893 protein-coding genes, 9 tRNA genes, 3 rRNA genes, 1 other RNA gene, 2 pseudogenes, 1 riboswitch and 1 other annotated feature (2 of these 910 running past the window's edge) are annotated in these 884,598 nt (G+C 60.9%); of the genes and pseudogenes, 450 read left to right on the top strand and 458 right to left on the bottom strand.

What is annotated here, in order from left to right; translation table 11 throughout:
• The 11 genes from ACPF9B_RS13145 to dxs form a co-directional block, all read left to right on the top strand.
• Window positions 1-453: the end of a chlorophyllide a reductase iron protein subunit X gene (locus ACPF9B_RS13145; protein ID WP_007206408.1), read on the top strand. It extends 552 nt beyond the left edge of the window; only the last 453 of its 1,005 coding nucleotides appear in the window; its start codon lies beyond the left edge, outside the window; the stop codon is at window positions 451-453.
• On the top strand, window positions 443-580 hold the full coding sequence (locus tag ACPF9B_RS13140; RefSeq protein ID WP_424177923.1) for a hypothetical protein: 138 nt from the start codon (window positions 443-445) through the stop codon (window positions 578-580). The genes ACPF9B_RS13145 and ACPF9B_RS13140 overlap by 11 nt, the downstream gene beginning before the upstream one ends.
• Window positions 570-2,156 (top strand): chlorophyllide a reductase subunit Y, encoded by a 1,587-nt coding sequence (gene bchY / locus ACPF9B_RS13135; protein ID WP_424177921.1) that lies wholly within the window; start codon window positions 570-572, stop codon window positions 2,154-2,156. Before ACPF9B_RS13140 ends, bchY begins: the two co-directional genes overlap by 11 nt.
• A gap of 136 nt (window positions 2,157-2,292) precedes the next feature.
• Complete coding sequence (gene bchZ, locus ACPF9B_RS13130) at window positions 2,293-3,753, top strand: chlorophyllide a reductase subunit Z (protein WP_424177919.1); 1,461 nt, start codon at window positions 2,293-2,295, stop codon at window positions 3,751-3,753.
• Window positions 3,750-3,974, top strand: a complete 225-nt coding sequence (gene pufQ / locus ACPF9B_RS13125) for a cytochrome PufQ (protein WP_007206412.1) — start codon at window positions 3,750-3,752, stop codon at window positions 3,972-3,974. The genes bchZ and pufQ overlap by 4 nt, the downstream gene beginning before the upstream one ends.
• 147 nt (window positions 3,975-4,121) lie before the next feature.
• Window positions 4,122-4,277 carry a light-harvesting antenna LH1, beta subunit gene (pufB, locus tag ACPF9B_RS13120; RefSeq protein WP_007206413.1) on the top strand — a complete coding sequence of 52 codons (156 nt, stop codon included), beginning with the start codon at window positions 4,122-4,124 and terminating at the stop codon, window positions 4,275-4,277.
• 16 nt (window positions 4,278-4,293) lie between these two features.
• On the top strand, window positions 4,294-4,446 hold the full coding sequence (pufA, locus tag ACPF9B_RS13115) for a light-harvesting antenna LH1, alpha subunit (RefSeq protein WP_007206414.1): 153 nt from the start codon (window positions 4,294-4,296) through the stop codon (window positions 4,444-4,446).
• Window positions 4,447-4,569: 123 nt separating this feature from the next.
• Window positions 4,570-5,400, top strand: a complete 831-nt coding sequence (pufL, locus tag ACPF9B_RS13110) for a photosynthetic reaction center subunit L (protein ID WP_007206415.1) — start codon at window positions 4,570-4,572, stop codon at window positions 5,398-5,400.
• 12 nt (window positions 5,401-5,412) lie between these two features.
• Complete coding sequence (gene pufM, locus ACPF9B_RS13105; RefSeq protein ID WP_040483288.1) at window positions 5,413-6,339, top strand: photosynthetic reaction center subunit M; 927 nt, start codon at window positions 5,413-5,415, stop codon at window positions 6,337-6,339.
• Window positions 6,340-6,350: 11 nt separating this feature from the next.
• Window positions 6,351-6,575, top strand: coding sequence for an RC-LH1 core complex protein PufX (gene pufX, locus ACPF9B_RS13100; protein WP_007206417.1), 225 nt, complete (start codon window positions 6,351-6,353; stop codon window positions 6,573-6,575).
• A gap of 179 nt (window positions 6,576-6,754) precedes the next feature.
• Complete coding sequence (gene dxs / locus ACPF9B_RS13095; protein ID WP_424177915.1) at window positions 6,755-8,689, top strand: 1-deoxy-D-xylulose-5-phosphate synthase; 1,935 nt, start codon at window positions 6,755-6,757, stop codon at window positions 8,687-8,689.
• A 17-nt stretch (window positions 8,690-8,706) separates the two neighbouring features.
• Here the strand turns inward: dxs and ACPF9B_RS13090 are convergent, their stop codons facing one another.
• A complete protein-coding gene (locus ACPF9B_RS13090) occupies window positions 8,707-10,488 on the bottom strand; it encodes an ABC transporter ATP-binding protein (protein ID WP_424177913.1) in 1,782 nt (593 codons plus the stop codon).
• 81 nt (window positions 10,489-10,569) lie between these two features.
• A tRNA-Arg gene (locus ACPF9B_RS13085) sits at window positions 10,570-10,646 on the bottom strand.
• A gap of 84 nt (window positions 10,647-10,730) precedes the next feature.
• Between ACPF9B_RS13085 and ACPF9B_RS13080 the strand changes: the two genes are divergently transcribed.
• On the top strand, window positions 10,731-11,762 hold the full coding sequence (locus ACPF9B_RS13080) for a LacI family DNA-binding transcriptional regulator (protein WP_007206420.1): 1,032 nt from the start codon (window positions 10,731-10,733) through the stop codon (window positions 11,760-11,762).
• Here ACPF9B_RS13080 and ACPF9B_RS13075 read toward each other — a convergent pair.
• Complete coding sequence (locus tag ACPF9B_RS13075; protein ID WP_007206421.1) at window positions 11,759-12,409, bottom strand: winged helix-turn-helix domain-containing protein; 651 nt, start codon at window positions 12,407-12,409, stop codon at window positions 11,759-11,761. The two genes, ACPF9B_RS13080 and ACPF9B_RS13075, sit on opposite strands and share 4 nt — an antisense overlap.
• 25 nt (window positions 12,410-12,434) lie before the next feature.
• The gene (locus ACPF9B_RS13070; protein ID WP_007206422.1) at window positions 12,435-12,716 is read right to left on the bottom strand and encodes a hypothetical protein; all 282 of its coding nucleotides are present in this window, start codon (window positions 12,714-12,716) and stop codon (window positions 12,435-12,437) included.
• A gap of 234 nt (window positions 12,717-12,950) precedes the next feature.
• Between ACPF9B_RS13070 and ACPF9B_RS13065 the strand changes: the two genes are divergently transcribed.
• Window positions 12,951-13,583: a ribonuclease HII gene (locus tag ACPF9B_RS13065; RefSeq protein WP_424177911.1), complete on the top strand. Its 633-nt coding sequence runs from the start codon at window positions 12,951-12,953 to the stop codon at window positions 13,581-13,583.
• Window positions 13,584-13,671: 88 nt separating this feature from the next.
• Window positions 13,672-14,781 (top strand): site-specific DNA-methyltransferase, encoded by a 1,110-nt coding sequence (locus ACPF9B_RS13060; RefSeq protein WP_040482967.1) that lies wholly within the window; start codon window positions 13,672-13,674, stop codon window positions 14,779-14,781.
• Window positions 14,782-14,885: 104 nt separating this feature from the next.
• Here the strand turns inward: ACPF9B_RS13060 and ACPF9B_RS13055 are convergent, their stop codons facing one another.
• Entirely contained in the window at window positions 14,886-16,031 is a 1,146-nt protein-coding gene (locus ACPF9B_RS13055) for an alkane 1-monooxygenase (protein ID WP_424177909.1), read from the bottom strand.
• Window positions 16,032-16,083: 52 nt separating this feature from the next.
• Entirely contained in the window at window positions 16,084-17,151 is a 1,068-nt protein-coding gene (gene mutY, locus ACPF9B_RS13050) for an A/G-specific adenine glycosylase (protein ID WP_424177907.1), read from the bottom strand.
• Between the two features lie 51 nt (window positions 17,152-17,202).
• Between mutY and ACPF9B_RS13045 the strand changes: the two genes are divergently transcribed.
• Both ACPF9B_RS13045 and ACPF9B_RS13040 read left to right on the top strand, forming a co-directional pair.
• Window positions 17,203-17,712 (top strand): DUF721 domain-containing protein, encoded by a 510-nt coding sequence (locus ACPF9B_RS13045; RefSeq protein WP_424177905.1) that lies wholly within the window; start codon window positions 17,203-17,205, stop codon window positions 17,710-17,712.
• Between the two features lie 12 nt (window positions 17,713-17,724).
• On the top strand, window positions 17,725-18,390 hold the full coding sequence (locus ACPF9B_RS13040) for a DsbA family protein (RefSeq protein ID WP_007206428.1): 666 nt from the start codon (window positions 17,725-17,727) through the stop codon (window positions 18,388-18,390).
• Here the strand turns inward: ACPF9B_RS13040 and lpxK are convergent.
• The 6 genes from lpxK to ACPF9B_RS13010 form a co-directional block, all read right to left on the bottom strand.
• Complete coding sequence (gene lpxK, locus ACPF9B_RS13035; protein ID WP_007206429.1) at window positions 18,387-19,373, bottom strand: tetraacyldisaccharide 4'-kinase; 987 nt, start codon at window positions 19,371-19,373, stop codon at window positions 18,387-18,389. The two genes, ACPF9B_RS13040 and lpxK, sit on opposite strands and share 4 nt — an antisense overlap.
• The gene (locus ACPF9B_RS13030) at window positions 19,373-20,569 is read right to left on the bottom strand and encodes a 3-deoxy-D-manno-octulosonic acid transferase (RefSeq protein WP_424177902.1); all 1,197 of its coding nucleotides are present in this window, start codon (window positions 20,567-20,569) and stop codon (window positions 19,373-19,375) included. The genes lpxK and ACPF9B_RS13030 overlap by 1 nt, the downstream gene beginning before the upstream one ends.
• Before the next feature lie 21 nt (window positions 20,570-20,590).
• Window positions 20,591-20,836 (bottom strand): DUF4170 domain-containing protein, encoded by a 246-nt coding sequence (locus ACPF9B_RS13025; RefSeq protein WP_007206431.1) that lies wholly within the window; start codon window positions 20,834-20,836, stop codon window positions 20,591-20,593.
• A 35-nt stretch (window positions 20,837-20,871) separates the two neighbouring features.
• Window positions 20,872-21,663: a 3'(2'),5'-bisphosphate nucleotidase CysQ gene (locus tag ACPF9B_RS13020; protein ID WP_424177899.1), complete on the bottom strand. Its 792-nt coding sequence runs from the start codon at window positions 21,661-21,663 to the stop codon at window positions 20,872-20,874.
• Entirely contained in the window at window positions 21,650-22,996 is a 1,347-nt protein-coding gene (locus tag ACPF9B_RS13015; RefSeq protein WP_424177897.1) for a TldD/PmbA family protein, read from the bottom strand. The genes ACPF9B_RS13020 and ACPF9B_RS13015 overlap by 14 nt, the downstream gene beginning before the upstream one ends.
• A gap of 117 nt (window positions 22,997-23,113) precedes the next feature.
• On the bottom strand, window positions 23,114-24,616 hold the full coding sequence (locus ACPF9B_RS13010; RefSeq protein ID WP_424177895.1) for a DUF2125 domain-containing protein: 1,503 nt from the start codon (window positions 24,614-24,616) through the stop codon (window positions 23,114-23,116).
• Between the two features lie 117 nt (window positions 24,617-24,733).
• Between ACPF9B_RS13010 and ACPF9B_RS13005 the strand changes: the two genes are divergently transcribed.
• From ACPF9B_RS13005 to ACPF9B_RS12995, 3 genes are read left to right on the top strand one after another with little or no spacing between them, the layout of a single operon-like run.
• Entirely contained in the window at window positions 24,734-25,492 is a 759-nt protein-coding gene (locus ACPF9B_RS13005) for an SDR family oxidoreductase (RefSeq protein ID WP_424177893.1), read from the top strand.
• Window positions 25,489-26,103, top strand: a complete 615-nt coding sequence (locus tag ACPF9B_RS13000) for an enoyl-CoA hydratase/isomerase family protein (protein ID WP_007206436.1) — start codon at window positions 25,489-25,491, stop codon at window positions 26,101-26,103. The genes ACPF9B_RS13005 and ACPF9B_RS13000 overlap by 4 nt, the downstream gene beginning before the upstream one ends.
• The gene (locus tag ACPF9B_RS12995; protein ID WP_424177891.1) at window positions 26,100-27,263 is read left to right on the top strand and encodes a TIGR03862 family flavoprotein; all 1,164 of its coding nucleotides are present in this window, start codon (window positions 26,100-26,102) and stop codon (window positions 27,261-27,263) included. The genes ACPF9B_RS13000 and ACPF9B_RS12995 overlap by 4 nt, the downstream gene beginning before the upstream one ends.
• Here ACPF9B_RS12995 and ACPF9B_RS12990 read toward each other — a convergent pair.
• Window positions 27,245-27,826, bottom strand: coding sequence for a glutathione S-transferase family protein (locus ACPF9B_RS12990; RefSeq protein WP_424177889.1), 582 nt, complete (start codon window positions 27,824-27,826; stop codon window positions 27,245-27,247). The genes ACPF9B_RS12995 and ACPF9B_RS12990 overlap by 19 nt on opposite strands.
• Before the next feature lie 424 nt (window positions 27,827-28,250).
• Between ACPF9B_RS12990 and ACPF9B_RS12985 the strand changes: the two genes are divergently transcribed.
• Window positions 28,251-28,454 (top strand): hypothetical protein, encoded by a 204-nt coding sequence (locus ACPF9B_RS12985; RefSeq protein ID WP_131494598.1) that lies wholly within the window; start codon window positions 28,251-28,253, stop codon window positions 28,452-28,454.
• A 61-nt stretch (window positions 28,455-28,515) separates the two neighbouring features.
• On the opposite strand, the gene holA is transcribed toward ACPF9B_RS12985, so the two are convergent.
• From holA to ACPF9B_RS12965, 4 genes are all read right to left on the bottom strand, one after another.
• Window positions 28,516-29,538, bottom strand: coding sequence for a DNA polymerase III subunit delta (holA, locus tag ACPF9B_RS12980; RefSeq protein ID WP_424177887.1), 1,023 nt, complete (start codon window positions 29,536-29,538; stop codon window positions 28,516-28,518).
• Window positions 29,535-30,020: an LPS assembly lipoprotein LptE gene (gene lptE / locus ACPF9B_RS12975; RefSeq protein ID WP_424177885.1), complete on the bottom strand. Its 486-nt coding sequence runs from the start codon at window positions 30,018-30,020 to the stop codon at window positions 29,535-29,537. The genes holA and lptE overlap by 4 nt, the downstream gene beginning before the upstream one ends.
• Window positions 30,010-32,541: a leucine--tRNA ligase gene (leuS, locus tag ACPF9B_RS12970; protein WP_424177883.1), complete on the bottom strand. Its 2,532-nt coding sequence runs from the start codon at window positions 32,539-32,541 to the stop codon at window positions 30,010-30,012. The genes lptE and leuS overlap by 11 nt, the downstream gene beginning before the upstream one ends.
• A 143-nt stretch (window positions 32,542-32,684) precedes the next feature.
• Window positions 32,685-33,806 (bottom strand): porin, encoded by a 1,122-nt coding sequence (locus tag ACPF9B_RS12965; protein ID WP_424177881.1) that lies wholly within the window; start codon window positions 33,804-33,806, stop codon window positions 32,685-32,687.
• 226 nt (window positions 33,807-34,032) lie between these two features.
• On the opposite strand from ACPF9B_RS12965, the gene ACPF9B_RS12960 reads away from it, so the two are divergent.
• Window positions 34,033-34,686: a YggS family pyridoxal phosphate-dependent enzyme gene (locus ACPF9B_RS12960; RefSeq protein ID WP_007206446.1), complete on the top strand. Its 654-nt coding sequence runs from the start codon at window positions 34,033-34,035 to the stop codon at window positions 34,684-34,686.
• The gene (locus ACPF9B_RS12955; RefSeq protein WP_007206447.1) at window positions 34,683-35,327 is read left to right on the top strand and encodes a pseudouridine synthase; all 645 of its coding nucleotides are present in this window, start codon (window positions 34,683-34,685) and stop codon (window positions 35,325-35,327) included. The genes ACPF9B_RS12960 and ACPF9B_RS12955 overlap by 4 nt, the downstream gene beginning before the upstream one ends.
• Here the strand turns inward: ACPF9B_RS12955 and ACPF9B_RS12950 are convergent.
• From ACPF9B_RS12950 to ACPF9B_RS12940, 3 genes are all read right to left on the bottom strand, one after another.
• Window positions 35,324-35,920 carry an alpha/beta hydrolase gene (locus tag ACPF9B_RS12950; protein WP_424177878.1) on the bottom strand — a complete coding sequence of 199 codons (597 nt, stop codon included), beginning with the start codon at window positions 35,918-35,920 and terminating at the stop codon, window positions 35,324-35,326. The genes ACPF9B_RS12955 and ACPF9B_RS12950 overlap by 4 nt on opposite strands.
• Before the next feature lies 1 nt (window position 35,921).
• Window positions 35,922-36,851, bottom strand: coding sequence for a VOC family protein (locus tag ACPF9B_RS12945; RefSeq protein ID WP_007206449.1), 930 nt, complete (start codon window positions 36,849-36,851; stop codon window positions 35,922-35,924).
• Between the two features lie 95 nt (window positions 36,852-36,946).
• A complete protein-coding gene (locus ACPF9B_RS12940; protein ID WP_424177876.1) occupies window positions 36,947-38,386 on the bottom strand; it encodes an aldehyde dehydrogenase family protein in 1,440 nt (479 codons plus the stop codon).
• A gap of 124 nt (window positions 38,387-38,510) precedes the next feature.
• Here ACPF9B_RS12940 and ACPF9B_RS12935 point away from each other — a divergent pair, with 124 nt between their 5' ends.
• Window positions 38,511-39,158: a peroxiredoxin gene (locus tag ACPF9B_RS12935; protein WP_007206451.1), complete on the top strand. Its 648-nt coding sequence runs from the start codon at window positions 38,511-38,513 to the stop codon at window positions 39,156-39,158.
• A gap of 47 nt (window positions 39,159-39,205) precedes the next feature.
• Here ACPF9B_RS12935 and ACPF9B_RS12930 read toward each other — a convergent pair whose 3' ends face one another.
• The 7 genes from ACPF9B_RS12930 to truB form a co-directional block, all read right to left on the bottom strand.
• Entirely contained in the window at window positions 39,206-39,796 is a 591-nt protein-coding gene (locus tag ACPF9B_RS12930) for a hypothetical protein (RefSeq protein ID WP_424177873.1), read from the bottom strand.
• A gap of 181 nt (window positions 39,797-39,977) precedes the next feature.
• Window positions 39,978-42,113, bottom strand: coding sequence for a polyribonucleotide nucleotidyltransferase (gene pnp / locus ACPF9B_RS12925; RefSeq protein WP_424177871.1), 2,136 nt, complete (start codon window positions 42,111-42,113; stop codon window positions 39,978-39,980).
• A 265-nt stretch (window positions 42,114-42,378) separates the two neighbouring features.
• Window positions 42,379-42,648, bottom strand: a complete 270-nt coding sequence (gene rpsO / locus ACPF9B_RS12920) for a 30S ribosomal protein S15 (RefSeq protein WP_007206454.1) — start codon at window positions 42,646-42,648, stop codon at window positions 42,379-42,381.
• A gap of 132 nt (window positions 42,649-42,780) precedes the next feature.
• On the bottom strand, window positions 42,781-43,638 hold the full coding sequence (locus tag ACPF9B_RS12915) for a calcium-binding protein (protein ID WP_424177869.1): 858 nt from the start codon (window positions 43,636-43,638) through the stop codon (window positions 42,781-42,783).
• A 76-nt stretch (window positions 43,639-43,714) separates the two neighbouring features.
• Window positions 43,715-44,602 carry an alpha/beta fold hydrolase gene (locus tag ACPF9B_RS12910; RefSeq protein ID WP_424177867.1) on the bottom strand — a complete coding sequence of 296 codons (888 nt, stop codon included), beginning with the start codon at window positions 44,600-44,602 and terminating at the stop codon, window positions 43,715-43,717.
• Entirely contained in the window at window positions 44,599-45,111 is a 513-nt protein-coding gene (locus ACPF9B_RS12905) for a DUF1643 domain-containing protein (protein ID WP_424177865.1), read from the bottom strand. Before ACPF9B_RS12905 ends, ACPF9B_RS12910 begins: the two co-directional genes overlap by 4 nt.
• Window positions 45,112-45,144: 33 nt before the next feature.
• Window positions 45,145-46,050 (bottom strand): tRNA pseudouridine(55) synthase TruB, encoded by a 906-nt coding sequence (gene truB / locus ACPF9B_RS12900; RefSeq protein WP_007206458.1) that lies wholly within the window; start codon window positions 46,048-46,050, stop codon window positions 45,145-45,147.
• 106 nt (window positions 46,051-46,156) lie between these two features.
• Between truB and ACPF9B_RS12895 the strand changes: the two genes are divergently transcribed.
• The 3 genes from ACPF9B_RS12895 to ACPF9B_RS12885 are packed head-to-tail and all read left to right on the top strand — an operon-like array spanning window position 46,157 to window position 48,569.
• Window positions 46,157-46,627 (top strand): ATP-dependent zinc protease, encoded by a 471-nt coding sequence (locus ACPF9B_RS12895; protein ID WP_040483295.1) that lies wholly within the window; start codon window positions 46,157-46,159, stop codon window positions 46,625-46,627.
• Window positions 46,624-47,529, top strand: a complete 906-nt coding sequence (gene rimK / locus ACPF9B_RS12890; protein WP_007206460.1) for a 30S ribosomal protein S6--L-glutamate ligase — start codon at window positions 46,624-46,626, stop codon at window positions 47,527-47,529. Before ACPF9B_RS12895 ends, rimK begins: the two co-directional genes overlap by 4 nt.
• Window positions 47,526-48,569, top strand: a complete 1,044-nt coding sequence (locus ACPF9B_RS12885; protein WP_007206461.1) for a succinylglutamate desuccinylase/aspartoacylase family protein — start codon at window positions 47,526-47,528, stop codon at window positions 48,567-48,569. The genes rimK and ACPF9B_RS12885 overlap by 4 nt, the downstream gene beginning before the upstream one ends.
• A gap of 79 nt (window positions 48,570-48,648) precedes the next feature.
• Here ACPF9B_RS12885 and recQ read toward each other — a convergent pair whose 3' ends face one another.
• Window positions 48,649-50,688 carry a DNA helicase RecQ gene (gene recQ / locus ACPF9B_RS12880; protein WP_424177862.1) on the bottom strand — a complete coding sequence of 680 codons (2,040 nt, stop codon included), beginning with the start codon at window positions 50,686-50,688 and terminating at the stop codon, window positions 48,649-48,651.
• 290 nt (window positions 50,689-50,978) lie between these two features.
• Between recQ and ACPF9B_RS12875 the strand changes: the two genes are divergently transcribed.
• Window positions 50,979-51,623: a histidine phosphatase family protein gene (locus ACPF9B_RS12875; RefSeq protein ID WP_424177860.1), complete on the top strand. Its 645-nt coding sequence runs from the start codon at window positions 50,979-50,981 to the stop codon at window positions 51,621-51,623.
• A gap of 12 nt (window positions 51,624-51,635) precedes the next feature.
• Complete coding sequence (locus ACPF9B_RS12870) at window positions 51,636-52,700, top strand: saccharopine dehydrogenase (RefSeq protein ID WP_424177858.1); 1,065 nt, start codon at window positions 51,636-51,638, stop codon at window positions 52,698-52,700.
• Here ACPF9B_RS12870 and ACPF9B_RS12865 read toward each other — a convergent pair.
• The 6 genes from ACPF9B_RS12865 to ACPF9B_RS12840 form a co-directional block, all read right to left on the bottom strand.
• Window positions 52,685-53,011, bottom strand: a complete 327-nt coding sequence (locus ACPF9B_RS12865; protein ID WP_424177856.1) for a DUF3775 domain-containing protein — start codon at window positions 53,009-53,011, stop codon at window positions 52,685-52,687. The genes ACPF9B_RS12870 and ACPF9B_RS12865 overlap by 16 nt on opposite strands.
• 75 nt (window positions 53,012-53,086) lie before the next feature.
• Window positions 53,087-53,824, bottom strand: coding sequence for an SDR family NAD(P)-dependent oxidoreductase (locus ACPF9B_RS12860; protein ID WP_007206466.1), 738 nt, complete (start codon window positions 53,822-53,824; stop codon window positions 53,087-53,089).
• A 1-nt stretch (window position 53,825) separates the two neighbouring features.
• Window positions 53,826-54,398: a DUF3833 family protein gene (locus tag ACPF9B_RS12855; RefSeq protein WP_424177853.1), complete on the bottom strand. Its 573-nt coding sequence runs from the start codon at window positions 54,396-54,398 to the stop codon at window positions 53,826-53,828.
• 3 nt (window positions 54,399-54,401) lie between these two features.
• Complete coding sequence (locus tag ACPF9B_RS12850) at window positions 54,402-55,628, bottom strand: MFS transporter (protein ID WP_424177851.1); 1,227 nt, start codon at window positions 55,626-55,628, stop codon at window positions 54,402-54,404.
• Complete coding sequence (locus ACPF9B_RS12845) at window positions 55,625-56,380, bottom strand: DUF1365 domain-containing protein (RefSeq protein WP_424177849.1); 756 nt, start codon at window positions 56,378-56,380, stop codon at window positions 55,625-55,627. The genes ACPF9B_RS12850 and ACPF9B_RS12845 overlap by 4 nt, the downstream gene beginning before the upstream one ends.
• Complete coding sequence (locus ACPF9B_RS12840) at window positions 56,377-57,675, bottom strand: NAD(P)/FAD-dependent oxidoreductase (protein WP_424177847.1); 1,299 nt, start codon at window positions 57,673-57,675, stop codon at window positions 56,377-56,379. The genes ACPF9B_RS12845 and ACPF9B_RS12840 overlap by 4 nt, the downstream gene beginning before the upstream one ends.
• 120 nt (window positions 57,676-57,795) lie before the next feature.
• On the opposite strand from ACPF9B_RS12840, the gene ACPF9B_RS12835 reads away from it, so the two are divergent.
• Entirely contained in the window at window positions 57,796-58,452 is a 657-nt protein-coding gene (locus ACPF9B_RS12835; protein WP_007206471.1) for a sigma-70 family RNA polymerase sigma factor, read from the top strand.
• Between the two features lie 7 nt (window positions 58,453-58,459).
• A complete protein-coding gene (locus ACPF9B_RS12830) occupies window positions 58,460-59,107 on the top strand; it encodes a ChrR family anti-sigma-E factor (RefSeq protein WP_424177845.1) in 648 nt (215 codons plus the stop codon).
• A gap of 24 nt (window positions 59,108-59,131) precedes the next feature.
• Here ACPF9B_RS12830 and rmuC read toward each other — a convergent pair whose 3' ends face one another.
• From rmuC to ACPF9B_RS12785, 9 genes are all read right to left on the bottom strand, one after another.
• The gene (rmuC, locus tag ACPF9B_RS12825; protein ID WP_424177843.1) at window positions 59,132-60,364 is read right to left on the bottom strand and encodes a DNA recombination protein RmuC; all 1,233 of its coding nucleotides are present in this window, start codon (window positions 60,362-60,364) and stop codon (window positions 59,132-59,134) included.
• On the bottom strand, window positions 60,361-62,172 hold the full coding sequence (mutL, locus tag ACPF9B_RS12820; protein WP_242601265.1) for a DNA mismatch repair endonuclease MutL: 1,812 nt from the start codon (window positions 62,170-62,172) through the stop codon (window positions 60,361-60,363). Before mutL ends, rmuC begins: the two co-directional genes overlap by 4 nt.
• A 47-nt stretch (window positions 62,173-62,219) precedes the next feature.
• Complete coding sequence (locus ACPF9B_RS12815) at window positions 62,220-63,530, bottom strand: M16 family metallopeptidase (RefSeq protein WP_424177840.1); 1,311 nt, start codon at window positions 63,528-63,530, stop codon at window positions 62,220-62,222.
• The gene (locus tag ACPF9B_RS12810) at window positions 63,530-64,861 is read right to left on the bottom strand and encodes a M16 family metallopeptidase (RefSeq protein ID WP_424177838.1); all 1,332 of its coding nucleotides are present in this window, start codon (window positions 64,859-64,861) and stop codon (window positions 63,530-63,532) included. The genes ACPF9B_RS12815 and ACPF9B_RS12810 overlap by 1 nt, the downstream gene beginning before the upstream one ends.
• Window positions 64,862-64,947: 86 nt before the next feature.
• Window positions 64,948-65,166, bottom strand: coding sequence for a DUF3035 domain-containing protein (locus tag ACPF9B_RS12805; protein WP_007206477.1), 219 nt, complete (start codon window positions 65,164-65,166; stop codon window positions 64,948-64,950).
• A 52-nt stretch (window positions 65,167-65,218) separates the two neighbouring features.
• Window positions 65,219-65,692 carry a signal peptidase II gene (gene lspA, locus ACPF9B_RS12800; RefSeq protein WP_040483298.1) on the bottom strand — a complete coding sequence of 158 codons (474 nt, stop codon included), beginning with the start codon at window positions 65,690-65,692 and terminating at the stop codon, window positions 65,219-65,221.
• Between the two features lie 11 nt (window positions 65,693-65,703).
• Window positions 65,704-67,293 carry a bifunctional phosphoribosylaminoimidazolecarboxamide formyltransferase/IMP cyclohydrolase gene (purH, locus tag ACPF9B_RS12795; protein ID WP_040483299.1) on the bottom strand — a complete coding sequence of 530 codons (1,590 nt, stop codon included), beginning with the start codon at window positions 67,291-67,293 and terminating at the stop codon, window positions 65,704-65,706.
• Window positions 67,294-67,306: 13 nt separating this feature from the next.
• Window positions 67,307-69,031 carry a heparinase II/III family protein gene (locus ACPF9B_RS12790; RefSeq protein ID WP_424177836.1) on the bottom strand — a complete coding sequence of 575 codons (1,725 nt, stop codon included), beginning with the start codon at window positions 69,029-69,031 and terminating at the stop codon, window positions 67,307-67,309.
• 71 nt (window positions 69,032-69,102) lie between these two features.
• Complete coding sequence (locus tag ACPF9B_RS12785) at window positions 69,103-70,371, bottom strand: RsmB/NOP family class I SAM-dependent RNA methyltransferase (RefSeq protein WP_424177834.1); 1,269 nt, start codon at window positions 70,369-70,371, stop codon at window positions 69,103-69,105.
• A gap of 67 nt (window positions 70,372-70,438) precedes the next feature.
• Here ACPF9B_RS12785 and ACPF9B_RS12780 point away from each other — a divergent pair, with 67 nt between their 5' ends.
• Complete coding sequence (locus tag ACPF9B_RS12780; protein WP_040483301.1) at window positions 70,439-70,615, top strand: DUF1674 domain-containing protein; 177 nt, start codon at window positions 70,439-70,441, stop codon at window positions 70,613-70,615.
• Between the two features lie 124 nt (window positions 70,616-70,739).
• Entirely contained in the window at window positions 70,740-71,852 is a 1,113-nt protein-coding gene (locus ACPF9B_RS12775) for a polysaccharide biosynthesis/export family protein (protein WP_242601266.1), read from the top strand.
• A gap of 2 nt (window positions 71,853-71,854) precedes the next feature.
• On the opposite strand, the gene ACPF9B_RS12770 is transcribed toward ACPF9B_RS12775, so the two are convergent.
• Window positions 71,855-73,990, bottom strand: coding sequence for a calcium-binding protein (locus ACPF9B_RS12770; RefSeq protein WP_424177831.1), 2,136 nt, complete (start codon window positions 73,988-73,990; stop codon window positions 71,855-71,857).
• Between the two features lie 283 nt (window positions 73,991-74,273).
• Here ACPF9B_RS12770 and ACPF9B_RS12765 point away from each other — a divergent pair, with 283 nt between their 5' ends.
• Together ACPF9B_RS12765 and ACPF9B_RS12760 are read left to right on the top strand one after the other, a co-directional pair.
• The gene (locus ACPF9B_RS12765; RefSeq protein WP_424177828.1) at window positions 74,274-74,912 is read left to right on the top strand and encodes a LysE family translocator; all 639 of its coding nucleotides are present in this window, start codon (window positions 74,274-74,276) and stop codon (window positions 74,910-74,912) included.
• Between the two features lie 123 nt (window positions 74,913-75,035).
• Window positions 75,036-76,415, top strand: a complete 1,380-nt coding sequence (locus ACPF9B_RS12760; RefSeq protein ID WP_424177826.1) for a phosphomannomutase — start codon at window positions 75,036-75,038, stop codon at window positions 76,413-76,415.
• Here the strand turns inward: ACPF9B_RS12760 and ACPF9B_RS12755 are convergent.
• Window positions 76,408-77,061 carry a TetR/AcrR family transcriptional regulator gene (locus ACPF9B_RS12755; protein ID WP_040482971.1) on the bottom strand — a complete coding sequence of 218 codons (654 nt, stop codon included), beginning with the start codon at window positions 77,059-77,061 and terminating at the stop codon, window positions 76,408-76,410. The genes ACPF9B_RS12760 and ACPF9B_RS12755 overlap by 8 nt on opposite strands.
• A 186-nt stretch (window positions 77,062-77,247) precedes the next feature.
• On the opposite strand from ACPF9B_RS12755, the gene ACPF9B_RS12750 reads away from it, so the two are divergent.
• Both ACPF9B_RS12750 and ACPF9B_RS12745 read left to right on the top strand, forming a co-directional pair.
• Complete coding sequence (locus ACPF9B_RS12750) at window positions 77,248-78,390, top strand: efflux RND transporter periplasmic adaptor subunit (RefSeq protein WP_424177824.1); 1,143 nt, start codon at window positions 77,248-77,250, stop codon at window positions 78,388-78,390.
• A 5-nt stretch (window positions 78,391-78,395) separates the two neighbouring features.
• Window positions 78,396-81,503, top strand: a complete 3,108-nt coding sequence (locus ACPF9B_RS12745) for an efflux RND transporter permease subunit (protein WP_424177822.1) — start codon at window positions 78,396-78,398, stop codon at window positions 81,501-81,503.
• A gap of 151 nt (window positions 81,504-81,654) precedes the next feature.
• Here ACPF9B_RS12745 and ACPF9B_RS12740 read toward each other — a convergent pair whose 3' ends face one another.
• The 5 genes from ACPF9B_RS12740 to ACPF9B_RS12720 form a co-directional block, all read right to left on the bottom strand.
• On the bottom strand, window positions 81,655-82,047 hold the full coding sequence (locus ACPF9B_RS12740) for a hypothetical protein (RefSeq protein WP_007206489.1): 393 nt from the start codon (window positions 82,045-82,047) through the stop codon (window positions 81,655-81,657).
• Window positions 82,048-82,112: 65 nt separating this feature from the next.
• Complete coding sequence (locus ACPF9B_RS12735) at window positions 82,113-82,850, bottom strand: amino acid ABC transporter ATP-binding protein (RefSeq protein WP_424177819.1); 738 nt, start codon at window positions 82,848-82,850, stop codon at window positions 82,113-82,115.
• 16 nt (window positions 82,851-82,866) lie between these two features.
• Window positions 82,867-83,652: an amino acid ABC transporter permease gene (locus tag ACPF9B_RS12730; RefSeq protein ID WP_424177817.1), complete on the bottom strand. Its 786-nt coding sequence runs from the start codon at window positions 83,650-83,652 to the stop codon at window positions 82,867-82,869.
• Window positions 83,653-83,753: 101 nt separating this feature from the next.
• A complete protein-coding gene (locus tag ACPF9B_RS12725) occupies window positions 83,754-84,599 on the bottom strand; it encodes an ABC transporter substrate-binding protein (protein WP_424177815.1) in 846 nt (281 codons plus the stop codon).
• Window positions 84,600-84,774: 175 nt separating this feature from the next.
• Window positions 84,775-85,914: a PQQ-dependent sugar dehydrogenase gene (locus ACPF9B_RS12720; protein WP_424177813.1), complete on the bottom strand. Its 1,140-nt coding sequence runs from the start codon at window positions 85,912-85,914 to the stop codon at window positions 84,775-84,777.
• A 141-nt stretch (window positions 85,915-86,055) separates the two neighbouring features.
• Between ACPF9B_RS12720 and ACPF9B_RS12715 the strand changes: the two genes are divergently transcribed.
• The 6 genes from ACPF9B_RS12715 to ACPF9B_RS12690 all read left to right on the top strand — a co-directional run bounded on the left by ACPF9B_RS12715 (window position 86,056) and on the right by ACPF9B_RS12690 (window position 93,656).
• A complete protein-coding gene (locus ACPF9B_RS12715; protein WP_424177811.1) occupies window positions 86,056-86,736 on the top strand; it encodes a response regulator transcription factor in 681 nt (226 codons plus the stop codon).
• Complete coding sequence (locus tag ACPF9B_RS12710) at window positions 86,723-89,203, top strand: extracellular solute-binding protein (RefSeq protein WP_424177809.1); 2,481 nt, start codon at window positions 86,723-86,725, stop codon at window positions 89,201-89,203. The genes ACPF9B_RS12715 and ACPF9B_RS12710 overlap by 14 nt, the downstream gene beginning before the upstream one ends.
• A gap of 185 nt (window positions 89,204-89,388) precedes the next feature.
• Window positions 89,389-90,342: a Bug family tripartite tricarboxylate transporter substrate binding protein gene (locus ACPF9B_RS12705; RefSeq protein WP_007206496.1), complete on the top strand. Its 954-nt coding sequence runs from the start codon at window positions 89,389-89,391 to the stop codon at window positions 90,340-90,342.
• A complete protein-coding gene (locus ACPF9B_RS12700; RefSeq protein ID WP_424177807.1) occupies window positions 90,342-90,893 on the top strand; it encodes a tripartite tricarboxylate transporter TctB family protein in 552 nt (183 codons plus the stop codon). Before ACPF9B_RS12705 ends, ACPF9B_RS12700 begins: the two co-directional genes overlap by 1 nt.
• 4 nt (window positions 90,894-90,897) lie before the next feature.
• Window positions 90,898-92,418 carry a tripartite tricarboxylate transporter permease gene (locus ACPF9B_RS12695; RefSeq protein WP_007206498.1) on the top strand — a complete coding sequence of 507 codons (1,521 nt, stop codon included), beginning with the start codon at window positions 90,898-90,900 and terminating at the stop codon, window positions 92,416-92,418.
• A gap of 119 nt (window positions 92,419-92,537) precedes the next feature.
• Window positions 92,538-93,656, top strand: coding sequence for a DUF418 domain-containing protein (locus ACPF9B_RS12690; RefSeq protein WP_424177804.1), 1,119 nt, complete (start codon window positions 92,538-92,540; stop codon window positions 93,654-93,656).
• A gap of 7 nt (window positions 93,657-93,663) precedes the next feature.
• Here ACPF9B_RS12690 and galE read toward each other — a convergent pair whose 3' ends face one another.
• The 4 genes from galE to gmd are packed head-to-tail and all read right to left on the bottom strand — an operon-like array spanning window position 93,664 to window position 98,223.
• Entirely contained in the window at window positions 93,664-94,680 is a 1,017-nt protein-coding gene (gene galE, locus ACPF9B_RS12685) for a UDP-glucose 4-epimerase GalE (RefSeq protein WP_424177802.1), read from the bottom strand.
• 21 nt (window positions 94,681-94,701) lie between these two features.
• Entirely contained in the window at window positions 94,702-96,120 is a 1,419-nt protein-coding gene (locus ACPF9B_RS12680; RefSeq protein WP_424177800.1) for a mannose-1-phosphate guanylyltransferase/mannose-6-phosphate isomerase, read from the bottom strand.
• A gap of 8 nt (window positions 96,121-96,128) precedes the next feature.
• On the bottom strand, window positions 96,129-97,097 hold the full coding sequence (locus ACPF9B_RS12675) for a GDP-L-fucose synthase family protein (protein ID WP_424177798.1): 969 nt from the start codon (window positions 97,095-97,097) through the stop codon (window positions 96,129-96,131).
• 4 nt (window positions 97,098-97,101) lie between these two features.
• Window positions 97,102-98,223: a GDP-mannose 4,6-dehydratase gene (gene gmd / locus ACPF9B_RS12670; RefSeq protein WP_424177796.1), complete on the bottom strand. Its 1,122-nt coding sequence runs from the start codon at window positions 98,221-98,223 to the stop codon at window positions 97,102-97,104.
• 143 nt (window positions 98,224-98,366) lie between these two features.
• Here gmd and ACPF9B_RS12665 point away from each other — a divergent pair, with 143 nt between their 5' ends.
• From ACPF9B_RS12665 to ACPF9B_RS12640, 6 genes are all read left to right on the top strand, one after another.
• On the top strand, window positions 98,367-99,122 hold the full coding sequence (locus ACPF9B_RS12665; protein ID WP_424177794.1) for a DUF2793 domain-containing protein: 756 nt from the start codon (window positions 98,367-98,369) through the stop codon (window positions 99,120-99,122).
• A 304-nt stretch (window positions 99,123-99,426) separates the two neighbouring features.
• Window positions 99,427-99,987, top strand: a complete 561-nt coding sequence (locus tag ACPF9B_RS12660; RefSeq protein ID WP_207327944.1) for a F0F1 ATP synthase subunit delta — start codon at window positions 99,427-99,429, stop codon at window positions 99,985-99,987.
• Entirely contained in the window at window positions 99,987-101,522 is a 1,536-nt protein-coding gene (gene atpA, locus ACPF9B_RS12655) for a F0F1 ATP synthase subunit alpha (RefSeq protein WP_007206507.1), read from the top strand. Before ACPF9B_RS12660 ends, atpA begins: the two co-directional genes overlap by 1 nt.
• A gap of 24 nt (window positions 101,523-101,546) precedes the next feature.
• A complete protein-coding gene (locus tag ACPF9B_RS12650) occupies window positions 101,547-102,419 on the top strand; it encodes a F0F1 ATP synthase subunit gamma (protein ID WP_007206508.1) in 873 nt (290 codons plus the stop codon).
• Between the two features lie 18 nt (window positions 102,420-102,437).
• The gene (atpD, locus tag ACPF9B_RS12645; protein WP_007206509.1) at window positions 102,438-103,862 is read left to right on the top strand and encodes a F0F1 ATP synthase subunit beta; all 1,425 of its coding nucleotides are present in this window, start codon (window positions 102,438-102,440) and stop codon (window positions 103,860-103,862) included.
• A 12-nt stretch (window positions 103,863-103,874) separates the two neighbouring features.
• On the top strand, window positions 103,875-104,300 hold the full coding sequence (locus ACPF9B_RS12640; protein ID WP_007206510.1) for a F0F1 ATP synthase subunit epsilon: 426 nt from the start codon (window positions 103,875-103,877) through the stop codon (window positions 104,298-104,300).
• Window positions 104,301-104,369: 69 nt separating this feature from the next.
• Here the strand turns inward: ACPF9B_RS12640 and ACPF9B_RS12635 are convergent, their stop codons facing one another.
• Window positions 104,370-104,990 (bottom strand): TetR/AcrR family transcriptional regulator, encoded by a 621-nt coding sequence (locus ACPF9B_RS12635; RefSeq protein WP_424177790.1) that lies wholly within the window; start codon window positions 104,988-104,990, stop codon window positions 104,370-104,372.
• A gap of 72 nt (window positions 104,991-105,062) precedes the next feature.
• Here ACPF9B_RS12635 and ACPF9B_RS12630 point away from each other — a divergent pair, with 72 nt between their 5' ends.
• Together ACPF9B_RS12630 and ACPF9B_RS12625 are read left to right on the top strand one after the other, a co-directional pair.
• A complete protein-coding gene (locus tag ACPF9B_RS12630) occupies window positions 105,063-105,890 on the top strand; it encodes an SDR family NAD(P)-dependent oxidoreductase (RefSeq protein ID WP_424177788.1) in 828 nt (275 codons plus the stop codon).
• On the top strand, window positions 105,883-106,296 hold the full coding sequence (locus tag ACPF9B_RS12625) for a hypothetical protein (protein ID WP_424177786.1): 414 nt from the start codon (window positions 105,883-105,885) through the stop codon (window positions 106,294-106,296). Before ACPF9B_RS12630 ends, ACPF9B_RS12625 begins: the two co-directional genes overlap by 8 nt.
• A 34-nt stretch (window positions 106,297-106,330) precedes the next feature.
• On the opposite strand, the gene ACPF9B_RS12620 is transcribed toward ACPF9B_RS12625, so the two are convergent.
• The gene (locus tag ACPF9B_RS12620) at window positions 106,331-107,350 is read right to left on the bottom strand and encodes a ribose-phosphate pyrophosphokinase (RefSeq protein ID WP_040482973.1); all 1,020 of its coding nucleotides are present in this window, start codon (window positions 107,348-107,350) and stop codon (window positions 106,331-106,333) included.
• Window positions 107,351-107,464: 114 nt separating this feature from the next.
• Between ACPF9B_RS12620 and ACPF9B_RS12615 the strand changes: the two genes are divergently transcribed.
• Window positions 107,465-108,061 carry a 2-hydroxychromene-2-carboxylate isomerase gene (locus tag ACPF9B_RS12615; RefSeq protein WP_424177784.1) on the top strand — a complete coding sequence of 199 codons (597 nt, stop codon included), beginning with the start codon at window positions 107,465-107,467 and terminating at the stop codon, window positions 108,059-108,061.
• Window positions 108,061-108,822 carry an alpha/beta fold hydrolase gene (locus ACPF9B_RS12610; protein ID WP_424177782.1) on the top strand — a complete coding sequence of 254 codons (762 nt, stop codon included), beginning with the start codon at window positions 108,061-108,063 and terminating at the stop codon, window positions 108,820-108,822. The genes ACPF9B_RS12615 and ACPF9B_RS12610 overlap by 1 nt, the downstream gene beginning before the upstream one ends.
• On the opposite strand, the gene ACPF9B_RS12605 is transcribed toward ACPF9B_RS12610, so the two are convergent.
• From ACPF9B_RS12605 to ACPF9B_RS12580, 6 genes are all read right to left on the bottom strand, one after another.
• Window positions 108,791-109,837, bottom strand: a complete 1,047-nt coding sequence (locus ACPF9B_RS12605) for a threonine aldolase family protein (protein ID WP_424177780.1) — start codon at window positions 109,835-109,837, stop codon at window positions 108,791-108,793. The two genes, ACPF9B_RS12610 and ACPF9B_RS12605, sit on opposite strands and share 32 nt — an antisense overlap.
• Window positions 109,838-110,308 carry a YcgN family cysteine cluster protein gene (locus tag ACPF9B_RS12600; RefSeq protein ID WP_007206518.1) on the bottom strand — a complete coding sequence of 157 codons (471 nt, stop codon included), beginning with the start codon at window positions 110,306-110,308 and terminating at the stop codon, window positions 109,838-109,840.
• Window positions 110,298-111,239 (bottom strand): bifunctional riboflavin kinase/FAD synthetase, encoded by a 942-nt coding sequence (locus ACPF9B_RS12595; RefSeq protein WP_424177777.1) that lies wholly within the window; start codon window positions 111,237-111,239, stop codon window positions 110,298-110,300. Before ACPF9B_RS12595 ends, ACPF9B_RS12600 begins: the two co-directional genes overlap by 11 nt.
• 36 nt (window positions 111,240-111,275) lie before the next feature.
• Entirely contained in the window at window positions 111,276-111,719 is a 444-nt protein-coding gene (locus ACPF9B_RS12590) for a MaoC family dehydratase (RefSeq protein ID WP_040483304.1), read from the bottom strand.
• Between the two features lie 84 nt (window positions 111,720-111,803).
• Complete coding sequence (locus ACPF9B_RS12585) at window positions 111,804-112,679, bottom strand: TIGR01459 family HAD-type hydrolase (RefSeq protein WP_424177775.1); 876 nt, start codon at window positions 112,677-112,679, stop codon at window positions 111,804-111,806.
• Window positions 112,680-112,688: 9 nt separating this feature from the next.
• Window positions 112,689-113,606, bottom strand: a complete 918-nt coding sequence (locus tag ACPF9B_RS12580; RefSeq protein WP_040483305.1) for a manganese-dependent inorganic pyrophosphatase — start codon at window positions 113,604-113,606, stop codon at window positions 112,689-112,691.
• A 93-nt stretch (window positions 113,607-113,699) separates the two neighbouring features.
• On the opposite strand from ACPF9B_RS12580, the gene ACPF9B_RS12575 reads away from it, so the two are divergent.
• Window positions 113,700-114,410 carry a DUF2161 domain-containing phosphodiesterase gene (locus ACPF9B_RS12575; protein WP_424177773.1) on the top strand — a complete coding sequence of 237 codons (711 nt, stop codon included), beginning with the start codon at window positions 113,700-113,702 and terminating at the stop codon, window positions 114,408-114,410.
• Here ACPF9B_RS12575 and ACPF9B_RS12570 read toward each other — a convergent pair.
• Window positions 114,397-115,389, bottom strand: coding sequence for a TraB/GumN family protein (locus ACPF9B_RS12570; protein WP_424177771.1), 993 nt, complete (start codon window positions 115,387-115,389; stop codon window positions 114,397-114,399). The genes ACPF9B_RS12575 and ACPF9B_RS12570 overlap by 14 nt on opposite strands.
• A gap of 205 nt (window positions 115,390-115,594) precedes the next feature.
• Here ACPF9B_RS12570 and ACPF9B_RS12565 point away from each other — a divergent pair, with 205 nt between their 5' ends.
• The 3 genes from ACPF9B_RS12565 (at window position 115,595) to ACPF9B_RS12555 (ending at window position 118,639) form a co-directional block, all read left to right on the top strand.
• Window positions 115,595-116,257 (top strand): response regulator, encoded by a 663-nt coding sequence (locus ACPF9B_RS12565; RefSeq protein WP_424177769.1) that lies wholly within the window; start codon window positions 115,595-115,597, stop codon window positions 116,255-116,257.
• Window positions 116,254-117,600, top strand: a complete 1,347-nt coding sequence (locus tag ACPF9B_RS12560; RefSeq protein WP_424177767.1) for a sensor histidine kinase — start codon at window positions 116,254-116,256, stop codon at window positions 117,598-117,600. The genes ACPF9B_RS12565 and ACPF9B_RS12560 overlap by 4 nt, the downstream gene beginning before the upstream one ends.
• 61 nt (window positions 117,601-117,661) lie before the next feature.
• Window positions 117,662-118,639, top strand: a complete 978-nt coding sequence (locus ACPF9B_RS12555) for a DUF2125 domain-containing protein (RefSeq protein ID WP_424177765.1) — start codon at window positions 117,662-117,664, stop codon at window positions 118,637-118,639.
• Here the strand turns inward: ACPF9B_RS12555 and ACPF9B_RS12550 are convergent.
• Window positions 118,636-119,616 (bottom strand): YcjF family protein, encoded by a 981-nt coding sequence (locus ACPF9B_RS12550; protein WP_424177763.1) that lies wholly within the window; start codon window positions 119,614-119,616, stop codon window positions 118,636-118,638. The two genes, ACPF9B_RS12555 and ACPF9B_RS12550, sit on opposite strands and share 4 nt — an antisense overlap.
• On the bottom strand, window positions 119,613-121,025 hold the full coding sequence (locus ACPF9B_RS12545) for a YcjX family protein (RefSeq protein ID WP_424177761.1): 1,413 nt from the start codon (window positions 121,023-121,025) through the stop codon (window positions 119,613-119,615). The genes ACPF9B_RS12550 and ACPF9B_RS12545 overlap by 4 nt, the downstream gene beginning before the upstream one ends.
• Before the next feature lie 94 nt (window positions 121,026-121,119).
• On the opposite strand from ACPF9B_RS12545, the gene truA reads away from it, so the two are divergent.
• The 4 genes from truA (at window position 121,120) to ACPF9B_RS12525 (ending at window position 128,711) form a co-directional block, all read left to right on the top strand.
• Window positions 121,120-121,893, top strand: coding sequence for a tRNA pseudouridine(38-40) synthase TruA (truA, locus tag ACPF9B_RS12540; protein ID WP_424177759.1), 774 nt, complete (start codon window positions 121,120-121,122; stop codon window positions 121,891-121,893).
• Window positions 121,894-122,003: 110 nt separating this feature from the next.
• Window positions 122,004-123,779 (top strand): autotransporter assembly complex protein TamA, encoded by a 1,776-nt coding sequence (locus ACPF9B_RS12535; RefSeq protein WP_424177757.1) that lies wholly within the window; start codon window positions 122,004-122,006, stop codon window positions 123,777-123,779.
• Entirely contained in the window at window positions 123,776-128,032 is a 4,257-nt protein-coding gene (locus tag ACPF9B_RS12530) for a translocation/assembly module TamB domain-containing protein (RefSeq protein WP_424177755.1), read from the top strand. The genes ACPF9B_RS12535 and ACPF9B_RS12530 overlap by 4 nt, the downstream gene beginning before the upstream one ends.
• A 106-nt stretch (window positions 128,033-128,138) precedes the next feature.
• Window positions 128,139-128,711: a hemerythrin domain-containing protein gene (locus tag ACPF9B_RS12525; RefSeq protein ID WP_424177753.1), complete on the top strand. Its 573-nt coding sequence runs from the start codon at window positions 128,139-128,141 to the stop codon at window positions 128,709-128,711.
• On the opposite strand, the gene ACPF9B_RS12520 is transcribed toward ACPF9B_RS12525, so the two are convergent.
• Together ACPF9B_RS12520 and dapB are read right to left on the bottom strand one after the other, a co-directional pair.
• A complete protein-coding gene (locus ACPF9B_RS12520; RefSeq protein WP_007206534.1) occupies window positions 128,712-129,068 on the bottom strand; it encodes a hypothetical protein in 357 nt (118 codons plus the stop codon).
• 96 nt (window positions 129,069-129,164) lie between these two features.
• Window positions 129,165-129,974 carry a 4-hydroxy-tetrahydrodipicolinate reductase gene (gene dapB, locus ACPF9B_RS12515; protein ID WP_040482976.1) on the bottom strand — a complete coding sequence of 270 codons (810 nt, stop codon included), beginning with the start codon at window positions 129,972-129,974 and terminating at the stop codon, window positions 129,165-129,167.
• A gap of 97 nt (window positions 129,975-130,071) precedes the next feature.
• Here dapB and rbfA point away from each other — a divergent pair, with 97 nt between their 5' ends.
• Both rbfA and ACPF9B_RS12505 read left to right on the top strand, forming a co-directional pair.
• Window positions 130,072-130,467 carry a 30S ribosome-binding factor RbfA gene (gene rbfA / locus ACPF9B_RS12510; RefSeq protein WP_040483309.1) on the top strand — a complete coding sequence of 132 codons (396 nt, stop codon included), beginning with the start codon at window positions 130,072-130,074 and terminating at the stop codon, window positions 130,465-130,467.
• Window positions 130,464-131,180, top strand: a complete 717-nt coding sequence (locus ACPF9B_RS12505) for a phosphodiester glycosidase family protein (protein WP_007206537.1) — start codon at window positions 130,464-130,466, stop codon at window positions 131,178-131,180. Before rbfA ends, ACPF9B_RS12505 begins: the two co-directional genes overlap by 4 nt.
• Here ACPF9B_RS12505 and ACPF9B_RS12500 read toward each other — a convergent pair.
• A complete protein-coding gene (locus ACPF9B_RS12500) occupies window positions 131,147-131,593 on the bottom strand; it encodes an NUDIX hydrolase (RefSeq protein WP_424177749.1) in 447 nt (148 codons plus the stop codon). The genes ACPF9B_RS12505 and ACPF9B_RS12500 overlap by 34 nt on opposite strands.
• 104 nt (window positions 131,594-131,697) lie before the next feature.
• Between ACPF9B_RS12500 and ACPF9B_RS12495 the strand changes: the two genes are divergently transcribed.
• The 4 genes from ACPF9B_RS12495 (at window position 131,698) to ACPF9B_RS12480 (ending at window position 134,334) form a co-directional block, all read left to right on the top strand.
• Window positions 131,698-132,606: a tetratricopeptide repeat protein gene (locus ACPF9B_RS12495; protein ID WP_424177747.1), complete on the top strand. Its 909-nt coding sequence runs from the start codon at window positions 131,698-131,700 to the stop codon at window positions 132,604-132,606.
• 26 nt (window positions 132,607-132,632) lie between these two features.
• A complete protein-coding gene (locus ACPF9B_RS12490; protein ID WP_424180426.1) occupies window positions 132,633-133,274 on the top strand; it encodes an LON peptidase substrate-binding domain-containing protein in 642 nt (213 codons plus the stop codon).
• Window positions 133,271-133,450 (top strand): Trm112 family protein, encoded by a 180-nt coding sequence (locus tag ACPF9B_RS12485; protein WP_424177745.1) that lies wholly within the window; start codon window positions 133,271-133,273, stop codon window positions 133,448-133,450. Before ACPF9B_RS12490 ends, ACPF9B_RS12485 begins: the two co-directional genes overlap by 4 nt.
• A gap of 83 nt (window positions 133,451-133,533) precedes the next feature.
• On the top strand, window positions 133,534-134,334 hold the full coding sequence (locus ACPF9B_RS12480) for a hypothetical protein (protein ID WP_424177743.1): 801 nt from the start codon (window positions 133,534-133,536) through the stop codon (window positions 134,332-134,334).
• Here ACPF9B_RS12480 and ACPF9B_RS12475 read toward each other — a convergent pair.
• Window positions 134,331-135,578, bottom strand: a complete 1,248-nt coding sequence (locus ACPF9B_RS12475) for a UbiH/UbiF/VisC/COQ6 family ubiquinone biosynthesis hydroxylase (RefSeq protein ID WP_424177741.1) — start codon at window positions 135,576-135,578, stop codon at window positions 134,331-134,333. The genes ACPF9B_RS12480 and ACPF9B_RS12475 overlap by 4 nt on opposite strands.
• Before the next feature lie 44 nt (window positions 135,579-135,622).
• Here ACPF9B_RS12475 and ACPF9B_RS12470 point away from each other — a divergent pair, with 44 nt between their 5' ends.
• The 3 genes from ACPF9B_RS12470 (at window position 135,623) to ACPF9B_RS12460 (ending at window position 141,236) form a co-directional block, all read left to right on the top strand.
• Window positions 135,623-136,951 carry an amidase gene (locus tag ACPF9B_RS12470; RefSeq protein WP_424177739.1) on the top strand — a complete coding sequence of 443 codons (1,329 nt, stop codon included), beginning with the start codon at window positions 135,623-135,625 and terminating at the stop codon, window positions 136,949-136,951.
• A gap of 180 nt (window positions 136,952-137,131) precedes the next feature.
• Complete coding sequence (locus tag ACPF9B_RS12465) at window positions 137,132-138,310, top strand: aminotransferase class I/II-fold pyridoxal phosphate-dependent enzyme (protein WP_424177737.1); 1,179 nt, start codon at window positions 137,132-137,134, stop codon at window positions 138,308-138,310.
• Between the two features lie 10 nt (window positions 138,311-138,320).
• On the top strand, window positions 138,321-141,236 hold the full coding sequence (locus ACPF9B_RS12460; RefSeq protein WP_424177735.1) for a DNA translocase FtsK: 2,916 nt from the start codon (window positions 138,321-138,323) through the stop codon (window positions 141,234-141,236).
• A gap of 331 nt (window positions 141,237-141,567) precedes the next feature.
• Here the strand turns inward: ACPF9B_RS12460 and rpsU are convergent, their stop codons facing one another.
• Complete coding sequence (rpsU, locus tag ACPF9B_RS12455) at window positions 141,568-141,774, bottom strand: 30S ribosomal protein S21 (RefSeq protein WP_007206547.1); 207 nt, start codon at window positions 141,772-141,774, stop codon at window positions 141,568-141,570.
• Window positions 141,775-141,880: 106 nt separating this feature from the next.
• Here rpsU and ACPF9B_RS12450 point away from each other — a divergent pair, with 106 nt between their 5' ends.
• Together ACPF9B_RS12450 and ACPF9B_RS12445 are read left to right on the top strand one after the other, a co-directional pair.
• Window positions 141,881-142,579 (top strand): COQ9 family protein, encoded by a 699-nt coding sequence (locus tag ACPF9B_RS12450; protein ID WP_424177732.1) that lies wholly within the window; start codon window positions 141,881-141,883, stop codon window positions 142,577-142,579.
• Entirely contained in the window at window positions 142,576-143,559 is a 984-nt protein-coding gene (locus tag ACPF9B_RS12445) for an NAD(P)H-quinone oxidoreductase (RefSeq protein ID WP_424177730.1), read from the top strand. Before ACPF9B_RS12450 ends, ACPF9B_RS12445 begins: the two co-directional genes overlap by 4 nt.
• A gap of 137 nt (window positions 143,560-143,696) precedes the next feature.
• Here the strand turns inward: ACPF9B_RS12445 and rnhA are convergent, their stop codons facing one another.
• From rnhA to ACPF9B_RS12420, 5 genes are all read right to left on the bottom strand, one after another.
• Complete coding sequence (rnhA, locus tag ACPF9B_RS12440) at window positions 143,697-144,149, bottom strand: ribonuclease HI (RefSeq protein ID WP_007206550.1); 453 nt, start codon at window positions 144,147-144,149, stop codon at window positions 143,697-143,699.
• A complete protein-coding gene (locus ACPF9B_RS12435; RefSeq protein WP_007206551.1) occupies window positions 144,149-144,598 on the bottom strand; it encodes a DUF3429 domain-containing protein in 450 nt (149 codons plus the stop codon). The genes rnhA and ACPF9B_RS12435 overlap by 1 nt, the downstream gene beginning before the upstream one ends.
• Before the next feature lie 4 nt (window positions 144,599-144,602).
• Entirely contained in the window at window positions 144,603-145,553 is a 951-nt protein-coding gene (ispH, locus tag ACPF9B_RS12430) for a 4-hydroxy-3-methylbut-2-enyl diphosphate reductase (RefSeq protein ID WP_424177728.1), read from the bottom strand.
• Between the two features lie 67 nt (window positions 145,554-145,620).
• Complete coding sequence (locus ACPF9B_RS12425; RefSeq protein ID WP_424177726.1) at window positions 145,621-146,949, bottom strand: MATE family efflux transporter; 1,329 nt, start codon at window positions 146,947-146,949, stop codon at window positions 145,621-145,623.
• 173 nt (window positions 146,950-147,122) lie between these two features.
• Window positions 147,123-147,686: an NYN domain-containing protein gene (locus ACPF9B_RS12420; protein ID WP_424177724.1), complete on the bottom strand. Its 564-nt coding sequence runs from the start codon at window positions 147,684-147,686 to the stop codon at window positions 147,123-147,125.
• Between the two features lie 112 nt (window positions 147,687-147,798).
• Here ACPF9B_RS12420 and folK point away from each other — a divergent pair, with 112 nt between their 5' ends.
• The 11 genes from folK to recO all read left to right on the top strand — a co-directional run bounded on the left by folK (window position 147,799) and on the right by recO (window position 156,423).
• Entirely contained in the window at window positions 147,799-148,383 is a 585-nt protein-coding gene (folK, locus tag ACPF9B_RS12415; protein WP_007206555.1) for a 2-amino-4-hydroxy-6-hydroxymethyldihydropteridine diphosphokinase, read from the top strand.
• A 93-nt stretch (window positions 148,384-148,476) separates the two neighbouring features.
• Complete coding sequence (gene rpoZ / locus ACPF9B_RS12410) at window positions 148,477-148,830, top strand: DNA-directed RNA polymerase subunit omega (protein WP_007206556.1); 354 nt, start codon at window positions 148,477-148,479, stop codon at window positions 148,828-148,830.
• A 40-nt stretch (window positions 148,831-148,870) separates the two neighbouring features.
• Window positions 148,871-151,003, top strand: a complete 2,133-nt coding sequence (locus ACPF9B_RS12405; protein ID WP_007206557.1) for a RelA/SpoT family protein — start codon at window positions 148,871-148,873, stop codon at window positions 151,001-151,003.
• Window positions 151,004-151,026: 23 nt separating this feature from the next.
• Window positions 151,027-151,674 carry a DUF2062 domain-containing protein gene (locus ACPF9B_RS12400; RefSeq protein WP_040482977.1) on the top strand — a complete coding sequence of 216 codons (648 nt, stop codon included), beginning with the start codon at window positions 151,027-151,029 and terminating at the stop codon, window positions 151,672-151,674.
• A gap of 25 nt (window positions 151,675-151,699) precedes the next feature.
• Entirely contained in the window at window positions 151,700-152,440 is a 741-nt protein-coding gene (locus tag ACPF9B_RS12395) for a pyridoxine 5'-phosphate synthase (RefSeq protein ID WP_007206559.1), read from the top strand.
• The gene (acpS, locus tag ACPF9B_RS12390) at window positions 152,437-152,838 is read left to right on the top strand and encodes a holo-ACP synthase (protein WP_424177720.1); all 402 of its coding nucleotides are present in this window, start codon (window positions 152,437-152,439) and stop codon (window positions 152,836-152,838) included. The genes ACPF9B_RS12395 and acpS overlap by 4 nt, the downstream gene beginning before the upstream one ends.
• A gap of 51 nt (window positions 152,839-152,889) precedes the next feature.
• Complete coding sequence (gene lepB / locus ACPF9B_RS12385) at window positions 152,890-153,726, top strand: signal peptidase I (protein ID WP_007206561.1); 837 nt, start codon at window positions 152,890-152,892, stop codon at window positions 153,724-153,726.
• Entirely contained in the window at window positions 153,723-154,403 is a 681-nt protein-coding gene (rnc, locus tag ACPF9B_RS12380; RefSeq protein ID WP_424177717.1) for a ribonuclease III, read from the top strand. The genes lepB and rnc overlap by 4 nt, the downstream gene beginning before the upstream one ends.
• Window positions 154,400-155,317: a GTPase Era gene (gene era, locus ACPF9B_RS12375; protein WP_007206563.1), complete on the top strand. Its 918-nt coding sequence runs from the start codon at window positions 154,400-154,402 to the stop codon at window positions 155,315-155,317. Before rnc ends, era begins: the two co-directional genes overlap by 4 nt.
• Complete coding sequence (locus ACPF9B_RS12370; protein WP_424177715.1) at window positions 155,314-155,640, top strand: DUF1491 family protein; 327 nt, start codon at window positions 155,314-155,316, stop codon at window positions 155,638-155,640. The genes era and ACPF9B_RS12370 overlap by 4 nt, the downstream gene beginning before the upstream one ends.
• 51 nt (window positions 155,641-155,691) lie before the next feature.
• Window positions 155,692-156,423 carry a DNA repair protein RecO gene (recO, locus tag ACPF9B_RS12365; protein WP_007206565.1) on the top strand — a complete coding sequence of 244 codons (732 nt, stop codon included), beginning with the start codon at window positions 155,692-155,694 and terminating at the stop codon, window positions 156,421-156,423.
• Window positions 156,424-156,446: 23 nt separating this feature from the next.
• Here recO and ACPF9B_RS12360 read toward each other — a convergent pair whose 3' ends face one another.
• A complete protein-coding gene (locus ACPF9B_RS12360; protein WP_424177713.1) occupies window positions 156,447-158,132 on the bottom strand; it encodes an acyl-CoA dehydrogenase family protein in 1,686 nt (561 codons plus the stop codon).
• A 147-nt stretch (window positions 158,133-158,279) separates the two neighbouring features.
• Between ACPF9B_RS12360 and ACPF9B_RS12355 the strand changes: the two genes are divergently transcribed.
• Window positions 158,280-159,050 (top strand): sulfite exporter TauE/SafE family protein, encoded by a 771-nt coding sequence (locus ACPF9B_RS12355; protein WP_424177711.1) that lies wholly within the window; start codon window positions 158,280-158,282, stop codon window positions 159,048-159,050.
• Here ACPF9B_RS12355 and ACPF9B_RS12350 read toward each other — a convergent pair.
• Together ACPF9B_RS12350 and ACPF9B_RS12345 are read right to left on the bottom strand one after the other, a co-directional pair.
• Entirely contained in the window at window positions 159,047-159,568 is a 522-nt protein-coding gene (locus tag ACPF9B_RS12350; RefSeq protein WP_424177709.1) for a DUF3859 domain-containing protein, read from the bottom strand. The two genes, ACPF9B_RS12355 and ACPF9B_RS12350, sit on opposite strands and share 4 nt — an antisense overlap.
• A 72-nt stretch (window positions 159,569-159,640) precedes the next feature.
• Entirely contained in the window at window positions 159,641-161,239 is a 1,599-nt protein-coding gene (locus ACPF9B_RS12345) for a phosphoenolpyruvate carboxykinase (protein ID WP_424177707.1), read from the bottom strand.
• Window positions 161,240-161,519: 280 nt separating this feature from the next.
• On the opposite strand from ACPF9B_RS12345, the gene ACPF9B_RS12340 reads away from it, so the two are divergent.
• Genes ACPF9B_RS12340 through ACPF9B_RS12315 form a run of 6 tightly spaced genes read left to right on the top strand, consistent with a single transcriptional unit; the run spans window position 161,520 to window position 165,950 of the window.
• Window positions 161,520-162,221, top strand: a complete 702-nt coding sequence (locus ACPF9B_RS12340) for a response regulator transcription factor (RefSeq protein WP_040482978.1) — start codon at window positions 161,520-161,522, stop codon at window positions 162,219-162,221.
• Between the two features lie 3 nt (window positions 162,222-162,224).
• Window positions 162,225-163,958 carry a sensor histidine kinase gene (locus ACPF9B_RS12335; RefSeq protein WP_007206571.1) on the top strand — a complete coding sequence of 578 codons (1,734 nt, stop codon included), beginning with the start codon at window positions 162,225-162,227 and terminating at the stop codon, window positions 163,956-163,958.
• Window positions 163,959-163,967: 9 nt separating this feature from the next.
• Complete coding sequence (locus tag ACPF9B_RS12330) at window positions 163,968-164,393, top strand: HPr kinase/phosphorylase (protein WP_007206572.1); 426 nt, start codon at window positions 163,968-163,970, stop codon at window positions 164,391-164,393.
• A complete protein-coding gene (rapZ, locus tag ACPF9B_RS12325) occupies window positions 164,390-165,292 on the top strand; it encodes an RNase adapter RapZ (protein ID WP_424177704.1) in 903 nt (300 codons plus the stop codon). Before ACPF9B_RS12330 ends, rapZ begins: the two co-directional genes overlap by 4 nt.
• Window positions 165,289-165,684: a PTS sugar transporter subunit IIA gene (locus tag ACPF9B_RS12320; protein ID WP_424177702.1), complete on the top strand. Its 396-nt coding sequence runs from the start codon at window positions 165,289-165,291 to the stop codon at window positions 165,682-165,684. Before rapZ ends, ACPF9B_RS12320 begins: the two co-directional genes overlap by 4 nt.
• The gene (locus ACPF9B_RS12315; RefSeq protein WP_424177700.1) at window positions 165,681-165,950 is read left to right on the top strand and encodes an HPr family phosphocarrier protein; all 270 of its coding nucleotides are present in this window, start codon (window positions 165,681-165,683) and stop codon (window positions 165,948-165,950) included. Before ACPF9B_RS12320 ends, ACPF9B_RS12315 begins: the two co-directional genes overlap by 4 nt.
• A gap of 75 nt (window positions 165,951-166,025) precedes the next feature.
• Here ACPF9B_RS12315 and ACPF9B_RS12310 read toward each other — a convergent pair whose 3' ends face one another.
• Window positions 166,026-166,901 carry a 3-hydroxybutyryl-CoA dehydrogenase gene (locus tag ACPF9B_RS12310; RefSeq protein WP_424177698.1) on the bottom strand — a complete coding sequence of 292 codons (876 nt, stop codon included), beginning with the start codon at window positions 166,899-166,901 and terminating at the stop codon, window positions 166,026-166,028.
• Window positions 166,902-167,053: 152 nt separating this feature from the next.
• Here ACPF9B_RS12310 and ACPF9B_RS12305 point away from each other — a divergent pair, with 152 nt between their 5' ends.
• Window positions 167,054-167,899 (top strand): DUF6473 family protein, encoded by an 846-nt coding sequence (locus tag ACPF9B_RS12305; RefSeq protein ID WP_424177696.1) that lies wholly within the window; start codon window positions 167,054-167,056, stop codon window positions 167,897-167,899.
• Between the two features lie 55 nt (window positions 167,900-167,954).
• Here ACPF9B_RS12305 and ACPF9B_RS12300 read toward each other — a convergent pair whose 3' ends face one another.
• The 5 genes from ACPF9B_RS12300 to ACPF9B_RS12280 form a co-directional block, all read right to left on the bottom strand.
• Window positions 167,955-168,881 carry an electron transfer flavoprotein subunit alpha/FixB family protein gene (locus ACPF9B_RS12300; RefSeq protein ID WP_424177694.1) on the bottom strand — a complete coding sequence of 309 codons (927 nt, stop codon included), beginning with the start codon at window positions 168,879-168,881 and terminating at the stop codon, window positions 167,955-167,957.
• Window positions 168,881-169,639 carry an electron transfer flavoprotein subunit beta/FixA family protein gene (locus tag ACPF9B_RS12295; protein ID WP_007206579.1) on the bottom strand — a complete coding sequence of 253 codons (759 nt, stop codon included), beginning with the start codon at window positions 169,637-169,639 and terminating at the stop codon, window positions 168,881-168,883. Before ACPF9B_RS12295 ends, ACPF9B_RS12300 begins: the two co-directional genes overlap by 1 nt.
• A 153-nt stretch (window positions 169,640-169,792) precedes the next feature.
• Window positions 169,793-170,365, bottom strand: coding sequence for a cob(I)yrinic acid a,c-diamide adenosyltransferase (locus tag ACPF9B_RS12290; protein ID WP_007206580.1), 573 nt, complete (start codon window positions 170,363-170,365; stop codon window positions 169,793-169,795).
• 4 nt (window positions 170,366-170,369) lie between these two features.
• Window positions 170,370-170,576, bottom strand: a complete 207-nt coding sequence (locus ACPF9B_RS12285; protein ID WP_213395682.1) for a twin transmembrane helix small protein — start codon at window positions 170,574-170,576, stop codon at window positions 170,370-170,372.
• Window positions 170,577-170,636: 60 nt separating this feature from the next.
• Complete coding sequence (locus ACPF9B_RS12280; RefSeq protein WP_424177691.1) at window positions 170,637-171,464, bottom strand: SDR family NAD(P)-dependent oxidoreductase; 828 nt, start codon at window positions 171,462-171,464, stop codon at window positions 170,637-170,639.
• Window positions 171,465-171,561: 97 nt separating this feature from the next.
• Here ACPF9B_RS12280 and ACPF9B_RS12275 point away from each other — a divergent pair, with 97 nt between their 5' ends.
• From ACPF9B_RS12275 to tuf (ACPF9B_RS12265), 3 genes are all read left to right on the top strand, one after another.
• A complete protein-coding gene (locus ACPF9B_RS12275; RefSeq protein WP_424177689.1) occupies window positions 171,562-173,865 on the top strand; it encodes a DNA topoisomerase IV subunit A in 2,304 nt (767 codons plus the stop codon).
• Between the two features lie 83 nt (window positions 173,866-173,948).
• Window positions 173,949-175,838 carry a PhoX family protein gene (locus ACPF9B_RS12270; protein WP_424177687.1) on the top strand — a complete coding sequence of 630 codons (1,890 nt, stop codon included), beginning with the start codon at window positions 173,949-173,951 and terminating at the stop codon, window positions 175,836-175,838.
• Between the two features lie 185 nt (window positions 175,839-176,023).
• Window positions 176,024-177,199 carry an elongation factor Tu gene (gene tuf / locus ACPF9B_RS12265; protein ID WP_007206586.1) on the top strand — a complete coding sequence of 392 codons (1,176 nt, stop codon included), beginning with the start codon at window positions 176,024-176,026 and terminating at the stop codon, window positions 177,197-177,199.
• Between the two features lie 100 nt (window positions 177,200-177,299).
• On the opposite strand, the gene ACPF9B_RS12260 is transcribed toward tuf (ACPF9B_RS12265), so the two are convergent.
• Window positions 177,300-177,977, bottom strand: coding sequence for a lysophospholipid acyltransferase family protein (locus ACPF9B_RS12260; RefSeq protein ID WP_424177685.1), 678 nt, complete (start codon window positions 177,975-177,977; stop codon window positions 177,300-177,302).
• Between the two features lie 119 nt (window positions 177,978-178,096).
• Here ACPF9B_RS12260 and ACPF9B_RS12255 point away from each other — a divergent pair.
• From ACPF9B_RS12255 to rplA, 6 genes are all read left to right on the top strand, one after another.
• Window positions 178,097-178,172 (top strand) — tRNA-Trp (locus ACPF9B_RS12255).
• Window positions 178,173-178,214: 42 nt separating this feature from the next.
• Window positions 178,215-179,108 carry a hypothetical protein gene (locus ACPF9B_RS12250; RefSeq protein ID WP_424177683.1) on the top strand — a complete coding sequence of 298 codons (894 nt, stop codon included), beginning with the start codon at window positions 178,215-178,217 and terminating at the stop codon, window positions 179,106-179,108.
• A 54-nt stretch (window positions 179,109-179,162) separates the two neighbouring features.
• A complete protein-coding gene (gene secE, locus ACPF9B_RS12245) occupies window positions 179,163-179,363 on the top strand; it encodes a preprotein translocase subunit SecE (protein WP_007206589.1) in 201 nt (66 codons plus the stop codon).
• Window positions 179,364-179,553: 190 nt separating this feature from the next.
• A complete protein-coding gene (gene nusG, locus ACPF9B_RS12240; protein WP_007206590.1) occupies window positions 179,554-180,084 on the top strand; it encodes a transcription termination/antitermination protein NusG in 531 nt (176 codons plus the stop codon).
• A gap of 119 nt (window positions 180,085-180,203) precedes the next feature.
• Window positions 180,204-180,629, top strand: coding sequence for a 50S ribosomal protein L11 (gene rplK, locus ACPF9B_RS12235; RefSeq protein WP_007206591.1), 426 nt, complete (start codon window positions 180,204-180,206; stop codon window positions 180,627-180,629).
• Window positions 180,629-181,330, top strand: coding sequence for a 50S ribosomal protein L1 (gene rplA, locus ACPF9B_RS12230; protein WP_007206592.1), 702 nt, complete (start codon window positions 180,629-180,631; stop codon window positions 181,328-181,330). Before rplK ends, rplA begins: the two co-directional genes overlap by 1 nt.
• A gap of 13 nt (window positions 181,331-181,343) precedes the next feature.
• On the opposite strand, the gene ACPF9B_RS12225 is transcribed toward rplA, so the two are convergent.
• On the bottom strand, window positions 181,344-183,137 hold the full coding sequence (locus ACPF9B_RS12225) for a putative bifunctional diguanylate cyclase/phosphodiesterase (RefSeq protein WP_424177679.1): 1,794 nt from the start codon (window positions 183,135-183,137) through the stop codon (window positions 181,344-181,346).
• A 344-nt stretch (window positions 183,138-183,481) separates the two neighbouring features.
• On the opposite strand from ACPF9B_RS12225, the gene rplJ reads away from it, so the two are divergent.
• The 9 genes from rplJ to tuf (ACPF9B_RS12180) all read left to right on the top strand — a co-directional run bounded on the left by rplJ (window position 183,482) and on the right by tuf (ACPF9B_RS12180) (window position 198,811).
• Complete coding sequence (gene rplJ / locus ACPF9B_RS12220) at window positions 183,482-183,994, top strand: 50S ribosomal protein L10 (RefSeq protein WP_040482979.1); 513 nt, start codon at window positions 183,482-183,484, stop codon at window positions 183,992-183,994.
• A gap of 68 nt (window positions 183,995-184,062) precedes the next feature.
• Entirely contained in the window at window positions 184,063-184,434 is a 372-nt protein-coding gene (gene rplL / locus ACPF9B_RS12215; protein WP_007206595.1) for a 50S ribosomal protein L7/L12, read from the top strand.
• Between the two features lie 258 nt (window positions 184,435-184,692).
• On the top strand, window positions 184,693-188,832 hold the full coding sequence (rpoB, locus tag ACPF9B_RS12210; protein WP_424177676.1) for a DNA-directed RNA polymerase subunit beta: 4,140 nt from the start codon (window positions 184,693-184,695) through the stop codon (window positions 188,830-188,832).
• Window positions 188,833-188,932: 100 nt separating this feature from the next.
• A complete protein-coding gene (rpoC, locus tag ACPF9B_RS12205; RefSeq protein WP_007206597.1) occupies window positions 188,933-193,171 on the top strand; it encodes a DNA-directed RNA polymerase subunit beta' in 4,239 nt (1,412 codons plus the stop codon).
• Between the two features lie 132 nt (window positions 193,172-193,303).
• Window positions 193,304-194,197, top strand: a complete 894-nt coding sequence (locus ACPF9B_RS12200) for a DMT family transporter (RefSeq protein ID WP_424177674.1) — start codon at window positions 193,304-193,306, stop codon at window positions 194,195-194,197.
• A 355-nt stretch (window positions 194,198-194,552) separates the two neighbouring features.
• Complete coding sequence (gene rpsL / locus ACPF9B_RS12195; RefSeq protein WP_007206600.1) at window positions 194,553-194,924, top strand: 30S ribosomal protein S12; 372 nt, start codon at window positions 194,553-194,555, stop codon at window positions 194,922-194,924.
• Window positions 194,925-194,936: 12 nt separating this feature from the next.
• A complete protein-coding gene (rpsG, locus tag ACPF9B_RS12190; RefSeq protein WP_007206601.1) occupies window positions 194,937-195,407 on the top strand; it encodes a 30S ribosomal protein S7 in 471 nt (156 codons plus the stop codon).
• Window positions 195,408-195,422: 15 nt separating this feature from the next.
• A complete protein-coding gene (gene fusA, locus ACPF9B_RS12185) occupies window positions 195,423-197,546 on the top strand; it encodes an elongation factor G (RefSeq protein ID WP_007206602.1) in 2,124 nt (707 codons plus the stop codon).
• Window positions 197,547-197,635: 89 nt separating this feature from the next.
• Window positions 197,636-198,811: an elongation factor Tu gene (gene tuf / locus ACPF9B_RS12180; protein WP_007206586.1), complete on the top strand. Its 1,176-nt coding sequence runs from the start codon at window positions 197,636-197,638 to the stop codon at window positions 198,809-198,811.
• A gap of 81 nt (window positions 198,812-198,892) precedes the next feature.
• On the opposite strand, the gene ACPF9B_RS12175 is transcribed toward tuf (ACPF9B_RS12180), so the two are convergent.
• Window positions 198,893-199,633 (bottom strand): YoaK family protein, encoded by a 741-nt coding sequence (locus ACPF9B_RS12175; protein ID WP_424177670.1) that lies wholly within the window; start codon window positions 199,631-199,633, stop codon window positions 198,893-198,895.
• Between the two features lie 272 nt (window positions 199,634-199,905).
• Here ACPF9B_RS12175 and rpsJ point away from each other — a divergent pair, with 272 nt between their 5' ends.
• The 9 genes from rpsJ to rplP all read left to right on the top strand — a co-directional run bounded on the left by rpsJ (window position 199,906) and on the right by rplP (window position 204,962).
• Window positions 199,906-200,217, top strand: coding sequence for a 30S ribosomal protein S10 (gene rpsJ / locus ACPF9B_RS12170; RefSeq protein ID WP_007206605.1), 312 nt, complete (start codon window positions 199,906-199,908; stop codon window positions 200,215-200,217).
• A gap of 12 nt (window positions 200,218-200,229) precedes the next feature.
• Window positions 200,230-201,084, top strand: a complete 855-nt coding sequence (rplC, locus tag ACPF9B_RS12165) for a 50S ribosomal protein L3 (RefSeq protein WP_040482980.1) — start codon at window positions 200,230-200,232, stop codon at window positions 201,082-201,084.
• Window positions 201,074-201,694 carry a 50S ribosomal protein L4 gene (gene rplD / locus ACPF9B_RS12160; RefSeq protein ID WP_213395670.1) on the top strand — a complete coding sequence of 207 codons (621 nt, stop codon included), beginning with the start codon at window positions 201,074-201,076 and terminating at the stop codon, window positions 201,692-201,694. Before rplC ends, rplD begins: the two co-directional genes overlap by 11 nt.
• On the top strand, window positions 201,691-201,987 hold the full coding sequence (locus ACPF9B_RS12155) for a 50S ribosomal protein L23 (RefSeq protein WP_087205945.1): 297 nt from the start codon (window positions 201,691-201,693) through the stop codon (window positions 201,985-201,987). The genes rplD and ACPF9B_RS12155 overlap by 4 nt, the downstream gene beginning before the upstream one ends.
• 325 nt (window positions 201,988-202,312) lie before the next feature.
• Window positions 202,313-203,155 carry a 50S ribosomal protein L2 gene (gene rplB, locus ACPF9B_RS12150; protein ID WP_007206608.1) on the top strand — a complete coding sequence of 281 codons (843 nt, stop codon included), beginning with the start codon at window positions 202,313-202,315 and terminating at the stop codon, window positions 203,153-203,155.
• 2 nt (window positions 203,156-203,157) lie between these two features.
• Window positions 203,158-203,436, top strand: a complete 279-nt coding sequence (gene rpsS / locus ACPF9B_RS12145; protein WP_007206609.1) for a 30S ribosomal protein S19 — start codon at window positions 203,158-203,160, stop codon at window positions 203,434-203,436.
• 3 nt (window positions 203,437-203,439) lie between these two features.
• A complete protein-coding gene (gene rplV / locus ACPF9B_RS12140) occupies window positions 203,440-203,820 on the top strand; it encodes a 50S ribosomal protein L22 (RefSeq protein ID WP_007206610.1) in 381 nt (126 codons plus the stop codon).
• Window positions 203,820-204,536, top strand: a complete 717-nt coding sequence (rpsC, locus tag ACPF9B_RS12135) for a 30S ribosomal protein S3 (RefSeq protein ID WP_007206611.1) — start codon at window positions 203,820-203,822, stop codon at window positions 204,534-204,536. Before rplV ends, rpsC begins: the two co-directional genes overlap by 1 nt.
• A 12-nt stretch (window positions 204,537-204,548) precedes the next feature.
• Window positions 204,549-204,962: a 50S ribosomal protein L16 gene (rplP, locus tag ACPF9B_RS12130; RefSeq protein ID WP_007206612.1), complete on the top strand. Its 414-nt coding sequence runs from the start codon at window positions 204,549-204,551 to the stop codon at window positions 204,960-204,962.
• A 103-nt stretch (window positions 204,963-205,065) separates the two neighbouring features.
• Here the strand turns inward: rplP and ACPF9B_RS12125 are convergent, their stop codons facing one another.
• Window positions 205,066-205,245 (bottom strand): hypothetical protein, encoded by a 180-nt coding sequence (locus ACPF9B_RS12125; RefSeq protein ID WP_007206613.1) that lies wholly within the window; start codon window positions 205,243-205,245, stop codon window positions 205,066-205,068.
• A 113-nt stretch (window positions 205,246-205,358) separates the two neighbouring features.
• Window positions 205,359-205,979, bottom strand: coding sequence for a 2OG-Fe(II) oxygenase family protein (locus ACPF9B_RS12120; RefSeq protein WP_424177664.1), 621 nt, complete (start codon window positions 205,977-205,979; stop codon window positions 205,359-205,361).
• Window positions 205,980-206,186: 207 nt separating this feature from the next.
• Here ACPF9B_RS12120 and rpmC point away from each other — a divergent pair, with 207 nt between their 5' ends.
• The 27 genes from rpmC (at window position 206,187) to ACPF9B_RS11985 (ending at window position 225,103) form a co-directional block, all read left to right on the top strand.
• The gene (gene rpmC, locus ACPF9B_RS12115) at window positions 206,187-206,393 is read left to right on the top strand and encodes a 50S ribosomal protein L29 (protein WP_007206615.1); all 207 of its coding nucleotides are present in this window, start codon (window positions 206,187-206,189) and stop codon (window positions 206,391-206,393) included.
• A 4-nt stretch (window positions 206,394-206,397) separates the two neighbouring features.
• Window positions 206,398-206,628 (top strand): 30S ribosomal protein S17, encoded by a 231-nt coding sequence (gene rpsQ, locus ACPF9B_RS12110; RefSeq protein WP_007206616.1) that lies wholly within the window; start codon window positions 206,398-206,400, stop codon window positions 206,626-206,628.
• 79 nt (window positions 206,629-206,707) lie between these two features.
• Complete coding sequence (gene rplN, locus ACPF9B_RS12105) at window positions 206,708-207,076, top strand: 50S ribosomal protein L14 (RefSeq protein ID WP_007206617.1); 369 nt, start codon at window positions 206,708-206,710, stop codon at window positions 207,074-207,076.
• Between the two features lie 2 nt (window positions 207,077-207,078).
• Complete coding sequence (rplX, locus tag ACPF9B_RS12100; RefSeq protein ID WP_007206618.1) at window positions 207,079-207,384, top strand: 50S ribosomal protein L24; 306 nt, start codon at window positions 207,079-207,081, stop codon at window positions 207,382-207,384.
• On the top strand, window positions 207,384-207,947 hold the full coding sequence (gene rplE, locus ACPF9B_RS12095) for a 50S ribosomal protein L5 (RefSeq protein ID WP_007206619.1): 564 nt from the start codon (window positions 207,384-207,386) through the stop codon (window positions 207,945-207,947). Before rplX ends, rplE begins: the two co-directional genes overlap by 1 nt.
• Before the next feature lie 20 nt (window positions 207,948-207,967).
• Window positions 207,968-208,273, top strand: coding sequence for a 30S ribosomal protein S14 (gene rpsN, locus ACPF9B_RS12090; protein ID WP_040482981.1), 306 nt, complete (start codon window positions 207,968-207,970; stop codon window positions 208,271-208,273).
• A gap of 12 nt (window positions 208,274-208,285) precedes the next feature.
• Window positions 208,286-208,678, top strand: coding sequence for a 30S ribosomal protein S8 (gene rpsH / locus ACPF9B_RS12085; protein WP_007206621.1), 393 nt, complete (start codon window positions 208,286-208,288; stop codon window positions 208,676-208,678).
• Between the two features lie 9 nt (window positions 208,679-208,687).
• On the top strand, window positions 208,688-209,221 hold the full coding sequence (rplF, locus tag ACPF9B_RS12080) for a 50S ribosomal protein L6 (protein ID WP_007206622.1): 534 nt from the start codon (window positions 208,688-208,690) through the stop codon (window positions 209,219-209,221).
• A gap of 11 nt (window positions 209,222-209,232) precedes the next feature.
• Window positions 209,233-209,598: a 50S ribosomal protein L18 gene (gene rplR, locus ACPF9B_RS12075; RefSeq protein ID WP_007206623.1), complete on the top strand. Its 366-nt coding sequence runs from the start codon at window positions 209,233-209,235 to the stop codon at window positions 209,596-209,598.
• A gap of 126 nt (window positions 209,599-209,724) precedes the next feature.
• Window positions 209,725-210,309, top strand: a complete 585-nt coding sequence (gene rpsE, locus ACPF9B_RS12070) for a 30S ribosomal protein S5 (RefSeq protein ID WP_007206624.1) — start codon at window positions 209,725-209,727, stop codon at window positions 210,307-210,309.
• 3 nt (window positions 210,310-210,312) lie between these two features.
• Window positions 210,313-210,501, top strand: coding sequence for a 50S ribosomal protein L30 (rpmD, locus tag ACPF9B_RS12065; RefSeq protein ID WP_007206625.1), 189 nt, complete (start codon window positions 210,313-210,315; stop codon window positions 210,499-210,501).
• 267 nt (window positions 210,502-210,768) lie between these two features.
• Window positions 210,769-211,257, top strand: a complete 489-nt coding sequence (rplO, locus tag ACPF9B_RS12060) for a 50S ribosomal protein L15 (protein ID WP_007206626.1) — start codon at window positions 210,769-210,771, stop codon at window positions 211,255-211,257.
• Window positions 211,258-211,362: 105 nt separating this feature from the next.
• Window positions 211,363-212,724 (top strand): preprotein translocase subunit SecY, encoded by a 1,362-nt coding sequence (gene secY / locus ACPF9B_RS12055; protein ID WP_040482982.1) that lies wholly within the window; start codon window positions 211,363-211,365, stop codon window positions 212,722-212,724.
• A complete protein-coding gene (locus ACPF9B_RS12050) occupies window positions 212,721-213,299 on the top strand; it encodes an adenylate kinase (RefSeq protein WP_007206628.1) in 579 nt (192 codons plus the stop codon). The genes secY and ACPF9B_RS12050 overlap by 4 nt, the downstream gene beginning before the upstream one ends.
• A 200-nt stretch (window positions 213,300-213,499) precedes the next feature.
• Window positions 213,500-213,868: a 30S ribosomal protein S13 gene (gene rpsM, locus ACPF9B_RS12045; RefSeq protein ID WP_040482983.1), complete on the top strand. Its 369-nt coding sequence runs from the start codon at window positions 213,500-213,502 to the stop codon at window positions 213,866-213,868.
• A 13-nt stretch (window positions 213,869-213,881) separates the two neighbouring features.
• Window positions 213,882-214,271: a 30S ribosomal protein S11 gene (rpsK, locus tag ACPF9B_RS12040; RefSeq protein WP_007206630.1), complete on the top strand. Its 390-nt coding sequence runs from the start codon at window positions 213,882-213,884 to the stop codon at window positions 214,269-214,271.
• Window positions 214,272-214,385: 114 nt separating this feature from the next.
• A complete protein-coding gene (locus ACPF9B_RS12035) occupies window positions 214,386-215,402 on the top strand; it encodes a DNA-directed RNA polymerase subunit alpha (protein WP_007206631.1) in 1,017 nt (338 codons plus the stop codon).
• Between the two features lie 183 nt (window positions 215,403-215,585).
• Window positions 215,586-216,005, top strand: a complete 420-nt coding sequence (gene rplQ / locus ACPF9B_RS12030; protein WP_007206632.1) for a 50S ribosomal protein L17 — start codon at window positions 215,586-215,588, stop codon at window positions 216,003-216,005.
• Window positions 216,006-216,090: 85 nt separating this feature from the next.
• On the top strand, window positions 216,091-217,401 hold the full coding sequence (locus ACPF9B_RS12025; protein ID WP_424177656.1) for a replication-associated recombination protein A: 1,311 nt from the start codon (window positions 216,091-216,093) through the stop codon (window positions 217,399-217,401).
• Between the two features lie 31 nt (window positions 217,402-217,432).
• Window positions 217,433-217,792 (top strand): fluoride efflux transporter CrcB, encoded by a 360-nt coding sequence (crcB, locus tag ACPF9B_RS12020; protein WP_007206634.1) that lies wholly within the window; start codon window positions 217,433-217,435, stop codon window positions 217,790-217,792.
• Window positions 217,789-218,844, top strand: coding sequence for an RluA family pseudouridine synthase (locus tag ACPF9B_RS12015; protein ID WP_424177653.1), 1,056 nt, complete (start codon window positions 217,789-217,791; stop codon window positions 218,842-218,844). The genes crcB and ACPF9B_RS12015 overlap by 4 nt, the downstream gene beginning before the upstream one ends.
• Window positions 218,837-219,514 (top strand): HAD-IA family hydrolase, encoded by a 678-nt coding sequence (locus ACPF9B_RS12010; RefSeq protein WP_424177651.1) that lies wholly within the window; start codon window positions 218,837-218,839, stop codon window positions 219,512-219,514. Before ACPF9B_RS12015 ends, ACPF9B_RS12010 begins: the two co-directional genes overlap by 8 nt.
• Window positions 219,511-220,236, top strand: a complete 726-nt coding sequence (locus ACPF9B_RS12005; protein WP_424177649.1) for an ATP12 family chaperone protein — start codon at window positions 219,511-219,513, stop codon at window positions 220,234-220,236. The genes ACPF9B_RS12010 and ACPF9B_RS12005 overlap by 4 nt, the downstream gene beginning before the upstream one ends.
• Before the next feature lie 204 nt (window positions 220,237-220,440).
• Window positions 220,441-221,460 carry an amino acid ABC transporter substrate-binding protein gene (locus ACPF9B_RS12000; RefSeq protein ID WP_007206638.1) on the top strand — a complete coding sequence of 340 codons (1,020 nt, stop codon included), beginning with the start codon at window positions 220,441-220,443 and terminating at the stop codon, window positions 221,458-221,460.
• 126 nt (window positions 221,461-221,586) lie between these two features.
• On the top strand, window positions 221,587-222,801 hold the full coding sequence (locus tag ACPF9B_RS11995; RefSeq protein ID WP_424177647.1) for an amino acid ABC transporter permease: 1,215 nt from the start codon (window positions 221,587-221,589) through the stop codon (window positions 222,799-222,801).
• A gap of 1 nt (window position 222,802) precedes the next feature.
• Window positions 222,803-224,296 (top strand): amino acid ABC transporter permease, encoded by a 1,494-nt coding sequence (locus ACPF9B_RS11990; RefSeq protein ID WP_007206640.1) that lies wholly within the window; start codon window positions 222,803-222,805, stop codon window positions 224,294-224,296.
• Between the two features lie 12 nt (window positions 224,297-224,308).
• Window positions 224,309-225,103, top strand: coding sequence for an amino acid ABC transporter ATP-binding protein (locus ACPF9B_RS11985; protein ID WP_300975943.1), 795 nt, complete (start codon window positions 224,309-224,311; stop codon window positions 225,101-225,103).
• A 40-nt stretch (window positions 225,104-225,143) separates the two neighbouring features.
• On the opposite strand, the gene ACPF9B_RS11980 is transcribed toward ACPF9B_RS11985, so the two are convergent.
• The 11 genes from ACPF9B_RS11980 to ACPF9B_RS11930 all read right to left on the bottom strand — a co-directional run bounded on the left by ACPF9B_RS11980 (window position 225,144) and on the right by ACPF9B_RS11930 (window position 235,754).
• Window positions 225,144-225,659 (bottom strand): SixA phosphatase family protein, encoded by a 516-nt coding sequence (locus ACPF9B_RS11980; RefSeq protein WP_424177644.1) that lies wholly within the window; start codon window positions 225,657-225,659, stop codon window positions 225,144-225,146.
• Entirely contained in the window at window positions 225,656-226,294 is a 639-nt protein-coding gene (locus tag ACPF9B_RS11975; RefSeq protein ID WP_424177642.1) for a ferredoxin, read from the bottom strand. Before ACPF9B_RS11975 ends, ACPF9B_RS11980 begins: the two co-directional genes overlap by 4 nt.
• Before the next feature lie 2 nt (window positions 226,295-226,296).
• On the bottom strand, window positions 226,297-227,151 hold the full coding sequence (argB, locus tag ACPF9B_RS11970; protein WP_424177640.1) for an acetylglutamate kinase: 855 nt from the start codon (window positions 227,149-227,151) through the stop codon (window positions 226,297-226,299).
• Between the two features lie 17 nt (window positions 227,152-227,168).
• Window positions 227,169-227,816 carry a ribosome biogenesis GTP-binding protein YihA/YsxC gene (gene yihA, locus ACPF9B_RS11965; RefSeq protein WP_424177637.1) on the bottom strand — a complete coding sequence of 216 codons (648 nt, stop codon included), beginning with the start codon at window positions 227,814-227,816 and terminating at the stop codon, window positions 227,169-227,171.
• Between the two features lie 15 nt (window positions 227,817-227,831).
• Complete coding sequence (yidC, locus tag ACPF9B_RS11960; protein WP_424177635.1) at window positions 227,832-229,649, bottom strand: membrane protein insertase YidC; 1,818 nt, start codon at window positions 229,647-229,649, stop codon at window positions 227,832-227,834.
• Between the two features lie 155 nt (window positions 229,650-229,804).
• Window positions 229,805-229,960 (bottom strand): hypothetical protein, encoded by a 156-nt coding sequence (locus ACPF9B_RS11955; protein ID WP_007206647.1) that lies wholly within the window; start codon window positions 229,958-229,960, stop codon window positions 229,805-229,807.
• Complete coding sequence (locus ACPF9B_RS11950; RefSeq protein WP_424177633.1) at window positions 229,953-231,341, bottom strand: amidase; 1,389 nt, start codon at window positions 231,339-231,341, stop codon at window positions 229,953-229,955. The genes ACPF9B_RS11955 and ACPF9B_RS11950 overlap by 8 nt, the downstream gene beginning before the upstream one ends.
• Window positions 231,328-232,749 carry a TRAP transporter large permease gene (locus tag ACPF9B_RS11945; protein WP_040482984.1) on the bottom strand — a complete coding sequence of 474 codons (1,422 nt, stop codon included), beginning with the start codon at window positions 232,747-232,749 and terminating at the stop codon, window positions 231,328-231,330. The genes ACPF9B_RS11950 and ACPF9B_RS11945 overlap by 14 nt, the downstream gene beginning before the upstream one ends.
• Before the next feature lie 43 nt (window positions 232,750-232,792).
• Complete coding sequence (locus ACPF9B_RS11940) at window positions 232,793-233,374, bottom strand: TRAP transporter small permease subunit (protein ID WP_007206650.1); 582 nt, start codon at window positions 233,372-233,374, stop codon at window positions 232,793-232,795.
• 76 nt (window positions 233,375-233,450) lie between these two features.
• Complete coding sequence (locus ACPF9B_RS11935) at window positions 233,451-234,599, bottom strand: TRAP transporter substrate-binding protein (protein WP_007206651.1); 1,149 nt, start codon at window positions 234,597-234,599, stop codon at window positions 233,451-233,453.
• A 189-nt stretch (window positions 234,600-234,788) separates the two neighbouring features.
• Entirely contained in the window at window positions 234,789-235,754 is a 966-nt protein-coding gene (locus tag ACPF9B_RS11930) for a 2-hydroxyacid dehydrogenase (RefSeq protein ID WP_424177630.1), read from the bottom strand.
• 152 nt (window positions 235,755-235,906) lie between these two features.
• Window positions 235,907-235,963: a sequence feature (sul1 is cis-regulatory element that is thought to sense ions involved in sulfur or methionine metabolism; They are found in Alphaproteobacteria), on the top strand.
• A gap of 51 nt (window positions 235,964-236,014) precedes the next feature.
• Between ACPF9B_RS11930 and ACPF9B_RS11925 the strand changes: the two genes are divergently transcribed.
• From ACPF9B_RS11925 to ACPF9B_RS11915, 3 genes are all read left to right on the top strand, one after another.
• Window positions 236,015-237,505 carry a SulP family inorganic anion transporter gene (locus ACPF9B_RS11925; RefSeq protein ID WP_424177628.1) on the top strand — a complete coding sequence of 497 codons (1,491 nt, stop codon included), beginning with the start codon at window positions 236,015-236,017 and terminating at the stop codon, window positions 237,503-237,505.
• A gap of 10 nt (window positions 237,506-237,515) precedes the next feature.
• On the top strand, window positions 237,516-238,376 hold the full coding sequence (locus tag ACPF9B_RS11920; protein ID WP_007206654.1) for a universal stress protein: 861 nt from the start codon (window positions 237,516-237,518) through the stop codon (window positions 238,374-238,376).
• A gap of 270 nt (window positions 238,377-238,646) precedes the next feature.
• Window positions 238,647-240,458, top strand: coding sequence for an SLC13 family permease (locus tag ACPF9B_RS11915; RefSeq protein WP_424177626.1), 1,812 nt, complete (start codon window positions 238,647-238,649; stop codon window positions 240,456-240,458).
• Here the strand turns inward: ACPF9B_RS11915 and ACPF9B_RS11910 are convergent.
• From ACPF9B_RS11910 to ACPF9B_RS11865, 10 genes are all read right to left on the bottom strand, one after another.
• Entirely contained in the window at window positions 240,421-242,955 is a 2,535-nt protein-coding gene (locus tag ACPF9B_RS11910) for a cation:proton antiporter (protein ID WP_007206657.1), read from the bottom strand. The genes ACPF9B_RS11915 and ACPF9B_RS11910 overlap by 38 nt on opposite strands.
• Before the next feature lie 90 nt (window positions 242,956-243,045).
• A complete protein-coding gene (locus ACPF9B_RS11905; RefSeq protein WP_424177623.1) occupies window positions 243,046-243,264 on the bottom strand; it encodes a DUF2805 domain-containing protein in 219 nt (72 codons plus the stop codon).
• The gene (locus tag ACPF9B_RS11900) at window positions 243,261-243,653 is read right to left on the bottom strand and encodes a DUF4149 domain-containing protein (protein WP_007206660.1); all 393 of its coding nucleotides are present in this window, start codon (window positions 243,651-243,653) and stop codon (window positions 243,261-243,263) included. The genes ACPF9B_RS11905 and ACPF9B_RS11900 overlap by 4 nt, the downstream gene beginning before the upstream one ends.
• The gene (ubiG, locus tag ACPF9B_RS11895; RefSeq protein ID WP_007206661.1) at window positions 243,650-244,354 is read right to left on the bottom strand and encodes a bifunctional 2-polyprenyl-6-hydroxyphenol methylase/3-demethylubiquinol 3-O-methyltransferase UbiG; all 705 of its coding nucleotides are present in this window, start codon (window positions 244,352-244,354) and stop codon (window positions 243,650-243,652) included. Before ubiG ends, ACPF9B_RS11900 begins: the two co-directional genes overlap by 4 nt.
• Window positions 244,344-245,159 (bottom strand): methyltransferase family protein, encoded by an 816-nt coding sequence (locus ACPF9B_RS11890; protein ID WP_424177620.1) that lies wholly within the window; start codon window positions 245,157-245,159, stop codon window positions 244,344-244,346. The genes ubiG and ACPF9B_RS11890 overlap by 11 nt, the downstream gene beginning before the upstream one ends.
• Window positions 245,149-246,087: an NAD(P)/FAD-dependent oxidoreductase gene (locus ACPF9B_RS11885; protein WP_424177618.1), complete on the bottom strand. Its 939-nt coding sequence runs from the start codon at window positions 246,085-246,087 to the stop codon at window positions 245,149-245,151. Before ACPF9B_RS11885 ends, ACPF9B_RS11890 begins: the two co-directional genes overlap by 11 nt.
• Window positions 246,077-247,423: an ABC1 kinase family protein gene (locus ACPF9B_RS11880; RefSeq protein ID WP_424177616.1), complete on the bottom strand. Its 1,347-nt coding sequence runs from the start codon at window positions 247,421-247,423 to the stop codon at window positions 246,077-246,079. Before ACPF9B_RS11880 ends, ACPF9B_RS11885 begins: the two co-directional genes overlap by 11 nt.
• A gap of 26 nt (window positions 247,424-247,449) precedes the next feature.
• Complete coding sequence (locus ACPF9B_RS11875) at window positions 247,450-248,877, bottom strand: UdgX family uracil-DNA binding protein (RefSeq protein WP_424177614.1); 1,428 nt, start codon at window positions 248,875-248,877, stop codon at window positions 247,450-247,452.
• Entirely contained in the window at window positions 248,874-250,106 is a 1,233-nt protein-coding gene (locus ACPF9B_RS11870; RefSeq protein ID WP_424177612.1) for a putative DNA modification/repair radical SAM protein, read from the bottom strand. Before ACPF9B_RS11870 ends, ACPF9B_RS11875 begins: the two co-directional genes overlap by 4 nt.
• Before the next feature lie 67 nt (window positions 250,107-250,173).
• The gene (locus tag ACPF9B_RS11865; RefSeq protein WP_007206667.1) at window positions 250,174-251,076 is read right to left on the bottom strand and encodes a LysR family transcriptional regulator; all 903 of its coding nucleotides are present in this window, start codon (window positions 251,074-251,076) and stop codon (window positions 250,174-250,176) included.
• A gap of 111 nt (window positions 251,077-251,187) precedes the next feature.
• On the opposite strand from ACPF9B_RS11865, the gene ACPF9B_RS11860 reads away from it, so the two are divergent.
• Entirely contained in the window at window positions 251,188-252,726 is a 1,539-nt protein-coding gene (locus ACPF9B_RS11860; protein WP_424177609.1) for a trimethylamine methyltransferase family protein, read from the top strand.
• 10 nt (window positions 252,727-252,736) lie between these two features.
• Window positions 252,737-253,633 carry an NAD(P)-dependent oxidoreductase gene (locus ACPF9B_RS11855; protein ID WP_424177607.1) on the top strand — a complete coding sequence of 299 codons (897 nt, stop codon included), beginning with the start codon at window positions 252,737-252,739 and terminating at the stop codon, window positions 253,631-253,633.
• A gap of 1 nt (window position 253,634) precedes the next feature.
• On the opposite strand, the gene ACPF9B_RS11850 is transcribed toward ACPF9B_RS11855, so the two are convergent.
• The 9 genes from ACPF9B_RS11850 to ACPF9B_RS11810 form a co-directional block, all read right to left on the bottom strand.
• On the bottom strand, window positions 253,635-254,414 hold the full coding sequence (locus ACPF9B_RS11850; protein WP_424177605.1) for a hypothetical protein: 780 nt from the start codon (window positions 254,412-254,414) through the stop codon (window positions 253,635-253,637).
• Between the two features lie 26 nt (window positions 254,415-254,440).
• A complete protein-coding gene (locus ACPF9B_RS11845) occupies window positions 254,441-254,803 on the bottom strand; it encodes a hypothetical protein (RefSeq protein ID WP_007206671.1) in 363 nt (120 codons plus the stop codon).
• 76 nt (window positions 254,804-254,879) lie between these two features.
• Window positions 254,880-255,719, bottom strand: a complete 840-nt coding sequence (locus ACPF9B_RS11840) for a dynamin family protein (RefSeq protein WP_007206672.1) — start codon at window positions 255,717-255,719, stop codon at window positions 254,880-254,882.
• The gene (locus ACPF9B_RS11835) at window positions 255,716-257,803 is read right to left on the bottom strand and encodes a dynamin family protein (RefSeq protein ID WP_424177603.1); all 2,088 of its coding nucleotides are present in this window, start codon (window positions 257,801-257,803) and stop codon (window positions 255,716-255,718) included. The genes ACPF9B_RS11840 and ACPF9B_RS11835 overlap by 4 nt, the downstream gene beginning before the upstream one ends.
• Window positions 257,804-257,962: 159 nt before the next feature.
• A complete protein-coding gene (locus tag ACPF9B_RS11830) occupies window positions 257,963-259,228 on the bottom strand; it encodes a hypothetical protein (protein ID WP_424177601.1) in 1,266 nt (421 codons plus the stop codon).
• Window positions 259,228-260,178, bottom strand: coding sequence for a PP2C family protein-serine/threonine phosphatase (locus ACPF9B_RS11825; RefSeq protein ID WP_424177599.1), 951 nt, complete (start codon window positions 260,176-260,178; stop codon window positions 259,228-259,230). Before ACPF9B_RS11825 ends, ACPF9B_RS11830 begins: the two co-directional genes overlap by 1 nt.
• Complete coding sequence (locus tag ACPF9B_RS11820) at window positions 260,162-260,998, bottom strand: FHA domain-containing protein (RefSeq protein WP_424177597.1); 837 nt, start codon at window positions 260,996-260,998, stop codon at window positions 260,162-260,164. Before ACPF9B_RS11820 ends, ACPF9B_RS11825 begins: the two co-directional genes overlap by 17 nt.
• A 55-nt stretch (window positions 260,999-261,053) precedes the next feature.
• Window positions 261,054-263,105 carry a protein kinase domain-containing protein gene (locus ACPF9B_RS11815; protein WP_424177595.1) on the bottom strand — a complete coding sequence of 684 codons (2,052 nt, stop codon included), beginning with the start codon at window positions 263,103-263,105 and terminating at the stop codon, window positions 261,054-261,056.
• Entirely contained in the window at window positions 263,090-263,395 is a 306-nt protein-coding gene (locus ACPF9B_RS11810) for a hypothetical protein (protein ID WP_424177593.1), read from the bottom strand. The genes ACPF9B_RS11815 and ACPF9B_RS11810 overlap by 16 nt, the downstream gene beginning before the upstream one ends.
• 155 nt (window positions 263,396-263,550) lie before the next feature.
• Between ACPF9B_RS11810 and ACPF9B_RS11805 the strand changes: the two genes are divergently transcribed.
• Window positions 263,551-264,522, top strand: coding sequence for a type I glyceraldehyde-3-phosphate dehydrogenase (locus tag ACPF9B_RS11805; protein ID WP_040482988.1), 972 nt, complete (start codon window positions 263,551-263,553; stop codon window positions 264,520-264,522).
• Window position 264,523: 1 nt separating this feature from the next.
• On the opposite strand, the gene ACPF9B_RS11800 is transcribed toward ACPF9B_RS11805, so the two are convergent.
• The gene (locus ACPF9B_RS11800; RefSeq protein WP_424177590.1) at window positions 264,524-265,096 is read right to left on the bottom strand and encodes a thermonuclease family protein; all 573 of its coding nucleotides are present in this window, start codon (window positions 265,094-265,096) and stop codon (window positions 264,524-264,526) included.
• A gap of 189 nt (window positions 265,097-265,285) precedes the next feature.
• Between ACPF9B_RS11800 and ACPF9B_RS11795 the strand changes: the two genes are divergently transcribed.
• The 8 genes from ACPF9B_RS11795 (at window position 265,286) to ACPF9B_RS11760 (ending at window position 272,262) form a co-directional block, all read left to right on the top strand.
• The gene (locus tag ACPF9B_RS11795) at window positions 265,286-266,209 is read left to right on the top strand and encodes an ABC transporter ATP-binding protein (RefSeq protein WP_424177588.1); all 924 of its coding nucleotides are present in this window, start codon (window positions 265,286-265,288) and stop codon (window positions 266,207-266,209) included.
• Window positions 266,209-266,970 carry an ABC transporter permease gene (locus tag ACPF9B_RS11790; protein WP_424177586.1) on the top strand — a complete coding sequence of 254 codons (762 nt, stop codon included), beginning with the start codon at window positions 266,209-266,211 and terminating at the stop codon, window positions 266,968-266,970. The genes ACPF9B_RS11795 and ACPF9B_RS11790 overlap by 1 nt, the downstream gene beginning before the upstream one ends.
• 48 nt (window positions 266,971-267,018) lie before the next feature.
• Entirely contained in the window at window positions 267,019-267,810 is a 792-nt protein-coding gene (locus ACPF9B_RS11785) for a S49 family peptidase (RefSeq protein ID WP_007206681.1), read from the top strand.
• A 205-nt stretch (window positions 267,811-268,015) separates the two neighbouring features.
• Window positions 268,016-268,747: an SDR family oxidoreductase gene (locus tag ACPF9B_RS11780; protein ID WP_424180423.1), complete on the top strand. Its 732-nt coding sequence runs from the start codon at window positions 268,016-268,018 to the stop codon at window positions 268,745-268,747.
• A 285-nt stretch (window positions 268,748-269,032) separates the two neighbouring features.
• Complete coding sequence (gene uvrC, locus ACPF9B_RS11775) at window positions 269,033-270,901, top strand: excinuclease ABC subunit UvrC (RefSeq protein ID WP_424177583.1); 1,869 nt, start codon at window positions 269,033-269,035, stop codon at window positions 270,899-270,901.
• Window positions 270,902-270,989: 88 nt separating this feature from the next.
• The gene (gene pgsA / locus ACPF9B_RS11770) at window positions 270,990-271,580 is read left to right on the top strand and encodes a CDP-diacylglycerol--glycerol-3-phosphate 3-phosphatidyltransferase (RefSeq protein WP_213395615.1); all 591 of its coding nucleotides are present in this window, start codon (window positions 270,990-270,992) and stop codon (window positions 271,578-271,580) included.
• A complete protein-coding gene (gene moaD / locus ACPF9B_RS11765) occupies window positions 271,577-271,822 on the top strand; it encodes a molybdopterin converting factor subunit 1 (RefSeq protein WP_213395614.1) in 246 nt (81 codons plus the stop codon). The genes pgsA and moaD overlap by 4 nt, the downstream gene beginning before the upstream one ends.
• A complete protein-coding gene (locus ACPF9B_RS11760; RefSeq protein WP_424177580.1) occupies window positions 271,822-272,262 on the top strand; it encodes a molybdenum cofactor biosynthesis protein MoaE in 441 nt (146 codons plus the stop codon). The genes moaD and ACPF9B_RS11760 overlap by 1 nt, the downstream gene beginning before the upstream one ends.
• Here the strand turns inward: ACPF9B_RS11760 and ACPF9B_RS11755 are convergent.
• On the bottom strand, window positions 272,248-272,829 hold the full coding sequence (locus ACPF9B_RS11755) for a DNA-3-methyladenine glycosylase I (protein ID WP_424177578.1): 582 nt from the start codon (window positions 272,827-272,829) through the stop codon (window positions 272,248-272,250). The two genes, ACPF9B_RS11760 and ACPF9B_RS11755, sit on opposite strands and share 15 nt — an antisense overlap.
• Before the next feature lie 68 nt (window positions 272,830-272,897).
• Between ACPF9B_RS11755 and ACPF9B_RS11750 the strand changes: the two genes are divergently transcribed.
• The 3 genes from ACPF9B_RS11750 (at window position 272,898) to phbB (ending at window position 275,808) form a co-directional block, all read left to right on the top strand.
• Window positions 272,898-273,704 (top strand): EAL domain-containing protein, encoded by an 807-nt coding sequence (locus ACPF9B_RS11750; RefSeq protein WP_007206689.1) that lies wholly within the window; start codon window positions 272,898-272,900, stop codon window positions 273,702-273,704.
• Window positions 273,705-273,847: 143 nt separating this feature from the next.
• A complete protein-coding gene (locus ACPF9B_RS11745; RefSeq protein WP_424177576.1) occupies window positions 273,848-275,023 on the top strand; it encodes an acetyl-CoA C-acetyltransferase in 1,176 nt (391 codons plus the stop codon).
• 59 nt (window positions 275,024-275,082) lie between these two features.
• Window positions 275,083-275,808 (top strand): acetoacetyl-CoA reductase, encoded by a 726-nt coding sequence (phbB, locus tag ACPF9B_RS11740; RefSeq protein WP_007206691.1) that lies wholly within the window; start codon window positions 275,083-275,085, stop codon window positions 275,806-275,808.
• A gap of 92 nt (window positions 275,809-275,900) precedes the next feature.
• Here the strand turns inward: phbB and ACPF9B_RS11735 are convergent, their stop codons facing one another.
• From ACPF9B_RS11735 to ACPF9B_RS11725, 3 genes are all read right to left on the bottom strand, one after another.
• On the bottom strand, window positions 275,901-276,068 hold the full coding sequence (locus ACPF9B_RS11735) for a DUF465 domain-containing protein (protein ID WP_007206692.1): 168 nt from the start codon (window positions 276,066-276,068) through the stop codon (window positions 275,901-275,903).
• Between the two features lie 117 nt (window positions 276,069-276,185).
• Window positions 276,186-276,962 (bottom strand): tRNA1(Val) (adenine(37)-N6)-methyltransferase, encoded by a 777-nt coding sequence (locus ACPF9B_RS11730; RefSeq protein ID WP_424177573.1) that lies wholly within the window; start codon window positions 276,960-276,962, stop codon window positions 276,186-276,188.
• The gene (locus ACPF9B_RS11725) at window positions 276,934-277,152 is read right to left on the bottom strand and encodes a DUF2007 domain-containing protein (protein WP_007206694.1); all 219 of its coding nucleotides are present in this window, start codon (window positions 277,150-277,152) and stop codon (window positions 276,934-276,936) included. The genes ACPF9B_RS11730 and ACPF9B_RS11725 overlap by 29 nt, the downstream gene beginning before the upstream one ends.
• Before the next feature lie 55 nt (window positions 277,153-277,207).
• Between ACPF9B_RS11725 and ACPF9B_RS11720 the strand changes: the two genes are divergently transcribed.
• On the top strand, window positions 277,208-278,206 hold the full coding sequence (locus ACPF9B_RS11720; RefSeq protein WP_007206695.1) for a polyprenyl synthetase family protein: 999 nt from the start codon (window positions 277,208-277,210) through the stop codon (window positions 278,204-278,206).
• Between the two features lie 79 nt (window positions 278,207-278,285).
• On the opposite strand, the gene ACPF9B_RS11715 is transcribed toward ACPF9B_RS11720, so the two are convergent.
• From ACPF9B_RS11715 to map, 3 genes are all read right to left on the bottom strand, one after another.
• Window positions 278,286-279,320 (bottom strand): TRAP transporter substrate-binding protein, encoded by a 1,035-nt coding sequence (locus tag ACPF9B_RS11715; protein ID WP_424177570.1) that lies wholly within the window; start codon window positions 279,318-279,320, stop codon window positions 278,286-278,288.
• Between the two features lie 78 nt (window positions 279,321-279,398).
• Entirely contained in the window at window positions 279,399-280,898 is a 1,500-nt protein-coding gene (locus ACPF9B_RS11710; protein WP_424177568.1) for an alpha/beta hydrolase, read from the bottom strand.
• A 3-nt stretch (window positions 280,899-280,901) separates the two neighbouring features.
• A complete protein-coding gene (map, locus tag ACPF9B_RS11705) occupies window positions 280,902-281,693 on the bottom strand; it encodes a type I methionyl aminopeptidase (protein ID WP_424180421.1) in 792 nt (263 codons plus the stop codon).
• Between the two features lie 137 nt (window positions 281,694-281,830).
• Here map and ACPF9B_RS11700 point away from each other — a divergent pair, with 137 nt between their 5' ends.
• From ACPF9B_RS11700 to ACPF9B_RS11685, 4 genes are read left to right on the top strand one after another with little or no spacing between them, the layout of a single operon-like run.
• Window positions 281,831-282,553 (top strand): competence/damage-inducible protein A, encoded by a 723-nt coding sequence (locus tag ACPF9B_RS11700; RefSeq protein WP_040482991.1) that lies wholly within the window; start codon window positions 281,831-281,833, stop codon window positions 282,551-282,553.
• Window positions 282,550-283,305: a GNAT family N-acetyltransferase gene (locus ACPF9B_RS11695; protein WP_424177566.1), complete on the top strand. Its 756-nt coding sequence runs from the start codon at window positions 282,550-282,552 to the stop codon at window positions 283,303-283,305. The genes ACPF9B_RS11700 and ACPF9B_RS11695 overlap by 4 nt, the downstream gene beginning before the upstream one ends.
• Window positions 283,280-283,846, top strand: coding sequence for a peroxidase-related enzyme (locus ACPF9B_RS11690; protein WP_040482992.1), 567 nt, complete (start codon window positions 283,280-283,282; stop codon window positions 283,844-283,846). The genes ACPF9B_RS11695 and ACPF9B_RS11690 overlap by 26 nt, the downstream gene beginning before the upstream one ends.
• Complete coding sequence (locus ACPF9B_RS11685; RefSeq protein ID WP_424177564.1) at window positions 283,843-284,766, top strand: OmpA family protein; 924 nt, start codon at window positions 283,843-283,845, stop codon at window positions 284,764-284,766. Before ACPF9B_RS11690 ends, ACPF9B_RS11685 begins: the two co-directional genes overlap by 4 nt.
• 5 nt (window positions 284,767-284,771) lie before the next feature.
• Here ACPF9B_RS11685 and ACPF9B_RS11680 read toward each other — a convergent pair whose 3' ends face one another.
• The 7 genes from ACPF9B_RS11680 to ilvD form a co-directional block, all read right to left on the bottom strand.
• Window positions 284,772-285,437: a GGDEF domain-containing protein gene (locus tag ACPF9B_RS11680; protein WP_424177562.1), complete on the bottom strand. Its 666-nt coding sequence runs from the start codon at window positions 285,435-285,437 to the stop codon at window positions 284,772-284,774.
• Window positions 285,438-285,597: 160 nt separating this feature from the next.
• On the bottom strand, window positions 285,598-286,503 hold the full coding sequence (locus tag ACPF9B_RS11675) for a LysR family transcriptional regulator (protein WP_424177560.1): 906 nt from the start codon (window positions 286,501-286,503) through the stop codon (window positions 285,598-285,600).
• A gap of 185 nt (window positions 286,504-286,688) precedes the next feature.
• The gene (locus ACPF9B_RS11670) at window positions 286,689-288,713 is read right to left on the bottom strand and encodes an FAD-dependent oxidoreductase (protein ID WP_424177558.1); all 2,025 of its coding nucleotides are present in this window, start codon (window positions 288,711-288,713) and stop codon (window positions 286,689-286,691) included.
• 107 nt (window positions 288,714-288,820) lie between these two features.
• Entirely contained in the window at window positions 288,821-289,186 is a 366-nt protein-coding gene (locus ACPF9B_RS11665; protein ID WP_007206706.1) for a hypothetical protein, read from the bottom strand.
• A gap of 10 nt (window positions 289,187-289,196) precedes the next feature.
• Window positions 289,197-289,970: a DUF6478 family protein gene (locus ACPF9B_RS11660; RefSeq protein WP_424177555.1), complete on the bottom strand. Its 774-nt coding sequence runs from the start codon at window positions 289,968-289,970 to the stop codon at window positions 289,197-289,199.
• A 28-nt stretch (window positions 289,971-289,998) separates the two neighbouring features.
• On the bottom strand, window positions 289,999-290,583 hold the full coding sequence (locus tag ACPF9B_RS11655) for a hypothetical protein (protein WP_007206708.1): 585 nt from the start codon (window positions 290,581-290,583) through the stop codon (window positions 289,999-290,001).
• Window positions 290,584-290,587: 4 nt separating this feature from the next.
• Window positions 290,588-292,321: a dihydroxy-acid dehydratase gene (ilvD, locus tag ACPF9B_RS11650; protein WP_424177553.1), complete on the bottom strand. Its 1,734-nt coding sequence runs from the start codon at window positions 292,319-292,321 to the stop codon at window positions 290,588-290,590.
• 108 nt (window positions 292,322-292,429) lie between these two features.
• Here ilvD and ACPF9B_RS11645 point away from each other — a divergent pair, with 108 nt between their 5' ends.
• The 6 genes from ACPF9B_RS11645 (at window position 292,430) to ACPF9B_RS11620 (ending at window position 298,876) form a co-directional block, all read left to right on the top strand.
• On the top strand, window positions 292,430-293,335 hold the full coding sequence (locus ACPF9B_RS11645) for a lysostaphin resistance A-like protein (protein ID WP_424177551.1): 906 nt from the start codon (window positions 292,430-292,432) through the stop codon (window positions 293,333-293,335).
• Between the two features lie 55 nt (window positions 293,336-293,390).
• A complete protein-coding gene (gene accD / locus ACPF9B_RS11640) occupies window positions 293,391-294,311 on the top strand; it encodes an acetyl-CoA carboxylase, carboxyltransferase subunit beta (RefSeq protein ID WP_007206711.1) in 921 nt (306 codons plus the stop codon).
• Between the two features lie 29 nt (window positions 294,312-294,340).
• Window positions 294,341-295,582, top strand: a complete 1,242-nt coding sequence (locus tag ACPF9B_RS11635; protein WP_424180419.1) for a bifunctional folylpolyglutamate synthase/dihydrofolate synthase — start codon at window positions 294,341-294,343, stop codon at window positions 295,580-295,582.
• Entirely contained in the window at window positions 295,579-296,085 is a 507-nt protein-coding gene (locus tag ACPF9B_RS11630; RefSeq protein WP_424177549.1) for a hypothetical protein, read from the top strand. The genes ACPF9B_RS11635 and ACPF9B_RS11630 overlap by 4 nt, the downstream gene beginning before the upstream one ends.
• Window positions 296,086-296,325: 240 nt before the next feature.
• Window positions 296,326-298,023, top strand: coding sequence for a tetratricopeptide repeat protein (locus tag ACPF9B_RS11625; RefSeq protein WP_424177547.1), 1,698 nt, complete (start codon window positions 296,326-296,328; stop codon window positions 298,021-298,023).
• Complete coding sequence (locus ACPF9B_RS11620; RefSeq protein ID WP_424177545.1) at window positions 298,010-298,876, top strand: 4-(cytidine 5'-diphospho)-2-C-methyl-D-erythritol kinase; 867 nt, start codon at window positions 298,010-298,012, stop codon at window positions 298,874-298,876. Before ACPF9B_RS11625 ends, ACPF9B_RS11620 begins: the two co-directional genes overlap by 14 nt.
• On the opposite strand, the gene rsmD is transcribed toward ACPF9B_RS11620, so the two are convergent.
• Window positions 298,864-299,427, bottom strand: coding sequence for a 16S rRNA (guanine(966)-N(2))-methyltransferase RsmD (gene rsmD, locus ACPF9B_RS11615; protein ID WP_007206716.1), 564 nt, complete (start codon window positions 299,425-299,427; stop codon window positions 298,864-298,866). The genes ACPF9B_RS11620 and rsmD overlap by 13 nt on opposite strands.
• Entirely contained in the window at window positions 299,424-300,638 is a 1,215-nt protein-coding gene (locus ACPF9B_RS11610) for an NAD(P)/FAD-dependent oxidoreductase (RefSeq protein WP_424177542.1), read from the bottom strand. The genes rsmD and ACPF9B_RS11610 overlap by 4 nt, the downstream gene beginning before the upstream one ends.
• A gap of 88 nt (window positions 300,639-300,726) precedes the next feature.
• Here ACPF9B_RS11610 and ACPF9B_RS11605 point away from each other — a divergent pair, with 88 nt between their 5' ends.
• Window positions 300,727-301,218: a peroxiredoxin gene (locus tag ACPF9B_RS11605; RefSeq protein ID WP_040482994.1), complete on the top strand. Its 492-nt coding sequence runs from the start codon at window positions 300,727-300,729 to the stop codon at window positions 301,216-301,218.
• 30 nt (window positions 301,219-301,248) lie between these two features.
• Here the strand turns inward: ACPF9B_RS11605 and ACPF9B_RS11600 are convergent, their stop codons facing one another.
• Genes ACPF9B_RS11600 through ACPF9B_RS11570 form a run of 7 tightly spaced genes read right to left on the bottom strand, consistent with a single transcriptional unit; the run spans window position 301,249 to window position 307,901 of the window.
• Window positions 301,249-302,115 (bottom strand): mechanosensitive ion channel family protein, encoded by an 867-nt coding sequence (locus ACPF9B_RS11600; RefSeq protein ID WP_424177540.1) that lies wholly within the window; start codon window positions 302,113-302,115, stop codon window positions 301,249-301,251.
• Window positions 302,096-302,395 (bottom strand): 4a-hydroxytetrahydrobiopterin dehydratase, encoded by a 300-nt coding sequence (locus tag ACPF9B_RS11595; RefSeq protein WP_007206720.1) that lies wholly within the window; start codon window positions 302,393-302,395, stop codon window positions 302,096-302,098. Before ACPF9B_RS11595 ends, ACPF9B_RS11600 begins: the two co-directional genes overlap by 20 nt.
• Window positions 302,392-303,576, bottom strand: a complete 1,185-nt coding sequence (locus ACPF9B_RS11590; RefSeq protein ID WP_424177538.1) for a GNAT family N-acetyltransferase — start codon at window positions 303,574-303,576, stop codon at window positions 302,392-302,394. The genes ACPF9B_RS11595 and ACPF9B_RS11590 overlap by 4 nt, the downstream gene beginning before the upstream one ends.
• 30 nt (window positions 303,577-303,606) lie before the next feature.
• Window positions 303,607-304,359, bottom strand: coding sequence for a glycerophosphodiester phosphodiesterase family protein (locus ACPF9B_RS11585; protein WP_424177536.1), 753 nt, complete (start codon window positions 304,357-304,359; stop codon window positions 303,607-303,609).
• A complete protein-coding gene (locus ACPF9B_RS11580) occupies window positions 304,356-304,817 on the bottom strand; it encodes a RidA family protein (RefSeq protein ID WP_424177534.1) in 462 nt (153 codons plus the stop codon). The genes ACPF9B_RS11585 and ACPF9B_RS11580 overlap by 4 nt, the downstream gene beginning before the upstream one ends.
• A 55-nt stretch (window positions 304,818-304,872) precedes the next feature.
• On the bottom strand, window positions 304,873-306,165 hold the full coding sequence (locus tag ACPF9B_RS11575) for an HlyD family type I secretion periplasmic adaptor subunit (protein ID WP_424177532.1): 1,293 nt from the start codon (window positions 306,163-306,165) through the stop codon (window positions 304,873-304,875).
• On the bottom strand, window positions 306,162-307,901 hold the full coding sequence (locus tag ACPF9B_RS11570; RefSeq protein ID WP_424180417.1) for a type I secretion system permease/ATPase: 1,740 nt from the start codon (window positions 307,899-307,901) through the stop codon (window positions 306,162-306,164). Before ACPF9B_RS11570 ends, ACPF9B_RS11575 begins: the two co-directional genes overlap by 4 nt.
• Window positions 307,902-308,067: 166 nt before the next feature.
• Here ACPF9B_RS11570 and ACPF9B_RS11565 point away from each other — a divergent pair, with 166 nt between their 5' ends.
• Complete coding sequence (locus ACPF9B_RS11565; protein ID WP_424177530.1) at window positions 308,068-308,433, top strand: hypothetical protein; 366 nt, start codon at window positions 308,068-308,070, stop codon at window positions 308,431-308,433.
• A gap of 9 nt (window positions 308,434-308,442) precedes the next feature.
• On the opposite strand, the gene ACPF9B_RS11560 is transcribed toward ACPF9B_RS11565, so the two are convergent.
• Together ACPF9B_RS11560 and ACPF9B_RS11555 are read right to left on the bottom strand one after the other, a co-directional pair.
• A protein-coding gene (locus ACPF9B_RS11560; RefSeq protein WP_424177528.1) for an IS5 family transposase occupies window positions 308,443-309,200 on the bottom strand; the annotation gives its coding sequence in 2 pieces (ribosomal slippage) (window positions 308,443-308,876 and window positions 308,876-309,200; 759 coding nt in all).
• An 87-nt stretch (window positions 309,201-309,287) separates the two neighbouring features.
• The gene (locus ACPF9B_RS11555) at window positions 309,288-311,447 is read right to left on the bottom strand and encodes a transglycosylase domain-containing protein (protein WP_424177526.1); all 2,160 of its coding nucleotides are present in this window, start codon (window positions 311,445-311,447) and stop codon (window positions 309,288-309,290) included.
• Window positions 311,448-311,717: 270 nt separating this feature from the next.
• On the opposite strand from ACPF9B_RS11555, the gene ACPF9B_RS11550 reads away from it, so the two are divergent.
• From ACPF9B_RS11550 to ACPF9B_RS11530, 5 genes are all read left to right on the top strand, one after another.
• Complete coding sequence (locus ACPF9B_RS11550; protein ID WP_007206728.1) at window positions 311,718-312,056, top strand: P-II family nitrogen regulator; 339 nt, start codon at window positions 311,718-311,720, stop codon at window positions 312,054-312,056.
• A gap of 25 nt (window positions 312,057-312,081) precedes the next feature.
• The gene (locus ACPF9B_RS11545; RefSeq protein WP_040482995.1) at window positions 312,082-313,425 is read left to right on the top strand and encodes an ammonium transporter; all 1,344 of its coding nucleotides are present in this window, start codon (window positions 312,082-312,084) and stop codon (window positions 313,423-313,425) included.
• Window positions 313,426-313,651: 226 nt separating this feature from the next.
• Window positions 313,652-314,653, top strand: coding sequence for an N-acetyltransferase DgcN (gene dgcN / locus ACPF9B_RS11540; RefSeq protein WP_424177523.1), 1,002 nt, complete (start codon window positions 313,652-313,654; stop codon window positions 314,651-314,653).
• Between the two features lie 58 nt (window positions 314,654-314,711).
• Window positions 314,712-315,671: an N-acetyl-D-Glu racemase DgcA gene (gene dgcA, locus ACPF9B_RS11535; protein ID WP_424180415.1), complete on the top strand. Its 960-nt coding sequence runs from the start codon at window positions 314,712-314,714 to the stop codon at window positions 315,669-315,671.
• Window positions 315,668-316,534, top strand: a complete 867-nt coding sequence (locus ACPF9B_RS11530; RefSeq protein WP_424177521.1) for a D-amino-acid transaminase — start codon at window positions 315,668-315,670, stop codon at window positions 316,532-316,534. Before dgcA ends, ACPF9B_RS11530 begins: the two co-directional genes overlap by 4 nt.
• On the opposite strand, the gene ACPF9B_RS11525 is transcribed toward ACPF9B_RS11530, so the two are convergent.
• Genes ACPF9B_RS11525 through dapD form a run of 3 tightly spaced genes read right to left on the bottom strand, consistent with a single transcriptional unit; the run spans window position 316,531 to window position 317,970 of the window.
• Window positions 316,531-316,863, bottom strand: a complete 333-nt coding sequence (locus ACPF9B_RS11525) for a hypothetical protein (RefSeq protein ID WP_007206733.1) — start codon at window positions 316,861-316,863, stop codon at window positions 316,531-316,533. The genes ACPF9B_RS11530 and ACPF9B_RS11525 overlap by 4 nt on opposite strands.
• On the bottom strand, window positions 316,860-317,141 hold the full coding sequence (locus ACPF9B_RS11520) for a hypothetical protein (RefSeq protein WP_040482996.1): 282 nt from the start codon (window positions 317,139-317,141) through the stop codon (window positions 316,860-316,862). Before ACPF9B_RS11520 ends, ACPF9B_RS11525 begins: the two co-directional genes overlap by 4 nt.
• A 1-nt stretch (window position 317,142) precedes the next feature.
• A complete protein-coding gene (gene dapD, locus ACPF9B_RS11515; protein WP_424177519.1) occupies window positions 317,143-317,970 on the bottom strand; it encodes a 2,3,4,5-tetrahydropyridine-2,6-dicarboxylate N-succinyltransferase in 828 nt (275 codons plus the stop codon).
• A gap of 83 nt (window positions 317,971-318,053) precedes the next feature.
• On the opposite strand from dapD, the gene ACPF9B_RS11510 reads away from it, so the two are divergent.
• Complete coding sequence (locus tag ACPF9B_RS11510; protein ID WP_424177517.1) at window positions 318,054-318,899, top strand: TIGR00730 family Rossman fold protein; 846 nt, start codon at window positions 318,054-318,056, stop codon at window positions 318,897-318,899.
• Window position 318,900: 1 nt separating this feature from the next.
• The gene (locus ACPF9B_RS11505; protein WP_424177515.1) at window positions 318,901-319,386 is read left to right on the top strand and encodes a gluconokinase; all 486 of its coding nucleotides are present in this window, start codon (window positions 318,901-318,903) and stop codon (window positions 319,384-319,386) included.
• Window positions 319,387-319,480: 94 nt separating this feature from the next.
• Here the strand turns inward: ACPF9B_RS11505 and ACPF9B_RS11500 are convergent, their stop codons facing one another.
• The 3 genes from ACPF9B_RS11500 to ACPF9B_RS11490 form a co-directional block, all read right to left on the bottom strand.
• A complete protein-coding gene (locus ACPF9B_RS11500; protein WP_424177513.1) occupies window positions 319,481-319,651 on the bottom strand; it encodes a hypothetical protein in 171 nt (56 codons plus the stop codon).
• Between the two features lie 51 nt (window positions 319,652-319,702).
• The gene (gene rlmN / locus ACPF9B_RS11495; protein ID WP_040483319.1) at window positions 319,703-320,878 is read right to left on the bottom strand and encodes a 23S rRNA (adenine(2503)-C(2))-methyltransferase RlmN; all 1,176 of its coding nucleotides are present in this window, start codon (window positions 320,876-320,878) and stop codon (window positions 319,703-319,705) included.
• A 126-nt stretch (window positions 320,879-321,004) separates the two neighbouring features.
• Window positions 321,005-321,535, bottom strand: coding sequence for an invasion associated locus B family protein (locus ACPF9B_RS11490; protein ID WP_007206740.1), 531 nt, complete (start codon window positions 321,533-321,535; stop codon window positions 321,005-321,007).
• Between the two features lie 196 nt (window positions 321,536-321,731).
• Between ACPF9B_RS11490 and ACPF9B_RS11485 the strand changes: the two genes are divergently transcribed.
• The 8 genes from ACPF9B_RS11485 (at window position 321,732) to ACPF9B_RS11450 (ending at window position 329,610) form a co-directional block, all read left to right on the top strand.
• A complete protein-coding gene (locus ACPF9B_RS11485) occupies window positions 321,732-322,721 on the top strand; it encodes an asparaginase (RefSeq protein ID WP_424177510.1) in 990 nt (329 codons plus the stop codon).
• Window positions 322,722-322,742: 21 nt separating this feature from the next.
• The gene (locus ACPF9B_RS11480) at window positions 322,743-323,531 is read left to right on the top strand and encodes an exodeoxyribonuclease III (protein WP_424177508.1); all 789 of its coding nucleotides are present in this window, start codon (window positions 322,743-322,745) and stop codon (window positions 323,529-323,531) included.
• Window positions 323,528-324,553 (top strand): zinc-binding dehydrogenase, encoded by a 1,026-nt coding sequence (locus ACPF9B_RS11475; protein WP_424177506.1) that lies wholly within the window; start codon window positions 323,528-323,530, stop codon window positions 324,551-324,553. Before ACPF9B_RS11480 ends, ACPF9B_RS11475 begins: the two co-directional genes overlap by 4 nt.
• A gap of 94 nt (window positions 324,554-324,647) precedes the next feature.
• Window positions 324,648-325,103 carry a ribosome silencing factor gene (rsfS, locus tag ACPF9B_RS11470; RefSeq protein ID WP_007206744.1) on the top strand — a complete coding sequence of 152 codons (456 nt, stop codon included), beginning with the start codon at window positions 324,648-324,650 and terminating at the stop codon, window positions 325,101-325,103.
• The gene (gene rlmH, locus ACPF9B_RS11465; protein ID WP_424177504.1) at window positions 325,103-325,573 is read left to right on the top strand and encodes a 23S rRNA (pseudouridine(1915)-N(3))-methyltransferase RlmH; all 471 of its coding nucleotides are present in this window, start codon (window positions 325,103-325,105) and stop codon (window positions 325,571-325,573) included. Before rsfS ends, rlmH begins: the two co-directional genes overlap by 1 nt.
• Window positions 325,574-325,677: 104 nt before the next feature.
• Window positions 325,678-327,192, top strand: coding sequence for a 2,3-bisphosphoglycerate-independent phosphoglycerate mutase (gene gpmI, locus ACPF9B_RS11460; protein WP_424177502.1), 1,515 nt, complete (start codon window positions 325,678-325,680; stop codon window positions 327,190-327,192).
• Window positions 327,189-328,256 (top strand): murein hydrolase activator EnvC family protein, encoded by a 1,068-nt coding sequence (locus ACPF9B_RS11455; RefSeq protein WP_424177500.1) that lies wholly within the window; start codon window positions 327,189-327,191, stop codon window positions 328,254-328,256. Before gpmI ends, ACPF9B_RS11455 begins: the two co-directional genes overlap by 4 nt.
• A 13-nt stretch (window positions 328,257-328,269) precedes the next feature.
• On the top strand, window positions 328,270-329,610 hold the full coding sequence (locus ACPF9B_RS11450; RefSeq protein WP_007206748.1) for a S41 family peptidase: 1,341 nt from the start codon (window positions 328,270-328,272) through the stop codon (window positions 329,608-329,610).
• Between the two features lie 63 nt (window positions 329,611-329,673).
• On the opposite strand, the gene ACPF9B_RS11445 is transcribed toward ACPF9B_RS11450, so the two are convergent.
• A complete protein-coding gene (locus ACPF9B_RS11445; RefSeq protein ID WP_424177498.1) occupies window positions 329,674-331,317 on the bottom strand; it encodes an electron transfer flavoprotein-ubiquinone oxidoreductase in 1,644 nt (547 codons plus the stop codon).
• Window positions 331,318-331,531: 214 nt separating this feature from the next.
• Here ACPF9B_RS11445 and greA point away from each other — a divergent pair, with 214 nt between their 5' ends.
• Genes greA through zapE form a run of 9 tightly spaced genes read left to right on the top strand, consistent with a single transcriptional unit; the run spans window position 331,532 to window position 338,761 of the window.
• Window positions 331,532-332,002: a transcription elongation factor GreA gene (gene greA, locus ACPF9B_RS11440; protein ID WP_007206750.1), complete on the top strand. Its 471-nt coding sequence runs from the start codon at window positions 331,532-331,534 to the stop codon at window positions 332,000-332,002.
• Between the two features lie 14 nt (window positions 332,003-332,016).
• A complete protein-coding gene (locus ACPF9B_RS11435; protein WP_007206751.1) occupies window positions 332,017-332,940 on the top strand; it encodes a hypothetical protein in 924 nt (307 codons plus the stop codon).
• A gap of 3 nt (window positions 332,941-332,943) precedes the next feature.
• On the top strand, window positions 332,944-333,879 hold the full coding sequence (locus ACPF9B_RS11430; RefSeq protein WP_040482999.1) for an AEC family transporter: 936 nt from the start codon (window positions 332,944-332,946) through the stop codon (window positions 333,877-333,879).
• A 9-nt stretch (window positions 333,880-333,888) separates the two neighbouring features.
• A complete protein-coding gene (fghA, locus tag ACPF9B_RS11425) occupies window positions 333,889-334,719 on the top strand; it encodes an S-formylglutathione hydrolase (RefSeq protein WP_007206753.1) in 831 nt (276 codons plus the stop codon).
• Window positions 334,716-335,162 (top strand): YaiI/YqxD family protein, encoded by a 447-nt coding sequence (locus ACPF9B_RS11420; protein ID WP_007206754.1) that lies wholly within the window; start codon window positions 334,716-334,718, stop codon window positions 335,160-335,162. Before fghA ends, ACPF9B_RS11420 begins: the two co-directional genes overlap by 4 nt.
• A 14-nt stretch (window positions 335,163-335,176) precedes the next feature.
• Window positions 335,177-335,800 carry an HAD family hydrolase gene (locus ACPF9B_RS11415; protein ID WP_424177494.1) on the top strand — a complete coding sequence of 208 codons (624 nt, stop codon included), beginning with the start codon at window positions 335,177-335,179 and terminating at the stop codon, window positions 335,798-335,800.
• Window positions 335,797-336,711, top strand: coding sequence for an ornithine cyclodeaminase family protein (locus ACPF9B_RS11410; protein ID WP_424177492.1), 915 nt, complete (start codon window positions 335,797-335,799; stop codon window positions 336,709-336,711). The genes ACPF9B_RS11415 and ACPF9B_RS11410 overlap by 4 nt, the downstream gene beginning before the upstream one ends.
• Before the next feature lie 14 nt (window positions 336,712-336,725).
• Complete coding sequence (locus tag ACPF9B_RS11405) at window positions 336,726-337,649, top strand: alpha/beta fold hydrolase (RefSeq protein ID WP_424177490.1); 924 nt, start codon at window positions 336,726-336,728, stop codon at window positions 337,647-337,649.
• 50 nt (window positions 337,650-337,699) lie between these two features.
• Complete coding sequence (gene zapE / locus ACPF9B_RS11400; protein ID WP_424177488.1) at window positions 337,700-338,761, top strand: cell division protein ZapE; 1,062 nt, start codon at window positions 337,700-337,702, stop codon at window positions 338,759-338,761.
• Between the two features lie 121 nt (window positions 338,762-338,882).
• On the opposite strand, the gene ACPF9B_RS11395 is transcribed toward zapE, so the two are convergent.
• From ACPF9B_RS11395 to ACPF9B_RS11385, 3 genes are read right to left on the bottom strand one after another with little or no spacing between them, the layout of a single operon-like run.
• Complete coding sequence (locus ACPF9B_RS11395) at window positions 338,883-339,191, bottom strand: P-II family nitrogen regulator (protein ID WP_007206759.1); 309 nt, start codon at window positions 339,189-339,191, stop codon at window positions 338,883-338,885.
• 1 nt (window position 339,192) lies between these two features.
• On the bottom strand, window positions 339,193-340,170 hold the full coding sequence (locus ACPF9B_RS11390; RefSeq protein WP_007206760.1) for a sodium-dependent bicarbonate transport family permease: 978 nt from the start codon (window positions 340,168-340,170) through the stop codon (window positions 339,193-339,195).
• A 9-nt stretch (window positions 340,171-340,179) separates the two neighbouring features.
• Window positions 340,180-340,827 carry a carbonic anhydrase gene (locus tag ACPF9B_RS11385; protein ID WP_424177485.1) on the bottom strand — a complete coding sequence of 216 codons (648 nt, stop codon included), beginning with the start codon at window positions 340,825-340,827 and terminating at the stop codon, window positions 340,180-340,182.
• A gap of 112 nt (window positions 340,828-340,939) precedes the next feature.
• On the opposite strand from ACPF9B_RS11385, the gene ACPF9B_RS11380 reads away from it, so the two are divergent.
• The 3 genes from ACPF9B_RS11380 (at window position 340,940) to ACPF9B_RS11370 (ending at window position 343,615) form a co-directional block, all read left to right on the top strand.
• Window positions 340,940-341,356: a hypothetical protein gene (locus tag ACPF9B_RS11380; protein ID WP_131494601.1), complete on the top strand. Its 417-nt coding sequence runs from the start codon at window positions 340,940-340,942 to the stop codon at window positions 341,354-341,356.
• A gap of 70 nt (window positions 341,357-341,426) precedes the next feature.
• Window positions 341,427-342,803, top strand: a complete 1,377-nt coding sequence (locus tag ACPF9B_RS11375; RefSeq protein WP_424177482.1) for a leucyl aminopeptidase family protein — start codon at window positions 341,427-341,429, stop codon at window positions 342,801-342,803.
• Window positions 342,800-343,615, top strand: coding sequence for a C40 family peptidase (locus tag ACPF9B_RS11370; RefSeq protein ID WP_424177480.1), 816 nt, complete (start codon window positions 342,800-342,802; stop codon window positions 343,613-343,615). The genes ACPF9B_RS11375 and ACPF9B_RS11370 overlap by 4 nt, the downstream gene beginning before the upstream one ends.
• On the opposite strand, the gene ACPF9B_RS11365 is transcribed toward ACPF9B_RS11370, so the two are convergent.
• From ACPF9B_RS11365 to ACPF9B_RS11350, 4 genes are all read right to left on the bottom strand, one after another.
• Window positions 343,612-344,070, bottom strand: coding sequence for a hypothetical protein (locus tag ACPF9B_RS11365; RefSeq protein ID WP_424177478.1), 459 nt, complete (start codon window positions 344,068-344,070; stop codon window positions 343,612-343,614). The genes ACPF9B_RS11370 and ACPF9B_RS11365 overlap by 4 nt on opposite strands.
• Window positions 344,067-344,234, bottom strand: a complete 168-nt coding sequence (hemP, locus tag ACPF9B_RS11360; protein WP_081440159.1) for a hemin uptake protein HemP — start codon at window positions 344,232-344,234, stop codon at window positions 344,067-344,069. The genes ACPF9B_RS11365 and hemP overlap by 4 nt, the downstream gene beginning before the upstream one ends.
• A 124-nt stretch (window positions 344,235-344,358) precedes the next feature.
• Complete coding sequence (locus tag ACPF9B_RS11355) at window positions 344,359-344,697, bottom strand: DUF2794 domain-containing protein (protein ID WP_007206766.1); 339 nt, start codon at window positions 344,695-344,697, stop codon at window positions 344,359-344,361.
• A 223-nt stretch (window positions 344,698-344,920) separates the two neighbouring features.
• Window positions 344,921-345,187 (bottom strand): I78 family peptidase inhibitor, encoded by a 267-nt coding sequence (locus ACPF9B_RS11350; RefSeq protein WP_424177475.1) that lies wholly within the window; start codon window positions 345,185-345,187, stop codon window positions 344,921-344,923.
• Between the two features lie 100 nt (window positions 345,188-345,287).
• Here ACPF9B_RS11350 and ACPF9B_RS11345 point away from each other — a divergent pair, with 100 nt between their 5' ends.
• Window positions 345,288-346,400: an S-(hydroxymethyl)glutathione dehydrogenase/class III alcohol dehydrogenase gene (locus tag ACPF9B_RS11345; RefSeq protein WP_040483003.1), complete on the top strand. Its 1,113-nt coding sequence runs from the start codon at window positions 345,288-345,290 to the stop codon at window positions 346,398-346,400.
• 29 nt (window positions 346,401-346,429) lie between these two features.
• Window positions 346,430-347,170 carry an NYN domain-containing protein gene (locus tag ACPF9B_RS11340; protein ID WP_007206769.1) on the top strand — a complete coding sequence of 247 codons (741 nt, stop codon included), beginning with the start codon at window positions 346,430-346,432 and terminating at the stop codon, window positions 347,168-347,170.
• On the opposite strand, the gene ACPF9B_RS11335 is transcribed toward ACPF9B_RS11340, so the two are convergent.
• Window positions 347,167-347,790, bottom strand: a complete 624-nt coding sequence (locus ACPF9B_RS11335) for a TetR/AcrR family transcriptional regulator (RefSeq protein WP_040483321.1) — start codon at window positions 347,788-347,790, stop codon at window positions 347,167-347,169. The genes ACPF9B_RS11340 and ACPF9B_RS11335 overlap by 4 nt on opposite strands.
• 413 nt (window positions 347,791-348,203) lie before the next feature.
• On the opposite strand from ACPF9B_RS11335, the gene mbfA reads away from it, so the two are divergent.
• A complete protein-coding gene (gene mbfA, locus ACPF9B_RS11330; protein WP_007206772.1) occupies window positions 348,204-349,181 on the top strand; it encodes an iron exporter MbfA in 978 nt (325 codons plus the stop codon).
• On the opposite strand, the gene ACPF9B_RS11325 is transcribed toward mbfA, so the two are convergent.
• The 5 genes from ACPF9B_RS11325 to ACPF9B_RS11305 all read right to left on the bottom strand — a co-directional run bounded on the left by ACPF9B_RS11325 (window position 349,121) and on the right by ACPF9B_RS11305 (window position 353,861).
• Window positions 349,121-349,756, bottom strand: a complete 636-nt coding sequence (locus tag ACPF9B_RS11325) for a GNAT family N-acetyltransferase (RefSeq protein WP_424177471.1) — start codon at window positions 349,754-349,756, stop codon at window positions 349,121-349,123. The genes mbfA and ACPF9B_RS11325 overlap by 61 nt on opposite strands.
• Window positions 349,753-351,837, bottom strand: coding sequence for a gephyrin-like molybdotransferase Glp (glp, locus tag ACPF9B_RS11320; RefSeq protein ID WP_424177469.1), 2,085 nt, complete (start codon window positions 351,835-351,837; stop codon window positions 349,753-349,755). Before glp ends, ACPF9B_RS11325 begins: the two co-directional genes overlap by 4 nt.
• Window positions 351,837-352,328 carry a molybdopterin-guanine dinucleotide biosynthesis protein B gene (gene mobB, locus ACPF9B_RS11315; RefSeq protein ID WP_424177467.1) on the bottom strand — a complete coding sequence of 164 codons (492 nt, stop codon included), beginning with the start codon at window positions 352,326-352,328 and terminating at the stop codon, window positions 351,837-351,839. The genes glp and mobB overlap by 1 nt, the downstream gene beginning before the upstream one ends.
• On the bottom strand, window positions 352,325-352,906 hold the full coding sequence (gene mobA / locus ACPF9B_RS11310) for a molybdenum cofactor guanylyltransferase MobA (RefSeq protein ID WP_040483006.1): 582 nt from the start codon (window positions 352,904-352,906) through the stop codon (window positions 352,325-352,327). Before mobA ends, mobB begins: the two co-directional genes overlap by 4 nt.
• A gap of 73 nt (window positions 352,907-352,979) precedes the next feature.
• Complete coding sequence (locus ACPF9B_RS11305) at window positions 352,980-353,861, bottom strand: formate dehydrogenase accessory sulfurtransferase FdhD (RefSeq protein WP_007206777.1); 882 nt, start codon at window positions 353,859-353,861, stop codon at window positions 352,980-352,982.
• A 60-nt stretch (window positions 353,862-353,921) separates the two neighbouring features.
• Here ACPF9B_RS11305 and ACPF9B_RS11300 point away from each other — a divergent pair, with 60 nt between their 5' ends.
• Window positions 353,922-354,644 (top strand): AzlC family ABC transporter permease, encoded by a 723-nt coding sequence (locus ACPF9B_RS11300; RefSeq protein ID WP_424177464.1) that lies wholly within the window; start codon window positions 353,922-353,924, stop codon window positions 354,642-354,644.
• The gene (locus ACPF9B_RS11295; RefSeq protein ID WP_424177462.1) at window positions 354,641-354,976 is read left to right on the top strand and encodes an AzlD domain-containing protein; all 336 of its coding nucleotides are present in this window, start codon (window positions 354,641-354,643) and stop codon (window positions 354,974-354,976) included. Before ACPF9B_RS11300 ends, ACPF9B_RS11295 begins: the two co-directional genes overlap by 4 nt.
• On the opposite strand, the gene ACPF9B_RS11290 is transcribed toward ACPF9B_RS11295, so the two are convergent.
• The 3 genes from ACPF9B_RS11290 to ACPF9B_RS11280 form a co-directional block, all read right to left on the bottom strand.
• Window positions 354,966-355,574, bottom strand: a complete 609-nt coding sequence (locus tag ACPF9B_RS11290; protein ID WP_424177460.1) for a hypothetical protein — start codon at window positions 355,572-355,574, stop codon at window positions 354,966-354,968. The two genes, ACPF9B_RS11295 and ACPF9B_RS11290, sit on opposite strands and share 11 nt — an antisense overlap.
• Before the next feature lie 6 nt (window positions 355,575-355,580).
• Window positions 355,581-355,721 (bottom strand): aa3-type cytochrome c oxidase subunit IV, encoded by a 141-nt coding sequence (locus ACPF9B_RS11285; protein WP_007206781.1) that lies wholly within the window; start codon window positions 355,719-355,721, stop codon window positions 355,581-355,583.
• An 82-nt stretch (window positions 355,722-355,803) separates the two neighbouring features.
• Window positions 355,804-356,271, bottom strand: a complete 468-nt coding sequence (locus ACPF9B_RS11280; RefSeq protein WP_424177457.1) for an Lrp/AsnC family transcriptional regulator — start codon at window positions 356,269-356,271, stop codon at window positions 355,804-355,806.
• Window positions 356,272-356,376: 105 nt separating this feature from the next.
• Between ACPF9B_RS11280 and ACPF9B_RS11275 the strand changes: the two genes are divergently transcribed.
• Window positions 356,377-356,616, top strand: a complete 240-nt coding sequence (locus ACPF9B_RS11275) for a DUF6356 family protein (RefSeq protein ID WP_007206783.1) — start codon at window positions 356,377-356,379, stop codon at window positions 356,614-356,616.
• On the opposite strand, the gene ACPF9B_RS11270 is transcribed toward ACPF9B_RS11275, so the two are convergent.
• Window positions 356,600-357,640: an MBL fold metallo-hydrolase gene (locus ACPF9B_RS11270; RefSeq protein WP_424177455.1), complete on the bottom strand. Its 1,041-nt coding sequence runs from the start codon at window positions 357,638-357,640 to the stop codon at window positions 356,600-356,602. The genes ACPF9B_RS11275 and ACPF9B_RS11270 overlap by 17 nt on opposite strands.
• Window positions 357,640-359,346, bottom strand: a complete 1,707-nt coding sequence (locus ACPF9B_RS11265; protein ID WP_007206785.1) for an acyl-CoA dehydrogenase — start codon at window positions 359,344-359,346, stop codon at window positions 357,640-357,642. The genes ACPF9B_RS11270 and ACPF9B_RS11265 overlap by 1 nt, the downstream gene beginning before the upstream one ends.
• A 114-nt stretch (window positions 359,347-359,460) precedes the next feature.
• Between ACPF9B_RS11265 and ACPF9B_RS11260 the strand changes: the two genes are divergently transcribed.
• Entirely contained in the window at window positions 359,461-360,408 is a 948-nt protein-coding gene (locus tag ACPF9B_RS11260; protein WP_424177452.1) for an L-threonylcarbamoyladenylate synthase, read from the top strand.
• Between the two features lie 18 nt (window positions 360,409-360,426).
• Here ACPF9B_RS11260 and ACPF9B_RS11255 read toward each other — a convergent pair whose 3' ends face one another.
• From ACPF9B_RS11255 to ubiA, 4 genes are read right to left on the bottom strand one after another with little or no spacing between them, the layout of a single operon-like run.
• On the bottom strand, window positions 360,427-361,185 hold the full coding sequence (locus tag ACPF9B_RS11255; protein ID WP_424177450.1) for an NAD(P)H-dependent oxidoreductase: 759 nt from the start codon (window positions 361,183-361,185) through the stop codon (window positions 360,427-360,429).
• Between the two features lie 5 nt (window positions 361,186-361,190).
• Complete coding sequence (locus ACPF9B_RS11250) at window positions 361,191-361,517, bottom strand: hypothetical protein (RefSeq protein WP_007206788.1); 327 nt, start codon at window positions 361,515-361,517, stop codon at window positions 361,191-361,193.
• Entirely contained in the window at window positions 361,514-363,427 is a 1,914-nt protein-coding gene (locus ACPF9B_RS11245) for an OmpA family protein (protein WP_424177447.1), read from the bottom strand. Before ACPF9B_RS11245 ends, ACPF9B_RS11250 begins: the two co-directional genes overlap by 4 nt.
• Window positions 363,428-363,483: 56 nt before the next feature.
• On the bottom strand, window positions 363,484-364,449 hold the full coding sequence (gene ubiA, locus ACPF9B_RS11240; RefSeq protein WP_424177445.1) for a 4-hydroxybenzoate octaprenyltransferase: 966 nt from the start codon (window positions 364,447-364,449) through the stop codon (window positions 363,484-363,486).
• A 12-nt stretch (window positions 364,450-364,461) separates the two neighbouring features.
• Here ubiA and ACPF9B_RS11235 point away from each other — a divergent pair, with 12 nt between their 5' ends.
• The 4 genes from ACPF9B_RS11235 to ACPF9B_RS11220 are packed head-to-tail and all read left to right on the top strand — an operon-like array spanning window position 364,462 to window position 367,960.
• Window positions 364,462-365,184, top strand: a complete 723-nt coding sequence (locus tag ACPF9B_RS11235; protein ID WP_040483323.1) for a 16S rRNA (uracil(1498)-N(3))-methyltransferase — start codon at window positions 364,462-364,464, stop codon at window positions 365,182-365,184.
• Complete coding sequence (locus tag ACPF9B_RS11230; RefSeq protein WP_424177443.1) at window positions 365,181-366,020, top strand: GNAT family N-acetyltransferase; 840 nt, start codon at window positions 365,181-365,183, stop codon at window positions 366,018-366,020. The genes ACPF9B_RS11235 and ACPF9B_RS11230 overlap by 4 nt, the downstream gene beginning before the upstream one ends.
• Complete coding sequence (locus ACPF9B_RS11225) at window positions 366,013-366,531, top strand: hypothetical protein (protein ID WP_007206793.1); 519 nt, start codon at window positions 366,013-366,015, stop codon at window positions 366,529-366,531. The genes ACPF9B_RS11230 and ACPF9B_RS11225 overlap by 8 nt, the downstream gene beginning before the upstream one ends.
• A 58-nt stretch (window positions 366,532-366,589) precedes the next feature.
• Window positions 366,590-367,960 (top strand): glutamate--cysteine ligase, encoded by a 1,371-nt coding sequence (locus ACPF9B_RS11220; RefSeq protein WP_007206794.1) that lies wholly within the window; start codon window positions 366,590-366,592, stop codon window positions 367,958-367,960.
• A 58-nt stretch (window positions 367,961-368,018) separates the two neighbouring features.
• On the opposite strand, the gene plsY is transcribed toward ACPF9B_RS11220, so the two are convergent.
• From plsY to ACPF9B_RS11200, 4 genes are read right to left on the bottom strand one after another with little or no spacing between them, the layout of a single operon-like run.
• Window positions 368,019-368,624, bottom strand: coding sequence for a glycerol-3-phosphate 1-O-acyltransferase PlsY (gene plsY / locus ACPF9B_RS11215; RefSeq protein WP_424177440.1), 606 nt, complete (start codon window positions 368,622-368,624; stop codon window positions 368,019-368,021).
• Window positions 368,624-369,907 (bottom strand): dihydroorotase, encoded by a 1,284-nt coding sequence (gene pyrC, locus ACPF9B_RS11210; protein ID WP_007206796.1) that lies wholly within the window; start codon window positions 369,905-369,907, stop codon window positions 368,624-368,626. The genes plsY and pyrC overlap by 1 nt, the downstream gene beginning before the upstream one ends.
• A 22-nt stretch (window positions 369,908-369,929) precedes the next feature.
• Entirely contained in the window at window positions 369,930-370,433 is a 504-nt protein-coding gene (locus ACPF9B_RS11205) for a hypothetical protein (protein ID WP_424177437.1), read from the bottom strand.
• A gap of 3 nt (window positions 370,434-370,436) precedes the next feature.
• A complete protein-coding gene (locus tag ACPF9B_RS11200; protein ID WP_040483007.1) occupies window positions 370,437-371,393 on the bottom strand; it encodes an aspartate carbamoyltransferase catalytic subunit in 957 nt (318 codons plus the stop codon).
• A gap of 104 nt (window positions 371,394-371,497) precedes the next feature.
• Between ACPF9B_RS11200 and ACPF9B_RS11195 the strand changes: the two genes are divergently transcribed.
• The 4 genes from ACPF9B_RS11195 to ACPF9B_RS11180 all read left to right on the top strand — a co-directional run bounded on the left by ACPF9B_RS11195 (window position 371,498) and on the right by ACPF9B_RS11180 (window position 377,731).
• On the top strand, window positions 371,498-372,271 hold the full coding sequence (locus ACPF9B_RS11195) for a uracil-DNA glycosylase (protein WP_424177435.1): 774 nt from the start codon (window positions 371,498-371,500) through the stop codon (window positions 372,269-372,271).
• Complete coding sequence (gene moaB, locus ACPF9B_RS11190; RefSeq protein WP_007206800.1) at window positions 372,268-372,810, top strand: molybdenum cofactor biosynthesis protein B; 543 nt, start codon at window positions 372,268-372,270, stop codon at window positions 372,808-372,810. Before ACPF9B_RS11195 ends, moaB begins: the two co-directional genes overlap by 4 nt.
• A 71-nt stretch (window positions 372,811-372,881) precedes the next feature.
• Window positions 372,882-374,336 (top strand): efflux RND transporter periplasmic adaptor subunit, encoded by a 1,455-nt coding sequence (locus ACPF9B_RS11185; RefSeq protein WP_424177432.1) that lies wholly within the window; start codon window positions 372,882-372,884, stop codon window positions 374,334-374,336.
• Window positions 374,336-377,731 carry an efflux RND transporter permease subunit gene (locus ACPF9B_RS11180; RefSeq protein ID WP_424177430.1) on the top strand — a complete coding sequence of 1,132 codons (3,396 nt, stop codon included), beginning with the start codon at window positions 374,336-374,338 and terminating at the stop codon, window positions 377,729-377,731. Before ACPF9B_RS11185 ends, ACPF9B_RS11180 begins: the two co-directional genes overlap by 1 nt.
• Here ACPF9B_RS11180 and ACPF9B_RS11175 read toward each other — a convergent pair.
• The gene (locus tag ACPF9B_RS11175) at window positions 377,728-378,555 is read right to left on the bottom strand and encodes a protein-disulfide reductase DsbD domain-containing protein (protein ID WP_424177428.1); all 828 of its coding nucleotides are present in this window, start codon (window positions 378,553-378,555) and stop codon (window positions 377,728-377,730) included. The genes ACPF9B_RS11180 and ACPF9B_RS11175 overlap by 4 nt on opposite strands.
• Window positions 378,556-378,629: 74 nt before the next feature.
• Here ACPF9B_RS11175 and ACPF9B_RS11170 point away from each other — a divergent pair, with 74 nt between their 5' ends.
• Complete coding sequence (locus tag ACPF9B_RS11170) at window positions 378,630-379,199, top strand: YqgE/AlgH family protein (RefSeq protein ID WP_007206804.1); 570 nt, start codon at window positions 378,630-378,632, stop codon at window positions 379,197-379,199.
• Here ACPF9B_RS11170 and ACPF9B_RS11165 read toward each other — a convergent pair.
• Entirely contained in the window at window positions 379,196-379,756 is a 561-nt protein-coding gene (locus ACPF9B_RS11165) for a TlpA family protein disulfide reductase (RefSeq protein WP_424177425.1), read from the bottom strand. The two genes, ACPF9B_RS11170 and ACPF9B_RS11165, sit on opposite strands and share 4 nt — an antisense overlap.
• A 14-nt stretch (window positions 379,757-379,770) precedes the next feature.
• Between ACPF9B_RS11165 and argH the strand changes: the two genes are divergently transcribed.
• The 5 genes from argH (at window position 379,771) to ACPF9B_RS11140 (ending at window position 385,586) form a co-directional block, all read left to right on the top strand.
• Window positions 379,771-381,159, top strand: a complete 1,389-nt coding sequence (gene argH / locus ACPF9B_RS11160) for an argininosuccinate lyase (RefSeq protein WP_424177423.1) — start codon at window positions 379,771-379,773, stop codon at window positions 381,157-381,159.
• Complete coding sequence (locus tag ACPF9B_RS11155) at window positions 381,156-381,329, top strand: hypothetical protein (RefSeq protein WP_424177421.1); 174 nt, start codon at window positions 381,156-381,158, stop codon at window positions 381,327-381,329. The genes argH and ACPF9B_RS11155 overlap by 4 nt, the downstream gene beginning before the upstream one ends.
• Before the next feature lies 1 nt (window position 381,330).
• The gene (locus ACPF9B_RS11150) at window positions 381,331-381,669 is read left to right on the top strand and encodes a DUF2834 domain-containing protein (protein WP_007206808.1); all 339 of its coding nucleotides are present in this window, start codon (window positions 381,331-381,333) and stop codon (window positions 381,667-381,669) included.
• A gap of 73 nt (window positions 381,670-381,742) precedes the next feature.
• The gene (gene lysA / locus ACPF9B_RS11145) at window positions 381,743-383,011 is read left to right on the top strand and encodes a diaminopimelate decarboxylase (protein ID WP_007206809.1); all 1,269 of its coding nucleotides are present in this window, start codon (window positions 381,743-381,745) and stop codon (window positions 383,009-383,011) included.
• A 43-nt stretch (window positions 383,012-383,054) separates the two neighbouring features.
• Window positions 383,055-385,586: a TIGR02302 family protein gene (locus tag ACPF9B_RS11140; protein ID WP_424177419.1), complete on the top strand. Its 2,532-nt coding sequence runs from the start codon at window positions 383,055-383,057 to the stop codon at window positions 385,584-385,586.
• Here the strand turns inward: ACPF9B_RS11140 and ACPF9B_RS11135 are convergent.
• Window positions 385,577-386,383 carry a zinc-ribbon domain-containing protein gene (locus ACPF9B_RS11135; protein WP_424177417.1) on the bottom strand — a complete coding sequence of 269 codons (807 nt, stop codon included), beginning with the start codon at window positions 386,381-386,383 and terminating at the stop codon, window positions 385,577-385,579. The genes ACPF9B_RS11140 and ACPF9B_RS11135 overlap by 10 nt on opposite strands.
• Before the next feature lie 164 nt (window positions 386,384-386,547).
• Here ACPF9B_RS11135 and ACPF9B_RS11130 point away from each other — a divergent pair, with 164 nt between their 5' ends.
• From ACPF9B_RS11130 to ACPF9B_RS11120, 3 genes are read left to right on the top strand one after another with little or no spacing between them, the layout of a single operon-like run.
• A complete protein-coding gene (locus ACPF9B_RS11130) occupies window positions 386,548-387,222 on the top strand; it encodes a cell division ATP-binding protein FtsE (protein ID WP_040483325.1) in 675 nt (224 codons plus the stop codon).
• Window positions 387,219-388,112, top strand: coding sequence for a cell division protein FtsX (locus tag ACPF9B_RS11125; protein ID WP_007206813.1), 894 nt, complete (start codon window positions 387,219-387,221; stop codon window positions 388,110-388,112). Before ACPF9B_RS11130 ends, ACPF9B_RS11125 begins: the two co-directional genes overlap by 4 nt.
• A complete protein-coding gene (locus ACPF9B_RS11120; protein ID WP_007206814.1) occupies window positions 388,109-388,846 on the top strand; it encodes a lysophospholipid acyltransferase family protein in 738 nt (245 codons plus the stop codon). Before ACPF9B_RS11125 ends, ACPF9B_RS11120 begins: the two co-directional genes overlap by 4 nt.
• Here the strand turns inward: ACPF9B_RS11120 and ACPF9B_RS11115 are convergent.
• The 6 genes from ACPF9B_RS11115 to dapA form a co-directional block, all read right to left on the bottom strand.
• The gene (locus tag ACPF9B_RS11115; protein ID WP_007206815.1) at window positions 388,843-389,805 is read right to left on the bottom strand and encodes an acetyl-CoA carboxylase carboxyltransferase subunit alpha; all 963 of its coding nucleotides are present in this window, start codon (window positions 389,803-389,805) and stop codon (window positions 388,843-388,845) included. The genes ACPF9B_RS11120 and ACPF9B_RS11115 overlap by 4 nt on opposite strands.
• A gap of 75 nt (window positions 389,806-389,880) precedes the next feature.
• Window positions 389,881-390,840, bottom strand: coding sequence for an L-malyl-CoA/beta-methylmalyl-CoA lyase (locus ACPF9B_RS11110; RefSeq protein WP_424177413.1), 960 nt, complete (start codon window positions 390,838-390,840; stop codon window positions 389,881-389,883).
• Between the two features lie 123 nt (window positions 390,841-390,963).
• Entirely contained in the window at window positions 390,964-392,148 is a 1,185-nt protein-coding gene (locus ACPF9B_RS11105; RefSeq protein WP_424177411.1) for an aromatic amino acid transaminase, read from the bottom strand.
• Complete coding sequence (sseA, locus tag ACPF9B_RS11100; RefSeq protein ID WP_007206818.1) at window positions 392,148-393,014, bottom strand: 3-mercaptopyruvate sulfurtransferase; 867 nt, start codon at window positions 393,012-393,014, stop codon at window positions 392,148-392,150. Before sseA ends, ACPF9B_RS11105 begins: the two co-directional genes overlap by 1 nt.
• 145 nt (window positions 393,015-393,159) lie before the next feature.
• Complete coding sequence (gene smpB / locus ACPF9B_RS11095) at window positions 393,160-393,633, bottom strand: SsrA-binding protein SmpB (protein WP_007206819.1); 474 nt, start codon at window positions 393,631-393,633, stop codon at window positions 393,160-393,162.
• Window positions 393,634-393,656: 23 nt separating this feature from the next.
• Window positions 393,657-394,529 carry a 4-hydroxy-tetrahydrodipicolinate synthase gene (gene dapA, locus ACPF9B_RS11090; RefSeq protein WP_007206820.1) on the bottom strand — a complete coding sequence of 291 codons (873 nt, stop codon included), beginning with the start codon at window positions 394,527-394,529 and terminating at the stop codon, window positions 393,657-393,659.
• A gap of 147 nt (window positions 394,530-394,676) precedes the next feature.
• On the opposite strand from dapA, the gene ACPF9B_RS11085 reads away from it, so the two are divergent.
• Window positions 394,677-396,638 carry a transglycosylase SLT domain-containing protein gene (locus tag ACPF9B_RS11085; protein ID WP_424177407.1) on the top strand — a complete coding sequence of 654 codons (1,962 nt, stop codon included), beginning with the start codon at window positions 394,677-394,679 and terminating at the stop codon, window positions 396,636-396,638.
• A 29-nt stretch (window positions 396,639-396,667) separates the two neighbouring features.
• Here the strand turns inward: ACPF9B_RS11085 and ACPF9B_RS11080 are convergent, their stop codons facing one another.
• Window positions 396,668-397,543 (bottom strand): DMT family transporter, encoded by an 876-nt coding sequence (locus tag ACPF9B_RS11080; protein ID WP_424177405.1) that lies wholly within the window; start codon window positions 397,541-397,543, stop codon window positions 396,668-396,670.
• Window positions 397,527-398,213 carry a tRNA (5-methylaminomethyl-2-thiouridine)(34)-methyltransferase MnmD gene (mnmD, locus tag ACPF9B_RS11075; RefSeq protein WP_424177403.1) on the bottom strand — a complete coding sequence of 229 codons (687 nt, stop codon included), beginning with the start codon at window positions 398,211-398,213 and terminating at the stop codon, window positions 397,527-397,529. The genes ACPF9B_RS11080 and mnmD overlap by 17 nt, the downstream gene beginning before the upstream one ends.
• A 47-nt stretch (window positions 398,214-398,260) precedes the next feature.
• Here mnmD and ACPF9B_RS11070 point away from each other — a divergent pair, with 47 nt between their 5' ends.
• Window positions 398,261-399,289, top strand: a complete 1,029-nt coding sequence (locus ACPF9B_RS11070) for an NAD(P)/FAD-dependent oxidoreductase (protein ID WP_424177401.1) — start codon at window positions 398,261-398,263, stop codon at window positions 399,287-399,289.
• 46 nt (window positions 399,290-399,335) lie between these two features.
• Here the strand turns inward: ACPF9B_RS11070 and ACPF9B_RS11065 are convergent, their stop codons facing one another.
• From ACPF9B_RS11065 to ACPF9B_RS11050, 4 genes are read right to left on the bottom strand one after another with little or no spacing between them, the layout of a single operon-like run.
• Window positions 399,336-400,148: a bifunctional allantoicase/(S)-ureidoglycine aminohydrolase gene (locus ACPF9B_RS11065; protein ID WP_424177399.1), complete on the bottom strand. Its 813-nt coding sequence runs from the start codon at window positions 400,146-400,148 to the stop codon at window positions 399,336-399,338.
• A gap of 13 nt (window positions 400,149-400,161) precedes the next feature.
• Window positions 400,162-400,920, bottom strand: a complete 759-nt coding sequence (locus tag ACPF9B_RS11060; RefSeq protein WP_424177397.1) for a LamB/YcsF family protein — start codon at window positions 400,918-400,920, stop codon at window positions 400,162-400,164.
• Window positions 400,904-401,941 carry a biotin-dependent carboxyltransferase family protein gene (locus tag ACPF9B_RS11055; protein WP_424177395.1) on the bottom strand — a complete coding sequence of 346 codons (1,038 nt, stop codon included), beginning with the start codon at window positions 401,939-401,941 and terminating at the stop codon, window positions 400,904-400,906. Before ACPF9B_RS11055 ends, ACPF9B_RS11060 begins: the two co-directional genes overlap by 17 nt.
• Window positions 401,941-402,690 carry a 5-oxoprolinase subunit B family protein gene (locus tag ACPF9B_RS11050; protein ID WP_424177393.1) on the bottom strand — a complete coding sequence of 250 codons (750 nt, stop codon included), beginning with the start codon at window positions 402,688-402,690 and terminating at the stop codon, window positions 401,941-401,943. The genes ACPF9B_RS11055 and ACPF9B_RS11050 overlap by 1 nt, the downstream gene beginning before the upstream one ends.
• A 205-nt stretch (window positions 402,691-402,895) precedes the next feature.
• Between ACPF9B_RS11050 and ACPF9B_RS11045 the strand changes: the two genes are divergently transcribed.
• Complete coding sequence (locus tag ACPF9B_RS11045) at window positions 402,896-404,041, top strand: efflux RND transporter periplasmic adaptor subunit (RefSeq protein ID WP_424177391.1); 1,146 nt, start codon at window positions 402,896-402,898, stop codon at window positions 404,039-404,041.
• Entirely contained in the window at window positions 404,038-407,157 is a 3,120-nt protein-coding gene (locus tag ACPF9B_RS11040; protein WP_424177389.1) for an efflux RND transporter permease subunit, read from the top strand. Before ACPF9B_RS11045 ends, ACPF9B_RS11040 begins: the two co-directional genes overlap by 4 nt.
• On the opposite strand, the gene ACPF9B_RS11035 is transcribed toward ACPF9B_RS11040, so the two are convergent.
• Both ACPF9B_RS11035 and katG read right to left on the bottom strand, forming a co-directional pair.
• The gene (locus ACPF9B_RS11035) at window positions 407,158-408,198 is read right to left on the bottom strand and encodes a flavin monoamine oxidase family protein (protein WP_424177387.1); all 1,041 of its coding nucleotides are present in this window, start codon (window positions 408,196-408,198) and stop codon (window positions 407,158-407,160) included.
• Between the two features lie 72 nt (window positions 408,199-408,270).
• Window positions 408,271-410,472, bottom strand: a complete 2,202-nt coding sequence (gene katG, locus ACPF9B_RS11030; protein ID WP_424177385.1) for a catalase/peroxidase HPI — start codon at window positions 410,470-410,472, stop codon at window positions 408,271-408,273.
• Between the two features lie 139 nt (window positions 410,473-410,611).
• Here katG and ACPF9B_RS11025 point away from each other — a divergent pair, with 139 nt between their 5' ends.
• The 3 genes from ACPF9B_RS11025 (at window position 410,612) to ACPF9B_RS11015 (ending at window position 414,231) form a co-directional block, all read left to right on the top strand.
• Window positions 410,612-411,529 carry a LysR substrate-binding domain-containing protein gene (locus tag ACPF9B_RS11025; protein WP_007206833.1) on the top strand — a complete coding sequence of 306 codons (918 nt, stop codon included), beginning with the start codon at window positions 410,612-410,614 and terminating at the stop codon, window positions 411,527-411,529.
• A 140-nt stretch (window positions 411,530-411,669) separates the two neighbouring features.
• Window positions 411,670-413,319 carry an AMP-binding protein gene (locus tag ACPF9B_RS11020; protein WP_424180413.1) on the top strand — a complete coding sequence of 550 codons (1,650 nt, stop codon included), beginning with the start codon at window positions 411,670-411,672 and terminating at the stop codon, window positions 413,317-413,319.
• 30 nt (window positions 413,320-413,349) lie between these two features.
• Window positions 413,350-414,231, top strand: coding sequence for a bile acid:sodium symporter family protein (locus ACPF9B_RS11015; RefSeq protein ID WP_424177383.1), 882 nt, complete (start codon window positions 413,350-413,352; stop codon window positions 414,229-414,231).
• 112 nt (window positions 414,232-414,343) lie between these two features.
• Here ACPF9B_RS11015 and ACPF9B_RS11010 read toward each other — a convergent pair.
• Window positions 414,344-414,419: transfer RNA gene (locus ACPF9B_RS11010), tRNA-Ala, on the bottom strand.
• A gap of 81 nt (window positions 414,420-414,500) precedes the next feature.
• Window positions 414,501-414,827 (bottom strand): TIGR02300 family protein, encoded by a 327-nt coding sequence (locus ACPF9B_RS11005; RefSeq protein WP_007206836.1) that lies wholly within the window; start codon window positions 414,825-414,827, stop codon window positions 414,501-414,503.
• A gap of 110 nt (window positions 414,828-414,937) precedes the next feature.
• Here ACPF9B_RS11005 and ACPF9B_RS11000 point away from each other — a divergent pair, with 110 nt between their 5' ends.
• The gene (locus tag ACPF9B_RS11000; protein ID WP_424177380.1) at window positions 414,938-415,621 is read left to right on the top strand and encodes a M48 family metallopeptidase; all 684 of its coding nucleotides are present in this window, start codon (window positions 414,938-414,940) and stop codon (window positions 415,619-415,621) included.
• A 31-nt stretch (window positions 415,622-415,652) separates the two neighbouring features.
• Window positions 415,653-416,303, top strand: coding sequence for a GntR family transcriptional regulator (locus ACPF9B_RS10995; RefSeq protein ID WP_040483328.1), 651 nt, complete (start codon window positions 415,653-415,655; stop codon window positions 416,301-416,303).
• On the opposite strand, the gene ACPF9B_RS10990 is transcribed toward ACPF9B_RS10995, so the two are convergent.
• The 8 genes from ACPF9B_RS10990 to mdh form a co-directional block, all read right to left on the bottom strand.
• Entirely contained in the window at window positions 416,300-416,743 is a 444-nt protein-coding gene (locus ACPF9B_RS10990) for a TerB family tellurite resistance protein (RefSeq protein ID WP_424177378.1), read from the bottom strand. The two genes, ACPF9B_RS10995 and ACPF9B_RS10990, sit on opposite strands and share 4 nt — an antisense overlap.
• 283 nt (window positions 416,744-417,026) lie before the next feature.
• Window positions 417,027-418,415 (bottom strand): dihydrolipoyl dehydrogenase, encoded by a 1,389-nt coding sequence (gene lpdA / locus ACPF9B_RS10985; protein WP_424177376.1) that lies wholly within the window; start codon window positions 418,413-418,415, stop codon window positions 417,027-417,029.
• 16 nt (window positions 418,416-418,431) lie between these two features.
• Window positions 418,432-418,842 (bottom strand): MAPEG family protein, encoded by a 411-nt coding sequence (locus ACPF9B_RS10980; RefSeq protein WP_424177374.1) that lies wholly within the window; start codon window positions 418,840-418,842, stop codon window positions 418,432-418,434.
• 56 nt (window positions 418,843-418,898) lie between these two features.
• Window positions 418,899-420,110 (bottom strand): 2-oxoglutarate dehydrogenase complex dihydrolipoyllysine-residue succinyltransferase, encoded by a 1,212-nt coding sequence (gene odhB / locus ACPF9B_RS10975; protein WP_424177372.1) that lies wholly within the window; start codon window positions 420,108-420,110, stop codon window positions 418,899-418,901.
• Window positions 420,107-423,070, bottom strand: a complete 2,964-nt coding sequence (locus ACPF9B_RS10970; RefSeq protein ID WP_424177370.1) for a 2-oxoglutarate dehydrogenase E1 component — start codon at window positions 423,068-423,070, stop codon at window positions 420,107-420,109. Before ACPF9B_RS10970 ends, odhB begins: the two co-directional genes overlap by 4 nt.
• Window positions 423,071-423,146: 76 nt before the next feature.
• Window positions 423,147-424,028, bottom strand: a complete 882-nt coding sequence (gene sucD, locus ACPF9B_RS10965; RefSeq protein ID WP_007206844.1) for a succinate--CoA ligase subunit alpha — start codon at window positions 424,026-424,028, stop codon at window positions 423,147-423,149.
• A gap of 56 nt (window positions 424,029-424,084) precedes the next feature.
• Window positions 424,085-425,278 carry an ADP-forming succinate--CoA ligase subunit beta gene (sucC, locus tag ACPF9B_RS10960; RefSeq protein WP_424177367.1) on the bottom strand — a complete coding sequence of 398 codons (1,194 nt, stop codon included), beginning with the start codon at window positions 425,276-425,278 and terminating at the stop codon, window positions 424,085-424,087.
• A 247-nt stretch (window positions 425,279-425,525) separates the two neighbouring features.
• Window positions 425,526-426,488: a malate dehydrogenase gene (gene mdh, locus ACPF9B_RS10955; protein ID WP_007206847.1), complete on the bottom strand. Its 963-nt coding sequence runs from the start codon at window positions 426,486-426,488 to the stop codon at window positions 425,526-425,528.
• 157 nt (window positions 426,489-426,645) lie between these two features.
• Between mdh and ACPF9B_RS10950 the strand changes: the two genes are divergently transcribed.
• Window positions 426,646-427,401 carry a sulfite exporter TauE/SafE family protein gene (locus ACPF9B_RS10950; RefSeq protein ID WP_007206848.1) on the top strand — a complete coding sequence of 252 codons (756 nt, stop codon included), beginning with the start codon at window positions 426,646-426,648 and terminating at the stop codon, window positions 427,399-427,401.
• Here ACPF9B_RS10950 and ACPF9B_RS10945 read toward each other — a convergent pair whose 3' ends face one another.
• Complete coding sequence (locus ACPF9B_RS10945) at window positions 427,402-427,704, bottom strand: hypothetical protein (RefSeq protein WP_242601276.1); 303 nt, start codon at window positions 427,702-427,704, stop codon at window positions 427,402-427,404.
• A gap of 169 nt (window positions 427,705-427,873) precedes the next feature.
• Between ACPF9B_RS10945 and ACPF9B_RS10940 the strand changes: the two genes are divergently transcribed.
• From ACPF9B_RS10940 to ACPF9B_RS10905, 8 genes are all read left to right on the top strand, one after another.
• Complete coding sequence (locus ACPF9B_RS10940) at window positions 427,874-428,716, top strand: HpcH/HpaI aldolase/citrate lyase family protein (RefSeq protein ID WP_424177364.1); 843 nt, start codon at window positions 427,874-427,876, stop codon at window positions 428,714-428,716.
• Window positions 428,713-429,258 carry an NnrU family protein gene (locus ACPF9B_RS10935; protein WP_007206851.1) on the top strand — a complete coding sequence of 182 codons (546 nt, stop codon included), beginning with the start codon at window positions 428,713-428,715 and terminating at the stop codon, window positions 429,256-429,258. The genes ACPF9B_RS10940 and ACPF9B_RS10935 overlap by 4 nt, the downstream gene beginning before the upstream one ends.
• 4 nt (window positions 429,259-429,262) lie before the next feature.
• Window positions 429,263-429,466, top strand: a complete 204-nt coding sequence (locus tag ACPF9B_RS10930; RefSeq protein WP_007206852.1) for a DUF1737 domain-containing protein — start codon at window positions 429,263-429,265, stop codon at window positions 429,464-429,466.
• Window positions 429,463-430,488, top strand: a complete 1,026-nt coding sequence (locus ACPF9B_RS10925) for a MaoC family dehydratase (protein WP_424177361.1) — start codon at window positions 429,463-429,465, stop codon at window positions 430,486-430,488. The genes ACPF9B_RS10930 and ACPF9B_RS10925 overlap by 4 nt, the downstream gene beginning before the upstream one ends.
• A 230-nt stretch (window positions 430,489-430,718) precedes the next feature.
• Window positions 430,719-431,102, top strand: coding sequence for a succinate dehydrogenase, cytochrome b556 subunit (gene sdhC / locus ACPF9B_RS10920; protein ID WP_007206854.1), 384 nt, complete (start codon window positions 430,719-430,721; stop codon window positions 431,100-431,102).
• A gap of 12 nt (window positions 431,103-431,114) precedes the next feature.
• Window positions 431,115-431,486, top strand: a complete 372-nt coding sequence (gene sdhD, locus ACPF9B_RS10915; protein WP_007206855.1) for a succinate dehydrogenase, hydrophobic membrane anchor protein — start codon at window positions 431,115-431,117, stop codon at window positions 431,484-431,486.
• 18 nt (window positions 431,487-431,504) lie between these two features.
• Window positions 431,505-433,310, top strand: coding sequence for a succinate dehydrogenase flavoprotein subunit (gene sdhA / locus ACPF9B_RS10910; RefSeq protein WP_424177358.1), 1,806 nt, complete (start codon window positions 431,505-431,507; stop codon window positions 433,308-433,310).
• Window positions 433,310-433,585, top strand: a complete 276-nt coding sequence (locus ACPF9B_RS10905; RefSeq protein WP_424177356.1) for a hypothetical protein — start codon at window positions 433,310-433,312, stop codon at window positions 433,583-433,585. The genes sdhA and ACPF9B_RS10905 overlap by 1 nt, the downstream gene beginning before the upstream one ends.
• 53 nt (window positions 433,586-433,638) lie before the next feature.
• Here the strand turns inward: ACPF9B_RS10905 and ACPF9B_RS10900 are convergent, their stop codons facing one another.
• The gene (locus ACPF9B_RS10900; RefSeq protein WP_424177354.1) at window positions 433,639-434,685 is read right to left on the bottom strand and encodes a glycosyltransferase family 4 protein; all 1,047 of its coding nucleotides are present in this window, start codon (window positions 434,683-434,685) and stop codon (window positions 433,639-433,641) included.
• Between the two features lie 201 nt (window positions 434,686-434,886).
• Here ACPF9B_RS10900 and ACPF9B_RS10895 point away from each other — a divergent pair, with 201 nt between their 5' ends.
• Window positions 434,887-435,666, top strand: a complete 780-nt coding sequence (locus tag ACPF9B_RS10895; RefSeq protein WP_007206859.1) for a succinate dehydrogenase iron-sulfur subunit — start codon at window positions 434,887-434,889, stop codon at window positions 435,664-435,666.
• Window positions 435,667-435,708: 42 nt separating this feature from the next.
• Window positions 435,709-436,554, top strand: coding sequence for an urea carboxylase-associated family protein (locus ACPF9B_RS10890; RefSeq protein ID WP_424177351.1), 846 nt, complete (start codon window positions 435,709-435,711; stop codon window positions 436,552-436,554).
• Here ACPF9B_RS10890 and deoD read toward each other — a convergent pair.
• The 3 genes from deoD to ACPF9B_RS10875 all read right to left on the bottom strand — a co-directional run bounded on the left by deoD (window position 436,551) and on the right by ACPF9B_RS10875 (window position 439,728).
• Window positions 436,551-437,255, bottom strand: a complete 705-nt coding sequence (deoD, locus tag ACPF9B_RS10885) for a purine-nucleoside phosphorylase (RefSeq protein WP_424177349.1) — start codon at window positions 437,253-437,255, stop codon at window positions 436,551-436,553. The two genes, ACPF9B_RS10890 and deoD, sit on opposite strands and share 4 nt — an antisense overlap.
• An 82-nt stretch (window positions 437,256-437,337) precedes the next feature.
• Entirely contained in the window at window positions 437,338-437,664 is a 327-nt protein-coding gene (locus ACPF9B_RS10880; protein WP_040483011.1) for an H-NS family nucleoid-associated regulatory protein, read from the bottom strand.
• A gap of 96 nt (window positions 437,665-437,760) precedes the next feature.
• Window positions 437,761-439,728, bottom strand: a complete 1,968-nt coding sequence (locus ACPF9B_RS10875) for a protein meaA (RefSeq protein WP_007206863.1) — start codon at window positions 439,726-439,728, stop codon at window positions 437,761-437,763.
• A 138-nt stretch (window positions 439,729-439,866) separates the two neighbouring features.
• Between ACPF9B_RS10875 and ACPF9B_RS10870 the strand changes: the two genes are divergently transcribed.
• From ACPF9B_RS10870 to ACPF9B_RS10855, 4 genes are all read left to right on the top strand, one after another.
• Window positions 439,867-441,264 (top strand): 1-acyl-sn-glycerol-3-phosphate acyltransferase, encoded by a 1,398-nt coding sequence (locus tag ACPF9B_RS10870; protein ID WP_424177346.1) that lies wholly within the window; start codon window positions 439,867-439,869, stop codon window positions 441,262-441,264.
• 115 nt (window positions 441,265-441,379) lie between these two features.
• Window positions 441,380-442,675 carry a crotonyl-CoA carboxylase/reductase gene (gene ccrA / locus ACPF9B_RS10865; RefSeq protein WP_040483012.1) on the top strand — a complete coding sequence of 432 codons (1,296 nt, stop codon included), beginning with the start codon at window positions 441,380-441,382 and terminating at the stop codon, window positions 442,673-442,675.
• Between the two features lie 171 nt (window positions 442,676-442,846).
• Window positions 442,847-444,373: an ATP-dependent DNA helicase gene (locus ACPF9B_RS10860; RefSeq protein WP_007206867.1), complete on the top strand. Its 1,527-nt coding sequence runs from the start codon at window positions 442,847-442,849 to the stop codon at window positions 444,371-444,373.
• Window positions 444,370-445,080: an SDR family oxidoreductase gene (locus ACPF9B_RS10855; protein WP_007206868.1), complete on the top strand. Its 711-nt coding sequence runs from the start codon at window positions 444,370-444,372 to the stop codon at window positions 445,078-445,080. Before ACPF9B_RS10860 ends, ACPF9B_RS10855 begins: the two co-directional genes overlap by 4 nt.
• Here the strand turns inward: ACPF9B_RS10855 and ACPF9B_RS10850 are convergent.
• The 14 genes from ACPF9B_RS10850 to trpS all read right to left on the bottom strand — a co-directional run bounded on the left by ACPF9B_RS10850 (window position 445,077) and on the right by trpS (window position 456,933).
• Window positions 445,077-445,826 (bottom strand): TIGR02186 family protein, encoded by a 750-nt coding sequence (locus tag ACPF9B_RS10850; protein WP_007206869.1) that lies wholly within the window; start codon window positions 445,824-445,826, stop codon window positions 445,077-445,079. The two genes, ACPF9B_RS10855 and ACPF9B_RS10850, sit on opposite strands and share 4 nt — an antisense overlap.
• Window positions 445,823-446,740, bottom strand: coding sequence for a sulfite exporter TauE/SafE family protein (locus ACPF9B_RS10845; protein WP_007206870.1), 918 nt, complete (start codon window positions 446,738-446,740; stop codon window positions 445,823-445,825). The genes ACPF9B_RS10850 and ACPF9B_RS10845 overlap by 4 nt, the downstream gene beginning before the upstream one ends.
• Window positions 446,741-446,873: 133 nt before the next feature.
• Entirely contained in the window at window positions 446,874-447,680 is an 807-nt protein-coding gene (locus ACPF9B_RS10840; RefSeq protein WP_424177342.1) for a purine-nucleoside phosphorylase, read from the bottom strand.
• A complete protein-coding gene (locus tag ACPF9B_RS10835) occupies window positions 447,664-448,632 on the bottom strand; it encodes an ABC transporter permease (RefSeq protein ID WP_424177340.1) in 969 nt (322 codons plus the stop codon). Before ACPF9B_RS10835 ends, ACPF9B_RS10840 begins: the two co-directional genes overlap by 17 nt.
• Entirely contained in the window at window positions 448,633-449,055 is a 423-nt protein-coding gene (locus tag ACPF9B_RS10830) for a hypothetical protein (protein ID WP_424177338.1), read from the bottom strand.
• On the bottom strand, window positions 449,052-450,146 hold the full coding sequence (locus ACPF9B_RS10825) for an ABC transporter permease (protein ID WP_007206874.1): 1,095 nt from the start codon (window positions 450,144-450,146) through the stop codon (window positions 449,052-449,054). Before ACPF9B_RS10825 ends, ACPF9B_RS10830 begins: the two co-directional genes overlap by 4 nt.
• A 2-nt stretch (window positions 450,147-450,148) precedes the next feature.
• Window positions 450,149-451,753: an ABC transporter ATP-binding protein gene (locus tag ACPF9B_RS10820; RefSeq protein ID WP_424177336.1), complete on the bottom strand. Its 1,605-nt coding sequence runs from the start codon at window positions 451,751-451,753 to the stop codon at window positions 450,149-450,151.
• Window positions 451,754-451,829: 76 nt separating this feature from the next.
• Window positions 451,830-452,825, bottom strand: coding sequence for a BMP family lipoprotein (locus tag ACPF9B_RS10815; RefSeq protein WP_040483013.1), 996 nt, complete (start codon window positions 452,823-452,825; stop codon window positions 451,830-451,832).
• A 188-nt stretch (window positions 452,826-453,013) separates the two neighbouring features.
• A complete protein-coding gene (locus ACPF9B_RS10810) occupies window positions 453,014-453,433 on the bottom strand; it encodes a GNAT family N-acetyltransferase (RefSeq protein WP_007206877.1) in 420 nt (139 codons plus the stop codon).
• The gene (gene tsaB / locus ACPF9B_RS10805; RefSeq protein ID WP_007206878.1) at window positions 453,430-454,014 is read right to left on the bottom strand and encodes a tRNA (adenosine(37)-N6)-threonylcarbamoyltransferase complex dimerization subunit type 1 TsaB; all 585 of its coding nucleotides are present in this window, start codon (window positions 454,012-454,014) and stop codon (window positions 453,430-453,432) included. The genes ACPF9B_RS10810 and tsaB overlap by 4 nt, the downstream gene beginning before the upstream one ends.
• 17 nt (window positions 454,015-454,031) lie before the next feature.
• Window positions 454,032-454,595, bottom strand: a complete 564-nt coding sequence (locus ACPF9B_RS10800; protein WP_007206879.1) for a NifU family protein — start codon at window positions 454,593-454,595, stop codon at window positions 454,032-454,034.
• An 87-nt stretch (window positions 454,596-454,682) separates the two neighbouring features.
• The gene (locus ACPF9B_RS10795) at window positions 454,683-455,138 is read right to left on the bottom strand and encodes a universal stress protein (RefSeq protein WP_424177332.1); all 456 of its coding nucleotides are present in this window, start codon (window positions 455,136-455,138) and stop codon (window positions 454,683-454,685) included.
• 190 nt (window positions 455,139-455,328) lie between these two features.
• Window positions 455,329-455,823: a VOC family protein gene (locus ACPF9B_RS10790; RefSeq protein WP_040483331.1), complete on the bottom strand. Its 495-nt coding sequence runs from the start codon at window positions 455,821-455,823 to the stop codon at window positions 455,329-455,331.
• Window positions 455,824-455,916: 93 nt separating this feature from the next.
• Window positions 455,917-456,933, bottom strand: a complete 1,017-nt coding sequence (gene trpS / locus ACPF9B_RS10785; RefSeq protein WP_007206882.1) for a tryptophan--tRNA ligase — start codon at window positions 456,931-456,933, stop codon at window positions 455,917-455,919.
• Window positions 456,934-457,020: 87 nt separating this feature from the next.
• Between trpS and ACPF9B_RS10780 the strand changes: the two genes are divergently transcribed.
• Window positions 457,021-457,710 carry a rhomboid family intramembrane serine protease gene (locus ACPF9B_RS10780; RefSeq protein WP_424177329.1) on the top strand — a complete coding sequence of 230 codons (690 nt, stop codon included), beginning with the start codon at window positions 457,021-457,023 and terminating at the stop codon, window positions 457,708-457,710.
• 52 nt (window positions 457,711-457,762) lie between these two features.
• Here the strand turns inward: ACPF9B_RS10780 and murJ are convergent, their stop codons facing one another.
• Genes murJ through ACPF9B_RS10765 form a run of 3 tightly spaced genes read right to left on the bottom strand, consistent with a single transcriptional unit; the run spans window position 457,763 to window position 463,299 of the window.
• Window positions 457,763-459,325 carry a murein biosynthesis integral membrane protein MurJ gene (gene murJ / locus ACPF9B_RS10775; RefSeq protein WP_007206884.1) on the bottom strand — a complete coding sequence of 521 codons (1,563 nt, stop codon included), beginning with the start codon at window positions 459,323-459,325 and terminating at the stop codon, window positions 457,763-457,765.
• Between the two features lie 22 nt (window positions 459,326-459,347).
• Window positions 459,348-462,140: a [protein-PII] uridylyltransferase gene (locus tag ACPF9B_RS10770; protein ID WP_424180411.1), complete on the bottom strand. Its 2,793-nt coding sequence runs from the start codon at window positions 462,138-462,140 to the stop codon at window positions 459,348-459,350.
• Window positions 462,121-463,299, bottom strand: coding sequence for a penicillin-binding protein activator (locus tag ACPF9B_RS10765; RefSeq protein WP_424177326.1), 1,179 nt, complete (start codon window positions 463,297-463,299; stop codon window positions 462,121-462,123). Before ACPF9B_RS10765 ends, ACPF9B_RS10770 begins: the two co-directional genes overlap by 20 nt.
• A 105-nt stretch (window positions 463,300-463,404) precedes the next feature.
• On the opposite strand from ACPF9B_RS10765, the gene rsmI reads away from it, so the two are divergent.
• The 3 genes from rsmI (at window position 463,405) to gshB (ending at window position 465,639) form a co-directional block, all read left to right on the top strand.
• Entirely contained in the window at window positions 463,405-464,265 is an 861-nt protein-coding gene (gene rsmI, locus ACPF9B_RS10760; RefSeq protein ID WP_424177324.1) for a 16S rRNA (cytidine(1402)-2'-O)-methyltransferase, read from the top strand.
• The gene (locus tag ACPF9B_RS10755; protein ID WP_007206888.1) at window positions 464,262-464,618 is read left to right on the top strand and encodes a YraN family protein; all 357 of its coding nucleotides are present in this window, start codon (window positions 464,262-464,264) and stop codon (window positions 464,616-464,618) included. The genes rsmI and ACPF9B_RS10755 overlap by 4 nt, the downstream gene beginning before the upstream one ends.
• A gap of 67 nt (window positions 464,619-464,685) precedes the next feature.
• Entirely contained in the window at window positions 464,686-465,639 is a 954-nt protein-coding gene (gshB, locus tag ACPF9B_RS10750; RefSeq protein WP_424177322.1) for a glutathione synthase, read from the top strand.
• 38 nt (window positions 465,640-465,677) lie between these two features.
• Here gshB and ACPF9B_RS10745 read toward each other — a convergent pair whose 3' ends face one another.
• The 4 genes from ACPF9B_RS10745 to cobU are packed head-to-tail and all read right to left on the bottom strand — an operon-like array spanning window position 465,678 to window position 469,072.
• Window positions 465,678-467,192: a YifB family Mg chelatase-like AAA ATPase gene (locus ACPF9B_RS10745; protein ID WP_424177320.1), complete on the bottom strand. Its 1,515-nt coding sequence runs from the start codon at window positions 467,190-467,192 to the stop codon at window positions 465,678-465,680.
• 41 nt (window positions 467,193-467,233) lie between these two features.
• Entirely contained in the window at window positions 467,234-467,923 is a 690-nt protein-coding gene (locus ACPF9B_RS10740) for a glutathione S-transferase (RefSeq protein WP_424177318.1), read from the bottom strand.
• 58 nt (window positions 467,924-467,981) lie between these two features.
• On the bottom strand, window positions 467,982-468,560 hold the full coding sequence (locus ACPF9B_RS10735) for a histidine phosphatase family protein (protein WP_424177316.1): 579 nt from the start codon (window positions 468,558-468,560) through the stop codon (window positions 467,982-467,984).
• A complete protein-coding gene (gene cobU, locus ACPF9B_RS10730; RefSeq protein ID WP_007206893.1) occupies window positions 468,557-469,072 on the bottom strand; it encodes a bifunctional adenosylcobinamide kinase/adenosylcobinamide-phosphate guanylyltransferase in 516 nt (171 codons plus the stop codon). Before cobU ends, ACPF9B_RS10735 begins: the two co-directional genes overlap by 4 nt.
• Window positions 469,073-469,162: 90 nt before the next feature.
• Between cobU and ACPF9B_RS10725 the strand changes: the two genes are divergently transcribed.
• From ACPF9B_RS10725 to ACPF9B_RS10705, 5 genes are all read left to right on the top strand, one after another.
• Window positions 469,163-470,041 (top strand): RNA polymerase factor sigma-32, encoded by an 879-nt coding sequence (locus tag ACPF9B_RS10725; protein ID WP_424177313.1) that lies wholly within the window; start codon window positions 469,163-469,165, stop codon window positions 470,039-470,041.
• Window positions 470,042-470,107: 66 nt separating this feature from the next.
• Entirely contained in the window at window positions 470,108-471,301 is a 1,194-nt protein-coding gene (gene coaBC, locus ACPF9B_RS10720) for a bifunctional phosphopantothenoylcysteine decarboxylase/phosphopantothenate--cysteine ligase CoaBC (protein ID WP_424177311.1), read from the top strand.
• A complete protein-coding gene (gene dut, locus ACPF9B_RS10715) occupies window positions 471,298-471,744 on the top strand; it encodes a dUTP diphosphatase (protein ID WP_424177309.1) in 447 nt (148 codons plus the stop codon). Before coaBC ends, dut begins: the two co-directional genes overlap by 4 nt.
• Window positions 471,741-472,808, top strand: coding sequence for a HesA/MoeB/ThiF family protein (locus ACPF9B_RS10710; protein WP_424177307.1), 1,068 nt, complete (start codon window positions 471,741-471,743; stop codon window positions 472,806-472,808). Before dut ends, ACPF9B_RS10710 begins: the two co-directional genes overlap by 4 nt.
• Window positions 472,805-474,826, top strand: coding sequence for a M3 family metallopeptidase (locus ACPF9B_RS10705; protein ID WP_424177305.1), 2,022 nt, complete (start codon window positions 472,805-472,807; stop codon window positions 474,824-474,826). Before ACPF9B_RS10710 ends, ACPF9B_RS10705 begins: the two co-directional genes overlap by 4 nt.
• Before the next feature lie 72 nt (window positions 474,827-474,898).
• Here ACPF9B_RS10705 and ACPF9B_RS10700 read toward each other — a convergent pair whose 3' ends face one another.
• Both ACPF9B_RS10700 and ACPF9B_RS10695 read right to left on the bottom strand, forming a co-directional pair.
• Window positions 474,899-475,807, bottom strand: a complete 909-nt coding sequence (locus ACPF9B_RS10700) for a cation diffusion facilitator family transporter (RefSeq protein WP_424177303.1) — start codon at window positions 475,805-475,807, stop codon at window positions 474,899-474,901.
• 45 nt (window positions 475,808-475,852) lie between these two features.
• On the bottom strand, window positions 475,853-476,383 hold the full coding sequence (locus tag ACPF9B_RS10695) for an SH3 domain-containing protein (protein WP_424177301.1): 531 nt from the start codon (window positions 476,381-476,383) through the stop codon (window positions 475,853-475,855).
• A 106-nt stretch (window positions 476,384-476,489) separates the two neighbouring features.
• On the opposite strand from ACPF9B_RS10695, the gene ACPF9B_RS10690 reads away from it, so the two are divergent.
• Together ACPF9B_RS10690 and ACPF9B_RS10685 are read left to right on the top strand one after the other, a co-directional pair.
• Window positions 476,490-477,476 carry a 2-hydroxyacid dehydrogenase gene (locus ACPF9B_RS10690; RefSeq protein WP_424177299.1) on the top strand — a complete coding sequence of 329 codons (987 nt, stop codon included), beginning with the start codon at window positions 476,490-476,492 and terminating at the stop codon, window positions 477,474-477,476.
• 99 nt (window positions 477,477-477,575) lie between these two features.
• Window positions 477,576-480,068, top strand: coding sequence for a GcvT family protein (locus ACPF9B_RS10685; RefSeq protein WP_424177297.1), 2,493 nt, complete (start codon window positions 477,576-477,578; stop codon window positions 480,066-480,068).
• On the opposite strand, the gene ACPF9B_RS10680 is transcribed toward ACPF9B_RS10685, so the two are convergent.
• The 3 genes from ACPF9B_RS10680 to ACPF9B_RS10670 form a co-directional block, all read right to left on the bottom strand.
• Window positions 480,065-480,358 (bottom strand): hypothetical protein, encoded by a 294-nt coding sequence (locus ACPF9B_RS10680; RefSeq protein WP_007206903.1) that lies wholly within the window; start codon window positions 480,356-480,358, stop codon window positions 480,065-480,067. The genes ACPF9B_RS10685 and ACPF9B_RS10680 overlap by 4 nt on opposite strands.
• Window positions 480,359-480,422: 64 nt before the next feature.
• Window positions 480,423-481,493 (bottom strand): NAD(P)/FAD-dependent oxidoreductase, encoded by a 1,071-nt coding sequence (locus ACPF9B_RS10675; RefSeq protein ID WP_424177295.1) that lies wholly within the window; start codon window positions 481,491-481,493, stop codon window positions 480,423-480,425.
• Window positions 481,490-482,422 (bottom strand): aldo/keto reductase, encoded by a 933-nt coding sequence (locus tag ACPF9B_RS10670; protein ID WP_424177293.1) that lies wholly within the window; start codon window positions 482,420-482,422, stop codon window positions 481,490-481,492. Before ACPF9B_RS10670 ends, ACPF9B_RS10675 begins: the two co-directional genes overlap by 4 nt.
• A gap of 180 nt (window positions 482,423-482,602) precedes the next feature.
• Here ACPF9B_RS10670 and ACPF9B_RS10665 point away from each other — a divergent pair, with 180 nt between their 5' ends.
• Together ACPF9B_RS10665 and dacB are read left to right on the top strand one after the other, a co-directional pair.
• Complete coding sequence (locus tag ACPF9B_RS10665) at window positions 482,603-483,220, top strand: nicotinate-nucleotide adenylyltransferase (protein ID WP_007206906.1); 618 nt, start codon at window positions 482,603-482,605, stop codon at window positions 483,218-483,220.
• Window positions 483,214-484,686: a D-alanyl-D-alanine carboxypeptidase/D-alanyl-D-alanine endopeptidase gene (gene dacB / locus ACPF9B_RS10660; RefSeq protein ID WP_424180409.1), complete on the top strand. Its 1,473-nt coding sequence runs from the start codon at window positions 483,214-483,216 to the stop codon at window positions 484,684-484,686. The genes ACPF9B_RS10665 and dacB overlap by 7 nt, the downstream gene beginning before the upstream one ends.
• Before the next feature lie 70 nt (window positions 484,687-484,756).
• Here the strand turns inward: dacB and ACPF9B_RS10655 are convergent, their stop codons facing one another.
• Window positions 484,757-485,176 (bottom strand): tellurite resistance TerB family protein, encoded by a 420-nt coding sequence (locus tag ACPF9B_RS10655; protein ID WP_007206908.1) that lies wholly within the window; start codon window positions 485,174-485,176, stop codon window positions 484,757-484,759.
• Between the two features lie 111 nt (window positions 485,177-485,287).
• Between ACPF9B_RS10655 and ACPF9B_RS10650 the strand changes: the two genes are divergently transcribed.
• From ACPF9B_RS10650 to ureG, 11 genes are all read left to right on the top strand, one after another.
• On the top strand, window positions 485,288-486,862 hold the full coding sequence (locus ACPF9B_RS10650) for a lysine--tRNA ligase (RefSeq protein WP_424177290.1): 1,575 nt from the start codon (window positions 485,288-485,290) through the stop codon (window positions 486,860-486,862).
• A 109-nt stretch (window positions 486,863-486,971) separates the two neighbouring features.
• Window positions 486,972-487,376, top strand: a complete 405-nt coding sequence (locus tag ACPF9B_RS10645) for a DUF4864 domain-containing protein (protein WP_007206910.1) — start codon at window positions 486,972-486,974, stop codon at window positions 487,374-487,376.
• A gap of 102 nt (window positions 487,377-487,478) precedes the next feature.
• Window positions 487,479-489,767, top strand: coding sequence for a glycosyl hydrolase family 28-related protein (locus tag ACPF9B_RS10640; protein WP_424177288.1), 2,289 nt, complete (start codon window positions 487,479-487,481; stop codon window positions 489,765-489,767).
• Between the two features lie 128 nt (window positions 489,768-489,895).
• Entirely contained in the window at window positions 489,896-490,729 is an 834-nt protein-coding gene (locus ACPF9B_RS10635) for an urease accessory protein UreD (RefSeq protein ID WP_424177286.1), read from the top strand.
• Window positions 490,730-490,732: 3 nt separating this feature from the next.
• Entirely contained in the window at window positions 490,733-491,035 is a 303-nt protein-coding gene (locus ACPF9B_RS10630; protein WP_424177284.1) for an urease subunit gamma, read from the top strand.
• A 45-nt stretch (window positions 491,036-491,080) separates the two neighbouring features.
• Complete coding sequence (locus ACPF9B_RS10625) at window positions 491,081-491,386, top strand: urease subunit beta (RefSeq protein ID WP_424177282.1); 306 nt, start codon at window positions 491,081-491,083, stop codon at window positions 491,384-491,386.
• 1 nt (window position 491,387) lies between these two features.
• Window positions 491,388-493,148: an urease subunit alpha gene (gene ureC / locus ACPF9B_RS10620; protein ID WP_007206915.1), complete on the top strand. Its 1,761-nt coding sequence runs from the start codon at window positions 491,388-491,390 to the stop codon at window positions 493,146-493,148.
• A 120-nt stretch (window positions 493,149-493,268) separates the two neighbouring features.
• Complete coding sequence (locus tag ACPF9B_RS10615; protein ID WP_007206916.1) at window positions 493,269-493,493, top strand: hypothetical protein; 225 nt, start codon at window positions 493,269-493,271, stop codon at window positions 493,491-493,493.
• Between the two features lie 22 nt (window positions 493,494-493,515).
• On the top strand, window positions 493,516-493,971 hold the full coding sequence (locus ACPF9B_RS10610; protein WP_424177279.1) for an urease accessory protein UreE: 456 nt from the start codon (window positions 493,516-493,518) through the stop codon (window positions 493,969-493,971).
• Window positions 493,964-494,599: an urease accessory protein UreF gene (locus tag ACPF9B_RS10605; RefSeq protein WP_424180407.1), complete on the top strand. Its 636-nt coding sequence runs from the start codon at window positions 493,964-493,966 to the stop codon at window positions 494,597-494,599. Before ACPF9B_RS10610 ends, ACPF9B_RS10605 begins: the two co-directional genes overlap by 8 nt.
• A gap of 14 nt (window positions 494,600-494,613) precedes the next feature.
• On the top strand, window positions 494,614-495,222 hold the full coding sequence (ureG, locus tag ACPF9B_RS10600; protein ID WP_040483015.1) for an urease accessory protein UreG: 609 nt from the start codon (window positions 494,614-494,616) through the stop codon (window positions 495,220-495,222).
• 69 nt (window positions 495,223-495,291) lie between these two features.
• On the opposite strand, the gene ACPF9B_RS10595 is transcribed toward ureG, so the two are convergent.
• The gene (locus tag ACPF9B_RS10595; RefSeq protein ID WP_007206920.1) at window positions 495,292-495,606 is read right to left on the bottom strand and encodes a hypothetical protein; all 315 of its coding nucleotides are present in this window, start codon (window positions 495,604-495,606) and stop codon (window positions 495,292-495,294) included.
• Window positions 495,607-495,878: 272 nt separating this feature from the next.
• On the opposite strand from ACPF9B_RS10595, the gene leuC reads away from it, so the two are divergent.
• The 6 genes from leuC (at window position 495,879) to ACPF9B_RS10565 (ending at window position 502,115) form a co-directional block, all read left to right on the top strand.
• A complete protein-coding gene (leuC, locus tag ACPF9B_RS10590; protein WP_007206921.1) occupies window positions 495,879-497,282 on the top strand; it encodes a 3-isopropylmalate dehydratase large subunit in 1,404 nt (467 codons plus the stop codon).
• Window positions 497,282-497,887 (top strand): 3-isopropylmalate dehydratase small subunit, encoded by a 606-nt coding sequence (gene leuD / locus ACPF9B_RS10585; protein ID WP_424177276.1) that lies wholly within the window; start codon window positions 497,282-497,284, stop codon window positions 497,885-497,887. Before leuC ends, leuD begins: the two co-directional genes overlap by 1 nt.
• 254 nt (window positions 497,888-498,141) lie before the next feature.
• Window positions 498,142-498,981, top strand: coding sequence for a hypothetical protein (locus ACPF9B_RS10580; RefSeq protein WP_424177274.1), 840 nt, complete (start codon window positions 498,142-498,144; stop codon window positions 498,979-498,981).
• A gap of 17 nt (window positions 498,982-498,998) precedes the next feature.
• A complete protein-coding gene (locus tag ACPF9B_RS10575; protein WP_424180405.1) occupies window positions 498,999-499,961 on the top strand; it encodes an endonuclease/exonuclease/phosphatase family protein in 963 nt (320 codons plus the stop codon).
• A gap of 73 nt (window positions 499,962-500,034) precedes the next feature.
• A complete protein-coding gene (leuB, locus tag ACPF9B_RS10570; RefSeq protein WP_007206926.1) occupies window positions 500,035-501,138 on the top strand; it encodes a 3-isopropylmalate dehydrogenase in 1,104 nt (367 codons plus the stop codon).
• Window positions 501,138-502,115 (top strand): DMT family transporter, encoded by a 978-nt coding sequence (locus tag ACPF9B_RS10565; RefSeq protein WP_424177271.1) that lies wholly within the window; start codon window positions 501,138-501,140, stop codon window positions 502,113-502,115. The genes leuB and ACPF9B_RS10565 overlap by 1 nt, the downstream gene beginning before the upstream one ends.
• 3 nt (window positions 502,116-502,118) lie before the next feature.
• On the opposite strand, the gene ACPF9B_RS10560 is transcribed toward ACPF9B_RS10565, so the two are convergent.
• Window positions 502,119-502,928 (bottom strand): division plane positioning ATPase MipZ, encoded by an 810-nt coding sequence (locus ACPF9B_RS10560; protein WP_424177269.1) that lies wholly within the window; start codon window positions 502,926-502,928, stop codon window positions 502,119-502,121.
• A gap of 398 nt (window positions 502,929-503,326) precedes the next feature.
• Between ACPF9B_RS10560 and ACPF9B_RS10555 the strand changes: the two genes are divergently transcribed.
• Window positions 503,327-504,667 (top strand): DEAD/DEAH box helicase, encoded by a 1,341-nt coding sequence (locus tag ACPF9B_RS10555; RefSeq protein WP_040483334.1) that lies wholly within the window; start codon window positions 503,327-503,329, stop codon window positions 504,665-504,667.
• Between the two features lie 287 nt (window positions 504,668-504,954).
• Here the strand turns inward: ACPF9B_RS10555 and ACPF9B_RS10550 are convergent, their stop codons facing one another.
• The 11 genes from ACPF9B_RS10550 to ACPF9B_RS10500 form a co-directional block, all read right to left on the bottom strand.
• On the bottom strand, window positions 504,955-506,757 hold the full coding sequence (locus ACPF9B_RS10550) for a methyl-accepting chemotaxis protein (RefSeq protein WP_424177267.1): 1,803 nt from the start codon (window positions 506,755-506,757) through the stop codon (window positions 504,955-504,957).
• A 135-nt stretch (window positions 506,758-506,892) separates the two neighbouring features.
• Window positions 506,893-507,114 carry a 50S ribosomal protein L31 gene (gene rpmE / locus ACPF9B_RS10545; protein WP_007206932.1) on the bottom strand — a complete coding sequence of 74 codons (222 nt, stop codon included), beginning with the start codon at window positions 507,112-507,114 and terminating at the stop codon, window positions 506,893-506,895.
• Between the two features lie 10 nt (window positions 507,115-507,124).
• On the bottom strand, window positions 507,125-507,508 hold the full coding sequence (rplS, locus tag ACPF9B_RS10540) for a 50S ribosomal protein L19 (RefSeq protein WP_007206933.1): 384 nt from the start codon (window positions 507,506-507,508) through the stop codon (window positions 507,125-507,127).
• Between the two features lie 251 nt (window positions 507,509-507,759).
• Window positions 507,760-508,560 carry a tRNA (guanosine(37)-N1)-methyltransferase TrmD gene (gene trmD / locus ACPF9B_RS10535; protein WP_424177264.1) on the bottom strand — a complete coding sequence of 267 codons (801 nt, stop codon included), beginning with the start codon at window positions 508,558-508,560 and terminating at the stop codon, window positions 507,760-507,762.
• Window positions 508,553-509,068: a ribosome maturation factor RimM gene (rimM, locus tag ACPF9B_RS10530; RefSeq protein ID WP_007206935.1), complete on the bottom strand. Its 516-nt coding sequence runs from the start codon at window positions 509,066-509,068 to the stop codon at window positions 508,553-508,555. The genes trmD and rimM overlap by 8 nt, the downstream gene beginning before the upstream one ends.
• Entirely contained in the window at window positions 509,061-509,213 is a 153-nt protein-coding gene (locus ACPF9B_RS10525; RefSeq protein ID WP_424177262.1) for a hypothetical protein, read from the bottom strand. The genes rimM and ACPF9B_RS10525 overlap by 8 nt, the downstream gene beginning before the upstream one ends.
• 49 nt (window positions 509,214-509,262) lie before the next feature.
• Window positions 509,263-509,649 (bottom strand): 30S ribosomal protein S16, encoded by a 387-nt coding sequence (gene rpsP, locus ACPF9B_RS10520; protein WP_424177260.1) that lies wholly within the window; start codon window positions 509,647-509,649, stop codon window positions 509,263-509,265.
• A gap of 49 nt (window positions 509,650-509,698) precedes the next feature.
• Window positions 509,699-509,995: a chorismate mutase gene (locus ACPF9B_RS10515; protein ID WP_007206938.1), complete on the bottom strand. Its 297-nt coding sequence runs from the start codon at window positions 509,993-509,995 to the stop codon at window positions 509,699-509,701.
• Window positions 509,988-510,548, bottom strand: coding sequence for a GNAT family N-acetyltransferase (locus ACPF9B_RS10510; RefSeq protein WP_007206939.1), 561 nt, complete (start codon window positions 510,546-510,548; stop codon window positions 509,988-509,990). Before ACPF9B_RS10510 ends, ACPF9B_RS10515 begins: the two co-directional genes overlap by 8 nt.
• Window positions 510,545-512,035, bottom strand: a complete 1,491-nt coding sequence (ffh, locus tag ACPF9B_RS10505; protein ID WP_424177257.1) for a signal recognition particle protein — start codon at window positions 512,033-512,035, stop codon at window positions 510,545-510,547. Before ffh ends, ACPF9B_RS10510 begins: the two co-directional genes overlap by 4 nt.
• A 172-nt stretch (window positions 512,036-512,207) precedes the next feature.
• Window positions 512,208-512,606, bottom strand: coding sequence for a hypothetical protein (locus tag ACPF9B_RS10500; RefSeq protein ID WP_007206941.1), 399 nt, complete (start codon window positions 512,604-512,606; stop codon window positions 512,208-512,210).
• Window positions 512,607-512,691: 85 nt separating this feature from the next.
• On the opposite strand from ACPF9B_RS10500, the gene ACPF9B_RS10495 reads away from it, so the two are divergent.
• The gene (locus ACPF9B_RS10495) at window positions 512,692-513,564 is read left to right on the top strand and encodes a LysR family transcriptional regulator (protein ID WP_424177255.1); all 873 of its coding nucleotides are present in this window, start codon (window positions 512,692-512,694) and stop codon (window positions 513,562-513,564) included.
• Window positions 513,561-514,439 carry a DMT family transporter gene (locus ACPF9B_RS10490; RefSeq protein WP_007206943.1) on the top strand — a complete coding sequence of 293 codons (879 nt, stop codon included), beginning with the start codon at window positions 513,561-513,563 and terminating at the stop codon, window positions 514,437-514,439. The genes ACPF9B_RS10495 and ACPF9B_RS10490 overlap by 4 nt, the downstream gene beginning before the upstream one ends.
• On the opposite strand, the gene ACPF9B_RS10485 is transcribed toward ACPF9B_RS10490, so the two are convergent.
• Window positions 514,399-514,755, bottom strand: a complete 357-nt coding sequence (locus ACPF9B_RS10485; protein ID WP_040483017.1) for an ArsR/SmtB family transcription factor — start codon at window positions 514,753-514,755, stop codon at window positions 514,399-514,401. The genes ACPF9B_RS10490 and ACPF9B_RS10485 overlap by 41 nt on opposite strands.
• Before the next feature lie 206 nt (window positions 514,756-514,961).
• Between ACPF9B_RS10485 and ACPF9B_RS10480 the strand changes: the two genes are divergently transcribed.
• The 5 genes from ACPF9B_RS10480 to ACPF9B_RS10460 all read left to right on the top strand — a co-directional run bounded on the left by ACPF9B_RS10480 (window position 514,962) and on the right by ACPF9B_RS10460 (window position 517,512).
• Window positions 514,962-515,297, top strand: coding sequence for an AtpZ/AtpI family protein (locus ACPF9B_RS10480; protein WP_007206945.1), 336 nt, complete (start codon window positions 514,962-514,964; stop codon window positions 515,295-515,297).
• Window positions 515,287-516,039 carry a F0F1 ATP synthase subunit A gene (locus ACPF9B_RS10475; RefSeq protein ID WP_424177251.1) on the top strand — a complete coding sequence of 251 codons (753 nt, stop codon included), beginning with the start codon at window positions 515,287-515,289 and terminating at the stop codon, window positions 516,037-516,039. Before ACPF9B_RS10480 ends, ACPF9B_RS10475 begins: the two co-directional genes overlap by 11 nt.
• A gap of 60 nt (window positions 516,040-516,099) precedes the next feature.
• On the top strand, window positions 516,100-516,324 hold the full coding sequence (locus tag ACPF9B_RS10470) for a F0F1 ATP synthase subunit C (protein ID WP_007206947.1): 225 nt from the start codon (window positions 516,100-516,102) through the stop codon (window positions 516,322-516,324).
• An 81-nt stretch (window positions 516,325-516,405) separates the two neighbouring features.
• On the top strand, window positions 516,406-516,951 hold the full coding sequence (locus ACPF9B_RS10465; RefSeq protein ID WP_007206948.1) for a F0F1 ATP synthase subunit B': 546 nt from the start codon (window positions 516,406-516,408) through the stop codon (window positions 516,949-516,951).
• A gap of 3 nt (window positions 516,952-516,954) precedes the next feature.
• A complete protein-coding gene (locus ACPF9B_RS10460) occupies window positions 516,955-517,512 on the top strand; it encodes a F0F1 ATP synthase subunit B (protein ID WP_424177248.1) in 558 nt (185 codons plus the stop codon).
• Window positions 517,513-517,596: 84 nt separating this feature from the next.
• Here ACPF9B_RS10460 and ACPF9B_RS10455 read toward each other — a convergent pair whose 3' ends face one another.
• The 3 genes from ACPF9B_RS10455 to ACPF9B_RS10445 all read right to left on the bottom strand — a co-directional run bounded on the left by ACPF9B_RS10455 (window position 517,597) and on the right by ACPF9B_RS10445 (window position 520,096).
• Complete coding sequence (locus ACPF9B_RS10455; RefSeq protein WP_007206950.1) at window positions 517,597-518,364, bottom strand: FadR/GntR family transcriptional regulator; 768 nt, start codon at window positions 518,362-518,364, stop codon at window positions 517,597-517,599.
• A 109-nt stretch (window positions 518,365-518,473) separates the two neighbouring features.
• Window positions 518,474-519,130 carry an OmpA family protein gene (locus tag ACPF9B_RS10450; RefSeq protein ID WP_424177246.1) on the bottom strand — a complete coding sequence of 219 codons (657 nt, stop codon included), beginning with the start codon at window positions 519,128-519,130 and terminating at the stop codon, window positions 518,474-518,476.
• Window positions 519,131-519,220: 90 nt separating this feature from the next.
• A complete protein-coding gene (locus ACPF9B_RS10445; RefSeq protein ID WP_424177244.1) occupies window positions 519,221-520,096 on the bottom strand; it encodes a methylated-DNA--[protein]-cysteine S-methyltransferase in 876 nt (291 codons plus the stop codon).
• Between the two features lie 94 nt (window positions 520,097-520,190).
• On the opposite strand from ACPF9B_RS10445, the gene nth reads away from it, so the two are divergent.
• Window positions 520,191-520,835 carry an endonuclease III gene (gene nth / locus ACPF9B_RS10440; protein WP_424180402.1) on the top strand — a complete coding sequence of 215 codons (645 nt, stop codon included), beginning with the start codon at window positions 520,191-520,193 and terminating at the stop codon, window positions 520,833-520,835.
• On the top strand, window positions 520,832-521,824 hold the full coding sequence (locus tag ACPF9B_RS10435; protein WP_424177242.1) for an adenosine kinase: 993 nt from the start codon (window positions 520,832-520,834) through the stop codon (window positions 521,822-521,824). The genes nth and ACPF9B_RS10435 overlap by 4 nt, the downstream gene beginning before the upstream one ends.
• On the opposite strand, the gene ACPF9B_RS10430 is transcribed toward ACPF9B_RS10435, so the two are convergent.
• The 3 genes from ACPF9B_RS10430 to ACPF9B_RS10420 form a co-directional block, all read right to left on the bottom strand.
• Entirely contained in the window at window positions 521,790-522,515 is a 726-nt protein-coding gene (locus tag ACPF9B_RS10430; protein ID WP_424177240.1) for a hypothetical protein, read from the bottom strand. The two genes, ACPF9B_RS10435 and ACPF9B_RS10430, sit on opposite strands and share 35 nt — an antisense overlap.
• Window positions 522,516-522,554: 39 nt before the next feature.
• Entirely contained in the window at window positions 522,555-522,689 is a 135-nt protein-coding gene (locus tag ACPF9B_RS10425) for a hypothetical protein (protein WP_424177238.1), read from the bottom strand.
• A 128-nt stretch (window positions 522,690-522,817) separates the two neighbouring features.
• Window positions 522,818-523,681: a sulfotransferase family protein gene (locus ACPF9B_RS10420; RefSeq protein ID WP_424180400.1), complete on the bottom strand. Its 864-nt coding sequence runs from the start codon at window positions 523,679-523,681 to the stop codon at window positions 522,818-522,820.
• 78 nt (window positions 523,682-523,759) lie between these two features.
• Here ACPF9B_RS10420 and ACPF9B_RS10415 point away from each other — a divergent pair, with 78 nt between their 5' ends.
• Both ACPF9B_RS10415 and ACPF9B_RS10410 read left to right on the top strand, forming a co-directional pair.
• Complete coding sequence (locus ACPF9B_RS10415; RefSeq protein ID WP_424177236.1) at window positions 523,760-525,337, top strand: DUF5928 domain-containing protein; 1,578 nt, start codon at window positions 523,760-523,762, stop codon at window positions 525,335-525,337.
• A 9-nt stretch (window positions 525,338-525,346) separates the two neighbouring features.
• Window positions 525,347-525,709: an HIT domain-containing protein gene (locus ACPF9B_RS10410; RefSeq protein WP_007206959.1), complete on the top strand. Its 363-nt coding sequence runs from the start codon at window positions 525,347-525,349 to the stop codon at window positions 525,707-525,709.
• A 6-nt stretch (window positions 525,710-525,715) separates the two neighbouring features.
• Here the strand turns inward: ACPF9B_RS10410 and ACPF9B_RS10405 are convergent, their stop codons facing one another.
• The gene (locus tag ACPF9B_RS10405; RefSeq protein ID WP_007206960.1) at window positions 525,716-526,639 is read right to left on the bottom strand and encodes an ABC transporter ATP-binding protein; all 924 of its coding nucleotides are present in this window, start codon (window positions 526,637-526,639) and stop codon (window positions 525,716-525,718) included.
• 86 nt (window positions 526,640-526,725) lie between these two features.
• On the opposite strand from ACPF9B_RS10405, the gene ACPF9B_RS10400 reads away from it, so the two are divergent.
• Window positions 526,726-526,905 carry a zinc-finger domain-containing protein gene (locus tag ACPF9B_RS10400; RefSeq protein WP_007206961.1) on the top strand — a complete coding sequence of 60 codons (180 nt, stop codon included), beginning with the start codon at window positions 526,726-526,728 and terminating at the stop codon, window positions 526,903-526,905.
• A 40-nt stretch (window positions 526,906-526,945) separates the two neighbouring features.
• Window positions 526,946-529,756 (top strand): DNA polymerase I, encoded by a 2,811-nt coding sequence (polA, locus tag ACPF9B_RS10395; RefSeq protein WP_007206962.1) that lies wholly within the window; start codon window positions 526,946-526,948, stop codon window positions 529,754-529,756.
• A gap of 89 nt (window positions 529,757-529,845) precedes the next feature.
• On the opposite strand, the gene ACPF9B_RS10390 is transcribed toward polA, so the two are convergent.
• The 5 genes from ACPF9B_RS10390 to ACPF9B_RS10370 all read right to left on the bottom strand — a co-directional run bounded on the left by ACPF9B_RS10390 (window position 529,846) and on the right by ACPF9B_RS10370 (window position 535,221).
• Window positions 529,846-530,313: an Hsp20 family protein gene (locus ACPF9B_RS10390; RefSeq protein WP_040483339.1), complete on the bottom strand. Its 468-nt coding sequence runs from the start codon at window positions 530,311-530,313 to the stop codon at window positions 529,846-529,848.
• A 129-nt stretch (window positions 530,314-530,442) separates the two neighbouring features.
• A complete protein-coding gene (locus ACPF9B_RS10385) occupies window positions 530,443-531,249 on the bottom strand; it encodes a trypsin-like serine peptidase (RefSeq protein WP_040483018.1) in 807 nt (268 codons plus the stop codon).
• A gap of 57 nt (window positions 531,250-531,306) precedes the next feature.
• Window positions 531,307-532,626 carry a glycolate oxidase subunit GlcF gene (gene glcF / locus ACPF9B_RS10380; RefSeq protein WP_424177232.1) on the bottom strand — a complete coding sequence of 440 codons (1,320 nt, stop codon included), beginning with the start codon at window positions 532,624-532,626 and terminating at the stop codon, window positions 531,307-531,309.
• Window positions 532,626-533,720, bottom strand: coding sequence for an FAD-binding protein (locus tag ACPF9B_RS10375; RefSeq protein ID WP_424177230.1), 1,095 nt, complete (start codon window positions 533,718-533,720; stop codon window positions 532,626-532,628). The genes glcF and ACPF9B_RS10375 overlap by 1 nt, the downstream gene beginning before the upstream one ends.
• 67 nt (window positions 533,721-533,787) lie before the next feature.
• On the bottom strand, window positions 533,788-535,221 hold the full coding sequence (locus ACPF9B_RS10370; RefSeq protein WP_007206967.1) for an FAD-linked oxidase C-terminal domain-containing protein: 1,434 nt from the start codon (window positions 535,219-535,221) through the stop codon (window positions 533,788-533,790).
• Between the two features lie 89 nt (window positions 535,222-535,310).
• Here ACPF9B_RS10370 and ACPF9B_RS10365 point away from each other — a divergent pair, with 89 nt between their 5' ends.
• Window positions 535,311-536,024, top strand: coding sequence for a DUF599 domain-containing protein (locus ACPF9B_RS10365; protein ID WP_007206968.1), 714 nt, complete (start codon window positions 535,311-535,313; stop codon window positions 536,022-536,024).
• Between the two features lie 28 nt (window positions 536,025-536,052).
• Here ACPF9B_RS10365 and ACPF9B_RS10360 read toward each other — a convergent pair whose 3' ends face one another.
• The 4 genes from ACPF9B_RS10360 to ACPF9B_RS10345 form a co-directional block, all read right to left on the bottom strand.
• The gene (locus ACPF9B_RS10360) at window positions 536,053-538,122 is read right to left on the bottom strand and encodes a hypothetical protein (RefSeq protein WP_424177227.1); all 2,070 of its coding nucleotides are present in this window, start codon (window positions 538,120-538,122) and stop codon (window positions 536,053-536,055) included.
• A gap of 115 nt (window positions 538,123-538,237) precedes the next feature.
• Window positions 538,238-540,991, bottom strand: a complete 2,754-nt coding sequence (locus ACPF9B_RS10355; protein ID WP_424177225.1) for a DUF4159 domain-containing protein — start codon at window positions 540,989-540,991, stop codon at window positions 538,238-538,240.
• A complete protein-coding gene (locus tag ACPF9B_RS10350; protein ID WP_424177223.1) occupies window positions 540,991-541,860 on the bottom strand; it encodes a DUF58 domain-containing protein in 870 nt (289 codons plus the stop codon). The genes ACPF9B_RS10355 and ACPF9B_RS10350 overlap by 1 nt, the downstream gene beginning before the upstream one ends.
• Window positions 541,857-542,864, bottom strand: coding sequence for an AAA family ATPase (locus tag ACPF9B_RS10345; protein ID WP_007206972.1), 1,008 nt, complete (start codon window positions 542,862-542,864; stop codon window positions 541,857-541,859). Before ACPF9B_RS10345 ends, ACPF9B_RS10350 begins: the two co-directional genes overlap by 4 nt.
• Window positions 542,865-542,933: 69 nt before the next feature.
• On the opposite strand from ACPF9B_RS10345, the gene ACPF9B_RS10340 reads away from it, so the two are divergent.
• A complete protein-coding gene (locus ACPF9B_RS10340; protein ID WP_007206974.1) occupies window positions 542,934-543,521 on the top strand; it encodes a DUF1285 domain-containing protein in 588 nt (195 codons plus the stop codon).
• Window positions 543,522-543,593: 72 nt separating this feature from the next.
• Window positions 543,594-544,604, top strand: a complete 1,011-nt coding sequence (locus ACPF9B_RS10335) for a serine hydrolase domain-containing protein (protein WP_424177220.1) — start codon at window positions 543,594-543,596, stop codon at window positions 544,602-544,604.
• 23 nt (window positions 544,605-544,627) lie between these two features.
• On the opposite strand, the gene ACPF9B_RS10330 is transcribed toward ACPF9B_RS10335, so the two are convergent.
• Window positions 544,628-546,106: an NAD-dependent succinate-semialdehyde dehydrogenase gene (locus ACPF9B_RS10330; RefSeq protein ID WP_424177218.1), complete on the bottom strand. Its 1,479-nt coding sequence runs from the start codon at window positions 546,104-546,106 to the stop codon at window positions 544,628-544,630.
• A 68-nt stretch (window positions 546,107-546,174) separates the two neighbouring features.
• On the opposite strand from ACPF9B_RS10330, the gene ACPF9B_RS10325 reads away from it, so the two are divergent.
• Together ACPF9B_RS10325 and ACPF9B_RS10320 are read left to right on the top strand one after the other, a co-directional pair.
• Window positions 546,175-546,948 carry an alpha/beta hydrolase gene (locus ACPF9B_RS10325; protein WP_424177216.1) on the top strand — a complete coding sequence of 258 codons (774 nt, stop codon included), beginning with the start codon at window positions 546,175-546,177 and terminating at the stop codon, window positions 546,946-546,948.
• 269 nt (window positions 546,949-547,217) lie between these two features.
• Window positions 547,218-547,982: a DUF1013 domain-containing protein gene (locus tag ACPF9B_RS10320; RefSeq protein WP_007206979.1), complete on the top strand. Its 765-nt coding sequence runs from the start codon at window positions 547,218-547,220 to the stop codon at window positions 547,980-547,982.
• A gap of 88 nt (window positions 547,983-548,070) precedes the next feature.
• Here the strand turns inward: ACPF9B_RS10320 and recR are convergent, their stop codons facing one another.
• From recR to ACPF9B_RS10305, 3 genes are all read right to left on the bottom strand, one after another.
• Complete coding sequence (gene recR / locus ACPF9B_RS10315; protein ID WP_007206980.1) at window positions 548,071-548,664, bottom strand: recombination mediator RecR; 594 nt, start codon at window positions 548,662-548,664, stop codon at window positions 548,071-548,073.
• Window positions 548,665-548,734: 70 nt separating this feature from the next.
• Window positions 548,735-549,079, bottom strand: coding sequence for a YbaB/EbfC family nucleoid-associated protein (locus ACPF9B_RS10310; RefSeq protein ID WP_040483019.1), 345 nt, complete (start codon window positions 549,077-549,079; stop codon window positions 548,735-548,737).
• Window positions 549,080-549,139: 60 nt separating this feature from the next.
• A complete protein-coding gene (locus tag ACPF9B_RS10305; protein WP_424177213.1) occupies window positions 549,140-550,858 on the bottom strand; it encodes a DNA polymerase III subunit gamma/tau in 1,719 nt (572 codons plus the stop codon).
• A 120-nt stretch (window positions 550,859-550,978) separates the two neighbouring features.
• Here ACPF9B_RS10305 and ACPF9B_RS10300 point away from each other — a divergent pair, with 120 nt between their 5' ends.
• Window positions 550,979-551,434 carry a protein-tyrosine phosphatase family protein gene (locus tag ACPF9B_RS10300; RefSeq protein ID WP_424177211.1) on the top strand — a complete coding sequence of 152 codons (456 nt, stop codon included), beginning with the start codon at window positions 550,979-550,981 and terminating at the stop codon, window positions 551,432-551,434.
• A gap of 70 nt (window positions 551,435-551,504) precedes the next feature.
• On the opposite strand, the gene rsgA is transcribed toward ACPF9B_RS10300, so the two are convergent.
• Window positions 551,505-552,542 (bottom strand): ribosome small subunit-dependent GTPase A, encoded by a 1,038-nt coding sequence (rsgA, locus tag ACPF9B_RS10295; RefSeq protein WP_424177208.1) that lies wholly within the window; start codon window positions 552,540-552,542, stop codon window positions 551,505-551,507.
• A gap of 363 nt (window positions 552,543-552,905) precedes the next feature.
• Between rsgA and ACPF9B_RS10290 the strand changes: the two genes are divergently transcribed.
• From ACPF9B_RS10290 to ACPF9B_RS10275, 4 genes are read left to right on the top strand one after another with little or no spacing between them, the layout of a single operon-like run.
• A complete protein-coding gene (locus ACPF9B_RS10290; RefSeq protein ID WP_424177206.1) occupies window positions 552,906-554,486 on the top strand; it encodes a glucan biosynthesis protein in 1,581 nt (526 codons plus the stop codon).
• Complete coding sequence (locus tag ACPF9B_RS10285) at window positions 554,479-554,658, top strand: hypothetical protein (protein ID WP_007206986.1); 180 nt, start codon at window positions 554,479-554,481, stop codon at window positions 554,656-554,658. The genes ACPF9B_RS10290 and ACPF9B_RS10285 overlap by 8 nt, the downstream gene beginning before the upstream one ends.
• A 3-nt stretch (window positions 554,659-554,661) precedes the next feature.
• Window positions 554,662-556,452, top strand: a complete 1,791-nt coding sequence (gene mdoH / locus ACPF9B_RS10280) for a glucans biosynthesis glucosyltransferase MdoH (protein WP_424177204.1) — start codon at window positions 554,662-554,664, stop codon at window positions 556,450-556,452.
• Window positions 556,445-557,587: an OpgC family protein gene (locus tag ACPF9B_RS10275; RefSeq protein ID WP_424177202.1), complete on the top strand. Its 1,143-nt coding sequence runs from the start codon at window positions 556,445-556,447 to the stop codon at window positions 557,585-557,587. The genes mdoH and ACPF9B_RS10275 overlap by 8 nt, the downstream gene beginning before the upstream one ends.
• Here the strand turns inward: ACPF9B_RS10275 and purU are convergent.
• The gene (gene purU, locus ACPF9B_RS10270; protein ID WP_007206989.1) at window positions 557,584-558,468 is read right to left on the bottom strand and encodes a formyltetrahydrofolate deformylase; all 885 of its coding nucleotides are present in this window, start codon (window positions 558,466-558,468) and stop codon (window positions 557,584-557,586) included. The two genes, ACPF9B_RS10275 and purU, sit on opposite strands and share 4 nt — an antisense overlap.
• A gap of 300 nt (window positions 558,469-558,768) precedes the next feature.
• On the opposite strand from purU, the gene ACPF9B_RS10265 reads away from it, so the two are divergent.
• The 3 genes from ACPF9B_RS10265 to ACPF9B_RS10255 all read left to right on the top strand — a co-directional run bounded on the left by ACPF9B_RS10265 (window position 558,769) and on the right by ACPF9B_RS10255 (window position 561,514).
• On the top strand, window positions 558,769-559,395 hold the full coding sequence (locus ACPF9B_RS10265; protein ID WP_007206990.1) for a protein-L-isoaspartate O-methyltransferase family protein: 627 nt from the start codon (window positions 558,769-558,771) through the stop codon (window positions 559,393-559,395).
• A gap of 54 nt (window positions 559,396-559,449) precedes the next feature.
• On the top strand, window positions 559,450-560,823 hold the full coding sequence (locus tag ACPF9B_RS10260) for a TolC family outer membrane protein (RefSeq protein WP_424177199.1): 1,374 nt from the start codon (window positions 559,450-559,452) through the stop codon (window positions 560,821-560,823).
• Window positions 560,824-560,890: 67 nt separating this feature from the next.
• Window positions 560,891-561,514 carry a hypothetical protein gene (locus tag ACPF9B_RS10255; protein WP_007206992.1) on the top strand — a complete coding sequence of 208 codons (624 nt, stop codon included), beginning with the start codon at window positions 560,891-560,893 and terminating at the stop codon, window positions 561,512-561,514.
• On the opposite strand, the gene ACPF9B_RS10250 is transcribed toward ACPF9B_RS10255, so the two are convergent.
• Both ACPF9B_RS10250 and ACPF9B_RS10245 read right to left on the bottom strand, forming a co-directional pair.
• The gene (locus tag ACPF9B_RS10250) at window positions 561,480-562,964 is read right to left on the bottom strand and encodes a cobyric acid synthase (RefSeq protein WP_424177197.1); all 1,485 of its coding nucleotides are present in this window, start codon (window positions 562,962-562,964) and stop codon (window positions 561,480-561,482) included. The two genes, ACPF9B_RS10255 and ACPF9B_RS10250, sit on opposite strands and share 35 nt — an antisense overlap.
• Window positions 562,965-563,072: 108 nt before the next feature.
• A complete protein-coding gene (locus tag ACPF9B_RS10245; RefSeq protein WP_007206995.1) occupies window positions 563,073-563,396 on the bottom strand; it encodes a DUF6280 family protein in 324 nt (107 codons plus the stop codon).
• A gap of 220 nt (window positions 563,397-563,616) precedes the next feature.
• Here ACPF9B_RS10245 and efp point away from each other — a divergent pair, with 220 nt between their 5' ends.
• Window positions 563,617-564,180, top strand: coding sequence for an elongation factor P (efp, locus tag ACPF9B_RS10240; protein ID WP_007206996.1), 564 nt, complete (start codon window positions 563,617-563,619; stop codon window positions 564,178-564,180).
• 71 nt (window positions 564,181-564,251) lie between these two features.
• Here the strand turns inward: efp and ACPF9B_RS10235 are convergent, their stop codons facing one another.
• Window positions 564,252-564,983, bottom strand: a complete 732-nt coding sequence (locus ACPF9B_RS10235) for a YgfZ/GcvT domain-containing protein (protein ID WP_424177193.1) — start codon at window positions 564,981-564,983, stop codon at window positions 564,252-564,254.
• A 170-nt stretch (window positions 564,984-565,153) separates the two neighbouring features.
• On the opposite strand from ACPF9B_RS10235, the gene ACPF9B_RS10230 reads away from it, so the two are divergent.
• Window positions 565,154-566,329 carry a pyridoxal-phosphate-dependent aminotransferase family protein gene (locus tag ACPF9B_RS10230; RefSeq protein ID WP_424177191.1) on the top strand — a complete coding sequence of 392 codons (1,176 nt, stop codon included), beginning with the start codon at window positions 565,154-565,156 and terminating at the stop codon, window positions 566,327-566,329.
• Window positions 566,330-566,390: 61 nt separating this feature from the next.
• Here the strand turns inward: ACPF9B_RS10230 and ACPF9B_RS10225 are convergent, their stop codons facing one another.
• Window positions 566,391-567,500 (bottom strand): pyridoxal phosphate-dependent aminotransferase, encoded by a 1,110-nt coding sequence (locus ACPF9B_RS10225; RefSeq protein WP_424177189.1) that lies wholly within the window; start codon window positions 567,498-567,500, stop codon window positions 566,391-566,393.
• Window positions 567,501-567,582: 82 nt separating this feature from the next.
• Window positions 567,583-570,504 carry a valine--tRNA ligase gene (locus tag ACPF9B_RS10220; RefSeq protein ID WP_424177187.1) on the bottom strand — a complete coding sequence of 974 codons (2,922 nt, stop codon included), beginning with the start codon at window positions 570,502-570,504 and terminating at the stop codon, window positions 567,583-567,585.
• 125 nt (window positions 570,505-570,629) lie between these two features.
• On the opposite strand from ACPF9B_RS10220, the gene ACPF9B_RS10215 reads away from it, so the two are divergent.
• A complete protein-coding gene (locus ACPF9B_RS10215) occupies window positions 570,630-572,930 on the top strand; it encodes a xanthine dehydrogenase family protein molybdopterin-binding subunit (protein ID WP_424177185.1) in 2,301 nt (766 codons plus the stop codon).
• Window positions 572,917-573,984 (top strand): DUF2235 domain-containing protein, encoded by a 1,068-nt coding sequence (locus ACPF9B_RS10210; RefSeq protein WP_424177183.1) that lies wholly within the window; start codon window positions 572,917-572,919, stop codon window positions 573,982-573,984. The genes ACPF9B_RS10215 and ACPF9B_RS10210 overlap by 14 nt, the downstream gene beginning before the upstream one ends.
• Here the strand turns inward: ACPF9B_RS10210 and ACPF9B_RS10205 are convergent.
• A complete protein-coding gene (locus tag ACPF9B_RS10205) occupies window positions 573,946-574,431 on the bottom strand; it encodes a PaaI family thioesterase (RefSeq protein WP_424177181.1) in 486 nt (161 codons plus the stop codon). The two genes, ACPF9B_RS10210 and ACPF9B_RS10205, sit on opposite strands and share 39 nt — an antisense overlap.
• Before the next feature lie 37 nt (window positions 574,432-574,468).
• Window positions 574,469-575,335 carry a methylenetetrahydrofolate reductase [NAD(P)H] gene (metF, locus tag ACPF9B_RS10200; protein ID WP_007207004.1) on the bottom strand — a complete coding sequence of 289 codons (867 nt, stop codon included), beginning with the start codon at window positions 575,333-575,335 and terminating at the stop codon, window positions 574,469-574,471.
• 91 nt (window positions 575,336-575,426) lie between these two features.
• On the opposite strand from metF, the gene ACPF9B_RS10195 reads away from it, so the two are divergent.
• On the top strand, window positions 575,427-576,332 hold the full coding sequence (locus tag ACPF9B_RS10195) for a LysR family transcriptional regulator (RefSeq protein WP_040483344.1): 906 nt from the start codon (window positions 575,427-575,429) through the stop codon (window positions 576,330-576,332).
• A gap of 65 nt (window positions 576,333-576,397) precedes the next feature.
• A complete protein-coding gene (locus ACPF9B_RS10190) occupies window positions 576,398-577,186 on the top strand; it encodes an inositol monophosphatase family protein (RefSeq protein ID WP_007207006.1) in 789 nt (262 codons plus the stop codon).
• A 128-nt stretch (window positions 577,187-577,314) separates the two neighbouring features.
• Here the strand turns inward: ACPF9B_RS10190 and ACPF9B_RS10185 are convergent, their stop codons facing one another.
• A complete protein-coding gene (locus ACPF9B_RS10185; RefSeq protein ID WP_040483345.1) occupies window positions 577,315-578,049 on the bottom strand; it encodes a rhomboid family intramembrane serine protease in 735 nt (244 codons plus the stop codon).
• Window positions 578,050-578,083: 34 nt separating this feature from the next.
• Window positions 578,084-581,557, bottom strand: a complete 3,474-nt coding sequence (gene putA / locus ACPF9B_RS10180) for a bifunctional proline dehydrogenase/L-glutamate gamma-semialdehyde dehydrogenase PutA (RefSeq protein ID WP_424177178.1) — start codon at window positions 581,555-581,557, stop codon at window positions 578,084-578,086.
• Window positions 581,558-581,661: 104 nt separating this feature from the next.
• Between putA and ACPF9B_RS10175 the strand changes: the two genes are divergently transcribed.
• Together ACPF9B_RS10175 and ACPF9B_RS10170 are read left to right on the top strand one after the other, a co-directional pair.
• Window positions 581,662-582,153 carry an Lrp/AsnC family transcriptional regulator gene (locus ACPF9B_RS10175; RefSeq protein ID WP_007207009.1) on the top strand — a complete coding sequence of 164 codons (492 nt, stop codon included), beginning with the start codon at window positions 581,662-581,664 and terminating at the stop codon, window positions 582,151-582,153.
• 144 nt (window positions 582,154-582,297) lie between these two features.
• Window positions 582,298-582,383 (top strand) — tRNA-Leu (locus ACPF9B_RS10170).
• Window positions 582,384-582,535: 152 nt separating this feature from the next.
• Here the strand turns inward: ACPF9B_RS10170 and ACPF9B_RS10165 are convergent.
• Window positions 582,536-583,444 carry an AEC family transporter gene (locus tag ACPF9B_RS10165; protein ID WP_424177175.1) on the bottom strand — a complete coding sequence of 303 codons (909 nt, stop codon included), beginning with the start codon at window positions 583,442-583,444 and terminating at the stop codon, window positions 582,536-582,538.
• A 246-nt stretch (window positions 583,445-583,690) separates the two neighbouring features.
• Between ACPF9B_RS10165 and ACPF9B_RS10160 the strand changes: the two genes are divergently transcribed.
• A complete protein-coding gene (locus ACPF9B_RS10160; RefSeq protein WP_424177173.1) occupies window positions 583,691-585,217 on the top strand; it encodes a hypothetical protein in 1,527 nt (508 codons plus the stop codon).
• Here the strand turns inward: ACPF9B_RS10160 and ACPF9B_RS10155 are convergent.
• The 7 genes from ACPF9B_RS10155 to ACPF9B_RS10125 all read right to left on the bottom strand — a co-directional run bounded on the left by ACPF9B_RS10155 (window position 585,164) and on the right by ACPF9B_RS10125 (window position 589,267).
• On the bottom strand, window positions 585,164-585,925 hold the full coding sequence (locus tag ACPF9B_RS10155) for an energy-coupling factor ABC transporter ATP-binding protein (RefSeq protein WP_424177171.1): 762 nt from the start codon (window positions 585,923-585,925) through the stop codon (window positions 585,164-585,166). The two genes, ACPF9B_RS10160 and ACPF9B_RS10155, sit on opposite strands and share 54 nt — an antisense overlap.
• Window positions 585,922-586,644: a cobalt ECF transporter T component CbiQ gene (gene cbiQ / locus ACPF9B_RS10150; protein WP_424177169.1), complete on the bottom strand. Its 723-nt coding sequence runs from the start codon at window positions 586,642-586,644 to the stop codon at window positions 585,922-585,924. The genes ACPF9B_RS10155 and cbiQ overlap by 4 nt, the downstream gene beginning before the upstream one ends.
• On the bottom strand, window positions 586,634-587,269 hold the full coding sequence (gene cbiM, locus ACPF9B_RS10145) for a cobalt transporter CbiM (protein ID WP_424177167.1): 636 nt from the start codon (window positions 587,267-587,269) through the stop codon (window positions 586,634-586,636). Before cbiM ends, cbiQ begins: the two co-directional genes overlap by 11 nt.
• Window positions 587,269-587,721: a carboxypeptidase regulatory-like domain-containing protein gene (locus tag ACPF9B_RS10140; RefSeq protein ID WP_424177165.1), complete on the bottom strand. Its 453-nt coding sequence runs from the start codon at window positions 587,719-587,721 to the stop codon at window positions 587,269-587,271. The genes cbiM and ACPF9B_RS10140 overlap by 1 nt, the downstream gene beginning before the upstream one ends.
• Window positions 587,702-588,445 (bottom strand): hypothetical protein, encoded by a 744-nt coding sequence (locus ACPF9B_RS10135; protein WP_424177163.1) that lies wholly within the window; start codon window positions 588,443-588,445, stop codon window positions 587,702-587,704. Before ACPF9B_RS10135 ends, ACPF9B_RS10140 begins: the two co-directional genes overlap by 20 nt.
• Window positions 588,446-588,585: 140 nt before the next feature.
• Window positions 588,586-589,122 (bottom strand): hypothetical protein, encoded by a 537-nt coding sequence (locus ACPF9B_RS10130; protein WP_424177161.1) that lies wholly within the window; start codon window positions 589,120-589,122, stop codon window positions 588,586-588,588.
• Window positions 589,109-589,267, bottom strand: a complete 159-nt coding sequence (locus ACPF9B_RS10125; RefSeq protein WP_424177159.1) for a hypothetical protein — start codon at window positions 589,265-589,267, stop codon at window positions 589,109-589,111. The genes ACPF9B_RS10130 and ACPF9B_RS10125 overlap by 14 nt, the downstream gene beginning before the upstream one ends.
• 250 nt (window positions 589,268-589,517) lie before the next feature.
• Here ACPF9B_RS10125 and metH point away from each other — a divergent pair, with 250 nt between their 5' ends.
• Window positions 589,518-593,282: a methionine synthase gene (gene metH / locus ACPF9B_RS10120; protein WP_424177157.1), complete on the top strand. Its 3,765-nt coding sequence runs from the start codon at window positions 589,518-589,520 to the stop codon at window positions 593,280-593,282.
• 131 nt (window positions 593,283-593,413) lie between these two features.
• Here the strand turns inward: metH and ACPF9B_RS10115 are convergent, their stop codons facing one another.
• Both ACPF9B_RS10115 and ACPF9B_RS10110 read right to left on the bottom strand, forming a co-directional pair.
• Window positions 593,414-594,490, bottom strand: a complete 1,077-nt coding sequence (locus ACPF9B_RS10115; protein WP_424177155.1) for a 2Fe-2S iron-sulfur cluster-binding protein — start codon at window positions 594,488-594,490, stop codon at window positions 593,414-593,416.
• Complete coding sequence (locus ACPF9B_RS10110; RefSeq protein ID WP_424177153.1) at window positions 594,491-595,729, bottom strand: aromatic ring-hydroxylating oxygenase subunit alpha; 1,239 nt, start codon at window positions 595,727-595,729, stop codon at window positions 594,491-594,493. It abuts the gene before it with no gap.
• 833 nt (window positions 595,730-596,562) lie between these two features.
• Here ACPF9B_RS10110 and ACPF9B_RS10105 point away from each other — a divergent pair.
• The 8 genes from ACPF9B_RS10105 to ACPF9B_RS10070 all read left to right on the top strand — a co-directional run bounded on the left by ACPF9B_RS10105 (window position 596,563) and on the right by ACPF9B_RS10070 (window position 603,016).
• Window positions 596,563-598,025: ribosomal RNA gene (locus tag ACPF9B_RS10105) — 16S ribosomal RNA — on the top strand.
• A 176-nt stretch (window positions 598,026-598,201) separates the two neighbouring features.
• Window positions 598,202-598,277 (top strand) — tRNA-Ala (locus ACPF9B_RS10100).
• An 84-nt stretch (window positions 598,278-598,361) separates the two neighbouring features.
• A tRNA-Ile gene (locus tag ACPF9B_RS10095) sits at window positions 598,362-598,438 on the top strand.
• Window positions 598,439-598,795: 357 nt separating this feature from the next.
• Window positions 598,796-601,629, top strand: a 23S ribosomal RNA gene (locus tag ACPF9B_RS10090).
• Between the two features lie 118 nt (window positions 601,630-601,747).
• Window positions 601,748-601,862: ribosomal RNA gene (rrf, locus tag ACPF9B_RS10085) — 5S ribosomal RNA — on the top strand.
• Together the 16S, 23S and 5S rRNA genes with 3 tRNA genes alongside form the textbook arrangement of a ribosomal RNA operon.
• Window positions 601,863-601,944: 82 nt before the next feature.
• A tRNA-Met gene (locus ACPF9B_RS10080) sits at window positions 601,945-602,021 on the top strand.
• A gap of 192 nt (window positions 602,022-602,213) precedes the next feature.
• Window positions 602,214-602,405, top strand: a complete 192-nt coding sequence (locus ACPF9B_RS10075; protein ID WP_424177151.1) for a hypothetical protein — start codon at window positions 602,214-602,216, stop codon at window positions 602,403-602,405.
• Between the two features lie 209 nt (window positions 602,406-602,614).
• Window positions 602,615-603,016 (top strand): hypothetical protein, encoded by a 402-nt coding sequence (locus ACPF9B_RS10070; RefSeq protein WP_424177149.1) that lies wholly within the window; start codon window positions 602,615-602,617, stop codon window positions 603,014-603,016.
• Window positions 603,017-603,039: 23 nt separating this feature from the next.
• On the opposite strand, the gene ACPF9B_RS10065 is transcribed toward ACPF9B_RS10070, so the two are convergent.
• From ACPF9B_RS10065 to ACPF9B_RS10045, 5 genes are all read right to left on the bottom strand, one after another.
• The gene (locus ACPF9B_RS10065) at window positions 603,040-604,710 is read right to left on the bottom strand and encodes a hypothetical protein (RefSeq protein ID WP_424177147.1); all 1,671 of its coding nucleotides are present in this window, start codon (window positions 604,708-604,710) and stop codon (window positions 603,040-603,042) included.
• Window positions 604,711-604,943: 233 nt separating this feature from the next.
• Window positions 604,944-606,092 carry a hypothetical protein gene (locus tag ACPF9B_RS10060; RefSeq protein ID WP_424177145.1) on the bottom strand — a complete coding sequence of 383 codons (1,149 nt, stop codon included), beginning with the start codon at window positions 606,090-606,092 and terminating at the stop codon, window positions 604,944-604,946.
• Between the two features lie 178 nt (window positions 606,093-606,270).
• Window positions 606,271-606,492: a hypothetical protein gene (locus ACPF9B_RS10055; protein ID WP_424177143.1), complete on the bottom strand. Its 222-nt coding sequence runs from the start codon at window positions 606,490-606,492 to the stop codon at window positions 606,271-606,273.
• 130 nt (window positions 606,493-606,622) lie between these two features.
• Window positions 606,623-606,862, bottom strand: coding sequence for a helix-turn-helix transcriptional regulator (locus ACPF9B_RS10050; RefSeq protein WP_424177141.1), 240 nt, complete (start codon window positions 606,860-606,862; stop codon window positions 606,623-606,625).
• Between the two features lie 82 nt (window positions 606,863-606,944).
• Window positions 606,945-607,679 carry a hypothetical protein gene (locus ACPF9B_RS10045; RefSeq protein ID WP_424177139.1) on the bottom strand — a complete coding sequence of 245 codons (735 nt, stop codon included), beginning with the start codon at window positions 607,677-607,679 and terminating at the stop codon, window positions 606,945-606,947.
• Between the two features lie 184 nt (window positions 607,680-607,863).
• On the opposite strand from ACPF9B_RS10045, the gene ACPF9B_RS10040 reads away from it, so the two are divergent.
• Window positions 607,864-608,736: a hypothetical protein gene (locus ACPF9B_RS10040; protein ID WP_424177137.1), complete on the top strand. Its 873-nt coding sequence runs from the start codon at window positions 607,864-607,866 to the stop codon at window positions 608,734-608,736.
• Between the two features lie 86 nt (window positions 608,737-608,822).
• Here the strand turns inward: ACPF9B_RS10040 and ACPF9B_RS10035 are convergent, their stop codons facing one another.
• Window positions 608,823-610,010, bottom strand: a complete 1,188-nt coding sequence (locus tag ACPF9B_RS10035) for a tyrosine-type recombinase/integrase (RefSeq protein WP_424177135.1) — start codon at window positions 610,008-610,010, stop codon at window positions 608,823-608,825.
• 341 nt (window positions 610,011-610,351) lie between these two features.
• On the opposite strand from ACPF9B_RS10035, the gene ACPF9B_RS10030 reads away from it, so the two are divergent.
• Both ACPF9B_RS10030 and ACPF9B_RS10025 read left to right on the top strand, forming a co-directional pair.
• Window positions 610,352-610,522 carry a hypothetical protein gene (locus tag ACPF9B_RS10030; RefSeq protein ID WP_424177133.1) on the top strand — a complete coding sequence of 57 codons (171 nt, stop codon included), beginning with the start codon at window positions 610,352-610,354 and terminating at the stop codon, window positions 610,520-610,522.
• 176 nt (window positions 610,523-610,698) lie between these two features.
• Window positions 610,699-611,148: a DUF411 domain-containing protein gene (locus ACPF9B_RS10025; protein ID WP_424177131.1), complete on the top strand. Its 450-nt coding sequence runs from the start codon at window positions 610,699-610,701 to the stop codon at window positions 611,146-611,148.
• Window positions 611,149-611,193: 45 nt separating this feature from the next.
• On the opposite strand, the gene ACPF9B_RS10020 is transcribed toward ACPF9B_RS10025, so the two are convergent.
• The 25 genes and pseudogenes from ACPF9B_RS10020 to ACPF9B_RS09900 form a co-directional block, all read right to left on the bottom strand.
• On the bottom strand, window positions 611,194-611,391 hold the full coding sequence (locus ACPF9B_RS10020) for a heavy-metal-associated domain-containing protein (protein ID WP_424177129.1): 198 nt from the start codon (window positions 611,389-611,391) through the stop codon (window positions 611,194-611,196).
• Window positions 611,392-611,412: 21 nt separating this feature from the next.
• On the bottom strand, window positions 611,413-613,746 hold the full coding sequence (locus ACPF9B_RS10015) for a heavy metal translocating P-type ATPase (RefSeq protein ID WP_424177127.1): 2,334 nt from the start codon (window positions 613,744-613,746) through the stop codon (window positions 611,413-611,415).
• Between the two features lie 104 nt (window positions 613,747-613,850).
• Window positions 613,851-614,365: pseudogene (locus ACPF9B_RS10010) on the bottom strand (IS3 family transposase); the annotation flags it as partial.
• A gap of 35 nt (window positions 614,366-614,400) precedes the next feature.
• On the bottom strand, window positions 614,401-615,015 hold the full coding sequence (locus ACPF9B_RS10005) for a hydratase (RefSeq protein ID WP_424177125.1): 615 nt from the start codon (window positions 615,013-615,015) through the stop codon (window positions 614,401-614,403).
• A 116-nt stretch (window positions 615,016-615,131) separates the two neighbouring features.
• Window positions 615,132-615,752: an aspartate/glutamate racemase family protein gene (locus ACPF9B_RS10000; protein WP_424177123.1), complete on the bottom strand. Its 621-nt coding sequence runs from the start codon at window positions 615,750-615,752 to the stop codon at window positions 615,132-615,134.
• A 29-nt stretch (window positions 615,753-615,781) separates the two neighbouring features.
• Window positions 615,782-616,246, bottom strand: a complete 465-nt coding sequence (locus ACPF9B_RS09995; protein WP_007203968.1) for a RidA family protein — start codon at window positions 616,244-616,246, stop codon at window positions 615,782-615,784.
• Complete coding sequence (locus tag ACPF9B_RS09990; RefSeq protein ID WP_424177120.1) at window positions 616,243-617,421, bottom strand: amidase; 1,179 nt, start codon at window positions 617,419-617,421, stop codon at window positions 616,243-616,245. Before ACPF9B_RS09990 ends, ACPF9B_RS09995 begins: the two co-directional genes overlap by 4 nt.
• Window positions 617,422-617,424: 3 nt before the next feature.
• Complete coding sequence (locus ACPF9B_RS09985; protein ID WP_424177118.1) at window positions 617,425-618,405, bottom strand: ABC transporter ATP-binding protein; 981 nt, start codon at window positions 618,403-618,405, stop codon at window positions 617,425-617,427.
• Complete coding sequence (locus ACPF9B_RS09980; RefSeq protein WP_424177116.1) at window positions 618,402-619,454, bottom strand: ABC transporter ATP-binding protein; 1,053 nt, start codon at window positions 619,452-619,454, stop codon at window positions 618,402-618,404. The genes ACPF9B_RS09985 and ACPF9B_RS09980 overlap by 4 nt, the downstream gene beginning before the upstream one ends.
• Complete coding sequence (locus ACPF9B_RS09975) at window positions 619,441-620,328, bottom strand: ABC transporter permease (RefSeq protein WP_007203972.1); 888 nt, start codon at window positions 620,326-620,328, stop codon at window positions 619,441-619,443. The genes ACPF9B_RS09980 and ACPF9B_RS09975 overlap by 14 nt, the downstream gene beginning before the upstream one ends.
• 4 nt (window positions 620,329-620,332) lie before the next feature.
• Window positions 620,333-621,322, bottom strand: a complete 990-nt coding sequence (locus ACPF9B_RS09970) for an ABC transporter permease (protein WP_207327899.1) — start codon at window positions 621,320-621,322, stop codon at window positions 620,333-620,335.
• A gap of 27 nt (window positions 621,323-621,349) precedes the next feature.
• Window positions 621,350-622,948: an ABC transporter substrate-binding protein gene (locus ACPF9B_RS09965; RefSeq protein ID WP_424177113.1), complete on the bottom strand. Its 1,599-nt coding sequence runs from the start codon at window positions 622,946-622,948 to the stop codon at window positions 621,350-621,352.
• A 278-nt stretch (window positions 622,949-623,226) separates the two neighbouring features.
• Window positions 623,227-624,159 carry an N-carbamoyl-D-amino-acid hydrolase gene (locus ACPF9B_RS09960; protein ID WP_424177111.1) on the bottom strand — a complete coding sequence of 311 codons (933 nt, stop codon included), beginning with the start codon at window positions 624,157-624,159 and terminating at the stop codon, window positions 623,227-623,229.
• 92 nt (window positions 624,160-624,251) lie between these two features.
• Window positions 624,252-625,607 (bottom strand): amidase, encoded by a 1,356-nt coding sequence (locus ACPF9B_RS09955; protein ID WP_424177109.1) that lies wholly within the window; start codon window positions 625,605-625,607, stop codon window positions 624,252-624,254.
• Entirely contained in the window at window positions 625,604-626,905 is a 1,302-nt protein-coding gene (locus tag ACPF9B_RS09950; RefSeq protein ID WP_424177107.1) for a TRAP transporter large permease, read from the bottom strand. Before ACPF9B_RS09950 ends, ACPF9B_RS09955 begins: the two co-directional genes overlap by 4 nt.
• Window positions 626,902-627,471 (bottom strand): TRAP transporter small permease subunit, encoded by a 570-nt coding sequence (locus ACPF9B_RS09945; protein WP_007203978.1) that lies wholly within the window; start codon window positions 627,469-627,471, stop codon window positions 626,902-626,904. Before ACPF9B_RS09945 ends, ACPF9B_RS09950 begins: the two co-directional genes overlap by 4 nt.
• A gap of 58 nt (window positions 627,472-627,529) precedes the next feature.
• A complete protein-coding gene (locus ACPF9B_RS09940) occupies window positions 627,530-628,561 on the bottom strand; it encodes a TRAP transporter substrate-binding protein (protein WP_424177105.1) in 1,032 nt (343 codons plus the stop codon).
• Window positions 628,558-629,340, bottom strand: a complete 783-nt coding sequence (locus ACPF9B_RS09935) for a maleate cis-trans isomerase family protein (protein WP_007203980.1) — start codon at window positions 629,338-629,340, stop codon at window positions 628,558-628,560. Before ACPF9B_RS09935 ends, ACPF9B_RS09940 begins: the two co-directional genes overlap by 4 nt.
• Window positions 629,337-630,737, bottom strand: coding sequence for a dihydropyrimidinase (gene hydA, locus ACPF9B_RS09930; protein WP_424177102.1), 1,401 nt, complete (start codon window positions 630,735-630,737; stop codon window positions 629,337-629,339). Before hydA ends, ACPF9B_RS09935 begins: the two co-directional genes overlap by 4 nt.
• A complete protein-coding gene (locus tag ACPF9B_RS09925; RefSeq protein WP_007203982.1) occupies window positions 630,734-631,450 on the bottom strand; it encodes an aspartate/glutamate racemase family protein in 717 nt (238 codons plus the stop codon). The genes hydA and ACPF9B_RS09925 overlap by 4 nt, the downstream gene beginning before the upstream one ends.
• Before the next feature lie 115 nt (window positions 631,451-631,565).
• Window positions 631,566-632,447 carry a polysaccharide deacetylase family protein gene (locus ACPF9B_RS09920; protein ID WP_424177100.1) on the bottom strand — a complete coding sequence of 294 codons (882 nt, stop codon included), beginning with the start codon at window positions 632,445-632,447 and terminating at the stop codon, window positions 631,566-631,568.
• Window positions 632,444-633,244 (bottom strand): ABC transporter permease, encoded by an 801-nt coding sequence (locus tag ACPF9B_RS09915; protein ID WP_007203984.1) that lies wholly within the window; start codon window positions 633,242-633,244, stop codon window positions 632,444-632,446. The genes ACPF9B_RS09920 and ACPF9B_RS09915 overlap by 4 nt, the downstream gene beginning before the upstream one ends.
• Window positions 633,241-634,071, bottom strand: coding sequence for an ABC transporter permease (locus tag ACPF9B_RS09910; RefSeq protein WP_424177098.1), 831 nt, complete (start codon window positions 634,069-634,071; stop codon window positions 633,241-633,243). Before ACPF9B_RS09910 ends, ACPF9B_RS09915 begins: the two co-directional genes overlap by 4 nt.
• The gene (locus ACPF9B_RS09905; RefSeq protein ID WP_424177096.1) at window positions 634,068-635,162 is read right to left on the bottom strand and encodes an ABC transporter ATP-binding protein; all 1,095 of its coding nucleotides are present in this window, start codon (window positions 635,160-635,162) and stop codon (window positions 634,068-634,070) included. The genes ACPF9B_RS09910 and ACPF9B_RS09905 overlap by 4 nt, the downstream gene beginning before the upstream one ends.
• A 4-nt stretch (window positions 635,163-635,166) precedes the next feature.
• Entirely contained in the window at window positions 635,167-636,219 is a 1,053-nt protein-coding gene (locus ACPF9B_RS09900; RefSeq protein WP_040482705.1) for an extracellular solute-binding protein, read from the bottom strand.
• Window positions 636,220-636,400: 181 nt separating this feature from the next.
• On the opposite strand from ACPF9B_RS09900, the gene ACPF9B_RS09895 reads away from it, so the two are divergent.
• Window positions 636,401-637,720, top strand: coding sequence for an amidohydrolase family protein (locus ACPF9B_RS09895; RefSeq protein WP_242601223.1), 1,320 nt, complete (start codon window positions 636,401-636,403; stop codon window positions 637,718-637,720).
• On the opposite strand, the gene ACPF9B_RS09890 is transcribed toward ACPF9B_RS09895, so the two are convergent.
• The 3 genes from ACPF9B_RS09890 to ACPF9B_RS09880 form a co-directional block, all read right to left on the bottom strand.
• On the bottom strand, window positions 637,712-638,398 hold the full coding sequence (locus ACPF9B_RS09890; protein WP_007203989.1) for a GntR family transcriptional regulator: 687 nt from the start codon (window positions 638,396-638,398) through the stop codon (window positions 637,712-637,714). The genes ACPF9B_RS09895 and ACPF9B_RS09890 overlap by 9 nt on opposite strands.
• Window positions 638,399-638,822: 424 nt before the next feature.
• Complete coding sequence (locus ACPF9B_RS09885; RefSeq protein WP_424177092.1) at window positions 638,823-639,833, bottom strand: extracellular solute-binding protein; 1,011 nt, start codon at window positions 639,831-639,833, stop codon at window positions 638,823-638,825.
• A complete protein-coding gene (locus ACPF9B_RS09880) occupies window positions 639,820-641,580 on the bottom strand; it encodes a chloride channel protein (RefSeq protein ID WP_424177090.1) in 1,761 nt (586 codons plus the stop codon). The genes ACPF9B_RS09885 and ACPF9B_RS09880 overlap by 14 nt, the downstream gene beginning before the upstream one ends.
• Before the next feature lie 380 nt (window positions 641,581-641,960).
• Here ACPF9B_RS09880 and ACPF9B_RS09875 point away from each other — a divergent pair, with 380 nt between their 5' ends.
• The 11 genes from ACPF9B_RS09875 to ACPF9B_RS09825 all read left to right on the top strand — a co-directional run bounded on the left by ACPF9B_RS09875 (window position 641,961) and on the right by ACPF9B_RS09825 (window position 653,465).
• Window positions 641,961-642,152 carry a hypothetical protein gene (locus tag ACPF9B_RS09875; protein ID WP_007203993.1) on the top strand — a complete coding sequence of 64 codons (192 nt, stop codon included), beginning with the start codon at window positions 641,961-641,963 and terminating at the stop codon, window positions 642,150-642,152.
• A gap of 396 nt (window positions 642,153-642,548) precedes the next feature.
• Complete coding sequence (locus tag ACPF9B_RS09870; RefSeq protein WP_007203994.1) at window positions 642,549-643,025, top strand: hypothetical protein; 477 nt, start codon at window positions 642,549-642,551, stop codon at window positions 643,023-643,025.
• 9 nt (window positions 643,026-643,034) lie between these two features.
• Complete coding sequence (locus ACPF9B_RS09865) at window positions 643,035-643,400, top strand: hypothetical protein (protein WP_007203995.1); 366 nt, start codon at window positions 643,035-643,037, stop codon at window positions 643,398-643,400.
• Window positions 643,397-644,833, top strand: a complete 1,437-nt coding sequence (locus ACPF9B_RS09860; protein ID WP_424177087.1) for a TolC family protein — start codon at window positions 643,397-643,399, stop codon at window positions 644,831-644,833. Before ACPF9B_RS09865 ends, ACPF9B_RS09860 begins: the two co-directional genes overlap by 4 nt.
• A 79-nt stretch (window positions 644,834-644,912) precedes the next feature.
• Window positions 644,913-647,117 carry a type I secretion system permease/ATPase gene (locus ACPF9B_RS09855; protein WP_424177085.1) on the top strand — a complete coding sequence of 735 codons (2,205 nt, stop codon included), beginning with the start codon at window positions 644,913-644,915 and terminating at the stop codon, window positions 647,115-647,117.
• Window positions 647,118-647,136: 19 nt separating this feature from the next.
• Entirely contained in the window at window positions 647,137-648,447 is a 1,311-nt protein-coding gene (locus tag ACPF9B_RS09850; protein WP_007203998.1) for an HlyD family type I secretion periplasmic adaptor subunit, read from the top strand.
• A 250-nt stretch (window positions 648,448-648,697) separates the two neighbouring features.
• Complete coding sequence (locus ACPF9B_RS09845) at window positions 648,698-651,502, top strand: beta strand repeat-containing protein (RefSeq protein WP_424177083.1); 2,805 nt, start codon at window positions 648,698-648,700, stop codon at window positions 651,500-651,502.
• Between the two features lie 287 nt (window positions 651,503-651,789).
• Window positions 651,790-652,671: a SapC family protein gene (locus ACPF9B_RS09840; protein WP_424177081.1), complete on the top strand. Its 882-nt coding sequence runs from the start codon at window positions 651,790-651,792 to the stop codon at window positions 652,669-652,671.
• A 71-nt stretch (window positions 652,672-652,742) separates the two neighbouring features.
• Window positions 652,743-652,946, top strand: coding sequence for a DUF6447 family protein (locus ACPF9B_RS09835; protein WP_007204015.1), 204 nt, complete (start codon window positions 652,743-652,745; stop codon window positions 652,944-652,946).
• Between the two features lie 53 nt (window positions 652,947-652,999).
• The gene (locus tag ACPF9B_RS09830) at window positions 653,000-653,197 is read left to right on the top strand and encodes a DUF6447 family protein (RefSeq protein ID WP_007204016.1); all 198 of its coding nucleotides are present in this window, start codon (window positions 653,000-653,002) and stop codon (window positions 653,195-653,197) included.
• Between the two features lie 4 nt (window positions 653,198-653,201).
• Window positions 653,202-653,465 (top strand): hypothetical protein, encoded by a 264-nt coding sequence (locus ACPF9B_RS09825; protein ID WP_424177078.1) that lies wholly within the window; start codon window positions 653,202-653,204, stop codon window positions 653,463-653,465.
• Between the two features lie 232 nt (window positions 653,466-653,697).
• On the opposite strand, the gene ACPF9B_RS09820 is transcribed toward ACPF9B_RS09825, so the two are convergent.
• The 8 genes from ACPF9B_RS09820 to ACPF9B_RS09785 form a co-directional block, all read right to left on the bottom strand.
• Entirely contained in the window at window positions 653,698-655,035 is a 1,338-nt protein-coding gene (locus ACPF9B_RS09820) for a tyrosine-type recombinase/integrase (protein ID WP_424177076.1), read from the bottom strand.
• A gap of 366 nt (window positions 655,036-655,401) precedes the next feature.
• Window positions 655,402-655,599 (bottom strand): DUF6447 family protein, encoded by a 198-nt coding sequence (locus ACPF9B_RS09815; protein WP_424177074.1) that lies wholly within the window; start codon window positions 655,597-655,599, stop codon window positions 655,402-655,404.
• A 47-nt stretch (window positions 655,600-655,646) separates the two neighbouring features.
• Entirely contained in the window at window positions 655,647-655,850 is a 204-nt protein-coding gene (locus ACPF9B_RS09810; protein WP_424177072.1) for a DUF6447 family protein, read from the bottom strand.
• Window positions 655,851-655,918: 68 nt separating this feature from the next.
• On the bottom strand, window positions 655,919-656,800 hold the full coding sequence (locus tag ACPF9B_RS09805; protein ID WP_424177070.1) for a SapC family protein: 882 nt from the start codon (window positions 656,798-656,800) through the stop codon (window positions 655,919-655,921).
• A gap of 259 nt (window positions 656,801-657,059) precedes the next feature.
• Window positions 657,060-659,516, bottom strand: coding sequence for a beta strand repeat-containing protein (locus ACPF9B_RS09800; protein ID WP_424177068.1), 2,457 nt, complete (start codon window positions 659,514-659,516; stop codon window positions 657,060-657,062).
• Window positions 659,517-659,982: 466 nt separating this feature from the next.
• Window positions 659,983-660,059, bottom strand: a tRNA-Arg gene (locus tag ACPF9B_RS09795).
• Between the two features lie 60 nt (window positions 660,060-660,119).
• On the bottom strand, window positions 660,120-661,520 hold the full coding sequence (locus ACPF9B_RS09790; RefSeq protein WP_424177066.1) for a sensor histidine kinase: 1,401 nt from the start codon (window positions 661,518-661,520) through the stop codon (window positions 660,120-660,122).
• A 15-nt stretch (window positions 661,521-661,535) separates the two neighbouring features.
• On the bottom strand, window positions 661,536-662,954 hold the full coding sequence (locus ACPF9B_RS09785) for a dihydrolipoyl dehydrogenase family protein (protein WP_007204040.1): 1,419 nt from the start codon (window positions 662,952-662,954) through the stop codon (window positions 661,536-661,538).
• Window positions 662,955-663,262: 308 nt separating this feature from the next.
• Between ACPF9B_RS09785 and rpmH the strand changes: the two genes are divergently transcribed.
• From rpmH to yidD, 3 genes are read left to right on the top strand one after another with little or no spacing between them, the layout of a single operon-like run.
• Window positions 663,263-663,397 (top strand): 50S ribosomal protein L34, encoded by a 135-nt coding sequence (rpmH, locus tag ACPF9B_RS09780; RefSeq protein WP_007204042.1) that lies wholly within the window; start codon window positions 663,263-663,265, stop codon window positions 663,395-663,397.
• A gap of 25 nt (window positions 663,398-663,422) precedes the next feature.
• The gene (gene rnpA / locus ACPF9B_RS09775; RefSeq protein ID WP_040483032.1) at window positions 663,423-663,806 is read left to right on the top strand and encodes a ribonuclease P protein component; all 384 of its coding nucleotides are present in this window, start codon (window positions 663,423-663,425) and stop codon (window positions 663,804-663,806) included.
• A complete protein-coding gene (gene yidD / locus ACPF9B_RS09770; RefSeq protein ID WP_007204044.1) occupies window positions 663,803-664,024 on the top strand; it encodes a membrane protein insertion efficiency factor YidD in 222 nt (73 codons plus the stop codon). Before rnpA ends, yidD begins: the two co-directional genes overlap by 4 nt.
• Here yidD and ACPF9B_RS09765 read toward each other — a convergent pair.
• Window positions 664,021-664,560, bottom strand: coding sequence for a DUF3833 domain-containing protein (locus ACPF9B_RS09765; RefSeq protein ID WP_424177063.1), 540 nt, complete (start codon window positions 664,558-664,560; stop codon window positions 664,021-664,023). The two genes, yidD and ACPF9B_RS09765, sit on opposite strands and share 4 nt — an antisense overlap.
• Before the next feature lie 87 nt (window positions 664,561-664,647).
• On the opposite strand from ACPF9B_RS09765, the gene ttcA reads away from it, so the two are divergent.
• From ttcA to ACPF9B_RS09745, 4 genes are all read left to right on the top strand, one after another.
• Complete coding sequence (ttcA, locus tag ACPF9B_RS09760; protein WP_007204046.1) at window positions 664,648-665,499, top strand: tRNA 2-thiocytidine(32) synthetase TtcA; 852 nt, start codon at window positions 664,648-664,650, stop codon at window positions 665,497-665,499.
• A 161-nt stretch (window positions 665,500-665,660) separates the two neighbouring features.
• Complete coding sequence (locus ACPF9B_RS09755; protein WP_424177060.1) at window positions 665,661-666,569, top strand: ROK family protein; 909 nt, start codon at window positions 665,661-665,663, stop codon at window positions 666,567-666,569.
• Window positions 666,562-667,698 carry an N-acetylglucosamine-6-phosphate deacetylase gene (locus tag ACPF9B_RS09750; RefSeq protein ID WP_424177058.1) on the top strand — a complete coding sequence of 379 codons (1,137 nt, stop codon included), beginning with the start codon at window positions 666,562-666,564 and terminating at the stop codon, window positions 667,696-667,698. Before ACPF9B_RS09755 ends, ACPF9B_RS09750 begins: the two co-directional genes overlap by 8 nt.
• 72 nt (window positions 667,699-667,770) lie before the next feature.
• Window positions 667,771-668,379 carry a LolA family protein gene (locus tag ACPF9B_RS09745; RefSeq protein ID WP_424177056.1) on the top strand — a complete coding sequence of 203 codons (609 nt, stop codon included), beginning with the start codon at window positions 667,771-667,773 and terminating at the stop codon, window positions 668,377-668,379.
• Between the two features lie 61 nt (window positions 668,380-668,440).
• Here the strand turns inward: ACPF9B_RS09745 and ACPF9B_RS09740 are convergent, their stop codons facing one another.
• The gene (locus tag ACPF9B_RS09740; RefSeq protein ID WP_040482714.1) at window positions 668,441-669,028 is read right to left on the bottom strand and encodes a transglycosylase SLT domain-containing protein; all 588 of its coding nucleotides are present in this window, start codon (window positions 669,026-669,028) and stop codon (window positions 668,441-668,443) included.
• Window positions 669,029-669,226: 198 nt separating this feature from the next.
• Here ACPF9B_RS09740 and hspQ point away from each other — a divergent pair, with 198 nt between their 5' ends.
• Together hspQ and yaaA are read left to right on the top strand one after the other, a co-directional pair.
• Window positions 669,227-669,553, top strand: coding sequence for a heat shock protein HspQ (gene hspQ, locus ACPF9B_RS09735; protein WP_007204051.1), 327 nt, complete (start codon window positions 669,227-669,229; stop codon window positions 669,551-669,553).
• 71 nt (window positions 669,554-669,624) lie between these two features.
• Window positions 669,625-670,395, top strand: coding sequence for a peroxide stress protein YaaA (gene yaaA, locus ACPF9B_RS09730; protein WP_424177053.1), 771 nt, complete (start codon window positions 669,625-669,627; stop codon window positions 670,393-670,395).
• On the opposite strand, the gene ACPF9B_RS09725 is transcribed toward yaaA, so the two are convergent.
• Window positions 670,392-671,567, bottom strand: a complete 1,176-nt coding sequence (locus ACPF9B_RS09725; protein WP_424177051.1) for an acetyl-CoA C-acyltransferase family protein — start codon at window positions 671,565-671,567, stop codon at window positions 670,392-670,394. The genes yaaA and ACPF9B_RS09725 overlap by 4 nt on opposite strands.
• A 129-nt stretch (window positions 671,568-671,696) precedes the next feature.
• On the opposite strand from ACPF9B_RS09725, the gene ACPF9B_RS09720 reads away from it, so the two are divergent.
• Genes ACPF9B_RS09720 through selD form a run of 5 tightly spaced genes read left to right on the top strand, consistent with a single transcriptional unit; the run spans window position 671,697 to window position 678,420 of the window.
• Window positions 671,697-672,356 (top strand): ABC transporter ATP-binding protein, encoded by a 660-nt coding sequence (locus ACPF9B_RS09720; RefSeq protein ID WP_424177049.1) that lies wholly within the window; start codon window positions 671,697-671,699, stop codon window positions 672,354-672,356.
• Window positions 672,353-674,734: an FtsX-like permease family protein gene (locus ACPF9B_RS09715; RefSeq protein ID WP_424177047.1), complete on the top strand. Its 2,382-nt coding sequence runs from the start codon at window positions 672,353-672,355 to the stop codon at window positions 674,732-674,734. The genes ACPF9B_RS09720 and ACPF9B_RS09715 overlap by 4 nt, the downstream gene beginning before the upstream one ends.
• Window positions 674,724-675,749: a lipocalin-like domain-containing protein gene (locus ACPF9B_RS09710; RefSeq protein ID WP_424177045.1), complete on the top strand. Its 1,026-nt coding sequence runs from the start codon at window positions 674,724-674,726 to the stop codon at window positions 675,747-675,749. Before ACPF9B_RS09715 ends, ACPF9B_RS09710 begins: the two co-directional genes overlap by 11 nt.
• Entirely contained in the window at window positions 675,742-676,299 is a 558-nt protein-coding gene (locus tag ACPF9B_RS09705) for a pyridoxamine 5'-phosphate oxidase family protein (RefSeq protein ID WP_424177043.1), read from the top strand. Before ACPF9B_RS09710 ends, ACPF9B_RS09705 begins: the two co-directional genes overlap by 8 nt.
• Before the next feature lie 24 nt (window positions 676,300-676,323).
• Window positions 676,324-678,420, top strand: a complete 2,097-nt coding sequence (gene selD, locus ACPF9B_RS09700) for a selenide, water dikinase SelD (protein WP_424177041.1) — start codon at window positions 676,324-676,326, stop codon at window positions 678,418-678,420.
• Here the strand turns inward: selD and mnmH are convergent.
• The 11 genes from mnmH to ACPF9B_RS09645 all read right to left on the bottom strand — a co-directional run bounded on the left by mnmH (window position 678,407) and on the right by ACPF9B_RS09645 (window position 690,835).
• Complete coding sequence (gene mnmH, locus ACPF9B_RS09695) at window positions 678,407-679,459, bottom strand: tRNA 2-selenouridine(34) synthase MnmH (protein ID WP_424177039.1); 1,053 nt, start codon at window positions 679,457-679,459, stop codon at window positions 678,407-678,409. The two genes, selD and mnmH, sit on opposite strands and share 14 nt — an antisense overlap.
• A gap of 56 nt (window positions 679,460-679,515) precedes the next feature.
• Entirely contained in the window at window positions 679,516-680,457 is a 942-nt protein-coding gene (locus tag ACPF9B_RS09690) for an aldose epimerase family protein (RefSeq protein ID WP_424177037.1), read from the bottom strand.
• A complete protein-coding gene (locus ACPF9B_RS09685) occupies window positions 680,457-682,358 on the bottom strand; it encodes a beta-galactosidase (protein ID WP_424177035.1) in 1,902 nt (633 codons plus the stop codon). The genes ACPF9B_RS09690 and ACPF9B_RS09685 overlap by 1 nt, the downstream gene beginning before the upstream one ends.
• A gap of 40 nt (window positions 682,359-682,398) precedes the next feature.
• Entirely contained in the window at window positions 682,399-683,220 is an 822-nt protein-coding gene (locus ACPF9B_RS09680) for an SMP-30/gluconolactonase/LRE family protein (protein WP_424177033.1), read from the bottom strand.
• On the bottom strand, window positions 683,217-683,822 hold the full coding sequence (locus tag ACPF9B_RS09675) for a 2-dehydro-3-deoxy-6-phosphogalactonate aldolase (protein ID WP_424177031.1): 606 nt from the start codon (window positions 683,820-683,822) through the stop codon (window positions 683,217-683,219). The genes ACPF9B_RS09680 and ACPF9B_RS09675 overlap by 4 nt, the downstream gene beginning before the upstream one ends.
• A 2-nt stretch (window positions 683,823-683,824) precedes the next feature.
• Window positions 683,825-684,727, bottom strand: a complete 903-nt coding sequence (locus ACPF9B_RS09670) for a 2-dehydro-3-deoxygalactonokinase (protein ID WP_424177029.1) — start codon at window positions 684,725-684,727, stop codon at window positions 683,825-683,827.
• Window positions 684,724-685,482, bottom strand: coding sequence for an SDR family NAD(P)-dependent oxidoreductase (locus tag ACPF9B_RS09665; RefSeq protein WP_424177026.1), 759 nt, complete (start codon window positions 685,480-685,482; stop codon window positions 684,724-684,726). The genes ACPF9B_RS09670 and ACPF9B_RS09665 overlap by 4 nt, the downstream gene beginning before the upstream one ends.
• Window positions 685,479-687,563 (bottom strand): alpha-galactosidase, encoded by a 2,085-nt coding sequence (locus ACPF9B_RS09660; RefSeq protein ID WP_424177024.1) that lies wholly within the window; start codon window positions 687,561-687,563, stop codon window positions 685,479-685,481. Before ACPF9B_RS09660 ends, ACPF9B_RS09665 begins: the two co-directional genes overlap by 4 nt.
• A 7-nt stretch (window positions 687,564-687,570) precedes the next feature.
• Window positions 687,571-688,419, bottom strand: a complete 849-nt coding sequence (locus tag ACPF9B_RS09655) for a carbohydrate ABC transporter permease (protein WP_007204067.1) — start codon at window positions 688,417-688,419, stop codon at window positions 687,571-687,573.
• Window positions 688,420-688,518: 99 nt separating this feature from the next.
• Window positions 688,519-689,475, bottom strand: a complete 957-nt coding sequence (locus tag ACPF9B_RS09650; protein ID WP_424177022.1) for a carbohydrate ABC transporter permease — start codon at window positions 689,473-689,475, stop codon at window positions 688,519-688,521.
• A gap of 100 nt (window positions 689,476-689,575) precedes the next feature.
• Window positions 689,576-690,835, bottom strand: a complete 1,260-nt coding sequence (locus ACPF9B_RS09645; protein WP_424177020.1) for an ABC transporter substrate-binding protein — start codon at window positions 690,833-690,835, stop codon at window positions 689,576-689,578.
• Window positions 690,836-690,992: 157 nt separating this feature from the next.
• On the opposite strand from ACPF9B_RS09645, the gene ACPF9B_RS09640 reads away from it, so the two are divergent.
• Genes ACPF9B_RS09640 through ACPF9B_RS09630 form a run of 3 tightly spaced genes read left to right on the top strand, consistent with a single transcriptional unit; the run spans window position 690,993 to window position 694,094 of the window.
• Window positions 690,993-691,787, top strand: coding sequence for an IclR family transcriptional regulator (locus tag ACPF9B_RS09640; protein WP_007204072.1), 795 nt, complete (start codon window positions 690,993-690,995; stop codon window positions 691,785-691,787).
• A 3-nt stretch (window positions 691,788-691,790) separates the two neighbouring features.
• On the top strand, window positions 691,791-692,852 hold the full coding sequence (locus ACPF9B_RS09635) for an ABC transporter ATP-binding protein (RefSeq protein ID WP_007204073.1): 1,062 nt from the start codon (window positions 691,791-691,793) through the stop codon (window positions 692,850-692,852).
• Between the two features lie 30 nt (window positions 692,853-692,882).
• Window positions 692,883-694,094 carry a threonine ammonia-lyase gene (locus ACPF9B_RS09630; protein WP_007204074.1) on the top strand — a complete coding sequence of 404 codons (1,212 nt, stop codon included), beginning with the start codon at window positions 692,883-692,885 and terminating at the stop codon, window positions 694,092-694,094.
• A gap of 68 nt (window positions 694,095-694,162) precedes the next feature.
• On the opposite strand, the gene ACPF9B_RS09625 is transcribed toward ACPF9B_RS09630, so the two are convergent.
• The 8 genes from ACPF9B_RS09625 to ACPF9B_RS09590 all read right to left on the bottom strand — a co-directional run bounded on the left by ACPF9B_RS09625 (window position 694,163) and on the right by ACPF9B_RS09590 (window position 702,689).
• The gene (locus tag ACPF9B_RS09625; RefSeq protein WP_424177016.1) at window positions 694,163-695,035 is read right to left on the bottom strand and encodes a dimethyl sulfoxide reductase anchor subunit family protein; all 873 of its coding nucleotides are present in this window, start codon (window positions 695,033-695,035) and stop codon (window positions 694,163-694,165) included.
• Window positions 695,035-695,796 carry a 4Fe-4S dicluster domain-containing protein gene (locus tag ACPF9B_RS09620; protein ID WP_424177014.1) on the bottom strand — a complete coding sequence of 254 codons (762 nt, stop codon included), beginning with the start codon at window positions 695,794-695,796 and terminating at the stop codon, window positions 695,035-695,037. The genes ACPF9B_RS09625 and ACPF9B_RS09620 overlap by 1 nt, the downstream gene beginning before the upstream one ends.
• A 99-nt stretch (window positions 695,797-695,895) precedes the next feature.
• Entirely contained in the window at window positions 695,896-696,021 is a 126-nt protein-coding gene (locus ACPF9B_RS09615) for a hypothetical protein (protein WP_007204077.1), read from the bottom strand.
• Entirely contained in the window at window positions 696,003-698,828 is a 2,826-nt protein-coding gene (locus ACPF9B_RS09610) for a molybdopterin oxidoreductase family protein (RefSeq protein ID WP_424177012.1), read from the bottom strand. Before ACPF9B_RS09610 ends, ACPF9B_RS09615 begins: the two co-directional genes overlap by 19 nt.
• A 20-nt stretch (window positions 698,829-698,848) precedes the next feature.
• Window positions 698,849-699,037 (bottom strand): hypothetical protein, encoded by a 189-nt coding sequence (locus ACPF9B_RS09605; protein ID WP_424177010.1) that lies wholly within the window; start codon window positions 699,035-699,037, stop codon window positions 698,849-698,851.
• On the bottom strand, window positions 699,034-699,783 hold the full coding sequence (locus ACPF9B_RS09600; protein WP_424177008.1) for a TSUP family transporter: 750 nt from the start codon (window positions 699,781-699,783) through the stop codon (window positions 699,034-699,036). Before ACPF9B_RS09600 ends, ACPF9B_RS09605 begins: the two co-directional genes overlap by 4 nt.
• The gene (locus ACPF9B_RS09595) at window positions 699,780-701,246 is read right to left on the bottom strand and encodes a PLP-dependent aminotransferase family protein (RefSeq protein WP_424177006.1); all 1,467 of its coding nucleotides are present in this window, start codon (window positions 701,244-701,246) and stop codon (window positions 699,780-699,782) included. Before ACPF9B_RS09595 ends, ACPF9B_RS09600 begins: the two co-directional genes overlap by 4 nt.
• 60 nt (window positions 701,247-701,306) lie before the next feature.
• Window positions 701,307-702,689, bottom strand: coding sequence for an aspartate aminotransferase family protein (locus tag ACPF9B_RS09590; RefSeq protein ID WP_040483034.1), 1,383 nt, complete (start codon window positions 702,687-702,689; stop codon window positions 701,307-701,309).
• A 215-nt stretch (window positions 702,690-702,904) separates the two neighbouring features.
• Here ACPF9B_RS09590 and ACPF9B_RS09585 point away from each other — a divergent pair, with 215 nt between their 5' ends.
• The gene (locus ACPF9B_RS09585) at window positions 702,905-703,420 is read left to right on the top strand and encodes an NYN domain-containing protein (protein ID WP_424177004.1); all 516 of its coding nucleotides are present in this window, start codon (window positions 702,905-702,907) and stop codon (window positions 703,418-703,420) included.
• On the opposite strand, the gene ACPF9B_RS09580 is transcribed toward ACPF9B_RS09585, so the two are convergent.
• From ACPF9B_RS09580 to uvrB, 3 genes are read right to left on the bottom strand one after another with little or no spacing between them, the layout of a single operon-like run.
• On the bottom strand, window positions 703,400-703,861 hold the full coding sequence (locus ACPF9B_RS09580) for a pyridoxamine 5'-phosphate oxidase family protein (RefSeq protein ID WP_424177002.1): 462 nt from the start codon (window positions 703,859-703,861) through the stop codon (window positions 703,400-703,402). The two genes, ACPF9B_RS09585 and ACPF9B_RS09580, sit on opposite strands and share 21 nt — an antisense overlap.
• Entirely contained in the window at window positions 703,858-704,283 is a 426-nt protein-coding gene (locus ACPF9B_RS09575; protein ID WP_007204085.1) for a hypothetical protein, read from the bottom strand. The genes ACPF9B_RS09580 and ACPF9B_RS09575 overlap by 4 nt, the downstream gene beginning before the upstream one ends.
• A gap of 45 nt (window positions 704,284-704,328) precedes the next feature.
• Window positions 704,329-706,530 carry an excinuclease ABC subunit UvrB gene (gene uvrB, locus ACPF9B_RS09570; RefSeq protein ID WP_040482716.1) on the bottom strand — a complete coding sequence of 734 codons (2,202 nt, stop codon included), beginning with the start codon at window positions 706,528-706,530 and terminating at the stop codon, window positions 704,329-704,331.
• 93 nt (window positions 706,531-706,623) lie between these two features.
• Here uvrB and ACPF9B_RS09565 point away from each other — a divergent pair, with 93 nt between their 5' ends.
• From ACPF9B_RS09565 to ACPF9B_RS09555, 3 genes are all read left to right on the top strand, one after another.
• Window positions 706,624-707,856, top strand: coding sequence for an aminopeptidase (locus ACPF9B_RS09565; protein ID WP_424176999.1), 1,233 nt, complete (start codon window positions 706,624-706,626; stop codon window positions 707,854-707,856).
• Between the two features lie 71 nt (window positions 707,857-707,927).
• The gene (locus tag ACPF9B_RS09560) at window positions 707,928-708,239 is read left to right on the top strand and encodes an ETC complex I subunit (RefSeq protein WP_040482717.1); all 312 of its coding nucleotides are present in this window, start codon (window positions 707,928-707,930) and stop codon (window positions 708,237-708,239) included.
• A 53-nt stretch (window positions 708,240-708,292) separates the two neighbouring features.
• Window positions 708,293-708,369, top strand: a tRNA-Arg gene (locus ACPF9B_RS09555).
• Window positions 708,370-708,483: 114 nt separating this feature from the next.
• Here the strand turns inward: ACPF9B_RS09555 and ACPF9B_RS09550 are convergent.
• Window positions 708,484-708,786 (bottom strand): annotated as a pseudogene (locus ACPF9B_RS09550) (IS3 family transposase); the annotation flags it as partial.
• A gap of 176 nt (window positions 708,787-708,962) precedes the next feature.
• The gene (locus ACPF9B_RS09545) at window positions 708,963-709,670 is read right to left on the bottom strand and encodes a VIT1/CCC1 transporter family protein (RefSeq protein WP_007204098.1); all 708 of its coding nucleotides are present in this window, start codon (window positions 709,668-709,670) and stop codon (window positions 708,963-708,965) included.
• Window positions 709,671-710,008: 338 nt separating this feature from the next.
• Between ACPF9B_RS09545 and ACPF9B_RS09540 the strand changes: the two genes are divergently transcribed.
• Entirely contained in the window at window positions 710,009-712,237 is a 2,229-nt protein-coding gene (locus ACPF9B_RS09540) for an NADP-dependent isocitrate dehydrogenase (protein ID WP_424176996.1), read from the top strand.
• Between the two features lie 66 nt (window positions 712,238-712,303).
• On the opposite strand, the gene ACPF9B_RS09535 is transcribed toward ACPF9B_RS09540, so the two are convergent.
• The 4 genes from ACPF9B_RS09535 to ACPF9B_RS09520 are packed head-to-tail and all read right to left on the bottom strand — an operon-like array spanning window position 712,304 to window position 715,961.
• Window positions 712,304-713,155, bottom strand: coding sequence for an ABC transporter permease (locus ACPF9B_RS09535; protein WP_424176994.1), 852 nt, complete (start codon window positions 713,153-713,155; stop codon window positions 712,304-712,306).
• Window positions 713,152-713,964, bottom strand: a complete 813-nt coding sequence (locus ACPF9B_RS09530; protein WP_424176992.1) for an ABC transporter ATP-binding protein — start codon at window positions 713,962-713,964, stop codon at window positions 713,152-713,154. The genes ACPF9B_RS09535 and ACPF9B_RS09530 overlap by 4 nt, the downstream gene beginning before the upstream one ends.
• Entirely contained in the window at window positions 713,964-714,986 is a 1,023-nt protein-coding gene (locus tag ACPF9B_RS09525) for an ABC transporter substrate-binding protein (RefSeq protein ID WP_424176990.1), read from the bottom strand. The genes ACPF9B_RS09530 and ACPF9B_RS09525 overlap by 1 nt, the downstream gene beginning before the upstream one ends.
• A gap of 60 nt (window positions 714,987-715,046) precedes the next feature.
• Window positions 715,047-715,961, bottom strand: coding sequence for a fumarylacetoacetate hydrolase family protein (locus tag ACPF9B_RS09520; protein ID WP_007204103.1), 915 nt, complete (start codon window positions 715,959-715,961; stop codon window positions 715,047-715,049).
• Between the two features lie 169 nt (window positions 715,962-716,130).
• Between ACPF9B_RS09520 and ACPF9B_RS09515 the strand changes: the two genes are divergently transcribed.
• Window positions 716,131-716,823: a FadR/GntR family transcriptional regulator gene (locus tag ACPF9B_RS09515; protein ID WP_424176988.1), complete on the top strand. Its 693-nt coding sequence runs from the start codon at window positions 716,131-716,133 to the stop codon at window positions 716,821-716,823.
• A 64-nt stretch (window positions 716,824-716,887) separates the two neighbouring features.
• Here the strand turns inward: ACPF9B_RS09515 and ACPF9B_RS09510 are convergent, their stop codons facing one another.
• Window positions 716,888-717,571, bottom strand: a complete 684-nt coding sequence (locus ACPF9B_RS09510; protein WP_007204105.1) for a fumarylacetoacetate hydrolase family protein — start codon at window positions 717,569-717,571, stop codon at window positions 716,888-716,890.
• A gap of 315 nt (window positions 717,572-717,886) precedes the next feature.
• Window positions 717,887-718,801 (bottom strand): substrate-binding domain-containing protein, encoded by a 915-nt coding sequence (locus ACPF9B_RS09505; RefSeq protein WP_424176986.1) that lies wholly within the window; start codon window positions 718,799-718,801, stop codon window positions 717,887-717,889.
• 90 nt (window positions 718,802-718,891) lie between these two features.
• Here ACPF9B_RS09505 and ACPF9B_RS09500 point away from each other — a divergent pair, with 90 nt between their 5' ends.
• Genes ACPF9B_RS09500 through ACPF9B_RS09490 form a run of 3 tightly spaced genes read left to right on the top strand, consistent with a single transcriptional unit; the run spans window position 718,892 to window position 721,168 of the window.
• Window positions 718,892-719,587, top strand: a complete 696-nt coding sequence (locus tag ACPF9B_RS09500) for an ABC transporter permease (RefSeq protein WP_424176984.1) — start codon at window positions 718,892-718,894, stop codon at window positions 719,585-719,587.
• Window positions 719,584-720,321 (top strand): ATP-binding cassette domain-containing protein, encoded by a 738-nt coding sequence (locus tag ACPF9B_RS09495; protein ID WP_424176982.1) that lies wholly within the window; start codon window positions 719,584-719,586, stop codon window positions 720,319-720,321. The genes ACPF9B_RS09500 and ACPF9B_RS09495 overlap by 4 nt, the downstream gene beginning before the upstream one ends.
• A gap of 7 nt (window positions 720,322-720,328) precedes the next feature.
• Complete coding sequence (locus ACPF9B_RS09490; protein ID WP_424176980.1) at window positions 720,329-721,168, top strand: substrate-binding domain-containing protein; 840 nt, start codon at window positions 720,329-720,331, stop codon at window positions 721,166-721,168.
• Window positions 721,169-721,322: 154 nt separating this feature from the next.
• On the opposite strand, the gene ACPF9B_RS09485 is transcribed toward ACPF9B_RS09490, so the two are convergent.
• The 9 genes from ACPF9B_RS09485 to ACPF9B_RS09445 are packed head-to-tail and all read right to left on the bottom strand — an operon-like array spanning window position 721,323 to window position 731,542.
• Window positions 721,323-722,891, bottom strand: a complete 1,569-nt coding sequence (locus ACPF9B_RS09485; RefSeq protein WP_007204110.1) for a flotillin family protein — start codon at window positions 722,889-722,891, stop codon at window positions 721,323-721,325.
• 13 nt (window positions 722,892-722,904) lie between these two features.
• Window positions 722,905-723,711, bottom strand: coding sequence for a coniferyl-alcohol dehydrogenase (locus ACPF9B_RS09480; RefSeq protein WP_424176977.1), 807 nt, complete (start codon window positions 723,709-723,711; stop codon window positions 722,905-722,907).
• A gap of 1 nt (window position 723,712) precedes the next feature.
• Window positions 723,713-725,179 carry an aldehyde dehydrogenase family protein gene (locus ACPF9B_RS09475; protein ID WP_040482723.1) on the bottom strand — a complete coding sequence of 489 codons (1,467 nt, stop codon included), beginning with the start codon at window positions 725,177-725,179 and terminating at the stop codon, window positions 723,713-723,715.
• Window position 725,180: 1 nt separating this feature from the next.
• Window positions 725,181-726,326 carry an ABC transporter ATP-binding protein gene (locus ACPF9B_RS09470; RefSeq protein WP_424176975.1) on the bottom strand — a complete coding sequence of 382 codons (1,146 nt, stop codon included), beginning with the start codon at window positions 726,324-726,326 and terminating at the stop codon, window positions 725,181-725,183.
• The gene (locus ACPF9B_RS09465; protein WP_007204114.1) at window positions 726,319-727,050 is read right to left on the bottom strand and encodes an ABC transporter ATP-binding protein; all 732 of its coding nucleotides are present in this window, start codon (window positions 727,048-727,050) and stop codon (window positions 726,319-726,321) included. The genes ACPF9B_RS09470 and ACPF9B_RS09465 overlap by 8 nt, the downstream gene beginning before the upstream one ends.
• 1 nt (window position 727,051) lies before the next feature.
• Window positions 727,052-727,987, bottom strand: coding sequence for a branched-chain amino acid ABC transporter permease (locus ACPF9B_RS09460; RefSeq protein WP_007204115.1), 936 nt, complete (start codon window positions 727,985-727,987; stop codon window positions 727,052-727,054).
• Window positions 727,984-728,850 carry a branched-chain amino acid ABC transporter permease gene (locus tag ACPF9B_RS09455; RefSeq protein ID WP_007204116.1) on the bottom strand — a complete coding sequence of 289 codons (867 nt, stop codon included), beginning with the start codon at window positions 728,848-728,850 and terminating at the stop codon, window positions 727,984-727,986. Before ACPF9B_RS09455 ends, ACPF9B_RS09460 begins: the two co-directional genes overlap by 4 nt.
• A 56-nt stretch (window positions 728,851-728,906) precedes the next feature.
• A complete protein-coding gene (locus ACPF9B_RS09450; RefSeq protein ID WP_007204117.1) occupies window positions 728,907-730,106 on the bottom strand; it encodes an amino acid ABC transporter substrate-binding protein in 1,200 nt (399 codons plus the stop codon).
• A gap of 50 nt (window positions 730,107-730,156) precedes the next feature.
• Window positions 730,157-731,542 carry an aldehyde dehydrogenase gene (locus tag ACPF9B_RS09445; protein WP_007204118.1) on the bottom strand — a complete coding sequence of 462 codons (1,386 nt, stop codon included), beginning with the start codon at window positions 731,540-731,542 and terminating at the stop codon, window positions 730,157-730,159.
• Between the two features lie 141 nt (window positions 731,543-731,683).
• On the opposite strand from ACPF9B_RS09445, the gene ACPF9B_RS09440 reads away from it, so the two are divergent.
• Window positions 731,684-732,595, top strand: coding sequence for a helix-turn-helix domain-containing protein (locus ACPF9B_RS09440; protein WP_007204119.1), 912 nt, complete (start codon window positions 731,684-731,686; stop codon window positions 732,593-732,595).
• A 10-nt stretch (window positions 732,596-732,605) separates the two neighbouring features.
• Here ACPF9B_RS09440 and ACPF9B_RS09435 read toward each other — a convergent pair whose 3' ends face one another.
• Genes ACPF9B_RS09435 through pobA form a run of 7 tightly spaced genes read right to left on the bottom strand, consistent with a single transcriptional unit; the run spans window position 732,606 to window position 738,213 of the window.
• Window positions 732,606-733,655 carry a 3-carboxy-cis,cis-muconate cycloisomerase gene (locus ACPF9B_RS09435; protein WP_424176971.1) on the bottom strand — a complete coding sequence of 350 codons (1,050 nt, stop codon included), beginning with the start codon at window positions 733,653-733,655 and terminating at the stop codon, window positions 732,606-732,608.
• Window positions 733,652-734,431 (bottom strand): 3-oxoadipate enol-lactonase, encoded by a 780-nt coding sequence (gene pcaD / locus ACPF9B_RS09430; protein ID WP_007204121.1) that lies wholly within the window; start codon window positions 734,429-734,431, stop codon window positions 733,652-733,654. Before pcaD (ACPF9B_RS09430) ends, ACPF9B_RS09435 begins: the two co-directional genes overlap by 4 nt.
• Before the next feature lie 25 nt (window positions 734,432-734,456).
• A complete protein-coding gene (locus ACPF9B_RS09425; protein WP_424176968.1) occupies window positions 734,457-735,293 on the bottom strand; it encodes a 3-keto-5-aminohexanoate cleavage protein in 837 nt (278 codons plus the stop codon).
• 6 nt (window positions 735,294-735,299) lie between these two features.
• Entirely contained in the window at window positions 735,300-735,899 is a 600-nt protein-coding gene (gene pcaG / locus ACPF9B_RS09420) for a protocatechuate 3,4-dioxygenase subunit alpha (protein ID WP_040482724.1), read from the bottom strand.
• 2 nt (window positions 735,900-735,901) lie between these two features.
• Window positions 735,902-736,621: a protocatechuate 3,4-dioxygenase subunit beta gene (pcaH, locus tag ACPF9B_RS09415; protein WP_424176966.1), complete on the bottom strand. Its 720-nt coding sequence runs from the start codon at window positions 736,619-736,621 to the stop codon at window positions 735,902-735,904.
• Window positions 736,618-737,001: a 4-carboxymuconolactone decarboxylase gene (gene pcaC, locus ACPF9B_RS09410; protein WP_424176964.1), complete on the bottom strand. Its 384-nt coding sequence runs from the start codon at window positions 736,999-737,001 to the stop codon at window positions 736,618-736,620. Before pcaC ends, pcaH begins: the two co-directional genes overlap by 4 nt.
• 42 nt (window positions 737,002-737,043) lie before the next feature.
• On the bottom strand, window positions 737,044-738,213 hold the full coding sequence (gene pobA, locus ACPF9B_RS09405; RefSeq protein WP_424176962.1) for a 4-hydroxybenzoate 3-monooxygenase: 1,170 nt from the start codon (window positions 738,211-738,213) through the stop codon (window positions 737,044-737,046).
• A 95-nt stretch (window positions 738,214-738,308) separates the two neighbouring features.
• Here pobA and pcaQ point away from each other — a divergent pair, with 95 nt between their 5' ends.
• On the top strand, window positions 738,309-739,220 hold the full coding sequence (gene pcaQ / locus ACPF9B_RS09400; protein ID WP_424176960.1) for a pca operon transcription factor PcaQ: 912 nt from the start codon (window positions 738,309-738,311) through the stop codon (window positions 739,218-739,220).
• Window positions 739,221-739,222: 2 nt separating this feature from the next.
• On the opposite strand, the gene ACPF9B_RS09395 is transcribed toward pcaQ, so the two are convergent.
• Genes ACPF9B_RS09395 through ACPF9B_RS09380 form a run of 4 tightly spaced genes read right to left on the bottom strand, consistent with a single transcriptional unit; the run spans window position 739,223 to window position 744,149 of the window.
• Complete coding sequence (locus tag ACPF9B_RS09395; RefSeq protein ID WP_424176958.1) at window positions 739,223-740,500, bottom strand: flavin-dependent oxidoreductase; 1,278 nt, start codon at window positions 740,498-740,500, stop codon at window positions 739,223-739,225.
• A 23-nt stretch (window positions 740,501-740,523) separates the two neighbouring features.
• The gene (locus ACPF9B_RS09390; RefSeq protein WP_007204129.1) at window positions 740,524-742,044 is read right to left on the bottom strand and encodes an acyl-CoA dehydrogenase family protein; all 1,521 of its coding nucleotides are present in this window, start codon (window positions 742,042-742,044) and stop codon (window positions 740,524-740,526) included.
• An 8-nt stretch (window positions 742,045-742,052) separates the two neighbouring features.
• The gene (locus ACPF9B_RS09385) at window positions 742,053-743,231 is read right to left on the bottom strand and encodes a cytochrome P450 (RefSeq protein WP_424176955.1); all 1,179 of its coding nucleotides are present in this window, start codon (window positions 743,229-743,231) and stop codon (window positions 742,053-742,055) included.
• A 27-nt stretch (window positions 743,232-743,258) separates the two neighbouring features.
• A complete protein-coding gene (locus tag ACPF9B_RS09380) occupies window positions 743,259-744,149 on the bottom strand; it encodes a 4-hydroxyphenyl-beta-ketoacyl-CoA hydrolase (protein ID WP_007204131.1) in 891 nt (296 codons plus the stop codon).
• A 97-nt stretch (window positions 744,150-744,246) separates the two neighbouring features.
• Here ACPF9B_RS09380 and ACPF9B_RS09375 point away from each other — a divergent pair, with 97 nt between their 5' ends.
• From ACPF9B_RS09375 to ACPF9B_RS09360, 4 genes are all read left to right on the top strand, one after another.
• Window positions 744,247-745,032: a crotonase/enoyl-CoA hydratase family protein gene (locus ACPF9B_RS09375; RefSeq protein WP_424176953.1), complete on the top strand. Its 786-nt coding sequence runs from the start codon at window positions 744,247-744,249 to the stop codon at window positions 745,030-745,032.
• A gap of 72 nt (window positions 745,033-745,104) precedes the next feature.
• The gene (locus ACPF9B_RS09370; protein ID WP_040482726.1) at window positions 745,105-746,154 is read left to right on the top strand and encodes a TRAP transporter substrate-binding protein; all 1,050 of its coding nucleotides are present in this window, start codon (window positions 745,105-745,107) and stop codon (window positions 746,152-746,154) included.
• Window positions 746,155-746,275: 121 nt separating this feature from the next.
• Window positions 746,276-746,752: a TRAP transporter small permease gene (locus ACPF9B_RS09365; RefSeq protein WP_007204134.1), complete on the top strand. Its 477-nt coding sequence runs from the start codon at window positions 746,276-746,278 to the stop codon at window positions 746,750-746,752.
• Between the two features lie 5 nt (window positions 746,753-746,757).
• The gene (locus tag ACPF9B_RS09360) at window positions 746,758-748,089 is read left to right on the top strand and encodes a TRAP transporter large permease (protein WP_007204135.1); all 1,332 of its coding nucleotides are present in this window, start codon (window positions 746,758-746,760) and stop codon (window positions 748,087-748,089) included.
• A gap of 6 nt (window positions 748,090-748,095) precedes the next feature.
• On the opposite strand, the gene ACPF9B_RS09355 is transcribed toward ACPF9B_RS09360, so the two are convergent.
• From ACPF9B_RS09355 to ACPF9B_RS09345, 3 genes are read right to left on the bottom strand one after another with little or no spacing between them, the layout of a single operon-like run.
• On the bottom strand, window positions 748,096-749,883 hold the full coding sequence (locus ACPF9B_RS09355) for a feruloyl-CoA synthase (RefSeq protein ID WP_424176950.1): 1,788 nt from the start codon (window positions 749,881-749,883) through the stop codon (window positions 748,096-748,098).
• 16 nt (window positions 749,884-749,899) lie between these two features.
• On the bottom strand, window positions 749,900-750,667 hold the full coding sequence (locus ACPF9B_RS09350) for an SDR family NAD(P)-dependent oxidoreductase (RefSeq protein ID WP_007204137.1): 768 nt from the start codon (window positions 750,665-750,667) through the stop codon (window positions 749,900-749,902).
• Entirely contained in the window at window positions 750,667-751,149 is a 483-nt protein-coding gene (locus tag ACPF9B_RS09345; RefSeq protein ID WP_007204138.1) for a MarR family winged helix-turn-helix transcriptional regulator, read from the bottom strand. Before ACPF9B_RS09345 ends, ACPF9B_RS09350 begins: the two co-directional genes overlap by 1 nt.
• Window positions 751,150-751,239: 90 nt before the next feature.
• On the opposite strand from ACPF9B_RS09345, the gene ACPF9B_RS09340 reads away from it, so the two are divergent.
• Window positions 751,240-751,704 (top strand): DUF3237 domain-containing protein, encoded by a 465-nt coding sequence (locus ACPF9B_RS09340; protein ID WP_424176947.1) that lies wholly within the window; start codon window positions 751,240-751,242, stop codon window positions 751,702-751,704.
• Between the two features lie 202 nt (window positions 751,705-751,906).
• Here ACPF9B_RS09340 and ACPF9B_RS09335 read toward each other — a convergent pair whose 3' ends face one another.
• The 5 genes from ACPF9B_RS09335 to ACPF9B_RS09315 form a co-directional block, all read right to left on the bottom strand.
• Window positions 751,907-752,704, bottom strand: coding sequence for a carnitinyl-CoA dehydratase (locus ACPF9B_RS09335; protein WP_424176945.1), 798 nt, complete (start codon window positions 752,702-752,704; stop codon window positions 751,907-751,909).
• Entirely contained in the window at window positions 752,701-754,701 is a 2,001-nt protein-coding gene (locus tag ACPF9B_RS09330; protein ID WP_424176943.1) for an acetate--CoA ligase family protein, read from the bottom strand. The genes ACPF9B_RS09335 and ACPF9B_RS09330 overlap by 4 nt, the downstream gene beginning before the upstream one ends.
• Window positions 754,702-754,957: 256 nt before the next feature.
• Complete coding sequence (locus tag ACPF9B_RS09325) at window positions 754,958-756,121, bottom strand: acyl-CoA dehydrogenase family protein (RefSeq protein WP_424176941.1); 1,164 nt, start codon at window positions 756,119-756,121, stop codon at window positions 754,958-754,960.
• Complete coding sequence (locus ACPF9B_RS09320; protein WP_424176939.1) at window positions 756,121-757,563, bottom strand: carnitine 3-dehydrogenase; 1,443 nt, start codon at window positions 757,561-757,563, stop codon at window positions 756,121-756,123. The genes ACPF9B_RS09325 and ACPF9B_RS09320 overlap by 1 nt, the downstream gene beginning before the upstream one ends.
• Window positions 757,560-758,468, bottom strand: coding sequence for a 3-keto-5-aminohexanoate cleavage protein (locus ACPF9B_RS09315; protein WP_424176937.1), 909 nt, complete (start codon window positions 758,466-758,468; stop codon window positions 757,560-757,562). The genes ACPF9B_RS09320 and ACPF9B_RS09315 overlap by 4 nt, the downstream gene beginning before the upstream one ends.
• Window positions 758,469-758,538: 70 nt before the next feature.
• Between ACPF9B_RS09315 and ACPF9B_RS09310 the strand changes: the two genes are divergently transcribed.
• Window positions 758,539-759,507 carry a GlxA family transcriptional regulator gene (locus ACPF9B_RS09310; protein ID WP_424176935.1) on the top strand — a complete coding sequence of 323 codons (969 nt, stop codon included), beginning with the start codon at window positions 758,539-758,541 and terminating at the stop codon, window positions 759,505-759,507.
• Here ACPF9B_RS09310 and ACPF9B_RS09305 read toward each other — a convergent pair.
• The 4 genes from ACPF9B_RS09305 to ACPF9B_RS09290 are packed head-to-tail and all read right to left on the bottom strand — an operon-like array spanning window position 759,494 to window position 763,715.
• Window positions 759,494-761,041 (bottom strand): 5-guanidino-2-oxopentanoate decarboxylase, encoded by a 1,548-nt coding sequence (locus tag ACPF9B_RS09305; RefSeq protein ID WP_424180398.1) that lies wholly within the window; start codon window positions 761,039-761,041, stop codon window positions 759,494-759,496. The two genes, ACPF9B_RS09310 and ACPF9B_RS09305, sit on opposite strands and share 14 nt — an antisense overlap.
• Window positions 761,038-762,216, bottom strand: coding sequence for a pyridoxal phosphate-dependent aminotransferase (locus tag ACPF9B_RS09300; protein WP_424180396.1), 1,179 nt, complete (start codon window positions 762,214-762,216; stop codon window positions 761,038-761,040). The genes ACPF9B_RS09305 and ACPF9B_RS09300 overlap by 4 nt, the downstream gene beginning before the upstream one ends.
• 3 nt (window positions 762,217-762,219) lie before the next feature.
• Window positions 762,220-762,849, bottom strand: coding sequence for a TetR/AcrR family transcriptional regulator (locus ACPF9B_RS09295; RefSeq protein ID WP_424176933.1), 630 nt, complete (start codon window positions 762,847-762,849; stop codon window positions 762,220-762,222).
• Window positions 762,846-763,715, bottom strand: a complete 870-nt coding sequence (locus tag ACPF9B_RS09290; RefSeq protein WP_424176931.1) for a dimethylarginine dimethylaminohydrolase family protein — start codon at window positions 763,713-763,715, stop codon at window positions 762,846-762,848. The genes ACPF9B_RS09295 and ACPF9B_RS09290 overlap by 4 nt, the downstream gene beginning before the upstream one ends.
• 189 nt (window positions 763,716-763,904) lie before the next feature.
• On the opposite strand from ACPF9B_RS09290, the gene ACPF9B_RS09285 reads away from it, so the two are divergent.
• Genes ACPF9B_RS09285 through ACPF9B_RS09275 form a run of 3 tightly spaced genes read left to right on the top strand, consistent with a single transcriptional unit; the run spans window position 763,905 to window position 766,221 of the window.
• Complete coding sequence (locus tag ACPF9B_RS09285) at window positions 763,905-764,675, top strand: transporter substrate-binding domain-containing protein (RefSeq protein ID WP_040483041.1); 771 nt, start codon at window positions 763,905-763,907, stop codon at window positions 764,673-764,675.
• Between the two features lie 14 nt (window positions 764,676-764,689).
• Window positions 764,690-765,433 carry an ABC transporter permease gene (locus ACPF9B_RS09280; protein ID WP_424176928.1) on the top strand — a complete coding sequence of 248 codons (744 nt, stop codon included), beginning with the start codon at window positions 764,690-764,692 and terminating at the stop codon, window positions 765,431-765,433.
• Window positions 765,430-766,221, top strand: a complete 792-nt coding sequence (locus ACPF9B_RS09275; RefSeq protein ID WP_424176926.1) for an ABC transporter permease — start codon at window positions 765,430-765,432, stop codon at window positions 766,219-766,221. Before ACPF9B_RS09280 ends, ACPF9B_RS09275 begins: the two co-directional genes overlap by 4 nt.
• Here ACPF9B_RS09275 and modC read toward each other — a convergent pair.
• From modC to modA, 3 genes are read right to left on the bottom strand one after another with little or no spacing between them, the layout of a single operon-like run.
• The gene (gene modC / locus ACPF9B_RS09270; protein ID WP_424176924.1) at window positions 766,199-767,305 is read right to left on the bottom strand and encodes a molybdenum ABC transporter ATP-binding protein; all 1,107 of its coding nucleotides are present in this window, start codon (window positions 767,303-767,305) and stop codon (window positions 766,199-766,201) included. The two genes, ACPF9B_RS09275 and modC, sit on opposite strands and share 23 nt — an antisense overlap.
• On the bottom strand, window positions 767,302-768,012 hold the full coding sequence (modB, locus tag ACPF9B_RS09265) for a molybdate ABC transporter permease subunit (protein ID WP_424176922.1): 711 nt from the start codon (window positions 768,010-768,012) through the stop codon (window positions 767,302-767,304). Before modB ends, modC begins: the two co-directional genes overlap by 4 nt.
• Window positions 768,012-768,791, bottom strand: a complete 780-nt coding sequence (gene modA, locus ACPF9B_RS09260) for a molybdate ABC transporter substrate-binding protein (protein WP_424176920.1) — start codon at window positions 768,789-768,791, stop codon at window positions 768,012-768,014. The genes modB and modA overlap by 1 nt, the downstream gene beginning before the upstream one ends.
• A 122-nt stretch (window positions 768,792-768,913) precedes the next feature.
• Here modA and ACPF9B_RS09255 point away from each other — a divergent pair, with 122 nt between their 5' ends.
• Entirely contained in the window at window positions 768,914-769,645 is a 732-nt protein-coding gene (locus ACPF9B_RS09255; protein WP_424176918.1) for a sugar transferase, read from the top strand.
• Here ACPF9B_RS09255 and ACPF9B_RS09250 read toward each other — a convergent pair.
• Window positions 769,642-770,367, bottom strand: coding sequence for a metallophosphoesterase (locus tag ACPF9B_RS09250; protein ID WP_424176916.1), 726 nt, complete (start codon window positions 770,365-770,367; stop codon window positions 769,642-769,644). The two genes, ACPF9B_RS09255 and ACPF9B_RS09250, sit on opposite strands and share 4 nt — an antisense overlap.
• 139 nt (window positions 770,368-770,506) lie before the next feature.
• Here ACPF9B_RS09250 and ACPF9B_RS09245 point away from each other — a divergent pair, with 139 nt between their 5' ends.
• Window positions 770,507-770,764 carry a spike base protein, RCAP_Rcc01079 family gene (locus tag ACPF9B_RS09245; protein ID WP_007204158.1) on the top strand — a complete coding sequence of 86 codons (258 nt, stop codon included), beginning with the start codon at window positions 770,507-770,509 and terminating at the stop codon, window positions 770,762-770,764.
• Between the two features lie 3 nt (window positions 770,765-770,767).
• Window positions 770,768-772,372 carry a hypothetical protein gene (locus ACPF9B_RS09240; protein WP_424176914.1) on the top strand — a complete coding sequence of 535 codons (1,605 nt, stop codon included), beginning with the start codon at window positions 770,768-770,770 and terminating at the stop codon, window positions 772,370-772,372.
• Here the strand turns inward: ACPF9B_RS09240 and ACPF9B_RS09235 are convergent.
• On the bottom strand, window positions 772,363-774,318 hold the full coding sequence (locus ACPF9B_RS09235) for a polysaccharide biosynthesis tyrosine autokinase (RefSeq protein WP_424176912.1): 1,956 nt from the start codon (window positions 774,316-774,318) through the stop codon (window positions 772,363-772,365). The two genes, ACPF9B_RS09240 and ACPF9B_RS09235, sit on opposite strands and share 10 nt — an antisense overlap.
• 108 nt (window positions 774,319-774,426) lie before the next feature.
• Here ACPF9B_RS09235 and ACPF9B_RS09230 point away from each other — a divergent pair, with 108 nt between their 5' ends.
• The 7 genes from ACPF9B_RS09230 to ACPF9B_RS09200 are packed head-to-tail and all read left to right on the top strand — an operon-like array spanning window position 774,427 to window position 780,853.
• On the top strand, window positions 774,427-775,659 hold the full coding sequence (locus tag ACPF9B_RS09230) for a lipopolysaccharide biosynthesis protein (protein WP_424176910.1): 1,233 nt from the start codon (window positions 774,427-774,429) through the stop codon (window positions 775,657-775,659).
• Window positions 775,644-776,984: an oligosaccharide repeat unit polymerase gene (locus ACPF9B_RS09225; protein WP_424176908.1), complete on the top strand. Its 1,341-nt coding sequence runs from the start codon at window positions 775,644-775,646 to the stop codon at window positions 776,982-776,984. The genes ACPF9B_RS09230 and ACPF9B_RS09225 overlap by 16 nt, the downstream gene beginning before the upstream one ends.
• Window positions 776,977-777,540 (top strand): acyltransferase, encoded by a 564-nt coding sequence (locus ACPF9B_RS09220; protein ID WP_424176906.1) that lies wholly within the window; start codon window positions 776,977-776,979, stop codon window positions 777,538-777,540. Before ACPF9B_RS09225 ends, ACPF9B_RS09220 begins: the two co-directional genes overlap by 8 nt.
• Window positions 777,537-778,670, top strand: a complete 1,134-nt coding sequence (locus ACPF9B_RS09215) for a glycosyltransferase (protein WP_424176904.1) — start codon at window positions 777,537-777,539, stop codon at window positions 778,668-778,670. The genes ACPF9B_RS09220 and ACPF9B_RS09215 overlap by 4 nt, the downstream gene beginning before the upstream one ends.
• The gene (locus ACPF9B_RS09210; protein ID WP_424176902.1) at window positions 778,667-779,212 is read left to right on the top strand and encodes an acetyltransferase; all 546 of its coding nucleotides are present in this window, start codon (window positions 778,667-778,669) and stop codon (window positions 779,210-779,212) included. The genes ACPF9B_RS09215 and ACPF9B_RS09210 overlap by 4 nt, the downstream gene beginning before the upstream one ends.
• Window positions 779,205-780,107, top strand: coding sequence for a glycosyltransferase family 2 protein (locus ACPF9B_RS09205; RefSeq protein WP_424176900.1), 903 nt, complete (start codon window positions 779,205-779,207; stop codon window positions 780,105-780,107). The genes ACPF9B_RS09210 and ACPF9B_RS09205 overlap by 8 nt, the downstream gene beginning before the upstream one ends.
• Window positions 780,104-780,853: a glycosyltransferase family 2 protein gene (locus ACPF9B_RS09200; RefSeq protein WP_424176898.1), complete on the top strand. Its 750-nt coding sequence runs from the start codon at window positions 780,104-780,106 to the stop codon at window positions 780,851-780,853. Before ACPF9B_RS09205 ends, ACPF9B_RS09200 begins: the two co-directional genes overlap by 4 nt.
• 24 nt (window positions 780,854-780,877) lie before the next feature.
• On the opposite strand, the gene ACPF9B_RS09195 is transcribed toward ACPF9B_RS09200, so the two are convergent.
• The 9 genes from ACPF9B_RS09195 to ACPF9B_RS09155 all read right to left on the bottom strand — a co-directional run bounded on the left by ACPF9B_RS09195 (window position 780,878) and on the right by ACPF9B_RS09155 (window position 789,052).
• Window positions 780,878-781,402, bottom strand: a complete 525-nt coding sequence (locus ACPF9B_RS09195) for a cell wall hydrolase (RefSeq protein WP_424180394.1) — start codon at window positions 781,400-781,402, stop codon at window positions 780,878-780,880.
• On the bottom strand, window positions 781,402-782,631 hold the full coding sequence (locus ACPF9B_RS09190; protein ID WP_424176896.1) for a mandelate racemase/muconate lactonizing enzyme family protein: 1,230 nt from the start codon (window positions 782,629-782,631) through the stop codon (window positions 781,402-781,404). The genes ACPF9B_RS09195 and ACPF9B_RS09190 overlap by 1 nt, the downstream gene beginning before the upstream one ends.
• A gap of 62 nt (window positions 782,632-782,693) precedes the next feature.
• Window positions 782,694-783,773 (bottom strand): zinc-binding dehydrogenase, encoded by a 1,080-nt coding sequence (locus tag ACPF9B_RS09185; protein ID WP_424176894.1) that lies wholly within the window; start codon window positions 783,771-783,773, stop codon window positions 782,694-782,696.
• A gap of 72 nt (window positions 783,774-783,845) precedes the next feature.
• Window positions 783,846-785,063 (bottom strand): TCR/Tet family MFS transporter, encoded by a 1,218-nt coding sequence (locus ACPF9B_RS09180; protein WP_424176892.1) that lies wholly within the window; start codon window positions 785,061-785,063, stop codon window positions 783,846-783,848.
• A gap of 42 nt (window positions 785,064-785,105) precedes the next feature.
• Window positions 785,106-785,810 carry an alpha/beta fold hydrolase gene (locus tag ACPF9B_RS09175; RefSeq protein ID WP_424176890.1) on the bottom strand — a complete coding sequence of 235 codons (705 nt, stop codon included), beginning with the start codon at window positions 785,808-785,810 and terminating at the stop codon, window positions 785,106-785,108.
• 2 nt (window positions 785,811-785,812) lie between these two features.
• Window positions 785,813-786,598: a 3-oxoadipate enol-lactonase gene (gene pcaD, locus ACPF9B_RS09170; RefSeq protein ID WP_424176888.1), complete on the bottom strand. Its 786-nt coding sequence runs from the start codon at window positions 786,596-786,598 to the stop codon at window positions 785,813-785,815.
• Complete coding sequence (locus tag ACPF9B_RS09165) at window positions 786,598-787,560, bottom strand: threonine ammonia-lyase (RefSeq protein WP_424176886.1); 963 nt, start codon at window positions 787,558-787,560, stop codon at window positions 786,598-786,600. The genes pcaD (ACPF9B_RS09170) and ACPF9B_RS09165 overlap by 1 nt, the downstream gene beginning before the upstream one ends.
• Window positions 787,557-788,375, bottom strand: coding sequence for an alpha/beta fold hydrolase (locus tag ACPF9B_RS09160; RefSeq protein ID WP_424176884.1), 819 nt, complete (start codon window positions 788,373-788,375; stop codon window positions 787,557-787,559). Before ACPF9B_RS09160 ends, ACPF9B_RS09165 begins: the two co-directional genes overlap by 4 nt.
• Complete coding sequence (locus ACPF9B_RS09155) at window positions 788,375-789,052, bottom strand: haloacid dehalogenase type II (RefSeq protein WP_424176882.1); 678 nt, start codon at window positions 789,050-789,052, stop codon at window positions 788,375-788,377. Before ACPF9B_RS09155 ends, ACPF9B_RS09160 begins: the two co-directional genes overlap by 1 nt.
• A gap of 129 nt (window positions 789,053-789,181) precedes the next feature.
• On the opposite strand from ACPF9B_RS09155, the gene ACPF9B_RS09150 reads away from it, so the two are divergent.
• The gene (locus ACPF9B_RS09150; RefSeq protein ID WP_007204178.1) at window positions 789,182-789,616 is read left to right on the top strand and encodes an FKBP-type peptidyl-prolyl cis-trans isomerase; all 435 of its coding nucleotides are present in this window, start codon (window positions 789,182-789,184) and stop codon (window positions 789,614-789,616) included.
• Window positions 789,617-789,712: 96 nt separating this feature from the next.
• On the opposite strand, the gene ACPF9B_RS09145 is transcribed toward ACPF9B_RS09150, so the two are convergent.
• Window positions 789,713-790,504, bottom strand: a complete 792-nt coding sequence (locus tag ACPF9B_RS09145; protein WP_007204180.1) for an enoyl-ACP reductase FabI — start codon at window positions 790,502-790,504, stop codon at window positions 789,713-789,715.
• 4 nt (window positions 790,505-790,508) lie between these two features.
• Window positions 790,509-791,738 (bottom strand): beta-ketoacyl synthase N-terminal-like domain-containing protein, encoded by a 1,230-nt coding sequence (locus tag ACPF9B_RS09140; RefSeq protein WP_424176879.1) that lies wholly within the window; start codon window positions 791,736-791,738, stop codon window positions 790,509-790,511.
• 144 nt (window positions 791,739-791,882) lie between these two features.
• Here ACPF9B_RS09140 and ACPF9B_RS09135 point away from each other — a divergent pair, with 144 nt between their 5' ends.
• Entirely contained in the window at window positions 791,883-793,556 is a 1,674-nt protein-coding gene (locus ACPF9B_RS09135; RefSeq protein WP_424176877.1) for an ATP-dependent nuclease, read from the top strand.
• 66 nt (window positions 793,557-793,622) lie between these two features.
• Here ACPF9B_RS09135 and fabA read toward each other — a convergent pair whose 3' ends face one another.
• Complete coding sequence (gene fabA / locus ACPF9B_RS09130) at window positions 793,623-794,132, bottom strand: bifunctional 3-hydroxydecanoyl-ACP dehydratase/trans-2-decenoyl-ACP isomerase (RefSeq protein ID WP_007204184.1); 510 nt, start codon at window positions 794,130-794,132, stop codon at window positions 793,623-793,625.
• Window positions 794,133-794,279: 147 nt separating this feature from the next.
• On the opposite strand from fabA, the gene irrA reads away from it, so the two are divergent.
• Both irrA and ACPF9B_RS09120 read left to right on the top strand, forming a co-directional pair.
• Window positions 794,280-794,696: an iron response transcriptional regulator IrrA gene (gene irrA / locus ACPF9B_RS09125; RefSeq protein ID WP_007204185.1), complete on the top strand. Its 417-nt coding sequence runs from the start codon at window positions 794,280-794,282 to the stop codon at window positions 794,694-794,696.
• Between the two features lie 113 nt (window positions 794,697-794,809).
• Window positions 794,810-794,968: a hypothetical protein gene (locus ACPF9B_RS09120; RefSeq protein ID WP_424176874.1), complete on the top strand. Its 159-nt coding sequence runs from the start codon at window positions 794,810-794,812 to the stop codon at window positions 794,966-794,968.
• 197 nt (window positions 794,969-795,165) lie between these two features.
• Here ACPF9B_RS09120 and ACPF9B_RS09115 read toward each other — a convergent pair whose 3' ends face one another.
• On the bottom strand, window positions 795,166-796,023 hold the full coding sequence (locus ACPF9B_RS09115) for a glycosyltransferase family 2 protein (RefSeq protein ID WP_424176872.1): 858 nt from the start codon (window positions 796,021-796,023) through the stop codon (window positions 795,166-795,168).
• Between the two features lie 111 nt (window positions 796,024-796,134).
• Here ACPF9B_RS09115 and miaB point away from each other — a divergent pair, with 111 nt between their 5' ends.
• The 17 genes from miaB to ACPF9B_RS09030 all read left to right on the top strand — a co-directional run bounded on the left by miaB (window position 796,135) and on the right by ACPF9B_RS09030 (window position 811,972).
• Entirely contained in the window at window positions 796,135-797,445 is a 1,311-nt protein-coding gene (gene miaB, locus ACPF9B_RS09110) for a tRNA (N6-isopentenyl adenosine(37)-C2)-methylthiotransferase MiaB (protein WP_424176870.1), read from the top strand.
• 123 nt (window positions 797,446-797,568) lie between these two features.
• Entirely contained in the window at window positions 797,569-798,573 is a 1,005-nt protein-coding gene (locus ACPF9B_RS09105) for a PhoH family protein (protein WP_007204190.1), read from the top strand.
• The gene (gene ybeY, locus ACPF9B_RS09100; RefSeq protein ID WP_424176867.1) at window positions 798,570-799,064 is read left to right on the top strand and encodes an rRNA maturation RNase YbeY; all 495 of its coding nucleotides are present in this window, start codon (window positions 798,570-798,572) and stop codon (window positions 799,062-799,064) included. Before ACPF9B_RS09105 ends, ybeY begins: the two co-directional genes overlap by 4 nt.
• Before the next feature lie 32 nt (window positions 799,065-799,096).
• On the top strand, window positions 799,097-799,984 hold the full coding sequence (locus tag ACPF9B_RS09095; RefSeq protein ID WP_424176865.1) for a hemolysin family protein: 888 nt from the start codon (window positions 799,097-799,099) through the stop codon (window positions 799,982-799,984).
• A complete protein-coding gene (lnt, locus tag ACPF9B_RS09090) occupies window positions 799,977-801,458 on the top strand; it encodes an apolipoprotein N-acyltransferase (protein ID WP_424176863.1) in 1,482 nt (493 codons plus the stop codon). The genes ACPF9B_RS09095 and lnt overlap by 8 nt, the downstream gene beginning before the upstream one ends.
• 33 nt (window positions 801,459-801,491) lie before the next feature.
• Window positions 801,492-801,540, top strand: a riboswitch (SAM-SAH riboswitch).
• Window positions 801,541-801,547: 7 nt separating this feature from the next.
• Entirely contained in the window at window positions 801,548-802,729 is a 1,182-nt protein-coding gene (metK, locus tag ACPF9B_RS09085) for a methionine adenosyltransferase (RefSeq protein ID WP_007204194.1), read from the top strand.
• Window positions 802,730-802,798: 69 nt separating this feature from the next.
• The gene (gene trmB, locus ACPF9B_RS09080) at window positions 802,799-803,512 is read left to right on the top strand and encodes a tRNA (guanosine(46)-N7)-methyltransferase TrmB (protein WP_424176860.1); all 714 of its coding nucleotides are present in this window, start codon (window positions 802,799-802,801) and stop codon (window positions 803,510-803,512) included.
• Window positions 803,513-803,621: 109 nt separating this feature from the next.
• The gene (gene aroA, locus ACPF9B_RS09075; RefSeq protein WP_040482736.1) at window positions 803,622-804,974 is read left to right on the top strand and encodes a 3-phosphoshikimate 1-carboxyvinyltransferase; all 1,353 of its coding nucleotides are present in this window, start codon (window positions 803,622-803,624) and stop codon (window positions 804,972-804,974) included.
• Window positions 804,971-805,591, top strand: a complete 621-nt coding sequence (locus ACPF9B_RS09070) for a (d)CMP kinase (RefSeq protein WP_424176858.1) — start codon at window positions 804,971-804,973, stop codon at window positions 805,589-805,591. The genes aroA and ACPF9B_RS09070 overlap by 4 nt, the downstream gene beginning before the upstream one ends.
• Before the next feature lie 202 nt (window positions 805,592-805,793).
• Window positions 805,794-807,452 carry a 30S ribosomal protein S1 gene (gene rpsA / locus ACPF9B_RS09065; protein WP_007204198.1) on the top strand — a complete coding sequence of 553 codons (1,659 nt, stop codon included), beginning with the start codon at window positions 805,794-805,796 and terminating at the stop codon, window positions 807,450-807,452.
• 273 nt (window positions 807,453-807,725) lie between these two features.
• Window positions 807,726-808,007: an integration host factor subunit beta gene (ihfB, locus tag ACPF9B_RS09060; RefSeq protein WP_007204199.1), complete on the top strand. Its 282-nt coding sequence runs from the start codon at window positions 807,726-807,728 to the stop codon at window positions 808,005-808,007.
• Window positions 808,008-808,016: 9 nt separating this feature from the next.
• Window positions 808,017-808,373, top strand: a complete 357-nt coding sequence (locus ACPF9B_RS09055; protein ID WP_007204200.1) for a lipopolysaccharide assembly protein LapA domain-containing protein — start codon at window positions 808,017-808,019, stop codon at window positions 808,371-808,373.
• Entirely contained in the window at window positions 808,373-809,014 is a 642-nt protein-coding gene (locus ACPF9B_RS09050; protein ID WP_007204201.1) for a phosphoribosylanthranilate isomerase, read from the top strand. The genes ACPF9B_RS09055 and ACPF9B_RS09050 overlap by 1 nt, the downstream gene beginning before the upstream one ends.
• A 60-nt stretch (window positions 809,015-809,074) precedes the next feature.
• Window positions 809,075-810,301 carry a tryptophan synthase subunit beta gene (gene trpB, locus ACPF9B_RS09045; protein ID WP_007204202.1) on the top strand — a complete coding sequence of 409 codons (1,227 nt, stop codon included), beginning with the start codon at window positions 809,075-809,077 and terminating at the stop codon, window positions 810,299-810,301.
• A gap of 161 nt (window positions 810,302-810,462) precedes the next feature.
• Window positions 810,463-810,915 carry a PepSY domain-containing protein gene (locus tag ACPF9B_RS09040; protein WP_424176854.1) on the top strand — a complete coding sequence of 151 codons (453 nt, stop codon included), beginning with the start codon at window positions 810,463-810,465 and terminating at the stop codon, window positions 810,913-810,915.
• Between the two features lie 47 nt (window positions 810,916-810,962).
• The gene (locus tag ACPF9B_RS09035) at window positions 810,963-811,448 is read left to right on the top strand and encodes a hypothetical protein (RefSeq protein WP_424176852.1); all 486 of its coding nucleotides are present in this window, start codon (window positions 810,963-810,965) and stop codon (window positions 811,446-811,448) included.
• Between the two features lie 41 nt (window positions 811,449-811,489).
• The gene (locus ACPF9B_RS09030; protein WP_040482738.1) at window positions 811,490-811,972 is read left to right on the top strand and encodes a LuxR C-terminal-related transcriptional regulator; all 483 of its coding nucleotides are present in this window, start codon (window positions 811,490-811,492) and stop codon (window positions 811,970-811,972) included.
• Window positions 811,973-811,984: 12 nt separating this feature from the next.
• Here ACPF9B_RS09030 and ACPF9B_RS09025 read toward each other — a convergent pair whose 3' ends face one another.
• The 4 genes from ACPF9B_RS09025 to ACPF9B_RS09010 all read right to left on the bottom strand — a co-directional run bounded on the left by ACPF9B_RS09025 (window position 811,985) and on the right by ACPF9B_RS09010 (window position 814,794).
• On the bottom strand, window positions 811,985-812,368 hold the full coding sequence (locus ACPF9B_RS09025) for a DUF2237 family protein (RefSeq protein WP_007204206.1): 384 nt from the start codon (window positions 812,366-812,368) through the stop codon (window positions 811,985-811,987).
• A gap of 4 nt (window positions 812,369-812,372) precedes the next feature.
• A complete protein-coding gene (locus tag ACPF9B_RS09020; protein WP_424180391.1) occupies window positions 812,373-813,416 on the bottom strand; it encodes a DUF2332 domain-containing protein in 1,044 nt (347 codons plus the stop codon).
• Between the two features lie 2 nt (window positions 813,417-813,418).
• The gene (gene pth, locus ACPF9B_RS09015; protein ID WP_007204208.1) at window positions 813,419-814,084 is read right to left on the bottom strand and encodes an aminoacyl-tRNA hydrolase; all 666 of its coding nucleotides are present in this window, start codon (window positions 814,082-814,084) and stop codon (window positions 813,419-813,421) included.
• 95 nt (window positions 814,085-814,179) lie between these two features.
• The gene (locus tag ACPF9B_RS09010) at window positions 814,180-814,794 is read right to left on the bottom strand and encodes a 50S ribosomal protein L25/general stress protein Ctc (protein ID WP_007204209.1); all 615 of its coding nucleotides are present in this window, start codon (window positions 814,792-814,794) and stop codon (window positions 814,180-814,182) included.
• Window positions 814,795-815,005: 211 nt separating this feature from the next.
• Between ACPF9B_RS09010 and ACPF9B_RS09005 the strand changes: the two genes are divergently transcribed.
• Window positions 815,006-816,178, top strand: coding sequence for an MFS transporter (locus tag ACPF9B_RS09005; protein WP_007204210.1), 1,173 nt, complete (start codon window positions 815,006-815,008; stop codon window positions 816,176-816,178).
• A 138-nt stretch (window positions 816,179-816,316) separates the two neighbouring features.
• On the opposite strand, the gene ACPF9B_RS09000 is transcribed toward ACPF9B_RS09005, so the two are convergent.
• The 3 genes from ACPF9B_RS09000 to trpA form a co-directional block, all read right to left on the bottom strand.
• On the bottom strand, window positions 816,317-816,517 hold the full coding sequence (locus tag ACPF9B_RS09000; protein ID WP_007204211.1) for a hypothetical protein: 201 nt from the start codon (window positions 816,515-816,517) through the stop codon (window positions 816,317-816,319).
• 168 nt (window positions 816,518-816,685) lie between these two features.
• Window positions 816,686-817,849 (bottom strand): alpha-hydroxy acid oxidase, encoded by a 1,164-nt coding sequence (locus ACPF9B_RS08995; RefSeq protein WP_007204212.1) that lies wholly within the window; start codon window positions 817,847-817,849, stop codon window positions 816,686-816,688.
• A gap of 57 nt (window positions 817,850-817,906) precedes the next feature.
• Complete coding sequence (gene trpA / locus ACPF9B_RS08990; protein ID WP_007204213.1) at window positions 817,907-818,698, bottom strand: tryptophan synthase subunit alpha; 792 nt, start codon at window positions 818,696-818,698, stop codon at window positions 817,907-817,909.
• 128 nt (window positions 818,699-818,826) lie between these two features.
• On the opposite strand from trpA, the gene ychF reads away from it, so the two are divergent.
• Entirely contained in the window at window positions 818,827-819,924 is a 1,098-nt protein-coding gene (gene ychF / locus ACPF9B_RS08985) for a redox-regulated ATPase YchF (protein WP_007204214.1), read from the top strand.
• Window positions 819,925-819,928: 4 nt separating this feature from the next.
• On the opposite strand, the gene ACPF9B_RS08980 is transcribed toward ychF, so the two are convergent.
• Entirely contained in the window at window positions 819,929-821,056 is a 1,128-nt protein-coding gene (locus tag ACPF9B_RS08980; RefSeq protein ID WP_424176847.1) for a rhamnan synthesis F family protein, read from the bottom strand.
• A 160-nt stretch (window positions 821,057-821,216) separates the two neighbouring features.
• Here ACPF9B_RS08980 and ACPF9B_RS08975 point away from each other — a divergent pair, with 160 nt between their 5' ends.
• The 3 genes from ACPF9B_RS08975 (at window position 821,217) to ACPF9B_RS08965 (ending at window position 823,029) form a co-directional block, all read left to right on the top strand.
• A complete protein-coding gene (locus ACPF9B_RS08975) occupies window positions 821,217-821,705 on the top strand; it encodes a glycosyltransferase (RefSeq protein ID WP_424176845.1) in 489 nt (162 codons plus the stop codon).
• Window positions 821,706-821,778: 73 nt separating this feature from the next.
• Window positions 821,779-822,536 (top strand): IS5 family transposase gene (locus ACPF9B_RS08970; RefSeq protein ID WP_424176587.1). Its coding sequence is split into 2 segments (ribosomal slippage): window positions 821,779-822,103 and window positions 822,103-822,536, totalling 759 coding nucleotides; the frame shifts between segments, so codons are not numbered across the junction.
• Window positions 822,537-822,570: 34 nt separating this feature from the next.
• Entirely contained in the window at window positions 822,571-823,029 is a 459-nt protein-coding gene (locus ACPF9B_RS08965) for a glycosyltransferase (protein WP_424176843.1), read from the top strand.
• Between the two features lie 7 nt (window positions 823,030-823,036).
• Here ACPF9B_RS08965 and ACPF9B_RS08960 read toward each other — a convergent pair whose 3' ends face one another.
• Both ACPF9B_RS08960 and ACPF9B_RS08955 read right to left on the bottom strand, forming a co-directional pair.
• Entirely contained in the window at window positions 823,037-823,804 is a 768-nt protein-coding gene (locus ACPF9B_RS08960) for a glycosyltransferase family 25 protein (protein ID WP_424176841.1), read from the bottom strand.
• Window positions 823,797-824,828: an N-acetylneuraminate synthase family protein gene (locus ACPF9B_RS08955; RefSeq protein ID WP_424176839.1), complete on the bottom strand. Its 1,032-nt coding sequence runs from the start codon at window positions 824,826-824,828 to the stop codon at window positions 823,797-823,799. The genes ACPF9B_RS08960 and ACPF9B_RS08955 overlap by 8 nt, the downstream gene beginning before the upstream one ends.
• A 127-nt stretch (window positions 824,829-824,955) precedes the next feature.
• On the opposite strand from ACPF9B_RS08955, the gene ACPF9B_RS08950 reads away from it, so the two are divergent.
• Window positions 824,956-825,663 carry a tyrosine-protein phosphatase gene (locus ACPF9B_RS08950; RefSeq protein WP_424176837.1) on the top strand — a complete coding sequence of 236 codons (708 nt, stop codon included), beginning with the start codon at window positions 824,956-824,958 and terminating at the stop codon, window positions 825,661-825,663.
• 121 nt (window positions 825,664-825,784) lie between these two features.
• Here the strand turns inward: ACPF9B_RS08950 and ACPF9B_RS08945 are convergent, their stop codons facing one another.
• Entirely contained in the window at window positions 825,785-826,492 is a 708-nt protein-coding gene (locus ACPF9B_RS08945; RefSeq protein WP_424176835.1) for an acylneuraminate cytidylyltransferase family protein, read from the bottom strand.
• Between ACPF9B_RS08945 and ACPF9B_RS08940 the strand changes: the two genes are divergently transcribed.
• From ACPF9B_RS08940 to ACPF9B_RS08925, 4 genes are all read left to right on the top strand, one after another.
• Window positions 826,491-826,682: a hypothetical protein gene (locus ACPF9B_RS08940; RefSeq protein ID WP_007204221.1), complete on the top strand. Its 192-nt coding sequence runs from the start codon at window positions 826,491-826,493 to the stop codon at window positions 826,680-826,682. The two genes, ACPF9B_RS08945 and ACPF9B_RS08940, sit on opposite strands and share 2 nt — an antisense overlap.
• A gap of 84 nt (window positions 826,683-826,766) precedes the next feature.
• Window positions 826,767-828,323 carry a phosphate ABC transporter substrate-binding/OmpA family protein gene (locus tag ACPF9B_RS08935; RefSeq protein ID WP_424176832.1) on the top strand — a complete coding sequence of 519 codons (1,557 nt, stop codon included), beginning with the start codon at window positions 826,767-826,769 and terminating at the stop codon, window positions 828,321-828,323.
• A gap of 90 nt (window positions 828,324-828,413) precedes the next feature.
• Window positions 828,414-829,448 carry a hypothetical protein gene (locus ACPF9B_RS08930; protein ID WP_424176830.1) on the top strand — a complete coding sequence of 345 codons (1,035 nt, stop codon included), beginning with the start codon at window positions 828,414-828,416 and terminating at the stop codon, window positions 829,446-829,448.
• Window positions 829,445-830,599 carry a TRAP transporter substrate-binding protein gene (locus tag ACPF9B_RS08925; protein ID WP_424176828.1) on the top strand — a complete coding sequence of 385 codons (1,155 nt, stop codon included), beginning with the start codon at window positions 829,445-829,447 and terminating at the stop codon, window positions 830,597-830,599. The genes ACPF9B_RS08930 and ACPF9B_RS08925 overlap by 4 nt, the downstream gene beginning before the upstream one ends.
• A gap of 52 nt (window positions 830,600-830,651) precedes the next feature.
• Here the strand turns inward: ACPF9B_RS08925 and metG are convergent, their stop codons facing one another.
• A complete protein-coding gene (gene metG / locus ACPF9B_RS08920) occupies window positions 830,652-832,364 on the bottom strand; it encodes a methionine--tRNA ligase (RefSeq protein WP_424176826.1) in 1,713 nt (570 codons plus the stop codon).
• Window positions 832,365-832,500: 136 nt separating this feature from the next.
• On the opposite strand from metG, the gene ACPF9B_RS08915 reads away from it, so the two are divergent.
• From ACPF9B_RS08915 to ACPF9B_RS08905, 3 genes are all read left to right on the top strand, one after another.
• Complete coding sequence (locus ACPF9B_RS08915; RefSeq protein WP_110549052.1) at window positions 832,501-832,965, top strand: outer membrane protein; 465 nt, start codon at window positions 832,501-832,503, stop codon at window positions 832,963-832,965.
• A gap of 14 nt (window positions 832,966-832,979) precedes the next feature.
• Window positions 832,980-834,020, top strand: coding sequence for an aldo/keto reductase (locus tag ACPF9B_RS08910; RefSeq protein ID WP_424176823.1), 1,041 nt, complete (start codon window positions 832,980-832,982; stop codon window positions 834,018-834,020).
• Window positions 834,021-834,099: 79 nt separating this feature from the next.
• Window positions 834,100-834,645: a lipocalin family protein gene (locus tag ACPF9B_RS08905; RefSeq protein WP_242601228.1), complete on the top strand. Its 546-nt coding sequence runs from the start codon at window positions 834,100-834,102 to the stop codon at window positions 834,643-834,645.
• On the opposite strand, the gene ACPF9B_RS08900 is transcribed toward ACPF9B_RS08905, so the two are convergent.
• On the bottom strand, window positions 834,602-835,501 hold the full coding sequence (locus ACPF9B_RS08900) for a helix-turn-helix domain-containing protein (RefSeq protein WP_424176821.1): 900 nt from the start codon (window positions 835,499-835,501) through the stop codon (window positions 834,602-834,604). The genes ACPF9B_RS08905 and ACPF9B_RS08900 overlap by 44 nt on opposite strands.
• Before the next feature lie 82 nt (window positions 835,502-835,583).
• Here ACPF9B_RS08900 and ACPF9B_RS08895 point away from each other — a divergent pair, with 82 nt between their 5' ends.
• Window positions 835,584-836,462 (top strand): fatty acid desaturase, encoded by an 879-nt coding sequence (locus ACPF9B_RS08895; protein WP_424176819.1) that lies wholly within the window; start codon window positions 835,584-835,586, stop codon window positions 836,460-836,462.
• Here ACPF9B_RS08895 and ACPF9B_RS08890 read toward each other — a convergent pair.
• Window positions 836,459-837,130 (bottom strand): NUDIX hydrolase, encoded by a 672-nt coding sequence (locus tag ACPF9B_RS08890; protein WP_424176816.1) that lies wholly within the window; start codon window positions 837,128-837,130, stop codon window positions 836,459-836,461. The genes ACPF9B_RS08895 and ACPF9B_RS08890 overlap by 4 nt on opposite strands.
• Window positions 837,127-837,522 (bottom strand): DUF983 domain-containing protein, encoded by a 396-nt coding sequence (locus ACPF9B_RS08885; protein ID WP_424176814.1) that lies wholly within the window; start codon window positions 837,520-837,522, stop codon window positions 837,127-837,129. Before ACPF9B_RS08885 ends, ACPF9B_RS08890 begins: the two co-directional genes overlap by 4 nt.
• Window positions 837,523-837,706: 184 nt before the next feature.
• Here ACPF9B_RS08885 and ACPF9B_RS08880 point away from each other — a divergent pair, with 184 nt between their 5' ends.
• From ACPF9B_RS08880 to ACPF9B_RS08865, 4 genes are all read left to right on the top strand, one after another.
• Window positions 837,707-838,000, top strand: a complete 294-nt coding sequence (locus ACPF9B_RS08880; RefSeq protein WP_007204234.1) for an EF-hand domain-containing protein — start codon at window positions 837,707-837,709, stop codon at window positions 837,998-838,000.
• 74 nt (window positions 838,001-838,074) lie between these two features.
• A complete protein-coding gene (locus tag ACPF9B_RS08875) occupies window positions 838,075-838,668 on the top strand; it encodes an RNA polymerase sigma factor (RefSeq protein WP_424176812.1) in 594 nt (197 codons plus the stop codon).
• Window positions 838,652-838,993, top strand: coding sequence for a hypothetical protein (locus tag ACPF9B_RS08870; RefSeq protein ID WP_424176810.1), 342 nt, complete (start codon window positions 838,652-838,654; stop codon window positions 838,991-838,993). Before ACPF9B_RS08875 ends, ACPF9B_RS08870 begins: the two co-directional genes overlap by 17 nt.
• Complete coding sequence (locus tag ACPF9B_RS08865; RefSeq protein WP_424176808.1) at window positions 838,986-839,429, top strand: periplasmic heavy metal sensor; 444 nt, start codon at window positions 838,986-838,988, stop codon at window positions 839,427-839,429. Before ACPF9B_RS08870 ends, ACPF9B_RS08865 begins: the two co-directional genes overlap by 8 nt.
• A gap of 4 nt (window positions 839,430-839,433) precedes the next feature.
• Here the strand turns inward: ACPF9B_RS08865 and ACPF9B_RS08860 are convergent, their stop codons facing one another.
• The gene (locus ACPF9B_RS08860; protein WP_424176806.1) at window positions 839,434-840,825 is read right to left on the bottom strand and encodes a diguanylate cyclase; all 1,392 of its coding nucleotides are present in this window, start codon (window positions 840,823-840,825) and stop codon (window positions 839,434-839,436) included.
• Between the two features lie 94 nt (window positions 840,826-840,919).
• Here ACPF9B_RS08860 and ACPF9B_RS08855 point away from each other — a divergent pair, with 94 nt between their 5' ends.
• The 3 genes from ACPF9B_RS08855 to ACPF9B_RS08845 all read left to right on the top strand — a co-directional run bounded on the left by ACPF9B_RS08855 (window position 840,920) and on the right by ACPF9B_RS08845 (window position 843,606).
• The gene (locus ACPF9B_RS08855; RefSeq protein WP_007204239.1) at window positions 840,920-841,198 is read left to right on the top strand and encodes a DUF3572 domain-containing protein; all 279 of its coding nucleotides are present in this window, start codon (window positions 840,920-840,922) and stop codon (window positions 841,196-841,198) included.
• Window positions 841,189-841,965, top strand: a complete 777-nt coding sequence (locus ACPF9B_RS08850; protein WP_424176804.1) for an HAD family hydrolase — start codon at window positions 841,189-841,191, stop codon at window positions 841,963-841,965. Before ACPF9B_RS08855 ends, ACPF9B_RS08850 begins: the two co-directional genes overlap by 10 nt.
• A gap of 81 nt (window positions 841,966-842,046) precedes the next feature.
• Window positions 842,047-843,606, top strand: coding sequence for a trimethylamine methyltransferase family protein (locus ACPF9B_RS08845; RefSeq protein ID WP_424176802.1), 1,560 nt, complete (start codon window positions 842,047-842,049; stop codon window positions 843,604-843,606).
• A 6-nt stretch (window positions 843,607-843,612) separates the two neighbouring features.
• Here ACPF9B_RS08845 and ACPF9B_RS08840 read toward each other — a convergent pair whose 3' ends face one another.
• Window positions 843,613-844,575 carry a zinc ABC transporter substrate-binding protein gene (locus ACPF9B_RS08840; RefSeq protein ID WP_424176800.1) on the bottom strand — a complete coding sequence of 321 codons (963 nt, stop codon included), beginning with the start codon at window positions 844,573-844,575 and terminating at the stop codon, window positions 843,613-843,615.
• 69 nt (window positions 844,576-844,644) lie between these two features.
• Between ACPF9B_RS08840 and ACPF9B_RS08835 the strand changes: the two genes are divergently transcribed.
• Genes ACPF9B_RS08835 through ACPF9B_RS08825 form a run of 3 tightly spaced genes read left to right on the top strand, consistent with a single transcriptional unit; the run spans window position 844,645 to window position 846,655 of the window.
• Window positions 844,645-845,133, top strand: a complete 489-nt coding sequence (locus ACPF9B_RS08835; protein WP_424176798.1) for a transcriptional repressor — start codon at window positions 844,645-844,647, stop codon at window positions 845,131-845,133.
• A complete protein-coding gene (locus tag ACPF9B_RS08830) occupies window positions 845,124-845,858 on the top strand; it encodes an ATP-binding cassette domain-containing protein (protein ID WP_424176796.1) in 735 nt (244 codons plus the stop codon). Before ACPF9B_RS08835 ends, ACPF9B_RS08830 begins: the two co-directional genes overlap by 10 nt.
• Entirely contained in the window at window positions 845,858-846,655 is a 798-nt protein-coding gene (locus ACPF9B_RS08825) for an iron chelate uptake ABC transporter family permease subunit (protein WP_424176794.1), read from the top strand. Before ACPF9B_RS08830 ends, ACPF9B_RS08825 begins: the two co-directional genes overlap by 1 nt.
• 67 nt (window positions 846,656-846,722) lie before the next feature.
• Here ACPF9B_RS08825 and dtd read toward each other — a convergent pair whose 3' ends face one another.
• The 10 genes from dtd to ACPF9B_RS08775 form a co-directional block, all read right to left on the bottom strand.
• Complete coding sequence (gene dtd, locus ACPF9B_RS08820) at window positions 846,723-847,160, bottom strand: D-aminoacyl-tRNA deacylase (RefSeq protein ID WP_424176792.1); 438 nt, start codon at window positions 847,158-847,160, stop codon at window positions 846,723-846,725.
• Window positions 847,157-848,059, bottom strand: coding sequence for a carbohydrate kinase family protein (locus tag ACPF9B_RS08815; RefSeq protein WP_424176790.1), 903 nt, complete (start codon window positions 848,057-848,059; stop codon window positions 847,157-847,159). The genes dtd and ACPF9B_RS08815 overlap by 4 nt, the downstream gene beginning before the upstream one ends.
• 15 nt (window positions 848,060-848,074) lie before the next feature.
• Window positions 848,075-849,184, bottom strand: coding sequence for a primosomal protein N' (replication factor Y) - superfamily II helicase (locus tag ACPF9B_RS08810; protein WP_424176788.1), 1,110 nt, complete (start codon window positions 849,182-849,184; stop codon window positions 848,075-848,077).
• Entirely contained in the window at window positions 849,181-849,603 is a 423-nt protein-coding gene (locus ACPF9B_RS08805; protein ID WP_007204249.1) for a hypothetical protein, read from the bottom strand. Before ACPF9B_RS08805 ends, ACPF9B_RS08810 begins: the two co-directional genes overlap by 4 nt.
• 7 nt (window positions 849,604-849,610) lie before the next feature.
• The gene (locus ACPF9B_RS08800) at window positions 849,611-850,702 is read right to left on the bottom strand and encodes an SPFH domain-containing protein (RefSeq protein ID WP_424176786.1); all 1,092 of its coding nucleotides are present in this window, start codon (window positions 850,700-850,702) and stop codon (window positions 849,611-849,613) included.
• 24 nt (window positions 850,703-850,726) lie between these two features.
• Window positions 850,727-851,680, bottom strand: coding sequence for a DUF2927 domain-containing protein (locus ACPF9B_RS08795; protein WP_424176784.1), 954 nt, complete (start codon window positions 851,678-851,680; stop codon window positions 850,727-850,729).
• A 3-nt stretch (window positions 851,681-851,683) separates the two neighbouring features.
• Window positions 851,684-852,877 carry a toxic anion resistance protein gene (locus tag ACPF9B_RS08790; protein WP_007204252.1) on the bottom strand — a complete coding sequence of 398 codons (1,194 nt, stop codon included), beginning with the start codon at window positions 852,875-852,877 and terminating at the stop codon, window positions 851,684-851,686.
• Complete coding sequence (locus ACPF9B_RS08785) at window positions 852,877-853,770, bottom strand: 5-bromo-4-chloroindolyl phosphate hydrolysis family protein (RefSeq protein ID WP_424176781.1); 894 nt, start codon at window positions 853,768-853,770, stop codon at window positions 852,877-852,879. The genes ACPF9B_RS08790 and ACPF9B_RS08785 overlap by 1 nt, the downstream gene beginning before the upstream one ends.
• A complete protein-coding gene (locus tag ACPF9B_RS08780; RefSeq protein WP_007204254.1) occupies window positions 853,770-853,973 on the bottom strand; it encodes a hypothetical protein in 204 nt (67 codons plus the stop codon). Before ACPF9B_RS08780 ends, ACPF9B_RS08785 begins: the two co-directional genes overlap by 1 nt.
• Before the next feature lie 90 nt (window positions 853,974-854,063).
• On the bottom strand, window positions 854,064-854,882 hold the full coding sequence (locus ACPF9B_RS08775) for a pseudouridine synthase (RefSeq protein ID WP_007204255.1): 819 nt from the start codon (window positions 854,880-854,882) through the stop codon (window positions 854,064-854,066).
• 64 nt (window positions 854,883-854,946) lie between these two features.
• On the opposite strand from ACPF9B_RS08775, the gene ACPF9B_RS08770 reads away from it, so the two are divergent.
• The 7 genes from ACPF9B_RS08770 to rnpB all read left to right on the top strand — a co-directional run bounded on the left by ACPF9B_RS08770 (window position 854,947) and on the right by rnpB (window position 859,761).
• A complete protein-coding gene (locus ACPF9B_RS08770; RefSeq protein ID WP_424176779.1) occupies window positions 854,947-855,393 on the top strand; it encodes a nucleoside deaminase in 447 nt (148 codons plus the stop codon).
• A 75-nt stretch (window positions 855,394-855,468) separates the two neighbouring features.
• Window positions 855,469-856,122 (top strand): hypothetical protein, encoded by a 654-nt coding sequence (locus tag ACPF9B_RS08765; protein WP_424176777.1) that lies wholly within the window; start codon window positions 855,469-855,471, stop codon window positions 856,120-856,122.
• Window positions 856,123-856,156: 34 nt separating this feature from the next.
• Window positions 856,157-856,444: an Asp-tRNA(Asn)/Glu-tRNA(Gln) amidotransferase subunit GatC gene (gene gatC, locus ACPF9B_RS08760; protein ID WP_007204258.1), complete on the top strand. Its 288-nt coding sequence runs from the start codon at window positions 856,157-856,159 to the stop codon at window positions 856,442-856,444.
• Window positions 856,444-857,925, top strand: a complete 1,482-nt coding sequence (gatA, locus tag ACPF9B_RS08755) for an Asp-tRNA(Asn)/Glu-tRNA(Gln) amidotransferase subunit GatA (RefSeq protein ID WP_007204259.1) — start codon at window positions 856,444-856,446, stop codon at window positions 857,923-857,925. Before gatC ends, gatA begins: the two co-directional genes overlap by 1 nt.
• A 40-nt stretch (window positions 857,926-857,965) precedes the next feature.
• Entirely contained in the window at window positions 857,966-858,679 is a 714-nt protein-coding gene (locus ACPF9B_RS08750) for a hypothetical protein (protein WP_424176774.1), read from the top strand.
• 59 nt (window positions 858,680-858,738) lie between these two features.
• Window positions 858,739-859,356 (top strand): N-acetylmuramoyl-L-alanine amidase, encoded by a 618-nt coding sequence (locus ACPF9B_RS08745; RefSeq protein ID WP_424176772.1) that lies wholly within the window; start codon window positions 858,739-858,741, stop codon window positions 859,354-859,356.
• A gap of 10 nt (window positions 859,357-859,366) precedes the next feature.
• An RNA gene (gene rnpB, locus ACPF9B_RS08740) (RNase P RNA component class A) lies at window positions 859,367-859,761 on the top strand.
• A 171-nt stretch (window positions 859,762-859,932) separates the two neighbouring features.
• On the opposite strand, the gene ACPF9B_RS08735 is transcribed toward rnpB, so the two are convergent.
• Entirely contained in the window at window positions 859,933-860,343 is a 411-nt protein-coding gene (locus ACPF9B_RS08735) for a BLUF domain-containing protein (protein WP_213396377.1), read from the bottom strand.
• A gap of 249 nt (window positions 860,344-860,592) precedes the next feature.
• On the opposite strand from ACPF9B_RS08735, the gene rpmG reads away from it, so the two are divergent.
• Complete coding sequence (gene rpmG / locus ACPF9B_RS08730) at window positions 860,593-860,760, top strand: 50S ribosomal protein L33 (protein WP_007204264.1); 168 nt, start codon at window positions 860,593-860,595, stop codon at window positions 860,758-860,760.
• 146 nt (window positions 860,761-860,906) lie between these two features.
• Here the strand turns inward: rpmG and ACPF9B_RS08725 are convergent, their stop codons facing one another.
• Both ACPF9B_RS08725 and ACPF9B_RS08720 read right to left on the bottom strand, forming a co-directional pair.
• On the bottom strand, window positions 860,907-861,644 hold the full coding sequence (locus ACPF9B_RS08725; protein WP_040483055.1) for a Bax inhibitor-1/YccA family protein: 738 nt from the start codon (window positions 861,642-861,644) through the stop codon (window positions 860,907-860,909).
• Window positions 861,645-861,795: 151 nt separating this feature from the next.
• On the bottom strand, window positions 861,796-862,011 hold the full coding sequence (locus tag ACPF9B_RS08720; RefSeq protein ID WP_165474480.1) for a DUF1127 domain-containing protein: 216 nt from the start codon (window positions 862,009-862,011) through the stop codon (window positions 861,796-861,798).
• Window positions 862,012-862,125: 114 nt separating this feature from the next.
• Here ACPF9B_RS08720 and ACPF9B_RS08715 point away from each other — a divergent pair, with 114 nt between their 5' ends.
• Entirely contained in the window at window positions 862,126-862,995 is an 870-nt protein-coding gene (locus ACPF9B_RS08715) for a LysR family transcriptional regulator (RefSeq protein ID WP_424176769.1), read from the top strand.
• Here the strand turns inward: ACPF9B_RS08715 and ACPF9B_RS08710 are convergent.
• Window positions 862,985-863,944, bottom strand: a complete 960-nt coding sequence (locus tag ACPF9B_RS08710; protein ID WP_007204269.1) for an NADPH:quinone oxidoreductase family protein — start codon at window positions 863,942-863,944, stop codon at window positions 862,985-862,987. The two genes, ACPF9B_RS08715 and ACPF9B_RS08710, sit on opposite strands and share 11 nt — an antisense overlap.
• A 266-nt stretch (window positions 863,945-864,210) precedes the next feature.
• Between ACPF9B_RS08710 and ACPF9B_RS08705 the strand changes: the two genes are divergently transcribed.
• Together ACPF9B_RS08705 and ACPF9B_RS08700 are read left to right on the top strand one after the other, a co-directional pair.
• A complete protein-coding gene (locus ACPF9B_RS08705; protein ID WP_007204270.1) occupies window positions 864,211-864,582 on the top strand; it encodes a helix-turn-helix domain-containing protein in 372 nt (123 codons plus the stop codon).
• A 69-nt stretch (window positions 864,583-864,651) separates the two neighbouring features.
• Window positions 864,652-865,449: an inositol monophosphatase family protein gene (locus ACPF9B_RS08700; protein WP_424176766.1), complete on the top strand. Its 798-nt coding sequence runs from the start codon at window positions 864,652-864,654 to the stop codon at window positions 865,447-865,449.
• Between the two features lie 32 nt (window positions 865,450-865,481).
• On the opposite strand, the gene guaD is transcribed toward ACPF9B_RS08700, so the two are convergent.
• Window positions 865,482-866,777, bottom strand: a complete 1,296-nt coding sequence (gene guaD, locus ACPF9B_RS08695) for a guanine deaminase (RefSeq protein ID WP_424176764.1) — start codon at window positions 866,775-866,777, stop codon at window positions 865,482-865,484.
• 99 nt (window positions 866,778-866,876) lie between these two features.
• Between guaD and mgtE the strand changes: the two genes are divergently transcribed.
• Both mgtE and ACPF9B_RS08685 read left to right on the top strand, forming a co-directional pair.
• Window positions 866,877-868,250, top strand: a complete 1,374-nt coding sequence (gene mgtE, locus ACPF9B_RS08690; protein WP_007204273.1) for a magnesium transporter — start codon at window positions 866,877-866,879, stop codon at window positions 868,248-868,250.
• On the top strand, window positions 868,247-868,789 hold the full coding sequence (locus tag ACPF9B_RS08685; protein ID WP_424176762.1) for a 5-formyltetrahydrofolate cyclo-ligase: 543 nt from the start codon (window positions 868,247-868,249) through the stop codon (window positions 868,787-868,789). Before mgtE ends, ACPF9B_RS08685 begins: the two co-directional genes overlap by 4 nt.
• 53 nt (window positions 868,790-868,842) lie before the next feature.
• Here ACPF9B_RS08685 and ACPF9B_RS08680 read toward each other — a convergent pair whose 3' ends face one another.
• The 4 genes from ACPF9B_RS08680 to ACPF9B_RS08665 all read right to left on the bottom strand — a co-directional run bounded on the left by ACPF9B_RS08680 (window position 868,843) and on the right by ACPF9B_RS08665 (window position 873,160).
• Window positions 868,843-869,592, bottom strand: a complete 750-nt coding sequence (locus ACPF9B_RS08680; protein ID WP_007204275.1) for a YebC/PmpR family DNA-binding transcriptional regulator — start codon at window positions 869,590-869,592, stop codon at window positions 868,843-868,845.
• Between the two features lie 61 nt (window positions 869,593-869,653).
• Window positions 869,654-871,435 carry an SLC13 family permease gene (locus ACPF9B_RS08675; protein WP_007204276.1) on the bottom strand — a complete coding sequence of 594 codons (1,782 nt, stop codon included), beginning with the start codon at window positions 871,433-871,435 and terminating at the stop codon, window positions 869,654-869,656.
• The gene (locus ACPF9B_RS08670) at window positions 871,428-872,348 is read right to left on the bottom strand and encodes a DMT family transporter (protein ID WP_424176759.1); all 921 of its coding nucleotides are present in this window, start codon (window positions 872,346-872,348) and stop codon (window positions 871,428-871,430) included. Before ACPF9B_RS08670 ends, ACPF9B_RS08675 begins: the two co-directional genes overlap by 8 nt.
• The gene (locus ACPF9B_RS08665) at window positions 872,345-873,160 is read right to left on the bottom strand and encodes a TIGR00282 family metallophosphoesterase (protein ID WP_424176757.1); all 816 of its coding nucleotides are present in this window, start codon (window positions 873,158-873,160) and stop codon (window positions 872,345-872,347) included. The genes ACPF9B_RS08670 and ACPF9B_RS08665 overlap by 4 nt, the downstream gene beginning before the upstream one ends.
• Window positions 873,161-873,244: 84 nt before the next feature.
• Here ACPF9B_RS08665 and ACPF9B_RS08660 point away from each other — a divergent pair, with 84 nt between their 5' ends.
• A complete protein-coding gene (locus tag ACPF9B_RS08660; RefSeq protein ID WP_424176755.1) occupies window positions 873,245-874,159 on the top strand; it encodes a DMT family transporter in 915 nt (304 codons plus the stop codon).
• Window positions 874,160-874,235: 76 nt separating this feature from the next.
• Here ACPF9B_RS08660 and choV read toward each other — a convergent pair whose 3' ends face one another.
• The 3 genes from choV to choX form a co-directional block, all read right to left on the bottom strand.
• The gene (gene choV / locus ACPF9B_RS08655; protein WP_424176753.1) at window positions 874,236-875,243 is read right to left on the bottom strand and encodes a choline ABC transporter ATP-binding protein; all 1,008 of its coding nucleotides are present in this window, start codon (window positions 875,241-875,243) and stop codon (window positions 874,236-874,238) included.
• The gene (choW, locus tag ACPF9B_RS08650; RefSeq protein ID WP_424176751.1) at window positions 875,240-876,073 is read right to left on the bottom strand and encodes a choline ABC transporter permease subunit; all 834 of its coding nucleotides are present in this window, start codon (window positions 876,071-876,073) and stop codon (window positions 875,240-875,242) included. The genes choV and choW overlap by 4 nt, the downstream gene beginning before the upstream one ends.
• A 72-nt stretch (window positions 876,074-876,145) precedes the next feature.
• Window positions 876,146-877,069, bottom strand: coding sequence for a choline ABC transporter substrate-binding protein (gene choX, locus ACPF9B_RS08645; protein WP_007204282.1), 924 nt, complete (start codon window positions 877,067-877,069; stop codon window positions 876,146-876,148).
• A gap of 83 nt (window positions 877,070-877,152) precedes the next feature.
• Here choX and betI point away from each other — a divergent pair, with 83 nt between their 5' ends.
• From betI to ACPF9B_RS08620, 5 genes are all read left to right on the top strand, one after another.
• Complete coding sequence (betI, locus tag ACPF9B_RS08640) at window positions 877,153-877,737, top strand: choline-binding transcriptional repressor BetI (RefSeq protein ID WP_207327905.1); 585 nt, start codon at window positions 877,153-877,155, stop codon at window positions 877,735-877,737.
• Window positions 877,734-879,242: a choline-sulfatase gene (gene betC / locus ACPF9B_RS08635; RefSeq protein ID WP_424176748.1), complete on the top strand. Its 1,509-nt coding sequence runs from the start codon at window positions 877,734-877,736 to the stop codon at window positions 879,240-879,242. Before betI ends, betC begins: the two co-directional genes overlap by 4 nt.
• 43 nt (window positions 879,243-879,285) lie before the next feature.
• Window positions 879,286-880,737, top strand: a complete 1,452-nt coding sequence (betB, locus tag ACPF9B_RS08630; protein WP_424176746.1) for a betaine-aldehyde dehydrogenase — start codon at window positions 879,286-879,288, stop codon at window positions 880,735-880,737.
• A complete protein-coding gene (gene betA, locus ACPF9B_RS08625; RefSeq protein WP_007204286.1) occupies window positions 880,737-882,395 on the top strand; it encodes a choline dehydrogenase in 1,659 nt (552 codons plus the stop codon). The genes betB and betA overlap by 1 nt, the downstream gene beginning before the upstream one ends.
• A 72-nt stretch (window positions 882,396-882,467) precedes the next feature.
• Window positions 882,468-883,112 carry a thermonuclease family protein gene (locus tag ACPF9B_RS08620; protein WP_424176743.1) on the top strand — a complete coding sequence of 215 codons (645 nt, stop codon included), beginning with the start codon at window positions 882,468-882,470 and terminating at the stop codon, window positions 883,110-883,112.
• Here the strand turns inward: ACPF9B_RS08620 and ACPF9B_RS08615 are convergent.
• Entirely contained in the window at window positions 883,109-883,558 is a 450-nt protein-coding gene (locus ACPF9B_RS08615) for a CoxG family protein (protein ID WP_007204288.1), read from the bottom strand. The two genes, ACPF9B_RS08620 and ACPF9B_RS08615, sit on opposite strands and share 4 nt — an antisense overlap.
• 167 nt (window positions 883,559-883,725) lie before the next feature.
• Window positions 883,726-884,598, bottom strand: partial view of a helix-turn-helix domain-containing protein gene (locus tag ACPF9B_RS08610; protein ID WP_424176740.1) — the 3' portion only. The gene runs 528 nt beyond the window's last position; only the last 873 of its 1,401 coding nucleotides appear in the window; its start codon lies beyond the right edge, outside the window; the stop codon is at window positions 883,726-883,728.

Below are 884,598 nucleotides of genomic sequence, written 5' to 3'. Positions count from 1 at the left end.
GCGTCCAACGATCTGCAATCGCTTTACGTCGCCAACAACGTCTGTTCGGCGGTGGAATATTTCCGCAAGATGGGCGGCAATGTCGGTGTGGCCGGTCTGGTCATCAACAAGGACGATGGCACCGGAGAGGCGCAGGCCTTTGCCGAAGCCGTGAAAATCCCCGTGCTTTGCGCGATCCCGCAGAACGACGATCTGCGCAAGAAATCCGCGAATTACCAGATCGTGGGCAGCTATGACAGCGAATGGGGCCCGATGTTTGCGGGTCTTGCCGATGCGGTTGGTATTGCGCCACCTGTGCGCCCGACCCCGCTGGACCAAGACGGTCTGCTGGGGCTGTTCGATGCCAAGGATACCGGCGGCGATTACAAACTGGTCCCTGCCACCGACATGGACATGCGCGGCAAGAACGCTGTGGCCAAAGAAAGCCTGGAGGTCATTTACGATGACGCCTGAGCCATCCCGCCAAACCCGCGAGGAAGTGCGCCAGATGCTGGCGAACGCCCGCCCCGACCAGTTGCAACGGCTGCTTGGCGCGATCGCCCGCGTTCCCGTGAAGGAGGCGCAACATTATGACGCTTGATCACCAGACTCAAGGTTACGAAGTCGGCTATGACGAGGCGGGCAATGTCCGCATCATCGAAGGCGAGGCTGTCGTGGCGACACCCGAGGTCGCGCAGACAGCATTGGCTGGCGGCTGTTCTTCGGGCGGCACGATGAAGGACGCAGCACGCGCTGCGGGCAAATCCGACATTCTGGACCAATATGCCAAGGACTATCCGCAAGGACCACATGACCAGCCACAATCCATGTGTCCGGCGTTCGGGTCTTTGCGTGTGGGCCTGCGTATGAAACGCGTGGCGACAATCCTGTCGGGGTCTGCCTGCTGCGTTTACGGGCTGACCTTTGTGTCGCATTTCTATGGTGCGCGCCGGTCTGTCGGCTATGTGCCGTTCAATTCCGAAACGCTGGTCACCGGCAAGCTGTTCGAGGATATCCGCGAAAGCGTGCATGATATGGCCGATCCCGACCGTTATGATGCGATCGTGGTCACCAATCTGTGTGTGCCGACGGCGTCCGGTGTGCCTTTGCGCCTGCTACCGCGCGAGATCAACGGCGTGCGGATCGTTGGCATCGACGTGCCGGGGTTTGGCATCCCCACCCATGCCGAGGCCAAGGATGTTCTGGCCGGTGCGATGCTGGCCTATGCCCGTGAAGAGATCAAGGCAGGCCCCGTTGCCCGCCCTGTCGGCGGCAAATCTGACCGCCCGTCTGTTGCCCTGCTGGGCGAGATGTTCCCCGCCGATCCGATGATGATCGGCGCGATGCTGGCGCCCATGGGTCTGGCCGCTGGCCCAGTTGTGCCCACCCGCGAATGGCGCGAGCTTTATGCCGCCCTTGATTGCGGTGTCGTGGCAGCGATCCATCCGTTCTATACGGCATCGGTGCGCGAATTTCAGGCGGCTGGGCGTAAGGTCGTAGGCTCAGCGCCTGTCGGATACCACGGTACCGCCGCATGGCTGGCCGCGATTGGCGAGGCGTATAATGTGCCTGCCGCGCAGATTGCTGCGGCACAGAACGCATTTTTGCCTGCGATTACCGCCGCCCTTGGTGGCGCGCAGATCAAGGGCACCGTGACGCTGTCGGGCTATGAAGGCTCTGAGCTGCTGGTCGCGCGTCTGCTGATCGAAAGTGGCGCGGATGTGCCTTATGTTGGCACCGCCTGTCCGAAAACCCCTTGGTCCGCCGAGGATGCTGCATGGCTGGAAAGCCGCGGTGTGAAGGTGAAATACCGTGCCTCGCTCGAGGATGATCTGGCGGCTGTGGATGCGATCAACCCTGATCTGGCGATTGGCACCACGCCCGTGGTGCAACATGCCAAGGAACGCGGGACGCCCGCGCTGTATTTCACCAACCTGATTTCCGCGCGTCCCCTGATGGGGCCAGCCGGTGCCGGGTCATTGGCGCAGGTCGTCAATGCGGCGATTGCGGGCAAGGAAAAGATGGACACGATGCGCGCCTTTTTCGAAGGCGTGGGTCACGGCGATACCGCCGGTGTCTGGGAAGGGTCACCCAACCTGCGCCCTGATTTCCGCGCGATGCATCAGAAAAAGCTCGACAAGCAGGCGCGTGCGGCTGCGGCGGAGCAGATGATATGATGGCGTATTTTGGAACAAAATCGTCATGGTGCGGGAAAGAGATTGGCAAAGCCAATCGCGGCCGCACAGCGACCGCAGGGGGCGCTGCCCCTGCTGCGCTCCCCCGGAGTTTTTTGAACAAAGCGAGGGGCGGATCATGCTGATCATGGATCACGACCGCGCGGGCGGCTATTGGGGTGCGGTTTACGCGTTTTGTGCCGTCAAGGGATTGCAGGTTGTCATCGACGGGCCTGTGGGCTGCGAAAACCTGCCGGTGACGTCGGTCTTGCATTACACCGACGGCTTGCCACCGCATGAATTGCCGATTGTCGTGACCGGCCTGGGCGAGACCGAGATGGGCGAAGGCACCGAGGCGGCGATGAAACGCGCTTGGGAAGTGCTTGATCCCGCACTGCCTGCCGTGGTTGTCACAGGGTCGATTGCCGAGATGATCGGGGGCGGTGTGACGCCGCAAGGTACCAATATCCAGCGGTTCCTGCCGCGCACGATTGACGAGGATCAATGGGAAGCCGCCGACCGCGCGATGACCTGGATTTTCACCGAATTCGGCATGACCAAAGGCCGGATGCCGCCTGAAAAGAAGCGGACCCCAGGCGAGGCGCCGCGCGTCAATATTTTGGGTCCGATGTATGGTGCGTTCAACATGCCATCCGATCTGGCCGAGATCCGGCGCCTGATCGAAGGCATCGGCGCCGAGGTCAATATGGTGATGCCTTTGGGTGCCCATGTGGCCGAGATGCGCAACCTGGTGAATGCGGATGTGAATATCTGCATGTACCGCGAATTCGGGCGTGGCCTGTGCGAGGTGCTGAACAAGCCCTACCTGCAAGCGCCGTTCGGGATAGATTCCACCACGAAATTCCTGCGCAAGTTGGGCGAATTGACAGGGCTGGACCCCGAACCGTTTATCGAGCGCGAGAAGCATTCGACCATCAAACCGGTCTGGGATCTGTGGCGGTCTGTCACGCAGGATTTCTTTGCTACGGCGGAATTCGCCATTGTCGCGAATGAAACCTATGCCCGTGGCATCCGCCATTATCTTGAGGGTGATCTGGGTTTCCCATGTGCCTTTGCCGTTGCGCGCTGTCGTGGCAAAAAGACCAACAATGACGAAGTGCGCGCGATGCTGCATGCCAAGCGCCCGCTGATCGTCATGGGGTCGATCAACGAGAAAATGTATCTGGCCGAAATGAAGGCCGGACATGGGCCAAGCCCCGTGTTTATCCCCGCCTCTTTCCCCGGTGCTGCGATCCGGCGCGCCACGGGCACCCCGTTCATGGGCTATGCCGGTGCGACCTATGTGCTGCAAGAGGTCTGCAACGGGCTGTTCGATGCCTTGTTCCACATCCTGCCCTTGGGCACGGACATGGACAGGACCGATGCCACGCTGACGCCTTTGCGCCGCGATTTCCCTTGGGATGCGGATGCACAGGCCAAGCTGGACGAGATCGTGGCGACGCACCCGATCCTCACACGAATTTCCGCCGCCAAGTCTCTGCGCGATGCCGCAGAGCGGGCTGCGCTCGACGCCGGCAACGACAGGGTCGTGCTGGAGACCGTCGAAACCCTGCAACCATCCTTGGGAGGACGCAAATGACTGATTTCACCACAGACGCACCGATGACACGGGCGCGGCACACGGCCCCGAAACGGGAATATTATGCGTATTTCGCGCTGATCTTTCTGGCGACCCTGCCGCTGGCGATCCTGACATGGGTCCTGTTTGCGGCGCGCCGGATGGAGCTGCCCGAACACGGGCCCATCGCCAAGGCCTGGACCCAGGCGCGCATCATCACGCCGCATATCTTCAACGCATGAAGGTACGGCACGACATTTGTCCGGAAACGGACATCACGATATTCGTCATTCCCCCCCGGGATGGCGGATTAGGGCAGAGGACAAGCTTCTGTCGTAACCCGGCCGCGGGGGCTGCGCGGCGTCAGTATTCTATTTTGGAGACAAAACATGGCTGACAAATCCGACCTTTCGTTCACAGGTCTCACTGATGAGCAAGCGCAAGAGCTGCACTCAGTTTATATGAGCGGGTTTACGATCTTCACGATCGTGGCCGTCGTCGCGCATATTCTGACGTACATCAAGCTGCCTTGGTTCAACTGGTAAGAAGAGGAATATCCACATGGCACAGTTCTATAAGATCTGGCTGGTTTTCGACCCACGCCGCGTATTCGTGGCACAGGGCGTTTTCCTGTTCCTGCTGGCAGCGATGATTCACCTCGTCCTGCTGAGCAATGAAGCAACAAACTGGTTCCAGCTGGCCTTTGGCGGTTGATCAGCGCTTTCAATAACATCGCTACGGGCGGGACTTTGGTCCGCCCGCGGCAAACACCGACATTGACGATCACAGGGCGCAGCCGAACGGGGATGCAGGGCCTGTAGCATATGGAGTAGGAAGATGGCACAGCTCAGCTTCGAAAGAAAATACCGGGTCCGTGGCGGGACATTGGTAGGCGGAGATCTGTTCGACTTTTGGGTGGGGCCATTTTATGTTGGCTTCTTCGGGGTCACGACGTTCTTTTTCGCCGTCCTTGGGACAATCATGATTTTTTACGGGGCCAGCCAAGGCCCAACATGGAATCCGTGGCTGATTTCGATTGATCCGCCACCACTCGAATACGGCCTTGGTGCCGCACCTTTGCTGCAAGGCGGATTGTGGCAGATCATCACGATCTGCGCTGTCGGTGCCTTCCTCAGCTGGATGATGCGCGAGGTCGAAATCTGCCGCAAACTGGGCATCGGCTATCATGTGCCTTTTGCCTTTGGCGTTGCGATCTTTGCCTATGTCACGCTGGTCATTATCCGACCGGTGTTGCTGGGGGCTTGGGGACATGCGTTTCCTTATGGCATCTTCAGCCACCTCGATTGGGTGAATAACGTGGGCTATGCTTACGGCAACTTCCACTACAACCCGGCCCATATGGTCGCGATCAGTTTCTTCTGGATCACGACACTGGCGCTGGCGCTGCATGGATCGCTGGTTTTGTCCGCGGTCAACCCCGGCAAGGGCAAGACCATCGGCGCGCCTGATCACGAAGACACCTATTTCCGCGATCTGATCGGCTATTCGATCGGGCCACTGGGTATCCACCGTCTGGGCCTGTTCCTTGCGCTGATGGCCGGTTTCTGGAGCGCGGTCTGTATCGTGATTTCCGGCACCATCTGGTTCGAGGAATGGATCGTCTGGTGGGATTGGTACTATGAACTGCCCTGGTGGGTAGACCTGTAGGAGGGTATGAAAATGGCTGAATATCAAAATATCTTCACGCAAGTCCAAGTCCAGGGCCCTGCCGAAATGGGGGTCGTTGCCGACGCGGACACGATGCGCGAACGCACCAAAGGCACCCGGTTCTCGACCTTGCTTGGCCTTTTTGGCAACGCCCAGATCGGGCCTGTCCATCTGGGATCAAGCGGGATGATCGCGGTCATCGGCTTTGCGGCATGGTTTTTCATCATCGGGATGAATTTCTGGGCCGAGGTCGGCTATAGCCCCGGTCTGTTCTTCCGTGACCTGTTCTGGCTGTCGCTGGAACCGCCGGGGCCACAATACGGGCTGGGCTTTGCGCCCCTGGCCGAAGGCGGATGGTGGCTGATCGCCAGCTTCTTCTTTCTGGTCGGGTGCTGTGCTTGGTGGCTGCACACCTATCAGCGCGCCAAGGCGCTGGGTATGGGGCTGCATGTTGCTTACGCCTTTGCCGCGCTGCTGTGGCTGATCTTTGTGCTGGGTCTGATCCGGCCGATCCTGATGGGATCATGGAGCGAGGCCGTCCCTTACGGAATCTTCTCGCACCTTGACTGGACCAACCTGTTCTCGATCACCCATGGTAACCTGTTCTACAACCCGTTCCACGCGCTTTCGATTGCGTTCCTTTACGGGTCGGTGCTGCTGTTCGCTATGCATGGTGCGACGATCCTTGCGGTCAGCCGTTTCGGTGGCGAACGCGAGATCGAACAGATCGTGGATCGTGGCACGGCATCTGAACGGGCTGCATTGTTCTGGCGCTGGACCATGGGCTTTAATGCCACGATGGAAGGTATCCACCGTTGGGCCTGGTGGTTCGCGGTTCTGACACCGCTGACAGGTGGTATCGGGATACTGCTGTCCGGAACTGTCGTGGACAACTGGTTCGTCTGGGCACAAATCCACGGCTATGCGCCCCTGAACTGAGGAGAGAGACCATGAAAAACAACGACATCCTCCAAATGAACAGCAAAAGCAGGCTGACCGCTGACATCACCTTCCTGATGCTCAAAGGTGCGGGTTATGCAGCGCTCTTCGTTGTGGCGATCTGGTTCTTCATCGGGGCGTTCGCCTTGATCGGCGAGGCACTGCCCGAGGAAAGCCGCAGCACGCCCGACCCGGTCAACCGGGCGGCACCGATGGAAGACGCGGTCGCTGACTAAAAACCCATTGGATCAGGCATCGCGCGACGCCTGCCTGATCCTTCGCTGTCGGATCACCCTTCCCTGGTCGGTCCGTCATTGGGATTTCGATCCCAGTTCCCTTCCTGTTGGCTACAGGAGACTAGCGTCGCAAGCGGTTCAATCCACTTGCGACGCTTTTTTATTGCAAAGGTGACGTCATGACGAACCGCCCTTCCACACCCTTTCTGGACAGTATCGCAGGCCCTGCTGACCTGCGCCGGATGAATATGACAGCGCTTGCCAATCTCGCGGATGATCTGCGCGCCGAGGTAATCTCGGCCGTATCCGAAACGGGCGGGCATCTTGGGTCGTCTTTGGGGGTGGTCGAATTGACCGTCGCCATTCACGCCGTGTTCGACACGCCGCGCGACAAGCTGATCTTTGACGTGGGCCACCAATGTTATCCGCATAAGGTGCTGACCGGCCGTCGTGACCGCATCCGCACCCTGCGCCAAGAAGGTGGGTTGTCCGGTTTCACCAAACGCAGCGAAAGCGAATACGACCCCTTTGGTGCCGCCCATTCCAGCACCTCGATTTCCGCCGCCCTTGGGTTCACTGTGGGCCGTGATCTGGGTATGCCCACGGGTGATGCGATTGCCGTGATCGGGGATGGCTCGATCAGCGCGGGCATGGCCTATGAGGCGATGAACAACGCAGGGTCCGAAGGACGGCGGTTGTTCGTGATCCTGAATGATAACGAAATGTCTATCGCGCCACCTGTTGGTGCAATGTCGAAATACCTGTCGGGTCTTTACGCATCGCCCTTGGGCGATCTGCACAAAATGGCCGAAGGGTTCGAATCCGTCCTGCCCGGCCCGATCCGTGACCATGCGCGGCGCGCGCGGCAGCTCGTGACTGGCATGCAATCGGGCAATACGGGCACCTTGTTCGAAAGCCTTGGGTTTTCCTATATCGGCCCGATCGACGGGCACGATATGTCCCAGCTTTTGCCGGTGCTGCGCGCGGCCAAGACCCGTGCCACCGGCCCCGTGCTGATCCATGTCTGCACCAAAAAAGGCAAAGGGTACGCTCCCGCCGAACAAAGCGCCGACAAATACCACGGTGTCGCGAAATTCAACGTGGCCAGTGGCGAACAGGCCAAATCGCGCCCCAACGCGCCCAGCTATACCAAGGTCTTTGGCACGGCGCTGACGGTCGAGGCGCAGCATGACCCACGCATCGTCGCGGTCACTGCCGCAATGCCCAATGGCACTGGGGTCGATATTATGGGCCAACGTTTTGGCAGCCGCGTGTTCGACGTGGGTATGGCCGAACAGCATGGCGTCACTTTTGCCGCAGGTATGGCAGCAAGCGGGCTGAAACCGTTCTGTGCGATCTATTCGACCTTCCTGCAACGCGGCTATGACCAGATCGTGCATGATGTTGCATTGCAAAACCTGCCTGTCAGGTTTGCCATCGACCGCGCTGGTCTGGTCGGCGCCGATGGCCCGACACATGCGGGGTCGTTCGATATCGGCTATTTGGCCGCCTTGCCCAATATGGTGGTTATGGCGGCAGGGGATGAATTGGAACTGATGCATATGGTGCGCACCGCCGCTGCCTATGACGAAGGGCCGATTGCGTTCCGCTATCCGCGCGGCGAAGGCGTCGGGCTGGACCTTCCCGAACGTGGCGAGATCATCGAAATCGGCAAAGGCCGGATCGTGCAGCAAGGTAGCGATGTTGCGATCCTGTCCTTTGGCGCACATCTGGATGAATGCCGCAAGGCCGCCCGCGCGCTGGAAACGCAGGGCGTATCGGTCACCATTGCGGACGCGCGGTTTGCCAAACCGCTTGACCGCGCGCTGATCCGGCAATTGCTGCGCCATCACAAGGCGCTGGTCACGGTCGAACAGGGCGCGCAGGGCGGTTTCGGGGCCATGGTGCTGCATGATCTGGCCAATGATGGGCTACTGGATGGGCGCTGTCAGGTCCGCACGATGACGCTGCCTGACCGCTATATCGACCATGCTGCCCCCGATGTGATGTATGCCGAGGCCGGGCTGACGGCCGTCGATATCGCCGCAACGGCGATGCAGGCGGCCAATATAGGTCTGCGCAAGGTGCAGTCCCGCGTGGTGGATCAGGGTTAAGCAGTCAGCCGCCCATCCTATTTGCCCTTGAACTGGACATCGTAAAGCTGCTTGAACTTGCCACCTGTCGTCAGCAGATCGTCGATCTTGCCGCGTTCGACGATCTGGCCATTTTCAAGATAGCAGATTTCATCCGCATTCATCACGGTCGACAGCCGGTGCGCGATGACGATGGTGGTCACACCGCGCGTGATGGATTCAAGCGCGTCGCGCACCAAGACCTCGGAATGGCTGTCGAGCGCGCTGGTCGCTTCGTCCAGCAGCAGGATTGGCGCCTGCCGCAGCACGGCCCGGGCAATGGACAGACGCTGGCGCTGGCCACCTGACAGGAATGACCCATTCTCGCCAATGATTGTGTCATAGCCATTGGCCAGCTTTTCGATAAATTCATGCGCATGGGCTACTTTGGCGGCGGCGATGGCCTCGTCCTGGGTTGCGCCCTCGCGGGCCAGAAGCAGGTTGTCCATCACGGTCCCCGCAAACAGGAACGTATCCTGCCCGACGAAAGCGATATTCGCGCGCAAAGAGCTGAAGGTCGCGGCCTTTATGTCCTGCCCGTCGATCAGAACATTGCCCTCGGTCGGGTCATACAGCCGCAAGAGCAGGTTCAGCAGTGTCGATTTACCACCACCCGAGGGGCCGACAAGCGCCGTCGTCTTGCCTGGCTGGAACGCCATGTTGACCGATCGCAGAACCTGTTCGTTGTCGCCATAGGCAAAACAGACATCCGACAGTTCAACCGCTCCCGGACCCACGACAAGCGGTACGGCATCAGGGCTTTCCAGCATGGTCTGCTTGGTATCCAGCAATTCATACATCATCCGGACGCCGACCATGTTGCTTTCGATGACGACCCGCATTTTCGACAGACGCATCGCCGGTTCATAGGACATCAGGAAAGCGGTGACAAAAGACATCAGCTGCCCCGCTGTTCCGGGCGCGCGGCCAAACAGATCAACCGCGCTGAGGACGACGATCGACGCGATGGCAAGGCCCGCCACGACATCCAGCAAGGGCATGGTCGCCGATTGCAGCTGAACGATCCGGTTGTTGCGGTCTTCGACCTGGCGGACCGCGGCCTCCATCCGGTTGGCCATGCTGGTTTCCAGTCCAAAGGCCTTGACCACCCGCGCACCCAGCGAGGTTTCCTGCACCACCCTGATAATCTCGCCCAGACCAGCCATTTCCTGCTGCATGACGTCCTGCACCAGCCGCAGGATGCGCTGCACCCCGTAAACCACGATGGGCGCCACGACGAGGCTGACCAGTGACAGCACCGGCTGTTGATAGACCATCACCGCAATCAGCCCGATCAGCGTCAAAAGATCGCGGATGAACCCCGCGACAATCGTGTCGATGATGGCGCGCGCAGATTGCGCGCTTTGCGTCACCTTCAACAGCAGGTCGGATGATGCATTGCTGTTGAAAAACGCAACGCCCTGGCCCAGCATCCGGTGGTAAATCTGCATCTGCTTTTGCGCGACAATCCGGTTGCCCGCCCGCGCCATCAGCACGGCCTGCACATACATCGCAACGCCACGAAACGCGAAAACAAGCGCGACGCCCGCGCCCACAGCCATCACCCGGCCCCGGTTGTCGGGTGTCGATAGTGCATCAATGATCTGGCCCATCATCCATGCCGTCGCTGCCGTCGCCGTCGCCACCAGCACCATCGCGCCTGCGGCGGCAAGATATTTCCAGCGATGTTCGTGAAAACTTTCCAGCAACAGACGCATGATCAGGCGATCCGCGGGTAAACGGGCCAGCCATCGCTCGTGCCATTTGGTCGGTGGTGCCATCTGCTCACATGTTCTTAATCCGGTTCAGAGGGTTCCTAAACCGTTTTGCGGATTTATGCGATAGCCACACCAACAACTTCTTGGTGACCCCGGCAGGATTCGAACCTGCAACCTGCCCCTTAGGAGGGGGCTGCTCTATCCTGTTGAGCCACGGGGCCGCCGGTTTGTTCAATGCCTGCGTTTGCTTGTCTGGTCAACGTCTCTCGGGCCAGCTAACCTTGGGCAAACGACAAGACAGGACCATGCCTTTGACCAGCGATCACAAACGCCCCCTGACCCTGCGCGATGTCTCTGAGGCATCGGGCGTCAGTGAAATGACCGTCAGCCGCGTCTTGCGCAACAAGGGCGATGTCAGTGCGGCAACCCGCCAAAAAGTGCAGGATGCGGCGAAACGCCTGGGCTATGTTCCCAACAAGATCGCGGGCGCGCTGGCGTCGTCGCGCGTCAACCTTGTGGCGGTGATCATTCCGTCACTGGGCAACATGGTGTTCCCCGAGGTGCTGGCCGGCATATCAGAAGTGCTGGAAGACACCGACCTGCAGCCCGTTGTCGGCGTCACGGATTACCTGCCCGAGAAAGAGGAAAAGGTCCTGTTCGAGATGCTGTCATGGCGGCCCTCTGGCGTCATCATCGCGGGGCTTGAACATTCCGAGGCGTCGCGCGCCATGCTGCGGCAGTCGGGCATTCCCGTGGTCGAGATCATGGACACCGATGGCGATCCGATTGACGCCTGCGTCGGCATTTCGCACCGGCGCGCGGGCCGCAAGATGGCCGAGGAAATCATCGCCGCCGGCTATAAAAAGATCGGGTTCATGGGCACCAAGATGCCGCTGGACCACCGTGCGCGCAAACGTTTCGAAGGGTTCACCCGCACGCTGGCCAAGGCCGGGATCGAGATTGCGGATCAGGAATTCTATTCCGGCGGGTCCGCACTGGCCAAAGGCCGCGAAATGACCGCCAAGATGATCGCGCGCAGTCCTGATCTGGATTTTCTGTATTATTCCAATGATATGATCGGCGCGGGCGGTTTGCTGTATCTGCTGGAACAGGGTGTCGCGATCCCCGATCAAATCGGGCTTGCCGCGTTCAACGGCGTGGAATTGCTGGACGGTCTGCCGCGCCAATTGGCAACGATGGATGCCTGCCGCCGCGAAATCGGGGTCAAGGCTGCGCAGATCATCGTGGCGCGCAATCAGGGGCTGGCGCGCGAGGATGAAACCACCGTCACGCTGAGCCCGAAATTGTCACCGGGCGAAACATTGCGGCGTAGCTAAACCATCTTGATCACGTTCTTGTCGATGGCCAGCATATAGCCTTTGCGCGCGATGTTCTTGATCAGCAATTCGCTGACCAGCTGATTGCCCAAAGTATCGCGCAGGCGCTTGATGCGGGTGGCCCCCGCCGCTTCGTCGCAATCCGATGGGTCGCGGCCTGAAATCACGCCTTCGATTTCGGCGCCTGACAGCACCTCGTCATCCATCCTTGCTTCGGCCAGGACAGACAGGGTTTCAAGGGCGGCATCCGTCAGTTTGAATTCGAAATCGTTCAGATAAACCGATTTCTGGTCGCGGCTGATCAGCAGGGAATTCACCTCGATCCCCTGCCGTTCGATCCGGCCCATCCGGCGGTTCAGCGCGATCAGCATGACCAAAAAAGCGACGGCAGTGACCAAAAGGGCGGTTGCAAAGATCAGCAGCACGAAGATCACGAACCGATAAGACGCGAGAGTATCCGAAAACGCGGTGCCAGATTGCGCAAGGATTTCCAGCAGCTTGATTTCCGCATTGCCCGTCAGCGTGTCGTTTTCCACGAACAGCCGTTCGACCCGCATGTTGAACGCATTGGCGTCGGGCAGGCTCATGAACAGCAAAACCGCTGTGATACCCAAGACCAGCACGATGGCGGCAATGCCTGCCACCACGATCCGGTTGCCGATTTCGCGCGATTCAGTAGCGGAGGTAAAACTCACCGGCGCTGTCCCTTCGTTCTTCCAGCCCGGACTCGTCAAAGACCCCAAGCACATTCAACAATTGCCACCCGTCGCGGGCCAGAGCGTCACGCAGCTGTGCCTCGGCGGTCGCAACACTGCAATCGCCGCGGACTTCGGTCACACCGTAATGCAGCCGCAGGGGATTGTCCTGCTTGGCTTTATAATCAGCATAACACGCCGCCTGCGCGAAAGTTGCGGACAGACAAAAGATCAGGAAAGAGAAGGAAAAGAATTTCATCGGTCGATCTCATCCCAAATCATGCGGCTATTCAATAGCATCAATCGTACGCGCCTGCACGATGTCATGGCCAGCCCTTGATATTGTCTGACAAAGCCAGATTGCAGCAAAGCTAACGCACGGCATGGCGCGGTGCCTTGTCCCAGTTACCGCGCTGTTCGGGGGCAGAGTGTCAGGTCTGACGCTCTGCCCCTTTTTTCTTGCGCTTGCGGCACTCCTGAGGTCACTGGGCGCATGACATTGCCTGATTTTTCTTTCGAAGACACGGCCCATGGCCGTGGCCATCTGCGGATCGCAGGGGTGGACGAGGTCGGGCGTGGCCCGCTGGCCGGGCCGGTTGTGGCGGCGGCGGTGGTGCTGGACCCAGCGTGCCTGCCTGCCGGATTGAACGACAGCAAGAAACTGACCCTTGACCGGCGCGAGGCGTTGTTCTCGCAGATCATGGATAGCGCCGATGTCAGCATCGCGCAGGCCAGCGTGGCCGAGATCGACAGCAATAACATCCTGCGCGCCTCGCATCTGGCGATGCTGCGCGCGATTGCCGGATTGGCCACCCCGCCTGACCATGTCCTGATCGACGGCAACATGGTGCCACGCGGTCTGACACTGTCGTCCGAAACGATCGTCAAAGGTGACGCGCGGTCGCTGTCGATTGCGGCTGCGTCTATCGTGGCAAAAGTGTGGCGTGACCGCCACATGGTGGATTTGGCGCAACAGTTTCCGGGTTATGGCTGGGAAGCGAACGCCGGATATCCGACGCCTGCGCATAAATTGGCGCTGGTCACCCTTGGTGTGACCCCACACCATAGGCGTTCGTTCAAACCCGTCCACAATATCTTGTATCAAGATAAAATCATAAGTGATTGATTCAATAAAGGTTTTGACAGCGAATCATCTCTGACTCAGATTGGGGCCAACCAAAGAGCGGGCAATCCGCCGGGGCAATGAGGCGAACATGACGGTCAAGACCAAAGCAAAGGTGGCGCAAGCGCTGCCATTGAATACAATTATCGACGGCGATTGCATCGCGGTCATGAACAGCCTGCCGGCAGGATCGGTGGATCTGATCTTTGCCGATCCGCCCTATAACTTGCAGTTGAAAGGCGATCTGCACCGCCCCAACAATTCCAAGGTCGACGCCGTTGACGACGCCTGGGACCAATTCGACAGTTTCGCCGCCTATGACCGCTTTACCAAGGCGTGGCTGGCCGCCGCGCGCCGCCTTTTGAAACCCAATGGCGCGATCTGGGTGATTGGCAGCTATCACAATGTGTTCCGCATGGGTGCGGAATTGCAAAACCAAGGTTTTTGGATTTTGAACGATGTGGTCTGGCGCAAATCCAACCCGATGCCCAATTTCCGTGGCAAACGCCTGACCAATGCGCATGAAACGCTGATCTGGGCGTCCAAGGAAGAGGCCAGCAAATACACCTTCAACTACGAGGCGCTGAAATCGCTGAACGAAGGCGTGCAGATGCGTTCTGACTGGGTGCTGCCTATTTGCACCGGCCACGAACGGCTCAAGGACGACCAAGGCGACAAGGCGCATCCGACACAAAAGCCGCAATCCTTGCTGCACCGCGTGATCGTGGGCACAACCAATCCGGGCGATGTGATCCTTGATCCATTCTTTGGCACCGGCACCACGGGGGCGGTGGCCAAGATGCTGGGCCGCGATTTTATCGGGATCGAACGCGAAGCCGCCTATCGCAAGGTTGCAGAAAAACGCATCGCCAACACCCGCAAATTCGATACCGAAGCGTTAGAGGTGTCCTCATCCAAACGATCCGAACCGCGTGTTGCCTTTGGCGTCCTGGTCGAACGCGGCATGTTGCGCCCGGGCGAGGAACTCTGGTCCATGAATGGTCGCCACAAGGCCAAGGTCCGTGCCGACGGCACGCTGATCGGCGATGACATCAAAGGGTCGATCCATCAGGTCGGTGCGCATCTGGAAGGCGCGCCAAGCTGTAACGGCTGGACCTATTGGCAATTCAAACGCGACGGCCAGAAAGTGCCGATTGATCTGCTGCGTCAGCAGATCCGCTCCGAGATGGAGAAACACTAAGTTTTACCAAAGTTGATACCGCCGGTGCCTGCGGTGAACCCAGCCATGGTGGTAGGGGCTGCAGGCGCTAACTTTGCCCCGTCATCGCAAGATGGCCGGGTTTTTTATCGTGGCATTGGATTTCGCGCATATTTATATGGCTGCCAGTTCCTGATTTCTGGATAGAATGCCGCGCGCCAGTCACTGATCCGCGGGTGCATCACCTTGCGCCACAAAGGCGGCACTAGCGCCATCATCGTCATCACCGGATAGCCATAGGGCAGTTGCGGGGCTTCATCCTCGGCGTAGGTTTGCAGCAAGGGGAAACGGCGGTCAGGTTTGTAATGGTGGTCGGAATGGCGTTGCAGGTTGATCAGCAGCCAGTTGGATGCGCGCTGCGACGCGTTCCATGAATGGCGCGGTTTGACATGTTCATATTTGCCGTCGCCCAGATGTTTGCGCGTCAGCCCATAATGTTCGACGTAATTCACCAGTTCGAGCTGGAAAACCGCCCAGAACGCCTGTGTCGCGAACAAGAACACACCCCCCAGCCCCCCGATATAGGCGGCAAGCCCCAGAAACATCAGTTGCAGCGCCAGATACCGCCAAAACGGGTTGGACAGGTGGGTGGCAGGCAGGTCTTTGCGCGCCAGCATAGCCTTTTCCGCGCCAAACGCCGAGACAAAGCATTGATACAGCACGCGCTGGAAAAACCGGTAAAAGCTTTCGCCATAGCGCGCTGTGACCGGATCGCGCGGGGTGGCGACATAGCGGTGATGCACCAGCATATGTTCGGACCTGAAATGCGAATAGAACACCGAGGCCAGCAAAATATCCGCCAGCCAGCGTTCGGTCTTTGGCTTTTGATGCATCAATTCATGCGCATAGGTGATCCCGATGGTCCCCGACAGGATGCCCAGCCCTGCAAACAGCGCCCATGCCTCGCCCCGGCCCAGATGGTCGGTGTTCACGACATAATGCAGCACGCCAAAGATCGTTACCAATTGCAACGGCGTCCAAAGCAGCGTGATCAGCTTGTGCCAGAACAAGGCCTTTTCAGGGGTTGCAGGATCAGGGTTCACCTTGTCCAGCCCGACAACATAATCGAGGCCCGAAAACAGCCACCATGTCGTCAGCGGCAGCAACAGCAATGCCCAACCGCCCTGCGTTGCGACAAAGACCGCAAGCGGGATCAACCCGAGCGACAACCAGAACGGCAAGGCCGACGGGATAGGGCCGGTTTCGGGCGCTGCGGATGGCGTCATCGGCATGTGATCCTTTCGTGCTCCGGTTGTGTGACCTTAGCTGTAATGATGCTGCCTCTCAATCACTCTGCACCAGATCGGCAACCAAATCGTAAACCTTGCGCATGGCTGTGGGCAGGGCCGCAGGGCTGAAATCCTGCTTTGCGATGAAATGCCCACGGTCGGGCTGCGCGTCCAGCGGCACTTGGGCCAGCATGATCTGCAGATGCAGATGAAAATGGGTAAAGGTGTGGCGCGCTTGGGCCTCGACCGCTGTCCAATCGGCGTTGATCGGTGGCGCGGGTGCCGGATCATCCGTCCAATCACTGCAAGGCCAGCCCAGCATCCCGCCCAAAAGCCCGCTTTCGGGGCGCGTTTCCAGCAGGACCGCCCCATCCGCGCGCCGCGCGACATAGGCGATCCCGTATCGCGTCGGTGTCTTTTTCTTGGGCGTCTTGCGTGGCAGATCGGTGGCGGTGCCTGCGATCCGCGCGGCACAGGGCGCGCGCCATGGGCAAATCCCGCAGGCCGGATTGCGCGGGGTGCAGATCGTGGCACCAAGGTCCATCACCGCCTGCGCGTAATCGCCTGCACGGTGCTGGGGTGTCAGCGCACGGGCGCGGCCGGTCAGTTCCGGTTTCGCGGCAGGCAGGGGCGTGTGGATGTCGAACATCCGCGCCATGACGCGTTCCACATTGCCATCGACCACGGTTTCGGGCGCATCAAACGCGATGGCTGCAATGGCCGCCGCCGTATAGGGGCCGATGCCGGGAAGGGTCAGCAAGGTCGCGTGATTGCGCGGAAACGTGCCGCCATGCTCGGCCACCACGACCCGCGCGCATTTGAGCAGGTTGCGCGCGCGCGCATAATAGCCAAGCCCCGCCCAAGCGGCCATCACAGCGGCATCATCCGCTGCCGCCAGATCGCGTACGCTGGGCCAAAGTGCTGTGAACTTGCGGTGATAATCGCGCACCGCGGCGACGGTGGTCTGTTGCAACATCACTTCTGACAGCCAGATGGCATAGGGGTCGGGGGCGACACCTGCCTTGCGATCCGCTGGCGGCACACGCCACGGCATGGCGCGGGCGTGACGGTCGTACCAGTCCAGCAAGGCAAAGCTCAGATCGTGCAAGGCGGTTTCCCCCATTTGCGGCAGCGCAGGCTTGGCGCAGGTCCAGACATAAGGTAATGCAAAGCCATGAAACAGCCACGCGCCAATGGCACGACCTATGGTTTTTCGCGCGCCGCCGCGCTGATGCAGACCCGCATCCGCAGCGCCAGCGAAAAGCGCGGTTTTGCCGTGACCCGCCTGTTGACCCATTGGGCCGAGGTTGTGGGCGCCGCCACAGCGCAGATCGCGACGCCGGTGAATGTGAGCTATGGCAAGGGTGGGATGGGGGCGACGCTGACCTTGCTGACCACCGGCGCGCAGGCCCCGATGCTGGAAATGCAAAAAGACCAGATCCGCGATAAGGTGAACGCCTGTTACGGCTACCGCGCTATTGCACGGGTGCGGATCACACAGACAGCACCTACGGGCTTTGCCGACGGGCGGGTGGCCTTTGCGCCTGCGCCCAAACGTGTAACGCAACCCAGCGCAGACGTGATTTGCAAAGCGACTGCCTTGTCTGAGAATATAGACAACGATGATTTACGGGCCGCCTTGGCCAGACTTGGTAGCCACGTGCTTGCGAAACAACAGAACTAAACAGAGGTAGACATGAAACGCAGAACGCTTTTGGCCGCCGCCGGTGGCGCAGCCTTGATCTCCGGTGCCGGCTGGCTGATCGGACGCCCTGATCCCGTGACCGGCCTGCTGCCTGGTGCGGCCAATGCCCAAGCTGCCGATGGTGCCTTGCCGCAGGTTATCGAAATGGTGCTGGGCAATCCTGATGCCGCCGTCGAAGTGATCGAATATGCGTCCTTCACCTGCCCGCATTGCGCGTCTTTCCACGCTGACCAGTTCAAGCAGATCAAGGAAAACTATATCGACACGGACAAGATCCGCTTTGTCTATCGTGAAGTGTATTTCGACCGGCCCGGCCTTTGGGCATCGATGATCGCGCGCAGCACGAACAATCCGGATTTCTTCTTTTCCTTTGCTGGCATGTTGTATGAACAGCAGCGCTCTTGGCTGGCGGGCGGCGATCCTGTCGTGATCGTCGAAGAACTGCGCCGGCTGGCCAAGGTCGCGGGTTTGGATGACGCAGCGCTTGATGCGGCACTGTCCAATGGGCCCAAAGCAGAGGCACTGTTTACCTGGTATCAGGCCAATGCAGAACGTGACGGGATTAGCTCGACCCCGAGCTTCTTGATTGACGGGCGGCTTTACAGCAACATGGCCTACCCCGAATTCGCGGAAATCCTGGACGCGCGGATCGGCTAAAGCCCCAGCCGGTCAAAGGCTGCATCCAGCGCGGACCAATCCGTCAGATGCAGCCGGACCGGCAGCGTCAGCACCTGCATCCGAAAGGCGTCGGGCAAACGCACGGCGTCTTTTTCCGTTGTGACCAGCTGCGCGCGCTGGACCTGCGCCTCGATCTGCAACCGCTTGATCAGCGCGGGCGTCAGGGGTTGGTGATCGGCCAAGCCTTCGGTGCGGACAACATCGGCCCCCATATCGCGCAGGGTGCGAAAGAATTTTTCAGGATGCCCGATCCCCGCAAAGGCCAAAAGGCGCAGGTCGCGCCACGGCATGCCCGTGGGCAGCGGGGCCAGATGGCCCACCAGATGCGGCAGGGCGATGGGCCAGTCTGCGGCAAACCTGTCCTGCGCTTCGGGCGGGCCGATTGACAACAGTAGATCCGCGCGTGCCAGCCCGCGCGCCACCGGTTCGCGTAAGGGGCCAGCAGGGATCACCCGCCCGTTGCCAAAACCGCGCAAGGCATCGACAACGACGATAGACAGATCCTTGGCCACATCGGGGTTCTGGAACCCGTCATCCAGCAAGATCACATCCGCCCCCGCCGCCTGTGCTGCGGCAACGCCGGCCGCACGGTCGCGCGCGACCCAAGTTGGGGCAAAGGCCGCCAGCAACAGGGGTTCATCGCCGGTCTGATCCGCCTTGTGCTGGCGTTCGTTCACTTGCACCGGCCCGGTCAGCGACCCGCCATAGCCGCGCGACACCACATGCGGATTGCGCCCACGTGCGCGCAGCCGGTCGATCAGGGCGATGGTTGTGGGCGTCTTGCCGGTGCCGCCCGCATTCAGGTTGCCGATGCAGAGCACCGGCACAGTGGCGCGCAGCTTGGCGGGCCTGCGCAGACGCACCGCAGTTGCCGCAGCATAAATCCAGCCCAGTGGCGCCAACAGCCGCGCGGTCAGCGCGGGGCGTTGCGGCGGCGTGAACCAAAAGTCCGGCGCGCGCATCAGGCTACCCTGTCTTCTAGCCGCTGACGGATCAGCGACACGATCTGGTTCGTCACATCGGCCCCGCGCGACGTGACATCCCATGCCGCATGGGCCATCGTCGCGGCCTTGTCGGGGGATAGCAAGGATTCCACCGTGGGGCCAAGCGTGTCAGCAGACCCGATCAACCGCGCAGCGACAGCGGCGGTCAACCGCGCGGTGTGACGCTGATAGGGCGCGACATGCGGCCCATGAAGCACCGCAGACCCAAGGGCCGCCGGTTCAAACGGATCACGGCACCCGCCACCAAACAATGTGCCGCCCAGATAGGTGACCGGCGCGATCCGGTACCACAGCCCCAGATCAGGCTCGGTATCAACGACAAAGACCTGCGTTGGTTCGGATGGTTCGGGGTTTTCTGATCGCAGCGTGACGTGAAATCCGAACTGGCGCATGTCTTCGCCCAGTTGCAGCGCGCTGTCGGGCGTGTCGGGCACGATGATCAGCAGCAGGCGGTGCGCGCGGCGTCCTGCCTCCAGATGGGCACGGCAGAGCGCCTTGCAATCGTTCGCGCGCGCCGCCGCGGCCAGCCAGACAGGCCGCGTCCCGATAGCGGCGGACACATCGCGGCGGTCAGCCTCGGTGCAGGGCAGCACAGGGCTGCAATCTTCCATCAGCCCGGTGACGACGATGCGGGCCTGCGGTGCGCCTGCGCTGATCAGCTTTTCGGCTGAGGCTGAATCAACCGCGAGAACCGTGTCAAAGCCAGATAGCAAGGACCGGATTGCCCCCGGCACCCAGCCGCCCGCCACATGGTCGATCCCGTCAGCCGTTGCATCGACAAGAATGCTTGGCACGCGGGCAGACTGGATCGCGTCCAGCAACACCAGATCCAGATCGCCGCGCATCCAGATCGCCAGCATCGGTCGCCAATGCGCCAGAAAGGCACGAATCTTGTCCTTGCCCTTGGGTTCGGGCCAGGCGCGGCCCGCCAGTGACGGGTTCCAATCCGAAACGGTCACGATGATCTGGATTGCGTCAGCATCATCCGAGAGCTTGCGTTGCAAGGTTTCAATCGCGGTCAATTGTTCGGGCCGGCTGCACCGCGCCCAGACAATCGCGCCGTCAGGCCGGTCGGGATAGGCCGTCTGCGAGGCGTCAGGGCTGCTGCGCCGAAGCCCTGCCATATAGGCCGCGATTTTAAGGGATCGCGCCATGATCCTGCCCCTTGCCTTGCGTCAGCCGCCCAGTTCCTCGGTCGTGGAGCCTGCGGTTTCTTCGTCACGCAGGCGGTGGATATGGGCGATGAAATACCGCATATGCGCATCATCCACGGTTCGCTGGGCGGCGGCTTTCCATGCATTAAAGGCGGTCTGATAATTGGGGAACATCCCCACGATATCAATTGCCGCGACATCCTTGAATGCATTCTTGGTCGGATCGACAAGTTCGCCGCCAAAAACCAGGTGCAGGCGCTGTGTCATCGGGAAATCCTCGCGTTACTGTGGTTGTACGGACCCTAGTGGTTCGCGCGCGCAGGCTCAAGCCGCGCCGAGATATCGGCGTGTAAATCATTCCCTGCCGCGATGACGCCCGGCACCTGCGGATGTGCATTGTTGAACATCAGCGGCAGGCCGCGCGCATCGGTGACGGTGCCGCGCGCCTCGGCCACGATCAGCGCACCGGCGGCGATGTCCCATTCCCAGCTGGGGCGCAGGGTCAGCATCGCGTCGAACCGGCCCTGTGCCACAAGACATAGCCGATAGGCCAGCGATGACCGGAACGCCTGTTGAAACGGCGGCAAGGTCGCGCCCTTCCACAATGCGGGCGCGAAATTTGGCTTCGACGCCAGCACCCGCGCCTGATCAATCGCTGACCTGCTGACGCTGATTGTCTGGTCATTGGCCTGCGCACCCATGCCTGCGGCGGCGGTGAACATCAGGTCATGCAGTGGCAGATAGACGGCAGCGGCGACAACGGCACCGTCTTCCACGATGGCCAGCGAATGGGACCAGTCCTTGGTCCCGCCGATAAAGGCCCGTGTGCCGTCGATCGGGTCGATCACGAACTGGCGCGCCGTGGACAGGCGCGCGGGGCCGTCTTGTGATTCCTCGGACAGCCAGCCGTAATCGGGGCGTTTGTCGCGCAGGAAATCCGCGAGCATAAGGTCCACGGCCAGATCGGCCTCGGTCACGGGACCGGCACCGCCCGGTTTGTCGGTCACCTGCGGCGATTTGCCGAAATATCCTGTGGCGATGGTCCCCGCCTTGCGCGCGGCGGTGACCAGCAGGGTCAGATCACTCTCCCGCAAGGGTCAGACCTTCGACCAAGAGCGATGGGACAGCGCGCGACAGATGCAGCTGCGCGTCATTGGCGGGGATCAGGGTCAGCAGCATGTCGCGCAGATTGCCCGCGACGGTACATTCGTTGACCGGATAGGCAATTGCCCCGTTTTCCACCCAAAACCCCGCCGCCCCGCGCGAATAATCACCTGTATTGGGGTTGATCGTGGACCCGATCATCGAGGTCACCAACAGCCCCGTTCCCATCTGTGCGATCAGGTCGTCGCGCGATGCGCTGCCTTGCGTCATGGCGACATTGGTCAGGCTGGGCGCGGGTGGCGCGCCGGTGGATCTTGCCGCATTGGCCGTGCTGTCCAGCCCCAGTTTGCGCCCGGTGGCAAGGTCCAGCGTCCAGCCCGTCAGCACCCCGTCATCGACAATGGCGCGGCGCGCGGTTGGCAGACCTTCGGCATCATATAGCCGCGATCCGGACACGCGCGCGCGGTGCGGGTCTTCGATCACTGACAGCCCCTTGGGCAGCACCTGCGCGCCAAGTGCGTCGCGCAGCCAGCTTGACCCGCGCGCGATGGCCGCACCATTGGTAGCCTGCAACAGATGGCCGATCAGGGAACTCGCGACGCGTTCGTCAAACAGCACCGGATAGGCGCCCGTCTTGGGGCGGCGCGCGCCGCTGCGTTCGACGGCACGTGCGGCGGCGCGGGTGCCGATGGCATCGGCATCGCGCAGGTCAGCGCGGAACACGCGGTTGTCGTAATCATAATCGCGCTCCATGGCGGTGCCGGTCCCGCTGATTGCCACGCAGGACAGGCCGCTGTCGGTGCGGGTATAGCCTGCGGAAAAGCCGTTGGTCGCTGCCAGATGCACGCGGCGGCGGGAATATCCGGCAGAGGCCGATTGCACCTGCGCCACGCCTGCATTGCGCAGCGCCGCAGCCTCGGCGCGGGCAGCTTGGTCTTGCAGTATCGCGGGATCGGGTTCCTCGGCGGGGTCATGCATTTCCAGCGCGGCATTATCCGTCACCTGCGCCAGTTGCGCGGGGTCGGCAAGGCCCGCATGCGGGTCTTCGGGGGCTTCTTTTGCCATGGCCACGGCGCGTTCGGCCATCTGGCGCAATGTGTCGGGCTTGATGTCGGACGACGACACGCAGGCCTGCCGTTTGCCGATCAGAACCCGCAAACCGATGTCGATGCCTTCGGACCGTTCGGCGTGTTCCAACACGCCGCCCCGCACGTCGATCGACAGCGACGTGCCGTCCACCGCGATCGCGTCGGCGGTATCGGCGCCGGCCTTGCGGGCAATGTCGATCAATTGGTGGGTCAGGTCGGACAGGGAATGTGTCATTGGGCTTCCTTTGCTTGCAGCAGAGCTAGCGCGCGGGCAGGGGTGCTGCAAGGCCGCGACACGACGTGCGAACGGCGCGCCGACAGAGCGACGCGCCGCAATATTGACAGGACTGGATCAGCGGATTCGCTGCCCGTTGGCCAGAACCTGCCCGTCGCCGGTGATTTCCAGCTGGCTTTCGAGTTGATCGTCGCCGGTGGACCGCGCGAACATGCCCATCATCATGCGCGGGGCCATCATCTGGTCGGCGGGGACCAGACCCATGGTGACCAGATTGTCCAGCAACCCGTTCAGGCCGTTGATCTGCACGCGCAGCGCGCCTTCTGGGCGAGGCAGCGGGGCGAATGTCACCATATCGCTGTTGTCAAAGCTAAAGGCCCCGTCGCCCGTGACGGTGGCACCGGCAACCGCGATATCAAGATCGGTCAGCGTTACTTCGGACAGTTCGAACGGCATGTAGCTGTTCATCACCGCCTGTTCCTGCGCGGGGTCCATCATGTCGAACAGCGGACGGGCGAGACCGGCAAGGCCGATCTTGATCGTCGCCGGATCGCGCGGCAGCACATTGGTTGGATCGAACAGCGACCAGATCATGTCGCTGACCGTCAGATCCGCCAGCTCGATACCAAAGGCAAAGGGCTGTGCGGTCTCGGACGCCGCCAGAGGTATGTCCAAGTTGAACCCATAGGCCGACAGGCCGATTTCAACAGGGAAAGGGGCCGCCGCCGATACGATCGTTGCTGCGACATCGGTGGTCCGCCCGGAATAGGCCAGCCGGTCGGCGCTGATCTGGGTTGCCAGCATACCGGAACCGGCACTAACCGACCCCGCCATCTGATCGCCTTCGGCATTGATGTCGAATACATAGTCGCTTTTGCCAACGGTATAGCCACCTGACATCGACGTGCCATTAGTGAAATAATCGTCGGCGTTGATCATCACACCATCAAGCGGCATCTTGATCTCGGCCTGCATGTTCAGCCCGTTGATCTTGCCGCCCAGGGTGATGTATTCGCCCGCCGCTTGCGGGATCTGCACATCGACAAGGATATCGACCGATTCGACTGCTCCGGCATAGGTCAGCTCGCGCATATCGCCCTGACGGCTGGTATAGCTGCCCGTCAGGCGGTTGCCGGTCATGCTGACATCACCGTCAAAGGTGAAATCACCATCGACGACACTGTCCAGCGCAATCCTGTAGCTGTTGGCGCTGACGGCATAATCAATCGCGTCGCTGGTCCCGCTGACAGTCATTTCCAGACCCGTCTGGGTGACCAGCACGGTGGCGGTCATGCCTTGCCGGTCGGTCAGCACGATGGGAAAGCTGTCTTGCATCGTCACGCGCACGCTGCCGTTACCCTGTTCGGCAAAGCTCACGTCGCCAATCGTGGCACGGATTGTCACATCATCTTCGGTCATGGTCAGCGCGACGTCGCGCACGGTCAGCGTGTCGCCCGCCATATCCTCTGCTCCGACGGACAGGCTGTTGGGGCCGTAGACGGACAGCTGCGCTTTCCAGTCGTCCCACACCTGCCGGGCCGTCACCTCGGCAAGGGCGGTGTTTGCGGTCAACAGCGCCGCCAGACAGACAGCACCGCGCAAAGTCGTTCTAAAGGTCATCAAGATCCCTTCCGTTCTGGGTTTGCCCCTCCGGCCCACGTCTTCCAACACGGGCCAAGGAAGGATAGCATCTGCAAAACTGTTACCCATCCGCAGGCCAGACCGAAAGGGATTGATGTGAAAAAGTTCGATATGATGGGCAAAACCGTGCTCATCACGGGGGCCAGCCGTGGCATCGGCGAGGCTGCTGCGCGGGAATTTGCCGCTTGTGGCGCGAATGTCGCCCTGATTGCGCGCAGCATTGACGATATCGCCCAAATTGCAGGCGAGATCGGGGAAAAGGCGCTGGCGATTCCCTGCGACGTGTCGCGGTATAACGAGGTCGAACAAGCTGTTGCCGCCACGGCCCAGACATTCGGCGGGCTGGATGTGTTGATCAACAATGCCGGTGTTGTTGATCCGATGGGCTATTTCGCCGATCTTGACCCCGAAGCATGGGCGCGCACGGTGGATATCAACCTCAAGGGGGTGATGTACGGGATGCGCGCGGTTTTGCCCGGCATGATCGCACAGGGGCATGGCACGATCCTGAATATATCCTCTGGGGCGGCGCATAATCCGGTGCATGGCTGGACCGCCTATTGCGCGTCCAAGGCGGGTGCCTACATGCTGACCCGCACCGCCGATCTGGAATGCCGCGCCCAGGGGCTGCGGATCATGGGCCTGTCGCCCGGCACCGTTGCCACGAAAATGCAGCGCGACATCAAGGAATCAGGCGTCAGCCCTGTCAGCCAGCTGGATTGGTCGGTGCATATCCCGCCCGAATGGCCCGCCAAGGCGCTGGTCTGGATGTGTACGGATCAGGCCGACCCCTATCTGGGACAGGACGTCAGCCTGCGCGAGCCTGCTATTCGCAAGATGGTGGGTCTGACATGATCCGCACAGATAGGGACGCTGACAGCCTGATCGTCACGATCGACCGGCCCGACAAGGCGGGTGCGCTGACGCCCGCCATGCTGACAGAACTGGCCGATATTGCCGATGGTGCGCGCGATGCAAAGCTGCTGATCCTGACCGGCACGGGCCGCGTGTTCAGCGCCGGTGCCGATCTGGACGCCGCCCGCGCAGGGCTTGCGACCGATCCGGTCTGGGAACGGCTGTCGGGTGCCATTGCGGCCTGCCGTGGGCTGACCATCGCTGCCTTGAACGGCACGGCGGCGGGCGGGGCGCTGGGCATGGTGCTGGCCTGCGATCTGCGGATCGCGGTGGCGGGGGCGCGATTTTTCTATCCGGTGATGAAACTGGGCTTTCTGCCGCAACCGTCCGATCCGATGCGGCTGGCGCGGCTGGTCGGGCCTGCGCGGGCCAAAATGATCCTGATGGCGGGCCAAAAAATCGACGCAGACACCGCGCTTGGCTGGGGCCTGATCGACCGGATCGTACCGGATGATGCGCTGGTGCAGACCGCCCATGATCTGGGAGTGGATGTCTGCGCGGCTGCCCCCGCCCATGTGACCGCCATCAAGCGGATGATCGACCCCGCATGACCGACCTGATCGTGATCGGCGCAGGCCCGGCCGGTCTGATGGCGGCAGAAATGGCCGCCGCGCAAGGCATGTCCGTCACAATCGCGGACGCGATGCCGTCGGTCGGGCGCAAGTTTCTGATGGCGGGCAAATCCGGCCTGAACCTGACCAAGAACGAAGATATGCCTGCATATCTGGCCGCTTTTGGCCTCTTGCCCGACAATTTACGCGCCATTCTGGCCGATTTTGGCCCGCAGGCCGTGATGCGCTGGGCAGAAGGACTGGACCAGCCCCTGTTCACCGGATCGACAGGCCGGGTGTTTCCCAAGGCGATGAAAGCCTCGCCCTTGCTGCGCGCATGGCTGGCGCGGTTGGGGAATGCAGGCGTGACCGTGCAAACCCGCTGGCGGTGGCAAGGCTGGCAAGGCGATGCGCTGGCCTTTGACACGCCCGCAGGCGCGCAGATGATCAGCGCCAAGGCGGTCGTGCTGGCGCTGGGCGGGGGCAGTTGGGCGCGGCTGGGGTCGGACGGCGCTTGGATGCGGCATCTGCCCGATGTCACGGCCCCCTTTGCGCCTGCGAATATGGGGTTCATGGTGGACTGGTCGCCGCATATGGCACGCCACCTTGGCGCGCCGGTCAAGGCTGTGGCAATGATGGCAGGGGCGGTCACGACGCGGGGTGAATGCATCATCTCTGCCCGCGGGGTCGAAGGCGGCGGCATCTATGCGCTGTCGCGCGCGATGCGCGAAGGTGCGCCGCTGGTCATGGACCTTTTGCCCGACTGGACGCTGGCGCAGGTGCGCCGCGCGTTGGCGAAACCGCGCGGCAAGGCGAGCGTCACCAACCACCTACGCAAGGTGCTGCGGCTGGACCCCGTGCGCCTTGCCCTGCTGGCGGAATTCGGGCTGCCCTATCCAGATGACCTCGCCCCGCTGATCAAGGCGCTGCGTGTCTTGCACGCAGGCCCCCGCCCGCTGGACGAGGCGATCTCCACAGCGGGCGGCGTGCGGCTGGATGCGCTGACCGATGACCTGATGCTGCGCGCCCGCCCCGGCGTGTTCTGCGCCGGTGAAATGCTGGATTGGGAAGCGCCGACAGGCGGCTATCTGATCAGCGCCAGCATGGCGACAGGGCGACAGGCAGGGCTAGCGGCTGCGGCTTACGCCAAAAGCCGCTGAAACGCGGGGCGGTCGCGCATGCGCTGCTGATAGGCCAGCACGGGTTCTGGGGTAATGTCGAACTTGATCGCCATGCCCCAATTCAGGCAATGGGCGCACAGGATATCCGCAATCGTGAATTCATCCCCCATCAGGCAATCGCCCGCGATGCGCGGGGCCAGACGGTCAAGGCTGCGCGCCCATTCCCAGCGCAAACTGTCCTTGATCGCGGGCTGGCGCTGGGCCTCTGGCAGAATGAAACTGTGTTTTGCCGCCATCCACAGGATCGCGTCCATTTCGTCCAGCACAGTATGCATCAGCGCGTCGTGATGCGCGCGCTGGGTGGTGCCAGGGGCCGGGATCAAGGCACCGTGGCGGTCGGCCAGATAGGTCATAATCGCGGTGGAATCCGTCAGCGTCGCGCCATCCGCGATCAGCACAGGCACCTTGCCGGACGGGTTCAGCGCCTTGACAGCATCCGACCCCGGCATGTCGGGCATGTGGTCGTAAGGCGCGCCCAATTCCTCCAGCGCCCAAAGCACCCTTAAGGCGCGCGACTTTTTCGGACCAATAACCTTATACATGCTGTCTCCCCCCTGCTTTTGCGGCATAAGGCGGCGTCACGCGGGGCTTTGCAAGGCAATTTGCCGGTTTGGTGGCATTTGTTCAGGGCAGGCAGTGTTGCATTTTTTCAGACAGACTGTTGCAATCCGGCACCTTTCTGGCGGACAAAATCCGGTCAAATGCTGCATCCGGCGCAATAGGGCGGCCTGTTTCCAGCAAAATTCCAGCAGGCAACAGCGGGAACAACCAGTATTTATTGGGTTAATCCGTCCCAACAGATCATCCGATGCGTGTAGGCGGTTTCCCCCGATCTGGGCCGTCTTCAAGCCGCGCTTTTGCGATCCTGGCACAGAGTCTTGGTTTTCTCAAAATGGACTGATTTAAGAGGACAATGTGGATAGCCACGCCGTGGCACACCACCCGTGCATCAATAGGAGGACCGACATGCGCCTTACAACTACTCTCGCTGCATCCGCAGTTATCGCCGTTTCCGCCGTCGCCGCAAATGCAGGCAGCCTTGCCCCAACCACGATGGAAGCTCCCGTCGTCGTGATGGCAGAGCCAGCACCAGCCGGTTCGTCCGTCAACCCTTCTTTCGTCGTTGTCGGCGTTCTGGCGGCCCTGCTGATCGCAGCTGCTGCTGACTGATTTCTGACGCCGGCCAAACGGTTGTATCACGAAAGGCAGACCTTCGGGTCTGCCTTTTGCGTCAGCGCCGCGCCATCATCGCAAGGCGGATCAGCGTGCGTTCCATCAGCGCCGCCTGCGGCGCGGTGCTCGCGGATCGCAGTTGCAGATCGGTATCCGTCAGCGCGGTCAGCGCCTTTTCCAGACGGTCGCGGCCCCAGTGGCTGACCTGTCGCGCGATCTTGTCGCGGCGGGGGCCATAGACAGGCGGGCGCAACCGCGCGACACCGGCGCTGGCCCCGCCCGGATCGGACGCCACAACATGCAACCGCCGGAAATGCCGCATCGCCCCGATGCATAGCGTGACCGGCGTGACCCCTTGGGCATATAACCCGCGCAGCACAGGCCCAAGCTGGTCGACCTGCCCCGCTGTCACCACGTCAAGCACATCGTCAACATCAACCTCGGCTGATTGGGGCGCATTGGCCATGACATCTGCGATGGTCAAAGGCGTGGCATCGCCCTGTTTGTACAGCCCGACCTTGTCCACCGTTTGCCGGAAATCGCCCGGTTCCAGCGTCCCCGCCAGCGCGAACAGCGCGTCCATCACGTCGCGGCCGGGTTGGTCCAGCCCTGCATCGGCCAAGGCGCGCGCGATGTCGGACATGCTGGGTGGATCATCATAGATGCCGATGGCCATGGCGTTGCGGTGGCTTTCGAACGCTTTGCGCAGGGCCGATTTGGCAGTCAGCTGACCTGCGGTCACGACCAGTTGCGCATCGCCCGGGCGCCAGTCGGTCAGTGCTGCCTCGATCAGTTTGGACAGGGTGTCGGTCGCATCCTCCACAAAGGCGACGCGATGACCCGGAAAAAACCCCTGCGCCTTGATCGCATCGTCCAAAAGGGCGGCATCCTTGCGCAGGTCTGCGGCATTGATGCGGGTCAGACGCATTTCCTCATCGCCTTGCGGGCCGACAAGGGCGGCAATCGCCTGCTGGCGCTTGGTCGCTACGCGCATTGGATCGGCGCCAAAGATCAGCAACCCCGCATGCGCCGGATCGGGCTTGCGCAGGTAACCGGCGGCGGCATCGCCCGCCAGTTTCATCGCGGCAGGTCCGGCGCCAGCAGCAACAGGCTGCTGACGATCATATCGGCCAGCGCCACGGACAGGCGGGCAGTCGCGTCGGTCTCGGCGGCTTGGGTTGCCGTGGTCGATCCGGTGGCGGCATAGCTGGTAAAGGTTTCGTGGCGGCCATTGGCAAGCGTTTCGCCGCTCGTGGCATGGGTCAAGACCCATGTGACGGTGCCCACCACGTTGAAACGCTGGTTGTCCCCCGATGTCGTGATCGCCAGACTGCGCCGCCGGTCGGTGATCTGCGCGCGCAGCACATAGAGCGGCGCATCCGCGACACCAAGCCGTTGTTCCAGCCTTTCACGCAGGCGGAACCCCGGCACGGTGTCGCGTGTCTCGAATGCGATCCGGCCGCGCAGGATCGTGTCATCACCATAGACCGGCGCAAACCCGCAGCCGCCAAGGGCAATAAGGCCCAGTAGCAACAGGCGGCGGGAAGGGGTCTTAGATAACAATGTTCACAATCCGTCCGGGCACCACGATCAATTTCTTTACACTAGCGCCGTCCAGCGCCTTTTGCACCACATCCAGTGCCAGCACGGCGGTTTCCACCGTTTGCGCGCTGGCATCGGCTGCCACGACAATCTCTGTCCGGCGTTTGCCGTTGATCTGCACCGGCAGGGTCACGGTATCGGACACCAGCATCGCGGGGTCGGCAACCGGCCAAGGTGCTGTGGCGATTAGCCCTTCGCCGCCAAGGCTGGCCCAGATGTCTTCGGCCAGATGCGGGGTCATGGGGGACATCAGCTGTGCCAGCACCAGCGCCGCCTGCCGTTTGGTCGCGGCCGCGGCCGTGGATTTGCCCAAAGTATTGGTAAATGCGTAAAGTTTCGCAATCGCCGCGTTGAAACCAAAGGTTTCCAGCCCCATCGTCACATCATGGATGCAGCGGTGCATGGCGCGCAGCAGATCATCATCGCCGGTGCCGGTTGCATCAGGGGCCGCCGCGATTTCAGAGGCGATCCGGTAAACGCGGGCAAGGTGCTTATAGGTCGCATCCGCCCCCGACGCCGTCCATTCGACATCACGTTCGGGCGGGCTGTCGGACAAAACGAACCAACGCGCGGTATCGGCGCCATATTGCGCCAGAATATCGTCAGGATCGACGACGTTCTTTTTGGATTTCGACATCTTGGCGGACGGGATCACCTCGACCACCGTGCCATCGGCCAGTTTGCCGTTCTTCACGTCCTGCGGAAAGTGATAGACAGGCCGGCCCGCAGTATCGCGGGTCATGTAAATCTCATGCGTCACCATGCCTTGCGTGAACAGCGCGTTGAACGGTTCAATCGCGGTATCGGGCAGATGGCCGGTGATCTGCATCGCGCGGGCAAAGAACCGGCTGTAAAGCAGGTGCAGGATCGCATGTTCGATGCCGCCGATATACTGGTCCACGTTCATCCAATAGGCCGCGTCGTCCATATTCGTGGGCGTCGGCGCATGGGGGGCGGTGAAGCGGGCGAAATACCATGACGAATCGACGAATGTGTCCATCGTATCGGTTTCGCGCAGGGCGGGCGCACCGCAAGCAGGGCAGGCGCAGTCGCGCCATGTCGGGTGGCGGTCCAGCGGATTACCCGGCACGTCGAAAGTGACGTCATAGGGCAATTCAATCGGCAGGTTTTCTTTCTTTTCCGGTACGGCACCGCAGGTATCGCAATGCACGATGGGAATGGGGCAACCCCAATAGCGTTGGCGCGACAGGCCCCAGTCGCGCAGGCGGAATTTGGTGACACCTCCGCCGATGCCGTTGGATTCGCAATAGGCGATGGCGGCATCGACGGCCTGTTCGCCAGTCTGCCATGCGTCACCTGCAAAGCCTTTGGTATAGAATACCTTTTCGGTCTTGGGCGGTACATAGGCGGTGGCCAGATCGGCAGGCGCATCCGCATCCGGCAGAAACGTGGCGATGATCGGCAACCCGTATTTGGTGGCGAAATCGAAATCGCGCTGATCATGCGCGGGGCAGCCGAAAATCGCGCCTGTGCCGTAATCCATCAGGATGAAATTGGCGATATAGACCGGCAGATCAGGCTGGCCTGCCATCGGGTGCTTGACCGTCAGGCCGGTATCCAGCCCCAGCTTTTCGGCCTTTTCGATGGCCTCGGCCGTGGTGCCACCCTTGCGGCATTCGGCGCAGAAGGCGGCGACCTTTGCGTCCTTGGCTTCCAATTCCTTGGCCAGCGGATGGTCGGGCGAGATGCCGACAAAGGACGCGCCCAGCAAAGTGTCGGGGCGGGTGGTGTAAACCTCGATCTGGCCGCCATCGGTGCGGTCAAACGCGAATTGCAGCCCGCGCGATTTGCCGATCCAATTGGCCTGCATCAGTTTCACCTTGGCAGGCCAGTTATCCAGCCCGTCAATCGCCGCCAGCAATTCCTCGGAATAGTCCGAAATCTTGAAGAACCATTGCACCAGTTCGCGGCGTTCGACGTCGGCACCGGACCGCCAGCCCTTGCCGTCGATGACCTGTTCGTTGGCCAGCACGGTCATATCGACAGGGTCCCAGTTCACCACGGCCTTTTTGCGGTAAATCAGCCCCTTGGACAGGAAATCAATGAACAGGGCCTGCTGCTGGCCGTAATATTCGGGATCGCAGGTGGCAAATTCGCGGGTCCAATCAATGGACAGGCCCAGCGGCTTCATCTGCGCGCGCATGTCCGCGATGTTCTGATAGGTCCAGTCCTTAGGGTGGCCGCCCGACGCCATTGCCGCGTTTTCGGCGGGCATGCCGAACGCGTCCCAGCCCATCGGGTGCAGCACGTTATGGCCGGTCGCCAGCTTGTACCGCGCGATCACATCGCCCATCGTGTAATTGCGCACATGTCCGATATGGATGCGCCCCGACGGATAGGGGAACATTTCCAGCACATAATATTTGGGTTTGTCCGCGCTGCGGTTGGCGGTGAAGATCTGGCCCTTGGCCCAGATGTCCTGCCATTTTGGTTCGATTGCAGCGGGGGAATAGGGGGTCATTATCGGGGTCTTTCACGGGGGTAAACTTGGGGGCAAAAAGGCGTTGCCCCGTCATAATCCGGCATGGCGACGATGGCTATACCCGCAAACGCAAAGAGCGGCCCCAAAGGGCCGCTCTCGCTTAGGAAAGTCGCGGGTTCTGATTAGAACTTGAACGACACGGCAACAGTTGTGCCGACCTGGTAGTCTGGGCCGCCAACTTCGTCGTCTGCCAGAGCATCGGTGGTTTCTGCATCAGCATAGGACACCAGCAGTTCTGCGCCGCCACCCAGGTCATAGGCTGCTGCGACGTATGTGTCTGTGCCTTGTGTTTCCTGGTCGAATGCGCCGGCCAGAATGGTCAGGCCGTTGCCCAGGTCATACGAACCGTCGATGCCGACTTTGGTCGTGCCTTGGTCGTCTTGGTAGTCGACTGCGACTGTCAGGGCATCAGCAGAATACTTGACGTTGATGCCGTAGTTTTCATCGCCAACGCTTTCGTCAACATAGTAACCGGTCACGGTCACTGGGCCTACTGGCATAGAAGCTTTCACACCAGTCGAGTTGGAGTTTTCGTCTTCTGCGTAAGCAACGGTGAAGTTTGCACCAGCAGCAGCAAAGCCAACCGACAGACCAAAGATCTCGTCGTTGTTCGCATCGTCAACATCTGTCAACTTTGTGGATTCTTCTTCGTAAGCAGCAGCAATGGTCACACCAGCGACAGCAGCTTTCACACCGAAGGACAGCTGGTCAAGCTCTTGCTCAGTACCGGTGGTGACGATGACGTAAGAAACCGATGCCGAAACGTCGCCCATAGTCACGTCGCCGCGCAGAACTGCGTCAGCTTCTGTTGCATCGAATGCTGCAGTTGTGAAACCGTCGGATTCCATATCGCCAGCGGAAACCCACATTTTGCCAGCGGCAGTTGCGGTGTCACCGAATGTCAATGTTGCGCTTTCGGTCGACAGAGCCATCACGAAATCGTCAGCATTCAGGTTGGTGTTGCCATCGGCGACGGAGTTATCTGAACCCAGACCATCTTCTTGGATGTCGATGTTGAACTGCGCGCTTGCAGTCACGCCGTTGTCCAGCTCAGTAGCGCCTTTGACAGTCAGTGTGGTGTCAAAATAGAAACCATTGTAGTCGTCAGCGCCAGCAGCGGTGTTGGCTTCGTCGTTGTAGCCCAGGTTGGCTGTACCGGAGAAGCTTACGCCGGTGTGTCCATCAGCAACTGCGGCGCCAGCAAAGGCTACCAGGGCAGTTGTTGTAAGAAGGATGCTTTTCATTGGATAATTCCCTCGTGTTTTGCATTCTCAAGAATGCCAGATATTCTAGCATTGACGCTTAATTGCGCCCAACGCTCTTCACACTCAAGATAAAGTGGCGTGTTACAACAGTCTTGCTGCCAAATGATGCATCAAGGCCACACAATCTTTTGCACCCATGACAGCACCGTCAAAGGGCGTTATCTGGGCCACACCACCCTTGCCCCCCTTGTTTGAAGGACGTTTCATGCCACTGGCAGATATTCAGGACCGTATCGCCGCCGCTTGCGCCAAGGCCGGTCGCCCCCTGCAGGACGTGACGCTGATCGCTGTGTCCAAAGTGCAACCCAACGCCCGTGTTGCCGCCGTGCTGGATCAGGGCCACCGAGTCTTTGGTGAAAACAAGGTGCAAGAAGCGGCAGGCAAATGGCCCATGTTCCGCGAATCCTATGATGGCATCGCCTTGCACTTGATCGGCCCGTTGCAGACCAACAAGGCGAAGGCTGCCGTTGAACTGGCGCAGGCGATCCACACGCTCGACCGGCCAAAACTGGCGCAGGTGCTGGCGCGTCTGGCGCAGGAAAGCGGCGCATGTCCTGACCTGTTCGTGCAGGTCAACACCGGCGAGGAACCGCAAAAGGCAGGCGTGCTGCCCGCCGATGTCGATGCTTTCGTGGCCGAGGCGCGCGCGCTGGACCTGCCCATCGCGGGCCTGATGTGCATCCCGCCCGTGGACGAAGAACCCAGCCTACATTTCGCGCTGCTGGCCAAGATGGCCGCGCGCAACGGATTGACGGGCCTGTCGATGGGCATGAGCGGCGATTTCGAAAGCGCCATCGCCTTGGGCGCGACCCATGTGCGCATCGGTGCCGCGATCTTCGGGGAACGGGTTGCGGGGTGAGCGTTTACGCCCCACCCCAAGACCCGTTGGTGATTCTGCATCACGATCATCAGGTGCTGCTGGTCGATAAACCCAGCGGCCTGTTGTCGGTTCCCGGCAAGGGCGAAGACCTGACCGATTGCCTGATCGCGCGGGTGCAGCGCATCTTTCCCGATGCTTTGCTGGTGCATCGCCTGGACCGCGACACATCGGGTGTCATGATCTTTGCGATGACCCCCCATGCACAGCGCCATCTGGGCCTGCAATTCGAAAACCGCCAGACCAAGAAAACCTATGTCGCCCGCGTCTGGGGTGAAATGGCGGACAAGACCGGCACCGTCGATCTGCCGCTGATCGTGGATTGGCCGAACCGCCCCTTGCAGATGGTGGACCATGAAAACGGCCGCGCGGCGGTGACCGATTGGCGCGTGGTGCGCGTGGGTGGCGGTGAAACCCGCGTGCGGCTAATGCCGAAAACCGGCCGGTCGCACCAGTTGCGCGTGCATATGCTGGCGCTGGGCCATCCGATTCTGGGCGATCCGTTCTATGCGACAGGCCCCGCGCGCGATCATCCGCGCCTGATGCTGCATTCCGAGACGTTGCAATTCCGCCATCCCGATGGCGGACAGGGCATACGCATCACCGCCCCCTGTCCGTTCTAGACGGTCAGGAAATCCTGCACCGCTGCCACCTCGCTTTGCGCGATCCCGTGGCCGCCTGCATGCCAATGCACCTGCACATCCGCCCCCTGCGCGATCAGATACCCCGCCAGCGCATGGGTCAGATCGGGCGGGCAGATCGGGTCGTTCTGACCAGCAGTGATCAGCACACGCCGCCCTTTCAGCCCCGGTTGCGGGGCGAGGGCAAAGGGGATCAGCGGATGCATCAGGATCAGGTCATCGACCAGCCCCGCATCCAGCATCGCCACCGCGGCAAGTATATTCGCCCCGTTGGAATAGCCCAGCCCGATGGTGCGGGCCGGTTTGGTGGCGGCCTTTTCGGCGGTGATGAAATCCGCCATGGCGCGGCTGCGCAACGCCAGATCGTCCATGTCATAGACGCCTTCGCCGGTGCGCCTGAAATACCGCGCTGCCCCGTGTTCGGACACGTCCCCGCGCGGGGATGTGACATGCGCACCGGGGATCAGCTGTTCCGCGAAATCGTGGAACTGGCTTTCTGACCCGCCGGTGCCGTGAAAAGTCAGGAACAGCGGCGCGCCCGCTGTCCCCGTGGTGCGTTTGGCGTGATAGGTCATGTCAGCCTTCCAGCGGTTCCAGCAGGTTTTCCAGCTGCGCGCGCAGATGTTCATGCTGGCTGGGCAGTTGCAACGCCTGACCAAGATGCGCGGTATCTTCGTCGCGCGCAAAGCCCGGCTCGTTCGTCGCCACCTCGAACAGCACCCCGCCGGGTGTGCGGAAATAGATCGCATAGAAATAGTCGCGGTCGATCACAGGCGTGACCTGATAGCCGGTATCGAGCAGCGCCTCGCGCACCTCGAGCTGCCGCGCGCGGTTGTCCACGGCAAAGGCGATGTGGTGGACCGATCCCGCCCCTTGGGCGGCGCGGGGTGCGGATGGCGTCACCTCGATGTCGATGGCATTGGCGTCATTGCCGCCCGGCACGATGAAACGGGTGACGTTGTTTTCACTGTCCAGTTTTTCATAGCCCATGAACCGGAGCAATTCCGCGCTGGCATCACCATCGCGCAGGCGCATGTCGGTCGAATGGAAACCGCGGATCGCAATATCCTCGGCCACGCCATTGCCGGTCCACGGTGTGCGGCCGTCGTCGCGTTCGACCAGCGCAAACAGGTCGCCATCGGGGCCGTTGAACAGCACGCGTTTTTCGCCAAAGCGGATGTCCTGCGCCAGCCCGTCGGTTTCAAACGTGGCCAGCCGGTCCAGCCAGGCCTGTGATGTGCCGGTGGGAATGGCGAAACTGGTGCGCCCGACCTCACCCGCGCCCGCGCGTCCGCGTCCGGCATTGGGAAAAGGGAAATAGGTCATCACGGTGCCGGCGCTGCCGGTCTCGTCACCGTAATAGAGGTGATAAACATCCGGCGCGTCGAAATTGACCGTCTGCTTGACGCGGCGCAGGCCCAGAACATTGGTGAAAAATGCGTTGTTTTCGCGCGCGCCACTGGCCAGCGATGTGACGTGGTGCAGCCCTTTGATTTGTTTGATCATGATCGCTCTCCTATCCGTTGGGGAATAGATAGCGGATTTCACGACGCACTAAATAGCAGCAGGCGCACCAGATCGGTGCGCCCGCGCACATGAGCTTACTCTGCGGCCCAGCCAGAGATCGCCTTGACCTCCAGAAATTCCTCGATACCCCAGACGCCGCCTTCACGGGCGCGGCCAGACATCTTCATCCCGCCGAATGGCGCACCCGCCCCGCGTGACTTGCCGTTCATCTCGATCATGCCTGCCTTGAGAGCGCGGGCCATGCGGTTGCGGCGCGCGCCGTCCTGCGACTGGACATAGTTCGTCAGGCCGTAAGCGGTGTCATTGGCGATGGCGATCGCCTCTTCCTCGGTATCAAACGGGATGATGGACAAGACCGGGCCAAAGATTTCCTCGCGCGCGATGCGCATCTGGTTGTTCACATCGGCAAAGACGGTGGGCCGGACGTAATAGCCACGGTTCATGCCCTCGGGCAGACCGGGGCCACCCGCGACCAGCCGCGCACCTTCGTCGATGCCGACCTGGATCATCGTCTGGATTTGGTCCCATTGGCGGCGGTTGACGACAGGCCCGATATGGCGGCCAGGTTCAGAGGCAGGGCCAACGGCGATGCCATTGGCGATTTCGGCTGCGGTTTCGACCGCCTGATCATAGATCGACCGTTCAACGAGCATCCGTGTCGGCGCGTTGCAGGATTGGCCAGAATTGTTCATGCAATGGATCACGCCACGCTTGACCGCCTTGTCATCGGCATCGGCAAAGATCACGTTTGCACCCTTGCCGCCCAGTTCCAGCGTCACCCGCTTGAGCGTTTCCGCGGCGGCGAGCGAAATCGCCTTGCCCGCGCGGGTCGATCCGGTGAAGCTGATCATTGCGACATCCTCGTGCCGCGACAATTGGCTGCCCACACCCATACCGTCACCGTTCACAAGGTTGAACACCCCCGCAGGCACACCCGCGTCATGCACGAATTCGGCAAACAGCAGCGATGACAGCGGCGATTCCTCGGACGGTTTCAGCACGATGGTACAGCCCGCCAGTAGCGCGGGGATCACCTTGAGCGTGACCTGATTCATCGGCCAGTTCCACGGCGTGATCAGCCCGACAACGCCGATGGGTTCCAGCGCGATCCGGTCGTTGGGCGCATGTGGGCCAAGCGGTTTGATCCATTCGATATGGTCGAACGCGGTCAGAAAGTTTTCCAGATGCCACGGCAGGCAGGGGGCTTGATCGGCGCGGGACATGTCGATGGGCGCGCCCATTTCCAGGCTTATCGCCTTCGCCATTTCCTCGGCACGGGCCTCGTACTGGGCCAGAATGCCCCTGACATAGTCCGCGCGTTTCGCGGGGTCGGTCGCCGACCATGCGGGCAAGGCGGCGCTGGCGGCAGCGACGGCGGCATTGGTGTCAGCGTGATCACCAAGAGAAATGATAGCGCAGACCTCTTCGGTTGACGGGTCGATCACGTCATGGTCGCTGGATTTGGCGGGGGCCACCCATGCGCCATCGATATAGAAATTGCGTTTCTCGATCATGATTTCTCTCCTGCACGTTGGCAAAGGTGTGGCATCTGCCCCGCTCCGGCGCAAGCGGCTGTGGCACAAGTGCCTGATCGTTCCTATGTAGGGTCGGTAAACTGAAAAATGAAGGAGCATCCCGATGGGCCTGCGCATCAACGACACTATCCCCGACCTGACGGTTGAAACCGATCAGGGCACAATCAAGCTGCACGACTGGATCGGAGACAGCTGGGCAATCTTGTTTTCACACCCCAAGGATTTTACGCCGGTCTGCACCACCGAATTCGGCGCAGTGGCGCAATTGGCCGATGAATGGGCCAAGCGCGGCACCAAGGTCATGGGTATCAGCGTCGATGGCGTCGAAGACCACAAGAAATGGAAGACCGACATCGAAACCTTTGCCGGTGCCAAGGCCGGTTTCCCGATTATCGCAGACGAAGACCTGACCGTGGCCAAGGCTTTTGATATGCTGCCCGCTGACGCCTATCTGCCCGATGGGCGGACCCCCGCCGACAGCGCCACGGTGCGCGCCGTGTTCATCATCGGGCCGGACAAAAAGCTGAAACTTTCGATGACCTATCCGATGAATGTCGGGCGCAACTTCGCCGAAGTGCTGCGCGCATTGGATGGCTTGCAGACGGCCACTGGCCGCGGTGTGGCGACGCCTGCCAACTGGACTGTGGGCGATGATGTGATCATCCCTGCCACCGTCAGCAATGACGATGCAAAGGCCAAGTTCGGTGATTTTACCACAGTGTTCCCCTATCTGCGGACGACCAAGTTATAAGTAATCAAGGACCCCGGTGCAGCACCGGGGTCTTTGCGCCTGCGGCGTCAGTACGCATAGCTGACAGCGAAACCTGCAAAGGGAAACACCGGCACATCGGCCAGATCCGCGTTGGTGTCTTGGACAGCGGTCTGCACGGTCGGGGTGGTGTTGCTGGACGATACCTGCAGCGACGACACGATCACGCCGATATCGCCCGACAGCCCCCATCCCGCCCCCATCCCGATACGGAACCCGGTGGTCACCATCGGGGCGACATCATTTTCGAACACCAGCTTGCCGTCATAGGTAACAGCCCCTTCGGTGAATGAACCGCTGACATCGCTGTTGGAAAAGAACAGGCCACCGGACATGCGCCAGGCATTTGCCAGTGGATAATAATCCGCGACAACAGCGACGCCGCCCAGATCGGCGGTGCCGTTTACGCTGGTCCCTTCATAATCGAATGTGTCGTCGATACTGAACCCGCCCATGATCATGCCGCGCAGGCCAAGGGTCGGCCGCAGCTGATAGGCCCCTTCCAGCGTATAGCCGAAGCTGGTGACGCCAAGACCGGCTGAAACGGCGCCCCTGTCCTGTGCGGTGGCGGTTGTTGCCATGGCGCAGACGGCAATGGCGATCAGGTAGCGAAGGATCATCGTAGATTCCCTTTGAATTGAGCAGTTTTGGCGTGTCAGCGACCAATATGATTCAAAACGACTAAGGAATACTTAGCAGGGCGCACGGACAGGGCGCGCCATGGCGATCTGTCCTACAAAAGACAACACCCGACCAATTGGCCGGGTGTTGTGATCGCATCATCAAAAGAACGTAGAAGCGTTACTCTTCTGCGGCTTCTTCTTTGGCCAGTTCCTGACCGGTGGCCTGATCGACCATTTTCATCGCCAGACGGACCTTGCCGCGGTCGTCAAAGCCCAGCAGCTTGACCCAGACGTCCTGACCTTCTTTCAACACATCCGACGGATGGTTCAGGCGCTTGTTCTCGATCTGGGACACATGGACCAGACCGTCACGCTTGCCAAAGAAGTTCACGAAAGCGCCGAAATCAACCAGTTTGACCACAGTGCCTTTGTAAACCTTGCCTTCTTCGGGTTCGGCCACGATCGAATAGATCATGTCATAGGCGCGCTTGATCGCCTCGGCATCGTTGGATGCCAGCTTGATCACGCCGTCGTCGTTGATATCGACCTTGGCGCCCGATGTTTCCACGATTTCGCGGATAACCTTGCCGCCAGATCCGATGACTTCACGGATCTTGTCGACGGGGATCTGCATGGTTTCGATCTTGGGGGCGTGAACGCTGAATTCCTGCGCGCCGGTCAGCGCCTTGGACATTTCACCCAGGATATGCAGACGACCTGCCTTGGCTTGTTCCAGTGCTTTTTTCATGATCTCGGGCGTGATGCCTGCGATCTTGATATCCATCTGCAAGGACGTGATGCCGTTTTCGGTACCCGCAACCTTGAAATCCATATCGCCAAGGTGGTCTTCGTCACCCAGAATATCGGACAGCACGGCATAGGACCCGTCGTCTTCCATCACCAGACCCATCGCCACACCGGCGACAGCGGCCTTCAGCGGCACACCGGCGTCCATCATGGACAGCGAACCACCGCAAACCGATGCCATCGAGGATGACCCGTTGGATTCAGTAATCTCTGACACAATACGGATCGTGTAAGGGAAATCGGTCGGCGCAGGCAGAACCGCCTGCAACGCGCGCCATGCCAGCTTGCCATGGCCGATTTCACGACGACCGGGGCCAGAGACGCGGCCAACCTCGCCCACCGAATAGGGGGGGAAGTTATAGTGCAGCATGAAGTTGGATTTATACATGCCGGTCAGCGCGTCGATCATCTGTTCGTCGTCGCCGGTGCCCAGCGTTGTCACGACCAAGCCTTGGGTTTCACCACGGGTGAACAGGGCCGATCCATGGGTGCGCGGCAGAATACCGGTTTCCGACACGATCGGGCGGATCTGATCCAGCGCGCGGCCATCGATGCGGCGGCCATGCTTGACCACGTCACCGCGCAGCACCGCGGATTCCAGTTTCTTGAGCGCGGGGCCAAGGTTGGTATCGGCCCGCTGGTCTTCGGTCAGGGCCGCGATGATATCGGCCTTGGCGGCGGATACGGCGCCCGTGCGTTCCTGCTTGTCGGTGATCGCATACGCGGCGCGCATCTTGTCTTCGCCTGCGGATTTGACGGTGGCGTAAAGCTCCGAATAATCCTCTGGCTGGAAATCGAACGGTTCCTTGGCGCAATCTTCGGCCAGATCGATGATCAGGTCGATGACTGGCTGGATCTGTGCGTGGGCAAACGTGACGGCACCCAGCATTTCTTCTTCGGTCAGCTCATAGGCTTCGGATTCGACCATCATCACGGCGTCTTTGGTGCCGGCGACAACCAGATCAAGCCGCTGTTCGGGCTTGGTGCGCAGGTTGTGCATGTCGTCGATTTCGGGGTTCAGGATGTATTCACCATCCACGAAACCCACGCGGCAGGCACCGATTGGCCCCATGAAGGGCGCACCGGAAATCGTCAGCGCAGCAGAAGCTGCGATCATCGCGATCATATCGGGGTCGTTGACGCCGTCAAAGCTCAGCACGGTACACATCACCAAGACTTCGTTCTTGAAGCCGGGGACGAACAGCGGGCGGATCGGGCGGTCGATCAGGCGGGATGTCAGCGTCTCTTTTTCTGTGGGACGCGCTTCGCGCTTGAAAAAGCCACCAGGCACTTTGCCGGCGGCGTAATATTTTTCTTGGTAATGCACGGTCAGCGGAAAGAAATCCTGCCCCGGCTTTTGTGATTTTGCAAAGGTCACGTTGGCCATGACGCTGGTTTCGCCCAGCGTCGCAATGACCGAACCGTCAGCCTGACGGGCAACCTTGCCTGTTTCGAGTGTAAGCGTCTCTTCGCCCCACTGCATTGATTTTTTTACTTCGTTAAACATCATCATGTCCTAGTCGGGCCGCGGCCCATTTTGCGTAGGGGGCGTATTCCCCCTCATCCCTGTATCTTCTTTGTATCGGCGCTGGGATGCGGGCGCCGGGCTTCTCAAAGATAGGGGGGCCTTAGCCGATATTGGCTTCTTTGGAAAGAGGGGCGAGGGGCAGGGAGCTTTGCCGCACAACGGGGGGGTGGTCATTTTGCCATGGCCAATAAAAAACGCCCACCAGATGGCGGGCGTTTTTCGAATAACCTTGGTGCGATCCGGGTTACCGGCGCAGGCCCAGACGTTCGATCAGGCTCTGGTAACGGGCTTCGTCCTTGGACTTGGTGTAGTCCAGAAGCTTGCGGCGCAAAGCGACCATTTTCAGCAGGCCACGGCGACCGTGGTTGTCTTTCTTGTGGGTCTTGAAATGCTCTGTCAGCGTCGCGATGCGGCTCGACAGGATCGCAACTTGCACTTCGGGCGAACCGGTGTCGCCTTCTTTGGTTGCGAATTCTTTCATGATACGTGTCTTGTTTTCGGCAGTGATCGACATCGGGGTCTCCTTGTCTAAGGGGTGAATGGCGCAGGCCGGGATGTCGTCCAGCAAGGCCCGTGGAGGCGCCGCCCGGACAGAATCCGCGCGGATGGCTGCGCATAAGGGGATTTGGCGCAAAAGAAAAGCATTTTATACGCGCAAGAAGGTGACCTTTGTCAGATCGGGTTCGGCGAAATTGGTCAGTTTCGCGATCAGTGCGCCATCTGCCAGCAACAAAGTGCCATCCTCGGCTTTCTCGGTCGTCAGGACGGGTGGCTCGCCGGTGTGTTCGATCTCGATGATATCTTCGGCAGGATCGTAATCCGTCAGCGTGACATGCATGTCAGGGCGCAGATTGAATGTGTCGGTGCCAGTTCCGCCCGACAACACATCGTCTGGTCCGCCGGACAGGTCATCATCGCCCGCGCCACCATTCAGATAGTCGCGGTCCAGATCATCGCGGTCGATCAGCTGGTCATCGCCCGCACCCCCGAACAGCGTATCGGCCCCCGCCCCCCCAACCAGCAGATCATCCCCCAGATTGCCCATCAGCACATCATCGCCCGTGCCGCCATCAAGCCGGTCATCGCCGTCGCCGCCACCGAGCTGGTCGTTGCCTGCGCCGCCATCCAGCAGGTCGTCGCCGATATGGCCATAAAGGTCGTCGTTCCCGTCGCTACCAGACAGGATATCGCGCCCCCCGCCCCCGCGCAGCACATCATCGCCCACGCCGCCGTGCAGGGTGTCATTGCCGTCGCCGCCATGCAGATAATCGTTTCCGGCGCCACCAATGATCAGATCGTCACTGCCGCCGGCGAAAACCACCACAGCGTTATCGCTGGCGTCGATCATGTCACTAATCGGAATGATTGGGCTGCTGACCATGTCGGGCTGGTCATCGGACGCCGGTGACGGATCGTCGTCAGCGACATCGTCGTCGCCGAACAGCATCGCCGTCAAGGCGATCCCCACGAGTCCCATGATCACAACCATTGATCCACCTGCCATCCGCCGGGTCCGGTCCGGCCACCCTGCATGTTTAGCACAAGATGTTTTTGGTTTGTTCCGGATTCTGACTCGGTGGTTAATGCACACCAAAGAACGGCAGGAAACTGTCAATCACGGCCTGCGGGTTTTCCTCCATTGCGAAATGGCCCGAAACGCAGGACGCATCTGTCATCTGCTGAACCCATGGCCGCCAGAGCGCTGCGGGATTCCCCGTCTGCGCCGGAAACCCGCCCTTGGCCCACAGGAAATGCAAGGGTGCCGCGATCTTGCGCCCTGCCGCCTTATCGGCCTCATCCAGCGCGCGGTCGAATGTCGCGCCCGCACGGTAATCGGCGCACATCGCGTGCAGATGCGCGGGGTCGGCGGCCTGCGCGCGATAGCTGGCCAGCGCCGCATCGCTGAACACCCCCAGCGATTTGCCCATGGTCCACGCGATCAGCGTCCAGTCGATGTATCCCGCAGGGTCTGCGCCGATCATCCGTTCAGGCAAGGGCGCGGGTTGCGCCAGATAGGTCCAGTGATAGGCTTTCATCGCCAGATCAGCCGACCAATTGGCCCAGAAATCCCCTGTTGGCACAATCTCGATAATGCCCAGCCGGATGATCCGGTCGGGATGGTCCAGCGCAAAGCGATAGGCGACCCGCCCGCCACGGTCATGGCCCAGCACATGCGCACGGTTGATCCCCAGCGCATCCATCAATGCGGCGATATCGGCGGCCATCGTGCGTTTGGAATAGGTCGTGTGGTCCGCGTCATCGGCGGGCGCATCGCTGTCGCCATAGCCGCGCAGGTCGGGGATAATGACGTCGAATTGCGTGGCCAAGGCGGGGGCGACCTTTTCCCAGCAATGGTGGTTCTGCGGATAGCCGTGCAGCAGGATCAGCGGTGTGCCTTGGCCGGCGCGATGCACCGACAGGGTGATGTCGCCGCAAACAACACGGGATGGGGTGAAACCTTGGATCATCGGATGCTCCATTGCAGTGGCTGCTGGTCATAGCTGACGTAGAGAGGGTGGCGCGGATGCCCGTCCTTGGTCAAGCCAAGCGTCAGCAATGGCGTGCCGGTTTGGTCCAACATTTCCGCCACCTGCGCGCCGCGCCCCAGATGCGCGCCATGCGTGCCCCAAGCGGCGATGATCCGGTCGGCCCAAGCCGTCGCCACGATCAGCGTAGCATCATTGGCAGGGCCAACAGGGTCAGCCGCGCGGCACATCGCCCGTGGATCGGTGTCGCGCCAAGCAAAGATATTTGTCACGCGAAACGCCCCGAACCCCAAGGCGCGGGCGCGCCGCTCGCAGCGTTCGACGGTGGGGTCGTTGTGCAGTTCCGTCGCCTTGGACGGGTTCAGCATAACAAAGGCTAGACGGGGGCCGCTTGCGTCCCAGATACGGGTCAATTCATAGCGGTAAGCCTCGCAATCAGAATAGACGGCGTAAGAGGCTGTCAGGTCGGTGATATGCTGGCGGTGGATCATGCGGGCGTCAGGTAAGGTGGAGTTCAATCCACCCTACGCCACAAACACCCGCGTCGGGTGTAATTCGCCGCCACGATAGCTGCCGATGGCGATGGCCTTGCCGCCGTGGCTGGCCCAAACTTCTTCGCCATAGTCCACGCCGCTGGCGATCACCGGTGCCGGATTGCCGTTGCGCAGCCGTGCGACGCTTTCCGCAGGGCAGCGGACCTCGACCAGATCGGCCAGCCCCACCTCCAGCGGCAACAGCCGCGCGTCAAGCTCTGGCGTGCGCGCAATCGCGTCCAGCTGGTCCAGCGTGATCCCGTCGGTCGCCTGAAACGGCCCCGACCAGATCCGGCGCAAGGACCGCACATGCGCCTTGCAGCCCAGCACATCGCCCAGATCGCGGGCGATGGACCGGACATAGCCCCCCTTGCCGCAGGTCATTTCCAGCACGGCGTGATCGGCGTCAGGCCGGTCGGCCAGCAGCAGTTCCTCGACCCAAAGGGGCCGTGCGGCAAGGTCCATTTCCTCGCCCGCCCGCGCCTTGGCATAAGCGCGTTCGCCATCGACCTTGACGGCGGAAAACTGTGGCGGCACCTGCATGATATCGCCGATGAAGCCCGCGAGCGCCGATTTGATCGCGGCATCGTCGGGGCGGGTATCGCTGGTGGCGATCACTTCGCCTTCGGCGTCGTCGGTATTGGTGGCCTGCCCCAGCCGGATGATGAATTCATAGGCTTTCAGCGCATCGGTGATATAGGGCACGGTCTTTGTCGCCTCGCCCAAGGCGATGGCCAAAACGCCTGTCGCTTCGGGATCAAGCGTGCCTGCATGCCCGGCCTTGTTGGCATCAAACGCCCAGCGCACGCGGTTGACCACCGTGGTCGAGGTAATCCCCGCCGGTTTGTCCACCACCAGCCAGCCTGAAATATCGCGTCCCTTGCGTCTGCGCGCCATGATCTTGCCCTTTGTCAGATTGCGGCTTGCTATGCGCGCGCACCCCGCTGGTCAAGGCGCGGCGGTTCGCGCTATGTCGGGGCGACGCCACAACCGGACCGATCCAATGCACCCAGCCCCTTTACCGCATCCTTTGCTGATCATCGGCTGGCAGGAACGGATCAGCCTGCCCGACCTTGGGCTGATCGATTTCGCGGTCAAGGTGGACACCGGCGCCAAGACAACGGCCCTGCATGCCGAAGAGATCGAAACCTTTCAAAAGCAGGGCGAAAAATGGGTCCGGTTCCGTAGCCCCGACATTCCCGGCACCGCGCCGCGCATCTGTGAATTTGCCGTCTTCACAAAGCGTGATATCACCAATACGAGCGGCACGCCGGAGACGCGGATCGTGATCCGCACCCCGATGATTCTGGCCGGACGCAAGTGGAAGATCGACATATCCCTGACCGACAGGGGCAGCATGCAATTCCCGCTGATCCTTGGGCGGCGGGCCTTGCGTCATAAAAACATCGCCGTTCACGCCCGACATACCTATCTCGTCAGCCCCCTGCCGCAACCTGAAAGCGCCGCAAAATGAAAATCGCCATGCTCGCCCGTAATGCAGAGCTTTATACCCACCGTCGCCTGAAAGAGGCGGCCGAGGCGCGGGGCCACCAGCTCGACATCATCAACACGTTACGCTGCTACATGAACATCGCATCGCGCAGGCCCGAAGTTTACTACAACGGCGAAAAGCTGGTGGGCTATGACGCCGTGATCCCCCGCATCGGGGCGTCGGTCACGTTCTACGGCATGGCCGTGTTGCGCCAGTTTGAAATGCAGGGCGTGTTCCCCGTGAACGAAAGCGTGGGCATCGGCCGGTCGCGCGACAAGCTGCGCTCGATGCAATTGCTGGCGCGTGACGGGATCGGGCTTCCGGTCACGACCTTTGCGCATGATCCGCGCCAGACCGATGAGGTGCTGAAACTGGCCGGCGGCGCGCCGGTCGTGATTAAATTGCTCGAAGGCACCCAAGGCATCGGCGTCGTGTTGGCCGATACCGACCGGTCCGCCAAATCCGTGGTCGAGGCGTTTCGCGGCGCAGGCGTCAACATCCTGTTGCAGGAATTCATCAAAGAAGCAGGCGGCACCGATATCCGCGCCATCGTGGTGGGCGGCAAGGTCGTCGCCGCGATGAAACGCACCGGTGCCGAAGGCGAATTCCGGTCCAACCTGCACCGTGGCGGGTCGGCGCAGGTCATCAAACTGTCGCCCGAGGAACGGTCCACCGCGATCCGGTCGGCCAAGGCGATGGGGCTGAACGTCTGCGGCGTCGATATGCTGCGGTCCAACCACGGGCCGGTGGTGATGGAGGTCAATTCCTCCCCCGGTCTGGAAGGCGTGGAAAAAGCGACAGGGCTGGATATCGCCACCAAGATCATCGAATATATCGAAAAGAACGCCAAACCCAACGCGACCAAAACCAAAGGCAAAGGATGACCAAACGCGCGGCCTACCTTATTGCAGGCGAACAGATCGCGGCAGGCACGCGCAAGACAGTCAATATTCCGGTCAGCACCTTATCGGATTACACGCCCGTCACCCTGTCCGCCCATGTGATCCACGGCCGCAAGGACGGGCCGACCGTGTTCGTCAGCGCAGGCATCCACGGCGACGAGGTGATCGGGGTCGAGATTGTGCGCCGCCTTTTGCGCACCGGCACGTTGAAAAACGTCGCAGGCACGCTGATCGTGGTGCCGATCGTCAACACCTTCGGCTTTCTGAACCATTCGCGCTATCTGCCTGACCGGCGCGACCTGAACCGGTGTTTTCCAGGCTCGCCCAACGGCTCGCTGGGGTCGCGGCTGGCGCATATCTTCATGACCGAGATCGTGGAACGCTGCAGCCTTGGCATCGACCTGCATTCCGCCGCGATCCACCGCACGAACCTGCCGCAGGTGCGAGTGTCGGGCAACAATGCCGAAACCCTGCGCCTTGCGCGTGTGTTCGGCGCGCCGGTGATCCTGACCAGCGCCTTGCGCGACGGCAGCCTGCGGCTGGAGGCCAAACGCCGCGGCGTCAATATCCTGCTATATGAAGCGGGCGAGGGGATGCGTTTTGACGAGATGTCGGTGCGTGCCGGTCTGGCAGGTATCCTGCGTGTATTGAAAGACGTGGGGCTCTTGCCCAAGGCGGGCATCGCGGCTCCCAAAGCGCAGCCTTTGGTCTGTTCCGACAGCCACTGGGTCCGCGCACCCGCAGGCGGGTTGTTGCGGATGTTCAAGGCCGAAGGCGATGTGATTGCGATGGGCGATCTGGTCGCCGCGATCTCCGACCCCTTCGGCGGCGGCGAGGTCGAGGTGCGCACGCCTTATGGCGGCATCATTGTCGGCCGCGCAGTCATGCCCATCGTCCATGAAGGCGACGCGCTGCTGCATGTCGCCGCCGTGAAATCCGCCGGTCAGGCCGAGGCCGCCCTTGGCGACCTGACCGCGCAGCTCGAAGAAGCGCCGCTGTTCGACGAGGACGAAATTATCTGATCTTCCTGTGACTTCTTTTTTCCAAAAATACTCCGGGGTGAACCCCGGACGTCGTCCGGGGGAGGGGCAGCGCCCCTGTCTACGCCGCGCTTTCCAGCACTTCCAGAAACGCGTCGCCGAACCTTTCGGCGTGCCGCTCGCCGATCAGGCGGGTCAGGCTGGTGATATCGGCACCCCGCAATTGCGCCACCTTGGCCAGCATGGATGCCGAACAGGTCATCGGTTTGTCCGCGCCATGCGGGCCGCGGATCAGCGCGCTTTGTGCAGCCAGCAGGCGGTCATAGATCAGCCCTTCGTCACGGCCTGCCAGCTTGCGGCGGCTGGGGTGCAGGTTTTCCGCCTCTCCCGCGATCACCTCCAGAAACGCGCGCCCGTAGCTTTCCAGTTTTTTCGCGCCGACCCCGCCGATATGGGCCATGTCATCCAACGTCGCGGGGCGTTTTTCGGCCATGTCGATCAGGGTCTTGTCGTTGAAAATGATATAGGCTGGGACGCCCGCCTGTTCGGCCAGAAACCTGCGTTTCGCCTTGAGCGCGGACAAAAGCGGCGCGTCGTCTTCGCTGACCAGGGTATGCACCTTTGGCCCCGCGCCTTTGGCGGCGGTGATCGTGTCACGGCGCAGCATGATCTGCGCCTCGCCGCGCAGGATCGGGCGGGCGTGATCGGTCATGCGCAAGGCACCGTGCCGGTCGCGGTCGGGGCGCAAAAGGTCATGGCCCATCATCTGCCGGAAAATCGCCTGCCATTGGCGGCGGTCGTAATCGCGGCCCACGCCATAGGTTGGCAGGCTGTCATGGCCGCGCGCCTTGATCTTGTCGGTGGCTTGGCCCAGCAGGATGTCGATCAGATGACCCGCGCCGAAATATTCTTCGGTGCGCAGGGCGGCTGACAACGCCATCCGCACGGGGGTCGTGGCATCGAAGACGTCGGCCGGTTTGTCGCAAAGGTCGCAATGGCCGCAAGCATCGCTGGTTTCGCCGAAATACGACAACAGCGTCTGGCGGCGGCAATGCAGCGCCTCGGCCAGACCCAAGAGCGCGTTCAGCCGTCCATGATCTGCGGCGCGGCGGTCGGCAGGGGCCAGCCCTTCGTCGATCTGCTGGCGGCGATAGCGGATGTCGTCGGGGCCAAACAGGGTCAGGGTTTCGGCAGGGGCGCCGTCACGCCCCGCGCGGCCGATTTCCTGATAATAGCTTTCGATCGACTTGGGCAGATCGGCATGGGCGACCCAACGGATATCGGGTTTGTCGATGCCCATGCCAAAGGCGACGGTGGCGCACACGATCAACCCGTCTTCTTGCTGGAACCGGCGTTCGACGATGCGGCGGTCCTCGGCCTCCATCCCGCCGTGGTAATGGCAGGCCAGATGCCCTGCCTCGCGCAGCGCCTGCGCCAGTGTTTCGGTCTTGGCGCGGGTGCCGGTATAGACGATGCCGGATTGTCCCTTGCGCGCGGCGGCAAAGGCCAGGATCTGCGCGCGCGGGCTGTCCTTGGCGGCAAAGGCAAGGTGGATATTGGGCCGGTCGAACCCGTGCAGGAATGTCGCAGGCTGTTGGCCTGCAAACAATTTCTGCACAATCTCGGCCTGTGTTTCGGCATCTGCCGTGGCGGTAAAGGCGGCCAGCGGCACATCCAGTGCTTCGCGCAATTCACCGATACGCAGGTAATCGGGGCGGAAATCATGGCCCCATTGGCTGACGCAATGCGCCTCGTCCACGGCGATCAGGCTGACACCGGCGCGCTGCAGCATCTGCACGGTGCCACCGGCGGACAAACGTTCGGGCGCCATGTACAGAAGTTTCAGCGTGCCGGATTCCAAAGCGGACCACACCGCCTCTGTCTCTTCCTCGGTATTGCCCGATGTCAGCGCACCTGCGACAACGCCCGCCTGCTGCAGCCCGCGCACCTGATCACGCATCAGGGCGATCAGCGGGGAAATCACCACTGTCACGCCCTGCCGCATCAGCGCAGGCAGCTGGAAACACAAGGATTTCCCGCCACCCGTGGGCATGATCGCCAGCGTATTACGCCCCGCGGCGACAGCCTCGACGATCTCTTGCTGGCCGGGCCGGAAGGCGTCAAAGCCAAAGACATCGCGCAAAAGCGTGGCTGCGGGCATAGGGGGACCTGTATCTGGATTTTCTTGATTGCCGGTGACAATCCCACAACCGGAATCTGTGAACAACCCGTACCGGCACGAAAATGCAAAAGGCCGCCTTTGCGCGCATAGACCGCGAGGCGCGATGCCGGTCCTGCAGATCTGCAAGCCATCCAGCGCCATGATCTGCCGTGATCTTTGACGGGTCACGCGGGTGTGACCAGATCTGTTGATATTGCGCTGCTGTCGCCGATGACTGCGTTGTCAACGACGGTGGCACGGCTTAATCCTGTGCGCGAAGGAGCATCCACATGGGCGAAATCATTCTGGTCCGGCACGGTCAGGCCAATTCCAGCGCGCGCGACGAAGACGGCTATGACCGCCTGTCGGATCTTGGCCATCAGCAGGCCGCATGGCTGGGCGATTACATGCGTGACCGCGAACGGCCTTTTGACAAGGTGATCAGCGGCAGCCTGCGCAGGCACCGCGAAACGGCGGCGGGGCTGGGTTATGCCGATCCAGTGATCGACCCGCGCCTGAACGAGATGGATTATTTCAACCTTGGCCGCGCCTTGCAGGATGTGCATGGCGTGCCGTTTCCGGGGCCTGACGACTTTGCGGCCCATGTGCCGCAGGTCATGCAGGCGTGGCACCAGGCCGAGATTATGGGCGTGGAAACCTTCGCTTCTTTTGAATCCCGCGTCACTGGCGTGTTGCAAGAGGCCGCACAACCCGGCGTTCGCGTGCTGTGCGTGACATCGGGCGGCGTGATCGGGATGATCATCCGCCACCTGCTCGACCTTGATCCGACGCGGATGGCGCATATCCTGCTGCCGATCCTGAATTCCTCGGTCCATCGCATCCATGTGATCCCGCAAGGGCCGATCCTGGCCAGTTTCAACGCGGTGCCGCATCTGGATACCGATGACCGCGCCCATGCGCTGACCCATTTCTGAAAGGCCCCATAGATGTCCATCCACCTTTGGGTACGCGCCGAAAGCCGCCCACATGAAGAACGCACCGGCCTGACGCCACAAGGGGCCGCGCGCCTGATCGCCGCCGGTTTTCGCGTGACGGTCGAGGACAGCCGCCAACGGATTATCCCTATCGCCGATTATGCCGCCGCAGGCTGTGCCACAGCACCCGAATTCGGCTGGCCCGATGCGCCCGAGGGTGCGGTGATCTTCGGCCTCAAGGAACTGCCCGACGACGGCACCCCGCTGCGGCATCGCCACATCATGTTCGGTCATGCGTACAAGGGGCAACCGGCGGGGCAGGTGCTTTTGGGCCGGTTCCGCGCCGGTGGCGGCAGGCTGCTTGATCTGGAATATCTGATGGATGACGACGGGCGGCGCGTTGCGGCCTTTGGCTATTGGGCGGGCTATGCGGGGGCGGCTGTCGCGTTGCTGTGCTGGATGGCGCAGCAACGCGGGCAGGTGGCAGGACCGGTGCGCGCCTATCCCTCTGCCGCGCATCTGCTGGGGGATTTGCAGTCAGGTCTGGTGGCGCTTGGCGCCACACGGCCCACCGCATTGATCATCGGGGCGCTGGGCCGTGTGGGCGCGGGGGCTGCCGATCTTTGCGGCGCTATGGGCGTGCCGGTCACGAAATGGGATATGGCTGAAACCGCACATGGTGGCCCTTTCCCGCAAGTACTGGCGCATGATATTTTTCTGAACTGCATCCTTGCGCGCCCCGGCACACCGGTCTTTGTCCCCGCCAGCGCCAAGGTAGCCGCGCGCCGCCTGACCGTGATCGGGGATATCGCCTGTGACCCCGACAGCGATTTTTCCCCGATCAAGGTCTATGACCGCACAACGACATGGGACGCCCCCGCCCTGCGCGTGCATGACGCGCCGGTGCTGGACGTGACCGCCATCGACAACCTGCCCAGCATGATGCCAACCGAGAGCAGCGAAGATTTCGCCGCACAACTGCTGCCGCATCTGGCAACGCTCGACCGGATGGACAGTGGCGTCTGGGCTGGCGCGCAGGCCTGGTTTGACCGCGCGATGGATCAGACGGGGCGGTAAAGCTCGTCCTCGACTGCGCTGCTGTCGATGCCCAAAGCTTCTAGCCCGCTTTCCAGATGGTCGGCCAGATGCGGCGATCCTTTGAGGTAACGGGCAGTTGGTGTGGTGGCCTCGGCCATTGCGGTGCGCACCGCCTCGGCCAGATCCTCGGGGTCGAACGTGCCGCGCCCGATCCAGAACAGGGCAACAAGACCGGCCTGTTCATCTTCGTTCAGGCGATCGACGAAACCGTCAAATTCATTTTCCGCGCGGTCAAGTTCGCGTGCGAGGATGATAACCTCGGCCACCTTGTCTGCTGAAATGGGTAACATCTGCGGCCCTCCTGTGGTGCGACCTTGCGCGATGATACCACAGGTGGCCTTGATCTGGCGCAACAGTTGCGCCGGTCACTTTGCGCCGAACAGCCGGTAATAGATCCAGTCAGGCAGAAACTGCGACCCGCGGAACACCCAAGAAAACACCAAGGGAAAGCTTTTCTTGAAAGCATCGGTGTTCATATGTTCGAACACCTCTTTCGCGGCATCCTGCGGTGACATGATGAAGGGCATGTTGAAATCGTTCTTTTCGGTCAGGCGCGTCTTGATAAAACCGGGGTTGATCAGCTGCACATTGACGCCGGTATGGCGCAGATCGGCCTGCATCGATTCCGCCAGCGCCATCATCCCCGCCTTGGACGAACAATAGCCGATGGCACCGGGCAGGCCACGGAAACCCGACAGCGAGCCCACCAGCACGATATGGCCCGCATCACGCGCGACCATATCCTTGATCACCGATCCCACAACACGCGACGCGCCAAGGAAATTGACCTCGCCCATCATGTCGGCTTTTTCGTTGTCCCAGTCCTGTGCCTTCATCGGCCAATAGACGCCTGCCAGATAAACCACACCGTCAATCTGCCCGACCTCTGCGGCGGCAGCCTCGACCGACGCACGATCAGCGACATCGAGGGTGATGTAAGATGCCTTGCCCGGCAAATCCTCGACCAGATCTTTCAGGCGGTCCTCGGTCCGGGCGGACACGACCAAATCTGCCCCGGCACGGCTAAGGCAAAAGGCGACTTCACGCCCCAGCCCTTCGCTGGCGCCTACGATCCAATAGCGTTTTCCTTGCCATTCGGTCACTTCATTCCCCTGCGTAGGCCTGATCGCGCGGTCGCATCGTGGCGACAAGCTCTGCCACCTTGATCCCGAACTTGCGGAACTGGCTGCGATTCATGATCGACCCGTTCGATGTCAGATACATCCAGTCTGTAACATCAAGCGCATGCCCGCCAGCTTCCTCGGCCAGTTTTATGCGGTAATTCAGCACAACGGCGGAACCTTGCTGCTTTCCGGTACCGGCACCGACGACATCGGGGGCCTCGGCCTTGATCGTGCCGTCATTCGACAGGGTCAGGGTCCAGCAGCGATCCTGCTGCAACCCGCTGTCATAGTGAAATTTCTCGACCATCGTGCCGACGTTGCCGTTCCATGTCGCGTGGAAATCCGCCACGAAACGTGACGATACCTTGCCAGTGGGGCCAAAAATCACGCCTTCGCAGACAATGGGGCCGTTGAACCGTTCTCGAATGTCGAACATCGGGCCTGCGACGTAGTCATCAGGCTTTTGCGCAAGGAACGATGCATAGCGGGTCTTGGCATAGACGGCTCCTGCCATCAGGGCCGCACCCAAAACGCTGTAAATCACAAACGACATCGGTCATTCCTCAAGCTTTGTGGCGACCAGCAAGCCGATGGCCAACAATTTCAATAGCGACGGCACCACTGCGTACAGCACCGTCAGGGTCGTTAATGCCGTGTCCGGCAAATCGGTCGCACCTGCGGTGAAACCGGATCGTTCCAACATGGGCAGCAAGACAACTGCCGCAAAGGCCAGCGTGAACTTGTTGACCAAGGACCAAAGCCCGAACCCCTGCCCACCGGTCGGCGAAATCGCGGCCATGCGTTTGGCGAACATCGCGGGCATCAAGGTCAGGTCTGCCCCGATCGTTGCTCCACTTAATACGCAGATGATCGCAAACGGGATCACATCGCCGGTGGATAAAGTCAGCGTATAGCCAAACGACGCAACGGCGAGCGTCATGGCGGCAAGCAAAACCCGCTTTTCCCCGAACCGGCGCGCGAGCGCGGACCAGAGCGGTGACGACAACGCCGCCGCCAGAAAGAACAGCACCAAGAGCGCGCCTTCCCAACCGGGCGCGCCCAGCCTGCTTTCGACGTAGAACAGGAACAGGGTCGATGACACCGCCAGCGGCGTGGCATTGACCAGCGCCAGGATCAGCAACCGGCGCGCGATCGGGTCGGCCAGGATGTCCCGGATATGCGACGGCTCCTGTGCCACGCGGCCTTTCCATTCGGGCCACATGAAATAGGCGGCGACCAGCGTGACCAAGGCAAAGCCGATGGCGAAAACCGCAAACGGGTAAGCCACCACACCGATCAGCACCGTGGGGATGACAGCGGCAATGCAGACGCCCAGCAAGGCCCCGCTTTCGCGCCATGCCGCCAGCCGGACATGGCCGCCCTCGGCAGTGCCGGCCTTGCTGATCCCTTGGGCGTAAAAATTGATCGTCAGGAAACTGAACGCGGTGAACAGCCCCGTGATCGTCAGGCCGAACCACCAGATCGGCGCAATCGGCGGGGCCACGGCGAACAGCCCGATCATCGCCAGCGCCAGCGCAAAGGCCGTCAGCGTGATTGCCAGTTTCTTGAACCGCGTCAGCCGTTCGCTGATCCAGCCCAGCACGGGGTCTTGCACCACATCGAACAGGCGCAGCCCGAACAGCACCGCACCCAATGCTGTCAGGCTGACGCCATAGGTGTCGGCATAGTATTTCGGCGCATAGATATAGATCGGCAGACCGGCCCCCGACAGCACGGCGGCGAATAGGCTGAAGGCAGGCAGCCTGTCGGTCAGGGCTTTCACCGGCTGACCTCGTCACGTGGCGGGGCGGGTTGCGACCGGAACGTCGCCCCTTTCCACCACAGCTTAACCGCCTGCCAATGGATCAGCGCCAGCACACGGCGCGACCCGAAGGGGCGGCGCAGCACCGCGCGGATGATGCTGGCATTACTGATCGGACGGCGCGCGCCGGTCAGCGTGGCGATCAGCCCGCCATTGCCACGGGTATAGTCGATCCAGACGCCAATGCTGTCAGGCTGGATATCAAAGCGGAACACATAACCACCCTCTACCGGCTGGAAAGGGGAAACATGCATTACTTTTTGGGCGGCGAGCGTTTCCGATTTCGTGATCGCACGCCCGTCATCGTGGCGGCACAGATAGGAATGGCGGTCGCCGAATGTATTGCTGACCTCGGCAATGATCGTGGTCAGGGCATCGTCATCATAGCACAGCCAGAACGACACCGGATTGAACACATGGCCCAGCACGCGCGGCTGCGCCAGCAGCATGATCCTGTCGGGCTGTGGCACGTCATGGGCGGCCAGCACATCGCGGACCCATGCCGCACCGCGCCCTTGTTTGGGTGGCCCGCCATGGTCGGCGTCATGCAGTGACATCAGGTTGCCCGCGTTGCGCGCAAACAGCGCGGGCGCATCGGGCGCAGTTTCCGTGTCCAGCAGCACATAGTCGATGGAATAGCGGAATGCGTTTTTCGTCGCACCCCGCCGCCCGTGATAGGTTTCCCCCGCGATATGGTCGACCCGCGGGGTCACTCTGCCGCCATCGCCATGCGGTCGGGCGCATTCAGCCCTTCGACCACATCGAGCGCGCTGGACAGTCCGTCCTCGTGGAAACCGTTCTTCATCCATGCGCCGCAAAACCATGTCCGGTTCGTACCGTTCATCGCGGCGGCGGTTTTCTGCGCAGCCAGGGCGGCCAGATCATAGACCGGATGATGCAAGGTCACTTCGTCCCAGATCAAATCCTCGCGGATCGGGCGACGGCTGTTCAGGGTGACCATCATCTCATCGGCCTTCAGCCACGGCTGGAGCGAGTTCATCCAATAGGTCAGGTCGATTTCGCCGCCCTGCTGGCCTGTCGCCTCGGTATAGATCCAAGACGACCAGACCTGCCTGCGCTTGGGCATGATGGATGTGTCCGAGTGCAGCACGATGCTGTTGGGCTGATAGCGCACAGCGCCCAACGTGTCGCGTTCGACGGGCGATGCATCCGACAGCATGGCAAGGCTCTGGTCGGAATGGCTGGCAAAAACCACCTCGTCAAAACGTTCCCAATCGCCGCCCTTGGCCTTGACCTCGACCCAGCCGGGCATGCGGCGGACCGCATCGACAGGCGCGCCCAACCGCAGATCAACATCGCGGCGCGCCAGATCGGCGGCAAGGCGGGTGACATAGGCCTGCGAACCGCCATCGACGGTGTACCATTGATGCTGGCCCGTCGCGCCCAGCAGCGCATGATTGTCGAAAAAGGTCATCATCGCATGGGCGGGGAAATCAAGGATCTTTTCCTTGGGCGTGGACCAGATCGCGCCGGAAAACGGCAACAGGTAATGGTCGCGGAAATAATCCGACAGGCGCAGTTTTTTCAGAAGCCCGCCGATGGTGAGGGTCGGGTCCTGACTGGCGGCCAGCCCGTGTTTGTTGAAATGCAGGATATCGCGGACCATGCGCAGGAATCGCGGGTTGGCGGCATTCTTGCGCTGGGCGAACAGCGCATCCAGACTGGCAAGGCCATATTCCAGCCGGCCACCACCGAATGACGCACCAAAGCTCATGTTGCTTTTGACGACCGGCACATCAAGCTGATCGAACAACGCCGTCAATCGCGGATAATTGGCATGGTTGAACACGATGAATCCGGTATCAACCTGCTGGTCGCGGTTCGGGCCTGCCATGCGTGTGCGGGCATGGCCACCCAGCCGGTTTTCAGCCTCGAACACCACGACCCGGTGATCCTTGGCCAAGGCATGCGCCGCACCCATCCCCGAAATCCCCGCACCGATCACCGCAATCTTGATGGGCGCGGCCGTCCCTGTCTCTACCAGCATATTGTCTCCGTCGCCCCGGTCGTTTCTTATCTGGTCACTACGTAGCGCGGTTTGCCATGGATCACGCAAAATACTTTGTGACCCGCTGATCCAAGCGCCTGATCGCGGCGTAATAAACACATGTTGATCGAGATGCACGCCCCACCGAAAGCTGATGCAGTCACCGCGATGCCCGTCTATAAAAGGACAGGCAAGGCGGGCATTGGCGCCACGGGGGCAAATCGGGTGATGGCAGAGGCAACGACCAAACGCATGGCGTGGGTGACACAGGTCGCCGCCGTGCGCGACGCCAGGGACAAGGCGGCTTTTGCCGAATTGTTCGCCTATTTCGCCCCGCGCGTGAAATCGTTTCTCATGAAATCGGGGGCCAGCCCGGATCTGGCCGAAGAATGCGCGCAAGAAGTGATGGTGACCCTGTGGAACAAGGCCCATCTGTTCGACCCGTCCAAGGCGAGTGTGTCCACATGGATCTTCACCATCGCCCGGAACCGCCGGATCGATCTTTTGCGCAAACAGAAACGGCCCGAGCCTGAGGACCTGCCCTGGGGACCAGAGGCAGAACCCGAACAGGCCGACGCCATGGGTCTGCAACAAGAAACGGAACAATTGGGTCAGGCGCTTGCCGCCTTGCCCGCGGAACAAAGAAAACTGATCGAACGCGCCTATTTCGGCGAGTTGAGCCATAGCGAGATTGCCGCCGAAACCGGCCTTCCGCTTGGGACGATCAAATCACGGATACGGCTGGCGTTGGAACGTCTTCGCCATACAATGAAATGAAACGCAGATGAAAAAGATCAAACACCACCTGACCGATGCCCTCTTGATGGGCTATGCTGCAGGCAATTTGCCAGAGGCGTTCAACCTGGTGGTCGCCACCCATATTTCCATGTGCGACACCTGCCGCGCGGCGCTGGCCGAATTTGATGCGGTCGGCGGCGAGGTGATGCTGGACGCCGACCCCGTGGACATGGCCGAGGATGCGCTGGCCGCTGCGATGGCGCGGATTATGGATGCGCCGTGCATGGAACGGGTATCGGCCAAACCTGCGGGCGGCGTGTTTCCAGCGCCATTGCGGGGCTACGTCAATGGTGATCTGGACCGCGTGAAATGGCGCAAGATCGGCGGCGGCGTCAGCCAGATGGTGCTGAAAACCGAAGGCGGCGCCAGCGTGCGGTTGCTGCGCATTCCTGCGGGGACGGCTGTGCCGGATCACGGGCATCGTGGCACGGAATTGACCTTGGTGCTGCAAGGGGCGTTTGTCGATGCGACAGACCGGTTCGCTGCGGGTGATATCGAGGTTGCAAATGAAGATCTGAACCACACGCCGGTCGCCGAACAGGGCGTGGATTGCATCTGCCTGGCCGCAACCGATGCGCCCTTGCAGTTCAAGGGTCTGTTGCCGCGTCTTGCGCAGCGGTTTATCGGGATTTGAAGGTAGGGTGGGTCTTGACCCACCTTACGGGTCTTGAACCGCGATCGGGACAGGGGCCGCGTCGGGGGCGATTTCGGCAAAGTCGAAATTATCCAGCCGGTTCGCACGCTTGCCCGCTTTTTCCGCTGAAATCTTGATGTCTTCCAGATCTTTGGCCGCCTGCCCGAAATGCCGGTCAAGGTTGCCAACACGGGTGACCAGCCGCTCCACATCGCCGCCCAACAGCGATAATTCCTTGCGGATGGCACCCGCCTGTTCGCGCATCCGCGCGTCTTTGAGGATCGCGCGCATCGTATTCAGCGTGGCCATGCAGGTCGTGGGCGAGACGATCCAGACGCGGGCATCGAAACCGGCGCGCACGACTTCGGGCAGGCGGGCGTGCAACTCGGCATAGACCGCCTCGGATGGCAGGAACATGATCGCGCCATCGGCGGTTTCGCCTTCGATGATGTAGCGTTCCGATATATCCTTGATATGTTTGCGCACCGCATTGCCCAGATCGCGTAGCGCGATTTTCTGCAGTTCCTGCGTATCCGCACGGGCCAATGCCTCATAGGATTCAAACGGGAATTTCGCGTCGATCACGATAGGGCCGGGCGGATTGGGCAGATGCACCAGACAATCCGCGCGCTTGCCGTTGGACAGGGTCGCTTGCAGGGTGAAACTGTCGGTCGGCAACGCCTTTGACACGATATCGGTCAGCTGGATTTCCCCGAACAACCCGCGTCGTTGCTTGTTCGACAAGATATCCTGCAAGGACAAAACATCGCCCGACAGCTTTTCGATATTGGTCTGCGCACGGTCGATGGTTGCCAGCCGTTCCTGCAATTCGGTCAGGCTTTTGGTGGTTTTCTCGGAACTGCCGGTCAGCGTTTCTTTCAGCCGTTCGTTCATTTCCGCCAGTGAATGCGCCGATTTCAGCGCGTTGTCGGCCAGCCGTTCGGCGACCTGCGCCTGCACCTCGGCCAGTCGGGCCTCCATCGTCTGGATCACGCGGACTTGGGCATTGGCCTGCGCATCGCTGACGGTCTGGATATTGCCCGCCAGCTGGTTTTGCCCTTGGGCCAGTCCGATCATATCCTGCGACATGCGTCCCATCTGATGGGCGACGTAATTCACCGCCTCGGCGGATTGACCGGCGCGGCGCAGGGTTGTGATCAGCAAGATCAGGATCAGCACCAACGTGGCCAGCCCGCCAAGCACGGCCAGCACAGCGAGATCGCTGAATGGGTAAGAGGTATCACCAATCTGGATCATGTGCGGCCAAACAATCTTTCAATATCGGATAGTTTCAGTTCTACATAGGTGGGCCGTCCGTGGTTGCATTGGCCCGAATGTGGCGTTGCTTCCATCTCGCGCAGCAGCGCATTCATTTCCGCGGCCTGCATCCGGCGCCCCGTGCGGATCGACCCGTGGCATGCAACACGGCTCAGGATCGCCTCGATCCGCGCCTGCACAGAGGCGCTGTCGCCTTGGTCGGCCAGTTCGTCCGATATGTCGCGCAGCATGGCGGCAGCGTTGATTTCACCCAGAATTGCAGGCGTTTCGCGCACGGCGATGGCATTGCCGCCAAAGGGTTCGATGGTCAGGCCCAGCCGCGCCAGATCATCCGCAATATCCAGCAGGGCGGCGGTTTCATGGTCCGACAATTCCACGATTTCGGGGATCAGCAGGGCTTGGGCCGCAACGCCGTTGGTGGCCATCTGGCTTTTCAGTTTTTCATAGACCAGCCGTTCATGCGCCGCATGGCCATCGACAATCACGATACCCGTGGCTGTCTGCGCGATGATGTAATTTTCATGCACCTGCGCGCGCGCCGCCCCCAAGGGCAGATCGGCGCTGGTATCATCGGCGGGCGGTTCCACGCGGGCGGATGGCATTTCCGCAAAACCGGGGGCCTGTGCCTGAAAGGTCAGTGACCGCGCGCTGAAACTGGGGCGATCCATCTGATAGACGCGGGGTGTGGCATGCTGCGGTTCCATCGCGCCAAGGGTCGCATCAGCCACCGTGCTGGACGCGCGGTGGCCCGCCCCCGCCAGCGCGTGCCGCAGGCCCGACACGATCAGCCCGCGCACCACACCGGGGTCGCGGAAACGGACCTCTGATTTCGCGGGATGCACGTTCACGTCGACCAGCATGGGGTCACAATCGACAAACAGTGCGGCCACCGGATGCCTGTCGCGCGACAGCACATCCATATAGGCGGCGCGCAAGGCCCCCAGCAGCATCTTGTCGCGCACGGGCCGGCCATTGACGAACAGGAATTGCGCCACGGCCGCCCCGCGCGAATAGGTGGGCAAGGCGGCATAGCCGGTCAGGTGAAACCCGTCGCGTTCTGCATCAATGCGCAGCGCGTTGTCGGCAAAATCGCGGCCCAGCACGGTTTGCAGCCGCCCGTGCAAAGCATCGAACAGATCACCTGTCTGCGCATCGGCGCGGAACACCACACGGGTATCGCCATCCGACGCATCGCGCAGGATAAAGGTGACAAAGGGTTCCGCCATCGCCAGCCGTTTGACAACATCAGTGACCGCCTGCGCCTCTGCCCTGTCGGTGCGCAGGAATTTCAGGCGGGCAGGGGTGGCATAAAACATGTCGCGCAATTCGACCACCGTGCCGCTGGTCAGCGCGGCGGGGCGCACGTCGCTGATGCGCCCACCCGACACCGCGATGCTATGCGCGCCATCGCCGGGGGTGCGGCTGGTGATCAGCAGGCGGCCTACGGCGCCAAGCGAGGCCAGCGCCTCGCCCCGGAACCCGAAGGACGTGATATTGAGAAGGTCCGACCCGTCGATCTTGGACGTGGCATGGCGGGACAGGGCCAGCGGCAGGTCATCCGCCGCCATCCCGCAACCATCATCGCTGACGCGGATCAGGGTCTTGCCGCCATCCGCGATCACGACCTCGATCCGCTGCGCGCCCGCGTCAATACTGTTTTCCACCAGTTCCTTGACCGCAGATGCCGGACGTTCCAGCACCTCGCCCGCCGCGATCCGGTTGATGGCGGCTTCGTCCAGCTGCCGGATCACCGGACGGGGCTGTATCTGGGGGGCGGATGCGGTCATGCCACAATCCATAGCATGATCGTGCGATTCTGACAGCGCGTTTCGCGCTACTTTGTGCTTTGCAGCCCTTCTGGGCGGCCCACGACGACGAAATGCAGATCATCCGCGCGCAACAGGTCTGCTGCGACGCGATTGGCGTCATCCAGCGTCACGGCTTCGACGAAATCATTGCGGTTGATGACGTAGTCGGGCGGCAGGTCGATCATCTGCATCCCCACCATGATCGACGCAATCGCGGCATTGCCATCAAAGCGCAGCGGATATTCACCGGTCAGATAGGTTTTGGCGGCGGCAAGCTCGGCCTCGGTCAGACCTTCGGACGCCATGCGCGCCCATTCGGCGCGGGTGACAGCGATCGCCTCGGCGATGGTGTCGTTGGAGGATGAGACACTGCCGATCACCATTTCCGCATGGAACATCGGCGCAAGATTGCTGCTGATCCCATAGGTCAGGCCGCGCTTTTCACGCACCTCGGTCATCAGGCGCGATTCGAACCCGCCCGCGCCAAGGACGTGATTGACGATGAAGGCGGCAAAGAAATCGGGGTCATCGCGTTTCATGCCGGCATGGCCGAACAGGGCAAAGGATTGCGGATTGTCGAAATCAATCACCGTGACACCGCTGTCCAGTCCAAAGGCCACATCGGCAGGCGGTGGCGGCCCCTCGGCCGGCAGATCGCCCAAAAGCGCGTCCAGCATCGGGCCGACTTGGTCTGCCGTCACATCACCCACGACAGACACATAAAGCCGGTCACGCGTCAGCGCGTTGCGATGGGCGTCGATCATATCATCGCGGGTCAGCGCGGTTACGCTGTCAGCGGTACCATCCAGCGATGTCCCGTAAGGATGGTCGCCAAAGGCCGCGGCATCAAAGGCGGCACCGGCAATGCTGCGCGGGTTCACCGCATCGCTGGCGATCCCCGACAGGACCTGCGCGCGTACGCGGTCGATTGCGGCCTGATCAAACCGAGGCGCGATCAGCGCCTGTTCCAGCAGCGCCAGCGCCTCGGCCTTGTTTTCGCTCAGGAATTGCGCGGAAATGCTGATCGTGTCGTCGGTGGCACGAAAGCTGAACCGCGCGGCAAGGCGTTCAAGCTCGGTCTGGAAAGCCTGCGCATCGCGGTCGGCGGCCCCTTCTTCCAGCAGGGCGGCCATCAGGTTGGTCGCGCCGCGTTTGCCGGGCAGGTCCAGCGACGCGCCACCGCGAAACCGGATTTCCACCGCGACAAAGGGAATGCTGGGTTCTTGGACGACCCAAGCGTTGATCCCGCCGTCGGATGTGACTTGCTGGATGGCAATCTCGGCCTGTGCGGTTGTTGCCAGCAGGGTGAGCCAAAAGAGTGTCAGAATACGCAGCATCAGCGTGCATCCTCTTGCGCGGCGACGATCCAGCCGGTCACGGCGCTGTTGCGGTCGAAGACACGGGCGGCGACATCCTTGATCTGGGCGGGCGTCACCGATTGCAGGGTGTCGGGCCAAGCCTGCACATCCGCGACCGTCAGCCCCGTTGTCAGCGCCGTGCCATAGCGCCGCGCAAGGCTCTGTGCGTCATCGAGTGCGTAGATTTCAGAGGCGCGCAGCTGGGTGCGGATCGCATCCATGCGGGCGGGGTCGATGTCGTTGTTCATGAAGGCGGTGATCACGTCATCCATCGCCGCCTCTGCACCCGCCAGGGACACACCCTCGGATGGCAGTACGACGAAAGAAAACGTCGTGGCGTCCAGTGACATCCCGCCATAGCTGGCATTTGTGTAGATCGCGGTCTGCGCGTCGAACTGCAAGGCGCGGCCAAGCTCGGACGTAAAAGGCGACCCGCCCAGCAATTCCGCCAGATAGACAAGAGCTGCCGCATCCTCCTGCGCGCCGCTTTGGCGGTGCGGGGCCAGATAGCTGCGTACCAGATAAGGCTGGCTGACGCGCGGATCGACATAGGTGATCCGGCGTTCGGCGCGCTGGGGCGGCTCGGACGGGCGGGCGCGTGCGGGCAGATCGGCATTGGCGGGGATCGGGCCATAATGTGTGCGCGCCAGCGCCAGCACGTCCTGCGGGTCAACATCACCGGCCACGATCAGCACCGCGTTGTTGGGCGCATAATGGCGTTCATAAAAGGCGGTCAGTTCGGGCATATCAAGCTGCGCAACCTCGTGCTGCCAGCCGATGATCGGCACGCCGTACCGGTGGTTCTGGTATTGTGCCGCCATCAATTGTTCGCGCGCCAGCGCACCGGGGTTGCTGTCTGTCACTTGCGCGCGCTCTTCCAACACGACGCGGCGTTCGGTGATGATATCCTCGGGGGTCAGCGCCAGATTGGTCATCCGGTTTGCTTCCATCTGCATCATCAGGTCCAGACGGTCGGCGGCGACACGCTGAAAATAGCCGGTGTAATCGAAACTGGTAAAGGCGTTGTCGCTGCCGCCATTGGCCGCGACCACCTGTGAAAATTCACCTGGCGCCAGCATATCGGTGCCTTTGAACATCAGATGTTCCAGAAAATGCGCCACACCGGATTGCCCTTCGGGCTCATCCGCGGACCCGACCTTGTACCAGACCATATGCACGACAACAGGCGCGCGGCGGTCTTCGATCACGACGACATCCATACCGTTGTCCAGTGTATAGGTCGTCACATCCTCTGCCGTGGCGGTCAGCGCCAGACAGATCAGGAAAATTGCAGCGAAAAAGCGTGTCATAGGCCCCCGGTGGTCTGTTCACTGTGCCACAAGCTATGCCGCCACGCCCGATGTTCAAGCGACGATACGCTGATGTGATTGCTGCGCTAGCGGCTTGCGGCTGGACGCGGGTTCGCGCGGTTGGTCTGTCCGGGCGTTGGCGGCGGCAGATCAAGCGTTGGTGGCGTCAGCAACGGGTCGGCAATGACAAGGTCCATTTCGGCGGGGCCGATGGTGACGGCTCCAAAGTCACGCAATGCGCCGTCATTGCTGCCGCAAGCCGCCAGCAGAGCAAGAGCAAGTCCACAAAGTACCAAGGCGCGCATCAGAGGTCCTTTTTGTCGTGTTGCCGATGATTACCGCATGGAACCGCCAAGGTCACGCAGCTTTCTTGCCATCATCGCCAAGAAAGGCCAGCCCGATGGCCCCGGCAAAGATCGCGATATCGGCGACGTTGAACGCATAGGGATTGTTGAACCCGCAACAGGACATGTTCAAAAAATCCGCGACAGCGCCATAGATGATCCGGTCGATGACATTGCCGATGGCCCCGCCAATCAGGCAGCCACCCGCGATATAGACCCATTTCGTGCCGCCTGCCCGGTTCAACCACCAGATCACACCGCCGCTGATCAGCAGCGCCACCGCGATCAGCACCCAGCGCATGTCGAAATCGGCGAACAGGCCGAAATTCACGCCGCGGTTCCACGCCATGCGAAATTCGATGAAGGGTGGCCAGACTTCGATGATCCCGTCCGGCTGGTTGATCAGGCCCAGCCAATGGACCACGACATACTTGCTGATCTGGTCGATCAGAAAGACCCAGAATCCGGTCCAGAACATCAGGCGCATCATTCGTCCCCTTAATGCCGGAAATGGCGCATGCCGGTGAACACCATGGCGATGCCCGCTGCATCGGCGGCGGCGATCACCTCGTCATCGCGCATCGACCCGCCGGGCTGGATGACACAGGTGGCACCGGCGGCGGCGGCTTCCATCAGGCCATCCGCAAACGGGAAAAACGCATCAGACGCCACGGCTGACCCGATGGTCAAAGGCGCAGGCAGGCCCATCGCATCGGCCATGCGCTCGGCCTTTTTGGCGGCGATCAGCGCGGAATCAAGCCGCGACATCTGGCCAGCGCCGACGCCGACGGTGGCACCGTCCTTGACGTAGACGATGGCATTGGACTTGACGTGTTTGGCGACTTTCCATGCGAACAACAGGTCCGCCATCTGCGCATCCGTTGGCGCGACTTTGGTCACGACCTTGAGATCATCCATGCCGATATGGCCGGTGTCCTTGTCCTGTACCAGCATCCCGCCTGCGACCTGACGGTAGGTGGTGATCGGGGCTTTGACATCGGGCAGGGCATCGGTGGTCAAAAGGCGCAGGTTCTTCTTGCTGGCGAAAACGGCCTTGGCGGCATCGGACGCGCCGGGTGCGATGACGACTTCGGTGAAAATCTCGACAATGGCTTTGGCTGTCGCCTCGTCCAGCGGCTGGTTCAGCGCGACGATCCCGCCAAAGGCGCTGGTCCGGTCGCAGTCAAACGCATTCTGGTATGCCTCGAGCAATGTCGCCCCACGTGCCACGCCACAAGGGTTGGCATGTTTGATGATCGCCACGGCAGGGCCACCCGCAGGGTCGAATTCCGCCACCAGTTCGAACGCGGCATCGGTGTCGTTGATGTTGTTATAGGACAATTCCTTGCCCTGATGCTGCACGGCGGTCGCCACGCCGGGGCGATGCGTGCCATCGGTATAAAATGCCGCCGCCTGGTGGCTGTTTTCGCCATAGCGCATGGTTTGCTTAAAGGTACCGCTGAACGACCGGCGGCGCGGCGTGTCATCGCCGATAGCCCCCGCCATCCAAGTGCTGACCGCCGTGTCATACGCGGCAGTGCGCGCATAGGCGGTCTGGGCAAGGCGCTGGCGCAGGGCCAGCGTGGTCTGGCCCGCGTTGGCATCCATATCCGCCAGCAGCACATCATAATCCGCGACATCCGTCACCACACTGACAAAGGCATGGTTTTTCGCGGCAGAACGGATCATCGCCGGACCGCCGATGTCGATGTTTTCGATACAAGTGTCGAAATCGGCCCCTTTGGCGACGGTATCTTCGAACGGATACAGGTTCACGACCAACAGGTCGATCGGCCCGATATTATGTTCGACCATGGCGTCACGGTGGCTTTCCAGATCGCGCCGCGCGAGCAGGCCGCCATGCACCACCGGATGCAGCGTCTTGACCCGCCCGTCCATCATTTCGGGAAAGCCGGTGAAATCGGACACGTCGCGCACCTCCAGCCCCGCATCGCGCAGGGCCTTGGCCGTGCCGCCGGTGGACAGGATTTCCACACCCCGCGCGGCCAGCGCATGGCCCAGTTGGGTCAGCCCGGTTTTGTCGGAAACGGAAATTAGCGCGCGGCGCAAAGGTGCAAGGTCGGTCATCATGTCCTCTAGATCATTCAGCGGCGCCAAGCGGGGCTTCAAAGGCCAGATCACGCACCGCAAGCGGGGTGTCATCAGCCTTGGCAAGCGACCACCGGACGCGTGTCGCATAGGGCAAAGCGCTGCCGGATAAAACCACCTGTTGCGCGGCATGCGGCTTTAATTGCCCGTTTTCCAGATAAACTGACGGGCTGATGGATAATTGGGCGACGCTGTCGTGCTGGAACACCCAGATCTCGCCTGATTTCAGCCCGAGCGACACCAGCGTCCCGTCCGCATTGGGCGTGCAGGTCACGTCAGGGTGCAGATGGAACCGGATCGCAAAGCGGACACCGGCGCGCAGGGTCTGGTCGAACATGCGGTCGAATTGGGCTTCGTCTTCGGGGGATAGGGTGGTCAGCAAATCCTCGCCCGTCAGGCTGCGCCCATCCGCCGACAGCTGCAACTGGCGCGCATGGGTCAACCCATGCGATGGCTGATAGCCGTCATGCGATGCAGCAAGCCTGCGTTCGCCGTTTTCGGTGCTGATCTCTGCGCGCACAAGGCGGGGCACTTCGGTCAGCCATTCCGTGGCCAGACGCCCCAGATGGGATGATGATATGCCCTCCAGCGCCAGCGTGGAATGGCTGGGCGTGGCGCGGCTGGCGCGGCGCCAGTCGTCACCAAACCGCGCGCCTGACCCGCAGTTTACGATCACGGGTCGGCGCCCCGAGGTCAGCTCGAACCCCAAGGTGCTGGCATGGGCGTCACGTGATGCGGCCCCCGTGGGCGGCGCTGCTGCATCAATGATCAGCGTGCTGCGCCCACCGGTCAGCCGCGCGAAACCCATGGCTGTCGGTCCCGTGGCCGGGGTCTTGACCCCGGCTGCCGCCAGCGCCGCGTCAAGCTGGCCCTGCGCACCATGGCCCCCGCCATGAAATCGCGCCAGCCTGCCATCGGCATGGCGCAATGCGCGCAAGACTGGCACGATCCGCGCGATGGCCTCTGTGACATCGGCAGGAACGGTCTGGCCTGCTGCTGTCAGCATGTCCCTGCTGTCCACCAGATGCGACAGCACGGCGGCAAGTTCCGCAGGATTGCGCGACGCGATCGCGCCCTTTGCATGCACCTGCGTTTTGCAAGCCACGCCCAGTGCCAGGGCCATCTGATCCACCGGTCCCGCCATGCCGTGCAAGGTCAGCCCGACATGGATCATGCGCGCCAAACTGCCGATGTCATCATCCGCGCGCTGCCAACGCCGCGTCAGAAACAAAGCCTGCCGCGCAAGGCTTTGCAGGAAAGCAGCTTTTGCGGGTGCGTCCTGTTTGCGCAGCAAAAAATCGCTATGGTCGATCCAGTGGCACAAGCGGCGCGCCGTGATGTCCGCCTGCCAGCCAGGCCCATGGCCCGCGCCGAACCGCGCGATCCAATCGTGGACCCAAGCCTGCGCCTTGGTGCGCGCGTCCTCGTCACCAAGGGCGGCCAGATCGGCCAGCCAGTCGCAACCGTGAATTTCGGCGAGGACATCGAGGTCTTGCGGCGCAAGATCCCAGATCGCCAGCTCCGGCGCGTTGATCCGCAGCCCCGAAAACAAAAATGCGCCCGCGACCAGATGCTGGCCATTGTTGGCCAACCCCATGTGTCGTGGTTCAGGGGCGCGCGTGAAATGCGTGGTCACGCTGGCGCGGCCGGCCCGTTTCGCATGGCGCCGGTCAACAAATACCGCGATACGGCCCCGCCATGTAAGATGCTCTGCCATCGACTGCGGTCCAGATGTTGCAGGCTGGTCAGCCCAGTTCATGCGGACCATAGGAAAGCTAGCCGGTCAAGTCACGCAGGCTTTGTCAGCACGGCGATATAGAACCCGTCCATCCCGCCCAGATCGGGCCAGTAATCGGGGCGCAGCCGCAACCCGCCTTCTTCGGTGATCCAGGCAGGGTCCACACCAGCCATCATGGGCGGTTCAACGCGCAGGCCAGGGTGGCGGGCCAGCGCTTCTTCGATCTGTACCTCGCCTTCGTCGGGCAACAGCGAACAAGTACAATAGACCAGCCGCCCGCCCGCCCGCAGCAAGCTCAGCGCATGGTCGATCAGCGTTTCCTGCTGGGCGATCAGCGCGCCGAACTCTGACCCGTCCTTGGCATAGGGCAGATCGGGGTGCCGCCGGATCGTGCCGGTTGCCGAACAGGGCGCATCCAGCAGGACAGCGTCATAACCGCCCGTGGTCAGCGCAAAAGCATCGCTGACCAGCGTGGTTGCGGCCAGCCCCGTGCGGGCCAGATTTTCGGTCAGGCGGGTCATCCGCTTTTCCGACAGATCGACGGCGGTGACATCGGCACCACCTGCGGCCAGTTGCAATGTCTTGCCACCCGGTGCGGCGCACAGGTCCAGCACCCGCAGGCCGGTCACATCGCCCAACAGCTTGACCGGCAGGGCGGCGGCGGCATCCTGCACCCACCAATCACCCGCGTCATAGCCTGCAAGCCCGGACACCTGCCCCGCTTGCGCCAGCCGCACCGTGCCGGTGGGCAGCACCACGCCGCCCAAGGCGGTTGCCAAACCCGCCGGATCGCCCTTTGCCGTCAGATCCAGCGGCGCGCCTGCGAAATGCGCAGCCTCCATCCCTGTCACGGCATCGCGGCCCCACGCGGCGACCAAAGGCTGGCGCAGCCAACCGGGGGTCAGCGGCACGGCGCGTTTGGCCCAAGCCTCTGGCCCTTCATCCGCGATGCGGCGCAGGACGGCGTTGGTCAGCCCTTTCATCGACTGCGTGCGCGTGTTGCGCGCGACGATTTCGACATAGGCATTGACCACGCCATGCGCGGCCTCGCCCTGCATCAATTCGGTCAGCCCCAGCCGCAGCGCATTCATCACATGATCGCCGGGCGGCTTTTTCAGATAGGGTTTGAGCATCCGGTCGGCACGGTCCAGCCCGCGCAACGCATCGGTGGCCAGCCGCTGCGCGCGCGCACGGTCGTCAGGCGCAAGTTGCGCCAGCGCACCGCCTGCGATCAGTTCGGCCATCAGGCGGCCTTCGGTTGTGATCTGCATCAGCAGGTGATGGGCGCTGCGGCGTGGCAGCAAACCGGATTGGTCCATGGGGTCACTCTTGAAGCTGGGTCAGAGCGGCGTATATCAAACAGTGACCGCCGACAAGGACAGCGCCATGCCCCAAGACGCCCCCAAAGACCTGCCCCCCGCCGCCCAACGCGCGCTGGCAGAGGCTGCCGAACGCCGCAAGGCTGCCAAACTTGACCTGCCCCCCGAGCTGGGCGGGCGCGACGGGCCAGAGCCTGTCCGCTTTGGCGATTGGGAAAAAAAGGGCATCGCAATCGATTTCTGAGTGGTTTTTGACCGCGGCCCCTGTTGCAGCCACACCACCGTTTTTCGGCTTTTATCCAGACGATATTGTCGGTTAGCCATTCTTCTGCATAAATTGCCCAAAAATAAAACAAAGGGCAGTGGTTGTGATTTTTCAGCGTATGATTGCCGTTTCGGCATGTTTGTTTATTGCGGGTTGCAGCCTGCCGCGCGGCGCGGGTTTTCAATCCGAGGTTCTGGCCGCCGCCAACGCGAATATCGCCGCACAGGGCGAAACCCCCGCCTATGATTTCACGGTCTACGAGGTCAATAGCGCAAGCTTGCCGGTCTTGCGGGTCTGGCCCGACCGCAATCTGGCGCAACTGCCTTGGCTGCCAGCGGTGCAACAACCCGCATCTTTGCTGATCGCGCCGGGCGATTCCATCCAGTTGACGATCTGGGACGCCGAGCAGAATTCGCTTTTGGCGGGGACCGGGCAGCGCGCCACACCCTTGCAACAGGCACAGGTCAGCGCCAACGGGCGCATCTTTGTCCCCTATATCGGCGAATTGACCGTCGCGGGCATGGCCCCTGACACAGCCCGCGCCCGGATCGAGGAAGAATTGGTGCGCACGATCCCGTCAGCACAGGTGCAGATGGTCGTTCAGCCGGGGCGCGGCAATTCCGCCAATCTGGCGGGTGGTGTCGGCGCGGCTGGCATTTACCAGATCCCCGACCGGAATTTCCGGCTGTTGGATCTTTTGTCCTTGGCGGGCGGTGCGAACCCCACCTATGTCAACCCACAGGTCCGCCTGACACGGGGCGGCGTGGTTTACGGCATCTCGCTTGATCGGTTGTTGGAAGAACCGGGGCTTGATATCGCCGTGCAGGGCGGCGACCGTGTACTGATCGTGCCGGACGAGCGCAAGTTTCTGGCGCTGGGGGCCACGGGTGCGCAATCGCAATTCGAATTTCCCACCGCAGACGTATCTGCCCTGCAGGCGCTGGCGCTGATCGGCGGTGTTTCAGCCACCACGGCCAACCCCAAGGGTATCTTGATCCTGCGCGAATATGACCCTGCCGAAGTGCGTGACGGCGTGACCGGCCCGCCGCAGGAACGGGTCGTGTTCACCATTGATCTGACGTCGGCGGACGGGCTGTTTTCGGCGGGCAAGTTCATGGTGCAGGACGGCGACCTGATCTATGGCACCGAAAGCGCGCTGGTTCCGGCCCTGACGATTGTGCGTCTGGCCTCGACCCTGCAGTCGATCACGAATTAGCGTCAGAACAGCGCGATATCATCGGCAAGGGTGGCGTAATCCGTCACCCCGTCGATCCGCAGGATGTCGCCGTTCCCGAAATCAATGGTCACGCGCGATCCGTCCTGCGTGCCATAGAGCAGCAGCAAATCTGCGGCCGAGGTCAGCCCCGTCCACAGCCGCGCATCCAGAATGATCCGGTCGATGCTCTGTTCGAAATCGCTGATCAGGTCGCGGCCAGCGTTGAAGATGAAAGTATCCGCACCCGCCCCACCGGTCAGCACGTCGTCGCTGTTGCCCCCGTCAAGCCGATCGTCACCACCGCCGCCGATCAACAGGTCCTGCCCGTCACCGCCGCGCAGATCGTCGTGTCCGTCAGCACCGAGCAGGATATCTGCACCGGCCCCGCCAGTCAGGATGTCATTGCCGCTGCGCCCAAGCAAAAGATCCGCCCCATCACCGCCGATCAGCAGGTCATTGCTGTCAGTGCCGGTCACGACCCTGTCAGCGCTGGGGGGTGCGGCCGGCTGGTTCAGCAATGCGTCGCGCAGCTCTGTGATCTTGCTTTCGACCAAGGCCCGCTTGGCGACCTGCATCGAAAATGGCCCGCCGGGATCAGCGGGGCTGTCGGGTGGTGTCGGCGTCAGCGCGGGCGGCGGCGTGGCAGGCCCCGGAGAGCCGGGGCTAAGCGTGGCGGGCAGGCGCATCCCGCCCAGCACATCGGCATTCGTCAACAGCCGATAGTCAAACAGATTGCCATCGGCGCTGTGGATGATCAATTCTTCGTTGCCATAGCGGATGATGAACCCTGTGGGCGTGATGGTCATCGTCAGCTGGCTGATGTCGCGCAGCATCGGCCAACCCGACAGGTCCAGCCGGTCTTCGCCCAAGGTGAAATCGGTGATCGTATCTGTTTTACCATCTGCGACGAGGATGAAAACATCCGCCCCCGGCCCACCCGTCAATATGTCTGACCCCGCCCCGTCGTGCATGATATCATCGCCCGCGCCGCCAAAGATCTGGTCGTCACCAGCCCCTCCCAGCAGAATATCATCGCCCCCTGTGCCGGTCAGCACCCCGCCCGCAAGGGTCGCTGTCGCCGTGATCCCCGTCCCGCCGGTGTCGAGCCGCAATTGCGTGATCCCCGGTTCGCTGCTGCTGGCCACAAAGATATCCAGCCGGTCCTCGTGTCCGCGCGCGGCGATGGCGCTGACATTGTCCAGCCCGATGGCTGTCGTATCCTCGATATGGGCCAGCGCCACCAATTGCCCGCCGGGCAACAGCGCAAAGACGGATATGCCGTCATCTGCGCCGCCCGCGATGACATAGCTGCGCCCGCCTTCGGTCACGATTTCCAGCGCGGTGACCCCGCCAAAGCGGGTGTGCAACGTGTCCAGCAGATGGTCTCGGATAGTCAAGGCGCCCTGCGCGCCTACCTCGACCACGGTCAGGCTGCTGCTGCCTGCCGCCGCCAGCACAAGATAGGTCACCCCCGCGACCACGACTGTCTGCATCGCGCTGGCATCGGCGATCCACAGCCCGGTCTCTGCCGTCAATGCCGCGATTTCCGATAGGCTGCCGGTGGCATCGACCTGCCAGCCTGTCAGCCGGTTGGTCGCATCCACCGTATAGATAACCCCCCCCGCTGCGGTGATCGCGGTGACTGGTCCGCTGGTCGGTATCGTCGCCAGCGCGCCGATAAACTGTCCGGCGGCATCGAACTGCCAGCCAGCGATCCCCGCCTGTCCTGCAATCCCGCCATAGACGAATTGCGCGCCCCCCTGTTGCACCACCAGATCGGGGCGAAAGCCTGCGAAAATGGGTAAGGTGTCAATCACCTGCCATTGCCCGCCGGTCAGGCTGATTTGCTGAAACGCACCATCCGTGCCACCGCCGGTCAAAAGCACCGGCCCCGCAGCGGAATCAAGCGTCAGGACAGACCCGCCACCGCCCGCCACATCGCCGCCATCCAGCCTGCGCAAGGCACCGGTGTCCAGCACCGGACCGCTTCTGTCCCAGCTTTGCAGCGCACCGTCAAAACGGGTGATCCCGACAAGATTGTCGGTGCCGTCAAAGCGGACAATGTCCAGATCAGTGATCCGCGACCATGTAGATGCATCAGGAATGGTCAGATATCTGACCGGAACAAGCGTGGACATCTTCAATCCCCCCCAGGATCGGCGTTGTCGATTTGTTCAGACTCGTGAACATCGCGGTCTGTCGCATGGCTGAATTGCGGCGGCACAATGGTTCTTGTCGCGCATTTCGTTCAATTGCCTCTGATCAGGCCGCGCGCTCGTGTTCGCCACCTGACACAAGATACCCGCTCCCTCGCACGGGGTTGCGACAGTCAGCTATGCGGGACGAAGCGGACGTTCCGAAAAGTGCTTGCCACATCGCCAAGTCTGTGGATTGCTTCGTCAATCAAAATGGAGAAGCGAGATGTCTTTTGAACTTTGGCTGGCCTTTGCAGCAGCATCTGCGGTCTTGCTGGCGATTCCCGGCCCTACGATCCTGTTGGTAATTTCCTATGCTCTCGGACACGGTCGAAAAGCGGCACGCGCAACTGTCGCGGGCGTTGCGCTTGGTGATTTCACTGCCATGACGGCTTCCATGCTCGGCCTTGGGGTGCTGCTTGCGACGTCGGCCACTTTGTTCACTGCGTTGAAATGGATCGGTGCAGCCTACCTGATTTACCTTGGCGTTAAGCTTTGGCGCGCTCCGGTGTCGCTTATCGAGGCCAATGCAGATACAGAGAACCTGCCGAAAGAGCGGCCGCTGAAGATTTTTCTGCACACCTATGTCGTCACCGCGCTTAACCCGAAAAGCATCATCTTCTTCGTGGCTTTCCTCCCCCAATTCATGAATCCGGCGCAGCCCTTACTGCCCCAGATGTTGATTTTCGAGACAACGTTCCTGGTTCTGGCGACCCTGAATGCGTCATTCTACGCGTTTCTGGCGTCAATGGCTCGAAAGTCGATCCGCAAGCCAAGCGTGCAGAGGGCAGTCAACCGTGTTGGTGGGTCCTTGATGATTGGCGCTGGTGCTCTGGCGGCAGGCTGGAAACGGGCCGCCGTATGACATCGACAGATGCGGGAGACCTTCTGGTATCCCGCATCTGTCCGTTCTGGGCTGCAGGCAGTCATAGGGTAACTTGTGTCAGGCGGCGAGCACTAGAACAGCACAACCACGGCAGGAGATGTCATGCCCCCCCAATTCGGCACCAGCGGGCTGCGCGGCCTTGTCACCGACCTGACACCGGCGCTTGTCACGGATTATGTCCGCGCCTTTGCCGCGACCTGCCCGATGGGAACGGGTTTGTTTGTTGCACATGATCTGCGCCAATCCTCGCCCGCTTTGGCGGCGGTGGTGGCGCAGGCCGGTCAGGCGGCGGGGCTTGCTGTCACGCGATGCGGTCCTGCGCCGACGCCGGCGCTGGCGCTGGCCGCGATGCAGGCGGATGCGGCGGCGGTGATGGTCACCGGCAGCCATATTCCAGCAGATCGTAACGGTTTGAAATTCTACACCCCCACGGGCGAGATTACCAAGGACCAAGAGGCCGCAATCCTGACAGGCTTGGGCGCTGCCCGCACGGTTTTGTCAGGGCCGCAGCCGCAGATCATGGATGTCGGGCCTGCCTATTCCGCGCGCTATATCGCAGCGTTCGGCAGCGGTCTGTCAGGGTTGCGCTTGGGGCTTTATGCCCATAGCGCGGTTGGCCGCGACCTGATGGTGGACCTGCTCACAGCGCTGGGCGCAGAGGTTGTCATGTTGGGACGGTCCGCCAATTTCATCCCCGTCGATACCGAAGCCGTCGATCCTGACACCAAGGCAAGCCTTGCCGCTTGGGCGCGCGATCACGCCATCGCGGCGATCCTGTCCACCGATGGCGATGGTGACCGGCCGCTGATGACGGATGAAAGCGGGGCCGTCATCGCAGGCGACATCATGGGCCAGATCACGGCGGCCTGTCTTGGCGCGCGGCATGTGGTGACGCCGGTGTCGTCCAACAGCGGTGCCGAAGACTTTGGTTTCGCGCAGGTGCGGCGCACGCGCATCGGATCGCCCCATGTGATTGCCGCGATGCAGGCGCTGGGTGGCGATGTGGTTGGGTACGAGGCGAATGGCGGCTTTTTGCTGGGCTTTGACGCGCAGGGGCCGCGGGGTCAGCTGCCAGCCTTGATGACCCGTGACGCGATGCTGCCGATGCTGGCGGTTCTGGCCGCAGGCAAGGGTGCGCCGGTGTCGCGCCTGATCGCAGCACAGCCTGCACGGTTTACCGCCGCCGACCGGCTACAGCAGGTTCCGACAGATGCATCGACCGCGCTGGTCGCTGCCCTGAGCGATAACCCACAGGATCGCGCGACCTTTGTTGCCGCCCTTGGCCTTGTGGAACGCAGCATCGATTTGACAGACGGGCTTCGCATTGCCTGCACAGATGGCCGGATCGTGCATCTGCGCCCTTCGGGCAACGCCCCCGAACTGCGGCTTTATGTCGAGGCGGGAACACCCGCCATCGCAGCATCAACGTTGCAGGCTGGTTTGACCCTGCTGCGCGACATGGTTGACAGGCTGGTCAGGTGACATTGCCCGCCGGACCCGTCAGGATCGCGCGGCTGACGCGCATCAAAAGCGCCCCATCGTCGATCTCGGTCCCGACGTCCTTGTTCTTCATGTCGATGGACAGGAACGAATGGCCATGCACGCAAGACCATAGGATATAGGCGCAGCTGAGCACTTCGGGATGATCCAAAGGCAAATCCCGCGCGGCGGCCACCTGACCAATCACGAGGCCAAAGCAATTATCGCCTTTTTGCTGCAATTCGGGGGCGTTTTCATGCCCTTCGGTCAGGCCGAACACCAGCCGGAACACACCGGGCTGCGCCCTGGCAAAGTCCACATAGGCCTGCCCGATTGCCGCCACAGCCTCTAGCGATCCGGTGGGATGCGGGTCTGCGGCCGCGGCCATCGCGGCATGCAGACGGTCCATCGCCTCGCCGGCGACGCCGCGCAGAATTTCGTCACGATCCTTGAAATGCTTGTACGGCGCGGCGGAACTGACGCCTGCGCGCCGCGCGGCTTCCGCCACGGAAAACCCGTCGGGTCCGTGGGTTTCGACCAGATCGCGCACGGCGGCGATCAATTGCGCCCGCAGATCACCGTGATGATAGGCGGCTCTGGGCGGCACGCCTGTGTCGGTCGTTCCGGCCTGTCGCGTGTCATCGGACATGATAGGCGGCCTTTCTGCATTCTGGGGCAAGCGCGGCATGAAATGCCCGAAAAGTTAGCAATACTTACATCTCGTGACAACACGCGGTCATGCGAACCATCGCTGATCTTGGTGCGTTTGGAAACCTCTTGCAGAAGTAAGTGATTCTCACTTATGTAAGTGATGCTAACTTAGAAGGGCCGCGCCATGACCCAATCTGTGCCACCAACCTTGCGCCGCGTGATGACGTTGGGTCTGACGCTCGCGGTCTTTGGCGGCGCGGGTGCCGCGGTCTATGCCGGTTTCGCGGTGATTTCGGCCCAAGGCGATGCAGGTGCTGTATCGCGTGCGCCTGCGTCCATTGTTGCCGCGATGCAGATCGACATCGCCGACAGCTATACCGTCACCCGCAGGTTCACCGGCCAGATTGAGGCCGCAACCCAGATTGATCTGGCGTTCGAATTTGGTGGCCGTGTGACCGAGGTGCTGGTGGACGAGGGTGATGTGATCGCCCAAGGCACCGTTCTGGCGCGTCTGGACACCAGCGCGCTGATGCCGCAACGCGCGGCACTCGAGGCGGATCTCGAAGCTCTTGCCGCCGATGCCGCATTGGCGCGCCTGACGCTGGCGCGCAATGACACGCTGGCAGATCGCGGTTTCCGGTCGGTGGCGGCACAGGACGATGCCCGCCTTGCCTTGACCCGCGCCGAGGCGGGGATGGCAGCGACACGCGCACGGATCGCCGGCGTCGATGTGCAGATCGACAAATCGGCCCTGATCGCCCCCTTTGACGCGCGCATCGGTGCGCGCCGTGCGGATGCCGGCCAAACCGTGGCGGCGGGGCAAAGTGTGCTGATGCTGTTCGATGCCGCACCCGCGCGGGCGCGGATCGGCCTGCCACCTGCACTGGCGGCGGATTTGCAGACCGGCGACAGCGTCATGGTCGAGATTGGCGGCAGCACGCATACCGCGACCATCCGCCAGATCCGCCCCGATCTTGACCCCGGCACCCGCAGCCGGTCTGTTATTCTGGACTTGCCGGCCGGTCTTGACACCGTGATGGGGGACACATTGGCGCTGGTTCTGGCACAGGTCGTACCGGAACCGGGGTTCTGGGCCCCGCTCTCGGCCCTGCGCGAAGGCGCGCGCGGCAGCTGGTCGGTCATGGCGCTGCAAACCACACCGGACGGCGACCGTACCCTGCCCGCCGCTGTCGAGGTGATCCACAGTGACGGCACACAGGTCTATCTGCGCGGCCTGTTGCCCGCAGGCGCGCGGATCGTGGCGCAAGCGCCTGATCGCATCGCCCCCGGCCAGATCGTGCAGCTTGCTGCCAACCCGCAGGAGTAACCGGCATGGACACGCTGTTCTTTCGCCAGCCTCGCCTTGTGGTGCTGGCGCTTTTGGTGATCCTGTCGGCGGGGGTGTCGTCGCTCGCGTCCATCGGGCGCCAAGAAGACCCGACCATCACCAATATCTTTGCCACGGTCACGACCGTCTTTCCAGGTGCCGACCCTGCCCGGGTCGAGGCGTTGGTGACGGCCAAGATCGAAACCGAACTGCGCGCGATCCCCGAAATTGCCGAAGTTGCATCGACATCTGCCACCGGCGTGTCGGTGATTGCGGTCGAACTGGAGGAAACGATCAATCCTGCGATGATCGAACAGATCTGGGCGCAGGTCCGCGATGCCGTGGCCGATGCACGGCGCGATTTTCCCACAGGTGTGCGCGAACCCGCCTTCGACAGTGACGGTGCGGGCGGCTATGCCGCGATCTTTGCGCTGACCATGCCCGACGGTTTCAGCCCGACCCGCGCCGCCCGCGAGGCAGAGGCACTGGCCGATATCCTGCGCCGCGTGGCGGGCACGTCCTTGGTCGATCTGCACGGCCTGCCAGAAGAAGAAGTGCTGGTCACGCTGGCTCCTGACCGGATCGCCGCGCTGGGCATGACGGCCGATCAGGTATCAGCCGCGATCCGCGCTGCCGATGCCAAGGTGCAGGCGGGCCGGTTGCGCGCCGAGGAAACCGATCTGGTGCTGGGCATCAGTGGCGAGATCACCTCGCTGGACCGTCTGCGCGCGGTCGTGCTGCGCGAAGATGGCCAAGGCCGCGTGACCCTGCTGGGCGATGTGGCCAGCATCACGCGCGGCCCCCGCGCCCCCGTGGCCGAGGCCGCGTTTTTCCAAGGGCGCCCCGCGATCCTTGTGTCGGCCAAGCTGGCTGAAGGCTTGCAGGTGGACCGCTGGATGGCGGGCATCCGCGCTGGTGTGGCGGCACAGGCGCAGACCCTGCCATGGGGTCTGGCGATCGAGACGGTTTTTGACCAGAGCAGATACACCATCGACCGGCTGGCAGAGGTGGGCCTCAACATGGCCATCGGCGTGGCCCTGGTCGTGGTGGTTTTGTTGGTCACCTTGGGCGCGCGGTCTGCCTTGATCGTGGCGATGGTTCTGCCGGTGGTCACGTTGGCTTCGGTTGCAACGCTGAACGCGCTGGCGGTGCCGATCCACCAGATGAGCGTCACCGGATTGATCGTGGCGCTGGGCCTGTTGGTGGACGCGGCCATCGTGATGACCGACGAGGTCGGCAAACGCCTGCGCGCGGGGATGTCACGGCTGGATGCCGTCGCAGGATCGGTGCGCAGGCTGACAATGCCGCTGGCGGCCTCGACCGTCACGACGATCCTGTCGTTCATGCCGCTGTTGCTGTTGCCGGGGCCAGCGGGGGATTTCGTGGGGTCCATCGCCATCGCGGTGATCGTGATGCTGGGCTGGTCCTTTGTCGTTGCGGTCACCATCACGCCTGCGATTGCTGGATATTGGCTGGTGCCGGGTGATGGCGTCGCTGCGCGCGAAGGGCTGTTGATGCGCGGCTTTCGCGCGACACTTGAGCTGTCGTTGGCCAATCCGTGGCGCACTGTCGCGCTGGCGCTGGTGCTGCCGGTGCTGGGCTTTGCGTCACTGCCCGGCCTGACGCCACAATTCTTTCCCGGCGTGGAGCGTGACCAGTTCCATATCGAAATGGACCTGCCCGCCGGCACCAGCCTTGTCGAAACCCTGCGTGTGGTGCGCGCGGTCGATGCGGTTCTGGCTGCCGAAGGGGACATCCTTGACGTCGCATGGGTCGTGGGCCGGTCCGCGCCTGCATTCTATTACAACATGGTCGGGGGCCGCGATCAGGCCCCCGCCTTTGCCGAGGCGCTGATCCGCACAGCATCACCTGCCGCCACGGCGCGGCTGCTGCAAGACCTGCAAACCGACCTGCCGCCGCGGTTTTTGCAAGCGCGGTTCGTCATCCGTGGCCTGACCCAAGGGCCGCCCGTGAATGCGCCCGTCGAATTGCGCCTTGTCGGGCAGGATATCGACGCGCTGCGCGCCACGGGCGATGATCTGCGCGCGCGGCTGGCCACTGTGTCCTCTGTGGCCTTGGCGCGCAGCGGCGTGGCGGGCGGCGCACCCAAACTGACGCTGGATGTGGACGAGGCCCGCGCACGGTTGCTGGGCCTCGATCTTGGCCAGATTGCCCGCCAGATGGAGGCGGGGCTGGAAGGTGTGACCGGTGGCTCGCTGCTCGAAGGGACCGAGGAATTGCCGGTGCGTGTCCGTCTTGGCGCGGGGTTGCGCGGTGATCCGGTGGCCATCGGTGATATGCCGATCCTGCCGCCCGATGCGGCGCAGATTGCGGCGGCGGGCCAGTTTCCCGCGGTGCCATTATCCACGTTGGGCACGCTGCGACTGGCGCCCTCCGCAAGTACGATCAGCCGCCGCAACGGCGAACGGATCAACAATGTGCAGGCCTTCTTGATGCCGGGCGTCTTGCCCGCCGTGGCGCTGACCGAGGCGATGGCGCTGCTTGATGCGGATGGTTTCAGCTTGCCACAGGGGGTCAGGCTGGAAACGGGGGGCGATTCCGATGCGCGCGACAGCACGGTGCGGGCCTTGGTCGCGCCTTTGGGGCTGATCATCACCCTGTCCATCGCGGTTGTGGTGATGACGTTCAATTCCTTCCGCCTGACGTTGATCGCCTTTGCCGTGGCCGGCCTGTCAGCGGGGCTGTCGATGCTGGCGCTGGCGGTGTTCAACTATCCTTTCGGGATTACAGCGATCATCGGTGTGATCGGGTCCATCGGGGTGTCGATCAACGCGGCATTGATCGTGTTGTCGGGGCTGCAACAGGATGCGCGCGCCCGTGTGGGTGACCGCGCCGCGATGGTCGATGTCGTCGCCGGATCGGCGCGGCATATCACCTCGACCACGATCACGACGGTCGGAGGTTTCCTGCCGCTGATCCTTGGGGGTGGCGGGTTCTGGCCGCCATTCGCGATGTCGGTCGCGGGTGGCGTGGCGCTGTCGGTGACGCTGGCCTTTGCCTTTACACCGCAGATGTTCGCCCTGACCCTGTCGCGCGGCCAGCGGGTGGATGAGGCTGGTAAAGACACCAAAGCGGGCCGTTTGACCGCGTGAGCGCAAAGTCATCACAAGCAAAAGCCATGCCTCTATCACAGACCAGCCCCCTTTCACGCCGCTTTGGCCCCACGGCACTGATCACCTGTGCCAGCGACAGGATCGGGCGTGCCTTTGCTGTCGCGCTGGCATAGGGCGCTGACCTGGCCTGTTATCTGGCGGGGTCGGCACCGTCGATGTCGAACCTGTCCGCCATTTCCGGCGAGATGACACCCGCATGCAGCGCCAGCAGGATCAGCTTTTCGTCGAAAGGCGCGGCCCCCGCGATGGCGGCAGAAATGCGCTGTTCGGTGCGCTCGGCGGCTTTGGTGCCATTGACCGCCACAAATTGCGCCTGATCCAGCACGCAATAGGACAAAAGCTGTGCTGCATCGGCCATGGCCGTGGCCCGGTCCGTTGCGTCACCATGTTTGCGGTGCAGTTGCAGGATCGTCAGCTTGACCGGTTCGGGGATCAGCAACGGATGCAGCCCCGCCGTCTTGAGCGCCTCATCAAGGGCCGTCAGTTCCGAGGACCGGCCGAACATGTCGAAAAATCGCAGCATGGTTTCTGGTAACAGGTTCCGCTGCGGCCTGCACGCAATCCTTGCGCCCTGCGCTGCCTGTCACGTCACAACCGGCCCGATGCGATGATCCGTTGCAAGAACGCTTTTGTGCGCGGCTCTTGCGGGGTGCCGAACAGGCGGTCGGGCGTGTCCTGTTCCAAGATCACGCCGCCATCCAGAAACGCCACCCTGTCCGCGCAATCGCGCGCGAAACCCATTTCATGGGTGACGATCATCATGGTCATGCCGTCATCTTTCAGGCCACGGATGATCGCCAGCACCTCGCCCACCAGTTCAGGGTCGAGCGCGGCGGTGATTTCATCCAGCAACAAGACATCGGGGCGGGTCATCAAGGCCCGGGCGATGGCCACGCGCTGTTGCTGGCCGCCGGACAATTGTTCGGGATAAGACGTGGCAAACCCCGCCATGCCGAACTGTGCCAGCACGTCGCGGCCGCGGTCTTCGGCCTCGGCGCGCGACTGGCCATGCACGCGGCGGGGGGCCAGCGTGATATTGTCCAGCACGTTCATATGCGCAAACAAGTTATAGGATTGAAACACGATGGCTGCGCGTTTTTGCAACCCTGTCTTGCCAAAGCTGGGGTCATCGACAGGCACGCCGTCCAGCCGGATCGTGCCGTAATCATGCGCGACCAGCCGGTTGACGCAGCGCAAAAGGGTGGATTTTCCCGATCCGGACGCGCCGATCAGACAGACCACCTCATGCGGGGCGATGCGCAGGCTGACACGGTCCAGCACCAGCTTTTCACCGAAATATTTGGTGACGGTGTCGATATCGATCATGGGGGGGATCATTGTGTCATCCGGCGATTTGCAGGCGGCGTTCGCGGTCGCGCCGTGTCAGGTAATCGGCCAGCCGCGCCATCGGGATGGTTGCCAGCAAGAACAGCGCCGCCGCCACGATCAGCGACGAATAATTAAAGGTGGTGGCGGTGTAAATCTGCGCCTCGCGCACCGCATCGCGCACGCCGATCACCGACAGCAGCGCCACATCCTTTTGCAAGGCGACAACAATATTCATCAGCGCCGGCACCACATTGCGCAGCGCCTGCGGCAGGATCGCATAGCGCAGGGTCTGCCATTCGCTGAGCCCCAGTGACTTGGCGGCAGCGCGCTGGCCTTCATGCACGGCGTCGATACCAGAGCGATAGATTTCCGCGACATAGGCGGCATAGCTCAGCACCATGGCGAAAGCGCCCCAGAACAGGCCGGAATTGGGCAGACCCGGCAGGTTCAGCGCGGGGATGCCAAAGCCGAACAAAAGCACCAGCAGCAGCGCCGGCACGCCACGGAAAATGTCGATATAGATCACCACCATCAACCGGAACGGCGCGAACCACGGCGCGCGCAAGCTGCGCACGACCGCCAGCACCAACGCCCAGACCAGCACGCAGGCCAGCACCGTCAGCCAGACCTGCATATTCACCCAGAACCCTTGCAACACGCGCGGAAAGGCCGCGATCATGGCGTCGATGCTGAAAAATTGCAGCTTGATGCGCGGCCATTGCGCGGCCGAGGTGACCACCCAAGCCATCAGGCCAAAGACCACGACAACGCTGATCCCGCCGATGGCTGTGGGGATCATCGCTTGTTTCCAGTTGAAACCACGGCGAGGCGGCGGCGGGGGTGGTCCCCGCCGCGCCGGATCATGGGCCGCAGCTTGTGGCGCGGCGGCAGGGCTATCGGTCATTCCGCGATGATCGGCAGGTCCGGATCAGCGACCAGATAGGTTGCGATCAATTCCTCCACGACGCCGCGTGCGATCACCGCGCTCAGCGCCTCGTCAACCCATGGCACCAGCGGGCTGCCGAGTTCGAACAACAGGCCGTGGCCGCTGTCGTTTTCATCGGCGGGGACAAGGGCGACGATGCTGGCATCAGGCACCTGCACGGCGGTCATGAACAGCGCGGTCGGCAAAGCGGCCAATGTCGCGTCGATCTGGCCAGCCTGCAGCGCCTGAAACACATCGACTTGTTCGTTATAGATCGCGGCATCGGTCACGCCGAGGATATTCACAAGGTAATCGTTGTCGGTCGTCCCGATCACCGCCCCCCAGCGCAGACCGCGCAGGTCCGCGAAACTGGTGGCGGTTTCGGCGGCGGTGCCGGGCAGGGCGATGACTGCCTTGTCAGGCTGGAAATAGACCTGACTGAAACTGACGACTTGTTTGCGCGGTTCGGTCACAGAAATCTGCTGGATCGAAAAATCGTAGGGTTTGGCGCCTGGCGCAATCGTTTGGTCAAACGTCTGACCAACCCAGACCACCTGTTCGGGAGCAAAACCCATTTCGGCGGCCAATGCATAGACAAGCCCGTTTTCGAACCCTTCGCCACCGGCGGGATCGTTGTTCAGCATCCACGGCGGATAGACCGGATCACCGGTGCCGACGGTCAGGAAACCGGGCGTTGTCAGGCGCGGGTCCATCGGCGTGTTGTCCTGTGCGTGGGACATCAGCGGCAAGGCTGCGACAAGCGCCCCCGCGAACAACGCCAGCGCCCCACGTCGCGCTGTGTTGATCATGTAATCCGTCATGAATGATCCTTTCATCTGTGCCAACATCCCCCAAATGGCGTGCGGTTGCGCCAATTTGCCTGCTTGGGCGCGCGGGTCAAGCGTCATGCGGCACGCCAAGGGCCTTCCCCTGCCATGCCGCGCATCAAGGATCATCGTTTGCCCGAAAACCTTGCAATTCGCAGGCCGCGGCGGGCTAGCCCTCGGATGGCACCAGCCGCAGCAGTGGCGCATTATCGCCATCAGTCAGGACATAGATATAGCCGTCCTGTGGCCCGACCGCGACATCGCGGATGCGATAGCCTGCGCCGTCAAGCACGCGTTCGGGGTCCGATACCTGCGCGCCATCGACGGGAAAGACGCCAAGATACCGGTGGAACAGGTTGCCGACCAGCAGATGCCCTTGCCAGTCGGGAAAGGCGTCACCATCATAGAAGGTCATGCCAGAGGGCGGGAAATGGTCGTTTCGACCGGGACCCGAATGATAGGCGGGGGCAACGAAACCGTCACCATCCTGATGGGTGGGCGCAAATTGTTCACCGGTGCGGTAATCCACGCCATAGGCGGCCAGCGGCCAGCCATAGTTTTCGCCGCGCGCGACGATGTTGATCTCGTCGCCGCCAGCCTCGCCATGTTCGGCCAGCCAGATGTCACCGGTGTCGGGATGCACGGTCATCGCCTGAATATTGCGATGCCCGTAGGACCAGATCGCAGGGGCCGCGTTTTCGATGTCCACGAAAGGATTGTCATCCGGCACTGTGCCATCCAGCGTCAGGCGGATCACGCTGCCGTTCTCGCTCGACAGGTCCTGCGCGATATGGTCGGGGCCGAAAGCCTTGGAGTTGCGGTCGCCGGTGCCCATGTAGATGTGATCGTCATGGATCACGATGCGCGATCCGTAATGGGCGTTGCTGGCAATGCCGGGGCTGACCTGGAACAGGGTTTCGATATCGGTCACGGTCCCTGCCAGACGGTCAAGCGTGCCGCGCCCCAGATGGGTTGTCGTCCCACCTGCGACGCTGCCGGCCCATGTCATGTAGATCACGTTGCTGTCGGCGAAATCGGGGGCAAGGGCCACATCCAGCAACCCGCCCTGACCTGCGGTGCTGACATCGGGCGCGCCGTCGAGTTCGGAGACCGCGCCGCTGGCCGCATCATAAAGCAGAAAGATCCCGCCCCGTCCCGTCATCAGGATATCGCCGCTATCGGGCAGGAATGTCATCGCCCAAGGCCGGTCCAGACCTTTGGCCAGCGTTTCGACATCATAGGATTGCGCCAGAACAGGTGCGCCTGCGATCAGCGCAAGGACAAAGGTCAGCGTGGTGGTCGTTTTCATCTAGAACCCTTTCGTTTCACGATATTCGGAGCGGCAACCTGTGCTTGCAAGGCGTGTTTCATCACAAAGACGCCAGTCACCGCGTGACCGGATCACGGCTTGGGACTTTACTTGGGGCTGCGGTTGGTCTCAAAAGTGGGGATGAAGGTTCTTTTGGTTGAAGATAATCACGATGTTGGCGAAGCTGTCGAACGACGGCTGCGCATGGCGGGCCATGTCGTGACATGGAACCGGACTGGCGATGATGTCGTCGCCATGCTGGACCATGACCCTGTTGATGCGGTTATTCTGGACCTGATGCTGCCTGCGGCGGATGGCATTGCGATCCTGCGCCAGATCAGACGCCAGCAGCGCGATCTGCCCGTGCTGGTCATTACCGCAAGGGCCGAGATCGACGACAAGGTCAGCCTGCTGGACCTTGGCGCAGATGATTATCTGGTCAAACCCTTTGACATGCGCGAGATGGAGGCGCGGTTGCGCGCGCTGGTGCGCCGCCCCGTCGGGCAGTTCACATCGGTTTTGCAGCTGGGCGATCTGGAGCTGGATCCGGCCAGCCGGATCGTCAGGCAGGCCGGACAGCTGATTGATCTGGGACGCCGGGAATTCGGCCTGCTCGAAGCGTTGATGACACAGGCGGGCCGCGTCGTGACCCGCGAAAGGCTGATGTCGCGCCTGTCGCATCTGGATGATGGCGGATCGGAAAATGCGCTGGAATTGCTGGTGTCGCGCCTGCGCCGCAAGATCGCGGCCAGCAATGTCGAAGTCGTCACCATGCGCGGTGTCGGCTATATGGCGCGGGTGGTGGCGGATGCGCAGACCTAGCCCGCCATCCCTGCGCCGCCGTATCCTGATATTGGCGGCGTCGATGCTGCTGGGGGCGGCTGGGCTGCTGATGACCTTCATCTCGGACTACGCCAATCGCGCTGCTGATCAGGCGCTTGATCGCCTGTTGTCGGCCGCTGCGCTGTCGATTGCCGGTGCCGTTCTGGTCGAGGATGGGGCCGTGGTGGTTGAAATGCCCTTTGCCGCCTTTGCGATGGTGTCGGGCGAGGAACGGGTTTTTTATACCGTGCTTGGCCCGCAAGGCGAACATGTCACGGGTTATCGGGACCTTGCGCCCGATACGCCCTTGGCCACGACGGTTGATCCGGTGTTTTCCGATATCCGCCACAATGGCGAACCTGTCCGCATGGTCCGGCTGGGGCGGCTGATTTCAACCGCGCAAGGCACCGGCTGGGTCACGATCAGGGTGGCTGAAACCCGTGGCGCGCGTGCCGCATTGGCCGCCGAGATTGTGGGGGCGGCACTGGTGCCGGTCGGGGTGCTGACGGTGCTGGCGCTGGCGCTGGTCTGGATCGTGATCGGGCGCGCCTTTGCGCCGCTTGCGGTGATCGACCGCGCCTTGCGGCAGCGGCGGCCCGACGATCTGTCGTCGCTGGACGTGCCGGTGCCGGTCGAGGTGCAGCGCCTTGTCGGGGGTTTGAACAATTTCATGGGCCGGTTGGAACAATCCACTGCGCGGATGGGCGGTTTGGTGGCCGAAGCCGCGCATCAGGTGCGCAACCCGTTGGCGTCATTGCGGGCGCAATCAGAAATGGCGCTGGATGAACCCGACGCCGCACAATTGCGGGCGCGTGTCGGGCGCATCCACACCTCTGCGGTCGAGGCAAGCCATCTGGTGACCCAGCTTTTGATGGATGCCACCATTTCCCACCGGATGGAAACCGAACAAAGGCGCCCGATCTCGATCACTGCCCTTGTGCAAGAGGTGGTGGACAGGCTGGACCCTGACCTGCGTCCGCGTGTCGGCACCGATATCGGCGCTGGCACCGATACGATCGTCGTAAATGGCGACCGTGTTGGTTTGCGCGAAATGCTGCACAACCTGATCGACAATGCGCTGGCCTATTCATCGGGCGATATCCAGATCGCGGTGGCAACACAGACCGGTGGCATGGTGCGGCTGGTGGTGCGGGACAGGGGGCCGGGGATCACGGATGCCGACAAGGCCCGCGTGCTGCAACGTTTCGTGCGCGGCGAAGGGGCCAGCGGCACTGTCGGGTCCGGTCTGGGCCTTGCCATCGCGCAAGGCGTGGTGGCGGGACATGGTGGCACGCTGACCCTGTCGGACCGCGCCGGTGGCGGGCTGGAGGTCATCGTCGCCCTGCCGGTCGAAGACGCGGTGCAAATCGCCCTCCCCCGCGCAAGGCGTTTGGGCGCTGTGGGGGCCGTGCTGCTGGCTTTTGCCCTGTCCACGCTGGGCGCGCCCCGTCCTGCATCGGCCGATGCGATCCTTTTCCCCGCACCCGCCGCCGAAACGCAGCGCATGGCCATTGCAGGTACAACCGATACCGCGTTGTTCGCACCCTATATTGCGGCGTTTCAGGCCGAAAATCCGGGTGTCGCCGTGACCTATCTGGAACGGGACAGTCTGGCGCTTTACGATGGGTTCCTGGCAGGCACGCTGGACCCCGCGCCTGATGTGCTGATCTCGTCGGCGTCTGATCTGCAGATGAAGCTGGCCAATGACGGCCATGCGCTGGCCTATCAATCCGTCTGGCTGGAGGCATTGCCCGCTTGGGCGCAATGGCGGGCCGAGGTGATCGGCTTTACCTATGAACCCGCCGTCATCATCTATAACCCCCGCCTGATGCCGCCCGGCACGCAGCCGCGTACGCATCTGGATCTGGCGGTGCTGCTGGAAGAACAGCCCACCCGTTTTGCGGGGCGTGTCGCCACCTATGACATCGAACGCAGCGGCGTCGGGTATCTGCTTGCCTCGCAGGACCAGCAGATTTCATCGCAATTCTGGCGGCTGGCGGCAGCGTTCGGGCGGGTCCGCGCAAGGTTGAGCGATTCGAGCCCCGCAATTCTGGACAGCGTCGCCAGTGGCGAGCTGATCTTGGGGTATAATGTCTTGGGGTCCTATGCCTTTGCGCGGCAGGCGGCGGGCGCGCGCATCGGGATCATCGTGCCGGATGATTACGTTCTGGTGCTGACGCGCAGCATGGTTATTCCGCGCACGGCACCAAACCCCGATCTGGCGCGCACGTTTGTGGATTTCGCGCTGTCGCCGGCCGGTCAGCGCGTGGGCGCGGGGCCATCGGCGCTGGGCGCGATCATACCGGACAGCACGGGCACATGGACGCCGGAACGTATCTCGATGATGGGGACGGGTGTGATCCAGCCTATCGCGCTGGCACCGGTGCTGCTGGTGGCGCTTGATCCGCAGCGGCGCAGCCGGTTCCTGACCACATGGCAGGAAATCGTGGCACCAGGCCGGCCGTGACGGGCTGATGACAGGACGGTGACAGGAACCGCTGCTAGGCTTTGCCACAGTCGGGCATGGGAGGTGCCGGAACTGGGGGGAAACCGCGACAGCACGCCTGTGGGCCATGGTTGCGCACCTGTTCCAAACATCTTCACGCTCCGCTCCGCGCTTGCGCGGTCATTTATATCCTTTGGGAGGAACATATGAAGAATTTTGGTATCGCGGCGTTTGTGGCCGCATCGGTCATGGCATCTGCCGCCGTGGCACAGGTATCCGAACTGCGCATCATGGCGCCTGCAGGCCCCGGTGGCGGCTGGGACCAGACCGCACGCACGATCCAGTCGACGCTGCAAAGCGAAGGGCTTGTGCCGAACATCCAGGTTGAAAACGTGGCTGGCGCCGGTGGCACCATCGGGTTGCAGCAATTCGTCAACCGGTCGACAGGTGATGCCGCTGCGACGATCGTCGGTGGCTATGTGATGGTCGGCGCGATCATCGCCAACGAAAGCAATGTGACGCTGAGCGATATCACCCCGCTGGCGCGCCTGACGGGCGAATATGTCGTCGTCGTGGCCAATGCCGACAGCCCGATCAACACTGCCGAAGACCTTGCCAACGCGCTGCGCAACGATATCGGTGGCGTGACCTGGGCCGGCGGGTCTGCCGGTGGCGTCGATCACATCGCGGCAGGCAAGTTTGCCCAAGTGGCGGGCGTGGCACCAGAGCAGATCAACTACATCCCCTATTCGGGCGGTGGCGAAGCACTGGCCGCGATCCTGGGTGGTCAGGTCAGCGTTGGTGTGTCTGGGTTCAGCGAATTTTCCAGCCAGATCGAGGCCGGAGCGCTGAAGGTTATCGGGATCACCGCGCCAGAGCGTCAGGCCTATCTGGATGCGCCGACCTTTGTCGAACAGGGTTTTGACGTCGATGTGCAGAACTGGCGCATGATCGCCGCCGCCCCCGGCATCAGCGACGCAGAACGCGCAGCCTTGCTGGATGTGATTGGCACGATGGCCGCATCGGACAAGTGGAACGCCGAACTGGAAACCAAGGGCTGGGTGAACACCTATCTCGCTGGTGACGATTTCGCGGCTTATCTGGCCGAACAGATCACCGCGACGACCGCGATCCTCGCCGATCTTGGAATCACCGAGTAATGTCGGTCGATCCGAAAAACCAAGCAGCCGAAGAGGACCTTCGGCTGCCTTTCGACGATGAGACCGGTCACGGCACAGGCAAACGCGATCTGGCGGGGTTGCTGATCGCGGTGGCCTTGTTCGGGCTGGCGATGGTCATCGTCAATGATGCGTCAGGCTATCCGATCCGCCGGTCCTATGCCAAGTTTGGACCAGAGATCGTGCCCTATCTGATCGCTGGTGGCATTTCTGTCATGGCCGTGATCACCGCCATCATGGCATGGCGCGGTGCGTTCGAGGCGCGTGATCCTCTGAACATCGGTGCTTTGTCATGGCTGGTCGGTGGCATCGTCCTCGAGATTTTCATGCTTTACGGCGGCACTGGATTCATCGCGGGGTCCGCCGTGCTGTTTGCCTTTGCTGCGCGTGCCTTTGGGCAAAAGACGCTGCCGCTCAATCTTGGGATCGGTCTTTTGTTGTCAACGCTGCTGTATCTGCTGTTCCGCTACGGGCTAGGGCTGTCGCTGCCTGCCGGTCCGGTCGAGCGGGCCATCGATCTTTTGCTGAGGTAAGCACATGGATACCTTCATTCTGCTGTTCGAGGGTCTGGCGACCGCGACGCAACCGTCGAACCTGATGTTCGCGTTGCTGGGCGTGATGCTGGGGACCGCCGTGGGCGTCATGCCCGGCATCGGGCCTGCGCTGACCGTTGCCTTGTTGCTACCGGTCAGCCTGTCGTTCGGTGCGACCGGGTCGATGATCATGTTCGCGGGCATCTATTACGGGGGCATGTATGGGGGGGCGATATCGTCGATCCTGCTGAACACCCCGGGGGAAACCGCGTCGATTATGACCGCCCTCGAAGGCAACCGCATGGCCAAACGTGGTAAGGGCGGCAAGGCCTTGGGCGCTGCGGCCTTCGGGTCGTTCTTTGGCGGCATGTTCGCAACCTTGGGTCTGGCGGTTGTCGCGCCTTTCATGGTCATGGTCGCGCTGTCGTTTGGCACGGCGGAATATTTCGCGCTGATGGTCTTGTCCTTCATGACCGTTTCTGCGGCCTTTGGCGGGTCGATGTCGCGCGGGCTGACGGCGCTGTTCATCGGTCTGACCATCGGCATTGTCGGCACCGATAAATTGACAGGGCAGGTGCGCCTTGCCTTTGGCATACCGGAGATGAGCGATAACATTTCCATCGCCATCGTGGCTGTCGGGCTTTTTGCCATTGGCGAGACGATGTATCTGGCGTCGCAATATGTGAATCACAAGGAAAAGGCGCAGGCCGTGTCTGGGTCTGTCTGGCTGAACTGGGGCGATTTCAAGCGCTGCATCCGGCCCTATATCCGCGGCACCGGTCTTGGGTTCCTGTTCGGGCCATTGCCGACTGGTGGCGCCGAAATCCCGACCTTTCTATCTTATACCACCGAAAAACGTCTGGCGACCGGCGAAGCGCGCCGCGAATTTGACGAAGGTCTGGGTGCTATCGAAGGTGTGGCCGGACCAGAAGCCGCCAACAACGCCTCTGCCGCAGGGACGTTGATCCCGCTTTTGACGCTGGGTCTGCCCACATCGGCGACGGCGGCGATGATGCTGGCAGGGTTCCAGCAATACGGGCTGCAACCCGGTCCGCTTTTGTTTACCAACAACGCGGATCTGGTCTGGGGGCTGGTGGCCAGCTTGTTCATCGCCAACCTGATGCTGGTCGTGCTGAACGTGCCGTTCATCGGCATCTGGGTGAAGCTTTTGACGATCCCGCGGCCATGGCTTTATGCGGGTATCTTGTGTTTCGCCACGCTGGGCATCGTCGGCGCGCAAGGCTCGCCTTTTGCCTTGATCCTGCTGCTTGGCTTTGGTCTGATCGGTTTCGTGATGCGGCGGTTCGGCTATCCTTTGGCCCCCGCGCTGGTGGGTGCGATCCTTGGGCCTTTGGCCGAAGAACAATTGCGCCGGGGGCTGATGATCAATCAAGGTGACTGGATGTTCCTGATCGAATCGCGGATCGCGCTGGCGATCTATGCGATTGCCCTGTTGTCGGTGTTCGGCCCCCGCCTGTGGGCGCTGGTGCGCAAAGCCAGCCGCAAGACCACCGCGGCCGCATGACCGGCTAAAGTCACCGCGCGATGCAGCGTCATGGATGCTGCGTCGCGCCTGCCGTTTTGGGGGCGATCCTGACCAAAAGTTTCGGCTAGAATGGGCAGGTGCCAACAAGGAATCGCCCGATGGCCCGTAGCTTTTCTGTCGATGTTCTGCGCGGCTTTGCGCTGCTTGGCATCGGAATCGTGAACCTGCCGTACCTTGCCCAACCGCTGGCGGCGCAGCTTGGCTCGCCCGAGGGCGGTTTGGACCTTGCCGCCAAAGGCATTGTCAGCCTGCTGTTCGAGGGCAAGTTCTTTGTGCTGTTCTCGTTCCTTTTCGGCTGGGGTTTCGGGGTGCAGCTGGCCTCTGCCGCGCGGGCGGGCCTGCCTGCGGGGCCGCCATTTCGCGCGCGGTTGATCGCGCTGGGCCTGTTTGGTGTCGCCCATGCAATATTGGTCTTTCCGGGTGATATTCTTTTGGCCTATGCGCTTCTGGGTGCGGGTTTGTGGACCCTGCGGGATGCGTCAGTGCCGCGACTGCGGCGGATCGCGCTGTCGATGGTGCCGCTGGCGGCGCTTGCTTTTGGCGCACTCGGGTTTCTTGATGCGCTGTCTGGCGACATGGCGCAGGCTGAGGCTGCTTTGACGGGTGACGGATATCGTGGCAGCTATCTTGATGCGACAGCACAGCGGCTGGCCGACTGGCCTGTCACATTGGGCGTCGTGGCGCTGTTCAACGGGCCACTGGCCTTTGGGGCATTCTGCCTTGGGCTTGCGGCCTACAAATCAGGTTTTTTCGACGCGGGCAGTCCGGCGTTCTGCGTCCTTGCCAGACGCCTGCCCTTGCTGTTGGCTGTGGCCCTACCGGTGAACGGGGTCTACCCGGCCGCGATTCTTGGCTTTCTGCCCGATGGTGTGCCGACCTATCTGGGGTTTGCCGCGCTCGCGCTTGGCGCGCCGACACTCGCGGCAGTTTATGTGGTCATCGTGGTGCGCCTTGCGCCGCGGCTTGGTTTTCTGGCGCCTGTCGGGTCCATGCCGTTAACTGGTTATATTGCGCAGGGCCTGCTGGCGGGTGCCATCTTTCATGGTTGGGGGTTGGGGCTGTTCGACACGCTGGGCAATGCGGCACTGGTGGCAGTGGCTTGCCTGATCTGGCTGGTGGTGACGCTGGCAGCGATGCTCTGGCGGCGACGTTGGGCGCGTGGTCCGTTTGATGCAGCGCTGCGCGCAGCTGCGACACGGCTGGTCAGGGCCGTGTGACCGGCGATCAGGGCGCGTCATAGCCTTTGGGATTGCCTGATTGCCATGCCCAGGTGCTGGCGGTCATTGCATCCAGATTATGGGTGGCGCGCCAGCCGAGTTCTGCCTGCGCGCGCGCCGGATTGGCCTGCATCGCCGCGATATCGCCCGCGCGGCGGGGGGCTTGCACGGTCGGGATTGGCTGGCCGCAGGCGCGTTCAAAGGCGCGGACCATGTCGATGACGCTATAGCTTTGGCCGGTGCCGATGTTGAAAGGCCGCGCGCCGGGGGTGCGGGCGGCATAGGCGATCGCGGCAACATGCGCGCGGGCCAGATCGACGACATGGATGTAATCGCGCAAACCGGTGCCATCGGGCGTGTCGTAATCATCGCCAAACACCGTCAGCGCGGGGCGCAGCCCCACGGCCACCTGCGCGATATAGGGCATCAGGTTGTTGGGAATGTCCTTGGGGTCTTCACCGATGCGAGCAGAGCCATGCGCCCCCACGGGGTTGAAATACCGCAGCAGCACCGCGCTGCGGGCGGGATCAGCGGCGGCCCAATCACGCAGCACCTGTTCGGCCATCAGTTTCGTTCGCCCGTAGACGGATGTCGGCCGTGTCGGATGCGCCTCGTCATAGGGCAGGTAATCGGGTTCGCCGTAAACCGTTGCCGACGACGAAAAGATGATCCGGCGACACCCCGCGCGGTCCATCGCATGTAGCAGCGCCAAGGTGCCGCCCACGTTGACATCGTAATAAGCCAGCGGTTTCTGCTGGCTTTCGCCCACAGCCTTCAGCCCCGCAAAATGCACAACGGCCTGTGGCGCGAAATCCTGCATCACGCGGTCCAGCGTCGCGGCATCGCGCACATCGCCGCGCACATCCATCATCGTGCCGTTCGACAGGCTGCGCACGCGGGTCAGCACCTCTGGCGTGGCATTGGTGTAATTGTCCAGCACGCAGACCTCGTGGCCCTGCGCCATCAGTTCGATCAGCGTGTGGCTGCCGATATATCCGGCTCCGCCGGTGACAAGGACGCGCATGCTTGGTCTTTCGTCAGGCCGCTAGTCGCGGGCATAGATGTCTTCATAGCGGATAATGTCATCCTCGCCCAGATAGCTGCCGGTCTGTACTTCGATCAGGACCACCGGCACCTTACCGGGATTTTCCAGCCGGTGCGTTGCGCCCAGCGGGATGTAGACCGATTCATTTTCGGTCAGCAGCGTCACATTGCCATCGCAAGTGACACGCGCCGTGCCTTGCACCACGATCCAATGTTCGGCCCGGTGGTGGTGCGATTGCAGCGACAGCGCGCCGCCGGCATGGACGACGATCCGCTTGACCTGAAACCGATCACCGATGGTAAGGCTTTCGAACCAGCCCCAAGGGCGGTGATCCTTGGGAAAGGTGTCGGCCTGACCTGCGCCTTGGGCTTTTAGCAGCGCCACTGCCTGTTTGACGTCCTGCGCGCGGCTTTTATGGGCGATCAGCACGGCGTCGGGCATCGCAACGGCGATGATGTCCTGCAACCCGATGCCCATGATCACCTGCCCGTCGTTTTCGGACCGCAGCAGCGTGTCTGCGCAATCAATCGCATAGGCGGGGCCGGACAGCGCCAGCCCGTCATTTTCGGTTTCGCGCCAGACCGCCGCCCAATCGCCCAGGTCCGACCAACGACCAGCATATGGGGCCACGCTCAGATTATCGGCCTGTTCCATGACCGCGTAATCAATCGAGATCGCGGGCGCGCGGTCCCATGCATCGGATGCCAGCCGCAGAAAGCCCAGATCATGGCGCGCATCATCCACCGCCGTTTGTACCGCCTCGACCATATCCGGCGCATGCAGTGCATAGGCGACCAGAATATCCTTGACGGTGAATAAAAACAGACCCGCGTTCCACAGATACCGCCCTTCGGCCAGCATTGCGGCGGCGCGGGCGGCATCCGGTTTTTCGACAAAGCCGATCAGCGGTGCGATGCCTGCGCCGTCCTGCAAAGGCCCGCCAAGTTCCAGATAACCGTATCCGGTTTCCGCCCGATCCGGCGTGATGCCAAAGGCCACGATCTGCCCGCCTTGCGCCGCTGGCACGGCGGCCTGCACGGTCTGCGCGAACAGGGCTGCATCGGGGATCACATGGTCGGACGGGGCCACCAGCATCAGCGCGTCAGGATCGCTTTGCGCCAGATGCAATGCGGCGGCCAGAACGGCGGGGCCGGTATCGCGCCCTGTGGGTTCGATCAGCACGGCCTGCGGCGTGATCCCCAGCGCATGCATCTGCTGCACCGCGATGAACCTGAACTGGTCTGCTGTCACGACCACGGGCGCGGCAAAACCATCGCCGGTCAGGCGCGTCAGGCTGGCCTGAAACAGGCTGTCTGCGCCTGCCAGTGGCGAAAACTGCTTGGGATAGCTTTGGCGCGACAAGGGCCAAAGCCGCGTGCCGGCACCGCCGCACAGGATAACCGGTGTAATCGTTGACATACCCTGCCTTATGACGACCTCAGCGCAACACCTGCGTGATGCTGGCGTAAAACCCAACCGTAGGTTGTGTGCAAGCCCTGTTGCAAGCTGATCTTTGGCACCCAGCCCAGACGTTGCATCCGCGCACAATCCAGCAATTTGCGCGGCGTGCCGTCCGGCTTGGTCGTGTCGCAGACGATCTGGCCGGTGAAGCCTGTCACATCGGCGATCATCCGTGCCAGATCAATAATGCTGATATCCGTCCCCCACCCGATGTTCAGATGGCTTTGCATGGGTTGCGTTTCGGTGGCCAGAATGGTGGCATCCAGCCCCATCACAAAGACGGCGGCGGCGGCCAGATCATCGACATGCAGGAATTCGCGCCGTGGCGTGCCGCTGCCCCAGATCGTCACGTGGTCTGCCCCGCTTTGCACCGCGTCATGGAACCGCGCCAGAAGGGCAGGCAGGACATGCGCATTGTCGGGGTGAAAATTATCGCCCGGGCCATACAGGTTTGTCGGCATGATTGACCGGTAATCGGTGCCATGCTGCCGGTTATAGCTTTCGCATAGTTTGATCGCGGCGATCTTGGCGATGGCATAGGGGGCGTTGGTGGGTTCCAGCGGGCCGGTCAGCAAGGCATCTTCGGTGATCGGCTGTGGCGCATCGCGCGGATAGATACACGATGATCCCAGTTGCAACAGGCGCCGGACGCCCGCGCCATGGGCGGCATGGATCACATTGGCCGCGATCATCAGGTTATCGTGGATGAAATCCGCGGGATAGGTCGCATTCGCCATGATCCCGCCGACACGGGCGGCGGCCAGCACCACGGCATCGGGGCGCTGGGCCTGCATGAAATCGCGCACGGCGCGTTGGTCGGTCAGGTCCAGCTGCTGTCTGTCCGTCGTGATCAGATCATGCCCGCCGGTCATCGCCAGATGCCGCAGGATCGCGCTGCCGACCATGCCGGTGTGACCCGCGATATAGATGCGCATCCGCCTAGCCCTGCATCGCCATCGGCAGGTCCAGCCCGCAATCACGCAACACGGCCTGTCGGCGGGCGGCGCGGTAATCTTCGGCGACCATTTCGGCGCACATCTGCCGCGCGCTGATCTGCGGCGTCCAGCCCAGCTGTTTGCGCGCCTTGGACGGATCGCCCAGCAGGCTTTCCACCTCGGCGGGGCGGTAATAGCGCGGGTCGATCCGCATGATCGTATCACCGACGCGGACCTTTGGCGCCAGATCGCTGCGCACGGCGGTCACTACGGCGGTTTCGGCGCGCCCCGTGCCGGTGAAATCCAGATCAAGCCCCAGTTCCGCCGCAGACCAGCGGATGAAATCGCGCACCGAATGTTGCACGCCGCTGGCGATGACGTAATCCTCGGGCTGGTCCTGTTGCAGCATCATCCACTGCATGCGGACATAATCCTTGGCATGGCCCCAGTCGCGCAAAGCGTCGATATTGCCCATATAAAGGCAGTTTTCCAGCCCCAGCGCGATATTGGCCAGCCCGCGCGTGATCTTGCGGGTGACAAAGGTTTCGCCGCGCCTTGGGCTTTCGTGGTTGAACAGGATGCCGTTGCAGGCATGCAGGCCATAAGCCTCGCGGTAGTTGACGCAGATCCAATAGGCATAAAGTTTCGCCACACCATACGGGCTGCGCGGATGAAACGGCGTTGTTTCGGTCTGGGGCGATTGCGTGACCTGCCCGTAAAGTTCCGAGGTGGACGCCTGATAGAACCGCGTTTTGCGTTCCAGCCCCAGAAAACGGATCGCCTCGAGCAGACGCAGCGTGCCTAGCGCATCCACATCGGCAGTATATTCGGGGGCTTCGAAACTGACCGCGACATGGGATTGCGCGCCAAGGTTATACACCTCGTCCGGTTGCACCTGTGCGATGATCCGCGTCAGGTTGGATGCATCGGTCAGATCGCCGTAATGCAGCACGAAACGGGGATTGTCGGTCTGCGGGTCCTGATAGATATGATCGACCCGCGCGGTATTGAGGCTGGAGGCGCGGCGCTTGATCCCGTGCACCTCGTATCCTTTGGCCAGCAGGAATTCCGCAAGATAGGACCCGTCTTGCCCGGTAACGCCGGTGATCAGCGCGCGTTTCGCCATCAGCCTGTCCTGTTGCAAGGTTCAGTTAACCACCTTGTGGCCAATCAGGCTTAAGGATTGATTAACGTCGCAACGGTGGTGCAGGGGGGATTTAAACATTCGGGTATAAATTGCGGCATCCCCATCCTGAAAGGTGCTGTTCGATGTCCGACCAATCCCCCCGCCTGTCCTTGCCGTTCATCCTGCCTGCGCAGGCGCAAAAGCATGTCACCCATAACGAGGCGATCGAACTGCTGGATCTGATCGTGCAACTGGCGCTGGTGTCGGTATCGCAGGTCACGCCGCCTGCAACCCCGCAAGACGGGCAGGCCTGGGCGGTGCCACCCGGCGCCACGGGCGATTGGGCAGGGCAGGACGGCATGATTGCGACATGGCGGGGCGGGGGGTGGCTGTTTGTTGCGCCGCAGGACGGCTGGGTCGCTTGGGTTGGTGATGCGGCGGCCTTGCATATATGGTCTGGCGGGGTGTGGACCGCGCAGGGTGATTTGCAAAACCTGCCCGGCATCGGGATCAACAGTACGGCTGATCCGGTCAACCGGCTGAGCCTGCGCGCGCCTGCGGCCCTGTTCGACAACGAAGGTGCGGGCCATCAGATCAAGATCAACAAGGCGACCGCTGCCGATACCGGGGCGGTGCTGTTCCAGACCGGCTATGGCGGGCGGGCTGAACTGGGGCTAGCGGGCAATGACGATTTCAGCATCAAGGTATCGCCCGACGGGACAACATGGCGAGCTGCGATCACGATTGCGGCTGCTACGGGGCGCGTGCAGCTGGCAGATGTTCTTCAGATTGCGCCAAGCGGTGTGCCTGCAACCTCTGGTGCGGGTGATATCTATTTTGATTCTGCAACTGCAAAGCTGCGTTGCTATGACGGGACCACCTGGCACGATCTGTTTTGAACAGATCGCATGGCGGGACGCGACAAAGGCAGGATCGACGACGGTCCGGTCTTTGGGTTTTTGCAGTGAATTTATCAGAAAAATGACAGAAACGTGGGCAAACCGCGCCCCGTCTGCGTCATGCGGTCCATATCGGGGCTTCACAACCCGATTCTGGTCGCATGGCGCTTGCGACACCGTAGGACGTCTGCTACATCGCGCAAGATTTTGACGCTTTCGTGTGAACGAAGGCTTAATAAGCCGCCCCTTTGCTGTCCTTTTTCGGGTCGTCGTAAAGCTGGGCCAAGACATCGGAAGGGTGGACGTGTCCGAAACTGCTGGTATCTCCACGGGCATCGCCGCGCGCTATGCGACGGCTGTGTTTGACCTTGCCAAGGAAGGCAAGGACATCAAGGCATTGGAAACGGATGTCGCGGCATTGCAGGCCGCCATCGCTGACAGTGCAGATTTCACGACATTGCTGACATCGCCGCTGTATAACCGCGACGAACAGGGCGCAGCCGTGACAGCCATCGCGAAAAAGATGGGCCTGTCGACGACTGTCAGTAATGTGTTGTCGCTTTTGGTGGCCAAGCGGCGGTTGTTCGTGCTGCCGCATATGCTGGCTGTCCTTCAGGACCGTCTGGCCGACGAGCGCGGCGAAATGACTGCCGAAGTCACGACTGCAAAGTCCCTGACAAAAGCGCAGAGCGACAAGCTTGCCAAAACGCTTTCGGGCCAAGTCGGCAAAACCGTCACCATCAAGCAAACCGTCGATGAAAGTATCATTGGCGGTCTTATCGTAAAAATGGGCTCTCGGATGATCGACACGTCGATCGCCGCCAAGCTCAATGCACTCCAGAACACCATGAAAGAGGTCGGATAATGGCGATCCAAGCGTCGGAAATCTCTGCGATCCTGAAGGACCAGATCAAGAACTTCGGTCAAGATGCCGAAGTGGCCGAAGTTGGCCGTGTGCTGAGCGTGGGCGACGGCATTGCCCGCGTCTACGGGCTGGACAATGTGCAGGCCGGTGAAATGGTCGAATTCCCCGGCGGTATCCGCGGGATGGCTTTGAACCTTGAAACCGACAACGTCGGTGTCGTGATCTTCGGGTCCGACCGCGAGATCAAGGAAGGCGATGTCGTCAAGCGGACCAAATCCATCGTGGACGTTCCGATTGGTGATGAACTTTTGGGTCGCGTCGTGGACGGTCTGGGCAATCCGCTGGATGGCAAGGGCCCGATCAAGACGACCAAGCGCGCCGTTGCAGACAGCAAGGCCCCCGGCATCATCCCGCGCAAATCGGTGCATGAGCCGATGGCGACAGGTCTGAAATCGGTTGACGCGATGATCCCGATTGGCCGTGGCCAGCGCGAATTGATCATTGGTGACCGCCAGACAGGCAAAACCGCCGTGGCGCTGGATACGATCCTGAACCAGAAATCGTATAACGACGCTGCCACCAACGAATATGACAAGCTGTATTGCGTTTATGTCGCCATCGGCCAGAAACGGTCCACCGTGGCGCAGCTGGTGAAAAAGCTCGAAGAATCCGGCGCCATCGAATACACGATCGTCGTCGCGGCCACCGCATCCGACCCCGCGCCAATGCAGTTTCTGGCACCCTATGCCGCCACCGCAATGGCCGAACATTTCCGCGACAATGGCCGTCATGCGCTGATCATCTATGATGATTTGTCCAAGCAGGCCGTGTCCTATCGCCAGATGTCGCTGCTGCTGCGTCGCCCACCAGGACGTGAAGCTTATCCAGGTGACGTGTTCTATCTGCACTCACGTCTGCTGGAACGGTCCGCGAAGCTGAACGAAGACAACGGCGCAGGGTCTTTGACCGCGCTGCCGATCATCGAAACCCAAGGCGGCGACGTTTCGGCGTTTATTCCAACCAACGTGATTTCGATCACCGACGGTCAGATCTTCCTTGAAACCGAATTGTTCTATCAAGGTATCCGCCCTGCTGTGAACACCGGTCTGTCGGTGTCACGCGTTGGGTCCAGCGCCCAGACCAATGCGATGAAATCTGTCGCAGGTCCGGTCAAACTGGAATTGGCACAATACCGCGAAATGGCGGCCTTTGCGCAGTTCGGCTCCGATCTGGATGCCGCGACCCAGCAATTGCTGAACCGTGGCGCGCGCTTGACCGAATTGATGAAGCAGCCGCAATATTCGCCGCTGACCAATGCGGAAATCGTTTGCGTGATCTATGCTGGCACCAAGGGTTATCTGGACAAGATCTCTGTCAAGGATGTTGGCCGGTTCGAGGCTGGTCTGCTGAAATACCTGCGGACCACCGGCAAGGACGTGCTGGACATGATCACCAAAGAAGATCCTAAGATCAAAGGTGACGCAGAAGCCAAGATCAAGGCCGCTCTGGACGCATACGCCGCCGACTTCGCGTAATCCCTGAGATAAGGAGACGAAAACGTGCCTAATCTTAAGGATCTCAAGAACCGGATTGCGTCGGTCAAATCGACCCGCAAGATCACCAAGGCCATGCAAATGGTCGCGGCAGCAAAACTGCGCCGCGCCCAAGATGCGGCCGAGGCGTCGCGCCCTTATACCGAACGGTTCACCGCCGTGATGGCGCAGCTTGCGGCATCGGTGGGCGGGTCGGATAGCGCGCCGAAATTGCTGTCGGGAACCGGCGGCGATCAGGTGCATCTGCTGATCGTGATGACTGCCGAACGCGGTCTTTGCGGTGGTTTCAACAGCAACATCACCAAGCTGGCGAAAGTCCATGCGCAAAAATTGCTGGCCCAAGGCAAGACCGTCAAGATCCTGACGGTCGGCAAGAAAGGCCGCGATGCGCTCAAGCGGGAATTCGGCAGCTATGCTGTCGGTCACATCGACCTGTCCGCGGTCAAGCGTGTGGGTTACGTCAACGCGCAGGACATCGCGCGCGACGTGCTGGCCCGTTTCGACGGTGGCGAATACGACATCGCGACGATCTTTTTCGCGCGGTTCGAAAACGTCGTCACGCAGCACCCGACGGCGCAGCAGATTATCCCTGCTAAGTTCGAACAGGCGGCTGATGCGGATGTGACCTTGTACGACTACGAACCCGGTGAAGAGGAAATCCTTGCCGATCTGTTGCCGCGCGGCGTGGCCACGGCTATTTTCAGCGCGCTGCTGGAAAATGCCGCGTCCGAACAGGGCGCGCGGATGTCCGCCATGGACAACGCGACCCGCAACGCAGGCGAGATGATCGACAAGCTGACCATCCAGTACAACCGTTCACGTCAGGCCGTCATTACGAACGAGCTGATTGAAATCATTTCGGGCGCGGAAGCGCTCTAGACCCCGGAGAAAACCACTATGGCAAATGCAAAAGGCAAGATCACGCAGGTCATCGGCGCTGTCGTTGACGTGCAGTTCACCGACCACCTGCCCGCGATTCTGAACGCCCTGATCACTGACAACAACGGCAAGGAACTGGTGTTGGAAGTGGCGCAGCACCTTGGTGAAAACACTATCCGTGCCATCGCCATGGACAGCACCGAAGGTCTGGTCCGCGGTCAGGAAGTGATTGACCAAGACAACACGATCACCGTGCCTGTGGGCGACGCCACCCTTGGCCGCATCATGAACGTGGTCGGCGCCCCGATCGACGAAAAAGGCCCGATTGGCGAGACCGAGCGCCGCTCGATCCACGCCGATGCGCCACCATTTGAGGCCCAATCCACAGCCTCCGAAGTGCTGGTCACCGGGATCAAGGTCATCGACCTGCTGGCACCTTACGCCAAGGGCGGCAAGATCGGCCTGTTCGGCGGTGCCGGCGTGGGCAAGACCGTTTTGATCCAGGAACTGATCAACAACATCGCCAAGGTGCATTCGGGTTATTCCGTGTTCGCGGGCGTGGGTGAACGGACCCGTGAAGGCAACGACCTTTACTACGAATTCATCGAATCCGGCGTTATCAACATTGACGACCTGACAAAATCCAAAGTGGCGCTGGTCTATGGCCAGATGAACGAACCACCAGGTGCGCGTATGCGCGTCGCGCTGTCCGGTCTGACCATGGCGGAATCCTTCCGCGATCAGTCTGGCTCTGACGTGTTGTTCTTTGTCGACAACATCTTCCGCTTTACGCAGGCCGGTTCCGAAGTGTCCGCGCTGTTGGGCCGTATCCCGTCTGCCGTGGGCTATCAGCCAACACTGGCCACCGACATGGGCCAGATGCAGGAACGCATCACATCGACCAAATCCGGTTCGATCACATCGGTGCAGGCGATCTATGTGCCTGCAGATGACTTGACCGACCCTGCGCCTGCGACCTCGTTTGCGCACCTTGATGCGACCACCGTTCTGAACCGTGCGATTTCGGAAAAAGGGATTTATCCCGCCGTTGACCCGCTGGATTCCACATCGCGCCTGCTGGACCCTGCGATTGTGGGCGAAGAGCATTACAAAGTGGCAGCCGATGTGCAGAACATGTTGCAGCGTTACAAGTCGCTTCAGGACATCATCGCCATCCTCGGGATGGACGAATTGTCCGAAGAGGATAAGCTGACCGTGGCCCGCGCGCGTAAGATCGAACGCTTCCTGTCGCAGCCGTTTGACGTGGCGCAGGTGTTCACCGGTTCGCCCGGTGTGCAGGTGCCGCTGGAAGACACGATTGCATCGTTCAAGGCCGTGGTTGCTGGTGAATACGATCACTTCCCCGAAGGTGCGTTCTACATGGTCGGCGGCATTGAAGACGTGAAAGCCAAAGCCGAAAAAATGGCCGCCGCCGCCGCATAAGGAGCTGCCGATATGGCAAATGTACAATTCGATCTCGTCTCGCCAGAGCGCCGTCTGGCCTCTGTCGCGGCGAGCGAGGTACGCATTCCCGCAACGGAAGGCGACATGACCGCGATGGCCAACCATCTGCCAACGATCACCACCCTGCGCCCCGGCGTCTTGGTGGTGGTGCATGATGGCGGCGCGGACGAATATGTCGTCTCCGGCGGTTTTGCCGAAATCAGCGCGGAATCCGTGTCGGTGCTGGCCGAACAGGCCCTGCCAAAGGGTGAAGTGACCCAAGGCATCTATGACCAGATGGTCGCAGATGCTGAAGCGGCGCTGAAAGCTGCGCGGGCCGATGCAACAGGCGACGATGGCAAGGCGGTCGATGCGGCCAAGGCGCTGTCCGACACTGTGGCCATCGGTGCTGCCATCGGTCTGACCACCCGGGTCTGAACCCCGCAATTCCAAAAACAAAGGCCCCGCATTGCGGGGCCTTTTGCGTTTCGCGCAGGGCTGAAATTTCTAGGCCGCGTCATTGCCACCGAACGGCCACGCCGTTGCCAACAAATTTGGCAGGATATCGGCTGCAAAATCATCCGGCGTGACGCCATCGAAAAGGTATTTTGCCTTTCCGTCGAGCGCGAGACTCGCAATGCCATGGATCGACGACCAGACGATGAAAATCTGTGCCATCCGGTCTGCTGTCGGGTCACGCCGTGCGATGGTCTTTGCAAAATCTGACAATGCCTGCGTGCTGGCCTGCGCGTAACGCGGGTCGTCGCGGTTGACCAGATCAGGCCGGAACATCAGCCGAAACCGCCCCGGATAGGCCAGCGCGAACCGCACATAGGCCAGCGCAAGCCGCTGCAAATCAGCACCCGCGTTGTCGCTGGTCGTCACCGCGTTCAGTGCTGCGCCAAGGCTACCATAGCCCAACAATGCCACTTCGGTCAAAAGACCGGTGGCCGACCCGAAATGATGCGCAGGTGCGCCGATGGACACGCCCGCCCTGCGGGCCGCCTCGCGCAGAGAAAAGCCTTCGACCCCCTTTTCACGGATGATCGCGTCAGCCGCTTCGATCAGCGCCTCTTTCAAATTGCCGTGATGATAGCCGCTTTTGGCCGGTGTATCGGGATTTTCCATCTATGCAGTGTTCAAATTGCCTGTTAGTGCCATCTTAGCGTTGTTCAGATAGTAATCAAGAAGGAGTAAACCATGAAAACCTGGCTTATAACAGGTGCAAACCGCGGGCTTGGCCGCGCTTTTGCGCAGGCGGCTTTGCAGCGGGGCGACCGTGTCGCAGCGACGGCGCGCAACATTGATACGCTTGACGATCTAAGGTCCCGCTTTGGCGACCAAGTGGTGGCGATCCCGCTGGATGTCACGGATCGCGCGGCGTGCTTTGCTGCCGTGGAACAGGCCTGCGCGGCCTTTGGATCGCTTGACGTGGTCATCAACAATGCGGGCTATGGTCTGTTCGGGATGATCGAAGAACTGACCGAGGCTGAAATGCGCGCCCAGATGGAGGTCAATTTTTTTGGGCTTTTCCATATGACACAGGCTGTCCTGCCGGTGCTGCGCGCCCAAGGCGCTGGCCATATCATCCAGATGTCGACTGTTGGCGGTGTGATCACCTTCCCGAATCTTGGGGGCTATCACGCCTCAAAATGGGCGGTCGAAGGGTTTAGCGACGCCTTGGCCAAAGAGGTCGCGGGCCATGGGATCAAGGTCACTTTGGTCGAACCCGGACCCTATGCCACGGATTGGGCGGGGGCGTCAGCCACGCATGCCACACCCATGGCCGAGTATGATCCGGTCCGTGCCGCCCTTGCAGCACAGCAGTTGCCGCCCGAACTGTACGGCGATCCCGCAGCGGTCGGGCCTGCCATTCTGAAACTGGCTGACGCAGATCAGCCGCCACTGCGCCTGTTCCTTGGGGTGGTGCCAACGATGATGGTGGCCCCAGTTTATGCAAACAGGCTTGCTGAATGGGATGCCTGGACAGATGTCGCGGTGGCTGCGACGCAGGTGCAAAATGGTTGACCGCCACCTGAATCGCCGCCGTGCGGTAGATTGGGCGCTGACCGGCGTTGTGGCGTTGGTGATGATCGGCGGTGGTGTAGCGCATTTCGCAGCACCGCAGGGGTTTGCCGCCTTGGTGCCGTCGTTTCTGCCAGCCGTGCCGGTCATTCTGGCGGCAGGCGCGGTGCAGATCATGATCGGGATAGCGGCCTTGGTGCCGCGCAGCCGCAGCTGGGGCGGCCTTGCCTTTGCCGCCCTGTGCGCGGCGTATCTGCCGCTGCACCTGTGGGATTTCATCCGCTCCGACCCTGTCTTTGCGCCACCCGTCGCCGCCACGATCCGCTGTGCTGTACAGGGCCTGTTCATCTGGGCAGGTCTGGCCCTGTGGCGCAGGACAGGCCGCGCGGCACCAAGACTGGCCGAATAAAAACGACTGCCCCGTCCGGCGGGGCAGTCTGGGGTCATTCCGCGGCGTAAAGCCCTTCGTAGATCGGGCCAAGCGTCTTGTGATCGAATAGCGACGACACAGATGTGCCGTTTGCCGTGTTCAGGATCGCTTGGGCGAACATTGGTGCGGTCGGCACGATGCGGATATTCGCGCAAGCGCGCACGGCGGCGCTGGGGGCGATCGTATCGGTGATCACCAGCGTTTTCATCACCGATTTGGAAATCCGGTCTACTGCAGGGCCGGACAGCACGCCATGCGTGATATAGGAATGCACTTCGCGCGCGCCGTTGTCCATCAGCACTTCGGCGGCTTTGCACAGGGTGCCGGCGGTATCGACGATGTCATCGACGATGACGCAGACCTTGTCTTTCACTTCGCCGATCACGGTCATTTCGGCGACTTCACCGGGTTTGCCGCGCCGTTTGTCCACGATCGACAAAGGCGCATCCAGCCGCTGCGCCAGATCGCGCGCGCGGGCCACGCCGCCGACATCGGGCGACACGACCATCACATCATCCATCACATCGCGGAAATGGTGTTTGGCATCCAGCGCATAGATCGGCGATGCATAAAGGTTATCGACCGGAATATCGAAAAAACCCTGAATCTGCGTGGCATGCAAATCCAGGGTCAGGATACGTTCGATACCAGCCTCGACCAGCATATTGGCCACCAGCTTCGCGGTGATCGGCGTGCGCGCCTTGGACCGACGATCCTGGCGGGCATAGCCGAAATAGGGGATCACGGCAGTGATCCGCGCGGCGGACGACCGGCGCAGCGCATCGGCGATGATCAGCAGTTCCATCAGATTGTCATTGGCGGGGTTCGATGTCGGCTGGATGATGAACATATCCTCGCCACGGACGTTTTCGAACACTTCGACGAAAATCTCGCCATCGTTGAACCGTTCGACACGGGCGTCGACCAGACTGACCTCGCGGCCACGGTGCATCGTCATCCGGCGGGCGATGGCGGTGGCCAGCGGCAGGTTCGCATTCCCGCTGATTAATTTGGGTTCCATTATCATCGGCATGGGAAAGGTCCTTTTGCAGCTGGGCAGACTGGTCCGTCATCGATTCGGAGCGTTGACACCGCCTAGCACAGGCGTACCGTCGCGCATAGATTCCGCTAGCCAAGGATAGCCAAATTGCCACATATCGACTGCTACTTTGCCACCATGTCGCCTTATACCTATCTGTGCGGCCTGCGCCCCGCTGAGATTGCCCGCAAATATGGCGCGACGATCACGTATAAACCGCTGGATATCATGGCGTTGTTTGCGCGCACGGGGGGTGTTCCGCCCAAGGATCGGCATCCGAACAGGCAGGCCTACCGTCTGCAAGATCTTGAACGCCGCGCCAAAGTGGCGGGTCTGCCGCTGAATGTGAAACCAGCGTTCTGGCCTACGAACCCTGCGCCGTCGTCTTTTGCGATTATTGCCGCACAAAATACTGGTGCCGATGTCGGCGGTTTGGTGCATGCGATCACCCGCGCCTGTTGGGCCGAGGATCGTGATATCAGCCAGGACGACGTGATCCGCGATTGCCTGCAGGCCGAAGGCTTTGATCCCGCGCTTGTGGACCGTGACATGATGACCAGCGCCGATACCTATGCGCAGAACCTTGAACATGCGGTGCTGGCGGGGGCCTTTGGCGCGCCGTTCTTTATCACCGATACCGACGCCCGTTTCTGGGGCGAAGATCGCCTGACCGATCTGGATCTGCACCTGTCTGGCAAGATCTGATGCACAAGGCCATTGTCGGCCATGGCGCACCTGTCGTCATGGTCCATTGCATGCTGGCGCGCCATGAAAGCCTGTTGCCGCTGGCGGCTGCTATCGGCGGGCATGCCACATTGTTCGATTTGCCGGGCCATGGGCGCAGCCCTGACTGGGATGGTGCGCAGGATTATCAGGCGCAGGCCGTGGCTTGGGCTGCCGCCTGTTGCGACGGTCCGACCCATCTGGTCGGTCATTCCTTTGGCGCGACGGTGGCCCTGCGGCTGGCGGTGGACCGGCCCGATCTGGTCAGCCGCCTGACCCTGATCGAACCTGTCTATTTCGCTGCTGCCCGTGGCACGCCCGCCCATGCCGATCACGCCGCAGGGTTTCGCCCGTTTCTGGAGGCGATGGCTGCGGACGATCAATCTTGTGCGGCTGCCCGTTTCAACGCTGTTTGGGGTGCGCAGCCTTGGGACGTGCTGCCGCCACGGACCCAAGGCTATCTGATGGACCGTATCCATCTTGTCACGGCCAGCGGCCGCGCGATCGAGGATGATCCGGCGGGGATCACTGCAGCAGCCTGTCTCGCGCAGGTGACGGTTCCGGTGACGCTGATCCGCGGGGCGGACAGCCCGCCCGTGATTGCCGCGATCCATGCAGCCTTGGCAGATCGTCTGCCGGATGCGGTGGATCATGTCGTGGCGGGGGCAGGGCATATGCTGCCGCTAAGCCATACTGCCGATGTGGCCGCCCTTATCCGTGCAGCAGGTCAAGGAACCGGCTGACACCATCCGCCGTCATGGACCAGTCGGTGACCAGACGCGCGGTCAGCATTTCATCGGGATCGCCATGGTCGGGATCGCCCGACATGACGTAATAGACAGCGCCCGCCGCCAGCATCCGCTGATGATCGCGGCGGGGCATGTCGAAAAAGATGATATTGGCGGCCGGGTCGAACAGCATCCGCGCGGTGTTGTGCTGGCGCAGCCCTTCGGCCAGTTGCACGCAACGCGCATTGGCCGCGCGCGCCATATCCAGCCACAATCCATCCGCCAGATAGGCCTGCATCTGTGCCGACAGATAGCGGTGCTTGGATAACAAATGCCCGCCACGCTTGCGGCGCAGCTCGAATTCCCAGGCAAGCTTGGGGTCAAAGATGACACAAGCCTCGACCCCCAACGCGCCGTTCTTGGTGCCGCCAAAACTGACCGCGTCAATGCCCGCTTTCCACGTCATTTCCGCAGGGGTGCAGCCCAAGGCGACCAGCGCATTGGCAAAACGCGCGCCGTCCAGATGGGTGGGCAGGCCGTATTCACGCGCGACATCGGTCAGCGCCTTGATTTCATCCAAGCTGTAAACGGTGCCTTTTTCCGTCACCTGTGTCACCGACACAGGCCCCCGCTGGGGTCCGTGGACGCCGCGCGTTTCCTCGGCCTTGATCTTGGTGCGCAGGGCGTCCGCCGTCATTTTGCCCGCCGTGGTAGGCACCAGCGACAGCTTGGCCTGCGTGTAGAATTCAGGTGCGTTGCATTCGTCTTCGTGGATATGCGCGACATCGGTGCAGAAAATCGTCTGCCACGGCTGGCACATGGTCGCCAGCAACAGCGCATTGGCGGATGTGCCGTTGATCACCAGATAGACCGCCGCGTCGGGCGCTTCGAACAGATCGCGGATCTGTTGGCGGACCTCGGCCATGATCGGGTCGGCGCCATAGCCCATGGCATAGCCGGTGTTGGCCTTGACCAAGGCATCCATCACCTTGGGATGCGCGGGGCCTGCGTTGTCAGAGGCGAAAAACATCTACAGCGGCTCCTCGATAATATGGTCTTCCCAGTCGTCTTCATCGACCTCGAATTCGGGGATGGTCATGCCCTGCACCGATACGCCGGCACGGTGGACAGACCCCGGATCGCCCGACACCAGCGGATGCCAGTCGTACAGATCGCGCCCTTCGGCGACCAGGCGGTAAGCACAGGTCTGCGGCAGCCAATACATGTTGTCAGCCAAGGTCTTGGGCGTCAGCACGATACATTCCGGCACGAATTGATGCCGGATCGCGTAATTGGCGCAAAGGCAGCTTTCGTTATCCAGCAGGCGGCAGGCGATGCGGGTCATTGCGACCTCGCCGGTGTCTTCGTCTTCGAGCTTGTTCAGGCAGCATTTGCCGCAGCCGTCGCAAAGCGCCTCCCATTCCGCGCGGTTCAGCTTGTCCATCGGCTTTTTCGCCCAGAACCGCGGGGCAAGACCCGTACGGGCGATATCAGCGCACATCGGTCAGGATATCCCGTGCCTGCGCGCAATCGGCGCCCATCTGGGTGATCAGCGCGTCAAGACTGTCGAATTTCAGTTCCGGCCGCAGGAAATCGACCAAGGCGACCGACAGATGCGTGCCGTAAAGATCGCCCTTGAAATCAAAGATGAAGGTTTCGCAATTCGGTACGTTTTCCCCGAACATCGGGCGCACGCCGATGGATGCGGCACCGGAATACGTGCCTTTGAACGCCCCTTCCAGCACATCGATCTTGACGGCATAGACCCCGAATTTCGGCGGATGTAGTCCGCTGATCGACATATTGGCAGTGGGATAGCCCAATTCGCGCCCGCGCTGGTCGCCACGAATGACTGCCCCTTCGATCCGGTGCCAATGGCCCAGCATGGCGGCGGCATCGCGCGGGCGCGCATCGGTCAAGGCCGCACGGATCGCGGTGGATGAAATATTCGCCCCCGCGATGGCGATGATCGGGGCGATGGTCACGCCAAACCCCATTTCCGCGCCAAAGGCCTGCAGGTCTGCGACAGTGCCTTTGCGGTCCTTGCCGAAACAGAAATCGGCACCGACAACGACATGGACCAGCCCCAGCTGGTCACGGATGATCTTTTGCGCGAAATCGCGGGGCGTCAGGTTGGCAAGGGCAGTGTTGAACGGCACTTCATACAGCTTTTCGATGCCCAGTTTGGCCAGACGGTTGGCGCGTGCTTCGGCATTCATCAGGCGGAACGGGCCGGTGTCGCGGGCGAAATAGCTGCGCGGATGCGGCTCGAATGTCATGATCCCCAAGGGCGCCTTGGCCGCATCAGCCGCAGCGCGGGCGACATCGATCACCGCACGGTGCCCGATATGCACACCGTCAAAATTGCCAATGGCCGCGGCGGCACCACGGTCGGCAGGATCAATAAAAACGCTGTCACGGATGATACGCATAAGGCTGCGTATCCCGACCGGCACAGGCGTGCAAGATCAGTCGAACTTGCGCGACGGTGCCAGCACGGTAGCATCCCCCGTCAGCACCTTTTTGTTGTTGACGATGCAGCGCGTGTTCATCGTCACGCGGCGGCGGGAATGGTCGATATCTGTCACCTCGACCTCGGCCGTGACCAGATCACCGGGGCGCACGGGGGCAAGGAATTTCAGGCTTTGCCCCAGATAGACCGTGCCATGGCCGGGCAATTGTTCACCAATCACGGCCGACACCAGCCCCGCCGTCAGCATCCCATGCGCGATGCGCCCGCCAAAGATCGTGTCTTGGGCGTAATCTTCGTCCAGATGCACAGGGTTCCGGTCGGTCGATACCTCGGCAAATAATGCGATATCACGGTCGGTGATGACCTTGGACAACGACCGGATCATGCCGATTTCGATGTCTTCGATGCAGATCGTGCCGCGCGGTGCGTTGTCCAACATGCCCAGTCCTTCGGTAACAAAAGGCCACATAACGGATGTATATTGAAACTTTATTACTTTGCAAATGCAGAAAGATCAAGGGGCCTAGCGCAGGAAACCGATGGAATAGGTCGCGGATGTTTGGGCTGTTGCCAGAAAACGCTCCAAAGCTTCTGGTTCGGGCTGCGTTGTTGTGCGGGTTTCATGCGCCGCCAGACCGCCGGTGATGAACAGCGAATCGATTTCTTCCTGCATCGCGCCCAGAATGTCGGTATGCACACCGTCGCCGATGGCGATGATCCGCGGGTCTGCGGGCAGGTCGGCCAGTTTGGCCATTCGGCGCCGTGCCAGATCATAGATCGGCGGATGCGGCTTGCCGAAATACAGGCTCTCGCCACCCATTTCGGTATAAAGCGCGGCCAGCGCGCCGGCGCACCATTCGCGCACCTCGCCCCTGTCCACGACGATATCGGGATTGGCGCAGAGCAGTTTCAGGCCCTTTGTCTTGGCATAAAGAAAATCGGCGCGGTTCACAGCGATATCGGCCAACGGATCGAACGGGCCGCAGCAGACGATGCCTTCGGCCTGATCAAGCGGGACGGTTTCAATCGTCACCGGATTGTCGATAATCCGCAGCGGCGTGAAAAATTCGTCATCTCGCGGGCTTTCGCCCATGAAATAAACCTTTTGCCCGACGATCCCGCGGAACATCGCCGCGCGCGCGCTGTCACCGGATGTGGCGATGGCGTCCCAGCAATCTTCGGACACGCCCATCGCGGAAATCTGCCGCGCCACCGATTCCCACGGGCGCGGCGAATTGGTGACCAGCACGACCTTGCCGCCGCCCGCGCGAAAGGCGCGCATCGCAGCCACCGCATCGGGAAACGCGCTGATCCCGTTGTGCATGCATCCCCAGAGATCGACAAAGGCCACGTCGTATTGGTCCGCGATTGCGGCGAAATTGTCGATAATCCGGGTCATGGCGGGCCTTTACAGGGTCAGGGCAGGAATGATCTGCAGTTTACGGCTCATGATGCCGGGCAGAACGACAGTGTCGCCGTCCACGGTTGCGCCGAATGATTTTTCTGCCAGCGTCTTGGTCAGGTCATTGGGGACCAGCATGGTGGCTTCTTCGTTCAGGATATCGACGATGAACAACAGCACCTGATCGACACCATCGGCAGTGGCCACGCCGGGCATGGCGGCCATCAGGCTGTCCTTGCGGTCCAGCAGCACGCGCGGCGATGTGGTTTCCAGCACCGAGACACGGAACTTGGTGCCGGCGACCGCGTATTCCTTGCTATCCATGCGCAGCAATTCTGCGTCGGAAAAGGCAGACACATCCGATTTGGCGGCGAACATCTCATCAGCATAGCCGTTCAGGTCGATCCCCAGATCAGTGGCCAGTTGTACCGCCAGATCCTTGTCCACCGGCGTCGTCGTGGGCGACCGGAAGGCCAGCGTGTCCGACAGGATGCAGGACAGCATCAGCCCCTTGACGCCTTCGGGCATATGGCCTGCGTGATCGCCCATCATCTGGTGCATGATCGTCGCGGTGCAGGCCAGCGGGCGGATCGTGATATTGATCGGCGCCTTGGTTTCCAAGCCCCCGACCAGTTTATGATGGTCGATGATTGCCACAACATCGGCGGCATTGATGTTGGCGGGCAATTCGGCGGGGTTGTTGGTGTCCACGATCACGCATTTCTGGCCCGCTTGCACATCGGCGATGATCTCGGGCAGATCGAAACCCCAGCGCTTGGCGACAAAGGCAGCCTCGGTATTGGGGGTGCCGAGAAGGACAGCCTTGGCGCTGATGCCGGTATGGTTCAGGAACCAGTCCCAGATCAGAGGTGATCCGGTGCTGTCGGTGTCAGGGGATTTGTGACCAAAAACGAGCGTTGTCATGAACAGAACTTTCATAGGATGCGGATTTAGCCCGTATATAGAAGCGACGGCAGGCAGTGTCACCCCATGCAATCCTTGTTATAGGAGCCTTTGATGACAGTTGTGCAGGTGCCCGCCATGTCCCCCACCGCCCCGCGAGAGGCCGATCTTTACCCCCCCGTCAAAGCCTATCTGCAAGCGCGCGGCTATGACGTCAAAGGCGAGGTGGGGGCTGCCGATATCGTGGCGCGGCGCGGCGATGATCTGCTGATTGTTGAATTGAAGCGCGGTTTCACGCTGGGGCTGTTCCATCAGGCAGTGGACAGGCTGGCGCTGACCGATCTGGTTTATGTGGCGGTGCCCGCCGGCGGGCAGGCCAAGGCGCTGGCGGCGAATGTCAAACTGGCGCGCCGGATCGGGTTTGGGGTGATGACGGTGCGCCTGCGCGACGGTTTCGTCGAGGTGCTGGCCGACCCCGGCCCCTATGCCGCGCGTCTGTCAAAGCCCAAGCGCGCGCGCCTGTTGCGGGCCTTCGACCGCTTGCAGGGCGATCCGAACGCAGGCGGTGCCACGCGCCATGGCCTTGTCACCGGATACCGGCAGGATGCTTTGCGTTGTGCGCGGTTTCTGGCGGTGCATGGCCCGTCACAGGGGGCCAAGGTCAAGACCTGGGCCGAGGTGCCGCAGGCCACACGGATCATGGCCGACAATCATTACGGCTGGTTTGACCGCGTGGCGCGCGGCGTGTTCGACCTGACGCCAGCGGGGCGCAAGGGTCTGGCCGATTATGGCGATGAACTGGATGATCCGGTCAGTAGCGCCTGACCAGATCCCAGCCATCGTTTTCCAGCAATTGCAGCACGCCGAAATCGCCGATCAGATGCGCAGCCCCAAAGGCTGCGACGATGGTGTCAGTCTCGGCTATCGCATCCGCGATCACCGGCATCCAGTTGCGGTTGCGCTGGATCAGCAGCATATCCTCCATCTCGGCAAAGATCGCGGCGCCAGTTGCAGGGTCAAGCCCCGGCGTGTCGGCGACCGCAAGGCGCGACATTTCCCACAACCGCCCGACATCATTGCTGAAATAGCTGTCCAGCATGGCGACGAACATTTGTTGTTGGATGTCCGGACTGACAAGGCCGAGGCGCAGCATGTCGATCTGGTCGTCCATGGTGCCGGTCTGGAAAACCTCGAACAGGGTGGTGAAGGATTCCAGCGACTGCATCGGAATGTCGTTTGCGCTGGCCAGATCGCTGATCATGCCGTCCAGCCCTGCCATGCCTTTTGCCAGATCCATCATCGCGCAGGGCGGGATAGCCAGCAGCAGCGACAGATACCAAGGCTGCATCTGTGCCACCATGAACCCCGGCACGCCCCGGTCGCTGGCGGCACTGGACAGGGTCGCCCAAGTGTCGGCGTCCAGCAGGTCGGGCAGGGTCGGCCCGTCTGTGATCAGGAACATGTCAGGCTCGGTGGCCAGCATCGCTTCGAGCGCGCGCTGGTCGTCGGGGGTGGCTTCGAGAAGGACGATATCCGCGGCCAGCACATCATCCGCGATCATGTCAAAGATCGGGTCAAGGCGTACGTCATAGATATGCATCGTGCCGACCAAGGTGATGGCCTTGCCGTCGCGCGTGGCATCCCAGATCAGCCCGTTCGCATAGGGCAGATCGGCGGTGGCCTGATCTAGTTGCAGGCGCTGGTCCTTGGTCAGCATGTCGAAATAGCTGGTGCCGACGCATTGCGCCGTTGCATGGCCGGCCGTCAGCAGCAGGGCTGCGGCGGCAAAAACGTGTCGCAGCATCGTGTGATCCCCCAGGGTTGTGTGGTGGTTACTTTAAAAGACGCGCGGGCGGGGTCAATCGCCCCGTGCGCGTTAGCCAGTTTGTCATATTTTCCGCCAAGCCGATTGCATGCATAGCCATCATCATGAATGATAGCTTATCAGCTGTTTGGGCATGAACCTGACTGCAAGCACCCAGACAGGCATCACAAGTGCAAAGTAAGTTATGCGTATTCTCTTGGTTGAAGACGAGCCTGTGCTCGCGCAGCAGATCAACACCGTTCTAGTGACCGAAGGCTATGCCGTCGATATCGCCGATGACGGGATCGCAGCAGAGGCGCTTGGGGTCTCGCAGCCTTATGATACAATCGTGCTGGATATGGGATTGCCCGGGCGCGACGGGATGCAGGTCCTCAAGAACTGGCGCGCTGCTAGTATGCGCGCCCCCGTGCTGATCCTGTCAGCCCGCGATGGCTGGACCGAAAGGGTAGACGGGCTTGACGCTGGTGCTGATGATTATCTGACCAAGCCGTTTCACATGCCCGAACTATCCGCGCGGTTGCGGGCGATGATCCGGCGCAAATCCGAACAGGCCAGTCCGGTGTTCGAGCGCGATGATGTGGTGTTCGATTCGCGGATCAATCAGGTCATGGTCGCCGGACAGGGCATCAGCCTGACGGCGCAGGAACTGGCGGTTCTGTCCTATCTTTTTCATCACGCGGGTCGGCTGGTGTCGCGGACTGAATTGTCGCAGCACATCTATCATCACGATGGCGAACGCGAATCGAACACAATCGCCGTCTTTATCAACCGCCTGCGCAACAAACTGGGTGACAGCCTGATCGATACGGTGCGTGGTCGCGGCTATATGATCAAAGCGCCAGAATGACTTCGCTGCGCGGTCGGGCGGTAATCGGCGGCATTCTGTGGGCGGCAGTGACGATCTTGCTGGGGTTCGCGGGGCTGCAATCCTTTGTCGACCAGGGCGCCGAAGAGCGGTTTGACGAATTGCTGCGGACCCGCCTGTCACAGGTGGTCACGGCTGTTGAAAATGTCGCCGCCACCAACCCCGAGGCGATCGAGGGCGCGGTGGCCGATCCGGTTTTCATGCGCTCGATGTCAGGGCTGTATTGGCAGGTCGAAAACGAATTGGGTCAGGTGTTCCGGTCGGCGTCGCTTGACGATCATGTTCTGCCGCGCCCGCGGATGGTGGCAACCGAGGCCGCGAACGACAGGTTTCTCGGGCCGATGGGCGACCCCGTGCGCGCGATGTCCCGTCGTCTGACGCTCGATGATGGCAGTCTCTGGCATGTGCAGGTGGCCAAGTCGATGCGCGGTCTGCAGCAGGAACTGGCCCAATTGCGCGAGATCATGTTGACCGCCTTTACCTTTGTGATCGTGATCGGTGTCGTCGGTGCATTGTTGCAGGTCACTGTCGCGCTGCGCCCGATCGAAAAGCTGCGCCGCGACGTGCAGCAACGCTGGACCAGCGAAGGCGGGCTTGACCACGGCAAATACCCCGAAGAAGTCGCCCCGCTGGTCTATGACATCGACACGCTGTTGACCCGCAACCGCGAGATCGTGCAGCAATCGCGCAAACAGGCGGCTGATCTTGGCCATGCGATCAAGACACCGGCCGCGATCATGCGCAACGAACTGGACGCGCTGGCGCGCGCGGGCCAGCCCGTGGGCGAGGCGATCGCCGCGCTGGACCGGCTGGATGCCCAGCTCAAACGGGCCTTTGGCCGGATGCGCGCGCAGACCGGCATCGCCGCCCAGCCCGCCGTCACCGAGATGGACCGGTCACTGGGGCGGATGGTCTGCGCCTTTAGCGATATGGCGGCGCAGCGCAACCTGACCCTGACCGCGCAATATCCCCCCGGTCAGCGGTTGCGGATGGACCCCACCGATCTGGAAGAAGTGCTGGGAAACTTGCTCGACAATGCGCTGAAATGGGCCAGCACCACGATCCGGCTGACAGCCACACCGCAGGCGGATGTCGTCACCATCACGATCGAGGATGACGGGCCGGGCATCCCGCCCGAGCAGATCGCGCTGGCGATGGGCAGTGGCCAGCGGCTTGATATCGCCAAGCCCGGCACCGGTCTTGGCCTGTCGATCACGTCGGACCTGTTGCAAGCCTATGGCAGCGCGCTGCTGGTTGATCAATCGGTGGATCTGGGTGGTCTGCGCGTGCGGTTCCGCTTGCAAAGCGTTCAGCCACAGGGTTGACAAGCGGGTGTTTGCCCTTGCATGGCGCGCAAGAGCCCAACCCACATAACGGAGACTGGCCATGTACCGCCTGACCATGATCGTGATCTTCGCCGTGCTGCTTTTTAGCGGTTACTGGTTCGCAGCATCGCAGCTGTTGCAAGCCGCACCGGACAGGGCGGCACGCCTTTTTGCCGCCGAAGGTGTCGAAATGCAGGTCGGGTCTGTGACGACAACCGGCTTTCCCGCGCGGTTTGACACGGGTCTGACCGATCTGCGGCTAACACATGCCGCATGGGCGTGGCAGGGCGCGCGGCTGGATATGCAGGCCGACAGCCTGCGCCCGCTGGCAGCGACCGTCACCTTTCCGCCAGAACAGACGCTGCGCATTGCGGGCCAGTCGCTGCGCGTGACCAGCCAGGATTGGCAGATCAGTGCCGCAATACAGCCCACGACACGGCTGGCCTTTGATCGCGGCAGTCTGCGGATGGGCAATTCCGAGGTCGTGTCTGATGCCGGATGGCAAACGGGTCTGGGCGGGTTGGTCGCGACCATCGCATTGGCTGCGGATCAAGAGGCCATCTATGATACGACGATTACGGCGGATAATATCACCTTTCCCCGCCTGTTGCGCGACCAGATCGACCCGCAAGGCACGCTTGGCCCGCAATTGGATGCTGTCCGCGGGACCGCGCGCCTTACCCTTGCCCGCCCGCTTGACCGCAGCCTGCAGGGGCGCTTGCCCAATCTGGACCATATCGCGCTGGACGATCTGCAGATCGACTGGGGGCCGGTCACGGTGCAGATGTCAGGCGATGTCGCGGTGGATGCGGCCGGTATGCCCACAGGCGTGATCATGCTGCGCACGCGGCAATGGCAAACGGTGATTGATCTGCTGATCGCTGCGCGCATCATTGACGCGGGGCTGGCCCAGACGGTCACCCGACTGGCGGGGTTCATGGTGGATGGCGACGGGGTGCTGAACATCCCCTTGGCGTTTCAGGACGGTATCATGCTGGCTGGTCCGATGCCGATCGGGCCGGTGCCGCGCCTGCATTAACCGGTGCCGAACAGCCCGGTCAGCGCGCGCCGGACCAAGGCGGTGACCGACGGGCGTGGGCTGGTGTGAAACGGCAGCGGGCGGCAAACCTCGATCGCCGCGACCCCGACACGGGCGGTCAATGCGCCGTTGACCACGCCTTCGCCGAACCGCCGCGACACTTTGGCCAGCAGACCGCCGCCCGCGATGGTCCCGATCAGATCATCACCCACGGCCAGCGCGCCTGTCGCCACCAGATGTGCCAGCACCCCGCGCGTCAGCCGCCAACTGCCCAAGGTGCCTGACCGCCCACCATAGATTTCCGCGATCCGCCGGATCATCCGCAGGTTCGCCGTCAGCGCGGTGATCAGATCGGCCAGTGCTAGCGGCACAAAGGCCGTGACCATCGCGACCTGCCGTGCGGCGGTTTCGACCTCGCGCATGGCGCGTTGATCGAGCGGTTGCAGCACCGTCGTTTCCGCCAGCCCCAACAACGCATCGGCATCCAGCATATCGCCTTGGCGCTGGGCCAGCTCCGCCTTGCCCCATGCGGTATCGTCACGCCCGGCATAAAGCCTTTCCAGCGCGCTGATCACCTGCCGCGCGCCTTTCAGGTCGTTGCCGGCCAGCGCATCGCGCGCGCCGATCTGCAGCGCATCCAGTTTGCGTAACCGGCGAAAGGCCGACACTTCGCGCAGGCCGATGATGACCAGCACCAACAGCAACAGACCCATCAGGACGGTCGCGACCCAGCCCAGCACAGGCGCGCGCGCCAGCAATCCGGTGACATAATCCCACGCCGCTAGCGACATCACAAAGCCTGTCAGCAGCACGACAAGGCTCCAGAACCAGCGCGCCAGCGGCGATGGCGGGTGGCTTGCCACCACGGCAAGGCGTTGCATCGCGGCGCCCTGTGCCTCGTCCGGGACGGCGGGGGCGGTGTCGGGGCGGGCCATGTCCTGCCCGTCAAGATCAATCAGAACCGGTCTGCGGGTCATAACCTGTCCCCCAGCAAAAACTGCGCCGCGCGGTCCAGCCGGATATGCGGCGGCCCGTCGCCTGGGCGCAGGGTCAGGCGCGCAGGCGCGAAATTCATCACGCTGTAATCGGCATCGAGCCACTTGTCCGCGCCTTCACGCGCGGGTGCCAGCAGATGCGCAGGGTCATCAGGCAATTTGCCCGGATAAAACGCCGCCTGCTTGCCCCCGTCCAGCAACCGCCCGCGCACCACGTCCAGCGGGCCACCCGCATGCTCGACGGTGTCTTCGACCGTGGTGCGCAGGGCGGCAATCGCCATTGCGGCGGTCTGCGCGCCTGCGAAATCGGCACGGTCGCGCGCATCGCGCAGCAGGGCCTGCGTGATCGCGGTCAGTTGCGGATGCTGGGCATGATGCAGATGATCGGCCTTGGTCGCGGCAAACAGGATCTTTTCCACACGCCGCCCTTTGAAAATCCGCGTCAGAAACGCGTTGCGCCCCGGTTTGAACGCCGACAGCACGGCGGCCATCGCGCGGCGCAGATCCTCTAGCGCGGCAGGGCCGGCATGGATCGCGCCCAGCACATCGACCAGCACGATCTGGCGGTCGATCTTGGCGAAATGGTCTCGAAAAAACGGGCGCACGATATTGGCCTTGTAGCTGTCGAACCGCCGCGCCATTTCGCGGCCCAAGGATTTGCGCGCAAAACTGTCGCCCGGCAGTGGTGCAAAGGTCAGCACGGGCGATCCGGCCAGATCACCTGGCAACAAGAACCGCCCCGGCGTGCAATCGGAAAACCCTGCATCGCGCGCCGCGTTCAGATGCGCGGTAAACGCGGTGGCAAGGCTGGCTGCCTGCGGTTCCGACAAAGGCGCGTTGGAATCGGTCTGCTGCGCCAGCGCCAGATAGGCATTACCCCCCGGCCTGCCCTTGGCACGGGCAAGGGCTGCCTTGGACCATTGCGCATAGGTCAGATCGAGCAAGCCAAGGTCCAGCAACCATTCCCCCGGATAATCCACGATGTCGATATGCATGGTGCGCGGCCCTGACAGCCCCGACAGCAATCCGGCCGGCTGCACCCGCAGCGACAGGCGCAATTCGCTGATCTGGCGAGTGCCTTCGGGCCAGCTCGGGTCCGGCGCGGTCAGGCGGGCAAGATGGGTTTCATAGGCAAAGCGTGGCACGGTATCGTCAGGCTGCGGTTGCAGAAAGGCCGCCTTGATCGCACCATTTGCTGCGGCGGTCAGTTGCGGCATCCGCCCGCGGTCCAGCAGATTGGCCACCAGCGAGGTGATGAACACCGTCTTGCCCGCCCGCGACAGGCCGGTCACACCCAGCCGGATCACGGGGTCGGTGAAAGGCGCGGTCAGCGTGCTGGTCACGCCTTCGACGCTGCGTGTGATCTGATCGGCGATTGCGGCGATACCCAAGGCTGGCCCTTTCGTTGTTGATAAACAGATAAGCACGGCGTTGGCCGATGTGTAGGGATTGATTTTGCGCGCCTGCCCGCCTAATCGGGATCTTATGCCGCGTTATGCCCTTCTTGTTGAATATCATGGCGCGCCTTTCGCGGGATGGCAGCGGCAGACCGGCCTGCCCTCTGTGCAAGGCGCGATCGAGGCGGCATTGGCGAAACTTTCACCCGGCCCCCATACCATCGCCGCCGCAGGGCGCACCGATGCGGGGGTTCATGCGACAGGGCAGGTGGCGCATTGCGATCTGCCCGGCGATTGGGACCCGTTTCGTCTGTCCGAGGCGTTGAATTACCATCTGAAACCTGATCCGGTGGCGATCCTTGGTTGCGCGCTTGTCGCGGATGATTGGCACGCGCGGTTTGATGCGGTGGAACGGCAGTATCTGTTCCGCGTGATCGCGCGCCGCGCGCCGCTGACATCAGAGGTGGGGCAGATGTGGCGGGTGAACCATGATCTGGACGCCGCGGCGATGCAGGCGGGGGCCGATTACCTGCTGGGCCTGCATGATTTCACCACCTTCCGGTCGTCGATCTGTCAGGCGAAAAGCCCGGTCAAGACGCTGGACGAATTGCGCATCGAGGTTGTGCCGCGCGCTATTGGCACTGAATATCGGTTCCATGTGCGGGCGCGGTCGTTTCTGCACAATCAGGTTCGCAGCTTTGTCGGTACGCTGGAACGGGTCGGCGCGGGGGCATGGCAGCCGGGTGATGTCGCCCGCGCGCTGACCGCGCGGGACCGTGCTGCCTGCGGGCCGGTCTGTCCGCCGCAGGGGCTGTATCTGGCGGGTGTGCGCTATCCCACCGACCCTTTCGCGCGGGATTGAGCGTTGCAGCAAACACAGCAGCGCGGCGTTTGCAGGTGGGATTGGTCAAGCCGGACCTGTTGGGCTAGGTCTATGGTCAGACGCGACCAAAGCTATGGGGGAGGCGCTGCGTGAAAAGCAACCTGTGGATAGCAATCGCCCTTGTTTTTAGCGCAAGCGGGGCCTTGGCGCAGGACATCCGCCTTGTTGCGAGAACAGCGCGCGAGGCGCTGAACAATGCGTCGCTGTTGCGCGCACTGGATGATACTGCCGTCCCGCAAGATTACATTGCCGCCGCGCGGGCGGATTACCGCCGGCTTTTGACGGCACTTTATGCCCAAGGGTATTATGGCGGCACCATCTCGATCACGATTGACGGGGCAGAGGCTGCAAACCTTGCGCCGCTGGCCGCCCCTGCCAGCATCAGTGAAATTGTCATCACCGTGACTGCCGGCGCGCAATTCACTTTTGGCGAGGTTGCGATTGCGCCCTTGCCGCCTGCGGCCGACATCCCCGCGGATCTGGGCCCGCGCGAAACCGCACGGTCGGGGATGATCCGGACCGTGGCGCAGCAATCTTTGCGCAGCTGGCGTGAACTGGGCTATCCGCTGGCGCAGGTGAACAGCCAGCAGATCGTCGCCCGGCATGAGGATGAAAAGCTGGATGTCACCATCGGGCTTGATCCCGGACCACAGCTGCGGTTCAGCGCGCTGGAGGTGTCGGGCAACCGGCGGGTACGCAGCGAACGGGTGCGCGCCATCGCGGGGCTGCCCGAAGGTGTGATTTATTCCCCCGCCGCCGTGGACAGGGCGCAGGCGCGTTTGCGCCGGACAGGGACGTTCAACAGCGTATCGTTGACCACCGCCGATCAGGCGGGGCCGGATGCGACGATCGGAGCGCAGGTGCAGCTGGACGAGGCCAAAAGGCGGCGGATCGGCTTTGGTCTGGAGCTTTCCTCGATCGAGGGGGTGACGGTGTCCACCTTTTGGCTGCATCGCAATCTGCTGGGCGGGGCGGAACGGTTGCGCGTCGAAGCGGTCGTGTCGCAGATCAACGCTGATGCGGATGGTGTGGATTATGCCCTGCGCGGCAGCTTTAGCCGCCCCGCGACATTGGGCCCCGACACTGATTTCTATATCAACACCGAGATTGCGCGGCAGGATGAAGACAGCTTTTTGATCGATTCTGTCGAGGTTGAAGCCGGCCTGACGCGGTATCTGCGCGATGATCTGACCCTGCAGGGCGGGATCGGCCTGCTGACCGCGCGCGAAGACAGCGATCTGGGCAAACGCGATTACACGCTGCTGATCCTGCCGCTGCGCGCCACGCTGGACCGGCGCAATAATGCTTCTGCCGCCAGTGCGGGCTATTATCTTGACGCGCGGGCGACGCCCTTTGTCAGCTCTGACGGCGATCTGGACGGCGCGCGCCTTTATGGTGATGCGCGCATCTATCGGTCGTTCGGGGCGGATGACGGGTTCACCCTTGCCGCACGCGGCCTTGTCGGCAGCTTGTTGGGCGCGCCGATTGCCGAGGCGCCGGCAGATTTTCTGTATTATTCGGGCGGTGGCGGCACCGTGCGTGGCCAGCCTTATCAATCGCTTGGCGTGCAGACGCAGGTTGGCGGGCAGATTGTCACAACGGGGGGTGCGTCCTTTCTGGCAGCCCAGCTTGAGGCGCGCTATGCGATCCGCGACAAGATCGCGCTGGTTGGTTTTTACGATACCGGTTTTGTCGGCGACACCGCCATGCCGGGAGAAAGCGGCGCATGGCACGCGGGGGCGGGCGTAGGGCTGCGCTACACCACCGGCATCGGCCCGATCCGGCTGGACCTTGGCACACCTGCCAGCGGTGATGATGCGGGCGAAAGCCTGCAGGTCTATATCGGGATAGGACAAGCGTTTTGAGATTTCTCTGCCTGATCTTCCTGCTTCTTTTGCCTTTGCCTGTGATCGCTCAGACCGCAGACGACGACCGTGGCTATCTGACCGGCCTGATCGAGGACAACCTGTCGGGCGCGGATCGTATTGTTATGATCACTGGCTTTGAAGGCGCGTTGCGGTCCGAGGCCCGGATTGCGCAGATGACGATTGCGGATGCCGAAGGTGTCTGGCTGACGCTGGAGGATCTGGTGCTGCAATGGAACCGCGCATCGCTGTTGCGCGGCGCGATCAATGTCCAGCAATTGCGCGCGGGCCGGATGATCTTGTCGCGCGCGCCGGTGAGCGGTGACAGCGGCCCGTCGCCCGAAGCGCGGCCATTTTCCTTGCCGGACTTGCCTGTCAGCGTGTCAATCGATGCGCTGGACATCGCGCGCATCGAGATCGCCCAAAGCTTTCTGGGCGAAGCGGTTGTTGCCAGCGTGCAAGGCGCGGCTTCGCTGGCGAGCGGGCAAGGCTCGGCAAACCTGCTGGCTACGCGGCTGGACGGCGCGCCCGGATCTTTGCGGATTGATGGCAGTTATTCCAATGAAACCAATGTGCTGGATATCCTTTTCGACCTTGATGAAGGCTCAGACGGGATCGCCGCGCGCCTGCTTGACCTGCCGGGGCGGCCTGCGGTCAAGCTGGTCGTGCAAGGCGATGCGCCGCTGGCCGATTTTTCTGCCACGCTGGCGCTGGCCACCGACGGGCAGGACCGTCTGACAGGTGATTTCGCGCTGGCGACGGTGGATGGGCGCCAGCAGGTGCAGCTTGATGCCGGTGGTGATATTTCGGCGCTTTTCGCGCCGGAATACCGCGATTTCTTTGGGAATGATGCGCAGTTGCAGGTTGCGTTCAACCGTGCTGCGGACGGGCGGATTGATATCCCGCAGATCACGCTTGACGCGGGGCGCGCGCGCCTGTCGGGCGCGATCCGGATTGGCCCGCAGGGCTGGCCCGAACAGATCAGCATCACGGGCGCGATCACCCCTGTCGATGGCGCGCCTGTCTTGCTGCCTGTGTCGGGGCCGCGCAGCTTTGTCGATGATGTGACCCTTGATCTGGCGTTTGACGCGGCCGTTTCCGACAAATGGGCGCTGGATCTGACGATCAACGGGCTGGACCGACCTGGCCTGTCCATTGCCAGCCTTGGCCTGCGCGGTGGCGGTGTCTTGCAATCGGGCGAAGGCGATCAGAACGGGCGCGTGACCGCCAACCTGACCTATGGCGCGCAGGGTCTGCAACTGGATGATACCGGTGCGGCGCAGGCGCTGGGCGATGCGGTCAGCGGGATGCTGGTGATCGACCGGACCGAAGGCAGCCCGATTGCCCTGCGGCGCTGGTCGCTGTCCGGTGCCGGTATCGAGATCTTGGCCGAGGCCCAGATCGCCGGCGCGCGCCAAGGGTTTCGGACCAAGGCGGCCGCAACGTTGGATATTGTCGGTTTGCAGCGGTTTTCGACACTTGCAGGGCAGGATTTGGGGGGGGCTGCCGGGCTCGACATCACCGCCGATCTGACCCCGTTGGACGGGCTGTTCACGCTTGGCCTGACAGGTACCACAGATGATCTGCGCATTGGGATCGCGCAGGCCGATGCCGTGCTTGCAGGCGATGGCCGCATCGCAGCGACAGTGGTGCGCGACACCGCCGGCACGCGGCTACAAGAGCTGCGCGTAGCGACCGATGCGGCAGAGATCAGTGCCACCGCCACCCTGACCAGCACCGGATCGGTCGCGGATGTCACGGCCCGCCTGCGCGATGTGTCGGTCGTGCTGCCCGCGCTTTCGGGGCCGGCCACGACGACAGGGCAGGTGACGATATCTGCGGATGACCGGATCGCATTCGCCCTGTCCGGTGACGCGCCCGCCGCATCCTATACCCTGACCGGCACAGTCGACCCGTTGCCCGATGACGGGCGGAATGTGACCATCGACCTTGCCGCCGATGTGACCGACCTGTCGCGTTATGCCGGTGTCGCGGAGCGTCCGCTGGCGGGGGCTGCGGCGCTGCGCGTGCAGGGCTTTGTGCTGGGGGATGGGTCACGGTTCGCGCTGGATGTGCAGGGCGACACAAGCGATCTTGTCACCGGTATCGTCCAGATGGACCCGCTGTTGGCAGGTGCGGGGGATATTTCCGCACAGATCGCGCGTCCAGCGGATGATGCGCTGCGGGTCTCGGAGCTTTCGGTGCAGACCGATGCGATTGACCTGCGCGGCACGGCTGATTTGCGGCTGGACGGGCCGATGACGGCTGATCTTGCGCTGCGGATCGCGGATGCGCGCCTTGTCGATCCTGCGCTGGCGGGGCCATTGAGCTTTGTGCTGGATGCGGCACCGGACGCGCAGGGGCAGACCGGCGCGCTGTTGCAGATCACTGGCCCTGATACCGCGTTGCGGTTTGATGCGACCGTCGCGGGCCGACAGGCCGGTTTCGCCATGACCGGCGATCTAAGCGCGCAGGTGGCGGATCTGACGTCCTATGCGGGGCTGGTCGGGCGGCCCCTGCGCGGCAGTATCGACCTGACGGCGGCGGGCCGTGTCGTCCCTGATCTGAGTGGGTTTGAGGCGCAGGTCAGTCTGCGCAGCGAAGGTCTGGGCATTGGCAATCCGACGGCCGATGCGCTGTTGGCGGGAACCGGCCGGATCACCGCCGATATCGGCCGCGCGGAGGGGCTGCTGGTGGTGCGCACGCTGGAGGTATCGACGCCGCAAGTGTCCTTTGTCGGCGCGCTGAACAGCAATGCGGGTTTCCGGCAAGGCCGCTTCAACGCCAGTCTGCGCGATGTCGGCCTGTTGACCGACCAGATCAGCGGGCCGGTGCGTGCCACCGGCAGTGCATCGCTGGACGCTGTGGGCAATTGGGGGGTGGATGCCACTGGCACCGGACCCGGCGGGCTGACAGCGCAGGTGCAGGGGGCTGTCGCGCAAACGGGGACGCTTGATCTGACGATCAAGGGGGCGGCGCCCTTGGCCTTGATGAACACCGCGATCGAGCCGCGCCGATTAAGCGGGACTGCCAATTTCGACCTGCGCGCCGATGGGGCGCCGGGGCTGGATGCGCTCAGTGGGCAGATCACCTTTGCCAACGGGCGGCTTGCCGCGCCGACACTGGGGCAGGCGCTGAGCGGGATCACGGGGGCCGTGCGTTTGGGCAACGGGACGGCGCAGGTCGATCTACGCTCTGGCGTCGAGGCAGGGGGCAGCCTTGCGATCAGCGGGTCTGTTGGCCTTGGCGATGGCAATCCCGCCGATGTGACGATCCGGCTGGATGATGTCGTGCTGCAAGACACCCAGCTTTACCGTGCAAACGTTGGTGGCACGATCACCCTGCAAGGACCATTACAGGGCGGTGCGCGGATCGACGGACAGCTGTCGCTGGGCCAGACCGATGTACGGGTGCCATCATCGACGATCAGCGGCTTGGGCGCCTTGCCCGAGGTGGTTCACCGGCGGCCCGACCCCGCGGTCGTGACCACGCTGGCCCGCGCGGGCCTGTTGCCAAGCGGGGCGCAGGTCAATGGCGGCAGCACCGGCACGCGGCGCGCTTTCCCGCTGAACATCGTGATTGATGCGCCGTCGCGGATTTTCATCCGAGGGCGCGGGCTTGACGCGGAACTGGGTGGGCGGCTGATTATCGGTGGTACAAGTGCCGATGTGATCCCTGTCGGGCGGTTCGATCTTTTGCGCGGGCGTATCGACATCCTGCAACAACGGTTTGACCTGACCGAAGGCAGCGCGTCTTTGCAGGGGGAATTCGAACCCTACATCCGGCTGGTTGCCGCAACGACCAGCGCGACCGGCACGCAGGTCAGCATCATTATCGAAGGCCCCGCCAGCGAACCGCAGGTCAGTTTCGAATCCGTGCCGGACCTGCCACAGGACGAAATATTGGCGCAGCTGATCTTTGGTCGCGATGTGCAAAGCATGAGCCCCTTGCAGCCGGTACAGCTGGCAGGTGCGATCAGCACCCTGGCGGGCGGTGGCGGCGGAGCGGTTGACCAGCTGCGCCAGAACCTTGGTCTGGATGATTTCGATGTGACCACCGACGAGCAAGGCAATGCCGCCCTGCGCGTCGGGCGCTATCTGTCCGAAAACGTCTATACCGATGTCACCGTGAGCAGCGATGGTGGTACCGAGATCAACCTGAACCTTGATATCACCGATGAAATCGTGGCCAAGGGTGGCGTCGATCAGGACGGCGACACCGGCATCGGGATATTCTTCGAGCGTGATTATTAGCGACCGTGCGTGCCTGCCGGACCAGACCTGCGCCTGCGAACAGCGCCAGCACTGGTCAGGGCGGCGCGCAGGTATTAGCTAACCATCACGCCAAAAGGAAATGCCGATGTCCGATGAAATCGCCCTGATCAGCCGTGAAAAACTGCCCGATGCCCTGCGCGTGCTGCTGGCGGATTATCCGCGCGATGCATGGCAGAATGACCCTGGTTTCGACGGGCTGATCCGGTTCTGGCTGGACCGGCACCTGATGTTTCGCCGCCTGATGGCCGAGATGAGCAGCATCACCGACAAGCTGCTGGACCGCAAGCTGGCACCCGACCAGTTTGCCGCAAACCTGTCGCGCTATGGCGGCATGTTCGTCAACGGCTTGCACGAACATCACACGATCGAGGACAGCGTCTATTTTCCCAAGCTGATGCAAAAGGACAAGCGGATCAGCCGGGGGTTCGACATCCTTGACGCCGACCATCATGCGCTGGATGAATTTCTGGCCTCTTTTGTCACCAGCGCCAATGCCGTGTTGCAGGCGTCTGGCCCGCGCGATGCCTTGCAGGACAATGCAGGGGCGTTCCAGTCAGAACTCGCCCGGCTGGAAAAGCTGCTGAACCGGCATCTGGTTGACGAAGAAGAATTGGTCGTGCCGGTGCTGCTGCGCTATGGCAGTCGTGATTTTGGCTGATTATCGCAACCGAAAGGCGGCAGACCGGCCTGCACCCTGATCCACGGTAAACCGGATCAGGTCGTCGTTGATTTCGACCAACTGGCAATTATAGGGGATCAGCGACCCGCCCCAATAAAGCTCGCGGCAGAAATAGCCGTCCCGCCAGCTCCATGTGCCTTCGACATTCCAGCCGATGGCGCTGCCGAGAACCTGTCCGGTATCCAGAACATTCAGCGTGATCCCGTAAAACCGATGGCGCAATTGCTTGCCTTCGACCAGTGACAGAAAGGTGTCTTCGTCCGTCACCTTTACATAGCTGGCCACCGCTGCGCCCGCTGTCAGCGTGAGGCCAAGGGCCAGAATCAATGTCTTCATGATCAACCTTCGGTTTACTTGATGCTTTTACGCACAGACAATCCGGTCGGTTCACTTAGCCCGTTGGTTTCGGCTGATTTTGACCTGCACGGCGCGTTACAGCCCCAGCACATCCATCATGTCATAGGCCCCCGGCGCCTTGTCCTGCCCCCAAAGTGCCGCCTTCAACGCGCCGCGCGCAAAGATCGCACGGTCCGTCGCCAGATGGCGCAGCACGATCCGTTCACCGGCGGCGGCAAAGATCACGTCATGTTCGCCGACGATGTCACCGCCCCTGATTGCGGAAAACCCGATATCGCCGCGCTGGCGTGCGCCGGTCATCCCGTCGCGCCCCGCGTCGCGCACATCGGCAAGTGTCACGCCACGCCCTGTGGCCGCAGCCTCGCCCAGCATCAGCGCGGTGCCGGAGGGTGCATCGACCTTTTGATTGTGATGCGCCTCGACGATCTCGATGTCGAAATCGGGGTCAAGGGCGGCGGCGACTGTTTGCGTCAGCTTGACCAGCAGGTTGACGCCCAGTGACATATTCCCCGCCCGCACGATCACGGCATGCCGTGCGGCGGCATCAATCGCCTTGATATCATCATCCGACAGGCCCGTGGTGCCGATCACATGCACCGCGCGGGCCTGCGCGGCAAGGGCGGCAAAGCCCACCGTCGCCGCAGGTGCGGTGAAATCGATCACGGCCTGTGCGCGGGCGAAAGCCTCTAGCGCGTCATCTGTGACGGTGACGCCGGCAGGCTGGCCGCCCATGGCAGTGCCGATATCCTGCCCGATCCACGCATGGCCTGTCCGTTCCAGTACAGCGGCCAGATGGCATTTGTCTGACGCCAGCACAGCCTTGACCAACATCTGGCCCATGCGCCCTGATCCGCCTGTGATCACGATTCCCGGTGTGTCGGTCATGTCTTTGCCCTCATCTCTTTGCCCCGTCTTAGCGGCGCTTTGCCCCCGGTGCAAAGCCTTGCTTGGCTTTGTCGTCCACAGCGATTAAATGCAGGGCATGGCAAAGAATACACAACGCGATGGCAAGGCCCCGACGCAGCGCATGTTGCGCGTGGGCGAGATGATCCGGCGGACCCTGTCCGAAATCCTGCAAAGGGGCGAGGTGCATGACCCCGACCTTGCGCGCATGTCGATCACCGTGGGCGAGGTGCGCATGTCGCCCGACCTGCGGATCGCGACGGCGTTCATCCTGCCCTTGGGCGGGATCGGCAAAGAAGAGGCGCTGGACGCTCTGCGCCGCAACCGTCACGAGGTCCGGCATCTGGTGGTCAAGGGCGGGTCGATGAAATTCGCGCCCGAACTGCGATTCCAGCTGGATGGCACCTTTGACCAGATGGACGCGACCCGCGCCCTGCTGGCCGAGGATCACGTCAGGCAGGATCTGGACGAGTGAGGCTGACGCTGGTTTTGCCGTTGATCTGGCTGGCCCTGCCTGCGGCGGCTGTCACCTGCGAAGACGTCAGCTATCTGGGCAAAAGCTATACCGCCTGCACGGTCGATCCGGTGGTCGATGACCTGCGCCTGTTTCACAAGAACGGTGACAGCATCCTTGGCAGTTTCCGCGCCATCGAAGGCTTGCCCGATGTGACCGCCCTGCCGTTTGCAATGAATGCGGGCATGTATCACGCCGATCGCGCGCCCGTGGGCCATTACGTCGAAAACGGGGTCGAGGTGATGCGCGTCATCCCCAATGCCGGCCCCGGCAATTTCGGGCTGCTGCCCAATGGCGTGCTTTGCATCACGGACACATCTGCGCGCGTGATCGAAACGCTGCGCTATGTCGAGGATGCCCCCGTTTGCCGCGATGCGACCCAATCGGGGCCAATGCTGGTGATCGACGGGGCGCTGCATCCGCGGTTTCTGCCCGACGGCACATCGCGTTTCCTGCGCAACGGGGTCGGCACGACCGCAAACGGGGATCGCGCGGTTTTCGTGATTTCCAACGATGTGGTCAGTTTCCACGAATTCGCCAGCTTTTTCCGCGACCACCTGCAAATGCCCGATGCGCTGTATTTTGATGGCAAGGTGTCGCGGCTGCATGCGCCGGCGCTGGGCCGGTCGGATTTCGGCGCTCAGATGGGGCCGATGGTCGGCGTGGTCGAATAGGCCAGCGCGATGATCCGGTCCACATCCGCGCTGGTGGGCAGGGACGCCACATCGGCAAGCGCGATCCAGCCTGCGTCTGACACGTCATCGGCGGCGACAGGCGTGCCGCTGACATAATCGCACAGCACGACGGCCAACAGGAAATGAAACTGCAACGCGCCCGCAGGGTCGTGCAGGATGATGTCCAGATTGGTCAGATACCGGACAGCGCGCGCGATCACGCCGGTTTCCTCGGCCAGTTCGCGGGTGGCGGCGGCCAGCGCTGTTTCGCCCGGCTCCACATGCCCGCCCGGAAACCCCCAAAGCCCCGCATCCGGAGGGTTCTTGCGCCGCACCAGCAGGACCTTGCCCTGATGCAGCACAACGGCGATGGCCCCCAGACGGGGCAGGGCGGGACGGGCTGTGGTTTCCATATGGGCAGCCTATGCCTGCAGCAGCGCAAGCGAAAGTGTCATTGCCCCTTGGCGCAGGCCGCTTTTGCCCACATATATGCCCCAGCCCGTTAAAGGAGACCGCGATGCTGGAACTGAACGCCAAACCGACCCCCCCTGTGGATGTCATCAAGGACGGCACCGATGCCAGTTTCCCCCAAGATGTGATCGCGGCCTCGCAGGATGTGCCGGTGATCGTCGATTTCTGGGCGCCGTGGTGCGGCCCGTGCAAAACCCTTGGCCCCGCGATCGAAGCCGCCGTGACCAAGGCAGGCGGGCGCGTCAAGCTCGTCAAGATCGACGTGGACCGCAACCCCGGCTATGCCGGCCAGCTGCGGGTACAGTCGATCCCCACGGTTTACGCATTCTATCAAGGCCGTCCGGTCGACGGGTTCCAAGGCGCGCTGCCACCGTCCGAGATCAACGCCTTTGTCGAAAAGATCGCAGCCCTTGCTGGCGAACCTGATGACGGTCTGGCCGGTGCTATCGAGGCCGCCGAACAGATGCTGACCGAAGGTGCCGTGACAGACGCCACCGAAACCTTTGCCGCGGTCCTGCAAGAAGACCCCGCCAATGCTGCCGCCTATGCCGGTCTGGTGCGCTGCTATCTTGCGCTGGACGACGTCGATCAGGCCGAGGCGATCCTGAACGGCGCACCTGCCGAAATCTCGACCGACCCCGCGCTGGAGGCGTTGCACGCCCAGATCACCCTGCTGCGCGAGGCGGCGAATGCCGGACCCGTGGGCGAATTGCAGGCGCTGGTTGATGCCGACCCCGCCAACCATCAGGCGCGGTTCGATCTGGCGGTGGCGCTGCATGCCAATGGTCAGGTCGAAGAAGCGGTGAACGAACTGCTGGACCTGTTCCGCCGCGACCGTGACTGGAACGACGGGGCCGCAAAAACCCAGCTGTTCAAGATTTTCGACGCTCGCGATGCCAAGGACCCGATCGTGCTGTCCGGACGGCGCCGGTTGTCGTCAATGATATTTGCCTGAGGGCAAAGGCGGACTATGTCATGCCAATGATATCATCAACTGATCTGCCGGACACCATTCCGGTGTTCCCCCTGCCCGGCGCGCTGCTTTTGCCGCGTTCGCGCTTGCCGTTGCACCTGTTCGAGCCGCGCTATCTTGCGATGCTGGACGATGTGATGAAAACATCCTCGCGGCTGATCGGGATGGTGCAACCCTATGACGCCCCCGGTGCGGCAGGCAAGCTGCACAGCATCGGCTGCGCGGGCAAGCTGACGGCGTTTTCCGAAACCGAGGACGGGCGGTACATGGTCACCCTGTCCGGCGCGTCCCGTTTCCGTATCGTGGAAGAGATCGAAGGTTTCACCCCCTACCGCCGCTGCAAGGTCAGCTGGCAAGGGTTTTCGCGCGATCTGGGGCCGGTGGAAAAAGACGAAAACTTTGACCGCGACAGTTTCATGAAGGCGTTGAACCGGTTTCTGGTGGATCAGGGCCTGTCCACCGATTGGGACAGCCTGAGCGAGGCCGAAGATGAATTGCTGATCAATTCGCTGTCGATGCTTTGCCCTTTCACACCAGAAGACAAACAAGCCCTGCTGGAAGCCCCGTCGCTGTCCACACGGCGCGAAACCCTGTTGACGCTGATGGAATATGCCCTGCGCGGCGGCAACGGAGAAGGTGTGATGCAATGAACGAGCCCGGTTTCGACCCCAAGATGCTGGAGGCTTTGGTCTGCCCCATCACCCACGCGACCCTGCGCTATGATGCCGAGCGGCAGGAACTGGTCAGCGAAAACGCCCATCTGGCGTTCCCGATCAGGAACGGGATTCCGGTGATGCTGGTGGACGAGGCGCGGCAGGTAGACTGATGCGCGGACGATGTCGTTGACAATCGGTGTTGCCTGTCCATAGACCTACGACCAGTATTTGCTGTTGTGTCAGGGTTAAGGTTGTGGATTTCCAAGTTGCGAGTTTCTGGTTCGGTGCGCCGTTGTCCTGTGTTGAAAGAGTTTGCATCCAGTCTTTCCTCGATCACGGTTACACGTTCAATCTTTATGTTCTTGACCTGACCATGGACGTGCCGGACGGTGTGATCTTGCATGATGCAAGGAGCATCTATTCCGACGAAGAATTTCAAAAACACCCTTCCTCACGGCGTCGTGCGGCGGTTTATTCCGATGTTTTTCGCATACATCTGCTGCAAATGACGGATCATGTTTGGGTCGATCTGGACATCTATTGCGTCAATCCTTTGGATTTTTCCTCAGACTATCTGTTCGGCGTTGTCTGGCGCAACAAAGCGGTCAACAATTGTGTGCTGCGCCTGCCGAAAAACTCGCTTGCGTTGAAGCTGATCCTTGAATTTCTTTCGTCAGAAGTCCCGCTGCCGCATTGGCTAGGCGCTGACAGGATCAAGGGTCTTGTCAGCAAATATGAGACCGAAGGACAGATTTCGCTTTATGATCTGCCGTGGACGACAACCGGCCCAAGCGTCACCCGCTGGGCGTTAAGCATCACCGGCGAAATCAGTCGCGGTCAGCATTGGCATACATATTGGCCAGCAAGGGGTTTTCTGGATCCCGAAAGAGCCATCGAAAGCTATGAACAACCTTGGGTGCGGTTTCACCATTTCCAAGGCGAGACGCGCGGTGATTTGCGCAAACATTTCTCTGGTGTCCCGCCGCGCGGAAGCTACATCGATTTGATCTGTCAGCGGCACAAGATCGATGTCGATCGGTACCCCGTCATCTAACCCTGCATCAAGCTTGGCAAATCCCCGTTCAGCCCTGCCGCCTGCCGCATGAAGCCGCGGCGCAGGCGCGGGGCGCTGTTGACCAGCCCCATACCCATATCGCGGGCAGCGCGGATCAGGGGGTTGTCGTTGGAAAACAGCCGGTTGAACGTGTCGGTTGCCAGTGCCAGCGTCGCCGTGTCGAACCGCCGCCATTCCTGATAGCGCTGCAAGGTCTGGGCGCTGCCGATATCCTCACCGCGGCTACGCGCGGTGGTCAGCACATCGGCCAAGGCCGCCACGTCGCGCAAACCGGCGTTCAGCCCTTGCCCCGCAATCGGGTGGATGCCGTGTGCGGCGTCGCCGACCAGCGCCATCCGGCCTGCGATCAGGCTGTTGGCCAGCGTCAGGTTCAAAGGATAGCTGAACCGCGCGCCGGTCAGCTGGATATTGCCAAGAAAACTGCCAAAGGCAGGTTTCAGCGCGTTCAGGAACGCCGCATCATCCATTGCGACCAATTCCTGCGCGCGGGCGCGCCGTTCGCTCCAGACGATGGAACTGCGGTTTTCCGTCAGCGGCAGGATTGCCAGCGGGCCTGCGGGCATGAAGAACTGATGCGCGATCCCGCTATGCGGTTTGTCATGTGCCACGGCGCAGACAACGGCGGTTTGCCCGTAGTCCCAGCCGGTACGCTTGATCCCTGCACGTTCGGCGGTGCCGGATTTGCGCCCGTCCGATCCGACCAGCAGCTGCGCGTCCAGCGCCTCGCCATTGGCCAGCGTCACCTGCACGCCGCCTGCTGTGACCATCTGCCCTATGACGGTCTGCCCTGCCAGATGGGTGATCCTGCCATCTGCCGCCATCGCATCCAGAAAGGCGCGGCGCAGGTGCCGGTCTTCGACCAGATAGCCCATCGGGCCTTCTTCGATTTCGGCATGGTCGAAATGCATCATCCAGGGGCTGGGGCCTTCGCCCGCGCGCCCGTCAGTGACCTTGATTTCCAGCATGGGCTGGGCATTGGCCGCGATCACCGGCCAGATGCCGATACTGCGCAACAGCCGTGCAGAGGTCAGCGCCAGCGCATAGGACCGCCCGTCAAAAGCGGGGTCCGTGTGGACCGGCACAGGCTGGCTGTCGATCACCGTCACGGTGAATCCTGCTTGTGCCGCCGCCAAGGCCAAGGCGGGGCCGTTCAGCCCGCCGCCCACGATGATGATATCTGTGTTCATGGGCCGCAATATGACCCCGCAGGCGGGATTGTCCATGCGCCTTTGCGCCGCTACGGTTCCGCCAAACAGGAGAATGAAAGATGCAGGACTGGCGTTGGCAAACGGCCGCGGATCTGGGGCGTGGGATTGCCGCAGGGATGATTGACCCTGTGGATTTGACCGAGGTCTACCTTGCCGCCATCGACGCGCATGAACACCGTGACCGGATCTATGCCCGCGTCACACATGACCGCGCGCGCGCCGAGGCCAAAGCGGCAAGCGAACGCGCCGCGTCAGGGTTCCGGCGCGGGCCATTGGACGGTGTGCCGGTGTCTTGGAAAGACCTGTTCGACAGCGCCGGTATCGGGACAGAGGCAGGCACCGCCCTGTTGGCAGGCCGCGTGCCGGAGCGTGATGCGAAGGTGCTTGAGACAGCGACGGCGGCGGGGCTGGTGTGTCTGGGCAAGACCCATATGTCCGAAATCGCCTTTTCCGGGCTGGGCCTGAACCCAATCACCGCGACGCCGCCTTGTGTGAATGACGCGGGCGCTGTGGCGGGGGGGTCATCGTCGGGGGCGGCGGCGTCTGTCGCGTTCGGCCTTGCGGCGGCGGGGATCGGCACGGATACCGGCGGATCGGTGCGGATACCGGCGGCGTGGAATGATCTGGTGGGGCTGAAAACCAGCCATGGGCGGTTGTCGCTGGAAGGTGTCGTCCCGCTTTGCCTGACTTTTGATACCGTTGGCCCCTTGTGCCGGTCGGTCGAGGATGCGGCGCTGTTGCTGGCCGTGCTCGAAGGATCGCGCCCCGTTGATCTGGGTGGGGCCGATCTGGCCGGCATGCGCCTGATGGTGCTTGATACGATCGTGCCCGAGGATGTGCGCGACGCGCCCCGCGCGGCGTTCGAGGCCAGCGTGGCAAAACTGCAAGCGGCAGGCGCGCAGATCGAACACCGCTATTTTTCGCAGCTATTCGATGCGTTCAACGTCGCGGGCAACCTTTATGCCGCAGAAAGCTATGGCTGGTGGCGCGATCTGGTCGAGGCGCATCCCGAAAAGATGTTTCCCCAGATCCTGGAACGGGTGCGTGGCGGGAAAACCGTGTCGGGGCCTGATTTCGTGGCGGGCTGGAACATTCTGCGCCAGATCCGCAAGGAATATGCGGCTGAAACCGCGCAGTTCGATGCCGTCATCATGCCGACCGCGCCTTTGCTGCCCCCCGATGCCGCGCGCCTGTTGACGGATGATGCCTATTACAAATCCGAAAACCTGCTGGCCCTGCGCAACACCCGCGTGGCGAACCTGCTGGATGTCTGTTCGATCACCCTGCCCACGGATGTGCCATCCTGCGGGATCATGTTCAACGGGCAGACTGGGGGCGAGGCGCGTCTGCTGCGGCTGGCGGCAGCGGCGGCACGGGCGTTGGGATAAAAGATGTTGGGATAAAAGATTCTGGCCTCCGGCGGGGATATTTAGGCCCGGAAGATGGGCTGGACCGTCTGAAAAGCCACAAATTCCCCACAAAGCATGGCAGGCGCTGGACACACGCGCATCTGCTGCGCTAGTTTGTGGTCGAAGTGGGGCGAAATGATCCCGCGAATTGAGGCAGTTATGGATTTCCCCGAGCGGTTTTCGGACCTTCCGGTTGCGACTTGGCCACGCCTGCGTGCGCTGTTGGACGTGCCGACCGAGGCCACCGACGTCATCAACATGACGATCGGCGAGCCGCGCCATGCCTTTCCCGCTTTTGTCGGGCCGTTGCTGGAACAGCATCTTGGCGGGTTCAACAGCTATCCCAGCAACGAAGGCCAGCCCGATCTGCTGGCAGCGATGGCGGGGTTTTTGCAGCGCCGTTACGGGCTGGATGTGCCAACCGAGCGGATCATCGCGCTGAACGGGACGCGCGAGGGGCTTTATAACGCTGCGATGGCGCTGTGTCCTGAAACCAAGAATGGCAAACGGCCTGTCGTGCTGATGCCCAATCCGTTTTATCCGGTTTACGGCGTCGCGGCCATGTCGGTCGGGGCCGAGCCTGTCTATGTCGCTGCGACATCCGCCACCGGCCATCTGCCCGATTTTGCCAGCCTGCCTGCCGAGACGCTGGACCGCACGGCGATTGCCTATATCTGTTCGCCTGCCAACCCGCAGGGGGCTGTGGCGTCAGAGGCCTATTGGCGCGATCTGATCGGGCTGGCGGAAAAGCATGATTTCATGATTTTCGCCGACGAATGCTATTCCGAGATCTACCGCGATGCGCCCCCACCCGGCGCGTTGGAGATTGCGGCGGCGATGGGTGCTGACCCTGACCGCGTGCTGATTTTCCAATCCCTGTCGAAACGGTCCAACCTGCCCGGGCTGCGCTGCGGTTTTGCGGCGGGTGGTGCGACATCGATCGCGCGCCTGCGTCAGTTGCGTGCTTTTGCCGGTGCGCCTTTGGCTGGTCCGCTGCAATCGGTCGCAGCGGCGGTCTGGGCGGATGAAGCGCATGTGGTGGAGAACCGCGCGCTTTATGGCCGCAAATTCGATATTGCCGATGACATCCTTGGCCATGTGCCGGGCTATCAGTCGCCGCAGGCGGGGTTTTTCCTGTGGCTGCCGGTGCCGGATGGCGCGGCGGCGGCGGTTACGCTGTGGCAACAGACCGGCGTGCGGGTTCTGCCGGGCGCGTATCTGAGCCGCGATGTCGCGGGCGAGAACCCCGGTCATGGTTATATCAGGGTCGCCATGGTGGCCCCGACCCAAGAAATGCAGCGCGGTCTGACACTGATCCGCGACTGTCTATATAGATAGGAGATACCAGATGGCATCTTACCAGTCCCGCCAGCGCGATCCGCTTTTTGACAGCACCACGCAGGCCGCGTTGGAAAAACGCAGCCGCGAATTGGTCGGTCTTGCGCTGATCGTGACGGGGGCCTTGTTTGCTGTCGTGATCGGGACCTATTCGCCCGATGACCCAAGCTGGATTTCCGCCACCGATGCGCCAGTGCAGAACTGGCTGGGCCATTTCGGGGCCTCGGTCGCCGCGCCCTTGATGATGGTGATCGGGCTGGGGTCTTGGGTCATTGCCGCGACGCTGATCGCGGCAGGCGCGCGGTTCGTGTTTCATTACGGCCAGGACCGCGTGATCGGCCGCGCGATGTTTGCCCCCGTGGTGATGGTGGTGGCCTCTGTCTATGCGGCGACGCTGGCACCGGCGCAGGACTGGCCTGCCAATTTTGGCATGGGCGGGTTGTTCGGCGATACCGTACTGGGCGTTTTGCTGACGATCCTGCCGTTCGGCACTGTGTTCGGGGTCAAGCTCTTGTCCTTTCTGGCCGCCGTTTTGCTGGTCGCTCTGCTGACGTTTCTGTTGGGCTTCACCCGCCCCGAATTGCGCAAGGGGCTGCGGTTCGTGATGCTGGGCACGGTGTTGATCTATGATTTCGTGCTGCGGATGATGGGCAGGGGGGCCGCTCTTTCGGCGCAAGGCGCGCATGTGGCGACAGCGGCTGTGCAAGCCCGTCGTGCGCAAAGCCGGATGTTTGCCGATCCGCAGGTGACCGAGGATATCGTCAGCTGGCCACAGCCCGTTGTCTCCTCTGATTTCGAAAGCCGCCTGCGCGCGGCGGCCGTGGTGCGCGCGCGCCCTGCCTTTGGGGCCGAGGAACCGCCTGTAACCACCGGCCAGATCCCTGCCGCGCCGCCACCGCTGACTGCCCCGATGCGCAATATGGCCTCGGAACCAGCGCCCAGCACGGGCGGTTTTCTGTCCGGCCTGTTGCGCCGCAACGACCCGATGCCGCAACCCGAACTGGTCACCCCCGAACCGCGCCTGACAGATGCCGAACCCGTGGCCGACACCGCCCGCGTCAGCGCGCGCATCGCCGATGCCATCCGCAGCCGGACGACGCCACCATCGCCGACTGGCGTGCGGATTGAACCATCCCTGACCGCAGGGCGCGGGCCAAAGCCGCTGGTTTATGCGCCTTACCCGCCGCTGGTCATGCCGGAACCGCAGCAGGACGATGCCATTTTCGAAGATGATGATAACGATGACGACGATGATGCGCCCTATCTGGCCGCCCCGCATATGCCGATTCCGTCAGTGCCGTCCTTTGTCGAACCGCGCACAGTTGTGCAGCATCCGCCCAAGCGCGCGATCCAACCGTCGCGTCAGGCCGTGGCCGAGGCGCAGCCTGCGCTGAAATTCGATGATCCTTATGCCGATTACGAACGCCCGCCGCTGTCGTTGCTGACCAACCCGGTCGAGATCACGCGCCATCATCTGAGCGACGAATCGCTGAGCGAAAACGCCCGCATGCTGGAAAGCGTGCTGGATGATTACGGCGTCAAGGGTGACATCATCGCCGTGCGTCCCGGCCCTGTTGTCACCATGTACGAACTTGAACCGGCACCGGGTCTCAAGGCCAGCCGCGTCATCGGCCTGTCCGATGATATCGCGCGGTCGATGTCGGCCTTGTCAGCGCGTGTGTCCACCGTGCCGGGCCGGTCGGTGATCGGGATCGAACTGCCCAACGAGAACCGCGAAAAGGTCGTGCTGCGCGAAATCCTGTCGCACCGCGATTTCGGTGACGGCAACCAGAAATTGCCGCTGGCGCTGGGCAAAGATATTGGCGGCGAGCCGATCATCGCCAACCTGGCCAAGATGCCGCATTTGCTGATCGCGGGGACCACGGGGTCGGGGAAATCGGTGGCCATCAACACGATGATCCTGTCGCTGCTGTATAAGCTGACACCGCAGGAATGCCGGATGATCATGATTGACCCCAAGATGCTGGAACTGTCCGTTTATGACGGTATTCCGCATCTGTTGTCGCCTGTTGTGACCGACCCGAAAAAGGCGGTCGTCGCCCTGAAATGGGTCGTGGGCGAGATGGAAGAACGCTATCGCAAAATGTCGAAAATGGGCGTGCGTAACATCGACGGCTTCAATGGTCGGGTGAAAGAAGCGTTGAGCAAAGGCGAGATGTTCAGCCGCACCGTACAGACGGGTTTTGACGATGAAACCGGCGATCCGATTTTCGAGACCGAGGAATTCCAGCCCGAAGTCCTGCCCTATATCGTCGTTATCGTGGACGAGATGGCCGATCTGATGATGGTCGCCGGCAAGGAAATCGAGGCCTGTATCCAGCGCCTTGCACAGATGGCCCGCGCATCGGGCATCCACCTGATCATGGCCACACAGCGCCCGTCGGTCGATGTGATCACCGGCACGATCAAGGCCAATTTCCCGACGCGGATTTCGTTTCAGGTGACATCAAAAATCGACAGCCGGACGATTTTGGGTGAAATGGGTGCCGAACAGCTGCTGGGTATGGGGGACATGCTGTACATGGCGGGCGGGTCCAAGATCATGCGCGTCCACGGCCCCTTTGTCAGCGATGAAGAGGTCGAGGAAATCGTGAACCACCTCAAAGGCTTTGGTCCGCCTGAATATATGTCCGGCGTGGTCGAAGGGCCGTCAGATGATCACGAATCCAGCATTGATCTGGTCCTAGGTCTGGGCGACGGGTCTGATCTGGAAAACGCGCTCTATGATACCGCCGTGGCGATTGTGATCAAGGATCGCAAATGTTCCACCAGCTATATCCAGCGCAAACTGGCCATCGGCTATAACAAGGCCGCGCGTCTGGTCGAGCAGATGGAAGACCAAGGCGTGGTCAGCGCCGCCAACCACGTCGGCAAACGCGAAGTGCTGGTGCCCGAGCAGCATTGAGGGGGTTTTTTGCGAGGCGATAACCAGCCTATTCAGGTGGCGGAATCGTTTCTTGCCTCTTCGATAAGGTCCCACCGGTTTCGATCGCCGAGGTCCGTATCTGCACGACACACAAAACCGATACGCCCGAAACAGGCGATAGCTTCGCCATAATCAGGGGACCGAAGCGAAAATTTGGCAATGCGATTTGGCATGCAAAAGCGGCAATAGTTCATGTGTTTGCTGGCAATTGTTCGCGTTGTAAGGATTCGTGTGAACTGCCGACCCCCCAACAAAAAACCCCCGCTGCTTGCGCAATCGGGGGTCAATCGTTTCAACAATCGGGGATGCTTTACAGCATGCCTTCGCGTTGCAGCTTTTTCCGGGCCAGCTTGCGCTGACGGCGGATCGCTTCGGCCTTTTCACGGGCCTTGCGGATCGACGGCTTTTCGAAATGTTGCTTGAGCTTCATTTCACGAAAAACGCCTTCACGCTGAAGTTTTTTCTTCAGAGCACGCAACGCCTGATCGACGTTGTTATCACGAACACTTACCTGCATGTGGTTTTCACCACCTCTCTAAGTTGGATTTGCAAAATTGCAGGAGTTGGCCAGATAGCAAAGATGGGCTAGTTTGTCCAGTATCGACAGGACAGGAGCCCCGATCATGTCACAAACCCCACTCGACCCCGTCAAACAGCAATTGCTGGATGCGATCATCCCCCATGTGGCCTTTGACGGTTGGGCGCCTGTGGCCTTCAATGCGGCGATTGCGGATGTGGGTGTGGACCCTGCCGTGGCGCGCACGATCTGCCCGCGCGGTGCGATTGATCTGGCGATTGCATTCCATGAACAGGGCGATGCGGCGATGGTGGCTGCATTGGATGCCGCCGACCTGACAGGCATGCGGTTTCGTGACAAGGTTGCCCATGCGATCCGCCTGCGTCTCCGCGCGATCCCCGATAAAGAGGCGGTGCGCCGCGGCACGGCCATGTTCGCCTTGCCGCATATGGCCGCCGATGGGGCGCGGCTGGTCTGGGGCACCGCGGATGCGATCTGGACGGCGCTGGGCGATACATCTGACGACGCAAATTGGTATACCAAGCGGCTGACCCTGTCGGGGATCTATGCCGCGGTCGTGCTGTATTGGCTGGGTGACGACAGCACTGGCGGGCAGGCGACGGATGCGTTCATTGATCGGCGGATTGATGGCGTGATGCAGTTTGAAAAGGTCAAGGCGCAGCTGCGCGACAACGCCCTGTTGAAACCACTGACAATGCCCCTTGCGCGGTTGATGGCGGGCATCAAGGCGCCGCGCCGCGATATGGACCCAGACCTGCCGGGCGTCTGGCGCGACCCGACATGATGCAGGCGGTCGAGATTACGCAGCCGGGCGGGCCAGAGGTGCTGGCCCTGACGGAGCGGCCAATGCCGGAACCGGCCCATGATCAGGTGGTGATCAAGGTCGCCTATGCCGGTGTGAACCGCCCTGATGCCTTGCAGCGCGCGGGCCTCTATAACCCGCCTGCCGGTGCCAGCGATCTGCCGGGCTTGGAAGCCGCGGGCGAGATTGCGGCCATTGGTGCGGGTGTGACCGATTGGAAGATCGGCGACCGGGTCTGCGCCTTGCTGCCGGGGGGTGGTTATGCCGCCTATGTTGCGACCCCTGGCGCGCATTGTCTGCCGGTGCCTGCCGGCCTGACGCTGGCGCAGGCGGCTTGCCTGCCCGAGACGTTTTTCACCGTCTGGTCCAATGTGTTCATGCGCGGCGGTTTGCAGGCGGGTGAACGGTTTCTGGTCCACGGCGGCAGTTCCGGCATCGGCACCACGGCGATCCAGCTGGCGCATGTGTTTGGCGCGCGGGTGTTCACGACGGCCGGATCGGACGATAAATGCGCCGCCTGTCTGGGGTTGGGCGCAGAGGCTGCTTTCAACTATCGAGAGACGGACTTCGTCGAGAAAATGAAAGAGTTGGGGGGCGCTGACCTGATCCTTGATATGGTTGGCGGCCCGTATATCCAGCGCAATATCGCGGCTTTGGCGGATGACGGTCGGCTGGTCCAGATTGCATTTCTGCAAGGCCCGAAGGTGGAATTGAACCTTGTGCAAATGATGACCCGTCGCCTGACGATCACCGGCTCGACGCTGCGCCCGCAATCCGACCTTGCCAAGGCGCGGATCGCGCAAGACTTGCGCAAGCATGTCTGGCCATTGGTCGCCGCGGGGCGGGTGCAGCCAGTGATGGACCAGACATTCGCCCTTGCCGATGCCGCTGCCGCCCATGCGCGGATGGAAAGCAGTGCGCATATCGGCAAGATTGTGCTGCAGGTGGCGGGGGAGCGCTAAAATTTCCCGCCCGCGGCGCATCACTGCCGCTGCGCATAGCCTTCGTAGACCGCCGGTTTCCAGCTACGCCCGGCTTGCGACCAGTGCGCCCCTAAGGACACAGACAAGACTGCCGCTTGATCACACCATGATCGGTGTCAGGGCTTGTAGGGTGCCATGCCAGCGCGGGCCAGTTCATCGGCACGTTCGTTTTCGACATGGCCCGCATGGCCTTTGACCCATTCCCAACGGACCTGATGCTGCGCGACTGCGCTGTCCAGACGCCGCCAAAGGTCTTCGTTCTTGACGGGTTTGTTCGCCGATGTCTTCCAGCCGCGCCTTTTCCAGCCGTGAATCCAGCTGGTGATTCCGTCTTTGACATAGGCGCTGTCGGTCACGATGGTGATCGCCGTCGCCCGGCCGAGTGTTTCTAGCGCCGAAATCGCGGCCAGCAGTTCCATGCGATTGTTGGTAGTGTCTGCCTCGCCACCTGACAGCGCGCGTTCCTTGACCACTTTATCACCGTCGCGTGCGATCAGCAGCGCGCCCCAGCCGCCGGGGCCGGGATTGCCCGAACAGGCCCCATCGGTATAGGCGTAAAGATCCGCCATCACAGCACCAGCGGCAGGAATGACAGCACGACCAGCGCCGTCAGCAGCCCGCGCAGATGCATCCACCATTTCGGCGCAAGGCCCATCTGCCAGAAATGCCAATCCAGCAGCAACAGCCCAAGGAACCCCACGATCAGGTTCACCGCCGCCCCAGTCGGCCCGCCGCCTGTCATGAAAAACGCCCAAAGCGCGGGAATGACCGACAGGATATAGCCGGCTGTTGCGGCGCGCCCGCTCGCCTTGGTGGCAAAGCCCCATAGAACGCCCGACATGAATGACAGGATCACCGCGCCATAGAACAATTGCACATAGGGTCCGATGAACCGCGGCCCGAATGTCGCAGCCCCCCAAAGGCCAAGCTCAGGGCGCAGCAATGTCAGCGCGCCCCAGAAAAACGGGATCAGCCCGGCAAGGCCAAGCCACAGTGCGGAACGGGGGATGGCCTGCATCAGATCACACCGGTTCGCGCAGCACGCGTGGTACTTTGAACTCGACGTCTTCCTTGGCGGTTTCCACCATTTCCACCGTCACGTCATAGCGGTCGCGGAAGGCGTCGATCACTTCGTTGATCAGCACTTCGGGGGCAGACGCGCCTGCCGTGATGCCCATCGACCCGATCCCATCCAGCGCGCGCCAGTCGATATCGGCGGCCCGCTGCACCAATTGGGAATAGGCGCAACCTGCACGCGCGCCGACCTCGACCAACCGGCGGGAGTTGGACGAATTGGGCGCGCCCACGACCAGCATGGCGTCGCATTTGGGGGCCATCGCCTTGACTGCTTCTTGGCGGTTGGTCGTGGCGTAGCAGATATCCTCTTTGTGTGGGCCGATGATCGCGGGGAAGCGCGCCTGCAGGGCGGCGACGATACCCGCCGTGTCATCGACTGATAGGGTCGTCTGCGTCACGAAGGCAAGGCGCGCGGGGTCTCGGACCTGCACGGTCGCCACATCCGCGACGGTTTCGACCAGCAGCACCTCGCCCTCGGGCAGTTGCCCCATCGTGCCGATGGTTTCGGGGTGGCCTTCATGGCCGATCATGATCATCTGCAATCCGTTGTCTGCATGGCGCTGCGCCTCGATATGGACTTTGCTGACCAGCGGGCAGGTGGCATCGACATAGATCATCTCGCGCTTGGCGGCGGCGGCTGGCACGGCCTTTGGCACGCCATGCGCGGAAAAGATCACGGGGCGGTCATCGGGGCAATCATCCAGTTCCTCGACGAACACGGCCCCTTGGTCGCGCAGCGCATCAACGACGAATTTGTTGTGCACGATCTCGTGGCGCACATAGACCGGCGCGCCCCATTTCTGGATCGCCATTTCCACGATCTTGATGGCGCGGTCCACACCGGCGCAAAAGCCGCGGGGCGCTGCCAGATAAAGGGTAAGGGGCGGTTTGGTCATCGCGTTCTCCTGCTGATGCCAGAGGTAAAGCCTGACGCCGCGCGGGTCCAGCCCCTGCCGTTCGCAATCAGCGATTTGCCGCAGCGGTCAGCCACCAGAACCGAGCTGGCAGGATGATTGCGACAAGGGCGATTCCGACCCCGTAACCGGCCCAGACGCCCAGCGGCCCAAACCCTGCCCAGAACCCCAAAGCTGCTGCCAGCGGCAAGGCGAACAGCCAATAGCTGAGCAGGGTCAACCGCGTCGGCCAGACAAAATCCATGATCCCGCGCAGCGCGCCAAGCGCGGTCGATTGCACCCCATCCGCGACCTGGATCAGCGCCACGATCACGAACATCGCGGTGGCAAGCGCGACAACGCCGCTGTCGTCGGACAATGCCGCGGCGATCCGGCCGCCCAAAAGGATCAGCATGATCGTGACCGCGACCATCCAGACGGTGACCACGCCGATGGCCGCCACTGCGATAGGGCGCAGCCGTGCCGGATCACCGGACCCGCTGGCCTGCCCGATGCGGATGGCCACGGCCGCCGCCATGCCAAGCGGCAGCATATAGAGCACGCCCCCTACCGCCTGCACGATCTGGTTGGCGGCCAAGGCGGTGGCGCCAAATATCCCCAGCATCAGCTCGACCACGGCAAAGGCCGCCCCTTCGCCGGTATATCCGATAGCCAACGGCAACCCGCCCCAGGCCAGTCTTTTGCGCAGGGCCGCATCGGGCTGCGCACGCAGCAGGCGATGCCGCGCCAGCCATGTGATGGCGATCAGCAAGGCCAGTGTTTCCGCGATCAGGCTGGCCAGCCCCGCGCCAACCAGCCCCAGCCCCGGCCAATCGCCGATGCCCCAGATCAGACCATAGTTCAGCGGGATGTTCAGAATGACAGCCAGAAAGGCGAAACCCGCCGCCGTCCATGGCCTGTCCATCGCATTCAGCACCTGTGCGATCACCATCAACAGCGCGACAGGCACCAGCACGGCCGCCATCGCCAGCCAATAGGGTGTGATGATCGCCAGTACCTCGGGCGGTTGGCCGATCAGTGGCAGGATCAACAGGATCAGCACCATCAACAGCGATGCCACCAATCCCGCCAGCGGGGCCAGACCCAGCCCCGCGCGCAGGGCTGCGGCGACGGCATCCGCCTGTGCGCCGCCGTGGCGATGCGCGGCTTCGATCCCCACGGCGGACACGAAACCATAGATCGCAGAATAAAAGATAATCATCGCCGCGGTCGTCAGCGACGCCGCCGCCAAGGGCAATGTGCCCAAAGGCGCGATCATGATCGTATCCACCACGCCGATCAGCGTGGATGCGGCCAGCCCCGCCACGATCGGCAGGGCCAGATGCAGCAATGGCGCGACTTCGGCGCGCGCGGTGGCGATGATGGGCGTGGTCGCCATGGTGCAGGTCCAATGCGCAAGACAAAGGCATGTTCTGGCGATACCGCAGCAACATGCAAGCTGCTGGTGCAAGAATGGCCCCGGATTGCGCTGCCAAAACGACACAGCGCGCTTTGCGTGGCGGCAGCCAGAATGCCTGCCGCCACGCCTATGGATGATGCGGAGCCGTAATCCTAGCTGTCGGCCTCGACCATGTCGGTGCGGGGTTCGCGCGCTGGTCTGCCGATAACATCGCGCAATTCTTCAAGTTCGATGAAATTGTCGGCCTGACGGCGCAGTTCATCGGCGATCATCGGTGGCTGGCTGCGGATCGTGGACACGACCGACACGCGCACACCCTTGCGCTGCAAGGCTTCGATCAGGGGGCGAAAATCGCCGTCGCCGGAAAAGATCACGGCATGGTCCAGATACGGGGCAAGTTCCATCGCATCCACGGCCAGTTCGATGTCCATGTTACCCTTGACCTTGCGGCGCCCCAAGCTGTCGGTGAATTCCTTGGCCGGTTTGGTGATCATGGAATAGCCGTTGTAATGCAGCCAATCGACCAGTGGGCGGATCGGCGAATATTCGTCGTTTTCCAACAAGGCGGTATAGTAGAACGCGCGCAGCAGCTTTCCTCGCCGCATGAATTCCTGACGTAACAACTTGTAATCTATGTCGAACCCCAGCGCGCGTGCTGCTGCATAAAGATTCGACCCATCAATAAAGAGCGCCAGACGCTCATCCCGATAAAACATGAAACACCTTTCGACAATTACCCTTGATCGTCCTTGTGCTACGAGCGGAGTTTGATCAAGTAGACACCTATATTATGCAGTGGTTGTCGGGGAACAAGGGGCGCTTTGCGATATGATTGGCCAGATTGCGCTTATTGCTCTTGGCAGCAACGACGGGTCATTTCGCGGTGATGTGGCGGAAAATGTTGCGTGGGCTATCGAGCGCGTTGGCGCTTTGGCCCACGGGGCCGTGCGCGTCAGCCCGTTTTATGCGACGCCTGCCTATCCCGCTGGCGCCGGTCCTGATTTCGTCAATGCGGCGATGGCATTTGCCACTGATCTTGATGCTTTTGCCCTGCTTGCGCAGCTGCACACTATCGAGGCAGAGGCAGGGCGCATCCGCAGGGTCCGCTGGGGGCAGCGCAGCCTTGATCTTGATCTGATCGCGCTGGGTAATCAGGTGCTGCCCGATGCCGCGACGCAGGGCCATTGGCGCAATCTGCCAGCCGATGTGCAGGCGCTGGCTGCACCAGAAAGTCTGATCCTGCCGCATCCGCGCCTGCAGGACCGCAGTTTCGTGCTGGTGCCGCTGGCCGATGTCGCCGCTGACTGGCGACATCCGCTGCTCGGGCTGAGCGTGGTGGAAATGCTGGACCGGTTGTCTGATGCCGACCGCGCGGGTGTTGTGCGGCTGGAACAGCGATCGGCAAAAGGCTGACAATGCGGGCAATCCGCCCCCGCTGGCCCTTGTCAATCCCTTTTGAACGCACTAGGGATGCAGCTTCCGAAGATTCCTGTCCGGAGATCCGTCATGGCCCGCGTTACCGTCGAAGATTGTGTTGATAAAGTTCCAAACCGTTTCGAGCTTGTGATGCTTGCAGCACATCGTGCGCGTGAAATCGCTGCCGGTTCGCCGATCACCGTGGCCCGCGACAACGACAAGAACCCTGTCGTGTCGCTGCGCGAAATCGCGGAAGAAACGCAACAGGCCGACGACCTGCGCGAACGCATGATCGAAGCCAACCAGACCCAGATCGAGATCGACGAACCCGAAGAGGACAGCATGTCCTTGCTGATGGGCGCCGAAGCCGACCGTCCGGTCGAGGATGACATGTCCGAAGAAAAATTGCTGCGCGCGCTGATGGAAGCGCAAGGCCAGCGCTAGGGCGGGCTATTCAGCCTGCCAATGATAGGCGCGGAACCAGATGACGAATGCTGATAGTCTGATCTCTCTGGTTCGCGCCTATAATCCCAAAACAAACCAAGCTTTGCTGCGCGATGCCTTTGCCTTTGGTGCCGATATGCACGAAGGCCAGTTCCGCCATTCCGGCGAGCCGTATTTCACCCATCCCGTTGCTGTCGCCCATATCCTTGCCTTGCAGCAGATGGATGACGCGACGCTGGTGACTGCCCTGCTGCATGACACGATCGAGGATACCAAGGCGTCCTTTGCCGTGGTCGAAACACGATTCGGCCGCGAGATTGCCGAACTGGTCGATGGCGTCACCAAGCTGACGAATTTGCAGCTGACCTCGACCCAGACCAAACAGGCGGAAAATTTTCGCAAATTGTTCATGGCCACCAGCCGCGATCTGCGCGTGACCTTGGTGAAACTGGCGGATCGTTTGCACAATATGCGCACAATCAAATCCATGCGCCCCGAAAAACAGGCGCAAAAAGCCCGTGAAACCATGGAAATCTTTGCCCCCCTTGCTGGCCGTATGGGGATGCAATGGATGCGCGAGGAATTAGAGGATCTGTCTTTTCGCGTCCTGAACCCAGAGGCGCGCAATTCGATCATTCGTCGTTTCATCACGCTGCAGCGCGAAACCGGCGATGTGGTGCAAAGAATCACCGCTGATATGCGGGTCGAACTGGAAAGATCCAACATCCTGGCCGATGTCGCGGGCCGTGCCAAGAAACCCTATTCGATCTGGCGCAAGATGCAGGAAAAGGATCAGGGCTTCAGCCGCCTTTCCGACATCTATGGGTTTCGCGTCATCGTGGCGACCGAGGCTGATTGTTATCGCGTTCTGGGCACGATCCACCAGCGCTGGCGGGCCGTGCCGGGGCGGTTCAAGGATTACATCAGCCAGCCAAAATCCAACGGTTACCGGTCGATCCATACCACCGTGTCGGGCCGTGACGGCAAACGGGTCGAGGTGCAGATCCGCACCCGCGAAATGCACGAAGTCGCCGAAACCGGCGTCGCGGCGCATTGGTCCTACAAGAACGGTGAACGGGTCGAAAACCGCTTTGCCGTTGATCCGGTGCGCTGGATCGCGTCGCTGACCGACCGGCTGGATGACGACCAGAACCACGAAGAATTCCTCGAGGCTGTCAAGCTCGAGATGTATCAGGATCAGGTGTTCTGTTTCACCCCCAAAGGCGAGGTGATCAAGCTGCCGCGCGGGGCGACGCCCATCGATTTCGCTTATGCGATCCACACGCGGATCGGGTCGGCCTGTGTGGGCGCCAAGGTGGACGGCCTGCGTGTCCCGCTATGGACGCGGCTGAAAAACGGCCAATCGGTCGAGATTATCACCGCCGAAGGCCAGACACCGCAGGCCACATGGATTGATATCGCCGTGACGGGCCGCGCGAAAACCGCGATCCGGCGATCCTTGCGCGAAGAAGACCGCGAACGTTATGTCCGGCTGGGGCGCGAGTTGGCACGCGTGGCGTTTGAAAACGTGCGCAAGAAATCCACCGAAAAGGCGCTGCGCACCGCCGCCAAGGCGCTGGCCATCGACAGTGTCGACGAATTGCTGGCCCGTCTGGGCAGCGCCGAGGTAACGGGCCGCGAGGTCGTGCGCGCGATCTATCCCGAACTGGCCCATGTCAACGGTGACGAGGTTGATCAGGGCCGCGCCGTTGTCGGCCTGAGCGCCGATCAGGTCCATAAACGCGGGGCCTGCTGTCAGCCGGTCCCGGGGGAACGTATTCTGGGCATCACGTTCCGCGGGCAGGGGGTCACGATCCATGCCATCGATTGCGCCGCATTGGTCGATTACGAAGAACAGCCCGAACGCTGGATCGACCTGCATTGGCAAGAAGGCACCCATGCCGCCGTCAATACCGTGACCTTTGACGCGACGATTACCAATGACACGGGCGTGCTGGGGCGCATTTGCACATTGATCGGCGAACAGAACGCCAATATCTCTGACCTCAAGTTCATTGACCGCAAGCCAGATTATTTCCGCCTGTTGATCGATGTTGATCTGCGGGATGCCGAACATTTGCACCGCGTGATGACGGCGCTGGAGGCGGAAAGCAACGTGTCGTCAATTGTGCGGCATCGCGATCCGGGCCTTGCGGGGACAATGCGTGGCTGACAGGCCAGAAGGGAAGTCGTGTTTTGGTATTCAAGCGCAGGGATAGGCGGCCGATCTGGAAGATCGTGCTGGACTTCGTCTATCCGCGTGGCGGCTGGGCGCGGGCCTTTGGCTATGTGAAACATCGGCTGCGGCGGTTGCCGGACACACCGGAAAAGATATCGCGCGGGATCGCGGTGGGTGTATTCGCGGCCTTTACACCGTTCTACGGGCTGCATTTCGTGATCGCGATCCTGCTGGCGCGGGTCGCGCGGGGCAATATCCTTGCCGCGCTGCTGGGGACATTTGCGGGCAATCCGCTGACCTATATCCCCATCGGGATCGCATCCTTGGGGACAGGCTATTGGCTGCTGGGGCGGCCATTCAACGCCACCCTGTTCGGGCTGGATGGCAGCGCCTCGGCCGATTACTGCACGCTTGGGTGCCAGTTCAGCAATGCGTTTTCGGACATCATCCATAATTTCGCGGCGATGTTTACGGTTGCCACCGCCCACTGGACCGGCCTGATCGCCTTTTATCACGAGGTTTTCGTGCCATACCTGATCGGGGGCATCGCGCCGGGCTTGTTCTTTGGCTGGCTCAGCTACTATCTGTTCGTGCCGATTATCGCGGCCTATCAGAAACGGCGCCGCAAGGTGTTGCAAGCCAAGCTGGAACAATTGAAGAAATGACATCTTTCGCCTGAAAGGGAAAACCATGACCAATCTGCGGCTCGGCGTGAATATCGACCATGTGGCGACGGTGCGCAACGCGCGCGGCGGGGATGTGCCTGATCCGGTGCGCGCGGCGCTGATGGCGCAGGATGCAGGGGCCGACGGGATCACGGCGCATCTGCGCGAAGACCGCCGCCATATCATCGACAGTGACATCGAACGCCTGATGGCGGCGCTGCGGATCCCGCTGAACTTTGAAATGGCAGCGACGGCGGAAATGCAGGCGATTGCCCTGCGGCACAAGCCGCACGCCGTTTGTCTTGTCCCCGAAAAGCGCGAGGAACGCACGACCGAAGGCGGGCTGGAAGTTGCCGGACAGCAAAGCGCGCTTGCCGCCTATATCGCGCCTTTGCGCGATGCAGGCTGCCGCGTGTCGCTGTTCATCGCCGCAGACGAGGCGCAGATCCGGGCCGCCCACAGCATCGGCGCGCCGGTGATCGAATTGCATTCGGGTGCCTATGCCGATGCTTGGGCCGAAGGCGACTGGCAGATGCGCGATGATGAATTGCGCAAGATCACCGATATGACCGCCTTTGCCACCGATCTGGGGCTGGAGGTGCATGTCGGCCATGGGCTGACCTATGATTGCGTCACGCCCATCGCTGCCCTGCCACAGGTGGCCGAATTAAACATCGGGCATTTCCTGATCGGCGAATCCATCTTTCGCGGGCTTGGCCCGGCGATTGCCGAGATGCGCCGCCTGATGGATGCCGCACGCGCATGATCCTTGGCATCGGCACCGATCTTGCGAATATCGACCGGATCGCGGGTACGCTGGACCGGTTCGGTGATAGGTTTCGCAATCGTGTCTTTACCCCCACCGAGCAGGCCAAAGCCGAGGACCGCCACGACACGCCCGGCACCTATGCCAAACGCTGGGCCGCGAAAGAGGCTTGTTCCAAGGCGCTTGGCACCGGTTTGCGGATGGGGATCGCGTGGAAAGACATGGCCGTGTCGAACCTGCACACCGGCCAGCCCGTCATGGCCGTGACCGGCTGGGCGCGTGAACGGCTGGACCAGATGACGCCATCGGGGCACGAGGCGATCATCCATGTCACGTTGACCGATGACCACCCTTGGGCACAAGCCTTTGTGGTGATCGAGGCGCGGCGCATCGCTTGACTCCACCCCGTTGCGCGATCATGTAGCGTCAAACCTTAAAAGGAACGGAAAATGGCCGAAAATACGGGCTTTGTCAGCAGCGTGAAAGAGACGATCAAGACGATCTTTTGGGCGCTGATCATCGCGGGCGTGTTTCGGACCCTGTTTTTTCAACCGTTCTGGATTCCGTCTGGGTCGATGAAGGACACCTTGCTGATCGGGGATTTCCTGTTCGTCAACAAGATGGCTTATGGCTATTCCTATGCCTCCTGCCCGTCGATCCGTGTGCCAGCTGCCGGCATCGACATCGGCGCGGATGATTTTTGCGGGTGGTTTGACGATAGCAACGACCGCCTGTTCGGGTCCGACCCCGAACGCGGTGATGTCGTGGTCTTCCGGCATCCTGTGACCGGCATGGATTTTATCAAGCGCCTGATCGGTGAACCGGGTGACCGGATCCAGATGATCGACGGCGTGCTGCATATCAATGATGCGGCTGTCGGGCTGGCCGATGCCGGCACCTTTACCGAGATCATGGAACCCCAAGGGCCGATGGGCGGCCGCCCGATGTGCGCCAATGGTCCCGTTGGCGTCGGCGCTGAATGTCTGAAACCACGCCAGACAGAAACGCTGCCCAATGGCACCAGCCACGCCATTTTGAATATCGCCACGCGGGCGACCGACAATACCGGTGTTTATACGGTGCCTGCGGATCATTTCTTTTTCATGGGTGACAACCGCGACAATTCTGTCGACAGTCGTGTGCCGCAAACATTGGGTGGGGTTGGGTTTGTCCCGCGCAAGGATATCGTGGGCCGCGCTGACCGTGTGATTTTCTCGTCTGCGGGCCGGTCGATGTTGGCCTTCTGGACGTGGCGCAGCGACCGTTTCTTCAAGGCGGTCGAGTGAAACTTTCCGCTGATCTTGCCAGCTTTTCGCAGCGTCTTGGCTACAGCTTCGTGAGGCCGGACTTGCTGGTGCGCTCGGTGACCCATTCGTCCATGGTCAGCGTCCACCGCGACGACAACCAGCGGCTTGAATTTCTGGGCGACCGCGTGCTGGGTTTGGTGATGGCCGAGGCGTTGCTCAAGGCCGATCCATCCGCGCCCGAAGGTCTGCTTGCGCCGCGTTACAACGCGCTGGTGCGACGTGAAACCTGCGCCGATGTCGCCCGCGAGGTCGACCTTGGTGCCGTGATCAAGCTAGGCCGCTCTGAGATGAAATCGGGTGGCCGGCGCAAAGAGGCATTGCTTGCCGATGCGATGGAGGCGGTGATTGCCGCGATCTATCAGGATGGCGGGTTCGATGCTGCGCGCAAGGTCGTGCTGCATCTATGGGGTGCGCGCATCACGAATGTTGCCGACGATGCCCGCGACGCCAAGACCGCCTTGCAGGAATGGGCGCAGGCGCGCGGCGAAGCGCCCCCCAGCTATACCGAGACGGCGCGCACTGGACCTGACCACCAGCCCGCCTTTACCATTGCCGTGACGCTGGAATCCGGCCAGACCGAAACAGCGACCGCAGGGTCGAAACGGCAGGCAGAACAAGCCGCAGCCGCCGCCCTTTTGAAGAAAGTTGACCGATGAATGATGCGCCGACCAAAGCGGGCTTTGTCGCCCTGATCGGGGAACCGAACGCCGGTAAATCGACGCTGCTGAACCGGATGGTCGGCGCCAAGGTGTCCATCGTGACCCACAAGGTCCAGACCACCCGCGCCCGTATTCGCGGCGTGGCGATGGACGGGCAGGCGCAGCTGATTTTCATCGACACGCCCGGCCTGTTCAAACCCCGCCGCAGGCTGGACCGCGCGATGGTTGCTGCTGCGTGGGGCGGGGCCGCCGATGCCGATGTTGTTGTGCTGATGATCGAGGCCCATCGCGGCATGAGCGAAGGGGTCAAGGCGATCCTTGCCAATCTGCCCGACCGTATGGGCAAGACCAAGGTCGCACTGGCGATCAACAAGATCGACAAGGTGAAATCCGAAGGTCTGCTGGCCCTGACCCGCGACATGAACGAGGCGTTTGCTTTTGCCGAAACCTTTATGATCTCTGCTGAACGCGGGCATGGCTGTGACGCTTTGCGCAAATGGCTGGTGGACCAGGTTCCCGAAGGCCCGTGGCTGTACCCCGAAGACCAGATTGCCGATCTGCCGATGCGCATGATCGCGGCCGAAATGACCCGCGAGAAACTGACCCTGCGGCTGCATCAGGAACTGCCATATGAGTTAACCGTCGAGACCGAGAATTGGGAAGAACGCCCTGATGGGTCCGCCCGCATCGACCAGCTGATCTATGTCGCGCGTGATGGCCACAAAGGCATTGTGCTGGGCAAGGGTGGCGAGACGATCAAACAGGTCAGCCAGGCCGCCCGTGCCGAGATCATGGAATTCGTGGGACGCCCCGTGCATCTGTTTCTGCAGGTCAAGGTGCGGCCAAACTGGCTGGAAGAAAAAGAGCGTTACTCCGAAATGGGGCTGGATTTCAAAGACGGCAACGCATGAGATTGACCGCCGACATCTGGGTGTCGGCCTATCTGACGCGGCTGCGGCTGGCGGCAATCCCCGCCTTTGTCGTTGCGCGTGGCGATGCCACGGCGGGGGCGGTGATGGTCAAGCTCAATACGCTTGACGGGCGCGCGTGCTGTTACCAGCGCAGTTTTGATCTGATGACGGGTGAGCGCAGCTGGATTATTCTGGCCGAGGGCGCAGAGGCGGATGTGGAGCAATCGATCCAGCGTCAGCGCGGCTATGATCGTGATCTTTGGGTGATCGAGGTCGAGGATAAACAGGGCCGTCATTTGCTGGACGAGGACGGGTTGTCATGACTTTTATGCCTCCGGCGGGAGTATTTCTAGAAATAAGAAGGTGCTGGCCCGATGATATCGTGGCGTGATGACGCCGCTATTCTGGCGATGCGCCCTTTTGGCGAAAGCAGCGCCATTATCGAGGTGTTCAGCGCCAATCATGGCCGCCATGCCGGTGTGGTCCGCGGCGGTGCCAGCCGCAAGATTGCCCCGCTGATCCAGCCCGGCGCGCAGGTCAATGTGGCGTGGGCTGCGCGGCTGGACGATCATCTGGGCAGTTTCACCGTGGAACCTGTGCGTTCGCGCAATGCGGCGGCGATGGCAGACCGGCTGTCCCTGGCAGGGTTGAACGCGGTTTGCGCCTTGTTGTTGATGGTTTTGCCTGAGCGTGAAAGCCATCCGCTGTTGTATCAGCGCAGTATCGCCTTGCTCGATTTGTTGGACCAGCGCGCTGTATGGCCTTTGGCCTATTTGCGCTGGGAACAGGCCCTGCTGGAGGAGATGGGCTTTGGTCTGGACCTGTCGGCCTGTGCGGCTAGCGGCGTGAACGAGGATCTGGCCTTTGTGTCGCCCAAGTCGGGCCGCGCGGTCAGCCGCGATGCGGCGGGGGTCTGGGCGGACAGGTTGCTGCCCTTGCCCCCCGTGCTGGCAGGCAAAGGCGATGCCTCTGGGGTGGAGATTGCCAAGGCGCTGGGCACGACAGGGTTTTTCATTGAAAACCGCTTGATCAAGGGCTTGGGCGACCGCAACGTCCCTGCCGCCCGCGCCCGTTTGATCGACGCGATTATGCGGGCGGATGGCTAGGCTAGCGGTGGGCCGCCGACAGGTTACCCCAGCACGCGCCGCGCGATGACCTGCGCCTGAATTTCTGCCGCCCCTTCAAAGATGTTCAGGATACGGGCGTCACACAGGATGCGGCTGATCTTGTATTCCAGCGCGAAACCGTTGCCGCCGTGGATCTGCAAGGCATTGTCCGCACAGGCCCAAGCCACACGCGCGCCCAAAAGCTTGGCCATCCCCGCCTCTAGGTCACAGCGCCGGTCGTTGTCTTTTTCATGCGCGCTGAAATAGGTCAGCTGCCGCGCGATCGTGATTTCCACCGCCATCATCGCGAGCTTGCCCGCCACGCGGGGAAAGTCGATCAGCGCCGCGCCAAATTGCTTGCGATCCTGGGCATATTGCATGCCGACATCCAGCGCCGATTGCGCCACACCCACGGCGCGCGCGGCGGTCTGGATGCGGGCGGATTCGAAGGTTTGCATCAGCTGCTTGAACCCCTTGCCGGTGTCGCCGCCCAAAAGATTGTCACCCTTGACCATGAACCCGTCGAAGGCGAGTTCATATTCCTTCATCCCGCGATAGCCCAGCACCTCGATCTCGCCGCCGGTCATGCCTGGGGTCGGGAAGGGGTTTTCGTCGGTGCCGGGGGTCTTTTCGGCCAGAAACATCGACAGACCGCTGTAATCGGTGGTTGCCGGATCGGTGCGTGCCAGCAGGGTCATCACATGGGTGCGGGTGGCATGGGTGATCCATGTCTTGTTGCCGGTGATTTCCCAATCATCGCCTTTTTTCACGGCGCGGGTGCGCAGGCTGCCAAGATCGGAGCCTGTATTGGGTTCGGTGAACACGGCGGTCGGCAGGATTTCGGCAGAGGCAAGGCCGGGTAGCCAGTGCTGCTTTTGCTCTTCGGTGCCGCCGCAAAGAATCAGCTCTGCGGCAATTTCGGTGCGTGTGGCCAGTGACCCCACGCCGATATACCCGCGCGACAGTTCTTCTGACACGACACACATCGACGCCTTGGACAGCCCGAAACCGCCGTATTCTTCGGGGATGGTCAGGCCAAAGACGCCCATTTCCGCCATCTCGTCGATGATCGACAGGGGGATCAATTCGTCCTTGAGGTGCCAGTCATGCGCATGCGGTTCCACCTTTTCGAGGCTAAAACGCCGGAATTGTTCGCGGATCATTTCCAATTCGTCATCAAGGCCAGAGGCCCCGACCGTCAGGTTTGCCGCCTGATCCTGCATCAAGGCAACAAGGCGCATTCGCGCGGCCTGTGTGTTGCCCTGTTCGCAGAGGGTTGTGACGGCGGGGATCAGCATTGCGCGCATTGCGTCCTGGGGCAGGCCAATGTCCTGCGGGCGCAGGATTTCGCCTTGGCTCATCGGGATGCCGCCAGAGATTTGCGACAGATATTCACCGAATGCGATCTGGTGGATCAGCTGTTCAACCTCGTTGAATTTGCCATCCGCGTGCAACCGGTCCGCCCAATGCTGCATCTGGTGCAAGGATTGCGCATAGGTCGCAAGCCAGGCCAGCCCATGTGCTGCCGTCTGATGCGCATCGATCAGCGCGCCGCAAACGCGGCCATCGCGGCTGACCTTGGCGCGAACGATATCCTTGGCCAGCGCCAGCACCTTATCTACGGCAGGCAAGGCCGCGCCTGTCAGGTCCAGCAGATCCGCAAGGATCGGGCTTGAGGTCAGATGCAGGTCCTGTCCGTCATGGGGCATGGCGAGTCTCCGGTCTATGTGCAGGTGCAGAGATAATCACTTTGCAGCCGCAGCGCAATATTAATTCGCGGGACGCATTTGCGGTGAATAAAAGTGTCGCATCCGATTTGGTGATGCCAAGCCTTCAAGAACGGCATATGACGCAGCATGTCACATTTTTTTACTGTTATCACGCCTGAATTGTTCCTCTTCGCCTGTGTCGTCACGTTCCTTGGCGGGTTCGTGAAAGGTGCGGTGGGTTTTGCCATGCCGTTGATCATGGTGTCGGGCATGGGGATCGCCATCGCGCCTGAATTGATCATCGCGGGGATCGTCCTGCCGATTGTGGTGAGCAATATATTGCAGGTCGGGCGCGCCGGTCTGGGGCAAGCGCGCGACGCAGTGGTCGAACATTGGCGCTATATCGTTGCGGTCTGCGTGATGATTCTGGTCTCGGCGCAATTTCTGCGGCGCATCCCGACCGATACGTTGTTTATCGTGCTGGGCGTGCCTGTGGTAATCCTGTGCCTGATCCAGATTGCGGGCTGGCGTCCGGTGATCGCGGCGCGCCTGCGGCGTCCGGTGGAATATGCGGCGGGGATCGTGTCGGGCATGCTTGGCGGGTTGACCGGCACCTGGGGGCCGCCCACGGTTCTGTATCTGCTGGCGCTTGGCACGCCGCGCGACCGGCAGATGTCGGTGCAGGGGGTGATCTATGGGCTGGGATCGGTGATGCTGTTTCTGGGCCATGTCCAATCGGGCGTGCTGAACGCGCAGACGTGGCCGTTTTCGGCGGCGCTGGTGGCGCCGGGGATGCTGGGCATGTGGGTCGGGTTCCGGTTGGGGGACCGTTTTGATGCCGACAGGTTCCGGCAGGTCACGCTGTGGGTATTGGTGATCGCGGGGGTGAACCTGATCCGCCGCGGCATGATGGGCTAGGACAGCAGATCGCCGTACCCGCAAGCCCCGGCCAGATCGGGCAAGGCGGTGGGCGGGACAACGTCGAAAGCGACAGAAAACAATTCTGCATCATCCAGCATGGCCGTGAAGGTCCATGTGCCAGTGACGCGTTCGTAATCTTCGTCGAACTGATAAAAGGTTGGTGATGGTTCTGTCCCGCTGATCCAGGATTGATAGCTTTGCTGGGTCACCCCCGCATCGCCCATCGGCGGATGGGTCACGATGATGGTCACACCGGACAGCCCGTCAGGGTCCAGCGCCTGCGCCTTGACGCCAAAGCCGATGCCAATGACCGCAGGAACCTGCGTGATTTCAGCGATAAAGGGCGGTGTTTGTGCGATCAGATGCGTGCTGCCTGCGATCGTGTCGGGTGCAGGCGAAGAACCTACGACAGGCGGCCCGCAAACGACACCGGCGCGAAGCGTGGCGATGACGTCTTGCGCGGCAGCCATGAGCGGCAGCAACAAGCAGGTAACAAAGGCAAGCATCAGACGCATGGTGCAACCATACCCAGATGCGCCGTGATGTCGAGATTGGGGTAAGGTGGAACTGGTTCCACCTTACCTGTGTCAGCCAATCGCGGCTGCTTTGACATCGTCGTCGATGAAGGGGACGTATTTCGCGAAATTGTCGCTGAACATGCCCACCAGCTTGGCCGCCTGCGCGTCATAAGCCGCCGCATCGGCCCAAGTCGTGCGCGGATCAAGCAGGCGCGCATCCAGACCTTCGACTGCCACCGGCACTTCGAACCCGAAATGTGGGTCCTTGCGGAAGGTGCTTTCGATCAGCGTGCCGTCCAGCGCCGCCGCCAAAAGAGCGCGTGTCGCCTTGATCGGCATCCGGCTGCCGGTGCCATAGGCGCCACCGGTCCAGCCGGTGTTCACCAGCCAGCAGGTCGCACCATGGCTTGCGATCTTGGACCGCAGCAGATTGCCATACACCTCTGGCCGGCGTGGCATGAAAGGCGCGCCGAAACAGGTGCTGAAGGTCGGTTCCGGTTCAGTCACGCCGCGTTCGGTGCCTGCGACCTTGGACGTAAAGCCGGATAGAAAGTGATACATCGCCTGCGCCGGTGTCAGCCGCGCGATGGGCGGCAGCACGCCAAAGGCATCGCAGGTCAGCATGATGATATTCTTGGGATGCCCGCCAAGCGCCGTGTCGGATGCATTGGCGATATAATTCAGCGGATAGGCGCAGCGCATATTCGCGGTCAGGCTGTCATCCTCGAAATCCAGCTCCAGCGTTTCGGGATCGAACACCATATTCTCGATCACCGTATGCGGCATGAAACAGGTGGCATAGATGTCTGGCTCTGCCTCGGCGCTCAGGTTGATGGTCTTGGCATAACAGCCGCCTTCGAAATTGAACGTGCCGCGATCCGACCAACCATGTTCGTCATCGCCGATCAGCACGCGGGATGGATCAGCCGAAAGCGTGGTCTTGCCGGTGCCGGACAGGCCAAAGAACACCGCCGTGTCGACCGGATTGCCGGGCGCATGGTTGGCGCTGCAATGCATCGGCATGATGCCCTTTTCGGGCAACAGGTAGTTCAGCAGCGTGAACACGGATTTCTTGTTCTCGCCTGCATATTCTGTGCCGCCAATCAGGATCAGCTTGCGGTCAAAATTCATCGCGATCACGGTATCGGTCCGGCAGCCATGGCGCACAGGATCAGCCTTGAAGCTCGGGCAGTTGATGATCGTGAAAGCGGGGGTAAAGCTGGCCAGTTCCGCTGCATCGGGGCGACGCAGCAAATGCCGGATGAACAGACCATGCCATGCCAGTTCGGTGACAACGCGCACATCAAGCCGGTGGGCAGGGTCTGCCCCGCCGAACAGATCCTGCGCATAATAGGTGCCGCCCTGCATATGCGCGACCATATCGGCGTAGAGCACGTCGAAATGTGCAGGATCCATCGGGGCGTTGTTGTCCCACCAGATCGTGTCTTCGACCGATGCGCTGCGCACGACGAATTTATCCTTGGGCGACCGGCCCGTATGCTTGCCCGTGGTCACCAGCAGGCTGCCGCCCTTGCCGGTCACACCTTCGCCAGCTGCAATGGCCGCGTCGTGCAATTGCGCCGCAGAGCTGTTGTAATAGACGTAACCCAGCCCGGTGATGCCTTGGTGCTCAAGCTTCATCTGTGGGTTGACCGTACCTTGGTCCATGGGTTCGCTCCTTTTCGAATGGGCAATCCTGCCAGCGATGGGCCTGCATACCACCAAGCTTTCCTGCCTTGATAGGGGGTTAGGGAAACGTTAGCGCAACCAAATGCATGTTAGCGCAACCAAATGCACGCCGCCGGTGGCACCAGGGGGGAATGGTAAATTTGGTGCGATGATGGCGATCCTGTGGCGGTCACAGCTTTGGGGATTGATTCGGCCCGATAAACAGCGGAAAATCCCCGCGTTGTTATGAGTTCGCTAATTACATAGAGGTAGCACGTACATGTCGAGAATTGCCCTGGTTGACGATGACCGAAACATCCTAACATCGGTGGCGATGACGCTGGAAGCGGAAGGGTTCGAAGTCGAAACCTATAACGACGGGCAAGCGGCATGGGACGCGTTCAACAAACGTATGCCGGACATGGCCGTTCTGGATATCAAGATGCCGCGTATGGACGGGATGGACCTGTTGCAGCGCCTGCGCCAAAAGACATCCATGCCGGTCATCTTTCTGACATCGAAAGACGACGAGATCGACGAGGTCCTGGGCCTGCGTATGGGGGCCGACGATTACGTCAAAAAACCTTTCTCACAGCGTCTGCTGGTCGAACGAATCCGGTCATTGTTGCGCCGGCAGGATGCGATTGCAGGCGAAGAGATCGAGGAAACCGAAGAAACCAAGGTGATGGTGCGCGGTGATCTGGTGATGGACCCGCTGCGCCATGCCGTGAAATGGAAGGGCCATGACGTTTCATTGACGGTCACCGAATTTCTGCTGTTGCAGGCTCTTGCGCAGCGCCCCGGCTTTGTCAAAAGTCGGGATCAGTTGATGGACGTGGCTTATGATGATCAGGTCTATGTCGATGATCGTACCATCGACAGCCATATCAAGCGCCTTCGCAAGAAGATGCGCAACACCGATGATGAGTTTTCCGCGATCGAGACATTATATGGCATTGGTTACCGCTACAACGAAGACTAGGGGATGACGTCCGCCCCGGAGATTGACGTGCGCGACCTCAAGTCGGTGCGCCGGGCGACGATGCCACCCGATATCGTCTTGGGCGAGGATTGGGTCGATCCAGATGTCACACGCAGTGATGTGACCTATCTGGATGCACCCAAACGCGGCATCATCGCGCTGCGCAAATCCCCCATCGCGCGCAAGATCGTCGTTTTCAACCTGATCGCGATGTTCGTCATGATCGCGGGGGTTTTGTTTCTTAACGCGTCGCGCGATAATCTTGCCTTTCAGCGTGCCAATGGTCTGATTTACGAAGCCCAGCTCATCGCCGATGTGTTCGAGGTACAATTGCCCAGCCGCGCGCCCGTAAACCTGGTCACGGCGCACGGGATCAATGCCGCCGAAACTCTGGCCAACCTGAACCTGCGTGGTGGTATGGAAGTGTCGGTCTTCGGATCCGATGCCACGCTGGTCGCGCGCACGACCGGCCCGTTGGCTGAAACTGCCATCGCGGATCTTGACGCTGTGATCGGCCGGACATTCATCAGCGATTTTCTTGGAACGGTCACAGGCGGGTTGTTTGGCCTGTTCAACCGGGCAGAGACGGGACCGGGCCAACAGATACTTGCCACAGCGACGCCCGAACTGATCGCGATCGCGCTTCAGGGCAAAACCCGGCTTGATATGACAGAGGTACGGGGGAGCTTGGTGCTGGTCGTCGTCACGCCGATCATGCGCAACGACGAACCGGTCGGCGTGATCGCAGCGGCCACGGCGGCAGGCGAGGTGGACAGCCTTGTGCGCCGCGAACGCGAAGACGTATTGCGCCTGCTGCTGGTTGGGATCGCGGTCAGTATCGGGCTTAGCCTTGTGCTGGCCTCGACTATTGCCAATCCTTTGGCAGATCTGGCCACCGCCGCCGAAGCCAGCCATCAAAAGAACGCCCGCAAATTAGCCCCGGTCCGCGTCCGCATCCCTGATCTGACCGCCCGCCCTGACGAAATAGGCCGTCTGTCGGGGGCGCTGCGCGGGATGGTATCGGCGCTTTACGACCGGATCGAAAGCAACGAACAATTCGCCGCCGATGTCGCCCATGAAATCAAGAACCCGCTGGCGTCGCTACGCTCTGCCGTCGGAACCATGCGCATCGCCAAGCAAGATGATCAGCGCGAACGCATGCTTGATCTGATCGAACATGATGTCAAACGCCTCGACCGTCTGATCAGCGACATTTCCAGCGCGTCGCGTCTGGACAGCGAATTGGTCAAGGAAACAGAGCAAACCTTTGACCTGATCGCCATGCTGCACAACGTGAACGACCATCTTGGCAGAGAGGCAGAGGCTCGTGGCATCAGCTTTATCGCCGATGTGCCTCGCACGCCGATCATGGTTCAGGGGCTGGAAGGCCGGCTGGCGCAGGTCTTTGTCAACCTGATCAGCAATGCGATTTCGTTTTGCGAACACGGCGATGCCATCCGCGTCTGGACCCGTACCCGCGAAAACCGCGTGCTGGTTGTTGTCGAAGACACCGGCCCCGGCATTCCAGACGGCGCGCTGCGCAAGATATTCCAACGATTCTATTCTGAACGTCCCGCTGCGCAGTTTGGCAATAACTCCGGCCTTGGCCTTGCGATTTCCAAACAGATCGTCGAGGCGCATGGCGGTGTGATCTGGGCCGAGAATATTCGTCCGACCGATACAGACCCCGCGTCAGAACCCGCAGGCGCAAGGTTTGTCGTCGGGCTGCCGCTGTAATGGGTCGCCATGATGCTGCCTGAGACACATCACGCCACCTGCGTCGCGCTGGGCGACAGTGCAGTCTTGATCCTTGGCGCTGCGGGGCGTGGCAAATCCTCGCTTGCGCTGCAAGTGATGGCGCTGGGTGGTGTGCTGGTGGCCGATGACAGGGTTCTGTTGCAAGCCGAGGGCGACCGGCTGCTGGCGCAATGTCCGCCCGCCATCCTGGGCCTGATCGAGGCGCGCGGCGCCGGCATCCTGCACGCTGCCTATCAGGCGCAGGCACAGGTGGCCCTGGTCGTCGATCTGGATCAATCCGAAAGCCAGCGCCTGCCGGAACGCGCATATACACGCATATGTGGTTGCGATATTCCCTTGATAAAACACATCGACGGGCCACATTTCGCAGCAATCATTGTACAAATCCTCAAGGCTGGCTGGAGCGACCGATGACAGACACCGCACGCACAATGCCCACGACGGTCCTTGTGACCGGGCCGTCAGGTGCGGGCCGGTCTACCGCGATCAACGCGCTCGAGGATCTGGGATACGAGGTGATTGACAACCTGCCGCTGTCGCTCTTGCCGCGCCTGCTGGATGGTCCGCCGCCCAGCCGCCCGTTGGCTTTGGGCCTTGACGTGCGCAACCGTGATTTCGGAATCGATGCGCTGATTGCAACCATCGATCAGCTGGCCGCGCGCAGCGACCATGTCATGCAAGTGCTGTATCTGGATGCCGCCGAGGAAGAGCTGGTCAAGCGCTATTCCGAAACCCGCAGACGGCATCCGCTGGCCCCAGCGGGTCCCCCGATGGCGGGGATCGCGCGCGAACGCGATCTGCTGGTGCCGGTGCGCAGCCGTGCTGACGTCCTGATCGACACAACGGGCCTGTCGCCGCATGATCTGCGCGCCGAAATTGACCGCTGGTTCGTCACTGCCGAAGGGCGCAATCTGGGGGTCACGCTGCATTCGTTTTCGTATAAACGTGGCCTGCCGCGCGGCATGGATATCGTCATGGATTGTCGTTTCCTGCGCAACCCGCATTGGGACGCCGATCTGCGCGCGCGCGACGGGCGCGATGGCGATGTCGCGGCCTATGTTGCCGCCGACCCGCGATTCGCGGATTTCTTTGACCGCGTGAAGGCGCTGATCGATCTGGTCCTGCCCGCGCATAAGGACGAAGGCAAAAGCCACCTGTCCATCGGCTTTGGCTGTACCGGAGGGCAACACCGTTCCGTCATGATTGTCGAACACATGGCACAGGCCCTTGCGAAAGACGGGTGGCATGTGTCTAAACGGCATCGAGAGATGGAAAGGCATGACACATTGGCCAGCAAGGAACGACAGGCTTGATCGGGATCGTCATCGTCGCACATGGCGGGCTGGCGCAGGAATACCTGTCCGCCGTTGAACATGTCGTCGGGCACCAGCCCGGGATGGTCAGCATCGCCATCGGGCCGGATGACGACCGCGCGCTCAAACAGGCAGAAATCTGCGATGCCGCCGATGCGGTCGATACTGGCGCGGGCGTGATCATCGTGACTGACATGTTCGGCGGATCACCGTCCAACCTGTCGCTGCGCGCCTGCAGCCCGGCCAACCGCAAGATCCTCTATGGGGCTAATCTGCCTATGCTGATCAAACTGGCCAAATCGCGCAAACGTTCTGTCCCCGACGCTGCCGAAGCCGCGATTGCAGCGGCGCATAAATATATCAACAGCCACAACGGCGGCATATCCCAATGACGACAGCGGTCCTCAAGATCGAAAATATCAAGGGCCTGCACGCCCGTGCCTCGGCCAAGCTGGTCGAGGTCGTCGAAAGCTTCGACGCCGATGCCACCGTGCGCCGCGATGGCGAATCCGCCAGCGGCGACAGCATCATGGGGCTGTTGATGCTGGCCGCCTCGATTGGCACCTATATCGAGGTCGAAACCCGCGGCCCCGACGCCGAACCGTTGCTGGCGGCGATCACAGCACTTGTCGCGGATAAATTCGGCGAAGGCGACTGACACCACCCTGATCATCATCTTCCGAGCATAAATATCCCCGCCGGAGGCATAGAATCTTTTCTGCAACGGCGCGGTTCAGCGCGTCGGCACCGGAGTCTCGCCACGGTAATCATAAAACCCGCGCTGCGTCTTGCGGCCCAGCCAGCCTGCCTCGACATATTTGGTCAGCAAGGGGCAGGGGCGGTATTTGGTATCGGCCAGCCCGTCATGCAGCACGTTCATGATCGCAAGGCAGGTATCCAGCCCGATGAAATCCGCCAGTTCCAGCGGCCCCATCGGGTGGTTTGCGCCCAGTTTCAGCGATGTGTCGATGGATTGCACTGACCCGACCCCTTCATACAGGGTATAGATCGCCTCGTTGATCATTGGCATCAGGATGCGGTTGACGATGAAGCCGGGGAAATCCTCGGATGCGGTGCTGGTTTTGCCCAGCCGTTCCACGACCTGCTGACAGGCGCGAAAGGTGGGTTCGTCGGTGGCGATCCCGCGGATCAGTTCAACCAGTTGCATGATCGGCACGGGGTTCATGAAATGGAACCCCATGAACCGTTCGGGCCTGTCGGTGCGCGACGCCAGCCGCGTGATCGAAATCGACGAGGTGTTCGACGTCAGGATCGTATGTGGTTTCAGATGCGGCACGAGGTCTTCAAAAATCGCGGCCTTGATCGTTTCGCGTTCGGTCGCAGCCTCGATGATCAGGTCGCTGTCGCCCAGATCGGTCAGCGTCTGGGTCGTTGATATCCGGCGCATCGCCTGTGCCTTGGTATCGGCACTGATCAGGTCGCGCGTGACCTGCCGTTCAAGGTTGCGGTCGATCTGGGCCAGTGCTGCGGCCAGCGCATCGGCGCTGACATCTGTCAACAGCACGTCATAGCCCGCCACGGCAAAGACATGGGCGATGCCATTGCCCATTTGCCCCGCACCCACAATTCCCACACGTTCGATCGCCATGATTTTTCCTTTACAGGTTCCGCCGTACCATAGGCCGCTGCATGGGCAGGCTTCAAGCCGGACAGATGCAGCAAATTTGTCAGAAATCCAAGCATTAGCCTTTTGGCAAAACTATTGTGCGACACTGAAGCCATCGGTGCATGGGAACACAGATGCGGCAAGACTCGATTGATATGGGCGATCTGTCCTATTCGCCCTGCCGATACGGCAATTCACGGATCCTGTTCCGCGGCCCGCGCAGGCCGCTTGACCGGCCCTATCTTGCCTTTATCGGCGGCACCGAAACCTATGGCAAATTCATCGAAAAACCGTTCCCGACGCTGGTAGAAACCGCGCTGCGGCAGCCCTGCGTGAATTTCGGCTGCCTGAACGCAGGTATCGACGCTTTTGCCAATGACCCCACGATCATGGAAATCTGCAATGGCGCGGATATGACCGTGGTACAGGTGCTGGGGGCCAACAACCTGTCAAACAGGTTCTATTCGGTGCATCCGTGCCGCAACGACAGGTTTCTGCGCGCCGCGACCGTTTTGCAGGCAATCTATCCCGAGGTTGAATTCAACGATTGTGCCTTTACCGGTCAATTGTTGGCGCGGCTGTTTGAAACATCGCCAGACAGGTTCGACATCGTCGTGCATGAATTGCGTCAGGCATGGCTTGCGCGGATGCAGACCATGCTGCGCCAGATCGGTCCCAATTGCATGTTGCTGTGGTTCTCGGATGAACCGCTGGACAATGCGGATTGGGTGGCACGTCCGGCGCAGCTGCGCGCCGCACCTTTGTTCGTCACCGCCAGCATGATCGACACGCTGCGCCCCTTGGTGCGGGCGGTGGTGACGGCCATTCCGTCTGAACAGGCGTTGGCGCAGGGTACGATGGGCATGCAATACCCGCCATCGCAGCAATCTGTCGCTGCCGAAATGCTGGGCGTGCGTTGCCATGTCGAAGCCGCGTCAAAGCTGGTCATGGCCCTGCGCGACGACATGTTTTCGATCTGAAACGCATAAGGGCCGGCGTTGCCACCGGCCCTTGCAACAGATTGGTGTGTTGCGGTTACAATTTGCCGGTCAGTTCAGGCAGCGCCACGAACAGATCGGCGACAAGGCCGTAATCGGCGACCTGGAAAATCGGTGCTTCTTCGTCCTTGTTGATCGCGACGATGATCTTGCTGTCCTTCATGCCCGCAAGGTGCTGGATCGCACCGGAAATGCCAACGGCGACATACAGATCGGGGGCGACGACCTTGCCGGTCTGCCCGACCTGCCAGTCATTCGGCGCATAGCCGCTGTCCACGGCGGCGCGCGATGCACCGACAGCGGCACCCAGCTTGTCTGCCAGTTTCTCGATCAGGGCGAAATCGGCCAGCGATCCCAGCCCGCGCCCGCCCGACACGACAACGCCTGCCGATGTCAGTTCGGGGCGGTCAGAGGCGGCAACCCTGTCTTCGACCCATTCCGACAGGCCGGGGTTGTTGGCTGCGCCGATCACCTCGACCGTGGCGGACCCGCCCATGCCGGCGGCGTCAAAGCCCGCGGTGCGGATCGTCATCACCTTGGTCGCATCGGTGGATTTGACGGTCTGGATCGCGTTGCCCGCATAGATCGGGCGTTCAAACGTGTCGGCGTCGATGATGCCGGTCACTTCGGAAATCACCATCACGTCCAGCAAGGCCGCGACGCGCGGCATCACGTTTTTCGCATCCGCCGTGCCGGGGGCGGCGATATGGGTGTAATCGCCCGCCAGAGACACGATGAGTGCGGCTGTCGGTTCGGCCAGACGATGGCCAAGGGCCGCGTCTTCAGCGCAAAGCACGCGCGCCACGCCATCGATTTTCGCGGCCTCATCTGCCGCTGCACGCGCCGAGGCACCAGCGCAAAGCACGGTCACATCACCCAGCGCCTTGGCAGCGGTCACGGCCTTTGCGGTCGCATCGACGGCCAGGGCGCCATCGGTCACTTCACCAATCAACAAAACAGCCATTACACAGCCCCCGCTTCTTTGAGTTTCTCGACCAGTTCGTCCACGGATTTGACAATGATCCCGGCCTTGCGCGTGCCGGGTTCGACGGTTTTCACGACGCTCAGGCGCGGCGTGACATCGACACCGTAATCGGCAGGGGTTTTCTCATCCAAAGGCTTTTTCTTGGCCTTCATGATATTGGGCAAGGAGGCATAGCGCGGTTCGTTCAGCCGCAGATCGACGCTGATGATCGTGGGCATCTTGACCTTGATGGTCTGCAAACCGCCGTCCACTTCACGCGTGACGGTGGCATGGTCGCCGTCGATGCTGACCTCGGATGCAAAGGTCGCCTGCGACCAGCCCAGCAGCGCCGACAACATTTGCCCCGTGGCGTTCATGTCATTGTCGATGGCCTGCTTGCCGCAGATCACCAGACCGGGGTTTTCTTCCTTGACGATCGCGGCAAGGATTTTCGCAACGGCCAGGGGTTCGATATCCTGATGCACGTCCTCGCTGGCGACAACCAGAATGGCGCGGTCAGCGCCCATCGCCAGTGCGGTGCGCAAGGTTTCCTGCGCCTGCTTGACGCCGATGGACACGGCCACGACCTCTTCGACCGTGCCAGCCTCGCGCAGGCGGATCGCCTCTTCGACGGCGATTTCGTCGAAAGGGTTCATGGACATTTTGACATTGGCAAGATCGACACCGGAACCATCCGCCTTGACGCGGACCTTCACGTTATAGTCGATCACGCGCTTGACAGGTACGAGCACCTTCATCTGCGTTTCTCCCATAGAATTCATCATGCGGTCTGCTGCAGTAACTAGCGACTACCACCCGATGACAACAGTGCAAAATCGACGCGGCAAGTGTCAGGGACGCCACGTTTATGGCCCAGGGGTCAGCTAAGGTGGGTTTAAACCCACCCTACGTCAGCGGTTTGCCCCCGGAATCCACAAAACATCGGCCCGTCCGTCGTCATTGGCGATGCGCGATGCCTGAAAAAACCAGTCTGACAACCGGTTGAGATATTTTGCCGCCGCTGGATTGACCGCCTCGGCCCCGGCCAGTTCCACCGTCAGCCGTTCGGCGCGCCGCGACACTGTCCGGCACAGATGCAGATGTGCCGCCAGCGCCGATCCGCCCGGCAACACGAAACTGCGTAGGGGTTCGACCTTGGCGGTCATCGCGTCGATCTGGCTTTCCAGCCGCGCGACCTGTGCATCGCTCATGCGCAGCACGGTATAGCCAGCCTCGCCGTCTTTTGCCATGTCGGGGCGGCACAGGTCCGCGCCCAGATCGAACAGATCATTCTGGATCATCGCCAGATACGCGTCCATTTCGCCCGTGGCGTGCAGGCGTGCCATGCCGACCGTGGCGTTGGTTTCATCGACCGTGCCATAGGCATTCACCCGCAGCGCGTATTTCGCCACGCGGTCACCATTGCCCAGTGCCGTTTGCCCAGCATCGCCGGTTTTCGTGTAGATCTTGTTCAGCACCACCATGTGGTCAGCCCCCTTGTCCGCGAAGATAAACGAATAGCACGATCAGGATCACCGCGACGAATTGCGCACCGATCCGCCAGCGCATGATCTTGTTGGCATTCTTGCGATAAAAATCGCCGCCTTTGCCAAAAGACCCGATGCCGAGCAACAAGATGCCAAGCACCAGCAGCACCGCAACAGCCACAAGCCAGAAAAGAGGGTCGTTTGCCATGATGGTCTTCCTTTGGTCGTGTCAGCGCGACCTAGCGCCGCGCGCACAGATAGCAATCCTCTATCCGCGCAGCAGCACCGCATCAAGCAATCGCGTCGGCAGTAGCCGCCGCATCAGCCCCGCCAGATAGGTGGGCCGCGTGACATAATAGCGCGGTTTCGGCTTGGCCGCTGTCACCGCATGCAACAGTTTCGCGGTCACGGCACTGGCGGGCAGTTCAAACCGGTCCGGCCCGCTGTCGGTATAAAGCCGCGCCAGCAGTGTCTTGTAGTCATCCGCGCGCGTTGACCCCTGCCAATCGATCCAGCGTTCGAAATGGGGAATGGCGTTCTTGCGGATGTCTGACGTGATTGGGCCGGGTTCGATCAGGATCACTTTGATACCGGTGCCGGCCATTTCCAGCCGCAGCACATCGGTCAACCCTTCCAGCGCGAATTTGCTGGCGACATAGGCCCCCCGCCACGGGATGCCGACCAGCCCCAGCACGGACGAACAATTCACGATCCGCCCATGCCCCTGCGCGCGCATCACGGGGATCACCGCGCGGGTCAACGCGTGCCAGCCAAAGAAATTCGTCTCGAAGACTGCGCGCAATCCGTCAACCGGCAGATCCTCGACAGCGCCCGGCAGCGCATGGGCGCCGTTGTTGTACAGCGCATCCAGCGTGCCGCCCGTCGCGGCCAGCACCTCGGCCAGACCTGTGGCGATGCTGGCCTCATCGGTGTAATCAATGCGCGGACTTTCAAACCCCAACCCCGCCAGACGCGCGCAATCCTCGGCCTTGCGACAAGAGGCGAACACGCGCCAGCCCGCGGCCCGCATGCCCTGCGCCGCGTCGAAGCCGATGCCCGACGAGGCACCCGTGATCAGGATGGATTTCTGCACCATGGCGCAGCTTTCGCAAAACCCCGCGCAAAGGGCAAGCAGCGCCGCATCTCCAATTCCCCGCTTTACGGGTGAATCCTTGATCGCTACACGACAGAACATGAGTGATGACAACGAGACAGCCCCCGGCCCAAATGACGTAACCGAATCGCTGCGCAGTGCGATCGGCGACCGCTATCTGACCTATGCCTTGTCCACGATCATGCACCGTGCGCTGCCCGATGCGCGCGACGGGCTGAAGCCGGTCCACCGCCGTATCCTTTATGCGATGTCGCGGCTGCGGCTGTCGCCGACGGGGGGCTTTCTGAAATCCGCCAAGATCAGCGGCGACACGATGGGTGATTTCCATCCCCATGGCGATGCCGCGATCTATGATGCGATGGCGCGCCTCGCGCAGGATTTCAACGTCCGCTATCCGCTGGTGGACGGGCAGGGGAACTTTGGCAATATCGACGGTGATAACCCCGCCGCCTCTCGTTATACCGAGGCGCGCATGACCGCCGCCGCCGAGGCGCTGCTGGAAGGTTTGTCCGAGGATGCCGTTGATTTTCGGGATAATTACGATGGCCGCCTGACCGAACCATCGGTCCTGCCTGCCAGTTTCCCCAACCTGTTGGCCAACGGGTCCAGCGGCATTGCCGTGGGCATGGCCACGAATATCCCGCCGCATAACCTGCATGAATTGATCGACGCCTGCCTGCATCTGATCAAATCGCCGGGTGCCGCCGATGACAGCCTGCTGACCCATATCCTTGGCCCCGATTTTCCCACGGGCGGTGTGATCGTCGAGCCACCCGAGAATATGGCCGAAGCGTATCGCACTGGCCGCGGGTCGTTCCGCCTGCGCGCGAAATGGGAGGTCGAGGATCTGGGCCGTGGCCAATGGCAGATCGTCGTGACCGAGATCCCCTATCAGGTACAGAAATCGAAACTGATCGAAAAACTGGCCGAGGTGATCCAGACCAAAAAGGTGCCGTTGCTGGCTGACGTGCGCGACGAAAGCGCCGAGGACGTGCGCGTGGTGCTGGAACCGCGCGCGCGGTCGGTCGACCCTGAAATGCTGATGGGCATGCTGTTTCGCAATTCGGACCTCGAAATCCGGTTCAGCCTGAACATGAACGTGCTGATCGACGGGCTGACCCCCAAGGTCTGTTCCCTCAAAGAAGTGTTGCGCGCTTTCCTTGACCACCGCCGCGATGTGCTGGTGCGGCGTTCGCGCCACCGGTTGGGCAAGATCGACCACCGTCTGGAAGTGTTGGAAGGTTTCATCATCGCCTTCCTGCATCTGGACCGGGTGATCGACATCATTCGTTACGATGACGACCCCAAATCCGCCCTGATGGCCGAGGATTGGGCGCATCCGCACATCCGCGCGACATCCGAAAAGGATTATGTCGGGCCAAAATCCACCGACCCCGAAATCGCCCTGACCGAAGTGCAGGCCGAAGCGATCCTGAACATGCGCCTGCGGTCGTTGCGGCGGCTCGAAGAACTCGAACTGATCGCCGAACGTGATGCTTTGAGGGCGGAACGGCAGGGGATCATGGCGCTCTTGGCTGACGAGGCGCTGCAATGGGCGCGTATCGCGGATGAATTGCGCGAAACCCGCAAACAATTCGGCCGCACCAGCCCCGGCGGCGCGCGGCGCACGCAATTCGCGCTGGCCGCCGATGTCGCCGATGTCCCGATCGAGGCGATGATCGACCGCGAACCGATCACAGTTGTCTGTTCGCAGATGGGTTGGGTGCGTGCGATGACCGGCCATATCGACCTGACGCGCGACTTGAAATTCAAGGATGGCGATGCCGCCCGTTTCACCTTTCACGCTGAAACCACCGATAAATTGCTTGTCTTTGGTGCCAACGGGCGGTTTTACACGGTGTCGGCGGCCAATCTGCCCGGCGGGCGCGGCATGGGTGAACCGCTGCGCCTGATGATCGACCTGCCGAACGAGGCGGAAATCATCGACATCTTGATCCATAAACCGGGTGAGAAACTGTTGGTCGCATCAACCGACGGCAACGGCTTTGTCGTGCCCGAGGTTGAGGTGGTGGCCCAGACGCGCGCCGGCAAACAGGTTCTGAACCTTGGTGCCAGCACCGCACGGCTGTGCAAGCGGATCGCCGGCGATCACGTTGCCGTGGTGGGCGAAAACCGCAAAGTGCTGGTCTTCGGTATCGACGAGCTGCCCGAAATGACCCGTGGCAAAGGCGTGCGCCTGCAAAAATACAAGGACGGCGGGCTGTCGGATGCGACGACATTTACCTTGGCAGACGGGCTGACATGGCTGGACCCTGCGGGGCGGACGCGGACGCAATCGGAGCTTGATGAATGGATCGGTAAACGCGCCACTGCGGGGCGGATGGCACCACGCGGTTTTCCGCGTGACAACCGCTTTACCTGATTTTTTCCGCCGTTTGTCACATCGCTGAGAAGAATCGCCGCTACTCCCCTGGTTGAAATCAACGCCAGCAAGGAGTGCGCGCCATGAAAGATATCGACACAAAGACCCTGTCTTGGGATGAATGGGATGAACTGCAGCGTCCCGCACCTGCCACAACCGATTTTGATGCCGTCGTTGACACCGCCTTGTCGCGGCGCGGTTTTCTGGGGGGCGTCTTGGCCTTTGGGTCTGGCGCGGCAGTGATGGGCACGGGCTTGCTGTCGGGTACCTCGGCACAGGCGCAGGCGACCAGCCGTTTCGGTTTCAACGCCATCCCGATTGCAACGGATTTCACCGTGCATGTGCCTGAAGGCTATACTTGGCAGCCGGTCGCCAAATGGGGCCAGCCGCTGTTTTCAGATGCCGCCCCGCTGAACCAGGAAACCGGGGTCGATCTGGCCAGTTCCGATCGCGTGTTCGGTGAAAATACCGACGGAATGGAATTGTTCAGCATCGGTGGCCGCCAGGTTATCGCGGTGAACCATGAATATGTGAACCCTGACATCAACCTGCCCCATACCGGCGGTGAAACCACCAGCGCGGACGATGCGCGCATCTTGCAGAATATGCAGGGCGTGACAGTGATGGAAGTCGCCGAAGGCGCGAACGGTTGGGACATTGTCGTCGATAGCCCGTTCAACCGCCGCATCACCCAGAACACACCCATGACGTTCTCTGGTCCTGCGGCCGGTCATCCGCTGTTGCAGACGGCGGCAGACCCCGATGGCATGATTGTGCTGGGCACGTTCAACAATTGTGGATCGGGCAAAACCCCGTGGGGGACCTACCTGACCTGCGAGGAAAACTTTAACGGCTATTTCGGCTCCACCGATGCTGCCTTTGCGCGGCCTGATGATTACGTCCGCTACGGGATCGGGCTGGAAAGCCGGTACGGCTATGAAAAGTTTGATGCCCGTTTCGATGTCAGCCAGAACGTCAACGAACCCCGCCGTCAGGGCTATGTGGTCGAGATCGACCCGTCTGACGCGACATCGACACCCGTGAAACACACCGCGTTGGGCCGTTTCAAGCACGAGAATGCCGCCGTTGTCGTCGCGCGCGACGGGCGCGTCGTTGTCTATCTGGGCGACGATGAGCGTGGTGAATTTCTGTACAAGTTCGTTTCTGCCGGTGTTTACACGCCCGGCGGTGAGACAAGCAGCCTGCTGTCGGATGGCCAGCTTTATGTTGCCCGTTTCGCCACTGACATGACTGGTGAATGGGTGGCGCTGACCCCAGAGGCAACAGGCATGGATGCTGCCGAAATCGCCGTTTACACGCGCGTCGCCGCGTCCCGCGTCGGCGCCACCACGATGGACCGCCCCGAATGGGTCGCCGTCAACCCCGTCGCAATCGAGGGGTATTGCGCCTTGACGAACAATTCGCGCCGCGGCGCGGATGCGACCAATGCCGGTGGCGATGCGATGCAGGCCGTCGAAAATTCGCCTAATCCGCGCGAAGCCAACCGGTATGGCCAGATCCTGCGCTGGTTCCCCGATGCAGAGGATCACGCCGCCACGACCTTTCACTGGGATCTTTATGTCATGGCGGGCAATCCCACCGTGCATCAAGACGCAAATGCCGGGTCGGCGAACATTAACGAAGGCAACTTGTTCAACTCGCCCGATGGCATGATGTTTGACAGTTCTGGTCTGTTGTGGATCCAAACCGACGGTGATGACAGCAACGAAGAAGGTTTTGCCGGCATGGGCAACAACCAGATGCTGGCAGGTGATCCGGTCACGGGTGAAATCGCGCGCTTCCTGACTGGCCCGAATGGGTCCGAGGTGACAGGTCTGACATGGTCTGCGGACCGTCGCACCATGTTCGTCGGTATTCAGCACCCCGCTGCGCCGTTCCCGGACGGTGACGGCAAGCTGGCGCGTTCGACCGTCATCGCTGTGAAAAAGGCCGATGGTGCCGTGATCGGCTGATCTGGCGTAAGCGGGCGGGTCTGTACCCGCCCGCCTTTGCCCTGCGGCTTTGCAGGGTTCGCAACAAAACCGCGAAAAGCCCAGCAGTGTCCGCATTGCGCTTGATTTCCCATCCGTTTCCCAATACATCGCCCGCGATGCTGAAACGGGTCACCTCGGCCCCTCTGAAATTAAGGTCCTGAAGAATGGCAAAGGCAAAGTTCGAACGCACCAAACCGCACGTGAACATCGGCACGATCGGTCACGTTGACCACGGCAAGACGACGCTGACGGCGGCGATCACCAAGTATTTCGGCGATTTCAAGGCCTACGACCAGATCGACGGCGCGCCCGAAGAAAAGGCCCGCGGGATCACGATTTCGACCGCGCACGTGGAATACGAATCCGAAGCGCGCCATTATGCGCACGTCGATTGCCCCGGCCACGCCGACTATGTGAAGAACATGATCACCGGTGCCGCCCAGATGGACGGCGCGATCCTTGTTGTGAACGCTGCTGACGGCCCGATGCCGCAGACCCGCGAGCACATCCTGCTGGGCCGTCAGGTCGGCATTCCGTACATGGTCGTGTACATGAACAAGGTCGACCAGGTGGATGACGCCGAACTGCTGGAACTGGTCGAGATGGAAATCCGCGAGCTTCTGTCCAAATACGACTATCCCGGCGATGATATCCCCGTCATCCCCGGCTCTGCGCTGCATGCGATGAACGGCACCCAGCCTGAAATCGGTGAAAGCTCGATCCGTGCGCTGATCGCGGCTGTCGACGAATACATCCCGACACCGGCACGCGCGGTCGACCTGCCGTTCCTGATGCCGATCGAAGACGTGTTCTCGATCTCTGGCCGTGGCACGGTTGTGACCGGTCGTGTGGAACGCGGTGTGGTGAACGTGGGCGACGAGATTGAAATCGTCGGTATCCGCGACACCAAGAAGACCATCTGTACCGGTGTGGAAATGTTCCGCAAACTGCTGGACAGCGGCCAGGCTGGCGACAACATCGGTGCGCTGCTGCGCGGTGTGGATCGTGAAGGTGTTGAGCGTGGGCAGATTCTGTGCAAGCCCGGTTCGGTCAAGCCGCACACCAAGTTTGAAGCCGAAGCCTATATTCTGACCAAGGAAGAGGGCGGTCGTCACACACCGTTCTTCGCGAACTACCGCCCACAATTCTACTTCCGCACGACGGATGTGACTGGGACTGTTGTTCTGCCAGAAGGCACTGAAATGGTGATGCCCGGCGACAACCTGAAGTTCGAAGTTGAACTGATCGCGCCGATCGCGATGGAAGAAGGCCTGCGTTTCGCGATCCGCGAAGGCGGCCGGACTGTCGGCGCCGGCGTTGTGTCGAAGATCCTGCTGTAAAAAGCACAGGCAAAGTAAGGTGGGTCTTGACCCACCCTACGCCAAACAAAGGCCGCCCCGAAAAGGGCGGCCTTTTGCGTTTCACCGCAGCTTGTGGCCTCTAGCGGCTGATCAGCCTGTCGGCCCGCGCCGTTGTCGCGTCCATGAAACGGCGCATCTGCTCGCGCAGATTGCTGCGCGTGGCGTCGTCCGGCTTGCGCGGGACTGTACCCTCGAACCGCGCAAACACCATAGCGCCATGCCCAAACAGGCGCGGCACCAGCATCCGGTCCCATGTGTTCAACCGCAGCCCGCGCGTTGTGGCGAAAGCATAACAGAATATCGGCACGCCGGTGACACGCGCCCATTCAAGCGGCGCATCCTTGACCTGATAGGCGGGACCGAGCGGCCCGTCAGCGGTCATCCCGATACTGATGCCCTCGCGGACCCGTTTCAGCACGATCCGCGACGCGGCAAGGTTGGTGGTCTGGCGTGACATCTGAATGGATCGCAGGCCGACACGGCGTTGCAAGGCACCCGACACGCGGCCGATGGGCGAGGAATCGTAAAGGCTGGTCAGCGGGCCATCGGCGACCGGCCAATGCAACGCCGCCATTACCGACCGGCCATGCCACATGACAAGCAGAACAGGGCCCTGCGCCAGTGCGGCGCGCAGGTCATCCAGCCCTTCGACCTGCCAACGGGTCGTGCGGTTGCACAGCGCCAGATAGCTGCCGGCCAAACTGGCCAGTAGCGAGGCTAGTCTTTGCGATTGTTCGATCCGTCTGCGCAGGGACAAGGGTGGCCTTTCGGGCTTGGTTCGTCTTGTGTTTCGACATTTCTGACGCCGAAGACAAGTCTGCGCTACCTTGGGTCTTGATCCTACCCTGATTTGCGACTAATCCGGCATTCGGCCATAGGGGTATAGCTCAGTTGGTAGAGCGACGGTCTCCAAAACCGTAGGTCTGGAGTTCGAGTCTCCATGCCCCTGCCAGGCCCGGATCGGAACGGCAAGTGCCGAAGGATCATCACCGACATGTTGGACCCAGCATTTTCCGTGGCTTTCCATATCGGGGCGCACAAGACAGCGACGTCGCATCTGCAACGGTCTATCGGGGCACAGGCTGATGCCCTTGCCGCACGCGGCGTGCAATGGTTCGGCCCCCATTACCTGCGTAAATGGGATCAGACGTTGCCCGAACTTTTGGGTTTGGGCGATGGGCAAGCCTTATCCGGCCAATTGCGATCGCTGCTGCAGACAGCGCAGCGCGTTGTCTTGAGCGAAGAAAACCATATCGGCGTGCTGAACGATCCGCGCCGCAGGCCCGTGACTTGTCGCTATCCCAAAGCGGCGCCACGGATCAGGGCTGTCGCACAGGGCCTTGACCGCAATGTCGATGTCTTTCTGGCAATCCGGCGACCAACCGGTTTTGTGAATGCGGCCTATTGCCAGCAATTGATGAGTGGCAACGTGATGCTGATGGCGCAATATCGCAAGATTAACCCGACGGAATCGGTTGATTGGGCCGATCTGGTCGCGCGGCTGCGCGCCACTGCCGGCGTCGGACAGCTGGTCGTGTGGTGCTATGAGGATTACGCCGTTCATTTTAGCGCGATCTGCGCGGGTTTGCTGGGGCCTGCCGCTGCGGGGGTGGTGCAACCTATCGACCGTTATATTCACCGCGGCCTGTCTGCCACCGCCGTGGCCGAGATTTTGCATCGCCATGCCTTGGGCGGGGCGGGCGATGCGGGGAGAAATGTGCGCGCGCTTTTGTCGGTCGAAGACGGCTATCCGCCCTTTGACGGTTTCACCCCGGCCGAACATGCCGCGGGTGATAGCGCCTATCGTGCTCAGATTGCCGCAATCGGTGCCATGCCGAGGGTGACATTGCTGGATCCGCTGTGGGCGGATGGCCCCATGCGGGCTTGAATTCGGCCCCGCGACCCCGTATGTCGCACAAAGTTTCGATAAAGGACCGTGCCGATGGCCATCGCCAATCCCGTGAAGTTCATTCAAGAAGTCCGCTCCGAGGTGGCCAAGGTCGTCTGGCCCACCCGCCGCGAGGTGGTGCTGACCACGATCATGGTCTTCATCCTTGCCGCGCTGACGGCGGTGTTCTTTTCGTTGGTCGATTTCGTGATCCGCTTTGGGCTGTCCGGCGTGCTGGGCTATTTCGGCGGCTAAGGCTGGCGCGCTTATTCTGCCCGCCCCTCTTGAAAACGGGTGGTGGCGGCGGTAAAGGCAGGCAACTTCGGAAATATGGCGTGCGGCGAATCGAGTTGCGCGCCGCTTTTATTTTCGACACCGGCGCAGGCGTCGGATCAATTTGAACCAGGGGCCATTGCGGTCTCGTGACGACAAGGTGCTCTGACAGATGGCTAAACGCTGGTATTCGGTAAGCGTTCTTTCGAACTTCGAAAAGAAGATCGCAGAGGCAATCCGCGCAAAAGCGGAAGAAAAAGGCCTGTCCGACCAGATTGACGAAGTCTTGGTGCCAACCGAAGAAGTGATCGAAGTACGTCGCAACAAAAAAGTGACGACTGAACGCCGTTTCATGCCCGGCTATGTGCTGGTGCATATGGAAATGTCGGATGAAGGCTATCACCTGATCAATTCGATCAACCGCGTCACCGGGTTTCTGGGGCCACAAGGCCGCCCGATGCCGATGCGCGATGCCGAAGTGCAGGCCATCCTTGGCCGCGTTCAGGAAGGCGAGGACAGCCCACGCACCCTGATCCACTTTGAGATCGGCGAAAAGGTCAAGGTCAACGACGGCCCGTTCGAGGACTTCGACGGGATGGTCGAATATGTCGACGAAGAACATCAGCGCCTCAAGGTGACGGTGTCGATCTTTGGCCGGGCAACCCCGGTCGAGTTGGAATTCACGCAGGTTTCCAAACAGTAAACGTGCGTGTTCAGACGTGGGAGGCCCGGGTTTGATCCGGACCGAACCACGGCATCACCGCCCCATCCGGGGCAAATGTAGGGTGGGCATCAGCCCACCGCTGAAAAAGGAGAGGCCAGATGGCCAAGAAAGTCATGGGCATGCTCAAGCTGCAAGTTGCAGCCGGCAATGCCAAGCCAAGCCCGCCAGTCGGCCCAGCATTGGGTCAGCGCGGCATCAACATCATGGAATTCTGCAAGGCGTTCAACGCCAAGACTGCGGATATGGAAAAGGACGCACCTTGCCCGACCGTGATCACCTATTACGCGGACAAGTCGTTCACATTCGAGATCAAGACGCCACCTGCGTCCTATTACATCAAAAAGGCGGCCAAGCTGGCGTCGGGGTCCAAGACCCCCGGCCGTGCGACTGCCGGTTCGATCACCGCCAAGCAGGTGCGTGAAATTGCCGAAGCCAAGATGAAAGACCTCAATGCGACATCCATTGAAGGTGCAATGCAGATCATCATGGGCTCTGCCCGTTCGATGGGCGTGGAGGTCAAGTAATGGCAAAATTTGGTAAGCGCACAACCGCAGCCCGTGCCGCATTTGACGGCAAGACCAATGTGTCGGTCGCCGAAGCCATCGCTTTGGTCAAAGGCAGCGCCACAGCAAAATTTGACGAAACCGTCGAAATTTCGATGCAGCTGGGTGTTGATCCACGCCACGCCGACCAGATGGTCCGTGGCACCGTGACCCTGCCAAACGGCACTGGCAAAACTGTCCGCGTGGCCGTTTTTGCCCGTGGCGACAAAGCTGACGAAGCAAAGGCCGCCGGTGCTGATATCGTCGGTGCAGAGGACCTGATGGAAACCATCCAGTCCGGCAAGATCGACTTTGACCGTTGCATCGCGACACCCGACATGATGGCTATCGTTGGTCGTCTGGGCAAGGTTCTTGGCCCGCGCAACCTGATGCCAAACCCGCGCGTCGGCACCGTGACCATGGATGTCAAAGAAGCTGTCGAAGCGGCCAAGGGCGGCCAGGTCCAGTTCAAGGCTGAAAAAGCAGGCGTCGTGCATGCCGGTATCGGCAAGGCGTCGTTTTCTGCAGAACAGCTGCAGGAAAACATGCGCGCTTTTGTTGATGCGGTCGGCAAGGCCCGTCCATCGGGCGCCAAAGGCACCTATATGAAAAAGATCGCCGTCAGCTCGACCATGGGTCCAGGCGTGACTGTTGACGTTGCCTCGGCGACCGGCAACGCCTGATCCGGCTTTCGGTTTACGAACAAAACGGCAGGCCAGCACGGCCTGCCGTTTTTGTTTTTGTTGCCATCTTTTGGCGCGACAGGAATGCGATGAAAGCTGCTTGCTGTAGCGGTGGGGAAAGTACGTTACCCTGATAATAGGCACAGCCGATGCGACGAACGGCGGCGATGTCCTTGGCTGATTCGACGCCTTCGGCGGTTGCGGCAATGCCCAAGGCGCGGGTCATTTCAAGGATCGCTGCGATCACCTTGGATTTATGCGGATCGCGCAGCGCCGCGCGGATCATCCGACATTCAATCTTGAGCCGGTCCGGCTGCACCTTCAGCAAGCCGACGATCGACGCCCGTCCGCTACCAAAATCATCCGAATGTATTTCGACCCCCATGTTGCGCAGCTGCTGCAGATTTTCCTTGATCTGAGGGACTTCGCGCCTGTCATCAAGATAGATCGTTTCCAGCAATTCGATCGACAGCCCGCATCTGCGGTCTGTCCAGGTGTTGGCCACGTCCTCGGGCAGGCGCGGGTCCATCAGGCGCGGCCCGCTGATGTTTACCGATATCGATGGCAGATGAAGCCCGCACGCGCGAAATTTGTCGACCGCCGCCAGGGAAATGCGCAGCACCTGTCTGTCGATGTCTTCGATCATGCCCATTTCGGCGGCGATATCCAGAAAGTCCGCCGGTTTCAGCAACCCGCATTCGGGGTGATGCCAGCGCACCAGCGCCTCTGCGCCAACGATCTCGCCAGTCTCGATATCGGCCTGCGGTTGGAAATAGGCGGTAAACTCGCCGCGTTCGAGCGCGCCGGGAATTGTGGCTGCGATCTGGCGCTTGATCTGCATCTGTTTGGTGATCTGCGGCGTGATCTGGCAGACCTGATTGCGCCCATTGCGTTTCGCCTCATAGAGCGCGACATCCGCATGGGCGATCACCCTCGCGGCGGTATCCTGCCCCGCAACGCCGGTTGCGATCCCGATGCTGATGCCGATGGTGACCTGCCGTTGTGCCAGATCTATGGGGCGTGTCAGGGCCTTGACGATCGCGGTCCCTGTCTGATGGGCAAGATTGGCCGAGATGCCCTGCGTGAGAAGCACCATGAATTCGTCGCCGCCGACCCGATAGGTCTGCCCCCGGTTGCCCACCGCCTGCGAAATCCGTTGCGCGGCGGTCACCAGCACGGCATCGCCGCTTTGGTGTCCCAACGTGTCATTCACCCATTTGAACCTGTCCAGATCAAGGTGCAACAAGGCTACCCGTCCGTCTGCCGCGCCAAGACAATGTTCCAGCGCCCTTTCGAAAGCGCGCCGGTTCGGCAGCTCTGTCAGCGGGTCGTGATAGGCCGCCTGTTCCAGCGCCTGCCGCGCCTCGTCAAGTTCGCGGTTTCTGATCGCCAGCGCGGCATTGCTTTGTTCCAGCTGCATCATCGCTACCTTTTCACGGGTGACATCATGCCCTGTGCCGCGATAGCCGGTGAATGCGCCGGCCTGATCGAACTGCGGCTCGCCTGAGATGCGCAGCCACATCACCGACCCGTCCGCTGGCCGGATGATGCGATATTCAAAATTACGAAATGCGCGATGCGCCTGCAGGTCGGCCAGATGCGCCTGCCATGCCGCGCCAGAGGGTTCTGCCGCGAAGATATCACGTTCGCGCCCCAAGACGTCTGCCCTGCTGATCTTTGTGACCTGTTCCATCCGGTTCGAAAAATAGATGAACCGATTCTGATGGTCGGTTTCCCAGAACCAGTCAGAGGCGATTCCTGCAAAATCTTCGAGGTTGCGGAAATTGGGTTGGTTCTGCGATGTCATGCGCCTTGTCTTACTGGCCATTTCTTGAACAAAGGTTTACCTCGCACGGGCGCCGACAGCGCCGTTGGGCGCAAATCGGCCCTTGGCAAAGCGCCGTGCAGGCGATAACCAACAATCAGGCCCGAAAGATTGATTCGTTCGGGCCTTTATTCGTCCGAGACGGTGGGTTGGTCGCAAGACCGTTAATTCCTGCCTGAGACGGGATAGACCAGAATTTTTCGAGGCTCTCCTCGGTTCAACTTGGCTCGCCCCGTTTACGTGGACACCGACTGTCGGGTGGTCCGCCGCCCGGCAAAAACGAGAGCCGGTGCCAGACTATTTGGTACCTTAATTGGAGTGAAACTGTGGATAGAGCACAAAAAGAACAATTGGTCGATGAACTCGGCCAGATCTTTGAAAGCTCTGGCGTTGTAGTGGTCGCCCACTACGAAGGCATGACAGTTGCTGAAATGCAGGACCTGCGGGCGCGTATGCGCGATGCTGGTGGGGCCGTACGCGTTGCCAAGAACAAGCTCGCCAAGATCGCCCTTGAAGGTAAGCCATGCGAAAGCATCGCTACTTACCTGATGGGCATGACCGTGATCGCCTATTCCGAAGATCCTGTCGCTGCGGCGAAAGTGATCGATGCCTATGCCAAGACGAACGAGAAATTGGTCGTTCTGGGCGGGGCAATGGGTGACACGGCACTAGATCCAGCCGGTGTGAAAGCCGTTGCCGGGATGCCAAGCCGCGAGGAGCTTATTGCTTCTATCGTTGGTTGCATCGCAGCACCTGCCGCAAACATCGCCGGGGCCATTGGCGCGCCTGCTTCGAACATCGCGAGCATTCTTTCGACCATCGAAGAGAAAGCTGCGTGAAGCATCTGAATTGACTTGGGGCTGTCGCCTCACGTTGGAACACACTTAAATCGAACGGAAAGCATAAAATGGCTGATCTGAAAAAACTCGCTGAAGAAATCGTTGGTCTGACCCTTCTTCAGGCACAAGAACTGAAAACCATCCTCAAGGATGAATACGGCATCGAGCCCGCTGCTGGCGGCGCTGTGATGATGGCCGGTCCTGCTGCAACAGCAGAAGCCGCCGAAGAAAAGACCGAATTCGACGTCGTCCTGAAAGACGCCGGCGCACAGAAGATCAACGTGATCAAAGAAGTGCGCGGCATCACCGGTCTGGGCCTGAAAGAAGCCAAAGATCTGGTCGAAGCTGGCGGCAAGGTCAAAGAAGGCGCTTCCAAAGCCGAAGCCGACGAAATCAAAGCCAAGCTGGAAGCAGCTGGCGCGACCGTCGAACTGGCGTAAGGCGGGGTTTACCCCGCCCTTCGGTGATTTTCGATCATCGTGGGCGTATGAACGCGGCTGGACCTGCATTTGCGGGTCCAGCCAAACCTGTCTTAGCGGTCGGCCATGCGTGGCCCACCCCTTGGGCTAGGTTGAAAAGTCGGGAGGCAGCCGGTGGGACGGCAGCCACGAATAGACTTGAAACCCCCGGTCAAATGGATGTGGCGGCGCAGCCCGGGCGCCGCACGTTCGAGAGACAAACAAAAGGTGATATCGCACATGGCTTCCTCCTTCCTTGGTCAGAAACGCCTGCGCAAGTATTACGGCAAAATCCGTGAAGTGCTTGAAATGCCGAACCTCATCGAGGTTCAGAAATCTTCCTATGATCTGTTCCTGCGTTCCGGCGACAGTGCAACACCGCTTGACGGCGAAGGCATCAAGGGTGTGTTCCAGTCGGTTTTCCCGATCAAGGACTTCAACGAGACCGCTGTGCTGGAGTTCGTGAAATACGAGCTGGAAAAGCCAAAGTACGACGTCGAAGAATGTATGCAGCGCGACATGACATATGCCGCACCGCTGAAGGTGACGCTGCGCCTGATCGTGTTCGAAGTGGATGAGGACACAGGTTCCAAATCTGTCAAGGACATCAAGGAACAAGACGTGTTCATGGGTGACATGCCCCTGATGACGCCGAATGGCACCTTTGTCGTGAACGGCACCGAACGTGTGATCGTGTCCCAGATGCACCGTTCGCCCGGCGTGTTTTTTGACCATGACAAGGGCAAGACCCATTCGTCGGGTAAATTGCTGTTTGCTTGCCGGATCATTCCTTACCGCGGCAGCTGGCTCGACTTTGAATTCGATGCCAAGGACCTTGTGTTCTGCCGGATTGACCGCCGTCGCAAATTGCCTGTGACCACCCTGCTTTATGCGCTGGGTCTGGACCAGGAAGGCATCATGAATGCCTATTACAACACCGTCGATTACACGCTGGACCCAAAAACCAACGCCTGGACGACCAAGTTCTTCCCTGAACGGGTCCGCGGTACCCGTCCGACCTATGATCTGGTCGATGCCGATACCGGTGAGATCATTGCAAAGGCCGGCGAAAAAGTGACGCCACGGTCTGTCAAAAAGATGATCGACGAAGGCAAGGTCAAGAACCTGCTGGTCCCCTACGAGCATATCGTTGGCAAATACGTTGCCCGTGACATCATCAACGAGCAAACCGGCGCGATCCATGTCGAAGCTGGTGATGAACTGACGCTGGAAATCGACAAGACGGGCGCTGTCACAGGCGGCACGTTGCGGGATTTGATCGACGCGGGTATCACCTCGATCCCCGTCCTCGACATCGACAACATCTCTGTGGGTGGCTACATCCGCAGCACGATGGCGGCGGACAAGAACATGAACCGCGAAACCGCGCTCATGGATATCTACCGCGTGATGCGTCCTGGTGAACCACCGACCGTCGATTCCGCATCGGCGCTGTTCGACACGCTGTTCTTTGACGGCGAACGCTATGACCTGTCGGCTGTGGGCCGCGTCAAGATGAACATGCGTCTGGACCTGGATGCCGATGACACGATCCGCACATTGCGCCGTGAAGACATCGTCTCGTGCATCAAGGCGCTGACCGAATTGCGCGACGGCAAGGGCGACATCGACGACATCGACCACCTTGGCAACCGCCGCGTGCGGTCGGTGGGCGAATTGATGGAAAACCAGTATCGCGTCGGCCTGCTGCGCATGGAACGCGCGATCAAGGAACGCATGTCATCTGTCGAAATCGACACGGTGATGCCGCAGGATCTGATCAACGCAAAACCTGCGGCTGCGGCTGTGCGCGAATTCTTTGGCTCCAGCCAGTTGTCGCAGTTCATGGACCAGACGAACCCGCTGTCCGAAGTGACGCACAAGCGCCGCCTGTCGGCCCTTGGGCCCGGCGGTCTGACCCGCGAACGTGCCGGTTTCGAAGTGCGCGACGTTCACCCGACCCATTATGGCCGGATGTGTCCGATTGAAACGCCCGAAGGTCCAAACATCGGTCTGATCAACTCGCTGGCCACATTCGCCCGCGTGAACAAGTACGGTTTCATCGAAACACCGTACCGCAAGGTCGTGGACGGCAAGGTGACGGATGATGTGCAATACATGTCCGCGACCGAAGAAATGCGCCACACCGTGGCACAGGCCAACGCGTCGATGAACCCTGACGGATCGTTCAAGAATGATCTGGTCTCGACCCGTGTGAACGGCGATTACACGCTGGCCCCGCGTGAAAACGTGGACCTGATCGATGTGTCGCCAAAGCAGCTGGTTTCGGTTGCGGCATCGTTGATCCCGTTCCTTGAAAACGACGACGCCAACCGCGCGCTGATGGGCTCGAACATGCAGCGGCAGGCCGTGCCTTTGCTGCAGGCCGAGGCACCATTGGTCGGCACTGGCATCGAAGAAGTCGTGGCGCGCGATAGCGGCGCTGCGATTATGGCGAAACGTGCCGGCGTCATCGACCAGGTCGATGCGCAGCGGATCGTGATCCGCGCGACATCCGATCTGGAATTGGGTGATGCGGGCGTCGATATCTACCGCATGCGCAAGTTCCAGCGGTCCAACCAGAACACCTGTATCAACCAGCGTCCGCTGGTGAAGGTGGGCGATCTGGTCCAGAAAGGGCAGGTCATCGCCGATGGTCCATCGACCGATCTGGGTGAACTGGCGCTGGGTAAAAACGTGGTCGTCGCGTTTATGCCATGGAATGGCTATAACTACGAAGACTCGATCCTGATTTCGGAACGCATCGTGCGCGACGACGTCTTCACCTCGATCCATATCGAGGAATTCGAAGTCGCCGCCCGTGACACCAAGCTCGGGCCAGAGGAAATCACCCGCGACATCCCCAACGTCGGCGAGGAAGCTTTGCGCAACCTTGACGAAGCGGGCATCGTGTATATCGGGGCCGAGGTTGGGCCTGCGGATATTCTGGTCGGCAAGATCACCCCAAAAGGCGAAAGCCCGATGACGCCAGAAGAAAAGCTGCTGCGCGCCATCTTTGGTGAAAAGGCATCCGACGTGCGTGACACATCTTTGCGCCTGCCACCCGGTGACTTTGGCACCGTGGTCGAGGTGCGCGTGTTCAACCGTCACGGCGTGGAAAAAGACGAACGCGCGCTCCAGATCGAGCGTGAAGAAGTCGAACGCCTGTCGCGCGACCGCGATGACGAACGTGCGATCCTTGACCGCAACATCTATGCGCGTCTGTGGGATATCATCGGTGGCAAGACAGCAGCCAAAGGGCCAAAAGGCTTCAAGGCCGGCGCTGTTGTGACCGAGGAAAGTGTCTCCGACCTGAGCCGTGGCCAGTGGTGGCAATTGGCGATGGACGACGAGGATGACGCGAAAATCGTCGAGGCGTTGAACCAGCAATACGAAATCCAGAAACGGGCCATGGATGCACGGTTCGAGGACAAGGTTGAAAAGGTCCGTCGCGGCGACGATCTGCCTCCGGGCGTGATGAAGATGGTCAAAGTGTTCGTCGCGGTAAAGCGCAAGCTGCAACCGGGCGACAAGATGGCTGGTCGTCACGGCAACAAGGGCGTGATTTCCAAGGTTGTTCCCATGGAAGACATGCCGTTCCTCGCAGACGGGACACCGGTGGATTTCTGTTTGAACCCCTTGGGCGTGCCATCGCGCATGAACGTCGGTCAGATCCTTGAAACCCACATGGGTTGGGCTGCGCGCGGTCTGGGTATCCAGATTGACGAAGCCTTGGGTGAATACCGCCGGTCTGGCGATCTGACACCCGTGCGCGAAGCGATGAAAATCGCCTATGGTGATGATGTCTACGAAGAAGGCATCGTCGGTATGGACGAGGCTGATCTGGTCGAAGCAGCGGGTCATGTCACACGCGGTGTGCCGATCGCGACCCCCGTGTTCGACGGCGCGAAAGAGGCTGACGTGAACGATGCGCTGCGGCGTGCCGGTTTCGACACCTCGGGTCAGTCGATCCTGTTCGACGGTCGCACCGGTGAACAATTCAGCCGCAAGGTGACGGTGGGTGTCAAATACCTGCTGAAACTGCATCACTTGGTTGACGACAAGATCCACGCACGTTCCACCGGGCCTTACAGCCTTGTCACGCAGCAGCCTCTGGGTGGTAAAGCCCAGTTCGGCGGTCAGCGTTTCGGGGAAATGGAAGTCTGGGCCTTGGAAGCTTATGGCGCGGCCTACACGCTGCAGGAAATGCTGACGGTCAAGTCGGATGACGTGGCAGGGCGGACGAAAGTCTATGAAAGCATCGTCAAAGGCGAAGACAACTTCGAGGCTGGCGTGCCTGAGTCCTTCAACGTGCTCGTGAAAGAAGTCCGGGGTCTCGGCCTCAACATGGAACTCCTGGATGCGGAGGATGAGGAATAGGGCGCATCAGTCGGGCGAGCCCCGACCACAAACGCCCGTAGGGCGGGGTTGACCCCGCGTTACCCCTCGCACTTGCGCACCCCAATTCAAGGAATTGAAGATGAACCAGGAACTGACAAACAACCCGTTCAACCCGGTTGCCCCGGCAAAGACGTTTGACGAAATCAAGGTGTCTCTGGCATCGCCCGAGCGGATCCTGTCGTGGTCTTTCGGCGAGATCAAGAAGCCCGAAACCATCAACTACCGTACGTTCAAGCCTGAGCGGGACGGTCTGTTCTGTGCGCGTATCTTTGGCCCGATCAAGGATTACGAATGCCTGTGCGGCAAATACAAGCGCATGAAATACCGCGGCGTTGTCTGCGAAAAATGCGGCGTGGAAGTGACCCTGCAAAAGGTCCGCCGCGAACGGATGGGCCATATCGAACTGGCCGCACCTGTCGCGCATATCTGGTTCCTGAAATCGCTGCCAAGCCGCATCGGCCTGATGCTGGACATGACATTGCGCGATCTGGAACGCATTTTGTATTTCGAAAACTATGTCGTGATCGAACCCGGCCTGACCGACCTGACCTATGGCCAGTTGATGACCGAGGAGGAATTCAACGACGCACAAGACCTGTACGGCATGGACGCGTTCCAAGCCAATATCGGCGCCGAAGCGATCCGCGAAATGCTGGCCCAGATTGATCTGGAATCCGAAGCTGAGCAGCTGCGCGCCGATCTGAAAGTGGCGACAGGCGAGTTGAAGCCCAAGAAGATCATCAAGCGTCTGAAGATCGTCGAGAATTTCCTGGAATCTGGCAACCGCCCGGAATGGATGGTCCTGACCGTGATCCCCGTGATCCCGCCGGAACTGCGCCCTCTGGTCCCGCTGGATGGTGGCCGTTTTGCGACATCCGACCTCAACGATCTCTATCGCCGCGTGATCAACCGTAACAACCGTCTGAAGCGGCTGATCGAATTGCGCGCGCCTGACATCATCGTGCGCAACGAAAAGCGCATGTTGCAGGAATCGGTCGATGCATTGTTCGACAACGGCCGTCGGGGCCGGGTGATTACGGGTGCCAACAAGCGTCCGCTGAAATCCTTGTCCGATATGCTCAAGGGTAAGCAGGGCCGTTTCCGCCAGAACCTTTTGGGCAAGCGGGTCGACTTTTCGGGTCGTTCGGTCATCGTGACCGGTCCGGAACTGAAACTGCACCAATGCGGGTTGCCCAAGAAAATGGCGCTCGAATTGTTCAAACCGTTCATCTATTCGCGGCTGGAGGCCAAGGGCCTGTCCAGCACCGTGAAACAGGCCAAGAAACTGGTCGAAAAAGAACGGCCAGAAGTCTGGGATATCCTCGATGAGGTGATCCGCGAACACCCCGTCATGCTGAACCGTGCGCCGACCTTGCACCGTTTGGGCATTCAGGCGTTCGAACCTGTCCTGATCGAAGGCAAGGCGATCCAGCTGCATCCGCTGGTCTGTACCGCGTTCAACGCCGACTTTGACGGTGACCAGATGGCTGTTCACGTCCCGCTGAGCCTTGAGGCGCAGCTGGAAGCCCGCGTGCTGATGATGTCCACGAACAACGTGCTGTCGCCTGCCAACGGCGCGCCGATTATCGTGCCATCGCAGGATATGATCCTTGGCCTGTACTACACGACCATCATGCGCGAAGGCATGAAGGGCGAAGGCATGTCGTTCAGCAACATCGACGAAGTCGAACATGCGCTGGCCGCAGGCGAGGTGCATCTGCACGCCAAGATCACGGCGCGGATGATCCAGATCGACGGCGAAGGCAACGAAGTGCTGGAACGGTTCGAGACGACACCCGGCCGTCTGCGTCTGGGCGTGCTGTTGCCGCTGAACGCCAAGGCGCCTTTCGCGCTGGTCAACCGTTTGCTGCGCAAGAAAGAAGTCCAGCAGATCATTGATACCGTCTACCGCTATTGCGGCCAGAAGGAATCGGTCATCTTCTGTGATCAGATCATGACCATGGGCTTCCGCGAGGCGTTCAAGGCGGGCATTTCGTTCGGTAAGGACGATATGGTCGTGCCAGACACCAAATGGGCGCTGGTTGATGAAACCCGCGATCAGGTCAAGGATTTCGAACAGCAATATATGGACGGCCTGATCACCCAGGGTGAAAAGTACAACAAGGTCGTCGATGCCTGGTCGAAAGCCAACGACAAGGTCACCGAAGCGATGATGACCACCATTTCCACCGCCGGCCGCGATGCCGACGGATCGGAAAGCGAGCCGAACTCGGTCTATATGATGGCCCATTCCGGTGCGCGTGGCTCGGTCACACAGATGAAGCAGCTGGGCGGGATGCGCGGCCTGATGGCCAAGCCGAACGGCGAGATCATCGAGACGCCGATCATCTCGAACTTCAAGGAAGGTCTGACCGTTCTTGAATACTTCAACTCGACCCACGGCGCCCGTAAGGGTCTGTCGGATACGGCGCTCAAGACAGCGAACTCTGGCTATCTGACACGGCGTCTGGTCGATGTCGCGCAGGATTGCATCGTCCGTCAGGTCGATTGCGGCACAGATCGTGCGATCACGGCCGAAGCTGCGGTCAATGATGGTGAGGTTGTGTCGTCGCTGGCCGAACGTGTGCTTGGCCGTGTCTCTGCCGATGACGTTATTCGTCCCGGCACCGACGAGGTGATCGTGCATGCAGGCGAGCTGATCGACGAACGCAAAGCCGACATGATCGACGCCGCAGCCATCGGCAAGATGCGCATCCGCAGCCCGCTGACTTGCGAGGCCGAAGATGGCGTTTGTGCGATGTGCTATGGCCGTGATCTGGCGCGCGGTACCCGCGTGAACATCGGTGAAGCGGTCGGCATCATCGCTGCTCAATCCATCGGTGAACCCGGCACACAGCTGACGATGCGGACATTTCACATCGGCGGCGTGGCACAGGGTGGGCAGCAGTCCTTCCTCGAAGCATCGCAGCCCGGCAAGGTCACCTTCCGCAATGCCATGTTGCTGGAAAACGCCACTGGCGAAAACGTCGTCATGGGCCGGAACATGGTCATCGCGATTGTTGGCCCCGAGGGCGAGGATCGTGCGACCCACAAGGTCGGCTATGGCTCCAAGGTGCTGGTCAAAGAAGGCCAGGACATCCTGCGCGGCGACAAGATCTTTGAATGGGACCCCTATACCCTGCCGATCATCGCCGAAAAGTCGGGAACGGCGAAATATGTCGATCTGATCAACGGGATCGCCATGCGTGAAGACACTGATGATGCGACGGGCATGACACAGCGTATCGTGTCCGACTGGCGCGCTGCCCCCAAGGGCAACGAGCTGGCCCCCAAGATCATCGTGATCGGCGCGGATGGTGAAGTTGTTCTGAAAGACGATGGCAACCCTGTGTCCTATGGCATGTCGGTTGACGCGGTTCTGTCCGTCGAAGACGGCCAAGAAGTGAAAGCCGGTGACGTGATCGCGCGTATCCCGCGTGAAGGTGCCAAGACCAAGGACATCACCGGTGGTCTGCCGCGTGTGGCCGAATTGTTCGAAGCCCGTCGCCCCAAGGATCACGCGATCATCGCCGAAATCGACGGCTATGTGCGCTTTGGCAAGGACTACAAGAACAAGCGCCGCATCGCGATCGAGAGCGCGGAAGACCCTGACGTCAAGGTCGAATACATGGTGCCTAAGGGCAAGCACATTCCCGTCGTGGAAGGTGATTTTGTCCAAAAGGGTGATTACATCATGGATGGCAACCCAGCCCCGCACGATATTCTTGCGGTCATGGGGGTCGAGGCACTGGCTGTCTATATGATCGACGAAGTGCAGGACGTGTATCGTTTGCAGGGCGTTAAGATCAACGACAAGCACATCGAAGTCATCGTGCGCCAGATGCTCCAGAAATGGGAAATCCAGGACAGTGGTGACACGGTTCTTCTGAAAGGCGAAACTGTCGATAAGGCTGAATTCGACGAAGCCAATGCCAAAGCGATCAAGCGCGGCGACCGTCCGGCAACAGGCGAGCCGATCCTTTTGGGGATCACCAAGGCATCGTTGCAGACACGCTCGTTCATCTCGGCGGCATCGTTCCAGGAAACCACGCGCGTGCTGACCGAAGCATCGGTGCAGGGCAAGCGGGACAAGCTGATCGGCCTGAAGGAAAACGTGATTGTTGGTCGCCTGATCCCCGCAGGGACAGGTGGGGCAACCCAGCAGATGCGCAAGATCGCAGCGGACCGCGACAATGTCGTGATCGAAGCGCGCCGCGAAGAAGCCGCGCAGGCGGCGGCGCTGGTTGCGCCCGTGCGCAGCGAAGAAACCGATGTCTTTGGTGCGCGCACCGAAGCACCGGAAGACAACGACGCGTAATCAATTGAAATAATTTAAAAAAAGGCCCTCGGTTTCGGGGGCCTTTTTTGTTTGCAAAAGAATATTGGTGACGTCTTCGCAATCTCGCTGGCAGTGGTGATGCCGCACTGATACCTGCATGTCATGGCGGTGATGTCTGACAATATCCGAGGGGCGCTGTTGATGGTGGGGGGCATGTGTGCCTTTACCGTCAATGATGCGTTCATGAAATCCTTGTCCGGCGATATCCCGCTGTTTCAGGCCGTCCTGCTGCGCGGGATCTTTGCGATCATCTGCCTGACCATCATGTGCCGGGTGATGGACCAGCTGCATTTCAACCTGCCACGGCGCGACTGGGGGTTGATCATGTTGCGCACCCTGGGCGAGGTTGGCGGCACATATTTCTTTCTGACGGCCCTGTTTCATATGCCCATCGCCAATGTTAGCGCGATTTTGCAGGCGTTGCCGCTGGCGGTCAGCCTTGCCGCGACGTTGTTTCTGGGCGAGGCACTGGGCTGGCGCAGGTTTGCGGCCATCGCCATCGGCTTTGTCGGGGTGGTGCTGATCATCCAGCCCGGTGGTACGGATTTCAGCAGCTACAGCATCTATGCGCTGATCGCGGTCGCCTGCATCACGCTGCGCGATCTGGCGGTGCGGCGCATGTCGGTGCAGGTGCCTGTCGTCTTCGTGGCGCTGATCGCGGCCATTGGGGTGACGGCATTGGGGGCAATCGGGTCATTGTTCATCACATGGCAGCCGATGTCCGCCACCTCGGCCATGCAGATCGGCAGCGCCACGATCTGCCTGATCTTCGGCTACATCTTTTCGGTCAGCGCAATGCGGTCGGGCGAGATCAGCTTTGTCGCGCCTTTCCGCTATACCAGCCTGCTGGTCGCGCTGATCCTCGGGATGGCGGTGTTCGATGAATGGCCCAATGTCCTGACGGTCCTTGGTGCGTCAATCGTGGTTGCCACCGGCCTGTTCACGCTGTGGCGTGAAAGACGGCTACGGATACGGCACAATCTGTCACCGGATCGCATCCGCTAGAATCGCTGTGCGATAGGCTGTGCTGCGGGCGTTGGGTGGGGCAGGGCGACCGCGCCATTCCCTCTTGTTTATTGGCCATTGGTGCGTTCATCGGCAGGGTCCGGCCCTGTTGACAGCCCAAGCGCAACGGCCTATACGCCGCTCATCCGGGCGGGGTTTTTCCTATTTGTCCCGATATCACAACTGTCGTGGCCAAGAACCGGGCGATTATTGCCTTGTTCCTCTGGATACTGACCGCACCGAACCTCCGGTAAGGGTTCGACGCGGAATTTTTGTGCTTTTCAGACATGAAAAGCATGTTTTGAAACCCGCGTTTGCCGGACGCATACAAGTGAATAGATGGGAACATCACACGATGCCAACGATTCAGCAGCTGATCCGCAAGCCGCGCCAGCCAAAAATTGTCAAATCCAAATCCCAGCATTTGGAATCCTGCCCTCAGAAACGCGGCGTCTGCACGCGCGTTTACACCACCACACCAAAGAAACCGAACTCGGCTATGCGGAAAGTCGCCAAAGTGCGTCTGACCAACGGCTTTGAGGTGATCTCTTACATCCCCGGTGAAAGCCACAACCTTCAGGAACACTCTGTCGTCCTGATCCGTGGCGGCCGTGTAAAAGACCTTCCCGGTGTGCGTTATCACGTCCTGCGCGGTGTTCTGGATACCCAAGGCGTCAAGAACCGCAAACAGCGCCGTTCCAAATATGGCGCGAAGCGTCCGAAGTAAGGGAAAGATCACATGTCACGTCGTCACGCCGCTGAGAAGCGCCAAGTTCTGCCAGACGCCAAGTTTGGTGATACCGTTCTGACCAAGTTCATGAACAACCTGATGGTTGACGGCAAAAAAGCCGTTGCCGAACGCATCGTCTATAACGCGTTTGATCGCGTTGAAGGCAAGCTGAAGAAATCGCCCGTGGAAGTGTTTCACGAGTGTCTGGACAACATCAAACCATCCGTCGAAGTGCGTTCGCGCCGCGTCGGTGGTGCGACTTACCAGGTACCCGTCGAAGTCCGCCCCGAGCGCCGCGAAGCGCTGGCGATCCGCTGGCTGATCGCTGCTGCGAAAAAGCGCAATGAAAACACCATGGAAGAACGGCTTGCTGGCGAATTGCTTGACGCTGTCCAGGGTCGCGGCACTGCCGTGAAAAAGCGCGAAGACACCCATAAGATGGCTGACGCGAACAAAGCGTTCAGCCATTACCGCTGGTAATAGGGACGATCTGACATGGCACGCGACTACCCACTCAACCGTTACCGCAACTTCGGTATCATGGCGCATATCGATGCGGGTAAAACAACCTGCACCGAACGGATTCTGTATTACACCGGCAAATCCCACAACATCGGCGAAGTGCATGATGGCGCGGCGACGATGGACTGGATGGAGCAGGAACAGGAACGTGGCATCACGATCACGTCCGCTGCGACCACCACCTTCTGGCAGCGTCAAGAAGATCCGTCCGCTGACGGCATTTCTGACGAAAAGGTCCGGATGAACATCATCGACACCCCCGGCCACGTTGACTTCACGATTGAAGTTGAACGTTCGCTGGCCGTGCTTGATGGCGCGATCTGCTTGCTGGACGCCAACGCAGGTGTTGAACCGCAGACCGAAACCGTCTGGCGTCAGGCCGACCGTTACAAGGTGCCGCGGATCGTGTTCGTCAACAAGATGGACAAGATTGGCGCTGACTTCTTCAACTGCGTCAAGATGATTGCTGACCGCACCGGCGCGGTGCCTGCACCTATCCAGCTGCCCATCGGTGCCGAGACCGAGCTTGAAGGCATCATCGACCTCGTGACGATGGAAGAATGGGTTTATCAGGGCGAAGATCTGGGCGCGTCCTGGGTCCGTCAACCGATCCGTGCCAGCCTGAACGACATGGCGCTGGAATGGCGCGGCAAGCTGATCGAGCTGGCCGTCGACATGGATGATGACGCGATGGAAGCTTACCTCGAAGGGCAAGAGCCTGACGTGGACACGCTGCGCGTCTTGATCCGCAAAGGCACTTTGGCGATGAAATTCGTTCCTGTTCTGGCTGGCTCTGCCTTCAAGAACAAAGGCGTGCAGCCATTGCTGAACGCTGTGATCGACTATCTGCCAAGCCCGATGGACGTTGTCGATTACATGGGCTTCAAACCCGGTGACGAAACCGAAACACGGTCCATCCCGCGTCGCGCGGATGACAACATGCCGTTTTCGGGTCTTGCGTTCAAGATCATGAACGACCCGTTTGTGGGTTCCTTGACCTTTACCCGGATCTATTCGGGCAAGCTGGCCAAGGGCGATGCGATGCTGAATTCCACCAAAGGTGGCAAGGAACGCGTCGGTCGTATGATGATGATGCACGCCATCAACCGCGAAGAAATCGACGAAGCCTGGGCCGGTGACATCATCGCGCTGGGTGGTCTGAAGAACACGACAACCGGCGACACGCTTTGTGATCCGTCCGACCCTGTTGTGCTGGAAACGATGACCTTCCCAGAACCAGTGATCGAAATCGCGGTCGAGCCGAAAACCAAAGCCGACCAAGAGAAAATGGGCATCGCACTGGCACGTCTTGCTGCCGAGGACCCATCCTTCCGCGTGGAAACTGACTTTGAATCCGGTCAGACCATCATGAAGGGCATGGGCGAATTGCACCTCGACATTCTGGTCGACCGCATGCGCCGTGAATTCAAGGTCGAGGCCAACATCGGTGCGCCACAAGTGGCATATCGTGAAACCATCGGTCACGAAGTCGAACACACCTATACCCACAAGAAACAATCGGGTGGGTCGGGTCAGTTCGGTGAAGTGAAGCTGTTGATCCAGCCCACAGCACCAGGCGAAGGCTATTCGTTTGAATCCCGCGTTGTCGGTGGTTCGGTGCCAAAGGAATACGTCCCCGGCGTCGAAAAAGGGATCAAATCGGTCATGGACTCCGGTCCATTGGCAGGTTTCCCCGTGATCGACTTCAAAGTGGCGCTGCTGGAAGGCAAGTATCACGATGTGGACTCCTCGGTCCTTGCGTTCGAGATCGCAGCACGGATGTGTATGCGTGAAGGCATGCGCAAGGCTGGTGCGAAACTGCTTGAGCCGATCATGAAAGTCGAAGTCGTGACACCCGAGGAATATACCGGCGGGATCATCGGCGACCTGACATCGCGTCGGGGCATGGTGCAGGGCCAAGACAGCCGCGGCAATGCCAACGTGATCGAAGCTTTCGTGCCTCTGGCCAACATGTTCGGCTACATAAACACCTTGCGGTCAATGTCGTCTGGTCGTGCCAATTTCACGATGATCTTTGATCATTATGAGCCGGTGCCGCAGAACATCAGCGACGAGATCCAGAAGAAATACGCTTAACGGTGCGGCGGGGATAACCCCGCCCTACCACCCCCCATAGGGCGGGGTTATCCCCGTCGCCCAAACACAAAAATTCAAGGAGCCACACCATGGCAAAGGCAAAGTTCGAACGCACCAAACCGCACGTGAACATCGGCACGATCGGTCACGTTGACCACGGCAAGACGACGCTGACGGCGGCGATCACCAAGTATTTCGGCGATTTCAAGGCCTACGACCAGATCGACGGCGCGCCCGAAGAAAAGGCCCGCGGGATCACGATTTCGACCGCGCACGTGGAATACGAATCCGAAGCGCGCCATTATGCGCACGTCGATTGCCCCGGCCACGCCGACTATGTGAAGAACATGATCACCGGTGCCGCCCAGATGGACGGCGCGATCCTTGTTGTGAACGCTGCTGACGGCCCGATGCCGCAGACCCGCGAGCACATCCTGCTGGGCCGTCAGGTCGGCATTCCGTACATGGTCGTGTACATGAACAAGGTCGACCAGGTGGATGACGCCGAACTGCTGGAACTGGTCGAGATGGAAATCCGCGAGCTTCTGTCCAAATACGACTATCCCGGCGATGATATCCCCGTCATCCCCGGCTCTGCGCTGCATGCGATGAACGGCACCCAGCCTGAAATCGGTGAAAGCTCGATCCGTGCGCTGATCGCGGCTGTCGACGAATACATCCCGACACCGGCACGCGCGGTCGACCTGCCGTTCCTGATGCCGATCGAAGACGTGTTCTCGATCTCTGGCCGTGGCACGGTTGTGACCGGTCGTGTGGAACGCGGTGTGGTGAACGTGGGCGACGAGATTGAAATCGTCGGTATCCGCGACACCAAGAAGACCATCTGTACCGGTGTGGAAATGTTCCGCAAACTGCTGGACAGCGGCCAGGCTGGCGACAACATCGGTGCGCTGCTGCGCGGTGTGGATCGTGAAGGTGTTGAGCGTGGGCAGATTCTGTGCAAGCCCGGTTCGGTCAAGCCGCACACCAAGTTTGAAGCCGAAGCCTATATTCTGACCAAGGAAGAGGGCGGTCGTCACACACCGTTCTTCGCGAACTACCGCCCACAATTCTACTTCCGCACGACGGATGTGACTGGGACTGTTGTTCTGCCAGAAGGCACTGAAATGGTGATGCCCGGCGACAACCTGAAGTTCGAAGTTGAACTGATCGCGCCGATCGCGATGGAAGAAGGCCTGCGTTTCGCGATCCGCGAAGGCGGCCGGACTGTCGGCGCCGGCGTTGTGTCGAAGATCCTGCTGTAAAAAGCACAGGCAAAGTAAGGTGGGTCTTGACCCACCCTACGCCAAACAAAGGCCGCCCCGAAAAGGGCGGCCTTTTGCGTTTCACCGCAGCTTGTGGCCTTTTACATCATCCAAGACGGGCGTTATCGCAGCCGCAACCAGCGCCGCGGCAAGCGGTATTGTTGCCGCATAGCCGAACGTCTGGAACCCGATTGCGCCAGCCAAGCCACCGACGAAAAACGACACCAACAAGGTGCCGAGCATCACACCACGTTTCGGGCGCGGTACAAAATCTTTATTCCGTGCGAGATTGCAAAACAGCCACCGGCCCAGATCAATCCCCAGATCGGTCGCGATGCCAGTGACATGCGTGGTCCGAATGACAGCGCCAGAGATTTTGGTGATGACCGCATTCTGTAACCCCATGACAAAGCACAAAAGCAAAATCGTGATAGAGACGACACCGCCCTGCATGGTGCCGTGTTGTGCGCCCAGAATACCGAAGGCCATCAGCAGCGATGCTTCGACCAGCAGCGGGATCGCATATTCGCTTTGCAGCTGACGGCTGCGGGCGTAATTCACGAGGATTGCGGTGCAGGCGGCACCCCCGATGAAGGTCGCCAGACAGGCCAGCCCGAACAGCGCAAACCGGTACTGGCCCAAAGCAATCAGATCGGCCATTTCGGACACGATCCCCGTCATATGCGATGTATATTGTTGCACAGCGAGAAACCCGCCCGCGTTGATGGCACCGGCCACAAATGCAAGCAGATAGCCCAGCCCCCGATTGCCCGATTCGGTCCGCGATGCCCCGGTCAGATGCCGTGACAGATTGCTTGCCATGGTGGTGCCTTTCATGCTGCATTCGGCCATCAAAACTGGCCGGATGCGGGGAAATAGCAACACCAATAGGGTTGAAACACAAGGCCGCGTGGATCGGGCGGATTTGTGCAATCAGCCCTTGCCAGCTTGGGTGCAACCCCCTATACGGCCCCAATCCGACAAGGGTGCGCCATGCGTGCCCTTTTTATGTTGGTGCAAAAGACGCGATGAGGGTTCTGGATGAGCCATGATCCTCCTCTCCGATCTAGACCCTATTCAAAAAGGGTGATGAAATGGCAGGTAGCCAAACCATCCGTATCCGCCTTAAGGCGTTTGATTTCCGCGTGCTTGATGCAAGCACCGCAGAAATCGTCAGCACAGCCAAGCGCACTGGCGCATCTGTGCGCGGTCCGATTCCTTTGCCGAACAAGATTGAAAAATTCACTGTTCTGCGCGGACCGCATATCGACAAGAAATCCCGCGATCAGTTCGAGATCCGTACGCACAAGCGCCTTCTCGACATCGTTGACCCGACACCGCAGACCGTGGACGCGCTGATGAAGCTCGACCTGGCCGCTGGCGTCGACGTCCAGATTTCCGTGTAAGGAGGGTTATCAATGCTCCGTACAGGACTTATCGCAAAGAAACTGGGCATGACCCGTTTGTTCATGGAAGACGGTCGGCAAGTGCCGGTCACCGTTCTGGCCTTGGAAAACCTGCAGGTCGTTGCACAGCGTACTGTTGAAAAGGACGGCTATGTCGCTGTCCAGCTGGGTGCCGGTGCTGCCAAAGCAAAGCGCACAAGCCAGGCCATGCGCGGCCATTTTGCCGCCGCAAAGGTCGAACCAAAGCGTAAGGTCGCCGAATTCCGCGTCGCCCCCGAGAATATGATCAACGTTGGTGAAACCATCACCGCGAACCATTATTTCGAAGGTCAATATGTGGACGTGTCCGGCACATCGATCGGTAAAGGTTTTGCCGGTGCGATGAAGCGGCACAACTTTGGCGGTCTGCGTGCATCGCACGGTGTGTCCGTCAGCCACCGTTCGCACGGTTCCACTGGCCAGTGTCAGGATCCGGGCAAGGTGTTCAAAGGCAAGAAAATGGCCGGCCACATGGGTTCTGCCCGCGTGACCACCCAGAACTTGCAAGTTGTGCGTACCGATGCCGACCGTGGTTTGATCATGGTCAAAGGCGCAGTTCCCGGATCGCGTGGCGGTTGGGTGACGTTGAAGGATGCGGTCAAGAAACCGACCCCTGAAAACGTGATCTATCCTGCTGGCTTGAAATCCATGGATGAAGAAGCCGCGCGTTTGGCCGAAGAAGCCGCCGCAGCCGCAGCAGCCGCTGAAGCTGCCGCAGCAAAGGCCGCTGCCGAAGCAGAACAAGCCGCGCTCGAAGCTGCTGAAGCCGCCGCAAACGAAGCCCCGGCTGATGCCGATACGACAGAGGGTGATAAAAATGAAGGCTGATGCAATCAATCTGGAAGGCGCAAAGGCGGGTTCCGTCGAGTTGAACGACGCGATCTTTGGTCTGGAGCCACGCAAGGACATCCTGCACCGCGTCGTCCGCTGGCAGCGCAACAAGGCCATGGCAGGCACACACGACGTGCTTGGCCGGTCGGAAGTGTCCTATTCCACCAAGAAGATCTATCGCCAAAAAGGCACCGGTGGCGCACGTCACGGGTCCAAAGGCGCGCCGATCTTCCGTCACGGTGGTACCTACAAGGGCCCAACCCCACGCAGCCACGCGCATGAGCTGACCAAAAAGTTCCGTGCGCTGGGTCTCAAGCATGCTCTGTCCGCGAAAGTCGCGGCGGGCGAGCTGGTGATCGTGGACAGCATCGATGTCAAAGACGCGAAAACATCCGTGCTGGCCAAAATGGTCGGTTCCTTGGGTTGGAAGCGCGCGCTGATCATCGACGGTGCCGAAGTGAACGAAAACTTCCTCCGCGCAGCCGCCAACATCGAAACCATTAACGTTCTCCCATCCATGGGTGCCAACGTTTACGACATCCTGAAGTCGGACACGCTTGTCCTGACCAAAGCAGGCGTCGCAGCACTGGAGGCTCGTTTGTCATGAGCGTGAAAGCCGAACATTACGACGTGATCCGCAAGCCGATCATCACCGAGAAAGCGACGATGGCGTCCGAAGCCAACGCCGTCGTTTTCGAAGTCGCGATCGACGCCAACAAACCCCAGATCAAACAGGCCGTAGAGGCGTTGTTTGGTGTGAAGGTCAAGGCCGTGAACACGACGATCACCAAAGGCAAGGTCAAGCGTTTCCGCGGTGCCCTGGGTACCCGCAAGGACGTGAAAAAGGCCTACGTGACCCTGGAAGCAGGCAACACGATCGATATCTCCACCGGGCTGTAAGGCTTAGGTGAGGTTGAAGAAAGAAAGCCCTCGCGGGAACGCGGGGGCTTTTTTTGTTGGGTGCGCATTCTGCGCACCGATGGGGAAGGTTGGTGCGCAGAATGCGCACCCTACCTCTTGCCACCCCCCGACCTCCCCGCTATACGCCAGCAATCACGGCCTCGGATTCGTTCCGGGGCCTTGTGTCTTATGCGCAGGCCAGGGTTTACCCCGGCAAACGTAGGTCGGGGTTCACCCCGACAATCCTTCACTTGGGGACCTTCGGGGCCCTGTAAACCATAGTCCCGGACCTGTCCGGGACGCCAAGCAAACGGAAGAAGCTAACATGGCATTAAAGTCGTACAAACCGACGACGCCAGGCCAGCGCGGGCTGGTGCTGATCGACCGTTCGGAGCTTTGGAAAGGTCGCCCTGTCAAGGCCCTCACAGAGGGTCTGACGAAATCGGGCGGACGGAACAACACCGGACGGATCACAATGCGTCGCATTGGTGGGGGCGCAAAGCGTCTTTACCGCATCGTCGATTTCAAGCGCAACAAGCTGGATATGCAGGCTGTTGTCGCACGTATCGAATACGATCCCAACCGGACAGCATTCATTGCGCTGATCCAGTACGAAGACGGCACCCAGACCTATATTCTGGCGCCGCAGCGTCTGGCGATCGGTGACAAGGTCATCGCCTCGGCCAAGGCTGACATCAAGCCGGGCAACGCGATGCCTTTCTCGGGCATGCCCATCGGGACAATCGTCCACAACATCGAACTCAAGGCAGGTAAAGGCGGCCAGATCGCCCGTGCAGCCGGCACCTATGCCCAGTTCGTTGGCCGCGATGGCGGCTATGCGCAGATCCGCCTGTCTTCGGGCGAATTGCGTCTGGTCCGTCAGGAATGCATGGCCACTGTGGGCGCTGTATCGAACCCCGACAACAGCAACCAGAACATCGGTAAGGCCGGTCGTAACCGTCACAAGGGCATCCGCCCATCTGTGCGCGGTGTCGCGATGAACCCGATCGACCACCCCCATGGTGGTGGTGAAGGCCGCACGTCCGGTGGTCGGACGCCTGTGACCCCATGGGGTAAGGATACCAAAGGTACCCGTACCCGTAACAAGAACAAAGCATCGCAGCGCCTTATCGTGCGTTCGCGTCATGCCAAGAAGAAGGGTCGGTAATAATGGCTCGTTCCGTCTGGAAAGGCCCGTTCGTCGACGCCTATGTCTTGAAAAAGGCAGAAGCGACGCGCGAAAGCGGCCGCAACGAAGTGATCAAAATCTGGTCGCGTCGTTCTACTATCCTGCCTCAGTTCGTTGGCCTGACCTTCGCGGTCTACAACGGCAAGAAGCACATTCCTGTCAACGTCACGGAAGACATGATCGGTCAGAAGTTTGGTGAATATTCGCCAACACGGACCTATTATGGTCACGCCGCCGACAAAAAAGCGAAGCGGAAATAAGCCATGAGCAAGGATAAAAATCCCCGCCGCGTGGCCGATAACGAAGCAATGGCAAAACTGCGCATGCTGCGTACTTCCCCGCAGAAACTGAACCTTGTTGCTGCGCTGATCCGTGGCAAGAAAGTCGAAAAGGCCCTGCAGGACCTGACTTTCTCGAAAAAGCGGATCTCGGACGATGTGAAGAAATGTCTTCAGTCGGCCATCGCCAATGCCGAAAACAACCATAACCTGGATGTTGACGCGCTGGTCGTAGCAGAGGCTTACGTCGGCAAGAACCTGATCATGAAGCGGGGCCGCCCCCGGGCGCGTGGCCGTTTTGGCAAGATCGTCAAGCCGTTTTCAGAACTGACCATCAAGGTGCGTCAAGTTGAGGAGCAGTCATAATGGGTAACAAAGTCAACCCAATCGGGATGCGTCTTCAGGTCAACCGCACCTGGGACAGCCGCTGGTTCGCCAATACCCGCGAATACGGCGATCTTTTGTTGGAAGACCTCAAGATCAAGGCGTTCATCCGCAAGGAATGCGCACAATCCGGCGTCAGCCGCGTGATCATCGAACGTCCGCACAAAAAGTGCCGCGTCACGATCCATGCAGCCCGTCCCGGTGTGATCATCGGCAAGAAAGGTGCAGACATCGAAGGTCTGCGTCAGAAGCTGGCAAACCTGACCAAATCGGAATTGCACCTCAACATCGTTGAAGTCCGCAAGCCTGAACTGGACGCAGCGCTGGTCGCTGAATCCATCGGTCAGCAGCTGGAACGCCGGGTCTCTTTCCGTCGTGCGATGAAACGTGCTGTGCAGAACGCCATGCGCATGGGCGCCCTGGGTATCCGGGTCAACCTTGCCGGTCGTCTGGGCGGTGCTGAAATCGCGCGGACCGAATGGTACCGTGAAGGTCGCGTGCCGCTGCACACATTGCGTGCGGACATCGACTATGCGCTTTTCGAGGCGATGACGCCCTATGGCATCATCGGCATCAAGGTCTTCATCTACAAAGGTGAGATCATGGAGCATGACCCGCAAGGCCACGACCGTAAACATGCCGAGCTTCAGGAAGGCGCCATCCCGCGCGGTCCTGGCGGCCCGCGTCGCGACAGGTAAGGAGTAGAGAAGATGCTGCAACCAAAGCGCACGAAACACCGCAAGCTGCACAAAGGCCGTATTCGTGGTGAAGCAAAGGGCGGGTCTGACCTGAACTTTGGCACCTACGGTCTGAAGGCGACCGAGCCAGAGCGGATCACCGCACGCCAGATCGAAGCCGCACGTCGCGCCATGACACGTCACATGAAGCGTCAGGGCCGCGTCTGGATCCGGATTTTCCCGGATCTGCCCGTGACCTCCAAGCCCATCGAAGTGCGTATGGGTAAAGGTAAAGGTTCGATCGACTTCTGGGCATGCAAGGTCAAACCAGGCCGTGTGATGTTCGAAATCGACGGCGTCAGCGAAGAAATCGCCCGCGAGGCCCTACGCCTTGCAGCGATGAAGCTGCCGATCAAGACACGCACCGTGGTGCGCGAAGACTGGTAAGTTGGGTTAACCCCGATCTACGCCAAAGTTCAAAGCCCCTGCCGAGAAATCGGTGGGGGCTTTTTGGTATTGCTGGTTGGGGTGGGTGGGATCCGTTTCCGCGTCAGATGCGTGGCGTGCCGCGGTCTTGCAGGTAAGCCGCGCGCGTGCGCCTGAAGACTTGCATCAACCGTTCATCATTGCGGCAGATTTCTTGCACTTGTTTCGCAAAGGCATCGTCTGACTGCCCATAAAACGCCTCTGCGGCGCGGTCCGCTGCGGTGTTGCGGTGATCTGGTTGCATTGTCAGGCTCCTCACGCGGGCTTTTGGCGACGCATTGCGCTGACCGTCAGTCGATCATAGGCAAAACACCAAAAGATTAACGCGCGGATGTCCTGCCGCGAAGATATCTATAGTTAACCCCAAGCGTAGTTAAAGCTGACGCTGATACGCTCTTCTTCTTCGGCCATGTTCATGGGGACTTCGTGGCGCAGCCAGCTTTCCCATAACAACACGTCACCGACGGCAGGGGCGACATAGACGAACTGGCGCAATTCTTCGCGCGCGGTTTTCTGGCGGGGCGGGGCGGCCATCATCATGGCCAGACGCGGGTCTTCGAATTTGATCGCGCTGGCACCTTCGGGCATCGCCACATAGGTGGTGCCGCTGATCACCGCATGGGGATGGATATGGCCGGTGTGAATGCCACCGGGGGGCAGGATGTTGATCCAGATGTCTTCGAGCTTGAGCGTCTTGTCGCCCAGATCGAAATCGAGATCCTGCACGAAAGCCGCCACATGTTGGTCCAGCACGGCGACCAGATCCTTGAAGATCGGAAACCGCCAGGGCAGGTCGGACAGCGATGCATAGGATGTGTAACCGGGATAGCCCTGATCTTCGCACCATTGCTGGCCGGCCTCATCGTCATCTGCGATGACAAGGCAAGAATTTTCCAGCTCGCCCGGATCAATCGCGCCATGGGCGGACAGCGGGGCGTGATAAAGGCGGGTGGCGAACAGCGATTTGATATTGGTCATGCCGCTGTCTTACCCGCTTTGCCCAGAGTGGTATAGAGCAGGCGTCGCCAGCCGCACCAAGATTGCCGACATTCGCGCAAAGCGCTGTGCCACAAGGGGTTGCTTTATCACGGAATGGGGGCTAGACGGCGCACTTCTACCCCCACTCCATCGGGAATCGGGTAACGCTTTGCGCGGCCTGCCGATGATGTTGAAAAGGAAAATGGCATGGATGCCAATGAACTGCGGGCCAAAACGCCCGATCAGCTCCGTGAAGAGCTGGTGAAACTGAAAAAAGAATCGTTCAACCTGCGCTTTCAGCAGGCGACTGGCCAGTTAGAAAACACCGCCGGTTTCCGCGCTGCACGCCGCAATGCTGCACGCGTCAAAACAATTCTGAACGAAAAGGCCGCGTCTGCGGCTTCGGAGGCTTAAGAGAATGCCTAAGCGTATCCTTCAAGGTGTTGTCACAAGCAACCAGAACACCCAGACCGTGACCGTTCAGGTCGAGCGTCGTTTCAAGCACCCATTGCTGCAGAAAACCGTCCGTAAGTCGAAGAAGTACCGGGCGCACGACGAAAACAACGCATTCAACGTTGGTGACCAGGTCCGTATTCAGGAATGTGCGCCAAAATCGAAAACCAAACGCTGGGAAGTTATTGCTTCTTAAGCAGTAACCCAACAGTTCAACGAAACCCTGGGGCTCCGGTCGGAAATCGGAAATTCCCCAAAGGTCGGAAGGAAACCAAATGATCCAGATGCAGACCAATCTGGATGTAGCTGACAACAGCGGCGCTCGCCGTGTTCAGTGCATCAAGGTTCTGGGTGGTTCCCATCGTCGTTACGCAAGTGTCGGTGACATCATTGTCGTATCGGTGAAAGAAGCCATCCCGCGCGGTCGCGTGAAAAAGGGCGACGTCCGCAAGGCCGTTGTCGTACGCACCGCCAAAGAAGTGTTCCGCGAAGATGGTACCGCCATCCGCTTTGACAGCAACGCCGCTGTCATCCTCAACAACAACAACGAGCCTGTCGGCACCCGTATCTTCGGGCCAGTTGTTCGCGAGCTGCGCGCAAAGAACTTCATGAAAATCATCTCGCTTGCTCCGGAGGTGCTGTAACCATGGCTGCGAAACTCCGTAAAGGCGACGACGTGATCGTTCTTGCCGGCAAAGACAAAGGGATGAAGGGCACGATTGCTGCTGTTGATCCAAAGTCCGGCAAAGCCGTTGTTGATGGTATCAACATGGCGATCCGTCACCAGAAACAATCCCAGACAACACAGGGTGGCCGCACGCCAAAAGCGATGCCGATCCAGCTGTCGAACCTGGCGATCGTTGACAAGAATGGCAAACCGACCCGCGTTGGTTTCCGCATGGACGGCGAAAACAAAGTGCGCTTCGCCAAGACGACAGGGGATGTGATCTGATGCTTGACGCTGCAAACTACACCCCCCGCCTGAAGGCCGATTATGTTTCCCGCATTCGCGCTGCGATGAAGGAAGAATTCGGCTACAAGAACGAAATGCAGATCCCGCGTCTGGACAAGATCGTCCTGAACATCGGCTGTGGCGCAGAAGCTGTCCGTGACAGCAAGAAAGCCAAATCCGCACAGGAAGACCTGACAACCATCGCCGGTCAAAAAGCAATGACCACGAAGGCCAAGAAATCCATCGCTGGTTTCCGCGTGCGTGAAGACATGCCATTGGGCGCGAAAGTCACCCTGCGCGGTGACCGGATGTATGAATTCCTTGATCGCCTGATCACGGTCGCCATGCCCCGTATCCGCGACTTTCGTGGTGTCTCTGGTAAGTCCTTTGATGGTCGCGGCAACTATGCCACCGGCCTGAAGGAACATATCGTATTTCCCGAAATCAACTTCGACAAGATCGATGAGATGTGGGGAATGGACATCGTTATCTGCACCACAGCGAACACTGACGCTGAAGCAAAGGCATTGTTGAAGCTCTTCAACATGCCATTCAACAGCTAAGCGTTAGGGAGATTTGACAAATGGCTAAGAAATCCATGATCGAGCGTGAAAAGAAGCGCGAAAAGCTGGTGGCGCAATATGCTGTAAAGCGTGCGGCGCTGAAGGCAATCATCAACGACCAGTCCAAGCCGGTCGAAGAGCGTTTTAAGGCGACGATGCAACTTGCAAAATTGCCGCGCAATTCCTCGGCTGTGCGTCTGCACAACCGTTGCCAGCTCACCGGGCGTCCACATGCCTATTACCGCAAACTCAAGATCAGCCGGATCGCGCTGCGGAACCTTGGTTCCAATGGCGAAATCCCCGGCATGGTCAAGTCGAGCTGGTAAGGAGAATTTGATATGAACGATCCTATCGGTGATATGCTGACACGCATCCGTAACGGCCAGATGCGCGGTAAGGCAGCGGTGGAAACACCGGCGTCGAAACTGCGCGCTTGGGTGTTGGACGTGCTGGTCGCAGAAGGCTACATCCGCGGTTACGCAAAGAAGGACGGCAAAGACGGCCATCCTGCTTTCAATATCGAACTGAAATATTATGAAGGCACTCCAGTCATTCGCGAAGTGAAACGGGTTTCGAAACCTGGTCGTCGCGTATATCTGGGCGCCAATGACCTCCCTTCCGTCCGTCAGGGCCTGGGTGTGTCGATTGTCTCCACCTCCAAGGGTGTGATGACGGACGCGAATGCACGGGCGGCCAAAATCGGCGGCGAAGTGCTTTGCACAGTGTTCTAAGGGGAAAACATGTCTCGTATTGGTAAAAAACCGGTTGAGCTGCCCTCTGGCGTCACTGCGTCGGTGTCCGGTCAAACCGTGGAAGTCAAAGGCCCAAAGGGCATCCGCACCTTCAAGGCGACTGACGATGTCACCATCACCGTTGATGGCAATGTTGTCACCGTCAAGCCACGCGGCACGTCCAAGCGGGCGCGCCAGCAGTGGGGCATGTCGCGCAGCCAGGTTGAAAATCTGGTGACCGGCGTGACCAGCGGTTTCAAGAAAGAACTTGAAATCACTGGTGTGGGTTATCGCGCCACGATGCAGGGCAACACCCTGAAGCTGGCGTTGGGCTATAGCCATGATGTGAACTTCGAAGTGCCGGCCGGCGTCATTGTGACAGCCCCAAAGCAGACTGAAATCATCGTGGAAGGGATCGACCAGCAGCTTGTTGGCCAGGTCGCGGCGAATATCCGTGAATGGCGCAAACCCGAGCCGTATAAAGGCAAGGGCATCAGGTACAAAGGCGAATTCATCTTCCGCAAAGAAGGCAAGAAGAAGTAAGGAACGCACAAATGGCAAACAGCAAAAGAACACTGTTTCTGAAGCGCCGTATGCGCGTTCGGAACAAACTGCGCGGCGTGACCGCGAACCAAGGGCGCGCGCGTCTGTCGGTTCATCGCAGCAACAAGAACATCAGCGTCCAGCTGATCGACGATGTGAACGGCGTGACGCTTGCGTCGGCATCATCGCTCGAAAAAGATCTGGGCGTTGTCGGCAAGAACAATGTCGACGCCGCTGCCAAGGTGGGTGCTGCTATTGCAGCCCGCGCCAAGGCTGCAGGCATCGAACAGGCTTATTTCGACCGTGGCGGTTTTCTGTTCCACGGCAAGATCAAAGCCCTTGCCGATGCAGCCCGCGAAGCTGGGTTGAAGATCTAATGTGGTGGTGCGCAGGAATGCGCACCCTACGCAGCACGGCAGGGTGTGCCTGAGGCGCACCCTCGATGATCCGGCTCTGACCGCGATTGGACAACGCCCTCGGGCAAGAAGATAAGGACGCCAGCTATGGCAGAACGTGATAACAACCGGGGTGGCAACCGTCGCCCCCGTGAAGAACAAGCACCCGAGTTTGCCGATCGTCTGGTCGCCATCAACCGCGTGTCCAAGACCGTCAAAGGTGGTAAGCGTTTCGGCTTTGCCGCGCTTGTCGTCGTAGGTGACCAAAAAGGCCGCGTCGGTTTCGGCAAAGGCAAAGCCAAAGAAGTCCCAGAAGCGATCCGCAAGGCGACCGAACAGGCGAAACGCCAGATGATCCGCGTCGCCCTGCGTGATGGCCGTACCCTGCACCATGACATCGAAGGTCGCCATGGCGCCGGTCGCGTCGTGATGCGGTCGGCACCAGCGGGTACTGGTATCATCGCCGGTGGTCCAATGCGCGCCGTGTTCGAGATGCTGGGCGTGCAGGACGTCGTGTCCAAGTCGATCGGTTCGCAGAACCCTTACAACATGATCCGCGCTACGATGGACGGCCTGCAAAAAGAGCAATCGCCGCGCAACGTGGCTCAGCGTCGTGGTAAAAAGGTTGCTGACATTCTGCCCAAGCGGGAAGATGCAGCCGATACATCCGCACAAGTCGCCGAGGAGGCTTAAACCATGGCAAAAACCATCGTCGTCAAGCAGATCGGCTCTCCGATCCGTCGCCCTGAAAAACAGCGTGCTACGCTGATTGGTCTGGGCCTGAACAAAATGAACCGTACCAAGGAACTGGAAGACACGCCTTCCGTCCGCGGCATGGTCAACAGCATCCCCCATCTCGTCGCGATCATCGAAGAGCGCGGCTAAGACACAGGTAAGGTGGATCACGATCCACCTTACAACAGTCAAAGAACGCCCTCGGGAAACCCGGGGGCGTTTTTGTTTGGGTCTGCGCAAACTTTCATGCTGTACACCGGCCATAAGCCGATCACCGGCAAAGCCTGAACCTTCCTTGACCAACCCCGGCCCCGCGTTTATACGCCGCAAGTCGGCACCTTTGGTCCGACTCGATTGTAACGCCGTGTTTGGCCACTCCCGTCGCTGGGGGCCAGTTCCGGCAAAAGGAGAAGCGACATGAAACTGAATGAACTTTCCGACAACCCAGGCGCCACCCAGCGTAAAAAACGCATTGGCCGTGGCCCAGGTTCCGGCATGGGTAAGACCGGTGGCCGTGGTATCAAGGGTCAGAAATCCCGCTCGGGCGTGGCGATCAAGGGCTATGAAGGCGGCCAGATGCCTTTGTACCAGCGTCTGCCAAAGCGCGGCTTTAACAAGCCAAACCGCAAGGCATTCTCGGTTGTGAACCTTGGCCTGATCCAGAAATTTATCGACGAAGGCAAGATCGACATCAAGGCCGACATCACCGAAGACGCGCTGATCGCCTCCGGTCTGGTCCGTCGCAAAAAAGACGGTATCCGCGTTCTGGCAAAGGGTGAATTCACATCCAAAGCCACGATCAGCGTCACGGGCGCGTCGCAGGGTGCGGTTGATGCCGTGGCCAAGGCGGGCGGTTCACTGACCGTCAAACCATCGGCAGTCAAGACATCGGCAGCGGCTGAGTAAGACCTTGTGAGCGGCGACACCGTCGCTTAGATGATCTTGCAAGTTTTCCCAAACGCCGCTGATCGGGGAACCGTTCAGCGGCGTTTATCATGAAAAGAGACTCACATGGCTTCTGCAGCAGAGCAAATGGCAGCCAACGTCAGTTGGAGCGCCTTTGGCAAGGCAACTGAACTGCGCCAACGCATCCTTTTTACTATTGGTCTGTTAATGATCTATCGTCTGGGCACCTTTATTCCGGTTCCCGGGATTGATGGCATTGCCCTGCAGCAATTCATGGAAGATGCACAGGCCGGGATCGGCGGCATCCTGTCGATGTTCACCGGTGGTGCATTGTCGCGGATGGCGATCTTTACGCTGGGGATCATGCCTTACATCTCGGCGTCGATTGTTATGCAGTTGCTGGGCTCCATGTGGGAACCGCTGAAGAACCTCAAGAAAGAGGGCGAGGCAGGCCGCCGCAAGCTGAACCAATATACCCGTTACGGCACTGTTGTGCTGGCGACGGCGCAGGCTTACGGCCTTGCCGTCAGTCTCGAAGCAGGCGGTCTGGCCTCTGACCCGGGGTTCTTTTTCCGCGCGGCTTGCGTGATTACCATCGTCGGCGGGACCATGTTCCTGATGTGGCTGGGTGAACAGATCACCGCGCGCGGTATCGGCAACGGTATTTCGCTGATCATCTTCGTCGGGATCATTGCGGAAATTCCTGCCGCGCTTGCGCAATTCCTTAGCCAGGGCCGGACCGGCGCGATCAGCCCCTTCGTGATCATCGGTATCCTGTTGATGGTGATCGTGGTGCTGACCTTCGTGGTGTTCATGGAACGGTCATTGCGTAAGATCCATATCCAATATCCCCGCCAGCAGCGTGGTATGAAAATCTATGACGGATCATCCAGCCACCTGCCGATCAAGGTGAACCCTGCGGGCGTCATCCCGGCAATCTTTGCATCCGCCTTGCTGTTGCTGCCGACCACGATCAGCACCTTCAGCGGCGGGACTAGCGGGCCTGTCATGTCCACCATTCTGGCGCTGTTTGGTCCGGGTCAACCGCTGTACCTGATCTTTTTCGGCGGCATGATCGTGTTCTTCACCTATTTCTACACCCGCGAAGTTGCCTTCAAGACCGAGGATGTGGCCGAGAACCTCAAGAACCAGAACGGTTTTGTGCCTGGCATCCGCCCCGGCAAACGGACCGAGGAATATCTGGATTACGTGGTCACGCGCATTCTGGTGCTGGGGTCGGGGTATCTGGCGCTGGTCGCCTTGCTGCCCGAAATCATCCGCGCTGAATTGTCGATCCCGTTCTATTTCGGCGGCACATCCGTGCTGATCATCGTGTCGGTTGGCATGGATACGATCCAGCAGGTGCAGTCACATCTTGTTGCCCATCAATACGAGGGGCTTATCGAAAAATCGCAGCTGCGCGGCAAACGCAGCACGACCAAGAAAAAAGGCCCGTCGCGCCGATGAACATCATTCTGCTTGGACCACCGGGCGCTGGCAAAGGCACACAGGCCCGTAAGCTGGTAGACGATCGTAACATGATCCAGCTCAGCACCGGAGATATGCTGCGCGCGGCGCGGACCAGCGGCACCGCGATGGGTAAAACCGTCGCCGCTGTCATGGACCGGGGCGAATTGGTCACAGATGAAATCGTGATCGGTCTGATCCGCGAACAGCTTGAGACTGGCGGCGATCACGGCGGTTTCATCTTTGACGGCTTTCCGCGCACTTTGGCGCAGGCGGATGCCCTTGGCGATTTGCTGGCGGAAATGGGTCAGAGCCTTGATCACGTGATCGAATTGCAGGTCAATGATGACGTGCTGGTCGAACGTGTGCTGGGACGCGCTGCCGAAACGGTTGCATCCGGTGGCCAAGCCCGCGCTGATGATAACGCCGACAGTCTGCGCACGCGTCTGTTGGCCTATTACAAACAGACCAGCCCGCTGATCGGCTATTACCATGCCAAGGGCGATCTGACATCGCTTGACGGGCTGGCAAGCGTGGACGTGGTTGCCGACAGCATCGCAGCGGTCCTTGGCTGAACGCTTGCGGTCTATTGACGCTGCGGGCGTTGGCCCCTAAACAGCGCCATCCCGCAAGGGAATCAATGCGCAGGTGCGGGGTCGCACCCTTCATCCTGCGGTTTACCTGATATGACGCAGCCCGGTGCCTTATGCTCCGGGCTTACGTTGTGAAAAAAGGGTCTGGCATCACGGACCCGCAACGAAAAGGAATACCAAACGTGGCACGTATTGCCGGCGTCAACATCCCGACTGCAAAGCGGGTTCCAATCGCCTTAACATATATCACTGGTATTGGCCCCGCCATTGCCGAACAGATCTGCGAAGCAACCAACATCGACCGCGCCCGCCGCGTGAACGATCTGTCGGATGCAGAGATTCTGACGATCCGTGAATTCATTGACGCAAACCTCACCGTCGAAGGTGACCTGCGCCGTGAGACACAGATGAACATTAAGCGTCTGATGGACCTTGGCTGCTACCGCGGCCTGCGTCACCGTCGCAACCTGCCGGTGCGTGGTCAGCGGACCCACACCAACGCGCGCACTCGCAAAGGCCCTGCAAAGGCCATTGCTGGCAAGAAGAAATAAGGGGACCTGACAGATGGCACGCGATACCAAACGCACCAAAAAGAAGGTTTCCAAGAACATCGCCGCCGGCGTTGCTCATGTGAATTCTTCGTTCAACAACACCAAGATCCTGATTTCTGACGTGCAGGGCAATGCGATCGCATGGTCGTCCGCTGGCACGATGGGTTTCAAAGGATCGCGGAAATCGACGCCTTATGCAGCCCAGATGGCTGCTGAAGATGCGGGCAAGAAAGCACAAGACCACGGCGTCAAGACGCTGGAAGTCGAAGTGCAGGGGCCCGGTTCCGGCCGTGAATCCGCGCTGCGCGCGCTGGCTGCTGCCGGTTTCAACATCACCTCGATCCGTGATGTGACCCCGATGGCGCACAACGGCTGCCGCCCGCCAAAGCGCCGCCGCGTCTAAACCACTCCGAACGCATTGGGGTCGTGCATCTTTTTGCACGGCCCCAATCCGTCATTTTGAAACCTCGGGCGTTTGCCTTTTTGGACATGAAGGCAAACAAGGATGGAGGGACATATGATCCACAAAAACTGGGCTGAATTGATCAAGCCGATGCAGTTGGACGTCAAGCCGGGCAATGACCCGATGCGTCAAGCGACGATGGTCGCCGAACCGTTGGAACGCGGCTTTGGTCTGACCTTGGGCAACGCGCTGCGCCGCATCCTGATGTCGTCGCTGCAAGGTGCCGCCATCACGGCCGTGCAGATCGATAACGTGCTGCATGAATTTTCGTCTGTGCCGGGCGTGCGTGAAGACGTCACCGACATCGTGCTGAACCTCAAGGGCGTCGCCATCCGTATGGAAGTCGAAGGACCCAAGCGTCTGTCCGTACAGGCCAAAGGCCCAGGCGTTGTGACGGCCGCTGATATTTCGGAAACTGCGGGTATCGAGATCCTGAACAAGGACCATGTGATCTGCCACCTTGACGATGGTGCCGATCTTTACATGGAACTGACGGTCAACACCGGCAAAGGCTATGTTGCCGCTGACAAGAACAAGCCTGAAGATGCCCCCATCGGCATGATCGTCATCGACGCGATCTTTTCGCCGGTGAAAAAGGTGTCTTATGACGTGCAGCCGACCCGCGAAGGTCAGGTGCTGGATTATGACAAGCTGACGATGAAGGTGGAAACCGACGGGTCGCTGTCGCCTGACGATGCTGTGGCCTATGCAGCGCGTATCCTGCAGGACCAGCTGTCGATCTTCGTCAACTTTGACGAGCCTGAATCGGCCTCTGCCGGTTCCGATGATGACGGGCTGGAATTCAACCCGCTGTTGCTCAAAAAGGTGGACGAGCTGGAACTGTCCGTGCGTTCGGCAAACTGCCTCAAGAACGACAACATCGTTTATATCGGCGATCTGATCCAGAAAACCGAAGCAGAAATGCTGCGTACCCCCAACTTTGGCCGCAAATCCTTGAACGAAATCAAGGAAGTGTTGTCGGGTATGGGTCTGCACCTTGGCATGGATGTCGAGGATTGGCCGCCGGACAATATCGAAGATCTGGCCAAGAAATTCGAAGATCAGTTTTAACTGATCTGCGTCCCGGACCTGATCCGGGACCTCTCCAAAACCGATGAGGCCCCGGATCATGTCCGGGGCGCGTCACCCCGAAATGCCCACCCGAGTGGGGAAGACCCGGGCAATTCCGCCCCAATAATACGGCTGGCACGCATCAGACCGTTGGACAAAGTATAAATCTGAAGGAGACACCAAATGCGTCACGCAAGCGGCTACCGCAAGCTGAACCGGACCCACGAACACCGCAAGGCGATGTTCGCCAACATGGCAGGGGCCCTGATCGAACACGAACAGATCAAGACGACACTGCCCAAGGCCAAAGAACTGCGCCGTATCGTCGAAAAGCTGGTCACCCTTGGCAAGCGCGGCGATCTGCATGCCCGCCGTCAGGCCGATGCCCAGCTCAAGCAGGATATCCACACAGCCAAGCTGTTTGAAATCATCGGGCCACGTTATGCCGAACGTCACGGTGGCTATGTGCGCATCATGAAAGCCGGTTTCCGCTATGGCGACATGGCCCCGATGGCGATCATCGAATTCGTCGACCGCGACGTGAATGCCAAAGGTGCTGCCGACAAGGCCCGTCTGGCCGAGTTCGAGGCGATGGAGGATTAATTTCCCCGCCACGATCTGATTTTTTGCAAAGCCCTGCCAGACTGGTGGGGCTTTCGCTTTTTCATGGAAAGCCTATCATCCGCCCATGCCCGACCTGTTCGACAGCGCCCCGAACACCGCCCCCGCAGGCCCCCGCCCGCTGGCGGACCGGCTGCGCCCAAAGCGGCTGGCAGAGGTGATCGGCCAGCAACAGGTACTTGGTACCGATGCGCCCTTGGGGACCATGCTGGCGTCGGGGTCTTTATCGTCGCTGGTGTTCTGGGGGCCGCCCGGTGTGGGCAAGACCACGATCGCGCGGTTGCTGGCGGATGAAACCGACCTGCATTTCGTCCAGATCAGCGCTATTTTCACCGGCGTACCGGAACTGCGCAAAGTGTTCGAGGCCGCAAAGATGCGCCGCCAGAACGGCAAAGGTACCTTGCTGTTCGTCGATGAAATCCACCGGTTCAACAAGGCGCAGCAGGACGGTTTCCTGCCCTATATGGAAGACGGCACGATCCTGCTGGTCGGTGCCACGACCGAAAACCCCAGTTTCGAGCTGAACGCCGCATTGCTGAGCCGCGCGCAGGTGTTCATCCTGACCCGCCTGACGCTGGCCGATCTGGAATTGCTGGCGCAACGTGCCGAACAGGAACTGGGGCGCGCGCTACCGCTGGATGGTCCTGCGCGCGAGGCGCTATTGGACATGGCCGATGGCGATGGTCGCGCGCTACTGAACCTGATCGAACAGGTCGCGGCGTGGAAGACAGAGACGAAACTGACCCGTGACGACCTGGCCAAGCGGTTGATGAAACGCGCGGTGAAATACGACAAATCCGGCGATGAACATTACAACCTGATTTCCGCATTGCACAAATCGGTGCGCGGGTCGGACCCTGATGCTGCACTTTACTGGTTCGCCCGCATGTTGGCGGGGGGCGAAGACCCGCGTTACCTTGCCCGCCGCATCACGCGCATGGCGGTCGAGGATATCGGCCTTGCTGATCCGCAGGCGCAGGCGGTGTGTCTGCAAAGCTGGGAAACCTATGAACGGCTGGGATCGCCAGAGGGGGAATTGGCGCTGGCGCAGGCGGTGACCTATCTCGCGCTCGCGCCCAAATCGAATGCTGCCTATGTTGCCTACAAGGCGGCACTGGCGGCGGCAAAACAGACAGGGTCCGAACCGCCGCCTGCCCATATCATGAACGCGCCGACGAAGTTGATGAAAGAACAGGGGTTCGGCGCAGGCTATGCCTATGACCACGATGCCGAGGACGGGTTCAGCGGGCAGAACTATTTCCCCGAGACGATGAAGCGCGGCATCTACTACCTGCCCGTGGATCGCGGGTTTGAACGCGAGCTGAAGAAACGCGTCGATTTCTTTGCCGGATTGCGCGCCAAGCGGGGCAAGAATTGACATCTGCGCGCCGACAGGCCAAGGCAGGCCGATGATGATACCTGTGATCTCTGTGGCTCTTGGTGGGGCAATTGGCGCTGTGCTGCGCTTCCTTGTGGGGATGGCGGTGCCATTTCCCATGGGTACGCTGGTCATCAACGTGCTGGGGTCATTTCTGATCGGGCTGGTCTGGATATTGCTGGCCGCGCGCGGATTGCAGAACTGGATACCCTTTGTGATGATGGGCCTTCTGGGCGGCTTCACCACCTTTTCGACATTCTCGCTCGACACGTTGCGCCTGATTGAAGCGGGCCGCATCATGGCAGCGAGCAGCTATGTGCTGGCGTCGGTATTTGTATCAATTGCGGCCTGCGGATTGGGCCTGTGGCTTGCCAAAGGAATGACGACATGAGCGGTGTACACACCAGAACCATCGGCCCCGACGACGGCGATCAGCGGCTGGACCGCTATCTGCGCCGCCTGTTCCCGCATCTGACCCAAGGGCGCATCGAAAAGCTGTGCCGCAAGGGCGAATTGCGCGTCGATGGCGGACGGGTGAAAACCAGCACGCGGCTCGAAGTTGGCCAGAAAGTCCGCATCCCGCCCTTGCCGACCGAGGAAGAGGCGGCAGCCGCCGCCACCCTTGCCCGCCACGGCGTGACCAAGGCGGATGCAAAGCTGATCCAGTCCTGCGTGATCTACCGCGACGATCATATCATCGCGATCAATAAACCGCATGGATTGGCGACCCAAGGCGGCACCAACACCACCCGCCACGTCGATGGCATGGCCGAGGCGCTGATGTTCGGCTATGACGAAAAACCGCGTCTGGTGCATCGGTTGGACCGCGACACATCGGGCGTGCTGCTGCTGGCGCGCACGCGGATGATGGCAAAGCAATTGACAGAGAACCTCAAGCACCGCGAGACGCGCAAGATTTACTGGGCCGCTGTCGCCGGTGTGCCGCATCCGCGCGCAGGCACGATCAAATACGGTCTGGTCAAGGCCCCCGGCCATGGCAAAGGTGGCGAGAATGAAAAGATGCGCTGTGTGCATCCAAACGAGATTGCCAGCACCGAAGGCGCGAAACGCGCGACATCCGATTATGCCGTGATGGATACGCTGGCCAGCCGTGCCGCGTGGTGCGCGCTGGTGCCGATCACGGGGCGCACCCATCAATTGCGCGCCCATATGGCCGAAATCGGGCATCCGATCATCGGCGATGGCAAATATGGCGGGTCGGGGCAGGAAAACCTTGGCGATGGTTGGGGTGCCAGCATGGGCAGCGAGATCGGGCGCAAGATGCATCTGCATGCCCGCAGCCTGACCATCGAACATCCTGCCACCGGCAAGACGCTGCATCTGACCGCCGATCTGCCAGAGCATATGCAGAACACGTGGGATTTCGTGGGCTGGATCGTCGGCCATGCCCCCGTTGATCCGTTCAACATGCCCGATGCGTGACCTGCGCCTTGTGATCTTTGACGTGGACGGCACGCTGGTTGACAGCCAGGCCGAGATCGTCGCCGCTATGACCGCCGCCTTTGCCGCCGAAGGGCTGGTTTTGCCCGACCGCAAGCGGCTGTTGTCGATTGTCGGCCTGTCGCTGGACGTGGCGATGCTGCGGCTTTGCCCTGATCTGCCGCCTGACAGGCACGCCCGTTTGGTTCAGGGGTATAAGGATGCATACATGCACCTTCGCGGTTCTGATGGCAAAGGCGAGCTAAGCCCGCTTTACCCCGGTGCGCGGGCGGCACTGGACACATTGGCGGGGCAGGACCACACGCTGCTGGCCGTGGCCACCGGCAAATCGCGGCGGGGCCTCGACAAGATTTTGGAACGCCACGGATTGCGCGGGATGTTCCACAGCGAACAGGTGGCCGATGATCACCCGTCCAAGCCGAACCCGTCGATGATTCTGACCGCGCTGAACGAGACTGGCGCCGATGCCCGCGCCGCCGTAATGATTGGCGATACCACCTTTGACATGGATATGGGGCGTGCTGCGGGCGTGCACACTATCGGTGTGTCCTGGGGCTATCACGATGCCGACAGCCTGCGACCCGATCTGCTGATCGACGATTTTGCCAACCTTCTGCCTGCCATCGACCAACTGACCGGATCACACCCATGAGCGACTGGAAACCGAAACGATTCTGGAAAGCCGCCACGCCCCAGGCCTGCGACGGCGGCTTTACCGTGACTTTGGACGGCCGTCCGGTGAAAACACCGGCCAAGGCCGCATTGATCGTGCCGACCCTGCACTTGGCCGAAGCTGTGGCGCAGGAATGGGATGCGCAGACCGGTCTTGTCGATCCGCGCACCATGCCGGTGACCCGCAGCGCCAATGCAGCGATCGATAAGGTCCGCACACAGCGGGCCGAGGTGATCGGCCTGTTGTCGGAATACGGCGGCAGCGATCTTTTGTGTTACCGCGCGCCCGCGCCGGACGGGTTGGTCATGCGCCAGCGGCAGGTTTGGGATCCGCTGCTGGACTGGGCGGCGCGCGATCTTGGCGTGACGCTGACCATTGGCGAAGGCGTCGTGCCGGTGCCGCAACCCACTGAAAGCCTTGATATTTTGCAGCGCGAACTGGACTATGTCGATGATTTCGGGCTGGCTGCGGCGCATGATCTGATCAGCCTGTCAGGGTCGCTGATTCTGGCTTTTGCCGTGATGCGCCGCCATCTGGACGCCGCCCGCGCCTGGGACGTGTCGCGCGTTGATGAGGACTGGCAGACCAGCCAATGGGGCGTTGATGAGGATGCCGCTGCGGCCGCTGCGGTCAAGCGCGCGGCCTTTTTGCATGCCGAAAGATTCTACCATCTGTCGCGCCCTGAACAGAGGTGGCACTGATCTGTGCATTTGTCCTGTGAATTGCCTGTTTTGAGGGCATTTGCGTCGCTCATGATGCGAGTTTCGCTTGACCGAGTGGTGTTTCATCGGACAATCTAGGCAAACTCGGACAAGGGCTATGCCTTTGTAAAAGTCGTCACCTGCAAAGGGTGGCTTAAAAACTGGCTGCCGAATGAATCGGCGGAAACTCAGGAAGAGGTAAAAATGACAAAAACCGTATTTATCGGCGCGTTGGCCGTCGCTGGCTTGACCGCCGGTATCGCATCGGCAGCAACGCTGGATGACGTCAAGGCGCGTGGTTCTTTGAAGTGCGGATCGAACGAAGGTCTGGCCGGTTTCGCCGCACCCGATGCGAACGGCAACTGGGAAGGTTTCGACGTGTCGCTGTGCCGCGCGATTGCAGCCGCTGTGCTGGGTGACGGGCAGGCCGTTGAGTTCGTGCCACTGACAAGCCAGACCCGCTTTACCGCGCTGGCCGCTGGCGAAGTCGATGTGCTGGTCCGCAACTCGACCTGGACCTTCACGCGCGACACCGATCTTGCGCTCGATTTCCCTGCGATCAACTATTACGATGGTCAGGGCTTCATGGTCCCACGCGCGCTGGGTGTGTCCTCGGCGGCCGAACTTGATGGTGCCACCGTCTGCATCCAGACCGGTACCACGACCGAACTGAACCTGGCCGACTATTTCCGCGCCAATGGTATCAGCTACGAGCCCGTGCCCGTTGCCACCAATGCCGAAGGTCAGCAGCAGTACCTGGCCGGTGCCTGTGACGTCTACACCACCGATATTTCGGGTCTTGCCGCGACGCGCGCAACATTCGAAGCACCCGGTGACCACGTGATTCTGCCGGAAGTCGTTTCCAAAGAACCACTGGGCCCCGCAGTGCGCCACGGTGACAATGCATGGGGTGATATCGTTCGTTGGACAACCCACGCTCTGGTCGCTGCCGAAGAATACGGCGTGACAAAAGCGAACGTGGCTGAACTGGCTGCGGCACCAACCGACAACCCAGAGGTCAACCGTCTGCTCGGCACCGAAGGTGAGCTGGGCGCGATGATCGGCCTGGACGCAGATTGGGCCGTGAAGGTGCTGTCTGTTGCTGGTAACTATGGCGAAATCTTTGAAGCGAACATCGGTGAATCCACCGCTGTTGGTCTGGCACGCGGTCTGAACGCGCAGTGGACCGACGGTGGCCTGATGTATGGCGGCCCGTTCCGTTAATCGCTGATTGCTTGGGGTCCGGCTTTGGCCGGGCCCCTTTCATCATCCTATCATCCGATATTCTGACCTTTGGCGGGCAAGATCGTTCTTGTTCCCCTGTTGTTGTATCCAGACAGAGGACTGCGCATGGCAGACATTTCTGATCACCCGCGCGAAACATTCCGCATCAGTATGTTACTTTACGATGCGCGCTACAGGTCGCTGACCATTCAGGTGGTCGCAGCCATGCTGATCATGCTGTTCCTGGCGCAACTGGTTGACAACACCGTCACCAACCTTGCTGTTCTGGGCAAGGACATCAGCTTCAGTTTCCTGTGGTCCACCGCTGGTTATGATATTAACCAGCAGATCATCCCCTTCACATCGCAGGACACGCATGCGCGCGCCGCCTTGGTGGGGATTCTCAACACGCTGCTGGTGGCAGTGTTGGGCTGTATTCTGGCGACCGTGATTGGCGTTTTCGCAGGCGTGTTGCGCCTGTCGAAGAACTGGCTCGTCGCCCGTGTGATGACCTTTTACGTCGAATGCATGCGCAACACGCCGCTGCTGATCTGGATCCTGATCGTTTTCGCCGTGATGACCGAAGCCACCCCGCAGCCGCGCGATTTCCGTGAAGGCGGGACAGCGGCCATGGTGTTTGCAGACAGTGTCGCGGTCACTAACCGCGGTGTCTTCATTCCGCGCCCGATCTGGGCCGACGGCTCTGGGATCATTGTCGCCTTTCTGATTTTGTCGATCATCGGAATTTTCGTGCTGCGCTATGTCGCGCGCAAACGCCAAGAAGACACGGGCCAGCAGCTGCCCGTGCTGCGATTGTCGCTGGCAATGTTGATTGTGCCTGTGACGCTGGCGTTCTTTGCACTGGGCCGTCCCATCACGCTGGAATATCCTGAATTGGGCGGTTTCAATTTTGAGGGCGGCTTGCAAGTACGCAATTCGTTCATCGCGCTGTGGCTCGCGTTGTCGCTTTATACATCCGCCTTTATCGCGGAAATCGTGCGGTCCGGTATTCTGGCCGTGTCGAAAGGCCAGACAGAGGCCGCCTTTGCGCTGGGCATGCAGCCAAATCGCACCATGCAGCTGATCATCCTGCCGCAGGCGCTGCGTGTGATCATCCCGCCGCTGATTTCACAGTTCCTGAACCTGACCAAGAACTCGTCCTTGGCGCTGGCCGTGGGGTATATGGACGCGCGGTCCACCTTGGGCGGCATCACCGTCAACCAGACCGGACGCGAATTGGAAGGGATCTTGCTGTTGGGGATATTCTATCTGATCACCAGCCTGATCATTTCATCGGCCATGAATTTCTACAATTCCGGCGTCAAGCTGAAGGAGCGCTGAGATGACCAGCACATCAAAAGTCGCCTATGTCCGCACCGACATGTTGCCCGAACAGGCACCGCCGCCCGGTGTGGCCGGCCCGGTGAAATGGCTGCGCGAGAACCTGTTTTCGGGGTGGTTCAATTCGCTGATGACGATTCTGGCGATCTATGTCGTCTGGTCGGTGCTGTCGGGCACGCTGCCTTGGGTCTTCAACGGGATCTGGGATGCAGGATCGTTGAACGAATGCCGTGAAATCCGTGATGCGCGCGGGCTGGAAAGCGCAGCATGCTGGGCGGTGATCAACGAACGCTGGTTGCAGATGCTGTTCGGTTTCTATCCGACGGATAATCCGGTACTGGCACGGCTGTTCTATGCCGAAGAACTGGCCGCCGCCGGCGGCGCAGAGGTCGTGTTCGGCGGCGGTTTCAACGCGACCCAGCAAGTCGAATTCATTTCCGCGATGAAAGACGACGTCAGCAATGCGGCGATCTTTTTCTTTGGATATTGGCGTCCGCTGGCCGCGCTGGGCTTGCTGGTCGTTGCCGTCGCACCGGTGCTGTATTCCAATCTGCCACGCAGTCTGCTGATCTTTTCGCTGGCCTATCCGTTCATTGCGTTTTTCCTGCTCTGGGGCGGGTCGGTGTGGTTGCCGGTGCTGGTGGCACTGGGCCTTTTGGCGACGGTCATGGCGGGGCGTTATGCATCTGCCTTTGTCGGCAGTCTGGGCGGGCTGATCGTGTCGCTTGTGGTCTTTGCGATCATCTTTATGAACCCGCTGGGCGCGATTGGCGTCGACGGGCTGTTCCCCTTGTTGCCACAGCTGCGCGGTGCGCTGGATGGTGTGATGCCATGGGGTCTGCCCTATACCGCATCCGAGAATTTCGGCGGCTTCATGCTGGCCATCATTATCGGGACGTCCGGCATCGTGCTGTCGTTGCCTTTGGGCATCGCGTTGGCGCTGGGGCGGCAATCGTCGATGCCGCTGATCAAATGGGTCTGCGTGTCGTTCATCGAGGTGATCCGCGGCGTGCCGTTGATTGTGTGGCTGTTCACTGCATCGACGCTGCTGAACTATTTCCTGCCACCCGGCACCACGTTCGACCTGCTGTTGCGGGTGATCATCATGGTCACGCTGTTTGCTTCTGCCTATCTGGCCGAGGTGGTGCGCGGCGGTCTGGCTGCCTTGCCCAAAGGGCAATACGAGGCGGCAGATTCACTGGGCCTGGATTACTGGAAATCCATGCGGCTGATTATCCTGCCGCAGGCGCTGAAAATCTCGATCCCTGGGATCGTGAACACCTTTATCGGGCTGTTCAAGGATACCACGCTGGTGGTGTTCATCGGTCTGCGTGACCCGCTGGGCCTGACCAATGCGATCCGCGCCACCAGTGAATGGAACGGCATCTACTGGGAACTGTACATCTTTGTGGGGGGGCTGTTCTTCATGTTCTGCTTCTTCATGTCCCGTTATTCAATGTATCTGGAGCGTCGTCTCCGGACTGACCACCGCTGAGGAGAGACGATCATGGCCCAAGTTGAACTGGATAGCGTCGGGACGACCCGGCTTGCCGCGAATGTCTCTGACGAGGTGGCAATTGAAATCCGCAACATGAACAAATGGTACGGCACGTTCCATGTGCTGCGCGACATTGACCTGACGGTGCAGCGCGGCGAACGGATCGTCATTGCGGGGCCTTCGGGGTCTGGCAAATCGACGCTGATCCGCTGCATCAACGCGCTGGAAGAACACCAGAAAGGGCAGATCACCGTGGATGGCACGGTGCTGTCGTCCGACCTCAAGAACGTGGACCGTATCCGGTCCGAGGTTGGGATGGTGTTCCAGCATTTCAATCTGTTCCCGCATCTGACCATTCTGGAAAACTGCACGTTGGCACCGATCTGGGTGCGCAAGATTCCCAAGCGCGAAGCCGAAGAGATCGCGATGCATTTCCTGACCAAGGTCAAGATCCCCGAACAGGCGCTGAAATACCCCGGCCAGTTGTCCGGCGGCCAGCAGCAGCGCGTCGCCATCGCACGGTCCTTGTGCATGCGCCCGCGCATCATGCTGTTTGATGAACCCACATCGGCGCTTGACCCTGAAATGATCAAGGAAGTGCTGGACACGATGGTGAGCCTTGCCGAAGACGGCATGACCATGCTGTGTGTGACCCATGAGATGGGTTTTGCCCGTCAGGTGGCGAACCGTGTGATTTTCATGGATCAGGGCCAGATCGTCGAACAGAACGAGCCTGAAGAGTTTTTCAACAATCCGCAGTCCGAACGGACCAAGCTGTTCCTGAGCCAGATCCTCGGGCATTGAGTGGTCGGATTAAGAAATTTCTAGCCTCCGGCGGGGATATTTAGGCTCTGAAGATGGGCAGGTCGGCGGGGGTTATGAAGGCGGTGCAGCTGCCGCTGTGGCGGGTGGCATTGCCCCAATCCGCGGTGTCGAAGGTGATCACGCAGGTGGCGCAGGTCGGGTAATCGCCAAACCGCGGATGCGCGGGGCGCTGCTTGATCATTCCTTCCGCGAGCATGGCGATACCGGGGTTATGCCCGATCATCGCCACGCTGCGCGTGGTCTGTTTGCGCAAAAGGTCCAGCATCATGTCGGGGCTGGCGTGGTAAAGCGCAGGCACCAATTGCAGCGCCGGTGTTGGCGTCAGATGCGGCAGGATCAGCGCCGCGGTTTCCTGCGTGCGGGCTGCATCGGAACACAGCATGACATCCGGCACATGCCCCTGCGCGGCCAGCCATGCGCCGATGGCAGGGGCCGCGCAGCGCCCGCGGTCGTTCAGCACCCTTGCGTGATCATCCATGAAAGGATCGTCCCAGCTGGATTTCGCATGGCGGATCAGGATCAGCGTCAGGGTCACAGGAAAGACCTCATATGAAAGGCGGCATGGGCGGGCAGGCGGGTGCCTTGGCCCACGGGGCAGCTTCCACGTGCAGCGCAGCCTTGTGTCATGCAATCCTGTCCTGCTGGGCTGCGCAAGTGGTCCTTGCAAGCTGTGACATCATAGCCGCTGGCAAAGGCACCGACAGGGCAGGCATTGGCGCAGGGCTGGTTTGTGCAGCTGTCGCAGGGGCGAGTGCCCGCGCCTGTCGCTGCGACCCAAGGCACCAGCAGCGCCATCCGGTAGGAGATGAACAATCCACCCGTGTCATGCACCAGAAACCCGATGGGTGACGCCCAGGCCCGCCCCGACCGCAGCGCCCAGGTGTAGAACGGCAGGAACGGCGCACCGCCAAAGGGGTAAAGCGGCAGTGCGCCGAAATCCTGCGCCAGCGCGTCACCGATCCGGCGCGACCAGCGGTCCATCGGGTCGGGCTGGCCGTCGTGGTATTCGGGGCTGGCGGTGAAGACCGGCCAGAACGCCGGTTCTGCGGGGCTGATCAGGACCAGTGACCCGTCCTTGCGCGGTAATGCGTCATCCGGCTGGATCGGAAACGCGCCCGCGACTTGCAGCCCGTGCAAGGCGAGTGCATCGTCAAGCGCGCTGCCCGTCATCGTCAGCGCGGTTCGCGGATGATCGAGCCTGCGCCATGTTCGGTGAACAATTCCAGCAGGCTGGCATTGGGTAGGCGACCATCAAGGATGACCACCGCACGCACGCCCTGTTCCACCGCCATCAGCGCGGTTTCGGCCTTGGGGATCATGCCGCCGTTGATCGTGCCATCGGCGATCATCGCGCGGACCTGATCGGGGGTCAGCTGGGTCACAACCTCGCCGCTGGCATCCTTGATGCCGGGCACATCGGTCAACAGCAGCAGCCGGTCCGCCTTGAGAGCGCCGGCAATGGCACCCGCCGCCGTGTCGCCGTTAACGTTGAAGGTTTCCAGCATGTCCATGCCAGTGGCCACAGGGGCCACGACGGGGATGATGCCTGCGGCGTTCAGATCGCGCAGCACCTGCACGTTCATTTCCACGGGACGGCCGACAAAGCCCAATTCGGGGTTCAGCGCCTCGGCGACCATCAGGTCGTCGTCCTTGCCCGACAGGCCGACAGCGCGCCCGCCTTCGTCCATGATTGCCTGCACGATGCGTTTGTTGACAAGGCCGGTCAGCACCATTTCGACGACTTCGACCGTGTCCTTGTCGGTCACGCGCTGGCCGCGCACGAATTCGGTCTTGATGCCCAGCTTGTCCAGCATCTGGTTGATCATTGGGCCGCCGCCATGCACGACAACAGGGTTCATACCGACCTGTTTCATCAGCACGATATCGCGGGCGAATTCGGCCATCGCATCGGCGTCGCCCATGGCATTGCCGCCGAATTTCACCACGACGACAGCACCGGAATAGCGTTGCAGATAGGGCAGGGCCTCGGACAGGGTGCGGGCGGTCGCGATCCAGTCACGGTTCATGTCGGGCGTCCTTTTCTTCATGATATCCCTGCGATGATGGCGCGCAATGTGGGGATGCCTTCGCCTTTTTCGGCAGAGGTCAGGATCAGCTCGGGATAGGCGGCGGGGTGTTTGACCAGTGCGGCGCGGGTCTTGGCCAATGATTCTGCCAAGGCATCGCCACGCAGTTTATCAACCTTGGTCATCACGACCTGAAAGGTCACGGCTGAGGCGTCAAGCAGCGACATGATTTCTTCGTCCACGGCCTTGGCGCCATGGCGCGCGTCGATCAGTACGAAAACCCGCCGCAGGGTCTGCCGGCCTTGCAGGTATTGTTTCAGCAGGCGCTGCCATTTATCGACCACCGCGACCGGCGCATTGGCGAAACCATAGCCCGGCAAATCGACGACATAGATGTCGCCCGCGGTGAAAAAGTTGATTTCCTGCGTGCGTCCCGGGGTGTTCGACGCGCGCGCCAGCCCCTTGCGGCCGGTCAGCGCGTTGATCAGGGATGATTTCCCAACGTTGGACCGGCCTGCGAAACAGACCTCGATCCGGTCGGCGGGCGGCAGGCCGTCCATGGCGACGACACCTTTGACAAAGGTGGTTTCGCCCGCAAACAGCATGCGCCCAACCTCTATGCTGGCATCGTCAGGCGTGGCAGCCTCGGGAAAGCGCAGTTCCATATCGGTTCATCTATCCTATTTGTCAGACTTGATGTCCGCATCCGCCTTTTTGCGTTTCAGCCCCGATTTGATGTTGCCGAATACATCGGGTTTCGCCCCGTGGCTGCGCATGATCGCATATTGCTGCACGAACGTGATGCAGTTGTTGGCAATCCAGTACAGCACCAGACCGGATGCAAAGCCGCCCAGCATGAACATGAAGACCCATGGCATCCAGGCAAAAATCATCTGCTGCGTCGGGTCGGTTGGGGCTGGGTTCAGTTTCTGTTGCATCCACATCGAAATGCCCAGCAGGATCGGCAGCAGACCGATAAAGATCAGCGACAGGATTGATCCCGGATCGGGTGCCGCGTAGGGCAGCAAGCCGAAAAGGTTAATAAGCGACGATGGGTCAGGCGCGCTGAGGTCGTCGATCCAGCCGATCCATGGCGCATGCCGCAATTCGATGGTCACAAAGATCACCTTGTACAGCGAAAAGAAGATCGGGATCTGCAACAGGATCGGCAGACAACCCGCCGCCGGATTGACCTTGTTTTCCTTGTAAAGCTTCATCATGCCTTGCTGCATGGCCTGCCGGTCATCGCCGGCACGTTCCTTCAGCTTTTCCATTTCGGGCTGCAGCTCTTTCATCCGCGCCATCGAAACGTAGGACTTGTAGGCCAGCGGCAGCACCAGTGCCTTGAGGATGAGCGTCAGCGCCAGAATGGACCAGCCCATGTTGCCGATGATGATGTTCAGGTTATGAAGCAGCCAGAAAATCGGTTTGGTCAGGAAAAAGAACCATCCCCAATCGATGCTGTCGATAAAGCGATCCACGCCAGTTTCGTTTTCATAATGGGTGATCGCCTCCCATTCCTTTGCGCCTGCGAACAAGCGTGTGGTGACGGTGGCGGTCTCACCGGCGGCAACCACGCTGGGGGGCATCACGGCCTCGACCTGATACAGATCGCGCGCTTCGAAATATTTGGATGTGGACCGGAACGGCGTGCCTGTTGCAGGGATCAGCGTGGTCATCCAGAAATGGTCGGTATAGCCAATCCATCCGGATTGTTGCACGTCGATCCGGTCAGCCAGCGTCCGTTCGCGTTCGTCGAATGTGTGATCGGTGATGTTGCTATAGCTGGTTTCTTCCAGCTCGCCGTCGGACATCCGTACCAGACCTTCGTGCAGGATGAAGAACCGTTTCGCGTCAGACGGCTCGCCATGCCGGCGCACAAGCCCGTAGGGCCGCGCGCTGACGGTCTCGGTGCCGACGTTCTGGATGCTTTGCGCAAAGCTGAACATGAATAGGTCATCGACCGAAATTTCGGTGCGGAAAATCTGGCCTGCGCCATTGTCCCAGACCAGGGTCACCGGAGTGGATGGCGTCAGTGTCTCGCCGGTTTCGACGGACCAAATCGTGTCGGGGCCGGGGACTGCGGCGGGGTCGATGCCGTCGGTCGCTGTCCAGCCGAACGCCGCGAAATAGGCGTCAAGTTCGCCGACAGGGCGCAACAGGCGCACGATTGGCGCGTCCTCATCCAGCGTTTCACGGTAATCGGTCAGCGCCAGATCGTCGATCCGGCCGCCCAGCATGGAAATCGACCCGGTCAGTTCGGGTGTCTCGATCGCGATGCGCGCCACGTCGGGTGCTGTCTGTTCGACACTGGCGGGCGAAGTGGCGTCGGGTGTTACCGGATCGGCCAGCGGCACGGTCGGATCAACGGATTGGGTTGCAACCTGAGCCGCAGGATCGACAGCAATCTCTTCGGGCGGGAACAGCAGCGTCCACGTCATGATCACCGCAAAGCTGAGAAGCGTCGCAAGGATGAGGTTACGGTTCTGCTCGTTCATCTGAAAACACCTGTTTCCCACATCAATTATCAGCGCCGTTCAACCTGTCGGGGCGACAAAGGTCAAGCGGTTTTCAGGAAAAGGCAGCCCTTTGGGGCAACAGAACACGCAAGTTTGCACAAGCATCGGCCGGACGGATCCGCCGTGCCGATGTTTCAGCTTTTCTTGCGACCCAGCACATCCCAGCCCGCAAGGGCAAGGGTGATCGCGGCGATCACTGCGATATCCAGCCTTTCTAGCTTGATAACAAGGATTGCAATGAAGCCGAAAAGCATGATGAAGGCGAAAATCGCCAAGCCGCGCTCAAACATTGGTCACTACTCCGCTCGTTTTTTTGAGTTCACTTGTCAACCACCGCGCCGTGCGCAGTAATCGGGCGTCATTGCCCCGGCGGCCCACCACCTGCAGACCCATTGGCAGGCCTGTCGAGTCCTCGAACAATGGCAGCGTCACAACCGGTACGCCGCATAACGTCCACAACCCATTATACACAGCACTGCCCGTCGATGACAGCCCTGCAGGGGCAGATGTGGGTGTTGCGGGGCAGATAATCGCGTCACAACGGGCAAAGATTTCGTCCAGCGCCGCGTTCAGCAGCTTTGGCCAGTCGAGCGCGGCGAGGTAGTCGCGCGCCAGCACGGTCTTGCCAGCGTCGATCGCGGCCAGCGTGATATCGGATAGCTGCTGGCGCCCGCGTCGTTCATAAGCATAATAGCATTTCGCCATTTCGGCAAAATTGATCCGCTCGCGGATCTCGGCCGCTTCGTCGAAGAGTATTGGCAGGGTCAGGGCAAAAGCATCCTCGCCCAGAATATCCGACAATTCCTGCATGGCGAGCGCCATATCCTCGGAAGGGGCCGTGTCACCGGGCATGTGGGCCATAAGTGCCAGCGTCGGTCGCACCGGCACGTCCGACAAAGCGGTGGCAAGCAGGCGCGGTGGTGCCGACAGCGTGGTGGCGTGATCAGCGGGATCGTCGCCGCACAGCACATCGGCCAGCATCGCCACACCGGCCACGCTTGTCGCAAAGACCCCGACAGTGTCGAGCGATGGCGATTGCGACAAGATACCTGTGCGCGGGATCATCCCAAAGCTGGGTTTAAAGCCCACGACACCGCAATAAGCAGCGGGTCGGATGACCGATCCACCCGTTTGTGTGCCGATGGCAAGCGGCACCATGGCCGCACCGACCGCCGCCGCAGAGCCCTGCGACGATCCGCCGGGCGTGTGGTCGGGGTTAACTGGATTGCGGGTCTTTCCCGGTGCGACATAAGCCAGCTCGGTCGTGACCGTCTTGCCCATCACATAAGCACCCGCCGCCTTGAGCTTGCGCACGATCACAGCGTCTTCGGTCGGAACACGGCCTTTGTCGATGATCGTGCCGTTTTCGGTCGGTATGCCGTTGGTATCGATGATGTCTTTCAACGCCACTGGCAGGCCGTGCAACGGGCCGACCGGACGGCCCGTCTTGCGCTGGGCATCAAGCCGCCCTGCCTGCGTCATCACATGCTGTTCATCCAGCCAGGCCCAAGCCTGCACATCTGCTTCGCGCCGCTTGACCTGCTCGATACAGGCTGCCGCCAGATCAGCCGCACGCATGGCGCCCGATGCCAGCCTGTCGCGCATGTCCAGCGGATCAAGCGTGATCAAGCTGTCACCCAGCCGCGCCGGAGTGGCGTTATCGTGTGCCATAAATCGCATCCGGCAGCGCGAAGACCAGCGCAGGGAACTCATACATCAAGAACATGCAGATAAAGACCATGCCCAGATAGGGCATCACACCCTTGAAGATATGTGAAAGCTGAACCGAAGGTGGGGCGATCCCCTTGAGATAATAGGCCGACATCGCCATCGGCGGGGTCAGGAACGATGTCTGCAGGTTCAGCGCCACAAGGATGCCAAAGAACAGCGGATCAACCCCGAACAGCGGCAAAAGCGGCAGGAAGATCGGCACGAAGATGATGATGATTTCCGACCATTCCAACGGCCAGCCCAGCAAAAAGATGATCAGCTGTGCAAGGATCAGGAACTGGAACGGTGTCAGATCGAACCCCATCACGAATTCCGAGATCAGGTGTTCACCACCCAGATACGAGAAGACAGACGAGAATGTGTAGGACCCGACGAACAACCAGCAGACCATCGCCGTGGTGCGCACCGTCAGATACACGCTTTCGCGCAGTTTTTGATAGCTCATCGCGCGGTAAGCGGTCGCCAGCACCATGCCACCCAAGGCACCGATCGACGCGGCCTCGGTCGGGGTGGCCAGACCGAACAAGATTGACCCCAACACGGCAAGGATCAGGAACGCCAGCGGAAAGATCGATGTCATCAGCATCCAGGCAAGCTCGCCAAACGGGACGTCAGGCACTTCTTCCTTGGTTGGTCTGGGGGCCACGCTTGGCTGCAGGATCGACCGGCCGATGATATAGGTCAGGTAAAGTCCGACCAGAACAAGGCTGGGGTAAAGCGCTGCGGCATAAAGCCGGACGATCGACACGCCGGACGCCGCCGCATAGACGATCAGCATGATCGACGGCGGGATCAGAATGCCCAACGTGCCGCCTGCGCAGATAATGCCAGACGCAAAGCTGGTGTCATAGCGTGCCTTGAGCATGGCTGGCAGCGCCAGCAGGCCCATCAGCGTCACGACCGCACCCACGATGCCGGTCGATGTGGCGAACAGGGCGCAGGTCACAAGGGCTGCAACACCCATCGAGCCGGGCATGCCCTTGGCCGCGATGTTCAGCGTCGTGAACAGCCGGTCAACGATGTTGGCGCGTTCGACGACATAGCCCATGAACAAAAACAGCGGCACGGCGGTCAGAACTTCGTTCGACATGACCGTGTAGGTCTGGTTCACGAACAGATCGAAGATCCTGTTGTTGTAAAACCCCTCGATCCAGGCGGTGAAGGATGTCCATCCATCCGTATCCTCGGCCAGGCGGTTAAAGGTGCGCCACATCCGATCTGGTTCGTAATAGGCATAATAGCCAAACCCGATTCCCATCGCCATCAGCGTGAATGCGATTGGAAAACCAAGAAAGACGAGGACAATGAAGATGCCAAGCATCATCAGGGCAACTTGCGGATCAGTCACTTGCTATACTCCGTAAAATGGGGACCTGGCGCCCTGAGCGCACTCACTGGCCTTGCGCCGCTTTTTCAGCGGCTTGTTTGATCAACAGATCTTCTGTTTCCATGACGTCCTCGGCGGCGCGGCGCCAGTATCCTTCGCGGATGCAAAGAATACAGCGAAACACTTGTGCCAGACCCTGAAACAAAAGCAGGATGCCAGCGACGACGATGATGGTCTTGAATTGATAGATCGGCACGCCCGCAGGGCTGTTGATGCTGACCTCGGCATAGCTCCATGACCGCGCGGCATATTTCCAGCCTGCGAAGATCAGCGCCAGAACGCCGGGAAAGAAGAAAAGGACGTAAAGCACAAGATCGACCTTGGCTTGCGTCTGCACTTTCCAGAGCCGATAGATGAAATCGCCGCGGACATGGCCGCCGCGCGACAGGGTATAGGCCCCGCCCATCATGAACAGCGTCCCATACATGATGAATGATACATCAAGCGCCCATGGTGTCGGCTTGTTCAGGAAGTATCGCATGAACACTTCAAAGCTCATGCCGAAGGTCATCATGATGATAAGCCAGGCAAAAGCCTTGCCGAAGTAACCCGACAGCTTGTCGGCAAATTCAATATAGCGGATCATGATTATTCCCCTTCATGTCGTGACAAACCGGGGGCGCATCGCACCCCCGGTTCTATCGTGGTTGTGACCCGTAGGATCAGATTGCGAGCTTGCCGGGGAAGTAATGCTCGTAGGCAAGCGCCAGATCGGGTGCGTTCATCAGCTCGTAATAGGCGACCTTGTCGACCCATGCGCGCTGGCTGTCCATAACCCGCTTGGAGAAATCGTCCTGTTCCAGCTCGGTGATCAGACCGTCCCAGGCGTTAAGCTGCGCCTGCAGAATGTCTTTCGATGTCCGGTGAACGGTCACACCCAGCTCGTCGCGGATGCGCAGCAGGTCGTTGGAATACTGGTCCATCGCCAATGCTGTGTTCGCTGTCGAAGCGGCCTCTACGCCGTAACGCAGGATTGCCTGAAGATCGTCGTCCAGGTCGGTATAGAAGTCCTGGTTGATGATGAATTCAAAGCTTTCCGACGCCTGGTGATAGGACGACAGGTAATAGTTCTTTGCCACGTCAGGCGCGCCGAAACGCAAGTCAGACGATGGGTTGTTGAACTCGAACGCGTCGATAACGCCACGTTCCATCGCGGGGACGATTTCGCCACCAGGAAGCTGCGCCACGGACATGCCCATCGACTGCAGCAGGTCGGCAGCCAGACCAACGGTCCGGTACTTGAAGCCTTGCAGATCAGCAGCGGTGTTCACTTCTTGCTTGAACCAGCCAAATGGCTGCGCTGGCATTGGGAAGCCCATGAAGCCAACAACGTTCAGGCCCAGGATGTCCTGTGTCAGTTCGCGGTACAGTTCGGCACCGCCGCCCTGATAGAACCAGCCCAGCATGGTGTTAGCAGAACCGCCGAAGACAGGACCGGTGCCAAAGAACGAAGCGGACTTGGATTTTCCGTACCAGTACACAGGCACGGTGTGCGCCATGTCGATCACGCCATCATTGACCGCGTCCATCACCTGGAATGCGCCGACGACGGCACCAGCTGGCAGCAGATCGATCGACAGACGTCCACCGGACATCGCCTCTACACGATCAATATATTGCTGCGCAAAATCCATCCAGATGTCCGATGCGGGCCAGGATGTCTGCATCCGTACCACCAGCGGCGCTTGTGCCAGAACGGCGGGCGCGCTCAGCGCTGCACCGGCGGCGACTGTTCCACCCAAGGCACCTTTACTCAAGAATGACCGGCGCGACAGCGCACTCGTGGTCTTCGGAGCCGTTTTCTCTGTCATTGTATCCTCCCAGATATGTTTCGCTGCCTAAAGACATCGAGGTGGTCAGGTTTAATCACCAATTTTCGAAAAGCAAGTGTCGAAGCGCCCTTTGCCCGTGCGTTTGCGCTAACACGTCAGAAAATTAAGATTTTATACAACTCAAGGGCGTTCGGCGGTGCGGCTGATCACACGCGACTGTCATGATGATCACACCAGACGGTCAAGCGGTGCCGCCCCGGCAAAAAATGAATCAAGGTTGTCGAGCGCACGGAATCCCATCGCATCGCGCGTCTCGAATGTGGCGGAGCCGATATGCGGTAACATAAACACGTTATCCAGCTGCGCCAGCGCGGTGTTGCCGCCCGGTTCGGTGCGAAACACATCAAGTCCCGCCGCGAACAACCGCCCGCTTGTCAGCGCCGCGACCAGCGCATCTTCGTCCACCAGCGCGCCGCGTGCGGTATTCACCAGAATCGCCCGTTCCGGCAGCAGCGCCAATGTACGGGCGTTGATCAGGCCGGTGGTATCGGCACTGGCCGGACAATGCAGCGACAACACATCCGACACTGCCAGCAGGCTGTCGATTGTGTCATGAAACACGGCGCCTTTTTCCTTGTCGGGGCTTAGGCGGCTGCGGTTGTGGTAATGGATTTCCATCCCAAAACCGCGCGCGCGGTCTGCCGTGATCTGGCCGACACGGCCCATGCCCAGCACGCCAAACCGGCGTCCGGTGACCTGCCTGCCGACCATGAAAGACGGCGACCAGAAATTCCAGCGCCCTTCGCGCACCATCCGGTCGCCCTCGGACCCGCGCCGTGCGGCACCCAGCATGCACAGCATGGCAATTTCGGCAGTGGCATCCGACAGCACATCGGGCGTGTTTGTCACAGCGATCCCGCGCGCCTTGGCAGCGGGCAGATCGACATGATCGACGCCAACGGAATGGTTGGCGATGATCCGCAGCCGGTCGGGCAGGGCGGCGATGACGTCCGCGCTGAAATGTTCCGAATGGCAAGGCAGGACGGCGTCGACATTTTGGCAGGCGGCGATCAGTTCATCGCGCGTCAGGACATGATCGTCCGCGTTCAGGATCACGTCATAGCTTTCACGCGCGCGGTCCAGCACGGCATCGGCCAGTTTGCGGGGGATCAGCAGGGTGGGTTTGGTGGTCATGGCATCGTCTTTCCTAAGGTTTGTCGCATTGTGAGCGGAACCTGACGGGAAAAGAAACCCCGCAAACGCAAGAGCGCGCAAATGCCCGCCGTGCCTTATCTGGTCAAGAGGGTTGGCCCGCGCGTTGTTTCGTGTATATCACGGCGGGCAAACATGGACCTGGGGGTGACCTCGGGTGGCTCTTCCGGCCGCCTATCCGCCGGACAACCTGTCAAAACCAGACGTTGCCGGCGCGCTGCTGCCGGACAGGAAAGATTTACATGATTTCTCTCGATGCGTACCGCACCCAGTGGACGGGCAATATCCGCGCTGACCTGTTGGCGGGGCTGGTCGTCGCCCTTGCCCTGATCCCCGAGGCGATCGCCTTTTCCATCATCGCGGGCGTTGACCCCAAGGTGGGGCTTTACGCTAGTTTCTCGATCGCGGTGCTGACAGCGATCACGGGCGGGCGGCCTGGCATGATTTCTGCCGCCACCGCAGCGACCGCCGTTCTGATGGTGACATTGGTGCGCGATTACGGGCTGGAATATCTGCTGGCCGCAACTGTGCTGGCCGGACTGATCCAGATCGGCGCGGGTATCCTGCGGCTGGGCTTTGTCATGCGCTATGTGTCGAAATCGGTGATGACGGGTTTTGTGAACGCGCTGGCGATCTTGATCTTCATGGCGCAATTGCCCGAGCTTGACCCCGGGGTCGTAACATGGCTGACCTATGTGCTGGTGGCCGCAGGGCTTGCGATCATCTATCTGTTTCCGCTTTTGACCAAGGCGATCCCGTCACCGCTGGTCACCATCGTGGTGCTGACAGCGCTGGTCATGGTCTTTGGCTGGGATGTGCGCACCGTGGGCGATATGGGCGCATTGCCCGATACGCTGCCGGTGTTCCTGATCCCGCAGATCCCGCTGACATTCGAGACGCTGATGATCATCCTGCCCTATTCCATCGCGGTTGCTATCGTGGGCCTGCTGGAAAGCCTGATGACACAAAACATCGTCGATGATCTGACAGACACGAAATCCAACCGTAATCAGGAATGTATTGGCCAAGGCATCGCCAACACTGCAACGGGTTTCATTGGCGGCATGGCGGGTTGCGCGATGATCGGCCAGTCGATCATCAACGTCAAATCCGGCGGGCGCGGACGGTTGTCCTGCTTCACGGCGGGTGTGGTCCTGCTGATCCTCGTGGTGTTTCTGGACGATCTGGTCAGCCAGATCCCGATGCCCGCCTTGGTGGCGATCATGATCATGGTCAGCATCGGCACGTTTTCGTGGTCCTCGATCAAATCGCTGCGGACGCATCCGCGATCATCCTCGATCGTGATGATCGCCACGGTGGTGACGGTGGTATATACCCACAACCTTGCCATCGGGGTGCTGGTGGGTGTGCTGCTTTCGGGCATCTTCTTTGCCGGCAAGATCGCGCAATTGTTCAAGGTCACAACGACCATGTCCACGGACGGGCGCGAACGGACCTATGTCGTCGAAGGCCAGCTGTTCTATGGCTCGGTCGAGGATTTCATGAACGCCTTCGATTTCAAAGAGGCGCTGGACAGGGTCATCATCGACGTCAGCGGCGCGCATATCTGGGACATCAGTTCCGTGCAGGCGCTGGACATGGCGGTGCTGAAATTCCGCCGCGATGGGGCCGAGGTGGATATCGTCGGGATGAACACAGCGTCAGAAACCATCGTGGACAAGCTTGCCATCCATGACAAGCCGGGCGCGATAGACAAGTTGATGGCGCATTAAGGAGACGGATATGACACCGACACAAAAGATCGTGGCCTTCATCGACGGGTCGATTTATTCCGAAAGCGTCTGCCACCATGCCGCCTGGATCGCCGAGCGTACGGGGGCTGCGGTGGACCTGATCCATGTGTTGGGCCCGCGCGACACATCGGGCAAGCGTGACCATTCCGGCGCGATTGCGCTGGGCGCGCGCACGGCGCTGTTGCAGGAACTGGCCGAACTCGACGCGCAACGCTCCAAACTGATGAGCCATCGTGGCCGTGCCATTTTGGATGATGCGCAGGCCATTCTGGACAAGGATGGCGTGACCGGCATCAACACCCGCCTGCGCCATGGCGACGTCGTCGAGGCGGTGGCCGAAGTCGAAGGCGATGCCCGTGTCATCATCGTCGGCAAACGTGGCGAGGATGCGGATTTCGCCAAGGGCCATCTGGGGTCCAACCTTGAACGGATCGTGCGCACCAGCACACGCCCCGTGTTCGTCGCATCGCGCGCCTTCAAGCCGATTGCACGCGTGCTGGTCGCCTATGATGGCGGCGCATCCGCGATGAAAGCGGTGGATCACATCGCGCGCAGCCCGCTGTTTCAGGGCCTGTCCATCCATGTCGTCACCGTTGGCGCGGCCTCCGCCGAGGTGGAAAAAGGCCTTGCCAATGCCAAGGCGATGCTGAAAGCCGCAGGGCTGGAGGCGGCAACATCCGTCCTGCCAGGCCAGCCCGAAAAGGCATTGGCCGATCTGGTGGACACCCAAGGTTACGACATGCTGGTGATGGGCGCCTATGGGCACAGCCGGATTCGCAGCCTTGTGATCGGGTCTACCACCACGGCGATGATCCGGGCCTGCAAGGTGCCGGTCGTGCTGATGCGCTGACGCTTTACATCTTCCGAGCCCAAATATCCCCGCCGGAGGCATCGATCTTTTGAGGAATGATGCCTTTGGCCCGCGCAGGACCAGATGATCATCTGACGCAACCGCGATGACCGCAGGGCCATTGCAGGCCTTCCCCAGCGCGCCCACGTCAAAACAAACCCGCCGATCGCGCTGCGCTGCGTGATCCGGCCGTTGCTTGTGCTGCGCCAAGAGGCGTAACTGCGGTCCAAGGGGCTGTGTTGTCTATGCCTATTCAGGAAGGTCGCCACGATGGACACACCACAATTGCTGATCATCGCGATTCTTGTCGCGACCATGGCGCTGTTTTTGTGGGGGAAGTTCCGGCATGATGTCGTGGCGCTGGCGTCGCTGATGGCCTGCGTCATCGCGGGGCTGGTCCCGGCTGATGCCGCCTTTGCCGGTTTCGCGCATCCGGCGGTGATCACCGTCGCCTGCGTGCTGATCCTCAGTCAAGGTCTGCAAACCACCGGTGCAGTCGATTGGCTGGCGCGCACGATCCTGCCGCGCGCGGCGGGGCGCACCGCCAGCCTTGCGGCGCTGATGGGGCTGGGGGCGCTGCTGTCGGGGTTCATGAACAACGTAGGCGCGATGGCGCTGCTGATGCCCGTGGCGGTGCAAGTGTCCGGCAGGTTGGATATGACGCCGGGGCAGGTGCTGATGCCGCTGGCCTTTGCGACGATCCTTGGCGGCATGACCACGCTGATCGGCACGCCGCCCAACCTGATCGTGTCGGGTTTCCGCGCGCAGGCGGGGCTGGGCCAGTTTGCCATGTTCGACTTTGCGCCCGTGGGTGTGGCTGTCGCCCTGTGCGGTGTGATCTTCATCATCGTGATCGGCTGGCGGCTGGTGCCACGGCGCAAGGCGGTGGCAGACGGCGATTTTGCGACAGGTGCCTATATGACCGAGGTCCGCGTACCCGACGACAGCAAGGCGGTCGGCCTGACCCTGCGCGCCTTTGAAAGCGAGATCGCCGATAGTGACGCGCAGGTCATCGGCATGGTCCGCAATGATGTGCGGATCACCGCGCCGCATGGCAGACGGCGCATTCATGCCGGCGATATTCTGGTCATGGAAGCCGATGTCGAGGCGCTGGCGGAAACTTTGTCGGTGTTCGGTATTACGCTGGAAGAACAAAAGTCTTCTGCGCCCCAAGCAGATAAACCGGACAAGCCCGATGACGATAGCGGCAAGTCCAAGCGCGACGGCGATGTCGTTCTGCGTGAACTGGCTGTGCTGCCGGCGTCCAGTATCGTCGGGCGGTCGGCGCGGGATCTGCGGCTGCGCACGCGCTACGGCTTGAACCTGTTGGCCGTGGCGCGGGCAGGGCATCCGCCGCGCGCGCGGCTACGCATGCTCAAGCTGAAGTCCGGTGATCTGCTGATGATGCAGGGTCCGGCCGAGGCGCTGTCGGATTTCGCCAATGAGACCGGATGTGTGCCGTTGGGCGCACGCGATCTGCGCATCCCTGATAAGCGTATGGCGCTGATCGCGGGGGCAATCATGCTGGCATCGGTCGCAATTGTCAGCTTTGGGCTGTTGCCTGCGGCGGCGGCGTTCACGCTGGGGGTGGTGGCGACGATGGTCTTTCGCACGGTGCCGCCACGCAGCATTTATACCGCGATCGACTGGCCGGTGATCGTGCTTTTGGGGGCGCTGATCCCGGTGGCGGGGGCGCTGCAATCGACGGGGGCTGCCGATGTGCTGGCGCAGTTTCTGGTCGGTACGGTTGCACAGGGCAATGCCGTCGCGGCCTTGGCAGTCGTGTTGATCACCACGATGTTCCTGTCCGATGTGATGAATAACGCCGCGACAGCGGCTGTCCTTTGCCCGATTGCCATCGGGATCGCGGCGACCTTGGGCGTGAACCCCGACAGTTTCCTGATGGCGGTGGCGATTGGCGCGTCCTGCGCGTTTCTGACCCCCATCGGGCACCAGAACAACACGCTGATCCTTGGCCCGGGTGGGTTCGGTTTCGGCGATTACTGGCGTCTTGGCCTGCCGCTTGAATTGGTGGTGGTGGCGGTCAGTCTTCCGCTATTGCTGGTGGTGTGGCCGCTGTGATGTCCGCCAGCAGCCGTTCAGGCGCGATCCCGCGCTTTTCGGCGCTGGCGCGCACAGCCTGCTGCAACGTGTCGCTGCGCTTGAGCAAGCGGCGGAACCTGTCCTCGTCCAGCACCAGCAGGGTGGATGGCGCAATCGCGCGCACGAGGGCGCGGCGCGGTTTCTGCATCAAGATCGCCATCTGGCCGAACATCTCGCCCGGCCCAAGCCGCCATGTCTGGCCCGCGACCTGCAATTCCACCGCACCCGTGGCAATAAAGAACACCCGTTTGGCGGCGTTGTCCTTGCGGATCAGGATATCGTCGGCATTGGCATAGATCGTCTGGAACGCGCGGCCCAGTTGTTTCAGCGTGGCGTCATCCAGATCGGCAAAAAGCGGCAGTTGCCGGACCAGATCGGACCTTTGCGGCGCGATATCCAGCGGCGGGCGCGTTTCCGCTGCCGCCCTGCGCTGCGCCAGATCCTGTGCCAGCGTGGTATAAACCTCGGCCCCGATCAGCCCGTCGTCGCGCATCGCGGCATATTCGCGTTCTTCCAGCCGCAGCACCGTGCGCCGGATGAACCGGCGTTCCAGTTCTTCGGCATAGCCAGGATATTGCAGGCGCAGCCCTTCCAGCGCGGTTTCCACCAGGTCGATCCGGCGGGCCAGCAGTTCCTGCAACAAATCCGCCACGCGGCGGCCGTGAATGCGGCGGATACGCCCGTCGATAAACACGTCCAGATCGCGCAGGATCAGCCGTTGCGACAGCAGGAATTCGAACCTGTCCGCCGTCATCCGCGCCAGTGGTATCGACAGTTTCAGCCGGTTGTGCAGAACCACCGCCGCGCGGAATGCGCGCCCATAGGTGACCGAGCGTTTTGCGGCGCGCTGATAGCCGCTACGCCCGCCGGACCGCGCGCCTTCGATCAGACGTTCGGCATCGGCCAGCACCTGTTCGGCCATCCGCGCCGAAATTGTCCTGTCGCGCACACGGTCAAGAATCGTGTCGCGTTCGTGTCCCGCCAGCGCGATCAGCCCCAGTGTGATCCGGTCACGGTCCAGCAGATCGGCGCTTTCTTCGGCTTGTTTGACAGCATCATCCAGCCGTTCGCCGAAACGCTTTGCCTCGGAGCGGACAATCTCGCGCGAGAGTTCGTAGTTTTCGGTCGTGCGCGCCACATCTTCGCGCACGGTCTGCAATGCAACGGCCACCACCTGCCGCGACAGCGCGTCGTCGATGGGCGACAGCCGGTCAAGGCCCAGTTGGGCGATGACCCAGCGCAGGCTCGACCCTTGGACGATCAGCGTGAACAGCGTGAAGCCCGTGGCAAGGATGCCGACCACGCGCTTGACCTCGAGCGGGACACGCGTGCTTTCGGTGACGGCCAGCGCCAATGCGAGCGTCACCGCCCCGCGCAACCCGCCCCACAGGATCGCAACGCGGTAAGGCCGGTCGACGGGCGGCGAGGCCCGCAGCAGTGTCAGCAGTGGCAACAACCCGAACAGGATCACGACGCGCGCGGCGATGGCCGCCACGATGACGACGGCGATCAAGGCAAAATCGCTGGGGCGCGCTTCTTCTAGCAGACGCGGGATGAACAGGGCGGCCAGCACAAAGATCAGCGCCCCCGCCCAATGCGCGAGCAATCCCCAGACCTCGCGCAGATTGGTCCATGATTGCGGCGCCAGGCGGCTGGGGCCGGTCAGGTTCAGTGTCAGTCCGGCTGTCACGACCGCGATCACGCCTGATGCACCGATCATCTGTTCCGCACCGATATAGGCCAGATAGGGCAGTGCGACGGATACCGAGATTTGCGCCAGTTCGAACCGTGCAAACAGCGCCATCAGCCAGACAGCTATTCTTGCTACGAACCAGCCCGCCAGCGCACCGCCGAAGATCAGGACCGGAAACCGCGCAAGTGCTTCGCCCAGGTTGGGGTCGGGGACACCCAGCATGACAAAGCCCATGAACAATCCGAACAGCGCGATGGCGGCGGCATCGTTCAGCAGGCTTTCGCCTTCGATGATGCGGCTCAGGCGCTGTGGCGCGGAAATCGACCGGAAATTCGATACCACCGCCGACGGATCGGTTGTTGATACAATAGCCCCGACCAAAAGGCAGGCCGCCAGCGGCAGGGCGCTGACCATGGACAGCGCAAAGCCGACCGTGACCGTGGCCACGACCACCGCCACCACCGCCAGCACAAGGATCGGCACCCAATCATCCAGCATCCGCCGCAGGTTCATGCCCAATGTCGCCTGAAACAGCAGGGTCGGCAAAAAGACATACAGGAACACGTTGGACCGGATCGGCAGGCCAAGGATCGCCTCGGCCAACGGGTTCAGCGCATTGGTCAGGTCGGTGCGCAGGAAAAACAGCGCAGCGCTGGCGATGGCGACGCCCAGCAAGGCAAGGATCACCGTGAACGGCACGCGCAGCCGGTCGGCCAGCGGCTCTGCCACGCCGATCAGCAGGAACAGGGATGCGATCACCGTTGTGATGAGAATGATGTCCATGATCTTGAAATATCACACAGATCAGGAAACGCATGGGCAAACTTGGCTGACTGGCGCGATCAACCCGGTTTTGCGCCTTGCTTGGGCGGTTTATTTGTGATTCGCCCGCCTGTCACCGAATTGGCGCACGCGCTTGCGCCACGCACGATAGCTGCCGGGCGCAAGTTCGCTGCGCATCAGCGCCTTGACCTGATCAGGCGACAGACCGTGCAGATCGCGGATCTGGGCGAAACTGGTGTGATCGCTCAGCGCCATTTCGATGATCTCGCTGATCGTGGCGGGATCCAGATCGGCGGGTGTCCCGGTCATGCGAACCGCGCCAGTACGATGCCCGCCAGCACGATATGCGCCAGCGTCACTGCCACGCTGAACCCGTGCAGAGCCTTGAAGCGGCCCTTTGCGCCGGTGTCGGTGGCTGTGTTGATTGCAGGCATCAGGATTTGTCGCGCAGGCACCGTTGTCACAGCGATCAATGCCAGCAGTGCGGCACCGGTTTGGTCGTGCCAGACCAGAAATAACGCAGCCAGCGTCGCTGATCCGATGACAAACAGATAAAAATGCGGAAACGCCTGCCGCAATGCGGCACTTGCCACAGGGCCGGGCAGGGCGGAAAATACAAAGGCAGCAAAGCCGAAGGAATAGAGCACCATGCCGCCGAACAGCAGCGCGGTGGCAAGGATCGCAAGGGTCAGGGTCATGTCGTCTCCGGTTTGTGGGCATGGCCCATGTAAAGGATCGCCGTCAGCGGCAAGGGCCCAAAGGTCAGGTCCAGCCGCCGGTTCACGCCGCGCGGTCCCAATCCGGTAAACCGCGAAGGCACCAGCCCTGCCGTCCCCATCGCGGTGCGCAATTCAGCGGGCTTGATGAACATTGCCGGATCATGCGTGCCGCGCGGCAGCAGGCGCAGGATATCCTCGGCCACGGTGATCGTGGCCAGTCGCGCCAATGGGTTGCGATTGATCGTGTCGAACAAAAACAGCCCGCCGGGGCGCAGCACGCGCGCGACCTCAAACATCACTTTTTGCAGGTCGGTGACGTGTTCCAGCACATCGACGCAGACCACCGCATCAAAACCGGCGGCGTCATAGGGCAGCGCCTCGCCCACGCCCACGTCATAGGCGATGCGCAATCCTTCGGTCTGCGCATGCTGGCGCGCGGCGGTGATCGCATCACTGGCGGGGTCGATGCCGGTGACCTGCGCGCCGCGTTTGGCCAAAGCCTCGGCCATGAAACCACCCGCACAGCCCAGATCCAGAACGTCCTTGCCCTGCCAGTCGATCAGGGTGTCGAAATGTTTCAACCGGCCGGGGACAAGGTTTTTCAGCGTCCTCACCCAGCGGATATCATCCGACCACCATTTGTCGGCATAGGTGTCATAGATCGTCAGATCATTGCGCATGGGGTTTGTCCTTTTTCAATCGCGGTAGCGCATAGGGCACATCCGCCTTGTAGCGCGCAAAGTCCGCGCCATAGCGGCGCGCGAAGCGCCGTTCCTTCATCCGCGGGGCCAGCAGGCAATAGGCGGTATAGCTGGCCGCCAGCACCAGTTGATCGGGCGTCCAGACCGGCACGGTCCACAGCGTCAGTGCGAAAGCCACATAGATCGGCTGGCGGATCAGCGCGAACAGGCCCCGCGTCGGCATGTCGGGAAACACCGGCCTGATCCGCGCCATCAGCGACATCCAGCCCAAGGCACCCGATTGCACCTCGGCACCTGCATCAAAGCTGGCTTTGATCAGCACCAGCCAGCTGGCGGCATAGGCGGCGCTGATCGCCCAGAAAGCCGCCCCATCGGCGCGCCACCAGATGATCCCAGATGGTGTCCAAAGCGCGAAAAGCGCCAGCAATTGCGCCGAGGCGATGATCGCATAGGTCGTTGTCGCCACCGTCGCGCCATGTGGTCCGGGGATCAGCCGGACAAGCCATTTGCTGCCACGTGCTGACAGAAATAACGAATGCGCCAGCGGGAATTGCGCGATCAGCGCGGCATTGGCCAGTGCGGCCCAAGGCCAGGGCACGGTGCCGAAGCTGGCGCTCAAGCCAAAGAACATGGCTGCAATCATCGCCAGCACGGCGGCGGCAAAGGTCGCGTGACAGATCAGGCCCAGTGTCAACGCGAATGCGATCCGTCCTGCCCCGGCGGGCGGGCGCAAGGCCGCACGGATCAAGACGATCAGCCGGGCGATGCGCGGATCAGCTAGCATGGTGCGCCAACATATCGTCAGCGATTGATGTGCCACTGGTCCAGGCATCCTCGACCTTTGGCCCAAGGCACCAGTCGCCGCCCAGATAGAGCGTTGCGGTATCATCGCGCAGAAAAGGCGCGCCGAAGGCCTGCGTCACCTGCCCATAGCGCCACCGATGCGCGGCAGCATAGCGGACCTGCGTCATATGCGCGCCCAGCCGGTCCAGCAGCAAAGGCAGCAGCAGATCGGCGAGAGCCTCCTTGTCCAGTTCCAAATGGGTTTCGCTAAAGGCGGTGCTGGCCTGCGCCACCCAGGCCAACGACCCCTGCGGGCGGTCAGGCTTGGTGCTGTCCTGCGCGATCCACGCCAGATCGGCGCTTGCGTCGCGCGCGGTTACAAAGGGCGCAGGCCCGTCGATCGCTGCCATCAGCGTCAGGTTTGGCGCATAGGCGACATCCGTCAGCCCTGTGACTAAGGGGTGATCCGCGCCGATGATGCCCGCCACTTGCGGGGTGGGGACGGTGCAGATCACACGCGATGCGGGCAGCACCTCATCCTCCAGATGCACCCGCCAGCCTTCGCCATCACGCGACAGCCCTGTGACGAGCGCCTCTTGCCGCACGCTCAGCCCTGCGCCGATCCCCTTGGCCAGCGCCGACATGCCGGGCGTGCCGACAAGCCCCGTCTGCCATGCGCCGACATGCCCGCTTGCGGCGAGTTCGCCCAGCACGGCCGCAAAACCCGCATCCTTGGCGCTGACATATTGCGCGCCATGGTCGAAATGCAGGCCCATTGCCCGCCGTGTCGCCACACGCCCGCCGATGCCGCGACCCTTGTCCAGCACCAGCACGGCGCGTCCGGCATCCGCCAGCCTGCGCGCGGCGGTCAGTCCGGTGATGCCAGCGCCGATCACGATCACGGTGGCGGTGTCTGGTTTATGCGTCATCGGTCAGGGGTCCTGTGCGGTAGTTTTCCAGAAGCGCGCGCAGATTGACCCGCGCGCGCAGTTTGGTGGCAAGCAGATACATGCCGCCGATCTTGCGGTGCAAAAATAGCGTCTCGGCGGGGGGCACGTGCATCAGGTCGCGGTCATTGCCGATGACCATGCCCATATCGCGGAGCCGTTCCAACAGATCGGTCGTGCCGAAATCGAACGGCGCATCCTGCCGCAAAGGCACCATCGCGGTGTCGAACATCGCTTTGATGAGGTCCTGATGCTGCGGCGGCGTGGCCGTGCCGAAATAGCCGATATCCAGCATCGCCTGCCTGATCGCCTCGCTGTCATCATCCAGCCCCGCGTTCATCAGGTTGCGGAACGCGCCCTGTTGCGCAGGATTGATCCCGCGCACCGCCCCGAAATCCAGCAGGACGATCCGGCCTGTTTCGCGGTCCAAGCGGTAATTGGCAAGGTTGGGGTCGGTCTGCATCGCGCCAAAGGTGAAGAGTTCGCGCAACACCAGATTGATCAGATCGCGTGCGGCGCGGTCGCGGATATCCTGCGGCGCATCCACCAGTACATCGATGGGATCAGCCGCGATATAGGTCATGGCCAGCACCGCATCAGTGCTGAAATCCGCCTGCACCTGTGGGACCATGAAAGCCTCCGACCCTGCCAACAGGTCGCCAAAACGGCGCAAATGCGCGGCTTCGGCGCTGTAATCGGCCTCTTCGTGCAATTGCTGTTTCGCGGCGGCCAGCAGCGGGGCGATATCCATGCCGCGCGGCAACAGGCCGGGCAGGCGCATCAGCCCTGCGATATTGTCCACATCGCTGTCGATACTGGCGCGCACGCCCGGATATTGCACTTTGATCGCCAGATCGCGGCCATCATGCGTCGTGGCGCGATGCACCTGCCCGATGGAGGCGGCGGCAAAGGGGCGCACGTCGAAGGCGACAAAACGCTTGCGCCAGCCTTCTCCCCATTGCGTGTTCAGTGCGCCTTGGAGCTGCTTGGGTGGCATGTGGCGGGCATCATCGCGCAACCGCGCCAAGATCGCGGTCAGCTCGGGTGACAACACGACACCCGTGTCCATCGACAGCATCTGCCCCATCTTCAGCGCGGCACCGCGCATCTGTGACAGCCCATCTGTCAGCCGCAGCGCATTGGCGGGCGTCAGCAACAGATCGGCCATGCCGGGGCGCTGCCCGCTGGCCAGACGCCGCAAACCGCCTGATGCGACACCGCCCGCGATCCCCGCAGCGATCCCGCCCATACGCAAAAGGCGGTTCGCGCGGCCTGTCGGGACGGGCGTGCCGCGTAATCTGTCATCTGGTCGGGTCACTTGGCACCTTTGGTCTGCATCACGTGCTAAGTGGCGCGGCGCGCCGCTTCGTAAAGGGCGGCTGTCAGATCGGCGCGTGCTGTGGCCTGTGCCGCTGCGTCTGTCAGGCGCAGGATATAGGATGGATGCCATGTCACCAGCACCGGGCCGTTGTGCAGGCCCTGTTCGATCCTGCCCTGCCGGTCAGCCATCGGGGCGGCATTGCCCGTCAGCGCATAGGCCGCCGTTGCACCCAGTGCGACCGTCAGTTTCGGTTGCACAAACCCCAGTTCCAGCCCCAACCACCAGCGGCAATGGTCGATTTCGGCGCGGTCAGGCGATTGGTGCATGCGCCTTTTTCCGCGTGCGGTAAATTTGAAATGCTTGACCGCATTGGTCAGCCAGGTGGCAGCGGGATCAACCCCCGCCGCAGCCATCGCCTGCTGCAAGACCTGCCCCGCAGGGCCGACAAAGGGCTTGCCTTCCAAATCTTCGCGGTCACCTGGTTGTTCGCCCACGATCATCAGCGCGGCATCCGGCGCACCTGTCCCCCAGACCGTCTGCGTCGCCTTTTCGCAAAGAGTGCAGCGGCGGCATTGCAGGGCGGCCTCGCGCGCCTGATCCAAGCTATCGGGTAAATCCACCGCCTGCGGCATCGCGGCACGGTAGCGGGTGGAAACCGCCGCCGCACCGGGGCGCGCAGGGGTGCTGCCAGCCGCGCGCATCCGCTGCACGCGGGCTTCGGCGTCTTTCAGCATCGCGGGGATCAGCGCGGTTTCGGGCAGGTTTTTCCAGTATTTCTTGGGCATCTCGGATCGCATCGCATCCAGCTTGATCCGTGCGGGGTTAAAGATATTGGCGAAATAAGTGGCCCAAAGGGATTCGGACGCATCATCGGGTAGATCGGGGCGGGCGGCGGCGGGGCCAAACCGTAACTGACCGCCTTCGAAATACGCGGTCAGGTCCGGCGTGGCGATCATCCAGTCCATATCGGCAAACCGTTTGGCAAAGAACGGCACACCGGGTTCCAAGGTATGGTGTTCAGGTTCGAACCACGCCGCGAAACGGCGGCGGGCGCTGTCGCCGGGCAATTCGCGGAACCGCACGAAAGCATGCATCTTGTGAATGTCGCGGCGCACGTTTTTGGCCAATAGTTGCAACCGCCGCCCGAGCGGATCGGCGGACGACAAAGGATCGCCATCGCGCCGGTCGATCCGCCACAACGCCTGATAAAGCAACGCCGCACGGTCGGGCGATTTGTGCCAGATCGCGGATTTCGCCATGTCGAAGAATGCGGCAGGCACCTTGGCCTGATGCGGCCCTTGCTGGTCGGGCAGGGGGCTAGCTGCAAACAATCCGCCACCCCCCGACCAGTCGATCAGATCGGGCGTGATCCGGTGCGAAATGGCGATCCGTGCCGCATTGCGCCATGCGTCCAGCGGGCCAAGATCAGGCAGTGTGACGGCATAGGTCAAATCAGCTGCAATTGTTGGGGCGGTGGCGCAAACCGCGCGCGCAAATCCACGCTGTCGGTCATTGCAGCAGGCGTCCAGCCGGGCATGGTGACGAACGCCTTGGCCTTTTTCATCAGCGCACCCATGCGCACCAGATCTTCGTAGCGCAAGGCGCCATTGCGCCGTGCCGCGATGATCCGGTCCACGATCCGCGTGCCGAAACCCGGCACACGCAGCAGCATATCGCGGCTGGCACGGTTCACATCGACCGGAAACTGCGCGCGGTGCTGAAGCGCCCAAGCCAGTTTGGGGTCCAGTTCCAGATCAAGATGGCCGGCGTTGGTGCCTGTCGCAATCTCCTGTGCGGTGAAACCGTAGAACCGCAGCAGCCAATCTGCCTGATACAGCCGATGTTCGCGCACCAAAGGCGGCTGCACCAGCGGCAGCATGACAGACGCATCGGGGATCGGGGAGAAGGCGGAATAATAGACCCGCCGCAGTTTATAGCCGGAATAAAGCCGCGTCGCGCTGTTCAGGATCGTCACGTCATCGGTGCCGTCCGCGCCGACGATCATCTGCGTGCTTTGGCCTGCAGGCGCAAACTTTGGCGGGCGTTTGCCGGTGTGGGATTTGTCCTTGGCGGCCTCGCCTTCCAGCCGCACCTGCGCCATGCTGGCGCGTATGGTTTCGGGGCGCTTTTCGGGGGCGAATTTACGCAAGGATGCATCCTGCGGCAGTTCCACGTTGATCGACAGACGATCCGCGTAAAGCCCCGCCTCCTTAATCAGTTCCGGCGCTGCATCGGGGATGGTTTTCAGATGGATATAGCCGCGAAAGCCATGATCCACCCGCAGGCTTTTCGCGATCCGCGCCATATCACCCATCGTCTGGTCTGGCGATTTGATGATGCCCGAGGATAAAAACAGCCCTTCGATGTAATTGCGCCGATAGAATTCCAACGTCAGGGTCACGACCTCTTCGACAGAAAACCTTGCCCGTTCCACGTTCGAGGACACGCGGTTGATGCAATAGGCGCAGTCGAAAATGCAAAAATTCGTCATCAGGATTTTGAGCAGCGATATGCAGCGCCCGTCCGGCGTATAGGCATGGCAAATGCCTGCCCCGCCCGATGACCCCAGCCCACCCTTGCGCGAATCCCGCCTTTCACCCCCAGACGAGGCACAGGAGGCGTCATATTTCGCGGCATCCGACAGAATCGCGAGCTTGTCTTGCAGGGTCATTTTTACCATGATCCCATATTAATGTTCTTCTTTTGTTCGTCAATGCGTCGCGCGTTGCAAGGGCGATCTGCCGCAGTCAGTGCGCGCTGCCGCGCGTCATCCGCAACGACCGGCCTGCGGTCGTTGGCGCTGATGATCCGAAATGGCCGTCCACTATCCGCACCATCCGGCGATAGGCTGCACGGTGCCGGTTGCGCAGGGTGACACCGGCAAAAACCGGCTGGGTGATGACCGGCGCATCCGTGACCAGATGGCATTGGCCTGCGGCGATCAGCGCTTGGGCAGAGGGGGCCAGCACATAGGCGCTGCCTTCGAGTGATGTGACCAAATCAACCATCGCCGCATTCTGCCCGATGGATAGCGATACATTGGTCAGGTCGGGCAGCAGGGCCGCATGGCTTTGTGCAAAGGCGGGGGCATAATTTGCAAGGATATAGCTGTCGGCGCGCACCTCGGTCAGGCGGGTGGCATGGGTGGAAACCATCAGGTAAGGCACCTCTCCCAAGGTCTGGAAATACAGATCGGGGTGGATTTTCGGGGTGTAAAGCACCGCCACATCCTGTGCGCCCGTCACCAGATCGGCGCACATTTGCGCGGAATAATCGGCCTCGAAGAAAAACACCGTATCGGGCAAAGCGGCGCGGAATTGCCCGATCAGCGCGCTGATCGCCATGCCGACAAGGTCGTGCTGCAACCCGATCCGCATCGTCACCCCCGCGATCCCGCTGTCGCGCGTGGCATTCAGCGCGGTGATCCAGCTGTGCCGCAGGCTGCGGGCATGGGGTTCGAACCGCAGACCTTCGGTGGTCAGCGCGGTGCCTGCGCGTGAACGGGTGAACAGCGGCCGGCCTATCGCCTTTTCCAGCGCCTTGATCCGGCCAGAGATTGTGGATTGCGTCACGCCCAACCGCTCGGCTGTCTGGTTGAAGCTGCGGGTTTCGCACAGATCAAGGAAGGCTTCGATCAATTCTATCTGCATGGAAATTACTCTGCCCTAATCGGTGATACCGATCAATAACAACCGAAATGCCTGATTGCCAGATTCGTGGTTTGCGCGCAGGATCGCGGCATATCCGTTGTGGAGTTGCCCATGTCTGACACGATCCAACTGAAATCCCGCAGCGGTGGCCGCGCCGCGCGGGTCGCCTTGCGCAGCGCACCCTTGGCCGAGGACAAGCGCCCGGTGCGTGCGGGTATGCCGGGTGGCCGGCTCAAGGTTCTGACCGATGCCGAGGTGCTGCGCATCCATCACGCAGCCCTTGATGCGCTGGAACAGATCGGCCTGTCCCAAGCCCCGCAATCGGGGATCGAGATCATGACCCGCGCCGGTGCAATCCTTGGTGATGACGGGCGGCTGCGGTTTCCGCGTGCCTTGGTCGAAGATATGCTGGCTAAGGCCGCGCGCGATATCACCCTGTTCGGCCGCGACCCGAAACACGACCTGCACCTATCCGGCACCAACGTGCATTTCGGCACGGCGGGGGCGGCGGTGCATATCGTGGACCTTGCGACCAACACCTACCGTGACAGCACGGCGCAAGACCTGTTCGATGCCGCACGGATCACCCACAACCTTGAGAATGTGCATTTCTTTCAGCGGGCGATGGTCTGCCGCGATGTTCTTGATAACCTCGAGATGGATCTGAACACGATCTATGCCTGCTGTTCGGGCACCACCAAACATGTCGGCACGTCCTTCAGCGACCCGTCGCATGTGGCCCCCGGTTTTGACATGATCCACCGCATCGCAGGGGGCGAGGCGGCATGGCGCGCGCGGCCATTCATTTCCAATTCCAATTGCTTTGTCGTCCCGCCGATGAAATTCGCCGAGGAAAGCTGCATGGCGATGGAAAGCTGCATTCGCGGCGGCATGCCCGTGCTGTTGCTATCGGCAGGGCAGGCGGGGGCGACGGCACCGGCACCTATCGCGCTGGCCATCGTGCAGGCGGTGGCGGAATGTCTGGCGGGTGTTGTCTATGTCAATGCCATGGCACCGGGGCATCCGGCGATTTTCGGCACATGGCCGTTTGTGTCGGACCTGCGCACGGGGGCAATGTCGGGCGGATCAGCCGAACAGGCGCTGCTGACGGCGGGCTGCGCGCAAATGCATCATTTCTATGGCCTGCCGGGGGGGGCCGCGGCGGGGATTTCCGACAGCAAGCTGCCCGACATGCAGGCGGGTTGGGAACAGGGGATCACCAATGTCCTCGCGGGCCTGTCGGGGCTGAACATGGTTTACGAGGCCGTGGGGATGCATGCCTCCCTGCTCGGGTTCTGTCTGGAATCGCTGGTATTGGGCGATGATATTCTGGGGCAGGTCATGCGCTGCGTGCGCGGGATCGACGTGACCGAGGACAGCACCTCGATCGAGGCGATGAAGGCCGTCTGCCTTGATGGCGCGGGCCATTACCTTGGGTCTGACCAGACGCTGCAACTGATGCAGACGGAGTATATTTATCCCGTTCTTGGCAACCGGATGAGCCCCAAGGAATGGGTCGAGGCGGACCGGCCCATGCTGCTGGACAAGGCGATTGCGCGCAAGAATACCATTCTGGCCAAGGCGGGGCGGCAGATCGACGTGGATGTCGACGCCGCAATCCGTGCGGATTACCGCATTTATTTCGAATAAGGGGCGCGCGATGCATTACGGCTATATCGGGCTGGGCAATCTGGGCGGGCATTGCGCGGCCAGTCTGCTGCGTGCGGGCATGGAGCTGACCGTCACCGATCTGAACCGGTCTGCTGGCGATGCGGTCTGCGCCGCCGGTGCGCATTGGGCCGACACGCCAGAGGCGGTGGCGGCATCGGTTGACCATGTCATCACCTGCCTGCCGTCGCCTGCCGTCACGGCACAGGTGCTGGCGCGCATCTTGCCCGTGATGAAACCCGGCGCGCATTGGATCGAAATGTCCACGCTTGGCCGCGACGATGTGCTGGCCTTTGCGCAACAGGCGGCGGCAGCGGGCGTGCGGATGATGGAACTGCCCGTCACCGGCGGCGTGCATCTGGCGGCGCAAGGCCAGATCACCATGCTGGCGGGGGGCGACAAGGATATGTTCGACCTGCATCTGCCCGCGCTGCAAGCCATCGGCAATCAGGTGTTCCACATGGGGCCGCTTGGGTCTGCGTCGATCATCAAGGTCATCACCAATATGCTGGCCTTTATCCATCTCAAGGCCTGCGGCGAGGCGCTGATGCTGGCCAAACGTGGCGGGCTTGATCTTGGGCAGGCGTGGCATGCGATCAAGGCGTCGTCGGGCAATTCCTTTGTGCATGAAACCGAAGGGGCGCTGGTCTTGAACGGGTCCTATGACATCGCGTTCAACATTGATCTGGCGTTGAAGGATCTGGGGTTCGCGCTGGATTTCGGGCGCGAATTCGGCGTGCCGCTGGATCTGGCAGGGGCGACGGAACAGACCTATGTCGCCGCGCGCGCGGCCTATGGCGGCGATGCGCAATCCCCGATGATCGTAAAGCTGCTCGAAGATTTGTTGCAGACCGATCTGCGCGCGCCGGGGTTTCCCGCGCGGCTGTGACCTAATGCGTGATCCTGTGCCACGATGTCAGGATGGTGCTGATCGCGGCAGATTCATAGGCGAACACGCTGGCCTCGTCGCCTGTCATCGCGATGGCCACGGCGCGCCCGTCATCCAACCCACCATCCAGACAAACCAAAAGCGGGCCGTCCTGATGCGTAAAGATCGCCTGTTGCCGTTTGCGGAACGCCATGAACTGGTCGCGCCAGATCGGGTCCAGCTTGGTGGTATCGCCCTGCGTGCCGGTGGTCACCCCGGCGGTTGCGTGGATGAAAGCGGTAATCATCGGGCTATTGCCCGCCAGAAACTGCGCCATCCGTGATTGTCCGGTGCCATGGTCAACCACCTGCCAAAGACCCGCAAGGCTGGCTGCGGGAATACCCGCCTCGGAGGGGTTGCCCGGCGGTTCGGCGGGGTGCGAGCGCACGGTGACCTGCTGTGCATCCTTGCACAAGCCCGCCAAAAACACGCCAAGCGTCTTTGTCGTGGCGATATCGTCTTGCGCCAATACGCGGCCTGTCAGGGCCGTGGCCGCTGGCGCGACACCGCCAATATCTATCAACCCGCGCAGGCGGCGACCTGCCACAGCCATGCGCAGGACAGCGCCGTCGATGTCGCATACTAGCGTCCGCGCCAGCACGGTAGCGTCGATTTCCGTGATGATCGCCGTCAGGGGCGCAGGCAATCCGGCCCGCGACAGGACGCGCGCGCCACCGACGAACACGCTGTCAGTGGCGGCCAATGCCATCAGTCTGGTGACAAGCAGGCTGTGGTCAGTCACGGATGGGGGGCTCTTGCAGGTGGACATCATACGTCATGGCTGATCGTTTCCAGACAGGCGCGCGCATCCTGAAGAAAGAAGTCGATGGCGGTATCGTGGGCGCAGACGCAGCATAATACATCATGGGGTTCGTGCGCAGAGCGCAGATAGATCCGCAGATGATCGCGCGTTGCAACAAACACTGTCCTGGCAGCGCCGTCGCCGATTGCAGGCTCGCGGTCTGTGCCAAAGGCCAGCGCGGCCTCGGCACACAGCGAATCCAGCCCTTCGCGGCGGAATGTCGTTTTGGCATTGGTGATCAGGACCATCTGCGTGGACAAATCCGCAAAGGCGAGCGTTTCGCAGCCCGGATGTCTGTCGTGCAATCTGTCCAGCGCCTCGGCGACCATTGGTTCTGTCCATTGCTTTTGCCAAGGCCCTGATTAGGGCGATTTCCAAAGACGGGAAAGACCCGCCGCGAGGCGTTTACGAAGATGCGCGGACCTGATCGTCCGTTTCAGATGCGCGAATTTGCGGTGTGTCGTGCATCCGCTGCACGCGGCGCGGCATGATCGTTGCGCGCACGGGGTCTGGGATCGCGGTGCCATTGGCGATATTGTAAAGCGGCCGGTCGGTGCGTGCCGCGACCTTGGTCAGGTTTTCGATCATGTCGATCAGATGGGTGACAAAAGGGCCTGCACCGCTTGCGTTCCATTTGTCGTAATCATCGCCCGCCTGCAACGCCTGCACCAAAGAGATCGGGAAACTGGCCGCGAACTGCCCGTCCGTTTCAAGTCGTACCCGCTGCAACACGCGGCGACGGTCCTTATCGCTGATCAGCTTGTCATAGCGGGTGATCAGCAGGATGGAAAAATCACGCAGGGCATCGGGCATCATTGCCCAGACAGCAGCCTCTGACTGACGCCAAGCCTGGGTTGCATGGGTGCACCAGATCACGGCGTCCACCTCGGGCAGCATCCGTTCCCAGACTTCGGACGACATATTGGGGTCGGAAATTCCCGGAAAATCGATCAGATCGCAAAGGTCCAGAATATCGCATTCCATGAACAGCCGGATCACATGGGTTTGTGCGACCGGTATCGATTCAAGCCGGTCCAGCGACACCGGTTCGGTGCTGCCGTCCACCAGTACGCGGTAAGCTGGCGTGTGGCCATAAGACATCCACACCGGCGCAAGACGTGTCGCCGTTACCTTTTCCGGCAGCGGGCGCGCGCCCAACAACAGGTTGGACAAGGTGCTTTTGCCCGCGCTGAATTCACCCATCAGTGCGATCCGGGGTTTGCGGGGCAGGTGTGCGTCGGTCATTGGTCGGGTCCTTGCGGCGCGGCATGTGTCTGCGCGGTCAGTTCGTCGATGATATAGTCGAATATTTCAGCGCGTTCCTGCTGCGCGGTGATCCCGAAAATATCCTTCAGATCATCAAGGTGAAGGCTGGATTTTTCGCTGATGTCGGTCAGCAGGGCGCGCTGTTCGTCCAGAAATTCGCGCAATTCGCGTTCGGCCATGGCGCGGATGTCCATGGTCTGGCGATCCTTGAGTTCTGCGATAATGGGGGCGGTTTCCGCCTCGATCAGGTCATAGAATCCACTGGCAAAGGCGCGATAGCCTTTGCGCCGCTTCCACCAGCCTTTCCACCACGACGTCTGCAGATCAAGCGCGATGGTCTGACCCAGCGTGACAGGGGCGGGAATGTCGGGGGCGGCAGGTGGCGTGATCTTGAAGTTTTCAACAGCCACCCCGAACGCCGCGCGATAGGTTTCCGACAGATCATCAGAGGCTGCGGCAAACACTTGGTCACAGGCCATTGTCGCGTTGCGCCGCATCACCTGATAGCTGGTGCGCAGCAATATCCGCAGCCCATCGGGGCTATATTGCCAGACCTCGTCTTCGCCCCTGCTTTCAAGATGTTGTAGCAAGGATTCAAGCGCACGGTCCAAAAACCGTCGATGCGATTGGTCGACCCGCGATCCAAACTGCTGGAACACGCTGTCCAGGCGGTCATTGAGCTGGTTGATCTGCGTCTGAGCGATCCTGTCCAGGCGCTGGACCAGCTGGCTATGCGGCATCACTGTGACCGTGTCACCCTCCAGACGCATCGACACGATGGACGATGACGCCCGCACGCCGCCAATAAGATTCAGCGCCCGTTTGCGCGCCGCGGTCAGGACTTCTGCACCCGGTCCGTCGGTGATGCGGTCAGATATCGCGCCGAACAATGCGGGCAAACCGGACAGATGCCAGACCAGTTCCTTGGTCCCCATGTCCGCCGTCTGCGCGCTGAGCGAGGCCTCGGCCCAGTTGAACATTGCTTCGGCGCTATCCGCGACGATGGCGTCCAGATTATCCCCCAATGCGATATTTGCCCAATAGGCGCTGCCAAAAATCAACTCAGGCGTTTCGGGGCCGTTATTGTCGATCAGCGTCTGCAAAATGCTGTCGCGGATTTCGGGGACCTGTTCGGCGGGATTGGCCAACTCGTCGATCCGGTTGACGAAAATCACGACCTCTCGGGATTTGACGTTCGAAATCAGACGGATCAGCCCCATGTCCATGGAACTCAGCGCCTGATGCGCCGATAGCACGACCACGCAGATGCGGCTGTCGCGCAATGCGTTGATGGTGATCTGTTCGCGCATCATGAAGGTGTCGTTCACGCCCGGCGTATCGCGCAGGCATAGCGGCATCGGGATTGTTGCGGCGGTCAGATAAATGTCGGCAGATTTGGTGATATCGGCAAAACGACCCTGTTGGCCTGATGCGTCAAGATCGTCAAAGTCATCGCCCATACAGACATAACGCTGCACCAAGTCGTCATTCAGTTCGGCGTAATTATGTTTTTGACCCAACAAAAGTTCGAATTTGCGACCAAGGCGGCGCTTGGTCTTGTCGCGCATTTCGGCGATTTGCAGGCGGATTTTCTCCATCTCTTCGTCGGCACCGGCCCGCGCGGATAATTCGCCGATGCGTCCGCCATTCTCGATCAGATGATCCCATTCGTCCTTGTTGAAAAACTGGAAGGTCGCGGTCGGCGCATCCGCGGGCAAAGCCGCGTTCAGGTGCAGCGACGTGACCACCGATGTCCAGGGGTTCACGTCCGCAGGCAGCAGATCAGGGCGGCCGACCATCGCATTCACCAGCGATGTCTTGCCGGCTTTGATCTGGCCGATCATCGTGATGCTGGGCTCGAATGAGCGCAATTGTTTGATCAGCTTTGCAGATTTCTTTTCACTATCCTGACCACCCAGTTTGACGACATCTTGCAATGTCGCCTCCAGGTCGGCGATTTCGGCATGAAACAGGTCCAGCTTTTCCAGACCCAAACGCATGAATGGGTGATGTGCTGCCGGGACTTTGTAGCCGCCCACTTTTGCCAGCTCTTCCATCTTCATTCGGTTCCGTCCTTGGTAACGCGGTTCTTGCACCTTTTGCGGGAGTGCGCCCCAGCCCAAAATCACGCGGCAAAGCGTGTTTTATTACTGTTATGGAAACAAAATCACACCGCTTAACTATGACGGCACCGGCGCCGGTCATTCAACATCTTGTACCGCTCAAGCTGCAAGATGATCCTGCAGCTCGCGCTTTACCTGCAACAACAGGCTGACGGCTTCGATCACGGCACTGTCGCGCCGTTCCATCTGCATAAGCTGCGCAAGGTCCGCCGCATCAAGAACGGTTGCACGCAGATTCTGCAGCAACGGGTCACTATCGCTGTCGTTGCAGGATAAGTAATTGCACAACCATAGCAATTGTTCAACGGTCTGCGCCATAACCTTGGCGTGCATATCTTGGTCGCCTGATTGTGCCAGCTGCAACAGCGCCACACCTTGTTGAGCGATATGGTCGTGCGCAGTCTGATAGGCGGCTATGCCTGCCGAAGTCGGGGGTGGGGCAGGTCGGGTGGCGGCCTGTTTTGGTGGTCGCGCTTTGCCCAAATCGTGCCGTGCGGGCGCCACTTGTGGTGCGATCACTGGCGCAGGCGTGGGTGCTGCGGCTGCTTCGGAGTGCTGGGCCAGCAGCATGTCGGCGGCGTCCACGGCTGATTGCTTGCCAGATGCGACCTGTTTCAGGACGGCGGTGATCAGGGCCAACCCGCCACTGGCGCGCATCTTGTCCTTGTCGACTGACCCGTCAGCCCTGCGCGCGGCGATGGCGTCCTGTGTTGCGATGGCAAGGATCTGGTTGAAATCGTCGCGCGCCAAAGCGTTCGCCCGCGCCAGAACGCCGTCAAGCTGCCCGTTCGCACGTAAAATGTCGGCCTTGGTGATCATCAGAAACCCGTGATCCTTGATCAGGTCGGGCATCTGCGCCCAGACCCGCTGGTCATGCGCATCAAACGACTGGCTGCACCACAAAACCACATCGGTCCGCTTGGCAGCCCATAGGCTGGCGCGTTGCAGTGCTGCGGCATCATCGGGCGCGACGACTTCGAGCAGCGAAATTTTTCCCAGCGCAGGCAGGGGCAATTGCATTTCGACAAAGACGGGGGCAAGTGCCGTGATCCGGCGCAGGTCATCGCTGTTGACCGTGGTCTTGGTCCCGTCCGCTAAGGTGCGGATGATGCAAGGTGCTGCGCCATAGGTCAGTTCCAGCGTTGGCAGGCGCAGGTCGGTCGGCACCACATCAGTTCCGACCAGCAGGTTAAGCAACAATGATTTGCCGGTTTGCGGCTGGCCCAAAAGACCAAGGCGGACAGGTTTCGTGATCCGCGCCAGCAGCGTTTCGGCGCGGGCCTGAACCTGCGCGGGCAAACGCCCCGATGCCATCGCCCGCGTCAGGTCTTGCTGCACGCGGGTGAACGGTGATTGCGTAGACATCAACTGCCTCTGGCCGCGAATTTTGCGGGTGGCGCGGTGTCATCAACGGCGGCTGTCGCTGCGGCTATGCCTGCTGCTATGTCCACGACGCGGGTCGTGGTGGGCGTGGGCGCATCCACATGGCCCGCAGGCTTGGGGCGCACGGCACGGATCACCGGCTTGTTGTGGTTCAGCTTGATCACCGAAAAGGTGCAATTGTCCTGATCGGGATCGGCCAGTGCTTCGATGGCTTCCAAAAGATAGCCTGCAATTTCGGCCGCTTTCTTGCGGCGGTATTTATGCAGGATGCGCTGGATCTGTGCATCTTCAAGATATTGCAGCCCGTCGCTGGACACCACAATGATATCACCCACATCCAGCCTGAAAGGCGTCTTGGGGCAGTCCGATTTGGCAACGCGGTCGCCAAGGATTACCGAGGTCAGGCAATTGCGATCTGGATGGTTCTTGCCCACCGCCGGATCAAGAAGACCTGATTGCACCATGAAATCAATCTGAGGTGCCAAAGAATGATCTTCGTTCAGCTGCCGCAACTGGCCATTGCGGAAATGATACAGCGGGGAATCCCCGATCGACATCCAGAACATGCGATCTTCGACAATGACAATCGACACCAGCGTGGCACCCATGCCGCGTGTTTCGGGGTGCTGGGTCACATGGTCGCGCATGACATCATTGGCGTTCACCGCCGCTGCTGTCAGGTATTGCGGGATCTCGGTTTCGAAATCGGAAAAATACGCGCTTTGGAATTTCAGCTCGCTGAATACCTCGGTCACGACGATCTTGCTGGCGACGTCACCGGCAGCATGACCACCCATGCCATCGGCTAGCACTACGACACCGCTGTCTGCGCCAAAGGGGAAATCTGTGACGATGGCGTCTTCCTGATAATCGCGGCCGCCCTGACAGATCGCCGAAGCAACGTCAAAGCGCGGTTCAGGCGATCGCCACATCGTCGCCCTCCTCGGTTGCGCCATCCGCCCAGTTAAAGGATCTGTCGCAAAGCGCCACGAACCGCAGCACGGTTTCCCCGATGCGGATCACATCACCGGTTTTGATCGTTTCGTTGCTGATCACGGGTTTGTCGTTCAGCCGCACGATGTTCGACTTGCCGCCGTGGCCGAGCAGGAATTCCTTGCCGTCGGTGTCATAGACGATGGCGGCATGGTTGCTGCGCGAAATCGCAGTATCCCCGAAATCAAGCTGGATGGCTTGGTCGTCGCCGCGTCCTATTGGGTTCATCCCCGCCATCAACGCAAAGCTTTCGCCGCGCCCGGGGCCTGCGGCGACAACAATCCAGCCCACAGGAAACTTGGCGCGCTGGGTTGCCACAACCTTTGGCGCATCGTTGAACAGATCGACAACAGACCCATCGGATTTGTCAAACCCGATCAGCCGTGTCTTGGTCCGGCGCGACCGTGCGGGCGACCGGGCCGCCGCCGCCGAGGCCAGCGCAGGCGACGGTTTTGGCAAAACGGGGGCCGTGTCCGGCAGCGCGGTTGATCCGTCGTCGTTGTCCATGTCCCAGATGTTGACCGCAGGTGCCTGCACAGATGGTGCATCTGCGGGCCGCGTCTTGGCGTTGACGTTGGTGAGCATGGCATTCACTTCTGGTGACAATTCATCGCCGCGCAGGCGCGGATCGATGGGGTCATGCTGGGTTTCTTCGATCTTTTCTTCGGGGGCTGCCGCAGTCTCTGCCGCAGTCTCTGCCGCAGTCTCGGCCTCGGCCTGTGCCTGTTTTTTGCCAATAAGATCACGAATAAATTTCATGGTTCAGACCTTTCCAATTGCCAATGCACGCCCCATCTGGGAAAGCTTCCTGCCCTCATTCCGCGGCATCGGCATAGTCGAGCGATGCCACCCACATGCTGCCACCACGTTGCACTGCGAACATGAGACGGTTTGTCCCGTTTGCGATTTCGCGGTCCAGTATCGCGATCAAAGCGTCGCGCGTGTCGAGCGTTTCCGCTGTCGGGATGTAGGATGTGACGATGTCACCTTCCTGTAACCCGCTGCGCAAAGCTGAGGGCACGTTTGTCGCCACCGTCTGCCACGTCTGATCGGTAAACCGCGTCTCAAAGATAACGCCGTTGGATAGAAACACACTCTGCACGACAGGCAGGCGCAACTGGCGCGCGATCCGTTCCTCGGTCGTGGGGTTCATTGTGCCGAAGGTCACGTCCAGATTGCCTGTTGCGCCCAACGGATCGTTGCCTGCGCGCAAGATGGCAGGAATGTCGCTGATCGCGTTCACATCCACGCCGTTCACATCGGTGATGACCAGTCCAGCTTGCGCCCAAACAGGTGCGCCCGGTGCGACCGCCGCGATGATGTTTGACGCGCCATCTGCCCCTGCAAAGGGGATAGCGACGGTCCAGCTGACCGTGACGGGGGGTGGCGAAACCTCGTTGCCTGGCACGATGGCCGCGATATCCACGACAGGGCCGGTGCCAACGGCATCAACCGTGTCGGGGGTATCGGGCAAGGTGACGGCGGCGATACCCGTTTCGGCTGCGGGGCGTTGGTCTGTGATCTCTGGCAAGGTGGCTGTTACATCTGGTTCCGGCACAGGCTGGGGCATGTCTGCGGGCACGGAAAGCGGCTCTGCCGCTGCGATGTCGGCGTCAGGCAGGACCGGCGTCGTTTCGGCGGAATCATCGCGCACAGGTGCCGCTGGGTCATCGCTGATCGTCGCGATCTGGGTATCCGCGGCAGGTCTGCTGGTTATTTGGGGCGCGCTGACCGGCGCCGTGACAGAGGCTGTAGCAGCGGTTGGTGCTGTGACAGGATCTGCACTTGGGCTGTTCAAGAAGACGCCAGCCGCCACCAACAGCGTGGCAACCGCCACGGACCCTAACAGCAGCGGCATTTTCGACTTTGGCTTGTTTGCCTGTGGCGCGCCGGTTTTCGTTTGCGGCACCCCGATCTTGAGAGGTGTCACATTGTCCTGCGCGCTGTCCATCATGTCGAGCCAGGCTTTGGCCGATTGCAAACGGTCCTTTGGTAAAATCTCGAGCGCCTTGTCGATCGCGGCAAGGAAAGGCGCGTCATAGCCCGTGATGCGCCCGGCCAGTTTGGTATAAGGGTCCGGATCGCCCGAGGCGATTGCGGCAAGTCGGGCTTGGGAATTGGGCGGGACATCCTTTGCGATCAGATGATGGAATGTCGCTGCAAGAGCATAAAGATCACTGCTTGGCCCTTGATCGGACCCTGCGATATAAAATTCCTGCGGTGAATAGCCGTCCTTGACCACACGCAGGGCAGACAGCACGCGGCTTTGCTTGGTGGCTTCTTCGCGGGCGGCCCCGAAATCAATCAGCACCGGATGCATGTCTTTGCCGATCAGGATGTTGTCGGGCGAAATATCGCGGTGCAAGATGCCTTGGTCATGGATGAAGCCAACGGCATCCAGCATATCTTTCAGCATCGCCTTGATCTGGGCGGGGGTCAGGCCGTGTTTGGGGTCTTCGATCGTATCAAGCAGATCGCGCCCTTCGACGAAATCAAGCGCCATATAGGCCGTGTCATTGTCTTCGAACACCTGATGCACCCCGACGATATTGGGGTGGCTTAACTTGGCCAGGCTGCGCGCCTCTTGCACGAACAGGCGGACGATGGATTTCAGCTCGTTTTGATGCGCGCGTGAACGGGCCTGCACGATATAACGGCTGCGCCGACAGAACGCGCCGGGAAAACATTCCTTGATCACGATCTTGCGGTCCAGACTGTCCCGCGCCAGATAGGTGATCCCGAAACCGCCCGCATTCAGAAAGCTATCAATGACATATTGCCCGTGCAGCAGCTTGGTGCCGGGCTTCAGCTCGTCGACAAAGCTGTCCTTGTCATCTGCATTGTCGTGCATCAGCGGTTTCGCCATTGTGATTTCCAGCCTTCGAAACGCAACGGCAGGACGCCGCGCGCCTGCCTGCGGTATGTGGTCTCATTCAATTTGGGCCAAAAAGTGACGTTAACTTGTTGTTTGGTTGCCCGTAATCCTGTCGTTTCGACCGGATTGTTCAGGGAATTCGAAACAGTATCGGCGCTATTTCCGGTGAAAAGCGGCGCTTTTACGGGAAACAGCAGCTTTTGGCACTCGGTCCCTGCCTTTGGCGGAAAGTGACGAGTATTGCAGTATCTGCCGCAAATTTGTGCATCATTTCTTGCCAAGCACCGCTGCCGTGCTGCGTGATTAGAATGGTGTCGGGCCGATTCCGTATAGCACCACGCGCCATCCGCATGATTCTACCCCAGATCGCAGGGCTATCGCGGCTTGTGGACCGATGCACAAAGATGCAGCATCCGATGAAAGGTCGGAGGCTTGCATGACAAAGGTTTTCATCAACGGGTTTGGCCGGATCGGGCGGACGCTGCTGCGCGCGCATGCATTGGGATATGGTCCCGCAGTGGATATCGTCGGTATCAACGACATGGCGCAAAGTGATCTTTGCGCCCATCTGTTCGCCTATGACAGCGTTTTTGGTCCCTTTCCCGGGCAGGCGGAATTGCGCGGTGATCGTCTTGTCATCAACGGCAAGGCGATCCCGATCTATCAGACCGACAATGTTGCATCGTTGGATCTGGCGAATGTCGATGTACTGCTGGAATGCACCGGCAAGGCCGACACCCGCCCCGTGGCCGAGGCGGGTTTGCGTGCGGGCGCGTCCCGCGTTCTGATCTCTGGCCCATCGGCAGCGGCGGATATCACGATCGTGCTGGGGGCAAATGATCATCTGCTGGCGCATCAACCTATCGTGTCGAACGCATCCTGCACCACCAACGCGCTGGCGCCGCTGGTGCGGCTGATCGACGATCATTGGGGGCTGAAAACCGGCTGGATGACGACGATCCACTGCTACACCGGCAGCCAGCCCACGATTGATGCGCCGCGCGGGGATTTCCTGCGTAGCCGTGCGGCTGGCCTGTCGATGGTGCCGACAACGACATCTGCACAGCGTCTTTTGGGCGATGTCCTGCCGCAGATTGCGGGCCGGATCGAGGCGGCGGCGGTGCGGGTGCCTGTCGCGTCCGTCTCTGCCATCGACCTTGCGGTCGTGGTGCGCGATACGCCCGACCGCGCTGGCTTGCACGATCTGTTGCGCGCCCAGACCGGCGTGATCGGCCATACCGACAAGCTGCTGGTGTCATCGGATCTGCGCGCGCGGCCCGAAAGCCTGATCGTTTCCCTGCCGGAAACCCGCGTCACCCAAGGCGGGATGCTCCGTGTTTTCGGTTGGTACGACAATGAATGGGGTTTTTCCTGCCGGATGCTGGATATGGCCGCGCGGATGGGGTGATCTAATGCTGTCGTGCACCGAAACCTAGCAGGCGTTGGCGTGCGTCTTCGGGTTCGAGATGCCGGTATTTGCCACCGGAAAACACGTCCCAATCCAATGCCTCGCCCCGCCTGACCATCTCTGCGCCGATGTCGGTCCCGTCCGGCAGGTAGCATGTGCCGACAAGCCTGTCATACGATCTTTCGCCATTTAGCTTGGCGGTTACGACCTGCCCTTTGCAAATGTTTACCAGCGCCCATTTCGCCTTTTTGCCCCATGGCCGGTCGAGTTCTGGCGCGTCAATGCCCGAGATGCGGATCTTGATGCGGCTGATTGCGATTGTATCGCCATCAATGACATAAGCTCGGCCCACCAACTCACCGCTTTCAGGAAAGTCAGGGACCGGGTAGTCGGGCTTGTCGTCCTTCAGCCGCGGTTCAGACTGCTGCGCTTTAGTTCGCCACGATTGTTCGACGTGTCGGGTAAGCGGGGGAATGCGGCGGGATCCTGTCGCCCACGGGCTGGCGATGCGACGTCGCCTCCTGACTCCGAAGCCTTTTTTGACACCAAACACTTGGAGTAGAAAACGCAACATACTGAAGCTCACTCGTATCGACGACTGAATGTTAACCGAACATTGGTGTCTGCAAAGCACTTTCTGCGGCTTGTTTCTTATTCGTGTGCGATCCGGCCCAATGCTGTCTCGGATCAGCGCACGGTACTGGGTCTTTTACTTCGGACTGTGCGGGTCTAGGTAGCCAGCAACCAACACAAAGGCTGTCCCATGACCGCAATCGTTTCCGTCAAGAACCTTCGCAAATCCTATGCTGGCGGGTTCGAGGCGTTAAAATCCGTCAATCTGGAGATCGCAGAAGGCGAGATCCTTGCCCTGCTTGGCCCCAATGGCGCGGGCAAGACCACGCTGATTTCCACGATCTGCGGGATCACGTCGCCCACATCGGGGACTGTGACAGTGGGTGGCCATGACACCCAGAAAGATTACCGCGCCGCGCGCGCCATGATCGGGCTGGTGCCACAGGAAATCAGCCTTGAACCGTTCGAGACGGTCAGAGCCTCGGTCCAGTTTTCGCGCGGCTTGTTCGGCAAACCCCGCGATGATGGCAAGGTGGATGAAATCCTTGCCCAATTGTCGCTGGACGACAAGAAGGACAGAAAGATCATGACGCTGTCCGGCGGCATGAAACGCCGCGTGCTGATCGCCAAGGCGCTGGCGCATGAACCGCGCGTCTTGTTTCTGGACGAACCCAGCGCGGGCGTCGATGTCGAATTGCGCAAGGACATGTGGGCAGTCGTCGCGGGGCTGAAAGCATCTGGCGTGACCATCATCCTGACCACGCATTATATCGAAGAGGCCGAAGCGATCGCCGACCGTGTCGGCATCATCGCCAAAGGTGAAATCCTGCTGATTCAGGACAAGGCCGAATTGATGGCGCAGATGGGCAAGAAACAGCTGCGCATCGATCTGGCGGCACCCACAGCCGAGATTCCCGCCGCGCTGGCCAAATACGCCCTGCACCGCGCACCCGACGGGCAAAGCCTGACCTATACCTATGATACCAAGGGGCCGCGCACCGGCATCACCACCTTGTTGAATGATCTGCAAGACGCTGGTTTGCAGATGAAAGATTTGCAGACGCAACAAAGCAGCCTCGAAGACATCTTTGTCGGTCTGGTAAAGGAAGAATGATGAACCTCAACGCAGTCAAGACGATCTATGTGCATGAAATGCGCCGGTTCCAGCGCACGATCATGCAATCGCTGGTGTCGCCGGTGCTGTCCACCTCGCTGTATTTTGTGGTCTTTGGTGCGGCCATCGGCAGCCGGATCGATCAGGTCGAAGGTGTCAGCTATGGCGCCTTTATCGTGCCGGGGCTGATCATGCTGTCGGTGATGACGCAGGCCACATCCAACGCCAGTTTCGGCATCTATTTCCCCAAATTCACCGGCACGATCTATGAATTGCTGTCAGCCCCCGTCAGTTTTCTGGAAATCGTGGCGGGCTATGTGGGGGCGGCGGCAACCAAGGCGCTCTTCATCGGGATCATCATCCTGCTGACGGCGTTTTTCTTTATCGACATCCAGATCGCGCATCCGTTTGCGATGCTGGCGCTGCTGGTGCTGACCTGCATCAGCTTTTCTTTGCTGGGCTTTATCATCGGCATTTGGGCGGGCAACTTTGAACAATTGCAGCTGATCCCGTTGTTGGTGATCACGCCTTTGGTGTTTCTGGGTGGATCGTTTTATTCGATCACCATGTTGCCGCCGGTCTGGCAGGCGATCACCCTGTTCAATCCGGTGGTGTACCTGATCAGCGGGTTTCGGTGGTCGTTCTTTGGCGTGGCGGATGTCAGCATCGGCATGTCTATGCTGGCGATCACCGTGTTCACCACGGGCTGTCTTGCCTTCATCTGGTGGATTTTCCGCACCGGTTGGCGCATTCGGCAGTGACCATCTGTGGACCTTGCGGGGGGCGGGGATCGGTTTAAGTATATGGGCATGAAATATATCCCCTTTACCAAGTCCGCCCCGTTCGTCGCCGTGATCCGCTTGCAAGGCGCGATCAGCAATTCCGGCCGTGGGCTGGACGACCCCGGCCTTGCGCCGGTAATCGAAAAAGCATTCAGCAAGGGCAAGCCTGCCGCTGTCGCGCTGGAAATCAACTGTCCGGGCGGGTCGCCCGTGCAATCATCCTTGATTGCATCGCGCATCCGGCGGCTGGCGGATGAAAAGAAAATCCCCGTTTTTGCCTTTGTCGAGGACGTGGCAGCCTCTGGCGGGTATTGGCTGGCCTGCGCCGCGGACGAGATTTTCATCGACGCATGTTCGATCACCGGGTCCATCGGCGTCATCAGCGCGGGTTTCGGCGCGCATGAGGCGATTGACCGCTATGGGATCGAACGGCGGGTGCATACGGCGGGCAAATCGAAAAGCCTGCTGGACCCGTTCAAACCGCAGAACCCCGCCGATGTCAAAAAGCTCAAAGGCTGGTTGGACGATCTGCACGCCACCTTCATCGCCTATGTGAAATCACGGCGCGGTCTGAAACTGTCCGACGATCCCGACCTGTTCACCGGCGAGGTGTATATCGGCCAGAAAGGTATCGACGCGGGGCTGGTGGATGGTATCGGCCATCTGGCCCCCGTTATGAAAGCGCGCTTTGGCGATAAGGTAAAGTTCCGCCGCTATGGCCAGCGCAAACCGCTGCTCGCGCGGTTCGGGGCGCAGATCGTCGATGATTCCATCGCGGTGATCGAGGAACGTGCGGCCTATGCGCGGTTCGGCCTATGATCGTCAAATCGGTTTTCCTGTTTCTGGCCTTTATGGTTGTGCTGGGCATTTTCGGCAAATGGCGGTTTCCCGGGCAAAAGACGCTTGCGGCGGCGAAATGCCCTAAATGCCGGCGGTTCCGTATCGGCAAGGGACCATGCGTATGTGAAAAGGGCAGGCCGTGAAAGCATTGGTAACAGGCGCAGGCGCGCGGCTCGGGCAGGCGATGGCGATCTATCTGGGGCAGCGCGGCTATGACGTGGCGGTGCATTATGCGGGGTCGCAGGCGGGCGCGCAGGATACTGTCGCGCAATTGCACGCGCTGGGGCGGCAGGCCGTGGCGCTGCAGGCCGATCTGCTGGATGAAGATGCGACCGCCGCATTGGTGGGCCGCGCGCGTGATGCGCTGGGCGGGCCTTTGACCTGTCTGGTCAACAATGCATCAATCTTTGAGCATGACACGATCCATTCCGCCACCAAGACCAGCTGGGACCGGCACATCGGGTCGAACCTGCGCGCACCTTTCGTGCTGACCCAATGCTTTGCGGCCCAGGCGCCCAAGGCGCAGACCGATGCCATGGGCGAACCTTTGGCGCAGGCTTTGGTTGTGAACATGATCGACCAGCGCGTGCAAAAACTGACCCCTGAATTCATGACCTATACCATCGCCAAGATGGGTCTGTGGGCGATGACGCGGACCACGGCGCAGGCGCTGGCCCCTGATGTGCGGGTCAATGCCATCGGTCCGGGGCCGACCTTGCAAGGCGCGCGGCAATCGGCAGAGCATTTCACGCGTCAGCGTGCGGCGACAGTTTTGCAACGTGGCGCCAGCCCTGCAGAGATTTGCGCAGCCTTGGGATATTTCCTTGATGCGCCGGGCGTGACAGGGCAAATGCTGGCCGTTGATGGGGGCCAGCATCTGGCCTGGCAGACCCCTGATGTGCTGGGCGTCGAGTAGGGCGCGCCAAAAGTTACACACCGGCATTGTCTACGTTCACGAAAAAGTCACAATTTGCCATTTTTTCAATGCGTTAAGGGATGGTTCATAAAAATTTCCAATAAAAACAAAGCCTTGAAAAATTGCCTAATTTTTAAGCAAAGCGACGAAGTGGGCTGGAAACAAGGATAATTTCCGTAAACCAGCAGTTCGTCCACCGACTTATCCACAGAAACGGTGGATGTCTTTTCTCTTGTCCCTGCCGCGTTACCATTGCAGCGCCGCTAGAATCAAAGAAGCCCGCGTATGACCGATAACGGACCCCCAACTGCGCGCACCGGATATGACGTGATCCACGGCTATCTGCGCAGCCTTGATTCCTCGCCGGGGGTGTACCGGATGCTGGATGCGGATAGCCGTGTTCTGTATGTGGGCAAGGCCCGCAACCTGCGCGCACGGGTCAGTAATTATGCGCGCCCCGGCCCGCATTCGCCGCGCATCGCGCGGATGATTTCGGAAACCGCGTCGATGATGTTTCTGACGACGCGGACGGAAACCGAAGCCCTGTTGCTGGAACAAAACCTGATCAAGCAGCTGAAGCCGCGTTACAACGTGCTTTTGCGCGACGACAAAAGCTTTCCCAATATCCTTGTGACCAAGGATCATGATTTCCCGATGATCCGCAAACACCGCGGCGCGAAAAGCCAGAAAGGGGATTATTACGGCCCCTTCGCCGGTGCCGGTGCGGTCAATCGCACGCTGTCGCAGTTGCAGCGTGTGTTTTTGCTGCGCAATTGTTCGGACAGCGATTTTGAAACCCGCACGCGTCCCTGCCTGCAATACCAGATCAAGCGGTGTTCCGGCCCCTGCTGCGGGATGATCAGCAAGCCGGATTATGCCTTGTCCGTGAAAGAGGCCGAGAATTTCCTGCAAGGCCGCACCAAGGGTATTCAAGAAGCCTTGGCCGCCCAGATGCAGGCCGCCAGCGAAGAGATGCTGTTCGAACGCGCCGCGGCGCTCCGCGACCGGATCAAGGCGCTGACGCAGGTGCAATCGGCGCAGGGCATCAATCCGCAGAATACGGCAGAGGCTGATGTCATTGCGCTGCACACCGATGGCGGGCAGGCCTGTGTGCAGGTGTTCTTCATCCGCGCCAACCAGAACTGGGGCAATCACGATTATTACCCCCGCATCAGTGGCGAAGAGGATATGGCCGAAGTGATGGAGGCTTTCGTCGGCCAGTTTTACGCAGGCCGCGAACCGCCGCGCATGTTGATCCTGTCGCATGGTTTGGACAATGACGATCTGATGGCCGCCGCCTTGGCCGAAAAGGCGGGTCGCAAGATCGAGATCGTGGTCCCTCAGCGCGGCGAAAAGGCCGAATTGGTGCAGAACGCCCTGCGCAATGCCCGCGAAAGCCTGGCGCGCAAGATGTCGGAAACCGCGACGCAATCGCGCCTGTTGAAAGGGCTGGCAGAGGCGTTTGATCTGCCCAAGGTGCCGCAGCGCATCGAGGTGTACGACAACAGCCATATTCAAGGCGCGCATGCTGTCGGCGCGATGGTCGTGGCGGGGCCTGACGGGTTCGACAAGAACCAGTATCGCAAGTTCAACATCCGCGGCGAAGACCTGACCCCCGGCGATGATTTCGGAATGATGAAAGAGGTGCTGACCCGTCGTTTCCAACGCCTGATCAAGGAAGACCCTGACCGCAGCACTGGCACATGGCCTGACCTGTTGCTGATCGACGGCGGCCAAGGGCAGGTATCCGCCGTGCGCCAGATCATGGATGACATGGGCGTTAGCGACATCCCGATGGTCGGCGTGGCCAAGGGGCTGGACCGCGATGCCGGCAAAGAGGAATTCCACCGCACTGGCAAACCGGTCATGGCGCTGCGCCATAATGATCCGGTGCTGTATTTCATCCAGCGCATGCGCGACGAGGTTCACCGTTTCGCCATTGGCACCCACCGTGCGAAACGGTCCAAGGCCATCGGCGCCACGCCGCTGGACGATGTGCCGGGTGTCGGGGCGACACGCAAACGCGCGCTTTTGGCGCATTTCGGATCGGCCAAGGCGGTGGCCCGCGCCAATCTGGCGGATCTGAAGGCCGTGGATGGCGTCTCGGCGAATATGGCGCAGGTGATCTACGATTATTTCCACGAACAGGGATAAAAACTTTTATGCCTCCGGCGGGGATATTTGGGCTCGGAAGATGGGGGTGCTGGTGTCTGGGGCAAAGCCGGTTTATTGTGCGCCCATTATGCTGTCATTGCCCAATATCCTGACGATCCTGCGACTGGCCGCGGCACCCGGTGTTGTGATCATGTTTTTGTATTTCAACCGGCCTGCGGCTGACTGGTTCGCGCTGGTCCTGTTTGTCACGGCGGCGCTGACTGATTTTCTGGACGGCTATCTGGCCCGCCGCTGGAAACAGGAAAGCAAGCTGGGTGCGATGCTGGACCCGATTGCCGACAAGGCGATGGTGGTGATCGCGCTTTTGGTGATCACCGGGTTTTCCGGCATGGACCCCTATATCCTGTTGCCCGCCACGGTGATCATGTTCCGCGAAGTGTTCGTGTCGGGCCTGCGCGAGTTTCTGGGCGATACCGCGGGCCTGCTGAAAGTCACGCAATTGGCCAAGTGGAAAACCACCGCGCAGATGGTCGCCATTGCGATCCTGTTCGCCAAGGGTGCTTTTGAGCATTATGACGGGGTCGAGGCGCTGTCGACATTTGTGACTTGGTGGGTCGGGATTATCGCGCTTTGGATTGCGGGTATTCTGACCCTGCTGACGGGGTGGGATTATTTCCGCAAGGCGCAACCATATCTGGTGGGGGGACCGGTACAATGAACGTGATGTATTTCGCTTGGGTCCGCGAACGGATCGGCGTGCCGCAGGAAAAAGTGCAGACCAAGGCCGCGACGGTCGCTGATCTTGTTGCCGAACTTGTCGCGCGCGAGGATCGCTATGCCGCTGCTTTTGCCGATATCAGCGCGCTTCGCGTTGCGGTGGATCAGGAACTGGCGGATTTCGATGCCCCGCTTGCCGGTGTGCGCGAGGTTGCGTTTTTTCCGCCGATGACGGGCGGCTGATGCAGGTCCGCGTGCAACAGGCCGCCTTTGATCCCGGGGCGGAATTGGCCGGTTTCGCCGTGGGGCGTCGGGATATCGGCGCCATCGTCAGTTTCACCGGCGTCGTGCGCGATACATCGGGCGATCTGCGGCATATGATGATCGAACATTACCCCGGCATGACCGAACGCGCGATCACCGGTATTCTGGATCAGGCCGTTGCGCGTTGGTCGCTGGCCGATGCGCTGGTGATCCACCGCTTTGGCGCGCTGGAACCGGCGGCCCCGATCATGATGGTCGCCACCGCCGCCGCCCACCGAGCCGAGGCCTTTGCCGCCGCTGATTTCCTGATGGATTACCTGAAATCCCGCGCGCCGTTCTGGAAAAAGGAAGTCACCTTGTCCGGTGCCGCATGGGTGGCGGCGAAAGATGCTGACGAGGCCGCGCTAGACCGCTGGTGAACGTGCAAGTGCTGCGCAGGCGGCGTGGCGCGGGCAGGATGTGACATGGTTGTTGATCAACCCCGTTGCCTCCATGAACGCATAGACGATCGTTGGCCCGCAGAATTTGAACCCTGCTTTTTTCAGGTCTTTGGACATCTGCACCGATAGGGCGGATTGCGTCGGCATCGCGCTGCGGTCGGGCAGGGTTGTCTGTAAGGGCGCGCCATCCACATAGGCCCACAAATAGCTGGCAAAGCCTTGCGCGGCTTCGATTCGTTGCCAGGCGCGGGCATTGGTGATCGTGGCCTCGATCTTGCCGCGGTGGCGGATGATGCCGGGGTCGGCCAGCAGACGGCGCACGTCATCCTCGCCCCAACCTGCGATGATGTCAGGGTCGAAGCCTGCAAAGGCCGCGCGGAAATTATCGCGCTTTTTCAGGATCGTGATCCAGGACAGCCCCGCCTGAAACCCGTCCAGCACCAGTTTTTCCCACAAGGCACGGCTGTCATATTCGGGCACGCCCCATTCGGTGTCGTGATAGTCGATATAAATCGGGTCGGGTCCGGCCCAGTCGCAGCGTGCCATGATCGGCTCCCTTAAGGCTTTTTTAGCAGCATTGGTCCAAGGTGCAGCAGTCACTATGGATGAACAGGATGACGAAAGCCACGCTTTCCAGCACGGATATCGCCGATCTGCCTGTGGCCGATCCGCTGCTTTATGCCTTGGCCAGCCGGGACAGCGATGTCGTGGCGCTGGTGCGCGATGCGCTGGCGGCGGATCGGGCCAGTCTTGCGTTTCATCCGATTGTCACCACCGACCCTGTGCCGCAGATCGCCTTTCACGAAGGGCTGATCCGGCTGCATGACGACGCTGGGCGGATCATTCCGGCGGCGCATTTCATGGGGCTGGTCGAAGATACGGCCATGGGCCGCGAGATTGATTGCGTCAGCCTGACGCATGCGCTGCGGCACCTGCGGCGCAACCCCACCCTACGCCTGTCGATCAATCTGTCGGCGCGGTCGGTCGCGGATGGCGAATGGCGGCGCATTCTGGATGGGGGTTTGCGTGACCATGCCCGCCTGGGCGATAGGCTGATTTTCGAGATTAGTGAAACATCCGCCATGATGCTGCCCGATGTGATGATCCGGTTCATGGCCGAAATGCAGCCCAAGGGCGTGGCCTTTGCGCTGGACGGGTTCGGGGCCGGCATGACCGCGTTTCGCCATCTCAAGGATTTCTTTTTCGACCTTGTGAAGATCGACAAAGGCTTTGTGCGCGGCATTGACCAGAATCCCGATAATCAGGTGCTGGCCGAAGCGCTGATCACCGTGGCGCATCATTTCGAAATGTTCGCAATTGCCGATGGTGTCGAAACCGAGGAAGAGGCGGCATTTCTGCGCAGTATTGGTGCCGATTGCCTGCAAGGCTATCTTTACGGCGTGCCACGTTTCACTTTTTGACCGCAGCAGCGGCGCGCCCGAAATTGAATTGCCCTCTTTCCTGCAACCCAATAGCATGTCTGAAACGGGAGGAAGTGGGCTTGCGCCGGTCGGCGTGTAGGCCGCGCGTCCTTTCGGTGGCACAAACCTAAAGGAACTATTCCATGACCAATGTTGTTATCGCATCCGCAGCACGTACCGCTGTCGGCAGCTTCGGTGGCGCCTTTGCGACCACGCCCGCGCATGATCTTGGGGCGGCTGTCCTGTCAGAGGTTGTCGCCCGTGCAGGCATCGACAAATCCGAAGTGAGCGAGACGATCCTTGGTCAGGTCCTGACCGCAGCACAAGGCCAGAACCCCGCCCGCCAGGCGCATATCAACGCCGGTCTGCCGATCGAAGCTGCGGCCTGGAGTATTAACCAAGTTTGTGGGTCAGGTCTGCGCGCCGTTGCATTGGGCGCGCAACATATCCAGCTGGGCGATGCCGACATCGTGTTGGCGGGTGGTCAGGAAAACATGACGCTCAGCCCGCATGCTGCCTATCTGCGCGCGGGCCAGAAGATGGGCGATATGTCCTATATCGACACGATGATCCGTGACGGGCTGTGGGATGCGTTCAACAATTACCACATGGGCCAAACGGCGGAAAACGTGGCCAACCAGTGGCAAATCACCCGCGATATGCAGGATGCATTTGCCGTCGCATCCCAGAACAAGGCCGAAGCCGCGCAAAAGGCCGGCAAATTCGCGGATGAGATCATGGCGTTTACCGTCAAGACCCGCAAAGGCGATATCATCGTCGACCAAGACGAATATATCCGCCACGGTGCCACCATCGACGCGATGCAGAAACTGCGCCCCGCCTTTACCAAGGACGGGTCGGTCACGGCGGCCAACGCCTCTGGCCTCAACGACGGGGCCGCTGCAACCTTGCTCATGTCCATCGAAAACGCCGAAAAGCGCGGGATCGAACCGCTGGCGCGGATCGCGTCTTATGCCACTGCCGGGCTTGACCCGTCGATCATGGGTGTGGGGCCTGTCATGGCCAGCCGCAAAGCCTTGGCCAAGGCCGGGTGGAGCGTCGAAGACCTTGATCTGGTCGAGGCGAACGAGGCTTTTGCCGCACAAGCCTGTGCCGTGAACAAGGACATGGGCTGGGATCCTGCCATCGTCAACGTGAACGGCGGCGCCATCGCCATCGGCCATCCAATCGGCGCATCCGGTGCGCGCATCCTCAACACCCTGCTGTTCGAGATGAAGCGCCGCGATGCCAAGAAAGGTCTTGCCACGCTGTGCATCGGGGGCGGCATGGGTGTCGCGCTTTGCGTCGAACGGTTCTGATGACAGGGGCGGTCGGTTAACGGCCGCCCTGACGACAATAACAACAGGGAGGAGAAACTATGGGACGTGTGGCACTGGTCACGGGGGGGTCGCGCGGTATTGGCGCGGCGATTTCAACAGCTTTGAAGGATGCAGGCTATACCGTTGCCGCGACCTATGCGGGCAATGACGAAAAGGCAGCCGCCTTTACCGCCGAAACCGGCATCAAGACCTACAAATGGGATGTCGGCAATTACGAGGCTTGCGCCGCAGGCATCGCCGAGGTCGAGGCTGATCTGGGGCCGGTCGAAGTGCTGGTCAACAACGCGGGCATCACCCGTGACGCGCCATTCCACAAGATGACGCCGCAGCAATGGCAAGAGGTGATCAATACCAACCTGTCGGGCGTGTTCAACATGACCCATCCGGTCTGGCCCGGCATGCGCGACCGTAAATTTGGCCGGATCATCACGATTTCGTCGATCAACGGGCAAAAGGGCCAGTTCGCGCAGGCAAATTATGCCGCTGCCAAGGCCGGTGACATCGGTTTCACCAAGGCGCTGGCACAAGAAGGCGCGCGCGCGGGCATCACTGTCAACGTCATCGCCCCCGGCTATATCAACACCGAAATGATGAGCACGATCCCCGAAAAAGTCATGAACGAGGTGATTCTGCCGCAGATCCCCGTGGGCCGTCTGGGCGAGGCATCCGAAATCGCGCGCGCGGTGGTGTTTCTGGCCTCCGATGATGCGGGTTTCGTCACCGGATCGACGATTTCGGCCAATGGCGGGCAATATATGTGCTGACCACAGTCAGTGCAGAATGATGAAAGGCCGCGCCATCATTGCGCGGCCTTTTGGTTTACGCTGGCAGCCCGTGGGCCGGCCTCAGCGTCTATTCAATGGGTTGCAAGACGGGTGATCTCCTCCTTGATCTGCAACTTTTTCTTCTTGAGTTTTGCCAGCTCAAGATCATCAACGCCGGGCGCGCGTTGCATCACCTCGACATGGTCCGAGAGGGTTTGGTGCTTTTTCTTCAGTTCCTGCAAATGCGAACTCAAGCTCATGATCTTCCTCCTGCTGGTTAAACGTAACGGAATTGCAACACGTTTCCGCCTGTCTGTCACGCGGCAGTGCAGCAATTCCCCCTATTTGCATTTCACCAGCCAGAACTTGCCAAAACATTAACGGCCCATGGGCAGATCGGCGCCGCTGCGTAAAATAGCGCCGACCAGCGGGGTATAGCTGTCCTTGTCGCCGTCATGCGCGATGCCTATGTGCGTTTCCAGCGCGGGCAGCAGGCAGAACGGTGCGCGCCCTTCCTGCCTTGCGCGCAGGATGAATAGCCCCGGCGCCCGCGCGGTGCGCCCCGCGATGGGCAAAACCACCACTGAGCCCAGCCGTCCTTGCAGGGCTGACAGAACCTCGGGCAGGCGTTCGATACGCTGGATCAGGGTCAAATAGCCTTTGGGCGCAAGCCGGCGCGCGCCAATGTCCAGCCAATCCGCCAAGGGCGTGTCGCCCCCCAGCGCGGTATCGCGGCCGGGATCGCTGGCCGCTGTGCCACTGTCACGGTCGAAATAGGGCGGGTTCATGATGACATGATCGAATCGTCTCTGGCGCAGACCCGCAGGCAGCGCGCGCAGATCGGCGGTGATCACCTCCAGCGGCAGATCATTTGCAGCGGCATTGCGCCGCGCAAGATCCGCATATTCGGTCTGCACTTCGACGCCAGTCAGCGCCAGCCCCGGCACCCGCCGCCCCAGACACAAGGCCGCCGTGCCCACCCCACACCCGAGTTCCAGCACCGATTGGCCGGCGCGCGCGGCGATACTGGCGGCCAGCAGCACAGGATCGACGCCTGCACGATAGCCGTGGCGCGGCTGCAAAATCTGCAAACGCCCGCCCAAAAAGGCGTCACAGGTCACATCTTCAGCCACGCCCCAGATCAATCTCGCCATCGCGCATCACGGCTTCGGCCATGAACAAGTCGCGGTCATGCACCATCAGGCGGCGCGGCATGATGCCGATACTGCCTTCCATGATGCTCATATTGTCGTCGAAGGTGAACCAGTCTATACCTTCCGCGTCTAACAGGGCGGTTGCAAAGGCGATGACGGTCACGTCATTGGTGCGTAAAAGCTCTTTCATACCCAAGGATTACGGCGGCGCTCCGCCCTTGTCCATTCACATGACGGAACCTTGTATGAGCCTCGATCACGCCGCCACCAAACCCCATGAACAATTGGCGGCCGCCTTGGCGGATGACCTGACAGCGGTCAATGCGATGATCCGCGACCGCATGGCCTCTGAACATGCACCACGCATCCCACAGGTCACCGCCCATCTGGTCGAGGCGGGCGGCAAACGCCTGCGCCCGATGCTGACCTTGGCTGCTGCGCGTATGTGTGGCTATGACGGGCCTTACCATATCCATCTGGCGGCAACGGTGGAATTCATCCACACCGCCACCCTGCTGCATGATGATGTGGTCGACGAAAGCAGCCAGCGGCGCGGTCGCCCCACGGCGAACCTGCTCTGGGACAATACATCCAGCGTGCTGGTCGGCGATTACCTGTTCGCGCGATCGTTCCAGTTGATGGTGGAAACAGGCTCATTGCGGGTACTCGATATCCTTGCCAACGCCTCGGCCACGATCGCCGAAGGCGAGGTGCTGCAATTGACCGCCGCCGCCGATCTGGCCACGACCGAAGACATCTACATCAAGGTCGTGCGCGGCAAGACCGCCGCCCTGTTTTCCGCCGCGATGGAAGTCGGCGGCGAGATTGCAGGACAAGACCCTGCCATCAAACAGGCTTTGTTCGATTACGGCGATGCCTTGGGCATATCGTTCCAGATCGTCGATGACCTACTGGATTACGGCGGCACCAAGGCCACCGGCAAGAATGTGGGCGACGATTTCCGCGAACGCAAACTGACCCTGCCGGTGATCCGCGCGGTTGCGGCTGCGGATGCCGATGAACGCGCCTTTTGGGAACGGACGATTCAAAAGGGCCGTCAGCAAGACGGTGATCTGGATCATGCGATTGCCCTGCTGCACCGGCACGGCACGCTGGAAAGCACCCGTCAGGATGCGATTCTCTGGGCGGCCAAGGCCAAGGAGGCGCTGGGCGTAATCCCCGACCATGCGCTGAAAACCATGCTGGTCGATCTGGCCGATTATGTCGTCGCCCGGCTGACCTGACACCGCGCACTTCTTATTTCCAAAAATACTCCGGGGTGAACCCCGGATGTAATCCGGGGGAGGGGCAGAGCCCCTTTCTTTATTGCCCGATATTTGCCTCCACCGCGAATTGTGCCGCCGCGACCAGCGCCGCACCGTCATAGCCTTTGGCGTCCATCTCCGCGATCCAGCGGCTGGTGACACCGGCACCAACAGCCATGATTTCTGCGGTCTCCGCCGCCGAAAGTTCGGCAATCGTGTTGCCGCTGGCAGCCATCACGTCGCGCCCGACAGCATCGCCTGTGTCATGCGCGCGCCCGGCCCAGCGGCTGGCCATCAGGCCGGAATTGGCGTCGATCACCGCGCGCAGATCATCGGGCAGCGCGTCATAGGTCGCCTTGTTCATCGCCCACAGGAAATACAGGTTATACAGCGACCGGTCGCCCGCCACATCGGTATGGCTGTCGGTCAATTCATCCAGCTTGAGCGACGGGGCCTGTTCCCAAGGGATCACGCCGCCATCGACGACACCGCGTGCAATCGCCTCGGGGAATTGCGGCACGGGCATGCCGACGGGCGATGCGCCCAGTTCTTCCAGCAACAATGTCGCGGTGCGCGACGGGCCGCGCAGTTTCAGCCCGGCGAAATCTTCTATCGTCGCGGGCGCGTCCCCGCGTTTGTGTAAAATACCGGGGCCATGCATATGGGCGGCGATGATATGGATATCGGCGAAGTCATCCACCAGGTAATCCTGCGTGAATTCCCACGCCGCCGCACTCGCCTCTTGTGCCGATTTGGTGGTCATGAAGGGCAGTTCCAGCGCCTCGGCCTCGGGAAAGCGGTTGGGCTGATAGCCGGGGATTACCCAGCCGCCATCAATCGCACCGTCGCGGATCAGGTCATATTGGTTGGTGGCGGACCCGCCCAATTGCATAAAAGGGTATATTTCGACCTTGATCCGCCCGCCGGATTGTTCGGCAATCGCGTCGGCCCAAGGCTGCATGAAATAGGTCGGGTTGGCACTGGCGGGCGCAACAAAGTGCTGGAACCGCAATGTGACCTCTTGGGCAAAGGCGGGTGTCGTCAGCACCAGCAAAGCCAGCGTGGCATGGGAGAGCAGGTGCATCGCGTGCATCCTTTCATGATAATGGGGGGGAAAGGTGTCGCCGCTAGCAACGGCACAAAGATAACGAAGCGCCCCGCGATTGCAAGATCACACTGCGAAAAGCGGAAATGTCATGCCCAAAGCCCAGCCTAGAAACACGCCAAGGCCCACGCCCGCCGCGATCGGCCGCTGCGTCGCCCGCCCGATCCAGCCGCCCAATGTGCCGAACAGCACAAAGAACAACAAGATGATCGGCAGGATCAGCAGCAGGAAAAACAGCCCCTCGATATCCAGCGCCGTGGCGATGCCAAGCGAGACCAGCGCATTGGTGCGCACCACCAGCACCCGCCACAAAGGCGCGCGGCCTGCTTCGGTCAGATAGGCATCGGCCAGCATGAACGGCACCGCCCCCGCCGCGATGGCAAGCACGATCCATATCCGCGCACCGATGGCGAAAAAGGAGGCCACATAGATGTCCAGCATGCTTCCGAAAACGCCGATGCAGAACACCGCGATCGGCAGCGCCAGCAGCAATCCTGTCGCGTCCCAGCGCAAGGCCCCCGCGCGGGCAAGAAACGAAAGTCCAATCAGCCCGAACAGCGCGAAATGCAAGGCAAGGTAATCCGCGACCAGCACAGGCAGAAATCCGATCTCGAACGGCCACAGGATCAGCGGCGTCAGGATCGTCGGCACCAAGCTCGCGGCCCAGAACGTGCCCCGCGGCAACCGCTTGGGTGGTTTGGCCGCACGCAAAGGCCGCGCCAGCTGCGCCAAGGGCCATGCGAGGGCGGTCACACTGACGATCAGCAGCGCGATCCAGCCACCGCGTGCGGCGACGGGCGTGGCGTGCGGGCGGGCGAACACCGCGTTCAGCCAGTCGCGTGTCTCAACCATGCTGGTCGGAGCATAGAGCACGCCGACATGTTCCACCGACGGGGCCAGCACCGCGCGCCGCCCTGTCCCTGCCGCCGGATCGCCCAAGGTCTGCGCGAAACGCGCGTCAGGGTCGCTCAAGCGTAGGACGCGCAGCCCCTCGGCTGCCAGTGCGGTTTCCCATGCGCCGTTGATGACCAGCAGATTGGCGGGCGCATCCGCCGTCACTGCGGTCGAGAACATGGATACCGCCACGGTCGCATCCACGCGGCTGTCAGCGATGGCTTGGCGTACAATGATGTCGGACGCCATCGAATGACCCAGCAGCGCCAATTGCCCGTTCGCACCGTGTAGGCCCAAGCTTGCGTCAATCACGCGGCCCAATTCCGCGACCAAGAGCCGCGTGGTGCCATCGATCGATGCCACATCGCCCGACATTGGCACCGGATTGCGCCCATGCCCTTCCAGATCATAGCTTGCAACGATGTAACCTGCCTGCGCCAGCGTCTGTGCAAAACCGATCATCAACTGGCGCGATCCGGCAAAGCCATGGGCGATCACGACCACGGGGGCGTCGGTGACATCGGGCCGCGATACCACGGTGACAGGGGTTTCGCCCACGGCCAGGTCGGATGTGACCAGCCCCGCGCCTGCCTGTTCCAGCCGGAATATCGACAGGCCCGCAAGGGCCAGTGACACGATCAGGACAAGCCAAGGCCAGAACCGGTGCCCCATCGCTCAGGCGGGATAGGTCGGGTGGAACAGCCCCTTGGGCGAAGTGGTAAAGATCTCGCACCCGTCGGCGGTAATCCCCACCGAATGTTCAAACTGCGCCGAAAGCGATTTGTCGCGTGTCACGGCGGTCCAGTCATCGGCCAGGACCTTGGTTTCAGGGCGGCCAAGGTTGATCATCGGCTCGATGGTAAAGAACATGCCTTCTTCCAGCACGGCCCCGGTACCGGCGCGCCCGTAATGCAGCACATTGGGCGGCGCATGAAACACGCGGCCCAAGCCATGCCCGCAGAAATCGCGCACAACCGACATCCGGTGGCTTTCGGCATAGGCTTGGATCGCATGGCCGATATCGCCAAAGGTATTGCCGGGCTTGGCGGCGGCGATCCCTTTCATCAAGGCGGCATGGGTCACGTCGATCAGCCGTTCGGCCTTGCGCGATACGCTGCCCGCAACATACATCCGGCTGGTGTCGCCATACCATCCATCCACGATGACGGTGACGTCAATGTTCAGGATATCGCCATCCTTTAACACCTTGTCGCCGGGGATGCCGTGGCAGACGACGTGATTGACCGAAATGCAGCTGGCGTGCTGATAACCCTTATAGCCGATGGTCGCGGAGATCGCACCGGCGTCGGCGACCATCTGGGTGATCAGGCGGTCCAGCTCACCCGTGGTCTGGCCAGGGGTCACATGCCCTGCTATCTCGTCAAGGATCATGGCCGCCAGCGCGCCGGCCTTGGCCATGCCGTCGAAATCGGCGGGTTCATAAATCCGGATGCCGTCTTTGGTCATGCGGCCTTTGTTGGTGTCCACGTCGCGTATCCTTTGCCATATGCGGGTCGATATATGGGAAGTCGTGCCAAAGTTCTAGGGCATGGCAAAGCGCGTGCCACGATCTATAAAGCAGGTGACTTCACAGGAGACGACACATGCCCAACCCTACTGCCGCCATGCTGGTGATCGGCGACGAAATCCTTTCGGGCCGGACCCGCGATGCCAATATGCACCATCTGGCGGGGCGGCTGACCGAGATCGGCATCGATCTATGCGAGGTTCGCATCGTCAGTGACCATGCCCCCGCGATCATCGCCGCGGTGCAGGCGCTGTCGGTAGAGTATGATCATGTGTTCACCAGCGGTGGTATCGGGCCGACGCATGATGATATCACCGCCGATTGCATTGCCGCCGCCTTTGGCGACACGATTGACGTGCGCGATGATGCGCGCGCCTTGTTGCAGGCGCATTACGACCGGTCGGGGCAGGAGTTGAACGAGGCCCGTTTGCGCATGGCCCGTATCCCCGCGCGTGCCACGCTGATCGACAATCCCGTCAGCACCGCACCTGGGTTCAGCATCCGCAATGTGCATGTGATGGCGGGCGTGCCGATGGTGTTTCAGGCGATGGTCGCCAGCGTTCTGCCGACCCTGACAGGCGGCGCGCCGCTTTTGTCCCGCACGCTCGAGGTGATCCGCGGCGAGGGCGATATCGCCGGGCCTTTGGGTGCGTTTGCCGCCGATCATCCCGATCTGTCGGTGGGGTCCTATCCGTTTCAACGCAACGGTGTTTACGGCGCGAACCTTGTGATCCGGGGCGCGGATCAGGCCGCGGTCGAAGCCGCCTTTGCGCGTCTGCAAGACCTGTTCGCCGCATGAGCCTGCCATCTGCGCAATATTGCTATCAGGTGATCGCAGGCACATGGCCACCCGCAGCGCAGCGCAATATCGGGCCTTGGACGATCCGGCTTGATGCCAGCAACAGCAGCCGCGTTTGCGCCGCTACGGCGCAGGGGCCGTGGACCGCCAATGACATCACGCTGGCCGCCACCACCATGCGCGCGGCAGGGCAGACGCCGCTGTTCATGATTCGCGCAGGCGAGGGCGCGCTTGATGACGCGCTGGCGCAGCGCGGCTATGTGATCAAGGACCCCGTCAATATCCATGCCGCCGCCTTGGATCAGATCGCCACCCAGCGCCCGCCCCCTGTGACGACCTTCGAGGTCTGGCCACCGCTTGCGGCACAGGAAGAGATTTGGGCCGCAGGGGGGATCACCGCAGGCAGGCTTGCCATCATGGACCGTGCGCCGATGCCGAAAACCACGATCCTTGGGCGGATCAACGACCGGCCCGCAGGCACCTTGTTCGCAGCTATCCACGGGGATTGCGTCATGGTGCATGCCGTCGAAATCGCGGCGGCGCATCGCAGGCAAGGATTGGCACGGCATATGATGGTCGCCAGCGCCTTCTGGGCGCGGGGGCAGGGTGCGCGCTGGCTGACGCTGGTCGCGACGCAGGCGAATACTGCCGCCAATGCGCTCTATGCTTCCCTCGGGATGGAGGTTGTGGGACAGTATCATTATCGCATCATGCCGGAGAACAGCCTTGACCGACCAACCCACCGCCCTTGACTTGCCGATGGTCGATCCGCTGCCGGAGCCGACCCAGAAATACTTTGACATCTGTCAGGAAAAGCTGGGGTTCGTGCCGAATGTCCTGCGCGCCTATGCTTTTGATATCGACAAGCTGAACGCGTTTACCGCGCTGTATAACGATGTGATGCTGGCCCCATCCGGCCTGTCCAAGCTGGACCGCGAAATGATCGCGGTCGCGGTGTCGTCGGCCAATAAATGTTACTATTGCCTGACGGCGCATGGGGCTGCGGTGCGGCAATTGTCAGGCGATCCGGCCTTGGGCGAAATGCTGGTGATGAACTGGCGGGTGGCCCCGCTGGATGCGCGCCAGGCGGCGATGCTGCTATTTGCCGAAACCATGACGCTGGCCAGCGCGACGATCACCGAAAAAGACCGTGACGCGCTGCGGCAGGTCGGGTTTTCGGATCGTGACATCTGGGATATCGCCGCTGTCGCAGGGTTTTTCAACATGACCAACCGGATCGCATCAGCGACCGATATGCGCCCGAACGACGCCTATCACGCGCAGGCCCGATGATCAGACTTGCGGCAGGTTTGTTTGCGCTTTGGGGCATGTCAGCGCAGGCGCAAGTGCTGGAGCTTCCGGCGGACGCCGTGTTGCAGGCCGCAGGTGATCTTCATCTGGACAGCTATGCCTTGCCAACGGGTATTTGGGCCGATGGGGCGGTGCCTTTCCTGCCGGTCGAAGGGTATGTGACGCAGCAGGCTTGGCGGATTGCGACGCAGTCTTTGACCACGTTGGCATTGTTGCGCCCATTGCGCGACCAATTGCGCGATGCGCGTTTCCGCATCCTGTTCGAATGCCAGACAGAGGCCTGCGGCGGGTTCGACTTTCGCTTTGCGATCGATACCTTGCCGCCACCGGAAATGCAGGTGAATATTGGCGATTTCAGGTATCTGGCGGCGGAACGCACGACAGCGGACGGGCTGGAATATCTGACGCTCGTCATCAGTCGGATGGCTGACGCCAGCTTTGTGCAGATCACGCAGATCACACCCACGGGCTTGGATATGCAGCCTTTGGCCACGGCGACAGCTGCGCCGGTCGGGCAGGCCAATGGCAGCCTTGCGCAGCAATTGGATGATCTGGGGCATGCGATCCTGCGTGATCTGGATTTCACGATAGGCTCTGCCCAATTAAGCGAGGCCGCATTCGCATCGCTGGCCGAACTGGCAGCCTATCTTGCCGCCTATCCCGACAGGTCGGTTGCCTTGGTCGGCCATACCGATTCCGCCGGTGCGCTGGACATCAACATCGCGCTGTCACAGCGCCGTGCAAGGGCCGTTCTGGACCGGCTTGTCACCAGGCACGGCGTTAACAGGCGCCAGCTCGCGGCCGAAGGTATGGGTTATCTTGCGCCGATTGCGTCTAATCAGACGGAAACGGGACGCGATGCCAACCGGCGGGTCGAAGTCATCGTCACATCGACGGATTAGCGCGATCACAGAGCCAACCGAATCTGGCCGCTGTCAAAAACAGGCTCTGCAAATACCACGCGCGCGCGGCCTTCTGATTTGGCCTGATACAACGCCTTGTCCGCAAGGCTGAGCGAAACCTCCAATGGCGTCTCGGGCGAGGTAATGACAGCACCGATTGATAGCGTGATAGTCAGATGCGCAGGTCCGACGCGAAACGGAATGGGTTTGGTCAGGCGTTCACTAATCACGCGGGCGTGGTCGGGCTTTGCATCAGCCAGCAGGATGGCAAATTCCTCGCCCCCAATCCGACCGCTGACATCGCCCACACGCAGGTTGCGTGAAAGCATGTAAGAAATTGCTTTCAAACAGATATCACCAGCCTGATGGCCATACGTGTCATTGATCTGCTTGAAGTGATCTGCGTCAAGCATCAACAAGATGCCTGTTTTACATTGTCGGCTTCGCGTGCTGGCCAGGTCGAAGAAGGTCCGCCTGTTGTTCATCCCGGTCAGCCAATCCTTGCGCGACATGAATGACAGCCGGCGTTGCAGCTGTGCCTGATACATCATCACCCCGAACAGCAAACATAACAACGGCATAGCGACAAAGACCGCCCTTGCAATACCATAGAGGAATGGAACATCCGGCAGAAGCGGCGCAATAATGACGGAAAACACGATATTGGCCAAGGACAGCGCAGCGGTAAACAAAAGCACACGCGTGACCACGCCCAGCCGGCTGCGGGGCGCAAGAAGCTTGATCATCTTTTCCATAAACGCCCCTCGATCGACAGGCGCAGCTTATCCGGCACGGATTAACAGATCGTTGCTCACATCAAGCTTGGCGCTGCTACCAGCGATCGGGGCCTTTGCCGGCAAATGTGCGTGACAGAAAATCGACGAAAGCACGGACTTTTGGCTGTGTGAAATGCCCTTGCGGGTAAACGGCAAAAATCCCCTGGGTTTCAATTGGCAAGTCTGGGATCGCCTCTGCGACCAGACCTTTGCGCATGGCGTCGGCGTAGAGAAAACTGGGCAGATAGGCGATGCCAAGCCCGCCGATACAGGCGTTCAGCAGCGATTGCCCGTCATTCACCGTCAGCCAGCCGGCCGTGCGGACCTGCCGCCTTTCGCCCGATGGCGCGGTCAGTTTCCAGACCGCGGAATTGGCCTGGTTGGAATAATGCAGTAACTTGTGATTGTTCAGATCGTCGATTTTGTTGGGACGGCCGTATTGTGTGAAATAGTCGGGGCTTGCGATCATGCGCCGTGTGGTTTCGGTCAGTTTGTGCGCGCGCAAGGTGCTGTCTTCAAGCTCACCAATCCGCACCGCCATGTCGAACCCTTCCGAGATCAGTTCCACATAGCGGTTGTTCAGCACCATGTTCACGGTGATTTCGGGATAGGCGCCCAGAAATGCGCCCAGAACCTGCGACAGGTGATTCACCCCGAAATCGGTGGCCACGCTGATCCGCAACAACCCCGAAGGTGCTGTCTGCATGGATGTGACCAGCGCATCGGCTTCGCCCGCATCGTTCAGCACACGGCGCGCGCGGTCGTAATAGGCCAGCCCGATTTCCGTGGGGCTGACGCGGCGGGTGGTCCGGTTCAAAAGCCGCGCACCCAGCCGCGCCTCTAGCGCGGACACATGTTTGGAGACGGCCGATTTGGAAATCCCCATCCTTTTCGCCGCATCGGTAAAGCCACCCTGATCAACAACCGTTGCAAAGGCTTCCATTTCCGTGAGGCGATCCATTCCCGACTTCCAACTTACTTGTGCCATTCAGACAATCCTGCCGCCTAATTCAGGCAGGAATGGGACAAATGCCTGACAATATGGGGGAAGAGATCGGCTTTGGTGACAATCTGGAAACAGAAAATGGCAAAGACCCCTGCCGATTTAGGGGTATTCACCACAGGCTTGGCTGTGGCTTTGTGGCGCTAGAGCGTTGCCGCCAGCCGTGTGCCTTGGTCGATGGCGCGTTTTGCGTCTAGTTCAGCCGCTACATCCGCGCCGCCGATCACATGCACGTTTTGCCCTGCTGCGATCAGCTGGTCGGCAAGGCCGCGTTCGGGCAACTGACCGGCGCAAAGCACGATCGTATCGGCCGCGATAAGCTTGGGATCGCTGCGATCCGCGCCATGGCTGATATGCAATCCCGCTGCGTCGATCTTTTCGTAATTCACGCCGCCAATCATCTGCACATTCTTCATCTGCAGGCCTGCACGGTGAATCCAGCCTGTTGTCTTGCCCAGCCGCTTGCCCAGCTTTTCGGCCTTGCGCTGCAACAGCGTCACTTGGCGCACCGGTGCATCGGGCTGTGGGCCTTCTGCGCGCAGGCCGCCGCGCACCTCGGCGGGGTCGCCCACGCCCCATTCCTGCAACCAGTCGGGCAGGTGGTCTGTCGGGCTGTGGTCGGTCACCAGAAATTCCGCCACATCGAACCCGATCCCGCCCGCCCCGATGATGGCGACCTTGTCGCCGACCGTTGCCGCGCCGCGCAGCACGTCGATATAGGACACGACATTGGGGCCATCCTGCCCCGGTATTGCAGGATCACGCGGCAGCACGCCTGTTGCGATGATGATTTCGTCAAAACCGGCCAGATCATCTGGTGTCGCGACACGGCCCAGCGCCAGTGTGACGCCTGCCTTGGCGACCATTGTGTCGTAGTAATCAACAAGGCCCCAGAATTCCTCTTTGCCGGGCACCTGTTTGGCAAGGTTCAGCTGCCCGCCGATCCGGTCTGATTTGTCGAACAGCGTGACATGATGCCCGCGCTCTGCGGCGGTCAGGGCGGCGGACAGGCCCGCAGGGCCAGCGCCGATGACAGCGATCGTTTTGCAGGTTGTCGCGGGCGCTATGGTCAGTTCGGTTTCATGGCAGGCGCGTGGATTGACCAGACAGGACGACAGTTTGCCGCTGAAGGTGTGATCAAGGCAGGCCTGATTGCAGGCGATGCAGGGCGTGATTTCGGCAGCCTTGCCCGCCGCGGCCTTGGCCACGAAATCAGGATCGGCAAGGAAAGGCCGCGCCATGCTGACCATATTGGCGCAGCCTTCGGCCAGCACCTGTTCAGCCACGTCGGGGGTGTTGATCCGGTTCGATGTGATGATCGGGATCGACACTTCGCCCATCAATTTCTGCGTGACCCATGCAAATGCGCGGCGCGGCACGGATGTGGCGATGGTGGGAATCCGCGCCTCGTGCCAGCCGATGCCGGTGTTGAGGATGGTCGCCCCTGCTTCCTCGATCGCCTTTGCAAGCTGAACGACCTCTTCCCAAGTCGATCCGTTGGGGATCAGGTCGATCATCGACAGCCGGTAGATCACGATGAAATCGAGGCCCACGGCGGCACGCACGCGGCGCATGATTTCGACCGGCAAGCGCATCCGGTTTTCATAAGACCCGCCCCAGCGGTCGGTGCGTTTGTTGGTATGGGTGACCAGAAACTGGTTGATGAAATAGCCTTCGGACCCCATCACCTCGACCCCGTCATAGCCTGCTTCGCGGGCGCGGGTGGCGGCGGTGACAATATCGCTGATCTGCTTTTCGATCCCGTCCTCGTCCAATTCCTGCGGCGCGAAGGGCGAGATCGGGGATTTGATTGCAGAAGGCGCCACGCATTTGGGACCATAAGCATAGCGGCCTGCATGCAATATCTGCATCGCGATCTTGCCGCCTGCATCATGGACGCGGGTTGTGACGATGCGGTGGTTGGCAATGTCTTTATCGGTATAAAGCCCTGCCGCACCCGGGAAAACGCCGCCTTCGGTGTTGGGGGCCATCCCGCCGGTGACCATCAGCGCGACACCGCCGCGCGCGCGGGTGGCATAGAATGCGGCAACGCGGTTCCAATCGCCGGTTTCTTCCAGACCGGTATGCATTGACCCCATCAGCACGCGGTTCTTGAGCGTGGTAAACCCCAGATCAAGCGGTGCAAGAAGATGTGGATATTGCGTCATGGCGGGCCTCTCTGGTTATGCAAAGAATGGCCAAAGCTGCCCGCCGCGTCACGCCCAACGTGGCGTCACATCACCAGATGGATCACCAGCGGGAAACCGCAAGCAGCCTAATCCGTTTTGGGATGATGTTGCTGGCGGAATGCAGCTTTCAGCAGGTCAAGTTCGCAGCGCAAAAGGTCGATTTCCGCGCGGATGTCATCGGCCAGCGCTGCACCCGACAGGATGGCCAGACTGCCGATGGTGATGCCGTCCGCGCTGCGGATCACGATGGTTTGCAATCCGTCATGCAAGATCGCGGCTGGCACCGGCAGGCTGCATCGCCAGCTGTCTGGCCCTGACCCTTGGGTGCAGCGCAGATCGGGCAAAACCTGTCCTTCATGGCTGGCGATCAGGTCGGGTGTCGCCGTGCAGGTAACGGTGAACTCCCAGATGCCTGCGCGCAATTGCGATTGTGTCAAAACCGGATGGGACATGAAGCACCTTTCAAACTTGCGCGCGCGGATAGCGGCAGATGGTCAGATCGCGCAGGGTGACGCAGTTCATCGCCGGATTTTCGAACATCAGGTCGATCCAGATATGCTCTGCCCGCTGTTCGTTTAGCTGGGTATAGGCAAGATCGAAGGCGACCGTCGATGGCGCGCCGGTCTGCGGCAGTGGCAGCAATATCTGTTCGGTATTGGGGCCATTGCGCAGGTTCAGCCGCGCAAAGATGCTGATGGGCTGCTCCGCCTCGACCATGGCCGTGAGCGCGATGACATGCTGCTTGCGCAAGCCCGCGCAACTGGCCGCGGGCAGGTCAAGGGCCAGCGACAGATAGCTGCCATCAAAATGGAAAACTTCTATGCGCAAACCAAACGGTGAAATATCAATATCACGCAGGTTTCGGGTTTGGCGGACAGTGATTTGTGATCGCGGGCAATCGTGAAAGATGCCAATTTCTTCTCCGATCCGCGTTGTGTTACGCACCGGTGCGCGCCCGGCTGTATCCAGCTTCCGCCGCCAGACCGCGGGCCGCCATGCCCAATCCGTCCCGACCGGCCGGGCAAAGCTGTCGGACCCGATCAGGGGCAGGGCCAGCCTGTCGTCGGCTTGGTGGCACAGATCCAGCAAGGTGGTTTTCAACTGCCGTGCTTGATAGCGTTGCGCACGCAGGGCGATCAGGTCTGTCTTGTCTGCGCGCCTTGCGGCCGCGCGCCACCGCGCCAGCGCGCCTTTGTGAAACAGTCGGCCCAGCAAACCCTGTGGCGTGATTGGCATCGCTTTGTGGTCCTTTCGGGTGGTCCGTTTATGGCGTGCCTTGCGGCGCTGACAAGCCGCGCAGGACCTGATCCAGCAAGGCGTCACCGCGCGCTGCCGACAATGGCGCGTCATCCAGCCCGCGCACCGACACTGTAACAAGCCGGCCATTTATATCGGTAAAGGCGCGCCATTCGTCAGGGCCAAGCCCGTCCATTGGGGGCGCAGCCGTATCGCGGAAATGGACGGTCACGCGCCCGCCTGACGCTTGCGCGGAAATGACGCTGATCGTCGCACCGCTGCCGTTGCTCAGCAGCCCTGCGCCTTGCGGGCTGGTCAGCAAATCGTGGAGGCTGGTTTCCGCGCCTGTGACCATGGCAGAACCCATGTCCCCGGCCTGCACAATCGCCACGCCAATAATGGATGGCACGGGCGCATCGGTGCCCAGCGTGACACAGGGCGCAAAAACCGCGAAACCGGCGCGCAGGCGGCTGGACACCGGATCAGCACAATAGCCCGCTGGCGGCGTGACCACCAGATCACCGGTCAGCAGCGCCACAGGTTGCGCCACGCCGACAGGATTGCAGGCAGCAAGTGCCGCGATCCCGACCAAGGCGATGGCGCGTCTGAACATGCCCTTACAGGTCCATATAGATGTGTTTTTCGCCCTTGGCACCTGGATGGGTCAATGCGCCCAGACGGGTCGATCCGACCAGCTGTGCATATTTCCACAAGGCTCCCGAGGCATAGATAGTTTCGCGCGGGCCAGCCCAGGTTTTGCGCCGTTCGGCCAGTTCTGCATCGGTCAGCGCCACCGACAATTCGCCGGTGCGCGCGTTCAGCGTGATCATGTCGCCGTCTTTCAACAGCGCGATGGGGCCGCCCTGCGCGGCCTCTGGGCCGACGTGACCCACGCAGAACCCGCGTGTCGCACCTGAAAAGCGGCCGTCGGTGATCAGCGCGACCTTTTTGCCCATGCCTTGGCCCGACAAAGCGGCGGTGGTGGACAGCATTTCGCGCATACCGGGGCCGCCTGCAGGGCCTTCGTTGCGGATAACGATGACTTCGCCTTCTTCATATTGGCGGGCTTTTACGGCCTCGAACGCGTCTTCTTCGCATTCGAACACGCGGGCAGGGCCGGTAAAGATCTGTTCTTCCTCGGACATGCCCGCGACCTTGACGATGGCGCCTTCGGGGGCAAGGTTGCCTTTCAGGCCGACAACACCGCCGGTTTTCGTGATCGGATTGGCGACGGAATAGATGACGCGGTTATCCGCCTCACCCTTGATCATGTCCAGTTCTTCACCGATCACGCGGCCTGTCGCTGTCATGCAATCTTCGTGGATCAGACCGGCCTTGCGCAGTTCTTTCAGCACGACAGGCACGCCGCCTGCCTCGTAAAGATCTTTGGCGACATATTTGCCGCCCGGTTTGAGATCGACGAAATAGGGCGTATCGCGGAAAATCTCGCAGACATCGGACAGATCAAAATCAATGCCAGCCTCGGCGGCGATGGCAGGCAGGTGCAGACCGGCATTGGTGGACCCGCCGGTGCAGGCCACGATCCGTGCCGCGTTTTCCAGTGATTTGCGCGTGACGATATCGCGCGCGCGGATGTTCTTGGCGATCAGGTTCATCACGGCCTCGCCCGAAGCGACACCATATTGATCGCGCGATTCGTAGGGCGCAGGCGCGCCAGAGGAATTGAGCAGCGCCAGACCGATTGCTTCGGACACGCAGGCCATGGTGTTGGCGGTGAATTGTCCACCACAAGCCCCAGCAGAGGGGCAGGCGACGCGTTCAAGGATTTCGAGCTCCGCATCGGTCATATTACCGGCCTGATGCTTGCCCACCGCTTCGAACACGTCTTGGACGGTCACGTCCTGCCCGTTCAACCGGCCCGGCAGGATTGAGCCGCCATAGATGAACACCGACGGCACGTTCAGCCGCACCATCGCCATCATCATCCCGGGCAAGGATTTGTCGCAACCGGCCAGACCGACCAGCGCGTCATAGCAATGGCCGCGCATCGTCAGTTCAACGGTATCGGCAATCGCTTCGCGTGATGCGAGTGACGACCGCATTCCTTCGTGGCCCATGGCGATACCATCGGTGACGGTGATTGTGGTAAATTCGCGCGGCGTGCCTTTGGCGTTCTTGACGCCGACCTTGACGGCTTGGGCCTGCCGGTTCAGCGTGATGTTGCAGGGGGCTGCTTCGTTCCAGCAGGTGGCGACACCGACCCAAGGCTGTGCGATCTCATGTTCGTCCAGGCCCATCGCATAAAAATAGGACCGGTGCGGCGCGCGAGACGTGCCTTCGGTCACGTGGCGGCTGGGCAATTTGGATTTGTCGACACGGTTGCTGGGCATGAAATCTCTCTCCGAAAAACTGTTGGATTTGGTCTAAATAACGGGCGTCAGTGACACAAGCGCGAAACCGCCATTGCGGGCTGTGTGGCTGGGCGTGTAATCAGGGGTATGAATGATCCCTACCGCGCCCATGCCGCGTTCATCCGCCCTGCATGGCCGGTGCGGGACATGTGGCGCGTGTTGACCATGATCTTGCTGGTCGAACTGATTTTCGTGCTGTCCCCTGTCGGTCTGGTCCTGCTTTTGCCGGACGCCGCGCGCGATGCCTATGTCGCAGGGACGAGCGCATTTGGCACGCTGCTGCAATTCTTCAGCTTTGGTGTCGCGGGGCTTGGCCTTGTGGGTTTGTTGCCTGTTTTGCACCGGCGCGGGTTCTGGTCGCTGGTTGGTGGTCGCAGTGCTGCCTGGGCGAAGCTGATACAGGTTGTCTGGGCTGTCGGGTTGGTCCTGCTGGTGGTCGAAATGTTGCCGCCCCGCCCCTTTGCCGATGAAGCGGTGGTGATGCGCGACGTCGGTACTTGGCTTTTGCTGCTGCCTGTCGGTCTGTTGGCGCTTTTGGTGCAGGTCGGCACCGAAGAGCTGTTCTTTCGCGGTTATTTGCAACAGCAATTGGCCTGCCTGTCGCAATCGCGCTGGGCGTGGATGGTGTTTCCCTCGGTCCTGTTCGGGGCGTTGCATTATGCGAACGGCTATGGTCCCGCCGACGGGCTGATCTGGGCGGTTTGGGCAGCCTTGCTGGGGTTGGCCTGCGCCGATCTGACCGCGCGGACTGGCAATCTGGGTGCCGCCATCGGGCTGCATCTGGCCAATAACGCCTTTGCGCTGCTGCTTTACGCGGTCGCGGATTGGACGGCCTCGGGCCTTGCTTTGTTCGTTTATCCCTATGAAGACCCCGCAGCCCTTGATTACAGCCTTGCGACCTTGCTTGATCCGTCGGTGATTGTTCAGGCCCTGACCTTGGGCTTTTGGGTGCTAGTGATGTGGCTGGCCGCACGGATAGCGATCAAGCGCTGATTGCATTTTCACCCGCAGGGTCATATCTGTTTTTGGTCAAGTAGAAGGCCCGCCCATGAACTGGATCACCAATTACGTTCGTCCAACGATCAATTCGTTGTTTTCGCGCCGCGAAGTGCCCGAGAATCTATGGACCAAATGTCCCGAATGCGGGACCATGCTGTTCCACCGCGAACTTGCCGACAACCTGAATGTCTGCACAAATTGCGATCACCACATGGCGATCGTCGCGCGCGACCGGTTGCGGGCCTTGTTCGACGGCGGCGTCTTTGTCGAGGTGGCTGTGCCTGAACCTGTCGCCGACCCGCTGCATTTCCGCGACCAGAAGAAATACACCGACCGCATCAAGGAAGCCCGCAAGAAAACCGGCGAAAAAGACGCGATGCTGGTTGCCGAGGGTGACATGGGCCGCACCGGCGTTGTCGTCGCCGTGCAGGACTTTTCCTTCATGGGGGGGTCAATGTCGATGTATGTCGGCAATGCTATCGTTGCTGCCGCCGAACGCGCGATTGCGCTCAAGCGCCCTCTGATCCTGTTTTCCGCCGCCGGTGGCGCGCGGATGCAAGAAGGCATCCTTGGCCTGATGCAGATGCCACGCACCACCATCGCGGTGCAGATGCTCAAAGAGGCGGGGCTGCCCTATATCGTCGTGCTGACCCATCCGACCACGGGGGGTGTCACCGCGTCCTATGCGATGCTGGGTGATATCCAGATCGCCGAACCCAATGCGCTGATCGGCTTTGCCGGTGCGCGAGTGATCGAGCAGACCATCGGGGAAAAACTGCCCGAAGGGTTCCAGCGCGCCGAATATCTGCTGGATCACGGGATGCTGGACCGGGTGACGAAACGCACCGATCTGAAAGATGAACTGGTCACCATCGTGCGCCTGCTGACCAGACAGGCCCCGGCGATCAAGGGCGATCTGCCAGCCCCTGACATCACCCCCACGCCCGCAATGGTGGACGCGGACAAGTGACACCAGGCTCTGACGCAATCCTGCAAAGGATGATGGCTTTGCACCCCAAGGTCATTGACCTGACGCTGGATCGCGTCTGGCGGCTGTTGTCTGCCGTGGGCGATCCGCAAGACCGTTTGCCCCCCGTCATCCATGTCGCGGGCACCAATGGTAAAGGGTCCACGCAGGCGATGATCCGTGCGGGGCTGGAACAGGGCGGCAGCGTTGTGCATGCCTATACGTCACCGCATCTGGCACGGTTTCACGAACGCATCAGGCTCGCGGGTGATCTGATCACAGAACCCGCGCTGAGCGATGTGCTGGACCGCTGCTATCAGGCCAATGGCACTGACCCGATCACCTATTTCGAGATCACGACTGTCGCCGCCCTGCTGGTCTTTGCCGAAACGCGGGCTGATTACACGCTGCTCGAGGTCGGGCTTGGCGGGCGGCTCGATGCCACGAATGTGGTGGCACGCCCGGCGCTGACGATCATCACGCCGGTCGATCTGGATCACCAGCAATATCTGGGCAATACGCTGGCCGCCATCGCAGGTGAAAAGGCGGGGATCATCAAACGCGGTGTGCCATGTGTTGTCGGCCCGCAGCACCCCGAAAGCATGGATGTGATCGAGGCCGTCGCCGCGCGCAACGGCGCGCCGTTGCTGGCTTATGGCCAACATTGGCATGTCAGCACCGAGCGCGACCGGCTGATCTATCAGGATGACCGCGGCCTGCTGGACCTGCCGCTGCCCAACCTGCCCGGCCCGCATCAGGTGATGAACGCAGGTGCCGCCATCGCAGCACTTCGCCATCTGGGCAAAGATGAGGCGGCTTGCGAGGCGGCAGTCACCCGCGCCTATTGGCCCGCGCGGATGGAAAAACTGACCAAAGGCGCGTTGGTCGATCTGGCTGCCCCTGCGGAATTGTGGCTGGACGGCGGGCATAATCCCGCCGCTGGCGTCGCACTGGCCGCGACGCTGCGCGCGCAATCGCCGCGCCCCACGCATCTAATCTGCGGGATGCTGAACACCAAGGATATCGCAGGCTATCTGCGCCCTTTGGCCGGTATCGCCCAAAGCCTGACCGCCGTGTCCATCCCCGGCGAGGCAGCGACGATCCCCGCCGAAGATACCGCCCGCTTTGCCGCGGATGTGGGCCTGCCCGCCAGCACCGCCGCCAGCGTGCAGGACGCGATCAGCGCGATCAGGGCGGCGCATCCGCAGGCGCGCATCCTGATCTGCGGATCGCTGTATCTGGCGGGCCATGTGATGCGGGAAAACGGGGCATGATCGCCAGACTGGCCGCCGCCGCCGCATTGATCGGCACGCAGGCCCAAGCGGTTGATTTCTATTTCTGCTGGGAAGGTGCCAACGGCTATACCATGACCGGCCAGATGACGGTGAACCCAGTCGCCCTGTCACAGCCGCTGCTGACCGAGGCTGACGTCACCCAATTTCGCATCGCGGGCTATCTTGATGGTCTGCTGATTGGCAAATGGGACATGCAGACGCGCGACGCGGACGCAACATGGCAGCTGCATTTCGATCCGCTGCGCGGTGCCTTTCTGACGCCGGATGAACTTGGGCTGGGGGTCAGTCAGGCGTGGAACGCCAATGGCGATGCCGATGATTGCGGCGATCCGGGTTTCGGGTTCAACCTTGGCAATTATGCGCAGGATTTCTGCCTCAACGGCGTCTGGCTTGAACAAAGCGGGATGCCACCCGAAACGCCGTTTCTGGTCAGCCCGACCCCCGTCAGCCCGATCTGCGAAATCTACGCGCCGACCAGTTAAGCGAATCAGTCACTTGACGGCGAATCACTTCATCGCTTAGGATTCGCTTAACGCAAAGCGCCGCAAAAACGGGCGCTGCCGGGCAGTGGGGCGGGACGAGACGGCAGGCTTTCGGGCCTGCCTCTTTGTTTGCGGGCCTATCTGTGGTTGATCCGCGACTTATTGCTGCCCGACAGGCCCGCACATTTGCAAGACATGCGATGAAAGGCTAGCGTCAAGGCATAAACCCGAAAGGTAGGCGTGACTGTGCGAAGACAAACCCTGTTTGCTGGCGTGATCGCCGGTCTGTGCGCGCAGGCGGTGCCGGCACTGGCGCAGGCCGAGCTTGGGGCCTATCTGGCCGGCCGGCAGGCAGCAGTGGCAAATGATTTTGCCCGCGGCGCGCAATATTTCGGCACCGCACTTCAGGCTGATCCAAGCAATCCGGTGCTGTTGGAAAGCACGCTGACATCTTTCGTGGCGCTGGGCGATTTCGACAAGGCCGAGGTGATGGCACGCGACATGGTGCGCCGTCGCCTGCCCAGCCAGATTGCCGATCTTGTCATCAATGTCGCCGATGCCAAGACGGGCAATTGGTATGGCATCTTCGAGGCGCTGGAAAGCGGACGGTCCGTTGGCCCGCTTGTCGATGGGTTGACGCAGGGCTGGGCGCATATGGGCAGTGGCAATATCCGCCGTGCGCTGGCCCAGTTCGATCAGGTCATCGAAACCGACAGCATGGTGATGTACGGGATCACCCACAAGGCTTATGCCCTTGCATCGGTTGGTGATTTCGACGGGGCCGAGGCGTTGTTTTCGGCCCGCTCCGATATGCAATACAGCCGCAAAAGCGCCATTGCCCATATCGAGATCCTCAGCCAGCTTGGCCGCAACCCGCAGGCGCTGGCCTTGCTTGACGATAACTTCGGCAGGCAGCCCGATGCAGCGGTCGCCGCGCTGCGCGCCGCATTGGTATCGGGCCAAGCCGTGCCTTTTGCCGCCGTGCCGACCCCGCAGGCCGGGCTGGCAGAGGTTTATATCACCGTGGCGGGGTTGATACAGACCGATACGCCCGACACCTTTACCCTGCTGTTCGCGCGCGCCGCGACAGCGCTTGCACCCGAAGACACGCCAGCGGTGCTGATGACCGCTGGCTTGCTGGAAGATCTGGGGCAATATGATCTGGCCAATGCCGCTTATACCGGGGTCGCGCGCGACGATCCGGCGTTTGCATCGGCAGAGCTGGGGCGCGCCGATGTGCTGCGCGCCGCCGGCAAGCGCGACGCCGCGCTGGAGGTCCTTGAAGCCTTGGCGCGCGCATATCCCGACATGCCGCGCGTCTTTGCCGCCAAAGGCAACCTGCTGCGCGAGGCTGGCCGTCCTGAAGATGCCAAAGCAGCCTATACCGGCGCGCTGTCGCTATATGACGACAGCGCCCCCGCCAAATGGGTGGTTTTTTATGCGCGCGGCATTGCCAACCACCAGCTGGATCTCTGGCCCGAGGCCGAAGCGGATTTTCGTGCTGCCCTCGCCTTGCAGCCCGGCAATCCACAGGTTCTCAATTATCTGGGCTATTCACTGGTCGAACGCGGCGAAAAACTTGACGAGGCGCTGGCGATGATCGAACGCGCCGTCGCGGCCATGCCCGACAATGGCGCGATCGTCGATTCACTGGGCTGGGTGTTGTTCCGGCTTGGTCAATATGACGATGCGGTCGAAATCCTTGAACGCGCGACGACGCTGGAGGCTGTCGACCCGGTCATCAATGACCATCTGGGCGATGCGTATTGGGCCGTTGGGCGCAGCATCGAAGCGCGGTTTCAATGGCAGCGCGCCTTGTCGTTCAACCCCACCGAGGCCGATGCGCAACGCATCCGCGACAAGCTGGATCGTGGGCTTGACCTCGTGTTGATCGACGAAGGCAAAGATCCGATCAGGCTGGCCCGTGGCAACGATTAAGGCCACAGCCCCAGCCAAGGTCAACCTGACCCTGCATGTCACCGGCCGCCGCGATGACGGCTATCACTTGCTGGATTCCCTGGTGGTGTTTGCCGATGTCTGCGACCAGTTGAGCGCGACGAGTTCCGCCGACCTGCGGATCAGCGTCAGCGGGCCGTTTTCGCCCGGTGTGCCGACTGATGACAGCAACCTGATGATGCGGGCGGCCATGGCGCTGAAACGGGTGCGCGGGGTCGAAATGGGTGCTGCGCTGACGCTAGAAAAGCGTCTGCCGCATGCGGCAGGCATTGGCAGCGGGTCGTCGGATGCGGCACTGACCCTTGCGATGCTGGCGGAACTCTGGGGCGTGCCGCCTTTGCCCGCCAATGGGCCAGAGGTGGTCGCCTTGGGGGCCGATGTCCCTGTTTGCCTGCAAGCCCCTGCACCCACGCGGATGACAGGGATCGGCGAAACCCTGTTGGATGTGCCGCGCCTGCCCGATTGCGCGCTGGTTTTGGTCCGCCCGCCCGTCGATGTCGCGACCGCGGCCGTGTTTCAGGCGCTGACCAGCCGTGATGGCAGCGGCATGGATGATCTGCCCCATGGTCTTGATTATGACGGTTTCGCGCAATGGCTGTCGGCACAGCGCAATGACCTGCAAGCCCCCGCCGAAAGCATCGCGCCCGAAATTGCCCAAGCTATCGCCGCATTGCGCGCGCTGCCAGCCGTCAGTTTCGCGGGTATGTCGGGGTCGGGGGCGACATGTTACGGGCTGGTCAAGGATATGGCCACCGCCACTCAGGTCGCGCGCCGGATGCAGGTGGCGCATATGAACTGGTGGGTCGCCCCTGCTGCGGTGCTTCAGCCCGCCTGATCGCGGCGCATCAGCGTCACGAAAGTATCGCCGTAGCGGCGCTGATCTGCCACGGTTAACCCTTGTGGCGCGACTTGTCCGCGCGCTTCTTCCCAGACGATTAAGGCACCAGGCGCGATCCAGCCCTGGCGCAGCGCTGCATCAAGCGCGGTATGACCCAGTGCCATACCGTAAGGCGGGTCAAGAAACACCAGATCGCAAGGCTGGCCCGCTGGTATCGCCACCGCACTGGTCAGGATCAACCGCGTATCGCGTTCGCGCCGCAGCTTGGCGATATTGGCGCGGATCAGGGTCTGTGCCGCACCGCCGTTATCGACAAAGGTCGCATGGACCGCCCCGCGCGACAAAGCCTCCAGCCCCAAGGCACCTGTGCCTGCAAACAGGTCCAGCACCCGCGCCCCGCGCACAGCATCACCGAAACGGCCGCCTTGCAACACGTTGAACAGGCTTTCGCGCACGCGGTCGCTGGTCGGGCGCAGATGGGCGGCTTCGTCACCCGCGCCGACATCGGCCAGACGCGTGCCGCGATGGGTGCCTGCAATGATCCTCATACAGTCAGCAGCGCCTTCATGTCGGTGGCAGGGTCGATGATCAGCGCGGGATCAGGGCTGCGCCCGGCCTCGATCAGGCGCTTGCCGATCATGTAATTGCGCGGGTCGTTCATCGCATCGACAGCCAGCAGGTCCGCGCCGCGATAATACCAGTGCGACTGGCTGCCGGGGGTTTCACCCTTGCGCAGATGCACATGGGTATAGCCCGTATTCAGCCCCGCGATTTGCAATTTGCAATCATATTGATCCGACCAGAACCAGGGTTTGGGCAGGTAAGGCAGGTCGCGGCCCATGATGTTCAGCGCCACGGCCTCGGCCTGATCAATCGCGTTGCCAACGCTTTCGAGCCGGATACGATTGCCGTGAAACAGGCAGGACGCGCAATCACCCGCCGCCCAGATATGCGGATCGGACGTGCGGCCATGGCTGTCGGTGGTGATCCCGTTGTCCACATGCAGGCCCGCGCTATCGGCAAGCACCGTCGCAGGCGTGACCCCCGCGCCGACAATGGCGAAATCAATGCTCAGTTCGGTGCCATCGGTCAGCCGCGCGCCTGTCACGCGGGTATCGCCCAGCAGACGGTCCAGCCCCACAGATTCGCGGATCGTCACGCCATGGGCGCGGTGCAGGGCGCGAAAGTAATCCGATGTCTGCGGTGCCGCCACCCGTTGCAGGATACGATCCGCCATTTCCACCAGTGTCACGCGCAGCCCGCGTTTGGCCGCGACCGCCGCCGCCTCCAGCCCGATATAGCCGCCACCGACGATCAAAACCTGACGCCCTGCCACCAGTTCGGGGGCCAGCGCATCGGCATCGGCCAGATCGCGCATCGCGTAAACACCGTCCAGCGTGCCGCCAATCGCGGCGGGCAGGGTGCGTGGATGCGCGCCGGTGGCCAGCACAAGATGGTTATAGCGCAGCGTTTCATCGCCGGTCAGCGTGATGGTCTGTGCCGCTGGATCAATCGCCACGACCCGTGTGTCCAGCCGCAGGGCGATATCCTGATCGGCGTAAAACCCCGCTGGCCGCAGATACAGCCGTTCCTGCGCCATATCGCCCAGCAGATAGGCCTTGGACAAAGGCGGACGCTGATAGGGTGGTACCTTTTCCGCGCCGATCAGGGTGATCGTGCCTGCGAATCCTTCGGCGCGCAATTTTGCGACAACTGAGGCTCCGGCTTGTCCGGCACCGACGACGACAACATCCGTCATGAAACTGTTCCCTTGGTGACACCACTTGTTTTGCAGCACTCTATATGGGAAGCAATCGGTGATACAACGCGAACAGGGGGCGAAAGCCATGACAATCAAGACAGGCGATGCACTGCCAGATGCGACTTTTCTGGTGATGGGCGATAACGGGCCAGAATCCGTGGCATTGGCCGACAAGATCAAGGGCCGCAAGGTTGTGATCTTTGGCCTGCCCGGCGCCTATACCGGCACCTGCACCACGGCCCATGTGCCCAGCTTCATGGTCACCTATGATGCCTTCATGGCCAAAGGCGTGGATGAAATCATCTGCGTGTCGGTCAATGATCCTTTCGTGATGAAGGCCTGGGGCGAAAGCACCCGCGCGATCGAGACCGGCATTACCATGCTGGCCGATGCCGAAAGCGCCTTTACCACAGCAATCGGCATGGATTTCAGCGCGGCCCCCGTGGGATTTGTCAACCGGTCCAAGCGGTACGCGATGCTGGTCGAGGATGGCGTGGTCAAGATCCTCAACGAAGAAGCAGGCCCAGGCCAGTGCGAGATTTCGGCAGGCGAAACCCTGCTGGCGGAACTGGGCTAAGACAACGGGCGGTCCTTTGGGCCGCCCTTTTCATTCCGCCGTGTTCAGCACCTTGCGCGTGGGGAACGGGATTTCCACACCTGCCGCATCCAGCGCCTCTTTCACCTGCCGTTTCATATCGGCCTGATATTGAAAGAAATCGGCGCTGGAACACCAGACGCGCACCAGAAAATCGACCGAAAAATCACCAAGGTTGTTAACCTGAATGAATGGTTCCGGCTCGGTTCGTGACCGTGGGTCCGACAGGATCGTTGTACGAATCGTTTCCTCGGCCAGTTTCAGGTCCGCGCCATAGCCGACGCCGAACACCCATTCCGCGCGGCGGCTGTCATAGGCGGAATAATTGACGATCGTGTTGCCCCAGACCTGAGAGTTGGGAATGATGATCTGCACATTCGCCACTGACGCCAGTTCGATGAAATTCAGGTTGATTTCCTTCACCGTGCCCATCTGGCCGTTCACCTCGACGAAATCGCCCAGTTTCACGGGGCGGAAGAACACGATCATCACACCCGCCGCGATATTGGACAACGTCCCCTGCAAGGCCAGACCAATGGCCAGACCGGCAGCACCGATAACGGCGACAAAGGATGTCGTCTGCACCCCGAAGGTGTTCAGCACGAACAGGAAGGCAAAGCCGATAACGACATAGCGGATGATATTGCCCAGAAAGCTGAACAGCGTCGCGTCCAGATGCCGGTTCATCTGGCCAACCCGGATTAACCGCCCGCGGAGCCAACCACCGATGATGAACCCCGCAACAAGGATCAGGATCGCGGCCAGAACGCTGCCAAAGACAGAGATCACGAATTCCAGCGTCAAAAGATCGGCCAGCGTCCGCCCGTTGATAATCTCGGTCGTTAGCAAATCGTCCAAATCAGCCCCCGGCAAGCGCATCCATCTTGGCGCCCAGTTTGGTATCCAGCGCCGACAATCCGCCCGCGTCATGGGTCGTCAATGTCACCTCGACGGTTTTATAGACATTCGACCATTCGGGGTGGTGATTCCATTTTTCGGCCCAAAGGGCAACCTTTGTCATGAATCCAAAGGCTTCGATGAAGTTGCGGAACACGAATTGTTTATGGATCGCGTCGCGCCCTTCGACCATGTGCCAGCCATTGGCCAAAAGGGGTGCAAGATCGCTGTCGCGTTCGGCTTTTGTCAGTGCGTCGGTCATTGTTGTTCTTCCCTGTCGGTTTTGCGGAACGGACCGTAGCTGGTCAGCACCTCGATTTCCTGATCCACCGCGTCGCGTTCGGCCACCAGATAGCGGGCAATCGCATCGCGAAAGCCGGCATCCGCGAACCAGTGCAGCGAATGCACCGGCACTGGCAGATAGCCGCGCGCCAGCTTGTGTTCACCCTGCGCCCCGGCCTCGACCCGTGCCAAACCCTGCGCGATGGCAAAGTCGATGGCCTGATAATAGCACAGTTCGAAATGCAGGCAGGCGTGGTGTTCGGTACAGCCCCAGTACCGGCCATATAAAGTGTCGCGCCCGATAAAGTTCAGCGCGCCCGCGACAGGCACACCATCACGGATCGCGAGGACCATCAGCATGTCATCGCGCAGGGTCTGATGCGCGAAGTGAAAGAAATTGCGCGTCAGATACGGCGTGCCCCATTTGCGGTTGCCAGTGTCCTGATAAAATTGCCAGAACGCATCCCAATGCGCAGGCTGGATCTGGTCGCCGGTCAGCGCGACGATCTGCCCGCCGAACCCGTGCGCGGTCTCGCGTTCCTTGCGGATGTTCTTGCGCTTGCGGCTGGACAGGCTGCCCAGAAAATCGTCGAATCCGCCATAGCCGTCGTTGACCCAGTGAAACTGCTGCCCGATCCGCGGTTGCAGGCCCATTTCGGCACCTGCCAGCGCCTCTGCCTCGGTGCAGAAGGTGGCGTGCAGTGACGACAGGTTGTTGTCGGCGGCGATCTGGACAGCCCCTTGGATCAGGGCCGCCATGCCAACCGCTTCAAACCCCGGACGGGTCAGAAACCGCCGCCCCGTGGCAGGCGTGAACGGCACCGCGATCTGTAGTTTCGGGTAATATCGCCCGCCTGCGTTTTCATAGGCATGCGCCCAGTTGTGGTCAAAGATGTATTCGCCTTGACTATGCCCCTTTGCAAAAAGCGGGGCCGCGGCGATGATCTGCCCGTCTTGTTGCGCGGTCAGATACCGCGGCTGCCAGCCGGTACCAGCACCAACGGAATAGCTGTCCTCCAGCGCCTTGAGAAACCGATGCGTCGTGAACGGATCGATCGGGCGGCCATCCGCGGCCTCTGGGCAGGCGCAGGCATCCCAGTCGGCGGGGGTAATGCCTTTGATGCTGGCATGTGTGGTGATTTCGATTGCTGATCCGTCCATCTTCTTTAACTGGAGGGCGCGCGCCGCGCGTCAAGCAAGATAACCCTCGAACGTCACATTATCCGCAATTTTGCGTGCCTTTGCCGCGTCTGGCGCCGACCGGATGGTCCAGCACAGGACCGGCGCGCCCGTCGCCTTGATCTGCGCGACGCGGGGGCGGGCCAGATCAAGCGCCTCGTGGCTGATGAAACTGGCACCAACGCGGTCATAATCGGGGATGTCGCGCAGATGGTCGCGCACCGCAGGGGTCAGTTCGGGCCAGAACACCGGATCATAGGCCGATGTCACCAGACCGCGTGCAATGGCGGGGGCAATATTCTGGCAGGCGGCCATGCTGTGCGGGTTGAACGACATCAGCGCGACATCGCCCGTGTAATCCGCCAATGCCGCGCAGGTCGCTGTTTCCAGCGGTCCGACATCCGGCCCCATATTGCCGTCCTGATCCTTGATCTCGATCAGCAGCGGCACCCGATCCGCGACCAGCGCCAGAACATCCTCCAGCGCGGGGATCGTGCCGGTGTCATCTTTCAGCGCGATCTGTTCCAGTGCGGCACGGCTGCGCGCGCGCACAGGGCCGGTTTGCGCGGTCAGCCGGTCCAGCCTGTCGTCGTGAAACACCATCGCATGGCCATCGCTGGACAATTGCACGTCAATCTCGATCCCGTAACCGGCGGCAATTGCGGCCTTGATCGCGGCCATGGAATTTTCCACGCGCCCCGCCTTGCGGTCATGCAAGGCGCGGTGCGCGATAGGGCGGGCAAGCAAAGATGCAGGCAGCATCATGCGATCTCGAAAATGCCTTCGATTTCGACTGCGACGCCAAAGGGCAGGCTGGCGGCACTGACGGCAGAGCGTGCATGCCGACCCTTGTCGCCAAGAGCTGCAACCATGAAATCTGATGCGCCGTTGATCACCTTGGGCTGGTCGCCGAAATCGGCGGTCGAATTGACGAAACCCACCAGTTTGACCACCCGCACCAGCCGGTCGATGTCACCGCCACAGGCCGCCTTAAGCTGCGCCAGCAGGCTGACTGCACAGGCACGCGCGGCGGCTGCACCGGCGTCGATATCCATGTCTGCGCCCAGCTTGCCTTTGATCATTCCATCCGCATTGGCCGCGATCTGCCCCGACACATGCACCAGATTGCCGGTCTGCACGAAGGGGACATAATTCGCCGCGGGGGCCGGGGCGTCGGGCAGGGTCACGCCCAGTTCGGCCAGACGGGTTTCGATCACGCTCATGTCACACTCCTTGGCTGTTTGGCCGGACGCTAGCGGGCAATGCTGTGGCGTGCAATCATGTGTCGCGCAAAGCGCGGGTGAAATAATCCGCCAATGGCTTGATCAGGTAATCCATCGGGCTGCGGTCGTCGGTGCGCATAAACGCCTCGACCGGCATGCCGGGCATTAGGGTCAGATCAATAGGCAAGCGCTGCATTTCACCGGCGTTCACCTGCACTTGCGCGCGGTAATACGACTGGCCCGTCACTTCGTCCGCAAAGGCATCTGCCGACAATCGCGTCACGCGCCCCGCCAGTTCCGGCGTGCGCCGCTGGTCAAAGGCGGAAAACCGCAAGGTCACGTCCTGCCCGACAAAGACCTGATCGATATCCGTGCTCTGGACCTGTGTCGCGATGATCAGGGGCCGGTCCTGCGGGATCAGGAACAGCACCGGATCAGCGGGGCGGATCACAGAGCGGGGCGCAAAGACCTGCATGCCATAGACGATCCCCGAGACGGGCGCGCGGATGTCCAGCCGGTCAAGCTGGCGCAGCAGGGTCTGGCGGCGTTCGGCCAGTTCCAGCTGGTTGAATTGCAGATCGCGCAGGCGGGTGATCGCCTCTTCGCGGCGCGCCGATGCAAGGCCCAGCACCTGAATCTCGATCTCTGTCATGCGCTCGGCGGCTTGGGCGGCCTGCGCTGTCAATTCGCCGACACGGCCCAGAAGGCTTGCCTCTTCGCGTTGCAGCGCGAGCACGCGGCTGGCCTGCGACAGCCCGCGGTCGAGCAGGCTTTGCTGGTCGGCCAACTCGCGCGCGATCAGGCCCTGTTGCGTTTGCAGCGCGGTTTGTTGCGCGGTGATCCCCGTGATCTGGCTGGCGATCTGCGCGCGTTGCTGGGTCAGTTGATGGATGGATTGCAGGCTGGTTTCCAGCCGTGCGGCAAACAGGCGTTCTTGTCCCTGCATCAGCTCTGCCGCTGCGGGCGTGCCGGCGCCTAGCAGGATCGGATCGAACACCAAAGCTGTCGCGTCGTCGCGTTCCGCCTCCAGCCGCGCGCGGTGGGCAAGGATGTCGAGATACTGTCCTTCGACGATGGCCAGTTCCGATTGCAGATCGGACGGATCAAGCCGGATCAGCAGGTCACCAGTGGCGACAGTATCGCCTTCGACAACAAGGATATCTGCCACCACCCCGCCGAACGGGTGCTGCACGACCTGCCGGTTGCGGTCCACCTCGATCTGGCCGCTGGTGATCACCGCGCCGTTGATCTGCGCCAGCACCGCCCAGGTGCCAAAACCACCGACCAGCACAGCCAGCGTGGCGGCACCAATGATCAGATAGCGCCGCACGGGCCATGGTGCGGTCATGACGTCCCCCCCGACTGCGCGGCGGCGCGTTTGATCTGGGCATGGTTCTGGACCATGTCGGCCAGCACCTTATCCTTTGGCCCGAACGCGCCGCGCATCCCGTTGTCGATGACCAGCAAGAGGTCACATTCCTGTATCGCGGCAGGCCGATGCGCCATGATGAACACGATGCCCCCCGCCGCCTTGAACGCGCGGATCGCGGCGTTCAGCGCCAGTGATCCGTCATTGTCGAGGTTGGAATTAGGCTCGTCCAGCACCAGCACGACAGGGTCGCCATAAAGCGCGCGGGCCAGCCCGATCCGCTGGATCTGTCCGCCCGACAACCGGCCCATGGTGGCGCTGACGTTTGTGTCATAGCCATCGGGCAGTTTCAGGATCATGTCATGTGCCGCCGCCTTTTGCGCGGCCAGCACGACCGCCGCATCGTCGGGGGCCATTGCCATGCGGGCGATGTTGTCCTTGATCGTGCCGTCGCACAATTGCACGCGCTGCGGCAGATAGCCGATATGCTGGCCCAGCACGTCCGCATCGTATTGATCCAGTGCCGCTCCATCCAGCCTGATCTGCCCGCCTGCGGGTTGCCAGACACCGGTCAGCGCCCGCGCCAGCGTGGATTTGCCCGCGCCCGACGTGCCGATGACCCCCACGGCCTGTCCCGCGCGCACATCAAAGCTGACCATGCGCAAGGCCGCGACACCCTGACCTGGCGGAACGACCGTGATCTGTTCCGCGCTCAGCCGCGCCTTGGGTCTTGGTAGGTGGGTGCGGGGCGCATCGGGCGTTACTTGCCCCAGCAGCATCGCTAGATTGCCCCAGCCTTCGCACCCGCGCTGGAACACGGCCCATTGGGCCACGATCATCTCGATCGGGGCCAGCGCACGGCCTAGCAGGATCGACGCCGCAATCATCGCACCGGGGGACAGCTGGCCGTGCAGGACCAGATAGGCCCCCAGCCCCAGCATCGCCGATTGCACGAACAGCCGGAACGCCTTGGTCAGCGCAGCATAGCTGCCTGCCGCATCCGAGGCCCCGATACTCGCCCCCAGCGCTGTGTCGCGCGCCACCTGCCAACGGTCAAAGGCCGCGTTGCGCATGCCCAGCGCATGGATAACCTCGCTTTCCTGCCGGATCTGGCTGCCCATCTGATCCGCGGCAAAGCTGGCCGCATTGGCCTGCGCCAAAGGTGCGCTGGTGGTGATCTGGTTCAGCACGGCGACAAAGACCAGCACCAGCGCGCCGCAGATGGCCAGCAGCCCCATCAGCGGATGAAAGATGAAGATGCCAAAGAAAAACAACGGCGCCCAAGGCAGATCAAACACCGCCATCAGCGCGGGCGCGGTGATCAGCTGCTGCACGGCTTGCAGATCGCGCAGGCCGGTGGCGGCCTGCCGTGGCGCGCGTTGCAGGGTCGTGGCGCGCATAACGGCGGCAAACACGCGCCGGTCCAGCCGTGCCTGAAACCGCGCGCCGACCCGCGCCATCACGCGGCCACGGACGTAATCCAGCACCGCCATCATCGCGTAAAGAAACGCCACCAGCACGGTCAGCGCGATCAGCGTTTCCACCGACCGCGCGTTCAGCACGCGGTCATAGACGTTGAGCATGTAAAGCGGGCCGGTCAGCATCAGCAGGTTGACGAAAAAGCTAAAGACGCCAACGATCCAGTACAACGGCGCGCTTTCGCGTCTTGCCGCGCGCAGTTCGGCCCGTCCCTGTGCCGTTGCACCCTGTGTCATCTTGCCCATTTGTCCCGCTGATCCGGTCATGCCGGCCTCTGGCCCTGATCAAAGCACGGATGGGTTAACAAGCTTGCCAATTGAGGGGCGTGAAACGACATGACATCCACAGGCACAGCATCCAGAAGCTGTTGATTACGCGCAGGACTTGCCGCATGAATGGAATATGAACCGATTTTTGTGCCAATCCGCCGTGCTGATCGGCCTTGTGCCTGCCATGGCGGCGGCGGCACCTTATGATGGCATTTACCGCCAGACCGTCGATGCCGATTGCGCGCTGATCGGTGACGACGGCACCTCTGTGCGGATTGCGGATGGGGTGTTTTACGGGGTCGAAACGCAGTGCCAGATGACCCGTCCGGTGGATGTCAACGGTATGAACGCCACGCTTTACACGATGGAATGTGCCGCCGACGGCCAGAAATGGACCGAACGCGCGATGCTGATGCCCACCGCCGATGGTGAGGGGCTGTATATCCTGTGGGACGGCTATGTCTTTGTCTACGGCCTTTGCCCTGCGGTCGCGCCCTAGGGTCAGGACTCATAACCAGAATATGACGGTTGCGGCGAGAGCGATTGCCGATAGGAAGACCTTGGGGCAACGATCATAGCGGGTTGAGACGCGTCTCCAGTCTTTGAGCCTGCCAAACATGCGCTCGATGCGGTTCCGGCGTTTGTAGCGACGCTTGTCGTATCTGACGACCTTGTTGCGTGACTTTCGACCTGGGATGCAGGGACGAGTCCCTCTGTCTGCTAAGGCTTCCCGGAACCAATCTGCATCATAACCCCGATCCGCCAATAGCCATTCAGCATCCGGTAGACTGCTGAGCAAAGCCATGGCACCGGTATAATCGCTGACCTGACCAGCCGTGATGAAGAAACGGATTGGGCGGCCGCTGGTGTCAGTGACAGCATGCAATTTTGTGTTCATGCCGCCCTTTGTCTCACCGATTAGGCGTCCACGCCCCCCTTTTTAAGCCGCAGGCTTGAGGCCGTGCGGTGTGCTTTGAGGTAAGTCGCGTCGATCGAGATGGTCTTATTGTCGGGTGCCTCCGCTGCCAAGCCTGTCATTATCCGAGCGAATACACCTGCATCGCTCCAACGTTTCCAGCGATTATAAAGCGTCTTGGGTGGCCCATACGCAACGGGCGCATCACACCAGCGTAACCCATTGCGATTGATGAAGATAATGCCGCTCAAAACATGCCTGTCATCGACGCGCGGCTTACCTCGGCTCTTTGGGAAATACGACCGTAGCCGCACCATCTGATCTTCTGTCAGCCAGTAAAGATTGCTCATCGTACCCCCAAATCATTGGTGGTCGTGAATCATGACGACAAACCAGCATCAAGGCATTTAATGGGTCCTGACCCTAGCGGGCTGTTGTCAGTTTGCCTCGCCGCCGACCAGCAGGTCCAGCAGGTTGACGATGTCGTCGTCCACAACCTCACCACCCTGGCTTTCCAGAATACCCGCGGGGGCCGCCGTCTGTGGCATCGTCATCGGCAGTGGCGTGGGCATCCGCCCTTCCAGCACACGCACCATGGTTTCGCGCCAGATTTCGGCAGGCAGGCCGCCCCCCGTCACGCCGCTTAACGGGGTGTTGTTGTCATAGCCCATCCAGACGCCGGTGACGTAATCGCCGGTAAAGCCGATGAACCAGGCATCGCGCGCCGAATTGGTCGTGCCGGTCTTGGCCGCGATTTCCCAGCCGTCGATGCGTGCGCGCCGTCCCGTGCCTTCCTCGACAACGCGGGTCATCATCCATGTCAGCTGGCGCGCGGCCTGTTCGCTGATGATCCGGTTGCCGATGCCCACACCTTGCGAATCCATCAATACCGCAGGATCGCCCTGAATGCGCAGATCGAGCAGACCATAAGGCGTCACCTGCGACCCGCCGTTCAGGATGCCGGCATAGGCACCCGTGATGTTCAAGAGCGTGCTTTCCGACACACCCAGCGCCAGCGCAGGCCCTTCGGCCAGTTCGCCTTGCAGGCCAAAGCCGTTGGCGACGTTGCGCACATATTCGCGGCCTACATCCTCGGACAGGACGATGGCGGGCAGATTGCGGCTTTCGGCCAATGCTTGTGTCAGGGTCACCGGGCCCTTGAATTCGCGGTCATAGTTTTCGGGGCACCATTCACGCGATCCGCGGATCGACCAGCATTGCGGCGCGTCATTGACCATCGCATAGGGCGACACGCCCAGATCAAGTGCTGCCGCATAGATGAAGGGTTTGAACGCCGATCCGGTCTGGCGCAGCGCCTGTGTCGCACGGTTGAACGCGCCTGTGGCCCGCAGGTTGCGCCCGCCGACCATGGCGCGCACAGCCCCGTCTGCGGACATGACCACGATGGCGGCCTGCGCCTCTGACCCGTCAGCGACCAGGTTTTCGAACACCGACACCAGCGCCTCTTCGGCGGCGCGCTGGATGCGCTGGTCAAGCGTGGTGCGGATGATCACGTCTTCGGTGGTGTTGCGGGTAAAAAACTCCGGCCCGCTTTCCATCACCCAATCGGCAAAGAACCCGCCTGACCGCGCCTCGGCGGCACGCGACAGGGCGGCGGGGTTGGTGATCGCCTCTTGCGCTTGGGCGGCGGTCAGATAGCCCTGTCCCTCCATCAAGCGCACGACCACGGCGGCGCGTTCGCGCGAGCGTTCGATATTCGCGGTGGGGGCAAGGGTGGACGGTGCTTTGAGCAATCCCGCCAGCATCGCCGCCTGTGCGGGGTTCACCTCGGCTGCCGAAATCCCGAAATAGCGTTGGGCCGCAGCCTCGAACCCGCGACTGCCCGCACCCAGATAGGCCCGGTTCAGATAGAGCGTCAGGATTTCTTCTTTGGTATAGGCGATTTCCATGCCCATGGCGTAAAACGCCTCTCGGACCTTGCGGGCCAGCGTTGTGCGGCGGCAATCGGCCTCGTAATCGGCCTCTGATTCCCAAGCGCTGGACTCATAAGGCACGCCCAGACACAGCAGTTTGGCGGTTTGCTGGGTGATCGTGGACCCGCCGTTGCCGGACAAAGGGCCGCGCCCTTCGCTCAGGTTGATGCGGATGGCCGAGGCGATGCCGCGCGGCGACAGGCCGAAATGGGCATAGAACCGGCGGTCTTCGACCGCGATGACCGCATTATGCAGATGTAGTGACACGGTGCGCGCTGTCACCATGCCACCGAACTGGTCGCCGCGCCAGGCAAAGACCTCGCCGGTCAGGTCGGCCATCGTGACAGAGCCGCGCGCGCGCTGGTCGATCAGCGTTTGAACGGGCGGCATCTGTTGGGCGAAATAAATCGAAACACCCGTGATGATCAGCGCTGCGACAAGCCCGGCACGCCAGCTGATCGCCCAGATGATCCGCAGCAGGATGCGGAACGGCCAGAACAGCCACCCCAGCAATGTGGTCGGACGACCGCGACGCGCAGTTTTACGGGTGCGGGGCTTGCGCGCGGGCGCCGGTTTCTTGGCGGCAGGCTTTTTCGGGGTCGCCTTGCCCTGATAGCGTTTGTCGGCCACCAGCGGTGTCCGTCTTTTGCCGTTACTGCTCATGATCCGCCCGACTGCTTATGCGTGTGTTTTGACACATCTTAAACGGATCGAAAGGAATTGTAGAGACGCGATGAGTCGCGCTCTTCGCTTTTTGATCTGCCTATTAATCAGGCAAAGCGATTAAATTGTACAATAATTGTGCAAAGTCACCCGATCTTAACCTATCCCCGCACCGGCAAATCCTTGCCGATGCTGCACTGCCGCGTTCTTTGTTGCGTGCAAGCGGACGCCGGGCTGGGTGTTGCCGCAATCCATTGCGAGGGGAAGAACGTGAAACTCATTATTGCAACAATCAAGCCGTTCAAGCTCGAGGAGGTCCGCGAAGCGCTGACCACCGTCGGCGTGCGCGGCATGATGGTGTCAGAAATCAAGGGGTTCGGATCGCAGTCGGGCCATACGGAAATCTATCGCGGCGCGGAATATGCCGTGAATTTCGTGCCCAAGGTGAAGCTCGAGATTGTCGTGCCTGACAGCATGGCCGATCAGGTCGTATCCACCATCACCACCACCGCCAAGACCGACAAGATCGGCGACGGCAAGGTTTTCGTACTCGACGTGCAAAGCGCTGTGCGCGTGCGCACCGGCGAGACAAATGATGACGCGCTGTGATCGCGGCGTAACGAGGAACAAACCCATGAATATGAAAAAACTGATTACACTTGGGGCGGGGCTTGCGCTGCTTCCGGTCATCGGCTTCGCGCAGGAAGCTGCCGGGGCTGTCGAAGAGATGGCCGAAGTCGCGCCGACATTCGACGAAATCGGCCCCTATCTTATGACCACCCTGCTGTTCCTTGTGGGCGGCTTTCTGGTGTTCTGGATGGCGGCAGGATTCACCATGCTGGAGGCCGGTCTGGTCCGGTCCAAGAACGTGACAACGCAGCTGACCAAGAACATCGCGCTGTTTTCAATTGCTGGCATCATGTACTGGCTGGTCGGCTTTAACCTGATGTACCCGGGTGATTTCAACGGCTATGTCGGTGGTTTCTTCAATGTCACCGTGTTGGAACCTGTTGGTCTGGCTGCTGCCGATGCGTCGCTGGATTACGCATCTGTCGCGTCCGACTTTTTCTTTCAGCTGATGTTCGTTGCGGCCACTGCATCCATCGTGTCGGGTGCGCTGGCTGAGCGGATCAAGCTCTGGCCGTTCCTTGCCTTCGTCGTCGTGCTGACCGGCTTCATGTATCCGATTTCGGGGTCGTGGCAGTGGGGTGGCGGCTGGCTGTCCGAACTGGGCTTTTCCGACTTTGCCGGTTCGACCATCGTGCATTCGGTCGGTGGCTGGGCTGCTTTGGCTGGTGCCATTGTGCTGGGTCCGCGTCTGGGCAAATACAAGGATGGCCGCGTCAACCCGATGCCCGGTTCCAACCTTGCGCTGGCGACATTGGGGACGTTCATCCTGTGGATGGGCTGGTTCGGTTTCAACGGCGGGTCGCAGCTGGCGGCTGGCACCGTGGGTGACATCACCGATGTTGGCCGGATCTTTGCGAACACCAACATGGCAGCCTCTGCCGGTGCCGTGGCCGCGCTGTTCCTGACGCAGATCCTGTACAAGAAGATCGACCTGACCATGGTGCTGAACGGCGCGCTGGCCGGTCTGGTCGCGATCACCGCAGAACCGCTTTATCCGTCGCTGTTTGGCGCACTTTGGATTGGTGCTGTTGGTGGTGCGATCGTGGTCTTCGCCGTGCCGCTGCTGGACAAGCTGAAGATCGACGACGTTGTCGGTGCAATTCCTGTCCACCTGTTCGCCGGTATCTGGGGCACCATCGCCGTTGTCTTCTACAACGATGGCACCAGCCTGATGACGCAGCTGACGGGTATCGCAGCCTATGGTGTGTTCACCTTCTTTGTCTCCTTGATCGTGTGGTACATCTTCAAGATGACGATCGGCATCCGCGTCAGCCAGGAAGCAGAAATCACCGGTCTCGACCTGAGCGAGCTGGGCATGGAAGCCTATCCTGAGTTCTCGAAAAGCTGATCCACGCTTTCGTGATGACACAAAGCCCGGGCGTTCGCGTCCGGGCTTTTCTGTTCGCGGATTGATTGGCATTTTGGATTCTTTTCGCGGGAATTTCTGCGACATTTTTCGATAATGGCGCAAGAAGCTGCGAATAATATGTGAATTTGCAACGTATTTGCAAAGATCATTCCGTGTTTTCCGCGATATGCTGCACAAGACGTTAACCGATTGACCGGAGCTTGCGATGATCCAGACCCCTTACCTTTTGTTTCTTGGCGATGCGCCTGACCAGCTGGCCGCAAAGGTAGCGCAGGGGATCAAGGATTGGCGGCCGGATAATGCTGTCGGCCAGTACCGGATGCCGGGGTGCGGCGCGGATGTCGGCATCGCTGACATGACGCTGCAAGAGGCCAGGGCCGCCGGTGCAAAGACGCTGGTTATCGGTGTCGCCAATCGTGGTGGCGTGATCTCTGTCGCGTGGAAAGAGGTGCTGTTGCAGGCGCTGGCGCTGGGGTTCGATCTGGCGTCCGGCCTGCACAACCTGCTGCGTGACGAGGCCGATCTGGTGGCCGCCGCCAAGACGCATGGTCGGTCGTTGTTCGACGTGCGTGTGCCATCGGTCGCCTATCCGATTGCCAATGGCGTCAAACGCATCGGCAAGCGCTGTCTGGCCGTTGGCACGGATTGTTCGGTGGGCAAGATGTATACCGGCCTTGCCATGGATATCGAGATGCGCAAGCGCGGCATGAAATCGACCTTCCGCCCCACCGGCCAGACCGGCATTCTGATCACCGGTGGCGGCGTGCCGCTGGATGCAGTGGTTGCGGATTTCATGGCGGGTGCGGTCGAATACCTGACCCCCGACAACGACCCCGACCATTGGGATCATATCGAAGGGCAGGGCAGCCTGTTCCATGTGTCCTATTCCGGCGTGACCATGGCGTTGATCCATGGCGGCCAGCCCGACGCGCTGGTGCTGGCGCATGAACCGACGCGCAAGCATATGCGCGGATTGCCCGACTATGCCCTGCCGCGCCTTGAGGCGTTGCGCGACATGGTCCTGCCGATTGCCCGTATCGCCAACCCCGCCTGTCAGATCGTGGGTGTCTCGGTCAACACACAGCATATGTCCCAGGATGCGGCTTTGGCCTATCTGGCGGAGGTCGAAGGCCGGATGGATCTGCCGACAGTCGATACGTTCCGGCAGGGGGCGGCGCGGCTGGTTGATGCGCTGGAGGGGATCTGATGCCGGATTTCTGGCGAAATCCGACGCCTCCGGCGGGGATATTTGGGCTCGGAAGATGATGACGGTCGATATAAAACGCGATGTGTTTCGTTTGGCGCAGGTCTTTACCATCAGTCGCGGGTCGCGGACCGCGGCTGAGGTTTTGACCGTGACCTTGGCGCGGCAGGGGGTGGCGGGGCGCGGTGAATGTGTGCCTTATGCCCGTTACGGCGAGACATTGGATAATGTGACGGCGCAGATTGCCGGATTTACAGGGGGCTGGGCGGATTTGCCGGACGCCCTGCCCGCAGGGGCCGCACGCAATGCGCTGGATTGCGCGTTCTGGGATCACGCGGCCAAGCAGGCGGGCAAACGTGTCTGGGACCTGCTGGGTCTGCCTGCGCCGCGCCCTGCGATCACCGCCTACACCCTGTCGCTCGATACACCCGAGGCGATGCAGGCGCAGGCGGCGCAAAACGCGCATCGCCCGCTGTTGAAGATCAAGCTCGGCACGCCCGATGACATGGCCCGGCTGGAGGCGGTGCGCCGTGGCGCGCCCGCTGCCCGCATCATCGTCGATGCCAATGAAGGCTGGACGGCGGAGGTTTACGCCGATCTGGCGCCCCATCTGATCCGGCTTGGCGTGCAGATGGTCGAACAACCGCTGCCTGCGGGGGCCGATGACATGCTGGCCGAAATCGCGCGGCCCTTGCCGGTTTGCGCCGATGAAAGCTGCCATGATCGTGCCAGCCTGCCCGCCCTGCGCGGCAAGTACGACATGGTGAATATCAAGCTGGACAAGACCGGCGGGCTGACCGAGGCGCTGGCGCTGAAGGCGCAGGCGCAGGCCGAAGGATATGCGATCATGGTCGGCTGCATGGTCGGATCATCGCTGGCGATGGCCCCTGCGACGATTCTGGCGCAGGGCGTTGCATTCACGGACCTTGACGGGCCGCTGTTATTGGCCGAAGACCGTGCTGCACCTTTGCACTTTGACGACAACGGCGTGCATCCGCCCGCCGCCGACCTTTGGGGATGAATATGCGCACAGTCTATGTCAACGGCACCTATCTGCCCGAAAACGAAGCCACGATTTCGATCTTTGACCGCGGCTTTCTGATGGCCGATGGCGTCTATGAGGTCACATCGGTGCTGGATGGCAAGCTGATCGATTTCGCCGGTCACGCCAAACGGCTGGAACGGTCCTTGAACGAACTCGACATGCCGCACCCCGATTGCCTGCCTGATCTGCTGGAGATTCACCGCGAATTGGTGCGCCTGAACGGGATCGAGGAAGGCATGATCTATCTGCAAATCACCCGCGGTGCGCCCGGTGACCGTGATTTCGCATTTCCTGACCCGGCAACCTGTACGCCGACGGTTGTGCTGTTCACCCAGAACAAGCCGGGCCTTGCCAACAGTCCTGTCGCCAAGACCGGGATCAAGGTCATTTCCGTCGCCGACCAGCGCTGGGCGCGCCGCGACATCAAGACGGTGCAATTGCTGTATCCCTCGATGGGCAAGATGATGGCCAAGGCCGCAGGCGTTGATGACGCCTGGATGGTCGAGGACGGGATGGTGACCGAAGGCACATCCAACAATGCCTATATCGTCAAGGGCAACACGATCATCACCCGCCATCTGGGCAATGAGATCCTGCATGGTATCACCCGCGCCGCCGTACTGCGCTTTGCCCACGAGGCGCAGATGCAGGTCGAGGAACGCAGCTTTTCCATCCCCGAAGCGCAGGCCGCGGACGAGGCTTTCATCACATCGGCCAGCATGTTTGTCATGCCGGTGGTGGAAATCGACGGGGCTGCTGTTGGGACTGGTAAGCCCGGACCTGTCGCCGCGCGCTTGCGCGAGATTTATCTGGATGAAAGCCGGAAAGTCGCGGTTTAATCCGCCTTGTCGTAGAACGGCGTCATCTGGGCCACGATGACGCTGTTTTCATCCAGCGCGCGCTGCATCAATGCGCGTTCCTCATCGGGAATGTCATGCCCTTCGGCCAGCCGTTCATCCAGCGTGCCATAGCCTGATACGTCCAGCGGTGCGAGATCGGCCTGTTTCAGGATAGCAACCGTTTCGCGTACGGCCTCTGCCTCGTCCACGCCGGAGGCGTAGCACATCAGCGCGGCACCCGTCGCCCCGTCGGGCAACCCGTCACCGGCGTTGCGGCCCACCTCGACCAGCAGGGTAAACACCTTTTGGCGGCTTTCTTTTGCGGTCATTTGCTGTCTTCCTCGATCCAGCGGGATTTCACGGCCCAGAGCGTCGATATCACGACGACGATGTGAAAGGGCAGGTAGATGGTGATCAACAGGACGAATATCGTTCCGATCAGCGGCAAACCCGCAATATAGACCGCCGTCAGGATCGGCTGCCACAGCAGTGCCAGCAGCAGCACGATCATCGCGATATCGGCGGCGACCGGACCCCAGGCCATGATGAACGTCGGCTGTTGGCCCGCCGCCATCCGCCTGCGCGCAAGGGTCCGGCTGAGGATCATGTCAATCGCGCAGCAATTCGTTGATGCCGGTCTTGGACCGTGTCTTTTCATCGACGCGTTTGACGATCACGGCGCAGTAAAGGTTGATCCCGTTGGTAGATGGCATCGAGCCTGCAACGACGACCGAATAGGGCGGTACTTCGCCATACATGACCTCGCCAGTGGCGCGGTCCACGATTTTCGTCGATTGGCCGATAAACACGCCCATGCCCAGCACCGACCCTTCGCGGATGATGCAGCCTTCGACCACTTCGGACCGTGCGCCGATGAAACAATTATCCTCGATGATCGTTGGCCCGGCCTGCATCGGTTCCAGCACGCCGCCGATGCCGACGCCGCCCGATAGATGGACGTTCTTGCCGATCTGCGCGCAGGACCCGACGGTTGCCCAGCCATCAACCATGCTGCCTTCATCGACATAGGCACCAAGGTTTACAAAGGATGGCATCAGCACGACGCCCTTGCCGATGAACGCGGACCGGCGCACAATCGACCCCGGCACAGCGCGGAAACCGGCGGCGCGCCAGTCGGCCGCGGTCCAGCCGTCGAATTTCGATGGCACCTTGTCCCACCATGTGCTGCCGCCATTGCCGCCGGAGATCGGTTCCATATCGTTCAGGCGGAACGACAGTAGAACGGCTTTCTTGGCCCATTGGTTGACATGCCAGGACCCGTCGCCTTGCTTTTCCGCCACGCGCAACGTGCCGCTGTCGAGCGCGTTCAGCGTGGTTTCAATCGCGTCGCGGACCTCGCCTTTGGTGGCGGGGGTGATGGTGTCGCGCGCATCCCATGCGGCTTCGATGGCGGTTTCCAGGGCGGCGTTTGACATGGGTTTCTCCGGTTTTGCTGTGGCTCGCGGTTGCAAGGGGCTATAGACCGGAACAGCCCAAGGGCGCAATCAAGGAAGATGCCATGAAAGACGACCGTCGCCATCCGTTTCGTGACAGCCAGCAGGACCGCGAGGCCGCAACGCATATCCCCGACACGCCGCAGACGCGCGCGCCGTCCTATGCGCTGGCCTTTGCCGATCAGGATTTTCTGCTGCGCGAGGAATTGCGCCCCGTGCGGTTGCAGTTGGAACTGCTCAAACCCGAACTGATGATGAACGAGGCGGGAGTAAATTCGACCGTGGTCCTGTTCGGCGGCGCGCGCATTCCCGAACCGGCGCAAAAGCACAAAGCCAAGACCGCAACGCTGGCGGGTCTGTCGGCCTATTACGACGAAGCGCGCACATTCGCGCGGCTGGTCACCGAACGGTCCTTGCAGACGGGTGGCACCGAAAATGTCATCGTCACTGGCGGCGGGCCGGGCGTGATGGAGGCCGGCAATCGCGGTGCGCAGGATGCGGGCGGGCGGTCTATCGGGCTCAACATCGTGCTGCCGCATGAACAGGCGCCGAATATCTATGTCACGCCGGAATTGTGTTTCAACTTTCACTATTTCGCCATCCGCAAGATGCATTTCCTGATGCGGGCTGCGGCGATCTGCGTGTTTCCGGGCGGGTTCGGCACGCTCGACGAAACCTTCGAGGCGTTGACCCTGATCCAGACCGGCCGCATGGGGCGGGTGCCATTCTTGCTGTTTGGCCGCGCGTTTTGGGAAAAGATCATCAACTGGGATGCTTTGGCCGAGGCTGGCACGATTTCCGCCGATGACCTTGATCTGTTCCGTTTTGTCGAAACCGCACAGGAGGCGCTGGCGGCAATGGATACATGGCAAGGCACTGGCACCAAGCGCAGCGCGATCCCCGGACGCTGACATGCATCCCGCGATCATGGTCATGGGCGTGTCGGGCTGTGGCAAATCCACGGTCGGCGCCGGTCTGGCCACAGCCATCGGCGGCACCTTTCTTGATGGCGACGATTACCATCCGCCGCAGAACGTGGCGCATATGGCGGCAGGCCAGCCTTTGACCGATGCGATGCGCTGGCCGTGGCTGGATGCGCTGGGGCAGGCGGCGCAGGCGGCGCGCCAGAACGGGCCGGTGGTCTTTGCCTGTTCGGCGCTGCGCAAATCCTATCGTGACCATCTGCGCGCCGCTGTTCCCGACCTGCGCATCGCCTATCTGGATGCGCCGCGTGACGTGGTGCTGGCGCGTCTGGCGCAGCGGCAAGGGCATTTCATGCCCGCCAGCCTGCTTGACAGCCAATATGCAACGCTGGAGATCCCGCAGAACCCGACAATTGCCGTGCGGATCGACCAGCAGGTCGCCGCGATCATCGCAGCGATCCAGCGATGCGTCTGAAACGCCAGCTTGGCCTCAAACGCGCCTACGGCGTCGATTCGCTGCCGCCGTCCGCATGTTGATCTGACCAGATGATGGCCTGTTGCCGCCAGTTTCAGGCGGCAACAGGTTTATGCCCGCGGTCGCGCGCCATTCTGGCACTGCGATGAAAATCGTTGCGCGGGGCCTCGCAGATGATCTTTTGAATCTCTGCATCGTTGCGACCACCCAGATGTTCCAGGGTATCGATGATTTCGAATGGCAAACCTGGGGTGACGTACTTCATGCAACGCTTTCACCATGAATTGGTGAAAAAACCGTTAGCTATGACAGAAAATCACAGCCCCGCCTCTTGCGCGATCTGGGCTTTGGATTTGCGCGCGCGTTCGGTTGCGGATTTCAGCTGTCCGCAGGCGGCCATGATATCCTCGCCGCGCGGGGTGCGGATCGGCGAGGCATAGCCCGCCTTGTAGATGATATCGGCAAAGGCGCGGATGCGGTTGTTGGACGAGCGTTTATAGGGCGCGCCGGGCCATTCGTTGAACGGGATCAGGTTGATCTTGGCGGGGATCCCGTCAATCAGCTTGATCAGGCGGTGGGCATCTGCGTCGCTGTCGTTGACGCCGTCCAGCATCACGTATTCAAAGGTAATCCGTTCCGAATTGCTGACCTTGGGATAGGTCCGCAGGGCGTCCAGCAGATCGGCCAAAGGCCAGCGTTTGTTGATCGGAACCAGCTTGTCGCGGACCTCATCGGTGGTCGCGTGGAACGAAATCGCCAATTGGCAGCCGATTTCTTGCGCCGTGCGCGCGATTTCCGGCACCACGCCGGACGTCGACAGGGTAATCCGGCGGCGCGATAATTGAATGCCATCAGGGTCCATCGCGATTTTCATCGCGTCGCGGACGTTTTCGAAATTATACAACGGCTCGCCCATGCCCATCAGCACGATATTTGACAACAACCGTACTTCATCCTTGGGCGTGCCCTGCACCGGCCATTCGCCCAGATCGTCACGGGCAACCAACACCTGACCGATAATTTCCGCGGCAGTCAGATTGCGCACCAGTTTCTGTGTGCCCGTATGACAGAACGAGCACGTCAGCGTGCAGCCCACTTGGCTGGAAATGCACAAGGTGCCACGGTCGGTTTCGGGGATATAAACCACCTCGACCTCATGCCCGCCCGCGATCCGCACCAGATATTTCCGCGTCCCATCACCGCTGACCTGCCGGGTGACGACCTCCGGCAGAGCCACAACGAAATTGTCGGCCAGCATGGCGCGGTAATCCTTTGCCAGATTGGTCATCTTGGCGAAATCGCGCACGCCCCAATGATAAACCCACTGCCAGATCTGGCCAACGCGCATTTTGGCCTGCTTTTCCGGCGTGCCAGCGGCGATCAATGCATCGCGCATCCCATCGCGGGTCATGCCGACAAGGTTTGGCAACCCTTCGGCGGCCTTGCGCGGAATGGTCAGCACGTCTTGCGTGATCGGGGCTTGGGCGTCCATCATAGGTCTTTCTGGAGGGATATCCCCGCCATATAGGCGAAAGAGCCGGATTCCACAAGAAAACCGCCCCCATCTTCCGAGTATAAATATCCCCGCCGGAGGCAGAGAAGTTTTCTTACAAATCCATCAACCCGCGCAGCGGTTTGCAGCTTCGTCCACAGCGGCGGTAAAACCGATCAGGCTAAACTTGTCGCTGGTTTGCGTCCCGCGTGCCGACCGGCCAACGATTGTTGCATCGGCGCCCCGCTTCATCGCGGCAACCAGGCGCGCATCGTCTTCGGGCGTGGGGAGCCAGGCGAAATTGCCTTGGGTGAAGAACTCGTAGGTCGCATCCCCGATCCGCGCTGTCACGACTGAATCGGGTGCAAAAGGATAGCCGCCCGCGAACATGACCTGCCCCATGATCGTGTCACCGGGGCGGTAAAAGATAATCAGCTGGATATCACCACGGTTCACATCGACGGTGTTGCCGTCGCGGGTGTTGATCGTCTCGACGGGGGCCGATACGGCCCAGCATTCACGCGGGCTTGCCTCGACATAGACGGACCAGTCGGATGTTGCCGTCACGCGGTTTTCGCTCTGCTCTTGGGCGCTGACCATCCCTGACAGGGTTATCGCTGCCAAAAGCCCCGCTGTTTTCATTGTCTTCAAGATCATCCTGTTGTCTCCAAACCGTCGTTGCCTCGGCACGTCCGCACCAGCCTGGACGCGTCTTTCGGCATCCTTTGCACTGGCAGGCACGTCTGTAACCCGTTAACTTGCTTGCTATCAAGAAAAAGCGCCTCGGGGAAACCCCCGAAAAATTCACTCGGCAGGTTACTGCAGTGACGGCAACAAACCAAGAAGGCATCACATGACAAATCCCGTTGATCTGGTCGAAGTCTGGCGCGGCGACCTGTGCGAAAGCCTGCATCAGGGCCATGCGGTCGTCTGCGATCACAATGGCGCGATCGTGCAGGCCTGGGGCAACCCGCAGGCGGTCATTTATCCGCGATCATCGTGCAAGATGTTGCAGGCGCTGCCCCTGCTTGAAAGCGGCGCAGGCGCGCATCTGAAGGGCGAACAGCTGGCATTGGCCTGTGCCTCGCATGAAGGCGCGCCTTTGCATGTGGCGATGGTGGGCGATTGGCTGGCCGACATGGGGCTGGGGGATGACGATTTCCGCTGTGGCCCGCAGGCGTCGCGCGACAAGGACCTGTATCTGTCGATGATCCGGGCGCATCGCGAACCCTGCCGTATCCATAACAATTGTTCGGGCAAACATGCCGGCTTCCTGACCTTGACCAAGCATCTGCACGCAGGGCCGGATTATACACAGATCGACCATCCCGTGCAGGTCGCCTGCAAATCCGCCTTCGAGGAAGTCACGCAGGAAACCAGCCCCGGCTATGGCATCGACGGTTGCACCGCCCCCAACCATGCCTGCACGGTGCATGGTCTGGCCCGCGCGATGGCGTTTTTCGCCTCGGCGCAGGATCGCAGCGACACCCGCAGCGTGGCAGCGCAAAACCTGACCGAGGCGATGATGGCCTTTCCCGAACTGGTCGCAGGGCAGGGCCGCGCCTGTACCGAATTGATGCGCGCGATGGGTGGCAAGGTCGCGGTGAAAACCGGTGCCGAAGGCGTGTTTATCGCGATCATCCCTGAAAAGCGGTTGGGTGTCGCGCTCAAGATCACCGATGGTGCGACGCGGGCCAGCGAATGTGCGATGGCTGCTATTCTGGTCAAGCTGGGTGTGCTGAATGCGGATCACCCCGCTGCCCGCGCACGGATGACCCCGCCGGTGCTGAACTGGGATGGCCGCGTGACCGGCCACATCACACCAACCGCCGCCCTTCTTTGATTTGCCGATAGAAAGCCCGCCATGCCCTTTACCCTTGCCACATGGAACATCAACTCTGTCCGCCTGCGCGAAGAACTGGTGTTGCAGATGCTGCGCGAAGAACAGCCCGATATCCTGTGCCTGCAGGAATGCAAAAGCCCCGTTGACCTGATCCCCGTCGCGCAGTTTCACGCCTTGGGTTACACCCATATGGTCGCGCGCGGGCAAAAAGGGTATAACGGGGTCGCCATCATCTCTAAATTGCCGTTGCAGGAAGCCGGGGCCGAGGATTACGCCGCATTAGGCCATGCCCGCCATGTCGCGGCACGGCTGGAAAACGGCGTGACGATCCACAATCACTATGTTCCCGCCGGTGGCGATATCCCCGACCGCGCGGTCAATGCCAAATTCGGCAACAAGCTCGATTACCTGACCGATATGCGCGATGCCTATCACGCATCGCGTCCGCAAAAATCCATCCTTGTCGGCGATCTGAACATCGCACCCCGCGAAGATGACGTCTGGAACCACAAGGCGCTGCTGAAAGTCGTCAGCCACACGCCGATCGAAGTCGATCATTTCGGGCAGGTCATGGATGCGGGCGGATGGGTCGATGTCACCCGTCAGGACGTCCCGCAAGGCAATCTTTACAGCTGGTGGTCCTACCGATCACCAGATTGGGATGCGGCAGACAAGGGCCGCAGGCTTGATCATGTCTGGGCGACACCCGACATCAGTGGGGCAGCACACGGGTCGCGTGTGTTGCGTCATGTGCGTGGCTGGGACAAACCCAGCGACCACGCCCCTGTATTTGCGAGCTTTGATTTATGACACTTCCCAAAACGATGCGCGCCCTTGTGCAATTGCATGATGGCTATGCCGGCACCCAAACCGGCCCCGATCTTGCCGATCCTTCCCCTTTCGTGGCTTTGCGCGACATTCCGGTGCCGACACCGGGCAAAGGGCAGGCGGTGATCAAGGTGCAACTGGCCGCCGTGAACCCGTCAGATATCCATTTCATCAAGGGCGAATATGGCCAGCCGCGCGTTGCAGGCCAGCCCGCCGGTTTCGAAGGTGTGGGCGAGGTTGTCGCCGGTGATACCCCGCTGCTGGGCCAGCGCGTCAGTTTCTTTGCTGGCGCATCCGGCACATGGGCCGAATATGCGATGACCGATATCAGCGGGCTGATCCCCTGCCGGCCCGATCTGTCGGATGTGGATGCGGCGGGGCAGCTGGTGAACCCGCTGACCGCGATCGCAATGTTCGATATCGTCAAGGAAAGTGGCGCTGACAGCTTCGTGCTGAACGCGGCTGGTTCGCAACTGGGCAAGTTGCTGATCGCATTGGGCCGTGACCATGGAATCGCCCCCATCGCCGTGGTGCGCCGCGCCGCACAGGCCGATGCACTGCGCGCGCTGGGGGCTGCGGATGTGATCGTGACGGGCGAGGCTGATCCGCTGGGGCAGGCACATGCCGCGTTCAAGGCGCATAAACCCCGCATCCTGCTGGATGCTGTCGGTGACCAATTCACCGCCGATCTGTTTTTCGCCATGCCCAATGGCGCGCGCTGGGTCAATTACGGCAAGCTGTCAACCGATGCGCCAAAACTCGCCGAGCTTGGGCAGTTGATCTTTCAAAGCAAAAGGATCGAAGGATTCTGGCTGACGCGCTGGATGAAAGAGGTGGACCCCGCCCGCGTGCCGCAGGCCTTTGCCACCATTCAAGAACGTTTCGTTACAGGCAGTTGGACAACTGATGTTGCAGGAATTGTGCCGCTGTCAGCGACGATGACAGGCTTGGCGCAGGTGCTGTCGAAGCCTGATGGCAAGGCTTTCATCGACCCCACCGCCTGATCGGGCATTGCCAAGGCGCGTGAATTGCGCCACAGGGGCGCGTTCGCCTCTCGGATTTGTTGAAAAACGGCAGAGCGATTGCTAGTTTATAGCTATGCCCTGCGCCGAGGCTTTGTCGGCGCCAACCCAGGAGGACAATGCACTGTCTCTTTCCCAATCGGCTGCACCGGCGGCCACCATCGGAGCCTATGCCATGCAGGCTCTGAATATCGTGAATAGCGAAACCATTCTGGCGGCTGTTCTGCAATCCCTTGATGATGACAAAGGCGAAGACATCGTGCAGATCAATCTGCGCGGCAAGTCGGAAATGGGTGACTATATGGTCATCGCCTCCGGCCGGTCCACGCGTCAGGTCAGCGCCATGGCGGAAAAGCTGGCGGATAAGCTCAAGCAAGAGCTGGGCATCATTTCCAAGACCGAAGGCAAGGAAACCGGCGATTGGGTGCTGGTGGATACTGGCGATGTGATCGTCCATATCTTCCGCCCCGAAGTGCGCGAGTTCTATCAGCTTGAAAAGATGTGGCAGCCGGGCAAAGTCGCCGCTGGCTGATGCGTGTCCAGATTTGCGCCGTGGGCCGGCTGCGGCAAGGCCCGGAGCGTAATTTATACGATGATTACCTGACCCGGTTTGACCGCACGGGGCGCGCGCTGGCGCTTGGCCCCGCGCAGATGATCGAGGTCGAGGACAAGAAGGGCGGCGGCATGGCAGCCGAGGCTGCATTGCTGCGCCGTGCGGTGCCGGATGGCGCGCTGATCTGCAGCTTGGATGAGCGCGGCAAGATAATGTCATCGCCGCAATTTGCCGATATGTTGGGTGGATGGCGCGATCAGGGGCGGCAGGACGTGGCCTTTGTCATTGGTGGCGCGGATGGGATCGACCCTGCCCTGCGCGCGGATGCGGATGCCAGCTTGAGTTTCGGGGCGATGGTCTGGCCGCATATGCTGGTGCGGGTGATGTTGGCCGAGCAGTTATACCGCGCGGCGTCGATCCTGTCGGGTGGGCCGTATCACAGACTTTGATGCGCTCCGCGCGGGGAGTATTTGTGGAAAAAAGAAGTTGCCGGTCGGGTTGGCGCTGGGCTGATCCGGCGGTATGACACGCAGGCAAGTGAAGGAGTTTCGCTATGTCCGCACCCAAACCTGTCGTGTTGTGCATCCTTGATGGCTGGGGCCTGCGCCAGGATGCCGAAGGCAATGCGCCCAAGCTTGCCCATACCCCGCATTTTGACGCGATCATGCAAGGGCCGCATGCCAGGCTTTTGACGCATGGCAATGATGCGGGCCTTCCGACCGGCCAGATGGGCAATTCCGAGGTCGGCCATACCAATATCGGCGCGGGACGTGTCGTGGCGATGGATCTTGGCCAGATCGATCTGGCGATCGAGGATGGGTCGTTCTTTCATAATGCCGCGCTGGCGGGTTTCATTGCAAAGCTGCGCGCCAGCGGTGGGACAGCGCATCTGATGGGGCTGGTGTCGGATGGCGGCGTGCACGGCCATCTGGTGCATATCGCCGCCGCCGCACGCGCGATCACGGATGCGGGTGTGCCGGTGGTCGTGCATGCCGTCACCGACGGGCGCGATGTGGCCCCATCCTCGGCCCGCCATTTCATGCGTGCGTTGATGGACATATTGCCGTCACAGGCGCGCATTGCCACTGTGACGGGCCGCTATTTCACGATGGACCGCGACAATCGCTGGGAACGGGTGCAAACCGCCTATCGCGCCATGGTGCTGGGGCAGGGGCTGATGGCGCCTGATCCGCTGGCGGCGGTGGCGGCGGCCCAAGAGGCGGGCCAGACCGATGAATTTATCCCCGCCCATGTGATCGGTGATTATGCCGGTTTTGCGGCCGGTGACGGGCTTTTCTGCCTGAACTTCCGGTCCGACCGCGCGCGCGAGATTTTGGCCGCCATTGCTGACCCGGATTTCGATGGCTTTGCGCGGGACAAACCCGCGCTTGCAGCGCTTTTGGGCATGGTGTCCTATTCGGATCGGCATGATGGCTGGTTCGAGACCGTCTTTCCCAAGCGCGACATCCAGAACACGTTGGGGGCTTGGGTCGCGCAGCACGGTCTGCGCCAGTTTCGGCTGGCCGAGACCGAGAAATATCCGCATGTGACGTTTTTCCTCAACGGCGGGGTCGAGGCCCCCTATCCGGGCGAGGACCGCCATATGCCGCAATCGCCCAAGGTTGCGACCTATGATCTGCAGCCTGAAATGTCTGCAGCCGAGGTAACACAGGCCTTCGTGCAGGCGATTGGCGCGGGCTATGACCTGATCGTCACAAATTACGCCAATCCCGATATGGTCGGCCATACCGGCGATATCGGGGCCGCTGTCAAAGCCTGCGAGGCTGTGGATGCGGGGCTGGGTGCGGTGCTGGTCGCATTGCAGGCCGCGGGCGGTGCGATGATCGTCACGGCGGATCATGGAAATTGCGAAACCATGGTTGATCCCATCACCGGCGGGCCGCATACCGCGCATACGCTGAACCCCGTGCCTGTGGCCTTGGTTGGCGGGCCAGCGGGGGTGCGTTTGCGCGATGGGCGGTTGGCCGATCTGGCGCCGACGGTGCTGGACCTGATGGGGCTGGACCTGCCGCCGGAAATGACCGGCCGGACCTTGATCCAGCGATGAGATTTGCGGCCCTCCTGATCCTGTTGGCGCTGCCCCTTGCCGCCCAACAAACGGCGGATGATGCCGCCCAACAATTGCTGGCTGCCAACGCGCAGTTGGGGGCGGCGGAAGGTGCTGATGATCAGGTCACCGCCCTGACCCAGACGGTGCAGGCCTATGAGACAGGGCTGATTGCGATGCGCCAGAGCCTGCGCGAGATCACCGAGCGTGAGGCAGCGGTGGCCAGCGCACTGGCTGCGCGCCGTGACGAGATTGCAGGGCTGTTGATGGTGCTGGCCAGTATCGGCCAAAGCCCGCAGCCTGTCATGTTCGCCAATCCCGCAGGGCCGGTGGGCGCGTTGCGCGCGGGCATGATGATTGCCGATCTGACGCCTGCCTTACGCGATGATGTGGTCCGGCTTCAGCGAGAACTTGACGCGTTGCGTGACCTGCGCGACCGGCGGATCGCGGCGGCGGATATGTTGCGCGACGGGCTGGATTCTGCCCAGACCGCACGGGCTGCCTTGGGCCGCGCGATTTCGGAACGTCAGGATGTGCCGCGCCGTTTTGTCGAAGATCCGGCGCAGACAGCCCAGCGTGTCGCCACGGCGCAGACGCTGGCTGCGCTGGCATCCGAATTGGCGGGGTTGAGCATGCCCGAGGGCGCAACGCTGGCGCCCGCCGCCGATCTGCCGTTGCCGGTTGCGGGGATCATCCGCACCGGCACCCGTGACCGCCCCGGAATCACGATTGCCGCGGCCCCCCGTGCGCTGGTTACATCGCCGGTGCGCGCGACGCTGTTGTTTCGCGGACCCTTGCTTGACTATGGCAATGTGATCATTCTGGAACCGGCGCAGGATGTGCTGTTCGTGATCGCCGGCATGGCCGAAGCCTTTGGCCAGCCCGGCGAGATTATCGAAGCCGGTGCGCCACTTGGTCTCATGGGGGGGGATATCGGGATGGATGACGCTACTTCTCGTCACAATCAGGCGATTGACGCGGGTCAGACCACGCAGCCCCTTTATCTTGAGGTCAGAGGCGGGCAAGGTCCGGTCAATCCGGATGCATGGTTCGCGCTGGAATAGAATGGGAAAACCGATGAAAAAGCTGATGATGGCCGCGACAGGCGGTGCCTTGCTAGGGCTTCTGGTGACAAGTCAGGTGGCGGGTCCGCTGCTGGCGCAGGAACAGGGCCAGCAGGCCAACGTCTATGAACAGCTGGATCTGTTCGGCGATATCTTTGAACGGATCCGCGCGGGCTATGTCGAAGAGGTTGACGACCGCGAGCTGATCGAGGCTGCGATCAATGGCATGCTGACATCGCTTGACCCGCATTCCAGCTATCTGTCCGCCGAAGACGCCGCCGCGATGCGGGTGCAGACATCGGGTGAATTCGGCGGTCTTGGGATCGAGGTCACGCAGGAAGAAGGCTGGGTCAAGGTCGTGTCGCCGATGGATGGTACGCCTGCGGATGCAGCGGGCATCATGGCAGGCGATTTCATCACCGCCGTGAATGGCGAAAGCATGATGGGCCTGACGCTGGATGATGCCGTGAACCTGATGCGCGGCCCTGTCGGGTCGGAAATCGTGATCACCGTTGTGCGCGAAGGCGAGGTGGAACCTTTCGACGTGTCGATCATCCGCGACACGATCAAGCTGACTGCGGTGCGCACGCGGACCGAAGGCAATGCCGTCGTCCTGCGCGTGTCCACCTTCAATGAACAGACATTCCCCAACCTGCGCGATGGCATGGCCGAACAGGTCGCCGCCGCCGGCGGGTTGGACAATATCGACGGGATCGTCCTGGACCTGCGCAACAACCCCGGTGGCTTGCTCAATCAGGCGATTTTTGTGGCTGATGCGTTTCTTGACGCAGGCGAGATCACATCGACCCGCGGGCGCAACCCCGAGGATGGCGAACGCTTTAACGCCGCCGCCGGCGATCTGGCCGAAGGCAAGCCGATCGTGGTGTTGATCAATGGCGGGTCTGCCTCGGCGTCTGAAATCGTGGCGGGGGCCTTGCAGGACCATCGCAGGGCGATCATCGTGGGCACCAATTCCTTTGGCAAAGGGTCGGTGCAGACTGTTGTGCCACTGCGCGGTGAGGGGGCAATGCGCCTGACCACGTCGCGCTATTACACGCCGTCGGGCCGGTCTATTCAGGCTTTGGGTATTTCCCCCGATATCATCGTGGAACAGCCGCGCCCGCAACCCGCCACCGAAGAGCAAGACGACGCGCCCGCGACGCGGTCCGAAGCTGACTTGCGCGGTGCCTTGAAGAACGGCCTGTCCGAAGACCAGCTGCTTCAGATCGAGCAAGAGCGCGCCCGCGCCGAAACCGCGGCGCAATTGCGCGAACAGGATTATCAGCTGGCCTATGCGATTGACATCCTCAAGGGGTTGAATGCGCTGGGGCCGCTGGCCAATGGCGCGAACTGATCCCGCCTTTTTGTCCTGAACCCACAGAGCCTGCCGCATGTCATTGCGGCAGGGCATATGCGATTACATATTAGGGTAATTCGGCCCGTCGCCGCCCTGCGGGACCGTCCAGACAATGTTCTGGCTGGGGTCTTTGATGTCGCAGGTCTTGCAATGCACGCAGTTCTGGAAATTGATCTGGAACCGCGTGTCATCGCCGGTGCCGACAAATTCATAGACCCCTGCCGGACAATAGCGTGCCGATGGCCCTGCGAATTTCGGCAGGTTCACAGCCACCGGAATGGCGGGGTCTTTCAATTGCAGATGCGCAGGTTGGCTTTCTGCGTGATTGGTAAAGCTGAAGGCGACATTGGTCAGCCGATCGAACGACAATTTGCCGTCGGGCTTGGGATAGTCGATCTGCTTGTGCTTGGCGGCGGGTTCGGTCGCCAAGGCATCGGATTTGCCGTGCTTGAGCGTGCCAAGCTGGATCCCGAATGTATTGAGCCACATATCCGCGCCACCCAGGCTGAGCGACGCCGCCAGCCCATAGCGTGACCACAATGGTTTGACATTGCGCACCTTGCGCAGGTCGCGCCCGATCAGGCCGCTGCGCACCTCGGTTTCATAATCCGCCAGCAGATCGGCGCTGCGGCCTGCCTTGATCGCGGCGCAGGCGGCCTCGGCGGCGGCAATACCTGACAGCATGGCATTATGGTTGCCCTTGATACGCGGCACGTTGACCATGCCTGCGGCACAGCCCAGCAGCGCGCCGCCCGGAAACGCCAGCTGTGGCAGCGATTGGTACCCGCCTTCGGAAATCGCGCGCGCGCCATAAGCCACGCGTTTGCCGCCTTTCAGCAATTCCGCCACCATCGGGTGATGCTTGAACCGCTGGAATTCCATGTAAGGAAAAACATAAGGGTTCTTATAGTTCAGATGGACAACAAAGCCGACATAAACCTGATTATTATCAAGATGATAGATGAATGACCCGCCGCCTGCATTGGCATCCAGCGGCCAGCCCATCGTATGTGTCACGGTGCCGGGGCGGTGTTTTTCGGGGTCGATTTCCCAGATTTCCTTCATGCCAAGGCCATATTTCTGCACGTCGGAATGCGCGTCCAGCGCATATTTCGCGATCACCTGCTTGGACAATGATCCGCGCACGCCTTCGCCAAGGAACACGTATTTGCCGTGCAATTCCATGCCGGGTTCATAGTTGGGCCCTTGGGTGCCATCGGTGTTCTTGCCGAATTCACCGGCGACGACACCTTTGACCGCGCCATCCGCGCCATAGATAACTTCGGAACAGGACATGCCGGGGAAAATCTCGACCCCCAGTTCTTCGGCCTGTTCGGCCAGCCAGCGGCAGACATTGCCCATCGACACGATGTAATTGCCGTGGTTGTTCATCAAAGGCGGCATAACGGCATTGGGGATGCGGATTTGTCCGGCCTGCCCCAGCATATAGAAATTGTCCTGCGTCACCGGCACGTTCAGCGGCGCGCCTTTTGCTTTCCAGTCGGGGATCAGCTGGTTCAGCCCGACAGGGTCCAGCACGGCCCCCGACAGGATATGCGCGCCGACCTCTGACCCTTTTTCAAGAACGACAACGTTCAGATCGGCATCAAGCTGTTTCAGGCGGATCGCGGCGGACAGACCTGCGGGGCCTGCGCCGACGATGACGACATCATATTCCATCGCTTCGCGTTCGATCTGGGTCATTGTCTATCCTCTGGCAAACGGGCCTCTAAAGATCGGGGGCAGCCCCTTTCATCCTGTCGCACCAAGCGTTACCTGATGCTTTCACAGGGGGCAATCAGGACACGGCGTGAAAATGCGCCGGTGCGCCCACATATCGCGGCAGGCCTTGACTTTGCTCTGCCCTGATAGGCTATGAACGTCGGACTGACACTTTTCGCCCGGGAGGGCCTGCCGAATGGAAAAGATTCCACTAACCCGTGCGGGTTTCGACAAGATCGATGCAGAGCTGAAGCATCTGAAATCCGTGGAGCGCCCTGCGATCATCCGTGCCATTTCCGAGGCGCGCGAACATGGTGACCTGTCGGAAAATGCCGAATACCATTCCGCCAAGGAAAAACAGTCCTTTATCGAAGGGCGGGTCAAGGAACTCGAAGGCGTGATTTCGCTGGCCGACGTAATCGACCCGTCGAAATTTTCAGGTCCGGTGAAATTTGGCGCAACCGTCCTGTTGGTCGATGAAGATACCGACGAGGAAAAAACCTATCTGATCGTCGGCGAATACGAGGCTGATATCGAAAGCGGCAAGCTGAACATGAAATCGCCACTTGCGCGGGCCTTGATCGGCAAGGACGAAGGCGACAGTATCGAGGTCAGCACACCGGGCGGTGTGCGCAGCTACGAGATATTGAAAATCACCTACAAATAGAAAGTGCGCAGGCGATGCCGAAAAGGCCGCACACCGATGATCTGCAGGGCGTGACGCAGACCGAAACACTGGCAGCCGCGCTGTCCGTTTTCTGGGTCGTGGGCATGGGCCTTTTCTTCTGGTTTCTGCCAGCGGATTCCGGTGGTTTGCGTCATGTCGTGATGCTGCTGGCGATGTGCGTACCCGTCGGTATGGCGTGGATCGCGTTGGTCTCGGCGCGTTCAGCGCGCCGGATGGTCGCGCAAACACAAAGCCTGCAAGGCGCGCTTGATGCCTTGCGACAAGCCTTGATCGACACCAGAATGGCCCCCACAGCGCCGGTGGCAGAACCAGTCCCCGATGCTGCCGCGTCGCATTTTGCATCCCGCCGCGAGATGTCGCGCCAGATCGCGCCGCGCGTCCCCGCGCAACGGCAGGCTGACCAGCCGACGCTGGCGCTGGGGCCAGGCCCCGAGGATGACGATCCGCCGTTGCAACGCCCCGATCTGGTGCGCGCCTTGAACTTTCCAGAAAATCAGGATGATACCGATGGTTTCGCCGCATTGCGCCGGGCCTTGCGTGACCGGCAGGCGCGCCGTCTGGTGCAGGCCAGTCAGGATGTGCTGACGCTGTTGTCGCAAGATGGTATCTATATGGACGACCTGCGCCCCGACCCCGCGAGTGCCGATCTGTGGCGCCGTTTCGCCACGGGTGAACGCGGACGCGGCATCGACGGATTGGGTGCCGTGCGCGATGGTGCCACGCTGGCGGTTGTGGCGGCGCGGATGCGCGAAGACACGATTTTTCGCGATGCGGTGCATCATTTCATGCGCCGTTTCGACGAAATCCTTGTGACATTTGCGCAAGACGCCACAGATACCGACCTGCTTGCGCTTGCAGAGACGCGCACGGCACGCGCCTTTATGTTGCTTGGGCGCGCGACACGGACCTTTGATTAGGCGATGTGGGACATTTTTCTTAAGACTTTGCCGTTCTTCATGCTGATCGCGCTTGGCTACGGTTCTGGCCGAACCAAGTTCTTTTCCGCCGAAGCCACCGCCTATCTGACGAAATTCGTCTTTTACTTTGCGCTTTCGGCCATGCTGTTCCGGTTTTCGGCCAATCTGTCGCTGGATGCGATCCTCGATTGGCAATTCGTCTTTGCCTATCTGGCTGGCACAAGCGTGGTCTATGTGCTGGCCACATTGGTCGCCCTGCGCCGCAACCGCCCGATGACCGAAGCCGCGGTCGAGGCGCAATGCGCCGTGATCGGCAATGTCGGTTTCCTTGGCATCCCGATGCTGGTGCTGCTGCTGGGTGAACCAGCCATTGGCCCGATCATGCTGGTGCTGGCGGTTGACCTGATCGTTTTTGGCAGCCTGATCGTGATCCTGATCACCGGATCGCGCGACGGGCGTATGTCGCCCGTGATCCTTGTTACCGTGTTCACGGGGCTGATCAAGAACCCGATGATCGTGTCGATCACCTTGGGGCTGACGGTGTCGTCGCTTGGCTGGACCGTGCCGGTGCCGGTCAATGAATTCATGGTCCTGCTGGGCGCTGCCGCGACACCGGGGGCCTTGTTCGCCATCGGCGCATCGCTGGCCACCAAATCGGCCGAACGCGTCGCGGTCGCAGGCTGGCTGACATTCTGCAAGCTGGTGCTGCACCCTGCGGCTGTGGCCATTGCCGCGCTTTTGGTGTTTACACTCGACCCATATGCCGCCGGTGTGATGATCGCTGCGGCCGCTCTGCCGGTGGCGGGCAATGTGTTCATTCTGGCGCAGCATTACCGCGTTGCGCCCTCGCGCGTGTCGGCGTCGATCCTGCTGTCCACCGCGGGTAGCGTAGTGACGGTGTCGTTGGTGATCGGTTGGGTCACGGGTTTCATGGGATAGGACGAACAGATGAAGACTTTATCGCAAAACCGCTGCTTTGGCGGCACACAGGGCGTCTATAGCCATGCATCGGATGCCTGTGGTGTCGACATGACCTTTGGCCTGTTTGTGCCCGAAGAGGCCGCCCTCGGCCCTGTGCCGGTCTTGTGGTTCCTGTCGGGCCTGACCTGCACCCATGAAAACGCGATGATCAAGGCCGGGATGCAGGGCTGGGCCGCTGAACAGGGGATCGCTGTCGTGTTCCCCGACACATCGCCGCGCGGTGAAGGCGTTGCCAATGATGACGCCTTTGATCTGGGGCAGGGGGCGGGGTTCTATGTGAACGCGACCCAAGCCCCTTGGGCGCCGCATTTCCGGATGTGGGATTACATCAGCCGTGAATTGCCCGACCTGATCGGGGCCAATTTCGCGCTCGACATGGACCGCCAAGCGATCACTGGCCATTCGATGGGTGGGCATGGCGCACTGACGCTGGCGATGGGCCTGCCGGGGCGGTTTCGGTCGGTATCGGCCTTTGCGCCGATCTGCCATCCGACGCAGAGCGATTGGGGCCGCAAGCAATTCACCGCCTATCTGGGCGCGGACGAGAGTGCATGGGCCGCGCATGACGCCACGCTGCTGATGAAGGACAAAGGTTTCGATGGCCCCGTCCTGATCGACACCGGCACGGCGGACCAGTTTGGCGATCTTTTGGGCACCGAACATCTGGCCGCCGCCATGGCCGCGCGCCGGCAGGACGGGGTGTTGCGCCTGCAAAAAGGCTATGACCATTCCTATTTCTTCATCGCGACCTTCATGGAAGACCATGTCGATTTCCATGCGCAGGCACTCTACGCATGATCTACATCGACGCCGATGCCTGTCCGGTCAAGGCAGAGGTGGAACGTGTCGGCACCCGACATGGGCTAAAAATGTTCGTCGTCTCGAACGGCGGCATCCGGCCTTCGGCCAATCCTTTGGTGCAAACCGTGGTGGTGCCGGATGGTCCTGATATCGCCGACATCTGGATCGCGGATCGCGCAACCAAGGGCGATGTGGTGATTACGGGCGACATCCCGCTTGCCGCGCGCTGCATCGCCAATGGCGCCTTGGTGCTGAAACATAACGGTGAGCCGCTGACGCAGGCCAATATCGGCAATGTGCTGGCGACGCGCGACCTGATGGCCGATATGCGCGCCGCCGACCCGTTTCGGCAAGGCGGCGGCAAACCGTTCAGCAAGGCCGACCGCGCGCGGTTTCTGGATGCGTTGGAACGGATGGTGCGCGCGGCGGCGCGCCCGTAAGCAAAGGAGCAAAGATGGCAGATGTCCAAGCCGTGGTGTTCGATATCGGCAATGTGCTGATCGAATGGCAACCCGAACGGTTTTTCGACAGCGTGATCGGGCCGGACCGCCGCGCTGCGATGTTCGCCGCGATTGACCTGCACGGGATCAATGATGCCGTGGATCGCGGCAGCAATTTCCGCGACACGATCCATGCCGCCGCCGAGGCCAACCCCGACTGGCGCGCCGAGGTGCTGATGTGGCACGACCGCTGGATCGACATGGCCTCCCCCGCCATCGACCATTCGGTGCGCCTGCTGCGGGCGCTGCGCGCCAACGGCGTGCCGGTCTTTGCGCTGACCAATTTCGGCATCCAGACGTTCCAGATCGCCGAACCTGTCTATCCGTTCCTGTCCGAGTTCGACCGGCGCTATATTTCCGGCCATATGGCGGTGATCAAACCCGACCCCGAGATTTACGCGATGGTCGAAGACGATTGCGGGCTGGACCCTGCGACGCTGTTGTTTGCGGATGACCGGATCGACAATATCACCGCCGCCGCTGCGCGCGGTTGGCAGACCCATCTTTTCACCCATCCCCAAGGCTGGGCGGACCGATTGGTGGCCGCAGGTCTGTTGTCAGAAAGCCAAGCCCGATGACCGTGATGATCCCCTTTGCCGCGGCTGACGCCATGCTGGACTGGCTGGCCCTGACCGATGCTTTGGCCGCAGGCCATGACGGGCCAAAGGCTGATGTCGCCGATGTGTTCTTGTACGAAGGTCAAAACACCTTGCTCAACCGGTCCGCCTGGATCGCGGGGCTGGGGCTGGCGGTGAAATGCGCCACGATCTTTCCCGCCAACAAGGCGCTGGGCAAACCCGCGATCGGCGGGGCGGTGAACCTGTTTTCCGCGCAGGATGGCGCGCTGGAGGCGATCCTTGATTTCCATCTGGTGACCAAGTGGAAAACCGCCGGTGACAGCCTGCTGGCCGCGCGTCTGCTGGCGCGGCCCGACAGCCGCAACATCCTGATCGTGGGGGCGGGCACCGTGGGCCAGTCGCTGCGGCAGGCCTATGCAGCGGCCTTTCCCGATGCGCGGTTCACCATCTGGAACCGGTCGGCCGAGGGGGCAGAGGTGTTCCGCCAAGCCTTTCGCGATGTCACGGTCGCGGGTGATCTTGAACAGGCGGTGCGCGGCGCGGATATCGTGACCTGTGCCACCATGTCCACCGCCCCGCTGATCATGGGCGATTGGCTGCAACCTGGCACCCATGTCGATCTGATCGGTGCCTACCGCCCCGACATGCGCGAGGTCGATGACGCGGCCCTGCAAAAGGCGCGGATCTTCGTGGACAGCCGCGACACCACGATCCACCATATCGGCGAACTGAAGATCCCCATCGCAGCCGGGGCGATTGCGCCACAGGATATCATCGCCGATTTCTATGCGCTGGATCACTTCAAGCGCCATAATCCCGACGAGATTACCCTGTTCAAGAATGGCGGTGGTGCGCACCTTGATCTGATGACCTGCCGTCATATTCTGGACGTCTGGCAAGCGCGCGGCTGATAGGATGCGGGCTGATGTGGTATCTGGCGATCTTTGTGCTGGCCCTTGCGGGCATTGCAGCGCTGCCTTGGTGGCTGGACCGGCGGCGCGCCCGGATCGGGCCAAAGGAACGGCAAAAGGCCAAGGGTGATTTCGCGATCCTGTCGCAGGGTGTGACCTGTTACCGCTGGCTGGGGCCTGCGCGCGGGCCTGTCGCGGTGCTGATCAACGGGATCGCAACGCCGTCCATTTGCATGGTTGATCTGGCCAAAGGGCTGGGCCGGATGGGGTACCGTGTTTTGGTCTATGATCTCTATGGGCGGGGCCTGTCCGATGCACCGCGCGGGCGACAGGATGGCGCGTTTTTTCTGCGGCAATTGTCGGATCTGCTGGATCATCAGAACGTCGCCGAAGATGTGACACTGGTCGGTTACGACATGGGCGGTGCCATCGCCACGCTGTTCACCGCGCAACACCCGCACCGCGTAACGCGGCTGATGCTGTTTGCCAGCGCAGGGATCATCGGGTCCGAGGATCGTTTCACCCGTTTTTGCCGCCGCTGCCCTGTCATTGGTGATTGGGTACATGGCATATTCGCGCGCCGCCGCTTGCTTGCGGCGATCCCGGCGGATGGGTCGAACCTGACGCTGAATATCCTGCAGGCCGCGCAACGCGCCCAATTTGATCGCAGTGGCTATCTGCGCGCGATCCTGTCCAGCAGGCGGGGCATCCTGTCCGAACGGCTGGAACAAGAACATCGCAAGATCGCAGGTCTGGCATTGCCCGTGGTTGCGATCTGGGCCGAGAAGGACGAGGTCATTGCGCTGTCTGCCTTGGGGCGGTTGGCCCAATGGAACCGCAACGCGCGCCAAGAGGTGGTGCCGAGCGCGGGCCATGCCATGCCCTACAGCCACCCGATCGGGGCGATCAAGGCGCTGCGGACCGCCCTGCGCGGCTGAGGCTGACGGCGGTCCTTTTCAAGGCTGGATGGTCACGCTATGCAACGCACATGACACTGCACCAGGCATATGAAACCGCCGTCGCCGCGGGCAAGCTGACGCCCGATCCGGCGCAGGTCGCGGCCCTGCCGGAATTGGAACGGATCAGGGCGGCGCTGGCCGCGCCCGTCAAATCGGGCTTTTTGCGCAAAGCTCCGCCGCCGGTGCAGGGGCTTTATCTGTGGGGCGGGGTCGGGCGTGGCAAATCCATGCTGATGGACATGCTGTTTGCCGCCGTGGACGCGCCCAAGGAACGCCGCCATTTCCATGCCTTCATGCAATGGGTCCATGCCGAAATTGCCCTTGCGCGCAAGGACGGCGTCGATGACGCGATCCGGCCTGTTGCTGCGAAATTGGCCGGGCGCGTGCGGTTTTTGGCCTTTGACGAAATGCAGATCAGCGACATCACCGATGCGATGATCGTGGGGCGGCTGTTTACCGCGCTGATGGCGGCGGGTGTCGTGGTGGTGACGACATCGAACCGCCCGCCGGATGACCTGTATCTGCATGGGCTGAACCGGCAGCTTTTCCTGCCGTTCATCGCGCTTCTCAAGGACCGGATGGTCGTGCATGAACTGGTCAGTGCGACCGATTACCGGCAGGACCGGCTGGCCGGCAGCCCCAGCTATTTCACCCCGATTGATGCCGCGTCCCGGACCGCGATCAACGCCATCTGGAATGATTTCAGCCAGGGCCAGTCCGAGGCGCTGGTGCTACATGTGAACGGACGGCAGGTCACGCTGCCGTGGTTTCACAACGGGGTCGCGCGGGCGACATTCTATGATCTTTGTGGCCGCCCGCTTGGCCCTGCGGATTACCTGACGCTGGCGGATGCCGTGCGTGTCCTGATCCTCGAGGATATCCCCGCGTTGTCGCGCAGCAATTTCAACGAGGCGAAACGCTTTGTCACGCTGATCGACGCGCTTTACGAGGCGAAGGTGCAGCTGATCTGTTCCGCCGCCGCCGGCCCCGAGATGCTGTATCTTGAAGGCGAAGGCACGTTCGAATTCGCCCGTACCGCCAGCCGCTTGCGCGAAATGCAATCGGCGGGATGGGGGCAGGCGGCAGGATAGAAACTTTCTGGCCTCCGGCGGGGATATTTCCACTCCAACGATAAAAGGACCAAATCCCCATCGTTCGAGCCCAAATATCCCCGCCGGAGGCCTCGAAGTTTTTCCGCGCGGCCCGCGCGGATCAGAACCGTTCGGCGCGCAGCACATGCGCGTCTGTCACGCTGACGACGCCGATATGTTTCTTGACCACGGCAAAGATCGCATCCAGCAGCCCGTCCAGCCGGTCTGGCTTGATCAGGCAAACCACAGTGACCATGCCCGCGCGCCCGATCTGTCCGTCGCGCGACCATTGGCCTGACCGTCCTGAGCCGCCGAGCACCGGCAGCACGGTATAACCGGTGACACCCGCCGCGGTCAGCGCTTCGGTCAGGCGGCGTTCCAGCGGGGCTTCGATGACGATTTCGACACGTTTGGCGATGTGGGTCTGCATGTCAGGCTCCGGTCACGGCTTGGGCGATGGCAAGATAAAGCGGGATGCCCAGCGTCAGGTTGAAAGGGAAAGTCACGCCCAGCGAGAGGGTCAGGTAAATCGCCGGATTGGCCTCTGGCAAGGCGACGCGCATCGCGGCGGGTACGGCAATATAGCTGGCCGAGGCACAGAGCACCATCATCAGCACGACACCACCCAGCGACAGCCCGATCAGCGTGCCGACGCTAAGGCCGATCATCGCACTGACCAGCGGCATCGCGATGGCGAAACCGACAGCACCGAGGCCCAGCACCCCGCGCGACTGGCGCAATCCACGCCCCGCGATCAGCCCCATATCCAGCAGGAACAGGCACAAAACGCCTTTGAACGGCGCGTCGATAAAGGCGCTGATTTCGGCAAAGCCCTTTTCGCCGGTGATGGCACCGATAAAGAACGCCCCCACCAGCAGCACGATCGACCCGTTCAGCAGTAATTCGCGGATCAGCCCGGGTTCCATCCGTGCGTCGCCACCGCTGCGCGCGACAAGCCAGAGTGCGGACAGGATGGCGGGGGCTTCCATCACGGCGGCGACCGCGACCATATAGCCTTCGGGGGAAATCATCCGCCCTTCCAGCACCGATGTGGCCGCAACAAAGGTCACGATACTGATCGAGCCGTAATGGGCCGCGACCGCCGCGGCATCTACCGCCGACAGCCCCGTCATCACCCGCAGCAACGCAAAGGCCAGCAGCGGCAGCGCAAAAGACAGCACAAGCCCGGCCAGCAGCGCCAGCACGAGTGTCTGGTCGATGCCATGCGCGCTGACCGCGACCCCGCCCTTGAACCCGATTGCGAACAGCAGATAGATCGACATGCCCTTGGCCACCGCTTCGGGGATGGTCAGATCAGACCGCGCCAAGGCTGCCAAAAGCCCCAGCGCAAAGCTCAGGATGATCGGCGAGATCAGGTTCGCGCCGGCAAGGGACAAGATTTCAGTCATATCAGGCTTTCACAATGGGACAAAGCAATCGTCAATCGGGTCATAGATTTCCAGCAGGCCTTCACCAATGTTTTTCCACAGGCCGTGCAGGCTGATGCTGTTATCAAGCACGGCGTTGCGGATAAAGGGAAAGGTCATCAGGTTCTGCAGGGAAACGAGGATGGATGCTTTTTCCAGCGCCTCTTTGCGGCTGGAATCATCGCCCGGCGGTAACCCGTCATAGGCGGGGCGCATGATGTCGAGCCAGCGGCCGACAAAGCTTGTCTTTTCGTTCAGGTCGGGGGCATGTCCGGCGCACATGTTATAGCAGCCTTCGACGCCACCGCAGCCCGAATGGCCGAGCACGATCAGATGCTGCACCTTCAACGTGCATACCCCGTATTCCACCGCCGCCGATGTGCCGTGATGCAGCCCATCGGGTTCATATTGCGGGATCAGATTGGCGATATTGCGATGAATGAACAATTCGCCAAGGTCGGCGCCAAAGATGGATGTGGCATGCACGCGGCTATCGCAGCAGGACACGATCATGACCCTTGGTTGTTGTCCCTGCGCCGCAAGCTCACCGTAAGTGGTTTTATTGCTCTCGAAAACGGTCGCTTTCCAGCCGTTATACCGGTCGACCAGATAGGCCGGAAGCGGGTGGACATAGTGCATGCATCAATCCTTGCGATCTGTGGACGGAATACGTCGCATTTTCCTGAATTTCGAGCGATTTTTACTTTTTCCGTCAACCTTCTGGGAACTTCGGCATCGTAAGGCTTGGGTCATGGACAAGACAATGCAATTCCACATGGCCAGACCCCGCCCCGCCGGCGAGGTTGTTTTCCTGCGTCAGCATGGTGGCGCACGGCGCGATCCAGACCTGCTGGCGCAGGTGTTGGCGGGTCATCCCCAGCGCGCGGCTGAAGACATGTTGTGCGATATTCTGGAAGGGATGGCCAATTGGCTGGACCGGTTGCAGCAGGGGCTGGCAGCAGGCGCATATGCGGCCATGGGTAAACCCGCAGCCCGTATCGCGCTGGTGGCGGGGCAGATCGGGTTGACCGATGTTGCTGTTGCCGCTGATCATCTGGCGCAGGCGGCGGTCGTGGGTGACCCTCACGCGCTTGCCGCGATTCTGGGACGGTTGGAACGTGCCTTTGACGTTGCTGTGACCGAACTGTGGGATTTCCGCGATCTGTGATACCCGATGGCGCTTGCAGCCTGCATGGCGGCGGTTACTCTGGCAAGTAACTGACCTGACTGGATGACCCATGCCCCTTGCCTTTGCTACTGCCGACACTGCCGCGATTCCCGTTCATGTTCTGCAAGCAGACCAGGCCCCCGGATTTATTGCAGCCTTGCCCGACCCTGCGCAGGCCTGGGCGGGGCATCAAGGGTTCACGGGCGCGCTGGGGCAGGTTCTGATTCTGCCCGATGCGCAGGGTGGCATTGCGCAGGTGCTGGTCGGCTATGGCACGGCGCAGGCCCGCGCGCGCGGGCGGTTTCATCTGGGCGCCGTCGCGCGGCAATTGCCCAAGGGCGTCTATCGCATCGCATCCGGCCTGACCGGTCTTGATCTGGAAGAGGCGGCGCTTGCATGGGTGCTGGCGGGCTATCAATTCGTCCGCTACCGCAAACCGGCCGAGCCGATCGCGGGGCTGGTCGCCCCCGACGGGATCGATGCCGCCCGGGTCCAGATCATCGCGCAGGCCGAGGCGCTGACGCGCGATCTGATCAACACGCCCGCCTCTGACATGGGGCCGCAAGAGCTGGAAACGGCGGCCCGTGCGCTGGCTGATGCGCATGGCGCCGCGATCACCGTCACCACAGGTGATGATCTGATCGCGGGGTTCCCGCTGATCCATGCGGTCGGTCGCGCCAGCCCGCGCGCGCCGCGCCTGATCGACATGCGTTGGGGTGATACCGGGCCAACCCTGACGCTGGTGGGCAAGGGCGTGTGTTTCGACACCGGCGGGCTGAATATTAAGCCCGGTGCCTCCATGGGGCTGATGAAAAAGGATATGGGCGGTGCCGCCACCGTGCTGGGGCTGGCGCAGATGATCATGGCGCTGGGCATCAGGCTGCGGTTGCGGGTGCTTATTCCGGCGGTGGAAAACAGCATCGCGGGCAATGCGTTCCGCCCGCAGGATATTCTGACTTCGCGCAAGGGGCTGACGGTCGAGATCAACAACACCGATGCCGAAGGGCGGTTGGTGCTGGCCGATGCGCTGGCGCTGGCGGATGAGGAAACGCCCGATCTGGTGATTTCCATGGCGACCCTGACGGGCGCGGCGCGGGTTGCGGTGGGGCCGGACCTGTCGCCGTTCTTTACTGACAGTGACGATCATGCCGCCGCCATCACAAGCGCCGCGCGGCAGGTGGCCGACCCTGTCTGGCGGATGCCGTTTCATGACCCTTACGAGGCGCTGATCGAACCCGGCATTGCCGATCTGGACAACGCGCCGGGCGGTGGCATGGCGGGCAGCATCACCGCGGCGCTGTTCCTGCGGCGCTTCGTGCAAAGCCCCTATGTGCATTTCGACATCTATGGCTGGCAGCCATCCGCGGCCCCGTCACGCCCCAAAGGCGGCGTCGGCATGGGCGCGCGTGCGGTGCTGGCGGCCTTGCCAAGCCTTCTGAAACTGTGACCGACCGCCGCCTGACGCCTGCGAATGGCCGTGTTGCCGCCTTGCATCTGGCAGGGCAGGTCACGGCGGACCGCTATCTGGCAGGGCAGCCGATGATGCTGACCCGTCCGGTCAGTGACCTGTGCGCCGCACCTGCGCAGGCGCGAGACAGGCAATTGCTGTTGGGTGCCGTTGTCACGGTGTTCGAAGATCGGGATGGCTGGTCCTTTGTGCAGGCGGTGGATGGCTATGTTGGCTATGTCGCCTCGGACCGGCTGGGCGCGGTGCAAGAGGCGACTCATATGGTCGGGACCATGGCGACCCATGCCTATCTGGCCGAGGATATGAAATCGCGCGATGTCATGGCGCTGCCGTTCGGGGCGCGTGTCACCGTGCTGGACGAGAGGGCCAAGTTTTTCGAAACAACGCTGGGCTATATCCCGAAAAAGCACCTGCGCCCGCTGGACCGGCCTTTCACCGATCCGGCCACCGTCGCGCAGTTGCATTTCGGCGTGCCTTATCTGTGGGGCGGCAATTCCACGCGCGGGATCGATTGTTCGGGGCTGGTGGCGGCAGCATTCGGGGCCTGCGCCATCCTCTGTCCGGCGGACAGTGATCTGCAATGCGCGGGGCTGGGGGCTGATTTCAACGGCGCGGCGCGGCGGGGCGATCTGATTTTCTGGCAGGGCCATGTGGCGATGATGGTGGATGATGCGACGCTGATCCATGCCAATGCGCATCACATGGCGACCGCCTATGAACCGCTGGAGGCTGCGCGCCTGCGCATCGCCGCGCAGGGCGGCGGGCCGGTCACCGCGCGCCGCCGGATTTAGTGCAGACAGATTGCCTGATCGGGCCGCTGCACCAGCATCTGCCGGATCCGCAGGCCGAAATCTGCTGCCACCGCCGTCAGTTGCGGGGCCAGATCGGCGCGTACCATCAGCATTGCCAGCCAAAGCGCGTCTTCGCGGTCAGCACTGGCTGCATTGGCCACGAAGCGCGCGAAATTTGCTTCGTCCGGATGTAGGCAGGCGGAATTCAGCGCGTGATGGTGCAAGGGCCGACGGCGGTGCAGGGCCAGCAGATCGACCATCGCGGCAAAAGCCTTGGTCGTCAGGTCGGCGCGGGATTTGCCCAGACCATTGGTCAGATCGCTGCGCATGGCGCAACGCCCCTGTGGCCCCGCGCACCAAAGCCGCAGATAGATCACGACGCAGGCTTCCAGATCATCAAGCTGGGACAGACGAAACGCCGCCTGACTGCCAAGCGCCGGGTCATGAACGGTCATTTCGTCAAGATCAGCTTGCCCGCGCGGGTGATTCGCAAAGTGTAGGTCTGATCGCCCAACACGATATGGGCCTGATCGCCGCCTTCGGTCAGACGGGATGCTTCATGTGCCGGAAGCACGCGGCTCGCCGATGTTGCCGACGTTGGAAGTGTGTGAACTGTCATTTGCCATGAACCTTTCAAAGATTTGATCGGGCTTGCTTGCACGGGGAACAGGCTGGCTGGACACGGCATCATCATCCCGCTGGCGCAGCGAAATGTCAACCTGAGTTTTTTAGTCAGGTATAAATTATTTCTCGATCAGCCGGATCAGCTTGCGTTCGAGAACCTGCAATACGGATTTGAGATCGTTGCCGCGCTTGAGCACCTGCCCGTCCATGCCGACAACGGCATATTGCCCCTGCCGCAGCCGCAGGCGGGGATTTTTTTCGATTCGGTAAAGCGGGTTTTCCGCCGTGCGCCGGAAGATCGAAAAAACCGCCATATCGCGCAGGTTGGAAATGCCATAGTCGCGCCATTCGCCCGCCGCGACCATGCGGCCGTAAAGCCCCAGGATCAGCGCCAGTTCGGTACGGTGAAAAGCGACCTGCGCGGGCGCGTCAAACGGGGAAGGGGTCTGGATAGTCATTATGAATGGTCGCGCCACCTGCCCGTGAAATCAAGCCCCATTGAAATCCATCTATCCATGGCGCGCGGCCTTTGTTCCGCCGCAATATTAACGCTGCAATGCCCATCGCGCAGCCAAATTGGAACACACAGGTTGGCAATAGTTAACACATAGCGAAATGCTACCTCGATGCTGCGGCCCAAAGCCCCCACCCAAACCGCGGTATCGAGGACTTTCGTTTTCCCTAGCCGCAGCTGACATCCGCAATCATGTCCTGATCGCTGATCTTGAAATTGATCCGGCCAGCGCGGTAATCCATCGTGACCATCGTCCAGGGCCGGATAACACGGACCTCTTGCATGATCAGGACCCGTTCCAGCGCGGTGGCGGGCTGGCCGACCAGATAGGTGTATGCGTCCACACCGCAGGTATCGGGAAACGACGGGGCGGCGGGCTGGTCCTGCGTGCTGGCGCAGGCGGCAAGAAACAGTAAAGGGATCAGATGGCGCATAACCCCAGCTTTTCCGCGATCAGCGGCTTTGGCAAGTGCGTGGTTGAAATCCGTGCCGGTTTCGCAGATCAACGCCCTATCGCAGCAAGGAGAGTTTGACATGCGCACAAGAGCAGCAGTGGCAATGGCGGCAGGGCAGCCGTTGCAGGTGATGGAAGTCAATCTGGACGGCCCTCGTGCCGGCGAGGTTCTGGTCGAAATCAAGGCGACGGGCATCTGCCACACCGATGAATTCACGCGCTCCGGTGCCGATCCCGAAGGCCTGTTTCCTGCCATCCTTGGCCATGAAGGCGCGGGCGTTGTGATCGAGGTTGGTGAAGGTGTCACATCCTTGCAGCCCGGTGATCATGTGATCCCGCTATACACGCCCGAATGCCGCGAATGCGAATATTGCCTGAACCCTAAAACCAACCTGTGCCAGAAAATCCGCAGCACCCAAGGGGCGGGTGTCATGCCTGATGGGACCAGCCGGTTTTCGATGCTCGATGGTACGCCGATTTTGCATTACATGGGCTGTTCGACCTTTGCCAATCACACCGTCCTGCCGGAAATCGCGCTGGCCAAGGTCCGCAAGGATGCGCCTTTCGACAAGATCTGCTATATTGGCTGCGGTGTCACCACGGGCATCGGCGCTGTCATCAACACCGCCAAGGTCGAGATCGGCAGCCGCGCGATTGTCTTTGGTCTGGGCGGAATCGGGCTGAACGTGATCCAGGGCCTGCGGCTTGCCGGGGCTGATCAGATCGTCGGCGTGGACTTGAACGACAGTAAGTTTGATATGGCCACCCGTTTCGGCATGACCGATTTCGTGAACCCGTCGAAAGTGTCGGGCGATCTGGTCGCGCATCTGGTCGCCTTGACCAAGGGCGGGGCCGATTACACATTCGATGCGACTGGCAATGTCGGCGTAATGCGCACCGCACTGGAATCCGCGCACAAAGGTTGGGGCGAAAGCATCATCATCGGCGTGGCCCCTTCCGGTGCCGAAATCTCGACCCGGCCGTTCCAGCTGGTGACCGGCCGTAGCTGGCGCGGCACTGCATTTGGTGGCGCGCGTGGCCGTACCGATGTGCCAAAGATCGTCGATTGGTATATGCAGGGCAAGATCGAGATCGACCCGATGATCACCCACAAGCTGAAGCTTGAGGATATCAACAAAGGCTTCGATCTGATGCATGAAGGCAAAAGCATCCGCGCGGTTGTCGAATTTTAAGCCGCGGTAAAACCACAGAAAGGGCAGACATGGCCAAGGATCGTATGTTGTTGGCCGTGTTGATCGACGCGGACAATATCCCCGCCAAATACGCAGGCCCGATCCTGCGCGAGGTCACGACCTATGGCGAGCCGGCCCTGCGCCGCGTCTATGGCGACTGGTCCAGCCCGGCCTTGGGCGGCTGGAAAAAGGAAGTCGTCGACCTGGGGCTGGTCGCCAATCAGGAGACTGCCAATACCCGTGGCAAGAATGCCAGCGATATCGGGCTGGTGATCGACGCGATGGATATCCTGCATTCGGGGCGGTTCGACGGGTTCGTTCTGGTCAGTTCGGACAGTGATTTCACTGCCCTTGCCAACCGGCTGCGCGAAAACGGCGTTGTCGTGATCGGCATCGGCGAAGGCAAGGCACCCGTCAGCCTGCGCAATGTCTGTAACCGGTTTATCCTGATCGAAAACCTTGTGGATCAGGAAAAGGAACAGCCCGTTGCGGCAAAAGGCGATATTGCCAAACCCGCACCCTCGGGCGCGCCGTTGCGTAATCCGCCTTCGGCCGCGATCCCGATGGTGATCAAGGCGATGGACAGCATCGACGCCGAAGGCGAATGGTATTCGCTGGGCCAGTTGGGCCAGTATATCACCCGTGCTGCCCCCGATTTCGACCCGCGCACCTATGGCAGCGCGAAACTGTCGGATCTTTTGGTCAAATCGGGCCGGTTCGAGGTGCGCAAAGGCCAAGGCAACCACCTTGAGGCCCGCAGGCTGGATTAGGGTTTCACCCCGTAACGGGCCATGAACATTTCCACCGCGCCATTGATCACGCGGTCCTTTTCGGCGCGGGTAAAGCTGTCGGACATGCTGAAGACCATCCGCGGGAACAGGTCCGCCTTGCACAGTTCATGGAACTGGTCAGCGGCCAGCAGCACGTCATCAATCCGCAATTCGCCACGCTCCATCGCAATGCGAAAGAAATCCACCATGCGCGCGCGGATCAGCATCGGGGCGCATTCATAGAATTCACGGGCCAGTTCAGGGAATCGCCCGCTTTCGGCAACGCAGATGCGAAACACGCGGGTGCCGAATTCAGAGGTAATGAAATCGACCATCTCGGTTGCGATCGTGCGCAACACCACTGTCGCGGGCGCGTTGAAATCAATGGTTTCGATCACATTCTTGGTCTGGCGGTGGCAGGCCATTTTCGCGACCTGCATGAACAGCAGCTTCTTGTCCGGAAAATAGCTGTACAGCGTCGCCTTGGACACGCCTGCCGCACGTGCGATGTCGTCAACCGACGCGCCCTCATATCCGTCTGACATGAATACTTGGCGCGCACCGTCCAGAACCTGATCGAGTTTGCGGCCCTTTTTCGGCTCTGGCGCACCATCTGGCATCATAGTCTCCTCTTGGATTTTACCATAAACTGATCAGTTTACTTCGGGCAAGATGATAACGGTCGCTGTCTGTCCCTAAGGCTGTCTGGGCCTATCCAAGGGCAACGCGCAGATCTCGATCACTGCGTCTGTGACGCTGCATGATGGCGGGTTTTCCGCGTTGGGCGTCATCAGGGACGGATTGGTCAGCGACGGTCGGCTGATAATCAATGACGCGACAGGTGCTGCGAAAGCGGCGCAAAACACGGATATGACGATCAGGCGGGTCATGCAGGTTCCGGTTCTGAATGTCATGACAACTAAACTGTTTGGTTTACTTTGCAAGACAAAAGTGAACTGTACGGTTCATTTTATACACTTGTCAGATCGTTACAGGCGCGTAGATTAGAATCATTCTAAATAAAGGACACGCAATGATTCCCGGTTTCGCCGACCGCCGCCGTTTCAACGACCTGTCAGAACAGGAAATTCTTGCGCTCGCCATTTCATCAGAAGAGGATGACGCGCGGATCTACCGGGCCTATGCGGACAAGCTGCGCCCCGAATATCCCGCATCCGCAGCGGTTTTCGATGGCATGGTGGTCGAGGAAAGCGAACACCGCCGTCGCCTGATCGACCTGCATGTGGCACGTTTCGGTGACGTCATCCCCCTGATCCGGCGCGAACATGTGGCAGGGTTCTATGCCCGCCGTCCGGTCTGGCTGGTGGAAAATCTGGGTCTGGAGCGTATCCGCGACGAGGCCACGCGCATGGAACGTGACGCGCAGCGGTTTTATGAACTGGCCGCAAGTCACGCGCGCGATGCCGCGACCCGCAAATTGCTGGGCGATCTGGCTGCGGCCGAGGCTGGCCATTCCGACAAGGCTGCGTCTTTGGCCGTGACCCATCTGGACGGCGATGCCAAATCAACCGAGGAATCCGCCGCCTATCGCCAATTCGTGCTGACATGGGTGCAGCCGGGGCTGGCGGGGTTGATGGATGGATCGGTGTCCACGCTTGCGCCGATTTTCGCGGTGGCCTTTGCGACGCAGGATACCTGGACGACGTTTCTTGTCGGGCTGGCGGCGTCGGTCGGGGCGGGTATCTCGATGGGGTTCACCGAGGCGGCATCGGATGACGGCAAGATTTCGGGCAGGGGCTCGCCCTATAAACGCGGGCTGGCGGCGGGGGTGATGACCACCCTTGGCGGTCTGGGGCATGCGCTGCCCTATCTGATCACCGATTTCTGGACAGCGACGAGCGTTGCGCTGATCGTCGTTGTTGTCGAACTCTGGGCGATTGCGTGGATTCAGAACAAATATATGCAGACGCCTTGGGGGCGCGCGATTTTTCAGGTGGTGCTGGGCGGGGCCTTGGTTTTTGCGGCAGGCGCGCTGATCGGGTCGGGATAGATGTCGCGCACCATGGTCGTGACGGCGCGAAAGCCAAAAATGTACCGCCAAAGCCCCATCTGATAGGTCTGCGTATCAACAAAGCGCTGTTGCAGATATAGCGCCCGCGCCCGTGGGTTCGTGTCGATCACATCCAGCCGGACCTGCCGGTAACCGCGCGTCTTGGCCTCTGCGGTGATCGCGTCCAGCAGGGCGGTGCCCACGCCGCGCCCGCGATATGCGGGGGCGACGAAAATCCCGTCCATCAGGAAACGGTCATTGTCGGTGTCGCGTTCCAGCGCCGCCAACAGGCTCGTCCGCATTGCCGCGCCGGTCCAGCCATAGACCCGCCGCAGGTCGGTGAAATTGCCGCTGACCAGCGCGCCGCGCTGCGTCTTGAACCCAACCACCCCCAGCAGGCGACCGTTAGCATCATGCGCGCAAATCCCGTGATCTGACCGCAGGACCTGGCCGATGAACACCAGCGCGCGGTCTTTCGGCCCCATGACGAAACCCAGCTTCTTGCCAAAAGCCTCCCAATAAAGTGCTGCAACTTCGGCACGGTCTGCATCGGGGATGCCGATGGTGATCTTCATCTGAAACTGTCAAAAGGAATATAGGTGACCGGATCGCCGGGGCTGATCGTCATGGCTGCGTCGGGCAGCATGACCAGCCCGTCGGCCCAAGCCAGCCCGCTGACCCGCCCCGATCCTTCGGAGGCGAAAACCTCGGCCTTCCCATCCCTGATCCGCGCGCGCAGATATTCGCGCCGCCCGGCCTTTTTGGTCTTTGCAAAGGCGGCGGGCAGGGTGAACCCCTGCGGTTCCGGCCAGTCGCCGCCTGCCATCACGGCCAGTGCCGGATGCGCAAAGACCAGCGCGCAGACCATCGCCGCGACCGGATTGCCGGGCAGGCCCAAGACCGGCTTGCCGTCCCAGACGCCCATTGCCAAAGGCCGTCCCGGTTTCATTGCCACCCGCCACAATGCCAGCGACCCCGTGCCTGCCAGCAAGGCGGACATATGGTCTTCGTCCCCCGCCGAGGCCCCGCCAGATGTCAGGATCACATCGCAGGTCGCGGCACCCTGATCCAGTATCCCGCGCAGGATGTTGCGGTCATCGGGCGCGCGCCCCAGATCGACAGCTTCATGCCCCCATTGACGCACAAGTGCGGCCAGCATCGGGCGGTTGGCGTCGAAAATCTGCCCTTCGGCAATCGCGCTGCCGGGATCGCGCAATTCATCGCCGGTGGACAGGATACCCACGCGCAACGGGCGATAGACGCGGACGTCCCCGATGCCAGCGGCGGCGCACATGCCCAGATCGGCAGGGGTCAGCCTGCGCCCTTGCCGCGCGATGATCTGGCCTTCGGTCATGTCTTCGCCTGCGGCGCGCGCATTGGCCCCGCGTTTCAGCGGCCCTTGAAAGGTGATGGCCGTATCGGTGGCTTGTACATCCTCTTGCATCACGACCGTATCGACCCCCTGCGGCAGGTTTGCACCGGTCAGGATGCGGATCGCATGGCCTGCGGGGACAACCCCGGCAAAAGGCTGGCCCGCCGCCGCGCGCGCCTGCACCAGTGTCAAGCTTTGCGCGCCGGGGCCGGCCGGTCCGGCAAAACCGTAGCCATCGACTGCCGCATTGGGGCTGGGCGGATGGGCGCGCAGGGCGCTGACATCCTGTGCCAGATAATGCCCTGCTGCTGCTGCAAGGGGCTGGGGTTGCACCCCAGCAACGGGTGGCAGGTGCTGACGCAGATGCGCCAGCGCCTGATCGACCGGCGTCCAATGCACGCCTTGGGGCAGCGCAAAGCAATCGTTGCGCAGCACCGGCGCGCTAGCCGCCTGTTCCAGCAAGGCGACGTGATCCAGCCCAAGGATCGTGCCTTCGGCCGTCGCAGGCACGTCGAGCATGCGGGCCAGATCCTCTGGCGCCAGCGCCGAGAGCGCGCGCGCCAGAACGCGCACCTGATGCGCATCCTTGATCGCACCGGGCGGGCAGGTGGCGGCTATTGTCTTGGCGATCAGCGAAGGCCAGACTTCGACCAGCGCAATCGGCGGCGTCAGCGGCTGGAACGGCCAGACCGCCAGATCCGCGCCAAAGCGGTGCCGCAGCCGCGCCAGCACCGGCAATCCCATGATGACCTGACTGCCGACAGCCCCTGCGCCCGCCAGTTGCCAGACCGCAAAAGCCCCCTTGGCCTGCTGTTCGGCGGCGCGTTTTTCGGGCAGGCCATGCCCCTGTCGGGCCAGCCCCTTGCGCGGCAGATCGGGGATGTCGCGCGCCAGCCCGTTGCCCCAAAACGGCCCGATCCCGGGGAAACGCGCGTTGATCTGTCCTGCCAGATCGAACCGGTTGTTGGTGCTTGGGCTGTCGTGCACATGGGTGGCAAACCAGTCCCAGATTGCGAAAGGATCGTCGGTGCCAGTCAGCCCCCGACCAAAGCCCGCAGGATAGCCAAAGGCGAAATCGAACCCTGCCAGCACGCGCCGTCCGGCGGCCTGTTCGGCGGCAAGAAACCGGCTGATCCAGTCTTCGGCCAGCTGTCGGTTGCGGTGGTAAACGGGATCTTCGGCCAGACCTGCGCGGGCGATGCCTGTCCAGATCGCGTCTTTCTTGGGGCTGGTGCCACGGTCGTTGCCGCCTGACCAATCGACGATCAGCACCGTGTCGAACATCACAAACCGACCTCGGACAGGATGAAATCGGCGATGGCGGCCGTGTCGTTCAGATCGAAGACAGGCCGGTCCAGTGTCAGCGTCGTATCGCTGGCCACTGCACGCACGGTCGGATCATCGAGCGCGATCAGCGGGTTACCTGTCACGGCGCGGAAGGCTTCGACCTTAGGGTGGGCGTCGCGTTTATAGCCTTCGATGAGCACCAGATCGACCGGCGACAACAGGCGCAACAGATCGGCCAATGGCGGTTCCGCTGCGCCACGCAATTCGCTCATCAAGGCCCAGCGATCGCGCGAGGCAAGCAGCACCTGCTGCGCCCCTGCCTGCCTGTGGCGATGGGAATCCTTGCCAGGGTGATCGACGTCGAAAGAATGATGCGCGTGTTTGAGGGTCGAGACAGAGATCCCGCGGCCTGTGATCTCTGTCACCAGCCGTTCCATCAGCCCGGTCTTGCCCGCGTTTTTATAGCCGACGATGCCATATATTTTCATAGCATTCCCTGCGCGCGGGCCAGATCATCCGGCGTGTTGACGTTGAAAAAGGCGATGTCATCGGGGAATTCCGCCGTGCCTGCGCCATGGCCATTGGTCCAAAGCACGACTTTGCGCAATCCGCCCAGCAAGGCTGCGCGCAGATCCTCGCGCAGGGCCACTGGCCAGAGGCCAAAGGTTGGCTGTCGGCCCCCCGGGCTTGCCGCCAGCGCCAGCCCCTGATCGCCCCCCGCCAGTTGCAGGCGCGGCACCAGATCACAGGGCAAAAACGGCGTGTCGGCAGCGGCGGTGACGATATGGCTGGCACCGCGTGCCGCCGCCCAGTCCAGCCCCGCCAGCACCCCCGACAACGGCCCTGCGAAATCCGCGATACTGTCTGCGATCACCGGCAGGCCGACCGCGGCAAAGCGCGCGGGATCGCCGTTGGCATTGAGCGCCAGCCCCGCCACCTGCGGCTGCAGCCGGTCGATCACATGCCCCAGGATCGTGCTGTCGCCCAAGGGCAACAGCCCTTTGTCGCCGCCCCCCATCCGCGTCGCAAGCCCGCCCGCGAGGATCACCCCAAGCGGCGCGTTCACGCAGGCACCTGCAGGTGTTGCCGGTTTGGGAGCCTCCGGCGGGAGTATTTTTGGAAAAGAGAAGCGGAAAGGATCATGTGGCGGCCTTTCGCCCGGCGCGGGCCGGCTCGTCGGGGATCGACGTCGGGTCGGCGTCGCGGATCAGGCGCTGTTCGCCGGCCAGGCAGACGAACCGCTGGCCTTTCATCCGCCCGATCAAGGTCAGCCCGATGTCACGCGCAATTTCCACCCCCCAGGCGGTGAAACCCGACCGCGAGGCGAGGGCAGGTATGCCCATCAAGGCCGTCTTGATCACCATTTCCGAGGTCAGCCGGCCGGTGGTGTAGAGCAGTTTGTCGGCGGCGTCGATGTTGTGGTGGTGCATCCAGCCTGCGATCTTGTCCACAGCGTTATGGCGCCCCACGTCTTCCATATAGACCAGCGGGCGCGCCCCCTGGCACAGCACTGTGCCGTGGATCGCGCCTGCCGAAAGATAGAGCGAGGGGGTCCGGTTAATCGTTGCCGCCAGTGCGTAAAGATCGGAGGTGCGCAGCGGCATGTCAGGCAGTGTGACGCCTGCCAGCCCTTCCATCATGTCGCCAAAGACAGTGCCGACCGCGCAGCCGCTGGTGCGGGTCTTTTTGCGCAGCTTGTCTTCGAAGGTGGTTTTTGAGGCCGTGCGCACGACCACGGTTTCCAGTTCTTCGTCGTAATCGATGCCGGTCACGGTATCATCCGCGCGCAGCATGCCCTGATTGCGCAGAAACCCCAGTGCCAGATACTGCGGATAATCCCCGATCGTCATCGCAGTGACGATTTCCTGACTGTTCAGATAGATCGTCAGGGGGCGTTCCTCGATCACGCGCAGGTCGATGGGCGCGCCGGTCTGGTCAGTGCCGGTGACCGCGCGCGTCAACCTGTCCGCTGCCGGATCGGGGGCGATCAGATAGGACGAAAGATCATCAAGTCGTGCCAATTGTCATTTCCATTTCGCGGGTTTAAGCCTGCCGTACCGCAGCCAAGCTAGGCCATAGCCATGACAAGTTCCACCGTCAAATCCCCTGCGACTTCTGCCTATTGGGCGGGGGTGCGCGATGGCAGCCCTTTCGTGCTGATGGCTGTGCCTTTCGCCACATTGTTTGGCGTGGTGGCGACGGATGCGGGGCTGACGGTGGCGCAGGCGATGGGGTTCACCGTTCTGGTTATCGCGGGGGCTGCGCAATTCGCCGCCGTGCAGATGATGATGGAAGATGCCGGTATCGCCTTTGTGTTGTTGGCCGCATTGGCGGTCAATCTGCGCATGGCGATGTATTCGGCGTCCTTGGTGCCCTATCTGGGGGCCGCCCCTTTGTGGCAGCGCGCGCTGGTGGCCTATCTGAATTTCGACCAGACCTATATCACCTCGGTCGCCCGGTACGAGGCGCGCCCCGAGATGCGCGTGCAGGACCGTTTCGCCTATTTTCTGGGGGTGGCCACGCCGATCACGCCTTTGTGGTTTGTCATGACTTTGGTCGGGATCCTCGTTGGGTCCGCCATTCCAGAGGCCTGGGCGCTCGATTTCATCGTGCCGATCATGTTTCTGGCGATGGTGTCACCGATGCTGAAATCGCTGGCCCATGTGGCTGCGGCTGCGGTGTCGGTCAGTGTGGCGCTCGCATTCGTCGGCCTGCCGTCCGGCACCGGTTTGCTGGTCGCGGCGGCGGCGGCGATGGTCACCGGTGCAATCGTCGAGACGTGGATCGAAAGGCGCAAGGCATGACCTATTCCACGGGTGAGATCTGGCTGATCATCGCGGTTCTTGGGGCGGGGACGTTTCTAATCCGGTTTTCGTTTCTTGGGTTGATTGGCGACAGGCCGATGCCGCCATTGGTGCTGAAACTGCTGCGCTTCACGCCTGTTGCGGTGCTGCCGGGGATGGTCGCACCGCTGGTCTTGTGGCCAGCGGCGACGGGTGGCGCGCCTGACCCTGCGCGCATGATTGCGGCCATCGTGACGGTGGCTGTCGGAATCCGGACGCGCAGCGCGATCTGGGGGATCGCTGCGGGGATCGGGACGTTGTATCTGGCGTTGTGGGTTTTTGCTATTCGCTGAGGGCGGCGTTGATCCGGGCTGCGGCGATGGATTTGTCGTCTGCATCGTCTTCGCGGTATGCGCGGGTTTCAACGCCTGGCAGGGTGGCAAAATCATCTGACAGCCGGTTGGGTGACCAGGTTTGCCTGATCCCCGCAAACCCCGGCAATTGCCGCAACAGCCGCGAGGTCGCGCGTGCGCAATGTGCTTGTGGCACTGGGCCATTCGCCAGCGCCAGTTGCAGCGCGCGTTCGGCAATTTCAGGCGCGACCTGCACGGTTTGACCTATGACGTGATAGGTCACACGCGCGTGGAAGCTGACGTAGAATTGTTCAAGCTCAGGTGTCACCCCGAACAGCACATCATTGCGTTCCGGCATCCGGTTTTGCACGAAAGACCCTGCCGGATCGAATAGCACCCGCTGGCTTGCGTTGATCAACAGCGACGAATGGGCCCCGTTGCCGGAGCCATTGTTTTTCATCGTGTACAGCGTCAGATAGCTGTTGTCGGGGTCACGAAAGATGGCCCGTGCGACAATGTCGTCGGGTGCCCACACCTGTTGGGCGGCGCAGGCCGACAAGGCGAGCGGCGCGCCGACCAAGAAAAAGCGGCGCTTCACTGATAATCAGGCGTTCAAAAGCGCAAGCAGGATCAGCACGGCGATGCTGATCATGGCACCTTTCGCTGACAGGCTGACGAAACCATCAAAGGTGCGTTCCTGTTCGCTAATGTCCATCTTTCCGGGCTCATGGTCATTGTTGGCCATTGTCGGCTCCTCTTTTTGGATGATTTGCTTTCGCTTACCCGATTTGCACAAGGCTGTCACGCGGTCAGGTGGTCACGTTTTGTCATAGTGACAGCGGCACTGCCGTGGTTTCCTTGATTTCCTCCATCACGAAACTGGCCGAGATGTCAGAGACCGAAATCCGCGCGGTCAACCGTTTGTAAAACGCGTCATAGGCAGGGACATCCGCGACCCGCACGCGCAGGACGTAATCCAGATCGCCGGTCATCCGGTAGGCGCCCACGACCTCGGGCAAGGCGCGCAGGGCGGTCTGGAATTGATCCATCCATTGCGCGTCATGCGCGTTCGTGCGGATCAAGACCATCGCCATCAGCGGCACGCCGACCTTGGCTGGATCGACCAGCGCCACACGCGCGCGGATCACGCCTGCCTGTTCCAGCGCCTTGATCCGCCGCCAGCAGGCATTGCGCGACAGATGCACAGCGGCGCTGATGTCATCGACAGACAGGCTGGCGTCTGTTTGCAGCACTTGCAGGATACGGCGATCTGTTTCGTCGATAGTTTGGGTCATAATGTGGATAATATCCCATGATCTGCGTGAATGACAATGAAATTTGGGACCGGATTTGGCGGCTGATGGGCTAGCCTGGCCGAAATCCCACCAACAGAGGTTTTCATGTCAGACGCATCCCAAGACACCGCCCGCAGCAATTTGGTCGCTACGCTGTTCCTTGATCATCCGGCCAGCGTGAATGAAACCTATCTCGGGCATATGCGCTTTGCCTTGGGGTTTTCGTTCTGGCTGGGTGTGGCGTCACTGGCGGCGCTGGTCCATGCCGTGATCCCCGCGCTGTGCGAGACGACAGCAAGCCGGATATTAAAGCGCCTGCATGCGCGGATTATGGCACGGCACTGAACATATAGGCCCCGTCCTCGCGCAGATGGCGGCTGGCGCGTCCGGTCTGGTGCAGGTGGTTCAGATGCGCCACCGCCTCGACCAGCGCCAGCCCGTATTCGGCGGGGCCGATCTGGCGTTTGAACAGCGGCACGAAACACGCGCCCGCCGCGCGTGGCTGGTCCAGATGGGCGACCAGCCGGTCCAGCGCGCCGTGATGATTGTCGATCATCTGCCGCAGCCGCAGCGGCAGGCCGGTAAAGGGCAGTTTATGCCCCCCAAGGACCAGTTGGTCGGGCTGCGCAAAGGATTGGAAACCTGTGCAGCTGGCCATCCAGTCGCCCACGGGGTCGGCATCGGGTTCGGTCGGATAGACCCCCAGATTGGCGCTGATCGAGGGCAGCAACTGATCACCGCCCAGCACTACCGCATCATCGCGCGACCAGAAGGTCGCATGTTCGGGCGCGTGCCCATCGCCCATGCGGATGTCCCAGATCCGACCGCCCATCTGCATCGTGCCACCGTGTTGCAACCGCTGATACCCCAGCGGCAAGGGTGCCACGCAATCGGCAAAGTTGAACGGGCGTTCGGTCTTGCGCCGTGCCAGTTCATCCGCCGCCATGCCGGCGCGTTCGTAAAAGGCGATGGTTTCCGGCGCGGGCCGGTCCTGCACATCAAGCGTCAACATTCGCGCCATCAACCAGCCGGTGCGCGGCATATGCAGCGCTGCACCCTGTGCGACAAACCACCCCGCCAGCCCCACATGATCGGGGTGGTGATGGGTCACGATCACACGGGTGACGGGCTTGCCCGCCAGCGGGCCGTCCAGCAATCTTTGCCAGATTGCCTTTGATGTGACGCTGGCAAAGCCGGTATCCACAACCGTCCAGCCATCGCCATCATCCAGCGCATAGACATTCACATGATCGAGCGCCATCGGCAGCGGCAGCCGCATCCACAGGATGCCGTCGGCAACGCGGACAGCCTCGCCCGCAGTGGGCGGATCGGGAAAAGGATACCGGATGCCAGCGCCGCCATCGGGCATCAGGCGGCGGCCAGATCGTCGGCTGTGATTGCCGCCAGATCGGCGGCCCCTTCACGCACATGGATCAAAAGGCCCAGATATTCGGGCAGCATCCGCTTGATATAGAATGTCGCAAGCCGCAGATGGCCCGTATCGCCCGCCATGGCGCTGGCCAGATGGACATGCCCGCCCAGCACCCGCGCAAAGGCGCGCAGATAAGGTACGGCACCGGCGAAACGGTCATTCAGATCAGGGCGGCCAACCAGCCATTCGGTCGCTTCGCGCAGCGTTTCAGCAGCTTCCCAGACCGCATGGGCCAGATCGGGGTGGGTCGCCTTGGCGGCCTCTGCCCCGCGGACAACATCATCCAGCAGGCGGAACGCGGCATCGCCACCATCCATCAGCTTGCGCGCGACAAGGTCCATCGCCTGAATGCCATTCGTGCCTTCGTAGATCGTGCTGACGCGGACATCGCGGACGAATTGGGCGGCGCCGGTTTCCTCGATAAAGCCCATGCCGCCATGGATTTGCACGCCGGTATTGGTGGCCTCGACCCCGACATCGGTGCCGAAGGCCTTGGTGATCGGCGTCAGAAACGCCGCGCGCGCGGTCCAGGCGGGATCATGCGTTGCTGTCGCCATGTCGATGGCCACGGCATTCATCAGCGCGATGGCGCGCGCAGCATAGATATCGGCGCGCATCGTTGTCAGCATCCGGCGCACATCGGCATGTTCGATGATCGCACCCGTGCCGTCAGCGCGCCCCTGCTTGCGATCCTGCGCATAGGCCAGCGCGTGTTGCAGCGCGCGTTCGGCGGTCCCGATCCCTTGCATGCCGACACCCAGACGGGCGTTGTTCATCATGGTAAACATCGCGGCCATGCCACCATGTTCCGGCCCGACCAGCCAGCCGGTCGCACCCGCATATTCCATCACTGCGGTCGGTGATCCATGCAGGCCCATCTTGTGTTCGAGGCTGACGACACGCAGATCGTTTTTGCGGCCCGGATTGCCATCCGCATCGGGGATCAGCTTGGGGACCATGAACAGGCTGATCCCCTTGGTGCCGGGATTGGCGCCCGGCAGACGGGCCAGCACCAGATGGCACACATTGGCAGTAAAATCATTATCTGCCCAAGAAATATAGATTTTCTGTCCGGTGATCGCATAGGTGCCGTCGCCGTTTGGTTCGGCCTTGGTGCGCAAGGCACCAACATCGGACCCCGCCTGCGGCTCGGTCAGGTTCATCGTGCCGCACCATTCGCCGGAAATCAGTTTCGGCAGGTAAACCGATTTGATCGCGTCCGAGGCATGGTGTTCCAACGCCTCGATCTGGCCTTGGGTCATCAGCGGGTTCAGTTGCAGCGCAAGGCAGGCGCCAGACATCATCTCATTGACGATGGTGGTCAACGTCATTGGCAAACCCATCCCGCCGTGTTCCGTCGCGGCCGACATGCCGATCCAGCCGCCAGTTGCGATGGCGCGATAGCCGTCTGGGAATCCGGGGGGGGTCCGTACGATGCCGTTGTCCAGATGCGCGGGGTTCTTGTCACCGATCTGGTTCAACGGCGCGAGGATATCTGCGCACATCTTGCCGGCCTCGGTCAGGATCGCGCCCGTCATATCGGGTGTCGCATCCGCAAACCGGTCGGTGCCTGCGACCTCTGCAAACCCCACGACATGATCCAGCAGGAACCGGAAGTCACGGATCGGGGCGCGATAGGGCATTTGAACATCTCCGACTGAATGGTCTGCTTGGCAAGGGCGGATGCCGCGGCTATGCAGAGGATCAAATGTCAAAGTTATCCATCCCATGTCACCCTTCAACCTGAACGCTACGTCATGAGCACGCGAGGCGCGGCCCTTTTGCAGCCCGATGCCGCAGGTCTGGCGCGCGCGGCAGAGATCCTGACGCAAGGCGGGCTGGTGTCGTTTCCGACCGAAACCGTTTACGGTCTGGGGGCTGATGCGCGCAATGACCGGGCAGTCGCCGCGATATTCGCGGCCAAGGGGCGGCCATCGTTCAATCCGCTGATCGTGCATCTGGGGGATATCGCCGCCGCCAACGAAATCTGCGATTTCAATGATGATGCGCGGTGTCTGGCCGCGGCCTTCTGGCCCGGCGCGCTGACCTTGGTGCTTCCTTTGCGACCGCAGGCGGGCATATCGCGGCTGGTGACGGCAGGGCTGGACAGTATTGCGGTCAGGGTGCCGGACCATAAGGTGGCGCAGGGTTTGCTGGCTGCCTTCGGCGGGCCGGTGGCTGCACCTTCAGCCAACGCGTCAGGCCGGATCAGCCCCACAACAGCCGCCCATGTGCGCGACAGTCTGGGTGACCGGATCGACGCGCTGGTCGACGGTGGGCCTTGCTTTGTGGGTCTGGAATCCACAATCGTCGCCTGCCTTGGCACGCCCACATTGCTGCGCGCGGGCGGCATCCCGTCCGAGGCGATTGCGGCCTGTCTGGGGCGGCCGTTGGCCATATCGGAAAACCCCGATGCGCCCGTGTCACCCGGTCAGCTTTTGTCGCATTACGCGCCGATTGGGCAGGTCCGGCTGAATGCGACCGCGCGGCAGGACGGCGAGGTGATGCTGGGTTTCGGATTGATGGATGCTGATTTGAACTTGTCACCCGCAGGCGATCTGACCGAGGCCGCAGCACGCCTGTTCGACTGCTTGCACCAGCTGGATGCGATGGGGGCTGCACGCATCGCGGTGGCCCCCATCCCCGATCACGGGTTGGGTCGCGCGATCAACGACAGGTTGAAACGGGCAGCAGCGCCTAGGTAAAGTGGGCTTTAGCCCACCCTACGGATCATGCCGGATAAAAGGTGTCACGCTGGGCCTGCCCGCGCGCAGCCGGCCCTTGGCATCAAAATCAGCATCGGCGTTGAAGGCGATTTCAGGCAAGGCATCGAACCCCGCGATCAGCGCCGCGTGCCGTTCCAGCACCTGTCCCAGCTTGTCCGTCAGGGCCATGGCAGGTTCGCCCCGATGATAGCCATGCACACCATGCACACAGACCGGCTGCAATACCGTCATCCCGACATAGCGCAGCGTATAGGCAAGCGGCCACAGCAGCAGGTTCACATCACCTTCCTTGCCGTTGTAGGCGCTTTCATCAGTGCTGGATCCGGTGGTCACGCAGAAAAGCGCCTTTTTGCCTTTCAGGATTCCGGTGTCGAACCGCTGGTCGGTGGTATGCAGCGCGCCATGGGCCAGCGCACGGTCGCACCAGCCTTTGAGCATGGCAGGCGGTGAAAACCACCACAGCGGAAAGTGAAAGACGATCCGGTCAGCCCGGTGCAGTTTGGCGACCTCGGCGGCGACATCGGCGGGCAGGGCGGTTGCGGTGGCATGGGCTTGCGCCTTGAGCGGATCGAAAGGGATACCGGCGGGGTGGTCGTAATGCGCGGCCCGTTCGGCAGGGTCAAATCCAAGCGCATAAAGATCGGACCAGATTACTTCGTGGCCAAGATCGGCGCTGGCCGTGGCGCTGACCTGCGCCCATTGCGCGTTGAAAGACCGCTGTTCGGGATGGGCCAGAACGACCAGGGTGGCAGCCATCCGGCCTAGCCCGCGTGCTGGCGTTCGATGTAGCTGCGCAATTCCTCGGCCTCGCGGCGGGCCTCGCGCAGGCCATCCATTGCGGCGCGCAATTCAGCCTCGGTCTGGGACAGCTGGTTGGTCATCTCGGCTTCGCGCTGTTGCAGATAGGTGATCGCCTGATCGCGGGTTTCTTCGGCCTCGTGCAAGGCTTGCGCCATCTTGTCCAATTCGCCGATTTCGGATGTGGTCACGCGGGTAAAGCGGTTGACAAGCCAGCTGGCGAACCACCCCAGCGCGAAGGCCACGAACAGGATGACTGCCGTCGCGATGATGAATTCGGTTCTGTTCACTGTGTCGCCTCTGCCGCGTCGTCCCCTGCACCGTCTTGGGCGGTTTCGGCGTCGGTTTCAAGCGCTTCGGGCAGGGTTTCGTCGGTGACGGCGTCTGCGTCCTCAGGCACGATCAGGCTGAACTCGATCCGGCGGTTCGCCTCGCGGCCTGCTTCAGTGGCATTATCGGCAATCGGATCGGCGATGCCGTAGCCCACGGCCTCGAATGTGGACACTGGCACGCGGCGGGCGCGCAGGGCGGTCAGCACGGCATCGGCGCGGTCTTGCGACAGACGCAGGTTCATTGCCTCGCGGCCTTGGCTGTCGGTGTAACCGGCCACGCGGATGCGCAGGTCACCACAAAGGCGCAAGACCTCTGCGATATCGTCGATCACCGGCTGGGCGGCGGCCGTGATGCTGGCGGACCCTGGATCAAAGGTGATCTTGCGCCCGTCAGTCATGGCAATGATCTGGGCGATGCATTGGTCTGGCGTCGGCAGGGCGGCGATCGGGTCCAGCGCCTCGACATAGCCGATGTCCAGGTCGAAATCGGCCGATTGTCCCAGCTTGTCGATCATCAGTCGCGATATTTCGGCTGTGGCGGTTTCGTTGCCCGTGTTGCCGCGAACCGTGATTGTCTGCGGCTCGACGACGACAATGCCATTGGACAGTTCCGACAGCGCCTCGATCCCGGCAAGGACGCGGACAGACCACCCGACGGGCAAGTCGTCGACCACGCGGGTGCGCATGGTGATATTACGCTGACCGAATTTGGCCGTTGCGAAATTTTCGGCCACCATATTGGTCAGGTCGTCGGGCATCCGCCCGCGCAGCTGGACATGGCCTTCGGGGCTGAGCGTGGCGGTGAATTGCGGTGGGCCAGCGGCTTGATCATCCGGCAGCTTGGGCAATTCGGCGGTCAGGGCAAAGACATCGGGCAAGCTGTTTTCAAGCTCGCCTATGGCGTTGTCAAAAATGCCCTGTTCCGTCCCGGGCAGGGCGGCCAGAATCACGTCGGTGTCGGTCAGCGTTACGGTGCCGCCTCCGACATCATGCAGGGCGTCAATGGCCAAGGCGACCGCCTGGCCCCAATCCTGCGACGGTGCGCCAAGGGCCAGCGTGCAGGTCACGCGGCCTTCCAGCCCGGCGCTGGTGGCCGCGTCCAGGATCAGTTCGCGGGCGTCGACGGTATCGACAGCGCAGGCATCGAACCGCGCGCCGTCTGCGTCCAGAATAAACCGCGCCGTGAAGGGCGATATCACCGGCCGCGGCGCGTTGATTTCCAGCGCCAGGCGCACGCCATCGGGCCGGCTGCGGGCAAGGGCGGCCTCCAATCGGCGTTTATCGGTCAGATTGTCGGCGATACCGCTGATGGTGATCCGGTCCGCGGTGACCGAAATCTTGGAACGGGGCAGCATTTCCAGCGCCACAATCGCGAAATCAACGGCGGCGCGCCATGTCGGGGGCGTTGGGTAATCGCCGGTTTCCAGCAGGTCCGCCACGCCTTGCCCGTCTGCTATTCGCGTGATGCGGCGCGCCAATGCGTCGCGGTTGGTGCTGGCAGGGATCAGGCCGATCAGCGACACACCGCTGTCATTGCGCAGGATTTCGATCTTGAATTCGGGTGGCGCGAAATCTGCGGCATCCGCGACCGACAAATTGTCGATCACACGGCTTGCATCGACGACCCCGCCAGCCGCTGATATTGCGCGAAAGCGCCCAGCCTCGGTGGGGGCGGTGCCTTCGAGAATCACCTGCAACCCGTCGCCCAAGACGTTTGTCCACTCATGGCCGTTTTCGGCCAGTGTCTGGCGTACGGCATCGACCGACCGGTCTTCGACCGTGGCGACCGTCAGCTGTGCGGCGGCGACCGATCCGGCGGCTGCGACACTGAAGGCGATGATCCGTATGAAAATGGCAGAAAGGCGCATTCAATCCCGTTTCTTTTGTCCCGGTCCTGCATAGGCCCTGTGGTCGGGGTGTTCAATCATACCAGAAAGGCCATGGCAAAAAACGGCAAAGGGATCAGGCCGGCATCGCGGTTTGACCGGAAAATACGCAAAAGCCCTTCGTTGTCATCTGCATCGAAGCGGTGCAACTGCCATGCCAGATGCCCGCCCATCGCCAAAGGCCCGCCCAATGCCACGACCAGCGACAGGATCGACCTGTCCTGCGTGGCGAGCACCACCGCCGCCCCGAACAGAATCACCGTCAGCGCCAGAAACAGCCGCAACCACCAGCGCGCGGTATCGCCAAACAGCCGCGCGGTGGATTTCACGCCAATCAGCGCGTCATCCTCGGCATCCTGATAGGCATAGACCGTGTCGTAAAACAGCGTCCACGCAATTCCTGCCAGATAGAGCACGACAGGCGCAGGCCCGATGCTGCCGGTATGCGCGGCCCAGGCCAGCAACGCACCCCAGTTGAATGCCAGCCCCAGAAATACTTGTGGCCACCATGTGAACCGTTTGGCGAAAGGATAGACCGCCACCGGCAGCAGCGCGAGGATGCCCAGCACAATCGCTGCAGGCGGAAAGGTAATCAGGATGCCAAAGGCCACCAATGCCTGTGCGATCATCCAGATCACCGCCGCTTTCACGCTGGTCTGGCCAGAGGGAATCGGCCGCGATCTTGTGCGCGCCACCGATCCGTCGATGTCGCGGTCGGTGATATCGTTCCATGTACACCCCGCACCGCGCATCAAAAACGCTCCGATCCCGCAGCCTGCGATGATCCAGATTGCAAAGCTGTCGAAACGCCCCGTCGCTATCACCGCCAGCCCCAGCGCCCACAGGCAGGGCAGATAAAGCAGCCAAGTGCCGATCGGCCGGTCCGCGCGCGACAGCCGCAGATAAGGCCGTGTGGGCGCGGGCGCCAACCGGTCCACCCAGTTGCCACGCACGGCGTCGGCGACACGGCCCGCAGGCTCTGGCATCCGGGGATTTTGGGTCATATGATCCGCTTCATGGCATCCAAGGTCCGGCTTTATGTAGATCACCCCTTGGGGGTAGGGCAATCGGTTCCACTGAACCGTGATCAGGCGCATTACCTGTTCGGGGTCATGCGGCTGGGGGCGGGTGACGTGCTGTCATTGATCAACAGCCGTGACGGCGAATGGGACGCGGTGGTCGAAAAGGCAGGCAACAAAGGCGGCGTGCTGGCCTGTCAGGCGCAGACGCGCCCCTTGCAGACCCCGCCCGATCTGTGGCTGGTCTTTGCCCCGATTCGCAAGGAACGCACCGCTTTTATCGTGGAAAAGGCGGTGGAGCTGGGGGCGGCGCGGATTATCCCCGTGCAGACCGCGTTTACCCAAGCCGCCAACCGCATCCGGCAGGATAAGCTACAGGCCCATGCGGTCGAGGCGTCTGAACAATGCGGCGGCACCTTTGTGCCCCCTGTCGATGATCTGGCGAAACTTGACCGGCTGCTGGCGGATTGGCCCAAGGACCGGCAGTTGATGTTTTGTGATGAAGCAGCGATCGGCGCGCCGGTGCGCCTGCCCGCAATTCCCGGCCCTTGGGCCATCCTGATCGGCCCCGAAGGCGGGTTTTCCCCCGCCGAGCGCGACAAGTTGCGCGCCTTGCCCTTTGCCCATGCCGTCAGCCTTGGCCCCCGCATCTTGCGCGCCGATACCGCAGCGGTGGCGGCGCTGACATTGTGGCAGCAAGCGCTGGGCGATTGGGGATGATCCGTGCGACGCTGGCCGACAGGGCCGAGGTCGCAGGATTCCTGCGCCGGCATCTGCCGATTGCGATGTTTCCATTGGCGAACCTGCACAGGCACGGCATGGCGGGTGGCCATCCGCGCGCGATGTCATTCTGGCTGTGCAAGGATCGCGGCGCGATCACCGATATCGCCGCGATCAGCGATGGTGGTTCCCTGTTTCCCGTCTGCCCGACCCACCCTTGGGCCGACCTGCGCGCTGCCATGCAGGGCAGCGCGGTTTGCGCGATTCTGGGCGATGCCGCACAAGTGACCGGCCTGCGCGCCGCACTGGGTCTGGAACAGGCGGCAGGCTATGCAACGACAGAGCCGCATTACGACCTGCCCCTGACCGATCTGGTCATGCCTGATACCGACGGTTTTACCCTGCGCCCACTGGTCGATGCGCCGCGCGATCTGGTGATCGGCTGGCGGCGTGCCTATCTGTCAGAGACGATGCTGGGCCAGGAGAATGACATGGACGCAACGGCGATCAAGGATATCGACAGCTATCTTGCGGTGGACAGCCACAGGGTGCTGTTTGATGGCGATACGCCTGTGGCGATGACAGGGTTTAACGCGGTCCTGCACGATGCGGTGCAGATTGGCGGGGTCTATACGCCGCCCGGTTTGCGGTCGCGCGGTCTGGCGCGGCGGGCGGTGGCGCTGCATCTGGCGCAGGCGCGCGCTGTGGGTGTCAGCCGAGCAATCCTGTTCGCGGCCTCTGCCGCTGCCAGCACAGCGTATCAGGCGATCGGGTTCCGCCGGATCGGGGCCTTCGCCATCGTGCTGCACGCAGAACCGCAGGTGGTACATGGCTGACTTTTTCCGCCCCGAAGCGCGCGCCTTTTTCTGGCGCTGGCGCGAGGTGCTGGCTGCCGCCGGATTGGCCTTGTTCGGCCTGTGGTGGGGGCTGAATGCTGCAGGTGTCACGGTCTGGCTGGGCTATCTGGTGGGGGTCATCGGGCTGGGCTGGGGCTTTGCCGCTGTGCAGCGCGCGCGCTTTGCGCAGGATGGTGAAGGGCCGGGTGTGGTACAGCTGCGCGAACGCAGGCTGGCCTATTTCGGCCCGCTTGATGGGGGTATCCTTGATCTGGACGATTTGACCGAGGTCGCACTTGACCCTCGCAGCTATCCCGACCCCAGCTGGATATTGACCGGTATCGGTGGCCAGCGGATCGCCATTCCGATCAACGCTGCTGGCGCGGATACGCTGTTCGATGTCTTTGCGGCGCTGCCCGGGATCAAGACAGGCAAGGTGCTGGATGTGCTTTCGCGCACACCGGATGCGCTTGTTGTGATCTGGTCGCGTGCGCGTCCTCTCTTGCATTGACGGATGCGCTGGTGCAGGTCACGGATATGACCATTGATCTTTGAACGGAGCCTTCCCGATGTCCATCCCACAAACCGGCGGCGGCCCGATCGAACATCACGACCAATTGGCTGAATTGCTGGCCAAGGGCTGCAAACCCAAAGACGAATGGCGCATCGGCACCGAGCATGAAAAATTCGGGTATTGCGCCGATACGCTGCAACCCTTGCCCTATGACGGCGCGCGGTCGATCAAGGCGGTGCTGGAGGCATTGCATAGCCGGTTCGCCTGGGACCGTGTGGAAGAGGACGGCAAGATCATCGGCTTGACCAAGGACGGGGCCAATGTCAGCCTTGAGCCGGGCGGGGCGCTGGAATTGTCGGGCGCACCGCTCGAGACCATCCACCAGACCTGCGACGAGGTGAACAGCCATCTGGCCGAGGTCAAGGCCGTGTCCGACGAGATCGGCGTGAAATTCATCGGTCTGGGCGCCGCCCCCGTCTGGACCCATGACGAAATGCCGCTGATGCCCAAGGGGCGCTATCAGCTGATGGACCGTTACATGCAATCGGTCGGCACCATGGGCACGGCGATGATGCGCCGGACCTGCACGGTGCAGGTGAACCTCGATTTCGGGTCGGAATCGGACATGGTGCAGAAAATGCGCGTCGGCGTGGCCTTGCAGCCTGTGGCAACCGCGCTTTTTGCCAATTCGCCGTTCTTTGAAGGCAAGCCCAACGGCCATAAATCATGGCGCGCCCGTATCTGGCGCGATCTGGATGCGGCGCGCACCGGTATGGTGCCATTCATCTTTGACGAAGGTTTCGGCTTTGAGGCCTGGGTGCAATGGGTTCTCGATGTGCCGATGTATTTCGTCTATCGCGACGGTAAATATATCGACGCTTTGGGCATGTCGTTCCGCGATTTCCTGCGCGGTGAATTGCCTGCATTGCCCGGTGAAAAGCCCCGCATGTCCGATTGGGCCGACCATCTGACCACCGTTTTCCCCGAAGCCCGCATGAAGCAATATATCGAAATGCGCGGTGCGGATGGCGGCCCGTGGCGCAGGCTGTGTGCGTTGCCCGCGTTCTGGACCGGGTTGCTTTATGATCAGACTGCGCTCGATGCCGCATGGGACCTGTGCAAGAACTGGACCGCTGAACAGCGCGATGCCTTGCGCGTTGCTGCATCGGTGGACGGCTTGCAAGCGCAGGTCGAAGGGATCGATATGCATGCGCTGGCGCGCGAGGTCGTGGCGATTTCAGAGGCTGGCCTGAAAGCCCGCGCCCTGCCCGGTGCCGGTGGATTGGTTCCTGATGAGACCCATTTCCTCAATGCGCTGAAAGAAACTGTCGAGACCGGCAAGACACCTGCGGATGATTTGCTGGACCATTATCATGGCGATTGGGCCGGTGATCTGGACCGGATTTATACGCAATATAGCTATTAGGGCTGCGCGCTGCGCGCTTGCTGCCTCCGGCGGGGATATTTCGGCTCGGACGATGGGGTTATTTCGCCCCTATCTTGCCTTCTGTTCCCGCGCGCAGCCGCGCGATATTGCCCCAGTGGCGGGCATAGATCAGCAGGCCAAGGCAGGCGGCTAGACAGGTGGCCGCGCCATAGCCCGCAAAGGCCATCACCACTGGAATCCAGCCAGCCGCGACCAGTGCCGCCAGTGACGAATAGCGCGTGATCACCGCCACAGCGAGCCAGATGCCGCAGGCCGCAAGGCCCATCGGCCAGGCCAGTGCCAGCAAGATCCCAAGATAGGTCGCCACCCCCTTGCCGCCCTTGAAGCCCAGCCAGACCGGAAAGCAATGGCCGATAAAGGCCATGAGCGCCGCCAGTTGCACCGCATCTTCGGGTGCTGCGGCGCGCGCGGCCAGCACAGCGATAGCGCCTTTGCCTGCATCGAAGATCAAGGTCAGTGCGGCGGCTTTCTTGTTGCCGGTGCGCAGCACGTTTGTCGCCCCGATATTGCCCGACCCGATGTTGCGCAGATTGCCCAAGCCCATCAGTCGCGCCATGATCACCCCGCCGGGGATCGACCCCAGCAGATAGCCTGTGGCACCCCAGAGTGCCAGCATGGCAAGGCTGCTTTCGATGATGGGCATTATGCATTCTCCCAAATGCGGGTGCCGTCCACCCATGTGCCGATCACGCGGCCTTGCAGGCGCGCGCCGTCAAAGGGGGTGTTTTTCGACTTGGATTGCAATGTCGTGCGGTCCAGCTGGAACGGTGCGTCCGGATCAAACAGCACCAGATCGGCGGGCGCACCGGCCAGCATGCGGCCCGCGGCCAGCCCCAGAATGCGCGCGGGGTTCAGCGCCAATGCACGGAACAGGCGCGGCAGGTCGATCTGGCCTGCATGGTACAGTCGCATCGCGGCTGGCAGCAGGGTTTCAAGGCCGACGGCCCCGCTGGCGGCCTCTTCAAACGGGAGGCGTTTGCTTTCCTCGTCCTGCGGCGTGTGCATCGAACAGATCACGTCGATCAGCCCTTCGGCCACGGCCTGCACCACGGCGGCGCGGTCGTCTTCGGACCGCAAGGGCGGCGTCAGTTTGAAAAACGTCCGGTAATCCGCGATATCCATATCGTTCAGCGTCAGATGGTGGATGCTGACACCCGCCGTGATCCGCAGCCCGTTGCGTTTGGCGCGTTCCAGCGCGGGCAGGGCGCGGGCGGTGGTGATCTGGTCGATGTGATAACGCGCACCGGTCATTTCCAGCAGGCTGATATCACGGTCCAGCGCCATGCGTTCGGCCATGGCCGACACGCCCGGCAGGCCGCGCAAGGACGCGAATTTGCCGGTCGTGACCACGGCCCCTTCGGACAGGCCGGGGTCTTGGGTATGCCCGATCACCAAAGCATCCAGCGAACGCGCATAGCTGAGCGCGCGGGCCAGCACCTTGGTCTTTGTGACCACATGGTCGCAATCGGTAAAGGCTACCGCACCGGCATCGGACAACAGCCCGATTTCGGTCATTTCCTGACCGTCACGCCCCTTGGTCAGCGCCGCCATCGGCAAAACATGCACGGGTGCGTCCAGCTGCGCGCGGCGCGCGACGAATTCGAGTTTTTCGGGGGTATCTATGGCGGGGTCGGTGTCGGGGCGGGTCACCATCGTCGTGACACCCCCCGCCGCCGCGGCACGGCCCGCAGAGCGAAAGGATTCCTTGTGCCGCTCACCTGGTTCAGAGACTTTGACGCCAATGTCGATGATCCCCGGCGCCAGACACATGCCGCCGCAATCCACGATCTTTGCCCCGACAGGCGGCGTGGCGTCGATGCCCGTCACGTCATGGATCAGCCCGTCCACGACCAGCACACAGCCCGGCGCATCGGTCAGCGCGACGGGGTCGATGATGCGGGCATTGGCGAAAAAGGTTGCGGTCATGGGTTGGTTTCCTTGCAAAGCGTCATCCGCCGACCCAGACCACCAGCCCGACCAGCGCAAACATGATCAGCAGGGCGGCGGTGGCGACCATCCCGCTCATCCGCGCGTCTGATTTGCGGGGTTTGGCGGGCGGGCCGGTCAGTTCACCTGCCCCGGAGGCCGAGGTCAGCTTTTCAGATGGTGTCATCGTCGGTGTTTCGCGCAGGATTGTGACCAGCGTGCTGCTTGCAGGCAGGGTGATCTGCTGGGCCTGTCCGCCAAAGGCGCGCGACATCACCAGCAGGACCGTGCCCTGCACATCGCGCAAGATGGCATCCTGTGCAGGTGTCAATGGCAGGTCATAGCCTTGCCGGATCAGGTCGGGCAGCGGCACGGCCGTGCGCTGGTCCGGTGTGATCAAGTCGACGAAATCCATGTTCAGCGCGACCGGCCCGATGATCGTTGCAACGTGCACGCCATCGGGCGCGGGGCCATTATAGGCAATCACATAAAGTGCGCCGTGGTCATTGGCGGGGATATCCAGCATCGCCTACACCATCACATTGTTGTCTTGGCGCGCCGCGCGCAGGTTGCGGGCCAGCAGGTCCATTGCCGCCATGCGCACCGCGACACCCATTTCCACCTGTTTCTGGATCACCGAGCGGTTGATGTCATCGGCGATGGTCCCGTCGATTTCGACACCGCGGTTCATCGGCCCGGGGTGCATGACAATGGCGTCGGGTTTGGCATGCGCCAGTTTCGCGGCATCCAGCCCGTAGCGGTGGAAATATTCGCGCTCAGACGGGATGAAACCGCCGTCCATCCGTTCTTTTTGCAGGCGCAGCATCATGACAACATCGACGTCCTGCAGGCCTTTGACCATGTCGTCGTAAACCTCGACCCCGAAATCAGTGATCCCCGCAGGCATCAGCGTCGGTGGCCCGATCAGACGGATGCGGTTTTCCATCTTGCCCAAGAGCATGATGTTGGACCGCGCCACACGGCTATGGGCGATGTCACCGCAGATTGCGATATTCAGCCTGTGCAACCGGCCCTTGGCGCGGCGGATGGTCAGCGCGTCCAGCAGCGCCTGTGTCGGGTGTTCATGCCGCCCGTCGCCTGCGTTCAGCACCGCGCAATTGACTTTTTGTGCCAGCAGATCGACAGCCCCCGATTGCGGGTGGCGCACCACCAACAGATCAGGGCGCATCGCGTTCAGTGTCAGCGCGGTGTCGATCAGGGTTTCGCCCTTTTTGATCGACGAGGCCTGCATCCCCATGTTCATCACATCGGCCCCCAGCCGTTTGCCTGCCAGCTCGAAACTGGCCTGCGTGCGGGTGGAGTTTTCAAAGAACATGTTGATCTGTGTCAGACCGGCCAGCACCTCGCGGTGGGCAAGGCCACGGGTGTTGTGGTCGGCATAGGTATCGGCAAGGTCCAGAAGTGTGGTGATTTCCAGCGGATGCAGCTGTTCGATCCCCAAAAGATGCCTTGCGCGAAATGTCATGCCCTGATCCTTTGCCGCCGTGTGCTGGGTTATAGGCTGCGCGCCCGCGGGCTTCAATGCCGCAGGCCCTGCACAAATGCTACGATTGCGCCTAATGTCACGTCATGGATTCGCAAGACACATATTGGCAGGACCGCGCGGCGCTGGAATGGCAGGTCGAACTTGGCGTGACAGATGCGATTCTTGATGCGCCGGTGGACCGCTATGCGCTTGATCCGGTGCCGGTCAGGGCCGCACCGGTGGCCGATGTGCCGCCGCCTGCGATTGCCCGCGAACTTGACCCTGTCGCCATTGCCCGCGCTGCGGCCGCCGCTGCCCCCGATTTGCCCGCCGTTGCCGCCGCGATGGCCGCGTTTGAGCATTGCGAGATCAAGCGTGGCGCGCGCAATGCTGTTTTTGCCGATGGCCAGCCCGGCGCGCGGGTGATGATCGTGGGCGAGGCACCCGGGCGCGAGGAAGACCGCGCAGGCAAGCCTTTTGTCGGGCAGGCGGGCCAGATGCTGGACCGGATGCTGGCCGCGATCGACCTGGGCCGCGCGCATGAAAACACCGACCGTGCGGTCTACATTACCAATGTCATGCCATGGCGGCCGCCATCGAACCGCACGCCTGACGCCGATGAAATCGCGATGATGCTGCCGTTTCTGGAACGCCATATCGCGCTTGCCGATCCGCAGATCATCGTGCTGATGGGCAATACGCCCTGTCAGGCGCTGCTGGGCCAGACAGGCATCACCGCCCTGCGCGGCACATGGACCGAAGTGTTGGGCAAGCCCTGCCTGCCGATGTTTCACCCCGCCTATCTGCTGCGCAACCCCGCCGCCAAGCGCGAGGCTTGGGCGGACCTGTTGACCCTGAATGCTAGGTTAAAGACATGAGCCGTATCGACGACACCCGCGATTTTATCCCCGTGCGCATCGCCGTGCTGACGGTCAGCGACACCCGCGTGCTGGCGGATGACAAATCCGGCCAGACCCTTGTTGACCGGATCGCAGCGGCGGGCCATCACCTTGCCCACCGCATGATCCTGCCCGATGAACGCGACCAGATCGCGGATCAGCTGCGGGTCTGGTGCGCCGATACGCATGTCGATGTGATCATCACGACAGGCGGCACCGGCCTGACCGGGCGCGATGTCACAGTCGAGGCGCATCGCGATGTCTATGAAAAGGAAATCCACGCTTTCGGCACGATTTTTACCATCGTGTCGATGCAAAAGATCGGCACAAGCGCGGTCCAAAGTCGTGCAACCGCGGGTGTGGCGCAGGGAACGTATATGTTCGCCTTGCCCGGCAGCCCCGGGGCCTGCCGCGACGCCTGGGATGAAATTCTGGGCAAACAGCTCGATTTTCGGCACCGCCCTTGTAACTTTGTCGAGATTTTGCCCCGTCTGGACGAACATTTGCGACGGAAATAGCGCGTTTGCGCGTATCACTGGACAGAACGCCGCGCAGCACCAGTTCTTTGTGCGACAAGATGGGATGAAGAATGCGATTTCTAAGACGAAGCCTGACGGGTGTTTTTCTGATGTCCATGACGCTGGTGCTTTTGGCATGGGCGGGAAATACTGTGCGCACTGCGGTCGAGGCGCGGCTGGGTCAGGAACCGCGCAGCTTTCCACAGCGGGAACGTGAATTCAGCGTCAATGTCCTGACGCTGACACCGCAGACCATCGTGCCGGAACTGACGGTCTATGGCGAATTGCGCAGCCAGCGTATGCTGGATCTGCGGTCAGCCACCGGCGGTATCGTCAGGGATGCCTCCGCTGCGCTGGTCGAAGGCGGTGCTGTGAGCGCGGGCCAGTTTTTGCTGCGGATCGATCCGGTCGAGGCAGAGGCCGCATTGGCGCGCATCCGTGCCGATGTGCAGGATGCGCAGGCCGAGTTGCGCGATGCCGAACGGGCGCTGGTGCTGGGGCAGGACGAATTGGCCGCCGCGCGCGCGCAGGCCGCCTTGCGCGATCAGGCACTGGCGCGCGCCGATGATTTACAGGCGCGCGGTGTCGGGACCACGGCAGCGGTCGAGGATGCCGAATTGGCCGCATCGAGCGCGGCGGCGTCCGTGTTGACGCGCCGTCAGTCCATTGCCAGTGCCGAGGCGCGGATTGATCAAGCCACGACCCGTCTTGCGCGTGTGCAGATCGATCTGGCCGAGGCCGAACGCAACCTTGCCGAAACCGAGATCAGTGCCGCCTTTGATGGCACCCTGTCTGACGTCACGATCAGCCCGGGGGGGCGGGTCACGGCCAATGAATTGTTCGCACGGCTGGTGGACCCGACCGCGCTCGAGGTTGCGTTTCGGGTCTCAACTTCGCAATATGCGCGGCTGTTGGATCCGGCAGGCAATCTGACCGATGCGCCTGTGACAGTGGCACTTGATGCGTCAGGCGTGAACCTGACCGCCCTTGGCCGGATCACCCGCGAAGGTGCCAGTGTCGGCACCGGCCAGACTGGCCGACAGCTGTTTGCGCAGATCGACAGCGCACCAGGCTTTCGCCCCGGCGATTTCGTCACCGTGCGCATTGCCGAACCTGCGCTGGATGACGTGGCGCTGTTGCCTGCCACCGCGGTTGGATCGGATCAGATGCTCCTGACCGTCGATGAGGGTGACCGGCTACAACCCGTGCCTGTGGACGTGTTGCGCCGGCAGGGGGATGATGTGATCATCGCCGCTGCAGGGCTTGCGGGGCTGACCGTGGTGATGGAACGTTCGCCCTTGCTGGGGGCGGGGATCAAGGTCCGCCCGATCCGCCCCGGCGTGCTGGCAGAGCAAGCCGTGCCACAGATGATCAGTTTGGATGCGGACCGGCGCGCGCGGCTGATCGCCTATGTGTCCGAAGGGCGGATGCCTGATGACGTCAAGGCGCGGATCATTGCGCAGTTGGAACAGGACCAAGTATCGTCCGAAACCGTGGAACGGCTGGAAAGCCGGATGGGCAGCTGATGGCAACGGGTGGTGACAGGCTGACGGCGGGCGCTGGCGGTATCTTGTCCTATTTCACGCGGCACCGGACGGCGGCGAACCTGCTGTTGGTGCTGATGCTGGCGGCAGGTGTGTTGGCGGTTCCCAATATGCGCGCGCAGTTCTTTCCCGATGTAGTCGTGGACAATATCACCGTCAGTGTCGGCTGGTCCGGTGCCGGGGCAGAGGATGTGGACGCCGCTATCGTGCAGGTGCTTGAACCTGTGCTGCTGGCGGTCGAAGGGGTGGCGTCGTCATCGTCGCGGTCAACCGAAGGCAGCGCACGGATCACGCTTGAATTTGAACCCAGCTATGACATCGACCGCGCCGCCGAGGATGTGCAGCTGGCCGTGGACAGCGCCAGCAACCTGCCCGACGATGCCGATGACCCCAACGTGCGGCGCGGCGGCTGGTCTGACCGTGTCACCGATGTGGTGATTTCCGGGCCGGTCGGTGTGGACCAGCTCGGGCGTTTCGCCGATGAATTCGCCACACGGCTGTTTGCCGAAGGTGTCACCCGCGTATCGGTGCAAGGTGTCGCGGCCCCGTCTATCCTGGTCGAGGTGCCGTCGCTGTCGCTGATCGAACATGACATCGGCATGGCCGATATTGCCCAGCGGATCGCCGAAGAAACCGCCGCATCCCCCGCTGGTGATGTTTCTGCCAATGCACGCCTGCGCACTGGTGCCGAACGTCGCAGCGCCGAGGACATCGGCGCCATCGCGCTGCGCGCCAATCCTGACGGATCGTTCCTGACCATCGCCGATGTCGCCATCCTGCGCGTCGAAGGCATCGACCGCGACCGCGCCTATTTCGTTGGCAGCGATCCTGCGATCAATGTCGTCGTGCAAAGGTCCGCCAGCGGCGACGCCATCGGCTTGCAGCGCAGCGTCGAACAGGTCGCCGCCGAGATGGAGGCGTCATTGCCCGCAGGTGTGACGATCCGGCTGACCAACGCACGCGCTGAACAGATCACGGGCCGTCTGAATATCCTTTTGACCAACGGGGCGACCGGTCTGGCCTTGGTTGTCGCGCTGCTGTTTTTGTTCCTGAATGCGCGCACGGCGTTTTGGGTGGCGGCGGGTATTCCGGTGGCGATGCTGGCGGCGGTGGCGCTGATGTGGGCGGCGGGGATCACGTTCAACATGATCTCGCTATTCGCGCTGATCATCACGCTGGGCATTGTGGTGGATGATGCGATTGTCGTGGGCGAACACGCCGATTTCCGCGTCAGGCACTTAAAGGAATCCCCCGTTGTCGCCGCCGAAAACGCCGCGCGGCGTATGTTCAGCCCGGTCTTTTCCGCCAGCGTGACCACGATCGTCGCGTTTTTCGGGCTGGTCGCGATTGGCGGGCGGTTCGGTGACCTGATCGCCGATATCCCCTTTACCGTGATCGTGGTGCTGATCGCGAGCCTGATCGAATGTTTCCTGATCCTGCCGAACCATTTGTCCCATGCCATCGCCCATTCCGCCAAGGATCATTGGTATGACAGACCGTCGAAAGCCGTCAATCGCGGCTTTGACTGGTTCCGTTTCACCTTGTTCCGGCCCTTCATGGCGTGGGTGATCACGGCGCGCTATCCGGTTCTGGCGCTGGCGCTGGTGGCGCTTGCTTCCTCGGCGGCACTGGTGATCCGCGGCGATGTGGCTTGGCGGTTCTTCAACGCGCCCGAACAAAGCCAGGTCACCGGCAATTTCGCCATGCTGCCAGGGGCCACCCGCGACGATACGCTGGCAATGATGCGCGAGATGCAGCGCGCAACCGAGGCGCTGGGTGCTGAATACGAGGCCGAACACGGCATCAACCCCGTGCTGATCGCCATCGCAGAAATCGGCGGCAATTCCGGCAGGCCGATTGCAGGGTCCGAAACCAAGACTGCCGATCAACTGGGCGCGATCACCATCGAATTGATCGATGCCGACAGCCGCCCCTATGGCAGCAATGCCTTTGTTTCTGCCTTGCAAGAGGCGATCGTCCAGCACCCGATGGCCGAAACCGTCAGTTTCCGCAGCTGGGGGTCGGGGCCAAGTGCGGATGGTCTGGATATCCAGCTGTTCGGTGCGGATAGCGACACGCTCAAGGCGGCCGCCGAGGCGCTGAAAACCGAACTTTTGCAATTTGGCGAGATTTCCGCGCTCGAGGATTCGCTGGCTTACGACAAAGAAGAACTGTTGCTGCAACTGACCCCGCAGGGCCAAGCGTTGGGGTTGAGCATCGAGGCTTTGGGTCGCGTCCTGCGCAATACGCTGGGCGGGATCGAGGCTGCGACCTTCCCCGATGGTAGCCGGTCCGCTGCGATCCGCGTGCAATTGCCCGATGCTGAACTGACCGCGGATTTTCTGGACCGCACGCAGGTGCGCACGGGCGACGGCGTCTATGTGGCGCTTGCCGATGTCGTCACCACCCAAAGCCGCACCGGTTTTTCCACCGTGCGCCGTGAAAACGGTATCCAGCTGATTTCTGTCACAGGCGAGCTTGACGCGGATGACGCGGCCCGCGCGACCGAGATCGAGCAGATCATCACCGGTGACATCCTGCCCCGCCTGCAATCAGATTTCGGAATTGAAACGCAATTGTCAGGGCAAAACGAACAGGAAAACAGGTTCCTTGCGGATGCGCAGGTCGGTTTGGTGCTGGTGCTGTTGGGCATCTACCTGACGCTGGCGTGGATATTTAGCAGCTGGACACGGCCATTGGTGGTGATGTCGATCATCCCCTTCGCGCTGGTTGGCACGATTTACGGGCATTATTTCTGGGGCATCCCGATGAGCCTGTTCACCGTGGTGGGCCTGATTGGGATGGTGGGAATCATCATCAACGACAGTATCGTTCTGGTCACGACGGTGGATGAATATGCGCAGGACCGTGGGCTGGTGCCTGCGATCATTGATGGTACGGTGGACCGGCTGCGCGCCGTACTGCTGACCACGCTGACCACGGTGCTGGGTCTTGCGCCGTTGCTTTACGAAGGATCGACGCAGGCCGAATTCCTCAAGCCGACGGTGGTTACTTTGGTGTTCGGATTGGCATTCGGGATGCTCTTGGTGCTGCTGGTTGTACCGTCGATCATGGCGATGCAGGCCGATATCGCGCGGCAGGTGCAATCGGCCAAGCGTGCGTTGCGGGGGCGGAGCTGGGCGATGCTGCTGCCTGCGGCAGTCGGGGCTGTCACGGCGGCGCTGCTGTTTGCGGTGCTGGTGCTGCCCTTGGTGCTGATCGGCGCGCCGTGGGTGCCTGTGGTGGCGGCGCTGCCGTTTTTGGCGGGCGGATTTGCGCCCGCGCTGGGGCTGTTCTTGCTGGTTCTGGTTGCGGTGTTGTTGGCGATCTATGGGATCGCATCGGTGCGGTTTGTCGCGCGGCGGATGCGGGCCTAATCCGCAGCACAGCCTGTGATATCGACGGCCTGACCGTCGCCCAGCACGGTGATCCGCACGGTCGAGCGATCCAGCGCAAATGGCTGGCCGGACAGATGGATCATATCAACGACGGCGCTCAACGTGTTGCCAACGCGGCTGATGCTGGGTTCTGACACCCAGACCTGTGGATCGCCAACCTCGATCACCACAATCTCTTGCGCTGCCTTGGAAGCCATGGTGATCTGCGCAGTCATCTGCAACCCGTCGCTGATCGGGTCCAGTGTGCAGGTCACGGCACTGACCTGCGCTTCGGCTTTGGTCAGGGGGCGGTCCTGCAATGCAGCCATGATCGCCGGATCAGACACGCCACCAGGTGGCAGCAAGGCCGCGAAATCAAGCGTGACGGGAATGCAGATTTCGTCGCAGACACCGATTTCGATCTGCCCTGCCATGCTGACGATCGCCCCATCCTGCGGCACCGTCAGGCGCAGCGGAAAGATCACGCTGTCTTCATACCCGATCGCGCGGATACCGAAATCTTCGTAAACGTCAGGCACCGGAAAATGCGGCTGCACCGCTGTGATATCCCCGTCCGAAAAGGCAAAGCTGGGCGGGATGCCAGTGTCGCCCGGAGCGCGCCAATAGGTTTTCCACCCTTCGGCCAGATCAATGCGCAGCGCCGTGACATGGGTGCCATCTGCATCGCGCCAGCCCGGCAGAACGGTGACAGATGCAAGGTCGTCGACCGATTGGCCAAAGCCGGTCGCAGGCAGGCCACACAGGGCGAGAGGGATCAGCAGGAACTTGCGCATGCCCTGTATCTGGGTGATTTCTACTGACATGAAAAGTCACGTTTGGGCGAGTGTCTGACATGATGTGACTTGCACGAAACACCGCTCGCCCGCATTCTGGCTTTATGGAGCAAAACATCACACAACTGGCCGGAAAGCTGCTGATCGCCATGCCCGATATGGCCGACCCGCGCTTTGCCAAAAGCGTGATCTATCTGTGCGCCCATTCGGACCAGGGCGGCATGGGCCTGATCGTCAACAAACCGCAGATACAGATTCGGTTCACCGAGCTTTTGGACCAGATGCAATTGCCGCATGGCGCCGATACGCCGGATATCCGGGTCCATACCGGTGGTCCTGTCGAAACGGGGCGCGGTTTCGTGCTGCATTCGACCGATTACACATCCGGTCTGGGCACGCTGGAGCCGGGTGGCGGAATAGGCATGACCGCAACGCTGGACGTGCTCGAAGACATTGCCGCCGGGCGCGGCCCCGCGCAGGCGCTGCTGGCGCTGGGCTATGCGGGCTGGGGGCCGGGGCAGCTGGAACAGGAAATCCGGCAGAATGGCTGGCTGACCTGCGATCCGCGCGACGACATCATCTTTGGCCGCGCCAATGACCATAAATGGTCTGGCGCGCTGAAACTGCTGGGAATCGATCCGCTTTTGTTGTCCGCAACGGCGGGTCACGCCTAGCCCGCATCATCCAGCAGCGCGGTGATAATGGCCAAAGCACTTTCGCTGGACCAATCCGCCTCGCCCTGCATGCGGGCGATTTCCTTGCCCTCGGGGTTCAGGATCAGCGTCACAGGCAGGCCCAGCACGCCCATGCTGCGCGCGAACCGCTGGCGGGCATCGGTATGCAGCGGCAGGTTATCGACGCCGATCTCATCGAAAAAGCGTTGCATCGCGGGCAGGGGGTTGGGGCCGACGGCCACGGTCACTACCTCGAAATCATCCCCGCCAAGCGCGGTTTGCAGCGCCGACAGATGCGGCATTTCGATCCGGCAGGGCGCGCACCATGTCGCCCAGAAGTTCAGCACGACATAACGCCCCTGCAGATCGGCCAGCACCATTTCGCTGCCGTCCTCATGGGTAAAGGGCGCGTCAGATGCCGCGACAGGCGCGGCATGAAACACCAGCTTGCGCATATCGCCGGTGCGCAGGTCAGCAATATCGGCAGGTTGGGCCGCGCCAAGGTTTGCAACACCCAGCAGGGCCGTATAAAGCAGGGCTGACATCAATTGACGCATGGGCGCATTCCTTCATGACCAAAAACGCAAACAAGATGTGGGGCGGACGCTTTGCCGCCGGACCGGACGCGATCATGGAGGCAATCAACGCCTCAATCGGGTTCGACCGCCGTCTGGCACCCCAAGACATCGCCGGTTCGCGTGCCCATGCCGCCATGTTGGCCGCCTGTGGCATTATCTCAGATACAGATGCAGAGGCGATCGGGAAAGGCCTTCTCACCGTATTGTCAGAGATTGAAACGGGGGATTTTCCGTTCTCGACCGCGCTCGAAGATATTCACATGAACGTGGAATCCCGTCTGCGCGAATTGATCGGCGAACCGGCAGGAAGGTTGCACACCGCAAGGTCGCGCAATGATCAGGTGGCGGTGGATTTCCGGCTTTGGGTGCGCGATCAATGCGATCAGGTCGATGTGGCATTGGAAGCTTTGCAACTGTCCTTGCTGGGTCAGGCAGAGGCGGGCGCCGATTGGGTCATGCCCGGTTTCACCCATCTGCAGACCGCGCAGCCGGTGACATGGGGCCATCACATGCTGGCCTATGTCGAAATGCTGGCGCGCGACCGTGGCCGTTTCGCCGATGCACGCAAGCGCATGAACCTGTCGCCATTGGGCGCCGCGGCGCTGGCGGGCACATCCTTTCCCATCAACCGGCATATGACGGCCGAAGCCTTGGGCTTTGACGGCCCGATGGCCAATTCGCTGGATGCCGTCAGCGACCGCGATTTCGCGCTGGAATTTCTGGCCGCCGCCAGCATCTGCGCCATGCATCTCAGCCGTCTGGCCGAAGAACTGGTGATCTGGTCTTCTGCGCAATTCCGCTTTGTGAAGATGTCGGACAAATGGTCCACCGGGTCATCCATCATGCCGCAGAAACGCAACCCCGACGCAGCCGAGTTGATCCGCGCCAAGATCGGGCGGATTTTCGGGGCCAATGTCGCGCTGATGACAGTGATGAAAGGTCTGCCGCTGACCTATTCCAAGGATATGCAGGAAGACAAGGAACAGACCTTCGACGCCGCCGACAGCCTGATGCTGGCGCTGGCCGCGATGGCCGGCATGGTGGCCGACATGACCGCCAACCGCGATGTGCTCAAATCTGCCGCCAGCAGCGGGTTTTCCACGGCCACCGATCTGGCCGACTGGTTGGTGCGCGAACTGGGTCTGCCTTTCCGCGAAGCGCATCACGTCACCGGATCGTTGGTCGCATTGGCCGAATCCAAAGGCTGCGACCTGCCCGACCTGACCCTTGCGGATATGCAAAGCGTCCATGCAGGCATCAGGCCGGACGTGTTCGACGTCTTGGGGGTTGAAAATTCGGTAGCGTCGCGCACAAGCTATGGTGGCACGGCCCCTGCACAGGTCCGCGCACGGATCGCGGGCTGGAAAGAGGTTCTGACATGACACGCCTTGCCCTGATTGGGGTCTTTGTCGCTTTGGCTGCTTGCGGCGCCGATGGCCCGCCGATGACCCCCAATACCAATCTCGGCCTGAGCCTTGGCACCGGTGGGCTGTCCACCAGTGCCAGCGTCGGCGCCAGCAACGGGATGTTTTCCGTCGGGTTGGGTTTGTAGGATGCGCTATTTCTGGCTGGTACTGGCAGTTTGGGGTGCGATCCACCCGATGTATTACTTCGTCTCGTGGTTCAACGCGAATACATGGGACATTATGGCAATGGTGGATGCATGGCATGCCAATGCCGCAAGCAGCGGTCTGGTCTGGGACCTGACCATCGCTGCCGTGACACTGACGGTCTGGGTGGTCTACGAGTCCTGGTCCAACCGCAACTTCTGGGGTCTACTGGCGATCCCCGCGACCTTCATGATCGGGGTCAGCTGTGGGTTGCCGCTGTACCTTTATCTGCGCAGCCGCGTTGTTTACACGCCCGACAAACACATGGTGCGTAACTATTGATTTGTTTTGCGGGCTTGGTCTTTGCCGCGGCTCTGCTATGTCCCGACATGACGCTGGATAAGGGCCGCAAGGCATGGATCATTTTCTCTATCGCAACGGAGCGCTATACGCCGAGGATGTCGCCATCGCCGACATCGCCGCCGCTGTTGGCACGCCGTTTTATGTCTATTCCACCGCGACCCTGACGCGGCATTTCCAGCTGTTTGACGAGGCTTTGGGCTTTGCTGATCATCTGGTCTGTTTCGCGATGAAATCTTTGTCCAATATCGCTGTGCTGCGCGTGTTGGCGCAGGCGGGGGCGGGGATGGATGTGGTGTCAGGCGGTGAATACCTGCGCGCCAAGGCCGCTGGCGTGCCGGGCGACAGAATCGTGTTTTCCGGCGTGGGCAAAACAGCGGATGAAATGCGCATGGCCCTGCAAGGCGGCATCCGCCAGTTCAACGTCGAAAGCGAACCCGAGATGGTGGCGTTGGACGCGGTGGCGCGGTCGCTGGGCAAGATCGCCCCGATCACCCTGCGCATCAACCCTGATGTCGATGCAAAGACCCATGCGAAAATCGCCACCGGCAAATCCGAAAACAAATTCGGGATTCCGATTTCGCGTGCGCGCGAAGTCTATGCGCTGGCCGCCACCCTGAAGGGGCTGAAGGTTGTCGGTATCGACGTGCATATCGGGTCGCAACTGACCGAACTGGCCCCGTTCGAGGCGGCCTATGCCAAGGTCGCGGAACTGACCGAGGTTCTGCGTGCCGACGGGCATCAGATCACCCGCCTTGATCTGGGTGGCGGTCTGGGCATTCCCTATGAACGCTCCAACGCGGCACCGCCGCTGCCGTCCGATTACGGCGCGATGATCGAACGGACCTTGGGCCATCTGGGTTGCGAGATCGAGATTGAACCGGGTCGGCTGATTTCGGGCAATGCGGGGCTGATGGTGTCGCAGGTCATTTATGTCAAATCCGGCGAGGATCGAGATTTCCTGATCCTTGACGGCGCGATGAACGACCTGATCCGCCCTGCGATGTATGACGCATGGCATGACATCATCCCCGTCGTCGAACCCGCCCCCGGTACCGAACCGGCGCGTTACGATATCGTGGGTCCCGTTTGCGAAAGCGGCGACACCTTTGCCAAGGCCCGCGAAGTTGCGCCGATGCAACCCGGCGATCTTGTCGCATTCCGGTCGGCGGGGGCTTATGGTGCTGTCATGGCATCGGAATACAATTCTCGCCCCCTGATCCCCGAAGTGCTGGTTCACGGCGATCAATTTGCAGTTATCCGCAAGCGTCCTAGCTATGAAGAGATGATCGCACGCGATAGCCTGCCAGAATGGCTGGACTGAGCCACCAAAAGCGGAGAGTACGCTGACACAAATCCCCGACCAGATGCGCCACCTGCGCCTGCCTGTCCGCCTGACGCGGATCGGGATGGCGGCGGAAAATGCGGTGCGCTGTTTCTGGCCGGTCTGGACCATCGGGTTTGTGTGTCTCGCGCCATTGATGATGGGCTGGCAGGATTTGCTGCCGATCGGGGCTGTCTGGGCCTTTGCTGGCGCCGGTAGCGTGGCGTTTCTGGCCGCGCTGCTGTGGGGCTTGCGCCGTTTCCGGATGCCGACAATGGCCGCGGCGCTGGCCCGCGTCGATGCGGCCATGCCCGGCCGTCCGATTGCGGCTGTGGCGGATGTGCAGGCCATCGGGGCATCCGATCCGGCATCCATCGCTGTCTGGCAGGCGCATGTCGCGCGCATGGCCGAACGCACGAAATCCGCCCGTGCGGTCGAACCGGACCTGCGGGTCGCAGATCGTGACCCTTACGGGCTGCGGTTCATCGCGGTTTTGTTCTTTGTCACCGCCCTGTTGTTCGGGTCGTTTCTGCGGGTCGCATCCGTGGGGGATATGGTCACGGGTCCGTCTGCGACGATGGCCTCAGGCCCGATCTGGGAAGGCTGGGTCGAACCGCCGGCCTACACGGGCCGTCCGTCATTATACCTCAACGATATCCCCGCAGGGCTGCTGCGCGTGCCTGCGGGCAGCAAGGTCACGTTGCGGATCTATGGTGATGATGGCGGGTTGAGCCTGATCGAAGACGTCTCTGGCCGTGGGGAACAGGCGACAGCTCTTGCCGATGGCCAGCAGCAATTCGACATCGTCTATTCTGGCACCTTGGCGCTGGATGGTGAAAACGGGCGGCGCTGGCAGGTGACGGCGATGGCGGATGAGCCACCTTTCGTGACGCTGACCGACCCGATCACGGCTGACGCGATGGGCGAGATGTCACAACCGTTCCGCGCCACTGATGATTATGGCATCGAAAGCGGCACCGCGACGATCACGCTGGATCTGGTGGCGGTGGACCGCGCCTATGGGCTGACGGTGGACCCTGATCCGATCGACCCGCTTGTTCTGGACCTGCCGATGCCGTTCACCGGCGATCGGTCGGTATTCGATGCTTTCCTTGTCGAAAACCTGAGCGAGCATCCCTTGGCCAATCTGCCGGTCACGCTGCAGCTGGCGGTGACGGATGCGGCAGGCCAGACCACAACGACCGCGCCGGAACCCCTGATCCTGCCGGGGCGGCGATTTTTTCAGCCCTTCGCGCGCGCCGTTATCGAACAGCGCCGTGACCTGATGTGGTCGCGGGGCAATGCGCGGCGCGTGGGGCAGATCCTGCGCGCGCTGTCACACCGCCCCGAGGATATCTTGACCTCTGAAACCATGTATCTGCGTCTGCGCACGATCATCCGGCGCATGGACAATATCGCGCTTGTCGGCATGGACGATGCCGCACAGGCCGAGATTGTGACAGCCCTGTGGGATCTGGCGATCCAGTTGGAGGATGGCCGCCTTGCGGATGCCCGCGAACGACTGCGCCGCGCGCAGGAACGGCTGGAACAGGCGATGCGCAACGGCGCATCGGACGCCGAGATCGCGGAATTGATGCAGGAATTGCGTGAAGCGACGAATGATTACATGCGCATGCTGGCCGAACAGGCTGAACCGGGCGATGGCACCGATCAGGCCGACAACAGCGAAAACAGCATGGAAATGTCGATGAACGATCTGCAAGCCATGATGGACCGGATCGAAGAACTGATGCAGCAAGGCCGGATGGAAGAAGCACAGGCCCTGATGGAAGAGCTGAACCGCCTGATGGAAAACATGCGCGTCACGCAGGGCGAGGGGGGCGATGGCCCATCGACGCCCGGCCAGCAATCGATGCAGGATCTGGCCGAAACCCTGCGCGACCAGCAGGACCTGTCCGACGATGCGTTCCGCGAGCTTCAGGAAGGTTTCAATCAGGGCCAGCAAGGCGAACAGCCCGGACAACAGCCCGGACAACAGCCAGGCGAGGGCGGCCAGCAGGATGGCCAGCAAGGCCAAGGTGGCCAACAGGGCGAAGGCGGGCAAGGGTCCGGCGGTAACCAGCAAAGCCTTGACCAGCGCCAGCAGGCGCTGCGGCAGGAATTGCAGCGCCAGCGCGATGGCTTGCCCAACCTGTCCGGCGATGCCGGCGAGGCGGCGCGCGATTCGCTCGACCGTGCCGAAGGTGCGATGGAAGGTGCCGAAGATGCTTTGCGCGGTGGTGATCTGTCCGGCGCAATCGACCAGCAGGCCGAGGCGCTGGATGCGCTGCGCAACGGGATGCGCGCCTTGGGGCAGGCCATGGCCGAAGACCAGTCCGACGCACAAGGCGAACAGGGGCAGGCGGCGGGGCGAGCAGAGCCCGGTCAGCGCGACCCGCTGGGCCGTGACACCGGTACGACTGGCCAGATGGGCACCGATCAGAACCTTTTGGGCGGGCTGGATATCAACCGCCGCGCGGCAGAATTGCTTGATGAAATCCGCCGCCGGTCATCCGAACAGGACCGCCCCGAGGTAGAACGCGATTACCTGCGGCGGCTGCTGGGTCAGTTCTGATCCGGCTGGCTGTTGGGGCCTGCGGTGACGTCTGCGATCATGTCACCCACTGCGCCCGCCGTCTGGTTCAGCGTCAGGCGCCATCCATCAACCATAGTGACATAGCTTGCCATCGCATCTGTGGTCTGCGGGATGCTCGTCGTGATTTGATCGGCAAAGACATAAGGCCCAAAAAGAACCGCAAAGATCACCAGCACAAAGACAAAGCCACGCCGAAATCCGCGCCGCGTGATGGCTTCGGCCTGTTCGGAGGGGGTCAGTTCAGGCTCTGGCGCTTGCGCGCGCGTGCGCAGGCTGGTGTTGATATCGTTCATGCTGGGCATGTCACGCGGGGTGGTATCGGGGTCTTTGGATGGGTCCGGGGCGATGGCGCTTGGCCGTTCAGGTGCGGGGCTGGCCGCTGTCACACGGCTGGCTTTGACAGGTTTGGGTGCAGGCGCTGTGCTGCCATCACCCGCAGCTTCGGTCATCTCGGCAATCCGGCGACGGGTTTCTTCGGCATCGGGGGCTGGTTTGGGCGTTTTATCTTCTTGGGTCTGGCGCGGCGTCTTGGTGCCTGATGTGCGCAGTTGCTTTTCGCGGGCCGCCTCTTGGCGCAGGATATCGCTGACCGCAGGATCAATCGGTTTGCGTGCCTGCTGTGCCGCAGGTGCGACCGTTGGCGCAGGCGCCGATGTCTTTTCAATATGGAACCAGCTGTGATTGCAGTTCGAACATTGCACGTCGCGCCCGCCTTCGGGGATCACGTCATCAGCAACATCATATTTCGCGCCGCAGCTAGGACAACTCAAACGCATTCTACTCTATCCTCTGATCCGGCCGCTTCGGTTTGGTGTTGTGACCCGCGTCAATCTAGCGATGAGGCCACCAAACGCAAGGATTTGCGCAAGACCCATCGTGGTGATCATTGAACCTTGGCATGGTTTTGGGCAATACATCGACGGCAGGCAAAGGACAGATCGTGATAGAACTCGACAACGTATCGTATGGATATGGCAGAACGGCGCTGTTTTCAGGGCTATCGCTAAAACTTGTGCCGGGGTCGTTTCATTTTCTGACAGGCCCGTCGGGGGCCGGGAAAACCACGCTGTTGCGGCTGTGCTATGCCGATCTGCGCGCAAATAGCGGCAAAGTCCGGCTGTTCGGGCAGGATGCCGGCAATCTGACGCGCGACGAGGTGGCGATGGTCCGCCGCCGGATCGGGGTTGTGCATCAGGATTGCCAATTCCTTGATCATCTGTCGATTGCAGAAAATATTGCTCTGCCGCTGACCGTCGCTGACCGGATCGCAGAAGCGCAGAACAATCTGGCCGAATTGCTGGCCTGGGTCAGCCTTGGGCCGCAAGCCGGGCAGCGCCCGCCGGAATTGTCGGGCGGCGAAAGGCAGCGCGCCGCACTGGCGCGTGCGGTCATCATGTCGCCTGACGTGGTGATTGCCGATGAACCCACCGGCAACGTGGATTGGGAGATGTCGCAGCGGCTGCTGTCGCTGCTGATCGAGCTGAACCGGATGGGCAAGACGATCCTGATCGCCACCCATGATCTGGCGATGATCCGGTCGGTCAAGGCCGATGTCAACGCACGCGTGTTGCGTCTGACGGGCGGGCAGTTGATGCAGGCGGGGGCAGATTTGTGAAAACGATCCTTGCTTTCATCATCGGTGATCCGCTGGCCGATGGGGCCGTGCCGTCAACTGGCGTTTCCGCGCGGCTGACGGTCTTTGTCGCGGGGGCGATGGCGTTTCTGGCAGTCTTTGCGCTGGCTCTGTCGCTGACAGCCGGAAGGCTGGCCGACAGCTGGGCCGACGATCTGGCGCAATCCGCGACCCTGCGCTTGCCCGCCGATCTGGACCAGACGAACGCGGCATTGCGCGCTGCCGTCAACGTCTTGCAGACAACGACCGGCGTCGCCTCGGCCCGCGTGCTGGATGCGGATGAACAGCGCACCTTGTTGGCCCCGTGGTTCGGGCCGGATATTCCGGTGGAATCCTTGCCGTTGCCACAATTGATCGAGATTTTGCCCGATGACACCGGCTATGACGTTGCCGGCCTGCGCGCGCGCCTGCAGGCTGAGGTGCCGGGTGCTGTGCTGGATGATCACGGCGCGTGGCGCGAACCCTTGCTTGCGGCCGCACAGCGGCTGCGCCTGCTGGGGTGGAGCGTGCTGGCGCTGATCGGGGCGGTGATGGCGGCGATGATCACGCTGGCGGCCTATGCTGCGCTGGCCGCCAATGCGCAGATCATCCGCGTGTTGCGGCTGGTCGGTGCGCGGGACGATTATATCGCGCGGGCCTTTGTGCGCCGGTTCACGCTGCGGGCGGGGTTGGGGGCGGCTGTCGGGACAGGGCTTGCGCTCTTGGTCTTGCAATCCATGCCAGTGGCTGACGTGGTCAGTGGTACAATCACGCATTTCGGTTTCATCGGGCTGGACTGGATTTGGCCGCTGGCGATTCCGGTCTTGTCGGCTATCGTCGCCTTTGCGGCAACCCGTATGGCCGCGTCGCGCCGGTTGAAGGATCAGACATGAGTTACGCAATCCAATGGCTGCGGTCGTTGCTGTTCAATGCGCAGATGTATGTGGCGATGCTGGTCGTTGGCATCCTGTATCTGCCTGCCGCGGTCTGGTCGCGCGAAGGTGCCATTGCCGGCTGCCATGCTTATTGCCGCTGGGTCCGCTGGACAGCGGGCTGGATGATCGGGCTGAAGGTCGAAATCCGTGGCACCCCCCCGACGGATGAGGTGATGGTCGCCCCCAAGCATCAGTCGTTTCTGGATGTGCTGATGATCTATGGTGCGATGCCGCGCGGCAAATTTATCTTTAAGGCGATCCTGAAGTATGCGCCTGTGATTGGCCAGTTCGGCCTGCGGATTGGCTGCATCCCCGTTGATCGTGGCAAGCGCGGGCAGGCGATCAAACAGATGCTTGCTGATGTGCAGGCAGGCCGCGCACTGCCCGGCCAGCTGATCATCTATCCCCAAGGCACGCGCATCGCGCCCGGGGTCAAGGCGCCCTACAAGATCGGGACAGGGGCGCTTTACCGTGAACTGGGTCAGCCCGTCGTGCCGGTCGCGACCAATGTCGGTGTGTTCTGGCCCAAGCGCGGTGTGTATCGCCATCAAGGCACGGCGGTGTTCGAATTCCTGCCCCGGATCGCACCGGGGCTGGAAATTGCGGATTTCATGCGCAGGCTGGAAACTGCGGTTGAAACCGCATCCGACAAGCTGGCTGCCGAGGCGAGATTTCCGCTGCGCGGCCTTTAGGCCGCCAGCCCCTTGCTGCCAAGGGCGAGGTATTTGTCGCGGCGGTCCTTGCGCAGCTTGTCACCGGATTTGCCGCCCAATTCGGCCAGCATGGATTTCAGCGCCTCGCCCACGGCGTTCACGGCAAAGTCAGGATCACGATGCGCGCCGCCCTTGGGCTCGGCGATGATTTTGTCGCAGATGCCCAGCTCTTGCAGGTCCTTGGCCGTCAGGCGCAGGGCTTCGGCGGCTTCGCGCATCTTTTCGGAATCTTTCCACAGGATCGAGGCGCAGCCTTCGGGGCTGATCACCGAATAGACCGAATGTTCCAACATCGCGACACGGTTGGCCGAAGCAAAGGCGACAGCCCCGCCTGACCCGCCTTCGCCGATGATCACGCTGATCAACGGCACCTTCAGCGCCAAACATTTTTCCGTGGATCGGGCAATCGCTTCGGACTGGCCACGTTCTTCGGCACCTTTGCCGGGATAGGCGCCGGGGGTGTCCACCAGCGTGATGACCGGCAGGCCGAACCGGTCGGCCAGATCCATCAGGCGGATCGCCTTGCGATAACCTTCGGGGCGGGCCATGCCGAAATTGCGCGCGATGCGCGATTTGGTGTCATTGCCCTTTTCATGGCCGATGACCATTACAGGCATGTCGTTGAACCGCGCCATGCCACCCATGACGGAATGGTCGTCGGCGAAATTCCGGTCGCCTGCCAGTGGCGTGAATTCGGTGAACAAAGCCGCGATATAATCAATGCAATGCGGCCGTTCGGGGTGGCGCGCCACCTGGCATTTGCGCCAGGGCGCAAGGTTGGCGTACAGCGAGGTCAGTAATTCGCCCGCTTTCTTGTCCAGCGCTGCCGCCTCTTTCGCGACATCCATTTCGGGATTGTCCCGCGCCATGGCGCGCAGTTCTTCGGCCTTGCCTTCAATCTCGGCGAGCGGTTTTTCAAAGTCGAGGTAAAGGGTCATTAGATCGCGCGCCTCATTACTGAAAGTCACGGTGTTATGGCGCAACCCTGATGCGTTGGCAACGGCACGGGCGCATTACGCGCCGCTGATCATCTCTGATTGGCGCACGATCACCTCGGCTTGCTTGATCGAGGCGATGTCCACAAGGCGACCCTTGTACACGGTCGCGCCTTCGCCACGGGCCTTGGCCTGTTCCATCGCGGCCAAAATCTCGCGCGCCTCGGACACGGCGGCATCGGAGGGGGTGAATACCTCGTTGGCAAGGGCGATCTGCTTGGGGTGGATCGCCCATTTGCCGACCATACCCAATGTGGCCGACCGGCGCGCCTGCGCGCGATAGCCTTCGTCATCACTGAAATCGCCAAACGGACCATCGACGGGCAACACGCCATGCGTCCGGCAGGCCGCAACAATCGCCGTCTGCGCCCAATGCCAGGGGTCGGCATAGTGCCGTGTGTCGCCATGCAGCATGTAGTAATTTTCTTGCGTCCCGCCAATGCCGGTGGTCTGCATCCCCATCGAGGCCGCGAAATCCGCAGCGCCCAGCGACATGGCCGCCATGCGCGGCGAAGACGCAGCGATTTCCTCCACATGGGCGATACCGGCGGCCGATTCGATGATGACCTCGAAACTGATCGGCTTAGTGCGGCCCTTGGCGCGTTCAATCGCGGTGACCAGCGCATCCACGGCATAGACATCTGCGGCACAGCCGACCTTGGGAATCATGATCTGGTCCAGCCTGTCGCCCGCCTGTTCCAGCACATCCACGACATCGCGGTACCAATAGGGTGTGTCCAGCCCGTTGATCCGCACGGACAGCGTCTTGCTGCCCCAATCCACCGTATTGATCGCCTCGATCACATTGGCCCGCGCGCTGTCCTTGTCGGAAGGTGCCACACTATCTTCCAGATCAAGGTTGATCACATCCGCCGCAGAGGCCGCCATTTTTGCAAAAAGCTTGGTGTTCGAACCGGGTCCAAACAACTGGCACCGGTTCGGACGGGCGGGCGGGGCAGGTTGCAGACGGAATGACATGGCGATCCTTTGGGTAGCAAAATTGCGCAACGGGTTTCCCGTTGGGTATTATATTGCGCCGCGGGTCACAAGAGGCGTTTGCAACCGCAGCATTGCGGTTGCGCGCCTGTCATCGGTTCGGGTTCAAACCCCTGCGGTCACAATCGCCTGCGCCAGTACCGGCACGCTGTGCGCATTCAGGCCTGCGACATTGAACCGGCTGTCACCCACCATGTAGATCCCATGCGCTGCGCGCATCGCGGCGACTTGATCGGGCGTCGCGCCCAACCGGCTGAACATCCCGCGATGATGGGCAAGGAAATCGAAACGGTCGGTATTGGTCAGGCGTTTCAATTCATCGGCCAATTGCTGGCGCAGCCCCAGCATGGACAGGCGTGTTTCTTCCAGTTCCGCCTCCCACTCGGCACGCAGGGCGGGGTCGGTCAGGATCGTGGTGACGACCCGCGCGCCGTGATCGGGCGGAAAGGAATAGTTCTGCCGGTTCAGAAAATTCAGGTTCTGTTGCGCGAGCGCATGCTGGTTGGCATCCTTGGCAATCGCCATCAGCGCGCCGGTGCGTTCACGGTAGATGCCGAAGTTCTTGGAACAACTAGCGGCAATCAGGCAATTGTCGAAACCGGCTGCGATCTGGCGGGTGATCTGCGCATCCGCCTCCAGCCCGTCGCCAAAGCCCTGATAGGCGATATCGACGAACGGCACAGCACCACGGTCCTGCATCAAGGCGATGACCTGCGCCATCTGCTCTGCCGTCAGGTTTGCCCCCGTCGGATTGTGGCAGCAGCCGTGCAGCAGCACAACATCGCCTGCCTTGAGCGCGCCCAGATCGGCCATCAGCCCATCGAAATCCACACCGCGCGTGGCGTTGTCGAAATAGCGGTATTCGGCCATTTTCATGCCAAGATACTTGATGATCGACGGATGGTTCGGCCATGTCGGGTTCGACAGCCAGACGGTGGCATCGGGCGATGCCATGCGGATCAGCTCCAGCGCCTGCCGGATCGCACCTGTGCCGCCGGGGGTTGCGACACAGGCCACGCGGTCTGCCGCGATACTGTCGCCCAACACCAGATCGCGGATCGCCGCGCCAAAGGCGGGATCACCGGCCAGCCCGGTATAGGCCTTGGTCGTCTGATCCGCCAAAATCCGGCGCTCAGCCTCTTTGACCGCGCGCATCACCGGCGTATTGCCGGTCGCGTCCTTGTAAACGCCGACGCCAAGGTCGATTTTATCGGTGCGCGGATCGGCGCGGTATTCGGCCATCAGCATGAGGATCTTGTCGGCGGGTTGCGGGTGCAGATTGTGCAGCATCAGGCGGCTCCGGTTGCAAGTGGAAGATCGGCATACATGCCCCATTCGGACCAAGAGCCATCGTAAAGTGCGTGATCGGTCTTGCCGATCCGTTCAAGGGCCAGCGACAGCACAGCCGCCGTGACCCCCGACCCGCAGGTCGTTATCGCAGGCTTGCTCAGATCGACGCCAGCATCGGTGAAAACGGCGCGCAGGGCGGCAGGCGGTTTCATCGTGCCATCGCCATCCAGCAAGTCCTGATAAAACACGTTGCGCGATCCCGGAATATGGCCCGAGCGCAGCCCCGCACGGGGTTCAGGCACTTCGCCACGAAACCGTGCCGGAGCGCGGGCATCGATGATCGCGTGATCACCCAGCTTGGCCGCGCGCGCGACATCGGTCACATCGCGCAGCATCTGCGCGCGCCGCTGCACGGTCATGTGGCGGTCGCGGATGACAGGCGGGGCGGTGGTGACGGTCTTGCCCTCGGCCAGCCATTTGGGCAGGCCACCATCCAGCACCGCGACAGCATCATGGCCCATCAGCCGGAACAGCCACCAGACGCGTGCGGCCGAAAACAGCCCCGCCCCGTCATAGACCACGACCTGATGACCATCGCCCACACCCATCGCGCGCATCCGCGACATGAATTTCTCGACTGGGGGTGCCATATGCGGCAGTTCCGAGCGTAGATCGCTGATCTCGTCGATATCAAAGAACCGCGCACCGGGGATATGGCCGACCTCATATTCCGCCAGCCCGGACCGGCCCGCATCGGGCAGATACCAGCTCGCATCCAGAAGCCGCAGGTCGGGGTCTTTCAGATGCGCGGCCAGCCAGTCAGTGCTGACAAGCGTTTTGGGATCATCTGGCACCATATTGGTCATCGCATTGCCCTTTGGTCAATTACCCCGTCACTATCGCGCAGGGGATATGGAAACAAGGCACCAGATATCGCGTGACAGACAGCAGCTTCTTTTTTCCAAAAATACTCCGGGGTGAGGGCCGGTCAGGCCCGAGGGGCAGCGCCCCTTACTCCCCCTGCCGCAAAAGCCGCTGTTTCTGACGGCCCCAGTCGCGGGCGGCTTCGGTCGCGCGTTTGTCGTGGTTCTTTTTGCCCTTGGCGGTGGCGATCTTCAGCTTCACCAACCCGCGATCGTTGAAATACAACACCAGCGGCACCAGCGTCATGCCTTCGCGCTTGGTGGCGTTCCACAGGCGGGACAATTCCTTGCGGCTGACCAAAAGCTTGCGCTTGCGCCGTTCCTCGTGGCTGAACATCGCGCGCTCATAGGGCGCGATATAGGCATTGGTCAGCCACAATTCACCATCATCGACAGAGGCATAGCTGTCGGCGATATTCGACTGACCGACGCGCAAGGATTTCACCTCGGACCCGGTCAGGATGATCCCGACTTCGATATCATCCTCGATGGCAAAATCATAGCGCGCGCGCCGGTTCTCGGCGACGACCTTGTAATTCGTCTTTTCGGTCTTTTTGGACATCTGCCCCAGATAGGCGCTTGGCCTCAGCTCAGCAAGCCCGCATGCACCATCGCGGCGCGCATCTTGGCCTTGGTGGCATCTGTCAGCGCGGTCAGTGGGCTGCGGACATCCTCGCTGCAAAGCCCCAAAAGCGACATGCCGTATTTGGCCCCTGCAACCCCCGGTTCGGTAAAGATCGCCTCGTGCAGCGGCATCAGGCGGTCCAATTGCGTCAGAGCCTTGGCATAATCGCCTGCCAATGTGCTTTGCTGAAACGCGGCACAAAGTGCTGGTGCGACATTGGCGGTGACCGAAATGCAGCCCACCCCGCCATGCGCGTTGAAACCAAGGGCCGTCGCATCTTCGCCCGACAATTGCATGAAATCAGCCCCGCAGCGCAGCCGCTGCTTGGGCACGCGGGCCAGATCGCCGGTCGCATCCTTGACCCCGATGATCATCGGGTGGCGCGCCAACTCGCCCATCGTGTCGGGCATCATATCCACGGCGGACCGGCCTGGAATATTGTAGATGATTACCGGCAGGCCACAATCGGCAGCAGCGGTGAAATGGGCGATCAATCCGGCTTGCGTCGGTTTGTTGTAATAGGGGGTGACGACAAGCGCGGCATCGGCACCGGCTTTTTGGGCGGCCTGCACCAGACGCACGGTTTCGATCGTATTATTCGATCCGGCACCGGCGATCACGGGGATACGGCCTGCGGCCTCTTGCACGACGATTTGCACGACCATGTCATGTTCTTCATGGGTCAGCGTCGGGCTTTCGCCGGTGGTGCCGACAGGGACCAACCCGTGGCTGCCCTGCTCCACATGCCAGTTCACCAATTTTTTCAGCGTCGCGACATCCACCTGACCGTTTGCAAACGGTGTGACCAGCGCGGGAATGGAACCCTTGAACATGCGACGTTTCCTTGTGTGCGGGACGATTCCCGTCTTGGCGAAATCGCGCGGACCCTAGACGCCTTTGCGCCTGTTGCCAAGTTTGTCAGTTGCCTTGGCGCTTGGCTGCTTTACCCTGCCAAAAAACAAACAAGAGCGGTGATCCTGATGCGTCTTTTGGCAGTCTGCCTTTTATCGTTCGTCGCGGCCATGCCGGCTGTGGCGCAGCCTGTGGACCAGCGCGCCGTTGCCGCCGTGGCGCTGGCGGGTGATGATTGGAACGCAGCCTATCTGCTGGCAGCAGACACCGATCCGGTGGCGCGCGATGTGCTGACATGGCTGCGCTTGCGCGCGGGTGACGCCGATTTCGCGGATTACCTTGCCTTTGTCGCAGACCACCCCGGCTGGCCGGGCCTGTCCCAGCTGCGCCGCGCTGCCGAGGCGGTGATCCCCGCGGACGCCGACCCGCAGAAAGTCATCGCGTGGTTCGACGCGGCACCCCCCGCGACCGGCGCGGGTGTTGTCCGGCTGGTCGCGGCCCTGACTGCCACAGGTCAGGTCGAGGCGGCCGAAACCGCCTTGCGCACCGCATGGCTGACGCTGGGGCTGGACGAAGACGGCCATGCCGTGATGATGGCCAGCTTTGCGGACAGGCTTGCCCCCCATCACGCCGCCCGCGCGGATGCGCTGCTGTGGCGCGGGCGCACCAGCGATGCCGTGCGCCTGCTGCCGGTGCTGCCCGCAGATCAGCGCGCTCTGACCGCCGCGCGCATCGGCTATGCCACCGGCACCGACAACATGCTGCCGTTGTTCACTGCCGTGCCAGCGGCGCTGCGCGACACCCCCGGCCTGCATTATGCCCGCTACAGCTGGCTGGCGGCGCGTGGTGACTGGACCGAGGCAACCGATGTGCTGCGCGCGCAATCGACCAGCCCTGCCGCCTTGCAGGAACCCTTCCGCTGGTCGGGCTACCGGCAGGTACTGGCGCGCTGGCACATGCGCGAGGGGCGCGCCGAACTGGCTTATGCGTTGGCCGCAAATCATTTCCTGACCGAAGGCGAGGCTTTTGCCGATCTTGAATGGCTGGCGGGCTATATCGCGCTGATCTATCAGGGCGATCCGGTGCAGGCGCTGATGCATTTCGACAAGGCAGCGGCGCGTGTATCCGGCCCGATTTCGGTGGCGCGGATGCATTATTGGATCGGACGTGCGCAGGATGTGAAGGGCAATACAGACCTTGCCGCGGCCGCCTATGCGCGCGCGGCGGACCACCAGACGACGTTCTATGGCCTCTTGGCCTCGGAACGGACAGGCCAGCCGCTGGATGCAGCCTTGGTCGGGGCGGATGTCGCATGGCAGGGGGCTGCCGTGTTCGACGATGACCTGACCCGCGCCGCGCTGATCTTGCTCGAAGGGGGCGAACGCGGGGCTGCAGTGACCTTTTTCGCCGCCTTGGGTGAACGGCTGGAGCCTGACGCCCTGCGCGCGGTGGGGGCTTATCTGTCGTCTATCGGCGAGGATTATTATGCCCTTCTGCTGGGCAAGACCGCCGCGACGCGTGGCATTGTCTTACCTGAAATCTATTACCCCGTGCATGATCTGGCGCAGATGGATTTGCCTGTTGATCCCGCCCTTGCCCTGTCGATCGCGCGGCGCGAAAGCGAATTCAACACCGGTATCGCCAGCCCCGTGGGTGCGCTGGGCCTGATGCAGGTCATGCCCGCCACGGCGCAGGAGGTCGCAGGCTGGCTGAACCTGCCCTATTCCCGCGCGCGGCTGACCAGCGACTGGCCGTATAATGCGACCTTGGGGGCGGCCTATTTGGCCTATCTGCAGGATGAATTCGGCCCCAGCCCCGTGATGATCGCCGCAGGCTATAACGCAGGCCCCAGCCGCCCGCGCGCATGGATACGCGAACGCGGTGATCCGCGCCTGCGGCAGATGGATGTGGTGGACTGGATCGAACATATCCCCTTTGTCGAGACCCGCAATTACGTCCAACGCGTCACCGAAAGCCTGCCGGTCTATCAGGCGCGGCTGACCGGGCAGGCGGGGCCTGTGCGGTTCACGGCGCTGCTGATCGGGCAGAAACCGGTGTTGCGGCCGGTGGCGCGGCCGGTGCGGGATTAAGAACTTTTATGCCTCCGGCGGGGATATTTTTACTCTAACGATGTGGCTTTCTGGCGGGCGCGCCAGAGCGTGAACAGCCCCGCACCGACGACGATGGCGGCACCGATGGCGACGTTGGGGCGGATCGTCTCGCCCAGCAGGCCGACGCCGATGACGCTGGCGAAGACCAGTTGCAGATAGGCGAAGGGTTGGACCGCGCTTGCCTCGGCGACCTCATAGGTCTTGATCAGCAGCCAGTGCGCCGTCACCCCCGTGATGCACAAGGTGATCATCCAGCGCCAGTCTGCTGCCGACATCGGTTCCCAGAACCAGACGCCAACCACGGTCATCACCACAGCCCCCGATGTGCCGGTCCAGAAAAAAGATGTCGTCGTATTGTCGAGCCGTGCCGCATAGCGCGTGAGCAGGCCGTAGAGTGCGAACATGAAGGCCGAGGCCAGCGGGATCGCGGCAGCAGGCGAAAATACCGCAAAGCCCGGTTGCAAGATCACCAGCACGCCCACAAAACCGATCCCGATTGCGACCCAGCGCCGCCAGCCCACAGCCTCGCCCAGCACAGGGCCGGACAGCGCCGCGATCAGCAGCGGATAGCAGGCAAAGATCGCATGGCTTTCCACCAGCCCCAGATAGACGAAGGCCGTGACCATGACGCAGATTTCCAGCGCCAGCAACGTGCCGCGCGCGATCTGCAACAAGGGTTGTTTCGTGCGTGCCGCCGCCCGGATCGACCCCGATTGCCGCCGGGCGATGGCGATCACGAAAGCGGCAAAGAACCAGTAGCGGATCATCACGATCATCACGACGTTGTTGTTCACCGCAAGATGCTGCGAAATCCCGTCCTGGATCGCGAAGATGAAGGTCGTGAGGATCATCAGCATGATCCCGAGCCTAGTATTCGTCTGCATTTTGCATCCTTGCGCGGGTCATGTGCCGCTTGCGTCCGTATCCGGGGTGGCGAGTGACGGTAAACCCGGTCTCGGCCAATGCGCGGCGGATATGCCCTGCCGCGCTATAAGTCGCTGCCGTCCCACCCACGCTTGTATGCGCCGCCACCGCCTGCAGCAGCGCGGGTTCCCAAAGCTCGGGGTTCTTGGCGGGGGAAAACCCGTCCAGATACCAGATATCCGCCGCCCCTTGCCAATCGGGCAGCGTCTGGCGTGCATCACCGATGATGACCTGCAGCGTCATTGTGTCGTCCAACACGACGCGGCCCGCGCCCGCCGTCCAAGTCTCCAGCAACTTTGCGCCATAGCCTGCCAGCGTCGGGAAATGCGCAAGCGCCGTCGCCATATCCGCCTGTGCCATCGGGAAAGCCTCGAATGATGTGAAATCCAGCCTGCCGCGCTTGCCCGCCTGCACCCAGGCGTCCCATGTGACCAGCAGGTTCAGCCCCGTGCCAAAGCCCAGTTCGCCGATCCGCAAATCGCCATCAAACCGCGCCGGCAGGTCGTTGCCGTCCAGAAATACATGCCGCGTTTCGGCCAGACCATCATCGAACGAAAAATAAGGGTCGTCGAAATCCCGCGCAATCGGCACGCCATCCCGCCAATCGAGTTTTGCTGTCTGGTCTGTCATGCCTGTCTGCCTTAGGTCTGGGGCATCTTTGGGCATTGGGGCGCGGAATGGCAATTGCTGATATCACGGTGATGGGGGCGGGGGTGTTTGGCCTGTCGGTCGCCTATGCCTGCGCGCGGCGCGGCGCGAAAGTGCAGGTGATCGACCCTGCGGGTGTGGCGGCAGGGGCCAGCGGCGGGCTGGTCGGGGCGCTTGCCCCGCATGTCCCCGAACAGTGGAACGACAAAAAGGCGTTTCAATTCGACAGCCTGATCATGGCCGAAACGTTCTGGGCGGATGTCGCCGGATTGACGGGGGCCGAAACCGGCTATGCCCGTAGCGGGCGATTGCAGCCCCTGGCAGATGAAAACGCCGTGGCGCTGGCGCGCGCGCGGGCGATATCTGCAGCCAATCTGTGGCAGGGGCTGGCGACATGGCAGGTCGAACCTGTCACGGATGCACCGTGGATGCCGCCTTCGCCCAGCGGTTACGTGGTGCGCGACACGCTGTCTGCGCTGGTCCATCCCCGCCGTGCAACGCATGCTTTGGCCGATGCGGTTACCGCCTTGGGCGGCAGCATCCAGCCCCAAGGTGTGGCACAGGGCAAGGTCGTCTGGGCCACAGGTTGGACGGGGATGCAAGACATCGGCGGCAACGGCGTGAAAGGGCAGGCAGCGCTTCTACGTCTTGATGCGGCAGGCAGCCCGCAACTCTTTGCAGACGCGCTGCATATCATCCCGCATCTGGACGGCACCGTCGCCATCGGCTCTACATCAGAGCGTGATTTCACTGATCCTTCCAGCACCGATGCGGGCCTTGATGACGTGATCGCGCGGGCCATCGCCGCCTTTCCGGTCCTGCAAGGGGCCGAAGTCATCGCCCGCTGGGCCGGGGTGCGGCCCCGCGCGCCCAGCCGCGCGCCGGTGCTGGGCCATCACCCGACGCGGGCGGGGGAGTATATCGCCAATGGTGGATTCAAGATCGGTTTCGGCATGGCGCCCAAAGGCGGGCAGGTCATGGCTGATCTGCTGCTCGATGGGATCGACACGATCCCTGACGGATTTCGCGCCACTCCCCCCATCTTGCGGGCGCGATGAATTGTTGCACAATTCACCGTGATCCCCACCGGAGGCATAAAAGTTCTTAAAGCGGCATATGCCGGTTCACATCCTTATAAAGCAGATAGCGGAAAGGCCCCGGCCCGCCTGCATAACAGGCCTGCGGGCAGAACGCGCGCAGCCACATGAAATCGCCTGCCTCGACCTCGACCCAATCCTGGTTCAGCCGATAAACCGCCTTGCCTTGCAGCACATAAAGCCCGTGTTCCATCACATGGGTTTCGGCAAAGGGGATCACGCCACCGGGCTGGAGTGTTACGATGTTCACATGCATGTCGTGGCGCATGTCGGCGGGGTCCACGAAACGGGTCGTGGCCCATGCGCCGTTGGTGTCGGGCATGGCGATGGTGGTTGCGGCTGTCTCGTCCGTGACGAAAGCCTCTGGTGCCGCAATGCCATCGACCGCGCGATAGGTTTTGCGGACCCAGTGGAACGTCGCGGGCGCATCGGTGCTGTTGCGCAGCTGCCAGTCGCAGCCCGCAGGCAGATAGGCATAGCTGCCCTCGCGCATCGCGTGATCCACCCCCGCGATGGTCAGGGTAAAGCCGCCTTTGACCACGAAGATCACGCCTTGCGCGGCTTTGTCCGTCTCGGGCCGCATGCTGCCGCCGCCTGCCGCGACCTCCATGATATACTGGCTGAAGGTTTCGGCAAACCCCGACAAGGGCCGTGCCAGCACCCAGGCGCGGGTCTTGTCCCAGAACGGCAGGTTGCTGGTGACGATATCGGTCATCACCCCCTTGGGGATCACAGCATAGGCGGTGGTGAACACCGCGCGCCCTGTCAGCAGGTCGGTTTGCGGTGGCAGGCCGCCTGTGGGGGCATAATAGTTGGTCATGGCAGGCTCCGTTTCAAAAGGCGGCAAGCGTGATCCCCGCCTGCGTCAGGTGATCGCGCAAGCCGCGCGCGATGGCAACAGCGCCCGGCGTGTCGCCGTGCAGGCAGATCGTGTCGATCCGGCAGGGCAGGTGTTTGCCGCTGTCCGCGATGATCGCCCCCGCCTGCAACATCGCAAGGATGCGCGGCCCGACCGCCGCCGGATCATGCAGCACCGCCCCCGGCAGACGGCGATCAACCAGCGTGGCATCGTCGTTATAGGCGCGGTCGGCGAAAATCTCGCCCGCCCAATGACAGCCCAGTTCACGCGCGGCACTTTCCTGCGCGGTCGCGGCCAGCACCATGATCACCAGATCGGGATCAACGTCGAGCGCGGCCTGATAACATGCCTTTGCCAGCCCAGCATCGACCGAGGCCATATTGGCAAGTGCGCCGTGCAGTTTGAGATGTCGGATCCGTCCGCCCGCGCGCCGCGCCATCGCTTGCGCTGCACCCAGTTGATAGGCAACGGCATTGGCGATTTCCGCCGCAGGGATCGGCAGGTTGTGCCGCCCAAACCCTTTGAGATCGGCAAAACCCGGATGCGCACCCAGTCCCACACCGCATGCGATGGCCTGCCGCATCGTGCGGTCCATCACATCGGGATCGCCTGCGTGAAACCCGCAGGCCACATTGGCCGAGGTGACGATATCGAGCAATGCTGCGTCATCCCCCATCGTCCAGGCGCCGAAACTTTCGCCCATGTCAGCGTTCAGATCAACCTTGAGTGCCATCACCGTCCTGTTCCAGATCGTCGCCCGCGGTCACCCCGCTGACAAGTTGGTAGCGCAACAGATCGGCGATGTCATGCGGATCGCGGATCAGGGGTTGGCAGGCCTGCCGCAGGGTGCGCAGCAGGTCAGCATCCGATTGCGCGGTCGCATCGGCCTGCGCGATATCCAGCAGGGTGAATTGCAGCACCGTGCCGGGGGCTGCCTGTGCTGCGCGCGCCAGATCGGCGGGGATGACGGTGCCGATGCGCGGATACCCCCCGATGGTCTGACATTCTGCAAGCAGCACATAAGGCACGCCGTCGCCGGTCAGTTGCACATCACCCGCCACGATCAGGTCCGATGTGATGCTCAGCCCGCTGGCCACCCCGAAGGGCGCGCCGTCATGGTCCAGCCGCACGCCCTGCCGGTTGCCGCGCGGATCGCGGCGAAAGGACGTGGACAGGAACCGTGCCAGCGTGGCGTCGTCGAACAGGTCTGTCTGCGGGCCGGGCATCAGGCGGATCAGGCCGCCACTGTACCTGTCGGTGCTATCCAGCCGCCTGGGCGGCGTATCCGGCGCAGGATCGCCACCCAAGGGCAGGATGTCATCCGCCACCAGCGCCCGCCCCAGCCCAGCGGTCAGATGCGCGGCACGGCTGCCCATGACAGGCGTGGTCACGATCCCACCCGCAAAGGCGAGATAGCCGTAAACACCCGCCCGCGCGCCGCCGATGGTCAGTTTCGCACCCGCCGCTAACAGCTGGCTGGTGTTTGGTGGCACTGGCACGCCGTCGATGCTGGCCTGCATCAGCGCGCCGGTCAGGGCGATGCGCAGGGGACGGTCGGTGCTGAACACCCCGCCGAACCCCGCCATTTCAAGAACCGCCAGCCCCGTGTCGTGATCCAGCAATGCCGCCGCTTCCAGCAGGGCCAGCCTGTCAGCGGCACCGCCGCGCGACAGGCCCTGCGCGGTCCAACCCGGGCGGCCAAGGTCTTGGACCGTGACACCGGGACCCGCGCTATGAACCGTTAACACCGGCATCAGCGCAACACCTCGCAGGTTGCGCCGCCGTTGCTGTCGGGATTGGCTTGCAGGTCGCGCAGGGTATCGTCGGACACGGCCACGAATTGCACCGCGTCGCCCGGGTCCAGCGCGAAGGGTCTGTCGCGGTCAGGCCGCCAGACCGAAAAGGCGCTTTGCCCGATCTGCCGCCAGCCGGTGGGTGTATCGGCGGCAAAGATGATCAACTGGCGTACCGCCGTGACCAGCGCGCTGCGTGGGACCTTTGGCGTTAGCTCGGATTGGCGCGGGATGTCCCAATGCGGCGGCATCATCCCCAGATAGGGCTGACCGGGCGCAAAACCGATGGCCAGAACGCGCAATTGCAGTGCCGTGATCTGCGCGACGGCCAGATCGGGGGTCAGCCCTGCAAACTTTGCCGCTTCGGCCAGTTGCGGGGCGTGGTCAGGGCCAAAGGCCACCGGAATGCGCCACAGGCGACGCGGCGAGGTATCGGCGTCGCGCAACAGCGCCAGCAGATCGCGCAAGGCGTGGGTCAGGTTGTGACGGTCGGTTTTGGCCGGGTCGAACCCGACCCGCACCGATGTCAGCGAGGGGGCCACTTCGGTCACGCCGGGCAGACCGGCTGCGATGACCGCATCGCAAAAGGCATGCGCCGCGCCATTGGCTTGTGGTGACAGCGCCCGCGAAAACCGCACCAGCACACCATCCAGCCCTAAAGGGCAGATGGCCAGGTCGCCGGTGCTGTCGTTGATAGCGATGTCGGGCAAAGGGCGGCTCCTGTGGTTGGTTGGCTGAATTAGTCATGTGGTCTGGGCAAATGTCCAGACGGCCGCGCGTGGCCCGCGCGGCATCATCATGCCGTGAAGCCATGGCAGTAACTGGCCTGCTGCATCTGGTAACGCGAACGCAGGCATACTACCTAAACACGACTTGGCCGATGCTTTATGCTGGCTGGACGAAAAAGGAAAACCGATGGCTGGCGCGACCCCACCCGATCAGACGGGAAAACTGCAGTTCGATACTGACAAAGGCGCCGGGCGGTCCAAGTGGATCGCGGGGCTGTTTGCGCTGGCGCTGATCGGCTGGATGGGCAGCGGGGTGATCCTGCCCTCTGCTGACCCCGATGCAGGTGTCGTTGCGGATGCGCCGGACCGTGCTGTCAGCGTTGCGGTGATGGATTCGGTCGCACAGAACGTGCCGCTGGTCCTGACTGCCGAAGGCCAGTCTATCCCCGACCGCGCCGGCACACTGCGGGCCAAGGCGGACGGACAGATCGCCAGCGTTGCCGTATCGCGCGGCGATCTGGTGAGCGCAGGGCAGGAAATCGCCCGTATCGACGCAAGCATCGCCGAGGCACAGCTGCTACAGGCGCAGACCCAGCTGGCGCAAGTGCAGCGCGATTACGACAACGCCTTGGCCTTGCAGGACCGTGGCATCGCGACCGAAGACCGCGTATCGCAAGCACGCGCAGTCCGCGCCGCAGCCGAGGCTGCCGTCACATCGGCGCAGGACCAGTTGGACAATACAATCGTGACCGCCCCCTTTGCCGGTCGGTTGAATGATCTGACCGTGAATACCGGCGAATCTGTCGAAAACGGCATGGTCGTGGCCGAAGTGCTGGACAATGACCCGCTGACCGTCGTCGTGCAGGTGCCGCAACAGGCGCTATCGCGTCTGCAAACCGGACAGGATGCGCAGGTGTCGTTTATCACTGGCGAGCAAAAGGCAGGCACCATTGCCTTTATCGGGGCCAATGCCGACCGGCAGACCCGTACCTTTCGGGTCGAGATCGTCGTCGACAACCCCGACAGCGTGATGCCTGCGGGGCTCAGCGCGCGTGTATCCATGCCGACAGGGCAGGCGCGTGGGCATTTCGTGTCGCCTGCGGTCTTGTCGCTGGGCACGAACGGCGAACTGGGGGTCAAGACTGTGGATGCCGATAATCGCGTTGTGTTTTCGACCGTGCAGATCGTGCGGGCGCAGACCGATGGTATCTGGATTGCGGGGCTGCCCGAACAGGCGCGGATCATCACCGTGGGTCAGGGTTTCGTCAATCAGGGCGATCATGTTGAACCGCGCGCGCCGGCGCAGGACCAGACTGCCTTGGTGCAGCCATGAACGGGCTGATCGACGCCGCCTTTGGGCGTGGCAAGGTTGTCACGCTGGTCTTTGCCTTCCTGTTGCTGGTGGGCGGCTTTGCCTATCTGGCGATCCCCAAGGAAAGCAACCCCGAGGTCACTATTCCGGTTGTCTATGTATCCACATCGCTGGACGGGATTTCGCCGCAGGATTCCGAAGATGTGCTGGTGCGCCCGATGGAAACCGAATTCGCGTCATTGACGGGCCTCAGCACGATGACCGCAAAAGCGGGCGAAGGGTTTGCCACCGTGCAGCTGGAATTCGAGCCGGGCTATGAAGCGGGTCAGGCGCTGGACGATGTCCGTCAGGCCGCCGACCGTGCCGAAAACGACCTGCCCGACAGCGTCAATCTGACCGTGACCGAGATTAACACAGCCCTGTTCCCGATCCTGACGGTGATCTTGTCCGGGCCGGTGCCTGAACGGACGCTGAACGCCATCGCCGACAATCTGCAGGACGAGATCGAGGCGCTGGGCGGCGTGCTCGAGGTGGATGTGGCGGGCAAGCGCGACGAATTGCTTGAGGTGCTGATCGACCCTACCGTGTTCGAGACCTATAATCTGTCGTTTGACGAATTGATCGGGTCGATCACGCGCAACAACCAGCTGATCGCCGCCGGTGCCATCGAAAGCGAGGCGGGGCGCATCGTTCTCAAGGTGCCGGGTCTGATCGAAAACGTGCATGATGTGATGGACCTGCCGATCATCACGCGCGGCCAGACCGTGGTGACATTTGCCGATGTCGCCACGATCCGCCGCACCTTCGAGGATCCTTTGGGCTATGCCCGCATCGACGGCCAGCCCGCGCTGGCGCTGGAGATCAAGAAACGCGCAGGCGCCAACATTATCGACACGGTGGACGACGTGCGCAGCGTCATCGACCGTGTGCGCGCCGATTGGCCCGAGACGGTCGAGATCAGCTATACGCTGGACGAAAGCGAAACCGTCAAGACCATGCTGTCCGACCTGGAGGCGAACGTGATCGCGGCGATCATGCTTGTGATGATCGTTGTCGTCTATGCGCTGGGCCTGCGGTCGTCGGTGCTGGTCGGGCTGGCCATTCCCGGCGCGTTCCTGACGGGTGTCGCGGCTTTGTATTTCATGGGGCTGACGATGAATATCGTCGTGCTGTTCTCATTGATCCTTGTCGTGGGGATGCTGGTGGACGGGGCCATTGTCACGGTCGAACTTGCCGACCGCTACCTGCACGAAGGCGACAGCCCGCGCCTGGCCTATGCCCGCGCGGCCAAACGCATGGCCTGGCCGATCATCGCCTCGACCGCGACCACGCTTTGTGTGTTCTTTCCGCTGTTGTTCTGGACGGGCGTCGTGGGCGAATTCATGAAATTCCTGCCGATCACGGTGATCGTCACGCTGTCGGCGTCGTTGTTCATGGCGCTGATCTTTATCCCTGTTGTCGGCGGCATGATCGGCAAGCGGCAGGGCCAGACAGCCAAGGCCAAGGCGCAGCTTTACGCCGCCGAAAAAGGCGATCCACGCCAGATGACGGGTTTCATGGGCGGCTATATCCGCGTGCTGGAATGGTCGATCCTGCGGCCCTGGACCACGCTGTCCTTTGCGATGATCGCGCTGGTCGCATCCTTTGTGGCTTATGGTCATTTCGGCAATGGCCTGACCTTTTTTCCTGATGTCGAACCCGATTATGCGCAGGTCGAAATCCTCGCCAAGGATAATTTTTCGGTCTTCGAACAAGACGCCTTGGTCCGGCAGGTCGAGGCACGGATCGCCGCTTATGATGAAATCGCCAGCGTTTATGCCAATTCCGGCGCATCGCAGGAAAGCGGCGATGTCATCGGGTCGCTGCAACTGGAACTGACCGATTGGGATACCCGTCGCCCCGTCGCCCTGATCGCCGAGGATATCCGCGCCGATATGGCCCAGATTCCAGGGATCGAGGTGCAGGTGCAGACCGCATCTGGCGGTCCGGGCGGCGGCAAGCCGATCAATCTGGAGATTTTCAGCGCCAATGATGCCGACCAGAATATCGCCATGGCGGCGGTTCTGGCTGAAATGGACCGGCTTGGCGGGTTTATCGACATCATCGATTCGCGCCCCAGCCCCGGCGTGGAATGGCAGATCAGCGTTGACCGGTCCGAGGCTGCGCGCAGCGGTGCCGATGTCGCCCTGCTGGGGCAGGCGGTGCAATTGCTGACGCGCGGGATCAATGTCGCCACTTACCGGCCAGAGGATGGTGACGGCGAGGTTGATATCGTGGTGCGCTTTCCTGCCGACAGCCGCACGCTGGAAGAGTTGGAGGCGCTGCGCGTGCCCACCTCGGTCGGTCTGGTGCCGATTTCGAATTTCGTGTCGTTCAATCCGGCCCCGCGGTCGGGTGTGATCACGCGCATCGACCAAGCCCGCGTGCTGACAATTTCCGCCGATGTAGCCCCTGGCATTCTGCCCAATGACCAGACGCTGGCGCTGCAAGCGACGATCGAAGGGCTTGATCTGCCCGACAGCGTCAGCATCAAATTCGGTGGCGAAGCGGAAGACCAGGCTGAATCCATGATCTTTCTGGCGGGCGCATTCCTGTCGGCTATCGGGCTGATGTTCCTGATCCTGCTCGCGCAGTTCAATTCGTTCTGGCAAGCCTTTGTCGTGATGTCGGCGATCGTCTTTTCGGTCGCGGGGGTGCTGTTGGGCCTGATGATCACGGGTCGCCCCTTTGGTGTGGTGATGGGCGGGATCGGGGTGATCGCGCTGGCGGGGATCGTGGTGAACAACAACATCGTGCTGATTGACACCTACAACGAATTGCGCGCCGCAGGGCTATCCTCGCTCGAGGCGGCTTTGCGCACGGGGGCGCAGCGTCTGCGGCCCGTTGTGTTGACGTCTGTGACGACGGCGCTGGGGCTGATGCCGATGGTGATTGGCCTGAACATCAACTTTTTCACGCGCGAGATCGTCTATGGCGCGCCGTCGACGCAATGGTGGACAGAATTGTCCAGCGCGATTGCAGGCGGGCTGGTTTTTGCCACGGTGCTGACCCTGCTGGTCACGCCGGCGATGCTGATGCTGGGCGAAAAGCGCGCCAAACGTGATGTGCCGAACACGGCGCTGGCCCCTGCGGAATGATTAGGCGGGCAGGATGATCCGCGCCGCCCGTTCTGCGGCGGCCAGCGCCCCTTCGATCAGGCCGCCGTTGTCGGTGGTCAGTTCCGCGCAGGCGAAAATGATCCGGTCATGCGCGACCTGTCGCAAGGCCGCTGGCAGCAGATAGGCCGGATGCCCCGCTGGTGGCGTCGCATCCGCAGGGGTGGCGGTGAAGGTTTCGCGCGACCAATCCATGATCTGCAACCTGCGCGGTGAGGCGGCCTGCGGCCCAAACAGGTTGACCAGTTGGGCGATCACCGGCGCGCGCAGATCGACCTGCGCGCGTTGGTCTGCCGGCACACCGACAAACCCGAACAAGGCGCCAAGCGGGCCTTGCGCGGGGCTGGCATCATGGATTTCGGCCAAGGGGCCTCGCCTGCTGGCGGCATCGCCGGACAGGGCGTCATCGCGCCAGAATGGCGTGTCGTACACCGCGACGCATTTTGCATGGGCGCCCATCCAGACCGGAACAGCCGCCAGCGCCTGCTGCACATCCACGGGCAGGGCAGGAGTAAAGGCCAGCCCTGCGGCCAGCCGTGGCGGGATGGCGATCACCACCCTGTCGGCGATGATGGTGCGACCGTCCTGCAAGCTCGCGCCGCTGTCCGATACCTGTTGCACAGCCGCGCCCGTGATCAGCCGCGCGGGGTCCAGCCGCGCGACAAGGGCCGCCACCAGCGCACCAGTGCCGCCCGAAATCCGCAGAGATCCGGCCATCGACATGAAGCCTTGGTCGCGGATCACGCGCCCGTCGGGTTGTTCGTAAAGCTGCGCACCCTGTGCGTGCTGGGCAAACAAAGGCAGATCCAGCAGATCGCAAAGCGCCGCGATCCGCGCCTGCCCGGGCCAGACCCAAGACGGCCCCAGATCGAACCCTTCGCCGTCCAGATGCAAGGATACGATCCGCCCGCCAAAGCGGTTGCGGGCCTCGACAAGCAGAAAATCCTGCCCCGCCATTTGCAGGCGATGGGCAAGAGAAAGGCCCGTCAGGCCACCACCGATGATCAGGGTTGTTGTTTTCATCTGCGGCCCCCTTGCCGTGCAATGGCCGCGAAAAAGGGGCGCAGCCGATGAACCGGCTGCGCCCTGCCTGGCTTATTTCAGATCGAAACGGTCCAGTTCCATGACCTTGGTCCATGCCTGCACGAAGCGCCCGACGAAACGATCCGCCTGATCGTTCTGGGCATACACTTCGGCGATGGCGCGCAGCTGCGAGTTGGAACCGAACACCAGATCGACGCGCGTGCCGGTCCATTTCACTGCACCGGTCGCACGATCACGGCCTTCGAACGCATTTTCGTCACCGGCGACCGGGGTCCAGTCATTGGCGATATCGGTCAGGTTGACGAAAAAGTCGTTGCTCAGCGTGCCGGGCTTGTCGGTCAGCACACCGTGGCTGGTGTTGCCATAGTTTGCACCCAGAACACGCAAGCCACCGACCAGCGCGGTCATTTCCGGTGCCGACAGACCCAGAAGTTGCGCACGATCCACCAGCAGCTTTTCGGCAGCAACCGACAGGCCAGGCTTGAGATAGTTGCGGAAACCATCGGCAATCGGTTCCATCACTTCAAAGCTTTCGGCATCGGTCTGTTCGGCTGTCGCATCGGTCCGGCCCGGCGTGAAAGGCACAGACACGTCATGGCCACCGGCCTTTGCCGCAGCTTCGATTGCGGCAGAGCCACCCAGCACGATCAGATCGGCCAGCGACACGCGCTTGTTGCCGCTCTGGGCTGCGTTGAACGCGCTTTGCACGCCTTCGAGTGCTGCCAACACCTTAGCCAGTTCAGCAGGCGCGTTGACGGTCCAGTCCTTTTGCGGGGCCAGACGGATGCGTGCGCCATTGGCACCGCCCCGGTTGTCCGACCCGCGGAAGGTCGAGGCCGACGCCCAAGCTGTGCGCACCAGTTCCTGCACCGACAGACCCGTCGCCATGATCTGCGCCTTGAGCGCGGTCACATCGGCGGAGGAGATCAGGTCGTGATCGACGGCGGGGATCGGGTCCTGCCAGATCAGGTCTTCGGCGGGGACTTCGTTGCCAAGATACAGCGCCTTTGGCCCCATGTCGCGGTGGGTCAGTTTGAACCACGCACGGGCATAGGCATCGGCGAAAATCTCTGGGTTTTCGTGGTAATGCTTGGAAACCTTCGCATAAGCAGGGTCGAGTTTCAGTGCCAGATCGGCAGTGGTCATCATTGGCGCATGGCGGCGTGCGGGGTCATGGGCATCTAGCACCGCATCCGACATCGCGCCATTTGCAGGGCGCCATTGATGCGCGCCAGCGGGGCTTTTCGTCAGTTCCCAATCATTGCCGAGCAGGGTGTCAAAATAGCTCATGTCCCAAGTGGTCGGCGTTGCGGTCCAGGCACCTTCGATGCCGCTGGTCGTGGTATGCACGCCCTTGCCTGTGCCAAAACCGTTCTTCCAGCCAAAACCCATCTGGTGGATCGGCGCGCCTTCGGGCTCGGGGCCGACAAGAGCTGCGTCACCCGCACCATGCGATTTGCCGAATGTGTGGCCACCGGCGACCAAGGCGACTGTTTCTTCGTCGTTCATTGCCATCCGTGCGAATGTTTCGCGGATGTCATGGGCCGATGCCAGCGGGTCAGGGTTGGCGTTGGGGCCTTCGGGGTTGACGTAGATCAGGCCCATCTGCACGGCGGCCAGCGGGTTTTCCAGCTCGCGCTCGCCCCTGTAGCGGTTATCGCCGAGCCATGTGTCTTCGGTGCCCCAATAGATGTCTTCTTCGGGTTCCCAAATGTCGGCGCGACCGCCGCCAAAGCCAAAGGTTTCGAACCCCATCGATTCCATCGCCACGTTGCCGGCAAGGATCATCAGATCGGCCCAGGAAATCTGGTTGCCATATTTCTGCTTGAGCGGCCAAAGCAACCGGCGCGCCTTGTCCAGATTGCCATTGTCAGGCCAGCTGTTCAGCGGCGCGAAACGCTGCGTGCCAGACCGCGACCCGCCGCGTCCATCAGCGGTGCGGTAGGTGCCTGCACTGTGCCATGCCATGCGCACGAAGAACGGGCCGTAATGGCCGTAATCGGCAGGCCACCAATCCTGGCTGTCAGTCATCAGCGCGGTCAGGTCTTGTTTCAGCGCCTGCAGGTCCAGCTTCTTGAATTCTTCGGCATAGTTGAAATCTTCGCCCATCGGGTCAAGCGCGGGGGCGTTCTGGTGCAGGATGCGCAGGTTCAGCTGGTTTGGCCACCAATCGCGGTTACCGCGTGTACCAGTGGTGGTGTTCAGGCCGACCCCGTGCATGACAGGGCATTTTCCAACATCATTTCCGTCCATGATTCTCTCTCCGATCGTGTTGTGGCTATGCGTGATTGCGGCGCTGCCGTTTGGCCGGCAAGCGCGCTTAGAATCCTTCTAACATAAGATTGTCATTTGTTTAAGTTGCAATTTATAATAGTTTCGATAACTTAAAGTTATGAATATCACGCTCAAACAACTGCGCTATTTCGAGGCTTTGGCCCGCCACGGCCATTTTGGCCGTGCGGCGGATGCCTGCGCCATTTCGCAACCCGCCCTGTCGGTGCAGATCAAAGAGCTTGAGGGCGCGCTTGGCACGCCCCTGTTCGAACGCGGCGCGCGGCAGGTGCGGTTGACCGCCTTTGGCGAAAATTGGGCGCAGCGCGTGCGCGACATTTTGCAAGCGGTGGATGAACTGGGCGATATGGCGCGCGCCGCGCAATCGGGGCTGGCGGGACGGTTGCGGATCGGGGTGATCCCGACCATCGCCCCCTATCTTTTGCCGGGCCTGATCGGTGCGCTGGGGCGCAGCTTTCCCGATCTGGACGTGCATGTGCGCGAAACCGTGACCCAACGCCTGATCGAGGAATTGCACGACGGGCAGATTGATACCGCGATTGTCGCACTTCCGGTTGCCGAACCGGGGCTGGCGGAATTGGCCCTGTTCGATGAAAAGCTGCTATTGGTCAGGTCCGAAAAGGATGGCGCCGCGCCAGTGCCGCAGGCGTCGGACTTGCGCCACCTGCGGCTGTTGCTGCTGGAAGAAGGCCATTGTTTCCGCGATCAGGCGCTGTCTTTCTGCAACCTGCAATCGGCGATGGCCCGCGACGGTCTGGACGGCAGTTCACTGTCCACGCTGGTGCAGATGGTGGGTGCGGGCATTGGTGTCACGCTGATCCCGCAGATGGCCGTCGCGGTCGAAACCCGGTCTGCCCCCGTCAGCATCAGCCGCTTTGCAGACCCGCAACCGGCGCGCACGGTGGGCATGATCTGGCGCAAAACCAATCCGATGGCCGCGCAATTTCAGCAGGTCGGTGATGTCGTGCGCCAGACAGCGGATGCCCTGATGCCAGAGGTCGCGTCTGTCGCGACGTAACGTCCGCTTGTAAACTCTGGCTTCACAAAGCCATCAATCCGGCTACGTTCGGTGAAACGCTTTTGGGAGGAAGCACTTTGGCAAACGACCGTCCGTGGACGGCCTTTTACGGCCCGTCCGTTCCAAGCAGTATTGATGATATGCCCTACCGCAGCCTTGGTGATTTCATTACCTCGATCGCGGCTGTCTATGGCGACCTGCCAGCCTTCACCACGGTGTTGCCGAACGGGATGAACGGCACGCTGACATTCCGGCAGGCCGATGAAATGTCCGACGCTTTGGCTGTCTATCTGCGCGATATTGCGGGATTGCAGGCGGGCGACCGGGTGGCGGTGCAGGTGCCAAATTGCCTGTCCTATCCGGTGGCGGCGATGGCGGTGTTCAAGGCGGGCTGCGTGCTGGTCAACGTCAACCCGCTCTATACCGCGGATGAAATGGCCAAGCAGTTCATCGATGCCGAACCCGCCGCAGTCATCGTGGTGGACATGTTCGCCGACAAGCTGGCCGAGGCGGTGAAAACCTATCCTGTCAAGCATGTGATCGTCACCCGCGTGGCCGAATACCTGCCGCGCCTGCCCAAGATGATCGTCGGGATGGTGCAGAAACATTGGGATAAATCGGTCCTGCCGATCAGCATCCCACATATCCGCCTGCCCGATGCCGTTGCGGCGGGACGTGCCAAGCATGACAGCCTGCACAATGCGATCGAGGCTTACCGCAGCACGATCAGCCCCGATGATGTCGCCTGCCTGCAATATACTGGTGGCACGACCGGCGTGTCCAAGGGCGCGATGCTGTCACATGCCAATATCCTGATGAACATGGCGCAGACCATGTCGCTGATCACCAACCTGGAAAAAGGCAAGGAAGTGGCCCTGACTGCCCTTCCGCTCTATCATATCTTTGCATTTACGGTGAATTTTCTGGGATTTTACTCCATCGGTGCGCGCAACATCCTGATCCCGAACCCGCGCCCTTTGTCCAACCTCAAACGCGCCTTCGAGAATTACAAGATCACTTGGATGAGTGGGGTGAATACCCTGTTCAACGGGCTGAACAATGAAGTCTGGTTTCTGGACACGCCGCCCAAACATCTCAAATTCGCCTCGGCGGGGGGGATGGCCTTGCAGACATCGGTGGCCGAACGGTGGGAACAGGTGACGGGCAAACCCGTGCTCGAAGGCTACGGGCTGACCGAATCCTCACCCGTGCTGACATTCAACCCCTTTGGGCAGGTCCGGCATGGCAGCATCGGTGTCCCGATCCCGTCCACGGATGTCCGCTGCGTCGATGACGACGGGGTGGATGTGCCACAGGGCCAGCCCGGCGAAGTCATCGCCAAGGGGCCGCAGATCATGCTGGGCTATTGGCGCAAACCCGAAGAGACGGCCAAGACAATCCAGAATGGCTGGCTTTTGACCGGCGATATCGGGACAATGGACGCCGACGGCTATTTCCGCATCGTGGACCGCAAGAAGGACATGATCCTTGTGTCCGGTTTTAACGTCTATCCCAACGAGATCGAGGATATCATCGCCGCCCACCCCGATGTCATCGAGGTCGCCGTGATCGGTGTGCCGGACGGGGCGGCGGGCGAGGCGGTGAAAGCCTATGTCGTAGCCCGCAACGAGGGTCTGAGCAAAGACGATTTGCGCGCCTACTGCAAAGAGCATCTGACCGGCTATAAAGTACCGAAATTCGTGGAATTCCGCGATGAATTGCCGAAATCCAACGTCGGAAAAATCCTGCGCAAGGATCTACGCGCGCAGGAACAGGCGCAGGCCGCGTGATGCGGATGTCGTTGAAAGGGAAGATGTAAGATGGTTGGACCACTCGAACAGGCCATTTTGGCGCTGATGATTTTCGTGATCATGTTGGGGATGGGCGCGTCGCTGACCCCGCGCGATTTTGCGCTGGCGCTCAAGCGGCCTTATGGGTTGGGGGTCGGTGTGGTGGCGCAATTCGGTTTCATGCCGCTGATCGGTTTCGCGTTGGCCACGACGCTGCCGGTGTCGGACACGATCAAGATTGGTATCCTGATCATGGCCTGTATGCCGGGCGGGACCACGTCGAATATCTTTACCTATTTTTCCAAGGGTAATCTGGCGCTGTCGGTCCTGATGACAGTGACATCGACAGTGTTCGGGGTGATCCTGATTCCCGTCGTGCTGCTGGTCTATGCCGGCGCGCTTGATCTGGATATCCCGCGCGAGAATATCGTCGTGACGCTGGTCTTGTTGCTGGTGCCGGTCGCGATCGGGATGATCTTGCGCAAGGTCAGCGCCAATGTGGGCGCCGTGACCGAATTTTTCGGGTCGCTGCTGGCGCTGTTCTTTATCCTGTTCCTGATCGTGTCGTGGATTCCGCGCAATTGGGAATTTCTGCTGGCCACGACATGGGGCACCTATTTCGCGTCGATCATGCTGGGGCTGTTCGGCTTTGGCATCGGCTATGGCTTTGCCAAGCTGTTGCGGCTGCATCCGCGCAATGCGCGCACCGTGGCGCTGGAGACCGGTATCCAGAACGGCCCGCTGGCCATTGCGATCATCGCCTTCACCTTCAGCGGCAGCGAGGCACAGGCGGTCATGGCCGTTCCGGTGCTGTATTCATTGTTTATCGTGATGAGTTCGGCCGCGCTGACGCTGTGGTTCCGGCGGATCAATACGGCAGCTGAACAGCCGCTGCCGAACGGGTTGTTGTAAGCGCGGCGCCAAAAAGGCCGGATGCCTCCGGCGGGGATATTTAGGCTCGGAAGGTGGGGGCGGGCGCAGGACGCCGTCTGCCCCTGTTCAAAACATAGTCTGTTTTGGAAAGTGGTGGAGCCAAGGGGAATCGAACCCCTGACCTCTTGCATGCCATGCAAGCGCTCTCCCATCTGAGCTATGGCCCCAATTGCAACCTGCGTTGCGTGTTGCTGTCTATGCAGCAGACCGGGCGAGATCAAGTGCAAATCGCGCCCGGTGATCAGCTTTTAATCGTCGTCGGGCTTGGCCGCGACATCACCCAGATCGTCGAAAGACACGGTGTCTTCGTCGTCGTCGTCTTCCAGAACATCATCGCCCAGATCAACATCGTCTTCTTCCTCGTCGTCGAGGATCAGATCGTCTTCGTCATCCACGTCGCGCGACTTCTTGGACTGCAGGTCTTCGGCATCCGCGACCATGGTGCGGGTCTTGGATGTGTCGATTGTGACCTCTTTGCCCGTGTAGGGGCTGATGATCGGTGTCGCGTTCAGGTCGTAAAAGCGTTTGCCGGTTTCGGGGCAAAGGCGCTTTGTGCCCCATTCTTCCTTAGGCATAGGCTATCCCTTCAAAAACTTGGTCGCCCCTTGCGGGGGATCGCTGCCAACTGCCATAAGCATTGACAGGTGTCAAAGGCTTTGGCGCAGGCATTTACAGAAAGCTGGATATGGGCCGTCACACGTTGCATGGCAACCCCCCGATTGATGTGACATTGCGCAAATCGGCACAGGCGCGACGGTTATCGTTGCGGGTGTCGCGGCTGGACGGGCGCGTGACGCTGACAATGCCGTCAGGCCTGCCTGATCGCGAGGGGCTTGCTTTCCTGCGCGACAAGGAAGATTGGCTGCGCGGCCATCTGGGCCGCCTTGGTCCGGCAGAATCTGTGAAGATCGGATCCATGGTGCCGGTGCAGGGCAGGGCCTTGCCCGTGGTGGCGGGGCCGCGTTTGCGGGTGCTTGACGATCGGATCGAGGTACCGCCCAGTCGTGCGGCTGCAGGGCCGATCCGTGCGCGACTGCGGGCGATGGCGCGCGATGCGCTGGCTGCGGCGTCTGACCGGCATGCCGCTGCACTGGGGGTTGGCTATGACAAGCTGGCAATCCGGGACACGCGGTCGCGCTGGGGGTCGTGTTCCAGCAAGGGCGTGCTGATGTATTCCTGGCGGCTGATCATGGCCCCGCCGGCGGTGCTGGATTATGTTGCCGCCCATGAAGTCGCGCATCTGCGCGAGATGAACCATGCGCCCGCGTTCTGGGCTGTCGTGACGCAGCTTTGCCCCGATTACGCGACCCACCGGCAATGGCTGCGCGATCATGGCGAAAGCCTGCACCGCCTGCGGTTCGACGATTGACGGGCGCGCGTTTTGTGATCACATATCTGCCATGCTGATCCAACCCCGCCCTGTCGATTCAACCACCTCTGCGCATGAACGCGTTTACCGCGCCTTGCGTACCCAGATCATGCATGGCGAATTGGCACCCGGTGCGGCGCTGACCCTGCGCGGCATCGGCAAGAGCTATGGCGTGTCGATGACCCCCGCGCGCGAGGCTGTCCGCAGGCTGGTCGCGGAAGGGGCCTTGTTTTTGTCCTCATCGGGCCGCGTGTCCACGCCTGCGCTGACCAACGAACGGATCGAGGAACTGGCGACGCTGCGCGCTATGCTGGAACCGGAGCTGGCATCGCGCGCTTTGCCGCGCGCGCATTTCGCGCTGATCGACCGGCTGGAGGCGATCAATCAGGGTGTCAGCCAGATGGTCGCGCGGCAGGATGCGACGGGCTATATCCGCATGAACCTTGAATTTCACCGGATGTTGTATCTGCGTGCGCAGGCCCCCGCGATGCTGGCCATGACCGAAACGGTCTGGTTGCAGTTGGGGCCGACGATGCGCGCGCTTTACGGGCGGTTGAACCGCAAGGAGCCGCCCTATCATCATAAACTGATCCTGAGCGCGCTAAAGGCCGGGGATGAACCGGGGCTGCGCCTGGCGATCCGCACCGATGTGACGCAGGGCTTGCGGATGCTCAAAGGCTAGGCACCGCGCGCGTTCATATCCGCGATGGCCAGTCCGAGCATGCGGCGGAAATCTGTGCCATGCATGCCAAGGCCATGCGCGAGCGTCGTCACAAAAACGTATTCGGCCGGAAAGATCCGCCCGCTTGAAATCGCGATCGACAGCACGCCGTGGATCATCACAGCTTTTTCGTCGGCGCGCAGGCCCGTTCCGAAGGCGATGTAATCCTGCGGTTCCAAGTTTGGTCGGGTTTGATCGGCCATCTGCATGATTTCGGTTGGCGCAAAGCTGCGCCCCGTCAGCCGCTGGATCGTGTCACTGATCAGCGCGACCTCGGCTGCGGCAATAATGCCGTCGCATTTGCCGACATGACACATCGCCGATAGCACGCGGGCCGCTGCCTTCTTGCGCAATGGCTTTTCCGGATCGAACCCGAGGAACGATGCGATGCGCCTGATCATCGTCAGGCCGACAGCGGTTCTAGGGAAGAAAATACGCAAGACGTGTTGCGGATTGTGGTGGTCAACCGACGCGGTGGTGTGAGTGCAGGCACAGCCCGTCCAATCGACACCAAACCCGCAAGGACCACCCGCTTCATCTTTTACCGCAGACTAACGCCACACACTGAAATCATGGTTAATGATAGATTGTGGCGCAGATATGGTCGACCAGGTCCAGCAACGGGTTATTGCTGCCGCGCAGGGTGCGGCGATAATCCGATGGATCACCGCCGCATCGCGCAGATCAGGCGTGTATTGCCCCGTCGCCACAAGCCAGCGCGGCCTCGCGCACAGCCTCGGAATAGGTCGGGTGGGCATGGCAGGTGCGCGCAAGGTCTTCGGCTGCGGCGCCAAATTCCATTGCGACGCAGATTTCGTGGATCAGATCGCCCGCCATCGGGCCGATGATATGCGCACCCAAAATCCGGTCGGTTTCCTTGTCGGCAAGGATTTTGACGAAACCGTCAGCGGCATGGTTCGCCTTGGCCCGCGCATTGCCCATAAAGGGGAATTTGCCGACCTTATAGGCGCGCCCTGCTGCTTTCAGCGATTCTTCGGTTTCGCCGACATTGGCGACCTCGGGGTGGGTATAGATCACGCCGGGGATCACGCCGTAATTCACATGGCCGTGCTGGCCTGCAAGGATTTCGGCGACAGCCATGCCTTCGTCTTCGGCCTTGTGGGCCAGCATCGGGCCGGTGATCGTGTCACCGATGGCATAGATGCCCGCCACATTGGTCGCAAAGCTGCCGTTGGTCTTGATCTGGCCACGCTCGGTCATCTCGACGCCCAGATCGGCCAGCCCCAGCCCGTCGGTGTATGGCTTGCGGCCAGTTGCCACCAGCACGGTGTCGGCGGTCATTTCATGGGTGCTGTCATCCTTGCGCAGCTTGTAGGACACTGTTGCCTTGGCTCCCTTGACCGTCACACCCTGTACGGCCGCGCCAAGGGTGAATTTCAGCCCCTGTTTGGTCAGTACTTTCTGGAACTGGCGCGCAACCTCGGCATCCATGCCGGGGGTGATCGCATCCAGATATTCGATGACGTTCACATCCGCGCCAAGCCGGGCAAAGACCGACCCCAGCTCCAGCCCGATGACACCGGCACCGATCACGACCATCGTCTTGGGGATCTTGCCCAGTTCCAGCGCGCCGGTCGATGTGACGACGATCTTTTCGTCAACCTCGACACCCGGCAGGCTGGCGGCCTGTGACCCGGTGGCGATGACGATATGCTTGGCGTCATGCGTTTCATCACCGACCTTGACCTTGCCCGCTGCGGGGATGGTGGCCCAGCCCTTGATCCAGTCGACCTTGTTCTTTTTGAACAGAAATTCGATGCCACCGGTGTTCTGGGCGATGGTTTCCGACTTGTAGGTCAGCATCTGTGTCCAGTCGACCGTCGGTGCCTTGCCCTTTAGCCCCATGCCAGCGAAATTATGTTCTGCCTCGTGCAGCATATGGGTCGCGTGCAGCAGCGCCTTGGACGGGATGCAGCCGACGTTCAGGCAGGTGCCGCCCAATGTGGCGCGCCCTTCGACACAAGCGACCTTGAGGCCCAGTTGCGCCGCACGGATCGCGCCGACATAGCCGCCGGGGCCGGACCCGATAAAGATGACATCATAGCTGGACATGGAAACTCCTTCAGATTCAGATCAGGGCCGAGACGATCATCAGCATGGTGGCGCCAAAGCCCACCATCCAGATCACCGAACGCCAAGGCGTTAGGCCGACATAATAAGCGGGGATATAAAGCACCCGCGCGCCAAGATAGGTCCAGGCGCAGACCGCCGACAGACCCGTCGCCTTGTCGCCCAGCGTCACCACGACCACCGCCAGTGTGAACAGGATCAAACCTTCAAAATGGTTATTCAGCGCCCGAAACAGGCGGCCTGTCGCGGGGCTGACCTGTTCGATCAGCGGCTTGCCAAGGCGGTCGGGATCACGCGGCCCCGCGGTTTTGCCCATGCCAAGTTCAAGGTTCGCAGGCACCGACATCAGCACGAATTGCAGCCCTTGCAACAGGCCCGCAAGGGCAAGGACGGTCAGTTCGGGGGTCATTGTGTTGGCCTTTCAAGGTGCGCAAATATGCGCACCCTACGGGGTGCGAGTGCCGGTTACAAATCCATCAACAAGCGGCGCGGGTCTTCCAGGGCTTCTTTCACGCGCACAAGGAAGGTCACGGCGCCTTTGCCGTCCACGATCCGGTGGTCATAGGACAAAGCCAGATACATCATCGGCCGGATCACGACCTGCCCGTTGATCGCCATCGGGCGGTCCTGGATCTTGTGCATGCCCAGAATACCCGATTGCGGGGGGTTCAGGATCGGCGAGGACATGAGCGAGCCGTAGACACCACCGTTGGAAATGGTGAAGGTGCCGCCCTGCATTTCTGCCATCGACAATTTGCCGTCGCGGGCTTTGGCACCCATCGCGGCAATCGCCTTTTCGATATCGGCAAAGCTCATCTGGTCGGCATCGCGGATCACCGGCACCACAAGACCCGTGGGCGTGCCAGCGGCGATCCCCATATGGACGTAGTTTTTATAGACCACGTCAGTGCCGTCTATTTCGGCGTTCACTTCGGGGACTTCGTGCAAGGCGTGGATGCAGGCCTTGGTAAAGAACGACATAAAGCCCAGCTTGACGCCGTGTTTCTTGAAGAACAGGTCCTTGTAGGCGTCGCGCAGTGCCATCACCTCGGTCATGTCGACCTCGTTATAGGTGGTCAGCATGGCGGCGGTGTTCTGGCTGTCTTTCAGGCGCTTGGCGATGGTCTGGCGCAGGCGGGTCATCTTGACGCGCTCTTCGCGGGCCTCGTCGCTGGCCGCCACTGGCGCGCGGGGGGCGGAGGCAGGGGCAGGGGCGTCGGATTTCGCGGTCAGCGCCTTCAGCACATCCTCTTTCATCACGCGGCCATCCTTGCCGGTGCCGGTGACATCGGAAATGCCGCTGTCGGCCATCAGTTTCTTGGCCGATGGGGCATCTTCGGGATCACGCGGTTTCGTCTCTTCCGGGGCGGCATTGGTCTGGGTCGCGGCAGCATCGGGCGCTGGGGCTGCTTTTGGTGCCTCTTTCACGGGGGCAGAGGCACCTTCGGCGATCTGCGCCAGCAGCGCATCGACGCCAACGGTTTCACCTTCGGCGGCAACGATTTCGGACAGGGTGCCGGCGACGGGGCTTGGCACTTCGACCGTGACCTTGTCGGTTTCCAGTTCGCACAGCATTTCGTCGACGGCGACGGCATCGCCGGGTTTCTTGAACCATGTGGCGACAGTGGCCTCGGTCACGGATTCACCAAGCGTGGGGACGCGGACTTCGGTGCTCATTTCTTTGTTCCTTTGATGGTCAGCGCATCGTCAACCAGCGCTGCTTGTTCTGCTTTATGCTTGCTTGCGAGGCCGGTGGCAGGGCTCGCCGCGGCGGCGCGTCCGGCATAGGTGGGGCGTGCATGTCGCGCTTTGATCCGGGTCAGTACCCATTCAAGGTTGGGTTCCATAAAGGCCCATGCGCCCTGATTTTTCGGTTCTTCCTGACACCAGACCATTTCCGCGTTCTGGAACCGTTCCAGCTCCTTCATCGCGGATTGCGCCGGGAAGGGATAGAATTGTTCGAACCGCAGGATATAGACATCGTCGATCCCGCGTGCATCGCGTTCTTCCAGCAGGTCATAATAGACCTTGCCCGAACACATGACCACGCGCTTGATCTTGTCGTCATCCACCAGCTTGATTTCGGAATTGCCGTATTGCGCATCATCCCACAGCACGCGGTGGAAGCTGGACCCTGTCGTGAATTCCTCTTTCTTGGACACGGCCAGTTTGTGGCGCAGCAAGGATTTCGGCGTCATCAGGATCAGCGGCTTGCGATAGGTGCGGTGCAGCTGGCGGCGCAGCAGGTGGAAATAATTGGCCGGCGTGGTGCAATTGGCCACGATCCAGTTGTCACCGCCACACATGGTCAGGAACCGTTCCAGACGCGCGCTGGAATGTTCCGGCCCTTGGCCTTCGTACCCATGCGGCAGCAGGCAGACGAGGCCGGACATCCGCAACCATTTGCTTTCGCCCGAGGAGATGAACTGATCGAACATGATCTGCGCACCATTGGCGAAATCGCCGAACTGTGCCTCCCACAGGGTCAGCGCATTGGGTTCGGCCAGCGAATAGCCGTATTCGAACCCCAAAACCGCATATTCCGACAGCATCGAATCGATGACCTCGTAGCGGGCCTGACCTTCGCGGATATTGTTCAGCGGGTAATAGCGGTCTTCGTTTTCCTGGTTGATAAAGGCCGAATGCCGCTGGCTGAACGTGCCGCGCGTGCTGTCCTGACCGGACAGGCGTACGGGAAACCCTTCAAGCACGAGAGAGCCGAACGCCAACGCCTCGCCCGTGGCCCAGTCGATGCCGGTGCCGCTTTCGAACATCTGCACCTTTGCTTCGCGCAAACGGTCGATGGTCTTATGCGTCGGGAAATTATCCGGCACCGTGGTCAGCGCCTTGCCGATTGCCGCAAAGTCACCATCGGAAATGGCGGTCTTGCCACGCTGGTATTTCTTTTCCTTCATCCGGTCGAGATGCGACCAGCGCCCGTCCAGCCAGTCGGCCTTGTTGGGTTTATAGTTTTTGCCAGCCTCGAATTCCTCGTTCAGATGGGCCTGAAACGCGGCTTTCATATCCTCGATTTCGCCTTCGGGGATCAGGCCGTCCTTGACCAGCCGTTCTGTGTACAGCGTCAGCGTGGTCTTTTGTTTCTTGATTTTTGTGTACATCACCGGGTTGGTGAACATCGGCTCGTCGCCTTCGTTGTGACCAAAGCGGCGGTAGCAGATGATATCCAGCACCACATCCTTGTGGAATTTCTGGCGGAATTCGGTGGCGACGCGTGCGGCATGGACCACAGCCTCTGGATCGTCGCCGTTGACGTGGAAAATCGGGGCTTCGACCATCAGCGCGATATCGGTGGGATAGGGGCTGGACCGGCTGAAATGCGGGGCGGTTGTGAAACCGATCTGGTTATTGACCACGATATGCATCGTACCACCAGTGCGATGCCCGCGCAGACCCGACAGACCGAAGCCTTCGGCGACGACGCCTTGGCCCGCGAAGGCCGCATCACCATGCAGCAGGATCGCCATGACCTTGGTCTTGTCGGTATCGTTCTTTTGGTCCTGCTTGGCGCGGACCTTGCCCAGAACGACGGGGTTCACCGCCTCGAGGTGGCTGGGGTTGGCGGTCAGCGACAAATGGACGGTGTTGTCGTCAAAGCTACGGTCGTTGGAGGCGCCAAGGTGGTATTTCACATCACCCGACCCATCGACATCCTCTGGCTTGAACGAGCCGCCCTGAAATTCGTTGAAAATCGCGCGGTAAGGTTTCTGCATCACGTTCGCCAGCACCGACAAACGGCCCCGGTGCGGCATGCCGATCACGATATCTTCCAGCCCCAGCTGGCCGCCGCGCTTGATGATCTGTTCCATCGCAGGGATCAGGCTTTCGCCGCCATCAAGGCCGAACCGCTTGGTCCCCATGTATTTGACATGCAGGAATTTTTCAAAACCTTCCGCCTGCACAAGGCTGTTCAGGATTGCCTTGCGCCCGTTCTGGGTAAAGGTAATTTCCTTGCCATAGCCTTCGATGCGTTCTTTCAGCCAGCCCGCTTCTTCGGGGTTGGAAATATGCATGTATTGCAGCGCGAATGTGCCGCAATAGGTGCGTTTCACGATGGCCATGATCTCGGCCATGGTGGCGACCTCGAGCCCCAGCACGTTGTCGATGAAAATTGGACGGTCCATGTCCTTGGCGGTAAAGCCGTAATTGGCGGGGTCCAGTTCCGGGTGCGGCACGGTTTCGCGCATGCCCAGCGGGTCCAGATCGGCGATCAGGTGGCCGCGAATACGGTAGGCGCGGATGATCATCAACGCGCGCAAGCTGTCCAGCACGGCATTGCGGACCTGTGCTTCGGACAGGCCCACGCCTTTTTCAGCGGCTTTCGCCTTGATCTTGTCGGCGGCGGCGGCAGGTTCTGCTGGCCATTGGCCATCCAAGGCGGCGATCAGGTCGTCATTGGGCACCGGCGGCCAGTCGCGGCGCGCCCAGGATGGGCCGGCAGCCTCGGCTTGCGCATCGGCGGGAGTGTCGCCAAGGCTGCGGAAAAACGCCTGCCAGCTTTCATCGACCGCCCCCGGATTGTCGGCATAGCGCGCATAAAGCTGTTCGACATAACCCGCGTTATGGCCTTGCAAAAAGCTTGACGCGTGGAAGACATCGTTGGGGGAGTGGTCGTTCATGACTGGGGACCTTTGTTGAATATCGTAGGGCGGGGCTAGCCCCGCCGCTGTTGTGGGTGTCGGGGTGAACCCCGACCTACCCGATGGCTTTCAGCACAGCCTCGCCCAGCGTGGCGGGGCTGTCGGCGACGATGATGCCAGCGGATTTCATTGCCTCGATCTTGCTTTCAGCGTCGCCTTTGCCGCCCGCGACGATCGCACCGGCATGACCCATGCGACGGCCCGGAGGCGCTGTGCGGCCTGCGATGAAACCGGCGGTGGGTTTCCAGCGGCCTTTCTTGCGTTCGTCGGCAAGGAATTGCGCGGCTTCTTCTTCGGCGGACCCACCGATTTCACCGATCATGATGATCGAATGTGTTTCGTCATCGGCCAGGAACATTTCGAGAATGTCGATATGTTCGGACCCTTTGATCGGATCGCCGCCGATGCCCACGGCGGTGGACTGACCCAGACCGCTGTCAGATGTCTGTTTCACAGCCTCATAGGTCAACGTGCCAGAGCGTGACACAACACCAACCGACCCGCGCCGGTGGATATGGCCGGGCATGATACCGATCTTGCAGGCGTCGGGCGTGATGACACCGGGGCAGTTCGGCCCGATCAGGCGGGATTTGGACCCTTCCAGCGCGCGCTTGACCTTCATCATGTCCAGCACGGGAATGCCTTCGGTGATGCAGATGATCAGCTCCATTTCAGCGTCGATCGCCTCGAGGATGGAATCAGCCGCAAAGGGTGGCGGTACATAGATCACGGATGCATTGGCTTGGGTGACGTGGCGTGCTTCGTGGACCGAGTTGAAGACGGGCAGGTCAAGATGGGTGCTGCCGCCCTTGCCGGGGGTGACACCGCCGACCATCTTGGTGCCATAGGCGATGGCCTGTTCGGAATGGAACGTGCCCTGCGAACCGGTCAGGCCCTGGCAGATCACGCGGGTATTTTCGTTAACGAGAATGGCCATATGGTGGCTCCTTGGGAAATCTGGGGGGTAAGGTGGGTCTTGACCCACCCTACGGGTTAACCTTTGACGGCTTTCACGATTTTCTGCGCGCCGTCTTTCAGGTCGTCGGCGGCGATCACGTCAAGGCCGGAATTGCGGATGATTTCCTTGCCCTTCTCGACGTTGGTGCCCTCAAGCCGGACGACCAGCGGCACTTTCAGCCCGACTTCTTTCACCGCGGCGATGACACCTTCGGCGATGACATCGCAGCGCATGATGCCCCCAAAGATGTTGACCAAGATGCCTTTGACATTGGGGTCAGAGGTGATGATCTTGAACGCTTCGGTCACTTTTTCCTTGGTCGCACCACCGCCCACGTCGAGGAAGTTGGCAGGTTCGGCCCCATAAAGCTTGATGATATCCATCGTCGCCATGGCCAGACCGGCACCGTTGACCATGCAGCCGATTTCGCCATCCAGCGCGATATAGTTCAGGTCGTATTTCGAGGCGGCGAGTTCTTTGGGGTCTTCTTCTGTCTCGTCACGCAATGACATGATATCGCCGTGGCGGTACATCGCGTTGCCGTCGAACGACACCTTGGCATCCAGCACCTTCAGATCGCCCTTGTCGGTCACGATCAGCGGGTTGATTTCCAGCATCTCCATGTCTTTTTCGGTGAAGGCTTTGTAAAGCTGGCCCATCAAAGTGACGCATTGCTTGATCTGGTTGCCGGTCAGCCCCAGCGTGAACGCCACACGGCGACCGTGAAACGCCTGATAGCCCGTGGCGGGATCAACGCTGAACGACAGGATTTTTTCGGGTGTCGCTGCGGCGACTTCCTCGATGTCCATGCCGCCTTCGGTCGAGACGACGAAACTGATGCGGCTGGTCTGGCGATCCACCAGCAGGGCCAGATACATCTCTGTTTCGATGCCCGAACCATCCTCGATATAGATGCGGTTGACCTGCTTGCCTGCGGGGCCGGTCTGGTGCGTCACCAGCGTGCGGCCCAGCATCTTTTTCGCCTCTTCGGCGGCTTCTTCGACGGACCGGCACAGGCGCACGCCGCCTTTGTCACCGGCGTCAGCCTCTTTGAATTTCCCTTTGCCACGGCCGCCGGCGTGGATCTGTGCCTTGACGACCCACAACGGGCCGTCCAATTCGCCAGCAGCGGTTTTTGCATCTTCTGCGCGGGTGACAGGGCGACCGTCGGAAACCGGCGCGCCGTAGCTGCGCAGCAAGGCTTTGGCCTGATATTCGTGGATATTCATAAGGCATGTCCAATTTGACTTCAGTTGGTACAGCCTAAATCACAACAAATCGTTCTTTTCTAACTGAAAAGCGAGTGGGGCACGGATAATCCGACATTTGTGATCACTTGATTGAAAAGTGTGATCACAAAATACAGACCCCCACGGTTCTCGATGATTTTACGCGATTTGGAAAGATTCGCACCCTTTCGCCAGCGCAACAAAAAAGGGCCGCCAATGGCGGCCCCTGTCATCAGACCCGCATGGCTTAGGCCAGCGTGCCGTCGATACCCTTGCAAGCCTCGACCAGACCTTTGACAGCGTCGACGGATTTGTCGAACATCGCCTGCTCGTCCTTGTTCATCTTGATCTCGACCACGCGTTCGATGCCGCCGGCACCAATCACGGTCGGCACGCCGACATAGAACCCGTTCAGGCCATAAGCGCCATCCACATGCGCGGCACAGGGCAGCACGCGTTTTTGGTCTTTCAGGAAAGCCTCGGCCATTTCGATCGCGGAGGTTGCTGGCGCATAAAACGCCGATCCGGTTTTCAGCAGGCCGACGATTTCGGCACCGCCGTCACGGGTGCGCTGCACGATCGCGTCCAGTTTGTCCTGCGAGGTCCAGCCCATTTCGACCAGATCTGGCAGCGGGATGCCTGCGACGGTGGAATAGCGTGTCAGCGGCACCATCGTGTCGCCATGTCCGCCCAGAACAAAGGCGGTCACATCGCGCATCGACACGTTGAATTCTTCAGCCAGGAAATGGCGAAAGCGCGCCGAATCCAGCACGCCTGCCATGCCGCAGACCATGTGATGTGGCAGGCCGGAAAATTCGCGCAGCGCCCAGACCATCGCATCCAGCGGGTTGGTGATGCAGATCACGAACGCATTCGGCGCGTGCGCGGCAATGCCTTCGCCCACGGATTTCATGACCTTGAGGTTGATCCCCAACAGATCGTCACGCGACATGCCGGGCTTGCGCGGCACACCGGCGGTCACGATGCACACGTCAGCGCCTGCGATATCGGCGTAATCGTTGGTGCCCTTGAAGCTGCCGTCGAATTTCGCGGCGGGGCCGGATTCGGCGATATCAAGCGCCTTGCCTTGCGGGATACCTTCGGAAATGTCGAACAGCACGACATCGCCGAGTTCTTTGACTGCCGCGAGGTGTGCGAGCGTGCCGCCGATCTGTCCGGCGCCGATAAGGGCGATCTTGGGTCTGGCCATGGAAATGGATCCTTTGGTGGTTTGGATTTGGCGCATTGGGTAAGCCTTTGCAGCCGCTCTGGCAAGTGTGCTGCAACGCGGCATCACGGTCGGGGTCATGGCCATCGTCCGGCAAAGCCGCTAATCAGGCCAAACAACAGGCATTTGGGGCAGACGCGTGATCGCATTCGATTGGGTTTTCTTTGCGGTCGGTATCCCCGCGATCATCTTTGGTGGCATCGCCAAGGGTGGTTTCGGCTCTGGGGCGGCCTTTGTCGCGGGGGCGATTCTGGCGCTGGTTGTCCCGCCCGGTCTGGCGCTGGGGATCATCCTGCCCTTGTTCATGCTGGTCGATGCGGCGACGTTGCGCCCCTATTGGGGGCAATGGCACTGGCCGTCCGCCAAGGGGATCATGCAGGGGGCGGTGCCGGGCTGTATCATTGGTGCAATGCTTTATGCGCTGGTCGATGCGGATGTATTCCGCCTGCTGATCGGGGCGATTTGTCTGGCTTTCGCCGCGTTTCAGCTTGCCCGCGCGCTTGGATGGCTGATGGTGCGCCAAATGCCGTTTTCGCGGAACTTTGCGTGGGCGGCGGGGCTGGTCGGCGGGTTCACCAGTTTCATCAGCCATGCAGGCGGCCCGCCCACGGCGATCTTTTTGTTGTCGCAAGGGCTGGGCAAGACCGCGTTTCAGGCGACGACCGTGCTGTCATTCTGGGCGATCAACTGGATGAAAGTCGTCCCTTACGCCTATTTGGGAATTTTCACGCTCGAGACGTTGAAGGCCAGCGCCGTGCTGGCACCATTCGCGCTGATCGGTGCGTGGATCGGGGTCAGGGCGCACAAGTTGGTGCCGGAACGCGCGTTCTTTGCGTTGACCTATGTGCTGTTGGTGGCCACGGGCCTGCGGTTGATCTGGGTCGCGCTGGCCTGATCAGGCGTTGTGCCCAAGCCGTGAAAGAACATCCTGCCAGTCAAAGGCCGCACCAGAGGCGACAAGACAAGCCTGCCCACCCGGCTGGGTGATCGTGATCGTCCAGCTGCCTGTGTCGGAGGCGGCATACACAGCGGTCACAGCACCGTCGGGGCCGGTTGCCACGAACTGCCGCCGTTCACCGTAAACCTGCGCCAGCCGCTGCGCGACGACGGCAGTGTCGGCGCAGGCCAAAGCCTGCGCCTGCGCCGCTCCTAAAAACGCCGCAATGCAACCAAAAAACAAGTAATACCAATACCGCACGATAGTCCGCCTTCTGCCGGATGACCTGTCCTTGCAGGTCTGTTACTGGGGATAGGGCAAACAGGTTAACATCCCGTCACCAGCCATTGCTGCGTCGCGGCAAGAACGGGGTTGAATCATTGGCACGACTCTGGCCATGTTCGCGCAATAATGTTGCGAGGAGGATTCGATGCACACCCGTCCCACACGGTCCGCGCTGTATATTCCGGGATCAAAGGATCGCGCCTTGGACAAGGCTCGCGGATTGCCCGTCGATGTGATCCTGTTCGATCTGGAAGACGCCGTCGCCCCCGATGCCAAGATCGCCGCGCGCGACACGTTGTTCGCCGCATTGGCGGGTGGCGGCTATGGCCCGCGCCAGCGGATCGTGCGGATCAACGGGTTGGATACCCAATGGGGCCGTGCCGATGCTGCTGCCGTCGCCGCGATGGATTGTGACGCGATCCTTCTACCCAAGGTGAATAGCCCTGATGACGTCGATGCGTTGGCGGCGCTTGTTCCCGACCTGCCGATCTGGGCGATGATGGAAACGCCGCAATCTGTGCTGAATGCCGCCAGCATCGCCGCGCATCCGCGCATGGCGGGCTTCGTGATGGGCACCAATGATCTGGCCAAGGATATGGGGTCGCGCGGACGGCCTGCCTTGATGATGGCCTTGCAGATGTGCCTGCTGGCGGCCAAGGCGGCGGGGATCGTGGCGCTGGACGGTGTTTACAACGCCTTTCAAGATGATGACGGGCTGCGCGCGGAATGTGCCGAAGGGCGCGATCTGGGTTTTGACGGCAAGACGCTGATCCATCCCGCGCAGATCGCCATCGCCAATGCCGCCTTTGGGCCGACGATGGATGACATCGCGCTGGCGCATCGCCAGATCGCGGCCTTTGCCGCGGCCGAGGCGCAGGGGCAGGGTGTCGCCGTCGTCGATGGAAAGATCGTCGAGAACTTGCATATCGTCACCGCAAAGGCGACTTTGGCAAAAGCAGAGGCCATCGCCGCATTGGAGAGCGCATGACATTATTGATTCTGGGCCTGGCCCTATGGGCGGGCGCCCATTTGTGGAAACGGCTTGCCCCTGCCAGTCGCGCGGGCATGGGCGACAAGGGCAGGATGATCGTTGCTTTGAGCGCGGTGCTGGGCATCGTGCTGATGGTGATCGGTTATAAGATGGCCGATGGTGCGGTCTATTGGGGCCGGACAGCCGCCATGACGGGCATCAATAACCTGCTGATGCTGTTCGCCTTTTATCTTTATGCGGCGAGCGGAGCGAAAACGCGGATCACGCGGACGATCCGGCATCCACAGCTGACGGCCGTCAAGGTCTGGGCGCTGGCGCATATTCTGGTGAACGGCGATGTGCCGTCTTTCGTGCTGTTTGGCGGCTTGCTGGCTTGGGCCGTGGGCGAGGTGATCGTGATCAACCGCGCCAATCGCGACTGGACACCGCCACCCGTGGTGCCGGTGAAAAAGGAAATCACCGCCATCATAGCGGCAGTGGCCGTTTATGCGATCGCCGCGGCGATCCATGTATGGCTTGGCTATAACCCTTTTGGATGATCCCATGAAAATCTACCGCTTGCTGACCGAAGACGACACATCCGCGTTTTGCCACAAAGTGTCCGAGGCCCTGTCCAAAGGTTGGGAGCTTTATGGCAGCCCGACCTATGCATTCGATCAGGCCAATGGCGTGATGCGCTGCGGACAGGCCGTCACCAAAGAGATCGACACGCCTTACTCGCCCGAAATGAAACTGGGCCAGCAATGACCAAGACAAACGCGGGCCGATTTTTTGAGGATTACGCCCTTGGTGACGTAATCACCCATGCGGTGCCGCGCACGATTTCGGGCGGGGAGCGCGCGCTTTATCACGCGCTTTATCCCGCGCGCCATGCGCTGCATTCATCCGATCTGTTCGCGCAATCCTGCGGTCTGGCGTCCAGCCCGCTGGATGATCTGGTGACGTTCCACACCGTGTTCGGCAAGACCGTGCCGGATGTGTCGCTGAATGCTGTCGCCAATCTGGGCTATGCCGAGGGCCGCTGGATCGCCCCGCTTTGGCCCGGTGATACGGTCACCGCGACATCCGAAGTGATCGGGATCAAGGAAAACTCGAACGGCACGTCGGGCGTGGTCTGGGTCCGCACCACAGGGCGCAACCAGCATGGGGCGGATGTGTTGAGTTATGTGCGCTGGGTCATGGTGCGCAAGCGCGGGTCGGGACCCGCGCCACGGGCCGTCGTGCCGCAACTCGCGCCGGTTGTCGCCGCATCCGATCTGGTGATCCCCGCAGGGCTGGATTTCACCCGCTACGATTTCACATTGGCCGGAGAGCCGCACCGCTTGGGTGATTATGCCGTGGGCGAGGTGATCGACCATGTTGACGCGGTCACGATTGAGGAGGCCGAGCATATGCTGGCCACCCGCCTGTGGCAGAACACCGCCAAGGTGCATTTTGACGCCACCAACCGTGCCGATGGCAAAAGGCTGATCTATGGCGGGCATGTGATGTCGCTGGCGCGGGCCTTGTCGTTCAACGGGCTGGCCAATGCGCAGATCATCGTGGCGCTGAACGGTGGCGCGCATGCGAACCCTTGTTTTGCGGGCGATACGCTCCGTGCCTGGTCCGAAGTGCTGGATGTGGCCGAAACGGCGGCCCCCGGCGTGGGTGCGATCCGGCTGCGGCTGGTGGCGACCACAGGGGCGGCGGGCGTATTGCGTGGCGCCGATGGGAAATATGACGCGCATGTGCTGCTGGACCTCGATTACTGGGCGCTCATGCCGGTTTGACATTGCTTGCACAATGCCAAGCCTCCGGCGGGGATATTTGCGCTCTGAAGATAGTAAAGGCGTGATCACACGCGAAAAATTCGTGATCACAAATCGAAAAAAGTGTCGGATCGCGGCAAATGGCCCACAAAAAGCCCTTGTGCTGCGCGTGACTCTGGCACTGGAATGGTGCAAGTAGGAAGCCAATGCGCTGTCGTGCCGGACAGTGCGCGCCACTGAAGGGAACGACCATGGCCGATGTGAACCGGGGCAATCGCCCGCTTTCACCGCATCTGACGATCTACCGTCCGCAATGGACCTCGATCACCTCTATTCTGGTGCGGATCACCGGTAATGCCCTGCTTGTCGCGGGTTTGCTGATCGTGTGGTGGTTCGTTGCCGCCGCAACCGGACCTGCGGCTTTTGCGCTGGCCGACGGTGTGCTGACCAGCTGGTTTGGCAAATTGGTGATGCTGGGGTCGATCTGGGCGTTGTGGTACCACAGCCTGGGCGGTTTGCGGCATCTGGTCTGGGATTCTGGCCGGATGCTGGACGTGGCCAGTTCGGAACGGGCAGGTCAGGCGATGGTCGCCCTGTCGGTCGTGCTGACGATCATCACCGTCATTATTTTGTAAGGATCGACAGAGATGGCATTTTTGACAGATCGCAAACGCGCGGTGGGCATGGGGTCGGCCAAGTCTGGCACGCATCACCATTGGCAGATGATGGTAACGTCGGTCGCACTTTTGGTGCTGATTCCGTTGTTCGTGTTTACCTTCGGCACGATCCTTGGCGCGCCTTACGCCGAGGTCATCGCTTATTATCAGCGCCCGTTTCCGGCGGTGGTGGCCATTCTGACGATGCTGGTGGGCTTTTTCCATTTTCGTCTGGGTGTCCAAACCGTGATCGAGGATTATGTTCATGGTTTCGCACGCAAGGCGGCGATCATTTTCATGATCTGCCTTTCTTATGCCGCGGCGGGGTTTGCGGTTTTCGCGATCATCCGCATCGCATTGTAATTTTCGGAGCACGACCACATGGCCGCTTATGATTACGAGACACATACCTATGACGCCATCGTCGTAGGGGCCGGGGGCGCGGGTCTGCGCGCCACTTTGGGGCTGGCCGAACAGGGCCTGCGCACCGCCTGCATCACCAAGGTGTTCCCGACAAGGTCGCACACCGTTGCAGCCCAAGGCGGCATCGCTGCCAGCCTTGGCAATATGGGCCCTGACAGCTGGCAATGGCACATGTTCGACACTGTCAAAGGGTCGGATTATCTGGGCGACACTGATGCGATGGAATATCTTGCCCGTGAAGCGCCCAAGGCGGTCTACGAGCTGGAACATTACGGCGTGCCGTTTTCGCGCACCGAAGAAGGCAAGATCTATCAACGCCCCTTTGGTGGCCACACGACCCAGTTCGGTGAAGGCCCCGCCGTGCAGCGCACCTGTGCCGCTGCCGACCGCACCGGCCACGCGATCCTGCACACGCTCTATGGTCAGTCGCTGAAACAGAAGGCCGAGTTCTATATCGAATATTTCGCGCTTGACCTGATCATGTCCGATGACGGCGTCTGTCAGGGCGTGATCGCATGGAAGCTCGACGATGGCACCATGCATGTGTTCAACGCCAAGATGGTTGTGTTGGCGACGGGCGGCTATGGCCGCGCCTATTTCAGCGCCACATCGGCGCATACCTGCACCGGTGACGGTGGCGGCATGGTCGCGCGGCAGGGGCTGGCGTTGCAGGATATGGAATTCGTGCAATTCCACCCGACCGGCATTTACGGCGCCGGTTGCCTGATCACCGAAGGTGCGCGCGGCGAAGGCGGCTATCTGACCAATTCCGAGGGCGAGCGTTTCATGGAACGCTATGCCCCCAATTACAAAGACCTTGCGCCGCGCGATTACGTCAGCCGCTGCATGACGATGGAAATCCGCGAAGGGCGCGGTGTGGGCGCGAATGGCGACCATATCCACCTGAACCTGAACCACCTGCCCAAAGAGGCTTTGGCCGAACGTCTGCCCGGTATTTCCGAAAGCGCTAAGATTTTTGCCGGCGTCGATGTGACCAAGGAACCGATCCCCGTGCTGCCCACCGTGCATTATAACATGGGCGGTATTCCGACGAATTATCATGGCGAGGTGCTGAACCCGACCAAGGATGATCCCACCGCGATCGTGCCCGGCCTGATGGCCGTGGGCGAGGCGGGCTGTGCCTCTGTGCATGGGGCGAACCGGTTGGGGTCGAACAGCCTGATCGACCTTGTGGTCTTTGGCCGTGCCGCCGCGATCCGGGCTGGTCATGTCGTCGACCGCAAGGCGGCCAACCCGACCCTGAACAAGGCATCCGTCGATGCCAGCTTTGGCCGCTTCGACCGGTTGCGCCATGCCAAGGGCAATGTCGGTACGGCCGAGCTGCGTCTGGAAATGCAGCGCGCGATGCAGGAAGATGCAGCCGTGTTCCGCACCGACAAGACGCTGGCCGAAGGTGTCGCCAAGATGACCGCGATTGCGGGCAAGATGGACGATCTCAAGGTCACTGACAGGTCGTTGGTCTGGAACAGCGACCTGATGGAAACGCTGGAACTGGACAACCTGATGCCCAACGCATTGGCAACCATCGTGGGTGCCGAGGCGCGCAAGGAAAGCCGTGGTGCGCATGCGCACGAGGATTACCCCGACCGCGATGACGCAAAATGGCGTGTTCACACGCTTGCGCATGTCGATGGCGCGAAAACCACGCTGTCATATCGCCCTGTCATCACCAAGCCGCTGACATCCGAGGCCGAAGGCGGCATCGCCGAAGACCGGATCAAGCCGAAAGTGCGCACCTTCTAATGCGCTGGGCGGCGGGTCTTTTGCTGGGGCTGGCGGCCTGCGGACCGGTATCACCGGAAAGCGCCGCCGATCGCTGCGAAGACCGCGCCCGCGCCGCCCAAGGCCCCGAAGTCGGTGTGACCTTAGGTGCCAACAGCAACAGCGGCCCGTTTGCCAGCGGCAGTATCAGCATCACATCCGACGCAATCCGCGGGCGTGATCCGGTGCAGTTATATGACGAATGCGTGTTCCGGCTGACGGGCGAGACGCCGGTCCGGCCGGTCCGGTTGCGGTGATCATTGCGCGTCAGCGGTGAAAAAAGCCATGGCGTGGTCGATGCGCGCTGTCGTCATGCTGTTACGGGTCCCAGACTGCGAATGGCGGTGGTGAGCGACGCCGCGATCAGCTCGCTACGGGTCGATTGTGCGAAATCAAGGCACAGCAGGCGTCTTTGCTGCAATTCTTCATCCGGCATGTCGATCAGCCGCTTCATCATCTGCACCAATGGCTTCGGGCGGTGGCCTTCGTACAGCAGATCATGGTTTTCTGGTGGGGTGATGGCGCGCATTTCTGCGCGGTCGGGGCCGATCACCGGCAGGCCGAAGGTTTGCGCCAGCATGACGCTGCCCGATGTGAAGAAATCACCGAAAGGCGCAAGAAATACCTGCGCTGTGCCAAAGATGTCGGGCACATCAGCATCGGGGATGAACCCGTCCCTGACGCTGACCTGCGGCAGATCAAGCACCGGCTGCATCCGCCGCATCGCGCGGCGCATGGTCTTGCCCGCGATCAAGAGGTCGAAATTTGTCCGATGGCGCGCCAGCCGCGCGATGGTGTCGGGCAGCAGCGCGACCCCCTTGTTGCCGCGCATCGTGCCAAAGAACAAAAACCGGCGGTTGGGCGATGATGGCAGGGGGCGGCCCAAGGTGACCGCGGCCGGTTCATAGGCATCCAGATAGCTGGGATGCGGAATGAGTCTGATCTTTTCGGGGGCCACGCCCCAATCCTCGATCATATGCCGCGCGGCATGTGGGGCATGGACATGCACCAGATCAGCCAGCGCGCAAAGCTGGCCGCGCCCCCAGGCGAAACTTTCCGCATCACGTTCAAAATGGGCGCGTTTGTTGTGGATCGTCCAAAGAATTTTGCCGCCTGCGTTCTTGAACGCCTGCAACCGATCAACCAGTGTTTGTGCGTTAATCCGGTTCGCATCCGGATCGTCATCGCGCCCGAACATCCGGTCATCCCAATGCAGATGCACAACGGGGCTGACCTGCCCTGCGGCATATTGTGCAAGCTGGCCCAGATCCTTGGCACCCGGCAAAGGGGCATAAGGCCCCGCAGGTCCATAAAGCAGCCGATGATACGGGTTCCCATGCGCATAGGGTATGTTCAAGATGCTGATAATATTAATAAATTCCTAATAAACACACATGGTTGGCCAGCTTTTGTCCCTATCACACCGCGCTGCCGCAACGCGCGACGTTTGTGTCTGATACAATGCTTTGAATACAGTACTTTCGATCCTGCTGGAAAGGTTATATGTCTTGGGTAACACCAGCAAACGACGATGAAGACGCGGATAAAGGTCTGAAAAATGGTACAACTGACACTTCCAAAAAACTCCCGGATGACGACAGGCAAGACCTGGCCAAAGCCCGCGGGCGCGACCAATCTGCGCAAGGTGCAGGTCTATCGCTGGAACCCCGAAGACGGCAAGAATCCGCAGCTGGATACTTATTTCGTTGATATGGACAGTTGCGGGCCGATGGTTTTGGACGCGCTGATCAAGATCAAGAATGAAATCGACCCGACCCTGACATTCCGCCGGTCCTGCCGTGAGGGAATTTGCGGGTCTTGTGCGATGAACATCGACGGGATCAACACGCTGGCCTGTATCTATGGCATGGATGAGATCAAGGGCGATATCAAGATTTACCCCCTCCCGCATATGCCCGTGATCAAGGACCTGATCCCTGATCTGACGCATTTTTATGCCCAGCATGCCAGCATCATGCCCTGGCTGGAAACCAAGTCGAACACCCCTGCCAAGGAATGGAAACAATCGGTCGATGACCGCAAAAAGCTGGATGGTCTTTACGAATGCGTCATGTGCGCCTGCTGTTCGACATCCTGCCCGTCGTACTGGTGGAACGGTGATCGCTATCTGGGGCCAGCCGCGCTGTTGCACGCCTATCGCTGGATCGTGGACAGCCGTGACGAGGCCACGGGCGAGCGGCTGGATGAATTGGAAGATCCGTTCAAGCTCTATCGTTGTCACACGATCATGAACTGCGCCAAGACTTGCCCCAAGGGGTTGAACCCGGCCAAGGCCATCGCCAGCATCAAGGGCATGATGGTGGAGCGGGTGGTCTAAAAACTTTTATGCGCGCCGCGCGGGGATATTTAGGCTCGAACGATGATGAATATTCCCGATGATGCCGATGCGCGGCGCGCCGTCACACCGGTGATCTGCTATCCCACCGATAGCTTGCCACGCCCTGATATGACCGTTTTGCAGGCGGCTGCGGCGGCGGCCCAAGGGGTGGAGCGTGTTGTGGTTGCCCCGCGCGATGCGGCTGCGATCCGCGTGCCTGCGGGGGCTGTGTTGCGGATTTCTGCGCTGGATGGGCCGCAGGTCGGGGATCTGAACCTTTTTGCTGCGGATAACCTCGATGAGCGGTTCTACTCTGGCAAGACCCGCGCGTTGCATGGCACCCATGTCACAACCGGCGACAGGCTGTGGTCGTCGTTTCCCTATCTGCGCCCGATGGCGACCATCGTGGCCGATACGCTTGGCTGGTACGGGATCGACCAGTTTGGCGGGTCGGTGCATGATGTGATCGGCACGCGCTGCGATCCTTATACGGGGCGATTGCTGGCGGGGGTGGATTACCACCAATGCTGTCATTCCAACCTGACCCGCGCCTTGGCCGATGCGGCGCAATTGCCCTTGGCGCAGGCGGAACGCCATGTGCATGACGTGCTGAATGTCTTTATGTGTACCGGTTTCACCCGTGACACCGGCCAGTATTTCATGAAGGCCAGCCCGGTGCGCCCGGGAGATTATATTGATCTGTTTGCGGAAATTGACCTGCTGGCGGTGCTGAGCGCCTGTCCGGGCGGCGATTGCAGTGCCGAACATTCATCCGACACCGCCGTCTGCTATCCTTTGGTCATGGAACGGCGGGTGCCACAGGCGGGTGATCTGGACGGATGGGTGCCGCCTGCGGTCAACGCCTATGACAGATCGCACGGCCGCTAGGCAAAGGCGGCTTGCAAGGCTATTTCCACCATGTCGCCAAAGCTGCGTTCACGGTCTTCGGCGGGCAGGGCTTCGTGCGTGATCAGGTGGTCGCTGACCGTCAAAACCGCCAGCGCGCGGCGTTTGTACCGCGCGGCGAGGATAAAAAGCTCGGCGGCTTCCATTTCGACGGCGAGGATGCCGTGGCGCATCATCTGATCGTTCAGGTCGGCCCGTTCGTCATAGAAGACATCAGATGAATAGATGCCGCCGACATGGGTGGTGGTGCCTTTGGCCAGTGCCGCGTGATGCGCCGCCGCCAGCAGCCCGAAATCGGCGCAGGGTGCGAAATTCAGATCCTTGAAGATCCCGCGCGAGGGTGTTGACAGCGTCGTCGCCGTCATGGCGAGGATCACGTCGCGGATGCCGACATGGTCCTGCATGCCGCCACACGACCCGATCCGTATCAGGGTTTGCGCATCGTAATCGCGGATCAGTTCATTTGCGTAGATCGACAGCGAGGGCATGCCCATCCCCGACCCCTGGATCGTGACCGGGTGACCGTGCCATGTGCCGGTAAATCCCAGCATGCCGCGCACCTGGTTGATGCAGCGCGCATCGTCGAGAAAGGTTTCAGCAGCCCATTTCGCGCGGTAAGGGTCGCCCGGCATCAGCACGGTCGGGGCGATGTCATCTTTTGCTGCACCGATATGTATTGTCATCTGTCTCTCCTGTCATGATAGGAAAGCTAGCCTGCCGCGCAGGCGAGCGGGAGAGGGCAAAACCCTTTCCCGCGTTTATTGGTCAGATTTCCATCGCTTCGGGCGAGGTGCCGTTGGACAATGCGTCCTTGAACCAGGCAGGCTGGCGGCCTTTGCCGGTCCAGGTCTGGCTGATATCGGTGGGGTTGCGGTATTTCGCAGGCGCCGAAGATTTAGGCCCGGTCTTGCCTTTGCGCGGGGCCATGCCGGTGATTTCTGCCAGCGAAAAGCCATGGTCCGCGGCGGCCTTTTCGGCGGCGGCGAGCGCGGCTTTCCTGTCTTTTTCTGCCACGTCAACCATGGCCTTTTCGACTTGCCGCTTCAACGTTTCGAGTTCGCTGCGCGTCATGGAGGAAAGGTCTTTGTTCATCGATGCAAATCCATTTGGGTGTCTGATCGGGATTGCATATCAGGATTACTATCGAAAGAAAATAAAAACAACTTTTGTATAGTCAAAAGGATATGATCATTCCGCTGCGGTGGCGCGGGGGTCTGCCAATGCGATGATGTCTGCCATAATCTTGTTCAGTTGGAAATCTTTTGGCGTATAGACTTTTGCGACTCCCATTGCGCGCAATGCAATTGCATCTTCGTCGGGGATGATGCCGCCTGCAACCACAGGTATATTTCCCAGCCCTGCGGCGTATAATTTCGTCATGACGTCGCGGACCAGCGGCACATGCGACCCTGACAGGATCGACAGACCGATGACATCGGCCCCGTTGGCGCGGGCCGAGGCGATGATTTCATCTGGCGTCAGGCGGATACCTTCATAGGCGATGTCCATCCCGCAATCGCGCGCGCGCGCGGCGATCTGTTCAGCCCCGTTTGAATGTCCGTCAAGTCCCGGTTTTCCCATCATGAATTTTAACCGTCGCCCCAGCGCCGTACTGACCTGATTGACCTGTTCGCGCAGATCGTCCAGCCCTTCGGTTCGGTTGGACGGGTTGGTGCTGACCCCTGTGGGCGCACGGTATTGGCCGAAAACGGCGCGGATCACGTCGGACCATTCGCCGGTGGTGACGCCTGCGCGCGCACAGGCGATCGACGGGATCATGATATTGGTGTCGCTGCTGGCTGCGGCACGCAGGGCGGTCAGGGCTGCGCGCACCTGCTGCGGATCGCGGGCGGTCTTCCACGCGGCCAGTCGGTGCAACTGGTCGGCTTCGGCCTTGGGGTCGGCGACCATCACCGCGTCGTCACCCGCTGTCAGCGGCGAAGGCTCGCCGGCCTGCCATTTGTTCACCCCAACGACTGTGGTGCTGCCGGTTTCAATCCCGGTGATTCGCGCAGCATTGCTTTCGACCAGACGCGATTTCATATAGCCGATGGCCTTGACCGCCCCGCCCATGCCGTCGATCTGCGCCAATTCGGCACGCGCGCCGTCTTTTAATGCGCTGACCTTGCGATCAATGGCCGGATTGCCATCGAACAGATCGTCGAATTCCAGCAGGTCGGTTTCATAGGCCAGAATTTGCTGCATCCGCAAAGACCATTGCTGGTCCCAAGGGCGCGGCAGGCCCAGGGCTTCGTTCCAGGCGGGCAATTGCACGGCGCGGGCGCGGGCGTTTTTCGACAGGGTCACCGCAAGCGTTTCCAGCAAAATCCGATAGACGTTGTTTTCAGGCTGTTGTTCAGTCAACCCTAGGGAGTTTACTTGCACACCATAGCGGAAACGGCGGTATTTGGCATCCTCGACCCCGTAACGCGTGGCGCAGATTTCATCCCATAATTCGACAAAGGCGCGCATCTTGCACAATTCGGTCACAAACCGGATTCCGGCATTCACGAAAAATGAAATGCGCCCGACCATTTCGGGGAAATGTTCCGCAGCCACCTTGCCGCGCAGATCGTCCAGCACGGCAGTCGCGGTTGCCAGTGCAAAAGCCAGTTCTTCCTCGGGCGTCGCCCCCGCCTCTTGCAGATGATAGGAACAGACATTCATCGGGTTCCATTTCGGCAGATGTTCGCGGGTATAGGCTGCGATATCGGTGATCATCCGCAGGCTGGGTTCGGGCGGGCAGATATAGGTGCCGCGCGACAGATATTCCTTGATGATGTCGTTCTGCACGGTGCCTTGCAGCGCGCTGATATCGGCGCCCTGTTCCTCGGCCACGGCGATGTACAGCGCCAGCAGCCACGGGGCTGTCGCGTTGATTGTCATTGATGTGTTCATCTGGTCCAGCGGGATATCGGCAAACAGCATCCGCATATCGCCCAGATGCGCCACTGGCACGCCGACCTTGCCCACCTCGCCCTTGGCCAGAATGTGGTCGCTGTCATAGCCGGTCTGGGTGGGCAGATCAAAGGCGACCGAGAGGCCCGTCTGCCCCTTGGCCAGATTACCACGATAGAGCGCGTTCGACGCCGCAGCGGTCGAATGGCCCGCATAGGTGCGGAACAGCCAGGGGCGGTCTTTTTGCATCTGCGACATCGGGCGTCTCTCCTGAATCAAGTTGCGTAATTTAATTACGCTTTGGGCCATTTATCGGACATTTTGTGGCGCTGTCAATTCGCTGCGTTGCGGCATGGCGGGATTTACCTTGGCGGGGAAGCCTGTCATTTTCTGAGAATGACGCAAACCATCTCCATGCCGGTATGGGCCTTTGTTCTGATCATCTTGTTCGCAGGTGTCACTTTTGCGTCGCATTTCCTGTTTCCTTCGGTGCGCTGGTTTTTCCGCAAACGCGCCGAACGGGTGATCGCGCGGGTCAACAAGAATCTGCAACGCCCGATCGAGCCGTTCAAGCTGGCGCATCGCTATGACATGATCCAGCGTTTGATCTATGACCCAGAGGTGACGCAGGCCGTCGTGGACCATGCCCGCGCCAATAATGTCCCCGAAAACGTCGCCTTTGAAAAAGCCCGCAGCTATGCGCGCGAGATCGTGCCGTCGTTTTCCGCGACCGCCTATTTCAGCATCGGGATCAGGCTGGCGCGCTGGTTATCGAAATCGCTCTACCGGATCCAGCTGGGCCGCCTCGACCGCAAGCGCATGGCCGAGATCGACCCAGAGGCGGCGGTGGTTTTCGTCATCAACCATCGCAGCAACATGGATTACATGTTGGTCACCTATCTGGCGGCCAATGCCGGTGCCTTGTCCTATGCGGTCGGCGAATGGGCGCGGGTCTGGCCGCTGTCGCCGGTGATCCGGTCGATGGGGGCCTATTTCATCCGGCGCAATTCGCGCGGCGCGCTGTATCGCAAGGTGCTGGCGCGCTATGTGCAGATGGCCACGCGCGCGGGCGTGACCCAGGCGGTATTCCCCGAAGGCGGCCTGTCGCTGGATGGCATGCTGGCTGCGCCGCGCACCGGATTGTTGAATTACATTATCGAAGATTTCGACCCCGCAAGGCGCGAGGTGATCTTTATCCCCGTCGCACTCAATTATGACCGCGTGCTGGAAGACACGATCCTGATCGCGGCGCATAAGGCCGGCACGCGCCGTTTCCGCCCGCCTTTGGTGCATGTCCTGCGGCGTGTGGCGCATCATGTCTGGCAGCGGATCACGGGCCGGTTTCAGGGTTTCGGCACCGCCTCGGTCAGCTTTGGTGAACCGCTGGAGCTGTCGTCTTTTACGGTGACCGCGCAGGGGGATGTAACGCAGGCGCTGGCGCAAACCCTGATGCAGCGGATCGCAGATGTGACGCCGGTGCCTGGTGTCCCGCTTGTCGCGCGCCATTTGCTGGCCGACGCGCCGGTCACCACCGAGCAGTTGATGCACGATGTCGTCGGGTCGCTGGCGATGTTGGCCCAAAGGCAAGTCCCGCGCCCGCGCCGCGCGACCGAAGATGCTGTCACCGAGGCATTGGACCGCTTGCATTCGCGCCACCTGATCGCGCGGGACGGCGATCATTGGCGCGTGACCAAGCTTGGCGGGCCAATTCTGACCTATTACGCCAATTCCATTGCACATCATTTTGACATCACGGTCGATACTGCGCCTATTTCTGCGCCGCAGCAGACATAAAATTACAAAACGATGCGCTGTAGTGTTGCAATCTTGCGCGACGATTCGTATCAATCCTTCAGCGCCGCGTGATTCTGCACTGCGGCGCAACGGAATGATCGCGATGGAGAGTGACATGGCCCTTGATCTGACCACCGGCGAAGCGGCCTATGCCGCCGAACGCAAAGACCTGTATGCCATGGGCGAAATGCCCCCCTTGGGCCATCTGCCCGCGCAGATGCATGCCTGGGTGCTGCGCCGCGAACGGCATGGTGAACCTGAAACCGCCCTGCAATTAGAGGTCGTCGATTGCCCCAAGCCTGACAGCAACGAAGTGATCATTCTGGTGATGGCGGCGGGGGTGAATTACAACGGCGTCTGGGCCTGTCTGGGCCAGCCTGTTTCGACCTTTGATGTGCATAAGGCCCCTTACGCGATCCTTGGGTCCGATGCGGCAGGCATCGTCTGGGCGGTGGGCGACAAGGTCAAGCGCTGGAAAGTCGGTGACGAAGTCGTGGTGCATTGCAATCAGGACGACGGCGACGACGAAGATTGCAACGGCGGTGATCCGATGTATTCGCCCAGCCAGCGGATCTGGGGCTATGAAACCGCCGACGGGTCATTCGCGCAATTCACCCGCGTGCAATCGCAGCAATTGATGGCGCGTCCGCAGCACCTGACGTGGGAAGAAAGCGCCTGTTACACGCTGACGCTGGCCACCGCTTACCGCATGCTGTTTGGCCATGAACCGCATGACCTGAAACCCGGGCAGAACGTGCTGGTCTGGGGGGCGTCGGGTGGCCTTGGGTCTTATGCGATCCAGCTGATCAATACCGCAGGGGCCAATGCGATCGGTGTGATCAGCGACGAAAGCAAGCGGGATTTCGTGATGTCGCTGGGTGCCAAAGGTGTCATCAACCGCAACGATTTTTCCTGTTGGGGCCAGTTGCCCACGGTCAATACCGCCGCATACGATATCTGGCTGAAAGAGGCGCGCCGGTTCGGCAAGGCGATCTGGGACATCACCGGCAAGGGTAAGAATGTCGATATGGTGTTCGAACATCCGGGCGAGGCCACGTTCCCCGTGTCGTCGCTGGTCTGCAAGAAAGGCGGCATGGTCGTGATCTGTGCAGGCACCACGGGGTTTAACTGTACTTTTGACGTCCGCTATATGTGGATGCACCAGAAACGGTTGCAGGGCAGCCATTTCGCCCATCTCAAGCAGGCAAGTGCGGCCAACAACCTGATGGTCGAACGCCGTCTGGACCCGTGCATGTCGGAATGTTTCGGCTGGGACGAGATTCCGCTGGCCCATACCAAGATGCGCCGCAACGAACACAAGCCCGGCAATATGGCCGTGCTGGTGCAGGCACCGGTGATGGGTCTGCGGACCTTTGCCGACACGATCGAAGCGTCACGGGAGGGGCGCTGAAATCACCCTTTGCGTGCCATCGCCACCGGGTGGTGGCGCGCAAAGGGCATGATGCGCTCCGCGCGGGAGTATTTGAAACAAAGCGATGGCAGGGTCTTTGCGCTGAAGTTTTTCTGTGCCGTGGATCAGATGGCGGTGGTGACGCGGGGCGCGCGCGGATAATGTCGCGTCATGAACGCCCCCGTGATCACCTTTTCCGACGACCAGGCCGACGCCTGGGATAATGTTGCATCCGCGCTGCGCCAGGCGGGCGTTGATCTGGACGACAGCCTGCTGCAACCGCCGCAAAGCGACACATCATCCGTGCTGGCCGTGATCGGCAAGGCGGGGTCGGGCAAGACCATGCTGCTTGCGGCCTTGTACAAGGCCTTGGCCGAGGCGGGCGTTGATGTGATTTCCGGCGATTGGGAAGGCCGCAAGCGCAAGGACCGCCGCACGCTGGCGATTCTGGCGCCGACCAACAAGGCCGCGAGCGTGTTGCGCAACCGCGGCGTGCCGGCCACGACGATCCACCGTATTCTGTATACCCCCGTCTATGACCCCGAATATGAAAAGATCGCCGAATGGCTGGCGGGCCAAGGCGAGCGGCCCGATATCGACAGTCTGACCGATGTGGCGCTGGACCGCGCATGGGCGTCTTATCAGATCAATACCTCGGTGCCTGCGGCCCTGGCGGCGGCGGGCCTGCGCGGCAGCGATTTCATCACCGGCTGGAAACGCCGCGAGGAGCCGCTGGATATCGGGTTTGTCGACGAAAGCTCTATGCTGGATGCCAAGCAGTTTGCCGATCTCAAGGAGATTTTTCCGACCCTGCTGTTGTTCGGTGATCCTGCACAATTGCCGCCCGTGCAATCCAGCGGGGGCATGGTGTTTGAAACTCTGCCCAAGGACCGGGTTCTGACGTTAAGCCGGATTCACCGGCAGGATGCCGATAACCCGATCCTTGATCTGGCCCATGCCTTGGCCGATCCGATGCTGGATTTCTACACGTTCGAGCGTATGGTGGCCGAGGCCGCCGCCCGCGACGACCGTGTCGTCATGGCACAACGGGTCGAGGCCGATCTGATGGCCCGCTCCCCCTGTCTGGTCTGGCGCAATGCGACGCGGATCAAGCTGATCCATGCGTTCCGTGCGGCGTTCAACGCGCCGCCCGATGCGCTGTTGCCGGGCGAGCCGCTGATCTGCGACGGGATCGAATTGCCGCTGAAACACCGCAAGAAACGGCTGGATCTTGAGGCGCGCGGGTTGATCAAAGGCGCGCAGGTGATCTATCTGGGTGCGGGCAAGAAGCCCGGTTTTTCGCGGCTGCATGTGATCGGTGCCGAAGACCCGCGGATTTCCGCCGCCAGCATCGTCAAGATCGAGCTTGAGGGCGATGCAGAGCCGTTCATCCCCTTTGCAGCCAAGATGGGGGCGACCTTTCTGCATGGCGCGGCTGTCACCATCCATAAGGCGCAGGGGTCACAATGGGACACGGTGCAGGTCTTTGCCCCCGATATCGAGGTGGCCAGCCGCATGGGCCGGATGGAGGCGGGCCAGCCTTTGTGGAAACGCCTTGCCTATGTCGCAATCACGCGGGCGGAAACGCAATTGCGTTGGGTCGTGCGCAACCGGCTGGCAAGGCCGGAATTGGCACTGGGGGTGGATGATCTGGATGTGCCGGTCTCGACCCTGGAGTTGAAAGCGGAGGAATTATGAAAACCATCATCATCACAGGGGCCAGTGCCGGGATCGGGCGGGCGACGGCGTTGCATTTTCTGGATCAAGGCTGGCGTGTCGGCCTGATCGCGCGCAGGCCCGAGGTTTTGGCCGAAATGGCGCATCCCAATGCGGTGCCTTTGCCTTGCGATGTGACCGATGAGGCAGGTGTCGATGCGGCCTTTGCCGCGTTTGGCCATCTGGATGTGCTGTTCAACAATGCGGGCATGTTCGGCCCCCAGACCACGATTGACGAAATCGCGCTGGAGGACTGGCGCGCGGTGCTGGATGTGAACCTGACGGGTATGTTTCTGTGCGCGCGCGCGGCGTTCCGTCAGATGCGCCATCAGACGCCACGGGGTGGGCGGATCATCAATAACGGGTCGATTTCCGCGCATACCCCGCGTGAAGGGTCGATCTGTTACACGACCACCAAACACGGCGTTTCGGGCCTGACCAAGACGCTGACGCTGGATGGCCGTGCGTTCGACATCGCCTGCGGGCAGATCGACATCGGCAATGCGCGCACCGAGCTGGTGCAAGGGCTGGAGGTCAAGCGCGCCGCCGACGGCCTGCCACCCCTGCCGACGATGGCGGTGGAGGATGTGGCGCGTGCGGTGTTCCACATGGCGTCATTGCCGCCAGAGGCGAATGTGCAGACCATGATGGTGATGGCCTCCAAGATGCCGCATATCGGGCGGGGTTAACGCCGCAGCAAGGTAAAGACCGCAGAGGCGAGCCAGCCCGCGCCGATCGCAATGGCCAGGGACAGCAGGCCATAGATGAACGCCTGTTCATGCGCGAGGTTGTAAAGCCAGCGTTCCAGCCCGACCTTGTTGACCGGAATCGTGGTCATGTAAGTGTCGATCACCGTGCCATTGCGGGTCAGGTAGATGCGCACGTCATAATTGCCTTCGGTCAGGTTGGCAGGCATCGAAATCGCGCTGCGGAACAATGTGTCCTGATCCAGCGTCACAGCGCCTTGGCGCATCTGGTACAGGTCCTGATCGGTTTTGATGCGGATCAGCGCCTCGGTAAAGGCAACGCTGTCGGCGACCACGGCCCCTGCCGACCGGATCGCGCGGGGGATGGTGATGCGGTGGCGCAGGTCTTCGACTTCGCGCAGGATGTCAGTGATCGGGGCGCTGGTGGCGACCGCATAGAACGAAGGCGCGGAATTGACGAAAACCGCGTCGGTGTTGACCCAGATGCCCATCTGCTGCGCCTTGCGCCGCACGGTGACAGGCTCGCTTGGGCCTGCGATGGTGATGATGACGCCAAGCGCGCTGTCTTGTGGCGGGGGGGCCGTGCGGCTGACCGCGCCGAAGACGATGATTTCGGACCCTTCAAAGGTGACGGTGATGGCGACTTCGTCCTGGCTCAGGCCCAGCACGATTTGCTCGGCCCGCGCGGGCAGGGCCAGCAGCATCAGAATGGCAAACAGGCGGATCATGAATGTCCCCCTGCGCCGAGCGAATAAAGTTCGGATGGCATGATGAGCAGGTCCAGCGCGATCTTGCCGCAGACGATCAGCACCATGATGGCCAGCAGGATGCGCAATTGTTCCGCCTTCATCTTGACCCCGATCCGGGTGCCGACCTGCGCGCCGATCACGCCGCCGATCAGCAACAAAAGCGCCAGCAACACATCGACCGTCTGGTTGGTGGTCGCATGCAGCATCGTCGTAAAGCCCGCGACAAAGATGATCTGCAACAGCGACGTGCCGATCACCACCTTGGTTGGCATGCCAAGGATATAGATCATCGCCGGCACCATGATAAATCCGCCGCCCACCCCCATGACGGCGGCCAATATTCCCACCAGCATCCCCACCATGATTGGCGGGATGACCGAGATATACAGCCCCGACACCCGGAATTTCATCTTGAAGGGCAGGTTATGGACCCAGTTATGCTTGCGCCGCTGCGGCACGGCACTTGGCCCGCGTGACCGTCTGATCGCGCGCAGGCTTTCGACGAACATCAGCATGCCGATGGCCCCCAGAAAGACGACATAGCACAGCTGCACCAGCAGATCGACCTGACCCAGCGCGCGCAGGTAGTTGAAGATCACGATCCCGATCGCGGACCCGATCACCCCGCCGACCAGCAACACCCCGCCCATGACCGGATCGACGGTTTTGCGTTTGAAATGCGCCAACACGCCCGAAATCGACGAGGCAACGATCTGGTTGGTGCTGGTCGCCACGGCTACCGCAGGCGGGATGCCGATGAAGAACAGCAAAGGCGTGATCAGAAACCCGCCGCCGACGCCGAACATTCCTGACAACACGCCCACGATGCCGCCCAACCCGAGTAACAGGAACGCGTTCACCGAAACTTCGGCGATAGGAAGATAGATGTACATGGGCTGTTCCGGGGCTTGTGCCTCTGGCCGCACCAAAGACGTTTCGGTGCGCTGTGTCAAACGCTCTCATGCAGGAAAGGCGGCATTCGCGGCATTTGCGCCACTTGGCATCAACGCTGGTCGGGAACTGGACCTATGCCAGCCCGCGCAGATAGGCGCGCAGCACCTTTTCGAGCTTGGCCGCACCGATCGGGGCCATCGCCTTGGTATGTTCGTGGCTGATCGCCTCGTCGCTAAGCCCTGCCGCCATATTGGTGATGGTGGAAATGGCGGCAGCTTTTAGGCCAAGGAACCGCGCAAGGATCACCTCTGGCACGGTGGACATGCCCACGGCATCTGCCCCCAACATCGCAATTGCGCGGATTTCGGCGGGGGTTTCAAACGATGGGCCGGAATACCACGCATAAATCCCGTCCGCCATCTGAGTGCCGGTGCTGTCGGCGGCGGCGCGCAGCGCGCTGCGGATCGCGGGGTCATAGGCGTCTTTCATCGGGACGAACCGCGCATCGGTGGGTTCCCCGATCAGCGGGTTCAGACCGGAAAAATTGATGTGGTCCGACAGGCACATGATCGACCCCGTGGGCATATCGGCGCGCATCGACCCTGCAGCATTGGTGGCGATCACGGCTTGCCCGCCCAAGGCGCGCAACACCTCCAACGGCAGGCGCATGACATCGGCGCGCCCTTGTTCGTAATAATGCGCACGTCCGCCGAACACCGCGACACGCACGCCTTCCAGATCGCCGATCACCAGCTTGGGATTATGACCCGACACGCCCGCATGCGGAAACCCCGGCAGATCATCGTAAGGGATCGCCACACCGTCCACCGCATCCGCGATATGACCAAGCCCTGACCCAAGGATCAGGCCCAGCCGCACGGGGGCATCGCCCGCGACGGACTTGATCTGCTGGCTTAATGTTTCAGCGTTCTTTGACATAGGGTTGTCCGCCTGCGCGTGGGGGGATCGCCTTGCCGACAAAACCGGCAAGGATGATCACGGTCAGAATATAAGGAAGCACATCAAGGAACTGGCCGTTGACGCGGAAACCGATCACTCCGGTGATGATGTCAGGGCGCAGCGACAAGGCTTGCAGGAAGCCGAACAGCAGGCAGGCATAAAGCGCATACCATGGCCGCCATTTGGCAAAGATCAGCGCCGCCAGCGCGATATAGCCGCGCCCGGCGCTCATGTCTTTGACGAAACCGGCCTGCAAGGCGGTCGCCAGATAGGCCCCCGCGATCCCGACAAGCACGCCGCAAATGCCGACTGCGGCAAAGCGCAGCCCGACGACAGACACACCGGCGGTATCGACTGCGGCGGGATTTTCACCCACCGCGCGCAGGCGTAGGCCAAACCTTGTGCGATACAAAATCCACCATGTCAGTGGCACCATCGCAAGTGCCACATAGACAAGGATCGTATGGCCCGAAATCAATTCGAAATAGATCGGCCCGATCACCGGCACATCGCGGATCGCTTCGGCAAAGGGCAGGGTGATCGGGTTGAACCGCCCGTCACCCGACAATTGCGGGGTGCGCCCGCCTTGGCGGAACCAGCTTTGCGCGACGACAACGGTCAGCCCTGCCGCCAGAAAATTGATCGCCACCCCTGAAATCAGCTGATTGCCCCGAAAGGTGATCGACGCCACCCCGTGGATCGCCGACAGGACCAACGACGCGCCGATCCCCGCAAGCAGCCCCAGCCAGACATCGCCGGTGACGGCCGCAATTGCCGCCGACATGAATGCGGCGGCCAGCATTTTGCCTTCCAGCCCGATATCAAAGATACCGGCACGCTCTGAAAACAGGCCGGCCAGACAGGCCAGCAAAAGCGGTGTCGCCAGACGCAATGTCGCGTCCAGCATCTGCAGAAGGGTTGCAAAATCCATTTAGGCAACAGCCTCCGTCAGGAAGGGGAACAGCGCGAAAAAGCGGTCGGCAACCTCGGGGTTGCGGCGCAGGGCAGCCTCGGCCTGCGCTTGGGTGATGTCGTTCACCTGCGGTTTGTCGCGGCGCATGAAAAATTGCAGCCCCAGCATCGCGTCGAACCTTTCATCGGTGATGAACGGATCATGCGGGATACGGGCCATCACGGCTTCGTTCGGGCGGAACACATTGGCGCGGTTCTTGACCGCCAGCAGCGCCACCAGATGCGGCGGCACGGCGCCATCCGGGGTCTGCGCGATCACATGATAAATCCAGCGGTGCAATTCATCCATCGTAATCATGCCAAGCGCCAGACAGCTGAGCACAAAGCCAAGGTCAGCGCCGGTGTCATCCTCGACACCGATCTTGAAAGGGCCTGCGATCATTGTTTTGCTCTCCTCATCGCCAGGAAAAGCCGCTCCAGCGGCATGCGCACCATATTGTCCAATGCGCCCGTGAACAGGATCACCAAAGCCTGTATGACGATGATCAGTTCACGCGGAATCGAGGTCCATAGGGCAAGCTCTGCGCCGCCTTGATACAGAAAGCCAAATAGCAGGGCCGCCAGCAACACCCCGAAAGGATGGCTGCGCCCCATCAATGCGACGGCGATGCCGATAAAGCCCGCCCCTTCGACGGCGTTCAGGACCAGCCGTTCAGCCTCGCCCTGCACGTTGTTGATCGCCATCATCCCGGCCAGACCGCCGGACACCAGCATGGTGACCATGATGATCTTGGTCGGGCTGATGCCCGCATATTTCGCGGCTGATTCCGAATGGCCAAAAGACCGCAATTCATATCCCAACCGGGTGCGCCAGATCAGCGCCCAGATCGCGACACAGGCCGCGACCGCCACGAAAAAGGTGACATTGGCCGGTGCGCCCCGGAAAAAGGTCGTCCCGCCGAAATTGAACATATCCTGAAACGACGGCAGATGCGTCGCGGGCGGAAAGGTGGCTGTCGCCGGTTCCATCGACCCTGGTACCTTGAGAGCGCCGATCAGCAGGTAATTCAACAAGGCGGCCGCGATAAAGTTGAACATGATCGTAGTGATGACAATATGGCTGCCGCGCTTGGCCTGCAAAAACGCAGGGATCGCAGCCCATGCCGCGCCAAAGGCCGCCGCCATCAGGCAAGCGCCGATCAGGGCCAGCGACCAATGCGGCCATGGGATATACAGACAGGCCAGCGCCACACCCAAGCCGCCCAGCACGGCCTGACCTTCGCCGCCGATGTTGAACAGCCGCGCGTGAAAGGCGACGGACACCGCAAGACCGGTAAAGATGAAATTGGTGGCGTAATACAGCGTGTAGCCCCACCCATAGGTCGACCCCAGCGCGCCATCGACCATGAGCTTGAGCGCGGCCCACGGGCTTTCACCGATGGCAAGGATCACCAGCGCCGACAGCATCGCCGCCAGCAGGATCGAGATCAGCGGGATCAGGATCACATCGGCCCATTTTGGCATGACATCCATGATCAGGTCCCCTTGACGGCGTCGCCGCCTGCATAGGCAAGGTTTTGCGCAACGGCCTGAAACGGATCGCCTGCGGGCGCGGTCGTCATGCCTGCCATCAGCAGACCGAGTTCTTTTTCATCTGTGTCCTGTGGCATCCGCTCGCCCATGATTTTGCCGTCAAACATAACGGCGATCCGGTCGGATAGCGATAAAATCTCCTCCAGCTCGACCGAAACCAGCAAGATTGCCTTGCCCTGATTCCGAAGCGCAACAATCTGCTGATGGATAAATTCGATCGCGCCGATATCGACGCCGCGTGTCGGCTGGCCGATCAGCAACAGGTCAGGGTTGCGTTCAATTTCGCGGGCCAGCACGATTTTCTGCTGGTTGCCGCCGGAAAAGCTTTTGGCGGCCAGTCTGGGGTCGGGCGGGCGCACGTCGAAACGGGCCATTTTCTCGGCGGTGTCGCGCAGGATCGCCTGATTGTCCATGAACAGCCGTGAGCGTTGATAGCGCGCGTCATGGTGATAGCCAAAGGCGGTGTTTTCCCAAGCCTCGAAATCCATGATCAGACCTTCGCGCTGGCGGTCCTCGGGGACATGGGCGATGCCATGCGCGCGCCTGCTTTGCCCGTCGGAATGCGCGCCGGTCAGGTCGATATCCGCGCCGTTCATCCGCACGCTGCCGGTGGCGCGTTCATAGCCGCCCAGCACCTCGAGCAATTCGGACTGACCGTTGCCCGCCACCCCCGCGATACCCAATATCTCGCCTGCATGGACGTCGAAACTGACGCCTTTGACGCGGTGGACGCCTTTGTCATCTGTGACGTTCAGATCGTGGACTTCCAGTATCTTGCGCCCGATCACGGGCGGTGTCTTGTCCACGCGCAACAGCACTTTGCGGCCAACCATCAGTTCGGCAAGCTGGGCGGGGCTGGTTTCGGCGGTCTTGACGGTCGCTGTCATCTCGCCACGGCGCATCACGCTGACGGTGTCGGTGATATCCATGATTTCGCGCAGCTTATGGGTGATCAGGATGATCGTCTTGCCTTCGCGGCGCAGGTTTTCAAGGATACGGAACAAATGATCCGCCTCGGCGGGGGTCAGCACGCCGGTCGGTTCGTCCAGAATAAGAATGTCGGCCCGCCGGTAGAGCGCCTTGAGGATCTCGACACGCTGCTGCATGCCGACGCCGACATCCTCGATCACGGCATCGGGATCGACGTTGAGTTCATATTCTTCCGCCAGCGCCTGTAACTCGCGCCGCGCGCGCGCCAGCGAGGGGCGCAACAGACCGCTGTCCTCGGCCCCCAGAATGATGTTTTCCAGCACGGTGAAGTTTTCCACCAGTTTGAAGTGCTGGAACACCATGCCGATCCCTGCGGCGATGGCGGCTTGGCTGTCGGTGATATTGATCTTTTGGCCTGCGATGAAAATCTCGCCTTTGTCGGCCTTGTAGAACCCGTAAAGGATCGACATCAGGGTCGATTTGCCGGCGCCGTTTTCACCGATGATCCCGTGGATCGTGCCGGGCATGACGCGGATGGAAATATCCTTGTTGGCCTGCACCGGGCCGAATGCCTTGGAAATACCTTTGAGCTCGATGGCGGGGGCTGGGGCGGTCATGCGGCGCTTGTCCTTGTACAAAGGGCCGCGCGGATGGATATCAGCGCGGCCCCGTTTTTATGGCCTGTCGGACGTCTTAGAACGTCAGGGCAGGGCAGCTTTCGTCGGATGAATAATCGTGAACAGCCAGCGTACCTGCCGCGATGTCGGCAGCGGCGGCATCGACGGCGGCCTGCATGTCTGCGGTCACCAGATCTGCGTTGAATTCATCCAGCGCGTAACCCACGCCGTCGTTTGCCACGCCCATGACGTTAAACCCTGTTTCCAGTGCCTCGCCTTGGGTGAATGCGTCATAAACCGCGTTATCCACGCGCTTGAGCATCGAGGTCAGAACCTGACCGGGGTGCAGATAGTTCTGGTTGGCATCGACGCCGATCGACAGGATGTCGCTGTCGGCGGCGGTCTGCAACACACCCACACCGGTGCCACCGGCCGCGGCAAAGACCACGTCTGACCCTTGGCTGATCTGTGCCAGCGTCAGTTCGGACCCTTTCACCGGATCGTTCCACGCCGCAGGTGTGGTGCCGGTCATGTTGGCGATCACGGTTGCATCGGGGTTTACGGCCAGCACGCCCTGGGCATAGCCGCAGGCGAATTTGCGGATCAGCGGGATGTCCATGCCACCGACAAAGGACACGGTGCCGGTTTCAGAGGCCATCGCAGCCATCATACCGACCAGATAGGACCCTTCATGTTCGTTGAACACGACCGACCGCACGTTGGGCGCGTCAACGACCATGTCGATGATGGTAAAGCTGGTGTCGGGATAGTCGGCAGCCACTTTTTCCAGCGGCGTGGCCCATGAAAAGCCCGCCATCACAATCGGGTTGGCACCGGATTCAGCGAAACGGCGGATCGCCTGTTCACGCTGTGCATCGGACTGGATTTCCACCTCGGCATAGGTGCCGCCGGTTTCGGTGGCCCAACGCTCTGCCCCGTTATAGGCGCTTTCGTTGAAGGATTTGTCGAACTTGCCACCCAGATCGAACAGGATGGCTGGATCGGCGGCAGCGGCACCTGCGCTCAGAGCCAGTGCTGCGGATGCGCCAAGAAGTTTATGCATAACGGTCATCGTCGTCTCCCAAGTCGTTTTTCGAAGTCTTGCCGGCTGTTCGCCTGCGCCTTCGGTTGATTGCTTAGCCGACCATTGTCGGGCCATCGCAAGATAAGGCATGGGCGGCTGACGAAGATCAACAGGTTTTTGCGCCAAATCGGGCATCTGTCAGAGGATTGATCGCCGGTCATGCACCTGACGCCGCGTTACTGGGCGACAAGTGCCTTGCGCAATACCAATGCCGCGACAGGTGCTGCATCTTTGGGCAGATAATAACCGGGCCGCCGCCCGATCTGGGCATAGCCCGCCTGCGCATAAAGCGCGCGCGCGGCGTCATTATCCTCGGCCACCTCAAGAAAGATCACGGCGGCACCCAGCGCCTGTACCGCCGTTTCCGCCTGCGCCAGCACCGCGCGGGCCAGCCCCTTGCGGCGATGTTCGGGGGCGGTGGCGATCGTCAGCACCTCGGCCTCGTCCAGCGTCACGCGCAGCAGGGCAAAGGCACGGTCGTCGCCCGTCAATATCATGCCGCGTTGGTCCAGCAGGTCGCGGAATTCCGCCGCCGACCATGCGCGCGTGCTGGAAAACGCCAGCGCGTGGATGTAGGCCAATGCCTCTGGCGTCATGGCAGGATCACGGGTGCCGCATCGCGCGCGGGTGCCGCATCGGCAGCGCGCACATAAAGCGGGGTAGGGCGCGGATGATCCCCGCCGATCCGGCTTGCCGCGATCTGCGCCATGCAGCCCACATGTGCCGCAGGGCTGTGGTCGGTCGAAAGCGCGGCAGCGCCCAAACCCCCGAAAGGCACAATGACCGCCTTGGCCATCGTGTCAAAGTCCATCAGATAGGCTTGGTCGCGCGGCGCAGGCACAGCAACCTGTGCGCGATTGGACAGCCGCTGTGTCGTGTCAAACACCGACACCCCAACCGCAGGCTTGCCCAGCCCTAGCGCCAGACCGCGCGCGGCGCTGACCGAAATGCGGATGCCGGTGAAATTGCCCGGGCCGGTGCCGACGCCGATCCCGTCCAGATCGTGCCATGTCAGCCCTTGGGCTGTCAGCATCTCTTGCAGCATCGGCATCAGATGTTCGGCTTGCCCTTTGGCCATATCGTCGATGCGGGTGATGATCCGGTCGCCCAACAGCAAAGCGGCGGCGCAATGCGCCGCCGATGTGTCGAATGCGATCAGTCTGGTGTCAGGCAGCATGATTGATGCGCGTCCGCTCAGGCCGCGACAGGCCGGACCTCGATCACCTCGGGGATATAGTGGCGCAGCAGGTTTTCGATGCCCATTTTCAGCGTCAGTGTGGATGACGGGCAACCGGCACAGGCCCCTTGCATGTGCAGATAAACAATCCCGCGGTCAAAGCCGTGGAATGTGATGTCGCCGCCATCCTGCGCCACGGCAGGGCGCACGCGGGTATCCAGCAATTCCTTGATCTGGGTGACGATGTCGCCATCTTCGCCGCTATGTTCGGCATGTCCGCTGACGGGTTTGTGGTCGGCGGCCATCACCGATTGCCCCGATTGGTAATGTTCCATGATCGCGCCCAGGATGCCAGGCTTGATATGGTCCCATTCCGCGCCATCGGCCTTGGTCACGGTGACGAAATCAATGCCAAAGAACACGCCCGACACGCCACCAGCGGCAAAGATGCGCTGGGCCAGCGGCGAATGCTGCGCGGCCTCGGCATTGGGGAAATCGGCGGTGCCGACCTCCAGCACGTTTTGTCCGGGCAGGAATTTCAGCGTTGCGGGGTTCGGGGTCGATTCGGTCTGGATGAACATGATGCGGACCTTCTGTTTCAGGCTTTGAATATGCGCATGCAGGCGCGATCTGTCAAGGATTTGGAACGATTCTAAACTACGCTGGCGTCAGGTAATCGATTCGAGCCGTTCTTTCGACAGATCCCCCGGCACGATGGTGATCGGCACCGGCAGGCTGCCGGCCTGACGGCTGAGTTGTGTGACCAGCGGGCCGGGGCCTTTGGTATCGGTGCCAGCCCCCAGCACCAGAACGCCGATTTCGGGGTCTTCGGTGATCTGCGCAATGATCTCATCCAGCGGTTCGCCTTCGCGGATGATCAGTTCGGGATGGATATGCTGCTTGTCGCGCATCCATTTGGCGAAAACCTCGTAATGCACCTCGATCCGTTCGCGGGCCTCGGCACGCATGATTTCACCAACGCCGATCCAGTGGTTGAATTCGTCGGGCGGAATTACCGACAGGATCGTCACACCACCGCCCGAGCGTGCGGCGCGCATCGCGGCGAACCGCATCGCGTTCAGACATTCGCGGCTGTCGTCCAGCACCACCAGAAACTTGCGCATGTTCATACTCCTGTTCGGGGCATAGTGCAGCAGGAACATGGCGCTGGCAACGGGTGGGCCGCATTGGCACCCGGTGCCGGGGAACACCGGGTGCCTGCGAGACCATGGTGTCACTGGGGGAGACGACACCTAGCCGGGGCGGAGCAGAGCGAATCCATGCAGCGCGCTTGCAACCTCCCACCTGCCGGATTCAGTTTTGTGACACCTTATGCGCGAAATCGACCAGCGCCCGCACGTCCAGCCTGTTGTTGGTCATCCGCAAGGCGCCGCTGGCATCGCGGGGCCAGTCGGCCTGCGGTTTGTCGGTATAAAGCTCGACCCCGTTGTTGTCGGGGTCACGCAGATAGACGGCCTCGCTGACGCCGTGGTCGGCCGCTCCGTCCAGCGGAAGGCCCGCCGCCAGCACCCGTGCAACGACCGCCCCCAGCGCTGCGCGATCGGGAAAAAGGAATGCGGTGTGGTAAAGCCCCGTATGCCCGGCAGGCGGTGGCGTGGCGCCAAGGCTGTCCCAAGTGTTCAGCCCGATATGGTGGTGATAATCGCCTGCGGCGAGAAAGGCTGCACCTGTCCCGAACCGCTGTGTGATGTGAAAGCCCAGAATATCGCCATAAAAGGCAATCGCGCGGTCAAGATCGGACACGCGCAGATGCACATGGCCGATACGGGTGGTGGCAGGGGCAGACATGGGTGTGATCCTTTCAGCTATGCTGTCAGGATAAGCATGGTTCGCCCCGTCGTTATCGGGCAGGAATAGAGGGCGGCTGTGCGCCTTTGCAGATCAGCCGCGCAGCAGCCCCACGATATCATAGGTCCGTTGCAGCACGGGTTGCGCGATGGCGCGGGCCTTATCGGCCCCTTGGGCCAGGATGCGGTCAATCTCGGCGGGATCGGCCATGAAACGTGCCATGTCTTGCGAAATGGGGGCCAGTTTCGCCACCGCCAGATCGGCCAGCGCGGGCTTGAACGTGCCCCAGCCGGCACCCGGATATTGCGCGATCACGGCCTCTGGCGTGGTGTCGTCAAGGGCGGCATAGATGTCCACCAGATTGCGCGCCTCTGGGCGTGTTTTCAACCCTTCGACTGTTTCGGGCAAAGGCTCGGCGTCGGTCTTGGCCTTTTTGAACTTTTTGGCGATCGTGTCGGCATCATCGAGCATGTTGATGCGTTCCATATCGCTGTCGCCGGATTTGGACATTTTCTTGGTCCCGTCACGCAGGTTCATCACCCGCGTCGCCGGCCCGTCGATCACCGGTTCGGTCAGCGGAAAGAAATCGATGCCGTAATCGTGGTTGAATTTGGCGGCGATATCGCGCGTCAGTTCCACATGCTGTTTTTGATCCTCGCCCACTGGCACATGGGTCGCATGATACAGCAGGATGTCCGCCGCCATCAGCGACGGATAGGCATAAAGCCCGAGCGACACCTTTTCCGCATTCGACCCAGCCTTGTCCTTGAACTGGGTCATCCGGTTCATCCAGCCCACACGCGCCACACAATTGAAGATCCAGCCCAATTCGGCATGGCCCGACACACGGCTTTGGTTGAACAGGATGGATTTCGCAGGGTCGAGGCCAGCCGCCAGATAGCCCGCCGCAACCTCGCGCGTGCCATTGGCCAGATCCTTGGGGTCCTGCCAGACGGTGATCGCATGCAGATCGACAACGCAATAGATGGTTTCCATCGTGCCCTGCATGCCGACGAACCGTTTGATCGCGCCCAGATAATTGCCCAGTTGCAGACCACCCGAAGGTTTGATCCCGGAAAAAACGCGCGGGGTAAAGGTCGGCTGGGTCATGGGGCAACGTCCGGGCTGGATTTCAGGGCAAGCGTCGCATACCCATGCCAGACCGGCCCGTCAACTTCAACTGCCCGAAGGTTCCCGATGTCCAACAACATGTCCGAGAAACCGATCAATGACCTTTCACCTGTCGTGATCGGCCTTGCGCTGCTGATTATTGGCGCTGAGGCCGCGTTCCAGCTGGCCAATGCCGGGCTGGTCGGCGGGCCGCGTGGCCTTGGCTGGCGGATGGAGGCGGTGGGCCGGTTCGGCTTTTCGCCCGCCGTGCTGGACCGCGTGCTGGTGCAGGGCGATTGGTCGGTCGATATGCTGATGCGCTTTGTGACCTATCCCTTCGTCAATGGCGAAATCGTACAGAGCGCGTTTTGTGCCGCGCTGACGCTGGCCTTGGGCAAGTTCACGTCGGAATATTTCGGCGGGCTGAAGGTGCTGGTGATTTATCTGGCCAGCGCGATTGCGGGCGCGGTCGTCTACGGACTGCTGGTCACGGGCAATGCGCCGTTGCTTGGCGGGTTTACACCCGTGTACGGCCTGATCGGGGCTTATACCTATGTGCTTTGGCTGCGGCTGGGGCAGGCGGGGGAAAACCAGCTGATGGCGTTCCGGCTGATCGGGTTTTTGCTGGCGTTGCAACTGGGGTTCGGGCTGATCTTTGGCGCGGGCCAGTCATGGATCGCGGAACTGACAGGGTTCGCGGCAGGCTTTATGCTGGCGGTGCCATTGGCACCCGGCGGCTGGGCCATGCTGCTGGCACGGGTGCGGCAGAGGTCGTAAAGGACTTTTATGCCTCCGGCGGGGATATTTATGCTCGGACGATGAGGGGCGATCAGCGTTTCATCGCGCGCCGGAACTCGGCGAGTTTGAAGGCGCCGATCAACTGTCCCGTGCCGAAATAGGTGGTGATGCCTGCCATGATCAGGGCCAGCAGCGCCAGATAGCGCCATGTCGGGATGTCGAAATAGGGTGCCATCACGGCGGACAGTGCGGCCAGCACCAGCGCCATCACAGCCGAGGCCGCGATGATCCGCGGCAGCCGCGATTTGAACCTTGCGTCGAAATTGGCCGCATCCCCCATGTCGCGGCTGCCGCGCCAGAGCAGCCAGACCATCGCCCAGCCGGTCAGGCTGGTGCCCCATGCCGCGGCGATAAAGCCGATCAGGGGCGACAGACCCACGGCAAGGGCGGCATTCAGCACCAGCGCGACGAGCGCGTAATAGAATGGCCGTTTGGTGTCTTCGCGTGCAAAGAACAAAGGTTGCAGCGTCTTTTGCATGACAAAAGCGGGCAGCCCCAGCCCATAGACCGCGACCGCCAATGCGGTGGCGCTGGTGTCAGCGGCGTCGAACGCACCCCGTTCGAACAACACGCCGACCAAAGGCAGGGCTATGACCACCAGTGCCACGGCGGCGGGGATCGTCAGCGCGAGAGAGACTTCGCAGGCGCGGTTGAACGCATCTTTGCTGCCCGCCAGATCCTGCGCGCGCAACCGCCGTGACAGGTCGGGCAACAGCACCACGCCGATCGCGATGCCGACGACCCCCAAGGGCAGTTGATACAGCCGGTCGGCATAGGAAAGCCACGCCACCGCACCGTCGAAATAGCTGGCCACCTGACGGCCCACCAGCAGGTTGATCTGCACCACGCCGCCCGCCAATGCGGCCGGTGCGGCGATGAGCGCCAGCCGTTTCAGCGCCGGTGTCCAGCGGGGTTTGCCGATCCGCAGCGCAAAGCCCGCGCGTTTCGCCGCCCACCAGACCATCGCCAATTGCCCGATCCCCGCCAATGGCACCGCAGAGGCGAGCCATAGGCCCATCCGTTCGGGATTGGCGACCGCGGGGCCTGTGCTCGTGGCTGCCGCGATCAGCAAGGCCACGACAAAGCCCGCGTTCAGGATTACCGGTGCGGCGGCGGCGGCGGTGAACCGCCCTGTCGCATTCAGCACGCCCGACAAAAGGGCTGTCAGCGAGATGAACAGGATATAGGGAAAGGCGATCCGCCCGTAATAAACTGCCAGATCGAACCTTTCGGTCCCGATAAACCCGCTGGCCATCGCCGCGACAAGCGCGGGCATCGCCACGATCCCGATCACGGTGAAAACCGACAAGATCACCGACATTGCAAGATAGGCATCCTGTGCAAATTGATGCGCGCCGTCGTCAGCTTCGAGCTTTTTGGCGAACATCGGCACGAAGGCCATGTTGAACGCGCCTTCGGCAAAGAACCGGCGGAACAGGTTGGGCAGCGAGAAGGCGACCAGAAACGCCTCGGCTACTGGCCCCGTGCCCAGATAGGCCGCGATAAAGATGTCGCGCACGAAACCCGCCACCCGGCTGAGCAGGGTCCACAGCCCCACCGTGAAAAAGCCCGCCATCAGGCGCACCTGTTTCATGGCCTTGCCCGCCGCGCAAAACTCACGATATGGCCCGTTGTGCGCCTTGCGCGATGGCCTCGCGCAATTTGCGTTCAAGGCTTTGGCGCTTGGCCTCCGAATAATATTTCAGCCCGACCATGTCCTTGACGTAGAACGTATCGACCACCTGTTCGCCATAGGTCGCGATCACGGCAGAGGCGATATAGACATGCGCATTGGCCAAGGTGCGCGTCAGATCATACAAAAGGCCGGGGCGGTCGCGGGTGTCCACCTCGATGATCGTATAGATTTCGGACCCGTCATTATCAAAGGTGATCTTTGTATCGACGCGGAAGGCGCGTTCGCGTTTCTTGATCTTGTCCTTGTCTTTGAGCGCCTCGCGCGCCACCACCTCGCCGCGCAGGGTGCGCACGATCATCTGGCGCAGGCGTTGCAGGCGGCTTTCCTCGTAAGGATTGCCGTCGCCGTCCTGCACCCAGAACACCGCAGTGGCATAGCCGTCCTTGGACGTATAGGTGCGCGCATCCACGATATTGGCCCCCACCAGTGCCAGCGCGCCGGTCATCCGGCTGAACAGGCCCGGGTGGTCCACCATGGCAAAACAGGCGCGGGTCGCGTCGCGGTCGGCATCCAGCATCAGGTCGATGCAGACCTGATCATCGTCGATGTCGCGCAGCAGATTGGCAAAGATCACCTGCGCGGCATTGGGCAGGCCCTGCCAATAGGGGCCGTAATGGCGCCCGACCTCGGTTTTCAGCGCCTTGGCGTCCCAATCCGACAGCGCAGCGCGCAGGGCGCGTTTTGCCTCGGCCTCGCGGCTTTCGCGGTTGAGATCCTCCAGCCCGGTTTCCAGCGCGGCGCGCGTGGCCTTGTAAAGGTTGCGGATCAGCACCGCTTTCCAATTGTTCCATGTGCCGGGGCCAACGCCGCGGATGTCGCAGACCGTCAGCACGCTCAAAAGGTCCAGCCGTTCCACCGATTTGACCGCATTGGCAAAGCCGCGCACGGTGCGCGGTTCGGCAATGTCGCGTTTCTGGGCAACATCCGACATCAGCAGGTGATAGCGGATCAGCCATTCGACAGTGTCGCTTTCTTTCTTGCTCAGCCCCAGACGCGGGCAAAGTTTGCGCGCGATCTGTGCGCCAAGGATGGCGTGATCTTCGGGGCGGCCCTTGCCGATATCATGCAGCAGCAGCGCCACATACAGCACCTTGCGGCTGATCCCGTGCTTGAGAATGCCCGACACCACCGGCAATTCCTCGATCAATTCACCGCGTTCGATCTGGGCAAGGTTGCTGATGCATTGGATCGTGTGTTCATCGACGGTGTAATGGTGATACATGTTGAATTGCATCATCGCCACGATCGGCGCGAATTCGGGGATGAAGGCCCCCAGCATCCCCAGTTCGTTCATCCGCCGCAGGCCCCGTTCGGGGTTGCCGTGCTTGAGCAGGATATCAAGGAAAATCCGGCTCGCCTCGCGGTCTTGACGCATGGCGTCATCGACCAGATGCAGATGCGATGCGATCAGGCGCATGGCGTCGGGATGCAGCAGGGTGCCGGTGCGCAGGGCTTCTTCAAAGATGCGCAGCATGTTCAGCTTGTCGGAAAAGAACGCAGGTTCGTCAGCTATGGTCAGCCGGTTCTGTTTGATCGCATAGGGCGGTTTGGCCGCCTTGCGGCGGGTCAGAAACCGCACCAGCATCGGTTCGGGCTTGGTATGGGTCGCCTCGAGCGCGGTCAGGAAAATGCGGGTCAATTCGCCGACGCGCGTGGCCTCGCGGAAATAGGCCTGCATGAAATGTTCGACCGCCCGCCTGCCGCCATGATCGGTATAGCCCATGGCGGCCGCCACTTCGACCTGCATGTCAAAGGTCAGCTGGTCCACCGCGCGGCCCGCGATCAGGTGCAGATGGCAGCGCACGGCCCACAGAAAATCCTCGGCTTTGACGAAAGCTTCGAATTCGTCTTGGGTAAAGACCCGCAGACCCACAAGCTCGGCTGCATGTTTGACGCCATTGACGTATTTGCTCATCCAGAACATGGATTGCAGGTCGCGCAGCCCGCCCTTGCCTTCTTTCACGTTGGGTTCGACCATATAGCGTTGGCCGCCTTGTTTGCGGTGCCGTTCGGCGCGTTCGGCCAATTTCGCTTCGATGAAATCGCTGGCGGTGTTGCGGAACAGATCCTGCCACAGCCGCTGACCCAGCGATTGCGCCAGCGCCGCATCGCCCGCCAGATAGCGGTATTCGACCAAGGCGGTGCGGATCGTGTAATCCTCGCGCGCAAGACGCAGGCAATCCTTGATGGTCCGGCTGGCGTGACCGATTTTCAGTTTCAGGTCCCACAGCATGTACAGCATGGATTCGATCACGCTTTCGGCCCAGGGGGTGATCTTGTAGGGCGTCAGAAACAGCAGATCGACATCCGAATAAGGGGCCATTTCGCCGCGCCCGTAACCGCCGACAGCGATCAGCGCCAGCTTTTCCGCCTCGGTCGGGTTGGGGGCCGGATGCAGGCGCTGCGTCGCCACATCCAGCACGATGGTCACGACCTGGTCGGTCAGCCAGCAATAGGCGCGCGTCGTCGGGCGCGATGCAAAAGGCTGCATCGCAAAGGCGGTGCTGATCTCGGCAAGGCCAGCCTGACGCGCCTCGCTCAGGATGCGCACCGCGATGGCGCGCACCTCTTTTTCCGATGCAACGCCGGCGGTTTCTGCGGCGATCCGTGCAGATACGGCGGCCGTGTCAAAAATGACAGCGGCCGGACAGATCAACCCGTCCGGTGCTTCGACATGGCGCGCGCGAACGGGTTCAGAACCCGGCTGTGCCAAAGTTTCTAGGGGCTTGTTCAAGGATCATGACCTGATTTTGTTGGATGGTGGCAACGGCCAACCCGCGTTCGTTTTGCCCGTTGGGCAGCAGACGGAAAACCCCTGATGTGCCGCGAAAGCCCTCTGGCGTGGTCAGCGCATTGTGTGTCAGCGCGCCGTCACCTGTGGCGATCAACGCCCCCACAGCGGCGATCCCGTCATAGGCCAGCCCCGCCAGCGGATGTGGCTGCGATCCATAGGTCGCGGCATAGCGGTCCTGAAACAGGGTCGCGGGGCCTTGGTCGGGCATGGCGAACAGACCGCCCTGCACACCGGGCAGCGCCAAAAGCTGCGGCACGGCATCCCAGCGGGTCAGCCCGATCAGGCGGGTCTGGGTGGGGTCAAGCCCGGCCTCTGGTAGGCCGGTGGCGATGATCGGCAGATCGGCATTGGCCCCCGCGGTGGTAAAGATTGCCTGCGCGCCGGTCGCCTGCGCCGTGTCGACCAGCTGGCGCGTCGCGGAAAAGATGCCGGCCTGCGACAGCGGATAGGCTTCGGCCGCGACCAGCAGCGATCCGTTCTGGCGCACGGCGCTGGCGATGGCATCGCGGCCCATCTCGCCGCCGATGTCCTGGCCATGCGCGATCATGAACCGGTCCACGCCTTGCCCGCTTGCATATTGGACCAGCCTGCGCGCGGTATCGTCAAAAGTCTGCCCCAGAATAAAGACATTGCCACCCGCGATGCTGGTGTTGTTGGAAAAGGCCAGCACGTTGACATTGCTGTTGGCCACGGCAACGCCCACGGCATTGGCGGCCTCGCCGAACAATGGCCCAAGGATGATCTGGGCGCCGTCATCCACCGCCATCCGCGCGACAACAGCCGCCTGCGTGGCATCGGACGCCGTGTTATAGACCCGTAAATCGATCATCGGCCCGTTCAGATCGGCAATTGCCATGCGTGCCGCGTTTTCAAAGTTCTGCGCAAGGAAAGCATCGCTCCCCTCGCCCGATCCGCCGGGCACCAGCAGCGCGACCTGCACGGCGCGCATGGAACTGACCATCGGTCCAAGATTGGTACCGGTCTGCAACGGCGCATCACAGGCCGCCAGCCATGCCAGAGACAAAAAGGCAAAAAGACGTGTGACCGGCTTGCAGCCCTGACGAAAAGCGGCGAACATGGTGTTATTCCTTCTGATTGTTGGACAAGCTGGCAGGTCCACTGACCGCGCGTTCCGTGCGGTGTTCGTAACACATCATAAAGCAGGGGCGACAAGGGTCCAGCCATGAATCATCTGACCAAGCCACTCTCTGCCGGTCTTTATTTCGTCGCGACCCCGATCGGGTCGGCGCGCGATATCACGCTGCGCGCGCTGGATATCCTGGCCTCTGCCGATCTGATCGCCGCCGAGGATACCCGCACCGCACGCAAGTTGATGGAAATCCACGGTGTGCCGCTGAACGGGCGCAAGGTTGTGGCCTTTCACGACCATAGCGGCGAAGGCGCGGTTGACCGGCTGGTCGCGGATATGGCTGCAGGCAAATCCGTGGCCTATGTCTCCGAAGCTGGTACGCCGCTGGTCGCCGATCCGGGCTATGAGCTGGGGCGCGCCGCGATTGCGGCCGGGGTGCCGGTGACGACGGCGCCGGGTGCTTCGGCGGTGCTGGCGGCGCTGACGGTGTCGGGGCTGCCCACCGACAGATTTGCCTTTATCGGGTTCTTGCCCGCCGCGCGCCAGCAACGCGAAACCGACATCGCAGCACTGCGCGATGTGCCGTTTACGCTGGTATTTTATGAAAGCCCCAAACGCGTTGGGGAAATGTTAGCAAGTTTGCGCGATACATTGGGCGGTGAAAGGCAAGCGGTGGTGTGCCGCGAACTGACCAAACGATTCGAGGAAACCACACGCGGTACGCTGGACGAGGTGGCAACGTATTATGCTGACCGCAACATTAAGGGCGAATTGGTCGTGCTGGTGGGGCGGGCCGGGGCCACGGATGTGGCTGATGGCGATGTGACCGAAGCATTGAAAGAAGCGATGAAAACCATGCGTGTGAAAGATGCGGCCACTGTTGTTGCCGGTGCGCTGGGCTTGCCGCGGCGGCAGGTTTACCAGATCGCCTTGGGGCTGGGGGACGGGGCATGACAGGTCTGGTCAGCTATCACGCCGGTCTTGCCGCCGAAGATATCGTCGCGCGCAACTATGCCGCACGCGCCCATCAGGTCGCGGCCCGGCGCTGGCGCGGCAAATCCGGCGAAATCGATCTGGTCCTGCGCGATGGGGAAACGGTGGTTTTCGTCGAGGTCAAGAAAAGCGCCAGTTTCGCCCAGGCAGCACAACGCCTTGGACGGCGGCAGATGGACCGGCTTTGCACAAGTGCTGCGGAATTTCTGGCGGGTGAACCACGGGGCCAATTGACCGATATGCGCTTTGATCTTGCGCTGGTTGACCGGCTTGGTGCTGTCAATGTGATCGAAAACGCCTTTATGGAGGCGTGAACACGCCATTGCGCCGGACGGCGCGCTGCGGCATGTAGCGGTATCATTCGCTAACAAAGGTGGCACCATGGCGTTGAAAGTCGCGTTCCAGATGGACCCGATCGGGCCGATCAACATCGATGCCGACAGCACCTTCCGCATTGCGGAAGAGGCGCAGGCCCGTGGACATGAGATGTTCTATTACACGCCGGACATGCTGGCCTATGACCGTGGGCGCGTGACCGCCCGTGGCTGGCCGTTGCAGGTGCAGCGCGTCAAGGGCGATCATTTCCGCCTGGGTGCGCCTGCCGAACTGGACCTGCGGGCCATGGATGTTGTCTGGCTGCGGCAGGACCCGCCCTTTGATATGGGGTATATCACGACGACGCATATTCTGGACATGATCCACCCTGCCACGCTGGTGGTGAATGACCCGTTCTGGGTACGCAATTCCCCTGAAAAGCTGTTGGTGCTGAACTTTCCTGACCTGACACCGCCCACGATGATCGCGCGTGATCTGCAGAACTTGCGTGCCTTCCGCGAGGAATACGGCGATGTGATCCTGAAACCGCTCTATGGCAACGGCGGGGCCGGTGTGTTCAAGCTGTCAGCGGGTGACGCGAACCTTGCGTCGCTGCATGAATTGTTCGCAGGCATCAACCGCGAACCGCTGATCATGCAGCAATTCCTGCCTGCCGTGTCCAAGGGCGACAAGCGCATCATCCTTGTCGATGGCGACCCCGTCGGCGCGATCAACCGTGTGCCTGCCGCGGGCGAAACCCGGTCCAACATGCATGTGGGCGGGCGGCCTGAAAAGGTCGCGCTGACCGACCGCGACCGCGAAATCTGCGCCCGGATCGGGCCGGTTTTGCGCGAAAAGGGGCAGGTGTTCGTCGGCATCGACGTGATCGGCGACTGGCTGACCGAAATCAACGTGACCTCGCCCACCGGCATTCAGGAACTGGAACGGTTCGACGGCGTCAATATTGCCGAAAAGATCTGGCAGGCCATCGAAAGCCGGCGCGCGCGCGATGTGGCGTAATCACCGCGTGTAGTGCCGGAGGCCAACGGAACCCGAAACTACACCTCTTTCGCCATTGCCAGCCGATAGCCCACCGCCTCGGCCACATGGTGGCGTGCGACAGCATCTGACCCGTCCAGATCGGCGATGGTGCGTGCCACCCGCAAGATCCGGTGATAGCCGCGCGCCGACAGGCCGAATTTCTCGGCGACGCGCAGCAAGAGCGCGCGCCCTTCGGCGTCGGGCGTGGCGATCTGTTCGAGCAGATGGCCCTCGGCATCGGCATTCACCCGCGCCTGCGGATGACCTGCGAACCGCGCCGTTTGCCGTGCGCGGGCCGCGGCGATGCGGGCCGCGATCACGGCGGACCTTTCGCCCGATTGGGGCAGATCAAGATCCTGAAACGCGACCGGCGGCACCTCGATGCGCAGATCGAAACGGTCCATCAGCGGGCCGGATATGCGGCCCATATAATCTTCGCCACAGACCGGCGCGCGGGTGCAGGCGCGGGCGGGGTCGGCCAGATAGCCGCATTTGCAGGGGTTGGCGGCGGCGACCAGCATGAACCGGCAGGGATAGCGCACATGCGCATTGGCGCGCGCGACCACGACTTCGCCGGTTTCGATCGGCTGGCGCAGTGTTTCCAGCACGGTGCGCGGGAATTCGGGGAATTCGTCCATGAACAGCACGCCGTTATGCGCCAGTGAAATCTCGCCCGGTTTCGCGCCGCGCCCGCCGCCGACAATCGCCGCCATCGACGCTGTGTGATGCGGTTCGCGGAACGGCCGTTCGCGGTTGATCCCGCCATCATCCAGCAGCCCCGCCAGCGAATGGATCATCGAGGTTTCCAGCGCCTCTGCAGGCGACAGGGGCGGCAGGATGCCTGCGATCCGCGCGGCCAGCATGGATTTGCCGGACCCCGGCGCGCCGACCAACAACAGGTGATGCCGCCCCGCAGCCGCGATTTCCAGCGCGCGTTTGGCGCGTTCCTGGCCCTTTACGTCTGCGAAATCACGGCTGTGCTTGGCGGCCTGCGCCTCGCCCGGTACGGATGGCGCGATCACGCTTTGCCCGGTGAAATGCCGTACCATCGCGGCAAGACTGCGGGGCGCGATCACATTTGCTGCCCCGACCCAGGCCGCCTCTGCCCCGCAGGCAGCCGGACACAGCAGCATCCGCCCTTCGCTGGCTGCCGTCATCGCGGCAGGCAACGCACCCACGACCGGCACCAGCGTGCCATCCAGCGATAATTCCCCAAGCGCCACGGTCTGCACCGCATCGTCGCGCGGGATGATATCCAGCGCCGCCAGCAGCGCCAGCGCGATAGGCAAGTCGAAATGCGACCCTTCCTTGGGCAGATCGGCAGGTGACAGGTTGACCGTGATCCGTTTCGACGGCAGCGCGATGGCCATCGCCGTCAGCGCCGCGCGCACCCTTTCGCGTGCTTCGGACACGGCCTTGTCCGGCAAACCGACAATCGAAAAGGCAGGCACGCCGGGGGTGACGGCGCATTGCACCTCGACCAGACGGGCCTCGATCCCTTCAAAGGCCACTGTATAGGCGATGGCGACCATGCGCTGCTCCCGCTTTTGGTTAACGGGTAGCGTGTGGCGGTTTACGAATGGTTAACGGGCCAGTCGCGGCAAGGCAGGTCCATTGGATAGGGCCAAGGATCATGGATTTCGGTCATCGCATCCTTGCGCCAATCGACAAAGGCCGGATCGCGCAGATGGGCATCGACATAGGTCTGTGCCGCAGCACTGACCGGCAGGCCATAGGTGGTGATCCGCATCGCCACAGGGGCATAGAAGACATCCGCAAGTGAATAATCCCCGAACAGCCACGGGCTGTCCGTGCCGTGCCGCGCGCGGGCCAGCGCCCACAGCTCCTCGATCCGCGCCAGATCGGCCAGCACGGCGTCGGATGGGGTGAACCCGTCCCAGACATGGGCAATCATATTCGGGCATTGCCCACGCAAGGCACCAAAACCGCTGTGCATTTCGGCGCAGATCGACCGCGCCAGCGCGCGTGCCGCCGGATCGTGCGGATAAAGCGCCAGATCGGGATGGCGTTCCACCAATGTCTCGGCCATGGCAAGGCTGTCGGTCAGCACGAACCCTTCGGGTGTCGTCATCGCAGGCACGGTGCGTGCAGGCGCGATATGGGCCAGCTCTGCCGCCATTGTGCCAGCATAAAGCCCGACCATGCGGGTCTGATAGGGCAGGCCGAATTTTTCCAGCATCAGCCAGCCGCGCAAGGACCAGCTGCTGAATGTCCGGTCACCGATGTAAATTGTATATGTCATACACCGATCTTATCGGGGACCCGTGGCAGCGCAAAGCGACATTGCGTGATCTGCCCCATCACGGCAAATGATTGACCGCGCCCAAGGTCCAGCCTGCGCCGTTGCGCGCCATCCGCGTCACCGACAGATTGTCGATCTGATGCCCCAGCGCCTGATAGGCCGTGCTGCCGGAGGCGCGCTGGATCTGGGTCATGATGACGCCCATATGCGCGACCAGCACGATATCGCGGCCTGCGAAACGCAGGGTCAGATCATCCACCGCGCGGGCGACACGGGCGCTGACGTCATTCCAGCTTTCGCCATCCGGCGCGCGCAGATCGCCGGGCTGTTCCCAGAACCGGCGGCTGAGGTCAGGGTCGCGCGCGGCGACGTCGCGCCAATCCATCCCGTCCCAGATGCCGAAATCCATCTCGCGCAGGGCGGGCATATCGGGCAGGCGGTGGCGCGTCCCGCCAATGGCATCCGCCGTGGTTGATGCGCGCTGCAGGTCAGAAGCCACGATCACCGCACCCGCGGGCAGATGGTCCGCCACGCGCCCGATCATTGCGGTATCGGACAGGTCGGCAGGCACATCGCGCCAGCCGACAAAGGATTTTTCATGCGTCGGTGCATGCCGCACCCACCAGAGCTGCGTCATTTCAAAACCAGCGGCAGGCCCGCCATCACCACGACCACGCGGTCGGCCTGACCCGCGATTGCCTGATTAAGCGCGCCCTGCGCATTGCGGAACCGCCGTGCCAGCGCATTGTCGGGAACAATCCCCTGTCCGACCTCGTTTGACACGACAACCACAGGGGCCGCGCAATCCGCCATGGCCTGCACGAAAGCGGCGCAGGCGGCCGGCACGTCTTGGTCGGCCAGCATCACATTGGTCAGCCACAGCGTGGCGCAATCCACCAGTACCGCGCTGTCGGGTCTGTGCTGCGACAAGATGGCGCCGGGGTCCAGCGGTTCCTCAACCGTGGTCCAGCCGGTGCCGCGCAGATCGCGGTGGCGGGCGACTTTGGCCGCCATTTCATCGTCAAACACCTGTGCCGTGGCGATATACAGCTTTTCCAGACCGCTGTTGACGATCAACCCTTCAGCATAGCTGGATTTGCCAGAGGCCGCGCCGCCTAGGACAAGTGTGAGGTTTGGCAATGGTGACATGAATATTCAAGTGATCCGTTTTCAGAATGCTCTCGTAACAAGGACATAAAGAAAAGTTAATCCATAGCTCGACAAACTGGGGGAAGAATAATGGCCGTTAGTGGTTTTTCCGATCAAACACTGTCACGCACCGCGATGCGCGCCGAATTGCTCGATGCTGAAACAGAATTGCGCCTTGCCTATGCCTGGCGCGACCAGCGCGACGAAGAAGCGCTGCACCGGCTGATCACCGCCTATATGCGGCTGGCGATCTCGATGGCGTCGAAATTCAAACGCTATGGCGCGCCGATGAACGATTTGATCCAAGAAGCGTCGGTCGGCCTGATGAAAGCCGCAGACAAATTCGACCCCGACCGTGGCGTGCGGTTTTCGACCTATGCGGTCTGGTGGATCAAGGCGTCTATTCAGGATTACGTCATGCGCAACTGGTCCATGGTGCGCACAGGGTCGACATCGTCGCAGAAATCGCTGTTCTTCAACATGCGCCGCGTGCAGGCCCGTCTGGAACGCGAGGCTGCGGCCGAAGGGGTGCATCTGGAAACCCATGAATTGCACGAAAAGATCGCGATCGAGGTGGGTGTGCCGCTGCATGACGTGCAGATGATGGATGGCCGCCTGTCGGGGTCCGATTTTTCGCTGAACGCAACCCAGTCGATGGAAGATGAAGGGCGCGAATGGATCGACGCGCTGGAAGACGACGCACCGCAGGCCGCCGAAAAGGTCGAAAATTCGCATGACACCGACACGTTGCGCCAGTGGCTGGTCACTGCGCTGACCGCGCTGAACGACCGCGAACAATTCATCGTGCGCGAACGCAAATTGCGTGACGATCCGCGCACGCTGGAAAGCCTTGGGTCGGAACTTGGTCTGTCCAAGGAACGCGTCCGTCAGCTGGAGGCTGCGGCCTTTGGCAAGATGCGCAAAAGCCTCGAGGCGCAAAGCACCGAAGTGCAATCGTTCTTCGCCTGATACGCCACATTGTCTTTCCGGTCGGTTCCGCCCTAAGGTCCGACTGGAATTGACCGGAGAACGACAATGCTGGCGGGGCGACATATTCTGCTGATCGTGGGCGGTGGTATTGCCGCCTTTAAATCTTTGGACCTGGTGCGCCGCCTGCGCGATCAGGGCGCGCATGTGACGCCTGTGTTGACCAAGGCGGGCGCGGAATTTGTCACCCCACTCAGCCTGTCGGCACTGGCCGCGTCCAAGGTCTATCAAGACCTGTTCGACCTGACGGACGAGGCCGAAATGGGCCATATCGAATTGTCCCGCGCCGCCGATCTGGTTGTCGTGGCCCCTGCCACCGCCGATCTGATGGCGAAAATGGCGGCGGGATTGGCAAATGATCTGGCCTCGACCCTGCTTTTGGCGACGGACAAGCGCGTGTTGATTGTGCCTGCGATGAATGTGCGAATGTGGAACCACCCCGCGACCCAGCGCAATCTGGCGATCCTGCGCGGCGACGGCGTGCTGGTGGCAGGCCCGGATGATGGCGTGATGGCCTGCGGCGAATTTGGCCCCGGGCGCATGGCTGAAGTGCCGCAGATTATCGCCGCAATCAGCGCTGCGCTGGCCGATGGGCCGTTGCAGGGCAAACATATCCTTGTCACATCCGGCCCCACCCATGAACCGATTGATCCTGTGCGCTATATCGCCAACCGCTCGTCCGGCGCGCAAGGCACGGCGATTGCCCGTGCGCTGGCGCGGCTTGGCGCGGATGTGACATTCGTCACCGGCCCGGCCGATGTGCCGCCGCCTGAGGGCGTGCATGTGGTGCGCGTGCAAACCGCCGCCCAGATGCTGGCTGCGGTGCAGGCGGCCAGACCCGCCGATGCCGCCGTTTTCGCCGCCGCCGTCGCGGATTGGCGTGTCGCCAACGCAGGCCAAAGCAAGATCAAGAAAGATGCAGCCGGCCTGCCGCATCTGGCATTTGCCGAAAACCCCGACATTCTGGCGACGGTATCGCAGATGGGCGCAGGCCGGCCGCCCTTGGTCGTGGGCTTTGCCGCTGAAACCGACGATGTGATCGCCAATGCCACCGCCAAACGCCTGCGCAAAGGCTGCGACTGGATCGTGGCCAATGATGTCTCGCCCGCAACAGGCATCATGGGTGGCACCGAAAACGCCGTGACCCTGATCACCGATCAGGGTGCCGAAAGCTGGCCGCGCATGACCAAAGACGCCGTCGCCGCCCAACTGGCCCAACGCATCGCGCAGGTGATCGCATGATTAATGTGGTCTGGGACGCCGGTGCAGACCAGTCGCTTGGCCTGCCCCGCTATGAAACGGCCGGGGCGGCGGGTGCCGATCTGCGCGCCAATCTGCCCGACAAGGGGGTTGTTGACCTGTCCCCCGGCGCGCGCGCCTTGATCCCCACGGGGCTGCGGATGCAGATCCCCCAAGGCTATGAGGCGCAGATCAGGCCACGCTCTGGTCTGGCACTGAAACAGGGGCTGACCCTGCTGAATGCGCCCGGCACGATCGACAGCGATTATCGCGGGCCGGTGGGGGTGATCGTGGTGAACCACGGGACTGATCCGGTCCAGATCACCCATGGCATGCGGATCGCGCAGATGGTCGTGGCCCCCGTGGTGCAGGCGCAGTTCGTGCTGGTCGATACCCTGTCAGAAAGCCTGCGTGGCGCAGGCGGTTTCGGGTCTACCGGCACATGATTATGGTGGGCGCAATGGCGGCCGCCCTGTGGGGGATCGGCACGGTGATGAAAGCGCCCTATCATGCGCGCTGGACGATGCTGGGTATCCTGCTGGTCAGCGTGATGATGCTGCATGTGGTCCTGCCTGCGGGCCATCCGCTACGCCTGGCGACAGGGGGCGATGCACGGCTGTGGGGCTTGCTGATCGCGTTCGGGTTTATCGTCGCAGCCTATCGGCGGGGCCTTGCGCGGTTGCGCGCGCGGGTCACACCCGTTGCAGCCCCTGTGGTGCGCGCAGGCAGGTTTTCTGATACAGAGCTGAACCGCTATGCCCGCCATATCGTGCTGCGCGAAATCGGCGGGCCGGGGCAAAAAGCGTTGCGCGATGCGCGCGTGCTGGTCGTTGGGGCAGGCGGGCTGGGTGCGCCAGCCTTGCAATATCTGGCCGCCGCTGGTGTCGGCACCATCGGGGTGATCGACGATGATACGGTCGAGAATGCGAACTTGCAGCGGCAGGTGATCCACACCGACAAGAATATCGGCATGCCCAAGGTCCATTCCGCCGCCGCCGCGATGGTGGCGCAGAACCCGTTTGTGACCGTGCGGCCCTATCACCGGCGGCTGACGGCCCAGATCGCGGCCGAGCTTTGCGCCGAATACGATCTGGTGCTGGATGGCAGCGACAATTTCACGACCCGCTATTTGGTCAACGCAACCGCCGTGGCCCAAGGCATCCCGCTGATCGCCGCCGCCCTGACGCAATGGGAAGGGCAGATCAGCCTTTATGACCCCGCCCATGGCACCCCTTGCTATGCCTGTGTCTTCCCCCAAGCGCCTGATCCCGCGCTGGTCCCTTCCTGCGCCGAGGCGGGCGTGCTGGGTCCGCTGCCCGGCGTGATCGGCGCGATGATGGCGGTCGAGGCGATCAAACAGATCACGCAGGCAGGTGACGGGCTGGCCGGGCGGCTGCTGATCTATGACGCGCTTTATGCCCAGACCCGGAGCATCGCGATCAAGCCGCAGCCCGATTGTCCAGTCTGCGCTGGCAAGGGTTTGACATCATCGACAGGAGTTTCGCCATGACCAACCCGCTGCTGACCGACTGGGACACGCCGTTTGGCCTGCCGCCTTTTGGCATGATCTCGGATGATGATTTCGCGCCCGCGGTGGATGCGGCTTTGGCCCTGTCCCGCACCAATATCGCGGCCATTGCAGATGATCCCGCGCTGCCCGATTTCGCCAATACCATCGCGGCGTTGGAACAGGCCGATGCCACGCTGAACCGCGTCTTGGGTGCGTTCTATAGCCTTGCAGGCGCTGACAGTAACCCCGCGCGCGAAGCATTGCAGCGCGATTTCGCGCCCTTGCTCAGCGCCTATTCCTCCGAGATTTCGGAAAACAAGGCGCTGTTCGCGCGGATCGAGGCGCTCTGGGCCAGCCGCGACACGCTCGGGCTGACCGCCGAACAACAGCGCGTCCTGATGCTGACGCGGCGTGGCTTTGTGCGCGCGGGCGCGTTGCTGGACGGGGACGCCGCCGCCCGCCTGCGCGCTGTCAAATCGCGGCTGTCGGTGCTGGGCACGCAATTCGTGCAGAACCTGCTGGCTGACGAACGCGACTGGGTGATGCCGCTGGGGCCGGATGATCTGGGCGGGCTGCCCGATTTCGTGCTGGCGACAGCCCGCGCCGCAGGGGCCGAAAAAGGCATGGACGGTCCTGTCGTGACCCTGTCGCGTTCGCTGATCGTGCCGTTCCTGCAATTCTCTGACCGGCGCGATCTGCGGCAAAAGGCGTATCGGGCTTGGAGCGCGCGCGGGGCCAATGGCGGGGCCACCGACAACCGCGCGATTGCCGCCGAAACGCTGGCGCTGCGGCAGGAACGTGCGGCGCTTTTGGGCTATGACAGTTTTGCCGATTTCAAACTGGAAACCGAAATGGCGGGCAATCCTGCCGCGGTGCGCGATCTGCTGATGCAGGTCTGGGACCCCGCCAAAGCCGCCGCCGAGGCCGATGCGGCATTGCTGGAACAGATGCTGCTTGCCGATGGGCATGCAGGCCCGTTGGAACCCTGGGACTGGCGCTATTATTCCGAAAAACGCCGCCGCGCGCTGCATGATCTGGATGAAGCGGAAATCAAACCCTACCTGCAACTCGACCGGATGATCGCCGCGGCCTTTGCCTGTGCCAACCGGCTGTTCGGGCTGGATTTCACCCCCATCGACGGCCCCGTCTACCACGCGGATGTGCGGATCTGGGAGGTGACACGCAATGGCGCGCATGTCGCGGTTTTTATCGGCGATTATTTCGCGCGCGGATCAAAACGCTCGGGTGCGTGGTGTTCGGCGATGCGGTCGCAAAAACGGCTGGGCGGCGATACCCGCCCGCATGTCATCAACGTGTGCAATTTCGCCAAACCCGAGGCGGGCAAACCCGCGCTTTTGTCCTTTGACGACGCGCGGACGCTGTTTCATGAATTCGGCCATGCGCTGCACCAGATGCTGTCGGATGTCACCTACGAAAGCATCAGCGGCACATCCGTCGCGCGCGATTTCGTGGAACTGCCCAGCCAGCTTTATGAACATTGGCTCAGCGTCCCCACCGTGCTGTCCGAATTCGCGACCCATGCCGATACCGGTGCTGCAATGCCAGACGCCCTGCTGCAACGACTGCTGCGGGCCACGACCTATGATATGGGTTTTCAGACCGTCGAATATGTCGCCGCGGCGCTGGTCGATCTGGGGTTCCACGACGGGCCGGCCCCCGCCGATCCGATGCAACGACAGGCGGAAATCCTTGCTCACATCGGGATGCCGCGAGCCATCGGCATGCGCCACGCGACCCCGCATTTCGCGCATGTCTTTGCCGGTGACGGCTATTCCAGCGGCTATTACAGCTATATGTGGTCCGAGGTGATGGACGCCGACGCTTTCGCAGCCTTCGAGGAAGCAGGCGATCCGTTCGACGCTGCTACCGCCGCCAAGCTGGAAAAAACCGTGCTGTCGTCCGGAGGATCGGTGGATGCTGCCGATCTTTATACTGCCTTTCGTGGCCGGATGCCGGGGGTGGATGCCTTGCTCAAAGGGCGCGGTCTGGCCGCCTGACCATCTTCCGAGCCCAAACATCCCGGGGGGCCCCGGACCAGGTCCGGGGCGGAGGCAGCGCACCCTGCACCCTTAGGGGCGTGTATCATCGGGGTGGCGTTCCACGCCGACAGGGTCTTTGTGGATCAGCACATCGGCGCTGGGGTAGGCTGCTATAATTGACCGGCGCAGGGCTGCGCCAATCGCATGCGCCTGATGCAGCGTTTGTGCGCCATCCAGCTCGATATGCAGGTTCACAAAAACGCGGCTGCCTGCGACCCGCGTCTTCAGGTCGTGATGCCCGCGCACACCGTCGCAACCTTCGACGATCTGCCGGATACCTGCGATCATCGCGGGATCAGCCTGCCGGTCCATCAACGCATCCCATGCCCCTTTGCCGATACGCAACGCGCCAACCGCCAGAAAGGCCGCAGCCCCCAACGCCACGACGCTGTCGATCTCGTGCAGCCCGAACCGCGCCGCAGCCCAGAGCGCGACAATCGCCCCGATATTGGGGATCAGATCACCCATGTAATGCAGGCTGTCGGCCAGCACGACCTTGTTGCCGGTGCGCCGCGCGACATGGCGCTGCCAGCTCACCAGCCCCAGCGTCACGATGATCGAAAACACCATGACGCCGATGCCAAGCCCCTCAGATTTCGGCATGGCGGTGGTGTCGTCCAGAAGGCGCAGCACCGCCGCCACTGCGATCACGCCAGCCGAGACAAGAATGAACAAAGACTGGCCCAGTGCTGCCAGATCTTCGGCCGAGGTATGGCCAAAATTATGGTCGTCATCGGCGGGTTTTGCGGCATAGGCGATAGCGGCCAGACCGCCCAGCGACATCATCAGGTCGAGCGCGCTATCCGCCAAGGTCGCGGCCACCGCCAGCGATCCGGTTTCCGCCAACGCCCAAAGCTTGGCTGCGACCAGCACAGCCGCAACCGTCACGGACAAAAGCCCGGCGGACAGGTTCAGGCGGGTGTCATTTGGCGCGCTCATGCGCGGTGCTTAGGCAATCATGGTGCCGCTGGCAATGCGCAGCGCTCAGTCGCGCAATTCTTCGAGCGTGACGCCCCAGATATCCGATTTCGGCACCCAGCCGCGATAGCCGCCCGCGTTCAGCTGGCACCAGTCGGGTTCACACTGGCCCAGCCGTCCGATCACGCCTTGTTCCAAGATGGCGTTTTCAGGTGCCGTAGGGTCGGGCAGCGTGCGCAGGGGGGTCGGGGTTTCAGTGACCAGCACAGTGCGTGCGCCTGACAGCAAAGTATAGTGAATCCACCCGCCCTGACCGTCATGGTCGATGACACGCCGCCATTGGCCATATTCCGCGACCAGTTGCAGCGGCATGTTGCGGCGCTTGAACACCCAGTCGATCCGGTGTGACAGCGACGGGCCGCGGCGCACATTCGCCTCTGCCGCGTTCAACGACACGAAACGTGGTACCGGCAGGTTGGTTTCAGGCCCGATCGCGGGGCCGTCGCTGGCCTCTTGTGCAACCGCTGCGGCACTGGCCAGCACCATGGCGCAAAGGGCCATGCGCATCACGCGGGACCACCGAACGAAACTGTTCATTTTCTGCCTTTTATGCCCGTTTCGGGCGCGCTGTTCTTGTGCTGCGCGTCCCTTTCGCGCAACCTGCCACGCAGGACCGGATTTGAAAAGCCAAGAGGGACGCACCATGCCAGGAAAGCATCTTACTGTTGTCGTCACGCGACAATTGCCGCAGCAGGTGGAAACCCGGCTGAAGGAATTGTTCGACGTGCAATTGCGCGACAATGACGCGCCGATGACGCCGGACGAACTGGTCGATGCGATGCAATCCGCCGATGTGCTGGTGCCGACGATCACCGACCAGATCGACGCGAAAATCCTGGCGCGGGCCGGCGACAAGCTCAAGCTGATCGCCAATTACGGGGCGGGCGTGGACCATGTCGATGTGGCCACCGCGCTCCAGCGGGGCATCCATGTTTCTAACACGCCGGGCGTGATGACTGATGACACTGCCGATATGGTGATGGCGCTGATCCTTGGCGTCACCCGCCGCATGGGCGAGGGGATCAAGCTTGCGCAATCGGATACATGGCAGGGTTGGACCCCCACCGCGATGATGGGGGGGCGGATCAAGGGGCGGCGTCTGGGGATTCTCGGCATGGGGCGGATCGGGCAGGCGGTCGCAAAACGCGCTGCCGCCTTTGGTTTACAAGTCCATTACCACAACCGCCGCCGTCTGCGCCCCGAGGTGGAAGAGATGCTGGATGCGACCTATTGGGAAAGCCTTGACCAGATGGTCGCGCGCATGGACATCTTGTCGATCAACTGCCCGCATACGCCATCGACCTTTCATCTGATGAACGCGCGGCGGCTGAAGCTGATGAAGCCGAACGCTGTGATCGTGAACACATCGCGCGGCGAGGTGATCGACGAAAACGCCCTGACGCGGATGCTGCGCGCGGGCGAAATCGCGGGGGCCGGGCTGGATGTGTTCGAACGCGGGCATCTGATCAATCCGCGTCTGAAAGAACTGCCCAACGCGATCCTTTTGCCGCATATGGGGTCTGCTACGCTCGAAGGCCGGGTCGAGATGGGCGAGAAAGTCATCCTCAACATCAAGACCTTTGCCGATGGGCATCGCCCGCCCGATCTGGTGGTTCCGTCCATGCTCTGACCCCTTTGTCGTATTTGTGCGTAAAGCGGTCGGCTGGTTCTGTCAGCGCGGGCGCATTTCGCGCAACTTAGCGCAAAAGTGGCAATGGGGAATCGCAGCATGAAAACGCAAGTCAAAGCATTGGTTGTGGGCGGCGGCGCTGTCGGCACCTCGATTGCTTATCATCTGGCCAAGGCGGGCTGGGATGATGTCATGCTGCTGGAACGCGATGAATTGACGTCGGGGTCCACTTGGCACGCTGCGGGCCTGTTGCCTTTGTTCAACATGTCCTTTGCCACAACCCATATCCACAAATATTCGGTCGATTTCTATAAATCATTGGAGGCGGAAACCGGCCTGAACGCGGGTTTCGCCGTCGTCGGCAATTTGCGCATGGCACAGACGCAAGAACGCATGGATGAATTCATGCTTTACGCATCAACAGCTGAAACATGCGACGTGCCTTATGTCTGGATGACGCCCGACCAGATCAAGGCGAAATGGCCGTTGATCCGCACGGATGATCTGAAAGGCGCGCTTTATCACCACACCGACGGCTATATTAACCCCGCCGATGTGACGCAGGCGATGGCCAAGGGCGCGCGCCAGCGCGGGGTTGCGATTGAACGCAAATGGCAGGCCGATGCGTTCCACTGGAACGGCACGCATTGGGAAGTCACCTGCACCAAGATGGTGGAAAAGGGCGGCAACCTGGTGCCGTCTGACGAACAGATCACCATCACCGCCGAACATGTCGTCACCGCCAGCGGCAACCATGCCCAAACGACTGCGAAAAAGCTTGGCATCAAGATCCCCGCGATCCCCGTTGAACACCAGTTCATCGTGATGGACCAAGACCCCGCGCTGGTGCAGTTCCGTGCCGAAGGCAATGTCGAACATCCCGTGGTCCGCGACGCGGATGCGCAATCCTATGTGCGCGAAGAACGTGGCGGGTGGATTTTGGGCGTCTATGAAAAGAACGCGCCCGCTGTGTTCGAATATGGCGTGCCTGACAGTTTCCGCGCCGATCTGTTCCCGCTGGATCTGGAGCGGATCGAAGACCAATATATGGCGATGATCCACCGGATTCCGTCTTGCGAAAACTCTGGCCTGAAGGACGATTTCAACGGCCCGATCTGTTACACCCCCGATGGCAATCCGCTGGTCGGTCCGGCACCCGGATTGCGCAACATGTGGCTGGCCGAAGGGTTTTCCTTTGGGATCACCGCCGCTGGCGGCACCGGCTATTACCTTGCGCAGATGATGGTGCATGGCGAGGCCGAGATCGACATGGCATCGCTTGACCCCAAGCGGTACGGCAATTGGATGACCACCGAATTTGCCGCGCGCAAGAACGAAGAATGTTACGACCACGTCTATATCCTGCACCATCCGGACGAAGAACGCCCCGCCTGCCGCCCGCTGCGCACATCGCCCGCCTATGACCGCCAATCCGCGCGCGGCGCGCAATTCGGCTTTGTGAACGGCTGGGAGCGGCCCAATTACTATGCCCCTGCTGGTTTCAACGACCATGACGCGCGGTCCTTCCGGCGTGGTGGCTGGTGGCAATATGCGGTGGAAGAGGCCAAGGCGATCCGCGAAGGTGTCGGCCTGATCGACGCGACCGCCTTTACCAAGCACCGGATCACGGGTGCCGGTGCCACGGCATTTCTGGACTGGTTCACAACCAATAAATTGCCGCGTGTGGGCCGGATCAACCTGACCTATGCGCTGACCGCGCACGGCACGACGCGCACCGAATATACCATCGTGCGTAACGCCGAGAATGATTATTACCTCGTTTCTGCGGGCGCATGGACCGCCTATGATCAGGATTACCTGCTCAAGGCGATTGAAGACAAAGAAGCCGAATTTGGCCGCATCAACGCCCAAGACGTGACGACACAATGGGGCGTTTTCGCCATTGCTGGCCCGAAATCCCGTGATGTGCTGGCCGCGGTGATCAAGGATGCAGACCCCGCCACCGCCCTGTCGAACAAGCGTTTCCCATGGCTGTCCGCACAAAGGATCGAACTGGGCATGTGTCCGGTGAATGCGATCCGCGTCGCCTATACCGGCGAGCTTGGCTGGGAATTGCACCATCCCGTAGAGATGCAGAACTACCTGTTCGATCTGCTGGAAAAGGCAGGCGCGCCACATGGCATGAAACTGGTCGGCGCGCGGGCGCAAAACTGGCTGCGGCAGGAAAAATCGTACCGCGCCTTTGGCAATGAACTGGGCCGCGATGCCACCCCGCTCGAGGCTGATCTGCCGCGTTTCGTGGACCTGTCTAAGGATTTCCACGGCAAAGACGCGCTGCTGGAAAAGGGTGTGCGCAGCAAATGCGTCACCTTGCTGATCGACGGGCCAAGCGATGCTGACCCATGGGGCCGCGAGGCATTGTATCACGGCGACACCCGTGTCGGGCGTCTGACATCGGGCGGCTATTCGGTGGCTTTCGGCAAATCCATCGGCATGGGCTATGTCAAACCCGAAATGGCGGTTGTCGGCACCAAGCTACAGGTCAAGATGCTGGACCAATTGTGGCCTGCCGAGATTGTCGAAGACAGCCCGTATGACCCGCAGAATGCCAAGATCCGTATCGACGGCTAGCGCCTGCGCCGCAGCGCGATCCACCTGCGGCCCCGTATCAAAAGACGCGAGACGGGGCCTTGCAGGATAGGCAGGTCGATGGCCAGCAACAGCAGCCCGACAGGGATCATCCACAGGCCCAGGACCGGCAAAACGGCCAGCAGGCCAGCGATCACGAACAAAAGGCCGAATACGACGCGAAAGACCATCCAGCCCGGCTGACCCAATCGCTTCATCCCCGGGACGCGGAGCGCGATCTTGCGATACTGCCGGTCGAATCTGGCCTTGATATGGTGGTCTTTGCGCTGCATCGGGTGCAGTTATATCGGCGCTTTACGCTTTGTAAGGGCGCGATGCTGCGCCTTGTGCAAAAAATCAGCGGAACCGCGCAGGTAGCAGCGCCGCCACCATTTCAGCGCCAATTTCGAGCGGCTTTCCGCCGACAAGATCGGCCAGGAACTGGCTGGCTCCGGGTGCGGATTGCATGCCGTAGCCACCTTGGCCCGCGCACCAGATGAAACCGGGATGCGCGGGGTCCGGCCCCAGCACAAGGTTGCGGTCCGGCGCAAAGGTACGCAGCCCCGCCCATGACGCCAGCAGACGGGTCACGGGCGTGGTGACGTTTTGTGCATAACGCGCCAGCCCCTCGGCCAGCACCATGTCATCGGCATAGGCGTCATGGGGGTCTGTGGGGTCTTCCTCTGCGGGGGACACGATCAGCGCGCCGGCATCGGGTTTGGCATACCAGCCTTCGCCTGCGCCAAAGACCATCGGCCAAGCGCGCAGGTCATGCCCGTCAGGCGCGGGAATCCGCGCCATCGACCGGCGCAGGGGTTGGAACCCCAAAGGGGCCACCCCCGCCATGGCGGCGATCACATCGACCCATGCGCCAGCGGCATTAACCAGTTGTCGCGCTGCATAGTCGCCAGCCTTGGTGCTGACAGCCCAGCCTTGCGCGGTGCGACTGATCGCCGTCACCTCGGCCTTGGTGATGATCTGCGCGCCATTGCCGCGCGCGGTTTTCGCGAATGTCTGGATCAACCTGTCGGTGTCGATATCCCATGCCCCCGGATCATAGGCCGCACGATCGACATGGGCGGGGTTCAGCACAGGGATCAGCGCCAAGGCCTCATCCATCGTGATTTCGGCCATCTGCATCGCCTGCACGTCGGCTGCGAACAGATCAGCCTCGCCCTTGCTGCCGACCAGCATCAACCCGCGCGGCGACAGCACATCGGCGCTGCGATGAAAATCAAGACTGGCGCGGTTCAGCGCGACTGTCGACGGCTTGCCGTAATGTTGCTCGAACAAGGCGGCAGAGCGGCCAGAGGCGTGATAGGCCAGCGCGTCTTCGCGTTCCAGCAGCGTGACGCTGCCCAAGGCTGACAGGCGCGCTGCGGCGGAAATGCCGGCGATCCCACCGCCGATGATCAGGAAATCATTCATGCCTCTTCCAGCCGGTCGGTGGCCGGTGGCGGCGCAGGGCTGAGCGCTGTGATCTGTGCATAGATATCTGCCGACATTGCGAAATCCGCTGCCGCCAGCGACGGTCGCAATTGCGCCAATGACCGGGCCGAGATGATGGGCGATGGCCGTGTCGCATGGGTCATGACCCATGCCACGGCGAGCGTGGCGGGGTCGGTGCTTGCATCGCGGGCCAAGGCGGTCAGGCGCGCGGCCACATCATGCATCCAGCCCTGACCATACCGCACCGCATAGCGCGGATCATCGGTCAGCCGCCCGGTGCCGCCGCTGGCATATTTGCCGGTCAGCAACCCGCCACCCAAGGGCGAATAGGGCGCCAGCGCGATGCCCTGATCCTGCGCCATCGGGAAAATCTCGACCTCGGCCTGTCGTTTGACCAAGGAATACATCGGCTGCATCACATCGATCCGGGTGCCAAGATCGCGCGCCACGGCTTGCGCTTTCATCACCTGCCAGGCGGCGTAATTGGACACGCCGATATGCCGGATCGCACCGCGCGCTTGCAGCTCTGCCATGGTGGCAAAGGTTTCTTGCAGCGGCGTGTCATCGTCAAACCGGTGCAGATACAGCAGATCAACCTGATCGCGTTGCAACTGGCTGCGGCAGATGTCGAATTGCGCTAGAATATTGGCCCGCCCCGCCCCGCCGGTATAGCCGACCTTGGTCGCCAGATAGATCTTGTCGCGCTCATGCTTGATCAGCTGGCCAAGGATCTTTTCGGCTGCCCCATCGGTATAGCGCACGGCGGTGTCGAAATGGGTGATACCGGCGGCACGCGCGGCATCATACATGGCGGCACTTTCGGCCGCATCGGCCTTGCCGCCAAATTGCATTGTGCCGAAGGTCAGGCGGGAAACGGGCGTGCCGTCTTGTGTGGTCAACTGTGTCATGCAGGCAATCTGGCACGGCGCTGGGCCGATGAAAAGCGGCGGCGCAGCTAAATTTCGACCCCCGCACCTGTTGCAAAGCCGGTTTGTGAGCATGGCGTTGGCCCTGACGGGGTTTGCATGACGGGGTTTACGTCAGGGGGTTTACATTTTGCCGCCCAGCCTGCTTGTTGCGGCAAGGTAATGGGGCCGATAAGGGGCGCAAACTTGCACGGCTTTCCGGTGGCAAAGGCAGGACAGGTGATCGGGCTGCTCGGCGGGTCGTTTGATCCGGCGCATCACGGCCATGTGCATATCACCAAGGCCGCGCTGACGCGGTTCGGGCTGGACAAGGTCTGGTGGCTGGTCAGCCCCGGCAATCCGCTGAAACGCAACGGGCCTGCGCCGCTGTCCCAGCGGATGCAGGCGGCACAAGCCCTGATGCGACACCCCCGCGTGACTATCACCGACATAGAGGCCCAGCTTGGCACCCGCCATACCGCGCAAACGCTGGTGGCCTTGCGCAGGCATTATCCGGGGGTGCGGTTCGTCTGGCTGATGGGGGCCGACAATCTGGCGCAATTGCACCGTTGGCAGGATTGGCGCTGGATCATGGACAACGTGCCGGTCGGCGTGATCGCGCGGCCCGATGACCGGATTTCGGCGCGCCTGTCAAAAGCAGCGCGGATCTATGGTGCCGCCCAATTGCCCGACAGGGCCAGTCATCGGCTGGGGCGGGCGCAAGCCCCTGCGTGGTCATTCATCAACCTGCCGATGTCGCATCAATCGTCCTCGGCGATCCGCGCGCGGGGCGAATGGTGATGCGACCGACGCGGCGGCAGATGCTGGCAGGGCTTGGCGCGACCCTTGCGACCGGCGCTTATGCCGAAGCGCCGCTGCGGTCCTACCGTCCCATCGCCCGGGTATCGCCGCGCGCTGCGCTGGACAGCATTGTCGCCCGTGCGGGGATCAGCGGGCAGGTCGGCGTGGCGCTGGGTGATCCGGCCACGGGGGAGGTGCTGGAAACATATAACGCCGCCGCGCCGCTGCCACCGGCCAGCGTGACAAAGGCGGTCACGGCGCTTTACGCGCTCGAAACTCTGGGGCCGGATCACAGGTTCACGACACGCGTTCTTGCTCAAGGCACGCTACAGGGCGGTATTTTAGATGGTAATTTGATCCTTGCAGGTGGTGGTGATCCAAATCTGGACACGGATGAGATGGCCCGACTGGTCGATGCCACCCATGCGGCCGGCCTGCGCGAGGTCAGGGGTGATTTTCTGGTCTGGGATGGCGCTTTGCCCTCGCTTGACCAGATCGACCCCGCGCAACTGCCGCATGTTGGCTATAACCCGGCACTTGGCGGGCTGAACCTGAATTACAACCGCGTGCATTTCGAATGGCGGCGGCAAGGGCAGAACTATGTCACTGCGATGGACGCGCGCAGCGACACCCAGCGCCCGCCTGTCACCATCGCGCGGATGCGGGTCGTGGACCGTGATCAGCCGGTATTCACCCATGCGCGTGACGGCGATGTCGATGACTGGACTGTGGCACGCTCTGCGCTGAACGCCGAAGGATCGCGCTGGCTGCCGGTGCGCGCCCCCGCGCTTTACGCAGCCGAGGTCTTTGCGGTTTTCGCGCGCAGCAAGGGCATCATGCTTGGCCACCCCCGCGTCATCCCCGCGCTGCCGCAGGCGGTGGAACTGGCGCGCCACGACGGCCAGCCGCTGGCGGGGGTTTTGGCGCAGATGATGCGCTATTCCACCAATATCACCGCCGAGGCGCTGGGCCTGACCGCCACCGCGCGGATCGCAGGGCAGGTCCGTGGTCTGCGGATATCGGCGCAGGATATGGCGCGCTGGGCAGGCATGCGCGCGCCGGGCATTGCGCCGCAATTCGCGGATCATTCCGGCCTTGGCGATGCGTCACAGATCAGCGCCGCCGATATGGTCGCTTTCCTGCAAGCCCGCGATGTGCAGGCACAGTTGCGTCCGCTGATGCGCGACATCAGGCTGGTGGACCAGAACCCGACGGCGATCAGCGCGGGGCAGGTGGATGTACAGGCCAAGACCGGCACGCTGAACTTTGTCAGCGCCTTGGCGGGATATCTGCGCAGCGCGGGCGGGCGCGACCTGAGCTTTGCGATCTTCGCCGCCGATCTGGAGGCACGCGACCGTGGCAAGGCACTGGGCGAGGAAATCCCGCCCGGCGCGCGCCGCTGGAACGCGCAGGCGCGCCGCCTGCAACAGGATATCGTGCAGCAATGGGCATTGCGGGCCTATTAGGTCTTTGGCATCTTTCGAGCGCAAAGATCCCCGCCGGAGGCCAGAATCTTTTTTAAACTCTGTCTTTGCTTTACACGGTCATGTGCCGCGCCCGCGCACCACGCTCGATCGCAGCCGCATAAAGCCGGTCAAGATCCAGCTCCTCGCGGATTTCTTCGAGCATCCGCGCCTCTTGCCCTGCAATCTGGCCATCGGCGGCGGCTACATCGCATGACAATGCATAGGCGGTCTCGAACAGGCGGGTGGGCAGGGCATCGCGGATCAGGCCAAACAAGGCTTCTAGCCCGTCTTCGGGTTCCAGCAGATCGAAGACAAGCTGCGACATCTGCGGCACGCGTTCCACGTCATAGCCCGCGAACACCGGCAGGTTGTTGATCGCATTGCTGATCTTGACCAGTTCGGATGTGCGGATGTTGCCATCCGCGGCGGAAACGCTGATCATCAGAACGACCAGCGCGTCCTGAGCAGTCAATGGGCCGGCGTCTGACATGGTCTATCCTTTTTGATACCTGTCCCATTTATTGACGCCCTGTCCGTCTCGCAATAGGGAGTGTGCGTGCGGGCGCCATTTGGGGCGCCGCCTTTGACTGCGAGCAAGATTATGACCAACCTGCGTGACGCTGCGATGACATCCAAGGCCTGGCCCTTTGAAGAAGCGCGCGCCTTGCTCAAACGCTACGAGGATGCACCGCCCGAAAAGGGCTATGTGCTGTTCGAAACCGGCTATGGCCCGTCCGGCCTGCCGCATATCGGCACCTTTGGCGAAGTGTTGCGCACCACGATGATCCGCCGCGCCTTTGCGGTGATTTCCGACATCCCCACCCGCCTGATCTGTTTTTCCGACGATCTGGACGGGATGCGCAAGGTGCCGGGCAATGTACCCCAACAGGACATGCTAAAGGAACATATGCACAAGCCGCTGACATCGGTGCCCGACCCGTTTGGCGCATACGAAAGTTTCGGCCATTACAATAACGCGATGCTGCGCCGTTTCCTTGATACCTTCGGGTTCGAGTATGAATTCTATTCGGCGCGCGAATTTTATCGCACCGGCCAGTTCGATGAAATCCTGCTGCGGGCCGCTGAACGCTATGATGCGCTGATGGCAGTGATGCTGAAATCCCTGCGCGAGGAACGGCAGGAGACTTACTCGATCTTCCTGCCGATCCATCCTGAAACCGGTCGCGTGCTGTACGTCCCGATGAAGAACGTCGATGCCGTGCGCGGCGAGGTGACGTTCGACGATGAGGATGGCCGCGAATGGACCCTGCCTGTCACGGGCGGCAATGTAAAACTGCAATGGAAGCCCGATTTTGGCGCGCGCTGGGCCGCGCTCGACGTTGATTTCGAGATGTATGGCAAGGAACATGCCACCAACACCGCGATCTATGACCGGATCTGCGAGATCTTGGGCGGGCGCAAGCCGAACCATTTTTCCTATGAGCTGTTCTTGGACGAGAACGGCCAGAAGATTTCCAAATCATCCGGCAACGGGATTTCGATTGACGAATGGCTGACCTATGCGGCGACGGAATCTTTGAGCTATTTCATGTATCAAAAGCCGAAAACCGCCAAGCGGATGCATTTCGACGTGATCCCCAAGGCGGTGGACGAATACCACCAGCAATTGCGCGCCTATGCCGATCAGGACGATGCGGGCCGCGTGAACAATCCGGTGTTCCATATCCACGGCGGCGACGTGCCGGTGTCCGACATGGTGGTGCCGTTTGCGATGCTGCTGAACCTTGCATCCGTATCAGGGGCCGAGGACAAGGATACGCTGTGGGGCTTTATCCGCCGTTATGCCCCCGATGCGTCCGCCGAAAAGAACCCCCAGATGGATCAGGCAGCAGGGTTTGCGGTGCGCTATTACAATGATTTTGTGAAGCCCGCCAAAACCTATCGCGCGCCCAGTGATCAGGAACGTGCGGCGTTGCAGGATCTGGCGGCGCGGCTGCGGGTCTGGGATGGCGGGCTTGATGCCGAAGCCCTGCAGACCATGGTCTTCGCTGTCGGCAACGACCACGGCTTCGATCCGTTGCGCAATTGGTTCACCGCCCTTTACGAGGTGCTGCTGGGTGCCTCGCAAGGCCCGCGGTTTGGTGGGTTCATCGCGCTTTACGGTGTGGATGAAACCGTCGCCCTGATCGAGGCCCAGCTGTCCACCGAAGTCTGAATTTCCGCTGCGCGGGGGATATTTGGGCTCGGAAGATGGGGGGGCGCGAAAATGAACTGATTGGCCTTTGGCTGCGTATCAAAGACGAAGATTGCGCGCGGAGGGGCTGATGAAGGGTATTTTTGTATTCATTGTGGGTTTTTGGCTATCGGCCACGGCCCTTGTCGCACAGGATAATGCGGCCATCACCGGCGTGATCGGTGACCAGTTGCAGGCCTTCAACGACCGCGATGTTGCGGCGGCCTGGTCCTATGCCAGCCCCAATATCAAGCGCTTGTTCGGCAATGAGGGCAATTTCGCCGCGATGGTCCAGCAAGGCTATCCGATGGTCTGGGACAATGCCGATGTGCGGTTTCTGGACCTGCGCGATGTGGCGGGGTTTGTCTGGCAAAAGGTGATGATCCGCGATGCCCAGGGCGCGCTGCATCTGCTGGATTACCAGATGATTGAAACGGCTGATGGCTGGCAGATCAATGGTGTGACGCTGTTGCCTGCACCCGATGTCGGGGCCTGAGGCGCCCGTTGCGCGGCTGACCGTCACGGTGGTGTCAGCCGGTCTTTAGCTCTTTGGGATATCCTGTCGGCAGTTGCGCAGCACAGCCTTTGGGGATCATCCATGAACAAAGCCATCACCGACGCTATCGTTTTCAACCCTTTGCCATTTGCGGCGGGCCTTGGGGTCTGGTCCAGCGGCGATGGCACGCCGGGGTCCGATACCTATGCCGTCAGCGGGTCGGGGGTGTTTGTCGCCGCCGATCAGGATTTCGCGGGCTGTCTGGAAGTACTGAAAGTCGCGCCAATCACGCGCCTGCGCTATATGGGCCAAACGCCGGCTCTGCCCGGCTGCTATCTGCGTGTGACCGCGCGGGTCAAGGCGGTGGCGGGGCCTTTGCCCGCGGTGCGCATCGCCGGTTGGGCCGGCCGCGCCAATGGCACCGCCTTGACCGGCGTGCCCACGACCGGCCCCGCCACGCAGCTGACTGCCTATGGCGCGGTCGTCACGATCAGCGCGATCATCGCCACTGCCGCGCGCACCGGGGTTGATCTGGTCTGGACCGGGGCGGATTACGGCCATCTGGGGCTGGACCTGACCGGCCCTGTCGGCGGGCTGGTGCGCATCGACGATATCACGATCGAGGATGTCAGCGCCGTGTTCACGCGTGATCTGGTCAGTCTTGTCGATGTGCGCGATTTCGGTGCCAAGGGGGACGGCATGACGGACGATTCCGCCGCTTTCATCGCTGCTGATACGGCGGCGAACGGGCGGACGGTGATGGTGCCTGCGGGCGATTACCTGTTGGCGGGCCATGTGACGATGCAGAACAACACCCGTTTCGAAGGCCGGATTGTGCAAGCGGCCGAACACCGGTTCATTTTGCAAAAAGGGTACGATTACGACGCCTATCTTGATGCGTTCAAGGATGAGGAGACGGCGTTCAAGAAAGCCTATCAGGCGCTGATCAATTTTGCCGATCACGACTCGCTTGACCTGTGCGGGCGGCGCATCCTGCTGACCGCGCCCGTCGATATGCAGGCCTGTGACCCCGCGCGGCTGCGGTTCGAGACCCGCCGTGTGATCCGCAACGGTCAGTTCCAGCCCGATGACAGCGCCGCATGGGATACAGCCGTGGTCACATCGCAGGCCAGCTATGCGGCGGCCAATAACAGGCAGCTGACCAATGTGACCGGGATCGCCAATATCGCGGTGGGGTCACTGGTCACCGGGGCCGGTGTCGGGCGCGAGATCTATGTGATGGCGGTGGATGTCGCGCAAGCGCGTCTGACGCTGAGCAATCCGCTTTATGATGCCGAAGGCACGCAGGTTTTTACCTTTACCCGTTTCAGATACATGCTGGATTTTTCCGGCTATGAAAAACTGAGTCAGTTGATCCTGTCCGATATCGAATTCCAAGGGCGCGGTATCGCCAGCGGGATCATGATGGCCCCCGATGGCGTGACCTTTCACATCCGCGATAGTTTCATCAACCGGCCCCGCGACCGTGGCGTGACATCGCCCGGCTATGGCTGTCAGGGGTTGATGATTGACCGCTGCCAGTTCATTTCGGACGAACAATCCGTGCCGGTCGCCGCCCGCGTCAGCATCGGGTTCAATGCCAATGCAAATGACGTCAAGATCCGCGATAACCGCACCAGCCGGTTTTTGCATTTCTGCGTGCTGGCGGGGTCGGGCAACCTGATCACGGCAAACCACTGGTTTCATGGCGATGATGAGCCGGGCAGCGTGCGCAAGGGCGGCATCGTGCTGACCCTGCCCAATCCGAAAAGCATTTTCACCGGCAATTACTGTGACAACAATTTCATCGAATGGACCAATGAACATACCAGCAGCCCTGCGCTGGGCGCGCAGTTTTCTTTTGGCGGGCTGACGATCACGGGCAATATGTTCACCACCAATGACGTGGCCCCGTGGTTCAATTTCATCGTGATCAAACCTTATGGGCCGGGACATTTCATCAACGGGTTCGCTGTTGTGGGCAATGTGTTCCGCGCGATCAATGGCCGCATCGACCGGGTCGAGATGGTGGATACCACCTTTGCCGATCTGGATTTCAGCCGCACCCGCAGTTTTGAATTCAGCGCCAACACCTTCCACAATGTCGATTTTCCCGTCGCAAACCCCGCCGTGCTGGCCCATAGCCAGGCGACCGCCGCCACCACTTGGGTGATGGATACAGGTCAGGCCTTGCCCTTTGGCGGGCGCGCACGCCATGTCGATTTTGTGATGCCCAGCGGCGCAATCACCACTGCGGCCAATGCCACGATCCGCGAGCTGCCCTGGGCCGAGGGCGAGCGTGGCACCAACCAGCGATCCGTTCATCTGAACTGGAGCGTGCCGGTGCGTGGGGCTGTCCGTTATCAGGTGCGGATGGACAGGACGGGCTGATTTCCGGGTATGTTGCCTGAATTTTAGGCAGGTGATCGCAAGATCGCATGTTTCTGCGCGATATTCTTGCGCCAAAGCTGGTCCTGCGCCGTTGATCCTTGGCACAAGGGGCCAAGGAAAGGCGGCACATGACCTATAGCGCACAGATCGATACGGACCGCGCCGTGCCTTTGCAGCCCCGTGCGCAAGGTGCCTTGCGTCTTGTGGCCAAGCGCCGTGGCGCGCAAAGCGTGATTGCCGATCTGCGTCAACAAGGCGCCCTGAAGGCGTTGTTTCCGCGCAGCTATGGCCGCACGCTCGATACGGTGTTTTTGAATACGGCGGGCGGTTTGACCGGTGGCGACCGGATGGCGCTGGACGTGGTGGCAGGTCCGGGCGCGCATGTCGTGCTGTCCTCGCAGACGGCGGAACGCGGCTATGCAGCACTTGACGGTCATGTCGCGCGCGTCGATGTCACCTTGCAGGTGGCGCAGGGCGCGCGGATCGACTGGCTGCCGCAGGAAACCATTCTTTTCGATGCGGCAGCCCTTGACCGGCGCATGAGCGTCGATCTGGAGGGGTCTGCGCAATGCTTGATCGTGGAACCGGTGATCTTTGGCCGTGTCGCGATGGGCGAGGTCGTCCATTCCCTGCATCTGCGCGACCAATGGCGCATAAGGCGTGATGGCGTGCTGGTCTTTGCCGATGCGATCCGCCTGATCGGCGATGCCGATGCCCTGCTGGCACGCGCGGCTATCGCAGGGGGCGCAGGGGCGATGGCGACGCTGTTGCTGGCAGCACCGCAGGCGGCGGCGCTGGCTGGCACGCTTGAGCTGCCCGATACCGCCGGTGCGAGCCTTTTGGCCGATGACCTGCTGCTGATCCGGCTTTTGGCGACGGATGGTTTTACCCTGCGTCGCGACCTTATCCCTTTGATCGAGGCGCTGTCGTCGGCGCCGATCCCCCGTGTCTGGAGATTGTGACCCATGCAACTGACCCCGCGTGAAAAAGATAAATTGCTGATCGCGATGGCTGCCGAGGTGGCGCGTAAGCGGCTCGCCCGTGGTGTGAAGCTGAATTATCCCGAAGCGATTGCCCTGATCACCGATGCCGTGGTCGAAGGCGCGCGCGATGGCCGGTCGGTTGCGGATATGATGCAGGCGGGTGCGCATATCATCACCCGCGATCAGGTGATGGACGGGATCGCAGAGATGATCCCCGAGGTGCAGGTCGAGGCGACCTTTCCGGATGGCACCAAGCTGGTGACGGTGCATGATCCGATCCGTTGAAAAGAAGATGAGTATTTTTGGAAATAAGAAGTTGGGGGTCGTGCGATGAGACCGGGTGAAGTGATTGTGGGGTCAGGCGATCTGACGCTGAATGCCGGGGCAAAGGTGCTGGTGGTGCAGGTGGCCAATACAGGCGACAGGCCGGTGCAGGTGGGGTCGCATTTCCATTTTGCCGAAACCAATCCGGCGCTGGATTTTGACCGCGTGGCCGCGCGCGGCATGCGGCTCGATATTGCCGCTGGCACGGCTGTGCGGTTCGAGCCGGGGCAAAGGCGCGATGTCAACCTGATCCCGCTTGGTGGGGCGCGGCGTGTGTTTGGGTTCAATCAAGCTGTGATGGGGGATTTGTAGGATGCCAGCAACGATCAACCGCCGCGATTATGCCGCGATGTTTGGCCCTACGGTGGGCGACAAGGTGCGGCTTGCCGATACGGAATTGTTCATCGAGGTCGAGCGCGATCTGACTGCAGAACTTGTCGGGCGCGCCACGACGGGCGGCACCGGCCCCAATGCGCTGTATTACGGCGAAGAGGTGAAATTCGGCGGCGGCAAGGTGATCCGCGACGGGATGGGGCAGTCTCAGGTCACGCGGGCGGCGGGAGCGGTGGATACGGTCATCACCAATGCGCTGATCGTGGACTGGACCGGCATCATCAAGGCGGATGTCGGCCTTAAAGACGGGCGCATTGTGGCCATCGGCAAGGCGGGCAATCCTGATACCCAGCCGGGCGTGAACATCATCATCGGACCGGGGACAGAGGCGATTGCCGGTGAGGGCCGGATTTTGACCGCAGGCGGGATCGACAGCCATATCCATTTCATCTGCCCGCAGCAGATTGACGATGCGCTGTATTCCGGCCTGACCACGATGATCGGCGGCGGCACTGGCCCTGCGCATGGCACGCTGGCCACGACCTGCACGCCTGGCCCTTGGCATCTGGGGCGGATGTTGCAGGCGGCGGATGCGTTTCCGATGAACCTTGCCTTTGCGGGCAAGGGCAATGCCAGCCTGCCTGCCGCGCTGGAAGAGCAGGTGCTGGCGGGTGCGTCTTGTCTGAAACTGCACGAGGATTGGGGCACGACCCCCGCGGCGATTGATTGCTGTTTGTCGGTCGCTGACGCGTGGGATGTGCAGGTGATGATCCATACCGACACATTGAACGAGGCGGGATTTGTGGAGAATACCGTTGCCGCCCTGAAAGGCCGCACCATCCATGCCTTCCACACCGAAGGTGCGGGGGGTGGCCATGCGCCGGATATCATCAAGATCTGCGGCCAGCCCAATGTGCTGCCGTCCTCCACCAACCCGACGCGGCCGTTTACCGTCAACACCATCGACGAACATCTGGATATGCTGATGGTCTGCCACCATCTGGACAAATCCATCCCCGAGGATGTGGCCTTTGCCGAAAGCCGCATCCGCCGCGAGACGATTGCCGCCGAGGATATCCTGCACGATATGGGCGCGTTTTCGATCATCGCATCCGATAGTCAGGCGATGGGCCGCGTGGGCGAGGTGATTATCCGCACATGGCAGACCGCGCATAAGATGAAGGTCCAGCGCGGGCAATTGGCCGAAGAAACCGGCGATAACGACAATCTGCGCGTGCGCCGCTATATTGCCAAATACACGATCAACCCGGCGATTGCGCATGGGATTTCCGCCCATGTCGGATCAATCGAGGTCGGCAAGCGCGCCGATCTGGTGTTGTGGAACCCTGCGTTTTTCGGCGTTAAGCCCGAGATGATCTTGATGGGTGGCACGATTGTGGCGGCCCAGATGGGTGATCCCAATGCGTCGATCCCCACGCCGCAGCCGGTCTATACACGGCCCATGTTCGGCGCCTATGGCCGGTCGGTCGAACATTCTGCCGTCACTTTTGTCAGTGCGGCGGCGCAGGATGCGGGGATCAGGGGCAGCTTGGGGCTGGCGAAACAGACCTTGCCTGTCGTCAACACTCGCAACATTGGCAAAAAGGATCTGAAACTGAACACCGCCATGCCGCATGTCGAGGTGAACCCCGAAACCTATGAGGTGCGCGCCGATGGCGTCTTGTTGACCTGCGCACCGGCAGAGGTGTTGCCGATGGCGCAACGCTATTTCCTGTTTTGATCATGATGCTGCATTGCAGAAAACGCATAGTGGCTTTGCGCAATGCGCGGTTGTTGGCACCGCGCACAGGGCCTAACTTGGGTGCAGGGGGGAAAGATAACCGCATTATAGAGGTGCAACATGGCTTTCCACACAGATACGATCCTGATCTCCAACCACGACATACTGACCCGCTTTGTGACGACGCCGCTGCGCGCGCTGGGGCGGTTCATCATCAAGGTGTCCGAGGCAACCGCGCAAGCGCGTCTTTTGCACGAGCTCAACAACATGTCCGATGCCCAGCTGGAGGCTTGGGGCATGACCCGCGCCGAAGCCACGGCAAAGTTTCTCAGCATCCGCAGCTGACGATGGCGTTGGGGTGCGCGCCATGACGGCACGCGCCCTGCAAACACATGCCCATGCGCATGGGCCGGTGGCGGATCATATCAGCCTGACCTATGACGCGCGGATCTTGCGCCGCAAACGGTTGGTCACGGATCATGGCGAACCGTTTGTGGTTGATCTGCCGCAGACGACATCGGTTGATGCAGGGCATGTGTTCGTGCTGGACGATGGTCGCCAGATCGCCGTTATCGCCGCAGACGAGGCGCTGATGCGCGTCACCGGCGACTTGGTCCGTCTGGCCTGGCACATCGGCAACCGCCATGCGCCCTGCGCGATCCTGCCTGACGCGCTGGTCGTGCAGCGCGAAAAGGTGATGCGCGCGATGCTGGAACAGCTGGGCGCGACAGTCACCGATGTCGATGGACCCTTCACACCCGAAGGCGGGGCTTATGGCCACGGGCGCACCATGGGCCATGATCACGGCCATTCCCATGCATGACGCGCAGCTTTTGACGTTGGCGCAATGGCTGTCGCCGGCCTATCCGGTGGGGGCCTTTGCGTGGTCGCACGGGTTGGAACGGACCATCGGGCGCGGCGATCTGCACGATGCGCAGGGTTTGGCGGACTGGCTGTCGGATGTGCTGGACCACGGGGCAGGGCGCAGCGATGCGATCCTGCTGTGCGCGGCGCATGGCGCGGATGATGTGGCCCCCGTGGCAGACCTCGCCGCCGTGCTGGCCCCCAGCCGCGAACGCCGGATGGAAACGTTACAACAAGGGGCAGCTTTTGCCGCGACGACGCGGGCTGTCTGGGGGCTTGATCTGCCAGATATGGCCTATCCTGTGGCGGTGGGGCGCGCGGCGCGGCTGATGGACCTGCCCGTGCGGCCGGTCGCACAGCTTTGGCTGCAAAGCTTTGCCAGCAATCTGGTGCAGGCCGCACAGCGCCTGATGCCGCTGGGCCAGACGCAGGCACAGCAGATAGTGGCGGGTCTTGCCCCACTGTGCATTCGCATCGGGGCCGAGGCGACCCGCGCCAGCCTTGACGATATCGGCAGCGCGACCTTTGCCGTCGATACCGCGGCGATGCAGCATAACACACAATACAGCCGGATTTTCCGGTCATGACGAAAGCTCACCCCATGTCCCCTCACGGCCCTTTGCGTATCGGTATCGGCGGCCCTGTCGGCGCAGGCAAAACCACGCTGACCGCGGCCCTTGCACGCGCGCTGAAAGACGAGTTGAGCCTTTGCGTCATCACCAACGACATCTACACTCAGGAAGATGCCGAAGCCCTGATGCGGATGCAGATCCTGCCCGCCGATCGGGTGATGGGTGTCGAAACCGGGGGCTGCCCGCATACCGCGATCCGCGAGGATGCGTCGATCAATCTGGCCGCCGTGGCTGAAATGCGCGCGCGGCACCCCGATCTGGACCTGATCCTGATCGAAAGCGGCGGTGACAACCTGTCGGCCACCTATAGTCCCGAACTGGCCGACCTGACGATCTATGTGATCGACACGGCGGCAGGCGAAGACATCCCGCGCAAGGGTGGCCCCGCCATCACGCGGTCCGATATTCTGGTCGTCAACAAAACCGATCTCGCGCCCTATGTCGGCGCATCGCTTGATGTGATGGCAACAGATGCCGCACGGATGCGTGGCACGCTGCCGGTGGTTTTCGCCAGCCTGAAACATGGCAAGGGCGTCGATGATGTGGTGGCCCTGATCCGCAATCTTGGCGGGTTATAGCGCCAACCTTGCCCATCTTCCCAGCCTAAATATCCCCTGCGGAGCGTTCCCCTGCGCAGCAGGGGAAAATCAACGCCGGCCCAGTTTGCCGAACTCGCTGTCCAGCAAGGCGCGCAGTTTCTTGGCCCCGCCGCGCAAGGCGGCTTCGACATTGGTGTCGCTATGGGTGACGGTCTGGGGCTGCATCCCTTCGGGGCGGCCTTCGATGGTGCAGCGGATATCGTCCGATCCGCCTTTGGCGGCATTCACATCGACGATATGCACCTCGACACGGGTCAGGCGGCTGGTCAGATGGCCCAATGCGCCGGTGACGATGGTTTGCGCCACTTCGGCCAGACGTTCGTCACCCTGGATGGTGGAATCGGTGTTCAGCTGGAATTGCATGTCAGTCCTTTCAATGTCTCTTTTGACCTAAGCAGTGAACGCGGCATTACAATCCCGGTGCCGGTGGGGCGGATCGCGCCATCGCGCGCGGCACTTGCGGGATGATGGTCCAAGGTGTATCTGAAGCGCCATGAAACCGGTATTTGACATGGATGATCGCGCACGCCTGCCTTGGCGGTTCTTTGGCGCGACTTGCACGATCCTCGCACGGGGCTGACGCCCCCCGTTTCCGCACGCCTGCCAACATCTGAATTTTGATACGGGAGAGGACAATGTCCCCCAAAACGCTTTATGATAAAATCTGGGATGCGCATGTCGCGCATGAGGCCGAAGACGGCACCTGCCTGCTGTATATCGACCGCCATCTGGTCCACGAAGTCACCAGCCCGCAAGCCTTTGAAGGGCTGCGTCTGGCCGGTCGCAAGGTTCATGCCCCCGACAAGACTATCGCCGTGCCGGACCATAACGTGCCGACCACGCTGGACCGTGCCAATGGCGGCATGAACGAGGAATCGCGCATCCAGGTCGCGGCGCTGGACACCAATGCCAAGGATTTCGGGATCCATTACTACCCGGTGTCCGACGTGCGCCAAGGCATCGTGCATATCGTCGGCCCCGAACAGGGCTGGACCTTGCCCGGCATGACCGTCGTCTGCGGCGACAGCCATACCGCGACGCATGGGGCATTCGGTGCTCTGGCGCATGGGATCGGCACGTCAGAGGTCGAACATGTGCTGGCCACCCAGACCTTGATCCAGAAGAAATCCAAGAACATGAAGGTGGAAATCACCGGCAAACTGCGCCCCGGTGTTACCGCCAAGGACATCACCTTGTCCGTGATCGGCGCGACAGGCACCGCTGGCGGCAACGGCCATGTCATCGAATATTGCGGCGAAGCGATCCGTGATCTGTCGATGGAAGGGCGGATGACCGTTTGCAACATGGCCATCGAAGGCGGCGCGCGCGCGGGCATCATCGCGCCCGATGACAAGACCTTTGAATATTGCAAAGGCCGTCCGCACGCCCCCAAAGGTGCGCAGTGGGAAGCGGCTGTCGCCTATTGGAAAACCCTGTTCACCGACGAAGGCGCGCATTTCGACAAGATCGTCACCCTGCGTGGCGAAGACATCGCGCCTGTCGTGACATGGGGCACCTCGCCCGAGGATGTGCTGCCGATCACCGCGACCGTGCCTGCGGCTGACAGCTTTACGGGTGGCAAGGTCGGTGCGGCGCAACGTTCGCTGGACTATATGGCGCTGACGCCTGGCACCAAGCTGACCGATATCACCATCGACACGGTGTTCATCGGGTCCTGCACCAATGGCCGAATCGAGGATCTGCGCGCTGCTGCCGCGATCCTGAAAGGCAAAAAGAAAAAAGACGGGCTGCGCGCCATGGTCGTCCCCGGTTCTGGTCTGGTCCGCGCGCAGGCCGAAGAAGAAGGGCTGGCGCAGATCTTCATCGACGCCGGTTTTGAATGGCGCCTTGCAGGCTGTTCCATGTGCCTTGCGATGAACCCTGACCAGCTTGCCCCCGGCGAACGTTGCGCGGCCACATCGAACCGCAATTTCGAAGGCCGCCAAGGCCGCGGCGGGCGCACCCATCTGATGTCGCCCGCGATGGCGGCAGCAGCGGCGATCACCGGCAAACTGACCGACGTACGGGAGATGATGTAATGCAAAAGTTCACCAAACTTTCGGGCATTGCCGCCCCCATGCCTTTGGTCAATATCGACACCGATATGATCATCCCCAAGCAGTTTTTGAAAACGATCAAGCGCTCCGGCCTTGGCGTGAACCTGTTTGATGAGATGCGCTATGACGACGACCGCAACGAAATTCCTGATTTCGTGCTGAACCAGCCGCAATACCGCGCGGCCCAGATCCTTGTCGCGGGCGAGAATTTCGGCTGCGGGTCCAGCCGCGAACACGCACCTTGGGCGATTGCCGATTTTGGCATCACCTGTGTGATCGCACCCAGCTATGCCGACATCTTTTACAACAATTGTTTCAAGAACGGCATCCTGCCGATCACCCTGCCGCAGGAACAGGTCGATGTGCTGATGAAGGACGCCGAAAAAGGATCGAACGCGCGGATCGAGGTCGATCTGGAAGCGCAGACGATCACATCCTCGGATGGGGATGTGTTCCATTTCGAAGTCGATTCGTTCAAGAAACATTGCCTGATGAACGGGCTGGACGATATCGGCCTGACGCTGGAAAAGGCCGATGCCATCGCCGGTTTCGAGACACGGGCAAGCGCCGCGCGCCCCTGGGTCTGAACGCCCCGCCATCGCAGGAAAGCCGCATCTTCGGGTGCGGCTTTTGTGTTTTGGGGTGCAAGCAAAGGTTGTAATCACGCACCACTTTGCGGCCAAAACATGACATCAAGTTCATGAAAGCGTGTGATTGACTTGCAGATTGGCACCCGTTCATGCGAAATCATGGTTATCGTTCTGGTTGTGTTGCGCCGAGAATTACAGCCTAAGAAAAAATGGTCGCGGGCGCAGCCCTTGTGATCCGGGGAGTGGATGCCGTGTTCTTACGCTTGCCAGCCGCAATCGTGCGGGCAATCCTTGTGATAATGCTGGTCGTCATGCCATCGGCGTTGCTTGTCGGCAGCGGCAATGACACGACACAGGTTATTGTGCTGGTGGCGATTTTTGCTGCCCTGTTCACCTTGGTCGAATATAGCGCGGCCAGCCCCAGCCTTGTAGAATTCCGCGATGCGCCGCCGTTCAACCGGACGCGGTTTTCGGCACTGTTTGGCATGGTTTTTTGCCTGTCGATGATCTTTCGTGGTTATGACAACCCGTCCCGGCTGACCGCCTTGTTGCAGACCACAGGCGAGGCGATCGGCAAGGCGATTGATTTTCCTTATTCGCCGGTCCGGCTGATGGTGCAGATGATGCCTGCGGGCACCGATCTCGCGCTTTTGGACCGGATCCGCGATGCGGCGGGGCTGAGTTATCTGATCGCGCTCTTTTCGATCGTCTGGTTTATCGTGCTGTTGCGGCTGCACCGCTGGCCACGGCGGGGCGGGGCGTTCAATGTCTGGGTCAATCTGCCGACCTTCGACCCCACGGCGGGGGGCGATGTGGTGCTGCGCCTGCAACGGGACGGGCGCATTAATATCTTGTTAGGGTTTGTGCTGCCATTCTTGGCGCCGGCGGTGGTCAAGCTGGTGGCGGTCTTTGCCGCACCGATCAATCTGGACAATCCGCATACCTTGATTTGGACGGTGGCGGCATGGGCGTTTCTGCCTGCAAGTATCCTGATGCGGGGTGTCGCGCTGACACGGGTCGCCGACATGATCCAGATGCAGCGCGAAAGACTGCGCAACCGCGCCACAGCCGCGGCGCTGGCTGGGTATTGATCCTGTGGCTTTGGCCCTTGACCACCGCCGCCGATGTCCTCCGGATTGCCACCTATGCGGCGCCGCTGACCCGTGATGGGCCGGGATTATTGCTGCGCGACATCCTGCGCGGCGATGATCCGCAGGTCACGGCCCATGCCGCCATCATCGCGCAGGCCGATCCCGATCTGCTGGTGCTGACGGATTTCGATTATGACCTCGATTCCATCGCGCTGCGGGCTTTTGCGGCGCTGTTCGATCCGCCCTATCCCTATCTGTTCGCCGCGCGGCCCAATACCGGCATGCCAACGTGGCAGGATATCGACCGCAACGGCCGCTTGGGTGAACCGCGTGACGCCCAAGGGTACGGGCTGTTCAACGGGCAAGGGGGCATGGCGATCCTGTCGCGCCTGCCGATCGACGCAGGCGGTGTCACCGATCTGTCCGCGCTGTTGTGGCGCGACCTGCCGGGGGCGGATTTGCCGGTGCTGGATGGCGGGCCATTCTTTGCGCCGGCGGTGCTGGATGTGCTGCGGCTGTCCACCACCGGCCATTGGATCGTGCCGGTGCTGCCGCCCGATGCCCCGCCTTTCGCGATCATGGCCTATGCGGCCAGCCCGCCCGCCTTTGATGGGCCAGAACGGCGTAACATCCGGCGTAACCGCGATGAGCTGCGCCTGTGGGAACACGTGCTGGCGGGGCATTTTGGACCGGTGCCGGATGATTTCGTGATCACCGGCAATACCAATCTGGACCCGCAGCGCGGCAAAGGCGACAGGGCCGCGATGGCCGCATTTCTGGCGCATCCTTTGGTGCAAGACCCTTTGGCGGGACAGCCCACCGCCGATTGGCGCGCAATCGGGCTGGGCAAGCTGCGCGTCAGCTATGTGGTGCCGTCGCGGGGCTGGCAGGTTGTGGATGCGCGGGTGGTCTGGCCCGTGCCTGATGGCGATCCTGCCTTTGGCGCGCATCATCTTGTCTGGGTCGATCTGGCCCGTTAGGCCCTCTGGTATCTTGAACCTTTTCGCCGCGCGCGTTACGCCAAGGCAACATTTTTTTGCAAGGAAATTCCCCATGGCCAACCCTTCCCTTCTGATCCTCGCCGGTGACGGCATCGGCCCCGAGGTCATGAACGAGGTCAAGCGCATCATCGACTGGTTCGGTGCAAAGCGCGATCTGGCCTTTGACGTGTCCGAGGATCTGGTTGGCGGTGCCGCCTATGACAAACACGGTGTGCCGCTGCACGATGACACGATGGCAAAGGCGCAGTCGGTTGATGCGGTGCTGCTGGGGGCTGTGGGTGGCCCAGCCTATGACAACCTTGATTTCAGCGTCAAACCTGAACGCGGCCTGTTGCGCCTGCGCAAGGAAATGGACTTGTTCGCAAACCTGCGCCCAGCACAATGTTTCGATGCGCTGGCGGATTTTTCGTCGCTGAAAAAGGATATCGTGGCGGGTCTCGACATCATGATCGTGCGCGAATTGACATCGGGTGTCTATTTCGGTGAACCGCGCGGCATCCATATGGAAGACAACATGCGCGTGGGCATCAACACCCAGCGCTATACCGAAGCCGAAATCGAACGCGGCGCGCGCGCGGCGTTCGAGCTGGCGATGAAGCGCAACAAAAAGCTGTGTTCGATGGAAAAAGCCAATGTGATGGAAAGCGGCATCCTGTGGCGCGATGTCGTGACCGAAGTCCACCGCGATTATCCCGAAGTGGCGCTGTCGCACATGTATGCCGACAATGGCGCGATGCAGCTGGTGCGCGCACCAAAGCAATTCGATGTGATTTATACCGACAACCTGTTCGGTGACATCCTGTCGGACTGCGCCGCGATGCTGACCGGCAGTTTGGGCATGTTGCCTTCGGCCTCGCTGGGTTTGCCGATGGCCAATGGCCGGCCAAAGGCGATGTATGAACCGGTCCATGGGTCGGCCCCTGATATCGCGGGTCAGGGCAAGGCGAACCCGATTGCCTGCATCCTGTCGTTCGCGATGGCGCTGCGCTATTCGTTCGACCAAGGCGCCGAAGCTGACCGGCTGGAAGCCGCCATCGAAACGGTGCTGGCGGATGGCGCACGCACAGCCGACCTGATGGGCCCCGAAGGCGGCGTGCCTTTGTCCACCACGCAAATGGGTGACGCGATCCTGACCGCGCTCGACGCGAGCCTGTGATGACCCCGAACGCCAAAGGTGCGCTGATCGCGCTTGCCGCCTTTGGCGTTTTCGCCACGCATGACGTGGTGGTGAAAATCCTTGGTGGGATCTATTCGCCGGTGCAGATCGTCTTCTTTTCGGTTTTGCTCAGCTTTCCGCTGGCGACCATGATGCTGATGCGCGACAGCAAACCCGGCACGCTGGTCCCCACCCATCCGTGGTGGATGCTGACGCGCGCGGTGGCGACGGTGATCACCGGTTTCACGGCCTTTTATGCCTTTTCGGTGCTGCCATTGGCACAGGTCTATACGATTCTGTTCGCCTCGCCCTTGTTGATCACGGTGCTGGCGATTCCGGTCTTGGGCGAAACTGTCCGCATCCGGCGCTGGGCGGCGGTGATCGTGGGGCTGATCGGCGTGCTGGTCGTGCTGCGCCCCGGATCGACCGAATTATCGCTGGGCCATCTGGCGGCCTTGATGGCGGCGATTGGCGGGTCGATTGCATCAATCATCGTGCGCAAGATCGGGTCAGAGGAACGGCCCGTGGTCATGCTGCTCTATCCGATGGCGTTGAACTTTGTGGTGATGGCGGCGGCCTTGCCATTCGTTTATGAACCAATGCCGATCGACCATCTTGGTATGTTGGGGATCATCGCGGTTTTTGCATGGATTGCCAGCCGGATGATCATTTCGGCCTATCAGGCGGGCGAGGCGGCGATCATCGCACCGATGCAATACAGCCAGATCATCTGGGCCAGCGTTTTCGGCTTTGTTTTCTTTGACGAAATGATTGATCTGAACACCGCTATCGGTGCCAGTATCATTATCGCAAGCGGCCTTTATATCGTCCTGCGCGAAAGCCGCAGTGGGGCATCTGAAAACACGCCTGTTCTGCGCACGCGGTCACGCTCGGAAACCGGTATCATTCCGCGGATCAGCATGTTGGTGCGTATCTCTGGCAAGACCTTGCCGGGGCAGCAAAAAGCCCCCGACTAAGGGTCAGAAATTCGCCTTGACGCCCGGTAGGTCCAGCGCCTTGATCAGGTCGCGCAATTCCTGCCGTGCCGCCACGTTCGAGATGTTCATGCTTTTCACCCCGATATCGCGCAGGTCCAGCAGGGTCAGGCCGCGCGGAAACAATTCGCGGAAAATCACCCGTTCGTTGAAACCGGGGGCAGTGCGAAACCCGATGCGGCGGGCCAACTTGTTGATCACGCGCTGCATCTTTTCCTTGTTGACCATCGCTTGCGCGCCCATCCGGTTACGCACGACCACCCAGTCAATTGGTTTCAGCCCCGCCTGCGCGCGCAATTGTCGTGCGCTCCAGACCATTTCCGAATAGATTGACGGGCCGGTGATTTCCTCGCCCTCGCCGTCAACATGGGCCAGCAGGTCGAAATCGACGAAACTGTCGTTGAGTGGCGTGATCAGAGTATCGGCAAGGCTATGCGCGACCTGGCTGAGCCGGGTGTGCGAGCCGGGACAGTCGATCAGGATGAAATCGCAATCCTCTTCTAGCCGGGCGACCGCCATCGACAGGCGATGGTCGAATGCGTTTTCGCCCGGATTCAGGCCGTTCTCGTCGATGTCGGGCAGGTCGTAATAAACGGGTGTCGCCAGATCGAGGCCGGATTTCGCCATAAATGCTGTCCGATTGGTCAGGTACCGCGCAAAGGTGCGTTGCCGCAGGTCCAGATCCAGCACGCCGACCTTGTGGCCCTGGCGCGCAAGAGCAGTCGCCACATGCATGGATACCGTGGACTTTCCTGCGCCGCCCTTTTCGTTGCCGATAACGATGATATGCGCCACGCCGGACTCCTGTACTGGCTACTCTGGCGCGACTATATGATGTGGCAGTGCCAAGGAAAAGCGCAGCATCGCGTATTTGCGTGGTTTTTGTCATCTGTGGTTTTGCCCCCATGGCCACAGCACCTGACGCCCCGCTTGACAACAGGCGCGCAACCGATCATGTGCAGGTCAACCGATGCAAGCTGCCGCGTGAGCAGAGCGGGATCAAACCCGCAAGGCATCCGTTGATTTTCAGGTTCCCAGATCACGCAGGGGTCCCGCGCCACATCGGCGCCCGGACAATGCGGTTCAGGCAGTCAGCATTTGGCGCAACTTCTGCTTTTGACCTTTGGGGCTCGCCCATGGGTCGTACCCATATGCGCGGGCCGCAGGTCCGCTGAAAACACAGGATATCCATGATGGATTTTGACATGCTGGGCCTTGCGCCCCGATTGATTGCCGTTCTGAAAGAACAAGGCATCACCGATCCCACCCCGATCCAGACGCAAGCGATCCCGCATGCGATGAATGGTCGTGACGTGATGGGGCTAGCCCAAACCGGCACGGGTAAGACCGCGGCCTTTGGCCTGCCAATGATCCACGCGCTGATGAAGGCGGGTGTGAAACCCAACCCCAAGGCCGTGCGCGGGCTGGTGCTGGCACCGACACGCGAATTGGCCAAACAGATTGCTGACAACCTGACCGCCTATACCAAGGGCAGCCATCTGAAGGTCGCACTGGTCGTTGGCGGCGCAGGCATCACCGCCCAGACAAAGCGTCTGGCGGGTGGTGTGGACCTTTTGGTTGCAACCCCGGGCCGGTTGATCGACCTGCTCGATCGTCGCGCTGTGCGGCTTGATGAAACCGTCTATCTGGTGCTGGACGAGGCCGACCAGATGCTGGACATGGGGTTCATCCATGCCCTGCGCCGGATCGCCCCGCTGTTGGCCAAAGATCGTCAGACCATGATGTTCTCGGCCACCATGCCGAAACTGATGTCGGAACTGGCAGATGCATTTTTGACCGATGCGGTGCGTGTGCAGGTCAACCCCCCCGGTCAGGCTGTCAAGAAGATCGCGCAATCGGTCCATTTTGTGGCGCAGGCCGCGAAAACCGATTTGCTGGTCGATCTGTTGGACAAACACCGCGACGAGCTGGCGCTGGTTTTTGGCCGCACCAAGCATGGCTGTGAAAAGCTTTATAAAACGCTGGAGGCCAAGGGTTTTGCTGCGGCGTCCATCCATGGCAACAAATCCCAAGGTCAGCGCGAACGTGCGATCGAGGCGTTCAAGGCCGGCAAGGTCCGTGTGCTGGTGGCGACCGATGTTGCCGCCCGTGGCATCGACATTCCGGGTGTGCGCCATGTCTACAATTACGACTTGCCCAATGTGGCGGAAAACTATGTCCACCGGATTGGTCGCACCGCGCGGGCCGGTGCTGACGGGTCAGCCATCGCGCTGGTCGCCCCGGACGAAATGATTGAACTGCAGGATATCGAAAAAGCGATGAAGGAAACCATCCCCGTCGCATCGGGCCGTCCATGGGAAATCATGCCCGGCCAGAAAAAACGCCCCAATGGCGGCGGTGCCGGTGGCGGGCGTCGTGGCGGCGGTGGCGGTGCTGGTGGTGGTGGCGGGAACCGTTCTGCCGCGCCGCGTGCCGGTGGCAAGCCCGGTGGCTTTGCCGGCAAGCCCCAGGGTGGTCGCAAACCAGGTGCTGGTGGTGGCGCTGGCCGGTCGCGCGGGCGGTCTGCCGCGTAAGGTGCCTCAGGCCTGCGGCCTGCCGCGATTGCGCGGGGCGCAGGCCAATATCGTTACCGTCCCGCCTGATCATAGGCCATGGGGCGGGCGCTCTGATCATGCCTTGGTGCATTGGCACGGCCAGGGCGGTCTGGATAAGTCCGGCAGGGCAGCTGAGATACTGGTTCTGCCGCAAGATCAGATGGTGCCTGGTCCGGCTATGGCGCAGCAGCGGTTCCACCCAAGCACGCGCTGATCTGGACTGTTCGGGGCCGGCCGCGATCACTTGCCATACACCAACCGGCCCGTCAGGCTGCACGTACCGCGCCTGACTGCTGCCGCGGTGTGTGGAACTGGCGCAAAGTGGCCGACAGGCGTTGCGCCTCGTCGCTAAGAGTGCTGCTGGCGGCGTTTGCTTCTTCGCCCAGAGCAGCGTTTTCCTGCGTCATATGATCCAGCTGCTGGACACCGATGCTGACTTCGGATTGACCAAGCGCCTGATCCTTGACCGATGCGGCAATGGCCTGGATCGTCACGCCCATCTGTTCGACCTGCGCCAGCACCTGGCTCAGGGCGGTGCCGGTGTTCTGGACCAGGACCGTGCCTTCGCTGATCTTGGTCCGGCTGGCGGTGATCAGGGTCCGGATTTCGCGGGCCGATTGCGTGGCGCGCATCGACAAGGCCCGCACTTCTGACGCGACAACCGCAAAGCCCCGGCCTGCATCACCCGCGCGGGCAGCCTCAACCCCAGCGTTGAGGGCCAGAAGGTTGGTTTGAAAGGCGATGTCTTCGATGACTGAAATGATCTGGTTGATCTGGCCGGACGATTCCTCGATTTCCTGAATGGCTTGCGTTGCTTCATCCAGAACCTGACGGCTTTGGTTGGACAGGCTCAGGCTGCGCTTGGCCATCTCGTCCGCTTCGGCTGCTTTGGCTGCGATTGCTTTGCCGCTCTCGCTCAGATTTTGCAATGTCGCCGATGATTCCGCCAGCGTCGCCGCCTGTGTTTCGACCCGTCGCGCCAGCGAATCCGACATCGACGCAATCCCGGTGCTGGCGGTTGTCACTTCTTGTGCGATCTCGGTCATGTCGGACACGCTTTTGCCAAGGCTTGCGACCACCGCGTTGAAATCTTCGCGCAGCGCCTCATAGGCGGCGGGAAAAGGATCGGAATTGGTCGAGTCGATCCTATGTGTCAGGTCCAGTCGGGCCAGATGGGCCAGACCCGTGCGCAGCAGGCCCATGACCTTTGTCTGTTGTTCATGCGCTTGCCGGCTTGCGTCTTCCAGCTGATGGTTGCGTTGCAGGCCGACCTTGAAATCGGTTACACGGCGGGCAATTTCGCCGATTTCATCCTTCATTCCGGTATGGGGTACGGTCGTGTCGAGATTGCCGCTCGCGATATCAGCGATGGCATTCGAGATCTGGGTAATCGGGCGCGTTATTTGCATTGCCATCAGCACAACCGTACCCAGGCCCAAGACGATCACGATCACTGACGCTACGAGCATCGTCATCAACCGGTCGAATATCGCCGCATCGATATCCGTCCGTTCGACACCCACGTAAATAATACCGATGACATCATCGCCTGCGCCGTAAACCGGCAGATAGGCCGTGAGATAAGGCTTGCCCAGAATCTCCGCCTCACCCCGGTATGTCTGGCCTTTTATCACCGCAGCATAGACCGGGTTGTCGCGGCCAAGGTAGGTGCCGACCGCGCGTTCACCGTCGGGTTTGATGATATTTGTGGTCATGCGACGAAAGTCGTTTTCCTCCGAATCCCACAGAAAGAATGTCGCCGTTTCACGCAACACGCGCCCGACCTGATCGATCAGGTCATGCGTGTCGAATTCGGGAATTTCGGTCAAACTGGCGCGGGTGATCTGCCCATCGGGGCTATAGGTCACCGTTAACCCGTCGAAGGTAGATTGAAAGACCGCTGCGACAATGCGCAGTGACTGGTCCTGCCGGTTCTGCACATCTGTCAGCATGGCATTCTTCGTCTGGCGTGCAGAGATCGACACCAGAACGGCGCAGACCACCAGCATGATCATCGTCATCATAATGGCAAGGCGCAGTTTCAATGAAAGAGTGACAGAACGTTTCATGGTAATCCCCAGAGTGATACGACATCTGAAGTCTACAGTTGAAAAACCAACAAACACTTAAAGCGCGAAGACCAAATGAAAAAGGGCCATATGCGGTTGCATATGGCCCTTGAAACAATCGCGAAGGAAAGGTGTTTAGAACCCCAGACCGGCGTATTTGTTCTTGAACTTGGACACGCGGCCGCCGGCATCCATCAGGCGGGTGCCGCCACCGGTCCATGCAGGATGCACGGAAGGGTCGATTTCCAGTGACATCTGGTCACCTTCCTTGCCCCAGGTGGATTTCATCTGCACGATCGTACCGTCAGTAAACTTGACGTTGATGACGTGGTAATCGGGGTGAATTTCTTTTTTCATGGAACCCGTCCTATGCCTGAGCGCCGGTAGGCGCCTTGTAGTTGGTGACTTCGGCGATGCGTGCGGATTTACCGCGACGTGCGCGCAGGTAATACAGCTTGGCGCGACGGACCTTGCCGCGACGGACGACTTCGATGCTGTCGATATTGGTGGAATGCAGCGGGAACACGCGTTCCACGCCTTCGCCAAAGGAAATCTTGCGCACGGTGAACGACCCGGCGATGCCTTTGCCGTTCTTGCGCGCGATGCAGACGCCTTCGTAGGCCTGCACACGGGTGCGTGTGCCTTCGGTCACTTTGTAACCGACGCGGATGGTGTCACCCGCCTTGAAATCGGGGATGGTTTTCCCCAGCGCAGCGATTTGCTCCGCTTCGATCTGTGCGATCAGGTTCATCTGAAACGCTCCTTATGATGCTTGCGGTGGTCCGCAATGTTGTTGCCATGACGAATAGCTCTGATCGTTTGTCGGGTCTGGCCGTAGCGCCCGTCAGAGATTGCGTCATCGTCTTTATTCTATCCGTCTGGTCCATCGGCAGGATTTGCCCCAACGCAAGGGCTGCCCGTGATCCGCGTGATCCATAAACGCATGGCCCGGAATCGGAACCGACCCAAGCCTGCGTCGTATAGGCCCAAGGGGGGCTGCGATCAAGTGGCGTCTTTGGCCTTGTAAGCAGCCCAAAGATCGGGCCTGCGGTGTTCGGTGATCTGTTCGGACATCGCCCGCCGCCAGGCTGCGATTTTCGCGTGATTCCCCGACATCAGTACGTCAGGGATCGGGCGGCCCTGCCATAGGGCGGGTTTGGTATATTGCGGATGTTCCAGCAGTCCGCCCGAATGGCTTTCCTCGACCGCGCTGTCGGCATTGCCCAAAACGCCGGGCAAGAGCCGCACGGTCGCGTCGATCATTGCTTGCGCCGCAATCTCGCCCCCTGTCAGGACAAAATCGCCAAGCGAAACCTCGGTGATGCCGAAATGGTCGATCACGCGTTCATCAACACCTTCGAACCGGCCACACAGCAGGGTGACGCCATCCATCCGCGCCCAGTTGCGCGCCATCGTCTGGTCAAACCGGCGCCCGCGCGGCGATAGATAGACCAGTGGCATGATGCCCTTGGCGGCGCTGCGGGCCTCCAGAATGGCTGCTTCCAGCACATCGGGGCGCAACACCATGCCAGCCCCGCCGCCCGCAGGCGTGTCATCGACATTGCGGTGTTTGCCAATCCCGTGTGCGCGCAGGTCGTAAGTCTGTAGCTGCCACAGCCCGTCCTGTAGCGCACGCCCTGTCAGGCTTTCGCCCAGCACGCCCGGAAAGGCCTGCGGAAACAGGGTGATGATCTGCGCGGTCCATGCCCCCGCGAGCAGGGGGGTATCCGTCATCAATTCGCGCGGTTTCAATGTCGCGCTGATCGATTTGCGCCCGATGGCGCGGGACGGCGTGTCAGTCATCGGATGCAAAAAGCCCGGCAGGCGGGTCCGCGATGATGCGCCCTGCGGCCAGATCGACGGTTGGTACGGCGGCTTGGGTAAAGGGCAACAGCACGGTGTCGGACTGGCCGGGCACATGCAGTTCCAAAAGCGCGCCTGCGCCGTGATCGACGACAGATTTGACCTGCCCCAATTTGCTGCCGCCGGTGTCCAGCACAGCAAGCCCGATCAGGTCGGCATAGTAATATTCGTCATCGGGCAGCGATGGCATCGCCGCACGCTCGGCGTAAAGAGCCACGTTGCGCAGCGCGTCGGCGTCTTCTTTGGTCACGACACCTGACAGCCGCGCGGTGAACCCGCCCTTGAGCTGGCCTGTCAGCACCACCTGCGCGATGCTGTCGCCGTGTTCGGTATAAAGCGGTGTATAATCGGCGATCGCCATCGGGTCGGCGCAGAAGGATTTCAGCCGCACCTCGCCCTTGACCCCGAAAGAGCCGCCGATCATGCCTACGATAACGCGGTCAGTCATTGATCATCTCCGCTGCAAGACAGATATTGGAAACCCATAAGCCACCGCCGTTTTCGCAGATGTCTTTCTGGCCTTGCCGTTCATACATCATGCCCGCCACGAAGGCGACCATCACAAGGATGAAGGTGCGGAGCAAGCGGAACATCTGGTGTTTGGGGGTAGCCCGGGTCACGACCCGGGCCACGGTCCGCCGCTTATTCGGCGGCGGCGTCTTCGGCAGGTGCGTTTGCCGCTTCGTCAGCTTTGGCGGCTTTCGCTGCCTTTTCTTCGGCGCGCTTGGTTGCGGCCTTGCCGGGGGTGCCTTTTTTCAGGTTGGCACGGTCTTTCTTGGGCATCACGCCAGCGGCTTCGAGCATGCGGGCAACACGGTCGGTCGGCTGTGCGCCTTGACCCAGCCAATACTGGATGCGGTCCATATCCATGCGCACGCGGTCTTCGCTGTCTTTGGGCAGCATTGGCGCATAGGTGCCCAGTTTTTCGATGAAACGACCATCGCGTGGCATGCGGCTGTCGGCAGCGACGATGGCGTAATGTGGGCGCTTCTTGGAACCGCCGCGGGCGAGCCGGATTTTCATAGACATGGTGTTTCTCCTTTAAGATGTCTTTGGGGGTGGCGGGGTGAACCCCGCCCTACGATTGGTGTTGTTTGTGATGCTGGATCACTTCCTGAATGATGAAGTTCAGGAATTTCTTGGCGAATTCAGGGTCCAGATCGGCCTGTTGCGCAAGATCGGTCAGCCGTGCGATCTGCGCGGCTTCGCGCGCTGTATCGGACGGGGGCAGGGCATGTTCGGCTTTGAGCCGGCCCACGGCCTGTGTGTGTTTGAAGCGTTCGCCCAAAGTATAGACAAGGATCGCATCCAGCCGGTCGATGCTGGCGCGATGGTCTTTCAGGATTTGTGCGGCGCGGGTGACGGCGTCAGACATGGGCCTGTCCTTTCGGATTTGGGTGGCGGTAAACCAGCGTGTCGGGCTTTGGGCCAAGAGCCTTTGCGTCATGTGCCGCACCAAGCTTTTCTGCCAACCGGATCGAGCGCGTATTGTCCGGCGCGATATAACTGACGGCACTGTCCCAGCCGAGGCTGTCATAGGCATGGGCAATCGCGGCGCGCGCGGCCTCAGAGGCGATGCCGGTGCCTTCGGCGGCATCCGACAGGATCATCCAGCCGATTTCGGTTTCCGGCCAGTCGGGCGGGGTCCACGGGCCGACAAGGCCCAGGGCGGTATCGTCCTCCGCGCGCGTGACCGCCCACATCCCATAGCCAAAGATGTCCCAATGGCCCAGCTCGGACGCAAAGCTGCGCCACGCCTTGCCCAGATCCTTATGCCCGCCAAAGGCGGTGGAGCGGTCCGACATCATGAAATCATGAAAGGCGGGCCAGTCATCCGCGACAGGGCGGCGCAATGTCAGCCTGTCGGTTTTCAGGTTTTGGCAAACCTGAAGCCTCCGGCGGGGATATTTCGGCTCGAACGATGTCATTTCTTTTTGCCAAAACCTGACAGACCAGCCGGCAGTTGCATCCCGCCACCCAAGCCAGGCAGGCCGCCGCGCCCTTGCAGGGCTTTGGCGGCGTCGGCCATCGCCTTGGGGTCGTTCATATCGGGCATGCCTTCGGGGGCGCCGCCTTTGCCGAACATGCCTTTCATGGCCTGTTTCAGCATCCCGCCCTTGCCCATCTTTTTCATCATATCGGCCATCTGCCGGTGCTGTTTGATCAGCTTGTTGAGTTCGGAAACCTCAAGCCCAGCACCCGCCGCGATCCGTTTCTTGCGCGAGGCGGCCAGCAGGTCTGGGTTGGCGCGTTCTTTCTTGGTCATCGAATTGATCAGCGCGATCTGGCGTTTGAGGATGCCGTCATCCATCCCCGCCGCCGCCATCTGTTTGCCCATCTTGGCGGCACCGGGCATCATCCCCATCATGCCTTCCATGCCGCCCATCTTCAGCATCTGGTCCAGCTGCATCTTGAGGTCGTTCATGTTGAACCGGCCCTGCTGGAACCGTTTCATCATGCGCGCGGCTTGTTCGGCCTCGATCGTTTCCTGCGCCTTTTCGACAAGGGCGACGATATCGCCCATGCCCAGGATGCGGCCTGCGATGCGCGATGGCTCGAAGGTTTCGATGGCGTCCATCTTTTCGCCAAGGCCGACGAAGCGGATCGGCTTGCCAGTGATCGCGCGCATCGACAGCGCCGCACCGCCGCGCCCGTCGCCATCCATCCGCGTCAGGACCACGCCGGTGACGCCGATCTTGTCGTCGAATTCCTGCGCGACATTGACCGCGTCCTGACCTGTCAGGCCATCGACCACAAGCAGCGTTTCGCGCGGATTAGCCACATCGCGCACCGCGGCGGCCTGTGCGATCAGTTCGGCGTCGATATGCAGCCGGCCTGCAGTGTCGAGCATATAGACGTCATAGCCGCCCAAGGATGCCTGTACCTTGGCGCGTTTGGCGATCTGGACAGGGGTTTCGCCCTTGACGATGGGCAGGGTATCGACCCCGATCTGCATCCCCAGGATCGCCAGCTGTTCCATCGCCGCAGGGCGGTTGGTGTCAAGCGAGGCCATCAGCACCTTTTTGCCTTCGCGTTCCTTCAAACGTTTGGCAAGTTTGGCGGTGGTGGTGGTTTTACCCGACCCCTGCAAACCGACCATCAGAATGGGCGCCGGCGGGTTGTCGATTTTCAAAGCGCCGGGGTCTTCGTCGCCGGTCAGGACGCGCTGAAGTTCGTCATGCACGATCTTGATGACCTGCTGGCCCGGCGTGATCGATTTGGTGACGGCCTGACCTGTCGCCTTGGCCTGCACGGCGGCGACGAAATCGCGCGCGACAGGCAGCGATACGTCTGCCTCGAGCAGGGCGGTGCGCACCTCGCGCAGGGCGGTTTTCACATCATCTTCGGACAGCGCACCTTGCTTGGTCAGCTTGTCGAAAACGCCGGACAGGCGTTCGGAGAGATTTTCAAACATAGGCCACGGCCCTTTTGTCGTTTCGGTTGCGGCCCATCCTATACCGGACAGGCCAAAGCAGGAACGCCCCCGTGGGCGCAACGCGCTGACGGAGGGCGATCCCCTGAATGCGGGGACCGGAAAGCACAGGCGTTCCGGGATGGCTGGCGTTTATGCCGACAGACGGCGCGAGTCAACTGCCGCGCAATTGCGCGATCTTGTGCAGCGTATCGGCGCGATAGGCATAGGCCACGCTGCCGGTACCCGCCATGAGCGCCAGCATATGCAGATAGGGCGGGCCGACCCAGATCAGTAGGGCCGACAGGCCAGTGATCATCGTGGCCAGCAGCACAAGCCCGGCAATCCCTTCCCAGCCGCGCCACCACAGCAGGGCGGCGCCCAACACCTCGACCGAGCCGGTGACATAGCGCGGAAACTGGCCAAAGCCGATGGCCTCATAGATGGCGACATCGGTGCTGTGCCCGGTCAGCTTGCGCAGGCCGAAATACACGAATGCGATGGTGAGCGCGGCGCGCAGGGCGGCCAGAAGTCGGGTCTGTGTCATGACCCAAAGATAGGCCGCACCGGACATTATCAAGGGCGCGCCTTTGCCCTTGCGCAGGCGAACGATTTGCGGGATTTTCAGCTTAGAGTGTTTGTCAGCGCACGGAACCGAGATGGATAATTGGGACGAAATCCGCACCGCATTTCAGGTTGCGCGCAGAGGGACGGTCAGCGGCGCTGCCGAGGAACTGGGCGTGCATCATGCGACCGTCATCCGCCATATCGACGCGCTGGAACAGCGGCTGGGGGTGAAATTGTTCCAACGGCACGCGCGCGGCTATACCGCAACCGAAGCGGGGCAGGACCTGTTGCAGGTGGCGCAAGCAACCGATGACCAGTTCACCCAGCTGGCCGGCCGGATCAAGGGGCAGGGCGAAGGCGTGTCAGGCGACCTGGTCATCACCTCGCTGGATATGCTGTCGCATCGGCTGACGCCGGTGATGGTGGCGTTTCAGGCGCAATATCCCGACTTGCGCATCCGTTACCGGACCGGCGACCGCGTGTTCCGGCTGGAATATGGCGAGGCGCATGTCGCGATCCGCGCCGGCACGATGCCCGAAGAGCCTGACAATGTGGTGCAGCCTTTCATGGCGCAGCGGATGTCGCTGGTGGCCTCGGCGGCCTATATCGACCGTTTTGGCCTGCCGGACGGGGCAGACGACCTGCCGCGCCACCGGTTCGTGATCGGTGATGACGAAAAATCCCGGGCCCCGTTCGAACGCTGGCTGCGCCAAAGGGTGCCGGACGCGGCGTTGATGTATCGCGCCTCTGACCCGCGCAACATGCTTGATGCGATCCTTGCGGGGGCGGGGATCGGGTTCGTGGTGCAACAGGAATGCGCAGCGCACGGGTTAACCGAGGTGATCCCCAGCCTTGACGAATGGTCGGCGCCGCTGTGGCTTGTCACACATGTCGATCTGCACCGCACGACCAAGGTGCAGGCTTTCTTGCGGTTCATCAAGGACCAGATGAAGACGCTGGAATGACCCAGCCGCGTGCCGGGCATCTGGCGATGCTGCTGTTCTCGACGCTGGTGGCGGGATCTTTCGCGCTGGGCGCGCTTGCGGCCAATGATATCGCCCCCATCGCGCTAAACGCGGTGCGGTTCTGGATCGCGGTGTTTATTTTGGGGGCGGCGGTGGTCGCGACCGGCGGCATGACGCGCGGGGCGGTCACGGCGCTCTGGCGCTATCCGTTGCTGGCGGGGTTCCTGACCACCTATTTCGTCGCCATGTTCGAAGGGTTGAAAACCGCGCCCCCCGTCAGCGCCGCCGCCGTGTTCACCCTGACACCGCTGATGGCGGGGGTCTTTGGCTGGCTTTTGCTGGGCCAACGCTTTACGCCGCGTATTCTTTTGGCCTTGGCGATCGGTGGGGTGGGCGCGCTTTGGGTGATCTTTCGCGCCGATGTCGCAGCAGTGCTGCGGTTCGAAATCGGGCGTGGTGAATTGATCTATCTGGGCGGTTGTCTGGCCCATGCGGTCTATACCCCGCTGGTGCGGCGGCTGAACCGGGGGGAACCTGCATTGGTTTTCAGCTTCGGTGTGCTGCTGGCGGGGGCGATGCTGTTGACGGTTTTTGGCTGGGGCGATCTGCGTGCGACCGACTGGACAGCATTGCCCGCGATTGTCTGGATCACGATCCTTTACACCGCCCTGTTCGCCAGCGCGGCCACCTTTACCCTGCTGCAATTCGCCACGATGCGGCTGCCCAGCAGCAAGGTGATGGCCTATACCTATCTGGTGCCAAGTTGGGTGATCGTCTGGGGTGTGGCGCTGGGCGGTGAGATGCCGCCCGCCATCGTGATGGCCGGGCTGGGGATCACGATTGCGGCGCTGGTTCTGTTGTTGCGGCAAGACTAGCGAATTCGAGGTCCAGAAACGCCTCGAACGCATCCAGATCGACAGGTTCCATCTGCCCGAACCCCGCCATCCAGACCGAGGCCGCGCGCAACGCATCAGGTTCAAGCTTGCACCATTTCACGCGGCCGCGCTTTTCCTGACTGATGAGGCCCGCGGCGGTCAAAACCCCCAGATGCTTGGAAATCGCCGCCAGCGACATCGCGAAAGGCTCGGCCACATCGGTCACCGCCATGTCATCTTCCAGCAGCATCGACAGGATCGCGCGGCGCGTGGGGTCCGCAAGCGCGGCAAAGGTATTATCGAGCGTGGCAGCCATGCCTGTGCTTATGCCACCGACCACGCAAACGTCAACCATCCGGTTGAATATGAATATCGACAAAACGCGCACACCGGCCGCCTTTTTTGACTTCTCTTTTCTAAAAATACTCAATTAAAACATATGGTTGATATGGTATCGTCGCGGCTTGACTCTCTGCCTGCACCACCCTAGACGATGTCCAACCTTCCGAAGGGGGCCAACCGATGCCGGAACCGCAGAACGCAGACCGCCTCAAGGCGCTCGAAGCGAAGATTGCGGCGCTCAAGACACCGGCAGAGGTGAAGGACCATTCGGAAGAACATTATTCGCAAGCGCAGCTTGCCTGGCGAATGGTGATCGAACTCGTGGCCGGTCTGGGGATCGGTTTCGGCATTGGATACGGCTTGGATACCCTGTTTGGGACCATGCCGGTTTTTCTGGTGCTGTTCATATTTTTAGGCCTCGCCGCCGGTGTGCAGACGATGATGCGCTCGGCAGCAGAGGTTCAGTTGAAGCAGCAGCGCGCTGCACAGGAAAAGGGTGACGCAAGTGGCGATTGAACCAGAAACCAAAGGTGGTCTTGTCTTCCATCCGCTGGACCAGTTCATCGTCAAGCCCGCTTTCGGGGATGGCGCGGTCAACTGGTATACTGTTACCAATCTCACCGTCTGGATGGGCATCATCCTGCTGGCGATCTTTGCGCTGTTCGTTCTGGGGAGCCGGGGCCGTGCGATCATTCCGTCGCGTGTCCAGTCGATTGGCGAATTGATGTATGGTTTCATCTACAAGATGATCGAAGACATCACCGGCAAGGACGGGGTCAAGTATTTCCCCTACATCATGACGTTGTTCGTCTTCATCCTGTTTGCGAATTTCATCGCCTTGATCCCGATGTCCTATAGCCCGACATCGATGATCGCGGTGACTGCGACGCTGGGTTTTGGGTCTTTCGTCGCCATCACGATCCTTGGGTTCGTGAAACATGGGGCCTCTTTCCTGAAATTGTTCTGGATGTCCGACGCACCCTTGTTCCTGCGCCCGATCATCGCGGTGATCGAAGTGATTTCCTACCTCGTGCGCCCGGTCAGCCTGTCCATTCGTCTGGGCGGCAATATCGCGGCGGGCCACGTCGTTCTGAAAGTGTTTGCCGGTTTCGCGGCGCTGGTTGTCGCCAGCCCAGCGGCGATCCTTGGCATTATCGCCATCTATGGGCTGGAAGTGCTGGTTGCCGGCATTCAGGCCTATGTCTTCACGATCCTGATCTGTGTCTATCTCAAGGACGCACTTCACCCGCATCACTAACACCGGATGGGTGAAATCACCCGTCCTACCTCTCAACTTCCAATCGTAAGGAGAATTCTCATGGAAGGCGAACTCGCACATATCGGCGCTGGTCTGGCTGCAATCGGTTCCGGCTTTGCCGCAATCGGCGTCGGCAACGTTGCCGGCAATTACCTGGCAGGCGCATTGCGCAACCCATCTGCCGCTGCTGGCCAGACAGCCACGCTGTTCATCGGTCTGGCATTCGCCGAAGCGCTGGGGATCTTCGCATTCCTCGTGTCGCTTCTGCTGATGTTCGCAGTCTAACAGGCAACCCATATCCTTACGGCTGACCGGCGCGTTTGATGCGTGTCGGTCGGTAAACCTGCAAGGTATTCGGGGACCATCATGGCAACACAGACAAATACGATCGCAGGAGCTTGCGTCGACGCCGGCGGATCCGCTCTTGGCATGCCGCAGCTTTGCGCTGAATGGATGCCGAACCAGATTTTCTGGCTCATCGTCACATTGATTGCGATTTTCTTCGTGATGTCGCGCATTGCGCTGCCACGGATTGGCGCGGTCTTGGCCGAACGCTCTGGCACAATCACGAACGATATTGCCGCAGCCGAAGATTTCAAGAACAAGGCAGCCGAAGCCGAAACCGCCTATGAACAGGCATTGACCGATGCCCGCGCCAAGGCCCAGGAGATCATCGCCAAGGCCAAGGCAGAGATTCAGGCCGACCTTGACGTCGCATTGCAAAAGGCCGATGCCGCCATCGCCGCCAAGGCCGCCGAAAGCGAAACAGCCATTGGCGAAATTCGCGACAGCGCCATCAAGAACATCACCGAGGTCGCCACCGACACCGCCAAGGAATTGGTGCTGGCGCTGGGTGGCACTGCTGACGCCACGACAATCACCGCCGCGGTCAACGCGCGGATGAAAGGATAAGTCATGCGTTTTATGGTCACTGCCCTTTTGGTTGCCGCAGCCTCGCCCGCATTGGCGGCGGATTATCCGTTCGTGTCGCTGCGCAACACCGATTTCGTGGTTCTTGTCGCCTTCCTGATCTTCATCGGCATCCTGCTGTATTACAAGGTGCCGGCGCTGGTGGCAGACATGCTGGACAAGCGTGCGGTCAATATCCGTGTCGAGCTTGACGAAGCCAAGGCTTTGCGCGAAGAGGCGATGGCGCTGCTGGCCTCTTACGAGCGCAAGCAAAAGGACGTGCAAGTCCAGGCTGACCGGATTGTCGCCTCTGCCAAGCAAGAAGCAAACGATGCGGCAATCGCTGCGAAAGAAGAGATCGCCAAATCCATCAGCCGCCGCATGCAGGCCGCCGAGGAACAGATCGCATCCGCACAGGCCGCTGCGATCAAGGATGTCCGCGATCAGGCCGTGATCGTTGCTGTCGCTGCTGCCAAGGACGTTCTGGCAGGGCAGATGAACGCGAAATCGGCCGGTGCGCTGATTGACGAATCCATCGCGGTTGTCGCAGATAAACTGCATTAAACCGATCAATCTGATGATCCTAAAAGCCCGGGTGCCGCGATGCATCCGGGCTTTTGCGTTCAAAGGCCGTGGCGCGCGGCCGAATTAGCGGCGCAATTCGTGCTGGAACCGCTTTTGTGCGAAGGTTTCGTTGCGGTCCGCCTTTTGCTGGCGTGTCAGCGCCTGTTCGACATAATCAAGATGCGCCTCGACCGCCGCACGGGCCGCGACAGGATCGCGCGCTTGCAGCCCCATGTTGATCTGGCGGTGCTGGTCAAGCAAGGCATCGCGCGTCGTGCGCTGTTTGAACATGACGCTTCGGTTATAAAACACACCTTCGCGCAGCAGATCATACATCGACCGCATCATATGCAGCATGATGATGTTGTGGCTGGCCTCGATAATGGCCAGATGGAATCCGGCGTCAAGATGGGCTTCTTCTGCCGGATTGCGTTTCAGATGGGCGGTTTCCATCTTTTGAAAAATAGTGTCGATCACCTTGAGGTCAGTATCGCTCCCAAGAATGGCGGCGCGGCTGGCGGCCAGCCCCTCCATGTCGCGGCGGAAGCTGATGTAGTCGAACACGGCCTCGTCATGGGATGCAAAAAGCGTGACCAATGCGGGGGCAAAAGCGGACCCCAGCACATCGGCCACGAACACCCCCGCCCCGGCGCGTGAAATCAGCAGGCCGCGTTCCTGCAGATCGGCCAAAGCCTCGCGCAGGGACGGGCGCGATACGTTCATAGTCTCGCTCAGCTCGCGTTCGGATGGCAGACGCTCGCCGGGCCGTAGGATGCCGCGCAAAATCAGACCTTCGATCTGGTGCACAACGCCCTGGGACAGTTTTTCCTGAAGAACCGGCTCGAACGGCATAATGTCTCTTTCGCGTTTTGGTCTGTTCATATGACCACATTCTGTATGATGTGTTCAAATGAAAAGGGGCCGCAGATTGCAGCCCCTTCGCCGGTCGCATGTCGAAAGATCAGTTTGGCGTGATGATGATTTCCACACGACGGTTCAACTGGCGGCCTTCGGCTGTAGCGTTGGACGCGATCGGCTGGTACAGACCCGCGCCGATCGACCGGACCCGCCCGGACGACACGCCGCCGCTGCGCAGCACGCCGGCCACAGATTGCGCACGACGTTCCGACAGGTCCTGGTTAAAGCTGGCAGAGCCGACATTGTCGGTATGGCCGATCACGTTAATGGTCGAATCAGGATAATTGGTCAGCGACCGCGCCACGATCATCAGGTCATTCTGCGATTGTGCGCCGATTTGTGTGCTGTTGGTCGCGAACAAAAGATCCTGTGACAGCACGACCACCAGGTTGGTGCCGTTATTGGACACACCCACATCGTTGCGCAGCGCGCGGCGCAATTCTTCGGCCTGACGGTCAAGGCTGTTGCCGATCCCGCCACCGACGCCGGCACCCAATGCAGCACCGATCAATGCCGCGCGGTTGCGGTCGCGCACGGTGCCGTCGTTGCCGATCAAGGCGCCGGCAGCGGCCCCCCCCAGCGCCCCGATCATGGCACCCTGACGCGTGTTCTGGCTTTGGTTCGGCGCACCGGGGTCACAGGCGGCAACCAGCAGCAGGGCAGAGGCGGCAATCGCGAGGGGGAATTTGGATAGGATCATGACAGGGTTTCCACTACTTTAAAGTGCGCAAAACGGCGCGGTTTACACGCTGTCTTATGACGACAAATGCATTGCTATCCAATAACGGTTTCACGCCCCTTTTGGTTCCAGTGCTTTTCCGCCCATCGCATCGCCTGCGTCAATGCGCGCAGATTCCCAGGCGAGCATGGCCCGTTTGACCGGCATCCCCCAGTGATAACCGCCCAACCCCCCCGATTTGCGCAAGGCGCGGTGACAGGGGATCAACCAGCTGACCGGATTGCGCCCAACCGCCGTGCCGACGGCGCGCACGGCCTTTGGATTGCCGATGGCGCCAGCGATCTCGGCATAGGTGGTCACATGGCCTGAGGGAATGGCCAGCAGCGCCTCCCAGACCTTGAGCTGGAATGGCGCGCCGATCATGTGCAGGCGGGTTTCGCCGGTCATGCCCAGCGCCGCCTTGGCCCAGCCGCGCAGGGCATCGGGGTTTTCGATGAACGTCGCCGCAGGCCAGCGCTGGCACAGATCGGCCATCGCGGCGTCAGCACCGGTTTCCGCGGCAAAGGCCAGCCCGCAAATCCCGCGATCCGTCCCCATGACCAGCGCGGGGCCAAAGACACTGTCGAACCAGCCCCAGACAATCGTCAGCCCCGCCGCGTCGCGGGCGTAATCGCCGGGGCTCATTGCTTCCCAGCGCAGGAACAGGTCGTGCAGACGGCCCGAACCGGACAACCCGACCGCATGGGCGGTGTCCAGCGTGGTGAACCGGTCGCGCAGCAGGGTCTTGGCATGCGACAGGTTCAGATATTGCTGATAGCGTTTGGGCGACACGCCCACCCATGACGAAAACAGGCGCTGGAAATGCGCAGGGCTCATCTGCATCTGCGCCGCCAGATCGGCCAGCGACAGCGGTGCGTCGCCCGCAGCATCGATCAGGTCGATGGCGCGGCGCATGACGTGGTAATGATATCTGTCTGACTGGTCCATGGGTCTGATCCTAGTGATATCGCACGCCCGCCGCGACCCGATTATTGCGCATCCGGCGCTTGCCCAGCCGCAACGGGCGTTGCATACCGATGCCATGGCAAAGCAGCTTGATTATCATTCCATCCGCGCGATCTTTGAGCGTTTTCAGGCCGAAGCGCCCGAGCCGAAAGGCGAGCTTGAGCATGTCAACGCCTATACGCTGGTCGTGGCGGTCGCGCTGTCCGCGCAGGCCACCGACAAAGGCGTGAACAAGGCCACGCGCGCGCTGTTCGCCGTCGCCGATACGCCGCAAAAGATGCTGGACCTCGGGCTGGACGGCGTGACCGACCATATCAAAACGATTGGCCTGTTCCGCCAGAAGGCCAAGAACATCATCAAGATGAGCCAGATCCTTGTCGATGATTTCGGCGGTGAAGTGCCCAATTCCCGCGCGGCGTTGCAATTGCTGCCCGGTGTCGGGCGCAAGACCGCAAATGTCGTCCTGAACATGTGGTGGGGCCAGCCAGCACAGGCGGTGGACACGCATATCTATCGCTTTGGCAACCGCAGCGGCGTGGCGCCGGGGCGCGATGTCGATGCGGTGGAACGCGCCATCGAAGACCATATCCCCGCCGATTATCAATTGCATGCGCATCATTGGATGATCCTGCACGGGCGCTATGTCTGTGTCGCACGCAAACCCAAATGCGGTGCCTGTCTGATCCGCGATCTGTGTCTCTATGAGGAAAAGAATTTATGAAAAAGTATCAGGTTGTCGGCATCGGCAATGCGATGGTCGATGTGCTTGCGCGCGCCGATGACGGATTTCTGGATACCGCTGGCGTGCAAAAAGGCATCATGCAGCTGATCGATATGGACCGCGCGGTCGATCTGTATGACCGGATTGGCCCCGCCAAGGAAATCAGCGGCGGATCGGCTGCGAATACCATTGCCGGTATCGCGCAGCTGGGCGGACGGACCGCCTATGTCGGCAAGGTCAAGGATGACCAGCTGGGCGCGATCTTTGCGCATGACCTGCGCGCGCAGGGTGCGGATTACGCGACCCGCTTGGCGCCCCGGACCGAGACTGCCGAAACCGGGCGCTGCATCGTCATCGTCACGTCGGATGGCGAGCGGTCGATGAACACCTATCTTGGCGTCACCGAATTCCTGTCGCCCGACGATATTGATGACGCGCAGATGGCCGATGCCGACTGGATCTATCTGGAAGGGTACCGTTTCGACGGCCCCGACAGCCACGCCGCCTTTGCCAAGGCGATCGCCGCCTGCAAGGGGGCGGGCGGGCGCGTGTCGATCACCCTGTCCGATCCGTTCTGCATCGCACGGCACCGCGATGCCTTTGCCACGATGATCCGCGACCATGTGGATCTTTTGTTCTGCAACCGCGCGGAAATGCTGGCGATGTACCAGACGACAGATTTCGAGGACGCCCTTGCCCAGTCGGCGGCAGAGGTGGAGATGGTGGCCTGCACTGACAGCGGCAATGGCGTACATATCCTGTCAAATGGCGCGCGCTGGCATGTGCCTGCCGTGCCGACCGAGATTGTCGATGCGACAGGCGCGGGCGATCTGTTCGCGGCAGGGTTTCTGTGGGGGCTGACCGCAGGGTTCGGTTTGGAAACCTGCGGCAAGATGGGCAATCTGGCGGCGTCCGAGGTGATCAGCCATATCGGCGCGCGGCCGGAAACCGATCTCAGGACGCTGTTTGCAAAACACCAGCTGCTTTAAGCCAGCGCTGGTCCAGCGCGTCGATTGCGGCAGGGTCAAAGCGCCCTTCCTCTTTCCAGTATTTGCCGGATGGGACGTAATATCCAAGCCGGGCCTCTTCGGCCAATGCCGCCTCTGCCTTGGCAAGGTCATAGAACAGCGGCTGCGCAATGGCTGTCGCCTGTGGCGTGCAGCGCGGAAAGACCAGCCGGCTTTCGTCCAGTGACAGGTTGACGACAGCACAGCCGCGCGCGGCAGCCATCAGCATGAACCGCGCCGATTTCGCTTCGAGCGAGCGCAAAGTGACGTCGGCGCGCAACGGGTCGGCTGTGCCGGTGCCATAGAAATGCGTCTGGCTTTGCGCGGGATAGACCATATCGCAGCCCATCATCGCAATCACGCGTGGCTTGAGCGCCGCCAGCGCCCAATAGCCTGCGGTAAAGGCCATCGTCCCGCCGGCATAAACAAAGCCGCCAAATGCGTTCTGCAAGGGAACATAATCGGCGGCTCTGATAATCCGCTGCTCTGGGGCCAGCGCGCGCGGCATGCGCGCTGCCGGAAAATCATCAGGATGGATCAGATCGTCCCAATCGGGGCGTACCGCCCAGGCGTTGTTGATCGCCACGATCCGGTCGAATGGATGGCGCGGCCAGTCACGGGTTTCCACAACATTCGGGCCACTGCCCAGCACCAGAACAACCGCCATCATCATTTTCCCTGCATCACCCGATGTCTGGCAGATAACCCAGCATCAAGCGATGTCGAGAAAAACTTTTATGCCTCCGGCGGGGATATTTGGGCTCGAACGATGCAAAAGATAACCGCCATCCATCACTTGGTCGCCCGGCGCCTTGCAACAGATGGCGGCATCGTTGTCGGCGGTCATCGGCATCCCTGCCTGTACCGCAGCATCAGCATGGCGCATTAACCTTAACATCCCCTTAAACGGCATCGTTCGAGCAAAAATATCCTCGGGGGTGAGGCGCGCCAGCGCCGAGGGGGCAGACAGCCCCCTTACTGCCCCAGCTTGGCATGCACTTCGTCCAGGTCGATCTCGCCCACAGGCATCTTGTTGGCCGGATTTTCGAAATCGTATTTGAACAACCGGAAATCGCGTTTGTAGATTTCATAGACCAAGTGCATCGACAGATCGTCGAAGTAATCCTCGACAGGATGCAGCCGCTTGGGGCCGTGGCCTTCGCTTTCGTTGAAACGCGGGATCGTGGCAAGGTCGATTGCATGGGGCCGGTCGGTCCGGTCCAGCACGGCCTGCATGCCGGCGTCGAATTGTTCGGTCCAGAAGATGTGGTCATAACGCCCGCCATTCGCGATGAATGTCCCGATATGGCCTGACATGGCCGACCAGTGGATATCCGGCTCCATCGGTTTGCGCCAGCGGATCGTGTCGCGTGCAAACAGCAAGAATCGCCGGAAGCTTTTGATCTGATCAAAGGCGAGTCCATCCGCCGGATTGCCCACGTCGATCCCGTATTTCTGGATCAGCTGCGGGACCAGATTGCCGCGATAGTAATTTCCGCTGCGTTGCACGCCGCAGATCTTGTCGAAGAACGACGACAGGATGCGGGTATAGGGGTTGCGCACGCAGGTGAAGGCGAAACTTTTATGCGCCAGCACATTGTCCCGGATCGGCTGCTGGCTGTTCTCCAGCGCCCATTTGTGCAGGCCTGTCTTCGCGTCATGGATGTCGCCGTCGAAGAACCTGCCGTGATCGGAATAATACATGATCTGCCCGATGGTCGAACAGGCGCATTTCGGCACCACACGGTAGACCATGCTTTCGCTGGGCGTCATCCAGGTTCCGGGAAAATTGGCCAATGCGATGCTCCTTTGTGCCAAGCTGCGCCCACCCGACGACATAAAGGCAAAGAAACCCTGTCGCTTCAATGTCTGTTTGCGCTAAAACGCGACAAAGCCAGTCGCGGAACGAAGAATATCATGGCACGTGTCGCCTTTATCCTGCTTTGCCACAAAGACCCCGATGCCATCCTGAATCAGGTGACACGGCTGACGGCCGCTGGCGACTATGTGGCGATCCATTTCGATGCCTCTGCCGCCCCTGCCGATTACCGCAAGATCACCAGCGGGCTGGCAGACAACCCTAACGCGATCTTTGTGACGCGCCGTGTCAGATGCGGCTGGGGCGAATGGAGCCTGGTAGAGGCCACCCTGCGCACGCTGCAGGCCGCGTTTGACGCCTTTGCGCAGGCGACCCATTTCTACATGCTGTCGGGCGATTGCATGCCGATCAAATCCGCCCATTACGCGCATCAGTTTCTGGATGCCCATGACAAGGATTTCATCGAAAGTTTCGATTTCTTCGACACTGACTGGATCAAGACCGGATTGCGCGAAGAACGGCTGATCTATCGCCATTATTTCAACGAACGCAGCCAGAAGCGCCGGTTTTACGCTGCCTTTGCCTTGCAAAAGCGGTTGAATATCACCCGCGCGGTCCCACCTGGTATTCAGGTCATGATCGGCAGCCAGTGGTGGTGCTTGCGCCGAAGCAGCGTTGCGGCTGTGCTCGCCTTCACCCGCCAGCGCCTGGACGTGATCCGGTTTTTCCGCACGACCTGGATTCCCGACGAGACGTTTTTTCAGACCCTTGTTCGCCATCTCGTCCCCGGCCGCGAGATCGAGAGCCGCACATTGACCTTTTTGATGTTCAGCGATTACGGGATGCCGGTGTCGTTCTACAACGACCATGCCGATCTTTTGCTGGGGCAGGATGCCTTGTTCGCGCGCAAGATCAGCGCAGAGGCGCATCGCCTGAAACAGGTGCTGGGCGCGCTTTATGCATCGGATCGGACGGATTTCACCATTTCCAACGAAGGCCGGACCCTGTTCAGCTTTCTGACCGCGCGCGGGCGCAGCGGCCGGCGGTTCGCCCCGCGGTTCTGGGAGGCGGAGACGTCAATCGGGGCGGGGCGCAGCCTGCTGATCATCTTGTGTAAGAAATGGCATGTCGCCAAGCGGCTGACGGCGGCGATCCGCCAAAGCACCGATATTCCGGCTTTTGATTACCTGTTCCATGAGGATGACACGCCATTGCCCGATATGGGCGGGATCGAGAGGTCGCTGGCCAAACGTGGCCGCCATCACCGTGCTTTCGTCCGGATGCTGTACGATCATGCGGGAACGGATCGGGTGGTGATCTGTCTGGATACATCCAGCCTTGATCTGCTCGGGGATTTCCATGCCGACCGTGCCGATGTGCGGATATTGGAAATCGACTGCGATCTGGGTGACGATTATCTGATCGGTCATGCGATCCGTGTGGGGCTGGCCGGGCCGCAAACATCGCGCGACACCTTCGCGCGCTTGCTGCCCACGATCCGCCGTGACATGATTCATGAACGTGACGCGATCCGCGATGCCCGTTTCAAGAATGCCGCGCGCCTGCGTGAAACCGCCCCCGATGCCGAAAACGCGGCGGCGCTTGCGGTGTTTCTGGGGGTGGACGACACCACAGCACTGGCATTGGCGCAAACGCCGCATCTGTTTGTTGATTAAGGAAGACCGATGACTTTTGACTATGACGACCAGAATATCTTTGCGAAAATCCTGCGCGGGGAAATCCCCAATCAGACGGTCTATGAAAACGACCATGCGCTGGCGTTCAACGATATCAACCCGCAGGCACCGGTGCATGTGCTGGTGATCCCCAAGGGGGCCTATGTCAGCCTTGACCATTTCGCGCGCGATGCCTCGCCTGCCGAACAGGCCGGTTTCATGCAGGCCGTGGCCGAGGTTTGCCGCCTGACCGATGTGGCCCAAGGGTTTCGCGCCATCGCCAATACCCGCAGCCACGGCGTGCAGGACGTGCCGCATTATCATCTGCATATCATCGGCGGGCGGCAATTGGGCCGGATGCTGCAGGGCTGACGACGTTCAGGACGTCAGTGACAGGAATACATCTTCGAGGTCAGCCTCGCGGCTTTGCACATCCTTGATGGTGATACCCGCCTCGCGCAGCAGCGACAGGATCGCGTCGGCTGGTGTGGCCCCCGCATTATAGGTAAAGCTCAGCCGTCCATCGTCATGCGCCTGTCCGGTGATCCCCGCGGGCAGGGCGGGCAGGGTGGCGGCGCTGGCAGGCGTGACGACCAGCGTCTTGCTGTCGAGCCGCCCCAGAAGGTTGGCGGTGCTGTCGCGGATCACGACGGCCCCGTGGTTGATGATGGCAATCTCGTCGCACATTTCCTGCGCCTCTTGCAGGTAATGCGTGGTCAGGATGATGGTCATGCCTTGCTGGTTCAGTTTGCGTACATTGTCCCACAGCATGTTGCGCAGCGTGATATCGACGCCTGCGGTCGGTTCATCCAGCACCAGAATCTGCGGTGAATGCACCAGCGCCTTGCCCAGCAACAACCTGCGCCGCATCCCCCCCGACAATGACCGTGCGTAGGCATTGGCCTTGTCGGTCAGCCCGATCAGGTCAAGGATTTCCGCCGTCCGGCGCTGCGATTTCGGCACGCCGTAAAGCCCTGCCTGCACGTCGAGCGATCCTGCGGGTGTAAAGAACGGATCAAGATTCGGTTCCTGCGGCATGATCCCGATGGCCGCGCGCGACTGGCGCGGGTTTTTGTCCTGATCAAAGCCCCAGATTTTTACCGATCCTGCCGATTTCACCACCAGACCCGCCAGAATGTTGATCAGCGTCGATTTGCCCGCCCCGTTCGGCCCCAACAGGCCAAAGACCATCCCGCGCGGGATATTCAGGTCGATACCTTTGAGCGCCTGATGCGCGGGTGCGCGGCTGGTGGCCGCATAGGTCTTGTGCAGGCCGGTGATTTCGATGGCGTTGTCGGTCATGCTGGTCTTTCCCCTTTGCCGCAGCTGCGGTATAGGGTGACACATAAGGCGGGCAGCGCCCCGCGGCAATCAGACAGGCCAGATCAATGACCACACCCGCACCGGAAACCCGCATTGTGAACGACTGGCGCGTGTCCTGCGACGGCGGCGAAGCCGGGCTGGGCCATCCGCGCGTCTGGCTGCAGATCCCCGACCAGCGCGGTTGGGTCGAATGCCCCTATTGCGACGCCAAGCTGATCCACAAGGATTTCGAAGGCAAGGTCTGACCTTGTCCAAGCCACATTGTCGCCGGAACGGAGGGACGTCATGACAACCCAATTCGGCAAAGGCTGTCACCTGCATCTGATCGACGGATCGGCCTTTATCTTTCGCGCCTATCATGCGCTGCCACCGCTGACGCGCAAGTCCGACGGTCTGCCAGTAGGGGCGGTCAGCGGTTTTGTGAACATGCTGCAACGCTATGTCGAAAACAACTCTGGTGCTGACGCTGCGACCCATGTCGCCGTGATCTTTGACAAGGGCAGCCATACCTTTCGCAACGACATGTATGACCAATACAAGGCCAACCGCGAGGCGATGCCCGAAGAGTTGCGCCCGCAGATCCCGCTGACCCGCGACGCAACCCGCGCCTTCAACATCGCCTGCGAAGAGGTCGAAGGCTTCGAGGCCGACGATATCATCGCCACCCTTGCCCATCAGGCGCGCCGCGCGGGGGGCCGTGTGACCATCGTCAGTTCCGACAAGGACCTTATGCAGCTGGTCGGCGACGGTGTCGAAATGCTCGACCCGATGAAAAACAAACGCATCGACCGCGACGGCGTGTTCGAAAAATTCGGCGTCTTTCCGGACCGCGTGGTCGATGTGCAGGCGCTGGCGGGCGATTCGGTTGATAACGTGCCGGGCGCGCCGGGTATCGGGATCAAGACCGCGGCCCTGCTGATCAACGAATTCGGTGATCTGGAAAGCCTGCTTGAGCGCGCGGGCGAAATCACCCAACCCAAACGCCGCGAAACGCTGGTCAACCATCGCGCGCAGATCGAATTGTCCAAACGGCTGGTCCAGCTGGATTGCGATATGGTTCTGGATTTCGGGCTGGATGATCTGGAAATCCGCCTGCCCGATCCCGACACCTTGCTGGCTTTTCTCGCCCAGATGGAATTTCGCACCGTATCCAAACGGATCGCGGACAAGCTTGGCGTTGCTGCCCCCGTGATCGAAGCGCCAGCCCCCGCGACCGAAACCGCCCCGATTGAGGCCGTGCCTTTCGATGCCGACAGCTATGAATGCGTCCGCGATGCCACAGCCCTGCAGGTCTGGATCGACCGGATTTACGAGGCGGGCCATGTCGCCGTCGATACCGAAACCACCAGCCTTGATGAAATGCGGGCCGATCTGGTCGGCATCTCGCTTTGCGTGGCGGCGGGGCAGGCCTGCTATATCCCGCTGGCGCATAAGGCGGGGGCGGATGATCTGTTCGGCTCGGACGCGCGGGCCGAAGGGCAGATGGATATGGCCGCCTGTCTGGCGATGCTCAAGCCCGTGCTGGAGGATGCGAGCATCCTGAAAATCGGGCAGAACATGAAATATGATGCCAAGATTTTCGCGCTGCTGGGGATCGCTGTCGCCCCCATCGACGACACGATGCTGATGTCCTACGCGATGCATGCGGGGCTGCATAATCACGGCATGGACACGTTGTCTGAACGCTATCTGGGGCATATCCCGATCCCGATCAAACCGCTGTTGGGGTCGGGAAAATCTGCCATCACCTTTGACCGGGTGCCGGTGGACGATGCGGTAAAATATGCCGCCGAAGATGCCGATGTCACCCTGCGCCTGTGGCAGATGTTCAAACCGCAGCTGCACCAATCGCGTGTGACAACGGTCTATGAAACGCTCGAACGCCCGCTGGTGCCGGTGCTGGCGCAGATGGAAATGCACGGGATCAAGGTTGACCGCGATACCCTGTCGCGGATGTCCAACGCATTCGCGCAAAAGATGGCGGGACTCGAGGACGAGATCCAGAAAATGGCGGGCCGCCCGTTCAATGTCGGCTCGCCCAAACAGCTGGGCGAGATCCTGTTCGATGAACTGGGCCTTGCGATGCCCGACGGCAAATTGCCCGCCAAGGGCAAGACAGGCGCCTATTCCACCGGTGCCGATGTGCTCGAAGACCTCGCCACGATCCACGACCTGCCACGCCGTATCCTCGACTGGCGGCAATTGGCGAAACTCAAATCAACCTATACCGACGCGCTGCAGGACCACATCAACCCCGACACGGGCCGCGTGCATACGTCCTATTCCATCGCGGGTGCGATCACCGGTCGGCTCGCCTCGACCGACCCGAACCTGCAAAACATCCCCGTCCGGTCTGACGAAGGGCGGCGCATCCGCGAAGCCTTTGTCGCGGCACCAGGCAATGTGATCGTCAGCCTAGACTACAGCCAGATCGAATTGCGCATCCTGGCGCATATCGCGGGGATCGATGCGCTGAAACAGGCCTTCCTTGACGGGATCGACATTCATGCGATGACGGCGTCGGAAATGTTCGACGTGCCGCTCGACCAGATGACGCCCGATATCCGCCGTCAGGCCAAGGCGATCAATTTCGGTGTCATCTACGGGATTTCGGGTTTCGGTCTTGCACGCAACCTGCGGATTCCGCGCAGCGATGCCCAAGGGTTCATCGACCGCTATTTCGAACGTTTCCCGGGCATCCGGCAATATATGGATGACACCGTCGCCTTTGCCCGCGATCGTGGCTATGTCCAGACCCTGTTCGGCCGCCGGATCAACACACCGGAAATCAACACCAAAGGCCCGCAGGCCGGTTTCGCCAAACGCGCCGCGATCAACGCGCCAATTCAGGGCACCGCCGCCGATGTGATCCGCCGCGCGATGATCCGGATGCCAAAAGCCATCGCCGGTCTGCCCGCCAAGATGCTGCTGCAGGTCCATGACGAATTGCTGTTCGAGGTTGATGCAACCGCCGCCGACGATCTGATAGGCATCGCACGGCAGGTGATGGAAACCGCCAGCGACCCCGCCGTCAAGCTCGACGTCAAACTCTCCGTGGACGCGGGGCAGGGACCAAACTGGGCCACCGCCCATTGAAAACAGGGCGCGAGGCTAAAACCCCGCGCCCCCACTTCTTATTTCCAAAAATACTCCCGCGCGGCGCGCTCCGTCGCGGCAGCGGCGGATCAGTTCACCGATTTGGCCTCGACCAGATTGGCCTCGGATTTGCGCGCAGGCGCAATGGCGATCCGGCGGGGTTTCAGCGCCTCTGGCACTTCGCGCACCAGATCGATATGCAGCATGCCATTTTCATGCAAGGCACCTGTCACCTCGACATGATCGGCCAGCTGGAACCGGCGTTCAAAGGCGCGGGTGGCGATCCCGCGGTGCAGGAATTTGCGCGTGCTGTCGTCTTCGTCCTTGCGGGCGGTGACATGCAGCGTGCGGTCCTTGACCTCGATCGCAAGCTCGTGATCGGCAAAACCGGCCACGGCGATCGAAATGCGCCAGCCGTCATCGGCGGTTTTTTCGATATTATAAGGGGGATAGCTGGTCTGGCCGACATCACTGGCCAGCGCACGGTCCAAAAGCTCGGCGATCTGGTCAAAACCGACAGTGGCACGGTACAGCGGGGTTAAATCAAAACTACGCATAGGGTCATCCTTTTCATCAAGCGATAACAATGTCTGGCCTTCCATTCATGGACAGACCGTTAGGGCAAGGCCCGTCATTGGCACCTTGCTGGGATAGATTTGGGAAAGGCAGCAGCGCCTTTCAAGACCCTAATCGACGGTGACGAATTTGGCGCCCGTGTCGTTGCGCGCGCCCGATGTCATCACGCGCTGGCTGCCGCCCGGGCGCACCGGGGCTTGGCTTGCCAAATGCGCCATCAGCGCATTCAGCGGCCCTTCGAGCGAGGTGCCAAGCGCCACTTTTTCGCCGCCTACCTCGGCCATCGCGGACACGACCGAGGCGATCCGCGTCTCGCCCTGGTGCATGATAAAGACCGGCGATCCGCTTGATCCGTAATCGACATCGCAGGTCATGATGATCACGCCGGTCTGGTGGCCCAGCACGTTGCAGACCTCTTGCAGGCTGGGGGCGTCTTCGCGCCCGCGGCCATAGGACACGACCCCGACCTCGTCACCGCTCAGCGGGCGTTGGGCGATCAGATAGGGGCGCAGGCGGGTTTCACGGATCGGAAGGTCCAGTTCCAGCACTGCAATATCCATCGCCACAGCCGCCGGGCGGGTCACACCACCGGTGTGGATGTAATCAGGATGTGCCACCGCCCGTGTCACCCCGCGCGTCGCCGCCGCCCGCCCGTCGCGTAATCCCGCGCGAAACGAAAACCTGTCCGCCGCGACCACAGACCCGTCCTTGTCATAAAGGCAATGCGCCGCCGTCAGGATCAGCTTTTCGCGGATCAATGCCGCCGTGCAGAACCCTTTTCCTGCGATATCAAGCCGCCCGACAGCCTCCCAGCCCGCGCTGTCCTGACGCGTCTGCAAGGTGACTAGTCCGGTTTCCTGCGCGGCGGCAACACCGGCCATCAGAACCGTGCAAACTGTCGCAATGAAATGGCGCATCCCGTGTTCCGTCCAGCTGCCGCAGGTCTGCATGATAGACCACGCAGCACCACGGCGCTAGCGCAGGATCGGCACCGCTGGCACCGTCTTGCCGGGGGCGCTCAGCGCGGGGGGCTGCGGCCCGCCCGTCGCCCAATCCAGCAATTCAACGGTATGCACGATTGGCACGCCGGTGCCGCTGCCGATCTGCATCATGCAGCCGATATTGCCTGCGGCGATGATATCGGGCACCAGCGCCTCTAGCGTCTTGACCTTGCGGGCCTTCAACTGCTTGGAGATCTCGGGCTGCATCAGGTTGTACGTTCCCGCAGACCCGCAGCACAGGTGGCTGTCGGCAGGTTCCAACACGGTGAAACCGGCCTTTTTCAGCAAATCCTTGGGATATGTCTTGATCTTCTGACCATGCTGCAAAGAACAGGCGGCGTGATAGGCGACCTTGGTGCCTTTGGCGGCACCTGCGGGCAGGTCAAGCTTCATCAGCACTTCGGACACATCCATCGCGATGGCCGCAACCCGCGCGGCATCGGCGGCCAACGGGTCATCGCGGAACATATGCCCGTAATCCTTGACCGTCGTGCCGCAGCCAGAGGTATTGATGACGATGGCATCAAGCCCACCCTGATCCATCTCGCGCACCCAGGCCCGGATATTGGCGGCGGCCGCCGCATGGCTTTCCTTTTCCTTGCCCATGTGATGGGTCAAGGCCCCGCAACAACCCGCCCCTTTTGCCACGACAACCTCGGCCCCGAAACGCGTCAGCAGGCGGATCGTGGCGTCGTTGATATCTGTGTTCAGCGCCTTTTGCGCACACCCCGTCATCAGCGCCACGCGCATCTTTTTATCGGCGACCGCAAAGGTCTGCGGATCATCATTGCGGCTGACCGGCGGAATGGTGCGCGGTGCCATTTCCAGCATCGCGCGCAGGCGCGGATCAGGCATGAACCGCGCAAAGGGTCGTCCGAACTTGGCCCCCAGCAGCGCCAGCCGGAACCGCATCGGATAGGGCAGGACCTGCGCCAAGATCCAGCGCAAGGCACGGTCCGACCATGGCCTGTCATAATTCTTTTCAATATAGGCGCGGGCATGATCGACCAGATGCATGTAATGCACGCCGGATGGACAGGTGGTCATGCAGGCCAGACACGACAGGCAGCGGTCGATATGTTTGACAGTCTTGGCATCGGGCTTGCGCTCGTTTTCGAGCATGTCCTTGATCAGGTAAATCCGCCCCCGCGGGCTGTCCAATTCATCGCCCAATATCTGATAGGTCGGGCAGGTCGCCGTGCAGAACCCGCAATGCACACAGGTGCGCAAAATCTGGTTGGCCCGCGCGGTACCTGAATCCTGCAATTGCTCTGGTGTGAATGTCGTCTGCATCAGCCCATCATCCCCGGATTGAATATCCCGCGCGGATCGAATTTCGCGCGCAGCCCTGCGCTCAGCGCCGCGACAGGCGCGGATTCCGGCTGGAACACCGGCACATGCGCCTGCCCACGGATCAGCGTCGCATGGCCTTTGAAATCACCCAGCCTTGTGCGCAGATCACCATCGGCCAGCAACCACACAAGCCCGCCCGCCCAATCATAGACCACCGCCCGCGCCCCTGCCTTGGCGACCAGCGCGGGCGCATCCGACGCCTTGACCGACAACCGCCAGACGCAGCCCTGTTGTCCGGCAAAGGCGGTCACATCGCGGATCGCGGCCCAGAGCGCGGCAGACGCGGCTTTATCATCCAGTACCTTGGCTGACCCAAACGGAGCCACGACCCCCGCCAAGGCTTGCGCGCGATACGCGACCGAGGCGGCAAATCCTTCCAGCCGCAGCATCGTGCGCCCCGCAGCAGGATCATGCGCCGCCCCTGTCACCTCGAAAGGCGAAGACATGGCCGCTGCCAACGCGGCGACAGCGGTCGCGTCATCCAGACCGTCCAGCACCAGCGTCGCTTCGGTTTCCACATCCGGCAGCACTTTCAGCGACACTTCGGTCAGCACACCCAAGGTGCCGTAAGACCCGCAGAGCAGCTTGACCAGATCATAGCCGGTGACGTTCTTCATCACGCGGCCCCCGTTCTTGATGATATTGCCCGCGCCATCGACAAACCGCACGCCCAGCATGAAATCGCGGCAGGCCCCCACGGTGATCCGGCGTGGCCCTGACACATTGGCCGCAACCATCCCGCCGATGGTCGGCTCTCCACTGGTGCCAAGCAGTGCGCGATGATCCATCGGTTCAAACGCAAGGCGCTGGTTTTCCGCCGCCAGCCGCGCCTGCACCTCGGCCAAAGGCGTACCGGCCTTGGCCACCAGCGTCAGCGCGCCGGGTTCATAAAGCGTGATCCCCGCCATCCCCGCCAGCGACAATGCAGCCCCTGTCGCGCGCCCGATAGGTCTTGTCCGGCCGCCCATGATCCGCAGCGGGCCATCGGCCTCGGCCACCATGCGGGCAAGGTCTTGCTCGTTCTTGGGTGTCATATCATCTTCCGAGTATAAATATCCTGGGGGAGCCGCGGACAGCGTCCGTGGCGGGGGCAAAGCCCCCTCAAGCCGCGCGCCGTGGCGCAGAGCTATCCAGCGGAAACACTTTGGCCGCATTCAGCAACCAACCCGGATCGAAGACATCTTTGACTGCCATCTGCGCCTCAAGATCGGCAGTGGCGAATTGCACATGCATCAGATCACGCTTTTCGATCCCCACGCCATGTTCGCCGGTCAGGCAGCCGCCCACCTCGACACAAAGCCGCAGGATATCCGCGCCGAACGCCTCGCAGAGCTCCAGATCACCGGGTTTATTGGCATCAAACAGGATCAGCGGGTGCATGTTTCCGTCACCGGCGTGGAACACATTGCCGACGCCCAGCCCGTATTCCTTGGACATCTCGCCAATCCGGCGCAGCACATAGGGCAGTGCCGACACTGGAATCGTGCCATCCAGACACATGTAATCATTGATCTGACCCATCGCGCCAAAGGCCGATTTGCGGCCCAGCCAGATGCGGCCCGCCTCGTCGGCATCCTTGGCTTCGCGCAATTCCACGGGGTTGTGGCTGCGGGCGATCTGCATGATCAGCGCCAGCTGCGCGTCGATTTCGGCGGGCGATCCTTCGACCTCGACGATCAACAGCGCCTCGCAGATCGGATAGCCTGCCTTGGCAAAGGCTTCGGTCGCCTCGATACAGGGGCGGTCCATGAATTCGATGGCAACGGGCAGAATGCCTGCCTTGATGATGTCGGTGACAACCTGACCCGCGACTTCGGAACTGTCATAGCCCATCAGCACGGGGCGCGCGCCTTCGGGTTTGGGCAGAATGCGCAGGGTCGCCTCGGTCACGACGCCCAACTGACCCTCGGACCCGCAGATCACGCCAAGCAGATCAAGCCCGCCGGCATCCATATGCGCGCCGCCGATGTCCATCACAGTGCCGTCCATCGTGACCAGCGTCACACCCAGCAGGTTATTGGTGGTGACACCATATTTCAGGCAATGCGCGCCGCCCGAATTCATCGCGATATTGCCCGCAATCGCGCAGGCCAGCTGGCTGGACGGGTCGGGGGCATAGAAAAATCCATCCGCCTCGACAGCACCCGTCACCGACAGGTTGGTGCGGCCCGTCTGCACGCGGATATAGCGGTCGGGGTAATTCGTCTCGATCACCTGTGTCATCCGCGCGACGCCAAGGATCACGCAATCCGCCGTCGGCAGCGCACCACCGGCCAGCGAGGTGCCCGATCCGCGTGGCACAACCGGCACGCCCATATCATGGCAAATCTTCAGCACGGCCGAGACTTGTTCGGTCGTCGAGGGCAAAACCACGGCAAGCGGCGGGCAGCGATAGGCGGTCAGCGCGTCACATTCATAAGCGCGGGTTTCCGCGATATCGGACATCAACGCATCCGGCGGCAGCACAGCGGCCAATCGGGCGACAATCTGGTCCTTGCGGGACAAAACACCGGCATTCGGCTGTGGCATTTGCATGGAACGACCTCCCATCGTGGTGACTGGTAAGAATATATGACCAATTTTGCCATATGGCAAGTTGGAACTGGACCCGCTACAGGTTTGTTATGACATTTCTTGACCATATTGCCCTGCTCACTTTGTTCGACGCGATTGCGGCGGCGCTGATCTTGCTGGTCTGGTTCGGGATCGGCTGGCGGATCGAACATCCGGGGGCCAAGAACCCCTCGGTCACCATGCTGATGTCCGAACGGCGGCGCGACTGGATGAAGGTACTTGTCACCCGCGATTCGCGCATTTTTGACAGCCAGATCCTGGGCGGTCTGCGCGAAGCCACCGCGTTTTTTGCATCGACCAGCCTGTTTGCCATCGGGGGCGTGCTGGCGCTGCTTGGCAATACCGAAAGCCTGCGTGGCGTTGCCGCTGAGGTGAGCGATACACAGGTGCCGGTCCTGATCTGGCAGTTGAAACTGGCGCTGGTGGCGCTGTTTCTGATCAATGGTTTTTTGAAATTCGTCTGGTCCAACCGTGTGTTCGGCTATTGCGCGGTGGTCATGGCCTCGGTGCCAAACGACCCCGCCGATCCGCTGGCCTATCCGCGCGCGGCGCAGGCGGCGGAACTGAACATCCGTGCCGCACTGAATTTCAACCGCGGCCTGCGGTCGATGTATTTCGCGCTTGCGGCGCTGGGCTGGCTGGCAGGCCCCGGTGCATTGGTCGCGGCAACGCTGATCGTGGCATGGATCATCTGGTCGCGCGAATTTGCGTCGTTGCCGCGCAATGTGCTGATGAACGACGACGGCGTTTCGGGGAAACCATGACCCGCATTTTGCGGCCTTTGGGGATGCTCTAACGCCGCCCTTCGCGCAGCCATGCCCCCACGCTCAACATCGCGGCCAGCAGCAGGAACAACCATGCCGGCACCAGGGGCGTGATCTTGATATCCGCCGTCTGGAACGCGCCGCGCGGGGTGATCCCGATCCAGCCGCGTCCCGTGGCCGGGCGGCCTGCGCGCACGGCGCGGATGTCCACGGCACCCGCTGAAACCGGCATGATCCCGCCGCGCTGCGCGTCGATCAGCGGTGCCAGCATGTCACCCGTTGCAATCGTCTGTTCGAATTCGCGCGGTGCCGCAGTGCCAAGGGCGATCACGGCCTGCTGGTCCCCGTCATCGAGCCGGTAAAGCCCGATCTCGGGCGCATCCCACAGCGTCTCGAACCGGCCAGGGGATGTTTCGGTCAAGGGCAGGGTGGTCTCGGTCCCGTCGGGATGGGTGATCGTCACGTCGCCCGTGGTTTCCGACAGGGTGCGGCGGATGATCCGCATCTGCTGGCCTGCAGGTTCGACAAACAGCGCCTCTTCTTCCAGCTCGGGTTCACGCATCATCCAATGCGCCAGACGGCGCAGCAGTTCCAATTGCGGCCCGCCGCCTTCATAGCCGCGATCCCAAAGCCATGAATGATCCGACGCCATCAGCGCGACACGGCCTGCGCCAACACGGTTCAGCACCAGCAAAGGGCGATCATCAAGGCCGGACATCACGACAGATGCCTCTTGCGGGACCACCACATCGACCAGCCGGAACCAGCGGCCCCAGCCCGGACCATCGCCCTCCGCGGCAGGCGGAGACAGGTCATCCAGCCCCGCTGTCACCGGATGGCGCGCGCCCAGATCGGTGATCTGCGGCACGAACCCTTCCTCGAACACGCGCGCGGTCGGCGCACCGGGCAGCACAGCGCCCAGAGGCGAGCGATAGATGCTTTCGGCGGCGCCATATTCCGGCCCCGACGAAATCAGCACAGCCCCGCCCTGGTCGACATAATTGCGGATATTATCCAGATAGGCATTGGGCAATATCCCGCGCCGGCGATAGCGGTCAAAGATGATCAGGTCGAAATCATCAATCTTTTCGAGGAACAGTTCGCGCGTGGGAAAGGCGATCAGCGACAATTCAGTGACCGGCACACCGTCCTGCTTTTCGGGTGGGCGCAGGATGGTGAAATGCACTAGGTCCACGGCAGAATCCGATTTGAGCAGGTTGCGCCATGTCCTCTCGCCCGGATGCGGCTCGCCCGATACGAGCAGAACGCGCAGCCGGTCGCGCACGCCGTTGATCTGGATCACGGCGGTATTGTTGCGGTCGGTCAATTCGCCCTCCGCTTCAGGAATGGTGAATTGCAGCACGTTCATGCCCGCATGGGACAATTGCACCGGCAGTTCGATATCACGGCCCACCGGCACAGGCAGGGTCAGCGGTGGGGCGCCATCAATGGAAACCGACAGATCGACCGTCTGCGTGGCGGGTGCGGCACCCTGATCCTCGATCCGCAGCGTCAGGGTAAAAGTCTCGCCCAGAATGGCAAAGGCGGGGGCGTTGGATATGACAAGCCGGCGGTCCCAATCGTCAGGCGCGCCGGTCAGGATCAGGTGCAGTGGCGCAGGCAGGGCGGGGGCATTGTCCATGTCATGCACACGCCCGTCAGAAATCACCACGATCCCCGCAATCCGGCTCTGCGGTTCCTCGGCCAATGCCTGCGACAACGCGGTCATCAGGGCCGTCCCCTGATCGCCCTCGGCATCCCCCAGCGTGACAAGGCGCATTTCCGTATTGGGCTGGCGGTCAAGTTCTGCGGTGATATTCGCCAAGGCTTGCGCATTCTGGTCTGGCCTGCCCGCGATGCGCTGGCTGGCGGTTTCATCGACCACGACCATGATTATATCGCTCAGCGGGGCGCGGTCTTCGCGCTGCAAGGACGGGTTGGCCATGGCCGCCAGCAACGCGACCCCCGCCAGCGCGCGCAGCCACCAGCCCGGCAACCGCCGCCAGAGGGCGAGCGTGACCGCCAGAACAACCAACCCCGCCAGACCATAAACCGCGATCAGCGGAATCAGCGGGTCAAAGATCACCCTGCCGGTCATTTACAAACGTCCTCGCATCTTCCGAGCCGCGTGAATTGCCGGTGGCAATTCACGTTAATCCCCGCCGGAGGCGTCAGATGTCGTGACATCTGACAGGTCAAGATCAGCCGCATTCTCATTGCCCGAGCCGGTCAAGCAGGTCCGGCACATGCACCTGATCTGATTTATAATTCCCGGTCAGCACATGCATGATCAGGTTGACGCCAAACCGCAGCGCGATTTCACGCTGGCGTTCGCCTGCCGCGCCGCGCCCGACAAGAAACATCGGCGCGCCGTTCGCCGTCACAGCCCAAGCGCGCGCCCAGTCATTGCCGCCGATCACCACTGGCGTCACCCCGTCGTTGAGATTGCGAAACGGCATCCCGTCGATCTGCACCGCATCCAGAGGGGCGGCCTCGACCCAGACATCGCGGCTGGCGTGGCGGCCCGGAAAATCCTGCAACAGATAAAACGTGCGCGTCAGCACATGGTCGGGCGGGATCGGTGCAAGGCGCGGAATATCCAGCGACCGCGCAATCGCCTGCAAACGCGCCCCTTCGGGCGAGCCTGACCCGAACCGCGCGGTATCGGCGTCGCGGGTGTCGAACAGGATCATCCCGCCGCTGCGCAGATAGCGGTTCAGCTTGCCATAGGCGTCGCGGCTGGGCAGCGGCTGATCGGCCGTGACGGGCCAGTACAGAAACGGAAAGAACGCCAGTTCGTCGGTTTCGATATTCACGCCCATCGGGGCGGCAGGTTCGATTGATGTGCGCCGGAACAAGGTCTGCGACAGGCCCAACAGGCCCGCGGCCGTCACCTCGTCAACCTGCGGATCGCCGGTCAGCACATGGGCCAGCACCACCTCGGAGGTGGCCTGAATGGCGAAATCCTCGGGGGTTTGGGCCTGCGCCTTTGGGGCAAGGGCCAGCGCCAGCATCAGGGCCACCGCCACATCCGCGCGCGGCCCGCGCAAACGGCCCCCCACGGCCAGTGACGCGATGATATCGACCAGCAACAGCGCCAGTGCTGCGCCCAAAAGCCAGCCTTTGAGCGCCGTGGCACGCAGGACGTCCATCCCTTCAACAGCGATCCGCGCAGGCCAGCCCGCAGGGGTCAGCACCGTATCCGGCCCGATCACATTGACCGCGATCTGGCGGTCGCGCGTGGCGTAAAGCCCGGGGCGCAATTGCGGTCCGGTGACGCCAGCGCCCAGCAGCTCGCCCGCGACACCGGCCAGATCGCGTCCGTCCTGCAAACGCCCGTAGGCATCAAGCAATTCCTGCGGTTGCCATACCGTGCCTGCCAGTTCTGCGGCCTCAGGCGCGGCAGGGCGGCTCGAGACGGCCAGCCGTTCCAGCATCTGCACGAAAAGGCCGGACAATGGCAGGCTCGACCATTCGGCATTCGCCGTGACATGGACCAGCACGATTTGTCCGTCACCGCTGAACTTGCGTGTGACCAGCGGCGTGCCATCGGCCAGCTGCGCGATCACGCGCTCAGCCAGCGTCGGGTCAGGTTGCGCCATGACCTGACTGGTGACGGTCACGTCCTCGGGGATGGTCAGGCCAAAGAACGGTGTGTCGGGGGCAAAGGGGGCCAGCGCTTTGGGTTCGCCCCAGCTCATCGCGCCACCGACGCTTCGCCCGCCGTCGCGCAGGCGCACGGGCAACAATGGGTCCTCGGCGCTGCGGCCCACGTCAGAGGCGGCCAGACGCGGCCCCGCGAACCGCAACAGAAGCCCACCCTGATCGACCCAATCGACGATGCCCTGCGCCTCGATATCGGTCAGGATCGCGACATCGGCCAGCACGATCACATCGGGATTGGCCAGCAGCACATCGGCCAGATCACCGTCGATCAGGTCTGCGGTCGGCTCTAACGCCTCGCGCAGATAGAAAAGCTGCGACAACAGGTCCAGCCCTTCGCGCACGTCGCGCCCTGCGATCAGCGCCACCTCGCGCCGGCGCAGGGCATCGTCGCCAAGGCTGACGGCGGCTGCAGACTGCGTGCCGGTCAATTCGAAGCGCGTGATCCGGTTGCGCAATTCAGGCGGCAGGTCGAGCGTGGCTTCCGCCACCTCTTGCCCCGCCGCGAATGTCAGCGGCACATTGGCCAGCGCCCGTTCCACGCCTGCGGGATCAAGGCCGATGGCGGTGACGGTTGTATCGCTTGGCGCGCCGACGGGGGTGCGCGTCGCGCTCACACGGACCTCGCCGTCCTCATAGCGTGCGGGGCGCAGGCCGGTCACCTGACGCGGGGTCTGGAACACGGTCACATTGCCCGCCGCCTCGAAGGCGGACAGCAGGTCGTCGCGGCCCGGATAATCCAACCCGTCGCTGATCCAATAGGTCTCAAACCCGCCCTGATCCGCAAAATAGGCGGCGGCATCGGCGGGTTGCCACGGCTGGGGTTGCAGGTTCGCCAACCGGTCCTGCCATGCGCTGGGTGACGCAAAGGGCAAGGGCTCGGCCAGTGGCAGGTCTGTCAGCGTCACCACGGCGACGCGGCGTTCGTTGACGGACGCCTCGGTCAACAGCGCCGCCACACGGTCGATTTTCGCCTGCCAGTCGGGCGCGCCCGCCCATGTGCCATCAAGGGCGATCACCAGATCACCGCGCCCGTCGCGGGCCTGTTGCGGGTTCAGCACGGGGCCGGCAAAGCCGACAATGACAGCCGCGATGGCCAGCAGACGCAACAAGAGCAGCCACCATGGGGTGCGGTCGGACTGGCTTTCGTCATCGCTCAGACCCAGCAGCAGCACCACACCGGGGAACCGGCGCCGCACGGGGGCAGGCGGCACAGCGCGCAGCACTATCCAAAGGATCGGCAGGGCGATCAGCCCCAGCAGCAGCATCGGGGCTGCAAATCCGATGGGTCCGATCATAAACATCAGCGCCGCCTTTCCAGCGCGCCATAAAGCCACAGCAACGCCTGTGTTGCCGACTGGCCGGTATGATGGGTGTGAAACTGCCAGCCTGTCATGCGCGCAAGCTGCGCCAGCTCGACCTTGCGGGCCGCCAACCTGTCCAGATAGCGTGACTTGAGATCGCGGGCGCGCAGCGTCTCGTGCTGGACGCTGCCGGTCATGGATTGAAAGATCGTGCGCCCGTCAAACGGAAATACCTCTTCCTGTGGGTCAAGCACCTGCAGCAGCGCGCCTTTGACACCGCGATCCGCGGCGCGGGCCAGTGCGTCGCGCACCCCGTCGATATTGCCCAGAAAGTCGCTGACAAACAGCGCGCGCGCATGCGGCAACAGGCCGGTCGCATCGGGTGATCCGTGGTCGGTCGCGGCCTGTTCGGACAGAATCTGCGCCATCTGTTGCAATTGCGCGCCCCCGCGCCGTGGTGGCAGGCGCAGACCGGTCAGCCCGACGCGTTCCCCGCCGCGGATCAGCAACACCGCCAGCGCCATCGCCAGAATGCGCGCGCGATCACCCTTGGGCGCGTGATCGTCGGACGCGAAACCCATCGACGCGCCCTGATCGACCCAAAGGATCACTGATTGCGCGATCTGCCATTCCTTGTCCTGCACAAAGCGCGCATCCGACCTTGCCGATCGGCGCCAGTCTATGCTGCGCGCGGCATCATGGGTCTGTGCGGGGCGGTATTGCCAGAACGTATCGCCGGTGCCCGCCCGCCTGCGCCCGTGGTCGCCCAGCAGGACGGTCGCGGCCAGATGCTCTGCCTCGGCCAGCAGGGGCGGCAGATGCGCGGCAAGCGTTTCCGCCTGCGACCGGAGCGTCAGCGCTGTTGTCATGCCGCCGCTGTGACCCGTGTAATCTGGCCTGCGACCTCGTTGATGATGGATTGCACATCCTCGCCGCGCGCGCGGGCGGCAAAGGACAGCGCCATGCGATGTTCCAGCACCGGCACTGCCATGTTGCGCACATCCTCTGCCGATGGGACCAAGCGGCCGTCGAGCAGCGCGGAGGCGCGCACCGTCAGCATCAGCGCCTGTGCGGCACGCGGGCCGGGGCCCCAGCTGACATTTTGGCGGATTACATCGGGGGCGGTCGCATCATCGGGACGGCAGGCGCGCACCAGATCAAGGATCATCTCGAGGATATGTTCGCCCACCGGCATCCGGCGCAGCAGTGCTTGGGCGGCCAGAAGTTCGCCCGCGCTGAACACGGGCTTGACCTGCGCATCCTCGGTGCCTGTGGTGGCGATCAGGATGTCTTTTTCGGTCTGCCGGTCGGGGTAGGGCACGTCGATCTGGACAAGAAACCGGTCAAGCTGCGCCTCTGGCAGGGGATAGGTGCCTTCCTGTTCCAGCGGGTTTTGCGTGGCCAGCACATGGAACGGCACGCCAAGCGGACGGTGCTGGCCTGCGATGGTCACTTCTTTTTCTTGCATCGCCTGCAGCAGCGCCGATTGCGTGCGGGGGCTGGCGCGGTTGATTTCATCGGCCATCAGCAACTGGCAGAACACAGGCCCTTCGATAAACCGGAACGCACGGCTGCCGTCGGCGGCTGTTTCCAACACTTCAGAGCCTAGAATATCCGCTGGCATCAGGTCAGGCGTGAACTGGATACGGTTGCCCTGCAGGCCCATGACGGTGGACAAAGCATCCACCAGCCGCGTCTTGCCAAGGCCGGGCAGGCCGATCAGCACCGCATGGCCACCGCAGACCAGCGCCGACAATGTCAGGTCCACGACGCGGCGCTGGCCGATGAAACGGGCGGCGATACTGTCGCGCGCGGCACCCAGTTTTGCACCCAGTGCGTCTATCTGTGCGACAAGATCGGCGTCGTCGGCCATGACTTTCCCCTTGGATTACCTATATGCTGCAAGAGAACAGATAATCCTGATGATCCCAATGGCAAAAGAATGACCACACAAAAGATTGTTGCCCCCACCGCCGAAGGACTGGCCCAAAGCGTGCTTGCCGCGCAAAAAGCCGGCCCAAAAGGCGGATTGCCGCCGGTCCATCTGTGGAACCCGCCACATTGCGGGGATATCGACATGCGCATCGCGCGCGACGGGACGTGGTTTTACATGGGCACGCCCATCGGGCGGCCCGCGCTGGTGCGGCTGTTTTCGACCATCCTGCGGCGCGACGGGGATGATTATGTGCTGGTCACACCGGTCGAAAAGGTGGGCATCACAGTCGATGACGCGCCTTTCGTCGCGGTGGATGTGGACCGCGACGGTGACGGGCTGATTTTTACCACCAATGTGGGCGATACCGTCACCGCTGGCCCCGACACCCCGATCCGCGTGATGCGCGATCCGCAAACCGCAGAGCCGTCACCCTATGTGCTGGTCCGCGCGAACCTCGAGGCGCTGATCGACCGCAAGTCGTTCTACCGGCTGGTCGATCTGGGCGAACATGCCGAGCACGAGGGCGAGCGTTGGTTCGGCGTGCGGTCGCAGGGCGCGTTCTTTGCGATCATTCCGTCGGCGGAGTTGGGCTGACACACACGCAAATGTCACTGGCACCCAGCGCGCCCTGACTTATCCTTGGCTCAAGCAACAAAAGGATCTGCCATGCCGATGCTGGGACGCCGCGCTGTCTTGTTGGGGGCTGCGGCCATGGTCGGAACGCCGCTGATCGCACAATCGGACCCTTGGGCCGCTGTGGCCGAGAGTGCGCGCGTGCTTGACCAGTGCCGCGCCATCGTGATCCGCCAGTCGGGGGCAGAGGTTTTGTCGCAGGCGTTTCGCGGGCCGTCGCTGGGCGCTGCGGTGCCAGTGAAATCCGTGTCCAAGACCATCGTCGCGGCCTTGACGGGGGCGGCGTTGGATCGGGGCGAATTGCCCTCGCTCGCGGCGACATTGGGCGAGGTTGCGCCGAAGTTGATCCCTGCCGGGGCCGATCCGCGTGTGGCGGGGATCACTGTGGAAAACCTTGTCACCATGCAGGCGGGGTTGGAACGCACGTCGGGGGCCAATTACGGGGCGTGGGTAAACAGCCGCAACTGGGTTGCCAATGCGTTATCGCGGCCATTCGTGGCGGAACCGGGGGCGCAGATGCTCTATTCCACGGGGTCGTTCCATGTGCTGGGTGCGGTGCTGTCCGAAGTGTCGGGGCGGTCCTTGCTGGATCTTGCGCGCGCGCGTCTTGGCGCACCTTTGGGCATCGAGATACCGGCATGGACCCGCGATCCGCAGGGGCGCTATCTGGGTGGCAATGAAATGGCGCTGACGCTGGATGGCATGGCGCGGTTTGGCGAGATGTACCGCATGGGCGGCCAGTATGACGGCGCGCAGGTGCTGTCTGCCGATTGGGTCGCGCGGTCGCTGGAGCCGCGGACAAGGTCACAGTTCTCGGGCCTCAGCTATGGCTATGGCTGGTTTCTGGGGCAGGCGGCGGGTGTCGATTATGCGCTGGCGCGCGGCTATGGCGGGCAGGTCATTTGCACCGTGCCGGCGCTGGAAACCACGCTGGCGCTGACATCTGACCCGAACCTGCCCGCGCGGTCGGGCGGGCATTTCGGCGATATCATGCGGTTGATTGAGGATGATGTGATCCCTGTCGCGCGCCGGCAGTTGGGGTAAGGCGGGGCAAGCCCCGCCCGACGTCAGATACCCGTGCAGATGTATTTCATCTCCATGTAATCATCCATGCCATGCGATGACCCTTCGCGCCCCAGACCCGATTGCTTGACGCCACCAAACGGGGCGACCTCGGTCGAGATGAGGCCGGTGTTCACGCCAACGATGCCATATTCCAGCGCCTCGGCGACGCGGGTCACGCGCGACAGATCCTTGGCATAGAAATAGGACGCAAGGCCAAAGATCGTGTCATTGGCCTGAAAGATCACGTCGTCTTCATCCTCGAACATGAACAAGGGGGCAAAGGGTCCGAATGTTTCGTCGGTGCTGACCAGCATATCCTTGGTCGCATGGGTCACGATGGTCGGTTCAAAGAACTGTCCGCCCAGATCATGCACCTTGCCCCCCGTCAGGACCTTGCCACCTTTGGACAGGGCATCGTCGAGATGTTCCTGCACCTTTTTGATAGCTGCCGGTTCGATCAGCGGGCCAAGCGTGGTGCCATCGGCCAACCCGTCACCGACGCGCAGTTTTTCAACCGCGACCTTCAGCTTGGCAGCAAAGGCGTCATAGACCCCTTTTTGCACATAGATCCGGTTGGCGCAGACGCAGGTCTGGCCGTTGTTGCGGAATTTGCACGCGATGGCCCCTTCAACGGCGGCGTCCAGATCTGCATCATCGAACACGATGAAAGGCGCGTTGCCGCCCAGTTCCATGGAACATTTCATCACCTGATCGGCTGCCTGTTTCAAAAGGATGCGCCCCACTTCGGTTGATCCCGTAAAGGTCAGTTTGCGCACGATCGGGTTTTCGCAGAATTCCTTGCCGATCTCTGACGCGGAGTTCGAGGTCACGACCGAAAACAGCCCCTTTGGTACGCCCGCTTCTTCGGCCAGTTTCGCCATGGCAAGCGCCGACAAAGGGGTCAGCGAGGCAGGGCGCACGACGAAGGCGCAGCCAGCAGCCAGTGCAGGCGCGACTTTGCGCGCAATCATCGCATTGGGAAAATTCCAAGGCGTGATCCCGGCGGCCACCCCGATGGGCTGCTTGATCACGGCGATGCGTTTGTCGGCCATATGGCCGGGGATGGTCTGGCCATAGACGCGTTTGGCCTCTTCGCCGAACCATTCCACGAAAGACGCGCCATAGGCGACTTCGCCGCGCGCTTCGGCCAAAGGTTTGCCTTGTTCCGACGTCATGATGATCGCCAGATCTTCTTGGTTTTCCATCATCAGGTCGTACCATTTGCGCAGCACCTTGGCGCGGTCCTTGGCGGCAAGGGCGGCCCATGGTTTTTGTGCTTTTTGCGCGGCGTCAATCGCTTGGGCGACTTCGGCGCGGCTGAGGTCAGGGACATGCGCGATCACGTCACCGCGTGCGGGGTTCATAACGGCAAAGGTCGCCCCACTGGCGGCCTGTTTCCATTCGCCACCGACAAACGCCGCGTCACAGACCAGATCGGGACGGCGCAGCATGGATTTCAGGTTGGTCGTTTCATCAAGCATGATAGTCTCCTTTGACTTTCGCCCAATGTGGCCCCTGTATGGGGCAAAGGTAAAGGGGGGACCGGCAGATGGAACTCGATGATGCTTATGCGAATGCGGCCCATATTCCGGGTGGTGCCGATTATCCCGATCGCTGGGCGGGGCAGGCCGCCGCGTTCCGCAGTGCCGCGCGCTGCGAGCTGGATCTGGATTACGGCGAAACCGACCGGCTGCGGTTCGATCTGTTCCACCCGGACAGGCTGGCGCGCGGGGTCGTGATTTTCGTGCATGGCGGCTATTGGCTGCGGTTCGACAAATCCTATTGGTCGCATCTGGCAGCGGGGCCGCTGGCGCAGGGCTGGGCGGTGGCGATGCCGTCCTATGATCTTTGCCCCACGGTCGGCATCGCGCAGATCGGTGACCAGATCGCGCGCGCCATCGATGTGATCGCGCGGCGCGTGCCAGGGCCGGTCCGGCTGGTCGGGCATTCGGCGGGCGGGCAATTGGTGGCCCGCGTGATGGCGCCGCGCGATGGCGCGGACTGGCAGCAGCGCGTGGCCTGTGTCGTGCCGGTCTCGCCGGTTGCTGATCTGGCCCCGTTGATGCGGACCTCGATGAACAAGGATCTGGGCATCACCCCCGCCATCGCGCAGGCCGAAAGTCCCGTGCATTTGCCGCCGCCCCCCTGTCCGGTGACCGTCTGGGTCGGCGGTGCGGAACGCCCTGTTTTTCTGGAACAGGCCGATTTGCTGGCGCAGGCATGGGCCGCGCCGCTGGTTACGGTGCCGCTGCGCCATCACTTTGATGTGATTGAGGACCTTGGTCTGCCTGACAGCGACCTTACCCGCGCTGTGCTGGCGTGATTGTTTCACATTCCGCTGGAATGTGAATGCCTCCGGCGGGAGTATTTTTGGAAAAAAGAAGTTGCAAGATGCAGACCTGCGCCTGCCGACCGTGTGAGGCTGCGTTGCAGCGCAGTCGTGCAAGGGCGCTGCGCAGATTTTTGATCTTTCCTCTTGCGCTTGCCGCGCCTATAAGACTGCCAAGTTCCCCGACAATGTGAACCCGGCCCATGCGGTCTGCCCCTGCAAGGGCTTGGGTAAGGCTTGTCCGTCAGATCAGGAGACCAAAGATGTCTGATAAACCAATCATGGCCAAGGCGACTGCCGTCTGGCTTTGCGACAACACCACGCTGACCTTTCAACAGATTGCGGAATTCTGCGGATTTCACGAACTCGAGGTGCAGGGCATCGCCGATGGCGACGTGGCTGTCGGCGTCAAGGGGTTTGACCCTGTGGCCAACAACCAGCTGACCCAGGACGAAATCACCAAGGGCGAGGCTGATCCGGCCTATAAGCTGAAGCTGAAGTTCTATGCCGCCGCCGCGGGCGAGGAAAAGCGCCGTGGCCCGCGTTACACGCCTTTGTCCAAGCGGCAGGACCGTCCGGCGTCGATCTATTGGCTGGTGAAATTCCACCCCGAATTGTCCGATGCGCAGATCGCGAAACTGGTCGGCACCACCAAGCCGACCATTCTGGCTATCCGTGAACGCACGCATTGGAACATTAACAACCTTGATCCGATTGATCCGGTCGCACTTGGCCTGTGCAAGCAATCCGAGCTGGACGCTGCTGTCCAAAAGGCCAATGCCAAGAAAGCCCGCGAAGGCGGTGCTATGACCGACGACGAACGCCGCAAGCTGGTTAGCACCGAAACATCGCTGGGCATGGCGCCTGAACCCAAGATGCCAACCGCGATGGCCGGGCTTGAGACATTCAGCTTTAGCGATCAGCGCGATGATGCTGAAGACGAAGAAGACACCCGCGACGTCAAGGATGCGGACAGCTTTTTCAACCTGCCCGATGATGACGACGAGGATGATGACGACCACCGCTGATCCGGCCTTGGTCCGAATGAAAAACGCGCGTCCCTTGGGGCGCGCGTTTTGCGTTGGTTACGCGTTGCAGGCCAGAATGGCCACGGTGTCAGAGCGCCTTGCGCGCGTTCAGCGCGGCGGTGATCGTGCCATCGTCAAGATAATCCAGCTCTCCGCCCACAGGCACCCCCTGCGCCAGCGAGGTAACGCTCACACCGGGGAGTTGGTCGGCGATATAATGCGCGGTGGTCAGCCCGTCGATCGTGGCCCCCAGCGCGATAATCACCTCGGTCACGTTTTCGGCGGCGATCCTGTCGATCAGCTTGGGGATGCGCAATTCGTCCGGCCCGACCGCATCGAGTGCTGACAGCGTGCCGCCCAGCACATGATAGCGCCCTTTGAACACGCCCGAGCGTTCCATCGCCCATAGGTCGGCCACGTCTTCGACCACGGCGATCTGGCCTGTGGCGCGTTTGTCCGACAGGCAGATGTCGCAAAGGTCACTGGTGCAGATATTTGCGCAATTGAGGCATTCACGCACCGTCGATCCGACCTTTTGCAAGGCATCGGCCAAGGGCAGCAGCACCAGATTGCGTTTCTTGATCATATGCAGCACGGCGCGGCGTGCCGAGCGTGGCCCCAGCCCCGGCAGTTTCGCCATCATCGCGATCAGGTGGTCGAGGTCTTCGGTGCCGTGTGCCATGGGGGCCTTTGCGTGGTGGGCCAAAAACTTTGCGGCCTCCGGCGGGGATACTTGGGCGCGGAAGATGAGGTCAGAAGGGCAGTTTCATACCCGCAGGCAGGCCCATCGCCTCGGCCATCTTGCCCATTTCCTGCTGGCTGCGTTCGGCTGCCTTGGATTGCGCATCCTTGATCGCGGCAAGGATCAGGTCTTCGACCACTTCCTTGTCCTCGCCGTTAAAGATCGAGGGGTCGATGTCGAGGCTTTTCAATTCGCCTTTGGCGGTCGCCGTGGCCTTGACCAGACCTGCGCCGCTGACACCCTCGACCATGATATGGTCGAGGTCTTCTTGCATCTGGGCCATCTTGCCCTGCATATCCTGCGCCTGTTTCATCATCTTGGCCATATCGCCAAGGCCGCCTAATCCTTTGAGCATCGGATCTCTCCTTATTGGTTTATCCTCAGATAGGTCTTTGGGCGCGCGCGGGCAAGCGGATCAATCCTGCTCGAACGGGTCCCATTCGTCTTCGACCTCGGGCAGCGCCTCGGCTTCGGCCTCTTGCGCCTTGCTGGCGGCGGTGCGGATGTCGGTGATGCGCGCCTTGGGGAAGGCTGCGATCACGGCCTGCACCAGCGGATGGGCGCTGGCCTGATCGCGCAGGCTGGTTTCAGCGGCGTCGCGGGTCTGGGCGATGGTGGGCGCGCCGCCGTCGCTGACCACCGTGATCGTCCAGCGATTGCCGGTCCATAGCTGGAGCCGCGCACCCAGCCTGCCCACCAGATCGGGGGCGGCATCCGCGGTTGGTTGCACGGTGATCCGCCCGGGTTGATAGGACACCAGTTGCAGGCCGGTTTCGACCTCGACCAACAGTTTGACATCGCGGTGGTGGCGGATCAGCTGCACCACATCTTCGAAGCGCGCGTAATGTTGCAGGGCGTCGGGGGCGAGCGCTGTGGCGGTTTGTGCGCCGCCGGCTGATACCACGCTGCGCGCACTGGGGCCGCCTGTTGGCGGGGTGGGCGCGCTGCGTGGCGCAGGCCCTGTCGGCGGTGGCGTTGCATCCCTGAGCTTGCGCACCAGATCGTCGGGGCTGGGCAGGTCGGCCACATGCGTGAGCCGGATCACGGCCATTTCAGCCGCCATCATGGCATTGGGGGCCATTGCGACCTCTTCCAGCGCTTTCAACAGCATCTGCCACATCCGCGACAGCACGCGCATTGGCAGACCCTCGGCCATGGCCTGACCGCGGGCGCGTTCATCGGGGCCGATGGTGGGGTCGTTGGCAGCATCAGGCGTGATCTTGACCACGCTGACCCAGTGACAGACCTCGGCCAGATCGCGCAGCACGGCCATGGGATCAGCGCCATCGGCATATTGGCCCGAAAGTTCGGTCAGCGCATCGGCAGCACGTCCGCGCAGGATCATGTCGAACAGATCCAGCACGCGGCCCCTGTCGGCCAGCCCCAGCATGGCGCGGACCTGTGCGGCGCTGGTTTCGCCCGCGCCATGGCTGATTGCCTGATCGAGCAGCGATTGCGCATCGCGCGCCGAGCCTTCGGCGGCGCGGGTGATCAGCGCCAGCGCGTCATCGCTGATCTGCGCCCCCTCGGCAGTGGCGATCTTGCGCAGCAGGGCGATCTGGGTTTCGGGTTCGATCCGGCGCAGATCAAACCGCTGGCAACGCGACAGGACAGTGACCGGCACCTGCCGGATCTCGGTCGTGGCAAAGATGAATTTCACATGTTCGGGCGGTTCTTCCAGCGTCTTGAGCAACGCATTAAAAGCATTTTTCGACAGCATATGCACTTCGTCGATGATATAGATCTTATAGCGGGCCGATGCGGCACGGTAATGCACCGAATCGATGATCTCGCGGATATCGCCCACGCCGGTGCGCGATGCGGCGTCCATTTCCATCACATCGACATGCCGGCCTTCCATGATCGCCACGCAATGTTCGCAGGTACCGCAAGGGTCGGTGGTCGGCCCGCCGGTGCCGTCAGGGCCGATGCAATTCATCCCCTTGGCGATGATCCGCGCGGTCGTGGTTTTGCCGGTGCCGCGGATGCCGGTCATCATAAAGGCCTGCGCGATCCGGTCGGCGGCAAAGGCATTGCGCAGGGTGCGCACCATCGCATCCTGCCCGACGAGATCGGCAAAGGTTTCGGGCCGGTATTTGCGGGCCAGCACTTGATAGCGGGGTTGATCGGTCATGGCGGCCTTTGGCAGGATTCGGGCGATGCCACAGCCTAGGGCCACGCGCGCCAGAGGTCCACCAAGCTGTTGCCGCTGCGCGCGCCGTCGGGCAGGGTGCTGACAAACAAGGATACACCGATGCCGGATTTCGAGATTTACACCCTGCCTGTCGCGCATGGCACGCTGGCCCTGTCGCCCTTGCCGCTTGGGCAGGGCCTGCAGGCGCTGCTGGACTGGCACCCCGATCTGGTCGTGTCGATGACCGGACAGGACGAGATGGACAGGCTTGGCACGGGTGATCTGGGCAGGGTGCTGCGCGCGGCGGGGGTTGACTGGCACCACCTGCCGGTCGTGGATTACGGCACGCCCGCAGCGTCCGATATCACCGAAATCGAAACCGCCGCACTGGATGTGCTGCGCGCGGGCGGCAAGGTGCTGACGCATTGTCGGGGTGGTTGCGGGCGGTCGGGCATGATGGCGCTGCGCCTGATGATCGCAGCAGGCGAAGATGCGGACGCCGCCCTGACCCGCCTACGCGCGCGGCGTCCCTGTGCGGTGGAAACCGAGGCGCAACAGGCTTGGGCCAAAGGTTAGGCAGCACGCTCATCATCGTTGGAGCGCAAATATCCCCGCCGGAGGCCCAAAAGTTTTTCCCCGCCCTGCGTCAGGACTTCTGACGTGGCTTCTTGCTGACTTTGGCGGTGCGCCCCTGTTTGCGGACCTTGTCGCGCGCCAGTGCGATGGCCTCGGTTGCTTGGGTGTTCTCGGATTTCAGCTTTTTGAACCGCGCCAGCCTGTCAGGGTCGATTGCGCCTGATGTAACGGCGGCCTGCACGGCACAGCCCGGTTCGCGCTCATGCGCGCAGTCGCGGAATTTGCATTGCGCGGCCAGGTCCGAGATTTCCGGAAAGGTCGCGTCGATGCCAAAACCGACCTCGGCCAGCCCCAGCCCGCGCATGCCGGGCGTGTCGATCAGCCAGCCCCCCGCCAGCATCCGGTGCAGCGACCGGCCTGTCGTCGTATGCCGCCCGCGCGCATCATCGTCGCGGATGTCGCGGGTCGCGGCATTGCCGCCGGTCAGCGCATTGGCAATCGTCGTTTTGCCCACACCGGACGTACCAGCAAAGGCAATGGTCTGCCCCTGTCCGCACCATGGCGCGAAATGCGCAGGCAGATCGGCAGCCTTGGCATTGACGGCCAGCACCGCCAGATCACGGCCCAGGGCGCGTGCCTGATCTGCAAAACCGGCCGGATCATCGGTCTGGTCAGCCTTGGTCAGCACGATCACCGGACGCACGCCCGCATCATGTGCCAACGCCAGATAGCGTTCTAACCGCGCGGGGTTGAAATCGGCGTTGCAGGATGTGGTGATGAACAAAGTGTCCAGATTGGCCGCGATCAGCTGTTTGTCGCCCGTGTGGTATTCGGTGCCGCGCGACAATTCGGTCTGCCGGTCCAGCACGCGGATCAGCCGGTATTGCGCCGGTGCGCACAGCACGAAATCCCCCACCGCGACCACCGCTGTCGTCAGCCCTGGATCCAACGTCAGATCGATTGACCCGTCGGCCGTCAGGGCCACCACGCGGTCGCGATGCACATTGGCGATGCGAGCAGGGGTCAGGTCGGTATCATCTGGACCCAGCTGCCTTTGCTGGAACGCATGCCAGCCAAGCGCATCCAGCCCGGTAAGGGCCGTCACCATAGCGGCCTGATTGGGCGAATTTCGGTAATCGGAGTGACCTCTTGTTGTGCCGACGGTCCCTTACGGGCCTGTTCAGATGTATCGTAAGCAGCGCAGGCAGGTGCTGCAACCCCGTTGCACGCCGCGCAAGTACGCCGCTTTCCCCAAACCATACAAGAAGGGGCGCAGACCGGATGTCGCTCTGGCAACGCCATGGCCAGACCATCGTCAAACCACCACAGGCGGAATTAAGCCTATTTTCAAAGCGTTGGATGGTCTGACCTTGTGCTTTGCTGCACTGCCGCAATATGGACGTCAATCGCCCCCGCACCACCGAAGCGCGCGGCGATCACCTCTTTTGCAATCACATGATCTGGGACCCTAATGGCCTTTGCGACACTTATGAATAGACGTCAGTTGTTGAAATCCGGCGCAGCGACAGCCGCCGCGCTGATGGCCAGCGGCGTGATTGCGCAGGATGTGGTCGATCCCGTGCCGTTTTCTTTTGATATCCTGTCAGACATGGCGCAGGCGCAGGCCGCCGCCCCCTTTGTCGCAGGCTCCCGCCCCGAAGGGTTCCTTGGCGCGCTGGATTACGACGATTACCGCCTGATCCGGTTCCGTGCGGACCACGCGCGCTGGGCTGACAGCGATGCTGCGTTCCATGTCCATGCGTTTCACACCGGCTGGCTGTTTGGTGAACCTGTCAAACTGTTCGAGCTGACACATGACGCGGACAGCCTGATCGCGGCACCGATGGTGTTTTCGACGGCGGATTTCGAATATTTGAACGATCTGGCCGACCGCGTGCCTGCGGATGCGCAATTGCCCGGCGTTGCCGGTTTCCGGCTGAACACGCCGTTGAACCATCCTGAGCGTTTTGACGAATTGGTGTCATTTCTGGGTGCCAGCTATTTCCGCGCCCTTGGCCGCGACAGCCGCTATGGGCTGAGCGCGCGGGGGCTGGCGCTGAACACCGCAGGCCCCCAGCCCGAGGAATTCCCCCGTTTTACGCGGTTCTATCTGGAACGCCCGACGCAAGGCGAGGACGAAACCACCGTCTATGCCCTGCTTGACAGCCCCAGCGTCAGCGGTGCCTACCGCTTTGTTATCCGCCCCGGTGACACGACCGAGATGGACGTGACCGCGCGCCTGTTCTTTCGCGCCGATGTGGCCGAACTGGGGATCGCGCCGCTGACCTCGATGTTTTTGTTCAACGGCGTCAACCGTGCGGGGTTCGATGATTACCGCCCGCGCGTGCATGACAGCGACGGGCTGCGGATCGTGCAGCAAGGCGGTGATGTGATCTGGCGGCCGCTGAACAACCCGTCCCGTCTTGCGGGGTCGTATTTCGTGGAAAACAACCCCGTCAGCTTTGCCCTGCACCAGCGCGAACGCGATTTCACCAAATACCTTGATGCCGGCGCGCATTACGAGATGCGCCCCTCGCTCGAGGTGGTGCCGCTGGGCGATTGGGGCGCAGGCCATGTCCGGCTGGTCGAAATCCCCACCGCGCTGGAAGTCGAGGATAATATCGTCGCCTATTTCATCCCTGCAGGCAAAGTTGCGGCAGGGGATACGCGTGAATTCGCGTACCGGCTGCGCTGGGGCGATCTGCCCGAAAACGACACTGCCGATCTTGCGCATGTGGTGGAAACCCGCGCCGGTGCGGGCGGCGTATCGGGTGTCGTCAATCCCGAAAACAAGCGTAAATTCGTGATTGATTTCAAGGGCGGTTTGCTGTCCCGCCTTGGGCCTGACGCCGAAGTGACGCCTGTGGTGGCTGTGGTGGGTGGCGATCTGGTCGCGGTCACGCTGGCCCGTGTGGATGATAGCGATCTGTGGCGCGTGGTGCTGGATGTGCAATCCGACAGCCCGCTTGTTGAACTTTCTGCGCATGTTGCGGGTTATGATCGCAAGTTGACGGAAACGTGGCTTTACCAGTGGATCAGACCGCATGCGTGATATGTCCCCCCGTGATGATGCCGATATCGAACGGATGATCGCCGCGATCGGTGCGCTGCCTGATGCGCCGATGGTGATGGTGCGGCAGGACCTCGAACAGGCGGGTGCGCGGGTGCTGCATGGGCTGGTGCCACGCCTGTTGGGCCTGTTCATGTCAAAGGCTGGCCAGTAAATCATGCAAAACTCTACGCGCGATGACCGCGATGTGAAGGCTTGGCGCATGTTTGCTTTGGCTGTCAGCGTGACGGCGGGCCTTGTCGCTTTCGTGTTTTTTCTGCGCTTTGGTATCGCCGACGGGCTGGATGTGATCGACATGCTGCGCAGCGGTCTGTTGCTGGTCTCGACCTTCTGGCTGTCATGGGGGGCGATGCTGGCCTTTGTGGGGCTGACCACGCGGGCGCGCGCGCCTGTCATCGACCGCAGCGCACCATTGCAAGGCCGCATCGCCGTGCTGGTCCCGATTTACGAAGAAGACCCCGTCACCACCTTTGCACGGATCGCGGCGATGGATATGTCGCTGGCCGCCACCGGCCATGGTGACGCCTTCGACATCGCGATCCTGTCGGATACCCGCACCGATGTGGTCGCCGCGCGTGAACGGCTTTGGTATCTGCGTCTGCTGCGTGACAGCAACGGGCAGGGGCGGATTTTCTATCGCCGCCGCGCCAGCAACACGGGCAAGAAAGCGGGCAATGTCGCGGATTTCATCCGCACGTCCGGGGCGGCCTATGAATTTGCGATCATCCTTGATGCCGACAGCCTGATCGAGGGCGCAACCATGGTCGAAATGACCCGCAGGATGCAGGCGGACCCCGATCTGGGGCTGTTGCAGACCTTGCCGCGGATCATCGGGGCGCGGTCGCGCTTTGGCCGCGCAATGCAGTTTTCGGCGGCGTTCAATTCGCCCGTCTTCGCGCGCGGGCTTGCGATGATGCAAGGGCGCACCGGCCCGTTCTGGGGGCATAACGCGGTCATCCGCACCCGCGCCTTTGCGCAAAGTTGCGGCTTGCCGCAACTGGCAGGCAAGCCCCCGTTCGGCGGTCATATCCTCAGCCACGATTACGTCGAGGCGGCGCTGCTGGCGCGCGCGGGCTGGAATGTCCGGCTGGATGACGATCTGGACGGCAGCTACGAGGAAGGGCCGGAAAATATTGTCGATCATGCCAAACGCGACCGGCGCTGGTGCCAAGGCAACCTGCAACATGCGCGGCTGGTCTTTGCCCCCCGTCTGCGGGGCTGGAGCAGGTTTGTCTTTGTGCAAGGCATCCTTGCCTATCTGGCGTCTGTTGTCTGGCTGGCGTTCCTGCTGGCAAGCGTGGCGGCCCCTGTCTTTGGCCCGCCGGTCGTGTATTTTCCGACCCAATACTGGCCCTTGCCGGTCACGCCACCCGATCAGACCACGCTGGCCCTTGCCTTGGTCATCGGCATTTTTGGCCTGCTGATCCTGCCCAAGCTGTTGATCGGCGCCGATGCCGTGCTGCGCGGGCGCGCGCGCGGGTTCGGCGGCTGGTGGTCTGCGACGCAGGCGACGATGTCGGAGCTGCTGTTGTCCTCGATCACGGCACCGATTTTCATGCTCTACCAGACGCGGTCGGTGTTTCAGGTGTTGCTGGGGCGCGACGGCGGCTGGCCTGCGCATGACCGCGGCGACGGGCGGCTGCGGCTGGCGGATGCCTTTGCCGCCAGTCACTGGATCGTGGCCTGCGGCTTGATTGGTCTGACGCTCGCCGCCGTGTTGTCGCCGGACCTGTTGTTGTGGTTCCTGCCAGTCACGCTGCCGATGGTAGCCGCACCTTTCATCATCGCCTGGACATCGCACCCCGGTGCGCCGGGGCTATTTGCGACACCGCAAGATTTGGCACTTGCGCCGGTGATGCGCTTGCGCGCGGCGGTGCTGGAAGGCTGGCAGGCAGGCAACACAGACGACGAACCAGAGCTTTGGTCAGGGAATTTGCACTATGTCTGACATGATCGGCAGCCGCGCCACAGCGGACCGCGACCCAAGGCTGGACGTGTTTCGTGGATTGGCGTTGGTGATGATCTTTATCAACCATGCGCCGCGCAACTGGCTGGAAAATCTGACCAACCGCAATTTCGGTTTTTCAGACGCGGCCGAAGGGTTTGTCTTGATGTCGGGGATCGCTGCTGGCATCGCCTATTCCGGCTATTTCCGGCGGGCTGATCCGCTGACGGGGATCGCCCGCGTGTTGCGGCGGGTCTGGACCATATATCAGGTGCATATCCTGATCACCGTGGTTGCGCTCGCCATCGCCGCTGCGGCGGCGCTGTGGTTCGGCGCGCCCGATATGATGCGCAAACACGGAATCTGGGTGCTGGTCAAAGACCCTTTGGGTTTTCTGATCGGGGTGCCGCTCTTGGGGCATCAGCTGGGCTATGTGAATATCCTGCCGCTGTATCTGGTGCTGTTGATGCTGGTGCCGCCGGTGATCTGGGGCGCGCTGCGCTGGCCGCTGGTCGTGCTGGGCCTGTCCATCGCAGTCTGGCTGGCGGCGGGGCTGCTGCGGGTCAATTTTCCGAACTATCCCCAGCAGGGTGGCTGGTTTCTGAACCCGTTGTCATGGCAATTGCTGTTCGTGATCGGCCTGCTGACCGGCATTGCGCATAAGGCGGCAGAGCGGTTCGTGCCGGTCCTGCCGTGGCTGCAATGGCTGACGGGGGGCTTTTTGTTGCTGTCGCTGATCTGGATGCAATGGCCCGATTTCGCGTCTTTCATGCGCGGCGGGCTAAAGGCGGCGCAGGATGCGGGCGCACCTTGGGTGATGACCAGTTTCAGCAAGACCTATCTGTCCGCACCGCGCCTGTTGCATATCCTTGCGCTGGCCTATTTTCTGTCCAGCTTTGCCGCGGTCAGGCGCGCCTGCCATCTGGGGGTGACAGCGCCTCTTGCCTTGCTGGGGCGGCAGGCGCTGCCGGTCTTTGCGCTTGGCACGGTCCTGGCCTTTGCCATTCAGGCGGTCAAGACGGTGACGGGGCAGGATGTCGTGCTGGACACGCTGATGATCGCGGGCGGGGTGCTGGCGCAGCTGGGGCTGGCGGCGGCCAAGCAATACTGGCCCAAGCCGCGCGCGGTTCTGCCCTAGCCCATGCGTTCGGATGCATAGGACCCCGGCGAGGCCGGGAACACCACCGTCTTGTTGCCGTTCAGCATGACGCGGCGGTGGATATGGGCGTGGATCGCACGGGCCAAGACCTGGCTTTCGACATCGCGGCCAAGGCTGACGTAATCGGCTGGCGATTGCGCATGGGTCACGCGCGCGATGTCCTGTTCGATGATCGGGCCTTCATCCAGATCGGCCGTGACATAATGCGATGTCGCCCCGATCAGTTTCACGCCGCGTTCATAGGCCTGTTTATAAGGGTTCGCCCCTTTGAAGCTGGGCAGGAACGAATGGTGGATATTGATGATCTTGCCCGACATTTGCTGGCACATCCGGTCTGACAGCACCTGCATATACCGCGCCAGCACGACCAGATCGGCGCCAGTCGCATCGACGACATCCATGATGCGGGCCTCAGCCTCGGGCTTGTTTTGCTTGGTGACGGGGATGCAATGGAACGGGATGTCATGGTTCACCACGACTTTTTGGTAATCCATATGGTTGGATATCACCGCCACGATGTCGATCGGCAACGCGCCAATGCGCCAGCGGTAGAGCAGGTCGTTCAGGCAATGGCCGAACCGCGACACCATGATGATGACCTTCATGCGCACCGCTTCGTCGTGAAAGGCGAAGGCCATGCCGAATCTCGTGCCGATGTCGCCGAAGTCATCCGCGATCGTATCCAGCGCTGCGCCCGTTTCGCTGGTAAAGCTGACCCGCATGAAAAACTTGCCGGTCTCGGTGTCGTCGAATTGTGAACTGTCGGTGATGTTGCAGCCATGGTCGGCCAAAAAGCCGGCTATGGCGGCAACAATGCCACGGGCGCTGTCGCAGGTGACGGTCAGGGCGAATTTGGTCATGGGATGCTTTCGGCTATAAAACAATACGTCTGCGGTGGTCGGGTCTTTTCGTGTCATGCCTGCCGCGGTCAGCACAAGGCGTAGGATGTCCGGCAGGGCGTGTTTTTTTCTCAAGATCACCCTTTTGTTAACCCCGCCATAGCGATCACGACGATACATATGGCATTGACGACTACGGGCGGCATGACAGGTGCAAAACTGCGATCAACCGTTGCCGCACGACTTTGAATATGGCATGAAACGACAATGCAACTAAACGAAAGAGTTTAGATTTTGACTGACTATACCACACGCCGTACCATGATGGTCGATACACAGGTTCGCCCGTCCGATGTCACCCGGTTTCCGATCATCGACGCGATGCTGACCATCCCGCGCGAAGATTTTGTACCCGACAATCTGCGCGAGGCGGCCTATGTCGGCGAAAACCTGGATATCGGCAAAGGCCGGATCATGCTGGAACCACGCACGCTGGCCAAGATGCTGGAACTGGCCGATGTGCAGCCGGGGCATGTGGCGCTCGATATCGGGTGCGGGCTTGGCTATTCCACCGCTATCCTTGCCAGCCTGTGTGATTTCGTCGTCGCCATCGAGGATGACACGGCCCGCGCCGAAGAAGCGCAGAGCCTGCTGTCAGGACATGGAATCGACAATGCCGCCGTCATGGCAGGCCCGCTGGTGGCGGGATCGGCGAAATCGGGACCTTTTGATCTGATCATGGTGCAGGGGGCGGTCGAACATCTGCCCGATGATCTGCTGGCGCAATTGCGCGAAGGCGGGCGGGTTGTCTGTCTGTTTGCCGAAGGCGCGCTGGGCGTGGTGCGCGTTGGCCACAAGATGGACGGCACGGTCAACTGGCGATTCGGCTTTAATGCCGGCGCGCCGGTGCTGGACGGGTTCCGACGGCCTGTGGCTTTTGCGCTTTGACGGAAACGACTGGCCCTGATTTGGGCTTTAACTGGTGACACGATAGGGACCAAGATGATCAAACGCAGTGCAATTGCCGGTCTGGCCATGATGATGACCCTGATCGCGGCACCCGCCGTGCGCGCAGAAACATTGGCCGATACATTGACCGCGGCCTATACCAACTCGGGGCTGCTGGATCAAAACCGCGCCCTGCTGCGTGCGGCTGATGAAAATGTCGCGCAATCCGTGGCGGCAACCTTGCCGGTGATCAACTGGGCGATGGCCACCAACAGGACGTATAATGCGGCAGCGCAAACATCGGCGCTGCAAGACACGACATCGACGACGGCGCGCATTTCGGGGTCGCTGACGCTTTATGATGGCGGGGCGAACCGGCTGGCGATCGACAGCCAGAAAGAAATTGTGCTCAGTACCCGCCAATCTTTGCGCGGTATTGAACAAGATGTGCTTTTGCGCGCGGTGCAGGCTTATATGAACGTGCGCCGCGAACGTGAATTTGTTGAATTGCGCCAGAACAACCAACGGCTGATCACACAAGAATTGCAGGCCGCGCGCGACCGTTTCGACGTGGGCGAGGTGACGCGCACCGATGTGTCGCTTGCCCAGGCCCGGCTTGCCGGATCGCAAAGCCTGCTTGCGGCAGCACAGGGCAACCTTGCCCAGTCGATCGCGGAATATACCGCCGCTGTGGGCCGTGTACCCAGTGGATCAGGCGCAGCAGCGCCCGCGCCTGTGCTGCAATCGGTGCAAGACGCCAAGGCATTCGCCCTGCGCAACCACCCCGCCGTGCTGCAAGTGCAGCATTCCGTCGCCGCGGCAGAACTGGCCGTCCAGCGTGGCGAGGCGGCCTTGCGCCCGAGCCTGTCGCTGAACAGTTTTGTTGCCGTTGACGACGAATGGAACGAAAGCGCGCAGATCGGCCTGTCCTTGGGTGGCCCGATTTATAATGGCGGGGCAATTGCCAGCCAGATCCGCCAATTGCAGGCGAACCGTGACGCCAGCCGTGCAGGTCTGCATCTTGCGCTGCTCGGGGTCGAACAACGTGTCGCCAATGCCTATGCCGCGTTGCAGGTCGCGCGCGCGTCGGCGCAGGCCTCCGACCAACAGGTCAGCGCTGCGCGAATCGCGTTTGAAGGCGTGCGCGAAGAAGCCTCGCTTGGGTCGCGGACCACGCTGGATGTGCTGAATGCGGAGCAGGAATTGCTGGACGCACAGGCAAACCGGATCGCTGCAGATGTTGACGAGGTGATCGCATCTTACAGCGTCTTGGCCGCAATGGGCTTGCTGACCGCCGAGCATCTGCAACTGCCGGTCCAGCAATATGACGTCAGCGCCTATTACAATCTTGTCAACAACTCTCCCGTGGCCGCTTCGCCGCAGGGCGAGGCGCTGGACCGCGTACTTGAAGCATTAAGCCGGGATTAACGCGCAGTTGTTATGCAAGGCCCTTTCCGCTAGGCTTAGCTGAATTCGCGCGAAATGGGGAATAACGATGTCGAACATGGCACGGTCGAACGAGATCGACGAACTTGTCTTGTCGGTGCGCAATCTGGTGTCCTACAAGGACACCGATCTGACGCGCAAGATGCCGCCGCAGGACCGCCTGATGCTGGTGCCTGCGTGGCGGATCGACGTACCGCAGGACAAGACACCCGATCACACAGCCCCGACCGCATCCGCCGATTTGCTGGTGCTTGAAAACGCGGTGATGCCGGACGCGCCGCGTCTGGGCGGCACTGTCGCGGACCTCGAGGTTGCCGTGACGGCCCGCGCCGAAGATTGGGAGCCCGATGGTGGTGAACCCTTCGATCAGGCCGCTTGGGCTGCCAGCGCTTTTGATGTGCCGCAAGACGACCCTGCCTCTGCCATCCCGGGGGCTGCGATTGCCGACGCGCTGTCACCGATCGCACAATCGGGGCTTGATGCCCGGATCGCCGCTGATATCGCCGCGCAGGACGCCAGTTTGCCGATAGATGAACCCGCCCTGCGCGCCGCAGTCGTGCGCATCCTGCGCGAAGAATTGGCAGGCGAGCTGGGCGAAAAGATCACGCGCAACGTGCGCAAACTGGTCCGCCGCGAAATCAACCGGGTGCTTGTGTCGCACGATCTGGACTGATCACAGGTCCGGCCAACGTCAAGAGCATGTCGATATCCAGATGCTGTTCCAGATGATCCGCCAGCGCATCGAGCGTTTTTTCTACTTGTGCATCATAGCCATAGGCCGCAACAGGCTTGCCTAGCTGTGCAAAAAATGCCGACCGGAACGCATCGGCGCTGAACAAGCCATGCAGGTAGCAGCCCATGATCCGCCCATTGGGTGACGCCGCCCCTTCGCCGCGCCCGTCCAACGAGAGCCATGCGCGCGCGCAATCGGGGCCGGTCGTTGCACCCATGTGGATTTCATAGCCGCTGACCGCATCGCCACTGGCCAGATAGACGGCCTGCGACAGCGCCAGCCGTTTGTGTGGTTGCATTACCGTCGCCACATCCAGATGGCCCAGCCCCGCCACGCTGCGCGCCGGCCCTTCGATGCCGTCAGGGTCGGCGATGGTCTGCCCCAGCATCTGATAGCCGCCGCAGATGCCCAGCACATGCCCGCCGCGCCGGATATGCGCGGCAAGGTCGATGTCCCAGCCTTGGGCGCGGAAATGCGCCAGATCCGCGATGGTCGATTTCGACCCCGGCAGGATCACCAGATCGGCATCGGCGGGCAGGGGGCGGCCTGCCTCGATAATCTCGACGCTGACGCCGGGGGTGCCGGACAACGGGTCCAGATCGTCGAAATTGGCAATCCGGTTCAGGCGTGGCACGGCGATGCGGATCGCACCACCCTTGCGGCTTTTGATATCCATCACATCCTCGGCGGGGAGTTTCCACGCATCCGCGAACCACGGGATGATCCCCAGCGGGGTCCAGCCGGTGCGGGCGGTGATGATGTCCATGCCATCGGCAAACAGGGTCGGATCACCGCGAAACTTGTTGATCGCATAACCCTTGATAAAGGCCAGGTCATCATCCGGCAGCACCGCATGTGTACCGACCATCTGCGCAATGACACCGCCACGGTCGATATCGCCGATCAGCACGACAGGCACACCCGCCGCAGCGGCAAAACCCATATTGGCGATGTCACCGGCGCGCAGATTGACCTCGGCCGGGCTGCCGGCACCTTCGACGATGATCAGGTCACGGCCTTGGGCCAGACGGTGGAAACTGTCCAGCACCGCGGGTAGCAGCGTTGCTTTGTGCTTGCCATAATCGCGCGCCTTGAGCGTGGCGACCCGTTGACCCTGCACGATGACCTGCGCGCCGATATCGGTTTCGGGTTTCAGCAGAACCGGGTTCATGTCGATCACCGGTGCCAGCCCGCAAGCCAGCGCCTGCAAGGCCTGTGCGCGCCCGATCTCGCCGCCATCGGCGGTGACGGCGGCATTGTTGGACATGTTCTGCGGTTTGAACGGGGCGACAGACAGGCCGCGCCGCACGCAGGCGCGCGCGATGCCCGCCACCAACATGGATTTCCCCACATTGGACCCCGCCCCCTGGATCATGATTGCCTTGGTCATTGCGCACCCTTTCGTTGAGGCTTGATACGCATCGGGTGGGCCGCCGCAAACGAAAAACGCGATCCCGAGGGATCGCGCTTTTCAATGCGTCTTGGGATAGCGCGGCATTCAGGCGGCGCGCGATTCCTGTTCAGCTGCGTTGCGACGTTCGCTTTCTTCGCGCGACAGGGCGACCGAGGTACGAATCCCCTTGCCTACAAATTCCATCAGCCCGTTGACCACACGTTCATTCGGGTCGATGCCGGCACAGGACAATACTTCACGGCCATCACGCGACCGGGCCCAGCGGGCGATCTGTTCGGGCCCATTGCCATATTTCTTGTCATCAGCGATCGCGTCATCAAGCGCAGCAAGAACGACGGCAGCAAAGAGTTTGCGGGCACGGTTGCCCTGTTCGTTGTTGAACGCTGTTCCGTCGACGAAATCTCTCATTTGGCTTCCTTTTTTGCTCTTGCGGTTCCGCGTGCTCGCCCTTATGCACACTCAGCTCCGATTCGGGGGGCTTGTTTTTGCATAACAGCCATGCGTTTGCGGCATGGCTCTCGCTTGGCGGTCTGGCGTCGGACTGATCTTGCACGCATGCCTTTGCGCCTATATAGGCATGAGCGATCGCCATACAAGACTTGGCCCCCATTCTGTCATGAAGTGACCCATGCCCAAAATCAACGGTAACGAAATCCGCCCCGGCAACGTGCTGGAACACGAAGGTTCCTTGTGGGGCGCTGTGAAAGTCGATCACGTCAAGCCCGGCAAGGGTGGCGCATTCGCGCAGGTCGAGCTGAAAAACCTGCGCGACGGGCGCAAGCTGAATGAACGTTTCCGGTCTGCCGACAAGGTCGAGCGCGTGCGTCTGGATCAAAAGGACCAGCAGTTCCTGTTTGAAACCGATGGGATGCTGACCTTCATGGACAGCGAAACCTATGAACAGATCGCCCTGCCTGTCGATATTCTGGGTGACCGGCGCCCGTTCCTGCAGGACGGCATGGTTGTGCATATCGAATATTACGGCGAAGAGGCGTTGAACGTCACCCTGCCGCAAAAGGTGGTCTGCAAGGTTGCCGAAACCGAACCTGTCGTCAAAGGCCAGACGGCGGCGAATAGTTTCAAGCCTGCGATCCTTGATAACGGTGTGCGTGTGATGATCCCGCCTTTCGTGGGAACCGATGAAGACATCATCGTGAACACCGAATTGTTCGAATACGTCGAACGCGCCTGATATTTGCCTGCGGCGCTGCGCGCCTTGGGCCTCTGGCAGGGATATTTAGGCTCGGAAGATGCCGGATGTTTCTATGCGAATGTGATCGTTGCGCTGCCGGCCTGCATCGGGCCGGTGGCGCGGTCGAACCGCAGATAGGCGATGGCGTGATCGCCGCTGATCGTGTGTAACACCCCGGTATCCTTGCCATCTGCCGTGATCGGATCGCCGGGCTGGGCCGCACCGTCGATGCGCACCCGCGCCAGACCTTTGCGCAATTCGGTCTTGTGTTTCATCCGTGCGACGATTTCCTGTCCGACATAGCAGCCTTTGCGGAAATCGACGCCGTGCAGCGCCTCGAACCCGGCTTCCAGCACATAGGTTTCGGGCGTCAGTTCGATCCCGGTTTCGGGGATCAGATGGGCGACGCGCAAAGCATCCCAATCGGTCTGGTCACTGATGTCGCTGTCGCCATAGAGCCGCCACCCCATGCCCGCGTGCCGCGGGTCGGACAAAGCACCCGGTGGCGTGGAACCTGTTCCACGCGACACCACCAGATCGGTCTGCCCGATCTGCACCGCCGCGCGCAGCCGGTACATGCTCAGGCGTTGCAGCAAGGTTGCACCATGGCTTTGTGCGACATCCACCAACAGCCGGTCATCCTGCCCCAGCACGAAGAAATCGGCGATGAACTTGCCTTGCGGCGTCAGCAAGGCGGCATAGATGATGCCCTGTGCGGCGCGGGTCACATCATTGGTCACCAGCCCTTGCAGGAATGACACCCGGTCCACGCCCGAGATCGACAGGACCATGCGGTCAGACATTGGTTTTTTCCTTGTTGCGAAAATTGCTGGCGGTTCAAGTCGGCGGTGGCTTTGGCGATTGTTTGTCCTTTGGTCTAGTCGCAAACGGGGGCACAGGGCAAGGTGGGGCTGGTTGACGCTGCCAAGCACGGCGCTACTGTCCGCCCGACACCCTTTCAGAAAGCGTATTCATGTCACTCTCCAATGGTCGGGCCTATCTGGCTATCCCCGGTCCCTCTGTCATGCCCGATGCGGTTTTGCGCGCAATGCATCGTGCGTCACCCAATATCTATGAGGGAGAATTGCATGATCTGACGCGCAGCCTGATCCCCGATCTGCAGGCTGTCGCCATGACCAAATCCAAGGTCGCGATCTATATCGGCAACGGCCATGCCGCCTGGGAGGCTGCATTGGCCAATACCTTGTCGCGCGGTGACACGGTGCTGGTGCTGGCGACAGGCCCGTTCTGCATCGGCTGGGGCGAGATGGCGGCGCAGATGGGTGTGCATGTCGAAACGCTGGATTTCGGCGTCAACGCGCCTGTCGATCCTGCCCGTGTGCGCGCGCATCTGGCAGCCGATACTGCACATCGGATCAAGGCGGTGCTGGCCGTACATGTCGATACATCGACCAGCGTCAAGAATGACATCGCTGCCTTGCGTGCGGCCATTGATGCCGCGCGCCATCCGGCGATGCTGTTTGCTGATTGCATCGCGTCGTTGGGCTGTGACCGGTTCGAGATGGACGCCTGGGGCGTCGATGTCATGGTTGCGGGCTGCCAGAAAGGGCTGATGACGCCTGCGGGGATCAGTTTCGTCTGGTTCAACGCCAAGGCCGATGCCGCGCGCGGCGATTGCGTGACGCGATATTGGGATTGGCGCCCGCGGGCCGCGCCAGAGCTGTTTCACCAGTATTTCAACGGCACCGCGCCAACACATCATCTGTATGGCCTGCGTGCGGCGCTTGACATCATGCTGGCCGAAGGGCTGGACAATGTCTTTGCCCGCCATGCCACGCTGGCCCGCACGATCTGGGCTGCGTTTGACTGCTGGTCGGCGGATGGCCCGCTGCATCTGAATGTTGCGGATTCGGCGCATCGGTCGCATGCGGTGACATCCGCCGGGATTGGCGCACCCTTGGGCGACAAGCTGCGCCATTGGTGCGAACATCGCTGCGGGTTGACGCTGGGGATCGGGCTGGGGCGTGTGCCTGCGGATGGCTATTTCCGCATCGGGCATATGGGGCATGTGAATGCCCATATGATCATGGGCGCGCTGGGCACGATTGATGCGGGGCTGAAGGCGCTGGATATTCCGCATGGCCGCGGCGCGTTAGAGGCTGCGTCCAGCGTGATTGCCACCGCCTGACCCGCCGCAGCAGGCCCGCCACCGCCGTTGCCTGCCTACCCAAAGCACCTATGTTGCGGTTTCAGCCGCCTTTCGCCCGGTCCAGCGCCTGCGGCAGGCTCTGGCCGAATGCGGCGATCTGGTCGGGGGTGCCGCAGCTGACGCGGATACAGCGGTCTTGCGGTGCCACGAAGGGCATCCGGACGAAAATGCCATCTGCGACCAATGCTGTCAGCACCGCGCGTGCGAAGGCCCCATCCTGCCCGCAGTCGATGGTGACGAAATTCGTGGCGGATGGCAGGGCGGTCAGCCCATGGGCGGCCGCGATGCGCCCTATTGCGGCGCGCGACGTGGCGATGGCTGTGCGGACGTGGTCGATCCATGCGCTGTCTTGCAAGGCGGCCAGCGCGCCGGCCTGCGACATCCGGCACATGCCGAAATGGTTGCGCACCTTTTGAAAGCCCGCGATCACATCTGCTGCCCCGATGGCGTAACCCACCCGCGCCCCGGCCATGCCATGTCCTTTGGAAAAGGTGCGCAGGCGGATCACATTGGGCGTATCCGCCGCGATATCGGGGGCGGTGCCATGGGGGGCAAGGTCGATATAGGCCTCGTCCAGCAGCAGCAGGCAATCTGCGGGCAGGTTTGCTGCCATGTCTGCGATGACATGGCCCTGGTGCCAGCTGCCCATCGGGTTGTCGGGATTGGCGATATAGACCAGTTTCGCGCCGGTTTCATGCGCCTTGGCGATCAAGGCTGCGGGGTCTTCGTGATTGCCCGCATAAGGCACCTTGTGCAGCACCCCGCCGAAACCCGTGACGTGGTAGTTGAAGGTTGGATAGGCTCCGTCCGATGTGACCGCGCTGTCACCCGCGCTGATGTAAAGCCGCACCAGCAGGCCCAAAAGCCCGTCGATCCCTTCGCCCACCATGATATTGTCGATGTCTGTGCCGTGATGGGCGGCAAGGGCTGTGCGCAAATCATGGCTTTCGGGGTCGCCGTACATCCAGACCTCGGTCGCGGCCTGTTGCATCGCGGCGATGGCACGGGGCGAGGGGCCAAAGGCGCTTTCGTTGGCCCCGAGCCGCGCGGTGAAGACCTGCCCGCGGGCGCGCTCCTGCGCCTCTGGCCCGACAAAAGGGACTGTGGCGGGGAGTGAGGCAGCAAGCGGGGTCAGGCGGGGATGGGTCATCGTGAAAACTTTTATGCGCTCCGCGCGGGGAGTATTTTTGGAAATAAGAAGTGGGGGGCCAAGCGGATGGCCCCCGCCGTGTTTAGCCCAGTTCCTGCAGTCGCGCGATGGCCGCCTTGATCTGGGTGTCTTCGTTTTCGCGCAAGGCGAGGTTGGCGCGGGCCTCTTCCACCACGTCATCGGGCGCGGAGGCCACGAAGGCTGGGTTGTTCAGCCGTCCGCGCAGGCCGCCCAGTTCCTTGGCGAGTTTCTGGGAAGTCTTTTCAAGCCGTGCGATTTCGGCGGCGACGTCGATCAACCCTGCGAGAGGCAGGCCGAACGTGCCGCCGTCCATTGGAATCGTGACGCAGCCTTTGGGAAAGCTGTCGACATGGGTCAGGCTGTCGATCCGTGACAGCCGCTGGATCAGGGCGGCGTTGTTATCCCAAGCGGATTGGCCTTTGCCATCAAGCCCCGTCACCAGAAGCGGCACCTGTGCGCCTGCGGGCACATGGACCTGCGCGCGCGCCGAACGGGTGTTGTCGATCAGGCCGATCACCCAGTTCATTTCGCGGTCGGCGTCGGTGTCGACAAGTGCGCTGCCGTAGCTTGGCCAATCGGCGTGGCAAAGCATTTTGGCGCGGGTGTCTGCCAGCCCCCAGAGTTCTTCGGTGATGAAGGGCATGATCGGGTGCAACAGGATCAGGCATTGATCCAGCACCCAGCGCAGAGTTTGTTCGGTTTCCAGCTTTGCGGCGGCATCCTCGCCTTGCAGGATCGGTTTGGAGAATTCCAGATACCAGTCGCAGACCTTGCCCCATGTGAAGGCATAAAGCGCATCCGCCGCATCGTTGAACCGGTAGGCGTGTAGGGCCGCATCCACGGTTTCGCGCAGCTTGCCTGTTTCACCGATGATCCATTTGTTCAGCGTCAGGGTCGCCTCTGGCCGTGTGGGATCGCCCGGATAGGGGATAGTGTAATGGTCGGCAAAGCTGAAGGCGTTCCAGAGTTTGGTGCCGAAGTTCCGGTAGCCCTTGATCCGGTCTTCGGAGATTTTCAGCACGCCGCCGATGGCCGCCATCTGCGCGTTGGAGAACCGCAAGGCATCGGCACCATATTGGTCGATCATGTCCAGCGGGTCGATGACATTGCCCTTGGTTTTCGACATCTTCTCGCCCTTGGCGTCGCGGACGAGCTGGTGCAGGTAGATCGTATGGAACGGGTCCTGGGCCATGACGGCCTGTGACATCATCATCATGCGGGCGACCCAGAAGAACAGGATATCCTGTCCGGTGATCAGGACGTCACCGGGAAAGTATTTCATCGCGGGGTCGTCAGCGGGCCAGCCGAGCGTGCCGAAAGGCCACAGGCCTGAGGAGAACCATGTGTCCAGCACGTCGGGGTCGCGCGTGAGCGCGGTGTCGGGGCCGGCCATCGCCTGTGCTTCGGCCTCGGTGGTGGCGCAATATTGGCTGCCGTCGGCGGCAAACCACACCGGGATTTGATGCCCCCACCAAAGCTGGCGCGAGATGCACCACGGCTCGATATTTTCCAGCCAGTGGTAATAGACTTTTTCGCCGCTTTCGGGGATGATCTTGGTGCGGCCTTGTTTCACCGCTTCCAGCGCGGGGCCAACAATTTTGGCGGTATCCACGAACCATTGGTCGGTCAGCATCGGTTCGATCACCACGCGCGAGCGGTCGCCGAATGGCTGCATGATCTTTTTGGCTTCGACCAAGGGGATCATGGTGGGCGCGTCCCGGACTTGATCCGGGACCTCGGCGTTTGCCGCTGCCTCAGGCCCCGGTTCGGGGGCGGGGACCATGACGGCCAGACCTTCGGCCGTTACATCGGCCACCACACGCGCACGCGCCTCGAACCGGTCCAGCCCGCGATACGCGTCGGGCACAAGGTTCATCGCGGCGATCATTGCCTCGTCGAAATTCTGATCCCCATTGGCGATGGCCTGCGCAATCGCTGCCTCTTCGGCATAGGGCCGCCCGTCAGCGCGCATCGCACCGCGCGTATCCATCAAGGCATACATCGGGATATTGCCCCGCTTGGCGACCTCATAATCGTTGAAATCATGCGCGCCGGTGATTTTCACCGCACCTGACCCGAAGGTCGGATCGGGGTAGGGGTCGGTGATGATCGGGATCAGGCGGCGGTGTTCTTTCGGCCCGACGGGGATTTCGCACAGCTTGCCCACGATGGGCGCATAGCGCGGATCGTCCTTGTGGACGGCAACAGCGCCATCGCCCAGCATGGTTTCGGGCCGCGTCGTGGCGATGGAGATGTAATCGCGCATCTCGCGCAAGGTGACGTTGCCGTCTTCGCCTTTTTCAATATATTCATAGGTTTCGCCACCCGCCAGCGGGTATTTGAAATGCCACATATGGCCGTCGACCTCGATATTCTCGACCTCGAGGTCGGAAATCGCGGTCTCAAAGTGCGGGTCCCAATTGACCAGACGCTTGCCGCGATAGATCAGGCCCTTGTTGTACATATCCACGAAAACGCGGATCACGGCGTCGTGGAAATTGCCGGCAGGTTCGGTGGCGGGCGCTGAATCCGCGCCTGACATGGTAAAGGCAGAGCGTGACCAATCCATGCTGTCGCCCAGACGCCGTGCCTGTTGTTCGATCACACCGCCCTTGTCGCCTTTCCAGTCCCAGACTTTTTTCAGGAAGGCCTCGCGCCCCATCTCGACCCGTTTGGGCTGGCCCGTGGCGGCAAGATCCTTTTCCACCATCAATTGCGTGGCGATCCCCGCATGGTCCAGCCCCGGCTGCCACAGCGTGTCAAACCCCTGCATCCGTTTCCAGCGCGTCAGGATATCCATCAAGGTATGGTTAAAGGCGTGGCCGACATGCAGATGCCCCGTCACATTGGGCGGCGGCAGCATGATGCAGAACGTCTCATCCCGGCTGGCGTTGGCCCCGGCTTTGAAGGCGCCGGCCTCTTCCCACATTTTATAAAGGCGGGCTTCGGCCTCGGCGGCGTTGAAAGTCTTTTCCATCGGCATCAGTGCTGTCCTTTTTCGGCTTGTCGCCAGATACCAAGCGCGCACACCAAGGGAAAGGGTTTGTTCGGGCTGGACTTGGGAGTTTCGCCCGCTAGGGTCTGGACAAGCCATTCAAGGGGATCAGCATGGAAAAATTCGGCAAAAGCCAGTCGGTGACGCGGGTCGAGGATTTGCGCTTTCTGACGGGCGCAGGGCGCTATGTCGATGACGTCGCCCCGGCGGGCGCGCTGCACGCGTTTTTTCTGCGCGCGCCTGTGGCACATGGCAGGGTCACGGCGCTGGATGTGGCGGATGCGCGCGCGATGCCGGGGGTGGCCTTGGTCGTCACCGCGGATGATCTGGTGGCGGCGGGGGTGCGGATGGGGTTGGCGGGCAAGGTGTTGCGCAACAGCGACGGGTCGCGCGCGGCGGCCCCCCTCCGCCCCATTCTCGCGCAGGGCCACGTGCGCCATGTGGGCGAGCCGGTGGCGATGATTGTCGCTGAAACGATGCAGGCCGCGCGCGATGCGGCCGAGGCGATTTTACTGGAAATTGATGATCTGCCTGTCCATGTGGCACTGGAAATCGGCGGCGTGGCGATCCACGCCGAAGCGCCTGGCAACCTTGCCTTTGACTGGGCGCTGGGCGATGCGGATGCGACACGCGCGGCCATCGCCGCTGCCGCCCATGTCGTCACGGCGCAGGTGTTTGACAACCGCGTGATCGTGAACGCGATGGAACCGCGTGGGTGCTTTGCCGAGGTCACGGATGGCCGGTTGCATGTCGCCGTCAACGGGCAGGGCGTCTGGGCCACCAAACGCGACCTGATCCATCATTTCGGCCTGAATGACGCGGATGTGCGCGTGACCACCCCCGATGTCGGTGGCGGTTTCGGGATGAAAGGCATGCGCTATCCTGAACCCTTTTGCGTGGCCCATGCCGCGCGCGTGCTGGGCCGCCCCGTGCGCTGGATGTCGGAGCGCACCGAGGCGATGCTGACCGATAACGCGGGCCGCGATCTGACGACGACCGCGACACTTGCCTTTGATGCTCACCATCGGATCACGGCGTATCAGCTTGATACGATCGCCAATATGGGCGCTTATAATTCGCAATTCGCCCAAGCGATCCAGACAGAATTGTTCGCCAAAGTGCTGATGGGCACCTATGATGTTCAGACCGCCCATATGCGCACGCGCGGTATTTATACCAACACCACCCCCGTCGATGCCTATCGCGGCGCAGGCCGGCCAGAGGCGATTTTCGTGCTGGAACGCAGCATGGACGCCGCGGCGCGCCAATTGGGTGTTGATCCTTGGGAATTGCGGGCGCGCAACTTCATCAAACCTGAACAATTTCCCTATACCACCGTCACGGGTATGACCTATGACGTGGGGGATTTCATGCAGGTTTTGAACACCGCCGGGCGCAACGCTGACCGCGACGGTTTTGCCGCGCGCAAGGCCGCATCGGCCGCGCAGGGCAAATTGCGCGGGCAGGGCCTGTGCTATTACATCGAAAGCATCCTTGGCGATCCCGATGAAACCACCGCCGTTGAATTCACGCCGGGTGGCGCGCTGATCTATGTCGGCACGCAATCCAACGGGCAGGGGCATGAAACCGTCTATGCGCAGTTTCTGGCAGATCAGACCGGTATCCCCGCCGATCGTATCACCGTGGTGCAAGGCGACAGTGACCGCATCCCCACGGGCGGCGGCACGGGCGGGTCGCGGTCGGTGACTGTGCAGAACACCGCGACACTGGCGGCGGTGGCGGTGATCCGCGACGCCTTTACCGCCTTTCTGGCCGAGGCCGAGGGAGTGGATGCCGCCGCGATCCGCTTTGACGATGAACGTTTCCGCATCAACGGGTCCAACCTGACCCCCACCATGCTGGAGGTGGCCGATCTGGCCCGCGCGGCGGGGCGCCATGATCTGTTGCGCCATTCTGCGACCATCACGCTCGACAATCGCAGTTTCCCCAATGGCGCGCATGTGGCCGAGGTGGAAATCGACCCCGCCACCGGTGTCGTCAGTGTCGACCGCTATACCGTGGTTGACGATTTCGGCAATCTGATCAACCCGATGCTGGCCGAGGGGCAGGTCCATGGCGGTGTCGCCCAAGGGATTGGGCAGGCCCTGACCGAACGCGCGGTGTTCGACGCGGATGGGCAGCTTTTGTCGGCCAGCTTCATGGATTATGCCATGCCGCGCGCGGACGATTTGCCGATGATCGGCTTTGCCACCGAATGCACGCCATCGCTTTACAATCCGATGGGCATGAAAGGCTGTGGCGAGGCGGGGACGGTCGGCGCGCTCGCCGCGATCAGCAACGCGGTGATAGATGCCTTGCAGGATGTCGGCGTGACGCAGATCGACATGCCTTTTACCCCGCATCGCGTCTGGCAGGCGATCAGCGCAGCACAGGGTGCCGATGCGGCTGCGTGATTGGGTTTTCGGTCTTTTCGGGCGCAAACCGCGCACCGAAGAGGCCGCAATCCGCCAGCGGGGTCCGGCGATCCATGTCATCATCATGGATGGCACGATGTCGTCGCTGGACCCGGGGGCGGAAACCAACGCGGGCCTGACCTTCAAACTGCTGCGCGAGGGCAGTAAGGGCGCGAATATGACCGTCTATTACGAGGCGGGGATTCAATGGCGTGACTGGGCGACGACGCTGGATGTGATCACCGGACGCGGGATCAACCGCACGATCAGGCGCGCCTATGGCGTGATCGCGTCACGCTATCGGCCCGGTGACCGGATCGTGCTGATCGGCTATTCACGCGGTGCTTTTGCCGTGCGGTCATTGGCGGGGGTGATCGGCATGGTCGGGCTGGTGCGCGCGGATGCGGCCACCGAACGCAACGTGACGCAGGCCTACCGGCATTACCGCACCGGCGGGCGCAGCCAATATGCGGCCGCCTTCCGCCGCCTGCATTGCCATCCTCAGGTCGAGATCGAGGCTGTTGCCGTCTGGGACACCGTCAAGGCGCTGGGCTTGCGGTTTCCGCTCGTCTGGCGCTGGGGGCAGGAACAGCACAATTTCCATTCTGCCGAACTGGCCCCGCATGTGCGGCACGGCTTTCACGCGCTGGCCCGCGATGAACGGCGCAAGGCATATACGCCTGTCCTGTGGTCCTGCCCGCCCGGATGGCAGGGGCATGTCGAACAGGTCTGGTTCAAGGGCAATCACGCCGATGTCGGCGGGCAGGTGCGTGCCTATCCGCCAGCACGCCCGCTGGCCAATATCCCGCTGGTCTGGATGCTTGACCGGCTCGAGGCTTGCGCCGTGCCTTTGCCCGCAGGCTGGCGCGACAGGTTTGCGCAGGATGTGAATGCGCCGTCTATCGGCAACTGGCGCGGCTGGGCGCGGCTGTTCATCGCGCGGCGCAGGCGGGTGATCGGGCGTGACCCGTCCGAACGGCTGCACGACAGCATCGCACAGCGGGTGCAGCGGCGGTCATTCTTGCGACGGGCGCATGATCAGGCAAGTGGTTGATCCGGTTGCATAAAGCTTGCCATCGGCGGCACCCCTGATTTCCCCATGCGCGACACCCGTGCTGCGGCCTGCGTGATCGCTGATGCCGGAAGCCAGAATCTCGGTCCCGATGGGGATCGCGCGGGTCAGGTTCACCTTGTATTCGAGCGTGGTATAAACCGATCCCTTGGGCACCAGCGTCATCACAGCACAGGCCATGCAACTGTCCAGTAAGGTGCCATACCAGCCGCCATGCACGCCGCCCATCGGGTTGGCATGCTCGAATGCAGGCGTGCCGCGAAAGGTCACGCGACCTGCCGCGACTTCGTGCAGGTGGTAATTCATCAGGCCCGAAATCGGGGGGCGGCTGATCTCGCCGCGCTGCATGGATAGCATGAAATCAAGGCCCGACATGGACAGGATAGTGTCCAGATCAAGCAGATCGGCTGGGGTTTTCGCAATGAACATCGGCGCGCCTTTGTGTTTTCGGGCGCAGGCTCGCCTGTCAGGCGACGTTTTGCAACCGTGCTTTGGGCGTGATGCCCAGCGCATGGCACACGTCGCGCGTCAGCTCTGGCCGGTTCAGCGTGTAGAAATGCAGATGATCCACACCACCGCGCACCAGATCGTCGCACAGCTCTGTCGCCAGCGCCGTGGCGAGCAGGTCGGTCGTGCCGTCGCGGGTGGCATTGGTGAATGCATCGCGGATCACCTGCGGGATATGGGTGCCGCATTGGTCCGCAAACCGCTGCGCGCCGGACCAGTTTTCAATCGGCAGAATGCCCGGAATGATCGGCGCGGTGATTCCCGCCTTGGCGCAGGCATCGCGGAACCGGAAAAAGGTGTCGGCCTCGAAAAAGAACTGGGTGATCGCGGATGTCGCACCGGCATCGATCTTGCGCTTGAGAAAGGCGATATCGGCGGCCTGATCGACAGCTTCGGGGTGCTTTTCAGGATAGGCCCCGACGCGGATGGTGAACTGGCCGGTCTCAGCCAAGGCTTCGATCAACTCGACAGAGCTTGCGAAACCGTCCGCATGGGGGGTGAATGTCGCCTGCCCTTTGGGCGCATCGCCGCGCAGGGCCACAATCTCGCGCACACCGGCGGCGGCATAATTCTGTGCGATGTCCAGCGTTTCGGCGCGGGTGGCATCAACGCAGGTCAGATGTGCTGCCACATTCAGCCCGCTGGTGCGGTGGATGGTGCTGACCGCCTCATGCGTCAACTGGCGTGTCGTGCCGCCCGCGCCATAGGTCACCGACACGAAAGTCGGGTCCAGCGGGGCCAGCGTATTGACGCAATCCCACAGCCGGAACGACCCTTCGAGCGATTTTGGCGGGAAGAATTCAAAGGAAACGGTGGGCGTGGACATGACAATACCTCTTGCTTGCCTTGTCGTTTTGTCACGTTTATGAAGTTGAGACAAATTCATAACCTTCACTAACTTCATGAAGAACATTCACATGCACATCGAATTCCGCCATCTGCGCACGATCAAGGCGATCCATGACACCGGCGGGCTGGCGCGTGCTGCGGATCAGTTGAACATGACACAATCGGCCCTGTCGCATCAGATCAAGGGGATCGAGGATCAGGCGGGCGTGGAATTGTTCGTGCGCCGGTCCAAGCCGCTGCGCCTGTCGTCGGCGGGGATGAAGATGCTGGCCGCGGCCGAGGCGATCTTGCCGCAGGTCGCTGCCTTGGAGGCGGAATTTTCGGGTCTGGTATCGGGCAAGGCCGGACGGCTGCATATCGCGATCGAATGTCATGCCTGTTTTGAATGGCTGTTTCCGGTGCTGGAACAATTCCGCAAGGCCTGGCCCGAGGTCGATGTCGATATCCGCCCCGGTCTGGCCTTTGACGCTTTGCCCGCGCTGCGGCGCGAGGATGTCGATCTTGTCGTTTCCTCCGACCCCGAGGATTTGCCCGAGACCGATTTCACCCCGCTGTTTGATTACGAACCGGTGTTCGTGGCCGCAGCCCAGCATCCTCTGGCTGCCAAGGACGTGATCGAGGCCGAGGATTTTCGCGGCCAGACGCTGATCACCTATCCGGTGGACCGCGCGCGGCTTGATATCTTTTCGCAGCTGCTGACACCGGCCAAGGTGGAACCGGCGGCAGTGCGGCAGGTGGAATTGACGGCTGTCATCCTGCTGCTGGTGGCGTCCAATCGCGGTGTAGCGGTGCTGCCTGATTGGGTGGTGCGGCAGGTGCGGTATCATTCCGATTACATCACCCGTCCGCTGACGCGCGCGGGCATTACCCGCAGGCTTTATGCCGCGACCCGCAGCGATGACACCAGTCGCCCCTATATGGCGCATCTGATCCGGCTGGCGCGGCAGGAAGCGGTTAAGCTGCAACGCGGCTGATGCCTTGCCCTCATGCGCATTGCCGCCTATAGGCAGCCCTTGATCCCGAACCAAAGGCAAGACAGATGGCTGGCAGCGCAAATCTCAACGTGATGATGAAAACCGCCCGCAAGGCGGGGCGCGCCTTGCTCAAGGACTTTGGCGAGGTCGAACAATTGCAGGTCAGCACCAAAGGGCCGGGCGATTTCGTTACCCGCGCCGACCGCGCCGCCGAACAGATGATCCGCGAGGATTTGCTGCATGCGCGCCCGTCTTACGGCTTTCTGGGCGAGGAAGGCCGCGAGATCGAAGGCGAAGACCCGACCCGCCGCTGGATCGTCGATCCGCTGGACGGTACCACGAATTTCCTGCACGGCCTGCCGCATTGGGCGGTCAGCATCGCGCTGGAACACAAGGGCCAGATCGTTGCTGGCGTGATCTATGATCCGGTGAAGGACGAGATGTTCTATGCTGAAAAAGGCGGCGGCGCCTGGCTGAACGAAAGCCGCTTGCGCGTGTCTGGCCGCCATAAGCTGATTGAAAGCATCTTTGCCACCGGCCTGCCGTTCGCGGGCCGCGCCGATCTGCCTGAAACCTTGCAGGATCTTGCGCGCCTGTTGCCCGCCTGTGCGGGTGTGCGCCGGTTCGGGGCGGCCGCCCTCGATCTCGCCTATGTGGCGGCGGGGCGGTATGACGGTTTCTGGGAACGCGGGCTGAAATCCTGGGACATGGCCGCCGGTCTGGTGATCGTGCGCGAAGCGGGCGGGATTGTGGAACCTCTGCAAGCCGAGGCCGATATCATCGGCAGCGGTCAGGTTATCTGTGCAAACGAGGCGATTTTCGAGACCTTCGCCAAGGTGATCCGCAAGGCGTGAGCCGCCTCATCGTCCGAGCCCAAATATCCTGGGGGAGCCCCGGACGTGGTCCGGGGCGCGGGGGCAAAGCCCCCAATCCCGGATTTCATCCGGGATAGAAGATGAGTATTTATAGAAATAAGAAGATGTCAGCGGCGCACGATTGGCACGCTGCTGCGGCGATAGCGCGCTTCGGGATGGGGCGGGCGGCCTTCGGTGCGCTGCCAATATCCACGCGCGCCGCGCCTGATCCAGACCGGCACCGTCAAGGCAAGCCCCATCACGAAGCCACCGGCATGCGCCCAATAGGCTACACCGCCTGCGGATGTATCGACCGATAGCCCGCCAAGGATCTGCAACCCGAACCACAGGCCCAGCAAGATCCACGCGGGGATCGGCAGGAGCCGGAAAAAGATGATCAAGAAGATAAAGATATCCACGCGCGCCTTGGGGAATAGCAGCAGATAGCCGCCCATCACGCCAGCGATGGCACCAGAGGCACCCACCATCGGCACTTGTGAAGTGGGATCGCCTAGAAATTGCGCAAGGCTCGCGCCTATGCCGCAGGCAAGATAGAAGGCGAGAAAGGGCAGGTGGCCCATTTCATCTTCCAGATTATCGCCGAAAATCCAGAGAAACAGCATGTTGCCGGCCAGATGCATGAAGCCCCCATGCAGAAAGATCGACGTGACAAGCGCCGCGGCATTCTGCCCTTCGGACAACAGCACCGGGATCAGTGCATAGTTGAAATAGAACCGGTTGATCTGCAGATCGGTCTGTAGCGTGGCAAGCCCCCAGACATAGACCAGCACGTTGACCCCGATCAGGGTCAGCGTGACATAAGGTGTGGCCTCGGACGGGTTGTGGTCGCGGATGGGCAGCATCATGCCGCGACCATTTCTGCCTTTGCGCCTGCGGTCAAGTCCGGGCGGGGCCGCCCACCTCTGCCAGCAATGCGGCATTACCGCCTGCTGCGGTCGTGTCGATACAGACATGCCGTTCGTGGCAGGCATGCGCGCGGTCTGGCTGGCCCGTGATCAGGGCGATGATCTTGCCATCGCGCGTCGAGAGCGCGGTTTCCAGCGCGCGGGCTGTGGCGGTGTCGCCCCACCAGATGACGGCCGCCAAGGGGGCGAGCGTTGTCAGCGCCGCGGCTGGCAGATCGCCCCCTGCGCTGATCCCGACCCCGCCCAAGGCGGCGATGGCCGCGATCTGAGCCGCCGCCGCCTCTGGCCCCGGACCCATGCACAGGATCGCGCCGCGCGGGTGCAGCCCATGACGGTTGGATTCGCCGGTCGGGCCGGGCAGGTCGGTGGGCGCGGGGCTGGCGGGCATCGGGGCGCCGGCCAGCTGCTTTTGCAAGGCGGCAAGATCGGCGGTGGTGTCCCATTTGCCACTGGTCTGTGCCGGTTCTGGTGCAACAAAACGGGGCAGGTAATGCGGCCCGCCTGCCTTTGGCCCGGTGCCAGAGAGGCCTTCGCCGCCGAAAGGCTGGCTGCCCACGACTGCGCCGATCTGGTCGCGGTTGACATAGATGTTGCCTGCCTCGATCCGTTCGACCACGGTCTGCACGCGGTCGTCGATCCGCGTGTGCAGCCCGAAGGTCAGCCCGTAGCCCATGGCGTTGATGTCGTCGATCACGCGGTCAAGGTCGCGCGCCTCAAAGGTCGCCACATGCAGGACGGGGCCGAAGATTTCGCGCGTCATCTGGGCGATGCCGGTCACGCGGATTACGGTGGGGGCGATGAAATGGCCTGTCGCGGGGGTGCTGATCTGGTGCAGGATGCGCCGGTCACTGCGGGCCTGCGCGATATGCTCGGCGATGGTTTCATGCGCGGCGGCGTCGATGACTGGCCCCAGATCGGTGGACAGATGCCACGGGTCGCCGACGGTCAGTTCGTCCATGGCTCCTTTGAGCATGGTCATCAGCTTGTCCGCGATATCGCTTTGCACATAAAGGCAGCGCAGCGCCGAACACCGCTGACCGGCAGAGCGGAAGGCGCCGTTGACGATATCGCGTACCGCATGTTCGGGGAGCGCGGTGCTGTCCACGATCATCGCGTTCAGCCCGCCGGTTTCGGCGATCAGCGGCGTGCCGGGGGCGCAATGGGCGGCCATGCTGGCGCGGATTTTCAGCGCTGTTGCGGTCGAGCCGGTGAAGGCCACGCCGCTGATGCGCGCGTCGGCTGTCAGGGCTGCGCCCACATCGCCGCCACCGGGCAGCAATTGCAGCGCAGCGACAGGCACGCCTGCATCATGCAGGATCTGCACCGCGCGGAAAGCCAGGAGCGGCGTCTGTTCGGCAGGTTTGGCGATGACTGCATTGCCTGCGGCCAAGGCGGCCGAGACCTGCCCCAGAAAGATTGCCAGCGGAAAGTTCCACGGGCTGATGCAGGTCCAGAGCCCGCGTGCCTGCATATCAGCGGTGGCTTGGGTGGCGTAGTAGCGCAGGAAATCCACCGCCTCGCGCAGTTCGGCCACGGCATCGGGCAGGGTCTTGCCCGCCTCGCGCGCCAGCAGCGCGAAAAGCGTGTCGGCGTCTTTTTCCAACGCATCGGCGGCCTTGCGCAGCACTGCCGCGCGGGTGGTGTAATCGGCGGTCCAGATCGCGGCACCGGCCAGCGCATCGGCCACGTCGTCGGGGGTGGCGGGTGTCACTTGCCCCACGATGTCGTCGGGCTGTGCGGGGTTGATGACGGGGAAAGAACTTTCTTGCCTCCGGCGGGGATATTTCGGCTCCAACGATGTGATGGGGCCTGCGGTAAAACTAGCGTTCTGCAAGGGCGCGCGGGCCTTGTCGATCGTGTCGAGCGTGGGTTGATGCGTCAGGTCCCAGCCTTTGGAATTGATCCGCGCGGGCGCGAAAAGTTCGGGTCCGGTGGGCAGGTCGGGTCGCAGGCCTGCCGCGTCAAAAGGGCAGGCGGCGACAACGCTGGCGGGAACGGTATCGTCCACGATCTGGTTGACGAAGCTGGAATTGGCCCCGTTTTCCAGCAGACGACGGACGAGATAGGCCAGCAAATCTTCGTGCGCGCCGACGGGGGCGTAGATCCGGCACCGGGTCTGTTCGGCGTTCAGCACGATACTATGCAATGTTTCGCCCATGCCGTGCAGGCGCTGGAATTCAAACTGGTTCTTGTCGCGCCCCATCTGGGCGGCCATGTCCAGCACGGCGGCCACAGTATGTGCGTTATGTGTGGCGAATTGCGGATAGATCCTGTCGGTCAGGCCCAGAAGTTTGCGTGCATTGGCGATATAGCTGATGTCGGTATGCTGTTTGGCGGTAAAGACGGGGAATCCGTCGATCCCTTGCACCTGCGCGCGTTTGATTTCCGCGTCCCAATAGGCGCCTTTGACAAGCCGGACCATGATCTTGCGGTCCAGATCATGCGCCATCTGGTAAAGCTGGTCGATCATCAAGGGCGCGCGTTGTCCGTAGGCCTGCACGACCACCCCGAACCCGTCCCATTTCGCCAGTGCCGGATCGGCCAGCACGGCGGCGATGACGTCCAGCGACAGGGCCAGCCTGTCGGCCTCTTCTGCGTCGATGTTAAACCCCATGCCCGCGGATTTCGCCAAGAGCGCCAGCGCGCGCACCCGCGGCACCAGTTTTTCCATCACCCGCGCCTGTTGCGCCACCTCGTAGCGCGGATGCAGCGCCGAGAGTTTGATCGAAATGCCGGGGTTTTCCGCGACCGAGCCATGCACGCAATGATCGGCAATGGCTGATATCGCGCGGGAATAGGCAAGGTGGTAGTATTTGGCGTCGGCCTCGGTGCGGGCCGCCTCGCCCAGCATGTCATAGCTATAGGTGAACCCTTTGGCCTGCATACCGCCGGCCCGTTTCATCGCCTTCTGGATCGTTTCGCCCAGCACGAATTGCCGCCCCATTTCGCGCATCGCGCGGCCGACAGCGGTGCGGATCACCGGTTCGCCCAGCCGTTTCACCGCAGATCGCAGGTGCCGTGTGATCCCCGGTTTTTCATCATCCAGCACGCGGCCTGTCAGCATCAGCGCCCATGTCGAGGCGTTCACCAGCGACGAGGCCGAATGCCCCAGATGTTTGCCCCAATCGGATGGCGCGATCTTGTCCTCGATCAGGTCGTCCATCGTATCGGCGTCTGGCACGCGCAACAGCGCCTCGGCCAGGCACATCAGCGCGATGCCCTCGTCGGTCGAGAGGCCGTATTCGGCCAAGAATACCTCCATCAACCCCGGATCGGCGCTGGTGCGGATCTGGGTGACAAGCGTCGCCGCGCGGTCGCAGATCCGGGCGCGGTCGGTGTTGGACAAGGCGGCGGTTTTCACCAAGCTTGCCACGGCTGCGGTTTCGTCGCTGTAGATCGCGGCGTCGATGGCATCACGCAAAGTCAGGGCAGTATCACGGGGCATGGTGGAATCCTTAACCAGATGTCCCATCATAGCCGATTGTGAAAAGGCGATTGGCCTGCTAATGCAAAAGATACGGGACAGAGTAATGAAAAAATGGGTAAAGTGTGATCGAAAAGAATAGCGAACTGGACAAATTCGACCGAAAGATCCTGGACGTCCTTGCCGTGGAAGGGCGGATCAGCATCACTGATCTTGCGCGCCGGATCGGGTTGTCGAAATCGCCCACGCAGGCGCGGTTGCGCAGGCTGGAGGAAACCGGCGTGATCCGAGGGTATCGCGCGCTCTATGATCCGATTCGGTTGGACCGCGATCATGTCGCCTTTGTCGAAGTCCGGCTGTCTGATACGCGCGAAAAGGCGCTTGCTGCCTTCAATGCCGCCGTGCTGCGTATTCCCGAGGTTGAACAATGCCACCTGATCGCGGGGGCGTTCGATTACCTTCTCAAGGTACGCACTGCAGGGATGACCGGCTATCGCATCGTTCTGGCCGAGAAGATTTCGACGTTGCCACATGTGTCCAATACATCGACTTATGTGGCCATGCAGACGGTCAAGGAAGAGGGTGTATCCCCTGTCGCTCCCGGCCCGGATATCTGACCCAAAGCCCTGCCGATCCTGCAGTGCAAGCGCGACCGGTTGTCTGCTGAATGCGCGCTTTTGGTGACATGGGCCTGGGTCGCGTTGTGATCTGACTTGCCGCCGCCTGCTGTCACGCTTAGGAAAGCGATACGCACCCTGCATGCCTGCGTGGTGGAATGGTAGACATCGGAGACTTAAAATCTCTTGGCCGCAAGGCCGTGCCGGTTCGAGTCCGGCCGCGGGCACCACATTCTTGATGCAGATCACAAAAGGACCATTGCACAGCCCGCGCATCGGCTGGTCAGCTTTGGTTGGTAGAGATGGCCGTCCTGACCGTGTGGAAACCTGCGACAAGGGAACGCCACGCGCCGCGATCAGGGTGTGATGCTGCGCAAAATCGTCAGCTTGCCCCGAAGATCAGCAGCACCAGCGGGATGGTCAGTACCGATGCCAGCGTCTGCGCTGTCACCAGCCCTGCCATATAGGTGGCATCGCCGCCGAATTGCCGTGTCAGCACATAGGATGTGGGTGCAGTCGGGATGGCAAAGAAGATCACCAGCACCAGTGCCTCGATCCCGTCCAGCCCGAAAATCCACGCCATGCCCATCGCCAGCACCGGCATTGCGAACAAGCGCAGCGTGCTGTTGACGCCGATCGCGCCCATGTCGGATCGCAGCGCCCCGGGGCGCAGCGCCGCACCGACGCAAAGCAGGCCCAAGGGCAGGCTGCCTTGCCCGAGCAGCGCGAAAAACGCGCCGGTCCCCAATGGCAGTCCGATCCCGCTCAGCGCCATCGTGATCCCCAGCGCACAGGCCAGGATCAGCGGGTTGCGCGCCATCATGCGCAGGATCGCCAGCGGTTTGCGGGCCTCGGTCCGGTCAGCCAGCGCCATGATCGACAGCACATTGACCAGCGGCACCACGACCGCCAGCACGATGGCCGCGCGTTCGATGCCGGGCGCGCCAACCAGGGCTGCCGTGATCGCAAGGCCAAGATAGGTATTGATCCGCACCACCCCTTGCAAGGCGGGGCCAAACCGAGCGGCGGGCGCGGGGTGCCGCCAGCGCCAGCCGTACAGGCCAAAGGCGGCAAGGGCGATGGACGCGCCAGCCGCCCCGCCCAACCGCCAGATCGCGGGATCACCCAAAGGTGCCGCGGCAAGGCTGCCCACCAGCAGGGCCGGAAACAATATATAGTAATTGACGCGTTCAGCCGCTGGCCAGAACCCCGGTTCTGGAAACCCCGTGCGTGCCATGACAAAGCCAAGGCAGATCAGCGCGAATAGCGGCCAGATTGTCAGGATGATCATGCTGTCCGTTCCATTGTCTGTCTTGGCCCCTGCCTTACCATCGCGTCGCATCCCTGCGCCAGATCAAAGCCGTAACATCGGGTGGCTGGCGTGCAGCTGAGTGATGCAATTTGGTGGATATCAGAGGTGTTTTTGCCGACGACGCCAATTTCTCTTTTTGCGGTCAATCTTTTATCATTATACAATTTTAGGTAATCTTTCGCGCGGGTCATTGTGGCATCAAATATCAACAAACAGGTGAATGCCATGTTTGGCCACACACAGGCCAAGGGCGGTTTCGGGCGGCCAGACCTGATTTATGCCCTGATCGCGGCGCCGGCATTGGGGTTATTCGCATGGCTGTCTGGGCAGGGCATGTTGGTGGAACATCCCGGCAGTGATATCTGGCAGCATGCCGCCGCTTTGCTGGCCTTGATTGAAACCCCGCATGCACCCGGCAATCCGTTCATCGTCTCGGATGCGGGGTCGCGCCATTTCCAGCCGCTTTGGCTGGGATGGGCCGCTGTGGCGCGGATCGCGGGGCTGGATGTCTGGCAGGTGCTGGCTTTGGCGGGATATGGCGCGATGGCGCTGTTCGGCATCGGCGTCTATGTCTTTGCGCGTGCCTTGCATCCTGCGCCTTGGGCGCCGGTGGTGCTGTTTTTATGTCTGATGCTGGGGTGGGCGTTGCCGCTGCAGCATACGGGGTTTCATTCGCCGTTGACCCTGTATTACGCCGCTGCCTATCCGGCGACCTATATGATCGGCTTGAGTTTTATCCTATGGGCGCTGGTGCTGCGTAGTCTGGTGCGGCCTGTCTTTGTGATCCCGCTGTGCGCACTGGCGGCGTTGATGTTCACGACCCATCAGGTTGGGGCCGTGATCGGTTTCATCGGCGCAGGCAGCTTTGCGCTTTGCTGGCCGCATGGCACCATCGCCGCACGCCTGCGGGTGTTGTCGGCGCTGGTGCTGGCGGTCTGCCTGTCCACATTCTGGCCCTATTTCAATGCCGTTGAGATTGTCCTGCGCCCCGGCAATGCGACATGGGAAGGCGGGCCTGCGTTTTATTCCCCGGTTTATCTGACCGCCGCATTGATCCCCTCAATATTCGGGCTGGCCGGATTGCGCGCGCCCGCAGGCCGCGCCTTGGTGCTGATGGCTGGCGTGTTCTTGTGCATCTACCTTGTCGGGCTGACCGGATTTCAGCTTGCGGGCCGGTTCCTGATGCCCTTGGTGCTGGTGCTGCAGGTCGGTCTGGCACTTTATATCGTGACCAACATTGGGTCAGACCGCAGGCGTCTGGTTCTGATCGGGCTGATTGCGGCGACCAATCTGGCGACGCTTGCGATGGTCGCCAACCTGCTTGATATCACCGCACCCGCCACAGAGCCGGGTGAGGTGACTTTTTACGAGGCGGCAGGCATTCTAAGCGCCGATATCGCCGATGATCAGCCGGTGGCGGCCCTGCTGACCAGCGCTTGGCCTGTTGTCGCAACAGGGCAAAAGGTTTTGTCTGTGCCATGGCCGGAACCCATGATTGTCGATCTCGCCGCGCGGCAGGCCGTGACAAAGGCGCTGTTCGCTGCCGATCTGGTGGCTGATGACCGGATCGCCTTGGCGCGCAATCATCACGTGCGCAGCCTGATCGCATGGCAAGAGCGCCTGTCTGACGCGCAATTGGCGGTCTTGCAGGCGCAGGCGGTCGCGACCATCAGTGTAGGCCCGTTGATCCGCTTTGATCTATACGATGTGCCGGGGATGGGCGTGATCCACCCGCGCGTGGTGGATCAGTGAATGGGGCACCTCTTGGCCGTGGCGCGCCATCAGCGCGCCATCACCTAGCACGCTGCGCGCCGCGCCGTCGGCGACGATCTGTCCTGCGTCGATCAGGATGACCCGCGGGCAAAGCTCCAGCACCAGTTCCAGATCATGGCTAGCGATCAGCATCGCCTGATCCATGCCGCGCAGCAACTCGATCAGCCGCCTGCGGTTGCGCAGGTCAAGCGCGGCTGACGGTTCATCCAGCAACAACAGGCGCGGGTCCATCGCCAGCACGCCCGCCAGACAGGCCAGCCGTTTTTCGCCCCCCGACAAATGATGCACGGGCCGGTCGGCCAAGCCCGTGATCCCCACACGGTCAAGGGCTGTCGCCACGGCCCTGTCCAGTACGGCCCCCGACAGCCCCAGATTGCGCGCGCCAAAGGCCACATCCTCGGCCACGGTCGGGCTGAACAGCTGGTCCTCGGCCTGCTGGAACACGAATCCCATATCGGGATGAAACCCGCCGGGGGTGACGGGTTTGCCGTCCATCTGCACCGTGCCTGCGCTGGCGCGGATCACGCCGGTCAGGCACAGCATCAGCGTGGTCTTGCCCGCCCCATTCGGGCCGATCAGCCCGACCCTTTCGCCCTGTGCGATGCGCAGCGATACGTTGTGCAAGACCGTCTCGCCATTGGCGCGGGTCAGGGTCAGGTCGGTTGTATGCAGCAGGGGCAGGGTCATGCCAGATGGTCCACCACCAGCAGGCTGGCTGCAAGGGCGATCAGCCCCGCCAGCGCCCATTTGTCGCCGCGCGGCACGGCGGCTGCGTCGGGTAGGGCCGCCCCTTTGGCCCCGTGTCCGCGCAGGATCATCGCGTGATAGACCCGTTCAGACCGCGCGTGGCTGCGCAGCAGCAGGCTTGCCAACAGCCAGCCTGTCGCGCGGAACCGCCCCAGCCAGCCATGCCCGCCGCGCAGGCGCATCGCGGTCTGCATGCGGGCCAGATCGTGGCGTAGATCCTCGATGTGGCGCAGGGTCAGCAGCGCCATATCTACCAAAAGCGCCGGCAGCCCAAGCCCGCGCAGCGCGCCGATCAGATGCGACAGCGGCAGCGCGCCCACAAAGACCACGATCAGCGTAAAGATCGCGACAAACCGCAGGGCAATGCCCGTGGCCGCTGCCAGCCCTTCGGCGCGCAGGGTCAGGGGGCCAACTGCGGCGATCACATGATCCCCGCTGGAAAAGGGCAAAACCACAACCAGCCCCGCCACGACAATCCCCGGCAGGCGCAAGGCCCGCAGCAACCGGCGGGCGGGCGTGCCGGACCACCAGACAAGGCCCAAGGTGGCCGCAACCATCAGCGCCAAAGCGGCTGGCCCGTGCAGCGCGGAAAACCCGAAGGCAAGCGCCAGCAGGGCGGCAACCCGCAGGCGTGGATCGGTGATCGGATCAGCGCGCAACGATCATCTCGGGGCTGGTGCGGCGCAAAAAGCCCAGCACGGCGACGACGACCATCCCCTCGGCCAGTGCCAGTGGCAGATGCGCCAGCGCCAGTGCTGTGATCGCCGCGCGTTCGGTTTCCGCATCCAGATGCGCGGGCAATCCCGCCAGCAGGATCGCGGCAAAAAGCGCGACAGCCAGCAAAACTGCCCCCGCGCCGGTGGCAAAGCCGATAATCGCCGCCGCCGCGCGCTGGTTCAGATGCCCCAGATTGCGCGTCAGCCCAAAGGCGACCAGCGCGGGCAGCCCGAGGATCACCGCATTGACCCCCAAGGTGGTCAGCCCGCCATGCCCGAACATCACAGCCTGAAACGCCAGCCCGATCAGGATCGCGGGCAGCGCATACCACCCCAGCATCGGCCCCATCAGCCCCGGCAGCACCAGATGTACGCTGCTGGGTGGCACGGGAATATGGATCAGCGAGGCCGCGAAAAAAGCCGCCGTCATCATAGCGGCGCGCGGCAGCCCTGCGCGCGGGTCAGGCTGGGCCGCGATCCGGTTCAACGACAGGGCGGTCAGCCCCGCCGCGGCCACCCAACCGCCCAAAGTCAGCCCAAGCGGCAAAATACCGTCGGGGATATGCATCAGGCCGGTTCCACAGGGCGCGTGCGCCGGAAATACAGCGCCGTGCCGATGCAGCCCCAAGTCACGCAGGCCGCCATCAGCAGGCGCTGCGCCCATGACAGGCCGGTACGGCTGGCCGTGACGGTGATGGCTGCGCCATCCGCGCCGACCGTGACATAGCCCATGGCACCGTGACCGGCCTGCCGCACCTGCACCGCCCATTGTCCCGCCCTGTCGTCCGGCACAAAGACGAACCGGCCATCCGCGTCTGTCATTCCCGTCAGCCAAGGCAGCGCAGGATTGTCGGGCGCAAAAACGGATACCTGTGCGCCCGCCATAAGCGCGCCGGTGTCATAGCGGGCTTGGATCGCCACGGCCTCGGTGGTGCCCATATCGACAAAAGCGCCATGCGCTGCCGCAGGACCCGCCAGCAACAGCGCCGCGATCAGGGGTTTAGCGATGGATGACAGCACAATGTCCCTCTCCGACATGGCCGATATGCAGGCCCGTCAGGGTCATCTGATGGGTGCCGCCCGCAGCGAAGGCGTCGAACCCCAGCGCATTGATATTCATTGGATCGGTGTCTTCCTTGTCAAGGCGACCGAACAGATGATCCAGATGGAAGGTCAGTTCAAGCTCGGCAGCGTTGCCAGCGGTCACAAACCCGTTGCGCGCATCGCCGACATATTCGCCGCAGGTGTAATCATGCGTGGCATCACTGGTCAGGGTGAATTCCACGCTTGCGCCGTCGCGCGTTGCCGTGCCGACCAGCACCATGGACTGGCCCGCCCAGTCACCCGATTGCGCAGGCACTACCGACCAGACGACCGCGTTGTAATGGCCCACGGGGGCGGGGGCCGTCGCCAGCATCACGCGGCCCTGCGCATCGGTATCGGTCAGGTCGATCGTTATCTGGTCGATGGTATCGAAAACCACTGTGTTTGTGGCGTGGGGCTTGCCACCTTCATGGGCATCATAGGGCGGGTCGGTCTGCAGCGCGGACACGCCTGCCAGCGTGACGAACACATGATCGAAACGTAGCTCCCAGCCGTCGCGGGTCAGTGCGGGGGCAACAAAGCCTTCGCGCGCCAAAGCTTCACCATTTGCGAAAAGGTGCAGGCTGCCTTCGGCGGCGGCTGCGGTGCCGATGGTCAGGGCGACGGCAAGGGTGCACAAACAGGCGCTGGGCAGAGACATGGGAGTCCTTGATAGTATGAAAAACGTACATGTTTTTCATACGAACCGCCTGACTGGGTGTCAATGGCGCAGCTGTGCCGGGGGTTTAGGCCGATGTTATGCCGATGTTATGCCGATGTTATGCCGATGTTATGCCGATGTTATGCCGGTGAAAATGCGGCAGTCTGTGCATAATCGGGGGCATGGCGGCGCAGGTAGGTGTCGGTCACGGCCAGCAGGTTGGTGTCGGGGGCGCCATCGCAAAGAAACTGTGCCAAGGTCCGCGCGCGCCCTTGCTGATTGTGGCGCAGGGCGTCGATCATCTGCATGATCTGGCGTTCCGCAGGCGTCAACCAGTCGCGGCAGCAAGGGCAGCTTTCGGCATTGAACGCGATTGGCGTCGTCCGGCTGGCCCGCAAGGTCTGCACCACACCCACCAGATCATAGCACAGGGCGCCTGCGGCATCGGGGCCGACATGGGCGGTGGCGCAGCGCAGCGCAACCAGCCAGCCGTGGCTGTCGGGGGCGGCAAAGGTCTGGAAATGCCAGCGGCACAAGACCAAGGTCAGCCGCGCGAAAGGATCAAGGTGGATGTCATGCAAAGGAACCTCGCCAGGGCGCGGGTCCCGTGTGGGGCCATGGTCTGTTTGCGGGTCATAGACGGGGCGGAACGGGCGGCGCGGATCAGCGCCGTGCATGGGCAGCGCTTTCCTTTGCGGATGGCTGGACCCTCCGGTCAAGGATCAGCTCCACCAAATGGGGTTCCAGCGTGGACCCGTCGGTGATGCAATCGTCTTGGGCGGCGATCAGATCAATCAGAAAATCATAGGTGGCATCGGGCATCGGCAATTCCTGTGCAAAGGGGGCATGCCTTGCCGGACCATCGCGCAACCGCTGTCCCGATTGGGTGATTTATACCTGACATAAATAATCAGGTTAGTAAAGCGATTTCGCGGGACCGGCCTGCCGATCCGGGTCTTATGTGAATGAATTTCATAATCGTCTTGCCTAACATGAATTTGTTTTCAAAATCGCATGCGCCTATCTGAAGGACAGGCACGTCAGGTGCCTTTTGTCGTTTGATCGGACTGTTATGACCACTATCCTGCCCAAATCCCCCGCCTTTGACCGGATCGCCGCTGCAGCGGCTGATCGCATACTGATCCTTGACGGCGCGATGGGCACGCAGATTCAGGCTTTGGGCTTTGCCGAAGGTGATTTCACCGCGCATGGGGCCGGTTGTGCCTGCCATCCGCGGTTTTTCAGTGATGAGCCCTTGCCGCAACAGGGCAACAACGACCTGTTGATCCTGACCCAGCCGCAGGCGATCGAGGATATCCATTACGCCTATGCGATGGCCGGTGCCGATATCGTTGAAACCAACACGTTTTCCTCCACCAGCATCGCGCAGGCCGATTATGGTTTGGAACATCTGGTCTATGACCTGAACTTTCACGGCGCGCGGCTGGTGCGGCAGGCGCTGGACCGTGCCACGGCGCAGGATGGGCGGATGCGCTTTGTCGCGGGCGCGCTGGGACCAACGAACCGCACGGCGTCGATGTCGCCTGATGTGAACAATCCGGGCTATCGCGCGGTCACCTTTGACCAGCTCCGCGTGGCCTATGTGGAACAATTGCGCGGATTGATTGATGGTGGCGCCGATCTGATCCTGATCGAGACGATCTTTGACACGCTCAACGCCAAGGCCGCAATTTTCGCCTGCGAGGAAATCTTTGCCGCCAACGGTCTGCGCCTGCCGGTGATGATTTCCGGCACGATCACGGACCGGTCGGGGCGCACCCTGTCAGGCCAGACGCCGACCGCGTTCTGGCATGCCGTGCGCCATGCTGATCCGCTGACCATCGGGCTGAACTGCGCGCTGGGTGCGGCCGAAATGCGCGCGCATCTGGCAGAATTGTCGGGCGTGGCCGATACGCTGATCTGCGCTTACCCGAATGCGGGCCTGCCCAATGAATTTGGCGCATATGACGAAAGCCCCGCTTTCATGGCCGAACAGATCGCCGCATTCGCCAAGGAAGGCTTGGTCAATATCGTGGGCGGCTGCTGTGGATCGACGCCGGATCATATCCGCGCCATTGCTGCCGCCGTCGCGGGTCACAAACCCCGCGCGATCCCTGCGCAGACGCCTTTGATGCGCCTGTCGGGGCTGGAACCCTTTACCCTGACCCGCGACATCGCTTTCGTGAATGTGGGCGAGCGCACGAACGTCACCGGTTCGGCCAAGTTCCGCAAGCTGATCACAGCCCGCGATTATGCCGCCGCCGTCGATGTCGCCCGCGAACAGGTCGAAAACGGCGCACAGATCATTGACGTGAACATGGACGAGGGCCTGATCGACAGCAAACAGGCGATGATCGACTATCTGAACCTGATCGCGGCCGAGCCTGATATCGCCCGCGTGCCGGTGATGATCGACAGTTCCAAATGGGAGGTGATCGAGGCGGGCCTGCAATGCGTCCAAGGCAAGCCCATCGTCAATTCGATCAGCATGAAAGAAGGCGAAGAGGCGTTTTTGCATCAGGCGCGGCTCTGCCGTGCTTATGGTGCGGCGGTGGTCGTCATGGCCTTTGACGAGGCGGGCCAAGCCGATACCGAGGATCGCAAGGTCGCGATTTGCACCCGCGCCTATCAACTCTTGACCCAAAAGGTTGGTTTCCCGCCCGAGGATATCATTTTTGACCCCAACGTGTTCGCCGTGGCGACAGGGATCGAGGAGCACGACAATTACGGCGTCGATTTCATCAATGCCACCCGCCGGATCAAGGCCGATCTGCCGCATGTCCATGTCTCGGGCGGCGTGTCGAACCTGTCGTTCAGTTTTCGTGGCAACGACCCCGTGCGCGAGGCGATGCACGCCGTGTTCCTGTATCATGCCATTCAGGCTGGCATGGATATGGGCATCGTCAATGCAGGCCAGTTGGCGGTTTACGACAGTATCGACCCCGATCTGCGCGACGCCTGCGAAGATGTGGTGCTGAACCGCACGCCGGATGCGACTGAGAACATGCTGGTGATTGCCGAGCGGTTCAAATCCACCGGCGCGCGCGAGGCCAAGGAACGCGATCTGGCGTGGCGCGAGTGGTCGGTTGAAAAACGGCTGGAGCATGCTTTGGTCAACGGGATCACCGAATTCATTGATGCCGACACCGAAGAGGCGCGTCTGCGCGCCGACCGTCCGCTGCACGTGATCGAAGGCCCGCTGATGGCGGGGATGAATGTGGTGGGCGATCTGTTCGGCGCGGGCAAGATGTTTTTGCCGCAGGTCGTCAAATCCGCCCGCGTGATGAAACAGGCAGTCGCCGTGCTTTTGCCTTATATGGAAGAAGAAAAGCGCCTCAATGGCGGGACCGGCCGCGAAAGCGCGGGCAAGGTGCTGATGGCCACGGTCAAAGGCGATGTGCATGACATCGGCAAGAATATCGTAGGCGTCGTGCTGGCCTGCAATAATTACGACATCATTGATCTGGGCGTGATGGTGCCCGCCGCGAAAATCCTTGAAGTCGCCAAGGCTGAAAATGTCGATATCATCGGCCTGTCTGGCCTGATCACCCCGTCGCTGGATGAGATGGTCCATGTCGCGGCGGAAATGGAACGCGCGGGGATGGATATTCCGCTGCTGATTGGCGGTGCGACAACCAGCCGTGTGCATACGGCGGTGAAAATACATCCCAATTATGCGCGCGGCCAGACACTCTATGTCACAGATGCCAGCCGCGCTGTGGGGGTTGTGTCCGCGCTTTTGTCGCCGGATCAAAAGGCAGGCTATATCGCCACCATCCGCGCCGAATATGAAAAGGTCGCGGATCAACATGCGCGGTCGGAACTCGCCAAGAAACGCCTGCCGCTGGCCGCCGCCCGCGCCAATGCGTTGAAAATCGACTGGCAAGATTACAAAGTGCCAGCGCCGTCTTTCCTTGGCACCAAGGTCTATGAGGATTGGGATCTGGCAGAGCTTGCCCGCTATATCGACTGGACACCGTTTTTCCAGACATGGGAATTGAAAGGCATCTATCCCAAGATCCTGCAGGACGAAAAACAGGGGCAGGCGGCGCGCGCGTTGTTCGCCGATGCGCAAGACATGCTACACCAGATCATCGCGGAAAAATGGTTCCGCCCGCGCGCCGTGGTCGGGTTCTGGCCTGCCAATGCTGTGGGCGATGATATCCGCCTGTTCAGTGATGACAGCCGCAAGACCGAATTGGCCATGCTACATACCCTGCGCCAGCAGGTCAGCAAACGCGACGGGCGGCCCAATGTGGCGCTGTCCGATTTCGTGGCCCCCGTGGGCACGGCTGATTATGTGGGCGGCTTTGTGGTAACCGCCGGGACCGAGGAAGTGGCGATCGCCGAACGTTTTGCCGCGGCGGGGGATGATTTCAACGCGATTCTGGTCAAGGCCCTGGCCGACCGTTTCGCCGAAGCCTTTGCCGAACGGATGCATGAAATGGTCCGCCGCGACCTGTGGGGCTATGCGCCCGATGAAAACCTCGCCCCCGCCGACCTGATCGGTGAGCCTTATCGCGGCATCCGGCCTGCGCCCGGCTATCCCGCCCAGCCCGACCATACCGAGAAAGCCACCCTGTTCCCGCTGCTGGATGCACAGGCCGCGACCGGTGTCACGCTGACCGAAAGCATGGCGATGTGGCCGGGATCGTCGGTGTCGGGGCTTTATATCGGGCATCCTGACGCCTATTATTTCGGGGTGGCCAAGGTCGAGCAGGATCAGGTGCTGGATTACGCCGCGCGCAAAGGCATGGATCTGGCCGAGGTCGAACGCTGGCTGGGGCCGATCCTGAACTATGTCCCGCAACAAAAGGCAGCACTGGCAGCGGAATGACCACCACTGCCATCTTCCGAGCCTAAACATCCCCGCGCGGAGCGCTTTGCGGCTGTGCCGCAAAAAGGGGCGCTGCCCCTCGGCCCGGTTAAATCCGGGCCTCACCCCGAAGTATTTGTGGAAATAAGAAGTCAGACAGTGACGGCGATCCGGCCCAGCGGGTTGGAGCAGCAGGCAAGGATATAGCCATCTGCAATATCTTCGTCCGAGATGCCGCCGTTATGGACCATATGAACCTCGCCCGCGGTCTTGCGGATCTTGCAGGTGCCGCAGAGGCCAAAGGTGCAGCCCGACGGAATGTTCAGCCCGTTGGCGCGCGCCACGGCCAGCACCGTGTCGGTTTCGGTGCAGGCCGCGACAACGCCCGAGGTGGTGAAGCTGATCTGCGCACTGGTGTCGGCATCGGGGGTGATATCATTGATCTGGGGCGCATCGGCGGCTTTTTCGACGGGAGCCTGAAAGTTTTCCTGATGATAGCGGTCCATGTCATAGCCAAGCGCGCCCAGCATGTCGCGCACCGCCTGCATGAAAGGTTCAGGCCCGCAGCAGAACACTTCACGCTCCAGATAATCTGGCGCCATCAGCCCTAGCATGATCTGGTTCAGCCGCCCGTGATAGCCGTGCCAGACGCGGAACGGGTCGGGTTCCTTGACCGTGTAGCGCAATTGCAGCCCCGGCACACGGTTGGCGAACTGGTCGAGCCTTTCGCGAAAGATGATGTCAGAGGGGCGGCGCGCGGCATGGACAAAGACGATATCGGGCATGTCGCCGCTGTCCCAGGCCCAGGTTGTCATCGACATCATCGGCGTGATGCCCGACCCTGCCGAGATGAACAGGTATTTGTCCGCTGGATGGCGGTGAAAGCTGAAGATGCCTGCGGGACCGTAAGCCTTGACCTTCATTCCCGGGCGCAGATGGTCCAGCATCCAACGCGTACCGATGCTATCGTGTTGCGCCTTGACCGTGATCGAGATCGACAAGGGCCGCGAGGGGCTGGACGAGATCGTATAGGTCCGCTGGATCGCGCCACCCGGCACCGGCAGATCAAGCGTCAGGAACTGGCCCGGTTCATAATCAAACCATGCTCCCGAAGGCGCGCGAAAGGCAAAGGTCGCCACACCGGGCGTTTCGGGGATGACCATGACACATTCAAGCCATTCATCGTCGCGCCAAGCGGCGGTGGCGCTGATGCGTGTGGGCGCAGGCATCTATTCTGCCGCCAATGCGGGTTGTGGGGTCAGCCGCTTGGTCATCAGGCCGGCATACCAGTCCACGAACTGGATCACGCCTTCTTCCTGGATGGGGGAATAGGGGCCGGGTTCATAAGCGGGCGACAGGATGCCTTTCTGGTTTTCCTCGACCACTTGGCGGTCTTCGTCATTGGTGTTCAACCAGACCTCGGTCAGGGTTTTCAGATCATAATCCACGCCTTCGACCGCGTCCTTGTGGACGAGCCATGTCGTTGTCACCTCGGTTTGCGTGGCCGAGATCGGCAGGACGCGGAAGGTGATCGCATGATCGCCCAGAAAGTGGTTCCATGTGTTGGGATAGTGATAGAACAGCAGCGTGCCTGCATCGTTGAACGGCATCGTGCCCATCCGTTTGGCCACGGCGGCCTTGGTGGACATCGTATAGCTTTCGGCATTGTTCAGCAAAGGCACCCGTGCCAGCCGCCAGCGCGTATCATCCGCAAGGGTAAAGCGTGACGGCAGGCCCGCAGCCTCGCACCGTTTCCAATGGGTCAGGATTTCGGCGCTAGCCTCGTCAGGGCCGGACATGGCGGCGAATTTGGGATTGTCCGAGAAGGTGCGGCACAGCGACGGATGCGACCCCGAACAATGGTAACATTCGCGGTTGTTTTCCAGCACCAGCTTCCAGTTGCCATTTTCAACAATGGTCGAGCTATGCGCGACCTTGGCATCCTTGAGGCCGGATGGTGCGAGAAAGGCTGTCAGATGCTTGGCAAGATCGGCGATCGGTGGCGGCACTTGGGCAAGGCAGATAAAAACCATCCCGCCCAAATCAACGCAATGGACCTTTTTCAACCCATGCGCGGCCGGATCGAACCCGTCACCCATGTCGCGGGCATAAAGCAGCTTGCCGTCCAGCCCATAAGTCCACTGATGATAAGGACAGACCAGATTGGGCGTCGATCCGGTTGTCGTCGCACATAGCCGCTGACCGCGATGGCGGCAGACATTGTGAAAGGCGCGGATCACGCCATCGGTGCTGCGCACGATGACGACTGGATAGGCCCCGATCTGCAGGGTCGCAAACGCGCCCGGTTTTGGCAGCACAGGGGAGGGCAGGGCGAACAGCCAGTCGCGATAGAAGATGTGGTCGAGATCGAGGTTATAGACACCATCGTCGCAATAAAGCTCTCGTTCCAGCGCATGCGCGGGGCGACGCGCCGACAGGCGGTCCAGCATCAGGGCTTGATCAAGCATCGTACCTCGCTTTGTGCCGTTCAACAGCACGTCTACACAATGCGCAGTGCGGGAGAGTACTGCGCAAAGTGAGCTTAGCCGCACTGCGGCACGGCAACCGCCGAAATACGACCTGCGGCCAGCAAACTGCGCCGCAGGGTGGGGTGCCGCCGCGCGCTTTCGCCGTGTTGTCGCGATTCTGGAGGGGTGGGCGACGACTCGGGGCTGCTCGGGCCGAATATGTCGTGAAATGCGCTCTGTTGTGGCTTTGATTCTATCACGTCCGCTGCGATTTGTGCGATCAGCACTTTTGCAAAGACCTTGTTTTATGGGGCAAGACGCTTGTTTTATTGGCGCTTGTCATAAATGTTCCAAGAAAATGCGCATTGCTGTCATTTTCCCGAAAAAACCCCTTGCGGGCTGCGTGCAGTAACCGTAGAACCCCCCTCACCGGCGGCGCAGAGATGCAGTGTCGGGGCGCTAGACGGGTTTGAGGGGCTGGAGACGGTCTTGAAGGTTTGGAAGCGGTAAGAAGAAATTATTGAGGATTAGAGGCGGGCGCGCCGGAGTTTAGGGCGCATCTGTTTTCTTTTTGTCTCTACGCTGTTTGAAATTGATATATCTGAAGAGATATGTGGGCGGTTTGGTTCAGTTCGATGGATCAGACGTCTGTATATCAACGCTCTTAGGGTTTCGGCCCGATGATAGAGTGTCAGCTTCACTGTTTGGACGGTTTCTTGTTTTCTTATGAAAACCTGAAGCACGATAAACAGAGAAACGCCATATGGTTTCAGTAAGGCCATATGGTGATGTGCAGAGGTTCGAACGTCAAGGATAGCGCAGCGATGTGCTTTCAACTTGAGAGTTTGATCCTGGCTCAGAACGAACGCTGGCGGCAGGCCTAACACATGCAAGTCGAGCGAGACCTTCGGGTCTAGCGGCGGACGGGTTAGTAACGCGTGGGAATATACCCTTCACTACGGAATAGCCTCGGGAAACTGGGAGTAATACCGTATACGCCCTTTGGGGGAAAGATTTATCGGTGAAGGATTAGCCCGCGTCTGATTAGATAGTTGGTGGGGTAATGGCCTACCAAGTCTACGATCAGTAGCTGGTTTGAGAGGATGATCAGCAACACTGGGACTGAGACACGGCCCAGACTCCTACGGGAGGCAGCAGTGGGGAATCTTAGACAATGGGCGCAAGCCTGATCTAGCCATGCCGCGTGAGTGACGAAGGCCTTAGGGTCGTAAAGCTCTTTCGCCAGAGATGATAATGACAGTATCTGGTAAAGAAACCCCGGCTAACTCCGTGCCAGCAGCCGCGGTAATACGGAGGGGGTTAGCGTTGTTCGGAATTACTGGGCGTAAAGCGCACGTAGGCGGATTGGAAAGTATGGGGTGAAATCCCAGGGCTCAACCCTGGAACGGCCTTGTAAACTCCCAGTCTAGAGTTCGAGAGAGGTGAGTGGAATTCCAAGTGTAGAGGTGAAATTCGTAGATATTTGGAGGAACACCAGTGGCGAAGGCGGCTCACTGGCTCGATACTGACGCTGAGGTGCGAAAGTGTGGGGAGCAAACAGGATTAGATACCCTGGTAGTCCACACCGTAAACGATGAATGCCAGACGTCGGGGGGCTTGCCCTTCGGTGTCACACCTAACGGATTAAGCATTCCGCCTGGGGAGTACGGTCGCAAGATTAAAACTCAAAGGAATTGACGGGGGCCCGCACAAGCGGTGGAGCATGTGGTTTAATTCGAAGCAACGCGCAGAACCTTACCAACCCTTGACATCCTCTGACCGGCTAGGAGACTAGCTTTTCTCGTAAGAGACAGAGTGACAGGTGCTGCATGGCTGTCGTCAGCTCGTGTCGTGAGATGTTCGGTTAAGTCCGGCAACGAGCGCAACCCACATCTTTAGTTGCCAGCATTCAGTTGGGCACTCTAGAGAAACTGCCCGTGATAAGCGGGAGGAAGGTGTGGATGACGTCAAGTCCTCATGGCCCTTACGGGTTGGGCTACACACGTGCTACAATGGCATCTACAATGGGTTAATCTCCAAAAGATGTCTCAGTTCGGATTGGGGTCTGCAACTCGACCCCATGAAGTCGGAATCGCTAGTAATCGCGTAACAGCATGACGCGGTGAATACGTTCCCGGGCCTTGTACACACCGCCCGTCACACCATGGGAGTTGGGTTTACCCGAAGGCCGTGCGCCAACCAGCAATGGGGGCAGCGGACCACGGTGAGCTCAGCGACTGGGGTGAAGTCGTAACAAGGTAGCCGTAGGGGAACCTGCGGCTGGATCACCTCCTTTCTAAGGATGTTTCTAGTCAGGATTGAGAGTTCGCTTTCAATCTTCGTGAAACACTTAGCAGTCGGCAAACAAAGCCGGCATAACAGGCACTGCTTTTCCTTGCAGTGACCTGGAGCCAGGCCGTCCTCATATCTCTTCAGTTCGCAGTTTCGCTCAGTCGGCGAAACGCACCATTTGGGGCGTTAGCTCAGCTGGGAGAGCACCTGCTTTGCAAGCAGGGGGTCATCGGTTCGATCCCGATACGCTCCACCATATGCTGGAGCAAATCGTCACCTTAGGCAGCGTGCCTTTGGCGTGATGCGCTCCACCACTGAAGTCTCTGACTTCAACCTCGTTGGGTCGGTAGCTCAGGTGGTTAGAGCGCACGCCTGATAAGCGTGAGGTCGGAGGTTCAAGTCCTCCTCGACCCACCAACACACTAATTTGCAGCTACAGTTTGACCGTCAAGCAGCGTTTTGCTGTTTTGCCGTCCAACTGGACGACTTGGCCTTATGGTCATTTGACATCGTATAGAGAGATACAACATCAGAATAGAGGCGCCTCGCGTGAGGGGTTGCCAGATGGATGGAGGTTCCGCATGGAACCGTCGAAATCCTGAAAATCTATTTTGTTCCAAGTCAAGTACACTAACCGGAGCAACAGTAATGTTGCTCGAACGATGCCAGTTGCTGAACCAGCGGCTGGCGTTGCAATGTATGCATTTTGATTAAGGTTGGGTTTGAATAACAAAAGGGCCCAACCACAGAAGAAGCCTTGCTTTTTCTGGATCAAATCAAGCGCGAAAAGGGCGTTTGGTGGATGCCTTGGCAGTAAGAGGCGATGAAAGACGTGATACTCTGCGATAAGCCATGGGGAGCTGAGAATAAGCTTTGATCCATGGATTTCTGAATGGGGCAACCCACCTGATACTTTGTTATTATTATCCTTCGGGGTGATTAATAATGAGGTAAACCAGGTATTTGTAGACTGAATACATAGGTTTACAAAAGCAAACCCGGGGAACTGAAACATCTAAGTACCCGGAGGAAAGGAAATCAACAGATACTCCCCTAGTAGCGGCGAGCGAACGGGGACCAGCCGAGCCATGAATGTGATTAGAATGTGTTGGAAAGCACAACCAGAGTGGGTGACAGTCCCGTATAAGAAGCATGATTGGACGTATTAAGTAGGGCGGAACACGTGAAATTCTGTCTGAACATCGGAGGACCACCTTCGAAGGCTAAGTACTCCTTACTGACCGATAGCGAACCAGTACCGTGAGGGAAAGGTGAAAAGCACCCCGACGAGGGGAGTGAAACAGTACCTGAAACCGAACGCCTACAATCAGTTGGAGGGTCCTTGAGACCTGACAGCGTACCTTTTGTATAATGGGTCATCGACTTAGTGTATCTAGCAAGCTTAAGCCGTTAGGTGTAGGCGCAGCGAAAGCGAGTCTGAATAGGGCGATTGAGTTAGATGCATTAGACCCGAAACCGAGTGATCTAGGCATGTCCAGGATGAAGGTTAGGTAACACTAACTGGAGGTCCGAACCCACACCTGTTGAAAAAGGTCGGGATGAGGTGTGCCTAGGGGTGAAAGGCCAATCAAACTCGGAGATAGCTGGTTCTCTGCGAAATCTATTTAGGTAGAGCGTCGGACGAATACCCTCGGGGGTAGAGCACTGGATGGGTAATGGGGACTCACCGTCTTACTGATCCTAACCAAACTCCGAATACCGAGGAGTAATATCCGGCAGACACACAGCGGGTGCTAACGTCCGTTGTGAAGAGGGAAACAACCCTAACCTACGACTAAGGCCCCTAATTCATGGCTAAGTGGGAAAGCAAGTGGGACGACCAAAACAACCAGGAGGTTGGCTTAGAAGCAGCCATCCTTTAAAGATAGCGTAACAGCTCACTGGTCTAAATAAGTTGTCCTGCGGCGAAGATGTAACGGGGCTCAAGCCATGAGCCGAAGTCTGGGATGCAATTTATTGCATGGTAGCAGAGCGTAGTGTGACATAGTTCCAAGCGTCCTTAATGCCCTTCGGGGTATATTGGACGCAGGGAGCTTTCTGTGAAGCCGGCCTGTGAGGGATCCGGTGGAGAGATCACTAGTGAGAATGATGACATGAGTAGCGACAAAGGGAGTGAGAGACTCCCTCGCCGAAAGTCCAAGGGTTCCTGCTTAAAGCTAATCTGAGCAGGGTAAGCCGACCCCTAAGGCGAGGCCGAAAGGCGTAGTCGATGGGAACCAGGTTAATATTCCTGGGCCAGGAGGATGTGACGGATCTCGAAGGTTGTTTCCCCTTATCGGATTGGGGAGGCCGCTTAGAGGTTCCTGGAAATAGCCCTCCGCTAGATCGTACCCTAAACCGACACAGGTGGACTGGTAGAGAATACCAAGGCGCTTGAGAGAACCACATTTAAGGAACTCGGCAAAATACCTCCGTAAGTTCGCGAGAAGGAGGCCCGTTCAGAAGGCAACTTTTGGGCGGGGGCACAAACCAGGGGGTGGCGACTGTTTACTAAAAACACAGGGCTCTGCGAAGTCGTAAGACGACGTATAGGGTCTGACGCCTGCCCGGTGCCTGAAGGTTAAAAGGAGGAGTGCAAGCTCCGAATTGAAGCCCAGGTAAACGGCGGCCGTAACTATAACGGTCCTAAGGTAGCGAAATTCCTTGTCGGGTAAGTTCCGACCTGCACGAATGGCGTAACGACTTCCCCGCTGTCTCAAATGTGGACTCAGCGAAATTGAATTTCCTGTCAAGATGCAGGATACCCGCGGTTAGACGGAAAGACCCCATGCACCTTTACTATAGCTTCGCATTGGCATCAGGCACGATATGTGCAGGATAGGTGGTAGGCTTTGAAGCAGGGACGCTAGTCCTTGTGGAGCCTCCCTTGAGATACCACCCTTATCTTGCTTGATGTCTAACCGCGGCCCGTTATCCGGGTCCGGGACCCTGCGTGGTGGGTAGTTTGACTGGGGCGGTCGCCTCCCAAATTGTAACGGAGGCGCGCGAAGGTTGGCTCAGAGCGGTCGGAAATCGCTCGTTGAGTGCAATGGCAGAAGCCAGCCTGACTGCGAGACTGACAAGTCGAGCAGAGTCGAAAGACGGCCATAGTGATCCGGTGGTCCCGAGTGGAAGGGCCATCGCTCAACGGATAAAAGGTACGCTGGGGATAACAGGCTGATGGTGCCCAAGAGTCCATATCGACGGCACCGTTTGGCACCTCGATGTCGGCTCATCTCATCCTGGGGCTGGAGCAGGTCCCAAGGGTACGGCTGTTCGCCGTTTAAAGAGGTACGTGAGCTGGGTTTAGAACGTCGTGAGACAGTTCGGTCCCTATCTTCCGTGGGTGTAGGATACTTGAGAAGAGTTGCCCCTAGTACGAGAGGACCGGGGTGAACGATCCACTGGTGGACCTGTTGTCGTGCCAACGGCAGTGCAGGGTAGCTATGATCGGACAGGATAACCGCTGAAGGCATCTAAGCGGGAAGCCCCCTTCAAAACAAGGTATCCCTGAGGGCCGAGGTAGACCACCTCGTCGATAGGCCAGAGATGTAAGCGCAGCAATGCGTTCAGTTGACTGGTACTAATTGCCCGATAGGCTTGATTTGATCCAGTAATAGTAAGACTGGCGAAAATCAGGATACATACACAAAACTACAGTCGTACATGACTTGGAACATAACGGTGTGCCCCTCAAAAGGCACATCGCTGGCGTTGTTTTTTTGGTTTGGTGGTCATAGCGCGAGCAAAACACCCGATCCCATCCCGAACTCGGCAGTTAAGTGCCGCAGCGCTGATGGTACTGCGTCTTAAGACGTGGGAGAGTAAGTCACTGCCAAACCTAATAAACAACGCCTCCTTGGAACACTCCAAGGGTATCTCTCTTACGATGCACCTACCAAAATAGGTGCGCCAAACATTGGCGCGGGATGGAGCAGCCCGGTAGCTCGTCAGGCTCATAACCTGAAGGTCGTAGGTTCAAATCCTACTCCCGCAACCAAAAATATACAATATATCATTACGTTACCACCCACCCTCGGGTGGTTCTTGGCGTTTGAATACCACACTGGACCCGTTGTGGACGCAACGAAGGCGAAACCAGAGATGTGGCAGCAGCGCAACGCCCGCATAGCTCAAATCATGCGCCAATCATCCATCACGATCCCAAAAATATTTGAAGGAGAAGATACCCATGGCCAAGAACGATGATCTAAGCGGCTTCACGACGGCACAATCCAAACCCGAAACCGCTATGGACAAGACCGCCAGAGCCGTGAAGGAAATCAAGGAGGCCGAAACTAAGGAACGCCAAGACAAAATGGCCCGCCTGCGCAGGGCACGCCATGAAAGCGAAGCTGAAGCGACCACTAAACCCGTTTCCTGACTGCATATAGCTGCGTACGTGCGGGGCGGTGGGGTGTCTGCGTAACCAACCAATCCCAAATACCGTCACCCGTCGCACAGCGGCGCAACCAACGTGGATTCTCCAACCGTTGAAATCTCCTAGAATGACCGTTCGGAACCGTACGTCCAACCGCTGCCAACGGGTCGCGAACGGTTCCGAACAGACCATAGATCGAAAGGGATACCAAAGTGAACAATCACGCAAAACTGGGGATGCTCCTGCCCGCCATTCTAAACCCGGCCACTGCCGCCATAGTCGGGATCGCTGCGATGGCCGTCGGCCTCTACCGCATGCTCCCGGATGACGAGAAAGACGCAACCGTGGGCGCGGTATCGAGCAACGGTTCGAAGCAACCTATTCCAACCGTCGAAGCACGGTTGCCAGCCGTTGAACTAGATGACGTTCAACGGGGGTGCCAACTGTCTGGTGACGGGCTGGGAACGGTTCCCGTTGTTCATGCGACGGTTTCAACTAAACCCTCTGATGACGACGAGAGCGCGATGATCCGCAAGGCAATGTCAGAACTGGGGAAACGTAGTGCAGTAGCGAGGGCGAAGAAAAAGGCCGAACGTGGCGACGTATCAACCTGAGTTCCCTATAAATATCGCTGATATCACTTTCTTGCTTTATGCTCAAAGAACAGGCCCATTGGAGACTTTTTTAACTCCTTATGAGCCTCGTTCAGTTCCCTAAAACGATTTGGTATCTCTCGAAGCTTCGGGGCATCTATTAGCTGGTTAACCGCAAAGCTTGCTGCGCCAAATGTTGGAGTTCCGGTAACAATTGACGCAATATCTATAGCACCGGCAGCAACCATCGTTCCTATGTCGTGTCCAGCAAATTTCACCTTCTTGGCACGAAGGTCCTTAACTTCTTTCATATGTCGCTCAAACGCGTCTCTGATATTCTCAACAATTTTATCGCTAGAACGGAAGAAATTTGTTGGATTGGCTTGCGAAAGTTCATCAACGCCAACTGAGAGAACTGAACGAATTTCATCAAATGCTCCCGATTTTCGCATCTCAATGATAGCATCTGGAGGAATATTCCCAAGCCATTCTTCATCTGTATCGGATGCACGTTGCAAACCTCTGATCATGTGGAGATGAGTGCGGCTGTCAGGTTCTATCGCAGAATTGTATTCAAGCTTCCAATTAAAATACTGCCAAGAAGTGGGCGCATCCATCAGCGGGACTCCGGCAAGATATCGACTTTTCAGGAGCAAGTCCGTCGCCTGGCCCATGCGTCCAAAGCACTGTGCTGCTAGCATTTGCCCCGCGTGTGGAGCGGCTTCTAAAGTGCTCGACCAATCAAGTTTGAGTGACTTACTAAGTTGTTCTTCAAGGCTTTCGGTCCATTCTGTATCAAACAAGACTCGCGAGGCGTCAGCAATAGAGGCGACGATCTGTTCGGGATTTTCAAGTGGCGCCACAAACTCCCAAAGTTCATCGGCTTCGGTGAACTCTCGACCAAATATCCGACTGGCGTGCTTCAACCCATCGGCTGTAGCGATGCGCTTAAGGAATTCAGCCTCTTGTTCATCCACAGAGGACCTGAACGGCGCAAAAGCTACAATGGGTACATCAGTATTTGCGTTAGCAAGTTTTTGATACTGCAGGACATTTATAGTGTGCTTCACGAGGTAGTGAAGCTGAGTTTCTGGTTTGGCAACATTAAAAATATGGCGGCTATTCCAGAAAGGATCGGATAAAATGATTGTATCGATATATAGGCTAGCTGTGCTTGAGATGTTCCTTTGGTAGCTTGGAAATAGATCACCTCCATAAATGGCCTTAGACGCACGTAAATCCTGAATGTGATAATGAGCAGAATCTGAAACATTTTCCCAAAACTCTTGCATCGTTTCTATGAATTTGGGTATTTGAGGAACAATATCCCTCACAAAGTCTGAGCTTTTGGGGGCAAGGCGGGCAAACTCTAGAGCATCTAAATTATAGTTTTTTGCCTCTTGGTTGATGAATCCGAGGTTCTTCTCAATAAACTCGAAGTACATTGACGAAATGTCTGATAATGAAATTGCGTCTTTGGCTTGGTTCCGCTGGTGCATATGAGCTGCCATCAGAGACATTGAACGTACCCTGCCGTCAACCGTACTTAGATCGATTTTCCCATCCGGTTGATATTGAACTTTGGAGAGGCTTGTTTTGGTATCCTCCCACAGATGGTCTGCAATATGAATTTTTCCTTCTTCGAACATCAGTTTGAGTGTCTCGAGGCGCCACCGAAGATCGTCATCATACTGCTCTTGGGTATCATTCGTCATGCTCGGCTTCCCTGATATACAGCAGCTGTCGTGGCGGGGCGTACCACTGATCTTATGCTCATCTCAGAATTGCATGTTGTTAGTTGTTCCTCAATACTTCAAGAGACCTTTGTTTAGAAGGACGCTTGACGCATAGGCAGAAATCTAAATGACCCCATAAGTCTGTTCTCAACGATAGAAAAGTTGAGGCTCTTCATCTGTAACAAAACCGGAAATCTGTAGTTCCTTACGGATCACACCAACCGATACCGCGCGGCCGCCTTGCTAAGCCGCTCATTTACTGGCACGGGGTGCGCATCGCAAGATCGCTGCAACGCGCTTATGTGACAATCCATGAATTCGTGGAAGTCGTCACTGGGCACGTCTGAGATTGCTGCGCGGGTGACAAACAGACCTAATAGCTGCGCATCGATTTCACGCATTTTTTCGATGCGGTTCGCATTGCGCACGTCGTCGGGCAGAACGCCACAGCAGTTGGCCCGCAAGTCATTGTGGATCACATGTTCAAATTGCCGCCATAGCTCATCCAAAGGCCACCGGGACCGATTGCGGTCAATCGTTGGCTCGCAGTAGTGAATGCGCGTCAGCGCGTCTGTGAAGACGTCTCCAACCATATCTTGGATGTCCTGCCAGTTGCGCATCTCAAACCTGTGGCGCAGTTGCTTGGAACCTAGCCGCAGTTCAAACCGCCAGACTTGGCTGGCATTGCGGTCTTTGATGTCGAGCGGGTGTTCTCCTTGCGCGGCGAGTGCGGCATTCCAGATTGTCAGCCAACCCATTTTACCTGTCTGGATGATTTCGGCGCGCTTGTCGTAGATGGCGATTTGCCTGTTTGCGATGGCCCCGGCACGCAGCCCGGTCACGCGTGATCCGCTAGCCATTGTCGCGGTTTCGTCAATGCCGGTGAATTCTGTGATCTTTGTGCCGGGTGGCACCACCAACGCCTCACGGTTCGGTTCGAACCAAGGTGCAAGGAAATCGACGGCATAATCTGCGCGGGACACGCGCAGTTGCGTTTCGACATATTTGATTTCCATGGCGTTTATGCATTCGCGGAAATGTCGCTCTGCACCTTCCAAGCCACCGGTCGCCAGTCCGAAGGCGCGGAAATCGACAGTAATGCCGGGATTGTGGGGAATGCGGTCTTGTGGGTCTTGGAATAACCAGACCGCGCCATGGTCACCAGTATGCGCTGTAAAGCCGCGCGCGCCCTTGTTGCTGACGCTCAGCGTGACGGGACCAAAGCTGATCAAGCATTCGCTGTGTGTTTGCTTTGCATGGTCCTTCGCAGCGGCAAGTTTTTCCCGTAGCGCCGGGGGGATGTCAGTCTGGACAGTGAACTTCAGGCCATCGAAACCCGAATGCAAGATTGTCGCGTCCATTTGCTCTGACCTTCGCTTTCGTATTCGTGGAGGGGGGTGTTACAAGACCCCCCTTGGTTCCGGCTGTTGCCGTTGCGGTTTCAATTCTGGAAGGGGGCGGCTGCTACGCACCCTTGAAGGTGCCTCCGGCGGGGCAGCTTTTGTTTTGGGGCCGGGCGCGAAGGCCCGGCTCAGCTTGTTATTGGCGGGTAGCGAGCTGTCGGCTGATCCAAATTTCGGCGCGTTCGGCGCATTTTGCGGCGTTCAGCAGGTCGCTATGAAAGAACCCCGATGTGTTTTTCCATTCGTTCTGATCGTTCTTGTAGGATCGGGACATGTCGACAGAGTAAGACCCGTCATTGTCCCAGATAGTGGCGGTGATCAGGCCCAACTTGATCTTATGGGCTGGTTGATTTGACATGATTGTCCTCCGATTTCAATTTTTGTTGCTATGAAACGAAAGGCGCGAGATCGCATTTGACCCCGCGCCTGTTTGAAGCCATCCGGCCCCAAAATCCCGCGCAGTGCTGCCAACCCGGCGCGGGCAAAACTCAAAGCTGAGAGGTGTTCTTGCGCATCCGGGACTCTTGCCAGTCAAGCAGATCGCGGCGGCGATAGCGCACCGAACGGCCCGGCTTATAGAACTGTGGGCCGAAGCCAGTGACACGCCATTTCTGCAATGTCCGAACGCTTTGGCAGAGGAAATCTGAGGCGCGGGTTTCGTCAATGAAGCCGTCAAGATAGTCGAGAGCGGCTTGGTTGGCTTGTGGTGTTTGAACTTGTGTCTGCATCTTTTCGCTCCTTGTGCGGTCTGATGCGTTCGTTGTCGTTCAAGCCGGATACAGTAAATAGAACAGTAAATTTCCGGACAATTTACTGTTTACTGCTTTTCCTTAACTCATTGAAAAGAGGGGTAAAGTGGCTTCTGATCCCTTCATCACCTAGCTTGTAGCTTTCGGGGTACCGGTCAGGGTTCGTGGTCCGCATATGCTGACGAATGAGTGGAAAGTGCGCCTTTGCTGATCGTTCGACATCGATACCGCCCAATTTCTCTAGTGCGGAGAACGCTTTCTGAACATCTAGTTTGATCGACGGCCTACCAGCCTGCCGCCTTTCCATTTCGACGCTCAGCAATGCTTCTTCGACAAGTCGGTCTTGCCCTTCAGGGGAAATCAGCCGAACTTCGATGAACTGCAAGCTCTGTCCGCTCAGGCTTGAGGCAGTCCAGTCCACATGCCCCTTCCAGACGTCCGGTGGTATTGCTACGGGAACCGAAGACAGAGATCGCGGCGGTTCAAAACCGAATGACAGCAATCTGCCGAGCTTGACGTGATTGATAATGTTTGTCTGAAGGGATTTTCGTACTTTCTCCCTTTCGGTCAGTATTTCGCGCGAGCCGACGATCCCAGACATAAAGACTTCGGACAGAGGCCGATCCTTCATTTTTGCCTCTTCGACGCCTTTCTCGAATGCGGTCATTGCAGACTTGTTCTGTGCCGCGTTCCATTTTTCCTTCAGGTCGGCATGTGCATAGGCATACCAAGCGCGTGACATGGGAATGCCGTTGGCCCAAATCTTCTGCAGGGTAGCTTCAGAGTAAATGGTCATTCAAGGGCGTCCCGTGCTTGTTGGTTTTTCGCAATGTTTCTCATTTCGCATGTGGTCGCAACGGTTGAACCAAAGCTTGCTTGATCCCATACTTCCAGATGCCGCCCATGGTGCACCAGTGTCCCTACGCTGGCTCCAAGAGGAAAACACTGAGCCTTGTGCAACTAATTTTAAGGTCTGAGTTATGCTCGCCAACCTTTTGAAGTTTTATGACCTATACCCCTCAATTTTGTTTTCACTGAAAAACATATTACGCGCTGCTATTGAGCCTGATCTTCTCGAACAGCTTGATTTCCACGGCGAGCGGCAACGAGAAATTCTCAGCGTAGCGCAGGTGTATCAAGTTGATGAGTCTGCCGAACTCATGCTCCGCAATCTCTCTGCGCAAATGCAGGAAGACGGCCTAGACAGTATGTTCGCTAGCGTTCGACTGCCATTCCCAGCAATGCTGATTACAGTGCCTGAGCCTGCCACGGGTGCATGGCCTGCCGCTCTAATCACCCAAGACGATGACACGCTGTATACACAAGTGTACCATGCCAATAAGGATGGGATGCTGCCAAACCTTCTTATCTTCAGGTCTAGAGGGGCTTCTGTAGATATCTTGCATTCACCGACGATGAGGCTTGCAAAGGCTATTGGTGAAGAGATCACGGAAGAAGCTGCGAACAAGCAAGAGCAAAAACTATGCTTCGACTTTCTGAGCATAGCGGTAGGCATGTCGATCCTGTTTGAACACAACGCTATGTTGGAAGTAGAGGAAGCCGCTGCTTATCCGCGATCTGAAAGACGAAGGGCTGAGAGGTCGGGCCGGGCGTTACCGGATAAATCGATCATCAAGGTAAAGCTTGGTGATCTAGGCAAACGGCAAGTACAGGCGACGAAAGAAGCGGGTATCAAAGACGACGACAGCAAGACAGCGCGACGTGCGCATTGGGTTCAAGGCCACTTCATGCGGAATAGAGCGGGAGGGATTAGCTGGAGGAACCCGCACTTGCGGGGCGCTGGCCCTATTGTCGAACAGGTGAGGCACGTTTCGTTCGATGAGGGTGATTGATCAGTTTTAAGAGTAAATATGTATTGAGAGATATTAGGCTGTTCGTTTGGGTGTCGTTCATGAACTTACATAAGATAGTGTATCTGCTAACCTACGACGCGCAGTGTGAGTACTGATGGCGTCCCATCACCGACCAAGGCGCTCAACCGTTCCGCATTCTCTTCAGCGGCACGTCGGACCGGATCATCCGCCAAATGGGCGTAACGCATGGTCGTCTGGATTTGTGAGTGCCCCAACAGCCGTCCAACCATCTGAATGGGCATCCCAGAAGAAACCGCATTGGACGCATACGTGTGGCGCAGATCATGAATGCGCACATCATCCAGACCGGCGCGCGCGCGAATGCGCCGCCATGGATGCTGCATATCGGTAATGTGGCTGCCGTCCAGCTTGCCTTCGATCACATAAGGGTTGCCGGGGGTGCGGGGCAGGGTGGACAGGATCGCCCTTGCCGCTGCAGGAAGCGGGATGCGCCGCGCTCCGGTCTTTGTATCCGGCAATTCCATGCCTGTGTCGGTGATAAAGCCCCATTGCAGCGTTTGTATCTCACGCAGGCGGCATCCCGTCAGGATCAGCAACCGGAAGGCCGCGACCACATGCACGCTCTCTGAGCCGTCGCGTTCGGCTTGCGCAAGAACCGCTCCCAACCGCTGCAGCTCATGCTGGCTTAGGTAGCGTTCCCGCTTTTGTTCACGGTACTTCGGGACGTGGCGACAAGGGTTCGAACCGTCAGGACGCATGCCCCAAATCTCTGCCATGTTGAACATCTTGGAAAGCACCTGCATCGTGCGGTTTGCCTGATCGGGCGTTTCACGGTGTTTGTGATGTAGCGCGGCAATGTCTTTGCGTTCGACGTCGATCACTTTGAAGCCGCCAATTTCAGGCTTGATGAACAGCTCAAGCGCGCGGCGGTATTCTTTCTGGGTGGTCGGCTTGCAGCGCTCTTCGGCATGTTCCCGAAAGAACCGATCACACAGTGCGGCAACCGTTGGCGCGCGCCGTTCCAGCGCGATCTCTTCGGCTGGGTTTTCGCCCATGGCCACTTGCCCCATGACGTCCTTTGCCAAGCGGCGCGCCTCGTCCACCGTGATCTTGCCATGCCGACCGAGAGACACGCGACGGGTACGCCCGCCCTTGCGATACTGCGCCTGATAGGTCTTTGCCCCTGATGGCATGACACGGACGCCGAATCCGGCAATCTGGCTATCCCAGACAAAGAAATCCGCAGCCTCGGACTTGAGTGCATCAATGACGCGTTTGGTCAGCTTGGGCATATCGGTTTCTCTCTTTCCCGCATTCTCGTGGAAGCACTGTGGAAGCAACTGGAAGCGTTTCGTAGAGCAAGAGATAGGAGAGCAGAGTCAAAGCCGTCAATATAATTCAAGCGAAATCAACAAGATAGGGTATATGGGCGCATAGGGTGGTAAATGGTAGAGACTGCTATAAGCTGCCTCATAACCTGAAGGTCGTAGGTTCAAATCCTACTCCCGCAACCAAATCACACACAATATCATTACGTTACCACCCACCCTCGGGTGGTTCTTGGCGTTTGAATACCACACTGGACCGGTTGTGGACGCAAGCAAGGCGGCGGCTGGCGGGCGACGGGCACCCTATGCAAAGAACGTTCAGCTTTGAAATCACCACTGAACACGTCGTCTTCAACACGCTGGCCTCTGCCGATCTCGTCATATGGATCTCGATTTGCCTGAAGGCGCTGGTCTACGCGACCACCGATGACAGCGGGAAACGCTTTGACCCCGCTTACGCTACGCAGCCTGCCTAGGCGCGAGGCGCAGTCGCTGAAATCGCTTGCGGTAGGCGACGCTGATCCGCACCATCCAAATCACGACAGATGCCTTGAACACGCCCCAGCCGCGTCAAATGTCCAAGAAAATCGCAGACGGCAAGTGCATTTTTGACACCGAAACACGCAACCCCAACAGACTTAGGAATAGGCACATGAAACGTAGAGATTTTTTGATCACCGCCTCCAGCGCTGCCGTTTTGGCTTTGCCGGTGCGTGCGGCTGTAGCCCAGATGCAGGTTCTCAAGTCGCCAACCTGTGGATGTTGTTCGGCCTGGGTGGCGCATATCGAGGATGCGGGACTGGTCGTTGAAACCCAGGACGTGTCGCAAGAGGTCTTGTGGGCGGCGAAAGACAGGGCGGGGATCACCCCTGAGCTGAGTTCATGTCATACAGGGTTCATTGACGGCTATGTCATCGAAGGCCACGTTCCAGCAGCGGATATCCAGCGGCTTCTGACAGAGAGACCCGATGCGATTGGCCTGACCGTGCCCGGAATGCCAATTGGATCGCCGGGTATGGAAATGGACGAACGGCGCGACGCTTTTGATACGCTGCTTGTGCTGCGCGATGGCAGCATTGTCGTGTTTTCAAGCCATACCTAGATCTAATCAGCGCAGGCCGCTTCTGATCTTGAACAGGCCAAAACCTCAGATTGGGGTGGCTGGATAGCCTGCTTCGGCAAGGGCGGCTTGCACTATTGCAGTGTCCACGACGCTCCCCAGCGCGATCCGCCGTGTTTCCATGTCGAAATTGATTTGGGCTTCGGGATCGAGGCCTTTGATAGCTTTTTCGACGATCGCCTTACAGTGGCCGCAGCTCATGTCGGGAATATGGAATGTATTCATGCGTTTCTCCTTTTGACGCAGTTAAAGGTCAACACGTCGCAGACGCAATGCATTCGAGATAACCGAGACGGACGAGAGGCTCATCGCCGCCGCCGCGATCATGGGCGAGAGCAGCAGGCCGGTCACAGGGTAGAGCAGTCCAGCAGCGATCGGGATTCCAAGGCTGTTGTAGGCGAAGGCGAAGAACAGGTTTTGTTTGATGTTGCGCAACGTCGCGCGGGCAAGTTTGCGCGCCCGCACGATCCCCATCAGGTCGCCGCCGAGCAGGGTGATGCCTGCGCTTTCCATCGCCACGTCAGCACCGGTGCCCATGGCAATGCCAACATCCGCAGCGGCCAGCGCGGGGGCGTCGTTCACCCCATCACCTGCCATCGCAATCTTGTGGCCATCCTTGCGCAACTGGTCGATCAGCTTTTTCTTGTCTTCCGGTAGAACACCTGCGCGGACCTCATCAATGCCCAGCCTTTCGGCCACAGCCTTTGCTGTGCGTTCGTTGTCGCCCGTCGCCATGATGACGCGCAGCCCCTGGGCGTGGAGTGCCTTGATCGCCTGAGCCGTGCTGTCCTTGATCGGGTCGGCTACTGCCACGATGCCTGCCAGCGCCCCATCGACCGCGACGAACATCGCCGTCTTGCCCTCGGCGCGCAGAGCATCGGCCTTTTCTTCGGCAGCACCCGTGTCTAGGCCGATCTCTTGCATCATCGCCGTGTTGCCAAGGGCGACAGCGTGCCCGTCGATCTGTCCGCGCGCACCCTTGCCGGTGACGGCCTCGAACTCGGTGGCCTCTTGCCTTGCGGCGCCTGCCGCTTCGGCCCCTTCAACGATGGCTTCGGCCAGAGGATGTTCGGACCCACGTTCAAGTGCTGCGGCCAGCGACAACAACTCCGCCTTAGTTACATCGCCCAGCGTCACCGTGTCAGTTAGCGTGGGCTTGCCCATCGTCAGCGTGCCGGTCTTGTCCACGATCAGCGTGTCAACAGACGCCATGCGTTCCAGCGCCTCGGCGTCCTTGATCAACACCCCCGCCTGCGCGCCGCGTCCCGCCGCCGTGGTGATCGAGATCGGCGTGGCCAGCCCGAGCGCGCAAGGACATGCGATGATCAGCACCGAGACGGCTGAAGCGATGGCAAAGACAAGCGCGGGGTCCGGCCCGAAGATCATCCAGACGACAAAGGCGAAGATCGCAGTGCCTACCACGGTTGGCACGAAAACCGCTGACACGCGGTCAGCCAGTCCTTGGATTGGCGCACGCGACCGCCTCGCGTTCGACACCATCGTCACGATCTGCGCCAACACAGTGTCTGCACCGACCTTGCCCGCTTCGATTGCCAACGCGCCGTTCTTGTTGATCGTAGCACCGGTCACAGCATCGCCGGGACCTTTTTCGACAGGCATCGCCTCGCCGGTCAGCATGCTTTCGTCCAGGCTGGAACGCCCCTCGATCACCGTTGCGTCCACGGGGACGGCATCGCCGGGGCGCACGCGCAGCCGGTCGCCCTCCATGATATTTTCCAGCGGTGCATCGTATTCCGTGCCGTCCGGCAGGATGCGCCGCGCGGTCTTGGGCGCGAGGTCAAGAAGCGCGCGGATCGCGTCTCCGGTACGTTCGCGGGCGCGAAGTTCCAGCACCTGGCCAACAAAGACCAGCGCCACGATCACCACCGACGCCTCAAAGTATGTGCCGACGCCCGCGCCCATGCGATACTGGTCTGGGAACAGTCCCGGCAGGAACGTTGCGAAGATCGAATAGAGATAGGCCGCCGACACCCCAAGGCTGATCAGCGTCCACATATTGGGCGATCGGTTCACGACTGAATCCCAGCCCCGCTTGAAAAACGGCCATGCCGCCCAAAGCACGATGGGTGTGGCCAGCACAAATTCCAGATAGCTTGCGGTCTGATGCCCGATCCAATCGCGCACCGGCAGGCCGACCAGCCCGCCCATGGTCAGCACGATCAGCGGCACCGCCGCCGCTGCAGAAATCCACATCCGGCGGGTGAAGTCGGTCAGCTCCTCACTAGGTTCATCCGACGGAAGCATCGGCTCCAGCGCCATGCCGCAGAGCGGGCAGGCTCCGGGCGCGTCACGGATGATCTCGGGGTGCATGGGGCATGTGTACTGGGCATGCGCGGGCGCTGTCTTCTTCTCCCCTACCGCGCGGCCGGACGCGTAGTGCCACGGGTCGGCCTTGAACTTTGTCTGGCATTTCTCGGAGCAGAAATGGAAGGTCTCGCCTTCAAACTCCGCGTGCCGCCCGTCGGGCTTGACCGCGACAGTCATCCCGCAGACCGGATCCTTGGCCGTCTCTGCCCCCGCCTGAATTTCGGGTGCCGCGTGACGATAATCGTGGTCCATGAGGTGCCAGCCTTTCAGTTGTTTCTCAGCCCAAGGCGTCCAGTCATTGGAACCTCAATGGTCCTGTCACGTATTCGTGCCGCCGCCGGTGCTCGTTTAAGCCACTTTCGTTCGAAGGCGACAGGGCTTTTCCAACCCAGTGCTGCGTGCGGACGGCGTGGATTGTACAAGCCGTTGATGTATTCGAAGAGCGCCATGAAAAACGGCTGCAGTGAAGCTCATATATTCGCCAAGTGACGATGAGAGCTGTGTTCGGTACCCAGAGCCGACCGCACAGCCGACGATACGACGGCAATGCAAGCCCGGGATCACAGCCAAGTAAAGCCAGTCCTCACGGGTCCAAACGGAGCTGATATCACCCGCCTATTTCTGGTTTGGCGCTTCTGCCACGAAGTCACGATCCAGCAGGTCCGACGCGATATTGAACTTATGATCACTGTCCGCTCTGGGCAGATTACTTTGCAATCGCCTGCGGGGCAATGGTCGTCACCTTGTGTGTGCGGGTTCTGGCCACGGATATGCCGTTCTGGCACATCAATCGGCCAACGCAGCGGTGGGCTGTAACCAGTCCAATGTCCTTCAGCTCTGCGGTCCTGCGTGGGCGAGTATGGCTGCCTATGACCCGTCAACCTAAGCAGGCTTTCGCCCGAGTGATCAATTCAACCTGACAGAAATGGCTCCAAGGCCGTCGATCTGCCCATGCACTTCGCAGGGAACATCAATATACGTCAGCGGATGAAGTGATCCTGTAATCACGATTTGGCCAACCTGCAGCCCGCCACAATGTGTCCCGATCTTTGCCAAAAGCATCTTCAGGGTGGAAAATGCGGACCCACCCGGTACATCAGCAGGACCATCCAACATAATATTATCCCCAGCCTGCATCCGGGCTTTGATATTACCAATGTCACGTCCGTCCCAGTCGCCCATCGTCGCCCCGATGATCAGCCCGTGATTGATCTGAAAGTCAGCGAGCTTGGCAATCGGGTCTTCTGCGAGGGGGGCGCGCAACCGGCTGTTCACCAGTTCGATCACTGGCACCGGCCGAACGCTACGGCAGAGTTTGGCTTCAAAATCGTCGGCTGATTGGTCAGGCAATGGCGCAACGATCTTCCAGCCCACTTCCAATTCAACCCCCATGACATCGCCTATCGCCACGGTCGCACCAGATGCGAAAACGAAACCGGGTACGATCGGCGACATGATCGGCTCTTGCCCAGGCTTGAGTGCCGCCTTGAAGCCGGCGATAGGCCCCAGTGCAGCGGACACCCGCGCTTGAATGTAATACGCCTCGGCATTTGTTTTGGGGGCAGGGCCATCAGGCGCACAGCGGTTGCCCGACTGATGGGCCTCGATCAGCGCATCTGCGAAAGCATCAAGATGTTTCACTGCCATTCCTCCATGATGCGCAGCATCCGGCGCGCTGCCTCTGGAATTGGTGCGATAAGATCGCAAGGTGCAAGTGGGCGTAAGCGTTCCGCAGATTGCCCCAGAGGTCCGCCGCCTATGATGACCGCCTGTGCACCCGCCGAGTGTGCCCTGTGCGTCGCGGCTAATAAAGCTGCATCGAGTGCGTCCTCATCTGCGGAAAGTATCACGGGGTCGCCATCTGTTAGAAAAGTCCCCAGATAGGCGCCGCTTGGGGCGGAGGTGCGCATGAGCATGTCAATTCCGGACACCAGCCCTGGCGTATGGGTGACCACGGCATAACGTCGGCCGCCAGAGGCCGCGGCAATCGCCGCAGACTCGCCTATTCCGATGACAGGAATATCCAGTCGCGCCGCCAAAGCCGCGCGTCCGGGATCACCAAACGCGCACACAATGATCCCGCCCACAGCGTCTGGAATCTCTGCCGCCGCCACATGTGCAGCCGCTGCATCAAGAAGCGTCATGGAGGTCAGCAACCCTGGTCCGTCTGGCGCAGTCCAGCCCTGCACGTCTGGCAGGATCGTGCTCGCGATTGCAGCCATCTCGCGGGTCGTCGCGCGATTGCTATTGGGGTTCATCAAAAGGACTGGTTGCCTTGGCTGAAGTGTCAATTGAGTTCAACCACGGCTTCCACTTCGACCAATGCATTGGCTGGCAAAGACGCTACGTTGACAGCAGTGCGCGCGTGCCGTCCGGCATCGCCCCAAAGGTCGATGAAAAGCTGCGATGCGCCGTTCACGATTTGTGGTCCATCCGGATAGCCGGGGTCTGCGGCAACAAAACCACCAACCCGCACGATCTGGCTGACTTTCGTCAGGGACCCGGCGACAGCACGTATCGAGAATAGAAGGTTCAGCGCGCACATTTGTGCGGCTTGTTGCCCAATGGCGGTGTCGAACCCGGTGCCAATGGGGCCAAAGTATTTTGGCACGCCTTCCCATTCACAGATTTGACCGGACAGGAACAATAGATTGCCGGTGATCTTGCCGGGCAGAAACAAAGCCCGCGATGGGGCCGATGGTGGCAGCGCAAGGCCCAGTTTGCCTAGCTGCGCTTCGATGGGGCAGCTCATGTGGTGGTTCCTTTTGCCAGCGCATTGGCCAGCGCAATCAGCGATAAATCCGACCCGCGTGGCCCGATCAGAGAAAGCCCGAAAGGCGCGCCGTCGATACTGCCTGCGGGGAAAGTCACCTGAGGTAGCCCGACAAGCCCTGCCACGCACAAAAGACGCATAGCGTCGTGGCGGTAGGTGTCGAACACCTCGATAGGCGCGTCCAAGCGAAACGGAGCCTCTGGGACGACGGGAGCGAGCAGCACGCCGGTGTCACCCAGAAGTGCCACAATTTTTGCGGCATAGTTGGCCCGCGCCTTTCGCGCATCGGCGATCTGCGCCTCTGCAAGCTGTTCTGCTGCGGCCACCCGCCCATGAATGCCGCGCACCAAGGGCATCCCTGACGCTTTGATCCATGGCACGATTGCGGCTTTGGCATCGCCGCTGATCGTGGTCAGGAAAATGTCATATACAGCAGCTACCCCTTGCGGAAAAACTTCGACGTCTTGGGCTTGCAAGGCTCCAAAGACGCTGACGTATATCGCCTGTTGCTCCGCGGCCAGTTGCGCGATCATATCTGTCGGGCGCAGCAGCACAGGGTTTGGCGGTAAAGCGGCTGTATCCGGGCCGAGCAGCGCATCGGCAGCGCGGGCAAGTGTCGCGCCATCGCGCGCGAAAAGGCCAACAGCGTCATAGCTTGGCGCGAGCGGCTGAACACCGTCCAGACAGACCCGTCCATGCGTTGGACGCAGTCCCCAAATCCCGCAAAAGCTGGCTGGCGCGCGCACTGATCCGCCCGTATCTGATCCGATGGCAATATCGGCAAGTCCGCCTGCGACCGCAACTGCCGACCCCGATGATGACCCGCCGGGAATGCGGTCGGGGGCAGCAGGGTTCACAGGTGTGCCGAAATGCGCATTCATCCCGTACATCGACCAAGCAAGTTCATCAGTATGGGTCTTTCCGACAAACTGAGCGCCCGCATCTAACAGCCGCTGGGCGGCAGAGGCGGTTTTGCTTGCGACAGGGCTTTGCGCAAGCCGTGTTGGACAGCCCGAACCGGTGCGATAGCCTGCGACGTCAAAGATATCTTTCACGGCCAGCGTGAGGCCCGCAAGAGGGCCATCGGCGGCGTGGGTCACGCGAATTGCCTCATACGGCATGAAACAGTTGAAGGGGTCTTTGTCGATCAGCACAATCTACTCCGCCAAGATGGGCGCATTGGGGTGGATACAGGCCACGCGGCGGCGGTCGTTTGGCGAATGAACCGGGGGCAGTGCCGCAAGACACTGCGGTTCAGCAAGCGGGCAGCGCGGCGCAAAAGAACAGGCATCTGGGCGCGTGTCCAAGGGCGGCGGCGCGCCGGGGATCGCGTTCAAGCGTGCGCCGCGCGCTGCATCATGCAGGTTCGCCGCCAAGAGGCCGCGGGTATAGGGATGGCGCGGGTCTTTGATGATCTCGCGGGTGGTGCCTTCTTCAACGATTTGTCCCGCGTACATGACCGCGATGCGTTCGGACACTTCGACGGCCACGCCGATGTCATGCGTCACAAAGATCACGCCCATGCCAAATTCTTTTTGCAGGTCGCGCAGTAACAACAGGATCTGGATCTGCACCGTCGCATCAAGCGCAGTCGTTGGCTCATCCGCCAAAAGCAGCCTTGGACGGCAGGCCAGCGCCAGCGCGATCATGACCCGCTGTAACATCCCCCCCGACAGTTCATGCGGATAGTTGTGCAAGCGTCGCTCGGGCGATGGAATCCGCACCCGTCGCAGCATGTCCAAGGCTGTTGAAAGCGCCTCGTCTTTGCGCACGCCTTTGTGGCGCATCACGGATTCAGCGATCTGGTCGCCCACGGTATAGACCGGGTCCAGCGCAAGGCCGGGTTCTTGAAAGACCATGGACACTTCTTCGCCGCGGTAGGCTTGAAGTTTCTTGCCCGACAGCGTGAGGACATCAACACCGTTCACGGCGATATTGCCGTCGATATGGCTGCGCTTGGGGGGCAGCAGCCGCAGCAGGGTTTTCAATGTCACGGACTTGCCTGATCCGCTTTCGCCCAGCAGGGCCATGGTTTCGCCCTGCTTGAGCGTCAGTGTCAGGTCATTGATCGCATGCACGGTGCGGGCACCGCTGAAGCGGACGTTCAAATTGCGGATATCGACAAGGTTCTCGGTCATTCGAACACGTCCTTTCCCGCCTTGCTGTGACCAGAGCTGATGTCGTGCAGGTGACAGGCCGCCAAGTGATCGGACCCGGCCGACAAGGGGTGCAATGGGGGTACTTTGGCTTTGCACACGTCTTCGGAAAATCGGCACCGCGTATGGAACCGACAGCCAGAGGGCGGGTTGATCGGGTTGGGCGGATCACCGGCCAGTGGCGGTTCTTTCGTGCGGTTGTCGGGGTCCATCGACGGCATCGCAGAAAACAGCGACCGGGTATAAGGGTGCGCTTGCGAGGTCCAGATATCATCGACCGGGGCAATCTCGACCACTTCACCCAGATACATCACAAGGATACGGTCCGAAATGTAGCGGACCACGTTTAGGTCGTGGCTGATAAAAATATAGGTCAAACCAAATTCGCGGCGCAAGTCAGCCAACAGGTTGAGCACTTGTGCTTCGACCGATTTATCAAGTGCCGACACAGCCTCATCCAGCACCACCAATCGGGGCGACATGGCCAGCGCGCGGGCGATGTTGATCCGCTGACGCTGTCCGCCGGATACCTCGTGCGGATAGCGTTGGGCAAAGCGATCGGGCGCCAGGCCTACACGCTCCATCAGTTTTCGTGCGCGCCCGACCGGGTCGGACAGTCCCTGAATGCGCGCGCCAAAGGCTATCGAGGCTTCAATCGTCAGGCGCGGGTTCAGCGAAGCATAGCTGTCTTGAAACACCATTTGCACGCCGCGCCGCAATTCGCGCAGGGACAAGGTGCCACCAAGGTCTTGGCCATCATAGATGATCTCACCTTTGTCTTTATCAAGCAGGCCAATCAGCAAGCGCGCGGTCGTGGATTTTCCACAGCCAGACTCGCCCACGATGCCAAGGGTTTCACCCTTTTTGACTTCAAACGACACGCCGTCCACAGCCTGCACCACGGCCTTTTTGCCGCCAAAAATGCCACCGCGAACAGGGAAGTATTTCTGCAAATTGCGCACGATCAAAAGGGGTTGGGCCGGCCCGCCCTTATCTGGTTGGGTATCTGCCAAGGTTTCAGTCTTTGACATTCATTGCACTCCTGACGCCGTCGCTGAGCAGGTTCAGGCAAAGCGAGGTGATAAAGATCATCAAGCCGGGCAAGGCAGACAGCCACGGGTTGATATAGATGGCGGACCGCAATGTGTTCAGCATCAGCCCCCATTCAGGTTCGGGCGGGCGCACGCCGATCCCCAGAAAGCTAAGGCCTGCGGCAAGGATCATGCAGACGCTGGTCAGCGAGGTGGCATAGACAAAGATGGGTGACAGCACGTTGCCGATCACATGCACCCGGATCACGGTCAGTGCATTCGCGCCCGATGCGCGGGCTGCGTCGATATAGTCCAGCGAACGCACGCCAGACGTCACCGCTTCTGCGACCCGTGTGATGGGCGGGATAAAAACAATGGTGAGCGAAACAAGGCTGTTCAAGATTCCCGCGCCTAGCGCCCCCGAAATCGCGATTGCCAGCAGCACGGACGGAAAGGCAAAAAACACGTCTACAGTGCGCATGATCACAGTATTGACCCAGCCACCCAAGTAGCCAGCGACAATCCCCAATGCGCCACCGATAAAGAACGCCAGCACAACAGGCATCAGACCGATAAACAGTGTCAGTCTGCCGCCATAAATCAGCCGCGCCAGCATGTCGCGGCCTTGTTCGTCGGTCCCAAGGATATGCCCTTCGGTCCCGATCGGGGCCAGCCGCTTGATCATTGATCCGGTGTAAGGATCAGCAAGACCCAGATAGGGTGCGAAGACAGCCGAGAGGATCAAAAGCAGAATGACGCCAAGGCAAATCATCGTAACCGGATCGCGGATCAAGCGCGATCCGACGCCGGACCAATAGCCTTTGCCAGCCTCCGAGATAGGGTCTTCCAGACCATGCGTCTCTATCAAAGCCATCAGCTCAGCTCCTCTTGATACGCGGGTCAATGGCGGCTTGGGCCACATCGACGATCAGGTTCATCGCAACAAAGAAAAGCGCAAGGACAAGGATCGTACCCTGCAAGAGCGGTAAATCGCGCTGGAAGATCGCATTGGACAACAAAAAGCCGGAACCGGGCCAGTTGAACACGGTCTCAATCAGGATCGACCCACCCAGCAGATAGCCCAGCTGCAAACCCATGACCGACAGCGCTGTGGCGGCGGCGTTGCGTGCGACGTGGCGCAATACATCGCCGCGGCTCATCCCTTTGGCGTATAGGGCGGTCACAAAGTCCTGGGTCAAAAGATCGCCCGCCAATGCGCGCACCGTTCGGGCGACGATACCGATTGGAACGACCGCCAAAGTGACTGCAGGCAGGACCAGATGGCGCATATGCAGCCAATCCCACGCCCAATCCTGCGACCCGCCGGGGCCTGCGCCCATCGAGGGCAGCCAGCCAAGGTTTACCGAAAAGATGATGACCAGCACGATGCCCAGCCAATAATTGGGGACCGATACGCCTGCGATTGAAATCGCCGTGACGGCGCGATCCAGCAGGGTATCGCGGAAATAACCCGCGAGAAATCCAAGAAAAATACCGATTGGAAAAGCAATCACAGCGGCGCTGAAGGCCAAAAGCAATGAATTCTGCACTGCTCCAAAAACTTCGTCAGCGACGGGCCGACCGGTGGCAATGCTCTTGCCCATGTCACCCTGAAACAGGTTTCCGATCCAGATGGCATATTGCACCGGCAGCGGCTTATCGAGGCCGTAAATAGCCCGCATTGCGGCTTGTTCATCCGCAGTGGCGTCAACCGGCATGATCGCCGTCAGTGGATCACCCGGCGCGATCTGGACCAGCATGAAACAAATGACTGACACTCCAAAGGCGACAGGCAGCATCAAGATCACGCGGCGAAGAAAATAGGTGAACACGGTGGCGGTCCTCAGATAAATTAAGTCCCGCGCCATGACATGCGTGGCGCGGGGTTCTTGGCATCATTCCATCGTGATTGACGAAAAGTTCTGGTACCAGTTCTGCGCCTGCACAAAGCCCTTTACGTTTGGTGCCAGCGCCCGTGGGGCCACGTCATGCGTCACCATCAGAAACAGCGCGTCATTCACGTATTTTTCGTGTGTTGCACGCATTACCGCGTCCTGCTCTTCAGCATCAAAGGTGTTCTTGATCTGGTCGAACAGCCCCTGCATTTCTGGATCACAGTAATGGCCCCAGTTGGTGCCGTTCGGGGCAATCAGATCACATGACAGGTGACGGATGAGACCGGTGAAGGGATCCTGGATGAAGTAGGTAAAGTTGATCGACATGGCACCCTCGACCGAAGGATCTTCGGCACCTGCGCGCCACAGGTTGATCATCTGGTTCCACTCCACGACGACGAATTCGACGTCGATGCCGACTTGGGCAAGGTTTTGCTGGAGGTATTCGTTCATCGGCAGCGGCAGCATCTGGCCAGAGCCCGAGGGCGAAATCAGCGCCTTGACCTTGAGCGGGTTTTCCAGACTGTAACCGGCCTCTGCCAGCAAGGCTTTTGCCGCTTCGGGGTCATAGCGAACGTCAAAGGTTGGGGTGCCGAACCACTGAGAGGATGGCGGCAGGAAACCCTTTGCAGGGATCATCAGCCCACCCAGAAGCGCGCTCATGCCTTCACGGTCCACGGCCAGGTTCGCGGCCTGGCGCACACGGATATCGTTCCAGGGTGATCCTTCGGTGCGCGACAGATGCCATGTCCAGTTGTGTGGATATGCGTTTGAGGAGATCACAAACCCATTGCCGGTCATCGCCGGAATGGTGTCAGGTGCGGGGGCCTCGATCCAATCAACTTGGCCAGAGAGCAATGCGGCTGCACGCGCGTTTGGTTCTGGCAGTGGGATCAGCACCATTTTGTCGAGCTTGGGAATGCGGGTTTCATCCCAATAGGCGGTGTTCGGCACCAGTTCAGCCCGTTCGCGTGGCACGAAGGTTTCCATTTTCCACGGGCCCGTGCCAGAGGGGCTCGCTGCAAAGGCTTCCCAGTCCTTGCCGACAGCTTCAAACTGGGCGGGCGAGGATATCAAGATCCATGCAAGTTGATATGGCAAAGTCGCGTCAGGTGTCTTGGTGATGATCTCCAAGGTGTAGTCGTCGATGGCTGTATAGCTTGCGACCGCAGGAATACGCGACTTGCCTTGGGCTGCCTGACGGGAATCGTATTGCTCGGACGTCTCATCAAGCAGCTTGTCAAAGTTCCAGACGACGTCGGCTGCGGTAAAGGGGCTGCCATCGTGGTATGTGACGCCCTCGCGCAGGGTGAAGGTCCATTTGGTTTTGTCCGCGTCATCGACGGACCATGCGGTCGCCAGCCCCGGGATCAGGGCCGACGGCTTGTCTGCACTGGTCAAATCCCATTCGATCAGTGAATCATAAACCGTATAGCCCATGAACCGCATGCCTTCGCCACCTTGGTCAGTCTGCCCTGTGGTCAGCGGAATATCTGCGGCCGTCATGCCGACACGCAAAGTGCCTTGCGCCCATGCACCTTGGGCACACAGGGACGCAGCAACCAGTAGCGTCGCGACCCCTTTCTTGAAATGTTTCATCTCACAACTCCATGTCAATTCAGGGCAGTTATCCTTCGCCCCCTGACCGGTACGTTGCGCGAAACCTCAATGGCATTCCATTCTATGGGCAAAGATCGAAAACCGAACGGTGCGAATGCCTTTATACCGACCAATAAAGGAGCGGCTTATTCAGGTATGATGCGTTTTTAGGCGTATACCGCATGGTCATTGATCTGGTTCAGCGCGTGGCAGGGCGCATCTTGTGACGTTTCGACCATGCGCAAGGAATCAATTCGCTGAAGGGGCATGCCTGTTGGCTAGCCTTTTGCGGGTGCGTCTTTTGCCGCAATCCGTGTGTAGGCTTCGGGTCTGCGGTGTTTTGCAAAATCGAAGATATTTGCGCGGATCTCGGCGCAGCGGTCGAGGTCGCAGTCGGCCACGATGATCTCGTCTCCCAAAGTCTGGGCTTGCACGACAATCTCGCCGGTTGGCGCGACGATGGCAGAGCCACCGATGAGGTCGCACCCTTCCTCGATCCCTGCCTTGGCCACACCAACGACCCACATCCCATTGGCGTAGGCCCCGGCCTGAAGGCTTAGGTGATTGTGGAAATCCTGAAGGTGGTCGTGCTTGGGCGCGGGTGGGTAGTGGCGCGGCGTGTTGTAGCCAATCAAGACCATCTCGCCCCCAGCAAGGGCCAATTCGCGATAGGTTTCGGGCCAGCGCCTGTCATTGCAGATGGCCTGACCAATCTTGCCGCCCAAAGTATCAACCGCATGAAAACCAAAGGGACTGGGGTCAAAATAGCGCTTTTCAAGATGCTGAAACGGGCGCCAAGGCTCGTGTTCGGCATGTCCGGGCAGATGAACCTTGCGGTAGCGGTCAACGATCTGCCCTGCACCATCGACAAGAATGGCGGTATTATAGCGGTGCAGCTTGCCATCGTGCTGACACATCTCTGCATAGCCAAATGAAAATGCGATCCCAAGGGCGCGCGCCCGCGCAAACAAAGTTTCAGTGGCGGCGTTTGGCATTTCGGTTTCGAAGAATGCATCGACGTCGGCTTGATCTGGCATGAACCATCGCGGGAAAAAGCTGGTCAGGGCAAGTTCGGGAAACACCACAAGGTTTGCACCTTGCCGTGCGGCTTGATCAAGCAACGCAACCATCCGTGCGGCGGCTGAGGCGCGTGTTTCATCGCGAGAGATCGGACCCATCTGGGCTGCGGCGGTGCAGACCACCCGGCTCATGCGCTAACCCCGTGGATTGGCCTTGAAGTGTGGCGGTTCATTTGTGCCACCCCGGTCGTTTCGTTCCTGTTCTGGAGCAATGGATGGCGCTTTCAATCATTTGGGTCTTTGGCAATGGCAGGCCAAGCGAACGCGGCGGCACAGGCGCCGGCAACCGCAACGATAGAGCTTTCGGACCCCATGGGACCGATCAGTTGCATGCCAATTGGCAGACCTGCGGTTGGGGCAGGGAAGGCAACCGCGGGCAGGCCTGCTGCGTTGATCCATCCGGTATAGATTGCGTGCCCTCTGGGTCCGACGCTTTGTCCATCAATGGTGTCGGGAAATGGCTCTGCCGCAGGCCAAGGGTTTGCGGCTGCGGTCGGCATCAGGATCGCATCATATTGCTGAAAAAGTTCCGCAGTCTCGTGGCGCAGTTTGAAAACGAGATCGAGGATACGGTATAGATCAGCCACCGATTTCTTGGCACCGGTTTTGGCGATCGCAATATATTTGGGATTGGCACTGACGCGGACTTCCGGGTGATCCTCAAGGTAGGCGGCAAGTCCGATTGCCCCGATGTCGGTCCAAACTGCGTTCAGTTGGCCAATGTCCAGCGGCATCGAACCTTTGACAACCGCGTGGCCCAGTGCAGACATCCGGTCACATGTCGCGGTGAATGCGGCGCGAATTGTGGGGTCGCAAGGCGCGTCACCCAGTGTTGCGATTGCGAGAATGCTAAGCGGGCGCTCAGACGGGGCCTTGTTGGGGCCGCCCGAAAGCACGGTGTCGAGCAGCGTAAGATCGCGCGCACTGCGCGCAATTGGTCCGACGACCTCGAAATCCAGCAAGACCTGAGCAAGGCCACCGGCGCGTGGCACATGTCCAATCCCGGGTTTCAGCCCGAAAAGGCCGGTATATCCGGCAGGTCTGCGGATTGAGCCGCCACCATCGGTTCCGATCCCTGCAAAAGCAAGCCCTGCCGCAACTGCCGCCACGACGCCACCGGACGATCCGCCTGGCGTTAACGCGGGGTCGAACGGGTTGCGCGTCACGCCAAAGGTCAGGTTATCGGTGTAGCCTTCGATGGCGAACTCTGGCGTGTTGCCTTTGCCCAAAAAGATCGCCCCAGCCGCTCGGAGCCGGGCAATCGGTGCCTCGTCATGGGTGGCAATCTGGCGGGCCAAATGTGCATTGCCCCAAGCAGCCGGCATACCTGCGGTGACAAGGTTGTCCTTGATGATCAAAGGCACGCCGTCCAGCGGGCCATTCGGCCCGCCCGCCCGCCATCGCGCCGTCGCGGCGACCGCTTCTGACAGGCCCAAGTCGTTCATCGCGGTATAGGCGTTCAAAGTGGAGTTCAACATCGCTATCCGCGCCAGCATCGCTTCAACGGCCTGCACAGGTGTCACCTGACCAGTCGCATATGCGGCAAGCAATGCAGTTACATCTGTTTGCCAGATACTCATCGGGCAAGGCTGCTGGGCAGCCACATGACAATGCTTGGCAAAAAGATCAGCATGGTCGCGAAAAGCAACATGATTGCGGCATAGGGCAATGCGCCGACGATGACATCCATAAAGGGGCCTTTGTCGCTGCGCACACCTTGGACCACATAAAGGTTCATGCCGACGGGTGGGGTGATCATGCCAAGCTCGCTCATCAACACCACGAAGATACCAAACCAGATCGGGTCAATCCCTGCCGCGATAATGATGGGCACGACAACGGGAATTGTCAGAACCTGCATCGAAAGCACATCCATGAACATGCCCAGGATCAGGTAAAACAACATAAGCGCGAAGAGCAAAGCCGTCGATGTCAGCCCCAAACCACCGACCCAGGAACTCATCGCATTGGTAATGCCACCAAGGGCCAGAGTGACATTCAGCGTGAAAGCGGCGGCGATGATCAGCAGGATCATACCCGTCGTCTTGGCGGTCTGGCGAAAGCAGACGTCAAGGAAAGACAGGCTCAACCGTCCTTCGCGCCACACGAAAACAAGTGCTGCAATCACGGCAAGGGCGGCGCTTTCGGTGGGCGTGGCGATCCCCATGTAGATCGACCCCATGATGATCGCGAAGACGACCGCTGGCGGTATCAGGTTACGCAGCGCGTGGATCCGCTCTGCGCGGCTGACCTGCAGCGGTTTGGACACATCATCGGGTTTCCAATAATGCTGGAGCGCAATCAGGATCATGAAGGAAAGCGTCAGCAAGATGCCCGGGATGATCCCTGCGATGAACAACTGGCCGACAGAAACATTCGCCAGCGATCCATAGACCAGCAGGTTGACCGAGGGCGGGATCAGAATGCCCAAGGTGCCGCCTGCGGCCAGTGACCCCAGCGCGCGCGAGGACGAATAGTTCCGCTCGTTCAGCGAGGGTAAGGCTACGGTTCCGACCGTCGCCGCCGTAGCAACCGACGATCCCGAGGTGGCGGCGAACAGCGCACAACACCCGATGTTGGTATGCAGCAGCCCGCCGGGCAGCCCACCAAGCCACATGGCCAAGGTCCCGTACATGCGGTCAGCGATCCCTGATCGCAACAGCAATTCGCCCAGAAGAATGAACAACGGGATCGCGGTCAGAACATTTTCGTTCTGCACCCCCCATAACACCGGCCCCATGCTCTCTAGCAGGACGGGACCATAAAGCAGCACGCCACCCACGACACCCATCGCGACCATGACAATCGCGACGGGAAATCCGATCAGCAACAGCCCCATCATCACTGAAAAACCGATGGCAATATCTGCAATCGTCATTGGAGTTTGCCTTTGCGTTTCGCCAGTTCCTGAAGCTCGTCGACGAGTTCGTCGGCGGCCCCTTTGGGATTGAATTCGGCGGCCAATGTCCTGTGGTCACCTGCGAAGAACAGCCAGGTTGCGCGCGCCGACAGAGCAATTGCCGAGATCGAAAAAATCGCGAGCGCCCCGTACCAAGCCGTTTGCGGCCAGATCAGCGGGGTGGCCCAAGGGGTTGCTGCCGTGGACCCGTAGGCCAACGTATCCTTCAGGACGAACCACCCCACATACAGCAGGAAACAGCCCAGCACTGCCATCGACAATGCAGCAAGCCAGTCGATCAGCGATTGTACGAAAATCGGGAATTTTCGGTGCAGCACATCGATACGGATATGCGCCCGCTCTGCCAATGTCACGACAAAGGCCAGCGACGATCCGAACGCCAGAATATAGCCGCCAAGCTCGTCCGCGCCCTGCAAAGAGGTATTGAAAACCTTACGCATCACTGTTTCGAGCGCAACAAAGCACGACAAGAACAACAGCGACCAACCGAACAATCGGCTTATCCATGTGGCGATGAATTCCATTTCCGTCCCTCACGTTGATGCAGGGTTGGGGGCGAAATGAACCGCCCCCGACAAGCGCTTAGTAACCTTTCGCGACACCGACCGTTTCCAACCAAGAAGAGGAGCAGGCAGGGTTGGTTGCGTCACAGATTTCCTTCCAGGCCGGGAAGGACACGTCAGTGACGGCTGTGCTGATCAGGGCCTTGTCCGCGTCGCTCACTTCGACCAGCGTCAGGTCATATAGCGTGCCTGTTTCGCAAGGTTGCTGGCCCACGTTGCATTGCACCGCATCCACGAACAGCTCTTCTGAATAGGTCCAGATGTCTTCGATCAGCGTGTCAAAGGCGGCCTGCATCTTTTCCTGATCTTCGGCAGACAAGGCATTCCAAGTGTCCAGATTCATGCCATAGCCATTCATGGCCATCTGGAATGCGATGGGCATCATGTAGGATGTGACCTCGGGCCAGCCAGCAGAGTTGGCAGACGATGGCCCGGTGATCGCGCAATCAACCACGCCCCGCGCCAGCGATTGCTGCACATCACCAAAGGACAGCGGAACCGGTGTGCCACCGACCAGCGAGATGAAATTGGCAAGGTTCTGATCGTAGACCCGCACTTTCAGCCCGCTGAGGTCTGCAAGCGATGAAATCTCTGGTTCGCAGAACAGGACCTGCGGGCCAAAGGGCCAAACGCCAAGCAATTTCGTATTGAACTGTTCTTGAAGCCGCGCATCAACGACCGACTTGAATGCCGCAACGGTTTCTCTGCCGCTTGCGTAATCAGGGTTCAGGCCGACCAAATCCAGACCCAGAATTGTCGGCTCGTCGCGGGAAACCTGGCTTAGTCGCAGCGAAATGATGTCAAACAGCCCACTTTTCAGAACGCGAAGTTGCTCTGTATCCTTGATGCCTGTGACGTCGGCAGGCTGGAATTCAGCCGTGATATCCAGACCAGTGCTTGCGGCGAAGTCAGCAAAGAACGGGCCTTCGACGTTGTTTTGGATAAGGCCGGTCGCCGCCGGTTGGCCCATAACGCGCATGGTGGTTTCGGCGCTTGCTGGAACAGCCAGCGACAAAAGCGCAATGGTGCTGATAATATGAGTTGTTTTCATTGTTTCTCTCTTTGTTGGGAAGGATAGTGAAGGTCGGAAAAGAGCTGGAAGACGGATCCCCAATTGTTCACCCTGGCGGGATCAAGCCCCATTTCGCGCATGCAATGCGCGGCTGTTACGGATACGGAATCGAGGATCGGGATGCCGGTTTCGGCTTCAAGTGCAGCCGCTTGAGGGGCGCCTCGGAAATTGGTGCAAAGGATCGAAATGGCCTGTGGTTTGCTTTTGGCCACCTCGCGGATCATCCCCGCGATCTGATCGGCTGAATACGTCCCAAAGGCATGGTTCACTTTTTCTTCCAACCGCGCATCGGCGCTGACGGCGATCCCTTGCGACGCATATTGTGCGACAATCAGGTCCTGAACTTCGGTCAGATAAGGGGTGACCAAACCCAGCGATTTCAGCCCCATGCCGCGAAATAGATGGTCATAGGCCAGACTGGTCGATGTCGCCTTGATCCCGGTTTCTGCTTCGATCATGGCGCAAAGGGCGCGGTCTTTCTCCAGCCCCAGCCAACTGGCCGATGTGCCGTTCCACGCAATCAGATCGACCTTGGCTTCGGCCAGTGATCTGGCGGCTTCAAGGATCGGCGCGTCGGTGAATTGCCCTTGGCTGGCGTCCGACATCGAGATTTCAACAACCCGGAACCGCCCGAAATGCGCCGAGGCGGCGTCACCGAAAGGGGCAAACATGGCAGATGTATAGGGTTCAAGAACCGTGTTGGAGGAGGGTGTGAGCATCCCCACACGCTTTCCCGTCTGGCGTTCAAACACAGTCATATCAGGAACTCCGGCGCGGAGCGGGACAGATAGTCGCCCGTCGCGGCCCCCACGATCTCGCCGTCCTTGGCCACTGTCTGTCCGCGCAGCAGCGTGCGCACCGGCCAACCGGTCACCTCAAACCCTTCCCAAGGCGTGTAATCGGATCCGTGATGCAAGTCCGTCTGCCTGATCGGTTTGGTCAGGTTTGGATCCCACAGGGCGATGTCGGCATCGGCCCCAACACAGATGGCACCTTTGCGTGCGGCCAGCCCATACAGGCGGGCATGGTTTGTCGCTGTGATGGCTGCAAAGCGGGGCAGCGTGATCCGGCCCTTCATCACGCCTTCGGAAAACAGGATCGGCAGGCGCGTTTCGACACCGGGGATGCCGTTGGGAATATTGCGGAATGTGGCACGCGCACCTTGTGCGTCCTTGCCAGCGCTGTCGGCAAAGCGAAACGGACAATGATCGGATGAAAAAAGATCAAAGTCGCCTTGTTCCAGCCCGGCCCAGATCGCGGCTTGTTCCGCGCTGTCGCGTGGCGGCGGAGAGCAGACATATTTCGCGCCTTCAAACCCCGCGCGATCCAGATCATCTGCGGTCAAAGTGATGTACTGAGGACAAGTTTCGGCAAAAACCTTGAGCCCACGTCGCCGCGCCCGCGTGATTTCTTCCAATGCGGCACCGTTGGAGACATGCACAATCGTCAAGGGAACACCCGCGATCTCTGCCAGTGAAATCGCCCGATGTGTTGCTTCGCGTTCCACGGGGATGGGGCGTGTGCGCGCGTGGTGCACTGGTCCGGTGTTGCCTGACGCCTCGGCCTTGTCGCGCAGAAATTCGATGGCGTCCTCGTTCTCGGCGTGGACCATGACCATTGCTTTATGCGCTTTGGCCACATCCATCACGTCAAGGATTTCCCGATCAGACAGGGCCAGCCCGGCATAGGTCATGAAAACCTTGAAGCTGGTGTAGCCTGCCGCGAACAGGGCAGGTAGGTCCTGACCAAGGGTCTGGGCATCCGTATCCTTGATGATCAGGTGAAACGACACATCAACATGGCACTGTCCGTCGGCCTTGGCGTGGTAATCGTTGACCGCCTGCCGCAGTGTCACGCCGTCTTCGGGCAGACAAAATGGCATGACCGTTGTGTTGCCGCCGCAAGCCGCAGAGCGCGTCGCACTGGCGAAATCATCCGCCATCTCGATGCCGGGACCAGAGGGTTGGGCAATATGCACATGGCTGTCGATCCCGCCAGGCAGGGCGATGAGGCCTGTGGCATCAATCACTTCGTCAGCAGGGCCAAGATCCTGTCCAAGCGCATTGATACGCCCTTCTCGAATGCCGATGTCACATTCCACAACCTCTGCACCCGTAACGACGCGGGCGCCGCGTATGATAAGATCGTAAGTCACGAAGCGGCCCCCCCATGGTGAATGGCCATAGCGAGCGGTGCCGCGAGCCCAATGGATGTCTTTGCCGCAGGTTTGTTCACGCGCAGCGGCGTGGCTGCATGTGCCGTCATTCGCACAAGGGTCATCGCTTGCAGAACGGCGGCTGCGATAGGATCAATAACGATTGCTGGTACTTGTGATGCGATTTTGGGTGCGAGCCCTGCCAACGGGGCACCACCTAAGATGATGACGTCTGCATGATGACGTGTGGCGGCCGTTGTCGCCATGGTGATGATGTCGGCGCCCAGATCTGTCTGAACGTCCGTCAGCCGGGCAGGTGTGATGTCGGGGGTAAGGACCCCTTTGAACCGATTTCCCAAGCCTGTCGCTTGCACGCATTCATCATACCACCGGGTCATGAGCGGCGAAAACGTCACAACTGCAAAGCTTTCACCAAGCAGTGCCGCAGTCATGACAGCGGCTTCTGCCATTCCGACAATGGGCAGGTCGAAAAGGTCTCTTGCCCCTTTCAGACTGGGGTCACCGAACGCCGCAATGACGACGGCATCAACCGTGCTGGCGTGTTCCGCGATCATCTCAAGGACAATCCCACCTGCGATCTGCGCCTCTGCGCGGCTTGCGATATAAGGAAATCCACGGGTTGCAGTAACGGGGATGATTTCTGCCAAGTCACCCACGGTGGCGCGGGCAATCGCAGCCATATTGTCCGTCATGGCTTGGGTCGTGTTGGGGTTCAGAAGAAGGATTCTCATACGGTGCCCCCGGTATCTGACAGCTCTGGGCTGGTGCGGCATTTGACCCTTCCGAAATGGCGTGCTGTGTGCAAAATCATTGCGCATGCACCTTCCAATGGGCGGCAATCTCGCGTCTGGGCGCGATCCAAACGTCTGGTTTGCCGGTGATATGCGCGAGGACATCTTCGAGCCCTTTGATCCGGCCCGGTCTGCCAATCAGCCGCAAATGCAGGCCGATCGACATGATCCGCACCGCTCCGGCGCCCTCGGCGTAAAGCCGGTCGAATGCGCCGATCACATAGTTGGAAAAGTCGCTGTGTTGAACAAAGCCACCGCCCGGTGAAAACCGCATGTCATTGGTGTCGAATGCATAAGGCAGGATGACGTGGGTCGCGTCATGCATCCGGGGGATATCGTCATCATAAACATCGCTGTCGTAGGCAAAGCCGCCGTGCTCGAGCAGTAAATCGCGCGTGTTCACTGATGGTGCCGAGCGCGTGTGCCACCCGACAGGGGCGACGCCGCAGGCCGTTTCAATGGCCGCATGGGTGCGCGCGATCATCGCCGCCTCGTCCGCGCGCGCCATTTCGGCCTGCCGCTCCCAGCGCCATCCATGACAGGACACTTCGTGCCCGCGCGACACCACATCTTGCAATAACCAAGGCGATCTTTCGGCGGCGCGGCCGCAGGTGGAAAATGTGGCCTTTGCACCGTAGGTTTCAAAGGCCTTTGCGATGCGCGCATAGCCCTGACGCGTGCCATAGGTGAAATGCGTTTCCATGCAGGGGTCGGGGTATCCCACGACCTCTTCACGGATTTCATAGGTGTTTTCATTGCGCTCGTCGCCATCGGCGATGGACAGTTCGGCACCTTCTTCCACGTTGACGACAAGCGATACCGCAAGCCGCGCGCCCTGTGGCCAGTTGGGCGGCGGTTCAGCGCCAAAATAACCTTTGAAATCGCGGCGTTCGGTCATGTTTCAATCATCCTGTTCAGGCCAACGGTGCGCGACGCCACGACCAGCACGATAATCGCCATCAAGATCAGCCCAGACGACATCGCCGCAAGCGATGGGTCTGGCTGTTCTTCCAGATATTGCAGCATCTTGATGGGAAGCGTCTTGTTGCGGGCATCGGTCAGAAAAATGGAGATCGGGTAGTTGTCCATCGACGCCAGAAAGGCGAACAGACCACCGGTCAGATAGGCGGGTGCAAGGTTTGGGATCAGCACCTTGAGGATCGCGCGCGGATAGCTCATGCCAAGTGTGCGCGCGGCATCAATGAGCGAGAAATCGAATGCCCCCATTGATGCCAGCAGCGTGCGCATCACGAAGGGCAGGGTGATCACGACATGCGCCAGCAGCAGCGACCAATAGGCGTCACGCAGGCCGATCTCTCGGAAAAATTGGAGCATGGCCACGCCCACGACAAGCCCGGGCATCATCAGCGGAGAGACCGTGAAAGTCGCAATCGCTTGCTTGCCGCGAAACTCGCCTCGGGCCACGGCGATGGCAGCCATGGTCCCTAAGACCATCGAAATTGCTGTCGAAATGAAGGCAAGGTTGAGGGAAAGCTGCACCGCCTCCCACAGCCCGCTGCGTCGCTCTAGCGACCTGTACCACCGCAGCGACCATTCAGGCGGTGGCAAGGTGTAGACTGACGATGACGTAAAAGAGGTGGCAACCGTGATGACGATGGGCAGCATCAGAAAAATGATGCATCCAATGCCAACCGCCCAGGCAAAGAAGATCGTGATGCGGTCCGTCTGGGTCATTGTCGCGCCCCCAAACGGCCAGCAAGCCAGCTAGAGAACAAGACCACGAAGATGGCAATCGCAAGCAGGACCGCAGAAATCGTAGACCCCAGTGGTTCATTGCGCAGGTACAAGAATGACCGGGCGATCAGCATCGATAACGTCTGCTGTCGTTCGCCGACGATCAGGGACGGGATCACATACATCGAAATTGCCAATGAGAATGTGAAGGCCGATCCTGCAACGACGCCCGGCAGGCTCAGCGGCAAGGTCACGCGGGTAAACCGAAACCAAGGTGTGGCGCCCAAGGAAGAGGCGGCTTCGGGAAGCGAGCTGTTCAGTTGGCGGAGCACTGAATAGATCGGCAGCACCATAAAAGGCAGAAAGACGTTCGCCGCGCCGATAATCAGGGCTGTTTCCGTGAACAGCATGCGGACAGGCCCATCAGTCATTCCGATAGCCTGCAATGTGGTATTTAGAAATCCGTTCGACCGGAAAAGGATCGACCAGGCAAAGGCCTTGACGATCACACCCAACGACATCGGCAGGACAAGCGCCACCATGAAGACTGTCAGCCAAATGCCTTTCGCGCGCGCCATCGCAAAGGCTGTGGGGTAGGCTATCACCAATGCAAGAAGGGTGGTCAAAAGGGCCACGCGCAAGGTGCGCCACAGGACGGTCTGGTTGAATTCGTCCCTGAAGAAGTCGATGTAGGTGACCAGGGTCAGCCCTTCGGCGCCTTGAATGCTTTTGAACAACAGCATCACAAGAGGTAGCGCATAGATAATGGCCAAGAACGCCAATCCCGGCACAGCCAAAAGCGCGATCCGGTTGGAACGTGCGATCATGCGGGCACCTCATGGATCAGCGTATCTGCGACTGCCCAGCCCCAAGTGACGGTTTCGCCACGTGCATAGCCAGTCCGAATGCCGGGCAATTCACACAGGAATTTATCCGCGCCTGTTGTCACCCCGTGCAGCACGGTTTTGGACCCGAGCGTCATGACATCATCCAGCTGCACGTTGATCTGGTTCATTTCTGTGCTGGGATCGGGGGTGATCAGTTCGGGTCGCACGCCCACTTGTACTGGTGTTCCAACCACAAGCTGGGAATTTGCACGCACTTTGCCCACGTGCGTTTTGACTGTGGCGATGCCATCGGCCTGTGCGATGACATGGCCCGTCAGGCGTGTTGATAGCCCCACAAAATCCATGACGAAAGGTGAGGCAGGCTGCGCATAAAGTGTCGAAGGGTCTGCGAATTGTTCTATTCGACCGCTGTTCATGACCGCGATCCGGTCAGAGACGCCCATCGCCTCTTCCTGATCATGGGTGACGAAAATTGCGGTAATACCCCGGCTGCGCAGCAGCGCCTTCAATTCGATCTGCATGGTCTCACGCAGTTTTCGGTCAAGCGCGGAAAAGGGTTCATCAAGCAGCAACAGATCTGGTGAAACGACAAGCGCACGCGCGACGGCAACGCGCTGTTGCTGGCCACCCGACAGGGCTGACACCGGGCGATCCGCAAAGGTGTCCATGCGGACAAGTGCCAAAGCCTCGGCTACGGGTGCTTTGACATCCGATTTTGACATGCCGCGTGCGCGCAGGCCAAAGGCTACGTTTTCGGCAACGGTCAGATGTGGAAACAAAGCGTAGTTTTGAAACACAACAGAGATGTTGCGCTTGTGCGCGGGAAGCGACGACACGTTGCGCCCGCCCAAAATGATATCGCCGGTATCTGCCTCCAGAAGGCCCGCGATGATGCGCAGCAATGTGGTCTTGCCGCAGCCCGAGGGGCCAAGAAGCGAGACAAGCTCGCCTTTGGCCACCCGAAAGTTCATGTTGTCCATGACCACGGTGCCTTTGAAGGATTTGGCGGCACCCACCACATCAAGATAGCGGTGCGCCGGCGGACGCTGCTCCGTGGCCTGGGCAAACATATGCTTAAATCGCCATCAGCTTGTCGAACCTGTCGATCCATGCGGCGCGATTTGCTGCAACAAAGCTCCAATCCGGCGAATAAATTGGCACGCCGTCCGGAATGATTGCACCCGCAGTTACCGTTGTATTTGCCGGGACAGACGAGGCGAAATCAGCAATGGCCGCCTGCATCACCGGGCCAAGCATTTCGTTGACATAGGCCTGCGCCAGTTCCGGGTTTGGGCCACCTTTGACCAGACAAATCCCTGATGGCATTGCAAAGATACCTTCGGCGGGGGCTGCAAGATCAACTGGCACGCCTTCGGCTTTGCGGGGCAGGGTGTAGGAAGAGAAATTACCCGACAGCATCGAAATTTCGCCCTGTTCCAGCAGGTTGAACGCTTGGCTCATTGTGGAATAGACGGTCAGCAGATTGGGCTTCAACTCTTCGAGCTTGGCGAAAGCTGCGTCGATTTCGTACTGCGCGTCGACGAAGGGCAAGCCCGATCCCAGCATCGCAGCTGACATCAAGGTCCACATGCCTTCTGTGTTTTGCAGCGACGGAATGACGACCCGCCCGGCATTTGCAGGATCCCAAAGTGCGGCCCAGGATGACACACCGTTGGTCATGTTGGTGTTATAGGCGACGCCCGCCCAAGGCTGCACATAGTTGCACCACATCCCGTCCATATGCGTGGCGTCAGGGCGCAGATCGGTCATGTTCGGAACGGCGTCTGGCGTGATCGGCACCAGCAAATCGGCCTCGACCGCCTGGATCATCACCGGATCATCCATCTGCACGACAGAAAGATAAGGTGCATCTTTGTTGGACGACATCTTCTCTAGGTTCACGGAAGATTTCGTGCCTTCGAAAATGATGTCGGCGCCGATGGAGGCTTTCATGTGAGGGGTGACGAGGGCCTCCATCCACGCGGTGTGAGATCCCGCGCAGCCGATCACCAGTTCACTTGATTGTGCGCGCAGGATCGAGGGCGCGGCAAACGTTCCGACGGCCGCCATCGCGGAATTTCGGAGAAGCTTTCGACGGGTCAGGCCCCGTTCCATAATATGTGTCATCGTTGTTCTTCCTCTGTCAGGGTGGGTCCACTCTTTCGGCGGATCAAAATGGCATTCCATTTGACACCATGGTCCTGTCCGGTGATGGATAGCGATGAAAACAGACCGAATTCTTGCTGTTGCGCGCAGATGACCGAATGACCCGCAGCATTTGCGCCCCGATGCTTAAGGAGTAAGCAGAATGAAAATTCGGATGGCATGCCATTTGTACAATGTTGCACTTTTGTGCCCGACAGAGGGATTCGTTTCGAACGGGTCGCTCACAATTCGAGATGGCATCATCGCCGCGCGCGGCGCGGCACCCAATCCTGGTGAAACCGTGATTGATGGCAAAGGGGCGATGTGTCTGCCCGGATTGATCAACACGCACAACCATTCCCCATTGATGAGCGTGCGTGGCATGGTCGAGGATTTGGGATTTGCCCCGGCCTATACGCCGGGCGTGCCACAGGGGCATTGGCTGTCTTCGGAGGAAACGCAGATCCTTGCAAGGCTCGGCGTGATGGAAATGCTTTGTGCGGGGGCGACGACAATCGTCGATTATTACCGGATGCCCGATGCGCTTGCCCGCGCAGCAGAGGCCTTTGGACTGCGCGCCATGATCGGCGGCAGGGTGATGGATGCGGACACCGCAAGCTTGGCAAACGGTCGTTTTCTACACGATCCAAAGTTGGGAGAGGCCACATTGCGTGCGGCGCTTGATCTGATCGACACATGGGATGCCAAGGGCAATGATCGCATCAGCACGATCCTTGCCCCCCATGCCCCAGACACCTGTTCGCGGCAGATGCTGCACACCTTTGCTGATCTGTCCGCGAAGACGGGCAAGCAGGTTCACACACATCTTGCGCAATCCAAGATGGAGGTCGCACAGGTCAGATCCCGCGAGGGGCTGTCGCCTGCAGAATTACTGGAAGATGTGGGTCTTTTGTCGCCTGATCTGGTCGCGGCCCATTGTATCTTTCTGGACGAGGCCGACATCCGTCGGATTGGCAAGGCCGGTGTCGTGATCAACCACGCCCCGATTGGAAACGCAGCATTTGGCGCTGCCGCACCTGTTATCGCGCTGCGGGAGGCCGGCGCAAAAATAACCTTATGCACCGACACAAAATCCGCCGATATGTTCGAGGCAATGCGCATGGCCATCGCGGCGGCGCGGTGGCGCGCAGATATGGAATTTGTCCTTGATGCGAAAACCGTCTTTGGCTGGGGAACAGTGGACGCGGCGCGGGCATTGAAGGGGCATGCGGCGTCGGGGACGCTTTCGGTGGGATCGCCCGCCGATCTGATCTTGCTTGATCCCAACGCGCCCAACCTGCGGCCTGTCATCGATGGCTACGGGATTGTCGTGCATTCGGGATCGGCTGCGAATGTGACCGATGTGATGGTCGCAGGTGAATGGCTGGTGAAAGATCGCATGCCAACGCGTGTCGATATGGATACCGTCATACGAGACGCACAGAAGGTCGCCGAAAATCTATGGAAGCGCGCCTCAGCCTAGGGCTTGACTGCGCAAGACATCCGTCACGCTCTGACCTGTGTTTAAAAGGTGCTTACGCCATATTTGGCGCGCTGCATCTGCATTTTGGGTGCGGAGGGCAGCCATAAGCTGTTCATGCTCTTCAACTGCAGACTTCAGGCGATCGGGGTTCATAATTGCCATAAAGCGTCCTCGACGCGCCCGCGCCATCATCTTTGTATGCAGGTTCTGCAGGATGATATTGCCGCAGGCTGCAAGAATGGCGTCATGAATTTCAGAATTTAAGTCAAAATAGGCATCAGCTTCACCCGCCTGATAATGGGTCAGCATGGCTGCATGTAAATCCTCAAAGGTAGCAAGTTGCTCTTTGGTTATTCTTTCGGCCAAACGCTCTGCGGCCAGACTTTCCAATGATGCAATCACGTCGAAGAGTTCCAGGGCTTCCTGCGCCAAGAATTCTGTTACCTGCGCACCCTTGTGACGCGAGATATCAATCAGGTTGTCTGCGTGAAGCAGTTTGAGTGCTTCACGGATGGGTGTCCGCGAAACATCCAGTTCCGCCGAGAGCTTGCGCTCAACGATCCGTGCGCCAGCAGGTAGGACGCCCCTGATAATGCGGTCACGCAAGATATCGGCCACCCACTGAGCAACTGCAGTCACGTCACCATTTGGTGCGCTTCGTGGCGGTGGTGTGTCCATGGTTTCATCCTGTCCTTTGGTCGACATTAGACGTTCACCCCATACATCAAAAGACCCAACTCGTTTCATGATGCGTAACACATCATGCGCGCGGACCTTCATTCCCTTTTTCTGCGTTGAGCGATGCCCAAGTCAGATGCCCCGCCATTCAATGTTGCTGATGCACGGGTGTACGCAGCGATCGGCAGTTTCGTCCTGCACTGCGGTCACACAAGATGGACGTCTCGACTGACCGCGCCGCAGCCGCTGGCCCTGCTTTGCGCGCTTGTCGGCGACCGACCAGACCACCCTTGCCGTCACGGTCATCACAGCAAAAACCGAGAAACCTGAAGATACACCTGCGCGTCCCGAAAAGGCCTGCCAGAAAAACGAGGCCGCTGCCCTGTGAAAACGCCAGCACCACACAACAACGCTTGTTGCTAGCCTATTTTTCAGGGCCTAGTCCGGCAAGGCCGATAGCCACATGCGCACCAGCCTGCGCGTACCACGCAGCGTCGCGCCAAAGCGCCGGAACATAGGTGCTTTGGTCACCGGCAAGCGCGGCAACAATGCCATCTGCGGGACGCAGCGTTGGCGACGATGCTGCCCCGCTTGGCAGTTGGATCCATGATCTTCGCTGACCGATTTTTCCAGCCTGCACCACGACGGCGATACCCGCTGTCACAGCAAGGTCCGCCTCGCCCGCCACTGCCATCGTCACCTGTCCTGTGGCGAGAAGCTGGGCAGCCTCGGCGTCGCTGTCGACCCAGATGATGCTGGGGGCGATGTCAAGAATTGCTGCGCGCGCGATCTGCATGCCGCGCGCAGAAGACAGGATGTCATAGACCTGAACTTCGGGCACGCCTTGTGCGAGGATTGCCCATTCAAGCAGCGCGCGTGGCGGCCACACGACCGCACGAGGGCCGGGAAACGACGCCGTATCAAATACCGCAAGCCCTGTTGATGGCGGCGAAAGCACAAAGGCATCAAGACGGTAGGCTAGCGCCTCGAAGCGGGTATCATAAGTGAGCGCGCAACCGCTTTTTGCGCCGCCTTGGCCTGGCCGCCGGGCAAATCGCGTTGATATGTCAGCTGTGGTGGTTTCGCTCGTGGGGGCTTTTTGCAGCACACCGGCACCGCAGGCCGCGATTTCGGAAGCCTCGTCAAGCGCGATGATATCCCAACCGGCCAAAACGGCCTGCGCAATCGCAGCCTTGGCCCCGTCGAGTGCCACGATGCCCGTCCCTGTCGCTCTGGCTGGATCGGGGACGACACGCACTTCGGACGACTGAAGAAGCGAAAGCCGCGCGTTCCGAGCAGGGTTATCGTCGGGGGTAGCCAGCACAAGAGGCGACTGAGCGAGCGCCGACCCGCAAAGCGAGCCCAAAAGGACCCAGGCGCCTAACGCTTTGGACAGGGCTGTTGCGGCTGTGCGGATGGGCTCAAAGACCGGCATTTTCTTCGTTCCTGAGTTTGGCAACAATATCGAGATAGGCACGCACGATCGCGGCTTCGGTGACAACTCCCACCAAGTGCTGGCTGTCGCGGTCGACAATGGGGATCGCATCGCCAACGAAATCCTTGAGCAGGCGCATGGCGTCGCGTACGCTTGTGTCGGCATCGAACATCAACTGCGCTGGGCGCAGGATATCGGACACAGGCGCTGGTGAGCCTTCACCAAGGTCAACGATGCGAAGATAGCCGCGAAACAACCCATTGGCGTCGATGGCGTAGCCCTCGCTCCAGCCGTGGGCGTCCAATTCGGCGCGCACTGCATCTTGGCCCAGGCTGACATCAAAAATCGGCGCCTCGACAACGGCATAGTCACGCACCGCGAGCACGGATAATTGCGCCTCGGCTCGACCTTGCGACAGGTCGCAGCCGCGCAGGAAAAGCTGCATGTCAAACAGCGAGCGCCCAAAGAACCGGAAGGCCACGACATTCGAGAAAACGACGACCACCATCGAGGCAATAGCCAGCTCATAGCTGCGGGTGAGTTCAAACACGATCAGAATGGCGGTGAGCGGCGCCCCGATGACCGGGCTTGTCACGGCCATCATGGCGCAGATGACATAAACCGGAAACGCGGCAAGCCCTTCCATGCCCAATGCCGTCAGCCCCGTCCAGACAAGCCCGCCCAGCATGGAGCCCACAATCAACGCCGGGCTGAACACGCCTCCGACAAACCCCATGCCAAGGCAGATCGCCGTAAGCACGATCTTGCCCACAAGGATCATCGCCATCTCCGAAGCGCCAAAGGCGCCTTGGATGGTGGCAAAGCGCAGCGTGTATTGCCCCAGCCCGGTAATCTCGGGCAGCCATAACGCGCACAGGCCCACGGCAAGACCGGCGATGGCGCCGCGTGCCTCGGGCGGCAAGGCGATGCGCCCGCCGATCCGCGCCCCGGCCAGCAAGGTGCGCATATAAACGATCGACACCACGCCGCTGAGCAGACCCATCAAGGCGAAAATCGCGAATTCCGGCACATGTAGGCTTACCCCGGTTTGCACGACAAACACTGGTGCTCGCTCGAAAAGCACGTTGGCGACGACATAACCCACGGTCGATGCAATCGTGACAGGCGCGAAGGCCTGCATCGAGTAATGGCGCAAGATCGCCTCATGGGCAAAGACAAGCCCTGCGATGGGGGCGTTGAACGCGGCTGAGATGGCCGCAGCTACCCCACAGGCGATGGCAATGGCGTTGATGTTGGGCACGGCGAGCTTTAACTTCTCTACTAGCCCGCCAATCACAGCGCCGAAAAACACCATCGGGCCATATTGTCCGACCGAAGCCCCGACCCCGAGCGACCCCAGCGCCCCGAGCGTCACCAGCAGGCCGGAACGGGTATCGGGCATTGACGTCTGAAGTTGCACGGCGCGGATGGCATCGGCAGGGCCTGCAGGCCTGTGGATGGGTGCCAGACGGAACACGATGAAGCTGACCAGCGCCCCACCACACATCGGCACACCAAGCGTGATCGCCAGCAGAACCGTGGGCGACAGCCCCGATTGTACTTTGGCATAGGAACTGACCAGCAGCAGATCATTGAGCCACAGAACTGCTTCGACAAAGGCAATTGCGGCAATGGCAGTGACCGCACCAATGACCAACCCCACCGTCAACACGGTGACGATACGCCGAACCATCATGAATGGCGTCACGCCCAAGACGCTGGACGGAGTGTCGGGCACATGCGCCATCTATCATCTCCCGAATTATCTACAATTTTGTCTGCAGAAAACGTGCCAAGACGGTGCTATTTGGGTTGCGCCAATTCCATCATGGCCCCTGGATCAGCGCGATTGGGATTTCGAAATGTCATGTGGTGAAATCGCTGTCGTGGCAAAAGCAGCGACGCCACGGTTCTATTGCAGCAGCGCCAAAGCATGTTTCTGCACCAAATTGGACAAATAGATATCGTTGCGCTATCAGCCATTAGCGAGACGCAGCCAGCGTTGGCGCGGACACCGTCGCGCGCTGACATACCAACACATGCGTCAGCGGCACAACGCCACTAGCGATCCGATCATTCGATACTTATCCAGCACGATCCCGAAAATATTTGAAGGAGACGAGAGCCATGGCCAAGAACACGAATTTGAGCGGTTTCACGACAGCACAAGCCAAATCAGAAACCACGATGGATAAAACGACCCGCGCCGTCAAACAAATCAAGGACGCGGAAACAAAGCATCGCGAAGACAAGATGGCCCGGCTGCGCAAGGCACGCCACGAAAGCGAAGCAGAAGCGCTTGGAAAACCGATAGCCTGACAAAGGGCGCCCTTGTGTCGCTGGGCGGTTGCCCACGTCAAACAAGCCTGCCAAACCACCTTAGTCCAATATTGTGCGGCGACCGCGCCCAGCGAAAGCGCGGCCGCTGTCGCGACATTGGCTAAAGGCAGATCAAAGCCATTAAGTGATGCCAGACCGATTAGCTGGGCATCAATAAATCTCTAACGATGATATTATGTCTAAAAGATAGATATAATATCTAAAGATACGCTTTTATTTGCCCTTAAAGTAACAGAACGATAAGTACAGATACTTTTTGTCCAAAAAAAACGTTGTTTATGTTTGATTACAAATATCGCAAATACCCAGCAAGTTTAGTGCATAGATTCGTTCGCGCGGTTATAATTCCTCAATATAGAAGGTGCGACTAAAGCTATGAGTAGCATTCAAAATGATCCCTCAAAACAATCAGTGATCCGCGAAATCGCCTATGTTCGGGCGATGGGTGCTGTGGATCATACATTGCGTGCGTCAGCCAACCTGGGCGTCTATGAATTTATCCTGCTCCTGCTCGAGCAGGGAGAGCCGGGGTTGCCGCTTTACGCGACATTGGATCGCGTAAAGTCGCGCTATACGACGCGGTCTGGAATGATCAAACGTATCGCGGAATTGCGAAAGCAGGGGCTGTTGATCGAACGAAAAGGCAAAAAGCAATCAGAGGTATTGCTACAGCCGTCGCAAGAGCTTGTCGATCAGTTGCTGCCGATCCTTGGAATAAGAGGAGACGCGCAACGCGTAAATTACTCTGGTGTCACTTTATGCCAGATACCTGATGAATCGAAGGAAATGAGAATATCAACGATCTTGTCGGCGGATACAAAGTCCAGCCTAACGCTTTTGCGCCAAGCATAACGTTGAGAAATGAAAAGCCCCATCGAAAAAGAGCTGGAACGTCTTAGGTATCTGGCAGCGACAAAGTCATTGAAAGTATTCATAAAGTACCCAGAGTATTGGGAGCTTATGCTTTTGATCGCGATCAACGAAAATAACCAAGAAATCGGGATAGAGGACTATCTCGACAATATTGCTACAATGCAAGTCAATCGTGTAACGGTTCGGAATTTTATCAAGGATCGCGTTGCCGAGGGAACCATAATATCGCGGCAGGGCGAAAAGAAGAGCCGCCGGATGCTGACATTGAGTGATAAGGTAACTGAAGAATTGAAAGATTACTTCCAATACTTCCATATCAAAATAAACCAATTCGCCCCAAGAGATGAAAAATGATCAGCTTTAAAAAATTGCACCTCGAAGTAAAGTCAGAAAATCCAAAGCGGGGCATGTCTCGAATGCATCTTTGCAGCCACCGGCTGAATTTGCTGAATGCCTTGGCGATTTCGACGGCTTTGGCCAGTTGCGGGCAATCGCCTGATGACATCGCGACGATGCGCGTCGTGATTGACGAACAAATTTTGTTGGACAGCCAAGATGTGGAGGCGACGGCTGCTGCTCCGCTGCCATTTGCGCAGTTCGAGGCCGCGCTTCTTTTGGCAGTATCGCAGAACGAATTGTATCGTGCCGCGCTGGCGGCTGAAATAGCTGCGAAAGCCCAGGTAGAGGTCGCATCAAGCGGCACACGCCCACAGATATCAAGCAGCCTCAATGCCGGCCTGATTCAAGATGCGTCCAGCAACAATGGGGATGTCGAGAAGGGCGCTATTGCCGGCGTCAACTTATCGCAACTGATTTATGATGGCGGCGAAACGACTGCTAATATCAACCGGGCGAACGCCGAGGTTTTGATTGCGGAAGCCGACCGCATGGTCCGCGGAAATGATGTTGCATCTCGTGCATCCCAGGCATGGGTTGACGTGTGGAAACATCAATCTCGCGCAGAATTACTTGCGTCACGCCTGACAAAGTTGAACGAACTTGTCGGCCAAATTGAACGTATGGCTGCAAATGGAATGGTTGACCGCTCCGTTGTCGATAGCGCGACGCGCGAGCGTTTAGAATTTGAAATGGTCGACCTTAATATTCAGGCTGATCTTCAAGATGCAGAACTGAGATTTGAGAGATTATTCAACACGTCTCCAGCTCGGTTACGCTTGCCTGAAAATGTGCTCACTGCAACTGACATCATGGCGGCAGCGAGCACCCCAAGACAGGCGCCCGAATTGCAATTGAGCGCAGCAGAATTAATTGTCGCACGCAGCGCAGTTGCAAGGGCCGAGGCAGGATTTGAACCCCGCATCAGGTTGCAAGCCGGGCTGCGTTCGCCGGTCGATCAACAAGACGATGCCAACGGATCGCTGGGCGTGGTCGTGGAATACGTCATCGGTGATGGCGGCCGCCGACAATCGCAGTTGGAATCCGCAACGGCCCAAATGCAAAGATCAGAGGCACAATTCACAGCAAGCAAACAAGCGTTTGAAACAGAATTGAACATTTCAGTTGCACGGCTTGATGCAATTGAACGCAGCTTGCCGGTCGTGACACAACGTGAGGCGCTGGCCGCAGAACGGATCGAAACATTACAGTCGCAACTTGCCACCGGTCAAACAGGTCTAAGCCAGCTCATTGACGCTGAGATCGAGCTATATCGTGTGCGCGATCAGCTCGTTACGATGCGGGCCGAGCGGGAAATTCTCTTTCTCACCACCGGCGCGCGCCTGGGCCTGTTGGCGCGCCAGATCGGTTTGCTTGATGCGGATTCATAAATAATCCTGCCAAGGTAGTGTCCAGGCAAGCCCAGCAATCTGAAGTCGACGAAGCAAGACCAAAAGAAAGAATTTTCTAATGCAAGGTTTTCAATCCAATCAACAAGAAACGGAAGACGCTGATCAAGCCGATCATCAGGTCGAATCGCGCGCGAACGGCGCAGATACGCCAGATGTGGCTGGCGCCCCTGATGTTGAAACGGCGCAAAGTTTTGACGAAATGTCGTTAATTCTTGCTGTTAAGTTCATTCTTGCGAAAACAGGGTTTAGTTTTTCAACTGCCGCGGTCCGCGATCTAGCAGAATTATCAAGCGACGTTTTTGGCCCTCGGGCAGCGGTCTCCGCGTTTCAACATCTGAATTTCGAAGCGAACTTTGGTGAAATGCCGGTTACTGCGCTGAAGCAAAACCATTGCCCGGCGATCGGATTCACGCATGGCGACCAGGCTGTCGTTATCACGTCTGTGGAAAAAGACGGCGTAATAGAAATCGTCCGCTTTAATAAAGACATGAGCCAGACGGTTGAACGTATCCAAAAATCTGACCGTGCCGGTCTGTTGCAGCCGCATTTCGTATTGTGCCGAAAAATGCATGTCAGCGTAAAGCCAAAGGGCAAGAACGACTGGTTTTTTGGGTCCTTTTTGCAAGGTAAATGGCTTTATGGACAGGTGATCATTGCGGCTGCGCTGACAAACTTTCTTGGCCTGTCCACATCCCTTTTCATCATGGTTGTTTATGATCGCGTCGTTCCAAACCAAGCGATTGAATCTCTGATTGCGTTGACGATTGGGGTTATGCTGGCGCTTGGTTTTGATTTTATTATTAAAACGCTCCGATCGCAGTTCGTGGATCGCGCTGGAAAGCGTGCTGACTCGCGGATGTTGCGGCTGATCTTTGACAAGATCCTGAATATGAAACTGGATCATAGAAAACAAAAAGCTGGTGCAATGGCCAGTATTGTCAGGGAATTTGATACTTTGCGCGAATTTTTTACATCGGCGACCTTGATTGCTGTTGTAGATATTCCGTTCATTTTCTTCTTCATCTGGATCATTTCACTGATCGCTGGACCATTGGCAATCGTTCCGCTGATTGCGGTTCCGTTGGTGATCTTGTCGGGCTTGGTCATTCAACCCTTTCTGGCGTTGAACACAAAAAATGCCATGCAGAGCAACATGTCAAAACAGAGTGTTCTGGTCGAAACACTGAACGGGCTAGAAACTGTGCAGGCGACTGGATCTGGCCGCTTGATGCGCCGCAGGTTCGAAGAAGCCGCAGACGCCCAATCCGAGCTTGGACTGAAAAGCAGAATGTTGTCGCAGTTTGCCATCAATTCGGCGGCGTCTATCCAGCAATTTGCTCAGATTGCGACGATTTTTTATGGCGTATTTCTAATTCAGGATGGCGTAATCACAATGGGGGCCATGATTGCGGCCGTCATTTTGGGTGGCCGGACGCTCGCGCCATTGTCACAGTTGGCGGCCGCGATGTCGCGCGCGAATGGCGCTCTCGAGGCCTATCGTTCGCTTTCAAGCGTAATGGCGTCAAGCAAAGACGACCCTGACGACACGGTGCAGCGCCTGAGCCGCCCCAAGATGTCTGGGAGTGTGGAGCTGCGGGATGTGAGCTATTCTTTCCCGGGTTCGAATAACCCGATCATCAAGAATCTTTCGCTGAAAATCGAAGCTGGCGAAAAGGTGGCAATTGTTGGGCGGATGGGGTCTGGTAAATCGACCGTGTCGCGGCTGATTTCTGGCTTGATTGTGCCCAGTGAAGGCGCGGTGCTGATTGATGGTGTCGATGTCCGGCAAATTGATAAATCTGATCTTCGCCGTAATCTTGGCATCATGCTGCAAGACACATGGCTATTTTCAGGCACAATCAAAGAAAATCTTCAGATGGGATTTTACGAATATGACGATGCGCATATTCTAGAGATCGCAAAAATATCTGGTGTCGATGATTTTGTCGCAAGCGATCCACGCGGCTATGAGATGGAATTGAAGGAACGCGGCGAAGGGCTGTCAGGTGGTCAACGCCAGTCGATCAATCTTGCGCGCGCATTGCTGCATGATCCGGCAGTGGTGGTGCTGGATGAACCAACCAGTTCCATGGATACCGTTACCGAAAAAGGCGTGGTTGAACGGTTAAAGCGGTGGTCCGGCGACCGGACCGTTATCATGGTGACGCATCGCAATTCGCTACTTGAATTGGCTGACCGTGTTTTGGTTGTTGATCGGGGCAGTATTGTTGCCGACACGACACCCGACAGAATTAGATCATAGCACAGGCGGGATGCATTAGATGTCATCAATCAACTTCAAAGCACTATCGCGCGACATGGCTGGCCGTGAGGGGCTGTCGGGATCAACGATCTTGGCGACGATCGTCGTGCTGGTAGTTTCCATCGGCATCTGGGCCAATTGGGCTGAAATCGACAATGTCACGCGCGGCGAAGGTCGCGTTATTTCATCCGTCCAAAACCAACTTGTTCAAGCCGCAGAAGGGGGCGTTATTCTGCGTCGTTTTGTGTCCGAGAACACGATTGTCGCTGCCGATGAAATTCTGTTTGAAATTGATCCTATTGATTCAAGCAGCGAATTGAACCGGCTGAACCAGCGCCTGACGGGCTTAGACGTCAAGGAATCTCGGCTGCGTGCCGAGATTGAAGGCTCTGAATTTGACCCGCCCAACCATGTCAGCGCGATGTCCCCGCTTGTCACATTGACCGAACAATCCCTGTTCGCCGCGCGCCGCGCAGAGCTTGCCGGGCGGATCGCGGTCCTCGAACAGCGGTTGCAGCAGCGGTCGCAAGATCTTGTTGCCGCTGAAAATGTATCTGGCACTGCCGAACGCACGGTGGCGCTGTTGCAAGAGGAAATCGAATTGGTCGAGCCGCTGGTGCGCGATAACATCGTGCCTGCGACGCGCTTGCTTGAGCTGCGCCGGCAGATGGAACAGGCGCGCGGGGATGGTGAACGCGCGGCGGTGTCCATTGCTCAGGCTGGGTCAGGCATGGCCGAATTAGAGGCCGAGATCGCGAACGCCCGCGACAATTATACCCTGCGTGCCATGGACGAGTTGAACGATGTCGTCGCCGAGCAAAGCGAACTGCGCGAGGCATTGCCCAAATTGGAAGAACGGGTCAGCCGGACCATCATCCGCGCCCCGATGGAAGGTATCGTCAGCCGCCTGAATTTCCGCACGCCCGGTGGCTTTGTCGCGACCGGTGACGTGATGTTGGAACTGGTCCCGACCGGTGAAGCCCTGGTGGTCGAGGCCCGGATCATGCCGCAGGATATTTCGCGTATCCGCCTGGATGATGATGTGCGGATCAGGCTTTCTGCTTATGATTCGTCGAAATACGGTTCTGTCGCGGGGCGGGTGATCGAGATCAGCCCCGATGCGGTTGCTGACGAACAGAACCCCAATGCTGCCAGCAGCTATTTGGTCGAGGTCGCAATCGAGGGTGAATTGCGCGTAGATAGTGGCGAAATTGTGACACTTATCCCCGGTATGACAGCCACCGTAGATGTGCTTTCAGGCAAGCGGACGGTGCTGGAATATATCTGGCAGCCGGTGGCAAAGATACAGGAACTGGCGCTGCGCGATTAACGCGATCCGCGGGTAAAATTTGGTCAAAAACACCATATTTTTGGGGTTTCGGGGCAGGGTGGGGCGCAGGGCTTCATGCTGCCCCGCGCCCTATCCTGCAGTGCGCGGCAAGACCCGATGCCAAGCCATCAACGTCAAAAAGTGTTTATAAATAAAGGTAAAGATGTCCCCCATTTTTGCATCTAAACCGATACGCGATTGGGGGCGAGTTTGCGAAGCCCTTAACAACATCGGTAAAAAAGGACCAAAAATGAACAAGATCGTTTCGACAGACTTCATCACGGATGATGTACAACGTCTGGTGCCCGTGGATGCAACCGCAACCACGCCAAAGAATGCCGCTGTTGCCAAGCTGATGAAAGCTTGGGAAGCGAAAACAACACAGCGCACTGCCAAGGGCGCTGGTTTCACACTGATGGCCGTCTCGCTGGCTGCGTGTAATGACGACAGCACGACGACGAGCACTGATACTGATACTGATACTGATACTGACACTGACACCGATACGACGGTTGTGGGCCAAACCTTCACGCTCACTACAGATGATGATACGTTCATAGGCACAACTGGTGGGGACGATACGTTTACGGCAACGACTTCAACTTTGTCTGCTGACGACAGGATTATTGACGGATCGACCACAGATGACGATGTTTTGAACATCACCGCTACAGCGGACCCGGCAGTAATGGATGTCACCAATGTTGAGAATATCAACATCGACTGGAATTCCGTCTCTACGCCTGACATCGACCTGTCGAATGTTTCAGGCGCTACGGTTGCCATTACCTCAACGAAGAGCGGATACCTCGGTAACGTCAACCTCACCGATGTTGGAGAGAACAACATCGTAACCGGTGCTGGTGTAACTGGCACGCTAACCATCGATGGCATCGAAGATGCAACCGTGACCTCCACACTGGCTGATGAAATCGATATCGGCGCTACCACCGCCGCGGATGGCGTAATTACTGTGGTGGCAGGTGCTGCTACGACTATCTCGATCGACGGTGGCGACGATGTCGTACTCACGGCACTGTTGGCCGATACCGTATCCCTTGATGACGGTACTTTTGACACTGCCGCGTTAATTTTGGGTGTAGACGCGGACGTCACAGTCACCGGCGCTACGGACTCAGTTGTGACCATTGATTCGGATGAAGACATCACCGTCACAATCGCGGCTGCTTCTGTGTATGAAGAGCTGACCGTTGGTGGGGATGGTACGGTGACTCTGGTCATCGACGAAGTCGCTGATCTGGATGGTCTGATCATCACCAACACAGATGGTGATGTCGAACTCGACGTAGCACTCGCTACAGCTGACTTCTCCTTGGTCGACGCAGATAACATTATCTCTACAACAGGAGCAGCCGCCGTCGCCGTTCTGACCATAGCAAGCGGTCAATCGTTTGTGCTTCAGGATGTTGGCGTTGTCGCAGACGATGTGACTTTCCAAATTACCGCCGATGACGACTCATCCGCTGACAGCGTAACGATCACGCTGGAAGATGAGCAAGCTCAAGCTCTTATTTTCGATATTGCTGATCAAGAAGTTGAGACTGTCAATATCGTTATCGACGCAAACGATGACTTTGATGATACGACCGACTTTACCATCGCAGACCTGCAAGGTAATAGCGCTGACGATACCGTGTTTGTAATCACCAGCTCTGACGCTGACGTTGAGGTGCTTGTCTCTGCCGCTGACGCATCGATAATCGACGCAAGCGCCATTGAAGGCGACTTCACTCTTACTACACAAACCTCAGACGAAGAGTTGACGATTGAGGGTGCGGTGGGCGATAACGATGTCACTTTTGCTGGTACGACAACGGACAGCGCCTACGTCGGTCAAGATGGTGACGATACGGTTACGTTTGCTACAACCACTGGTACAGCAACAGCAATATTGGGTGATGGCGACAATACGGTGACCGCTGCAGCCGCCATCAGCGGTGCTGGTAGTCTGGCTGTTATCACGGGCGCAGGTGACAATACGATTACTGCGAACTTGCTTACTTCCGGTACTCTCGATGTTACAAGTGGTGCGGGTGACGACGTGGTCTCGGCAACTGGCATCACTTCGGGTGAGGTAACTCTGGAGCTGGGCGCTGGCGACAATGAAATTACGCTGGGTACTGCCTTGGCCGCTGCTGAAATCAGCATCACGACCGGTGCTGGTGACGACACGATCACGATGGACGGCGATGCTGCTGATGCGGCTGATATCACTATCGCATTGGGTGCTGGAACTAACCGCTTGATTTTGGCGGCTGACGCTGACCTAACCGGTTACACTTTGACGATAACTGGTGTAAGTGAAATTGAGTTGGCTACGGCGGACGCCGCTGTATTTACTGCGAATGCCTTTACCACTGCTGGTGCTGTGGTCGACTCAGAGTTGTTGGATGGTGCATCGATCGAAATTCTGTCCTCGGCAGCAGCTGGTACTGCTTCGGCGTTGCTCGGTGTTGAACTTGCTGATGGAACCACATCGTTCGACGGTTCTTCACTGACGATCTCTGACAGCATTTCAGAAGCAGCGCTTGGTCTGAATATCGGCTACGTGACAGCAGCAGATGATTTCACGATTGTCGGCTCAGAGGGTGATGACACCATCACTACCGGTACGGGTGATGACACCATCACCGGTGGCGAGGGTGCTGACACAATGGACGGTGGACTTGGCGATAATACGTTTGTGTTTGCGGACGGAGACGGGAGCCTAACTGTCATTGATAGCATAGCTGCTTTTGTTACTGGAACAGATGAGTTGAGTTTGGGAGTCGCAGGTAGCAATGCTAATTTTTCTGCTGACACTACAACATATGCGAATGGCGCGGCAGCGTTAACCGCCGCGGATATCCTTCTGGATGGCACAGTACAATATGTGTTCACGAACGATATCACCGACGCTAGCGATATTGCACCCAACGCGGGTGATGGACTTTTGTTTGTAGATTACGACCTTGACGGAACGGCTGATCAAATCATTGCTTTGATTGGTTTGCAGACTGCAGGCGACCTTGTAGCTACAGATATTGTTGCTTAAGTAAATTCTGTAAAAGTAAAACCCCACTGCTCATTAGCTCTTGAGACGATGTTGTGATGGTTTTGCATAATCAGGACAATACCTGCCCCTTCGGGGGCAGGCACCTACCCTCAAACACCAATCTTACCAAGCATCATATTTGGTGTTTGAGCTGCCGGCGCCACTGAGCATTGATTTGCTGATACACCCATTGGGCCCGGTGCTTCGGAGTTCTGGTCCTTCTCTGAGTAAGCGAAAACCCCGTACGAAAGTGCGGGGTTTTTCCGTCAGCAACGTCAGGAAACTAGATGCCCCGCTACGAATTGATCACCAAATCCGGCTTTGCCCCGCAAGCCTGGCGGCGAGTTGACAGCTACGCCTTTGCCGCCACGGATGCCGTGGCCCCGCTGGTGGTTCAGGAACTGGCCAAGGCCTGCATGAGCCTGCCCATCGCCTTCATCCAGCAAAACGACGCGTTCATCCCCCATGCCGTGCAGGGGCTGGAACTTGGCCGCAACCTGTTCGTGGTCAACGGCAAATGGGTCGCGCCCTACACACCGGCGGTGTATCGCGGTTACCCGTTCGCAGTGACAGCAGGTGAAAACGATCAACTCCATCTGTGCGTGGACATGGACAGCGGTCTGGTCGGCGCGGGTGACGGCTTTGACCAGCCCTTCTTCGACGACGCGGGCGAGGCTGCCAAACCGGTCAAGGACGCGCTGAATTTCCTACAGCAGATCCACCGCAACCGCGCTGTGACCCAGCGTGTGTGCGCCGCGCTGGCCGCCGAAGACCTGTTCCAGCCCTGGCCGTTGACCGTGCAAGGCCCCGAAGGCGAACGCCGCGTCGACGGCCTGTTCCGCATTGATGAACAACGCTTGAATAGCCTTGATGCCGACGCGCTTCATCGCGTCCAACAAGCCGGTGGCCTGCCCGTAGCCTATTGCCAATTGCTTAGTATGTCCAACATCCAGACGCTGGGCCTGATTGAGCGGAAGCTGGCGGAAGTCAAAAACCGGATGCCAGAGATGTCAGATCAAATCGATGTGGACGGGATACTGCAGCGGCATAAATCCTCCGAGCCGGAACAGACCCTTGCACCGGTCGAAAACGACAATGTCGTGAATATTGCGGCGGATACCGGCGATTTCGATCTGTCCGCATTTGTGAATCCCAAACAGAACGATTAAGTAGGGATAGTGCGCGGTCGCCGGACGGCAGCGCGTGACGTGGACAGAACCGCAAAAACTGAGAGAGCCAAATGACTGATACCAAAGACGCCAAGATCACCATAGACGAGCAAGAATACGCGGTTGCTGATTTGACCGAGGCTGCGCGTGCAAATATCGCCAATATCCAGTTTGTGGATGCGCAGATCCAGCAGTTGAATAACGAATGGGCTGTTTGCGACACCGCCCGCATGGCCTATGAGGCGGCATTCAAGCGGGAACTGGCCAAGGCCTGAGCGCCAACCTGTTTGCTGCTAATTGATTCAATGATAGATGGAAGACCCTAAAAATGCCCAAAATCACCGTAGATGGCATCGATTATGACACCGAGAACCTGAGCGTGAACGGCAAGGCCCAATTGGCCAGCTTGCAATTCCTCGAGGTGCAGATGCAAAAGCTGAAGAACGAAATTGCTGTGTATCAAACAGCGCGTGCCGGTTATGCTGCTGCTTTGCAAAACGAGCTTGCCAAAATCGAGGCAAAGTAACGCGATGAACACAATCACGGCCGCGATATTGGCTGTCGGTATGATCGGGGCGGCAGCCATGCTGTCGGCCTATTCACCGGTGGCGATTGCCCAGACCCAGCCGGCACCGAACAGCGGCACGGACGCCCTGCTGACCATGCCGCTGTTGCAGGACAAAGGTTGGTTCATCCACGCCCATGGCGGCCGTGTGCGCGCGTGTACGGCGGATGGGGCCAGTGTGGCAGGGGACAGGCCCGCGCCAAAGTGTTCGGAATGGAGCACGTATTAAAGACCTTGGGTGGTTAACAGCGGGTGACGCCATTGTTGCGGATATCGCGACGGGGGCCGATACGCGCACCACGATGGCTGTCTCCAGCACCGGTCTCTTGCTGCGCGGCGCTGGTTCCACGCAGGAACAGATAGAACGCACTGCGTGGCTGTTTGGGTTCGATGCAGCTGAGGCGGCGGCCTGACAGGTCTTGCACGACTGCCCAAAGACAATCGTCTTGCCACGCTTTTTGTTATCCAGCCGGGTGCATCTGTGAACCAGGGTCCAACACTTGCCCTATGGCTGCATTCGGCATCTCCGATCCGGTAGAAATGGCGGCTCTGCGTCTGTTTCCAGCCTGTCGGTCCGGGGCCAGTTCCACCGCGTCATAGATATCGCCTTCGATCACATTGCGCTGTGGAACCATCCCCAAGGTCGCGGCCACCGCAGCTGTCCCGATGTTTGACGCATCAAGCAAGGTTTCTTGCGTAAGATGCGCGTAGCGTTGTGTCGTTTTGATCTGCGTATGCCCGAGCAGTTTTTGGACTTCATAGATTGAGCGGCCATTATTGATCAACAGGCTGGCGAATGTATGACGCAGATCATGCAGGCGGACATCGGGTAAGCCAGCCTTCACCCGTGCGGAATTCCAAGCGTACCAAACATGCACATAAGGCTTGCCTGTTTTGGGATTGCCAAAGATGTAATGCGATTGAGAACGGCCCTGCATCTGTTGCAGCACCGCATATGCACCGTCATTGAGCGGGACATGGCGCGCGAAACCAGACTTTGTTTGCGGAATGCGCCACATGCCTTTGATCAAATCAACATCTTCCCAGGTGGCATGCAGAACCTCGTTCCGACGTGTCCCCGTTAGCAGCAAGAAAGCGACGATATGTTGCAGCATCTTGTTCTGGGACTCTTTCACCGCCCGGTAAAGCAGCGCAAGCTCTTCGGCTCTTACATATCGTTCTTTTTGGTTGTTTTCCTTCAGCAGACGAACGCCATGCGTGGGGTTGCCTGTAACGCCCGCGATCTTCCAATCGCGCCACGCCAGGTTGAACATATAACGCAACAAAATCAGCCGTCGATTGATCGAGGCGGGCGCTGCGCCGGCTTTCAGGCCAATCTGCTGCAAGCTCAGAACATCCTCTGTCTTGATCTCATCCATATGCATGGTCCCCAATTGTGGGGTCAGATGTGTGCGGGCCAAAGTCTCGTCGGTTTGCCAAGACCGCTTGTTTGCCTGCGCAAACGGCAAGTAACGCTCGCGTACAAAATCACCAAAAGTGGGCACCAGCCGTTTGACGGCCCTTTCGGCAAGGGGGTCAATGCCCAATGCGAGCTTGTTGCGCTGTTGGCGGCACAAACTTCGGGCCTGTGGCAGCGTGATATCGCCCACATTGGCGAGCTTGATATAGCGCGTCTTGCTCCGATCGTCGGTGTAGCGCATGTAATAGGTCATGCCGCCGGATGTGCGCACTTCAAGCACAAGACCTTTCACACGACGGTCAAAAAAAACTTCTTTGCGCTTCGTGCTAGGGCAGACTGCAGATGCGACAAATTGTGCAGTCAGATCAATGACGGGCATGGTGGTATCCTTTGATTACAATACGGTAGCATAAGATCGGAATCATAAAGACGGACGTTGTTCGACTTAATAGAACAAGCTCCATGCTTTTTTGAACTTTTTTCTTGCTGTGGTTGTGGCGGCATGTCTGTTTGCACCAGCGACAGGGATGCCGGCGGTCGCCGATCGCCGGACACCATACTTGCCCTAATGGCCCTAATGGTTGGCCGCTTTCGGGGTAAACAGCGGCATGGTCAGCGGCGCATCTGTGCCGCTATTCGGTGCCGGCTGGGTTTGAGCAAACGCCATCGGAGATAGGCCGACAGCCTGGCTGCCGCCTCGATCATACCGACAGCCAATATCGCGGCGGTGATTCTATTCATCGCGCTACTTTGCCTCGACTTTGGCAAGCTCAGCTTTCAAGGCGGTGGCATAACCGGAGCGGGCAGTCTGATATGCGGAAATTTCGTTTTTCAGATGTTGTATCTGCACGTGTAAAAATTGGATGCTCGCTAATTGCGCCTTTCCGTTCACGCTCAGACTTTCCGTATCGTATTTGATTCCGTCTAAAGTAATTTTTACCATTTCTTCATTTCATATTTTGTTAAAAAAATAATGCTCGTTTTGTATGATCAGGTATTTTGCATTTCACGGCTAAATGCAGCGGTATAGGCCATGCGGGCGGTGTCGCAGACAGCCCATTCGTTGTTCAACTGCTGAATCTGCGCATCCACAAACTGGATATTGGCAATATGCGCGTGCGCTGCCTCGCTCAGATCCGCAATCATGTATTGCTTATCGTCGATCGTGATTTTGGCATCCTTGGTATCAATCATCTGTCTCTTTCATTTCTTCAGGTCTATTCGCAGAATACGGCTTCACAAGAACCGTCATCGAGGCTGATTTAATCGCGGTGTTTGGAATTCACAAAAGAGGACAGGTCAAAGTCGCCTTCGTCGGCAACGACATTAACCTGATTGCGGTCATTGTCTGTTTCCAAACTGTCCAGATTATCATTCGCTTTGTGCCGCTGCAAAATACCATCGACGTCGATTTGATCTGACATCTCTGGCATCTGGTTTTTCACCTCGTCCAATTTGCGCGCAATCAGGCCCAGCGTTTGAATGTTTCCCATGCTGAGCAATTGGCAATACGCCACAGGCAGACCACCGGCCTTTTGAACGCGGGCCAAGGCTTCGGGCTTGAGGCTATTTAACCGTGCCTCATCAATCCGGAACAGGCCGTCCACACGGCGTTCGCCGTCGGGGCCTTGCACGGTCAAAGGCCAGGGTTGGAACAGGTCTTCGGCAGCCAGCGCCGCGCAGACACGCTGGGTCACGGCACGGTTGCGGTGGATCTGCTGCAGGAAATTCAGCGCGTCCTTGACCGGTTGGGCGGCCTCGCCCGCGTCATCGAAAAACGGCTGGTCGAAACCCGCGCCCGCGCCGACCAGACCGCTGTCCATGTCGATGCACAGATGGAGCTGATCGTCCTCGCCCTGCGCCAGTGCGAAAGGATAACCGCGATAGGCCGCGGGGGTGTAGGGGCCTATCCATTTGCCATTCACGACAAACAAATTGCGGCCAGGTTCCAGCCCCTGCACGGCGTGCGGAACAAAGGCGTCGTTTTGCTGGATGAAGGCGATGGGCAGGCTCATGCAGGCTTTGACCAGTTCCTGCACCACCAAGGGGGCAACGGCATCCGTGCCGGCAAAGGCATAGCTGTCGTAGCGCCGCCAGCCCTGCGCGGCAAAGCCGGATTTGGTGATCAACTCATAGCGAGGCATTAATATTCCTAACGTGTATTTATTACAGAAAAACCCCGTACTTCCGTACGAGGTTTTTCCCTCACCATGAGAAGGACCAGAACTCAGAAGCACCGGTGCCCAATGCGTTTGGCAGCAAATGAATGCTCAGTGGCACCGGCAGTTTCAACATCAAAAATGATGCTTGGTAAGATTGGGTTTAAGTGTAGCGTCCTGCCCCCGAAGGCGCAGAACCGTCGCAAGTGCAAAACTGATTAGTCAGTCTAAGCGTTTGCGTATGTTAGACGATTGCAGCGTAATCGTTCAAGTTTGCAGCAGTGAGGTTATCAAGCTCGAAAGCATTGAATGTCGCCAAGGTTGTTACAGTAGCATCACCGGCGCCCGCATAATCAACGCGGTACAAGGTTGTAACACCGGTTGCAGCATCAGCGTCCGTTGAGCCGAGCAGATAGACAATATCAGCAGCAGCTTCACCGACCAGGCCTTCGGCAAACAACTCAGCAGCCGCGGCGTTGGCGATATCTACTGAAGAGATAAACAAGCCAGCGTCAGCGTTGAGCGTCGCACCAGTACCGCCACGCTGTGCAACGTCGCCATCACCGCGAAGATCAGCGATAGCAACTGCGAATGTGAGCTGAACAACGTCACCCGTAGCACCGACAGCAAAGTCAGTGATTGTATCTGTGCCGTTCAGAGCGAATGTTGCTTCGAACGCAAACGTATCTACGCCAGCACCACCCGACAAGGTATCATTTCCAGCACCGCCACGGATCGTGTCGGTCCCAGCACCACCAATGATCGTGTCGATAGAAGCGTTACCAGTCAGCGTGTCGTTACCATCACCACCAGTGATCGAAACCGCAGCAGTTGCAGTCGTGTTCGCAGAAGCGAACGTTACGGCCAAAAGCGCACCTGTATCGGCAGTGCCATTCGCAACAACACCGCTTGCATCAAAGCTGGTGATTGCTGTGTTACCAGTGTTGGTGAGATCCAGACCATTGTTGCCAGAAACCGATACCGATGTCGCAGTCGTCGCTACCAGCGTCAAAGTGTGGACAACTGCGGTACCACCAGCAGCAGTCGCATCTGCAGCGCTGATGTTGATGGTCTCAACGCCAGCGGCCGTTACTGTGCCAAAAGCGGTCAGAGCGGCATTGGTCAGGTTAACGTTCAAGACGTCGGTCAAGCCACCGAAAGAACCCGTTACAGTTGCAGCGTTCGCCGCGGCCAGAAACCCCAAGGTTGCACCAGTCGCAAGACCCGCCAATGTACCGGTGTTGGCAGCAACAGAAACGACTGAGTTAACATCGTTCAGCTGATCAGTGTTGATAACAGCTGCGTTTGCGTCCGACAGACGCAACACCTCAAAGCCAGTGAACGTAGTATTGAACGTGTTGTCGTCATCAGCAGCAGCAGCCTGCGCAGCCGTCATGATGATCGTATCGGTACCATCACCTGCAGCAACCGAACCACCAGTACCAGCAGCACCACCGTAAGTCACGGTATCGTCGCCAGCACCCATTGTGATGCCCTGAGTGAAAGCTGTTGTGAGGATTACACCGTCATTTCCTGCGCCGCCGTCAAAGTCCACCGCTGCGCCGATTGCTGTTCCAAGCGACACGCCACCGGCGCCGGTCACATTGATGTCTGTGACAGCAGCAAAAGTGTTGGCTGTCAGCGTCACGTCTGCAGCGCCGCCAAAGTTCAGCGTTGTCACACCAGCCGCGGTCACGTTCGCGATTGTCGATGCAGCAGTGCTGCCGTTGATGTTCAGCGTCGTAATACCTGCATCGTTTACTGTAATTGCGTTTGTGCCTGAGAGACCGTTTGTATTGATGGTCAGTGCAGTCACGATGTCGGTGGTCAACAGACCATGGGTGATGCCCAAAGTGCCTGCGGTACCCGACAGATTGACAGTCGTAAGCGCGTTCGAGTTGATCGTCGAGTCGCCATAGTTGTTTAGCGTAACAGTCGCGATTGTGCCAGCGGCGGTGGTCGAAGCAGCATTAACGTCAGCAATAGTTACTGCACCAGCAGTTTTCCCAACCACTGCAGCAGCAGCAGTTGCTGTCGCATCTTGGTTCACAGTAACGGCGGTCGTCTGCGCATCACCTGTAACGGTGACAGCCGACTGAACCACTGTAGTGTTAACGGCGTTCCCAGCAGTAGATGTTACCGTAACCGTGTCGCCACCAGTCACGTTAATCGCGCCGGTTGTACCAGCAGTCGAACTGGTTACGCTCACAACCACATCGCCGGTAGCGGCGGTCGTTGCACCTACAGTTGTTGTACCGGTGGTTGTTCCAGTTGCCGCAACGGTAACGTTGCTACCACCGTTGATCGCAATGGCGTTCGCAGCCTGCAGTGCAACAGTCGATGTCACTGCGGTTGTACCGGCAGCGGTCAGTGTCTGTGCCGCGCCAGAGTTGGACGCGTTCAATGAAGTCAGGCCAGTAAACGATGTTGTTGTGTCCCACGTGATCGCACCAGCAGACGTCAGGTTCAGCGTTTCAACGTTCACAACAGTCGCGCCAACGGGAAGACCGGTAAGAGCTCCAGTGTTGCTTACATTTAACACATCAGCGCCAGCACCGCCATCAATCGTGTCACCGGCGGTAAGCGTTACCGCAACACCACCAGCTGCCAGACCGACTTCACCAGAAAGGAATGTATCATCTCCCGCAGCACCCGCCAGAACATCAGTACCTGCAGTGAGCGAACAGACAGTGTGTTCCAATAATCCATTTGTTATGAATGGCTTAGATAGAAAAGTTTTTTGTATTGAGGCTGGACCTAGTCATGACCTAAATTATGGGGGCGTGCGATGCTGCTTTTCCTGCCTCAGGATGGCGTTGTTGTGCTGCTCGTGCGGGCCTGTCGGACGCCTGTTTTTATTGGCCCGTGGCGCTGTCGCAGCGGCGGGTGCGACCTGGCGTTTCTGTGTCAAACCGACCAGCGCCAGACCTAAATTTCGCCGCGCCGCGCGGCTGAAACCTTGTCGCATCCGCGCTATGCGTGATGTGTCCTGCGCCCCGGCTGTCCTGAAACAGCCGATTGCGGGCGTCGCGTGGACAAGCGCGATGCTGCGCGCAACCAGCGCCGGTCAATGGGGGTGGCGATGTCGCCGCATTTGGGATCGTAATGGGGGTGCAGCGATCAACAACGGGTTTATGTTTTCACCACGATTGTCTGATGTCATAAAATGGCGGACTGGGGAGGATTCGAACCCCCGACCCCTTGATTCGTAGTCAAGTACTCTATCCAACTGAGCTACCAATCCGCGTGAGGCTGGATTTAGACTCAGGGGCTGGATGATGCAAGGGGCAAAACGGAATTCTTGTTATTGCGCGGTATCGGCCAGGGCAAGGTCGGCTTTGGGCAGCTGGATCACAAAGGTCGTGCCCTGTGCGCTGGTGTCTCGCAGTTCCAGCCGCCCGCCATGGCCGCGGATCAGATCGGCCGCGATTACAAGGCCCAGACCCGCGCCACCCTTGCGCACGCCGCCCTGGAACGGCTGAAACAGGTGTTCGCGGGCTTTCTGGGGCATCCCCGGTCCGGTATCGCGCACGGTCAGCCGCCAGATCAGTTCATCTTCGTCCGCGTGCAGGCCGATCTCGCCGGGCTCTCCGGTGGCCATGATCGCCTGACGGGCATTGCGCACAAGGTTAAAGATCACCCGGTACAATTGTTCGCCATCCGCGCGCAGGGTCATCGTGGCGGGGATGTCTTCGGCAAAGGACAAAGGGTAATCGCCCGCAGCGAGCCTTTCGCTGTCGATGACATCCTCGACGATGCGCGACAGGTTCACGCGGGTCAGCGCCGGTGCTGGTTCATCGACCCGCCCAAAGGCCAGCGTCGTTTCGCACAGGTTCACCGCGCGGGTGATGGAATTCACCAGCTTTGGGGCCATCCGTTTGACCAACGGGTCGTCGGACCCGCCGATCCGGTCGGTGAACAATTGCGCCGAGGTCATGATATTGCGCAGATCATGGCTGACCTTGGCAACAGCCCCGCCAAGCTGCGCCAGCCGTTCCTTTTGCCGCAATGCGCCGGTCAGTTGGGTCTGCATCATTTGCAGCGCCACTTCGGCGTCGCGCAATTCGCGCACGCGTGCGGTGGGGGTGATGATCTGGCGGGCATCTTCGGGGGCCTTGGCATAACTTTGCATATGCGCCACGACGCCCTTGATCGGGCGCACCAGCAGGATCTGCACCGACAAAAACAACAGACCAGCCGTCATGACCGAGATAAAGGCCGACAGGATCAGGATATTACGCCCGTACTCGCGCATCGCCGCCTGCATCGGGCGTTCGTCCATTGTGATCTCGATCAGCTGGCCGCCGTCGCGCACCGGATTGCCGATCACGCGGATGATCCGGTCTTCTTTCTGGACCAGCGTACCCAAGGCATCCGCGATCAGCGTCACCCCCGACGGCGCGCGCATGTCATAGGTCGCGGCAATCGGCGCGGGCAGTTTCGACGACAGCGCCAATTGCCGGATTTCGTCACGCCGCAGCACGACGTTATAGACCTCGGCATTTTCCAGCAGCTCTGCTTCCAATGCGGGGCTGATCATGGCGTCCACTTCGACAGCCAGCGACGCGATCTGCGCCCGTTCCAGCCGGGCGCGCAGGTAATCTTCGCGGAAACGCGCGACGGATGGCACGAAAATAAAGATTTCCGCGATCATCACAAAGATGATTGTCAGGATCAGAAATCGCCCTGAAAGAGAATTGACCATCGTCCCTCGCTGAGGTCAGGGCAACCAGCGCTGCACCAGACCGACAACCCGCTTTACCTTGGGGTTTTGAAAAAGTCTTGGGCTAAAATAGGCACCTGCCGCGCGTTTGTTAACCTCGCCCACGGTGGGATAAGGCAGAACAGTCTGTGCGATGGCGGACATTTTCATCCGGTTGGCGATAGCCATGGCCCAGATGCCGATCAATTCGCCAGCCAAATGCCCCGCCATCGACACGCCGACAGGGCGGCCGCTGACCACCATTACCTTGATCAGCCCCTTGGTCTTGCGTTCGGCGATCAGGCGGTCGTTGTGATGGAAATCGAACCGCACCACTTCGAGCCTTGATCCAAATTTCTTTCGTGCCTGTGCTTCGGTCAGGCCGACCTGTGCCAGTTCGGGATCGGTATAGCTCGCCCAGGGGATATGGTCGGTCCGCTGTCTGGACGGCAGCGCGAACAGCAGCGACCGGATCAGCACGCTGGCGTGATAGCCCGCGACATGGGTGAATTGCAGCCCGCCCGCCACATCGCCTGCGGCATAAACCCGCCGATTGCTGACGGATCGCAAGTTTGGGCCGACCTTCAGTCCTTGGCGGTCATAGGCAATGCCGCCTTTTTGCAGATCAAGGGTGTCGGTATTCACCTTGCGCCCCACCGCGATCAGCAGATGGGTGCCGGTGACATCGCCTTTTGCCGTCTGCACGGTGATTTTGCCGTCTTTCTGGCTGATCTTTTCGGCCTGCGCGTCTTCCATGATGACCACGCCTTCGGCGCGCAGGCTGTCCAGCACGATGGCGGCGGTTTCGGGATCATCCTTGCCAAAGGCTTTTGCGCCTTCAACCACGGTCACGTCACAGCCCAGCCGCCGGTGTGCCTGAGCCAGTTCCATGCCAATGGGCCCGCCGCCGATGATGATCAGGTGGTCGGGCTTTTCGCGCAGATCAAAGATGGTTTCATTCGTGTGATAGGGCACATCCGCAAGGCCCGGGATCGGCGGGACCAGCGGGCTGGACCCTGTCGCCACCACGAAACGCCGCGCGGTGATGATCGTGTTGCCCGCCTGCACTTGGGTTTTCGAGATGAAGCGCCCGTAGTCCTGAATGACATGCACGCCCAGCCCTGTGAACCGCTCCACGCTATCGACAGGCGCGATGGTGGCGATCACGTCGGCCACATGGTCCTTGGCGGCGGCATAATCGACCGTTGGGGCAACTGCGCCGATGCCGTATGGCGCGCCATGCCGCATCATATGGGCCTGCTTGGCCGAAGCGATCAGCGCCTTGGACGGCACGCAGCCGTAATTCAGGCAATCGCCGCCCATCTTGTGCCCTTCGATCAGCACGACGCGTGCGCCCATCTGGACCGCCCCCGCCGCGACTGACAGCCCGCCAGAGCCCGCGCCGATGATGCAGATGTCCGTTGTGATCCGGTTCATGGGTCAGATTCCTTTATTGCCGCACAGGACCGTCATCGGAACCGGGTAATGCCTACGATACCATGGCCGGCCGCGTGACCTGTGTGCTGCTTGATGGCGTGTTCCAGGGGGCGGGGATAGCCACTTCACGTGGCATTGATGCAAAGCAGGCGGATGTTTCAGTCTATGACCCAGAAAGTTGCGCGAAGTTGCAGGCTGGCACCGCAAGCGCGTTGACAGCATCCCATGCCCCCTCTAAGGAGCAGGTCTGACATGTAATACGGCTTCGAATCCCGTTCAGGATTTGGCCACCAACCGGAGGACACGCGATGAAGCGTACGTTCCAACCATCCAACCGGGTTCGCAAGAACCGTCACGGCTTTCGCGCGCGCATGGCGACCAAAGCAGGTCGCAAGATCCTGAATGCACGTCGCGCCAAAGGCCGTGCAAAGCTGAGCGCGTAAGCGCTCTTCTTTCGTCTTGAGCGTTTTGAAACCGCCGGCTGAGCCTGACACGGGCGCTCCGGCGGTTTGCGTTTGTCTGACGGTTCTGACCAAGCGCGCGGATTTTGTGCGGGCATCCCATGCGTTGCGGCAGGGCACGCCCGGTATCCACCTGCAAGCCCGCGAACGTGCGCGGGGCGAGGCTGCGGGGATACGCGTTGGTTTCACCTGTTCCAAGAAAGTCGGCAATGCCGTGGCCCGCAACCGCGCCAAGCGCCGCCTGCGCGAAGTCGCGCGGCAGGTGCTGCCGGAACAGGGCCGTGATGGCTGGGATTATGTGCTGGTCGGGCGGCATGATGTGACCGCGTCTTTACCATTCGACGCGCTGGTCGCGGATCTGCGCCGCGCCTTGCGCAAAGTGCATGCATGACCCCCTTTGCTTACATCCTTTCCTTGCCAGTCCGCGCCTATCGGCTGATCTTTTCGCCATGGGTTGGGTTCAACTGCCGCTATCATCCGACCTGTTCGGCCTATGCGCTGGAAGCCTTGGAAAAACATGGCGCTATCAAAGGTGGATGGTTGGCGTTCCGGCGGATCCTGCGCTGCCACCCCTGGGGGCGCAGCGGGATCGACAATGTGCCGGATTAATCCAGCTTCTCGAATGAAATTGTGACCGTGCCGATATCAAACCCGAAGCGTTTGACATAGGCCAGATTAAGCAACCGGTCATCGGCCAAAAGCCACATCCAGTCGTCAAAGGTCACGCGCAGCGTCTCGCCGGTGCCATCCGCTGACGGCACCGGCAGGTCGATTTCATATTGCCAGTTGAACCTGTCGCCTTGTTCCAGCCCTGTCGCCGTGCCGATCACGCCGGGGGCGGTGCCGTCCCATGTGTCATCGCCGGTTTTCACCAATGTCCAGATACGCTGTTCGGTGGCTCCGTCCTCATATGTGAAATCTTCGACCAGCCGCAGGCGTTCGCCGTCCCAATCGCCCGCGATGGTCACAACAAAACTGCGCCGCACGGTGCCAAGGATGTCCTGAAACTGGCCGTGGGCGACCAGATCACCGTCAAAGAATTCCTCAAGGTTCAGCTGCCGGTCGCTCAGGGCAGGGTCGTCGAATGACGGCTTGCCCGTGCAGGCGGCCAGTAACATCAGGGTCGCGAGGGTTATCAGGCGCATTATTCACTCCGTCTTTTCATTGATACGTCCGGTGGACCTGTTCGGATGCCTCTAGGCAGCGTTCCTGCAATCTGGCATAGCGCAACTATGCTGGATGAAACCGAAATACACCCGCTGTTCGAGGGCGCGCCGACCACAACGGAGTTCAAGAAACTGCGCAAACGGATCGTGCGCCAGACCCGAGAAGCGATCACCCAATACGGAATGATCGAACGTCGCAGTGACGGGACCGTGCCGAAATGGTTGGTTTGTCTGTCAGGCGGCAAGGACAGCTATACCCTACTTGCGGTGCTTTACGAGCTGAAATGGCGTGGCCTTCTGCCGGTCGATCTGTTGGCCTGCAATCTTGATCAGGGTCAGCCCGGATTTCCCGCAACCGTCCTGCCGGAATTTCTGGCGCGCATGGGCGTGCCACACCGGATCGAATATCAAGACACCTATTCCATTGTGATGGACAAGGTGCCAGCGGGGCGCACCTTCTGCGCTTTGTGTTCGCGGCTGCGGCGCGGCAACCTGTACCGCGTGGCCCGCGAAGAAGGCTGTTCCGCCGTCGTGCTGGGCCATCACCGCGACGACATTCTGGAAACCTTTTTCATGAACCTGTTCCACGGTGGCCGTCTGGCGACGATGCCGCCGAAACTGGTCAATGAAGAAGGTGATCTGTTCCTTTACCGCCCCCTTGCCCATGTGGCCGAAGTCGATTGCGAGAAATTCGCGCAGGCCATGCAGTACCCGATCATTCCCTGCGATCTGTGCGGCTCGCAGGACGGGCTGCAGCGCCAGCAGGTCAAGCAGATCCTTGATGGTTGGGAACGCAACAGCCCCGGGCGCAGGCAGGTGATGTTCCGGTCGCTGATGAATGCGCGCCCGTCGCATCTGCTCGACCCCAAGCTGTTTGATTTCGCCGCATTGACGCTGGATGCGCCCCACAAGGATTAGCCTGCGCCGCTGCCAACACCACGGCTTTTCAGCGCGGATCATCCAAAGCTTGTCAGATTTGCCTGCTTTGTTTGCCGTGCAGGCCACGCTTGCCGCGCGGGCGGCTTTGCGTCATCACTCTTGCTCATGAATGCTGGTTTGCTTTGCATAGGTTTGGTCCGATGATGGCACTGGGCGTCGATCTGGGTGGCACCAAGATCGAGGCGCAGGTCTTTGCCGATGATTGGCACCTGCATGAGCGCAGGCGCGTGGCGACGCCCGCCAGCTATCCGGCCTTGGTGCATGCGCTGGTCGATCTGGTTGGCTGGGCCGATGGTCTGGCTGACGGCCCTGTCAGCGTCGGCATCGGTGCTGCTGGCATGGTCAACCCGCGCAACGGGCGCGTGCTGGCGGCAAATCTTGCCGCCCATGACAAGCCGCTGCCCGCGGATCTGGTCGCTGCGCTGGGCCGGCCTGTCCGTTATCTCAACGACAGTCATGCGCTGGCCTTGTCCGAGGCGGTCTTTGGCGCGGGCCAGCCTTTTGCATCGGTTTTCGCGCTGGTGCTTGGGACCGGTGTTGGCGGCGGCCATGTACGCGACGGGCGCTTGCAGACGGGGTTTTCTGGTACTGGCGGCGAGGTTGGCCATCTGCCCGCCCCCGCGCATCTGGTGCAGGCGCATGGCTTGCCTGTTGTTGATTGCGCCTGCGGGCGGCGGGGCTGTATCGAGACGCTGATCAGCGGCGCGGGCCTTGCCCGCATGGCCCATGCGATGACGGGCGAAACGCTGAGCGCGCCGCAGATCATCGCGGCACGCGGCGATGATCCGCAGATGGCGCAGCTTTGGCAGGTCTGGTGCGCGCTAACAGCCGATCTGGTGCAGACGCTGATGCGCACGCTTGATCCTGATTGCATCGTGCTGGGCGGGGGGCTGTCGGATATTCCTGTCGTGGTCGATGATCTGACCCGCGCAGTGGGGCAGGCGGGGTTTGCAGGCTTTGACAGCCCGGTCATCCTGCGCGCGGCGGGCGGAGCGGCCAGCGGCGCACGCGGCGCGGCCTATGCTGCTTGGCAGGTGGCGGATGGCTGAGGGCTGGATCATCCCGACACAAGTGTTCGACAATGGCACGCTGCAATCGGGCCTGGCAGTGCAGGTTGTGGATGGGCGCACCACCGATCTGCGGGCTGTCGCCGCAGTGCCGCCCGATGCGCCGCGGCAGGCCGTACCGGGTGTTCTGACCCCCGGCTTTGTTGATCTGCAGGTCAATGGCGGCGGTGGCGTTTTACTGAACCACACGCCCACATGCGCAGGGCTGATGCGCATTGCCACCGCCCACCGGGCCTTCGGGACCGTTGCTGTGATGCCGACATTCATCACTGACGCACCCGAGGGTCTGGCCAAGGCGGCACAGGCCGTGATCGCGCTACAGGCGCTGGGCGGGCAGGGCGCGCTGCATATCGAAGGCCCCCATATCGCCGCGGCCCGTCGCGGCACCCATGCTGCAAATCACATCCGCCCGCTTGATGACATCACATGGCAGATCCTGTTCAAATTGCGCGCCGCCGGTGTGACCGTGATGATCACCCTCGCCCCCGAGATGGTGCCGGTTGACCAGATCGCCGCATTGGTCAGGCTGGGGGTGATCGTGTCGCTTGGCCATTCGGACGCGACAGCCGAACAGGCCAATGCCGCCTTTGCAGCGGGGGCGCGGTCGGTCACGCATCTTTACAACGCGATGTCGCAGATGCAGGGGCGTGCGCCCGGACTGGTGGGGGCCGCGATCAACAGCAACGCCTATGTTGGCGTGATCTGCGACGGGGTGCATGTCCGCGACGATATGGTGGCGCTGGCTTGTCGCGCGCGGCCTGTCGCGGGGCGGATGGTGCTGGTCTCTGATGCGATGCCGACCGTCGGCGGGCCGGATCATTTTGATCTTTACGGCCAGCGGATACAGCTGCGCGATGGGCGTCTGGTCAATGCCGAAGGCAATCTGGCAGGCGCCCATTCCACCATGCTGTGGGGTTTGCAGCGGTTGGTCGGGCAGGTCGGGCTGGGGCTGGAACAGGCGCTGCATATGGCGATCAGCGCCCCTGCGGCGCTGCTGGACAAGCCGCATCTGGGGCGCATCACGGGCCGGTTCGCCGCGGATCTGTTTGTGCTTGACGACGGGCTTGCGCTGCAACCGCTATCGGAAAACATCGGGCATGATATCGCCTAGCGCGGGTCTGTCTGCTGTTGTGGCGGATATCCAGAGGGTGCAAAAGCCCTTCATCTAACAAAGGTACCGCATATGAAAACGCGCATCATTCCCTTTCTTGTGGCCTTTGCCATGTCGGTCCATGCGGTCGGTGTCTCGGCGCAGCAGCTTAGCCTGCCGCAGATCTCTGACTACCTGAACCAGTTGCAGACCGCGCAGGGCGGGTTCACCCAGGTCAACGGCGACGGGACCCTGTCCACCGGCCAGATCTATATCAAGCGGCCGGGTCGTATCCGGTTCGAATACAATCCGCCGCAGGAATCGCTGGTCATGGCAGGTGGCGGGCAATTGGCGATCTTTGATCCACGCTCGAACACCGGGCCAGACAGGTATCCGCTTAGCCAGACACCTCTGAATGTCATCTTGCAGCGCAATGTCGATCTGACAGCGGCGCGGATGGTCACCGGCAGCGTGTCTGACGGCACGATAACGACAGTCACCGTGCAGGACCCCGACAATCCGCAATATGGCGATATCCAGCTGGTCTTTACCGCCAACCCGGTCGAATTGCGCCAATGGATCATCACCGATGATCTGGGCAATCAGACCACGATGGTGCTGAACGACCTGACGACTGGGGCGCCGATCGGGGATATCATGTTCAACATCGCCGCCGAAATGCGCAGACGCGGGTTCGAATAAGGCGCGCGCGGCGCGCTCAACGATCTTTGTGCCATCATTGGTTCGGTCGCGCAGGCTTGGCTCAGCGCCGACGACAACTGCGCAATTGCGCGTCATACATCACAGCGCGGGAATCCACCTCGCTTGCGATGCGGATCAGCCAGCCTTTGGACCGCCAGGTGCCCCGCAGATAGCCCTGCCGGCCGTCGTGATAGGCCAGATACTGGTTGCGCGTATCATATAACGGCACGCCGGTTTGCTCTACTGTCTTGGTCATGTACCAGCCCATGAAATCTGTCGCATCGCGGATATCGTCGCGCTGCGCGCGCGACCTGCCGACATCGCGCTGATATTCGCGCCATGTGCCGTCCAGCGCCTGACTATACCCCAGCGCCGAGGATTGACGGCCAATCGGGATTACCCCCAGCGCATAAGTATGCGGCGGGCGGATATCGCCGATGAATTTGCTTTCCTGATAGACCATCGCCATCATCGTCGGCACGGGAACGCCATATTTCCGTTCAGCCGCTTGGAAAGCGCGGAAATAATGCGGCCTTTCGCGTGCGATGCTGCATGCGTCGTCAAGATTGCGCGGCGCCGAGAAATTTCCCGAGCCGCCGCAGCTGCCAAGAAACACCAAGAGTGCCAGTGCGCGGAGATATCTGCTCATTCGCCCGTCGCCATGTTTTGTTTTTTTACACTCTAGCGTGTTTGGACCGATCTGCAAATGCCTAAGGCGGGCCAAGACCATCACTTTTTCACTGCAAATGCGCATAAAGCCATCAGCAACCGCCGTGACCGTGACCTGTCGTCAGCCGTGGACTCTGGCGTGGGAAATCCCGTATAACGGCACAAAAGGGCCGAAATCATGCTGAAAAAGCAAGCAAAGTATCATCTGGGACAGATCGTCCGCCACCGCAAACATCCGTTTCGCGGGGTGATCTTTGACGTGGATGCCATGTTCGCCAATACTGACGAATGGTACAATGCCATCCCCGAAGACAGCAGACCTCTGAAGGATCAGCCCTATTACCACCTGTTGGCCGAGAACGAGCAAAGCTTTTATGTCGCCTATGTGTCCGAGCAGAACCTTGTCGCGGACCATTCGGGTGAACCCGTCGATCACCCCGATCTGGACGATATGTTCGGCCCGTTCGAGAACGGGCATTACCCGCATCAATTGCAACTGAACTGATCTGGCGTGCCGGTGCTGGTCATCGCGCGCAGGCATGTTACATCCTTGCGCAAAGCCGAAAGGACGCTGTTATGCTTGTTGTGATTTCCCCTGCCAAATCGCTTGATATGACGCCGGTGCAGATCCCTGCCAGCGCGCCTGCGTTTCAGGACGATGCCCTGCGCCTTGCGAAAACCGCGCGCGGGCTGAGTTTGGGTGAACTCAAAAGCCTGATGACGATTTCGGACGATCTGGCCCGCCTGAACCGCGACCGTTTCGCAGCCTTCGCCGCTGACCCCGCGCCTGAGGCGGTGAAACCCGCAGCCCTTGCCTTTAACGGCGACACCTATCAGGGGCTGGAGGCGAAAACCCTGTCCATTGATGATCTGCATTGGGCGCAGGACCATCTGGGCATCCTGTCGGGGCTTTACGGCCTGCTGCGCCCGCTGGACGCGATCCAGCCCTACCGGCTGGAAATGGGCAGCAAGCTGAAAACCCGGCGTGGTGCGTCGCTTTATGATTATTGGGGCGACACCATCGCAAAGGCGCTGAACGCGCGGGCGGCGGATGTGGGCGCCGACACGCTGGTGAACTGCGCCAGTCAGGAATATTTCGGCGCGGTGGACCGCAAGGCGCTCAAACTGCGCGTCATCACCCCCAGCTTTATGGAAGTCAAAGACGACAAGCTCCGTATCGTCAGCTTTTTCGCGAAACGCGCGCGCGGCGCGATGGCGCGGTTCATCGTCGAAAACCGCCTGACCGATGCGGAGGCGATCAAGGATTTCACCAGCGGTGGCTATGCCTATGACGCGGATTTGTCGGATGGCGATACATGGGTGTTCGTGCGGGATTATCCGGCCTAAACCCGTTCAATCGCCAGCGCGATACCCTGCCCGCCGCCAATACACATCGTGATCAGCGCACGCTTGCCGCCGGTGCGGTCCAGCTCGTACATCGCCTTGACGGTGATGATCGCCCCCGTGGCACCTACCGGATGTCCCAGTGCAACCGCACCGCCATTGGGGTTCACGCGGGCGGGGTCAAAGCCCAGCTCCTTGCTGACCGCCAGCGCCTGCGCGGCAAAGGCTTCGTTTGATTCGATCACATCGAAATCGGCCGCGGCCAGCCCCGTCTTTTCCAGCAAACGCCGCACGGCGGGGACGGGGCCGATACCCATCACCTCGGGGCGCACACCGGCATGGGCATAGCCTAGAATACGAAACCGCGGGGTCAGGCCTACTGCCTGCGCCGCATCCGCACGCGCCAGCACGATCGCTGCGGCCCCGTCATTCAGGCCGGACGCATTGCCCGCTGTCACAGACCCGTCTTTTTCGAACACCGGGCGCAGGGCGGCGAGTGCCTGTGGCGTGGTGGCCTTGGGATGTTCGTCGCGGATGAAATCGACCATGTCACGTTTGACACGGACCTGCACCGGCGTGATCTGACTGTCGAAATAGCCTGCCGCAATGGCCGCTGCCGCGCGGTCCTGGCTTTGCAGCGCAAAGGCATCCTGTTCGGCACGGCTGATCCCATGTTCGCGGGCGACATTTTCCGCCGTGATACCCATATGGCCGGTGCCGAACGGGCAATTCAGCGCCCCCAGCATCATGTCCTGCGTGCGGATATCGCCCATCTTGGCGCCCCAGCGCTGGTCCGGGATGATAAAGGGCGACCGGCTCATGTTTTCGGCCCCGCCGGCAAGGCCGAAATCGGCATCCCCCAGCATCAGCGATTGCACCACCGAAATGATCGCCTGCACCCCCGACCCGCAGAGCCGGTTGACGTTCATCGCAGGCACACTGTCGGGGATCCCCGCCTGCATCGCGGCCACACGGCTGAGATACATGTCCTTTGGTTCGGTATTGATGACATGGCCAAAGGCCACATGGCCGATCTGGGCCGCTGCCACACCTGACCTTTGCAGCGCGGCCTTGGCCACCACAGTGCCCAGATCAATCGGCGTTGTCCCCGCCAGCGCGCCGCCGAACGTACCGATGGCGGTGCGTGCGCCGCCCAGAATGACGATGTCGGTCATGGATGCCTCCCCCTTTGTGTGGCGCAAGCTTAGCGCAACAGCGCGTGCGCAAAAGCCAGAACGTCGCGGCACGGCAGATTTGCCGCCGCAGGGCGTTTCCTTTGCTGTGTTGCGTGTTAATTCACGCGTATGACCTTGTTGATCGTCGACACCCTGACCAAGACCTATACCACGGCCGATGGTCCGTTCCCGGTGCTGCGCGGCGTCAGCCTGACGTTGGAGGCAGGCGAAAGCCTTGCGCTGACCGGCGAATCGGGCAGTGGCAAAAGCACGCTGTTGCACCTGATCGGCGGGCTGGACCGCGCGGATGCGGGCCGGATCATGCTGGACGGGCAGGATATCGCCAGCCTTGATGACGCAGGCCGCGCGGCCTTGCGGCGCGGCACGGTCGGCGTTGTGTTCCAGCAGTTCAACCTGATCCCCAGCCTGAAGATTGCCGACAATATCGCGTTTCAGGCGCGGCTGGCGGGGCGGCATGACGCTGCATGGTGCGCCACCTTGGCTGATCGGATGGGGCTAACGGATCATCTACGCAAATATCCCGAACAGCTGTCCGGCGGCCAGCAACAACGCGTTGCTATCGCGCGCACGCTCGCGGCGCGCCCGAAACTGGTGTTGGCGGACGAACCGACCGGTAACTTGGACGAAACCACCGCCGCGACGGTCATGGACCTGATGCTGGCACTGGTGGTCGAGACCGGCGCGGGCCTCTTGATGGTCACCCATTCACTTGGGCTGGCCGCCCGCCTGCAACGCCGCCTGCATCTGCGCGCGGGTCAGGTGGCATGACGCGGGCGGCTTTTGCAGCACTTTTGTCGCATTGGGTGCGCAATCCGGTGCAATTGTTCACGCTGCTGGCGGGGCTGGCGCTGGCGACCGGCCTTTGGTCCGGCGTGCAGGCAATCAATGCCGAGGCGCGCGCCAGCTATGATGCCGCCGCCAGCACGCTGGACGAAGGGCGCTATGACCGGCTGGTCGCGCGCGATGGCGCGGCCTTTGGGCAGGATGTGTTCGTGATGCTCCGCCGCGCGGGCTGGCTGGTCAGCCCTATGCTGACGGGCGATCTGGACGGGGTGCGGCTGATCGGGATCGACGCGCTGACAGCGCCTGCGGGCATGGGGCCGGTCAATCTGGGCGGGGATGTGGACCTTGCGGGTTTTCTGACGGGGGGCGATCAGGTCTTTGCCAATGCCGCCACTGCACCCCGGCTGGACGGGGTCACGGTGCTGATCAACCCCGATCTGGCCGATGACACCGCCGTTGCCGATATTGGCACGGTGCAACGGCTGCTGGGCCGCGCAGGCCGGATCGACAGCCTGCTGGTGCTGCCTGACCAACCTCGCAACCTGCCGCCACTGGCCCGTGTCGCGCCAGACCTGACCTTGCAACCCGCCCAAGGCAGCACCGATATCGCGGGGCTGACCGACAGTTTCCATCTGAACCTGACGGCCTTTGGCCTGTTGTCCTTTGCGGTGGGTATTTTCATCGTGCATGGCGCGATTGGCCTCGCGTTTGAACAACGGCGCGGCATGGTGCGGACCCTGCGCGCGCTGGGCTTGCCGCTGAACCGGTTGATCGGGCTGATGCTGGCGGAATTGCTGGTCTTTGCGCTGGTGGCAGGGGTGATCGGGGTCGCCTTGGGCTATGTGATCGCGGCGCTTTTGTTACCCGATGTCGCCGCCACCTTGCGCGGGCTTTACGGTGCGGATGTGTCGGGCAATCTGCAATTGCGGCCCAGTTGGTGGGCCTCTGGGCTGGGGATCGCTTTCGCTGGCACGTTGCTTGCGGGGGGATCGGCGCTTTGGGGGATCGCGCGGATGCCGCTGCTGGCGGCGGCGCAACCGCGTGCGCTGGCGATGGCGGCAGGACGGCGGGCCAGCTTTCAGTTGGGGGCGGCACTGGTGTTGCTCGCCGTGGCCATTGTGCTGGGTTTCAACGCGGATGGATTGGTCACGGGTTTTGCCTTGCTGGGGACCTTGCTGATCGGGGCCGCCCTTGCCTTGCCGCCGGTGCTGAATGGCATGCTGGCCTTTGCCAGCGGGCGCGCGCGCAGTGTGACCGCACAATGGTTCTGGGCCGATACCCGCCAGCAATTGCCGGGTCTGTCGCTGGCGCTGATGGCCTTGATGCTGGCGATCGCGGCCAATATCGGTGTGTCCACGATGGTGTCGAGTTTCCGGCTGACCTTTACCGGCTTTCTGGACCAGCGGCTGGCATCCGAGCTGTACATCAGCACCGATAGCGCCGAGCAGACCGCCGCACTGGTGGCCTTTGCCGAAGGTGCGGGGGCCGCGGTCCTGCCGATCCAATCCGCCGATGTGCAGATCGCAGGCCAACCGGCCGAGGTGTTCGGCACCCGCGACCATGCCACCTACCGCGACAACTGGCGCTTTTTGCAAAGCACGCCCGACGCATGGGACACAACATTCGCCGGGCAAGCGGTGGTGATCAACGAACAACTCGCGCGGCGCGGGGCGCTGGGCCTTGGTGATATGGTGACCATCGGCAGCCTGACCCTGCCGGTTGCGGGCATTTATGGCGATTACGGCAATCCTATCGGGCAGGTCGTGCTGGCGCTGGATGCCTTTGCGCAGGAATTCCCCGGCGTCGAGCCGCGCCGGTTCGGCCTGCGTGTGGCGGGTGATCCGGCTGATTTCGTGACCGGTCTGACCGCCGCCACGGGTATTGGCGCGGGCCAGACCATTGACCAAGCGGAGATAAAGGCACTGTCGCTGGCGATTTTCGAGCGCACCTTCACCGTCACCACTGCGCTGAATATCCTGACGCTTGCGGTCGCGGGTTTCGCCATTCTGATGAGCCTGCTGACGCTGGCTGCGATGCGGGTGCCGCAACTGGCCCCCGCTTGGGCAATGGGCATGACGCGGGCCGCGCTGGGGCGGCTGGAACTGTTGCGCGCGGTGATGCTGGCGGTACTGACCGCGGCGCTGGCGCTGCCTTTGGGTCTTGCGCTGGCTTGGGTTCTGCTGGCGGTCGTGAATGTCGCGGCCTTTGGCTGGCAATTGCCAATGTATCTGTTTCCGCTGGATTACGCACGGTTGGGCGGGTTTGCGCTGCTGGCCGCTGTTCTGGCCGCTGGCTGGCCCGCATGGCGGCTGGCGCGCACGCCGCCCGGCGATCTGCTGAAGGTTTTTGCCAATGAACGCTAAAGCACTGATCCTGTGCCTGCTGCCTGTCACTTCACTGGCGCAAGGCTTTGCAGGGCTGGGGACGGAAGTGGACGGCTTTTCCACCCCCGCCCCTGACCCCGTGTTCGATTTCCCCGCCGATCACGGCGCGCATCCCGATTACCGGATCGAATGGTGGTATCTGACCGCCAATCTAGAGGATGCCGATGGCACGCCCTACGGGTTGCAATGGACGCTGTTTCGCTCTGCCTTGGCACCTTACGAGGCCGACGGCTGGGACAGCCCGCAACTCTGGATGGGCCATGCGGCGGTCACGACCGAAACCGACCATTTCGTCGCCGAACGGCTCGCGCGTGGCGGGATCGGGCAGGCGGGTGTCGTGGCTGATCCGTTCAGCGCATGGATCGACGATTGGGCGCTAGAGGGCGATTGGCGGACCCTGCAGATGCGTGCGACGGGCAGTGATTTCAGCTATGATATGGCGCTGAGCGCGACCGGCCCTTTGGTGTTTCACGGCGATGGCGGCTATTCGGTGAAATCGGCGGCGGGGCAGGCGTCTTATTACTATTCACAACCGTTTTTCGATATTTCCGGCACGCTGAACCTGCCGACAGGTGATGTGCAGGTGACAGGCAGCGCGTGGCTGGACCGTGAATGGTCGTCGCAGCCTTTGGCGGATAACCAGACCGGCTGGGATTGGTTTTCGCTGTCGTTCGATGACGGGGCCAAGCTGATGGGCTTCCGGCTGCAACAGACGGATGGGATGCATTATACGTCGGCCACATGGATCACGGCGGAGGGGGAAGCCACGCCTTATGCGGACGGCGCCTTGCAGGTGGAACCGTTGCTGACCAATGCAGCGGGCGTGCCGGTCCATTGGCGCTTGACCTTGCCTGCGCGCGGTGTCGATGTGACGGTGCAGGCGGTGAATGACGACGCATGGATGACAACCTCTGTGCCTTATTGGGAAGGGCCAGTGACCTTTGCAGGCACGCACCAAGGCCGCGGCTATCTGGAGATGACAGGCTATGACTGACTGGTTCACCACGCTGGACGGCTTGCGCACGCGGGCTTGGGGGATGCTGGCGCGTGGCGTGGCCGATGCGCGCCATCCTTGCCGTTTGCCCACGGTCTGCACGACCAGCCCCGATGGCTGGCCCGAGGCGCGCACGATGGTGCTGCGATCCGCCGATCAGGGCGCTGCGGTGGTCACGCTGCATACCGACCTGCAATCGGGCAAGCTGGCCAGCCTTCAGGTTAATCCGCGTGTGGCGCTGCATGTCTGGCTGCGCCCGCAAGCCTTGCAGATCAGATTGCAAGCCGAGGTGACCGTGCAAAGCGGGCCGGGTGTCCGCCCGCTTTGGGATAAAATCCCCGATCATGCGCAGCAAAGCTATGGCGTGACCCCGCCCCCCGGTGCGCCCATCGGGGCGGCGCTGGATTATGTCAAACAGCCTGACCCCGCGACCTTTGCCGTGTTGTCCTGCCGTGTGATGCAGATCGACCTTGTGCATCTGGGCGACGCGCACCGCCGCGCGGCCTATTCACGAAGCGATGATTGGGCGGGCCAATGGCTATCGCCGTGACGGCGCGCGCGCTAAGGGCGTTGCATGGATAAATACCCTTTCACCCGTGACCTTGTGCTGATTGGTGGCGGTCATACCCATGCGCTGGTTTTGCGCAAATGGGGCATGAACCCGCTAGCAGGCGTGCGGGTGAGCGTGATCAACCCCGGCCCGACGGCGGCCTATTCGGGCATGTTGCCGGGGTTCGTGGCAGGGCATTACAGCCGCGATGATCTGGATATCGATCTGGTCAAACTGGCGCGTTTCGCAGGCGCGCGGATGATCAACGGGACCGTGACAGGCATTGACCGCGCGGCCCGCTCCGTCACCGTGCCGGGGCGGCCACCCATCGGCTATGACGTGCTGAGCATCGATGTCGGGATCACATCGCAGATGCCCGCGCTTGACGGGTTCGCCGCATATGGCACCCCCGCCAAGCCTTTGGGTGCGTTTGCACAGGCCTGGGACGATTACCGCGCCCGCGCGAAAGCCCCGAAAATTGCCGTGATCGGCGGTGGTGTCGCGGGGGCGGAACTGGCGCTCGCTATGGCGCATGCTTTGCAGGGCAAATCCCCGAAACTGCATCTGATCGACCGTGGTCGCGCGCTGGCAGCCCTTGGCGACAAGGCGCGCCAAAAGATGTTGGTGGCGCTGGCCGGCTATGGCGTGGAAATCATCGAAAACGCGGAAGTGACGCAAGTCTTTCGCGAAGGCGTGTTGTTGCGCGACGGTCGCCTGATCCACAGTGATTTCACCACCGGTGCGGCAGGGGCCAGACCGCATGACTGGATCGCGGGCACGGGGCTTGATCTGCAGGATGGGTTCATCAGCGTGACCGCGCAATTGCAGACAAGCGACAGGGCGGTTTTTGCCGTGGGCGATTGCGCGCATATGGCCGCCAGCCCGCGCCCCAAGGCGGGGGTCTATGCCGTGCGGCAGGCACCGGTGCTTTTTGACAATCTGCGCGCAATCCTGTCCGGCGGGCGGTTGCGCGATTACAAACCGCAGCGCGATTACCTCAAGCTGATCTCTTTGGGGCAGAAATCGGCGCTGGCGGAAAAGTTTGGGACGGTCTGGCAAGGGCCATTGCTCTGGCGGCTGAAAGACCGGATTGATGCCAAGTTCATGGCACGCCTTGATGATCTGCCTGTGATGCCCCCCCCACAGCTACCGAAAATCGCGGCAATCGGCTTGCGCGCCGCCTTGGGCGACAAACCGATGTGTGGTGGCTGTGGCGCCAAGGTAGGGCGTGCAGCCTTGCAGCAAGTGCTGGGCGATGCTTTTGGCGATGATGCGGGCCTGGTGCAGACGGGGCAGGTGATCACCACCGACCATCTGCGCGCGCTGGTGGCCGATCCGGTGCTGATGACGCGGATCGCTGCCATCCACGCGCTGGGCGATATCTGGGCGATGGGGGCCACCCCGCAGGCCGCCACCGTGCAAATCATCCTGCCGCGCATGGAAAGCGCGTTACAGCAGCGGAGCATGGCCGAGATCACGGCAACCACCACTGCGGTCATGTCCGAAGCGGGTGCGCGGATCGCGGGCGGGCATAGCGCGCTTGGCGACGAGCTGACCATCGGGTTCACGATCACGGGGCTGGTGGACAGGCCGATCACGCAGGCGGGCGCACGGCCAGGCGATGCGCTGATCCTGACCAAACCTATCGGCAGCGGCACGATCATGGCGGGTGACATGGCTGGGCAGGCGCGCGGGGCGGATGTGATCGCCTGCCTGGACCTGATGGTGCAATCGCAGGCGAAGGCCGCCGCGATCCTGCACGCGGCCCATGCGATGACCGATGTGACGGGGTTCGGCCTGTTGGGTCATTTGCGCGGGATCTGCGACGCCTCTGGCACGGGGGCTGTGCTTGACTGGGCGCAGGTGCCGGTGATGGCGGGGGCGGCGGCGCTATCGGCGCGTGGTGTGCGCTCGACGCTGTTTGCGGATAATCAGGCAGGCGCCGGGGTGGTCGAAGGGGCCGTGCCGGACCTTGCCTACGACCCGCAGACGGCGGGCGGTCTGCTGGCCGCGGTGGCGGGCCACAGCGCCGATGATCTGCTGGGCGCATTGACACGCGCGGGCTATACTTCGGCCATCATCGGGCAGATCACTGATGGGTCGGCGATCAGCCTGCGTTGACCAGCGGCAGGATCGCCGCGACCAGCCTGTCCTGTCCGGCATCGTCCAGCGTGTCGCTATGCAAATCGGCCAGCATGTCATGGGCAGCGATTTTGCGTGATTTCGCATAGGCGGGGTCGTAGTGCTGGTCCATCAGCGCGGTGGCGAAACCCGTCAGATCGCCCGCGTGCAGCAGGGCCATCCAGCCATCCACCACCTCATGCCCGCGGATGTAGCGCAGCGGTGCCAGCCGGCGCGCCATGTCGTCGGGGTCGGCGGCGATATCGGCATAGGCCCGCGCCAGAAAGCTGGCCCGCGCGGCAAGCGGCGCGTGCAGGGTGATCCGTTGTGCCGCAGTCATTGCGGCCCAGAGGGACGGTGGAATCACGAGGCTGCCGATCTTGCTGCTTTCGGCCTCGATCAGGACAGGGCGCGCGGGGTCGAGCCGGTACAGCGCCAGCGCGATCTGCGTCTCAAAGGCGCGTTGCGATGGCTGGCCCTGTGCTGCACCGCCCAACAATGACCCGCGATGGTTGGCCATGGCTTCAAGGTCGATGACCTGCACGCCCTTGGCGGCCAGCCGCGCCAGCAGCGCCGTTTTCGCCGTGCCGGTATTGCCATCAAGCAAGATGACCCTGTGCGGCACCGGCCGGTCGTAAACCGCCCCCTGCACCAGCCGCCGGAATGTCTGGTAGCCGCCCTGCACCGTGTCGGTGCGCCAGCCGATCTGGCCAAGGATCGAGGCAAACGACCCCGACCTTTGCCCCCCGCGCCAGCAATAAACCAAAGGTCGCCAGCTGCCGTCTTTGTCTGCCATCGCCTGCGCGATATGGTCGGCTACATTGCGCGCGACCAGTGATGCGCCCAGTTTGCGCGCCTCGAACGGGCTGATCTGTTTATAGATCGTACCGACCCGCGCGCGTTCGTCGTTGGACAGCGCAGGCAGGTTGATCGCGCCCGGCACATGGTCCAGCGCGAATTCGGCGGGCGAGCGCACGTCAATCACGGTGTCGAAACCGTGGTTGATCAGATCGTCAAGCGTGGCAAAAGCGATAGGCATGGCGCTGTCTAGCGCGGTGCGCGCGCCGAGGTAAGGGGCAAGCAGCGTGGTTTGGCCTAGCGTGCAAAGCTCCAGCGCGTGATCTGCTGATATGTCGCGCCCGCCGGCAGCTTGATCTGTGGAAAATGCGTGTGGTTGGGGGCATCGGGCCAGTGCTGTGCCTCGATCGCCAGCGCGTCATGATCGGGCCGCCCATCGAAAACCTGCATCCCCGGCAGTGTTGTGGCCATCACCATACGGACCCCGCCTTGCCCCGTCAGCCACAGCACATCGCGCAGCGGTTCTTCCCCGTCAGACAGGCAGAAATTGTGGTCAAGCGGTGGTGTTTGCGCGTCCAGCACCGGCCCGTGGCGCAAATCCATACCGGTGCCGGTGACATCGGCAACATCGCCTGTCGGACAAATAGCATCGTCAATCGGCAGGTAATGATCCGCAGCGATCCGCAGGCTGTGGCCTTGCCATGTGCCTGACCCGTCAAGGTTCCAATAGCTGTGATTGGCGAGGTTCATCAAGGTCGTGCCATCGCTGGTCGCTGTGAGCGTCAGCGTCAGCGTGGCAGGTGCGCTCAGCGTGAATTGCGCCGTCACGCGCCGCCGCCCCGGCAACCCCGCAAAACCGTCGGGCATATCAAGCGAAAGGGTGGCAGAGGCCGCGGTCGTTTCGATCACGTCCCAGACCTGCGCGTGGCTGCCTTCGGACCCTGAATGCAGATGCGCCTGTCCGTTGTTGCGTTCCAGCTCGTACATCATCCCGTCCAGCCGGACCCGCGCGGTGCTGATCCGGTTGGCCACTGGCCCGACAATGGCCCCGTGATAGAGCATCGCACCTTCGTAATCGGCCAGATCGTCCGACCCGACCGTCAGCCCGTGGTCGATGCCCGCCAGCCGCAGATCCTGTATCCGCGCGCCATAAGTGAGCAACGTGAGCGTCAGATCGCCCGCGCGCAGCGGGATCGCATGCACGGTTTCGCCCCGCGTGGTGGTGCCGAATACCTGCATCACAGTGCCTCCCAATGCACGCCGGCCGCTGGCACGATGGTGCCGCCCCAAGCCTGCGCTCTGGGCGCATAGTTGAACACGAACCGATAGGTGGCGGTATCCCTGATCCGCAAACCTTCAGCCAGTTGAAAGCTGGGCAAGTCCAGCGCATCGCAAAGCCCGCCGATGATCGCGTCAAATGTCGCATCATCGGGCCAACCCGCCAGATAGCGCAGATGATCACCGCCCATGATCGCAGGCTGGCCCGATTTGGTGGACAGATGCACGGGGGCGGTCCCTTCGAGATGTTCGAACCAGTGCCGGAATATGCCGCCACCCTGTAGCTTGATCTTGGCATCAGGGGGGATGCTTTCGGTCAGCACGACCGACAGATCGGTATCGGGCAGGTCGGGACCAAGCGGGGTGGGGATGCTCAACTCGTCGGTCTTGGTATCACTGCGCGGGCCGATCAGGGCGATGCCGTCAAAGCGGGCCAAGGCTGCGCGCAACGGGTCAGAGATTTTCATCAAGCCGGGGGCCAGTACCAGTTTATAACCCGACAGATCGGCGCAATCGGGCGGCAGGATGTCGATGTTCAGCCCTGCCCGCCGCAGCGCGCGATAAGCGGCAAAGGCCAGACGGAAGGCGTCGAAATCCGCGCCCTGCGGCTGGGTGTCCCAAGCCCAGGCGCTTGCATAGTCGAACACCAGCGCTGCTTGTGCTGTTGCTGTACCGACATCGGGCAGCTTGGCGATTTCATCCGCGACCTGCCGACATTCGGCAAGCGCGGGCGCGGGCCTGTTGTCGGGGCGCAAAAGCCCTGCATGGTTTTGTTCCTGCGCGAAAGGGGCCTGCCGCCAGCGGAAATAGCAGACGGTTTCGGCCCCGTGGGCAAATGCTTCCCACGCCCAAAGCCGCGCCATGCCGGGCAGCGGGGCAGGGTTGTAAGGCGCCCAGTTTACCGGGCCGGGTTGTTGTTCCATGACCCAGAGCCGCCCCTTGCCCACCGCGCGATACAGATCGTGATGGAACGCTTGCATATCGGGGTGGCCTTGGCGCAGGAAGGTGGCCTTTTCTTTCGCCGTGCCTTCCAGCCGGTCGGATAGAAAGCCGATCGGGTAACTGTCCCATGACGCGATATCCAGATCGGCCCCGACCTTCCAATGGTCGAATGTGGTGATCCGGCCCATGTAATTATGGATCAAGGGCGCGGATGTGTGGCGGCGGAGTTCATCGGCCTGCACCTTGTTGAAGGCGACGACCTGATCCGAGCTATAGCGCCGAAAGGCCAGCACATGCGCGGGGTTGGGTTCGGTCACGGTCAGGTTGGGCAGGTCGATCTGCGCGAAGCTGTCGTAATCCATCGACCAGAACACATTGCCCCAAGCACGGTTCAAGGCGGCGGGCGATTGGTATCTGTGTGCCAGCCAGTCCTGAAACCCGCGCCTTGCGGCGTCCGAATAAGACAGGGTGGTGTCGTGACAATCATATTCATTGTCGATCTGCCATGCCGCGACATAGGGGTTCGCACCGTAACGTTCGCCCATCAGACGCGCGATCCGGCGGCATTCATCGCGGTAGCCCGGATGGCTGAAATCATAATGCCGGCGTGATCCGAACTTGCGCGCGCGCGCCTGCGCATCGACGGCCAGCATGTCGGGGTATTTGTCCAGCATCCAGCGTGGCGGGGTGGCGGTCGGCGTGCCAAGCACCACTTTTAGCCCCGCCGTGCCCAGCACGTCGATGGCGCGGTCAAGCCAGTCCCATGTCAGCGTGCCGGGAACGGCTTCCATCCGCGCCCAAGCGAATTCGCCGATCCGCACCCAAGACAGGCCCGCCGCAACCATGCGCGCCGCGTCCTCGGTCCATTGATCCTGAGGCCAATGTTCGGGGTAATAACAGATACCAAGAGTGCGGTGCATAGGTCGGTCCTTGAGTATTTGGAACAAAGCGAAAGCAGGGTTAAAGGAGTACCTGATGTTCCGCCTGCCCCTTATAGGGGGTGGGTGTGGCATATGTCCGGCCTTGATCCGGCCCGTCCAGCCCCGTGGCGGCAGAGGTGCAGAACAGGATCGACAGGTCATTGCCACCAAAGGCAGGGCAGGATGTCTGCATGGCGGCAAAGCTGTAGCTGTCGATAAAGGTGCCATCGGGCGCATAGCCTGCGACGCGCCCTGCGCCCCATTGCGCGTTCCACAGGTTGCCTTGTGCATCGACGACGGCGCCATCGGGGCGCAGATCTGTGGCGCGCAGGTCGATATGCAGCACAGGGTCGCCTTGTGGCCAGCCATCTGCATCCAGCGCCACGCGCAGGATCTTTTGCGTGGGCGTGTCGGTGAAATAGGCGGTCTTGCCATCAGGCGCGAAACAGATCGCATTGCTGATCGTGACGGGGGCGAACAGCTGGCGCAATTCACCTTTGAAATAGCGATAGATCGCGCCTGCGCCGGGTTCGGCGTTGATCCCCATGGTGCCGATCCAGAAGCCGCCCTGCGGGTCGGCGCGGCCATCGTTGGAGCGGGTGTGGGGGCTGTCCGCCTCCAGCGGGAAAAGTGGCGTCTGGCTGCCGTCGCGCAGATCAAAGCGGATCAGCGCGGTCTGGCTTGCGATCAGCAATATGTCTGCGTCGACCCAGCCCGCCGCCGAGACATATTCGTCAAACTGCCACTGCCGTGCCTTGCTTTGCAGCCGTTTGCCAAGGATATCAAACCAGAATAATTCGCCGCGCAACGGGTGCCAAAGCGGACCTTCGCCAAGCGCGCATTGTGTGTCGTCAAAGATCATCCTGCGGCCTTGTCATAGGCGGCGACGATGTCACGGGCGCGGGTGCTGACCTCGGCTGGTGTCAGTCCAGGTTGGTAAAGTGCTGTTCCGATGCCAAAACCATCGGCAGATGCGGCGATCCATGTTGCAAAATTGCTAGTGCTAGCGCCACCTACGGCATAAACCTGCGTGTCTTTGGGCAGTACGGCGCGGATTGCCTTGATCCCGTCAGGGCCGATCAGGCTGGCGGGGAAAATTTTCAGCCCGTCTGCGCCCGCCTTGAGTGCGGCGAAACATTCGGTCGGGGTCATCACGCCGGGCCAGCTTTGCAGCCCTGCCGTTTTGGTGGCAACAATGACGCGGGGGTCGCAATTGGGTGATACGATCAGCCGCCCGCCGGCCTGTGCGACGCGCCCGACATCGGCGGTGGACAACACCGTGCCCGCCCCGATCAACGCGTCATCGCCAAAGGCGCGCGCCATGCGTCCGATGCTGTCGAACGGGTCAGGGGAATTCAGCGGCACTTCGATCTTTGTGATGCCCGCGGCGATCAAGGCGGCGGTCACGGCTTCGGCCTCGGGGGGGGTGATGCCGCGCAGGATGGCGATCAGGGGGCGGTGCATCTTTATCCTTTCAACTGGCGGTAAGCGGCGGTCAGGCCCGCAAGGGTCGCAGCCTCTGCATTCACCTGCGTTGCAGGCGCACCATGCTGTGCCAGAGCCGTGACGTAAAGCCGCGCAAGTGCGCCTGCGCCGATCACGGCGATCTGCTGGCCCAGCCAATAGGGTTTGGCCGCGGCAAGTTCGGCCCCGATCAGCAGCCCTGACAGCCGTGCACGGGCGGCGGCCCCGGGCAGGTCGTGCAACAAGCCTTCGGCACGCAGCGAAAACAGCCGGCCGGCCAGTTTTTCGGGCCGTCCGTAAGCATCGGCAAGGCCGGTGTCAAAGGCCGCATCATCCCAGCCATCTGTTGCGATGGAATGGCGCAGCACGGTCTGGGAGGTCAATGTGGCGAACAGCTCGCCTGTCATGAAGGTCTGGAAACTGACAATCTCGCCCGCGCTGACATGGACCCATTTGGTATGTGTGCCGGGCAGGCAGATCACACCGTCCCATCCCTTGTTCTGGGCCAGATAGCCCGCGATCTGTGTTTCCTCGCCGCGCATGACATCGGCGGGGTGAAGCTGCTTGATGCCGGGGATGACATGGACGGCAAGGCGTGGATCATCGCTGCAGGCGGGCGCAAGCGGGCCGCCCAAAGGGGCGCAGGGCGTGGCGGCGTAAGGCGCCTCGACCCAGCCTTGGCGCGATCCGACCATGCCGCAGGCGATGACGGGGGTTGGCCCGTGCAGCCACGGGCCGACCAGCGCCAGCAACGCGGGTTCAAACCCCGCGCGGTCCAGCCGGCCCATACCCCTGTCGGAACTGGCCTGCGCCAGTAATGTGCCGCTGGCCGATATCGCCCAGGCGCGGACATGCGACGTGCCCCAATCGACGCCGATCCATGCGGGAGTGATCGTTGCGGTCATCCTGTCGTCACCACGCCGGCATCGACGACCATAACCTGCCCCGTCATCATCCGCGACGCGTCAGAGGCCAGAAACAGCACCGGCCCGACCATATCGGCGGGCATGATCGGCTCTGGCAGGCATTGCCGTTCCAGAAAGGCGGCCTTGGTTTCAGGCGTGGCCCACATGGTTTCTTGTTTTTCGGTAAAGACCCAGCCGGGCGCGATGGCATTGACCCTGATCCCGCGCGGCCCCCATTCGCGCGCCAACGACCGTGTCATGCCCGTGATCCCCGCATTGGCGGTGGTATAGCCGATCATGCCCGCCGCCCCGAACAGATAGCTGATCGAGGAAAAGTTGATCATCGCGCCCTGCGGTGCCATGACGGTCGCGGCTTTCTGGCAGGCAAAGAAATAGGCCTTCAGGTTCACGGCCTGCATTTCGTCCCAATAGGCGGGGGTGATGGTTGCGGCCTCGTGGCGGGCGTCGTTGGCGGCATTGTTAACAAGTGCCTTTAACGGGCCATGCGCATCGGCGGCCTTGGCGATGGCGTCTTGCAGGGCATCGGTATCGGTAATGTCGCATGGAACGAACAGCGGGCGGTTGGCGTGTTTGGCGGCCATCTGATCCACGAAGGCGCTGGCATCGGACCGTCCGACAAAGGCGACCTTGGCCCCTTGGGCAAGAAACCCATCGGTCAGTGCCGCACCGATGCCGTTGCCGCCACCGGTGATAAAGACAGATGCCCCTGCAAGATCATGAAAGGTGGCGGTCACAGGCTTTCTCCTTGCAGCACCCAGATCCGGTCGGGGAACGACCATGGCAATGTCACGCCGTGCTGCATCAGATAGGTGCCTGATGCAACCAGCGACCCCGATTTGAGCAGCGGCGCACCGCGTGACAGGCCGGGGGCCTCGTCTCGATTGACCAGCGTGACGCGGTAACGCGCTTGCCCGTCCAGTCCGGTCAGCCGCAAGGGGCGCGGCACGATCTGCGTACTGGTCGCGGCCTTGCCTGCAAAAACCACGAAACGGGTCTTGTCACGCGCCAGTTGCTGTTCGGCGATCACGGCGGGATCGGCGCTGTCCAGCCGCAGGATATCGGCGCTGTGCAGCCAGTGGCGGTTTTGCTTCCACCAACCTGTGACCTTGCTCAGAACAGCGGCTTCATGGTCGGTCAATTCGCGGGGGTCCATCTCGAACCCCATATGGCGCTGGGCGGCGACCCATGCGCGCAAGGACATGTCCAGCGTGCGCCCCGAGGTGTGGCAGATGCGCGGGCCGACATGGCTGCCGGTCACGGCCATCGGCAAGAACAGGGCGGCGTCATGATGGATGCGCAGCCGTTCCAGTGCGTCGTTGCTGTCGGATAGCCAGACCCGCTGCGTGCGTTGCAGGATTCCGAAATCGATCCGCCCGCCGCCCGAGGCGCAGGATTCAATCTCGACGGCTGGGAAATCTACGCGCAGCCGGTCGAGCAGCGCATAGGTCCCACGGGTCTGGGCGGCATCGGGCATCGGCAGCACGCGGTTGTGGTCCCATTTGATGTAATCAATCGGATGATCGGTCAGGATCGCGGCGATCCGGCCATACAGATATTCGCGCACCGCAGGCAGCGCCATGTTCAGCACGAGTTGCTGGCGCCCACGGGTCTGGTCGGCACGGCCAAGCACCCAACCCGGATGCGTGCGGTATGTGTCGCTGTCCTCGTTGATCATCTCGGGTTCGAACCACAGGCCAAAGGTCATGCCCAGCCCGTGGATATGGGCGATCAATGGCTGCAGTCCTTGGGGATATTTGCGCGCATCCACAATCCAGTCCGACAGGCTGGTCGTGTCGTCGTCGCGCCGCCCGAACCAGCCGTCATCCAGCACGAACCGTTCCGCGCCAAGCGCGGCAGCACGGGTGGCGATGTCTTTCAGGACAGGCAGTTTATGGTCGAAATAGACCGCTTCCCAACAATTGTAATGCACAGGGCGCGGGGTATCGGGCTTGGGCCATGTCACGATCCGGTCGCGCAAATGGCGCTGGAATGCCACAGCGCAGCCGTTCAACCCGCTGTCGGAATAGTTAATATACAAAGGCGCGGTGCTGAAATGTGTCGCCGCTTGCGTGTCCGACCCTGCGGCATGGCCCCACTGGATTTGTCGGCGGCCATCGGCCAGTTCCTCGGCGATCATGCGATGCCCGCCGGACCAGCCATAGTGAAAGGCGTAAGCCTCGCCTTGGGTATTCGTCGCCCCGTGGCATGGCACGATCAGGCCGGGGAAATGCTCATGCCCGCTGCGGCCTGTGCGGCTTTCGCGTAGCCGGATGCCCGCTGACCATGGCGTGTGCGCCAGCTGGAATTCACCGCACCAACGGCCCGAGATGTCGATCATCGTCTCGCTGTGTTGCGGGGCGGGCAGGACGGGTGCTGCAAGCCAGTCCAAATATACCGGATATTCCGCGTTCAGCGCCGTCTGGCAGGTGATGATATGGGTTTCGGGGTCGGATAGAAACGTGCAGGTCAGGTCCAGCCCGTTCTCTGCATCGCGGTAGGTCAGGCGCAGGTCGGTGGCGGTTTGCACCGCATCCACAAGGCTGAACATCGCCAGCACAGGCGCGCCGCCCGCATCGCGCAGGATCAGCCCGGGCTGGCCGGGGAAGCTGCGGCTTGCCTCGGGACACAGCGACAGATCGGGGTTTTCGTCCAGCATCCCGCCCGTGATGTCGATGGCATGGGCGGCATGTAGCATGGCAAGGTCTTCGTCAGCGGGCAGCGGTGCGCCCCAATAAACGACCTGCGGCAGGCGGGTATTGCGGGCCGCCAGCACAAGTGTCTGGCGTCCAGTGTCGATCCGGTAGCTATGTGTCATGGTCTTCTTACTTTACAGCCCCCAGCGTGAGGCCCGCGATAAAGTGTTTCTGCATCAGGAAAAACATCAAGACTGGTGGCAGGGCGGCCACGATGGAACCTGCGCTCATCAGATGATAGGCCGCGCGATATTGCGCGTTGAAACTGGTGATCCCTGCGGTGACAGGCTGGCTTTCGGGGCCTTGGGTCAGTACGACGGCCCAGAAATAATCGTTCCAGATGAAGGTGAAGATCAGCACCGCCATCGCCGCGATCGCGGGTTTCATCAGCGGCAGGACGACATACCAGAAGATGCGCCATTCGGCGACGCCCTCCACGCGGGCAGCCTCGATCAGCGCAAAGGGCAGGGCGCGGATGAAATTGCGCATGAACAGCGTAGCAAAACCTGTCTGGAACGCGATGTGGAACAGCACCAGACCGGTTTTGGTGTTATAAAGGCCCATATCCACCGTCAGGTCGCGCACCGGCACCATCAGGATTTGGAAGGGCACGAAATTGCCCGCGATGAACATGAAAAAGATCAGCAGATTGCCCTTGAACTTGTACACGCCCAGCGCAAACCCTGTCATGCAGGCCAAAGCAACGGTGCCGATCACCGTGGGGACCGTAATCATCACGGAATTGAGCAGGTAGCGCGGCATCGCGCTTTCGAAAAATACCAGCCCGTAATTGGTGAAACCTTCAAAAGACGACGGCCAGCCCCAGTAATTGCCGGATGTGAAATCGACATCGGGCTTGATCGAAAAGATCATCACTGCGATCAGCGGCAAAAGCCACAAGATCAGCGCGACAGGCAAAAACGCCTGATAGCTGAGGCGCACCGTGGGGGATGATTTCTGGACCGGTGTCGGAAACATATCAGCGCCTCGCCGTCCCGGGCTTGACCCGGGACCTGGTGAACGGTGTCGGCGTGAGGTCCCGGATCAGGTCCGGGACGGGGGGCTGTGGGGATGTCATCAGCGTGCCTCTTTTTCGTCTTGGTACATCGTCCACAAAAAGTAGGAGATGAAGACCAGCATGATCAGGAACAGCACCACCGCCACGGCAGCGGCAAAGCCATATTGCAGCCCGCGTTCGGACAGGGATTTTTCGAAAACATAGAATGACAACACGCGGGTGGACCCGAACGGGCCACCGCCGGTCATGATCGACACCAGATCGAAACTGCGCAAAGCGCCGATGATCGTGACGACAAAGGCGATAAAGGTCGCAGGTTTCAGCTGCGGCAGGATCACATGCCACAGCATCTTGCGGCCCTTGGCGCCGTCCAGGCGGGCGGCCTCGACCTGTTCGGGGTCCACCGCGTTCAGGCCGGTCAGATACAGGATCATGCAATAGGCCGTCTGCGGCCAGAGACCCGCCACGATGATCCCGTAGGTCGCCGTATTCGGATTGCCCAGCACGCCGCCGCTGATTTCAAACCCGAACCAGCCGGTCACGATCGTGAACAGCCCGTTATTGGGCAGATAGAACCACGAAAACACCAGACCGACGACAACCTGACTGATGACAAAAGGGAAAAAGAACAGGGATTTATACAGCCTTATACCGCGCACATTCTGGTTCAGGAAAAGCGCGATAAACAGCCCCAGCGGGATTGCCAGCAAATACAGCACCAGCCAGCGCAGGTTGTTCCACAGCGAGATCTGAAAATTCCGGTCGGCGCGTTCGCCGTTCAAGCCGAACAGCTTGTTATAGTTTTCCAGCCCGACATAGGTGCCGTTGGTGTCGATATCGCCCAGACCGTTCCAGTCGTACAGCGACATGCCGAAACTTTGCCAGATCGGCGCGATGACATAGACAACAAAAAACAGCATGCCAGGCGCAAGAAACAGCCACGGCGTGATCGCGATTTCGTTGCGCTTGTACCAGCCGCGCGGGGGCTGGCGGTCGCTGTCAGCGGAAATACTCATGCGCCGGCCTGTCTGTTTGCAAAAGGACTGTGTTGGGCGCGGATGAGGCCGCGCCCAACACGGGCGGGATGCGCATCACAGCGCACCCCTTGGGGGAGGATCAATAGACGTCCTGACGCGTGGCTTCCAGCCGTTCCAGGATGTCATCCAGATTGTCTGGAAACACCATGAATTCCTGGAACCCTTCCATGCCCGCAGCGGCCATTTCGGCAGGTGCATCGCGGTCAAAGAATTGGGCGATCCCGCCGGGCGCGCCGCTTGACAGCATCTGGAACCCTTGCTGCAGAAACTTGTCTTCATCAACCGAGGACAGCGCGTTCACCGGCAGCTGGCCAAGGTTCGCGCCGTTGTTGATCAGCGTCTGGTTTTCAGCCGAGACCACGAAGCGCAGGAATTCACGCGCGGCTTCTTTGTTCTGGGCAGCTGAGGGGATGTGGAACGTGTCGGTCGGTGCGTCTTCACCCTTTGGAATACCGGGGGTGATTTCGACGAATTGATAAAAATCCAGCTGGTCATCGGTCAGACCGGCCTCGCGCAATGGTGCAACGGCGAAGTTGCCCATCAGATAGCTGGCAGCTTCGCCATTGACCATGAAGGGCAGGGCTTCTTGCCAGCTGTAGTTCTGGTGGTCGTCGATAAAGGCACCCATGTCGATCAGCGTGCGCCAGTTTTCAAAGGTCGCGCGCACCTCGTCGCTGGTCCAGCTTTCTTCGCCATTGGTCAGGCGCGCGTGAAAGTCATAGCCGTTGGTGCGCATGTTCAGATAATCGAACCAGCCGCCAGCGGTCCACAGGAACTTGGTCCCGATGGTGTAGCATTTGATGCCGTTGTCGATCAGTGTCTGGCAATTGGCCAGCTCTTCTTGCCATGTTGTAGGCTCGGTCAGGCCGAACTGGTCAAAGATGTCTTTGCGGTAATAGACGCCCCATTGGTAATAGGTGTAAGGCACGCCATATTGCGCATCGCCCACGGTCAGCGCACCTTTGGTGGAGGCAAGCTCTTCGCTCATCGATCCGTCCCAGATGTCGGACACGTCTTCGAACAGACCGGCCTCGACATAGGGCAGCATGCGGTTGGCGGCGTACCAGTTGGCAACGTCCGGCGCATTGGCGGTCAGGAAGTTGCGGATCTGGGTTTTATAGGCTTCACGGTCGATCACCGTCAGTTCGATGTTCAGGTCGGGGTGCATCTCGCCGAAACGCGCGACCATGCCTTCCATCACTGCGCGGGGCGCAGGGTTGGACATGTCCGAGAAAATGACCAGATCGCCCGACAGCGATTGTGCATTGGCCGGCATGGCAGATGCCGCGATGCCCGCTGCAACGAACGCCGCGAACGACGTTTTCAGAATGGAACGCATTATATCCTCCCTAGGTGCTTCCATGGTCCACCTTGGTTTCATTATATGAAACTAGGTTTTGCATATTGATACTTAATCGCAAAGCCGCTAGGCTTGTCAACAACCATGACGGGTCTGCAATAATATGTGTGGGCGACAGGCAGGGATCGGGGGGCGAATGACAAGTGACGGGACAGTCGGCAAAGCTTTGGAAGTGCTGGATCAGGTCGCCGCCTATGGTCGGCCCGTGCGGTTCAGCGAATTGCTGGCGGCATCACCTTTTCCCAAACCGACGCTGTATCGTTTCCTGCAAACGCTGACGAACCAGCGGATGCTGGCCTATGATCCCGACCGGCAGACCTATTCGCCGGGTGTGCGTCTGGTGCGGCTGGCCCATGCGGCATGGGAACAATCCACGCTGGCACCGATCGCGCGGCCCCATATTGACGCGCTGTCCGCGGCGGTTGGCGAAACAGTGCATCTGGCGCAGCTGGACCATGCGCAGGTGCTGTATATCGACAAGCGCAACGCCAACAAACCGGTGCAGATGTTCAGCCAGGCGGGCAAGGTCGGGCCTGCTTATTGCACCGGTGTGGGCAAGGTGATGCTGGCCTTTTGCGACCCTGCGGTGATCGCCGCTGTGATCGAACAGCAAAGTTTTCACCGCTTTACCGCCGCCACGCTGACCACGCCTGCCGCATTGCGCACCGAACTGTCCGCGATCCGGGCCAACGGCTATGGTTTCGACCGCGAGGAACATGAACCCGGTATCATCTGCATCGCCATGCCGATCCTGTCGGATGGCGGGCGCGTGCTGGGGGCTTTGTCGGTGACCAGCACGACCAGCCGGACCAATCTTGCCGGTCTGGAATCCTATGTGCCGATCCTGCAGGACACGGCGAGCAAGATTGCAAGGGACGCCCAAAGCTGGAGCTTTCCCGACCACGACGCAAAAGAACCAACGGGGAGATAGGCGATGTCCGGTGTCACGCTGAAGAATGTGGTCAAACGCTACGGCGACGTGCAGGTCATCCACGGCATCGACCTGGCCATCGGTGACGGGGAATTCTGCGTCTTCGTCGGCCCTTCGGGCTGTGGCAAATCCACCTTGCTGCGGATGGTTGCCGGGTTGGAGGAAACGACCGAAGGCAGCATGTCTATTGGCGAGCGTGACGTGACACGGCTTGACCCGTCGCAGCGCGGCGTGGCGATGGTGTTCCAGACCTACGCGCTTTATCCGCATATGACCGTGCGCGAAAACATGGGCTTTGGCCTGAAAATGAACGGCCATCCCAAAAAGGTCATCGCCGAAAAGGTGGCCGAGGCGACGCGGATTCTGAAACTCGAACCCTATCTTGATCGCAAACCCGCTGCCCTGTCCGGCGGTCAGCGCCAGCGCGTGTCCATCGGGCGCGCCATCGTGCGCGGGCCAGAGGTGTTCTTGTTCGACGAACCCCTGTCCAATCTTGACGCCGAATTGCGGGTGGAAATGCGGGTCGAAATCGCGCGGCTTCACCGCGAGATCGGGGCGACGATGATTTATGTCACCCATGATCAGGTCGAGGCGATGACCCTGGCCGACAAGATCGTGGTGCTGCGCGCGGGCCGGATCGAACAGGTCGGCGCCCCGATGGAATTGTACCGCGATCCTGACAACAAATTCGTGGCGGGGTTCATCGGATCGCCCGCAATGAATTTTCTGGGTGGTACCGCCAAGGATGGCACAGTCACCGTTCCGGGGATGAAAGCCGATTTCGCAGGTGTGATCCCCGCCTCCTATAGCGGGGCCGTCACTTTGGGGATGCGCGCCGAACATCTGGCCGTCGATCCCGCAGGCGACACCCATACCGTCGATCTGACCGAAAGCCTTGGCGGGGTGTCCTTTGTCTATCTGACCTCCGACACCGGCGAACGCATCGTGATCGAGGAACGCGGCGATGACCGGTCGGTCGAGGGCGCGCGCGTCGGCGTGACCATCGACAAATCCCGCCTTTACCTGTTTGATGCCCAGACCGAGGTCCGCATCCGCAACGGGTGATCCAAGGGTCTGGCTTGCAGGAGAAGAGATTTGACACTGACCGCTGCCCTGATCGCGCAGACCTATGCGGCCATCGCCCCCGCGACGATCCGCACCCCGCTGATCCGCGCGACGCGGTTGTCGCACCTGCTCGGGATCGATCTTTATCTGAAACTGGAAAACCTGCAGCACACCAATGCGTTCAAAGCGCGCGGCGCGCTGGCCAAATTGCTGACGCTGGATGCGGCCGCGCGCAAGGCAGGCGTGATCGCTTGCAGTGCTGGCAACCATGCGCAAGGCGTGGCCTATCACGCGACACGGTTGGGCATCCCCTCGACCATCGTGATGCCGGAAGGGACGCCCTTCAACAAGGTCCAGCGCACCGCCGATCTGGGGGCCGAGGTGGTGATCCACGGCGCAGGCTTTGACGACAGCGTGCAATTCACGCTGGATCTGGCGGCGCAAAAGGGGATGACCTTTATCCATCCTTTCGATGATCCGGTGGTCGCAGCAGGCCAGGGCACGGTGGCGCTGGAAATGCTTGAACAGATGCCGGATCTGGATTGCATCGTGGTACCGGTGGGCGGCGGCGGGCTGATCGCGGGGATGGCGGTGGCGGCCAAATCGGTGAAATCCGCCATCACGATCATCGGCGCGCAGGCGCATTTGTTCGATGCCGCGAAGGCCCAGATCGAAGGGGTCGCGCCGCATTTTGCCGGTGCCACGCTCGCCGAAGGCATCGCCGTGCGCCAACCTGCGCCCGCCAATATCGCCGTGATCCGCACCCATGTCGCCAGCATCGACAGCGCCAGCGAAAGCGAGATCGAAAGCGCGGTTTTCGACCTTTTGTCGCACGAAAAACTCGTCGCCGAAGGGGCGGCAGGCGCTGGTCTGGCGGTGATCAAAGCCAACCTTGCCCGTTTTGCCGGTCAAAAGGTCGGCCTTGTGATTTGCGGCGGAAACATCGATTCGCGCCTGCTCTCGACGCTGATCCTGCGCGGGCTGATGCGCGACGGGCGGATCACACGGCTGGTGTTCGAAATCGACGACCGCCCCGGCCAGCTTGCCATGATCTCGCGCATCATCGGGGATGCGGGCGCAAATGTGATCGAAGTGATCCACCAGCGGATGATGCAAAGCGTGTCATTGAAAAAAGCCGAACTAGAAATCGTGATCGAGGCGCGCGACCAGCGCCATGTCGATGACATCACCGGCCTCTTGCGTGATGCGGGCCTGTCTGTGCGCACGGCCCAAGACCTTTAACCTCATCGTTCGAGCCTAAATATCCCGGGGGGCCCCGGACCCTTGTCCGGGGCGGGGGCAGCGCCCCCTCAGCGCTTGCCGTAATAGAGCCCCACCACATGTTCGGCCTGTGCAAAGAACAGCCAGCGCAGCACCAGCACGCCTGCGATATGGCTGACCAGCGCCAGCGCACCCCAGATATGGCTGAACGGCACCAGCAGGAATATGATTGGCAGCACGAAGGCCAGCGCCACCGCGATGATCCGTAAACGCTGCGCATGTTTGCGGCCCACCACATGGATGAATTCGCGCATCAGGTAATTGGTGCCGGTATGGGGCGGCTCAAACGCGCGGACGGCACCGATATGGCCAAGGCCCGTGGCGCTGGCCATATCGGTGCCCGAGCGTGCCAGCCGCGTGTCACCCGTGACCCAAGTATAGACCTGCAAAGCGGCGGCAAGGCCCAGCAGAACCAGCGCCTCGGTCACTTGGCCACCGAGCAGCGCCCCGCCGCCAACCGACAGCGCCAAAAACAGCGCAGGCGTGGACCAATGCCGCCAGCGCGGCACGGTTTTCAACTGCGCATAGATCATGGCCGTGGTGAACACGGTCGCCAGCGCGCCACCCGCCCCGAGCCATCCCAAAGGCGCCAGCACGGTGTCAAAAAACACCAGCCCCGCACCATAGGCGGCCATGATCAGCAGGGTTGCCACCGCGCAAATACCCTCTCGGCTCAACCAGCTGGTCTGCCACTGGCTGAACGCCTTGATCGCGCGTTCCGGCCGGCCAAGGTGAAAGGTCGAGGCAAGCAATCCACCCACGGCCGCCAGATAGGCGATTGCGAACCAGATCAAGGCCATCAGCCCCGTGGGCGTGATCGCTCCGATCCCCAGCCAGAATAACAGCCCGAACCCAAGCCCCGAAAAAGTCGTGAAAATGATGACAGAACTGGCAGGATGCATTATTTCGCCCCCCCGGGCAGAGCCGATAACGCCTTGTCCAGCCAATGAGTAAAGCCTTTGCCATCCGTGGCGACCGGTTCCAGAAACGGGGCCAGCACGTCATATTCGGGCATCACGTCCTTGGGGCGTGGCGGCAGGTATTTGTTGACAGGCTTGGTGCCTTGTTCCGGCATCAGGTCGAACCCGCCGCGGGCGGCCACCAGCTGTGATACATCCGAGTCCACATCGCCCAGATCGCCGAAATGGCGCGCACCAGACGGACAGGTGCGCACGCAGGCGGGCACGCGGTCTTCTTCGGGGAGGTTTTCGTTATAGATGCGGTCCACGCAAAGCGTGCATTTTTTCATCACGCCTGCCTTGGCATCGAGTTCGCGTGCGCCATAAGGACAGGCCCAGGCGCATAGGCTGCAGCCGATGCAATCGGCCTCGTTGACCAGCACGATGCCATCCTCGACGCGCTTATAGCTGGCCCCTGTAGGACAGACGGTAACACAGGGCGCGTCTTCGCAATGCAAGCAGGATTTGGGGAAATGGATCAGTTGGGCAGTGCCGACCTCTGGCTGCACCTCATAGGAATGCACGCGGTTGAGGAAGGTGCCCGACGGGTCGGCGCCATAGGCGTTCTGGTCGGACAAGGGCGCGCCGTAGTTTTCGGTATTCCAGCCTTTGCAGGAAATCACGCAGGCATGGCAGCCGACGCAGGTATCAAGGTCGATCACGAGACCCAGTTTCTTGGCGGTGCTGGCAGGCAGTTGGGTCATGTCATTGGCCTATGCTGCGGGGTCGCGCCTTTCTGGCGAAAGACGCGGCCTCCGGCGGGGATATTTGGGCTTGGAAGATGATCGGGCATGGCAAGCAGGTCAGACGGGGACGCGCATGGCGGGGTCCCATGTGGCGATAAACCAGATGAAACTGCCAAGGGTGATTGTGACGAAAGCGATGATGAGAAGGATGATCTGGCCTTTGGTCATTTGCGCGACATCCATGCAAGGTTTTTGGGTGCGGGCGGCACCGGGGATTTCAGTGCAGGCATGACGGGCTGGGCCTCGTTCGGCAGGCCTGATTTTTCGATCTTCACGCGCAGATCGAACCATGCGGCCTGTCCGGTGACCGGATCGGAATTGGCCCAGCGCAGCCCGTCGCCGCGCGGCGGCAAGAGTTCGTGGATCAGGTGGTTCAGCAAGAAACCCTTGGTCGCCTCGGGCGCTGTTTCGTCCAGCGCCCAAGCGCCTTTGCGTTTGCCGATGGCGTTCCATGTCCAGATCGTGTTTTCGTTCAAGCCTGCCTGATGGGCGACCGGTACGGTGATCGCGCCATGCGCCGAGCTGACGCGCGCCCAATCGCCGTCCTGGAACCCGTGCTGGTCCCAGATTTTTGTCGGCAGATAGAGCGGGTTGTGTCCGTGGATCTGGCGCAGCCAGGCGTTCTGGCTGCCCCAGCTGTGATACATCGCCATGGGCCGTTGGGTCAGCGCGTGGATCGGGTATTCTGCCGGGTCGACATGCCCATCCTCGAACGGCGGATACCAGATCGGCAGCGGGTCCATCGTCGCCTTGATCTGGCCACGCAGATGATCGGGCGGCTGGCGGTGGCCGCGCCCTTCGGCGGCGGCCTGGAATTTGCGCAAAGGTTCGACGTAAAGCTGGAAGATATAAGGCTGGACGACGTCGTAAAAGCCCATCTTGACTGCCCAGTCCTGGTATTCGGTGCTGAAGGGTTTGTAATAGGCGCAGTTTTCGGGGACATGGCTGATCCAGAAACCACCATTGTCGATATAGCTCTGCAGCTGGTCGGGGTTGGCGGTGCCGCGCCCCTCATCCTGGCCATCCGCACCGCGGAAACCGGCGAGCGGACCGATGCCGGGGCGGCGGATGTGGGTGGTGATGTAATCGGCGTAGTCTTTGTATTTCGCACTGCCATCGTCATTCACGAACCCCGGCAGCCCGAGCCGCGCGCCCAGATCGCACAGCACCGACTGGAACCCGCGCACGTCGCGGTCGGGTTCCACCACGGGCCAGCGGATCGCGTCGGCGACCCCGTCCGCCTCGCAGATCGGGCGGTCAAGCAGGCTGATGCAATCATGCCGTTCCAGATAGGTCGTGTCGGGCAGGATCAGGTCGGCATAGGCCACCATTTCCGAGGAATAGGCATCGGAATAGATGATGCGCGGGATGACGTAATCGCCGTTTTCATCCTTGTCGGTCAGCATCTTGTGGACGCCGCCCACATTCATCGAGGAATTCCACGACATGTTCGCCATATACATGAACAACGTGTCGATCTTGTAGGGGTCGCCCGCATGCGCATTGCTGATCACCATATGCATCAGCCCGTGGGCTGACATCGGGTTGTCCCATGAAAAGGCCTTGTCGATGCGGATTGGTGTGCCGTCATCATGCAGCAGCAGGTCTTCGGGGCCTTGCACATAGCCCAGATGCGGGCCGTCCAATGCCGCCCCCGCTGTCACTTTGCCATGTGGTTTGGGATGGGCTGTGGCGGGTTTGGGGTAGGGCGGTTTGAACCGCATCCCGCCCGGCGTTTCCACGGCGCCAAGGATGATCTGCAGCATATGCAATGCGCGACAGGTCTGGAAACCGTTGGAATGCGCCGAAATCCCCCGCATCGCGTGGAAACTGACGGGGCGGCCGACCATCTGGGCGTGTTTCTTGCCGCGAAAATCGGTCCATGCGCGGTCAAGGATCACAGGTTCGTCAAATGCTACCCGGGCCAGATCGGCGGCCAGCGCGCGGATGCGCTGGGCCGAGATGCCGCAGCGGTCGGCCACAGCCTCGGGCGCATAGGCCGGGTCCAGATAACGGTCAGCCATCTGGTGGAACACGGGCCGATGCGTGATGCCGGCTGCACGGTGCGTCGCGGCCAGATCGGGTTCTACGCCCTGGCCGTTCCACGGCGCAAGTTTGCCAGTGCGCCGATCGATGACCTGTGGCTGGCCCGCCGCATCGCGCAGGAACAGGCCGAACTGGTCGGATTTGGGGTCTTCGTTCACAAGGACCGAGGCATTGGTGAACTGCGCCAGATAGTCGAGATCAACCTTGCCCGCGCTCATCAGGCAATGCACCAGTGCAAGGATGAACAGCCCGTCTGTGCCGGGCGTGATGCCGACCCAATCATCGGCCACGGCATTATATCCGGTGCGGATCGGGTTCACGCCGATGATCCGCGCGCCGCGGGCCTTGATCTTGCCAATGCCCATCTTGATCGGGTTGCTGTCGTGGTCCTCTGCCACGCCGAACAGCATGAACAGCTTGGTATGGTCCCAATCAGGCTGACCAAATTCCCAAAACGCGCCGCCCATCGTATAGATGCCCGCAGCGGCCATATTGACCGAACAAAACCCGCCATGGGCCGCGTAATTGGGTGTGCCGAACCCTTGCGCCCAAAAGCTGGTGAAGGATTGCGACTGGTCGCGGCCGGTGAAGAACGCCAGTTTCTCGGGGTGGTTTGCGCGGATCGGCGCCAGCCAGTCTGTCGCAGTTTGCAGCGCCTCTTCCCAGCTGATTTCCTCAAACTCGCCCGACCCGCGTTCGCCAACCCGCCGCAGGGGCGCGCGCAGGCGGGACGGCGCATTGTGCTGCATGATGCCCGCGGACCCCTTGGCGCAGAGCACGCCTTTGTTCACCGGATGGTCACGGTTGCCTTCGATATAGGCGACCTTGCCATCCTTCATATGCACGTTGATCCCGCAGCGGCACGCGCACATGTAACATGTCGTCTTGCGCAGCGCGTCGGACACATGGGGGGATGTGTCAAGCTGGGGCTGGTCAAGGGACATCGTCGTTTCCTTTCAAGGGCTTAGTGTTGCGCCAACAGGGTCAGCGCGTCGCGGGCGATCTGCTTTTCCTCGTCGGCGGGGATCAGATGCAAAGGCACCTTATCAAGAAACGCCAGATGGTCCATGATCCGGCTGCGGATTTCGCCTGCATTTTCATCGATCCCGCCGGTGGTGGCCATGGCACTGCCGGTTTGCACGGCGCCTTTCATGTGACCATCGCTCGGATCAGGCCGAGCGCGGACAACATCAGCAAGAGCAAAACCGCCGATTGCCGGAAGGCCGCGGGCGAGGCTGCCAGAAACCGCCGTCCGCCCAACCAGACGCCCAAACCCAGTATCGGGAACGCCATGAGCGCGGCAATGACGGTGTCCCGTGTCACCAACCCGCCGAGCCACAACAGCGGCAGGGTTATCAGATCTAACGCTGTCAGATAGACGATCATCGTCGCGCGGAACCCTGCCGCCTGCACCGGTTGCGCCGACAAAAACGCCGCGACCGGCAGCCCGCCTATCCCTGCGCTGTTGCACATCCCCGACAAGACCCCGACGCTGCCATGCCCCAGCGCGCCGATCCGCCGCTGCAAGGTCCAACCCGACAGCAGCAAGAGCGCCATCAGCACGATTACACCGGAAATGGCGATGCGCGCCGTATCCTCGCCCACCGACAGCATCACCGATACCGAAAACGGCAGCGCGATGGCCGCCCCGACGATCAGCCATCCGACACGGTGCCAGTCGACATGCGCCCGAATGCCGCGCGCCTGAAAGGCTGTCATCATGATTTCGCAGGCGAAAACGACGGGGATGAACGGTAACGGGTTAGTCAGCAATGCGGCAAAGGCGATAAAGATAGCGGAAAACCCGAACCCCGAATACCCCCGCACAAAGGCCGCCCCAAGCAGGGCAAAGCCCAGCAAGGTGGCGGTGCCGGGGCCAAGGTCGAATGGCATGATCACGCCGCATTCTTTGTCAAGGCCGCGGCGATCAGGCGCACGCCTTCGGTGATCCGGCTGGCAGGGATCGAGGAATAGGCAAGGCGCATGTATTCCGTTGGCGGCGCATCCCCTGCAAAGAACCGCGCGCCCGGTTCGACCAGCACGCCCTTGGCGCGCAACGATTGTGCCAGCGGCGTTGTATCGGTGCCGTCGGGTGTTCTGACCCAGACAGATGACCCGCCCGACTGCCCTTGACCCGCGACCACCAGCCCGCTGTCCTGCAAAGCCGCGTCCAGCACCTGCCTGCGGTCGTGATAGGCGCGGCTCATCCGGCGGATCAGCGCATCGTAATGGCCCAGCGACAGGTAATAGCTGACCGTGCGCTGGATATGCCCCGGCGGATGGCGCAAGACGGTGGCGCGCAGGGCGCGTGCCTCTTTGATGAACGGCGCAGGCCCGACAAGATAGCCAAGGCGCAGCCCTGGAAACAGGGATTTCGAAAACGACCCGACATAGATCACCCGCCCATGCGGATCGAGCGATTTGAGCGAGGGCGAGGGCGGTTTCAGGAACGACATTTCGAATTCGTAATCATCTTCGACGATAATGAAATCCTGCGCTTCGGCCTTTGCGATCAATGCTTTGCGCCGGTCCAGCGGCATGGTGGCTGCCGTTGGGCATTGGTGGCTGGGGGTAGAGAACAGCACGTCGATATCATCGGACAAAGCATCGGGCGGCAACCCGTCCTGATCGACCGGCACGATGCTGAGCTGGCAGCGCGATTGCATCAGGATATTGCGCATTGCAGGATAGCAGGGATCCTCGATCGCGGCCCGCCTGCGGCTGTTGAGCAGCACCTGCGCCGATAGCCACAAAGCGTTTTGCGCCCCCATGGTGATCAGGATTTCATCGGGATTGGCCAGAATACCCCGTCTTGGCAGGGTTTGGCGGCTGATGAAATCCACCAGTTCTGGGTCGTCGCCGTCGTAATAATCCGCCGTCAGCGCGCCGAAATCCCGCATCCCCAGCGCGCGCAGGGCGCACAGCCGCCAATTGGCGGTATCGAACAAGGTCCGGTCTGCCTGCCCATAGATAAATGGGTAACGGTAATTTGCCCAATCGGTGGGTTTTTCGATGCTCAGCGCCGGGGTGAACCGCTGGCCGATGGCGCGGGTCCAGTCCACTGTGCCGGTCTGGGTCTGCTGCATGGCAAAGGCAGGCGGTTCGGGCGCATTGTCGGACACGTAATACCCTGACCGTCCACGTGCGGTCAGGTAATCATCGGCCACCAGTTCGGTATAGGCCAGTGTCACAGTAATCCGGCTGACACCCAGATGCTGCGCCATCATCCGCGATGACGGCAGGCGTTCACCGGGGCGGAACCGGCCTGCAAGAATGCCCTGCGCCACCATCTGCTGGATGCGCGCCTGCAACGTGCCAACTGCACTTGGGTCGAGGAAAAAGGTTTCAATGGAAATCGACATGCTCTGGCCCTAAGTTTCGTCCAGACTGGACTTATCCTAGGGCCAAGGCAAGCGGGTGGTTTAGCCCAGAACGCGGGTGATGGCCTGATCGACAGCCTCGGTGATCTGGTTCAGATCGTCCTTGGTCGCAATCAGCGACGGCGCGAACAACAGCGTGTTGTTGAACCCCGGCAGCGACCGGTTGGTGGCCCCGATGATCACGCCCTGCGCCATGCAATCGGCGACGATAGCCTGCACCTTCTTTTCGTCCATCGGTTCCTTGGTCGTGCGGTCCGCGACCAGTTCGGCCCCTTGGAACAGGCCCATGCCGCGCACGTCACCGATCCATTTATGCTTGTCCATCAGCGCATGAAGGTTGCCCGACAGATGCGCGCCCATGGCAACGGAATTGCCCAGCAGGTCTTCTTCTTCGATGATGCGCATGTTCTCAATCGCCGCCGCTGGCCCCGCAGTGCAGCCGCCAAAGGTAGAAATATCGCGGAAATAGGACAGTTTGTCGGTGTCGTCCTTGAACATCTCGAACACGGCATTGGTCGTCACACAGCACGAAATCGCAGCATAGCCCGAGGCCACGCCCTTGGCCATCGTCACGATATCAGGCTGCACGCCGAATTGCTGATAACCGAACCAAGCACCGGTGCGGCCCAGACCGCAGACCACCTCGTCGATATGCAGCAGGATGTCGTATTTGCGGCAAAGTTCCTGCACGCGCTGCCAATAGCCTGATGGCGGCACGATGATCCCGCCGCCTGCGGTGATCGGTTCAAGGCACAGCGCACCAATGGTGTCGGCGCCTTCGGCAAGGATGACATCCTCGATCGCCTTTGCGGCATTGGCTGCGTATTCTTCGCCCAAGGTGCCATCTTGGCTGCGATATTCCAGACAATGCGGCACGCGGATGAACCCCGGCACAAAGGGGCCGTATTGCGCGTTGCGTTCATCCTGCCCGCCTGCCGACAGGTTTGCGATGGTGGTGCCGTGGTAATCGCGTTCGCGGTACAAGATCTTGGATTTCTTGCCGCCGTAGTGTTTGTGGCTGATCTGGCGGACCATCTTGAACGCCTTTTCATTCGCCTCGGACCCCGAGTTCGCATAGTAAACGCGGTCCAGACCGGGCATTTTCTCGATCAGCATTTCGGCGAATTGCGCGCCGGGAATGGTGCCAAGCGCGCCGCCAAAGAAACACATCTTGGTCACGGCATCGGAAATCGCGCGGCCCATGCGTTCGCGGCCATAGCCGATGTTGACGGTCCAGACGCCGCCCGACACCGCATCGACATGTTCCTTGCCCTTGATGTCCCAGACGCGCAATCCGCGCCCTTCGACGATGATGCGCGGGTCGATGGTTTCATAGGCCTTGTGCTGGCTGATGTGGTGCCAGACATGGGCGCGGTCAGCCTCGATCACATGGCCGGGGTCGTTGGCAAAATTCAGGGTATCCATATCCGGCGGCTCCGTTTTGAAGAATGATTTGGGCGGCCTGCGAATCCGGTCCGCAGGCTTGTGCATTGCGTCCCACTGTGACCCATCTTGCACCATGATCAATAGGGCCAGATGGCACGCAAACATAATGCCAGATTTGCGCATATAGACAGGGCTGGTGCGGATGCGAAAATCCGGTTTGCCATTGCAGGTCGCGCTGATCATATGGGCGGATGATGACCGTTCCCGCCCTGTTGATCCTGCTGCCTGCCTTGATCGGCTTTGTCGTGCTGTTGGCGCGGCATCGCAAGCCAACGCGCCCCGCAGCCGTGATCGCGCGCCATGCCATCGTGGTGGACGGGTCCAACGTGATGCATTGGGGTGGCGCGCCATCGGCCAAGGTGCTCGCGCGCGTGCTGGGCGCGTTGCAGACCAAGGGCTATACACCCATCGTGTTCTTTGATGCCAGCGTCGGCTATCGGCTGGCGGACCGGTATCTTGATGCAGGCGATCTGGCGGGCCTGATCGGCCTGCCCGCGGCACAGATCCATGTCGTGGACAAAGGGGTGATTGCCGACAGCGCGATCTTGGAGTTTTCTGCCCTGCACGGGCTGCGGATCGTCAGCAATGACCAATATCGCGACTGGCGCGTGCAATTCCCGCATCTGCACCGCAAGGGTGCGGTGCTGCGCGGCAGGTTTCAGGATGGTGCGGTGGTCTGGCAGCAGCGGCTAAAGCTCGTCCGCGCGTAACCGATAAGCCTTGCCGAAACCGCCGTTCAGGTCGATGCCGGTGGGCGCCAGCCGGAACATCACGAAATCCGTGAAATCGTAATAAAGCTTGGCCTTCGGCACCGCCGCCAGCCAGATGTCCTTGTGCGCGGGTTTGTCCACCTGCGCGGCCTGCGCGCTCAGCGTCAGGCGCGGATGGGTCAGCGGATCGCCCTTGGCACCCGGCTCGCCCACCAACACAGCGCAGGCGGGATTCGCCAGCAGGGCCTGCGTATGGGTGGACAGGGTGGAGACCAGCGTCAGCGCGGTCGTGCCGTGCCAGATCAGCCCGACACGCGCGACATAGGGCGCGCCGGTGTCAGGATGCATCACGGCAAGCGCCGCATGGCGCATATCGCCCAACAATTGCCGCACCAGCACGCGGGCGGCATCATCGGTGGGATTGACCGGTTCGCGTTTCATGCAAGATTGGCCGCAGGGCAGGCGCGAAACGCCGCCATCGCGGGGCCAATCCCGTCAAGCGACAGGCCCAAAGTGCTGTCACCCGATGTTGCATAGGCGCGCAGGTTGAATTGCAACCCGTCCAGCACATTGCCGAACCCGCTGTCGGTTACCGTCAGGCTGCGGCGATCAGGGCTGACGCGATGCCGGTCTGTCTGGATGAAAATCGGACGGTTGCCCGCGAAATTCATCGCGAATGTCGGGTCATCGGGCCAAGTGCCATCCGGCAGCGTCAGGGTGACGCTGTATTCGGGCAGGGCCGCATCATAAGTCACGGTGATCAGGCCGTCGGCATCCGTCAGGGTGCAGATCGGCGCAGGCGAAAACTCCCACGCGGCGGCGGGGGTGACGAGTACGAAAAGCGCGCATGTCAGGTGTTTCATGATGGTCCGGCCGATCGTAGGGTGGGGGTACGCCACATGCGCACCTTACTTTTTGGCATATCTGCTTTTGCCGCCGCGCATTCCGCCTCGGCCACCGGTGCTGCGGCCCGACGCCTTGGCCGCATCATCAACCGCCTTGTCCACCGCCTGTTGCCGCGCCAACGGGTCGTCGGCGATGGCCAGTTCCACCGCTTCGAGCCGTTTGAGTTCGTCGCGCAGGCGCGCGGCCTCTTCGAATTCCAGGTTCTCGGCGGCCTTGCGCATGTCAGTGCGGATACCGTCGATCACGGTCTTGATATTGCCGCCCGCGCGGCCCTTGTCGATCTTTGCGGTGACGCGGTTCATGTCCACATCGCCTTTGTAGAGGCCCGCCAGAATATCCTCGACGTTCTTTTTCACCGTGGTGGGCGTGATGCCGTGCTTTTCGTTATAGGCCAATTGCTTGGTCCGGCGGCGTTCGGTTTCGCCCATCGCGCGTTCCATGCTGCCGGTGATCCGGTCGGCATACATGATCACGCGGCCTTCGGCGTTGCGCGCGGCGCGGCCAATCGTCTGCACCAGCGATGTTTCCGAGCGCAAGAAGCCTTCCTTGTCCGCGTCCAGAATGGCGACAAGCCCGCATTCGGGAATGTCCAAGCCTTCGCGCAAAAGGTTGATCCCGATCAGCACGTCAAACGCCCCAAGGCGCAGGTCGCGCAAAATCTCGATCCGTTCGATCGTGTCGATGTCGGAATGCATGTAGCGCACGCGGATACCCTGTTCGTGCATATATTCGGTCAGGTCTTCGGACATGCGTTTGGTCAGGGTGGTCACCAAGGTGCGGTAGCCGGCGGCGGCGACCTTGCGCACCTCGTCGAGCAAATCATCGACCTGTGTCTCAACCGGGCGGATTTCGATCATCGGATCGATCAGGCCGGTGGGGCGGATGATCTGTTCGGTGAACACGCCGCCCGTCTGCTCCATCTCCCACGCCGCAGGGGTGGCCGAGACGAACACCGATTGCGGGCGCATCGCGTCCCATTCCTCGAATTTCAGCGGGCGGTTATCCATGCAGGACGGCAGGCGGAACCCGTGTTCGGCCAGCGTCATCTTGCGCCGAAAGTCGCCTTTGTACATGCCGCCGATCTGCGGCACCGACACATGGCTTTCATCGGCGAAAACAATAGCGTTGTCGGGGATGAATTCGAACAGGGTCGGCGGTGGTTCACCCGGCGCGCGGCCGGTCAGATAGCGTGAATAGTTTTCGATCCCGTTGCAGACACCTGTCGCCTCGAGCATTTCCAGATCGAAATTGGTGCGTTGTTCCAGACGCTGCGCTTCGAGCAGTTTGCCTTCGGCGACCAATTGGTCCAGCCGCATCCGCAGTTCTTTTTTGATGCCGATCACGGCCTGCTGCATCGTGGGTTTGGGTGTGACGTAATGCGAATTGGCATAGATGCGCACCTTGTCGAATGTGCCGGTCTTGGTGCCGGTCAGCGGGTCGAATTCGGTGATGCTTTCCAGTTCTTCGCCAAAGAACGACAATTTCCACGCGCGGTCGTCAAGGTGGGCCGGCCACACCTCCAGACTGTCGCCGCGGACGCGAAACGTGCCGCGCTGGAATGCCTGATCGTTGCGGCGATATTGCTGCGCGATCAGATCGGCGATGATCTGGCGCTGGTCATAGGATTGGCCGGCGTGGATATCTTGCGTCATCGCACCGTAAGTTTCGACCGACCCGATGCCATAGATGCACGACACCGAGGCCACGATGATCACGTCATCGCGTTCCAAGAGCGCACGGGTGGCCGAATGGCGCATCCGGTCGATCTGTTCGTTGATCTGGGATTCTTTTTCAATATAGGTATCGGACCGCGCGACATAGGCTTCGGGCTGATAGTAATCATAATAGCTTACAAAGTATTCGACCGCATTGTCGGGAAAGAACCCTTTGAATTCGCCGTATAACTGGGCGGCCAAGGTCTTGTTGGGGGCAAGGATGATCGCGGGCCGCTGGGTCTGTTCGATCATCTTGGCCATGGTGAATGTCTTGCCGGTCCCCGTCGCCCCCAGCAGCACCTGATCGCGTTCGCCTGCCAGAATACCGGCGCTGAGTTCGGCAATCGCCGTGGGCTGGTCGCCTGCGGGTTCAAACTCGGTCTTCAGCACGAAACGCCGGCCGCCTTCCATCTTTTCGCGGCTTTTGACGTCTGGCGCGGGGTTCGCCAGATAGACGGGCGGCGATTTGTCGGTCTGGGCATAGGCCATGGCGGGGATTCCTTTGGTTGACCTATAGTTGTTGTCTTTGGTCACTGGATCAAGGGCGACCCTTGGCCTAAGGTCCGGCCAAACGAAAGAGGTATGACAATGATTGATCCTGTAAAACTTGACCGTCTGGCCGAAGTTGCCGTGCACACCGGCGTGAACCTGCAAAAAGGGCAGGATCTGGTGATCACCGCCCCATTGTCCGCGATTGAGCTTGTCCGCGCGATCACGGTCCATGCCTATAAGGCCGGGGCAGGGATCGTGATGCCGTTTTTCACCGACGAAGCGATCACGCTCGCGCGCTATGAGCATGCCGAAGATGCCAGTTTCGACCGCGCACCCGGCTGGTTCTATGAGGGGTTGGCCGCCGCCTACAAAGGCGGCGCCGCGCGCATGGCGATCACCGGCGACGACCCGATGCTGTTGGCCGATCAGGACCCCGCGAAGGTTGCGCGTCTGTCCAAAGCGACATCCATCGCCGCCAAACCTGCCATGGCCCCGATTGTCGGGTTCGAGGTGAACTGGAATATCGTCGCTTTCCCCGGTGCCGGTTGGGCCGCGCGCGTGTTCCCCGATCTGCCCGTAGAACAGGCGCAGGGCAAGTTGATGGATGCGATCTATACCGCGTCGCGGCTGGACGGTGACGATCCTGTGGCGAATTGGGCCGCGCATACGACAGAGCTGCAAAAGCGTGTCAAATGGCTGAACGACCATGATTTCGCCGCGCTGAAATATACCGGCCCCGGCACCGACCTGATGCTGGGTCTGGCGGATGGGCATATCTGGAAAGGCGGCGCATCGCCCGCGCTGAACGGCGTGGTCTGCCAGCCCAATATCCCCACCGAAGAGGTGTTCACCTGCCCGCATGCCTATAAGGTCGATGGCATGGTGTCTGCCACCAAGCCTTTGGCGCATCAGGGCAATGTGATCGAAAACATCAAGGTCCGGTTCGAGGCGGGCCGCATCGTCGAGGCGACAGCCACCAAAGGCGAGGCCGTGCTGCAGGCGTTGTTGAACACCGATGATGGGGCCTGCCGCATTGGCGAGGTCGCCTTGGTGCCGCATTCCAGCCCGATCAGCCAGTCAGGCACGTTGTTCTATAACACGCTTTTTGATGAAAACGCGTCATGCCACATCGCGCTTGGCCAATGTTACGCAGATACGATCGAGGGTGGCTCGGAGTATTCAGCCGAAGAATTGCAGCAAAAAGGCGGCAACCAAAGCCTGATCCATGTCGATTGGATGATGGGGTCGGATGCCGTCGATATCGACGGGATCACCAAGACGGGCGAGGTGATCCCCGTCATGCGCAAGGGCGAATGGGCCTGATCAGACATCGGCGGGGCTTGCGAAATCCCCGTTTTTTGCGCATATGACATGCAACGATGAAAGGGCCAAAGATGCGCGCACGAATCTACAAGCCAGCCAGAACCGCCATGTCATCCGGCATTGCGAAAACGCGGTCCTGGGTGCTGGAACATGTGGCTGAGGCCGCGCGCAGCATCGACCCTTTGATGGGCTGGACATCGTCCTCTGACACGCAGGCGCAGGTGCGGTTGTATTTCGACAGCAAGGAAGCAGCGCTGGATTACGCCCACGAAAACGGGATCGAGGCGGTCGTGCAGGACCCCAAATTGCGCAAGCCCAACATCCGTGCGGGCGGCTATGGCGAGAATTTCGCGACCAACCGGCGCGGCGCCTGGACCCACTAAGACGGGTTTCCGCTTGCCAAAACGCCCCAAGCCGCGCCATACCGCCATCAATCGGTCTCATAGCTCAACTGGATAGAGCAGCTGACTTCTAATCAGCAGGTTCGGGGTTCGAGTCCTCGTGGGATCACCATTAAAATCAATGTTGCGGCGTTGTCTTAGCAATTCCCTTTCCCACTCATTGAGACCCGGAAGCCATGTTCGCGCAGGATCTTCTGATAGTCGTCTGAACAACATTGGGCAGATTCAACCGGTCGATCGCGAAGGCACCGCGCTGGTCTTCAGCGAACCTGAACCTCATGGCTTTTGGCTTGCGAAGAACTGGATGGATTTTTGAATATATCCCTGTGCTTCTTGAGGATGCGGTTCTCGCGCCGAAGTCGTTCATTCTCCCGCGCAAGCTCGCGATCCGCGGGCGATACCACATCCGTATCGCGGTGCGCGGTCACCCATTTGTTCAGGGCCAAAAGCCAATACCAAGATCGTTGGCAACCTGACGCCTTGTTAGCCTGCGTGTCAGTGCAATTCGCACCGCATCCTGCGATGACACATATTTATGGTGATTTGGCGGAAAACGCGCGCTTTGTGGCTGCCTTCAAGACCGCATTACGCAGGATTTGGGCCGATGGCATGTCTGCTGCGATCCAAAACTATTTGAGCCGGTAAATCTGTACCGCAGCGAAAGTCTGGGCCTTGTGCTTGGACATTGGATGGATTGCCGCGCGCCTAGATGCTGACCTCAAAAAGGGCGCCAACGCATGCGGTGATTGCCATCGCCGCCGCGCCCCAGAATAGGACCCGTGCGGTCGCGCGCGGTTTCGGGGCGCCACCAATGTGCGCACCAAGCGCGCCAAGACCAGCAAGGCAGATCAGTGTTGCGATGACGACTGTCGGAAGAATTTTGTCGCTTGGCGCCAAGATCGCGGCGGCCAGCGGCAATGCTGCGGCAACGGTAAAGGTGAACCCCGAGGCGATCGCGGCCTGCAGCGGATTGGCTGTATGCACTTCCGACAGGCCAAGTTCGTCACGCACATGGGCACCAAGCGCATCTTTTTCACTAAGCTCTCGCGCGACCAAAGCTGCTGTTTTCTTTGTCAGTCCACGGGATTCGTAGATTGATGCAAGTTCCGCCTCTTCGGCCGCTGGTGTGTCGATCAAAGCCTGTTGTTCGCGGGCAATATCTGCGCGTTCAACATCGGACTGCGAGCTGACAGATACATATTCGCCCGCTGCCATCGACATTGCACCAGCAGCAAGCCCAGCAGCGCCTGCGACGAAAATGGCTGTGGGCTCTGGGGTCGCCGCCGCGACACCGACGATCAAGGATGATATCGAAACGATGCCATCATTTGCGCCGAGAACGGCAGCACGGAGCCAACCAGCCCGATTGATATAATGCACTTCTTCATGGGCGGGCTCATAAGGCATGTTCATGGAAATCTCTCATTTCTGATCGGCGTCAGGCGTTGCGCCGGCGTTGAATAGATGCACAAAAGCGGCGACTTTTGCCTGCGATAAGTGAAACGAGGCTGAATGTCGTCGCTGTTAGGTCAGCAATTTTTTGCACAATAGCAAGGCCAAGTCATTGCCGTTCCCATTATCGCCGCGCGCAGTCCGTCCTTAGTCCGCCAGCGGGGGGCGGCTCGCCGGTGGTGTAAAGGTCATCGGCTGGCGGTGTACAATGGTATACTTGCATTTTGCACGCATTTGGCGCATTGGATGGCAAAGGCCTGAACAGCCCAGATTCCCATTTGAAAGATCGGAACAGTCCCATGACGAACAATGCAACGCCAGATATCATTTACACCAAAGTTGACGAAGCACCCCAGCTTGCCTCGGTATCGCTTTTGCCGGTTATTCAGTCTTTTGCCAAAGCTGCTGGTGTCAGTGTCGGGGTCAAGGATATTTCGCTTGCTGGCCGGATTATTGCGGCATTTCCTGAAAACCTGCGCCCCGATCAACGCCAGCCCGATGATCTGGCCGAACTGGGGCAATTGGTGAAATCACCCAATGCCAATGTCATCAAGTTGCCGAATATTTCCGCCTCTGTGCCGCAGCTTGTTGCGGCTGTGAAAGAATTGCAGGCCAAAGGCTATGCCATTCCCGATTATCCGCAAGACCCTGCAACGGATGCCGAAAAAGCCATCCGCGCGCGGTTTGACGCGATCAAAGGGTCGGCTGTGAACCCGATCCTGCGCGAAGGCAATTCGGATCGTCGCGCGGCTGTTGCGGTCAAGAATTATGCGATGTCCAATCCGCATTCGATGGGCGCATGGGCGCCCGACAGCAAGACGATCGTATCGACCATGTCGGGCAATGATTTCTTTTCCAATGAAAAATCGGTCACTTTGTCTGCTGAACAAGCCGGTGATGCGCGGATCGAATTGGTCGGCGCGGATGGCAGCATCACGGTGCTGAAAGACAAGGTCGCTTACACCGCTGGCACAGTCGTTGATGCGACCTTTATGTCGGCCAAGGCGTTGGATGCGTTTTTGGCCGAACAGATCACGCTGACGAAAGACGCGGGGATTTTGTTTTCGATCCACTTGAAGGCCACGATGATGAAGGTGTCCGACCCGATCATCTTTGGTCATGCGGTCAAAGTGTTTTTGCAGCCGGTGTTCGATACCTATGGTGCGACATTGGCCGCAGCGGGGATCAGCCCCAATTCGGGCCTTGGTGCTTTGCTGGACCAAGTCGCCGCCTTGCCGCAAGGCGCTGAAATTCTGGCCGCGATTGATGCGGTCATGGCCGAGCGCCCTGCGCTTTACATGGTCAATTCCGACAAGGGGATCACCAACCTGCATGTCCCGTCCGATGTGATTATCGATGCCTCAATTCCTGCCTTGATCCGCGCAGGCGGCAAAGGTTGGGGCCCTGATGGCAAAGCGGCGGACACCAATTGCATCATCCCCGATAGTTCTTATGCGCCGGTCTATGACGAATCCGTGGCCTATTTCAAAGAAACCGGCGCGCTTGATCCGCGCACGGCAGGCACGGTGCAGAACGTCGGGTTGATGGCGCAAAAGGCCGAAGAATACGGCTCCCACCCCACAACGTTTGAAATCCCCCATGCCGGCACTGTGCGCATTGTCTTTGCCAATGGTGACATCGTGCTGGAACATGCGGTGGAAGCGGGCGACATCTGGCGGTCGGCATCCACCAAACAAGCCCCGATCGAAGATTGGGTCAAACTGGCGATCAGCCGTCAAAAGGCCGAAGGCTGTCAGGCGATCTTTTGGTTAGATGCCGCGCGCGCGCATGATTCGGAACTGATCAAATATGTCGAACCGATCCTTGCTGCCGCTGGTGTGGCTGACAAATTCCAGATCATGACACCGCGTGCGGCAACGCGTGTGTCGTTGGAAACCATCCGCAAGGGCAAAAATTCCATTGCCATCAGCGGCAATGTCTTGCGCGATTATCTGACCGATCTTTTCCCGATCCTGGAACTGGGCACGTCGGCCAAGATGCTGTCGATCGTCAAGCTGATGAACGGTGGTGGCATGTTCGAGACAGGGGCAGGCGGGTCCGCGCCCAAACATGTGCAGCAATTGGCCGAGGAAAACCACCTGCGCTGGGATTCGCTGGGTGAATTCTGCGCGCTGGGCGAAAGCCTGAAATTCCTTGCGGAAACCAAAGACAACGACAAGGCGCGCATTCTGGGCAATGCCGTTGATCGGGCAACGCAGGGTGTGTTGGACAACAACAAATCACCCCAAGCCAAAGTCGGCCAGACCGATAACCGCGCCAGCCATTATTTCTTTGCCTTGTATTGGGCGCAGGCGCTGGCAACCCAGAACGAGGATTCAAGCCTGCTTGCGACCTTTGCGCCGATTGCCCGCGCCTTGGAAGAAAACGAGGCTGCGATTCTTGCAGAACTCAGCGGTGCCGAGGGCAAACCGGCTGATCTGGGCGGGTATTACCTGACCGATGCCGACAAAACCGAAAGCGTGATGCGGGCATCGCCGACCTTGGTCAAGATCCTGAGCGTTCTGTAAGCGTTGCACCAAAGCACAACAGAAAAGCTGGCCTTGCGAAAGCAGGCCAGCTTTTTTCGTTAGTGGTTACTTTGACACCGTGTCGCGGTGCCAGAACACGATCCTGCGCTGCGCGAATGTAACAAGGGCATAAAGGCCAAGGCCAAGGATGCTCAAATACAAGATCAGCGAAAACACCCGTGGCGTATTCAGCTGTGACGCCGCAACGCGGATCAATTCGCCAAAGCCTTTGCCGCCGCCAAGGAATTCTGCCGTGATCGCACCGGCCATCACGCCGACTGCGCCGATTTTCAGGCCGGTAAAGATTTGCGGCAGCCCCATTGGCAGTTTCATCTTGAACAGGGTTTGCAGGCGGCTGGCACCCATCGTCTTGAACAACATCCGCGAATTTTCATCGGTCGCATGCAGGCCCGCCGCTGTGCCGACCACAATCGGGAAGGTCGCGATAAAGGCGGCAAGCGCCACTTTGGATTCGATGCCAAAGCCGAGCCACGCAATGAACAAGGGCGCAAACGCCACTTTGGGCATTGTATCAAGGGCGACCAGATAAGGCATGATCGCGCGTTCGCCAAAGGCGGTTTCGCCCACCAGAATGCCCAACGAAAAGCCGATCGCCATGGCAAGGGCAAAGCCGTAGATCACCTCTTTCGTGGTGATCCATAGCGCAGACAGCATGTAATCACCCGTAAGCAGATTTTTCCCGACAAAGATCATGTCGTTGAATGTCTCGGCGGGTGTTGGCAGCACGATGCTGGACACAAGGTTAAAGCTGGTGGCGATCTGCCACAGGCCGACAAAAACGGCAAAGACGAACAGCATCAAAATGCTGCGCGGTATCTGGTCGAGAAATGATGTATGTTCCACCCAGACCGTATCGGGGGTGACGTTTTCATCGGTGTTGAGGTTTGCGTCGCTCACATCGCTTCTCCCTTGTCCAAAAGGCCGCGAATGTAATTTACGGTCTCGCCAAATTTCGGTGTTGTCATCATATCAAGCGTGCGCGGACGCGGCAGATCAACGGTTACGACCTCTGCCAGACGGCCGGGGCGTGGTTTCATGACATAGATATTATCCGACAAAATCACCGCCTCTTGGATCGAATGGGTCACAAGAAAGGCAGTGGCGTTTTGTTCGGTGCAAATCCGCTGTAATTCCATATTCATCATATCGCGCGATAATTCATCCAGCGCGCTGAACGGTTCATCCAGTAACAAGACCGCAGGTTCGGTAATCAGCATCCGGCAGATCGAGGCGCGCTGCGCCATGCCGCCGGATAATTCATTGGGAAAGACGTCTTCAAAGCCTTTCAGCCCGACGATATCCAACAGGGCGCGCGCCTTTTCCTTGGCCTTTTCGGCAGCGGCGCGACCGTCACGAATTTCGATTGGCAGCACGATGTTTTCAATCGTGGTCCGCCATGGGAACAGCGTTGCTTGCTGGAACATCATGCCGATGTCACGGCGGGTGCCGGTGACCGGTTTGCCCTGCAAGACAACGCGCCCTTTGGTTGGCGGGATCAACCCCGCCATAATTTTCAGAAGTGTTGATTTTCCGCAGCCACTCGAGCCGATCACAGATGAAAAACTGCCTTTGCGTAAGGTCAGGCTGACGTCATCAAGGGCAATCACGCGGTTGCGTGCGTAGGTCTTGCTGACATGGGTCAACTCGTAGACGGGCGCGCCAAAAGCGGCTTGCACGTCAGACGTGGCTGCGGAAATTGTCGTCATTACTTCATCGCCTCATGCGCCATAGCGGTGAATTCGTTGGTATAGGCTGCGGTCAGATCGGGCAGGGGTGCTGCCAGATCGCCACCTGACACAAGGCTGGCTTGCCATTCTTCCCAAACCTCGGGGGGCTGATAGCCAAGACCGTTGGTCATATCGACGGGAATGGTTTTTGAACGCACCGCGTCAAACAAGGCCGACTGGAATTGTACATCTTCGCCTTCTTGCGGATTGGCGTCTTTCAGATGCGCCAGCACGGTGTCGCGGTTGGCATCGTCCAGCGCAAAGGCGTGACCACGTGCAAAGGCGCGCACAAAGCCTGCGACCAATTCAGGGTCGGTTTCGATCACATTGCCCATTGTGGCAATGCCATTGCCAAAAAAGCGGGCAAATTCGGACGGCGTGATGTCACGCACAGCCATGCCGCGCTGGTTCAAGATCGCGGCATCCGCAGTCGATGCCGAATAGGCATCCATCGCGCCGGTGGTAAAGCCGACGGTCGCAGGGCCGCCATCACCCACGGTCAGGAATTCGTAATCGGTGCCTTCGGTCAGGCCGGAACCGGCCATCACATTGCGGGCGAAACCAACTTCGGCACCATCGGCGGTGCCGGTGCCGATCACTTTGCCACGCAGACCTTCGGGGCCTTGAATATCGGAATCGGCACGCACGACGACGCCAAAGTTACTGCGCGCCGCGACGTTATAGATAAAGACCGCATCTTCGCCACGCGCCCGCGCCGCAAGAACAGGGCCGGGGCCGGGGCGGCCAAATTCGGCCTGACCGGCGGCCAGTGCTTGCAGCACTGCGCTTGAACCGTTGATCGATTCAACGGTGACGTTCAGGCCTTCTTCGGCAAAATAGCCTTCGCCGATTGCGACGAAGACGGGAAACGAGTTGATCGCCGATGGGCTGGGCTGAACGAATGTGACATCGCGCAAATCCTGTGCCATCGCGACAGTACTGAGTAAGCCGAAGACAGGAACGGTCGCCAGCAACTTTGTAAAGGTTCTTCTGGTAGTCATTTGGGTCTCCTCCCGTTGTGTTTGGTCGTTGCCGCCCGGTTGACCGGATGGCGCCATGCGTCATGCGTTGCGCACGGTATTTGCCAGTTGTCCGATCTGGGACACGTCACAGACAACTTGATCCCCCGCTTTCAAAAACTGCGGCGGGTCCATCGCATAGCCAACGCCCGACGGTGTGCCGGTGGCGATGATATCGCCCGGTTCCAAGGTCAGACCCTCGGACAGGGATGCGATCAGCGTTGGAATGTCGAAAATCATATCAGCCGTTTTGCCGTTTTGGCGTTGTTGGCCGTTCACGCTGAGCCGGATTGACAGATCATGCGGGTTCTTGATCGCGTCTTTTGTGACGATCCAAGGCCCGATGGGGCAGGACCCATCAAACCCTTTTCCTTTGAAATACTGTCCGCCATGGCGGCGCTGGACGTCGCGGGCGGTGATATCATTCAAAATCGTATAGCCGAAAACGTGATCAAAAGCATCGGCTTTGGCGATGTTGCGTCCGGGCTTGCCGATGATGACGGCCAGCTCCACCTCGTAGTCGATGTCTTGGGATATCGTGGGGAAGATCAGCACATCACCACCAGGTGCCACGACAGATGTCGGTGGTTTGGTAAAGAACACCGGATGTTCGGTGACGCCGACTTTGATGTTTTGGGCCTTTTCGCCTTCGGCGATATGTTCGGCGTAATTGCGCCCGACGCAAAAGATGTTTTTGCGCGGATCAGGGATTGGCGCCATCAGCACAGCGTCAGACACGACGGCATGTGCATGCTGGCCGCTGTCGGCTTGGGCCACAAGGGCGGCCACACCAGCCATTGCCGCATCACCGCCTTGGATCAGCGATTGCAGGCTGTCTGCCTCCACCTTTGTTTGTGGATCGGCTGCGGCTGCTTGGGCGATGTTCAACCATGCGCCGCTTGCCAGTTGCGCCGCAGCGGCGGGTTTTCCGCCGATTAAGAGTGTCGCCAGTCTCATCAAGATTCCCCCGTGAAAATTCATGCGGGCTGATCCCTGACGCGATACCGAACCATCATACATGCAGCATGATGGCCTCACGACCGCCGGCGGGAACCCACTTGCTAATATCAAGATGGTTTTGTATTCCCGAAATCAATCAACCAATATGCGGATTGGTCGGAACGCGATGTCAAAGACCGAAATACTTGTCCAGCGCGTCAAACAGATGATCGACAGCGACGGCTATGCCCATAGCGACAGGTTGCCGTGCGAACGCGAGATGTGCCAAACCTTGGGGGTGACGCGCAACCAGCTGCGCCGCGCTTTGGCCGAACTGGAAGGGCAGGGGCTGATCTGGCGGCATGTCGGGCGCGGCACATTCCTTGGCGCGCGACCGGTGCTGAACCTAGAGGATGTCACCTATCTGCGCGATCGGGTAAAACCTGCGCAAGTGGTGTCGGTGCGTTTCACGATCGAGCCCGAGCTGGCGCGGCTGGCCGCGATTTACGGCAAAAAAGCCGATCACGAGGAAATCCAGCATTGCGCGGATCGCTGCCGTAATGCACCAGATTGGCGCGGCTATGAGGCGTGGGATAATAAACTGCATCACGCCATTGCGCGGGCATCACAAAACCAGTTGCATCTGTATTACTTCGAGACATTGAACGTCGTGCGCAGGTCGGTGGTTTGGGGCCAGCCGCGCAAGACCATCAAACCTGCCGATGGTTATTCAAGTTTCCATGAACATGACGTGATCGTGCAAGCGATCCTGACCCATGACGCAGATCTTGCAGCGCACTCGATGATGGATCATTTGCGATCGGTTTATAGCCGGATCTTGCCGTCGATGAATTTGGATATCCCCAAGGAATATGCCTGATAAATCAGGGCTTATCGGCACCCACGCGCGCATCAAGCAGGCCGTGGGTGCGTTTGGCGCCGTTTTAGGTCACGGTGACGGTCAAGCTGCCCAATCCGGCAATTTCCATTTCCATCACATCGCCTTTGACCACTGGGCCGACGCCTGATGGTGTGCCCGTCATGATCACATCGCCTGCGGCCAGTTCGAAATATTCCGACAGATAGGAAATCATCTCGGAGGTCTTCCAGATCAGCTGGTTCAGATCGCCTTGCTGGCGCAATTCGCCGTTAACTTTCAGGGTGATCGCGCCGCTGTCCAGATGCCCGACTTCGCTGACAATGTGGATCGGGCCAATCGGGGCAGAGCGTTCAAACGCCTTGCCGATTTCCCAAGGCCGCCCTGCTTTTTTCATCTCGCCCTGAAGATCGCGGCGCGTCATATCCAGCGACAGCGCGTAGCCATACACCAGATCAAGCGCATTCTCGACCGCGATATTCGTGCCGCCCGCCTTGAGAACGACGGTCAATTCAGCCTCGTGATGGACATCGGATGTATGGGGGGGATAGGGGAATGTGCCGGTGCTATCCAGATTATTGGGGTTTTTTTGGAAAAAGAACGGTGCTTCGCGGTCAGGATCATGACCCATTTCAATGGCATGGGCGGCATAATTGCGCCCGATGCAATAGACACGCCGCACAGGAAATGACCCGCCCGAGGCCACAGGTATTGTTGTGACAGCAGGCAATGGGATGACAAAATCGGACATTCTACCGCTCCAGTTTTTGTGATTTCACGCACACTAGTAGATAGCGCGCAGCGAGAGATCAATCTGACCAATGCTGTAATTGGTTGTTGACGAAGCCGATCAATGGCCGCGACTGCCAAGTGGTATCAAGCGGACGGGGGCGTTCACGGTGTGCGGTTGGGCGATGTGGCGAAGCCGCGGGCAGGCGGCGCGCTTTGTCAGGTTTGGAAGACCGGCTGTGGTACAATTGGTCTCAGGGCGGGTCTTCGTGTCACACCAGATTTCCGACCTGTCAGATGGCAGCAAATCTCACGATTTCAGAGCAATTGTCTTGGATCAAGAATTCCAGCGCACCTTGCCCAATTCTGTCACATCATATCCGGAAAGATGCGCTGCCCGGGCGGCAAATGCGTCGGTGCGCGCGAATGCCATCAGCGCCTGAACCTGAGGCTCGAAGTAGTCACGCCGACGCATGATCAGATCAAAGCTCTCGTTGCCAACCAGCGGAACGAAACCAAGCTGTCCCGACACCGCCTGCAGACCGATCCCGCAATCGGCTTCGCCAATCTCGATCATTGTCGCCAGATCCGCATGTGTTTCGGCCTGCCGTGGCGCGAATTGCAAATCATCCGCTGTCAGGCCCGCACGGCCGAGCAGGACATCAAGCAGCTGTTGCGATCCAGCCCCCTCTGTGCGCGCGGCGAAACGCAGGCGTTGTGACACGACATCCTCTAGCCTTTTGATTGCCCGCGGGTTGCCGGGGCCGGTCAACAGACCCATCGTCCTGCGCGCCCAATGGACCATGACAAAACCGCCGCCAGGCAGAAAGCTTTGCACGGCTGGCAAATTGTATTCCCCGCTGGCAGCATCCAGAAGGTGACTGCCCACGAGCATCGCGCGCCCGTCAGCCAATTCGCGCAGACCATGCGTCGAGCCATGTGTCAGCACCGCAAGTCCAGCCCCAGACTGCCTTAACGCCCATTCGAGAAGCGGGTCGTTCGACCCCGCATAGATTGGTGCTGCCCGAAATGCCCCTGCAACGGGCGCTTCGGTCTGCGCCTCAAGCCAGACATCAATCAAGCGGCGTGGAAACAGCAGCTTGCCTGTCGCACGGGTGAAGGGAATCGTCTGGCGCGTGACCATTTCATAGATCGTGCGCTGCTTGACCCGAAGATATTCAGCCACCTCGGTTGTCGTCATCAGGCTTGGCACGCCGGAACGGGTGCTCTCATCATCCGGATAATTTTGCATAATAGTGCAAATCCATGCATTATTTAGGTGTTTGTGTAAGATACTGCATTCTGTTTAATTGTCCAAGATATTCGGGAGAATTTTGCGGCAATGGATGGTCCATTTCTCATCGCGCTTGGTCTCATTGCCTCTGGCGACCCTGCTTTGACAGACGTCATTGCGCTGTCGCTTAAGGTGACGCTGACGGCCGTGAGCATCGGTTGTCTGATCGGCCTGCCCTTGGGTGCGGGACTTGCGCTTGCGCAGTTCCCCGGTCGGGGCGCGATTGTCGTTGCTTTCAACGCTTTGATGGGGCTACCGCCTGTTGTCGCTGGGCTTTTGGTTTACCTGATGTTGTCACGCTCCGGCCCGCTGGGCGACCTCGCTCTTCTTTTTACGCCGACGGCAATGGTCATTGCGCAGGCGATATTGATCCTGCCAATCGTGATTTCGCTGACGCGTTCGGTCGTCGAAGACCTCTGGGCCGAGTACCGTGAACAGCTGCGTTCGCTCGGGGCGGGCCGTTTGCGCGCGGTGCCGACTTTGCTTTGGGATGGGCGGGTCAGCCTTGTGACGGGCATCCTTGCAGGTTTTGGCAGGGCGAGCGCCGAAGTCGGTGCGGTGCTGATCGTGGGCGGCAATATCGCGGGCCATACGCGCACCATGACTACTGCGATCACCTTGGAAACCAGCCGTGGCAGCCTGGGTCTTGCTGTGGCTTTGGGCATCATTTTGCTGCTGATCACCTTGTCACTGAACGCGGCGGCATGGGGGCTGGCGCAATCGGCACGGGGACGGTTGGGATGAAAGTGGATAAGGTCATTGCGCCAGCACAATCAATCCTTCCGTTGCAGCTGAGGGCTGTGGGCTATTCCGTCGGCAAGACGCGGTTGCTGGACGGGATTGACCTGACGGTCAGGGCGGGAAAACGACTGGTTGTGATGGGTCCGAACGGGGCAGGCAAAAGCCTGTTGCTGCGGCTCTGCCACGGGCTGATTCCGCCCACCTCGGGCAGTGTTTCCTGGCAGACACAAGACCCGCGACCGGCGGCGCAGGCGATGGTCTTGCAACGTCCGGTGCTGTTGCGCCGGTCCGTGCGCGCCAATCTGGATTATCCGTTGGCTTTGGCTGGTTACGCGCGTGCTGCGCGTGACGAAATGGTCCAGAAAACCCTGGCGCGTTTCGGGCTTATCGCGCTGGCAGAGCGGCCAGCACGTCTGCTGTCTGGTGGTGAACAACAGCGCCTCGCACTCGCGCGCGCATGGGCATTGCGACCGCAAGTCCTGTTTCTGGACGAACCATCGGCCGCACTCGACCCTTCGGCGACCCGCGCTATCGAAGACCTGATCGGCCAGTTCAGCGCCGAGGGCATCACCATCGTGATGACGAGCCACGATCTGTTTCAGGCGCGCCGGCTCGCGCAGGATATTGCTTTTCTGCACCGCGGACGGCTGATCGAACACGGCCCCGCTGCCCAGTTCTTCGACGCGCCCCAGACACCCCAAGCGCGGGATTTTCTGGGTGGCGCACTCATCTGGTAATTTTCAAATGATCAACAAGGAGAAGATCAATATGTTTTCAAACACGCGGGCAATTTTGCTCTGTGCCGTATCCAGCTTGGGATCGATTGTGGCAGTTCCAGCCTTTGCGCAGGATTTCATCACAGTCGCCTCTACGACATCGACCGAAAACTCAGGTCTGTTCGGACATATCTTGCCCCTGTTCTCGGAAGAAACGGGCATTGAAGTCCGCGTTGTCGCACAGGGCACAGGGCAAGCTTTGGAAACAGGACGCCGCGGTGATGTCGATGTGGTCTTTGTCCATGCACGTTCGGCAGAAGAACAATTTGTCGCCGAAGGTTACGGGGTTGCGCGGTTCGACGTGATGTATAACGACTTTGTTATTGTGGGGCCGGACAGCGACCCCGCCGATACGCGCGCCGCACAGAATGCAATGGAGGCGATGACGGCTATCGCGCAGGCCGGTGCAGCTTTTGCATCACGCGGCGACGATAGTGGCACGCATAAGGCGGAGCAGGCATTATGGTCAGCCGCAGGGATCGTGCCCGAGGGCGCATGGTATCTTGAAACCGGGTCCGGCATGGGGGCCACGCTGAACACTGCGGTCCAAGTTCCGGCCTATGCACTGACCGACCGCGGCACATGGTTGTCATTTGCCAACCGCGGCGACCTGACCATCACCTTTGAGGGTGATCCGGTCCTTTTCAACCCTTACGGCGTGATCCTCGTCAATCCTGAGCGTCATGCGCATGTCAAGGCGCAGGAGGGGCAGGCATTCATCGACTGGCTCGTCTCCGACGCTGGCCAGCAGGCCATTGCGGCATATCAGGTTGGTGGCAATCAGTTATTCTTTCCCAACGCGCAATAATAGAAAGGGCGGTCGCCATACAGGCGCCGCCCAACCTTTGCGTCCTGTCGGGCGATCTGCGATCATCCAACCCGCGCTGTCGCTATTTGCCTCCCTTCAATTTGCGCCCGCCGCGAACGGTCGGTTCGCAAAGCGGCTGCAAATTCAGGAGGCCTCATCCCTCGTGATCGTTTTTTGGCTTTGGCGAGGTTTTCAAAAGGTTCGTGTCAATTTCGACACCTATGTTCTTGCCAAGTTTTTTCAGGGCGGGCAGCGAAACGGCCATATCCATGATCGCATCGACCGTCTGGTTGATCGGTGATGTCGGCCCATCTCCACCTTTGCGGTCCAGGCCGCTGATCTGGTTGATCGAAATGCCGGTAATCTTTTCTGCCGGCTTTACCATTTCGGCCAGTATCTTGGGCAGGGCTTGAAGACGCGCCAGTTCTACTTCCATGGCGACCTGCGCTTCGGAGCGCGCATTCTCGGCTTGAATCTGCGCCAGCCTTGCTTCGGTTTCGGCCAGCTTCATTGCTTTGAGCGCTTCGGCCTCTTCACGTTTTGCAGCCGTCTTGTCCGCGGCGGTCGCCTTGTCGCTTGCTGCGGTGATTTTGGCGCGGACGGCTGCCGCTTCTGCCTGTTCTTGCGCGGCAAGCAAAGTCAACGCCTTGCGCCGCTCGGCTTCGGCCATTTGGCGGGCGGTTTGAACGGCCACTGATGCCTTGACCGCATCAATGCGCGCGGTGTCAGCGTCGGCATGGGCGCGGCTTTCTTCCTGCGATTTGGCGGCAAACGAGATTGCGCGGTCCTGTTCTGCAACTTCCAAAGCAAGGGCTTGCGCGATTTCGGCCCTCCGCAGGGTCAATTCCTTGGCGATATCCGCAGATGCAATATCTTGCTCCATCTGGATACGGGCCTGCGCGGCTGTCCGTTCGCTATTTGCTCTGCGCACGGCAATCTCGGAAATTTGCGCGGCCATCAGCGTTTCGACCTCTTGGGTCTGCGCGATTTCCGCACGCCGTTGTTCGAGGTCGATTTCGAGTTTGCGGCGTTCGGATTCCATTGCGGCGCGCGCAACGCTGACTTGACTGTCGCCTTCGATCTCGGCGCGTTCTTTCTTGGATTTGGCGATGACTTCGGCCAATTTGCGCATGCCGACCGCGTTAAAGGCGTTGTTTTCGTCCAATGCTGCGAAAGGTGTTTGATCAAGCGCGGTCAGCGACACTGAGTCAAGCTGCAAACCATAGTTGGCCAATGTGTCGGTCAGAGCGTCACGGACCTGCTTTACAAAGCTTGCGCGATTCTCATGAAGCTCATCCATCGTCATCTGTGCCGCGACAGAGCGTAGAGCATCAATCATCATCCCGTCGATCAGGCTTTTGAGTTGGTCGGGCTGAAAGACACGTTTGCCCAAGGTCTGCGCCGCACGCGTCACGGCATTATCGTTCGGGGTGACGCTTGCATAGAATTCGGCGCCGACATCCACCCGCAAACGATCCTTGGTGATCAGCGACGCTTCGCCAGAGCGCGCAACATCCATGCGCAATGTTTGCATGTTCACGCGGTTGATCTCGTGAAAGAAGGGGATCGCCAGCGCGCCGCCGTCGATGACAACGCGCCTGCCACCAAGCCCCGTCCGGACAAGTGCCACTTCGTTTGTCGCGCGTTGATAGAAGGACGCAGCCAAAGCGATGAAAATTGCCGCAACGATGACAATGACGATAATCCAACCCAGTGCAGACATGAGTTGCCCTCCCTTATGATGACAGCCCGTGCATCTCGCACAGGATGTTTGATGACATACCGCCGTCGGCGGGAATATTTGTGCCGCGTATCCATGTCGTCATGTCTGACAGCAGGAACGCAACGATGGGCGCAAGGTCTTGTGGTGTGCCGGGACGGTCCATGATCCGTGCGTCTTCCTCGGCGCGCGCGCCCAGAGTTTCGAGGAAATCCCCTAGGATGGGTGTATCAACGGGACCGGGGCTGACCGCATTCATCCGGATGCCACGATCACGCCAGGTCCATCGGTTCTGCATCGTCCAGGCGATCAGAGCCTCTTTGGAGAAAAAATAACTCCGACCGCCTTCATTCGTGATTTGATGATCCATGGCAAAGCGCGCGGCATCGTCAACATGAACGTCCTCGCTGGCGCGAATGGCGTGAACCGCGTCGGGCCAGCCAAAGCCTGCGAGCGACGCCAGATTGACGATGCTGGCCCCGTCGTTCAGTTTCGGTATCAATCCCAGTGTCAGATGTTTCAATCCAAAGAGATTGACCGCCACCACCTTATCGGCAGGGGCGGTGGGCGGCAGGCCTGCAATATTGGCGATGCCGTCGATCCCTTTGGGAAGGACGTCAATCAGCGCATCGATTGTCGCGCCATCGGACAGATCGGCGCGATAGAATTCTTCGACATGATCAAAACGTTTGGTCACATCAATGCCAAGCACTCTTGCACCCATTGCGCTACAGACCCGCGCTGTCTCTTGTCCGATACCAGAGGCGGATCCTGTCACAACAATCGTCTTGCCCTTCAACAAAGGCGCACGTTCCCAGCTCATGTCAAAACACGGCAGGGAAGGGGCGCCCACCACGGTCGAGCGTGATCCAGCGCGTTTCGGTAAAGGTTTCCATCGACCACTTTCCTCCGTGCTTGCCGACCCCCGAAGCTTTGCTGCCACCGAAAGGGACGTGCGGTTCGTCATTTACCGACGAGCAATTCACATGGCACATGCCGGTTTCAAGCTTGCGCGACATTTCAAGCGCGCGGTTTTCATCGGCGGTGATGATGCCAGCGCTGAGCCCGTATTCGGTGTCGTTGTTCAGTGCTATCGCCTCGGCGTCCGTGCGGAACGGGACGACCACGGCGACCGGGCCAAAGGTTTCATCCTGCCAGACGGCCATATCAGGTGTGACATTGATCAAGATTGTCGGTTCGACGAACCGGTCCCAGACCCTGCCTCCCAAGACCGCTTTGGCACCTTTGGCCAATGCGTCTTCGATCTGAAACTTGACGCGCTCGACTTGGCGATCGTTGATCAGCGGTCCGATCACATTCGACTTGTCTGCGGTATCTCCGGTTTTCAGCTTGGCCGCGCGGGCAACGAACTGGCGCAGAAAATCGGCATATATGTTTTCGTGAACCAGCACCTTTTCCACTGACATGCAGATTTGGCCCTGATGCATGAAACTGCCAAAGCTTGCAGCAGAGGTCGCCCTGTCCATATCCGCGTCTTCGAGCACGATTAAACTGTCCTTGCCGCCCAGTTCGACGCAAGCCTTCTTGAGATGGGCACCGGCCTTGGCGGCGATCTGGCGTCCAACGGGGGTAGATCCGGTGAAAGAGACACCCTTCACCATCGGATTTTCAACCAGTTCGTCGCCCATCTCGGCCACGCGATCGCGCGAGCAGGTGACAACGTTGAAAACACCTTTCGGGATGCCTGCCTCTTCCATTATTTCCGCAAAAAACAGGCCTCCAGCGTAAGGTGTGTCTTCTGATGGTTTGAGCACGATCGTGTTGCCCGCAGCCAGTGGAAAGGCAAATCCGCGTGACGTCAAAATGCCGGGCATGTTCCATGGGCTAATCACGGTCACAACGCCCATCGGGACGCGCTGAACCATCGAAATCTTGCCGTGCTGCGAGGGCAGCATTTCGCCAACCGCGTTATAGCACATGGCCGCCGCAGCCCTGAAAACCTCGGGGACATAACCGGCCTCAAACATGCCCTTGCCGAACCATCCTCCGCCTTCGGCTTGGGCGGCCGCGACGAAATCCATCTTGCGGGCTTCCCAGATGTCGGCGGCCTTTAGCAGTATTCTGGCACGATCCTGAAAGTGCAGCGCTGCCCAAGCCGGAAAGGCCGCTTGGGCGGCGCTGATCGCATCGCGCGCCTCGGTGCGTCCGCCATCGGGCACTTGCGCCCAGACAGCACCGGTTGACGGGTTGATATCGTCAAACATCTGCCCTGATGAAACCCAGTTTCCACCAATATACATGCCTTTGACCAAAGAGTGTGAATCGAGCATCCTATTTCCTTTCAAAACCGTTGCCATCAGGCTGTCTGCGATAAACCTCGACACGTGGCGCGCGGTAAACTTCAATGACCGGACAAGGCTTTGCCTCTGGCGACCGGTCGAGGCTGGGTGGGATCGACTGGCGGTGCGTCAAAAGCTGCGGCTTGGGGCGATTGCGGGCGTTGATCGCGCCGCTTTCGATCTGTGCAAGGGCTGCGGCAAGTCGATCACTTGGCACCACGACCTTGGTTTGGTGGTTGGTCGAGGGGCGCTTTTGGGCGTTCGCGCTGACACTTTGACTGCTGGCGGCCGCAACCAGATCAGCCACTGATCGACCCAAGATCGCATCCGCAGATTGTGTTTTCTGACTGCGCGGCCTGATCGTGAACGACTCTGACCCGGTATCGGGTATCGTCGTCGTTGCAGATTCTTTTGCAGCGGGTTCGCTGCTGCCCACACCCAGATAGGCCGCCTGGACAGCAGGGTCACGCATCAGGTTTGCAGCGCTGTCTTCATGCACCACACGCGCGTTTTCAATCAGATAGCCCCTGTCCGCAATTGCAAGAGATTGTTTGGCGTTCTGTTCGACCATCAACACCCCGATACCAAGGTCTTTGACCCTTGCAAGATTTTGGAACAGCTCTTTGGAGAGCAACGGCGATAGCCCGAGCGAGGGTTCGTCCAGTGTCAGGATCGTCGGGTTCGACATCATCGCGCGACCGATCGCAACCATTTGCTGTTCGCCACCTGACATTGTTCCAACAATCTGTTTGGTGCGCTCGCTTAGCTTGGGGAAAAGGGTAAAGACCCGTTCGAGCGTCACTCTTTCGTCCTCACGCGCCCTTGCCGAATACGCCCCAAGTGTCAGGTTTTCGCGCACCGACAGATCAGGGAAAACACCACGGCCTTCTGGCACCAGAGCAAGGCCGACATCGACGATTTTGTTTGCGGGCAGGCCCAGAAGATCGGTTCCTTCCAAGCGGATTTCGCCTGCAACAACGCCCTCGCAAATGCCACTGGCCGCTTTGAGCAACGTAGATTTGCCTGCCCCGTTTGCGCCCAAAATAACGACGATTTCGCCTTTCGAGACCTTGACCGACGCATTTTCCAGTGCGCGGTGTTGTCCATAGCTAACGGTGACGTTGTTAAGCTCAAGCATCGTCGTCTCCCAAATAGGCGGTGATGACTTTCTTGTCGGACAGAACCTGTGTTGGTGTGCCTTCCGCGATCTTGGTGCCGGCAGCCATCACGACGCAGCGGTCACACAGTGACCTGATCGCATCCATCACATGTTCCACCAGAATGATTGTGCGGCCTTCATCCCTCAGCGATTTGATCAGGTTTATCCCGATCTGAAGTTCCGTCGGGTTCAAACCCGCCAGCCATTCATCCAGCAAAAGCACTTTTGGATCGCTTGCCAGCGTGCGGGCCAGCTCAACGCGTTTTGTGTCGATATAGGTCAGTTGGCCCAAAGACATATCGCCTTTGCCGCCAAGCCCCACTCTTTCCAGCAATTTTTCCGCATGTTCGTTGGCGTCATGTCCCCAGCGGCGACGGTGGCCAAAGACTGCGCCAACAACAACGTTGTCACGCACGTTCATAGATGGCAGCAGCCGAACAAGCTGGAACGTCCTGCTGACACCCTTGCGGTTGATTGTTTGTGCCGGCAGGCCGGAAATACGGCTGCCCCAGAGCGACACATTTCCCGCCGTAAGGGGCAGCGCACCCGAAATCAGGTTCAAGGTTGTTGATTTGCCCGAACCATTTGGCCCCAGAAGCCCAACAACTTCATGTTCGGCCACGTCGAAATTCATGGCGTTGACCGCAACCAGACCGCCAAAACGTTTTGTCACGCCGCGAAGCGAAAGGACATGATTGGTCATATTATGTCACCTCATTCGCTTTGGTGCGGTGCAAGACTTTGTCCAGCAGACCCACAAAACCGTTTGGAAGAAGATAGACGATCACAAGAAATGCAACGCCGATGACCAAGGTCGTCTGATTGGGGAAGTTGGACGACACAGTTTCCAGCAAGAACGTGAACGGGATCACCCCGACCACTGGCCCCCAAAGCCGTGACGCCCCCCCCAGCAGGGCCATGATCACGACCTGAAATGACAGGATTGGCGCAAAAGCAAGCGACGGTTCGATATAGACATAGCGTGGCGCAAGGATGGCGCCGGTCATGGCCGCCACAGCGCCCGGCACCATGAACAAGAGAATTTTTGCACGGGCTGTATTGATGCCAGAATGCGCTGCAACAATTTCGTCATCCCCGATAATGCGAAGTGCAAAGCCAAGGCGGGACCGCCCGATCAGCCAACCTGTCAAAAAGACAGCCGCACAAAGACCCAAAAGCCACCAATAGATTCCGGCTTCATCAAGATCCGTTAGGACGTAAAGGCCTTTCTGGCCGGTGTTATTTTGCACCCATGTGATGACCTGGCGCACAAGCTCTGCCAGGCCAAGCGTAAAGATCACGAAATAGACGCCTGACAGCCGCAAAGTCGCAAGCCCGACAAGAGCGGCAAGGCCTGCACCGATCAGGCCCGCAAGGCCGACCAGCGCCCAGAAAGGAAGCGTCTCAATCCCCAATCCGGTCACATAAGTCCCGACGCCGAAAAAGGCAGCGGTCGCCAAGCTGATGTAATGCGTCGGTCCCGAAAACAGCGCCCAGGAGGTTGCAAGCGCGGTAAACATCGCAATCGTGACGCCAAGCCCAAGCCAATACCCGGTATCCGCGAAAGGCAGCAAGGCGCAGACGCCAAAGCCGAGCGTTGCGAGAAGCACGTTTCGTGTATCTGTTCCCGTCAGGCTCATGTCACTTTCTTTCCGAACAGGCCCTGCGGGCGGAACAACAAAATCCCCAAAAACATCACATAGGCAGCGGCAAGCGTCAGCCCCGGGTCAAGCAGACTGGCGACAACCGTTTCAAGAACGCCAAGCAGCAAGGCGGCGACAATTGTCCCGCGAACATCGCCAACACCACCCATAATGACGATAATCAACGCCTTGAGCGTGAAGACGACACCTGTTGACGCATCAAGCGTCAGGTAGGTCGAGATGAGCGCACCACCCACGGCCGTCACAGCCCCGCCAAGCGCAAACGCCAAGGCCGAGAGGTTTTTTACATCAATTCCGACCAATCGGGCAGATGCGGGCGCAGTGGCGATCGCGCGGATCGCCAGCCCTGCACGCGAGCGGTTCAGCCATAAATAGAGCGCCCCGCATATCACAACGGCCATGACAAACGATAGCACGCGGTTTGCACCATATGTATTGCCCAGCAACTCCACCGGAACCGCTAGAAAACTGTAGGAAAAGTAATCACCGCCAAAAAAGCTCAGCATCAGGCCGACGCCGATAAAGGACAGACCGAAAGTGGCAAGAATGCTGTCCCGTTCCAACTGGCCACGGTTCTTGGCGCGACTAACCAAGGGTTGCAGCATCAAGACATAAATCAGCCAATTCAAACCAAAGGCGATCGGGGCGACCACGAAAATCGTCAGGACCGGGCTTAACTGCGTGGATGTATATGCGATGAAAGCAAAATATCCCCCAGCGACCAAGACCTCGCCATTGGCAAGATTCATGATCCGTGCGACGCCGTATTGCAGGTTAAGTCCCATCGCAATCAACGCATATGTGCCACCCAACAAGATGCCAGTGATCAGAATGTCCAAAGCGCAGTTCCCTTTGTTCGTCGGTGCGGGGTGGCGCGAACGCCACCCCTTTGGAATTATTCCCAGCCGTCTTTCAAGATCACAGGCGATGTGCCATCGCGGCCCCGCGATGCAACACCCTTGAACACGCCGCCTTGCCACTGTCCGACTGTCCAGAAATCAGCATTCGAGTTGTTCTCATCAAAGCTGATTGGCCCGAGGATTGTATCAAATGACGATTGCTTGAGATGCGCGGTTACCGCAGCGCGATCAAGGCCAACGGCTTCGATAGATTGCGCCAGGATTTCAAGCGATGCATATGTCGTCGCAGAGGCCCAATAGTCAGGCTTGGCGCCAGTCACAGCTTCATGCGCGGCAGCATATTCCATGAATGCGGGACTGTCGGGGTTCACGCCACCGGCACCCAACACACCCTCTGCAGCCGCACCGAAACGTGCTCCGTAGCTTGGGAAGGGGGTCGCGACAGCCGTGTAAAAGGCCTTGACGTCAAGGTTTTCGATCATCGCCTGTTCGGTCAGACCAAACGTATCGGGCGGATAGGACCATGCGACAAAGGCGTCAGGTGCGGCTGCTGCGGCCCCCTTGATCACAGGCGACAAATCCTGCGTCCCAAGCGGGTAGGATGTTTCATAGACAATTTCAAAACCGGCCGCTTCGAACAGAGGTCTGGCTGCTGTTGCCAACTCGATCCCGAAAGCATCGGCAACATTGACCATCGCCACTTTGTCACCCATCTGGCCCGCATCACGCATATCGCTCAGAACTGCGACAACATCTGCGGCAAGCGCTGTGGTCGTACCCAATGTAAAGAACATGTTCGGGAATTGCGCGGCCAATTCAGGCTGCTGGTCGGTGATGGCCGACACAGCAATCTGAGGATAGCCGTAGCGATCAAACAGCGGTGCCGCGGCAAGGTTCAGGCCGGTGCCATAGGGGGCAATAATGAAATGTGCGTCGTCTTGTGTGGCCAAGCGCTGGACCGCTTTAATTGTCTCGCCTGGGTTGGTCTGATCATCATACTCGATCAGTTCAATCAACATTTTCTCGCCATCGACCGTCAGGCCACCAGCGGCGTTCACCTGCTCTACCCAAAGATAGATTGATGGCCACTGGGTGACTGTTGCCCCGCCGGCCAATGGGCCGGTTTTGGGTGCAACGGCACCGATGCGAATTGTGTCAGCATTTGCGGCATTGGCCGCCAGGGCGCTTGCGATTGTCAGAGCACTGACGAGTTTCAGGAATGGTCTGCGGTTCATTGCGTATCCTCCGTTTGCAATTTGTGGCTTGGGCATTTGCCCGTCGTGGTTCAAAGCGTTGGTGAGCGTCCGTCTTGGTGCGTGGCAATCCACCTTAATTCGGTGAATTCATTGATCGCCTGCTCCCCTCCAAAGCGCCCGAACCCGCTTTGCTTCATGCCTCCGAATGGCATTGAGGGGTCATCGTGGACCGTCGGGCCGTTGATCTGGACGACCCCGTATTCCAGCCGGTCGGCAATCGCCTGCGCACGATCAAGGTCGCGGCTAAACACTGCGGCATTCAAGCCAAATTGTGAATCATTTGCGATTGAAACGGCTTCATCAGCGTCATGAACGCGCATGATGCTGGCCAGCGGTCCAAAGGTTTCTTCGCGGTACGCACGCATGTTGGCCGCGATACCGTCAAGCAATGCAGGCTGCATCACGCAGCCATCAATCTGGCCACCAACCAGCAGCCGCGCGCCTTTGGAGACCGCATCTTCGATCAATCCATTCACGCGATCGGCGGCTTCGGCAGAAATCATGCGACCAAGCGTGGCCGCTTCATAAACAGGATCTGCCGCCACGATTTGCCGTGTCCGCGCTTCGAGTTTAGCAACAAAGGTATCGGCAACTGCTTTCACCACAATGATCCAATCGGTGGACATGCAGATCTGTCCTTGATTGAAGAAAGCGCCAAAACAGGCGGCCTCTACTGCGGCATCCAGATCGGCATCTTCGAGCACGATCAAAGGGGCCTTGCCAGACAATTCAAGCAAAACAGGCTTGAGGTGGCGGGCCGCTTCCATCGCGACATCGCGCCCGACGCGGGTCGAGCCGGTAAAGTTGATCCGGCGGATGCACGGGTGGGCGATCAGCTGCACCATGGTGTCATGGGCGTCCTCGGCGCTGCTGATCACGCAATTCAGCACGCCTTTGGGAAGCCCTGACGCGTTGAGGACATCAACCAGATATTGGTGCGTTTTGGGGCAACGCTCCGAGCCTTTCATCACAACCGTATTCCCGCACATGAGCGCACCGGCAATCGCGCGCACCCCCAGCGTGATCGGCGCATTCCAAGGCACCATTCCCAGCGCGACACCCGCCGGCTGTCGGCGAATGACAGAGCGTTTTCCGCTCTGTGGGTCAATGATCAAGCGATCTTCCAGCGCAGGACCAAGGCTTGCCACATGCGCCAGCATTCCGATCGCCAGATCGATGTTGAATTCCGTCCACGAACGCGAAGCGCCCACCTCTTCTGCGGCGAGCGCGGAAAATTCCCGCCGATGCGCATCGAGCGCTGGCATAAGGTTGCGCATGATCTTTGCACGCTCTGCGGTTGTCCAGCGTGACCATTCAGGAAATGCCGATGCGGCTGCGTTCACGGCAGCATCGACCGCGAATGCGGCCGCATTCGCACCAGAGATCAGATCTAGCCTAACAGCCGGACGATGCACTTCAATTCCCCCCTGTTCCCGCGCGGACGAACCTCCATAAGTCCACGCAGCAGGCCCGAAACCTTGGCCCGAGGGTTAACTTAGGCGAAGGCACCTTGTAATAAATATTGATATCTGGCTTTTTATTGTCAGTATCCGGTTATGAAGAAGGTGATCACCGGTCTCGCAACGCATCAAACGACAATCCATGCCGATGTTTTTCATGGCGGCTTGGGTGACCGGTTTCTGGGTGGCTTGGTGGATTTCCCTGGCCGGACCACCCGGTGCCTGTTGGTTTTGTCGGGTAGCGCTGTTCGCCTGACACCAGACAGTGAAGAGACAATTGTCGGTCCTGCGATCAATTGGGGCCCCAAAGATCTCGATACGCGGATCAAGGCAAAGGCGGGCAGTAACGGCGTGATTATGACGCTTGGGGATACCACGCTGAGCGATGCCATCGGTCACAAACCCGAAGTCGCCGCACTTCGCCTGATGTCGGGCCGTGAGTTCACGCTGAACCTGCGCGAGAAACCGGATATCGTCCAGACGCTTTCAACCTGCTTTGCCGCGATCTTCAAAGAGCTGGACGCCGCACAGACTGGCATGGAAACCGTGATCGAGGCGCAAATACGGATCATGCTTGTTTCTCTTTGGCGGGCTGGCGTGAATGAAATGATTGAAGATCAAAGCTATAAGACGGCAAACCTGACGCTTGAAAGGTTCCGGCATTTGGTTGAGGCGCATTTGCGTGATCGGTGGCCTGTCAAACGGTTTGCTGCCGAACTTGGGGTTTCACCCGACCGGTTGCATGACATCTGCACACGCACCTTGGGCAAGCCGCCACAGCGCCTTATTCGGGATCGCCTGACCTTTGAAGCGCAAGCATTGCTGCAACGATCACATCAAACACTTGACCAAATTGCCGATCATCTTGGTTTTAGCAGCACATCTCAATTCAGCGCGTTCTTCTCGACAGAGTTAGGCATGCCCCCCGGCGCATTCAGAAAGGCAAACGCAGAGCATGCAGGCAGCTTGCAGAAAATGCCGGTCGCCAGCTATGCAGATTGGCCCTAAGGCTGTGCCGTCAGCCTATTCGCGTGATCCGTGCACATAAGTCCTGTGCCGCAGACAGGCTGCGTGCGGTGACCGCTGCCATTTGCGGCAGGATCATCCATTCAAGAACCCAAGCCGCACCCGAGCGTTCGTGTTCATGGATCAGGGCGTGGTGCATGCCCGCAAGCTGCGTCGCGTTGAACCGCGCATTGCTGACAAGCAGTTCGGCAAGTATCGGATTGTGTTTGTGAGGCATGGCAGAGGATCCACCGCCGCCTTGCAGACTGATTTCTTCGATGCCTTGTTGCGCCATAAGGCAAATGTCTTGCCCCATTTTGCCCAAGCTGCCGGTCACGAGAGAGAGCAGGTTGGCATAATCCGCGATGTGATCGCGCATGGCATGTTGCGCTTTGGGCGGATTATAGAGGCCAAGACCGGCCGCCATCTCGGCGGCGATGGCATTTGCGTCATCCGCCAGCGCAGCGCGATCCCCAACTGCGCCGCCAAGGCTCAGCACTTCAATCTCGGGGCGCAACCGGTCCAACCGCAACGCGTGGCGCGCAACGGGTTGGGACCATGTCGCAAGCCTCTCGGCAAAGCGCATGGGCATCGCCGCCTGCATCCGGGTGCGCCCCATGATGATCTGATCGCCAAAACGGTTTGCGAGGTTTTCAAAACTTGCGTCAAGTGCGCTCAAGCGATCAGCCAATAGGGCGTTGGATGCTTTGATGGTCAGCGCCAGCGCCGTATCGATCACATCCTGCGATGTTGCGCCCGCATGGATCGCCGCGGCATCTGCGCCCGCGGCCCGTTTCAGTTGCGCCACCAGTTCGGGCACAACGACACCGTCGCGCATCGTGGCGGTCTTGAGGGCGTCAAGATCGGGTTGAAACTCAACGATCAGGCGGGCGACCTGTTGTGCCTTATCCGCGCTGATCCGACCAACCGCCCCCAAGGCAGCGGTAAAGGCCGCTTCAAACGCCAACATGTGCCGCATCTGTTGTGCCGGCCCCCAGATGGCAGTTGTTTCACTGTCCCCGAGCAGTCCGCCAAGCCATGGATGGTCTGTGAACCCTGTCATCGGATCGACTTATGCATCAGATTGATCGCTTCGGCGACAAGATGAGGGGCCTCGATGCAGGGCAGGTGGCCACAACCCGCGATCAGCTGAAATGTCGCCCCAGGGATCAATGCGCAAAGCCCGCGCACCAGATCAGGCGGGGTGGACAGATCTTCGGACCCGGCAATGCAATGTGTCGGGACGCGTATGGTCCGGGTGGCGGCGGTAAAGTCGGTGTCGCGCAATGCGGCGCAGGTACCGGCATAGCCGTCGACAGGCGTGCGGGACAGCATGTTGCGATAACCGGACAGTTCGACTTGGCGTTCGGCGATGAAACGCGCGCTGAACCACCGCTCAAGGATCGCCGTTGCCAAGGCGGCGAGCCCGCCTGTCCTGACTGCATCAATCCGTGTGTTCCACATTGCCGCATCACCGATTTTGGCCGCAGTGCAGCATAGCACAAGCCCCGACACAAGGTCAGGACGCGTTGTTGTGACACCTTGGGCTATCAGCCCACCGACAGACACGCCGCAGATCAGCGCCGAGGCAAGGCCAAGGTCATCCATTAATGCCGCAACATCACCCACCAAATGGTGCATGGTGATCTCTGTACCGTCGCTCAGACCGTGGCCGCGTTTGTCGATGCACAAGACAGGCGTTTGTGCAGGCAGCGCGGCAATCACCGCATCCCAAATCCTGAAATCGGTACCAAGAGAGTTCAGAAACACGACGGGCCTGCCCGAACCTGCCCGGAACCTGTAATGTAGCGTGGCACCGTTGAGTGAAACAAATGTCATCGGGCGAAAACGGGGCAGGCGCGGTTCATGCGGCGCTCTTTTGTAGACCAAGGATGTTGCGGGCATGCTGCCAAGTGGCGACAGGACGGTCGTACTTTGCGCATAGTTCAACCGCACGTCTGACAAGTGCGGCATTCGACGGGGCAAGGGTGTCGCGATCAAGACGCACGTTGTCCTCGAGTCCGGTGCGTGTATGCCCGCCCTTTGAGATGGCCCATTCATTCACCGTCAATTGCGCAGGCCCGATGCCGGCGGCACACCATTGCGCGTCAGGCGCAAGCCGCTTGAGCGTTTCTATGTAAAAGTCAAAGATCGGCTCATCAGCGGGCATGGCGTTTTTGACACCCATCACGAATTGCACATAAAGCGGGCCTTTTAGGCGCCCGTCTGCCGCCATCCGCGTCGCCTGCACGATATGGCTCAGGTCAAAGGCTTCGATTTCGGGTTTGACGTTATGGGTCATCATTTCCGCGGCAAGCCAATCAACAAGATCGGGGCTGTTTTCATAGATCCGCGTCGGGAAATTGTTTGATCCAACAGACAAAGAGGCCATGTCGGGGGCCAACGACAACATACCCCCGCGTTCTTTGCCAGCACCTGACCGCCCGCCGGTGGAAAGCTGGATAATCATGCCGGGGCAGTGCTTTTCAATGCCCTCTTTCAATCGCGCAAAGCGTGCCGGGTCGGATGTGGGCTTGCCTGCGTCATCACGCACATGGCAATGCGCGATGCTTGCGCCTGCCTCGAATGCTTCCTGGGTGCTTTCGATCTGTTCGGTAATCGTGATCGGAACAGCAGGGTTGTTGGCTTTCGTTGGCAATGATCCGGTGATCGCAACGCAGATGATACAAGGGGTTGTCATGGTAGGTTACACATCCAGAAAGACGGTTTCATTTTCGCCTTGCAGGCAGATGTCGAACCGATAGGTTTCGCCATCGCCCTTTGCAATCAGCGTATCGCGCCGGTGTGCCTGTTCGATCAGGGTCAGGACAGGGTCTTTGTCGTTCGCGGCGGCCGCGTCATCGAAATACATCCGCGTGTTTAAACCGACATTGATGCCACGCGCGACCAGCCACAGGTTCAGGTGGGGGGCGGTTTTGCGCCCGTCACGCCCAACGACTTCACCAGGCTTGATGGTTTCAAGGGTAAATTCACCGCTTTCAAAATCAGGGATCACACGCCCCCAGCCGCGAAATCCGTCTTCGACATCGCCTTGCCCGGGATAAATGCCGGCAGCATTTGCCTGCCAGATCTCGATCAGGACATCCTTGACCGGCGCTCCGGTCCCGTCGGTGACGATGCCGGTCACCTTGATCCGCTGGCCTTTGGCATTTGGTCCGGCAATATCGTGTCCGAGTTCATGAGCGTATATATCAAAACCTGCATCACCTGGCGCGAGACCGATATGCACATAAGGTCCCGCAGTCTGCGAGGCTGTCTCTTTGCGGTAGTCGAGTGATTGCGTCATCGTCAATTCCCCTCGGGGCGGTTTTCAAAGAAGGTAGAGCGGCTGCCGCGCAAAATGATGTCAAACTTATAGGCGATGCTATCAAGCGGGATCGTCGCATTCAGATCCAACGCAGCGACAAGCTGATCTATAGCGCGCTGGTCAGGGATCGTTTGAACAATCGGACATTTGGCGATGAGCGGATCACCTTCGAAATACATCTGGGTGATCAGGCGTTGCGCAAAAGCCGTGCCGAAAACAGAGATGTGGATATGTGCCGGACGCCAGCTGTTGATCCAGTTGCGCCAGGGGTATGCGCCTGGCTTGACCGTCCTGAACCGATAGAAACCGTTCTCGTCGGTCAGGGTCCGACCGCAGCCACCAAAATTTGGGTCAATCGCTGCAAGATAGGAGTCTTTTTTGTGCCGGTAGCGACCGCCTGCATTTGCTTGCCAAATTTCTACCAGCGTATGCGGCACGGGCCGCCCGTTTTCATCCAAGACCCTGCCATGCACGATGATCCGTTCGCCTATCGGGTCGCCGGTTTTGGCATAATTGCGCAGCAGATCATTATCTATGGCGTCAATCTCGTCATGCCCAAAGGTCGGGCCGGTCAGCTCGCTCGCAGACCCTTGGATCGACAACAGCGCGTTGCGCGGGGAACGCGCGAGGCTGGTCTTGTAATTTTGCGCCAATGCGGGCGGGTGCCACTCGCGGTCGCGTTGGTAAAGTTCAGAGGTCATGTCTGTTCCCCTTCCATTTCTGCATAGGTTTGTTTGGCCAGCTTGATCGCATGATTGGCCGCGGGGACACCTGCATAGATTGCGACGTGCTGGAAGGCCTCGATCACGTCTTGTTTGCTGGCGCCGGTGCGCGCAGTCGCACGGATATGCATGGGAATTTCTTCGAAGTTCTTGGTCGCCGCCAAAAGTGCCAATGTGATCATCGAGCGTTCGCGTTGCGTAATCGCATCCGATGCCCAAACACTGCCCCATGCGCCTTCGGTGATCAGCGTTTGAAACGGACGATCAAAGTCGGTTTTGGCGGCTTCTGCCTTGTCGACATGCGCGTTTCCCAAAACGGCGCGCCGCGTTGTCATGCCTTTATCAAACCGATCAACCATTGTGATCCTCCTTAAGCAGTGAACGCCAATGGTTGGCGTAAATCAATATGGTAACCCGACATAGTTTTCGGCCATCGCCTTTTGCGCCGCTTTGTTGGAACGCAAAAACTCCAGATCGGCGACCTGCATTTTCAGGTCAAATTCGGATTGATCAGGATAGCGGTGCATCATGGATGAAAACCACCAGCTGAACCGTTCGGCTTTCCACACCCGTGCAAGCGCCTTTTCAGAATAGCGGTCGATCCCTTCGGTGCTGCCGCGCGCATAGTAATCCGTTAGCCCATGATAAAGGTAATGGACATCCGATGCTGCGGTATTCAGCCCCTTCGCCCCTGTCGGCGGCACGATATGTGCCGCGTCACCGCATAAGAACAGGCGCCCCCAGCGCATTGGTTCTGTCACAAAAGACCGTAAAGGCGCGATAGACTTTTCAATGGAAGGACCCGTCACCAGACGCGCGGCTTGGTCGGCTGGAATGCGGCGTTTGAGCTCTTGCCAGAACGCCTCATCAGTCCAATCTTCGGGTTTGTCGCTCAGGGAGCACTGGATATAATAGCGGCTCAGGTTCTCATTGCGCATCGAACACAGCGCAAAGCCGCGCGGCGAATTGGCATAGATCAATTCATGGTTCACCGGCGGCGTTTCGGACAGGATGCCAAGCCAGCCGAAAGGATAGACCTTTTCGTACTCGCGGCGCACATCAAGCGGAATTGTCTGGCGGCTGACCCCATGAAAGCCGTCACATCCGGCGATGAAATCACAGTCCAGCCGTCGGTCCTCACCGTCGACACGGTAGGTGACATAGGGCGCATCACTATCGGCGCCGTGGATCACGACGTCATCGACATTGAATTCAATCAGCCCGCCTGCCTTTTCACGCGCAGCGTATAGATCGCGGGTAACTTCGGTCTGGCCATACACGATCACCGGGGTGCCGGTATGCTCGGTAAAATCGATCCGGAACATCTCATCACCGTAAGAAAGCAGCGTGCCATCATGCTCATAGCCTTCTGAATGCAGGCGGTCCGCGCATCCGGCCTCTTCCATGAGCTTGACAAGGCCCTGTTCCAGAACACCCGCGCGGATACGGCTCAGGACATAGTCCTTTGTCTTGCGCTCCAACACGACGCTTTCGATGTTGTGCCTGTGCAGCAGCTGCGCCAACAAAAGCCCCGAAGGCCCGCCACCGATAATTGCGACTTGCGTTTTCATGCAGTTCTACTCCTCTTGATGAACAGGAATGGCATATTGAAATGGTGATGAAAATAAACTAATTGACCGATTTAGTTGCTATTTTGGGAAAGTAAATGGATCGCAGGATCAAGTTTCGACATCTCAATGCGTTCAGCACCATTGCCCGCGCGGGCAGCCTCAAACGCGCAGCCGAACAGATGAACCTGACGCAACCGGCGATTTCGAAAGCTCTCAAGGAGTTGGAAGAGATTATCGGCGTCGTGCTGCTTGCGCGGAGCAGGGCGGGGGTTCAGCTGACCGCCGAAGGTGAAATTTTCCTGCAATTTGCTGAACAAAGCATCTCTGCCTTGCGTCACGGGTTGCGCAATGTGCGTGCCACCGGCCTGTCTGCTGGCAAGTTGCGCGTTGGGGCGCTGCCAAGTGTTGTGTCGCATCTTTTGCCGCGGGCCGTATCTGATTTTGGGGAAACAAACCCTGATACCTTGCTAGAGCTTCACGAAGGCCCGCATCAGGATTTGGTGACACGATTGCGCAATGGCGGGCTTGATCTGGTGGTTGGTCGTCTGGGGCGGCCCGAAACAATGACGGGATTGGAGTTTCTGCAACTTTATACCGAACAGGTGGTTGTCGTGGCGCACCCCGACAGTCCGGCGGTATCGGTCCGCCAGTGGCAGGATCTGGACCGGTTCCGGGTGCTTTATCCGCCCCAAGATTCCGCGATCCGGTCGCTGATCGCGCGGTTGCTTATCTCGCAAGGTGTGCCGCTTTTCACAAATCGGATCGAGTCCGCATCCTCCGCCTTTGGGCGTGCTGTGACACTGGCTGATCCACAAACGGTCTGGGTCATCAGCTATGGGGTGGTGGCCGGTGAGCTGGCCGAAGGTCGCTTGGTCGCGCTTGATCTGGACACATCTGCCACCACGGGCGCTGTCGGCATCATGTCACGGTCACAAGAGGTCCGCTCGGTCGTGGCGCGTGCCTTCATCAGCGCTCTTTTGCGTGCAGCACCCGATGCGATGGCCTGACGCTAGCTGACACGCGCTCCAACAGGCAGCGTTGCCGGCGCGGCATTCAGCCGCTCAATCGCAAAACCCGCCGCCGCTTTATAGGTCGCCATAAACTCTGAGCGCTCTTGCGCAGGGATCACATCTTCGATGTCCTCAAACACACCGCCACAGCGTTCATCCAAAAGATTGAGCAACCCGAAAGGCCCGGCCCCGCGATTGCGCAAAACAAGCGCCGAGATCGGCGCGCAAAGCTGCGCATCATATGCCGACAGGGCCGCGGGCGTCACGCCGAGTTCCAGGATTTTTGCCCCAATCACGCGGGCATCGACGATGGCTTGGCTCGCGCCATTCGAGCCTGTGGGATACATCGCATGGGCAGCATCTCCCATCAAAGCGACAGGTCCGTCGACCCATGTCGGGATCGGGTCGCGGTCAATCATCGGGTTTTCATAGGCGCAATCGGTCTGCGCCAGCATCTCTGGCACATTCAACCAATCATAGCGGAACTGGTCGAAATGATGCGCGAAATCGGCAACTTCGACAGGCCTGAACCAGCCTTGTTCCTGCCAGCCGCCTGCATTGTCGCGGGTCACTTCGGCAATCCAGTTGATTTGCGCATAGCCTTCGCTATCGGGGGCCGAGATCGGATAGATCACCATGCGGTGTTCATGGGTGCCTAGCCCGACAAAGGATGATCCGGTGCGCATTGGCTTGGCGCGCACCGTGCCACGCCACATGACAGCGCCACCCCAATGAATCGGTGGCTGGTCTGGGTGCATCTGGGCGCGGATGGCAGAATGGATACCATCGGCCCCGATCAGGAGTTGCGCGGTTTGGTCTTCTGTGCGGCCATCGGACCCTGTCACCACGGCTGTGACACCAGTGTCGGACTGCCTCCAGCCTGTCACACGCGATCCCAAAAGCACCGCATCTGCGCCAAGTCTTTCAATGACTTTGCGGTAAAGCAGCATATGAAACGCCCCACGGTGGGCGGCGTATTGCGGCCATTTATAGCCTGCCTCCAGCCCGCGCGGTTCGGCATAGACCTCTTTGCCGTTCAGCCCCACCAAAGCCCATTCGCGGGCGGGGACCCCGACGCTGTTCATGTCCTGCTCGGTGAAACCAAGATCAAATAGCTCGCGCACCGCGTTGGGCTGGATGTTGATGCCAACCCCCAAAGGCTTCATCACAGGCGATGTTTCGATCACGCGACAGCTGACCCCGATCTGGTGCAATGTCAGCGCCAAGCTCAGCCCGCCAATACCGCCGCCGGCGATCAAAACATCTGGGTGTGTCATAAATGAAGTGCCTTTTGCCTAGATCATCGCCTGTGCAAGCGCCTGAGCTCGCTGGGTGAATTATGGTTCTCAGCGACGGCGTCAATGCGCGCCCAAGCGGCGGCAAAAAACAAATTCGCTGTTTGCTGTGCGAAAGCGTGGGCTTGCGGTAACGGATCGGATGTCTGTGACATCGCGCTGCGCAAGATTTGCCAGTCGGCCAGACGCTGCAGCACAGGCGCGGACCCATGAGCCAGGTCGGTAACGAGATCTGCAAATTCATCCGCTCCGCCGCCTGCGCGCAGCCCACGGGTGGCAATGCTGCGTTCATGGATGCCGTTCGCCCCTTCGTAGATTGCACAGATCCGCGCATCCCGCCAAATCTGTTCCAGGCCATATTCGTTCAAATAGCCATAACCGCCGAGGATCTGGATGCCGAGGTCGGCCGCGCGTATCCCTGCCTCCGAGCAAAAGACTTTGCACAGCGGGGTCAGGAAATCACAAAGCGCGGGGCTATCTGCAGTTTCGACCGCCACAAGGGCGATGTGGCACATCGCGCGCGCGCCCAAAGCAAGGTGGCGTTGGTCGTCCAACATGCGCTGAACGTCTGCGTGCTGGTTGAGCAGGGCAGGTGATCCATGCGGCTGGCGGCCTTGTATGCGCTGCGCCGCATAGGCAGCCGCGATATCCGCGGCGCGGCTGGCGTGGGCCACCCCTTGCAGGGCGACGTCGATGCGAGCGTGGTTCATCAAGGTAAACATCGCTTGCAACCCTTGCCCCTCGGTGCCGATCAATTCCGCCTTGGCCCCGTCAAACCGAAGCTGGCAGGTGGGCGATGCGTGCAGGCCCATCTTTTCCTCGATCCGCGTCACGCTGACGTCGGGCTGGGCGGGGCACATGTACAAGGACAGCCCGTTCATGCCAGCGTTTGCCGCACTGCTTCGGGCCAGCACCAGATGCAGGATTTCGGCTGACATGTCCTGATCGCCGCCAGAGATAAAGATTTTCTCGCCTGTGATCCGCCACCCGTCACCGGTGTTTTCAGCCCGGCACCGGATCGCCGAGAGATCCGATCCCGCCTGCGCTTCGGTCAGGCACATGGTCGAAAGGGCCGCGCCAGAGGCAAGTTTCGGAATCCACGCGTTCTGCTGGGCTGCCGTGCCGTATTTCATAAGCGTTGCAATCGCACCGGGCACCAGATTGCAGACCATTTGCATCGCGTGATTTGCGCCGGAAAATAATTCGGACACCCCTGCCGCGATCAAAGGCGAGGCCCCCATGCCGCCAAACGCGGCTGGGGCTGTCAGCCCTTGCCAGCCGTCTTGTGCCAGTTGGGCATAGGCCGCGACAAAGCCGTCGGGCATCCGGACGCGCCCGTCGACAAGTTGCGCATGCTGGCGGTCACCCACCGCGTTGAGCGGCGCAATGACCCTTTCGGCAAAACCGGCAAAGTGGCCCAAGATGTCACCCGCCAATTCTGGGTCCCATGCGGCAAGCGCGCCGGCCCCCGCCACATGATGCAGCGAGAAAAGGATATCTTCGGTCGGGGCAACAAAGGCGGTCACGTCAGGGGCTACTTCAACAAGACTGGGATTTGAACAGCCCCACGAAAGCCAAATCCGCGCCAGATCACAGCGTCAGTATCGGGGATTTCCATATTCGGGAAACGGTCAAACAGGATTGGCAACATCACCTTGCCCACCGCGCGCCTTGCCACATGGGTGCCTTGGCAAAAGTGCGGCCCATTGCCGAAGGATTGATGCGGGTTCTTGTCGCGATAGACCTCAAACACCTCGCCGTTATCAAAGAAGTCTTCATCGCGGTTAGCGCTGGCCTGAATCGTCATGACCGTGTCGCCTTTTGGGATGAGATAGCCGCGAATTTCGGTATCGACGGTCACAAGCCGCGACGAAGCAGAAATGGGCGCGACCCAGCGCACACCTTCTTCAAAGGCTTTGTCCCAATCCTCACGGCGTTTTACTTCGGCCAGTTGATCGGGATTGGTCAAAAGCCCGTAGATGATCGTGTTGAGCGCATCGCGTGGTTCATTGATCCCGCCGCCGATGGCGATTTTGATGTTGGCGTAGATTTGCGACATGGGGATCGGATCTTCGGCATTGAGCATCACGGAAAACGCCGAGTTGTTCGGCGCAGCGCGGTGGCGATCCTGAATGCGGTCGAGCAGCGCATCAATGGCGTCATTGGCGCGGTCGCTGCGGGCAAAGGGTTCATCCCGCCAACCGAAGTTGCCTGCGCCTTCGATAAGAGCTTGGGACCATTCCAGCATATCGTCGTCACTGGCGTCTTCCATACCCAGCAAGATCGCAAGGCCGCGCGCGGCATAGGCGCCTGACAAGATCGCAAACAGGTCTACGATTTCGCCGCGCGGCAGGCGGCTGACATATTCGCGGGCGATCTGCTCGTATTTGGGCATCCAGTCTGTCTGGATCACTTTGGCGGTAAAGGCGGGCGCCATCGCCATCCTCTCGCGGCGATGCTCGTCGCCGTCCTTGCGCATGAGCGTATGGGCGCGGAACGCCCGCTTCATCGGCGTATTGGGATCGTCAGAGCTGAAAATCTCGGGATTGTCTTTGACGTATTTTGTGTCGACAGCCTTTGTCAGCAGGGTGCGGCCTGCGGATTTTACGCGCAACACCGGGGCTTGGGCGCGCAGGCGGCGATAGATCGGAAACGGGTCGCGGTCCAATTGGTCCAGCGTAATCTGCTCGTCCAGTGGTGCTAAGTTTGGCATGTGTCATCTCCTCCCAATCGACGCTGTCTAAGACGTGGCTTCACCCAAAATCCGCAATGCGTTTTCTTTGAGGATCAAGGGCCGGACTTCGTCTTTGAAAGCAGCAGCTTCAAAGTCGGCCAACCACCGGTCCGGCGTGATGGCAGGCCAGTCAGAGCCGAACAGCATCTTCTTTTTCAGGATCGAATTGGCGTAGCGGATAAATGTTTCGGGGAAGTATTTGGGCGACCAGCCAGACATATCATAATAAACATTCGGCTTGTGCTGGGCGACGGCCAGACCTTCCTCGGTCCATGGAAATGACGGGTGCGCCAGCACGATTGGCATATCGGGGAAATCAACTGCGACGTCATCAAGGTACATGGGGTTAGAGTATTTCAGCCGCATCCCCATACCGCCGCGCATACCCGATCCAACACCTGTTTGGCCGGTATGGAACAAGGTAATCGCGCCTTCCTCGGCGCATGCTTCCAAGACGGTATATGCCGTTTCGCGGTCATTGGGGTAAAAGCCCTGCATCGTGGGATGAAACTTGAAACCGCGCACGCCAAAGTCGCGGACCAGACGGCGCACTTCGCGCGCGCCTGCCTTGCCTTTGTGCGGATCGACCGACGCGAAGGGGATCAGGATATCGTCATTCTCGGCGCAAATCCCTGCGACTTCTTCGTTGGAATAGCGCCGAAAGCCGGTTTCGCGTTCAGCATCAACAGGAAAGATGACCGCCGCGATATTGCGCTCGCGGTAATAGTTGGCAGTGTCTTGCACGGTGGGAAGCATACCCTGCGCGCCGGCTGGATTTTTGAAATAGGCGGCCATGCCAGCCTGAAATTCATTGTACCCATCATCGCGATGATCACAGCAGGGTTCTTCTGCGTGGGTGTGGAAATCAATGGCCTTGACCTTGGTGAAATCGACCATGCGAACCTCCGTTTTGCACGCGCCTTGCAAAAAAAAGGTATACAGTAAAACTGTTAACCTATACAACAGCTTTCAAATTAGGCCCCTAGGGGAGAAAATGATGCAGTCTTCGGCCCGCGATACGTCTGTCACACGCGTTGAATTTGACGGCGACATTGCGACCATTATTTTCAATCGTCCCGAAAAGCGCAATGCAATGAATGATGCGCTGGTCGACGCGCTTGATGCATTTTTTTCCAACCCGCCTGAAGGTGTGAGCGCCGTCATCCTGCGTGGCGAGGGCGGGCATTTCTGTTCCGGCCTTGATCTGGCCGAGCATGAAAGCCGAAAGCCGATCCCGGGCGTTTACCATTCACGCAACTGGCACCGCGTGTCCGAGCTGATCGAATTTGGCGGCTTGCCCGTGATTTCCGTGCTGACAGGTGCGGTCATTGGTGGCGGGCTTGAGATCGCGACATCGACTCATGTGCGGATTGCCGAACCTTCGGTGCGGTTCCAATTGCCCGAGGGGCGACGCGGCATTTTTGTAGGTGGCGGTGCGACCGTGCGCGTGGGCCGTATCTTGGGAGCCGACCGGATGCGCGAGATGATGCTGACAGGGCGCAGCTATGGCGCTGAGGACGGGCTGGCGCTGGGCTTGACGCATTATGCTGTGGCCGAAGGCGAGGGTATCCCGCTTGCGCTGAAGCTGGCGCGCCGGATAGCGGACAATGCGCCGTTCTCTAACTATTTGATGATAAATGCGATTTCACGAATTGGTGACATGTCACGGAGCGATGGGATGTTCACCGAGAGCCTTGCGGCAGCGATGTCGCAGTCGTCTGCCGGGGCGCAGGAAGGTCTGCGGGCCTTTCTCGAAAAGCGGGAACCGAAATTCAGATAACAAAAGGCAGAAACACCGCGAAGACTGAATAACCTTTGCTCACTTAACTGGAAATCTTTGGGAGGAGTTACCATGAAAAGAAGAGACTTTCTGAAAACCACTGCCGTTGGTGCATTGGCCGCAAGTATCGGCCCTAATATGGCTTTTGCACAGGACGCGACCCTGCGGTTCCATCAGTTCTTGCCACCTGTAGCGCCGCTGCCTGCCTTTGCATTCAAGCCTTGGGGCGAGCGTCTGGAGGCGGCGTCCGGTGGCCGTTTGCGTATCCAGCATTTCGACGCGATGGCCCTGGGTGGGCGTCCACCTGAACTGCTGGATCAGGCACGCGACGGTGTGGTCGATATTGCGATGTCGGTTGTCGGCTATACACCCGGTCGTTTCCCGCGCACCGAAGTGTTTGAACTGCCCTTCATCATGAAGAATTCCATCGCAACATCGCTGGCATTCCAACAGATGATTGAAGAAGATTTTGGCGAGAGCGAATACGGTGACTTCAAAGTGTTGGCCGGTTGGGTCCACGGCGCAGGCCTCATTCACTCTGAAGAGCCTATCACAAAGCTCGAGGATATGGCCGGCAAGACTTTGCGTGGTCCGACCCGCATCATCAATGATCTGTTGTCTGAATTGGGCGCGGAACCTGTGGGCATGCCGCTGCCTGCCATTCCAGAGGCGCTGTCCAAAGGGGTAATCAACGGCACCGTCATCCCTTGGGAGGTAACACCGTCCATTCGTCTGGCGGAAATGGTGTCCAATCACACCGAATTCGGTGGGCCAGAGGCGCTTTATACCGCAACCATCATCATGGTGATGAACAAGGATGCCTATGATGCGCTGCCCGACGATCTGCGTGAAATTCTTGACGCCGAAAGCGGTGCTGCAATGGCGCAGGCGTTCTCGCAGGTGATGTTGGACTATGATGCCCCCGGCCGCCAGATCGCTCTTGATGCAGGCAATACCATCACCACGCTGGATGAAGCCGAAGTTGCGCGCTGGAAAGCTGCTGCACAGCCGGTCATTGACCGTTGGGTTGCTGATATGGACGCTCAGGGCATTGACGGACAGGCATTGATCGCCCGTGCCAAAGAGCTGATCGACGAAAAATCTGCGATGCTGGGCGTTTAGGGCCTTTTCTCAATGATCCGGGCGCTGTCCAAGGCGCCCGGATCTTTATGCCTTATTTGATGCATTGGGGATAGCGATGTACGGGATGCTCTCACGGTCCGCACAGAGTGTTGCGCGTGTTATGGCGCTTGCGGGCGGTCTTCTTCTTTTGGTGATCATCGTCCTGACATGCGTGTCGATCATCGGCAGGGCGTTGTTTTCTTCGGGCATTTGCTGTGGACCAATCCGCGGTATCTATGATTACACCGAAATCGCCGTTGGCGCTGCGATCTTTGCGTTCTTGCCGTGGTGTCAGTACCAGGCAGGCCATGCGGCCGTCGATTTGTTTAAACCCGCCTTTCCGGATGGCGTAAACCGATTGCTGAACCTCGTCATTGATATAGCCATGCTGGTCTTGGCGTCCTTGATCGCGCACCGGCTATGGCTGGGCATGTTGGACAAAGAGCGCTTTGGCGAAACAACCCTGATCGCTCAGGTACCCGTCTGGATCGGCTATGCCGCCTGTCTGGTCGGCGCGGTCGGTTTTGTGCTGGTTGCCGCCTTTTGTGTACTGCGCGCGCTGCGAGGTCTGATCGGCCTAGAGCCGGTAGTGGAGTAATTTACATGAGTGATCTGGCCCTCGCATTGTGGTCATTCCCGGTTCTTTTGCTGCTTGTTTTTCTGCGCGTGCCAATCGCACTGGCGATGATGAGCGTTGGCATCGGCGGGGCCTATCTGGTCTATGGCACAGCATTGCCCGTGCTTAATGCCTTCAAGAATGTGACCTACGGGACATTTTCCAATTACTCGTTTTCGATCATTCCGCTTTTTTTGCTGATGGGACAATTCGCGACCCTTTCGGGGATGTCGGCTGCATTGTTCCGTGCAGCCGAAAGTTTTCTGGGCCATCGGCGGGGTGGAGTGGCGATGTCGGCAATTGGGGCCTGCGCCGGATTTGGCGCAATCTGCGGAAGTTCACTGGCGACAGCGGCCACCATGGGGCAGGTGGCCCTGCCCGAATTGCGCCGCTATGGCTATCCCGGGTCGCTTGCGACCGGAGCCTTGGCAGCGGGCGGCACATTGGGCATCTTGATCCCGCCTTCGGTCATCTTGGTAATTTATGCCATTCTGGCTGAGCAGAATATCGAAAAACTGTTTGTAGCGGCGCTTATTCCGGGGATTTTGGCGGCGCTGGGATATATCCTTGCCATCTCGGTCTGGGTGCGCGTGTCCCCGAACGCCGCGATGGTGAAAGACCGTGTCCCTTGGGCCGAGCGCCTTGTGGCCTTGGCCAAGGTCTGGCCGGTTCTGACGATCTTCGTGGTTGTTGTGGGCGGGATCTATGTTGGCGTATTTACCCCCACCGAGGCGGCGGCTGTCGGTGCCGCAGGCACAGGCCTGATCAGCGTTGTTTCAGGGCAGATGACTTGGCCGCGCCTCAAGCAAGCGATCCTTGCGACAGCCAGCGCTTCAGCCATGATCTATCTGATCATTCTGGGGGCTGGGTTTTACAACAGCTTTCTGGCGCTCAGCCAATTGCCACAGACCGCTGCCGCATGGGTCGGCGGTGCAGGCATGTCACCTTGGATCGTGCTGGTGATCGTGCTTTTCATGTATCTGGTTTTCGGCTGCGTGATGGACAGCCTTTCTATGGTGCTTTTGACGGTGCCGATTATCTATCCAATCATGATCGTGCTGGATTTCGGCATGTCACCGCAGGACTTTGGTCTGTGGTTCGGTATTCTGGTTCTGATCGTCGTCGAGGTTGGGTTGATCACGCCACCAGTGGGGATGAATCTGTTCATCATAAACGGCATGGCCAAGGATACGCCGATCAAAGAGACTTATAAAGGCGCCTTGCCCTTTGTGGTGACGGATCTGATCCGCGTCGCCATCCTGACGATGTTCCCTGCGATCACGCTGTGGTTGGTCTGGTTTATTGACAGTCTGGGCTAAAGGAAATCAGACAGCGATGACTGCAGGGTCATCGCTGTAAAGCTGCGCGACGCTTGTGGCACGATTGCTGCGCATGGCGCGCTGGTTCAGTGACCCCTTTTCGGTCACTTCACCTCGGTCAAAGCTGGGCTGTTCTGACAGCACGATAATGCGCCGGACGCGGGTGGCAGACCCAGAAGCGTCTTTTGCGGCGGCGGCCAGTTTTTCTGAAAGTGCTGCGTGCAGGATTGCCTGGTCCATGGTCTGCGCCGCCTGCGACAAAAGAACCATCGCACCAAGTTCTGCTTCGTTCTCGCCGACGATGACTGCATCGCGGATCAATCCATCCATTGAATCGACCAGTTTCGCGCGCATCGCACCGACCGCAACCCAGGTACCAGTCGACAATTTGAAGTTTTCTGCGATCCGCCCATCAAAGAAGAACCCTTTTGAGAAATCGTCTGGATCGGCCGGGCGCAGTGCGTCGCCCATGCAGTAATACCCTTCGTCGTCAAAGGCTTGGGCGGTTTGCGCAGGATCACCATAATAGCCCGGAAAGATGGTCGGTCCTTTGATCCGCGCTTCCAGTTTCCCCCCGTTTGGCACAAGTTTGATCGTCAGTCCCAACGAGGGTACACCGACATTGCCGGATTTTTCCTGTGGCACAGTGCATGCCAAGGCAAAAGGTGCGGTTTCGGTGGCCCCAAGCCCGGTCGCCAACAGCACTTCATGGCCTGTCGTTGCGCGCCCTGCAGCGCGCAGCCTGTCCCATGTGCGCTGTGCCATGCCAGCGCCTGCATAAAACATCATGCCCAATTTATTGAAAAAAGTTGCTGCTAGTGCGGGGTCATTTTCAAGCTGATCGACCAGCATGTCATACCCGATCGGCACATTGAAATACCATGTGCAGGAAATATCGCGAAGATTGCGTAATGTTTCGTCGAATTTTCCAAGCACCGGGCGGCCGTCGTCGATATAGTAGCTGCCGCCATTCGTCATCACCAGGTAAAAGACCTTGTTGCCAGCGGCCGTGTGGTTCCACGGCCCCCAGTCCAATACGACGGGTGGTTCATGCGTCAAGAACCGGTAACAGTCGCGCACGATTGCTTGCATCGCACAGATCATACGATTGGTGTTGATCACGGCTTTCGGTGATCCTGTAGAGCCTGATGTGAACAGGTATTTGACAACCGTGTCTGGCGTCAGCCTGGCGCGCGCCGCTTGGGACGGTGCCGGATCAGCGTCAAGCAGGTCAGCAAAGCGCACCGCCCCGCTGATCGGGTTGTCCAGATTGATGACCGTGGTGTCTGTATTGTTGATAGCGGAAATAGCATTGGCGAACGCCTTGCCGTTATCGGCAAAGATGGCGCCGGGTTTCAGCAATGCTGCAATGTTTCGCAACTTGGCATGGTCTGTGGACACTAAAGAATAGGCAGGTGACAGCGGCGCATAAGGCACGCCGACGTAGGCACAGGCCATACCCAGCAACGCATGTTCCAAGCTGTTTTCAGACAGGATCAATAAGGGCCTTTGGGGACCCAACCCCATGTCGAGCAGGGCGGCACCAATGGCTTTGGCCTGCGCGCGCCCCTGAGCGTAAGTGATGTGTCTCCACTCACCCCCATCCTTGCGGCGCGCAATCCATGTCATGTGCGGGGTCGCGTCAGCCCATTTGTCCATATAATCAGCCAGTAATGGCGCGTAGTCGGGCAATTCACCTTCCTGACGCATGACGACCGTGCCATCGGGACGGTGTTCATATGCGAAGGTTGGGGCCCAAAAATCGCCAGAGATGCTTGGTATGGGTTGGGACATGGTCTTAGGCTCTGCCTTAGCGGGGGGCCATGCGAATGGCTCCATCCAAGCGGATGACTTCGCCGTTCAGCATCGGGTTGCGGGTGATGTGATCAACCATTTCGCCGTATTCGCGTGGATCGCCCAGCCTTGACGGGAAAGGGACCTGCGCGCCGAGTGACGCCTGCACCTCGGCGGGCAATTCGTGCAACAGCGGCGTGAGAAAGAGCCCTGGCGCGATGGTGCAGACACGAATGCCCTTGGCGGCAAGATCTCGTGCCATGGGCAAGGTCATGCCGACAATGCCACCCTTGCTGGCAGCATAGGCCAATTGCCCGATTTGCCCGTCATAGGCTGCGACCGAAGCTGTGTTGATGATCACGCCGCGCGCGCCATCTGGATCAATCGGGTCCTGCGCGACCATGCGCGCTGCGGCTTGGCTGGCGCAGTTGAAGCTACCCATCAGGTTGACGCGGATCACGCGCTCAAAAACCGCAGGATCATGGGCTTTGCCGTGTGACACAGTTTTGGATGCGCCACCGATCCCGGCGCAATTAACCAGAATGCGGATCGGCCCATGTGCGGCTTCGGCCTTGGTAATACCGTCAGCGACAGAGTGCGGGTCGGCCACATCGACATGCGCAAAACAGCCACCGATCTTGTCAGCCTGCCGCCGCCCCGCGTCGTCATTCATGTCAAAAACAGTGACTTTCAGCCCGCTTGCGGCAAGCCGCTCGGCAGTGGCTGCCCCCAGTCCCGAGGCGGCGCCGGTGACAATCGCGCCATGGCCTGACCAATCCTGCATTAAATGTCTTCCTTGTCGGTCAGGCGGATCTTGATCAAGATCTGCATCAGGGTGTGCTTCTCGGTCGCGGAAAGCGTGGCCAAGAGGCGTTCTTCATGTGCCTGAACGGTTGCCAAGGTTGCCTGATAGGCCGCGTTGCCTTCGTGTGTCGCAACAAGCGCCTGAACGCGACGGTCTCCCGGCACATGGCTGCGGGTCAGGTAATTGCGGCGTTCGAGCTCGTCAATAATTGCCACAAGGCCAGAGCGTTCAATGCCGAGCAAACGCGCAAGGCTGCTTTGGCTGATGTTGGGGTGTGCGACGACAAGCGACAGGGCTGAAAATGTGCGCGGAGACAGCCCGCCTTCACCAAGCGCGGCACGAAAATCTTTCTGGATCGCGACATAGGCTCGTTTCATGTTGTAGCCAATGAGTATTTCCAGATCCGAGACAACATCCGGCATTTCAGCATTGGTCTGTTTCGCAAGTGCGCGAGGTGCCATCACCTACCTCCTTATTCTATCGACAGGGATAGCGCATATTGTTAATCAGGTAAACAGTTTTGCGCTGATGATACATTAAGGATGACGGCTATGAACCTTCCAGAACCAAAGCTTGAATGGGTCACGGATATGATCGTTGAATTGGACCCGATCCGTGCGATGGGTCAAGGCCGTGCAGGGGTCCGCCGGATCATACCGATTGTCGGCGGTACGATGTCAGGGCCGAAATTGCGGGGCAAAATTCTGAATGTCGGCGCGGATTGGCAGACCTTGTTTGCCGATGGGCTGGCGGAACTTGATACGCGGTATGCTTTGGAAACCCACGACGGCGCCACGATTGAAATCTGCAACTACGGATTTCGCCATGGTCCAAAAGACGTCATCGCGGCGATCGGGCGTGGTGAGGATGTGGCGCCAGACAGCTATTACATGCGCACACATGCGCGGCTGGAAACCGGAGACAGTCGCTATGCTTGGGTCAATCACACGCTTTTCGTGGGTGTCGGCGCGCGCAAGGAACAAAGCGTTCTGATGCGCCTTTATGCCCTGATGTAAGAATTCTGTTTGCGCAGAAATCCAAGGCAAGATCGCTGGCCGGGATGATGCCGTGAAAAACCCACGTCCTGGTGGAAAATGACCAGCGGCGGGTTCTGGGTCCGAGGCCGACCAAGCAGTGTGAGCAAAGATTCTTGCGCTCCGCGCGGGAGTATTTTGGGAAATAAGAAGTTAGGGTCCGGCTGGAAAGTGCGGTGCCGCGCTAGCGCCCTGTCCAGACTGGATCGCGTTTTTGGGCAAAGGCGCGCGCGCCTTCTTTCTGGTCGTCGCTGGCGTAAAGCTGGTCCACGGTCGCGAATTGCCGTTTGGTGACGCGGTTCAGCGCATCCTGAAACCGCATGGCTTCGGCCTCGCGCACGATTTCCTTGATCGCGGCATAGACCAGTGGTGGGCCGTTCTCGAGCATGCGGGCAAGCGCCCAAGCCTTGGGCAGCAAATCGGCAGGTGTCGTGATCTCGCGTAAAAGGCCCCAATGCATCGCTTCGTGTGCATCAAACCAGCGTCCGGTCAGCAACAGATCCATCGCGACATGATAGGGGATGCGTTTGGGCAGTTTGATCGAGGCCGCATCCGCCACCGTCCCTGACCGGATTTCCGGCAGCGCAAAGGTGGCTGTGTCGGAGGCAAGGATCAGATCGCAGCTGAGCGCCAGTTCCAGCCCGCCCCCACAGCAGATGCCGTTGACGGCGGCGATCACCGGTTTGTTCAGATGTGGCAGTTCCTGCAGGCCGCCAAAGCCACCTATGCCGTAATCGGCGTCGACCGCGTCACCATCAGCGGCGGCTTTGAGATCCCAGCCGGGGCAAAAAAACTTGTCCCCCGCCGCCCGCAGGATCGCGACCCGCAGACTGTCGTCATCGCGGAAATCGCGGAACACCTCGCCCATGATCCGGCTGGTCGCCAGATCAATCGCATTGGCCTTGGGCCGGTCGAGCGTGACTTCGAGCACGGCCCCTTCGCGGCGGGTGTGGATCGGGCCGTCGCTGTGCATTTGCATCATGGGGTGTCCTTCCAGATCACGGCATCCGCGGCCACAGCAAAATCTGCCCCAACCATCAGCGGATTGATTTCAATTTCTTCCAGCATCCTGTCGGTTGCCAGCATCTCCTGCAAGGTCAGCGCCGTGCGGATCACCGCGCCGACATCGGCGCGCGGTCGGCCGCGATAGCCGTCAAGCAGCGGCCAGAGCGTCAGGCGGCGCAGGGCATCTGCGATTTCGGGTGCTGTCACCGGCAGGACCAGCGTCACCGTATCGGCCAGTAATTCCGCCGCGACCCCGCCGAAACCTAGCGTCAGCGTTGCGCCGTAAACCGGATCGCGGCGCGCGCCGAGCAAGAGCTCTGCGATGGCACCCGTCACCATCTCCTCGGCCAGATAGCCGATAGCGCCCGGCATCTGTTCCTGCCCGTCAAGCGTGACAAGCTGCAGCCGTACGGCGCCTGCCTCGGTCTTGTGGGCAAAGCCCAGACCTTTGAGGGCCAGCGGCGGTGTCAGGTCATGCGCTGCCGATTGCAGGCTGGTGATCGTCGGCGCGGTTACGCCACGCGGTACCGCAATGCCCGCCGCTGCCAGCCGCGCCTTGGCGGCGGCCTCGTCCAGCAAAGTCAGGGGGCCGGTGCGCGCGATGGGCGCCCAATTGCGCCACCCTGCGCGCCCTGCGGTGACCTGCGCTGCACGCACTGCCGCCAGCGCTGTTTCCAGCCCCATCAGCGGTGCAATGCCTTGGTCCATAAGCGCAATGGCGCGGTCCTCTTCAAAGTTTTCGGGCAGGGAGGCAACAGGAAAGGCGGGTTTGCCGGTGGCGCGCGCGGCGGCGACGATTGCGTCGAGCGCGGGGGCGAAACTGGCCGGATCGCAGCGGTCGGGGCGCGGCGGGTCGATGATGAACAGCCCCGCATCGTATCCTGCGAGCATGGTGGCGAAAACCTCTGTCGTGCGCGGCCCGTCGCCCCAAATGAAGGTCTGGTAATCCAGCGGGTTTGCGATGGTCACCAACGGGCCGAGCGTGGCCGCGAGATGCCCCACTTGCGCCGGACCGGGCGGTGGAAACTCCAGCGCCAGAGGGGCGGCAAGATCCGCGACCAGCCCCGCCTCACCCCCTGAACAGGCCACAGCGCAAAGCTGCCTGCCCAACCCTGGCCCATGCAGATGCAGGATCTTGAGCGTTTCGAGCAGTTCCGCCGGTGTGTTCACCTCGGCGACCCCGATCTGGCGCAGATAGGCAGACGAGGCAGCACCACCGCCCGCCAAAGACGCGGTATGAGATGCGGCCGCGGTCTGTGCGGCTGCGGTCTTGCCGGATTTGATCGCGACGATGCCTTTGCCTGCCGCCTGTGCAGCCTCAGCCACGGTGGCGAAACCGGCGGCGTCACCTAGACCTTCGATGTAAAGCCCAAGGGCGGTAACACGCTCATCCGCCAGCAAGGCGCGCGCCAGCTGCGCCAGCCCGACTTGGGCCGCATTTCCCAGACAGGCGACATAGGCGATGGGCAAGCCGCGCGCCTGCATCGTCAGGTTGATCACGATGTTGGAGGATTGGCTGATCAGCGCCACGCCCCGCGCCACCCGTCGCCCGCCATGCTGATCAGGCCAGAGCAATGCCCCGTCAAGATAGTTGATCACGCCATAGCAATTTGGCCCGAGGATCGGCATCGTTCCCGCGCGCGCGACCAGCCGGTCCTGCAAATCGCCGTCGCCGGTTTCGCGCCAGCCCGAAGCGAAACAGATCGCGCCACCTGCGCCCATGCCCGCCAGCTCCGTCACGACATCGAGTGTCGCGTGGCGATTGACCCCGATAAAGGTGGCATCAGGTGCGCCGGGCAGATCGGCCAGCGAAGGATAACACCGCACCCCGGCGATCTGGTCGCGCGTTGGATGCACGGGCCAGACCGGGCTATCGAACCCCATGCGCTGGCATTGTTCAATCACATTTGCGGCCCAGCCAGAGCCGAGAACAGCGATGCTGCGCGGTCGTAGTAAACGAGACAGATCCGTCATCGCAGCACCTGCCTGCGGTGCAGGCAGCCGGGGGCCTTGCCCCCGGACCCCCAGGATACTTGTAAACAGATGAAACAGGGGCGTCGCCCTGCCCCGGACGAGCGGGACAGGGAAACTTCACCTGTTGCGGTCATCGGGGTCCCCCCCTGTACCGCCCGATCAGTTTGCAACGGATTGGTTAACATATCGTTTCATCTGTTCAAAAATATCCTCGGGGGTGAGGCGCGGCGCGCCGAGGGGGCAGACAGCCCCCTGACTAGCCCTCATGCGGGCGCAAGAGTTGCCGGCTGATGATGTGCCGCTGGATTTCGCTGGTGCCTTCCCAGATCCGTTCGACCCTTGCATCGCGCCAGATCCGTTCCAGTGGCAGGTCGTCCATCAACCCCATGCCGCCATGGATCTGGATCGCCTCGTCTGCGACCATGGCCAGCACTTCGCTGGCCTTGAGCTTGGCCATGGCCATATCGGCCTCGGTGACGCTGCCCTGGTCAAACTTCCATCCGGCCTCCCATGTCAGCAATTCGGCGGCTTTCAGCTCCATCGCCATATCGGCCAGCTTGAAACTGACGCCTTGAAACTTGCCGATCTGCTGGCCGAACTGGCGGCGTTCCGCTGCATAGCGCACCGCGTGATCAAGCGCCCGGTCTGCACGCCCAAGACAGGTGGCGGCCACCTGCAATCGCGTGGCGCCCAGCCAGTCATTGGCGACTTCGAACCCTTTGTGGATTTCACCAAGGATATTCTCGGCCGGTACGCGGCAATCGTCGAAGTCCAGAATGGCGTTGGAATAGCCGCGGTGGCTGACGTTGCGGTACCCTTCACGCACCGTGAACCCCGGCGTGCCTTTGTCCACGAAGAAGGCGGTGATCTTTTTCTTGGGGCCGCGCGGCGTGTCTTCTTCGCCCGTCGCCATGAAGGCGATGGTAAAGCCCGCGATATCGGCATGGCTGATGAAATGCTTGGTGCCGTTCAGCACCCAGTCCCCGCCGTCCTGGCGCGCGCTGGCCTGCATGCCGCGCAGGTCGGACCCGGCCCCCGGTTCGGTCATGGCCAGACAATCCCAGGTTTCGCCGCGCAGGCAGGGGAAAAGGTATTTTTCGCGCTGCGCCTTGGTCCCTGCCAGCAGGATGTTCGATGGCCGCGCCACGCAGGTCCAGTGTAGCGCGTAATTCGCGCGGCCCAATTCGCGTTCGTAAAGCAGCCATGACAGGGTATCGAGGCCCGCGCCGCCCACTTCTTCGGGCATATTGGCGGCATAAAGACCGGCGGCCATCGCCTTGGCCTGAATCTCGCGGATCAGCTCCATCGGCAGGTGGCCGGTGCGTTCGACCAGCGCTTCATGCGGGTAAAGTTCCGCCTCGACGAAAGCGCGGGTCGTGTCCACGATCATCCGCTGTTCATCGGTCATGGCAAAATGCATCAGCTTTTCCCCTGTCCGATATGGCGGCCTGCGCCGGCGGGGCGCGGCAGGCTGGCATGGGCGTCGCGGATTGCAAAGAGCCGGTCAAGCACGGCGGGGGCTGCGGGGCAGGTCTTGCCTGCGGCCATGTCCACATGCAGCAACATCTGTTCCAATGTCGCCACGGCATCCCCATCCTTGGCGATGGTGATGAAGATATGCAGCCGCTTGTCATCCGCGCCCAGCACCTGCACCGAACCGGTCAGATGATCGCCCAGTTTCGCCTCGCCCAGATGGCGGATATGGGTTTCGGCGGTGTAATAGCTGTGCCCGCCTGCGACATAATCCATATCGGCCCCGATCAGCCGCAGCAGCGTGTCCGATGTTTCCGAGCCTGCGAACAGATAGCGGCTTTCGGTCATATGGCCGTTGTAGTCGATCCAGCTTGGCAGCACTTGCAAGCGCACCAGCGGGGCATCGGCATCTGGCGTCTGCACAACGTCGCGCCTTGCCGCGTCATGCGCTTTGAGCACGCGCCCCGCGCCCCAATCGCGGTCTTTGAGCACCCGCAGAAAGCCCACCAGATTGCTGTCGCGGATCCGTTCCAACTCGCGGATCGTGTGATGCCCTGATTGCGCATCCGATTGTCCCGCGATCAGATCGACCAATTCGTCGTTCAATTCGGGCACATCCATCAGTTTGGTCCATGGCCATGTCAGACAGGGGCCGAATTGTTCCAGAAAATGTTTCATCCCCGCTTCACCGCCCGCGATCCGGTAGGTCTCGAACAGGCCCATCTGACCCCAGCGCAACCCGAACCCCATGCGGATCGCCTCGTCGATTTCCTCGGTCGTGGCGATGCCGTCCTTGACCAGCCAGAGCGCCTCGCGCCAGACCGCCTCGAGGAACCGGTCGGCGATATGGGCGTCGATTTCCTTGCGCACATGCAGCGGGAACATGCCGATGCTGCGCAAGGTATCCTTGACGCCTTCGATCAGCGCGGCGTCGCTGGCGGGGCTTGGCACCACCTCGGCCAAGGGCAAAAGGTAGACCGGGTTGAACGGGTGGGCGACAAAGATCGTCGCGGGGTTGATCGCCCCCTCCTGCAATTGCGACGGTTTATAACCAGAGGTGGAGGAGCCAAGGGGCGTGTCGGGCGCGGCCTTTTGGATTTCGGCATAAACGCGGTGTTTCAGGTCCAGCCGTTCAGAGACGGATTCCTGAATGTAATCCGCGCCTGTCACAGCATCGGCCAAAGTCGCGGCATAGCTGAGCTGCCCCATCGCAGGCAGCGGCACATCCGACAGGGCGGGCAGCGACAGTTTGGCATTGTCCAGCACGGCAGCAATCTTGCGCGGGGCGTCGGGGTCGGGGTCAAAGACCGCGACATCCCAACCGTTGAGCAGGAACCGCGCGGCCCAGCCGCCGCCGATCACGCCGCCGCCGATGATTGCGGCCTTCATAATGGCGCCCTTTTCGTCAGATGCAGGCGGTCTCGGACGGCATCCGGCCCGATCACCCGTGCGCCCATGTTTTCGATGATGGTTGTCGCTTTCTCGACCAGTTGCGCGTTCGTGGCTAGCACGCCTTTGGACAGGTATAGGTTGTCTTCCAGCCCGACCCGTACATTGCCGCCCGCCAGCACCGCCGCCGCGACATAGGGCATTTCATGCCGCCCCAGCGCAAAGGCGGACCAGTGCCAATGGGCTGGCACATTGTTCACCATCGCCAGAAAGGTGTTCAGATCATCGGGCGCGCCCCATGGCACGCCCATGCATAATTGCACCAGCACGGGGTCGGGGATGATACCTTCGGCGACCAGTTGTTTGGCGAGCCACAGATGGCCTGTGTCGAACGCCTCGATCTCGATGCGTACGCCGGATGCCACCATCCGCGTCGCCATATCGCGCAGCATGCCGGGGGTGTTGACCATGACGTAATCGGCCTCGGCGAAATTCATCGTGCCGCAATCGAGCGTGCAGATTTCTGGGCGGCAATCCAGCACATGCTGCACCCGTTCTGCAGCGCCTGCCATGTCGGATGTCTGCGACATGCGGTGCATGCTTTCGGTGCCATCGAACACCAGATCACCGCCCATGCCGGCGGTCAGGTTCAGGATCACGTCGGTGTCCGCGTCGCGGATACGTTCGGTCACTTTGCGGTAAAGGGCCGGGTCGCGCGACGGTTTGCCGGTCTCGGGGTCGCGCACATGGCAATGCACGATGGCCGCGCCCGCCTTGGCCGCGTCAATGGCGGCGGTGGCGATCTGTTCTGGCGAGCGTGGGACATGGGGCGACATATCCTGCGTGCCGCCTGATCCGGTGACGGCGCAGGTGATGAAAACCTCGCAGTTCATGGCAAGTGGCATGGCAATCCTCCTTTTTTTAAAGCAGGCTAACAGGGTTGCGCGGGGCGGCTTGGCGATTTACGAAAATGTTATGACGATTTCTGAATCCATCTTTGCGCCTTCAACCCAGCCGCTTGATATCGCGGTGCTGGTGCTGCCGCGTGCCTCGATATTGGAGGTGGCGTCGGTGCTGGACCCTTTGCGCAATGCGAACCGGCATCTGGGGCAGGACAGGTTTCGCTGGCGGGTGGTCTCGCCCTCGGGGGCGGATGTGGCGCTGACCTGTGGCATTGCCTTGCCCGCGATTGGCCCGCTTGCGGCGGCAGACGGCGCTGATGCGCTGATCGTCGTGGCGGGCTATAACCAGTCCGAGGTGGCGACCCGCCCCCTGATTGCGGACCTGCGCCGTGTCGCCGGGCGGTTCCGCGCGGTGGGGGCGGTCGATGCCGGACCTTGGGTGCTGGCGCGGGCGGGATTGCTCGATGGCCACCGCGCCACCGTGCATTGGGAGGATCTGGAGGATTTCGCCAGCGCCCACACGTCTGTCGATGTGGTGCCGGACCGTTTTGTCATCTCGCGCAATCGCTTCACCGCAGGCGGTGCCGCCCCTGCCGCCGACCTGATGCTGCATCTGATCGGCGCGCGCTGTGGCGCGGGGCTGGCCGGTCAGGTGGCCGCATCGTTTCAATACGAGCCGCCGTCAGATGGCAGCCGCCCGCAGCGCCCCGGCCTGTTGCCTGTGGTCGGCGATGTGCGGCTGGCGGGGGCGCTGGCGCTGATGAATGCCCATCTGGAAGACCCGCTGCCGCTGGACACAATCGCCCGCGCGCAAGGGGTGGGTCTGCGACGGATGGAACAATTGTTCCGCGACAATCTGGGGCAGGGGCCGGGGGCGGCCTATCTGGACCTGCGGCTGCAGATGGCGCGGCGGATGGTCACCGACACGCGCCACGATCTGCGCGCGATTGCCTTGCGCTGTGGATTTGTGGACCCCACCAGTTTTTCACGCGCGTTCCGGCGGCGGTTCGGTGTGCCGCCCAGCCGGATCAGGTCGTCGTGACAGGCGGCAGGGTGACTTCGATCATGCGGGGGCCGGATTGCGTCGCGTCGATTGCACCGGGCGTGGTGCGGGTAAACGGCAGACCGCAGGCGCGCGCAAGATCGGCGAAATCCGGCGGGCGCGGGGTGCAACCCAGCACCTGCGCGCCTGCGGCTTTCATCGCGCTGGCGATCTCGCCGTAGCCTGCGTTGTTGAACACGATAAAGGTGATGTTCAGGTTTTCCTCAACCGCTGTCAGCAATTCTGCGGGGCTGAACATCAGCCCGCCATCGCCGATCAGGCACAGGATGCGTGCGTCAGGGGCCGCCAACGCGGCACCCACCGAAGCCCCCGGCGCATAGCCAAGCGCGCCGTAGCCTGTCGCCGCGTTGAACCAGCCGCAGGGCCGGTCATGGTCATAATAAAGGTTGCCTGCATAGATCACTTGGGTGGAATCGCCGACCATGATGGCGTCAGGGCAGCTGTCGCGCAGGCGGTTCAACAGGGCGATTTCAGCAGCATAGCCTGCGGGCAGCGCGGCATGGGCCGCGTTCCGCGTCAGGGCCGCGCGCTGGGCGCCATCGGCGCTGGTGGCACCGTGCAGTAATGGCAGGATATCGGCCAGATCACCCTGCAGCGTCAGGGCGGCGGGATGGCGCGCCAGTTGGGCAGCGTCGATATCGACGCGGATCATCCCCGCCAGATCGGGCTGCTCGCCATCGTCATACATATCCCAATCGGTCGGCCCGATTTCGGACCCCAGCACCAGCAGCTGATCTGCCGAGGCGATCAGCTCGCGCACAGGCGCAAGGCTGGGCGCGGCCGGCACGACCAGCGGATGGGCGTGCATCAGCCCGCGCGCATTGGTGGTCAGGATCACAGGCGCGCCAAGGCGGTCTGCCAGCGCCTGCAGTGCCGCCCCCGCGCGACGGCAGCCACCGCCTGCGACGATGACAGGACGCAGTGCCTGTGCCAGCAAGGCATTTGCGGCGCTGACATCTGGCACAGCGGCGGCGGCTTGGTCCGCGATGCGGCTTGGCGCATCGGGCGCCTGCGCCGCCATCAGGTCCAGCGGGATTTGCAAATGCACCGGCCCGCCGCGCCCATTGGTCAGGGCGCCGGCAATCTGGTCAAGGATCGCGGGCAGATCGTCGGCGCGGTCCAGATGAAACGCCGGACCCAGTGTCGCGCTCAGCGCCAGTTGGTCTGGCAGTTCGTGCAGATGCCCCAGCCCCTTGCCCAAGCTGTCCCGCCGGTTCACGCCGGAAATCACCAGCATCGGCACGCTATCTGCGCGCGCCTGCGCCATCGGCGTCAGGATATTGGTCAGCCCCGGCCCGGTGATCACCAGCGCCACGCCGAACCGCCCCGACACGCGGGCATAGCCATCGGCCATGAAACCTGCCCCCGCTTCGTGGCGCGGGGTGACATGGCGGATGCCTGCATCGGGCAGGGCGCGGTAAAGCTCGATCGTGTGTACGCCGGGAATGCCGAAAATCACCTCGGTGCCCATCTGCTGCAACCAGCGCACAAGGCTTTGCGCGACGGTGGTCATCGCGGCCAGCTCATCGCAAAGCGCTTGATCCGCGTGCAAGCCTCGCGCGTGGCGTCATCGCTCGCGTTGAGCGCCAGCCGCAGCCAACCTTCAAAAGCTTTGCCAAAGGACGCGCCGGGCATGACGGCGACGGCCTCCGCCTCTAGCAGCGCCAGCGCAAAGGCTTTGGAATCGCGGCTCAGCGCGCGAATGTCGAGAAGGGCGAACATCCCCGCCTCGGGTTTGTGGACATGCAGGCCCGCCACACCGTCCAATGCCACATGGATGATCCCCGCGCGCCGCGCCATGCGGGCGGCCATCGCGGTGGCAAGATCGGGCGCGCCCGCCACAGCCTGCGCTGTCATGTCGGCGATGAAAGGCTGCGATCCGAACAGCATGGTTTCCGACAAGGGCAGCGCGCGGGTGCAGAAGGCCGCAGGCCCGCAGACCCAGCCCGACCGGAACCCCGGTGCGGCATGCGATTTGGAGATCGAGGCGGTAACGATCACGCGGTCCTCATAGGTGGGATTGGCCAGTGCGGATGTGAATACCGCGCCATCATGGGTCAGGTTGCCGTAAACCTCGTCTGATACCACCCACAGATCATGCTGGGCCGCCAGCGCGCAGATCGCGTCCAGATCGGCAGGCCGCAGGATCGCGCCGGTGGGGTTATGCGGCGTGTTGAGCATGATCACGCGCGTCGCGGGCGTGATCGCGGCCGCCACATCCGCCGCCTGCAGGCGAAACGCATGGGCAGGGTCAAGGCTGACTGGCACCGGCACGGCACCCGACGCACGGATCAACCCCTCATATGTGGCATACATCGGATCACCGAGGATCACCTCGCAACCCGGATCGCACAGCGCCGTCAGCACCAGATACAGCGACGTTTGCGTGCCAGGCAGGCACAGGAACCGGTCGGTCCCGATGCTGCGGCCTGTCAGCGCGGAATATTTGCCCGATAGCGCATTCAGCAATGAAGGCTCGCCCCGCCCGTTGGAATAGCCGGTGCGCCCTGCGCCCATCGCGGTGATGGCGCTGTCGATCAGCGCGGCAGGCGTTGGCACGTCAGGTTCACCGATGGTCAGGTTGATGATCGCCTCGCCCGCGCGGATACGCGCATTGGCGGCGGCACTCAGCACCCATTTATCCGACCCCAGCCCGGCAAGGCGGGTGGTGACATCTGCATATTGCATCATTTACTCCGATAGTTTCAGGTCAAGCAGCCGCGCAAAGGCGCGGATCGCGATGCTGCGCATTTCGCCTTGCGCGAATTGGTCGGGCAGGACCGATGCTTCGATCCACAGCCCGTCGAGCAGCGCATTGCCTGCGATGGCAAGGGCGCGTGTCGTGGCCGTGTCATGCGGTTTGCCCGCCGCTGCCAGCGCATTGGCAATCATGCGTTCCAGCCGGTCACGGAAGGCCAGATAGGTCGCTTCGTGGACATCGCGCATCGCGGCGTCGCGCGGCACCAGCTGCATCGACGCCGCCCACAGCGCCATGGCGCGTGGATCGACAACAGGCGGCGTGACAGCATTGGTGATGAACCCCGCCAGCCGCGCCACCGGATCGGCGGGCAGATCGTCCAGCGCCGCCGCACTCGCCTCGGTCATGCGGGTCATCAGGGTTTCGTGGGCGCTCGCGACAAGGTCTTCTTTGGTGTCGAAATAATGCTTGATGAGGCCCGGCGTCACGCCGGCCTTTAATGCGATGGCGCGCACGGTTGCCGCCTGCGGGCCACCTTCGGCGATGCAGTCGAGCGTGGCGTCGATCAATGCGACACGGCGCGCCTCCTCGCCTGCGCGTATAAATGTGCGGCGCGCGGTCATGCGCGCAGCACCGGACGGGTCAGGCAGGTGGGGCCACCTTCGCAGGCGATGCACAGCGCATCGCCGTCGAATACCTGTACCTTGCAGCCTGCATCTTCCATCAGGGTGCGGGTCTGCGGGAAACCGTCGACCATCACCACATCGCGCGGGCGCAGGGCCAGCACGTTCAGGCTCAGCCCGTTCGAGGCCATGAATTCATCCTCGGGCGCGTGCAGCAGGGTCCAGCCGCGCGCGCGCATGTCCGACCACAGCGCATAGGGCAGCAATGGCGCATGGATCAGCGCGATATCGGGGCCGAGCGGGGACACCAGCGACATCAGATGCAAACAGGCGGCGGGGCCAGTCCAATAGGGCAGGTCATAAGCCTGCACATTGATGGCGTAAGGGCGCAGGATGTCGGACAAAGCGGCGATGCCTGCCTGATTGGTACGCACACCGCGCCCCACGGCCAGCGTGTCTGGATCAAGCCAGAAACAATCGCCCGATTCGACCGTGGCATCACCGGTCAGACGGCCGATCACCGGCACGCCGATACTGTCATAAAACGCGGCATGCATATCCGGTTCGGCGCGGCGCAAGGCCTTGCCCATGTTCAGGATCACCGCCCCGTGGCGGGTGACAAAAGACGGGTCTTGCACGAATACCGCATCCGACAAACTGTCGTCGGCGGATGGCATCCAATGCACCTTTGCCCCACTGGCGGTCACGATCCGCGCCAGCTCTGCATGCTGGGTTTCCGCGCGGGCGGGGTCGAACCCGGCGCCGTAATGCCAGTCTTGCGGGCCGGCCTTGGCCATGGCGGGGCCGGGGGCGCGCATGATCACGGCGGCAAGGGGTTTTGATCGGTCTTCGGCACCAAATCGCATGATGTTCTTCTTTAGCTGAAATTATACACTTGAATAATTGCTGCCATTTTGGCCAGATACAATCACAAAAATGTTGCGGTCGCGGCTTTGCCTGTCGCAGCCTTTGCAAACGTCGCGTCGAAACCCGCGCTGCGGGATCATCACAAGAAGCGCAAAAGCGTTCTGACATTCAACAAGGAGAGAAAGATCATGAAGACACTGGCCCTTCTGACGACCACCGCCCTGATCGCTGCCGCCGCCGGACTGGCACAGGCGCAAGAGGTCCGTATCGGCATCGCCGCCGAACCCTATCCGCCGTTTGCCTCGCCCGATGCGGCGGGCAATTGGGTCGGCTGGGAGGTCGAGATCATCGACGCGGTTTGCGCTGCCGCCGCACTTGATTGCGTGCTGACGCCCACCGCATGGGACGGGATCATTCCCGCGCTGGTGTCGGGCCGGATCGACACAATCATGGCGTCGATGTCGATCACCGCAGACCGGATGCAGACCATCGACTTTTCGGACCCCTATTACAACACGCCGACCGTGATTGTGGGTCAGCGCAACATGCAGATGGACGCCTCCCCCGAGAGCCTTGCAGGCAAGGTGCTGGGCGTGCAGGTGTCCACCATCCACCAAAGCTATGCGCAGGCCTATTTCGAAGGTGCGACCGAATTGCGCACCTACCAGACCCAGGACGAGGCGAACCAGGATCTGGCCGCAGGCCGGATCGACGCCACGCAGGCAGATAGCTTGGCGATGGATGATTTCCTTGCCACCGCAGCCGGTGCCTGTTGCGAGGTCAAAGGCGCTGTCGCCGCGGACGAGGCGATCCTTGGTGCCGGCGTCGGTGCTGGTGTGCGCAAAGGCGATGATGCGCTGCGCGAGGCGATCAATACCGGCATCGCCGCGATCATCGCCGATGGCACCTATGACGCGATCACGGCGGGCTATTTCGCCACCTCGATCTTGGGCAACTAGGCCCGGCACGGCGGGTGTTGGACTGGCTTTATGCCCTTTGGCCGGGGCTGGAAACATCGGTCGGTCTTTTGTCCCTCCAGCCGCCGGGCTGGGGGGGTAATCTTTTGCGCGGAGCGTGGGCCAGCGTGCAAATCGCACTTGGCGCTTTCGCGCTGGGGCTGCTGATCGGCACGGCAGGCGCGCTGGGCAAGCTGCATGGCGGGCCGGTCACGCGCGATTTGCTGGCGGTTTATACCGTCGTTGTGCGCGCGGTGCCGGAATTGATCCTGATCCTGATCCTGTATTACGCAGGCACCGATCTGCTTAATCAGGCTTTGCGTGCGCTGGGCCAGCGGCCTGTCGAAATCTCGGGCGTTGTCGCAGGTATCGCTGTGCTGGGGATCGTGCAGGGCGCCTATGCGACCGAGGTGTTGCGCGGCGCCATCCAATCCGTACCGCGCGGCCAGCACGAGGCGGCGCGCGCCTATGGCATGGGGCCGGCGCAGATATTCCGCCGCGTGACCATTCCCGCGATGCTGCCCTTGGCCTTGCCCGGTCTGTCGAACCTGTGGCTGATTGCAACCAAGGATACCGCGCTGCTGGCCATCGTCGGCTTTTCCGAACTGACGCTGGAAACGCGGCAGGCGGCGGGGTCGACGCGGGCCTATTTCACCTTTTTTCTGGCGGCGGGGGCGCTCTATCTGCTGATGACGCTGCTGTCGGGGCGCATCTTTGGCTGGATCGAGGCGCGCTACCGGCGCGGACAGGCTTCGCAATGAACCGACAGCGGATCGCACAAGAGGTATTTGTGCCGCACCGGATTATTATGGTCGCTGTGGCGCTGGGCCTTGTGGTCTGGGCCGCGTTGGCGATGCGCTGGGACTGGATTGCGCGCTATCACGATCTGGCAGTGCAGGGCATCTGGCGGACGCTGTGGCTGCTGGGCTTGAGTTGCCTGATCGGTTTTGCGCTGGCTGTGCCTTTGGGGCTGGCGCAGGCGGCGGGGCCACGGTTTTTGGCAGCACCCGCGCGTGCGTTCTGCACGGTGATCCGTGGCACGCCGCTGTTGTTGCAGCTTTGGCTGATCTATTTTGGCGTTGGCAGCCTGTTTCCGCAATTTCCCTGGATCAGGGAAAGTGAGCTTTGGCCCTATCTGCGGCAGGCATGGCCCTATGCATTGTTAGCTCTTTCGCTTAGTTTTGCAGGCTACGAGGGCGAGGTGATGCGCGGCGCGTTTAAATCCGTCGCGGGCGGTCAATTAGAGGCCGCACGGTCCATGGGCATGGGCCGGTTTGCGATCTTCCGACGCATCTGGTTTCCGCAGGCCCTGCAACGCGCCTTGCCAACCTTGGGCGGCGAAACCGTGCTGCAACTCAAAGCCACGCCCTTGGTCGCCACGATCACGGTGATCGAGATTTACGCCGTGTCCAGCCGTGTGCGCCAGGATACGTTCATCATCTATGAACCGCTGTTGTTGCTGGCGGTGATCTATATGGTGATCGCGGGGCTGCTGGCGCTGGCCTTCAAGCTTTTGGAACAGCGGTTCAATCGCGGGATGCTGGGCTAGCGCGCAGCCCTGTGCCGATGGCATCGGGGGCCACGGCAACCGATTTGATCACAGCGTGACAGGTCTGGCCGGGGGCCAGCCCCAGCGCCTCGGCTGATCTGCGGGTGATGCGTGCGGCAAGCCTGTCTTCGCCCACGGCCAGCGTGACCATCGCGCCGGGGCCCTCGCCAAGGCGCAGATCGCTGATCGTGCCTTGCAGGATGTTCAGTGCCGACAACCCCGCAGGCCGGTCGCGCGACAGGATCACATCCTGCGCCATGATCCGCACCCGCAGGGTCGCGTCTGTCGCATCAGCGATGCGCGGCAGCCACAGCGTGCCTGCTGCCGTTGCCAGTTCCGTCAACCCGTCCGCGTGATGTGCTACAACCCGCACGGTCAACAGCGATGCCGCACCCCGCGCGCCGACCACGGCCACATCGCCCAGCACCTGCCCCGGTGGTCCGCAGGCGATCACGCGGCCCGCGCGCAGGGCGACGACGGTGGTGGCCAGACGCGCCACCTCGGCAGAGGCATGGCTGACATAAAGGATCGGCACCGCCACCTCGTCGCGCAGGCGTTCGAAATAGGGCAGGATTTCGGCCTTGCGCGCCTCGTCCAAGGCGGCCAGCGGTTCATCGGCAAGGATCAGCCTTGGCCCCGACAGCAGCGCGCGCCCGATGGCGACCCGCTGCTTTTCACCCCCCGACAGGGTGGCGGGGCGGCGGGACAGCAGATGGCCGATGCCAAGCATCTCGACCGTGCGGTCCATGCTGGTGGCCTTTGCCTCGCGCGGCGCGAACCAGCGTCCATAGGCAAGGTTCTGGCGCACGCTCATATGCGGGAACAGGCGGGCGTCCTGAAAGATATAGCCGATGCGCCTGCGGTGGGGCGCGCTGTGGTGGCGGCTTGCGGTGTCGGTCAGCACCCAGTCACCTATCGCGATCCGCCCCTGATCGGAGCGCAAGAGGCCCGCCACCGCATTGATCACCGTCGTCTTGCCGGACCCTGAAGGGCCGAACAACACGCTGACGCCGGCTGGCAGGTCAAGATCGACATCAAGATCGAACCCCGCGAAAGCGTGCTGCACCTTGATCCGCAGCGTCATGATCCTGCCACCCGTTGCGCGACCCGCCGCGCGAGGTATTCAGACAAAAGCAGCGCCGCCATGGCAATCACGATGGCGATGATCACCAGTCGCGTTGCCTGTTCCTGCCCGCCCGGCACCTGTAGAAAGGCATAGATCGCCGATGGGATCGTCTGGGTCTGGCCGGGGATATTGGAGACGAAGGTGATCGTGGCACCAAATTCGCCGATCGCCTTGGCAAAGGCCAGGATCGACCCCGCGATGATGCCGGGCAGGATCAGCGGCAGTGTGACTGTGGCAAAAACCCATGCGCGGGACGCGCCCAGCGTGCTGGCGGCGGCTTCGAGCTTGGGGTCCACAGCCTCGATCGCCAGCTTGATCGCGCGCACCATCAGCGGAAAGGCCATGATCGCGGCGGCGACGGCGGCCCCTGTCCAGCGGAATGACAAAACGATACCGAACCATGCATCAAGCACTTCGCCCACCGGCCCGCGCCGCCCCAAGGTGCTCAGCAGCAGATAGCCTGTCACGACGGGGGGCAGGATCAGCGGCAGATGCACGATGCCGTTCAGCAGTTGTTTGCCCCAGAAATTCCAGCGTGCCAGCGCATAGGCGACGAATATGCCCAAGGGCAGGCTGACAACCGTCGCCCAGAACGCCACGCGCACCGACAGGCGCACCGCTTGCCATTCCGCCGGACCCAGCCAGTTTGCCCAATCGCCCCCCATCACTGCACCACGCGGAACCCGTAGCTGCGCCAGATCGCGCGGGCGCTGTCCGATGACAGATACTCCAGAAATGCCGCGGCATGGGCGCTGTCGCTTTGCGCGGTGATCGCGGCGGGATAGATGATCGGCGCATGGCTGTCTGCGGGAAAGGTGCCGATCACGCGGACATTGTCCTGCGCCGCGGCATCGGTGGCATAGACGATGCCGAATGGCGCCTCGTTCAGTGCCACAAAGGCAAGGGCGGTGCGCGGCGTGTCCGATTGTGCCACCAACGGTGCCACGCTGTCCCACAGCCCCAAAGATGTCAGCGCGGCCTTGCCATAGATGCCCGCTGGCACCGCATCGACCATCGCCATTGCCAGCCTTTCGTCGCCCAGCATGCCGGCCAGATCAAGGCTGGCGTCGATGGTCACGGAGGCCGCATCCTGCCCATGCGCGATCAGCACCAGCGTATTGCCCAGAATATCGCGCCGTGTGCCGCCCTGCAGATCGCCCGAGGCTGCGACCGCATCCATCCAGTCCACGCTGGCAGAGATGAAAATATCGGCGGGCGCGCCCTGCTGGATCTGGTGGGCCAGCGTCGATGATCCGGCATAGGATGTCACGGCAGTTTGTCCCGTCTCGGCGGTCCAGGCCTCTGCCACGCGGTCGAGCGCGCCTGTCAGGCTGGCGGCGGCAAAGACCGTGACATCCTGTGCCACCCCGCGCATTGGGGCCGCGATCAGGATCGCTGCAGCAAAAGCTGTGACGATCTGTTGGCGCGCGAAGGCTGTTGGCAAAACGCTTTCTCCTGCTGGCGGGCGTTCCCGACATATCGCAGCAAGCGCGCACCGCAGGCAAGCGTCAACCGCGTTTTGCCGGCGCGCGCAGGGTTTAAGCGCCCTTTAACGATCCTTTAACCATGTTTCGCCACTCTTGTGGCTGGCCGGATGCAAGGTTGCTCTGGCTTGGTGAAATGGGTGCGGTGGTGCGTGGTATGTCGGATGTGTCACGTCATGACGGTCGTGTCGGAAAGCAAGCCTGCGGGCGCGCGATACGACCGGACACCGGACGACCGCGCCTGTCCAAGCGGGTCTTTGACCATGTTGTGGCCCTGCTGCTTTTGGGTCTGCTGGTGCCGGTCGGGGCTATGTTGCTGGTGCTGAACCCGTTTGCGAATGCCGGTCCGCTGATCTATCGGCAGGACCGGATGGGGTATCGGTGCCGCCGGTTCGCCGCGTATAAATTCCGCACCATGCGCTGTGCGACAGGTGCGGCGCGCGGGGCGTTTGACGCGCTGGACGCGGACCGGATCACGGCGCTGGGCCGGGTGCTGCGCAAATCTCGGCTGGATGAATTGCCCCAGATCATCAACGTGCTGCGCGGCGAGATGAGCCTGATCGGCCCGCGTCCTGACAGCTATGACCATGCCTGCGTCTATCTGCGCGACATCGCGGGCTATGGCGCGCGGCACAGCGTGCGGCCCGGTGTCAGCGGTCTGGCGCAGGTCGAGCTGGGCTATGTCGACGGGATCGACGGCATCCGGCGCAAAGTGGCGCTGGACCTGCATTACATCGCCCATGCGTCATTCCGGCTGGACCTGTGGATTGCCTGGCGCACCATCATCGTCGTGCTGGCGCGCAAGGGGGCCTAGAACGGACGGACCCCGCCTTCGCCGATCAGGGCAGCGCAAAGCTTGCCGGTTTTCCATGCGCCGGTGTCGATGGACACCACGCCGTCGCGGATCGCCAGACGCGGCACGATCCGGTGGCCATGCACGCACCAGACCCGGTCGCTGCGCGGCAGCACCCCGAAATCGGGATGCCCCCAGGCCATCGCCTTGGGCAGCTGGTTGGCCAAAGGCAGGGCCGGATCGGCACCTGCATGCAGGACCGCCACATTGCCGCTTTGCCACCAATAGGGCATGTCATGCATCCATGACACGGTCGCGCCCATCGCGGCGCGCAGCGCGTTGCGCGCACGGGAAAGATCGGCCAGGGTGATATCTGCGGGCAGGTCGGTGATGCCATAGCTGGCCAGCGTGGTCCGCCCGCCATAGCGCAGCCATGTCCGGCCCATTTTGCGCGGTTGGCGCAGAAAGCGCAGCAACAGGTCTTCGTGATTACCGCGCAGGCAGGTCAGGTCGATCCGCCCCGCGTGGTCGTGCAACAAGCGCAGCACGCCCGCGCTGTCGGGGCCATGGTCGATGTAATCGCCCACCAGCACGACCGGCAAGGCGCGCGCCACGGCACGTTCCAGCACGGGGGCCAGCAGATCGGCGCGCCCATGCACATCGCCGATGGCGACAAAAGGCCGGTCCGGCGCGGGTGGTGCTGCGTCAAAGCCAAAAGGGGGCAGATAATCGGGCAAAGGCATGGCCGCCGTTCTAGCGCAACGATCACTGGCTTGGCCAGAGGCTGCGCCAGCGCCGTTGCATCTGGTGCCGCACGGTCGTGCAACATGGTTTTCAGACAAAAGCGGCATGATGACGGCTGCAACCACTCAGGAGTCTCCGATGCCCGATCCTTTTAGCGCCGATTATGTCAACCTGACCTCGCCCGCCGTGGCGCATTACGTCGTCACACCCTCGGACAGTGCGGATCTGCCGGTGCGCCCGCGCGCGATTTTCGTGCAAAGCGCAGGTACCGCGGCCTTGCAGGACAAGGACGGGCAGGTCGTGACCTATGATGTCGCGGCAGGTGCGGTTTTGTCGATCCGGCCGGTGCGGGTGCTGGCCAGCGGGACGACGGCGCAGCTTGTGGCGTGGTATTGATCCATGATCGGGCTAGAGCTGTCACCCGCCTCTACCGGCCATACTGCACCCGACCCTCTGGCGGCGTTTTTTGCCATGGGCCGCGGCGCGCATGTGGCCCTTGGCCCCGGCCCGCAAGGCGGGCTGAGCATCTGGACCGAGACCGGCCCCGCAACCGCCGCCTGTCTGCGGTTGGACGGGGCTAATGCCGGCACAAGGCTGTCGTGGCGCGAAACGCTGAGCTGTGCGTTGCGCAAGGTCTATCCGGTGGCAGCCTTTGGTCTGTCGGCGGGCTGGTCGCAGTTGCAATCTTCGGGCTCTGGCCTGTCGGGCAGCTATACCGGCAACCGTGCTGTCAGCACCACCTCGCTGACCGCCACGATCAGCGTGACGGTGGACCGCGCCAAACCCTATGACCTTTGGGTCTGTTTCACGGGGCGCATTGCGGGGGGCTATTGCCGTGTCGATATCGACGGGGGGCAGGCTTTGGTCGATGCGATTGGTGATCCGGCGGGGCTGGGGTTCAAGGCGTTCAGCACCCAGACCGCCACCGACATGCAGCGCCGCCGCAGCATCCGCGTGGCCACCGGCCTGACCGGCAGCCATGTCGTGACCCTGTCGCATGGCGGGGCGGCGACACCGGGTGGCACTAGCCTGATGATCGAGGCTGTGGCGCTGTCGGCCGATCTGTCCGATGACGGCATCCTGCCCCCCGTCTGGCAGCCTGCAACCGCTTATGTCATGGGCGACGAGGTGCAATGGCAAGGCACCTTTTATGCCGCCCGCGCGACGGGTGTCAGCGGCACCACACCCCCTGTGCATCTGTCAGGCATCAGCGGTGATGGCGCGCTGGACTGGCGTGCAGATAACCGCCCGACCTATCCGCTGTTTCAGGCGGTTGATTACGCCTCCGAGCGTGAATATGCCGCGCGCGTCAGAATTGCGGGTACCACCACCGAAATCGGCGGCCAGACCCATGGCCACGAGGCGCTCGTGGCGCGCAGCGTGACGCTGGACGCACAGCCTTTTGTGCCAACGACCAGCGGCACCGGCCTGTCCGTCGGGGCCGAGATTGCTACCTTTGAGAACACCACTTGGCAGGGGGCGACGGGTGGTCCTATCGGCACCTGCCAGCTGATCCGCCGGATCACGCCGGGTGCGGTGCGCCATGACGTGCAGGTCACGGCAACAGGGCCAGATGCGGTGTTCGACTGGCTTTATCTCGGGATGCTTCCTTTCGTGCATTGGGACGGGGAAAGTGGTGCTCTGGCTGTGCAACAAGTTGCCGGACCTGCGGGCCTTATCAGCATCGGTGATCTCGCAGGCACAAGCCCTGCGCAGATCAGCCTTGGCGCGACCGCGCGGCTGAGTCTGGTCGGGCGCGCGCTGACGGGTGATCTGCGCTATGGCTGTCAGGTGGTCGCCACGGGCGTCGCGGGCAATCTGGTCGGGCCGGTCAGCACATTCCTGCGGCCCAATATCGAGGCACGCGCCGCCGCAGGACCGCTTGACTGGACCGCCAAGGCCTATTTCGCAGCAGACCTGCCTGCAGGCACGGTGATGCAGGCGGGTGATGTGATCGGGTTTTCCAGCCGCCACGTTCTGGCGGTCACGCCGGTTCAGGCGTGAAAATAACCGCGCCCATATTGGGCGAAACCGACACCACCGCGCTGCGCTTGTTTGCGGATGTCGATCTGCGTAAGCGTCACGCCGGTCACAGCCACCCCGGCCGCGGCGAGCTTGTCGGCGGCGGCCAGCACCACGGCGGGGGGCGTTTTGTCCCATCGGACCGCAAGGATCACCGCATCGCACTGGCGCGCCAGCACCACGGCATCCGCCACAGGCACCACGGGCGGCGCGTCGATGATGACCACATCATAGGCCGCGCGCGCCTGTGCGATCACATCGGCCAGCGCGGGCGCAAACAGGGTTTCACCGCCCGCCGCATGCTGTGCGCCACCCGCCAGCAGATCGACCCCGGGGATCGGGCTTGGTTCGGTCGCCGCCCCAAGGCCGATATGGCCAAGGATCACCGCAGCCAGCCCGTCTGTCCCCGCCAGCGCAAAATAGCGCCGGAACGATCCGCGCCGCAGGTCTGCATCTACCAGCAGCACGCGTTTGCCCAACAGAGCCAGCGCATGTGCCAGCCCGATGGCCTGCGTCGTCTTGCCTTCGCCCGGGATCGCCGAGGTGGACAGGATGACCTGCGGCGGCTTTGTGCCATGCAGCATCAGCGCGGTGCGCAGATGCCGATAGCCTTCGGTCGCGGCCGATGCTGTGCTGACATCAAGTGCCGCCAGCAGCCGTGCGGGCCTGCGTGAGGGCAACAGCGGCAGCTGCGCCAGAACCGGCAGGCCGGTGGCATCCTGCAAGGCCGCCGCATCGGTGAACCCACGGCGCAGGCTGTGACGCAGCGCCACCAGCATCAGCCCGCCCAGCCCCCCGACCATGGCCGCGATCTGCACCATCAGCAGCTTTTGTGGCCCGATATAGCGCGCCTCGGTCGCGGCGTTGAGCACGCGACTGTCGGGGGCGATTTGTGCGGCACCCAGCGTCAATGCGCGCAGTTCTTGTTGATAGCCGGCCTGCTGTGCGATGGCCATGTCCAGATCGCGCTGCATCCGGTCGCGGGCATGGCTGGCTGCGGTCAGCGCCTGCAGCGCAGCGGCCAGATCGGCGCGGTTGGTCTGCAAGGCGGCAATCTGGGCGGTCAGCCGCTGGGTATTGGCGGTGTCGCTGGCGCGTGCAAGCGCGGCTTGGGCGCTGGCCAGCCGTGCTGTGGTGTCTTGCAGGTCATGGCCCAACCGGTCGGGGCGCGTCGGGTCGTGCAGGCCCGCCCGCGCGACCAGATCGGTGATCGCGGCCTCTATTGCTGTCTGGTGCGAGCGCAGGTCAGCCGATCTTGCGCCCAGCAAGGCGATGCTGGCCGCCGTCGCATCCTGTTTGCGCGCCACCTGATCGGCCAGATAGACCACTGCCAGCGTGTTCGCGATGGCCATGGCGCGGTCGGGGTCGCCTGTCGTGACGGTGACGCGCAACAGATCGCTGTCGCGCGGAGTCTCGACACGGATCGCGGCCCGCAGGTTCTGGACCAGCTTGCTGGCGATGGCCGCGTCATCGGGGACGGGTTCGCTGCGGCCTTGCAACAGGTTCCGCAGCGTCGTGCGCAACCCGCGCGGCGACAGCGGTGGCACCGGCGTCAGATAGCGGTTGAAGGCGGGGTCGTCTTGCAGGTCCAGCGTTGCGATCACCTGTTCCAGAATGGGTGTCGCCAACAGGATCTGAACCTGCGTGCCAGGCGGAACATCTGTGCTGGTTTGGCCTGGTATTGCAAACGCTGGAGTTGTGCGAATTTCAATGATCGTGACGGCGGCATGTTGCGGGCGCGCGATGGTAAAGCCGTAATACCCCGCCATCAGAACTGCCAAAAAGGTTGTGAGCACCACAACCCATTTTCCCGCCCATAAGACCCTAAAAATATGGCGAATATCGACAGCTGCAGGCTGATCAACTTCGATCAGAGCGGGCATGGATTGTGACATGGAACGCGGCATCGGCGGGGCTTTCTTGGGCATTGCGACCCGATGAGGAAACCATAAACCAGTTAACACAAAATTAATCACAATGAAGGCAAGATCAACCATAGAGATAGTTTGCGTGCGCTGTTCAAGTGGTTTTGTTGTATGATGGCTTTCTTGCGATATTGCCTGAATCAGCCCGTCGGTATCGCGATGACGGTGCGTGCCGCGCTGGTGGCGGGCAATGTCGCAGTGCTGTTTGGGCTGGCGCTGTGGCTGGGGCTGGACGGCTTTGGCGGGCTGATCGTGCTGTGGGGGCTGGCGCTGGTGGCGGCGACCTGTCTGGGGTTTGGCGGGCCGCTGATCTTGTTGGCACGGCTGGGGGATGGCGCGGGGATGCATCCGCGCGCTGTCATCGGGCTTTGCATCGGCTGGCCTGTGCTGGCGGCTTGCGGGGCGGGCTTGGCCTTGCGGCTGGTCTGGCCAGAGCTGCCATGGCTGGCTGTGCTGGCGGTGGCGGTTGTGGTCAATCTGGCATCCTGCCTTGCCAGCATCCTGCGCGCCTTGGGGTCGGTGCATCTGTCGATGATCCTGCGCGACGGGGCCCCGATGGTGGCGCTGGGGGCGGCGGGGTTGCTGCTGGCAGAGCCTGCGGCGATCCTGTGGGGCATGGCCACGGGGTTGGGGGTGATCTGTCTGGGCGCGGCGGTGCTGGTTTTGTCGCATCCGCAGCGCGCATCGGTGATCAGCGATAGCAGGCCGGGGGCAGGCTTGGCGGCTGATCTGTGGGCGACGACGGTGCTGGGCATGGGGCTGGCGCAGGTCGATATCATTGTGGGCGGGCAGTTTCTGACACCGGAACAGATCGGGGTCTATGCATTGCTGCGACGGGTGGCGAACCTTGTCGCGCTGCCGTTGTCGGTGGCGACATGGGTCAGCGCGGGGCCGATCAGCGCCGCCCATACCGCCCGCGACACCGCTGCCCTGCAAAGCGCCAGTGACGCCGGCGCGCGGATCGCCTTGTTGCCGGGGCTGGGGCTGGCGATGCTGAGTCTGCTGGCGCTGCCGGTATTGGCGATCTGGGTGCCGGACTTGCCGGTGCCGGTGCTGCTGGTGCTGTTGGGCGGCACGCTGGTGCAACTGGCCTTTGCGCAGGGGATGAGCGTTGCCACGCTGACCGGGCGGGGCGATCTGGCCGCGGGGGCGCGGTTGGCGGGGGTGGCGGGCTATGTGGCGGCAGTTGTGCTTTTCGCGCCGCTTGATCCGTTGCGCAATGCGCTGGCTGCTGCGCTGGCGACCAGCCTTTGCGCCGGGCTGCTCTGGCTTTGGGTCTGGCGCAGCATGGGGATCGACACCCTTGCCCGCCCGATGCGGAGGCGCGCATGGCAGCTATCCTGATCATCGCGCTTGCCGCACTTTGCACGCTGTTGCCGTTCTGGATCGCGGCACGGCACGGGCTGCTGGGCTGGGTGTCGCCGCTGCATCTGTTGGGCTATTTCTGCGGGCTGGGATTTCTGGCCAAGGCCGTCGCCTATGCCGCTGCCCCTGATCTGGCATTTTACGCACGCTTCGATCCTGCACCCGGCGCGGCGCTGGTGGGGGCGATCTATCTGGGGGGCTTTGTCGCGCTGATCTGTCTGGGCTACCTTTTGGCCTGCAAACCGCAGCCCGCCGCCGCGCAGATCATTGCCGCGCGCGCGGTCGCGGCAGGCGTGCAGCCGATGGGCGCGCTGGTGGGTATCGCGCTGGCCGTCAGTGTGGTGACGGTGCTGCTGATCCTGCAGGTGCGCGGCGCAGCGCCGGGCGAGGCGGGCGTGATCGCCGCGCTGAACCGCGTCAAGCAGATCAACGTCAATGCCGATGGTGTGGGCGCGACGCTGGCCGGGATCAAGACGCTGTTCGTGATCCCCAAATATGTTTTTGTGCTGTGCCTTGCGCAGACGATCCTGCATCCGCGCCCGGCCTTGTTGGGTATGACGCTTGCGCTGGGGGCGGCGCTTTTGGGGATCGCGCTGGTGTCGGGGGACCGGTTCGAACTGGTGGAACTGGCCATTTATGCGCTGGCCACCCATGCCGTTCTGGGCGGACGGATCGGCTGGCGGCAAGGCGCGCTGGGGCTGGCTGGCGCCACGGCGATCGTGATGCTGTCGGCTTATATGACAGAACTGCGGCTGGGCGCGCAGGGTGCCAGCCTGCTGCGCCAGATCATCGGATCGACCTATTTTCTGGATATCAACGTGGCGGTGATGGTCACCGGCCATCTGGAACCGGCGCAGATGCTGTTGGGGCAAAGCTATGGCTGGTGGGTCTTTGGCTGGGTGCCGCGCGACATCTGGCCGGACAAGCCCGCGATTGATCTTGGCGTCTATTTCAAGCGCGAGGTGATGGGGATCACCACAGGCGGCGCGTTCAACGTCACCGGCCCGGGCGAGGCGTTCATCAACTTTGGCTGGGCGGGGCTGGCAGTAGCCCCCGCGCTGGGCTGGGCGTTTCGTGTGGGCGAGGCGTTCTTGCTGGATGCGCAGCGCACCGCGCGGACGGGGGCGGCATTTTTGTATCCGATCCTGTTTTATCCCTTTGTCCAAGCCTGCCTGCAATCGTCGTTCAGCGCCTTCATCGTCGGGGCCGCGGCGCAATTGGTGCTGATCGTGATGATCCGCACGTACTTTGTCCGCCCGCTGCACTGGCGGGCCGTACGAATCGAAAGGCTGTCCCATGCATAACATTGTTCTGCGCGTCCTGCGCCTGCCTGCGCAAATCCACCGCCGAGCGGGGCTGATCCTTGCGACGCTGTGGCACCGTGCGACGCTCGCGCAGGTGGGCGCAGGCAGCCGGTTCCAGCCCGGTGTGCGGTTTGATGATCCGTCCTCGGTCATCATCGGGGCGGGCTGCTATTTCTGGCGCGGTGTTGCGGTTTCGGCCGAGATCGGGCGCGCCGGTCTGCGCATCGGGGATGGTGTGCAGATCAACCGCGGGGTGCATCTGGATACGACGGGCGGGCTGGTGATTGGGGATGACACGCTGATTTCCGAAGCGGCGGTGATCTATACCCATGATCACGGACTGCACCCTTGGGCGGTGCCCGTTCCGATGGTCAAGACCATCGGAACGGGCGTCTGGATCGGCCTGCGTGCGGTGATCCTGCCGCAGTGCCGCCGGATCGGGGATCATGCGGTGATCGGGGCGGGGGCCGTGGTGACGCGCGATGTGCCTGCAGGCGCTGTCGTCGCGGGCAATCCCGCGCGGATCATCGGTCAGCGCGCAAAGGTGGCAGCATGAAGGTTTTGCATGTGACCCCCAGCTTTTATCCCGCGACATTCTGGGGCGGGCCGATCTTTTCGACCAAGGCGATCTGTGACGGGATTGCGGCCGCGCCTGATTTTAGCCTGCGCGTGCTGACCACCGATGCCGCGGGACCTGCGGTGCGCGACAGGTTGCGCCGCGTGCCGCTGCCTTACCGCGTTGATTACACCCGCCGGATCGCAGGACATAGCATCGCGCCGGGGCTGCTGGCGCGGTTGCCTGCGGCGATGCTTTGGGCCGATGTCGTGCATCTGACCGGCACCTATTCCTTTCCGACATTGCCGGTGCTGGGTCTGGCGCGGGCCTTGCGCAAGCCGCTGGTCTGGTCACCGCGCGGGGCGTTGCAGGCGACGCAAGACTGGCCCGCCGCGCCGCGCCTGCGCGCAAAGCAAGCGTTCGAACAGGCCGCCAACCTGCTCCGCCCGGCGCAGACCATCTTGCATGTCACCGCCCCGATCGAGGCGGCAGCAAGCCGCGCGCGCCTGCCGGATATTCAGGTGACGGTAATCCCCAATTGCGTGACGATCCCACCCGTGACCAAGCGACCCTACCGTCCGCAAGGCGCATTGCGGCTGATGTATCTGGGGCGGCTGCATCCGAAAAAGGGCGTTGATCTGCTGATCGCGGCGATGGCGGCGCTGCCTGTGCATGTCACGCTGGATATCTATGGCACGGGCATTCCGGCGCATGAAGCGGGGCTGCGCGCGGCAGCGGCGGGCGATCCGCGCATAAGGTTTCACGGCGATGTGCAGGCCAGTGCAAAGGCCCGCGCCTTTGGGCGTGCCGATCTATGTGTGCTGCCCAGCCACAGCGAGAATTTCGGCATCACCGTGGCCGAGGCGCTGGCGCATCGCGTGCCGGTCCTGACGACGACCGACACACCCTGGCGCAGGCTGGCGATGATGGCGGCGGGGGCCTGCATCGACCCTGCATGCGATGATCTGGCCGAGGCGATCCTGCGGCTGGGGGCGGGTGATCTTGCCGCGATGGGCGCGCGCGGGCGCGACTGGATGATCCGCGATTTCGCCCCCGATGCGATGGTTGCGGGTTTCGCCAGCCTTTATCGCAGCCTTGCCACCGGCGAGCCGCAAATGGTGAACGCATGACGATGCAGGTCAATATCACCGCCAACCGGCGCCGGCGCAATTGGTCGGGGCAGGCGCAGGCCGGGCGCGTTTTATGGGGGCTGTGCCACCCCTTGTTCCGGTTCAGCCCGCGCCCGTTCTGGGCATGGCGGGTCTGGTTGCTGCGGCTGTTCGGCGCAAGGATCGGGCGCGAGGTGCATATCCATCCCACCGTGCGCATCACTATCCCCTGGCATCTGCATATCGAGGATCAGGCCGCCGTAGGCGACAATGCGATCCTTTATGCGCTGGGGCCGATCCATATCGGGCCGCGTGCCACGGTCTCGCAGCATGCGCATCTATGTGCGGGCAGCCATGATTGGCGCGATCCGGCGCGCCCCTTGTTGCGGCCTGCCATCGTGATCGGGCCGGATGCCTGGGTCTGCACGGATGCTTTTGTGGGGCCGGGTGTGGTGATCCGGGCCGGGGCGATCCTTGGCGCGCGCGGCGTGGCGCTGCGTGATCTGCCCGCGCGCCATATCGGGCAGGGTAATCCGATGATCACAAGGCCGATGGATGACTGACTTGACCGTCATCATCCTGACCCGTGACGAGGCGCTGCATCTGCCCCGCGCGCTGGTGTCGGTGCAGGGCATCGCCACCCGCGTTGTCGTGGTGGATAGTGGATCGACCGACGCCACCGTCCAGATCGCGCGGGATGCGGGGGCCGATGTCTGGCAGCACCCCTGGACCAATCATGCGCAACAATTCAACGGGGCACTGGACCGGCTCGAGACCGGCACCGGCTGGGTGCTGCGGCTGGATGCGGACGAATATCTGACGCCGGACCTCGCTGCGCAGATCGCTGTGGGCCTGCCCGATGTGGCGGGTATCACGGTCGGGCGCAGCATGTGGTTCCAAGGCCAGCCGGTCCGCTATGGTGGCCTGTTTCCCGCCCGGATGCTGCGGCTGTTTCGCCACGGCCAAGGTCGGGTCGAGCCGCGCTGGATGGACGAACATATCGTCGTGAACGGCGCTGTCGCGCATCTGTCTGGCGGGATCATCGACGACAACCGCAAACCGCTTGATTGGTGGATCGCCAAGCACAACGCCTATGCCAGCCGCGAGGTGGTGGATATCCTGAACCAGCGCCACGGGTTTTTGCCCGCAGATGTGGCGCCGTCAGGGGCGGCCGGGGTGAAACGCTGGATCAAGCACCATCTTTATGCGCGGCTGCCCGGCGGGCTGCGGGCGGGTGTGTATTTTCTGTATCGCTATATCCTGCGCGGCGGCTTTCGGGATGGCGCGCAGGCCCGCGCGTTCCATGTCCTGCAAGGGTTCTGGTACCGCTATCTGGTCGATGCCAAACTGGCCGAGGTGGAACGTTTCATGGCGCAAAATGATGCTGGTCCCGCCGCCGCGATCCATGCCGTGCTAGAGATCGACCTGTTTGCCCAAACCCGAAGCGAGGCCGCATGAAAATATCCGTCGTCACCGCGGTGCGCAACGGGGCCGCAACCTTGCCACGGATGCTCGATAGTCTGCGGGCGCAGACGCATGACGAACTGGAGCATGTCATTCAGGACGGCGGGTCAACCGATGGCACGCTGGATGTGCTGCGCGCGCAGGGGCTGGATGGCATGGCGCTGGTTTCGGCCCCTGACGGCGGGATCTATCAGGCGATCAACGCCGGCATCCGGCGCGCGACGGGCGATGTGATCGGGGTGTTGCATGCCGATGATGTGCTGGCGGATGCATCCGTTCTGGCGCGTGTGGCGCAGGCGTTGGCGGACCCTGCCATCGATGGGGTTTACGGCGATCTGCATTATGTCGCGCGCGCCGATGCGTCCCGCGTGATCCGGCATTGGCAAGCGGGACCGTTCGACCCGCGTGCTCTTGCGCGTGGCTGGATGCCGCCGCATCCGACGCTTTACCTGCGGCGCGCTGTGTTTGATCGTGCGGGGCTTTACGATACCAGCTATCGCATTTCGGGCGATTACGACGCGATGCTGCGGTTTTTGACGACAGGGCAGGTGCGGCTGGCCTATATCGCGCATGTCATGGTGCGGATGCAGATGGGCGGGGCCAGCAACCGCAGTTTTGCCCAGATGATCCGCAAAAGCCGCGAGGATTACCGCGCAATCAGAGCCCATAACGTGGGCGGAATCGGCACGCTGGTCGCCAAGAACCTGTCGAAACTGCCGCAATTCTGGGGGCAGTTCTAGGCAGGGCTGCGGGCGACACAACGCCTAGCGTCCGGTGATGCCTTCGCGCGGCGGCAAGGGCCGCGGGGTTGTCACATTCTGCGAGTTGCGGCGTTCGTAAAACGCATTTCCCCCCGTCGTCAGGACATAATGGATATTGTTGAACGACGCCCGATAGCTCGCGGCATGAAAGAACATGGCCTGCGCAATGTCAGGGTGTCTTTCGCCTGCAAGAACCGCCTGTGCGGCCGCGCGTGCCATGGGCGCTGACCGGCTGTCCATCCGCTTGGACATCACGCCGGGGGCGAATTGATTTTTCTGGCGGACCACGCCGCAGACCGTGTTGGGAAAAGCGTCGGCCTCGACCCTGTTCATCACCACGCTGCCCACCGCGATCATGCCGTCCCTGCTGGAGCGGATCGATTCAAAATACATCGCGCGCGCCATGCAGTCGATATCGGCAGAGGGCGCCCTCAACGACGACCCCGATGGCCCGCCGCAGGCCGCAAGCAGCGCAAGGCAGGCCAGCGCCAAACCGAACGGTCGGCGTGGCAAACAGCGTTGTACCATCATGCCTTCACCGGCGCACCGCCTTCAAAGCTGTTCACCCCGTGATAGCCGATGGCGTCTTGTTGCATCTGCAAATGCAGCCCGTCGCCGGTATAGGGATGGGCGCGGGCCAGATCCTCGTCGAAATCAATCCCCAGACCGGGGGCCGTGGGGACGGGGATATAGCCACCTTCGACGCTCAGGCTGTTCTTGATCAGCGCCATGTGGAACGGCGTTTCAATCGTTTCGGCCATCAGGATATTGGGGATCGATGCGGCCAGCTGGATATTGGCCGCCCATTCGACAGGGCCTGCGTAAAGATGCGGGGCCACCTGCGCGTTATAGACCTCGGCCATGGCGGCGATTTTCTTGGTCTCCCAGATACCGCCCGACCGGCCAAGTGCCGGTTGCAGGATCGTCGCCGCCCCGCTGCGCAACACAGTGGCAAATTCGGCCTTGGTGGTCAGCCTTTCACCCGTGGCAATCGGGATCGGCACCGCCCCTGCGACCTTGGCCATTTCGGCCACGTTGTCGGGTGGAATGGGTTCTTCGTACCACAGCGGGCTATAGGGCGCGATGGCCTGGCCCAGCCGGATCGCGCCGCCGGTGCTGAACTGGCCATGGGTGCCGAACAGCAGGTCGGCACGGTCGCCCACAGCCTCGCGGATTTGTTTGCAAAAGGCGACCGACAGCGACAGGTCATGCATCGACGGCATATGCCCGCCGCGGATCGTATAGGGGCCGGCTGGGTCGAATTTCACCGCCGTATAGCCTTGCTCTACCATATCGAGCGCCACTTCGGCCGCCATGTCGGGGTTGGACCAGAAGTCGGGCAACGGATGCGTGGGGCGCGGATAAAGATAGGTATAAGCGCGGATCCGGTCATTCGTGCGCCCGCCGATCAGCGCATGCACGGGCCTGTCGCGGTCTTTGCCCAGAATGTCCCAACAGGCCATTTCAAGCCCCGACCACGCGCCGATCACCGTTAGGTCAGGGCGCTGGGTAAAGCCGGACGAATAGACGCGGCGGAACATCAATTCGATATTTTCGGGGTTTTCGCCTGCCATGTGGCGCGCGAAAACATCGGTGATGACGGCCTTCATGGCCTCTGGCCCGACCGAGGAGGCATAGCATTCGCCGTAACCCACGACGCCGGTGTCGGTCGTGATCTTGGGGATGATCCAGTACCGTCCGCCCCAGCCGGGGGCAGGGGGGGCGGTGATGATGATGTCGAGATCGGCAAGTTTCATGGTATGGCTTTCTGGTGGCGGGTAGGGTGGATCATGATCCACCTTACGTGATGCAGCTTTGGTCAGTCGAAAACGATCACATTGCGTTTGGCGCTGCCGCTTTTGGTATCGGTGATGGCTTCGTTGATCTGGTCAAGCCGCCAGCGCCCCGAGATCAGCTCGTCCAGTTTCAGCCGCCCCTGTTCATACAGATCGACCATCCAGGGAATGTCGCGCGCGATCACGACATCACCCATCTTGGACCCGACCATGCCCTGGCCGGTGGCGGCCAGCATCACGGGCTCATAGGTGGACATGGCCCCCGAATGGGGCATGCCGACCATGATCACCTTGCCGCCATTGGCCAGATATTGCGGTGCCTGATCATAGGCAGGGATCGCGCCCACGGTCACGAACACCGCATCGGCCCCGCGCCCCATCGCCTTTTTTGCGGCGCGCCAGGGTTTGTCGCTGGTTGCCAGCACCGTATCGGTCGCCCCGAATTCCTGCGCGATGACGAGCTTTTCCGGCGTCATATCCACCGCCACGATCCGGCGTGCGCCCGCGATCCGCGCGCCTTGGATGGCATTCAGGCCAACACCGCCCGTCCCGATCACGACCACATCCTGCCCCGCGCGCAATTGCGCGGCATTCACCACCGCCCCGATGCCGGTGATGACCCCGCAGGCCAGCAGGGACGCCGCCTCCATCGCAATCGTATCCGATAATTTGACGACCTGGCTTTGGTTCACCACCACGCGTTCGGCAAAACCGCCGGTGTGCATCGCCTGATGCAACGGGCTACCGTCGGGCATAGTCAACGGCCCGCTGGCCATGTCGCTTTCGCAGGCGACGGGCCGACCGCTCGCACAAGAGGGACAGGTGCCGCAGGACCGGATCAGCGTCACGACCACCGGATCGCCCAAGGCAATCCCGCGCACGCCCGCACCAAGGGCTGTGACATGGCCTGCCGCTTCGTGGCCGTAAACCGCAGGCAGGGTGCCACCCCAGCCGCCCTCCATATAGGTGACGTCGGAATGACAGATGGCGCAGGCTTTCAATGTGACTTCGACCTCGCCATGCTCGGGCGCGGCAAGGGTGACGGTTTCGATGGTCAGCGGTGCGCCGAAGGCATGGCAAACGGCGGCTTTGATCTGGGGCATGTTGGGTCCTGTCAACGGGTTCATCCGTCAGCCTGAAGCGGCGCGCGCCTGACTGCAACCCCGAACCCGACCTTATGTGCCGCGGGCGCGCTTTGGCCTTGGTGTCTGCATGAAAACCGCGATGCAGCTGACGGTCAGCAGGGCTGAGAGCAAGAAAGGCGCACCGGGCAGATAGACCGGGGCGTCGGGCGCGGTGAAAAACCAAAACGTTTGCGTCACCAGCAAAGGGGCGATGATCGTTGCCACCGCGTTGATCGAGCTGATCGTGCCTTGCAATTCGCCTTGCTGGTTGTCGGCAGCCGTGCGCGACATGATCCCTTGCAGGGCCGGTCCGGCGATGGACCCCAAGGCCGTCAGCGGCGTCAGCGCCAGCGCGATCCAGCCATTGCTCACAAACCCAAGTGCCATAAAGGCCGCCACATCAACCCCCAGCCCAAGGATCACGGCCCGCCTTTCGCCGATCCGCGCGATGATGGGCCGGATCAGCAGCCCCTGCACAACCGCGATGCCGACCCCGAACACCGCCAGCGACAGCCCGATCATCCCCGGCCCCCAGCCGAACCTTTCAGCCCCGAAATAGGCCCAGACGCCCGGATAGACGAAAAACGCGATCGTATAGACAAAGCTGATCAGCAACAGCCGCTTCAGCCCTGGCAATGCGCCGATGTTGCGCAACGCCCCCAAAGGGTTCGCGCGGCGCCAGTCAAACGGGCGGCGGATCCGGTCGGTCACGGTTTCGGGCAGGACATAATAGCCAAAGACCGCATTCGCCGCCGCCAGCACCGCCGCCGCCCAGAACGGCGCGCGCGTGCCATATTCGGCCAGCACCCCGCCGATCAGCGGGCCAAAGATGAACCCCATCCCGAAGGCCGCCCCGATCAGCCCGAAATTGGCGGCCTTTTCTTCGGGGCGCGAGATATCGGCCATATAGGCCGCGGATGTCGCCTGCGTCGCCGCCGTGATCCCGCCGATGATCCGCCCGACCAGCAACAGCCAGATCATCTGCGCCAGCGCCATCAGCACATAGATCAACGCCATGATCACCAGCGAGATGATCAGCACCGGCCTGCGCCCGTAGCGGTCCGACAAGCTGCCCAGCGTCGGGCCAAACAGGAATTGCATCGCGGCGAATATCGTGGCCAGCACCCCACCCCAGACGGCGGCTTGGCCCAGCCCTGTGCCTTCGATCTCTTGGATCAGGGCGGGCATCACCGGCAGGATCAGCCCGATCCCCATCGCGTCCAGCATGACCGATATCAGAATAAAGGTGACGGGAAGGCGTTTGTCCATCTGCCCAGCGTTAGGCGGTTCGCTCGGCTTTGCAAGCGTCATTCAGAGCGCCCTTGCGATCCGGTCCAGATGCTGCGCCAAAAGCGCGGGATCGGACAAGAAAGGCGAATGCGATGTGGGCAAATCGCTGACTGTGCCGGCGGGCCAGTCTGCGGTCATCGTCGACTGAAACGCCGGCGGGATCGTGCGGTCATCGGTGCAGCGCAGGTAATGGCGCGGCAGGGTGTGGCGTGGCTCCAGCGGCGTTTCCTGTGGCAGGATCGGCTGTGGGCCAAGTTGGCCAATCGCCCAAGCGGCACGAGCGGGCGGGACATCGTGATAGAATTTCTCGGTGGCCTTGGCCCGATCGACGCTGAAGGTCACGCGCGCATCATCCACGATGATCGCATCCAGCAAAGGCTGCGACGGCGCCATCCGGCGCATATCCGCAAGAGACTTGCCCGCCATCGGCACATAGGCGCATAGATAGACCAGCGCGCTGATTCGATCGGGGGCCAGCCCTGCCGCGGCGGTGATCGGATAGCCCGCCATGGAATGGCCCACCAGAATGACCGGCGTGTCAATCGCCGCAACAATCGCGCTGGCGTAAAGGTCCAGCGTCACCTTGTGCGCCGCTGTGGTGTCCTGCCCATGCGACGGCAGGTCGATGGCGCGTGCCGTGTGGCCATGGGCGGTCAGATGCGGGATCAGATCCTCCCAGCACCATGCCCCGTGGCAGGACCCGTGGATCAGCAGGAAATCAGACATGATCAGACATGGCCGACTGCTTTCATGAAATCCGCCAGATGCGCGGCATAGGTTTGGGGGTCTTCGACACAGGCCAGATGGCCCACGCGGCGCATCAGTACGAATTGCGACCCAGGGACCAGATCGATCGTTTCGCGCACCAGATCGGGCGGTGTTGACCCGTCATCAATTCCCGCGATCCCCAGCGTCGGGATGCGCAAGCCCGCGGTCGGCGTATAGAAATCGGTGCCAGCGATGGCCGCGCAGGTGCCGGTATAGCCCGCAACCGGCGTGCTTTCCAGCATCGCGCGCCACGGCTGCATCGCGGGCGTGCCATAAAACCCCCGCGCAAACCAGCGTTGCAGCACGGTGTCCGACAGGGCGGGCAATCCTTTGGTGCGCACCGTGTCGATCCGGTCCTGCCACAGCTTGGGATTGCCGATCTTGGCGGCGGTATTGGACAAGACCAGCGCGCGGATCAGATCGGGGCGTTTGACCGCCAGCCCTTGGGCGACCATCCCGCCGACGGACAGGCCGACGAACACAGCATCGCGCACATCTGCGGCATCGCAAACCACTTCGGCATCGCTGACCAGCTGGCCCATGCTATAGGGGCCATCCGGCGCATCTGATGCGCCATGCCCGCGCATGTCATAGCGGATGATCCGCAGACCGGCGGGCAAACCTGCCAATACCTGATCCCAGATCGCGCGTGTTGTTCCCAACGCATTGGCAAAGACCACAGGCGGGCCGTCATCCGGCCCTGTCACGTCATAATCCAGCGCCACGCCGTCGCGGATCACCTGCATCAGGCCAGCGCCTTGGCAAAGATCGCGGGATCGACGTTGCCGCCTGTCGCCACGGCGATCACTGCATCGCCTTCGCTGGCATCAGGATGAAACAGCGCGGCCGCCAGCGCCACCGCACCGCCGGGTTCCAGCACGATTTTCAGCCGGTCAAAGGCCAGCGCCATCGCCTGCAACGCCTGATCCTCACTCACCACCACGCCCGGCCCGCAATGTTCCTGCATGATCGGAAAGGTCAGATTGCCGGGCTGCGGCGTGATGATCGCATCGCAAAGCGAGCCTGACAGCCGTGCGTTGCGTTCGATCCGGCCACTGGCCAATGACCGTGTCGCATCATCAAAGCCTTCGGGCTCCACGGGTCGCGTGCGCAGGCCGGGCGCATCGGCAGCCAGTGCCAGCGCAATGCCGGATGTCAGCCCGCCACCGCCGCAACAGACCATCACATCGGCGCTGGTCACGCCAAGCGCGGTCATCTGGGCCGCGATTTCCAGCCCGCAGCTGCCTTGGCCGGCGATGACCTGCGGTTCGTCATAGGGCTTGATCAGCGTCAGCCCGCGTGCGGCGGCCAGCCTGTCACCGATGGCATCGCGATCCTCGGTCGTGCGGTCGTAAAGCACGACCTCTGCCCCCAAGGCGCGGGTATTGGCGATCTTCACCGCAGGGGCATCGGCGGGCATGATGATCACCGCAGGCGCGCCATGGCTGCGCGCGGCCAAGGCCACGCCTTGGGCATGATTGCCGCTGGAAAAGGCGATCACACCCTTTTGCAGGGCCTCGGCTGGCAGGGCCGATACCGCCGACCAGCCGCCACGGAACTTGAATGATCCGGTATGTTGCAGGCATTCGGCCTTCACAAACACCCGCCGCCCCGCGATCGCATCCAGAAACGGCGAGGTCAGGATCGGCGTGCGCCGCGCATGGCCCGCGAGCCTTTGGGCCGCCGCGCGGATCATCTCGATATTCATTGCATTTCCTCCAGCCATGCATGCAGCGCAGAAAGCGCCTGTGGTTCATCCAGAAACGGGATATGCCCGCGCCCCGGCACGTCGGTGCGGATCATGTCGGGGCGGCGGCGGGCCATCTCGTCAGCGGTCTGCACAGTCAGAAGGTCGGAATTCGCGCCACGGATCAAGGCCAGCGGCAGGTCCTGAAACGCGTCGAACAAGGGCCACAGGTCCGGCACCGGCTGCGCACCCGCCGCCAGCACCGCATCGCGCAGGCGCGGGTCATAGCGGACCATCAGCCCGTCGGGGGTTTGCGCGTAATGCGCACGCACCTCGGCCAACCAGCGGTCCATCGGGACCTGCGCGAAATCGGTCCAGAGTTTCGCGCGCGCCTCTGCCGCTGCGGCATAGGTTTTCTGCGGTGGGTTGCGCCCGATATACTCTTTGATAACAGCCAGACCGGCGGGCGCGATCTCTGGCCCGATATCGTTGAGCGCGACCCCGATCAGCCGGTCCTTGGCAGTCGCGGCCAGCAGCATCGCGATCAGCCCCCCGCGCGAGGTGCCAAGCACCGCCGCGCGGTCCAGCCCCAGATGATCCATCAGTGCCAGCACGTCGGCGGCTTCATGCGCAATGGTGTAGGTCGCGGGATCGGCCCAATCCGACTGCCCGCGCCCGCGATAATCGGGCCGGATCAGGCGCACCGGCAGATGCGATGCGACATGGTCGAAATCCGCACCATTACGCGTCAGCCCCGCCAGTGCCATCACCGGCAGGCCGCTGCCTGTATCGGTGTAATGCAGTGACAGGCCATCAGGCGTGGTGAAACGGGGCATCAGAGCAGATCCGGAATGCTGACAAGATTGCGCAGTGTATGGTGTGGATCGGCATAGAGCCTGTCGGGCGGATCACCGGCCCGGTTGACCCAGATTGTCCGAAACCCGTAACCTGCCGCACCCGCCGCGTCCCAGCCGTTGGAGGACACGAACAATACCTCATCCTTGGCGCAGCCGAACTGGGCGCCCACCAAATCGTACACGCGGGCATGTGGTTTGAAGACGCCCACGGTCTCGACGCTCAGGATGGCATCAAGCTGCGGCGCGATCCCCGCCGAGGCGACGGCGGCGTTCAGCATATCGGGCGATCCGTTCGACAGGATCGCGGTGGTCAGCCCGCGTGCCTTGAGCGCGGCCAGCATGGCGGGGACTTCTGCATAGGTTGGCAGCTGGCGATAAAGCGCCAACAGGCGGGCGCGCAAGGCGGGATCTTCCAGCCCCTGCGCCGCGAGCGCCCAATCCAGCCCGTCCTGCGTGACCTGCCAGAAATCGCAATGCCGGTCGGCCACGGCGCGCAGCCAGGTGTATTCCAGCTGCTTGCGCCGCCAGTCGCGGGCAACCGCCGGCCACAGATCCGCAAGACGCGGGAAATCGGGGTCATCCGCGGCTTGCGCCGCCGCCGCATTCACGTCGAACAACGTGCCATAGGCATCGAAAACACAGGTCGTAATCGGCATGGCGGCCTCCTTTCACGCGACCTAAGCACGGCGGCGCGGCGGCGGAAAGAGGCAAAGCGATTTGCAATCAGGGACCGGCCTTCCTAGGTAGGGGGTGCGATTTATTGAGAAAACGAAAGGAAAGACGCGATGACACAGGCTAAAGCGGGCGATAAAGTCCAGATTCATTACACCGGCACCCTGCAGGACGGCGTGACATTCGACAGCTCTGCGGGACGCGATCCGCTGGAATTCGTGATCGGCTCCGGCCAGATCATTCCGGGCCTTGATGCCGCGATCCCCGGCATGAGTGTGGGCGAGAAGAAAACTGTGCAGATCCCGTGCGAAGAGGCTTATGGCGCGCATAATCCCGAGGCTCTGCAGGCGGTGCCGCGCGACAATATTCCGGCTGATATTCCGCTTGATCCGGGCACACAATTGCAGATGCAGACCCCACAGGGGCAGGTGGTGCCGGTGACTGTCGCAGACGTAACCGAGACCGAAGTGACGCTGGATGCCAACCATCCTCTTGCTGGCAAGGATTTGACCTTCGCGGTCGAAGTCGTGGCGATCAAGGCCGCCTGAGCCCGCGGAGAAGAGGCCCCGGATCAAGTCCGGGGCGGGTATGGCGGCGCCGCCCCCATACCCCCGCGAGTATTTGGGGAAATAAGAAGGTGCAGGTCAGACCAGATGGTCGGGCTGTGGCATTCCCAACACGTGGAAACCCCCATCGACGCGGATGATCTCGCCTGTGGTGCAGGCCCCTGCGTCCGAGGCAAGATAGACGGCGGTGCCGCCCACCGCCTCTAGCGTGGCATTCGCGCGCAGGGGGGTATTTTGTTCGGTATGCTTATAGGTCTTGCGCGCCCCGCCGATGGCCGCCCCAGCAAGGGTTTTCATCGGGCCGGGGCTGATCGCGTTGACGCGGATGCCTTGGGGGCCAAGATCGTTCGCGAGATAGCGCGTGGCTGATTCGAGTGCTGCCTTGGCCACGCCCATCACGTTATAAAATGGCGTGACGCGGTTGGACCCCTGATAGGTCAGCGTCAACAAGGTGCCGCCGTTTGGCATCAACGCGGAGGCCCGTTTGGCCACGTCGATGAAAGAATAGCACGAAATCGTCAGCGAGTTTTTGAAATTTTCGCGGCTCGTGTCGATGATCCGGCCTGCCAATTCATTCTTGTCGGAAAAAGCGATGGCATGGACCACGAAATCGAGTGTGCCCCATGTGTCTTTGATCATCGCAAAGGCGGCGTCCATGCTGGCTTCGTCTGTCACATCGACATCGACCATCATGCTGGAACCGACCGATTGCGCCAGCGGTTCCAGCCGCTTGCCGAACGCCTCGCCCTGATAGGAAAACGCGAGCTCTGCGCCCGCATCAGCCATCGCTTTGGCGATGCCCCAAGCGATGGACCGTTCATTGGCCACGCCCATGATCAGCCCGCGTTTGCCCTGCAATGTGATCGTCATCGTCTTACCCTTGATATTTCGACAACAGCATCGACCCGTTGGTCCCGCCAAAGCCGAAGGAATTGGTCATCACCGTGTCCAGCCCCGCATTGTCAACGCGCACCATCGCAATTTCGGCCGGATCGAGCGCGGGGTCCAGCGTTTCTACGTTGATTGACGGCGCGATGAAATCGTCCTGCAACATCAGCAGGCAATAGATCGCCTCTTGGGCACCTGTGGCGCCCTGGCTGTGGCCGGTCATCGACTTGGTGGAACTGATCGGCGGGGTGGTGCCACGACCAAAGACGCGGCGCACGGCCTCGACCTCGCCCACGTCACCGACGGGGGTCGATGTGCCATGCGCGTTGATATAGCTGATCTTGCGTCCCGCTGGCAGGGTGCGCAGCGCGCCGCGCATCGCGCGTTCGCCGCCTTCGCCCGATGGGGCGACCATATCGGCCCCGTCGGAGGTTGCGGCAAAGCCAGTCACTTCAGCATAGATTTTCGCGCCGCGCGCCAAGGCACCTTCAAGGCTTTCCAGCACCACGATTGCGCCGCCGCCTGCGATCACGAACCCGTCGCGGCCTGCGTCGAACGCGCGGCTCGCGCGCTCTGGCGTGTCGTTGTATTTCGAGGACATCGCGCCCATCGCGTCAAACAGGCACGACAGTGTCCAGTCCAGCTCCTCGCCGCCGCCTGCGAACATGATGTCCTGCGTGCCAAGCGCCACCTGTTGCGCCGCCATGCCGATGCAATGCAGGCTGGTGGAACAGGCCGAGGTGATCGAGAAATTCATCCCCTTGATCTGATGCGCCGTCGCCAGATTCGCGCTGATTGTCGAGGACATGCATTTGGGCACCGCAAAAGGCCCGATCCGCTTGGTCGCGCCCGTTTCGGTGACGACGTTATGGGCAGCGAACATGGCCGATGTCGACGGGCCGCCCGACCCCGCGATCAGGCCGGTCATCGGATTGACGATCTGGTCCTGCGTCAGCCCCGCATCGGCAATCGCCTGGCCCATCGCGATATGGGCATAGGCGGCACCGGGGCCCATGAAGCGCAAAGTGCGCTTGTCCACATGATCGGCCACGTCGATCTTGAGCGTGCCGGCCACGCGGCTGCGAAAGCCGTGTTCGGCCATTTCCGCGCTTGCGACGATGCCGGACGTGCCGGCCTTCAGCGCGGCGGTGACTTCGGTGGTATTATTCCCGATGGGCGAGACGATCCCCAACCCGGTGATGACAACACGGCGCATGCGGCCTCCCTAACTGGCTTTGGGTGTGTGTAGGGGAGAGGAGGGGGCGGGGCAAGTGGGGGAGGGTGCAAGCACTTTCCGCTTTCAAGCGCGTTGGGTACGGCATATACTACCTAGGGGTGTTTTGTAGAAGCTGGACTTGGCATGAAGTTACGTGAAGTTGGAGCAAAGTGCTTTCGCACGCTTGAGGATTTGACAGTCGAGTTCGGGTATGATTTTTGTACTTTAAGCGGTCGTAACAACGCAGGGAAAACAGCTGTTGTTACCATAATCCGGCACTTCCTTGATGATGAAGATCGGCCTTATTTGTATGGTGAGAACTCACTGTCGTTTTCTCGTGACCATACACAGTGGTCTTCTTCCGACGAAATGGAGATCTCTGTCCGCCTGGAGCTTCATCGGCACGACGATGCTGAGGTATTTTTTGTTGTTGATAAGTTTGCTCCTACTCCGATTGAGGGAGAAATCGCCCGAGTCCGCCTCACAGAAACTTTCTATAAATCGGGCGAGCGACAATTGGCCTGTCGCGTTAATGGGACTGACCTTGATAGTCAAAATTCAAGCGAAATTGCTAAGAAATTAAAATCAGCGTCAAATCTTGTGGTTCATAATTCCACTTCGCCAAATAGAAGGATTTACTATCTATCTGGAGAAATGACAGAGGTTTTGGAATCGCATTTTTCACAAGAGGATAGAAATAAAATAGCGGATGCCGAGCGAAACTTATCAAGTAAGGTGAAAAACGCTGCAAAACAGCATAAGGAAGAATTGAGTCAGCTTTTGGGTCGGTTAGGCGAGAACTATGAAGTTGAGTTAACAACATTAGAGCGAAGCGGTTCTTCACGCTTTCCACTAAATGTAAAACTCAATGATAAGAGCGTAGATACTAATTTGGGTGGCTGGGGTTCTGGAACTCAAAATAGAACGCGGGTGCTGATCTCGGTCCTAGAGGCCGATCGTATCCGAAAATCCCAGTCGTCTGAGAGTAGATCAACACCTATAGTCATTGTAGAAGAGCCGGAAAGCTTTCTGCATCCTTCAGCGCAGGCGGAATTTGGTAAAGTTTTAAATAATCTTTCAGCAGATTTTGGAATTCAAATCCTTACGACTACTCATAGTCCTTACATGCTTAATCAAACTAGTCCGGAAGCAAATTTGCTGCTGGAAAGAAAGGTCACACGCAGCAAGTTGAAGGAGACTGAGCGAGTAGATACGTCAGGCGATGATTGGATGTTACCGTTTGCGGCCAATCTAGGTGTGGTATCTGATGAGTTCATTCCGTGGAAGAAGATTGTTGGATCGGCAAACTCAAAAATTGTACTTGTTGAGGGTGCAATAGATGTTGAGTATTTCAATATACTGAGGGATAAATTTCCTGAGATATATGCGCTGCCTGCTGATGTTGAGGTGGTGGGTTATGGTGGAAAGGATGCTCTAAAGAATACCCAAGTTCTTCAGTTCATGCTGTCAAGACTTGAAAAAGTTTATATAACTTTCGATCTTGATGCGGAACATGAGGTAACCACAAAGCTTAGGTCAATTGGACTAGAGGTTGACAAACACTTTTGTTCCATTGGTATTGATAAGCCGGGTCGAGAGTGTATTGAAGGGCTGCTACCAGAGGCCATTCTTAGAGACGTGTATGCACAGCGCGTTGACGACGTTTTGGCACTTGGATCAGCAAACAGCTCAGCAAAAAAGTCAGCTAAAAGTAATTTGAAGCAAGCGGCGTTAGAGAGATTTAGAAATTGTTCATTGAACAGTGCCGATATTCCGGAAATGGCTCGGCTAATCAAGAAGATAGCAAGAGCTTTCTAGTCTCGTCACCAATCTATGTTAGCAATCATCCTTGCTGGCAAAACAGGTAACCGATGTCGCTAACCCTCAACTCTCGCTCAGCGCCACTTTCATATCCGTCACCTGATAGATCACTTCCCCATCAGCCTCGACGATGCCGTTGGCCACGCCCATCGTCAGGCGGCGGGTTTGCAGGGCTTTCGTGAAATCGACCTTGTAGGTCAGCATCTTGCGGTCGGGGCGGACCATGCCGGTCAGCTTGACCTCGCCCACACCCAAAGCATAGCCGCGCCCTTGCCAGCCGCGCCAGCCAAGGTTGAAGCCCGTCAGCTGCCACAGCCCATCAAGCCCCAGACAGCCCGGCATGATCGGGTTGCCCGGGAAATGGCAGTCAAAGAACCACAAATCCGGCGTGATGTCGAATTCGGCCACCACATGGCCCTTGCCGTGCAAGCCGCCGTCGCCCGAAATCTCGGTGATGCGGTCCATCATCAGCATCGGCGGCGCGGGCAGTTGCGCATTGCCGGGGCCGAACAATTCGCCACGGGCGCATTGCAAAAGGGCTTCTTTGTCGAAACTGGTGGGGAAATCGGCCATGGCGGGGGTCTCGTTCTTGTTTGCGGTGTGATCCGACCAGTATCACCGCGCGCTCCGTGAGGGCAAGACCAAGGGTGGGCCTGTGTCTTTTCGTTTGATTTTGGCGGGTTTCTTCCCATATTAAGGGCGAGGCAAGGGACAGACCTGATGAAAGACATGGACAACCACCGCGGAACCGACTGGCTGGCAGGCGCAGGCTTGCGCCCGACGCGGCAGCGGCTGACGCTGGCCGACCTGTTGGTGGGCGACGGGCAGAACCGCCATGTCACCGCCGAAAGCCTGTTTGACGCCGCCAGTGCCGCGGGTGAAAAGGTGTCTTTAGCGACGGTCTACAACACCCTGCGCGCCTTTTGCGAGGCCGGCTTGATGCGCGAGATCACGGTTGATGGCTCGAAAAGCTATTTTGACACCAATATGACCGATCATCCGCATTTCTATTGGGAAGACACGGCCAGCCTGACGGACGCGCCTGCCGATCAGCTGGAAATTCGCCGCCTGCCGCATGCGCCCGCAGGCGCCGAGATTGCATCGGTCGATGTCGTGATCCGGCTGCGCCGCAAGTAAGGTGGATTGCAATCCAGCCTGCATGATCAACTGACCATTCTGGTTTACGCTGACCGGATGTCACATATATCCGGCGCTATGTCCCCGGCGGGACCTATTTCTGTACCGTCCGTTTGCAGGACCAGCGGTCGGACCTGCTGACCGCACGGATCGGCCTGCTGTGCGATGCGGTGCGCCTGTGCCACAAACAAGCGCCGTTTCGCATCGATGTGGCCGTGATCCTGCCTGCGGATGATCACATCTACCTTTTCACGGCATCTGCCTGTGCCTGACAATCTGACCGCGGTCCACAAACGCCGTGGCGAAAAAGGCATCTGGCAGCGCCGGTTCTGGGAACATGTGATCGAGGATGAGGGCGATTTTGCGCTGCATCTGCACCTGATCACGACGGCCCCCGTCCGCGCAGGGCTGGTGCGGCGCGCGACCGATTGGCCCTATGCATCATGGCCGCACGTCAAAGGCGCGACACTTAAAACCATTGCCCGGGCTCCATCATACCCAGATCGAGCAGTTGCTGCGCCTGCCATGTAAAACGCACTGATTTCGACCAGTGAAACGTGGCTATCGCATCACGGCTGCCGGGGTTGCGCCGCAAAGCCTTGGCCGCGCGGAACGAACAGATGGCAGCGGTCACGCTGTGGTGCCATGGGCAGGCATAGGTGTTGTATTCAGGATCGCTTAACCGGTGATCCGGCCCCAAGACAACGCCCTTGGCCGCGCGGAACAGGGCCGCGCGGTCCAGCCTGCGGCGTGCGGGCGGGACATGGTCCTGAAACCGCCAGCGCAGGCCGCCGCAGATATCCACCTGCCGGTCAAGCACAGCACCCGCCGCATCACGCCGCGGTATCGCAAAATAGCCCGCACTGTCGAACCATGCTTCTTCCAGGTCTACCGCATCGGGGTGGGTGGTCAGATCGCGGGCGTACAGGTCGATCACATGGGTCATCACGCTGTGGCGCCGTTCTTCGGTCACGAAGGTCAGCATCTCGCGCAGAGTGCGATCCGCGCTGAACGGAAAGAAAAGGAATTCGGCGTTGTAGCAGTGATATATCCACGCGCCACGCGCGGCTGCACTGACCGTGTTGATGATGTGAGGCAGGGCCTCTGGCTGGGTCACGTCATGGTCGACGCGGTGCAGTGCGATATCCGCAGGCAGGGCGATGGCCGGATCGCAAAACGCGATCAGCGTGCTGAAACCAAGGGCCGCATGATGCCGGATCGTTTGCTCCACCGCGACCTGATCTTCGATCAGGATCAGGCAGATCGGCCCTTTGGACAGGGCGCGCGTTTTATCGGCGGTCAGGGCGGACAGGCTGGTGTAATGCATGTGCTGCGGGTATCCGTGAAAGACACGCGCAAATTGTGACAGATCGCGCCGCATTGCAAGCAAAGCCCCAAGCCGCTAGAACGCCCGCAACCTCAGCACCGGATCGAACCTATGACTGCGCCCAAAAAGCTCTTTATCAAGACCTATGGCTGCCAGATGAACGTCTATGACAGCGAACGCATGGCCGAGGCGCTGGGCGGGCAGGGCTATGTGCAGACCGACCATGCCGAAGACGCGGATATGATCCTGCTGAACACCTGCCATATCCGCGAAAAGGCGGCGGAAAAGGTCTATTCCGAACTGGGCCGCATGAAGGTGCTCAAAGACGCGAAACCCGATCTGAAAATCGGCGTGGCAGGCTGCGTGGCACAGGCCGAGGGGGCAGAGATCATGCGCCGCCAGCCGATGGTCGATCTGGTTGTCGGCCCGCAAAGCTATCACCGTCTGCCTGCGATGGATGCGGCCGTGCAGGGGGGTGCCAAGGCGCTCGATACCGATTTTCCCGAAGATGACAAATTCGAGACGCTGAAGACACGATCAAAGGCCAAGCGCGGTCCGACCGCGTTTTTGACCGTACAGGAAGGCTGCGACAAATTCTGCGCCTTTTGCGTCGTACCCTATACCCGCGGTGCCGAGGTCTCGCGCCCTGCTGACCGGATCCTGCGCGAGGCGCGTGAACTGGTCGATGCGGGCGTGCGCGAACTGACGCTTTTGGGCCAGAACGTGAACGCCTATCACGGGCATGAGCGCGGGTTGGCGGGCCTGATATGGGCGCTGACCGAAATCGACGGGCTCGAACGCATCCGCTTTACCACCAGCCACCCCAATGACATGGATCAGGCACTGATCGACGCGCATGGGACCTGTGAAAAACTGATGCCCTATCTGCATTTGCCGGTGCAATCGGGGTCTGACCGTATTCTCAAGGCGATGAACCGCAAACATACCGCCGAAAGCTATCTGCGCCTGATCGACCGTATCCGCGCCGCGCGCCCTGATATCTTGTTGTCGGGCGATTTCATCGTGGGTTTCCCCGGCGAGACGGATCAGGATTTCGAGGACACGCTGCAATTGGTGCGCGACGTGCATTACGGGCAGGCCTATTCGTTCAAATATTCCACCCGCCCCGGCACGCCGGCCGCTGAAAAACCGCAACTGCCCGATGACGTGATGAATGAGCGTTTGCAGCGCCTGCAGGCCCTGTTGCGCGACCAGCAACAACAGACCCAGGCCAGCATGATCGGCCGCGAAGTCAAGGTTTTGTTCGAAAAAGCAGGGCGCGAGGCAGGCCAGATGATCGGCAAATCCGAATATCTGCATGCCGTCTATGCCGATGCCCCCGCCACGGTGCTGGGGCAGGTGCGCCGCGTGCGGATCGTGCAGGACAGCGCCAATTCGCTCAAGGGTGAATTGATCGGGTAGGGTGGGGCAAGATCCACCTTACGCGGTGTTTGCGGAACTATATTGTCGCAATCCCAACTGCCGCCTTGCGCCTTGCGGTGCGACTTGCCACGATAGCTAAATATAGACTCAAAGGAGAGCTGTTTGGCCACTGGTGCATTGACCCCGCCCGCTGACGACATCACTGAATCCGTTCTGGAATTTCCCGACAACTTTTTGTTGATCGACCTGTGCGGTGAATATGACCGCAATCTTACCACCATCGAGGACAAGCTGAGCGTGCAGATTTTGCGCCGCGGCAACCTGTTGGCGGTGATCGGCGAGCAGGGGCCGCGTCATGACGCGCTCGAAGTCCTGAAATCGTTGTACCAACGGCTCGAGCAGGGCCGCTCGCTGGAGGCTGGCGATATCGACCGCGAATTGCGCATGGGGCCTGCCGGTGCGCCCGGGCCTGTCGACCAGATCGAATTGTTCAAAGGCGAGATTGCACGGGTCGAGGTCAAGACCCGCAAAAAGCTGGTCGAACCCCGCACCGAGGCGCAAAAAGCCTATGTCAAGGCGCTGTTCGATCATGAAATGGCCTTTGGCATCGGCCCGGCTGGTACCGGCAAGACCTATCTGGCGGTCGCTGTTGGCGTGAACATGCTGATCAACGGCCACGTCGACAAGATCATCTTGTCGCGCCCCGCGGTCGAGGCGGGCGAGAAACTGGGCTATCTGCCCGGCGACATGAAGGACAAGGTCGATCCTTACATGCAGCCGCTTTATGACGCGCTGAACGATTTTCTGCCGGGCAAACAGGCCGCCAAGATGATGGAGGAAAAGGTGATCGAAATCGCGCCTTTGGCCTTCATGCGCGGGCGCACGCTGTCGAATGCCTTTGTCGTGCTGGACGAGGCGCAGAACGCCACCACCATGCAGATGAAGATGTTCCTGACCCGTCTGGGCCAAGGGTCACGCATGGTGATCACCGGCGACCGCACGCAGATCGATTTGCCGCGCGGTGTCAATTCGGGCCTGTGGGATGCCGAACGCCTGCTGAAACATATCCCCAAGATCAGCTTTAACTATTTCACCTCGAAAGACGTGGTGCGCCACCCGCTGGTCGCTGCGATCATCGAAGCCTACGAGGCGGACGACCCCAAGTGAGCGTCGATGTCGTGGTCGAAGATTTGCGTTGGGCGGCGGTTGATATCGACGCGCTGGCGCAACAGGCCAGTGATGCGGTGTTTGACCGGCTGGGGCTGGAACCGTCGGTGTTCGAGATCGCGGTTCTGGCCTGTGACGATGCCCGCATCGCCGCGCTGAACGCAGATTTCCGTGGCAAACCGGCGCCGACCAATGTCCTGAGCTGGCCCTCGGATGAACGCGCGCCCGCCGTCGCCGGAGAGATGCCGCTGCCGCCCGACCCTGTCATGGACGCCGAACTGGGCGATATCGCCATCGCCTATGACACCTGCCTGCGCGAGGCAGAGGCCGCAGGGTCACAATTTATTCATCATTGTCTGCATCTTCTGGTGCATGGCACCTTGCATCTGCTGGGATTTGATCATGAGCGTGACCTTGATGCCACCCTGATGGAGGGTTTAGAGGTTGAGATACTTGGCAAGATGGGTGTTGATAACCCATATAGAGATTGAACGGGGCAAACCGCCCCACGGATAAGGATACGATGGGCGATCAGGGCGACGGTTCTTCTAGCGCAGCGCAAAGCGCGCAACAGAACCACAAAGACGAACGGCCGGGCCTGCTGGCGCGTTTTGGGCTGGGTTTCAAGCCCAAGGTCATGAATGGCGAAACCGGCGAAATAGCACAGGGCGTTTCAGCTCCCGAACCGACCGTGCTGGGCATGTTGAACCTGCGCCGCAAACGGGTCGAAGACGTGGCCGTGCCAAAGACCGACATCGTCGCCGTGCCACTGACCATCACCAAGGATGATCTGGTCAATACCTTCCGTGACAGCGGCATGACCCGCCTGCCGGTCTATGACACGACGCTGGATACACCCGTCGGCATTGCCAATCTCAAGGATTTCGCGCTGCGCTACGGGTTCAACGGTGGCACTGCCGATCTTGACCTGCGCGACATGCTGCGCCCCTTGCTGTTCGTGCCGCCCTCGATGCCGCTGGGGGTGCTGCTGCAAAAGATGCAGGCGGAACGTATCCATATGGCCTTGGTGATCGACGAATATGGCGGCACGGATGGCCTGCTGACGATCGAGGATCTGATCGAACAGGTCGTGGGCGAGATCGAGGATGAACATGACATCGCCGAGGCGAAAAGCTGGATCATGGAAAAACCCGGTGTCTATCTGGCGCAGGCCCGCACCGACCTGGAGGATTTCGAGGCCGAGATCGGGATGAACCTAACCGACCATGACGATATCGACGAGGAAGAGATCGACACTTTGGGCGGTCTGGTGACCATGCTGTCGGGCCATCTGCCCGCGCGCGGCGAGGTGATCCAGCATCCCGACGGCCCCGAATTCGAAGTTGTCGATGCCGATCCGCGCCGGATCAAACGGCTGCGCGTACGTCTGAACACCACCCGCGATGCTTGACAACCTGCCGCGCTGGGCGCGCTTTGGCGTGCTTTTTGCGCTGGGCGTGGGGGCGGCGCTGGGGCAGGCCCCGCTTGATCTGTGGCCTGCGACCATCGCCGCACTGGCCCTGTTGCTGGTGTTGCACCGTGACGTTGCCAGCCCGCGTATCGCGGCGTGGCGGGTCTGGTTTTTTGGTCTTGGCTATTTCGCCTTTGCGCTGCGCTGGATCGTCGAGCCGTTTCTGGTCGATGCCGCCCGCCATGGCTGGATGGCCCCTTTTGCGCTCATTTTCATGGCCTGTGGCGCTGCGCTGTTCTGGGCTGTCGCAGGCTGGATCGCCAGCCGTATCGCGCCGCGCAGCCAGTTGATGCTGGCCTTGCTGCTGGTGGCGGCTGAAATGACGCGGTCACTGGTCCTGACCGGATTTCCTTGGGCGCTGTTGGGGCATATCTGGGTGCCGACATGGATGGCGCAGGCCAGCGCCATTGGCGGGCCGCATCTGCTGACGGGGGTCACGCTGGTCGCGGCGCTGGCTGTGGCGCGGATCGCGCGGCCTGCGTGGCGGTCGGGGGCGGCGGCAGTGTTGGCGCTGCTTTTGGTGGCCATCCTTCTGCGCCCCGGAGCTGCGCCACAGATCGCCGTGGATGCGCCTATGGTGCGGTTGGTCCAGCCCAATGCACCGCAGCACCAAAAATGGGATGCGGTCTATCGCGACCAATTCGTTAACCGATTGCTGGAATTGTCAGGCCAAGGCGACCGGCCCGATCTAATCGTCTGGCCCGAAACGGCGGTGCCTTATCTGCTCAACGAGGTCATCGACGATCTGCGTCCGCTGGACGAGGCCGCACGCGGTGCGCCGCTGGTGTTCGGGGTGCAGCGGGTCGATGACGCGGGGCGGTTTTATAATGCGCTGGTGGTGATGGCGCAGGGCGGCCGGATTACCGCGACCTATGACAAGCAGCATCTGGTGCCTTTCGGCGAGTATATCCCCTTTGGCGATCTGCTGGGACGGTTCGGTATTCGTGGCCTTGCCGTCGCTGATGGCGGCGGATTTGCCGCAGGCACGCTGCCGGGGCCGATTGCGATCCCCGGGATCGGGTTGGCCGTGCCGTTGATCTGCTACGAAGGTATCTTTGCCGAGGAAATCGTGGCCGGCCCCGACCGGCCGCGGCTGTTGCTTTTGATCACCAATGACGGCTGGTTCGGGCAGGCGGCAGGCCCGCATCAGCACCTTGCCCAAGCGCGGCTGCGCGCCATCGAACAGGGCTTGCCGATGGTGCGTGTGGGCAATACCGGCATATCCGCGATGATCGACGCGCAGGGCAGGATTACCGCAGCGCTGCCGCTGGGCGTGGATGGCGCGCTGGATGCACCATTGCCCGCGGTGCGCGCTGCCCCGGTCTATACCGCTTTGGGCGATTGGCCGGTCGGGCTGTTACTGCTTCTGGGGATCGCGATCTGCGCCATTAACCGCAAACGCGATAGCGATTGACGCATTCGCCGCCACACCATAGACGGGTGGTTGGTTCTGTCACAACGGCTTCCTGGCGTGACAGGTTTTTCATATCGGAGCACGTCCCCATGGCAAGACAAGACTATATTTTCACCTCGGAATCCGTTTCCGAGGGGCATCCTGATAAGGTTTGCGACCGCATTTCCGACGCGGTGCTGGATGCCTTTCTGGCCGAGGAACCGCAGGCGCGGGTCGCCTGTGAAACCTTTGCTACCACCAACCGTGTTGTCATCGGGGGCGAAGTCGGGTTGACCGACAAGTCCCGCCTGACCGAATTCATGGGCCGGATCGAAGGGATCGCACGCGATGCCATCAAGGATATCGGCTATGAGCAGGACGCATTCCATCATGCCACCTGCGAGATCACTAATCTGTTGCACGGCCAGTCCGCCCATATCGCCCAAGGTGTCGATGCCGCCGAGGGCAAGGATGAAGGTGCCGGTGATCAGGGCATCATGTTTGGTTATGCCACCACCGAAACTGATGCGCTGATGCCTGCGCCGATCCAATATGCCCATGCCATCCTGCGCCGTCTGGCCGAGGTGCGCAAATCGGGTCAGGAGCCGACCCTGCGCCCCGATGCGAAAAGTCAGGTGTCTGTGCGTTACGAAGGCGGCAAGCCGGTTGAGGTGACATCCATCGTGCTGTCCACTCAGCACCAGTTCGAAAGCCAGACCAGCGCCGATATCCGCGCCATCGTCGAACCCTATATCCGCGAGGTCCTGCCTGCGGGTTTCATCACCGAGGCGACCAAATGGTGGGTCAACCCGACCGGCACCTTCGTGATCGGCGGACCCGACGGTGATGCCGGTCTGACCGGGCGCAAGATCATCGTTGACACCTATGGCGGTGCCGCGCCGCATGGCGGCGGCGCGTTTTCCGGCAAGGACCCGACCAAGGTGGACCGCTCCGCCGCCTATGCCGCGCGCTATCTGGCTAAGAATGTGGTCGCCGCCGGCATGGCAGACCGCTGCACGATCCAGCTCAGCTATGCGATTGGCGTGGCGCAGCCTTTGTCGATCTATGCCGATACACACGGCACGGGCGAGGTTGATCCGGTTGCGATCGAACGTGCGGTGGCACAGGTCATGGATCTGACGCCCCGCGGCATCCGCGAACATCTGCAGCTGAACCGGCCGATCTATGCCCGCACGTCGGCTTACGGCCATTTCGGCCGCGCGCCTGACGCTGATGGCGGGTTCAGCTGGGAAAAGACCGATCTGGTCGAGGCCCTGCGCCGCGCGGTGTAAAGGTAAGGTGGGTCATGATCCACCTTACGCCGATTGCCATGCGGCGGCGGGATTGCTACATGCCGCCGCATGACCAAGACACAACATCCTTCGGGCGCGCCCTGGCGCAATTTCTATGGCCGCTTTCGTGGCAAGACAATCCGTGCGAGCCAGCACGATTATCTTGAAAATGACCTCGACCCGCTGTCGCCTGGCCCGGTCAGCTGGGACGCCAACCCTGACCGCCTTGCGCTTGATCTGGGCGCGCTGTTTGCGGGCAAGGATGTCTGGCTGGAAATCGGCTTTGGCGGTGGTGAGCATCTGGTGCATATGGCGCAGAGCTATCCGGGCATCGGGATTATCGGGGCCGAACCTTTTATCAACGGCGTGGCGATGCTCTTGGGCAAGATCCGCAAGGCCGGGGTCGATAACCTCGCCGTGCATCCCGGTGATGTCCGCGATCTGTTCGATGTGCTGCCCGCGCAGTCGATTTCGCGTGTCTTCCTGAACTATCCCGATCCTTGGCCCAAGAAACGCCACCATCGCCGCCGGTTCGTCACCCCCGAACATCTGGCCCCCCTGCACCGCGTGATGAAACCGGGGGCGGTGCTGCGCGTGGCGACCGATATTCCCGATTATGTCCGCCAGACGCTGGAAGAAGTGCCGTGCCAAGGCTTTGACTGGCTGGCTGAAACCCCTGCCGATTGGCGCAAGCCTTGGGCTGACTGGATTTCGACGCGCTATGAACAAAAGGCGTTGCGCGAAGGCCGCGTGCCGCATTACCTGACCTTCGTCAGGGATTAAGGACTTATCTGCCTCCGGCGGGGATATTTATGCTCGAACGATAGGGGCCCGTGATGGACCCTTTGCGCGCACTGCGGTATCAGGGGGCGCAAACACCAAGGAACCATTCATGTCTTCCCATGCGACCCCCATTCCGATGATGTCCAGCGCCTGTGGCCCCTTGCAGGGACAGGCGCATGTGCCGGGCGACAAGTCGATCTCGCACAGGTCGTTGATACTGGGCGCGATGTGTATTGGCGAGACCCGCATCACCGGCCTGCTGGAAGGCGATGACGTGCTGGACACCGCCAAAGCCATGCGCGCCTTTGGTGCCGAAGTCACCGATCATGGCGGTGGGCAATGGTCGGTGCGCGGGGTCGGGGTGGGCGGATTTGCCGAACCTGATCACGTGATCGATTGCGGCAATTCCGGTACTGGTGTCCGCCTGATCATGGGGGCCATGGCCACCACGCCGATCACGGTGACATTCACCGGTGATGCATCCTTGAACGGCCGTCCGATGGGGCGGGTGACCGATCCTTTGGCATTGTTTGGCACGCGCGCGGTAGGCCGTGCCGGTGGGCGCTTGCCGATGACCTTGGTGGGCGCTGCGGGTCCGGTGCCTGTCCGCTATGTTGTGCCGGTGCCATCGGCGCAGGTGAAATCGGCAGTACTGCTGGCGGGGTTGAACGCGCCCGGCCAGACCGTCGTGATCGAGAAGGAAGCGACGCGCGATCATACCGAGCGCATGTTGCAAGGTTTCGGTGCGACGCTGACGGTCGAGGATACCGATGAAGGCCGCGTGATCACCCTGACCGGCCAGCCCGAATTGCAGCCGCAGGATATTGTCGTGCCGCGCGATCCGTCATCCGCCGCCTTTCCGGTCTGTGCGGCCTTGATCGTGCCTGGGTCGGATGTTCTGGTCCCCAATATCGGGCTGAACCCGACGCGCGCGGGTCTGTTCACCACTTTGCAGGAAATGGGTGCCGATCTGACCTTTGAGAACCTGCGCAGCGAGGGGGGCGAGCCTGTGGCCGATCTGCGCGCGCGGTTTTCGCCTGACCTGCGCGGGATCACCGTGCCGGCGGACCGTGCGGCCAGCATGATCGACGAATATCCGGTCTTATCCGTGGTCGCGGCCTTTGCGCAGGGTGTGACCGACATGCCCGGCGTCAAGGAATTGCGGGTCAAGGAAAGCGACCGGATCGATGCGATGGCGCAGGGGCTGCGGGCCGCCGGTGTCACTGTGGACGAAGGCCCTGATTGGTGGCGCGTCACCGGGGTGGGCCACGGCCATGTGCCGGGCGGTGTGACGGTGCAAAGCCGTCTGGACCACCGGATCGCCATGGCGTTTCTGGTCATGGGGATGGCGGCGCAGAACCCTGTCATCGTTGATGATGCAGCACCGATCACCACATCTTTTCCGATTTTCGAGCCTTTGATGAATGATCTGGGTGCGCAGATCGCACGGATCAGCGCATGAGCTTTACCGTCGCCATCGACGGGCCTGCGGCGGCAGGCAAGGGGACGATTTCCAAGGCGGTGGCGGTGCATTTCGGTTTTGCGCATCTGGATACCGGGCTTTTGTATCGCGCGGTCGGCGCCAAGGTGTTGGCGGGCGCTGATCCGGTGGCAGCAGCGCGCGCGCTGGACCCCGCGGATCTGGACGGTAACGCCCTGCGCACAGCCGAAGTCGCGCAGGCCGCAAGCCGCGTGGCGACTGACCCCGCCGTGCGCGATGCGCTGACCGCCTTCCAGCGTGGGTTTGCCGCGCGCCCCGGTGGGGCGGTGCTGGATGGCCGCGACATCGGCACGGTGATCTGTCCGGGCGCACAGGTCAAACTGTTCGTCACCGCCTCTGCCGCGTGCCGCGCGGAACGGCGCTGGAAGGAATTGCAGGCTCAGGGCAGCGACATGACTTTGGAAACTGTGCTGGCCGACGTGCAGGCGCGTGATGCGCGCGATGCAGGCCGCGCGACAGCACCTTTGGCAGCCGCGGCGGATGCGGTGCTGATCGACACTTCGGATATGAGCATCGCGGATGCGGTGGCGCGCACCATTGCCGTCATTGCGGCTGCGCAAAAATCCTTGCAAGGCTAGGGCAGGCGGCCTATACGCCCCCCTGTCGAAGTGCCGATGACAGGCGCGGACGTGAGACTTGGGCAGGGTCGGTATGCACCGGCCCTGTTGTTTTACATTCGCATCGGCCCGCGACCAAATCGAAACACAAAGACCGGCGGAGACAACCGCTCGGCCCGTATAAAACCAAACGTTAGGAAAACGACGCCACATGGCAAATACAATGGACGAGTTTGAAGCACTCTTGAACGAAAGCTTCGAAATGGACACACCCGCTGAAGGGTCTGTCGTCAAAGGCAAGGTGATCGCGATCGAAGCGGGCCAGGCCATCATCGATGTCGGCTACAAGATGGAAGGCCGTATCGATCTCAAAGAATTCGCAAATCCCGGCGAAGCCCCTGATATCAAAGTTGGTGACACGGTCGAAGTGTTCCTGCGTCAGGTCGAAAACGCCCGTGGCGAAGCTGTCATTTCGCGTGAAATGGCCCGCCGCGAAGAAGCCTGGGATCGTCTGGAAAAAGCCTATGCCGATGAAGAACGCGTTGATGGCGCGATCTTTGGCCGCGTCAAAGGCGGGTTCACCGTGGACCTTGGCGGCGCTGTTGCGTTCCTGCCAGGCAGCCAGGTTGACGTCCGCCCCGTGCGCGATGCTGGCCCGTTGATGAACATGAAGCAGCCGTTCCAGATTTTGAAAATGGACCGTCGTCGGGGCAACATCGTTGTGTCGCGCCGTGCGATCTTGGAAGAATCGCGTGCTGAGCAGCGTGCCGAAGTCATCGGCAACCTGACCGAAGGTCAGGAAGTTGACGGCGTGGTCAAGAACATCACCGAATACGGTGCGTTCGTTGATCTGGGCGGCGTTGACGGCCTGCTGCACGTCACCGACATGGCATGGCGCCGTGTGAACCACCCGTCCGAGATCCTTGCCATCGGCGAGACGATCAAGGTGCAGGTGATCAAGATCAACAAAGAAACCCACCGTATTTCCTTGGGCATGAAGCAGCTGCAAGAAGATCCGTGGGATGCTGTCGAAGCCAAGTTCTCCTTGGGTTCGGTCCATCAGGGCCGCGTGACCAACATCACCGATTACGGCGCATTTGTTGAGCTGGAAGCAGGCGTTGAAGGTCTGGTTCACGTGTCCGAGATGTCCTGGACCAAGAAAAACGTACACCCCGGCAAGATCGTTTCGACCTCTCAGGAAGTCGAAGTCATGGTGCTGGAAATCGACAGCGCGAAACGCCGCGTGTCTCTTGGCCTGAAACAGACACAGCGTAACCCATGGGAAGTGTTTGCAGAAACCCATCCTGAGGGCACCGAGGTTGAAGGCGAAGTCAAGAACATCACCGAATTCGGTCTGTTCATTGGCCTTGAAGGCGACATCGACGGTATGGTCCACCTGTCTGATCTGACATGGGATGGCCGTGGCGAAGATGTAATCGGCGATTTCCGCAAGGGTGACATGGTCAAGGCCAAGGTCGCAGAAGTTGACGTCGAAAAAGAACGCATCAGCCTGTCGATCAAGGCACTGGACAGTGATCCGTTCGCGGATGCAATTGGCGGCGTCAAGCGCGGCTCGATTATCACTGTCGAAGTCACCAAGATCGAAGACGGCGGCATCGAGGTCGAATATGAAGGCATGAAATCCTTCATCCGTCGGTCCGACCTGTCGCGTGACCGTGCCGAACAGCGCCCAGAGCGTTTTGGCGCCGGTGACAAGGTCGACGTGCGCGTCACCAACATCGACAGCAAGACCCGCAAGCTGGGCCTGTCGATCAAGGCACGCGAGATCGCGGAAGAAAAAGAAGCTGTCGAACAGTTTGGCTCGTCGGATTCCGGCGCGTCGCTGGGTGACATTCTGGGGGCCGCGCTCAAGCGCGACTAACCCGGTTTCGACCGTTAAAATCAGCCCCGCCACACGCGATTGTGGCGGGGTTTTTCTTTTTATGGGTTGCGAATCGGCGTGCTGCTGCGGCGCTGCAGCACGCAGGGTCGGTGCCGATCTGACGAAAAAGCATCAAACTTCCCTGTAAATTCAGGCGCTTTGCGGCAAAAAACAGCAAAAGCGACGAAAGCGATGCTTTCCGTATCGGGTCTTTGTTTCTATAGTTTGCCGGATCGCGTTTGCCCGCGTATTGCCAAACCAAAGGATGCTGCCATGATCCGTTCGGAACTGATCCAGAAAATTGCCGACGAAAATCCGCACCTGTACCAGCGGGATGTCGAAAAGATCGTGAACACCATCTTCGACAGGATCACCGATGCGATGGCGCAGGGCAACCGCGTCGAATTGCGCGGCTTTGGCGCATTCTCGGTGAAAAAGCGCGACCCGCGTCTGGGCCGCAACCCCCGCACCGGCGAGGCGGTCGAGGTTGATGAAAAACATGTGCCGTTCTTCAAGACGGGCAAATTGTTGCGCGACCGGCTGAACGGGCTGTAAGAGGGTCTTATGAAGACTATTCGCTATGCCTTTTGGGCGATTGTCGCGCTTTGCCTGATCCTGATCGGATTGGCCAATCGTGACCCCGTGACCGTTCGCGCCATGCCCGTCTGGCTGAGCGATCTGTTGGGCCTGTCGCCCGATGTGACGCTGCCTTTGTTTGTAGTGATCTTTATCGGTGTCGGGGCGGGTCTGGCCATCGGGTTCTTGTGGGAATGGCTGCGCGAATACCGCATCCGCGCCGATGGCCGCGCCAAATCGCGCGAAGTTGCGGCGCTGCGGCAGGAATTGCAGCAGATGCGTATCGCCTCTGTCGGGGCCAAATCCGAGGATGATGTTCTGGCGTTGTTGGAAAAGACGCGCTGATGTCACTGCCGACACGGGTCAAGATTTGCGGGCTGCGCGATGCGGCGATGCTGGATGCTGCGGTGCAGGCGGGGGCTGCCTATGTCGGGCTGGTGTTTTTTGAAAAATCCCCGCGCAACGTGACATTGGCGCAGGCCGCCGCGCTTGCCGCCATGGTGCCGGCCGGTGTGGCCAAGGTGGCATTGGTGGTGAATGCCGATGATGCCGAGCTCGATGCGCTGCTGGCGCAGGTGCCGGTCGATATCTTGCAATTGCACGGCTCCGAATCTCTGGCGCGTGTGACTGCGCTCAAGGCGCGCTACGGCCTGCCAGTGATGAAGGCCGTGGGCGTGGCGGGGCCGGATGATCTGGCCGCGCTTGACGCTTATGCGCAGGTGGCTGATCTGTTGCTTGTCGATGCCAAACCGCCGAAAGGTGCCGATCTGCCGGGGGGCAATGGGCTGTCCTTTGACTGGCGGTTGATCGCGGGGCGGCGCTGGCCGGTGCCGTGGATGCTGGCGGGTGGCCTGACGCCTGCGAATGTGGCGCAGGCGGTGGCGCTGACCGGCGCGGGGCAGGTCGATGTGTCGTCTGGCGTTGAATCGGCCCCCGGCGTCAAAGATGCGGCACTGATTGCGGCGTTTTGTGCTGCCTTGCGTTAGGCGTTTACCATTCCGTTAAGGGACGTTAGGTCTGTCCCAACAAAATACAGCAGGTGCGCAATGGCAAACGATCTTTTCAACAGCTTCATGACCGGCCCCGATGAAAACGGCCGTTTTGGCCAATTCGGCGGGCGTTTCGTGTCCGAGACACTGATGCCGCTGATTTTGGAGCTGGAAGAACAATACGAACATGCCAAGACCGACCCGACCTTCTGGGCGGAAATGCATGATCTGTGGACCCATTATGTGGGCCGCCCCAGCCCTCTGTATCATGCCGAACGGCTGACAGCCCATCTGGGCGGGGCCAAGATCTATATGAAACGCGACGAGCTGAACCACACCGGCGCGCATAAGATCAACAATGTGCTGGGCCAGATCATCCTTGCCCGCCGCATGGGCAAAAGCCGGATTATCGCCGAAACCGGCGCAGGTCAGCACGGCGTCGCGACGGCGACAGTCTGTGCGAAATTCGGCCTGAAATGCGTTGTCTACATGGGCGCGCATGATGTCGAACGTCAGGCGCCCAATGTGTTCCGTATGAAATTGCTGGGGGCAGAGGTTGTGCCTGTGACCTCGGGCCGTGGCACGCTCAAGGATGCGATGAACGACGCCCTGCGCGATTGGGTGACCAATGTGCGCGACACGTTCTATTGCATCGGCACGGTCGCAGGCCCGCATCCTTACCCCGCGATGGTGCGCGATTTCCAAGCCATCATCGGGCAGGAAACCAAGGCCCAGATGCAAGAGGCCGAAGGCCGTCTGCCTGATACGCTGATCGCTGCCATCGGTGGCGGATCGAACGCCATGGGGCTGTTCTATCCGTTTCTGGATGACAAGGACGTCAATATCATCGGGGTCGAGGCTGGTGGCAAAGGCGTCAATGACAAGATGGAACATTGCGCGTCCTTGACCGGCGGCCGCCCCGGCGTGCTGCATGGCAACCGCACCTATCTGTTGCAAGATGATGTGGGGCAGATCCTCGAAGGATTCTCGATCTCGGCGGGGCTGGATTATCCTGGCATCGGGCCGGAACATGCGTGGTTGCATGATATTGGCCGCGCCAAATATGTATCCATCACCGATGTCGAAGCGTTAGAGGCGTTCCAGCTGAGCTGTGCGCTGGAAGGGATCATTCCCGCGTTGGAACCATCCCATGCGCTGGCCCATGTGATGAAGATCGCCCCCGACCTGCCAAAGGATCACCTGCTGGTGATGAACATGTGCGGACGTGGCGACAAGGACATCTTTACCGTGGCCAAGCACCTTGGCTTTGACATGAAAGCCTGACGACGATGGCAGAGCGGCGTAAACTTTTGTTTAGGCCGCTCTTCATCAGGTTTACCGGCCCCGATCTAAACCCCAAAGCAATTGTCGTGCTCGACAACTGATGCGTTTGTGTACCCAACGGTCAACATGATGTTGGTCGGGTTTACATGGGAAAGCACGTCATGAAAAAGTTTCTTCTGTCCACCACGGCCGCCATCGCGCTGGCCAGCAACGCTCTTTATGCCCAGTCGATCACCGACCAGATCGTCAGTCAGTTGCAGGCGCAGGGCTATGAAAGCATCGAAATCGAAAACGGCCAGACCCAGATCAAGGTCGAGGCGATCCTGAATGGCCGCAAGCTGGAAGTGGTTTATGATGCGCTGACAGGGGTCATCCTGAAGGAAGAAGTCAGCACCGCGGACGACGATGACACTCTGCGCCGCGGCGTGCGCATCTCGTCAAGCGACGACGATTTCCTTGATGACGACGAGGATGACAACGACGACGATGACCACGACGACGATGAAGACGAGGATGACAACGACGACAATGACGACGACGACACAGATAGTGACCGCGACGACGAAGATGATAATGATGAAGATGACAACGACGATGACGACAACGACGACTAAGGCTGATGCCGTCTTGACGTGACGGGGCAGGTTTGCGCAAGGGAGCAATGATGATCAAGCAACTGATGATCTGTTTCTTGCTGATAGGGTCGCCACAGATTGTGGCGGCCCAATCCGTTCAGGATCAGATAATCGCCCAGCTGCAACAGCAGGGGTTTACGCAGATCGAGGTGAGCCGGACATGGCTGGGCCGCGTCCGGATCGTGTCGCTGCGCGATGATCTTCAGCGGGAATTGGTTTTCAATCCGCAAACCGGCGAGATTTTGCGCGACTTCTGGCAAACCATCAACGGCGATGGTTTGGCTAGCCCGCGCATCGTTGACCCTTTTCGTGACAGCGGGTCAGGTGGCGGACAAAGTTCGGGTGGTGGCTCCTCTGAAGGCGGCGGGTCGTCCGGCGGCGACAGTGGGTCCGGCGGTGACGACGATGACGGCGATGATGATGACGACGACGATGATGACGACGACGATGATGACGGCGACGACGATGACGGCGACGATGATGACGGCGACGAAAGCGACGACGATGATTAAGAAACGGACCGCGTGATGCCGCAGCGCGAAAGGATCATCGTTTGAACAGGAAAATACCGATCGCGGCAATCGTCGTCATCCAAGTCGTTTGCGCGGTGTTCTTTGTCATGCAGATCGCAGGGTCGGTCCTTGGCTTTTCGCCCGTCGGCTGGCGGCTCTATGAACTGATCGAAATTGGCGCTGCGGTCGGGCTTTTGCTGGGGATCGTGTCGGGCATTCTGGTTCTGCGGACCACGATGGCGCGCAACCTGCGGGTCGAGGACCAGCTCCGTATTGCCTCTGGTGCCTTCATGGAGGTCATGAACGAAAGGTTCAACGGCTGGGGCCTGACCCCTGCGGAACGCGATGTCGCCCTGTTTGCGATCAAGGGCATGTCAACGCAGGAAATCGCCGGACTGCGCGGTGTCAGCGAAGGCACGATCAAGGCGCAGACCAATGCGATCTACCGCAAGGCGGGGATCAGCGGGCGCGCGCAACTGCTCAGCCTGTTCATCGAGGATATGGTCGCCGATCTGCCGGAATGACGTGGTCCGCTGTCAGCCAAGGTCCCCGGGCAAGGCATATTGCCGCAACACATCGATCGGCACGATATCAAGCGCGCGCACATGGGTGGCATGCAGGTTGACCTGCGGCGCGCAGCCTTCCTCGTGCGCTTGCAGGAAACGCCCCGCGCACAGGCACCAGCCATCGCCCGCCTTCAGCCCCGGAAAGCCGAATTCGGGGCGCGGCGTGGACAGGTCGTTGCCGACATATTTTGAAAACGCCAGAAATTCTGCTGTCATCACCGCGCAGACCGTGTGGCTGCCATTGTCGGCGGCACAGGTGTCGCAGGTCCCGTTGCGGAAAAAGCCGGTCATGGGGGCTGTCGAACAGGTGGCAAGCGTGCTGCCGAGGACGTTGAAGGACGGGTCTTTTTCCATAGGGTCAGTCTTTCTTATCAATTTGGACGGGGGTCCATTGTACCCAGCGTCCGTGAAAATCTGCGCGCCCCAGCGCAAAGGTCAAGTCTCCGGGCCAAAGCCGCAGCGTCAGTGCTGCACCCGGCCCTGTGCCATCCGGTTCCATTCCGAACCATGCCAATGGCGCATCATCACGCGCGCTCTGCCCTGCTGCGCGGATCATGGCAGCGCCCCGGTCTTGTACCGCTGTGGGGAAATATTGCCAGGCGATGGTCGTATAGATCAGATGGGTCTGACCTGCATGATGGTCAAGCTGGCCTGACAGCCAGTCGATTGCATCGCCTTTGGCAACGATGGTGCGCGCCGTGGTGATCGCGGCCTGTGTCAGCATCTGCCTGTCGGGTTGATCCGGCCAGAGATAGGCGCGCAAGCGCAGTGCGTCATTCGGTGCATGCGGATCAAGCGGCGTCAGGTCGACGCCTGCGCGCGCTGTCACCTGTGGCCGCGTGTTGGGCGGCAATGCGCCGGTCCAGTCGGGGCTGAGCGTCAGGGCAGGGGTGGCGGGGCCGAAGACCTGCCTGCCGAGTGCCAGCGCATAATCGTCCCATTGCAGGTTCAGCCCCGCGCTGGCCCCCAATTCGCTGCACCGCAGCGGTAGGGCGAAACGATCCGCTAGCCAATGGCCGAGCGCGATCAGCACGGCAGAGCGCCGCACCTCGTTGGTTTGTGGCGGGCTGTCGAGCCAGCGCAGGATCGCAGCCTGTTCGCTGACCAGCACATCCGCCACCGCCGCCCAGAGGGTCGCGTCATCGCTGGCCTGTGGCGGATAGACCGGTGCCAGCCTTGCATGGCCTTGCAGGTGCAGCGCATGCAAGGCACCGGCCAGCCGCAAAGGGACGGATTGTCCGCTTGGCCCCAGATCGCCGGTCCAGTCATGGATGCGGGTGCTCACAGCACCTGCGGGCCAGTCCTGCGTTGCGCAAAGCCGCATCAGTTGCGCCATGAAGGGCGATCCGAGACTGGCGCAGGCCGCCGCTTGCGCGGTGAAGGCCGCGCGGATCGCGGTCATTGTCACCGGAATTTATCCATCAGCCGCGCCATGGCGGTGCGATTGTCGGGTTCTGCTGCGGGGGGTTTTTCTGGCTTGGGCGTGCTGGTCGAGGATCGCGGTGGGGCGGTGCGCAGCGCGATGGCGTTCAGAAAACGCGCGCCATCGCCTGTGACCAGATGGGCAATTCCATCGCTGATGCCGCGCATTTCATCGTCGAGCCAGTCAAGATCTGCCTTGGCGAAATCATGCAGCACATAGCCCGGCACCGCATCTTTATGCCCCGGATGCCCGACGCCCAGCCGCACGCGGTCATAGTCCGGCCCGATATGCGCATGGATCGAGCGTAGCCCGTTATGCCCCGCATGCCCACCGCCGGTTTTCAGCCGGACCTTGCCGGGCGCAAGGTCGATTTCATCGTGGAACACGATCAGATCGGCGGGGGTGAGCTTGAGATAGCGCATCGCCTCGCCCACGGATTGGCCAGACAGGTTCATGAAGGTTTCGGGTTTTAGCAATGCCACCTTGTCAGGCCCGATCCGGCCTTCGGAGATCTGGCCCTGAAACTTGGCACGCCACGGCGAAAACCCGTGATCGCCCGCGATCCGGTCCATCGCCATAAAGCCGATGTTGTGTCGGTTCTGCGCGTATTTCGCGCCCGGATTGCCAAGGCCGATCAACAGTTTCATGGGAACTACCTAGCGGGTGGCGGGGCGGCGCACCAGACCCCCGCATGAAAAAGGGCACCCCGCAGGATGCCCTTTTCGTCGTCTATCCGTGCCGATTACGCGGCGTCGGTTGCTTCGTCTTCATCGGCGCTGGCCAGCAGTCCGCGTGGCGCAGAAATGTTGGCGATGACAAAGTTGCGGTCGATGACCGGCTTTGCGCCTTCGGGCAGGGTAACGTCGCTGATATGGATGACGTCGCCCATCTGTGCATTGGCCAGATCGACGGTCAGGTGGTCGGGGATATCACCCGCCAGCACGTCCATTTCGACTTCGTTGCGCACGACGGTCAGAACGCCGCCTTTCTTGATGCCGGGGCAGGTGTCGCCGTTGATGAATTCAACGGGGATGAACAGGTTCACCCGGCTGGTCCGCTTGAGGCGCATCAGGTCGATGTGGATCGGCAGATCCTTGACCACATCGCGCTGCACGCCGCGGCAAACCACGCGCACGTCATCCTGGCCTTCGACCTTGAGGTTGAACAGCGTTGACATGAAACGGCCCTTTCGCAGGGTCGTCAGCAGGTAGTTGAAAGGGATGTTGATGGATTGCGGGTCAATGCCGCCACCATAAACAATGCCAGGTACTTCGCCATCACGACGAGCTTGGCGGGCGGCCCCCTTGCCTGTCCCCGCGCGTACCTTGGCGTTCAGATCAGGAATCTGTCCAGCCATAGTAATAGTCCTTTGATAATGGGGCCCGCCTCCAAGGGTGTCCGAGCCCGATGAAGCCTGCCCTATAAGGGGATTTTGCCGGGTTGAAAAGGTGTTTTTGCCTGCCGTGGTGTGGGCGTGGCATGGGTCATGACCCAAGCGACGGGTGGGGCCGCGACGGGTGGCGATTTGAAACTTGCTTTGGACGGATTTGCGCGCCACCCATTGCGTCATGTCTATTCGCAGCGCCTTGATTCTGTCCCGCCGTCCTGCCGTCGCCTTTGTTGTCGTCGGTATTTTCTGGGGCTGTTTTGCCGCCCATGTGCCGGTGATCAAGGCGCAGTTGGGGGCGTCGGATGCGCTGTTCGGCACCTTGCTTTTGGGGTCGGCGACGGGGCTGGTGTCCGCGATGTGGCTGGCGCCGAAACTTGACCGCTGGCTGGGCGCGCAGTCGATGCAGGCGGCAATCGCGGCGCTGGCTTTTGCCTGGCTTTTGCCATCGCTGATCACGCATCCGCTGATCTTTGCGGCATCCATGGCGTTGGTGGGGTTGGCCTCTGGCTTGCTGGACGTGGTGATGAACGCGCGTGTCAGCGAATTGGAAGCCACCCATAAACGCCCGCTGATGAACGCCAATCACGCGATGTTTTCGGTCGCCTATGCCTGTTCCGCCCTGATCGCGGGTGTCACGCGCGAAGCCGGCATGCCGCCCGCGCCGGTTTTTGCGGGTTTCGCAGTTTTTGCACTGTGCCTGATCCCCTTTGTGCGGATGGATGTCACCTATGTCAGCGCCGAGGAGGGCTATGCAGGCCGCTATCCTTTGTGGCCGATCCTTTTGTGCGGCGGGATTGTGCTGATCGCCTTCATGTCCGAGGCCACGGTCGAGGCGTGGTCGGCGCTGCATGTAGAACGTACGCTGGGCGGCGGGGCCGCCGAAGGCGCGCTGGGGCCTGCGATGCTGGGTCTGACGATGGCCTTTGGCCGGTTTTCGGGACAGGCTGTCGCGGAACGGCTGCGCGAGGTGCATGTCTTGATCGGTGCGTCGATCCTGTCGGCCAGCGGGGCGGTGATTGCCGCGCTCGCGCCCACGCCGGTCTGGGCCTATGTGGGCTTTGGTATTCTGGGCTTGGGCGTCTCGGTGATCGGGCCGATGGGGCTGGCGCTGGTGGGCAAGCTGGTGCCGCCGCATCTGCGCACAGAGGCGATCAGCCGGGCTGCCGTGATCGGCTTTTCGGGGTTCTTTTTCGCGCCCACCTTAATGGGTTTGATGAGCCAGGCTTTCGGGCTGCGGGTCGCGTTTCTGGTCGTTGCACTGCTGTTGCTTGCGACCCTGCCGCTGGCCTTGCTGGTCGCACGGCAAAAGGCGCATGTGCCACAAGAGGCCATTGCGCCAAACCAAGGATAAGCTGGTCCGTGGGGTTAGCCGGACACGGTAGCGGCGGTTTTGCACATCTGCCGTCAGCAACCGCGCAGCGGAAACGAAAAGGGCCACGCCAGAGTGATCTGGCGTGGCCCAATTGGACTTGGTGAAGTCCGAAACGGCTTAGTCGGCAGCAGCAGCGATCAGCAGTGCGGCAAGAACGCCAACAATGATGAGTGTCGAGTTTGCGGACGAACCAGCAGGCGCTGCTTCTACAACAGCGACGGGTGCTTCCATCACTTCTGGGGACATGCCACCAGCGAAAGCTGTGGTGGAGAGGGCGGCGACAGCAGCGGCTGTTGCAAGAACATTGGTCATACGCATCTGAATTTTCCTAATTTCTGGTTTGCGATCTGACGACCGGCACCAAAAGGTCAGCGCCAGCGATCACCGATAGCCATAATCGACTTTAAACGTTGGTCAATCAAATCATCATTGGCCCGCTCAGAAAAGCGCAGAGCGATGCAAAATCCCCACGGTCTGTGGCACTGGTTACTGCCAGCTGCCTTCGAAATCCTTCGGCACCAGTAAAATATCGCGGTCCACGGTGCGGATGTCGCGCCGCCCGCACAGCGCCATAGTGGTGTCCAATTCCTTGTGGATCACCTCTAGCGCGCGGGTCACGCCGGCCTCGCCCATCGCACCCAGCCCGTTAATATAGGCGCGCCCGATATAGGTACCCTTTGCACCAAGCGCGAGCGCCTTGAGCACATCCTGCCCCGACCGGATGCCGCTGTCGAAATGCACCTCGACTTTATCACCTACGGCATCAAGGATCGCAGGCAGCGCACGGATCGACGACACTGCGCCATCCAGCTGGCGCCCGCCATGGTTTGACACGATGATTGCATCCGCGCCCAGTGCCGCCGCCTTGCGCGCATCATCGGCGTCAAGGATGCCCTTCAGGATCACTTTGCCACCCCACATTTTCATCAGCTGCGCGACGCGGTCCCAATCCAGCGCGTGATCAAACGCCTCGGCTGTCCATGACGATAAGGACGACGGGTCCGACACACCCTTGGCATGGCCCACGATATTGCCGAAAAACCGCCGCTTGGTTTGCAGCATCTCGATTCCCCAGCCCCATTTGGTGGCAAGATCGGCCATGCTGGCGAGTGTGAATTTCGGCGGCGCGGATAGCCCGTTTTTGAGATCCTTGTGCCGCTGGCCAAGGATTTGCAGATCGAGCGTGATGACGATCGCCGAACAGCCCGCTGCGCGCGCACGGTCGAACAGGCGCTGCATGAAATCATCGTCTTTCAGGGTATAGACCTGAAACCAGAACGGTTTGGTGGTGTTTTCGGCGACGTCTTCGATCGAACAGATCGACATCGTGGACAGGGTAAACGGTACGCCGAATTTCTCGGCTGCTTTTGCGGCCTTGATCTCGCCATCGGCGGATTGCATGCCTGTCAGCCCGACAGGGGCCAGCGCCACGGGCATTGCCACATCCTGGCCGATCATCTGGCTTTGCGTGGTGCGGTTGGTCATGTCCACCGCGATTCGCTGGCGCAGGCGGATCAGGTCGAAATCGGATGTGTTTTCGCGGAATGTCTGTTCTGTCCATGACCCGCTTTCGGCGTAGTCATAAAACATCTTGGGCGTGCGCCGTTTGTGCAGACGTTTCAGGTCGGCGATGGTGGTGATCACTGGCATGGCATTCCCTCGAATTGGTAAAGATACATTACCGATGCGGGGCGGGCATGCAATGGGTCAGGCGGCATGCGTGCCTTGCGCCAGTTCCGCCACAAAGGCCAGCACCTCGGCCACGCTGTCACCGCGCGCGATCCGGTCCACGATGGCAGACCCGACCACGGCACCATCGGCAACAGCGGCCACGGCGCGCGCAGCCTGGGGCGTCTTGATCCCGAAACCCACGATCACGGGCAGATCGGTTTTCGCCTTGATGCGCGCGACTTCGGGGGCGACTTCGGTTGTTTGCACGGCGGCGGTGCCGGTGATGCCCGTCATCGAAACATAGTAGACAAAACCGGACGTGTTTTCCAAAACCTTGGGCAGGCGTTTGTCATCGGTCGTGGGGGTGGCCAGCCGGATGAAATTGATGCCCGCCTTTTGCGCGGGGATGCACAATTCGTCATCTTCCTCGGGTGGCAGATCGACGATGATCAGCCCGTCAATGCCAGCGGCGACAGCATCGGCCAGAAACGCATCTACGCCGCGCGAATAGATCGGGTTGTAATAGCCCATCATCACGATCGGTGTGGTATTGTCGGTTTCGCGCAGCGCACGCGCGTAATCGAGCGTCTTTTCCAGCGTCTGGCCCGCGGCCAAAGCCCGCTGGCCTGCCAGCTGGATCGTGTTGCCATCGGCCATCGGGTCGGTGAACGGCATCCCCAGTTCGATGATATCGACACCGGCGGCAGGCAGACCTTTGACGATTTCCAGCCCGGTGGCGTAATCGGGATCGCCCGCCATCACATAAGCGACAAAGGCTTTGCGCCCTTCTGTGCGCAATTGCGCGAATTTTGCGTCGATTCTGCTCATCTTCGTCCCCGTTTGCAATCGCCCCTTCCTGCGCGATAGGGCGCGGGAAATCAATGCCCGCTGGGCACGGGCTTGCGTCAGGCACCTGCGCCCCCTAGAAGCGCGCAAAGATCAAAGGAGAGACGGGCATGGGTTTCAAGATGGGGATTGTTGGTCTGCCGAATGTCGGCAAATCGACGCTGTTCAACGCGCTGACGAAAACCGCCGCCGCACAGGCCGCGAATTTCCCGTTCTGCACGATTGAACCCAATGTCGGTGATGTCGCCGTACCGGATGCGCGGCTGGATAAACTGGCCGCGATTGCCGGATCAAAGCAGATCATCCCCACGCGCATGACCTTTGTCGATATCGCCGGTCTGGTCAAAGGGGCCAGCAAGGGCGAGGGCCTTGGCAACCAGTTTCTGGCCAATATCCGCGAATGTGACGCCATCGCCCATGTGCTGCGCTGTTTCGAGGATGACGATATCACCCATGTCGAAGGCCGTGTTGATCCGGTCGAAGACGCTGCCACGATTGAAACCGAACTGATGCTGGCGGATCTGGAAAGCATCGAAAAACGGCTGGCCAACCTGATGCGCAAGGTCAAGGGTGGCGACAAGGATGCCGTCCAACAGGTCCGCCTGCTGGAAGCCGCGCAAGCCGCCCTTGAACAAGGCAAGCCCGCCCGCACCGTCGCGGTGGATGCCGATGACGCCAAGGCATGGCGCCTGCTACAATTGCTGACGATCAAACCCGTGCTTTATGTCTGCAATGTCGAAGAAAACAGCGCCGGTTCCGGTAATAGCCAGTCGGCCCGCGTGGCCGAAATGGCGGCTGCCGAGGGCAATTCATCAGTGGTGATTTCTGCCCGGATTGAAGAGGAAATCAGCCAGCTCGACGCCGAAGAAGCCACGATGTTTCTTGACGAAATGGGGCTGGAGGAACCGGGGCTGGACCGTCTGATCCGTGCGGGTTATGCGCTTTTGCACTTGCAAACCTATTTCACCGTCGGCCCAAAAGAGGCGCGCGCCTGGACGATCAAGGCCGGCACATCCGCCCCGCAGGCCGCAGGCGTGATCCATGGTGATTTCGAGCGCGGCTTTATCCGCGCAGAAACGATTGCCTATGATGATTTTGTCGGGCTAGGCGGCGAACAGCCCGCGAAAGAGGCGGGCAAGATGCGCGCCGAAGGCAAGACTTATACCGTCAAGGACGGCGATGTTCTGCATTTCCTGTTCAATACGTAGGCGTTCAGTCAAGGCGCAGGCTGGCGGCGATTTCAGCAGCAATATCCGGTGACAGCGCGATTGCGCCGTCTTGATGGGCCGCCAAGAAAGCCTTGCGCATCTGTTCGGGCAAGGCATCTTTGTTCTTTTTGATCACAGTGATGCCGAACATATCGCAAGCGGCAACCCAGAATGATCCGTTCAGGGGTTCTTGGACCAAAGTCTGGCGGATATGCGCCTGTGCCGCCTTCTGCCAGGTATTTGACGGGTCGTGCCATGCCATCAGCGCATCGCGTTCCGCGGCCAGGTGTGGATTGGTATAGACTGCATATCGCAATACAAAGCCGAGATACTTGCTATTCTTGGTTTTGATCTGATCCAGAAACTGCATCTTGGAAATCAGCGCCTGATGCGGAATATCATTGGCGACCAAATGCCTGGTAAAGCCGAGTTCACCAGCCGTGATCGTGCGCTTTTTACTGCTGACCATCATGTAGTCCTGCCAGAACCGCCAGAATTGCGGGTCTTGCCAAAACCCCTTTTGGATAAAGTAAAAATACGATTGCAGATTTTGTAAATCGACCGTCAGGTTGTTCTTGTGATCGGTCCGTAGCTTGCTTTCCTGAACAAGCCCAACAACTGCGGTTGGGGCGCTTTGCAGCATTGCAATCAGGGCCTGATCCATATTCAGCCAGATACTGTCATTCATGATGATTGCGGCATTGGCGTCGGGAACCAAATTGCGCAGCGTCAGTAATGCATCTTGATAGCCGCCAAAATCATAGCCGAAATTCGGCCTTTGCATGATTTTCCATGTATGGGCTTGCAATGCGCTAAGGTCTGCATCTGACAGCGGCGCATTCAGCACCACAAATGGTGCAAAGCCATTGTCAACCAGATCACGACAAAGCGCGATGCTACTTGGGGCAAGGCCCTGTGGCTGATAGACCAGATAGATCGCAATCTGTTTGCCCGCAGGGCAGGCGCCGTCATGCATTTGCACACGGCGGGCAAAGTTGGCTTGATGCTGACGACGGCGTGCTGGCGCAAACAACAGATCAAGATATCCAATCAGTGTCTGGGGCAGGGTCACGAACTGTCTGCGCAGTCGCAACAATTCGCGCCTGACCTTCCATCCTTCGATCTGCTTCATGAATGGTGCTTTTCCCGGCCTTACTATTGCATCTCAAGCCACAGCAGCGATCGTGGCACTGCTTGGGCCAGTGAAAAAAGTAACGCCACAAGAAAAGACTATTTGCATCCCTTGGGGTGTGTTGGTACTGGTTACTCGTCTTCAGGTTTAGTGGTGTTGTGTGACGATTGAAATCAAGGCGGAAAACCGCCCGCAAAAATTCAGGCAAAGCGTGATCTTATGCACTGATCAAGGGTATTTGCCTTTCGCGTCCTTGGCAATACACACGTTGCTGCGCAACAACCCGGTGCGCGACTATGATATCTGCATCGCATCGCTTGATGCGCTTGACATGCCTGCCGAGTTGCGCGCGCATGATATCAGGCTTTGCCAGATTGATGTGGGGGATGCCTTTGACGGGATGCCAGTCAGCAAGCGGTTTAGTATTGCAGCCTATCTGCGGATTGCTCTGCCAGAGGCGTTTCAAGGGCAATATGACCGAATCGTATATCTGGATTGCGATATTTTTGTTATCGGTGATGCATTTTCTAAAATTTTCCAACTTGATTTACAGGGTCGCCCCGTTGGCGCCTGCAATGATTGTGCAAAATGGAAACACCGAAACAATCCCACCGGTGATCAGCGCGCTTTGGGCATCAATGGTCCCTAGGGTCAGGACCCATTAAATGCCTTGATGCTGGTTTGTCGTCATGATTCACGACCACCAATGATTTGGGGGTACGATGAGCAATCTTTACTGGCTGACAGAAGATCAGATGGTGCGGCTACGGTCGTATTTCCCAAAGAGCCGAGGTAAGCCGCGCGTCGATGACAGGCGTGTTTTGAGCGGCATTATCTTCATCAATCGCAATGGGTTACGCTGGTGTGATGCGCCCGTTGCGTATGGGCCACCCAAGACGCTTTATAATCGCTGGAAACGTTGGAGCGATGCAGGTGTATTCGCTCGGATAATGACAGGCTTGGCAGCGGAGGCACCCGACAATAAGACCATCTCGATCGACGCGACTTACCTCAAAGCACACCGCACGGCCTCAAGCCTGCGGCTTAAAAAGGGGGGCGTGGACGCCTAATCGGTGAGACAAAGGGCGGCATGAACACAAAATTGCATGCTGTCACTGACACCAGCGGCCGCCCAATCCGTTTCTTCATCACGGCTGGTCAGGTCAGCGATTATACCGGTGCCATGGCTTTGCTCAGCAGTCTACCGGATGCTGAATGGCTATTGGCGGATCGGGGTTATGATGCAGATTGGTTCCGGGAAGCCTTAGCAGACAGAGGGACTCGTCCCTGCATCCCAGGTCGAAAGTCACGCAACAAGGTCGTCAGATACGACAAGCGTCGCTACAAACGCCGGAACCGCATCGAGCGCATGTTTGGCAGGCTCAAAGACTGGAGACGCGTCTCAACCCGCTATGATCGTTGCCCCAAGGTCTTCCTATCGGCAATCGCTCTCGCCGCAACCGTCATATTCTGGTTATGAGTCCTGACCCTACTTCAACTCTGGGATGCTTGTCATGGATGTTGATCATTTTGTTTCAGAGAACATAAGACAAGCTTGTCTTGATGCTTTGAATAAATATGAGATAGAAAAGATTTATTTCGATCAGACACTTTTGAACCTGGCTTTAGAGCGTAAGTGGGCAGAACTACACCCCGCTTGGAACTGGCAATGGGCTATTGTGCGTCCATTATTTGAAGTTTTTATTGATGTACAAATTGTGCATTTTGTTGCCTATGCAAAACCATGGTCGGATCCGAAAGGATCTTTACCGATCCGCTACCGCGAAATCGCGCGGCGGTTCTTTTCAGTCCACTATCCACATCTGGTGGAAAAAATCGGTTCGCCTGCGTCACGATTACAAAAAAGAAAAATTTTGGCACGCCTGATAAAGCATATCATGCGATCATTCACATTCGTTGATGGATTTAATCGGCATGGTGGCGACATTACAAAAGTCGTCCTGCCCGAATAAGACCGCTTTATCGCCGCCACAAACACCCGTTCCGCGCCAACCACCACGCCCGCCGCAGATAATTCGCCGCCTTCAGCCGGTAATGCGGCAGCCGCCGGTACCACGCAAACTTGCGCACCTGGTCGAACCCTGTGCCGGTGATCGTGCTGACCCCGCCATCATCGACATGGGATGAAAACGGCTCTAGCCCGAATTGGCGGAAATCATGGTGGAAAAACCGGTTCATTTCGTGGTCATGCGCGCGGGTTTGCGGCCAGAACCCTGCTGCCAGCCGCGCTGCGACATCGCGCTTGATCAAATAGGTCGCATTGCCTGTAAACGGCCCGATATAGGCATTCAGCCGATACCGCCCCAGATACCCCTGACAGACAGGCCATTTCGCGCGGATGCAATTGAACCGCAGCGTATCCCAGGCGGCAGCCCCTGCCAGCGCGGCATCCAGGCTGTCCAGAAAATCATCGTGAAACACCACGTCATCTTCCAAGATCAGCGCCACGGGCTGCGTGGCCTGCGCCACCTGGTCCCAGACCGCGACATGGCTGGCATAACAGCCGATATGGCCGGGTGACACAGCCTGCCCCATGTTGCGCGCGTAAGCTGCGGCATCGACGCGCGGCGCCAATTCATCCGCACGCGCACGCCCGTCAATCGCGCCAAAGCGGGTATAGTCCAACCCCATCGCATCCAGCTGCTGCTGCATCCGCGCCAGCCTACTGGTATCGCGGTCAAGGTTGATCAACCAAATTCCCAGATCGGCGCGGGTCAGTTCAGCCATCCAGATCGGACCATTTCAACTGCGTGTTGCGGGGCAGGGCGCGGGTGGTGGTGCGGCCCAGCACCTTGTCGAAATCATAGCCCGCAATCTCGCCCGAACCGGGGCGGCGCGCCCAGATATCGGCCTCTGTAATGACATGGCCCGCGGGCAGGTCACGGTCGGCCACGACCGATGCGCGCGCGAAACGGTACACTGGTTCTTCCGCCGCGGTGCGCTGTTTGGGATTGCGCAGCGCGGTGTGAATTTCGCGCGACCGATCAATCAGGTACCGCAATTCGGCGGGGTCCATCGAATTGATGATATCCGGCCCCTTGCGATAGCGGCTATCGGTGTAATGCCGTTCCAGAATGCAGGCCCCCAGCGCCACCGAGGCCAGCGCCATATCCGGCCCGATCGAATGGTCCGAAAACCCGATCACCGCGCGGGGAAAGGCGTTTTTCAGGTCGGTCACCCCTTGCAGAGATACGATCTCGGGCGGGGACGGATACAAATTGGTGCATTCCAGCAGCGCATAATCAACGCCTGCGCCGTCCAGAATGGCCACGGATGCGCGGATGCTCTCGATGCTCTGCATGCCCGTGGACATGATGACAGGTTTGCCCATCCGCGCGATATGGCGGATCAGCGGCAGGTTATCCGCCTCGCCCGATCCGATCTTGAAGGCCGGCACGTCCAGATCCTGCAGAAAATCCGCCGCCGCGCGCGAAAACGGCGTCGAAATCCAGATCATGCCCAGACTTTCGGTATAGCGTTTCAGCTCCGCCTCCTCGTCCAGCGACAAAGCACAGGCCTCCATCACCTCCCAGATCGACACATCGGCATTGGGCGGAAAGATCTGGCGGGCTTCCTCGGTCATCTCGTCGGCGATGATATGGGTCTGGTGCTTGACCATTTCGCAGCCTGACAGCGCGGCAAGGCGCACCATCTCCTTGGCGACGGCCAGATCGCCCCCGTGGTTGATGCCAATCTCGGCGATCACAAGTGGCGGGTGCTCGGGTCCGATCTTGCGGCCTGCGATGTCCATAGCTGTCTCCGGTTCAGGTGTCTGGGGCTTTCTAGGCGGTTTCAAACGGCAGGGCAATTCGTGCGTGGGATTGCATTGCGCGTGCACATGGTCCAAGTCACAGCCCAAGCAATGACCAAGGGCCCGGATGTTTCGCAAATTGCAGCAAATGCTCGAACAAAAGGAACAGGCGTTCCGCAATTCCTTTGGTCATGACATCACCGATCCGGCAGAACGGCGGCGGTCGCAATGGCATCTTGACTGGCTCGATCACGGTATCTTGCGGCGGCGCTGGCACAATTTCGATCTGGTGGCACCCGGTGTCTACCGGTCCAATCACCCCAACCACAGCCGCTTTGCCGCCTATGCGCAGATGGGGATCAAGACCGTGCTGAACCTGCGTGGTGCTGCGTTGCAACCCCATCACCTGTTCGAGGTCGAAAGCTGCGCCACCCTCGGGCTGACGCTGGTCAATGTGCAGATGGCCGCGCGCCGCGCGCCGGATCGCGACGAATTGCTGGCCCTGCTCGATGCTTTCGCGACGATGGCACGGCCCTTCCTGATGCATTGCAAATCTGGCGCCGACCGCACCGGGCTTGCCGCCGCGATCTACCTGCTGCACTACCAAGATGCGCCCATCGCACAGGCAAAGCGGCAATTGTCTTTCCGCTATGTGCATATCCGGCGGACCAGCACTGGCATCCTTGATCATTTTCTCGACGTCTATGCCGCGCGCACGGCGCAATCGCCGATCGGGATCGCGGATTGGATCAAGACCGAATATGACCGCGCGGCACTGACGCGCAGTTTCGCGGTGAAACAGGCAGCACTCTGGCCTTGGCAGGGCTGGCGCTAACCCCGCTCGCCTGACTTCTTATTTCCAAAAATACTCCCGGGGTCAGGGGCGGCGCCCCTGTCGCGGCAAAGCCGCGGCCTCCGGCGGGGATATTTAAGCTCGGAAGATGCAAAAAGGCGGTTTATCCGCGCAGGCCCTGCGCGATCTGTTGGCCCATCAGGAAATCGATGATGTCCCAATCGAACGGGCTGTCCACATCAAGCCCCCGTTCTACCGGCAGGACCAGCGGGATCACGCGGCCTTCGAACAGGCTCTGCGCCGCGCGCAGGTAATCGGGGCGCAGCACATAGACCAATCCGACATGGTCATAGACCTGCGGTGCTTGCTGGCGCGCCACCACCCCACCAGGCAGCGGTTTTGACACATGCAGTGCACCGCTGGCGTCGGTTTCAAGGATGTTGAAATAGGGGTTCTTGCGGCTTTCCACGCAGGACATCACCATATCGGGGTGTTCCGCGGCGAACAGGTCCAGCCCCGCTTCGATATCCTTCGGCAGGCGCAGGGGTGACGTGCAATCCAGATCCAGAAACGTGGTCGCAGGGCCGGTCTGCTTTTCCACCGCGGCCAGCGCATGCTGCCAGACATGCCATTTCGCGGCGGTGTCAGTGGCCAGTTCCGCCGGACGCAGCCCGATATCCAGACAGCCGCGTTTGATCGCATGGGCATAGATGTCGGGGCAGTCCGTGGACACCGCCACCTGATCGATGCGGTCGCAGGCGAAAAGCTGGTCCAGCGACCAGTCGATCAGGGGTTTGCCGTGCAGCAGGCGGAAATTCTTGCCCGGAACACCTTTGCTGCCCGCGCGCGCGCCGATATGGCCGATGATCATGCTGGTCTTCCTTGTTGTCATCGCGGCAAAGGGACCTTGTTGGCGCCGCGTGGCCATCCTGCCAGCTTCGGCTCTGGCCTACAATCCTGCCTGCACGCTGCAGGCTTTGCGCGCCGCTATCCCTGCGGGACTGGAAGGCGTTTGGAAACAATCAATCGGCCTGACGCATTTTAATCATCTTTTTGCCTAATTGAGACGTTACCGCTGTCGGTCATCCGTGTGGCTGGGCATCACGTCGGGCTTTGAAAAGACACAGACGCGAAGAGGCATGACGATGAGAGATTTTCGAAACACGCTGGCATTGGCCGTCTGTCTGTTCGCAGCTTCCGGTGCCGCCATGGCACAGGATGTCACGATCTCCAGCAAGGACAAAGCCGTCACGATTACAGGAACCCTCGTTTCCTTTGACGATGAAACCTATCTTCTGGACACCGAAATCGGCCAGTTGCGGTTATCGCGCCTGGCAACGGATTGTCTGGGCGCGGCCTGCCCGCAGACCATCGTCACCCTTGATCTTGATGTTGCCGTGACCGAAGCGCAGACTGCGTCGCTGCTGCAGGCACTGGTCAACGGTTTTGCTGGGCTACGCGGCCTGTCGGGCCTGTCCATGCCTGACAACACGGGTGTGGTGGCACGGATCGACATGCTGAACATTCAGACCAACAGTGCTGCGGGTGTGGTCAATGTCGCCGTGCAAGGCGCCGACGCTACCTTTGTGCAGCTCGTGCAGAACGATATCGACTTGGCGCTGACCAAAGTGCCGGTGCCAGCCGCCATCGCCCAAAGCGTGGTTGTCGCCGGTGGCACCGACCTGCGTGACCTGAGCCGTGAACGGGTCGTGGCGCTGGATGCGCTTGTGCCGATCGTCCACCCAGCCAACACATTGCGGTCGGTATCGCTTGCCGAACTTGCGTTGGTCGCCTCTGGCCGCATCACCAATTGGGCCGAGCTTGGCGGTGACAATGCGCCGATCCGGATGCTGTTGCCTGCGCAAGGGGGGTCTGTCGATACCGCCTTTGGCGAACTTGTGCTGGACCCCAACCGTGCGCGCCTGCGCGCCAACGCCGAGCGGGTCAGCGATGACAGCGCGGTCGCGGCTGCCGTTATGGCCGATCCCAATGCGATCGCGATCGCCACGCTGGCCAATGCCGGTGATGCAGAAATCCTGCCGATCCGGCAGACCTGCGGACCACTGGCCTATGCGACCGATTTCGCGATCAAGGCCGAAGAATATCCGCTCAGCCGCCGCGTGTTCGCCTATGCCGGTGATGCGGTGCTGTCGGGGACTCAGGCGGCGTTCATTGATTTCATGACATCACCCGCAGCCCAGCCGATGATCCAGGCTGTGGGCTATGTCGATCAAAGTGTTGTCGCCCAGCCGATCAGCCTGCAAGGTACGCGCATGACGGCGGCAATCTTGTCGGCCAGCACGGGGGCGACGCTGGCCGCCGTGCAGAACCTGTCACGGGACCTTGCCACGGCGGACCGTTTGTCCACGACGTTCCGTTTTGCCTCTGGCTCGGCCAATCTGGACAACAAGGCGCTCGAAGACGTGCAGCGGATGGTCGATTTCCTCAACAGCCCCGCGGCGCGCAACCGCGAGATCCTGATCATCGGCTTTACCGATGACGTGGGCCGGTTTGACCTGAACGAACGTCTGGCGCTGCTGCGTGCGGGTTCGGTGCGCAATGCGCTGGTGACTGCTTTGGGCGGCGACGTGCTGGCGGGGCGGACCTCTGTTGCGTCTTACGGGCCGCTTGCCCCTGTGGGCTGCAACGATACCGCCGACGGGCGCGAAAGTAACCGGCGTGTCGAGATCTGGCTGCGCTAGGCCGCTGGACCGTTTGGTACCCTATTTTGGCATAATCCTGCGGGCCAAGGACAGGGTCCAGCCCGGCAAGCGACCAAAGGAAGAACAACGATGAAACGCAGAACTCTATTCGGCGCTGGTTTGGGTGCGATGGTGGTCGCGGGGCAGCAAGCGCGGGCGCAAGCCGGCCTGTCCTTGTCGCTTGTCACTGACCGGCCGGACGCGGCGCGCGGGCTTGTGGCGCGCCTTGCGGCGGTATCAGGTGGCACGATTGCGCTCAATGTCACACAAAGGCCATCCACCGATGCTGCCGCGTTCCTGCAGCTTGTGTCATCGGGCGCGGCGGATATCTACCTGTCCGCAACAGAGGCCTTTGTTGGCAGCAACCCTGCTTTTGGCATCTTTTCTGCCATGCCCGGCGGTATGAGCCCAAGTGAGCTTGAAGGCTGGATGTCCGCCGGTGATGGCGGTTTCCTGCTGGACCTGCTGGGTATGGAACACGGCATAAAGGCCTTTATGATCGGCGATGACGGCCCTTTGCCGCTGTGGTCCAAGGCCCCGCTGACCGGCCTCGACGATTTGACCGGCGCGGCTGTGGGGTCGGTCGGGCTGGGGGTCCATGCGATGCGTGCGTTGGGTGTCGGCACTGTCGTGGACATCCGCGCCGAAGCCGTCGATCTGGCCAGTCTTGATGTGTTCGAAGGGCTGAGCGTGGCGCAGATGGAAAGCGCCGGCTTGCTTGCGAGCTTTGCGCATATGACCACACCGAATGCGGGCCGGCCCACTGCAGCCTTGTCGGTCGGGATCAACCTGAGGACCTGGAACGCGCTGTCGGACGCCCAAAAAGCCATCGTAGAACGTTGCATCATGGCTGAACATGGCCTGAACCGGACGATTTCGATGCATCAAAGCGCCCTGACCCTGCAGTCTGCAGGCGCGGCGATCAACCGCCATGCCATGCCCACCGATATCTGGGATGCGCAGATCGCGGCAGCCAATCAGGTAATGTCGGATATTTTTGCTGCCAGCACGCTCGATGCCGATGTGGCCGGTGGGTATCTTTTCTTTATCAGCGATGTCGCTGGCTGGAGCGAGATCGGCGAGGCCGCTTTTGTTGCGGCCCGCAAAGGGGCGCTGGGACAATGACAGATGCAGCGAAAGACAAGACCATGCTGAACGCGCCATCAACCGCCAAGGCCATGTCGCGCAGGCGTGCCTTGCTTGGCTGTGGTGCGGCGCTGACAGGGGCTGCGGCCTTGGCCGCCCCCGCGATCGCGCAGGGTGCGCCACGCATCTTGCGCCTAGCCTCGTCCTGGCCTGCCGGGCTGGGCGGTCTGGCCGACAGCGCCACGCGTCTGGCCGAGCAGATCAACATCGTCTCTGACGGGCGCTATCATATCGAATTGTACTGGCCGGGCGAATTGGTGCCGGCTTTTGGCGTGCATGACGCAGTCGGCGCGGGCGAGGTCGATCTTTACCATTCCGCCGAATATTATTTCCAGAACAAGCACCGCGGCTTTAACTTTTTCACCACCGTGCCTTTGGGGCTGACAACGCCGGAACAGACTGCTTGGACAAAGTTTGGCGGTGGGCAGGCGTTATGGGACGAATTGAACGCGCGCTATAACGTCAAGGCGATTGCCTGCGGTGGCACGGGTATCCAGATGGGCGGCTGGTTTAACAAAGAGATCCTGACCACCGATGATTTTGAAGGCCTGATCATGCGTCTGCCCGGCCTTGGGGCGCAGGTGCTGGCCGCGATGGGCGCGACCGCTGTCAGCCTGCCCGCTGACGGGATCGTCTCTGCCTTGTTCGAAGGCTCGATCGACGCGACCGAATGGGTCGGCCCTTACAATGACCTGCAATTCGGGTTCCAGAAATTGCTGACGACCTATATTTACCCCGGCTTTCACGAGCCTGGCACAATGGCATCTTTTGGCATGAACCTCGATCTGTGGAACAGCCTTGACGCACGGGACCGGGCCTTGTTCGAAACCATCTGTGATGCGGAACTGACGTCGCATACGGCGGATTTCTATGGCAACAACGGGATCGCGCTGGTCCAGTTGCTGGCAGAATCCGGGGTCCAGCCGACACGTCTGCCAGATGATGTCTGGAACGAATTGTCGCGCGTGTCCTTTGATGTCACCGCAAGCGTGGCCAATGACGATGATTTGGGCCGCCGCATCGTGGTAAGCTATGAGGCCTATCGCGCGCTGGTCAACGGCGCAGGCGCGATCAGCCAGACCGAATATTTCGCGCGCCGCGGTGCGGTCGATTTGTTCGCTGATCTGTGATGAAAAAGCCTTGGCGCGGTGGTGCGCCAAGGCCTGACCTTTTAGCGGATCATCAGGTCCGCACGCCTGCAAACCGTTCCGCCCAATCGGCGCGTTCGTCATCCGTGATCTTGCGGAACAGGTTGTCCGGCACTGTAAACGCATGACCAGCGGGCAGGGCGGTTAGGGCCGCGCCGATATCGTCCGGCCAAGCGGCATCATCGGTCTGCATCGCCTCTAGCAAGAGCTTGCTGGCATCGGGGATAAAGGGCGCGGACAGCACGGCATAAAGACGGATCAGGTTTAGCCCCAGCCGGACCTGCATCGCCGCCATGTCGGGGTCGGTCTTGATCGTGGTCCAAGGTGCGTTGGCTTGCAGGTATTCATTGCCCAGCACCCAGATCGCACGCAGCTCTGCCGCGGCCTTGCGGACTTCGATGGCGTCCATATGGCCTTGATAAGCGGTCAGGCGTTGGGTCAGGGCGGCGATCAGCGCGTGTTCCGGTGCGCCGTGCTCGCCCCCTGCGGGGATGGTCTCGCTGAACTTTGACCGGCAGAATTTGGTGATCCGGCTGACGAAATTGCCCAGCACATCGGCCAGATCCTTGTTCACATCCTGCTGGAACGCGTCCCATGTGAATTCGGCATCCGATGTTTCGGGCGCATGCGACAGCAACCACCAGCGCCAGTAATCGGACGGCAAGATGTCCAGCGCCTGATCCATGAACACACCGCGCCCGCGCGAGGTGCTGAACTGGCCGCCGTCATAGTTGAGGTAATTAAAGGATTTGATGTAATCCACCAGCTTCCAAGGTTGCTGCGTACCCATGATCGTGGCCGGGAACGACAGGGTGTGGAACGGCACGTTATCCTTGCCCATGAACTGGGTGTAACGCACGTCACCCGCGCCTTTGTCGGTGCGCCACCAGCGTTCCCAATCATTGCCTTTGCCCGCATCCTGCCATTCCTGCGCGCAGGCGATATATTCGATGGGGGCATCGAACCAGACATAGAACACCTTGCCTTCCATGCCGGGCCAGTCCTGATCGCCCTTGCGCACGGGGATACCCCAATCAAGGTCGCGCGTGATGCCACGATCTTGCAATCCGTCACCATCGTTAAGCCATTTTTTCGCAATGGATGTCGTCAGGATTGGCCAGTCTTTCTTGCTGTCGATCCAGTCGGCCAGCGCAGCTTTCAGTTCCGATTGGCGCAGATACAGATGCTTGGTCGTGCGGACCTCCAGATCAGTGGCCCCCGAAATGGTAGAGCGCGGATTGATCAGGTCGGTCGGGTCAAGCTGCTTGGTGCAATTGTCGCATTGATCGCCGCGCGCGCTGTCGAACCCGCAATTGGGGCAGGTGCCTTCGATATAGCGGTCGGGCAGGAACCGGCCATCGGTGACGGAATAAACCTGATCTTCGGTCACTTCGCGGATCAGGCCCATCTCGGCCAGACGGCCTGCCATGGCTTGCGTCAATTTGTGGTTCTGCGGGCTGGAGGACCGGCCGAAATGATCGAACGACAGACCGAACCCGTCCGCGATGCGCGCCTGCACGGCGTGCATTTCGGCGCAATAGGCCGCGACGGGCTTGCCCGCCTTGGCAGCAGCCAGTTCGGCGGGGGTGCCATGCTCGTCGGTGGCACATAAAAACAACACTTCATGCCCGCGCTTGCGCAGGTAGCGGGCATAAAGATCGGCGGGCAACTGGCTGCCGACAAGATTGCCCAGGTGCTTGATCCCGTTGATATAGGGAATGGCGGAAGTGATCAGATGGCGGGCCATGCGACGTCCTTGCAAAGTTTCGCCCCTGCATAACCATGTCACGCAGCAGACGCCAGATGCGCGACATCTGTTGCGCCGCAGCATCTTGGGGTTTACACAGTCCTCACAGACCATTTTCAACAAAAGGTTGCCATCGATGAGACTACTTGCCGCCGTTGTCACTGCCCTGACCCTTGCCAACCCTTTGCACGCGCTTGAAGGCTATGGCGCCATTGGTGGCGATTACGCGCTGCCGCATGCGGGGTCTTCTGATATGCTGATCAGCGTTCTTGGCGGTGTTACCACGGCTGATGCGCCGCTTGCCTTTGGCGCGGAGGCTGAATTCGGGCTGGCGCTGGGCGCGAGCAGCGATTTCAACACCCGCCGCCTGCGCGGTGTGGCACGGTATGATTTCGGCACTGTCACGGCATTTGGTGCCGCTGGCGTCGATCAATTTGTCTATGATAATGTGACCGATACGGGGCTGAGCCTTGGTCTTGGCGGTGAATTCGAGCTGCAGGGCAACATGGCGCTGCGCGGCGAATTTATTCGGTCCTTTATCCGGGACGGCGATACCGAGAATACGACGACCACCCGTCTGGGTCTGGTCTACCGTTTCTGATCGCGGATAAAATTATGCAAAAGATCGCGCTTGGCGGCAGTGACATCATGGTCACTGACTGGTGTCTTGGCACCATGACCTTTGGCAATCAGACCGACCGCGCCGATGCTTATGCCCAGATCGACATGGCGCTGGATGCGGGGATCAATTTCCTCGACACTGCGGAAATGTATCCGGTCAACCCGATCCGCGCCGAAACCGTGGGCCTGTCGGAAACCATCGTCGGCGAATGGATCGCCAAGACCGGCCGCCGTTCTGAGGTGGTGATTGCCACCAAGGTGTCGGGCAACAACCCTGGCTGGGTGCGCGAGGGGTATGGCTATGACGGGGCGGTGATCCGGCAGACGGTGGATGCATCCCTGCGCCGGTTGCAGACCGATGTGATCGACCTTTACCAGATGCATTGGCCTGAACGGGGGTCTTATGCGTTTCGCCAGAACTGGACCTATGATCCGTCGGGGCAGGACCGCCAGCAGACGATGGATCATATGCTCGACGTGCTGTCCGCACTGGACGATTGCGTCAAGGCCGGCAAGATCCGCGCGATCGGCATGAGCAACGAAAGCGCCTGGGGCATGACCAAGTGGATCGACCAGGCGACAGCTGCCGGTTTGCCACGTATGGTATCGGTGCAGAATGAATATTCGCTGCTGTTCCGGCTTTATGACACCGATATGGCCGAAATGGCGGTGAACGAGGATGTGACGCTGTTGGCCTATTCGCCCTTGGCCTGCGGATTGCTGACCGGCAAGTATCAACACGATGTGCCTGCAGGCAGCCGTTTGTCGATCAACGGCAATCTGGGCGGGCGGATGACGCCGCGCACCTTGCCGGTGACGCAGGTCTATCTGGATCTGGCCGGCGACCATGGCGTTGATCCGGTGCATATGGCGATGGCCTGGCAGGCGACGCGGCCGTTCCCGGTTTCTGCGATTTTTGGCGCCACCAACACGGGCCAGTTGGCGCATATCCTTGCCGGGCGCGATACGATGCTGACGGATGAGCTGTTGGCCGCGATTGGGGCGGCGCATAGAGCGCACCCGCTGCCCTATTGAAGCGGTGATCCGGTCCCCCAAGCGGGACCGGAGCGCGCCGCGCGGGAGTATTTTTGGAAATAAGAAGTCAGGGGCCATTTTGCGCAACTTCGTGATGATGGCGGTCCTGTTGGCTGGCTGTGCGGGACACCCCGGAGAGCCGCGCGGCGCGCTGTTCGAGGTGTACCGCGATACATCCGTGCCTTTGTCGTCCAAGGCCGTCTTTGAGCCCGCGCGCTTTTTGGGAACATGGTACGAGGTTGCGCGCTATCCGGTGCCGTTCGAGGCGGGTTGCGTCGGGGTCACGGCGGAATATGGCGCGCTGCCGGACGGGCGGATTTCGGTGCGCAACACCTGCCGTAAGCCTGATGGCACGGTCCGGTCGGTGATTGAAGGTGCTGCTGATATCGTCGGGCCGGGGCGGTTGAAGGTCCGGTTTGCATCGGTGCCGTTTGTTGGCGCTGATCTTTGGGTGCTGTGGGCAGATGAAACCTATCGCACGGTGGTATTGGGCGCGCCGGATGGCCGGTCAGGCTGGATCCTGAACCGCGATCCGGTGATCCCTGCCGACAGGCTGGCCGCAGCGCGCGCGATGCTGGCGTTCAACGGCTATGATCTGGGCCGTCTGATGCTGGTTCAGCCGTAGCGGCAAGGCGGATCAGCGCGTCGAAATGCGCGGCCATATCGCCTTGGCCGATCTTGCTGCCGCGCACCAGCATGTCGAAATGCCGCGTGATCGCCGTGACCCGTTCGGTGTCGCGAAAGGCGATGTAATTGCGCCCCAGATAGATCACCGCCAGAAGCGGCCCAAAGACCGTGACTGGTGCGGAATAGACCGCGCGCTTGTCAAACAGATGCAGCCGCAGGGCAGGGTAAAGCTGGTCATGCAGATCGCGGAAGCGGCGCAGCTGGTCCTGCCGGACGTCGACAGGCAGGCCCGCGTAATAGCCTTGGCCGCGCGCGAAACTGTCCAGTTCTGACAGCGGCAGTGCGATTTCGTAATCTGATTTCGACTGCTGCATCCAGCCCAGCCGGTCTGCACTGGCCCCGATCGCCTGCTCGATCGTCTTGCCCACCGCAGGCGCATATTCCCAGCGCAGCATATCGGTGGTTTTGAGCATATCGGGCAGACCCGATGGCACATGGCGGATCTTGTAGCCTGCGGCCTCTTGGTGCCAGGCGAAGATCTGGTCGTCGCCCATGGCGCGTGATGCCTCTGGCATGGAAATCGCGGCCGCGACCAGAGCGGCGGCCTGTTCGGGGAAATCGGACAGGCCCAAAAGCCAATCCGCGCTGACACCAAGGGCTGCTGAACATTCCGCGACAAGTTGCGCATTGGGCAGCCGCGCGCCCTGATCCTTGAGCAGTTGCGACAGGGTCGAGCGGTCAACGCCGGTCCGGCGCGCGAGCGCTGCCTGCGTGATGCCGGTCCGGTCCATCGCTGCGACCAGCCGGTCACGGAACAGCCGTGCCCGGTCACGTTTGTCGATTTTTCGCATCATTGGTGATCTATATCACACATACTGATTTTTGTGAACCAGTCACGACATTCACCCCTCCTTTGGCCCGGCGTAGCGTCGCGGTATGAAAACACGCGCTTTTTCCCGCATTGCATGGCCCACCCTTTGCCTGATCCTTGGCTGCTATACCGTCTGGGGGGCGGCACTCTGGCTGTTGCCGCTGCCGTTGGGTGTGATCGTGGCGGGGCTGGCCATCGCGTTGCATTCCTCGTTGCAGCATGAGGCAATCCATGGCCATCCGTTCGGGGTGCAATGGATCAACGATCTGCTGGTCTGGCCGCCGCTGACGCTGTTCATTCCCTATGCCCGTTTTGCTGCGACGCACCGCGCGCATCATCATGACGCTGTCATCACCGACCCTTATGATGATCCTGAAAGCAATTATCTGGATCCTGCGGTCTGGGACCGGTTGCCGCGCATCCTGCAGGTCGTGCTGGGGTGGAACAACACGCTGGCGGGGCGGCTTTTGTTGGGGCCGCTGCTGGGAACGGTCGGATTCGGGATCTGCGAATGGCGGCAGGGGACGGCTGCGCTTGGCCGCGCATGGCTGCTGCATCTGCTGGTCATGGTGGCGATGCTGGCGCTGGTGGCGGCGTCACCGATGCCGGTCTGGGCCTATCTGCTGGCGGCTTATCTGGGGCTGTCGCTGCTGAAGCTGCGGACCTTTCTGGAACATCAGGCCCATGCCCGCGCCAGTGGCCGCAGCGTCATTATCGAGGATCGCGGGCCGCTGGCATTTTTGTTTCTGAACAACAACCTGCATGTCGTGCATCATATCCATCCCGATGTGCCATGGTATGCGCTGCCCGGCGTTTACCGCGCGCGCAAGGACCATTATCTACGCCGCAACGGCGGCTATCTTTTCCGGTCATATGGCCAGATTTTCCGGCTGTATCTGTGGCGTGCCAAGGATCCAGTGCCGCATCCACTCTGGCCGCGTTAAAGCGGGGATCGCCCGCCAAGGCGGCTGACCAGATGCGCCTCGTCATCGTTGCGAAAGAACGGCACATCGGCAAGATCGCCGCCGCGCCTGATATGGCCCATCAGTTCCGCCAGCACGACCTGTGTGATGAAGGGCAGGTCAAAGCTGCGCGCCTGATCAAGGGCCACCCATTGCAGATTGGCCAGTTCATCCTCTGCGCGGGTGAAGTCGTCGGGGTCGGTGACCAGATCGGCGGCATTCGCCAGAAAGAACCGTGCATCGAACCGCCGCGGCGCACCGACAGGCGTGACCGCGCGAAAGAAGAATTGCAGCGCGGCACCATTGGGCCTGTGACCAGTGGCAGCGAAACCGCGCCAGCCTTGCGGCGGGTCGGGCCATTGGGCGCGCGCGCCCAGTATCTGGCCGGTTTCTTCCCATAATTCGCGGATCGCGGCGGCGGCAAGGCTATCGGGGGCAAGCGCGCTATCGGCCTGCAACCTTGAGTGATCGCGCAGTGACAGGTCGGGCAGCGGGATGCGGCTGTCGTTGGGGTCGACCGCACCGCCCGGAAAGACGAATTTGCCCGGCATGAAAGCCATTGAGGCGCCGCGCTGCCCCATCAGGACAGCAGGGCGTGTGGCTGCGTCGCGCAGCACGATGATCGTGGCTGCATCGCGCAGCACTGTCATGAATTCAGGCCGAATCCATGCATCCGGCGCGCCCATTGGATGCCGACGATCATCCCCTTCATCGGCGGCAGCAGCGCCAGCGATAAGCCGACGGCACCCAAGGACAGGACCGTCGCCATTACCCAAGGATCGGGCCGCCATGCGACCCACATGAAATGGATCGCGAAACCGATGATATGCGCGACCAGCAGGATCACCAGATAGGCCGGACCGTCATCGGCGCGGTGATGGGACAAGTCCTCGCCGCATTGTGCGCAGGTATCGGCGACATGCAGATAGTGGTCGAACAGTTTACCCTGCCCACAATTCGGGCAGCGGCAGCGCAGGCCGTTCATGATCGCCGGTTTGGTTGGGCGTTCGGCGGCGTAGCTGGTGGTGGATGTGTCGGTCATCGGACCCTCCTGTGGGTGATGCTTACATGGCCTTTCGCGCGCCAAAAGGAAAGGCCAAGGCCCTGCGTGCGAGTGTCACGGCCCTGTGAAAAGAAAAACTGCAGCATCTGCGACGGAAAGTTCGCGCCATCCCGTTCAATCTGGGTCAGCGGCACAAGGCCGCCGGATACTGAAAGGACACAAGATGAAAAACGGATGGATCGCCGCAGGGCTGGTTGCAACGCTTGCATTGACCGCAGGGGGCGCTTTTGCGCAGGGGCATCGGGCTGGACCAGATTTTGCCGCAATGGACGGCGATGGTGACGGGGCCGTGACGCTTGCCGAATTCACAGCCTTCACGCAAGACCGCGCCGCCACCCGCGCGGAACGGATGTTCACCCGCCTCGATGCCGATGGCGACGGCATGGTGACGCAGGCCGAGATCGAGGCCGCGCGCGAGGCGCATGGCGGGCGTCATGGCAAGTCTGGGCGTGACTGAACCAGACCAGCGCGGCAGGCCACCCGCCTGTCGCCGATTGTCACGGGGGGCGGATGCCGCTAGCACGATCACAAATGATGGCGGTATCCGACCCTTTCGCCCATGCCTCGGACGAGGATCTGTTGCTGGCCCATGCCAGCGGCGATCCGCGTGCGGCCGGCGCTTTGACGCAGCGTGTGTTGCCGCGCGTACTGGCGCAGGCGCTGCGGATGCTGGCCAATCGCGCCGAGGCCGAGGATGTGGCGCAGGACGCCATGCTGCGGCTTTGGCGGATCGCCCCCGACTGGCGCCGGGGCGAGGCGCAAGTCACGACTTGGCTTTACCGTGTTGTGGCGAACCTTTGCACCGACAGGCTGCGCAAAAGGCGGCATGTGGCGATGGACGAGATTGCCGAACCTTTGGACAGCGCCCCGTCGGTCGCGGCACAGATGCAGACCCGCGCAAGGCTGCGGGCTTTGTCGGATGCCTTGGCGCAATTGCCCGAACGGCAGGCCCAAGCAGTCGCCTTGCGCCATCTGGAAGGATTGTCCAACCCGCAGATCGCGGAGATCATGGACATCAGCGTGGCGTCGGTGGAAAGTCTGACAGCGCGCGGCAAACGGGCGCTGGCCGCGATCATGGCGGGGCGCAGGGCAGAACTGGGGTATGACGATGACGAACCCACCTGACGACATGCTGAGCGATTTGTTCGCGCAGGCGCGCAAGCTGACGCCCGTGCCGGACGATGCCTTGATCGCGCGGGTGCTGGCAGATGCGGCGCGCCCCTTACCGGTGCGGCACCCGCAGCCATCGGTCTGGGCGCAGTTGCGCGCGATGATTGGCGGCTGGCCTGCCTTGGGCGGGCTTGCCACGGCGACCGTGGCGGGCATCTGGATCGGGATCGCGCCGCCGCCCTTGGTTGCAGATTATGCCGCGGCGCTGTTGGATGAGCCGGTTAGCCTGGGTCTGTCACCAGAAGAATTCATGATCGCAGGAGAGTTTTCCGATGGCTGATCTTGTGCAAACCCGTCCGTCGCGGATCTGGCGTATCGTGCTGGTGGTATCGCTGGCGCTGAACCTTGCGGTCGCGGGGATGATCGGGGGGGCGGTCGTTTCAGGGCGGTTCGGGGAGCATCCGTCGCCGCGAATCGATTTCGGCGTCGGGCCTGTTGCGCGTGCCTTTTCCGATGATGAACGGCGCGCCATCGCGCGTGCTTTGCGGGCCGACCGCAACCTGCGCGGCGATGATTTTCGCGGTCAGATGGCGGCGGCCCTGCGCGCTGATCCTTATGATCCGGCAGTGACACAGGCCCTGATCGAGGATCAGGCAGCACGGCTGTCACAGGTGCAGGCGCGGGCGCGGATGGTGGTGCTTGACCGGATCGCCGCGATGTCGCCTGACCGCAGGCGGGCCTTTGCCGACAGGCTGGACCGCGACCAGCGTCGCTAGCGGGTCAGGCGGCGCTCAGGTGCATCGCCACGCAGTCGCGCCCGGCAGATTTTGCCCGATAAAGCGCGGCATCCGCCAGATCGCACATCAAATGCGTGTCGGGCTGGGTCTGCCCCGCCTCATCGCTGAGCGCCACCCCGACCGAGACCGTCACCGGGATCGGGGCATATGCCTCGCCCAGATCGAACGGGGTTTGGCTGACCAGCCGGCGCAGCCGGTCGGCAGCCCCTTGCGCCTGTCTGGCACTGGTGCGCGGCATGGCGATCAGGAATTCTTCGCCGCCGATACGGGCGACCAGATCGACCGCGCGCAGATTGTCGCGCAGACGCGCGGCCAGCGCGACCAGCACCCTGTCGCCAGCGGCATGGCCATAGGTGTCATTGATCGCCTTGAAATGGTCGATATCGATCATCATCACGGCCAGCGCGCTGCCTGCCACCGCCGATTGTTCCGACATGCGCGCAAGATGGTGATCGGCATAGCGGCGGTTGAACAGGCCGGTCAGCGGATCAGTCACTGCCGCCTGCAACCCGTCAAGCAGGTTGCGGCGCAGCGCGTCATGCAATTGCTTGCGGCGCACCAGCGCCTTTGCGCGCAGGATTATCTCTTGTGGCAGGGCATTTTGCATCACCACGTCATCCGCGCCCAGATCCAGAAACATCGCCGCTGCCTCTGGGTTGCCATTGGGGACCATGACCAACAACGATGCAAGCCGCGTATCGACCCGCGAGCGCAGGTCAGATACCAGGCTGAACAGGGCAACGGCCTCGTCACGGGGGTTGGCTGCGGGAATGATCAAGAGATCGGCGCAATGCACCTCGTCATTGTGGCGCAGCACCGCCGACGCCGTCTGGACCACCACGCAATGGCCCAGCCCCGCATTGAGCGTGGCAATCAATTCTGGCATCGGTGCCGCCTCTGGCGTGATGACCGTGATGCGCCCCGTATTGGCCAAACTGTCGCGATTTTCGCAAAATCCCAAGGCGCGGCTGGTGCTGTCGCGCAACAGCAATTCCTCGGTCACCGAGCGTGCGCGCAGCAGGCTGCGGATGCGCGCCAGTAACAGCGCATCATTGATCGGACGCGCCAGCACGTCATCGGCCCCCGCATCCAGCGCCGCAAAGCGCGCGCGCGATGTATCTGCGGTACCCACCGCGATGATCGCGATCGTGCTGGTGTTGGGGTCCGCCTTGAGCGCGGTGCAGAACCCATGCCGGTCCTCGGTGGGATCTGACAGGTTGACAAGGATCAGGTCAGGACATTGTTTGGCGATTATCGCCCTTGCTTCGGCGCTAGACGCGCAGGCTTCGACCGCGAATTGCGCGGCCAGCATCTTGACTCGCAGCACGATCCTGTTGGTCGGTACTGCATCGACGATTAATATCCGCCCCGACATTTCTGCATCCTTATGATGGAAACAACAGCATTTCTCGCAGACACTTTCTGCTTTAATAGTTAAAAAAAGCTTTCTAAACAATTAAGGATTGAACATGGGACCGGATCAGGCGCAGGTGATCGCACTTCAGGCTTTGGGGTGGATGGCCGGACAGGACGAGATCTGCACGACCTTTCTGGGGGCAAGCGGGGCTTCGGTCGATGATCTGCGCGACCGCGCGGCGGAACCGGCCTTTCAGGCTGCTGTGCTGGATTTCCTGACGATGGATGACAATTGGGTGATGGCCTTTTGCGATGCGCAGGGCCTGGCCTATGACATGCCGCTGCGCGCGCGTTATGCCTTGCCGGGGGCTGAACAGGTGCATTGGACCTGACGCTTGACAGCCGTCGCGCGGTCGGGTCCGGTGCGGGCCAGACCGGAAAGGAAAACACCGTGATTGCAGGTATTCTTTTTGACAAGGACGGCACCTTGTTCGATTTCAACGCCACATGGGGGGCCTGGACCCGCGCCATGCTGGTGGCAGAGGCGGGCGACGACCCGATCCTGTGCGAAAGGCTAGCGGCTGCGCTGGGCTATGATATGGAAAACGCACGGTTTCATCAGGGCAGTATCGTCATCGCCTCGACCGTGGATGTGGTGGCCGATGCGATCATCGACGTGTTGCCGGGTGACGTGGACAAGGCCGCGCTGATCGGGCGGATGAACGCCGGATCAGCACAGGTCGCCCAAGTCGAAGCCGTGCCGTTGCGCCCCTTTACATCCGGGTTGCGCCAGCTGGGCCTGACCCTTGGGCTGGTGACGAATGACGCCGAAGCCCCCGCGCTGCGCCATCTGGACAAGGCGGGGATACGGTCCGATTTCGCCTTTGTCGCGGGCTATGACAGCGGTTTTGGGGCCAAGCCCGGGCCGGGGCAATTGATCGGCTTTTGCCGCGCGACGGGGCTGGCCCCCGATGTCTGCGTGATGGTCGGCGACAGCACGCATGATCTGCATGCCGGGCGTGCTGCCGGGATGCTGACCGTGGGCGTGCTGACAGGACCCGCCCCGCGCGCCGAACTGGCGGGGCTGGCCGATATCGTACTGGACAGCATCGCTGATATTCCGGCCTGGCTGCGGCGGGAAAAGCTGATCGCCGACTGAATCCGACTCAACCTGTCGGTTTCCCGTCATCATCGCGCTGCGGGTTTTGCCATCCTGCCCTGACACGGGGCAGGGTTTACCATGCAGGCAGAGGCCAAGACAAAGCGGCGCGGCGGCGGACGGGCGGGCAACGCCATACGGCGCGGGACTGCGTCGATTGACCAGATGCCGTGGCATTTGCCCGTCAATACCGACCGCCCGACCGAACCGCTGACACCCGAAGGCGTGCAGGCGGTGCATGACGGCGCGATGCGCATCCTCGAAGATATCGGGATCGAGTTTCTGAACCAAGAGGCGCTGGCGCTGTTCCGTCAGGCCGGTTGTATCGTCAACGGCACCAATGTGCGTATGGGCCGCGACTGGGTGATGGAAATGCTGGCCCATGCGCCCGCGCGTTTCGACATCACCCCGCGCAACCCCGAACGCAAGATCACCATCGGCGGCAATCATATTCTGTTCGGCGCTGTCGCGTCGCCGCCCAATTACCACGATCTGGAAATCGGGCGCAAAGTGTCCGGCACCCGCGCGCAATGCGCCAACCTGCTGCGGCTGACGCAATATTTCAACTGCATCCATTTTTCCGGCGGCTATCCGGTGGAACCTGTCGATGTGCATGCCTCTGTTCGGCATCTGGATGTGATCCATGACAAGATGATCCTGACTGACAAGGTGGCGCATGCCTATTCTTTGGGCCGCGAACGCATCGAAGACGCGATGGAAATGGTGCGTATCGCAGGCGGTCTGACCGAGGATCAGTTCGCGGCCAAACCGCATATGTACACCAACATCAATTCCACATCGCCTTTGAAACACGACGTGCCGATGATCGACGGCTGTTTGCGTTGCATCCGGCGCGGGCAGGCCGTCATTGTCACCCCTTTCACGCTGGCGGGCGCGATGGCACCTGTGACCATGGCCGGGGCTGTGACCCTGTCAATCGCCGAGGCTTTGTCGGCCATTGCCCTGTTCCAATATGTCCGGCCCGGTGCGCCCTGCGTGATCGGAACCTTTACCAGCAATGTCGATATGAAATCCGGCGCACCCGCGTTCGGCACACCGGAATATATGCGCGCCACGCAGATGACCGGCCAGATGGCGCGGTTCTACGATCTGCCGATGCGTGCCTCTGGCGTCTGTGCCGCCAATCTGGCGGACGGGCAGGCGATGTGGGAAACGTCGAATTCGCTGTGGTCCGCCGTGCAATCGGGGACCAACCTTGTTTATCACGCCGCTGGCTGGCTCGAAGGTGGGCTGATCGCCAGCCCCGAAAAATTCATCATGGATTGCGAAGTGGTCCAGATGATCCAGCGCTATATGGACCCGATGCTGACCGCGACCGGCCCGGATGACATCGCGCTTGACGCGATCAAGGATGTCGGGCCAGGCGGGCATTTCTTTGGCACGCAGCACACGCAGGACCGGTTCGAACAGGCGTTTTACCAGCCTTTCGTGTCGGACTGGCGCAATCACGAAGCATGGGAGGCGGCGGGGGCAATCGGCACCGCCGAACGCGCGCATCATCTGTACAAGGACATCCTTGCCACCTTTGAAGCCCCACCGCTGGATGTGGCCATCAAGGAAGAACTGGGTGATTTCGTGGCGCGCCGCAAGGCGGAAGGTGGCGCGCCCACTGATTTCTAGGGCCGTTTACGCACCGCCAAGGCAGGCGGCAAAATCATCGGCCAGTCGGCGCAGCAGGGCTTCGTAAAGCGCTTGGCCACCGTCCAGACCCGCGCCGACACCATCGATCTGTGCTGTGCGCGCACCCGTGCCTTCGGTCACGACGGTGGCCCAACGATCGCCGATTTCGGCGTCGCTTAACACGCAGACAATATTGCTGTCGGCCATCTGGTCACGCAGGCTGGCAACCTGTGCGGGGCCGGGCGTGCGTGCGTCGATGCCCGCAATCGCCCCGGCGGCACTCAGGCCGTAGCGGGCCTCGAAATACTGATAGCCATCATGGGGCAGGATATAGGCGAGACCCGCGAAAGGGGCCAATTGCGCGGCCAGTTCAGCATCCAGCGCCGTCAGGCGGGCAATCGCCGCATCGGCATTGGCGGTATAGGTTGCGGCATTGTCGGGATCAGCGGTGCCAAGCTGATCCGCAATTGCCGCCAGCCAGACCTGCACGACCGTCGGGTCAAGCCAAGCATGCGGATCGAAATCGCCGTGGTCATGGTCGTCATGCCCGTGATCATCATGGTCGTCTTTGTGGTCGTCGTGATCGTCATGCCCGTGGTCGTCCTCGGCAGCTGGCATGATGAATTGCTGGATATCGCGGATCGGCAATCTGTCCCAGCCGGTCACATCCAGCAAGGCGACCTGTGCCGCACTTGGGGCGAGCGTATCGAGAAGATCGCTCAGCCACGGCGTCAGGCTGGGACCGGTCCAGAACACCAGATCGGCTGCGCCCAGTTTGGCGGCATCGCTGGGGCGCATCGCGTAATCATGCGGATCAGCGCCAGCGGGCAGCAAGACATCAGGCGCGCCCAGATCGCCCATGACCTGCGCGGTCAGGCTGTGGACGGGGGCGAAATCGGTCATCACCTGCGGCACCTGGGCAAAGACGGCGGTGGGCGCAAGCGCGCAAAGCGACAAAAAACGAATCATATTGTGGTCCTTGTGGTGATTTCACGCTGCTGCTATATTTGATATGTTATATCATAACAAGGCGTACCCATGTCCCAAGACCCGATGGCCTTTGCCCGCCACGATCATGACAGCTGTATCAGCGTGGCTTTGGCGGCGGCGGATACTGCTTGCGCGGCGCGCAAGGTCCGTATGACCCCCGTCCGGCGGCGGGTGCTCGAAATCCTGTTGGAAAGCCACAGTGCTCTTGGGGCCTATGACGTGCTGGCGCGGCTTGACGCCGAAGGGCTGGGGTCCAAGCCGCCGGTTGCGTATCGCGCGCTGACCTTTCTGGTGGAACAGGGGTTCGCGCACCGGATCGAGCGGTTGAACGCCTTTATCGCCTGTATGCATCCCGGTGCGGCGCATGATCCGGCCTTCATGATCTGTCGCAAATGCGGCACCGTGGCCGAGGCGCAGGCCAGTTCGCGCAGCCTGACGCAGGCGGCGGCGGCCAACGGGTTCCAGCTGGAACAGACGATGATCGAGGCCGAGGGCATCTGCCCCGCCTGCCAGCCGGATGCCGCCGCATGCGCCTGATCGACGCGCGCCATATCGACTTTGGCCATGGTGGCCAAAAGGTCTTGCAGAATGTCAGTATGTCGCTGGACCAAGGCGAGATCGTGACGATTGTCGGCCCCAACGGGTCGGGCAAATCCACGTTGCTGCGCCTGCTGATCGGCGCGCTGACGCCGCAAAAAGGCAGCGTGACCCGCGCGCCCGGCCTGCGCATCGGCTATGTGCCGCAGAAACTGCATATTGACCCGACCCTGCCGATCACCGTGGCGCGGTTTCTGAACCTGCCCAAACCGGTGCCTGCCAAGGCGGCTACTGAGGCCTTGCGCACAGCGGGTGTGGCGGGGTTGGACCACCAGCAAATGTCGCAATTGTCAGGTGGGCAGTTCCAGCGCGTGTTGCTGGCGCGGGCGATCCTTGCGAATCCGCATGTGCTGATGCTGGATGAAGCGACCCAAGGGCTGGACCAGCCCGGATCTGCCGCGTTTTACCGCCAGATCGCCGCGGTGCGCCAAGACCTTGGCTGCGCCGTGCTGATGGTCAGCCATGAATTGCATGTGGTGATGAGCGCGTCCGACAGGGTGATCTGCCTCAATGGCCATATCTGCTGTGAAGGCACGCCCGAAGTCGTGACCGCAGCACCCGCTTATCGTGAATTGTTCGGCACCGGCACGGGTGGCGCGCTGGCGCTTTACCGGCATGAACATGACCACGATCACGGCCATCATCATCCGGAGGCGGCAGAATAATGCTGGATGATTTTTTGTTGCGCGCGGCGCTGGCTGCTGTTGGTACGGCGGTTGCGGCGGGCTTGCTTGGCTGTTTCGTGGTCTGGCGGCGGATGGCCTATTTTGGCGATGCGACCGCCCATGCCGCCATACTGGGCGTGGCGCTGGCGTTATTATTTGGCACTTCGATCACGCTGGGTGTGGGCATTGTTGCGTTGTGCATGGCGGTGCTGATCCACAGCCTGAGCGGGCAGGCGGTTGCTGTCGATACGATCCTGGGCGTGCTGGCCCATGGCGCGCTGGCGCTGGGGCTGGTGGCGGTGACGCTGGTGCCAGGGCAGCGGATTGACCTTGACGCCTATCTGTTCGGCGATGTGCTCAGCGTCACCCGTGCCGATCTGGCGGTGATCTGGGGTGGTGGCGTGCTGCTGGTCGGGGTGTTGTGGTGGCAATGGTCCGCGATGCTGACTGCGACGCTGAACCCTGATCTGGCCCATGCGGCGGGAATCAACCCGCGCCGCCAGCAATTGATCCTGACGGTGCTGGTCGCTGCTGTTGTGGCGGTCGCGATCAAGGTTGTCGGGGCCTTGCTGATCACCGCGCTGCTGATCATTCCGGCGGCATCAGCGCGCAGTTTTGCCAGCACGCCGGAACGGATGGCGTTTTTCGCCATGGCGATCGGGGCGCTGTCGGCCTTGGGCGGGCTGCGGCTGGCGGTGCATTTCGACACGCAGGTTGGCCCGTCGATCATCTGCGTGGCGGTGCTGATCTTTGCTGTCAGCCGGGTCGGCAAGCATTTGCCGCGTCTGCCTATCTAGCTGCCCTGTGGCAGTGCCGAAAAACTTTCAAGCCTCCGGCGGGGATATTTACGCTCGGAAGATGCAGTCAGACATCGAGCCAGATTGTGACCGGCCCGTCATTGACCAGTGCCACCGCCATATCCGCGCCGAATGATCCTGTGGCGGTCGGGATGTCCAAGGCACCGATGTCGGCGATGAATTGGTCATAAAGCGCGCGGCCCTGATCGGGGCTGGCGGCGGCGGAAAAACCGGGGCGGTTGCCGCGTGATGTGTCGGCGGCCAGCGTGAACTGGCTGACGATTAGGGCGGACCCGCCTGTGTCCAGCAGGCTTTGGTTCATCTTGCCATCGGCGTCCTTGAAGATGCGCAGCTTGGCGATCTTGGCGGCAAGGCTGGCGGATGCGTCAGGTGTGTCGCCCGCCATCGCGCAGACAAGGATCAAAAGGCCCTGTCCGATTTGGCCGATCACTGCGCCATCCACGCTGACGCTGGCGGTGCTGACGCGTTGGACCAGCGCCCTCACAGCTCGGACGCCCAGGGCGGGTTGGCACCCGCGCGGCTGACGGTGATGGCGGCGACCCTTGCGCCGAAGGCCGCAGCGCGCGCGAGCACATCGCCGTCAGCCAGCGCAATGGCGGATTTGGTCAGCAGCCCCTGCGCGTCCAGATAAGCCAGAAACCCTGCGCTGAACGTATCGCCCGCACCCACGGTATCGACCACATCGGCCTTGACGGCAGGCACGTCGAAACTGCCTGCCGCTGTGACGACAGTCACGCCATCCGCACCGCGCGTTAGCAACATGACGGCGGCACCGGTGGCGGCGCGCAGGGCTACGGCGTCGGTATTGCCAGTGATCCAAGCCAGATCCTCGTCCGAGATCTTGATGATATCGGCCCGCGCCAGCATCCGGTCCAGCCGCGCGCGATAGGCGGGTTCATCCTTGATGAAACCGGGGCGGATATTGGGGTCGATCATGATCACCGCGCGCGGTGCTTGGCGCAGCATCAACGCCTCATAGGCGGCGGCACAGGGTTCCACGACCAGCGAGATGCCGCCAAAAAATACAGCGTCTGCCCGTGTATCCGGCAGATCAGCGGGTGCCAGCATCCGGCCTGCGGTATTTTCATCATAGAACGCATAGGCGGCATGGCCGTTCGTCAGCGTCACGAAAGCCAGCGTTGTGGGCCGGTCGCTGATCGCGGCGGGGCTGGCATCGACGCCAGAGGCATGCAGCTGGTTGCGCAGGATGGTGCCGAAGAGATCCGATGACAGGCCGGAAAAGAATTGCACCGGCGCACCGAGCCGCCCGAGTGCGATGGCCGTGTTGAACACCGCGCCGCCAGCATGGGGAGCGAAACAGGCCTCTTCTCCCGCTTGGCGCGGCAACATGTCGATCAGGGCTTCACCGCAACACAGGATCATCTTATCACTTTCAGACTATTGGCTGTTAGCGATAACAAATCCTGCGCCCGCTGCCAAGATCACACCGATGACCACCGCAAAGGCGATCTTCCATGCCGAATAGGGCCGTTCGCCCTGCACCCGTCCGGTGCGTCCGTTGACCACGAATTGGTAACTTTGTCCGCGGTATTTATAGGCAGCCAGCCAGATTGGCAGCAGGATATGTTTGAAGGTCACATCGCTGATCTGCGTATCAATCTGACCGATCCTTTGATCGTCGCCGCCGATGTCGTATTTCACATCGCGCGCGATCATCCGGTCCATATAGCCGCGCGCCTGTGTAAACCCGTCTTCGAGCGCGATCTGGTAGCCTTCGGCGCGGAAACCGGCAAGGTAATCGGGCTTGTAGGGTTCAACTGCGCTGAGATCCCACGGTTCCAGCCCGTCGGTGTGCCGTTTTGGCAGGGATGTGGAGGCCAGCACCAGCACATCGTCGAAAAACCGCGCGACCTGCCCTGACACGGCGCGCCAGCGGGTCTTGCGGATGCGGACCTGTTTGGCCTTGCCGTTGCGCATCACGGTCTGGGTGACGTAATAATGCGTGCCGCGTTGGCCGGTATAGCGGCTGGCGGTCGCGGCATCGAAGGTCCAGTAAGGCACATAGATGCCGGTCATCTGCCGCCCCTTGCGCGCGTAATCCTGCAATCCGTTTGGCGCGAACCACAGGCGGCCCAGCCAGTCGTTCATCGCCTTGTGCGCGGTGGGTTCATCCAGCGCAAAGGGCAACAGCCCCGCAGGCTTGATATGCCGGTGGGTGCCAGTGTCGCTGACCACGGGGCTGGCGCAAAACGGGCATTGCGTGGCGTGGATATCGGGGTCGAATTCAAACTGCGCGCCGCAACTGTCGCAGGCGACGATGCGGGTGATCTCGAGATCGGCCTGCGGCAGGCGCTGGGCCAAGGCGCGCTTGAAATCCAGTTCCTTGATGCTGCCGGTAAGGTTGGTCTGCGGCATGGCTTGGGTGGTGCCGCAATGTTGGCAGACAAGCTGGTTGGTCTGCGGATCGAACCGCATATTCGCACCGCAGGCATCGCAAGCAAAGCGGTGATCGACGGGGGTGGTCGGGGGCATAGAATTCGGGGTCATAGAATCTTGTGCATGAAACGCGGCAGCATCATGCGCAGGGCGTTGTCATACAGCACATTATGCCGCCAGAAATGGAACAACCCGTGAAATGTGCCGACCATCAACAGCACGAGCAGGCTGTTCCACGCCAGATCAAGACTGGCAAAGCCCAACAGCGCCGCTGCGTTGATCGCCACACTGGCTGCCATCACGCCGTAAAGGCCACGGTGCATCCATGGATAGGCCATGCGCAGCGTGCCTTGCAGCTTTGGCCCCGGTTTGCCCAGCATGCCGCGCATGGCGGTCATCGCCAGCCAGACGGTCCCCGCCCCGACAAAGGCCCAGCGCAGGATTTCATTGGCGCTGCCACCCTTGATCATGGCCAAAAGCATCATGACCATCGACCAATGCAGCAGGATTGTCAGACGGCGTTGGGTCATCTGGGGGTCATGCGCCGGGCGGGGGCGGTGGCATCACGGTGAACAGTTGCGCCAGTTCGGTCACATCCTCGGCGGTCATCCAGCCATCCTGCCCTTGGGTCCAGACCATGCTGGCGCGGGTCAATGTGCCGTCGGTCACCTTGCGGCCCATTGCTGCCTTGGAATAAGGGCCGCTGACCTGTCCGCCTTCCGCGATGTGCCAGACATGTTCGACAGGCGGTGGCGGGGCAGGGGGCGGCGTGACCGGCCCCCAAGGTCCTGTCTGCGGATTGGCCATTTGCATGCCAAGGGCGGCGCCCATGCCCATGCCCATCGCCTGCCCTGCGGCCGCGTTTTCGGTGGCCATCGCCTCGGCGGCTTTGTATTTCAGATGATCGTCCAGATTGCCCGCGATCCCGCGCGAGGTGCGCGCATCCAGCGCCTTTTCCACCGCGGGCGGCAGGCTGATGTTTTCGATATAGAGTTCGGGCAGCGACAGGCCGTAGTTTTTCAGCGTGGGATCAATGGCACCCGCCACCAGCTTGCCCAGATCGGCGGTGTTGGCCGCCATGTCGAGTGCCGGAATACCTGACGCCGCCAGCGCGCGGCTGAATTCCTGCACGATGACGTTGCGGATCTGATAGCTGATTTCATCCATCGTAAATTCGCCATCGGTGCCGACGATTTCGCGCAGGAACAGGGCCGGATCGGCCACGCGGACCGTATAAGTGCCAAAGGCGCGCAGGCGGGTCGGCCCGAATGCGGGATCGCGCAGCATGATCGGGTTCTTGGTGCCCCATTTGAGGTTGGAAAACCGCGTCGTGTTGACGAAATAGATCTCCGATTTGAACGGGCTTTTGAACCCGTGATCCCAATGTTGCAGGCTGGTCATCACCGGCATGTTGTTGGTTTCGAGCATGTAAAGGCCGGGGGTGAATACATCGGCCAGCTGGCCTTCGTGGACAAACACGGCGGCTTGCCCTTCGCGCACCGTCAGTTTGGCGCCGTATTTGATTTCATGGCCGTAACGTTCGAACCGCCAGACCATCGTGTCGCGGGTGTTGTCGGTCCAGTGGATGACGTCGATGAACTGGCCGGACAAAAAATCGAAAATGGACATGGGCGGTTTTCCTTAAATTGGGCGTCAACTGGCCCCTGCGGCGATCAGGTCGCGCGCGATGTCGGCGGCGATCGGGGCGGCGGTGGCGGGGGGCATGCCGGCGGCAAGGCGGGGGTCATAAAGGATGCGCAGCAGCAAGCCATCATGCCGCGTCAGCAGCGCGAATTCCTCGCTGTCGTTGAAGATCGAAGGGCGCGCGGTGTCGCTATCATTGGCAAGCCCCATGCCTTGGGCCAGTTCCTCGTGGATACAGGCGGCGCGTATCAGGCTGGGATGTTCGGCGCGGATCACCACGACGGCCTGCGCATAGCCGGACTGGCCGGGCGGGAATACCCCAGCGACAAGGCATAATTGGTCGCGGGGCAGGTTGATGATGCCACGCAATGTCGCGCCAGAGATATTTGGCACCAAGGCGCGGATCAGGGGCGCGGCCGCGCGGCGGTCATCCTCGTCCAGAAACAGGACGTGGAAATTGGGGTTGTCGTCGCTTTGGCGGATTGGCACGCCGGTCAGGCGCGACAGGCGCCCGGCAAAGGCCGCTACGCTGGTGCGGTCCTGATCGCGCTGGGCCAGCGGCACGGTATCGCTGAATAGCACATTCATCCGGATCGGCTGTTGCCACCGGCGCAGAGTGCTGTCGCCTTGCCGGTAGACGGAAAAATCGCTGTTATCCGCATATTCGGTGGCAAGGGCGATCTGCGCGAAATTCCGCGCCAGCATCGTGTCGGTATAGGGCGTGTCGGCTGCGCCACCATCGCTGCGCAGCAGGTTCTGTGTCAGCATCTGTGTCTGCAAATTGGCGTAATGGGCCATCAGGGCGCGGCTGGTCAGGCTGGGGTCGCGCAACACAGGTTGGTCAGGCCCGGCAATGGGGGGCTCTGGCAGCGTGACAGGCTCTGGCGCAGGCGCAGCGGCGCATCCGGCCAGAACCGCCGCGAAAATGGCCAGCGCCAGTGATTGCCGGGCCGGGGTCCTCATTGCCTAGGCGCGACCTGTGGCGATGCCGATACTGTCGCCGCCGCCGGTTTTGCGCGCGCGCGCCGCTGACAGGGTCTGTTTCAGCTCTTCTTCCATCTTTTGCATTTCGGCCTCGGCCTCGGCGCGTTTACGCTTGCCTTCGTCCGCGATTTCCAGACTTTCGTTGATTGTGGCGATCAGATTGGCATTCGCGGCCTTGACGGCGTTGATGTCGAATACGCCGCGTTCCATTTCGGTGCGGATGATCTTGTTGGCGTCGCGCAGGTTCTGCGCATTGGCGGTCAGCAATTCATTGGTCAGGTCATTGGCCGCGCGCACGGCTTTTGCCGCCTCGCTTGACCGCTGGATCGTCACCGCCTGCGCCAGCTGGGTTTCCCACAAAGGCACCGTGTTCACCAAGGTCGAATTGATCTTGGTCACCAAGGATTTGTCGTTTTCCTGCACCAGCCGGATGGATGGCAGCGATTGCATCGTCACCTGACGGGTCAGTTTCAGGTCATGCACGCGGCGTTCCAGATCATCGCGGGCAGACCGCAGATCGCGCAATTCCTGCGCTTTCATCATCGCTGCATCCTCGGGGGCGGCTGCGACTTCGGCCTCTTTTGCAGGGATGGTCGTGGCATCCAGCTCGGCCAGTTTTGCCGCGCCTGCCGCGATATAAAGCCCCAGTTCAGTATAGAATTGCAGCGTCTTGTCATAGAGCATGTCAAGGCTTTCGATATCTTTCAGCAGCACATGTTCATGGCGCAAAAGATCATCGGTGATCTTGTCGATCTGGCCTTGGACCTCTTCGAAACGGGCGGTGAATTTGGCGATCGGTGCGGCGCGCCCGATCAGCTTTTCCCACCATGTCCGGTCGCGGCGCACGTCGAGTTCCGACACCGAAAATCCCCGGATCGTGGTGACCATATTGCGCAGGCTGTCACCGGCGGGGCCGACATCCTTGTTGCGCACACCGGCCAGCATGCTTTGGCTGATCGCCTGCAAATCGGTCTGGGCGGATGCGCCGAAGGACACGATGGAATTGGTATCCCCGATACTGATTTCGGCCATGCGGCGGGTGATTTCCGTCTTGGTCGGCGCATCGGCGCTGTCCAGCACGATCAGATCGCGGGGCAGGTCGGGCAACACCACGGCTGTGACCTTTTCAACATCGGCGACTGCCTTGGCGGCCTGTTCACGGGTAAATTCTGACATCACTCGTTCCCTTTTGTTTTCAGGCTTACGCCTTCTCGCTGCAACCGGTCCCGCAGCACGTTGATTTCAATATCCATGTCGGCATGGTCATCCACCAGTATCTTTTCGGTACGGGCGGCAAAGTTCTGCTCAAGATCGGTCAACAAAGATTCGTATTTGGCGCGCGCTGTGGTGTCATTGGTATGGCGATACAGGGCCACAAACTTGGCCGTCGCGTCACGCGCCCCCATCAGATAGACGCCCAGATAGCGGCGTACGCTGGTCAGATCGCGGGGGTCGGCCTCGACCGTGGCGATCATGTGCCGCGCGGTTTGCTGAAATATGGCGACCCGAGCGATCAGGCGGCGGTCGTTCAGGCTGGCGATGGTGGCGGTCATCTGGGCCAAATGTGCCTCGGCCTCGTCCACCACCCGCGCGACCCGGTCTTGTTGAAACCGGTCCAGTCCCGCGACCTGTTTGTCGGCCAAAGGGTCGATCCCGAAAGCCGCGACATGCAGCGCAAGCGCGGCCACCCCATATAGCGCCGACCCCATGATGTCGCTGTCGCCGGTCAGGGCCGCAAGCGCCACGCCAAGCCCGGTCAACGCCGAGGCCAGTATCTTGCGCGGCAGCATAGGGCGGCGCGCGATCTTGCGCGCGTCATAGGCGGCCTGTGCGCGCAGGCCTTCCTGCAACAGCCACGCGGCCAGCGTCAGAATCCCCGCACCGGCCAAAGCAGTGACAAGCGCCGCAGGGCCAGCACCCAATGATGTGACCACCAACACAATCGGCGGAACATATAAAACACGTCCGCGCGATCCCGCCGCCTTGATCCGCACCGGATCGACCGCAGCGGCGCGCGGCTGGGGTGCGGCCGCGTCGGGGCTGAACCTGCCACCAAACCGCCGTGCCATCAGGCCGAGCCCAGCCAGCCGCTTGTCACACCGAACATCAGCACGACCAATACGATATAGGAAATCCGGCGAAACGGGGCTGGCATCGGCTCTGGGTCCTTGTCTGCGGCACCACCCGCCATCACGCGCACAGCCCCCAGCACAGCCAGAAAGCCCAGCGCCAGAACGGCGACAAAGCTCAGCAGCAGGATCAGACGCAGCATGGCAATGGTACTCCTGTCATGGTTGATTACCAGATAGGAAACATCGCAGCCGATTACGAGAGTTTTACATCAAATCGCAGCGTGAAACGCTCAGCCCTGCCGTTTTTTGCCGGTAACGGGCCGGTTGACCGGCTTGCGGACCCGTGTGGGTTTGGCGCTGTCCTTGCCCAGATCCTTATCGCTCAACCCCAGCTGGTCGCGCACCACGCGGCCCTTGACCTCTTCGACGGCGCCGGCCTCCAGGTTGCCCAGCTGGAACGGGCCATAGCTGACACGGATCAGGCGGTTTACGGTCACGCCGATCGCCTCCATCGCGCGGCGGATCTCGCGGTTCTTGCCTTCGCGCAGGCTGACCGTCAGCCAGGCATTTGCGCCCTGCTGGCGGTCAAAGGTCACGATCATCGGCTGATACCGGATACCGTCCACCGTGATGCCCGCGCGCAATTGTTCCAGCCGCGCCTCGCTGACCGATCCATTGATGCGCACGCGATAGCGGCGCAACCAACCGGTACTGGGCAATTCCAAGCGCCGTTTGACGCCGCCGTCATTGGTCAACAACAACAAGCCTTCGGAATTCAGGTCCAGCCGGCCGACCGACATCACCCGTGGCATGTCTTCGGGCAAAGACGCAAAGACCGTTGGGCGGTCCTTTTCGTCGCGCTCGGTTGTCACAAGGCCGGCAGGCTTGTGATACAGCCAGATGCGCGGGGCCTCGGGCGCGCGCATGGCCTTGCCATCCACCACGATCCGGTCGGCATCGGTGACATTCAGCGCAGGGCTGGTGATGACCTTGCCGTTCACGCTGACGCGGCCTTCGGTGATCATGCGTTCAGCGTCACGGCGGCTTGCGACACCGGCACGCGACAGGACTTTGGCGATCCGGTCGCCCTGGGGTGTATCATTGCTCATCGCGCACCCTTAGCCGCTTTGATCGGCCCTTGCCAGAGATTGCGCGCGCAGGCATCACTCAGCCATGGTTTTTCGCTCGCATATGGATATCGCACTGACCGAGGCGCGCGCCGCCGCCGCCCGCGGCGAGGTGCCGGTCGGTGCCGTGATCACGCAGGATGGCGCGATCATCGCGCAGGCGGGCAACCGCACACGCGAATTGAACGACCCGACCGCGCATGCCGAAATGCTCGCGATCCGCGCCGCCTGTGCCGCCTTGGGGCAAGAACGGCTGACGGGCTGCGATCTTTACGTCACGCTTGAACCTTGCCCGATGTGCGCCGCCGCTATCAGCAATGCGCGCATTGCGCGGCTTTACTACGCCGCAGCCGACCCCAAATCGGGCGGCGTGGCCCAAGGCCCGCGCATCTTCACCCATCCGCAATGCCACCACCGGCCCGATATCTATGACGGCATCAGCGCCACAGCGGCCGAACAGCTCTTGCGCGATTTCTTCGCCGCAAAACGCTGATTACATCTTCTTATTTCCAAAAATACTCCCGCCGGAGGCATAAAAGTTTTTCCACCCCGCCCCTGAAAGCCCCCCATGGACTGGCACAGCCATATCGACGCCTATTGCGAAAGGATCGACCCCGGGTTCTGGTCCGAACCGATCAACGCGCTGACCAATCTGGCCTTTCTTGTCGCCGCCCTTTGGGTCTGGCCACGCACGGCGGGGCTGCCACTGGCGCGTGCTTTGGCCGCGATCGTGTTTGCCATCGGGATTGGCAGCTTGCTGTTTCACACTTTCGCGACACTTTGGTCCGCGCTCATGGATGTCGTCCCCATCGGGGCCTTCATCCTGCTTTATCTTTTCGCCGTGCATCGTGACGTGATCGGGCTGGGGCTTTGGTCTGCCTTGGGGGCGACGGCGCTGTTTATCCCCTTTGCCGCGATCATGGTGCCGCTGTTGGGGATGCTGCCGTTTTTCGGCATTTCCGCCTTTTACTGGACCGTGCCGATCCTGCTGGTGATCTACGCGCTGGTCTTGCGCAAAACGCCCCAGATCACGCGCGGGTTCCTGACGGGGGCTGTGCTGTTGGCGTTGTCGATCAGCGCGCGGTCGGTTGATGAAACCCTGTGCAATCTCCTGCCTTTTGGCACTCATTTCCTGTGGCATGTCTTCAATGCAGTGATGCTGGCATGGATGATCCTTGTTTACCGCCGCCATATGCTTGCGGGCGCGGCCCGAGACCGCTAAACGCGCAGGAAGATTGCACCGGAGAGTTCTGCCAATGTCGATTGATACCGAAACCGCCCGCCGCGTGGCCAAGCTTGCCCGCATCGAGGTTGCCGAAGAGGCGCTGCCCGCGCTCGCCTCTGAATTCAACGCGATCCTCGGGTTCATCGAACAATTGAACGAGGTTGATGTCGACGGCGTCGAGCCGATGACCTCTGTCACGCCACAGCGGCTGACACGCCGCGCTGATGTGGTGACCGACGGCAACCAACAGGCCGCCGTGCTGAAAAACGCGCCCGATGCGCGCGAAGGATTTTTTGCCGTGCCAAAGGTGGTAGAATAATGTCCGATCTGACCAAACTGACCATCGCCGGTGCCCGCGACGCCATGCGCAAAGGCGATGTCACCAGCGCCGAGATTACGCAGGCCTGCCTGACCGCCATCGAGGGTGCCGATGCCTTGGGTGCTTTCGTGCATAAAACCCCTGAGATCGCATTGGCGCAGGCGCAGGCCGCCGATGCGCGGATCAAGGCTGGGGATGCCCCCGCGATGTGTGGCATCCCGCTGGGGATCAAGGATTTGTTCTGCACCAAGGGTGTGCCGTCGCAGGCCGCGTCCCGCATCTTGGAAGGCTTCAAGCCGGAATACGAATCCACCGTCACTGGCAAGCTGTTCGATGCCGGTGCCGTGATGCTGGGCAAGCTGAACATGGACGAATTCGCCATGGGCTCGTCCAACGAAACATCCGTCTACGGGCCAGCGATCAACCCTTGGAAGGTCGACGACCGCAACCTGACCCCCGGTGGCTCTTCGGGCGGGTCGGCCAGCGCTGTTGCTGCTGACCTCTGCCTTGCCGCCACCGGCACCGATACCGGCGGGTCGATCCGCCAGCCTGCGGCCTTTACCGGCATCACCGGTTTGAAACCCACCTATGGGCGCGTGTCGCGCTGGGGCATCGTGGCCTTTGCCTCGTCGCTGGATCAGGCGGGACCGATGACCAAGGACGTGCGCGATTGCGCCATCATGTTGCAGGCGATGTGCGGCCATGACGCCCGTGACAGCACCAGCGCCGATCTGCCTGTGCCGGATTTCGAGGCGGCCCTGACCGGCGACATCAAGGGCAAGACCATCGGCATCCCCCGCGAATACCGGATGGATGGCACCCCCGCCGAAATTGAAAAGCTTTGGTCCGACGGCACCGCGATGCTGCGCGACGCCGGCGCCAAGATCGTCGATATCAGCCTGCCGCATACAAAATACGCGCTGCCCGCCTATTACGTCATCGCCCCGGCCGAGGCGTCTTCGAACCTTGCGCGCTATGACGGCGTGCGTTTTGGCCACCGCGCGAAGCTAGGCGCAGGCGACGGCATTACGCAGATGTATGAAAAGACCCGCGCCGAAGGCTTTGGCCCAGAGGTGCAGCGCCGTGTCATGGTCGGCACCTATGTGCTGTCGGCGGGGTTCTATGATGCCTATTACAACCGCGCGCGCCGGGTGCGGACCCTGATCAAGCGGGACTTTGACGATGCCTTTGCCGCCGGTGTCGATGCGATCCTGACGCCTGCGACGCCGTCTGCGGCCTTTGGCATCGGGGAAATGGCGGATGCGGACCCGATCAAGATGTATCTCAACGATGTGTTCACCGTCACCGTGAACCTTGCCGGTCTGCCCGGCATCGCGGTGCCCACTGGGCGCGACGCGCAGGGGCTGCCGCTGGGGCTGCAATTGATTGGACGCCCGTGGGAAGAGGCAGAATTGCTCAACATCGCCTACCGGCTGGAAACGGCGGCAGGCTTTGTGGCCAAGCCCGCCAAGTGGTGGTAGTTTCGATTGGGTGAAATCAGGTGATATGGGTGTGGATGGCATGAAAACAGGTCTCTTGATCTTGGTCGGTGCGCTTGTTCTGTCAGCCTGCGCACAGCAGCAATTCGACCGCCCGCGCGGCGTCGGTTTTGATGACCTGTCGAATTTCGATACCGACCGCGCCCGCCGCGAGGCGGCATTGGCAGGGGCGGTCGATCCTTTCGCGCCGCCACCGGCCGTACAATCCACCCCGATCGGCCCTGTTGGCGGTGTGATAGCTGCCAGCGATCTTGCTGCGGCAGGTATCGGCCAAGGCGGCACAGGCGCGCCGCTTGCGTCATCACCTGCGCAGCCTGGTCTTGTGCCGCAGATCGCGACCAATACGGGTATTTCCGATGAACAGGATTTTGATGCTGTCGCCGGGCGTGAAACCATTGAAAGCGACGCACAGCGCCGTCAGGCCGCGATTGCCGCTCAGGAACAGATTGCGCCGCAACCCTTGCCGGTCCGTCCCGCAACCACCGGACCCAATATCGTGGAATATGCGCTGAACGCGCCCAATGCCAAAGGGCAGGAATGGTACAGCCGGTCGCTTTTGTCCGGTCAGGCGCGGTTCCAGCGCAATTGCGCGGCCTATGCCACGGCAGATGATGCGCAGCGTGATTTTCTGGCCCGCGGCGGGCCGGAACGTGACCGGCTTGGCATCGACCCCGATGGCGACGGTTTTGCCTGCGGCTGGGACCCGGAGCCGTTTCGCCGGGCCGTGCAGAACTGATCCGCGCGGACCGTCAATCGCCCAATTGCGGGCCGCGCCGCGATGGCGCGCGGCCTGACATGGTGGTGATCCATTACACCGCCATGGCCAGCGCCGCCGCTGCTTGCGACACGCTGTGCAACCCTGCCACGCAGGTTTCTGCCCATTATCTGATCGCGCAGGATGGCACGGTCCTGTCGCTGGTCCCCGAGGAGTTGCGCGCATGGCATGCAGGCGCTGGCCGCTGGGGGGCGGTCACGGATGTGAACAGCCATTCCATCGGAATCGAGCTTGCTAATGACGGGGTCAGCCCCTTTGCCGCCCCTTTGATGGACGCGCTAGAGGATCTGTTGCGCGCGATCATGCCGCGCTGGCATATCCCGCCCGCGCGCGTGATCGGCCATTCCGATATGGCCCCGCAGCGCAAGATCGACCCCGGCCCGCGGTTCGACTGGCGCAGGCTGGCATTGCAGGGCCTGTCGGTCTGGCCGGATGCGGGGCAGGCTGATCCTGCCGGTTTCGCCGCCGGTATGCGTGCCTTTGGCTATACCGCGACGGATGATCCGGATTTGCTGTTGCAATGCTTTCGCCTGCGGTTCCGGCCTTGGGCGCGCGGCCCGCTGGATGGCACCGATGCGGGCCTGATCGCAGACCTTGCCCGCCGTTTCCCCGTTGACGCGGGCGGGCAGGCTGCCTAACTGGCCCTGCGCGGATGGCTGGATGGCTGCGGGCCTGTCACGGGTTCGAGGAAAGTCCGGACTCCACAAAGCACGGTGCCGGGTAACGCCCGGCGGGGGTAACCCCAGGGAAAGCGCCACAGAGAACAGACTACCCCGTATAGCGGGGAAAAGGTGAAACGGTGGGGTAAGAGCCCACCGCGGGACGGGCAACCGGACCGGCACGGCAAGCCCCACCGGGAGCAATGCCAAATAGGGACCGCGCGCGGTGTTGATCCTGCAGAGGATATCAGCCGCAGGGAGGCTTGAGCCCGAGCGGTCCGGGTTGGCAGCTAGAGGGCGTCTGGTAACAGGCGCTCCAGATGAATGGTCATCCAGGGTGGTTCGCCACTTGGACAGAATCCGGCTTATAGGCCATCCGCGCAATTGACATTCAGACCCGATCACGACTGGCCCGGACCAGTGGTTTCGGCCGTCGGGCCCATGATCCTGCCGCGCAGCCCGGTTGTGGTGACATACAGGCGATTGCGTGACACCGGCGCTTGGGCGACCGACACATAGATATTTGCCAGTGCCAGTGTTGCGCTTGTGCGCGGGTTACAGGCTGTCGGCTGCGGCGGTTTCGGCAAGGCGCAGAAAGAAGCCGGTGATCTCATCAGGGGTCGCGCGGTCCAATGCCCCGGCCGCGATCTCGGACTGTGACCAGATCCACGTCTTGGCGGGGTCATGCAGCATCGCCCATTCGCCGAACACACGGGCATCGGTGGGTTCCGCGACATGGACCGTCACCTCCAGATGGCGGTCATCATGGCTGATCCGGCGGATTGCGTCGCGGACCTTGTCCTGCGGCCCTTCGAGCCATTGCAGATAGATATCCGCCCGGCAGATCAGCGCGCCGGTGATATCGTCACGCGCATTGGCCTTGCGCGCCTGCATCAGGATGCTGCTGAGGATCGTTTCGTCAAATCCAAAGGGCTGGGACGTATAGATCGCGCGAAACAAGCTCATTATGGCGTCTTTCCTGTGTGATTGCGGCGGATGGTGCAATATGGTCCTATCACGCTATCTGGCGTTATGGGCCGTTACAATGCCTGCCAACGGGGCGGCGGGGTGAACCCCGCCCTACGGGTGGCGGGTATCACCGACACCTTCGCCTGATAATCGCCCGTTTGCGGTTGACTCGGCCCTGCTTCACGGTAAAAGGCAGCTTCAATGATACACCCGTGGGCCCAGCCCCGCGAAGCCGGAGAAGTGAACATGGCGAAGCCAACCACGATCAAGATCCGCCTGAACTCCACCGCGGGGACCGGGCATTTCTATGTGACCAAGAAAAACGCACGCACGATGACCGAAAAGATGGCGATCAAGAAATATGATCCCGTCGTGCGCAAGCATGTCGAATACAAGGAAGGCAAGATCAAGTAATTGATCCAGCCCCTGTTGGATAATCAAAAGGCCGCGCAATTTGCGCGGCCTTTTTGTTTGCGCCACTGGCGCCATCCAGAACAGGGCCATGCACAACAAAAAAGGGCTGGTGTTTCCACCAGCCCCTGTGTTTGCGTTGCCTGCGCTTATTCGCGGTTGCCGAACAATTGCAGCAGGAACATGAACATGTTGATAAAGTTCAGATACAGGCTCAGCGCGCCCATAATCGCGGACTTGCCCAGCCATTCCGCATCGCCATGCGCAGCATGTGCGACATATTCGGTCTTGATCCGCTGGGTGTCATAGGCGGTCAGACCTGCAAAGATCAGCACGCCAAGGATCGAGATCGCGAACATGATCGCGGGCGATTGCAGGAACAGGTTGATGATCATCGCAACCACAATCCCGATCACGCCCATCATCAGGAACGTGCCCCATGCGGACAGGTCCTTTTTGGTGGTGTAGCCGTACAGGCTGAGGCTCGCAAAGGCGATCGAGGTGATCAAAAAGATCTGTGCAATCGACATGCCGGTGAAGGCCACGAAAATCCACGCGATCGACAGGCCCATGACGGCGGCGAAAGCATAGAAAAATGTCTGTGCGGCAGCAGCCGAAAAGCGGTTGATCATGGCACCAAAGCCAAAGATCATCCCCAATGGCGCGAACATCACGATCCAGCCCAGGATATTGGGTTGCAGCGTGATCGGGTCACGGAACACACCCAGCAGGGCAGGGGCGGTGCCGACGGCCCAGGCCACGGCGAAGGTGATCAGCATGCCCACGGACATCGTGCCGTAGACTTTGCTCATATGGGCGCGAAGGCCCTCGTCGATTGCGGCCGTGCGGACCCCACCGGCCGTGCGAATGGTATCGTATTGAGCCATGTTTCCCTCCAAAAAAAAGACAGCGACGCCGGGGGCGGCATCATTGGGCAACATATTGGCAGGCCCATGTCCATTTTCAAGACTTTCTGCCGCAGCGCGCCCCTATTCCGAGTGTTTTGCGCAAGAATGTCGCACCTGTGGCGCTGTTGGCCTATGCCAGCCAATGGCGGGGGACATCCCAGACCGGTTTGCCCGCCTCTGCCTGTGCGTCGTCAGCGGTGATCCCGATATCGCACAAGATATGCGCATCAAGCGCCGCAAGCGCGCGGCGTTGCCGTGCAAGCTGCGCTGCCTGCATGATCCGTGACCACAAAGGCGGCCGCCGCTTGGTGTCCATGCAGATACCTGCATGTGAAAAACTGGCCATGACATTTCCTTTCCTGATGAATGGCGTCGTTTACATCGTGATGCTTGATATGTACTGACGCACACGTTATAAGTGAAATGAATGTTTGATAGCTAAACCATCAGGAATGTTGATATGCCGCGCAATCTGGACCTGACCGCGCTGCGGTCTTTCGTGGCGGTCGCTGATACCGGCGGCGTGACCAAGGCGGCAGGCCTGCTGCATCTGACGCAATCGGCGGTGTCGATGCAGCTCAAGCGGTTAGAGGAATCGCTTGATGCGCCACTGCTTGACCGCGCGGGCCGCGGTATCGCGCTGACAGCACAGGGCGAACAATTGCTTAGCTATGCGCGGCGTATGCTGGTGTTGAACGATGAAATCTATGGCAGGCTGACATCCAACGCTTATGAAGGTGAGGTCACCTTGGGCGTGCCGCATGACATCATCTATCCGGTGATCCCGCAGGTTTTGCGCCGCTTTGCCGCCGCTTATCCGCGTATGCGGGTGCAATTATCATCGTCCTTTACCAGCACCCTGCTGGATGAATACCGGCGCGGGGGCATCGACATGATCCTGACGACCGAGGACAGCGTGGGCCAAGATGGCGAAACGCTGACCGCGATCCCGCTGGTCTGGTTGGGCGCGCCGGGCGGGCAGATCTGGAAGGAACGACCCCTGCGGCTGGCCTATGAACATCGCTGCATTTTTCGCGGCTTCGTGCAGCGCCAATTGGACGTGGCGGGTATCTCTTGGGAAATCGCGGTCGAAAGCCATTCCAGCCGCACGATCGAGGCGACAGTCAGCGCCGATCTGGCCGTTCACACGATGCTGGCGGGGGCAGAGCCGCGCCATTTTGAGCGGATCGCGCATGGCGGCGCTTTGCCTGACCTGCGGGATTTCAACGTTAACCTTTACCACGCCGACACCGATAATCCGGTGATCCGCGATCTGGCGGGGTTCATCCGTGACGGGTTTTATACGTTGCAGGCTCCGGCTATGGCGTGATCACGACCTTACCGGTCGAGGCGCGGCTGCGCATCAGATCCAGCGCCTTTTCCGCCTGCGCCAAGGGCAGGACATGGCTGATATGCGGCTTGAGCCGGCTATCTGCCAGCCAGCCCAACAGCTCGGCCAGAGAATCGGACAAAAGGTCGGGGCGGAATTTCAGATAGCCGCCCCAATAGAACCCGATCAGGTCTACATTCTTGACCAGCAGGATATTGGCAGGCACCTGCGGGACATCGCCACTGGCAAAGCCGATCACGACATAGCGCGCCTGCGGTCTGCACGCGCCAAGTGCCGCCTTGAACGCATCGCCACCAACAGGGTCATAAACCACATCGGCCCCGCCCAGCGCCTTGACCACGGCCTTGATGTCCTGCGTGTCGCTGTCGATGACGTGATCCGCGCCAGCCGCCTGCGCCACCGCCAGCTTGTCCGCGCCGCGCGCCACGGCGATCACTCGCGCGCCCAACGCCTTGCCGATTTCCACCGCCGTCAGACCGACACCGCCCGCGGCCCCCAACACCAGCAGCGTTTCCCCCTGTTGCAGGCGCGCGCGATGGGTCAGCGCCAGATGCGATGTGCCATAGGCGACCATGAAACCGGCCGCGACTTCGGCGCTCATGCTGTCGGGGACTGGCCGGCACAGGTTTGCGGGAAACACGCCCTGTTCCGCCATGCCGCCCTGACCACCGAAAACCGCAACGCGGGTGCCGATGGCGGGCGTCGTCACGCCGTCACCCAAGGCCGTGACCGTACCGCACACTTCCATGCCCAAGGTAAAGGGTGGCATGGGTGTGTCCTGATATGATCCTTTGGCCATCAGCAGATCAGCAAAGTTCAAACCGCATGCCGCGATATCCAGCAGCACTTCGCCTGGTGCGGGCAGCGGGGCTGCGATATCGACAAGGGCCGGCGGGTTGGTGAAGGAAGACACCTGAAATGCACGCATTGGATCGAATCCTTTTTAATGATATTACTCCAAGGTGTAGCATCGCATGTTGGCGCAATGCGACCGCGCATTGCGGTTGTCCTGTGGTCACCCTATGCATATTACCTGTACTTAAGGGTAGGATGTTAACTGCAACCGTTGCGTGTCAGAAATGAATAGTGGCATTTTCTGGGCACAGCACGAACGGTTGAATGTTCAAATTTTACGTTTTTAATTGGGCCTTTCTGATGACAAGCAGGCGGCCTCTTTGTGAATAGGAAAAAACAATGAAGCATCCTGTCGACGTCTATGTGGGCAAGCGGATCAGGCATCGCCGTTGGATGAATGGGACGACGCAACAACAGCTTGCGGAAAATGTTGGGATCAAGTTCCAGCAGATCCAGAAATACGAAACCGGCATGAACCGCGTCAGCGCGTCGCGGCTTTGGGATATCTCGAATGTATTGGGCGTCCCGGTTTCGTTCTTTTTCGAAGGCTATGATGCGCAACCTGCAGTAGAGACGCGAATCAGCGACATGCCGGGTGATATTCTGACAGATAAAGAAGCGCTGGAATTGCTGCGGTCCTATTATGCAATTCCCGAAAACCAGCGCCGCCGCCTGTTCGATCTGGCCCGCGTGTTGAGCGAAGCCGCCTAAACCAACTTGCCTGTCAACCTGTGCTGCGTTACCGCAAGGTGTCAGACACAGCACAGGTTGACAGGTAAAGTGGATCAAGCAACGCAGGCCGACCTGATCCGGGTCGCCCATCTTTTGGCAGATACGGCACGGCCTGTGACGCTTGCGCATTTTCGCACTGCGGCCCTGGTGGCTGATACCAAAGCCCTTTCCCATTTCGACCCCGTGACGATCGCCGACCGTGCTGCCGAACAGGCGATGCGCGATGTTCTGGCGCGCGAACGCCCCTATGACGGCATTTTTGGCGAAGAATACGGCCAGACCCCCGGCACATCTGGGCTGACTTGGGTGCTTGACCCGATTGACGGCACGCGCGGCTATATCAGCGGCACGCCGACTTGGGGTGTGCTGATCGCGGTGGGCGATGCGGATGGCCCTGTCTACGGGATCATCGACCAGCCCTATATCGGCGAACGGTTTGCGGGCGGTTTCGGTCAGGCAGATGTGACCGGCCCAATGGGGACCGCGCCGCTGGCCACGCGCGCGCCGCGCGGTTTGGATCAGGCGATCCTGCTGTCCACCTTTCCCGAAATCGGCACGCCTGCGCAAATGGCTGCGTTTCAGGCCGTGTCGCGGCAGGTGCGACTGACCCGCTATGGGATGGATTGTTATGGCTATGCGCTGCTGGCGGCAGGGCAGGTCGATCTGGTGATCGAGGCGGGGCTGAACGCCTATGACGTGCAAGCCCCTATCGCGGTGATCGAGGCTGCTGGCGGGATCGTCACCGATTGGTGCGGCGCGCCGGTCCATGCAGGTGGACAGGTGCTGGCCGCGGCCAATGCGGATATCCATGCCGCCGCCTTGAAAATCCTGCGCAGCCATCCCTAAGGCGGGGCCGCCGTTGGCAGGCACCGGCCCTTTTATTGCACGCCCTGCCGCACCCCCGCGATCCAGACATCGGCAATCGCGCGGTCATCGCCCATCATGATCGTCGGGAACAGCGCGTCCCAGATGTCATCGGCCCGCGCGCTGCGCTGCGCGATGGCGGGGGTGGATGCAAGGTCCAGCACGGTGATATCCGCCGCAGCCCCCACGCCCAGATGCCCGATTTGGCCCGTCATATGCAGCGCCTGTGCCGATCCTTCGGTTGCCAGCCACATCAGCTGCGCGGGATGCAGCGCCGTGCCGCGCAGCTGCCCGATCTCATAGGTGGCGGCCATCACCCGCAGCATTGAAAACGACGACCCGCCGCCGGTGTCCGTGGCCAGCCCGATCGTCAACCCCGCGCGCGCCAGCCCCATCAGATCGAACAGCCCTGACCCGATAAAGGTGTTCGATGTCGGGCAATGCACGACGGCAGCACCGACCTCGGCCAGCCGCGCAATCTCGCGCGGCTCCAGATGGATCGCATGGCCGTAGATGCCGCGCGCGCCCAACAGGCCGAAGGCCTCGTATGTATCCTGATAATCGCGGGCCTGCGGGAACAGATCGCGGACCCAGGCGATTTCGGGCAATTGCTCGCTCAGATGGGTCTGCATCAGGCAGGTCGGGTTTTCGGCCCAGAGCGCGCCAAGGGCGGCCAATTGATCCGGCGTCGAGGTGGGCGAGAACCGTGGCGTGATCGCATAGCTTGCGCGGCCCGTCCCGTGCCAGCGCGCGATCAGCGCGGCGCTGTCGTCATAAGCCGCTTGCGCGGTGTCGCGCAGGTCGTCGGGCGCGTTGCGGTCCATGCAGGTCTTGCCTGCGACCACGGCCATGTCGCGCGCGGCGGCGGCGGTGAAAAACGCATCCACGCTGGCGGGATGAATCGTGCAAAAACTGGTCAGCGTCGTGGTGCCATGCGCCACGGCCAGATCAACCGTCCGCACCGCGATCTCGGCGGCATAGGCGGGGTCGGCAAGGCGGGCTTCTTGCGGGAAAGTATAGGTGTTCAGCCAGTCGATCAGCTGTTTGCCCCAACTTGCGATGATGGCGGTTTGGGGGTAATGCATATGCGCATCGACAAAGCCCGCGCTGATCAGCTTGCCTGTGTAATCCACCAACCGGGCATCGGGATGCGCGGCACGCAACGCCGCCCCGTCGCCCATCGCCACGATCCGGCCTGCGTCGATCAGCACGCCACCTGCTGGATCGTATTGCACCGTATCGGCCCAATCGCCCGCAAGCGGATTACCCGAAAACCCAAGCGTCTGGCCCAGAAGGAGATGTTTTGTCATCTGTCCCGTATAGGCTGCGCAAAAGGCTGCGTAAATCGGGGAATGGCGTTGTCCCTGCGGCGGCTTTGACTATGCTGATCGCGATAACGGAGATGATTGATGGTGGATATCGACGACGACCTTGATTCAGAGGCATTCGGCATCACCGACCGGATCGTGGCCGACGTGCTGAACGCCGTGATGCAGGGCGATGCGGCGGCGATTGATGCGCTTCTTGACCCGCTGCACCCCGCCGATATCGCGCATCTGATCGAACAGATCGACAGCCGCGAACGGCGCGACCTGTTGACGCTGTGGCAAGGCGGGATCGATGGCGACATCCTGTCCGAACTTGACGAAAACCTGCGCGAAGAGATCATCCAGCAGCTGCGCCCTGACGAGCTTGCCACTGCGCTGCGCGATCTGGACAGCGACGATGTCGTCGATCTGGTCGAATACCTGGGCGAAGACCAGCAAGAGGCGGTGCTGGACGCGCTCGACGCCAGTGACCGCGTGGTCGTCGAACAGGCGCTGTCCTACCCCGAGGAATCGGCTGGCCGGCACATGCAATCCGAACTGGTGCGCGCGCCCGAACACTGGACCGTCGGCGATGCCATAGACTACCTGCGCGCGGACGTGGTGCTGCCGGACCAGTTCTACCACATCATCCTTGTCGATCCCCGGCTCAAGGCTGTGGGCTATGTCACGCTGGGCCGCATCCTCAGCAATGCGCGCGCCACGCCTCTGCGCGATCTGACCGAGGAAACATTCCGCACCTTCCATGTCGCTCAAGGCGTGGAAGAGGTGGCGCAGGCGATCAACCATTACCACCTGATCACCGCCCCCGTGGTCGATGATGACGGCCGCGTTGTCGGTGTCATTACCATCGACGACGCCATGGCCTTTCTGGAAGAAGAAGCCGAAGAAGACATCCTGCGCCTTGCCGGTGTCGGTGAAGGCAGCCTGTCGGACAATGTCTTCGAGACCACCAAACAGCGGTTTCCGTGGTTGGCGGTCAACCTGTTGACGGCGATCCTCGCATCGCTGGTGATTTCGCTGTTCGAAGAAACTATCGCAGGGCTGGTCGCTTTGGCGGTGCTGATGCCGATTGTCGCGTCGATGGGTGGCAATGCGGGTACGCAATCACTGACCGTGGCAGTGCGCGCGCTGGCGACACGCGACCTGACGCCTTCCAACGTCTGGCGGGTGATCCGGCGCGAGGCGCTGGTCGGCATGCTGAACGGATTGGCCTTTGCGGCGGTGATGGGCGTGGTTGGGACAATCTGGTTTGATGCGCCGATGTTGGGCGTTGTGATCGCCGCGGCGATGGTGGTCAACCTGCTGGTCGCGGGTCTGGCGGGCATCGGCGTACCAGTCGTGATGGACCGTTTCGGGATCGATCCGGCACTGGCCTCTGGCACCTTCGTCACAACGGTCACCGATGTCGTGGGTTTTTTCGCCTTTCTCGGGCTGGCCTCGGTCATGTTGCTATGACCTTCAAATCCGCCGCCCGCAAAGCCGCCTTTGCGCGGCGCGCCGCCGCCCACCGGCCGGATGCGGCCAGTGCCGGCCACCTGAGCGCGGTTCTGGCCGGGTACCGTGGCGTTCCCATCGCTGGCTATATCGCGATGCGCACTGAAATCGACCCGACCCCCGCCATGGCCGAGGCATCGGCGCACGGCCCCGTCGGTGTGCCGGTCATCATTGCCAAAGGGCAAGCTTTGCGCTTTCGGCTGTGGGAACCCGGTTGCGCGATGATCGCGGGTGATTTCGGGGCGCAGATCCCCGCGACAGGCGATTGGATGATCCCGCAGATCCTGATCGTGCCTTTGGTGGCCTTCAGCCGCACAGGCGGGCGGCTGGGCTATGGCGGCGGGTTTTATGACCGGACGCTGCAACAGCTGCGCGCGCGCGGTCCTGTCATGGCCGTGGGTTTCGCCTATGGCGCACAGGAAGATTCCGACCTGCCACTGGAACCCACCGACCAGCCGCTGGACATGATCGTGACAGAACAGGGCATCATCACCCCCTGATCATCTTCCGAGCCCAAATATCCCCGCCGGAGGCATAAAAGTTCTTCCGACCCTCAGCTTTCCGAAAACGCCGCCATTACAGCGTCGGAGGCTTCGAAATTCGCCGTCACGCGCTGCACGTCGTCGTCGTCTTCCAGCGTATCAAGCAGTTTCATCAGCTTGGTCAGCCCTTCGGCATCAACCTCGGTGGTCATGTTGGGCTTCCAGATCAGCTTGGTCGAGATCGATTCGCCCAAGGCCGGTTCCAGCGCGCCGGATACTTCGGCCAGATCGGTGTCAGCGCAATAGATGACGTGGTTGTCGTCGTCGCTTTGCACGTCTTCGGCGCCCGCCTCGATCGCGGCCATCATCACGGTATCGGCATCGGCGACGGATGCAGGATAAACGATCTCGCCCATCCGGTCGAACATGAAAGCGACCGATCCGGTCTCGCCCAGATTGCCGCCATTCTTGGTAAAGGTGGAGCGCACGGTCGATGCGGTGCGGTTGCGATTGTCGGTCATCGCCTCAACGATCACGGCGATGCCGCCGGGCCCGTAACCTTCATAGCGGATTTCATCGTAATTTTCCGCATCGCCGCCTTGCGATTTCTTGATCGCGCGGTCGATCACATCCTTGGGGCAAGAGTTCGATTTTGCCTCTTTCACTGCCAGCCGCAGGCGCGGGTTCTTCTCGGGATCAGGGTCGCCCATCTTGGCAGCCACGGTGATTTCCTTGGCCAGCTTGGAAAACAGCTTGGATCGCAGTTTGTCCTGCCGCCCCTTGCGGTGCTGGATATTCGCCCATTTGGAATGGCCCGCCATGGGAAACCTCTTGTCATCTCTGGTTTAAAGCTGCGTCTCTATAGGACATGGGCCAGCCTGCTTACAAGGGCCAGATCAGCGGGATCACAAAGGATACGATGGGCGCCAGCGTGATGTTCAGCGGAATCCCGAAGCGCAGGAAATCCGTGAACTTGTAACCGCCCGGCCCGAACACAAGCGTGTTGGTCTGATACCCGATGGGCGTAGCGAAACTGGCGCTGGCGGCGATCATCACGGCCACGACCAAGGGGCGCGGGTCCACGCCCAATGCTGCCGCCAGCCCGATGGCAATGGGTGTCATCACCACGGCGACGGCATTGTTCGACACCATCTCGGTCAGGGTGCTGGCCAGTACATAGACTGCCAGCACCACCAGAAACGGTGGCAAAGCCATCATATAGGGCGATGCCGCATTGGCGATCATTTCCACCGCACCAGAGGATTGCAGCGCCGATCCAACCCCCAGCATGGCAAAAATCAGCGCCAGCAACCGGCCTTCGATGAATGAAAACGCCTCGTCCGCATCGATGCAGCCGGTCATCAACACCACCGTCACCCCAAGCATCGCCAGCATCAGGATCGGCGCGATGTTCAGCGCCGCCAGCACGACGATCCCCAGCAACACGGCAATCGCCACCGGTGCATGACCGCGCCGATAGGCCCGCTGCGAGGGCGCGGACACATCACCAAGGTTCATATCCTCGGCCAGACGCTGGATATCGGCGGGCGCACCTTCAAGCAGCAGCGTATCGCCCACGCGCACGACCATATCGTCGATCTGCTGGCTGACATTGGCGTCGCGCCGATGCACCGCCAGCGGATAGACCGCATAGCGCCGGCGCAGCCGCAACGACCCCAGCCTGCGGTCAGCCATCTTGCAATTGGGGGTGATCAGCACCTCGACCGTGGTGGTTTCCACTGCCGAGATCTGATCGACGCGGCGCAACTCCTTGGTGGCCTGAAGCGACAGCAATTCCGTCATTTCGGTGCGCAGGATCACGCGGTCTCCCACCTGCAAGGTCACATTCGCCAGATCACGGCGCAGCGACAGATCGCCCCGCACCACGTCGATCAGGCGCACGCCGTCGCGTTTAAACAATTGCACGCCATTCACTTCGCGCCCGATCAGGTTGCTTTCGGGGGGGATCACTGCCTCGGAAAAGAACTTTTTCTTGGACCTGTCCGACAGCATCGTGGCCATGCTGTGCCGGTCGGGCAACAGGCGCGGGGCCATGAAATACATGTAGATGAAGGTCCAGATCACCACGATCACACCGACCGGCATGATCTCGAGTATCCCGAAAGGTTCCATCCCCGAGGCCCGCGCCACCCCGTCCACCAGCAGGTTGGTCGATGTTCCGATCAGCGTCAGCGTGCCACCGACGATGGCGGCATAACTTAGCGGGATCAACAGCTTGGAGGCCGACACACCCAAAGTCCGCGACAGCTGGATAAAGACGGGGATCATCACGACGACCAGCGGCGTGTTGTTCATGACCGCACTGGCCAGCGCCACGAAGATCAATCCACCCCCGATCGCACGTGCGGGGCTCACACGGGCCTGCCGTTCGGCCAGCCGCGTCAGCGCGTCCAGCGCACCGGTGCGTACCAAGGCGCCCACGATGATGAACATCGCCGCAATCGTCCAAGGGGCGGGGTTGGAAAAGGTGTCGACCGCCGCCTGATAGGGCAGCACGCCCGTCACCAGCAGGATTGATACGCCGCCCATCGCGACGACCTCGGTCGGATAGATTTCGCGCAAGAACAGCACGAACATGCCCACCAGCACGGCCAGCGTCAGCCACGCCTGTTGGCTTTGGGTCAGCGTGATCAGGTCACTCATGCGCCAAAGCCTTGCCCACGACAGGCGCTTCGGCCACCCGTGGCCGTACCAATGTCAGGCCCACGGCCATCGCCGCCAAGGCCGCCCAGACCCACAGGCTGTAGTTTTCGCGCAAAAGCAGCATCGCCCAGATCACTCCGAATCCCGTTACAAGATAGCTGATCTGGCCGGCAAAGACTGCCCCGCCGCGCCGAACCAGCCAGATATAGCCGGTATACACCACGACATGGATGACCGCACCGAGCAGCATTGTTACATCGGCCAGGATGAAAGGGGCTGCGGGCACGCGCAACTGGTCAGTGGCTAGCGCCAGTGGCAGCGCAATCACCACGCCGATGGCGGAGGCCCCAAACAGCACCTGCACTGGATCAAGCCCCATCGTGCCCCATTTCGCGACGATATTGCCCTCAACCGCATAGCAGAACGGGGCGATCAGCGCCAAGGGCAGGAAGGCGACCATGGCACGGTCGGGCAGGCTCGCCTCGGGCAGGGCGATCAGGGCGACGCCGATCAGCCCCAGCGCCAGCCCCGCCATCCGCCGCCATGAAAACCGGTCATTGCCCAACGCCAAGGCCAACGGAAAGGCGATCAGCGGAATGGTCGAGATCACGATGGACATGACCCCCGCAGGCAGATGAAAGGCCGCGCGATAGCTGCTGGAATTGGGGATCAGCGTGCCGAGCGCGGCAATCATCAGCCAGAACGCCAGCCTGCGGGGCGTGACGGGCAGCCGACCGAGCGTGCGCCAGCGCAAGCCGCCGAGCAGCAGCGTGCCGATCAGCATCTGCCAGAAGATTATGCCAAACGGCTCATAGCCGCCGGTGACGGTGATCTTGGTCAGCGGTTGGGTCAACCCCCATCCTGCCCCCAAGGCCACCAGCGCCAACGTCAGCAGCCCGTGATTGCGGTTCATGCAGGCCCACTTGGCGCAAGTTTGCCGCCCTGGCGGACCATCACGACGCGGGTGGCCTTGCCGGTGCGGTCGTCGGTTTCGACATAGAGGCCCGACAGGGTGGCTTCGGCTTCGGCCGGGCTGAACCGGTCCTTGGGCATGCCGGTGATGAACCGGCGCAGGGGTTCTACCTTGTCCATGCCGATGACCGAATTGTAATCACCGCACATGCCCGCATCGGTCTGATAGGCGGTGCCGCCCCCCAGAATCATCGCATCGCCTGTCGGCACATGGGTATGGGTGCCGACGACGATGCTGGCGCGCCCGTCGCAGAAATGACCCAGCGCCATCTTTTCGGATGTCGCCTCGCAATGAATGTCGATCAGGCTGGCCTGCACCTGTCCGCCCATCGGATATTGCCGCAGCACGGCATCGAGCGCGGAAAACGGATCGTCGAAGGGCCGTTTCATGAACACCTGACCCAAGGCCTGTGCCACCAGAACCTTGCGCCCGCCCATGGCATTGAACACCCGCGCGCCAACGCCGGGGGCGGCTTTGGAAAAGTTCAGGGGCCGGATGATGCGTGGCTCCTGTGCCGCAAAGGCCAGCATGTCCTTTTGGTCAAAGGCGTGATCGCCAAGTGTGATGACATCGGCACCCGCCTCGAGCAGCAGTTTGGCATGCGGGGCCGACAGCCCCATGCCCGAGGTCGCATTCTCGCCATTGACCACGACGAAATCGAGCCGCCAGTCGGCGCGCAGGCGGGGCAGATGGGTGGTGATCGCGGTCCGGCCTGACCGGCCCATGACATCGCCAAGGAAAAGTATCTTCATGCGCCTTTGGTAAGGGCGGATCACTGGCAGTGCCAGTGCGAAAATGCCGCTGGTATCGCGCGTTTTTTGGTGCGACCCAAAGGCATGAGTGATTTGCAAGCAGCGCGGCCCCTGCCGAACCCGGTCGCTGGTGTTCTTTGGATGGTCCTGACCGGGGTGATGTTCGTCGCGGTCACGGCCATCGTCAAACATGTGGGCGATGAAGTGCCTGCCGCGCAGGCGGCTTTTTTGCGCTATGTGCTCGGGTTGGTGTTCCTGTTGCCGATGATCCGCCCGATCATGGCGGCCCGCCTGACTGGGCGGCAGATAAAGATGTTCGCGATCAGGGGGGTGGTGCATGCGCTGGCCGTGATCTTGTGGTTCTATGCCATGGCGCGGCTTCCTATCGCCGAGGTGACGGCGATGAATTATCTCTCGCCGGTCTATGTCTCGATCGGGGCGGCGCTGTTTTTGGGGGAAAAGCTGCCGCCGCGCCGTCTGATCGCGGTGCTGCTGGCACTGGTGGGGGCCGCGATCATCCTGCGCCCCGGTGTCAAGGCGGTGGAAAGCGGTCATATCGCGATGCTTGGCACGGCGGTTTTATTCGCGGTGGGTTATCTTTTGGCCAAGCGGTTGTCGGGCGAGGTATCAGCGGCGGTCGTTGTGGGGATGCTGTCGATCACGGTCACCATCGGGCTGGCACCCTTTGCCTATGCGGTTTGGGTCACGCCGACGATTGCACAGCTGGGCTGGCTGCTGCTGGTCGCCTTTTTCGCCACCGCAGGCCATTATACGATGACGCTGGCCTTTGCTGCGGCGCCGCTGACCGTGACCCAGCCGGTCACGTTTTTGCAACTGGTCTGGGCGGTGGTGCTGGGGGCGGTGGTATTCGGCGAGGCGGTGGATGGTTGGGTCGTCGTCGGCGGGCTGGTTATTATGGCCTCGGTCAGTTTCATCACTTGGCGCGAGGCGGTTGCGCGCCGGCATGTGACGCCTGTCGTGACGCAGACCAAAGTGTAAAAGCGCCTGACGGCGCGCCTCCGGCGGGAGTATTTTGGGAAATAAGAAGTCGCAAGAGGTGCGGCGGGTGCTGTGCCTAAAGCGGGGCGAGCCGTGTGATCAGCGAGCTTTGGGTGATCTGGCCGACGGGCTGGCCGTTTTCGGTGACTTGCAGCGGCTGCGTGCCGATTTGTTGCAAGATGGCTTGGACCGGCGTGGTCACGTCGATCCGGGGTCCGTCGGCGGTGCCTGCGATCATCACGTCGCGCGCGGTCAGCACGCCCAGCGGGTTCATATGGGCCACGAAATCGGCGACATAGCCGTTGGCAGGATTGGAATAGATGTCGCGCGGGGTGCCGCATTGCACGATCCGCCCGCCTTCCATGATGGCGATGCGGTTGCCGATCTTGAACGCCTCGTCCAGATCATGGCTGACGAAGATGATCGTGCGGCCACGTTGTTTTTGCAGATCGAGCAATTCGTCCTGCAGCTTGGTCCGGATCAGCGGGTCTAGCGCGCTGAACGGTTCATCCATCAGCAGGATCGGCGCATCGGTGGCAAAGGCACGGGCCAGGCCCACGCGCTGTTGCATCCCACCGGAGAGTTCGCCCACCGGCGCATTGGCGCGCTCTGAGAGGCCCACCATCGCCAGTTCCTGATCGATGCGATCGCGTAATTTGGCCTTGTCCAGACCTGCCAGTTCCAGCCCCAGCCCGACATTGTCGCGCACGCTGCGCCATGGCAGCAGGCCGAATTGCTGGAACACCATCGACACCGATTTCTGCCGCAATCGTCGCAGGTCGGTGGCGTTACAATGGGTGACGTCATAGCTGTGATCGCCGTCATTGACCCGCACCGCCCCGCGCACCACGGGGTTAAGCCCGTTGACCGCGCGCAGCAGCGTAGATTTGCCCGACCCCGATAGCCCCATCAGCACAAGGATTTCGCCCTGCGCGACATTCAGCGAACAATCATGCACGCCCAGCACCTGATCGGTGCGGGTCATGATCTCGGCCCTGTGCAGGCCTTCGTCCATCAAGGGCAGGGCGGTCTGTGGCCGTGCGCCGAAGACGATACTGACATTGTCGAATTCAACCGCATTCATTTTTGTTTTACCCGCAACATCCGGTCCAGCATGATCGCCACCACGACGATAACAAAGCCGGATTCAAACCCCAGTGACGTGTTGACCGTATTCAGCGCGCGCACCACCGGCACCCCCAGCCCGCTGGCCCCGACCAAGGCGGCGATGACCACCATCGACAGCGAGAGCATGATCGTCTGGTTCAACCCCGCCATGATCTGCGGTGTGGCGGACGGCAGTTCGACCTTGAACAGGATCTGCCGTTTCGTCGCGCCAAAGGCTTGGGCCGCCTCGAGCAGCGCCGTTGGCGTCGAGGCTACGCCCAAATACGTCAACCGGATCGGCGCAGGCAGCACAAAGATCACCGTTGCAATCAGCCCTGGCACCATGCCGATGCCGAAAAACACAATCGCAGGGATCAGATAAACAAAGGTCGGCAGGGTTTGCATCAGATCCAGCACCGGCACCATCGCGCGGTACAGTTTGGGCCGATGCGCCGCCGCGATACCAATCGGCACGCCAACGCCCATACAGACAACACAGGCCGACAGCACCAGCGTCAGCGATTGCATGGTTTCGCGCCAATAGCCTTGGTTGAGGATGAAAAAGAACCCCAGCACGATCAAAAGCGGCGTTTTCCAATTGCGCTGCATCACCCATGTCAGCCCTGCAAAGACGGCGATCACGATAAACGGATGCGGGGTTTCCAGCGTCCAAAGGATGCCGTCAATCATCGCCTCCATCGCATCCGAGATGATGTCAAAGGCAAACCCCAGATTGCGGTTCATCGCGTCAAAGACCGATTTGGCCCAAGCACCGATAGGGATTTTCGTGCCGGTCAGCCAATCCATTGTTCTGATCCTTGCCTTGGTGGGACAGGGCCTGCGTGACTGCGGCCCTGTCCGGTCGACTAAAAGGGTGCTTTACAGCCCAAGTGCGGTTTTCACCGCCGCCATCCCATCGCCGCCATCGCGGGTGGTGACCCCGTTCAGCCAACCATCGAGCACCGCAGGATTGGCCGCAAGCCAAGCGCTGGCCGCTGCATCAGGGGCCATGCCATCATCGCTGATCGCGGCCATGATCTCGTTTTCCATCGCCAAGGAAAATTCCAGATTGTTCAGCAATTGCCCGACATTGGGGCAGCTTTCGGCGTAACCTGCGGTGGTATTGGTGTAAACCGTCGCTTCGCCCAGATTGGGGCCAAACCAATCATCGCCGCCTTCCAGATAGACCATATCGAAATTGGCGTTCATTGGATGCGGTTCCCAGCCCAGAAACACCACCGGTTCACTGCGACCAGCGGCGCGGTCGACTTGCGCCAACATGCCTTGTTCAGAGCTTTCGACCACTTCGAAACCGGTCAAACCAAATGCATCAGCCGCGATCATATCCATGATCAGGCGGTTGCCGTCATTGCCAGGCTCGATGCCGTAGATTTTGTTTTCCAACGCATCTGCATGGGTGACGATATCCGCAAAGGTCGCGATGCCCAGATCAGCGGCGGCGCGGTTCACGGCAAGGGTATATTTCGCCCCTTCCAGATTGGCGCGCACGGTGTCGACGGTGCCTGCTTCGCGGTAGGGGGCGATATCTGCCTCCATCGTGGGCATCCAATTGCCCAGGAACACGTCGATATCGCCTTCGGCCAGCGAAATATACGTCACCGGAACCGACAGCAATTTGGTTTCAGTCTGATAGCCCAGCGCGTTCAGCACGACCGTCGTGGTGGCGGTGGTGGCGGTGATATCGGTCCAGCCGACATCGGAAAAGGTGACAAGATCGCATTCGGCAAAGGCGGGCATTGCGGCAACAATCGCAAGCGCCGACAGGCTTGATTTCAGTTTCATGGTGGTCTCCCTGTGGTTTTTTGTTGATTGACGAGTCAATAAAGAACGAATTAGGTGTCTGGTGCAACCGGAAAGAGTGAAACATGCCCAAGCTAGGAATGGAACCGATCCGCCGTGCTGCACTGATGCAGGCCACGATTGACGAAATCGGCGCCGTGGGCAACCTTGATGTGACGGTCAGCGCAATTGCAAAGCGGGCTGGCATGTCATCTGCACTGGCGCATCATTATTTTGGCGGCAAGGAACAGATCTTTCTGGCGGCGATGCGGCACGTTCTGCGCGTCTATGCAGCCGAGGTGCGCGCCGCCCTGCGCGCTGTACATGGCCCGCATGCCCGGATCGAGGCAGTCATCCGCGCGGGTTTCAGTTCGACCAATTTCCAGCCAGATGTGATCGCGGCATGGCTGAATTTTTACGTCCTTGCCCAGACGTCACAGGATGCCAACCACCTGTTGCGCATCTATCAACGACGGTTGCACAGCAATCTTGTGCATGACCTGCGGCCCATGATCGGGGATCGTGCTGAAAATGCCGCCATGCGGATCGCGGGGCTGATTGACGGGTCATATCTGCGGCAAGGGCTGGCGCGCGGCCTTGGCGTTGCATCGGACGCGACCGAACAGGTGCTGGCGCTGCTGGAGATGGAATTGAAGGAGACCGTAAAATGACGAAGCCGAACATCCTGATTATCATGGTCGACCAGCTTAACGGCACGCTCTTTCCCGACGGGCCTGCAGACTGGCTGCATGCGCCCAACCTCAAGGCGCTGGCCGCCCGCTCCACCCGATTCGCCAACAGCTACACAGCTTCGCCGCTCTGCGCACCGGCGCGGGCGGCGTTCATGTCGGGGCAATTGCCATCGCGTAACGGGGTCTATGACAATGCCGCTGAATTCGCATCAAGCATCCCGACCTATGCGCATCACCTGCGGCGTGCTGGCTATCAGACCTGCCTGTCCGGCAAGATGCATTTCGTCGGTCCCGACCAGATGCATGGCTTCGAAGAACGGTTGACCACCGATATCTACCCCGCCGATTTCGGCTGGACGCCGGATTACCGCAAACCGGGCGAACGGATCGATTGGTGGTATCACAACATGGGGTCGGTCACAGGCTCCGGCGTGGCCGAGATCACGAACCAGATGGAATATGATGACGAAGTCGCCTATCACGCGACCCGAAAGCTCTATGATCTGGGGCGCGGCCATGACGCGCGGCCCTGGTGCCTGACGGTCAGTTTCACCCACCCGCACGACCCCTATGTGGCGCGGCGCAAATACTGGGATCTGTACGAGGATTGCGCCCATCTGATGCCGCAGACCGGCCCGATCCCTTACGCCGATCAGGACCCGCACAGCCAACGCATTCTGGATGCAAACGACCGCGACAATTTCACCATCAGCGATGATGATATCCGCCGGTCGCGCCGCGCCTATTTCGCCAATATCAGCTATCTTGACGACAAGATTGGTGAAATCCTGCAAGTGCTGGACGACACGCGCCAAGAGGCCACGATCCTCTTTGTGTCCGACCACGGCGATATGCTGGGCGAACGCGGCCTGTGGTTCAAGATGTGCTTTTACGACGGATCATCGCGCGTGCCGCTGATGATCGCCAGCCCGGCGATGGCCCCCGGCCTGCACAAAGTCCCGGTCAGCACCATCGACGTGACCCCCACGCTGTGCGATCTGGCCGGCGTGGATATGTCCGAGGTGATGCCATGGACCAGCGGCGAAAGCCTTGTGCCTTTGGGGCAGGGCGGCACCCGCGATGCGCCCGTCGCCATGGAATATGCCGCCGAGGCGAGCCAGGCCCCGCTGGTCAGCCTGCGCTATGGCAAATGGAAATACAATCGCTGCACGCTCGACCCCGACCAGCTCTTCGATATGGATGCGGACCCGCACGAGCTGACCAATCTGGCCAGCCACCCCGCCCATCAAGGCACGCTGACGCAACTGCGCGCCAAGGCCGAGGCCCGCTGGGATCTTGCCCGTTTCGACGCCGACGTGCGCCAGTCACAGGCCTGCCGATGGGTGGTCTATGAGGCGCTGCGCAACGGCAGCTATTACCCATGGGACTACCAGCCGCTGCAAAAGGCATCTGAACGCTACATGCGCAATCACATGGACCTTAACATACTCGAAGAAAACCAGCGTTTTCCGCGCGGTGAATGATCATCTTCAGAGTAAAAATATCCCCGCCGGAGGCATAAAAGTCATGAATACCCAACCCACAGCCAGCCATTTCATCAATGGCAAATACGTCGAAGACACCGCCGGTGACCTGATCGAGGTGGTCTATCCCTATACCGGCCAGGTCATCGCCACGCTGCATGCCGCGACCCCCGCCATCGTGGATCAGGCGCTGGATGCTGCACGGCTTGCGCAACAGCAATGGGCCAGCTGGACCGGGACCGAGCGTGGCCGCGTGCTGCGCCGCGCCGCCGATATCATGCGCGAACGCAATCACGACCTGTCGATGCTGGAAACCTATGACACCGGCAAACCCTATCAGGAAACCAGCGTCGCCGATGCCACATCGGGTGCTGATGCTTTTGAATATTTCGGCGGGCTGGCGGGCAGCATCACCGGCGAATACATCGCGCTTGGCGATAATTTCGTCTATACCCGCCGCGAACCCTTGGGCGTTTGCGTCGGTATCGGCGCGTGGAATTACCCCACCCAGATCGCCTGCTGGAAAGGCGCGCCTGCGCTGGCCTGCGGCAATGCTTTGGTATTCAAACCGTCTGAGACGACCCCGCTTTGCGCGCTGAAAGTCGCGGAAATCCTGATCGAGGCGGGCGTTCCGGCGGGTGTCTATAACGTGATCCAAGGCTACGGCGCTGTCGGTGCAGCACTTGTTACCGATCCGCGCGTGGACAAGGTCTCGCTGACCGGCTCTGTTGCGACAGGCCGCAAGGTCTATGCCGCCGCCGCCGAAGGCATGCGCCATGTCACGATGGAACTGGGCGGCAAATCCCCGCTGGTCATCTTCGACGATGCTGATCTGGATGCCGCCGTGTCGGGTGCGATCTTGGGCAATTTCTATTCCTCGGGGCAGGTCTGTTCCAACGGCACGCGGGTTTTCGTGCAAAAGGGCATCAAGCCGGCGTTTCTGGCCCGCCTGAGCGAACGGCTGCAAGGCGTCGTGATGGGCGACCCGCTGGACCCCGCCACGAATTACGGCCCCATGGTCAGCGCAGCCCAGCGCGACATCGTCGCAGGCTTCATCGCCAAGGGACAGGCCGAAGGCGCGCGGCTGGTGACAGGCGGCACAATCCCCGATGGGCCAGGCTTTTTCCTGCCCCCAACCGTCTTTGCCGATGTGACCGATGACATGACGATCGCGCGCGAGGAAATCTTTGGCCCTGTCATGTCGGTGCTGGATTTCGACACAGAGCAAGAGGTGCTCGCGCGGGCGAATGACACGCCTTACGGGCTGGCGGCCGGTGTATTCACCGCCGACATCACCCGTGCGCACCGCATGGCGGCGGGGTTTCAAGCAGGCACCTGCTACATCAACACCTATAACGACGCCCCGGTCGAGGCTCCCTTTGGCGGCATGAAATTGTCCGGCGTGGGGCGTGAAAACTCCAAGGCGGCGATTGAACATTATAGCCAGATCAAAAGCGTCTATGTCCGCATGGACAAATGCGAGGCACCGTTCTGATGCAGGCTGATTATGTCATCGTCGGCGCCGGTTCCGCCGGTTGCGCCATCGCGTACCGTCTGGCCGAGGCGGGCAAGAACGTGCTGATCATCGAACATGGCGGGTCGGATCGTGGGCCTTTCATCCAGATGCCAGCGGCTTTGTCCTATCCGATGAACATGAAAATGTACGACTGGGGGCTGAAATCCGACCCCGAACCGCATCTGGGCGGGCGGCAACTGGTCACGCCGCGTGGCAAGGTGATCGGCGGGTCGTCCTCGATCAATGGGATGATCTATGTGCGCGGCCATGCGCGCGATTTCGATCACTGGGCCGACACAGGGGCGCAGGGCTGGGGCTATGCCGATGTGCTGCCCTATTTCAAACGGATGGAACATTGGCATGACGGCGGCCATGGCGGTGATCCGGCTTGGCGTGGCACGGATGGCCCGCTGCATATCACCCGCGGCCCGCGCAAGAACCCGCTGACACGCGCCTTTGTCGCGGCAGGCGGGCAGGCGGGCTATCAGCTCACCGCTGACTACAATGGTGAACAGCAAGAAGGTTTCGGCCCTTTTGACGCCACGATCTACAAAGGCCACCGCTGGTCCGCCGCCAGCGCCTATCTGCGCCCGGCGCTGACGCGGCCCAATTGCACGCTGACCCGCGCCTTGGCGCGACGGGTGATCATCGAAGACGGGCGCGCTGTGGGCGTCGAAGTCTCGCGCGGCAAGAAGGTCGAGGTGATCCGCGCCAATGTCGAGGTGATTATCGCCGCCTCTGCGCTCAATTCGCCCAAGCTGCTGATGCTGTCAGGCATCGGCCCCGCCGCACATCTGGCCGACCATGGTATCCCTGTTGTCGCCGACCGGCCCGGCGTGGGGCAAAACCTGCAGGATCATCTGGAACTCTATATCCAGCAGGCCGCAACCAAGCCTGTCACGCTGTTTGCCTATTGGAACCTGCGCGGCAAGGCGCGGATCGGGGCAGAGTGGCTGCTCTGGAAAACTGGCCTTGGCTCGTCCAACCAGTTTGAAAGCGCGGGCTTCATCCGGTCGCGCGCCGGTGTGGATTACCCTGATATCCAGTTCCATTTCCTGCCCATCGCTGTCAGCTATGATGGCAAGACCGCCCCCGAAGGGCACGGGTTTCAGGCCCATGTCGGGCCGATGCGGTCGGCGTCACGCGGGCAGGTCACGCTGCGGTCGGCCGACCCCGAAGCCAATCCGCGCATCCAGTTCAACTACATGTCCGACCCGCAGGATTGGGTCGATTTCCGGCAATGTATCCGGCTGACGCGCGAGATTTTCGCCCAGCCCGCCTTTGACGACTATCGCGGCCATGAAATCCAGCCGGGTGACGCGGCGCAGACCGACGCGGATCTTGACGCCTTTATCCGCGACCATGCCGAAAGCGCCTATCACCCTTGTGGGACCTGCAAGATGGGGGCTGTGGATGACCCGATGGCCGTGGTTGACCCGCAAACCCGCGTGATCGGGGTAGAGGGGTTGCGCGTCGCGGATAGTTCGATCTTTCCGCGCATCACCAACGGCAATCTGAACGCGCCATCGATCATGGTGGGCGAAAAGGCCGCTGATCATATTCTGCGCCGTCAACCGCTGCCGCCTGCCAATGACCAGCCCTGGATGCACCCCGACTGGCAGCAGAGCCAAAGGTGATTTTAACGAAATATTAACCTTCGTTAATGAAATCAATTGATCCCCGCCCCCGCCCGCCGCTAGGTCGGGGGTATGTTGAAAATATTGATCCTTCTTGGCCTTGTGCTTGCAGGTGCCGCCCATGCCAACCCCAGCGGGACGCTGCGGGTGATCGACGCGGATACGGTGGATGTCGGCGGGCTGCGGGTGCGGCTTTTCGGGCTGGATGCGCCGGAAATCGGGCAGCCTTGCGTGCTGGGCGGGCAGACCATCGACTGCGGGCGCTGGGCGGGCGATCTGGTGCGCGCGCGGTTTGGCGGGCAAGATGCGCGCTGTACAACGCGCGATGTAGACCGCTATGGCCGGCAGGTCGCGACCTGCGATGTGGGTGGCGTGGATATGGGGCAGGTGATCGTGGCCGAAGGCTGGGCTGTGGCCTATCGGCGCTATTCCATGATCTATGATCTGGATGAAAAAGCCGCCGTGCTGGCCGCGCGCGGGCTTTGGGCGATGACGATGGACGCGCCTGAATCTTTCCGCGCAGCGCGCAATACGGCCCCCGCGGCCCCTGATCTGGCCTGCAACATCAAGGGCAACATCTCGGGCAACGGGCGGATCTATCACCGGCCCGGCAACCGCGATTACGACCGCACGGTGATTGATGAAGGCCGCGGCGAACGTTGGTTTTGTTCCGAGGCCGACGCCCGGGCCGCAGGCTGGCGCGCCGCGCGCAACTAGGCGTCGGTCCCTTCGACGGTTTGCTGGAACCGTTCGAAAAACTGGTCGGCCATTTTCTTGGCGAAACCGCCGATGATCCGGTTGCCAAGCTGCGCGAGCTTGCCGCCGACTTTGGCTGTCGCGTTATAGGTCAGTGCGGTGCCGCCTTCGACGGTGGCAAGTACGACATCGGCGCTGCCCTTGGCGAAGCCTGCGACCCCGCCTTTGCCTTCGCCTACGATGGTGTAGCTTTGGCCGGGGATCACGTTTTCCAGCGTCACCTCGCCTTTGAATGTGGCGGATACCGGCCCGACCTTTTGCTTGACGGTCGCGGCAAAGCCCTCCTCTGGCGATCCGGTCAGCTCTTCGCAGCCCGGAATGCAGGCGCGCAATGTGTCCGGGTTGTTGAGATGCGCCCAGACTGCATCAATATCCGCTGCGATCACGCGGCTGCCCGATAGTTCCATGATGGTCCTCCCCTTTGCCGTGATCTTCGGGGGGTGGCATCTGATTTGCAATCCCCATCTTTTGCATCTTCCGAGCCCAAATATCCCCCGCGGAGCGTTTGCGGCTTTGCCGCAAAAGGGGCTCCGCCCCTCGCCCCCGGAGTATTTTGGGAAATAAGAAGGTCTGGTCAGTCCAACTGATAGGGCAACAGACCGCGCGTGTTGGGATCGACGCGCAGGTGCCGTTCCAAGGGCGGGACAGAGCGTTGGTGGCAGTTGCGCCGTTCGCAGATCCGGCAGGAAATCCCGATCGGCGCATAGGCGTCGGAGGCGGCGATATCCATGTGATCGGCATAGACGATGGCCTCTGCGTGCCGCACCTCGCAGCCCAGCCCGATAGCATATCGGCGTGTGGGTGCGTGATAGGACCCGCCTGATTTACTGACATCGCGGGCAAGGCAGAAATAGCGTGCGCCGTCGGGTGTTTCGGCCAGCTGCCGCAGGAATTGCCCTGGCAATTCAAATGCCTGGTGCACGTTCCAAAGTGGGCAGGCCCCGCCGAACCGCGCGAATTGCAAGGTTGTGGCGGAATGGCGTTTGGTGATCGTGCCGGCCTGATCGACGCGCACGAAAAAGAACGGGATGCCTTTGGCCCCGGGGCGCTGCAGGGTCGACAGCCTATGCGCCACCTGTTCCAGCGATGCGCCGAACCGTGCCGCGAGCAGTTCAAGATCGTGCCGATTGTCTTGGGCTGCCTGCAGAAAGGCGTGATAGGGCATCAGCGCTGCCCCGGCGAAATAATTGGCAAGCCCGACTTTCGCGATGCTGCGCGCCTCGTCGGACTGGAACCGCGCGAGGTCGAGTGTCGCGTCGAGCAAGGGCGCTTGTGTGACCAGCGCCAGTTGCAGCAGCAGTTGAAAGGTCTGTGTCGCCGGATGCGCCGCTGTCGCAAGGGTGAGCTGGTTGGTGGCTGGATCAAAGGCGCGCAACGTATCACTGGCGGCATAGCGTACGCCTATTCCTGTCGCCGCCAAAATCCGGATTGCCGCCTGTGCGATGCT

Source organism: Yoonia sp. TsM2_T14_4 (assembly GCF_049602355.1).
GTDB lineage: Bacteria > Pseudomonadota > Alphaproteobacteria > Rhodobacterales > Rhodobacteraceae > Yoonia > Yoonia vestfoldensis_A.
The sequence above is the reverse complement of the archived record's forward strand: the minus strand, read 5'-3'. Positions and strand labels throughout refer to the sequence as shown.

What these genes read in the sequence shown, in the direction of transcription:
- ACPF9B_RS13140 (WP_424177923.1), top strand. Translation starts at nt 443, where the DNA reads ATGACGCCTGAGCCATCCCGCCAAACCCGCGAGGAAGTGCGCCAGATG.
- bchY (WP_424177921.1), top strand. Translation starts at nt 570, where the DNA reads ATGACGCTTGATCACCAGACTCAAGGTTACGAAGTCGGCTATGACGAG.
- bchZ (WP_424177919.1), top strand. Translation starts at nt 2,293, where the DNA reads ATGCTGATCATGGATCACGACCGCGCGGGCGGCTATTGGGGTGCGGTT.
- pufQ (WP_007206412.1), top strand. Translation starts at nt 3,750, where the DNA reads ATGACTGATTTCACCACAGACGCACCGATGACACGGGCGCGGCACACG.
- pufB (WP_007206413.1), top strand. Translation starts at nt 4,122, where the DNA reads ATGGCTGACAAATCCGACCTTTCGTTCACAGGTCTCACTGATGAGCAA.
- pufA (WP_007206414.1), top strand. Translation starts at nt 4,294, where the DNA reads ATGGCACAGTTCTATAAGATCTGGCTGGTTTTCGACCCACGCCGCGTA.
- pufL (WP_007206415.1), top strand. Translation starts at nt 4,570, where the DNA reads ATGGCACAGCTCAGCTTCGAAAGAAAATACCGGGTCCGTGGCGGGACA.
- pufM (WP_040483288.1), top strand. Translation starts at nt 5,413, where the DNA reads ATGGCTGAATATCAAAATATCTTCACGCAAGTCCAAGTCCAGGGCCCT.
- pufX (WP_007206417.1), top strand. Translation starts at nt 6,351, where the DNA reads ATGAAAAACAACGACATCCTCCAAATGAACAGCAAAAGCAGGCTGACC.
- dxs (WP_424177915.1), top strand. Translation starts at nt 6,755, where the DNA reads ATGACGAACCGCCCTTCCACACCCTTTCTGGACAGTATCGCAGGCCCT.
- ACPF9B_RS13090 (WP_424177913.1), bottom strand. Translation starts at nt 10,488, where the DNA reads ATGGCACCACCGACCAAATGGCACGAGCGATGGCTGGCCCGTTTACCC.
- ACPF9B_RS13080 (WP_007206420.1), top strand. Translation starts at nt 10,731, where the DNA reads ATGCCTTTGACCAGCGATCACAAACGCCCCCTGACCCTGCGCGATGTC.
- ACPF9B_RS13070 (WP_007206422.1), bottom strand. Translation starts at nt 12,716, where the DNA reads ATGAAATTCTTTTCCTTCTCTTTCCTGATCTTTTGTCTGTCCGCAACT.
- ACPF9B_RS13065 (WP_424177911.1), top strand. Translation starts at nt 12,951, where the DNA reads ATGACATTGCCTGATTTTTCTTTCGAAGACACGGCCCATGGCCGTGGC.
- ACPF9B_RS13060 (WP_040482967.1), top strand. Translation starts at nt 13,672, where the DNA reads ATGACGGTCAAGACCAAAGCAAAGGTGGCGCAAGCGCTGCCATTGAAT.
- ACPF9B_RS13055 (WP_424177909.1), bottom strand. Translation starts at nt 16,031, where the DNA reads ATGCCGATGACGCCATCCGCAGCGCCCGAAACCGGCCCTATCCCGTCG.
- mutY (WP_424177907.1), bottom strand. Translation starts at nt 17,151, where the DNA reads ATGGGGGAAACCGCCTTGCACGATCTGAGCTTTGCCTTGCTGGACTGG.
- ACPF9B_RS13045 (WP_424177905.1), top strand. Translation starts at nt 17,203, where the DNA reads ATGAAACAGCCACGCGCCAATGGCACGACCTATGGTTTTTCGCGCGCC.
- ACPF9B_RS13040 (WP_007206428.1), top strand. Translation starts at nt 17,725, where the DNA reads ATGAAACGCAGAACGCTTTTGGCCGCCGCCGGTGGCGCAGCCTTGATC.
- lpxK (WP_007206429.1), bottom strand. Translation starts at nt 19,373, where the DNA reads ATGCGCGCGCCGGACTTTTGGTTCACGCCGCCGCAACGCCCCGCGCTG.
- ACPF9B_RS13030 (WP_424177902.1), bottom strand. Translation starts at nt 20,569, where the DNA reads ATGGCGCGATCCCTTAAAATCGCGGCCTATATGGCAGGGCTTCGGCGC.
- ACPF9B_RS13025 (WP_007206431.1), bottom strand. Translation starts at nt 20,836, where the DNA reads ATGACACAGCGCCTGCACCTGGTTTTTGGCGGCGAACTTGTCGATCCG.
- ACPF9B_RS13015 (WP_424177897.1), bottom strand. Translation starts at nt 22,996, where the DNA reads ATGACACATTCCCTGTCCGACCTGACCCACCAATTGATCGACATTGCC.
- ACPF9B_RS13010 (WP_424177895.1), bottom strand. Translation starts at nt 24,616, where the DNA reads ATGACCTTTAGAACGACTTTGCGCGGTGCTGTCTGTCTGGCGGCGCTG.
- ACPF9B_RS13000 (WP_007206436.1), top strand. Translation starts at nt 25,489, where the DNA reads ATGATCCGCACAGATAGGGACGCTGACAGCCTGATCGTCACGATCGAC.
- ACPF9B_RS12995 (WP_424177891.1), top strand. Translation starts at nt 26,100, where the DNA reads ATGACCGACCTGATCGTGATCGGCGCAGGCCCGGCCGGTCTGATGGCG.
- ACPF9B_RS12990 (WP_424177889.1), bottom strand. Translation starts at nt 27,826, where the DNA reads ATGTATAAGGTTATTGGTCCGAAAAAGTCGCGCGCCTTAAGGGTGCTT.
- ACPF9B_RS12985 (WP_131494598.1), top strand. Translation starts at nt 28,251, where the DNA reads ATGCGCCTTACAACTACTCTCGCTGCATCCGCAGTTATCGCCGTTTCC.
- holA (WP_424177887.1), bottom strand. Translation starts at nt 29,538, where the DNA reads ATGAAACTGGCGGGCGATGCCGCCGCCGGTTACCTGCGCAAGCCCGAT.
- leuS (WP_424177883.1), bottom strand. Translation starts at nt 32,541, where the DNA reads ATGACCCCCTATTCCCCCGCTGCAATCGAACCAAAATGGCAGGACATC.
- ACPF9B_RS12965 (WP_424177881.1), bottom strand. Translation starts at nt 33,806, where the DNA reads ATGAAAAGCATCCTTCTTACAACAACTGCCCTGGTAGCCTTTGCTGGC.
- ACPF9B_RS12960 (WP_007206446.1), top strand. Translation starts at nt 34,033, where the DNA reads ATGCCACTGGCAGATATTCAGGACCGTATCGCCGCCGCTTGCGCCAAG.
- ACPF9B_RS12950 (WP_424177878.1), bottom strand. Translation starts at nt 35,920, where the DNA reads ATGACCTATCACGCCAAACGCACCACGGGGACAGCGGGCGCGCCGCTG.
- ACPF9B_RS12945 (WP_007206449.1), bottom strand. Translation starts at nt 36,851, where the DNA reads ATGATCAAACAAATCAAAGGGCTGCACCACGTCACATCGCTGGCCAGT.
- ACPF9B_RS12940 (WP_424177876.1), bottom strand. Translation starts at nt 38,386, where the DNA reads ATGATCGAGAAACGCAATTTCTATATCGATGGCGCATGGGTGGCCCCC.
- ACPF9B_RS12935 (WP_007206451.1), top strand. Translation starts at nt 38,511, where the DNA reads ATGGGCCTGCGCATCAACGACACTATCCCCGACCTGACGGTTGAAACC.
- ACPF9B_RS12930 (WP_424177873.1), bottom strand. Translation starts at nt 39,796, where the DNA reads ATGATCCTTCGCTACCTGATCGCCATTGCCGTCTGCGCCATGGCAACA.
- pnp (WP_424177871.1), bottom strand. Translation starts at nt 42,113, where the DNA reads ATGTTTAACGAAGTAAAAAAATCAATGCAGTGGGGCGAAGAGACGCTT.
- rpsO (WP_007206454.1), bottom strand. Translation starts at nt 42,648, where the DNA reads ATGTCGATCACTGCCGAAAACAAGACACGTATCATGAAAGAATTCGCA.
- ACPF9B_RS12915 (WP_424177869.1), bottom strand. Translation starts at nt 43,638, where the DNA reads ATGGCAGGTGGATCAATGGTTGTGATCATGGGACTCGTGGGGATCGCC.
- ACPF9B_RS12910 (WP_424177867.1), bottom strand. Translation starts at nt 44,602, where the DNA reads ATGATCCAAGGTTTCACCCCATCCCGTGTTGTTTGCGGCGACATCACC.
- ACPF9B_RS12905 (WP_424177865.1), bottom strand. Translation starts at nt 45,111, where the DNA reads ATGATCCACCGCCAGCATATCACCGACCTGACAGCCTCTTACGCCGTC.
- truB (WP_007206458.1), bottom strand. Translation starts at nt 46,050, where the DNA reads ATGGCGCGCAGACGCAAGGGACGCGATATTTCAGGCTGGCTGGTGGTG.
- ACPF9B_RS12895 (WP_040483295.1), top strand. Translation starts at nt 46,157, where the DNA reads ATGCACCCAGCCCCTTTACCGCATCCTTTGCTGATCATCGGCTGGCAG.
- rimK (WP_007206460.1), top strand. Translation starts at nt 46,624, where the DNA reads ATGAAAATCGCCATGCTCGCCCGTAATGCAGAGCTTTATACCCACCGT.
- ACPF9B_RS12885 (WP_007206461.1), top strand. Translation starts at nt 47,526, where the DNA reads ATGACCAAACGCGCGGCCTACCTTATTGCAGGCGAACAGATCGCGGCA.
- recQ (WP_424177862.1), bottom strand. Translation starts at nt 50,688, where the DNA reads ATGCCCGCAGCCACGCTTTTGCGCGATGTCTTTGGCTTTGACGCCTTC.
- ACPF9B_RS12875 (WP_424177860.1), top strand. Translation starts at nt 50,979, where the DNA reads ATGGGCGAAATCATTCTGGTCCGGCACGGTCAGGCCAATTCCAGCGCG.
- ACPF9B_RS12870 (WP_424177858.1), top strand. Translation starts at nt 51,636, where the DNA reads ATGTCCATCCACCTTTGGGTACGCGCCGAAAGCCGCCCACATGAAGAA.
- ACPF9B_RS12865 (WP_424177856.1), bottom strand. Translation starts at nt 53,011, where the DNA reads ATGTTACCCATTTCAGCAGACAAGGTGGCCGAGGTTATCATCCTCGCA.
- ACPF9B_RS12855 (WP_424177853.1), bottom strand. Translation starts at nt 54,398, where the DNA reads ATGTCGTTTGTGATTTACAGCGTTTTGGGTGCGGCCCTGATGGCAGGA.
- ACPF9B_RS12840 (WP_424177847.1), bottom strand. Translation starts at nt 57,675, where the DNA reads ATGCTGGTAGAGACAGGGACGGCCGCGCCCATCAAGATTGCGGTGATC.
- ACPF9B_RS12835 (WP_007206471.1), top strand. Translation starts at nt 57,796, where the DNA reads ATGTTGATCGAGATGCACGCCCCACCGAAAGCTGATGCAGTCACCGCG.
- ACPF9B_RS12830 (WP_424177845.1), top strand. Translation starts at nt 58,460, where the DNA reads ATGAAAAAGATCAAACACCACCTGACCGATGCCCTCTTGATGGGCTAT.
- rmuC (WP_424177843.1), bottom strand. Translation starts at nt 60,364, where the DNA reads ATGATCCAGATTGGTGATACCTCTTACCCATTCAGCGATCTCGCTGTG.
- mutL (WP_242601265.1), bottom strand. Translation starts at nt 62,172, where the DNA reads ATGACCGCATCCGCCCCCCAGATACAGCCCCGTCCGGTGATCCGGCAG.
- ACPF9B_RS12815 (WP_424177840.1), bottom strand. Translation starts at nt 63,530, where the DNA reads ATGCTGCGTATTCTGACACTCTTTTGGCTCACCCTGCTGGCAACAACC.
- ACPF9B_RS12810 (WP_424177838.1), bottom strand. Translation starts at nt 64,861, where the DNA reads ATGACACGCTTTTTCGCTGCAATTTTCCTGATCTGTCTGGCGCTGACC.
- ACPF9B_RS12805 (WP_007206477.1), bottom strand. Translation starts at nt 65,166, where the DNA reads ATGCGCGCCTTGGTACTTTGTGGACTTGCTCTTGCTCTGCTGGCGGCT.
- lspA (WP_040483298.1), bottom strand. Translation starts at nt 65,692, where the DNA reads ATGCGCCTGATGTTCTGGACCGGATTCTGGGTCTTTCTGATCGACCAG.
- purH (WP_040483299.1), bottom strand. Translation starts at nt 67,293, where the DNA reads ATGACCGACCTTGCACCTTTGCGCCGCGCGCTAATTTCCGTTTCCGAC.
- ACPF9B_RS12790 (WP_424177836.1), bottom strand. Translation starts at nt 69,031, where the DNA reads ATGGCAGAGCATCTTACATGGCGGGGCCGTATCGCGGTATTTGTTGAC.
- ACPF9B_RS12785 (WP_424177834.1), bottom strand. Translation starts at nt 70,371, where the DNA reads ATGGACCAATCCGGTTTGCTGCCACGCCGCAGCGCCCATCACCTGCTG.
- ACPF9B_RS12780 (WP_040483301.1), top strand. Translation starts at nt 70,439, where the DNA reads ATGCCCCAAGACGCCCCCAAAGACCTGCCCCCCGCCGCCCAACGCGCG.
- ACPF9B_RS12770 (WP_424177831.1), bottom strand. Translation starts at nt 73,990, where the DNA reads ATGTCCACGCTTGTTCCGGTCAGATATCTGACCATTCCTGATGCATCT.
- ACPF9B_RS12765 (WP_424177828.1), top strand. Translation starts at nt 74,274, where the DNA reads ATGTCTTTTGAACTTTGGCTGGCCTTTGCAGCAGCATCTGCGGTCTTG.
- ACPF9B_RS12760 (WP_424177826.1), top strand. Translation starts at nt 75,036, where the DNA reads ATGCCCCCCCAATTCGGCACCAGCGGGCTGCGCGGCCTTGTCACCGAC.
- ACPF9B_RS12755 (WP_040482971.1), bottom strand. Translation starts at nt 77,061, where the DNA reads ATGTCCGATGACACGCGACAGGCCGGAACGACCGACACAGGCGTGCCG.
- ACPF9B_RS12750 (WP_424177824.1), top strand. Translation starts at nt 77,248, where the DNA reads ATGACCCAATCTGTGCCACCAACCTTGCGCCGCGTGATGACGTTGGGT.
- ACPF9B_RS12745 (WP_424177822.1), top strand. Translation starts at nt 78,396, where the DNA reads ATGGACACGCTGTTCTTTCGCCAGCCTCGCCTTGTGGTGCTGGCGCTT.
- ACPF9B_RS12740 (WP_007206489.1), bottom strand. Translation starts at nt 82,047, where the DNA reads ATGCTGCGATTTTTCGACATGTTCGGCCGGTCCTCGGAACTGACGGCC.
- ACPF9B_RS12735 (WP_424177819.1), bottom strand. Translation starts at nt 82,850, where the DNA reads ATGATCGATATCGACACCGTCACCAAATATTTCGGTGAAAAGCTGGTG.
- ACPF9B_RS12730 (WP_424177817.1), bottom strand. Translation starts at nt 83,652, where the DNA reads ATGATCCCCACAGCCATCGGCGGGATCAGCGTTGTCGTGGTCTTTGGC.
- ACPF9B_RS12725 (WP_424177815.1), bottom strand. Translation starts at nt 84,599, where the DNA reads ATGACGGATTACATGATCAACACAGCGCGACGTGGGGCGCTGGCGTTG.
- ACPF9B_RS12720 (WP_424177813.1), bottom strand. Translation starts at nt 85,914, where the DNA reads ATGAAAACGACCACCACGCTGACCTTTGTCCTTGCGCTGATCGCAGGC.
- ACPF9B_RS12715 (WP_424177811.1), top strand. Translation starts at nt 86,056, where the DNA reads ATGAAGGTTCTTTTGGTTGAAGATAATCACGATGTTGGCGAAGCTGTC.
- ACPF9B_RS12710 (WP_424177809.1), top strand. Translation starts at nt 86,723, where the DNA reads ATGCGCAGACCTAGCCCGCCATCCCTGCGCCGCCGTATCCTGATATTG.
- ACPF9B_RS12705 (WP_007206496.1), top strand. Translation starts at nt 89,389, where the DNA reads ATGAAGAATTTTGGTATCGCGGCGTTTGTGGCCGCATCGGTCATGGCA.
- ACPF9B_RS12700 (WP_424177807.1), top strand. Translation starts at nt 90,342, where the DNA reads ATGTCGGTCGATCCGAAAAACCAAGCAGCCGAAGAGGACCTTCGGCTG.
- ACPF9B_RS12695 (WP_007206498.1), top strand. Translation starts at nt 90,898, where the DNA reads ATGGATACCTTCATTCTGCTGTTCGAGGGTCTGGCGACCGCGACGCAA.
- ACPF9B_RS12690 (WP_424177804.1), top strand. Translation starts at nt 92,538, where the DNA reads ATGGCCCGTAGCTTTTCTGTCGATGTTCTGCGCGGCTTTGCGCTGCTT.
- galE (WP_424177802.1), bottom strand. Translation starts at nt 94,680, where the DNA reads ATGCGCGTCCTTGTCACCGGCGGAGCCGGATATATCGGCAGCCACACG.
- ACPF9B_RS12680 (WP_424177800.1), bottom strand. Translation starts at nt 96,120, where the DNA reads ATGTCAACGATTACACCGGTTATCCTGTGCGGCGGTGCCGGCACGCGG.
- ACPF9B_RS12675 (WP_424177798.1), bottom strand. Translation starts at nt 97,097, where the DNA reads ATGCGCATCTATATCGCGGGTCACACCGGCATGGTCGGCAGCGCGATC.
- gmd (WP_424177796.1), bottom strand. Translation starts at nt 98,223, where the DNA reads ATGGCGAAACGCGCGCTGATCACCGGCGTTACCGGGCAAGACGGGTCC.
- ACPF9B_RS12665 (WP_424177794.1), top strand. Translation starts at nt 98,367, where the DNA reads ATGTCCGACCAATCCCCCCGCCTGTCCTTGCCGTTCATCCTGCCTGCG.
- atpA (WP_007206507.1), top strand. Translation starts at nt 99,987, where the DNA reads ATGGCGATCCAAGCGTCGGAAATCTCTGCGATCCTGAAGGACCAGATC.
- atpD (WP_007206509.1), top strand. Translation starts at nt 102,438, where the DNA reads ATGGCAAATGCAAAAGGCAAGATCACGCAGGTCATCGGCGCTGTCGTT.
- ACPF9B_RS12640 (WP_007206510.1), top strand. Translation starts at nt 103,875, where the DNA reads ATGGCAAATGTACAATTCGATCTCGTCTCGCCAGAGCGCCGTCTGGCC.
- ACPF9B_RS12635 (WP_424177790.1), bottom strand. Translation starts at nt 104,990, where the DNA reads ATGGAAAATCCCGATACACCGGCCAAAAGCGGCTATCATCACGGCAAT.
- ACPF9B_RS12630 (WP_424177788.1), top strand. Translation starts at nt 105,063, where the DNA reads ATGAAAACCTGGCTTATAACAGGTGCAAACCGCGGGCTTGGCCGCGCT.
- ACPF9B_RS12625 (WP_424177786.1), top strand. Translation starts at nt 105,883, where the DNA reads ATGGTTGACCGCCACCTGAATCGCCGCCGTGCGGTAGATTGGGCGCTG.
- ACPF9B_RS12620 (WP_040482973.1), bottom strand. Translation starts at nt 107,350, where the DNA reads ATGCCGATGATAATGGAACCCAAATTAATCAGCGGGAATGCGAACCTG.
- ACPF9B_RS12610 (WP_424177782.1), top strand. Translation starts at nt 108,061, where the DNA reads ATGCACAAGGCCATTGTCGGCCATGGCGCACCTGTCGTCATGGTCCAT.
- ACPF9B_RS12605 (WP_424177780.1), bottom strand. Translation starts at nt 109,837, where the DNA reads ATGTTTTTCGCCTCTGACAACGCAGGCCCCGCGCATCCCAAGGTGATG.
- ACPF9B_RS12600 (WP_007206518.1), bottom strand. Translation starts at nt 110,308, where the DNA reads ATGTGCGCTGATATCGCCCGTACGGGTCTTGCCCCGCGGTTCTGGGCG.
- ACPF9B_RS12595 (WP_424177777.1), bottom strand. Translation starts at nt 111,239, where the DNA reads ATGCGTATCATCCGTGACAGCGTTTTTATTGATCCTGCCGACCGTGGT.
- ACPF9B_RS12590 (WP_040483304.1), bottom strand. Translation starts at nt 111,719, where the DNA reads ATGTTGGACAACGCACCGCGCGGCACGATCTGCATCGAAGACATCGAA.
- ACPF9B_RS12585 (WP_424177775.1), bottom strand. Translation starts at nt 112,679, where the DNA reads ATGACCCGGATTATCGACAATTTCGCCGCAATCGCGGACCAATACGAC.
- ACPF9B_RS12580 (WP_040483305.1), bottom strand. Translation starts at nt 113,606, where the DNA reads ATGACAACGCTCGTTTTTGGTCACAAATCCCCTGACACCGACAGCACC.
- ACPF9B_RS12575 (WP_424177773.1), top strand. Translation starts at nt 113,700, where the DNA reads ATGACAGTTGTGCAGGTGCCCGCCATGTCCCCCACCGCCCCGCGAGAG.
- ACPF9B_RS12570 (WP_424177771.1), bottom strand. Translation starts at nt 115,389, where the DNA reads ATGCTGCGACACGTTTTTGCCGCCGCAGCCCTGCTGCTGACGGCCGGC.
- ACPF9B_RS12565 (WP_424177769.1), top strand. Translation starts at nt 115,595, where the DNA reads ATGCGTATTCTCTTGGTTGAAGACGAGCCTGTGCTCGCGCAGCAGATC.
- ACPF9B_RS12560 (WP_424177767.1), top strand. Translation starts at nt 116,254, where the DNA reads ATGACTTCGCTGCGCGGTCGGGCGGTAATCGGCGGCATTCTGTGGGCG.
- ACPF9B_RS12555 (WP_424177765.1), top strand. Translation starts at nt 117,662, where the DNA reads ATGTACCGCCTGACCATGATCGTGATCTTCGCCGTGCTGCTTTTTAGC.
- ACPF9B_RS12550 (WP_424177763.1), bottom strand. Translation starts at nt 119,616, where the DNA reads ATGACCCGCAGACCGGTTCTGATTGATCTTGACGGGCAGGACATGGCC.
- truA (WP_424177759.1), top strand. Translation starts at nt 121,120, where the DNA reads ATGCCGCGTTATGCCCTTCTTGTTGAATATCATGGCGCGCCTTTCGCG.
- ACPF9B_RS12525 (WP_424177753.1), top strand. Translation starts at nt 128,139, where the DNA reads ATGTCCGATGAAATCGCCCTGATCAGCCGTGAAAAACTGCCCGATGCC.
- ACPF9B_RS12520 (WP_007206534.1), bottom strand. Translation starts at nt 129,068, where the DNA reads ATGAAGACATTGATTCTGGCCCTTGGCCTCACGCTGACAGCGGGCGCA.
- dapB (WP_040482976.1), bottom strand. Translation starts at nt 129,974, where the DNA reads ATGACCGACACACCGGGAATCGTGATCACAGGCGGATCAGGGCGCATG.
- rbfA (WP_040483309.1), top strand. Translation starts at nt 130,072, where the DNA reads ATGGCAAAGAATACACAACGCGATGGCAAGGCCCCGACGCAGCGCATG.
- ACPF9B_RS12500 (WP_424177749.1), bottom strand. Translation starts at nt 131,593, where the DNA reads ATGGAAACCACAGCCCGTCCCGCCCTGCCCCGTCTGGGGGCCATCGCC.
- ACPF9B_RS12495 (WP_424177747.1), top strand. Translation starts at nt 131,698, where the DNA reads ATGCTGGAACTGAACGCCAAACCGACCCCCCCTGTGGATGTCATCAAG.
- ACPF9B_RS12490 (WP_424180426.1), top strand. Translation starts at nt 132,633, where the DNA reads ATGATATCATCAACTGATCTGCCGGACACCATTCCGGTGTTCCCCCTG.
- ACPF9B_RS12485 (WP_424177745.1), top strand. Translation starts at nt 133,271, where the DNA reads ATGAACGAGCCCGGTTTCGACCCCAAGATGCTGGAGGCTTTGGTCTGC.
- ACPF9B_RS12475 (WP_424177741.1), bottom strand. Translation starts at nt 135,578, where the DNA reads ATGGACAATCCCGCCTGCGGGGTCATATTGCGGCCCATGAACACAGAT.
- ACPF9B_RS12470 (WP_424177739.1), top strand. Translation starts at nt 135,623, where the DNA reads ATGCAGGACTGGCGTTGGCAAACGGCCGCGGATCTGGGGCGTGGGATT.
- ACPF9B_RS12465 (WP_424177737.1), top strand. Translation starts at nt 137,132, where the DNA reads ATGGATTTCCCCGAGCGGTTTTCGGACCTTCCGGTTGCGACTTGGCCA.
- ACPF9B_RS12460 (WP_424177735.1), top strand. Translation starts at nt 138,321, where the DNA reads ATGGCATCTTACCAGTCCCGCCAGCGCGATCCGCTTTTTGACAGCACC.
- rpsU (WP_007206547.1), bottom strand. Translation starts at nt 141,774, where the DNA reads ATGCAGGTAAGTGTTCGTGATAACAACGTCGATCAGGCGTTGCGTGCT.
- ACPF9B_RS12450 (WP_424177732.1), top strand. Translation starts at nt 141,881, where the DNA reads ATGTCACAAACCCCACTCGACCCCGTCAAACAGCAATTGCTGGATGCG.
- ACPF9B_RS12445 (WP_424177730.1), top strand. Translation starts at nt 142,576, where the DNA reads ATGATGCAGGCGGTCGAGATTACGCAGCCGGGCGGGCCAGAGGTGCTG.
- rnhA (WP_007206550.1), bottom strand. Translation starts at nt 144,149, where the DNA reads ATGGCGGATCTTTACGCCTATACCGATGGGGCCTGTTCGGGCAATCCC.
- ACPF9B_RS12435 (WP_007206551.1), bottom strand. Translation starts at nt 144,598, where the DNA reads ATGCAGGCCATCCCCCGTTCCGCACTGTGGCTTGGCCTTGCCGGGCTG.
- ispH (WP_424177728.1), bottom strand. Translation starts at nt 145,553, where the DNA reads ATGACCAAACCGCCCCTTACCCTTTATCTGGCAGCGCCCCGCGGCTTT.
- ACPF9B_RS12425 (WP_424177726.1), bottom strand. Translation starts at nt 146,949, where the DNA reads ATGGCGACCACGCCCATCATCGCCACCGCGCGCGCCGAAGTCGCGCCA.
- ACPF9B_RS12420 (WP_424177724.1), bottom strand. Translation starts at nt 147,686, where the DNA reads ATGTTTTATCGGGATGAGCGTCTGGCGCTCTTTATTGATGGGTCGAAT.
- folK (WP_007206555.1), top strand. Translation starts at nt 147,799, where the DNA reads ATGATTGGCCAGATTGCGCTTATTGCTCTTGGCAGCAACGACGGGTCA.
- rpoZ (WP_007206556.1), top strand. Translation starts at nt 148,477, where the DNA reads ATGGCCCGCGTTACCGTCGAAGATTGTGTTGATAAAGTTCCAAACCGT.
- ACPF9B_RS12405 (WP_007206557.1), top strand. Translation starts at nt 148,871, where the DNA reads ATGACGAATGCTGATAGTCTGATCTCTCTGGTTCGCGCCTATAATCCC.
- ACPF9B_RS12395 (WP_007206559.1), top strand. Translation starts at nt 151,700, where the DNA reads ATGACCAATCTGCGGCTCGGCGTGAATATCGACCATGTGGCGACGGTG.
- acpS (WP_424177720.1), top strand. Translation starts at nt 152,437, where the DNA reads ATGATCCTTGGCATCGGCACCGATCTTGCGAATATCGACCGGATCGCG.
- lepB (WP_007206561.1), top strand. Translation starts at nt 152,890, where the DNA reads ATGGCCGAAAATACGGGCTTTGTCAGCAGCGTGAAAGAGACGATCAAG.
- era (WP_007206563.1), top strand. Translation starts at nt 154,400, where the DNA reads ATGAATGATGCGCCGACCAAAGCGGGCTTTGTCGCCCTGATCGGGGAA.
- ACPF9B_RS12370 (WP_424177715.1), top strand. Translation starts at nt 155,314, where the DNA reads ATGAGATTGACCGCCGACATCTGGGTGTCGGCCTATCTGACGCGGCTG.
- recO (WP_007206565.1), top strand. Translation starts at nt 155,692, where the DNA reads ATGATATCGTGGCGTGATGACGCCGCTATTCTGGCGATGCGCCCTTTT.
- ACPF9B_RS12360 (WP_424177713.1), bottom strand. Translation starts at nt 158,132, where the DNA reads ATGCCCCATGACGGACAGGACCTGCATCTGACCTCAAGCCCGATCCTT.
- ACPF9B_RS12355 (WP_424177711.1), top strand. Translation starts at nt 158,280, where the DNA reads ATGTCACATTTTTTTACTGTTATCACGCCTGAATTGTTCCTCTTCGCC.
- ACPF9B_RS12350 (WP_424177709.1), bottom strand. Translation starts at nt 159,568, where the DNA reads ATGCGTCTGATGCTTGCCTTTGTTACCTGCTTGTTGCTGCCGCTCATG.
- ACPF9B_RS12345 (WP_424177707.1), bottom strand. Translation starts at nt 161,239, where the DNA reads ATGGACCAAGGTACGGTCAACCCACAGATGAAGCTTGAGCACCAAGGC.
- ACPF9B_RS12340 (WP_040482978.1), top strand. Translation starts at nt 161,520, where the DNA reads ATGTCGAGAATTGCCCTGGTTGACGATGACCGAAACATCCTAACATCG.
- ACPF9B_RS12335 (WP_007206571.1), top strand. Translation starts at nt 162,225, where the DNA reads ATGACGTCCGCCCCGGAGATTGACGTGCGCGACCTCAAGTCGGTGCGC.
- ACPF9B_RS12330 (WP_007206572.1), top strand. Translation starts at nt 163,968, where the DNA reads ATGATGCTGCCTGAGACACATCACGCCACCTGCGTCGCGCTGGGCGAC.
- rapZ (WP_424177704.1), top strand. Translation starts at nt 164,390, where the DNA reads ATGACAGACACCGCACGCACAATGCCCACGACGGTCCTTGTGACCGGG.
- ACPF9B_RS12315 (WP_424177700.1), top strand. Translation starts at nt 165,681, where the DNA reads ATGACGACAGCGGTCCTCAAGATCGAAAATATCAAGGGCCTGCACGCC.
- ACPF9B_RS12310 (WP_424177698.1), bottom strand. Translation starts at nt 166,901, where the DNA reads ATGGCGATCGAACGTGTGGGAATTGTGGGTGCGGGGCAAATGGGCAAT.
- ACPF9B_RS12305 (WP_424177696.1), top strand. Translation starts at nt 167,054, where the DNA reads ATGCGGCAAGACTCGATTGATATGGGCGATCTGTCCTATTCGCCCTGC.
- ACPF9B_RS12300 (WP_424177694.1), bottom strand. Translation starts at nt 168,881, where the DNA reads ATGGCTGTTTTGTTGATTGGTGAAGTGACCGATGGCGCCCTGGCCGTC.
- ACPF9B_RS12295 (WP_007206579.1), bottom strand. Translation starts at nt 169,639, where the DNA reads ATGAAGGTGCTCGTACCTGTCAAGCGCGTGATCGACTATAACGTGAAG.
- ACPF9B_RS12290 (WP_007206580.1), bottom strand. Translation starts at nt 170,365, where the DNA reads ATGGTGGTGCTGAACAAGATCTACACGAAAACCGGCGATGCTGGGCAA.
- ACPF9B_RS12285 (WP_213395682.1), bottom strand. Translation starts at nt 170,576, where the DNA reads ATGGCAAACGACCCTCTTTTCTGGCTTGTGGCTGTTGCGGTGCTGCTG.
- ACPF9B_RS12280 (WP_424177691.1), bottom strand. Translation starts at nt 171,464, where the DNA reads ATGGTGCAGAAATCCATCCTGATCACGGGTGCCTCGTCGGGCATCGGC.
- ACPF9B_RS12275 (WP_424177689.1), top strand. Translation starts at nt 171,562, where the DNA reads ATGAGTGATGACAACGAGACAGCCCCCGGCCCAAATGACGTAACCGAA.
- ACPF9B_RS12270 (WP_424177687.1), top strand. Translation starts at nt 173,949, where the DNA reads ATGAAAGATATCGACACAAAGACCCTGTCTTGGGATGAATGGGATGAA.
- tuf (WP_007206586.1), top strand. Translation starts at nt 176,024, where the DNA reads ATGGCAAAGGCAAAGTTCGAACGCACCAAACCGCACGTGAACATCGGC.
- ACPF9B_RS12250 (WP_424177683.1), top strand. Translation starts at nt 178,215, where the DNA reads ATGTTGGACCCAGCATTTTCCGTGGCTTTCCATATCGGGGCGCACAAG.
- secE (WP_007206589.1), top strand. Translation starts at nt 179,163, where the DNA reads ATGGCCATCGCCAATCCCGTGAAGTTCATTCAAGAAGTCCGCTCCGAG.
- nusG (WP_007206590.1), top strand. Translation starts at nt 179,554, where the DNA reads ATGGCTAAACGCTGGTATTCGGTAAGCGTTCTTTCGAACTTCGAAAAG.
- rplK (WP_007206591.1), top strand. Translation starts at nt 180,204, where the DNA reads ATGGCCAAGAAAGTCATGGGCATGCTCAAGCTGCAAGTTGCAGCCGGC.
- rplA (WP_007206592.1), top strand. Translation starts at nt 180,629, where the DNA reads ATGGCAAAATTTGGTAAGCGCACAACCGCAGCCCGTGCCGCATTTGAC.
- ACPF9B_RS12225 (WP_424177679.1), bottom strand. Translation starts at nt 183,137, where the DNA reads ATGACATCGCAGAACCAACCCAATTTCCGCAACCTCGAAGATTTTGCA.
- rplL (WP_007206595.1), top strand. Translation starts at nt 184,063, where the DNA reads ATGGCTGATCTGAAAAAACTCGCTGAAGAAATCGTTGGTCTGACCCTT.
- rpoB (WP_424177676.1), top strand. Translation starts at nt 184,693, where the DNA reads ATGGCTTCCTCCTTCCTTGGTCAGAAACGCCTGCGCAAGTATTACGGC.
- rpoC (WP_007206597.1), top strand. Translation starts at nt 188,933, where the DNA reads ATGAACCAGGAACTGACAAACAACCCGTTCAACCCGGTTGCCCCGGCA.
- ACPF9B_RS12200 (WP_424177674.1), top strand. Translation starts at nt 193,304, where the DNA reads ATGTCTGACAATATCCGAGGGGCGCTGTTGATGGTGGGGGGCATGTGT.
- rpsL (WP_007206600.1), top strand. Translation starts at nt 194,553, where the DNA reads ATGCCAACGATTCAGCAGCTGATCCGCAAGCCGCGCCAGCCAAAAATT.
- rpsG (WP_007206601.1), top strand. Translation starts at nt 194,937, where the DNA reads ATGTCACGTCGTCACGCCGCTGAGAAGCGCCAAGTTCTGCCAGACGCC.
- fusA (WP_007206602.1), top strand. Translation starts at nt 195,423, where the DNA reads ATGGCACGCGACTACCCACTCAACCGTTACCGCAACTTCGGTATCATG.
- tuf (WP_007206586.1), top strand. Translation starts at nt 197,636, where the DNA reads ATGGCAAAGGCAAAGTTCGAACGCACCAAACCGCACGTGAACATCGGC.
- ACPF9B_RS12175 (WP_424177670.1), bottom strand. Translation starts at nt 199,633, where the DNA reads ATGGCAAGCAATCTGTCACGGCATCTGACCGGGGCATCGCGGACCGAA.
- rpsJ (WP_007206605.1), top strand. Translation starts at nt 199,906, where the DNA reads ATGGCAGGTAGCCAAACCATCCGTATCCGCCTTAAGGCGTTTGATTTC.
- rplC (WP_040482980.1), top strand. Translation starts at nt 200,230, where the DNA reads ATGCTCCGTACAGGACTTATCGCAAAGAAACTGGGCATGACCCGTTTG.
- rplD (WP_213395670.1), top strand. Translation starts at nt 201,074, where the DNA reads ATGAAGGCTGATGCAATCAATCTGGAAGGCGCAAAGGCGGGTTCCGTC.
- ACPF9B_RS12155 (WP_087205945.1), top strand. Translation starts at nt 201,691, where the DNA reads ATGAGCGTGAAAGCCGAACATTACGACGTGATCCGCAAGCCGATCATC.
- rplB (WP_007206608.1), top strand. Translation starts at nt 202,313, where the DNA reads ATGGCATTAAAGTCGTACAAACCGACGACGCCAGGCCAGCGCGGGCTG.
- rpsS (WP_007206609.1), top strand. Translation starts at nt 203,158, where the DNA reads ATGGCTCGTTCCGTCTGGAAAGGCCCGTTCGTCGACGCCTATGTCTTG.
- rplV (WP_007206610.1), top strand. Translation starts at nt 203,440, where the DNA reads ATGAGCAAGGATAAAAATCCCCGCCGCGTGGCCGATAACGAAGCAATG.
- rpsC (WP_007206611.1), top strand. Translation starts at nt 203,820, where the DNA reads ATGGGTAACAAAGTCAACCCAATCGGGATGCGTCTTCAGGTCAACCGC.
- rplP (WP_007206612.1), top strand. Translation starts at nt 204,549, where the DNA reads ATGCTGCAACCAAAGCGCACGAAACACCGCAAGCTGCACAAAGGCCGT.
- ACPF9B_RS12125 (WP_007206613.1), bottom strand. Translation starts at nt 205,245, where the DNA reads ATGCAACCAGATCACCGCAACACCGCAGCGGACCGCGCCGCAGAGGCG.
- ACPF9B_RS12120 (WP_424177664.1), bottom strand. Translation starts at nt 205,979, where the DNA reads ATGACCAATATCAAATCGCTGTTCGCCACCCGCCTTTATCACGCCCCG.
- rpmC (WP_007206615.1), top strand. Translation starts at nt 206,187, where the DNA reads ATGGATGCCAATGAACTGCGGGCCAAAACGCCCGATCAGCTCCGTGAA.
- rpsQ (WP_007206616.1), top strand. Translation starts at nt 206,398, where the DNA reads ATGCCTAAGCGTATCCTTCAAGGTGTTGTCACAAGCAACCAGAACACC.
- rplN (WP_007206617.1), top strand. Translation starts at nt 206,708, where the DNA reads ATGATCCAGATGCAGACCAATCTGGATGTAGCTGACAACAGCGGCGCT.
- rplX (WP_007206618.1), top strand. Translation starts at nt 207,079, where the DNA reads ATGGCTGCGAAACTCCGTAAAGGCGACGACGTGATCGTTCTTGCCGGC.
- rplE (WP_007206619.1), top strand. Translation starts at nt 207,384, where the DNA reads ATGCTTGACGCTGCAAACTACACCCCCCGCCTGAAGGCCGATTATGTT.
- rpsN (WP_040482981.1), top strand. Translation starts at nt 207,968, where the DNA reads ATGGCTAAGAAATCCATGATCGAGCGTGAAAAGAAGCGCGAAAAGCTG.
- rpsH (WP_007206621.1), top strand. Translation starts at nt 208,286, where the DNA reads ATGAACGATCCTATCGGTGATATGCTGACACGCATCCGTAACGGCCAG.
- rplF (WP_007206622.1), top strand. Translation starts at nt 208,688, where the DNA reads ATGTCTCGTATTGGTAAAAAACCGGTTGAGCTGCCCTCTGGCGTCACT.
- rplR (WP_007206623.1), top strand. Translation starts at nt 209,233, where the DNA reads ATGGCAAACAGCAAAAGAACACTGTTTCTGAAGCGCCGTATGCGCGTT.
- rpsE (WP_007206624.1), top strand. Translation starts at nt 209,725, where the DNA reads ATGGCAGAACGTGATAACAACCGGGGTGGCAACCGTCGCCCCCGTGAA.
- rpmD (WP_007206625.1), top strand. Translation starts at nt 210,313, where the DNA reads ATGGCAAAAACCATCGTCGTCAAGCAGATCGGCTCTCCGATCCGTCGC.
- rplO (WP_007206626.1), top strand. Translation starts at nt 210,769, where the DNA reads ATGAAACTGAATGAACTTTCCGACAACCCAGGCGCCACCCAGCGTAAA.
- secY (WP_040482982.1), top strand. Translation starts at nt 211,363, where the DNA reads ATGGCTTCTGCAGCAGAGCAAATGGCAGCCAACGTCAGTTGGAGCGCC.
- ACPF9B_RS12050 (WP_007206628.1), top strand. Translation starts at nt 212,721, where the DNA reads ATGAACATCATTCTGCTTGGACCACCGGGCGCTGGCAAAGGCACACAG.
- rpsK (WP_007206630.1), top strand. Translation starts at nt 213,882, where the DNA reads ATGGCACGCGATACCAAACGCACCAAAAAGAAGGTTTCCAAGAACATC.
- ACPF9B_RS12035 (WP_007206631.1), top strand. Translation starts at nt 214,386, where the DNA reads ATGATCCACAAAAACTGGGCTGAATTGATCAAGCCGATGCAGTTGGAC.
- rplQ (WP_007206632.1), top strand. Translation starts at nt 215,586, where the DNA reads ATGCGTCACGCAAGCGGCTACCGCAAGCTGAACCGGACCCACGAACAC.
- ACPF9B_RS12025 (WP_424177656.1), top strand. Translation starts at nt 216,091, where the DNA reads ATGCCCGACCTGTTCGACAGCGCCCCGAACACCGCCCCCGCAGGCCCC.
- crcB (WP_007206634.1), top strand. Translation starts at nt 217,433, where the DNA reads ATGATGATACCTGTGATCTCTGTGGCTCTTGGTGGGGCAATTGGCGCT.
- ACPF9B_RS12015 (WP_424177653.1), top strand. Translation starts at nt 217,789, where the DNA reads ATGAGCGGTGTACACACCAGAACCATCGGCCCCGACGACGGCGATCAG.
- ACPF9B_RS12010 (WP_424177651.1), top strand. Translation starts at nt 218,837, where the DNA reads ATGCGTGACCTGCGCCTTGTGATCTTTGACGTGGACGGCACGCTGGTT.
- ACPF9B_RS12005 (WP_424177649.1), top strand. Translation starts at nt 219,511, where the DNA reads ATGAGCGACTGGAAACCGAAACGATTCTGGAAAGCCGCCACGCCCCAG.
- ACPF9B_RS12000 (WP_007206638.1), top strand. Translation starts at nt 220,441, where the DNA reads ATGACAAAAACCGTATTTATCGGCGCGTTGGCCGTCGCTGGCTTGACC.
- ACPF9B_RS11995 (WP_424177647.1), top strand. Translation starts at nt 221,587, where the DNA reads ATGGCAGACATTTCTGATCACCCGCGCGAAACATTCCGCATCAGTATG.
- ACPF9B_RS11990 (WP_007206640.1), top strand. Translation starts at nt 222,803, where the DNA reads ATGACCAGCACATCAAAAGTCGCCTATGTCCGCACCGACATGTTGCCC.
- ACPF9B_RS11985 (WP_300975943.1), top strand. Translation starts at nt 224,309, where the DNA reads ATGGCCCAAGTTGAACTGGATAGCGTCGGGACGACCCGGCTTGCCGCG.
- ACPF9B_RS11975 (WP_424177642.1), bottom strand. Translation starts at nt 226,294, where the DNA reads ATGACGGGCAGCGCGCTTGACGATGCACTCGCCTTGCACGGGCTGCAA.
- argB (WP_424177640.1), bottom strand. Translation starts at nt 227,151, where the DNA reads ATGAACCGTGACTGGATCGCGACCGCCCGCACCCTGTCCGAGGCCCTG.
- yihA (WP_424177637.1), bottom strand. Translation starts at nt 227,816, where the DNA reads ATGGAACTGCGCTTTCCCGAGGCTGCCACGCCTGACGATGCCAGCATA.
- yidC (WP_424177635.1), bottom strand. Translation starts at nt 229,649, where the DNA reads ATGAACGAGCAGAACCGTAACCTCATCCTTGCGACGCTTCTCAGCTTT.
- ACPF9B_RS11955 (WP_007206647.1), bottom strand. Translation starts at nt 229,960, where the DNA reads ATGTTTGAGCGCGGCTTGGCGATTTTCGCCTTCATCATGCTTTTCGGC.
- ACPF9B_RS11950 (WP_424177633.1), bottom strand. Translation starts at nt 231,341, where the DNA reads ATGGCACACGATAACGCCACTCCGGCGCGGCTGGGTGACAGCTTGATC.
- ACPF9B_RS11940 (WP_007206650.1), bottom strand. Translation starts at nt 233,374, where the DNA reads ATGATCCGCTATATTGAATTTGCCGACAAGCTGTCGGGTTACTTCGGC.
- ACPF9B_RS11935 (WP_007206651.1), bottom strand. Translation starts at nt 234,599, where the DNA reads ATGACAGAGAAAACGGCTCCGAAGACCACGAGTGCGCTGTCGCGCCGG.
- ACPF9B_RS11930 (WP_424177630.1), bottom strand. Translation starts at nt 235,754, where the DNA reads ATGACCACCAAACCCACCCTGCTGATCCCCCGCAAACTGGCCGATGCC.
- ACPF9B_RS11925 (WP_424177628.1), top strand. Translation starts at nt 236,015, where the DNA reads ATGATTTCTCTCGATGCGTACCGCACCCAGTGGACGGGCAATATCCGC.
- ACPF9B_RS11920 (WP_007206654.1), top strand. Translation starts at nt 237,516, where the DNA reads ATGACACCGACACAAAAGATCGTGGCCTTCATCGACGGGTCGATTTAT.
- ACPF9B_RS11915 (WP_424177626.1), top strand. Translation starts at nt 238,647, where the DNA reads ATGGACACACCACAATTGCTGATCATCGCGATTCTTGTCGCGACCATG.
- ACPF9B_RS11910 (WP_007206657.1), bottom strand. Translation starts at nt 242,955, where the DNA reads ATGGACATCATTCTCATCACAACGGTGATCGCATCCCTGTTCCTGCTG.
- ACPF9B_RS11905 (WP_424177623.1), bottom strand. Translation starts at nt 243,264, where the DNA reads ATGACCGGGACACCCGCCGATCTGGATCCCGCCACGATCAGCGAGATC.
- ACPF9B_RS11900 (WP_007206660.1), bottom strand. Translation starts at nt 243,653, where the DNA reads ATGACCCTGACCCTTGCGATCCTTGCCACCGCGCTGCTGTTCGGCGGC.
- ubiG (WP_007206661.1), bottom strand. Translation starts at nt 244,354, where the DNA reads ATGCGCAATGATCTGACGATCTATGACACCTATGCCGACAAATGGTGG.
- ACPF9B_RS11890 (WP_424177620.1), bottom strand. Translation starts at nt 245,159, where the DNA reads ATGCTAGCTGATCCGCGCATCGCCCGGCTGATCGTCTTGATCCGTGCG.
- ACPF9B_RS11885 (WP_424177618.1), bottom strand. Translation starts at nt 246,087, where the DNA reads ATGACGCATAAACCAGACACCGCCACCGTGATCGTGATCGGCGCTGGC.
- ACPF9B_RS11870 (WP_424177612.1), bottom strand. Translation starts at nt 250,106, where the DNA reads ATGGTAAAAATGACCCTGCAAGACAAGCTCGCGATTCTGTCGGATGCC.
- ACPF9B_RS11865 (WP_007206667.1), bottom strand. Translation starts at nt 251,076, where the DNA reads ATGCAGATAGAATTGATCGAAGCCTTCCTTGATCTGTGCGAAACCCGC.
- ACPF9B_RS11860 (WP_424177609.1), top strand. Translation starts at nt 251,188, where the DNA reads ATGTCTGACACGATCCAACTGAAATCCCGCAGCGGTGGCCGCGCCGCG.
- ACPF9B_RS11855 (WP_424177607.1), top strand. Translation starts at nt 252,737, where the DNA reads ATGCATTACGGCTATATCGGGCTGGGCAATCTGGGCGGGCATTGCGCG.
- ACPF9B_RS11845 (WP_007206671.1), bottom strand. Translation starts at nt 254,803, where the DNA reads ATGGTCGCCGAGGCGCTGGACAGATTGCACGACAGACATCCGGGCTGC.
- ACPF9B_RS11840 (WP_007206672.1), bottom strand. Translation starts at nt 255,719, where the DNA reads ATGACCGACGCACACCTGCCCCGCAAACCCCGGATCGCACTGATGGGT.
- ACPF9B_RS11835 (WP_424177603.1), bottom strand. Translation starts at nt 257,803, where the DNA reads ATGAAGATGGAAGAGCTGGCAAAAGTGGGCGGCTACAAAGTCCCGGCA.
- ACPF9B_RS11830 (WP_424177601.1), bottom strand. Translation starts at nt 259,228, where the DNA reads ATGTCTACGCAATCACCGTTCACCCGCGTGCAGCAAGACCTGACGCGG.
- ACPF9B_RS11825 (WP_424177599.1), bottom strand. Translation starts at nt 260,178, where the DNA reads ATGTGGCGATCGCCTGAACCGCGCTTTGACGTTGCTTCGGCGATCTGT.
- ACPF9B_RS11820 (WP_424177597.1), bottom strand. Translation starts at nt 260,998, where the DNA reads ATGAAATTTATTCGTGATCTTATTGGCAAAAAACAGGCACAGGCCGAG.
- ACPF9B_RS11815 (WP_424177595.1), bottom strand. Translation starts at nt 263,105, where the DNA reads ATGGCGAAACCGCTGATGCACGACAATGCAGATGACAAGGACAGCTTT.
- ACPF9B_RS11805 (WP_040482988.1), top strand. Translation starts at nt 263,551, where the DNA reads ATGACAAAGGTTTTCATCAACGGGTTTGGCCGGATCGGGCGGACGCTG.
- ACPF9B_RS11800 (WP_424177590.1), bottom strand. Translation starts at nt 265,096, where the DNA reads ATGTTGCGTTTTCTACTCCAAGTGTTTGGTGTCAAAAAAGGCTTCGGA.
- ACPF9B_RS11795 (WP_424177588.1), top strand. Translation starts at nt 265,286, where the DNA reads ATGACCGCAATCGTTTCCGTCAAGAACCTTCGCAAATCCTATGCTGGC.
- ACPF9B_RS11790 (WP_424177586.1), top strand. Translation starts at nt 266,209, where the DNA reads ATGAACCTCAACGCAGTCAAGACGATCTATGTGCATGAAATGCGCCGG.
- ACPF9B_RS11785 (WP_007206681.1), top strand. Translation starts at nt 267,019, where the DNA reads ATGAAATATATCCCCTTTACCAAGTCCGCCCCGTTCGTCGCCGTGATC.
- ACPF9B_RS11780 (WP_424180423.1), top strand. Translation starts at nt 268,016, where the DNA reads ATGGCGATCTATCTGGGGCAGCGCGGCTATGACGTGGCGGTGCATTAT.
- uvrC (WP_424177583.1), top strand. Translation starts at nt 269,033, where the DNA reads ATGACCGATAACGGACCCCCAACTGCGCGCACCGGATATGACGTGATC.
- pgsA (WP_213395615.1), top strand. Translation starts at nt 270,990, where the DNA reads ATGCTGTCATTGCCCAATATCCTGACGATCCTGCGACTGGCCGCGGCA.
- moaD (WP_213395614.1), top strand. Translation starts at nt 271,577, where the DNA reads ATGAACGTGATGTATTTCGCTTGGGTCCGCGAACGGATCGGCGTGCCG.
- ACPF9B_RS11760 (WP_424177580.1), top strand. Translation starts at nt 271,822, where the DNA reads ATGCAGGTCCGCGTGCAACAGGCCGCCTTTGATCCCGGGGCGGAATTG.
- ACPF9B_RS11755 (WP_424177578.1), bottom strand. Translation starts at nt 272,829, where the DNA reads ATGGCACGCTGCGACTGGGCCGGACCCGACCCGATTTATATCGACTAT.
- ACPF9B_RS11750 (WP_007206689.1), top strand. Translation starts at nt 272,898, where the DNA reads ATGACGAAAGCCACGCTTTCCAGCACGGATATCGCCGATCTGCCTGTG.
- ACPF9B_RS11745 (WP_424177576.1), top strand. Translation starts at nt 273,848, where the DNA reads ATGACCAATGTTGTTATCGCATCCGCAGCACGTACCGCTGTCGGCAGC.
- phbB (WP_007206691.1), top strand. Translation starts at nt 275,083, where the DNA reads ATGGGACGTGTGGCACTGGTCACGGGGGGGTCGCGCGGTATTGGCGCG.
- ACPF9B_RS11735 (WP_007206692.1), bottom strand. Translation starts at nt 276,068, where the DNA reads ATGAGCTTGAGTTCGCATTTGCAGGAACTGAAGAAAAAGCACCAAACC.
- ACPF9B_RS11730 (WP_424177573.1), bottom strand. Translation starts at nt 276,962, where the DNA reads ATGGCGAGATTGATCTGGGGCGTGGCTGAAGATGTGACCTGTGACGCC.
- ACPF9B_RS11725 (WP_007206694.1), bottom strand. Translation starts at nt 277,152, where the DNA reads ATGAAAGAGCTTTTACGCACCAATGACGTGACCGTCATCGCCTTTGCA.
- ACPF9B_RS11720 (WP_007206695.1), top strand. Translation starts at nt 277,208, where the DNA reads ATGAGCCTCGATCACGCCGCCACCAAACCCCATGAACAATTGGCGGCC.
- ACPF9B_RS11715 (WP_424177570.1), bottom strand. Translation starts at nt 279,320, where the DNA reads ATGCACGCGATGCACCTGCTCTCCCATGCCACGCTGGCTTTGCTGGTG.
- ACPF9B_RS11710 (WP_424177568.1), bottom strand. Translation starts at nt 280,898, where the DNA reads ATGGGGCACCGGTTCTGGCCTTGGCTTGTCCTGATCGTGTCACTGGCC.
- map (WP_424180421.1), bottom strand. Translation starts at nt 281,693, where the DNA reads ATGACCAAAGACGGCATCCGGATTTATGAACCCGCCGATTTCGACGGC.
- ACPF9B_RS11700 (WP_040482991.1), top strand. Translation starts at nt 281,831, where the DNA reads ATGCCCAACCCTACTGCCGCCATGCTGGTGATCGGCGACGAAATCCTT.
- ACPF9B_RS11695 (WP_424177566.1), top strand. Translation starts at nt 282,550, where the DNA reads ATGAGCCTGCCATCTGCGCAATATTGCTATCAGGTGATCGCAGGCACA.
- ACPF9B_RS11685 (WP_424177564.1), top strand. Translation starts at nt 283,843, where the DNA reads ATGATCAGACTTGCGGCAGGTTTGTTTGCGCTTTGGGGCATGTCAGCG.
- ACPF9B_RS11675 (WP_424177560.1), bottom strand. Translation starts at nt 286,503, where the DNA reads ATGGATCGCCTCACGGAAATGGAAGCCTTTGCAACGGTTGTTGATCAG.
- ACPF9B_RS11670 (WP_424177558.1), bottom strand. Translation starts at nt 288,713, where the DNA reads ATGACGCAATATCCACATCTTCTTGCACCGCTTGATCTGGGGTTTACC.
- ACPF9B_RS11665 (WP_007206706.1), bottom strand. Translation starts at nt 289,186, where the DNA reads ATGTCCCATCCGGTTTTGACACAATCGCAATTGCGCGCAGGCATCTGG.
- ACPF9B_RS11660 (WP_424177555.1), bottom strand. Translation starts at nt 289,970, where the DNA reads ATGCCAATCACGCCACAGGGTTTGCTGGGCCGACTGTTTCACAAAGGC.
- ACPF9B_RS11655 (WP_007206708.1), bottom strand. Translation starts at nt 290,583, where the DNA reads ATGTTCAGACGCGCCATCGCCTTGGTCGGGATCGCGGCACTTGCTGCC.
- ilvD (WP_424177553.1), bottom strand. Translation starts at nt 292,321, where the DNA reads ATGCCCAGCAACCGTGTCGACAAATCCAAATTGCCCAGCCGCCACGTG.
- ACPF9B_RS11645 (WP_424177551.1), top strand. Translation starts at nt 292,430, where the DNA reads ATGAATGATCCCTACCGCGCCCATGCCGCGTTCATCCGCCCTGCATGG.
- accD (WP_007206711.1), top strand. Translation starts at nt 293,391, where the DNA reads ATGAACTGGATCACCAATTACGTTCGTCCAACGATCAATTCGTTGTTT.
- ACPF9B_RS11635 (WP_424180419.1), top strand. Translation starts at nt 294,341, where the DNA reads ATGATGGCTTTGCACCCCAAGGTCATTGACCTGACGCTGGATCGCGTC.
- ACPF9B_RS11630 (WP_424177549.1), top strand. Translation starts at nt 295,579, where the DNA reads ATGATCGCCAGACTGGCCGCCGCCGCCGCATTGATCGGCACGCAGGCC.
- rsmD (WP_007206716.1), bottom strand. Translation starts at nt 299,427, where the DNA reads ATGAGGATCATTGCAGGCACCCATCGCGGCACGCGTCTGGCCGATGTC.
- ACPF9B_RS11610 (WP_424177542.1), bottom strand. Translation starts at nt 300,638, where the DNA reads ATGACGGATGTTGTCGTCGTCGGTGCCGGACAAGCCGGAGCCTCAGTT.
- ACPF9B_RS11605 (WP_040482994.1), top strand. Translation starts at nt 300,727, where the DNA reads ATGACAATCAAGACAGGCGATGCACTGCCAGATGCGACTTTTCTGGTG.
- ACPF9B_RS11600 (WP_424177540.1), bottom strand. Translation starts at nt 302,115, where the DNA reads ATGCGCTTGCCGGGGGCTGATTTGGACGATTTGCTAACGACCGAGATT.
- ACPF9B_RS11595 (WP_007206720.1), bottom strand. Translation starts at nt 302,395, where the DNA reads ATGACCGACGCACTGACAAAAGCCGAACGCGACAGCGATCTTGCACCC.
- ACPF9B_RS11590 (WP_424177538.1), bottom strand. Translation starts at nt 303,576, where the DNA reads ATGGACGGATCAGCAATCGAAATCACCACACATGCCAGCATCAAAGGC.
- ACPF9B_RS11585 (WP_424177536.1), bottom strand. Translation starts at nt 304,359, where the DNA reads ATGATGCTGCCTGCATCTTTGCTTGCCCGCCCTATCGCGCACCGCGCC.
- ACPF9B_RS11580 (WP_424177534.1), bottom strand. Translation starts at nt 304,817, where the DNA reads ATGAGCGTGATCGAAACCCGTCTGGCCGAACTGGGCGTGACCCTGCCC.
- ACPF9B_RS11575 (WP_424177532.1), bottom strand. Translation starts at nt 306,165, where the DNA reads ATGACCGCACCATGGCCCGTGCGGCGCTATCTGATCATTGGTGCCGCC.
- ACPF9B_RS11570 (WP_424180417.1), bottom strand. Translation starts at nt 307,901, where the DNA reads ATGACACAGGGTGCAACGGCACAGGGACGGGCCGAACTGCGCGCGGCA.
- ACPF9B_RS11565 (WP_424177530.1), top strand. Translation starts at nt 308,068, where the DNA reads ATGAACCGATTTTTGTGCCAATCCGCCGTGCTGATCGGCCTTGTGCCT.
- ACPF9B_RS11555 (WP_424177526.1), bottom strand. Translation starts at nt 311,447, where the DNA reads ATGAGCAGTAACGGCAAAAGACGGACACCGCTGGTGGCCGACAAACGC.
- ACPF9B_RS11545 (WP_040482995.1), top strand. Translation starts at nt 312,082, where the DNA reads ATGAATATGAAAAAACTGATTACACTTGGGGCGGGGCTTGCGCTGCTT.
- dgcN (WP_424177523.1), top strand. Translation starts at nt 313,652, where the DNA reads ATGATCCAGACCCCTTACCTTTTGTTTCTTGGCGATGCGCCTGACCAG.
- dgcA (WP_424180415.1), top strand. Translation starts at nt 314,712, where the DNA reads ATGACGGTCGATATAAAACGCGATGTGTTTCGTTTGGCGCAGGTCTTT.
- ACPF9B_RS11530 (WP_424177521.1), top strand. Translation starts at nt 315,668, where the DNA reads ATGAATATGCGCACAGTCTATGTCAACGGCACCTATCTGCCCGAAAAC.
- ACPF9B_RS11525 (WP_007206733.1), bottom strand. Translation starts at nt 316,863, where the DNA reads ATGACCGCAAAAGAAAGCCGCCAAAAGGTGTTTACCCTGCTGGTCGAG.
- ACPF9B_RS11520 (WP_040482996.1), bottom strand. Translation starts at nt 317,141, where the DNA reads ATGATCCTCAGCCGGACCCTTGCGCGCAGGCGGATGGCGGCGGGCCAA.
- dapD (WP_424177519.1), bottom strand. Translation starts at nt 317,970, where the DNA reads ATGTCAAACGCCGCCCTGGAAACCGCCATCGAAGCCGCATGGGATGCG.
- ACPF9B_RS11510 (WP_424177517.1), top strand. Translation starts at nt 318,054, where the DNA reads ATGAAAGACGACCGTCGCCATCCGTTTCGTGACAGCCAGCAGGACCGC.
- ACPF9B_RS11505 (WP_424177515.1), top strand. Translation starts at nt 318,901, where the DNA reads ATGCATCCCGCGATCATGGTCATGGGCGTGTCGGGCTGTGGCAAATCC.
- ACPF9B_RS11500 (WP_424177513.1), bottom strand. Translation starts at nt 319,651, where the DNA reads ATGAAGTACGTCACCCCAGGTTTGCCATTCGAAATCATCGATACCCTG.
- rlmN (WP_040483319.1), bottom strand. Translation starts at nt 320,878, where the DNA reads ATGGACGCCCAAGCCCCGATCACGCAAGACGTGCTGACCATTCCGCGC.
- ACPF9B_RS11490 (WP_007206740.1), bottom strand. Translation starts at nt 321,535, where the DNA reads ATGATCTTGAAGACAATGAAAACAGCGGGGCTTTTGGCAGCGATAACC.
- ACPF9B_RS11485 (WP_424177510.1), top strand. Translation starts at nt 321,732, where the DNA reads ATGACAAATCCCGTTGATCTGGTCGAAGTCTGGCGCGGCGACCTGTGC.
- ACPF9B_RS11480 (WP_424177508.1), top strand. Translation starts at nt 322,743, where the DNA reads ATGCCCTTTACCCTTGCCACATGGAACATCAACTCTGTCCGCCTGCGC.
- ACPF9B_RS11475 (WP_424177506.1), top strand. Translation starts at nt 323,528, where the DNA reads ATGACACTTCCCAAAACGATGCGCGCCCTTGTGCAATTGCATGATGGC.
- rsfS (WP_007206744.1), top strand. Translation starts at nt 324,648, where the DNA reads ATGCCCTGCGCCGAGGCTTTGTCGGCGCCAACCCAGGAGGACAATGCA.
- rlmH (WP_424177504.1), top strand. Translation starts at nt 325,103, where the DNA reads ATGCGTGTCCAGATTTGCGCCGTGGGCCGGCTGCGGCAAGGCCCGGAG.
- gpmI (WP_424177502.1), top strand. Translation starts at nt 325,678, where the DNA reads ATGTCCGCACCCAAACCTGTCGTGTTGTGCATCCTTGATGGCTGGGGC.
- ACPF9B_RS11455 (WP_424177500.1), top strand. Translation starts at nt 327,189, where the DNA reads ATGAGATTTGCGGCCCTCCTGATCCTGTTGGCGCTGCCCCTTGCCGCC.
- ACPF9B_RS11450 (WP_007206748.1), top strand. Translation starts at nt 328,270, where the DNA reads ATGAAAAAGCTGATGATGGCCGCGACAGGCGGTGCCTTGCTAGGGCTT.
- ACPF9B_RS11445 (WP_424177498.1), bottom strand. Translation starts at nt 331,317, where the DNA reads ATGACCCAGATCGAACGCGAAGCGATGGAATATGATGTCGTCATCGTC.
- greA (WP_007206750.1), top strand. Translation starts at nt 331,532, where the DNA reads ATGGAAAAGATTCCACTAACCCGTGCGGGTTTCGACAAGATCGATGCA.
- ACPF9B_RS11435 (WP_007206751.1), top strand. Translation starts at nt 332,017, where the DNA reads ATGCCGAAAAGGCCGCACACCGATGATCTGCAGGGCGTGACGCAGACC.
- ACPF9B_RS11430 (WP_040482999.1), top strand. Translation starts at nt 332,944, where the DNA reads ATGTGGGACATTTTTCTTAAGACTTTGCCGTTCTTCATGCTGATCGCG.
- fghA (WP_007206753.1), top strand. Translation starts at nt 333,889, where the DNA reads ATGAAGACTTTATCGCAAAACCGCTGCTTTGGCGGCACACAGGGCGTC.
- ACPF9B_RS11420 (WP_007206754.1), top strand. Translation starts at nt 334,716, where the DNA reads ATGATCTACATCGACGCCGATGCCTGTCCGGTCAAGGCAGAGGTGGAA.
- ACPF9B_RS11415 (WP_424177494.1), top strand. Translation starts at nt 335,177, where the DNA reads ATGGCAGATGTCCAAGCCGTGGTGTTCGATATCGGCAATGTGCTGATC.
- ACPF9B_RS11410 (WP_424177492.1), top strand. Translation starts at nt 335,797, where the DNA reads ATGACCGTGATGATCCCCTTTGCCGCGGCTGACGCCATGCTGGACTGG.
- ACPF9B_RS11405 (WP_424177490.1), top strand. Translation starts at nt 336,726, where the DNA reads ATGTGGTATCTGGCGATCTTTGTGCTGGCCCTTGCGGGCATTGCAGCG.
- zapE (WP_424177488.1), top strand. Translation starts at nt 337,700, where the DNA reads ATGACACTGCACCAGGCATATGAAACCGCCGTCGCCGCGGGCAAGCTG.
- ACPF9B_RS11395 (WP_007206759.1), bottom strand. Translation starts at nt 339,191, where the DNA reads ATGCAGACCCACATCGCCAAACGTGTCGAAATCGTCATCGAAGCCCCG.
- ACPF9B_RS11390 (WP_007206760.1), bottom strand. Translation starts at nt 340,170, where the DNA reads ATGACTGAAATCTTGTCCCTTGCCGGCGCGAACCTGATCTCGCCGATC.
- ACPF9B_RS11385 (WP_424177485.1), bottom strand. Translation starts at nt 340,827, where the DNA reads ATGCACTATGTCCACCCGCTTCCGGCCTATCTGGTCGACCGGTATAAC.
- ACPF9B_RS11380 (WP_131494601.1), top strand. Translation starts at nt 340,940, where the DNA reads ATGGACAAGACAATGCAATTCCACATGGCCAGACCCCGCCCCGCCGGC.
- ACPF9B_RS11375 (WP_424177482.1), top strand. Translation starts at nt 341,427, where the DNA reads ATGCCCCTTGCCTTTGCTACTGCCGACACTGCCGCGATTCCCGTTCAT.
- ACPF9B_RS11365 (WP_424177478.1), bottom strand. Translation starts at nt 344,070, where the DNA reads ATGACCGTTCATGACCCGGCGCTTGGCAGTCAGGCGGCGTTTCGTCTG.
- hemP (WP_081440159.1), bottom strand. Translation starts at nt 344,234, where the DNA reads ATGACAGTTCACACACTTCCAACGTCGGCAACATCGGCGAGCCGCGTG.
- ACPF9B_RS11355 (WP_007206766.1), bottom strand. Translation starts at nt 344,697, where the DNA reads ATGACTATCCAGACCCCTTCCCCGTTTGACGCGCCCGCGCAGGTCGCT.
- ACPF9B_RS11350 (WP_424177475.1), bottom strand. Translation starts at nt 345,187, where the DNA reads ATGCGCCATCTGATCCCTTTACTGTTTCTTGCCGCCTGCGCCAGCACG.
- ACPF9B_RS11345 (WP_040483003.1), top strand. Translation starts at nt 345,288, where the DNA reads ATGCGCACAAGAGCAGCAGTGGCAATGGCGGCAGGGCAGCCGTTGCAG.
- ACPF9B_RS11340 (WP_007206769.1), top strand. Translation starts at nt 346,430, where the DNA reads ATGGCCAAGGATCGTATGTTGTTGGCCGTGTTGATCGACGCGGACAAT.
- ACPF9B_RS11335 (WP_040483321.1), bottom strand. Translation starts at nt 347,790, where the DNA reads ATGCCAGATGGTGCGCCAGAGCCGAAAAAGGGCCGCAAACTCGATCAG.
- mbfA (WP_007206772.1), top strand. Translation starts at nt 348,204, where the DNA reads ATGATTCCCGGTTTCGCCGACCGCCGCCGTTTCAACGACCTGTCAGAA.
- ACPF9B_RS11325 (WP_424177471.1), bottom strand. Translation starts at nt 349,756, where the DNA reads ATGAAGATCACCATCGGCATCCCCGATGCAGACCGTGCCGAAGTTGCA.
- glp (WP_424177469.1), bottom strand. Translation starts at nt 351,837, where the DNA reads ATGTTCGACACGGTGCTGATCGTCGATTGGTCAGGCGGCAACGACCGT.
- mobB (WP_424177467.1), bottom strand. Translation starts at nt 352,328, where the DNA reads ATGAAAATATATGGCATCGTCGGCTATAAAAACGCGGGCAAGACCGGG.
- ACPF9B_RS11300 (WP_424177464.1), top strand. Translation starts at nt 353,922, where the DNA reads ATGACAAGTTCCACCGTCAAATCCCCTGCGACTTCTGCCTATTGGGCG.
- ACPF9B_RS11295 (WP_424177462.1), top strand. Translation starts at nt 354,641, where the DNA reads ATGACCTATTCCACGGGTGAGATCTGGCTGATCATCGCGGTTCTTGGG.
- ACPF9B_RS11285 (WP_007206781.1), bottom strand. Translation starts at nt 355,721, where the DNA reads ATGGCCAACAATGACCATGAGCCCGGAAAGATGGACATTAGCGAACAG.
- ACPF9B_RS11280 (WP_424177457.1), bottom strand. Translation starts at nt 356,271, where the DNA reads ATGACCCAAACTATCGACGAAACAGATCGCCGTATCCTGCAAGTGCTG.
- ACPF9B_RS11275 (WP_007206783.1), top strand. Translation starts at nt 356,377, where the DNA reads ATGTCAGACGCATCCCAAGACACCGCCCGCAGCAATTTGGTCGCTACG.
- ACPF9B_RS11270 (WP_424177455.1), bottom strand. Translation starts at nt 357,640, where the DNA reads ATGCCCGATGGCGGCGCTGGCATCCGGTATCCTTTTCCCGATCCGCCC.
- ACPF9B_RS11265 (WP_007206785.1), bottom strand. Translation starts at nt 359,346, where the DNA reads ATGCCCTATCGCGCCCCGATCCGTGACTTCCGGTTCCTGCTGGATCAT.
- ACPF9B_RS11260 (WP_424177452.1), top strand. Translation starts at nt 359,461, where the DNA reads ATGAGCACGCGAGGCGCGGCCCTTTTGCAGCCCGATGCCGCAGGTCTG.
- ACPF9B_RS11255 (WP_424177450.1), bottom strand. Translation starts at nt 361,185, where the DNA reads ATGGCTGCCACCCTGGTCGTTCTGGCCCATCCCGAACAGCGGTCTTTC.
- ACPF9B_RS11245 (WP_424177447.1), bottom strand. Translation starts at nt 363,427, where the DNA reads ATGCGCCTTTCTGCCATTTTCATACGGATCATCGCCTTCAGTGTCGCA.
- ubiA (WP_424177445.1), bottom strand. Translation starts at nt 364,449, where the DNA reads ATGACCCAAAATCCCCGGATGCCAGAGCCTGCGGGCCGTGTCGCCGAC.
- ACPF9B_RS11235 (WP_040483323.1), top strand. Translation starts at nt 364,462, where the DNA reads ATGGCATCCAAGGTCCGGCTTTATGTAGATCACCCCTTGGGGGTAGGG.
- ACPF9B_RS11230 (WP_424177443.1), top strand. Translation starts at nt 365,181, where the DNA reads ATGATCCGTGCGACGCTGGCCGACAGGGCCGAGGTCGCAGGATTCCTG.
- ACPF9B_RS11225 (WP_007206793.1), top strand. Translation starts at nt 366,013, where the DNA reads ATGGCTGACTTTTTCCGCCCCGAAGCGCGCGCCTTTTTCTGGCGCTGG.
- ACPF9B_RS11220 (WP_007206794.1), top strand. Translation starts at nt 366,590, where the DNA reads ATGTCCATCCCACAAACCGGCGGCGGCCCGATCGAACATCACGACCAA.
- plsY (WP_424177440.1), bottom strand. Translation starts at nt 368,624, where the DNA reads ATGCCCATCATCGAAAGCAGCCTTGCCATGCTGGCACTCTGGGGTGCC.
- pyrC (WP_007206796.1), bottom strand. Translation starts at nt 369,907, where the DNA reads ATGACCGCAACCTTTTTCGCCAATGCCCGCATCATCGACCCCGTCGCG.
- ACPF9B_RS11205 (WP_424177437.1), bottom strand. Translation starts at nt 370,433, where the DNA reads ATGCTGGATATCCCCGCCAATGACCACGGCGCACTTTATGTGATTGCC.
- ACPF9B_RS11200 (WP_040483007.1), bottom strand. Translation starts at nt 371,393, where the DNA reads ATGACATTTCGCGCAAGGCATCTTTTGGGGATCGAACAGCTGCATCCG.
- ACPF9B_RS11195 (WP_424177435.1), top strand. Translation starts at nt 371,498, where the DNA reads ATGGATTCGCAAGACACATATTGGCAGGACCGCGCGGCGCTGGAATGG.
- moaB (WP_007206800.1), top strand. Translation starts at nt 372,268, where the DNA reads ATGAGCCGTATCGACGACACCCGCGATTTTATCCCCGTGCGCATCGCC.
- ACPF9B_RS11185 (WP_424177432.1), top strand. Translation starts at nt 372,882, where the DNA reads ATGCGATTTCTAAGACGAAGCCTGACGGGTGTTTTTCTGATGTCCATG.
- ACPF9B_RS11180 (WP_424177430.1), top strand. Translation starts at nt 374,336, where the DNA reads ATGGCAACGGGTGGTGACAGGCTGACGGCGGGCGCTGGCGGTATCTTG.
- ACPF9B_RS11175 (WP_424177428.1), bottom strand. Translation starts at nt 378,555, where the DNA reads ATGTCAGTAGAAATCACCCAGATACAGGGCATGCGCAAGTTCCTGCTG.
- ACPF9B_RS11170 (WP_007206804.1), top strand. Translation starts at nt 378,630, where the DNA reads ATGGAGCAAAACATCACACAACTGGCCGGAAAGCTGCTGATCGCCATG.
- ACPF9B_RS11165 (WP_424177425.1), bottom strand. Translation starts at nt 379,756, where the DNA reads ATGCGTCAATTGATGTCAGCCCTGCTTTATACGGCCCTGCTGGGTGTT.
- argH (WP_424177423.1), top strand. Translation starts at nt 379,771, where the DNA reads ATGACCAAAAACGCAAACAAGATGTGGGGCGGACGCTTTGCCGCCGGA.
- ACPF9B_RS11155 (WP_424177421.1), top strand. Translation starts at nt 381,156, where the DNA reads ATGACACGCCTTGCCCTGATTGGGGTCTTTGTCGCTTTGGCTGCTTGC.
- ACPF9B_RS11150 (WP_007206808.1), top strand. Translation starts at nt 381,331, where the DNA reads ATGCGCTATTTCTGGCTGGTACTGGCAGTTTGGGGTGCGATCCACCCG.
- lysA (WP_007206809.1), top strand. Translation starts at nt 381,743, where the DNA reads ATGGATCATTTTCTCTATCGCAACGGAGCGCTATACGCCGAGGATGTC.
- ACPF9B_RS11140 (WP_424177419.1), top strand. Translation starts at nt 383,055, where the DNA reads ATGCGCCACCTGCGCCTGCCTGTCCGCCTGACGCGGATCGGGATGGCG.
- ACPF9B_RS11135 (WP_424177417.1), bottom strand. Translation starts at nt 386,383, where the DNA reads ATGCGTTTGAGTTGTCCTAGCTGCGGCGCGAAATATGATGTTGCTGAT.
- ACPF9B_RS11120 (WP_007206814.1), top strand. Translation starts at nt 388,109, where the DNA reads ATGAGTTACGCAATCCAATGGCTGCGGTCGTTGCTGTTCAATGCGCAG.
- ACPF9B_RS11115 (WP_007206815.1), bottom strand. Translation starts at nt 389,805, where the DNA reads ATGACCCTTTACCTCGACTTTGAAAAACCGCTCGCCGAGATTGAAGGC.
- ACPF9B_RS11110 (WP_424177413.1), bottom strand. Translation starts at nt 390,840, where the DNA reads ATGTCATTCCGTCTGCAACCTGCCCCGCCCGCCCGTCCGAACCGGTGC.
- ACPF9B_RS11105 (WP_424177411.1), bottom strand. Translation starts at nt 392,148, where the DNA reads ATGCTGCACAATCTGCACCCGCAACCCGCCGACAAGATCCTCATGCTG.
- sseA (WP_007206818.1), bottom strand. Translation starts at nt 393,014, where the DNA reads ATGACCAATATGGTGCCAGATGATCCCAAAACGCTTGTCAGCACTGAC.
- smpB (WP_007206819.1), bottom strand. Translation starts at nt 393,633, where the DNA reads ATGTCCAAAAAGACCGAAAAGACGAATTACAAGGTCGTCGCCGAGAAC.
- dapA (WP_007206820.1), bottom strand. Translation starts at nt 394,529, where the DNA reads ATGTTCAAGGGTTCCATTCCCGCGCTGGTCACACCGTTTGCAAACGGT.
- ACPF9B_RS11085 (WP_424177407.1), top strand. Translation starts at nt 394,677, where the DNA reads ATGCGTCTTTTGGCAGTCTGCCTTTTATCGTTCGTCGCGGCCATGCCG.
- ACPF9B_RS11080 (WP_424177405.1), bottom strand. Translation starts at nt 397,543, where the DNA reads ATGCAGACGAATACTAGGCTCGGGATCATGCTGATGATCCTCACGACC.
- mnmD (WP_424177403.1), bottom strand. Translation starts at nt 398,213, where the DNA reads ATGACAGACCAGACAGCAAAACTCGATTGGCGGGATGGCGTGCCGATT.
- ACPF9B_RS11070 (WP_424177401.1), top strand. Translation starts at nt 398,261, where the DNA reads ATGGCAATTGCTGATATCACGGTGATGGGGGCGGGGGTGTTTGGCCTG.
- ACPF9B_RS11065 (WP_424177399.1), bottom strand. Translation starts at nt 400,148, where the DNA reads ATGACCAACTATTATGCCCCCACAGGCGGCCTGCCACCGCAAACCGAC.
- ACPF9B_RS11060 (WP_424177397.1), bottom strand. Translation starts at nt 400,920, where the DNA reads ATGGCACTCAAGGTTGATCTGAACGCTGACATGGGCGAAAGTTTCGGC.
- ACPF9B_RS11055 (WP_424177395.1), bottom strand. Translation starts at nt 401,941, where the DNA reads ATGCCGGTGTTAACGGTTCATAGCGCGGGTCCCGGTGTCACGGTCCAA.
- ACPF9B_RS11045 (WP_424177391.1), top strand. Translation starts at nt 402,896, where the DNA reads ATGGCTGGCGCGACCCCACCCGATCAGACGGGAAAACTGCAGTTCGAT.
- ACPF9B_RS11040 (WP_424177389.1), top strand. Translation starts at nt 404,038, where the DNA reads ATGAACGGGCTGATCGACGCCGCCTTTGGGCGTGGCAAGGTTGTCACG.
- ACPF9B_RS11035 (WP_424177387.1), bottom strand. Translation starts at nt 408,198, where the DNA reads ATGAAAACAACAACCCTGATCATCGGTGGTGGCCTGACGGGCCTTTCT.
- katG (WP_424177385.1), bottom strand. Translation starts at nt 410,472, where the DNA reads ATGGACGGAAATGATGTTGGAAAATGCCCTGTCATGCACGGGGTCGGC.
- ACPF9B_RS11025 (WP_007206833.1), top strand. Translation starts at nt 410,612, where the DNA reads ATGAATATCACGCTCAAACAACTGCGCTATTTCGAGGCTTTGGCCCGC.
- ACPF9B_RS11020 (WP_424180413.1), top strand. Translation starts at nt 411,670, where the DNA reads ATGCCCTACCGCAGCCTTGGTGATTTCATTACCTCGATCGCGGCTGTC.
- ACPF9B_RS11015 (WP_424177383.1), top strand. Translation starts at nt 413,350, where the DNA reads ATGGTTGGACCACTCGAACAGGCCATTTTGGCGCTGATGATTTTCGTG.
- ACPF9B_RS11005 (WP_007206836.1), bottom strand. Translation starts at nt 414,827, where the DNA reads ATGCCTAAGGAAGAATGGGGCACAAAGCGCCTTTGCCCCGAAACCGGC.
- ACPF9B_RS11000 (WP_424177380.1), top strand. Translation starts at nt 414,938, where the DNA reads ATGGGCCGTCACACGTTGCATGGCAACCCCCCGATTGATGTGACATTG.
- ACPF9B_RS10995 (WP_040483328.1), top strand. Translation starts at nt 415,653, where the DNA reads ATGCTGATCCAACCCCGCCCTGTCGATTCAACCACCTCTGCGCATGAA.
- ACPF9B_RS10990 (WP_424177378.1), bottom strand. Translation starts at nt 416,743, where the DNA reads ATGATCAGGCGCATCGCATCGTTCCTCGGGTTCGATCCGGAAAAGCCA.
- lpdA (WP_424177376.1), bottom strand. Translation starts at nt 418,415, where the DNA reads ATGTCCAGCTATGATGTCATCTTTATCGGGTCCGGCCCCGGCGGCTAT.
- ACPF9B_RS10980 (WP_424177374.1), bottom strand. Translation starts at nt 418,842, where the DNA reads ATGACCCCCGAACTGACCGTCCTTGCCCTTGCGGGCCTGTTGCAAGGG.
- odhB (WP_424177372.1), bottom strand. Translation starts at nt 420,110, where the DNA reads ATGAGCACCGAAGTCCGCGTCCCCACGCTTGGTGAATCCGTGACCGAG.
- ACPF9B_RS10970 (WP_424177370.1), bottom strand. Translation starts at nt 423,070, where the DNA reads ATGAACGACCACTCCCCCAACGATGTCTTCCACGCGTCAAGCTTTTTG.
- sucD (WP_007206844.1), bottom strand. Translation starts at nt 424,028, where the DNA reads ATGGCCATTCTCGTTAACGAAAATACCCGCGTGATCTGCCAGGGCCTG.
- sucC (WP_424177367.1), bottom strand. Translation starts at nt 425,278, where the DNA reads ATGAATATCCACGAATATCAGGCCAAAGCCTTGCTGCGCAGCTACGGC.
- mdh (WP_007206847.1), bottom strand. Translation starts at nt 426,488, where the DNA reads ATGGCCAGACCCAAGATCGCCCTTATCGGCGCCGGACAGATCGGCGGC.
- ACPF9B_RS10940 (WP_424177364.1), top strand. Translation starts at nt 427,874, where the DNA reads ATGCACACCCGTCCCACACGGTCCGCGCTGTATATTCCGGGATCAAAG.
- ACPF9B_RS10935 (WP_007206851.1), top strand. Translation starts at nt 428,713, where the DNA reads ATGACATTATTGATTCTGGGCCTGGCCCTATGGGCGGGCGCCCATTTG.
- ACPF9B_RS10930 (WP_007206852.1), top strand. Translation starts at nt 429,263, where the DNA reads ATGAAAATCTACCGCTTGCTGACCGAAGACGACACATCCGCGTTTTGC.
- ACPF9B_RS10925 (WP_424177361.1), top strand. Translation starts at nt 429,463, where the DNA reads ATGACCAAGACAAACGCGGGCCGATTTTTTGAGGATTACGCCCTTGGT.
- sdhC (WP_007206854.1), top strand. Translation starts at nt 430,719, where the DNA reads ATGGCCGATGTGAACCGGGGCAATCGCCCGCTTTCACCGCATCTGACG.
- sdhD (WP_007206855.1), top strand. Translation starts at nt 431,115, where the DNA reads ATGGCATTTTTGACAGATCGCAAACGCGCGGTGGGCATGGGGTCGGCC.
- sdhA (WP_424177358.1), top strand. Translation starts at nt 431,505, where the DNA reads ATGGCCGCTTATGATTACGAGACACATACCTATGACGCCATCGTCGTA.
- ACPF9B_RS10905 (WP_424177356.1), top strand. Translation starts at nt 433,310, where the DNA reads ATGCGCTGGGCGGCGGGTCTTTTGCTGGGGCTGGCGGCCTGCGGACCG.
- ACPF9B_RS10895 (WP_007206859.1), top strand. Translation starts at nt 434,887, where the DNA reads ATGGTACAACTGACACTTCCAAAAAACTCCCGGATGACGACAGGCAAG.
- ACPF9B_RS10890 (WP_424177351.1), top strand. Translation starts at nt 435,709, where the DNA reads ATGATGAATATTCCCGATGATGCCGATGCGCGGCGCGCCGTCACACCG.
- deoD (WP_424177349.1), bottom strand. Translation starts at nt 437,255, where the DNA reads ATGACAATACATATCGGTGCAGCAAAAGATGACATCGCCCCGACCGTG.
- ACPF9B_RS10880 (WP_040483011.1), bottom strand. Translation starts at nt 437,664, where the DNA reads ATGAACAAAGACCTTTCCTCCATGACGCGCAGCGAACTCGAAACGTTG.
- ACPF9B_RS10875 (WP_007206863.1), bottom strand. Translation starts at nt 439,728, where the DNA reads ATGTCGCAGATGCAAAAAGACCGCCCCTGGCTGTTCCGCACCTATGCG.
- ACPF9B_RS10870 (WP_424177346.1), top strand. Translation starts at nt 439,867, where the DNA reads ATGACGCAAACCATCTCCATGCCGGTATGGGCCTTTGTTCTGATCATC.
- ccrA (WP_040483012.1), top strand. Translation starts at nt 441,380, where the DNA reads ATGGCCCTTGATCTGACCACCGGCGAAGCGGCCTATGCCGCCGAACGC.
- ACPF9B_RS10860 (WP_007206867.1), top strand. Translation starts at nt 442,847, where the DNA reads ATGAACGCCCCCGTGATCACCTTTTCCGACGACCAGGCCGACGCCTGG.
- ACPF9B_RS10855 (WP_007206868.1), top strand. Translation starts at nt 444,370, where the DNA reads ATGAAAACCATCATCATCACAGGGGCCAGTGCCGGGATCGGGCGGGCG.
- ACPF9B_RS10850 (WP_007206869.1), bottom strand. Translation starts at nt 445,826, where the DNA reads ATGATCCGCCTGTTTGCCATTCTGATGCTGCTGGCCCTGCCCGCGCGG.
- ACPF9B_RS10845 (WP_007206870.1), bottom strand. Translation starts at nt 446,740, where the DNA reads ATGTACATCTATCTTCCTATCGCCGAAGTTTCGGTGAACGCGTTCCTG.
- ACPF9B_RS10840 (WP_424177342.1), bottom strand. Translation starts at nt 447,680, where the DNA reads ATGTCAAAGAACGCTGAAACATTAAGCCAGCAGATCAAGTCCGTCGCG.
- ACPF9B_RS10835 (WP_424177340.1), bottom strand. Translation starts at nt 448,632, where the DNA reads ATGGATTTTGCAACCCTTCTGCAGATGCTGGACGCGACATTGCGTCTG.
- ACPF9B_RS10830 (WP_424177338.1), bottom strand. Translation starts at nt 449,055, where the DNA reads ATGATCGCAGGCCCTTTCAAGATCGGTGTCGAGGATGACACCGGCGCT.
- ACPF9B_RS10825 (WP_007206874.1), bottom strand. Translation starts at nt 450,146, where the DNA reads ATGGATGTCATGCCAAAATGGGCCGATGTGATCCTGATCCCGCTGATC.
- ACPF9B_RS10820 (WP_424177336.1), bottom strand. Translation starts at nt 451,753, where the DNA reads ATGACCGCCCCAGCCCCCGCCATCGAGCTCAAAGGTATTTCCAAGGCA.
- ACPF9B_RS10815 (WP_040483013.1), bottom strand. Translation starts at nt 452,825, where the DNA reads ATGACCGTTATGCATAAACTTCTTGGCGCATCCGCAGCACTGGCTCTG.
- ACPF9B_RS10810 (WP_007206877.1), bottom strand. Translation starts at nt 453,433, where the DNA reads ATGACGCCAGAGGCATTGGCCTACATCCACGCGCTGGCGTTTTCCAGC.
- tsaB (WP_007206878.1), bottom strand. Translation starts at nt 454,014, where the DNA reads ATGCTGCCTGACACCAGACTGATCGCATTCGACACATCGGCGGCGCAT.
- ACPF9B_RS10800 (WP_007206879.1), bottom strand. Translation starts at nt 454,595, where the DNA reads ATGTTCATCCAGACCGAATCGACCCCGAACCCCGCAACGCTGAAATTC.
- ACPF9B_RS10795 (WP_424177332.1), bottom strand. Translation starts at nt 455,138, where the DNA reads ATGCGCAAGTTTCTGGTGGTGCTGGACGACAGCCGCGAATGTCTGAAC.
- ACPF9B_RS10790 (WP_040483331.1), bottom strand. Translation starts at nt 455,823, where the DNA reads ATGTCTGCCCCTGCCACCACCCGTATCGGCCATGTGCATCTGCGCGTG.
- trpS (WP_007206882.1), bottom strand. Translation starts at nt 456,933, where the DNA reads ATGACCCAGCCGACCTTTACCCCGCGCGTTTTTTCCGGGATCAAACCT.
- ACPF9B_RS10780 (WP_424177329.1), top strand. Translation starts at nt 457,021, where the DNA reads ATGTCCAACAACATGTCCGAGAAACCGATCAATGACCTTTCACCTGTC.
- murJ (WP_007206884.1), bottom strand. Translation starts at nt 459,325, where the DNA reads ATGAAACAGGTGCGCCTGATGGCGGGCTTTTTCACGGTGGGGCTGTGG.
- ACPF9B_RS10765 (WP_424177326.1), bottom strand. Translation starts at nt 463,299, where the DNA reads ATGTTCGCCGCTTTTCGTCAGGGCTGCAAGCCGGTCACACGTCTTTTT.
- rsmI (WP_424177324.1), top strand. Translation starts at nt 463,405, where the DNA reads ATGAATCATCTGACCAAGCCACTCTCTGCCGGTCTTTATTTCGTCGCG.
- ACPF9B_RS10755 (WP_007206888.1), top strand. Translation starts at nt 464,262, where the DNA reads ATGACAGGTCTGGTCAGCTATCACGCCGGTCTTGCCGCCGAAGATATC.
- gshB (WP_424177322.1), top strand. Translation starts at nt 464,686, where the DNA reads ATGGCGTTGAAAGTCGCGTTCCAGATGGACCCGATCGGGCCGATCAAC.
- ACPF9B_RS10745 (WP_424177320.1), bottom strand. Translation starts at nt 467,192, where the DNA reads ATGGTCGCCATCGCCTATACAGTGGCCTTTGAAGGGATCGAGGCCCGT.
- ACPF9B_RS10740 (WP_424177318.1), bottom strand. Translation starts at nt 467,923, where the DNA reads ATGACATATACAATTTACATCGGTGACCGGACATTCAGCAGCTGGTCC.
- ACPF9B_RS10735 (WP_424177316.1), bottom strand. Translation starts at nt 468,560, where the DNA reads ATGACGCAGCTCTGGTGGGTGCGGCATGCACCGACGCATGAAAAATCC.
- cobU (WP_007206893.1), bottom strand. Translation starts at nt 469,072, where the DNA reads ATGTCACCATTGCCAAACCTCACACTTGTCCTAGGCGGCGCGGCCTCT.
- ACPF9B_RS10725 (WP_424177313.1), top strand. Translation starts at nt 469,163, where the DNA reads ATGGCCGTTAGTGGTTTTTCCGATCAAACACTGTCACGCACCGCGATG.
- coaBC (WP_424177311.1), top strand. Translation starts at nt 470,108, where the DNA reads ATGCTGGCGGGGCGACATATTCTGCTGATCGTGGGCGGTGGTATTGCC.
- dut (WP_424177309.1), top strand. Translation starts at nt 471,298, where the DNA reads ATGATTAATGTGGTCTGGGACGCCGGTGCAGACCAGTCGCTTGGCCTG.
- ACPF9B_RS10710 (WP_424177307.1), top strand. Translation starts at nt 471,741, where the DNA reads ATGATTATGGTGGGCGCAATGGCGGCCGCCCTGTGGGGGATCGGCACG.
- ACPF9B_RS10705 (WP_424177305.1), top strand. Translation starts at nt 472,805, where the DNA reads ATGACCAACCCGCTGCTGACCGACTGGGACACGCCGTTTGGCCTGCCG.
- ACPF9B_RS10700 (WP_424177303.1), bottom strand. Translation starts at nt 475,807, where the DNA reads ATGAGCGCGCCAAATGACACCCGCCTGAACCTGTCCGCCGGGCTTTTG.
- ACPF9B_RS10695 (WP_424177301.1), bottom strand. Translation starts at nt 476,383, where the DNA reads ATGAACAGTTTCGTTCGGTGGTCCCGCGTGATGCGCATGGCCCTTTGC.
- ACPF9B_RS10690 (WP_424177299.1), top strand. Translation starts at nt 476,490, where the DNA reads ATGCCAGGAAAGCATCTTACTGTTGTCGTCACGCGACAATTGCCGCAG.
- ACPF9B_RS10685 (WP_424177297.1), top strand. Translation starts at nt 477,576, where the DNA reads ATGAAAACGCAAGTCAAAGCATTGGTTGTGGGCGGCGGCGCTGTCGGC.
- ACPF9B_RS10680 (WP_007206903.1), bottom strand. Translation starts at nt 480,358, where the DNA reads ATGCAGCGCAAAGACCACCATATCAAGGCCAGATTCGACCGGCAGTAT.
- ACPF9B_RS10675 (WP_424177295.1), bottom strand. Translation starts at nt 481,493, where the DNA reads ATGAATGATTTCCTGATCATCGGCGGTGGGATCGCCGGCATTTCCGCC.
- ACPF9B_RS10670 (WP_424177293.1), bottom strand. Translation starts at nt 482,422, where the DNA reads ATGACACAGTTGACCACACAAGACGGCACGCCCGTTTCCCGCCTGACC.
- ACPF9B_RS10665 (WP_007206906.1), top strand. Translation starts at nt 482,603, where the DNA reads ATGGGGCCGATAAGGGGCGCAAACTTGCACGGCTTTCCGGTGGCAAAG.
- dacB (WP_424180409.1), top strand. Translation starts at nt 483,214, where the DNA reads ATGGTGATGCGACCGACGCGGCGGCAGATGCTGGCAGGGCTTGGCGCG.
- ACPF9B_RS10655 (WP_007206908.1), bottom strand. Translation starts at nt 485,176, where the DNA reads ATGTCAGACGCCGGCCCATTGACTGCTCAGGACGCGCTGGTCGTTCTG.
- ACPF9B_RS10650 (WP_424177290.1), top strand. Translation starts at nt 485,288, where the DNA reads ATGACCAACCTGCGTGACGCTGCGATGACATCCAAGGCCTGGCCCTTT.
- ACPF9B_RS10645 (WP_007206910.1), top strand. Translation starts at nt 486,972, where the DNA reads ATGAAGGGTATTTTTGTATTCATTGTGGGTTTTTGGCTATCGGCCACG.
- ACPF9B_RS10640 (WP_424177288.1), top strand. Translation starts at nt 487,479, where the DNA reads ATGAACAAAGCCATCACCGACGCTATCGTTTTCAACCCTTTGCCATTT.
- ACPF9B_RS10635 (WP_424177286.1), top strand. Translation starts at nt 489,896, where the DNA reads ATGACCTATAGCGCACAGATCGATACGGACCGCGCCGTGCCTTTGCAG.
- ACPF9B_RS10630 (WP_424177284.1), top strand. Translation starts at nt 490,733, where the DNA reads ATGCAACTGACCCCGCGTGAAAAAGATAAATTGCTGATCGCGATGGCT.
- ACPF9B_RS10625 (WP_424177282.1), top strand. Translation starts at nt 491,081, where the DNA reads ATGAGACCGGGTGAAGTGATTGTGGGGTCAGGCGATCTGACGCTGAAT.
- ureC (WP_007206915.1), top strand. Translation starts at nt 491,388, where the DNA reads ATGCCAGCAACGATCAACCGCCGCGATTATGCCGCGATGTTTGGCCCT.
- ACPF9B_RS10615 (WP_007206916.1), top strand. Translation starts at nt 493,269, where the DNA reads ATGGCTTTCCACACAGATACGATCCTGATCTCCAACCACGACATACTG.
- ACPF9B_RS10610 (WP_424177279.1), top strand. Translation starts at nt 493,516, where the DNA reads ATGACGGCACGCGCCCTGCAAACACATGCCCATGCGCATGGGCCGGTG.
- ACPF9B_RS10605 (WP_424180407.1), top strand. Translation starts at nt 493,964, where the DNA reads ATGCATGACGCGCAGCTTTTGACGTTGGCGCAATGGCTGTCGCCGGCC.
- ureG (WP_040483015.1), top strand. Translation starts at nt 494,614, where the DNA reads ATGTCCCCTCACGGCCCTTTGCGTATCGGTATCGGCGGCCCTGTCGGC.
- ACPF9B_RS10595 (WP_007206920.1), bottom strand. Translation starts at nt 495,606, where the DNA reads ATGCAATTCCAGCTGAACACCGATTCCACCATCCAGGGTGACGAACGT.
- leuC (WP_007206921.1), top strand. Translation starts at nt 495,879, where the DNA reads ATGTCCCCCAAAACGCTTTATGATAAAATCTGGGATGCGCATGTCGCG.
- leuD (WP_424177276.1), top strand. Translation starts at nt 497,282, where the DNA reads ATGCAAAAGTTCACCAAACTTTCGGGCATTGCCGCCCCCATGCCTTTG.
- leuB (WP_007206926.1), top strand. Translation starts at nt 500,035, where the DNA reads ATGGCCAACCCTTCCCTTCTGATCCTCGCCGGTGACGGCATCGGCCCC.
- ACPF9B_RS10565 (WP_424177271.1), top strand. Translation starts at nt 501,138, where the DNA reads ATGACCCCGAACGCCAAAGGTGCGCTGATCGCGCTTGCCGCCTTTGGC.
- ACPF9B_RS10555 (WP_040483334.1), top strand. Translation starts at nt 503,327, where the DNA reads ATGGATTTTGACATGCTGGGCCTTGCGCCCCGATTGATTGCCGTTCTG.
- ACPF9B_RS10550 (WP_424177267.1), bottom strand. Translation starts at nt 506,757, where the DNA reads ATGAAACGTTCTGTCACTCTTTCATTGAAACTGCGCCTTGCCATTATG.
- rpmE (WP_007206932.1), bottom strand. Translation starts at nt 507,114, where the DNA reads ATGAAAAAAGAAATTCACCCCGATTACCACGTCATCAACGTCAAGTTT.
- rplS (WP_007206933.1), bottom strand. Translation starts at nt 507,508, where the DNA reads ATGAACCTGATCGCACAGATCGAAGCGGAGCAAATCGCTGCGCTGGGG.
- trmD (WP_424177264.1), bottom strand. Translation starts at nt 508,560, where the DNA reads ATGACTGACACGCCGTCCCGCGCCATCGGGCGCAAATCGATCAGCGCG.
- rimM (WP_007206935.1), bottom strand. Translation starts at nt 509,068, where the DNA reads ATGACTGACCGCGTTATCGTAGGCATGATCGGCGGCTCTTTCGGGGTC.
- ACPF9B_RS10525 (WP_424177262.1), bottom strand. Translation starts at nt 509,213, where the DNA reads ATGTTCCGCTTGCTCCGCACCTTCATCCTTGTGATGGTCGCCTTCGTG.
- rpsP (WP_424177260.1), bottom strand. Translation starts at nt 509,649, where the DNA reads ATGTCTATGAAAATCCGGCTCGCCCGCGGCGGTTCCAAGAAGCGCCCA.
- ACPF9B_RS10515 (WP_007206938.1), bottom strand. Translation starts at nt 509,995, where the DNA reads ATGTCTGACGCCGTCACCCGCGCCGCACAAATCCTGAAAGACCATCGC.
- ACPF9B_RS10510 (WP_007206939.1), bottom strand. Translation starts at nt 510,548, where the DNA reads ATGACATCGTTCGAGCCGAAATATCCCCGCCGGAGGCTTCAGGTTTGC.
- ffh (WP_424177257.1), bottom strand. Translation starts at nt 512,035, where the DNA reads ATGTTTGAAAATCTCTCCGAACGCCTGTCCGGCGTTTTCGACAAGCTG.
- ACPF9B_RS10500 (WP_007206941.1), bottom strand. Translation starts at nt 512,606, where the DNA reads ATGTCCGGTGCGGCCTATCTTTGGGTCATGACACAGACCCGACTTCTG.
- ACPF9B_RS10495 (WP_424177255.1), top strand. Translation starts at nt 512,692, where the DNA reads ATGGATAATTGGGACGAAATCCGCACCGCATTTCAGGTTGCGCGCAGA.
- ACPF9B_RS10490 (WP_007206943.1), top strand. Translation starts at nt 513,561, where the DNA reads ATGACCCAGCCGCGTGCCGGGCATCTGGCGATGCTGCTGTTCTCGACG.
- ACPF9B_RS10485 (WP_040483017.1), bottom strand. Translation starts at nt 514,755, where the DNA reads ATGGCTGCCACGCTCGATAATACCTTTGCCGCGCTTGCGGACCCCACG.
- ACPF9B_RS10480 (WP_007206945.1), top strand. Translation starts at nt 514,962, where the DNA reads ATGCCGGAACCGCAGAACGCAGACCGCCTCAAGGCGCTCGAAGCGAAG.
- ACPF9B_RS10470 (WP_007206947.1), top strand. Translation starts at nt 516,100, where the DNA reads ATGGAAGGCGAACTCGCACATATCGGCGCTGGTCTGGCTGCAATCGGT.
- ACPF9B_RS10465 (WP_007206948.1), top strand. Translation starts at nt 516,406, where the DNA reads ATGGCAACACAGACAAATACGATCGCAGGAGCTTGCGTCGACGCCGGC.
- ACPF9B_RS10460 (WP_424177248.1), top strand. Translation starts at nt 516,955, where the DNA reads ATGCGTTTTATGGTCACTGCCCTTTTGGTTGCCGCAGCCTCGCCCGCA.
- ACPF9B_RS10455 (WP_007206950.1), bottom strand. Translation starts at nt 518,364, where the DNA reads ATGCCGTTCGAGCCGGTTCTTCAGGAAAAACTGTCCCAGGGCGTTGTG.
- ACPF9B_RS10450 (WP_424177246.1), bottom strand. Translation starts at nt 519,130, where the DNA reads ATGATCCTATCCAAATTCCCCCTCGCGATTGCCGCCTCTGCCCTGCTG.
- ACPF9B_RS10445 (WP_424177244.1), bottom strand. Translation starts at nt 520,096, where the DNA reads ATGGACCAGTCAGACAGATATCATTACCACGTCATGCGCCGCGCCATC.
- nth (WP_424180402.1), top strand. Translation starts at nt 520,191, where the DNA reads ATGGCAAAGCAGCTTGATTATCATTCCATCCGCGCGATCTTTGAGCGT.
- ACPF9B_RS10435 (WP_424177242.1), top strand. Translation starts at nt 520,832, where the DNA reads ATGAAAAAGTATCAGGTTGTCGGCATCGGCAATGCGATGGTCGATGTG.
- ACPF9B_RS10430 (WP_424177240.1), bottom strand. Translation starts at nt 522,515, where the DNA reads ATGATGATGGCGGTTGTTCTGGTGCTGGGCAGTGGCCCGAATGTTGTG.
- ACPF9B_RS10425 (WP_424177238.1), bottom strand. Translation starts at nt 522,689, where the DNA reads ATGACCGCCGACAACGATGCCGCCATCTGTTGCAAGGCGCCGGGCGAC.
- ACPF9B_RS10420 (WP_424180400.1), bottom strand. Translation starts at nt 523,681, where the DNA reads ATGTCGTCGGGTGGGCGCAGCTTGGCACAAAGGAGCATCGCATTGGCC.
- ACPF9B_RS10415 (WP_424177236.1), top strand. Translation starts at nt 523,760, where the DNA reads ATGGCACGTGTCGCCTTTATCCTGCTTTGCCACAAAGACCCCGATGCC.
- ACPF9B_RS10410 (WP_007206959.1), top strand. Translation starts at nt 525,347, where the DNA reads ATGACTTTTGACTATGACGACCAGAATATCTTTGCGAAAATCCTGCGC.
- ACPF9B_RS10405 (WP_007206960.1), bottom strand. Translation starts at nt 526,639, where the DNA reads ATGACCGACAACGCCATCGAAATCACCGGCCTGCACAAGACCTATGCG.
- ACPF9B_RS10400 (WP_007206961.1), top strand. Translation starts at nt 526,726, where the DNA reads ATGACCACACCCGCACCGGAAACCCGCATTGTGAACGACTGGCGCGTG.
- polA (WP_007206962.1), top strand. Translation starts at nt 526,946, where the DNA reads ATGACAACCCAATTCGGCAAAGGCTGTCACCTGCATCTGATCGACGGA.
- ACPF9B_RS10390 (WP_040483339.1), bottom strand. Translation starts at nt 530,313, where the DNA reads ATGCGTAGTTTTGATTTAACCCCGCTGTACCGTGCCACTGTCGGTTTT.
- ACPF9B_RS10385 (WP_040483018.1), bottom strand. Translation starts at nt 531,249, where the DNA reads ATGCGCCATTTCATTGCGACAGTTTGCACGGTTCTGATGGCCGGTGTT.
- glcF (WP_424177232.1), bottom strand. Translation starts at nt 532,626, where the DNA reads ATGCAGACGACATTCACACCAGAGCAATTGCAGGATTCAGGTACCGCG.
- ACPF9B_RS10375 (WP_424177230.1), bottom strand. Translation starts at nt 533,720, where the DNA reads ATGACACCCAAGAACGAGCAAGACCTTGCCCGCATGGTGGCCGAGGCC.
- ACPF9B_RS10370 (WP_007206967.1), bottom strand. Translation starts at nt 535,221, where the DNA reads ATGCAAATGCCACAGCCGAATGCCGGTGTTTTGTCCCGCAAGGACCAG.
- ACPF9B_RS10365 (WP_007206968.1), top strand. Translation starts at nt 535,311, where the DNA reads ATGACATTTCTTGACCATATTGCCCTGCTCACTTTGTTCGACGCGATT.
- ACPF9B_RS10360 (WP_424177227.1), bottom strand. Translation starts at nt 538,122, where the DNA reads ATGACCGGCAGGGTGATCTTTGACCCGCTGATTCCGCTGATCGCGGTT.
- ACPF9B_RS10355 (WP_424177225.1), bottom strand. Translation starts at nt 540,991, where the DNA reads ATGTTTATGATCGGACCCATCGGATTTGCAGCCCCGATGCTGCTGCTG.
- ACPF9B_RS10350 (WP_424177223.1), bottom strand. Translation starts at nt 541,860, where the DNA reads ATGACAACAGCGCTGACGCTCCGGTCGCAGGCGGAAACGCTTGCCGCG.
- ACPF9B_RS10345 (WP_007206972.1), bottom strand. Translation starts at nt 542,864, where the DNA reads ATGGCCGACGACGCCGATCTTGTCGCACAGATAGACGCACTGGGTGCA.
- ACPF9B_RS10340 (WP_007206974.1), top strand. Translation starts at nt 542,934, where the DNA reads ATGACCACACAAAAGATTGTTGCCCCCACCGCCGAAGGACTGGCCCAA.
- ACPF9B_RS10335 (WP_424177220.1), top strand. Translation starts at nt 543,594, where the DNA reads ATGCCGATGCTGGGACGCCGCGCTGTCTTGTTGGGGGCTGCGGCCATG.
- ACPF9B_RS10330 (WP_424177218.1), bottom strand. Translation starts at nt 546,106, where the DNA reads ATGCTTGATGAAACGACCAACCTGAAATCCATGCTGCGCCGTCCCGAT.
- ACPF9B_RS10325 (WP_424177216.1), top strand. Translation starts at nt 546,175, where the DNA reads ATGGAACTCGATGATGCTTATGCGAATGCGGCCCATATTCCGGGTGGT.
- ACPF9B_RS10320 (WP_007206979.1), top strand. Translation starts at nt 547,218, where the DNA reads ATGTCTGATAAACCAATCATGGCCAAGGCGACTGCCGTCTGGCTTTGC.
- recR (WP_007206980.1), bottom strand. Translation starts at nt 548,664, where the DNA reads ATGGCACACGGCACCGAAGACCTCGACCACCTGATCGCGATGATGGCG.
- ACPF9B_RS10310 (WP_040483019.1), bottom strand. Translation starts at nt 549,079, where the DNA reads ATGCTCAAAGGATTAGGCGGCCTTGGCGATATGGCCAAGATGATGAAA.
- ACPF9B_RS10305 (WP_424177213.1), bottom strand. Translation starts at nt 550,858, where the DNA reads ATGACCGATCAACCCCGCTATCAAGTGCTGGCCCGCAAATACCGGCCC.
- ACPF9B_RS10300 (WP_424177211.1), top strand. Translation starts at nt 550,979, where the DNA reads ATGCCGGATTTCGAGATTTACACCCTGCCTGTCGCGCATGGCACGCTG.
- rsgA (WP_424177208.1), bottom strand. Translation starts at nt 552,542, where the DNA reads ATGGTGACGGCCCTTACCGGGCTGGATGCGCTTGGCTGGCATGCGTTC.
- ACPF9B_RS10290 (WP_424177206.1), top strand. Translation starts at nt 552,906, where the DNA reads ATGGCCTTTGCGACACTTATGAATAGACGTCAGTTGTTGAAATCCGGC.
- ACPF9B_RS10285 (WP_007206986.1), top strand. Translation starts at nt 554,479, where the DNA reads ATGCGTGATATGTCCCCCCGTGATGATGCCGATATCGAACGGATGATC.
- mdoH (WP_424177204.1), top strand. Translation starts at nt 554,662, where the DNA reads ATGCAAAACTCTACGCGCGATGACCGCGATGTGAAGGCTTGGCGCATG.
- ACPF9B_RS10275 (WP_424177202.1), top strand. Translation starts at nt 556,445, where the DNA reads ATGTCTGACATGATCGGCAGCCGCGCCACAGCGGACCGCGACCCAAGG.
- purU (WP_007206989.1), bottom strand. Translation starts at nt 558,468, where the DNA reads ATGACCAAATTCGCCCTGACCGTCACCTGCGACAGCGCCCGTGGCATT.
- ACPF9B_RS10265 (WP_007206990.1), top strand. Translation starts at nt 558,769, where the DNA reads ATGATGGTCGATACACAGGTTCGCCCGTCCGATGTCACCCGGTTTCCG.
- ACPF9B_RS10260 (WP_424177199.1), top strand. Translation starts at nt 559,450, where the DNA reads ATGATCAAACGCAGTGCAATTGCCGGTCTGGCCATGATGATGACCCTG.
- ACPF9B_RS10255 (WP_007206992.1), top strand. Translation starts at nt 560,891, where the DNA reads ATGTCGAACATGGCACGGTCGAACGAGATCGACGAACTTGTCTTGTCG.
- ACPF9B_RS10250 (WP_424177197.1), bottom strand. Translation starts at nt 562,964, where the DNA reads ATGACCAAGGCAATCATGATCCAGGGGGCGGGGTCCAATGTGGGGAAA.
- ACPF9B_RS10245 (WP_007206995.1), bottom strand. Translation starts at nt 563,396, where the DNA reads ATGAGAGATTTCGTCGACGGAACAGCGTTCAACAACGAACAGGGCAAC.
- efp (WP_007206996.1), top strand. Translation starts at nt 563,617, where the DNA reads ATGCCCAAAATCAACGGTAACGAAATCCGCCCCGGCAACGTGCTGGAA.
- ACPF9B_RS10235 (WP_424177193.1), bottom strand. Translation starts at nt 564,983, where the DNA reads ATGTCTGACCGCATGGTCCTGTCGATCTCGGGCGTGGACCGGGTGTCA.
- ACPF9B_RS10230 (WP_424177191.1), top strand. Translation starts at nt 565,154, where the DNA reads ATGTCACTCTCCAATGGTCGGGCCTATCTGGCTATCCCCGGTCCCTCT.
- ACPF9B_RS10225 (WP_424177189.1), bottom strand. Translation starts at nt 567,500, where the DNA reads ATGACCCATCCCCGCCTGACCCCGCTTGCTGCCTCACTCCCCGCCACA.
- ACPF9B_RS10220 (WP_424177187.1), bottom strand. Translation starts at nt 570,504, where the DNA reads ATGCCGATGGAAAAGACTTTCAACGCCGCCGAGGCCGAAGCCCGCCTT.
- ACPF9B_RS10215 (WP_424177185.1), top strand. Translation starts at nt 570,630, where the DNA reads ATGGAAAAATTCGGCAAAAGCCAGTCGGTGACGCGGGTCGAGGATTTG.
- ACPF9B_RS10210 (WP_424177183.1), top strand. Translation starts at nt 572,917, where the DNA reads ATGCGGCTGCGTGATTGGGTTTTCGGTCTTTTCGGGCGCAAACCGCGC.
- ACPF9B_RS10205 (WP_424177181.1), bottom strand. Translation starts at nt 574,431, where the DNA reads ATGTTCATTGCGAAAACCCCAGCCGATCTGCTTGATCTGGACACTATC.
- metF (WP_007207004.1), bottom strand. Translation starts at nt 575,335, where the DNA reads ATGTCCACGCCCACCGTTTCCTTTGAATTCTTCCCGCCAAAATCGCTC.
- ACPF9B_RS10195 (WP_040483344.1), top strand. Translation starts at nt 575,427, where the DNA reads ATGCACATCGAATTCCGCCATCTGCGCACGATCAAGGCGATCCATGAC.
- ACPF9B_RS10190 (WP_007207006.1), top strand. Translation starts at nt 576,398, where the DNA reads ATGGCTGGCAGCGCAAATCTCAACGTGATGATGAAAACCGCCCGCAAG.
- ACPF9B_RS10185 (WP_040483345.1), bottom strand. Translation starts at nt 578,049, where the DNA reads ATGCTGCCCATCCGCGACCACAACCCGTCCGAGGCCACACCTTATGTC.
- putA (WP_424177178.1), bottom strand. Translation starts at nt 581,557, where the DNA reads ATGCCCCGTGATACTGCCCTGACTTTGCGTGATGCCATCGACGCCGCG.
- ACPF9B_RS10165 (WP_424177175.1), bottom strand. Translation starts at nt 583,444, where the DNA reads ATGATCATCCTGACAATCTGGCCGCTATTCGCGCTGATCTGCCTTGGC.
- ACPF9B_RS10160 (WP_424177173.1), top strand. Translation starts at nt 583,691, where the DNA reads ATGTTTGGCCACACACAGGCCAAGGGCGGTTTCGGGCGGCCAGACCTG.
- ACPF9B_RS10155 (WP_424177171.1), bottom strand. Translation starts at nt 585,925, where the DNA reads ATGACCCTGCCCCTGCTGCATACAACCGACCTGACCCTGACCCGCGCC.
- cbiM (WP_424177167.1), bottom strand. Translation starts at nt 587,269, where the DNA reads ATGCATATCCCCGACGGTATTTTGCCGCTTGGGCTGACTTTGGGCGGT.
- ACPF9B_RS10135 (WP_424177163.1), bottom strand. Translation starts at nt 588,445, where the DNA reads ATGTCTCTGCCCAGCGCCTGTTTGTGCACCCTTGCCGTCGCCCTGACC.
- ACPF9B_RS10130 (WP_424177161.1), bottom strand. Translation starts at nt 589,122, where the DNA reads ATGCACGGCGCTGATCCGCGCCGCCCGTTCCGCCCCGTCTATGACCCG.
- ACPF9B_RS10125 (WP_424177159.1), bottom strand. Translation starts at nt 589,267, where the DNA reads ATGCCCGATGCCACCTATGATTTTCTGATTGATCTGATCGCCGCCCAA.
- metH (WP_424177157.1), top strand. Translation starts at nt 589,518, where the DNA reads ATGACCACTATCCTGCCCAAATCCCCCGCCTTTGACCGGATCGCCGCT.
- ACPF9B_RS10115 (WP_424177155.1), bottom strand. Translation starts at nt 594,490, where the DNA reads ATGCCTGCGCCCACACGCATCAGCGCCACCGCCGCTTGGCGCGACGAT.
- ACPF9B_RS10110 (WP_424177153.1), bottom strand. Translation starts at nt 595,729, where the DNA reads ATGCTTGATCAAGCCCTGATGCTGGACCGCCTGTCGGCGCGTCGCCCC.
- ACPF9B_RS10075 (WP_424177151.1), top strand. Translation starts at nt 602,214, where the DNA reads ATGGCCAAGAACGATGATCTAAGCGGCTTCACGACGGCACAATCCAAA.
- ACPF9B_RS10065 (WP_424177147.1), bottom strand. Translation starts at nt 604,710, where the DNA reads ATGACGAATGATACCCAAGAGCAGTATGATGACGATCTTCGGTGGCGC.
- ACPF9B_RS10060 (WP_424177145.1), bottom strand. Translation starts at nt 606,092, where the DNA reads ATGGACGCGACAATCTTGCATTCGGGTTTCGATGGCCTGAAGTTCACT.
- ACPF9B_RS10055 (WP_424177143.1), bottom strand. Translation starts at nt 606,492, where the DNA reads ATGTCAAATCAACCAGCCCATAAGATCAAGTTGGGCCTGATCACCGCC.
- ACPF9B_RS10050 (WP_424177141.1), bottom strand. Translation starts at nt 606,862, where the DNA reads ATGCAGACACAAGTTCAAACACCACAAGCCAACCAAGCCGCTCTCGAC.
- ACPF9B_RS10045 (WP_424177139.1), bottom strand. Translation starts at nt 607,679, where the DNA reads ATGACCATTTACTCTGAAGCTACCCTGCAGAAGATTTGGGCCAACGGC.
- ACPF9B_RS10040 (WP_424177137.1), top strand. Translation starts at nt 607,864, where the DNA reads ATGCTCGCCAACCTTTTGAAGTTTTATGACCTATACCCCTCAATTTTG.
- ACPF9B_RS10035 (WP_424177135.1), bottom strand. Translation starts at nt 610,010, where the DNA reads ATGCCCAAGCTGACCAAACGCGTCATTGATGCACTCAAGTCCGAGGCT.
- ACPF9B_RS10030 (WP_424177133.1), top strand. Translation starts at nt 610,352, where the DNA reads ATGCAAAGAACGTTCAGCTTTGAAATCACCACTGAACACGTCGTCTTC.
- ACPF9B_RS10025 (WP_424177131.1), top strand. Translation starts at nt 610,699, where the DNA reads ATGAAACGTAGAGATTTTTTGATCACCGCCTCCAGCGCTGCCGTTTTG.
- ACPF9B_RS10020 (WP_424177129.1), bottom strand. Translation starts at nt 611,391, where the DNA reads ATGAATACATTCCATATTCCCGACATGAGCTGCGGCCACTGTAAGGCG.
- ACPF9B_RS10015 (WP_424177127.1), bottom strand. Translation starts at nt 613,746, where the DNA reads ATGGACCACGATTATCGTCACGCGGCACCCGAAATTCAGGCGGGGGCA.
- ACPF9B_RS10000 (WP_424177123.1), bottom strand. Translation starts at nt 615,752, where the DNA reads ATGAACCCCAATAGCAATCGCGCGACGACCCGCGAGATGGCTGCAATC.
- ACPF9B_RS09995 (WP_007203968.1), bottom strand. Translation starts at nt 616,246, where the DNA reads ATGAGCTGCCCCATCGAAGCGCAGCTAGGCAAACTGGGCCTTGCGCTG.
- ACPF9B_RS09985 (WP_424177118.1), bottom strand. Translation starts at nt 618,405, where the DNA reads ATGACCGAGAACCTTGTCGATATCCGCAATTTGAACGTCCGCTTCAGC.
- ACPF9B_RS09980 (WP_424177116.1), bottom strand. Translation starts at nt 619,454, where the DNA reads ATGTCAAAGACTGAAACCTTGGCAGATACCCAACCAGATAAGGGCGGG.
- ACPF9B_RS09975 (WP_007203972.1), bottom strand. Translation starts at nt 620,328, where the DNA reads ATGGCTTTGATAGAGACGCATGGTCTGGAAGACCCTATCTCGGAGGCT.
- ACPF9B_RS09970 (WP_207327899.1), bottom strand. Translation starts at nt 621,322, where the DNA reads ATGGCGCGGGACTTAATTTATCTGAGGACCGCCACCGTGTTCACCTAT.
- ACPF9B_RS09965 (WP_424177113.1), bottom strand. Translation starts at nt 622,948, where the DNA reads ATGAAACATTTCAAGAAAGGGGTCGCGACGCTACTGGTTGCTGCGTCC.
- ACPF9B_RS09960 (WP_424177111.1), bottom strand. Translation starts at nt 624,159, where the DNA reads ATGAGCCGGGTGGTCTGCACCGCCGCAGCCCAGATGGGTCCGATCTCT.
- ACPF9B_RS09955 (WP_424177109.1), bottom strand. Translation starts at nt 625,607, where the DNA reads ATGAGTATCTGGCAAACAGATGTAACTGCATTGCTTGCCGCATATGCG.
- ACPF9B_RS09950 (WP_424177107.1), bottom strand. Translation starts at nt 626,905, where the DNA reads ATGACGATTGCAGATATTGCCATCGGTTTTTCAGTGATGATGGGGCTG.
- ACPF9B_RS09945 (WP_007203978.1), bottom strand. Translation starts at nt 627,471, where the DNA reads ATGGAATTCATCGCCACATGGATAAGCCGATTGTTCGGTTGGTCGCTG.
- ACPF9B_RS09940 (WP_424177105.1), bottom strand. Translation starts at nt 628,561, where the DNA reads ATGAAAACAACTCATATTATCAGCACCATTGCGCTTTTGTCGCTGGCT.
- ACPF9B_RS09935 (WP_007203980.1), bottom strand. Translation starts at nt 629,340, where the DNA reads ATGACTGTGTTTGAACGCCAGACGGGAAAGCGTGTGGGGATGCTCACA.
- ACPF9B_RS09925 (WP_007203982.1), bottom strand. Translation starts at nt 631,450, where the DNA reads ATGACGGACAATATGGCTGCGATTGCCCGCGCCACCGTGGGTGACTTG.
- ACPF9B_RS09920 (WP_424177100.1), bottom strand. Translation starts at nt 632,447, where the DNA reads ATGACCGAACGCCGCGATTTCAAAGGTTATTTTGGCGCTGAACCGCCG.
- ACPF9B_RS09915 (WP_007203984.1), bottom strand. Translation starts at nt 633,244, where the DNA reads ATGACCCAGACGGACCGCATCACGATCTTCTTTGCCTGGGCGGTTGGC.
- ACPF9B_RS09910 (WP_424177098.1), bottom strand. Translation starts at nt 634,071, where the DNA reads ATGATCGCACGTTCCAACCGGATCGCGCTTTTGGCTGTGCCGGGATTG.
- ACPF9B_RS09905 (WP_424177096.1), bottom strand. Translation starts at nt 635,162, where the DNA reads ATGTTTGCCCAGGCCACGGAGCAGCGTCCGCCGGCGCACCGCTATCTT.
- ACPF9B_RS09900 (WP_040482705.1), bottom strand. Translation starts at nt 636,219, where the DNA reads ATGACACATATTATGGAACGGGGCCTGACCCGTCGAAAGCTTCTCCGA.
- ACPF9B_RS09895 (WP_242601223.1), top strand. Translation starts at nt 636,401, where the DNA reads ATGAAAATTCGGATGGCATGCCATTTGTACAATGTTGCACTTTTGTGC.
- ACPF9B_RS09890 (WP_007203989.1), bottom strand. Translation starts at nt 638,398, where the DNA reads ATGGACACACCACCGCCACGAAGCGCACCAAATGGTGACGTGACTGCA.
- ACPF9B_RS09885 (WP_424177092.1), bottom strand. Translation starts at nt 639,833, where the DNA reads ATGCCGGTCTTTGAGCCCATCCGCACAGCCGCAACAGCCCTGTCCAAA.
- ACPF9B_RS09880 (WP_424177090.1), bottom strand. Translation starts at nt 641,580, where the DNA reads ATGGCGCATGTGCCCGACACTCCGTCCAGCGTCTTGGGCGTGACGCCA.
- ACPF9B_RS09875 (WP_007203993.1), top strand. Translation starts at nt 641,961, where the DNA reads ATGGCCAAGAACACGAATTTGAGCGGTTTCACGACAGCACAAGCCAAA.
- ACPF9B_RS09870 (WP_007203994.1), top strand. Translation starts at nt 642,549, where the DNA reads ATGAGTAGCATTCAAAATGATCCCTCAAAACAATCAGTGATCCGCGAA.
- ACPF9B_RS09865 (WP_007203995.1), top strand. Translation starts at nt 643,035, where the DNA reads ATGAAAAGCCCCATCGAAAAAGAGCTGGAACGTCTTAGGTATCTGGCA.
- ACPF9B_RS09860 (WP_424177087.1), top strand. Translation starts at nt 643,397, where the DNA reads ATGATCAGCTTTAAAAAATTGCACCTCGAAGTAAAGTCAGAAAATCCA.
- ACPF9B_RS09855 (WP_424177085.1), top strand. Translation starts at nt 644,913, where the DNA reads ATGCAAGGTTTTCAATCCAATCAACAAGAAACGGAAGACGCTGATCAA.
- ACPF9B_RS09850 (WP_007203998.1), top strand. Translation starts at nt 647,137, where the DNA reads ATGTCATCAATCAACTTCAAAGCACTATCGCGCGACATGGCTGGCCGT.
- ACPF9B_RS09845 (WP_424177083.1), top strand. Translation starts at nt 648,698, where the DNA reads ATGAACAAGATCGTTTCGACAGACTTCATCACGGATGATGTACAACGT.
- ACPF9B_RS09840 (WP_424177081.1), top strand. Translation starts at nt 651,790, where the DNA reads ATGCCCCGCTACGAATTGATCACCAAATCCGGCTTTGCCCCGCAAGCC.
- ACPF9B_RS09835 (WP_007204015.1), top strand. Translation starts at nt 652,743, where the DNA reads ATGACTGATACCAAAGACGCCAAGATCACCATAGACGAGCAAGAATAC.
- ACPF9B_RS09830 (WP_007204016.1), top strand. Translation starts at nt 653,000, where the DNA reads ATGCCCAAAATCACCGTAGATGGCATCGATTATGACACCGAGAACCTG.
- ACPF9B_RS09825 (WP_424177078.1), top strand. Translation starts at nt 653,202, where the DNA reads ATGAACACAATCACGGCCGCGATATTGGCTGTCGGTATGATCGGGGCG.
- ACPF9B_RS09820 (WP_424177076.1), bottom strand. Translation starts at nt 655,035, where the DNA reads ATGCCCGTCATTGATCTGACTGCACAATTTGTCGCATCTGCAGTCTGC.
- ACPF9B_RS09815 (WP_424177074.1), bottom strand. Translation starts at nt 655,599, where the DNA reads ATGGTAAAAATTACTTTAGACGGAATCAAATACGATACGGAAAGTCTG.
- ACPF9B_RS09810 (WP_424177072.1), bottom strand. Translation starts at nt 655,850, where the DNA reads ATGATTGATACCAAGGATGCCAAAATCACGATCGACGATAAGCAATAC.
- ACPF9B_RS09805 (WP_424177070.1), bottom strand. Translation starts at nt 656,800, where the DNA reads ATGCCTCGCTATGAGTTGATCACCAAATCCGGCTTTGCCGCGCAGGGC.
- ACPF9B_RS09790 (WP_424177066.1), bottom strand. Translation starts at nt 661,520, where the DNA reads ATGGTCAATTCTCTTTCAGGGCGATTTCTGATCCTGACAATCATCTTT.
- ACPF9B_RS09785 (WP_007204040.1), bottom strand. Translation starts at nt 662,954, where the DNA reads ATGAACCGGATCACAACGGACATCTGCATCATCGGCGCGGGCTCTGGC.
- rpmH (WP_007204042.1), top strand. Translation starts at nt 663,263, where the DNA reads ATGAAGCGTACGTTCCAACCATCCAACCGGGTTCGCAAGAACCGTCAC.
- yidD (WP_007204044.1), top strand. Translation starts at nt 663,803, where the DNA reads ATGACCCCCTTTGCTTACATCCTTTCCTTGCCAGTCCGCGCCTATCGG.
- ACPF9B_RS09765 (WP_424177063.1), bottom strand. Translation starts at nt 664,560, where the DNA reads ATGCGCCTGATAACCCTCGCGACCCTGATGTTACTGGCCGCCTGCACG.
- ttcA (WP_007204046.1), top strand. Translation starts at nt 664,648, where the DNA reads ATGCTGGATGAAACCGAAATACACCCGCTGTTCGAGGGCGCGCCGACC.
- ACPF9B_RS09755 (WP_424177060.1), top strand. Translation starts at nt 665,661, where the DNA reads ATGATGGCACTGGGCGTCGATCTGGGTGGCACCAAGATCGAGGCGCAG.
- ACPF9B_RS09750 (WP_424177058.1), top strand. Translation starts at nt 666,562, where the DNA reads ATGGCTGAGGGCTGGATCATCCCGACACAAGTGTTCGACAATGGCACG.
- ACPF9B_RS09745 (WP_424177056.1), top strand. Translation starts at nt 667,771, where the DNA reads ATGAAAACGCGCATCATTCCCTTTCTTGTGGCCTTTGCCATGTCGGTC.
- ACPF9B_RS09740 (WP_040482714.1), bottom strand. Translation starts at nt 669,028, where the DNA reads ATGAGCAGATATCTCCGCGCACTGGCACTCTTGGTGTTTCTTGGCAGC.
- hspQ (WP_007204051.1), top strand. Translation starts at nt 669,227, where the DNA reads ATGCTGAAAAAGCAAGCAAAGTATCATCTGGGACAGATCGTCCGCCAC.
- yaaA (WP_424177053.1), top strand. Translation starts at nt 669,625, where the DNA reads ATGCTTGTTGTGATTTCCCCTGCCAAATCGCTTGATATGACGCCGGTG.
- ACPF9B_RS09725 (WP_424177051.1), bottom strand. Translation starts at nt 671,567, where the DNA reads ATGACCGACATCGTCATTCTGGGCGGCGCACGCACCGCCATCGGTACG.
- ACPF9B_RS09720 (WP_424177049.1), top strand. Translation starts at nt 671,697, where the DNA reads ATGACCTTGTTGATCGTCGACACCCTGACCAAGACCTATACCACGGCC.
- ACPF9B_RS09715 (WP_424177047.1), top strand. Translation starts at nt 672,353, where the DNA reads ATGACGCGGGCGGCTTTTGCAGCACTTTTGTCGCATTGGGTGCGCAAT.
- ACPF9B_RS09710 (WP_424177045.1), top strand. Translation starts at nt 674,724, where the DNA reads ATGAACGCTAAAGCACTGATCCTGTGCCTGCTGCCTGTCACTTCACTG.
- ACPF9B_RS09705 (WP_424177043.1), top strand. Translation starts at nt 675,742, where the DNA reads ATGACTGACTGGTTCACCACGCTGGACGGCTTGCGCACGCGGGCTTGG.
- selD (WP_424177041.1), top strand. Translation starts at nt 676,324, where the DNA reads ATGGATAAATACCCTTTCACCCGTGACCTTGTGCTGATTGGTGGCGGT.
- mnmH (WP_424177039.1), bottom strand. Translation starts at nt 679,459, where the DNA reads ATGCCTATCGCTTTTGCCACGCTTGACGATCTGATCAACCACGGTTTC.
- ACPF9B_RS09690 (WP_424177037.1), bottom strand. Translation starts at nt 680,457, where the DNA reads ATGCAGGTATTCGGCACCACCACGCGGGGCGAAACCGTGCATGCGATC.
- ACPF9B_RS09685 (WP_424177035.1), bottom strand. Translation starts at nt 682,358, where the DNA reads ATGCACCGCACTCTTGGTATCTGTTATTACCCCGAACATTGGCCTCAG.
- ACPF9B_RS09680 (WP_424177033.1), bottom strand. Translation starts at nt 683,220, where the DNA reads ATGATCTTTGACGACACACAATGCGCGCTTGGCGAAGGTCCGCTTTGG.
- ACPF9B_RS09675 (WP_424177031.1), bottom strand. Translation starts at nt 683,822, where the DNA reads ATGCACCGCCCCCTGATCGCCATCCTGCGCGGCATCACCCCCCCCGAG.
- ACPF9B_RS09670 (WP_424177029.1), bottom strand. Translation starts at nt 684,727, where the DNA reads ATGACCGCAACGATCACTCCCGCATGGATCGGCGTCGATTGGGGCACG.
- ACPF9B_RS09660 (WP_424177024.1), bottom strand. Translation starts at nt 687,563, where the DNA reads ATGACACATAGCTACCGGATCGACACTGGACGCCAGACACTTGTGCTG.
- ACPF9B_RS09655 (WP_007204067.1), bottom strand. Translation starts at nt 688,419, where the DNA reads ATGTTTCCGACACCGGTCCAGAAATCATCCCCCACGGTGCGCCTCAGC.
- ACPF9B_RS09650 (WP_424177022.1), bottom strand. Translation starts at nt 689,475, where the DNA reads ATGAGTATTTCCGCTGACAGCGACCGCCAGCCCCCGCGCGGCTGGTAC.
- ACPF9B_RS09645 (WP_424177020.1), bottom strand. Translation starts at nt 690,835, where the DNA reads ATGCGTTCCATTCTGAAAACGTCGTTCGCGGCGTTCGTTGCAGCGGGC.
- ACPF9B_RS09640 (WP_007204072.1), top strand. Translation starts at nt 690,993, where the DNA reads ATGACAAGTGACGGGACAGTCGGCAAAGCTTTGGAAGTGCTGGATCAG.
- ACPF9B_RS09635 (WP_007204073.1), top strand. Translation starts at nt 691,791, where the DNA reads ATGTCCGGTGTCACGCTGAAGAATGTGGTCAAACGCTACGGCGACGTG.
- ACPF9B_RS09625 (WP_424177016.1), bottom strand. Translation starts at nt 695,035, where the DNA reads ATGCATCCTGCCAGTTCTGTCATCATTTTCACGACTTTTTCGGGGCTT.
- ACPF9B_RS09620 (WP_424177014.1), bottom strand. Translation starts at nt 695,796, where the DNA reads ATGACCCAACTGCCTGCCAGCACCGCCAAGAAACTGGGTCTCGTGATC.
- ACPF9B_RS09615 (WP_007204077.1), bottom strand. Translation starts at nt 696,021, where the DNA reads ATGGATGTCGCGCAAATGACCAAAGGCCAGATCATCCTTCTCATCATC.
- ACPF9B_RS09610 (WP_424177012.1), bottom strand. Translation starts at nt 698,828, where the DNA reads ATGTCCCTTGACCAGCCCCAGCTTGACACATCCCCCCATGTGTCCGAC.
- ACPF9B_RS09605 (WP_424177010.1), bottom strand. Translation starts at nt 699,037, where the DNA reads ATGAAAGGCGCCGTGCAAACCGGCAGTGCCATGGCCACCACCGGCGGG.
- ACPF9B_RS09595 (WP_424177006.1), bottom strand. Translation starts at nt 701,246, where the DNA reads ATGTCGATTTCCATTGAAACCTTTTTCCTCGACCCAAGTGCAGTTGGC.
- ACPF9B_RS09590 (WP_040483034.1), bottom strand. Translation starts at nt 702,689, where the DNA reads ATGGATACCCTGAATTTTGCCAACGACCCCGGCCATGTGATCGAGGCT.
- ACPF9B_RS09585 (WP_424177004.1), top strand. Translation starts at nt 702,905, where the DNA reads ATGACCGTTCCCGCCCTGTTGATCCTGCTGCCTGCCTTGATCGGCTTT.
- ACPF9B_RS09580 (WP_424177002.1), bottom strand. Translation starts at nt 703,861, where the DNA reads ATGAAACGCGAACCGGTCAATCCCACCGATGATGCCGCCCGCGTGCTG.
- ACPF9B_RS09575 (WP_007204085.1), bottom strand. Translation starts at nt 704,283, where the DNA reads ATGAAACACCTGACATGCGCGCTTTTCGTACTCGTCACCCCCGCCGCC.
- uvrB (WP_040482716.1), bottom strand. Translation starts at nt 706,530, where the DNA reads ATGGCCTATGCCCAGACCGACAAATCGCCGCCCGTCTATCTGGCGAAC.
- ACPF9B_RS09565 (WP_424176999.1), top strand. Translation starts at nt 706,624, where the DNA reads ATGACAATGATTGATCCTGTAAAACTTGACCGTCTGGCCGAAGTTGCC.
- ACPF9B_RS09560 (WP_040482717.1), top strand. Translation starts at nt 707,928, where the DNA reads ATGCGCGCACGAATCTACAAGCCAGCCAGAACCGCCATGTCATCCGGC.
- ACPF9B_RS09545 (WP_007204098.1), bottom strand. Translation starts at nt 709,670, where the DNA reads ATGAACATGCCTTATGAGCCCGCCCATGAAGAAGTGCATTATATCAAT.
- ACPF9B_RS09540 (WP_424176996.1), top strand. Translation starts at nt 710,009, where the DNA reads ATGACGAACAATGCAACGCCAGATATCATTTACACCAAAGTTGACGAA.
- ACPF9B_RS09530 (WP_424176992.1), bottom strand. Translation starts at nt 713,964, where the DNA reads ATGACGACAATTTCCGCAGCCACGTCTGACGTGCAAGCCGCTTTTGGC.
- ACPF9B_RS09525 (WP_424176990.1), bottom strand. Translation starts at nt 714,986, where the DNA reads ATGACTACCAGAAGAACCTTTACAAAGTTGCTGGCGACCGTTCCTGTC.
- ACPF9B_RS09520 (WP_007204103.1), bottom strand. Translation starts at nt 715,961, where the DNA reads ATGAGACTGGCGACACTCTTAATCGGCGGAAAACCCGCCGCTGCGGCG.
- ACPF9B_RS09515 (WP_424176988.1), top strand. Translation starts at nt 716,131, where the DNA reads ATGTCAAAGACCGAAATACTTGTCCAGCGCGTCAAACAGATGATCGAC.
- ACPF9B_RS09510 (WP_007204105.1), bottom strand. Translation starts at nt 717,571, where the DNA reads ATGTCCGATTTTGTCATCCCATTGCCTGCTGTCACAACAATACCTGTG.
- ACPF9B_RS09505 (WP_424176986.1), bottom strand. Translation starts at nt 718,801, where the DNA reads ATGCAAAATTATCCGGATGATGAGAGCACCCGTTCCGGCGTGCCAAGC.
- ACPF9B_RS09500 (WP_424176984.1), top strand. Translation starts at nt 718,892, where the DNA reads ATGGATGGTCCATTTCTCATCGCGCTTGGTCTCATTGCCTCTGGCGAC.
- ACPF9B_RS09495 (WP_424176982.1), top strand. Translation starts at nt 719,584, where the DNA reads ATGAAAGTGGATAAGGTCATTGCGCCAGCACAATCAATCCTTCCGTTG.
- ACPF9B_RS09490 (WP_424176980.1), top strand. Translation starts at nt 720,329, where the DNA reads ATGATCAACAAGGAGAAGATCAATATGTTTTCAAACACGCGGGCAATT.
- ACPF9B_RS09485 (WP_007204110.1), bottom strand. Translation starts at nt 722,891, where the DNA reads ATGTCTGCACTGGGTTGGATTATCGTCATTGTCATCGTTGCGGCAATT.
- ACPF9B_RS09480 (WP_424176977.1), bottom strand. Translation starts at nt 723,711, where the DNA reads ATGAGCTGGGAACGTGCGCCTTTGTTGAAGGGCAAGACGATTGTTGTG.
- ACPF9B_RS09475 (WP_040482723.1), bottom strand. Translation starts at nt 725,179, where the DNA reads ATGCTCGATTCACACTCTTTGGTCAAAGGCATGTATATTGGTGGAAAC.
- ACPF9B_RS09470 (WP_424176975.1), bottom strand. Translation starts at nt 726,326, where the DNA reads ATGCTTGAGCTTAACAACGTCACCGTTAGCTATGGACAACACCGCGCA.
- ACPF9B_RS09465 (WP_007204114.1), bottom strand. Translation starts at nt 727,050, where the DNA reads ATGACCAATCATGTCCTTTCGCTTCGCGGCGTGACAAAACGTTTTGGC.
- ACPF9B_RS09460 (WP_007204115.1), bottom strand. Translation starts at nt 727,987, where the DNA reads ATGAGCCTGACGGGAACAGATACACGAAACGTGCTTCTCGCAACGCTC.
- ACPF9B_RS09450 (WP_007204117.1), bottom strand. Translation starts at nt 730,106, where the DNA reads ATGAACCGCAGACCATTCCTGAAACTCGTCAGTGCTCTGACAATCGCA.
- ACPF9B_RS09440 (WP_007204119.1), top strand. Translation starts at nt 731,684, where the DNA reads ATGAAGAAGGTGATCACCGGTCTCGCAACGCATCAAACGACAATCCAT.
- ACPF9B_RS09435 (WP_424176971.1), bottom strand. Translation starts at nt 733,655, where the DNA reads ATGACAGGGTTCACAGACCATCCATGGCTTGGCGGACTGCTCGGGGAC.
- pcaD (WP_007204121.1), bottom strand. Translation starts at nt 734,431, where the DNA reads ATGACATTTGTTTCACTCAACGGTGCCACGCTACATTACAGGTTCCGG.
- ACPF9B_RS09425 (WP_424176968.1), bottom strand. Translation starts at nt 735,293, where the DNA reads ATGACAACCCCTTGTATCATCTGCGTTGCGATCACCGGATCATTGCCA.
- pcaG (WP_040482724.1), bottom strand. Translation starts at nt 735,899, where the DNA reads ATGACGCAATCACTCGACTACCGCAAAGAGACAGCCTCGCAGACTGCG.
- pcaH (WP_424176966.1), bottom strand. Translation starts at nt 736,621, where the DNA reads ATGACCTCTGAACTTTACCAACGCGACCGCGAGTGGCACCCGCCCGCA.
- pcaC (WP_424176964.1), bottom strand. Translation starts at nt 737,001, where the DNA reads ATGGTTGATCGGTTTGATAAAGGCATGACAACGCGGCGCGCCGTTTTG.
- pobA (WP_424176962.1), bottom strand. Translation starts at nt 738,213, where the DNA reads ATGAAAACGCAAGTCGCAATTATCGGTGGCGGGCCTTCGGGGCTTTTG.
- pcaQ (WP_424176960.1), top strand. Translation starts at nt 738,309, where the DNA reads ATGGATCGCAGGATCAAGTTTCGACATCTCAATGCGTTCAGCACCATT.
- ACPF9B_RS09395 (WP_424176958.1), bottom strand. Translation starts at nt 740,500, where the DNA reads ATGACACACCCAGATGTTTTGATCGCCGGCGGCGGTATTGGCGGGCTG.
- ACPF9B_RS09385 (WP_424176955.1), bottom strand. Translation starts at nt 743,231, where the DNA reads ATGCCAAACTTAGCACCACTGGACGAGCAGATTACGCTGGACCAATTG.
- ACPF9B_RS09380 (WP_007204131.1), bottom strand. Translation starts at nt 744,149, where the DNA reads ATGGTCGATTTCACCAAGGTCAAGGCCATTGATTTCCACACCCACGCA.
- ACPF9B_RS09375 (WP_424176953.1), top strand. Translation starts at nt 744,247, where the DNA reads ATGATGCAGTCTTCGGCCCGCGATACGTCTGTCACACGCGTTGAATTT.
- ACPF9B_RS09370 (WP_040482726.1), top strand. Translation starts at nt 745,105, where the DNA reads ATGAAAAGAAGAGACTTTCTGAAAACCACTGCCGTTGGTGCATTGGCC.
- ACPF9B_RS09365 (WP_007204134.1), top strand. Translation starts at nt 746,276, where the DNA reads ATGGCGCTTGCGGGCGGTCTTCTTCTTTTGGTGATCATCGTCCTGACA.
- ACPF9B_RS09360 (WP_007204135.1), top strand. Translation starts at nt 746,758, where the DNA reads ATGAGTGATCTGGCCCTCGCATTGTGGTCATTCCCGGTTCTTTTGCTG.
- ACPF9B_RS09355 (WP_424176950.1), bottom strand. Translation starts at nt 749,883, where the DNA reads ATGTCCCAACCCATACCAAGCATCTCTGGCGATTTTTGGGCCCCAACC.
- ACPF9B_RS09350 (WP_007204137.1), bottom strand. Translation starts at nt 750,667, where the DNA reads ATGCAGGATTGGTCAGGCCATGGCGCGATTGTCACCGGCGCCGCCTCG.
- ACPF9B_RS09345 (WP_007204138.1), bottom strand. Translation starts at nt 751,149, where the DNA reads ATGGCACCTCGCGCACTTGCGAAACAGACCAATGCTGAAATGCCGGAT.
- ACPF9B_RS09340 (WP_424176947.1), top strand. Translation starts at nt 751,240, where the DNA reads ATGAACCTTCCAGAACCAAAGCTTGAATGGGTCACGGATATGATCGTT.
- ACPF9B_RS09335 (WP_424176945.1), bottom strand. Translation starts at nt 752,704, where the DNA reads ATGATGCAAATGCACAGCGACGGCCCGATCCACACCCGCCGCGAAGGG.
- ACPF9B_RS09330 (WP_424176943.1), bottom strand. Translation starts at nt 754,701, where the DNA reads ATGACGGATCTGTCTCGTTTACTACGACCGCGCAGCATCGCTGTTCTC.
- ACPF9B_RS09325 (WP_424176941.1), bottom strand. Translation starts at nt 756,121, where the DNA reads ATGCATTTTGCCATGACCGATGAACAGCGGATGATCGTGGACACGACC.
- ACPF9B_RS09320 (WP_424176939.1), bottom strand. Translation starts at nt 757,563, where the DNA reads ATGAAGGCCGCAATCATCGGCGGCGGCGTGATCGGCGGCGGCTGGGCC.
- ACPF9B_RS09315 (WP_424176937.1), bottom strand. Translation starts at nt 758,468, where the DNA reads ATGCCACTTGCCATGAACTGCGAGGTTTTCATCACCTGCGCCGTCACC.
- ACPF9B_RS09310 (WP_424176935.1), top strand. Translation starts at nt 758,539, where the DNA reads ATGACGATTTCTGAATCCATCTTTGCGCCTTCAACCCAGCCGCTTGAT.
- ACPF9B_RS09305 (WP_424180398.1), bottom strand. Translation starts at nt 761,041, where the DNA reads ATGACCACCGTCGCGCAAAGCCTTGTGCGCTGGTTGCAGCAGATGGGC.
- ACPF9B_RS09300 (WP_424180396.1), bottom strand. Translation starts at nt 762,216, where the DNA reads ATGCAATATGCAGATGTCACCACCCGCCTTGCCGGGCTGGGGTCGGAT.
- ACPF9B_RS09295 (WP_424176933.1), bottom strand. Translation starts at nt 762,849, where the DNA reads ATGACCGCGCGCCGCACATTTATACGCGCAGGCGAGGAGGCGCGCCGT.
- ACPF9B_RS09290 (WP_424176931.1), bottom strand. Translation starts at nt 763,715, where the DNA reads ATGCGATTTGGTGCCGAAGACCGATCAAAACCCCTTGCCGCCGTGATC.
- ACPF9B_RS09285 (WP_040483041.1), top strand. Translation starts at nt 763,905, where the DNA reads ATGAAGACACTGGCCCTTCTGACGACCACCGCCCTGATCGCTGCCGCC.
- ACPF9B_RS09275 (WP_424176926.1), top strand. Translation starts at nt 765,430, where the DNA reads ATGAACCGACAGCGGATCGCACAAGAGGTATTTGTGCCGCACCGGATT.
- modC (WP_424176924.1), bottom strand. Translation starts at nt 767,305, where the DNA reads ATGACGCTGCGGATCAAGGTGCAGCACGCTTTCGCGGGGTTCGATCTT.
- modB (WP_424176922.1), bottom strand. Translation starts at nt 768,012, where the DNA reads ATGGGGGGCGATTGGGCAAACTGGCTGGGTCCGGCGGAATGGCAAGCG.
- ACPF9B_RS09255 (WP_424176918.1), top strand. Translation starts at nt 768,914, where the DNA reads ATGTTTCGCCACTCTTGTGGCTGGCCGGATGCAAGGTTGCTCTGGCTT.
- ACPF9B_RS09250 (WP_424176916.1), bottom strand. Translation starts at nt 770,367, where the DNA reads ATGCCTTTGCCCGATTATCTGCCCCCTTTTGGCTTTGACGCAGCACCA.
- ACPF9B_RS09245 (WP_007204158.1), top strand. Translation starts at nt 770,507, where the DNA reads ATGCCCGATCCTTTTAGCGCCGATTATGTCAACCTGACCTCGCCCGCC.
- ACPF9B_RS09240 (WP_424176914.1), top strand. Translation starts at nt 770,768, where the DNA reads ATGATCGGGCTAGAGCTGTCACCCGCCTCTACCGGCCATACTGCACCC.
- ACPF9B_RS09235 (WP_424176912.1), bottom strand. Translation starts at nt 774,318, where the DNA reads ATGCCCAAGAAAGCCCCGCCGATGCCGCGTTCCATGTCACAATCCATG.
- ACPF9B_RS09230 (WP_424176910.1), top strand. Translation starts at nt 774,427, where the DNA reads ATGATGGCTTTCTTGCGATATTGCCTGAATCAGCCCGTCGGTATCGCG.
- ACPF9B_RS09225 (WP_424176908.1), top strand. Translation starts at nt 775,644, where the DNA reads ATGGCAGCTATCCTGATCATCGCGCTTGCCGCACTTTGCACGCTGTTG.
- ACPF9B_RS09220 (WP_424176906.1), top strand. Translation starts at nt 776,977, where the DNA reads ATGCATAACATTGTTCTGCGCGTCCTGCGCCTGCCTGCGCAAATCCAC.
- ACPF9B_RS09215 (WP_424176904.1), top strand. Translation starts at nt 777,537, where the DNA reads ATGAAGGTTTTGCATGTGACCCCCAGCTTTTATCCCGCGACATTCTGG.
- ACPF9B_RS09210 (WP_424176902.1), top strand. Translation starts at nt 778,667, where the DNA reads ATGACGATGCAGGTCAATATCACCGCCAACCGGCGCCGGCGCAATTGG.
- ACPF9B_RS09205 (WP_424176900.1), top strand. Translation starts at nt 779,205, where the DNA reads ATGACTGACTTGACCGTCATCATCCTGACCCGTGACGAGGCGCTGCAT.
- ACPF9B_RS09200 (WP_424176898.1), top strand. Translation starts at nt 780,104, where the DNA reads ATGAAAATATCCGTCGTCACCGCGGTGCGCAACGGGGCCGCAACCTTG.
- ACPF9B_RS09195 (WP_424180394.1), bottom strand. Translation starts at nt 781,402, where the DNA reads ATGGTACAACGCTGTTTGCCACGCCGACCGTTCGGTTTGGCGCTGGCC.
- ACPF9B_RS09190 (WP_424176896.1), bottom strand. Translation starts at nt 782,631, where the DNA reads ATGAAACTTGCCGATCTCGACATCATCATCACCGCCCCCCCTGCCCCC.
- ACPF9B_RS09185 (WP_424176894.1), bottom strand. Translation starts at nt 783,773, where the DNA reads ATGCCCCAGATCAAAGCCGCCGTTTGCCATGCCTTCGGCGCACCGCTG.
- ACPF9B_RS09180 (WP_424176892.1), bottom strand. Translation starts at nt 785,063, where the DNA reads ATGGACAAACGCCTTCCCGTCACCTTTATTCTGATATCGGTCATGCTG.
- ACPF9B_RS09175 (WP_424176890.1), bottom strand. Translation starts at nt 785,810, where the DNA reads ATGTCTGATTTCCTGCTGATCCACGGGTCCTGCCACGGGGCATGGTGC.
- pcaD (WP_424176888.1), bottom strand. Translation starts at nt 786,598, where the DNA reads ATGCAGGTGATCCGCGACGGCGTGGCGCTGGATTATGACGTGACAGGG.
- ACPF9B_RS09165 (WP_424176886.1), bottom strand. Translation starts at nt 787,560, where the DNA reads ATGAATATCGAGATGATCCGCGCGGCGGCCCAAAGGCTCGCGGGCCAT.
- ACPF9B_RS09160 (WP_424176884.1), bottom strand. Translation starts at nt 788,375, where the DNA reads ATGCCCCGTTTCACCACGCCTGATGGCCTGTCACTGCATTACACCGAT.
- ACPF9B_RS09155 (WP_424176882.1), bottom strand. Translation starts at nt 789,052, where the DNA reads ATGCCGATTACGACCTGTGTTTTCGATGCCTATGGCACGTTGTTCGAC.
- ACPF9B_RS09150 (WP_007204178.1), top strand. Translation starts at nt 789,182, where the DNA reads ATGACACAGGCTAAAGCGGGCGATAAAGTCCAGATTCATTACACCGGC.
- ACPF9B_RS09145 (WP_007204180.1), bottom strand. Translation starts at nt 790,504, where the DNA reads ATGACGATCACATTGCAGGGCAAACGCGGGCTGATCATGGGCGTGGCC.
- ACPF9B_RS09140 (WP_424176879.1), bottom strand. Translation starts at nt 791,738, where the DNA reads ATGCGCCGTGTTGTCATCACCGGGTTGGGGATCGTCTCGCCCATCGGG.
- ACPF9B_RS09135 (WP_424176877.1), top strand. Translation starts at nt 791,883, where the DNA reads ATGAAGTTACGTGAAGTTGGAGCAAAGTGCTTTCGCACGCTTGAGGAT.
- fabA (WP_007204184.1), bottom strand. Translation starts at nt 794,132, where the DNA reads ATGGCCGATTTCCCCACCAGTTTCGACAAAGAAGCCCTTTTGCAATGC.
- irrA (WP_007204185.1), top strand. Translation starts at nt 794,280, where the DNA reads ATGAAAGACATGGACAACCACCGCGGAACCGACTGGCTGGCAGGCGCA.
- ACPF9B_RS09115 (WP_424176872.1), bottom strand. Translation starts at nt 796,023, where the DNA reads ATGCATTACACCAGCCTGTCCGCCCTGACCGCCGATAAAACGCGCGCC.
- miaB (WP_424176870.1), top strand. Translation starts at nt 796,135, where the DNA reads ATGACTGCGCCCAAAAAGCTCTTTATCAAGACCTATGGCTGCCAGATG.
- ACPF9B_RS09095 (WP_424176865.1), top strand. Translation starts at nt 799,097, where the DNA reads ATGGGCGATCAGGGCGACGGTTCTTCTAGCGCAGCGCAAAGCGCGCAA.
- lnt (WP_424176863.1), top strand. Translation starts at nt 799,977, where the DNA reads ATGCTTGACAACCTGCCGCGCTGGGCGCGCTTTGGCGTGCTTTTTGCG.
- metK (WP_007204194.1), top strand. Translation starts at nt 801,548, where the DNA reads ATGGCAAGACAAGACTATATTTTCACCTCGGAATCCGTTTCCGAGGGG.
- trmB (WP_424176860.1), top strand. Translation starts at nt 802,799, where the DNA reads ATGACCAAGACACAACATCCTTCGGGCGCGCCCTGGCGCAATTTCTAT.
- aroA (WP_040482736.1), top strand. Translation starts at nt 803,622, where the DNA reads ATGTCTTCCCATGCGACCCCCATTCCGATGATGTCCAGCGCCTGTGGC.
- ACPF9B_RS09070 (WP_424176858.1), top strand. Translation starts at nt 804,971, where the DNA reads ATGAGCTTTACCGTCGCCATCGACGGGCCTGCGGCGGCAGGCAAGGGG.
- rpsA (WP_007204198.1), top strand. Translation starts at nt 805,794, where the DNA reads ATGGACGAGTTTGAAGCACTCTTGAACGAAAGCTTCGAAATGGACACA.
- ihfB (WP_007204199.1), top strand. Translation starts at nt 807,726, where the DNA reads ATGATCCGTTCGGAACTGATCCAGAAAATTGCCGACGAAAATCCGCAC.
- ACPF9B_RS09055 (WP_007204200.1), top strand. Translation starts at nt 808,017, where the DNA reads ATGAAGACTATTCGCTATGCCTTTTGGGCGATTGTCGCGCTTTGCCTG.
- ACPF9B_RS09050 (WP_007204201.1), top strand. Translation starts at nt 808,373, where the DNA reads ATGTCACTGCCGACACGGGTCAAGATTTGCGGGCTGCGCGATGCGGCG.
- trpB (WP_007204202.1), top strand. Translation starts at nt 809,075, where the DNA reads ATGGCAAACGATCTTTTCAACAGCTTCATGACCGGCCCCGATGAAAAC.
- ACPF9B_RS09040 (WP_424176854.1), top strand. Translation starts at nt 810,463, where the DNA reads ATGAAAAAGTTTCTTCTGTCCACCACGGCCGCCATCGCGCTGGCCAGC.
- ACPF9B_RS09035 (WP_424176852.1), top strand. Translation starts at nt 810,963, where the DNA reads ATGATGATCAAGCAACTGATGATCTGTTTCTTGCTGATAGGGTCGCCA.
- ACPF9B_RS09025 (WP_007204206.1), bottom strand. Translation starts at nt 812,368, where the DNA reads ATGGAAAAAGACCCGTCCTTCAACGTCCTCGGCAGCACGCTTGCCACC.
- ACPF9B_RS09020 (WP_424180391.1), bottom strand. Translation starts at nt 813,416, where the DNA reads ATGACCGCGATCCGCGCGGCCTTCACCGCGCAAGCGGCGGCCTGCGCC.
- pth (WP_007204208.1), bottom strand. Translation starts at nt 814,084, where the DNA reads ATGAAACTGTTGATCGGCCTTGGCAATCCGGGCGCGAAATACGCGCAG.
- ACPF9B_RS09010 (WP_007204209.1), bottom strand. Translation starts at nt 814,794, where the DNA reads ATGGCTGGACAGATTCCTGATCTGAACGCCAAGGTACGCGCGGGGACA.
- ACPF9B_RS09005 (WP_007204210.1), top strand. Translation starts at nt 815,006, where the DNA reads ATGTCTATTCGCAGCGCCTTGATTCTGTCCCGCCGTCCTGCCGTCGCC.
- ACPF9B_RS09000 (WP_007204211.1), bottom strand. Translation starts at nt 816,517, where the DNA reads ATGCGTATGACCAATGTTCTTGCAACAGCCGCTGCTGTCGCCGCCCTC.
- ACPF9B_RS08995 (WP_007204212.1), bottom strand. Translation starts at nt 817,849, where the DNA reads ATGCCAGTGATCACCACCATCGCCGACCTGAAACGTCTGCACAAACGG.
- trpA (WP_007204213.1), bottom strand. Translation starts at nt 818,698, where the DNA reads ATGAGCAGAATCGACGCAAAATTCGCGCAATTGCGCACAGAAGGGCGC.
- ychF (WP_007204214.1), top strand. Translation starts at nt 818,827, where the DNA reads ATGGGTTTCAAGATGGGGATTGTTGGTCTGCCGAATGTCGGCAAATCG.
- ACPF9B_RS08980 (WP_424176847.1), bottom strand. Translation starts at nt 821,056, where the DNA reads ATGAAGCAGATCGAAGGATGGAAGGTCAGGCGCGAATTGTTGCGACTG.
- ACPF9B_RS08965 (WP_424176843.1), top strand. Translation starts at nt 822,571, where the DNA reads ATGGATGTTGATCATTTTGTTTCAGAGAACATAAGACAAGCTTGTCTT.
- ACPF9B_RS08960 (WP_424176841.1), bottom strand. Translation starts at nt 823,804, where the DNA reads ATGGCTGAACTGACCCGCGCCGATCTGGGAATTTGGTTGATCAACCTT.
- ACPF9B_RS08955 (WP_424176839.1), bottom strand. Translation starts at nt 824,828, where the DNA reads ATGGACATCGCAGGCCGCAAGATCGGACCCGAGCACCCGCCACTTGTG.
- ACPF9B_RS08950 (WP_424176837.1), top strand. Translation starts at nt 824,956, where the DNA reads ATGTTTCGCAAATTGCAGCAAATGCTCGAACAAAAGGAACAGGCGTTC.
- ACPF9B_RS08940 (WP_007204221.1), top strand. Translation starts at nt 826,491, where the DNA reads ATGCTGGTCTTCCTTGTTGTCATCGCGGCAAAGGGACCTTGTTGGCGC.
- ACPF9B_RS08945 (WP_424176835.1), bottom strand. Translation starts at nt 826,492, where the DNA reads ATGATCATCGGCCATATCGGCGCGCGCGCGGGCAGCAAAGGTGTTCCG.
- ACPF9B_RS08935 (WP_424176832.1), top strand. Translation starts at nt 826,767, where the DNA reads ATGAGAGATTTTCGAAACACGCTGGCATTGGCCGTCTGTCTGTTCGCA.
- ACPF9B_RS08930 (WP_424176830.1), top strand. Translation starts at nt 828,414, where the DNA reads ATGAAACGCAGAACTCTATTCGGCGCTGGTTTGGGTGCGATGGTGGTC.
- ACPF9B_RS08925 (WP_424176828.1), top strand. Translation starts at nt 829,445, where the DNA reads ATGACAGATGCAGCGAAAGACAAGACCATGCTGAACGCGCCATCAACC.
- metG (WP_424176826.1), bottom strand. Translation starts at nt 832,364, where the DNA reads ATGGCCCGCCATCTGATCACTTCCGCCATTCCCTATATCAACGGGATC.
- ACPF9B_RS08915 (WP_110549052.1), top strand. Translation starts at nt 832,501, where the DNA reads ATGAGACTACTTGCCGCCGTTGTCACTGCCCTGACCCTTGCCAACCCT.
- ACPF9B_RS08910 (WP_424176823.1), top strand. Translation starts at nt 832,980, where the DNA reads ATGCAAAAGATCGCGCTTGGCGGCAGTGACATCATGGTCACTGACTGG.
- ACPF9B_RS08900 (WP_424176821.1), bottom strand. Translation starts at nt 835,501, where the DNA reads ATGATGCGAAAAATCGACAAACGTGACCGGGCACGGCTGTTCCGTGAC.
- ACPF9B_RS08895 (WP_424176819.1), top strand. Translation starts at nt 835,584, where the DNA reads ATGAAAACACGCGCTTTTTCCCGCATTGCATGGCCCACCCTTTGCCTG.
- ACPF9B_RS08890 (WP_424176816.1), bottom strand. Translation starts at nt 837,130, where the DNA reads ATGACAGTGCTGCGCGATGCAGCCACGATCATCGTGCTGCGCGACGCA.
- ACPF9B_RS08885 (WP_424176814.1), bottom strand. Translation starts at nt 837,522, where the DNA reads ATGACCGACACATCCACCACCAGCTACGCCGCCGAACGCCCAACCAAA.
- ACPF9B_RS08880 (WP_007204234.1), top strand. Translation starts at nt 837,707, where the DNA reads ATGAAAAACGGATGGATCGCCGCAGGGCTGGTTGCAACGCTTGCATTG.
- ACPF9B_RS08875 (WP_424176812.1), top strand. Translation starts at nt 838,075, where the DNA reads ATGATGGCGGTATCCGACCCTTTCGCCCATGCCTCGGACGAGGATCTG.
- ACPF9B_RS08870 (WP_424176810.1), top strand. Translation starts at nt 838,652, where the DNA reads ATGACGAACCCACCTGACGACATGCTGAGCGATTTGTTCGCGCAGGCG.
- ACPF9B_RS08865 (WP_424176808.1), top strand. Translation starts at nt 838,986, where the DNA reads ATGGCTGATCTTGTGCAAACCCGTCCGTCGCGGATCTGGCGTATCGTG.
- ACPF9B_RS08860 (WP_424176806.1), bottom strand. Translation starts at nt 840,825, where the DNA reads ATGTCGGGGCGGATATTAATCGTCGATGCAGTACCGACCAACAGGATC.
- ACPF9B_RS08855 (WP_007204239.1), top strand. Translation starts at nt 840,920, where the DNA reads ATGGGACCGGATCAGGCGCAGGTGATCGCACTTCAGGCTTTGGGGTGG.
- ACPF9B_RS08845 (WP_424176802.1), top strand. Translation starts at nt 842,047, where the DNA reads ATGCAGGCAGAGGCCAAGACAAAGCGGCGCGGCGGCGGACGGGCGGGC.
- ACPF9B_RS08840 (WP_424176800.1), bottom strand. Translation starts at nt 844,575, where the DNA reads ATGATTCGTTTTTTGTCGCTTTGCGCGCTTGCGCCCACCGCCGTCTTT.
- ACPF9B_RS08835 (WP_424176798.1), top strand. Translation starts at nt 844,645, where the DNA reads ATGTCCCAAGACCCGATGGCCTTTGCCCGCCACGATCATGACAGCTGT.
- ACPF9B_RS08830 (WP_424176796.1), top strand. Translation starts at nt 845,124, where the DNA reads ATGCGCCTGATCGACGCGCGCCATATCGACTTTGGCCATGGTGGCCAA.
- ACPF9B_RS08825 (WP_424176794.1), top strand. Translation starts at nt 845,858, where the DNA reads ATGCTGGATGATTTTTTGTTGCGCGCGGCGCTGGCTGCTGTTGGTACG.
- ACPF9B_RS08815 (WP_424176790.1), bottom strand. Translation starts at nt 848,059, where the DNA reads ATGATCCTGTGTTGCGGTGAAGCCCTGATCGACATGTTGCCGCGCCAA.
- ACPF9B_RS08810 (WP_424176788.1), bottom strand. Translation starts at nt 849,184, where the DNA reads ATGACCCCGAATTCTATGCCCCCGACCACCCCCGTCGATCACCGCTTT.
- ACPF9B_RS08805 (WP_007204249.1), bottom strand. Translation starts at nt 849,603, where the DNA reads ATGACCCAACGCCGTCTGACAATCCTGCTGCATTGGTCGATGGTCATG.
- ACPF9B_RS08800 (WP_424176786.1), bottom strand. Translation starts at nt 850,702, where the DNA reads ATGTCCATTTTCGATTTTTTGTCCGGCCAGTTCATCGACGTCATCCAC.
- ACPF9B_RS08795 (WP_424176784.1), bottom strand. Translation starts at nt 851,680, where the DNA reads ATGAGGACCCCGGCCCGGCAATCACTGGCGCTGGCCATTTTCGCGGCG.
- ACPF9B_RS08790 (WP_007204252.1), bottom strand. Translation starts at nt 852,877, where the DNA reads ATGTCAGAATTTACCCGTGAACAGGCCGCCAAGGCAGTCGCCGATGTT.
- ACPF9B_RS08785 (WP_424176781.1), bottom strand. Translation starts at nt 853,770, where the DNA reads ATGGCACGGCGGTTTGGTGGCAGGTTCAGCCCCGACGCGGCCGCACCC.
- ACPF9B_RS08780 (WP_007204254.1), bottom strand. Translation starts at nt 853,973, where the DNA reads ATGCTGCGTCTGATCCTGCTGCTGAGCTTTGTCGCCGTTCTGGCGCTG.
- ACPF9B_RS08775 (WP_007204255.1), bottom strand. Translation starts at nt 854,882, where the DNA reads ATGAGCAATGATACACCCCAGGGCGACCGGATCGCCAAAGTCCTGTCG.
- ACPF9B_RS08770 (WP_424176779.1), top strand. Translation starts at nt 854,947, where the DNA reads ATGGTTTTTCGCTCGCATATGGATATCGCACTGACCGAGGCGCGCGCC.
- ACPF9B_RS08765 (WP_424176777.1), top strand. Translation starts at nt 855,469, where the DNA reads ATGGACTGGCACAGCCATATCGACGCCTATTGCGAAAGGATCGACCCC.
- gatC (WP_007204258.1), top strand. Translation starts at nt 856,157, where the DNA reads ATGTCGATTGATACCGAAACCGCCCGCCGCGTGGCCAAGCTTGCCCGC.
- gatA (WP_007204259.1), top strand. Translation starts at nt 856,444, where the DNA reads ATGTCCGATCTGACCAAACTGACCATCGCCGGTGCCCGCGACGCCATG.
- ACPF9B_RS08750 (WP_424176774.1), top strand. Translation starts at nt 857,966, where the DNA reads ATGAAAACAGGTCTCTTGATCTTGGTCGGTGCGCTTGTTCTGTCAGCC.
- ACPF9B_RS08745 (WP_424176772.1), top strand. Translation starts at nt 858,739, where the DNA reads ATGGTGGTGATCCATTACACCGCCATGGCCAGCGCCGCCGCTGCTTGC.
- ACPF9B_RS08735 (WP_213396377.1), bottom strand. Translation starts at nt 860,343, where the DNA reads ATGAGCTTGTTTCGCGCGATCTATACGTCCCAGCCCTTTGGATTTGAC.
- rpmG (WP_007204264.1), top strand. Translation starts at nt 860,593, where the DNA reads ATGGCGAAGCCAACCACGATCAAGATCCGCCTGAACTCCACCGCGGGG.
- ACPF9B_RS08725 (WP_040483055.1), bottom strand. Translation starts at nt 861,644, where the DNA reads ATGGCTCAATACGATACCATTCGCACGGCCGGTGGGGTCCGCACGGCC.
- ACPF9B_RS08720 (WP_165474480.1), bottom strand. Translation starts at nt 862,011, where the DNA reads ATGGCCAGTTTTTCACATGCAGGTATCTGCATGGACACCAAGCGGCGG.
- ACPF9B_RS08715 (WP_424176769.1), top strand. Translation starts at nt 862,126, where the DNA reads ATGCCGCGCAATCTGGACCTGACCGCGCTGCGGTCTTTCGTGGCGGTC.
- ACPF9B_RS08710 (WP_007204269.1), bottom strand. Translation starts at nt 863,944, where the DNA reads ATGCGTGCATTTCAGGTGTCTTCCTTCACCAACCCGCCGGCCCTTGTC.
- ACPF9B_RS08705 (WP_007204270.1), top strand. Translation starts at nt 864,211, where the DNA reads ATGAAGCATCCTGTCGACGTCTATGTGGGCAAGCGGATCAGGCATCGC.
- guaD (WP_424176764.1), bottom strand. Translation starts at nt 866,777, where the DNA reads ATGACAAAACATCTCCTTCTGGGCCAGACGCTTGGGTTTTCGGGTAAT.
- mgtE (WP_007204273.1), top strand. Translation starts at nt 866,877, where the DNA reads ATGGTGGATATCGACGACGACCTTGATTCAGAGGCATTCGGCATCACC.
- ACPF9B_RS08685 (WP_424176762.1), top strand. Translation starts at nt 868,247, where the DNA reads ATGACCTTCAAATCCGCCGCCCGCAAAGCCGCCTTTGCGCGGCGCGCC.
- ACPF9B_RS08680 (WP_007204275.1), bottom strand. Translation starts at nt 869,592, where the DNA reads ATGGCGGGCCATTCCAAATGGGCGAATATCCAGCACCGCAAGGGGCGG.
- ACPF9B_RS08675 (WP_007204276.1), bottom strand. Translation starts at nt 871,435, where the DNA reads ATGAGTGACCTGATCACGCTGACCCAAAGCCAACAGGCGTGGCTGACG.
- ACPF9B_RS08670 (WP_424176759.1), bottom strand. Translation starts at nt 872,348, where the DNA reads ATGAACCGCAATCACGGGCTGCTGACGTTGGCGCTGGTGGCCTTGGGG.
- ACPF9B_RS08665 (WP_424176757.1), bottom strand. Translation starts at nt 873,160, where the DNA reads ATGAAGATACTTTTCCTTGGCGATGTCATGGGCCGGTCAGGCCGGACC.
- ACPF9B_RS08660 (WP_424176755.1), top strand. Translation starts at nt 873,245, where the DNA reads ATGAGTGATTTGCAAGCAGCGCGGCCCCTGCCGAACCCGGTCGCTGGT.
- choV (WP_424176753.1), bottom strand. Translation starts at nt 875,243, where the DNA reads ATGAATGCGGTTGAATTCGACAATGTCAGTATCGTCTTCGGCGCACGG.
- choW (WP_424176751.1), bottom strand. Translation starts at nt 876,073, where the DNA reads ATGGATTGGCTGACCGGCACGAAAATCCCTATCGGTGCTTGGGCCAAA.
- choX (WP_007204282.1), bottom strand. Translation starts at nt 877,069, where the DNA reads ATGAAACTGAAATCAAGCCTGTCGGCGCTTGCGATTGTTGCCGCAATG.
- betI (WP_207327905.1), top strand. Translation starts at nt 877,153, where the DNA reads ATGCCCAAGCTAGGAATGGAACCGATCCGCCGTGCTGCACTGATGCAG.
- betC (WP_424176748.1), top strand. Translation starts at nt 877,734, where the DNA reads ATGACGAAGCCGAACATCCTGATTATCATGGTCGACCAGCTTAACGGC.
- betB (WP_424176746.1), top strand. Translation starts at nt 879,286, where the DNA reads ATGAATACCCAACCCACAGCCAGCCATTTCATCAATGGCAAATACGTC.
- betA (WP_007204286.1), top strand. Translation starts at nt 880,737, where the DNA reads ATGCAGGCTGATTATGTCATCGTCGGCGCCGGTTCCGCCGGTTGCGCC.
- ACPF9B_RS08620 (WP_424176743.1), top strand. Translation starts at nt 882,468, where the DNA reads ATGTTGAAAATATTGATCCTTCTTGGCCTTGTGCTTGCAGGTGCCGCC.
- ACPF9B_RS08615 (WP_007204288.1), bottom strand. Translation starts at nt 883,558, where the DNA reads ATGGAACTATCGGGCAGCCGCGTGATCGCAGCGGATATTGATGCAGTC.